At 71.7% G+C, this 657,247-nt stretch carries 618 protein-coding genes, 5 tRNA genes, 3 rRNA genes and 8 pseudogenes (1 of these 634 running past the window's edge); 411 read left to right on the top strand and 223 right to left on the bottom strand.

Annotated elements, in window-relative coordinates:
* Positions 1–53: 53 nt before the first annotated feature.
* The 3 genes from BAY60_RS34610 to BAY60_RS34600 all read left to right on the top strand — a co-directional run bounded on the left by BAY60_RS34610 (position 54) and on the right by BAY60_RS34600 (position 3,780).
* Positions 54–1,226, top strand: coding sequence for an IS30 family transposase (locus BAY60_RS34610; RefSeq protein WP_211330152.1), 1,173 nt, complete (start codon positions 54–56; stop codon positions 1,224–1,226).
* Positions 1,227–1,305: 79 nt separating this feature from the next.
* Entirely contained in the window at positions 1,306–2,250 is a 945-nt protein-coding gene (locus BAY60_RS34605; RefSeq protein ID WP_112285557.1) for a trypsin-like serine peptidase, read from the top strand.
* Between the two features lie 126 nt (positions 2,251–2,376).
* Positions 2,377–3,780, top strand: a complete 1,404-nt coding sequence (locus tag BAY60_RS34600; RefSeq protein ID WP_112285556.1) for a class II 3-deoxy-7-phosphoheptulonate synthase — start codon at positions 2,377–2,379, stop codon at positions 3,778–3,780.
* A gap of 6 nt (positions 3,781–3,786) precedes the next feature.
* Here BAY60_RS34600 and BAY60_RS34595 read toward each other — a convergent pair whose 3' ends face one another.
* Together BAY60_RS34595 and BAY60_RS34590 are read right to left on the bottom strand one after the other, a co-directional pair.
* Positions 3,787–5,106 carry a wax ester/triacylglycerol synthase family O-acyltransferase gene (locus tag BAY60_RS34595; protein WP_112285555.1) on the bottom strand — a complete coding sequence of 440 codons (1,320 nt, stop codon included), beginning with the start codon at positions 5,104–5,106 and terminating at the stop codon, positions 3,787–3,789.
* Between the two features lie 358 nt (positions 5,107–5,464).
* Positions 5,465–7,441: a Stk1 family PASTA domain-containing Ser/Thr kinase gene (locus tag BAY60_RS34590; RefSeq protein WP_112285554.1), complete on the bottom strand. Its 1,977-nt coding sequence runs from the start codon at positions 7,439–7,441 to the stop codon at positions 5,465–5,467.
* A 109-nt stretch (positions 7,442–7,550) separates the two neighbouring features.
* Here BAY60_RS34590 and BAY60_RS34585 point away from each other — a divergent pair, with 109 nt between their 5' ends.
* Both BAY60_RS34585 and BAY60_RS34580 read left to right on the top strand, forming a co-directional pair.
* The gene (locus BAY60_RS34585; protein ID WP_112285553.1) at positions 7,551–7,919 is read left to right on the top strand and encodes an Rv2175c family DNA-binding protein; all 369 of its coding nucleotides are present in this window, start codon (positions 7,551–7,553) and stop codon (positions 7,917–7,919) included.
* 97 nt (positions 7,920–8,016) lie between these two features.
* The gene (locus tag BAY60_RS34580; protein ID WP_112285552.1) at positions 8,017–8,661 is read left to right on the top strand and encodes a hypothetical protein; all 645 of its coding nucleotides are present in this window, start codon (positions 8,017–8,019) and stop codon (positions 8,659–8,661) included.
* A gap of 565 nt (positions 8,662–9,226) precedes the next feature.
* Here the strand turns inward: BAY60_RS34580 and BAY60_RS34575 are convergent.
* Complete coding sequence (locus BAY60_RS34575; RefSeq protein WP_112285551.1) at positions 9,227–9,586, bottom strand: winged helix-turn-helix transcriptional regulator; 360 nt, start codon at positions 9,584–9,586, stop codon at positions 9,227–9,229.
* Between the two features lie 79 nt (positions 9,587–9,665).
* Here BAY60_RS34575 and BAY60_RS34570 point away from each other — a divergent pair, with 79 nt between their 5' ends.
* A complete protein-coding gene (locus BAY60_RS34570) occupies positions 9,666–10,076 on the top strand; it encodes a RidA family protein (RefSeq protein ID WP_112285550.1) in 411 nt (136 codons plus the stop codon).
* A gap of 123 nt (positions 10,077–10,199) precedes the next feature.
* Here the strand turns inward: BAY60_RS34570 and bdeA are convergent, their stop codons facing one another.
* The 6 genes from bdeA to BAY60_RS34540 form a co-directional block, all read right to left on the bottom strand.
* Entirely contained in the window at positions 10,200–11,090 is an 891-nt protein-coding gene (gene bdeA / locus BAY60_RS34565; RefSeq protein ID WP_112285549.1) for a bis(hydroxyethyl) terephthalate hydrolase, read from the bottom strand.
* A gap of 89 nt (positions 11,091–11,179) precedes the next feature.
* Positions 11,180–13,945 carry a helix-turn-helix transcriptional regulator gene (locus tag BAY60_RS34560; protein WP_112285548.1) on the bottom strand — a complete coding sequence of 922 codons (2,766 nt, stop codon included), beginning with the start codon at positions 13,943–13,945 and terminating at the stop codon, positions 11,180–11,182.
* Positions 13,946–13,981: 36 nt separating this feature from the next.
* A complete protein-coding gene (locus tag BAY60_RS34555) occupies positions 13,982–14,767 on the bottom strand; it encodes an LLM class F420-dependent oxidoreductase (protein WP_112285547.1) in 786 nt (261 codons plus the stop codon).
* Entirely contained in the window at positions 14,764–15,645 is an 882-nt protein-coding gene (locus BAY60_RS34550) for a phytoene/squalene synthase family protein (RefSeq protein ID WP_112285546.1), read from the bottom strand. Before BAY60_RS34550 ends, BAY60_RS34555 begins: the two co-directional genes overlap by 4 nt.
* Complete coding sequence (gene crtI, locus BAY60_RS34545; RefSeq protein WP_112285545.1) at positions 15,632–17,113, bottom strand: phytoene desaturase family protein; 1,482 nt, start codon at positions 17,111–17,113, stop codon at positions 15,632–15,634. The genes BAY60_RS34550 and crtI overlap by 14 nt, the downstream gene beginning before the upstream one ends.
* Positions 17,114–17,240: 127 nt before the next feature.
* On the bottom strand, positions 17,241–18,371 hold the full coding sequence (locus tag BAY60_RS34540; RefSeq protein WP_112285544.1) for a polyprenyl synthetase family protein: 1,131 nt from the start codon (positions 18,369–18,371) through the stop codon (positions 17,241–17,243).
* Between the two features lie 6 nt (positions 18,372–18,377).
* Here BAY60_RS34540 and BAY60_RS34535 point away from each other — a divergent pair, with 6 nt between their 5' ends.
* From BAY60_RS34535 to BAY60_RS34525, 3 genes are all read left to right on the top strand, one after another.
* Positions 18,378–19,262: a methylenetetrahydrofolate reductase gene (locus tag BAY60_RS34535; protein WP_112285543.1), complete on the top strand. Its 885-nt coding sequence runs from the start codon at positions 18,378–18,380 to the stop codon at positions 19,260–19,262.
* Positions 19,263–19,279: 17 nt separating this feature from the next.
* Positions 19,280–20,947, top strand: coding sequence for a DUF885 domain-containing protein (locus BAY60_RS34530; protein ID WP_112285542.1), 1,668 nt, complete (start codon positions 19,280–19,282; stop codon positions 20,945–20,947).
* Between the two features lie 290 nt (positions 20,948–21,237).
* Positions 21,238–22,146: a DMT family transporter gene (locus tag BAY60_RS34525; RefSeq protein ID WP_245992933.1), complete on the top strand. Its 909-nt coding sequence runs from the start codon at positions 21,238–21,240 to the stop codon at positions 22,144–22,146.
* On the opposite strand, the gene BAY60_RS34520 is transcribed toward BAY60_RS34525, so the two are convergent.
* From BAY60_RS34520 to BAY60_RS34510, 3 genes are all read right to left on the bottom strand, one after another.
* Positions 22,137–22,739 carry an AAA family ATPase gene (locus BAY60_RS34520; RefSeq protein ID WP_112285541.1) on the bottom strand — a complete coding sequence of 201 codons (603 nt, stop codon included), beginning with the start codon at positions 22,737–22,739 and terminating at the stop codon, positions 22,137–22,139. The genes BAY60_RS34525 and BAY60_RS34520 overlap by 10 nt on opposite strands.
* 94 nt (positions 22,740–22,833) lie before the next feature.
* A complete protein-coding gene (locus BAY60_RS34515; protein ID WP_112285540.1) occupies positions 22,834–23,400 on the bottom strand; it encodes a GNAT family N-acetyltransferase in 567 nt (188 codons plus the stop codon).
* The gene (locus BAY60_RS34510; RefSeq protein WP_112285539.1) at positions 23,397–23,927 is read right to left on the bottom strand and encodes a YbaK/EbsC family protein; all 531 of its coding nucleotides are present in this window, start codon (positions 23,925–23,927) and stop codon (positions 23,397–23,399) included. The genes BAY60_RS34515 and BAY60_RS34510 overlap by 4 nt, the downstream gene beginning before the upstream one ends.
* Before the next feature lie 124 nt (positions 23,928–24,051).
* On the opposite strand from BAY60_RS34510, the gene BAY60_RS34505 reads away from it, so the two are divergent.
* The 5 genes from BAY60_RS34505 to BAY60_RS34485 all read left to right on the top strand — a co-directional run bounded on the left by BAY60_RS34505 (position 24,052) and on the right by BAY60_RS34485 (position 28,113).
* The gene (locus tag BAY60_RS34505) at positions 24,052–24,492 is read left to right on the top strand and encodes a VOC family protein (RefSeq protein ID WP_112285538.1); all 441 of its coding nucleotides are present in this window, start codon (positions 24,052–24,054) and stop codon (positions 24,490–24,492) included.
* Positions 24,493–24,710: 218 nt separating this feature from the next.
* The gene (locus tag BAY60_RS34500) at positions 24,711–25,259 is read left to right on the top strand and encodes an SAV_6107 family HEPN domain-containing protein (protein ID WP_170160640.1); all 549 of its coding nucleotides are present in this window, start codon (positions 24,711–24,713) and stop codon (positions 25,257–25,259) included.
* The gene (locus BAY60_RS34495; RefSeq protein WP_112285667.1) at positions 25,259–26,023 is read left to right on the top strand and encodes a maleylpyruvate isomerase family mycothiol-dependent enzyme; all 765 of its coding nucleotides are present in this window, start codon (positions 25,259–25,261) and stop codon (positions 26,021–26,023) included. Before BAY60_RS34500 ends, BAY60_RS34495 begins: the two co-directional genes overlap by 1 nt.
* Before the next feature lie 123 nt (positions 26,024–26,146).
* Positions 26,147–26,905, top strand: coding sequence for a VOC family protein (locus BAY60_RS34490; RefSeq protein ID WP_112285537.1), 759 nt, complete (start codon positions 26,147–26,149; stop codon positions 26,903–26,905).
* A 116-nt stretch (positions 26,906–27,021) separates the two neighbouring features.
* Positions 27,022–28,113, top strand: a complete 1,092-nt coding sequence (locus tag BAY60_RS34485; protein ID WP_425466507.1) for a GNAT family N-acetyltransferase — start codon at positions 27,022–27,024, stop codon at positions 28,111–28,113.
* 13 nt (positions 28,114–28,126) lie between these two features.
* Here the strand turns inward: BAY60_RS34485 and BAY60_RS34480 are convergent, their stop codons facing one another.
* The 3 genes from BAY60_RS34480 to BAY60_RS34470 all read right to left on the bottom strand — a co-directional run bounded on the left by BAY60_RS34480 (position 28,127) and on the right by BAY60_RS34470 (position 34,207).
* A complete protein-coding gene (locus BAY60_RS34480; RefSeq protein WP_112285536.1) occupies positions 28,127–28,834 on the bottom strand; it encodes a VldE C-terminal domain-containing protein in 708 nt (235 codons plus the stop codon).
* A 144-nt stretch (positions 28,835–28,978) separates the two neighbouring features.
* Positions 28,979–29,479 carry a peptide deformylase gene (gene def / locus BAY60_RS34475; protein WP_112285535.1) on the bottom strand — a complete coding sequence of 167 codons (501 nt, stop codon included), beginning with the start codon at positions 29,477–29,479 and terminating at the stop codon, positions 28,979–28,981.
* 132 nt (positions 29,480–29,611) lie between these two features.
* A complete protein-coding gene (locus BAY60_RS34470) occupies positions 29,612–34,207 on the bottom strand; it encodes an ATP-dependent helicase (protein WP_112285534.1) in 4,596 nt (1,531 codons plus the stop codon).
* Positions 34,208–34,344: 137 nt separating this feature from the next.
* On the opposite strand from BAY60_RS34470, the gene BAY60_RS34465 reads away from it, so the two are divergent.
* Positions 34,345–36,279, top strand: a complete 1,935-nt coding sequence (locus BAY60_RS34465) for an Hsp70 family protein (RefSeq protein ID WP_112285533.1) — start codon at positions 34,345–34,347, stop codon at positions 36,277–36,279.
* Here the strand turns inward: BAY60_RS34465 and BAY60_RS38435 are convergent, their stop codons facing one another.
* A complete protein-coding gene (locus BAY60_RS38435; protein WP_281272779.1) occupies positions 36,280–36,402 on the bottom strand; it encodes a hypothetical protein in 123 nt (40 codons plus the stop codon).
* A gap of 84 nt (positions 36,403–36,486) precedes the next feature.
* On the opposite strand from BAY60_RS38435, the gene BAY60_RS34460 reads away from it, so the two are divergent.
* The 5 genes and pseudogenes from BAY60_RS34460 to BAY60_RS38175 all read left to right on the top strand — a co-directional run.
* Complete coding sequence (locus tag BAY60_RS34460) at positions 36,487–36,681, top strand: DUF3046 domain-containing protein (protein ID WP_112285532.1); 195 nt, start codon at positions 36,487–36,489, stop codon at positions 36,679–36,681.
* A gap of 214 nt (positions 36,682–36,895) precedes the next feature.
* The gene (gene recA / locus BAY60_RS34455; RefSeq protein ID WP_112285531.1) at positions 36,896–37,936 is read left to right on the top strand and encodes a recombinase RecA; all 1,041 of its coding nucleotides are present in this window, start codon (positions 36,896–36,898) and stop codon (positions 37,934–37,936) included.
* A 39-nt stretch (positions 37,937–37,975) separates the two neighbouring features.
* Positions 37,976–38,596, top strand: coding sequence for a regulatory protein RecX (locus BAY60_RS34450; protein ID WP_425466506.1), 621 nt, complete (start codon positions 37,976–37,978; stop codon positions 38,594–38,596).
* A 41-nt stretch (positions 38,597–38,637) separates the two neighbouring features.
* On the top strand, positions 38,638–39,237 hold the full coding sequence (locus BAY60_RS34445; protein WP_112285529.1) for a Uma2 family endonuclease: 600 nt from the start codon (positions 38,638–38,640) through the stop codon (positions 39,235–39,237).
* A gap of 114 nt (positions 39,238–39,351) precedes the next feature.
* Positions 39,352–40,338 (top strand): annotated as a pseudogene (locus BAY60_RS38175) (acyltransferase family protein); the annotation flags it as partial.
* A gap of 120 nt (positions 40,339–40,458) precedes the next feature.
* On the opposite strand, the gene BAY60_RS34435 reads toward BAY60_RS38175, so the two are convergent.
* From BAY60_RS34435 to edd, 3 genes are read right to left on the bottom strand one after another with little or no spacing between them, the layout of a single operon-like run.
* Positions 40,459–41,910: a lipase maturation factor family protein gene (locus tag BAY60_RS34435; RefSeq protein WP_112285528.1), complete on the bottom strand. Its 1,452-nt coding sequence runs from the start codon at positions 41,908–41,910 to the stop codon at positions 40,459–40,461.
* A 27-nt stretch (positions 41,911–41,937) separates the two neighbouring features.
* Positions 41,938–42,564: a bifunctional 4-hydroxy-2-oxoglutarate aldolase/2-dehydro-3-deoxy-phosphogluconate aldolase gene (gene eda, locus BAY60_RS34430; RefSeq protein ID WP_112285527.1), complete on the bottom strand. Its 627-nt coding sequence runs from the start codon at positions 42,562–42,564 to the stop codon at positions 41,938–41,940.
* Complete coding sequence (edd, locus tag BAY60_RS34425) at positions 42,561–44,441, bottom strand: phosphogluconate dehydratase (protein ID WP_112285526.1); 1,881 nt, start codon at positions 44,439–44,441, stop codon at positions 42,561–42,563. The genes eda and edd overlap by 4 nt, the downstream gene beginning before the upstream one ends.
* 292 nt (positions 44,442–44,733) lie before the next feature.
* On the opposite strand from edd, the gene BAY60_RS34420 reads away from it, so the two are divergent.
* Genes BAY60_RS34420 through BAY60_RS34405 form a run of 4 tightly spaced genes read left to right on the top strand, consistent with a single transcriptional unit; the run spans position 44,734 to position 48,581 of the window.
* Positions 44,734–45,027, top strand: coding sequence for a hypothetical protein (locus BAY60_RS34420; protein ID WP_112285525.1), 294 nt, complete (start codon positions 44,734–44,736; stop codon positions 45,025–45,027).
* Positions 45,028–45,032: 5 nt separating this feature from the next.
* On the top strand, positions 45,033–45,875 hold the full coding sequence (locus tag BAY60_RS34415; RefSeq protein ID WP_425466505.1) for a hypothetical protein: 843 nt from the start codon (positions 45,033–45,035) through the stop codon (positions 45,873–45,875).
* A 31-nt stretch (positions 45,876–45,906) separates the two neighbouring features.
* Positions 45,907–47,823 carry a fumarate reductase/succinate dehydrogenase flavoprotein subunit gene (locus BAY60_RS34410; protein WP_112285524.1) on the top strand — a complete coding sequence of 639 codons (1,917 nt, stop codon included), beginning with the start codon at positions 45,907–45,909 and terminating at the stop codon, positions 47,821–47,823.
* Positions 47,824–47,825: 2 nt separating this feature from the next.
* The gene (locus BAY60_RS34405; protein ID WP_112285523.1) at positions 47,826–48,581 is read left to right on the top strand and encodes a succinate dehydrogenase/fumarate reductase iron-sulfur subunit; all 756 of its coding nucleotides are present in this window, start codon (positions 47,826–47,828) and stop codon (positions 48,579–48,581) included.
* Positions 48,582–48,686: 105 nt separating this feature from the next.
* Here BAY60_RS34405 and BAY60_RS34400 read toward each other — a convergent pair whose 3' ends face one another.
* The 4 genes from BAY60_RS34400 to BAY60_RS34385 all read right to left on the bottom strand — a co-directional run bounded on the left by BAY60_RS34400 (position 48,687) and on the right by BAY60_RS34385 (position 51,931).
* On the bottom strand, positions 48,687–49,562 hold the full coding sequence (locus BAY60_RS34400) for an amino acid ABC transporter permease (RefSeq protein ID WP_112285522.1): 876 nt from the start codon (positions 49,560–49,562) through the stop codon (positions 48,687–48,689).
* Positions 49,559–50,209, bottom strand: a complete 651-nt coding sequence (locus BAY60_RS34395) for an amino acid ABC transporter permease (protein ID WP_112285521.1) — start codon at positions 50,207–50,209, stop codon at positions 49,559–49,561. The genes BAY60_RS34400 and BAY60_RS34395 overlap by 4 nt, the downstream gene beginning before the upstream one ends.
* A gap of 65 nt (positions 50,210–50,274) precedes the next feature.
* Complete coding sequence (locus tag BAY60_RS34390) at positions 50,275–51,168, bottom strand: glutamate ABC transporter substrate-binding protein (protein ID WP_112285664.1); 894 nt, start codon at positions 51,166–51,168, stop codon at positions 50,275–50,277.
* A 34-nt stretch (positions 51,169–51,202) separates the two neighbouring features.
* Positions 51,203–51,931 (bottom strand): amino acid ABC transporter ATP-binding protein, encoded by a 729-nt coding sequence (locus tag BAY60_RS34385; RefSeq protein ID WP_211330568.1) that lies wholly within the window; start codon positions 51,929–51,931, stop codon positions 51,203–51,205.
* A gap of 285 nt (positions 51,932–52,216) precedes the next feature.
* Between BAY60_RS34385 and miaB the strand changes: the two genes are divergently transcribed.
* From miaB to BAY60_RS34365, 4 genes are all read left to right on the top strand, one after another.
* A complete protein-coding gene (gene miaB, locus BAY60_RS34380) occupies positions 52,217–53,698 on the top strand; it encodes a tRNA (N6-isopentenyl adenosine(37)-C2)-methylthiotransferase MiaB (RefSeq protein ID WP_112285519.1) in 1,482 nt (493 codons plus the stop codon).
* Positions 53,695–54,174, top strand: a complete 480-nt coding sequence (locus BAY60_RS34375; RefSeq protein WP_112285518.1) for an Rv2732c family membrane protein — start codon at positions 53,695–53,697, stop codon at positions 54,172–54,174. Before miaB ends, BAY60_RS34375 begins: the two co-directional genes overlap by 4 nt.
* Before the next feature lie 111 nt (positions 54,175–54,285).
* The gene (locus BAY60_RS34370) at positions 54,286–55,662 is read left to right on the top strand and encodes an MFS transporter (protein WP_112285517.1); all 1,377 of its coding nucleotides are present in this window, start codon (positions 54,286–54,288) and stop codon (positions 55,660–55,662) included.
* Between the two features lie 79 nt (positions 55,663–55,741).
* A complete protein-coding gene (locus BAY60_RS34365; protein WP_112285516.1) occupies positions 55,742–56,125 on the top strand; it encodes a RidA family protein in 384 nt (127 codons plus the stop codon).
* A 9-nt stretch (positions 56,126–56,134) separates the two neighbouring features.
* Here BAY60_RS34365 and BAY60_RS37415 read toward each other — a convergent pair whose 3' ends face one another.
* The gene (locus tag BAY60_RS37415; RefSeq protein WP_170160609.1) at positions 56,135–56,272 is read right to left on the bottom strand and encodes a hypothetical protein; all 138 of its coding nucleotides are present in this window, start codon (positions 56,270–56,272) and stop codon (positions 56,135–56,137) included.
* Positions 56,273–56,381: 109 nt separating this feature from the next.
* On the opposite strand from BAY60_RS37415, the gene BAY60_RS38430 reads away from it, so the two are divergent.
* The 3 genes and pseudogenes from BAY60_RS38430 to BAY60_RS34350 all read left to right on the top strand — a co-directional run.
* A complete protein-coding gene (locus BAY60_RS38430) occupies positions 56,382–56,663 on the top strand; it encodes a sigma factor-like helix-turn-helix DNA-binding protein (RefSeq protein WP_425466504.1) in 282 nt (93 codons plus the stop codon).
* 127 nt (positions 56,664–56,790) lie between these two features.
* Positions 56,791–57,201: a hypothetical protein gene (locus tag BAY60_RS34355; RefSeq protein ID WP_112285514.1), complete on the top strand. Its 411-nt coding sequence runs from the start codon at positions 56,791–56,793 to the stop codon at positions 57,199–57,201.
* Positions 57,186–58,235 (top strand): annotated as a pseudogene (locus BAY60_RS34350) (HNH endonuclease signature motif containing protein); the annotation flags it as partial. The gene BAY60_RS34355 and the pseudogene BAY60_RS34350, both read left to right, overlap by 16 nt.
* 256 nt (positions 58,236–58,491) lie before the next feature.
* Here the strand turns inward: BAY60_RS34350 and sucD are convergent.
* A complete protein-coding gene (gene sucD, locus BAY60_RS34345; protein WP_112285512.1) occupies positions 58,492–59,379 on the bottom strand; it encodes a succinate--CoA ligase subunit alpha in 888 nt (295 codons plus the stop codon).
* Positions 59,380–59,384: 5 nt separating this feature from the next.
* The gene (gene sucC / locus BAY60_RS34340) at positions 59,385–60,554 is read right to left on the bottom strand and encodes an ADP-forming succinate--CoA ligase subunit beta (RefSeq protein ID WP_112285511.1); all 1,170 of its coding nucleotides are present in this window, start codon (positions 60,552–60,554) and stop codon (positions 59,385–59,387) included.
* Positions 60,555–60,820: 266 nt separating this feature from the next.
* On the opposite strand from sucC, the gene BAY60_RS34335 reads away from it, so the two are divergent.
* Positions 60,821–61,567: a GntR family transcriptional regulator gene (locus tag BAY60_RS34335; protein WP_112285663.1), complete on the top strand. Its 747-nt coding sequence runs from the start codon at positions 60,821–60,823 to the stop codon at positions 61,565–61,567.
* 83 nt (positions 61,568–61,650) lie between these two features.
* Positions 61,651–61,836 carry a hypothetical protein gene (locus BAY60_RS34330; RefSeq protein WP_112285510.1) on the top strand — a complete coding sequence of 62 codons (186 nt, stop codon included), beginning with the start codon at positions 61,651–61,653 and terminating at the stop codon, positions 61,834–61,836.
* Positions 61,837–61,903: 67 nt separating this feature from the next.
* Here BAY60_RS34330 and BAY60_RS34325 read toward each other — a convergent pair whose 3' ends face one another.
* From BAY60_RS34325 to BAY60_RS34295, 7 genes are all read right to left on the bottom strand, one after another.
* A complete protein-coding gene (locus BAY60_RS34325; RefSeq protein WP_112285509.1) occupies positions 61,904–62,917 on the bottom strand; it encodes a TerC family protein in 1,014 nt (337 codons plus the stop codon).
* Positions 62,918–62,999: 82 nt separating this feature from the next.
* The gene (locus BAY60_RS34320; protein ID WP_112285508.1) at positions 63,000–63,554 is read right to left on the bottom strand and encodes a hypothetical protein; all 555 of its coding nucleotides are present in this window, start codon (positions 63,552–63,554) and stop codon (positions 63,000–63,002) included.
* On the bottom strand, positions 63,555–65,063 hold the full coding sequence (locus BAY60_RS34315) for an Nramp family divalent metal transporter (protein WP_112285507.1): 1,509 nt from the start codon (positions 65,061–65,063) through the stop codon (positions 63,555–63,557).
* 213 nt (positions 65,064–65,276) lie between these two features.
* Positions 65,277–67,430 carry an acetate--CoA ligase family protein gene (locus tag BAY60_RS34310; protein ID WP_112285506.1) on the bottom strand — a complete coding sequence of 718 codons (2,154 nt, stop codon included), beginning with the start codon at positions 67,428–67,430 and terminating at the stop codon, positions 65,277–65,279.
* Positions 67,431–68,660 (bottom strand): formyl-CoA transferase, encoded by a 1,230-nt coding sequence (frc, locus tag BAY60_RS34305; protein ID WP_112285505.1) that lies wholly within the window; start codon positions 68,658–68,660, stop codon positions 67,431–67,433.
* 13 nt (positions 68,661–68,673) lie between these two features.
* On the bottom strand, positions 68,674–70,425 hold the full coding sequence (locus BAY60_RS34300) for a thiamine pyrophosphate-binding protein (RefSeq protein ID WP_245992931.1): 1,752 nt from the start codon (positions 70,423–70,425) through the stop codon (positions 68,674–68,676).
* 94 nt (positions 70,426–70,519) lie between these two features.
* The gene (locus BAY60_RS34295; protein ID WP_112285504.1) at positions 70,520–70,765 is read right to left on the bottom strand and encodes a DUF6457 domain-containing protein; all 246 of its coding nucleotides are present in this window, start codon (positions 70,763–70,765) and stop codon (positions 70,520–70,522) included.
* Positions 70,766–70,935: 170 nt separating this feature from the next.
* On the opposite strand from BAY60_RS34295, the gene BAY60_RS34290 reads away from it, so the two are divergent.
* From BAY60_RS34290 to BAY60_RS34280, 3 genes are read left to right on the top strand one after another with little or no spacing between them, the layout of a single operon-like run.
* Positions 70,936–71,940: a 2-dehydropantoate 2-reductase gene (locus BAY60_RS34290; protein WP_112285503.1), complete on the top strand. Its 1,005-nt coding sequence runs from the start codon at positions 70,936–70,938 to the stop codon at positions 71,938–71,940.
* Positions 71,937–72,638 (top strand): aldehyde dehydrogenase family protein, encoded by a 702-nt coding sequence (locus BAY60_RS34285; protein WP_112285502.1) that lies wholly within the window; start codon positions 71,937–71,939, stop codon positions 72,636–72,638. Before BAY60_RS34290 ends, BAY60_RS34285 begins: the two co-directional genes overlap by 4 nt.
* Positions 72,635–73,681 (top strand): acyl-CoA dehydrogenase family protein, encoded by a 1,047-nt coding sequence (locus BAY60_RS34280; protein ID WP_112285501.1) that lies wholly within the window; start codon positions 72,635–72,637, stop codon positions 73,679–73,681. The genes BAY60_RS34285 and BAY60_RS34280 overlap by 4 nt, the downstream gene beginning before the upstream one ends.
* An 87-nt stretch (positions 73,682–73,768) precedes the next feature.
* On the opposite strand, the gene BAY60_RS34275 is transcribed toward BAY60_RS34280, so the two are convergent.
* Positions 73,769–75,085 carry a DUF349 domain-containing protein gene (locus BAY60_RS34275; RefSeq protein ID WP_112285500.1) on the bottom strand — a complete coding sequence of 439 codons (1,317 nt, stop codon included), beginning with the start codon at positions 75,083–75,085 and terminating at the stop codon, positions 73,769–73,771.
* A gap of 172 nt (positions 75,086–75,257) precedes the next feature.
* Here BAY60_RS34275 and BAY60_RS34270 point away from each other — a divergent pair, with 172 nt between their 5' ends.
* Genes BAY60_RS34270 through dapF form a run of 3 tightly spaced genes read left to right on the top strand, consistent with a single transcriptional unit; the run spans position 75,258 to position 77,705 of the window.
* On the top strand, positions 75,258–75,965 hold the full coding sequence (locus tag BAY60_RS34270; RefSeq protein ID WP_112285499.1) for a class III extradiol ring-cleavage dioxygenase family protein: 708 nt from the start codon (positions 75,258–75,260) through the stop codon (positions 75,963–75,965).
* On the top strand, positions 75,962–76,864 hold the full coding sequence (gene miaA / locus BAY60_RS34265) for a tRNA (adenosine(37)-N6)-dimethylallyltransferase MiaA (protein ID WP_245992930.1): 903 nt from the start codon (positions 75,962–75,964) through the stop codon (positions 76,862–76,864). The genes BAY60_RS34270 and miaA overlap by 4 nt, the downstream gene beginning before the upstream one ends.
* A 10-nt stretch (positions 76,865–76,874) precedes the next feature.
* Positions 76,875–77,705 carry a diaminopimelate epimerase gene (dapF, locus tag BAY60_RS34260; protein WP_112285498.1) on the top strand — a complete coding sequence of 277 codons (831 nt, stop codon included), beginning with the start codon at positions 76,875–76,877 and terminating at the stop codon, positions 77,703–77,705.
* Between the two features lie 102 nt (positions 77,706–77,807).
* Here dapF and BAY60_RS34255 read toward each other — a convergent pair whose 3' ends face one another.
* Entirely contained in the window at positions 77,808–79,040 is a 1,233-nt protein-coding gene (locus BAY60_RS34255) for an MFS transporter (protein WP_112285497.1), read from the bottom strand.
* A 62-nt stretch (positions 79,041–79,102) separates the two neighbouring features.
* Between BAY60_RS34255 and BAY60_RS34250 the strand changes: the two genes are divergently transcribed.
* The 3 genes from BAY60_RS34250 to BAY60_RS34240 all read left to right on the top strand — a co-directional run bounded on the left by BAY60_RS34250 (position 79,103) and on the right by BAY60_RS34240 (position 82,255).
* Positions 79,103–79,603: an ArsR/SmtB family transcription factor gene (locus BAY60_RS34250; RefSeq protein ID WP_112285496.1), complete on the top strand. Its 501-nt coding sequence runs from the start codon at positions 79,103–79,105 to the stop codon at positions 79,601–79,603.
* A 149-nt stretch (positions 79,604–79,752) separates the two neighbouring features.
* The gene (gene hflX / locus BAY60_RS34245; protein ID WP_245992954.1) at positions 79,753–81,198 is read left to right on the top strand and encodes a GTPase HflX; all 1,446 of its coding nucleotides are present in this window, start codon (positions 79,753–79,755) and stop codon (positions 81,196–81,198) included.
* Positions 81,199–81,202: 4 nt separating this feature from the next.
* A complete protein-coding gene (locus BAY60_RS34240; RefSeq protein ID WP_425466503.1) occupies positions 81,203–82,255 on the top strand; it encodes a hypothetical protein in 1,053 nt (350 codons plus the stop codon).
* 7 nt (positions 82,256–82,262) lie between these two features.
* On the opposite strand, the gene lexA is transcribed toward BAY60_RS34240, so the two are convergent.
* Positions 82,263–82,952, bottom strand: coding sequence for a transcriptional repressor LexA (gene lexA / locus BAY60_RS34235; protein ID WP_112285659.1), 690 nt, complete (start codon positions 82,950–82,952; stop codon positions 82,263–82,265).
* Positions 82,953–83,297: 345 nt separating this feature from the next.
* Between lexA and BAY60_RS34230 the strand changes: the two genes are divergently transcribed.
* From BAY60_RS34230 to BAY60_RS34215, 4 genes are all read left to right on the top strand, one after another.
* Positions 83,298–83,759, top strand: coding sequence for a LysM peptidoglycan-binding domain-containing protein (locus BAY60_RS34230; protein WP_112285494.1), 462 nt, complete (start codon positions 83,298–83,300; stop codon positions 83,757–83,759).
* Between the two features lie 339 nt (positions 83,760–84,098).
* Entirely contained in the window at positions 84,099–84,593 is a 495-nt protein-coding gene (gene nrdR, locus BAY60_RS34225) for a transcriptional regulator NrdR (protein ID WP_112285493.1), read from the top strand.
* A 36-nt stretch (positions 84,594–84,629) separates the two neighbouring features.
* Entirely contained in the window at positions 84,630–87,494 is a 2,865-nt protein-coding gene (locus BAY60_RS34220) for a vitamin B12-dependent ribonucleotide reductase (protein WP_112285492.1), read from the top strand.
* A 211-nt stretch (positions 87,495–87,705) separates the two neighbouring features.
* Positions 87,706–88,461: an SDR family oxidoreductase gene (locus tag BAY60_RS34215; protein WP_112285491.1), complete on the top strand. Its 756-nt coding sequence runs from the start codon at positions 87,706–87,708 to the stop codon at positions 88,459–88,461.
* On the opposite strand, the gene BAY60_RS34210 is transcribed toward BAY60_RS34215, so the two are convergent.
* The gene (locus BAY60_RS34210) at positions 88,452–90,491 is read right to left on the bottom strand and encodes a prolyl oligopeptidase family serine peptidase (RefSeq protein ID WP_112285490.1); all 2,040 of its coding nucleotides are present in this window, start codon (positions 90,489–90,491) and stop codon (positions 88,452–88,454) included. The genes BAY60_RS34215 and BAY60_RS34210 overlap by 10 nt on opposite strands.
* Positions 90,492–90,571: 80 nt before the next feature.
* Between BAY60_RS34210 and BAY60_RS34205 the strand changes: the two genes are divergently transcribed.
* Positions 90,572–91,480, top strand: a complete 909-nt coding sequence (locus BAY60_RS34205) for a neutral zinc metallopeptidase (protein WP_112285489.1) — start codon at positions 90,572–90,574, stop codon at positions 91,478–91,480.
* A gap of 114 nt (positions 91,481–91,594) precedes the next feature.
* Positions 91,595–92,044, top strand: coding sequence for a CBS domain-containing protein (locus tag BAY60_RS34200; RefSeq protein ID WP_112285488.1), 450 nt, complete (start codon positions 91,595–91,597; stop codon positions 92,042–92,044).
* On the opposite strand, the gene BAY60_RS34195 is transcribed toward BAY60_RS34200, so the two are convergent.
* The gene (locus BAY60_RS34195) at positions 92,015–93,088 is read right to left on the bottom strand and encodes a DUF2293 domain-containing protein (RefSeq protein ID WP_112285487.1); all 1,074 of its coding nucleotides are present in this window, start codon (positions 93,086–93,088) and stop codon (positions 92,015–92,017) included. The two genes, BAY60_RS34200 and BAY60_RS34195, sit on opposite strands and share 30 nt — an antisense overlap.
* 24 nt (positions 93,089–93,112) lie before the next feature.
* A complete protein-coding gene (locus tag BAY60_RS34190; RefSeq protein WP_112285486.1) occupies positions 93,113–94,039 on the bottom strand; it encodes a serine hydrolase in 927 nt (308 codons plus the stop codon).
* A 227-nt stretch (positions 94,040–94,266) separates the two neighbouring features.
* On the opposite strand from BAY60_RS34190, the gene BAY60_RS34185 reads away from it, so the two are divergent.
* Complete coding sequence (locus tag BAY60_RS34185; RefSeq protein ID WP_245992929.1) at positions 94,267–96,036, top strand: Xaa-Pro dipeptidyl-peptidase; 1,770 nt, start codon at positions 94,267–94,269, stop codon at positions 96,034–96,036.
* A gap of 242 nt (positions 96,037–96,278) precedes the next feature.
* Positions 96,279–97,376: a DUF4192 domain-containing protein gene (locus BAY60_RS34180; RefSeq protein ID WP_112285485.1), complete on the top strand. Its 1,098-nt coding sequence runs from the start codon at positions 96,279–96,281 to the stop codon at positions 97,374–97,376.
* Here BAY60_RS34180 and galE read toward each other — a convergent pair.
* The 3 genes from galE to BAY60_RS34165 form a co-directional block, all read right to left on the bottom strand.
* Complete coding sequence (gene galE, locus BAY60_RS34175; RefSeq protein ID WP_112285484.1) at positions 97,345–98,346, bottom strand: UDP-glucose 4-epimerase GalE; 1,002 nt, start codon at positions 98,344–98,346, stop codon at positions 97,345–97,347. The genes BAY60_RS34180 and galE overlap by 32 nt on opposite strands.
* 170 nt (positions 98,347–98,516) lie before the next feature.
* On the bottom strand, positions 98,517–99,692 hold the full coding sequence (galK, locus tag BAY60_RS34170; protein ID WP_112285483.1) for a galactokinase: 1,176 nt from the start codon (positions 99,690–99,692) through the stop codon (positions 98,517–98,519).
* Positions 99,693–99,727: 35 nt separating this feature from the next.
* Positions 99,728–100,429: an iron-dependent transcriptional repressor DtxR gene (locus BAY60_RS34165; protein ID WP_112285482.1), complete on the bottom strand. Its 702-nt coding sequence runs from the start codon at positions 100,427–100,429 to the stop codon at positions 99,728–99,730.
* Between the two features lie 137 nt (positions 100,430–100,566).
* On the opposite strand from BAY60_RS34165, the gene BAY60_RS34160 reads away from it, so the two are divergent.
* The 3 genes from BAY60_RS34160 to BAY60_RS34150 are packed head-to-tail and all read left to right on the top strand — an operon-like array spanning position 100,567 to position 105,349.
* Positions 100,567–101,415 (top strand): sulfurtransferase, encoded by an 849-nt coding sequence (locus tag BAY60_RS34160; RefSeq protein WP_112285481.1) that lies wholly within the window; start codon positions 100,567–100,569, stop codon positions 101,413–101,415.
* A 56-nt stretch (positions 101,416–101,471) separates the two neighbouring features.
* A complete protein-coding gene (locus BAY60_RS34155; protein WP_112285480.1) occupies positions 101,472–102,644 on the top strand; it encodes an acetoin utilization protein AcuC in 1,173 nt (390 codons plus the stop codon).
* 5 nt (positions 102,645–102,649) lie between these two features.
* The gene (locus BAY60_RS34150) at positions 102,650–105,349 is read left to right on the top strand and encodes a bifunctional acetate--CoA ligase family protein/GNAT family N-acetyltransferase (RefSeq protein ID WP_112285479.1); all 2,700 of its coding nucleotides are present in this window, start codon (positions 102,650–102,652) and stop codon (positions 105,347–105,349) included.
* A gap of 84 nt (positions 105,350–105,433) precedes the next feature.
* Here BAY60_RS34150 and BAY60_RS34145 read toward each other — a convergent pair whose 3' ends face one another.
* From BAY60_RS34145 to BAY60_RS34125, 5 genes are all read right to left on the bottom strand, one after another.
* Positions 105,434–106,189, bottom strand: a complete 756-nt coding sequence (locus tag BAY60_RS34145) for an SDR family NAD(P)-dependent oxidoreductase (RefSeq protein WP_112285478.1) — start codon at positions 106,187–106,189, stop codon at positions 105,434–105,436.
* The gene (locus BAY60_RS34140) at positions 106,186–107,061 is read right to left on the bottom strand and encodes an SMP-30/gluconolactonase/LRE family protein (RefSeq protein ID WP_112285477.1); all 876 of its coding nucleotides are present in this window, start codon (positions 107,059–107,061) and stop codon (positions 106,186–106,188) included. The genes BAY60_RS34145 and BAY60_RS34140 overlap by 4 nt, the downstream gene beginning before the upstream one ends.
* Before the next feature lie 65 nt (positions 107,062–107,126).
* Positions 107,127–108,695, bottom strand: coding sequence for a long-chain-fatty-acid--CoA ligase (locus BAY60_RS34135; RefSeq protein ID WP_112285476.1), 1,569 nt, complete (start codon positions 108,693–108,695; stop codon positions 107,127–107,129).
* Positions 108,692–109,759 carry an acyl-CoA dehydrogenase family protein gene (locus tag BAY60_RS34130; RefSeq protein WP_112285475.1) on the bottom strand — a complete coding sequence of 356 codons (1,068 nt, stop codon included), beginning with the start codon at positions 109,757–109,759 and terminating at the stop codon, positions 108,692–108,694. The genes BAY60_RS34135 and BAY60_RS34130 overlap by 4 nt, the downstream gene beginning before the upstream one ends.
* A 14-nt stretch (positions 109,760–109,773) precedes the next feature.
* Positions 109,774–110,955 carry an acyl-CoA dehydrogenase family protein gene (locus BAY60_RS34125; RefSeq protein ID WP_112285474.1) on the bottom strand — a complete coding sequence of 394 codons (1,182 nt, stop codon included), beginning with the start codon at positions 110,953–110,955 and terminating at the stop codon, positions 109,774–109,776.
* Positions 110,956–111,045: 90 nt separating this feature from the next.
* Here BAY60_RS34125 and BAY60_RS34120 point away from each other — a divergent pair, with 90 nt between their 5' ends.
* From BAY60_RS34120 to ilvD, 30 genes are all read left to right on the top strand, one after another.
* The gene (locus BAY60_RS34120) at positions 111,046–111,237 is read left to right on the top strand and encodes a ferredoxin (RefSeq protein WP_112285473.1); all 192 of its coding nucleotides are present in this window, start codon (positions 111,046–111,048) and stop codon (positions 111,235–111,237) included.
* 102 nt (positions 111,238–111,339) lie between these two features.
* Positions 111,340–112,230, top strand: coding sequence for a 3-oxoacyl-ACP reductase (locus BAY60_RS34115; protein ID WP_112285472.1), 891 nt, complete (start codon positions 111,340–111,342; stop codon positions 112,228–112,230).
* A gap of 47 nt (positions 112,231–112,277) precedes the next feature.
* The gene (locus BAY60_RS34110) at positions 112,278–113,786 is read left to right on the top strand and encodes an aldehyde dehydrogenase family protein (RefSeq protein WP_112285471.1); all 1,509 of its coding nucleotides are present in this window, start codon (positions 112,278–112,280) and stop codon (positions 113,784–113,786) included.
* Complete coding sequence (locus tag BAY60_RS34105; RefSeq protein ID WP_112285470.1) at positions 113,783–114,544, top strand: glucose 1-dehydrogenase; 762 nt, start codon at positions 113,783–113,785, stop codon at positions 114,542–114,544. Before BAY60_RS34110 ends, BAY60_RS34105 begins: the two co-directional genes overlap by 4 nt.
* A 21-nt stretch (positions 114,545–114,565) precedes the next feature.
* Entirely contained in the window at positions 114,566–115,360 is a 795-nt protein-coding gene (locus tag BAY60_RS34100) for an MlaE family ABC transporter permease (RefSeq protein ID WP_112285469.1), read from the top strand.
* The gene (locus BAY60_RS34095; protein WP_112285468.1) at positions 115,361–116,206 is read left to right on the top strand and encodes an MlaE family ABC transporter permease; all 846 of its coding nucleotides are present in this window, start codon (positions 115,361–115,363) and stop codon (positions 116,204–116,206) included.
* A complete protein-coding gene (locus BAY60_RS34090) occupies positions 116,203–117,513 on the top strand; it encodes an MCE family protein (protein ID WP_112285467.1) in 1,311 nt (436 codons plus the stop codon). Before BAY60_RS34095 ends, BAY60_RS34090 begins: the two co-directional genes overlap by 4 nt.
* Positions 117,510–118,583 carry an MCE family protein gene (locus BAY60_RS34085; protein WP_112285466.1) on the top strand — a complete coding sequence of 358 codons (1,074 nt, stop codon included), beginning with the start codon at positions 117,510–117,512 and terminating at the stop codon, positions 118,581–118,583. Before BAY60_RS34090 ends, BAY60_RS34085 begins: the two co-directional genes overlap by 4 nt.
* Complete coding sequence (locus BAY60_RS34080; protein WP_112285465.1) at positions 118,580–119,611, top strand: MCE family protein; 1,032 nt, start codon at positions 118,580–118,582, stop codon at positions 119,609–119,611. Before BAY60_RS34085 ends, BAY60_RS34080 begins: the two co-directional genes overlap by 4 nt.
* Before the next feature lie 25 nt (positions 119,612–119,636).
* Positions 119,637–120,833 (top strand): MCE family protein, encoded by a 1,197-nt coding sequence (locus tag BAY60_RS34075; protein ID WP_112285464.1) that lies wholly within the window; start codon positions 119,637–119,639, stop codon positions 120,831–120,833.
* Positions 120,830–122,017, top strand: coding sequence for an MCE family protein (locus tag BAY60_RS34070; RefSeq protein ID WP_112285463.1), 1,188 nt, complete (start codon positions 120,830–120,832; stop codon positions 122,015–122,017). Before BAY60_RS34075 ends, BAY60_RS34070 begins: the two co-directional genes overlap by 4 nt.
* Positions 122,017–123,273 carry an MCE family protein gene (locus tag BAY60_RS34065; RefSeq protein ID WP_112285462.1) on the top strand — a complete coding sequence of 419 codons (1,257 nt, stop codon included), beginning with the start codon at positions 122,017–122,019 and terminating at the stop codon, positions 123,271–123,273. Before BAY60_RS34070 ends, BAY60_RS34065 begins: the two co-directional genes overlap by 1 nt.
* Positions 123,270–123,959 (top strand): hypothetical protein, encoded by a 690-nt coding sequence (locus BAY60_RS34055; protein ID WP_342769803.1) that lies wholly within the window; start codon positions 123,270–123,272, stop codon positions 123,957–123,959. The genes BAY60_RS34065 and BAY60_RS34055 overlap by 4 nt, the downstream gene beginning before the upstream one ends.
* 38 nt (positions 123,960–123,997) lie before the next feature.
* Positions 123,998–124,483 carry a hypothetical protein gene (locus tag BAY60_RS34050; protein WP_112285656.1) on the top strand — a complete coding sequence of 162 codons (486 nt, stop codon included), beginning with the start codon at positions 123,998–124,000 and terminating at the stop codon, positions 124,481–124,483.
* Positions 124,484–124,673: 190 nt separating this feature from the next.
* Positions 124,674–126,272: a UDP-N-acetylmuramoyl-L-alanyl-D-glutamate--2,6-diaminopimelate ligase gene (locus tag BAY60_RS34045; protein ID WP_112285461.1), complete on the top strand. Its 1,599-nt coding sequence runs from the start codon at positions 124,674–124,676 to the stop codon at positions 126,270–126,272.
* Entirely contained in the window at positions 126,269–127,756 is a 1,488-nt protein-coding gene (locus tag BAY60_RS34040; protein WP_112285460.1) for a UDP-N-acetylmuramoyl-tripeptide--D-alanyl-D-alanine ligase, read from the top strand. The genes BAY60_RS34045 and BAY60_RS34040 overlap by 4 nt, the downstream gene beginning before the upstream one ends.
* Positions 127,753–128,838 carry a phospho-N-acetylmuramoyl-pentapeptide-transferase gene (mraY, locus tag BAY60_RS34035; protein WP_112285459.1) on the top strand — a complete coding sequence of 362 codons (1,086 nt, stop codon included), beginning with the start codon at positions 127,753–127,755 and terminating at the stop codon, positions 128,836–128,838. Before BAY60_RS34040 ends, mraY begins: the two co-directional genes overlap by 4 nt.
* A gap of 5 nt (positions 128,839–128,843) precedes the next feature.
* Positions 128,844–130,241, top strand: a complete 1,398-nt coding sequence (gene murD, locus BAY60_RS34030; RefSeq protein WP_112285458.1) for a UDP-N-acetylmuramoyl-L-alanine--D-glutamate ligase — start codon at positions 128,844–128,846, stop codon at positions 130,239–130,241.
* Entirely contained in the window at positions 130,228–131,709 is a 1,482-nt protein-coding gene (gene ftsW, locus BAY60_RS34025) for a putative lipid II flippase FtsW (RefSeq protein ID WP_112285655.1), read from the top strand. Before murD ends, ftsW begins: the two co-directional genes overlap by 14 nt.
* An 8-nt stretch (positions 131,710–131,717) precedes the next feature.
* The gene (murG, locus tag BAY60_RS34020; protein WP_170160651.1) at positions 131,718–132,842 is read left to right on the top strand and encodes an undecaprenyldiphospho-muramoylpentapeptide beta-N-acetylglucosaminyltransferase; all 1,125 of its coding nucleotides are present in this window, start codon (positions 131,718–131,720) and stop codon (positions 132,840–132,842) included.
* Positions 132,826–134,232: a UDP-N-acetylmuramate--L-alanine ligase gene (gene murC / locus BAY60_RS34015; protein ID WP_112285456.1), complete on the top strand. Its 1,407-nt coding sequence runs from the start codon at positions 132,826–132,828 to the stop codon at positions 134,230–134,232. Before murG ends, murC begins: the two co-directional genes overlap by 17 nt.
* Positions 134,233–134,244: 12 nt before the next feature.
* Positions 134,245–135,036, top strand: a complete 792-nt coding sequence (locus BAY60_RS34010; protein WP_112285455.1) for a cell division protein FtsQ/DivIB — start codon at positions 134,245–134,247, stop codon at positions 135,034–135,036.
* A 110-nt stretch (positions 135,037–135,146) separates the two neighbouring features.
* Entirely contained in the window at positions 135,147–135,950 is an 804-nt protein-coding gene (locus BAY60_RS34005; RefSeq protein ID WP_112285454.1) for an IclR family transcriptional regulator, read from the top strand.
* Between the two features lie 81 nt (positions 135,951–136,031).
* Positions 136,032–137,105: an ABC transporter substrate-binding protein gene (locus tag BAY60_RS34000; protein ID WP_245992928.1), complete on the top strand. Its 1,074-nt coding sequence runs from the start codon at positions 136,032–136,034 to the stop codon at positions 137,103–137,105.
* A 23-nt stretch (positions 137,106–137,128) separates the two neighbouring features.
* Positions 137,129–137,980, top strand: coding sequence for an ABC transporter ATP-binding protein (locus tag BAY60_RS33995; protein ID WP_211330551.1), 852 nt, complete (start codon positions 137,129–137,131; stop codon positions 137,978–137,980).
* Between the two features lie 3 nt (positions 137,981–137,983).
* On the top strand, positions 137,984–138,781 hold the full coding sequence (locus BAY60_RS33990; protein WP_112285453.1) for an ABC transporter permease: 798 nt from the start codon (positions 137,984–137,986) through the stop codon (positions 138,779–138,781).
* Positions 138,782–138,801: 20 nt separating this feature from the next.
* Positions 138,802–140,091, top strand: a complete 1,290-nt coding sequence (locus BAY60_RS33985; protein ID WP_112285452.1) for an FAD-dependent oxidoreductase — start codon at positions 138,802–138,804, stop codon at positions 140,089–140,091.
* A gap of 25 nt (positions 140,092–140,116) precedes the next feature.
* Complete coding sequence (locus BAY60_RS33980; protein WP_112285451.1) at positions 140,117–141,397, top strand: aconitase X; 1,281 nt, start codon at positions 140,117–140,119, stop codon at positions 141,395–141,397.
* Complete coding sequence (locus BAY60_RS33975) at positions 141,394–141,807, top strand: aconitase X swivel domain-containing protein (RefSeq protein ID WP_112285450.1); 414 nt, start codon at positions 141,394–141,396, stop codon at positions 141,805–141,807. Before BAY60_RS33980 ends, BAY60_RS33975 begins: the two co-directional genes overlap by 4 nt.
* Positions 141,807–143,510 carry a dihydroxy-acid dehydratase gene (gene ilvD, locus BAY60_RS33970; RefSeq protein WP_112285449.1) on the top strand — a complete coding sequence of 568 codons (1,704 nt, stop codon included), beginning with the start codon at positions 141,807–141,809 and terminating at the stop codon, positions 143,508–143,510. The genes BAY60_RS33975 and ilvD overlap by 1 nt, the downstream gene beginning before the upstream one ends.
* A gap of 141 nt (positions 143,511–143,651) precedes the next feature.
* Here the strand turns inward: ilvD and BAY60_RS33965 are convergent, their stop codons facing one another.
* The 3 genes from BAY60_RS33965 to BAY60_RS33955 all read right to left on the bottom strand — a co-directional run bounded on the left by BAY60_RS33965 (position 143,652) and on the right by BAY60_RS33955 (position 147,816).
* Positions 143,652–145,865, bottom strand: coding sequence for an MMPL family transporter (locus BAY60_RS33965; protein ID WP_112285448.1), 2,214 nt, complete (start codon positions 145,863–145,865; stop codon positions 143,652–143,654).
* 90 nt (positions 145,866–145,955) lie between these two features.
* Complete coding sequence (locus tag BAY60_RS33960; RefSeq protein ID WP_112285447.1) at positions 145,956–146,633, bottom strand: response regulator transcription factor; 678 nt, start codon at positions 146,631–146,633, stop codon at positions 145,956–145,958.
* On the bottom strand, positions 146,539–147,816 hold the full coding sequence (locus tag BAY60_RS33955; protein ID WP_146771128.1) for a sensor histidine kinase: 1,278 nt from the start codon (positions 147,814–147,816) through the stop codon (positions 146,539–146,541). The genes BAY60_RS33960 and BAY60_RS33955 overlap by 95 nt, the downstream gene beginning before the upstream one ends.
* A gap of 399 nt (positions 147,817–148,215) precedes the next feature.
* Between BAY60_RS33955 and sigK the strand changes: the two genes are divergently transcribed.
* From sigK to BAY60_RS33870, 17 genes are all read left to right on the top strand, one after another.
* The gene (gene sigK, locus BAY60_RS33950; RefSeq protein ID WP_112285445.1) at positions 148,216–148,821 is read left to right on the top strand and encodes an ECF RNA polymerase sigma factor SigK; all 606 of its coding nucleotides are present in this window, start codon (positions 148,216–148,218) and stop codon (positions 148,819–148,821) included.
* Positions 148,818–149,579: an anti-sigma factor gene (locus tag BAY60_RS33945; RefSeq protein WP_112285444.1), complete on the top strand. Its 762-nt coding sequence runs from the start codon at positions 148,818–148,820 to the stop codon at positions 149,577–149,579. The genes sigK and BAY60_RS33945 overlap by 4 nt, the downstream gene beginning before the upstream one ends.
* Before the next feature lie 204 nt (positions 149,580–149,783).
* A complete protein-coding gene (gene ftsZ / locus BAY60_RS33940) occupies positions 149,784–151,103 on the top strand; it encodes a cell division protein FtsZ (RefSeq protein WP_112285443.1) in 1,320 nt (439 codons plus the stop codon).
* A 61-nt stretch (positions 151,104–151,164) separates the two neighbouring features.
* Complete coding sequence (gene pgeF / locus BAY60_RS33935) at positions 151,165–151,869, top strand: peptidoglycan editing factor PgeF (RefSeq protein ID WP_112285442.1); 705 nt, start codon at positions 151,165–151,167, stop codon at positions 151,867–151,869.
* Between the two features lie 2 nt (positions 151,870–151,871).
* Entirely contained in the window at positions 151,872–152,609 is a 738-nt protein-coding gene (locus tag BAY60_RS33930; RefSeq protein ID WP_112285441.1) for a YggS family pyridoxal phosphate-dependent enzyme, read from the top strand.
* A 78-nt stretch (positions 152,610–152,687) separates the two neighbouring features.
* Complete coding sequence (locus BAY60_RS33925) at positions 152,688–153,299, top strand: cell division protein SepF (RefSeq protein ID WP_112285440.1); 612 nt, start codon at positions 152,688–152,690, stop codon at positions 153,297–153,299.
* Between the two features lie 31 nt (positions 153,300–153,330).
* Positions 153,331–153,615: a YggT family protein gene (locus BAY60_RS33920; protein WP_112285439.1), complete on the top strand. Its 285-nt coding sequence runs from the start codon at positions 153,331–153,333 to the stop codon at positions 153,613–153,615.
* A 51-nt stretch (positions 153,616–153,666) separates the two neighbouring features.
* Positions 153,667–154,560 carry a DivIVA-like cell division protein Wag31 gene (gene wag31, locus BAY60_RS33915; RefSeq protein WP_112285438.1) on the top strand — a complete coding sequence of 298 codons (894 nt, stop codon included), beginning with the start codon at positions 153,667–153,669 and terminating at the stop codon, positions 154,558–154,560.
* Between the two features lie 92 nt (positions 154,561–154,652).
* Positions 154,653–155,246: a hypothetical protein gene (locus BAY60_RS33910; RefSeq protein ID WP_112285437.1), complete on the top strand. Its 594-nt coding sequence runs from the start codon at positions 154,653–154,655 to the stop codon at positions 155,244–155,246.
* A gap of 370 nt (positions 155,247–155,616) precedes the next feature.
* The gene (gene ileS, locus BAY60_RS33905) at positions 155,617–158,787 is read left to right on the top strand and encodes an isoleucine--tRNA ligase (RefSeq protein ID WP_112285436.1); all 3,171 of its coding nucleotides are present in this window, start codon (positions 155,617–155,619) and stop codon (positions 158,785–158,787) included.
* Positions 158,788–158,872: 85 nt separating this feature from the next.
* On the top strand, positions 158,873–159,169 hold the full coding sequence (locus BAY60_RS33900; protein WP_112285435.1) for a hypothetical protein: 297 nt from the start codon (positions 158,873–158,875) through the stop codon (positions 159,167–159,169).
* Entirely contained in the window at positions 159,117–160,571 is a 1,455-nt protein-coding gene (locus BAY60_RS33895) for a sensor histidine kinase (protein ID WP_245992927.1), read from the top strand. The genes BAY60_RS33900 and BAY60_RS33895 overlap by 53 nt, the downstream gene beginning before the upstream one ends.
* 3 nt (positions 160,572–160,574) lie before the next feature.
* Positions 160,575–161,234, top strand: coding sequence for a response regulator transcription factor (locus tag BAY60_RS33890; protein ID WP_112285434.1), 660 nt, complete (start codon positions 160,575–160,577; stop codon positions 161,232–161,234).
* A gap of 260 nt (positions 161,235–161,494) precedes the next feature.
* Positions 161,495–162,973 carry a potassium/proton antiporter gene (locus BAY60_RS33885; protein WP_112285651.1) on the top strand — a complete coding sequence of 493 codons (1,479 nt, stop codon included), beginning with the start codon at positions 161,495–161,497 and terminating at the stop codon, positions 162,971–162,973.
* 5 nt (positions 162,974–162,978) lie between these two features.
* The gene (locus tag BAY60_RS33880; RefSeq protein WP_112285433.1) at positions 162,979–163,767 is read left to right on the top strand and encodes a hypothetical protein; all 789 of its coding nucleotides are present in this window, start codon (positions 162,979–162,981) and stop codon (positions 163,765–163,767) included.
* Positions 163,764–164,411, top strand: a complete 648-nt coding sequence (lspA, locus tag BAY60_RS33875) for a signal peptidase II (protein ID WP_112285432.1) — start codon at positions 163,764–163,766, stop codon at positions 164,409–164,411. Before BAY60_RS33880 ends, lspA begins: the two co-directional genes overlap by 4 nt.
* Positions 164,408–165,334, top strand: a complete 927-nt coding sequence (locus BAY60_RS33870; RefSeq protein ID WP_112285431.1) for an RluA family pseudouridine synthase — start codon at positions 164,408–164,410, stop codon at positions 165,332–165,334. Before lspA ends, BAY60_RS33870 begins: the two co-directional genes overlap by 4 nt.
* Positions 165,335–165,381: 47 nt before the next feature.
* Here BAY60_RS33870 and BAY60_RS33865 read toward each other — a convergent pair whose 3' ends face one another.
* The gene (locus BAY60_RS33865) at positions 165,382–166,377 is read right to left on the bottom strand and encodes an AsnC family protein (RefSeq protein ID WP_112285650.1); all 996 of its coding nucleotides are present in this window, start codon (positions 166,375–166,377) and stop codon (positions 165,382–165,384) included.
* Between the two features lie 90 nt (positions 166,378–166,467).
* Here BAY60_RS33865 and BAY60_RS33860 point away from each other — a divergent pair, with 90 nt between their 5' ends.
* The gene (locus BAY60_RS33860; RefSeq protein ID WP_112285430.1) at positions 166,468–168,120 is read left to right on the top strand and encodes a DUF885 domain-containing protein; all 1,653 of its coding nucleotides are present in this window, start codon (positions 166,468–166,470) and stop codon (positions 168,118–168,120) included.
* 28 nt (positions 168,121–168,148) lie between these two features.
* On the opposite strand, the gene BAY60_RS33855 is transcribed toward BAY60_RS33860, so the two are convergent.
* On the bottom strand, positions 168,149–168,841 hold the full coding sequence (locus tag BAY60_RS33855) for a sortase domain-containing protein (protein ID WP_112285429.1): 693 nt from the start codon (positions 168,839–168,841) through the stop codon (positions 168,149–168,151).
* A gap of 250 nt (positions 168,842–169,091) precedes the next feature.
* Here BAY60_RS33855 and BAY60_RS33850 point away from each other — a divergent pair, with 250 nt between their 5' ends.
* Genes BAY60_RS33850 through BAY60_RS33840 form a run of 3 tightly spaced genes read left to right on the top strand, consistent with a single transcriptional unit; the run spans position 169,092 to position 171,056 of the window.
* A complete protein-coding gene (locus tag BAY60_RS33850) occupies positions 169,092–170,045 on the top strand; it encodes a Ppx/GppA phosphatase family protein (RefSeq protein WP_112285649.1) in 954 nt (317 codons plus the stop codon).
* Between the two features lie 10 nt (positions 170,046–170,055).
* Complete coding sequence (locus BAY60_RS33845) at positions 170,056–170,841, top strand: Fpg/Nei family DNA glycosylase (protein WP_112285428.1); 786 nt, start codon at positions 170,056–170,058, stop codon at positions 170,839–170,841.
* Positions 170,842–170,873: 32 nt separating this feature from the next.
* Entirely contained in the window at positions 170,874–171,056 is a 183-nt protein-coding gene (locus tag BAY60_RS33840; RefSeq protein WP_112285427.1) for a hypothetical protein, read from the top strand.
* Here BAY60_RS33840 and BAY60_RS33835 read toward each other — a convergent pair.
* Together BAY60_RS33835 and BAY60_RS33830 are read right to left on the bottom strand one after the other, a co-directional pair.
* The gene (locus BAY60_RS33835) at positions 171,019–173,403 is read right to left on the bottom strand and encodes a glycoside hydrolase family 65 protein (RefSeq protein WP_112285426.1); all 2,385 of its coding nucleotides are present in this window, start codon (positions 173,401–173,403) and stop codon (positions 171,019–171,021) included. The genes BAY60_RS33840 and BAY60_RS33835 overlap by 38 nt on opposite strands.
* Positions 173,400–174,134: an HAD family hydrolase gene (locus BAY60_RS33830; RefSeq protein WP_112285425.1), complete on the bottom strand. Its 735-nt coding sequence runs from the start codon at positions 174,132–174,134 to the stop codon at positions 173,400–173,402. Before BAY60_RS33830 ends, BAY60_RS33835 begins: the two co-directional genes overlap by 4 nt.
* Before the next feature lie 112 nt (positions 174,135–174,246).
* Here BAY60_RS33830 and BAY60_RS33825 point away from each other — a divergent pair, with 112 nt between their 5' ends.
* From BAY60_RS33825 to BAY60_RS33810, 4 genes are read left to right on the top strand one after another with little or no spacing between them, the layout of a single operon-like run.
* Positions 174,247–174,933 carry an energy-coupling factor ABC transporter permease gene (locus tag BAY60_RS33825; RefSeq protein WP_112285424.1) on the top strand — a complete coding sequence of 229 codons (687 nt, stop codon included), beginning with the start codon at positions 174,247–174,249 and terminating at the stop codon, positions 174,931–174,933.
* Entirely contained in the window at positions 174,930–175,286 is a 357-nt protein-coding gene (locus tag BAY60_RS33820; RefSeq protein WP_245992926.1) for a PDGLE domain-containing protein, read from the top strand. Before BAY60_RS33825 ends, BAY60_RS33820 begins: the two co-directional genes overlap by 4 nt.
* Positions 175,283–176,038 (top strand): cobalt ECF transporter T component CbiQ, encoded by a 756-nt coding sequence (gene cbiQ, locus BAY60_RS33815; protein WP_112285422.1) that lies wholly within the window; start codon positions 175,283–175,285, stop codon positions 176,036–176,038. Before BAY60_RS33820 ends, cbiQ begins: the two co-directional genes overlap by 4 nt.
* Positions 176,026–176,766, top strand: coding sequence for an energy-coupling factor ABC transporter ATP-binding protein (locus BAY60_RS33810; RefSeq protein WP_425466502.1), 741 nt, complete (start codon positions 176,026–176,028; stop codon positions 176,764–176,766). Before cbiQ ends, BAY60_RS33810 begins: the two co-directional genes overlap by 13 nt.
* On the opposite strand, the gene BAY60_RS33805 is transcribed toward BAY60_RS33810, so the two are convergent.
* The 5 genes from BAY60_RS33805 to BAY60_RS33785 all read right to left on the bottom strand — a co-directional run bounded on the left by BAY60_RS33805 (position 176,716) and on the right by BAY60_RS33785 (position 180,706).
* Positions 176,716–177,252, bottom strand: a complete 537-nt coding sequence (locus tag BAY60_RS33805) for a hydrogenase maturation protease (RefSeq protein ID WP_112285421.1) — start codon at positions 177,250–177,252, stop codon at positions 176,716–176,718. The two genes, BAY60_RS33810 and BAY60_RS33805, sit on opposite strands and share 51 nt — an antisense overlap.
* 387 nt (positions 177,253–177,639) lie before the next feature.
* Positions 177,640–177,993 carry an ArsR/SmtB family transcription factor gene (locus tag BAY60_RS33800; RefSeq protein WP_112285647.1) on the bottom strand — a complete coding sequence of 118 codons (354 nt, stop codon included), beginning with the start codon at positions 177,991–177,993 and terminating at the stop codon, positions 177,640–177,642.
* 43 nt (positions 177,994–178,036) lie between these two features.
* A complete protein-coding gene (locus BAY60_RS33795) occupies positions 178,037–179,227 on the bottom strand; it encodes a cryptochrome/photolyase family protein (RefSeq protein ID WP_112285646.1) in 1,191 nt (396 codons plus the stop codon).
* A gap of 5 nt (positions 179,228–179,232) precedes the next feature.
* On the bottom strand, positions 179,233–180,018 hold the full coding sequence (locus tag BAY60_RS33790; protein ID WP_112285420.1) for a PIG-L family deacetylase: 786 nt from the start codon (positions 180,016–180,018) through the stop codon (positions 179,233–179,235).
* A 40-nt stretch (positions 180,019–180,058) separates the two neighbouring features.
* Entirely contained in the window at positions 180,059–180,706 is a 648-nt protein-coding gene (locus tag BAY60_RS33785; RefSeq protein WP_112285419.1) for a hypothetical protein, read from the bottom strand.
* A 183-nt stretch (positions 180,707–180,889) separates the two neighbouring features.
* On the opposite strand from BAY60_RS33785, the gene BAY60_RS33780 reads away from it, so the two are divergent.
* Complete coding sequence (locus BAY60_RS33780; protein WP_112285418.1) at positions 180,890–181,144, top strand: GntR family transcriptional regulator; 255 nt, start codon at positions 180,890–180,892, stop codon at positions 181,142–181,144.
* Positions 181,145–181,178: 34 nt separating this feature from the next.
* Here the strand turns inward: BAY60_RS33780 and BAY60_RS33775 are convergent, their stop codons facing one another.
* Positions 181,179–181,526, bottom strand: coding sequence for a helix-turn-helix domain-containing protein (locus tag BAY60_RS33775; RefSeq protein ID WP_146771127.1), 348 nt, complete (start codon positions 181,524–181,526; stop codon positions 181,179–181,181).
* A gap of 5 nt (positions 181,527–181,531) precedes the next feature.
* A complete protein-coding gene (locus tag BAY60_RS33770) occupies positions 181,532–182,131 on the bottom strand; it encodes a cupin domain-containing protein (RefSeq protein WP_112285416.1) in 600 nt (199 codons plus the stop codon).
* 255 nt (positions 182,132–182,386) lie between these two features.
* On the opposite strand from BAY60_RS33770, the gene BAY60_RS33765 reads away from it, so the two are divergent.
* Both BAY60_RS33765 and BAY60_RS33760 read left to right on the top strand, forming a co-directional pair.
* On the top strand, positions 182,387–183,220 hold the full coding sequence (locus tag BAY60_RS33765; protein ID WP_245992952.1) for an IclR family transcriptional regulator: 834 nt from the start codon (positions 182,387–182,389) through the stop codon (positions 183,218–183,220).
* A gap of 102 nt (positions 183,221–183,322) precedes the next feature.
* Positions 183,323–184,150, top strand: coding sequence for an IclR family transcriptional regulator (locus BAY60_RS33760; RefSeq protein ID WP_245992925.1), 828 nt, complete (start codon positions 183,323–183,325; stop codon positions 184,148–184,150).
* A 71-nt stretch (positions 184,151–184,221) separates the two neighbouring features.
* Here the strand turns inward: BAY60_RS33760 and BAY60_RS33755 are convergent, their stop codons facing one another.
* Positions 184,222–184,596 (bottom strand): nuclear transport factor 2 family protein, encoded by a 375-nt coding sequence (locus BAY60_RS33755; protein WP_112285414.1) that lies wholly within the window; start codon positions 184,594–184,596, stop codon positions 184,222–184,224.
* 90 nt (positions 184,597–184,686) lie between these two features.
* On the opposite strand from BAY60_RS33755, the gene BAY60_RS33750 reads away from it, so the two are divergent.
* Positions 184,687–185,733 (top strand): RNA polymerase subunit sigma-70, encoded by a 1,047-nt coding sequence (locus BAY60_RS33750; RefSeq protein ID WP_112285413.1) that lies wholly within the window; start codon positions 184,687–184,689, stop codon positions 185,731–185,733.
* Between the two features lie 348 nt (positions 185,734–186,081).
* A complete protein-coding gene (locus BAY60_RS33745; protein WP_112281169.1) occupies positions 186,082–187,143 on the top strand; it encodes an IS110 family RNA-guided transposase in 1,062 nt (353 codons plus the stop codon).
* A gap of 42 nt (positions 187,144–187,185) precedes the next feature.
* Here BAY60_RS33745 and BAY60_RS33740 read toward each other — a convergent pair whose 3' ends face one another.
* Genes BAY60_RS33740 through BAY60_RS33705 form a run of 8 tightly spaced genes read right to left on the bottom strand, consistent with a single transcriptional unit; the run spans position 187,186 to position 194,309 of the window.
* A complete protein-coding gene (locus BAY60_RS33740) occupies positions 187,186–187,518 on the bottom strand; it encodes a DUF3140 domain-containing protein (RefSeq protein WP_112285412.1) in 333 nt (110 codons plus the stop codon).
* Positions 187,519–187,540: 22 nt separating this feature from the next.
* Positions 187,541–188,386, bottom strand: a complete 846-nt coding sequence (locus tag BAY60_RS33735) for an SDR family oxidoreductase (RefSeq protein ID WP_112285411.1) — start codon at positions 188,384–188,386, stop codon at positions 187,541–187,543.
* The gene (locus BAY60_RS33730; protein WP_112285410.1) at positions 188,383–190,476 is read right to left on the bottom strand and encodes a xanthine dehydrogenase family protein molybdopterin-binding subunit; all 2,094 of its coding nucleotides are present in this window, start codon (positions 190,474–190,476) and stop codon (positions 188,383–188,385) included. Before BAY60_RS33730 ends, BAY60_RS33735 begins: the two co-directional genes overlap by 4 nt.
* Complete coding sequence (locus tag BAY60_RS33725) at positions 190,473–191,468, bottom strand: FAD binding domain-containing protein (protein ID WP_112285409.1); 996 nt, start codon at positions 191,466–191,468, stop codon at positions 190,473–190,475. Before BAY60_RS33725 ends, BAY60_RS33730 begins: the two co-directional genes overlap by 4 nt.
* Entirely contained in the window at positions 191,465–191,980 is a 516-nt protein-coding gene (locus BAY60_RS33720; protein WP_112285408.1) for a 2Fe-2S iron-sulfur cluster-binding protein, read from the bottom strand. The genes BAY60_RS33725 and BAY60_RS33720 overlap by 4 nt, the downstream gene beginning before the upstream one ends.
* Positions 191,981–191,996: 16 nt before the next feature.
* On the bottom strand, positions 191,997–192,998 hold the full coding sequence (locus BAY60_RS33715; protein ID WP_245992923.1) for a TIGR03557 family F420-dependent LLM class oxidoreductase: 1,002 nt from the start codon (positions 192,996–192,998) through the stop codon (positions 191,997–191,999).
* Entirely contained in the window at positions 192,995–193,765 is a 771-nt protein-coding gene (locus BAY60_RS33710) for a SigB/SigF/SigG family RNA polymerase sigma factor (protein ID WP_112285406.1), read from the bottom strand. The genes BAY60_RS33715 and BAY60_RS33710 overlap by 4 nt, the downstream gene beginning before the upstream one ends.
* Positions 193,758–194,309, bottom strand: coding sequence for a lipocalin/fatty acid-binding family protein (locus BAY60_RS33705; protein WP_211330549.1), 552 nt, complete (start codon positions 194,307–194,309; stop codon positions 193,758–193,760). Before BAY60_RS33705 ends, BAY60_RS33710 begins: the two co-directional genes overlap by 8 nt.
* A gap of 227 nt (positions 194,310–194,536) precedes the next feature.
* On the opposite strand from BAY60_RS33705, the gene BAY60_RS33700 reads away from it, so the two are divergent.
* From BAY60_RS33700 to BAY60_RS33665, 8 genes are all read left to right on the top strand, one after another.
* A complete protein-coding gene (locus BAY60_RS33700; protein ID WP_245992922.1) occupies positions 194,537–194,848 on the top strand; it encodes an STAS domain-containing protein in 312 nt (103 codons plus the stop codon).
* 93 nt (positions 194,849–194,941) lie between these two features.
* The gene (locus BAY60_RS33695) at positions 194,942–196,231 is read left to right on the top strand and encodes a phenylacetate--CoA ligase family protein (protein WP_112285404.1); all 1,290 of its coding nucleotides are present in this window, start codon (positions 194,942–194,944) and stop codon (positions 196,229–196,231) included.
* A 1-nt stretch (position 196,232) separates the two neighbouring features.
* The gene (locus BAY60_RS33690; RefSeq protein ID WP_112285403.1) at positions 196,233–196,775 is read left to right on the top strand and encodes a UGSC family (seleno)protein; all 543 of its coding nucleotides are present in this window, start codon (positions 196,233–196,235) and stop codon (positions 196,773–196,775) included.
* Positions 196,772–197,827, top strand: a complete 1,056-nt coding sequence (locus BAY60_RS33685) for a hypothetical protein (protein WP_112285402.1) — start codon at positions 196,772–196,774, stop codon at positions 197,825–197,827. Before BAY60_RS33690 ends, BAY60_RS33685 begins: the two co-directional genes overlap by 4 nt.
* Entirely contained in the window at positions 197,824–198,054 is a 231-nt protein-coding gene (locus tag BAY60_RS33680; protein ID WP_112285401.1) for a hypothetical protein, read from the top strand. The genes BAY60_RS33685 and BAY60_RS33680 overlap by 4 nt, the downstream gene beginning before the upstream one ends.
* Positions 198,051–198,896: an SDR family NAD(P)-dependent oxidoreductase gene (locus BAY60_RS33675; RefSeq protein ID WP_112285400.1), complete on the top strand. Its 846-nt coding sequence runs from the start codon at positions 198,051–198,053 to the stop codon at positions 198,894–198,896. The genes BAY60_RS33680 and BAY60_RS33675 overlap by 4 nt, the downstream gene beginning before the upstream one ends.
* A 32-nt stretch (positions 198,897–198,928) precedes the next feature.
* A complete protein-coding gene (locus BAY60_RS33670) occupies positions 198,929–199,204 on the top strand; it encodes a type II toxin-antitoxin system Phd/YefM family antitoxin (RefSeq protein WP_112285399.1) in 276 nt (91 codons plus the stop codon).
* A gap of 16 nt (positions 199,205–199,220) precedes the next feature.
* A complete protein-coding gene (locus BAY60_RS33665) occupies positions 199,221–199,601 on the top strand; it encodes a type II toxin-antitoxin system VapC family toxin (protein ID WP_112285644.1) in 381 nt (126 codons plus the stop codon).
* Here the strand turns inward: BAY60_RS33665 and BAY60_RS33660 are convergent, their stop codons facing one another.
* The 4 genes from BAY60_RS33660 to BAY60_RS33645 form a co-directional block, all read right to left on the bottom strand.
* A complete protein-coding gene (locus BAY60_RS33660; RefSeq protein WP_112285398.1) occupies positions 199,602–200,690 on the bottom strand; it encodes an NAD-dependent epimerase/dehydratase family protein in 1,089 nt (362 codons plus the stop codon).
* A gap of 194 nt (positions 200,691–200,884) precedes the next feature.
* Positions 200,885–201,421: a CGNR zinc finger domain-containing protein gene (locus BAY60_RS33655; protein ID WP_112285397.1), complete on the bottom strand. Its 537-nt coding sequence runs from the start codon at positions 201,419–201,421 to the stop codon at positions 200,885–200,887.
* A 40-nt stretch (positions 201,422–201,461) separates the two neighbouring features.
* Positions 201,462–203,075 (bottom strand): AMP-binding protein, encoded by a 1,614-nt coding sequence (locus tag BAY60_RS33650; protein WP_112285396.1) that lies wholly within the window; start codon positions 203,073–203,075, stop codon positions 201,462–201,464.
* A 122-nt stretch (positions 203,076–203,197) separates the two neighbouring features.
* The gene (locus BAY60_RS33645) at positions 203,198–203,806 is read right to left on the bottom strand and encodes a CYTH domain-containing protein (RefSeq protein ID WP_112285395.1); all 609 of its coding nucleotides are present in this window, start codon (positions 203,804–203,806) and stop codon (positions 203,198–203,200) included.
* A gap of 52 nt (positions 203,807–203,858) precedes the next feature.
* Here BAY60_RS33645 and BAY60_RS33640 point away from each other — a divergent pair, with 52 nt between their 5' ends.
* The 9 genes from BAY60_RS33640 to BAY60_RS33600 all read left to right on the top strand — a co-directional run bounded on the left by BAY60_RS33640 (position 203,859) and on the right by BAY60_RS33600 (position 213,752).
* Entirely contained in the window at positions 203,859–204,599 is a 741-nt protein-coding gene (locus BAY60_RS33640) for a class I SAM-dependent methyltransferase (protein WP_112285394.1), read from the top strand.
* Positions 204,600–204,658: 59 nt separating this feature from the next.
* On the top strand, positions 204,659–205,255 hold the full coding sequence (locus tag BAY60_RS33635; protein ID WP_112285393.1) for an ArsR/SmtB family transcription factor: 597 nt from the start codon (positions 204,659–204,661) through the stop codon (positions 205,253–205,255).
* Positions 205,252–205,659: a VOC family protein gene (locus BAY60_RS33630; protein WP_112285392.1), complete on the top strand. Its 408-nt coding sequence runs from the start codon at positions 205,252–205,254 to the stop codon at positions 205,657–205,659. Before BAY60_RS33635 ends, BAY60_RS33630 begins: the two co-directional genes overlap by 4 nt.
* 137 nt (positions 205,660–205,796) lie before the next feature.
* Positions 205,797–206,381, top strand: a complete 585-nt coding sequence (locus BAY60_RS33625; protein WP_112285391.1) for a YbaB/EbfC family nucleoid-associated protein — start codon at positions 205,797–205,799, stop codon at positions 206,379–206,381.
* Between the two features lie 26 nt (positions 206,382–206,407).
* The gene (locus tag BAY60_RS33620; protein ID WP_112285390.1) at positions 206,408–206,713 is read left to right on the top strand and encodes a type VII secretion target; all 306 of its coding nucleotides are present in this window, start codon (positions 206,408–206,410) and stop codon (positions 206,711–206,713) included.
* Positions 206,713–211,230, top strand: a complete 4,518-nt coding sequence (locus tag BAY60_RS38425) for a DNA/RNA non-specific endonuclease (RefSeq protein ID WP_112285389.1) — start codon at positions 206,713–206,715, stop codon at positions 211,228–211,230. The genes BAY60_RS33620 and BAY60_RS38425 overlap by 1 nt, the downstream gene beginning before the upstream one ends.
* A gap of 20 nt (positions 211,231–211,250) precedes the next feature.
* The gene (locus tag BAY60_RS33610) at positions 211,251–211,694 is read left to right on the top strand and encodes a hypothetical protein (protein ID WP_112285388.1); all 444 of its coding nucleotides are present in this window, start codon (positions 211,251–211,253) and stop codon (positions 211,692–211,694) included.
* Complete coding sequence (locus tag BAY60_RS33605; RefSeq protein WP_245992921.1) at positions 211,691–212,812, top strand: TNT domain-containing protein; 1,122 nt, start codon at positions 211,691–211,693, stop codon at positions 212,810–212,812. Before BAY60_RS33610 ends, BAY60_RS33605 begins: the two co-directional genes overlap by 4 nt.
* A 22-nt stretch (positions 212,813–212,834) precedes the next feature.
* Positions 212,835–213,752 carry a ferredoxin gene (locus BAY60_RS33600; RefSeq protein WP_112285387.1) on the top strand — a complete coding sequence of 306 codons (918 nt, stop codon included), beginning with the start codon at positions 212,835–212,837 and terminating at the stop codon, positions 213,750–213,752.
* Here BAY60_RS33600 and BAY60_RS33595 read toward each other — a convergent pair.
* The 5 genes from BAY60_RS33595 to BAY60_RS33575 are packed head-to-tail and all read right to left on the bottom strand — an operon-like array spanning position 213,731 to position 217,048.
* A complete protein-coding gene (locus tag BAY60_RS33595; protein WP_211330548.1) occupies positions 213,731–214,840 on the bottom strand; it encodes an AI-2E family transporter in 1,110 nt (369 codons plus the stop codon). The genes BAY60_RS33600 and BAY60_RS33595 overlap by 22 nt on opposite strands.
* Entirely contained in the window at positions 214,837–215,229 is a 393-nt protein-coding gene (locus BAY60_RS33590; protein ID WP_112285386.1) for a DUF2237 family protein, read from the bottom strand. The genes BAY60_RS33595 and BAY60_RS33590 overlap by 4 nt, the downstream gene beginning before the upstream one ends.
* 37 nt (positions 215,230–215,266) lie before the next feature.
* Positions 215,267–216,157 (bottom strand): PfkB family carbohydrate kinase, encoded by an 891-nt coding sequence (locus BAY60_RS33585; RefSeq protein ID WP_112285385.1) that lies wholly within the window; start codon positions 216,155–216,157, stop codon positions 215,267–215,269.
* Positions 216,158–216,194: 37 nt separating this feature from the next.
* A complete protein-coding gene (locus BAY60_RS33580; RefSeq protein WP_112285384.1) occupies positions 216,195–216,794 on the bottom strand; it encodes an NUDIX hydrolase in 600 nt (199 codons plus the stop codon).
* A gap of 35 nt (positions 216,795–216,829) precedes the next feature.
* Positions 216,830–217,048: a hypothetical protein gene (locus tag BAY60_RS33575; protein ID WP_425466501.1), complete on the bottom strand. Its 219-nt coding sequence runs from the start codon at positions 217,046–217,048 to the stop codon at positions 216,830–216,832.
* A gap of 165 nt (positions 217,049–217,213) precedes the next feature.
* Between BAY60_RS33575 and BAY60_RS33570 the strand changes: the two genes are divergently transcribed.
* Positions 217,214–217,453 carry a hypothetical protein gene (locus BAY60_RS33570; RefSeq protein ID WP_146771126.1) on the top strand — a complete coding sequence of 80 codons (240 nt, stop codon included), beginning with the start codon at positions 217,214–217,216 and terminating at the stop codon, positions 217,451–217,453.
* Between the two features lie 42 nt (positions 217,454–217,495).
* Entirely contained in the window at positions 217,496–218,488 is a 993-nt protein-coding gene (locus BAY60_RS33565) for a cupin domain-containing protein (protein WP_112285381.1), read from the top strand.
* A 505-nt stretch (positions 218,489–218,993) separates the two neighbouring features.
* Here BAY60_RS33565 and BAY60_RS33560 read toward each other — a convergent pair.
* The 3 genes from BAY60_RS33560 to BAY60_RS33550 all read right to left on the bottom strand — a co-directional run bounded on the left by BAY60_RS33560 (position 218,994) and on the right by BAY60_RS33550 (position 223,155).
* Positions 218,994–219,986, bottom strand: a complete 993-nt coding sequence (locus BAY60_RS33560) for an AraC family transcriptional regulator (RefSeq protein WP_146771124.1) — start codon at positions 219,984–219,986, stop codon at positions 218,994–218,996.
* 256 nt (positions 219,987–220,242) lie between these two features.
* A complete protein-coding gene (locus tag BAY60_RS33555) occupies positions 220,243–221,655 on the bottom strand; it encodes an MFS transporter (RefSeq protein ID WP_112285379.1) in 1,413 nt (470 codons plus the stop codon).
* A gap of 114 nt (positions 221,656–221,769) precedes the next feature.
* Positions 221,770–223,155, bottom strand: coding sequence for a hypothetical protein (locus BAY60_RS33550; RefSeq protein WP_112285378.1), 1,386 nt, complete (start codon positions 223,153–223,155; stop codon positions 221,770–221,772).
* A gap of 242 nt (positions 223,156–223,397) precedes the next feature.
* Here BAY60_RS33550 and BAY60_RS33545 point away from each other — a divergent pair, with 242 nt between their 5' ends.
* The 15 genes from BAY60_RS33545 to BAY60_RS33475 all read left to right on the top strand — a co-directional run bounded on the left by BAY60_RS33545 (position 223,398) and on the right by BAY60_RS33475 (position 241,889).
* Positions 223,398–224,444: a nucleotidyltransferase family protein gene (locus BAY60_RS33545; RefSeq protein WP_112285377.1), complete on the top strand. Its 1,047-nt coding sequence runs from the start codon at positions 223,398–223,400 to the stop codon at positions 224,442–224,444.
* A complete protein-coding gene (locus BAY60_RS33540) occupies positions 224,441–224,896 on the top strand; it encodes a 3-oxoacyl-ACP synthase III family protein (protein ID WP_211330547.1) in 456 nt (151 codons plus the stop codon). Before BAY60_RS33545 ends, BAY60_RS33540 begins: the two co-directional genes overlap by 4 nt.
* A gap of 504 nt (positions 224,897–225,400) precedes the next feature.
* Positions 225,401–227,401, top strand: coding sequence for a glycoside hydrolase family 20 zincin-like fold domain-containing protein (locus BAY60_RS33535; protein WP_112285376.1), 2,001 nt, complete (start codon positions 225,401–225,403; stop codon positions 227,399–227,401).
* A gap of 454 nt (positions 227,402–227,855) precedes the next feature.
* On the top strand, positions 227,856–229,127 hold the full coding sequence (locus BAY60_RS33530) for an aspartate aminotransferase family protein (protein WP_112285375.1): 1,272 nt from the start codon (positions 227,856–227,858) through the stop codon (positions 229,125–229,127).
* A 2-nt stretch (positions 229,128–229,129) separates the two neighbouring features.
* Complete coding sequence (locus BAY60_RS33525; RefSeq protein WP_112285374.1) at positions 229,130–229,498, top strand: RidA family protein; 369 nt, start codon at positions 229,130–229,132, stop codon at positions 229,496–229,498.
* A 2-nt stretch (positions 229,499–229,500) separates the two neighbouring features.
* Positions 229,501–230,994 carry a M81 family metallopeptidase gene (locus BAY60_RS33520; protein WP_112285373.1) on the top strand — a complete coding sequence of 498 codons (1,494 nt, stop codon included), beginning with the start codon at positions 229,501–229,503 and terminating at the stop codon, positions 230,992–230,994.
* Entirely contained in the window at positions 230,991–231,842 is an 852-nt protein-coding gene (locus BAY60_RS33515) for a fumarylacetoacetate hydrolase family protein (protein WP_112285372.1), read from the top strand. Before BAY60_RS33520 ends, BAY60_RS33515 begins: the two co-directional genes overlap by 4 nt.
* Entirely contained in the window at positions 231,839–233,221 is a 1,383-nt protein-coding gene (locus BAY60_RS33510; protein WP_112285371.1) for an FAD-binding oxidoreductase, read from the top strand. The genes BAY60_RS33515 and BAY60_RS33510 overlap by 4 nt, the downstream gene beginning before the upstream one ends.
* On the top strand, positions 233,218–234,294 hold the full coding sequence (locus tag BAY60_RS33505; RefSeq protein WP_112285370.1) for a (Fe-S)-binding protein: 1,077 nt from the start codon (positions 233,218–233,220) through the stop codon (positions 234,292–234,294). Before BAY60_RS33510 ends, BAY60_RS33505 begins: the two co-directional genes overlap by 4 nt.
* A gap of 33 nt (positions 234,295–234,327) precedes the next feature.
* Positions 234,328–235,704 (top strand): tryptophanase, encoded by a 1,377-nt coding sequence (locus tag BAY60_RS33500; RefSeq protein ID WP_112285369.1) that lies wholly within the window; start codon positions 234,328–234,330, stop codon positions 235,702–235,704.
* A gap of 648 nt (positions 235,705–236,352) precedes the next feature.
* Complete coding sequence (locus tag BAY60_RS33495; RefSeq protein WP_112285368.1) at positions 236,353–237,312, top strand: AraC family transcriptional regulator; 960 nt, start codon at positions 236,353–236,355, stop codon at positions 237,310–237,312.
* 92 nt (positions 237,313–237,404) lie between these two features.
* Complete coding sequence (locus BAY60_RS33490; protein ID WP_112285641.1) at positions 237,405–237,695, top strand: helix-turn-helix domain-containing protein; 291 nt, start codon at positions 237,405–237,407, stop codon at positions 237,693–237,695.
* A 62-nt stretch (positions 237,696–237,757) separates the two neighbouring features.
* The gene (tsrT, locus tag BAY60_RS33485) at positions 237,758–239,467 is read left to right on the top strand and encodes a tryptophan 2-C-methyltransferase (protein ID WP_112285367.1); all 1,710 of its coding nucleotides are present in this window, start codon (positions 237,758–237,760) and stop codon (positions 239,465–239,467) included.
* 165 nt (positions 239,468–239,632) lie between these two features.
* A complete protein-coding gene (locus BAY60_RS33480; RefSeq protein WP_146771123.1) occupies positions 239,633–240,304 on the top strand; it encodes a hypothetical protein in 672 nt (223 codons plus the stop codon).
* A 76-nt stretch (positions 240,305–240,380) separates the two neighbouring features.
* Entirely contained in the window at positions 240,381–241,889 is a 1,509-nt protein-coding gene (locus BAY60_RS33475) for an FGGY-family carbohydrate kinase (RefSeq protein WP_425466500.1), read from the top strand.
* A 145-nt stretch (positions 241,890–242,034) separates the two neighbouring features.
* Here BAY60_RS33475 and BAY60_RS33470 read toward each other — a convergent pair whose 3' ends face one another.
* Positions 242,035–242,910: a helix-turn-helix domain-containing protein gene (locus tag BAY60_RS33470; RefSeq protein ID WP_146771122.1), complete on the bottom strand. Its 876-nt coding sequence runs from the start codon at positions 242,908–242,910 to the stop codon at positions 242,035–242,037.
* A gap of 52 nt (positions 242,911–242,962) precedes the next feature.
* On the bottom strand, positions 242,963–243,832 hold the full coding sequence (locus BAY60_RS33465; RefSeq protein ID WP_112285364.1) for a DUF5753 domain-containing protein: 870 nt from the start codon (positions 243,830–243,832) through the stop codon (positions 242,963–242,965).
* Positions 243,833–244,057: 225 nt separating this feature from the next.
* Here BAY60_RS33465 and BAY60_RS33460 point away from each other — a divergent pair, with 225 nt between their 5' ends.
* A complete protein-coding gene (locus tag BAY60_RS33460; protein ID WP_112285363.1) occupies positions 244,058–244,258 on the top strand; it encodes a hypothetical protein in 201 nt (66 codons plus the stop codon).
* The gene (locus BAY60_RS33455) at positions 244,255–245,439 is read left to right on the top strand and encodes a hypothetical protein (RefSeq protein ID WP_112285362.1); all 1,185 of its coding nucleotides are present in this window, start codon (positions 244,255–244,257) and stop codon (positions 245,437–245,439) included. Before BAY60_RS33460 ends, BAY60_RS33455 begins: the two co-directional genes overlap by 4 nt.
* 357 nt (positions 245,440–245,796) lie before the next feature.
* On the opposite strand, the gene BAY60_RS33450 is transcribed toward BAY60_RS33455, so the two are convergent.
* Positions 245,797–247,485 carry a GGDEF domain-containing protein gene (locus tag BAY60_RS33450; RefSeq protein WP_112285639.1) on the bottom strand — a complete coding sequence of 563 codons (1,689 nt, stop codon included), beginning with the start codon at positions 247,483–247,485 and terminating at the stop codon, positions 245,797–245,799.
* Positions 247,486–247,677: 192 nt separating this feature from the next.
* Here BAY60_RS33450 and BAY60_RS33445 point away from each other — a divergent pair, with 192 nt between their 5' ends.
* The 8 genes from BAY60_RS33445 to BAY60_RS33410 all read left to right on the top strand — a co-directional run bounded on the left by BAY60_RS33445 (position 247,678) and on the right by BAY60_RS33410 (position 261,809).
* A complete protein-coding gene (locus BAY60_RS33445; protein WP_112285361.1) occupies positions 247,678–249,336 on the top strand; it encodes an alkaline phosphatase D family protein in 1,659 nt (552 codons plus the stop codon).
* Positions 249,333–250,598 carry an alkaline phosphatase family protein gene (locus tag BAY60_RS33440; protein WP_112285360.1) on the top strand — a complete coding sequence of 422 codons (1,266 nt, stop codon included), beginning with the start codon at positions 249,333–249,335 and terminating at the stop codon, positions 250,596–250,598. The genes BAY60_RS33445 and BAY60_RS33440 overlap by 4 nt, the downstream gene beginning before the upstream one ends.
* 1,134 nt (positions 250,599–251,732) lie before the next feature.
* Positions 251,733–253,424 (top strand): glycine/sarcosine N-methyltransferase, encoded by a 1,692-nt coding sequence (locus tag BAY60_RS33435; protein WP_245992919.1) that lies wholly within the window; start codon positions 251,733–251,735, stop codon positions 253,422–253,424.
* Positions 253,425–253,524: 100 nt separating this feature from the next.
* A complete protein-coding gene (metK, locus tag BAY60_RS33430; protein WP_112285358.1) occupies positions 253,525–254,724 on the top strand; it encodes a methionine adenosyltransferase in 1,200 nt (399 codons plus the stop codon).
* An 87-nt stretch (positions 254,725–254,811) separates the two neighbouring features.
* Positions 254,812–255,789, top strand: a complete 978-nt coding sequence (locus tag BAY60_RS33425) for a carbohydrate kinase family protein (protein WP_112285357.1) — start codon at positions 254,812–254,814, stop codon at positions 255,787–255,789.
* Positions 255,790–255,797: 8 nt separating this feature from the next.
* Positions 255,798–259,352 carry a methionine synthase gene (gene metH / locus BAY60_RS33420; protein WP_112285356.1) on the top strand — a complete coding sequence of 1,185 codons (3,555 nt, stop codon included), beginning with the start codon at positions 255,798–255,800 and terminating at the stop codon, positions 259,350–259,352.
* Between the two features lie 26 nt (positions 259,353–259,378).
* Positions 259,379–260,836 carry an adenosylhomocysteinase gene (gene ahcY / locus BAY60_RS33415; RefSeq protein WP_112285355.1) on the top strand — a complete coding sequence of 486 codons (1,458 nt, stop codon included), beginning with the start codon at positions 259,379–259,381 and terminating at the stop codon, positions 260,834–260,836.
* 88 nt (positions 260,837–260,924) lie between these two features.
* Complete coding sequence (locus BAY60_RS33410) at positions 260,925–261,809, top strand: mycobacterial-type methylenetetrahydrofolate reductase (RefSeq protein ID WP_112285354.1); 885 nt, start codon at positions 260,925–260,927, stop codon at positions 261,807–261,809.
* A gap of 83 nt (positions 261,810–261,892) precedes the next feature.
* On the opposite strand, the gene BAY60_RS33405 is transcribed toward BAY60_RS33410, so the two are convergent.
* Together BAY60_RS33405 and BAY60_RS33400 are read right to left on the bottom strand one after the other, a co-directional pair.
* Positions 261,893–262,432, bottom strand: coding sequence for a helix-turn-helix transcriptional regulator (locus BAY60_RS33405; protein WP_112285353.1), 540 nt, complete (start codon positions 262,430–262,432; stop codon positions 261,893–261,895).
* Positions 262,433–262,508: 76 nt separating this feature from the next.
* Positions 262,509–263,621: an NDMA-dependent alcohol dehydrogenase gene (locus BAY60_RS33400; RefSeq protein ID WP_112285352.1), complete on the bottom strand. Its 1,113-nt coding sequence runs from the start codon at positions 263,619–263,621 to the stop codon at positions 262,509–262,511.
* Positions 263,622–263,805: 184 nt separating this feature from the next.
* Between BAY60_RS33400 and BAY60_RS33395 the strand changes: the two genes are divergently transcribed.
* A complete protein-coding gene (locus BAY60_RS33395; protein ID WP_112285351.1) occupies positions 263,806–264,291 on the top strand; it encodes an anthrone oxygenase family protein in 486 nt (161 codons plus the stop codon).
* Between the two features lie 119 nt (positions 264,292–264,410).
* On the opposite strand, the gene BAY60_RS33390 is transcribed toward BAY60_RS33395, so the two are convergent.
* On the bottom strand, positions 264,411–265,766 hold the full coding sequence (locus BAY60_RS33390; protein WP_112280480.1) for an IS4 family transposase: 1,356 nt from the start codon (positions 265,764–265,766) through the stop codon (positions 264,411–264,413).
* Between the two features lie 369 nt (positions 265,767–266,135).
* On the opposite strand from BAY60_RS33390, the gene BAY60_RS33385 reads away from it, so the two are divergent.
* The 4 genes and pseudogenes from BAY60_RS33385 to BAY60_RS33370 all read left to right on the top strand — a co-directional run bounded on the left by BAY60_RS33385 (position 266,136) and on the right by BAY60_RS33370 (position 269,409).
* Positions 266,136–266,810 (top strand): CBS domain-containing protein, encoded by a 675-nt coding sequence (locus BAY60_RS33385; protein ID WP_112285350.1) that lies wholly within the window; start codon positions 266,136–266,138, stop codon positions 266,808–266,810.
* A 408-nt stretch (positions 266,811–267,218) separates the two neighbouring features.
* A pseudogene (locus BAY60_RS33380) lies at positions 267,219–267,566 on the top strand (arginine deiminase family protein); the annotation flags it as partial.
* Positions 267,563–268,507 (top strand): ornithine carbamoyltransferase, encoded by a 945-nt coding sequence (gene argF / locus BAY60_RS33375; protein ID WP_112285349.1) that lies wholly within the window; start codon positions 267,563–267,565, stop codon positions 268,505–268,507. The pseudogene BAY60_RS33380 and the gene argF (BAY60_RS33375), both read left to right, overlap by 4 nt.
* On the top strand, positions 268,504–269,409 hold the full coding sequence (locus tag BAY60_RS33370; protein WP_112285348.1) for a carbamate kinase: 906 nt from the start codon (positions 268,504–268,506) through the stop codon (positions 269,407–269,409). Before argF (BAY60_RS33375) ends, BAY60_RS33370 begins: the two co-directional genes overlap by 4 nt.
* 12 nt (positions 269,410–269,421) lie before the next feature.
* Here the strand turns inward: BAY60_RS33370 and BAY60_RS33365 are convergent, their stop codons facing one another.
* On the bottom strand, positions 269,422–269,898 hold the full coding sequence (locus BAY60_RS33365; RefSeq protein WP_112285347.1) for a hypothetical protein: 477 nt from the start codon (positions 269,896–269,898) through the stop codon (positions 269,422–269,424).
* A gap of 426 nt (positions 269,899–270,324) precedes the next feature.
* On the opposite strand from BAY60_RS33365, the gene BAY60_RS33355 reads away from it, so the two are divergent.
* Positions 270,325–271,209 (top strand): DivIVA domain-containing protein, encoded by an 885-nt coding sequence (locus BAY60_RS33355; RefSeq protein WP_170160638.1) that lies wholly within the window; start codon positions 270,325–270,327, stop codon positions 271,207–271,209.
* Between the two features lie 83 nt (positions 271,210–271,292).
* Complete coding sequence (thiI, locus tag BAY60_RS33350) at positions 271,293–272,477, top strand: tRNA uracil 4-sulfurtransferase ThiI (RefSeq protein WP_112285344.1); 1,185 nt, start codon at positions 271,293–271,295, stop codon at positions 272,475–272,477.
* On the opposite strand, the gene BAY60_RS33345 is transcribed toward thiI, so the two are convergent.
* Entirely contained in the window at positions 272,472–273,269 is a 798-nt protein-coding gene (locus BAY60_RS33345; RefSeq protein WP_112285343.1) for an AraC family transcriptional regulator, read from the bottom strand. The genes thiI and BAY60_RS33345 overlap by 6 nt on opposite strands.
* Positions 273,270–273,319: 50 nt before the next feature.
* Between BAY60_RS33345 and BAY60_RS33340 the strand changes: the two genes are divergently transcribed.
* The 5 genes from BAY60_RS33340 (at position 273,320) to BAY60_RS33320 (ending at position 278,609) form a co-directional block, all read left to right on the top strand.
* Positions 273,320–273,754 carry a DUF2000 domain-containing protein gene (locus tag BAY60_RS33340; protein ID WP_112285342.1) on the top strand — a complete coding sequence of 145 codons (435 nt, stop codon included), beginning with the start codon at positions 273,320–273,322 and terminating at the stop codon, positions 273,752–273,754.
* 293 nt (positions 273,755–274,047) lie between these two features.
* Positions 274,048–275,277 carry a quaternary amine ABC transporter ATP-binding protein gene (locus BAY60_RS33335; RefSeq protein ID WP_112285341.1) on the top strand — a complete coding sequence of 410 codons (1,230 nt, stop codon included), beginning with the start codon at positions 274,048–274,050 and terminating at the stop codon, positions 275,275–275,277.
* Positions 275,270–276,160: an ABC transporter permease gene (locus BAY60_RS33330; RefSeq protein ID WP_112285340.1), complete on the top strand. Its 891-nt coding sequence runs from the start codon at positions 275,270–275,272 to the stop codon at positions 276,158–276,160. The genes BAY60_RS33335 and BAY60_RS33330 overlap by 8 nt, the downstream gene beginning before the upstream one ends.
* A 29-nt stretch (positions 276,161–276,189) precedes the next feature.
* Entirely contained in the window at positions 276,190–277,119 is a 930-nt protein-coding gene (locus BAY60_RS33325; RefSeq protein WP_112285339.1) for a glycine betaine ABC transporter substrate-binding protein, read from the top strand.
* 212 nt (positions 277,120–277,331) lie between these two features.
* On the top strand, positions 277,332–278,609 hold the full coding sequence (locus tag BAY60_RS33320) for a cytochrome P450 (protein ID WP_245992918.1): 1,278 nt from the start codon (positions 277,332–277,334) through the stop codon (positions 278,607–278,609).
* Positions 278,610–278,624: 15 nt separating this feature from the next.
* On the opposite strand, the gene BAY60_RS33315 is transcribed toward BAY60_RS33320, so the two are convergent.
* Both BAY60_RS33315 and BAY60_RS33310 read right to left on the bottom strand, forming a co-directional pair.
* Positions 278,625–278,924: a MoaD/ThiS family protein gene (locus BAY60_RS33315; RefSeq protein ID WP_112285337.1), complete on the bottom strand. Its 300-nt coding sequence runs from the start codon at positions 278,922–278,924 to the stop codon at positions 278,625–278,627.
* Entirely contained in the window at positions 278,921–280,036 is a 1,116-nt protein-coding gene (locus tag BAY60_RS33310) for a WD40/YVTN/BNR-like repeat-containing protein (protein ID WP_112285336.1), read from the bottom strand. The genes BAY60_RS33315 and BAY60_RS33310 overlap by 4 nt, the downstream gene beginning before the upstream one ends.
* A gap of 114 nt (positions 280,037–280,150) precedes the next feature.
* Between BAY60_RS33310 and BAY60_RS33305 the strand changes: the two genes are divergently transcribed.
* The 8 genes and pseudogenes from BAY60_RS33305 to BAY60_RS33275 all read left to right on the top strand — a co-directional run bounded on the left by BAY60_RS33305 (position 280,151) and on the right by BAY60_RS33275 (position 286,711).
* The gene (locus tag BAY60_RS33305) at positions 280,151–280,825 is read left to right on the top strand and encodes a winged helix-turn-helix transcriptional regulator (protein ID WP_112285335.1); all 675 of its coding nucleotides are present in this window, start codon (positions 280,151–280,153) and stop codon (positions 280,823–280,825) included.
* A gap of 48 nt (positions 280,826–280,873) precedes the next feature.
* On the top strand, positions 280,874–281,059 hold the full coding sequence (locus BAY60_RS33300; protein ID WP_112285334.1) for a hypothetical protein: 186 nt from the start codon (positions 280,874–280,876) through the stop codon (positions 281,057–281,059).
* A 171-nt stretch (positions 281,060–281,230) separates the two neighbouring features.
* Positions 281,231–282,529 (top strand): annotated as a pseudogene (locus tag BAY60_RS33295) (GAF domain-containing protein); the annotation flags it as partial.
* Between the two features lie 206 nt (positions 282,530–282,735).
* On the top strand, positions 282,736–282,984 hold the full coding sequence (locus tag BAY60_RS38660) for a sensor histidine kinase (protein ID WP_425466512.1): 249 nt from the start codon (positions 282,736–282,738) through the stop codon (positions 282,982–282,984).
* A gap of 193 nt (positions 282,985–283,177) precedes the next feature.
* A pseudogene (locus BAY60_RS33290) lies at positions 283,178–284,191 on the top strand (MFS transporter); the annotation flags it as partial.
* Between the two features lie 47 nt (positions 284,192–284,238).
* Positions 284,239–284,895: an HNH endonuclease family protein gene (locus BAY60_RS33285; protein WP_112285332.1), complete on the top strand. Its 657-nt coding sequence runs from the start codon at positions 284,239–284,241 to the stop codon at positions 284,893–284,895.
* Between the two features lie 89 nt (positions 284,896–284,984).
* A complete protein-coding gene (ilvA, locus tag BAY60_RS33280) occupies positions 284,985–286,223 on the top strand; it encodes a threonine ammonia-lyase IlvA (RefSeq protein ID WP_112285638.1) in 1,239 nt (412 codons plus the stop codon).
* A gap of 20 nt (positions 286,224–286,243) precedes the next feature.
* Complete coding sequence (locus BAY60_RS33275) at positions 286,244–286,711, top strand: PPOX class F420-dependent oxidoreductase (protein ID WP_112285331.1); 468 nt, start codon at positions 286,244–286,246, stop codon at positions 286,709–286,711.
* A gap of 22 nt (positions 286,712–286,733) precedes the next feature.
* Here BAY60_RS33275 and BAY60_RS33270 read toward each other — a convergent pair whose 3' ends face one another.
* Positions 286,734–287,165 (bottom strand): DUF1707 SHOCT-like domain-containing protein, encoded by a 432-nt coding sequence (locus BAY60_RS33270; RefSeq protein WP_170160637.1) that lies wholly within the window; start codon positions 287,163–287,165, stop codon positions 286,734–286,736.
* A 169-nt stretch (positions 287,166–287,334) separates the two neighbouring features.
* Positions 287,335–287,769, bottom strand: coding sequence for a DUF6292 family protein (locus BAY60_RS33265; protein WP_112285329.1), 435 nt, complete (start codon positions 287,767–287,769; stop codon positions 287,335–287,337).
* Positions 287,770–288,021: 252 nt separating this feature from the next.
* Here BAY60_RS33265 and BAY60_RS33260 point away from each other — a divergent pair, with 252 nt between their 5' ends.
* Together BAY60_RS33260 and BAY60_RS33255 are read left to right on the top strand one after the other, a co-directional pair.
* Complete coding sequence (locus BAY60_RS33260) at positions 288,022–288,432, top strand: helix-turn-helix domain-containing protein (protein WP_425466499.1); 411 nt, start codon at positions 288,022–288,024, stop codon at positions 288,430–288,432.
* Positions 288,395–288,850, top strand: coding sequence for a hypothetical protein (locus BAY60_RS33255; RefSeq protein WP_112285328.1), 456 nt, complete (start codon positions 288,395–288,397; stop codon positions 288,848–288,850). The genes BAY60_RS33260 and BAY60_RS33255 overlap by 38 nt, the downstream gene beginning before the upstream one ends.
* Positions 288,851–288,859: 9 nt before the next feature.
* Here the strand turns inward: BAY60_RS33255 and BAY60_RS33250 are convergent, their stop codons facing one another.
* Complete coding sequence (locus tag BAY60_RS33250; RefSeq protein ID WP_112285327.1) at positions 288,860–289,447, bottom strand: hypothetical protein; 588 nt, start codon at positions 289,445–289,447, stop codon at positions 288,860–288,862.
* A gap of 133 nt (positions 289,448–289,580) precedes the next feature.
* On the opposite strand from BAY60_RS33250, the gene BAY60_RS33245 reads away from it, so the two are divergent.
* The 4 genes from BAY60_RS33245 to BAY60_RS33230 all read left to right on the top strand — a co-directional run bounded on the left by BAY60_RS33245 (position 289,581) and on the right by BAY60_RS33230 (position 292,827).
* On the top strand, positions 289,581–290,096 hold the full coding sequence (locus tag BAY60_RS33245; protein ID WP_112285326.1) for an Arc family DNA-binding protein: 516 nt from the start codon (positions 289,581–289,583) through the stop codon (positions 290,094–290,096).
* 96 nt (positions 290,097–290,192) lie between these two features.
* Positions 290,193–291,080, top strand: a complete 888-nt coding sequence (locus BAY60_RS33240) for a DUF4097 family beta strand repeat-containing protein (protein WP_112285325.1) — start codon at positions 290,193–290,195, stop codon at positions 291,078–291,080.
* A complete protein-coding gene (locus BAY60_RS33235) occupies positions 291,077–292,039 on the top strand; it encodes an ATP-binding cassette domain-containing protein (RefSeq protein WP_112285324.1) in 963 nt (320 codons plus the stop codon). Before BAY60_RS33240 ends, BAY60_RS33235 begins: the two co-directional genes overlap by 4 nt.
* Complete coding sequence (locus BAY60_RS33230; protein WP_112285323.1) at positions 292,036–292,827, top strand: ABC transporter permease; 792 nt, start codon at positions 292,036–292,038, stop codon at positions 292,825–292,827. Before BAY60_RS33235 ends, BAY60_RS33230 begins: the two co-directional genes overlap by 4 nt.
* A gap of 91 nt (positions 292,828–292,918) precedes the next feature.
* Here the strand turns inward: BAY60_RS33230 and BAY60_RS33225 are convergent, their stop codons facing one another.
* Entirely contained in the window at positions 292,919–294,151 is a 1,233-nt protein-coding gene (locus BAY60_RS33225) for an MFS transporter (RefSeq protein ID WP_112285636.1), read from the bottom strand.
* 157 nt (positions 294,152–294,308) lie between these two features.
* Here BAY60_RS33225 and BAY60_RS33220 point away from each other — a divergent pair, with 157 nt between their 5' ends.
* The 8 genes from BAY60_RS33220 to BAY60_RS33185 are packed head-to-tail and all read left to right on the top strand — an operon-like array spanning position 294,309 to position 305,538.
* Positions 294,309–297,959 carry a nitrate reductase subunit alpha gene (locus BAY60_RS33220; RefSeq protein ID WP_112285322.1) on the top strand — a complete coding sequence of 1,217 codons (3,651 nt, stop codon included), beginning with the start codon at positions 294,309–294,311 and terminating at the stop codon, positions 297,957–297,959.
* Positions 297,959–299,533, top strand: coding sequence for a nitrate reductase subunit beta (gene narH, locus BAY60_RS33215; protein ID WP_112285321.1), 1,575 nt, complete (start codon positions 297,959–297,961; stop codon positions 299,531–299,533). The genes BAY60_RS33220 and narH overlap by 1 nt, the downstream gene beginning before the upstream one ends.
* A complete protein-coding gene (gene narJ / locus BAY60_RS33210; protein WP_112285320.1) occupies positions 299,530–300,156 on the top strand; it encodes a nitrate reductase molybdenum cofactor assembly chaperone in 627 nt (208 codons plus the stop codon). The genes narH and narJ overlap by 4 nt, the downstream gene beginning before the upstream one ends.
* The gene (gene narI / locus BAY60_RS33205) at positions 300,153–300,860 is read left to right on the top strand and encodes a respiratory nitrate reductase subunit gamma (RefSeq protein WP_112285319.1); all 708 of its coding nucleotides are present in this window, start codon (positions 300,153–300,155) and stop codon (positions 300,858–300,860) included. The genes narJ and narI overlap by 4 nt, the downstream gene beginning before the upstream one ends.
* On the top strand, positions 300,857–303,352 hold the full coding sequence (locus BAY60_RS38420) for a multicopper oxidase domain-containing protein (RefSeq protein WP_112285318.1): 2,496 nt from the start codon (positions 300,857–300,859) through the stop codon (positions 303,350–303,352). Before narI ends, BAY60_RS38420 begins: the two co-directional genes overlap by 4 nt.
* A complete protein-coding gene (locus BAY60_RS33195) occupies positions 303,349–303,789 on the top strand; it encodes a hypothetical protein (protein WP_112285317.1) in 441 nt (146 codons plus the stop codon). Before BAY60_RS38420 ends, BAY60_RS33195 begins: the two co-directional genes overlap by 4 nt.
* Before the next feature lie 16 nt (positions 303,790–303,805).
* Positions 303,806–304,990 (top strand): AAA family ATPase, encoded by a 1,185-nt coding sequence (locus tag BAY60_RS33190; protein ID WP_112285316.1) that lies wholly within the window; start codon positions 303,806–303,808, stop codon positions 304,988–304,990.
* 47 nt (positions 304,991–305,037) lie between these two features.
* Complete coding sequence (locus tag BAY60_RS33185; RefSeq protein ID WP_245992916.1) at positions 305,038–305,538, top strand: GNAT family N-acetyltransferase; 501 nt, start codon at positions 305,038–305,040, stop codon at positions 305,536–305,538.
* Between the two features lie 3 nt (positions 305,539–305,541).
* On the opposite strand, the gene BAY60_RS33180 is transcribed toward BAY60_RS33185, so the two are convergent.
* From BAY60_RS33180 to BAY60_RS33165, 4 genes are all read right to left on the bottom strand, one after another.
* Complete coding sequence (locus BAY60_RS33180) at positions 305,542–306,471, bottom strand: hypothetical protein (RefSeq protein ID WP_112285315.1); 930 nt, start codon at positions 306,469–306,471, stop codon at positions 305,542–305,544.
* Positions 306,468–307,823 carry a hypothetical protein gene (locus BAY60_RS33175; RefSeq protein ID WP_112285314.1) on the bottom strand — a complete coding sequence of 452 codons (1,356 nt, stop codon included), beginning with the start codon at positions 307,821–307,823 and terminating at the stop codon, positions 306,468–306,470. Before BAY60_RS33175 ends, BAY60_RS33180 begins: the two co-directional genes overlap by 4 nt.
* Positions 307,816–308,127 carry a DUF6403 family protein gene (locus BAY60_RS33170; protein WP_112285313.1) on the bottom strand — a complete coding sequence of 104 codons (312 nt, stop codon included), beginning with the start codon at positions 308,125–308,127 and terminating at the stop codon, positions 307,816–307,818. The genes BAY60_RS33175 and BAY60_RS33170 overlap by 8 nt, the downstream gene beginning before the upstream one ends.
* A gap of 132 nt (positions 308,128–308,259) precedes the next feature.
* Positions 308,260–309,366, bottom strand: a complete 1,107-nt coding sequence (locus tag BAY60_RS33165) for an epoxide hydrolase family protein (RefSeq protein WP_112285312.1) — start codon at positions 309,364–309,366, stop codon at positions 308,260–308,262.
* A gap of 62 nt (positions 309,367–309,428) precedes the next feature.
* Between BAY60_RS33165 and BAY60_RS33160 the strand changes: the two genes are divergently transcribed.
* Positions 309,429–310,388 (top strand): helix-turn-helix transcriptional regulator, encoded by a 960-nt coding sequence (locus tag BAY60_RS33160; protein WP_112285311.1) that lies wholly within the window; start codon positions 309,429–309,431, stop codon positions 310,386–310,388.
* A gap of 188 nt (positions 310,389–310,576) precedes the next feature.
* Here the strand turns inward: BAY60_RS33160 and BAY60_RS33155 are convergent, their stop codons facing one another.
* The gene (locus BAY60_RS33155; RefSeq protein ID WP_112285310.1) at positions 310,577–312,277 is read right to left on the bottom strand and encodes a sodium:solute symporter family protein; all 1,701 of its coding nucleotides are present in this window, start codon (positions 312,275–312,277) and stop codon (positions 310,577–310,579) included.
* A complete protein-coding gene (locus BAY60_RS33150) occupies positions 312,274–312,585 on the bottom strand; it encodes a DUF4212 domain-containing protein (RefSeq protein ID WP_112285309.1) in 312 nt (103 codons plus the stop codon). Before BAY60_RS33150 ends, BAY60_RS33155 begins: the two co-directional genes overlap by 4 nt.
* 249 nt (positions 312,586–312,834) lie before the next feature.
* Between BAY60_RS33150 and BAY60_RS33145 the strand changes: the two genes are divergently transcribed.
* The 5 genes from BAY60_RS33145 to BAY60_RS33125 are packed head-to-tail and all read left to right on the top strand — an operon-like array spanning position 312,835 to position 317,393.
* Positions 312,835–313,251 (top strand): hypothetical protein, encoded by a 417-nt coding sequence (locus BAY60_RS33145; protein ID WP_170160636.1) that lies wholly within the window; start codon positions 312,835–312,837, stop codon positions 313,249–313,251.
* 39 nt (positions 313,252–313,290) lie between these two features.
* On the top strand, positions 313,291–313,671 hold the full coding sequence (locus BAY60_RS33140) for a hypothetical protein (RefSeq protein ID WP_245992915.1): 381 nt from the start codon (positions 313,291–313,293) through the stop codon (positions 313,669–313,671).
* The gene (locus BAY60_RS33135; RefSeq protein ID WP_112285308.1) at positions 313,668–315,353 is read left to right on the top strand and encodes a sodium/solute symporter; all 1,686 of its coding nucleotides are present in this window, start codon (positions 313,668–313,670) and stop codon (positions 315,351–315,353) included. Before BAY60_RS33140 ends, BAY60_RS33135 begins: the two co-directional genes overlap by 4 nt.
* 4 nt (positions 315,354–315,357) lie before the next feature.
* Positions 315,358–316,635 carry a histidine kinase gene (locus BAY60_RS33130; RefSeq protein WP_112285632.1) on the top strand — a complete coding sequence of 426 codons (1,278 nt, stop codon included), beginning with the start codon at positions 315,358–315,360 and terminating at the stop codon, positions 316,633–316,635.
* Between the two features lie 5 nt (positions 316,636–316,640).
* Positions 316,641–317,393 carry a LytR/AlgR family response regulator transcription factor gene (locus BAY60_RS33125; RefSeq protein ID WP_112285631.1) on the top strand — a complete coding sequence of 251 codons (753 nt, stop codon included), beginning with the start codon at positions 316,641–316,643 and terminating at the stop codon, positions 317,391–317,393.
* 139 nt (positions 317,394–317,532) lie between these two features.
* On the opposite strand, the gene BAY60_RS33120 is transcribed toward BAY60_RS33125, so the two are convergent.
* The 5 genes from BAY60_RS33120 to BAY60_RS33100 form a co-directional block, all read right to left on the bottom strand.
* The gene (locus BAY60_RS33120) at positions 317,533–318,786 is read right to left on the bottom strand and encodes a cytochrome P450 family protein (RefSeq protein ID WP_112285307.1); all 1,254 of its coding nucleotides are present in this window, start codon (positions 318,784–318,786) and stop codon (positions 317,533–317,535) included.
* Entirely contained in the window at positions 318,783–319,463 is a 681-nt protein-coding gene (locus BAY60_RS33115; protein WP_112285306.1) for a TetR/AcrR family transcriptional regulator, read from the bottom strand. The genes BAY60_RS33120 and BAY60_RS33115 overlap by 4 nt, the downstream gene beginning before the upstream one ends.
* Before the next feature lie 79 nt (positions 319,464–319,542).
* Positions 319,543–320,994: a chromate efflux transporter gene (gene chrA, locus BAY60_RS33110; RefSeq protein WP_211330546.1), complete on the bottom strand. Its 1,452-nt coding sequence runs from the start codon at positions 320,992–320,994 to the stop codon at positions 319,543–319,545.
* A gap of 28 nt (positions 320,995–321,022) precedes the next feature.
* Positions 321,023–321,454 (bottom strand): chromate resistance protein ChrB domain-containing protein, encoded by a 432-nt coding sequence (locus tag BAY60_RS33105; RefSeq protein ID WP_112285305.1) that lies wholly within the window; start codon positions 321,452–321,454, stop codon positions 321,023–321,025.
* Positions 321,451–321,963: a Chromate resistance protein ChrB gene (locus BAY60_RS33100; RefSeq protein WP_112285304.1), complete on the bottom strand. Its 513-nt coding sequence runs from the start codon at positions 321,961–321,963 to the stop codon at positions 321,451–321,453. The genes BAY60_RS33105 and BAY60_RS33100 overlap by 4 nt, the downstream gene beginning before the upstream one ends.
* 141 nt (positions 321,964–322,104) lie before the next feature.
* On the opposite strand from BAY60_RS33100, the gene BAY60_RS33095 reads away from it, so the two are divergent.
* The gene (locus BAY60_RS33095; RefSeq protein ID WP_112285303.1) at positions 322,105–323,010 is read left to right on the top strand and encodes a LysR family transcriptional regulator; all 906 of its coding nucleotides are present in this window, start codon (positions 322,105–322,107) and stop codon (positions 323,008–323,010) included.
* Between the two features lie 212 nt (positions 323,011–323,222).
* Here BAY60_RS33095 and BAY60_RS33090 read toward each other — a convergent pair whose 3' ends face one another.
* Entirely contained in the window at positions 323,223–323,684 is a 462-nt protein-coding gene (locus BAY60_RS33090) for an iron chaperone (protein ID WP_112285302.1), read from the bottom strand.
* Between the two features lie 159 nt (positions 323,685–323,843).
* Entirely contained in the window at positions 323,844–324,806 is a 963-nt protein-coding gene (locus BAY60_RS33085) for a zinc-binding dehydrogenase (RefSeq protein ID WP_112285301.1), read from the bottom strand.
* A 99-nt stretch (positions 324,807–324,905) separates the two neighbouring features.
* Here BAY60_RS33085 and BAY60_RS33080 point away from each other — a divergent pair, with 99 nt between their 5' ends.
* A complete protein-coding gene (locus BAY60_RS33080) occupies positions 324,906–325,550 on the top strand; it encodes a TetR/AcrR family transcriptional regulator (protein ID WP_211330545.1) in 645 nt (214 codons plus the stop codon).
* A gap of 48 nt (positions 325,551–325,598) precedes the next feature.
* Here the strand turns inward: BAY60_RS33080 and BAY60_RS33075 are convergent, their stop codons facing one another.
* Positions 325,599–326,618: a helix-turn-helix transcriptional regulator gene (locus tag BAY60_RS33075; RefSeq protein ID WP_112285628.1), complete on the bottom strand. Its 1,020-nt coding sequence runs from the start codon at positions 326,616–326,618 to the stop codon at positions 325,599–325,601.
* Positions 326,619–326,713: 95 nt separating this feature from the next.
* Between BAY60_RS33075 and BAY60_RS33070 the strand changes: the two genes are divergently transcribed.
* On the top strand, positions 326,714–327,136 hold the full coding sequence (locus BAY60_RS33070; RefSeq protein WP_112285300.1) for a VOC family protein: 423 nt from the start codon (positions 326,714–326,716) through the stop codon (positions 327,134–327,136).
* An 88-nt stretch (positions 327,137–327,224) separates the two neighbouring features.
* Here the strand turns inward: BAY60_RS33070 and BAY60_RS38155 are convergent, their stop codons facing one another.
* Both BAY60_RS38155 and BAY60_RS33060 read right to left on the bottom strand, forming a co-directional pair.
* Positions 327,225–327,800 carry an FAD-dependent oxidoreductase gene (locus tag BAY60_RS38155; RefSeq protein ID WP_245992914.1) on the bottom strand — a complete coding sequence of 192 codons (576 nt, stop codon included), beginning with the start codon at positions 327,798–327,800 and terminating at the stop codon, positions 327,225–327,227.
* 824 nt (positions 327,801–328,624) lie between these two features.
* A tRNA-Leu gene (locus tag BAY60_RS33060) sits at positions 328,625–328,698 on the bottom strand.
* A gap of 195 nt (positions 328,699–328,893) precedes the next feature.
* On the opposite strand from BAY60_RS33060, the gene BAY60_RS33055 reads away from it, so the two are divergent.
* Complete coding sequence (locus BAY60_RS33055) at positions 328,894–329,517, top strand: ANTAR domain-containing response regulator (protein WP_112285299.1); 624 nt, start codon at positions 328,894–328,896, stop codon at positions 329,515–329,517.
* A gap of 84 nt (positions 329,518–329,601) precedes the next feature.
* Here the strand turns inward: BAY60_RS33055 and BAY60_RS33050 are convergent, their stop codons facing one another.
* Positions 329,602–331,242: a hypothetical protein gene (locus BAY60_RS33050; protein ID WP_112285298.1), complete on the bottom strand. Its 1,641-nt coding sequence runs from the start codon at positions 331,240–331,242 to the stop codon at positions 329,602–329,604.
* Positions 331,243–331,396: 154 nt separating this feature from the next.
* Between BAY60_RS33050 and BAY60_RS33045 the strand changes: the two genes are divergently transcribed.
* A complete protein-coding gene (locus tag BAY60_RS33045; RefSeq protein WP_112285297.1) occupies positions 331,397–332,200 on the top strand; it encodes an alpha/beta hydrolase family protein in 804 nt (267 codons plus the stop codon).
* Here the strand turns inward: BAY60_RS33045 and BAY60_RS33040 are convergent.
* Entirely contained in the window at positions 332,169–333,134 is a 966-nt protein-coding gene (locus BAY60_RS33040) for a LysR family transcriptional regulator (RefSeq protein ID WP_112285296.1), read from the bottom strand. The two genes, BAY60_RS33045 and BAY60_RS33040, sit on opposite strands and share 32 nt — an antisense overlap.
* Before the next feature lie 17 nt (positions 333,135–333,151).
* Positions 333,152–333,595: a PaaI family thioesterase gene (locus tag BAY60_RS33035; RefSeq protein ID WP_112285295.1), complete on the bottom strand. Its 444-nt coding sequence runs from the start codon at positions 333,593–333,595 to the stop codon at positions 333,152–333,154.
* Positions 333,596–333,657: 62 nt separating this feature from the next.
* Here BAY60_RS33035 and polA point away from each other — a divergent pair, with 62 nt between their 5' ends.
* Positions 333,658–336,369: a DNA polymerase I gene (gene polA, locus BAY60_RS33030; RefSeq protein WP_112285294.1), complete on the top strand. Its 2,712-nt coding sequence runs from the start codon at positions 333,658–333,660 to the stop codon at positions 336,367–336,369.
* 34 nt (positions 336,370–336,403) lie between these two features.
* Positions 336,404–337,006 (top strand): Rossmann-fold NAD(P)-binding domain-containing protein, encoded by a 603-nt coding sequence (locus BAY60_RS33025; protein WP_245992913.1) that lies wholly within the window; start codon positions 336,404–336,406, stop codon positions 337,004–337,006.
* Here BAY60_RS33025 and BAY60_RS33020 read toward each other — a convergent pair.
* The 6 genes from BAY60_RS33020 to BAY60_RS32995 form a co-directional block, all read right to left on the bottom strand.
* Positions 337,000–337,599, bottom strand: coding sequence for a TetR/AcrR family transcriptional regulator (locus BAY60_RS33020; RefSeq protein ID WP_112285293.1), 600 nt, complete (start codon positions 337,597–337,599; stop codon positions 337,000–337,002). The genes BAY60_RS33025 and BAY60_RS33020 overlap by 7 nt on opposite strands.
* Positions 337,596–339,476, bottom strand: coding sequence for a YhgE/Pip domain-containing protein (locus BAY60_RS33015; RefSeq protein WP_112285292.1), 1,881 nt, complete (start codon positions 339,474–339,476; stop codon positions 337,596–337,598). Before BAY60_RS33015 ends, BAY60_RS33020 begins: the two co-directional genes overlap by 4 nt.
* Positions 339,473–340,183: a P-loop NTPase family protein gene (locus BAY60_RS33010; protein ID WP_112285291.1), complete on the bottom strand. Its 711-nt coding sequence runs from the start codon at positions 340,181–340,183 to the stop codon at positions 339,473–339,475. The genes BAY60_RS33015 and BAY60_RS33010 overlap by 4 nt, the downstream gene beginning before the upstream one ends.
* Before the next feature lie 83 nt (positions 340,184–340,266).
* Positions 340,267–341,199 carry a GNAT family N-acetyltransferase gene (locus tag BAY60_RS33005; protein ID WP_112285290.1) on the bottom strand — a complete coding sequence of 311 codons (933 nt, stop codon included), beginning with the start codon at positions 341,197–341,199 and terminating at the stop codon, positions 340,267–340,269.
* An 11-nt stretch (positions 341,200–341,210) separates the two neighbouring features.
* Positions 341,211–342,083 carry a GNAT family N-acetyltransferase gene (locus tag BAY60_RS33000; protein WP_112285289.1) on the bottom strand — a complete coding sequence of 291 codons (873 nt, stop codon included), beginning with the start codon at positions 342,081–342,083 and terminating at the stop codon, positions 341,211–341,213.
* A complete protein-coding gene (locus tag BAY60_RS32995) occupies positions 342,080–342,928 on the bottom strand; it encodes a class I SAM-dependent methyltransferase (protein WP_112285288.1) in 849 nt (282 codons plus the stop codon). Before BAY60_RS32995 ends, BAY60_RS33000 begins: the two co-directional genes overlap by 4 nt.
* Positions 342,929–343,204: 276 nt before the next feature.
* Between BAY60_RS32995 and rpsA the strand changes: the two genes are divergently transcribed.
* On the top strand, positions 343,205–344,710 hold the full coding sequence (gene rpsA, locus BAY60_RS32990; RefSeq protein WP_112285287.1) for a 30S ribosomal protein S1: 1,506 nt from the start codon (positions 343,205–343,207) through the stop codon (positions 344,708–344,710).
* Positions 344,711–344,978: 268 nt separating this feature from the next.
* Here the strand turns inward: rpsA and BAY60_RS32985 are convergent, their stop codons facing one another.
* Entirely contained in the window at positions 344,979–345,212 is a 234-nt protein-coding gene (locus tag BAY60_RS32985; RefSeq protein ID WP_112285286.1) for a hypothetical protein, read from the bottom strand.
* A 157-nt stretch (positions 345,213–345,369) separates the two neighbouring features.
* Here BAY60_RS32985 and coaE point away from each other — a divergent pair, with 157 nt between their 5' ends.
* Positions 345,370–346,557, top strand: a complete 1,188-nt coding sequence (coaE, locus tag BAY60_RS32980) for a dephospho-CoA kinase (RefSeq protein ID WP_112285285.1) — start codon at positions 345,370–345,372, stop codon at positions 346,555–346,557.
* Positions 346,558–346,579: 22 nt separating this feature from the next.
* On the opposite strand, the gene BAY60_RS32975 is transcribed toward coaE, so the two are convergent.
* Positions 346,580–347,098 carry a ribonuclease FAU-1 family protein gene (locus tag BAY60_RS32975; RefSeq protein ID WP_112285284.1) on the bottom strand — a complete coding sequence of 173 codons (519 nt, stop codon included), beginning with the start codon at positions 347,096–347,098 and terminating at the stop codon, positions 346,580–346,582.
* Positions 347,099–347,149: 51 nt separating this feature from the next.
* Here BAY60_RS32975 and BAY60_RS32970 point away from each other — a divergent pair, with 51 nt between their 5' ends.
* From BAY60_RS32970 to uvrB, 3 genes are all read left to right on the top strand, one after another.
* Positions 347,150–348,403 (top strand): PucR family transcriptional regulator, encoded by a 1,254-nt coding sequence (locus BAY60_RS32970; RefSeq protein ID WP_112285283.1) that lies wholly within the window; start codon positions 347,150–347,152, stop codon positions 348,401–348,403.
* 183 nt (positions 348,404–348,586) lie between these two features.
* Complete coding sequence (locus BAY60_RS32965; protein ID WP_342769801.1) at positions 348,587–348,793, top strand: hypothetical protein; 207 nt, start codon at positions 348,587–348,589, stop codon at positions 348,791–348,793.
* 58 nt (positions 348,794–348,851) lie between these two features.
* Positions 348,852–351,008 (top strand): excinuclease ABC subunit UvrB, encoded by a 2,157-nt coding sequence (uvrB, locus tag BAY60_RS32960; protein WP_112285281.1) that lies wholly within the window; start codon positions 348,852–348,854, stop codon positions 351,006–351,008.
* Between the two features lie 509 nt (positions 351,009–351,517).
* Here uvrB and BAY60_RS32950 read toward each other — a convergent pair.
* The 4 genes from BAY60_RS32950 to BAY60_RS32935 form a co-directional block, all read right to left on the bottom strand.
* Positions 351,518–351,898, bottom strand: a complete 381-nt coding sequence (locus BAY60_RS32950; protein ID WP_112285280.1) for a VOC family protein — start codon at positions 351,896–351,898, stop codon at positions 351,518–351,520.
* Positions 351,899–352,007: 109 nt separating this feature from the next.
* A complete protein-coding gene (locus BAY60_RS32945) occupies positions 352,008–352,763 on the bottom strand; it encodes an enoyl-CoA hydratase/isomerase family protein (protein ID WP_112285279.1) in 756 nt (251 codons plus the stop codon).
* Between the two features lie 67 nt (positions 352,764–352,830).
* The gene (locus BAY60_RS32940; protein ID WP_112285278.1) at positions 352,831–353,793 is read right to left on the bottom strand and encodes an ABC transporter permease; all 963 of its coding nucleotides are present in this window, start codon (positions 353,791–353,793) and stop codon (positions 352,831–352,833) included.
* Positions 353,790–356,678, bottom strand: a complete 2,889-nt coding sequence (locus tag BAY60_RS32935; RefSeq protein ID WP_112285277.1) for an alpha/beta fold hydrolase — start codon at positions 356,676–356,678, stop codon at positions 353,790–353,792. Before BAY60_RS32935 ends, BAY60_RS32940 begins: the two co-directional genes overlap by 4 nt.
* Positions 356,679–356,991: 313 nt before the next feature.
* On the opposite strand from BAY60_RS32935, the gene BAY60_RS32930 reads away from it, so the two are divergent.
* Together BAY60_RS32930 and BAY60_RS32925 are read left to right on the top strand one after the other, a co-directional pair.
* Positions 356,992–358,047: a TerC family protein gene (locus tag BAY60_RS32930; protein WP_112285276.1), complete on the top strand. Its 1,056-nt coding sequence runs from the start codon at positions 356,992–356,994 to the stop codon at positions 358,045–358,047.
* A 53-nt stretch (positions 358,048–358,100) separates the two neighbouring features.
* Entirely contained in the window at positions 358,101–360,059 is a 1,959-nt protein-coding gene (locus BAY60_RS32925; protein ID WP_112285275.1) for a S9 family peptidase, read from the top strand.
* Between the two features lie 24 nt (positions 360,060–360,083).
* On the opposite strand, the gene BAY60_RS32920 is transcribed toward BAY60_RS32925, so the two are convergent.
* The 4 genes from BAY60_RS32920 to BAY60_RS32905 form a co-directional block, all read right to left on the bottom strand.
* Entirely contained in the window at positions 360,084–360,737 is a 654-nt protein-coding gene (locus BAY60_RS32920; RefSeq protein WP_112285274.1) for an RES family NAD+ phosphorylase, read from the bottom strand.
* 40 nt (positions 360,738–360,777) lie between these two features.
* Positions 360,778–361,362 (bottom strand): MerR family transcriptional regulator, encoded by a 585-nt coding sequence (locus tag BAY60_RS32915; RefSeq protein ID WP_112285273.1) that lies wholly within the window; start codon positions 361,360–361,362, stop codon positions 360,778–360,780.
* Positions 361,363–361,548: 186 nt separating this feature from the next.
* On the bottom strand, positions 361,549–362,448 hold the full coding sequence (locus BAY60_RS32910; RefSeq protein WP_112285272.1) for a hypothetical protein: 900 nt from the start codon (positions 362,446–362,448) through the stop codon (positions 361,549–361,551).
* 48 nt (positions 362,449–362,496) lie between these two features.
* Positions 362,497–363,192 (bottom strand): helix-turn-helix transcriptional regulator, encoded by a 696-nt coding sequence (locus tag BAY60_RS32905; protein ID WP_112285271.1) that lies wholly within the window; start codon positions 363,190–363,192, stop codon positions 362,497–362,499.
* A gap of 43 nt (positions 363,193–363,235) precedes the next feature.
* Between BAY60_RS32905 and BAY60_RS32900 the strand changes: the two genes are divergently transcribed.
* The 7 genes from BAY60_RS32900 (at position 363,236) to BAY60_RS32870 (ending at position 369,124) form a co-directional block, all read left to right on the top strand.
* Positions 363,236–363,637 carry an NUDIX hydrolase gene (locus BAY60_RS32900; protein WP_112285626.1) on the top strand — a complete coding sequence of 134 codons (402 nt, stop codon included), beginning with the start codon at positions 363,236–363,238 and terminating at the stop codon, positions 363,635–363,637.
* Between the two features lie 178 nt (positions 363,638–363,815).
* A complete protein-coding gene (locus BAY60_RS32895; protein WP_112285270.1) occupies positions 363,816–364,568 on the top strand; it encodes an ABC transporter permease in 753 nt (250 codons plus the stop codon).
* A gap of 153 nt (positions 364,569–364,721) precedes the next feature.
* A complete protein-coding gene (gene betT / locus BAY60_RS32890) occupies positions 364,722–366,872 on the top strand; it encodes a choline BCCT transporter BetT (protein WP_425466498.1) in 2,151 nt (716 codons plus the stop codon).
* Positions 366,873–366,951: 79 nt separating this feature from the next.
* Positions 366,952–367,284 carry an ArsR/SmtB family transcription factor gene (locus tag BAY60_RS32885; protein WP_112285269.1) on the top strand — a complete coding sequence of 111 codons (333 nt, stop codon included), beginning with the start codon at positions 366,952–366,954 and terminating at the stop codon, positions 367,282–367,284.
* A complete protein-coding gene (locus tag BAY60_RS32880; RefSeq protein WP_112285268.1) occupies positions 367,281–367,676 on the top strand; it encodes an SRPBCC family protein in 396 nt (131 codons plus the stop codon). Before BAY60_RS32885 ends, BAY60_RS32880 begins: the two co-directional genes overlap by 4 nt.
* Positions 367,673–368,662 (top strand): SRPBCC domain-containing protein, encoded by a 990-nt coding sequence (locus BAY60_RS32875; RefSeq protein ID WP_245992912.1) that lies wholly within the window; start codon positions 367,673–367,675, stop codon positions 368,660–368,662. Before BAY60_RS32880 ends, BAY60_RS32875 begins: the two co-directional genes overlap by 4 nt.
* Before the next feature lie 33 nt (positions 368,663–368,695).
* Entirely contained in the window at positions 368,696–369,124 is a 429-nt protein-coding gene (locus BAY60_RS32870; protein WP_112285266.1) for a pyridoxamine 5'-phosphate oxidase family protein, read from the top strand.
* A gap of 13 nt (positions 369,125–369,137) precedes the next feature.
* Here BAY60_RS32870 and BAY60_RS32865 read toward each other — a convergent pair whose 3' ends face one another.
* The 3 genes from BAY60_RS32865 to BAY60_RS32855 all read right to left on the bottom strand — a co-directional run bounded on the left by BAY60_RS32865 (position 369,138) and on the right by BAY60_RS32855 (position 371,822).
* Positions 369,138–370,376 carry a M14 family metallopeptidase gene (locus BAY60_RS32865; RefSeq protein WP_112285265.1) on the bottom strand — a complete coding sequence of 413 codons (1,239 nt, stop codon included), beginning with the start codon at positions 370,374–370,376 and terminating at the stop codon, positions 369,138–369,140.
* 171 nt (positions 370,377–370,547) lie between these two features.
* Entirely contained in the window at positions 370,548–371,030 is a 483-nt protein-coding gene (rnhA, locus tag BAY60_RS32860) for a ribonuclease HI (protein ID WP_170160635.1), read from the bottom strand.
* Positions 371,031–371,048: 18 nt separating this feature from the next.
* On the bottom strand, positions 371,049–371,822 hold the full coding sequence (locus tag BAY60_RS32855; RefSeq protein ID WP_112285264.1) for a polysaccharide deacetylase family protein: 774 nt from the start codon (positions 371,820–371,822) through the stop codon (positions 371,049–371,051).
* A 271-nt stretch (positions 371,823–372,093) separates the two neighbouring features.
* Here BAY60_RS32855 and BAY60_RS32850 point away from each other — a divergent pair, with 271 nt between their 5' ends.
* Positions 372,094–372,336 (top strand): hypothetical protein, encoded by a 243-nt coding sequence (locus tag BAY60_RS32850; protein WP_146771121.1) that lies wholly within the window; start codon positions 372,094–372,096, stop codon positions 372,334–372,336.
* 35 nt (positions 372,337–372,371) lie between these two features.
* Here the strand turns inward: BAY60_RS32850 and BAY60_RS32845 are convergent, their stop codons facing one another.
* Positions 372,372–373,049 carry an MBL fold metallo-hydrolase gene (locus tag BAY60_RS32845; RefSeq protein WP_112285262.1) on the bottom strand — a complete coding sequence of 226 codons (678 nt, stop codon included), beginning with the start codon at positions 373,047–373,049 and terminating at the stop codon, positions 372,372–372,374.
* Positions 373,050–373,159: 110 nt separating this feature from the next.
* On the opposite strand from BAY60_RS32845, the gene BAY60_RS32840 reads away from it, so the two are divergent.
* The 3 genes from BAY60_RS32840 (at position 373,160) to BAY60_RS32830 (ending at position 377,791) form a co-directional block, all read left to right on the top strand.
* The gene (locus BAY60_RS32840; RefSeq protein WP_245992911.1) at positions 373,160–374,347 is read left to right on the top strand and encodes an acyltransferase family protein; all 1,188 of its coding nucleotides are present in this window, start codon (positions 373,160–373,162) and stop codon (positions 374,345–374,347) included.
* Positions 374,348–374,412: 65 nt separating this feature from the next.
* Positions 374,413–377,280, top strand: coding sequence for an excinuclease ABC subunit UvrA (uvrA, locus tag BAY60_RS32835; RefSeq protein WP_112285261.1), 2,868 nt, complete (start codon positions 374,413–374,415; stop codon positions 377,278–377,280).
* A 70-nt stretch (positions 377,281–377,350) separates the two neighbouring features.
* Positions 377,351–377,791, top strand: a complete 441-nt coding sequence (locus tag BAY60_RS32830; protein ID WP_112285260.1) for an SRPBCC family protein — start codon at positions 377,351–377,353, stop codon at positions 377,789–377,791.
* 99 nt (positions 377,792–377,890) lie between these two features.
* On the opposite strand, the gene BAY60_RS32825 is transcribed toward BAY60_RS32830, so the two are convergent.
* The gene (locus tag BAY60_RS32825) at positions 377,891–379,204 is read right to left on the bottom strand and encodes a cation:dicarboxylate symporter family transporter (RefSeq protein WP_112285622.1); all 1,314 of its coding nucleotides are present in this window, start codon (positions 379,202–379,204) and stop codon (positions 377,891–377,893) included.
* A 161-nt stretch (positions 379,205–379,365) separates the two neighbouring features.
* Between BAY60_RS32825 and BAY60_RS32820 the strand changes: the two genes are divergently transcribed.
* Positions 379,366–380,970, top strand: coding sequence for a sensor histidine kinase (locus tag BAY60_RS32820; protein WP_112285259.1), 1,605 nt, complete (start codon positions 379,366–379,368; stop codon positions 380,968–380,970).
* Positions 380,971–380,999: 29 nt separating this feature from the next.
* Entirely contained in the window at positions 381,000–381,674 is a 675-nt protein-coding gene (locus tag BAY60_RS32815; RefSeq protein WP_112285621.1) for a response regulator, read from the top strand.
* Between the two features lie 9 nt (positions 381,675–381,683).
* On the opposite strand, the gene BAY60_RS32810 is transcribed toward BAY60_RS32815, so the two are convergent.
* From BAY60_RS32810 to BAY60_RS32800, 3 genes are all read right to left on the bottom strand, one after another.
* On the bottom strand, positions 381,684–382,544 hold the full coding sequence (locus BAY60_RS32810) for an aminoglycoside phosphotransferase family protein (protein ID WP_170160634.1): 861 nt from the start codon (positions 382,542–382,544) through the stop codon (positions 381,684–381,686).
* Positions 382,545–382,579: 35 nt separating this feature from the next.
* Complete coding sequence (locus tag BAY60_RS32805; RefSeq protein ID WP_112285258.1) at positions 382,580–383,884, bottom strand: amino acid deaminase; 1,305 nt, start codon at positions 383,882–383,884, stop codon at positions 382,580–382,582.
* Between the two features lie 153 nt (positions 383,885–384,037).
* On the bottom strand, positions 384,038–384,397 hold the full coding sequence (locus tag BAY60_RS32800; RefSeq protein WP_112285257.1) for a DUF1844 domain-containing protein: 360 nt from the start codon (positions 384,395–384,397) through the stop codon (positions 384,038–384,040).
* Between the two features lie 230 nt (positions 384,398–384,627).
* On the opposite strand from BAY60_RS32800, the gene infC reads away from it, so the two are divergent.
* From infC to pheT, 6 genes are all read left to right on the top strand, one after another.
* Positions 384,628–385,233 carry a translation initiation factor IF-3 gene (gene infC / locus BAY60_RS32795; RefSeq protein ID WP_112285256.1) on the top strand — a complete coding sequence of 202 codons (606 nt, stop codon included), beginning with the start codon at positions 384,628–384,630 and terminating at the stop codon, positions 385,231–385,233.
* A 134-nt stretch (positions 385,234–385,367) separates the two neighbouring features.
* Entirely contained in the window at positions 385,368–385,562 is a 195-nt protein-coding gene (gene rpmI / locus BAY60_RS32790) for a 50S ribosomal protein L35 (RefSeq protein WP_112285255.1), read from the top strand.
* 78 nt (positions 385,563–385,640) lie between these two features.
* On the top strand, positions 385,641–386,018 hold the full coding sequence (gene rplT, locus BAY60_RS32785; protein ID WP_112285254.1) for a 50S ribosomal protein L20: 378 nt from the start codon (positions 385,641–385,643) through the stop codon (positions 386,016–386,018).
* Between the two features lie 29 nt (positions 386,019–386,047).
* Entirely contained in the window at positions 386,048–386,824 is a 777-nt protein-coding gene (locus BAY60_RS32780; RefSeq protein ID WP_211330543.1) for a TrmH family RNA methyltransferase, read from the top strand.
* A gap of 94 nt (positions 386,825–386,918) precedes the next feature.
* Complete coding sequence (pheS, locus tag BAY60_RS32775; protein ID WP_112285253.1) at positions 386,919–387,986, top strand: phenylalanine--tRNA ligase subunit alpha; 1,068 nt, start codon at positions 386,919–386,921, stop codon at positions 387,984–387,986.
* Entirely contained in the window at positions 387,986–390,583 is a 2,598-nt protein-coding gene (gene pheT / locus BAY60_RS32770) for a phenylalanine--tRNA ligase subunit beta (RefSeq protein ID WP_112285252.1), read from the top strand. Before pheS ends, pheT begins: the two co-directional genes overlap by 1 nt.
* On the opposite strand, the gene BAY60_RS32765 is transcribed toward pheT, so the two are convergent.
* From BAY60_RS32765 to BAY60_RS32755, 3 genes are read right to left on the bottom strand one after another with little or no spacing between them, the layout of a single operon-like run.
* Positions 390,501–391,124: a DUF4262 domain-containing protein gene (locus BAY60_RS32765; protein ID WP_112285251.1), complete on the bottom strand. Its 624-nt coding sequence runs from the start codon at positions 391,122–391,124 to the stop codon at positions 390,501–390,503. The two genes, pheT and BAY60_RS32765, sit on opposite strands and share 83 nt — an antisense overlap.
* On the bottom strand, positions 391,090–391,815 hold the full coding sequence (locus BAY60_RS32760; RefSeq protein WP_112285250.1) for a DNA alkylation repair protein: 726 nt from the start codon (positions 391,813–391,815) through the stop codon (positions 391,090–391,092). Before BAY60_RS32760 ends, BAY60_RS32765 begins: the two co-directional genes overlap by 35 nt.
* Positions 391,812–392,408: a DUF4240 domain-containing protein gene (locus BAY60_RS32755; RefSeq protein ID WP_112285249.1), complete on the bottom strand. Its 597-nt coding sequence runs from the start codon at positions 392,406–392,408 to the stop codon at positions 391,812–391,814. The genes BAY60_RS32760 and BAY60_RS32755 overlap by 4 nt, the downstream gene beginning before the upstream one ends.
* A gap of 151 nt (positions 392,409–392,559) precedes the next feature.
* On the opposite strand from BAY60_RS32755, the gene argC reads away from it, so the two are divergent.
* The 13 genes from argC to rrf all read left to right on the top strand — a co-directional run bounded on the left by argC (position 392,560) and on the right by rrf (position 408,605).
* Positions 392,560–393,588: an N-acetyl-gamma-glutamyl-phosphate reductase gene (argC, locus tag BAY60_RS32750; protein WP_112285248.1), complete on the top strand. Its 1,029-nt coding sequence runs from the start codon at positions 392,560–392,562 to the stop codon at positions 393,586–393,588.
* Between the two features lie 34 nt (positions 393,589–393,622).
* Entirely contained in the window at positions 393,623–394,774 is a 1,152-nt protein-coding gene (argJ, locus tag BAY60_RS32745) for a bifunctional glutamate N-acetyltransferase/amino-acid acetyltransferase ArgJ (protein ID WP_112285247.1), read from the top strand.
* Positions 394,771–395,688 (top strand): acetylglutamate kinase, encoded by a 918-nt coding sequence (gene argB, locus BAY60_RS32740; RefSeq protein WP_112285246.1) that lies wholly within the window; start codon positions 394,771–394,773, stop codon positions 395,686–395,688. The genes argJ and argB overlap by 4 nt, the downstream gene beginning before the upstream one ends.
* Positions 395,688–396,869: an acetylornithine transaminase gene (locus BAY60_RS32735; RefSeq protein ID WP_112285245.1), complete on the top strand. Its 1,182-nt coding sequence runs from the start codon at positions 395,688–395,690 to the stop codon at positions 396,867–396,869. Before argB ends, BAY60_RS32735 begins: the two co-directional genes overlap by 1 nt.
* Position 396,870: 1 nt before the next feature.
* Positions 396,871–397,797 carry an ornithine carbamoyltransferase gene (gene argF / locus BAY60_RS32730; protein ID WP_112285244.1) on the top strand — a complete coding sequence of 309 codons (927 nt, stop codon included), beginning with the start codon at positions 396,871–396,873 and terminating at the stop codon, positions 397,795–397,797.
* Complete coding sequence (locus tag BAY60_RS32725; RefSeq protein ID WP_112285243.1) at positions 397,794–398,312, top strand: arginine repressor; 519 nt, start codon at positions 397,794–397,796, stop codon at positions 398,310–398,312. The genes argF (BAY60_RS32730) and BAY60_RS32725 overlap by 4 nt, the downstream gene beginning before the upstream one ends.
* The gene (locus BAY60_RS32720; RefSeq protein WP_112285242.1) at positions 398,305–399,507 is read left to right on the top strand and encodes an argininosuccinate synthase; all 1,203 of its coding nucleotides are present in this window, start codon (positions 398,305–398,307) and stop codon (positions 399,505–399,507) included. Before BAY60_RS32725 ends, BAY60_RS32720 begins: the two co-directional genes overlap by 8 nt.
* 109 nt (positions 399,508–399,616) lie before the next feature.
* Positions 399,617–401,029 (top strand): argininosuccinate lyase, encoded by a 1,413-nt coding sequence (gene argH / locus BAY60_RS32715; RefSeq protein ID WP_112285618.1) that lies wholly within the window; start codon positions 399,617–399,619, stop codon positions 401,027–401,029.
* Between the two features lie 142 nt (positions 401,030–401,171).
* On the top strand, positions 401,172–401,786 hold the full coding sequence (locus BAY60_RS32710; protein ID WP_211330561.1) for a DNA-3-methyladenine glycosylase: 615 nt from the start codon (positions 401,172–401,174) through the stop codon (positions 401,784–401,786).
* 28 nt (positions 401,787–401,814) lie between these two features.
* Positions 401,815–403,089 (top strand): tyrosine--tRNA ligase, encoded by a 1,275-nt coding sequence (gene tyrS / locus BAY60_RS32705; protein ID WP_112285241.1) that lies wholly within the window; start codon positions 401,815–401,817, stop codon positions 403,087–403,089.
* Between the two features lie 395 nt (positions 403,090–403,484).
* A 16S ribosomal RNA gene (locus tag BAY60_RS32700) occupies positions 403,485–405,010 on the top strand.
* A 269-nt stretch (positions 405,011–405,279) separates the two neighbouring features.
* Positions 405,280–408,414 (top strand): 23S ribosomal RNA (locus tag BAY60_RS32695).
* 73 nt (positions 408,415–408,487) lie between these two features.
* Positions 408,488–408,605, top strand: a 5S ribosomal RNA gene (gene rrf, locus BAY60_RS32690).
* The 16S, 23S and 5S rRNA genes sit together here, the layout of an rRNA operon.
* A 301-nt stretch (positions 408,606–408,906) precedes the next feature.
* Here rrf and BAY60_RS37665 read toward each other — a convergent pair.
* Positions 408,907–409,419: a hypothetical protein gene (locus tag BAY60_RS37665; RefSeq protein ID WP_211330542.1), complete on the bottom strand. Its 513-nt coding sequence runs from the start codon at positions 409,417–409,419 to the stop codon at positions 408,907–408,909.
* A gap of 54 nt (positions 409,420–409,473) precedes the next feature.
* Here BAY60_RS37665 and BAY60_RS37660 point away from each other — a divergent pair, with 54 nt between their 5' ends.
* From BAY60_RS37660 to BAY60_RS32650, 8 genes are all read left to right on the top strand, one after another.
* Positions 409,474–410,157 carry a tetratricopeptide repeat protein gene (locus BAY60_RS37660; protein ID WP_245992910.1) on the top strand — a complete coding sequence of 228 codons (684 nt, stop codon included), beginning with the start codon at positions 409,474–409,476 and terminating at the stop codon, positions 410,155–410,157.
* Positions 410,150–411,148: an HAD-IIA family hydrolase gene (locus tag BAY60_RS32680; protein WP_112285239.1), complete on the top strand. Its 999-nt coding sequence runs from the start codon at positions 410,150–410,152 to the stop codon at positions 411,146–411,148. Before BAY60_RS37660 ends, BAY60_RS32680 begins: the two co-directional genes overlap by 8 nt.
* Before the next feature lie 41 nt (positions 411,149–411,189).
* On the top strand, positions 411,190–411,408 hold the full coding sequence (locus BAY60_RS32675) for a hypothetical protein (protein WP_170160608.1): 219 nt from the start codon (positions 411,190–411,192) through the stop codon (positions 411,406–411,408).
* Between the two features lie 2 nt (positions 411,409–411,410).
* Positions 411,411–412,226 carry a TlyA family RNA methyltransferase gene (locus BAY60_RS32670; protein ID WP_112285237.1) on the top strand — a complete coding sequence of 272 codons (816 nt, stop codon included), beginning with the start codon at positions 411,411–411,413 and terminating at the stop codon, positions 412,224–412,226.
* Positions 412,223–413,179, top strand: a complete 957-nt coding sequence (locus BAY60_RS32665; RefSeq protein ID WP_112285236.1) for an NAD kinase — start codon at positions 412,223–412,225, stop codon at positions 413,177–413,179. The genes BAY60_RS32670 and BAY60_RS32665 overlap by 4 nt, the downstream gene beginning before the upstream one ends.
* 47 nt (positions 413,180–413,226) lie before the next feature.
* Positions 413,227–415,035, top strand: a complete 1,809-nt coding sequence (gene recN, locus BAY60_RS32660) for a DNA repair protein RecN (protein ID WP_211330541.1) — start codon at positions 413,227–413,229, stop codon at positions 415,033–415,035.
* A 182-nt stretch (positions 415,036–415,217) separates the two neighbouring features.
* Complete coding sequence (steA, locus tag BAY60_RS32655; RefSeq protein ID WP_112285235.1) at positions 415,218–416,402, top strand: putative cytokinetic ring protein SteA; 1,185 nt, start codon at positions 415,218–415,220, stop codon at positions 416,400–416,402.
* Positions 416,399–417,346, top strand: coding sequence for a copper transporter (locus BAY60_RS32650; protein ID WP_112285234.1), 948 nt, complete (start codon positions 416,399–416,401; stop codon positions 417,344–417,346). Before steA ends, BAY60_RS32650 begins: the two co-directional genes overlap by 4 nt.
* A 79-nt stretch (positions 417,347–417,425) precedes the next feature.
* On the opposite strand, the gene BAY60_RS32645 is transcribed toward BAY60_RS32650, so the two are convergent.
* The 3 genes from BAY60_RS32645 to aroA all read right to left on the bottom strand — a co-directional run bounded on the left by BAY60_RS32645 (position 417,426) and on the right by aroA (position 419,623).
* On the bottom strand, positions 417,426–417,920 hold the full coding sequence (locus BAY60_RS32645; RefSeq protein ID WP_112285233.1) for an SRPBCC family protein: 495 nt from the start codon (positions 417,918–417,920) through the stop codon (positions 417,426–417,428).
* Positions 417,917–418,279, bottom strand: coding sequence for an ArsR/SmtB family transcription factor (locus tag BAY60_RS32640; RefSeq protein ID WP_245992909.1), 363 nt, complete (start codon positions 418,277–418,279; stop codon positions 417,917–417,919). Before BAY60_RS32640 ends, BAY60_RS32645 begins: the two co-directional genes overlap by 4 nt.
* A gap of 84 nt (positions 418,280–418,363) precedes the next feature.
* Positions 418,364–419,623, bottom strand: coding sequence for a 3-phosphoshikimate 1-carboxyvinyltransferase (gene aroA / locus BAY60_RS32635; protein WP_112285231.1), 1,260 nt, complete (start codon positions 419,621–419,623; stop codon positions 418,364–418,366).
* A gap of 97 nt (positions 419,624–419,720) precedes the next feature.
* On the opposite strand from aroA, the gene BAY60_RS32630 reads away from it, so the two are divergent.
* The gene (locus tag BAY60_RS32630; RefSeq protein ID WP_112285230.1) at positions 419,721–421,421 is read left to right on the top strand and encodes a CTP synthase; all 1,701 of its coding nucleotides are present in this window, start codon (positions 419,721–419,723) and stop codon (positions 421,419–421,421) included.
* Entirely contained in the window at positions 421,418–422,044 is a 627-nt protein-coding gene (locus BAY60_RS32625) for an NUDIX domain-containing protein (RefSeq protein ID WP_112285229.1), read from the top strand. The genes BAY60_RS32630 and BAY60_RS32625 overlap by 4 nt, the downstream gene beginning before the upstream one ends.
* 20 nt (positions 422,045–422,064) lie before the next feature.
* On the opposite strand, the gene BAY60_RS32620 is transcribed toward BAY60_RS32625, so the two are convergent.
* On the bottom strand, positions 422,065–422,571 hold the full coding sequence (locus BAY60_RS32620) for a DUF1707 domain-containing protein (protein ID WP_112285228.1): 507 nt from the start codon (positions 422,569–422,571) through the stop codon (positions 422,065–422,067).
* Positions 422,572–422,633: 62 nt separating this feature from the next.
* Between BAY60_RS32620 and xerD the strand changes: the two genes are divergently transcribed.
* From xerD to BAY60_RS32590, 6 genes are all read left to right on the top strand, one after another.
* Positions 422,634–423,569, top strand: a complete 936-nt coding sequence (gene xerD, locus BAY60_RS32615; RefSeq protein ID WP_211330540.1) for a site-specific tyrosine recombinase XerD — start codon at positions 422,634–422,636, stop codon at positions 423,567–423,569.
* 105 nt (positions 423,570–423,674) lie between these two features.
* Entirely contained in the window at positions 423,675–424,640 is a 966-nt protein-coding gene (locus BAY60_RS32610; RefSeq protein WP_112285227.1) for a ParA family protein, read from the top strand.
* Entirely contained in the window at positions 424,637–425,074 is a 438-nt protein-coding gene (locus BAY60_RS32605; protein WP_112285226.1) for a cobyrinic acid a,c-diamide synthase, read from the top strand. The genes BAY60_RS32610 and BAY60_RS32605 overlap by 4 nt, the downstream gene beginning before the upstream one ends.
* Positions 425,074–425,952, top strand: coding sequence for a segregation and condensation protein A (locus BAY60_RS32600; RefSeq protein WP_112285225.1), 879 nt, complete (start codon positions 425,074–425,076; stop codon positions 425,950–425,952). Before BAY60_RS32605 ends, BAY60_RS32600 begins: the two co-directional genes overlap by 1 nt.
* Entirely contained in the window at positions 425,949–426,773 is an 825-nt protein-coding gene (gene scpB / locus BAY60_RS32595; protein WP_245992908.1) for an SMC-Scp complex subunit ScpB, read from the top strand. Before BAY60_RS32600 ends, scpB begins: the two co-directional genes overlap by 4 nt.
* Entirely contained in the window at positions 426,763–427,506 is a 744-nt protein-coding gene (locus BAY60_RS32590; RefSeq protein ID WP_112285224.1) for a pseudouridine synthase, read from the top strand. Before scpB ends, BAY60_RS32590 begins: the two co-directional genes overlap by 11 nt.
* Before the next feature lie 205 nt (positions 427,507–427,711).
* Here BAY60_RS32590 and BAY60_RS32585 read toward each other — a convergent pair whose 3' ends face one another.
* Positions 427,712–428,908: a cation:proton antiporter gene (locus BAY60_RS32585; protein ID WP_112285223.1), complete on the bottom strand. Its 1,197-nt coding sequence runs from the start codon at positions 428,906–428,908 to the stop codon at positions 427,712–427,714.
* 6 nt (positions 428,909–428,914) lie between these two features.
* Positions 428,915–429,397: a cation:proton antiporter regulatory subunit gene (locus tag BAY60_RS32580; protein ID WP_112285613.1), complete on the bottom strand. Its 483-nt coding sequence runs from the start codon at positions 429,395–429,397 to the stop codon at positions 428,915–428,917.
* Between the two features lie 157 nt (positions 429,398–429,554).
* Between BAY60_RS32580 and mbhE the strand changes: the two genes are divergently transcribed.
* From mbhE to thrS (BAY60_RS32515), 13 genes are all read left to right on the top strand, one after another.
* On the top strand, positions 429,555–431,885 hold the full coding sequence (gene mbhE / locus BAY60_RS32575; protein ID WP_112285612.1) for a hydrogen gas-evolving membrane-bound hydrogenase subunit E: 2,331 nt from the start codon (positions 429,555–429,557) through the stop codon (positions 431,883–431,885).
* Positions 431,882–432,442, top strand: coding sequence for an MnhB domain-containing protein (locus BAY60_RS32570; RefSeq protein WP_112285222.1), 561 nt, complete (start codon positions 431,882–431,884; stop codon positions 432,440–432,442). The genes mbhE and BAY60_RS32570 overlap by 4 nt, the downstream gene beginning before the upstream one ends.
* On the top strand, positions 432,439–432,822 hold the full coding sequence (locus BAY60_RS32565) for an NADH-quinone oxidoreductase subunit K (RefSeq protein ID WP_112285221.1): 384 nt from the start codon (positions 432,439–432,441) through the stop codon (positions 432,820–432,822). Before BAY60_RS32570 ends, BAY60_RS32565 begins: the two co-directional genes overlap by 4 nt.
* Positions 432,819–434,351: a Na+/H+ antiporter subunit D gene (locus BAY60_RS32560; protein WP_112285220.1), complete on the top strand. Its 1,533-nt coding sequence runs from the start codon at positions 432,819–432,821 to the stop codon at positions 434,349–434,351. The genes BAY60_RS32565 and BAY60_RS32560 overlap by 4 nt, the downstream gene beginning before the upstream one ends.
* On the top strand, positions 434,348–434,920 hold the full coding sequence (locus BAY60_RS32555; protein WP_112285219.1) for a Na+/H+ antiporter subunit E: 573 nt from the start codon (positions 434,348–434,350) through the stop codon (positions 434,918–434,920). Before BAY60_RS32560 ends, BAY60_RS32555 begins: the two co-directional genes overlap by 4 nt.
* Positions 434,921–434,934: 14 nt before the next feature.
* Positions 434,935–435,201, top strand: coding sequence for a monovalent cation/H+ antiporter complex subunit F (locus tag BAY60_RS32550; RefSeq protein ID WP_112285218.1), 267 nt, complete (start codon positions 434,935–434,937; stop codon positions 435,199–435,201).
* Positions 435,198–435,539, top strand: a complete 342-nt coding sequence (mnhG, locus tag BAY60_RS32545) for a monovalent cation/H(+) antiporter subunit G (RefSeq protein WP_211330539.1) — start codon at positions 435,198–435,200, stop codon at positions 435,537–435,539. Before BAY60_RS32550 ends, mnhG begins: the two co-directional genes overlap by 4 nt.
* Positions 435,540–435,637: 98 nt before the next feature.
* Entirely contained in the window at positions 435,638–436,339 is a 702-nt protein-coding gene (gene cmk, locus BAY60_RS32540; protein WP_112285610.1) for a (d)CMP kinase, read from the top strand.
* Positions 436,336–436,983 (top strand): lysophospholipid acyltransferase family protein, encoded by a 648-nt coding sequence (locus BAY60_RS32535; protein WP_112285217.1) that lies wholly within the window; start codon positions 436,336–436,338, stop codon positions 436,981–436,983. Before cmk ends, BAY60_RS32535 begins: the two co-directional genes overlap by 4 nt.
* Positions 436,980–438,398 carry a ribosome biogenesis GTPase Der gene (gene der, locus BAY60_RS32530; RefSeq protein ID WP_112285216.1) on the top strand — a complete coding sequence of 473 codons (1,419 nt, stop codon included), beginning with the start codon at positions 436,980–436,982 and terminating at the stop codon, positions 438,396–438,398. The genes BAY60_RS32535 and der overlap by 4 nt, the downstream gene beginning before the upstream one ends.
* Before the next feature lie 143 nt (positions 438,399–438,541).
* On the top strand, positions 438,542–442,450 hold the full coding sequence (locus tag BAY60_RS32525; RefSeq protein WP_425466497.1) for a Pls/PosA family non-ribosomal peptide synthetase: 3,909 nt from the start codon (positions 438,542–438,544) through the stop codon (positions 442,448–442,450).
* A complete protein-coding gene (locus tag BAY60_RS32520) occupies positions 442,447–443,757 on the top strand; it encodes a M1 family metallopeptidase (protein ID WP_112285214.1) in 1,311 nt (436 codons plus the stop codon). The genes BAY60_RS32525 and BAY60_RS32520 overlap by 4 nt, the downstream gene beginning before the upstream one ends.
* Before the next feature lie 168 nt (positions 443,758–443,925).
* Positions 443,926–445,164, top strand: a complete 1,239-nt coding sequence (gene thrS, locus BAY60_RS32515; protein WP_112285213.1) for a threonine--tRNA ligase — start codon at positions 443,926–443,928, stop codon at positions 445,162–445,164.
* Here the strand turns inward: thrS (BAY60_RS32515) and BAY60_RS32510 are convergent.
* Both BAY60_RS32510 and BAY60_RS32505 read right to left on the bottom strand, forming a co-directional pair.
* Positions 445,151–446,509 carry an APC family permease gene (locus tag BAY60_RS32510; protein ID WP_112285212.1) on the bottom strand — a complete coding sequence of 453 codons (1,359 nt, stop codon included), beginning with the start codon at positions 446,507–446,509 and terminating at the stop codon, positions 445,151–445,153. The genes thrS (BAY60_RS32515) and BAY60_RS32510 overlap by 14 nt on opposite strands.
* 42 nt (positions 446,510–446,551) lie before the next feature.
* Positions 446,552–447,445 carry a carbon-nitrogen hydrolase family protein gene (locus tag BAY60_RS32505; RefSeq protein ID WP_245992907.1) on the bottom strand — a complete coding sequence of 298 codons (894 nt, stop codon included), beginning with the start codon at positions 447,443–447,445 and terminating at the stop codon, positions 446,552–446,554.
* 83 nt (positions 447,446–447,528) lie between these two features.
* Between BAY60_RS32505 and BAY60_RS32500 the strand changes: the two genes are divergently transcribed.
* Positions 447,529–448,302: a FadR/GntR family transcriptional regulator gene (locus tag BAY60_RS32500; protein ID WP_112285211.1), complete on the top strand. Its 774-nt coding sequence runs from the start codon at positions 447,529–447,531 to the stop codon at positions 448,300–448,302.
* On the opposite strand, the gene BAY60_RS32495 is transcribed toward BAY60_RS32500, so the two are convergent.
* Together BAY60_RS32495 and BAY60_RS32490 are read right to left on the bottom strand one after the other, a co-directional pair.
* A complete protein-coding gene (locus BAY60_RS32495; protein WP_112285210.1) occupies positions 448,289–448,909 on the bottom strand; it encodes a TetR/AcrR family transcriptional regulator in 621 nt (206 codons plus the stop codon). The genes BAY60_RS32500 and BAY60_RS32495 overlap by 14 nt on opposite strands.
* Positions 448,910–448,965: 56 nt before the next feature.
* Positions 448,966–450,282 carry an ROK family protein gene (locus tag BAY60_RS32490; RefSeq protein ID WP_112285209.1) on the bottom strand — a complete coding sequence of 439 codons (1,317 nt, stop codon included), beginning with the start codon at positions 450,280–450,282 and terminating at the stop codon, positions 448,966–448,968.
* 124 nt (positions 450,283–450,406) lie between these two features.
* On the opposite strand from BAY60_RS32490, the gene BAY60_RS32485 reads away from it, so the two are divergent.
* From BAY60_RS32485 to BAY60_RS32475, 3 genes are all read left to right on the top strand, one after another.
* Positions 450,407–451,324, top strand: coding sequence for a proteasome assembly chaperone family protein (locus tag BAY60_RS32485; protein ID WP_112285608.1), 918 nt, complete (start codon positions 450,407–450,409; stop codon positions 451,322–451,324).
* Between the two features lie 144 nt (positions 451,325–451,468).
* Positions 451,469–451,870 carry a VOC family protein gene (locus BAY60_RS32480; RefSeq protein WP_112285208.1) on the top strand — a complete coding sequence of 134 codons (402 nt, stop codon included), beginning with the start codon at positions 451,469–451,471 and terminating at the stop codon, positions 451,868–451,870.
* Positions 451,871–452,102: 232 nt separating this feature from the next.
* Positions 452,103–454,580: an alkaline phosphatase D family protein gene (locus BAY60_RS32475; RefSeq protein WP_425466511.1), complete on the top strand. Its 2,478-nt coding sequence runs from the start codon at positions 452,103–452,105 to the stop codon at positions 454,578–454,580.
* 98 nt (positions 454,581–454,678) lie between these two features.
* Here BAY60_RS32475 and BAY60_RS32470 read toward each other — a convergent pair whose 3' ends face one another.
* Complete coding sequence (locus tag BAY60_RS32470) at positions 454,679–455,389, bottom strand: polyamine aminopropyltransferase (RefSeq protein WP_112285206.1); 711 nt, start codon at positions 455,387–455,389, stop codon at positions 454,679–454,681.
* Between the two features lie 77 nt (positions 455,390–455,466).
* Here BAY60_RS32470 and BAY60_RS32465 point away from each other — a divergent pair, with 77 nt between their 5' ends.
* The gene (locus tag BAY60_RS32465) at positions 455,467–456,105 is read left to right on the top strand and encodes an antibiotic biosynthesis monooxygenase (RefSeq protein WP_112285205.1); all 639 of its coding nucleotides are present in this window, start codon (positions 455,467–455,469) and stop codon (positions 456,103–456,105) included.
* A gap of 45 nt (positions 456,106–456,150) precedes the next feature.
* Here the strand turns inward: BAY60_RS32465 and BAY60_RS32460 are convergent, their stop codons facing one another.
* The 6 genes from BAY60_RS32460 to BAY60_RS32435 form a co-directional block, all read right to left on the bottom strand.
* Positions 456,151–457,656, bottom strand: a complete 1,506-nt coding sequence (locus tag BAY60_RS32460; RefSeq protein ID WP_112285204.1) for a SulP family inorganic anion transporter — start codon at positions 457,654–457,656, stop codon at positions 456,151–456,153.
* Between the two features lie 171 nt (positions 457,657–457,827).
* A complete protein-coding gene (locus BAY60_RS32455; RefSeq protein ID WP_211330537.1) occupies positions 457,828–459,228 on the bottom strand; it encodes an MFS transporter in 1,401 nt (466 codons plus the stop codon).
* Positions 459,229–459,341: 113 nt separating this feature from the next.
* Complete coding sequence (locus BAY60_RS32450) at positions 459,342–459,956, bottom strand: hypothetical protein (protein ID WP_112285202.1); 615 nt, start codon at positions 459,954–459,956, stop codon at positions 459,342–459,344.
* A gap of 285 nt (positions 459,957–460,241) precedes the next feature.
* A complete protein-coding gene (locus BAY60_RS32445; RefSeq protein WP_245992905.1) occupies positions 460,242–460,751 on the bottom strand; it encodes a GNAT family N-acetyltransferase in 510 nt (169 codons plus the stop codon).
* A gap of 122 nt (positions 460,752–460,873) precedes the next feature.
* Positions 460,874–462,385 (bottom strand): carboxylesterase/lipase family protein, encoded by a 1,512-nt coding sequence (locus BAY60_RS32440; RefSeq protein WP_112285200.1) that lies wholly within the window; start codon positions 462,383–462,385, stop codon positions 460,874–460,876.
* 42 nt (positions 462,386–462,427) lie between these two features.
* The gene (locus BAY60_RS32435; protein ID WP_245992904.1) at positions 462,428–463,324 is read right to left on the bottom strand and encodes an NmrA/HSCARG family protein; all 897 of its coding nucleotides are present in this window, start codon (positions 463,322–463,324) and stop codon (positions 462,428–462,430) included.
* Between the two features lie 117 nt (positions 463,325–463,441).
* Between BAY60_RS32435 and BAY60_RS32430 the strand changes: the two genes are divergently transcribed.
* Complete coding sequence (locus tag BAY60_RS32430) at positions 463,442–463,981, top strand: TetR/AcrR family transcriptional regulator (protein ID WP_245992903.1); 540 nt, start codon at positions 463,442–463,444, stop codon at positions 463,979–463,981.
* Between the two features lie 79 nt (positions 463,982–464,060).
* Positions 464,061–464,534 carry a hypothetical protein gene (locus tag BAY60_RS32425; RefSeq protein WP_170160633.1) on the top strand — a complete coding sequence of 158 codons (474 nt, stop codon included), beginning with the start codon at positions 464,061–464,063 and terminating at the stop codon, positions 464,532–464,534.
* 47 nt (positions 464,535–464,581) lie between these two features.
* Here the strand turns inward: BAY60_RS32425 and BAY60_RS32420 are convergent, their stop codons facing one another.
* The 4 genes and pseudogenes from BAY60_RS32420 to BAY60_RS38655 all read right to left on the bottom strand — a co-directional run.
* Entirely contained in the window at positions 464,582–465,130 is a 549-nt protein-coding gene (locus tag BAY60_RS32420) for a peptidoglycan-binding domain-containing protein (RefSeq protein WP_112285197.1), read from the bottom strand.
* A 205-nt stretch (positions 465,131–465,335) separates the two neighbouring features.
* A pseudogene (locus tag BAY60_RS32415) lies at positions 465,336–466,597 on the bottom strand (IS256 family transposase).
* A gap of 187 nt (positions 466,598–466,784) precedes the next feature.
* A complete protein-coding gene (locus tag BAY60_RS32410) occupies positions 466,785–467,099 on the bottom strand; it encodes an integrase core domain-containing protein (protein ID WP_112285196.1) in 315 nt (104 codons plus the stop codon).
* Positions 467,080–467,214 (bottom strand): annotated as a pseudogene (locus BAY60_RS38655) (IS30 family transposase); the annotation flags it as partial. The pseudogene BAY60_RS38655 and the gene BAY60_RS32410, both read right to left, overlap by 20 nt.
* Positions 467,215–467,772: 558 nt before the next feature.
* On the opposite strand from BAY60_RS38655, the gene BAY60_RS37405 reads away from it, so the two are divergent.
* Positions 467,773–467,931 carry a hypothetical protein gene (locus BAY60_RS37405; protein WP_170160632.1) on the top strand — a complete coding sequence of 53 codons (159 nt, stop codon included), beginning with the start codon at positions 467,773–467,775 and terminating at the stop codon, positions 467,929–467,931.
* Between the two features lie 343 nt (positions 467,932–468,274).
* Entirely contained in the window at positions 468,275–469,591 is a 1,317-nt protein-coding gene (locus BAY60_RS32400; RefSeq protein ID WP_112285195.1) for an MFS transporter, read from the top strand.
* A 57-nt stretch (positions 469,592–469,648) separates the two neighbouring features.
* On the opposite strand, the gene BAY60_RS32395 is transcribed toward BAY60_RS32400, so the two are convergent.
* Entirely contained in the window at positions 469,649–470,143 is a 495-nt protein-coding gene (locus BAY60_RS32395) for a TetR-like C-terminal domain-containing protein (protein ID WP_170160631.1), read from the bottom strand.
* A 182-nt stretch (positions 470,144–470,325) separates the two neighbouring features.
* Between BAY60_RS32395 and BAY60_RS32390 the strand changes: the two genes are divergently transcribed.
* From BAY60_RS32390 to BAY60_RS32360, 7 genes are all read left to right on the top strand, one after another.
* On the top strand, positions 470,326–471,612 hold the full coding sequence (locus BAY60_RS32390) for an alpha/beta hydrolase (RefSeq protein ID WP_112285193.1): 1,287 nt from the start codon (positions 470,326–470,328) through the stop codon (positions 471,610–471,612).
* Positions 471,609–472,388 (top strand): SDR family NAD(P)-dependent oxidoreductase, encoded by a 780-nt coding sequence (locus BAY60_RS32385; protein ID WP_170160630.1) that lies wholly within the window; start codon positions 471,609–471,611, stop codon positions 472,386–472,388. Before BAY60_RS32390 ends, BAY60_RS32385 begins: the two co-directional genes overlap by 4 nt.
* A 7-nt stretch (positions 472,389–472,395) precedes the next feature.
* Positions 472,396–473,928, top strand: a complete 1,533-nt coding sequence (locus BAY60_RS32380) for a long-chain-fatty-acid--CoA ligase (RefSeq protein WP_112285191.1) — start codon at positions 472,396–472,398, stop codon at positions 473,926–473,928.
* Positions 473,925–474,914, top strand: coding sequence for a cyclase family protein (locus tag BAY60_RS32375; protein WP_112285190.1), 990 nt, complete (start codon positions 473,925–473,927; stop codon positions 474,912–474,914). The genes BAY60_RS32380 and BAY60_RS32375 overlap by 4 nt, the downstream gene beginning before the upstream one ends.
* Positions 474,915–475,122: 208 nt before the next feature.
* Positions 475,123–476,118 carry an NADPH:quinone oxidoreductase family protein gene (locus BAY60_RS32370; RefSeq protein ID WP_112285189.1) on the top strand — a complete coding sequence of 332 codons (996 nt, stop codon included), beginning with the start codon at positions 475,123–475,125 and terminating at the stop codon, positions 476,116–476,118.
* 611 nt (positions 476,119–476,729) lie between these two features.
* Positions 476,730–477,647: a hypothetical protein gene (locus BAY60_RS32365; protein WP_112285188.1), complete on the top strand. Its 918-nt coding sequence runs from the start codon at positions 476,730–476,732 to the stop codon at positions 477,645–477,647.
* The gene (locus BAY60_RS32360; protein ID WP_146771119.1) at positions 477,647–478,069 is read left to right on the top strand and encodes a hypothetical protein; all 423 of its coding nucleotides are present in this window, start codon (positions 477,647–477,649) and stop codon (positions 478,067–478,069) included. Before BAY60_RS32365 ends, BAY60_RS32360 begins: the two co-directional genes overlap by 1 nt.
* A gap of 128 nt (positions 478,070–478,197) precedes the next feature.
* On the opposite strand, the gene BAY60_RS32355 is transcribed toward BAY60_RS32360, so the two are convergent.
* From BAY60_RS32355 to BAY60_RS32340, 4 genes are all read right to left on the bottom strand, one after another.
* A tRNA-Val gene (locus BAY60_RS32355) sits at positions 478,198–478,272 on the bottom strand.
* A gap of 1 nt (position 478,273) precedes the next feature.
* Positions 478,274–478,345, bottom strand: a tRNA-Cys gene (locus tag BAY60_RS32350).
* A gap of 56 nt (positions 478,346–478,401) precedes the next feature.
* A tRNA-Gly gene (locus tag BAY60_RS32345) sits at positions 478,402–478,474 on the bottom strand.
* A gap of 112 nt (positions 478,475–478,586) precedes the next feature.
* Positions 478,587–479,012, bottom strand: coding sequence for an SsgA family sporulation/cell division regulator (locus tag BAY60_RS32340; protein WP_112285186.1), 426 nt, complete (start codon positions 479,010–479,012; stop codon positions 478,587–478,589).
* 401 nt (positions 479,013–479,413) lie between these two features.
* Here BAY60_RS32340 and BAY60_RS32335 point away from each other — a divergent pair.
* The 5 genes from BAY60_RS32335 to BAY60_RS32315 all read left to right on the top strand — a co-directional run bounded on the left by BAY60_RS32335 (position 479,414) and on the right by BAY60_RS32315 (position 485,020).
* A tRNA-Val gene (locus BAY60_RS32335) sits at positions 479,414–479,488 on the top strand.
* Between the two features lie 534 nt (positions 479,489–480,022).
* Positions 480,023–481,531, top strand: a complete 1,509-nt coding sequence (locus BAY60_RS32330) for a sugar transferase (protein WP_112285185.1) — start codon at positions 480,023–480,025, stop codon at positions 481,529–481,531.
* 205 nt (positions 481,532–481,736) lie between these two features.
* Positions 481,737–482,348 carry a malonic semialdehyde reductase gene (locus BAY60_RS32325; RefSeq protein WP_112285184.1) on the top strand — a complete coding sequence of 204 codons (612 nt, stop codon included), beginning with the start codon at positions 481,737–481,739 and terminating at the stop codon, positions 482,346–482,348.
* A gap of 85 nt (positions 482,349–482,433) precedes the next feature.
* Complete coding sequence (gene thrS, locus BAY60_RS32320; protein WP_112285183.1) at positions 482,434–484,482, top strand: threonine--tRNA ligase; 2,049 nt, start codon at positions 482,434–482,436, stop codon at positions 484,480–484,482.
* Positions 484,469–485,020, top strand: coding sequence for an HIT family protein (locus BAY60_RS32315; protein ID WP_112285182.1), 552 nt, complete (start codon positions 484,469–484,471; stop codon positions 485,018–485,020). The genes thrS (BAY60_RS32320) and BAY60_RS32315 overlap by 14 nt, the downstream gene beginning before the upstream one ends.
* A 149-nt stretch (positions 485,021–485,169) precedes the next feature.
* Here the strand turns inward: BAY60_RS32315 and BAY60_RS32310 are convergent, their stop codons facing one another.
* The gene (locus tag BAY60_RS32310; protein WP_112285181.1) at positions 485,170–485,718 is read right to left on the bottom strand and encodes a YceI family protein; all 549 of its coding nucleotides are present in this window, start codon (positions 485,716–485,718) and stop codon (positions 485,170–485,172) included.
* Positions 485,719–485,840: 122 nt separating this feature from the next.
* Between BAY60_RS32310 and BAY60_RS32305 the strand changes: the two genes are divergently transcribed.
* From BAY60_RS32305 to BAY60_RS32285, 5 genes are all read left to right on the top strand, one after another.
* Positions 485,841–486,347: a MarR family winged helix-turn-helix transcriptional regulator gene (locus BAY60_RS32305; protein ID WP_112285606.1), complete on the top strand. Its 507-nt coding sequence runs from the start codon at positions 485,841–485,843 to the stop codon at positions 486,345–486,347.
* A gap of 106 nt (positions 486,348–486,453) precedes the next feature.
* The gene (pgsA, locus tag BAY60_RS32300) at positions 486,454–487,053 is read left to right on the top strand and encodes a phosphatidylinositol phosphate synthase (protein ID WP_112285180.1); all 600 of its coding nucleotides are present in this window, start codon (positions 486,454–486,456) and stop codon (positions 487,051–487,053) included.
* A complete protein-coding gene (locus BAY60_RS32295; RefSeq protein WP_112285179.1) occupies positions 487,050–487,946 on the top strand; it encodes a phosphatidylinositol mannoside acyltransferase in 897 nt (298 codons plus the stop codon). The genes pgsA and BAY60_RS32295 overlap by 4 nt, the downstream gene beginning before the upstream one ends.
* 3 nt (positions 487,947–487,949) lie before the next feature.
* Positions 487,950–489,110, top strand: a complete 1,161-nt coding sequence (locus BAY60_RS32290; protein ID WP_112285178.1) for a glycosyltransferase family 4 protein — start codon at positions 487,950–487,952, stop codon at positions 489,108–489,110.
* A complete protein-coding gene (locus BAY60_RS32285; RefSeq protein WP_112285177.1) occupies positions 489,107–490,105 on the top strand; it encodes an NUDIX hydrolase in 999 nt (332 codons plus the stop codon). Before BAY60_RS32290 ends, BAY60_RS32285 begins: the two co-directional genes overlap by 4 nt.
* Positions 490,106–490,122: 17 nt before the next feature.
* On the opposite strand, the gene BAY60_RS32280 is transcribed toward BAY60_RS32285, so the two are convergent.
* Both BAY60_RS32280 and BAY60_RS32275 read right to left on the bottom strand, forming a co-directional pair.
* A complete protein-coding gene (locus BAY60_RS32280) occupies positions 490,123–491,847 on the bottom strand; it encodes an L-aspartate oxidase (RefSeq protein ID WP_112285176.1) in 1,725 nt (574 codons plus the stop codon).
* Complete coding sequence (locus BAY60_RS32275; protein ID WP_112285175.1) at positions 491,844–493,184, bottom strand: NAD(P)/FAD-dependent oxidoreductase; 1,341 nt, start codon at positions 493,182–493,184, stop codon at positions 491,844–491,846. The genes BAY60_RS32280 and BAY60_RS32275 overlap by 4 nt, the downstream gene beginning before the upstream one ends.
* A gap of 175 nt (positions 493,185–493,359) precedes the next feature.
* Between BAY60_RS32275 and BAY60_RS32270 the strand changes: the two genes are divergently transcribed.
* A complete protein-coding gene (locus tag BAY60_RS32270) occupies positions 493,360–493,875 on the top strand; it encodes an XdhC family protein (protein WP_112285605.1) in 516 nt (171 codons plus the stop codon).
* A 24-nt stretch (positions 493,876–493,899) separates the two neighbouring features.
* Here the strand turns inward: BAY60_RS32270 and BAY60_RS32265 are convergent, their stop codons facing one another.
* Complete coding sequence (locus tag BAY60_RS32265) at positions 493,900–496,017, bottom strand: elongation factor G-like protein EF-G2 (protein ID WP_112285174.1); 2,118 nt, start codon at positions 496,015–496,017, stop codon at positions 493,900–493,902.
* Positions 496,018–496,215: 198 nt separating this feature from the next.
* On the opposite strand from BAY60_RS32265, the gene pdxS reads away from it, so the two are divergent.
* Positions 496,216–497,130, top strand: coding sequence for a pyridoxal 5'-phosphate synthase lyase subunit PdxS (gene pdxS / locus BAY60_RS32260; protein ID WP_112285173.1), 915 nt, complete (start codon positions 496,216–496,218; stop codon positions 497,128–497,130).
* Between the two features lie 267 nt (positions 497,131–497,397).
* Positions 497,398–498,153 (top strand): phytanoyl-CoA dioxygenase family protein, encoded by a 756-nt coding sequence (locus BAY60_RS32255; protein ID WP_112285172.1) that lies wholly within the window; start codon positions 497,398–497,400, stop codon positions 498,151–498,153.
* 19 nt (positions 498,154–498,172) lie between these two features.
* On the opposite strand, the gene BAY60_RS32250 is transcribed toward BAY60_RS32255, so the two are convergent.
* Positions 498,173–498,835 (bottom strand): TetR/AcrR family transcriptional regulator, encoded by a 663-nt coding sequence (locus BAY60_RS32250; protein WP_112285171.1) that lies wholly within the window; start codon positions 498,833–498,835, stop codon positions 498,173–498,175.
* A gap of 60 nt (positions 498,836–498,895) precedes the next feature.
* On the opposite strand from BAY60_RS32250, the gene BAY60_RS32245 reads away from it, so the two are divergent.
* Positions 498,896–500,434, top strand: coding sequence for an MFS transporter (locus BAY60_RS32245; RefSeq protein ID WP_112285170.1), 1,539 nt, complete (start codon positions 498,896–498,898; stop codon positions 500,432–500,434).
* A gap of 21 nt (positions 500,435–500,455) precedes the next feature.
* Here BAY60_RS32245 and BAY60_RS32240 read toward each other — a convergent pair whose 3' ends face one another.
* Positions 500,456–501,025 carry a helix-turn-helix domain-containing protein gene (locus tag BAY60_RS32240; RefSeq protein ID WP_112285169.1) on the bottom strand — a complete coding sequence of 190 codons (570 nt, stop codon included), beginning with the start codon at positions 501,023–501,025 and terminating at the stop codon, positions 500,456–500,458.
* Between the two features lie 68 nt (positions 501,026–501,093).
* On the opposite strand from BAY60_RS32240, the gene BAY60_RS32235 reads away from it, so the two are divergent.
* From BAY60_RS32235 to BAY60_RS32160, 16 genes are all read left to right on the top strand, one after another.
* Positions 501,094–501,792: an AzlC family ABC transporter permease gene (locus tag BAY60_RS32235; protein WP_112285168.1), complete on the top strand. Its 699-nt coding sequence runs from the start codon at positions 501,094–501,096 to the stop codon at positions 501,790–501,792.
* The gene (locus BAY60_RS32230) at positions 501,789–502,112 is read left to right on the top strand and encodes an AzlD domain-containing protein (protein ID WP_112285167.1); all 324 of its coding nucleotides are present in this window, start codon (positions 501,789–501,791) and stop codon (positions 502,110–502,112) included. The genes BAY60_RS32235 and BAY60_RS32230 overlap by 4 nt, the downstream gene beginning before the upstream one ends.
* 67 nt (positions 502,113–502,179) lie before the next feature.
* The gene (pdxT, locus tag BAY60_RS32225) at positions 502,180–502,809 is read left to right on the top strand and encodes a pyridoxal 5'-phosphate synthase glutaminase subunit PdxT (RefSeq protein ID WP_281272775.1); all 630 of its coding nucleotides are present in this window, start codon (positions 502,180–502,182) and stop codon (positions 502,807–502,809) included.
* Positions 502,810–502,836: 27 nt separating this feature from the next.
* The gene (locus BAY60_RS32220; RefSeq protein WP_112285165.1) at positions 502,837–503,589 is read left to right on the top strand and encodes a YebC/PmpR family DNA-binding transcriptional regulator; all 753 of its coding nucleotides are present in this window, start codon (positions 502,837–502,839) and stop codon (positions 503,587–503,589) included.
* A gap of 49 nt (positions 503,590–503,638) precedes the next feature.
* Positions 503,639–504,181 carry a DUF4262 domain-containing protein gene (locus BAY60_RS32215; RefSeq protein WP_112285164.1) on the top strand — a complete coding sequence of 181 codons (543 nt, stop codon included), beginning with the start codon at positions 503,639–503,641 and terminating at the stop codon, positions 504,179–504,181.
* Between the two features lie 130 nt (positions 504,182–504,311).
* Complete coding sequence (locus tag BAY60_RS32210; RefSeq protein ID WP_112285163.1) at positions 504,312–505,244, top strand: endonuclease/exonuclease/phosphatase family protein; 933 nt, start codon at positions 504,312–504,314, stop codon at positions 505,242–505,244.
* Positions 505,245–505,343: 99 nt separating this feature from the next.
* Positions 505,344–505,922 carry a crossover junction endodeoxyribonuclease RuvC gene (ruvC, locus tag BAY60_RS32205; RefSeq protein ID WP_112285162.1) on the top strand — a complete coding sequence of 193 codons (579 nt, stop codon included), beginning with the start codon at positions 505,344–505,346 and terminating at the stop codon, positions 505,920–505,922.
* Entirely contained in the window at positions 505,919–506,518 is a 600-nt protein-coding gene (ruvA, locus tag BAY60_RS32200) for a Holliday junction branch migration protein RuvA (protein WP_112285161.1), read from the top strand. Before ruvC ends, ruvA begins: the two co-directional genes overlap by 4 nt.
* A gap of 35 nt (positions 506,519–506,553) precedes the next feature.
* On the top strand, positions 506,554–507,624 hold the full coding sequence (gene ruvB / locus BAY60_RS32195) for a Holliday junction branch migration DNA helicase RuvB (RefSeq protein ID WP_425466510.1): 1,071 nt from the start codon (positions 506,554–506,556) through the stop codon (positions 507,622–507,624).
* A gap of 129 nt (positions 507,625–507,753) precedes the next feature.
* Positions 507,754–508,146, top strand: coding sequence for a preprotein translocase subunit YajC (yajC, locus tag BAY60_RS32190; protein ID WP_112285160.1), 393 nt, complete (start codon positions 507,754–507,756; stop codon positions 508,144–508,146).
* Positions 508,147–508,316: 170 nt separating this feature from the next.
* Positions 508,317–510,083 carry a protein translocase subunit SecD gene (gene secD / locus BAY60_RS32185; RefSeq protein ID WP_112285159.1) on the top strand — a complete coding sequence of 589 codons (1,767 nt, stop codon included), beginning with the start codon at positions 508,317–508,319 and terminating at the stop codon, positions 510,081–510,083.
* A gap of 106 nt (positions 510,084–510,189) precedes the next feature.
* The gene (secF, locus tag BAY60_RS32180; protein WP_245992942.1) at positions 510,190–511,371 is read left to right on the top strand and encodes a protein translocase subunit SecF; all 1,182 of its coding nucleotides are present in this window, start codon (positions 510,190–510,192) and stop codon (positions 511,369–511,371) included.
* A gap of 3 nt (positions 511,372–511,374) precedes the next feature.
* Positions 511,375–511,893: an adenine phosphoribosyltransferase gene (locus tag BAY60_RS32175; RefSeq protein ID WP_112285157.1), complete on the top strand. Its 519-nt coding sequence runs from the start codon at positions 511,375–511,377 to the stop codon at positions 511,891–511,893.
* 66 nt (positions 511,894–511,959) lie between these two features.
* On the top strand, positions 511,960–514,329 hold the full coding sequence (locus BAY60_RS32170; RefSeq protein WP_112285603.1) for a RelA/SpoT family protein: 2,370 nt from the start codon (positions 511,960–511,962) through the stop codon (positions 514,327–514,329).
* An 86-nt stretch (positions 514,330–514,415) separates the two neighbouring features.
* Positions 514,416–514,901, top strand: coding sequence for a pyridoxamine 5'-phosphate oxidase family protein (locus BAY60_RS32165; RefSeq protein WP_112285156.1), 486 nt, complete (start codon positions 514,416–514,418; stop codon positions 514,899–514,901).
* A 67-nt stretch (positions 514,902–514,968) separates the two neighbouring features.
* Positions 514,969–515,748 (top strand): enoyl-CoA hydratase/isomerase family protein, encoded by a 780-nt coding sequence (locus BAY60_RS32160; RefSeq protein WP_112285155.1) that lies wholly within the window; start codon positions 514,969–514,971, stop codon positions 515,746–515,748.
* Between the two features lie 91 nt (positions 515,749–515,839).
* Here BAY60_RS32160 and BAY60_RS32155 read toward each other — a convergent pair whose 3' ends face one another.
* A complete protein-coding gene (locus BAY60_RS32155) occupies positions 515,840–516,700 on the bottom strand; it encodes a peptidylprolyl isomerase (RefSeq protein WP_112285154.1) in 861 nt (286 codons plus the stop codon).
* A gap of 128 nt (positions 516,701–516,828) precedes the next feature.
* Between BAY60_RS32155 and BAY60_RS32150 the strand changes: the two genes are divergently transcribed.
* Both BAY60_RS32150 and BAY60_RS32145 read left to right on the top strand, forming a co-directional pair.
* A complete protein-coding gene (locus BAY60_RS32150; RefSeq protein ID WP_112285153.1) occupies positions 516,829–517,518 on the top strand; it encodes an MBL fold metallo-hydrolase in 690 nt (229 codons plus the stop codon).
* Positions 517,515–518,186 (top strand): hypothetical protein, encoded by a 672-nt coding sequence (locus BAY60_RS32145; protein WP_112285152.1) that lies wholly within the window; start codon positions 517,515–517,517, stop codon positions 518,184–518,186. The genes BAY60_RS32150 and BAY60_RS32145 overlap by 4 nt, the downstream gene beginning before the upstream one ends.
* Here the strand turns inward: BAY60_RS32145 and BAY60_RS32140 are convergent.
* Together BAY60_RS32140 and BAY60_RS32135 are read right to left on the bottom strand one after the other, a co-directional pair.
* A complete protein-coding gene (locus tag BAY60_RS32140) occupies positions 518,140–518,427 on the bottom strand; it encodes a hypothetical protein (RefSeq protein ID WP_112285151.1) in 288 nt (95 codons plus the stop codon). The genes BAY60_RS32145 and BAY60_RS32140 overlap by 47 nt on opposite strands.
* Before the next feature lie 96 nt (positions 518,428–518,523).
* Positions 518,524–519,978, bottom strand: coding sequence for a YibE/F family protein (locus BAY60_RS32135; protein WP_112285150.1), 1,455 nt, complete (start codon positions 519,976–519,978; stop codon positions 518,524–518,526).
* 277 nt (positions 519,979–520,255) lie between these two features.
* Between BAY60_RS32135 and BAY60_RS32130 the strand changes: the two genes are divergently transcribed.
* On the top strand, positions 520,256–521,032 hold the full coding sequence (locus BAY60_RS32130) for an IclR family transcriptional regulator (protein WP_245992941.1): 777 nt from the start codon (positions 520,256–520,258) through the stop codon (positions 521,030–521,032).
* Positions 521,033–521,042: 10 nt separating this feature from the next.
* Here BAY60_RS32130 and BAY60_RS32125 read toward each other — a convergent pair whose 3' ends face one another.
* Positions 521,043–522,503 carry a benzaldehyde dehydrogenase gene (locus tag BAY60_RS32125; protein ID WP_112285149.1) on the bottom strand — a complete coding sequence of 487 codons (1,461 nt, stop codon included), beginning with the start codon at positions 522,501–522,503 and terminating at the stop codon, positions 521,043–521,045.
* Between the two features lie 157 nt (positions 522,504–522,660).
* Between BAY60_RS32125 and BAY60_RS32120 the strand changes: the two genes are divergently transcribed.
* From BAY60_RS32120 to BAY60_RS32055, 14 genes are all read left to right on the top strand, one after another.
* Entirely contained in the window at positions 522,661–523,716 is a 1,056-nt protein-coding gene (locus tag BAY60_RS32120) for an Rv2578c family radical SAM protein (protein ID WP_112285148.1), read from the top strand.
* 127 nt (positions 523,717–523,843) lie between these two features.
* Positions 523,844–525,616: an aspartate--tRNA ligase gene (gene aspS, locus BAY60_RS32115; RefSeq protein ID WP_112285147.1), complete on the top strand. Its 1,773-nt coding sequence runs from the start codon at positions 523,844–523,846 to the stop codon at positions 525,614–525,616.
* Between the two features lie 110 nt (positions 525,617–525,726).
* Positions 525,727–526,935: a phosphotransferase gene (locus BAY60_RS32110; RefSeq protein ID WP_112285146.1), complete on the top strand. Its 1,209-nt coding sequence runs from the start codon at positions 525,727–525,729 to the stop codon at positions 526,933–526,935.
* A gap of 74 nt (positions 526,936–527,009) precedes the next feature.
* Positions 527,010–527,954 carry an SGNH/GDSL hydrolase family protein gene (locus BAY60_RS32105; RefSeq protein WP_112285145.1) on the top strand — a complete coding sequence of 315 codons (945 nt, stop codon included), beginning with the start codon at positions 527,010–527,012 and terminating at the stop codon, positions 527,952–527,954.
* A gap of 83 nt (positions 527,955–528,037) precedes the next feature.
* Positions 528,038–529,417, top strand: a complete 1,380-nt coding sequence (locus tag BAY60_RS32100; RefSeq protein ID WP_112285144.1) for a replication-associated recombination protein A — start codon at positions 528,038–528,040, stop codon at positions 529,415–529,417.
* 93 nt (positions 529,418–529,510) lie between these two features.
* Positions 529,511–530,419: an NAD(P)-dependent oxidoreductase gene (locus tag BAY60_RS32095; protein WP_112285143.1), complete on the top strand. Its 909-nt coding sequence runs from the start codon at positions 529,511–529,513 to the stop codon at positions 530,417–530,419.
* A 46-nt stretch (positions 530,420–530,465) separates the two neighbouring features.
* Positions 530,466–530,873 (top strand): DUF948 domain-containing protein, encoded by a 408-nt coding sequence (locus tag BAY60_RS32090; RefSeq protein WP_112285142.1) that lies wholly within the window; start codon positions 530,466–530,468, stop codon positions 530,871–530,873.
* On the top strand, positions 530,870–531,193 hold the full coding sequence (locus BAY60_RS32085) for a hypothetical protein (RefSeq protein WP_112285141.1): 324 nt from the start codon (positions 530,870–530,872) through the stop codon (positions 531,191–531,193). Before BAY60_RS32090 ends, BAY60_RS32085 begins: the two co-directional genes overlap by 4 nt.
* Before the next feature lie 69 nt (positions 531,194–531,262).
* Positions 531,263–533,923, top strand: a complete 2,661-nt coding sequence (gene alaS / locus BAY60_RS32080; RefSeq protein ID WP_112285140.1) for an alanine--tRNA ligase — start codon at positions 531,263–531,265, stop codon at positions 533,921–533,923.
* Entirely contained in the window at positions 533,920–534,414 is a 495-nt protein-coding gene (ruvX, locus tag BAY60_RS32075; RefSeq protein WP_112285139.1) for a Holliday junction resolvase RuvX, read from the top strand. The genes alaS and ruvX overlap by 4 nt, the downstream gene beginning before the upstream one ends.
* Positions 534,411–536,000, top strand: a complete 1,590-nt coding sequence (gene mltG / locus BAY60_RS32070) for an endolytic transglycosylase MltG (protein ID WP_112285138.1) — start codon at positions 534,411–534,413, stop codon at positions 535,998–536,000. Before ruvX ends, mltG begins: the two co-directional genes overlap by 4 nt.
* Position 536,001: 1 nt before the next feature.
* The gene (locus BAY60_RS32065; protein WP_112285137.1) at positions 536,002–536,853 is read left to right on the top strand and encodes a shikimate dehydrogenase; all 852 of its coding nucleotides are present in this window, start codon (positions 536,002–536,004) and stop codon (positions 536,851–536,853) included.
* A 41-nt stretch (positions 536,854–536,894) separates the two neighbouring features.
* On the top strand, positions 536,895–538,094 hold the full coding sequence (locus tag BAY60_RS32060) for an endonuclease/exonuclease/phosphatase family protein (protein WP_112285601.1): 1,200 nt from the start codon (positions 536,895–536,897) through the stop codon (positions 538,092–538,094).
* A gap of 96 nt (positions 538,095–538,190) precedes the next feature.
* Complete coding sequence (locus tag BAY60_RS32055; RefSeq protein ID WP_112285136.1) at positions 538,191–539,138, top strand: D-2-hydroxyacid dehydrogenase family protein; 948 nt, start codon at positions 538,191–538,193, stop codon at positions 539,136–539,138.
* Here the strand turns inward: BAY60_RS32055 and BAY60_RS32050 are convergent.
* From BAY60_RS32050 to BAY60_RS32020, 7 genes are all read right to left on the bottom strand, one after another.
* Positions 539,122–539,934 (bottom strand): serine hydrolase domain-containing protein, encoded by an 813-nt coding sequence (locus BAY60_RS32050; RefSeq protein ID WP_112285135.1) that lies wholly within the window; start codon positions 539,932–539,934, stop codon positions 539,122–539,124. The two genes, BAY60_RS32055 and BAY60_RS32050, sit on opposite strands and share 17 nt — an antisense overlap.
* 26 nt (positions 539,935–539,960) lie before the next feature.
* Positions 539,961–540,608 (bottom strand): dienelactone hydrolase family protein, encoded by a 648-nt coding sequence (locus tag BAY60_RS32045; protein WP_112285134.1) that lies wholly within the window; start codon positions 540,606–540,608, stop codon positions 539,961–539,963.
* A 3-nt stretch (positions 540,609–540,611) separates the two neighbouring features.
* A complete protein-coding gene (locus tag BAY60_RS32040) occupies positions 540,612–541,271 on the bottom strand; it encodes a phosphoribosyltransferase (protein WP_112285133.1) in 660 nt (219 codons plus the stop codon).
* Between the two features lie 14 nt (positions 541,272–541,285).
* Positions 541,286–541,573 (bottom strand): DUF6343 family protein, encoded by a 288-nt coding sequence (locus BAY60_RS32035; protein WP_112285132.1) that lies wholly within the window; start codon positions 541,571–541,573, stop codon positions 541,286–541,288.
* 125 nt (positions 541,574–541,698) lie between these two features.
* Positions 541,699–541,965, bottom strand: a complete 267-nt coding sequence (locus tag BAY60_RS32030; protein WP_112285131.1) for an HPr family phosphocarrier protein — start codon at positions 541,963–541,965, stop codon at positions 541,699–541,701.
* A 29-nt stretch (positions 541,966–541,994) separates the two neighbouring features.
* Positions 541,995–543,272 carry a PTS transporter subunit EIIC gene (locus BAY60_RS32025; protein WP_112285130.1) on the bottom strand — a complete coding sequence of 426 codons (1,278 nt, stop codon included), beginning with the start codon at positions 543,270–543,272 and terminating at the stop codon, positions 541,995–541,997.
* On the bottom strand, positions 543,269–544,054 hold the full coding sequence (locus BAY60_RS32020; RefSeq protein WP_112285129.1) for a GntR family transcriptional regulator: 786 nt from the start codon (positions 544,052–544,054) through the stop codon (positions 543,269–543,271). The genes BAY60_RS32025 and BAY60_RS32020 overlap by 4 nt, the downstream gene beginning before the upstream one ends.
* A 166-nt stretch (positions 544,055–544,220) precedes the next feature.
* Here BAY60_RS32020 and BAY60_RS32015 point away from each other — a divergent pair, with 166 nt between their 5' ends.
* Together BAY60_RS32015 and BAY60_RS32010 are read left to right on the top strand one after the other, a co-directional pair.
* Positions 544,221–544,457: a PTS sugar transporter subunit IIB gene (locus BAY60_RS32015; RefSeq protein WP_112285128.1), complete on the top strand. Its 237-nt coding sequence runs from the start codon at positions 544,221–544,223 to the stop codon at positions 544,455–544,457.
* Positions 544,454–544,909: a PTS sugar transporter subunit IIA gene (locus tag BAY60_RS32010; protein ID WP_112285127.1), complete on the top strand. Its 456-nt coding sequence runs from the start codon at positions 544,454–544,456 to the stop codon at positions 544,907–544,909. The genes BAY60_RS32015 and BAY60_RS32010 overlap by 4 nt, the downstream gene beginning before the upstream one ends.
* A 57-nt stretch (positions 544,910–544,966) precedes the next feature.
* Here BAY60_RS32010 and BAY60_RS32005 read toward each other — a convergent pair whose 3' ends face one another.
* On the bottom strand, positions 544,967–545,434 hold the full coding sequence (locus tag BAY60_RS32005; RefSeq protein WP_112285600.1) for a Rieske (2Fe-2S) protein: 468 nt from the start codon (positions 545,432–545,434) through the stop codon (positions 544,967–544,969).
* 117 nt (positions 545,435–545,551) lie between these two features.
* Between BAY60_RS32005 and BAY60_RS32000 the strand changes: the two genes are divergently transcribed.
* The 10 genes from BAY60_RS32000 to BAY60_RS31955 all read left to right on the top strand — a co-directional run bounded on the left by BAY60_RS32000 (position 545,552) and on the right by BAY60_RS31955 (position 553,459).
* A complete protein-coding gene (locus BAY60_RS32000; protein WP_112285126.1) occupies positions 545,552–545,938 on the top strand; it encodes a hypothetical protein in 387 nt (128 codons plus the stop codon).
* Positions 545,935–546,447, top strand: coding sequence for a sigma-70 family RNA polymerase sigma factor (locus BAY60_RS31995; protein WP_112285125.1), 513 nt, complete (start codon positions 545,935–545,937; stop codon positions 546,445–546,447). The genes BAY60_RS32000 and BAY60_RS31995 overlap by 4 nt, the downstream gene beginning before the upstream one ends.
* Positions 546,444–547,106: an anti-sigma factor family protein gene (locus tag BAY60_RS31990; RefSeq protein ID WP_112285124.1), complete on the top strand. Its 663-nt coding sequence runs from the start codon at positions 546,444–546,446 to the stop codon at positions 547,104–547,106. Before BAY60_RS31995 ends, BAY60_RS31990 begins: the two co-directional genes overlap by 4 nt.
* 235 nt (positions 547,107–547,341) lie before the next feature.
* Complete coding sequence (locus BAY60_RS31985; protein ID WP_112285123.1) at positions 547,342–548,001, top strand: prepilin peptidase; 660 nt, start codon at positions 547,342–547,344, stop codon at positions 547,999–548,001.
* A 35-nt stretch (positions 548,002–548,036) separates the two neighbouring features.
* The gene (aroC, locus tag BAY60_RS31980) at positions 548,037–549,230 is read left to right on the top strand and encodes a chorismate synthase (RefSeq protein WP_112285599.1); all 1,194 of its coding nucleotides are present in this window, start codon (positions 548,037–548,039) and stop codon (positions 549,228–549,230) included.
* 61 nt (positions 549,231–549,291) lie between these two features.
* Complete coding sequence (locus BAY60_RS31975; protein ID WP_112285122.1) at positions 549,292–549,855, top strand: shikimate kinase; 564 nt, start codon at positions 549,292–549,294, stop codon at positions 549,853–549,855.
* A 2-nt stretch (positions 549,856–549,857) separates the two neighbouring features.
* A complete protein-coding gene (locus tag BAY60_RS31970) occupies positions 549,858–550,277 on the top strand; it encodes a hypothetical protein (RefSeq protein ID WP_112285121.1) in 420 nt (139 codons plus the stop codon).
* A gap of 8 nt (positions 550,278–550,285) precedes the next feature.
* Complete coding sequence (gene aroB / locus BAY60_RS31965) at positions 550,286–551,395, top strand: 3-dehydroquinate synthase (RefSeq protein WP_112285120.1); 1,110 nt, start codon at positions 550,286–550,288, stop codon at positions 551,393–551,395.
* Complete coding sequence (gene aroQ / locus BAY60_RS31960; RefSeq protein ID WP_112285119.1) at positions 551,392–551,823, top strand: type II 3-dehydroquinate dehydratase; 432 nt, start codon at positions 551,392–551,394, stop codon at positions 551,821–551,823. Before aroB ends, aroQ begins: the two co-directional genes overlap by 4 nt.
* A 121-nt stretch (positions 551,824–551,944) precedes the next feature.
* Entirely contained in the window at positions 551,945–553,459 is a 1,515-nt protein-coding gene (locus BAY60_RS31955) for a glycoside hydrolase family protein (RefSeq protein ID WP_112285118.1), read from the top strand.
* Here BAY60_RS31955 and BAY60_RS31950 read toward each other — a convergent pair.
* Positions 553,423–553,911, bottom strand: coding sequence for a B-4DMT family transporter (locus BAY60_RS31950; protein ID WP_170160629.1), 489 nt, complete (start codon positions 553,909–553,911; stop codon positions 553,423–553,425). The genes BAY60_RS31955 and BAY60_RS31950 overlap by 37 nt on opposite strands.
* A gap of 67 nt (positions 553,912–553,978) precedes the next feature.
* Between BAY60_RS31950 and BAY60_RS31945 the strand changes: the two genes are divergently transcribed.
* Genes BAY60_RS31945 through nusB form a run of 3 tightly spaced genes read left to right on the top strand, consistent with a single transcriptional unit; the run spans position 553,979 to position 556,135 of the window.
* On the top strand, positions 553,979–555,076 hold the full coding sequence (locus BAY60_RS31945; RefSeq protein WP_112285117.1) for a M24 family metallopeptidase: 1,098 nt from the start codon (positions 553,979–553,981) through the stop codon (positions 555,074–555,076).
* 40 nt (positions 555,077–555,116) lie between these two features.
* Entirely contained in the window at positions 555,117–555,674 is a 558-nt protein-coding gene (gene efp / locus BAY60_RS31940) for an elongation factor P (protein WP_112285116.1), read from the top strand.
* Positions 555,675–555,682: 8 nt separating this feature from the next.
* Positions 555,683–556,135: a transcription antitermination factor NusB gene (nusB, locus tag BAY60_RS31935; protein WP_112285597.1), complete on the top strand. Its 453-nt coding sequence runs from the start codon at positions 555,683–555,685 to the stop codon at positions 556,133–556,135.
* Positions 556,136–556,206: 71 nt separating this feature from the next.
* Here nusB and bldD read toward each other — a convergent pair whose 3' ends face one another.
* On the bottom strand, positions 556,207–556,695 hold the full coding sequence (bldD, locus tag BAY60_RS31930; protein WP_003096372.1) for a transcriptional regulator BldD: 489 nt from the start codon (positions 556,693–556,695) through the stop codon (positions 556,207–556,209).
* 259 nt (positions 556,696–556,954) lie between these two features.
* On the opposite strand from bldD, the gene pyrR reads away from it, so the two are divergent.
* The 23 genes from pyrR (at position 556,955) to BAY60_RS31815 (ending at position 580,690) form a co-directional block, all read left to right on the top strand.
* On the top strand, positions 556,955–557,548 hold the full coding sequence (gene pyrR, locus BAY60_RS31925) for a bifunctional pyr operon transcriptional regulator/uracil phosphoribosyltransferase PyrR (protein WP_112285115.1): 594 nt from the start codon (positions 556,955–556,957) through the stop codon (positions 557,546–557,548).
* Positions 557,545–558,480 carry an aspartate carbamoyltransferase catalytic subunit gene (locus tag BAY60_RS31920; RefSeq protein WP_112285114.1) on the top strand — a complete coding sequence of 312 codons (936 nt, stop codon included), beginning with the start codon at positions 557,545–557,547 and terminating at the stop codon, positions 558,478–558,480. Before pyrR ends, BAY60_RS31920 begins: the two co-directional genes overlap by 4 nt.
* A gap of 13 nt (positions 558,481–558,493) precedes the next feature.
* Positions 558,494–559,792: a dihydroorotase gene (locus BAY60_RS31915; protein WP_112285113.1), complete on the top strand. Its 1,299-nt coding sequence runs from the start codon at positions 558,494–558,496 to the stop codon at positions 559,790–559,792.
* Positions 559,793–560,284 (top strand): PH-like domain-containing protein, encoded by a 492-nt coding sequence (locus tag BAY60_RS31910; protein WP_112285112.1) that lies wholly within the window; start codon positions 559,793–559,795, stop codon positions 560,282–560,284. It begins immediately after the preceding gene.
* A complete protein-coding gene (gene carA / locus BAY60_RS31905; RefSeq protein ID WP_112285111.1) occupies positions 560,281–561,420 on the top strand; it encodes a glutamine-hydrolyzing carbamoyl-phosphate synthase small subunit in 1,140 nt (379 codons plus the stop codon). Before BAY60_RS31910 ends, carA begins: the two co-directional genes overlap by 4 nt.
* On the top strand, positions 561,404–564,742 hold the full coding sequence (gene carB, locus BAY60_RS31900; protein WP_112285110.1) for a carbamoyl-phosphate synthase large subunit: 3,339 nt from the start codon (positions 561,404–561,406) through the stop codon (positions 564,740–564,742). Before carA ends, carB begins: the two co-directional genes overlap by 17 nt.
* Positions 564,739–565,572, top strand: a complete 834-nt coding sequence (pyrF, locus tag BAY60_RS31895; RefSeq protein WP_112285109.1) for an orotidine-5'-phosphate decarboxylase — start codon at positions 564,739–564,741, stop codon at positions 565,570–565,572. Before carB ends, pyrF begins: the two co-directional genes overlap by 4 nt.
* Before the next feature lie 322 nt (positions 565,573–565,894).
* Positions 565,895–566,212 carry an integration host factor, actinobacterial type gene (gene mihF / locus BAY60_RS31890; protein ID WP_005455668.1) on the top strand — a complete coding sequence of 106 codons (318 nt, stop codon included), beginning with the start codon at positions 565,895–565,897 and terminating at the stop codon, positions 566,210–566,212.
* A gap of 68 nt (positions 566,213–566,280) precedes the next feature.
* Positions 566,281–566,877 (top strand): guanylate kinase, encoded by a 597-nt coding sequence (gene gmk, locus BAY60_RS31885; RefSeq protein ID WP_245992902.1) that lies wholly within the window; start codon positions 566,281–566,283, stop codon positions 566,875–566,877.
* An 8-nt stretch (positions 566,878–566,885) separates the two neighbouring features.
* Positions 566,886–567,152, top strand: coding sequence for a DNA-directed RNA polymerase subunit omega (gene rpoZ / locus BAY60_RS31880; RefSeq protein WP_112285596.1), 267 nt, complete (start codon positions 566,886–566,888; stop codon positions 567,150–567,152).
* 126 nt (positions 567,153–567,278) lie between these two features.
* Positions 567,279–568,508, top strand: a complete 1,230-nt coding sequence (gene coaBC / locus BAY60_RS31875; protein ID WP_112285107.1) for a bifunctional phosphopantothenoylcysteine decarboxylase/phosphopantothenate--cysteine ligase CoaBC — start codon at positions 567,279–567,281, stop codon at positions 568,506–568,508.
* A 24-nt stretch (positions 568,509–568,532) separates the two neighbouring features.
* Positions 568,533–569,750: a methionine adenosyltransferase gene (gene metK, locus BAY60_RS31870; protein WP_146771118.1), complete on the top strand. Its 1,218-nt coding sequence runs from the start codon at positions 568,533–568,535 to the stop codon at positions 569,748–569,750.
* A gap of 45 nt (positions 569,751–569,795) precedes the next feature.
* On the top strand, positions 569,796–570,905 hold the full coding sequence (locus BAY60_RS31865) for an acyltransferase family protein (RefSeq protein WP_112285105.1): 1,110 nt from the start codon (positions 569,796–569,798) through the stop codon (positions 570,903–570,905).
* A gap of 25 nt (positions 570,906–570,930) precedes the next feature.
* Positions 570,931–572,991, top strand: a complete 2,061-nt coding sequence (locus tag BAY60_RS31860) for a primosomal protein N' (RefSeq protein WP_112285104.1) — start codon at positions 570,931–570,933, stop codon at positions 572,989–572,991.
* A 191-nt stretch (positions 572,992–573,182) separates the two neighbouring features.
* The gene (gene fmt / locus BAY60_RS31855; protein WP_112285103.1) at positions 573,183–574,109 is read left to right on the top strand and encodes a methionyl-tRNA formyltransferase; all 927 of its coding nucleotides are present in this window, start codon (positions 573,183–573,185) and stop codon (positions 574,107–574,109) included.
* Positions 574,106–575,521 carry an RsmB/NOP family class I SAM-dependent RNA methyltransferase gene (locus tag BAY60_RS31850; RefSeq protein ID WP_112285102.1) on the top strand — a complete coding sequence of 472 codons (1,416 nt, stop codon included), beginning with the start codon at positions 574,106–574,108 and terminating at the stop codon, positions 575,519–575,521. The genes fmt and BAY60_RS31850 overlap by 4 nt, the downstream gene beginning before the upstream one ends.
* Entirely contained in the window at positions 575,518–576,012 is a 495-nt protein-coding gene (locus tag BAY60_RS31845; protein ID WP_112285101.1) for a flavoprotein, read from the top strand. Before BAY60_RS31850 ends, BAY60_RS31845 begins: the two co-directional genes overlap by 4 nt.
* 85 nt (positions 576,013–576,097) lie before the next feature.
* Complete coding sequence (rpe, locus tag BAY60_RS31840; RefSeq protein ID WP_112285595.1) at positions 576,098–576,772, top strand: ribulose-phosphate 3-epimerase; 675 nt, start codon at positions 576,098–576,100, stop codon at positions 576,770–576,772.
* A 31-nt stretch (positions 576,773–576,803) separates the two neighbouring features.
* Entirely contained in the window at positions 576,804–577,811 is a 1,008-nt protein-coding gene (ribD, locus tag BAY60_RS31835) for a bifunctional diaminohydroxyphosphoribosylaminopyrimidine deaminase/5-amino-6-(5-phosphoribosylamino)uracil reductase RibD (RefSeq protein WP_112285594.1), read from the top strand.
* Entirely contained in the window at positions 577,811–578,437 is a 627-nt protein-coding gene (locus BAY60_RS31830; protein WP_112285100.1) for a riboflavin synthase, read from the top strand. The genes ribD and BAY60_RS31830 overlap by 1 nt, the downstream gene beginning before the upstream one ends.
* Before the next feature lie 2 nt (positions 578,438–578,439).
* Positions 578,440–579,732, top strand: coding sequence for a bifunctional 3,4-dihydroxy-2-butanone-4-phosphate synthase/GTP cyclohydrolase II (locus BAY60_RS31825; protein WP_112285099.1), 1,293 nt, complete (start codon positions 578,440–578,442; stop codon positions 579,730–579,732).
* Positions 579,729–580,238, top strand: coding sequence for a 6,7-dimethyl-8-ribityllumazine synthase (gene ribH / locus BAY60_RS31820; protein WP_112285098.1), 510 nt, complete (start codon positions 579,729–579,731; stop codon positions 580,236–580,238). The genes BAY60_RS31825 and ribH overlap by 4 nt, the downstream gene beginning before the upstream one ends.
* A gap of 53 nt (positions 580,239–580,291) precedes the next feature.
* Positions 580,292–580,690 (top strand): PH domain-containing protein, encoded by a 399-nt coding sequence (locus BAY60_RS31815; RefSeq protein ID WP_112285593.1) that lies wholly within the window; start codon positions 580,292–580,294, stop codon positions 580,688–580,690.
* A 120-nt stretch (positions 580,691–580,810) separates the two neighbouring features.
* Here BAY60_RS31815 and BAY60_RS31810 read toward each other — a convergent pair whose 3' ends face one another.
* Entirely contained in the window at positions 580,811–581,590 is a 780-nt protein-coding gene (locus BAY60_RS31810; protein WP_112285097.1) for an exodeoxyribonuclease III, read from the bottom strand.
* A 73-nt stretch (positions 581,591–581,663) separates the two neighbouring features.
* Here BAY60_RS31810 and BAY60_RS31805 point away from each other — a divergent pair, with 73 nt between their 5' ends.
* The 6 genes and pseudogenes from BAY60_RS31805 (at position 581,664) to whiA (ending at position 588,015) form a co-directional block, all read left to right on the top strand.
* Positions 581,664–582,341 (top strand): HAD family hydrolase, encoded by a 678-nt coding sequence (locus BAY60_RS31805; RefSeq protein ID WP_245992901.1) that lies wholly within the window; start codon positions 581,664–581,666, stop codon positions 582,339–582,341.
* Between the two features lie 44 nt (positions 582,342–582,385).
* Positions 582,386–583,119: pseudogene (locus BAY60_RS31800) on the top strand (OBAP family protein).
* A gap of 90 nt (positions 583,120–583,209) precedes the next feature.
* The gene (gene uvrC, locus BAY60_RS31795) at positions 583,210–585,177 is read left to right on the top strand and encodes an excinuclease ABC subunit UvrC (RefSeq protein WP_112285095.1); all 1,968 of its coding nucleotides are present in this window, start codon (positions 583,210–583,212) and stop codon (positions 585,175–585,177) included.
* Positions 585,178–585,203: 26 nt separating this feature from the next.
* Complete coding sequence (gene rapZ / locus BAY60_RS31790) at positions 585,204–586,061, top strand: RNase adapter RapZ (RefSeq protein WP_112285592.1); 858 nt, start codon at positions 585,204–585,206, stop codon at positions 586,059–586,061.
* A gap of 2 nt (positions 586,062–586,063) precedes the next feature.
* Positions 586,064–587,029, top strand: a complete 966-nt coding sequence (locus BAY60_RS31785; protein ID WP_112285094.1) for a gluconeogenesis factor YvcK family protein — start codon at positions 586,064–586,066, stop codon at positions 587,027–587,029.
* A complete protein-coding gene (gene whiA, locus BAY60_RS31780; RefSeq protein WP_112285093.1) occupies positions 587,029–588,015 on the top strand; it encodes a DNA-binding protein WhiA in 987 nt (328 codons plus the stop codon). The genes BAY60_RS31785 and whiA overlap by 1 nt, the downstream gene beginning before the upstream one ends.
* Here whiA and BAY60_RS31775 read toward each other — a convergent pair.
* Both BAY60_RS31775 and BAY60_RS31770 read right to left on the bottom strand, forming a co-directional pair.
* Positions 587,984–588,823, bottom strand: coding sequence for a helix-turn-helix transcriptional regulator (locus BAY60_RS31775; protein WP_112285092.1), 840 nt, complete (start codon positions 588,821–588,823; stop codon positions 587,984–587,986). The two genes, whiA and BAY60_RS31775, sit on opposite strands and share 32 nt — an antisense overlap.
* The gene (locus tag BAY60_RS31770) at positions 588,820–589,155 is read right to left on the bottom strand and encodes an antibiotic biosynthesis monooxygenase (protein WP_112285591.1); all 336 of its coding nucleotides are present in this window, start codon (positions 589,153–589,155) and stop codon (positions 588,820–588,822) included. The genes BAY60_RS31775 and BAY60_RS31770 overlap by 4 nt, the downstream gene beginning before the upstream one ends.
* Positions 589,156–589,372: 217 nt before the next feature.
* Between BAY60_RS31770 and BAY60_RS31765 the strand changes: the two genes are divergently transcribed.
* Positions 589,373–590,404 carry a glucosyl-3-phosphoglycerate synthase gene (locus BAY60_RS31765; RefSeq protein WP_112285091.1) on the top strand — a complete coding sequence of 344 codons (1,032 nt, stop codon included), beginning with the start codon at positions 589,373–589,375 and terminating at the stop codon, positions 590,402–590,404.
* Here the strand turns inward: BAY60_RS31765 and BAY60_RS31760 are convergent.
* Positions 590,337–591,062, bottom strand: coding sequence for a CDP-alcohol phosphatidyltransferase family protein (locus BAY60_RS31760; RefSeq protein WP_245992899.1), 726 nt, complete (start codon positions 591,060–591,062; stop codon positions 590,337–590,339). The two genes, BAY60_RS31765 and BAY60_RS31760, sit on opposite strands and share 68 nt — an antisense overlap.
* Before the next feature lie 47 nt (positions 591,063–591,109).
* Here BAY60_RS31760 and BAY60_RS31755 point away from each other — a divergent pair, with 47 nt between their 5' ends.
* Genes BAY60_RS31755 through BAY60_RS31730 form a run of 6 tightly spaced genes read left to right on the top strand, consistent with a single transcriptional unit; the run spans position 591,110 to position 596,083 of the window.
* Positions 591,110–592,081 carry a zinc-dependent alcohol dehydrogenase gene (locus BAY60_RS31755; protein WP_211330535.1) on the top strand — a complete coding sequence of 324 codons (972 nt, stop codon included), beginning with the start codon at positions 591,110–591,112 and terminating at the stop codon, positions 592,079–592,081.
* A gap of 56 nt (positions 592,082–592,137) precedes the next feature.
* Positions 592,138–592,536, top strand: coding sequence for a 6-pyruvoyl trahydropterin synthase family protein (locus tag BAY60_RS31750; protein WP_112285089.1), 399 nt, complete (start codon positions 592,138–592,140; stop codon positions 592,534–592,536).
* Complete coding sequence (locus tag BAY60_RS31745) at positions 592,533–593,636, top strand: glycosyltransferase family 4 protein (protein ID WP_211330534.1); 1,104 nt, start codon at positions 592,533–592,535, stop codon at positions 593,634–593,636. Before BAY60_RS31750 ends, BAY60_RS31745 begins: the two co-directional genes overlap by 4 nt.
* 2 nt (positions 593,637–593,638) lie before the next feature.
* Positions 593,639–594,472 carry an SAM-dependent methyltransferase gene (locus BAY60_RS31740; protein WP_112285087.1) on the top strand — a complete coding sequence of 278 codons (834 nt, stop codon included), beginning with the start codon at positions 593,639–593,641 and terminating at the stop codon, positions 594,470–594,472.
* Entirely contained in the window at positions 594,469–595,494 is a 1,026-nt protein-coding gene (locus BAY60_RS31735) for a lysylphosphatidylglycerol synthase domain-containing protein (RefSeq protein ID WP_112285086.1), read from the top strand. Before BAY60_RS31740 ends, BAY60_RS31735 begins: the two co-directional genes overlap by 4 nt.
* Complete coding sequence (locus BAY60_RS31730) at positions 595,400–596,083, top strand: RibD family protein (RefSeq protein ID WP_112285085.1); 684 nt, start codon at positions 595,400–595,402, stop codon at positions 596,081–596,083. The genes BAY60_RS31735 and BAY60_RS31730 overlap by 95 nt, the downstream gene beginning before the upstream one ends.
* Positions 596,084–596,307: 224 nt before the next feature.
* On the opposite strand, the gene BAY60_RS31725 is transcribed toward BAY60_RS31730, so the two are convergent.
* Positions 596,308–596,745, bottom strand: a complete 438-nt coding sequence (locus BAY60_RS31725) for a PPOX class F420-dependent oxidoreductase (protein WP_112285084.1) — start codon at positions 596,743–596,745, stop codon at positions 596,308–596,310.
* 92 nt (positions 596,746–596,837) lie between these two features.
* Between BAY60_RS31725 and BAY60_RS31720 the strand changes: the two genes are divergently transcribed.
* The 4 genes from BAY60_RS31720 (at position 596,838) to BAY60_RS31705 (ending at position 604,742) form a co-directional block, all read left to right on the top strand.
* Positions 596,838–598,322: a hypothetical protein gene (locus tag BAY60_RS31720; protein ID WP_170160628.1), complete on the top strand. Its 1,485-nt coding sequence runs from the start codon at positions 596,838–596,840 to the stop codon at positions 598,320–598,322.
* Positions 598,319–599,119 carry a hypothetical protein gene (locus BAY60_RS31715; protein ID WP_112285082.1) on the top strand — a complete coding sequence of 267 codons (801 nt, stop codon included), beginning with the start codon at positions 598,319–598,321 and terminating at the stop codon, positions 599,117–599,119. The genes BAY60_RS31720 and BAY60_RS31715 overlap by 4 nt, the downstream gene beginning before the upstream one ends.
* Before the next feature lie 28 nt (positions 599,120–599,147).
* Complete coding sequence (locus BAY60_RS31710; RefSeq protein ID WP_112285081.1) at positions 599,148–603,608, top strand: coiled-coil domain-containing protein; 4,461 nt, start codon at positions 599,148–599,150, stop codon at positions 603,606–603,608.
* Between the two features lie 84 nt (positions 603,609–603,692).
* Positions 603,693–604,742 (top strand): Rieske (2Fe-2S) protein, encoded by a 1,050-nt coding sequence (locus BAY60_RS31705; RefSeq protein WP_245992898.1) that lies wholly within the window; start codon positions 603,693–603,695, stop codon positions 604,740–604,742.
* On the opposite strand, the gene BAY60_RS31700 is transcribed toward BAY60_RS31705, so the two are convergent.
* Genes BAY60_RS31700 through BAY60_RS31680 form a run of 5 tightly spaced genes read right to left on the bottom strand, consistent with a single transcriptional unit; the run spans position 604,688 to position 608,058 of the window.
* Positions 604,688–605,176 (bottom strand): MSMEG_6728 family protein, encoded by a 489-nt coding sequence (locus BAY60_RS31700; RefSeq protein WP_112285079.1) that lies wholly within the window; start codon positions 605,174–605,176, stop codon positions 604,688–604,690. The genes BAY60_RS31705 and BAY60_RS31700 overlap by 55 nt on opposite strands.
* Before the next feature lie 14 nt (positions 605,177–605,190).
* Positions 605,191–606,711, bottom strand: coding sequence for an FAD-dependent oxidoreductase (locus BAY60_RS31695; RefSeq protein WP_112285078.1), 1,521 nt, complete (start codon positions 606,709–606,711; stop codon positions 605,191–605,193).
* Positions 606,711–607,451, bottom strand: coding sequence for a class I SAM-dependent methyltransferase (locus BAY60_RS31690; protein WP_245992897.1), 741 nt, complete (start codon positions 607,449–607,451; stop codon positions 606,711–606,713). The genes BAY60_RS31695 and BAY60_RS31690 overlap by 1 nt, the downstream gene beginning before the upstream one ends.
* Positions 607,415–607,735, bottom strand: a complete 321-nt coding sequence (locus tag BAY60_RS31685) for a lycopene cyclase domain-containing protein (protein WP_112285077.1) — start codon at positions 607,733–607,735, stop codon at positions 607,415–607,417. The genes BAY60_RS31690 and BAY60_RS31685 overlap by 37 nt, the downstream gene beginning before the upstream one ends.
* Positions 607,732–608,058, bottom strand: coding sequence for a lycopene cyclase domain-containing protein (locus BAY60_RS31680; protein ID WP_112285076.1), 327 nt, complete (start codon positions 608,056–608,058; stop codon positions 607,732–607,734). Before BAY60_RS31680 ends, BAY60_RS31685 begins: the two co-directional genes overlap by 4 nt.
* 105 nt (positions 608,059–608,163) lie before the next feature.
* Here BAY60_RS31680 and BAY60_RS31675 point away from each other — a divergent pair, with 105 nt between their 5' ends.
* Complete coding sequence (locus BAY60_RS31675; protein ID WP_112285075.1) at positions 608,164–608,628, top strand: SRPBCC family protein; 465 nt, start codon at positions 608,164–608,166, stop codon at positions 608,626–608,628.
* A gap of 12 nt (positions 608,629–608,640) precedes the next feature.
* On the opposite strand, the gene BAY60_RS31670 is transcribed toward BAY60_RS31675, so the two are convergent.
* Positions 608,641–609,285, bottom strand: coding sequence for a LysE family translocator (locus BAY60_RS31670; RefSeq protein ID WP_112285074.1), 645 nt, complete (start codon positions 609,283–609,285; stop codon positions 608,641–608,643).
* 162 nt (positions 609,286–609,447) lie between these two features.
* Positions 609,448–611,202 (bottom strand): metallophosphoesterase family protein, encoded by a 1,755-nt coding sequence (locus BAY60_RS31665; RefSeq protein ID WP_112285588.1) that lies wholly within the window; start codon positions 611,200–611,202, stop codon positions 609,448–609,450.
* A gap of 86 nt (positions 611,203–611,288) precedes the next feature.
* Between BAY60_RS31665 and BAY60_RS31660 the strand changes: the two genes are divergently transcribed.
* From BAY60_RS31660 to BAY60_RS31635, 6 genes are all read left to right on the top strand, one after another.
* Positions 611,289–612,458: a winged helix DNA-binding domain-containing protein gene (locus BAY60_RS31660; RefSeq protein ID WP_112285073.1), complete on the top strand. Its 1,170-nt coding sequence runs from the start codon at positions 611,289–611,291 to the stop codon at positions 612,456–612,458.
* A 142-nt stretch (positions 612,459–612,600) separates the two neighbouring features.
* Positions 612,601–613,605 carry a type I glyceraldehyde-3-phosphate dehydrogenase gene (gene gap, locus BAY60_RS31655; protein ID WP_112285072.1) on the top strand — a complete coding sequence of 335 codons (1,005 nt, stop codon included), beginning with the start codon at positions 612,601–612,603 and terminating at the stop codon, positions 613,603–613,605.
* A 3-nt stretch (positions 613,606–613,608) separates the two neighbouring features.
* On the top strand, positions 613,609–614,817 hold the full coding sequence (locus tag BAY60_RS31650) for a phosphoglycerate kinase (protein WP_112285071.1): 1,209 nt from the start codon (positions 613,609–613,611) through the stop codon (positions 614,815–614,817).
* Positions 614,818–614,917: 100 nt separating this feature from the next.
* Positions 614,918–615,703, top strand: a complete 786-nt coding sequence (tpiA, locus tag BAY60_RS31645; RefSeq protein ID WP_112285070.1) for a triose-phosphate isomerase — start codon at positions 614,918–614,920, stop codon at positions 615,701–615,703.
* 58 nt (positions 615,704–615,761) lie between these two features.
* Positions 615,762–615,992 (top strand): preprotein translocase subunit SecG, encoded by a 231-nt coding sequence (secG, locus tag BAY60_RS31640; RefSeq protein ID WP_112285069.1) that lies wholly within the window; start codon positions 615,762–615,764, stop codon positions 615,990–615,992.
* 56 nt (positions 615,993–616,048) lie between these two features.
* Positions 616,049–616,390: an RNA polymerase-binding protein RbpA gene (locus BAY60_RS31635; RefSeq protein WP_112285068.1), complete on the top strand. Its 342-nt coding sequence runs from the start codon at positions 616,049–616,051 to the stop codon at positions 616,388–616,390.
* Positions 616,391–616,574: 184 nt separating this feature from the next.
* Here the strand turns inward: BAY60_RS31635 and BAY60_RS31630 are convergent, their stop codons facing one another.
* The 7 genes from BAY60_RS31630 to tkt all read right to left on the bottom strand — a co-directional run bounded on the left by BAY60_RS31630 (position 616,575) and on the right by tkt (position 626,236).
* Positions 616,575–617,807 (bottom strand): sensor histidine kinase, encoded by a 1,233-nt coding sequence (locus BAY60_RS31630; RefSeq protein WP_112285067.1) that lies wholly within the window; start codon positions 617,805–617,807, stop codon positions 616,575–616,577.
* A 201-nt stretch (positions 617,808–618,008) separates the two neighbouring features.
* A complete protein-coding gene (gene pgl / locus BAY60_RS31625) occupies positions 618,009–618,791 on the bottom strand; it encodes a 6-phosphogluconolactonase (protein ID WP_112285066.1) in 783 nt (260 codons plus the stop codon).
* 64 nt (positions 618,792–618,855) lie between these two features.
* Positions 618,856–619,848, bottom strand: coding sequence for a glucose-6-phosphate dehydrogenase assembly protein OpcA (gene opcA, locus BAY60_RS31620; protein WP_112285065.1), 993 nt, complete (start codon positions 619,846–619,848; stop codon positions 618,856–618,858).
* Complete coding sequence (gene zwf / locus BAY60_RS31615; protein ID WP_112285064.1) at positions 619,845–621,374, bottom strand: glucose-6-phosphate dehydrogenase; 1,530 nt, start codon at positions 621,372–621,374, stop codon at positions 619,845–619,847. Before zwf ends, opcA begins: the two co-directional genes overlap by 4 nt.
* Entirely contained in the window at positions 621,371–622,990 is a 1,620-nt protein-coding gene (locus BAY60_RS31610) for a glucose-6-phosphate isomerase (protein WP_112285063.1), read from the bottom strand. Before BAY60_RS31610 ends, zwf begins: the two co-directional genes overlap by 4 nt.
* Positions 622,991–622,996: 6 nt before the next feature.
* On the bottom strand, positions 622,997–624,112 hold the full coding sequence (tal, locus tag BAY60_RS31605) for a transaldolase (RefSeq protein ID WP_112285062.1): 1,116 nt from the start codon (positions 624,110–624,112) through the stop codon (positions 622,997–622,999).
* A gap of 24 nt (positions 624,113–624,136) precedes the next feature.
* Positions 624,137–626,236: a transketolase gene (gene tkt / locus BAY60_RS31600; RefSeq protein ID WP_112285061.1), complete on the bottom strand. Its 2,100-nt coding sequence runs from the start codon at positions 626,234–626,236 to the stop codon at positions 624,137–624,139.
* A gap of 312 nt (positions 626,237–626,548) precedes the next feature.
* Between tkt and BAY60_RS31595 the strand changes: the two genes are divergently transcribed.
* Positions 626,549–627,529, top strand: a complete 981-nt coding sequence (locus BAY60_RS31595) for a heme o synthase (RefSeq protein WP_112285060.1) — start codon at positions 626,549–626,551, stop codon at positions 627,527–627,529.
* Between the two features lie 85 nt (positions 627,530–627,614).
* On the opposite strand, the gene BAY60_RS31590 is transcribed toward BAY60_RS31595, so the two are convergent.
* Together BAY60_RS31590 and BAY60_RS31585 are read right to left on the bottom strand one after the other, a co-directional pair.
* A complete protein-coding gene (locus tag BAY60_RS31590; protein ID WP_112285059.1) occupies positions 627,615–628,814 on the bottom strand; it encodes an FAD-dependent monooxygenase in 1,200 nt (399 codons plus the stop codon).
* A gap of 217 nt (positions 628,815–629,031) precedes the next feature.
* Positions 629,032–629,685 carry a PadR family transcriptional regulator gene (locus BAY60_RS31585; RefSeq protein ID WP_112285058.1) on the bottom strand — a complete coding sequence of 218 codons (654 nt, stop codon included), beginning with the start codon at positions 629,683–629,685 and terminating at the stop codon, positions 629,032–629,034.
* 206 nt (positions 629,686–629,891) lie between these two features.
* Here BAY60_RS31585 and BAY60_RS31580 point away from each other — a divergent pair, with 206 nt between their 5' ends.
* Together BAY60_RS31580 and BAY60_RS31575 are read left to right on the top strand one after the other, a co-directional pair.
* Positions 629,892–632,273: a HelD family protein gene (locus BAY60_RS31580; RefSeq protein ID WP_425466496.1), complete on the top strand. Its 2,382-nt coding sequence runs from the start codon at positions 629,892–629,894 to the stop codon at positions 632,271–632,273.
* A 21-nt stretch (positions 632,274–632,294) separates the two neighbouring features.
* Positions 632,295–632,900, top strand: coding sequence for an FKBP-type peptidyl-prolyl cis-trans isomerase (locus tag BAY60_RS31575; protein WP_112285057.1), 606 nt, complete (start codon positions 632,295–632,297; stop codon positions 632,898–632,900).
* A gap of 93 nt (positions 632,901–632,993) precedes the next feature.
* Here BAY60_RS31575 and BAY60_RS31570 read toward each other — a convergent pair whose 3' ends face one another.
* Positions 632,994–633,965: a quinone oxidoreductase family protein gene (locus BAY60_RS31570; RefSeq protein ID WP_112285586.1), complete on the bottom strand. Its 972-nt coding sequence runs from the start codon at positions 633,963–633,965 to the stop codon at positions 632,994–632,996.
* A gap of 179 nt (positions 633,966–634,144) precedes the next feature.
* On the opposite strand from BAY60_RS31570, the gene BAY60_RS31565 reads away from it, so the two are divergent.
* The 4 genes from BAY60_RS31565 to BAY60_RS31550 are packed head-to-tail and all read left to right on the top strand — an operon-like array spanning position 634,145 to position 637,996.
* A complete protein-coding gene (locus BAY60_RS31565; protein ID WP_112285056.1) occupies positions 634,145–635,125 on the top strand; it encodes a DMT family transporter in 981 nt (326 codons plus the stop codon).
* Positions 635,126–635,159: 34 nt separating this feature from the next.
* Entirely contained in the window at positions 635,160–635,852 is a 693-nt protein-coding gene (locus BAY60_RS31560; RefSeq protein ID WP_112285055.1) for a DUF3159 domain-containing protein, read from the top strand.
* Positions 635,853–635,907: 55 nt separating this feature from the next.
* The gene (locus BAY60_RS31555) at positions 635,908–637,680 is read left to right on the top strand and encodes a phosphatase PAP2 family protein (protein ID WP_146771117.1); all 1,773 of its coding nucleotides are present in this window, start codon (positions 635,908–635,910) and stop codon (positions 637,678–637,680) included.
* On the top strand, positions 637,673–637,996 hold the full coding sequence (locus BAY60_RS31550; protein ID WP_112285053.1) for a hypothetical protein: 324 nt from the start codon (positions 637,673–637,675) through the stop codon (positions 637,994–637,996). The genes BAY60_RS31555 and BAY60_RS31550 overlap by 8 nt, the downstream gene beginning before the upstream one ends.
* A 77-nt stretch (positions 637,997–638,073) precedes the next feature.
* Here the strand turns inward: BAY60_RS31550 and BAY60_RS31545 are convergent, their stop codons facing one another.
* The 5 genes from BAY60_RS31545 to mptB all read right to left on the bottom strand — a co-directional run bounded on the left by BAY60_RS31545 (position 638,074) and on the right by mptB (position 643,695).
* Positions 638,074–639,021, bottom strand: coding sequence for an acyl-CoA desaturase (locus tag BAY60_RS31545; protein WP_112285052.1), 948 nt, complete (start codon positions 639,019–639,021; stop codon positions 638,074–638,076).
* A 142-nt stretch (positions 639,022–639,163) separates the two neighbouring features.
* Positions 639,164–640,144, bottom strand: coding sequence for a COX15/CtaA family protein (locus tag BAY60_RS31540; RefSeq protein WP_245992896.1), 981 nt, complete (start codon positions 640,142–640,144; stop codon positions 639,164–639,166).
* 140 nt (positions 640,145–640,284) lie between these two features.
* Positions 640,285–641,010 carry an ABC transporter permease gene (locus tag BAY60_RS31535; protein WP_112285584.1) on the bottom strand — a complete coding sequence of 242 codons (726 nt, stop codon included), beginning with the start codon at positions 641,008–641,010 and terminating at the stop codon, positions 640,285–640,287.
* A gap of 68 nt (positions 641,011–641,078) precedes the next feature.
* On the bottom strand, positions 641,079–642,005 hold the full coding sequence (locus BAY60_RS31530; RefSeq protein ID WP_112285051.1) for an ABC transporter ATP-binding protein: 927 nt from the start codon (positions 642,003–642,005) through the stop codon (positions 641,079–641,081).
* A 79-nt stretch (positions 642,006–642,084) separates the two neighbouring features.
* On the bottom strand, positions 642,085–643,695 hold the full coding sequence (gene mptB / locus BAY60_RS31525; protein ID WP_112285583.1) for a polyprenol phosphomannose-dependent alpha 1,6 mannosyltransferase MptB: 1,611 nt from the start codon (positions 643,693–643,695) through the stop codon (positions 642,085–642,087).
* Positions 643,696–643,829: 134 nt separating this feature from the next.
* Here mptB and BAY60_RS31520 point away from each other — a divergent pair, with 134 nt between their 5' ends.
* From BAY60_RS31520 to BAY60_RS31490, 7 genes are read left to right on the top strand one after another with little or no spacing between them, the layout of a single operon-like run.
* Entirely contained in the window at positions 643,830–644,582 is a 753-nt protein-coding gene (locus tag BAY60_RS31520) for a helix-turn-helix transcriptional regulator (RefSeq protein WP_170160627.1), read from the top strand.
* Positions 644,579–646,027 (top strand): Fe-S cluster assembly protein SufB, encoded by a 1,449-nt coding sequence (sufB, locus tag BAY60_RS31515; protein WP_112285049.1) that lies wholly within the window; start codon positions 644,579–644,581, stop codon positions 646,025–646,027. Before BAY60_RS31520 ends, sufB begins: the two co-directional genes overlap by 4 nt.
* Before the next feature lies 1 nt (position 646,028).
* Positions 646,029–647,204 (top strand): Fe-S cluster assembly protein SufD, encoded by a 1,176-nt coding sequence (gene sufD / locus BAY60_RS31510; RefSeq protein ID WP_112285048.1) that lies wholly within the window; start codon positions 646,029–646,031, stop codon positions 647,202–647,204.
* 42 nt (positions 647,205–647,246) lie between these two features.
* The gene (gene sufC / locus BAY60_RS31505; RefSeq protein ID WP_112285047.1) at positions 647,247–648,017 is read left to right on the top strand and encodes a Fe-S cluster assembly ATPase SufC; all 771 of its coding nucleotides are present in this window, start codon (positions 647,247–647,249) and stop codon (positions 648,015–648,017) included.
* A gap of 10 nt (positions 648,018–648,027) precedes the next feature.
* Entirely contained in the window at positions 648,028–649,320 is a 1,293-nt protein-coding gene (locus tag BAY60_RS31500) for a cysteine desulfurase (protein WP_112285046.1), read from the top strand.
* The gene (sufU, locus tag BAY60_RS31495; protein ID WP_112285045.1) at positions 649,320–649,775 is read left to right on the top strand and encodes a Fe-S cluster assembly sulfur transfer protein SufU; all 456 of its coding nucleotides are present in this window, start codon (positions 649,320–649,322) and stop codon (positions 649,773–649,775) included. The genes BAY60_RS31500 and sufU overlap by 1 nt, the downstream gene beginning before the upstream one ends.
* Positions 649,772–650,179: a metal-sulfur cluster assembly factor gene (locus tag BAY60_RS31490; RefSeq protein ID WP_112285044.1), complete on the top strand. Its 408-nt coding sequence runs from the start codon at positions 649,772–649,774 to the stop codon at positions 650,177–650,179. The genes sufU and BAY60_RS31490 overlap by 4 nt, the downstream gene beginning before the upstream one ends.
* Before the next feature lie 245 nt (positions 650,180–650,424).
* On the opposite strand, the gene BAY60_RS31485 is transcribed toward BAY60_RS31490, so the two are convergent.
* The 7 genes in view from BAY60_RS31485 to BAY60_RS31455 are tightly spaced (at most 32 nt apart) and all read right to left on the bottom strand, a layout consistent with a single transcriptional unit that may run on beyond the window.
* Positions 650,425–651,513 carry a serine hydrolase domain-containing protein gene (locus BAY60_RS31485; RefSeq protein WP_342769799.1) on the bottom strand — a complete coding sequence of 363 codons (1,089 nt, stop codon included), beginning with the start codon at positions 651,511–651,513 and terminating at the stop codon, positions 650,425–650,427.
* Positions 651,510–653,114, bottom strand: coding sequence for an ATP-binding cassette domain-containing protein (locus BAY60_RS31480; RefSeq protein ID WP_112285043.1), 1,605 nt, complete (start codon positions 653,112–653,114; stop codon positions 651,510–651,512). The genes BAY60_RS31485 and BAY60_RS31480 overlap by 4 nt, the downstream gene beginning before the upstream one ends.
* Entirely contained in the window at positions 653,111–653,959 is an 849-nt protein-coding gene (locus BAY60_RS31475; RefSeq protein WP_112285042.1) for an ABC transporter permease, read from the bottom strand. Before BAY60_RS31475 ends, BAY60_RS31480 begins: the two co-directional genes overlap by 4 nt.
* Positions 653,956–654,912: an ABC transporter permease gene (locus BAY60_RS31470; RefSeq protein ID WP_112285041.1), complete on the bottom strand. Its 957-nt coding sequence runs from the start codon at positions 654,910–654,912 to the stop codon at positions 653,956–653,958. Before BAY60_RS31470 ends, BAY60_RS31475 begins: the two co-directional genes overlap by 4 nt.
* Positions 654,913–654,917: 5 nt before the next feature.
* The gene (locus BAY60_RS31465) at positions 654,918–656,483 is read right to left on the bottom strand and encodes an ABC transporter substrate-binding protein (RefSeq protein ID WP_112285040.1); all 1,566 of its coding nucleotides are present in this window, start codon (positions 656,481–656,483) and stop codon (positions 654,918–654,920) included.
* 32 nt (positions 656,484–656,515) lie between these two features.
* A complete protein-coding gene (locus BAY60_RS31460; protein WP_112285039.1) occupies positions 656,516–656,953 on the bottom strand; it encodes a thioesterase family protein in 438 nt (145 codons plus the stop codon).
* On the bottom strand, positions 656,946–657,247 hold the final stretch of the coding sequence (locus BAY60_RS31455; RefSeq protein WP_112285038.1) for a 3-hydroxyacyl-CoA dehydrogenase NAD-binding domain-containing protein. Its footprint extends 652 nt past the window's final position; only the last 302 of its 954 coding nucleotides appear in the window; its start codon lies off the right edge, out of view — the gene reads right to left on this strand; its stop codon occupies positions 656,946–656,948. Before BAY60_RS31455 ends, BAY60_RS31460 begins: the two co-directional genes overlap by 8 nt.

Below are 657,247 nucleotides of genomic sequence, written 5' to 3'. Positions count from 1 at the left end.
CCGTGGGTTCGAGCATTCGTCGCAACACCCTCTGTTAGAAGGATCGGGTGGATATGGGACGACCGGGGCGGAAGCGACGGCTGGCACTGGAGGACGAGTACTGGAAGTTGATGGCGTCTGGGGTGGGCACGGTGGAGGCGTGTCGGCGTCTGGGGATCGCTCGGACGACCGGCTACTACTGGCGGTCGCATCGCGGCGGGCTGGCGCGGACCGTGCGCGCGGAGGACTCGCGGTCAGGCCGGTATCTGTCGCTGCTGGAGCGGGAGCGCATCGCCGTGCTGCGCGGACAGGGATGCAGCATGCGGGAGATCGCGCGCCGGCTCGGGCGGGCGCCGTCGACGATCTCACGCGAGCTGGGCCGCAACATGCGCGACGGGGACAACGACGTCTACCAGGCCGGTCTCGCGCACGCACGCGCCCGGGAGCAGGCGCGGCGCCAACGTCGCAGCATCTTCGCCCGCGATGAACAGCTGCGCGCGGTCGTGCAGGACAAGCTGCGACTGCAGTGGAGCCCGGAACAGATCGCGGCCTGGCTGAAGACCGAGCACCCCGCCCGGCCGGACTGGCATGTCTGTCACGAGACCATTTATCAGGGCCTGTACTTCGGCGGGAGCCGCGGCCTGACCAGGCAGTTGGCGCGCAACCTCCGTACTGGTCGCGGCCTGCGACTTCGCCGCCGCAGGCCGCAGAGCCGGCGGCCACGGTTCAGCGCGCACGCACGAACGATCGACGAGCGGCCCACCGTCGTGCTCGCCCGTCAGCGGGTCGGCGACTTCGAAGGCGACCTCATCCTCGGCCGCCACGGCCAGTCCGCGATCGGAACCCTGGTCGACCGCACCACCCGCTACCTGCGACTGGTGCACGTCCCCGAGCAGCGCCGGGGTGAAGACTTCGCCGCTGCCCTCGCGAGCGCGGTCGAGGATCTACCCCGGATCGCACGGCGCACCCTGACCTGGGACCAGGGCGCGGAAATGGCGCGCCACGACCTCCTTGCCGAGCTCTTCGACGAAGGCGTCTACTTCGCCTACCCCGGAAGCCCCTGGCAACGCGGCACCAACGAGAACACCAACGGCCTGCTGCGCCAGTACTTCCCGAAACGCGCGAACCTCCGCGACTACAGCATCAGCGACCTGCGCCGGGTGGAACACCTCCTCAACAACCGACCCCGGAAGATCCTCAGCTGGGCCACCCCCGCAGCAGCCTTCGCCGCTCAACTGACAAGATGATCAAACAACGTTGCGACGATCAGCAGAATCTACCAGTCGGTTAATCACTGTCGATTGACCCCGGGCGGAGGGCGGCGTCATGAGGCGAGGATGGTTCCGGTCGATCGCGGTGCTGGCGGCGGGTGTCGCCGCGGCGGCACTGTCGACTCCCGCGATGGCCGAGCAGGCCGGGGTCGCGGTGCACACGGCGGAGCGCGGTGCGGCCGCGGTCACCGACTACTGGACCGCCGACCGGATGCGCGCGGCGACCCCGCTCGACCGGCTGCTGGCCGCGCCCGGCCAGGTGCTCGGGGAGGTGGCCCGCGGCCTGCCCGAGGTGTTGCCGCCGGTGGGCCCGCAGGCGTCACCGTCGACGGGTGAGCCGTGGACGGGCGGTGGCGAGGTCGCCGAGACGGCGGGCCGGGTGTTCTTCACCTTCAACGGCAACCCGGCCTCCTGCAGCGGCAACGCGGTGACGAGCGGCAACCGCAGCGTCGTCATCACCGCGGGGCACTGCGTGAAGTACCAGGGCAGCTGGCACACCGACTGGATCTTCGTGCCGGGTTACGACGACGGCGCGGCGCCGTACGGCGAGTGGGTGGCGCGGCAGACGCTGACCACGCCGCAGTGGGAGGCGAGCGAGGACCTCAACTACGACGTCGGCGCCGCGGTCGTGGAACCGCTGAACGGCGCGCACCTCACCGACGTCGTCGGCGGGCAGGGCATCGCCTTCAACCAGCAGCGCGGCCAGGACATGTACGCCTTCGGCTACCCGGCCGCCGACCCGTACGACGGCAGCGAGCTGATCCACTGCGCGGGCGGCACGTTCACCGATCCGTTCACCACCGACGACCACGCGATGCGCTGCGACATGACCGGCGGATCCAGCGGCGGCCCGTGGTTCCTCGGCTTCGACGAGGCCACCGGCACGGGCGTGCAGGCGTCGGTGAACAGCTTCGGGTACACGTTCCTGCCCGGCTACATGTTCGGCCCGTACTTCGGCTCGGAGGCACAGGCGCTCTACGAGCAGGCAGCGAGCGCCTGAAGCTCCCCAATGCCACATTTGTTCCACTCAACGGAGCGAATGCGGCATTCGCTCCATCCAGTGGAGCGAATGCCGCATTGGGGAGCTTGGGACGGAGCCGCCCGAGGTGCGCGGTGAGTGCTTCGTATGCTGGGTGCCGTGAACTGGACTGTGGACGTCCCCATCGACACCCTGCCCTCGCTGCCGCCGCTGCCCGGTGACCTGCGGGCCCGGCTGGACGACGCGCTGTCGCGGCCTGCCGCGCAGCAGCCGGAGTGGCCGGACGCGGACGCCGTGGCCCGGGTACGCGCGGTGCTGGAGAGTGTGCCGCCGATCACCATGCCCGCCGAAATCGACCGGCTGCGCGACCGGCTGGCGATGGTCGCCCGCGGTGAGGCGTTCCTGCTCCAGGGCGGCGACTGCGCGGAGACGTTCGAGTCCAACACCGAGCCGCACATCCGCGCCAACCTGCGCACGCTGCTGCAGATGGCCGTGGTGCTCACCTACGGCGCGAGCCTTCCGGTGGTCAAGGTCGGCCGCATCGCGGGCCAGTACGCCAAGCCCCGCTCCAGCTCCACCGATGCCCTCGGCCTGCCGGTGTACCGCGGCGACATCGTCAACTCGCTGGTCGCCGAGCCGGAGCTGCGGGTGCCCGACCCCGGCAGGCTGATCCGCGCCTACGCCAACTCCGGCGCCGCGATGAACCTGATCCGCGCGCTCACCGGGGCCGGGATGGCCGACCTGGCCCAGGTGCACGACTGGAACAAGGACTTCGTGCGCACCTCGCCCGCCGGCGAGCGCTACGAGGCGCTGGCCTCCGAGATCGACCGCGGCCTGCGCTTCATCTCCGCGTGCGGCGTGTCCGACAGCTCGCTGCACTCCACGGAGATCTTCGCCAGCCACGAGGCCCTGCTGCTGGACTACGAACGCGCGATGCTGCGCCTGGACAACCCCGGCGCCGCCGACGCCAAGCTCTACAACCTGTCCTCGCACTTCCTGTGGATCGGGGAGCGCACCCGCCAGCTGGACGGCGCCCACATCGCGTTCGCCGAGATCATGGCCAACCCGATCGGGCTGAAGATCGGCCCCACGACGACGCCCGAGCAGGCCGTCGAGTACGTCGAGCGCCTCGACCCGCGCAACGAGCCGGGCAGGCTGACGCTGATCGCGCGCATGGGCAACGGCAAGGTGCGCGAGGTGCTGCCAGGGATCGTGGAGAAGGTCGAGAGCTCGGGGCACAAGGTCATCTGGCAGTGCGACCCGATGCACGGCAACACCCACGAGTCCTCCAACGGGTACAAGACGCGGCACTTCGACCGGATCGTGGACGAGGTGCAGGGCTTCTTCGAGGTCCATCACCGGCTGGGCACCTACCCCGGCGGCATCCACGTGGAGCTGACCGGCGAGGACGTCACCGAGTGCCTCGGCGGCGCCCAGGACATCTCCGACCTCGACCTGTCCGGCCGCTACGAGACCGCCTGCGACCCGCGGCTGAACACCCAGCAGTCGCTGGAGCTGGCGTTCCTCGTCGCGGAGATGCTGCGCGCCTGAGGGTTCTCAGCCGCAGCGCTGGTACAGCGCCGAGAGCGACTTGGTGACCGCGTCCGACAGCGAGCCCACGTCGGGCACCGCGTCGCCGTTGGCCTGCAGGCCGACGTGCAGGGTGTTGCGGTAGGTCGACACCGCGATCCCCACCGCCTGGTGCGGGGCGAGCGGCACGAACGGGTACACCTCGCGCAGGCGTGCGCCGTCCAGCGACAGCGGCAGCCCCGGCAGCGGCACGTTGGTGACCACCGTGTCGAACAGCAGCGGCGCCGCCTTGCCCGCCATCCGGGTGGCCAGGCGGTGCACGCTGCCCGGAAGGCGGTTGGCCAGCAGCGGCAGGGCGCCTGCTCCGCGCGAGGGACCTGCCTGCTTGTTGCGTTCCATCGCCCGCCGCACCGCCTTGAGCCGCTCGATCGGGTCGTCCAGCTCGACGGGCAGGTCGCACAGATAGCCGGAGAGCACGTTCCCGCTGGAGCGCTCGGTGTCGCGACCCCGCAGGCTCACCGGGATGAGCGCGCGCAGCGGCCGCGCGTCGGCCCGCTGACCCCGGTTGATCATCCAGTCGCGCAGCGCGCCCGCGAGCACCGCGAGGACGACGTCGTTGTTGGTGCCGCCGTGCGTCCTGCGGATGTGCCGGACCTCGGCGAGGTCCATCCGCACGAAGCCCACCCGCCTGCTGGTGGAGTTCACCGTCGCCGTCGGCGAGATCGGATACGGCCTCGCGGCGCGCAGCACGTCCCTGGCGATGCCCGCCGAGGTCGCGGCCTGCCCGATGGCCGACGTGGCGGTCTCCAGCAGCGCGTCGATCGGCGACCGCGGCCGCGGCAGCGGCGACCCGTTCCCGCGTTGTGCGGGCACGGTGGCGTCGTCCAGCAACCCGAATCCGACTTCGACAGCGCCGGTGCCGTCCGTCAGCGCGTGGTGGAACTTCAGCAGGATGGCGAACTCGTCCCCGGGCAGCCCCGTCACCAGTTGAAGATTCCACAAAGGACCCTCGACGTCGAGCGGCTCGGCGATCCAGTGCGAGGCGAACTCGGCGAGGGGATCGGGCCCGTAGAGGTCGGAGAGCCGGTGCACGCGGATGTGGCCTGCCGCGTCGAAGCCGGGATCCTCCTCCCACTGCGCGCCGCCCAGGAGGGGCCAGCCGGAGCGAACTCGCTGGCGCAGCTTGGGAATCGCCTCCGCGCGGTGAGCCAGCAGGGTCACCAGCCGGGCCGGATCGACCCGCTTGCGGGGGCGGAACGTCGCCACCGCGCCCATGTGCATGGGCGTCGTCTCGTCCTCCAGGCAGAGGAAGGCAATGTCCAACGCGCTGAGCCGGTCCGCTGGCATCGGCGATCTCCCCCGGAATGTGATGTCGGTACGTCGGTAGCCGTGTCAGGTGCGAATTCACGTGCGCGACGCGTGTCGGCGTCGCCGGGGCCGCTGCCTTGCTCGCAACGACCTCCCTATTTCACCAGCCGCACATGACGTGTGCGTGGTCGGGGTGTTACCGACCCGCTAAGCCTGTGCTCGCCGCGAGGGCAGGGCTGTCGTCCTGAGGCAGGCGTTGCGCGCACCGAATCTACGGCGGTTTTCACCGGATTGTCGAGGGGCCGCGCACCAAACCAGCCGATACGGCGGAATTCTCCTCGATCAGGAAAGTTCGACCCGAATGGTGCTCGTATTTTCCGGTGTGTGAACGGGTGGATCAGGGCACGACGTTCAGATTGATGGTCGTACCTTTCTGCACGAGAGTGCCGGGATCCGGATCCTGGTCCAGCACGAAGGCGAACCGGCCACGCCGATCCTCGGCGTTGGAGGTCAGTCCCGCGTCGGCGAGGATCTGCAGGGCCTCGTCGATCTGCCTGCCGAGCACCGAAGGCACCTCGACGGCGTTCGACACGTAAACGCCCACCCGCTTGGCGTCGGTCAGCGTCGCGCCCTCCGCCGGATCGGTGCGGGTCACGTGCCCTGCCGGGACGTCGGCGGCGAATTCCTCACCTGCGTCGAACGGCTCGAACCCGGCCTCGCGCAGCTTCTGGAAGGCCTCGTCGCGGCTCAGTCCCCGCACCGAAGGCACCGGCGTCGGCGGCGGCCCCTTGGACACGACGATCGTCACGGCGTCGCCGATGTTGGCCTGGTTCCCTGGCTTCGGGCTCACGGTCACGACGGCGCCCTCGGGCACGTCGGCGCTGTACTGGTCGGCGCCCGCGTCACGGCGCGGCTGGAGTTGCACGGCACGGATCGCCTGCTCGGCCTGCGCCACGGTGGAGCCGGGCGTGATGTCGGGCACCACGGGCCTGCCCAGCGACAGCACCACGGTGACCTCGTCACCGGCGAGCGCGCGCGAACCGCTCTCCGGATCGCTCCTGATCACCGTGCCGCTCGGCGCCGTGTTGTGCCGCTCCTCGGTGAAGCTGGGGACGAGCTCGGCCCGGCGGAGCACCTGCTCGGCCTGCGTGCGGTCGAGGCCGGTGACCTGCGGCACGTCCACGTAGCGGCCCCCGGTGAACCACCACACACCCGCGCCGATGCCGCCCGCGAGCAGCAGTCCCACCACCAGCCACAACGCCACCCACCGGCGGCGGCGTGGCTGCGGGGCGTCGGCGGCGGCCATCGGTTCGGCGGGCGGGGGAGGCTGCTCGGCCACGAGGGGTCCGCGCGGCAGCGCCTGCGTGCCCCGCGGGCCGCCCGCGGGCACCTGCGAGGTCACCGCGCGCATGGCGGGCACCGTCTTCTCGGCGTCGGTGATCTCGGTCGCGGCGTCGGCTGGCCCCGCCGGTACCGGCACGGGCGCGCGCGGGATGCCGAGCTGGCTGCGCACCTCGGCCAGTTCGGCCAGGAAGGCACCAGCGTCGGCCGGACGCGCGTCCGGATCGCGCCGGGTCGCGCGCAACACCAGGTCGTCGAGCGCGGGCGGCAGATCGGCCCTGGCCTCGCTTGGCCGGGGAACGTCGTCGTTGACGTGCCGGTAGGCCACCGAAATGGCCGTGTCGGCGGTGTAGGGCACGTGGCCGGTGAGCATCTCGTAGAGCAGGATGCCCGCCGAGTAGACGTCGCCGCGTTCGCTCGCGGCACCGGTGGTGACCTGCTCCGGCGACAGGTAGGCCACCGTGCCGAGAATGACGCTGGCGCTGGTCGTTCCCGCGCTCGCGACGGCGCGCACGAGGCCGAAGTCGCCGACCTTCACCACGCCGGAGCCGAGCGCGCCGCCACCCCGGCCGATGAGCACGTTCTCCGGTTTGACGTCGCGGTGCACCAGCCCCTCGGTGTGCGCGGCGGCCAGCGCGGACAGCACCTGCTCGGCGATCGTCAGCGCCAGCGGGAGGTCGAGCGCGCCACGCTGGTCCAGCAGGTCGCGCAGGGTGCCCCCGTCCACCAGTTCCATGACGAGGAAGGCACGCCGCTCGTCCGGCCCTCCCGCGGTGTCGAAGCCCTGGTCGTGCACGGCGACCACGTGCGGGTGGTGCAGCCTTGCCGCCGAGCGGGCCTCCCGCTCGAAGCGGTCGACGAACGTGCGGTCGTCGGCGAACCGCGAGTCCATGATCTTGATGGCGACCGGGCGGTCCAGGCGCGTGTCGACGCCGCGGTACACCGACGACATCCCGCCGCGGGCGAGCAGCCGGTCGACGCGATACCGCCGGTCGAGCAGCGAACCGACAAGGCTGGGCTCCGTGCCTGTCACAGCGTCCGATCCTACGGTCGGTGGCGTCGGCTCCACGTCCGGTGCCCCCGCTTTACTCCATCTGATTGGTCCTGCGCCGAAACGCCCTGATTGTGGCAAGGTAGTACGCGTGAGTGCGATCCCTATCGCTGACGACGTGCTCGATGCCGGAGTGCCCGTGCTCCCGATCGCGGAGGTGGCGGGCGTGCTCGGGCAGTCGGTGAACAAGGTGCGGCAAATGCTGCGGGACGGCCAGCTCATCGCCGTCCGGCGGGATGGTGAGCTCATGGTTCCCGCCGACTTCCTTGGCAAGGACGGAGTGATCAAGGGCCTTGCCGGAACCATCACGGTGCTCGCGGACGCCGGCTTCAACCGCACGGAGATGCTGCGCTGGCTGTTCTCCGAGGACGAGTCGCTACCCGGCGTGACCCCGATCAACGCCCTGCGGACCAGCCACGGCACCGAGGTCAAACGGCGCGCGCAGGCCATGGCCTTCTAGATGCGTGGTGCCGGGGGTTCGTCGCCACCATCCGCCCCACGCTGGGCGTGGCCCGCTCGCCGCTGTACCGGGCACTCGGCGCCGAGCAGGTGAGCGCGTGACCCTGAACGGGGCCGCACCAGCGGGTGAGCAGTTGGGCCGCAAGTTCGAGGCGGCGTGGCAGGTGTTCAGCACGACGTGTGCCGAGTTCCTGGCGCAGGAGGCGAGCTACCAGGCCTGGTTTGCGCACTATGTGATCAGCCAGTTCGGCATCGATCGGGTAGCCAGGGAGGCGATCGTGCACATTCGCCACATGCCCGAGGGGCCGTGGCGCAACCTGCTCGGCGTCTCCGAGGCGCGGCTGGACATCGTGGTCAGCCGCGCGCCGGGCGTGCGGGCGGTCCATTACGCCAACCAGCACTACAAGGCCGCCGACGGCACCGGGTTGTCGGCGCTGTCCGACCTGGCCGTGATCAGCGAGCTGAAGGTGTCGTTCACGCAAGCGGGCGGGCTCGGCCACAGCGAGGTCGTGCAGGACGCGGCGAAGCTGGCGTTCTTGCTCCAGGAGCACCGTCGCGCCAATCCGGAGGCGCCGCAGCCGCTGGCGTACCTGTGCGTGCTCGACAACCACCCGCGCCAGAAGTACCGCTTCGACACGCTGCGGGAGCGGATGGTGGCGCTGGAGATCCCGGACACGGTGCGGCTGCTGCACGCCACGGCCGACCCGCGCCCGGCGCTGGACGACGCCGGTGAACCGACGTGACGCGGAGGAGCTGATCATGCGGACCGGCGGACCGGCGAGGCTCGGGCCGCCAGTGCCCGCGCGGGCGGGTGTGGCCGCATCAGGACAGCCGGGGTTTCGTCACTGGCAAGGGGCGCGTGTTCCACAGCAACGAGAGCTGCCAGGGCTACCGGACCGCGATGACCTGACTGGCCGAGAGGCGGAACCCCGCAGCCACGCGAGTGGATGACTGCCGTCCAGGCGCGTCACCCCGACGGCGAGCCCTCCTGGAACGACCGGACGCGGCTTCGCGTGCCCGAGCCGTATACGCCGTCCACGGTGAGCGCACCCAGCTTCCGCTGGAGCGCCTTCACGCCATCGCCACGGCGCCGTAGCTCAGGTAGGTGCTCTAGCAGTTCGCGGCAGGAGCGGAGGCGACGACGATCACGAACGTGGCCGCGGCCACGGCGATGGCTGCGGACAACGCCGTCAGCGCACGGACGCCAAGGGTGCTGGACATGGTGACCTTTCTCGGCGTTGTCTCTGCGTCCGGAAACGCTGGACCGGCGCGGTCGCCGGGTGTGCCGGTCGTTCGCCCCACAACCGGCTACGCGTGGTCGTCGAAGCGTGCGCGGGCGCGTTCGACGGCAGGCAGTGTGACGGTGGTCCAGTGCAGGAGTGCGTCGATGAGTTCCTGCAGGGACCTGCCGAGCTGCGTGATGCGGTACTCGACGGCGACGGGACGTGTGCTCGTGACGATGCGTTCGACCATTCCGTTGCGTTCCAGGCGCCGCAGTGCGGCCGTGAGCGATTTCTGTGTCACGACCGGGATCACCCGCCGAAGATCGTTGAAGCGCAACGGTCGCTCGCACAGGGCGTCGAGGACCTGCAGCGACCACTTGTCGAGGACTTGGTCGAGCAGTTCGCGGTGTTGCTCGGTGAGTTTCGGGCTGCCGGTTTCCTGCATGACACCTAGTCTCGTTGAAGTTCCCTTCGGATACCAGATAGACATTGGATACCTAGTCCGACAGGAGGGAACCAGATCCATGGCAGTGCAGCTGCTGACCCCGGAGGGCATGTTCGCCCCCGTTCCGTACCACCACGTCTCGATCAGCACGGGTGCGCGCCAGGTGCACGTGGCCGGCCAGATCGCGCGCGATGCCGAGGGGAACCCGGTGGCGACCGGTGATCTCACCGGGCAGGTGGCGCACGCGTTGCGCAACACGGCGCGCGGCCTGGCCGGGGCCGGAGCGAGCTTCGCCGACGTCGTACGCCTCCGGTTCTTCGTCACGAACTGGAGCCCGGACAAGTACGACGACTTCATCGCGGGTATCGAACGCGTCACCGACGAGCTCGGCATCCCGCGGCCCCTGCCGCCCTTGTCGGCGATCGGCGTGGACTACCTGTTCGAGCCCGACGTGCTCGTCGAGGTCGAGGCGTACGCCGTGCTCGACTGAGGCGCTGCACACCAGGCACTGGAGCCAGCAGCGGGGGTGATCCTGGGGCGAACCCGCCGTACGGCGCGGTGCGCGACCCGCGAAACGCGTGGCCGCGCACCACCGCCGTGGTGGCGAGACGGATCAGGGGGAGTACGGGCAGGTCTCGCGGTACTCCGAGATCTCCCTGTCGTCCGGCGCCGGGCAGAGGAACTGCGCGTACCGGGTGTCGTTGTCGATGAACAGCTTCAGCCACGAGATGCTGTACTTGGCGATGGTCGTGTTGGACACGTTCGGCGCGAAGTGCGACGCGTTGTCCAGCTCCAGGTAAGCCTTGTCCAGTGTGGACGGAAGGCTCGCGTAGAACGGTTCCGAGTGCGACGACACCGGGGCCACGCTGTCGTTCTCGGCGCCGACGACCAGCGTGGGCACGCGCACGCTCGAGAAGTTCTTGCGCAGGTTCCAGCCGGTGAGCGGGATGGCGGCCTGCAGGCCCGGCCGGTCGTCGGCGGCCTCGAGGGAGCCGCCCCCGCCCATCGAGTGGCCCATCACGCCGAGCCGCTGCCCGTCGATCCGGTCGCGGACCGAGCTGCGCTGCACCAGGTAGTCGAGTGCGGCGAGCAGCTGGTCGCCGCGGCTGGCCGGCTGGTCGTAGCGCGAGTTCGTGTCGATCGTGAACACGACGAACCCCTGCGACGCCAGCCGGGGTCCGTACCAGCTCATGCTCGACTGGTCGGCCGTGTAGCCGGGCGCGATGGCCACGGCGCCGAACGTGCCCTGGCTCGTGTCGGTGGGGTAGTAGATCGTGCCACCACCGAAGCCACTGACCAGCGACGACACCCTCGTCTCTGCGACGCTGAACGGACCACGCGGGGCTTCGATGCTCTGCTCGGTCGGATCGGGCCCGCGCTGGTACGGGTTGTCCTGTGCGGCGGCCACCTGCGTTCCGGTGAGCCCGCCGGTCAGTGCCAGCGTGGCCACGACGACGCCGAGCGCGCGTCTCCACCTCGGGGAACGGGGATTGCGGAGAACCACGATGTCGACTCCTTTCCTGCTGTCGGGGACAGGCGTCGATTCTTGCCATGACGCTCGCACCCGGCATCGGTGAAATCACCAGCGCCAGCTCAGCGGTACAGCTTGACCAGCTGCACCCGGGAGCGGATGCCCAGCTTGGCGAAGATGTTGCGCAGGTGGTGGTCGACGGTGCGGTGGCTGATGTAGAGGCGCTCCGCGATCTCCCGGTTGGTGGCGCCCTCGGCGACGAGCCCGGCGATCTGCTCCTGCTGCGGGGTCAGCTCGCCTTTCGCCGGAGCGGCTCCGCCGTGCCCCGGATGCCCGCAGGCCCTCAGCTCGGCCTGTGCCCGCCGTGACCAGTGCGCGGCGCCGAGCTCGCCGAAGATCTGCGCCGCCTCCCGCAGCACCTCCCGTGCCTGCCGCGGTCTGCGGCCCCGGCGCAGCCGCGCGCCGTGGAGCAGCTGGGTGTGGGCGAGGTCGTGCACCGCGCCTGCCGTGCGATGCAGCTCGATCGCCTCCCCGAAACGAGCGCCGGCCTCACCCTCGTCGGCGGCGAGCAGCGCGTGACAGCGGGCCACGAGCGCCTGACGGGCGGCGCCGCCCGTGGCCAGTGCCCAGCGCTCGAAGGCCGCGAGCGTGCGGCCCGCCACCTCGCGCCGGTCGCAGCGCACCGCGGCCTCGACGAGCGTCGGTGCGGCCATCACCCGGATCGGGGAGTACTGCCAGGGCTCACCGCTGACCGTGCGGCGGAACCGGCCGAGCGCGTCGGCAGGCCGGTCGTCGGCGAGGTCGGCACAGGCCGTTGCCCACGCCCCGAGCGCGCCCGGCCTGCCGAGGCCGCGCTCGGTGAGCCCGGACGCCGCGGCGTCCAGGCGCAGCAGTGCCGTGTCCCCGTCGCCCTGCAGCGCGGCCTGCAGCGCCAGGATCGTCAGGTGGTCGACCGCGCAGTTCGGCTGGCCCAGTGCCTCCGCGAGCCGCAGCCCCTCCAGCGACGTGCTCACCGCCGTGCCGTGCTGCCCGGTGAGCAGTGCGGCGAGCGAGGCGTACACGAGCGCCCACGGCACCTGGGCCGGGTTGCCCCGCGCCCTGGCGTCGGCCACCGCCCGCAGGGCGAGCCTGCCCGCCGCGGCCGCGTCGCCGAGGGTGTAGGCGGCCTGGCTGGCGAGGATCTTCGCCGCCGGGTCGGCGGCCTGGTCCCCGAGCCGCAGCACGGCCCGCAACGGCCCCGCCGCCTCGGCGTGCCTGCCGCTGAACGTCGCGGCCATCGCCGCGAAATGCTCGACCACCAGCCGCGTCTCGGCCCGGTCCGCGGCAGGACGCAGCAGTTCCGCGTCGCGGGCGGTGGCGCAGTAGCGCCGCTCGTCTCCGGCGACGAAGCTGGCCTCGCCCGCCAGCATCAGGGTCGCCGCGGCCAGGTCCTGCTCGCCCGCCGCGAGCCGGTGCGCGGTGGCCAGCAGCCCGGTCGCGGCCAGGGCCGGATTGCCGCTGCGCAGCTCGATCTCCCCTTCGAGCAGCCCGGCGAGTCCGGCCAGCGAGCCACCCGCCAGCGGCGCGGCCTCCCGCAGCGCGGCGCGTGCCCTGCGGGGCCGCCCGGCCACCCAGTGGTCGGTCGCCGCCGACACCAGCCGCAGCGCCCTGCGCTCGCCGTCGGCGGTGAGCGCGGCGGCGCGCTCGAAGGCGTCGGCGGCGTCGGGGTGGTTGCGGGCCTGCCGGGCCGCCTCGGCCACGGCGTCCAGCTCACCGGCAAGCCGGGGTGCGGGGGCCTCCACGGTCGCGGCGCGGTGCCAGGTCCAGCGGAACCGATCGGTGACGGGGTCGGCGGCCTCGGCGAGCAACCGGTGTGCCCGGTGCCGTTCCGGTCGGGGTACGGCGGCCAGCACGGCGCAGGAGGGCAGGCAGGCGGGCAGCCGGACGGCGATGTCGCCGGTGACCGTCACGAGGCCCGCGTCCACGGCCTCGTCGAGCGCGGTCGTCGCGGGCAGGACGCGGCCGGTGACGGTCAGGTCGAGCCGGTCGTCGACGGCCGCCAGCACCACGAGCAGGCGGGCCTCGGGTGTCCGCGCAGCCAGCCTGCGGCTCACCGCGCGGGCCAGGCGCCCGTCCGGTGACAGGCCGCGCGGCGGGGGCGCGAGGCCGCTCAGCGCGGCGGGGCTGACGGCGGCGGCGAGCTCGGTGAGGGCGAGCGGGTTGCCGCGCGCGAGGGTGAGCAGCGCGTCGGAGACCGCCGGCGGGGGCTGGTCACCGAGCCGGTCGGCGAGCACCTGCCGCGCCGCGTCGTCCCCGAGCGGGCCGAGCCGCACGGACGGCAGCTCGGCGAGCAGCTCCGCCGAGTGCGCCGCCACGCCTGGATCGGCGCCGAACAGCAGCGCCAGCCTGGTACCGCGGAGCCGCCGGGCGCAGAACACGAGCGCGGCCAGCGACTCGGGGTCGAGGTCGTGGGCGGCCTCGACCCGGCACACGGTGGGCCCGTCGGCGGCCGCCTCGGTCAGCAGCGCGGACACGGCGGCGGGCAGGGCGGCGGGTGGTCCGCACCACGGCCGTAGCGCCCACACCGTGTCCAGCGGTTCCCGCTGAGTGGAACCGAGCCGGGCTGCGAGGCCGCGCAGGGGCGCGAGCAGCTGGTGCAGACCGGCGAACGGCAACCCGGTCTCGGAGGGCGCCCCGCGTGCCGCCAGCACCCGCAGGCCTGCGCCGGTGGCGAGCGCGGCCTCCAGCACGGCGGTGACGCCCGAGCCCGGTGCCCCGCACACGGCCAGCGCCGCGCCCGATCCGCTCACCGCCCGGTCCAGCAGGCCGGTCAGCGCCGCGAGCTCGTCGGTCCGTCCGCGCACCGGGAACCGGCGCGCGGGCGGTGCGCAGGCGTCGTCGGCGGCCATGCCGCCCAGTCTCGCGGGTTCCGCCGTGCCGGGGAATCAGCCGTTGCGGGAATCCCGCCAGGCGATCCACTTGCGGAGGCCGCTCAGATCGTAGTCCGGCCCGCCCACACCGACGGTGAACAGCGTGATGCCCAGGTCGTGCAGCTTGTCGCCGGACTCCTCCGGATCCCCCTGCACGCCCACCGACCGCTCGATCTCGGCCGGGTCGCGGCCGATGTCGGCGCAGTGCTGGTCGAGGATCCGCAGCTTGCGCTCGGCCACCTCGACGTCACCGAAGCCGTGCCAGATGTCGGCGTGCCTGGCCACGAGGCGCAGCGTCTTCTTCTCGCCGCCGCCACCGATGAGCACGGGGATCCTGCGCGTCGGCTGCGGGTTGAGCTTGGCCAGCCTGCTCTCGATGCGGGGCAGCGACTCGGCGAGGTCGTTCAGCCTGCCGCCCGCGGTGCCGAACTCGTAGCCGTACTCGGCGTAGTCCTTCTCGAACCAGCCGGAGCCGATGCCCAGGATGAGCCTGCCGTCGCTGATGTGGTCGACGGTGCGGGCCATGTCGGCGAGCAACTCCGGATTGCGGTAGCTGTTGCACGTCACCAGCGCACCGATCTCCACGCGCGACGTGGACTCCGCCCAGGCGCCGAGCATGGTCCAGCACTCGAAGTGCTTGCCATCGGGATCGCCGTAGAGCGGGTAGAAGTGGTCCCAGTTGAACACGATGTCCACACCGAGCTCCTCGGCCTCGGAGGCCGTGCGGCGGATCGTGGCGTAGTCGGCGTGCTGCGGCTGGAGTTGCAGTCCGATGCGGATCGGCCGGTTGGCAGTCGTCATACCGCCAGCCTAGTGAGCAAGGCGCGAGCCGCCACCGGTAAGCGGCGCCGGTTGGGCACGACCACGCGGCGGTGCAGCACGGCGTAGTCGGCGGCGACGATCTCGTCGAGGATGGCCGAGTAGAGCGTGTACGCGGTGCGCACACACGGCCGGGACTGCTTGCGCAGCAACGTGATCCCGGGCGCGGCTCTGCGGTAGACGGCGCGGGTGTGCGCGACGAGCGCGGCCAACGCGGCGCGGATCCGGCGGTCGGTCCGGCCGGTGCGCCACGCCCACTCGAGCAGCCCGCGGTCGACCCCGAACGCCGCGAGCTCCGAGGTCGGCAGGTACAGCCGGTCCCTGCCGAGGTCCTCGCCGACGTCGCGCAGGAAGTTGGTCAGCTGGAACGCCTCGCCCAGCGCCGCGGCGTACGGCGCGGCCTGCTCGCGAGGGCACACGGTGCCCAGCACGGGCAGCATCTGCAGCCCGATGACCGACGCCGAGCCGTAGGTGTAGGTGTGCAGGTCCGCGAACGTCGCGTACTCGCGCACGTGCAGGTCCATCCGCATCGAGCGCAGGAACGCCTCGAACAGCGAGCGGTCGAGGCCATAACGCCGTACGGTGTCGGCCAGTGCCCGCTCCACCGGCCCGGCGGCCGGCTCACCCGCGAAGACGGCGTCCAGCACCCGGTCGTAGCCCGCGAGCGCGGCCGCCGGGTCGCACCCGGGTGACGGGTTGTCCACGACCTCGTCCACCGAACGCGCGAAGGCGTACAAGGCGTGGGTGGCGGGCCGGGCGTCGGCGGGCAGCAGCCGGGTGGCCAGAAAGTACGTCCGGCCGTGCCGCGCGTTGATCCGGCGGCACGTCCCGTACGCGGCGGACAGCTCACCGCGCGCCATGCACGATCCTCTCGGCGGCGAGCCTGCCCGAGATCAGCACCGGCGGGATGCCCACACCCGGCGTGGTCCCGCAGCCCGCGAGCACCACGTTGCCTGCCCCGCGCACCAGGTTGGCTGGCCGGAACGGGCCGGTCTGGGCGAACGTGTGCGCCAGCGAGAAGGGCGTCCCCGCGGCCAGCCCGCGCTCGGCCCAGCCTGCGGGCGTCACCAGCTCGCCCAGCTCCAGCGTGTCGGCGAGACCGGTCAGTCCCCGGCGTTCCAGGGTGCGCAGCAGCTCGTCGCGGTAGGCGGGGCCGACCCTGCGCCAGTCGATGCGCCCGGTGTGCAGGTTCGGCGCGGGGGCCAGCACCGAGATGACCTGCCTGCCCGGTGGCGCGAGACCGGGGTCGGTGGCGGTCGGTCTCGTCACCAGCAGCGAAGGGTCGGACATGAGCGAGCCCTGCCGGATGATCTCGGCGAACGTCCGTTCCCAGTGGTCGCCGAAGAAGATCGTGTGGTGGTCCAGCTGTGGCCACGAACGCGGACTGCGCGCGTGCAGCACCACGGCCGACGGCGAGAACCGCAGGGGAAGCGGGCGGCGCGGCCGGACGCCGAGCAGGCGGTAGGCGGTGGTCAGTTCGGTGGCGAGCACCACGGCGTCACAGGGGATGCGTTCGCCGTCGTGCGTGCGCACGGCCCGCACGCGCGAGCCGACCCGCTCCAGCCACGCGGCGGACGTGCCGAACCGCACCGACGCCCCCGCCTGCTCCGCGGCGCCGGCCATGGCCCTGCCCAGTCCGGCCATCCCGCCGAGGGGGTAGTAGACGCCGCCGACCGTGTCCATGTAGGAGATGACACCGTATGCGCCGATGGCGCGCAGCGGATCGAGCCCGGCGTAGAGGGACTGGAACGAGAACAGCCTGCGCAGGCGCTCGTCGCGCAGGAACCGGCCGATCCTCGGTCCGAGCCTGCCGAAGCCGCCGAGCGCGGCGAGCCGGACCAGCTCGGGACGGGCCAGGTCGAGCGGGGAGTCGAAGTTGGCGCCGATGAAGTGGTCGCGCTGCACGGTGTAGAGCTCGGTGAGCCACCGGCGCAGTCGCCGGTACCCGGCCGCCTCGCGCGGCCCGGCCACGGCGCGGACCTCGGCCTCCATCGCCTCGGCGCCGGTGTGCAGGTGGATGGTGCTGCCGTCGGCGAACTGCGCGCGGTAGGCCGGATCGAGCGGCACGAGCGTGAGCCGGTCCCGCGTCCGCTCGCCGACGGCGGCGAACGCCTCGTCGAGCAGCCCGGGCATGGTCAGCACGCTCGCCCCGGTATCGACGGTGTAGCCGTTCTCGGTGAACCCGCCCGCGCGCCCGCCGGGCCGGGGCTCACGCTCCAGCACCGTCACCTGCCTGCCCGCGCCGAGCAGGTGCAGCGCCGCCGAGAGCCCGGCGAGTCCCGCGCCCACCACGACGACCCGGTCGGTGCTGCCCAGGACCGTGCGCATTCCGCCCCTCCCCTCACCTCACCTCATCTGCCCGCGAGTCCTGCGTTCAAACCCGCGAGTCCTGCGCCCGGGCCCGCGAGTTCTGCGCCCAGGTCCGCGAGTTCTGCGTTGCGGTAGGGCGCACCCGTCAGAACGTCCGCTGCGTCGCCCGCGCGGCGAGCTCGGTCAGCCTGCTCACCGCGGGCTCTGCCAGCCCGGCCGTCCCCAGCGTCGCCAGTGCCGACTCCGTCAGCGTGCCGATCCGGCGCTCGACCTCGGCGGCGGCGCCGACGTCCACGAGCGCCTGCCGGACCGACTCGACGCCCTCCTCGGCCAGTCCGGCGTCGCCGATGGCGGCGGCGATCACCTCGCGCTCGCGCGTGCGGCCCTGCTCCTCGGCCCGTTGCAGGCCGAGCGCCAGCAGCAGGGTCCGCTTGCCCTCGCGCAGGTCGTCGCCCGCGGGCTTGCCGGTCACCGACGGGTCGCCGAACACACCGAGCACGTCGTCGCGCAGCTGGAACGCCACGCCCAGGTCGCCGCCGAACTCCATCAGCCGCTCGACGACCTCCGGCGGCGCGCCCGCCAGCGCCGCCCCCAGGTGCAGCGGACGCTGCACGGTGTAGGCCGCCGTCTTCAGACGGTCGACCCGCAGCGCGGCCTCGGGGGAGGCGTCGCCGGTGGCCTGCGTGTGCACGTCGAGGAACTGCCCGGCCAGCACCTCCGTGCGCATCGCCCGCCACGCGGGACGCCCGGCCGCGAGGGTGGACGGCGAGAGCGGCGCCTCGGCGAACATGTCGTCGGCCCACGCCAGTGCCAGGTCACCGATGAGCACGGCGGCGGCCAGCCCGAACGAGTCCGCCGAGCCCAGCCAGCCGGCGTCGGCGTGCCGTCCGGCGAAGGCCACGTGCACCGTCGGGGAGCCGCGCCGCGAGTCGGAGGAGTCGATGACGTCGTCGTGGATGAGCGCGCATGCCTGGATGAGCTCGAGGCTCGCGACGACCCGCAGCACGCCGGCCGCGTCGGCTCCGTGCGGGTCGCCACCCGTGCCGCGCCAGCTCCACCACGCGAACGTCGGGCGCAATCGCTTGCCGCCGCCCAGCACGAAGTCGCGCAGCGCCTTCGTCGCGGGCTCGAACACGGGCTCGCTGCGCCTGATCGGCTCGCTGGCCGCGTCGAGGAAGTCGGCCAGCGCCGCCTCGACGTGGGCGGGCAGGTCGGCGTCGTAGTCGGTGTCGCTCACGCCACCATCGTCCCAGGTCGGGATCACCGCCAGTAACATGTGCGCATGACGTCGGTGCTCGAGCGGCTCCGCGGTGAGCGCCCGGTCTTCTCCGTGGAGTTCTTCCCGCCGCGAGACGCCGCGGACGAAGCCGCGCTGTGGCACGCCATCCGTGAGCTGGAGCAGCTGGACCCGGCGTACATGTCGATCACCTACGGCGCGGGCGGCTCCAGCCGCGACGGCACGATCCGCAGCATCGCCAGGGTCGCGACCGAGACCACGCTCGTGCCCATGGCGCATCTCACAGCGGTCAACCACTCGGTGGCCGAGCTGCGCAACGTCATCGGCTGGTACGCCGCCGTCGGCGTGCGCAACATCCTCGCGCTGCGCGGCGACCCGCTGGGCGACCCGTACGGCGAGTGGGTGCCGCACCCGGACGGGCTGAGCTACGCCGAGGAACTCGTCACGCTGGTGCGCTCGCTCGGCGACTTCTGCGTCGGTGTCTCGGCGTTTCCCTACGGCCACCCCCGCTCGCCGGACCTGGCCACCGACACCGCGCACCTGGTGCGCAAGTTCGACGCGGGCGCCGACTTCGGCATCGCACAGCTGTTCTTCGAGGCCGAGGACTTCCTGCGGCTGCGCGACCGCGTCGCCGCCGCGGGTTGTGCCGCGCCGCTGATCCCCGGCATCATGCCGCTCACGACGCCGCGCACGCTGGCCAAGACCATCGAGCTCTCCGGCGTGCACGCCCCGCGCCGCCTGCTGGACCGGCTCGAACCGCTCGCCGGGGATGCCAAGGCGTTCCGCGCCGAGGGGCTCGACGCCGTCACCGAACTGTGCGAGCGGCTGCTCGCCGAAGGCGTTCCCGCGCTGCACTTCTACACGTTCAACCGGTCCAAGGCGACACGCGAGCTGGTGGGCAGGCTGGGACTGGTCCCCGCACGCGCGTGAGGCGGTAGCGTGCGCCCATGCGTGTGCACGAGATCTGCGACCAGTTCGTCGACGACTTCGCCGCCGCCCACCCCGTGGTCGCGACCATGGTCGGCGTCACCGGCTACGACGACCAGCTCACCGACTACTCCCCGGAAGGGCACGCCGCGCGGGCCGCACTCGCGCGCAGGGCGCTCGGCGACGTCGAGGCGGCCGAACCCGCCGACGACGGCGAACGGGTGGCCAAGGCCGTGTTCACCGAGCGCGTCGGCCTCGACGTCGAGATCCACGAGGCGGGGCTCGACGTCGCGGCGCTGAACGTGATCGCCAGCCCGGTGCAGGACATCCGGATGGTCTTCGACCTGATGCCGCACGAGACGGCCGGACAGTGGGAGACCATCGCCGCCCGCATGGCGAAGGTGCCCGCCGCGCTCGACGGCGTCCGCTCCTCGCTGCTGGCCGCCGCGGAGGCGGGCAACGCGCCCGCGCTGCGGCAGGTCGGCAAGGTGGCCGAGCAGGCCGAGGTGTGGGCCGGGCTCAGTGGGGGTTCCGGGTTCTTCGTGCCGATGGCCGAGCAGGCGGACGTGCCGGAGACCCTGCGCGGCGAGCTGCGGCGCGCGGCGCAGTCGGCGCAGGAGGCCTACGCCGAGCTGGCCGGGTTCCTGCGGGCGGAGCTGGCGCCCGAGGCGCCGTCGAAGGACGCGGTCGGCGAGGACGTCTACCGGCTGTGGTCGCGCTACTTCGTGGGCTCCGCACTGGATCTGCGGGAGGCCTACGAGTGGGGCTGGGAGGAGTTCACGCGGGTGGAGCGGGAGGCCAGGCAGGTCGCCGAGCGGATCAAGCCCGGTGCCACGCTTGCCGAGGCCGCGGAAGCGCTCGATGCCGACGCTCGCTATCTCGTGCGCGGGCGGCAGGCGTTCGAGGACTGGATGCAGGGCCTGTCCGACGACGCGCTGAACGCGTTGCGCGGCAAGCACTTCGACATCCCGGACCCGCTGATGGCGCTGGACTGCCGGATCGCGCCGCCGGGTGGCGGCGTCGGCGCGTACTACACCGGCCCGACCGAGGACTTCTCCCGGCCGGGAACGATGTGGTGGTCGCTGCCCGCCGACAAGGACGAGTTCTCCACGTGGCGGGAGGTCAGCACCGTCTACCACGAGGGCGTGCCCGGCCATCACCTGCAGATCGCGACCGCCGTGTACCAGGCCGCCTCGCTGAACCGATTCCAGCGGCTGCTGGCGGTCACCTCGGGGCATGCGGAGGGCTGGGCCCTCTACGCCGAGCGGCTGATGCAGGACCTGGGTTTCCTCACCGACGACGGCAACCTGCTCGGCATGCTCGACGCCCACCTGTTCCGGGCCGCGCGCGTGGTGGTCGACATCGGCATGCACCTGGAGCTGGAGATCCCCAAGGGCACCGGCTTTCACGAGGGCGAGCGGTGGACACCGGACCTCGGCCTGGAGTTCATGCTCACCAGGACGATCACCGACGCCGACCACGTGCACGACGAGATCGACCGCTACCTGGGCTGGCCGGGGCAGGCGCCCGCGTACAAGCTCGGCGAGCGGCTGTGGCTGCAGGCCCGCGAAGAGGTGCGGCGCAGGCAGGGCGACGCCTTCGACCTCAAGGACTTCCACACCCGTGCGCTGCGCATGGGCGGCATGGGCCTGGACACCCTCACCGAAGAGCTGGCCAGGCTCGCCTGAACGCCGCTGCTGTCCTCCCACGACCGGCCGTCTGACAGGTCGTGGGAGGACAGCGGCACCCGGTATGCTGACCGTCATGCACCGGGTTTTCCGCAGTACCCCGCCGCCCCGCTCCTGAGCGGGGCGTAGCTGGCTGGAACAACAGCACAGCCGAGTCAGTCACCCGCCGTACGGCCATCCCGTGCCGTGCGGCGTCGTCGTGCACGCCGTGATCGCGTGAGCTGCCGATCGCGTCTCTGCCGCCCCGCGTCGTCGTCTCTTCCCTTCACTACGACGTAGGAGCGTTGCTCGTGCTGTCTTCTTCCACCGCCGTGCGCACCTCGCGCGCCGGCGTCGCCAGCCTGATCGCCGCCGGGGTGCTGTGGGGCACCGGCGGCCTGGCGGGCTCCGTCCTCGCCGCGAGGGCGGACCTGCACCCCCTGTCCGTGGCCGCCTACCGCCTGCTGCTCGGCGGGGGCTTCGCGGTGTTGTTCCTGTGGTTCACCGGAGGCCTGCGCGCGCTGCCGCGCACGCGGGCCGTCGCGCGCCGCCTGCTGGCCGCGGGCGCTCTGCTGGCCGTGTTCCAGGCGTGCTACTTCGCCGCCGTGGCACTCACCTCGGTGAGCCTGGCGACGATGACCACCATCGGCAGCTCGCCGGTGTTCGTGGCACTGGCCACCGCCGTGCTGGACCGGCGCAGGCCCACCACGCCGACGATCCTGTCGATCGCGGGCGCGGTGGCCGGGCTCATCCTGCTCACCTGGTCGCCCGGCGGCGCAGGCGAACGCTGGCAGCTGCTCGCCGGGCTGGTGCTCGCGCTGGCCTCGGGCGCGGGCTTCGCCGCGCTCACCCTGGTGACGCGGCGGCCGGTCGAGGGCCTGGACTCGTTGCGCACCACGGCGTTCGGGCTCCTCGGCGGCGGGGTGCTGCTGCTGCCCGCCGCCCTGTGGCTCGGGGCGGGCCTGCCGTGGGACGCCGGGGTGCTCGCGGTCGCCGCCTATCTCGGCGCCGTGCCGACGGCACTGGCCTACGTCGCCTACTTCCGGGGGCTGAGCCGGTCGCACCCGGTGCTGGCGGCGCTGTCGGCGTTGCTGGAGCCGCTCACCGCGGCGCTGCTGGCGGCCGTGCTGCTCGGCGACCGGCTGGGCGTCGCGGGCTGGTGCGGCGCCGCGCTGCTCGCCGCCTCGATCGCCGTGAGCTACTGGCGGCCTCAGCGCTGAGCGCTCGGGAGGCGTCGCCCGGGGACGTCACCCGACCGTTCCACCCGCAACCCGCGCCGTGCGGACTCGCGCTCCACGACGGTGGCGGTGTGCCAGCCCCGTGGCACCGCACCAGCCACCAGCCGGGCGCGGGTCCGCGGGGCGTTGCGGGCATGGCGGGAGAACGACCAGCCGAGCAGCACCCGGCCCCGCCTGCGCTGCCCGGCGAGCGCCTCGGGCACGCTGCAGTCGATCCACAGCAGGTGCCGCGACCGCCCGGTGAGCACGCCGAGCACGACGAACGCGGCTCTGGCGACGGCGCCCGTCGCCGGGTCGTGCACCAGCAACGGTCCCCGCGCGCGGACGGCGGCGGTGAGCAGCCGGAGCAGGTGCAGCACGTGCACGAGCGGGCGGTACCAGGAGTAGGGGAGGCCGTCGGGCAGCGTGCGCGCGAGCCGCGCCCGGACCTGGTCGGTGTCCAGCACGGTCAGTGGCCGCACCGCCTCGACGTCGCGCAGCAGGGTGCTCTTGCCCGCTCCTGGCAATCCGGCGACCACGACGAGTCCGTGGTCGGCAACGCGCAGGACGAGCCGGTCGGTGGGCGGGGAGGTCATGCACCCGCCAACGTGGCGGCGCCGGGACGCGTTCCTCCGCACGGGTCCGCACGGAGGATTCTGGGCGAACTCACAGGCTCGCCTGCGGGCAGGGTCATTCGAGCGGCAGCGTGCGGCCGAGGATGGCGAACGGGCGGGGATCGCCCGCAAAGTGATAGTCCCGCAGCACGTCGAGAAAGCCGAGCCTGCGATAGAGCTTCCACGCCCTGCTGGTGCCCTCGGGCGTGGAGAGCAGCACGTGGCGCTGCCCGACGTCCTCGACGAGGCGGCGCAGCAGGTCCTCGCCGGTGCCCCGGCCCTGCCGGTCCGGCCGCACGTGGATCTCGGTCAGCTCGAAGTAGTCGGCGAGCCACCGCTCGGCGGCCTGCTCACCCGCCCGCTCGACGAGACCCCTGCGGACCTGCTCGTGCCACCACTGGCCCTGGCTGCCGCGGTAGCCGTACGCGAGCCCGACGAGCGCGTCGTCGGAGTCCAGGGCGGCGACGCACCGCCAGCCGTCGCGCAGCACGTGCGTCAGCCACATGGGCGCCCGCTGCTCTGCGGTGCCCGGGGGGTAGTTCATCGCCGCGACATAGAGCGAGAGCGCCTCGGGCAGCCGGGCCCGGAACTCGTCGCCGGAGAGCCGGGCGTAGCGCCGGTGCCGGGACGACATGGCCGTCATCGCGGCACGCCCTCACCGGGCTCGCCCGCGACGTCGGCGGCACGGCCACCGGTGAGGGTGAGCAGGTCGTCGAACGTGGTGGGAAACACCGACTTCGCGTGCCCCGCGGCCGCCCACACCACGTCGTAGCGGCGCAGCGCCGTGTCGACGAACGTGATGAGCCTGCTGGGGTGACCGACGGGTGCGACGCCTCCGATGACCTGACCGGTGTGCTCCTTGACGAAGGCGGGGTCGGCCTTGCCCACCTCGTCGGCGCCCGCGAGCACGGCGAGGGTGCCGGTGTGCGCGCGGTGGGCGCCGGAGGTCAGCGCGAGCAGCGGCGCGTCGGCGGCCGCGCCGGGAAGGACCGCCCGGAAGACGAGGCTGTTGGCGATGGCCCCGACCTCGACGCCGAGCGCGGCCGCGGCCTGCGCGGCGGTGCGCACCTCCGAGGGAAGGATGCGGATGCCCTCGGCGGCGGTGTGCTGGCCCGCCTCGACGAGTGCGGCGGCGACCTTGGCGATCGCCGGGTGCTCGAGGGTGCTCATACAGGTATGAGATCACGGCCCCGCCGCTGTGCGCGACGCCGGGAGCGTGTCGAGAACGCCGCGGCGGCTTCGTCTCAGGATCGGACGCGGCCACCACGGCCGCAGCACACCGAGGAGGCCCAGCATGACGATCCAGCGGATGGACAACGTCCTCATCGTTGTCGACGACCTCGACGCCGCGATCGCGTTCTTCGTCGAACTCGGCATGGAGCTGGAGGGAAGGGCGCCGATCGAGGGACGTTGGGTGGAGCGTGTCATCGGGCTGGACGACGTCCGGCAGGACGTCGCCATGCTGCGGACACCGGACGGCCACGGCCGGATCGAGTTGGCGATGTTCCACACCCCGAAGGCGATCGCCACCGAGCCGAAGGACGCGCCCGTGAACACGCTGGGTATTCGCCGGGTCATGTTCGCCGTCGACGACATCGAGGACGTCGTCGCCCGTCTGCGCGCCCGCGGCGCCGAACTCGTCGGCGAGGTGGCGCGGTACGGGGACAGCTTCCGGCTCTGCTACGTCCGCGGCCCGGAGGGCATCGTCGTCGGGCTGGCCGAACAGCTCGGCTGAGGGCCTGCCGCGTCGCGTCATCGGTCACGACCGGGCTCACAGCCGTGGCCGCTTGAGCCCACGTCCGCCGCGAGCTATGGTGGATGTGTTCGAACATACGTTCGACATCCGGTGGAGCGCTCTCCGGACCGGTCCCCGGGGCGCGGGTGGGGGAAGCACCTGCGCACCGGGGGCCATCCTTCCCCGCTCCATCTTGGCTCGAGAGAGGGAGGTGGGCCATGTCCGTCGCGTACGCATCGCGTCGTGGCCCAACATCGCGCAAGGCCGCAGTCCGGCGAGACGGCGCGGCGGCACGGGACGGCTCGGGGCAGGCCGCACTGCCCATCGAGCTGCGCCCGCCCGCGGCGCCCGCCGCCGTGTCGTTGCTCACCCACGCGCGGCACGGCATCGCCGAGGCGGGCACCGAAACCGATCCGGTCGCCCGGTTCACCGCGTCCTACCTGTCGGCGTTGCGGGCGGCCGCGGCCATCCTGGCGGCCAGGGGCCGTCCCCACCGGGGCAGAGCCCGCCCCGAGAGCGTGTGGACGCTGCTCGGTGCGGCGGCGCCGGAGCTGGAGCAGTGGGCGGCGTTCTTCGCGGCCCACTCCGCACGGCAGGCCGAGGCTCAGGCGGGCATCACCCGGCGCATCACCGGCACGGCGGCCGACGACCTGTTCCGCAACGCCGGGCAGTTCGTGTCGCTGGCACAGCGGGTGGTGCACGGCTCGCCACCGGAGCGGGTGGCCCAGTGCGGGGCGCGGCCGCAGGTCCGCTCCCGGAGCAGATGATGCCGGGTCAGGCACTGATCGATCACGGCAGGCTGCTGGAGGCTCTGGGATACGAGGTGGAGCTACTGGTCGAAGGGTCGCGCTCCGCGCCGCACGACCTGCCGGCGCGGACGTGTCCCGGGTGGACGGTGGGCGAGGTCGTCCGGCACGTGGGGAGCGTCTACCGCGTGGCGCTGGCCTGGCTCACCGAGAGCAGGCAGCCGCGAGACTGGCAGCGGGCTCCGGCACCCGGGCAGACGGTCGAGAACTACCTGAGGCAGGGCTTCGTCGACCTGACCGAGGCGCTGGCGTGGCACGCTCCCGGTGAGCGGGCCGCCACCTGGTGGCCCGCCGACGGAACGTACGGGTTCTGGACCCGGCGGATGGCGCACGAGACCACCATCCACCGTTTCGACGTCGAGGACGCCGCCGCCATGGAGCACGCGGAGATCCCCGGCGACATCGCGGTCGACGGGGTGGACGAGGCGCTGGCGCTGTGGTTCAGTCACCGGCTGCCGAAGCTGGGCCTCAGCGGCACGCACACCGCCTCCGTGGCGGTGCGGACGGGCGGCCACACGTGGATCGCCCGCGCGGGGCCGGCGGAGACCGTGGCCTGGCGATGTTCCGACCAGGAGGCCGCCCGCGCGGATGCGGTGGTGTCCGGCGATCCGGTGCTCGTGTACCTGTGGTTGTGGGGCCGGGAACGGCTCGGAGCGGTCACGGTGGACGGCGACGACGACGCGGTGGGCCAGTTGTGGGCGCTGATGCGGCTGGCGACGCGATGAGCCGGAACGGAACGGCGGGGTTGTGGGGAAGCAATGCCCGCCGTTTCCGGCCCGCAGCCGCCGGCGCGGAACAAGCGGTGCCGCGCTGGGCGAACGGCACGAACACCGCTTAGATTGCAGCGTATGGGCACCACTCTGGCGAGGCTCTCGATCGACGCGCTGGACCCGGCCGCTGTGGCGCGGTTCTGGGCGGAGCTGCTCGGCTGGCAGGTGGTTACGGAGACGACCGGCGAGGTGACGGTGCGCGGGCCCGCGCCGCGTGGTGCTGCGGTCGAGCTGGCCTTCGTGCCCGTCGCGGCGCCCAAGGAGGTGAAGAACCGGATTCATCTGGACGTGGCCAGCGCCACCGCCGAACACCAGCGGTCGCTTGTGGACAGTGCGGTGGAACGAGGCGCGCAAAAGGCGGATATCGGGCAGGGGCCGGCCCCGTGGGAGGTGCTCGCCGATCCGGAGGGCAACGAGTTCTGCGTGCTGGAGCCCCGCCCCGAGTACGCGGACACCGGGGCTCTCGCCGCCATCGTCGTCGACGCCTACGAGCCCAGGGTGCTCGCGGAGTTCTGGGCGGCGGCACTCGGCGGGACCGTCGTCCGGCGCTACCCCGAGCTGGTGGGCCTGCGCATGCCGGACGGCGAGGGGCCATGGCTGGAGATTCTGCAGAACGACGACCTCGTGCCACAGGGCCGCCGGATCCGCCCCGTGGTCGTGACGGGCCCCGGTGCCGACGTGGAAGCCGAGGTGGCGCGGCTGTCCCGGCTCGGCGCCCGCCCGCTCGAATCCGCCGGATCGGCGGAACGGGCGGCGCGGGCGTTCGCCGATCCGGAGGGCGGTGCGTTCGAGCTGGAGGAGGCTGCCCGCCCGTTCGATCGGCAAGGCGGCCAGTAGCGCGTCCTGTCGTCGTCGGCGGACGTTTCCGCTCGGTTGCGCGGGGCGCCACTCCGGAGACACACGCGAAACACTGGCGCCGCCGACCAGCAACACCGGTCCGCAAGCGTGGGGTCATGGAGATTCGCCGTGCTCGCGAGACCGCGCGTCCCGCACCACTCGCCGCCTGGCCGGGCGGTGAACCCGGGTCCGCGACCGGAACCTGGCGGCTGCGGGTCCGGATGGACGACCGCCCGGGAACGCTCGCCAGGCTCGCGATCCGCCTCGCCGACCTCGAATGCAACATCCTGGGGCTGGCTGTGCTGCCCGTGCCGGGCGGAGTGCTCGACGAGATCGTCCTGCGCCCCGCCACCGGGCTGACGCGCGCGCAGCTCGTCCGCGCACTACGCGACGAGGACTGTGAGTGCCTCGGCGTCACGGATGCCGACGTCCGGGAACTGGTCGACTCCTCGGCCGCAAGCCTCGCCGCCGCCACCCGTGCGATCGCCGACCCGGCGGCGCTCGCCGACGCCGTGCGCGACGTGCTGGCCGCCGACATGGTCACCGTCGTGCCCGGCGGTGAGGCCAACCCCGGCCGCACCGAGGGCGGCCATCGTGCGGTGTTCGCCGCGGGCGCGGATCGCATGGTGGTCGCCCGGCGGCTGTGGGCACCGTTCGTGCGGCAGGAACTGGCCAGGGCCGAAGCCCTGCTGTGCCTGCTCGGAGCCGTGCGGGCCAACGTCGCCGGACCCGCCGTCGTGACGTGCGCCGATGGCGCGAGCGTCGTGCTGCGCGAGGGCAGGCCGGGTGACGCCGACGCGGTGCTCTCGCTGCATGGGCGGTGCTCACCGGCCACGCTGTTCCACCGTTACCACACGGGCATGCACACGGTGCCCCGCCGATGGCTGCAGCGGTTGCTGCTGCCGCCGGGAGGGACGAGTGTCGTCGCGGCGTGCGGTCGCGACGTGGTCGCGCTCGGGCAGGTCATCCCCGAGCCGGGCGGCGACGTCGCCGAGATCTCCCTGCTCGTGGAGGACGCCTGGCAGCGCAACGGCCTCGGCGCCGCCCTCCTGCGGCGCCTCGCGGTGCTCGCGACCGCCCGCGGGCACCGCGAACTCGCCGCCGTGTGCCTGCCCGGAACGGACGGCGTCCGCCGCACGGCGCTGCGCGCGGGCCTGCGGGCGGCCCCGGCGCCCGACGACACCGGGGTGCTGCGCATCGAGCTGTGACGCGGACGCCCGCTCAGCAGGTGACCGACACGTCGGCGCCGGCCTCGAACGACACGTGGACGTGGTCGTAGTGGTTGGCGGTGGCGCTGCCCCGGTCCTCCATCATCGACCAGCCGCCGCCGTCGTTGTAGCGCTGGCTCCAGATCACGTACGTCACGGCGAACTCGGACTGGTGGGCCAGCACGTAGTCGGCGAGCGCGTCGCCGGTGGCGGAGTCGACCATGAAGTCCAGTGCCAGGCCGGACGGGTGGTCGCTGCTGCCGGAACGGTCGCTGACGCCACCCACGGAGTCCACGTCGAACTTGGTGAGGATGTGGTTGCCCACCTGTGCCACGTGCGGCTGCGTTCCCTCCAGCGACGTGGAGCACGACTCCGGCGGCGGAGGTGGAGGTGGCGGCGGAGGTGGTGGCGGTGCCGGCTTCTTCTTGGTGGTCTTCGGCACCGTCGTGGTGGGCGTGGGCTTCTCCGTCGTGGTGTTGCGGGTGGTGGTGGTCGTTGTCGGCGGTGGGGTGCTGCTGCGCCGGGCCGGCGCGCTCCTCACTCGCTCCGGGGTTGACGTTCCTGCGTGGGCGGCGAGTGCCGCGCCATCGGTGTCGGCGCCCTTCCAGATTCCCCCGATGATCCAGACAGTGGCGACGAGCAGGCTCGCCGCGAGAACGCCCAGCATGGCGGGCTTTCTCCAGGACGGCGAGTCCTTCTTCGCGCGATGTCTACCGGTCATCTCGTTCCTCGGCTGGGTGGGTGCGGCGAGAGCCCGGCCAGATTACGAACAGACAACGGCGAAGTCACGAACGAGTGGTAATGGACACAGATCGTCAGCATTCGGGCGTATTGATCGCCCGATGGATTAGGGCGTTCGGCGGTGTTACCGGGACCAGAACCAGTCGCGCTGCCGCGCTTCGCGCAGCGCGGCACGCCTGCGCTCGGAAGTGAGCCGGTCCAGATACAGCAGGCCGTCGAGGTGGTCGGTCTCGTGCTGCAGGCACTGGGCCATGACGTCCTCGCCCTGCACGGTCACCGGCTCGTTGCGCAGGTCGACGCCGCGGACGACGGCCCGCTTGGCGCGGACGGTGGGAAACCACAGCTGCGGCACCGACAGGCAGCCCTCGTCGATCTCGTGAGTCTGCTCGGAGAGCTCCACGATCTCCGGGTTGATCACGTACCCGATCTCGCCCTTGACGTTGTAGCTGAACACCCGCAGGCTCACCCCGATCTGGGGTGCGGCCAGCCCGGCCCTGCCGGGTGCGTCGACGGTGTCCAGCAGGTCCTGCACCAGCGCCTGCACCGACTTGTCGAACCGCGTCACCGGATCGGCGGCGGTCTTGAGCACCGGGTCGCCGAAGTAACGCAATTCCCGCACGGCCATTCTCGAGATCCTCTCCACTCGCGCCGTGCAGCCTAGCTCCCGTTCAGAGGGCTGCCGGCGCGAGGTGATCGGGGTGCACCCAGGCCAGGGCCCTGCGCGACACAGGACGGGCACGTGCCGGCCGGAGCCGTCTCACGCCCGCAGCCGCAGTCCCTTGGGTGTGGCCCGGAAACCCGCTTCGCGCAGCACGTCCGCCAGCTCCGACGTCAGGGCCTGCTCGCCGTCGGCCCGCTGCACCTGCAGATGGCCCAGCCAGCCCTCACGCACCGCCGTCGACAGGGCGTGCGCCGCCGAGCGCAGCGTGGCGCCGTCCTCGGTGAACGACAGCAGCGACCGCCCGCCCCGTTCCACGTACAGCGCGGGCGCGCCGTCGACCAGCACGGTCAGCGCGCCCGCCTTGCGCGCCGGACGGTGCCCGGTGTCACCGGCCGGTGACGGCCACGGCAGCGCGGCGCCGTAGGGCTGGGCCGGGTCGCCTGCCGCCAGCACCACCGCACCCTGCGGCTCCCGCGGACCGCCGGTGCCGGTGTCGGAGAGCGCGCGCAGCCGGTCGACCGCGCCGCGTGCGGCGAACTGGGCCGCGCCCAGGCCCTCCACCACGTAACCGCGGATCACCTGACCGGAGTCCTCCATACCGCGCAGCACCTTGTAGATCCCGGAGAAGCCGCCGCTGACGCGCTCGGTGTCGAGCGCACCCCTGGTGAGCACGCCATGACGTTCCAAAAAGGACTCGGTGCGCGCGTGGGTGCGCCGGGTCGGGTCGGCCTCCCGCGCCGGGGTCAGACCCCAGCGGCCCGCCACCGTGGGCGGCCCGGTGCGCGAGGGCATCGCAGGCCTGCCCGCGCGCATCCGCGCGTAACGCCCGCGCGGCGCGGATCGTCGCGGCTTGTGCGCGGCCCCGCGCCCGGACACCTGCGCCCGCAGCGGTGCCAGCGTGTCGCCGCTGACCAGTCCTGCCCACACCAGGTCCCACAGGGCCGCCACCACGGCGGCATCCTCCGGCGACTCCTCCACCAGCGGGGTGATCCGGTCGACGAGCTGGCGGAAGAACAGCGCGCCACCGTCCAATACCGACAGAATGGCGTCATGGAGCGGGCCGCCGCCCGCCGGTTCGTCCACATCGGGCAGCAGCAGATCCGCGACGTCGGCGGGTGCCAGGGCGACCCACCCGTCCCCTCCGGACAGCGCGCCACAGCCGCACCACGTGACCTCGCCCGCCGTGGTGAGCTCGTCGAGCAGGGCGGGGTAGTAGCCGGGCAGCCTGCTCGGCAGGATCAGCGACTCCAGCGCGCTCGCCGGCAGCGGGGCACCGGCCAGCTGCTCCACCACCGAGAGCACGTCGTCGGCGGTGGGAGCCGAGCGCATCCGGCCGCCGATGCCGTGCCAGCCGGGCAGGAACCGGCCCAGCGCCCCGGGCTCCACCGGCTCCACCTCGGCCCGCAGCCGGGCCAGCGACGCGCGGCGCAGCCTGCGCAGCACCCCCGCGTCGCAGTACTCGACCCCGCCCGGCTCCAGCGGCTGCGGCCGCAGCTCGCCGCGCACGAGCCTGCCCTCGGCGGTGAGCCGGTCGAGCACGCCGGTGACCACGGCGCTGCCCAGCCCGAACCGGGCCGCCGCCTGCGCGGCCGGGAACGGCCCGCGGCAGCGGGCGTAGCGGATCAGCAGGTCGCCGAGCGGGTCGGCCACCGGCTCGGTGAACACCTCCGGCACCCCGATCGGCAGGGCGACGCCCAGCGCGTCGCGCACGCGGCCCGCGTCCTCGATGGCGAGGTAGCGCAACTCGCCTGCGATGCGCACCTCGATGGCGCGGCGTGCCGCCACCAGTTCGGCCGGCCACTCCGGCCGCACGCCCCGCTCGGCGGCCTCGGCCTGCGACAGGTCACCGAGGAACCGCAGCAGGTCGGCGGTGTCCTCGACGCCCCGGGCGTGCCGTTCGGGTTCCAGCCGCTGCAGTGACCGCTCCACCGACGCGACGACCTCGGGGTCGAGCAGCTCCCGGATCGCCTCGGTGCCCAGCAGCTCCGCCAGCAGCGCCGAGTCCAGCGACAGCGCCGCGGCCCTTCGCTCGGCCAGCGGCGCGTCGGTCTCGTAGAGGAACATTCCCACGTAGCCGAACAGCAGGCTGCGCGCGAACGGCGACGCCGACGGCGTCTCCACCTCCACGACCTTCACCTTCCGCGCCCGCACGTCGGCCATCAGCTCGCGCAGCCCGCCGACGTCGTAGACGTCCTGCAGGCACTCGCGCATCGCCTCCAGCACCACGGGAAAGCGCTCGTACCTGGCGGCGACGCCGAGCAGCTGCGAGGCCCGCTGGCGTTGCTGCCACAGGGGGGTGCGCCTGCGCGGATCGCGACGCGGCAGCAGCAGCGACCTGGCCGCGCACTCGCGGAACCTGGCGGCGAACAGCGCCGAGCCACCCACCTCGCTGACGATCAGCGACTCGACCTCGTCGGGATCGACGAGCACGTCCTCGGCCGTGAGCACGATCTCCCGGCCCTCGCCGTCCAGTGCTTCGGGAAGGCGCAGCACGATGCCGTCGTCGGAATGCGCCGCCTGCGCGTCGAGCCCGCGTTCCTCGCGCAGGCGCGCGGCGATCGCGAGTGCCCACGGGGCGTTGACCTGTGCTCCGAACGGCGAGTGCACCACCACCCGCCAGTCGCCCAGCTCGTCGCGGAACCGTTCCAGCAGCACCGTGCGGTCGCTCGGCACGTGGCGGGTCGTCTCCCGCTGCTCGCTGAGGTAGGCCAGCAGGTTGTCCGACGCGCGCTGGTCGAGCCCGGCGGCCATCGCCCGCAGCCGCGCCGAGTCGGCGTCCGCCGTGGACACTTCGCGCACGAACGCCCCCAGCGCCCTGCCCAGTTCCAGGGGCCGTCCCGGCGCGTCGCCCTTCCAGAACGGCATGCGCGCGGGCTCCCCGGGCGCGGGCACCACGATCACGCGGTCGTGGGTGATGTCGGTGATCCGCCACGACGACGTGCCGAGCAGGATCGTGTCACCGACGCGGGACTCGTAGACCATCTCCTCGTCCAGCTCGCCCACGCGCGAGCCGGGCCGGTCGCCCTCACCCGGCGTCATCACCGTGAACAGGCCACGATCGGGGATCGTGCCGCCCGAGGTCACGGCGAGCCGCTGCGCGCCGGGCCGCCCGCGCAGCTCGCCGGTGACCCTGTCCCACGTGATGCGGGGCCGCAGCTCGCCGAAGTCCTCGCTGGGATACCGCCCCGCCAGCATGTCGAGCACCGCGTGCAGCGCGTCGTCGGGCAGCGCGGTGAACGGCGCCGCGCGGCGCACGGTGGCCGCCACCTCCTCGACGGTGCGCGGCTCCAGCGCCACCATCGCGACGATCTGCTGCGCCAGCACGTCCAGGGGGTTGCGCGGATACCGGATCGCCTCGATGGCACCCGCGGCCATCCGCTCGGCCACCACCGCGCACGAGACGAGATCGCCCCGGAACTTCGGGAACATGACGCCGGTGGACACCGCGCCGACGTGGTGCCCGGCGCGGCCAACGCGCTGCAGCCCGGACGCCACGGTGGGCGGCGCCTCGATCTGCACCACGAGGTCGACGGCACCCATGTCGATGCCCAGCTCCAGCGAGGAGGTGGCCACCACGCACGGCAGCCTGCCCGACTTCAGCTCCTCCTCGACGCGGGTGCGCTGCTCGCGCGACATCGAGCCGTGGTGGGCCTTCGCCACCGCGGCGTCGGCACCGACGGTGAGCCCGGACCCGCCGATGGCCTCGGCGGGGTACTGCCGGCCTTGCTCCAGCTCGGTCCGCTCGGCGGCCAGCTCGTTGAGCCGCGCGGTCAGCCGCTCGGCGAGCCTGCGGGAGTTGGCGAACACGATGGTCGAGCGGTGTGCCCTGACCAGCTCCAGCACGCGTTCCTCGACGGCGGGCCAGATGGACGGCCTGCGCGGGGGCCCGCCGATCTCGTCCAGCACGTCCGGTGTCTCGCCGGACTCCGTCGCGCCTGTCGGAGAGTCCAGCTCCGCCATGTCCTCGACCGGGACCTCCACGCGCACCTCGACGGTCTTGGCGAGCGCGGGCTGGACCACCCGCACCGGCCGCCCGCCGGTCAGGAAGGCGCTCACCTCGTCGACGGGCCGCACGGTGGCCGAGAGCCCGATGCGCTGGGCGGGCCTCGGCAGCAGGTCGTCCAGGCGTTCCAGCGAGAGCGCGAGATGGGCGCCGCGCTTGCCGCCTGCCACGGCGTGCACCTCGTCGACGATCACCGTCTCCACACCCCGCAGCGACTCCCGCGCCGACGACGTCAGCAACAAGAACAGCGACTCCGGTGTGGTCACCAGCACGTCCGGCGGGGTGCGCGCGAAGGAGCGCCGCTCGGCGGCCGTGGTGTCGCCGGTGCGCATGCCGACCGTGATCTCCGGGACGGCGAGCCCCAGCCTCCGCGACGCCTGCGAGATGCCGGCGAGCGGCGCGCGCAGGTTGCGCTGCACGTCCACGGCCAGCGCCTTCAGCGGCGAGACGTAGAGCACCCTGCAGCGCCGCCCCCGGTCCTGCGGCGGATCGGACACGGCCAGCCGGTCCAGCGCCCAGAGGAAGGCGGCCAGCGTCTTGCCCGAGCCCGTCGGGGCCACCACGAGCGCGTGCTCGCCCGCGTGCGCCGCGCGCCACGCTCCCTCCTGGGCGAGCGTGGGCTCGGCGAAGGCCCCCGCGAACCAGTCCCTGGTCGCGGGGGAGAAGAGGTCCAGAACGTTCGCGCCCACGGTTCCATCATGAGCCCTGGCACCGACAGTTCCCCGCCGGCTCCGCCGACCAGCGGATTCGGCGGGTCCGTCCGCGCACGTGCCCCGGTCGTGGGAGCATCACCGCGGGCTTCACGGCACACGACAAGGGGAGAGCTGTGCGGATTCTGTCGGTCGACCTGGGCACGTCCAACACCGTCGCCGTCCTTTCCGCGCACGGCCGCCCGCCCAGGGTCGTCGAGGTCGACGGCTCCGCGACCATGCCGTCGGCGGTGTTCGCCGAGGAGGACGGCACGCTCGTGGTCGGAAGGGACGCCGAGCGCAGGGCGCGCCTGGACCCCACCCGGTTCGAGCCCAACCCCAAGCGCAGGGTCGACGAGCAGACGCTGCTGCTCGGCACCGACGTGGTGCCGGTCAACGAGGCACTCGCGGCCGTGCTGCGGCGGGTGCTGGAGGAGACGTCCCGCCAGCTCGGCGGCGAGCAGCCCGACGAGGTCCGGTTGACCCACCCCGCGCAGTGGGGGCCCGTGCGCCGCAACGTGCTGCTCTCGGCGGCCCGGCTGGCCGGCATGGGCCCCGCCATCTCGCTGGTGCCCGAGCCGGTGGCCGCGGCGGCGCACTTCGCGTCCTTCCCCGGCAAGGCGCTCGGCCCCGGCCAGACGCTGGCCGTCTACGACCTCGGGGCGGGCACGTTCGACGTCGCGGTCGTCGGCGCCACCCAGAACGGCTACACCGTGCTCGCCGAGGACGGCCTGCCCGACCTCGGAGGGCTGGACGTCGACCAGGCGCTGATGGTGCACGTCGGCCGCGAGGTCTCCCACCGCGACCCGCAACGCTGGCAGCGACTGCTGCGCCCGGAGTCGACGGCCGACCGGCGCACGCGACGGGCGCTGCAGGAGGACGTCAAGGCGGCCAAGGAGGCGCTGTCGCGGCTGCCGCAGACCGAGGTGCCGATGCCGGAGCCGTTCACCGACGTCCTGGTGACCAGGGCCGAGCTGGAGGCGCTGGTGCGGCCCGCGCTGCTGCGCAGTGTCGAACTGCTGGCCAGGACCGTGCGCTCGGCGGGACTGAGTCCCGACCGGCTCGCCGGCATCTACCTGGTGGGCGGCTCGAGCAGGTTGCCGCTGGTGGGCACGCTGTTGTCGGAGAAGCTCGGCGTGGTGCCCGCGAGCCTCGACCAGCCGGAGACCGCGGTGGCCCTCGGCGCGCACCACGTGGCGGCGGACGGCATCAGCATGCGCACCCAGAACGTCGAGAACCGCCTTGCCTCGCCGGGCCCGCCGCTCGCGGCGCAGGCGGCCACCGCGCCGTACGCGCCGCCCCAGCCAGACGCGGGCCCGCAGGCCGGCTACGCCGCGCCCGGCGGGCACGCCCCGCCCCAGCAGCCGCACCGGCACGCCTACCCGGCCAGCGGGCCCCAGCCCGCGCTCGGCGCGCCGCATGCCGTCCCCGCCCAGTTCCCCTCTTACCCGGCGGCGGACGGGAGCAAGGACGGCAAGGGACCGCGCAGGCGCGGGAAGCTGGTGCTCGGCATCGCGATCGCCGTGGTGGTGCTGCTCGGCGCGGGCGCGGCGGTGCTGCTCCTGCCGTCGTCGTCGGGCACCACCTATGCAGCGGGGGAGTGCCGCGAGCCGGGTCAGACCGACGAGCAGGGCTTCACCGGCTGCCTGCGCCAGCTCGCGGGCGACGTCGCGGAGAACAACCAGTGCGGGCCGGGCACCGGCACCGGGCCTGCCGCGGCCTCCAACGAGGACGAGCTCGGCGTCTCGGTGACCTGCTCCGCGCCGGGGCTGGCCGGTGCGCAGATCACCTACCTGCACGGCACGTCGTCCGACGTGCTCGACCAGTACACCGACGGGCTGCTGAACCGCACCGGCGGCGGTGAGCAGGTGCAGGCCGACTGGAAGGGCAACGGGCTCGAGGGCAGGTACGCGGCCTCGGCGGGGCGGAACTCGTCGGTGCTCGTGTTCACGGTCGACGACCGGCCACTGTCCGGCTTCGTCTACCAGGTCAACGTCAGCGGCGAGGGCGAGGCCACCGGGCCGGGGCAGCTCGCCGACTACTTCGAGCGGAGCGTCCAGCCCGGGGAGTAGTCACTTCCGCCGGTTGCGCCGCACGTTGATGATCAGTAGGACCAGCGCCGAGCCCACCACGGCGATGGACGCGAGGGTCAGTGCCGTCGAGCCGAGCCCGGACAGCTCCTGCGCGAGCATCATGCCCCCACGGTACGCGCGGGTGGCGGGGATCCGCCCGTCCCGCCCCTCCCGAGCGGAGGTGCCCGCCGCGACTACGCTCGAGACGTGCGGATCACGGTGTTTCGACGGCGGATGGCCGAGGAGTTCGGGGCCGCGCGCGCCGAGACCCTGGCCAAGGACCACGTGCTGAGCGGACTCGGCGGGCGGACGGTCGAGCAGGCACTGGAGGCCGGCACGCCCGCCAAGGAGATCTGGCAGCAGGTCTGTGCCGAGTTCGAGATCCCGGCCGAACGCCGCTGAGGCACGGCGTGGCGACCCGGGTGACGCGCTCGAAAGGCGCAGAATCCTACCCGGAGGGTGTGTCGGATTCGCCCTCGAACACATGTTCGTCTATCGTGTTGTCCACATCGGGGTCGGTTGTCCACAGATTTCGGTCGTCCCCGGGAACTGTCGGACCCGGCCCGTAACGTCGGGCTCACAGCTCACAACCGCGACAGCCAATGAGGTGGATTCCATGCCAGCAGCACCGGACAAGGGCAAGGCTCTCGATCTAGCCCTTGCCCAGATCGACAAGCAGTACGGCAAGGGGTCGGTGATGCGCCTCGGCGAGGATGTCCGCCCGCCGATCGAGGTTATTCCCACCGGCGCCATCGCGCTCGACATCGCGCTGGGCATCGGGGGCCTGCCCCGCGGGCGCGTCGTGGAGATCTACGGTCCGGAGTCCTCCGGTAAGACCACCGTCGCGCTGCACGCGGTCGCCAACGCGCAGAAGGCCGGTGGCATCGCGGCGTTCATCGACGCGGAGCACGCGCTCGACCCCGAGTACGCCAAGGCGCTCGGCGTGGACACCGACGCGCTGCTCGTCTCGCAGCCGGACACCGGTGAGCAGGCGCTGGAGATCGCCGACATGCTGATCCGCTCCGGTGCGCTGGACATCCTGGTGATCGACTCGGTGGCCGCGCTCGTGCCACGTGCCGAGATCGAGGGCGAGATGGGCGACTCGCACGTGGGGCTGCAGGCGCGCCTGATGAGCCAGGCGCTGCGGAAGATCACCGGTGCGCTGCACAACTCGGGCACCACCGCCATCTTCATCAACCAGCTGCGCGAGAAGGTCGGCGTCATGTTCGGCTCGCCGGAGACCACCACAGGTGGCAAGGCGCTGAAGTTCTACGCCTCCGTGCGGCTCGACGTGCGCCGCATCGAGACGCTGAAGGACGGCGGCGAGCCGGTCGGCAACCGGACCCGCGTGAAGGTCGTGAAGAACAAGGTCGCGCCCCCGTTCAAGCAGGCCGAGTTCGACATCCTCTACGGCGTCGGTGTCTCGCGGGAGGGCTCGCTCATCGACATGGGTGTCGATCAGGGCATCCTGCGCAAGTCCGGCGCCTGGTACACCTACGAGGGGGACCAGCTCGGGCAGGGCAAGGAGAACGCGCGCAAGTTCCTGCGCGACAACCCCGACGTCGCCAACGAGATCGAGAAGCGCATCAAGGAGAAGCTCGGCATCGGAGCGCAACTGGACGCCGACGACACGGCTCCGGCGCCGGTCGACTTCTAGCAGGCCATGCCCGATCCCGAGGACACGAACACTCCCTCAGTGGATCAGCTCGCGGCACTGAGGGCGAGTGTGGAGCGTGCGTCGGCCGGAGGGCTCGACAACTCGAACACCTCGCACGCAGAGCCGCGCAAGAGCACAGAGCCGCGAAAAGACACAGACGCGGAGTGGAAGAAGGCGAAGGACGTCTGCTTCAACCTGCTCGCCGTGCGGCCGCGGACCAGGGACGAGCTGCGGACGGCCCTGCGCCGTAAGGGCTTCGACGACGAGCTGTGCGAGAGCCTGCTGGGCAAGCTCGACAACGCCGGGCTGGTGGACGATGCCGCGTTCGCCGAGATGTGGGTGCGTTCGCGGCACAACCGGCAGGGGCTCGCCAGGCGCGCGCTCGTTGCCGAGCTCAAGCGCAAGGGGGTCGACGGAGCGGTCGCGGCCGAGGCGGCGGGGGAGATCGACCGCGACGCCGAGGAGGAGCAAGCCCGCCGGCTGGTGCGCAAGAAGATGCGAAGCATGCTCTCGGTGGACGAGCAGACCGCCACGCGGCGGCTGCTCGGCATGCTCGCCCGCAAGGGCTATCCGCAGGGCCTGTCCTACGCGGTCGTCCGCGACGAGCTCAGGAACGCGGGAGCCGAGTCGACCATGCTCGACGACGTGACGCTCGACTGAGCGCAGACATGGGACACTGACTGGAGTACGAGGAGGTCGATGTGACAGCTCTTCCCGAGTCTTCCGACTCCCCGCTGCCCGGCGTGGACCACCTGCTGACCATTGCCGAGTATGCGGAGCTCGATGCGCCCGAGACGGGCTACACCGAGCTGCTGGAGGGCCGCATCCTGATGTCCCCGAGCCCGAGGCCGGGCCACAACATCGCCCTGTTCGAACTGACGGCCCAGCTCAAGCCGCAGTTGCCTCCGGGCCTGCAGGTCGTTCCCGACATCGACATCGACCTGGAGCTGGTACCGCCGGGCAGTCCCGGCCACGCGCGCCGTCCGGACCTCGTGGTGGTGGATCGTTCCGCGGTCGAGCGCGTTGACCGCGAGGGTGGCCTGCTCAGGGCCTCGGATGTGCGGCTGGTCGTCGAGATCGTGTCGCCGGGCTCGGAGCGCACCGACACCGTCGACAAGCGCAACGAGTACGCGGACGCGGGCATCGCGCACTACTGGATCGTGGACATCACGGCGCCCGTGTCGCTGGTCGCCTGCCACCTGGCCGGCGAGTTCGGCTACCAGGACGGCGGAGAGACCACCGGCCGGTTCACCACGCAGGACCCGTTTCCTGCCACCGTGCGGCTCGACGAGCTGAGGTGACGACCCCGGTCACGCGATTCACGAACCCGCCGCCGCGCTGAACGCCGCTCGGCTAGTCTGTCGCGCGTGCCCGCGACGACCCGGCCGCAGTCCCGGCTGCCCACGCTCACGGGCATGCGCTTTCTCGCGGCGCTGCTGGTGTTCGTCTACCACGCGGCCACCGTGTTCGTCTTCCCCGACCGCGACGCGGCCGCCGACGTACAGTTCGTCACCGGCAAGCTCGCGTTTCTCGGGGTCTCGTTCTTCTTCGTTCTCAGCGGCTTCGTGCTCACCTGGTCGTCCCGGGACGACGACACCCCCGCCCGGTTCTGGCGGCGCCGCCTCTGCAAGATCTACCCGAACCACCTGGTGACCTTCCTCGTCGCCGTCGTGTTGCTGGTGGTCCTGGCCAAGCCGCTCACGGGGCTGGTGCCGAACCTGCTGCTCGTCCACGCCTGGTGGCCCGACCCGGCGGTCTTCAACAGCGCCAACGTGGTCAGCTGGTCGCTGTCCTGCGAGCTGCTGTTCTACGTGCTGTTCCCCGTGCTGCATCGCGGCCTTGCGCGGATCCGCGCCGCACGGCTGTGGTGGTGGACGGTGGGCGTGGTGCTCGCCGTCCTGTGCGTGCCCGTGGTCGCCACCGCCGCGATCCCCGCCACCACCGGCGACCCGATGCAGGCCGGAGCGAGTCCCGAACAGGTCTGGCTCGTCTACATCTTCCCGCCCGTGTGCCTGCTGCAGTTCGTGCTCGGCATGCTGCTGGCCCGCATCGTCCTCGCCGGGCGCTGGATCGGCGTGCCGCTGCCGGTCGCCGCCCTCCTGCTCGTCCCGGGCTATGCGCTGGGGTTGGTCGTGCCCTACACCTTCGGCGTCAACGCGACCACGATCGTGCCGGTCGCGCTCATCATCGCGGCGGCAGCCGTCGCCGACGAGCGCGGCACGCCGACGCTGTTGCGCAGCCGCACCGCGGTGTGGCTGGGCGAGGTGTCGTTCGCCTTCTACCTCGTGCACTACCTGGTGCTGCTGCGTGGCCGCGAGCTGATCGGCGTCGACCAGCAGTGGGGTACCGCGGGGGAGGTCGCACTGCTCGCCGTCGCCTTCACGCTCAGCCTCCTCCTGGCCTGGGCACTCTACGCCGGCATCGAACGGCCCGCGATGCGCCGGTGGAGCAGGCCCCGCCCGGCGGAGCCGCCGGATCCGCCGACCCAGCCCCTTCCACGGCAGCCATCGCCGCTTCGCCCGTCAGTCGGGCACACCTACGGGTACGGCGGTTCCGTCGGGGTCCAGCCGGCACGTCCGGATCACCGCCCCGACCGGTTCCCGCACCCACCAGGCCCCGGTCTCCCGCCGCTCCCGCCACGTCGTGAACCGGTAGCGGAACAGCCGCGCCCGCAGAAACGTCGGTGGTGAGTCCGGAAACGGGTTGCGGCGCAACAGCTTCAGCGTCTGCCGGTCCCCGGCGAGCAGCCGGGTGACGAACTCGGTGATCCAGGTGCCGCCATAGCGGGAGGACAGGGAGACAAACCACAGCATCCAGTCCAGCCGGAGATGGTACGGCGCGACCTGCGGCGGCCGGCGGCGCGGATCGCCGGGTTTGCCCTTGAACTCGTACTCGCGCCACTCCGTGTCCGGCGTCAGCTCCTCGGCGCCGGTGCCCTCGAAGATCACCTCGTGCCGCTCGCGGGTGACGCTGCCGAAGGCGCCGTACGTGTTGGCCAGGTGCAGCTTGTTGAAGCTGTAGTTCATGATCTGCCTGCGCTGCAACAGGTTGCGCGCGGGCCAGTAGCTCAGTGCCACCATGCCCGCCGTCATGGCCAGCACGACGCCGAGGAACCAGGGCGGCGACTCGGTGAGCGCGGGCGGCGACAGCGGGAGCAGCAATCCGTCCACAGCGGACACCGCGAGGATGATCGTGATGAGGTTGAGCCAGGCGAAGTTCCCGCTCAGCACCAGCCAGGTCTGGGTCACGATGACGAACCCGGCCGCCACCGTCGCGGCGGGCTGTGGCGCGAACAGCACGAACGGCACCACCAGTTGCGTGAGGTGGCTGGCGGCCACCTCGACCTTGTGCAGTGACCTCGGCAGGTGGTGGAAGTACCAGCTGAGCGGTCCGGGCATCGGCTGGGTCTCGTGGTGGTAGTACAGGCAGGTGAGGTCCCGCCAGCACGGGTCGCCCCGCATCTTGATCATCCCGGCGCCGAACTCGACGCGGAACAGCAGCCACAGCAGCAGCCACAGCACCGGAACCGGTGGCTCGACGTGCGCGGGTCCCAGGAAGACCGCGAGGAAGCCGGTCTCCAGCAGCAGCGACTCCCAGCCGAAGGAGTACCAGACCTGCCCCACGTTGACGATCGACAGGTACAGCACCCAGGGCACCGTCCACAGCAGCAGGTGTGCCCACACGGGCAGTGGATCGGCGAGCCCGGCGAGCAGCACCGCCGACACCACGGCACCCGTGCCGGCGACGGCGGCGAAGAACCGGTCGGAGTAGTACAGGTGGAACAGGCTCGGGGAGGCCCGGAACGGCACCCGCCGCACGAAGCGGGGGATGGGCAGCAGTCCACGCTCCCCGAGCAGTGCCCGGAACTGGTTCAGTGCCACCACGAAGGCCAGGAGGTAGAGCGCGGCCAGCATCCGCTGGAACACCAGCCGTGACGACCAGTAGTCCGGATCCCCGAACCAGTCCCAGCTCATCGGGCAGCGCTCACCTCCGCGCCGCCGTCACCTCGCCAGGGCCGAGGCCTCCTTCGCCAGGGTCTCGATCCTGGCGAAGTCACGGGCGGCCAGTGCGTCCTTGGGCGTCAACCAGGATCCACCCACACAGGCCACGTTCGCCAGCGCAAGATAGTCCGGCGCGGTGGCGACGGTGATGCCCCCGGTGGGGCAGAACCGCAGCCCGGGCAACGGGCCGCCGATGGCCTTCAGCGCGGCCACACCACCGCTGGCCTCGGCGGGGAAGAACTTCAGCGTGTCGATGCCGCGTTCGGCCAGCCGCATCGCCTCCGACACGGTCGCGGCGCCGGGCAGCGCGGGCAGTCCGGTGCCGGCGAGCGCGGCGAGCAGCGTGTCGGTGCTGCCGGGCGTCACCAGGAACGCCGCGCCCGCGTCAGCGGCCTGCTCGGCGTGCTCCGGGGTCAGGACGGTGCCCGCCCCCACGACGATGTCGGGCACCTCCGCCGCGATCCTGCGGATGGCCTCCAGCGCCGCCGGGGTGCGCAACGTCAGCTCGATCACCCGAATGCCGCCCGCCACCAGCGCCCGCGCGGTGTCGGCGGCGATCTCCGCCTCGTCGAGCACCACTACCGGCATCACCGGCGAGAGCTCCAGCAGTTCCGCGCTCGTCGTCACGCTCGTCCTCCCACGATGGCCTCGGCCGGGGTGTCCGCGGGCGCGGTCACCGGCCCGAACACGCTCGCGCCCTCCTCCGCCGGGCCGACCGCCCGCCGCAGTGCGGCGAACAGCTCCCGGCCGGTGCCGGTCCAGTCGGCCGTCTCCGTGGAGGTGTCGACCGGCCTTCGCGCCAGCTCCGCCGTGTCCACGAGCACGTCCAGCTCCCCGGCATCGGCGTCCAGCCTAACCAGGTCGCCGTCGGCGACCTTGCTCAGCGGTCCGCCCGCGGCCGCCTCCGGTGTCACGTGGATGACCGCGGGGATCTTGCCCGAGGCGCCGGACATCCGGCCGTCGGTGACGAGGGCGACCCGGTGGCCGCGGTCCATCAGCACCCCCAGCGCCGGGGTGAGCCCGTGCAGCTCCGGCATGCCGTTGGCGCGCGGACCCTGGTTGCGGATCACCACCACGACGTCGCGGTCGAGCTCACCGGCGCGGAAGGCCCGGTCGAACTCGGCCTGCGTGCCGAACACCCGCGCCGGTGCGCGCACGACCCGGTGGGCGGGCGCCACCGCCGACACCTTGATGACGGCACGGCCGAGGTTGCCCGCGACCATGCGCAGCCCGCCATCCGGCGCGAACGGGCGCTCGGCGGGCCGCAGCACGGCCTCGTCGAGGCTGTGCGACGGCACCTCCCGCCAGGTCAGGGTGCCGTCGGCGAGCACGGGTTCCTGCCGGTAGCGGTGCAGCCCCGGCCCGGCGACCGTGCGCACGTCCTCGTGCAGCAGGCCCGCGTCCAGCAGGGTGCCGACGAGGAACTGCACGCCGCCCGCGGCGTGGAAGTGGTTGATGTCGGCGCTGCCGTTGGGGTAGACGCTGGCGATCAGCGGCACCACCGCGGAGAGGTCGGCGAAGTCGTCCCAGGTCAGCTGGATGCCCGCCGCCGCGGCGATGGCGACGAGGTGCAGCGTGTGGTTGGTCGACCCGCCGGTGGCCAGCAGGGCGACGAGCGCGTTGACCACGGCCTTCTCGTCGACCAGTTCGCCGAGCGGGGTGTAGTCCTCGCCGCGGGAGATCGCGACGATCCGCCGGGCGGCCTCCTCGGTGAGCGCCCTGCGCAGCGGCGTCCCGGGATGCACGAAGCTGGCTCCGGGCAGGTGCAGGCCCATCACCTCCACCACGAGCTGGTTGGAGTTGGCGGTGCCGTAGAAGGTGCAGGTGCCCGGCGAGTGGTACGAGGCCGACTCGGCGTCGAGCAGGTCCTCCCTGGTGGCCTTGCCCTCGGCGAAGAGCTGGCGCACGCGGACCTTCTCCTTGTTCGGCAGGCCGGAGGTCATCGGCCCCGCAGGCACGAGCATCGCGGGCAGGTGGCCGAACGACAGCGCGCCGATCAGCAGGCCGGGCACGATCTTGTCGCACACCCCGAGCAACAGGGCGCCGTCGAACATCTCGTGCGACAGCGCGACGCCGGTGGCCATCGCGATCACGTCCCGGCTGAACAGCGACAGCTCCATCCCGGAACGGCCCTGGGTGATCCCGTCGCACATGGCGGGCACGCCGCCCGCGAACTGGGCGACACCGCCCGCCTCACGGGCGGCGTCCTTGATCCAGGCGGGGAACTCGTGGAGTGGCTGGTGGGCCGAGAGCAGGTCGTTGTAGGCGGAGACGATGGCGATGCCGGGCTTGGCGAGGCCTCGCAGGGCGATCCGGTCGGCGCCCGAGCAGGCCGCGAAGCCGTGTGCCAGGTTCCCGCAGCCCATGCCCGCCCGTACGGGGCCTTCGGTCGCGGCCGCGGACGTGCGGGCGAGGTAGGCGGCTCGGGTGTGCTCGCTGCGGGCGGCGATGCGGGCGGTGACGTCGGCGACAACGGGATGGACGGCGTTCTGCGCTGGACTCACGAGCGGCTCCGGTCGCTTCACGGGGGCGGCAAGGCAGCGGACGACGGCGCTGGCGTCGCGGCCGGACAGTGACGACTGACACGATACAGATGAGGTCAGCCGAATCAAAATCGATTAAGAAGGCGGGCGGGCGCCGCCCTCGCGCGGGCATCGCCACCGCGGCACGGGAAGATCACGATTAGTGACCCCCATCACGCCCGAAACTCCGGGTGTGCTACTTGTCACATCGAACATCGGCAAGGCAGAGTCGGCCGTAACCCGCGCCGACCGAACTGACTCGGAGGGTACGCAGATGTCCACCACAGAGATGAGCGAACTCCGCCGGACGATAGGCCAGCTGAGGCAGTGCGTCGGGGCGTTGCGCGCCCGCTACGGCGAGGCGCCCGCGGTGCGCCGCCTTGCCAACGACGTCGAGCGACTCGACATCGACGCAGGCGACCTCGACCAGATGGCGCCCGTGCCCGCCCAGGCGACACCGGCCGCCCGGCCCGACGTCGTGAAGGTGCCCGACACGCCCTACGACCCCGCGCTCTGGGAGGGCGCCGACGACGAGGGCGTCGGCGGCTACCACCGTGACCAGCGCTGAGGCCGGTGGCTGACGACGTGGCAAGCCCTCCGCAGACTCCGCAGACTCCGACCGACAACCCCGCCGCGACCCGTTCGCGGGCGAGCATCACGGCCCGCACCCTCCGCACCGACCGGTGGTGGGTGCCACCGCTGCTGACGACGCTCGGCCTCGCCGCGTTCGTCATCTACGCGACCGTGCGCTCGTTCATGCGCACCGGCTACTACGACGCCGAGCAGCACTACCTGACGCCGTTCTACTCCCCGTGCCTTTCCGACTCGTGTGTGGCGGGCTCGGCGCACTTCGGGACGCCGATCGGCGAGCTGCCCGGTTTCATCCCGCTGGCGTTCCTCTCGCTGCCGTTCCTGCTCGGGTTCCGGCTCACCTGCTACTACTACCGCAAGGCCTACTACCGGTCGATCTGGTTCTCGCCGCCCGCGTGTGCCGTGGCGGAGCCGCACGCCAAGTACACCGGCGAGACCCGGCTGCCGCTGATCGTGCAGAACGCGCACCGCTACTTCTTCTACGCGGCGTTCGTCATCGCGCTGATCAACACCTACGACGCGATCCTCGCCTTCGGCGGCGAGAACGGCGTCGGCTTCGGGCTGGGCAACGTGGTCCTGCTCGTCAACGTGGTGCTGCTCTGGGCGTACACGCTGTCGTGTCACTCGTGCAGGCACGTCACCGGCGGCAGGATGAAGCACTTCTCGAAGAACCCGGTCCGCTACTGGATCTGGACCCAGGTCAGCAGGCTGAACGTGCGGCACATGCAGTTCGCCTGGATCACGCTGGCTACCCTGGCGCTCACCGACCTCTACGTGTGGCTGGTGTCCACCGACGTGATCACGGACCTGCGTTTCATCAACTGAACATTTCTCTTCCAAGCAAGGTGGCAATTCCATGACCGAGGTCGAACGGCACAGCTACGACGTGGTGGTGATCGGTGCCGGCGGCGCGGGCCTGCGTGCGGTGATCGAAGCGCGGCAGCGTGGCCTGAGTGTCGCGGTGGTGTGCAAGTCGTTGTTCGGCAAGGCGCACACCGTGATGGCGGAGGGCGGCTGCGCGGCGTCGATGGGCAACGCGAACGCGGGCGACAACTGGCAGGTGCACTTCCGCGACACCATGCGCGGTGGCAAGTTCCTCAACAACTGGCGCATGGCGGAACTGCACGCCAAGGAGGCGCCCGACCGCGTGTGGGAGCTGGAGACCTACGGCGCGCTGTTCGACCGCACCGCCGACGGCAGGATCAGCCAGCGCAACTTCGGCGGGCACACCTATCCCCGGCTCGCGCACGTGGGCGACCGCACCGGTCTCGAGCTGATCCGCACGATGCAGCAGAAGATCGTGTCGCTGCAGCAGGAGGACCAGAAGCGTTACGGCGACTACGAGGCCAAGCTCAAGGTCTTCGCCGAGTGCACGGTCACCGAACTGCTCAAAGAGGACGGACGGATCTCGGGAGCCTTCGGCTACTGGCGGGAGAGCGGCCGGTTCATCCTGTTCGAGACACCCGCCGTCGTGCTCGCCACGGGCGGTATCGGCAAGTCGTTCAAGGTCACCTCCAACTCGTGGGAGTACACCGGCGACGGGCATGCGCTGGCGCTGCGCGCGGGCGCTGACCTGATCAACATGGAGTTCGTGCAGTTCCACCCCACGGGGATGGTCTGGCCGCCGAGCGTGAAGGGCATCCTTGTCACCGAGGGTGTGCGCGGCGACGGTGGCGTGCTGAAGAACTCGCAGGGTGAGCGGTTCATGTTCCGCTACATCCCGGACGTGTTCAAGGGGCAGTACGCCGACAACGAGGCCGAGGCGGACCGCTGGTACGACGACGCGGACAAGAACCGCCGCACGCCGGACCTGCTGCCACGGGACGAGGTCGCCAGGGCCATCAACACCGAGGTCAAGGAGGGACGCGGCTCGCCGCACGGCGGAGTGTTCCTCGACATCGCCAGCAGGCTGCCCGCGGACGAGATCCGCAGGCGGCTGCCGTCGATGTACCACCAGTTCAAGGAGCTCGCCGACGTCGACATCACCAAGGAGCCGATGGAGGTCGGGCCCACCTGCCACTACGTGATGGGCGGCATCGAGGTCGATCCCGACACCGCCGCCTCCAGTGTGCCGGGCCTGTTCGCCGCGGGCGAGTGCTCCGGTGGGATGCACGGCTCAAACCGGCTCGGCGGCAACTCGCTGTCCGACCTGCTCGTGTTCGGCCGCAGGGCCGGGCTCGGCGCGGCGTCCTATGTGGAGTCGCTGGAGCGGCGGCCGAAGGTGGCCGACGCCGACGTCACGGCCGCCGCGAGGACGGCTGTCGCGCCGTTCGACGGTGCCCGCGACGGTGTCGCGGAGGAGAACCCGTACACGCTGCACACCGAGCTGCAGCAGAGCATGAACGATCTCGTCGGCATCATCCGCAAGTCCGACGAGATGCAGAAGGCGATCGACAAGCTCGCCGAGATCCGCAGGCGCATTTGCGGCGTCACCGTGGAGGGACATCGGCAGTACAACCCCGGCTGGCACCTCGCCCTCGACCTGCGCAACATGCTGCTCGTCAGCGAGTGCGTGGCGCACGCGGCCCTGCGGCGCACGGAGAGCCGCGGCGGGCACACCCGCGACGACCACCCGCAGATGGACGCGCAGTGGCGCAACAAGCTGCTCGTGTGCAGCGTCGCGGACAGCGACGAGGTGGTGCCGGACGTGACCATCGCGGCCAAGCCGCAGGAGCCGATGCGCCAGGACCTGCTGGAGTTGTTCGAGCTGTCGGAGCTGGAGAAGTACTACACGGAGGACGAACTCGCCGACCACCCGGAAAGGAAGGCCTGAGCATGGGCTACCAGGCGAAGCTGCGCGTCTGGCGAGGTGACGACGGGTCCGGAGACCTGCAGGACTTCACGGTCGAGGCCAACGAGGGCGAGGTGGTGCTCGACCTCATCCACCGCCTGCAGGCCACCCAGGTGCCGGACCTCGCGGTGCGGTGGAACTGCAAGGCCGGTAAGTGCGGCTCGTGCTCGGCGGAGGTCAACGGCAGGCCGCGCCTGCTGTGCATGACGCGCATGTCGATCTTCTCCGAGGACGAGACGATCACGGTGACGCCGATGCGGACATTCCCGGTGATCCGGGACCTGGTCACCGACGTGTCGTACAACTACACCAAGGCGCGGGAGATCCCGTCGTTCACGCCGCCGGAGGACCTCAAGCCCGGCGAGTACCGGATGCAGCAGGTCGACGTGCAGCGCTCGCAGGAGTTCCGCAAGTGCATCGAGTGCTTCCTGTGCCAGGACACCTGCCACGTCATCCGTGACCACGAGGAGAACAAGACGGCGTTCGCGGGGCCGCGCTACCTGATGCGCATCGCCGAGCTGGAGATGCACCCGCTCGACGTCGCCGACCGCCGCAACGAGGCGCAGACCGACCACGGCCTCGGCTACTGCAACATCACCAAGTGCTGCACCGAGGTGTGCCCGGAGAACATCCACATCACCGACAACGCGCTCATCCCGATGAAGGAGCGCGTCGCCGACCGCCGCTACGACCCGATCGTCTGGCTCGGCAACAAGCTGTTCCGCCGCAACGGCGGCTGACCACACCGTGCCGAAGGGCACCTCGGGTACGCACCAGGTACCCAAGGTGCCCTTCGGCACGTCGGCGGGCGCGTGGCGGCGGTTGCCGACGAGCCCCTCGAGCGACTACGCGCCCGCGGCGCCGGTCTCGGTCATGGCGGCCTCCTCGGCCTTCTTCGACACGCCCTTCTTGCCACGGCTGAGCCTGCGCTCCAGGTACACGGCGAACTTGCTCAGCGCGTAGTTCACGACGATGAACAACAACGCGATGATCAGGTACGTCTGGATCGGGTTGCGCAGGTTCTGGATGATGATTCCCGCCGTGTTCACCGTCTCCTCGTAGGAGATGATGAAGCCGAGCGAGGTGTCCTTGAGCACGACCACCAGCTGGCTGATCAGTGCGGGCAGCATCACCCGGAACGCCTGCGGCAGCAGGACGTAGCCGAGCACCTGCGAGCGCCGCAGCCCGATCGACTGCGCGGCCTCGCGCTGGCCGGTCGGCAGCGAGTTGATTCCCGCCCGGACGATCTCGGCGATGATCACGGAATTGTACGCGGTGAGCCCGATGACCAGGTACCACAGCGTGGGCAGGTCGACGCCGAACTGGGGAAGCACTCGGGCGGCGAAGAAGATCGCGATGACGACCGGGATGCCACGCAGCAGCTCGATGACCCCGACGATCGCCCACCGGTACCAGCGGGCCGCGGTGATCCGGCTCAGCGCCAGCAGGGTGCCGATCACGAGCGAGAACGCCATCGACAGTGCGGCCGCGAGCAGCGTGTTGATCCCGGCCTCGGCGATGAGGTCCCACACCGCGGTGAACGACTCGTCGGTCGGGTCGATCCACGGCGACCAGAGTTCCATCTCGAACTGGCCCTGGTCCGCGAGCTGGAGCACGACCAGCGCCAGCACGCCGAGGACCGCCAGACCGGCGATGACGCTGCCGATCGCGGTGCGGCGCCTGCTGCGCGGGCCTGGTGCGTCGTAGAGAACGGCACTCACCGGGCGATCGCCACCTTCCGCTCCAGCCAGCCGAGCAGCAACCCGCCTGGGATCGTGATCACGAGATAGCCGAGGGCGACACCGGTCAGCACGGGCAGCGCCGCCTTGCCCTGGGCCGACGACAGCTGCTGCCCGACCGCGAACAGGTCACCACCGACCCCGAACGCCCCGACGATGGCGGAGTTCTTGATCATCGCGATGATCACGCTGCCCAGCGGTGGCACGACACTGCGCACGGCCTGCGGCATGATCACGTACGACAGGGACTGGCCGAAGTTCAGCCCGACCGCCCTCGCGGCCTCCGCCTGGCCGGCCGAGACCGAGTTGATGCCACTGCGCACGGCCTCGCAGACGAAGGCCGACGTGTAGAGCACCAGCCCGGTGACCCCGAACCAGAAGTACTGGCCGTTGATGCCCACCTCGGGCAGCCCGAACGCGCAGAAGAACAGCACGATGGTCAGCGGGCAGTTGCGGAACACGTTGACCCACGACGTGCCCACCCACCGCAGCGGCGCGACCGGAGAGACCCGGAACGCGCCGAGGATCGTGCCGAGCACCAGCGAGCCGACGAAACCGTAGGCGCAGATCTGCAGCGTCGTCAGCAGGCCATCTGCGTACAACGGCAGGTTATCGATGATGACGTCCACATTGTCTCCGAACCTGAACGTGGGGCGCCCACCAGATGGCGGGCGCCCCAGCGAGAGCTACTCGGTCAGGCGCAGGAATCCAGCTCGGGCAGCTCGGGAGTGTTCTCGGAAACCTGCCCCGCGGTGTTCTTCCAGGCCTCCGCGTAGGCGCCGCTCTCGGCGGCCTTCCTCAGCGTGTCGTGGATGAACTCGCAGAACTTGGTGTCGCCCTTCTTGATGCCGATGCCGTAGGGCTCCTCGGTGAAGGGCTTGTCCACCAGCTTGAACTCGCCGTTGCTCTCCTCGACGAGGCCGAGCAGGATCACGTTGTCGGTGGTGACCGCGTCGACCTGGTCGTTGCGCAGCGCGTCGGCGCACTTGGAGTAGACGTCGAACAGGACGAGCTGATCCTTGTCGATGTACTTGAGGATCTCCTCGGACGGCGTCGAGCCCGTCACCGAGCACACCTTGGCGTTGGCCTGCTTCAGCGACTCGGGGCCGGTGATCTCGTTGTTGCCTTCCTTGACCATGAGGTCCTGGCCCGCCTGGTAGTACGGACCCGCGAAGGACACGCGCTGCTTGCGCTCGTCGTTGATCGTGTAGGTGGCGACGACGAAGTCCACCTTGCCCTGCTCGATGACCTCCTCACGGGTCGCCGACGGCGTCTCCACCCAGTTGATCTTGTCGGGGGAGATGCCGAGCTCGCCCGCGATGATCTTGCCGATCTCGACGTCGAAGCCCTCCAGCTCACCGTTGAGGGTCTTCAGGCCGAACAGCGGCTGGTCGAACTTGGTGCCGATGGTGACACTCCCGGCCTGGTTCAGCTTGGCCATGGTGGTGCCGTCCTCGAACTGCGCCTCCTGGTTGACGGACGGCTCGGACCCGCCGGAGCCGTCGTCGGAGCCGCCGCCGCATGCGGCGAGTGCGAGGCTTGCCGCGGCCACGACTGCGCCTGCGCGCAGGACTTTGCTCAACCGCATCTTCTTCTGTATCCCTTCCAACTGGTCCACTGGGTTAGTGGGTCAGGATCTTGCCAAGGAAGTCCTTGGCGCGCTCCGATTTCGGGTCGGTGAAGAAATCGTTCGGGTTCGTGTCCTCCACGATCTCTCCGTCCGACATGAAGATCACGCGGTGGGCGGCCCTGCGGGCGAAGCCCATCTCGTGGGTGACGACGAGCATGGTCATGCCCTCGTCGGCAAGCGAGGTCATCGTGTCCAGCACCTCCTGGACCATCTCCGGGTCCAGCGCCGAGGTGGGCTCGTCGAACAGCATCACCTTGGGTTTCATCGCCAGCGCCCGCGCGATGGCCGCGCGCTGCTGCTGACCACCCGACAACTGGGCCGGGTACTTCTCGGCCTGGTTGGCGATGCCGACCCGCTCGAGCAGCTCCATGGCGAGCGTGCGCGCCTCGGCCGCGGAGGCCCTGCGGACCTTCGTCGGCCCGAGCGTCACGTTCTCCAGGATCGTCTTGTGCGCGAAGAGGTTGAACTGCTGGAACACCATGCCGACATCGGCACGCAGTGCGGCGAGGGCCTTGCCCTCCGCGGGCAGCGGCTTGCCGTCCACCTCGATCTGGCCGGAGTTGATCGGCTCCAGCCGGTTGATCGCGCGGCACAGCGTCGACTTGCCGGAGCCCGAAGGGCCGAGCACGACGACCACCTGACCCCGGGGCACCTCGAAGTCGATGTCCTTGAGTACGTGGAGGTCTCCGAAGTACTTGTTCACCGCCGTCGCCTTGATCATCGGCGGCGCGGCAGTCTCGGTGCTCATCTAACCTCCATCGCGGGTCACGGACTGGTGTGACGGCGCCTCGTGGGCGACATCGGGATTCAACACCTTCGGCACAATCCCGGCACGGCAGTTGGTCAAACCGCAACCTTATGTGTCTGTCAACAGCCTGGGCCGGTGATCGGCGGAGTGTGTCGAAACCTTAGTCATGAACCCTCCGGCAGGCGTCGTGAGGTGGGCCTGTCCGGTTGACCTACCCTGGAGGGGCAGTACCACCGGCACGTCGGAGCAGGAGATCGGGTGACCCGCAGCTATCAGATCCGCACCTTCGGCTGCCAGATGAACGTGCACGACTCCGAACGTCTGGCAGGCCAGCTGGAGGACGCGGGCTACGTGCCCGCCGCCGAGGGCGAGGACGCGGACGTCGTCGTGCTCAACACCTGCGCGGTGCGGGAGAACGCCGACAACAAGCTGTACGGCAACCTCGGGCACCTGCGGCCCCGCAAGACGGGCAACCCCGGGATGCAGATCGCCGTCGGCGGCTGCCTCGCCCAGAAGGATCGTGGCGAAATCGTTAGGCGCGCTCCCTGGGTGGACGTCGTGTTCGGCACGCACAACATCGGGTCGCTGCCGGTGCTGCTGGAGCGGGCCCGGCACAACCGGGAGGCCCAGGTCGAGATCCTGGAGTCGCTCGAGACGTTCCCCTCGACGCTGCCCGCGCGCCGCGAGTCGGCCTACTCCGGCTGGGTGTCCATCTCGGTCGGCTGCAACAACACGTGCACCTTCTGCATCGTGCCGTCGCTGCGGGGCAAGGAGCGTGACCGCAGGCCCGGCGAGGTGCTCGCCGAGGTGGAGGCGCTGGTCGCCGAGGGCGTGCTCGAGGTGACCCTGCTCGGCCAGAACGTCAACTCCTACGGCGTGGAGTTCGGCGACCGCCAGGCCTTCGGCAAGCTGCTGCGCGCCTGCGGCCCCGTGGAGGGGCTGGAGCGCGTCCGGTTCACCTCGCCGCACCCCGCAGCCTTCACCGACGACGTCATCGACGCGATGGCCGAGACGCCCAACGTCTGCCACCAGCTGCACATGCCGCTGCAGTCGGGCTCGGACCGGGTGCTCAGGCAGATGCGCCGCTCCTACCGCTCGTCGCGGTTCCTGTCGATCCTCGACCGGGTGCGCGAGGCGATGCCCGACGCGGCGATCACCACCGACATCATCGTGGGCTTCCCCGGCGAGACCGACGAGGACTTCGAGCAGACGCTCGAGGTGGTCCGTCAGGCGCGGTTCGCCAGCGCGTTCACCTTCCAGTACTCGAAGCGGCCGGGCACGCCCGCCGCCGAGATGGAGGGCCAGCTGCCGAAGGAGGTCGTGCAGGAGCGCTACGACCGGCTGGTGGCGCTGCAGGACGACATCTCCTGGCAGGAGAACCGCGGGCTCGTCGGCAGCACGGTGGAGCTGCTCGTGGCCACCGGAGAGGGGCGCAAGGACTCCGAGACGCGCCGGATGAGCGGGCGGGCTCGCGACGGCAGGCTGGTGCACTTCACGCCCGAGGGCTCGTGCGTGGACGGCGCGGTGCGGCCCGGCGACGTCGTGGAGGCGACGGTGACCTACGCGGCGCCGCATCACCTGGTGGCCGACGGTCCGCTGCTGTCGCACCGGCGTACGCGCGCGGGCGACAACGCCGAGGCAGGGCTGCGGCCCAGGACCAGCGGGGTCAGCCTCGGGCTGCCCTCGTTCGGCGAGCCGCCTGCCTCCGCCGCGGCCGTATCGGGAGGGTGCTCGCGATGAGCGACGAGAAGGACACCGGCACCACCGTCTCCGACGAGCTGGCCGCGGACGTCGACGAGGCAGTTGGCAGGGCCGTCAAGACGGTGGAGCTGGGCAGGCGCGGCTTCACCATCTCGGTGGCCGTGTTCGCGCTGGTGGTCGGTCTCGTGCTGCCGTGGGTCGGCGAGGCCGCGGGCTGGCAGGTGCTGGCGGGCGAGGGCGGCGCCATCCCGCGCCTGTTCGCCACGACGTCGACCGTGTTCGGCGTCCTGGCCTCCGCGCTCGCCCTGGCCACGCGCCGCTGGTGGCTGGCGTGGGTGTGCGCGGTCGGCGGCTGCATCGCGTCGGTCGACGGCCTGCTGGCCATCTGGTCGCAGCAGTCGTCGGCCGCGAGCGGCGCTCCGGGCGACGGGCCGGGTCTCGGCATGGTCATCGCCGTCCTCGGCATGGTCGTGCTCGCCGCGCAGTGGATGCGGGTCGCCTGGTCGCGAAACTGACCCCTGGCCGAAGTCAACGAGAACTTGGCACTGTGTTATCGACATCACACTCCAACACTGCCATACTGGCTACCACATACTGTATGCAAAGTGGTGTGAGGGGTTCCCGCGATGCCGAAGGCCGTCCCCGTCAGGGAGATCCGTGACTTCTACGGCCGGCGCTACCGCGTCGGCGAGACCGACCGCGACCTGCTGAAAGGTCGCTCCCGCGCCTGGATGCTGTGGGCGGCGTGGACCGCGATGCTGGTCGCCAGCGTCGGCCAGTACGGCTTCGGGGCCCTCATGCCCGTGCTCGGCGAGACCCACGACTGGAGCCTCGCGGAGAGCGGCTGGGTGCTCGCCGTCTGGATCCTCTGCCAGAGCGGCACCGTGTACCCGGCGGCCAGGTTGCGGACCCGGCTGGGCCTGCCACCCGCGGCGACCATGCTGGCCGGTGCCGTGCTGTGCGCCGCGGGCCTGGTGACACTGGGCGGGTCGAGCGGCTTCGCGGTGGTCCTGCTCAACCACGGCGTGCTGGGCGGCATCGGCGCGGGCCTCATCTACGGCACCTGCCTCGGCGTGGTCGCCACCTGGTACCCGGAGCGCCCGGGCCGCACCGCCTTCGTCAGTGGCGCCTTCGCCTACGGCTCCATCCCGTTCGTCCTGCTCGCCGGTCAGTTCGCGGGGCCGGGCGGCACCGGGGTGTTCCTGGGCATCGCCGGGGCGGCGGTGGTCGTGGTGGTCGGCGCGGCCGCGGCGATCCTGCGCGACCCGCCCCGGCACTGGTGGCCCGCCCATGTCGACCCGCGCGCCTGGGCGCTCGACAAGTCCGTCAACCCCGCGCTGCGCCGCAACCGGCCGCCGATCCGGCACTACTCCACCGCCGAGATGGTGCGCGTCCCGGCCTCCGGGCTGCTGTACCTGGCGGTGACCTGCCTGGCGGCGGTCATCCTGTTCGACATCGCTTACCTCGCCGTCTTCGCGACCGCCAGCGGCTGGAGCACCGGGTTCGGCGCTGTGGCGCTCGCGGTGCTCGCCGCGGGCAGCGGCGCCACCCGCACCGCCGAAGGCTGGGCGAGCGAGCGCTTCGGCCGCCGCCGCGTCGTGCGGCTCGCGCTGGTGGCCGGGGGAGTGGCGCAGGTCGTGCTCCTCGTCGCGGGCGAACAGGGTCTCGCGGGGCTGCTGCTGGCCGGCGCCGCGCTGGCGGGAGCCGCGGCGGGGGCCTGCTACGGCCTGCTGCCGGGGCTGGTCGAGGGCCACTTCGGCGAGCGGCCCGGACTGCCGAACTTCGGCATCTTCTACGGGGCCAAGTCCGTCGGCGGGCTGCTGGGCGTCGCCCTCGCCGGCTATGCCGTGGGCAGCGACGGCTATGCGGTGGGCTTCCTCGTCGCCGCGGTGCTGAGCTTCACCGGGGCCGGTCTCGTGCGCTACCTGCGCCAGCCCGGCCTGCCCCGGCTGAGCCTGCCCGGCCTGGCGGCCGAACCCGGCAGCCGCGTGGTGAACGCCTGACACCCGGGCCTCGGTGTCCGGTCCCGTTGTGGTGAGCTGTGTGCCAGAGACGGGCCGGACACGAGAAGGGAACCGGTAGATGACCAAGCGCTCCACCAGCACCGAGGCCGCGCCGCGGCCGGTGGCGTCCTACTCACAGGCCGTCCGGAAGGGCAACATCCTGCAGGTCGCCGGTCAGGTCGGGATCGACCCGGCCAGTGGTGGTGTCGTGGCCGGCGGCGTCGCCGAGCAGACGCGCCAGGTGTTCGCCAACATCCAGGCGGTGCTCGAGGCTTCGGGGGCCGGTCTCGACGACGTCGTGATGATGCGGGCCTACCTCACCGACACCGCGCATTTCGCCGAGTTCAACACGGTCTACAACGAACTGGTGCGCGAGCCCTTCCCCGCGCGCACCACTGTCTACGTCGGACTGCCGCAGGGCCTGCTCGTCGAGATCGACGCCCTGGCCGTCCTCGACGCGTGAGCGCGCGCGTCAGCACATGCCGTTCTCCTGTGCCCAGGATTTGAAGCTGCCAGGTCGGAAAGGCAGGCGGTACTGGCTCGACAGCAGATCGTCGGCCAGGGCATCGACCAGCTCTACCGTGAGCAGGCCGCTCGGATCAAGCGGCACCGCAAGGAGATTCGTGCGGCGTACAGGTTCCGGGCGAACACCGACGAGGACCAAGCCAGCCCGAACGCGCCCGACAGTCTCTCTCGACGACTAGCTGCCCGAACTAGCCGTGACGCTCGACGATGGCCCGGCTCCTGATGAGGTTGTGGCACTGGGTGACTCGGCGGGCCTGGCGCTGTTGACGGTCCTGGACTTGCTGCGTCCCGACGAGCGGCTGGCGTTCGTGCTACACGACGTGTTCGCCGTGCCCTTCGCGGAGATCGCCATCATTCTCGGCAAGTCCGCCGACGCGACCACGATGCTCGCCGGCCGCGCCCGCAGGACAGTGCAAGCCGCTCAGCAGCCGGCGAGCGCCGGACGACAACGACGCGCGGTGGTCGCCCCGCGCTGAAGAGCTGTCCGGGTCGCGGCCCGAGTGTTTACGCAGTACTGCACGCCACCTGGCCGTAGCTATACGAGAACAGGGCCTACCCGATCGTGTTATCGAACGTGTGTTCGAATAGCGGTAGGGTGGTGGTGTGGCCGAGTTCGTGAGACGCACCAGCGAGGCGGGGACCCTGTTCCTGCCCCGGGAGGCCGCGCGCGCCGCCCGTGAGGTGGTGCGGCTGCGCGACAGTGAGCTGCTGGCCGCGTTCACCCGCAACCCGGGTCGCGCGGCTGCTGAGGTGTGTGTGGAGGTGCTGGCCGCGGCGCGGCGGCGGCGCGCGGAGGCCGACGCGCTCGAGGCCGAAGCCCTGGCCCGGCTGGACACGTTGCGCGGCGGGGACCGGTATGTCGCCGATGAGGTGGCGCTGGAGTTGCGGGTCTCCCGGCGGCAGGCGCAGCAGCGGATCGCGCGGGCGCAGGGTCTGCGGCGGCTGCCCGGGGTGCTGGGCTTGCTGCGGGACGGGGAGTTCGAGGGCTACACCGCCGGGCGGATCGCGGAGTGACCGCACCGGTCACCGACGCTGTCGCTGCGGAGATCGACACGCAGCTGTGCGCGCAGGTGCGGGGCGGCAAGGTCGATCTGGCCGACCCGGCCAGGGTGGTGCGGGCCGCGCGGCGGCTGGTGGACACCCTCGACCCCGAGAGTGCTCTGGCCCGGGCGCGGCAGGCCCGCGAGCAGCGCAACCTGGAGCTGATCCCCGGCGACGAGGGCATGTCCACCCTGGCCGCCTGGCTCCCGGCGGAGGTCGCCGCCAGCGCCTACTCGCGGGTGGACGCGCTGGCCCGCCAGCAACGCAACCACGGCGACACCCGCACCCTCGAACAACTCCGGGCGGACGTGACCGCGGCGTTGCTGCTCGGCCAGCACCCCGGCGCGACGGTGCCCGCGGCGGCGGCGATGGTGTCGCTGCACCTGCCGGTCACCACGGCGTTGACGATGACCGAGCACGGCTGCCACCTCGACGGCTACGGCCCCATCCCGGCGGCGATCGCCCGGGAGATGCTGACCAACCCGGCCAGCGTGCTGCGCAAGGTCATCACCGACGAACACGGGGTGGTCACCGGGGTCGGCGCCCACCACCGGCGGCCGAACGCGGCACTGGCGGCGCTGATCCGCGCCCGCGACCGCGAATGCGTCCACCCCGGCTGCCACCGCCCCGCCACCCGCAGCGACCTCGACCACCAACACGAACACCACCGGGGCGGACCCACCGACCCCGGCAACCTCGCACCCCGCTGCGAACACCACCACTACCTGCGCGACCACCCCGGCTGGAACGTCCAGATCACGCCGCGCAGCCGGTTGAGCCTGGTCACCACCCCCACCGGCAGGACCTACGGCAAGCCCGCCGAGACCATCCTCGAACCCCCCACCCCGAGCCACCACCGTCCGAGCAGTCCGCTGTGGACACCCGGACAACCCAAACCCAAGATACGGCTACCCGGGCCACCGGACCGGCGACCCGCCCGGCGCGGAAGCACCCTCGAAGCCCTCCTCCGACGACACCACCACGCCGTCCAACTCCCCGCGCCCTAGCAAACCCGCGAAGGGGTCGAGTGGTGTCGCCCTGCACTCGAAGCGAGGTCGCCAGGAGAGGCTTATGTCACGTGAGTTCCGCTTTCCCACCTGAGGCTTGGCGCCTTCCGCCGCGATGCGGTTGGGTGCTCACACCGCGGCGGAAGGCACGTCGGGACCTGCGCAGGCGTGTGGCGTTGCTGAGCCTTTTCGACCCCCGGCTGCCGCCGGCGGGCCCGGCGGTGCCTTCGCGCAGGACAGTACTGGTTGAAACCGCTCACTGCGCCGCCATCTCCTTGCGGGCGAGTTCGGCGGTTTCGCTGGGGGTTTTGCCGACTTTGACGCCGGCGGCTTCGAGGGCTTGTTTTTTGGCTTCGGCGGTGCCGGAGGAGCCGGAGACGATGGCGCCGGCGTGGCCCATGGTTTTGCCTTCGGGGGCGGTGAAGCCGGCGACGTAGCCGACGACGGGTTTGGTGACGTGGGTTTTGATGTAGTCGGCGGCGCGTTCTTCGGCGTCGCCGCCGATTTCGCCGATCATCACGATGACCCGGGTGTCGGGGTCGGCCTCGAAGGCTTGGAGGGCGTCGATGTGGGTGGTGCCGATGACGGGGTCGCCGCCGATGCCCACGCAGGTGGTGAAGCCGATGTCGCGCAGCTCGTACATCATCTGGTAGGTCAGGGTGCCCGATTTCGACACCAGCCCGATCGGGCCGGCGCCGGTGATGTTGGCGGGGATGATGCCGGCGTTGGACTTCTCCGGCGAGATCACCCCGGGACAGTTCGGGCCCACGATCCGGGTTTTCTGGCCTTTGGCGACGTTGTGGGCCCAGAAGGTGGCCGCGTCGTGCACGGGGATGCCCTCGGTGATCACCACGGCCAGCCCGATCTCGGCGTCGATGGCCTCGATCACGGCGTCCTTGGCGAAGCGGGGTGGCACGAAGATGACGCTGGTGTCGGCGCCGGTGGCGGCCATGGCCTCGGCCACGGTGCCGTAGACGGTGAGGTCGGTGCCGCCGATGGTGACGGTCTGGCCGGCCTTGCGGGCGTTGACCCCGCCCACGATGGTGGCGCCGGCGGCCAGCATCTTGGTGGCGTGTTTGGTGCCCTCGGAGCCGGTCAGCCCCTGCACGATGATCTTGGAGTTCTCGGTGAGGAAAATGGCCATCGGGATCAGGCTCCTGCCGCGGCGAGCTCGGCGGCCTTGTCGGCCGCGTTGTCCATGGTGTCGACCAGCGTGACCAGCGGGTGGTTGGCCTCGGCCAGGATGGCCCGGCCCTGCTCGACGTTGTTGCCGTCCAGGCGCACCACCAGCGGCTTGGCCGCCTCGTCGCCCAGAATCCTCAACGCCTCCACGATCCCGGTGGCCACCGCGTCACAGGCGGTGATCCCGCCGAAGACGTTGACGAACACACTCTTCACCGCCGGATCACCCAGGATCACATCCAGCCCCGCGGCCATCACCTCCGCCGAGGCGCCCCCGCCGATGTCGAGGAAGTTCGCCGGCCTGACCCCACCATGCCGCTGCCCGGCGTAGGCCACCACATCCAGCGTCGACATCACCAGCCCGGCACCATTGCCGATGATGCCGACCTGCCCGTCCAGCTTGACGTAGTTGAGGTCCTTGGCCTTGGCCTTGGCCTCCAGCGGATCCTCGGCCTGCACATCCACCAGCTGCGCATGCCCGGGATGCCGGAACCCCGCATTGTCATCCAGGGTGACCTTGCCATCCAGCGCCACGATCCGATCCTGCGGATCCCGCACCAGCGGATTGACCTCCACCAACGTGGCATCCTCGGCCACGAACGTCTCCCACAGCCGCACCACCACCTCGGCAGCCCGCTGCCGGATCGCCTCCGGAAACCCCGCCCGGGTCACAATCTCGACCGCCGCGGCCTCATCCACCCCGACCAGCGGATCCACCGGCACCCGCGCCAGCGCCTCCGGCCGCTCCACCGCCAACTGCTCGATCTCCACGCCACCCTCGGCCGAGGCCATCGCCAAAAACGTGCGATTCGCCCGATCCAGCAAAAACGAGAAGTAATACTCCTCAGCAATGTCCGACGCCTCGGTCACCAACACCCGCCGCGTCACATGACCCTTGATATCCAAACCCAGGATCGCCTCGGCCCGCTCCCGCGCCTGCACCGGATCCTGCGCCAGCTTCACACCACCGGCCTTACCCCGGCCACCCGTCTTCACCTGCGCCTTGACCACGACGCGGCCGCCCAGCGACTCCGCCGCCGCCCGGACCTCCTCGGGGGTGTCCGCCACCGTGCCGGCCAACACCGGCACTCCATGGGACGCGAAGACGTCCCTTGCCTGGTACTCGTACAGGTCCACTCTGACCAACCCTCCGGCTGTGTCTCAGCTGACATCGCACACGATGTCAGAATACAGTATTCTGTATGCAGAAGTCGAGGTTTTCCGGCCGCACGGAGCGTCAACCCTGAGGGTCGGAACAACGGGATGGAGGAGACGGATGTCACTCCCTGTAGTGATCGGTATCACCGGGAATGGGCATTTCGCTCATTGTATGCTGTAGGCAGTCGACCGATCAGCCGACTCAGAGGTCACCTGACCACCTCACCTGACTTTTGGAGTACACCATGCCGTCGACCGAGTTGCCGCAGCAGATGTCTGCACGCCGGATCGATCGACCGGTTCCGCTGCGGGAGCGGGTCTACCAGGCGATGCAGGAGCTGATCATCTCGCGGCAGCTCGCCCCCGGCCAGCACCTGGTGGAAAGCGAGCTCGCCGAGATGCTCGGGGTGTCGCGGCAGCCCATCCGGGAGGCCCTGCAGCTGCTGAACTCCGAAGGTTGGGTGGACCTGCGTCCCGGCTACGGCGCGTTCGTGCATGCCCCCACCGACGCCGAGGTCGACCAGTTGCTCGTCGTCCGCGCCGCGCTGGAGGCCGAGTCGGCCCGGCTTGCCGCACTCAACGCCGACACCGAGGGCGTCAAGCGGTTGCGCAAGCTGTGTGCGGAGGGTGAGGCCGCCGTCGCCGCCGACGACATCGACAGCATGGTGGCCGCCAACGCCGAGCTGCACCGGTGTGTCACCGAGCTGTCCGGCAACCAGGTTCTGCTCGACTTCGTGTCGCAGGTGGACCGCCGCGTCCGCTGGTACTACACGCCGATCGCTCGCCACCGCGGCATCACGTCGTGGCAGGAGCACGCCCGGCTGATCGACGCCATCGAGCAGGGCGACGCCGAGTCGGCCGCGCGGATCATGCGCGAGCACACCGAGCACACGCGACAGTCCTACCTGGAGCAGCGCAGCGAGAACCCGGAGCCGGACGTGGCCCCGGTGCAGGTCCGCTCGCGCCGTCGGCGGACCGCGCCGAACCTCTAGGCCTTCTCCACCGCAGACTCCCGGCCCCGCATCGTGGTGGGGTCGGTGGGAACAGTGATGCCCGAAAAAGGAGGTGATAGCAAATGCGTACCTGGAAGGAGATCCTGCGGTCGCTGACCAAGGAGCCCACCGGCTTCCGCGCCGCTGACGGCCGGGCGCTGGGCCTGGGCCTGGCGACCGCACAGGAGAACGCCCGGCAGCAGGCCACCGCGGAGGTCGAGGACTTCCTGCGGGAGCGTGCCGCCGAGCGCAGCACCACGTCCTCCTGAACGCCGAAGGAGCGCTGAGGGGAGCTGCCAACGGCGCCAGCTCCGCGCTCGCGTTCCCCGTCAATGGTCAGTCGGCCGTCGTCGCCTGGGCGACGTCCGAGTCGGAGGCCTCGTCCAGTTCCTCGTCCAGTGCGCGGGACCGATCCCTGCGGACCTTGAGGAGGCTGGCGACGGTCGTGATGGCCAGCGTGCCGACGATCACGCCGAGTGAGGCGAGGATCGGCACCTCCGGCGCCCACGAGACGCCGTGGTGGTGCAGGGTCTCGGCGATCAGCTTGAGCCCGATGAAACCCAGCACGATGGCGAGCCCCTTGCTCAGGTACACCAGCTTGTCGAGCAGGCCACCGATCAGGAAGAACAGCTGGCGCAATCCCATCAGCGCGAATGCGTTCGCGGTGAACACGAGATACGGCTCCTTGGTAAGGCCGAAGATCGCGGGAATGGAGTCCAGCGCGAACAGCAGGTCGGTGGTGCCGATCGCGATCATGACGATCAGCATCGGGGTGACCATCTTGCGGCCGTCGATCCTCGTGGTGAGCCTGGCGCCGTCGTAGGTGTCGGTGGCGGGCAGGAACCGCTTGGCCGTGCGGAGAACCGCGTTCTCCTTGAACTCGTCCTCCTCGTCGTCGCCGTGGAGCAACAGCTTCCACGCCGTGTAGAGGAGGAAGGCGCCGAAGACGTAGAACAGCCAGTCGAACCGGGTGATCGCCTCGGCGCCGACGGCGATGAACAGGCCCCGCAACAGCAGGGCCACCACGATGCCGATCAGCAGCACCTTCTGCCGGTACTCCCTGGGCACCACGAAGCTCGACATGATGATGACGAAGACGAACAGGTTGTCCACCGACAGCGAGTACTCGGTGATCCACCCGGCGAAGAACTCGCCACCGTACTGGGGCCCGGCCAGCAGCAGCACCCCGAGGCCGAAGAGCACGGCAAGGGACACGTAGCCGGACACCCACAGCGTGCACTCCCGCAGGGACGGATGCCGCGGGTTGCGGGACACCAGGTAGAAGTCGAAACAGATGATGGCGGCGAGGCCTGCGATGGTCACCAGCCAGGCCCACACGGGAGTGTTCAACGTCGCCCCAATCCAGTAAGCGGGAACTGCCGGTCGTTCGCCCACGCGGACGTGGGCGAACGACCCCGGAAAAGCCGCCGCCTCAGCGTCGAGCGGCGCGTTCGCGGCTGCGCCTGCGGGCCTGGATCGAGGCCTGCCGGGCCTCGTAGACCTGCTTCGCGTGCGCGGCGTAGGCAGCGTAGACCTCCGCAGCGTCAGCGTTGCGAGGTGCGACCCTGCGCCACCACCGTGGCGCGAGGCGCTCGTGCAGCCACAGGAAACCGATGGCGAAACCGGCGCTGATCAGTGCCTGGTACAGCAGGAAACCGAGCGGATCGGGCGGCAGCTGAGGCGTCCCGGCCAGCACCAGGTGGGTCAGCACCTCGTGTGCCAGCCTGGCCAGCGGGAACCCGATGAGCCAGTACAGCGCCATCGGGGCGAACGCGCCGATCCGGACCTTGCGGAATGCGGCCAGCAGCCCGTACCCGGCCCCGAGCAGGCCGAGCGGGATGCCCAGTGCGAGCGTGCTCACCAGCGCCCAGCCGATGGGCTGGCCGACGAGGCCGGCCAGCCCACCGGCGACCGCGCCGGCGAGGAGTCCTACGACGAACCCGGGGAAGGCGAGCTCGCCGAGCCGGAGCAGGCGTGAGGTGTCCATCTAGCTCACGACCACACCGAAGCGCGCCAGGCTGTAGAACAGCATGCCCAGGTAGAACACCGCGCCGAAGCCGATGATGGCGTTGGTCCACCACTTCGGCCGGATCGGTTTGGGCAGCATCCTGTTGTTCACCAGCAGCAGCACCACGCAGTAGGCGCCCATGGCGAACGTGGACAGGAACGCCAGGATGTCCAGCACGCCGCTGGGCCCGTCGGCAGGGCCGAACAGCAGGATCAGGATGCCGAAGATGATCACGCCCCACAGGAAGCCCGCGTAGAGGTGCGAGATCTTGAACTTCTTCGCACCCGGGACGAAGAAGTACGTCATGTCCGCCTGACCGCGCGAGAACGAGTCGAACAGGCCGAGCGTGGCGTTGAGGCCGATCAGCGCGATGAACCCGAAGAACACCCCGCCGAGCACCGGACCGCCGACGGCGGCGAAGGCGTCCGACATCGCGCCCAACGCCGCGTCCCGGTCACCGCCCTCGATCAGTGACTTGACGTTGGGGTTCTCCCTGGCCGCGGCCTGGGCGAGCACCGTGAACGACACTGTCACCAGCATCGTGATGCCCCAGAAGAGCAGCAGGGCGTCGAAGGTGACCCAGCGGCGCCAGCCCTTCCACTTCTTCATCTCGGCCGGGTCGTCCGTGTCGAACATGAACCCGCGCGCGGGCATCGCCTCCTGCTCGGCGGCGTGCCGCAGGCCGCGGATCTTCGGCACGTGCGCGCCCATACCGGCCCCGCTGTCGCGCAGGTGCAGCGTGTACCACATCTGCTGCATGCCCGACGGGCCCGCGAACGCGATCGAGCCGACCACGATCGGGAACCAGGCACTCGACATGGCCTCGCTGGGGAAGTAGCCGAAGGCGAACATGCCCGTGATCGTGCTGGCCAGGTCTCCCCAGCTGCCGACAAGCGAGGCGACGATGGCCGTACCGACCACCAGCAACCCGATGAGGAACGACAGCACGTTCTCCAGCAGGTTGTAGATCACCTTGGCGAGCGTGAAGATCACGCCCACCAGGACCAGGGCGATACACGCCGTCACCACCCACGGTATGCCGGTGATCTCCTCGAAGGCGGCGGCGCCCGCCGAGAGATGGCCCGGCCAGATGTAGACCAGTATCGCCGTGGCGAAGAAGAACCACATCATCGGTTTGAACACCCGCGCGGCGCCGGTGAAGATGCTCTCGCCGGTGGCCATGGCGTAGCGGGCCATCTCCAGCATCACCACGGCCTGCAGGGTCACACCGACCAGGAACAGCCACCTGATCTCCGGGCCGAAGACCAGAACCAGCCTCGGCCACATGTAGGACTCGCCCATGCCCACGCCGAGCGCGACGAGGAACACCGTCGGGCCCAGCAGGTGGATGGCGGGAGGGGCGTCGGGCAGCTTGCGGATCGGCATGGGATCGAGCCCGCCGGCTCGCCACACCCGTTCGGTCTGGCCCGTATCGGCGCCGGTGTCCCCGGCGGAGCCCGAGACGGGAACTTTCGAAGAATCCACCATTGGACCTCCAGTTTTCGGAGTGGCCGAGACCGTCGCCATGGGCCGGCGGCGGCGATCACGGTGCCACTGAGCGCGCTCGGCCGAAGGCCCGCGGCCGTGGCGCCGGGGGCGCCCGGACAGCAGATCCAACTCCGCTGTCCGAGTCAACCCCGGCGGGACGATCGCGTTGCGCGCACAACTGCGGACAACACTGCTGCCCCCTGCATGGGCGTGTCAGGCACGCCCCTGACCGAGCAACCCGGCCGCCCTCGCCCAGCGATACTTCGCGCCGAGCACGGCGACGGGCCGCTCCGTGGTGTACGGGTATGCGATGATCCGGTGGTCGAACAGGTAGTCGCTGGCCTTCTCGACCTCGGTGTCGCCGGCCAGCGACGCCACCACCGGCTTGTCGATTCCCTTCTCCCTCGCCTCCTCGACGACGCGCGCCGTCAGTTCGGCGAAGACCATGGGCGGGGTCACGATCGTGTGCCAGTAGCCGAGGATCAGCGCGTGGATGCGCGGGTCCTCCAGCCCGAGCCGGATCGTGGCCTCGTAGGTGGACGGCGGTTCGCCGCCCGTGATGTCGATCGGGTTGCCTGCGGCACCGAACGGCGGGATGTAGCGCCGGAACGCCTCGTCGAGGTCCGGCGGGATGTCCATCAGCGACAGCCCGGCCTCGACACAGGCATCCGACAGCAGCACCCCGGAGCCGCCCGCGCCGGTGATGATGACGACGTTCTCGCCCTTCGGGGTAGGCAGCAGGGGCAGGCCCCTGGCGTACTCGAGCATCTCGTTGAGCCCGGGGGCGCGCACGACGCCCGCCTGCCGCAGGATGTCGTCGTAGACCTTGTCGTCGCCCGCCAGCGCGCCGGTGTGCGAGCTGGCGGCCCGGGCACCGAGTGCCGTGCGGCCCGCCTTGAGCACCACGACCGGCTTCTTCGTGGTCATGCGCTTGGCGGTCTCGACGAACGCCCTGCCGTCCTTGAGGTCCTCCAGGTGCATGGCCACGGCCTGGGTGTTGTCGTCCTGCTCGAAGTAGGTGAGCAGGTCGTCCTCGTCCACGTCCGACTTGTTGCCGAGCCCGACGATGGCCGAGACACCCATCTTGGTCGTCCGCGCGAAGCCCAGGATCGCCATGCCGATACCGCCGCTCTGCGAGGTGAGCGCGACACCGCCCTTGACGTCGTAGGGCGTGCAGAACGTGGCGCACAGGTTCTGCGGCGTGTAGTAGTAGCCGTAGATGTTCGGCCCGAGCATCCGGATGTTGTACCGGTGCGCGATCTCGACGATCTCGTCCTGCAGCTCCTGGTTGCCGGTCTCGGCGAACCCGGACGGGATCATCACGGCCGCGGGGACGCCCTTCTCGCCGCACTCGGTGAGCGAGCCGGCCACGAACTTGGCCGGGATCGCGAACACGGCGACGTCCACCTCACCCGGGATGTCGGCGACCGAGGAGTAGCACTTGCGGCCGAGGATCTCGTCGGCCTTGGGGTTGATCGGGTAGATCTCGCCGGCGTAGCCGCCGTTGATGAGGTTCTTCATCACCGAGTTGCCGATCTTGCCCTCCTGGTCGGAGGCCCCGACGACCGCCACCGAGCGCGGGTTCATCAGCCGCGTCATCGACTCCAGGATCTCCTCCTGCGACGGGCGCGCCGGCTCGCTGACCTCGCCCGTCTCCACCAGGATCCGGATGTCGGCCGCCACCGCGCCCGACCCGGAGGCGAACACGGGGTTGAGGTCGAACTCGCGGATCTCCGGGAAGTCGGCCACCAGCTGTGACACGCGCTGGATCACGTCGGCGAGCGCGTCGGCGTCCACCGGCTCGGTGCCGCGCGCGCCGCGCAGCACGTCGGCGGCCTTGATGCCGTCGATCATGGAGCGGGCCTCGGCCCGCTCCAGCGGTGCCAGCCGGAAGGTGACGTCCTTGAGCACCTCCACCAGCACACCGCCGAGACCGAACGCGACCACCTTGCCGAAGGTGGGGTCGGTGGTGGCGCCGATGATGACCTCGTGCCCGCCGCCGACCATCTCCTGCACCTGGACGCCGGTGATGGTGGCCGAGGCGTTGTAGGCCTTGGCGTTGGCCACGATGGTGTCGAAGGCGTCCCTGGCCTGTTCCGGGCTCTGGACACCGACGATGACGCCGCCCGCCTCGGTCTTGTGCAGGATGTCGGGGGAGACGATCTTGCAGACCACGGCGGCACCGATGTCGCCCGCCAGGCTCGCCGCCTCCTCGGCGGTGGTGGCCAGCCCCTCCTTCGGCGTGGGAATCCCGTAGGCGTCGGCCACGCGCTTGCCCTCCGGCGCGGTCAGTGCGTCGCGCCCCTCGGCGCGCACCGCGTCGAGCACCTCACGGACGGCGGCCTTGTCGAACTGTGCGGAGGCCACTCAGATCACTCCATTCGCCTTGAGTTCGGTGAACCGGGCCTCGTCCACGCCGAGTTCGCGGACGTAGACCTCTTCGTTGTGCTCGCCCAGCAGCGGGGAGCGCTGCACGTCGACGGCGGAGTCGGACAGCTTGATCGGGCAGCCGACGGTCTTGAACTCGCCGCGCTTGGGGTGGTCCACCGAGACGACCATCTCGTTGGCCGCCAGCGAGGCGTCCTCGATGATCTCCTTGGTGGACAGCACAGGTCCACACGGGATGTTGTGCTCGTTGAGTCGTGCGAGCACCTCCCACTTGCCGTGGTTGATGCTCCACTCCTCGATGAGCTGGAACATCTTGTCGAGTTTGTCCAGCCGCGCCTCGGGCGTGCTCCACTCGGGGTCGTCGGCGAGCTCGGGCCTGCCGATGAGCTTGGTGATGGGCTCCCAGCCGACGGGCTGCACGATCACGTAGATGTAGTCGTTCGGCCCACCCGGCGCGCACTGCACCGCCCAGCCCGGCTGGCCGCCGCCCGAGGCGTTGCCCGAGCGGGGCACCGTGTCACCGAACTCCTCGTTGGGGTACTCGGCCAGCGGACCGTGTGTCAGGCGCTGCTGGTCGCGAAGCTTGACCCGGCAGAGGTTGAGCACGGCGTGCTGCATGGCCACGGTCACGCGCTGACCGCGCCCGGTGTGCTCCCGCTGGTACAGGGCCGCGAGGATCCCGGCGACGGTGTGGATTCCCGTGCCGGAGTCGCCGATCTGCGCGCCGGTGGCCAGCGGCGGCCCGTCCTCGAAGCCGGTGGTGCTCATCGAGCCGCCCATCGCCTGCGCCACCACTTCGTAGGCCTTGAAGTGCGTGTAGGGGCCGTCGCCGAAGCCCTTGATGGACGCGTAGATCAGCCTGGGGTTGATCTCCTGCAGCCGGTCCCACGTGAAGCCCATCCTGTCGACCGCGCCCGGCCCGAAGTTCTCGGCGAGCACGTCGAACTTGGGCAGCATCTCGGTGAAGATCCGCTTTCCCTCGTCGCTCTTCATGTTGAGGGTGATGCTGCGCTTGTTGCAGTTGAGCATCGTGAAGTAGAGACTGTCCACATCGGGCACGTCGCGCAGCTGCTTGCGCGTGATGTCGCCCGACGGGGCCTCGAGCTTCACCACGTCGGCGCCGAGCCAGGCCAGGATCTGCGTGCAGGACGGCCCGGACTGGACGTGGGTCATGTCGAGGACACGAACGCCTTCGAGTGCTTTACCCATTGGTGCACGCCCCTTATTTGTACATGGTCTGGTTCATCGTTCCCGGGGCGTAGACCTCCGGGTCGACCCACACGTTGATCAGCGAGGGCTTGCCCGACTCGCGGGCCCGCTCCAGCGCGGGCCGGATGTCGGCCGGGTCGCGGACCTCCTCGCCGTAGCCGCCGAGCATCTTCGCGAACTCGCTGTAGGGCACGTCGCCGAGCGTGTTGCCGACCCGGCCGCGGCCCTCGCCGTACTTCTGGATCTGGCCGTAGCGGATCTGGTTCATCGACGAGTTGTTGCCGATGATGCCCACGAACGGCAGGTTGAACCGGACGAGCGTCTCGAAGTCCCAGCCGGTGAGGCTGAACGCGCCGTCCCCGAACAGGCACACCACTTCCTTCTCCGGCCTGGCGTACTTGGCGGCCATGACGAACGGGACGCCGACGCCGAGTGTCCCGAGTGGACCGGGGTCCATCCAGTGGCCGGGCGACTTCGGCTGCACCACCTGGCCGGAGAAGGTGACGATGTCGCCGCCGTCGCCGATGTAGAGCGAGTCCGGCGTGAGGAACTCGTTGATCTCGTGCACCAGCCGGTACGGGTCGATCGGGTTGGCGTCGGAGTGCTGGCGCGGCAGGCGTTTCTCGTAGGCCTGGTTCTCCACGGCCCGCAGCTCCTCCAGCCACGCCTTGCGGCTCACCGCGCCGTTGTCGACGCGGCCGGACGTCGCCTGCGTGACCGACGACAGCACCAGCCCGGCGTCGCCGACGATGCCGAGGTCCACGTCGCGGTTCTTGCCGACCGTGCGGTAGTCGAGGTCGATCTGCACCACGGTGGCGTCGGTGGAGAGCCGCTTGCCGTAGCCCATCCGGAAGTCGAAGGGGGTCCCGACGATGATGATGAGGTCGGCATTCTGGAACGCGTACCGGCGGGCCAGCTGCAGGTGGTGCGGGTCCTTGGGGGCCAGCGTGCCGCGCCCGGAGCCGTTCATGAACGCAGGCACGTTCAGGGTGCGGACGAACTCGATGGCCGCGTCGGTGGCGCGGCAGGTCCACACCTGGCTGCCCAGCAGCACGCAGGGCTTCTCCGCGTGTACGACCAGATCGGCGAGCCGCTCGATCGCCTCGGGGTCACCGGCGCTGCGGGTCGAGGCGCGGTAGGCGCCCGCCCTCGGGATACGAGCCTTCTCCAGAGGGACCTTGGCGTCGAGGACGTCCCGCGGAATTTCCAGAAAGGACGGACCGGGCGCGCCGTGGTAGCACTCACGGAAGGCCATCGACACGATGTCGGCGGCGCGCTCGGTGGCGGGGACGGAGGCGGAGAACTTGGTGATCGGCGCCATCATGTCCACGTGCGGGAGGTCCTGCAGCGAGCCCATCTTGTGCTGGCTGAGCGCGCCCTGGCCGCCGATCAGCAGCATCGGGCTCTCCGCGCGCAGCGCGTTGGCGACACCGGTGACGGCGTCGGTGGTGCCGGGCCCCGCGGTCACGACCGCGCAGCCGGGCTTGCCGGTGACCCTGGCGTAACCGTCGGCGGCGTGCGCGGCGACCTGTTCGTGCCGGACGTCGATGACGTCGATGCCCTCGTCGACGCAGCCGTCGTAGATGTCGATGATGTGACCGCCGCAGAGCGTGAAGATCACGTCGACGCCCTCAGCCTTGAGCGCCTTCGCCACCAGATGTCCGCCGGAGATCAGCTGAGGTTCGCCGTCCGCGTCCGCCAGCGCGCTCGGCTGGCCGGCACTGACCGGCTCTGTCTTGGCCGTCTGCCCCATGTGCGTCGTCATCTCCTTCGAGCTTGGTGGCTACCGCATACTGCATACCATATGGAGTTATCGTGGCCCTCGAGCTACGCGTTGTCCAGAGCGCTCTACCGGTTCGTTAGTCGCGCCAGTCGATGCGCGGCCAGTTCTGCGTGAGCGCGCCGACACGCTGCGCCGCCTCCATGGGCGACAGGCCGCGTGCGACGGCCATGCCGACGAGGTACACGGTGATCGGCGCCGCGGGCTTGGCCACCGTCCGGCCCACGTCCCGCGCCATGGAGAGGATCAGTCCATAAGCGAGCTGATCGGCGTCGAGTCCGAGATCAGCGCACAGCGTGGAGGTCCATTCCCGCAGTTCATTCATGTCCTGCCCTCCCGCGTCCACCCATTGACCCGAGCTTGCCATACCGTATACTGCATACAACCCGCTCGCAAGTCGCTTTCCCTTTCCGGCGCGATCCGTCGAAATCCGCGAAAGGGACACCTGTCTCCACATCACGAGCTGACGCAAGAACGGCCAAGAACGGAGTCAACGTGAAAGTTGCTGTTCTCGGTGCCGGCGCCATCGGCGCATATGTCGGCGCCAGCCTTCACCGCGCGGGAGCCGAGGTGCACCTCATCGCCCGCGGCCCCCATCTGCAGGCCATGCGTTCGTCCGGTGTGCGCGTGGTCAGTCCCCGAGGGGACTTCGTCGCCCATCCGCACGCCACCGACGACCCGGCCGAGGTCGGCCCCGTCGACCACGTCTTCCTCGGTCTCAAGGCCAACCAGTACGCGAGCGCGGGCCCGCTGCTGGAACCGATGCTGGCCGAGCACACCTCGCTCATCGCCGCGCAGAACGGCATCCCGTGGTGGTACTTCCACGGCGTGCCGGGGCCGTTCGAGGGCAGGCGCATCGAGGCCGTCGACCCCGGCGGCTCCGTCAGCGCGGTGATGCCGCCCGAGCGGGCCATCGGCTGCGTCGTCTACGCCGCCACCGAGATCGCCGAGCCGGGCGTCATCCGGCATCTGGAGGGCACCCGGCTGTCGATCGGCGAGCCGGACGGTTCGATCTCCGCGCGCTGCACGGAGTTCTCCGAGGCCATGATCGCGGGCGGCCTCAAGTGCCCCGTCGAGCCCGAGCTCCGCCACGACATCTGGGTCAAGCTCATGGGCAACATCGCGTTCAACCCCATCAGCGCGCTCGCGCGCGCGACGATGGCCGCGATCTGCCGGCACGACAACACCAGGGCGCTCGTCGTGGAGATGATGCGCGAGACCCTCGACGTGGCCGCGGCGCTCGGCGTGCACACCGACATCTCGATCGAACGCAGGCTCGCGGGCGCCGAGCGCACCGGCGAGCACAAGACGTCCACGTTGCAGGACCTGGAGAAGGGCAAGCCGCTCGAGCTCGACGCGATCCTCACCGCCGTGGTGGAGCTCGCCGCGATGGCCGACGTGGCCGTGCCGACGCTGCAGGTGGTGAACGCACTCGCAGACCTGCTCAACGCGGGCGTCACCGCGGCGCCCGCGCTGGCCGCACAGGGAGGTGCGCGATGACCCTCACGGTGGAGACCGCGTCGATGTCCGAGCGGGCCGCCACGCTGGCGCCCGAGGCCTTCGACGGCGATCGGCCGCTGCACTACTGGGCGGGCCTGTGGCGCCGCGAGGGCCCGGCCGGCCTGCAGCCCGCCGACGCGGCACGTGCCGTGCGCGCCGCGTTCAACGAGCACCGCACCTGGTCCCTCGCTCCGCTCGCCGAGCGCACCGCGCGCGTCACCGCCGCGCTCGGCGACCTGGACGCGCGCCGCGACCTGCTGGCCCACCTGCTCGCCGAGGAGACCGGCACGGCGGTGACAGCGGCCACCGCCGCCGTCGACCGGTGTCTCGGCGGGGTGCGCGGGCAGCTCGCGGGCATCGGGCAAGCCGTTGCCGGACGGGTGCCGCTGCGCGGCCCCGTCAGCAACATCCCGGCCCGCGACTGCCCGGCTCCCGTCCTCGTGCGGGCGGCGCTGGTGCAGGCGCTCGCGGGGAACGCGGCGATCGTCAAGGCGCCCGAGGCGGGCGGCGTGCGTTTCCTGGCGCTCGCCGTCGCGCTCGCGGGCCCGCACGGCCTCCCGCTCACGCTCGTCGCGGGCGGGCCCGCCGTGGACGACGCGCTGGGCAGGCTCGACGTCGTCGGCTGCGTCTCCCACCCGGTGGACGCCGAGCGCGGCGCGGCGCTCGTTCGTGCCGTCACGCGCAGGGCGCCGGGATGAGCGGCGAACCCGCCTGCCGGGACCCGCTCGCCCGCGTGCTCGCGGACGTGGTGGGCCCGGCCGCGGGGGAGATCGACAGGGGAGCACGGTTTCCCCGCGCCGGCTTGGCGGCCCTCGCCGGCGCGGGTGTCCTCGGCTGCACCGTGGCGCGGGAGCTCGGCGGAGGCGGGTTGTGGCTGCGGGAGGCCGCCGACGTCGTGCGGCGCGTCGCCCGCGAATGCGCGTCCACCGCGACGGTGCTCCAGTCGCACCTGACGGCCGTGGCCGTGCTGGAGGAGTGCGCACCTCGTGGGCTGCGCGCCGAGGTCGCGGCCGGACGGCATCTGTGCACGGTCGCGGTGCACCTGCTGGGCGGAGCGGGAGCCGCCCGGGTGCGTGGCGGGGTCGCCGACCTGCACGGCCGTCACGCGTGGGTGGCCGCCGCCGGGCACGCAGACAGCTACGTGTGGTCGAGCGGCGAGCAGCTGTGGCTCGTGGCGGCCGGTGCTCCCGGCCTGCTCGTCCCCGCCACGGGGGAGACGCTCGGGTTGCGCGGCGCCTGCGCCGCACCGGTGGCCGCCGACCCGGTGACGGTGCCCGCGGACGCGCTGCTCTCCGCCGATGGCGCCCGCATCGTGCGCGACGTGGCCTTCCCGTGGTTCGCGGTGCTCGGCGCGGCGGTCAGCCTGGGCATCATGGACAGCGCCGTCGAGGCGAGCGCCCGGCTGGTCAGCGAGGCGGGGGCGCGACGGCCGTCGGTACTGGCCGAACTGGCGCGGATGAAGGTGCGCGCCGACTCGGTGCGCGGCATGTTCACCGGCGCGGCCGACGCGGTGGCGTGGCCGGGACGGGGCACGCACGAGGCACTGCTCGCCCTGCGGGCCGCCGCGGTCCAGACGGCCATCGGCGTCACCGACCTGGCGATGAAGGTGTGCCAGGCGGCCGCGCCGTCCGGCGCGGCCGGTGTCGAGCGCCGCTTCCGCGACGCCAGGGCCGCCTACGCCGTGCCACCGACCCAGGACACCGTCCTGGAACACCTCGGAGCCGCCCTCTACGCCACCTGACCGCTCCCACCACGGGCGCGGCGGCGGTGACCGGCCCGTGCTCCGCTCATCCGGCGGGCACCGGCCGGTCACCCCCCGTCGAGCCGGTCACCGGTCGGCGACGGCCTTCTCGGCGGTCTCCATCCACTCGCGCCACTGGGCCGCCTGCGCCTCGGCCTGCGTGGCCCGCCGCTCGTCACCCGCCGCGCGGGCCTTGGCCGCCTGCGCCTCGAACTGCTCGACGCGCTCGCGGAACTGCGCGGCCCTCGCCTGCGCCTCCGGGTCGGTGCGCCGCCACTTCGAGTCCTCGGCGGAGCGCACCCGGTCCTGCACCGCCTTGAGCCGCCCGTCCAGTTCCCGGATGCGGTCCCTCGGCACCTTGCCGATCTCGTCCCAGCGCTCCTGGATCTTGCGCAGCTGCGCCTTGGCCGCCTCCAGGTTGGCGCCCGGATCGATCTTCTCGGCCTCGGTGAGCAGCTCCTCCTTGCGCGTCGCGTTCTCGGCGAACTCGGCGTCGCGCTCGGAGAACACCGCCGAGCGGCGCGCGAAGAAGGCGTCCTGGGCGGCGCGGAACCGTTGCCACAGCGCCTCGTCGGCGTCCTTCGGAGCCCGGCCCGCGGCCTTCCACTCGGCCATCAGCTCCTTGTACCTGGCCGCCGTGGGACCCCAGTCCGTGGAGTCGGACATCGACTCCGCCTCGGCGATCAGCTCCTCCTTGCGCCGTTTGGCCGCCACCCGCTGCTTGTCGAGCTCGGCGAAGTGCGACCCGCGCCGCCGGTTGAACGACTCGCGGGCCTTGGAGAACCGCTTCCACAGCTCGTCGTCGGTCTTGCGGTCGACGCCCTTGACGGTCTTCCACTCGTCGAGGATCGCGCGCAGCCGGTCGCCCGCCGCCTTCCACTGCGTCGAGGTCGCCGCGATCTGCTCGGCCTCCTCCGCCAGCGCCTCCTTGCGGGCGATGGCCGCCGCGCGCGCCTTCTCGCGCTCCTGCTTCACCTCGGCCAGTGCCCGCTCCGCGTGGCCGATGACCTCCTCCACCCGCGCCCGCAACGCGTCCAGGTCGCCGATGACCGCCGCGTCGGCCAGCTTCTCCCGCAGCTGCGTCGCGCTCGACAGGGCCTGCTTCGGGTCACCCGCTCCCGAGTTCAGGCGTGTCTCCAGCAGCTCGACCTCGGTGCGCAGGTCGTCGAACTTGCGCGCGAAGTGCATCAGCCCCTCGTCGGCCGAGCCTGCCTGCCAGACGCCGATCGCGCGCTCGCCGTCGCTGGTCCGGACGTAGACGGTCCCGTCCTCGTCGATGCGCCCCCAGCGCGACGGGTGGGCCTCGGCGGCAGGCACCGCGGGCGCGTGCGCGCCGGCATGGGTGTGGGGCACCTGGTGCGGCGCCGGAACATCGGTGCCGTGGGGGCTGTTCTGCTCGGCCATGGCCGGCTCCTTATCGCCTGTCGGCCCGCGGCTGCGCGGGCGCCCCGCCGACGGCGGGGCCGGGTGTTGCGGATACGGGTTCCAGGCCCGCATTCAAACAGGTCAGCGCGGTTCTCGGTACTGTATGCCTCAAGACGTACCTCCATGGGCGCTGCGGGTAACCTCGGAACGCGTGATCACGCGTGCGGTCGTGGTGCCTCATCCTCCCCTCTTGGTACCGGAACTCGTCGCCGGAGCGGCGGCGCAGACCGCCGCCGTCCGCGACGCCTGCCTCGCCGCGACCGGGGAGCTCGCCCGCCACGCGCGGGACTGGATCGCCATCGGAGCGGCCTCGGCGGCCGCCGTGATCGAGCCGGGCGTCCGGGCGTCCTTCCGCGGGTTCGGCGTCGACGTCCCGGTCGCGCTCAGCGACGGGGTGGCCCCTGGGCAGCCCGCCGACCTGCCGTTGCCCGCGCTCGTGGCGGGCTGGCTGCGGGAACGGGCGGGTGCCCGCTCCGTCCGGGTCGAGCTGGTGCCCTTCACGGCGAGCCAGGCCGAGTGTGTCGCGCTGGGTGAACGCCTGTCCTCGGTGCGCGACGACGTCGGCCTGCTGGTGCTGGGCGACGGCTCGAACCGGCACGAGACCGCGCCGCCGGGCTGGACCGACGCGCGGGCCAGCGACTTCGACGGCAAGGTCGCCGCGGCGCTCGCCGGTGCCGACCCGGAGGCGTTGCTGGCCGTCGACCACGCGCTCGCCGCCGAGCTGGGTGTGCAGGGTCTGACGCCCTGGTGGGTGCTGGCCGGGCTCGCCCGCGCGGCGCCGCACTGGCGGGGCAGGCTGCTGTACTCGGACGCGCCGCTCGGCGTCGCCTACCACGTCGCGGCCTGGGAGCGCCGGTGATCCGGCCGGTCGCCGTCGTCGGTCCCACCGCCACGGGCAAGACCGCGCTGGGCGTGGAGCTCGCGCTCGCGCTCGGCGGCGAGGTGGTCAACGCCGATGCGATGCAGCTCTACCGCGGCATGGACATCGGGACGGCCAAGGCGACGCCGGAGGAGCGCAGGGGAGTGCCGCACCACCTGCTCGACGTGCTCGACGTGACCGAGACGGCGTCGGTGGCGGCCTACCAGCGCGACGCGCGTGCCGTCATCGAAGAGCTGCTCGCGCGGGGACGGGTGCCCGTGTTCGTGGGCGGCTCCGGCCTCTACGTCCAGGCCGTGGTCGACGACCTGCGCTTTCCCGGCACCGATCCCGGGGTGCGGGCGCAGCTGGAGGACGAGGCGCGCAGGCACGGAACGCGACGGCTGTACGCGCGGCTGGCGGAGGCCGACCCGGCCGCGGCCGAGGCGATCCTGCCGTCCAACGTCCGGCGCATCGTGCGGGCACTGGAGGTCATCGCGATCACCGGCGAGCCGTTCTCGGCGAACCTGCCGAAACCGGGCGAACCCCGGTACGGAACGGTGCTGGTCGGCGTCGACCGCGACGTCGCCGAGCTCGACGCGCGGGTGGACCGGAGGGTCGAGCACATGTTCGCGGCCGGGCTGGTCGACGAGGTCCGGGCGCTGGAGGCCCGTGGCCTGCGCGAGGGCAGGACGGCCTCGCGGGCGCTCGGCTACCAGCAGGTGCTCGACGCGCTGGACTCCGGAGGCGATCTCGGTGCGGCCGCCGAGGCGACGGCGCAGGCCACCCGGCGCTTCGTGCGCAGGCAGCGGTCGTGGTTCCGGCGCGACGACCGCATCCGGTGGTTCGACGGCGCCGACGGGAACCTGACCGATCATGTGCTCGCGGCGGTGGCCCCGTAATCTTGATCCCATGGGTGGCATCGAGTTCCTCAAGGGGCACGGCACGCAGAACGACTTCGTGCTGTTGCCCGACGCCTCCGGCGCACTGGAGCTGACGCCCGCCCGCGTCGCCGCACTCTGCGACCGGCAACGCGGGCTCGGCGCGGACGGTGTGCTGCGCGTCGTGCGCTCGGCCGCCCTCGAGGAGGGTGCGCACTCGGGTGCCGGGTGGTTCATGGACTACCGCAACGCCGACGGCTCGCTTGCCGAGATGTGCGGCAACGGCGTGCGCGTGTTCGCCAGGTATCTCGTGGAGGCCGACCTGGAAACCGGCCCGGACTTCAGCGTGGGTACGCGTGCGGGCGACCGGCGGGTGCGAGTCCACCCGGACCGTTCCGTGACCGTCCACATGGGACCCGCCCGGATCACCGGCACCTCGGTGGCCATCGTCGGGGACCGCGAGCTGTCCGGCGTCGCGGTCGACGTCGGCAACCCGCACCTGGTCTCCGCGCTGGACGACGACGTGTCCGGGCTGGACCTGCGCGAGCAGCCCCGCTTCGACGGCGACGTCTTCCCGGACGGCGTGAACCTCGAGTTCGTCAACGTGCTCGGCCCGCGGGCGCTGCGCATGCGCGTCCACGAGCGGGGTGTGGGCGAGACGCGGGCGTGCGGCACCGGCACGGTGGCGGCCGTCGCCGCCGCGTTGCACCTCGCGGGCACCGACCACGGATCGTCCACAGTGGACATTCCTGGCGGCAGGGTCGAGGTCACCGTGGAGCGGGGAGCGTCCACGCTCACCGGGCCCGCCGTGATCGTCGCCCGCGGCGAGCTCGACGAGACGTGGTGGAACAGCCTGCCGTAGGCCGCCGGATCGACCGCTCCCGCCACCCTCGCCCGGCCCGTCGCCGAGCCGAAGGTCACCTTGGGTACGCGACCGGTACCGAAGGTGCCCTTCGGCTCGCGCTCACAGCGCAGCCGGGACGTCGCGCATCGTGCGCAGCGGCGAGAACACCACCCACAGCCCGGCCACGGACAGTGCCGAGCAGGTGATCCACACCGTCGCGGGAACGCCGATCAGCTCGCCGAGCACCCCGCCGAGCAGGCCGCCGACGGGCAGTGTGCCCCACACGACGAACCGCACGCTCGCGTTCATCCGCCCGAGCAGCCGGTCGGGGCACACCGCCTGCCGGTAGCTGACCTGGGCCACGTTGTAGACCACGATGCCGTAGCCGGCCACCGCAAGGCCCGCCCCCGCGAGCACCGCACGCCAGCCGGGCGCCGCGAGCGCGATGAGCAGCTGCGCGGGCCACGTGAGCAGCGGCACGACCCACACCGCACGCGCCTGACCCGCCCACCGCGTCCACCAGCCCGCCGTCAGCGCGCCCGCCACACCGCCGACGCCGCCCGCCGCCAGCACGGCACCGACACCGGCCGGGGTGAGCCCCACGGTCCGGGTCAGGAACAGCACCTCGACGGCCGTGAACGCACCGCCCGCGAAGTTGCCGGAGGCCGTGCACAGCGTGATGGCGCGCAGGGTGGTGTTGCCGAAGACGAACCGCAGCCCCTCGGCGACCTGGGCGCGCAGCCGTGTGCCGTCCCGGGGAGGCGGCGCGGGCTCGTCGGCGCGGATGCGCCGCAGGAACGCGGCCGACGTCACGTAGCCGAACCCGACCGCGGTGACGGCGTTGGCCGCGCCGAGGGCCTGTGCGAGCGCCCCGGCGATGCCAGGACCGGTCACGTTCGCGACCGCCTGGCTGGCCTGCAGCTTCGCGTTGCCCTCCACGAGCCTCGCCCTGCCCACCAGCGACGGCAGGTACGACTGGTAGGCGACGTCGAAGAACAGCGTGCAGACGCTCACCAGCAGGGCCGTGACCAGCAACTGCGGCAGCGTCAGCACGTCCAGCCACCAGGCCACGGGCAGGCTGAGCAGCAACGTCCCGCGCATCAGGTCGGCGCGCACCATGAGGTTCCTGCGCCGCATCCGGTCGACCCACACCCCGGCTGGCAGACCGAGCAGCAGGAACGCGGCGTTCTCCGCCGCCGTCAGCAGGCCCATCTCGAGCGGCGACGCGGCGAGGACCGTGGCGGCCAGCACCGGCAGCACCGTGCGCCCGGTGAACGTGCCGAACTGGCTCGCGGTGTCTCCCGCCCACAGCCGCCGGAAGTCGCGATGGAACCACAGAGAGTCTCGGCTCACCCTGTCGAGTGTCGCGCGAGTGATTGGAAAGTGTCAATCGGTGCGGGCCGTACGCTGACCACGTGCCCGCGGAGCGAAGGAAGGCGACCGAGGCCGAGGCGAGCGCGCTCGCCTCGGGAATACGGCTGCGCATCATCCGGTTGACCATCAGCGAGGCGCTGACCAACAAGGAGCTGGCCCAGCGACTCGGGCGCGACCCGGCGACCACGCTGCATCACGTCCGCAAGCTCGTGGACACCGGCTTTCTCGAGCCGCAGCCCGCCCGCAAGGGCGCTCGCGGCGCCAAGGAGATCCCGTACCGGGGCACCGGCCTGTCGTGGCGGCTGGAGAACCTGGGCGACGATGGCGTCTCCGAGGCGATGCTGGAGGCCTTCCTGGCCGAGGTCGCCGAGACCGGCACCGGCGAGCTGGACCAGTCGCGCCTGGTCGTGCGGCTGCCACGCGAGCAGCAGGAGGAGTTCCGGCGCAGGTTGCGAGACCTGCTCGACGAGTTCGCGGCCCGGCCCCTGGATCCGGACGCCGGCGCGCTCGCCTTATACCTCGCCATCTACCCGAGCCCGTAATTGGGTCGGCGAAACGGCGGGATCGTGGGAACATGGACGGCAGGAACGCCGCGCGCGGCGGTCCCGCAACAGCAGAAGAACACTGGAGGCATGTGAGTAAGCCACAACCCGGCGACGCGCGGGCGTCGCACGTGGAATCGGAACACGAACTGGTCCACGACGGGCTTCACCAGGCCGGGTTCGATGCCGACGACGTCGAGCTCTCGCCCGGCGAGCTGGAGCTCGAAGACCGCGCCTCGCTGCGCAGGGTCGCCGGGCTGTCCACCGAGCTGGCGGATGTCACCGAGGTCGAGTACCGGCGACTGCGGCTCGAACGGGTGGTCCTCGTGGGCGTGTGGACGGAAGGCACCGCGGCGCAGTCCGAGGCCTCGCTGGAGGAGCTCGCCCGGCTCGCCGAGACGGCGGGTTCGGAGGTCCTCGAAGGCATCGTGCAGCGCAGGAACCGGCCAGACCCGGCCACCTACATCGGCTCCGGCAAGGTGCGGGAACTCGCGGACATCGTGGTCGCGACCGGCGCCGACACCGTCATCTGCGACGGCGAGCTCTCGCCGGGCCAGCTGCGCCAGCTGGAGGCCAAGCTCAGGGTCAAGGTCATCGACCGCACCGCGCTGATCCTCGACATCTTCGCGCAGCACGCCCGCTCGCGAGAGGGCAAGGCGCAGGTCGAGCTGGCCCAGCTGCAGTACCTGATCCCGCGGCTGCGGGGCTGGGGTGAGTCGCTGTCCCGGCAGGCGGGTGGCCGCGCCGGTGGCGCCAACGGCGGCGTGGGTCTGCGTGGTCCCGGTGAGACGAAGCTGGAGACCGACCGGCGGCGGATCAACAAGCGGGTGGCCAAGCTGCGCCGCGAGATCGCGGCCATGGACTCCATCCGCACCACCAAGCGCGGGCGCAGGACCGCCAACGAGATCCCGAGCGTCGCGATCGTCGGCTACACCAACGCCGGCAAGTCGAGCCTGCTCAACGCCATCACCGGCGCGGGAGTGCTGGTCGAGGACGCGCTGTTCGCGACCCTGGACCCGACCACGCGGCGCTCGGTGACACCGGACGGCTGGCCCTACACGCTGACCGACACGGTCGGTTTCGTGCGGCACCTGCCGCACCAGCTCGTGGACGCCTTCCGGTCGACGCTGGACGAGGCGGCCGACGCCGATCTGCTGCTGCACGTGGTGGACGGCTCCGCTCCCGCTCCCGAGGAGCAGGTCGGTGCCGTGCGCGAGGTGCTCATGGAGATCGGGCAGCGGCGGGCGGAGGCCCTGCCTCCGGAGCTCATCGTGATCAACAAAGCGGACGCCGCCGACGAGGTCTCGCTCGCCCGCCTGCGGCATCTGCTGCCCGGCGCGCTCGTCGTGTCGGCCCGCAGCGGCCAGGGCATCACCGAGCTCGTCGAGGAGATCGCGCGCAGGCTGCCCAAGCCGGACGTGGTGGTCGACGTGCTCGTGCCCTACACCCGGGGCGAGCTGGTCGCCCGTGCCCACGCCGACGGCGAGGTGCTGGGCGAGGAGCACACTCCGGAGGGCACGCGGCTGCGCGCCCGGGTGCGTCCCGACCTGGCGGCGGCGCTGCAGGCGTACGTCACCGACGGTTCCGCCGTCTGACGACGTGACCTCGCGCGTTCGCGGGCGGCTGTTCGGCGTCCTTGCGGTGGCGGGCCTGCTCGGCGGCGTGGCCGTGCCGGCGGCCTCGGCCGCGCAGGCGGCCGGCCCCGAGCCGGTGTGCACCATCGGCGACAGCCGGATCACCGAGCTGTCCGGGCTGGCCGCCGACGCGGAACACTGGTACGCCGTCAACGACGGCGGCTCCAGCCTGGAGATCTTCGTGCTGGGCCGGGACTGCTCGGTCCGGCACGTGATCGAAAACCCCGCCGACCCGTACGACGTCGAGGATCTCGCACTGGCCGGGGACGGGACGCTCTGGCTCGGCGACACCGGCGACAACCGCAAGCAGCGGGACACGGTGGCGCTGCATGCCGTGTCACCGGATGGCGACGCCGTGCTGTACCGGCTGACCTACCCGGACGGCCAGCACGATGCCGAGGCGCTGCTGCTCGGCGGCGACGGGACGCCGTACATCGTCACGAAGAACGTGCTCGGCGGCTCGGAGGTGTACCGCCCGGCGCGGGAGCTGAGCAGCCCCGGGCCGACACCGCTCGAACGGGTCGGCGCGCTGGATCTGTCCGCCACCGAGACCCCGGGCGGTCCGGTTGGTTCGGCGGGCTCCCTGCTGGTCACGGGTGCGGCGACGAGCGCCGACGGAACCGTGGTCGCCCTGCGCACCTACACCGACGCGTACCTGTATCCGGCGCCGGACGGCGACATCGTCGCCGCACTGCAGCGGCAGCCGGTCCGGGTCGCCCTGCCGAACGAGCCGCAGGGCGAAGCCATCGCCTTCGAACCGGACGGGACGCTGCTGTCGGGGACCGAAGGTGCGGGCAGTGCCGTGCGAGCGGTGCGCGGCGCGACGGACCTCGTCGCCGAGGGGACGTCCGGGAACTCAGGGGAATCCGGGGCCTCGGCGGGCGGCGCCGCCTCCGACGGCGAGCAGGCCGCCGGCGCACAGCCGGATTCCGGCGTTCCCGTGCTGCCCGGCATCGCGATCGCGGCGGTGGTGGCTGCCGCCGCGGTGTTCGGCCTGAGCAGGCTGCGCCGCCGCTGACGGACCGTCAGAGCCGCCGCAGGACGGCGACCACCTTGCCGAGGATCGTCGCGTCGTCACCCGGGATGGGGTCGTAGGCCTCGTTGTGCGGCATCAGCCAGACGTGGCCGTCCCTGCGCTTGAACGTCTTCACGGTGGCCTCGCCCTCGATCATCGCGGCCACGATGTCACCGTTCTCCGCGTCGGGCTGCTGCCGCACGACCACCCAGTCGCCGTCGGTGATCGCCGCGTCGACCATCGAGTCACCGGTGACGCTGAGCAGGAAGACCTCCCCTTCGCCGACGATGTCCTTCGGCAGCGGGAAGACGTCCTCGATCGCCTCCTCGGCCAGCACGGGGCCACCGGCGGCGATGCGGCCGACCAGCGGCACGAAGGCGGGCTTCGGCAGGTGCTCGGCCGCGGCGGCCGCCGAGTCGGTGTCGGCGGCGAGCACGCCGACGGCCCTCGGCCGGTTGGCGTCGCGTCGCAGATAGCCCTTCCGCTGGAGCGCGCGCAACTGGTGGGACACCGATGACGTCGAGGTCAGCCCGACGGCCTCGCCGATCTCCCGGACGCTGGGCGGGTAGCCGTACCGGTCGACCCACTCCCTGATCACGCCGAGCACCTTCTGCTGGCGAGGCGTCAGGCTCTCGTCGGGGTCCTCGACCTCGGGCAGGGTGTGCACCTTGCCGCCTGCGTCCTTGCTGTTGCGTGCCACCGCGCTGCCTCCCAGTCGGGGGTCCGGCTGCCGCCGGACCGGCCGTGCTCCGTGCTTGTCGTGCCTGTCGTGCTTGTCGTGCCGGTTCGTGCCTGTTGTCACTGTCGGTCCTGTGGGGCGGGCGGCGCCGTGCCCTTCCGGCGCGGCTCGCCTGTCCACTCTCGACGCTAGCCCTCCGACCCGGCGATTTCAAACACCTGTTCGACCGACACGCCGTGGCGCTCTCGATTTTGTCAGACCCGAGTGGTACACAGTCGCACGGGCGTTCGATAGAACGCGTGTTCGACCCCCCGGGGCTCGCGGCCGGTGGTCGGGCGAGGAAACGGGAGCTGCGAGGAGGTTCCGATGTCGGCTGTGGTGGATCGGGAGGCCCAGCGGGTGCGGGCGCACGAGAGCGTGCTGCCGCCGCGGACGGTCCGGCGGGCACGATCGGGTGAAACCCGCCGTCCGCCGACCCGGGCGAGGGTGGCGCTGCGCAGGCCGCCCGCCCGGGGCGCCGTGCCATGCGGGCCGCGGGCGGTGCCGTACCGCTGGCCGCTGCTGGCCGCGGTGGCCGCGGCCGTGTGCCTCGGCGTCGCCGGGCTCGGCTGGCTGGCGAGCAGCATGGCGGGCGCGGGCGAGGCCACGGTGCCCGCGAGTACGGCGGTGGTGTCGGTGGCGCCAGGGGACACGCTGTGGGACGTCGCCGAGCGGTCCGCGCCGGACAGCGATCCCCAGGCGGTCGTCGAGCGCATCCAGGAGCTGAACGGCCTCACCGGCGCCGACGTGCGCCCGGGCACACCGCTCGTCGTCCCCGCAGGGCGCTGACCGCCCGCAGCCGGAAGTGCGCTCAGCGTGCCGGCGGCCCCCGGCCGCGGGCCGTCCCGGAGTCCGCGCATCCCCCACGCGGGGAGATTATGTCTCCCGTCACCCTGCCGGGGGCCCTGTCTCGCTTGCGCCGTCGCCCGGCGGCTTCTAAGGTCAACCCCTACATGTAGTAGTTACATGGCTGTAGTTGGTCCACAAGTTGGGGTAAACTGGATCGCAGTTATCCACAGCTTGTCGGTGTTCACCCACCGGGTGTCCACAGATTGATCACCAGGCGACGTGGCCCCGTGGTCCAGGGCGCCCAGCGGTAGCCGGCGCGAACAGGGAGGTGATCGGCGGATGCGGTGCCCGTTCTGCAGGCACGCCGATTCCCGCGTCGTCGACTCGCGCGAGGTGGACGAGGGGCAGGCGATCCGCCGGCGCCGGTCGTGCTCCGAATGCGGCCGCCGGTTCACGACCTCGGAGACGGTGGTGCTCGCCGTCGTCAAGCGTTCCGGGGTCACCGAGCAGTTCAGCAGGGACAAGGTGGTTCGGGGAGTGCGCCGCGCCTGCCAGGGCCGTCCCGTCGACGACGACGCGCTGCAGCAACTCGCGCAGCGTGTGGAGGAGTCGATCAGGGCGGCCGGCGTCGCGGAGATTCCGAGCCACGAGGTCGGGCTGGCGATCCTCGGGCCCCTCAGGGAACTCGACGCTGTGGCGTACCTGCGGTTCGCGAGCGTCTACCGGTCCTTCTCGTCCATCGAGGACTTCGAGAAGGAGATCTCGGACCTTCGCAAGGCGATCGCGGATTCGATCGAGCCGGACGACAGCGGCAAACGTGCGGACGACGCCTGACGTCGCCGCCTGTGGCAGAACGCGGGAGTGGGAGTCATGACAGAAACAGTCGGGGTCGGCGCGGAGGCCTCCGGTAAGGCGGCCAGGAAGCGCCAGGGCGGCGCGAACGCGCGGAAGGGGCTGCGCGTCGAGCGCGTCTACACGACGGCGGGCGTGCACCCCTACGACGAGGTGAGCTGGGAGAAGCGCGACGTCGTCATGACCAACTGGCGAGACGGCACGGTGAACTTCGAGCAGCGCGGCGTCGAGTTCCCCGACTTCTGGTCGGTCAACGCCACCAACATCGTCACGAGCAAGTACTTCCGGGGCGCCGCGGGCAGCCCGCAGCGGGAGCACAGCCTCAAGCAGCTCATCGACCGCGTGGTCAAGAGCTACGTCAAGGCGGGCACCGACAACGGTTACTTCGCGAGCCCCGCCGACGCCGAGGTCTTCGAGCACGAGCTCACGTGGATGCTGCTGCACCAGGTGTTCAGCTTCAACTCCCCGGTCTGGTTCAACGTCGGAACCTCCTCCAAGCAGCAGGTCTCCGCGTGCTTCATCCTCTCCGTGGACGACACCATGGAGTCGATCCTGAACTGGTACCGCGAGGAGGGCCTGATCTTCAAGGGCGGCTCCGGCGCCGGACTGAACCTCTCCCGCATCCGTTCGTCCAAGGAGTTGCTGTCCTCCGGCGGCACCGCCTCCGGCCCGGTCTCCTTCATGCGCGGCGCCGACGCGTCCGCGGGCACCATCAAGTCCGGCGGCGCCACCCGCAGGGCCGCCAAGATGGTCGTGCTGGACGTCGACCATCCCGACATCGAGGAGTTCATCGAGACCAAGGCCAAGGAGGAGCACAAGATCCGCGTGCTCCGCGACGCCGGGTTCGACATGGACCTCGGCGGCTCCGACATCTCCTCAGTGCAGTACCAGAACGCGAACAACTCGGTGCGCGTGTCCGACGACTTCATGCAGGCCGTCGAGTCCGGCAGCCAGTTCGGGCTGCGGGCCCGGATGACCGGCGAGGTCATCGAGCACACCGACGCCAAGGCGCTGTTCCGCAAGATGGCGCAGGCCGCGTGGGAGTGCGCCGACCCCGGCCTGCAGTACGACGACACGATCAACGACTGGCACACCTGCCCCGAGTCGGGCCGCATCACCGCGTCCAACCCGTGCTCGGAGTACATGCACCTGGACAACTCCAGCTGCAACCTCGCGTCGCTGAACCTGCTGAAGTTCCTCCGCGAGGACGGCACGTTCGACGCCGAGACCTTCGCCAAGGCCGTCGAGCTGGTCATCACCGCGATGGACATCTCGATCTGCTTCGCGGACTTCCCGACCGAGCCGATCGCCGAGACCACGCGCAAGTTCCGCCAGCTGGGCATCGGCTACGCCAACCTCGGCGCGCTGCTGATGGCCACCGGCCACGCCTACGACTCCGAAGGAGGGCGGGCGCTCGCCGCCGGGATCACCTCGCTGATGACGGCCGTGTCCTACCGCCGCTCCGCCGAGCTCGCCGGCGTGGTCGGCCCCTACGAGGGCTACGCCCGCAACGCGGAGGCGCACCAGCGCGTCATGCGCAAGCACGCCGCGGCCAACGAGCTGATCCGCACCTACCACACCAACGACGTGAACGTGCGCTCGCTGGCGACCCGCGAGTGGCAGCGCGGCATCGAGATCGGCACCGAGAGCGGCTGGCGCAACGCGCAGGCCAGCGTGCTCGCGCCCACCGGCACCATCGGCTTCATGATGGACTGCGACACCACCGGCATCGAGCCGGACTTCTCGCTGGTGAAGTTCAAGAAGCTCGTCGGTGGCGGCTCCATGCAGATCGTCAACAACGCCGTGCCCCGCGCGCTGCACTCGCTGGGCTACCAGGACGAGCAGATCGAGGCGATCGTCGACTACATCGCCCAGCACGGCCACGTGATCGACGCTCCGGGGCTGCGCCCCGAGCACTACGAGGTGTTCGACTGCGCGGTCGGTGAGCGCTCCATCGCGCCGATGGGCCACGTGCGCATGATGGCGGCCGTGCAGCCGTTCCTCTCCGGCGCGATCTCCAAGACGGTCAACATGCCCGAGTCGGCGACCGTGGAGGAGATCGAGGAGATCTACTTCCAGGGCTGGAAGCTGGGGCTCAAGGCGCTGGCCATCTACCGCGACAACTGCAAGGTCGGCCAGCCGCTGTCCACCGGCAAGCACGACAAGGCCGACGCCGAGCCCGAGAAGGTCGTCGAGTACCGCCCGGTGCGCAAGCGCCTGCCGAAGAAGCGCCCGAGCCAGACCGTGTCGTTCACCGTCGGCGGCGCCGAGGGCTACCTGACGGCGGGCTCGTACCCGGACGACGGGCTGGGCGAGATCTTCGTCAAGCTCGGCAAGCAGGGTTCGACGCTGGCCGGCGTGATGGACGCCTTCTCGATGTCGATCTCGGTGGGCCTGCAGTACGGCATTCCGCTGGAGTTCTACGTCTCCAAGTTCGCCAACCTGCGCTTCGAGCCCGCAGGGATGACCGACGACCCGGACGTGCGGATGGCCACGAGCGTGCTGGACTACCTGTTCCGCAGGCTCGCCCTCGACTACCTGCCGTACGAGAAGCGGGCCCAGCTCGGCATCTTCACCGCCGACGAGCGCTCGGCCAAGGTGGAGGCCGAGTACGCGGGGTCGGCGGGCGAGCCGGACAACGTGGATCTGGAGGCGCTGCGCAGCAGCGTCGACGCCAGTGGCTCGCGGCCGGTCGAGGAGCAGCAGTCGGCCGGGAACAGCCCGGCACCGGCGCGCGAGGCGCACACCACCACCGAGCTGGTGGAGCTGCAGCTCGGCAAGGCCGCCGACGCGCCGCTGTGCATGACCTGCGGCACGAAGATGCGGCCCGCGGGCTCCTGCTACGCGTGCGAGGGCTGCGGCGCCACGTCCGGCTGCAGCTGAGGTGAGCATTCCCCGCAGGTGACGTAGTGGCAGAGCCGGGGCGACGGCCGTCGCCCCGGCTCCGCCATGTCAGCCCGCAGTTGTGGCGCCATGGGGCTGACTGCCGCTGACCTGCCTCGCCCGTCAGTGCGGCGGCCGCCCGGTTGTCACGTTCGTCCCGCCTGCGTAGTCCTCGTACCAGAGGATTGCTTCGCGGTGATGAGGAGGCGGGATGAGCACCGTACTGGTGACGGGAGGAACCGGCACGCTCGGCGGGCACGTCGTGCGGGAACTGCTGGACGCGGGACACCGGGTCCGGGTCGCGAGCAGGCGGCAGGCTCCGGACGGGTCACTGCCGTACACCTGGGCGACGGTCGACTACCGCGAGGGCACGGGCCTCGAGGCCGCCCTGGACGGCGCGGATGCGGTGGTGCACTGTGCCACCAGCTTCGCCGGCAAGGAGACCCACGTGGCGTCAACCGTCCTGGACGCCGCGCGCCGCATCGAGTGCCCGCACCTGGTCTACGTCTCCATCGTCGGGGTCGACCGGCATCCGCTCGGCTACTACCGCGCGAAGCACGCCGCCGAGCGGCTCGTCACCGAATCCGGCGTGCCGTGGACCATCCAGCGCGCGACCCAGTTCCACGACCTCGTGGCCCGGCTGCTCGGCACGCTGGCCCGCTCCCCGGTGCTGCCGGTTCCGGCAGGCGTCAGCGTGCAACCCGTGCACAGCGGCGAGGTGGGCGCGCGGCTGGCCGCGCTGGCCGCCGGTGCGCCCGCGGGCCGGGTACCGGATCTCGGCGGTCCCGAGGTCCGCAGCCTGCGTGACCTCGCGGGCAGCTACCTCCGTGCGACCCGGCGCCGCAGGGCGGTGCTGCCGGTACGGCTGGCGGGCGCGGCCTACCGCGGCTACCGAGACGGCCTCCATCTCGCCCCCGCGCACCGCGACGGGCGGCTGACGTTCGAGCAGTTCCTCGCTCAGCGCTGAGCCGGGGCCAGCTGCTCCCACAGGAACTCGAACACCAGTGCCCACTTGAACGCCAGCTGGGCGTTGTCGGCGGCGGCGCCGTGCCCGCCCTCGATGTTCTCGTGGTAGCGCACGTCGTAGCCGTGCTCCCGCATCAGTGCCACCATCTTGCGGGCATGGCCAGGATGCACGCGATCGTCACGAGTGGACGTCACGAAGAGCGTCGGAGGGTAGTTCTGTCCACTCCGGACGTTGTGGTACGGCGAGTACGGGCCGAGGTAGGCCCACTCGGCGGGGTCGTCGGGGTCGCCGTACTCCGCCATCCACGACGCGCCCGCGAGCAGCTGGTGGTAGCGGCGCATGTCCAGCAGCGGAACCTGGCTGACGATGGCACCGAAGCGCTCCGGGTGGCGGGTGAGCATGACACCCATCAGCAGGCCCCCGTTGCTGCCGCCCTGGATGCCGAGCGTGGCGGGGGTGGTGACGCCCCGCGCGACGAGGTCGGCGGCCACGGCGGCGAAGTCCTCGTACACGCGGTGCCGGTGGGCCTTGACGGCCTGGCTGTGCCAGTCCGGCCCGTACTCGCCGCCGCCACGCAGGTTGGCCACCACGTACGTGCCGCCCCTGGCCAGCCAGCCACGGCCGATCATGCCGCTGTACGACGGCGTCAGCGACACCTCGAAGCCGCCGTAGCCGGTGAGCAGGGTCGGACCGGGGCCGTTCCGGTGTGCTCCGACGACGAAGTACGGGATGCGCGTGCCGTCGGCCGAGGTCGCGAAGAACTGCTCGGTGGTGATGCCGGCGCTGTCGAAGAAGGCGGGGGCCTGCTTCAGCGTCTCCAGCTCGCCACCCACCTCACCGTGCACGAGCGACGACGGCTGGGTGTAGCCGGTGACGTCGAGCAGGATCTCGTCGCTGTGATCGGGTTCGGTGTCCACGACCTGCACGGACCCGATCTCCGGAACCCCCGGCAGCGGCTCGTCCCGCCAGCCGTCCGGCCCCGGGGTCAGCACCCGCAGCCGCGTCGTGACGTCGCTGAGCGTGCCCACCACGAGGTGATGGCGGGTCCAGTCGTAGTAGTCGAGCGAGGTGTGCGCGTCCGGCTCGAACAGCACCGTCATCGTGCGCTCGCCGGCAAGGAAGTCCTCCAGCCGCGCTGCCAGCAGCGTCCCGCCGGGATGCTCGGCACCGGCCACGCGCCACGGCGAGCGCGTGCGCACCAGCAGCCATTCGCGGTGGACGGACGCGACGGCGTCGTCGGGCACGTCGACGCGCACCAGGCCGTCCGCGGTACGCAGGTAGAGCTCGGAGCGGTAGAAGTCGATGCTGCGCCGCACCAGGTCGCGTTCCCAGCCCTCGGTGGGGTCGTGGAACCCGCGGACGGCCACGTCCTCGGGCTTGCCCTCGAACACCAGAGTGGCCTCGGACAGCGGCGTGCCGCGCCGCCACTCCTTGACCAGGCGCGGGTAGCCGGACGACGTCAGCGAGCCCTCGCCGAAGTCGGTACCGACGTAGATGCGGTCCTCGTCGATCCAGGCCACCGAGCTCTTGGCCTCGGGCAGCGTGAAACCGTCGGGCACGAACTCGCGCCGGTCGAGGTCGAACTCACGGACGACGGTCGCGTCCGCTCCACCGCGGGAGAGCTCCACGAGGCAGCGCCGGAAGCCCGGCCGCAGCACGGCGGCGCCCTGCCACACCCAGTTCTCGCCCTCGGCCTCGGCGAGGGCGTCGATGTCGAGGAGGACGTCCCAGTCCGGTTCCGCCCTGCGGTACTCGTCGAGGGTGGTGCGCCGCCACAGGCCGCGGGGGTGGGCGGCGTCGCGCCAGAAGTTGTACAGGTACTCGCCGCGGCGCCGCACGTAGGGAATCCGGTCGTCGGCGTCGAGGACCTCCCGCAGCTCGTCACGCAGCCGCGCGAACCGCTCGCCGTGCGTCAGCTCCTCGACCGTCTCGGCGTTGCGGGCGCGCACCCAGTCGAGGGCGGCGGTGCCGGTGACCTCCTCGAGCCAGCGGTACGGATCGTCGTCCACCTGGGGATGAGCCTCGGTCATGGTCCCAGTCTGCCAGGCGCGCGGGCGTGCCCGTTTTGTGATCCGGCGGTCTTCGCCGCGCCGCTAGGCTGTGGTGCACTGTGGACAGATTCGAACCCGGCCGTCCGGAACGCAACTCGCCGTTCGCCATCGTGGGGGTGCTCACGCTGGTGCTGGGACTGGTCGTGGGAATCGCGCTCGCGGGAAGGGTGGTCCGCCCGATCCGAGGGATGGCCGTGGCCGCGCCGGGGGTGCTCGCCGACGGGGCGGGGCAGCCGTCGGCGGGTTCCCCACCACGGTCGGCCGAGCCGCGGCCGGTGGTCGAGCTGGGTGCCAACCCGCTGCTGGCGGACGGGGTGACGCTGCCCCGGATCACCTGCACGCTGCCCGAGCTGGGCCGGTCGGGGGCGCAGGTGCGGCGCTACTACGACGCGGCGCTGGGTTGCCTCGACGACGCGTGGCGGCCCGTGCTGGCCGCGGCACACGAGCCGTTCGCCGAGGCGGGCCTGAACATCGCGGCCGACGCGGACAGCAGCTGCGGCGACATGCCCGCCGAGGAGGAGGCGACCGCGTTCTACTGCGCGGCTGACGAGGTGATCTACATGCCCCGGCGGCGGTTGCTGGAGTACCTCGAGGTCTACGAACCCGCACACCTGGCCGTGCTGGCCCACGAGTACGCCCACCACGTCCAGAACCTCAGCGGGATCCTCGAGGCCGCGTCGCGGCGGCTCTTCGGCGCCGAGGAGGGCGGGCAGAAGGAGCTGCTGGTGACGCGGCGCATCGAACTGCAGGCCAACTGCTTCGCCGGTCTTTTCCTGGCCGGCGCTGCCGGGCGTGGCTCCCTGCCGTGGAGCGAGGCGCAGGCCGCCGTGAACGACTTCCGCAACAGCGTTGACAGCGACACCCACGGCACGCTGGAGAACCAGGTGCGCTGGGCCGAACGGGGGTTCGAGGAGGCCACGACCGCCGCCTGCGACACCTGGGACGTGCCCGCCCGCGACGTAGCGTGACGGCCGGGGCAGGTCCGAAGCCCGAAGTCGACCCGGACGATGACCTTTGCCGTTGTTCCCCTGGCCACTAACCTGGTGTGAACCAGATCACCAGGTGCGCGGGAGGAGAGCTTCATGCGGATTGCCGACCTGCTGCGGAGCAAGGGGTCCACCGTGGCGACCGTGACCCCGGAGACGACCGTCACGGAGCTCCTGGCCCGCCTCGCCGAGCACAACGTGGGCGCGCTCGTGGTCGTCGACCCACACGGCGGCGTGGCCGGCATCGTGTCCGAGCGCGACGTCGTGCGCCGCCTCCACCAGCACGGCCCCGACCTGCTGTCGCGGCGGGTCGCCGACATCATGACGACGATCGTGGCCACCTGCACGCCGCAGGACTCCGTCGACGAGCTCAGCGCCGTCATGACCGAACGGCGCATCCGGCACGTGCCCGTGCTGGTCGAGGGCAGGCTCGCCGGGATCGTGAGCATCGGCGACGTGGTGAAGTCCCGGATGGACGAGCTGCAGCAGAACCAGGAGCAGCTGGAGGCCTACATCTCAGGCGGGACGTTCCACAACGCGGGCTGACTCCCAGCCGCGCAGCACCTGGTCGATGCGGTCGCGGATCTCCTCGCGAGCCTGCGCCCTGGGAGTTCCGGACATCAACAGGTCGTCGTAGGGCGTGTCGTGGTGACGTACGGAGGCCACCACGGCGGCCCGCACCGCGTCCTCGTCGAACGCGCGCCCCGCGGCCGAGCGGCCGACCCTGCCGCTGCCGCGGGTGCCGGCATGCTCGGCGATGGCGCGGGCCCGCTCCGGCGGGCAGCCGGGAAACAGCAGCCGGATCCGCTCGGCGAAGGCGCTCTGGAACTCGACGTCCTGTCCCGCCCGCCGCTCGGCGTCGCGCACGCGGCGCCGAGCGCGCACGTCCTCGTCGGCAAGGCACTGCTCCTCGGCCCGCTCCAGCGCGCCGGGTTCGACGAGGATGCCCTGCCGCTCGTAGCGTTTGCGCCTGCGGTTGAAGCGCATGACGAGCACGCACAGGCCGCTCTCCTTCCTGGCGCGGCGGGACAGGGCCGCGTCGCCGGAGGGCAGGAACGTCAGATGGCCGAAGTCGGCGCAGCCCAGGCACAGCGGGCCCGCGTCCTCGAGGAGCGCGTGCTCACCGGACTCCGCCGCGAGCCCGCACTCGGCACACGTCCACGGCCCGCCGAGGGCCAGCACGGCCAGATCCGGGGCCTTGCTCTGGCGGGCCCGCAGCTGCTCGCGACGGGTGGCAGGCAGCGCGGGTGAGACCCAGTGCGTGCGGAAGAGCCGCTCCAGGTTCTCGTCACCACCGGCCGTGAACCGCAGCGGGCGTGCGTCGCGGGTGCGGGCGAGGTAGCCGATCTCGTCCGGCTCGAGGCCCTGATCGGCTGCCCACTCGCGCAGGTGGCCGAGCGCCTCGGCGAGCCGGTCGTCGTTCACCGCCGCGATGGCCGACAGATCCGGCACGCGGCCGCCGCGCCACTGCTCGACCCGGCTCGGTGGGAGCCAGCCCAGCACCGACAGCACCTCGACGGGCGCCACGTACTTCTGGTGCGCGAGCGCGGTCTCGGCGGCCGCGATCACCCGCCGGCGGAGCGTGGTCATGGCTCGCCAGGCTAGCGGACGAGGCTAGCTGGCCTCCGCGGCGAGGGTTTCGGCGAGTGCCGCGATGCCGGCGGTGACCGCGGCGCGCCCCTCGGCGTAGCCGGTGGAACCCGGTTGCCGGGTCAGCAGCGCGACGACGTAGCGGCTGCCGGAGCCGACGACGCCGGTGGTGTTGAGCACGAGGCCGTCGTCGATGCGCATCCAGCCCTGCTTGATGGCGTGGTCGGTGCCGGGCAGCGCGGCGGGGATGCCGAAGTGCTGGTCGAACCCGTCGAGCGCGAGCCGCTGCGCTCCGTTCAGCGCGCCGAGGACGAAGCCTGCGGCCCGCTCGGGCATCTCGGTGTCGAGGTAGTCGTAGACCGCCAGCACGTCGCGCGGGCTCATCGTCGTCAGCTCCCACTGGGAGGCGACCGCGGGCGGTGCCGTGTGCGACAGCCCCATCAGCTCGGCCATCTGGCGGTCGATCCGCGGGCCGCCATGGGCCTCCCACAGCGCCGAGGCGACCCAGTCGGCGCTGTCGGCGAGCATGGCGGTGAGGTTGTCCCGCTCGGGGCCCTCCGGCACCCGCCAGCCCGCCTCGCGCAGCACGTGCGCGGCGATGAGCAACTTGACCACGGATGCGGTGTAGAACGGCCGGTCGGCGTTGTGGCTGGTGAGCAGGGACCCGGTGAGGCGGTCGTGGACGGCGAGACCGATCTCGGTGCCCGGGACCAGCCGCGTGACGGCCTCGGTGACGGCCGTGGCCAGCTCCGCCCGCTCGTGGCGGGGAAGCGGGCTGGGGGAGGGTGAGGGGGAGACGGCAGTGGGCGTGGTGGAGTGGAGCGTGGGTTCGAGGCCGGTGCTCAGCGGTGACCGCTCGGTGTGGGAGGGGCTTCGGGCGGCCGCGACGACGAGCACGGCCACGACCGAGCCCGCCACCAGCAGGCTGAGGACGATCCGGCCGAGCCTCACCGGGCTATGCAATCACTCGAAAGGTTGGTTTTCGGTCAACCCGGGGTGAACATCGGACGCGGGCGTGAGGCACCGGAGTTCTTCGGCCCGACGCACCGTCGCGCCCGGCCGTCGCCGACGGGATCGGCTCACTGTCTTTCGTCGGGTTTGTCCCGGAATTCCTTGACACCGCCGAGGGATGCCCGGAAAAGTCAGGCCGTTCCGTCTCGCCGGCCACTGGGGGTTACGTGAGATTCCCGCGCCTGCCTCAGCTGCTCCTCGCCGCCGTCGTCGCGCTGCCCCTGGTGCCCGCGGCCGCCGCTGCCGAGCCACCGCCGCAGCCGGTGTTCCGGGACGGGCAGGCCCAGCCCGTCTTCGGCACGGCCGACGCCGTGCGCGAGAGCCTGTGGGTGAAGGCGCCCGTCGACAGCGATCACGACGGCGCCGACGATCTCGTGCATGTCGAGGTCGTCCGGCCCCAGGCCACCGAGGACGGCCTGCGGGTGCCGGTGGTGTACCAGGCGAGCCCGTACTACGCGGGCGGCAACGACATCACCAACCACGACGTCGACGTCGAGCTGTACGTGCCGGGCCGGGGCAAGCCCGCGCCCGCCATCACCTGGCGCTACGAGGAGTACCTGGTGTCGCGAGGCTTCGCCGTCGTCTACGCCGAGTCGCTCGGCAGCGGGGAGTCCACCGGCTGCCCCACCACGGGCGGTGAGAACGAGACGATCGGCGCCCGCTCGGTGGTCGACTGGCTCAACGGCAGGGCGAGCGCGCGCGACGCCACCGGCAACCCCGTGGTCGCCGACTGGGCCACCGGCAAGACGGCGATGATGGGTGTGTCGTACAACGGCACGCTCCCCAATGCGGTCGCGAGCACGGGCGTGGAGGGCCTGGAGACGATCGTGCCGATCGCCGCCATCTCCGACTGGTACGACTACTACCGCGAGGACGGTGCCGTCGTGGCGCCCGGCGGGTACCAGGGCGAGGACGCCGACGTGCTGGCCGAGTACGTCTACACGCGGGCCGACCGGGAGATCTGCCGTCCCGTGATCGACCGGCTCGCCGCCGAGCAGGACCGCGTCACCGGTGACTACAGCGAGTTCTGGCACGAGCGGAACTATCTCCACGACGTGGACAAGGTGCGGGCCTCGGTGCTGGCCGTGCACGGGCTCAGCGACTGGAACGTCACGGTCAGCCAGGTTTCGCGCTGGTACCGAGCGCTGGCCGAGCACGGGGTCGAGCGCAAGATCTGGCTGCACCAGTCGGGGCACACCGACCCGTACAACCTGCGGCGGGACGAGTGGCTGCGGACGCTGAACCGCTGGTTCTCGCACTACCTGTACGGCATCGACAACGGGGTGGAGCGCGAGCCGAGGGCCACGATCCAGCGGGAGGACCTGTCCTGGACCGAGGAGGCCGACTGGCCGGCTCCGGGCTCGCGCCCCGCGACCGTCCACCCGCGACCCGGCGGCAGGGGACACGGTGAGCTCGACGTGCGCGGTGCTCTCAAGGGCCGTCCGGTGGTGGAGAGCCTCACCGACGACGCGACGAAGAAGGTGGAGCAGCTCGCCGAGGCGGCATCGTCACCGCACCGCCTCTCCTACGCCACCCCCGCGGCGCGCCAGTCCGTGCGGCTGAGCGGAACCCCCGAGGTGGACCTGCGGGTGGAGTTCAGCAGGCCTGCGGCCAACGTCACCGGTGTCCTGGTGGACCGCGCGCCCGACGGCACGCGATCCGTCATCACCCGCGGCTGGACCGATCCGCAGAACCGCAGGGATCCCGCGCGTACCGACCGGATCGTGCCGGGGGTGCCGTACCGGGTGTCGTTCGCGCTGCAGCCGCAGGACTACGTGCTCGCCGCGGGCCACAGCCTGGAGTTCGTGCTGCTGTCCAGTGACCACGACTTCACGTTGCGGCCGAAGCCGGGTGCCGGGCTGGCGATCCACCTCAACCGCACGTCGGTGACCCTTCCGGTGGTCGGCGGACCCGCCACCCTGCGGGCCGCGTTCTAGGCCCCGCGAGTCCTGCGTTCAGGCCCGCGAGTCCTGCGTTCAGGCCCGCGAGTTCTGCGTTCAGGCCCGCGAGTCCTGCGTTCACGTGTTCACGGGCGTGCGCGGTGGCGCGGGCGCAGGGCGATAGCACACGCCACCGACAGAAACCGGCTCCGCGCACCGAGTTGTTCCACCCACCGCGAGTTGTCCACAGATTCGGCCTCACCGCCCCAATCCCGGACGCGGCGGCGGATCGTGGAGCCATGACCACCTCACCCACGGCAGGGGCCGTCACGGTCGACCTGCGCAAACCAGACCAGCTGCTCGCCGCGATCCCGCACCTGCTCGGGTTCCGTCCCGAACGGTCGATCCTCGTGCTCGCGCACGCCGGAGACCAGGCCAACCGGATCGGTCATGCGCTCAGGGCGGACCTGCCGCCCCCCGGGCGCGAACATGAGCTCGCGAAGGTGCTGCACAGGCCGCTGCGTCAGGAAGGCACCCACGCGGTCACCCTCGCCGTCGTCGGCAACAGCCCGGAGGAGCGAGCGGAAAGTCCGCCGCACCGCGGGCTCGTCGACACGGTTCGCGCGCTGCTCTCCGCGGGCGGCGTGCGCACGATGCACGCGTTGTGGGTCCCGGAGATCCGCGAGGGAGCCGCCTGGTGCTGCTACGACGAGCCCGGCTGCGGCGGCACGCTGCCAGACCCGGCGTCCACCGTGCTCGCCGCCGTGGCGGCACACGCGGGGCTGGTCACCTACGGCAGCAGGCAGGAGTCGGCTCGTCGCCTGACGCCCGACGATCCGGCCGCACTGCGGCGCAGAGCCGGCCTGTTGCGGGCCAGGGCGGCCGAGTTCCCTGCGGCGAGCGGTGTGGCACTGGCGCACGGTTACCGGCTCGTCCGCGACGCGCTCCGGCGCGCCGAGTGTGGCACGCCCTCGTTCACCGACGGCGAGGTCGCCGATCTCGCCTGCGCGCTGGAGTTGCCGGAGGTGCGCGACGCCTGCCTCGCCACGGCGTTGCCGCCCGGCACGCCTCGTGCGGCCACGGCGGAACGGTTGTGGCTGGCGCTGGTCCGCGCCATCCCCGCGCCCGAGCGGGCGCAGGCCGCAAGCCTGCTGGCGTACTCCGCCTACGTCCGCGGGGACGGCGCGCTCGCCGGTATGGCGGCGACGAACGCCCGGGAGGCCGACCCGCAGCACATGCTGGCCGGACTGCTGGAGCAGGCGCTGCACCACGCCCTGCCGCCGCGCAGGCTCGCCCAGCTGGGTCAGGCCTGTGACGGTGCGGCGCTGTGGGGCTCGGACCCTCCCGGCGAGCCGGGGACCCCGCCTACGCCGGGTTCGCCGCCCGCTGCTGGGTGAAACGCCACGCGTCCTCGACGATGCCGGCGAGGTCGGTGCGCTCGGGCTTCCAGCCCAGGCGCTCCCTGGCCTGCTCGCTGGCGGCGACCAGCACGGCCGGGTCGCCGGCCCGGCGCTGGCTCACGACAGCGGGGATCGGGTGGCCGGTCACCGTGCGGCAGGCCTCGATGACCTGCCGGACGGAGAAGCCGGTGCCGTTGCCGAGGTTGTAGATCTGGTGCTCCCCGGCCCGGGTGTGCTCCAGCGCGAGCAGGTGTGCGTCGGCCAGGTCGGCGACGTGGATGTAGTCGCGCACCGCCGTGCCGTCGTCGGTGGGGTAGTCGTCGCCGTAGATCTGCACCTGCGCGCGGTCACCGGTGGCGACCTGCAGCACCAGCGGGATCAGATGGGTCTCGGTGGCGTGGCGTTCCCCGAACCGGCCGTAGGCGCCGGCCACGTTGAAGTACCGCAGGCTCACCGCGGCCAGCCCGTGCGCCCGGGCGTAGCTGGAGATGGCGTGGTCGATGGCGAGCTTGGTGGCGCCGTAGGTGTTGGTCGGCCGGGTCGGCGCCGTCTCGGGGATCGGGCTCGTCTCCGGCTCGCCGTAGGTCGCGGCCGTGGACGAGAACACCAGCCGCGGCGTGCCGTGGGCGCGCATCGCGTCGAGCAACTGCAGGGAGGTGAGGACGTTGCCGTGCCAGTAGAGCGACGGGTCCTGCATGGACTCGCCGACGAGCGATTTCGCGGCGAAATGCAGGACGCCGTCGAACCCCTCGGCCAGCAGGGTGGGCGCGACCTCGGCCGCGTTGCCCTCCACGAAGCGGGCCCCCTCGGGTACCGCGTCGGCGTGGCCGGTGGACAGGTCGTCGACGACGGTGACCTCGTGCCCGGCCTCGAGCAGCCGCGCGGCGCACACACTGCCGACATAACCTGCGCCGCCTGTGACGACCAGCTTCCTGGGCTTGTTCGGCGTCGCGCTGTCGGTGGGCATCGGCGTTTCCGGGCCTTTCGGTGAGGAACGACTAGGGACGGAGGTGGTTGCACGCAGCCTAGGACCACGAGCCGTGCCGCGGGTGCGGGGCCTGCCGCGGCTCGCGCTACGCCAGTGTGCACCGGCCCGCCGGAGCCGACGGAACCCGGGTCACGCCGGGTGCCGCCCGTTCAGGCGAGCTGCTCGCGGCCGGCGCCCGCCGAGGGAACCGCCGCGAACAGGCGGGGCCTGCGCAGCCCCTGCCGGGCGAAAGCCGTGGTGACGGCCTGCTCGACGGCTCGCTGGTCGGACTCGCGCACCAGCGCGATCGCGGAGCCACCGAACCCGCCACCGGTCATCCGGGCGCCCAGAGCGCCCGCCTCGCGGGCGGTGTCCACCGCCAGGTCGAGTTCGGGAGCCGAGATGCGGTAGTCGTCGCGCATGCTGCGGTGGGAGGCGTCGAGCAGCGGACCGATCTCGGCGATGCGGCCCGCGCGCAGGTGCCCGACGACGTCGAGAACCCGGGCGTTCTCGGTGACGACGTGCCGCACCAGCGGGCGCAGCTCGTCCGGCAGCGCCTCCAGCGCGGCGGCCAGCCCCGCGGGGGTGACGTCCCGCAACGCGGGCACGCCGAGCAGGTCGGCGGCGCGTTCGGTGCCGCGGCGGCGCTCGGCGTAGCCGGATTCGCTGTGGGCGTGCTTGACGCGGGTGTCGATCACCAGCACCCGCAGTCCGGTGCTCGCCGTGTCGAACGGCACCTGCTCGCGTTCGCCGGTGCGCACATCGAGGAACAGCACGTGCCCGGCCACGCAGCACAGCGACGCCGTCTGGTCGAGCACGCCGGTGGGGACGCCGACGAACTCGTTCTCGGCCCGCTGTGCCCACCGGGCGATCTCGGCCCGGCGCGGCTCGTCCGGCTCGTCGTACCCGGCGACGCCGCGCAGTGCGAGTGCCACCGCGCACTCGATGGCCGCCGAGGAGGACAGCCCCGCGCCGGTGGGCACGTCGCCCGCGATGACGACATCGGCACCCCCGCCGATGCCGTGCTCGCGCAGCACCCAGGCAACCCCGGCCGGGTAGGCGGCCCAGCCGTCCGGCCGCCCCGGTCGCAGGTCGGCGAGGGTCAGCGGCCCGGCCTGCTGGATCCGGCCGTCGGAGCCCAGGGTCGCCAGCGTGAGTGCCGCGTCCTGCCGCGGGGACACCGCGGCGGCCAGCCGGTGGGGCAGCGCGAACGGCAGGACGTAGCCGTCGTTGTAGTCGGTGTGCTCGCCGATCAGGTTGACCCGGCCGGGCGCCGCCCACACGCCCTCCGGCTGCCTGCCGTGCAGCGTGCGGAAGGCGTCGGCGGCCGCCCGGGCGGGGCTCACCGCGGGTGCGGCGACCCCGCTGGACGGCGCTGGGGTCATCGAGCCTGCGCGAGCACGGCGTGCAGGACGGACGTGGCGACGTACGCGGAACGGTGGTCGTCGGAGACCTCGACGGTGGTGGTCGCACCGCCACCGTTGATCTTGCCGACCCGCACGGTGTGGCCCGGCACGATGCCGACGGCCTTCAGCTCCGTCATCAGGCCCTCGTCGAGCTGCACGTGCTCGGCGATCCTGCGGATCTCCACCTTGCCGCCACCCGAGCGCGCGACCTCGTCCAGGCGCACGAGATCGGCCTCGGCAGGCGGAGCCGGCTCACCCTCGCCGAGCTTGTCCAGCCCCGGGATCGGGTTGCCGTACGGCGAGGTGGTGGGGTGGTCGAGCAGCTGGACGAGCTTGCGTTCCACGGCCTCGCTCATCACGTGCTCCCAGCGGCACGCCTCGTTGTGCACGTGCTCCCACTCGAGGCCGATGACGTCCACGAGCAGGCGTTCGGCGAGCCGGTGCTTGCGCATGACGGCCACCGCCAGCTCACGGCCGTGGTCGGTGAGTTGCAGATGCCGGTCGTCGGCGACCACCACCAGCCCGTCCCGCTCCATCCGCGCCACCGTCTGGCTCACGGTGGGTCCGCTCTGCTGCAGCCGCTCCGCAATGCGGGCGCGCAGCGGTACGACACCCTCTTCCTCGAGCTCGTAGATGGTGCGCAAGTACATCTCGGTGGTGTCGATGAGATCGTTCACGCCTGTCCCCTTTGTTCGCCAAACTCATGGTAGTCGTTCACCCCGACGGTTACGGCAGGCGATCAGGTAACGACCGCCGCTCCTGCGACACGCCGTCCACGCTGCGTGAATGTCGGACCGCGGAGGAAGATGAGCGAATGCGCCCCGTGATCAGCACCGCCGACCTGGCCGCCCTGCTGGACGGCGAGCCGTCCGCCCGCCCCGCCGTGCTCGACGTGCGCTGGCGGCTGAACGGACCCCCTGGCATCGAGTCCTATCACGCCGGGCATCTGCCCGGTGCCGTGTACGTGGACGTCGACACCGAGCTGGCCGCCCCGCCCGGCGCCGGGGGCAGGCACCCGCTGCCCGACCCCGCGGCGCTGCAGCGGGTGCTGCGCGCGGCGGGCGTGCGCTCCGGCGGGCTCGTGGTGGCCTACGACGACGGCGACTCCTCCGTCGCTGCCAGGGCATGGTGGCTGTTGCGCTGGGCGGGACACACCGAGGCCGCCGTGCTCGACGGCGGCTTCGCGGCGTGGCAGGCCGAGGGCAGGCCCGTCACCACCGGGCCCCTCGCGCCGCCCGAGGGCGACATCGAGGTGCGCCCGGGCGGCATGCCCGTGCTGGGCGCCGACGAGGCAGCCGCCCTGGCTCGCCGGGGCGTGCTGCTCGACGCCCGCGCACCGCAGCGCTACACCGGCGAGGCCGAGCCCGTGGACCCCCGCCCCGGACACGTGCCGGGTGCGGTCAACGCGCCCTTCGCCGGGCACACGGGCCAGGACGGACGGTGGCGCGGCCCCGGCGAGCTGGCCCGGCACTTCGCGGACCTGGGGGTCCGCGACGACGTGCCGGTGGGTGCCTACTGCGGCTCCGGCATCACCGCGAGCTCGATCGTGCTGGCGCTGGAGCTCGCCGGGCGCGCCGAGCCCGCCGCGCTCTACGCGGGATCGTGGTCGCACTGGTCGGCCGACCCGGCTCGTCCCGCCGCGACGGGCCCGGAACCCGGGTAGCCCGGCCACCATGTGCGCGGCCTTCCCGCGGCGGGGGTCTCCGTTAGTCTCGGTTCATGGCCCCCTCCGCTGTCGTCTGGGACCCGGCACTGCTCGGCTACGACCTTGGCGGTGAGCATCCGTTCAACCCCGTCCGGCTCGACCTGACCATCCGGCTGGCGACCGCGCTCGGCGTGCTCGACGACGTGCCCCTGCTCGTGCCGGAGCCCGCGACGGAGGCCGAGCTGTACCGCGCGCACGCCGCCGAGTACCTCGAGGCCGTCAAGCAGGCACCCATGGCGGGCTGGGACGTCGGGCACGGGCTCGGCACCCCGGACAACCCCGTGTTCACCGACATGCACGAGGCGGCCTCGCTGGTCGTCGGCTCCACGCTGCTCGGCGCACGCTGCCTCGCCGAGGGCAAGGCGCAGCGGGCGGTGAACATCGCGGGCGGGCTGCACCACGCCATGCGTGACCACGCCTCCGGCTTCTGCGTCTACAACGACGTCTCGGTGGCGATCTCCTGGCTGCTCGACCACGGCTTCGACCGCATCGCCTACATCGACACCGACGTCCACCACGGCGACGGCGTGCAGGCCGCCTTCTACGGCGATCCCCGCGTGCTGACCGTCTCGCTGCACCAGCACCCGTTCACGCTGTTCCCCGGCACCGGCTACTCCGGCGAGACGGGCGCCGAGGGCGCCGAGGGCAGCGCCGTCAACGTCCCGCTGCCGCCCCGCACCAAGGACGCGGGCTGGCTGCGGGCCTTCCACGCGGTCGTGCCGTCGCTGCTGGCCGAGTTCCGCCCGCAGCTGCTGGTGAGCCAGTGCGGGGTCGACTCCCACGACGAGGACCCGCTGGCCGACCTCGCGCTCACCGTCGACGGCCACCGCACCCTGTACCGCACGCTGCGGGAGCTCGCCGACACCCATGCCGACGGCAAGTGGCTCGCCGTGGGCGGTGGCGGCTACCAGCTGCTGCGCGTGGTGCCCCGCTCGTGGACGCACCTGATCGCCACGGTGCTCGACCGGGACGTCCCGCCGGAGACGCCGCTGCCGCCCGCGTGGACCGAGCACGTGCGCGGTCTCGCCCCCCACGCGGAGCTGCCGCTGTCGATGGGCGACGGCGGCGACACCGGGTTCTCCCCGTGGGGCGACGGCCTCGACGATGCGGTCGACGTGGCGATCCGGGACACGCGCAGGGCGGTCTTCCCACTGCATGGCCTCGACCCCGACGATCCGCGAGACTGACGCCCATGACCGGTGACAGTGGCGAGCGGCCGCGCGACCCCTTCGACTACCCGCGTCACTGGGAGGCCGACGTCCTGCTCTCCGACGGCGGCACCGTGCACCTGCGGCCGGTGGTGCCCACCGACGCCGACGGGCTCGTCGCGCTGCACGGCAGGCTCTCCGAACGCACCCGCTACCTGCGCTACTTCGGCGCCTACCCGCGCATCCCCGCGCGTGACCTCGAACGGTTCTCGACCGTCGACCACCACGACCGGGTGGCCTTCGTGGCACTGCTCGGCGACGACGTCGTCGCGGTCGGCCGCTACGAACGGCTGGACGAGTCCTCCGCCGAGGTCGCGTTCGTCGTCGACGACGCCCACCAGGGCCGCGGGCTGGGCTCGATCCTGCTGGAGCACCTGGCGGCCGCGGCGTCCGAGAGCGGGCTGCGCCGGTTCGTCGCCGAGGTACTGGCCGAGAACTCCGCGATGATCCGCGTGTTCCGCGACGCCGGCTACCAGGTGAGCCGCGCGTTCGAGGAGGGCGTGGTGCATCTGGAGTTCGACATCGACCCCACCGAGGAGTCGCTGGCCGTGGCCAGGGCCAGGGAACAGGCGGCGGAGGCGCGCAGCGTGCACAACCTGCTGCATCCGCACTCGGTCGCGGTCATCGGCGCCTCCACCGACTCGACCAAGATCGGCTACGCGGTGCTGACCAACCTGCTCTCCGCCGACTTCGCGGGCACCGTGTACCCGGTCAACCCCGAACGCACCTCGGTGCGCGGCGTGCGGGCCTACAAGTCGGTGCTGGAGATTCCCGACCCGGTGGACCTCGCGATCGTCGCGGTGCCGGCCGACCAGGTGGAGTCGGTGCTGGACGGGGCGCTCGCCAAGGGCGTGAAGACGCTCGTCATCGTCTCGTCCGGCTTCGCCGAGGCCGGGCCGCACGGCCTGCACGCAGAACTGCGGCTCGTCGGCGAGGCCCGGGCACACGGCATGCGCGTGGTCGGGCCCAACGCGCTCGGCGTGCTCAACACCGACCCGGCTGTGCGGCTCAACGCCACTCTGGCACCCCGGCTGCCGCAACGCGGCCGCACGGGGTTCTTCTGCCAGTCCGGTGCGCTGGGCATCGCGATCCTCGCCGACGCCGAGGCGCGCGGCCTCGGCCTTTCGACGTTCGTCTCGGCGGGCAACCGCGCCGACGTCTCCGGCAACGACCTGCTCCAGTACTGGGAGACCGACCCGAACACCGACCTGGTGCTGCTGTATCTGGAGTCGTTCGGCAACCCTCGCAAGTTCGCGCGGCTGGCCCGCAGGCTCGCCCGCACCAAGCCGATCGTGGCGGTGAAGTCCGGAAGGCACGCCGTGCGCCCGCAGCTGGCCGCGACCTCCGCCGACATCGACGAGTCGAGCGTGCAGGCGCTGTTCGAGCAGGCCGGGGTCGTGCGCGTGGACTCGCTGGCGCAGCTGTTCGACACGGCGCTGGTCTTCGCCCACCAGCCGCTGCCAGGTGGCTCGCGGATCGCGATCGTCGGCAACTCCAGCGCCATCGGGCTGCTCGCCGCCGACACCGCCAAGGCGCAGGGGCTGCGGCTCGGCATCGACCCGGTGGACATCGGTCCGCAGGCCTCGCCGGAGGAGTTCGCCGCGGCGGTGGGGGAGGCGCTCGCCTCGCCGGAGGTGGACGCCCTGGTGGCGGTGTTCGTGCCGCCCGTCGCCATCCCGGGCACCGCGTACGCGCGGGCGTTGCGGGACACCGTGCTCGCCGACGGCGCCGGGCCACGCAAGCCGGTGGTGTCGACCTTCCTCGCCGCCGAGGGTGTGCCCGCGGAGCTGGCGGTGCTGGACGAGGCGGGCGCGCCGACGTTCGGCTCCATCCCGTCGTATCCCAGCCCCGAGCGTGCCGTGAACGCGCTGGCCAGGACGGTTCGGTACGCGGCATGGCGGCAGCGGCCGCAGGGCACGATCGTCCGGCCGGCCGGCCTGCATCCCGAGCAGGCGGGTGGCCTGGTGCGGGAGTTGCTGCCGGGCGAGCACAACGTCGTGCTGCGCGACGACGACGTGCTGCGGCTGCTCGCCTGCTACGGCATCGAGGTGGTGCCGTTCCGGCTGGTGTCCGGCGAGGACGACGCCGTGGCCGCGGCCGCCGAGCTCGGCTACCCGGTGACGCTCAAGGCCTACGACGAGAGCCTGCGCGGCAGGCCGGACCTGGCCGGGGTGCGGCTCGACCTCACCTCGGAGGACTCGGTGCGGGTCAGCTACCGGGACCTGCGCGCGCTGTCCGAGAACGACGAGGTGTACGTGCAGCGGATGGCGCCCAAGGGGCTGTCCTGCGTCATCGGGCTGCAGGACGACCCGTCGTTCGGCACACTGGTGTCGTTCGGACTGTCCGGAGTGGTTAGTTCGTTGCTCGGTGACCAGGCGTTCCGGGCGGTGCCACTGACCGATGTGGACGCCGCGACGCTCGTCCGCGAGCCGAGGACGGCGCCGCTGCTGACCGGTTACCGTGGCGACGAGCCCGCCGACCTTGCCGCGTTGCAGGATCTGGTGCTGCGGGTGGCGGCGCTGGCTGAGGACAACCCGGAGGTCCGGTCGCTGACCCTGGACCCGATCCTGGCCTCGCCGGAGGGCGCGTTCGTCACCAACGCGCGGATCGTGCTGGGGCCGCCGCCGTCGCGGCCTGACTCGGGTCCCCGGAGGCTGAGGCCGATCAACGCTCCGCAGGGCTGAGGCGCCCGCCCGGCGGCGAGCCGAAGGGCACCTTGGGTACGCGATAGGTACCCAAGAGCACCGTGGGTGCGGGTGGCGGCGCGGCTAGTGCAGGATCCAGCCTCCGTCGACGCAGAGGGTTTGGCCGGTCATGAATGCGCTGGCTTCTCCGGTGAGGAAGCTGACCACGCCGGCGATGTCGGTGGCCTGGCCGCGGCGTTGCAGGATCTGGTTGCTCAGTACGATCCGGCGTACCTCGTCCTGCTGGGGGAAGGCTTCCAGTTCTTCCTCGGTCTGGATGGCGCCGGGCATGACGCAGTTGACGCGGATGTTGCGCGGGCCGAGCTCGCGCGCCAGCGAGCGGGTGAATCCGAGCAGGCCGGCCTTGGTCGTGGCGTAGTGCAGCGCGTTGGGTGCGCCGAGCTGGGCCTGCACGCTGCTGACGGTGACGATCGTGCCGCCGTCGGGCCCGTGCCGGCCGCCGAAGCCGCGGCGGCAGCACAGCAGGGCGCCCTTGAGGTTGACGGCGGTGACCCGGTCCCATTCGGACTCGGTGATGGTGTCCCAGGCCAGCCTGCCGGTGACGGCGGCGTTGAGCACGAGCGTGTTCACCGGGCCGAACTGGTTCTCGCACAGCGAGAACATCTCGTCCACGGCCGGGGCGGAGGTGACGTCGGCGGGGAACACGTCGGCGGTGCCGCCCTCGCGGTGGATGGTGGCCACGACTTCCTTGGCGGCGGCCAGCATGCCCTCGTCGGGGTAGCAGTTGACGGCCACGGCCATGCCGTCGGCGGCCAGTCTGCGGGCCACGGCGGCGCCGATGCCGCGGGACGCGCCCGTCACCAGTGCCACGCCGCTCATCGCGTCACCTCCGTGAACGGGTGCGCGGCCAGCCCGCGCGCGGGAACCTCGGCCGCGTAGAGCAGCCCGCCGCCGGGCGGGCTCTCGTGGTCGGCGGTGGTGATGTAGAGCGTGCCGAGGCCGGGACCGCCGAACACGCAACTCGTGGTGCACGGGGTGGGCACCTCGACCAGCGCCGTGATGGCGCCGGTGCCGGGATCCAGCCGCCACACCTGCCCCGGCCCCCACACGGCCAGCCAGATCCCCCCGCCGGTGTCGATCGCCAGCCCGTCCGGCAGCCCGATCTCCGCGGGCACCGTGCGCAGCAGCCGCGACCGGCCCAGTTCACCGGTGGCCAGGTCGTACTCCCACGCGGTGACGGTGCCCGCGGCGCTGTCGACGTGGTAGAGCACCTCGCCCCCGGGGGAGAAGCCGATCCCGTTGGACATGCCCACACCGGTGACGTGCGCGGTGACCTCACGCCCGTCGAACCGGAACAACGCGCCACGCCCGCTGCCGTCCCGCACCGCCGAACCCGCCCAGCAGCGGCCCCGGGCATCGATCGCGCCGTCGTTCATCGACACCGAAGCCTCACCCAGCACCGTGGCCAGCGGGGTGACCGCGCCGCTGTCCGGATCCACCCAGCCGAACCCGCTACCGGTGACAGCGAACAACTCCGCGCCCGGCCCGGCCTCGACGGCGGTGACCCGGCCCGACAGCGCCACCGAACGCTCCACACCGTCCAGCCCCCGCGTGTGCAGCCACCGCCCGGTCACATCCAGCCAGCGCAGGCCCACACCCTCCTGCCACAACGGCGACTCACCCAGCGCCGCCACGATCCCGGACACGGCAACCGCCTCGACCACCACGTCAGGCGACGACGCCGTGCCCATCCCGCTCACCCACCCGTCCACATTTTCGAAACTCGCGTTTCACTGTAGCAGGTGGTTCGGCAGGGTCAGGGCAGCGTCTCGTAGACCGGGACGGTGGCGGGGCGGTGCCAGACCGGGTCGCAGCAGTGCAGCCCCTCGCCCGCCAGCGTGCGTTTCACGACCTTGTACGTCGCCGTCTTCGGCAGCTCACCGGTGATGCGCACGTAGCGCGGCAGCTGCTTGGGGCCCAGGTCGGGCTGCGCGGCGAGGAACTCGCCCAGCCCGGCAGGGGTGAGCGCGGTGTCACCGGTGAGCACGAGCGCGGCCATCACCGCATCGCCCACCCGGTCGGGCACCGCGTACACGGCGGCCTCGGCGATGGCGGGGTGACGCAGCAGCACGCGTTCGATCGGCGCGGTGCCCAGGTTCTCCCCGTCGACGCGCAGCCAGTCGCCGAGCCTGCCCGCGAAGTAGCAGAACCCGTCGGCGTCGACGTAGGCGAGGTCGCCGGTGTGGTAACGCCCGTCGCGCATCCGCTCCGCCTCGGCGGCGGGATCGTTGTAGTAGCCGGCGAACCAGCCCGCGCCCGCCGTGTTGACGATCTCCCCGACCGCCTCGGCGGCGTTGCGCAGCGAGCCGTCCTCGGCGAACCGGGCAGGCGGGCACGGCTCGCCGGTTTCCGGGTGCAGGATCCGCACGCCCTCGGTGAGCCTGCCGAGCGAGCCCGGCGGTGTGCCGGGCGTCCTGGCGAAACCGACCCCGCCCTCGGTGGAGCCGAACGCGTCGACCACGTGGCAGCCGAACCGTTCACCGAAGGCGGCGAGGTCGGCCTCGGCGCCCTCGTTGCCGTAGACGATCCGCAGCGGGTTGTCGGCGTCGTCGTCCCGGTGTGGCGTGGCGAGCACGTACGACAGCGGCCTGCCGACGTAGTTGGCGTACGTCGCTCCGAAGCGGCGCACGTCGGGCAGGAACCCGGAGGCGGAGAACCGGCGGCGCAGCGCGATGGTGGCACCCGCCGCGAGGCCCACCGACCAGCCCGCCATGACGGCGTTGGAGTGAAACATCGGCATGGACACGTACACGGTGTCCGCCCGAGAAAGACCGAATCGCTCGGCGAGCATCCGGCCGGGGAAGGCGATCTTGCCGTGCGTGCACCGCACGGCCTTCGGGTCGCCGCTCGTGCCGGACGTGTAGATCAGCATCAGCAGATCGTCCGGCTGCGCGGCAACCGGCTCGGCCGGTTCCGCCGCGTCCAGCGCCTCTGTCCACTCCGGACCGTCGAGGTCCACGACCGGGACGTCGAGACCGTCCAGCAGCGGCAGCCGGTGCCGCTCGGCGAGCACCACCTGGCAGTCGGCGAGCCGGACGTCCCTGGCCAGCGCCGCGCCGCGGCGGGTCGGGTTCAGCCCGGCGAGCACCGCTCCGGACAGGGCCGCACCGCCGAGCAGGAACGCGAACGCGGGCACGTTGTCCGCGAGCACGCCGACGTGCGGCGGGCCCTGCCCGGAAAGCAGTGCGCGCAGGGCGGCGCCGTGGCGCGCCGACTCACGCACCACCTCGGCCCACGACCAGCTCCGGTCCTCGAAGCGCAGGCCGGGGTGCTGGTCGGCCGTGCGGGCGAGCAGCAGCTCGGTGACGGTGGGAACGTCACTCATGAGAGCAGGCCGCCCAGTTCCCGCAGCTGGACGGTGGCGCCGCCGAGCGCGAACTCGCACCGTTTGGCCGCCACGAAGTAGCGGTGCAGGACGTGGTCGACGTCGATGCCGACGCCCCCGTGGACATGCACGGCGGCGTGCGCGACCCGGTGGCCCGCCTCGGCCGCCCAGTACTTGGCGGTGGCGACCTCCCCGGCGGCGTCCTCGCCCGCCGCCAGCCGCCACGCCGCCTGCCAGAGCGTGAGGCGCACGGCCTCCACGTCGAGGTGCGCGTCGGCGAGCCGGTGGCGCACCGCCTGGAAGCCGCCGATCGGCTGCCCGAACTGCCTGCGTTCCCGCGCGTAGGCCGCCGTGAGCTCCACCGCCCGCTCCAGCACGCCGAGTTGGTAGGCGCACACCCCGACGGTGCCGCGCAGGCGCAGCGGGCCCGCGGTACCCGGCAGCTCCGCGGTAGCCATGACGTCGGCGGCCTCGACGAGCGCGGCGTCGGCGTGGTCGACGGTCTGCTGCGCCGACACCGTCAGGCCGGGCTCGTCCGCGTCCACCACGAGCACCACGTCGCCGTCGCTCGTGGTGGCCTGGATCAGCAACGCATCGGCGAACGCGCCGAACGGCACGGCGGTCTGCGCCCCCGACACCCGCCAGCCCGCCGGGGTGCGCTCGGCGGTGAACCCGCACGGCGTGCCGGTGTCCGGCACCGCCGCCGTCAGCACCGCGTCACCGCGCACGGCGGGCACCAGCCAGCGTTCGAGCAGGTCGGGCGTGCCCGCGCCGGCCAGTGCCGAGGCGGCCATGGTGATGGTGGGCAGGTAGGGCACGGGCGCGACGGCGCGGCCCAGTTCGAGGAGAATCGAGCACTGTTCGAGCAGTCCGAACCCGCCGCCGCCGACGGCGGAGGGCAGCGCGGCGTCGAGCACACCCGCCCTGGCGAGCGCGCGCCACAGCGTGCGGTCGAAGCCGCCCGTGCCGTGCGGGCCGAGCGAGTCGGGGGTCACGTGGTCGGTGGCGATGCGGCGGGTGAGCGCGGCGAGCTCGCCCTGCTCCGGCGTGGTCGAGAAGTCCATGGACAGCTCCCTCGTCAGCGGGTGACCGGCAGGCCGAGCGCGGTGGCGGCGACGATGTCGCGCTGGATCTCGTTGGTGCCGCCGCCGAAGGTCAGGATCAGGGCCGAGCGGTGGGCGCGTTCGATGCGGCCGCGCAGCAGCGCGCCGGGCGAGCCCTCGCGGACCACGGCGCCCGCGCCGAGCACCTCCATGAGCAGCCGGTACGCCTCGGTGGCGAGTTCGGTGCCGTAGACCTTGGTCGCGGACGCATCGGCGGGGCCCAGCTCGCTCTCACCCGCTGCCCAGGCGATCTTCCAGTTCCGCAGCTTGAGGTACTCGGTGTGGGCGTGCACGCGGGCGAGATGCAGCCGCACCCACTCGGCGTCGATGACCCTGCTGCCGTCCGGTTGCTTGGTCTCGCGGGCCCAGTCCACGACGTCGGCGAGCGCGGCCTGCAGCGGCGCGGCCGAGGTGAGCGCCACCCGCTCGTGGTTGAGCTGGTTGGTGATGAGCGGCCAGCCAGCGTTCTCCTCGGCGACGCGGGCCGCCAGCGGCACCCGCACGTCGGAGTAGTAGGTGGCGCTCGTGCCCGGTCCGGCGACGGTGCGCACCTTCGTCCAGGAGAACCCCTCCGCGGTGGTGGGCACGATGAGGATGCTCAGGCCCTTGTGCCGGGGCGCGTCGGGGTCGGTGCGCGCGGCCAGCCACACGTAGTCGGCGTACTCGATGAGGCTGGTCCACATCTTCTGCCCGTTGACGACGTAGGAGTCGCCGTCGCGGACGGCTCTGGTGCGCAGCGAGGCGAGGTCGGTGCCCGCCTCCGGCTCGGAGTAGCCGATGGAGAAGTGCAGCTCGCCCGCGGCGATCCTCGGCAGGTAGAACGCCTTCTGTTCCTCGGTGCCGAAGCGCATGATCGTCGGGCCGATGGTGTTGATGGTGAGGAACGGAACGGGCACCCCGGCGATGGCCGCCTCGTCGGTGAAGACGAGCTGTTCGAGCATGGGGCGGTCGTGCCCGCCGTAGGCCTCCGGCCAGCCCAGCGCGAGCCAGCCGTCGTGGCCCAGTTGCCGCACGATCTCCTTGTACGCCGCGCCGTCGCCGTATTCGCCGCCGTCGCCGGCCAGGCCCTCGCGTCGCTCGGGAGTCATCAGCCCGGCGAAGTAGTCCCGCAGGCGCGCCCGCAGCTTCTCGTGCTCGGGTGCGTAGCTGATGCGCATCTGATCCTCCCGTTCGCGCGTTGGACGTGGTGTCCGCGTCGGCCCGCGAGCTAGTGTAGAACAGGTTCTACTTTTTCAGGAGGTGCGATCGTGAGGATCGAGGTGGACCGGGACCTGTGCGAGGCCAACGAGGTGTGTGTCGGCATCGCCCCCGCTGTCTTCGAGTTGGACGACGACGAGGAGCTGCGGATCCGGCACGCCGAGGTGCCGCCCAAAGAAATAGAACGTGTTACTCAAGCTGTCGCATCGTGTCCGCGGAATGCCCTGCTCATCCGGGACTGAGCTGCTCAAGATGAGGCTTGCCCAAGGCGAGAACAGATTCTAGTCTTGGGCGCACGTGCGGGCCAGCGACGGTCCGCGGGGACCTCAGGGAGGCAGCCTCCAGTGAGCACCAGCCTTCAGGGCAGGACGGCGATCGTCACCGGCGCGGGCGCCGGGCTCGGCAGGGCCGAGGCGCTCGCGCTGGCCGCCGCCGGAGCGTCGGTGGTGGTCAACGACGTGTCCGAGGCGGCATCCGGGGTGGTCGACGAGATCGAGGGCCTCGGCGGCAAGGCGGTACTCGTCACCGGCGACGTCGCCGAGCGCGCCACCGCCGACGCGCTGCTGAGCACGGCGATCGAACACCTCGGCGGGCTGGACATCGTCGTCAACAACGCCGGGCTGCTGCGCGACCGGATGCTCTTCTCGATGTCCGACGACGAGTGGGACACCGTGCTGCGCGTCCACCTGCGCGGCCACTTCCTGCTGTCGCGCGGTGCCGCCGCCCACTGGCGCCAGCGGTCCAAAGCGGACGGCAAACCGGTGTACGGAAGGCTGGTCAACACCGCCTCCGAGGCCTTCCTCGTCGGCTCGCCCGGCCAGCCCAACTACGCCGCGGCCAAGGCGGGTATCGCGGCGCTCACCGTGTCCGCCGCGCGCGGGCTGGCCCGCTACGGCGTCTGCGCCAACGCCATCTGCCCCCGCGCACGGACCGGCATGACCGAGGGCGTCTTCGGCGAGGCCCCGGCCGAGGGCCCCGACCCGCTGTCGGTCGAGCACGTGGCGCCGTTCGTCGCCTACCTCGCCTCCCCGGCCGCCGGCGCGATCAGCGGCCAGGTGTTCGTCGTGCACGGCGGCATGGTCGCGCTGCTCACACCGCCCCAGGTCGAGCAGCGCTTCGACACCGAGCACGGCACCTGGACCCCGGACGAGCTCGCTGCCCGGGTCGGGCCGTACTTCGCCGGGCGCGAGAAGGACCGGATGTTCGCCGCCAACGAGATCCTGTCGCTGCCGTAGGAGGGTGCCGTGGGCGCGCAGAGCCGTCAGAGTAGGGAGAAGAGCGTATGACGTTGACCGTGCAGCCGCACCGCGAGTCGGTGGGGCTCAAGGCAGGCAGGCTGCTCATCGACGGCCAGTGGGGACCCGCCCGCGAGGGCGCCACGTGGACCCATCACCACCCGGCCACGGGCGAGCCGATCGGCGAGTTCGCGAGCGGCTCGGCGGCCGACGTCGACGATGCCGTGGCCGCCGCGCGCAGGGCCTTCGACTCCGGAGCCTGGCCCTCGACGCGGGCCGGGCAGCGCATCGCCCTGCTGCACCGCTACGCCGACCTGCTGCGTGCCCACGCCGACGAGCTGCGCGCGCTGCAGGCGCTGGACAACTCCGTGCCGCTGTCCTTCGGCGGCATCTACGCCACCTCGGTGGGCGCCGCCGCCGACGTGTTCGACCACCACGCGGGCTGGGTGGACAAGCTCGGCGGGCAGACACTGCCGCCGTACCAGGGCGGCGACCACCTGGCCATGACCTTCCGCGAGCCGATCGGCGTGGTCGCCGCGGTGCTGCCGTGGAACGCGCCGTTCCTGCTGTTCGCGCAGAAGGTCGCCCCCGCGCTCGCGGCGGGCTGCACCGTGGTGCTCAAGCCCAGCGAGTACTGCACCTTCTCCGTGCTGCGGATGGTGGAGCTGCTCGTCGAGGCCGGGCTCCCGGACGGCGTGCTCAACGTCGTCACCGGCCCCGGCGACCCCGTGGGCGAGGCCCTGATCACGCATCCCGATGTCGACAAGGTGAGCTTCACCGGAAGCTGGGCCGTCGGCAAGCGCATCGTGGAGGCCTCCGCGGGCACGCTCAAGCGCGTGTCGCTGGAGCTGGGCGGCAAGAGCCCGGCACTGGTGTTCGGTGACGCGCCCAACGTGGGCCTGGCCGCCGCCACCGTGGTCGGCGCCGTCACGATGGGCCTTTCCGGGCAGGCTTGCGTGGCCAACACCCGGGCGCTGGTGCATCGCGAGGTCTACGACGAGTTCCTCGGCGCCGCGCAGGGCATGGCCGCCGCCATCACCTACGGCGACCCGTTCGACGCGGGCGTCGTGTCGGCCCCGCTCATCAACGAGCGGCAGCTCGAACGCGTGCTCGGCTACATCGAGCGCGGCAAGTCGGAGGGCAGGCTCGTCACCGGCGGCGAGCGGCTCGGCGGCGAGCTGGCCGCGGGCAACTTCGTCGCGCCGACGATCTTCGCCGACGTCGACAACTCGGCCACCATCGCCCAGGAGGAGATCTTCGGGCCGGTGCTGGCGGTGGTGCCGTTCTCCGACGAGGAGGAGGCCGTCGCGCTCGCCAACGACACCCAGTACGGTCTTGGCGCCGGGCTGTTCACCGCCGACGTGCAGCGCGCGTTCCGCGTGTCGCGCAGGCTGCGGGCGGGCACGGTCGGCATCAACGGCTTCCAGATCGAGCCCCACCTGCCCTTCGGCGGGTTCAAGCAGTCCGGGCTCGGCCGTGAGGGCGGGCAGAGCGCGATCGAGGCCTACACCGAGCTGAAGTCGGTCTTCCTGCCGCTGACCGAGGAGATGATGTGACCGGGGGCAGGCTCGCGGGCAAGGTCGCGCTCATCACCGGCGCCGCGCGCGGCCAGGGGGCCGCCGCGGCCCGCCGGTTCGCCGCCGAGGGCGCGCGGGTGATGATCGCCGACATCCTCGACGAGGACGGCAAGCGACTCGCCGGCGAGTTCGGCGCCGCCTACACGCACCTGGACGTGACGTCCGAGGACGACTGGGCGGGTGCGGTGCAGGCGACACAGGCCGAGTTCGGCGCGCTGAACGTGCTGGTCAACAATGCCGGGGTGCTGCACTTCTCGCCGCTGGAGCAGACCAGCCTCGCCGACTACGAGCGGGTCGTGCGCGTGAACCAGTTCGGGGCGTTTCTCGGGATGCGCTCGGTCGTTGAACCGATGACAACTGCGGGTGGCGGTTCGATCGTCAACGTGTCCTCTGTGGAGGGACTCGCCGGTATGCCGTTCCTGGTCGCCTACACGGCGAGTAAGTTCGCGATCAGGGGAATGACCAAGGTCGCCGCACTGGAGCTGGGTGAGCGCGGCATCCGGGTCAACTCGCTGCACCCCGGCATGATCGACACCGACATGGTGCGCGACGCCGCCGGCGGTGCGGAGGTGGACCTCTCACCGGTGGCCCGCAGGCTCGCCCTCGGGCGGACCGGGCAGCCCGAGGAGATCGCCGAGCTCGCGTTGTTCCTGGCCAGCGACGAGAGCTCGTACTGCACCGGCGGCGAGTTCGTGGCCGACGGCGGCGCGACGGCCACACATGCGCTGAAGATGTAGACACACTCAAGCGGAGGTGTGATGGGCGCTCGGCAGGGATCGATGACGATCCCGGGCACCGCCGCGCTGTCCCAGGTGGGCAGGCTGGCCACCCTGGCCTGGGAGGTGCTGCGCGCCATCCCGCGCAGGCCGTTCCAGACCAGGGAGTGGATCCAGCAGTGCTGGTTCTTCGCCAGCGTCACGATCCTGCCGACCGCGCTCGTCGCCATCCCGTTCGGCGCCGTCATCGCGCTGCAGCTGGGCTCGCTGACCCAGCAGATCGGCGCGCAGTCGTTCACCGGCGCCGCCAGCGCGCTGGCGATCGTGCAGCAGGCCAGCCCGCTCATCACGGCGCTGCTCGTGGCGGGCGCCGGGGGCAGCGCCGTCTGTGCCGACATCGGCGCGCGCAAGATCCGCGAGGAGATCGACGCCATGGAGGTGCTGGGCGTCAACCCGATCCAGCGGCTCATCGTGCCGAGGGTGCTCGCGGCGATCGTGGTGTCGGTACTGCTCAACGGCCTGGTCAGCGTGGTGGGCGTGCTGGGCGGCTACTTCTTCAACGTCGTCATGCAAGGCGGCACCCCGGGCGCCTACCTCGCCAGCTTCAACGCGCTGGCCCAGCTGCCCGACCTGTGGATCAGCGAGATCAAGGCGCTGCTCTACGGGTTCGTCGCCGGAGTGGTGGCCGCCTTCCGCGGGCTGAACCCCGCGGGCGGGCCGAAGGGCGTCGGCGACGCGGTCAACCAGGCCGTCGTCGTCACGTTCCTGCTGCTGTTCCTCATCAACGTCGTGCTCACCGCCATCTACCTGCAGATCGTTCCCCCGAAGGCGCTGTAGATGACCGATCGAATGGTGTCCGACCGCGCGCTGGAGATCATCGCGCGGCCCGGAGCGAGCCTGGAGGGCTTCGGCAGGCAGCTGTCGTTCTACGTGCGCGCGCTCGCGTGGACTCCCAGGACCGTGCGCCGCTACAGCAGGGAACTGCTGCGGCTGCTCACCGAGGTCAGCTTCGGCACCGGTGCACTGGCCGTCATCGGCGGCACGCTCGGCGTGATGATCGGCATGACGCTGTTCACCGGTCTCATCGTCGGCCTGCAGGGCTACTCGGCGCTCGACCAGCTCGGCACCGCCGCGCTCACCGGCTTCATCTCCGCCTACTTCAACACCCGCGAGGTGGCGCCGCTGGCGGCGGGGCTGGCCCTGTCGGCGACGGTGGGCTGCGGGTTCACCGCCCAGATCGGCGCCATGCGCATCTCGGAGGAGATCGACGCGCTCGAGGTGATGGGCGTGCCCAGCCTGCCCTACCTCGTCACCACGCGCGTGCTGGCCGGGATCACCGCCGTCGTCCCGCTCTACGCGGTGGGCCTGCTGTCGTCCTATCTCGCCTCCCGCCAGATCACCGTCTGGTTCTACGGCCAGTCGGCGGGCACCTACGACCACTACTTCAACCTGTTCCTGCCACCCGAGGACGTCCTCTGGTCGTTTCTCAAGGTGATCGTGTTCAGCGCGCTGGTGATCCTGTCGCACTGCTACTACGGCTACACCGCCTCCGGGGGGCCCGCGGGCGTCGGCGTCGCCGTGGGCAGGGCCGTGCGCACGTCGATCGTGCTGATCGTCGTCATCGACTTCTTCCTCAGCCTCGCCATCTGGGGATCCACGACCACGGTGAGGATCTCCGGATGAGGGCGGCACTGCTGCGCAGACTCTGGCACCAGGTCCTCGGCCTGGTGTTCCTCCTCGTCGCCGCGCTGTTCCTGACGCTGTGCGTGGCCATCTACAACAAGGAGTTCACGTCCGTGGTCTCGGTCCGGCTCGAGACCGACCACGCGGGCAACCAGATGCGCGAGGGCGCCGACGTCAAGATCCGCGGCATGCGGGTCGGCGAGGTCCGCTCGATCACCGCCGACGGCGAGAAGGCCACGCTGGAGCTGGCGCTGCAACCGGACAAGGTGGACGTGATCCCGGCGAACGTGTCGGCGCGCCTGCTGCCCAAGACGCTGTTCGGGGAGCGCTACGTGGCGCTGCAGCCGCCCGAACGGCGGGCGGGACCCATCGCCGAGGGCGCCGTCATCGGCCAGGACCGCAGCAGCTCCGCGATCGAGATGGAGCAGGTGCTCGACAACGTGCTGCCGCTGCTGCAGGCCGTGCAGCCGCAGAAGCTGGCGAGCACGCTCAACGCCGTGTCCACGGCACTGGACGGCCGGGGCAGGCAACTCGGGGAGACGCTCGTACAGCTGTCGGACTACCTCGGCGAGCTCAACCCGTCGCTTCCCGACCTCAAGGCCGACATCACCGCGCTCGCCGACGTCACCGGCATCTACGACCGGGCCGCGCCGGACTTCCTCCACGCACTGTCCGATCTCACCACCACGACCCGCACGCTCGTGCAGAAGCGGCAGGCACTGTCCGACCTGTACTCCAGCGTCAGCACCACGTCGGTGGACCTCGGCCGGTTCCTGGAGGTCAACAAGGCCAACCTGATCGACCTGACCGCCACCGCGCAGCCGACCCTCGACGTGCTCGCCAAGTACGCGCCCGAGTACCCGTGCCTGCTGCGCCAGCTCGCCGAGGCCGTGCCCCGCGCGGAGCGGGCCTTCGGCAAGGGCACCGACGAGATGAACCACGTGACCATCCGGATCACCGCCAGCAGGGGCAAGTACCTGCCCGGCGTCGACGAGCCGCGCTACGACGACAAGCGCGGCCCCCGCTGCTACCCGCAGGTCGAGCCGCCAGGGGCGTGGCCGCAGTACCCGCCGGACGGCCCGATCGCCGACGGCTCCACCAAACCCGCCCCGCCGAAGAAATCCGGTTACGACACCGGAGGCGGCAGCACGGCGGGCGTGCCCTCGCTCGCCGGTTCCACCGCCGAGCACGGGCTGCTGGCCACGCTGCTCGCCCCGGCCACCGGCATCGCCCCGCGGGACACGCCGGGCTGGGCGACGTTGCTGGTCGCGCCGCTGTACCGGGGAACGGCGGTGACGGTGCGATGATCGGGCTGCTGCGCCGTGTCAGGGCGACCTCCGACGCGCGGAGCTTCGTCCCCTCACTGCTGAAGATCTGTGTCTTCGCCGCCGTCACCGTGCTGCTGACCGGCGTGCTCGGCGCCACCATCGCCAACACCAACTTCGGCCCTTCCTCCGGCTACACGGCCCTGTTCACCAACGCCTCGGGCCTGCAGGCGGGCGACGACGTGCGCATCGTCGGAGTGAAGGTCGGCCAGGTGCAGCGCATCACCGTGTCCGGCGACAACCTCGCCGAGGTCCATTTCGACGTCGAGGCCACGCGCGAGCTGCCGGCCGGGGTCACGGCGACCATCAAGTACCGCAACCTCGTCGGCCAGCGCTACCTGTCGCTGGGCACCGACGTCCCCGGCGACGGCGTGCTCGAACCGGGCACGCCGATCCCCGTCGAACGCACCCAGCCGGCCCTGAACCTGACCGTGCTGTTCAACGGCTTCAAGCCGCTGTTCAACGCGCTCGACGCCGACCAGGTCAACCAGCTCTCCCACGAGATCATCCAGGTGCTACAGGGCGAGGGCGGCACCATCGAGAGTCTCCTTGCGCACACGGCGTCGCTCACCAGCACGATCGCCGACAAGGACCGCGTGATCGGGCAGGTGATCGGCAACCTCAACCGGGTGCTCGGCAACCTCGACGCCCGCGGCCCGCAGCTCGGCGGGCTCGTCGACGCCACCCAGCAGCTGGTCACCGGCCTCGCGCAGCAGCGCCGGCCCATCGGCGAGGCCGTCTCCGCGCTCGGCGAGCTCACCACCGTCACCGCGGGCCTGCTGCGCGACGCCCGGCCACCGCTGAAGCAGGACATCGCGCAGCTGGGCAGGCTCTCGGGCAACCTCTCCGACTCCGAGCAGCTGCTCGACCACCTGCTGCAGGTGATGCCCGGCAACCTGGAGAAGTTCACGCGGACGCTCAGCTACGGCAGCTGGTTCAACTACTACCTGTGCGGGCTCACCGGCACCATCGGCATCTCCTCGCTGAACATCACGGTGCCGTTCCTGCCGATTCCCGCCACCGAGCAGCCGAAGAGGTGCCAGGTCGAGTGAAGCCCCTACGCGAACGCAACCAGGCTGCCGTCGGCGCGGTGACCCTCGTCCTCATCGGACTGCTCACCCTGGCCGCCTACTACTCCGACGACCTTCCGCTGCTCGGCAACGGCACCACCTACTCCGCCCACTTCGCCGAGTCCGCCGATCTCAAGGCGGGCAACGAGGTCCAGGTCGCCGGTGTGAAGGTCGGCGAGGTCGAGGAGGTGTCCCTGGACGGCACCAGGGTGCTCGCGACGTTCAAGGTGGAGAACGTGCGGCTCGGTGACGCGACCGAGGCGGCCATCGAGGTCAAGACGCTGCTGGGGGAGAAGTTCCTCGCGCTGCGGCCGAAGGGCCAGGGCGTGCTCGACCCGAACGAGCCGATCCCGCTGGAGCGCACCAGCTCGCCGTATCAGATCCAGGACGTGTTCGGGGACCTCTCGTCCACCGTCCGCGACATCGACAGCGACCAGCTGGCGCGCAGCTTCGAGGTGATCGCGGAGTCCATGCGCAACACCCCGCAGCATCTCAAGGACGCGCTCGGCGGGCTGTCGGCCCTGTCGCGCACGGTGTCCTCCCGCGACGAGGAGCTGGCGCGGCTGCTGTCGAACACCAGCGGCGTCTCGAAGATCCTCGCCGACCGCAACGAGACGCTGCGCCGCGTCATCGACGACGGCAACCTGCTGCTGACCGAACTGCAGAACCGGGAACAGGCCATCGACGCGCTGCTGTCGGGAGCGCGGCAGCTCTCCGACCAGCTGTCGGGCCTCGTCGCCGACAACCGTGCGCAGCTCACGCCCGCGCTGAGGGAACTGAACACCGTCACGGACCTGTTGCAGCGCAACCAGGACAACCTCAACCGCAGCCTGGAGCTGCTCGCACCGTTCACGCGCATCGGCGCCAACGCCACCGGCAACGGCCGCTGGTTCGAGGGCTACATCTGCGGGCTGCTGCCGCCGGTGATCACCACCCGGGGAGCCACGATCAACCCCGAGGGCTGCAGCCCGCCCGTGGCGGCGGACAACCAGGGAGTGGCGAGGAACTGATGGCGCACAGGAAGGCGGGATAGGGATGGTGGTCGACTCCCGCGCGCAGCGCAGCCTGTACAGCTGGCTGGCGATGGCGTGCGTCGCGCTGCTCGTGCTCGCCACCGGCCTGTGGTGGCTGGCGCGCGACGGCGGCGGCACGCGACTGAGCGCCTACTTCGACAAGACCGTCGGCCTCTACGCCGGGTCGTCGGTGCGGGTGCTGGGCATCCCCGTCGGCGAGATCACGGACGTGCGGCCCGAGGGCGGTGCCGTCCGGGTGGACATGCGGGTCGACGTGCCGGTCCCGGAGAACGCGGGCGCCGTCGTGGTGGCGCCGAGCCTGGTCAGCGACCGCTACGTGCAGCTGACCCCCGCCTACGACAGCGGGCCGGTGCTCGCCGGGGGCGCGGTGATCCCGAAGGAGCGCACCGCCACCCCGGTGGAGCTCGACGACCTCTACGCCAGCCTCAACGAGCTCTCCACCAGCCTCGGGCCGGACGGCGCCAACCGCCGCGGCGCGCTGGCCGACGTGCTCGACACCGCCGCGGCCAACCTCGACGGCAACGGCAGGAACCTCAACGACACCGTGGCCAGGCTCGCCGAGCTGTCGCGCACGCTGGAGGGCTCCAAGGGCGACCTGTTCTCCACGGTGCGCAACCTGCAGTCGTTCACCACCATGCTCGCCCGCAGCGATCGCCAGCTCACCGAGTTCTACGACCGGCTCGCCGACGTCACGACGTTCCTCGCCGAGGACTCCGACGACGTGGGTGCGGCGCTGTCGGCACTGGGCCGTTCGCTGGGCGAGGTGCGCACGTTCGTCGAGGACAACCGCGAACTACTGTCGGCCAATGTGGACAAACTCGCCGGGATCACCGGCGTGCTCGTCGACCAGCGGGCCGCGCTGGCCGAGGTGCTCGACGTCGGCCCCACCGGCATGACGAACTTCATCAACACCTACGACGCGGCCTCCGGCAGCATCCAGGTGCGCTACAACGCCAACGAGCTCACCCACCCGCTCATGCAGACGCTGTGCCGGCTGGTCAGGGCCGGTTCGCCGGTGCAGCTGCCCGAGGCGCTGACCGGGCTGTGCGACTCGATCGCGTCCGTGGTCGACGGCAACCTCAAGCTGCCCTCGGTGTCGCAGATCCTGTCCTCGGCGCAGCAGGGCCGGCTGCCGCCCCTGCCCCTGCCGCTGGTCGACCTGCTCACCACGCCGCTGGACGACGGGAGCGGCCGATGAGACGCGCACTCGCCGCCACCCTCGCCGCCGCGGCCCTGCTGCTCGCGGGCTGCGGCGAGGCCGGGTTCTCCGGCCTCTACAACACGCCGCTGCCCGGTGGCGCCGACCTCGGTGACCACCCGTACCGGATCACCGCGCAGTTCGGCGACGTGCTCGACCTCGTGCCGCAGGCCAGCGTCAAGGTCAACGACGTCGCCGTCGGCAGGGTCGAGAAGGTCGCGCTGGCCGACGACGCCAAGTCCGCCATCGTCACCATGGCCGTCAACGGCGACATCGAGCTGCCCGCCAACTCCGCCGCACTGCTGCGCCAGTCGAGCCTGCTGGGGGAGAAGTTCGTCGAGCTGCGGGCCCCCTCGGCGGAGCAGGCCACCGGACGCCTCACCGACGGCGCCCGCATCCCGCTGTCGCGCACCAACCGCAACCCGGAGGTGGAGGAGGTGCTCGGCGCGCTGTCACTGCTGCTCAACGGCGGCGGCATCGGCCAGCTGTCGAACATCACCCGCGAGCTGAACGCCGCGCTGTCCGGCAACGAGGCCGAGGTGCGCACCCTGCTCGCCAGGGTCGACGAGATCGCCACCGAGCTGGACGGGCAGAAGGGCGAGATCGTGCGCGCCATCGACGGGCTGAACCGGCTGTCGAGCACGCTGGTGGCGCAGCAGGGCAACCTGAACACCGCCCTGGACCACCTGGAACCCGGCCTGCGGGTCGTCACCGCGCAGCGCGACCAGCTCGTCGGGATGCTGCAGTCGCTCGACGCGCTCTCCGGCGTGGCCGTCGACACCGTCAACCGCAGCCGCGACCAGCTCGTCGCGAACCTGCGCGCCCTGGAGCCGACGCTGCGCAAGCTGGCCGAGGCCGGGACGAACCTGCCCATCGCGCTGCAGATCCTGCCGACCTACCCGTTCCCGGACTCCGCGGGCGCGGTGATCCGCGGCGACTACGCCAACGTCCACGCGCGCGTCGATCTCAACCTGGACCTGCTGCTGCAGAACTTCACCAACTCGTCGCAGCCGATCCTGCCCGTGCCGCCGAACCCGGTCACCGGCGCCGTGCCGGGGACGGGCCAGGGCAGCGGCGGTGACGGCACGGCACCGGCGCTGCCGCTGCCACGGACGCCGGTGCCCGCGCAGCAGGGCGGCGTACTGGGGAGCCTGCTGGGCGGCCTGACGGGAGGTGGCGGGTGATGCTCACCGGAAAGCACCGGATCAAGTTGCTCGCCTTCCTCGTCGTCGCTGTGGTCTCGGTGGCCGTCGTCGGCGTCAACTACGCGGGGCTGGACCGGCTGTTCGGCACCCGGGGGTACGCGGTCACCGTGCGGCTCGCCGACTCCGGGGGCATCTTCGTCAACGCCGAGGTCACCTACCGGGGTGTAGCGGTCGGCAAGGTCGCGGCGATGAACCTCACCGAGCGCGGTGTGGAGCTGACCCTCGACATCGGCTCGGACGCACCACGGATCCCGGCGGACACCCACGCCGCGGTGTCCAACCGGTCGGCCGTCGGCGAGCAGTACGTGGACCTCGTGCCCGCCGACGACGACGGCCCGTACCTGGAGCACGGCTCCACGATCGAACAGGACCGCACCTCGCTGCCGCTCGCGCCGGACACGGTGCTCGCCAACCTCGACAACCTGGTGGCCAGTGTGGACACCCGCTCGTTGCGTACGGTGGTCGACGAGACCTACGACGCGTTCGCGGGCGCGGGAGGGGACCTGCAGGAACTACTCGACATGACCAGTTCGTTCACGGCCACGGCCGCCGAGCACCTGCCCCAGACGCGGGCCCTGCTCTCCGACGGCCGCCTGGTGCTGGAGACCCAGCGCCGTCAGGCGGACGACATCGCCGCGCTCGCCGGCGGGCTGCGCACCATCGCGTCCGAGCTGAAGAAGGCCGATCCCGACCTGCGCAGGGTGATCGACGAGGCGCCCAAGCTTAGCCGCGAGGTGCGCGACGTGCTCGCCGAGTCCGGCACCGACGCGGGCATCGTCATGGCCAACCTGCTCACCACGTCCAAGATCACCACCGCCCGCACGGACGCGATCGAGCAGCTGCTCGTGGCGTACCCGGTGATCTCGGCGTTCACCCGGTCGGTGACCTCCAACGGCGAGGGCCACCTCGGGTTCGTGTTCAACCTCTTCGATCCGCCGTCGTGCACCAAGGGTTACGAGGGCACCCGGCAGCGGCCAGCGAGCGACGAGAGCGACGCCCCGCCCAACACCGGCGCCTACTGTGCCGAGCCGCCCGGCAGCCCGACCGGCGTGCGGGGCGCGCAGAACGCGCCGTACGCGGGCATGCCCGCCGACGTGCCGGAGGTGCCGACACAGCAGGCGCAGCAGCCCAGCACGGACGGCGTTCCGCGCCGGGACGGCCTGCCAGGGCTGCTGGGCTACGTCACCGGCGGCACCGGCCAGGGGCTCGGTGGCCTGCTGGGGTTGCCCCGGTGACACCCCGGCCGAGCCCGCGCCCGAGGGCCAGCGACGACACCGGCGACACCGGCGACACCCACAACGGGACCGGCGAGCAGGCCGGCGGTGAGGTCACGACGCCGGAGGACACCGCCGTCGCGGAGGACGCCGCCGGCGCGGACGAGGGTGTCGCTGCGGAGCAGGCCGCGGCCGGCGAGCGGCCCGCCGCGGACCCCCGCGCGCTGCGGATGCTCGCCGCCGTCGCGGTGGTGGCCCTGCTCGTCGCGGGGTGGTTCGGCTTCAGCTGGTGGAGCGCGGCCCACGACGACCGGCTCGAGCTGGCCCGCGAACGCGACACGGTCGTCGCCGACATCTCCGCCGCGCTGGTCACCCTGCACACCATCGACCACCGCACGGCACGCTCCGACGTCGACGAGTGGCTGCGGGTCACCACCGGCAAGCTCGGCGAGGACCTGTCCAAGGACCGGCAGCTCCAGCTCGACCGCGCCGCGGGCACGCGAACGGTCGCGAGCGCGAGCGTGCGCGAGCTCGCCGTCACCGAGCTCGACCGCCGCCTGGGCACGGCGCGGCTGCTGGCCGTGCTGGACGTGCGGCTCGGCACCCGCGACACTCAGCCCGCACCCAGCCGGAGCAGGCTGACCGTGCAGGCACAGCGCACCGGCGAGGGCTGGAAGATCAGCGCCGTACAGGCGGTGTCGTCGTGAACGGCGCCGGTGGCGCCCAGCGGCGCAGGGCCACGATCATGGCCGTGCTGGCCGCCGTCATCGTGCTCGCGGCGGGCGCCGCCGTGTGGTCGGGGCTGCAGGCGCGGCAGCTGCGGGCGGCGGGCGACAACGTCGCGCTGGCCGATCCGGTGGCCACGCGGGAGGTCACCCGGCAGGTGACGGGCGCGCTCAAGTCGATCTTCTCGTACGACTACAACAACCTCGCCCGCACCGAACGGGCCGCCGAGCGGGTGCTCGCGGGCGAGGCCGTCGAGCAGTACGGCCGCAGCTTCGCCGCCGCGAAGGCGCAGGCGCGCGACGGCAAGCTCGTGCGCACCACCACGGTGCGCTCGCTCGGTGTGCGGTCCCTGACCGCGCAGCGGGCGCACCTGCTGGCGTTGCTCGACCAGCAGACACTGCACACGGCCGGCAACGACCGCCAGGAATCGGCCACCGCCGTGCTCGTGGTCACCGCCGAGAACACCGGCGGCCAATGGAAGATCACGAGCCTCACGAGCGTGTGACCCGAGCGCGCCGGCAGGCGTGTTCACCCCGCACGCCGGTGTGTTGGCCGCCCGGGCGTCACGGATCCCCGGCACGGCAACGTACAGCACCAACACGGCGACGCGGACGGCCGACACGGCGGCGCGGAAGGCCAACACACCGGCGCAGGGCGGGCGCATCGCCGGACACCCTCGCCGGTAACCTTCCCGCGTGTCTGTCAACAACGACGAGCAGGCCGCGCGCGGAGGGCAGGTACCGCACAGCCCGGCGAAGGTCGTCGCCGCGCCGCCGCGGCCGGGCCTGATCGAGCCGGTCTCCTTGACGACGCTGGTCGCCCGCGCCGACGCGCGCCTCATCGCCGACCCGGCCGACGCCGAGCTGACGGTGACCGGCGCGACGCTGCGCGCCCAGCACGTCATCCCCGGCGACCTGTTCGCCGCGTTGCCCGGCGCCCGCGCGCACGGCGCGGACTTCGCCGACGCGGCCATCGCCGCGGGCGCCGCCGCGGTGCTCACCGACGAGGACGGCGCCCAGCGGCCCGCACTGCGCGACGCGCCCGTGCCCGTCCTGGTGCACGGCGACCCCCGGGGCGTGCTCGGCTCCGTCGCCGCGTGGATCTACGGCGAGCCCTCGCTGAAGCTCTCGGTGCTCGGCGTCACCGGCACGTCGGGCAAGACCACCACCGCCTACCTCGTCGAGTCCGGGCTGCGCGCCGCGGGACTGGCCACCGGGCTCATCGGCACCGTCGAGACCCGCATCGGCTCCGAGCGGCTCGCCAGCGCCTTCACCACCCCGGAGGCGCCGGACCTGCAGGCGCTGTTCGCCGTCATGGTCGAGCAGGGCGTCACGCACGTGGCGATGGAGGTCTCCAGCCACGCGCTCGCACTCGGCAGGGTGAACGGCACGCGGTTCAGCGTCGGCGCATTCACCAACCTCTCGCAGGACCACCTCGACTTCCACCGCGACATGGAGGAGTACTTCGCCGCCAAGTCGCTGCTGTTCGACGGCCGCTCGACGCACGAGGTCGTGGTGGTCGACAGCGCGTGGGGCGAGGCGCTGGTCACCCCGCAGACCGTGACCGTGTCCACCGAACCCGGCACCGACGCGGCATGGCGCGCGAGCGACATCGCCATCACGCCCACCGGCGAGCAGGTGTTCCTGCTGCACGCGCCCGACGGCCGCACCGCCACCGCGACGCTGCCCCTTCCGGGGGAGTTCAACGTCGCCAACGCCGCGCTCGCCGCGGCGATCCTGGACACCGCCGGGGTGTCGCTGGACGACATCGTCGCCGGGCTGGCCGGCGTCGAGGTCCCCGGCCGGATGGAGCGTGTGTACCTGGGCCAGCCGTTCACCGCCGTCGTCGACTACGCGCACAAGCCCGCCGCCGTCACCCAGGCCCTGCAGGCCCTGCGCGCCCGCACCGAGGGCCGCATCATCACCGTGCTCGGCTGCGGTGGCGACCGCGACACGGCCAAGCGGCCCGTCATGGGCGAGGCCGCCGTCCGCGGCAGCGACCTGGTGATCGTCACCGACGACAACCCGCGCAGCGAGGACCCGGCCGCCATCAGGGCGGCGATGCTCGCCGGGGCGCGTGCCGTCAGCCCCGCCCAGTCGGCCGAGGTGCTGGAGATCGGCGACCGCCGCGACGCCATCGCCGCCGCCGTCGAACGGGCGAGGCCCGGCGACGTCGTGCTCGTCGCGGGCAAGGGACACGAGACCGGGCAGGAGATCGCCGGTGTCGTGCACCCGTTCTCCGACCGCGACGAACTGGAGGCCGCCATCCGCTACCGACTCGAGGTGAGCGTGTGATCGAGCTGACCCTGGCCGAGATCGCCGGCATCGTCGGCGGCAGGCTGCACCACGCCGACGGCGGCGAGCGCGTCACCGGCTCGGTGGAGTTCGACTCCCGCCAGCTCACCGAAGGTGGCCTCTTCGTCGCACTGCCGGGGCAGCGCGTCGACGGCCACGACTTCGCCGCGCAGGCCGTGCGCGCGGGCGCCGCCGGGGTGCTGGCCGCCCGCGAGGTGGACGCCCCGGCCGTGATCGTGCCGCCGCTGCCGGAGGGCATGGCACACGAGCGGGCCCTGGCGCTGACGGGCGACCGCGACGGCTCCGGTGCCGCCGTGCTGGCCGCGCTCGCCGCGCTGGCGCGGCACGTGGTCACCGTGCTGTCCCGCGACGCGCTCACCGTCGTCGGGGTCACCGGCTCCTCGGGCAAGACCTCCACCAAGGACCTCATCGCGCAGGTGCTGGAGCCGCTGGGTCCCACCGTGGCGCCGCCCGGCTCGTTCAACAACGAGCTGGGCCACCCGTGGACGGCGCTGCGGGCCGACGCGGGCACCCGCCACCTGGTGCTGGAGCTGTCCGCGCGGGGGCCCGGCCACATCGCCGAGCTGGCGGCCGTGGCGCCGCCCCGCATCGGCGTGGTGCTCAACGTCGGCAGCGCGCACGTCGGCGAGTTCGGGTCGAGGGAGGGCATCGCCAAGGCCAAGGGCGAGCTGGTGGAGGCGCTGCCCGCCGAGGGCGTGGCCGTGCTCAACGTCGACGACCCGCTCGTGGCGGCCATGGCGGCGCGCACGACGGCGAGGGTCGTCGGCGTCGGCGAGAGCGCGGCCGCCACCGTCCGCGCCGAGAACGTCACCCTCGACGAGCACGCCAGGGCCTCGTTCCGACTCCTCGCCCCGCAGGGCGAGGCCGACGTGACGCTCCAGCTGGTGGGTGAGCACCACGTCGGCAACGCCCTCGCCGCCGCGGCCGTGGCGCTGGAGCTCGGCTCACCCGTCGCCGACGTGGCGCGGCACCTGAGCGCCGCGCAGCGCCGCTCCGCACGCCGGATGGAGGTCACCACCCGCGCCGACGGCGTCACCGTGCTCAACGACTCCTACAACGCCAACCCGGAGTCGATGCGCGCGGGGCTCAAGACACTCGCCTCGATGGCGTCGGCGACGCAGGCCGCGGAGCCGCGACGATCTTGGGCGGTCCTCGGTGTCATGGGCGAGCTGGGTGCCGATAGCGTGTCCGCGCACGACGAGATCGGCAGGCTCGCCGTGCGGCTCAACATCAGCAGGCTGGTCGTGGTCGGCGGCAGTGGCACGGACGCCGCCGCCATGCACCACGGAGCCAGCCACGAGGGTTCTTGGGGAGAGGAGTCGGTCCTGGTGCCCGACACCGACGCCGCGATCGCGCTGCTGCGCGACGAGCTGCGTCCCGGCGACGTCGTGCTCGTGAAGGCGTCCAAGGTCGCCGAGCTCTGGCGCGTGGCGGATGCCCTGCTGGAGGGCGGTAACGCGTGATCAGCATCATGATCGCGGCCTCGGTGGGGCTGCTGGTCTCCATCCTGCTCACCCCCTATCTCATCCGCACCTTCTCGCGGCAGGGTTTCGGCCAGGAGATCCGGGAGGAGGGCCCCGAGGGGCACAAGTCCAAGCGCGGCACCCCGACGATGGGTGGCGTCGCGATCATCGTCGCGCTGGTGGTCGGCTACTTCGTCGCTCACCTCGCCGACTGGCTGCGCGACTCGACCAACGACGGGCCGACCGCCTCCGGGCTGCTCGTGCTGTTCCTCGCCGTGGCGCTCGGGCTCGTCGGCTTCCTCGACGACTTCATCAAGATCCGCAAGCAGCGCAACCTCGGGCTGAACAAGACGGCCAAGCTGGTCGGGCAGCTGGTGGTCGCCGTGGTGTTCGCGGTGCTGGTGCTGCAGTTCCCCGACGACAACGGGCTGACCCCGGCCTCGCAGAACCTGTCCTACGTGCGGGACCTGGCGCTGATCTTCTTCCCGGTGCCGGTCTTCATCATCTTCTGCTACCTGCTGATCTCCGCGTGGTCCAACGCCGTCAACTTCACCGACGGCCTCGACGGGCTCGCCGGTGGCGCGGGCGCCATGGCGCTGGCGACCTACGTGGTGATCTCGTTCTGGCAGGCGCGGCTCAGCTGTGTCGAGTCGCCGCAGGCCGCCTGCTACGACGTGCGCGACCCGCTGGACCTCGCGGTGGTGGCCGCCGCGGCGACCGGCGCGTGCGTCGGGTTCCTGTGGTGGAACGCCGCGCCCGCGAAGATCTTCATGGGCGACACCGGCTCGCTGGCCCTCGGCGGCCTCGTCGCCGGGCTGTCCATGACCACCCGCACGGAGCTGCTGGCCATCGTCATCGGTGGGCTGTTCGTGGTCGAGATGATCTCGGTCGTGCTGCAGATCGCGGTGTTCCGTACGACCCGGCGCAGGCTGTTCCGCATGGCCCCGTTCCATCACCACTTCGAGCTGGCCGGCTGGGCGGAGACCACGGTCATCATCCGGTTCTGGCTGCTGGCCGGAATCTGCTGCCTGTTCGGCCTCGGCCTGTTCTACAGCGAGCAGCTCGGCCTCGGAGGAGGCTGACGGTCATGGACCTCGCCGGAGCGCGGGTGCTCGTCGCCGGAGCCGGGGTGACGGGGAGGTCGGTGACGACGGCACTGGCCGGTCTCGGCGCCCACGTGACCGTCACCGACGGCAACGCGGCGCGGCTCGCCGAGCTGGAAGGGCTCGGCGCCGACCTGGTGCCCGGCCTGGACAGCCCGCCCGAGGGCACCGCGCTGGTGGTGACGAGCCCTGGCTGGCGGCCCACGGCGCCGCTGCTCACCGCGGCGGCGGCCCGGGGCGTCGAGGTGATCGGCGACGTCGAGCTGGCCTGGCGCATCGGGCAGGACCTCGAGCGGCCACCAGCGTGGCTCGCCGTCACCGGCACCAACGGCAAGACCACCACCGTCGGCATGCTGGAGGCGGTGCTGCGTGCCGCCGGGGTCGACGCGGTGGCCTGCGGCAACGTGGGCTTCGCCGTGCTCGACGCGGTGCTGGCGGGCCACGAGGCGCTCGCCGTGGAGCTGTCCAGCTTCCAGCTGCACTGGTCGGCCACCCTGGCTCCGCGGGCATCGGTGGTGCTCAACGTCGCCGAGGACCACATCGACTGGCACGGCTCCTTCGCCGAGTACGCCGCGGCGAAGGGCTCCATCCACGCGCGCTCGGCCACGGCGGTGCACAACCTCGCCGACGCCACCTCGGCGCGGCTGGCCGCCGAGCACGCTCCGGCCAGCGCCCGGCGGGTGGCCTTCGGCCTGGACGCTCCCGGCCCCGGCGAGCTGGGCGTGGTCGAGGACCTGCTGGTCGACCGCGCCTTCGTGGCCGACCCCGCGACCAGCGCCGAGGAGCTGGCCTGCCTGTCCGACGTCCGCCCCGGCGGCCCGCACAACGTCGGCAATGCCCTCGCCGCGGCCGCGCTCGCCAGGGCGTACGGGGTGCCCGCCGACGCCGTGGCCAAGGGCCTGCGGGCCTTCCGGCCTGGCGCGCACCGGGCGGTGGAGGTCGCCGAGATCGACGGGGTCCGCTATGTCAACGACTCCAAGGCCACCAACCCGCACGCGGCCGCGGGCTCCCTGCTCGCGCACCCGAGCGTGGTGTGGATCGCGGGCGGGCTGCTCAAGGGCGCCTCGGTGGACGAGCTGGTGGCGACCGTCGCCGGGCGCCTGCGCGCGGCGATCCTGCTCGGCGCGGACGCGGACGTGATCGCGGCCGCTGTTGCGCGACACGCCCCGGATGTGCCCGTCACGAGGCTCGATCCGGGTGACGATGAACCCATGACTGTGGCGGTGAACGCGGCTCGGGCACTGGCGCGCCCCGGCGACGCCGTGGTGCTCGCGCCCGCGGCGGCGTCGCTGGACATGTTCCGCGACTACGCGGCACGCGGTGACGCGTTCGCGGCGGCGGTCGCAGCGCTGGAACCGGGGCCCGCCCGTGACGGCGGTTGAGCAGAGCGGAGACACCCGCAGGCGCGACCGCGGCGGGCGCAAACGCGCCGAGCGTGGCCTCACGGCGGTGCGCACCGCGCTCACCGCGTGGCTGTCCCGGCCGCTGGCGGACTTCCACCTGATCCTCGCGCTGTGCGGCACCCTCGGCGTGATCGGCATCGTCATGGTGCTCTCCGCGTCGTCGGTGGCCTCCTACGACCCGAGCAGCGACTCCAGCGTCTACGCGGTGTTCCAGAAGCACCTGCTGTTCTTCTGCCTCGGCATGATCGCGTTCTGGCTCGGGGTGCGGATCCCGCTGCCGCGGATCCGGGCCCTGTCGTCGACCGCGATGGTGGTCAGCCTCGGCCTGCTCGCCCTCGTGCTCACCCCGCTGGGCACCAGCGTCAACGGCTCGCAGGGCTGGTTCGTGCTCGGCCCGCTGTCGCTGCAGCCGGTGGAGCTGGCCAAGGTGGCGCTGGCGCTGTGGGGCGCGCACATCCTGGTGATCAAGTACGAGTTGCTGCACCAGTGGCGGCATCTGCTCGTGCCGCTCGTGCCCGCCGCCCTGCTCATGTTCGCCCTGGTCATGGCGCAGCCGGACCTCGGGGGCACCATCCCGCTCGGCACGATCCTCATCGCGCTGCTGTGGTTCGCCGGCGCGCCCAAGCGCCTGTTCGCCGTCATCCTCAGCGGCGCCGTCGCCGGTGCGGTGGTGCTCGCGCTGGTCGCCGAGTACCGGCTCGACCGCGTCATGTCGTTTCTGAACCCGCAGGCCGACCCGCTGGGCAAGGGCCTGCAGGCCAACCAGGCGCTGTACGCGCTCGCCGACGGCGGGCTGTTCGGCAAGGGTCTCGGGCAGGGCCAGTCCAAGTGGATGTACCTGCCCAACGTGCAGCACGACTTCATCTTCGCGCTCATCGGCGAGGAACTGGGCTTCGTCGGCTGCGTGGCGGTGATCGGCCTGTTCGGGCTGCTCGCCTTCGTGGGGCTGCGGATCGCCATGCGCAACCTCGACCCGTGGATCCGCATCGTCGCAGGCGCGCTCACCGTGTGGATCGTCTCGCAGGCGGCCATCAACATCGGCTACGTGGTGGGCCTGCTGCCGGTGACCGGCGTGACCCTGCCGATGATCTCCTACGGCGGCACGTCGCTGCTGATCACCATGCTGTTGTTCGGCCTGCTCGCCAACTGCGCCCGGCACGAGCCGGAGGCGGTGGCCGCACTGCGCACGCAGGGCCCCGGTAAGTTCGGACGCCTGATGCGGTTGCCCGCGCCGGACCCGTACCGCCCGCCTGCCAAGCGCAGGGGCGGCGGCCGGGGCAACCCGGCCAAGGGCGGCAGGCCCGCGCCCCGGAGCGTGCGGTCGGCATCGGCGCCGGATCGCAGGCGCGCCGCACCGGAGTACGGTCGACGCACCACCCCCCGGGGTGGGTCGGGTCGCGCATCGACGACAGCACGGACCACAGCGAGGCGGAGAGGACGCAGGTGACCGAGCCCATGGCTGGGGGCGAGAAGGCAGTGGCAGGCCGGGGGCCGACCGTGGTGGTCGCGGGTGGCGGAACGGCGGGCCACATCGAGCCCGCGCTCGCGCTCGCCGACGCGGTCACGCGGCTGCGGCCGGACGCGACAGTCGTCGCGCTCGGCACACCGCGAGGACTGGAGAACCAGCTGGTCCCGGCGCGCGGGTACCCGCTGGAGCTGATCCCGCCGGTTCCGCTGCCGCGCAAGCCGACGGCCGACCTGCTGCGGCTGCCGCTGAAGGTGCGCGACGCCGTGAAGCGCACCAGGGACGTGCTCGACCGGGTCGGCGCCGACGTGGTGGTGGGCTTCGGCGGCTACGTCGCGCTGCCCGCCTACCTGGCCGCGCGGGGCCGCGTGCCGATCGTCGTGCACGAGGCCAACAAGCACGCCGGGCTGGCCAACAAGGTCGGCGCCCGGTTCGCGAAGAAGGTCGCCGTCGCCGTGCCGGGCACGCCGCTGCCGGGTGCGGAGGTCGTGGGCATCCCGCTGCGGCGCTCCATCACCACGCTCGACCGGCCCGCGCTCCGCGCCGAGGCCCGCAGGCACTTCGGGCTCGACCCGGACGCGCCGACGGTGCTCGTGTTCGGCGGCTCGCAGGGCGCGCGCTCCATCAACGTCGCCGTGTCCGGCGCGGCACAGGAGTTCGCCGAAGCCGGTGTGGGCGTGCTGCACGCGCACGGGCCGAAGAACACGCTGGCGGTGCAGGAGTTCGCCGGCCGTCCCGCGTACGTGCCCGTGCCGTACCTGGAGCGCATGGACCTCGCCTACGCGGCCGCCGACCTGGTGCTGTGCCGCTCGGGCGCGATGACCGTCGCCGAGGTGTCGGCGGTGGGCCTGCCCGCGGTGTTCGTGCCGCTGCCCCATGGCAACGGCGAACAGGCGCTCAACGCCGAGCCCGCCGTCGACGCGGGCGCTGCGTTGCTGGTGCCCGACGAGGAGCTGACGCCCGCCAGGGTGGCCGAGCTGGTGGTGCCGCTGGCAGGCGACGCCGAGCGGCTCGGCAAGATGAGCGCGGCCGCCGTGGGGCTCGGCCACCGCGAAGCCGACGAAGTGCTGGCCACGATGGTCCTGGGGGTTGCCGGTCATGCAGCAGGTTCCTGAGGCGCTCGGACGGGCGCACCTGATCGGCATCGGCGGTGCCGGGATGAGTGGTATCGCGCGCATCCTGCTCGCGCGCGGCGGCCGGGTGTCCGGCTCCGACGCGAAGGACTCCCGAGCCTTCCTCACCCTGCGCGCCCAGGGCGCGCGGATCGCGGTGGGGCAGCGCGCGGAGAACCTCGACGCGTTCGACGAGGGCCCCAGCGCCGTCGTCGTGTCCACGGCGATCAAGGACACCAACCCGGAGCTGGTGGCCGCCCGCGAGCGCGGCATCCCCGTGCTGCACCGCGCGCAGGCGCTCGCCCTGCTCATGGAGGGCCACCGGGTCGCCTGCATCGCGGGAACGCACGGCAAGACGTCCACCACGTCGATGCTCACCGTGGCGCTGCAGCACTGCCGCCTCGACCCGTCGTTCGCGATCGGCGGCGACCTCAACGAGTCCGGCGCCAACGCCCACCACGGCGAGGGCGGCCTTTTCGTCGCGGAGGCCGACGAGAGCGACGGCTCGTTCCTCACCTACCGCCCCTCGGTGGCGGTGGTGACCAACATCGAGCCGGACCACCTCGACCACCACGGCACCGCCGAGGCCTACGTCGCCGTGTTCGCCGACTTCGTGCGGCGGGTCGAGCCCGGAGGGGTGCTGGTCGTGTGCGCCGACGACGCCCCCGCCGGGGAGCTGGCCGCCCGCGCCGAGTCCGAGGGACTGCGCGTGCGCCGCTACGGGCGCGCCGCCACCGGGGAGCAGGACGCCCACGTGCTGAGCTACACCCCCGGCGACGACGGCGGCACCGTGCGGATCGTGCTCGGCGGCGAGGAACGCGACGTGCACGTGGCGGTGCCGGGTGAGCACATGGCCCTCAACGCCGTGGCCGCGCTGCTGGCCGGGCTGGAGCTGGGCGCTCCCGCCGACGGCCTCGCCGAGGGCCTTGCCGCGTTCGGTGGCGTGCGCAGGCGCTTCGAGTTCAAGGGCAGGGCCGGCGACGTGCGCGTGTACGACGACTACGCTCACCACCCGACGGAGGTGGCGGCGCAGCTGCGGGCGGTGCGGCACGCCGCGGGCTCCGGCCGCGTCGTGGTGGTGTTCCAGCCACACCTGTACTCGCGCACCGAGTTGTTCGCGACCGAGTTCGCCGAGGCGCTGCGGCTTGCCGACGAGGCCGTCGTGCTCGACGTCTACGGGGCGCGGGAGGAGCCGAGGCCCGGCGTCACGGGTGAGCTGATCGCCGAGCGGATCACCGGCGCGGGCGTGCACTACGAGCCCGCCTTCGACCGGGCGGCCACGCTGGTCGCCGACCTCGTCAAGCCCGGGGACCTCGTCGTGACCATGGGCGCGGGCGACGTCACCCAGCTCGGCCCGGAGATCCTCGGCGAGCTCGACCGCCGCGGCGGGTAGCCGGAGCCGGTGATGACCACGACCAGGCAGTCCTCGGCGCGGCGCAGGCCGCCGGTGCGGGGCGCTCGTGAGCCCCGCACCACCCGGGGCCGCCGCAGCCCGGCCGCGCGGGCGCGCACCGGCACCGGCCTCACGCGGCGCAAGGCGATGCGCCGCCGCTGGGTGGCGTTGCTGACCGTGCTCACCGTCGCCGGGCTGGTCTACGTGCTGTTCTTCACGTCCCTGCTCGGCGTGCGCTCGGTGGAGGTCGTCGGTGCCGACAGCGTGCCCGCCGAGCGGGTCCGCGACGTCGCCGACGTGCCCGACCGGCGCGCGATGCTGCGCGTGGACACCGACGCGATCGCCGAGCGGGTCGCCACCCTGCCGGGCATCGCCACGGTCGACGTGTCCCGCTCGTGGCCGTCGACGATCGAGATCGCGGTGACCGAGCGGAGCCCGATCGGCTTCTACAACGACGGCGAGGAGCTCTACCTGGTGGACGGCGGCGGGCTGGTCTACAAGAAGGTCGCGCAGCGGCCGAAGGGCCTGCCCGAGCTGAAGCTGGCCGAGGTCGGCCCCGACGACCCGGCGACGCGCGCCGCGACCTCGGTGCTGCGGGCGATCCCGGCGCAGCTGCGCGAACGGGTGCGTGTGGTGCGTGCCGAGACGCCGGGCAGTGTGGAGTTCACGCTGGCCGGCGGCAAGGTGGTCCGCTGGGGCGACGCGGAGCAGAGCGAGCGCAAGGCCAAGGTGCTGGCCGCCCTGCTCACCCGCCAGGGCACCACCTACGACGTGTCGGCGCCAGAGCTGCCCACGGTGTCCTGAGTGGTCGGCCGGGTTCACAGTGCCGTACCGGACACGGGCACCCGGGCTTGCTGAACACCGGCGACCGGTGACGAGAATCCAGTGCGTCGAGACAGGTGGCGTTGACGGACATGACAGGCGAAAAGGACACGACGACCGAGCGCCGGTCCGTGCTTCGCCGCGCGCTGCGGATCCTGGACACGTTCTCCAGCTCGGTGACCGACCTGAGCCTGTCCGAGATGAGCCGCCGCTCCGGCGTCCCGCTGACCACGACCCACCGCATCGTGACCGAGCTCCACGAGTGGGGCGCTCTCGAACGCACCGATGCGGGCGAATACCGGATCGGCCTGCGGCTGTGGGAGGTCGCCGCGCTCGCGCCCCGCTCGGTCGGCCTGCAGCGCATCGCCCTGCCGTTCATGCAGGACCTCTACGAGACCACCCACCGCGGCGTGCACCTGGCGGTGCGGACGCAGGACGAGGTCGTCTTCGTCGAACGGTTCGTCAGCCCGGAGCGCGCCAGCGCGCGGCCTCGCGTCGGCGGCCGCTATGCCCTGCACGCCACCGCCGTCGGACTCGTGCTGCTCGCCCATGCGCCGGTCGAGGTGCAGGAGGAGGTGCTCGGCAGGCCGCTGACGACCTACACGCCACGCACCTACTCCAGCGAGCGTGAGCTGCGGCAGGTGCTCGCCGACGTCCGGCGAAACGGCTACGCGATCAGCGACCGCCAGATCGACCCCGACTACGTCTCGGTCGCCGCGCCGATCTACGGCCCCGACAACACGGTGGTCGCCGCGCTGTCGCTGATCGTGCCGCACACCGAGTCGCACGGGCCCAACGTCGCGCACCTGGTGCAGGCCACGGCCAGGGGCATCTCCCGCGCTCTCGGCGCGCCCACCCGCACTCGCCCGCCTTCCGATATGCGGAAAGGTGGGTAGCCGCCGAGGCAGTGCCCGGGCGAGCCTTCCCCCAGCCGGTCACAGGGTTGTGGCCGGCCGGAAGGGAACTAGGAGACCATCGTGCCTACCCACTCGCTCACCTCGTCGTCGCTGTCCAGGAGGTCCTTCCTCAAGCGCTCCGCCTTGGCCACGGCCGCCGCGGCCGCGGGCCCCACGCTGCTGTCGGCATGCGGGTCGAGCCCGGCCGGAGGATCGGGCGGCGGCGGTGGCGTCACATTCCTCAGCTATCTGCCCCTGGAAACCCTGTCGATGGCGCCCGAACTGCTCGCCGTCGCAGGCGGCCACTTCGCCAAGCACGGTCTCGACGTCACACTGCAGCCGGTGAAGGGATCGCCGCAGGCGATGCAGACCCTGCTGGCGGGCGTCGGGCCCGTCACGCGCCTCGGCCAGATCGACCTCATGACCGCGATCCCCGACTCGGGACAGCCGCTGGTCAACATCGGCACCCTGACCCGCGGCTCGTCGCTGCGGTTCATCTACAGCAAGAAGAAGCCGCTGGAGAAGCCGGAGGACTTCGTCGGCGAGACGATGGGCGTGCCCTCGGAGGGCGGCACGAGCAGCAAGGTCGTCTCGCTCGTGCTGGCCAACGCCGGGCTCGACCCCGCGAAGGCGGCCCGCCAGGTCACCGGGCTCACGCCCGGCACCTTCAACCTCGTCCAGCAGGGCCGGATCGCCGGCTACGTCGTCAGCATCGACACCGCGAACATCGTGGAGTCGCAGCACGACGACGCGGGCGTGTTCGACCCCGGCACCATCGTGAAGTCCGACTCGCAGGTCTACGTGGCCACCAAGGACACACTGCAGAAGGACCCCGACACCCTCAAGGCGTTCCTCGCCGGGATCAACGACGCGCTCGAGGCGTTCATCGCCGACGAGTCGTTCGACCAGACGATCGCGACACTGCGCGAGTCGTACTCCTTCGCCGCTCTCGACGACGACGCGATCGCCAAGAAGAGCCTCGGCATGATGCGTGACCTGTGGACCGGGGGAGACCCGGACAAGCCGTTGCTCGTCACCGACGAGGCCGCCTGGGTCGCCGGGTACGAGGAGCTCACCAAGGCCGGTGTCGCCAAGCCGGGCGGCGACGCGGCCTCGTGGTTCGACAACAGCCTGCTGCCCGGCGCCAAGGCCTGAGCCGGAGACGAACGAGGAGTCCGATGTCCACTGATCACGTCGGCACACTCCAGCCGGCCGCGATGCCTGCCTCCGAGCACGAGCGCCCGACGGCGCCGCACAAGCTGGAGCTGATCGGGGTCGGCAAGGAGTTCCGCACGAAACGGGCCACCACGCAGGCCCTGCACGACATAAACCTGACCATTTCGGACGGTGAGTTCGTCTCGATCATCGGGCGCTCCGGATGCGGCAAGACCACGTTGCTGCGCGCGCTGGCAGGGCTGCTCAGCCCCACCGAGGGCCGGATACTGGTCGAGGGCCGATCGCTCTGGAAAGACTCCAAGGTAGACGCGTCCGTGGTGTCCCAGCTCGGGGTCGTGTTCCAGGACGCGAACCTGTTCCCCTGGTACTCGGTCGCCGACAACATCGCGCTGCCGCTGCGGCTGCGCGGGGACGACAAGGACCAGCGCAGGGAACGGGCACACGAACTCGCGGAGCTGGTGGGGTTGAAAGGGTTCGAGAAGTCCTACCCGCGCGAGCTCTCCGGCGGCATGCGCCAGCGCGTGGCCATCGCGAGGGCGCTCAGCACGCGACCGAAGCTGCTGCTGATGGACGAACCGTTCGGCGCACTCGACGCGCTCACCAGGGAGCGAATGAACCTGGAGCTGCAACGCATCGCACTCGCCACGGGCGCGACCGTCGTGTTCGTCACCCACGACATCACCGAGGCGGTGTTCCTCGGAGACAGGGTCGTGCAGCTGACGCCGAGGCCCGGCCGGATCAGCGAGATCAGGACCGTCGGCTTCGACCGGCCGCGGCACATCGACGTGCAGACCGGACCCGAGTTCGGCACGATCGTGCGCCAGCTGCGGCACGCTCTCGACGGACAGGAGTGAGCCATGTCAAGGGACAAGTTCGAGAAGTGGCTGCCGTGGCTCAGCACACCGCTGATCCTCGCGTTGTTCTTCCTGCTCTGGGACACGTTCGTGCGCGTCAACAACATGTCCGAACTCGTGCTGCCGAGGCCTGCGACGGTGCTGACCAGCCTCGGCGAGATCGTCCGGAGCCCGGACACGTGGCAGCACGCCAGGGTCACCGCGACCGAGACGATCGGCGGGTTCCTGATCGCGCTCGGCTGCGGAATCACGGTGGGCGCGGTGCTCGGCAAGGTGCGCTGGATGGAGCGCAGCCTGCGGCCGATGATCGTCGCCTCGCAGGTGGTGCCCAAGGTGGCGCTGATCCCGCTGTTCGTGATCTGGTTCGGGTTCGGCATGACGTCCAAGGTGATCATGTCGGCGATGCTCGCGTTCTTCCCGATCATGCTCAACGTGCAGCTGGGCGTTCGCTCGGTCGACGCGGGGCAGCGGGACGTCATGCGCGCGCTGAACGCCGGCCGCTGGCAGACGTTCAAGCACCTCGAGCTGAAGAGCACGATGCCGTACGTGTTCGCGGGCATGGAGGTCGGCATCGTGTTCGCGATCATCGGCACCATCGTCGGCGAGTACCTCGGTGGCAGCGAGGGCCTCGGCTACCTCGTGGTGCGCACGCTCAACGAGCTGGACGCGCCCGCACTGTTCGCGGTGATCATCCTGCTTTCCGTGCTCGGGCTGCTGCTGTACTTCGTCGTCAACGGGCTCAAACGGTTCTTCATCCCCTGGCACGAGTCGGTCTACAGCCAACACGACGTCAACGCCTGAGTGCGCGGACAAGGAGAGAAATGCCTCACGAGCTCACCGAGCTGAAGATCAAGACTGTCACCCGCCCCGCGGTGCGGCCTGTCGAGGAGCTGCGGGCCGACGTGTGTGTCGTCGGCGCCGGTATCGCGGGCCTGTCGGCCGCGGTGGAAGCACGCCGGCTCGGCCGGTCCGTCGTGCTGGTGGACGCGCTACCCGTGCTCGGCGGGCAATGCGTGAACTCGCTCATCGGCCTGTTCTGCGGCGTCTACGGCAACGCACCCGCGTATCACCAGCTCACGCACGGGATCTTCGACCAGATGTTCGCCGATCTCGGCGAGACCGGCGACGTCCACTTCAACCGCGGCCACACCATGACGGTGAGCTATGACGAGGTCGTGCTGAGCAGGTGGATCGAGAACCTCGTGCACTCGCTGGGCATCCAGGTGGTGCTCGGCGCGTCGGTGCTGGACGTCGACGCTGCCGACGGTGTCGTGCGGAGCGCCACGTTCGCGACCCGGCACGGCGTGGTGCGGGCGAGCGCGGCCGGTTTCGTCGATGCCAGCGGCGACGCGGCGCTGACGTGGGAGGCCGGCTTCGCGTGCCGCGTGCCGGAACGCACGATCTGGGGCTCGCAGCAGCTCCGGCTGGAGAACCTGCGGGAGGAGTTCCGGCCGGAGCACGCCGAGCTGTCGGAGCGGGTGAAGGAGAAGGCAGGCGAGTACGGGCTGCGGCGGCACGACGGTCTGGCGTTCTTCTTCCCGGGCCGCAACACCGCGGTGATGAACATGACGCACGTGGAGGCGCCGCTGGGCGCGGTGGCGGCGGCGCAGGCCCAGCTGGAAGGGCGCAAGCAGGCCGACCGGGTGGTGGACTTCCTGCGCAACGAGTTCCCGAAGGCGTTCGGCGAGGCGAAGGTCAGGTTGTACGGCTTCCCGGGACGCAGGCAGACGCGCTGGATCGCGGGCGTGCACCAGTTGACGGTCGAGGAAGTGCGCACGGGAGTGCGGTTCGACGACGCGGTCGCCCGCACGGCCTGGCCGATCGAGCTGCACGACAGGCCGGAGGGCTACGTGTGGGAGACCTACGACGCCGACCACGTGCACTACGTGCCGCTGCGGAGTCTGCTGCCGGTGGGCGCGCACAACCTCGTCGCGGCCGGCCGCTGTGTCGACGGTGACGCGGCCGCGTTGTCGAGCGTGCGCGTGATGGGCCCGTGCGCCGCCATGGGGCACGGGGCGGCGCACGCGCTCGACCTCGCCGGAGACGGCAGCGTCCAGCACGTGGACCACACGGAGCTGCGCAAGCGGCTGTACGACAACGTCGACAGCTGAGGCGAGTCCTGGAGGAGTTTCGACGATGAGACTGACCGACGACGAGAAGGCGATGCTGGACGGCGCCGAGGGACCTGCGGTCGCGGCCGCGATGGACCTGCTCGTGCGCTACGGCGAGGCGCTGGACTGCGAGCAGCTGTGCGACATCCGCAATGTCGCGGGCACCATGACCCAGCCCTCGCCCGCCAAGGCGAAGCTGGTGGCCGAGGGCGGCTGGGACAAGGCGTTCTCGGTGATCAACCTCGACAGCGACGACGACCTCGAGATCCCGGACATGCGCGTGCCGACCTGCCAGCTGCAGCAGGGCTTCGGCAGCGACTCGGCCGGGATCGCCCCGTACTCCAAGCAGTTCATCGACCTCCAGGACGACGCCGAGTCCTTCTACGGCCGCAAGGGCGTCAACATCCTCGCCACGTGCACGCCCTACCAGGTCGGCAACCTCCCGGTGCGTGGCGAGCACGTCGCGTGGATGGAGTCCTCGGCCGTCGTCTACGCCAACTCCGTGCTGGGAGCGCGCACCAACTGCGAGGGCACGGCGTCCACCGGCGCGGCGAGCCTCACCGGCAAGATTCCGTGCTGGGGCAACCATCTGCCCGAGAACCGCTACGGCAACCACCTGATCGACGTGCGCGTACCCGTGCGCGACTTCCTCGACTGGGGCATGCTCGGCTATTTCGCCGGCGATCTCGTCCAGGAGGAACGGCCTGTGGTCACCGGCGACATCGCGATCCCGGAACTCGCCGACCTCAAGCATTTCGGCGCCGCCGCGGCCTCGTCGGGCGGGGTGGAGCTCTACCACATCCCGGGCATCACCCCGGAGGCCCCGACGGTCGAGGCGGCCTTCGGCCCGCGCCCGGTACCCGAGGCCGTGACGTACGGGCCGCGGGAGCGGCGCCGGATGTACGAAACCCTGAACTCCCAGGGACACAGCACCGAGGTGGACTTCATCCTGCTGGGGTGCCCGCACGCGTCGATCGAGCAGGTCTGCCGTGCGGCCAAGGCTCTCGAGGGGCGCAGGCTGAACTCGTCCACCCAGCTGTGGATCATGGTACCGAGGGCGCTCAAGGCCATCGCCGACCGCAGCGGTTACACCGAGATCATCGAACGGGCCGGTGGCCGGCTGCTCGCCGACTCGTGCCCCGCCATGTCACGCTCCGCGCCGGAGGGCACGAAGGTGTTCGCCACGGACTCGGCGAAACAAGCGCATTACCTGCCCGCGATCCTCGGCATCGAGGCATGGTTCGGCACACTGGAGGACTGCATCGAGGCCGCGGTCACCGGCCGGTGGGCGGGTGATTTGCGATGACGCTGGTGTTGCGGGGCAGGACGGTCGTGCCGGGCGTCGTCGAAGGCGAGGCGCTCGTGTCGCACGAGACGATCTCCGGCTGGGGCGGTATCGACCCCGCGAAGGGCACGATCATCGAGCGCAGGCACGAGCTGTACGGCGTGTGTTTCACCGGCAAGATCCTGGTCTTCCCCGGCGCCAAGGGATCGTCCGGCTGGTCGGGGTTCTTCCAGACGACGCGGCTGCTGGGCACCGCGCCACTGGGCATGATCTACACGGTGACGACGACCAAGGCGGCGCTCGGCGCCGTCGTGACGCGCGTGCCCACGGTGACCGACCTCGACCAGGACCCGGTCGAAGTGATCAAGACCGGCGACTGGGTACGCATCGACGCCGACGGCGGCGTCGTCGAGGTGAAGGAGCGCAGCTGATGGAGAAACCGAAGCTGCGCAGCAACTTCGCACCGGGCTCGTCGCGGTGGGCGGTGCGGCGCGCGCAGTGGAAAGCGCTCGGTCTGTCCGATGAGGATATGGAGAAGCCGAAGATCGCCGTGGTGAACTCCTCGTCCGAGCTCGCGATCTGTTTCAGCCACCTCGACGACGTCGCCGAGACCGTCAAGCAGTCCGTCCGGGAGGCGGGCGGGCTGCCGTTCGAGATCCGGACGACGGCGCCGAGCGACTTCATCTTCTGCGCGGGCGGTGGCGGAGGCTACATCCTTTCGTCTCGAGACCTGATCGTGAACGACATCGAGGTCACGGTGGAGGGCGCGCAGCTCGACGGCATGGTGTGCCTGTCCTCCTGCGACAAGACGCCGCCTGCGCACCTCATGGCGGCGGCCCGGCTCGACCTGCCCACGATCCTGATGGTGTGCGGCTACCAGCCCAGCGGCGAGTACCAGGGCGAGCCGATGGACATCGAGGAGGTGTTCATCCGCGCCGCCGACGCGGAGCGCGGCTCGATCACCACCGAGGAGATCGGCGCGATGGCCGACAACGCCGTGCGCGGTCCGGGCGTGTGCTCGGGGATGGGCACGGCCAACTCGATGCACGTGGTCACCGAGGCGCTCGGGATGAGCCTGCCCGGCGGAGCGCCCGTGCTCGCGAACAGCTCGAAGATGACCGAGTACGCGCGCCGCACCGGCGAGCGGATCGTCGGCATGGTGCTGGAGGACCTGCGTCCCCGGCAGATCCTGACGCCGAGCGCGTTCCACAACGCGGTCGCCGCCGTGCTGGCGTCGAGCGGCTCGATCAACACCGTGAAGCACCTGCAGGCCACGGCCACGGAGGGTGAGCTCGACGTCGACGTCTTCGCGCTGTTCGAGCAGCTCTCGAACACAGCCCCGATGCTGTCCGCGGTCCGGCCGAACGGGAACCGCTCGATCGAGGACTTCGAGGCCGCGGGCGGGGCACGCGCGCTGCTGAAGCAGCTCGAACCGATACTGCAGCCCGAGGCGCTCACCGTGACCGGACGGACGGTACGGCAGAACCTCGCCGGCTTCGAGGTGCCCGACGACGAGGTGATCCGCCCCCTGGACCGGCCTGTCTCGACGGAGGCGCCGATCGTGATCATGCACGGCTCGCTCGCTCCGGAGAGCGCGATCGTCAAGCTGGGCGCGCGCGATGCGCAGCGCAAGCGGCAGTTCAGCGGACCGGCGGTGGTGTGCGGCGCGGGCAACGACGCGATGTCCGCGATCAACGACGGCAGGGTGAAGGCGGGCGACGTACTCGTCGTGCGTGGCGGAGGGCTCAAGGGCGGTCCGGGCATGGCAGGCCGCGCGTCGATGGTCGCGTTCCTGTTGTACGCGGCGGGTCTGGAGAACGAGGTCGCGCTCGTGACGGATGGCCAGCTCTCGGGGCTGGTGAACAAGGGGCTCGTGGTCGGGGAGGTGTGCCCGGAGTCGGCGGTCGGCGGCCCGCTCGCGCTCGTCCGGGACGGCGACCGGATCTCGATCGACGTCGACACGTGCACCGTCGACCTCGACGTGGATGCCGACGAGCTCGCCGCACGGGCAGCGGAGCTCGGCGAGCCGGCACTGCCCAGGGCCCGTGGCTACTTGCACCTGTACCAGCGCACCGTGGGACCGATGTCCAGCGGCGCGGTCCTCGGCCACGAGACCGGCGCCCGGCCGCGGTAGCCCCGTTGGCGACTGGCGTAGCCGTGCTGGCCGCTCGTGCCGCCATGGTGGCCTCTGGGTATGCGGGGCGGTGGCGAGCCGAAGGGCACCGTGGGTACGCGGTCGGTACCCAAGGTCACCTTCGGCTCGCCCACCTCGTGGCTACCGGCCCGCGCCCACGGGTTCGCGGTCCTCCTCGGCCCGGCTTTCCAGGTGCTGCCTCAGTCTCTCGCCCTCGACGTCCACATTGGGCAGTATCCGGTCGAGGCCGCGCGGCAGCCACCACGCCGCCCTCCCGACGAGGGCCAGCACGGCGGGCACGATCGTCATGCGCACCACGAACGCGTCGACGAACACCGCGAACGCCAGGCCGAAACCGATCTGGCGCACCAGCGCCTCGGGCGAGAGGATGAACCCGCCGAACACGCTGATCATGATGATCGCCGCCGCCGTCACCACCCTGGCTCCGTGGCTGAACCCGGTGAGGACGGCGTCGCGCGGCCCGGCGCCGTGCACGTGCTCCTCGCGCATCCGCGTCACCAGGAACACCTGGTAGTCCATCGCGAGCCCGAACACGACGCCGATCATGAAGATCGGCAGCATGCTGATGATCGGGCCCACCGCGTCCTGCGCCCCGAGCAGGTCGGCCAGCCAGCCCCACTGGAACACGGCGACGACGGCGCCGAACGTGGCGCCCACGGTGAGCAGGAAGCCCAGCGTCGCCTTGAGCGGCACGACGATCGACCGGAACACCACCATCAGCAGCAGGAAGGCCAGCCCGATCACCAGCGCGAGGTAGGGCAGCAGCGCATCGGACAGCCGGTCGGAGACGTCGATGTTGATGGCCGTCTGCCCGGTCACCGCGACGCTCGCCCCGCTCTGCTCCGCCGCGGCCGAGCCCTGGTCCCGGATGCGCGCGACGAGGTCGGTGGTCTCCTGCGTGTTGGGCCCGGTCGTGGGCACGACCGTGAGCAGCGCGGTGTCGCCCGCCGGGTTGAACTGCGGCGGGGTGACGGCGGCGACACCGTCCATGCGCTGCACGGCTCCCGCGACCCCGGACGCCGCGCCCCGCGGGTCGCCGCTGCCCTCGGCGTCCACGACGAGCAGCAGCGGGCCGTTGAAGCCGGGGCCGAACCCCTCGGACAGCAGGTCGTAGGCCTTGCGCTGGGTGCTGTCCGCGGCGGCCTGGCTGCCGTCGGGCAGGCCGAGCCGCAGGTCGAGGGCGGGCAGCGCGAGCACGCCCAGCCCGGCGACGGAGACGACGAGCACCGCGACCCTGCGCCGGATCACGAACCGCCCCCAGCGCCTGCCCACGCTCTCGGGCCCGCTGTCGTCCTCCGGGTCGCGGGCACGCAGACCCGGGACCCGGCCGCCGGTGACGCGCCTGCCCGCGAACCCGAGCATCGCGGGCAGCAGGGTGAGGGCGATGACCACGGCGACGACGACGGTGGCCGCGGCGGCCAGGCCCATCTCGGTGAGGAACGGGATGCCCACGACCGCAAGGCCCGCCAGCGCGATCACCACCGTGAGCCCGGCGAACACGACGGCCGAGCCCGCCGTCCCGACGGCTCGGCCCGCGGCCTCCTCGGGATCCCGGCCCACCGCCAGTTCGTGGCGGTACCGGGACAGGATGAACAGCGCGTAGTCGATGGCGACCGCGAGGCCGAGCATCATCGCCAGGATCGAGGTGCTGGAGCTGAGCTCGAGGAACCCGGTGGCCGCGGTGATGCCCGCGATGCCGATGCCGACGCCGACGAGCGCGTTCAGCAGAGGAAGGCCCGCCGCGACGAGCGAGCCGAACGTGATCAGCAGGACGATCGCGGCGACGCCGACGCCGAGGATCTCGCCCGCGCCGGTGGCGGGCGGCTCCTCCAGCGCGTCACCGCCGATCTCGACGGTGAGCCCGGCCTCGCGCGCGTCGTCGACCGCCTCGTGCAGGGCTTCGCGGGCGTGCTCGGTCAGCTCCGGACCCTGCACCTGGTAGCCGACCCTGGCGTAGCCGATGGTGCCGTCGGGATTGACCGAGCGCGTCGCGTACGGGTCGGTCACCGAGGCGACCTGCGGCGCGGTGCGCAGTTCGTCGAGCGTGCGCGCGATGGTGTCGCGCGCGGACGCGTCCCGCAGCGTCTGCCCCTGCGGCGCCTGGAACACGACCTGGGCGGTCGCACCGTCGGCCGAGGACTGCGGGAAGCGCTCGTCGAGCAGGTCGAACGCCTGCTGCGATTCGGTACCGGGCATGGAGAACGCGTCCGAGGTCGGCCCGGACAGCGTCGCCGCTCCCGCGCCCGCCGCGACGAGCAGCGCGAGCCACAGCGAGAGCACGAGCCCGCGTCGGCGGAAGGCGAGTCTGCCCAGCCGGTAGAGGTAGGTAGCCATGGTGACGACGATGTCGCGCGCGGGGTGCTCCCGGCGTCCACCGGGCGCGGACTCTTCCGCCTACCACGTCCGCGGTATTCCTGAGAGGACCTACTGTGCCTGGGGCGAATCCACCTGCGCCAGGCCGGTCTGGTACGCGATCACCACGAGCTGGGCGCGGTCGCGCGCGTCCAGTTTGGCCATCGCGCGGTTGACGTGGGTCTTGGCGGTCAGCGGCGAGACGTAGAGCCGCTCGGCGATCTCGTCGTTGGACAGTCCCTGCGCCACGAGGGCGAGCACCTCGCGTTCCCTTCCGGTGAGCGCGCTCAGCTGCTCCGGCTCGGGAAGGCGTGACACCTCCGGCTGGGTCAGGAACCGGGCGATGAGGCTCTTCACCGCCCTCGGCGACAGCAGCGCGTCGCCGCGCGCGACCACGCGGATGGCCTCGATCAGCTCGTCGGCGTCGACGCCTTTGCCCAGAAACCCGCTCGCACCGGCCCGCAGTGCCTCGAAGACGTACTCGTCGACCTCGAACGTGGTGAGCACCAGCACCCGGACGCCGGACAGCGCCGGATCGGCCATGATCTCCCGCGTCGCGGCCAGGCCGTCGAGGCCGGGCATGCGGATGTCCATCAGCACCACGTCGGCGTCGGTGACGCGGACCTGCTCGACCGCCTCGCGGCCGTCGGAGGCCTCACCCACCACCGACAGGTCCGGTGCGGAGTCGACCAGAACACGAAACCCCGCGCGGATCAGCGCCTGGTCGTCCGCCAGCACCACCTTGATCACGAGACCGCTCCCTTTCCGGCACCGGCAGCACGGCGCACACCCGGAACCCGCCGTCGGGCAGCGGCCCCGCTTCCAGCGACCCGCCGACCGACCCCACCCGCTCGCGCATGCCCGCGATGCCCCGCCCCGTCCCGTGGGGCGCCGAGCCGTTGCCGGGAGGCGGGGACGGGCTGTCGTTGCGCACCTCCACGCGCAGTGCCGAGGGCTGCCTGGCGAGCTCGACGGTGGCCCTGGCGCCGTTCGCGTGCTTGTACGCGTTGGTCAGCGACTCCTGCACCACCCGGTACGCGGCCAGGTCGACGGCCGTCGGCAGTTCGTCGGCCCGCTCGAACGGTGTGTGCTCGACCGCCATGCCCGCCGAGGTGAACGACGTGACGAGGCTGTCCAGCCGGGCCAGCGACGGCACGGGCTCCGTCGGCGCCTGCTCGCCGGACTGGCGCAGCATGCCCAGCAGCACCGAGATCTCGTCCAGCACGGTCCTGCTGGCGTGGCGCACGTGGTCGAGCGCCTTCCTGGCCTCGTCGGGGCGGTCGTCGAGGACGTGCGTGGCCACCGTGGCCTGCACGTTGATGAGCGCGATGTGGTGGCCAACGACGTCGTGCAGCTCGCGGGCGATGCGCAGCCGCTCCTCGGCCACGCGCCTGCGGGCCTCCTCCTCGCGCGTGTGTTCCGCGCGGCGCGCGCGTTCCTCCATCTCGGCGAGCCGCTGGCGCCGGGTGCGCACGGCGTGCCCGATGGCGCCGGCGAACCCCACGCCGAGCGCGATGTTGAACGACTCCAGCCACCCACCGTCGCCGAACAGCCTGCCCCCGAACCCGAGCCCGAGCGCGACGGCGGCGCAGGCGATCCCCGCTCCGGGGCGGTCGTCCAGCGAGACCACGGTGAACGCGGCGACCGCGGCCGCCGACGCGAACGGCGCGCCCACGCCGTCGACCGCGGTGATCGCCAGCCCGAGCGCCGAGGTCAGGCCCAGCACGGCCGCGGGCCACCGGCGCCGCTCCATCAGCGTGACGCATGCCAGAGCGCCGAGCAGGTAGCCCAGGCCGCTGGGCGGGTCGTGCCGGGGTTCCTTGAAGACGACGGGCAGGGTCATGGCCACGACGAACCACGCGAGCGCCACCACGACGTCGAGGGCGAACGGATGCCCTCTGACCAGCCGCAGGCAGCCGCTCGCCAAGCCCATGACCTCACGGTACGGCACCGCGGGGCGCCTGGGCGTCCTCTCGCCGCGGTAGCCGGGCTACTGCGGCCGCGGTAGCCCGTGTGCCGTGTTGGCCGGTGGGTGCGCGGCGAGCGGCGCGCCCGCGCGCGTGCACAGCCACCCATCCGGGCCCGCCCCCGCTCCGAACCACCGGCGTGCACACCACGGAAGAACGAGTCGCAGCCATCGGCAGCGAGGTCACCGGCAACCTCGCCAGCGGCCGCCACCTGCGGCCGGTGGCTCCCGCCGGGCTGCTGCGTATGCTGCTGAGCAGGCCGTTCGTCCCGCATCGTGCGTCCGTGCTCATCCGAAGGCACGGCATCGGACCGTGGCTGCGAGGCGCGCCGAGGCCTCGCGTGGAGACAAGGCTCGGAGGTCTCGATGGATGAGCCCGTGCGCGGCCCGGTTCCCGCCGGCGTGCCCGACGGACAGGGACAGGGCCCGACCGACGAGGAGCTTCTCGGCGCGGTCGCCAGGGGCGACGAGCACGCCTTCGAGCGGCTCTACGACCGGCTCGCCGGGCGGGTGTTCGGCCTCGTCCGCAGGGTCGTGCGGGACACGGCCCAGTCGGAGGAGGTGACGCAGGACGTGCTCGTCGAGCTGTGGCGCACGGCGCCGCGGTACTCGCCCGACAAGGGCAGCGCGCTCAACTGGGTGCTGACCATGGCCCATCGCCGGGCCGTGGACAGGGTGCGCTCGGCGCGGGCAAGCTCGGACCGGGAGCGCAAGGCGACGTTCGAGGCGGGCCGCGCCCGCCCGTTCGACGAGGTCACCGAGGCCGTCACCGGCCGCTGGGAACGCCAGCAGGTGCGCCGCTGCCTCGGCCACCTCACGGAGCTGCAGCGCGAGTCCGTGCTCCTGGCGTACTACCAGGGCTACACCTACCGCGAGGTGGCCGAGGTGCTCTCGGCGCCGCAGGGCACCATCAAGACCCGCCTGCGGGACGGCCTGATCAGGCTGCGTGACTGTCTGGGGGTGACGGCATGACATCGCCCGAGATGCACACGCTGGCGGGCGCGTACGCGCTGGACGCCCTCGACGAGCACGAGCGCGCGCGGTTCCGCCGCCATCTCGACGAGTGCGCGGCGTGCCGCGAGGAGGTCGCCGAACTGCAGGCCACCGCCGCGCGGCTGGGCGGTGCCGTCGGCGAGGAGCCACCGGCGCAGCTGCGCGACCGCGTGCTCGCCGAGATCCGCACGACGCGCCAGCAGCCGCCGTCGGCCCGGCCCGACGGGCGCGGACGTCCCCGCGGGGACGGCCTGCCCCGGTGGGCGCTCGTGGCCTCGATCGCCGCGGCCGTCGTGGGCGTCGCGCTGGCCGGGGTGTTCGGCGGGGTGGCCCTGCACACCCAGAACCAGCTCGACGCCGCGCAGTCGCGGCTCGACGCGGCGCGGGAACGCTACGCGCCGGTGGCGGAGCTGCTCACCGCGCCGGACGCGCGGGTCGCCCACGCGCGCTCGTCGATCGGCGGCGCGGCGACCGTGGTGGTCTCCCGCTCGCGCGACGCCATGATGGTCATGGGTTCGGACCTGCCGTCGCAGGGCCAGCGCCAGGACTACGAGCTGTGGCTCGTCGGCCCCGACGACCGCGTGCGCTCGGCGGGCGTGCTGCCGCCGGACTCGCTGTTGCTGGCCGAGGGGGTCGACACGGCGAGCGGCCTAGCGGTGACGGTGGAGCCGGAGGGCGGCTCGCCGAGCGGGCAGCCGTCGAGCGCGCCGATCCTGCGCATGGACATGCCTGCCTGAGCCGGGGTGCGGGGCGCGGCGCCGAACACGTTGTGGCGAAACACGTTTTGCGACACTCGGCGTGGCTGCTGGATTCACGCGCTGTCGATGCCTACCGTCCAGCAGCAACGTTGGTAGTTGACATAACACTAAGCCTTGAGTTGAGGTTGAGGGTTTGGCACCAACGGGAGGCATGAGCACCACCACGATCAGGAAGGCAACCCGATGACGCCCCCGCACAATTACCTCGCGGTGATCAAGGTCGTCGGTATCGGCGGCGGCGGTGTGAACGCCGTGAACCGCATGATCGAGGTCGGCCTGAAAGGCGTCGAGTTCATCGCGGTGAACACGGACGCGCAGGCGCTGCTGATGTCCGACGCCGACGTCAAGCTCGACATCGGCAGGGAGCTGACGCGCGGCCTCGGCGCCGGCGCGTCCCCCGAGGTCGGGCAGCGGGCTGCCGAGGACCACCGCGAGGAGATCGAGGAGGTCCTCAAGGGCGCCGACATGGTCTTCGTCACCGCGGGCGAGGGCGGCGGCACCGGCACCGGCGGCGCGCCGGTGGTCGCGCAGATCGCGCGCAAGCTGGGCGCGCTGACCATCGGCGTGGTCACCAGGCCGTTCTCGTTCGAGGGCAAGCGCCGCGCGCGGCAGGCCGAGGACGGCATCCAGCAGCTGCGCAACGAGTGCGACACCCTGATCGTGATCCCCAACGACCGGCTGCTGCAGCTGGGCGACATCGGCGTCTCCCTGATGGACGCCTTCCGCTCGGCCGACGAGGTGCTGCTCTCCGGTGTGCAGGGCATCACCGACCTGATCACGACGCCCGGCCTGATCAACCTGGACTTCGCCGACGTCAAGAGCGTGATGTCGGGGGCGGGCAGCGCTCTGATGGGCATCGGCTCGGCGCGTGGCGAGGGTCGCGCCGTGCAGGCCGCGGAGAAGGCGATCAACTCGCCGCTGCTCGAGGCGTCGATGGACGGCGCGCACGGTGCCCTGCTGTCCATCGCCGGCGGCTCCGACCTGGGGCTGTTCGAGATCAACGAGGCCGCGTCGCTCGTCCAGGAGTCCGCGCACCCCGAGGCGAACATCATCTTCGGCACGATCATCGACGACTCGCTCGGTGACGAGGTCCGGGTCACGGTGATCGCGGCGGGCTTCGACGCAGGCACCCCCACCCACAAGAAGCTCGACCCGGGCACGTTCGGCACCCGCGGCTCCACCGCGACCGCCGAGGCGGGCCGGGTGGGCGGCAGCGAGGGCGGGCAGGGCAGCTCCCTGCCGTCCGGTTCCGCCCAGCCACCGCAGGCCGGGGCCGACAGCCGTCCCGCGCCGCCCCCGCAGCGGCCGCAGCCGCCCGCCGCGGGCAACGGTCACGGCTCGCAGTCGGGCTCGCTGCCCCCGCAGCAGGGCACCGGAGGCGGCCGCGGCTACCCGCCGCCGGCGGCCCCGCGCACGCAGGGCAACCTGCCCGGCAGGGCCATGCCCGTCACCGACGACCCGTCCGACGACGACGTCGACGTTCCGCCCTTCATGCGCCGCTGAGGTCACCACCGGGCCCGCTAGGGTCGTCAGCGTCACCGCATGCAGGGAAAGGTTGCAGTCGTTGCGCATCCGTCGGGTCATCACGACCAGGGCCGGCGGCGAGTCCAAGCCGCCGTTCGACTCGTTCAACCTCGGCGCGCACGTGGGCGACGACCCGGCCGCCGTCGCGGCCAACCGCACCCGCCTCGCCGGTGAGCTGGGCCTGCGCCAGGACCGGCTCGCCTGGATGGAGCAGGTGCACGGCCGGACGGCGACGATCGTGGACGGCACCGAGCGCGAGCCCGCCGAGGCCACCGACGCACTGGTGACCGCGCGGCCCGGCGTCGCCGTCGTCGCCCTCGTCGCCGACTGCGTGCCCGTGCTGCTCGGCGACCCCGAGGCCGCGGTCGTGGCCGCCGTGCACGCCGGCCGCGTCGGCGCCCGCGTGGGCGTGGTGCCCTCGGCGCTGGAGGCGATGCGCTCGCTCGGCGCCGAGCCGCACCGCATCGAGGCGCTGCTCGGCCCCTCGGTCTGCGGCGAGTGCTACGAGGTGCCCGCCGACATGGCCGACGACGTGGAACGGCATCTGCCCGGCAGCCGCTGCCGCAGCCGCAAGGGCACCCCGGCACTCGACCTGCGGGCCGGGCTGTGGCGCCAGCTCGCCGACCACGGTGTGGGCCGCATCGGCGTCGACCCGCGCTGCACGGTGGAGGACCCGTCCCTGTTCAGCCATCGCCGGGAGCAGCCCACCGGCAGGCTCGCCGCGCTGACCTGGCTGGAGGAGTGACCGTGGCGACGCAGGACCGCAAGGCCGAACTGGCCGGCGCGCTGGCCGCCGTGCGGGAGCGGGTCGGGAAGGCGTGCGAGGCGGCGGGCCGCTCCCGCGACGAGGTGCGCCTGCTCGCGGTCACCAAGACGTTCCCCGCGACGGACGCCGCGCTGCTGGCCGGCCTCGGCGTGACCGATCTCGCCGAGAACCGCGACCAGGAGGCGGCGGCCAAGGTCGCCGAGGTCGCCGGACTGCGCCCGGACGCGGCGATCCGCTGGCACATGGTGGGCAGGCTGCAGCGCAACAAGGCTCGCTCGGTGGCGCGCTGGGCCGACGAGGTCCAGTCGGTGGACTCGCCCCGGCTCGCCGAGGCGCTCGCCAGGGCGGTGCACACGGCGCGGGACGCCGGGGAGCGCGACCGGCCGCTCGACGTGCTGCTGCAGGTCAGTCTCGACGAGGATCCGGCCCGCGGAGGGTGCCCGGTCGGCGAACTGGGCGCGCTGGCCGAACTCGTCGCCCAGAAGAGTGAGATTCTCCACCTTCGCGGACTCATGGCCGTGGCGCCGCTGGGCGCCGACCCGGAGCCGGCGTTCGCGCGGCTGGCCGCCGTGTTCGCCCGGTTCCGTACTGATCATCCCGCCGCGACCGAACTCTCCGCAGGTATGAGCGGTGACCTGGAGCAAGCGATCGCGCACGGCTCGACCTGTGTGCGTGTCGGAACTGCGTTGCTCGGGGGTCGCGGTCTAGCCTCGCCTTAGACAGGTTCACCCACAGCGGCGTTTGTACGCGTGACTCAGCGTCAGGGGTGGGGCGGCCGCGGAGGGCGAAGGAGAGGCATGAGCGCGCTGCAGAAGCTGAAGGCCTACTTCGGGATGGTGCCTGCCGAAGACGATTACGACTTCGACGAGGACTACCGCCGCGGCTACTCCGACGACTACGACGGCTACGACGACCGAGAGTACGCCGAGCCGCAGCCCCGCCGGTCCCGGCCCCGCTACCACGTCATGGAGGAGTTCGACGAGCCGGAGCCGGCGCCCGTGCGCACGCGGCGCCCGGTCACGGCGAGTGAGCCCTCGGTGCACGGAGCGCTGGCCATGGACCGGCAGCCGGACCCGGTGTCCCGGCTGCGCGCGGCGCCGGAGCCGTCGTTCTCGGCCGCGCGCGACCCGCTGAGCCGCATCATCACGCTGCACCCCACCAGCTACGCGGAGGCACGAGAGATCGGCGAGGCCTACCGGGACGGCGCCCCGGTGATCATGAACCTGACGGAGATGGAGAACGCGGACGCCAAGCGGCTCGTGGACTTCGCGGCCGGGCTGGCGTTCGCCCTGCGCGGCTCCATGGACAAGGTCACCAACAAGGTGTTCTTGCTCTCACCTCCGGATGTCGACGTGACCGCGGAGGACCGTCGGCGCATCGCCGAGGGCGGGTTGTTCCTCCGAAACTAGGTCTTCATCCGAGGTGTGGCAGAGTGGTGACGTGGACGCGGTCCGGTTGATCCTTTATTGGCTGCTCTTTGCCTTCTGGCTCCTGCTCACGGCACGTATCGTGGTGGAGCTCGTTCGGGCGTTCGCCCGTGACTGGCGTCCCGCGGGAGGGGTTGCGGTCACGCTCGAGACCATTTACACAGTGACGGACCCACCGGTCCGACTCGTCCGCCGGATTATTCCAGTAGTGCGGATCGGCGGCGTGGGGCTGGACCTATCGATTATGGTGCTGCTGTTGGTTGTGTTCATACTGATGCAACTGGCGTATCCCGGGTAACGGGGAACCCGGGGTTTGTCCGGCAGGCCATGGAGTGCGTGAGGTGATCAGATGTCGTTGACCCCTGCTGACGTGCATAACGTCGCGTTCAGCAAGCCTCCCATCGGCAAGCGGGGCTACAACGAGGACGAGGTGGATGCCTTCCTCGACCTGGTGGAGACCGAACTTGCCCGGTTGATCGAGGACAATAACGAGCTGCGGCAGCAGGTCGAACAGCTCGATGCCGAGTTGGAATCGACTCGTAGCGAGCTGGAGTCCGCGAAGGCCGGCGCGGGTGCCGCTCCCCAGCAGGCCCCGCCGCGGGACGAGACCCCGTCGCGCCGGCTGGCGCCGGTGCCCCCGCCCTCGTCGATGGAGCAGACGCAGGCCCACGGCTTCATGGGCGACAACGGCGAGCCCAACGTGCAGGCCGCGAAGGTGCTCGGCCTGGCGCAGGAGATGGCCGACCGGCTCACCGCCGAGGCCAAGACGGAGTCGGACGGCATGCTCGCCGAGGCGAGGGCCAAGTCCGAGCAGCTGCTCTCGGATGCACGGTCGAAGGCCGACTCGATGGTCAACGAGGCGCGCACCCGTGCCGAGACGATGCTCAACGACGCCCGCACCAGGGCCGAGACCCTGGAACGGCAGGCGCGCGACAAGGCGACCAACATGGATCGCGAGGCGCAGCGCAAGTACACCGAGACGATGAACAACCTGAACACGGAGAAGGGCGCGCTCAACAAGAAGATCGAGGAGCTGCGCACCATCGAGCGGGAGTACCGCACGCGGCTGCGCGGGTTCCTCGAGTCGCAGTTGCGTGAGCTCGACGACCGTGGCTCCGCGGCGCCGGCGTCGGCGTCGGCGTCGGCATCCTCGTCCTCGTCCGGCTCCGGCCAGTCGGGCAGCGGCTCGGCGGGTAGCGGCAGCCAGGGCTACTCGTTCGGCCCGCGCGCCGAGGCCGGCTGACCCCCAGCCTGCCGGCACGCACCGAGACGGTTCCGACACTCCCGGTGGGAGGGTCGGGGCCGTTTCCCCGCGACTCCGTGCTGTAATTCACCGTGCTCTACATCGTCCTCATCCTGGTGCTGGCCGCCCTCGGGCTGGTGGTCACGGCACTGATCACGGCGGACTCCCTGTGGGCCTGGATCTCCATCGGGCTGTCGGTGCTCGCCGGGCTCCTGCTTCTGGCCGACTGGCTGCGCAGGCGGTCGGCGGGTGCGGCGAACGCGGAGGACACCGCGCGGGCCGAGGATGCGGCGTCCGACGACGAGGACGCCGAGTCGTCGGCCTCCACCTCCGGGGAGCAGGACGGCGGTTCCGTCGGCGAGGCCGCGTCCTCGCCGAAGGAGCCCCCGACGGCGATGCTGCCCGCCTCCGGCGAGCTCAAGGCCCCGTCGGGCGACCCGGCGGAGGAGGAGACCGACGCGGCGGACCTGCTGATCGTGTCCGAGCTGGAGGCCGAGGTGCTCGTCGTGGACGAGTACCCGCGTTACCACCTCGCCGAGTGCAGCTGGCTCAAGGACAAGGACACCATCCCGTTGCCGGTCAGGGAGGCCCGTGAGCTGGGCTTCACCCCGTGCGCCGTGTGCGGCCCGGACGCCTCGCTCGCCGCCGCCCACCGGAACAACGACAAACGCAAGTCGAAGAAGTAACCCACCGCACCCAGCCCAAAGCTCCCCAATGCGGCATTGGTGGCGCTGAACGCTACAAATGTGGCATTGGGGAGCTCGCCGGCACTGGAGCAACCCGGGCGGTAAAGCGGTTGGCGGTACCGGCTAATCTGGTAGCCACAGGGCGTCGATCCGGCCATCACCGGGGAGCCTCCGGAAGAACGGGCCCCGCGGGGCCTCAGTAGAACCGGACGGGAGCGGCCCGTCACAGCCGCCGAACGAGAGGCTCGCGCGATCGTGCGCGGGCAAGCGGGGTGGTACCGCGGAACGTGCGCCGCGACGGCGCCGTGTCGTCCCCGCGTGGGCTCGGCCGAGCCCAGGCGAGAGAGACGAACCGCGAGGAGCACACCGGATGTACCCCAAGGCTTCCTTCGGGGATCAGGCCCAGAGCCAGGTTCCCTCCCAGCCGTCGTTCCCCGCGCTGGAGAAGGACGTGCTCGCCTACTGGGAGAGCGACCGCACGTTCATGGCGACCGTCGAGGCTCGCGAGCCCGGCACGAACGGCGACAACGAGTACGTCTTCTACGACGGCCCGCCCTTCGCCAACGGCCTGCCGCACTACGGTCACCTGCTCACCGGGTACGTCAAGGACATCGTGCCGCGCTACCAGACCATGCGCGGCAGGCGCGTCGAGCGCCGCTTCGGCTGGGACACCCACGGCCTGCCCGCCGAGCTGGAGGCCGAACGCCAGCTCGGCATCACCGACAAGTCCCAGATCGACGAGATGGGCATCGCCGAGTTCAACCGCGCCTGCCGCGAGTCGGTGCTGCGCTACACCAGGGAGTGGCAGGAGTACGTCACCCGCCAGGCCCGCTGGGTGGACTTCGACCACGACTACAAGACGCTCGACGTCACCTACATGGAGTCGGTGATCTGGGCGTTCAAGCAGCTCTGGGACAAGGGCCTCGTGTACGAGGGCTACCGGGTGCTGCCGTACTGCTGGCGCGACGAGACACCGCTGTCCAACCACGAGTTGCGGATGGACGACGACGTCTACCAGAGCAGGCAGGACCCGGCCGTCACGATCGGCTTCCGCATCGAGGGCAACGACAGCGAACTCGACGGCGCGCACCTGCTCATCTGGACCACCACCCCGTGGACGGTGCCGTCCAACCTCGCCACCGCCGTGCATCCCGACGTCGGCTACGTCCTGGTCGCCGACGGCGACGGCAGGCGGTTCGTGCTGGCCGAGGCCCGCCTCGCCGCCTACGCCAGGGAGCTCGGCGAGGAGCCCGAGGTGTTGGCCCGCTACCGGGGCGCCGACCTGCTCGGCACCCGCTACGCGCCGCCGTTTCCGTACTTCGCCGGCCACGAGAACGCCCACCGCGTGCTCGCCGCCGACTACGTCACCACCGACGACGGCACCGGCATCGTCCACATCGCCCCCGCCTACGGCGAGGAGGACAAGGTCGTCACCGATGCCGCGGGCATCACGCCGGTGACGCCGGTGGACTCCAAGGGCCGCTTCGACGCGCAGGTGCCCGACTACGAGGGCCAGAACGTCTTCGAGGCCAACGCCGGCATCATCCGCGACCTGAAGAACGGCACCGGCTCGGCGGGCGAGCAGGGTGCGATCCTGCTGCGGCACGAGACCTACGAGCACTCCTACCCGCACTGCTGGCGCTGCCGCAACCCGCTGATCTACCGCGCCGTGTCGTCGTGGTTCGTGGCGGTCACGGAGTTCAAGGACCGCATGGTCGAGCTGAACCAGCAGATCACGTGGTACCCGGAGCACGTCAAGGACGGCCAGTTCGGCAAGTGGCTGGAGAACGCCCGCGACTGGTCGATCTCCCGCAACCGCTACTGGGGCACGCCGATCCCGGTGTGGACCTCCGACGACCCGAACTACCCGCGCACCGACGTGTACGGCTCGCTGGACGAGCTGGAGCGGGACTTCGGCGTGCGCCCGGCCGACCTGCACCGGCCGTTCATCGACGAGCTGACCCGGCCCAACCCGGACGACCCCACCGGCAGGTCGACGATGCGGCGCGTGCCGGACGTGCTCGACGTGTGGTTCGACTCCGGGTCGATGCCCTATGCCCAGGTGCACTACCCGTTCTCCAACGCCGACTGGTTCGAGCACCACTACCCCGGCGACTTCATCGTCGAGTACATCGGGCAGACCCGCGGCTGGTTCTACACCCTGCACGTGCTCGCCACGGCCCTGTTCGACCGGCCCGCGTTCCGCACCTGCGTCTCGCACGGCATCGTGCTGGGCTCCGACGGGCAGAAGATGTCGAAGTCGCTGCGCAACTACCCGGACGTCACCGAGGTGTTCAACCGGGACGGCTCCGACGCGATGCGCTGGTACCTCATGGCCAGCCCGATCCTGCGTGGCGGCAACCTCATCGTCACCGACAAGGGCATCCGCGACGCGGTCCGCCAGGCCGTGCTGCCGCTGTGGAACTCGTACTACTTCCTGGCGCTGTACGCCGGAGCCGAAGGCGTCGAGGGCCGCGTGCGCACCGACTCGCGGCACGTGCTCGACCGCTACATCCTCGCCAAGACCCACGAGCTGGTCACCGACGTCGGTGCCGCGCTGGACGACTGCGACATCGCGGGCGCGTGCGCGACGGTCCGGGAGTTCCTCGAGGTGCTCACCAACTGGTACGTGCGGCGCTCCCGGGACCGGTTCTGGGCGGGCGAGCAGGACGCCATCGACACGCTGCACACGGTGCTGGAGGCCACGTGCCGCGCCGCGGCGCCCCTGCTGCCGCTCACCACGGAGGCGGTCTGGCGAGGGCTCACCGGCGGCCGCTCGGTCCACCTCACCGACTGGCCCCTGGTGGACGAGCTGCCCGCCGACGCGGCGCTGGTGACCGCGATGGACCGGGTGCGTCAGGTGTGCTCGTCGGCGTTGTCGCTGCGCAAGGCCAACAAGCTGCGCGTGCGGCTGCCGCTGGCACGGCTGCTGGTGGCCGCCGAGGATGCCGAGGTGCTGCGGCCGTTCACCGACATCGTCCGCGACGAGGTGAACGTCAAGTCGGTGGAGCTGACCACCGACGTCGCTGCACACGGCGGCTTCGAGGTGGTCGTCAACGCCCGCGTGGCGGGGCCACGGCTCGGCAAGGACGTGCAGCAGGTCATCAAGGCCGTCAAGGCAGGAGAGTGGAGCACGTCGCCCGAGGGCGCCGTCGTGGCGGCGGGAATCGAGCTGCACGAGGGCGAGTACGAGCGGCGGCTCGTCGCCACCGACAGCGGCGTGGCCGCCGAGCTGCCCGGCGGATCGGGACTCGTGCTGCTCGACACCGACGTCACGCCCGAACTGGCCCGCGAGGGCGTGGCCAGGGACCTCGTGCGGGTGGTCCAGCAGGCCCGCCGCGACGCCGACCTCGACGTGGCCGACCGGATCGCGCTGACCGTCGACGCGCCCGCCGACGTCGCCGAGGCCGCCCGCGAGCACGAGCGGTTCCTGGCCTCGGAGACGCTGGCCACCGCCGTGTCGTACGGGCCGGTGGCCGACGGCTTCGCGGGAACGGTCGGCGACGGCGAGAAGGTCACCGTGGCCGTCGTCCGGCAGTGACGCCTGGAGCCGGGCGGGCCGCAGATGAAGAAGTTCTCATCTGCGGCTCATCCGGCTCCCGGCCCGGGCAGGGCAGGCTGGTCGCATGAGCCGCACTCCGCGCATCCTGGCGCTGGTCGCCGTGCTCGCCCTGCCGGTCGCGGCGATCGTGGCGAGCCTGTTGCTGGCCGACCCGAGCCCGCCGAGCCAGCCCGCGGTGGTGCGCATCGGCGAGTCCTCGGCGGTGTCGTCGCCGCCGTCTTCCACCCAGGCTCCCCCGTCCGCGGCCCCGATGCCCGCACCCGAGACGCGACCCTCGCAGCTGCCGCCACCGCCCCCGGTGGCCGACGATGACGACGACCCGGGCGACGACCGAGGCGACGACCGCGACGATGACGGCTGAGCAGCCCGCGGGCAGGGGAACCCGCGTGCCCGCGAGGGTGCGCATCATGGGCTGGCTCGTGCTCGTCATGACCGGCGGGCTCGCCACGGTGGTGCTGCTCGTGGCGACGTTCGAGTACCGCGCCATCGAGCGGCGCGTCAACAGCGGGCTGGAGCAGGACGCGGGGGAGTTCCGCCGCTTCGCGGGATTCGGCGCGGGGCCTGCCGCGGCCCTGTTCGACCAGCACCTGCGCAGCCAGTACCCGGACCGGGCCGAGGTGATGCTGGGCATCACACCGGAGGGCCCCGGATACCGTTCCCTGCGCCAGGGCGACCAGGCGCTCGCGCACGTGCCGCTTGGCGACGCGCTGCTGCGCGCCATCGTCACCAGCCCCGCCACCACGGGCACCGTGGACACCGAGGGCGGCGAGCTGCGCTGGCTGCGAGTGGACGTGCTGCCGGAGACCGGAGGCACGCAGCCGTCGGGCTGGTTCGTCAGCGGCTACTTCCTCGACGAGGTGCGTGCCGACGCGGCCGCCACCGTGCGCACGCTGGTGGTGATCAGCGCCATCGCGCTCGTGCTGGCGGCCGGCGTGTCGTGGCTGGTGGCCGGGCAGATCCTCGCGCCGGTCAACACCGTGCGCCGCACGGCCGCACGCCTCACCGAGCACGACCTCACCCATCGCATCCCCGTGCACGGCCGCGACGACATCGCCGCGCTGGCCCGGCAGTTCAACGCGATGCTCGACCGGCTGGAGAGTGCCTTCGCCACGCGCAGGCAGTTCCTCGACGACGCCGGGCACGAGCTGCGCACGCCGATCACGATCATCCGCGGGCACCTCGAGGTGATGGGCGACGATCCGGCCGAGCGGGCGGAGGTGGTGCGGCTGTGCACCGACGAGCTCGACCGGATGGCCCGCATCGTCGACGACCTGCTGCTGCTGGCCAAGGCCGAGCAGCCGGACTTCCTGCGTCCGGAGTGGACGTCCGTGCCGGAGCTGACGAGCGACATCGACGCGAAGGTGCGCGCCCTCGCACCTCGCGAGTGGTTGCTGGAGCTGGTGGGTGAGGGTGAGGCGTGGCTCGACGGGCAGCGGGTGACGCAGGCGATGGTGCAGCTGGCGCAGAACGCCGTACAGCACACCGCCGAGGGCGCCCCGATCCGCATTGGCTCGGTGTTCTCCGACGGCACGGTGTCGTTCTGGGTGACCGACAGCGGCCCCGGTGTGTCCACTGAGGACATTGAACGGATCTTCGGCCGGTTCGTGCGGGGCGAGGCAGGCGCCAGGGATGGTGCCGGGGCGGGGCTCGGCCTCGCCATCGTCAAGGCCATCGCCGAGGCGCACCACGGGACGGTGCGGGTGCTGTCCGAACCCGGGCAGGGCGCGACGTTCGGCCTCGAACTACCGGCACGGGGGTGGTAGACGGTGAGCCGGATCCTGATCGCCGAGGACGAGCAGCGCATCGCCTCCTTCGTGGAGAAGGGGCTGCGCGCCAACGGCTTCGCCACCACGGTCGTCGCCGACGGTGACGCCGCGCTGGCCCACGCCGTGGCCGGGGAGTTCGATCTCGTCGTGCTCGATCTCGGGCTGCCGCGGCGGGACGGCTTCGCCGTGCTGCGCGCGATGCGGCAGGCGCGTGTCACGACGCCCGTGATCATCCTCACGGCGCGGGACTCGGTGCACGACACCGTCGCCGGGCTCGAAGGCGGCGCCGACGACTACATGACCAAGCCGTTCCGGTTCGAGGAGCTGCTGGCCAGGGTCCGCCTGCGGCTGCGGCCCGCCGACAGGGCGCCCGAGGTGACCGTGTTGCGCCACGGCGCGCTGTCGCTGGACCTGCGCACGCGGCGGGCCGAGACGCCTGCGGGGATGGTGGACCTGACCGCCCGCGAGTTCGCGCTCCTGGAGCTGTTCCTGCGGCATGCCGGCCAGGTGCTGTCCCGGGAGCAGATCCTGTCCCACGTGTGGGGCTACGACTTCGATCCCGGCTCCAACGTGGTGGACGTCTACGTGCGCACCCTGCGCCGTAAGATCGGCCAGGACGCCATCCTGACCGTGCGCGGCATGGGCTATCGCCTGGGCTGACCGCGCGAGTCCTGCACTCAGGCCCGCGAGTCCTGCACTCAGGCCCGCGAGTCCTGCACCCAGGCCCGCGAGTCCTGCACTCAGGCCCGCGAGTACTGCCTTCCCGCCAGGTGCCGCGCGGTGGGAACGCAGAACTCGCGGGCACGAACGCAGAACTCGCGGGCACGAACGCAGGACTCGCGGGCCGGCAGCGGCGGCCCGCCGCGCCCAGGACGTCTATTGTGGAGGACGACAAGGCGCGGGCGAACACGAGAGGTGAGATGGACAACCTTCCGGTCATCCTCGGATCGGGGGCCATCGTCCTGCTCGCGTCCGTGCTCGCGGTGCGGGTGTCCACCAGGCTCGGCCTGCCCTCGCTGCTGCTCTATCTCGCCATCGGCGTGCTCATCGGCGAGGCCGGGCTCGGCATCGAGTTCGACAACCCCGCGCTGACCCAGAGTCTGGGACTGGCCGCGCTGGTGATGATTCTCACCGAGGGCGGGCTGACGACACGCTGGTCAGCGGTGAGACCGGCACTGGGCCCGGGGATCGCACTGTCCACTGTGGCTGTCGGGGTGACGGTGGCGGTCACCGGCTCCGCACTGCACTGGCTGGTCGGCCTCGAGTGGCGCACGGCACTGCTGTGGGGCGCGGTGCTCGCCTCCACCGACGCCGCGGCCGTGTTCTCGGTGCTGCGCTCGGCGGGCATCGGCAAGCGCCTGTCCGGCATCCTCGAGCTCGAGTCCGGCCTCAACGACGCACCCACCTACATCGCGGTGGTGCTGCTGGCCACCGGCACGGCCGTCGACTGGAGCCTGCCGCTGCAGGTCGTCTACCAGCTCGGCGCGGGCGCCGCCATCGGCATCGCGCTGGGCTGGCTCGGCGCCCACGCCCTGCGCCGGGCCGCGCTGCCCGCCACCGGCCTCTACCCGCTGGCGACCGTGGCCGTCTGCGTCACGGCGTACTCCGCCGCCCAGCTCGCGCTCGCGTCCGGCCTGCTCGCCACCTACGTCGCCGGGGTGGTGCTCGGCAACTCCCGGCTGCCGCACCGGTCGGACACGCTGTCGTTCGCCGAGGGGCTCGGCTGGGTCGCGCAGATCGGCCTGTTCGTGCTGCTGGGGCTGTTCGCCTCGCCGGAGCGGCTGCTGCACAGCATCGTGCCGGGCCTCGTCGCCGGGGCGATCGTGCTGCTCATCGCCAGGCCGGTCTCGGTGCTGATCTCCGCGGCGCCGTTCCGCGTGCCGTGGCGGGAACAGGTGTTCCTGTCGTGGGCCGGCCTGAGAGGTGCGGTGCCGATCGTGCTGGCCACCATCCCGCTCGCCGAAGGGGTCGACGGCGCCCAGCGGCTCGTGGACGCCGTGTTCGTGCTCGTCATCGTGTTCACCCTGCTCCAGGGGGCGCTGCTCGGCCCGCTGGCCAGGCTGCTCGGGCTGACGCGTGACGCCGAGCCGGAGGAGATCGGGGTCGACGCCGCGCCGCTCGACGAGCTGGGTGCGGTGCTGCTGCAGATCCGCATCCAGCCCGGGTCCCGGCTGCACGGCGTCTACCTCGCCGAGCTGCGGCTGCCCCAAGGGGCGGGCGTGAGCCTGGTGGTGCGGCAGGGCAGGGGCTTCACCCCGCAGGACACCACCCGGTTGCAGGAGCGCGACCAGCTGCTGGTGGTCGCCACCCAGGCGACGCGCGTGGCGGCCGAGCGCAGGCTGCGCGCGGTGGACCGGGCCGGTCCGCTCGCGAAGTGGAAAGGCGAGCTGGGAGACTGACCGCCATGCGCGCAGACCGGCATGACTTCTGGTTTCCGCTGGCGCTACTGGGGTTTCTGCTGCTGGGAGTCGCCGCGACGCGGCCCGTGGCCGACTTCGGCTGGTTCGCCTACTCCAGCCCGTCCGGGGCGCCGTACGCGTTCATGGAACGACGCGACTGGCTCGCGCTCGACGGCATCGAGCCGGACGGGTTCCACATCACCGAGCCCGCTGGCGCCGGCTGGTACGGCCTCGGCGCCGTGCTGGGCCTGTTCGTGGTGACCGTCGCGTGGTATGCGGCCAGGGCGCGCAGGCTGGGCGGCCCGGTGCCCGCAGCGCGGCTGGCGACGGTGACGCTGGCCGGGGGCGCTGAACTCGCGCTCGGCTACCTGGTGCTCGAGGAGCTGCGCGGGCCGCTGGACGACGAGTTCGCCGCGGCGCTGGCCCTGCCGTTGCTGCTGCTCGCCGCGCTGCTGGGCGTGCTCGCCTACGCCGCGCGGGGACTGTGGCGCCGGATCGCCGCTCTGGCTGGTGTGCTGGTGCTGGGGGTGGCCGCCTGCGCGGTGCTGCTGCCGTCGGGCCACGACGCGACCGTGGTGCTGCTGGTGGCCGCCGGGCTCGGCGTGCTCGCCTGGCTGCACCGCAGTCCCCTGCTCGGCGGGGTGACGGCGTTGTTCCTGCTGACGAGCGGCGGTGACGGCGGCGCTGACGCGGCCCGCTGGGTCGTTCCGGCCGCCGTGGTGCTGGCCGGGGCGATCGCCGCGCTGGTGCTGCGTGCTCGCGCCCGGAACCCGCAGTGGACAATGGAACGGTGAGCACCGAGCAGGGCCCCGACTCCACCGCGGGCGAGAAGACCGAGCCGCAGGCGCCGCGGCCCAAGCGGCGGATCGGCCTGGTCGCTCTCGTCGCCGCGCTCGCCTACGCCGTGGACCTGGTGACGAAGATCATCGTGACCGCCACGCTGGAGGGCGAGGAGCCCGTCCGCATCCTCGGCGGACTCGTGTACCTGCAGCTGCTGCGCAACCCCAACGCCGCCTACGGGCTCGACATCGGCGGCACCTGGCTGCTCGCCGTCATCGCGATCATCGTCGTCGGCGTGATCATCTGGTTCGCGAGCAGGCTGCGCTCGGTCGGCTGGGCGATCGGCCTCGGGCTCGTGCTCGCCGGGGCGCTGGGCAACCTGACCGACCGGATCTTCCGCGCGCCCGGGGTGCTGCACGGCCACGTCGTCGACTTCATCTCCGTGCTGGAGCCGAACGGCGAGTTCTTCCCCGTGTTCAACGCCGCCGACTCGGCCATCACGGTCGGCGCGGCGCTCATCGTGCTGCTGTCGCTGCTCGGGCGCGACTACGACGGCACGGTCGTCGCCCGCAAGACGAAGAAGCGGTCCTCCGGCGATGGCGATGATGGCGAGGACGGCGACGGGCACGACGCGAGCGGGCAGGAGCGGGACCGGTGAGCGTGCGGATGCTGCCGGTGCCCGACGGCCTCGACGGCATGCGCGTCGACGCGGGCCTGGCGAAGCTGCTGGGGCTGTCCCGCACGGTGGTGGCCGAACTGGCCGCGACGGGCGGCGTGCTCATCGACGGCAGGCCCGCGGGCAAGTCCGACCGCCTCGCGGCGGGCGGCCTGCTGGAGGTGACGCTGCCGGAGCCGGACGCCCCGGTGGAGGTGGTCGCCGAACCCGTCGAGGGCATGCGCGTGCTGTACGACGACGACGACATCGTGGTGGTCGACAAGCCGGTGGGCGTGGCGGTGCACCCGAGCCCCGGCTGGGCGGGCCCGACCGTCGTCGGCGGACTCGCGGCCGCGGGCCTGCGCATCTCGACGTCGGGCGCCGCCGAGCGGCAGGGCGTCGTGCACCGGCTGGACGCGGGCACCACGGGTGTCATGGTGGTCGCCAAGAGCGAGCACGCCTACACCGTGCTCAAACGCGCGTTCAAGGAACGCACCGTCGACAAGGGTTACCACGCGCTCGTGCAGGGCCATCCCGACCCCACGCGCGGCACGATCGACGCGCCGATCGACCGGCACCCCCGGCACGACTACAAGTTCGCCGTCGTCGCGGGCGGCCGTCCCTCGATCACCCACTACGAGGTGATCGAGGCGTTCCGGGCGGCGTCGCTGGTGGACATCAAGCTGGAGACCGGCCGCACCCACCAGATCCGCGTGCACTTCGCGGCGTTGCGGCATCCGTGTGTCGGCGACCTGACCTACGGCGCGGACCCGGTGCTGGCGCGCAAGCTGAGCCTCACCCGGCAGTGGCTGCACGCGCGCACGCTGGGCTTCGCGCATCCCGCCGACGGCCGCTGGGTGGAGTTCACCAGCGAGTACCCCGCCGACCTGGCCGCCGCGCTCGAGGTCCTGCGCGCCGAGTCCTGACGCCCTCGCCCGGCGCGACGACGTGGGCGGCCAACACACCGGGTCGGTCAGTCGTCGATCGACCAGACGAGGCTACGCTCGTCCGGCTCGGGACGAGGACTCCAGCGCACCGAGGCGATGCGGGTGCCCTCCGGCAGCACGTACACGGTGTGCCCGCCCGTGGTCTCGCCCGGCTGTACGCCGATCTTGTGCGGCGGCCGGGACGTCAGCGACACCGGCGCCTTGCCGATGACGCCGCCGTCGGCGGTGAGCAGCTCCAGGTAGTTGTCCGGCAGCGACGCGAACGGCGTGTTGCCCCGGTTGGTCACCTCCGTGTGCACGACGATGGCCCGCTCACCGTCGTCGAGGCGGTAGCCCGCGGCGGCGAACAGGTAGTCGGCGGGGTCCTGCACCTCCAGTAGCTGGACGGCGAGGCGCTCGCCCTCGAGCCCCTCGGTTTCCAGCACGTCACCCGGCCGCCCGGTGCGGACCGGCGCGGGTGCCGCAGGTGGCGGTGGGGGCGGGCCGACGGTCGGCGGCTGGTCGCCGCGCGCCCACAGCGCGCTCTGCGGTGGTCCCCACGTGCTCATCACCGGGTCCGGAGGCGGCTGTGTCGGCTGTGGCGGCTGTGGCGGGGGCGCCGTCTGGGCAGGCCACTGCTGCTGCGGGGGAGGTGGGTAGGGGCCCGAGGCAACGCCGTGCACCGGATGCGGACCGCTCGGCGTTCCCTGTACCGGGTGGGCGCCGCTCGGCGCGCCCTGAGGACCTGCCGGATGCGGAGGCGGACCCGGATGGTGCGGCTGCGGCGGCTGCCCCGGGGCGGGGCCGTGCTGCGGCTGCGGCCTGCCCTGCTGCCACGCGCCGGCCAGGGCCGCGCGCAGCCCGTTCGGGTCGCTCTCCACGCCGACCAGCAGGGGCAGCCCGTTCGCCGACAGGTTCACCAGCCGGTAGGCGGCTTCCCTCGGGTCGAGGCCGACCTTCGCCGCGATCTCGTGCACCGCCGCCTTGCCCACGTCCGCGAGCGCGGCGAGCAGGCGAGCGTCGACGGGATCGGTGACGGCCACGAGCACGAGCCTAGGACACCGGGCGGGCGCGGCCACCGGTGCCGCTGCATGCAGCCGCGAACGGGCCGTGCCGTTCACTATGCTCGCGCCATGACCGATGTCACGGCGCTCGCCGACGAGTACGTTCAGCTGTTGTTCGAGGCGGAGCCGCTGTGGCCTGCCGTGCTGGGCATCGACCCGCTGCGCACGGGACTCGGCAGCCTCGACGCGGAGCACGAGCAGGCTCACCGGCGTCAGCTGGAGGCCATCGCCGAGAAGGCCGCCGCCGTGGACCCGGGAACCCTGGCCTCCCAGGACCGGGTGACCCGCGACGTGTTGCTGGCCTCCGCGCGGGCTCGCAGGGAGCAGATCGACACACGGGCCGTCGAGTTCACGGTCAGCGACTTCTTCGTGGCGCCTGCCTCCAGCCTGCTCACGATCCTGCCGATGCTGTCGGTGGCCGACGCCGCGCAGGGCGAGGCACACCTCGAGCGGCTGGCCGCCGTGCCCGCGTACCTGCGCGAGGCCGCCGAGCGGCACCGGGCCGGTGTCGCGGCGGGCAGGGTGCCGGTGGCGCGGCTGGTGCGCAGCGCCATCGCGCACCTCGATCGCTATCTCGGTGACCCCGGCAACGACCCACTGCTGCGCCAGCCCGCCCCCACCGACGAGTTCGCGCGCCGCCGCGACACGCTGCTCGCCGACGTGGTGCGCCCGGCATTCGCCGCCTACCGCGACTCCCTCGGGGCCGACATCCTCGCGCACGCCCGGCCCGACGAGCGGCCCGGCGTGTGCCACCTGCCCGGCGGCGACGACATCTACGCCGCGCTGGCCCGCGTGCACACGACCACCGACCGCGACCCGGAGGACCTGCACACCACCGGGCTCGAGCTGATCGAACGGCTGGCCGAGGAGTACGCCGAGATCGGCGAGCGCGTGTTCGGCACCGGCGACCTGCAGGACATCTTCAGCCGGCTGCGGACCGACCCGGCGCTGCGCTGGAAGGACGCCGACGAGCTGCTGGAGACGGCCCGCGCGGCGATCACCAGGGCCGAGCAGGCGGCTCCCCGGTGGTTCGGCACGATCCCGCCGCACCCGTGGGTGGTGGAGCCGGTGCCCGCGGCGGAGGCGCCGGGCGCCGCGGCCGCCTACTACCTGCTGCCCGCCGCCGACGGCTCCCGCCCCGGCACGTACTTCGCCAACACCCACCAGGTGACCGAGCGGTTCCGGCAGACCGCCGAGGTCACGGCCTTCCACGAGGCGATTCCCGGGCACCACTTCCAGCTCAGCACCGCGCTCGGGCTCACCGACCTGCCGCTGCTGCGCAGGCTCGGCGAGTTCAACGCCTACACGGAGGGCTGGGGCCTGTACTCGGAGCGGCTCGCGCAGGAGATGGGCCTGTACTCCGACGACGTGTCGTTGCTGGGCATGCTCAGCATGGACTCGATGCGCGCGGGCAGGCTGGTGGTGGACACCGGGCTGCACGCCAAGGGCTGGACCCGGCAGCAGGCGGTGGAGTTCCTGGAGCGCAACACGCCGATGCCGTCGGTGGAGATCACCTCGGAGGTCGACCGCTACATCGGCTATCCGGGCCAGGCGCTGTCGTACATGGTCGGCAGGCTGGAGATCCAGCGGCTGCGTGCCGAGGCGGAGCGCCGCAGGGGGGAGCGGTTCGACGTCCGCGGCTTCCACGACGTGGTCCTCGGCGGGGGTGCGCTGCCGCTGTCGGTGCTGGCCGACGTCGTGCTGGAGTGGGCCTCGGCCTGACCGGCCTGGGCGCGCGGGCCGCGGCGGTTCAGGCGGCGCGGCCCGCGTCCACCCCGGTGAGCCGGGCGTAGACGAGCACGGCGTCGTCGTGCTCGCTGTAGGCGTTGTCGTAGTCACCGGAGGCGGTCAGCAGCCGCAGGTCGGGCTGGTCGGTGGGCACGGTGGCGCGGGCGGTGGCCAGTTCCGGGGGCAGGATCTCCACCCGGTAGACGGTGAACACCGCCTCGGTGCCGTCCTGCCTTCCGACGGTCACGAGGTCGCCGGGCCGCACGTCACGCAGGCGGAAGAACGAGCCGCGTTCGTAGGCGAAGTCGGCATGGCCGGTGAGCACGGCGGGGCCGCGTTCACCCGGGCTGCCGTGCTCGGTGAGCCAGCCGACGGCCTTGGCGTAGCCGGGCACCTCGGTGACCCCGGCCGGGGTCCGGCCGAGCTCGATGAGGGAGCCGGTGCCGACCTCGGCGGCCGGGACGGCCAGCGAGCGGGGCGGCGACGCGGGCAGCGGGGCGTGCGCGGGCGGCACCGGGCCGCTGTACACCTCGATCTCGGCGTCCGGGACGGCGGTGTTCGCGCCGGGGGAGGGGGTCGAACCGTCGGCGGCCGGCCCCGAACGGACCAGCGCGACCCCGGTGAGCACGGCGGCCAGCGTGACGACGACGGCAGCCGCCGCGGCGCCCAGCCGCCCGGCGTCGTCGCGTCGCGTGCTCGTGGCCGGCGTCGTCACGTGGCCCTGCCCTCGACGCGCACAGCCGGAATCCACCCCATGGGCTCGTCCTCCACCCGCGCGGAACCTCTCCCACCAGCGCTTTCGGGCTCCCCCTCACAGCGCCCTGATGCCTACCTGATCGCTGCCAACACGATGTGTCGTTACGCCACGGGCTGTCACACGGTTAAATGTCACTCATTTGGGTTATACGGTTGTTATTCGCCACGTGCCGTGGGAATCCCACGGGCAGTGACCTTCGGAGGTGCAGGTGAGGACAGCCGCGACGGTAGGAGTGCTCGACGTCGGGTGCTTCAGCGCCCGCCTGCTCGCCGCCGAGCGCGGCGGGTCGCTGGTCGACCCGCTGTTCAGCCACAAGGTGCGGCTGCGGCTCGACCGGGAGCTGGACCCTTCCGGCAGGCTCGGCAGGGACGGCGTCGACGCGATCTGCGCGGCCGTCGCCGAGATCGACGCACAGGCCCGCGCCCACGGGGTCGCCGAGGTGTTTCCGCTGGCCACATCCTCGATCCGGGACGCCCGCAACGCCGCTGAGGTGGTCCAGCAGGTCCGCAGGACCACCGGGGTCGAGCTCCGGTTCTTGTCCGGCAAGCGGGAGGCCGAGCTGTCGTACCTGGCGGCGCGCCGCTGGTTCGGCGCGTCGGCGGGGCCGCTGGCCGTGCTCGACATCGGCGGCGGCACCGTCGAGCTGGCCGCGGGGCGCGGCGAGCGGGCCTCGTTCGCGCGGTCGCTGCGGCTGGGCGCCCGCGAGATGACCCGGCTGTGGCTCGACACCGACGTGCCGTCGGAGCAGCGGGTCTCCGCGCTGCGCGAGCACGCTCTCGACCGGGTGCGGCGGGCGCTGGCCGAGACCGAGCCCCAGCTGCGCGGCTTCCGCACGGTCGGCTGTTCCAAGGTGCTGCGGCAGCTGGCGAGGCTCGCCGGTTCACGCCCGCACCGCGACGGCGCGGCCAGGGACCTCTACGTGGAGGACCTGCGCGAGTGGATTCCCCGGCTGGCGACGCTGCCCGCCTCGCGCAGGGCCGACCTGCCCGGCATTTCCCGGCCGCGGGCTCGCCAGGCGCTCGCGGGCGCGGTGGTGGCCGAGGCGCTGCTGACCGTTTTCGGCGGCTCGGCCGTGATCTGCCCGTGGTCGACCACCCAGGGGCTGCTGCTCAGCCTGCTCGACGCACCCGAGCCGAGCGCGGCCGCCAGGTCGGTGGCGTGAGGAGCCCGGCATGCCCGAGCTGCCCGACGTCGAGGGCTTCCGGCGCGTGTTCGCCGAGCACGCGGCGGGTGCCCGGGTACGCGACGTCGACGTCCTCGACGCCCAGGTGCTGCGCGGCGTCGCTCCCGCACGGCTGCGGAGTGTGGTGCGCGGGCGCCGGTTCGGCGAACCCGCCCGGCACGGCAAGTGGCTGATCGCGCCGGTCGCCGGTGACGGCGAGGCGCTGCTGCTGCACTTCGGCATGACCGGCTCGCTGGTCTGGGACGGCGAGGACCGGCCCCGGCACCGGCACGATCGGGTGGTGTTCACCTTCGCCGAGGGCGAGCTGCGCTACCGCGACATGCGCAAGCTCACCGGCCTGCGCCTGGCCAGGGACGAGACCGAAAGCCGCGCCGCGCTCGGTGACCTGGGTCCGGACGCGCTGAGCGTCTCGCGCGACGAGCTGGGCAGGCTGCTGGGCGGGTTGCGGCGCAGGACCAAGTCGGCGCTGACGGATCAGAGCGTGCTCGCGGGGCTCGGCAACCTGCTCGCCGACGAGATCCTGTGGCGGGCCAAGCTCTCTCCGCACCGGGCGGCGGCCGGGCTGAGCAGGGGCGATCTCGGCAGGCTGCACGCGAGGATGGGCACGGTGCTGCGGCAGTCGGTCGAGGCCGGGCGGGTGCCGCCGAGGCCGTCGTGGCTCACCGGGCGGCGTGACGAGCCGTCCGCGTCCTGCCCGCGCTGCGGCACCACCCTGTGCCGGGGGCGGGTGGACGGCAGGTCCACCGTCTGGTGCCCGCGGTGCCAGCCGACATGACAAGCCCGCGCGGGAAGGGTACGAATCGGGGTATGCGGAACGACGAGGTGAATCCGAGAGAGCCGGAGCCGCGGCCTTCGGCGGACGTTCCGGCCCCGCCGAACCGCGACGTTCCCGGGGGCACCGAGGACGTGCCGGAGCCGCCGAACAAGGACGAGATCCAGCCCGGCGACGACGTCAACGCGGAGGCGGGCACCATCGAACCGCCCGACTAGGTCCCGTGCGGTGCACCGGGGCGCGCCCCGCCGGCTGCGTGGGGCGCTCCGGTGTCTCCAGCTGCGGGATGGGCAGCGTGGTGGTCTCCTCGGTCAGCGGCACCGGCGTGTCGTAGTGGGCGATGGTGAGCGGGTCGCCGCGCACCAGCCGGTAGGCGGTCTTGTCCTGCTGGATCTCCACGGCGAACTGCGAGCCGAGAAAGCACATGCGGAACCCGATCCGTTGCAGGGCGCCCGGCAGCCTGGGCCGGAACGTCAGCGTGCCGTGGTGGTCACGCATCCCGCCGAAGCCCGCGACCGTGGCCAGCCACGCCCCGGCGAGCGAGGCCATGTGCAGGCCGTTGCGCACGTTGCCGTGCAGGTCGTGCAGATCGGTGAACGCCGCCTCGGCGAGGTAGTCGTAGGCCAGGTCCACGTGCCCGCACTCGGCGGCGAGCACGGCCTGCGTGCCCGCCGACAGCGACGAGTCGCGCACGGTCAGCGCCTCGTAGTAGGCGAAGTTGCGCTGCTTCTGCTCCAGCGAGAAGGCGTCGCCGCGCAGGTGCATCGCGAGCACCAGGTCGGCCTGCTTGACGACCTGCTTGCGGTACAGGTCGAAGTAGGGGTAGTTGAGCAGCAGCGGGTAGCGGTGGGGCGGGGTGTTGTCGAACTCCCACCGCGCGTGCTCGGTGAACCGCTCCGACTGCGGGTGCACCTCCAGCAGCTCGTCGTAGGGCACCAGCATCTTGCGGGCCGCGTCGCGCCACTGTGCCAGCTCGGTGTCGTCGACGCCGAGCGCGGTGGCGATGTCGGGCTGCCGCTCGCACGACGCGGCCGCCTCGTGCAGGTTCCGCTGCGCCATCAGGTTGGTGTAGACGTTGTTGTCCAGCACCGCCGTGTACTCGTCGGGCCCGGTGACCCCGTCGATGCGGAAGCCGCCGTGCGGATCGTGGTGGCCGAGCGAGATCCACAGCCGCGCGGTCTCCACGAGCAGCTCCGTGCCGGCCTGCCGCTCGAACTCCGTGTCGCGGGTGGCGTTGAGGTAGCGCACGGTCGCGTCGGCGATGTCGGCGTTGACGTGGAAGGCCGCCGTGCCCGCGGGCCAGTACGCCGAGCACTCCGCGCCGTTGATGGAGCGCCACGGAAACGCCGTCCCGCGCAGGCCGAGCTGGCGCGCCCTGTCTCTCGCCTTGTCCACAGTGGAATGCCGCCACAGCAGCGCGTCGCGCGCGGCGTCGGGCAGGGTGTAGGTCAGCAGCTGGAGCACGAAGCTCTCGGTGTCCCAGAACGCGTGCCCGTCATAGCCGGGGCCGGTCAGCCCCTTGCCGGGAATCGCGCGGCTCTCCCCGCGGGCTCCCGCCTGCAACACGTGGAACAGCGCGAACCGCAGGGCCTGCTGCAGTTCCGGGTCACCCTCGATCTCGATGTCGGCGGTGTTCCAGTAGTGGTCGAGGAACTCGCGCTGCTCGGCGAGCAGCCCCTCCCAGCCGGTCTGCAGTGCGCCTGCGAGCGCGGCGTCGACCTGCGCGCGCAGCGCCGGTATCGAGCGCTGCGCCGACCAGCCGTAGCCGAGGAACTTGGTGATCCGCAGCTTCTCGCCCTGGGGCACGTCCACCGCCAGCGTCAACCGGGCGAGGTCGTCCTCCACCATGATGTCGCTGCGGAGGCTGTCGGTGGTCTGCACCTGGTGGTCCATGGCGGCGGCCACCCGCAGCCCCGAGCGCCGGGTGCGGTGCACGAGCACCGCGCGGTAGTCCTCGGCCTGGGCGAACTCCACCGCCAGCGGCGACTCCAGCGCCGCGGCCACGCGCGGATCGCTCGTGTCCGACTCGATCGGCTCGTTGGCCAGCAGGTCGGACTGCGCCACCAGCTGCAGCTCGCCGTCGAGCGGCTCGACCTCATAGCGGACGGCCGCGACCGCGCGTTGCGTGAACGACACCAGCCGCTCGGTGCTCACGCGCACCCGCCGCCCGGTGGGCGAGGTCCACACCGTCTCCCTGCGCAGCGTGCCGGAGCGGAAGTCGAGGACGCGATGATGTTCCGAGGCGTGGCCGTAGCGCATGTCCAGCGGCTCGTCCTCGACGAGCAGCCGGATGATCTTGCCGTCGGTGACGTTGACCACCGTCTGGCCCGCCTCCGGGTAGCCGTAGCCCGCCTCGGCGTAGGGCAGGTCGTGTTCCTCGTAGAACCCGTTGAGGTAGGTGCCGGGCAGGCCGCGCGGCTCGGCCTCCTCCAGGGTGCCGCGCATGCCGATGTGCCCGTTGGACAGTGCGAAGGTCGACTCGGTGCGCTGGAGCTGGTCCACGGCGAGGCCCTGCCAGCGCAGCTCCCACGGGGCGCACTCGTATCCCTGCTCGGTGTCGGTCATCCCGGGACCTCCAGCAGCTCGGCGAGGTCGTCCACGACGATGTCGGCTCCGTGCGCACGCAGCGCGTCGGCCTGGCCCGCGCGGTCGACGCCGACCACGTAGCCGAAGCCACCTGCCTTGCCCGCCTGCACGCCCGCCTGCGCGTCCTCGAACACGGCGGCCTCGGCAGGCCGCACGCCGAGCTCGTCGGCGCAGGCCAGAAACGAGTCGGGGGCGGGCTTTCCACGCAGGTTCTCGCGCGCGATCACCACGCCGTCCACTCTCGCGCGGACGAAGCGGGTCAGGTCGGCAGCGTCGAGGACGCCGACGGCGTTGGCCGAGGACGTGACGACGCCGATGGCCATCCCGGCGTCCTCGGCGGCCTGCAGGTAGCGCACCGAGCCGGGGAACGGGGTGATGCCCTGCTCGGCGATGATGCGTTGCACCAGTTCATTCTTGCGGTCGCCGACCGAGCGCACCGTCGGCTCGGGCCCCGGCTCGCCGGGGGCGCCTTCGGGCAGCTCGATCCCGCGGGAGGCGAGGAACGTGCGCACCCCGTCGTAGCGGGGCATACCGTCCACATAAGCCGTGTAGTCGCCCTCGGTGAACGGCTGGAAGTCCGCGCCCTGCCGCTGCCGCAGGAACTCGTCGAACGTCTGTTTCCAGGCCTGCATGTGGAGGGCGGCCGTGCTCGTCAGCACGCCGTCCAGGTCGAAGAGACACGCTGTGATCGTGCCGGGCAACCCGATCATGGGCCTCACGCTAGTGGTGGTGTTCCGGTGCCGCCACGGTTAGCATCTGTGCTGACATCTGAGCAGATGAAAAGATGATGAGCCGATCACGTGGTAACCCGGGAGGGTGCCGATGACCACGGTCGCCATGCATGCCAGCGACGGCCTGCTCGACGCGCCCACCTCGGTGCTGTTCGGCGCGGTCGCCGTGGCCGGGCTCGCGGTGGCCGTCGCGGGTTCGCGCAGGGACCTCGACGACCGGACCGCCCCGCTGGCCGGGCTGGTCGCGGCGTTCGTCTTCGCGGTGCAGATGATCAACTTTCCGGTGTTGCCCGGCGTCAGCGGTCACCTGCTGGGCGGCGCGCTCGCCGCGATCCTCGTGGGGCCGTGGGTGGGTGCGCTGTGCGTGAGCGTGGTGCTGGTGCTCCAGGCACTGCTGTTCGCCGACGGCGGGCTGACCGCGCTCGGCGCCAACATCACCAACATGGCTCTGCTCGGCACGGCCGCCGGGTTCGGCGTGGCGATGCTGCTGCGTCGGCTCGCGACCCGCTCCCGTGCGGGCCTGGTCGGCGTCGCGTTCGCCGCCGCGCTCGTCAACACGGTCGTCGCGGCCTGCGGGTTCGTGCTGGAGTACGCCATCGGCGGGCAGGGCGCGGTGTCGCTCGGCGGCTTCGCGGCCGCTCTCGTGGGCGTGCACGTGCTCATCGGCATCGGTGAGGGCGTCATCACCGCGCTCACCGTGGGCGCGGTCGCCGGGGCGCGGCCCGATCTGGTGTACCTGCTGCGCAGGCGGGCGCCGCTGCGGGAGGTGACGTCGTGAGGGCTGTGGCAGGCCGCCGCGGTGCCTGGTTCTTCGCCGGGTTCGCCGTCGTCGCGCTGCTGATCGCGGGACTGCTGTCGTACGTGGCCGACAGCGACCCCGACGGGCTGGACTCGGTGACCCAGCAGGGATGCACGGAGACCGGGGGAGAGCTGCGCGGATCGTGCCCCGCGCAGCATGCGGAGGACCACGTGCTCGCGAACTCGCCGCTGGCCGACTACGCGGTCGGCGGCGACGACGCGTTCACCGGCATCGCCGGCGTACTGGGGGTGCTGGCGACGCTCGTGGTGGCGGGTGGGCTGTTCTGGGTGCTCAGGCGCAGGGGGACGCGGGCAGGCCGGGACGACCCGTGAGTGCCTCGGTGCTGCACAGGCCGGGCGACTCGCCGGTCCACCGGCTGCCTCCGCAGGTGAAGGTGGTGGCGGCCTTCGGGGCGGTGCTGGCCGTGGTCGCCACCCCGCGGGAGGCGTTCTGGGCCTTCGGCCTGCACCTGCTCGTGCTGGCGGCGGTGTGGGCGCTGGCGGGCGTGCCGGTCGGCTGGTTGGCGCGCAGGGCGCTCATCGAGGTCCCGTTCGTGCTGCTGGCGCTCGTGCTGCCGTTCACGGGTGGCGGTCCGCGCACCGAGGTGCTGGGCGTCTCCGTGTCGGTCGACGGCGCGCTGGCCGGGTGGAACATCCTCGTCAAGGGCACCCTCGGCGTGCTGACGTCGCTGACGCTGGCGGCCACGACGCATCCGAGGGACATCGTCGTCGGCCTGCAGCGGCTCCACGCGCCCCGCCTGCTCACCACCATCGCCGGGCTCATGCTGCGCTACGCCGAGGTGATCGCCGCCGAGGCGCGCAGGATGCGCACCGCGCGGATCTGCCGCGGTCACGACCCGCGGTTTCTGTGGCAGGCCGGTGCGACCGCGCGCGGCATCGGGGTGCTGTTCCTGCGCAGCTACGAGCGCGGGGAGCGGGTGCACCTGGCGATGCTCGCGCGGGGCTGGACCGGTGCGCTGCCCGCGCCGCAGGGGGCCAGGGTCGGGGTGCGCCGCTGGCTGGCCGGGGTGAGCCCGGCGCTGCTGGTCGCCGTCGTGGCGGGGGTGGGACTGTGGACGGCGTGACTCCGGCCCTGCTGGTCAAGGACCTCGATTACTCCTATCCGGATGGTCACCGGGCACTGGGCGGCATCGACCTGCGCGTCGAGCCGGGGGAACGGGTCGCCGTGCTCGGCCCCAACGGCGCGGGCAAGACCACGCTGGTGCTGCACCTCAACGGCGTGCTCTCCGGCGGCGGCGGGCACGTCGAGGTGGCGGGCCTCGCCGTCCGCAGGCGCAGCCTGCCCGAGATCCGCCGCAGGGTGGGCGTGGTGTTCCAGGACCCCGACGACCAGCTGTTCATGCCGACCGTCGCCGAGGACGTGGCGTTCGGGCCGCGCAACTTCGGCGTGCCCGAGGCCGAGCTCGACCAGCGGGTCGCTCGGGCGCTCGAGGCGGTCGGCATGGCCGCACACGCCGATCGCTCGCCCATGCACCTGTCGTTCGGGCAGCGGCGGCGGGCCGCGCTGGCCACCGTGCTCGCCTGCGACCCGGAGATCCTGGTGCTCGACGAGCCGTCGTCCAACCTGGAGCCGGTGGCGCGCCGGGAGCTGGCCGAACTGCTGCTGTCGCTCGGGCGCACGATGCTGATGGTCACCCACGACCTGCCGTTCGCCCTGCAGCTGTGCCCGCGCAGCGTGCTCGTCGACGACGGCGTGGTGGTGGCCGACGGCCCGACGCGCGAGCTGCTCGCCGACGCCGGGCTACTGGCCGCGCACCGCCTCGAACTGCCGTGGGGCTTCCGGCTGGACTGACACGACGGGACGGCCGGGCTCGGTGCCCCACACCAGGTCCCGCACGATCCGCACCGCCTCCGGCACGGCGGCCGCCACGGGGTCACTGAGCCCGACACCGGTGGTCTTCGCGGGCTCGCAGCCGACGACCAGCACCCGGCCCGCGTCGCCGCCGAGCAGCTCCAGCAGCCGCAGCGCGCCCTCGGGCCGGATGCCGTGCGGGTCGAGCAGCAGGGGCAGGGCGTGCGGGTGCTCGTCCAGCTCCGCCTCGATGACGCACAGCTCGCCGGGCCGCCCGCCGCGGGGCGTCGCGTCGACGAGGATCGTGGTGTCGTAGCCGCCGAGCAGGTGCTGCGCGACCCGGGCGCCGCAGCCGAGGCCGAAGTCGGCGATCTGCACCCAGTCCGGCAGCGCCTCCGCCTCCAGCCGCTGCACCACGTCGACGCCGAAGCCGTCGTCACCGAGCAGCGCGTTACCCACCCCGGCGACCAGCACTCGCGGCCTCATGGGTCAACGGTAGAACCGCCGCAGCGGCCGCACAACGGGAAGAGTGACCCGCCGCGTGATCGTGACGCGCGGGTCAGCGTGCCAGGAGCTCGGCGACGTCTCCGTGGAGTGTGGCCAGACCTTCGTCGAAGGTCACGTGCCGGTCGGCCGCACATCCCGGTACGCAAGGCCGTCGGTCCAGAAGACGTGCGCCGGTCGTGGGCGATCGACGGCAGGACGTCCCGGGTGGCCTCGGCCGCCGAGGCTTCTCGCACCAGCAACCGCGCCAGGCTTCCCTCGGTGAGGGGGCAGGTCGCGAAGAAGTCGCCGGATGAAGCGAACCACTCCTCCGTTCACATCATCGCATCACGATGCGGGGATGAGCGCGGTCGTGGGCGGCCGGACGGCCTACCCTCCGTCCGGGTGCGGGCGGACATGGTGGATCAGCTCGTGCATCGTCGCGTCGGCGAGCCGGTAGTAGACGACCCGCCCGCTGCGGTGCGCCGTCACCAGGCCGTGCGCGCGCAGCAGCCGCAGCGCCTGCGACACCGCCGTGTCGGTCATGCCCGCGGCGGCGGCGAGGTCGCTGACACAGATCTCCCGCGCGTAGTGGATGCACACCAGCAGGGTCAGCCTCGTCGGGTCGGCGATGACCGAGAACCGGTCGGCCCACTGCACGACGGTCTCGCGGTCGCCGAGACCCCGCACGGCGGCATCGACCCGGCTGGGATCGATGAGCCGGCGTTGCGGGTCGGAGGTCATGTCGCCATGATCCCACTGCCGCTGGGCACCCCGCGCCGCCACGCTAGCGTTTCCCCCTCGCGGTGAGGAACCGCTCGCTGCCCTCGCGCAGGTCCACGATCGGCCGGGGATAGCCGAGGTCGTCGAGCATCGCGGGCGGCAGCTTCCACGGCTCGTGCACGGCCGCACCGGGGATCTTCGCCAGCTCCGGCACGTAGCGCCGGACGTAGGCCCCGTCCGGGTCGTAGCGCTTGGCCTGCAGCAGCGGGTTGAGCACGCGGTTGTGCAGCCAGCCTTCCCTGCGCAGCTGCCGCATCCCGGCATCCACGATCGGGTAGCCGGTGCGGCCCTCCTGCCACGCCCGCAGGTCTATCGCCGAGCGGCGCCAGCGGTCGCCGTGCGGCCGGTAGTCCCGCGTGGCCGCCGAGGGCCGCGCGGCGAGGACCTGGTGGTGGAAGTCGCGCCAGGCCACCTGGCGTACGAACTCGGCGGACTCGCGGGCGCGGTGCACCAGTTCGGTCGGCGACACCGTGCCGAAGTGCAGGTGCGGGGACAGCCGTGACGTGCCGTCGGCGGCGAGGTCGTCGTGCGCCGAGCCGTAGTCGCGCACGGGGCCGTCCACCCACGCGTCCAGCAGCGCACGGCCCGCCCGCTCGCCGCCCTCGGGAAGGTCGGGCGACGTCGGTCCGGGACAGATCTCCTCGCGCGCGGGCAGCGAGCCCTCGGCCACGTTCGGCAGCGAGAGCCGCCGCGGCGCGGGCAGCACCGCGCGTTTCGCTGCGGCCGACCACTGCCGGTAGTACGGCGTGTAGACGGCGAAGTGGTCGTTGCCGCTCGGGGTGACGGCGCCCGGCGGCACCACGGTGACCGACGTGTCGTGCACGCACAGGTCCCGGCCCGCCGCGGCGAGGCGCTCGCGCAGGGTCTCCTCGCGGCGCCGGGCGAAGCCGCTGACGTCCGCGGCCACGTGCACCGCGGTGACGTCGTGCTCGTCGGCGAGCCTGGCCACCTCGTCGGCGGTCCTGCCGCGCCGCACCACGAGTCTGCCGCCGCGCTCGCGCAGGCCGCGGTCGAGGTCGCGCAGGCAGGCGGCGAGGAACACGGCGCGGTTGGGCCGGTTGAACCGGCCGCCGGTGATGGCCTCGTCGAGCACGAACAGCGGGACGACCCGCTCTGCCGAGCTCACGGCGGCGTGCAGTACCGGGTTGTCGTGGACGCGCAGGTCCCGAGTGAACAGTGCGATCGCGACGGTCATGGCCGTCACAAGCCTGCCATGAGGTCGGTTTCGGTGATGCCGGGGCCCTGGCCCTCGCGGATGAACCACTCGGTGCCGAAGGCGTAGGCGAACGCGTCGTCGGGCAGCGCCAGGAAGAACGACTGCTCGCTGATCTGGCTGGCGTGCGCGCGCATCGCGCGGCGCTTGTGCTCCAGGTACGGGGTGACGTCGACGGCGGCGGTGATCTCCGACTCGGGCTTGCCGAACGTCTCGTCGGTGCCCGGGTCCGGGATCTCGGCCTCCAGCGCGCCCGCCATCTCCTGCCTGCCGCGTGCCAGGTGGTCGCGGTTCAGCGTGCCCTGGTAGACCCTGGGCGTTCCCGCGAGCTCGGCCGCCCGCATCCCCACCCTGTGCACCTGGATGTGGTCGGGATGCCCGTAGCCGCCGTTGTCGTCGTAGCACGTGAGCACGTCGGCCGACTCCTCGCGCAGGATGGCCGCGAGCTTCTGCGCGGCGTCCTCGACGGGGGTGGTCCAGAAGGACCCGGGTGCGGAGTTGGTGGGCTCGCCCATCATCCCGGAGTCGACGTAGCCGAGGAACTCCACGCGGTGCGCGCCGAGGATCTCGGCGGAGGCGTGGGTCTCGGCGACGCGGCGCTGCCACAGCGGCTCGTTCTCGCCGAGGACACCCTCGACCACCTCACCGTGCTCGCCGCGCGTGGCCACCACCAGCACGACGCGATGCCCTTCCTCGGACGCCTTGCGCATGATGCCGCCGCACCCGATGCACTCGTCGTCGGGGTGGGCGTGAAAGGTCACCAGGGTCGCCATGGAACCGACCCTACGTGAGCGGCGGCCCTGCCGGCCCCGGTCAGCCGATGTCGTCGTCCGGCCACCACAGGTCGAGCAGGTCCTGCCTTGCGGCCAGCAGCCGGTCGCTGCGCAGATCCACCACGTGCACGCCGCGCCAGCGCCAGAAGCCGATCCGCTCCAGCAGCCCGGTGACGCGGGCCCCGGCGAACTCGGCGGACATCTCGTCGAGGTCCTCGTCGGCGAAGTCGGCCTTGGTCGGCCCCGCCACGGCCAGCCGGGCGGTCTTGGACAGCATGCGCAGGGTGCACGCCAGCAGCGAGCCGGCCAGTCCGTGTCCCTGCCACTCCTCGGCGATCTCCACGCGGCACACGATGACGAAGCGCTCAGGGCCAGGGCAGAGCCGGGCGTCGAGTTCGGGATGCAGCCGCCGGTGCTCGCCGACCACGGCCTCGGCGAGGAAGTCGTGGATGCGCTCGCCGAGTGCGACCGTGTCCAGCAGGCTGCGCCTGCGCGGGACGTCGGTGATGACCACCGAGATGTCGCCGACGTGCCGCAGCCCGTCGGGGCAGGGGTTGGGCTCCCACACGTCGGCCGAGATGTCCCAGGGCTCCGGGTCCTCGTCCTGCTCCTCGACGTGCCACCACAGCCTGCGGTGGCCGAGGGTCAGCTCGATCGACAACGGATTGGCCGGCAGGTCGGGTATCACGGCCGCTCCTCACGGGGGTGATGTCCTGGTGTAGGTGAGGGGATCGTGGCCGCAACGACACGGCTCCGTCGGAAAACGGCCGGGATTGTCCCTGATGGTGGTGTGACGCGCACCGGCGCAGCGTAGCGCGCTACGGTGCGTCCTGCCACTTTACGCAGCTCAGGACCGTTCTAAGGTTCGGTCATGAACGGTCCTGAGAGAAAGAAGTACAACCCCGACAACAAGACCGGCTACGAGTACGAGCTGCTCGCCGACCATCTTGCCGGTTTCATCGAGCGCGGGGAGTGGCCCGCGGGCAGCAGGCTGCCCGGTGAGCGCGCACTGTCGGAGGAGTACGGCGTCGCACTCGACACGGTTCGCAAGGCCACGCAGATCCTGCGCGACCGCGGCCTGGTGCAGACGCTGAAATCCAAGGGCACGTTCGTCGCCCGCCGCTGACCGCGGCCGGCGGCCGCTCGCCGGGCCCCGCGGGTCAGCCGCGCAGGGTCTGCGCGGGCAGTTCCGCGAACTGCTGCGAGTACCAGCGCACGAACGCCGTGCCGTAGCGGAATCCCCAGCGGCGGGCGACGGCCTCCGGCCGGGTCCGCTCCGGCCGCGCCGCCGCGAGCTCGGCGTGGACCTGGCTCAGCCGCAGCACGCGCAGGTACTCGTAGGGCGCCATGCCGACGTAGAGGGCGAACTCGTCGTCGAAGACGGCCCTGCCCACACCGGCCTCCCTCAGCAGCGCGTTGAGCTTTTCCGTGCCAAGGCGAGGATCGCGTTCCATCAGCCGCACGGCCCGCAGCACGACCGCAGGCTGCCCGCAGTCCTTTCCGATCATCGCGCTCACCCGCGTCTCGGGGTCACCCGGTACGGCTGCGCACCGAGCAGCGTGCTGGCCAGCATGTCCCCGATGTCGGGCGTGGCCTCGCCGTCGTGCGGCGCGCGCTGCAGGCAGGCAAGGACCCGGTTCCAGAAGCTCAGCCGCGCACCGTAGCGGACGTCGAAGCGCGGGCGGAACAGCACGGCGTCGCCGGACTCGAACCCGAGCACGCTCGCCCTTGCCTGTTCCAGCACCCCGTCGTCGATGCGCAGCACGACGAGCACCGCCTCGGCGGAGAAGCTCATCGCCGGCTGCTGTCCCGGCGAGACGATCACCCCGATCCCGGGCTCGACCGTGAACCTCGCCGATCCGTAGTGGACGGTGCCGCGCCCGCGGCCGGGCACGATGATCGCGTGGTAGCCGGGCGGCGACGAGGGCGAGGCGGCCAGTCCGCCGCCGTAGCCCACGATGCTCAGGGTGATGCCGGGCGTGGCCACCACGTAGGTCCAGGCGCTGATCGGCTGGTCCTCGCGGGCGGGGGCGGCCGCGTGCCCGTCGAGGTACCTGGCGCCTCGGGGGGCGCCCTCGATGCTGCTCCACAGGGGGACTTCGGGTTCGGCCATCGCGCGCGCCCACCGCCTCCGGCTCGGTAGCGTTTCATTAGATAAGAGATGTGTTTCGGTAAAAGCTACGGCGGCCCGCGGGGGCCGTCAAGAGGCAGTCCGGGTGCACGGGTGTCACGGAGCGCGTGCCGGAATGCGGGCGAACTCACCGACCGTCAGCGCTGGCCGCGGTTTATGGCCCCCTGCCTTGAAACTGCCGAGTCGCTATGCTTCTGAAATACCCGGTCCGAAATGTTTCGAGGGGACGTGAGTACGCTGGCACGGCGAAGGAATGCGGCGCACGACGGAGGCGCCGACGAGATCTCGACGGGCGAGGAGCGTGACTACACGGTCCGCGCCGTGGAACGTGTGTGCTCGATTCTGAATCTGCTGCAGGAGTCGATCGACGGCGTGTCGCTGATCGAGGTCGGCCAGGCAACGGAACTGCCGAAGTCCTCGGCATTCCGCTACCTGTGGACGCTGGAGGCGCACCGCTACGTGGAACGCGACCCCGACACTGGTCTGTACCGGCTCGGGCTCGGATTCGTCGGAATGCAGTCGCGGCACCTGGAGGTGCTGCGGGAACGAGCCAGGCCGTGGCTGGAGGAATTGCGCGACGAGTTCGAGGAGACCACGAATCTCGGCATCCTCGACGGCGACCACGTCATCTACGTCGACATCGTGGAAAGCCGCAACAAAGTGCGGTCGGCCGCGTCGCGCGGTGATCGAGACCCGCTGCATTCCACGGCACTCGGCAAGGCGATCGCCTCGCAGCTGCCGGACGCGCGGGTGCGCGACCTGCTGGAGCGCACCGGCATGCCCCGCCAGTCGGACAACACGATCACCTCGATCGACGAGTACATGGACGAGCTGGCCAAGGTGCGCCGCGTCGGCTACGCCGTCGACAACGGCGAGAACGCTCCCGACGGGCGCTGCATCGCCGCACCGCTGCTGGGCACACACCTGCCCGTCGCGCTCAGCATCAGTGCGCCGGCCGCCCGCTTCACGCTCAAGGACGTGGAGCAGGCGGCGAAGAAGCTGCTGGACGTCGCCGACCAGATCTCCACGAACCCCGTCCCCGAGCAGCGTCCCGTCGTCGAGCCCGCCTGACCCCCGCGGCCGTCCTCGTCCGCCTGCTGTGATCTTCTTGCCAAAGCCCCATGCGTTTCATAAGCTGAAACGGCAGGTTACAAAACCGCCGTTCGGGGCCAGGTGAGTCCACTGTCAGGTCGCAACAAGCCCGACGCGCAGGGCGAGGACCCCGCGAGCGAGGACCGGGACTACTCGGTGCGTGCCGTGGAGCGGGTCTGCTCGATTCTCAACCTGGTCCAGGAGTCGGTGGACGGCGTGACCCTCAACGCCGTGGCCAAGACGACGCAGCTGCCGAAGTCCTCGGCGTTTCGCTACCTCTGGACCCTGGAGAACCACCGCTACGTGGAGCGGGACTCCGAGAACGGGCTGTTCCGGCTGGGGCTGGGCTTCGTCGGAATGCAGTCGCGGCACCTGGAGGTGCTGCGCGAGCGCGCCCGGCCGTGGCTGGAGAAGCTGCGCGACGAGTACGACGAGACCACCAACCTCGGCATCCTCGACGGCGACCACGTCATCTACCTCGACATCGTGGAGAGCAAGCGCACCGTGCGCCTCGCCGTGTCCAACGGGCACCGCGATCCGCTGCACTCGACGGCCCTCGGCAAGGCCATCGCCGCTCATCTGCCGGAGGAGCGGGTCCGCGCCCTGCTCGAGCAGGCGGGGATGCCCGCCCGCACCCCGCGCACGCTGACGGGCGTCGACGAGTACCTGGCCGAGTTGGTGCGGGTGCGCGAGCGGGGCTACGCCGTGGACGACGGCGAGAACGAGCCCGATGGCCGGTGCGTGGCGGTGCCCGTCCTCGGTACCCGGCTGCCCGCCGCCATCAGCCTCAGCGCGCCGGCGTCGCGGTTCCCGGTCCGCAAGATCGAACCGGTGGCCCGCGGGCTGCGTGAGGTGGTCGAGCAGATCGCCGCGGCACCCGAAGCCCCGGAGCCCCCGGACGAGGACTAGCCCAGAGCGCGCCGAAGGGCACCGTGGGTACACGATGTGTGCCCACGGTGCCCTTCGACTCGCCGCCGGCCTCAGCTCGCGGCCCGCGCTTGCGCCGCGTCGAACGGTGCGCGATCGAAGATGATCCGCAGGTGGCTGATCCGGCCGTCGTGGACGGTCAGGCATTCCGCGCCCGGCGCGCTGCTGACCGGCACGGTTTCGGTGTCGTACATCAGCAGGGCGGTCGTCTCGTCGCCGAACGCCGCGATCGGCGACGCCTTGACGAGGATCTGCACGAACGGCCCCATGAAGCCGCGGAAGGCCTCGGTGCCGTGTATCCGGCCCGCGGGGGTGTCACACACGATGTCGTCGGCGATGTAGGTCATCGCGCGCTCGAAGTCGCCCGTGGTCCACGCGTGGTGGTAGGCGAGCGCCGTGTCCAGGGCCGGGCTGGTCCCGATGGTCATGAGCGGTGTCCCTTCTCGTGTCGTCGGTCTCGCAGGTACTGACACCGCGTCCGGCCGAAACGGAACGGTCCCGGCCGGGTCCGTGGCACGATGACGCGCGTGAGCCAGACCACCCTCGGCCGCGCGCGGGCCGGAGACCACGACGCCTTCCGGGAACTGGTCGAGCCGTACCGCCAGGAGCTGCGGCTGCACTGCTACCGGCTGCTCGGGTCACTCGCCGACGCCGAGGACCTCCTCCAGGACGTGCTGCTCGCCGCGTGGCGCGGCCTCGATCGCTTCGAGGGCCGGTCATCGGTGCGCACGTGGCTGTACCGCATCGCCACCAATCGATGCCTCAACGCCCTGCGCGACGCGGGCCGCCGCAAGCCACCCGAGCCGGTGCCGCCGTTCGAGCCACCCGAGCCCACCAGGCGCGCCGAGCCGACGTGGCTGCAGCCGTATCCGGACACCCTGCTCGACCGCATCCCGGACCATGGCCCGGACCCCGAGGCGCGCTACCACGGCAAGGAGGCGGTGGAGCTGGCGTTCATCACCGGCCTCCAACTGCTGCCGCCCAGGCAGGCGGCGACGCTCGTGCTGCGTGACGTCCTCGGCTACGCGGCGGCCGAAGTGGCCGACCTGCTGGGCACCACCGAGACCGCGGTCAAGGGCGCTCTGCAGCGGGCCCGTGCCTCGCTCGACCGCCACCGCGCGGCCGGCCACGGGCGCCCGCCGTCGCCGGGGTCGGCAGCGGAACGGGAGCTCACCCGGCGATTCGCCGACGCGTTCACCTCCGGCGACATCGACGGCATTCTCGCGCTGCTGACCGACGACGCATGGCTGGCGATGCCGCCCGCACCGCACGAGTACCACGGAGCGGAGGACATCGCCGCCTTCCTTCGGGCCAGCATGGCCTGGAGCCCGTCCAGCACTCTGCACCTGACCGGTACCAGGGCCAACACCCAGCCCGCCTTCGCCTGCTACCTGGCGGACGAGGGCGATGGTGCCGCAACCCCGGCCGGCCTCGTTGTGCTCACACTCGCGGCGCAGCGCATCCGCGGGATCACCCGGTTCCTCTCCGACGACGTGTTCGGCCTGTTCGGGCTGCCCGGCACGATCCCGGTGACGGGACCACGCGCTCGACGGCCGGTTCCGTGACGGTCCGGTCAGGCGGCCCGGCGCCGGGAAGCCCGGAGCGAGCCGAAGGGCACCGTGGGTACACGATGCGTGCCCACGGTGCCTCAGTGTCAGCGTGGGTGTAGTCGCTGGTTGTGAGCGGCTAGGGTCCGGCCCTGATCGCGTGGTGACTCGCACGGTGCCTGCCGCCCCGGGTGGGGTTGGCTTGCCAAGGAATTGTCCAGCGTGGTCGGGGTGCGGGCCGGCTGGCCTGACTTGATAGAAGCGTGGGCTATACGCGTCCAACCTCGACTGAGGTGTGTTCGACCAGCCGACCCGTACCGGATGCCTGTCACCTCTGGTTGGGAAGGGAAGGACACCCGGTTGTCTATGGTGGTCGTGGGGATCGATCCGCACAAGCGCAGTCACACCGCTGTTGCTGTTGACGAGGCCGGCCGCAAGCTGGGTCAGCTGACGGTCAACGCGGATGACGAGGGGTTTCTGCGGTTATGGGCGTGGGCGGCCCGCTACGGCACCCAGCGGCAGTGCCTGGTGCGCTGGGCGGTCGAGCACGGCCGTGGCGTGGCCGGGCGGCTGGTGCGTGCGCTGGTGGGGCAGGGCGCGGCCGTGGTGTGGGTGCCGCCGAAGCTGATGGCCCAATGCCGTGCCTCGGCGCGCACGCGGGGCAAGTCCGACCCGATCGACGCGCTCGCGATCGCGCGGGCCGCGATCCGCGAGCCGGACCTGCCGGCCGTGCAGCTCGACGAGACCGCCGCCGAGTTGCGGCTGCTCAGCGACCGCCGCGAGCACCTGGTCCGCTCCCGCACCGAGCTGATCAACCAGCTGCGCTGGCGCCTGCACGACCTCAACCCCGCGCTCGACGCGGGCGCCACCGCGCTGACCGGGCCCCGGACGCTGACCCACCTCGCCTCGGCGCTGGCCGTGCTGCCCGCCAGCGTGAGCTGCCAGCTCGCCGCCGACCTGGTCGCTGACATCGCCCGGCTCGGCGAGCAGATCCGTCATCTCGAACGCCGCCTGCACGCCCTGGTCACCCCGCTCGTGCCGGCCCTGCTGGCCATCGTCGGGATCAGCACCGTCACCGCCGCGAAGATCCTCGGCGAGGTCGGCGGCATCACCCGTTTCCGCAGCCCAGCCGCGTTCGCCCTGCACAACGGCACCGCCCCGATCCCCGTCTGGTCCTCCGGCAAGCCGCAATACCGGCTCAACCGCGGCGGCAACCGACAACTCAACGCCGCCCTGCACCGCATCGCCATCACCCAACTCGCCCACCACCAACCCGCCCGTGACTACCGCGACCGCTGGAAAACCCACCACCCCCACGCCACCACCAAAGCCGCCATCCGCGCCCTCAAACGCCACCTCAGCGACGTCATCTACCGCGCCCTCCTCACCGACCACCTCCAACAACACCCAACCCCACCCACAACTTGACATAGAAGCTTCCTTCGGCTCGGCGGTGGCTCGGTTCGCGGGCTACCCGGCAGGCTTGAGCGGGTCGTGGCCCAGTGACATCAGCCTGTGCCGCCAGTGCGCCTGCCCCGCCGTCGGCTCCAGGTCGTCGCGGCGCTGGTCGTGCACGCGGTCGACGACCTTGCGCATCACCCGCACGTCCTCGCCGTCCAGGTCGGTCTTGCGCTTGCCGAGGATCTCCAGCACCCGGTGTCCCAGCGGCGGGCCGGACTGGTCGGGCAGCGGCTCGTCGTCGGGCGTGGAGGACTCGGTGCGCAGCCACTCGCTGAGCTCCCGCGAGGTCATGTTCACCACGCGGTGGAACTCGTCCCACAGCTCTTCGGTCTCCTGATCCACGAGGCGGACCTCCTTCCTCGGTTCAGCCGGGGTGGGTTTCCCCGCCGAGCGCGGCGATGACCTCGCCCGTGTAGTACGACGACAGCTGGTTCGCCGCCAGGAACACGAACGACGGCGCCAGCTCGTCCGGGTCGGCGGGCCTGCCGAAGGGCACGTTCTGGCCGAACTTCTCGACGTGCTCCTCCGACATCGTCGACGGGATCAGCGGCGTCCACACCGGGCCAGGGGCAACGCAGTTGACCCGGATGCCGCGCGGCGCGAGCACCTGCGCCATGGCGTAGGTCCACGTGTGCACGGCGCCCTTGGTGGCCGAGTAGTCGATGAGCTTCTTGTTGCCGCGCAACCCGTTCACCGAACCGGTGTTGACGATCGCGGCGCCCTCGGGCAGGTGCCGCAGCGCCGCCGCGGTCACGCGGAAGTAGCTGTGGATGTTGACGTCGAACGTGCGCATCCACTGCTCCTCGGTGAGCTCCTCGAACGACTCGAGTTCCTGCTGCGTGGCGACGTTGTTGACCAGCAGGTCGAGCCCGCCGAGCCCGCGCACGGTGTCCTCGACCACCTGCGCGCAGTGTGCGGAGTCGGCCAGGTCGCCGCGCAGCAGCAGGCACTTGCGGCCCTGCTCGCGGACCAGCTCGGCCGTGCGCTCGGCGTCGGAGTCCTCGTCGAGGTAGGCGATCGCGACGTCGGCGCCCTCCTTGGCGAAGGCCACCGCCACGGCCCGGCCGATGCCCGAGTCGCCGCCGGTGATCAGTGCCCGCCGGTCGCGCAGCAGGTCGCGGCCGACGTAGTCGCTCATGGTGTCGCGGGGCTGCGGCCGCATGGGCCCGGTCTCGCCGGGCGGCTGCTGGCTCTGCGGTGGCTGTGTCACCGGGCTTCCTCCAGAAACTCGTCGGCCTTGATCGGGAGATCGCGCACCCGGACCCCGGTGGCGTGGTAGGCAGCGTTGGCCACGGCGGCCGCCGTGCCGACGATGCCGATCTCCCCGATTCCCTTGCTGCCCATCGGATTGACGTGCGGATCGTGCTCGTCGAGCCAATGGGCCTGCACCGAGGCCACATCGGCGCACGAGGCGATGTGGTACTCGGCGAGGTCGTGGTTGACGACGAAGCCGAAGCGCTCGTCGACGACGCTCTCTTCGTGCAGTGCCATCGACAGCCCCATGGTCATGCCGCCGATGAACTGCGACCGCGCGGTGCGCGGGTTGAGGATCCGGCCCGCCGCGAACACGCCCAGCAGCCGCGGCACCCGCACCTCGCCGGTGTCGGCGTTGACGCGGACCTCCGCGAACTGGGCGCCGAACGCGCGCATGGCGAACCGCTCGTGGCCGGGCAGCTCCGGCATGCCCGCGGTCAGCTCGTCGCCGGGATGCGGGTCGGCGCCGAACTTCTGCCGGAACTCCCGCGCCGCCTCGACGATCGCCGAGCCCCAGTTGGTGGTTCCCGACGAGCCGCCCGCCACCGTCGCCTCCGGCAGGTCCGTGTCGCCGATGCGGACGTCCACCCGCTCGGCGGGCACGGCGAGCGCGTCGGCGGCGATCTGCGTCAGGACCGTCCACGCGCCGGTGCCGATGTCCACCGCGCCGATCAGCACCTCGTAGCGCCCGCCGCCGGTGGCCCGCACCGTGGCCGATGATCCGGGCGCGGAGTGCACGGGGTAGGAGGAGCTCGCCACGCCCGTGCCGACCCACCACCCGCCGTCCAGCGTCGAGCGCGGCAGCCGTGGCCGCCGGTCCCAGCCGAAGCGGCGTGCCCCCTCGCGCAGGCACGCGACGAGGTTGCGGCTGGAGAAGGGCAGGCCCGAGTCCGGGTCGGTCTCCGGCTCGTTGCGGACACGCAGCTCGATCGGGTCCAGCCCGCACGCCTCGGCCAGCTCGTCCATGGCCACCTCGGGGGCGAACATGCCAGGACACTCGCCGGGTGCGCGCATCCACGACGGCACGGGCACGTCGAGCGCGGCCAGCCGGTGGGTGGTGCGCCGGTTCGGCGCCGCGTACATCGAGCGGGCGGGCACGCCGGTCTGCTCGGCGAACTCCTTGATCCGCGCCGTCTGTTCCACCACGTCGTTGCTGATCGAGACCAGCCTGCCGTCGGCGTCGGCGCCGAGCCGGACCCGCTGGATGGTCGGCGTGCGGTAGCCGACGAACGAGAACATCTGCTGCCGGGTGACGGCGAACTTCACCGGCCTGCCCGCGGTGCGCTTGGCCGCGAGCACCGCCAGCACGAGGTTGGCGTGCGGGGTGCCCTTGGAGCCGAAGCCGCCCCCCACGTACGGCGCCAGCACGCGGACCTGGTCCGGCTCCAGCCCGAACACCGACGTCACGACCTCCCGCATCGCGTGGACACCCTGGGTGGAGTCGTAGAGCGTGAGCCCGTCGGAGTCCCAGATCGCGATGGTCGCGTGCGGCTCCATCGGGTTGTTGTGCAGCATCGGTGTGGTGTAGGTGGCCTCCACCGCGCGCTGCGCGGCGGCGAACGCGGCGTCGGGGTCGCCGTCGTGGGTGTCGGTCGGCAGGCTGGGGTTCACCACCTCGGGCGCGTAGAGGTCGTCCCGGTCCGCCGAGAGGGTCACGTCGTGCGGCTCGCGGTCGTAGCGCGCGCGGACCAGTCCCGCGGCCTGCCGGGCGATCTCCGGCGTCTCGGCGAGCACCGCGCCGATCAGCTGGCCGCGGAAGGCCACCTCGGGCGACTGCAGGATCTCCAGCTCCGCGTCCGTGCCGGTCTCCAGCGGCGGCGCGTTGAACGGCGTGAGCACGGTGAGCACCCCGGGCAGCGCGGTCGCGTCGTCGGTGTGCAGTTCCCGCACGGTGCCGCGGGCGATCGTGGCCTGCAGCGGGTGCAGGTACACCGGGTGCGGCACGGGATGCTCGCAGGCGTACCGGGCGCGGCCGGTCACCTTGGCGGCGCCGTCGACCCGCACGCGGTCCGTGCCCATCGCGGAGGGGGAGAGCAGGTTCGTCATGCCGCACCGTCCTCGGCGGAGAGCTCGGTCAGGACCGACACCAGCATGTTCCGGGCCATCGGCACCTTGAAACCGTTGTCCCGCAAGGGCTGTGCGTCGGCGAGCTCGGCCTCGGCGGCCGCCCGGAACTCGTCGGGAGCGGCCGGGCGCCCGCGCAGGGCGTCCTCGGCGAGCCGGGCCCGCCACGGCTTGTGCGCGAGTCCCCCGAAGGCGATCCGCACGTCCCGCACCAGGCCCCCGGCCACGTCGAGTGCCGCGGCGACCGACACCAGCGCGAACGCGAACGACGCCCGGTCGCGGGCCTTGCGGTACCGCGAGCGCGGGCCGAACGGCAGCCCCGGCAGATCGACGGCGGTGATGAGCTCCCCGTGCTCCAGGACCGTGTCCCGTTCGGGATGCTCGCCGGGCAGCCGGTGCAGCGTCTCGGCCGGGATGGTGCGTTCGCCGCCGGGGCCCTGCACCCGCACCACGGCGTCGAGCGCGGCCAGCGCCACCGCCAGGTCGGACGGGTGCACGGCCACGCACTGCCGCGAGGCGCCCAGCACGGCGTGGTGGCGGTGGTAGCCCTCCAGCGCCGAGCAGCCCTGGCCGGGCTCGCGCTTGTTGCAGGGTGTGGTGACGTCCTGGAAGTACACGCAGCGGGTGCGCTGCAGCAGGTTGCCCCCGGTGGTGGCGAGGTTGCGCAGCTGCCCGGAGGCACCGGAGAGCAGCGCCTGCGCCAGTACGGGGAACCGCTCGCGCACCAGGGGATCGGCGGCAAGGTCGCTGTTGCGCACACCCGCGCCCACGCGCAGGCCGCCGTCCGGCAGCCGTTCGATGTCACGTGAGGTGAGGCCGGTGACGTCGACGAGCAGCTCCGGTTCGGCCACGCCGAGCTTCATGTGGTCGACGAGGTTCGTGCCGCCGCCGAGGAACGCCGCCCTGGGGTTGCCCGTGACCGTGGCCACGGCGGTGCCGATGTCGTCCGGCCTGCGGTAGTCGAACGGGATCACGCCGACCGCCTCCCGGCGACCTCGCTGATGGCGGCGACGATGTTGACGTAGGCGCCGCAGCGGCACAGGTTGCCGCTCATCCGCTCCCGGATCTCCTCGGCGTCGAGCACGGGGTCGCGGGCGAGGTCCGTGGTCACCGCGCTGGGCCAGCCGGACTCGGCCTCGTCCAGCATCCCGGCGGCGGAGCAGATCTGGCCGGGGGTGCAGTAGCCGCACTGGAAGCCGTCGTGGTCCAGAAACGCCTGGTGCAGCGGATGCGGTGTGCCGCCGCTCTCCAGGCCCGCGCTGGTGGTGATGTCGGCGCCGTCGTGGGCGACGGCCAGTGCCAGGCACGTCGTGGCCCGCCTGCCGTCGAGCAGCACCGTGCACGTGCCGCACTGGCCGTGGTCGCAGCCCTTCTTCGGTGAGGTGATGCCCAGCCGCTCGCGCAGGGCGTCGAGCAGGCTCACCCTGGTGTCGACCACGAGGTCGTGGCGCACCCCGTCGACGGTGAGGCTGATCTCGGATTCCATGTCGGCTCCGCCCGTCTCAGTCCAGCGGGATCCGCGGCAGGATGTCCTCGGCGTAGGTCTCGAAGAACTGCTCCTGCTCGGCGCCGATCTGCTGGACGTAGACCTCGTCGAACCCGGCGTCGATGTACTCGCCGAGCTTGTCCAGGTGCCGCTGGGGGTCGGAGCCGCACGCGTAGCGCTGCCGCACCATGTCCTCGGTGATGACCTCGGTGGCCTGGGCGAAGTCACGGGGCCGGGGCAACGTGGACGGCAGACTGCCCGGCAGCAGGTCACTGGCCCACAGCCGGTGCGCCGTCTCGACGGCCTTGGCCTCCGAGTCGTCCCAGCAGACCTTCATGCCTGCCTGCGCGGGGCCGTCGCCACCCGCCTCGCGGTACTCCCGGACCAGGTCGGCGTTGGGCACGACGGTGCAGAAGCCGTCGCCCTTCGTGCCCGCCATCCTGGCCGAGCGCGGGCTGAAGGCGGCGATGTTGATCGGCACCGGCTCCGACGGTCGCGTGTAGAGCCTGGCGTGCTCCACCGTGTAGTGGGTGCCGTGGTGCGTGAGCTCCTCGCCGCGGTGCAGGGCACGGATGATGTCGACCGCCTCGGCCAGCATGTCCGCGCGCACCTGCGGCGGGGGCCAGCGGTCGCCGGTGATGTGCTCGTTGAGCGCCTCGCCGGTGCCCAGTCCCAGCGTGAACCCGCCGTCGCACTGCACGGCCGCGGTCGCCGAGGCCTGGGCCACCACCGCGGGGTGTGTGCGGATGAGCGGGCAGGTCACGGCGGTGGTGATGGGCAGCGACGTCTCCCGCGAGAGCGCGCCGATCACCGACCAGACGAACGGGCTCTCGCCCTGCTCGTCGAGCCAGGGGTGGTAGTGGTCGGAGATCCAGAGCCGCTCGAAGCCGGCCTGTTCGGCGAGCTTCGCCTGTCGCACGAGCTCTCGCGGCCCGAACGTCTCGCAGGCCAGCGAATACCCGATGCTCACCATGCCGCTCGCGTACCCGCGGGGCGCCCAGGCCAAACGGCGCCTCACTCGCTGAGCTTGGCGCGCAGGAACTCCAGTGTCCTGGCGAGCAGGCGGGACACGTGCATCTGCGAGATCCCCAGCCGCTCGGCGATCTGGGTCTGCGTCATGTTGCCGAAGAAGCGCAGCATGACCACCCTGCGTTCCCGCTCGGGCAGGTCGGCCAGCAGCGGCTGCAACGACTCGTGGTACTCGACGCTCTCCAGGCCCGCGTCGTCGTCGCCGACCGTCTCGGCCAGCGGCAGCCCGCCCTCGTCGTCGCGGGGGGCGTCCATCGACACCGAGTGGTAGGCGTTGCCTGCCAGCAGCCCCTCCCAGACATCCTCGGAGGACAGGCCCAGCTCGGCGGCGAGCTCGCTCGGGGTGGGCGCCCTGCCAAGGCGCTGGGCCAGCTGGCCCCCCGCCTGGCTCAGCGTCAGGTGCAGTTCCTTGAGCCTGCGAGGCACCCGCACGGCCCAGCTGGCGTCGCGGAAATGCTTGCGTACCTCGCCCATGATCGTGGGCACGGCGAACGCGACGAACTCCGAGCCCCGGCTCGGATCGAACCGGTCGATGGCGTGCAACAGACCGAGCCGCGCCACCTGGAGCAGGTCGTCGCGAGCCTCGCCGCGGCCAGCGAACCGGCGGGCGATGTGCTCGGCGAGCGGCAGGCTCCGCGTGACGATCTCCTCGCGCAGCGCGCGGTACCTGGCCTCGCCGGGCGTGGCGGCGCGCAGCTCTTCGAAGAGCGGCTCGATGTTCTCGTAGCCGCTCTCCTGCCCGTTGCGTTCAGTCACCCGCTGGGCTGGTGGCGTCGAGGTCGTCCAGTGCTCTGCGGACGCCCGCCGCCGCGTCGGGATGGCCAAGGGGCAGTGGCGGTCCGATGCGGTCCCGGGCGCCGTCAAAGCTTCGGGCGGCCACTGTGACCACGACTCCGGCGTCCTCAAGTTCACGCTTTCGTGTCATGGCTGGTCCACGCTCCGGTGAGACGGGGTCGACCAGGAGCACGGAACGTACGGTCGTCGCGTGGCGCGCCGCGATGTCGAGTGTCTCGAACTCGGCGGGTCCGCTCGTCACGAGATCGAACGGTGTGCCAAGCCCGTCCGGGTCGCCGAGCAGGTCCTCGGCGGCGGTCAGGGCACCCTCGACCGGCACCCGGCACCAGCCGACGTGGTGGCGCTCCGCGATGCTCTCCCAGGTCGGCGGCACATCGTCGTGTTTGGCCTCGCCCGCCGGATCCAGGACAAGCACCACGGGGTCGCCGGCTCGCCCCGCCCAGACGAGCTCGGGGCCCACCGTTCGTGGTTCGCTCTCCGAGATGGGCGGTCGCGGTGTCGACATGGTCGCTCCTTTGTGCCGGATCGGGATCAGCGAGTACCCGCAGGGTGACCAGGTAAAACTGTCCACAGTGGATGAATGGCCTCGGCGACCGATCACTCGTCTTGCCAGCGCACAGGGCACCTGCGTACCGTCGTGGTTGCCGGTACGAAGGCGGGAGGCGACGACTTGTGTACGACGCCAACGAAACGCAGACCGAGATTCGTGTCGAATCAGGACGGGGCGGGCTCGTGCTCGCCAGAGTCGCCGGCGAGGTCGACATGGTGGCCGTGCCCGCGCTGCGCCGGTGCATCGACGCCAAACTGCGCGTGGCGCGATCATTAGTCCTCGACCTGACGGCGACCCGGTACTTCGGCGCCGCCGGGATCTCCGCGCTGCTGCGCACCGACGAGCTGGCCGCCGCGCTCGACGTGCCCTGGGCACTGGCCGGTTCGCGCGCCGTGCGCAGGCCGCTGCTCGTCACCGGGCTCGCCGACCACCTCCCACTGCACGACACCGTCGACGACGCGGTCGCCGCCGTCGGCCTGCTGACGCCCGCCTGAGACCGGCACCGGCGACGGCCCTCGCCGGCCCGCCTTTCCGGCAGGGGGAAAACGTGCTGCGCCGCCGCGACGGCGGCGGGTAGAGCTGTCGGTGTGAACGCAGCCGGTTTCGTCGCAGACGCCGACCGCGGCCGGGTGCTGGCCGCGCTCCGCCGCCAGCTCGCCTCCGTGTCGCAGCGCTCGCCGTTCTACGCGAGTCTCTTCGCCGAACACGGCGTCGGCCCCTCCGCGCTCGAGACGCTCGACGACCTGCGCCGGTTTCCCTTCACCACCAAGGACATGCTGCGCCGCAGCCAGGCGCAGGATCCGCCGCTGGGCGCGCACGCGGCCGTGCCGCTGGCCGACGTCGTGCGCGTGCACTCCTCGACCGGCACGACCGGCACCCCGAGCTGGGTCGGCGTCACCGCCGCCGACACCCGCGCCTGGACGGAGATGACCACGGCCGCGCTGCGCACCCAGGGGCTCGTCCGTGAGGACGTGCTCGTGCACGGCGCCGGGCTCACCATGTTCGTCGGCGGCCTTCCCGTGCGCGACGCGGTGGAGAACATCGGGGCCACGATGATCCCGATCGGCACCGGTGCCTCCGAGAAGGCCGTGCTCGCCCTGGAGTCGTTCCAGGTCACGGCGCTGCACTCGACCCCGTCCTACGCCCGCTACCTGGCCGAGTACCTGCGCGAGCGCGGCCGTGACCCGCGCGAGTTCGGGGTGCGCAAGGTCATCGTTGGCGGCGAGCCCGGCGGCGGCGAACCCGCCTTCCGGGACTACATCGAGCGGGAGTGGGGTGCCCGCGTCACCGAGGGGCTGGGCAACGCCGACATGGCGCCGATCCTGTTCGCCGAGCCGCCAGGGGCCGCCGGGATGCGGCTCACCGGCGGCGCGCACGTCCACGTCGAGCTGATCGACCCCGACACCGGCGAGCCGGTGGCCGCCGAGCCCGGCGCCCGCGGCGAGCTCGTCTACACCGCGCTCGACCGGCAGTGCTGCCCGCTGGTGCGCTTCCGCACCCGCGACCGCGTGCACGTCACCGGCACCGACACCGACGGCGCCCCGCTCATCCGCTGCGTGGGCCGCACCGACGACATGCTGATCGTGCTCGGGGTGAACGTCTTCCCCGCCGCGGTGCGCGACCTCGTGCAGACCCTGCATCCGCGCACGTCAGGGGCCATGCAGGTGGTGCTGGACACGCCGGGCCCCCGGGTCGAGCCGCCGCTGCGGCTCGACGTCGAGTGGGGCAGCGAGGACGGCGACCGCGCGGCGCTGCGCCACCAGCTGGAGAGCCTGATCAGGAACCGGCTGTCCGTGCCGGCGCGGGTCAACCTCGTGCCGCCGGGCTCACTGGAGCGTTCCGAGATGAAGACCCGGCTGACCCGGGTGGGAGGTTGACATGGGTGCCAACGCGATCCTCGACCCGACCGGCGGAGCGGGCGGCTCCGCGCGCGGCGACGTGCTGGCCTCGCCGAGAGCGACCCTGCGCGGCGCCACGGTGGGGCTGCTGGAGAACACCAAGCAGAACGCGGCCCTGTTCCTCGCCGAGCTGGGTCGCCTGCTCAGCGAGCGGCACGGCGTGGCGGCCGTCGTGCAGCGCACCAAGACGGCGTTCGCGCTGCCGATCCCCGGCGAGCAGCTCGACGAGCTGGTCGCCCAGTGCGACGTGCTCATCACCGGCGTCGGCGACTGCGGCTCGTGCAGTGCCTCCGCCGTGGCCGACGGCATCGCCTTCGAACGGCGGGGCGTCCCGGCCGCCGTCATCTGCAGTGACGCCTTCGAGGTCACCGCCGACGCGATGGCCGAGCTCAAGGGCGCGCCCGGCTACCGCTACGCCACGACGGCGCACCCGGTCGCCGTGCTCACCCCCGGTGAGGTGCGCAAACGCGCCGAGGAGGCCCTGCCGGACGTGGTGGAGCTGCTGACCGGAGGCACCGCGTGAGCACCCCCGACCCCGACGTGGCCCAGGAGGCCATCGAGTACTGCTACGCCCACGACTGGACCGACGGGCTGCCGGTGGTGCCCGCGTCGGCGCCGCTGGTCGAGCGGTTCCTCGCCACCACCGCGCGGGCGCCACAGGAGGTGATCGGCCGCAGCGAGCAGTTCGACCGTGCGGTCACCGTCGAACAGGCGGCGATCAACGCCGCCATGGCGGGCTGCCTGCCCGAGTACTTCCCCGTCGTGCTCGCGGCGTGGGAGGCACTCACCCGCGACCGCGCCGCACGCGGCGGCGGCTGGCAGAGCACGAGCGGGCCCGCACCGATGATCGTGGTCAACGGCCCGGTGCGGCAGCGGCTCGGCATCAACTGCGGCGGCGGCGTTTTCGGCCCTGGCTACCGTCCGAACGCGACGATCGCCAGGGCCATCGGCCTCATCGTGCGCAACGGCTTCGGCATCCGGCCGGGCGTGCTGGAACAGGCCACGCAAGGCCTGCCCGGCCGGTGGTCGATCTGCCTCGGCGAGAACGAGGAGGAGAGCCCGTGGCAGCCGCTGGCCGCAGACGCCGGGATCACCGGCGGCAGTGCCGTGTCGGCGATGCTGCTGCGCACGTGTGAGTTCGTGGACAACCGGCACACCCAGGACCCTGAGCAGATCCTGTGGGACTTCGCCGACACCATCTCGCGCACCGGCTCGCTCATCTTCCGGGACACCTCGGCCGGTGTGGTGTTCAGCCCGGAGCACGCGCAGCTGCTGGCCAAGGCGGGGCTGAGCAAGGCGGACGTGCAGCGCTGGTTCACCGAGCACTGTGGACGGACGCGGGCGGAGCTGTACCGCGCGGGCAAGAACGGCACCGGCGACAACGGCGTGCGGCACGCCGACGCCGAGGCCGACCCCGGCGACACGACGTTCGAACGCTTCCTGCCCTCGCCGCTGCACGTGCCGATCGTGGTGGCCGGCTCCCGCAACGCGGCGATGTCCATGGTGGTGCGGGTCTTCGGAGTGTGGTCCGGCGAGGCGGTCGGTGTGGAGGACCCTGTGGAGGAGAGGACATGATCGATCAGGACGGACTCAAGGCGATGCAGGACATGCTCGCCACCGACGGCTACCGGCTGGACGCCACGGAGCGGGGCGACCGCGTGGACGTGCGGATCTCGGTGGCCGACCCGGCGGCCTGCTCCGACTGCCTCGCGCCGGAGCCGGTCATGCGGGGCATCCTGCACAAGCAGCTGAAGGTGCCGGAGGCCGCGATCGAGCTGACCTACCCCGAGGACGCCGGATGACCGGCCGCGTCGCGCTCGTCACCGGCTGCGGCAAGCCGGACGGCATGGGGCAGGCCATCGCGCGCACGCTGGCCGCCGAGGGCGTGGCCGTGGTGGTCGCCGACCGGGTGCCCACGGGCGTGCCCAACCTGCGGCAGCAGCAGCTCGGCAGGGACCTCGGCGGCTGGCACGGGGTGGAGAGCCTGGTGGAGCTGATCCGCGACAAGGGCGGCGTGGCCTCGAGCGTCACCGGCGACATCGGTGCCGAGGGCGACGCCCGGCGCATGGTCGAGCAGACCGTGGACCGGCACGGCAGGCTCGACATCCTCGTCAACAACGCCGCCGCGCCGCAGGGGGCCGACCGGCGCGACATCGAGGAGGTGCCGCTGGACGTCTGGGACGAGGTCCTGCGCATCAACCTGCGCGGCACCTACCTGATGTGCCGGTTCGCGGTGCCCCACATGCGGAGCCAGCGGTGGGGCCGGATCGTCAACATCTCCTCTATGGCGGGTGTGGTCGCGGCCCCGCGGTCCACGGCGTACTCGGCGTCCAAGGCCGGCGTGCTCGGCCTGACCCGCTCGCTGGCCATGGACGTGGCGGCCTGGGGCGTGACGGTCAACGCCGTGTGCCCCGGCCTGGTCGGCACCAGCCGCTCGATCCTGAGCACCGACCCGGACCTCGACGAGCGGGCGGAACTGGAGAAGCGCGGCAGGGCGATCCCGGTGGGCCGCCCCGGCGCTCCGGAGGACATCGCGGCGGCGGTGCGCTACCTGACCTCGGAGGACAGCGGTTACGTCACCGGCCAGATGCTGGTGCTGGACGGCGGCGGCATGCAGCCGTTCCCCCTGCCCCGGCCTGCGTAGCCCACCGGGACATGGCAGGCTACACTCGTCTCGTGCAGACGATCAGCCAGCGGGAGTTCCGCAACAACTCGGCCGCCGTCATGAACGCCGTGGAGTCAGGGGAGACCTACCGGATCACGCGAAACGGCGTGGAGGTCGCCGAACTGCGCCCACTCAGTCGCAAACGGCGGCTGAGCGCCGACGAGCTCGTGGCGCGCCATCGCAGGCTTCCGAAGGTCGACTACGGGCAGCTGGGAGGGGAGGCCGATCGGTTCTTCGCCGAGGACCGCGTCGGAGACGACGACCCGTGGGAACGTCGTCGTGGCTGAGCGGTATCCGTCGGGCGTGCTCGACACGTGTACCTACCTTGACCTCGACGTGCTCGACCCGGCAGTCTTGCCGGAAATCCCGGAGATCACCGCGATCACTCTGGCGGAGCTGCATCAGGGTGTCGCGATGGCGAAGGATCCCGCCGCCAGGGCGGCTCGTACGGAACTGCTCGGTGCGGCGATCGTCGAGTTCGAACCGCTGCCCTTCAACGGTGAAGCGGCAGCGCGGTATGGGTCACTTACCGCCTTGGTCGTCGTGGCGCGTAGGGACCCCCGGCCTCGCAAGCTCGACCTCATGATCGCCGCGATCGCCTCGACCAACGGCTTGCCGCTGTTCACCCGCAATCCCGCGAACTTCCGGGGCCTCGATGACGTCGTCACCGTCGTCGCCGTGTGATCACCCCCGGGCGTTGCCGCCGGAGAGGGCGGCGAGCACGCCGTCGGCGCCCTCGGCGGCGGGCACGAACCGGTCGGCGGGCGGCAGGTTCGTGGCCAGGCCCGCCTCCACGGTCGCGCGGTAGTCGTAGGCGGGCCGGTAGCCCAGGTGTGCGCGGGCCGCGTCGATGCTGAGCTCCAGTCGCCAGGTGAACGGCAGCGGCACCAGCACCTTCGGCACCCCGAACGTCTCCGCCACGGCGGCCGCGCCCGCGTCGGCGGTGATGGGCTCGGCGGCCACGATGTTGAACGCCCTGCCGACGGCACCCGGTTCGGTCAGCGCCAGGATCGTGGCCTCGGCCGCGTCGCGCACGTCCACGGCGCTCAGTGTCCACGGGCCGTCCGGGCCGATGAACCCGGCGGCGGTGTCCGGCGGCTCGCCCGGGGTGGCCGCGTCGACGATCGCCGCGAGATCCGGCCTTCCCTCGAACAGCGGCCACAGCGTGCTGCGCCTGCCCGCGCTCTGCTGTGCCCGCAGCCAGCCCCGCAGGAAGCCGAGCCGGTAGAGGTTGTCGGCCTCCTCGGGGCTGAGCACGGTGCCGTACCGCACGATCGAGAACGGCAGGTCGAACTGGGCGGCCCGGTTGCGCAGGATCAGTTCGCCCAGCAGCTTGCTGGTGCCGTAGTAGTCGGCGGGCTCCTGCGGCACGTCCTCGGTCAGCGGCACCGCCACCGGCGCGCCGGGGCGGTACGTGCTGTCGGTGCTGGCCAGCACGAACCGCCGCAGGCCGGGTGCCTGCCGAATCACGCCCTCCAGCAGCCGCAGCGTGCTGAACGCGTTGAGGTCGTAGAAGTCGTCCACCGGGCCGTCGCCGAGCGTCATCCGCGCCGCCAGGTGCGCCACGTGCGTGACGTCCCGGCAGGCGTCCTCGATGGCCTCGGTGTCGCGCAGGTCGCCGTCGGCGATCTCGACGCCGGGGAACGCCGCCAGCTTCGCGCGGTGGGGGCTGTCCGGCCGCACGAACGCCCGCACGGTGACGCCGGAGGAGACCAGTCTGTCCACCAGGTTGGCGCCGACCCGGCCGGTGGCGCCGGTCACAAGCACTCGCATGTCCTCCACGAGTACGCCCCGGCGCCCCCGCCCGGGGAGGGGAGCGTGTCCCGCCTCCGGACCAGGTCCGCGCGTGCTGGCCGCCTGCGTCGCCGTGTTGGCCGTCGGCGACGGTGTGGGCCTCGTGACGGGATACTCGCCTCGCGGGGGCGGCCACCACACCCGCGCGGGCCACCACGGCTGTCTCGGCGGCGTCAGCCCGCGTGGCGGGAGCGGTAGCTGCGCATCTTGTTCCTGGCCCCGCAGACGTCCATGCTGCACCAGGTGCCCGTCTGGCCGGGGGAACGGTCGTAGAACACGGACCGGCACGCGGGATTCCGGCAGGTCTTGAGGCGCCCGAGCTCGCCGGTGACACCCGCCGCGAACAGGATGCCCAGCAACGCGGCGATGAGGCCTTCGGTGCCACCGGGCTTGCGCGGCGGCAGCATCGGCTCGCCCGCCGCCGACCACTGGATGCCGGAGAGGGTGGACTTGGCGAGCCGGTTCAGCGCGGGCACCGCGGCCGCTCGCCGCTGCCCGCCGAGGAAGTCGCGCAGGGTCTCCCGGAACGCCACGAGCTGCTCGTGTTCCTTGCGGCTGGGCTCTGCGGTGGCCAGGCCGCGTTCACGCAGCCACAGCGCGGTGCTGGCGGGGGTGATGAGGGAGTCCTCGGAGCTCAGGAACCGGGCGGAGTTGCAGAACTCCTCCAGCTTTCTCAGCTCTCCTGGCGCATCCGACCGGGGGAACGACACACCGCGATGTTACCAACTAACCCTACTTGCCGGTAACCGGTCAGCGGGTGGCGACTCGCCTGGCCCAGCGCAGGTCGATCTTGCCACTCGGGCTCCGCTGGATCTCCGGGACGAAGATCACCTCCCTCGGCCGCTTGTACCCGGCAAGCGTGGAGCCGACGTGCTCGGACAGCTCGGTCTCCGTGGCCGTGGCCCCCTCGTGCAGGGCGACCACCGCCACGATCCGGTGGCCCCAGCGTGCGTCGGGCACGCCGACCACGTTGACGTCCGCCACCGCGGGATGCTCGCCGAGCACCTGCTCGACCTCCTCGGCGAACACCTTCTCGCCGCCGGTGTTGATGACCCTGCTGTCGCGGCCGAGCAGCACCAGCGCACCGTCGGCGTCGATCGTCGCCAGATCGCCGGTCACGACGAACCGCTCGCCGCGGATCACGCGGAAGGTCTGCGCGGTCTTCTCCGGATCGCCCAGGTACTGCGTGCCCTCCGCGCTCGGTCCGGACACGCGGCCCACGTCGCCGGAGCCCGGCCGCACGTCGTTGCCGTCGTCGTCGAGCACCTTGGCGCCGGGCAGCAGCTCGAACCGCGCGGTCACGCCGTCGCGCTCGCGCGTGGTGACCGACTTGGCGAACGGCCCGCCCTCGGACGCGGCGAGCAGGTCCTCCATGGCCGCGTCGCAGTGCCGCAGCAGGCGCTGCTTGACCTCGGCACTCCACAGCACGCCGACGCTGACGATGCGCGACAGGCTGGACAGGTCGTAGGGCCTGCCCTGCTTCTCGGCCTCGTCGAGCGCGTCGGCCAGGGGCACGGCGAACACGTCGCCGACGAGGCACACGTGCCCCACCCGGTGCCGTTCGACCTCGCTGGCCAGCTCGTCGGGGTCGTAGGAGCGCGACGGCAGGTACACCACCGTGCCGCCGGTGAGCAGCGTGCCGCAGCTCAGGTACAGGCCCGTCGCGTGCATCAGTGGCGGGGCCACGAGGGTGCGCAGGCTCTTGCCGCTGCCGATCAGGTCGCGCACGCATGCGCGCAGGTCCTCGGCCGTGGCGGGGATCGGCATCCCCAGCACCGGGAAGCCGTTGTTGGACACCACGCCGATCAGCCACCGCTGCCGCGACAGCACGCCCTTCGGGCTGCCGGTCGTGCCGCCGGTGAACATGAGCCAGCCGTCGTCGCCGGAGCGCGCGATCCTCGGCATCGCGGGCGTCTCGGTGACCACCCGGGCGTAGTCCGCGGCGTCCAGCCCGCCTGCCGGGGAGGCCGCGCCGAGACGCACGAGGCTCCGCAGGTTCGGCAACCGGCCCGCCACGGCGGCGATCCGCTCGCCGAGCGCGGCGTCGAACACGATCGCCGAGGCGTCGGCGTCGGTGAGCAGTTCGGTGAGCTCCCGCTCGCGGTAGCGGTAGTTGACGTTCACCGGCAGCGCCCGCAGCTTCAGCAGCGCGAACACCGTCTCGAGGTACTCGGGCCCGTTGAACAGCGCGATCGCGATCCGGTCGCCCTCGCCGAGGCCGTCGTCGGCGAAGCGCTGGGCCAGCCGGCTCGCCCGCTCGTCCAGCTCCCGCCAGGTGCGGCGGGTCTCGCCGTGGACGACCGCGACGCGCTCGCCCGCCTCGTCGGCCACCACCTCCAGCAACGTCGCCAGGTTGGTGTCCATCCCCGTCCGCTCCTCGTCGCCGTCGGCCCTGCTGCGCCCGGTGGGCGCGACGAAGTCTCGCGGAACCGGCGGCGCGCGGGCAACGGCTCTCCCGCCAGCCGGAAGCCGGATCGTCCGCGCGCTCAGCCCGCGTCGGAGGGCAGGTGGTCGCCGAGCACGCGGCGCAGCTTCGACGGCCAGCGCGACGGCCGCACGCCCGCCGCGCGCAGCGCCTGCGAGATCTGGTCGAGCACGGCGTCGTCGGTGCCCTCGGCCAGCTCCACCTCCAGCTCCCGCCAGGCGGTCGGGCTCGGCTGCTCCCCGGCGGCCTCAGCGGCCACGTGATCGTCCACGAGTGTCGCGAGTGGACGGTCGTCGGTGCCGAGCAGTGCGTAGGAGTAGCGCGTCGTCCGGATGCGCGCCACCGGGAGCAGGTCCCCCTCCACCCGGTCGCGCACCCGCGCGAGCAGGCTCTCCGGCACCGACTCGCCCGACGAGCCGAGCGGCTCGGTGACCTCCTCGCGGTGCCCGCTCTCGTGCGGCAGCTTCAGATGCCAGCCCGCGTCGGTCCCGCCCGTACGCCGACGCAGCGTGACCCCGGAGCCGATGAGCCGGTAGCCGGCGGTGTCGAAGTAGGTGGCCTCCAGCACCGCCTTCACCGGCTCGTCCTGGCGGACGACCGGGCCCACGCCGTCCAGACGGGGAACCGGCTGATCCAGCTCCAGTTCGAACTTCACCTCGCGCTCGATCATGCTCGCTCTCCTCGTCCTGCTCGGCGGCGCTGCTGACGATAGTGTCGGCAGAATGGACGGTGCAGGCCTGACCCGCCCGGAGGCGATCACCCGGGCCCTGCCGCTGCTCGACAGCGTGCCCGATCCCCTCGACACCCGCCACGGCTACCTCGACCTGCTGGGCGAGGTGGAGCGGGAGCCACCGGGTGCGGTGCAGTCGCTGTGGGAGTCCACGGTCGGCTCCGCGCTGTACGACCCGGTGCAGTCGCTGGGCAGGCGCGTGTTCACGGCCCTGCGGCCGCCGGTGTCGCGGCTGGCGATTCCGCCCGGTGGACGGGTGCTCGACGCCGGCTGCGGCCCGGGCGACGTCACCGCCGAGCTGGGCAGCGCCGCGGGCCCGGACGGGCTCGCCCTTGGCGTGGACGTCTCCGACTCGATGCTTGCCAGAGCGGTGCGGGCGCATGCCGAGCCGAACGTCGGCTTCGTGCGGGCCGACGTTCGGCGCCTTCCGTTCGCCGACGCGACCTTCGACGCGGTGAGCTGCCTCGCGGTGCTGCAGCTGGTGCCCGAGCCGTTCCGGGTGCTCGGCGAGCTGGTGCGGGTGCTGGTGCCGGGCGGACGCCTTGCCATCCTGGTGCCCGCGCCTGCCGGCCCGCTGTCGCGGCGGTTGAGCAGGCTCATCCCGAACGCGGCCGGGCTGACCCTGCTCTCCGCGGAGGAACTCGCCGAAAGCCTGCATGCCCATGGCGTTACCACCGTGCACACGCGACAAAACGGTCCCGTGCTGAGCGTGCTCGCGAGCGGGAGCGCCTGAGCACTGCCGACAACCGCGGATGTCTTGACAATAAGTATTGTCGGTAGGACAGTGGGGCCATGCACGAAGTCGCGGTGATCGACGATCCCGAGGCCGCCGAGGTCTCCCTCGACCCGGTGCGGGCCCGGCTGCTCGCCGAGCTGGCCGAGCCCGGTTCGGCCAGCACGCTGGCCCACCGCCTCGGGCTGCCGCGGCAGAAGGTCAACTACCACCTGCGGGCGCTGGAGCGGCACGGACTCGTCGAGCTGGTCGAGGAGCGGCGCAAGGGCAACATGACCGAGCGCGTGCTGCAGGCGAGCGCCGCGTCGTACGTGATCTCGCCGAACGTGCTCGGCGCCGTGCAGCCCGACCCGGCGCAGTCGCCCGACCGGCTGTCGGCGCGTTGGCTGCTCGCGCTGGGCTCCCGGCTGGTCCGGGAGGTCGGCGAGCTGCTCACCGGCGCCATGCAGGCCCGCAAGCGGCTGGCGACCTTCGCCATCGACGGCGAGATCCGGTTCGCCTCTGCCGCCGACCGCGCCGCGTTCGCCGACGAGCTCGCCGGTGCCGTGACCCAGCTGGTGTCCAAGTACCACGACGAGTCCGCGCCGGGCGGGCGGCACCACCGCATCGTCGTCGCCGTGCATCCCAGCGTGAACCCGAAGAAGGAGACGGGATGAGGATCAACCTCACCAGCGTCCTCGTCGACGACCAGGACAAGGCGCTGCAGTTCTACACCGAGGTGCTCGGTTTCGTGAAGAAGCGCGACTTCCCCGTGGGCGGGGGCAAGTGGCTCACCGTCGTCTCGCCCGAGGGGCCGGAGGACGTCGAGCTGCTGCTGGAACCGGACGGCAACCCGTCCGTCGTCATCGACGGCAGGCCCGCCGCCCAGGTGTACAAGAAGGCGCTGTTCGACGCGGGCATCCCGTTCACCGCCTTCACCGTGGACGACGTGCGGGCGGAGTACGAACGGCTCACCGCCCAGGGCGTGCGGTTCCTCGGCGAGCCTGCGGAGGCCGACGGCGTCGCCACCGCCGTGTTCGACGACACGTGCGGCAACCTCATCATGATCGCGACCGCCTGATCCGTACCGGCCACCGGCGACCGGCCCGCCCCGTATGCTGTGGGCCGTTCGGGCCAAGATTGCGCTCACGGGAACCGGCGGCGGTGCGGTGCCGTCACCATGGAGACGTCCGTGAGCGTCTGGGGGAGGAGCGGAACATGCCGGACAGCGTCGACGCCAGCGAGCGCATGGTCGATGACTGGACCCGGAAGATCCAGGAGCAAGCCCAGCGGTACCAGGCGATGGCCGCGCGCGTGGAGGACATCTCGGTCACCGAGACCTCGCCGGACAAGGCCGTCCAGGTGACCATCAACTCGAAGGGCCTGCTCACCGACCTCTCCATCTCCGAGAGCGCGCAGGGCAGGCGCATGGCCGAGCTGTCCATGCAGATCATGCGGACGGTGCAGGCCGCGCAGTCCCGCATCCCCGAGCGGCTCCAGCAGGCGATGGCCGAGACCATCGGCACACAGGACCAGGCCGCGACCAAGGTGTTCGAGGACGCGAAGCGGCTGTTCCCGGAGCCTCCGCAGGACGAGCCCGCGCCCCCGGCACCGGATCGCGAGCTGCGCTTCGGACCCGAGGACGACGAGCCGCCACCGGCCGCGCCGCCCCGGCACCAGGCGCCGCCTTCGACGCCTCCGCAGTCTCCGCAGGCGCCCCAGCCTCCACAGCCGAGGCCGCGCCGGAGGCCGTCGGCGGACGACGACGATGACGACTTCGGCGGGCGTTCGATCCTGTCCTGACCGTTTCGGCCAACTAGGGGGACCTCATGCCCGAGGGCGGTTTCGAGCTCGGCTCCGACCTCACCGCACATGCCACGCAGATCGACGGCTGCACCGACCAGCTCAACGTCGCGGTGCAGGCGGCGCAGCAGGTGAGCATGCCCACCGACGCGTACGGCATTCTCTGCCAGCCGTTTCGCATGCTGCTCGATCCCGTCGAGCAGTACGGCATCGACGCGCTCAACGAGGCCGTGTCGGCCATGCAGGCCACCGCCGACAAGGCGAGGAGGGCGGCCGAGGTCTACCAGTCCACCGAGGACGGTGTCGTCGACGCGTTCAAGGCGGGTGAGTGATGCCCGAGGGAGGCAACCCGCTCGTCGCCGACGCACCGCAGGACGGCGACGGGCCAGGGCCGCTCACGTCGGGCAACGGTGACTACGGCTGGGCAGGCGGCATCGGCATCGCCGAGTCGGCGATGGACACGTTCAACGGCATCAAGGACGGCAACTGGGTCGAGGGCGGCCTGGGGATGGTGGGCCTCGCCGCCGAGGGCGCCGCCGCGGCGATCGATCCCTTCGGCTGGCTGATGTCGTCGGTGGCGTCGTTCTTGATGGAGCACGTGCAGCCGCTCAAGGACATGCTCGACTCGGTGTGCGGCGACCCCCCGGTGATCCAGTCGTACTCGGAGACGTGGAGCAACGTCTCGGGGCATCTGGAGGAAACGCAGGTCACGTTCGCCAACGCCGTCAAGACCGGCACGGCGGGCTGGACCGGCCCCGCCGCCGACGCCTACCGGGAGTCCTGCAAGGAACAGGAGGAGACCCTCGCGGGCGCGGCGAGTGTCGCGGGCTCCATCAGCACGGTCGTGATGATCATGGGCGAGGTCGTCAGCTTCGTCAGGGAGACCGTCCGCGACCTCATCGCCGACCTGGTGGGCAAGCTCATCTCCTGGGTGCTGGAGACGGTGTTCTCGCTCGGGTTCGGCACGCCTGTCGTGGTCGCCCAGGCCGTCGCGGCGATCTCGAAGTGGGCCACCAAGATCGCCGAACTGCTCAAGAAGCTGCTGGAGACCATCCGCAGGGTCTCGCCGCTGCTGGGCAAGCTCGGCGACATCCTCGCCCAGATCCTCAAGGTCAGCGGCAAGATCGCGGGCAAGATCACCGGGCTCGACGTCATCAGCACCAAGAACATCACGGCAGGCGGCTTCCTCCAGCGTGGCGGCCCGGACATCGACACGCCGGGCGGTGGCGGTGGCAGCAGCGGTGGCGGTGGCAGCGGATCCGGCTCGGACTCCGGCGGTTCCGGGTCGGGCGACGGCGCGGACGGCGGCAGCGGCTCGGATGCTGACGGCGGTGGCAGCTCCGGCGACCCCGGGAACTCCGGCGATTCCGGCGGCTCCGGCAGCGCGTCGCCCGACGGCGGCACGTCCACGACCGCCGACGGACCGGCCGCGGTCCGGACCAACACCGAGGGCGGAGCGCCCACCACCAGCCGCACCGGCGGCGGTGACGCGCCGGCCTCCGGCGCCGGCGGTGACCCCGCGGGCTCCGGCTCGCCCGGGACGCCCGCGGCCGCGCGCACGGACACCGGTGCGACGCCGAGCACGTTGCGCGGTGACGGCCCCGCGGGCAACGGCGCTCCGGCCGGCAACGGCGCTCCGGCCGGCAACAGTGCTCCAGCAGGCAACAGTGCCCCGGCGGGTGGCTCCGGCCCGGCAGGCGGTGGCGGCCCCGGCCCGAACGCCCACGCGAGTCCCAGCCCGGATTCCGCCCCCAGCCCCGGCCCGAGTTCGAACCCGGGCCCGAGTTCGAACCCCGGCCCGAGTTCGAACCCCGGCCCCGGCCCGGACTCCAGCCCCAGTCCCAGTCCCACCTCGAGTCCGGCTCCCGGTCACGCCCCGGCCTCCTCGTCGTCGCCGGGCGCCCATTCCGGCGGTGACGGCGGCGGCTCGCCCGGCGGCAGCGGCGGCTCCCCGAACCCGGGCAGCAGCCCGAACCCGGGCAGCCCGCACACCGCGAGCCCGGGCACCGGCGCGCCCTCATCGAGCGCTCCGCACACCGATCCGGGCAGCCCCAGGACCGGCGAGGGGCCGTCGAACACCACCACGGCCAGTGGCTCCACGCCGTCGTCGACCCTGCCGCGCACCGACGCCGGTCCGGCGAGCGTGCCGCCGCAGCGCGGGCCCGACGGCGGGCCCGCGTCGCCGAACCCGCAGCAGGGGCCCGCGGCCACCGGCCCGGCAGGAGCGGCCCCGGCCGGGCCGGGAAGCCCCGGCGCCGGCACACCCGGTGCGGGCGGCCCCGGCGCACGGCCCGGCGCGGGCGGGGGCTGGACCGGCACTCCGGGCAGCCCGGGCGCGAACCCGCCACCCCGCGCACCGGACGGGTCGCCGAACCGTCCGCCCGGCCCGAACAGCCCCGCGGGCGCCGGACCCGGCGGGCGAGCCCCCGCACCGGCACCCGGCCCGCAGGTGGCGCCACGCGGTCTCGCTCCGCACGGCAGTCCCGCCGCCCCGCCGCACGGGGGCCCGCCGCGCACCGCGCCCGCGCACGCGACGCCGCCGTCACCCGGCGCGCCCGACCCGGGCAGGCCGTCCCCGCCGCCTGGCGGCAACGGCAGGCCGCCGGGCAGCCACCGCCTTCCCGACGACGCGCCGCAGTCGCCGGGGCCCCGGCCCGACGCCGACGGCCCGCACCGGCCCGACCAGCCGCCGCAGAACCCGGACGCGCCCCACCACGAGCCGGAGCGGCTCACGCCCGACGAGGTCAACCAGCGGCATGCCGAGCGCACCCCGGCGGGCACGTCGTTTCACCGCGACGACCCCGAGATGGGTGACCTGCCGCAGCGCGTGCGGCCCGACCCGGACGGCCGCTACACCGTCGACGTGCACGTCACCCCCGACGGCCACGCCCGCATCGGCGACCGGCTCTACACGCCGGAGGAGTTCGCCGACATCCTGCGCCGCAACGGCGACTACGACGGCGGTCCCATCCGGCTCATCGGCTGCGACGCGGGTTCCAACGACTTCGCGCAGCGCCTGTCGCGGGAACTCGACACCGAGGTGCTGGCGCCGAACAAGCCGGCGTGGACCGACTCGAACGGCCGGGTGTTCTCCTCCGACTACGAGATCGGCCCGGACGGCAAGGTGCGGCCCAGGATCCCGCCGAACGGCGAGTGGGACGTGCACACCCCCGACGGTGCCACGTCGCGCGCGGGCGACGACGCCTTCACGCCGGACACCGCCGACGCCGACAAGCGCGACCTGGACCCGGACGACGCGCAGGCGCGCGGCCGCAGGCAGCCGCCACAGGACCCGGATGCCGATCCGGACGCCGAGGAGCCGTGGCAGCGGCAGGAACGAGAACTGCTCGACGAGGACCTGCAGCAGCGGCGCCACGCCACCCCGCAGGCCGTGCGCGACTTCGACCCGCCGTCGCGCACCGGTCCCGAGGACATCGGACCGAACAACCCGGACGCGCCCCGGCCGCCGAGGCCGGACGAGCGGTTCCCCACGGAACAGCGGCTCGAGCCCCACCACTCCTACCGGGTGCACGACGAGAACGGCACCCTGCGGGGCACCTACCACACGGACGGCACGGGCCGCGTCACGCACATCGACGCGGAGCACCCCAACGAGCCGCCCCGCATCAAGGGCGCCGCCAACCCCGCGTACCACCCGAACCCGGACGTCACGAACCCGCACCCGGACACCACGTACCGGGTGGGGATCGACGGCCACCACCAGGTGTTCCACACCGGCCCGGACGGGCTGCCCGAGCCCGCGGTGGAGTTCCACCGGCCCACCTACGACAGCACGGGCACCATCGACAGCGCCCACCCGTACGCGCCGAAGCCGGGCAAGCCGTTCGACCCGCCGCCCGGCGCGCTCGACCCGCACACGCGCTACGACGTCGTCGACACCAACGGCCACCCCCGGGGACGCTTCTACACCGATGCCGACGGCAACATCCGGTGGGCCGACGTCGAGTCGGGCCGGATCTCCCGCACGCACCCGGACGCCGACAACCTGGCGAATCACCATCCCGGCGCCGAGGTCCACTTGCGACAGCGGTTTGAACCGGGCGCCACCGCGCCCGAAGGCGTGGACCGGCCCGAGCGGTTCGACGGCGCCACGGAACGGGTCGTGCGGCAGAAGTCGGACGAGCCGTTCCTCACCCAGGACCGCACGCTCGAGCCGAACTCGAAGTACGTCGTGGAGAGCGAGTACCGGGACGGCAAGAAGAAGCCGGTGATGACGCGCGCGGTGTACTGGACGGACGGCAACGGCGACATCGCGGTCGCCGAGCACTTCCGCCCGCACAACCCGGACCTGAACAACCCCAGGCCGAACACGGTCTACAACGTGGACGACGGGCGGTTCGTCTACCAGACCGGGCCCGAGATCAACGGCGAGACCGACACCGTCTCCGGTACCGGCAACGATCTCCGGCGCGCCGACTCCGTGGACCTGCCCCGCCGCGACGAGAGCGCGCAGAAGGAGTCCGCCGACCTGGGCCCCGACAGCAGCCACCCGCGCTCGCAGCGCAACGACGGCGGGCACATCGTCGGCAACCAGTTCACGGGCCCCGGCGAGCTCGTCAACATGATCTCCCAGTGGCGGCCGCAGAACCAGGGCTGGAAGCTCGCCAATGCCGACCACCACTGGGCGGCCATGGAGCGCGACCTCGCCGACCTGCTCGGCAAGGGCGGCAAGGTGGAGCAGTTCAGCGTGTTCCCCCTGCGGGATGCTGGCGACCGGGTGCCGCACACCATCCAGGTACGCTGGGTCGAGACCGCGCCCGACGGGACGCAGAGCGTGCACCTGCGCAGTTTCACGAACCAGGCGCCGAACGCCGCCACCACCACGTGACCGAGGAAGGACACCGACCGATGGCTGCTGACGCCGAGCAGCGGCGCGCGTTGCGAGACCGGGCCGGGCTCGCCCTCATCGACGCCGCACCGCAGGGCTGGCTGCGGATCGACTTCCGCTGCCGGGCCGTGGTGGAGGTGCACGATGCCACGTTGTCGGTGCTGCTGAACGACGGCTCCTACCCCGCTGTTCCGGTTCCGCAGGAGGCCGTCGACGCACTGCTGCGGCTGCGCAGCGCCATGTACGAGCCGGGGGAGGGTACGTGGTTCTCCGCCCGGTACCTGATCGACCCGCCTGGCAGGCTGCACGCGAACTACAACCTGGACTTCAACCCCCGCTGGGAGCCGGGAATCGCGCCCGAGGGCTGGGTGCGTGACCTGGAGGCGTTCCCCCGCGACGCGGAGCACATCCCCGGCTGGCTGCGCGCCGAGCTCGCCAGGGCACGGCAGGGGGAGGCCCAGTGACCACAGTGGAACCCGGTGGCCTGACCCCGGACGAGCAGGACGAGCTCTGGCGGCGCATCACGAATCTCGTCGTGCACTTCATGCCCACCGACTCGGCGCACGTCCTGCTGACCTACCGCGCCCTCGGCGACTACACCGAACTACCGGTGATGGTGCGCCGGGTCAGCGACGGCGGCCTCGAGCTGTGGACCCCGCCCGGGGAGCTCGCCGAACTACTGGGGCGGCTGCGTGCCGGCATGTACCGGCCCGGCAGGGGAACGTGGTTCCAGGCCGCGGCGCAGGTGTTCGTCGACTCGCGCTTCGAGTACCGCTACACGTGGGACGAGGAGCCGCCGTGGGACGGGACGGTGCCGCCCGCGGCCCATGCCCGCGAGCTGGCCGTGTTCCCCCGCGACGAGGGCCACGTTCCCGGCTGGCTGCGGGAGCGGGTCAGCCGGGCCGCGGCGGTCACCCTCGGCGGCGCCGCCGACCCGGAGAGCGCGGCCAAGGAGGCGTTGCGCGCGGCGGAGGAGGCGGCGGCCGAGCTCGGTGCCGACGCGTCGCGGTTCCGCATCGGCGAGGTCGCCGACGGGGCCTGGTGCCTGGTGCCCGAGGGCGAGCGGTGGGCGGTGTTCTGGGCCCAGGGCGACGAGCGGCTGGAACGCGCCGTGTTCGACACGGCGGCGCAGGCCGCCCGCTACTTCACCGGGCACCTGTACCTGCATCGCGCCGCGTTCCGCGACGAGCTGCCGCCGGATGCCAAACGGCCCGCCGAGGAGTGGCCGATCCAGCCCGCGGGCGACGACATCGGGCTCAACCTCTACCGGGGCAAGCGGCTGGTGACGCTGCCGCCCGGCACCGAGCTCGACCGCTACGGCGACCCGTCCGGCAACACCCTGTATGCGGCGGGCACCGAGTTCCCCTACCGCTCGCACGAGCCCGACCAGGAGCGCGACGAGTACCACGTCTACCGGTTGCGGCACGCGGTCCGTGCCCTGACCGGCACGGCGGTGCCGTGGTTCGACCAGCCCGGCGGAGGGGTGGCGTTCCTGCTGGAGCGCCCGGTGGCGGACCTGCTCGCCGACGGGGTGCTCGAAGAGATCCCGCACCGCACCGTGGCCCCGCCTTCCCGGCCCTGACCCGGCGCCGAGAGGAACAGCGATGACCCAGCCACCACCGGCGCCGCTGGGCGCCCAGGAACAGCAGCAGCTCATCCAGCGGATCGGCCAGGCGATCGCCGCCGTCGCCCCGGCAGGCTGGCGCCGGCTGCACGCCGAGTACCGCGCCGTCGGCAGGCACGTCGAGGCCGACCTGACCGTCGTCGGCGCCGACGGCACCCCGCGGCCGCTGCCGCCGCCGTCGGAGGCGGTGCGGTTGTTCGGCAGGCTGCGCACCGGGATGTACGAACCCGGGCGGGGAACATGGCTGGGCGCGGCGCTCACCGTGGAGCCGCCCGCGAACGCCTACGCGGACTTCACCTACCACCAGGAGCCGCGATGGCGGCGGGTGCCGCCGCCGATCGGTTTCCAGGACGAGCTGCGCTTCTTCCCGCGTCCGGACAACGCCGTCCCGGCATGGCTGCGGCAGCGCGCCGCGGGCAGGCAGCCGGACGAGTCTCCCGCGCGTGCGGCGGAACCGGAGCCCAGGGCGGAGGCGCCGTCATCGGCATCGGCACCGGCACCGTCGGCTCCCGGCGTGAGCCTGCGCACCCCGCGGGTGTACGACGGCCTCGACGACGACGGCAGGCCGGTGGTCACGCGTGCTCCGCTGACACCCGCGGAGCGGGATCTCGTGCTCGACTATCTGAACGCGGCGCCGGTGGTGCTGTCGGCCCGCAGCTACGACACGGACGCGTTCGCGCCCGAGCGCGAGCCCGCCGTGCCGCTGAACTTCCGCACCGACGGCACGTGGGTGTGGCCCGGCGCGGTGGCGTACTACCTGCGGGAGCACGGTGTGGCGCCCGACCCGGAGCTGACGGCCCACATCCGCGCCCGCGGCTTCACCCTGCCGGAGGTGGGTGAGCCCGCGCGGGAGCTCGCGGTCGCCACCGTGACCGGTCAGCCGTCCACAGCGGACTGATCCGGCTCCGGTTTCGGTCCCGGTTTGCCCGGTTTGGGTGGGCGGGCCGTGATGAGCACGTTGATCCACCGGTTGTTCGGGTCGACGTCGACCAGCAGCGCCTTGGTCATCAGCGTCAGCGGGATCGCCAGCAGCGCGCCGAGCGGGCCGATGGCCCACGTCCAGAACACCAGCGCGAGGAACGACAGCGTCACGTTGATCCCCACGGCGTCGCCGACGATCTTCGGCTGGATCACGCCCTCGACCACGAAGTTGATGCCGATGTAGAGCACGATCACCAGCAACATCGGGCCCGGCCCGCCCTCCAGCAGCGCCAGCAGCGCGGGCGGCACCAGGCCCAGCGCGAAGCCGATGTTGGGGATGTAGTTGGTGATGAAGGCGAGCAGCCCCCACACGAGGGCCAGCGGGATGCCGAGGATCAGCAGCGCGATGACGTCGAGGACCGCGGTGATGAGGCCGAACGCGGACGTGACCCACAGGAAGCGGCGGGTGCCCGCGGCGAACGACGTCAGGGCGGTCACCACGTCGCCGCGCTCGGCCACGATCGCGCGGAGCCTGCCGGGGAAGTTGACGGCGTCCATGCCCATGAACAGCACCACGAGCACGATGAGCAGCAGGTCGGACGCGATGCCCGCCACCTGGCCCAGCACGTTCTGCAGCACGCCGACGACGCTGCTGAGATCCAGCTGCGCCAGCGCGTCCTCGATCTGCACCTGGCCGATGCCGAACCGTTCGAGCTGGGTGCTGACCTGCTCGACGAGCGCGTTGAACTGGTCGCTGTAGGCGGGCAGGCGGGCGGCCAGTTCGGCGATCGCGAAGCCCAGCGACCCGGCGAGCACCGCGAGCACGAGGTAGGCGGCGAGCACCCCGGTGATCGTCGCCAGCCAGATGGGGGCGCCCCGGCGGCGCAGCCACGACGACAGCGGGCTCACCGCGAGCGTCAGGATGAGCGCCACGAACACCGGGCCGAGGATGCTGCCGAGGCTGCGCACCCCCGCGACCACGACGGTCAGCGCCGCCATCCCGGCGAGGACGACGAGCCCGCGCGGCAACGCCAGGCCCGCGTCCCGGGAGGGGTCGGTCGTCACAGCAGCCCGCTGGGGTCCGCGGGCACGTCCACCGCGTGCTCGCGCAGCGCGTCCAGCGGGATGACCTCGATGGCGCGCTCGTGGGTGGAGGCCAGCACCACGGGGGGCGCGACACCGGCCTGATAGGACTCCAGCCAGCGGGCCGCGCTCACGCACCAGCGGTCGCCGGGGTTGAGCCCGGTGAACCCGTACTCGGGGCGGGCGGTGACCAGGTCGTTGCCCATGGCCTGCTGGTGGGCGAGGAACTCCGCCGAGACGACCGCGCACACGGTGTGACTGCCGAGATCCTCGGGGCCGGTGGTGCAGCAGCCGTCACGGTAGAAGCCGGTCAGCGGATCCGTTCCGCAGGGCTCCAGCTTCCCTCCGAGCACATTGCGATCGGTTGTCATGGTTCAAGCGTGGCACGTGCGGTGCCCGTGGGCGAGGCTACGCGCGAGGTGAGAGATGCGGCCTGCCACCGGCGTGGCCGACGGTGGCCCCGGCCGCCGCGACCGCGGCCTCGGCGGCCTCGCGGGTCGAGCCGCCGCGGGTGAGGGTCGCCGTCAGCCCGGCGATCAGAGCGTCCCCGGCGCCGGTGGTGTCGACGACCTCGGCCTCGCCGTGGGGCAGGAAGAGGGTGCGCTCGGCGTCGGCGAACAGGTCGCCCTCACCGGCGACCTCCAGCACCGCCAGCGAAGGCCCGCTGCCGAGGAGGTCGGCGGCCGCGCGCTCGGCACCCGCCACGGTGTCCAGCGAGCGGCCGGTGAGCTGTTCGCCCTCGCGGGCGTCGGCGCGCACCACGTCGGCGTCGGCCAGCAGCACGTCGGCGTCCTGGTGGGGGGCGCCGTCGAGCACGACCCGCGTTCCGGAGGCGCGGGCGAGCCGCGCGGCCGCCAGAGCCGTCTGTCCGGGTTGTTGCAGCTGGAGCACGACGGTGTCGGCCTCGGCGATCATGCCGGACGCGGCGGCGATCTCGTCGCGGCCCACGAGCGTGGGACGCGGGATGTGCTCGAGGTAGCGCCAGTGGCCGTCGTCGTCGACCACGTCCACGATCAGCGCCGTCTCGGTGTCGTCCCGCCGCACGGTGGCGCTGGTGTCGATGCCGTCACGGCGGGCCTGCGCCAGCATCTCCCTGCCCACGTCGTCGTCGCCGGCCACGCCGACGAGGGCGACGCGCGTGCCGAGCTGGGCCAGCCCCACCGCCTGGTTCGCGCCCTTGCCGCCGAGCATCTCCCGGCGGTGGCGGACGTCCGCGCTCTGCCCGGCGCCCGGCGCCTCGCCGACCGTGAGCACCAGGTCGCGGGCGAGCTGCCCGACCACGACCACCTCGACAGCCATGCCCGGGCCGTACCCGGGACGGGGCCAGGTAAACACGTCACCGCCAGGCGAACACCGGCTGCTCCAGGTCGTGCACGCGGGTGGGCCTGCCGTGCAGCGCGACCTCGCGGAACTGGTAGAGCACGGCCGCGGTGGGCGCGTGGATGAGCGTGCCGGCGAGCGGCAGCTGGATGACCGGCCGGTCGGACTCCGGGATCCGGACGAACCGGGGTTCGAGGTCGAGGTCGGTCAGCGGGATCCAGAACAGCTCGGCCACCTCGTCCGGGCTGGGCACCGGCTCCGGGTCCGCGCCCGCCCACACCACCACCGGCGTGATCACGTAGCCGGAGCGGGTCACGTAGTCGTCGAGCAGGCCCAGCACGTGGTCGGGGCGGAGGCGGACGCCCAGCTCCTCGTGCAGCTCCCGCAGCGCGGCCGCGGTGGCGTCCTCGCCGTCGTCGAGGCGGCCGCCCGGCAGCGCGAACTGTCCCGCGTGGGACCGCAGCGAGGGAACGCGGCGGGTGAGCCAGAACCCGGCCTGCCCGTCGCGGAGGGCGAGGGTGACGGCGACGGCGGCGCGCCTGCCCTCGGCGGAGCTGGCCTGTGGGGTGAACCGCCGCACCGCCTCGGCGATCGGGGCACGGGCGTCGGGCGGCATCGGCCCATCGTAGATCGTGGCGGTGCTGAGCCGGCTCAGGCGGCGGCGTCCGGCAGGCCGAGCGCGGCCCTTCCGGCGCCGGTGAGCCGGACGGCCACGCGCTGGCCGATCAGCCCGGGGCGGGCCGGGCGGATCAGGCCGTCGCGGGTCAGGGCGTGGGCGGTGACCTGGTCGCAGCAGGCCAGGCCGTCGAAGAACAGGTCGGGCTCCGAGCTGCACGCCAGCTCGGCGCGACCGGCGTCGATGGCTCTCAACCTCGCGAGCGCACGGCCGGAAGGAACAACAGCGTCCATGTTTCACTCACAAAAACGCTAGATTCGTTTTGTAGATGTTATGTCGGACTGGCCCCTTGCGCAATGAGTGACACCATAGTTTTATACATCGAAACGCCAGCCGTGAACCGCAGGGAGGCGAGCACCATGCTGGGACAGGACTTCACGCCGCGCGTCGTCTACCGGGACGGCGAGCGCTGGCTGCGGGTGCGCACCCGCGGTCCCGTCATCACGCGCGGAGTCGCGACAGCGACCGTGCGGCTGACCGCGGAGGACGCCGAGGGCACCGTCTGCAGGGCGAAGGTCCACGCCGCCACCGACTATCCGACGGCCGGCGCGTTCCCGGCCGCCCTGGACGACGGGCTCGTGCACGCGGCCACTGGCTAGACCGGAGAACAAGGCGACCGGAAGGACTCGCCAGTGACACCGATGAACGCCCGCGGCCAGGCGGACCCCTGGCCACTCGGCCGGCACGTCATCACCCGCACGCGCGACTTCGAGGAGATGCGGCACCGCGTCAGGATCGTGTTCTGCCCGCACGAGGCGTGGTTCACGACGAGCGACACAACGCTTGCCGCCGAGCAGCGCGGGCTGCGCCTGCGGCACACCACCCCGACGATCACCGCGTACGGCGGCGACGTGACCGTGCGCGTGGACGAACTGCCGTTGTATGCCCTGCAGATCCCGTTGCGGGGCACGGCCGCGGTCTGGTCCGGCGCGGAGCGCGTCGCGTCCGGCGTCGCCTGTGCGTCCACCCCGTCCGCTGACGACACGTTCGCGATGCGGATGCCGCGGGACTGCGTTCAGCTGATCTGGGCGATCGACACTGTGCTCGTGCGGGAGTATGCGTCCCTGCTCGTGGCCGAGGACGTCGGAGGGAGCCCGGTCCGGCTGGAGCTCGGACTGGATCTGAGCGCCCAGCGGGGAAAGCTGGTGCGGCGCCTGGTCAAGGGACTCCTCGACTGCGTCCAGCGCAATCCCCGCTGTGCGACCGATCCGCTGCTGATCCGCAACGTCGAGGGCGCGCTGGCCACCGGGTTGCTGCGCGCCCAGTGGCCCGGCTACCGGCAGGCGGCGGCCGCGGCGCTGCCGGCGTCCCGGCCCGTCGTTGCCGAGGCGATGGAGCGCTTGGCGGCGGGGCCCGAGCGGTTCGCCGCGTTCCCCGACCTCGCGGGCGCGGTGGGCGTCAGCGCGCCGGCGCTGCAGGCCGGCTTCCGGCGGGCGGGAGTCTCCGCGGAGCGGTTCCACACCGCCGCCCTGCAGAGGCACGTCTACCAGCGGCTCTACCGCACCGACCCCACCGCGGGCCGCACGGTGGGCGACGTGTGCGACCAGTTCGGCGTGCTGTTCCGCGACGCCTTCGCCATCGGCTACCGGCAACACTTCGGCGAGACGATGGAACAGACCCTGGCTCGTGAGTGAGGGCTTCGCGACAGACCTGCCGAGACCGGCTGTCGACTTGTCGGTGACCGCGCTGACCTACCGGGCGTTCCGCTGAGTAGATCCGTCGTACGGCGCCGGGCTAAGCAAGACCGCCTCGGAACGCAGTCATATCGTCTCCTTCTCCGAGCCGTGGCTGTGGTCACCACTGGTGGCTACTGTCAGCTGAGCGAGACTGTGCTAGCCGAGATGCCAGTCGTGGCGCAGTAAATCCTGGCGGAAACCGCGCACTGGGTGGTTCCTCTCTTCCAGGATCTGGTCGCGCACGAAGCTCGCCGCGACCGAGGCGTTCGAATGATTGCGCGCCGCACCGCGTGTGGTCAGCGCGCCGTTCGCGCCCGTGCGGTTTCCGCCTTCCTTGGGCGCCGCCTATTTCCTCCAGATCGCCGACGTTGTCGCCTTGCGGCACACCGTCACCGAGGAGGCCCTCCGGATGAGCGAGATCGTGGGGCCCAGTCGGTCGCGAAGGTCGAGCCCTGAGGCCGGCTCAGTGGCGATAGGTGGTCTGCAGCGGGGTCTCGCCGTACTGACGCAGGTACCGGTTGGTGAAGGTGGAAATCGCGACGACGCTTTGCTTGCGTAGCAACCTTGTTACGGCGACGGAGTCCGAGGGGCAAGCGGCGAGCAGGACCTTGCGGACATGGCGCAGCCGCTTCGCCTCGAGGACCGCGGCCACCGTGGTGTCGAGATGCCGGTGAAAGCCCTTGTCCAACGCGGGCAGGCCAACGCCGAGCTCGCGGGCTACATCGGTGACCGTGGGGTAGCGTTGCGGCTGGTGGTGCATCAGCTCGGTCGCGGCGTCCACGACTCGGGACGGCGCAGGGCTGGCGAATTCGTCCAGCAGGAACATGGTGTAGCTGTGGGGCTGGGCCAGGAGGAGTTCCTGGACGAGCAGTCGTTCGACGGGGTCGATCAGCAACGGGTCGGTGGCCAGGCTCGGGTCCCGGCTGAGGTCGGTCACCAGTGACTTGAACAACGCCATCCAATCGCGGCGACGCATGCCGGTGACGGGCAGGTTTGGGTCGAATAGGACCCGGTGCTCGACCTCGGCGTTGATCATGTGAGCCAGCTGGCGAATCACGAGGGTGGGTTCGATTCGCCAGATGAGTTGTTCGCAGCCGGCCCCCAGCCACATGGAGACCGAGTTGCCGCAGTCCGCGACGGACCCGAGGCGAGGGCTGGCCAGAAATCGTCGGCTCTGCGAGTCCACGACGAGTGAGCCTCGAAGCGGAATCTTGACAACGTAGAACGTCAGTTCGGTCACGTCGACGATCGCCTCGGCGCCGTAAGCCGTGTAGGTGTGCACGGTGTCGCGAAGCCGGACCGCGTGCTGGCGCGCATTGACGCGGGGACTTCTGCCGGGAACTCGGAACCGATGGTCGCAGAAGACCTTCGAAATGTGGGCGTGAGTCTGGTCGACATCCTGAGATCGGAGGACCTCATAACGCTGGAGTGGGAGCTCCGGCTCGTAGCGATTCACGCGCCTGCCTTCCCCGCGAGGCCGCTGGATGAAAAACGGCAAACCGCGTGAGCGTGGCTGCGATGACCACTTCCCATCACTACACCAGCCTCTCTCATTTATGAAACCAAGGTTTTAATCGACGGGCGACGCTAGCAGATTTTCACTCCGGAATTCAACCGAGTGATTGTGTTTACAAAATGTGAGGAGACGCGTCCATGGAGCAGTTAACGTAGAAACCTACGTTCCAGGAATTCAGGAATAATCGGAAATAGGTTTACTCAATGTCTATTTCCTCGATGTGGCGCTTTCGTAGCATCAGTAACACGACGGCGGCGCCTGCGAGAGCCAGCAAGGCGACGCCCCGCATCGCCGTGGCATAGCCGCCGAGCGCCACGCCCGCATGGATGGCCGCGACAGAGGAGAAGACAGCCAGCCAGAGTCCGCTGCCCACCTGCGTGGTCGTGTTGATCAGTCCGGATGCCAAGCCGGCGTCGGCGTCGGGAAGCTTGGCTGTCGCGAGTGAGAAGAGCGTGACAATCGCGCAGCTGGTGCCGAGGAAGGTGATGATCACTGCTGGCAGTATGGCGTCGGCGTAGCGACTCGTGGCGCCGAAGCAGGCCAGTAGTGTCGCGCCCGATGATACGCAGGTGAGGGACACAGCCAGGAGTACCCTGGGATCCAGCTTGGACAGCAGGGAGCGGGTCGCCAGCGAGCCGGCAGCCACCGTCGCGCTCGCCGGAAGCAGCGCGAGCGCGGCCTCGAACGCGCTGTAGTGCAGTATCTGCTGCAGATGGAGAGTCAGCAGGTACAACACGGTTACGGGTGTGCCGACGACCAGGAACATCGTGACGTTAGCCGCGGTGAGCGTGCGTAGCCTGAACACCCCGAGACGGACGAGGGGTACCCGCCGTTTGAGCTGAATGATGACGAAGGCCGTCAGCAGTCCCACCGACAGCCCTTCGGCGACAAGGGTCGATGACGCCGTCCAGCCGTTCTCGCGACTGCTGAGAATCGCGTAAACGGTGGCGGTGATACCTGCGGTGACCGTCACGGCGCCACCAATGTCGATCCCGTGCACGCGGCGACGTGGCATGTCCGGAAGGATGCGGCCAGCGACTATCAGGACCGCCACGCTCGCCGCGGTGATGGTGAAGAAGGTGAATCGCCACGACAGGGCTGCGGTCAGGACGCCGCCGAGCAGGAGGCCGAGTCCGGCAGAGCCGGCATTCACGGCACTCCACGTCGCCAGCGCTCTGCGCCGTTCGCGCTCGCCGGTAAAGGTCGTGGTGATGATCGTCAACGCGGTTGCGGAGAAAAGGGCCGCACCAACGCCCTGTGCCGCACGCAGCCCCACAAGCATTTCCTTGGTCACGGCCAGTCCGCACAGCAGGGACGCGGCCAGAAAGACAGACAGTCCGATGAGGAACATGCGCTTGTGCCCGAACACGTCAGCGCTGCGCCCGCCGAGCAGGAGGAAACCGCCGTAGGTCAGCGTATAGGAGTTGACGACCCAGGTCAGGTTGCTGCCACCGAAGCCCAGCGCAGATTGGATAGCGGGTAGCGCGACGAACACGATCATCATGTTCACCAGCACCACGAACTGTCCGAGGCACACCACGGACAACACCGTCTGTGGGTGCGCTGACGGCTGCACGTCGGTGGCCGGCGTGCTGGGGCCCAGGGTCATTGCCGGCTCCGCAGACCGCCCACCGGCATCGGGCCGAGGTCGACGGATGGTCGCGGTCTTCGGCCCGGCAGCGGTTCAGCCTCCGGTCTGCGAACGGGCACGTCGGGCATTCCTTCAGCGGGCCGTGAACAATCCGAGTGTGGCGATGGCATTGTGCGCGACGGACAGCAACGATCGCACCGTCGTCAAGTACGTCTTGGCTTCCTCGTTACTGATGTGGCTGTCCCTGCTGACCGGGTCGCCCAGCTCGACCGAGCGCTTCCTGAGCAGCTCCACCTGTGAGAACTGGTGGCCGAACTGCGCGACGACAGCCTCACCCTTGACCTGGACACCGGCGCCGGTGGCCGGCCGCAGTCCCTGATGCGCCAGCAGCGCGGACGCGATCAGCTGGGCCGCCTCCGACAGCAGTAAGAAGGCCGATGGCGGGGACGTGTCCAGCAGCTGCTCGGCAGCCCTGATGTGCTGTGCGGCCAGGTCGAGGAACGGGCGATGGTTGGCGGCCGCACCGCTCACCATATCGAGCTGTCCGGCATTGAGCAGGCGGGTGAGAACCTGGCGGCCGTCGGGCCAGGGGCCGCCGGTGGCGGGCTGGTGCCGCGGCCGGACCGGGGCGACCTCGACAACGGGCTGGCCTCGGCGCTGGTGGGGAATCTGCAGGTAGTCGGCCTGCGCGTCGGCAGGACGGGTGGACACGTGCACCCGGCACCGCAGGCGGTTCTGCACGCGTCGCACGGCCGTGCCGATCATGCGCTGGTCACCCGCATGACCTCGCGCGAGCACCAGCAGCACCTCGATGCTGTCCGCCGCCGGGCCGGAGATACCCGCGAAGCGTTCCGCCCAGACGCCGCCGAGCATGATCCGCGCGACGCCGGGAACGCAGCCGAACTCCTCGCCGATGATCTGGGGCACGCCGTAGGTGGACTGGATGAGGTCCGTCAGCGGTCCGATGAGGGGGCCCGTGTCGGCGGCACGCATGAGCCGGATCGTGCCGTCCGTCCGGCTGGTCAGGATGCCGGCCACCTCGAGCAGCCTGCTCTCCTTGTCGACGGACGCCAGCGATCCGCCCGCATGCTCGGCCAGTTCGGACAGGCTGAACGACCGGTGCGGGTTCAGCAGGGCGGCGGCCAGAATCCCGGCCTGAATCCTCGACCGGAAGACGGGCAGCAGGGCGGGTGTCCCCTGCGCCCGGCGAGCGGGGCCAGGCTTGACCGGCGCGTTTCGCGTCACCACAGCGTGGCCGAGGCGCGTCCTTCTCCGGGACGCCGCGGCGGCGGCGTCGAGGCGCTCCTGGGGCACCTGCAGCACGACGGAGAGCCACTGCCGGGAGCCGAACCGCGGTATCTGGTGGCCGCGTTCCCAGCGGGCCACGAGGTCCCGCGTGACGGTCGGCTTACCCGACACCGTCGCAAGCTCCCGGGCGAGGGTGTACTGGCTCAGTTGCCGCTGCCGTCGTGCTGACCGGATGAGCTGGGAGATCGGCTCGTCGGATACGCATTCCATGATCGATCGCTCCTTTTGTGCAACTCGTCAGATAGACGCTAGCGCGCCCGCAGGCGCCAGTCAGTCCGATTCGCGCCCAATTGATGGCAATTTCGCGAACCGTGCCGATGATCGGTTCCGGTGCCGGGGGCATTGTCAAGCCGCCATTGGCCTGAACTCGTCCCCTGGCTGGTGTTGATCCTGCTGGCGACGCTGGACGGCAGCGGCAAAACCGTGGGGTCGCAGTGCTGGAGGAGAATGTAATGCATTTCGCTGACCTGCTGATCGATCGGGAAGCATCAATTAGATCAGCGCTTTCCACCATCGACAAGAAACAGGTCGAGCAGGTCTTCGTCGTGGACGCGCGGGGCCGGCTGGTCGGCGTGATCGGCGAACGGGAGATCAGGCGGGCTCTGCTCGACGGGCACGACCTCGGGTCTCCCGCCTACCCGCTGGCCGAACGGTCGGTGATCACGGCGAAGCCCTCCGAGGGCCGGGCCGAGGTGCTCGATCTCATGCGCGCGCTGCAGTTGTCGGAGATCCCCATCGTCGACGAGGACGGGCGGATCGTCGGTGTCCATGCCGAGCGCGAGCTGATGGGCGTGCAACGCTGCGACAACTGGGCCGTCATCATGGCCGGTGGGAGGGGAACGCGGCTGGCCCCGCTGACCGACCGCATCCCCAAACCCATGCTCCCCGTCGCCGGCAGGCCGATCCTCGAACGCCTGGTGCTGCACCTCGTCGGCGCGGGCGTCAGCCGGATCTTTCTGTCGGTCAACTACCTCGGGAAGATGATCGAGGAGCATTTCGGCGACGGTGGCCAGTTCGGCTGCGAGATCGAGTATCTGCGCGAGGACCCCGACACCCCACTGGGGACGGCGGGTGCGCTGGGAGTCCTCGATGATCTCGGGTACGCGCCGACCCGGCCCCTGCTGGTGCTCAACGGCGACATCGTCAGCGAGTTCTCGGTGCGCGACCTGCTGGCCGCGCACGGCAGCAAGGACGTGGTCGCGACCATCGCGATGAGCGAGTACCGGCACCAGATCCCGTTCGGCGTGCTGGAGTCGGAGGCCGGCCGGCTCGTGCGCATCGTCGAGAAGCCGACGCCTTCGTGGCCGGTGAGCGCCGGTGTCTACGTACTCGACCCGAAGCTGTTGCCGCGAATACCCCGCGGCGAGCTTTTCCCGATGACCGCACTGTTCGACGACTGCCTGAGCAGGGGATGGCCCATCGGTCTGTGGGCCCTGCGCGAGCCCTGGCAAGACATCGGCCGGCCACATGAACTGGCACAGGCGAGGGGAGAGGTGTGAGCACGCAACCGCGCGCGGGTGACCACTCGTCCGTCGGAATCCTCGGCACGGGTTCCTATGTGCCCAAGGAGGAGGTGACCAACGACTGGGTCGCCGAGAAGACCGGCGTCACTCCAGAATGGATCGAACGCAAGACGCAGATCACCGCGCGTCGCTATGCGGCGCCGACAGAGGCGACGTCCGACCTGGCCATCAAGGCCGCGATCGAGGCACTGGGGCAGGCCGAGCTGGCCCCGGAGCAGGTCGACTACCTCATCGTCGCCACGTCCACTCCAGACTCCCCGCAGCCGCCCACCGCGGCACTGGTCCAGCATGAGCTCGGGGTCTACGGCGCGGCCTGCTTCGACGTCAACGTCGTCTGCAGCGGGTTCGGGGGCCGCCGTCGGCACTGGCAAGAGACGCGCCAGGGACGTTGCGCTGCTGGCCGGCTGTTGTCCCGCAGGCAGCGCTAGTGATACCGGCTGCCAGGATGCCGCTTAACGCGCGGATGAACGATCGTCGGTCTGTGCTCGGCGTCTTCATTTTGGGCCCTTCGTTGTGTTCCCGCGACGAATCATGTCTGGGTGGGCGAACTCGTTGCCAAGACGTCTGCCATTGATGAAACGCAGGTTTCAAAAAGATAGATCTACGCATTAGTCGATGTCAACGCGGGAGAGGCGTTGGCTGCGAAAGGACGTTGATCGGGTGCCGACATCTGACGCTGCTGATAATGGGCAACACCGCCTACGTTGGCGGACTGAGGTGGTCAAGATGGCCAGCCGGGCCGGCGAGGTCGCGATGGTGCGCGGTCGCTGGCCGGCGGCATGCGGTGGAGCGTCGTGTGTCGGCTTGGCCAGTTAGATCGGGGGTCTGAGGTTGCTCCGATTAGCCAGAACAGCTGGGTTCGGATGGTGTGGAGGCACCTAGTGGAGATCGCTCCCATCGATAACGTGTCCGGAAACCGATAAGAAGGCTCGATGTTCGACTTTGGCGAGCCAGTCCTTGTTCCGCAACCGCGCATGTGGCGGTCGGCTAGCGGAGAAGTGGTAGTCCGCGGTCTTGATGTTCGGTCCTTACCTGTCGGGCTGGACGCGTACACGGGGCGAGTCCACCAGTTACTGAGTCTGGTTGCTGGGCCATCAGAAGGCCGGGTGGTACCTGTCGTATTCCGCGAAGGTAGGTTTCCCTCCGAAGGTTATGAGTTGCGGATTGATCGGTCAGAGGTAGAGATAGGGGCTAGTTCGGCGCGTGGCGTTCTGCATGCGGCCCGGACGTTAGTTGATCTTTGGGATCAGGCGAATGGTGCTCTACGTGAGGTCAACATTTCAGATAGCCCGACGTTTCCGGTCCGGGGCATTTTTGTTGAGTCGTTTGTCGGTACCGACAGCATGTGTTTAGACGATTGGAAACTGCTGATTGATCGGATGGGCCAGCTAAAATTCAACACTATCGGTGTTTCTATATATAATTGTTGGGATATTCATCATGAAGGCGACAGGAGCGAGTACCTCTTTACGCCGCTCGATGATTTTCCAGCACTGAGGTCTACGCAACGAATAGTTACTTGGGACCCGGTCGGCGAGCGGGAGTGTGAGTATCGCTACTTGCCCAGCATGTATCAGGACGACTTCTTTGGCGAAATAGTGCTCTATGCCGCCGCGCAGGGGATTGAGGTGATTCCTCACCTAGGGGGTCCTGGTCACTCGACGTTGATCCCACGTGCTGTTCCGGGCGTATCTGCGTTGGATGAAGACGGACGGCCTACCGGGTACGGATATTGTGTGACGCATCCGACTGCGAAAAAGACGCTCGCTAGAATTGTCGGTGCTCTGGTGAGGCAGCATCTCAGGCCAAATGGTATAAGCCGACTGCACGTCGCGGGCGATGAGTACTACCCGATAAGCAATGTCGACCCGTTTGACCGGGCACGCGTGGTCAGCCCATACTGCCGTTGCTCCGAATGTAAGAAACTGGATCCTGGACAGCAGCTTGTTGAGTATTTGACGATAATCGGTCAAGCACTCGCTCGTGACGGGATTGGAATGATTCATTGGCACGATTCGTTGATTCGCGAGGATGCCTTAGATATATACCTGGCACGTTTGGAGAAGCTAGGCTTGCCTGCTCCGGTGATCGCTTGGTGGAACTATAATGATCCTGCGCTACGACCCGTGACGAATCGAACGGAGGCCTGGAGCTGTCCGACAACGGGTCTTGCGTCTTTCATGTTCCCGCAGGACTTCTCATCGAACATCGAGACTATGCTTCGTCGTGGCTATGAGGCTGGCGCTTCGGGCGCTTTTGCCTATTCGTTGCCCGTCGAGAGCGATCTCGCCAACTACGCTTTTCTGGCTGACCTTTCATGGAACTTCGAAGGGTCCGGGGGCGTCAGTGGTTTTAGGCTGCGCTGGGCGAGTCGAACGTGCCCAGAAAACGCGCAAGCAGCTGGATCTGCGCTGGCCCAGGTGAGCACGGTGACGGCCTGCTATCCGCTGGTCATGTACATATTGAACCACGTGTTTCCATTTTTTGCGACTGGCCTTGGAGGGTCGAAGGCATATCCGGACGATCTGCTGCATGTCTTTTCGGTCGTCCAGCCACCGATGGCTGAGGTACTTCGGCAGACGATTGAGACGCTTCGTGATGCGGCATCGCAGATGCCGGTTGGCCGCGACCTGTATCTGTGGCCGAATCCGATGAATGTGTGGAGGCGAGAGCACAACCGAATGGCCGATTTTCTTGAGCTGTTCTTGGACATCTTGGCGGTTGCGCGCTCGGGAAGCGTTGACATCGGCGGTCTACAGGAGAGGTCTATCGAAGTTCTGCGCGATACGGCTCGAGAGGGGACGGCATGCTGGCTACCGTTTATTTTGCGTGAGCGGTGGGGCTTAATTCGCGAGATTGGGCCCGTTCTGCATCGGTTGCGTTCGGGCGGTGGCGTGTCCGCCTCGGAGACGTGGTATGCATGGAACCTCTGACCTCGCTTATGCTGAGGTCGGATCGCCTTTCCCGTCATACTCGTTCGGTAAAACCATCTACCTGTTTTGGTAACGTCTTTGTGGGTAGGGTGCTTCGATGGTCGGATTGTGTCGGTCCTGAATGCGGCAAGATCCACGTGCACGTTCTTGTTTCAGGACGTTCGGTGTGGCAGGGCAGACGGAGACGAGCGCCGATTCTTGGATCTACCGATCAGACTATTCGTATAGCGTATGTTGGCACGGCGGTGGGGGCGCAGCTCGAAAGCCAGGCGTCAGTCGAACGGTCGGTATGTCGCCGTGTCGCTCGATGTAGTCGGATTGTAGGAATCTCGATCCGGGCGTCGTCTGCGGCGGAACCCTTGACGCGTGAAGAGTTTACTAGCTAGTTTTGCGCAGTAATGAAACAGTGAATTCGGCGTATGAGGTTGGCCACTTTCCGATGGATGGAGATGTCATGGTTGACGCTGCCCGCTTGCCGGTAAAGTCACGTAGCCTTAGGCAAAGGGGGCGATTGCGCACGCCCGGTGGGGTTCACTCCAACGTGCGCCTGGCCGGCCCACAAAGATTCATCGAATACGCCCAAGGTCCCTGGCTCTTCGATGTCGATGGCCAGAATTACGTCGACTATCTCCTCGGCCAAGGTCCCAACTTCCTCGGTCACGCGCCCCCGGCTCTGGTCGATACCGTCAACGAGGCCTGCAAACGGGGACTCATCTATGGCGGCCAGCACAAACTCGAAGTCGAAGCGGCCGAAGTCGTCTGCGAGGCGCTCGGCTGGGCCGACATGGTGCGCTTCGGCGTTTCCGGCACCGAGTCCGTCCAGGCGGCGCTCCGGCTGGCGCGGGCGGCGACGGGGCGGACGAAGGTCGTGCGGTTCGAGGGGCACTACCACGGCTGGCTCGACAACGTGCTGATGGCGGACGGCGCGACAGGGTGGGGCGTCGCCAGCGCAGGGCAGGTGGCCGGCCACCTGGACGACTTCTTCCTGCTGCCGTGGAACGACATCGACCGGCTCGCCGACACGCTCGCGTGGCAGGGCGACAAGATCGCCGCTGTGATCATGGAGCCGATCATGATCAACGCGGGCGTGATCGAGCCCAAGCCGGGATACCTGGAAACCGTTCGCTCCCTGTGTGACGAGTACGGTGTCGTGCTCATCTTCGACGAGGTGATCTCGGGCTTCCGGCTCGGGCTCAGCGGGGCAGCCGGGCGTTACGGCGTGATCCCCGACCTGGCGACCTACGGCAAGGCGATGGCGGGCGGGTGGCCGGTGTCGGCGCTGGCGGGGCGCGCCGAGCTGATGGCGCTGTTCGGCACCGGCAAGGTCAACCACTCGGGAACGTTCAACGGCTCCGTGATGGCCACCGCGGCCACGCACGCGACCGTGTCCTTCCTGCGCGACCACCAGCCGTACGACTCGATCGCCGAGCACGGGCGCGCGCTCATGGACGGTCTGCGGGAGATCGGCACGCGGCACGGCCTGCCGCTGCGCGTGCAGGGGCTGCCCATGGCGTTCCACGTGTCGTTCGGCGACGGCGACGTCACCGACTACCGATCTTTGCAGCAGCTGAACCTGGCCCGCTACACCAGCCTGGCCGCGTCGCTGGTCGAGCACGGACTGTGGGTCGCCGGGCGCGGCGTCTGGTACGTCTCCGCCGCCCACGGCGCCGACGAGCTCGAGGCCGCCCTCACGCGGTTCGACAAGACACTGACCGATTGGGCGTGAGCATGGTCCGGCCACTGGGCGATCTCGACGGCAACACCGCCTCCTTCTCGCCGTTCCGCCGCGCGGGGGAGTTCATTTTCGTCTCCGGGCAGGCCTCCGTCGAGGACGGGGTGATCGTGCCCGGCACGTTCGAGGAGGAGATGCGGCGCTCCATCGAGAATGTGCGGCGGATTCTCGCCGGCCAGGGACTGTGCCTGCGCGACGTGGTGAAAGTCGGCGCCTACGTCCAGTACGCCGGTGACGTCCCCGAGTTCAACCGCCTCTACCGCGAGTACTTCCACCCGCCGCTGCCCGCGCGCACGACGATCACCAGCTGCCTGGGCGACCGCATCAAGTTCGAGATCGACGTCGTCGCCTTCGGGGGAGAGTAGCCGTGCGGTTCGCGATCCTCGGCCTCTTCCACGAGACCAACACCTTCTCCGCCACCCCCGCCGACCGGCGCCTCTTCACCGCCAACGGCATCCTGCGCGGCAAGGAGATCGTCGACCAGCACGCCGGGTCCTCCACGACCATCGGCGGATACCTGGCAGGCACCCGCCGGCTCGGCATCGACGCCGTCCCGCTCGTGTTCGCCTTCGTCACACCCGTCGGCCCCATCACCGAGGACGCCTTCGACGCGCTCGTCGGCGAGATGACCGGCGAGCTCACCCGGCAGGGCCCGTGGGACGGTGTCCTGCTGAACATCCACGGCGCCGCCGTCGCCGAACGACATCGGGACGCCGACGGCGAGATCGCCCGCCGGGTGCGCCGCGTCGTCGGGCCGGACGTCCCCGTGGGCGCCGTGCTCGACCTGCACGCCAACGTCTCCGCGCAGCTCGTCGACGCGCTGACCGTCACCCTCGTCTACCAGACGAACCCGCACATCGACGCGCGCGAGAAGGCCATCGCCTGCACCGAGCTCGTGGCACGAACGGCAGCGCGGAAGATCCGGCCACGGCAGTCGCTCGTGCAGCTGCCGCTGGTGGTCAACATCGCCCGCCAGGACACCAGCGAGGAACCCATGGCGTCGCTGGTCGCCAAGGCCGCCGCCATCGCCGAGCGCCCCGGCATGCTCTCCGCCAGCGTCGTCGAGGGCTTCCCCTACGCCGACGTCCCGCACATGGGCATGTCCTGCCTGGCCATCCACGACGGCGACGCGGCGGCCGCCCGCGCCGCGGCCGAGGAACTCGCCCGCGACGTCTGGTCCTGCCGCGAACGGCTCCAGGCCCGGGAACTCAGCGTCGACGAGGCCTTCGACGTCGCCGAATGCGAGCCCGCCGGACCGGTCGTGCTCCTCGACGCCGGCGACAACGTCGGCGGCGGCGCGCCCGGCGACTCCACCGTCATCCTCGCCGCCGCCATGACCCGCGGCATCCGATCGCTCGCCATGTCGCTCTGGGACCCCGAATCCGTCCGGTTCTGCCGGAGCGCCGGCGTCGGCGCCGAGGTGCAGCTGCGCGTCGGCGGCTGGAACCCCCACTCGCCGAACCCGCCCGTCCCCGTGAAGGGCCACGTGCGCGTGCTCACCGACGGCCGCTTCGAGGAGCCGAAACCCACCCACGGCGGCTTCCGCTTCTTCGACATGGGACCGACCGCCGTGGTCGACACCGTCGACGGCCACACCCTCGTCCTCACGTCGAAAGCCATCCTGCAGTCGAGCCTGCACCAGTTCCTCAGCGCGGGCGTCGACCCCACCGGCTACCACGTCGTCGTCGCCAAGGGCGTCAACTCACCCCGCGCCGCCTACGGGCCCATCGCCTCGCGGCTGATCGTCGTCGACACCGACGGCGTCACCGCGATGAACCTCGACCGGTTCACCTACCGCCACCGGCGCCGCCCCCTGTACCCGTTCGAACGCGCCCTCTTCGACCCGGAGGCCACCTCGTGAAGATCATGCGCGTCGGCGACCCCGGCGGCGAACGGCCCGTCGTGCTCGACGACGACGGAACCTACTACGACCTCGCGTCCATTGTCGACGACATCGACGCCGCCTTCCTCGGCTGGGACGGCCTCCGGCTCGTGCGCCGCGCTCTCGACCGGCGCGAACTGGCCGAAGTGGACATCAGCGGCAAGCGGGTCGGCGCGCCGATCGCCCGGCCGGGCGCGGTGCTGTGCATCGGCCTCAACTACCGGGCCCACGCCGCCGAGTCCGGGGCCGAGGCACCGGCGGAGCCCGTGCTGTTCCACAAGTCGCCCAACACCGTCGTCGGCCCCTACGACGACCTGCTCATCCCTCGCGGATCGACCAGGACCGACTGGGAGGTCGAGCTCGGCGTCGTGATCGGCCGCAAGGCCCGGTACCTGGAGTCGCTGGCCGAGGCCCGCTCCTGCGTGGCCGGGTTCGTGCTGTCCAACGACGTGTCCGAACGCGACTTCCAGCTCGGCAGGCCGGGCGGGCAGTGGTCGAAAGGCAAGTCGTGCGAGACGTTCAACCCGCTCGGCCCCTGGCTGGTCCCCGCCGACGAGATTGCCGACCCGCAGGCGCTGGCCATCCGTTCCGGGGTCAACGGCCAGTCGCGCCAGGACTCCAAGACCGCGGACATGATCTTCGGCGTCGCGGAGATCATCTGGCACCTGTCCCAGTTCCTGGTGCTCGAACCCGGCGACCTCGTCAACACCGGAACCCCCGAGGGCGTCGCCCTGTCCGGCCGCTACCCGTACCTGCGGGAGGGCGACGTCGTCGAGACCGAGATCAGCGGCCTCGGACGGCAGCGCACGGTGTGCAGGCTCGCGTGAGGCTCGGCGCCACGGCGGTGCGTGCCCTCACGAAGGCCGTAGGGGAGGAGCACGTCCGGTTCACCCCGGGCGAGCTCGCCCCCTACCGGCGCGACGCCACCCCGCTGTTCACCGGCCACCCCGACGCCGTGGTCTTCCCCGCCGACACCGGTGAGGTCGCGGCCGTGCTCGGCGTCGCCACCGAACACGGCATCCCGGTGGTGCCGCGCGGCGCGGGCTCCAACCTGTGCGCGGCGACCGTGCCGTCGCACGGCGGCATCGTGCTGGTGCTGACCCGCCTGAACCGCATCCTCGAACTCAGCCGCGACGAACTGCTCGCCCGCGTGCAGCCGGGCGTCGCCGTCGCGCGGCTCGCCGAGACCGCCGCCCACGCCGGGCTGCTCTACCCGCCCGACCCGGGCAGCCGCGGCGTGGCCACCGTCGGCGGCACCATCGCCACCTGCGCGGGCGGCCTTCGCGGCCTCAAGTACGGCGTCACCCGCAACTACGTGCTCGGGCTCGAGGCCGTGCTGCCCACCGGCGAGACCATCCGCACCGGCGGCCGGCTCTGGAAGGACGTCGCGGGCTACGACCTCACCCGCCTGCTCACCGGCTCCGAGGGCACGCTCGCCGTGATCACCGAGGCCACCGTCGCCCTGCTGCCCATGCCGTCGCACAGCCGCACCGGCGTCGCCTACTTCGGCTCGCTCGCCGAGGCGGGCCAGGCCGTGTCCGCCATCCTGGCCGCCGGTGTCGTGCCCGCGACGCTGGAGTTCCTCGACCGCAAGTGCGTCGCCGCCGTGGAGGCCCACGCCCGGCTGGGCCTGCGCACCGACGCGGGCGCCCTGCTGCTGTTCGGCGACGACGGCCCCATCGAGGTCGTCGCGGGCAACATGGTCCGCATCCGCACCCTCTGCACCGAGGCCGGAGCGTGGGAGACCACGCTCGCCGAGGACGTCGCGGCCGCCGACGCGCTGCTGGCCGCGCGCCGCTGCTCGCTGCCCGCCCTGTCCCGGCTCGGCGCGCTGACCATCCTCGAGGACGCCACGGTGCCCCGCCCGCGGCTGGCCGACATGGTCGCCCGCATCGACGAGATCGCCGACCGGCACGGCCTGCACATCGCCACCTTCGGCCACGCGGGCGACGGCAACCTGCACCCCACGTGCGTGCTCGATCCCGGCGAGCACGGCGCCGCCGACCGCGCCCACAAGGCCTTCGCCGAGATCTTCGCCGCCGCGCTCGAACTCGGCGGCACCATCACCGGCGAGCACGGCGTCGGCGCCGCCAAGCTGCCCTTCCTCGCCGACCGCGTCGGCGACGCACAACTGGCGCTGCTGCGGCGGGTCAAGCAGGCGTTCGACCCCGCGGGCATCCTGAACCCCGGAAAGCTCGGCTCGTGAGCGACATCTTCGACAAGGACCTGCTGCAGCGCTGCATCTCCTGCGGATTCTGCCTGCCCGCCTGCCCCACCTACGCGCTCACCGGCGACGAGGCCTCCTCGCCGCGGGGCCGCATCACGCTCATGCGGGCGCTGGAGCCCGGAGAACTGGCCGCCGACGACCCGGCCCTTGTGGAACAGTCGTCGTTCTGCCTCGGCTGCCGCGCCTGCGAACCCGTCTGCCCCGCCGGGGTCCGCTACGGCGCGCTGCTGGAACAGTGGCGCGACCACCAATGGCGGGGCCGGCGCCGGCCGTGGCCTGCCCGGCTGCTCATGGGCATCGTCGCCCGTGCCTGGTTGCTCGGACTGCAGGGACTCGCGCGGCGGCACGCGCGGACCCGGCCGGCGCCCGCCGGGCCGTCACTGCTGCTCGGGTGCGTCGAGCGCGGCCTGTACCCGGGCGTCAGCCGGGCCGCGGTCCGGCTGCGGCCGGAGCTGGCCGCACCGTCGCGGCAGGGATGCTGCGGCGCGCTGCACGCGCACAACGGCGACTCCGCCGCCGGCGCGCGGCTCGCCAGGACCCTCGGCGGCCGGCTGCCCGGCACCATCGTCACCACGGCAGGCGGGTGCGCGGCGCACCTCGCCGAACACCTCGGACGCGACCGCGTGCGCGAGTTCGGCGAGTACCTGGCCGAGCAAGGGCACCGCCCGGCCGGTGAGGTGCGGGTCGCCGGGCGGCGCGCGCGGGTCGCACTGCAGGACTCGTGCCACGGGCGCAACGCCCTCGGGGTGCACCGGCAGCCCCGCCAGCTCATCGCCGCCGTCGCCGACTACGTCGAACTGCCGGGCGCGGCCGACTGCTGCGGCGCCGCGGGCACGTACGCCCTGTTGCGGCCGCACGACAGCAGGCGAGTGCTGGCCCCGAAACTCGCCGCGATCGAGCAGGCCGATGTGGACTTCGTGGTAGCCGTCAATCCCGGCTGCCTGCGCCAGCTCCGCCGCGGCCTGCGTGGTTCCCGGGTGCGCGCGGTACACCTCGCCGAGCTGCTGGCCCTGGCAGGCGGAAATGGGCCCTACCCGCCAGGGCGGCGCTGAGCCGACACTCTCCTGACGGGGAGAGAGGTGCCCATGCCGCCCTTCATGGAACCGTTCCGCATCAAGGCCGTCGAGCCCATCCCCTTTCCCGACGCCGGGCAGCGCCGTGCCGCGCTCGTCGCCGCCGGGTTCAACCTGTTCCGCGTCCCGGCGAGCGCCATCACCATCGACCTGCTCACCGACTCGGGCACCAGCGCCATGTCCGCTGCCCAGTGGTCCGCGCTGTTCTCCGGCGACGAGTCCTATGCGGGCGCTCGCTCGTTCGACCGCTTCGAGCGCGTGGTCCGCGAGCTCACCGGCTACCCCGAGGTGCTGCCCGTGCACCAGGGCCGGGCGGCCGAGCGCATCCTGCTGCACCGGCTGCTGGAGCCCGGCGAGCTGAGCGTGGCCAACACGCACTTCGACAGCACCCGCGCCAGCGTGGAGGCCGCCGGTGCCGAGGCGCTCGACCTGCCGGTGCCGGTCGAGGACGACACGCCGGTGCCCTTCGGCGGCGATCTCGACGTGGCCGCGCTGGACCGCCTGCTGCACGGCCCGGACGGCGCCAGGATCCGCTGTGTGGTGCTGACGATCACCAACAACGCCCGCGGCGGCCAGCCGGTCTCGGTGGCCAACGCCGAGGCCACGCGGCGGCTGTGCACCGAGCACGGCGTGCCGCTGCTGCTCGACGCGTCGCGGTTCGCGGAGAACGCCTACCTCGTGCGCGCGCGCTCCGCCGAGCACGCGCCGCGCACGCCACGGGAGGTGGCACGGCTGATCTTCGACCTCGCCGACGGGTGCTGGGCCAGCCTCAAGAAGGACGGCATCGCCAACATCGGCGGGCTCATCGCGCTGCGCGACCCCGCGCTGGCCACCCGGTACCGCGACCAGCTGATCGAGACGGAGGGGTTCCCGACCTACGGCGGGCTCGCGGGCCGGGACCTCGACGCGCTCGCCCAGGGGCTGCTCGAGGTGGTGGAGCCCGCCTACCTGCGGTACCGGGCGGAGTCCGCGCTCTGGTTCGCCGATCTGCTCGAGCAGGCCGGGCTGCCGGTGCTGCGGCCCACCGGCTGCCACGCCGTGTACGTCGACGCGGGGCGGCTGCTCGGCCACCTTCGCCCCCAGGAACTGCCCGCGACAGCCTTCGCCAACGAGCTGTACCTCGCGGGCGCGGTGCGGGTGACCGAGCTGGGCACCCTGGTGTTCGGCAGGCCGGATCCCGCGGGCGGGCCGGACGTTCCCGCGCCGCGCGAGCTCGTGCGGTTCGCGTTGCCGCGCCGGGTCTACACGGCCAGCCACCTGCGCTACGTGGCGGAGGTGGCCGAGCAGGTCGCCGCCAAGGCAGCGGCCGTGCCGGGGTACCGCATCGTCCGGCAGACCGGTGCGCTGCGGCAGTTCGCCGCCACGCTCGAGCCCCTCGGCGGGACGTGAGCGCCGCGTAACGGCCCGCTGCGGCCCGCCGATGTCCAGGGCGACGGTGGCGACCCGTCACCGTGCTCTGCCGCGGCTGACCGGACGTGCATCATGCCGTTCGCAGACTGCGCCCGGTTGGCGGTATGCCGGGTTCGGCTGCCGAGACAGGATCCGACGCGGGAGGTTTCGACCGCCACGCCGGTCCCACCTGGCCGGCCGCGGCGACAACGGAATGCGTGCGCCCCGCGCATTCGCGGCGGGTCGCGGACGATCGCGACAACCTCGCCGATCGTGCGCCGCGATGCCGATGACAAGCGAATTCTCCGCACGACCGGCGCGCCCGGCCGGGCCCGACGCTGAGGTTCGACACCGTGGCCGACTCCATCCGGCGGTACGGCGTGCTTCCCGCCCCGGGGGCGAGTTACCCCTCGGCGCAACAGAGTGACCGCCCGGCGATCCCGGCCCCCGCGACGACTGCGCACCGCGTGTTTCCCGTGCTACGCTGGGTTTCTGCTTGAAATCTGCAAATTGCTAATGGCAAATCGCCCGTTCGGTGGTATGCGGGCGACAGCGGCGGAGCCCAGGCTAGATTCCGGAGGAGGTGGAGCGGGGAGGGTGCAGCCGTTGCGGGTCGAATTCCCCGGCGTGTCAATGATTCACAAACCATTGGACCGGTTCGAGCTCTTTCGCTCGCGGGATCTCGACGTCACTCGTGACACGGTGGCCGGGGTCTTCTGTGACCACCGGCTCGCGCTGGTGGGCCGCGACGCCCGGCTCGACGCGCGGATGAACGCCAGGCGCCTGGACAACGTCGGTTTCACCTACATCGCCTATGGCGAGGCGGTGCAGGTCGACCCCGGCGAGCTCGAACACTTCTACGTCGTGCAGGTGCCGCTGGCCGGCTGCGGGACGTACCGCTACGGCGCTCGCAGCGTCGGAGCGGGGCCCGGGGCCGCCGTGGTCGTCGGGCCACTCGCGCCCCTGCACATGCGGCTCAGTGCCGAGCTGGAACTGGTGATCGTGCGGATCGAGCGGACGGCACTCGAGGCGACGCTGGCCGATCTCATCGACCGGCCACTGCCTGCCCCGATCGAGTTCTCCCTCGGCATGAAACTGGCCGCGGGCTACGCCCGCACGTGGTGTGACTACCTGCGTTTCTGCGTCACCGAGCTGGACCGGCCGGACAGCCTGCTCGCGCATCCGCTGTCCCTGCACCACATGGAGCAGAACCTCATCAGCGGGCTGCTGCTGGCGCAGGACAACAACTACAGCGACACGCTCGAGGGCAAGGCGTTGCCCGCGCCCTCGCGGGCCATCGCCAGGGCGGTGGACGTCGTCGAGAACCACCCGGAGATCGCCCACACGATGGGCAGTCTCGCGAAACAGGCAGGAGTGAGCGTGCGCGCCCTACAGAAAGGATTCCGCAAACACCTCGACACGACACCGAGCGCATTTCTGCGCGCGGTGCGGCTGCAACGCGCGCACGACGAGCTCAAGGCGGCACAGGCCGATACCGTCACGGTCGGTGAGGTGGCGGGACGGTGGGGATTCATGCACCTCGGCAGGTTCGCCACGGCATACCGGCACAAGTTCAACGAAACCCCGTCGCAAACCCTACACAGATGATGGCCATGTATTTCTATGACGATGCGCAAAAAGGACAGAAAAGGACGCACGACGGATCGTTGACCGGGCCCACGCGGCCTATCGTCAACGACATGTCAGCCGGGAACCGCGGGCAGGCGTCACCGATGACGAACGGTGCGGAGCCCATCTGGGACCTGGTCAGGCGCGCTCGCAAGAGCCGTGGGCTCACGCAGTACCAGCTTGCCGACAAGCTGGCCGATCTCTCGCACAACCACAGCGTGAGCCGCGACGAGGTGGCGCGCTGGGAACGTGGCAAGCGCACACCGGGGCCCTACTGGCGGCGCTGGCTCAGCGTGGCACTGGACGTGCCCTCCGACGAGCTCGCCGCGGCGGTGAGGTACGGGCGCAGGCTGCGCTGGTGACGCTCGCGCTCCCCGGCTGACCGGCGCCCGCCGTGGGCGCCGGTTGAGCTGTGGGAGGGCACATGACGGCACTGGTGACACTCGTCAACCCCAACTTCGTGCATCCACCGGTCACGCCGTACGCGCTCGACATCCTCACCACCTCGCTCGAGGCGGAGGGCTTCGCCGTGGACGTGGTCGACCTGACCTTCGACCGCCACGACTGGCGGCCGGTGCTGCGCCACTACTTCGCCGGGCACAGGCCGCTGCTGGTCGGCGTGACCATTCGCAACACCGACACCATCTACGCCCAGCAGCAACGGGTCTTCCTCGGCGACCACAGGGCCGTCGTCGACGAGATCCGGGCGAACACGGACGCCCCGCTCGTCGCCGGAGGCGTCGGCTTCTCGTCGATGCCGTTCGCGCTCGTCGACTACCTCGGCATCGACTTCGGCGTGAAGGGCCCCGGTGAGCACATCCTGGTGCGGCTCGCCCGAGCGCTGCAGCACGGGGACTCACCGGAGGACATCGCGGGGCTGTTCGTCAACCAGGGCGGCGGGTGCGTCGAGCGGATCGCCGGTGCGCGGCCGTCCGGCAGGCCCCGGCGCCACGTGCTCCGCGGGGACGCGCGGCCCAGCCCGATCAACGCCACGAGCAGCTACGTGCGGCGCTCCGGCGTCGCGTTCAGGGTCGACAACCTGCGCTACTACCGGGCAGGCGGCCTCGGCAACGTGCTCACCAAGAACGGCTGCGCGTTCGCGTGCGCGCACTGCGTGGAACCCGATGCCAAGGGCGCCCGGTTCAGCAGGCGCGCCGTCGACGCCGTGGTGGACGAGATGGAGTCGCTCGTGGCGCAGGGCGTCCACGACCTGCACACCACCGACAGCGAGTTCAACCTCGTCGTCGCGCACAGCAAGGCCGTGCTGCGCGAGATCGTCCGGCGCAAGCGGGCCGACCCCGGCTCGGCCCTGCACCGGCTGCGGCTGTGGGTCTACGCGCAGCCCGCGCCGTTCGACGAGGAGCTCATGCGCCTGCTCGCCGAGGCCGGGTGCGCCGGCGTCAACCTGGCGCCCGACCACGTGCGCGAGGAGATGCTGAACGGCTGGAAGGTCACCGCGGGCGGCAGCCGCTACTACACCTTCGCCGACACCCGCGCCGTCTGCGCCCTGGCCCGCCGCTACGAGGTGCCGATGATGGTCGAGGTGCTGCTCGGCATGCCGGGCGAGACGGAGCAGACCCTGCGCGACGCCGTCGCGCGCACTCTCGAGCTCGGCGTGACCGTCACCGGCTACAGCCTCGGCATCCGCGCCTTCCCGTACTCCCCGCTGGGCAGGCGGCTGGCCGAGGAGTGCGGCGGCACCCGCACGGTGCCGGGCCTGCAGTCCGACACGGCGACCGAGCCGATCGTGCTCACCCCGCGCTCGCGGTGCGGCCCCATCGCCTACGAGCGGCAGTTCGTCTTCGACGCCGCGGGCCGGTTCCGGCCCGTGTACTACCTGTCGCCGCTGCTGCCGGAGGACCCGGAGACCCTCGGCTCGCCCTGCGGCCGGTGGGTCAACACCATCCGCCTGCTGTGGAGTCTGGTGCCGGCCTCCGAACGGCACCGGGTCATGTTGCCGACGCTGCAGGGCCTCACCGCCGACGACGACAACTTCGCCGACAACCCGTTCCTGCTGCGTGCCGTGGAACTCGGTTACACGGGTGCGTTCTGGTCTCACTGGCCCAGACGAGAGGAAATCATTCGAGAAATACCGAAAGTAGAATTCGCAGGTCAGCGACGCAGGCGTCCCTGATCAATTTATGAAAAACGTTCATCCGGCTTATCGGCGTATGGCCGGAGCGGGAAATCTTTGTTACGGGAACGTCACTGCGCACTCTTGCCACCGTCATGTTCATTGTCGGAATATGACGCAGGGCCCACGGCCGACTGCGTCGACGACATGAGTGGGGTGGCCGGTATGACAATGGCACCTGATGCAGCTGACCTACCCGCGAACCCGCTTTCCATCCGGCTGTCCATCAAGCACGAACGGCTCTGGTGGCACATCGACGACGAGGATCATCTGCCCGAGCGGTGGGAGGTGTCGGCCGACGTCTGGGCGGGGGAGGGCTGCCCCGACCACGTCCGGCACGTCGCCGACATCTCGCTGGTGATCGCCGATCTGCGGCGGGAACGCAACCTGCTCGACTCCGTCGCGCTCGGCGAGTGGGCCCTGGAGTACATCGCCGAGACCGTGCTCGACTCCAGCGACGGACGGCTCCATCCCGACCTGGACGCCCAGATCAGCGACGGCGCGCCCCGGATGGTGATCCTGCGCGACGTGCGGCTGGCCCCGCACTGGCGCGGGCACGGGCTCGCCGCCCCGCTCATCGCGGGCACGCTGCGCACGCTCGCCCACTCCACGCGGCTCGCGGCGTGCCGGGTCTCGCCCGCCGACTTCAGGGCTGCCTGCCCCGACCGCATCTCGGCCGAGCTCGCGAGCGTGCGCATGGCGGCGATGCTGGAACGGATCGGGTTCTACCCGTGGCGTGGCGTGCACGTGCTCGACCTGCGCAACCCGTCGCTGCTCGAAGCCAGGATGAGCCTGCTCGACAACTGGGGGCCCACCGCGCGCGACGAGCTACCCTGACGCGGCGGCGAGTCCGGTGTGGACCGTCGGGATCGGCGTGTTGACAGCGCCGTTCGCGGCGACCTAGCGTCGCCTGGTGATCACCTCCCAGGGGCTGCTGATCGGCATCGACATCGGAACGTCCAGCTCGAAGGGCGTGCTGGTGAACCCGTCCGGGGAGGTGCTGGCCAGGGCGAGCCGGACGCACGAGACGTCGTTTCCGCGGCCAGGCTGGGTCGAGCACGACGCCGAGACCGTGTGGTGGCGCGACTTCGTGGAGCTGTCCCACGAGCTGACCGCCGCCGCGGGCTCGCGGCCGCTGGCCGGGCTCGCCGTGAGCGGCATCGGGCCCGTGCTGCTGCCCGCCGACGCGGCAGGGCGCCCGCTGCGCCCCGCCATCCTCTACGGCGTCGACACGCGGGCGAGCCGCGAGATCGCGGAACTGACCGCCGAACTCGGCGCGGAGGCGATCCTGCGCCGCTGCGGCACGCCGCTGTCGTCGCAGGCGGTCGGGCCGAAATGGCGCTGGCTGGCCCGCCACGAGCCGGGCATCTTCGAGCGCACCGAGCTGTTTCTGATGGCCAGCTCCTACCTGGTCCACCGGCTCACCGGCGAGTACGTGCTCGACCACCACTCGGCCAGCCAGTGCGATCCGATGTACGACCTGCGCGCGGCGGACTGGGCCGGCGACTGGGCGCGGCTCGTCGCGCCCGGCATCGACCTGCCCCGGCTGCTGTGGCCGAACGAGGTGGCGGGCACGGTCACGGCGGCCGCCGCCGGGCAGACCGGTCTTCCGGAGGGCCTGCCCGTCACCGCGGGCACCGTCGACGCGTGGGCCGAGGGCGCCAGTGTCGGCGTCACCGAACCCGGCGACACGATGGTGATGTACGGGACGACGATGTTCCTCACCCAGGTGCTCACCGACCCGACGCCCGATCCGGGCCTGTGGACCACGCGCGGCGTCGTGCCCGGCACCTACTCGCTCGCCGCCGGCATGGCGACCTCCGGCGCGATCACCGACTGGCTGCGCAGGCTGGCGGGCGGGGACTTCGCCACGCTCGTCGCGCAGGCCGCCCGGGTTCCCGCGGGCAGCAGGGGTCTGCTCCTGCTGCCGTACTTCGCCGGGGAACGCACGCCGTTGTTCGACCCCGACGCCCGCGGCGTCATCGCCGGGCTGACGACGGGCCACGGCCTCGGCGAGCTGTACCGGGCGGCGCTGGAGGGCATCGCCTACGGTGTGCGGCACAACCTGGAGGCGATGGCGGGCGCGGGGGGAGTGGCGCGCAGGCTGGTCGCCGTCGGCGGTGGCGTGCAGGGCGGGCTGTGGACGCAGATCGTCTCCGACGTGACCGGCGCCGCCCAGCAGGTGCCCAGGGAAACGGTCGGCGCCGCGTTCGGCGACGCGCTGCTCGCCGCGAGCGCCGTCGGGCTGGAACCGGACATCGGCGGCTGGAACCCGGTGCGGTCGACCGTGCGTCCCGAGCCGGCCAGGACCGCCGTCTACGACGAGTTCTACGCTCGCTACCGCGACCTCTATCCATCCACAGTGGAAGTCGCTCACTTCCTGGCGGAGCAGCAGAAGCAGGCGGGCACCGACGCGGTGTAGCGCGCTACGGAGCAGTCTGCTACCGTGGTGCACGGCTGCTGTTACAGGACCGTTCATCCGCAACAGGTAGCCGTTGGCGGCGCGGCCGGCACCGTCAGGAGACAGGCCGCGCCGCCAACACCTGAGCAGACCACTGAGGGGAATGTCAGATGGCAGGGAGTTCGCGGGCCGCGTGCCCGATCGTCGCGAGAGAGTCGGCGGGCGTGAGCGCGTCGCGCAGGAGCGCGGCCCAGCGCGCGCGGTAGGCGCCGACCTTCGCGGGCTCACGGAAATGCACCCAGTCGGCGGCGGTCCGCACGAACACGGCACCCGGATCGTGCTCGAGTTCCTCCGCCAGGTCCAGGAGCGTGAAGTTGCCCTCGGCGGCCGCCTGGGCGGCGACGGCCGAGGGGAGCACCTGCACCGTGACATGGTGGCGCTCGGCGAGCGAGCCGAGGTGCGCGAGTTGCTCCCGCAGCACCGCCGGCCCGCCGACGGCCCTGCGCAGCACGGCGTCGTCGAGCAGCAGGTGCACGTCCGGCTCGTTCTGGGCCAGCACGCCCTGCCGTCCGGGCAGCAGGCTCGCCTGCAGCGGCCCGAGCGGCGGCTCGCCGAACTCGCGCAGCGCGGCCGTGTACGCGGGTGTCTGGACCAGGTCGGGCACGCAGTGCGGCGCGTAGATCCGCAGCGAGGCGGCGGAGGCCTCGAAGTTCACGAGCAGTTCGAGCTGCTCCAGCGCAGGCGGCTTCTGCGACTTCGTCAGCTTCGGGATCGCGTCCAGCCACCACAGCGGCGCCTGTTTGGACCGGTCCACGATCCGGGTGTACGGCTCGATGAGGTGGCCGTGACCGAGCCCGCCGAGTGAGTCCTCGACGTAGGCGGTGTTGATCGGGCGGTTTCTCGCCTCGAAATGCCGGACGCTCTGCGGGCTGCGGCCGATGGCCTTGGCCAGCTGGTCCGGGGTGAGCCCGCTCGCCTCGCGAAGGGTTCTGATGCGCATGGCGAACCAGTCGCTCGTCACGACGTGCGTCGGCGTCACCACGACGGGGAGCCCTTCCCTGCTGCTGCCGTCACCGGACCGTTCGCCCGGCACTCTAGTCGCGGCGCGCGGCCTCCTCGATCGCGGCGAGCGACTCGTCGGCGGGCAGCGCCTGCTCCCGCAGCCGCGCGAAGATGGTGTCGAACGGTGCGATCTCGTCCGGCTCCTCGTAGTAGACGTCGTGCGGTCCCACCTTGACGTGCACGATGCCCGGGTAGGTCGGCAGCTCCGGGAGCAGCACGATGCGGGTGAAGCTGCCGCCCGAGCCCGGGTGGGCACCGAGGTCGTCGGTGAGCACGCGAATGTCGATCCGTGGCCTGCGGGCCAGTTCGGCCAGGTGCTCGAGCTGGGCGCGCAGCACGTCGGTGCCGCCGACCCTCCTGCGCAGCGCCGCCTCGTCGAGCACGCACGTGATGCGCGGCGCGTCGGCCCGCTCGAGCACCTCCTGCCTGCCCTGCACGAGGCTGACCCCCAAGCCGGCCTCCTCGTCGTCGAGCTCGGGGTCCTCGGCACGCAGCACCGCCTCGGCGTAGCCGGCCGTGCGGAACAGGTCGGGCACGAGCTGCGCCTGGTAGACCATCAGCTCCACGGCGGAGGCCTCGCAGCTGAGCAGCAGCTTCGCCTGCTCGCCCACCACCTCGGCGGGAAACCGGCGCTCCCACCAGTCCTTCGGCTTGTTGGCGCCTGCCTCGGTGAGCACGTGCTGGAAGTGCGGGATCTGCTCGCTGTGGTTGTAGGTCGACAGCAGCGCCTCGATGTCGGCCAGCTGCGGCAGGTTCCGGCCCCGCTCCACCTGCATCAGCGCCTTGGGCCCGTTCTCGGTCACCTTGGCGGCGGTCGACAGGTTGATGCCCCTGTCGTTGCGCATGCGCTTGAGCTGGCGGCCGATGGCGCGACGGACCGCAGTCTTACCCGGTTCGACCAAGGCGTCACCTCTCTGCTCGTGGTGACGCCGCAGCGTCACCCGAATAGGCCACGCCGTTCCGGTAGCGGGCTACTGTGTAGCGCGCTACATTGGGTCGTGGCTACGTGCAGTTCGACACCTGTCACGTTAGCCCCCGGTGACGCCGGTCGTGGGACCCCCTGGAACACGGCCGCGTCGCCGGCTTCGCAACGGCGGGCGCACGAAGTACTGGGGAGCTGTGGCGGTATGACGGGACGGGACGTCCAGGAGATCTGCGCGGAGTGCGCGATCCCCCGGCGGTTCACGCCACCGGGAAGTCTCTGGCTCGCGGACGGCCACGGCAACGGCTACTGCCACGAGTGTCTCGCCATGCTCGAGCTCACGGGAGAACTGCTGGCCCTCGCGTCGGGCTGGCCGTACGAGAGGGAGGGGGAGCGACGCGCGTGACACACGGCGACCTGGCCTGGGTGGCCTGGGCCGTCGTCGACGCCCGGCGGCGGGCTCGGCGCTTCGCGGCGCACGACCACAGCACCGAAGCCGACCGGGCGCGGCAGGAGCTGGCCGAGGTCGAGGCCTGGGAGAAACGCCGGCGCGGGAGGGCCGTCCGGCTGTGGGTGGCGTACGTGGAGGTCCGGGTCGCGGCGCTCGACGCCGCGGACGCCCACGTTCGCCTCGCCGGCTACCTGCGGCACCCGTATCACCGGATCGGCGACACGCCCGGCCTCTACGTTCTGGGCGGTCCCGAGCCGGCCGCCGACGTGTCCGAACAGGACTGGGAACGGCTGCGGCGCGACTACCCGGCCACGGCCCTGTCGCATCGCGGTGACCGGGAACCCTACGGTCCCTTCGAGCGGGCGCACGTCGCCGCCTATGCCGACGCACTGAGCCGTTGTCATCATGCGCTGGCCTGCGGGAAGCGACCACACGACCCGCAGGCGACATCCGTGCGGCGGGTTGACAACGCCTCACCGACCACGGGCCGCGCGCGCCTGCTCGCACCCCCTGGCGAGCGAGTCGAGCCCGCACTCGCCGCGCGCGGCCCCTTCCCCGGCGAGGACGCCCTCGCATGCTGGCGCAGTGTCCACCGCGTGCACTTCCTGAGCCACCCCGTGGAGGCCGCGGCTCGGGGCCGGGCCCGCGAACTCGCCGCGACCATTGTGGACGGTTCCGGTGCGCCGCTGGGACGAATCGTCCGCCTCGAACCCGAGGACGGTCATCCCGGGGAGGGCGGGCACTGGGTGCATCCGGCCGAGGCCGTGGGGCCGCTCGCGGCCGGGGCCCTGTGGGACGACTACGACGCCGCCGAGCACGACACCGGCGCGCCCGCAGCGCTGGCCGGTGTCCTCGGCAGGGCGGCGGCGCAGGTGCGGGACACGTTCGCGCGGGACGCCCGCCTGCATGCCGCACCGGAACCGCCGCCAGGGGCCTGGCTGAGCGCGGCGGAACGTGCCGCCGAGGAGGCTCGCCGGGAGGCGGCCGGCAGGTCGCCCGACGAGGTGCGCAGGCTCGCCGACGACGCCGACTACCTCGCCGACCGGCTCGACGGCACCGGCACGGGGGACGACCGCGACCGCGCCGAACAACTCCGGCGCAAGGCAGCCGCCTACCGCGAGGCGGCGCAGGGCTAGGCCGTTGGCAGAACGTGGCTCCAGGAGGAGGTTTGCGGCGGGCTTCCGAACGCCGCCCAGCGTCCCGCGCCGACGCGCCCGGCCGCCGTCGCGCCGGATCGCCGGACGGTAGGCGACATGTCGACTGTTGCGCTGCGTTCTCAGCCGCGCACGGTCGATACACGGCCATGGAAACCTATGCAAAGGCGACTCCATGACGTATGCTGAAACATGAAGTGATCGCAACATGTTTCATGTTTCGATGACGTGCCCGGCGTCCGTCCTCCCTCCCCAGGACGCCGTGGCCTGATGAGTGCCCCGGTGCGGGACCCCCAGCCGCACCGGGGCACTCTCCTGCCGGGGGCCGGATCGCGAGCGTCAGCTGGCGGGCCGTTGCCGGGGCATCTGCTGCGGGCTGATGCCCCTGAGCACCTCGATCTTCTCGGTGCCCGGCCAGCTGTTGACCCAGCTGGAGCCGGTGACGTCCTTGGCGTGCTTCTTCAGCGGCGCCAGCAGCCGGGAGATCTCGCGGTAGGAGCCCACCGTGGCTCCCGCGCACACCAGCGTCGCCAGTGACACGGTCACCGGCAGGTTCTCCGCCGACCACGGCGTGTCCAGCAGGCCGTCCGCCACCGTGGTGATCTTGTCGATGTCGCAGGCGATGAGGAAGTCGTCGCCGCCGACGTGGCTCACCGTCACGCCCCCGAGCCGGTTGCTGAGGTCGGTGAGCTTGCGGCCCAGCGCCCGGATCAGGTCGTCACCCGCGGCGAAGCCCACGGAGTCGTTGACGCGCTTGAACGAGTCGATGTCGAGCCAGCCGACGACCACCGGCTGGCCCGCGGCGATGCGCCGGTCGACGTCGCGAGCCACCGAGTCGCTGCCCGGGAGCCGGGTGAGCGGGTTCAGCGCGGCGGCCTCCTCCACCTTGGCCTCCGCCATGCCGCGCACCACCTCGTTGACCAGCACGACCCCCTGGCAGCGGCCCGAGTCGTCCACCACCACGACGTCGTCGCCGCTGCGGTCCCAGTCCGCGTCGGCGATCAGGTCCAGCAGCTCCAGCGCCGCGGCCCCGTTGCGGATCACGTGCGGCGCGTCGGCCAGCCGCTCGGCAGGCCGGTGCGCGTGCAGGGCATGCCCGAACGGCCCGGTGACGGCGAGCAGGAACCGCGTGCGGTCGATCGACCACTGTGGACGCCCCTGGTCGTCGACACCGACGATGCCCGTGGGCGCGTCGCTCTCGATGAGGACGTTGCGCACCTCCTCGCAGGTCGCCTCCGCGGGCAGCGTGGTGGCCGGGCGCAGGAAGTCCTTGACGGTGTGGGCCGCGGTCGGCGTGAACGTGTGCGGGCCCACATGCGGGTCCGGGGTCGCCAGCGTGACGGTGCCGGTGGACACCATGCCGCGCCGCGCCGGAGCGAACAGGTTGCCCTGCACGATGCGGATTCCCAGCTGCCGCACGGTGTTCAGCTGCGCCTCGCTCTCGATGCCCGTCGCCACCAGGCGCACCTGCGTCCGTGCGGCGAAATGCACCAGCGATTCCACCAGCGCGACCGTCGCCGAGTCGTCGGGCAGCCTGCGCAGGGCGGTGCGGTCCATTTTCACCATGTCCACCGGCGCCTCCGCGAGCAGGTTCAGCGGTAGGTCGCCCGCGCCGAGGCCGTCGAAGGCGAGGCGGAAACCCAGCTCCGCCAGCCGGGACAGCCCGGCCAGCATCGCGCTCGGCGCGATGCCGTGGAACGGGGGGCCGATCTCGAGCACCAGTTCACGCGGTCGCCTGCCCGCCTCGGTGAGGGCGTCGAACAGCGGCTGCAGCGCGGGCTTCGGGGCCGCCGCCGTGAGGGCGGTGATGTTGAGGTGCAGGGGGAGCAGCGTCGCGTGGGGGGCTTCGTCAAGAATCGCGCGGGCCGCGAGGTTCACGTCGACTTCGACGAGTCTGCCGCGCCGGAGCGCGGAGCCGAGCAGATCGCCGACCCCGCCGGAGGACGGGCGCGCCAGCGCCTCCACCGCCACAACCCCACCGGTGTGCAGGCTGTACAGCGGCTGGAACGCAAAGCGCACCTGGTTCATGCCGGCGACTCCCACACCCAGATATTCACCCGCGTTGGGGCCAATTCGGTGAAATGTAGCCCGATAGTTACATACGAATAACGGTCGAATCAAGGATGACCGTCGTGTGATCACCTCCCTTTCTACTCCATCCAGTTGAAGTTCAGCTGAACGGTTACTGACTGGTAGTGACAAGTCGTCGCTATTCGTGAAATGTGTCCCCGCGTGAATAGTCGAGCACAGTCCGCACTAAGCCGCCGTGAGGTTCTGCGGGCGGGAGGTGCCCTCGCCGCCACGGGCGCGGGGCTGCTGGCCGTGCCACCGGCGGCCGCGGCTGCGGCCGGGCCGTTCGCGCACGGCGTCGCCTCCGGAGACCCGCTGCCGACCGGTGTGCTGCTGTGGACGCGGGTCACCCCGGCCGCGGAGGCGCTGCCCGGCTCCGGCGCCGGCCCCGAGGTGAGCGTCCGCTGGGAGGTCGCGCTCGACGAGGCCTTCACCAGGATCGTGCGGCGCGGCACGGTCGCCACCGGGCCCGCGCGCGACCACACCGTCAAGGCCGACGTGACCGGACTCGCACCCGGCACGTGGTACTGGTACCGCTTCCGCCTCGGCGGCGCCGTGTCGCCCACCGGGCGCACCCGGACCGCGCCCGCCACCGGCAGTGCTCTCGCCCGCCTGCGCTTCGGCGTCGTGTCGTGCTCCAACTGGCAGGCCGGCCACTTCTCCGCCTACCGGCACCTCGCCGAGCGCGACGACCTCGACCTCGTCGTGCACCTCGGCGACTACCTCTACGAGTACGCGCCCGGCGGCTACCAGGCGGGCGAGGTGCTCGTCCGGCCGCACGACCCGCCCGTCGAGATGACCACGCTGGAGCACTACCGGCGCAGGCACGCCCAGTACAAGACCGACCCCGACCTGCGGGCGCTGCACGCCCGCGTGCCGTTCGTCGTCACCTGGGACGACCACGAGTCGGCCAACGACGCCTGGTCCGGCGGCGCGGAGAACCACACCGAGCCCGCCGAGGGCACCTGGGCCGGGCGGCGCGCGGCGTCCCAGCAGGCCTACGCCGAGTGGATGCCCGTGCGCTACGAGCCCGGTGGCAGGCTGTACCGGCGGATCGCCTTCGGCGCACTGGCCGAGCTGTCGATGCTCGACCTGCGCACCTACCGCAGCAGGCAGGCCGCCCACCCGCTGGACCCGGTGATCTCCGACCCGGCTCGCACCATCACCGGCAGCGAGCAGCTGGGCTGGCTCACCGCGGGGCTGGTCACCTCCGGCGCCCAGTGGAAGCTCGTCGGCAACCCGGTGATGATCGCGCCGGTGCGTTTCCCATCGACGCTCTCGACGCGCGAGCTGGAGGCGCTGTCGCAGCTCACCGGTCCGCTGGAAGGCGTGCCGGTCAACGTCGACCAGTGGGACGGCTACACCGCCGACCGCGCCCGGGTGCTCGGCGCGCTGCGCGACCACGGTGTGCGCGACACCGTGTTCCTCACCGGCGACATCCACTCCGCGTGGGCGGCGGAGCTGCCCGCGGACCCGCTGACGTACCCGCTCACCCGCGACTCGGTGGGCACCGAGCTGGTGTGCACGTCGGTGACCAGCGACAACATCGACGACATCCTCGGGGTGCCGCCACGCACCGCGTCGGTGGGCGTGGAGGCGGCCATCCGGGTCGCCAACCCGCACCTCAAGTACGTCGAGCTGGACTCCCACGGCTACTCCGTGGTCGAGGTCACGCCCGCCGCGGTACAGATGGACTGGTTCGCGCTCGCCGACCGGACCGATCCGGCGAGCGCGGCCCGGCACAACGCGTCGTTCGTGGTGCGCGCCGGGACCCAGCGCGTCCAGCGCACGGGGGAGCCGCTGCGATGACCGAGTACTCCCGCCGCCGGTTCCTCCGCGTCGCCACCGGCACCGGCGCCGCCGTCGTCCTCTCCGCCGCCGCGGGCACGGCGCCGGCGGCCGCGGCACCGCAGGGCCCACGCGTGTACGTGCTCGTGGTGGACGGGTTGCGTCCCGACGAGATCGGCCCCGTGCTGACCCCCACGCTGCTGCGCCTGCGCGAGGCCGGGACGCACTTTCCCGCCGCGCGGTCGCTGCCGGTCACGGAGACCATCCCCAACCACGTGATGATGATGACCGGAGTGCGGCCCGACCGGTCCGGTGTGCCCGCCAACTCCGTCTACGACCGGGCCGAGGGCGCCGTGCGGACGCTGGACCGCCCGGCCGATCTGCGCGGCGCGACGCTGCTCGACCGGCTCGCCGCCACCGGAAGGACCACCGGCAGCGTGCTGAGCAAGGAGTACCTCTACGGCATCTTCGGCGAGCGCGCGAGCGTGCGCTGGGAGCCGTTCCCGATCGTGCCGGTCAGCGGGCACGCGCCCGACCTCGCCACGGCCGACGCGCTGATCGCGATGGTCGACGAGTCCGATCCGGACCTGGTGTTCTGCAACCTCGGCGACGTCGACCGCGTGGGGCACACGGATCTGACCGGCACGACACTGCGGGCCGCCCGCTCCGCCGCGCTGTGGGCGACCGATCTGGTCGTCGGCCGGTTCGTGCGGCACCTGCGCGACACGGGGCGCTGGGCCTCCAGCGTGCTCATCGTGCTCGCCGACCATTCCATGGACTGGTCGCTGCCGCACCGGACCATCTCGCTGCGGTCCACGATGGAGGGTGACCCGCTGCTGGAGCGCCGAGTCGCCATCGCGCAGAACGGCGGTGCGGACCTGCTGACGTTCACCGGGCCGGACGCCGAGCGCGCCGAGGCCGTGGCGCGGATGCGGCGGCTTGCGCTGGCCACCGACGGCGTGCTGTCGGCGCACGAGCCCGGCCAACTGCGGCTCGGGCCCGAGGCGGGTGATCTGGTGGTGTACTGCCGCGCGGGCTGGCGGTTCACCGACCCGCAGGTGTGGTCGAACCCGATTCCCGGCAACCACGGGCACCCCGCGACCGCGCCGATCCCGTTCTTCGTCACCGGCGGCCACCCGGCCGTCACGCCGGGCACCTCGTCGGCCCCGGCGCGGACGGTGGACGTGGCGCCCACCGTGGGCGCGCTGTTCGGCCTGCCGGAGCCGGACGGCGGCTACGACGGCACGGCTCGGCTGGCACCGGTCCCCGCGTCGCCGCGTTGAGACTCGTCCGGAACACGGCGGGAACTGCTCCGGCGCGCGCTGGCGGCTTCCGGTTTCCGCCGTTGCCGGGAACCGCGGTTCCGGGTCGTTTCGCCGGGGGTTCGCGCCGTTTTCGCGAATCCGGGTGCGGGCGATGCCGTGCGCCTGCCGTCCGGTTCCGTAAAGCGGCGGTGTTCGCCGGGTGGTGCGTTTTCTGGCGCCCGGTTTCGGATCCGAACGCAGAACTCGTGGTTCGGAGCGCAGAACTCGCGGGCCTGAGTGCGGGACTCGCGGGCTGGAATGCAGGACTCGCGGGATGCTAAGCCTATGCAACTATTGGGTTACGGTTTCGGCGTTGCGGGGTAACACGGAGCGCGCGGCGGGGGCACGTCGCTGCCCGGGAGGGGTTCGGCGACCGTTGCCCGGGGTACCCGGATGATCGCCCGGTGTTCCGGATGGCGGATTTGTTGATCGATGCGCAACGCGTTGCTGAGTACGCTACGAACTCAACTGGGGCACCACTTGTCAGGCTCACGGACTAGACGGAGTGCCAAATAGGCACCCAGGGCAACCTTGAGTAGCATTCGCTGCTCCATCCGAGTGAAGCTGTTGCGTGGAGCACAATACCCTTGGTTCGGCTGTCAAGAGGGTGTGGGAAAGACGTCCGCACAGCGCGACTACCACCCGGTATGCCCGTACTGTGTGGCCCCTCGGGCGCGTGCGCCCTGCGCCCGGGAGTGCGGATCGTGCCCGCCGGAGTTATACGAGGGGTGAAAACCCTGTTCACGCAATCGACCCATTGATTGGGTCGCGCTCGGCTCAATAGATTGAGTCAAGGCGGTTTGCTCCGGATCAGCGTCGATGGGCTGCAATCTGCCGAGTCGGGGTGAAGGGGCCGGATCCGTGCCGATCCGGTACTTGGCTGCGCCGTGCAGGCGCATTACGGGCCGCAATGTGCACCGACCACGCGTGCTCTTCGAACGCTGGTCGCCGGCCTGTGTTCTCGTGCGCCCTTTTTCCGGCGATGGCACGGGTGTGCCCGGACGCATGCCCACATGCGGAGGAGGAAACGAAAAAAGTGTCGTGAACGCGAACGCGGATCCGAGAAGACGCTGATTTCGGCCGAACCTGAAGGGAAACGCAATGAAGGATTCGATGCCTGGCCAAATGGACGTGCGAGAGTCCGGTGAAGAGAACGAGACCCGGATAGAGGCACACCCGGAGCAGGCGTTCGGTCCGGACCCGCTGGAGGTTCGCGACTCCGACCACTACACCAACGAGTACGTCACCGGCTTCGTGGAGAAGTGGGACGAGCTGATCGACTGGAAGAAGCGCTACGAGAGCGAGGGCAAGTTCTTCGTCGACCTGCTGAAGTCCCGTGGCGTCAAGTCGGTGCTCGACGTCGCGACCGGCACCGGCTTCCACTCGGTGCGGCTCATCGAGGAGGGGTTCGACACGGTCAGCGTCGACGGCAGCGCCGAGATGCTGACGAAGGCCTTCGAGAACGGCCTGAGCTACGGCGGCCACATCCTGCGCGTCGTGCACGCCGACTGGCGCTGGCTCAACCGCGACGTGCACGGCCAGTTCGACGCCGTGGTCTGCCTTGGCAACTCCTTCACCCACCTCTTCTCCGAGCGGGACCGCCGCAAGGCGCTCGCCGAGTTCTACGCGGTGCTCAAGCACGACGGCATCCTGATCCTGGACCAGCGCAACTACGACGCGATCCTGGACAACGGCTACTCGAGCAAGCACACGTACTACTACTGCGGCGACCAGGTGACCGCGGAGCCCGAGTACGTCGACGAGGGGCTGGCGCGGTTCCGGTACCGCTTCCCCGACGAGTCGCAGTACCACCTCAACATGTTCCCGCTGCGCAAGGACTACGTGCGGCGGCTGCTGCGCGAGGTGGGCTTCCAGCGGGTCGAGACCTACGGCGACTTCCAGGAGACGTTCACCGCCGACGACCCGGACTTCCTCATCCACGTCGCGGAGAAGCAGTACATCAAGACCAGCGACGACGCACCCACCTACTCGGGTGCGGTCGGCGTGGCGCGTGACTACTACAACTCCGACGACGCGGACAACTTCTACTACTCGATCTGGGGCGGCGAGGACATCCACGTCGGTCTCTACGAGACACCGGACGAGGCCATCGCGCCCGCCAGCAGGCGCACGGTGGAGCGCATGGCGAGCAAGACCGGGCTCACCAAGGACAGCAGGGTGCTCGACATCGGGGCCGGCTACGGCGGCGCCGCGCGCTACCTCGCCAAGACCTACGGCTGCAAGGTCACGTGCCTCAACCTCAGCGAGGTCGAGAACGAGCGCAACCGCAAGTACAACGTCCAGCAGGGGCTCGACGGGCTGATCGACGTGGTCGACGGGTCGTTCGAGGACCTGCCCTTCGACGACAACGAGTTCGACGTCGTCTGGTCGCAGGACGCGATGCTGCACAGCGGTGACCGCAGCCAGGTGCTGCGCGAGGTGGCCCGGGTCCTCAAGCCGAAGGGCGAGTTCATCTTCACCGACCCGATGGCCTCCGACACCTGCGACAAGACGGCGCTGCGGCCGATCCTGGAACGGCTGCACCTCGACACGATGGGCTCGCCGGACTTCTACCGGCGGGAGCTGAACCGGCTCGGCATGTCCTCGATCGAGTTCGAGGACCACACGCACCAGCTGGCCACCCACTACGGTCGCGTCCTGGAGGAGACCGAGCGTCGTAACGACGACATCTCCGCCAGCGTTAGTAACGAGTATCTGACGCGGATGAAGGTGGGTTTGAGGAACTGGGTCGAAGGCGGCCGTGCCGGCAATCTCGCGTGGGGCATCTTCCACGCGCGGTCCTGACACACTCCAGCTGTGCCCTCCGGGCGCGCACGCACGCTGTGTGCGCCCCTGACCACAAGCCTGCGCGCCTGACGCGCCTGACGACAGCAAGGGAAGCACTGTGACTGCAAACCGAAGGTTGTTCACCAGCGAGTCCGTGACCGAGGGCCACCCGGACAAGATGTGTGACGCGATCAGCGACACGATCCTGGACGCGATGCTCGCCGCGGACCCCCGCAGCCGCGTCGCGGTGGAGTCGCTGATCACCACCGGCCAGGTGCACGTGGCCGGTGAGGTGACCACCGACGCGTACGTGGACGTGCCCACGCTGGTGCGGGAGAAGATCCTCGACATCGGCTACGACTCGTCGGACAAGGGCTTCGACGGCACCTCGTGTGGCGTGAACGTGGCGATCGGCTCCCAGTCGCCCGACATCGCGCAGGGCGTGGACACCGCGTACGAGACGCGGCTGGAGAACGCCCTGGACGATCTGGACAAGCAGGGCGCCGGTGACCAGGGGCTCATGTTCGGCTACGCCTGCACCGACACGCCGGAGCTGATGCCGCTGCCGATCGCACTGGCGCACCGCCTCTCGCGCAGGCTGACCCAGGTGCGCAAGGACGGCACGGTGCCGTACCTGCGGCCGGACGGCAAGACGCAGGTGACCATCGAGTACGCCGGTGAGCAGCCGGTGCGCCTGGACACCGTGGTGATCTCCAGCCAGCACGCCGAGGGCGTCGACCTGGACAAGATGCTCGCGGTGGACCTGCGGGAGAAGGTCATCGCCCCGGAGATCTCGTCGCTGGGACTGGAGGCCGAGGACCCCAGGATCCTCATCAACCCGACGGGCCGGTTCGTGGTCGGCGGCCCGATGGGTGACGCCGGTCTCACCGGCCGCAAGATCATCGTGGACACCTACGGCGGCATGGCCCGGCACGGTGGCGGTGCCTTCTCGGGCAAGGACCCGTCGAAGGTGGACCGTTCCGCGGCGTACGCGATGCGCTGGGTGGCCAAGAACATCGTCGCGGCGGGCCTCGCCGACCGTGCCGAGATCCAGGTCGCCTACGCCATCGGCAAGGCGGCGCCGGTGGGCCTGTTCGTGGAGACCTTCGGCACCGAGAAGGTGGCGCCGGAGAAGATCCAGAAGGCGATCGACGAGGTGTTCGACCTGCGGCCCGCCGCGATCATCCGCGATCTGGACCTGCTGCGCCCGATCTACGCGCAGACGGCCTCCTACGGGCACTTCGGGCGGCCGGACGCGGACCTGCCGTGGGAGCGCACCGACCGCGCCCCCGCTCTGAAGGACGCCGCCAAGGCCTGACGGTGGTCCGGCCCGGCCGCGTGAGCCCGCGCGCGGCCGGGTCCGCCTCGCGCCCCGCCCAGCCCACGATGTGAGGAGTGCCCTGTTATGCGTATCGCGGTGACCGGCTCCATCGCCACCGACCACCTGATGGTCTTTCCCGGCAAGTTCTCCGACCAGTTCGTCGCCGACCAGCTCGAGAAGGTGTCCCTGTCGTTCCTGGTCGACCAGCTCGACATCCGGCGGGGAGGTGTCGCGGCGAACATCTCGTTCGGGCTGGGCTGCCTGGGCATGAACCCGGTCCTGGTCGGGGCCGTGGGCACCGACTTCGACGACTACCGTTCGTGGCTCGAGCGTCACGGGGTCGACACGAAGTCGGTGCACGTGTCGCAGACGCGGCACACCTCCCGCTTCCTGTGCACCACCGACGAGACGCAGGCGCAGATCGCGTCGTTCTACGCGGGCGCGATGGAGGAGGCCCGCAACATCGAGCTGCAGGCCGTCGCCGACCGCCTGGGTGGCCTGGACCTGGTGGTCGTGGCGCCGAACGACCCGGTGGCGATGGTGCGCCACACCGAGGAGTGCCGCGAGCGCGGCATCCCCTTCGCCGCCGACCCTTCGCAGCAGCTGGCCCGCATGGAGGGCCCGGAGATCCGCAAGCTGGTCGACGGCGCGGCCTACCTGTTCACCAACGAGTACGAGACGTCGCTGCTGCTCAAGGCCACCGGCTGGACGGCGGACGAGGTGCGTCAGCGGGTCGGCCGCTGGGTGATGACCCACGGTTCGGAGGGTGTGCGCATCGAGGGCGACGGGTTCGAGCCCGTGTTCGTCCCGGCACACGACGTGAGCGAGGAGGTCGACCCCACCGGTGTGGGTGACGCGTTCCGCGCCGGGTTCCTGTGGGGCCTGCACGCGAAGCTGAGCCTCGAACGCTCCGCGCAGGTGGGCTGTACGCTGGCGGCGATCGTTCTGGAGACGGTCGGCACCCAGGAGTACACATTGGACCGCGCCGACTTCTCCAAGCGGATCGCCAAGACCTACGGCAACGACGCCGCGGCCGAGATCGAGTCGAAGCTGCGAGTGTGAGCGGGAGTATGGACAGCGACAGTCGTTTCCTCGCCGAACTGAACCGGCGGGTGCTCGTCGCCGACGGCGGGATGGGGACGGCGCTGCAGGCCCACGATCTGACGCTGGACGACTTCGCCCAGCTGGAGGGCTGCAACGAGATCCTCAACGAGACCCGTCCCGACGTGGTCAGTTCGGTGTACCGGGGCTTCCTGGAGGCCGGTTCGGACGCCATCGAGACCAACACCTTCGGCACCAACCTGGCCAACCTCGGTGAGTACGGCATCACCGAGCGCATCCGCGACCTCGCGGAGAAGGGCGCGGTGCTGGCCAGGCAGGCCGCCGACGAGTTCTCCACCCCCGACCGCCCGCGGTTCGTCCTCGGCTCGGTGGGGCCGGGCACGAAGCTACCCACCCTCGGGCACGCCCCGTACGCGACGCTGCGCGACGCCTACGTGGACAACGTGCTCGGCCTGCTCGACGGCGGGATCGACGCGGTGCTGGTGGAGACCTCGCAGGACCTGCTGCAGACCAAGGCGGCGATCGTCGCCGCCAAGCGGGCCATGGAGCAGGCCGGGCGCCGGGTGCCGATCATCGCGCAGGTGACCGTCGAACAGACCGGCACGATGCTGGTGGGCTCGGAGATCGGTGCGGCGCTGACGGCGCTGGAGCCGCTGGGCATCGACCTGATCGGCATGAACTGCGCCACCGGCCCCGCGGAGATGAGCGAGCACCTGCGGGTGCTCGCCGACCACGCGCGGGTGCCGCTGTCGGTGATGCCCAACGCCGGCCTGCCCGAGCTGGGTCCCAACGGGGCGGTGTACCCGCTGCGGCCGGACGAGCTGGCCGAGGCGCTGTCCGGGTTCGTCACCGAGTTCGGCGCCCGGCTGGTGGGCGGCTGCTGCGGCACCACGAACGAGCACGTCAGCGCCGTGGTCGAGGCGGTGGCCGGCCTGCAGCCGAGGGAACGCACCCCGGAGGTCGTGCCGGCGGTGTCGTCGGTGTATCAGTCGGTGCCGTTCGAGCAGGACGCCTCGATCCTCAACATCGGCGAGCGCACCAACGCCAACGGGTCGAAGAAGTTCCGGGAGGCGATGCTCGAGGCGCGCTACGAGGACTGCGTCGAGATCGCCAAGGCGCAGACCCGTGAGGGCGCGCACATGCTCGATCTCTGTGTGGACTACGTGGGCCGCGACGGCACCGAGGACATGCGGGAGCTGGCCTCGCGGCTGGCGACGGCCTCCACGCTGCCGATCATGGTCGACTCCACCGAGCCGGACGTGATCGAGGCCGGGCTGGAGCATCTCGGTGGCCGGTGCTCGATCAACTCGGTGAACTACGAGGACGGCACCGAGCCGGGCGGGCGCTACGACCGGGTCATGCGCATGGCCGTCGAGCACGGCGCCTCGGTGGTGATCACCTGTATCGACGAGGAGGGGCAGGCCCGCACCGCCGACTGGAAGCTGCGGGTCGCCGAGCGGGCCATCGAGGACCTGACCACCAACTGGGGGATGGAGGAGTCGGCGATCATCGTCGACTGCCTGGTGTTTCCCATCACCACCGGTCAGGAGGAGGTCCGCAAGGACGCGCTGGAGACGATCAACGCGATCCGCGAGCTCAAGCGGCGGCACCCGGACGTGCAGACCACGCTCGGGCTCTCCAACGTCTCCTTTGGTCTGAACCCGGCGGCGCGGCAGGTGCTCAACTCGGTGTTCCTGCACGAGTGCCGCGAGGCCGGGCTCGACTCGGCGATCCTGAACTCGTCGAAGATCCTGCCGATGAACAAGATCGAGGACGAGCCGCGCGAGGTGGCGCTCGACCTGATCTACGACCGGCGTGCCGAGGGCTACGACCCGCTGCAGAAGCTCATGGCGCTGTTCGAGGGCAAGACCGCCTCCTCGAGCAAGGCGTCGCGGGCCGAGGAGCTGGCCAAGCTGCCGCTGCTGGAGCGGCTGGAGAAGCGCATCATCGAGGGCGAGGTCAACGGCCTCGAGGCCGACCTCGACGCCGCGATGGCCGAGAAGCCGCCGCTGGACATCATCAACGAGAACCTGCTCGCCGGCATGAAGGTCGTCGGTGACCTGTTCGGCTCCGGGCAGATGCAGCTGCCGTTCGTGCTGCAGTCGGCCGAGGTGATGAAGACGGCGGTGGCCTACCTCGAGCCGCACATGGAGAAGGACGACTCCGGCGGCAAGGGCAAGCTGCTGCTGGCCACGGTCAAGGGCGACGTGCACGACATCGGCAAGAACCTGGTCGACATCATCGTCTCCAACAACGGCTACGACGTGGTGAACATCGGCATCAAGCAGCCGATCAACGCCATCCTGGAGGCCGCGGAGGAGCACAAGGTCGACGCCATCGGCATGTCCGGCCTGCTGGTGAAGTCCACCGTGATCATGAAGGACAACCTGCAGGAGATGAACGCCCGCGGGGTGGCGCAGAAGTACCCGGTGCTGCTGGGCGGCGCGGCGCTGACCCGCACGTTCGTGGAGAACGACCTCGACGAGGTCTACGAGGGCGACGTCCGCTACGCCAAGGACGCCTTCGAGGGGCTCAACCTCATGGACCGGCTGATGGCGGTCAAACGAGGCGAGACCCCGGCCGAGGACGAGGCGGAGCAGGCGAAGAAGGCCGAGCGCAAGGCCCGGCGCGAACGCTCGCTGCGGATCGCGGAGCAGCGCAAGGCCGCCCAGGGCGAGGAACCGTCGCTCGACGATACGACCCGGTCCGATGTGGACGCCGACGTGCCGGTGCCCACGCCCGCGTTCTGGGGCTCCCGCGTGGTCAGGGGAGTGCCGGTGGCCGACTACCTTTCGCTGCTGGACGAGCGGGCGACGTTCTTCGGCCAGTGGGGCCTGCGCGGCGCCCGCCAGGGCGAGGGACCGTCCTATGAGGAGCTCGTGGAGACCGAGGGCAGGCCCCGGCTGCGCGCCTGGGTCGACGAGCTGTCCACCCAGGGCATCCTCGCCCACGCCGCACTGGTCTACGGCTACTTCCCGTGCTACTCGGTGGGCAACGACCTGGTGGTGCTCGACAAGGACGAGCCGGACGCGCCCGAGCGGATGCGGTTCAGCTTCCCCCGCCAGCGCCGGGACAGGAGACTGTGCCTTGCCGACTTCTTCCGCTCCCGGGAGAAGGCCGAGGAGACCGGGCAGGTGGATGTGCTGCCCGTGCAGCTGGTGACCATGGGCCAGCCCATCGCCGACTACGCAGGCGAGCTGTTCGCCAAGGACGCCTACCGGGACTACCTGGAGATCCACGGCCTCGGCGTGCAGCTCACCGAGGCACTGGCCGAGTACTGGCACCGCCGCATCCGGCAGGAACTGCGGTTCTCCTCCGGCGCCGCGGTGGCCGAGGAGGACCCCGAGGACGTGCAGCAGTTCTTCAAGCTGGGCTACCGGGGCGCCCGGTTCTCCTTCGGCTACGGCGCCTGCCCGGACCTGGAGGACCGGGCCAAGATCGTCGAGCTGCTCGAGGCCGAGCGGATCGGCGTGGAGCTCTCCGAGGAGTTCCAGCTGCATCCCGAACAGTCGACCGACGCGATCGTCGCCCACCACCCCGAAGCGAAGTACTTCAACACGTGAGTGCTTCAACCAGAAGAAAGGGAAACATGAGCGCGAAGTTGCAGAAGGTGAACGGCCTCGAGTTCGCCGTCGCAGACCTGAAGCTGGCCGAGGCCGGCCGGCACCAGATCCGGCTGGCCGAGCACGAGATGCCGGGCCTGATGGCGACTCGCAAGGAGTACGCCGAGTCGAAGCCGCTGAAGGGCGCGCGCATCGCCGGCTCGCTGCACATGACCGTGCAGACGGCCGTGCTGATCGAGACGCTGGTGGAGCTCGGCGCCGAGGTCCGCTGGGTGTCCTGCAACATCTTCTCCACCCAGGACGAGGCCGCCGCGGCCGTCGTCGTGGGCCCGAACGGCACGCCGGAGAAGCCGCAGGGCGTGTCGGTGTTCGCCTGGAAGGGCGAGACGCTGGAGGACTACTGGTGGTGCACCGAGCAGCTCTTCCAGTTCGGTGACGCGGGCCCGAACATGATCCTCGACGACGGTGGCGACGCGACCCTGCTGGTGCACAAGGGCGTCGAGTTCGAGGCCGCAGGCGCCGTGCCCGAGGCTGCCGAGGACGACCCGCAGGAGTACAAGGTCATCCTGGCCACGCTGCGCAGGAGCCTGGCCGCCGACTCCAAGCGGTTCACCCGCATCGCCGAGGGCATCAAGGGCGTCACCGAGGAGACCACCACCGGCGTGCACCGGCTGTACGAGTTCGCCAAGTCCGGCGAGCTGCTGTTCCCGGCCATCAACGTCAACGACTCGGTCACCAAGTCCAAGTTCGACAACAAGTACGGCTGCCGCCACTCGCTGGTGGACGGCATCAACCGCGCCACCGACACGCTCATCGGCGGCAAGGTCGCCGTCGTGTGCGGCTACGGCGACGTCGGCAAGGGCAGCGCCGAGTCGCTGCGCGGCCAGGGCGCCCGCGTGATCATCACCGAGATCGACCCGATCTGCGCCCTGCAGGCGGCGATGGACGGCTACCAGGTCACCACGCTCGAGGACGTCGTGGAGACCGCCGACATCTTCATCACCACCACCGGCAACTTCGACATCATCACCGCCGAGCACATGGCGAAGATGAAGCACCAGGCCATCGTCGGCAACATCGGCCACTTCGACAACGAGATCGACATGGCCGGGCTGGAGAAGACGCCGGGCATCAAGAAGGTCGAGATCAAGCCGCAGGTGCACGAGTACGTCTACCCGGACGGCCACTCGATCATCGTGCTGAGCGAGGGCAGGCTGCTCAACCTCGGCAACGCCACCGGACACCCGAGCTTCGTGATGTCCAACAGCTTCACCAACCAGGTGATGGCCCAGATCGAGCTCTTCACCAAGCCCGGCGAGTACGACAAGCAGGTCTACGTGCTGCCCAAGCACCTGGACGAGAAGGTGGCACGGCTGCACCTGGACGCGCTCGGGGTGAAGCTCACCAAGCTCACCAAGGAGCAGGCCGCCTACATCGGCGTCGACGTGGAGGGCCCCTACAAGCCCGACCACTACCGCTACTGACGGCGCGTCCGCGCCCCGCTGGGCGGGGTTCGCCCGCGGGGCGCGGACACCCGGTCGGCAATCCCCCAGACCTGAGCCGGAAGGACCCATGGAAACCATCGCATTGGAGCTCGTCCCACCGGACGTCGAAGGCGGCGCCGAGAAGGCCGTCGAGATCGCCCGGAAGGTCGTCGACAACGGCAAGGCCAGTGGGCTGACCGAACGGATCAAGCACGTGCTCATTCCCGGCATGATCGCCGAGGACGAGGACCGGCCGATCGAGATCAAGCCGAAGATGGACACACTGGACTTCTGGCAGGCGATCCGGCCCGAACTCGGCGACGTGCGGGGCATCTGCACGCAGGTCACCGCGTTCCTCGACCAGCAGAAGCTGACCCGGCGGCTGCAGGCGCTGGGCGGCGCCGGCATGGACGGCGTCGTCTTCGTCGGCGTGCCCCGCACGATGAGCGACGGCGAGGGACCAGGGATGGCGCCGACCGACGCCCTCGCGGAGTTCACCGACGTCGTCGACAACCGCGGCGTCGTCCTCATCCCGACGCGGGAAGGGGAGCACGGCCGGCTCACGTTCAAATGCGAGCGGGGCGCCACGTTCGCCATGACGCAGCTGCTGTTCTCCGACGCGATCGTCGGCTTCCTCCGCGACTTCGCGGCCCGCAGCCCGCACCGGCCGGAGCTGCTGCTGTCCTTCGGCTTCGTGCCGGGTATGGAGAGCAGTGTCCGGCTGATCGACTGGCTCATCCAGGACCCCGGCAACGACGTCGTCAAGCAGGAGCAGGAGTTCGTCGCGCGCCTGTCCCAGCGGTCCTTCGCCGAACGCAAGCGCGAGCTCGTCGACCTGTACAAGCGCGTGATCGACGGTGTCGCCGACCTCGGGTTTCCACTGAGCATCCACCTCGAGGCGCCCTACGGGCCCTCGAAACCCGCGTTCGAGACGTTCCTCGAAATGCTGGACTACTACTCGCCCGAGGACTGACCGGGACCGACCGCGGGGTTCCACCGATCTGGTGGTGGCCGTTCAACGGCGAACGGCCACCACCTTCTCCGTCGCTTCTCGGTTCAGGACAATCGCCCGGATGGGCGGCTGCCGTGGCGGATCTGCGTGGCGGTGCGGCCGAACTCGGCCTTCAGCGCGCGGCTGAGGTGGGTCGCGTCGGTGACACCCCAGCGTGCCGCCACCGCGGAGACCGTGCGGTGGGCCAGCCGGGGGTCGCGCAGGTCGTCGCGGATCCGCTCGAGCCGTCTGCTCCGGATCCACGCCCACAACCGGATCTTCCTGCGCCGCAGGACCTTCTGCAGGTAGCGCGTCGAGATGCCGTGCGCCCCGGCCACCGTCTCGACGGACAGCTCCGGGTCGGCCAGGTTGGCGAGGCAGTAGGCGAGGATGCGGTCGGCGAGATCGTCGCCGTCGCCCGGCGGGGCAGGCTCACCCAGCTCCGCCAGCACCCGCGACGCCAGCGCGTCGGCCAACTGCCTGCCGGGCGGCAGCGCGGGCGCCTCGGCGAGGTCGCGCACGAACCGGGCGATGAGGATGCCGAGCCGCTCGGCCAGCTGCCGGTCCACGGCCGGTGTCGTGGTGGGGGCGACGTCGGTGTCCACGTCGCGAACCTAGGCCGGTCGCGACGCGCGCGTCCACCGGCCTTCCATCCACGAGAAGGCCGGTTGCGCGCCCGCGTCAGTGCTCGTGGATGAGCACGCCGCGGATGTTCTTGCCCTCCACCAGATCCCGGTAGCCGTCGTTGACCTGCTCCAGCGTGTAGGTGGCCGTGACCAGTTCGTCGAGCTTGAGCTTGCCCGCCTGGTAGAGATCGAGTGCCTTGACGATGTCGTACTGCGGGTTGGACGAGCCGAACAGCGCGCCCTTCACGGTCTTCTCGAACAGCGTCATCACGCTGCCGGACACCTGCACGGTGATGCTCTCCGGGTGGGCGAGGCCGGTGAGGACGACGACGCCGCCCTTGCCGACGATGTCGAAGCCCGCGGACACCACCGCCTGGTCGACCACGCCGACGGTGATGAGCGCCTGGTCGGCGAGCTGGCCCCGGGTGAGGTCGACGACGGCGGCCTGTGCCTCCTCGGCGGTCGCGAAGGCATGCGTGGCGCCGAGCTTGAGCGCCGTGTCGCGCTTGAACGCGATCGGGTCGACCACCACGACGTTCTTGGCGCCCGCGTGCGCGGCGCCCTGCACGGCGTTGATGCCGATGCCGCCGATGCCGTAGATGACGGTGGTGTCGCCGGGGCGGACGGCGCCCGCGTGCACGGCGGTTCCCCAGCCGGTGGGCACCCCGCAGCCGACGAGCACGGCGACGTCCAGCGGCAGGCTCGGATCGATCTTGACGACCGAGGCCTCCTTCACCGTGCCGTACTGGGAGAACGTGCCCAGCATGCACGTGCCCCCGTAGTCGACGCCGTTCGCGTGCATGCGGAACGTGCCGTCGGGCATGCAGCCCTCGCTGATGGTGGCGCCGAGGTCGCACAGGTTCTGCCTGCCGGTGGAGCAGTACCGGCAGCGACCACAGCTCGGGATGAAGCTGCACACGACGTGGTCGCCGGGCTTGACCTTGGTGACGGCCGCGCCGACCTCCTCCACCACGCCCGCGCCCTCGTGGCCGCCGACGATCGGGTAGCGGGGCGGGATGTCGCCCTCGGCGACGTGCAGGTCGGAGTGACACAGCCCGGCGGCGACGTAGCGGATGAGGATCTCGTCCTTCTCGGGGCCGTCGAGGTCCAGCTCGATGAGCTCGAACGGCTGGTGTACGCCGGTCAGGACTGCCGCCTTCGTCTTCACCGTGGCCCTCCCTGGGTGTGCAGGTGTGTCCGAAGGTAGGCAATCCGGCGGCCCGCGAGTCACCATCGGGCGCACGGGCCGTCGCCATTTCGCGCCCCCTGTTCCGCGCGGCTGAGACGGCCGCGCATGCGCCCGAGCGCCGTGACGATGGTGTGCGTGCCGGGCGGCGCGCTTGACTTGCCGCATGACCAACGGGGTGTTCCTCGCCGTGGCATTGGCCGCGGCACTCGGCAGCGGGCTGATCGCAGGCGTGTTCTTCGCGTTCTCGGCATTCGTCATGCGGGCGCTGGCCCGGCTGCCCGCGGCGCAAGGCATCGCCGCGATGCAGTCGATCAACGTGACCGTGCTCGGCCCGGCGTTTCTCACCGTGTTCGTCGGCACCGCGCTGCTGAGCCTGGTGGCCGTGGTGCTGGCGCTGGTGTGGTGGGCCGGCGCGGGCAGCGGGTGGGCGCTGACGGGCGGGCTGCTGTACGTCGCCGGCACCGTCGGCCTCACCCGGGTGGTGCACATCCCGCGCAACGAGGCGCTGGCCCGGGTCGCCGCGGGCAGCGACAGCGGCCGCGCGTACTGGACCCGGTACCTGCGGGAGTGGACGGCGTGGAACCACGTGCGCACCGTCGCCGCGCTCGCGGCGTGTGCCTCGCTGGTGCTGGCCATGGCGAATCGGTGACGAAAGGTGAGGACCGGCACGAGACCCCCGCCACCACCGAGGAGCCGCCGGCAAGCTCCCCAATGCCACATTTGTTCCACTCAACGGAGCGAATGCGGCATTCGCTCAAGGCCGGGTAGTTAGGGCGGGGTGGTGCGTGTCAACGGGCTTGTTGCGGCGTTGGTGATGGTTATTTCGATGGTGATGGTGTGGCAGGTGGGGGGTTGGTGGGGTTTGTTGTAGGCGTATTTGGATAGTGGTCGTTTGACGGTTCGGGGGCAGGTGCGTGCTCGGCGGGCTGGGAGCAGGCTGGCCAGGATGTGGGTGCCGATGGTGCCGATGAGGTCGATGTGGGTGCCGGCGATGATCGACTGGGCGGTGATGACCTGGTCGCGGGCGGCGTGTAGCGCGACGCTGAACCCGGCCCGGTCGGGGGTGAGGCCGGGGCGGGAATTGGTGGCGTCGGTCATCGCGATGCGCAGGATTTGATAGGTCGCCAGCAGTGCCCAGAGTTCCTGCTGGGCTCCGGTCGGGGTCTGCGAACGCAGGACCCGCCCGCGGGTGAGGGTGTGTTTGAGGGCGAGGTAGGCGGTTTCGATCTCCCAGCGCTGGTGGTAGAGCTCGATCAGGTCGGTGGCCGGATAACGCTGGGGGTCGAGCAGGGTGGTGACCAGCCGGTAGTGCTCGCTGCGGTGGGACCCGTCGGCTGTGGTGACGGTGACCAGGGCTTCGATGACCCGGACTTCGACGCCGCCGATGATCGAGCGGATCGACCCGTCGGTGTGGCGGCCCAGCAGTGGTGGGCGTCGGTTGCCTTTGAGCCGGATCAGCAGGTCCGCGCCGGTGCTGGCGGTGCCGGCGAGGAAGGTCGCGGCGTCGAAATTGCGGTCGGCGAGCAGCACCATCCCCGGACGCAGCCGGTTCAGCAGGGTGGCCGCGTAGGCCAGTTCTCCGTCGGCGGGGCTGCCGAACACCGCCGCGATCAGCGCGCGGGTGCCGCACTCGACCAGCGTGACCAGCCGCAGCAGCGGATACCCGGCCGAGGGATGGGAGGCGGTGCGGCTCATCTGGGTCCAGGCCCGGTGGGGTTCGCTGTCGGGGATGGCGACCTGCGTTCCGTCGATCGCGACCAGTCGCAGGCCCCGCCAGCAGGCGCCGGGGGTGCGGGGCCGGGCCACCGGCCCGGCCAGCAGAGTGAACAACGCGGCCAGCGGGCCCGGCCCGAGGCGGGACCGGGCTTGCCGCAATGCCGACGCCGTCGGCGTCGCCGGCCGCAGCGCACCCAGACCGGCGGTCAGCGACGCAAACACCCCGCGATAGCCACGCTCGGGGAACAGGCCCATCGCCAGCAGGAAGTACACCGTCACCCGGGCCGGCAACAACCGCACCCGCCGCTGCGTCGCCGCGGGCGCCTCGGCCAGCACCGCATCGACCATCTCGAAGGGCACGACCTGGGTCAGCTCACCAAGGTGACCCGGCGCGAACACACCAACCATCCGGGATATGACAGACTGCGCAGACAACGGAGCTCCCGCCGAACGTTGATCTTGGTCGACAATGTTCTAGCGGAAGCTCCGTTGTCCTACTCCACCAGGGTTGACACCACACCCACGCCCCTAACTACCCGGCATTGGGCATTCGCTCCATCCAGTGGAGCGAATGCCGCATTGGGGAGCTTTGGGGGAGGGGGTCGCGGCGGCTGTCGGCGCCAAGCCTGGACCGCCCCAGGGGCGAACGTCCACGCGCACACGGCCCGCGGTGGGACGGGCCAGGGACCTTCGCCTCTAGCGCAGGCGCGCACGAACCGTGACCGTGGAAGGACGGCTACCAGGACCGAGGGTTATCGAGACGCTGAGGAACCGCCGATGTACCAGGTGACAGTGGGGTCGGTGATGACACCCGATCCGGTCACGGTGCGCCCGGGAACCGACTTCACGACCATCCTCGAGATGCTGTTGAGCCACGACATCGGCGCGGTGCCCGTCGTCAGCGACCGCGGTGCGCTGCTCGGCATGGTGACGGAGGCGGACCTGCTGCCGCGGCGGGAGGACCTTGCCGACGGCTCGGGCCGGCCGCTCCCCTTCGCCCGCCAGCGGGCCCGGCAACGCTGGGACGCCACCTGGGCGACCACGGCACTGGACCTGATGACCACCCCGGTGCCGAGCCTGGACGCCGCCGCCACGCTGGCCGCCGCCGCGCGCGAGTTCGGCCGGTCGCGGGCGCGCAGGCTGTTCGTGCTCGCCGACGGCGCCCTCGCCGGCGTGCTGACGCGCGGCGACCTGCTCATGGCGTTCGTGCGCGCCGACGACGACATCGTCGCCGACGTCCGGCAGCAGGCGCTCACGCGCGTGCCCGGGGTCGACGCCGCCACGGTCGGCGTGATCGCCAGCGGGGGTGTGGTGACGCTGACCGGCACGGTCGAGCGCCGCGGCGACGCGGAGCTGGCTGCCACGCTCGCCTCCCACGTCCTCGGTGTCGTTCACGTCGTCAACCAGCTCACCTACCGCCTGGACCAGGAGCGGGGCCTAGCTCGCAGGTAACTGGGGGAGGGGAGGGAGGGGCGGCCGTCCCGCGCGGGCGGCCGCCCCCTTTTCCGCCGTCAGCTGCCCGGAACCCGGCGGCGACCCGCGAGCCCGGCAGGGGCGGGCTCCTCCGACCGGAGGGACTTTGGTCACCGCGACCTTGGTTCTCCGGCCTCCACCGGCCGTCGCCGGTGCCGGGTGTGCTGGTCGGCATGACTGACACAGCGACGACGGACCTCGCGTCCCGCCGGCGCCGTCGCTGCCTCGGACTGTGGGCCGCCACCGCGCTGGTGATCGGAAACATGATCGGCTCGGGCGTGTTCCTGCTGCCGAGCGCGCTGGGCAGCTTCGTGCAGCGGTTCCGCCCGCTGTTCGCCGGAGCGGCGCGGCACCGGTGGCTGGCCCCGGAGGACCACGGTGTCACCCGCGTTCACGCTGCGGCCCAGCGACGGCGCGGGCGTGCCGTCACCCGTGGTGCGCGAGAACCCGCACTTCTTCGCCGCCGTGGCCGCCGAGCTGGGCCTGCCGAGGGTGCGGGTGCTGCAGGCGGAACAGGACGTGCGGGCCGCCGAACGGGAACAGTGGGACGATGGCAACAACGTGCTCGCCGTCGAACCGGGCGTCGTCGTGGCCTACGAGCGCAACGTCACCACCAACACGATGCTGCGCCGCAACGGCATCGAAGTGATCACCATTCCGGGCAGCGAGCTGGGCAGAGGCCGCGGAGGGCCCCGGTGCATGAGCTGCCCTGTCGAACGGGAGGCCCTCCGATGAGGAACCTGCTCACCACCGCGGAGCTGTCCACGGCCGACTTCGGCGTGCTGATGCGACTGGCCGAGCACTACGCGCAGGATCGCGACCACACCCCGACGGCCCTGCGGAACCGGCTGGTGGCGCTGCACTTCACCAAGCCGTCGACCCGCACCCGGGTGTCCACCGAGGCCGCCGTGACCAGGCTCGGCGGCGTGCCGACGCTGCTCGCGCCCGGTGAGCTGCAGCTGGGCAGGGGCGAGACGATCGAGGACACGGCGCGGGTGCTGTCCAGCTACGTGGCCGCCATCGTCATCCGCACGGCGTCGGACGAGCAGCTGCGCCGCTTCGCCGGCGCCGCGACCGTGCCGGTGGTCAACGCCCTGACCGACGGCCACCACCCGCTGCAGAGCCTGACCGACCTGTTCACCCTGCGGCAGGTGTTCGGTGACCTGCGCGGACGGCGCATCGCCTACGTCGGTGCCGGCAACAACGTCGCCGTCAGCCTCGCGCAGGCGGCGGCGCTGGCCGGGGTGGACATCGCCCTCGCCACGCCGGAGGAGTACCCGCCCGACGCCGAGGGGCTCTTCGCCGCCGAGCGGATCGCGGCGACCACCGGCAGCACCGTCGAGCGCCTGAGTGACCCTGCCGAGGCCGTGCGGGACGCCAGCGCCGTGTACACCGACGTGTGGCTGTCGATGGGCGACCCGCCGGAGGAGGCCGAGGCGCGGCGGATCGCCCTCAAGCCCTACCGGGTGGACAAGCAGCTCATGCTGCGGGCCCGCTCGGACGCGGTGTTCCTGCACTGCCTGCCCGCGCACCGCGGCGAGGAGGTCTCGGCCGAGGTCATCGACGACGGCCAGTCGGTGGTGTTCCGGCAGGCGGCCAACCGGCAGCCGGTCGCGCAGGCCGTGCTGTACGCGCTGCTGTGCGGCAGGCTCGTCGGCCAGGGTGCCGCCCGGTGAGGATCGTGGCCGCGCTCGGCGGCAACGCGCTGTTGCGCAGGGGACAGCGCGCCGAGCACACGCTCCAGCAGCAGAACGTGCGGCGCGCGGTGCGCGCGCTGGCCCCGCTGGCCACCGAGTACGAGCTCGTCGTCGTGCACGGCAACGGGCCGCAGGTCGGCATGCTGGCGCTGGAGAGCGCCGCCGACAGAGACCTCGACCAGCCGTATCCGCTGGACGTCCTGGTGGCCGAGACACAGGGCATGATCGGCTACTGGCTGGCCGAGGCGCTGAGTGCCGCACTGCCCGGCCGTGAGGTCGTCACGCTGGTGACCCGCACCGTCGTCGATGGCAACGACCCCGCGTTCGCGCGGCCGGTGAAGTTCATCGGCCCCGGCTACGGCGAGACCGCGGCAGGCACGCTCGCCGCTGATCGCGGCTGGACACTGCGCCGCGACGGCCGTCGCTGGCGGCGGGTGGTGCCCTCGCCGGAGCCAGTGGCCGTGGTCGAGCGTCCCGTGATCGCGCGGCTGGCCGCCGAGGGCGTGGTGGTGGTCGCGGGCGGCGGCGGTGGGGTGCCCGTGGCCGCCGGGGACGACGGCACGCTGCGCGGTGTCGAGGCGGTTGTCGACAAGGACCTCACGGCGGCGCTGCTGGCCGGTGAGCTCAAGGCCGACGCGTTGCTGCTGCTCACCGACGTGCCCGCGGTGCTGCGCGGCTTCGGCACGGCGCACCCGGAGCCGATCGCGAGGGCGAGCGTGGCGCAGTTGCGGGCGCTGGGCCTGCCGGAGGGGTCCATGGCGCCGAAGGTGGACGCGTGCGGTCGGTTCCTCGCGGCGGGCGGCTCGCTGGCCGCGATCGGCGCCCTGCACGAGGCGGGCGCGATCCTCGCCGGCACGGCGGGCACCCGGGTCGATCCGTGAGGTGCCGGGCGCTCACGCGGTCTCAGGCTCGGATGGCACCGGGTCGGGGGCCGGGGCCTCCGCGGACCGCTGCGCGGGGATGGCGGGGCCGGTGCGGCTGCCGGTGAGCCGGGCGATGCGGATGCGGATGCCGTTGTCGAAGGCGTAGCGCAGGGCGAGCGCGTCACCGGTGGCGGGGCGGGGCCGGTCGCGGTGGCCCAGCGGGCGGGCGAGGCCCACGCCGCGCACGGTCCACCCCTGCCCGGTCTCCTCGCCCGAGAACTCGACGGCCACCGGCTTGCCCGTGGCCGCGCGGGTGAGCGACGCGTCGGTGCCGGTGGGCACGAGCACGTCGCCGCCCGCCCGCACGAAACAGGCCAGCAGGAGCGGGCTCGCGCCGTCGACGGCGACCCGAGCGGTGTGGCGCTCTCCCGTGCCGCGGACGAGTTCGAGGCAGTCGGCGTGGTGCAGGTCCGAGACGGCTGAGTCGGTGGAGTCCGTGGAGTCCACGTGCGCTCCTTCCTCACGCGGCGGCGCACGGGGGCGAACGTCCCTTCGCCGTCGGGCTTTCTGCCCTGGCTCGGTGGCCTGCCGCCTTCCTACGGTGTCGCGAAAGAGGTGATGGTCATGACCTTCATATGGCTTGTCGTGTGGTTGATCGCCGGAACCCCGGACGTGCAGTCGTGGGGACCGTGGAATAACTGGGGTACCGCACTCTTCGTCTGCCTGGCGATAGATCTTTTGGGTACTCTTGGCGCTGGAGCACGCAGCTCCGGTCGCGCCCGACGGTGACCGATCGCCGCCGGTGGTCACAGAATCCCTTGTGCCGCTTGGCAAATCGGCTCATCGGACACGTCGGTCACAGCGGTGCGGCCGGATGACCGCGGCAGGCACGCATACCCGACTGGGTATACGCGGATGGTGCGGAGGTGGCAGATGACGATCACGGACAGCCGGGCAGACACCGCGCGGCCCGCGCCCGATTTCCGCGTGAGCTGGAGAGGGTACGACCGCGAGCAGGTCGACGGCTACGCCAGGCGCGTCGAGGAGGAGCTGCGGCTCGTGACGGCCGATCGCGACGCCGCGGCCGACTGTGTCGAACGGCTCGCCGATCAGCTGGAGCAGCTGCGCAACGAGAACGACGAGCTGCGCGCCCGGCTCGACCGCGTGTGCGCCGAGCCGATCTCGTCCGACGGGTTGTCCGAGCGGATGCTGCACCTGGTGGAGCTGGCCCACGAGGAGGCCGACGAGATCACCAGCCGGGCCCAGGCCGCCGCCGCGCGCACCCGGGACTCCGCCGAACGGGCCGCCACGCGGCTGCGCGGCCGGTACGAGCGGATGCTCGCCGAGCTCGACGAGCGGAGCAGGCGCCTGGAGCGGGAGTACCAGGAGCTGGCCGAACGGCTCCGGGCCGAGGCGCGGCAGCGGGAGGAGGAGGCCGAACGGCGCCGTCGCGAGGCCGACGAACAGGCCACCCGGCGGCGCCAGCAGCGGGAACGCGAGTTCGCGGCCGCGCTGGCCGCCCGCAGGGAGGAGGCGGCCCGTGCGCTGGCCGAGCGCGACGAGGCGGCACGGGAGAAGGCCGACCGCGTGGTGGCCGAGGCACGCGAACACGCCGCCGAGATCGTGGCCGAGGCCACGGCCAGGGTGCACGACCTGGAGAATGTGCGAGGCCGGGTCGCGGCCGAGCTCCGCACGGCGCGGCAGCTGCTGTCGCGCATGCTGCCGCTGACCGAACCCGTGCCCGGCGAGGCCGACCTGGACGGCACACCCGTACCCCAGCCACGGGCTCCGGGAGCAGCGGTGCAACCTGGTCACTGACGGAGGTTGCGGATGAACGAAACCGAACACGTGCGGCAGACCCGCGCCGGCCACGAGAACAGCCGGACGGGGGTGACGACACCATGGCCCAGCCGTGTGTGCTGCTGAAATACGGCGAACTCGCCTTGAAGGGCCGCAACCGCGGCGCCTTCGAACGGCACCTGCTGCGCGCCGCCCAGCGGGCCGTGCGCACCGACGGCGCCTTCGTGAAGATCGCCCGCCGCAAGGGCGTGCTCGTGCTGTCGTCGAAGGAGCTGCCGCAGGCGGAGCTCGTCGAGCGCGCGCAGGGTGTGCTCGGGGTGAGCGTCGTGCAGCCCGCGCTGCGCTCGGCCAGAACGCCGTCCAGCGCGGCGGAAGCCGTGCTGCAGCTGCTCACCGAGCGGTTCGGGGAACCGGGTGGCGTGTCCCGCCGGTTCGCCATCAAGGCCCGCCGCAGGGACAAGACCTTCCCGATGTCCTCGTCCACGCTCGCCGCCTACCTCGGGGAGCGGGTCTGCAAGGAGTGGGGCTGGCCGGTCGACCTCGGCGACCCGGAGGTGCGGGTGCTCGTCGAGGTCGACGAGCACGAGGTGTTCGTCTCCGTGGACCGGCTGCGCGGGCAGGGCGGGCTGCCCGCGGGCTCGAGCGGCAGGGCGCTCGTGCTGCTCTCCGGCGGGTTCGACTCGCCGGTGGCGGCCTACCGGGCGATGCGCAGGGGCCTGCGGTGCGAGTTCGTGCACTTCAGCGGCGCGCCGTTCACCAACCCGTCTTCCACCTACAAGGCCTACGCGCTGGTCCGCCAGCTCGACCGGTTCCAGGGCCACTCGCGGCTGCACGTGGTGAGCATCGGCGACGCGCAGCGGGCCCTCGCGACGGCGGGAGCGGGCCAGCTGCAGGTGGTCGCCCAGCGCAGGCTGATGGTGCGCACCGCGGCGGCTCTTGCCGCGGAGGTGGGCGCGCAGGCCCTGGTCACCGGCGACAGCCTCGGCCAGGTGTCCAGCCAGACCCTGAGCAACCTCGCCACGGTGGAGCAGGCCACGACGCTGCCGCTGCTGCGGCCGCTGCTGGCGTGGGACAAGGAGGAGATCATCGCGGAGGCCGAGCGGATCGGCACCGGGCAGGTGTCCCGGCTACCGGACGAGGACTGCTGCAGCCTGCTCGCTCCGCCCAGCGTCGCCACCCGCACCCGGCCCGAGCAGCTCAGCGCCGTCGAGGGCCGCCTGGACCTGGACGAGCTGGTGCCCAAGCTGCTCGCCAACGCCCAGGTGCTCACACCGGGCGGGTCATGACCGGCCGCGCGCGTAGCGGGCGGGGGTGACCCCGACCAGCCGCTTGAAGTGCCGGTTCAGGTGCGGCTGGTCGTAGAATCCGGCGGCTGTCGCCGCCTCGGCGGGCGGGTAGCCGGCCAGCAGGTGCCTGCGTGCCACCTCGACGCGCCTGCCCGTGAGGTAGCGGTGCGGTGGCAGCCCGTACGCCCAGGAGAACGCCCGCACCAGCCGGGCGGGCTGCGCGCCCAGCCGCCGTCCCGCCTCGTGCAGGGTGAGCCCGGCGGGCACGCTGGCGTCCAGCAGCTCCCGCAGCCGGGCGGCCAGGCCGGGCTCGCCCGGGTCCGCGCCGGTCCGCGGCCCGCCGCGCAGGTGCCCGCGCAGCCGCTCGGCCACCAGCGCCAGCCTGCCCTCGGCCTCCAGGTCCTCGCCGGGCAGCGCCAGCGCCTCGTGCAGCTGGTGCACGCGCAGCCGCAGCAGCGGGTCGGCGAGCGCGGGTGCGCCCACCGCCCTGCCGATCAGCGTGTCGGCGAGGACGTCGCGTTCCAGGTAGAGCACGCGTTTGCGGAAGCCGCCGGGCAGCGCCGAGCGGCCGTCGTGGGCGACGTCGGGTGGCAGCAGCGTCACCACCGAGCGCAACGCGCCGTGCTCGTGCCGGTGCAGGCCGTAGCGCACCACACCGTCGTCCACGAGCAGCAGGGTCCACGCGTCGTGCGTGTGCGAGGGGTAGACGTGGCCGACGAAACGCGCGCGCAGGACCTCCCGGATGCCGTGCACCCCGGGCCGCCACGCGGTGACCTCCGCCCGTTCCGCCACGTCAAGAACGTACAAGACGCACCCGCGCCGCGGGCGGCACGCTGGGCGTCATGGAGAACGCCGGGAACGCCCCTGTCCGCTTCGACACCAAGATCGCCGTGCTCCTGCGGGACGACCTGGCGACGTGGCAGCGGCTCAACGTGTGCGCGTTCCTGTCCAGCGGCATCGCCGCGGCGGCTCCGGAGAGCGTCGGCGAGCCCTACGCCGACGCCGACGGCAACGGCTACCTGCCGATGTTCGGCCAGCCCGTGCTCGTCTTCGCCGCCGGCAAGGAGGTGCTCGCGGCCGCGCACACCAGGGCTCTCTCGCGCGGGATGCCGATGGCCGTGTTCACCGCCGACCTGTTCACCACCGGCAACGACCGCGACAACCGGGCCGCCGTGCGGGCCGTGCCCGCCGCGCAGCTGGACCTCGTGGGCCTGGCGGTGCGGGGCGGGCGCAACGCCGTCGACAAGGTGCTCAAGGGAGCCCGTCTGCACGGCTGAGCAGCCGGCGGGCGGCAGGCCGCGTTCCGCCGCGTCCTCCCGGAGAACGGCCAGAATCGTCCCGGCCGTCCACGGAATCGGTGACCGATGTCCGGTTTGCCGCTGATACGGCACCGTTCTGTGCCGTGATGTTGACCTTTCCGTGATGTCATGGCGACACGGTCGGCGGGTTGTCTCGATTGCGGCTACTTTCCGCCGAAGTGTTGTTTCTGTCAGTAACTCGAATAGGGTACAGGCGATGCTTTACGTAACCGTCGTCGTCCGCGCGACCGTCGCGAAGGGACCCGGAGACAGTGCCGACTGTTCGTGCTGAGAAGCTGTACAAGGTATTCGGGCGGCGTGCACGAGAGGCGGTACGCAGGCTCGAGGAAGGCGCCGAGGCGTCCGAATTGGACTTGCCAGGGGTGACCCCGGCCGTCATCGACGCCTCCTTCGAGGTGAACGAGGGCGAGATCTTCGTGGTCATGGGACTTTCCGGCTCCGGAAAGTCCACTTTGATCCGGATGCTCAACGGGTTGCTGCCCGCGACGTCCGGAAGGGTGTCCGTGGACGGCCAGGACATCACCACGATGTCCGACCGGCAGATCCGCGAGATGCGGCAGAACAAGATGAGCATGGTGTTCCAGCACTTCGCGCTGTTCCCGCACCGCACCGTGCTGCAGAACGCCGCCTACGGCCTGCAGATCCAGGGCCTCGGCCGCGAGGAGCGGCTGGAGAAGGCCAGGGAGGCGCTGGGCCTGGTCGGGCTGAACGGCTGGGAGGACCACGTGCCCGCGCAGCTCTCCGGCGGCATGCGCCAGCGCGTCGGGCTCGCGCGCGCACTGGCCGCCGACACCGAGGTGCTGCTCATGGACGAGGCGTTCAGCGCGCTCGATCCCCTGATCCGCAGGGAGATGCAGGACCAGCTGCTGTCGCTGCAGGCCAAGCTGGGCAAGACGATCGTGTTCATCACGCACGACCTCAACGAGGCGATGCGGCTGGGGGACCGGATCGCGATGATGCGCCAGGGCCGCATCGTGCAGATCGGCACCGCCGAGGAGATCCTGACCCACCCGGCCAACGACTACGTCGCGCAGTTCGTGCAGGACGTCGACCGCACGCGCGTGCTCACCGCGAGCTCGGTGATGAACAAGCCCGCGGTGACGATCGGCGCGGGCTCGGGCCCGAGGGCCGCCCTGCGGCTGATGCGTGAGCACCAGTACTCGGCGCTGTTCGTGGTGGAACGCGACGGCACGCTCGCCGGTGTGATCACCGACGCGGCGGCCGCCGAGGCCGCCAACCAGGGTGCGGACACGCTGCGCGGGATCCTCAGTCAGGACGTCGCGGCGGTCGGCCCCGACACGGTGGTGAGCGACCTCTTCGCGCCGTCGGCCGAGAGCGTGCTGCCGCTGGCCGTGCTCGACGAGGACCGGACACTGCTCGGCGTCATCCCGAGGGCCACGCTGCTGGCGGCGCTCGGCGAGATCGGCACCGCGGACCCGGGGGACGCGGCGAACGCGAAGGAGGTGGCCGCCGATGTCTGAGCTGACGCTGGCGGCGGACGGGTGGCAGGTGCCGAGGATTCCCGTCGGGGAGTGGGTCGAGACGGGCGTCGACTGGCTCGAGGACAACCTCGGCGCGTTCTTCGACGCGATCAGCACCGGCATCGTCGAGACCGTCGACGCGATCGCCACCGTGCTGCAGTGGCCGCCGCCGTGGGTCATGTTCATCGTGTTCGCGGCGCTCGCGCTGTGGCTTCGCGGCTGGAAGCTCGCGGTCGGCTCTGTGGTCGGCTTCGCGCTGATGGACGGGCTCGACGCGTTCGAGCCCGCCATGCTGACGCTGGCGCTGGTGCTCTTCGCCGGTGTGATCGCCGTGGTGGTCTCCGTGCCGCTGGGGATTCTCGCCGCGCGCAGCGACCGGGCGAGCGGCATCATCAAGCCGGTCATGGACTTCCTGCAGACGGTGCCGCCGTTCGTCTACCTGATCCCCGCCGTGTCGCTGTTCTCGATCGGGGTGGGCGCCGGGCTGGTGGCCACGGTCGTCTTCGCGATCCCACCGGGCGTCCGGCTCACCGAGCTCGGCATCCGGCAGGTGGACAAGGAGATGGTGGAGGCGGGCGAGGCGTTCGGCTCGCCACCGGCGCGCATCCTCACCGGCATCCAGATTCCGCTGGCGATGCCCTCGATCATGGCGGGCATCAACCAGATCATCATGCTGTCGCTGTCCATGGTCGTGATCGCCGGCATGGTCGGCGCTCCCGGGCTGGGGGCGGAGGTGTTCGAGGCCATCACCCGCTTGCAGCTCGGCGCGGGCTTCGAGTACGGCCTGAGCGTGGTGATCCTCGCCATCTACCTCGACCGGATCACCGCGGGCATCGGTGAGCTGTCCCCGGTGAGCCGCGCACTCGCTCGCGCGTCCGCGTGAGCGCAAGGTTTGTGAGAAGGGAGAAGAGGATGAAGGGAAAGAGGTTCCGCCGGTTGCTGGCGTCCTTCGCAGCCCTCATGGCGACCGCCATGGTCGCCACGGCCTGTGGCGGCGGTGACGACTCGGGCGACTCGGGAGGCGACGGCGGGGGCGGTGGCAACAAGAACCTGACCATCGGCTACATCGCGTGGGACGAGGACATCGCCCTGTCCAACCTGTTCAAGGTCGCGCTGGAGGAGCGGGGCTACACCGTCGAGCTGAAGCAGCTGGACGTGGCACCCACCTACGAGGCGCTGTCCAAGGGCGACATCGACCTGTTCCTCGACGCGTGGCTGCCCTCCACCCACGCCGACTACTGGGAGCGGTACAAGGAGGACGTCGAGGACCTCGGCGTCTGGTACACCGACGCGACGCTGAACCTGGCGGTGCCCTCCTACGTCGAGGACGTCAACTCCATCGCCGACCTCAAGGAGCACGCCGACAAGTTCAACGGCACCATCACCGGCATCGACCCCGGCGCCGGTGAGATGAGGATCGTGCAGGAGGAGGTCATCCCGCAGTACGACCTCGCGGGCGCGATGAAGCTGCAGAGCTCGTCCAGCACCGCGATGCTGGCCGCGCTCGAGGGCGCCATCAAGGACCAGAAGCCGATCGTCGTCACGCTGTGGCACCCGCACTGGGCCTACTCGCGGTGGGACCTCAAGGACCTCGAGGACCCGAAGGGCGCCATGGGCGAGGGCGAGGAGCTGCACAGCCTCGGCCGTGAGGGCTTCAGCGCCGACTACCCCGAGCTGGCTGAGGTGTTCAAGTCGTTCAAGATGACCGACGAGCAGCTCGGCGAGCTGGAGGACATGATCCAGAAGGCAGGCAGCGGCAACGAGGAGCAGGCCGCCAGCGACTGGGCAAACCAGAACAAGGAGTTCATGGACAAGGCGTTCTCGCCCGTCTCGTCCGCGTGATCCCCGGCCGTTCCCGGACGCGCCGCCGCGGCGCGCCCGGGAACGGCACCCGGTGCCCGTGCGCGGTGATGGGAGCCGGGTGAACGCCACCAATGCCACATTCGTAGCGCCCAGCGCCACCAATGTGGCATTCGTTGCGTCCAGCGCTACCAATGCCACATTGGGGAGCTCCCGTACACCCTGCCCGCCGGGTCGTTGGTAGCGTCGCGGGCGTGGGGAATCTCCGAGCACGCCTTGTCTCCTGGGCCACGCGCCGGTACCTGGCGCGTGCCCAGAAGAAGGGCCTCGACCTGTCCAAGCTCGCGATCCTGCCGGACGCGGCGCTGATGCCGTTGCGGCGCGACGGCCTCGACCCGGTGCCCGAGCTGGGCGAGGTGCGGGAGCGGGAGCCGATCAGCAAGCTGCCGGTGCCGTTCGGGTTCAACGTCTGGCTGGTCACCGGGTACGACGAGGCCAAGGCCGTTCTGGTCGACGCCACGTCGTTCAGCAACGACTTCGGCAACCTCGTCGGCAAGCCGGGGGGCGCGGGCGAGGAGGAAAACCCGGGTGGGCTGGGCTTCGCCGACCCGCCGGCGCACACGCGGCTGCGGAAGCTCTTGACGCCCGAGTTCACGATGCGGCGCCTTTCGCGGCTCAAACCCGGCATCGCGACCATCGTCGGCGAGCGGCTCGACGCGATGGAGAAGGCGGGCAGCCCGGTCGACCTGGTGGAGGAGTTCGCGCTGCCGGTCCCCTCCCTGGTGATCTGCGAGCTGCTCGGCGTGCCCTACGAGGAGCGCGACGAGTTCCAGCACCTCGCGGTGGCGCGGTTCGATTTGTTCGGCGGCGCCGGGGCCTCGCTGGGCGCCATCTCCGAGTCGCTGGAGTACCTGCTCGGCGTGGTGCGTGCCCAGCGGGAGAACCCGGGTGACGGCCTGCTCGGCATGATCATCAAGGAACACGGCGACGAGGTCAGCGACCGGGAGCTGGCCGGACTCGCCGACGGGGTGCTCACCGGGGGTTTCGAGACCACCGCGAGCATGCTCTCGCTCGGTGCGCTGGTGCTGCTGCGGGACGCGGAGGCATTCGCCAGGGTGCGCGACGACGACGAGTCGGTGAACGGCTTCGTCGAGGAACTGCTGCGGTACCTGACGGTGGTGCAGGTGGCGTTCCCGCGGTTCGCGCGGGAGGACGTCGAGGTGGCGGGCACCACCATCAAGCAGGGCGACATGGTGGTGGTCTCGCTCAGCGGCGCCAACCGCGACCCGGCCCTCGGCGAGGCGATGGAGATCGTGGACGGCACGCGGCCGCCCACGCAGCACCTGGCCTTCGGCTACGGCGCCCATCGCTGCATCGGCGCCGAGCTGGCCAGGATGGAGCTGCGGGCCGCGTACCCGGCCCTGCTGCGGCGGTTCCCGGAGCTGCGGCTGGCCGTGGATCCCGACGAGCTGACGTTCCGCAAGACGTCCATCGTCTACGGCGTGGAGAAGCTGCCGGTCATCCTGTCCTGAGCGCCCCGGCAGCCGTCAGCCGCCTGCCATGGCCCCGACCACGAGCAGGGGCTCGGAGCCGGAGACGACGGCGGCGGGCAGCGGGTCGTCGGGCGAGTCGTGCGACAGGTCGCGCTCACACGCGAAGAACCGCACGAACGCCCTGCGCTTGCGGGTGGCGTGGTCGCGCATGGTGCCGCGCAGCATCGGGTAGCGGGCCTCCAGGGCGTCCAGGACGGCGGCGATCGTGGCCGTACCGTCCAGCTCCAGGCTCACCTCCCGCTCCCCGATGCGGGCCAGCGTGCGCAGGTGGGCGGGCAGAGCGACGCGGATCATGGCAGCGTCTGCACCTCCACGGACAGCACGGCGGGCAGGTCGCGCACGATGGGCGCCCAGTGCTCGCCCGCGTCGGCGGAGGCGTACACCTGCCCGCCGGTGGTGCCGAAGTAGATCCCGCAGTCGTCGAGCGTGTCGACGGCCATCGCGTCGCGCAGCACGTTGACGTAGCAGTGCTCCTGCGGCAGGCCGTTGGTCAGCGGCTCCCACTCGCCGCCGCCGGTGCGGCTGCGGTAGACCCGCAGGCTGCCGTCGAGCGGGTAGTGCTCGGAGTCGCTCTTGATCGGCACCACGTACACGGTGTCCGGCTCGTGGGCGTGCACGTCGATGGGGAAGCCGAAGTCGGTGGGCAGGTTCCCGCCGATGTCGTGCCAGGACTCGCCCCCGTCGTCGCTGCGCATGACGTCCCAGTGCTTCTGCATGAACAGCACGTCAGGCCGGTCCGGGTGCATGGCGAGGTTGTGCACGCAGTGCCCCACCTCGGCGTCGGCGTCCGGGATGCCCTCGGAGCGCAGTCCCTTGTTGATCGGCCGCCACGTCTTGCCCGCGTCGTCGGTGCGGAACGCCCCCGCCGCCGAGATCGCGACGTAGAGGCGCGCCGCGTCGCGCGGATCCTGCACGATCGTGTGCAGGCACATCCCGCCCGCGCCGGGCTGCCACGACGGTCCCGACTCGTGGCGGCGCAGGCCGGGCAGCTCCTGCCAGGTCTGCCCGCCGTCCACCGTGCGGAACAGCGCGGCGTCCTCGATGCCCGCATAGACGACGTCAGGGTCGGTCAGCGACGGCTCCAGGTGCCAGACGCGGGTGAACTCCCAGGGCCGCTGGCTGCCGTCGTACCACTGGTGGGTGCCGGTCTCGCCGTCGTAGGCGAACTCGTTGCCGACCGGGTTCCAGGTGGCACCGCCGTCGTCGGAGCGCTGGATGACTTGGCCGAACCAGCCGCCGGACTGGGAGGCGTAGAGCCGGTCGGGATCGGCCGGCGAGCCCTTGAGGTGATACATCTCCCAGCCCGCAAAGTGCGGTCCGCTGACCTGCCACTCCTGCCGCGTGCCGTCCGCGGTCAGCACGAACGCTCCCTTGCGGGTGCCGACGAGCACTCGGACTCCGGTCATGACCCCTCCCTCTGTTCACCCCCGACGTCTGGCTGGGAACGTAACAGTCGTCACTCTCGAAAAACAAGTTCTTGATGCGGAGGAAAAATTCAGCCGCTGCTACGCTTGATCGTCATGGCGACCGACCGCAGCTACCACGACATGTGCGGGATGGCGCACGCGCTGGACCTGGTCGGGGAGCGCTGGGCCTTGCTGGTGGTGCGGGAGCTGGCGCTCGGCCCCAAGCGCTACACCGACCTGCGTTCCGACCTGCCCGGCATCAGCACGAACGTGCTCTCCCACCGGCTCACCGAGCTGGAGCGGGCCGGCGTGCTGCGCCGCCGCACGCTCCCGCCGCCCGCCGCGTCGGCGGTCTACGAGCTCACCCCGTGGGGCCAGGAGCTGGAGCCGATCATGTGCGCGCTCGGCCGGTGGGGAGCCCGCTCTCCCGCCCGGCCCGCCGACGGCAGTTTCAGCCTCAACGCGCTCGTGCTCTCCCTGCGCACCACCTTCAGCCCGGAGGCAGCGCGCGACGTCGCCGTCACCGTCGAACTGCGCCTCGGGCAGCGACCCGTCCGCGCCGAGATCGCCGGTGCGGCGCTGAACGTCGAGCTGGGTGAGGCCGACGGCCCGGACGTGGTCGTCGAGGCCGACGAGCCCGCCGCGGTCGCCGCCGTGCTCTACGGCGGCGTCCCGCTCGGCGACGCGGTGCGTGCGGGCACCGTGCGCGTCGAGGGCGCGCACGACGCGGCCGCGCGGTTCCTCCGCGCCTTCGTGCTGCCCGAACCTGCCTTCGCCCTCACCGACTGAGGGCGAAGGTCACTACCCGCGCCCCGTCCGCCGGGCGAGCCTGAAGGCATGAGCAACCTCGAAAGCGCAAAGGCTTCCCAGGAGGCCCGCCGCAGCGCCAAGGACCGCACCCGGAGCCTGGACGAGCTCGCCGAGTCGGCGATGAAGCGCTACGTCCTCGCCGAACGGCACCGCACGCGGCACGAGGCAGGCACGTCCGACGACACCGACGACACGTCTGCGCCTCGGCACTGACTCCGCCTTGGGTCCTCGCCGGGCAGAGCGCGGCGAAACGCGCCCTCGCCCGAACGACGGCGTTGTGGGCGGTACGCCCAGGGACTAGGTTCACGGGTGGTGCCCCGGACCCCGGCCCACGCGGCGACAGCCGTCCCCCGCGCCACCTACGCGAGGAGCTGGTCCGCGCCGATGTCCGGACACGACGAGCGCAGCGATCTCGGGAACCGGGTGGTGACCCGGCAGCTCGCCGGTCTGCGCCTCGACGACCTGCTGCTCGGGGTCCAGGAACGGCTCCAGGAGATCGTCAGGACGGGCGACCGGCTGCAGGGGCTGCTCGACGCCGTGCTCGCCGTCGGCGCCGGGCTGGAGCTGGATTCCACGCTCCAGCGCATCGTGCGTGCCGCCGTGGATCTGGTCGATGCCCAGTACGGCGCGCTCGGCGTGCTCGGCGAGGACCGGGAGTACCTCGCACAGTTCGTGCACGAGGGCATCGACGCGCGGACCCGGGCCCGGATGGGACATCTGCCGGAGGGCCGCGGCGTGCTGGGGCTGCTGATCGACGATCCCCGGCCGATCCGGCTCACCGACATCACCGAGCACCCGGCGTCGGTGGGATTCCCGCCCAACCACCCGCCCATGCGCAGCTTCCTTGGCGTGCCGGTGCGCGTGCGCGACGAGGTGTTCGGCAACCTCTACATGGCCGAGAAGAAGGGCGGCGGGGAGTTCACCGTCGACGACGAGATCCTGCTGCGCTCGCTGGCGGCCGCGGCGGGCGTGGCCGTGGAGAACGCGCGGCTGTTCGAGCAGTCCCGGCTGCGCGAGCGCTGGCTGGAGGCGGCCGCCGCGGTCAACTCCACCATCCTGGACGGCACGGCGGGCCACGACGCGCTCGGCCTCATCGCGGGTTTCGCCCGCGATTTGTCCGGGGCCGCCGCCACCTTCGTCCTGCTGGACGAGTCCGGCAGCTCCCCGGGCGCCGCCCCCGAGGAGGTCCGGCTGACGGTCGTGGCGGCGAAGGGCGAGCGGGCGGGGGAGCTGACGGGCGCGAGCGTGTCCGGCGCCGACCCCGCACTGCGGGAGGCCGTGTGTTCCGGTCGCACGACCGTGATCGCCGACCTGACCGCACTGGCGCGGACCGAGCCCGTGGTGCTCGGTGAGGGGTTCGGTCCCGCGGTCGTCGCGCCGGTCCACGAGGCGGCGGGTGTCCGCGGTGTGCTGCTCGCGGTGCGGGAGAAGGGCGCACAGCCCTTCACCGCCGACCTGGTTCCGGTGCTGTCGTCCTTCGGCGCGCAGGCCGCCGTGGCGCTGGAGTTCGCGGACAAACAGCGCAACGCGCGGCAGCTGGCCGTGCTCGCCGATCGCGACCGCATCGCACGGGACCTGCACGACCACGTGATCCAGCGCCTGTTCGCCACCGGCATGAACCTGCAGGGCACGCTGCGGCGGATTCCCGATCGCCATGCGCGGGGCCGCGTCGAGTCCGCGGTCGCGCACCTCGACCAGACGGTCCGCGACATCCGCACGTCGATCTTCGACCTGCACTCCCGCGGGGACGAGTCCGCAGGCAGCCTGCGGCGCGCGCTGCTCGACATCGCCGCCGAGCTGACGGCCGATACCCAGGTGTCGCCGTCGATCCGCATCAGCGGGGCGGTGGACACGCTGGTGCCGCCCGAGGTGGGCGAGCACGTGCTGCGGTGGTGCGCGAGGGCCTGTCCAACGCGGTGCGGCACCCGCGTGCGCATGGCGTCACGCTCGATGTCCGGGCCGCCGCCGAGCTGGTGGTGGAGATCGCCGACGACGGCGTGGGCCTGCCCGAGGGTGCGCGGCAGAGCGGCCTGGCGAATCTGCGCGAGCGGGCCCGCGCCTGCGGCGGCGACCTCGCCGTCGGGCCCGGCCCGCGCGGAGGCACCCGCCTGCTGTGGACGGTGCCGCTGCCCGGCTGACCGCGTAGCCGGCGGCCGAGCCGAAGGTGCCCTCGGGTACGCGGGGTGTACCCGAGGTGCCCTTGGGCTCGGCACCGCCCCGTAGCCCAAGGTGCCCCCGGGTACGCAGGGTGTATCCACGGTCACCTTGGGCTCGGTGCGGTGCGGCGGCGCGGTCGGTTGGTCGGTCAGGTGCGGGCCGGGCGCTCGTACCGTGCCGGTCGGCGGCGTCCTCGCCGACCGTTACTCGCGACGCGCGGTGGTGCTCTGGGCCGGGCTCACCGCCGCCGCGGCGGGCCCGGTGCTGGCCTTCGGGCTCGGCCGGTCGCTGCCGCTCGTGGCCGTCGCCGCCGCCGTGGCCGGTGCGGGACAGGGCGCCTGCAGGCCCGCGTTCCAGGCGCTGGTCGCCGAGGTCGTCGAGCCCGAACGCCGCCAGCAGGCCAATGCGGCCATGACCTTCGCCGTGCGCGGCACGACGCTGCTCGCGCCGGGGCTGACGGCGCTGCTGGCGACCGTGGCCGGGGTCCCGGCGCTGCTCGCCGGGATCGGCGCCGTCTGGCTCGTGGCCGCGCTGGTGCCGCCGAGGGGCACCCTGCCGCCCGCGGCACCCCGGCAGCGCGCCGGGTTCGTCGCCGAGTTCGCCGACGGCGTGCGGGAGGCCCGCAGGCACCCGTGGTTCCTCGCCGGGCTCGCCGCGCTCACCGCCGTCATCGCCACCGGCTACTCGGCCACGGGCGTGGCGCTGCCGCTGGTGAGCCGCGACCGCTACGGCACCGAGGCCGTGCTCGCCGCCGCGCTCACGGCCTACACGGCGGGTGCGCTCGCCGGGGCGCTGCTCGTCGCACGGTGGCGGCCGCGCGCGCAGGGCTGGGCCGCGCTGGCCGGGCTCGGCTGCTACGGCTTCGCGCCGCTGGCCCTGCTGCTGCCGGTGCCCGCGGTGGTGGTCGTCGCCGCCTACGTGCTGGCGGGCATCGGCATCGAGCTGTTCAACGTGCCGTGGTTCACCGCCACCCAGCGCGAGGTGGAGCCGGACAAGCTCGCGCGCGTGTCCTCGCTGGACTTCGTGCTCTCCTACGGCCTGGCGCCCGTGGGGCTGGCGCTCATCGCCCCGGCGATCGAGGCCTTCGGCGCCGGTGCCGTGCTCGGCGCCTGCGCGCTCGCGTGCTTCGTGGCGCCCGGGCTGGCGGCGCTGGCTCCGGGAAGCCGCCGGTTCTCCCGCCCGCGCTGACGGCGTGTTGGGCAGGCCGGGGTCCGCGGCCATGATCGAATCGGTGCATGGGTGCACGCCGCCGCCGGTCGTCCTACGGCGCCTGGGGATCGTTGCTCGCCGCCATCGTGGCCGCCGTCGCGTGGTGGACACAGCAGAGCGGCTCGGGCGAGCCGGCCACGCCGGACGGCGATGCTCCGGTGGACGGCGCGCACGCTCTGCAGCGGCTCGCCACGCTCCCGGTGCGCCAGGAGGACACGGGCAACGCCTACGACCGCGACGACTGGCCGCACTGGTCGTCGCACGGCGACGGCTGCAACACCCGCGAGATCGCGCTGCGGCAGCAGGGGGAGAACGTGCGCACCGACGCCGAGTGCCGCGCGGTGTCCGGCACGTGGCTCAGCGACTACGACGGTGTGCCGCTGCACGACGCGAGCGAGGCCGACCTGGACCACCTCGTGCCGCTGGCCGAGGCCGCCCGCAGCGGCTCGCGGGGCTGGAGCGAGGCGCGCAGGGAGCGCTTCGCCAACGACCTCCGCCAGCTCGTCGTGGTCACCGCGCGGTCCAACCGGCAGAAGGGCGACCAGGACCCGGCGAGCTGGCTGCCCGAGCGCGACCGCTGCACCTACGCGGCCCGCTGGGTCGAGGTGAAGGCGTCCTACGGGCTCAGCGTGGACCCGGACGAGCACGCCGCGCTGACCGCGGTGCTGTCGCGCTGCCGGTGACCCGGCCGCGCGGGCCCGCCCGGCCCCGGCCTACGCTCGGTGACGACGATCAGGAGGACCGGGTGCAGGACACCGAACAGGGCCACGGGGTGAGCGCGGCGGACGTGGCGGCCGCCGCGCAGCGGTTCGCGGGCGTGCTCCCGCCGAGCCCGCTGCAGCGCAACGAGCGCCTCTCGCAGCGCCACGACCTCGACGTCTGGCTCAAGCGGGAGGACCTCAACGCCGTGCGCTCCTACAAGAGCCGCGGCGCCTACAACCTCATCAGCACCCTGCCCGCCGAGCAGCGTGAGCGCGGCGTGGTGTGCGCCAGCGCGGGCAACCACGGCCAGGGCGTCGCGTTCGCCTGCGCGTCGCTGGGCGTGCAGGCCCGCGTGTACCTGCCGCGCACCACACCCCGGCAGAAGCGGGACCGCGTTGCCGCGCTCGGCGGCAGGCACGTGCGGATCGTGGTCGAGGGCGAGACCTACGACGAGGCGGCGGCCGCCGCCCGCGAGCACGCCGCGTCGACCGGCACCACCCTGATCCCCGCCTTCGACGACCCGCGCACCATCGCCGGGCAGGGCACGGTCGTCAAGGAGGCGGTCGAGCAGCTGGGCCGGGCCCCGGACGCCGTCGTGGTGCCGGTGGGCGGCGGGGGCCTGCTCGCCGGGACGCTGACCTGGCTGCGGGAGCACCACCCCGGTGTGCCGGTGATCGGCGCCGAGCCCGCGGGCGCGGCCAGCATGGCACTGGCGCTGGAACGGGGCGGGCCCACGCCGCTGGAGCACGTCGACCCGTTCGTCGACGGCGCCGCCGTGCGGCTGGTCGGCAGGCACACCTACGCCGTCGCGGCGGCCGCGCCGCCCCGGCTGGTGGCGGTGCCCGAGGGCCGGATCTGCGTGGAGATGCTGGACCTGTACCAGTCCGACGGCATCATCAGCGAGCCTGCCGGCGCGCTGTCGTCCGCCGCGCTGGGCCCCGAGCTGGGTCTGGCCCCGGGTGCGACCGTGGTGTGCATCCTCTCCGGCGGCAACAACGACGTCAGCCGCTACGCCGAGATCGTCGAGCGGGCACTGGTGTTCCAGGGCCGCAAGCACTACTTCCTCGTGGAGTTCCCGCAGGAGCCGGGCGCGCTGCGCCGGTTCCTCGACGACGTCCTCGGCCAGGACGACGACATCACCCTGTTCGAGTACGTCAAGCGCAACAACCGGGAGACCGGGCCCGCGCTGGTGGGCATCGAGCTGGGTTCGCCGGACAACCTGGAGCCGATGCTCAAGCGGATGGACGCCGCGCCACACCGCATCGAGCGGGTTCCGCCGGACAGCCCGCTGTTCACCTTTCTCGTCTGAGCCTTCGGGAGGACTTCGCCATGGCACCGTCCGTCGCCACCACCGAGCGCGTCGACCGCGCCGGGTTGCTGGAGTTCCTGCGGCCCCGTCACCACGGGGTGCTGGTCACCACCCGTGCCGGCGGCACGCCCCAGCTCTCGCCAGTGACCTGCGGCGTCGACGGCGAGGGCCGGATCGTCGTGTCCACCTACCCGGAGCGGGCGAAGACCCGCAACGCCCGTCGCGAGCCGCGCGTGTCGATGTGCGTGCTCTCCGACGAGTGGAACGGTCCGTGGGTGCAGGTCGACGGCCGGGCCGAGGTGCTGGACATGCCCGAGGCGCTGGACGGGCTGGTGGACTACTTCCGCTGCATCTCCGGAGAGCATCCCGACTGGGCCGAGTACCGCGAGGCCATGGCCCGGCAGGGCAAGTCGCTGATCCGCATCGACATCGACCGGTGGGGCCCGATCGCCACCGGCGGGTTCCCCGCGCGTCTCGCGGGCGACTGAGCGAGCGCGGCCGGCGGTGGGATCAGAACCGGCAGCCGTGCCGGGGCCGCAGCGCGAGCTTGAGCACCACGAATCCCACGATGATCGGCGCCAGCGGCGGGACTCCGGCACCGGCGACGAGCCCGACGAGGCTGAGCAGCAGCAGCGCGGGCACGAGCACGCGCGCGATCGTGCCGGCCGTCATCGGCTTCGCCGCGGCCGGGGCGGGCGCGGCGGGTGCGGCCCGCCGCAGCGGGGGCAGGTCCGCGGTGAGCCTGGCCAGATCGCCGCGCGTCTTCGAGGCGTAGGCCTGCGCGGCACGCTCGTCGAACTCGCTCAGCGTGAGCCTGCCGTCGGCCACGTGCTCCTGGAGCAGTTCCACCGCCTCGTCGCGTTCCCGGTCGCCGATCCGCAGGTGCTCGTCGCGCCCGGGTGTGCCGAAGCCAGGAGAAGCCCGGTGACCCTGGGGAGCCATCGCCATCACTCCTTTCCCGCGCCCATGTCAGCGACACTACGCCGGTCTTGCTGAGAGCCGAACGCGTCGGCTGCTCGCGGCGCCGTGCTGGCCACCGGGGTAGGCGAGAGGGGCCAACATGGCGCCGCAGGCGGCCAGCACACGGACGCGGGCGGCCGACACTCCGCCGCTAGACCACGCCGGCCAGTGCCTCCACCGGCTCGGCGTAGTCGCCCAGCCGCGCGGACAGGTCGTCCTCGGTCCCGGCAAGGCGCAGGTGCGGGGGCTCCGGCTGCCCCGGCAGGTCACCGGCGAGCAGCCGCTCGGCGAAGCGCGCCACGACGCGAGGGGCGGGCAGGACCGAGCCGCCCAGGTAGGACACGACCAGCAGATCCTCGCCGCAGCGCGACTCGACCGCGACCGCCCAGCCGTGTTCCTCGTCCCAGATCAGCGCGACGTCCCGGTCCTCGAATCCGGGCAGCTGCCCTTCGAGAGCGAGGTACGCGCTGACCGGCGGATCCAGATGCACGCACGAGCCATGTCCGCTCAGGCCGAGTTCCTGCTCGACGAGCCGGACATACCGGCGCAGGCCTCTGGCCGGCGCACCGTGCGGGTCAAGTTCCATGATGTGTCACCGCCGTACTTTCCTCGAAAGGTCGTCAGGCCGACACGAGCGCCGGGACGGCGCGTCCCGGCGCTCGCGGCGTTCGACCGTTTTCGGATAAGGCAACAGCTGAAGAAGGGAAGCAATTGACAGGGAAGAACTCGTCCTGATCTCACCACCTCCTCCCGCCATCGCGGTTGACGTGCCGACTAAAAATATCTATATCCTCGACTGCAGATTGAGTCAAGTAAAGGTGCGAGATACCCTGGGAACGTGGATGTAAGCAAGTTGGATGACGAGGACTACCCGGCGTGGACGATGGGGCAGGCCGCCGATGCGCTCGAGGTACAGCCGGCGTTCCTGCGCAGTCTCGACGCGGCCGACGTCGTCCAGCCGCACCGGTCCGCGGGCGGCCATCGCCGCTACTCGCGCCGCCAGTTACGGCTGGCGGCCCGGCTGCGTGAGCTGTTCGACGACGGCATGACCCTGGCGGCGGCCGACCGCATCGTGCGGCTGGAGACGGAACTCGCCGAGTCGCAGGCGGAGAACAGACAGCTGCGCCGCCGCCTCGGCGAGGAGGACGGCAACGGCGCCGCCACGGGGGGTTCCGACTCAGCCAACGCGCCGACCGAGAGGACTGAGGGAGATGGGGCTGGACAGGATCTGGATTCGCACGCTCAGTGACGGCCTGGTTCGGGCCGACCAGGTGATTGGCATCAGCAACCATCGCACCCCGGCGCTGTCCGGCAAGCCGGGCCGCTGGCTCGTCACGGCCTCCCTCGCGGTACCCGCGGGCAGTGGAACCGCGGAGGGCTGGGACATGACCAACCTGCACCGCACGCTCGTGCAGGCCGACCAGGAGCCTCGGCAGGCCCCCGAGGAGCTGGCGCGCCTGCTGGCTCGGCTGTCCACGATGGACGTCGCGGGCGTCGTCGTGCCCGTGGTGTACGGGCCCGGCCGCAGCGAGGTGCGGTTCGACTTCGCCCCCTTCGACAGCGACCACAGCAGTGACCACAGCAAGGGCAACGGCGCTGGCAACGGCAACGGCAACGGCCACCCGGCGACCGCCGAGCGCCTGCGCGACACGGTGGCCGTGGGCTGATCCCCGCGGTCAGCTCCAGTCTGTCTGGTAGCCCGGCGGGCGCAGCAGCTCCAGCAACTCCGCGTCCGCCGGGCGATGCGTGTGGTCCAGGACGTGGCGCAGCAGCCGCGAGTCGACGTGGCCCGGCTCCCCGGACACACTGACGACCAGGTCGCCGAGATCGCGGTAGAGCGCGAGCCCGGGGTCGCTGTTGTGCGTGTCGTGGGTGATCGCCAGCGTCTCGGCGTCGCCGACGGTGGTGCAGCTGCGGACGGCCTTGGCGCCGCACCCGGCGATGTCTTCGAAGGTGTTGCCGTCCTCCATGTGGTGCATCGCGTAGTGGATCACCGGCCCGTCCTCGGTGTCCGGCCCTCTGCGGTAGACGACGTCGAAGCGCAGCGGGCTCGCGCTCGCGTCGGCGTCGTCCTCGTGCCGGACCGCGTCCGGCACGCGTAGCTCGCCGTTCTCCCAGGGCAGGGGCGCGGTCAGGCTGAGCAGGTCCCGCCGGTCCTTGAGATCGCGGAAGGCGGCGTTCCACCACTGGCAGGCACCCCAGCCGAGGGCGGTCAGCGCCACGAGCGTGAGGACGAGCTTCCGGTTGACCGAGGCGAGCCGCATGGTCCGATCATGCCAGCCGTTGGCCACGGAGCCCGCGCCGCCCGCGACCTCTGACCAGGGGAGATGCCACTATGGCACACCAATGGCGCCATGATGGCTTGTTATGGCGCCAATGGTGTGCCATAGTGGCGTCATGGACTTGACGTCGTATGTGGACTTCCTCGGCCGGGAACTGGTGACTGCCGCCGAGGCCGGCGGTGAGGAGGCTCGTGAGCTGGCCGAGCGGCTGGCGGGTCAGGTCGAGTCGGCGGTCCGGCTCACCCTGCTGGAGGCCCTGTCGGCCGCCGCCGACGAGATCACGCGTGACCTCGCGCCCGGTTCGGTCGAGGTCCGGCTTCGCGGCCGCGACCCGAACTTCGTGGTGACGCCGCCGCCGTCGGAGCCCGCATACACCCCGGCCGCGCCGGAACCCGAGCCGGTGGCCGAGGCCGCTCCCGCGGGCTCCGACGAGGCCGCCACCGCCCGGATCAACTTCCGGCTCCCGGAACACCTCAAGGCCGCGATCGAGGAGGCGGCCGCGAAGGAGGGCCGTTCGGTCAACGCGTGGCTCGGCCGGGTCGCCTCCGCCGCGCTGCGCCGGCCCGGCACGCCTCCGGCCGCCGATCAGCGCGGCTGGGGCAAGCAACGCTACACCGGCTGGGTCCGTTAGGCCCTGCCCGCAGCTGACCGAGCCCACTGAGCTCACCCCATCTCACGCGTTCTCACCTGGGAGAACGTCGATCCCACCATTCCGAAGGGGACAGCCATGCCCAGATTCGACACACCCGAACCGATCCTCGTGACGCTCGATCTGAGCGTGGCCAACGTGCGGTTCGTGGCGAGCGAGCGCACCGACACCGTGGTCGAGGTGCGCCCGACCAACGAGAACGAACCGTCCGACGTGAAGGCCGCCAAGCAGATCCGCGTCGAGTACTCGGGCGGCACGCTGCTGATCAAGGGCAAGAACCCGCGCCCGTTCGAGGCGCTGTCCACCAAGAGCTGGTCGGTGGATGTGACCGTCGACCTGCCCGAGGGCTCGCAGGTGCACGCGGATGCGTCGGTCGGCGAGTTCCAGTCGGCCGGCAGGCTGGGCGAGTGCCGGTTCAAGTCGTCGGCGGGGCACGCGCGGCTCGACCGGACCGGCCCGCTGCGGTTGAACACCTCCGCCGGGCACGTCTCGGTCGAGGGCGTCGCGGGCGATGCCGAGGTGACCACGGGGACCGGCCGCATCCGGATCGGCGAGATCCGGGGCGGCGCCGTGATCAAGAACTCGAACGGCAGCACCGACGTCGGCACGATCGGCGGTGAGGTGCGCGTGCGTTCGGCGAACGGGGACATCGCGGTGGACAGGGCGGGCCGCGGGGTGAACGCCAAGACCGCCAACGGCGCCATCCGGGTCGGTGAGGTGACTCGCGGTTCCGTCGTACTGGAGACCTCGACCGGCGACCTGGAGATCGGCATCGGGGAGGGCACGTCGGCCTGGCTCGACGTGAAGACCAACTTCGGACAGGTGCGCAACGCACTCGACGAGACGGCGGAGCCGCCGGAGAGAACCGGCGAGACGGTCGAGGTCCGCGCACACACCGGATTCGGCGACATCACGATCCACCGCGCCTCCCGCCTCGGCGCCTCGAGCGAGGGGAACCTCCGATGACGAGCAGGGCCGCCCAGCAGGCGATCGTGGTGCGCGGGCTGCGGAAGTCGTTCGGCGACAAGGTGGTGCTGGACGGGATCGACCTCGACGTGGCGCAGGGCAGCGTCTTCTCGCTGCTCGGCGCGAACGGCGCGGGAAAGACGACGACGGTGAAGATCCTGTCCACGCTCGTCGCCGCCGGCGGCGGCAGGGCCGAGGTCGCGGGGCACGACGTGGCCACCGATCCGGACGCGGTGCGGGCGGCGATCGGGGTCACCGGTCAGTTCTCCGCGGTGGACAACCTGCTCACCGGCGAGGAGAACCTGCGGCTGATGGCCGACCTGAACCATCTGTCCACGAAGGACGGCAGGCGGGTCGTGGCCGAGCTGCTCGAACGGTTCGGCCTGACCGAGGCGGCGCGCAAACCGGCGTCCACCTACTCCGGGGGAATGCGGCGGCGGCTGGATCTGGCGATGACGCTGGTGGGCGATCCCCGGGTGATCTTCCTGGACGAGCCGACCACGGGACTGGACCCGCGCAGCAGGCGCGGGATGTGGCAGATCGTGCGGGACCTGGTGGCCGGTGGCGTGACCATCTTCCTGACGACGCAGTATCTGGACGAGGCCGACGAGCTGGCCGACCGGATCGCCGTGCTGGAGGGCGGCAGGCTCGTCGCGGAGGGAACTCCCGAGGAACTGAAGCGCCGGATCCCCGGCGGCCACGTCCGGCTCCAGTTCGCCGAACCCGGTGATGTGCGGACCGCGCAACGGATCCTCGGCGGGGACGCGCACGCCGACGGTGACGCGCTGGCCCTGCGGGTCCCGAACGACGGCAGTCTGCGTTCGCTGAAGGCACTGCTGGACCGGCTCGACGACGAGTCGATCGCGGTGGACGGCCTCTCCGTGCACACCCCCGACCTTGACGACGTTTTCCTCGCCCTCACCGGCGACTCCGGCCTCGAGAAGGTGACGAACCGATGACCACCGCCGTGGCGAGCCACCCGTTGCGCGATTCGACCACCATGGTCCGTCGCAACCTGAAACGCATGCTGCGATACCCGTCCATGACCGTGCCGCTGATCGCCATGCCGGTCCTGCTGCTGTTGCTCTTCGTGTACGTGTTCGGCGGCACGCTCGGCGCCGGGCTCGGCGGGGCCTCCGGCGGACGCGCCGAGTACGTCAACTACGTGGTGCCCGCGATCCTGGTGATCACCGTCTCGACCGTCGTCCAGGGCACCGCGATCTCCGTGGCCATGGACATGACCGAGGGCATCGTCGCCCGGTTCCGCACGATGAGCATCGCCAGGGTCTCGGTGCTGACCGGGCATGTGATCGGCAGCCTCATCCAGGCGTTGCTGAGTCTCGCGGTGGTGACCGGGGTGGCACTGCTCATCGGGTTCGAGCCACGGGGCAGCGTCGGTGACTGGTTCGCACTCGTCGGCGTGCTCGCCGCCGTCACGTTCGCGCTGATCTGGTTCACCGTGGCCATCGGCCAGGCGTCCCAGAGCGTCGAGGCGGCCAGCAACCTGCCGATGCCGCTCATGTTCCTGCCGTTTCTCGGCAGCGGGTTCGTGCCGACCGACTCGATGCCCGACGGCGTGCGCTGGTTCGCCGAGCACCAGCCGTTCACCCCGATCATGGAATCCATCCGGGCACTGCTGATGGACCGGCCGCTCGGCAACGACCTCTGGATCGCGCTGGCCTGGTGCGCGGGCATCGCCCTGGTCGGCTACGTGTGGGCGAAGAGGCTCTACAACCGCACGGCGTGACCGGTGGTGTCGGCGGCCGGCGATCCGTGCCGAAGGTGCCCTTCGGCACGGATCGGGTACCCAGGGTGCCCTTCGGCTCGCCGCCGGGTGGTCAGACGCGCACCATCCGGCCACCGTGGTCCGCGGCGGCGCGCCGCACGACGGTGGTGGTGAACACGAGTGCGGCGGTGGCGACCAGGGCGAGCGCCGCCAGACCGAGCGCGTAGCTGCCGAACTGGCCGTAGACGGCGCCCATGACCAGTGGTGGGACGAAGCCGCCGAGGCCGCCTGCGGCGCCGACGACGCCGGTGACGGCGCCGACCTTGTCGGCGGGGGCGAGCAGGGCGACGAGGGCGAAGGTGGCGCCGCTGCCGGCGCCGAGCGCGGCGGCCATGGCGAGGAACGCGATGGTGGCCAGCGGCATCAGGCCGAGCGTGAAGCTCTGTGCCAGCGCGCACACCAGCACCACCCCCATCGACCCGGCCAGCACCCGGACCGGTCCGAGCCGGTCGGAGAGCCAGCCGCCGACCGGGCGCATGAGGACGGCGAGCAGGACGAACCCGGCCATCCGGTTGGCGGCGTCGGCGGGGGTGAGGTCGTAGGCGGTGCGCAGGTAGGCGGGCAGGTAGACGGAGAAGGCCACGTAGCCGCCGAAGGCGAGGGCGTAGAGCGCGGAGGCCTCCCAGGTGGCGGGAAGGCGCAGGGTGGCGGCGAGCCTGCGGGCCAGCGGCTGGGCCGGTGGGGTCAGGCCGGGGGCGTCGCGCAGCACGATCGCGGCGGCCACGGCGTAGGCGGCCAGCACGGCGGCGGTGACCACGAAGGGGGTGGCGGTGCCGTAGGCGGTGACGAGGTTGACGGTGGTGAGGGCGCTGATGGCGGTGCCGCCCATGCCGGCGCCGAAGATGCCGATGGCCAGGCCGCGGCGGTGGGGTGGGAACCAGCGGGTGACGAAGGGCACGCCGATGGCGAAGGCGGTGCCGCCGATGCCGAGGAAGAACCCTCCGGCGAGCAGGGCGGGCAGGGAGGTCTGTCCGGCCAGGCCGAGGAACAGCACGGGGGCGATGGTGGCGGCGGAGACCAGGGGGAACATGACGCGGCCGCCGTAGCGGTCGGTGAGGGCGCCGACGGGGATGCGGCCCAGGGAGCCGACCACCACGGGGACGGCCACGATGAGGGCCTGTTCAAAGGCGCTGAGGCCCAGCTGGTCCTGCAGGCGCGGGCCCAGCGGGCTCAGCAGCGCCCACGCCCAGAAGTTCAGCGCGAAGCCCAGCGTGGCCATGCCCAGCATGACCCAGGCACGGGCCCCGTGCTCCCCCGCGGGACGGTACTTCTCTGCGGTCACCATGGTCGGGTCCATCCGCTCTCGAGTCGATCAGTGGCGCACCCGAGCGTGCGCCGCGCGAACGCCCCGGCATAGGGAGCGGGGTCCCTGCCGGTCCCACCGAACGGCCTGCCTCGAAAGGACCTTGGTCCCTGGCCGCCGGATGCCATGATCGACTGACATGGGGGCCATGCCCGATCCGCTGCCCTTCACCCGCCGCTTCCTGACGCGCGCCGAGGTCTCCGCCGACGGCCGCACGCTGCACCAGATCGACCCGTCGGCGTGGGACCGCTTCTACCGCGACCGCTGGGCGCACGACAAGGTCGTCCGCTCCACCCACGGCGTCAACTGCACGGGCTCCTGCTCGTGGCAGGTGTTCGTCAAGGACGGGCTCATCACGTGGGAGCACCAGGCCACCGACTACCCGTCCGTGGGCCCGGAGTCGCCGGAGTACGAGCCGCGCGGCTGTCCCCGCGGCGCCTCGTTCTCCTGGTACACCTACTCGCCGTCGCGCGTGCGCTACCCGTACGTGCGCGGTGTGCTGCTCGACCTGTGGCGGGAGGCGCGGCAGCGGCTCGGCGACCCGGTCGCCGCGTGGGCCGAGATCACCGGCGACCCCGGCAAGGCCCGCACGTACAAGCGGGCCAGAGGCAAGGGCGGTTTCGTCCGGTCCACCTGGGACGAGGTGACCGAACTCGTCGCCGCGGCACACGTGCACACCACCAAGGCCCACGGGCCCGACCGGGTCGTCGGGTTCTCGCCCATCCCGGCGATGTCGATGGCCTCCTTCGCGGCGGGCACCCGCTACCACTCGCTGATCGGTGGCACCCTGCTGTCCTTCTACGACTGGTATGCCGACCTGCCCGTGGCGTCACCGCAGGTGTGGGGCGACCAGACCGACGTGCCCGAGTCGGCGGACTGGTGGAACTCCAGCTACCTGGTGATGTGGGGCTCCAACATCCCGGTCACCCGCACCCCGGACGCCCACTTCCTCACCGAGGCACGCTACCGGGGCACCAAGGTGGTCGCCGTCAGCCCCGACTACGCCGACAACGTCAAGTTCGCCGACGACTGGCTCGCCCCACACCCTGGCACCGACGGCGCGCTGGCGATGGCCATGGGGCACGTCGTGCTCACCGAGTTCTTCCGTGACCGCGAGGTGCCCTACTTCACCGGCTACGCCCGCCGCTACACCGACCTGCCGTTCCTGGTCTGTCTGGAACAGCGCGGGGACGGCTACCAGGCGGGCAAGTTCCTCACGTCCACCGACCTAGGTGACGACGAGGAGAGCGCGGCGTTCAGGACCGTGCTGCTCGACGACCGCACCGGCGAGACCGTGGTGCCCAACGGCACGCTCGGGCACCGCTGGAGCGAGTCGGGCAAGGGCAACTGGAACCTCGACCTCGGCGACGTGGAGCCCGCGCTGACGCTGTACCGCTGGGCCGACGAGCACGTGCCCGTGGACCTGCCGCGCTTCGACGAGGGCGCGGGTGAGGGCGGCACGACGCTGCGGCGCGGCGTTCCCGCGCTGCGCGTCGGCGGCAGGCTCGTCACCACGGTGTTCGACCTGCTGATGGCGCAGTATGGCGTCGCCCGCGACGGCCTCCCCGGAAGCTGGCCACAGTCCTATGAGGACAGCATGCAGCCCTGCACCCCGGCGTGGGCCGAGGAGATCACCTCGGTTCCCGCCGCCACCACCGCGCGCATCGCGCGGGAGTTCGCCCGCAATGCCGAGCGTTCGCAGGGACGTTCGATGATCGCCATGGGCGCGGGCACCAACCACTGGTTCCACTCCGACACGATCTACCGGGCTTTCCTCGCTCTGGTGATGCTCACCGGCTGCCAGGGCCGCAACGGCGGCGGCTGGGCGCACTACGTGGGCCAGGAGAAGGCGCGACCGGTCACCGGCATGCAGCATCTGGCGTTCGCCTTCGACTGGCAGCGCCCCACCCGGCACATGGCGGGCACCGCGTTCTGGTACCTGGCCAGCGACCAGTGGCGCTACGAGGGCTTCCGCGCCGACGAGCTGGCGAACCCGCTCGGCAAGGGACTGTTGCGCGGCAAGGCGTTCGCCGACTGCAACGCCCAGGCCGCCCGGCTCGGCTGGCTGCCGTCGCACCCGACCTTCAACCGCAACCCGCTCGACCTCGCCGACGAGGCGCGCCGCGCGGGCAGCAGTGTCGCCGAGCACATCGTCGGTGAGCTGAAGGCGGGCAGGCTGCGCTTCGCCGCCGAGCAGCCCGACGACCCGGCGAACTTCCCGAGGGCACTGACGGTGTGGCGCGCGAACCTGCTGGGCTCCTCCGGCAAGGGCAACGAGTACTTCCTGCGGCACCTGCTGGGCACCGACGCCGCCGTGCGCAGCGTGGAGACGGCGGAGAGCCAGCGGCCGCACGAACTGGACTGGACCGAGGACGCCCCGGAGGGCAAGCTCGACCTGCTCACCACCATCGACTTCCGGATGACGTCCACGGCGCTGTTCGCCGACGTCGTGCTGCCCGCCGCGACCTGGTACGAGAAGCACGACCTCTCCTCGACCGACATGCACCCCTTCGTGCACGCGTTCAACCCGGCCATCGCGCCGCCGTGGCAGGCCCGCACTGACTACGACACGTTCCTGGCGCTGGCCGACCGGTTCTCCGCGCTGGCGACGGACCACCTCGGCACGCGCACCGACGTGCTCGCCGTGCCGCTCGCGCACGACACGCCCGACGAGCTGGCGCAGCCCGGCGGCCGGGTGCGAGACTGGAAACACGGGGAGTGCGAGCCGGTGCCCGGCCGCACCATGCCGAAGCTGGTGCCCATCGAACGCGACTATGCCGCGATCGGCGAGAAGATGCGCGCCATCGGGCCGCTGCTGGACACGCTGGGCACCACCACGAAGGGCATCACCTACGACGTCGGCCCGGAGCTGGCGTACCTGCGCAGCCAGAACGGCGTGCGCGGCGACAACCGGCCGTCGCTGGCGACCGCTGAGCACATGTGCGAGGCGATCCTCGCGCTGTCGGCGACCACCAACGGCAGGCTCGCCGGGCAGGGCTTCCGCACGCTGGAGCGGCGCACCGGCACGCGCCTTGCCGACCTCGCCGAGGAGAACGAGGGCAAGCGGATCACCTTCGAGGACACCAGGAAGGGCCCACAGCCCGTCGTGACCTCACCCGAGTGGTCGGGCAGCGAGACCGGAGGGCGGCGCTACTCGGCGTTCGTCATCAACGTCGAGCGAGACAAGCCGTGGCACACGCTCACCGGCCGCCAGCAGTTCTTCGTCGACCACGACTGGATGATCGAGCTGGGCGAGCAGCTTCCGGTGTACCGGCCGCCGCTGAACATGCACAGCCACTTCGGCGACCAGACGCTCGGCGAGGACGGCCGCGCCGAGGTGACCGTCCGCTACCTCACGCCGCACTCGAAGTGGTCGATCCACTCCGAGTACCAAGACAACGCCTACATGCTCGCGCTGTCACGCGGCGGGCCGACGATCTGGATGTCCACAGTGGATGCCGAGAAGATCGGCGTCGCGGACAACGACTGGGTCGAGGCGTACAACCGCAACGGCGTCGTCGCCGCACGGGCCGTGGTCTCGCACCGGATGCCCGCGGGCACCGTGTTCATGTACCACGCCAAGGACCGCAACGTGAACGTGCCGCGCACCGAGCTGTCCGGCAAGCGCGGCGGAACGCACAACTCGCTGACGCGGCTGCTGCTCAAGCCGAGCCACCTGATCGGCGGCTACGGCCAGTTCACCTACGCGTTCAACTACTACGGACCGACCGGAAACCAGCGGGACGAGGTCACCGTCATCCGGCGCCGCTCCCAGGAGGTGACCTACTGATGCGACCGATGGCGCAGGTGGCGATGGTGATGAACCTCGACAAGTGCATCGGCTGCCACACCTGTTCGGTGACGTGCAAGCAGACGTGGACCAACCGCGACGGCACCGAGTACGTGTGGTTCAACAACGTCGAGACCAAACCCGGCATCGGCTACCCGAAGCACTACGAGGACCAAGAGCGCTGGAAGGGCGGCTGGGAACTCGACCGCAAGGGCAGGCTGCGGCTGCGTTCCGGCAGCAGGGTCAAGCGGCTGGCGTCGCTGTTCGCCAATCCCGACCTGCCGTCGATCGACGACTACTACGAGCCCATCACCTACGACTACGACACGCTGCTCAAGGCTCCCGCAGGCCCGCACACGCCGGTGATCCGGCCGAAGTCGGCCCTCACCGGCAAGGACACCGCGATCACGTGGGGCGCCAACTGGGAGGACGACCTCGGCGGCGCCGCCGAGCACGCGGGCGGCGACCCGAACCTGGCGTCGTTGCCGCCCGAGGCGGCCGAGCGGGTGCGCTTCGAGTTCGAGCGCACCTTCATGTTCCACCTGCCGCGCATCTGCGAGCACTGCCTCAACCCCGCCTGCGTGTCCGCGTGCCCCTCCGGCGCGATGTACAAGCGGGAGGAGGACGGCATCGTGCTCGTTGACCAGGACCGCTGCCGTGGCTGGCGGATGTGCGTGTCGGCGTGCCCCTACAAGAAGGTCTACGTCAACCACCACACCGGCAAGGCCGAGAAGTGCACGTTCTGCTTCCCGCGCATCGAGGCGGGTCAGCCGACTGTGTGCGCGGAGACGTGCGTTGGCAGGCTGCGCTACCTGGGCCTGGTGCTCTACGACGCCGACGCCGTGACCGCGGCGGCGAGCGTGCCCGACGAGCGGGACCTGCTGGAGGCGCAGCGCGCCGCGTTCCTCGACCCGGCCGACCCCGCGGTGATCGAGGCGGCGCTGGCCGCGGGCATCCCGGCCGACTGGCTGGACGCCGCGCGGCGCTCACCGGTGTACGAGCTGGCCGTGCGGCACCGCGTCGCGCTGCCACTGCACCCTGAGTACCGCACGATGCCGATGGTCTGGTACATCCCGCCGCTGTCGCCCGTGCTGGACGCGGTGTCCGACATGGACGGTGACAACACCGACCCGGACGACGTCTTCCACGCCATCCGCGACCTGCGCATCCCCATGGAGTACCTGGCGAGCCTGTTCTCCGCCGGCGACGTCGACGTGGTGGCCGGGGTGCTGATGAAGCTCTCGGCGATGCGCGGCTACATGCGGGCCCGCACGCTCGACGGCACCGTGGCCGACGACCTGCTCACCGCCACCGGAATGTCCGGTGCCGACGTGGAGCGGCTGTACCGGCTGCTGGCCATCGCCAAGTACGACGAGCGCTACGTCATCCCGCCCGCGCACCGCGAGAACGCCGCCGCGCTCGAAGGCCTGGGCACCGGCTGCAGCCTCGACGTCGCGGGCGGCCCCGGCATGGGTGGCGAGCAGTCCACCGGCAATGGCACGGGAAATGGCAACGGCAAGATCCACCTGCCGCTGTCGGTGCTGCCGAGCAGGCGGAACGGGAGCGGGTCGTGACCGAACGCGCGCTGACGCTGCGACTGGTGTCGCTGCTGCTGAGCTACCCCGACAGCGAACTGCTGGCGGGCAGGGACGAGCTGACCGAGGCCGTGCGGACCCTGCCGGACTCGCCACAGCGCGACCGCCTGCTGGCGTTCGCGGGGTGGTTCACCGCCGCCGCGCCGGAGGAGTTGGCCCGGCACTACGTCGAGATGTTCGACCTGCGCAGGCGCAGCAGCCTCTACCTCACCTACTACCTGCACGGCGACACCCGCCGCCGGGGGATGGCACTGCTGCTGCTCAAGCAGCGCTACCGCGTCGCGGGGCTGGTGCCGCCGGAGGGCGAGCTGCCCGACTTCCTGCCGGTCGTGTGCGAGTTCGCCGCGCTGGAGGGCACGCGGGGGGAGGCGCCGCTGCGCCAGCACCGCCGGGGCATCGAGCTGATCCGCACCGCCCTGCACGACGCGGGTTCGCCGTACGCCGCGGTCCTGGACGCGCTGGCCGCCGCGCTGCCGGAGCTGTCCGAGCAGGAGCGTGCGGAGGTCGCGGCGCTCGCGCTGGACGGGCCGCCGGACGAGGAGGTCGGGCTCGCGCCCTTCGCGCCGCCCGAGTACATGTGTGGAACGGAGAGCCGAGCATGACCGCCGACATCGCGCTGTGGGCCGTGCTGCCCTACGTGGCGCTGACCGTGTTCGTAGTGGGGCACGTGTGGCGCTGGCGCGCCGACCAGTTCGGCTGGACGACCCGCACCACGCAGGTGCTGGAGAACCGCTGGCTGCGGCTGGGCTCGCCGCTGTTCCACCTCGGGGCGTTCGCGGCGATCGCCGGGCACGTCCTGGGCCTGCTGGTGCCGAAGTCGTGGACCGAGGCGGTCGGCGTCTCCGAGCACGTCTACCACGTCGTCGCCGTCGGTGCGGGCACCGTCGCCGGGGTGATGGTGGTGGCCGGGCTCGGGCTGCTGCTGGCCCGCCGCTTCGTCAACGGCCGGGTGCGCCGCACCACGACCCGCATGGACAAGGCGATGTTCGCGGTGCTGGCCGTGGTGATCGCCCTCGGCATGGCCGAGACCGTCGGCGTCAACCTCCTCGGCCCCGGCTACGACTACCGCGAGACGGTGGCCGTCTGGTTCCGCGGCATCTTCTACTTCCAGCCCGACGCGTCTCTCATGAGCGGTGCGCCGATGGTGTACCAGCTGCACGCGATCTCGGCGTGGGTGTTTCTGGCGATGTGGCCGTTCACGCGGCTCGTGCACGTGTGGTCGGCACCGATCGCCTACCTGTGGCGCCCCTACGTCGTCTACCGCAGGCGCTCGGCGGCCCGGGTTCCGGAGACCGCAGGGCGATGAGCACCTCCATCGACCTCGGCCTGGCCCCTCCGGGCAGGCCGCGGCGGCTCAAGGGACCGCTGACCGCGTGGGGCAACCTGCTCGTGCTGGCGTGGCTGGCCGTCGCCGTCACCCTGCTCGTGACCCACGACGCGCTCGGCCTGCCCGCGTGGCTCGCCCTGCACGCGTTCCTGCTCGGCGCCGTCACCAACGCGATCATCGTGTGGTCGGAGCACTTCGTCGCGGCGCTGTGCCGGGCGCCCTCGCCGCCGGAGCGCCGGATGGCCCTGGGACTGGCCGTGCTCAACGCCTCCGTGCTCCTGGTACTGCTCGGTGTGCTGCTCGACGTGCACTGGCTGGCCGGCACGGGCGCCACCGGCGTGTCGGTGCTGGCCACCGTGCACGCCTGGCACCTGCTGCGCACCCGCAGGCGAGCGCTGGCGGGCAGCTACGCCTACCTCACCGCGTACTACGCGGCGGCGTCGGCGTCACTCGCCGTGGGCGGCGTGTTCGGCGGGGCCCTCACCGCGGGCGGTCTCGGCGGCTACGGCCGCATGTGGGGCGCGCACGTGCACCTGACGCTCCTGGGCTGGCTGGGCCTCTCGGTGCTCGGCACGCTGTTCACGCTGTGGCCGACGGCGCTGCGGGTGCACATGCCCGACGGCTCGGTGCGCACGGCGCGGCGCTGCCTGCCGGTGCTGCTGGCCGGGCTGGCGCTGGCGGCGACCGGGTTCGCCGTCGCGGTGACGCAGCTCGCCGTGGCGGGGCTCGTGCTCTACGCGGCGGCGACGGCGGTCTGCCTGGCGCCGTTCGCGACGGCGCTGCTGCGCACCCGGCCCGCGCGGTCCGCGCCGTGGCTGCTCGCCGCGGCGACGGGCTGGCTGCTCGTGGCGCTCGGGGCCGAGTCGGTGTGGCTGGCTGCCGGGACACCGGTGTCCACTGTGGTCGACCGGCTGCTGCCGATGGTGGTCGTCGGCTTCGGGGCGCAGATCCTCGTGGGCGCGCTCACGCAACTGCTGCCCGCCGTGCTCGGCCGCGGGCCCGCGGAGCACAAGCGGGTCGCCGCGGTGCTGGACCGGCTGTGGCTGCCCAGGCTGGTGGCCGCGAACGCGGCGGTGCCGCTGGTGGTGCTCGGCCTGCCGGGTCCGTGGCCACTGCTGGGCTGGGCGCTCGCGGCCGGCGCGTTCGGCGGGTTCGCCGTGCTCGCGCTGAGCGTCGCCGCGCCCGTGGCGGTGCACGGCGCGCTGCCCGCGCCGCGGCAGGGCGGGGGCAGCCTGGCCGGTGTCGCCCTGGGAGCGGCCGCCACGCTGGTGGCTGCCGGGTTCGCCGTCAGCGGCGGTACGGGCGGTCCCGCACCCGACGGCCCCGTGCGCACCGTCGACGTCGAACTCGCGGCGATGCGCGTGAGCCCCGCCGTGATCACCGTTGCCGAGGGCACACACCTGATGCTGCGGGTCACCAACGCCGACGCGATGCCGCACGACCTGAGGCTGGCGGGAGGCGCCCACACGAGCAGGCTGAGCCAGGGCGAGACCGAACTGCTCGACGCCGGGGTGATCGACGGCGAGCTGACCGGCTGGTGCACCATCGCCGGGCATCGCGCCGCCGGAATGACCATGACCATTCGCACCGGCGAGTCCCCGCCGTCCACTCAGGACGACGCCGTCCATGGTGTGGCCCAGCCCAGGAATGCCGCGCTGGCACCCGCGCCGCGGGGCACGGTGCACCGCGTCCGGCTGCGCGTCACCGAACGCGAGATCGAGATCGCGCCGGGACGGCACGAGCGGCGCTGGACGTTCGGCGGCACCGTGCCGGGCCCGGTGCTGCGCGGCAGGGTGGGCGACCGCTTCGAGATCACGCTCGTCAACGACGGCACGGTGGGGCACAGCATCGACTTCCACGCCGGTGCCCTCGCCCCGAACGAACCGATGCGCACCATCGAACCAGGGCAGCGGCTGGTCTACCGGTTCACGGCGACGCGTGCCGGGGCGTGGCTGTACCACTGCTCGACCATGCCGATGTCGCAGCACATCGCCAACGGCATGTACGGCGCGGTCATCATCGACCCGCCACGGCTGCCTCCGGTGGACCGCGAGTACCTGCTGGTCGGCGGCGAGCTCTACGGCGGCGCGCCGGGCAGTGACGCCCAGGTGAGCCGGATCGTGCAAGGCAGGCCCGACGGCTGGCACTTCAACGGCGCCGCCGGGCAGTACGATCACGCGCCGCTGCCCGCCCGTACCGGCGAGCGGGTGCGGTTCTGGGTGGTCAACGCGGGCCCCGGCGGCACGCTGAGCTTCCACGTGGTCGGCGGCCAGTTCGACACTGTGTACAAGGAGGGCGCCTGGCTGCTGCGGCCCGGGGCGGCGGGTGGCGCGCAGACGCTCGACCTCGCCGCGGCACAGGGCGGTTTCGCCGAGCTGACGTTTCCCGAGCCGGGCCGCTACCCGTTCGTCGACCACGACATGCGCCACGCCGAGGGCGGCGCGCACGGCATCGTGGCGGTGACCCGGTGATCGACGTCTGGACCCTGGTGCGGTTCGTGCACGTGGTCGGCGCGGCGCTGTGGGTGGGCGGGCAGCTGACGCTCACAGCGGTGGTTCTGCCCCCGGTGCGTGCCCTGCTGGGCCTGGAGCAGCGCGCGACGCTCCTGCGCTCGGTGGGCCGCCGGTTCGCCGTCGTCACGATGGCCGTGTTGCTGCCGAGCCAGATCGCCACCGGCTGGCTGCTCGCGTGGCGGCACGGGGTGACGTGGCAGTCGCTGGCCGAGCCCGGCTACGGGCGGGTGCTCGTGGCGAAGCTGACGCTGTTCGCGCTGGTCATGGCGGCCACGTCGGTGCACGGCATCGCGCAGGGAAAGGGCCGCCCGCGCCTGGCGCGCACCGCGTCGGTGGCCGCGCTCACCGGTTCGCTCGGCGTGGTGCTGCTGGCCACCGGCCTTGTCGGCGGTTGACGCTACGGTCGCAGGCGTGCTGACCACACTGGCCGTCGAGAACTACCGCTCGCTGCGCAGGCTCGTGCTGCCACTGCGGGCGCTGACCGTGGTCACCGGGGCCAACGGCAGCGGGAAGTCCAACCTGTACCGGGCGCTGAACACGCTCGCCGCCGCGGCGCGCGAGGGTGCCGTGGCTGCGGTGGCAAGGGAAGGCGGGCTCGCCTCGGCGCTGTGGGCGGGCCCGGAGACCACGACCAGCGCGACGCGGGAGGGACGTGCGCCCGCGCAGGGCACGGTGCGCAAGCAGCGGGTCGGCGTGCGGCTCGGCTTCGCGGGGACCGAGTTCGGCTACGCCATCGACCTCGGCCTTCCGCAGGTGGATCCGGACACGACGCTGTTCGCCCACGACCCCGAGATCAAGCGGGAGGCCGTGTGGGCGGGCCCGGTGCTGCGGCCGTCGGCGCTGCTCGCCGACCGGCACCCGGTGACGGCCCGGTTCCGCGACGACAGCGGGCGCTGGGCAGAACAGGTGCACGCGGTCCGCGCGACCGACAGCATCCTCAGCGCGTTCGCCGACCCGCGGCACACGCCGGAGCTGCTGACGGTGCGTGAGCGCATCCGCTCGTGGCGGTTCTACGACCAGTTCCGCACCGACCGCGACGCCCCGGCGCGGGCGGCCAGGATCGGCACCCGCACCCCCGTGCTCGGCGCGGACGGCGGCGACCTTGCCTCGGCGCTGCGCACGATCCAGGAGATGGGCGACGCCGCCGTGCTCGACGCGGCGATCGACAGGGCGTTTCCCGGCTCGTCGGTGGCGGTCGCGTCGCACGCGGGCCGGTTCGATGTGCGGTTCCACCAGCACGGGCTGCTGCGTCCGCTGGCCGCGGCCGAACTCTCCGACGGCACGCTGCGCTACCTGCTGCTCGTCGCCGCGCTGCTCACGCCCCGGCCGCCGGAGCTGCTGGTGCTCAACGAGCCGGAGACCAGCCTGCATCCCGAGCTGCTGGCACCGCTGGCGGAGCTGATCGGCACCGCCGCCGAACGCACGCAGCTCGTCGTGGTGACCCACGCCGCGCCGCTGGTCCGCGCGCTCGACGCCGTGGCGGAGGAACGTGGCTCCGACACCGGCATGGTGGAACTGGTCAAGGAGTCCGGCGCGACGGTCGTCGAGGGCCAGGGACGGCTGGACGAGCCGTCGTGGCACTGGCCGAAGCGTTAGCGGGCGGCGTAGGTTCACGGGACTGCTGTTGGCACTGGGGAGGCACCGTGAACGACCGGCGATGGCGGCTGCGACCGGCGGCACCCGACGACGCACCGGCCGTGGCGGAGATCTGGCGGCTCGGCTGGCACGACGGGCACGACGGCCGGGTGCCCCGGGATCTCGTGGCGGTCCGGACCCCGGAGTCCTTCGCGGTGCGAGCGCAGCAGCGGGTCGCCGACACCACGGTCGCCGTGGCGGGGCAGGAGATCGCGGGCTTCGTCATGGTGGTCGACGACGAGGTGGAGCAGGTCTACGTCGCGGCCGGCCATCGCGGATCCGGCGTCGCGGACGTGCTGCTGGACGAGGCCGAGCGGCTCGTCGCCGAGGCCGGGCATCCGCGGGCGTGGCTGGCGGTGGTGGCGGGCAACGACCGCGCGCGGCGCTTCTACGAGCGGCGCGGCTGGCGGGACGAGGGCGCGTTCGACTACGGCGCGGCCGTGGAGGACGGCACCATCGCGGTGCCCTGCCACCGCTACGTCAAGGACGTGCGCGCGGCGACCCGGTGACGATCAGGTCTGGGCGGCGAGCCTGCGGCAGCGCTCGGCGAGGCGGTCGATCCGCTCGGTCAGCCTGCGCAACTCGGCCTCGTCATCGGCCCCGGCCGCCGACAGCGCGTCCAGCAGTGCGGTGTAGTCGGACACGATCGCCCGGTACCGGTTCGTGAGCTCGTGGCGTCGCGTGCGGTCCCGTTTGGTCAGCAGGGCGAACCGGTGGTCGAGGTCGATGATCTGCTGCGCGAGCACCGCCGCGCCCGCGCTGAGCACGCTGCGGGCATCGGCGGCCGCGTCCCGGCGCTCCCGGCGGCGGACGGCGATCCGGCCCGCCCTCCGGGCCGTGAGGTAGAGGCTCGCCGCCCCGGCGACCACGCCACCGAGTGCGGCCGCGGCGATCAGATAGCGCGGCAGCGAGGGGCTGATCGTGCGCGCCCCGTCGGCGACGGTGCCCGCCTTCACCAGCAGGTCGTAGTTGACGACGATGACCTTCAGCGCCTCGAGCGGCCGGTCGGGGAACTGGTCGATGCCGCTGCGGATGAGGTTCTCGGCCACGAGGGCTTTACCGAGGTTCTCGTCGTCGGCGTCGGGGAACAAGGCGCAGCCGTACGCGTCGTAGTCGTCGCCCTGCTCGTCCCGCCCGCTGCCCTGGCTGAGCAGGAGCACGAGGTTGCCGTCCGCGGCGCCTTTCGCGTCGTCGCAGCCAGCCGCCAGGTCGGACCCGGGTTCCAGGAACGCCACGACGAGCCTGCGGTTGCCGATGATCCGCTCGGCCGCGCCCTCGTCCAGCTCGACGCCCTCGGCCGCGTAGACCGACGACGAGCGCACCTCCCGTCGCAGCGCCCCGTCGAAGAGCCCGCCGGTCCACAGTGCCCAGCCCGCGACCACGGCGCAGGCGAGCACGGCCAGGCCGAACGGTGTGCCGAGGAAATGCCGGATCCTGCTCATGCCAGCGCGCCCCGCAGGTACACGTCGGGGCGGTAGTCCTTGCGGCCCAGCAGCCGGGCGGTGTCGGCAAGCTCCGCTTCCGCCTGGTCGAGCAGCGCGTGCACATGCGGCTCGGCGAGGCGCCTGCCGAGCGCCTCCCTCGCCGCGGTCAGCGCGGTGATCGCCCTGGTCAAGGCGGCGTCACTGGGACCGTCGGTCAGCGCGGACACCTCGACGGCCAGTGCGGTGAGCCCGGCGAGCCGTGCGGGCGAGCCCCGGCGCTCCGCCACGACGCTGGAGCGCCGGCCAGGACGCACCGACAGCACCACGAACACGGCGACGCACCCGGCGAACACCCACGGCAGCGCGGGCAGCGCCACCCGCAGCGGGTCGGGTGGCTGGTAGGGCAGCGGCCGGTCGAACAGGCCCGCGTACCGGACGTCGGTCACCCGGTCCAGGTAGGCGCCGAGCACCGCCGACTGCGGATAGGCGTAGGTGCTGAGCCGGTCGCCGAACTGCGCGTAGAAGCTCGCGGCGGCCACCTCGGCGAAGCCGGCGGCCCGCGGACCGTGGTACTCGATCCACGAGCCGTACTGCACGACGATCGGCCTTCCGGGGAACAGCCGGGTCAGCGCGGGACCGAAGCGGGGCAGCGCGGCCGTGAACGGCTGCTGCGGCAGCACCACGAACAGCGCTCCGCCGGGAAGAGCCGAGCGGGCCCGCTCGGCGGGCACCCTGGTCACGGTGGCTCCCTCGCCGACGTAGGTGCCGCGCTCCCGCAGCGCCGCCGCGACGCGGCCGATCTCGGCGGCGGCAGGTTCCCGCCAGCGGAGCAGGTCGACGTCCGGAGGGCTCGGCTCGTCGTGCAGCCCGGCGATCATCGTCAGCAGCAGACTGGTGACGTCGCCCGTGGCGAACTGCGAGCGCCAGCCCGGCAGGGAGTCGGCCGTCGCCTGGTAGACGTCGCCGGTCACGCGCAGGCCGATCACCCGGATGGTGGCGTTGTCCACGTCGCGCACCCGGTCGCGTTCGGCCTCGTCCAGTCCGGGTGGCGCCACCAGGATCCGCACGTCCCGCCCGCCGATGGCGGCCCGGACCCGGCGGGTGTCCCACCGGGCGATCGAGCCGGGCAGCCGCACCACGTCGTTCGCCCGCAACATCGCGGTCATCTCGTCCACCGGCGGCACCGTCGCGTCGCTCAGCTCACCCGCCGAGCCCTCCTGGACACCGTCCGACGAGGACGGCGACCGCCCGTAGCTGACGTCGATGCTCTGCCGCTGGGCGACGACGAACACGCCCAGGGCGAGTGCCGCGGCGCCGAGGCAGGCCCAGCGCAGCCACTCCGGCCTGCGGCGGGCACGCCGCTCATGCATCGGCGGCCTGTCGCCACAGCCGGTCGGCGCGCCGGGCGTACTCGGTGGCCTGGTGCGCGGCGGCGACGCCACCGCGGTCCGCGGCCAGCGACTCGGCACGGGCCAGCAGGTGCTCGGCCTCGGCCACGCGTGCGGGACAGGCATCGCGGCTCACCGCCGCGATGTCGATCGCGGAACGGGCCGTCGACCACGCGGTGGCGCGGCCACCGGCGCGAGCGCGTCGGCGCGGCAGCAGCACCGCACCGAACCCGGCGGCCACCAGGCCGAGGACACCGGCGAGCCACCCGAGCCAGGTCAGCGTCATGTGGCGGGCACCCCAGTGGTCGGGCACTCGTGACCGAGTGCGTTCGCGGACGCCTGATTCTGCCCGATCAGCCCGACGCCCGTCCCGGCGGCTCGGCCGGGACGGGCGCCGGAACGGGCAGGGCGAACCGGCTCAGCGCAGCGAGCCGAAGAACGCCCGGATGTCGGCGGCCAGCAGCTCCGGCTCCTCGTGGGCGGCGTAGTGACCGCCCGACTCGTAGGTGTTCCAGGAGACGATGTTCTTGTGGTCGCGGTCGGCGAACCGCCGGATCGACTGGAAGTCGTTGGCGAACCCGGCCAGGCCGATCGGCACGGTCGTCGGCTCCGTGGGGTGCTCGGCGTGACCGTCCTCGTAGTAGAACCGTGCCGCCGAGCCGGCCGTGCCGGTCAGCCAGTAGATCGCGATGTTGGCGACCGTGAACTCGTCGTCCTGGCCTGCGAGCAGCTGCCCGTTCCAGCCGAGCAGGCCCGCGGGGGAGTCGGCCAGCGCGTGCGCCAGGGTCTGCGGCTGCTGCGCCTGCAGGGTGTTGAACGCGCCCATCTTCTCCCAGAACCACTGCAGGTGCGCCAGCGCCGCCGACTCCTCCTCCGTCAGGTCCGCCAGCTCGGCCGGGTCGCCCGAAGGGAACGAGAAGATCTGCGTGACGTGCACGCCCGCGACGTGCTCGGGGTCGATCCGGCCGACCTCCGGCGAGATCAGCGAGCCGCCGTCGTTGCCGACCGCGCCGTAGCGCTCGTAGCCGAGGCGGGCCATCAGGGCGGCCCACGCCGCGGCGACCCGGTACCGGTTCCAGCCCCGCTCCCGCGTCGGGCCCGAGAAACCGAACCCGGGAATCGACGGGATCACCAGGTGGAAGGCGGGGCCGTCGGCACCGTGCCCGCGCGGGTCGGTGAGCGGGCCGATGACGTCGAGGAACTCGACGACGCTGCCCGGCCAGCCGTGGGTGAGCAGCAGCGGGAAGGCGTCCTCGTCGGCGGAGCGGACGTGCAGGAAGTGGATGTTCTGGCCGTCGATCTCGGTGGTGAACTGGGGGTGGGCGTTGAGTCTGCGCTCGAGCGCGCGCCAGTCGTGGCTGTCGCGCCAGTACTCGACCAGTTCGCGGACGCGGCTCACCGGAACGCCGTAGTCGGTGCCGGCGTCGGGCAGTTCCTCGGTGAACCGGGTGCGGGCGAGGCGGTCGGCGAGGTCGTCGAGGTCGGCCTGCGGGATGTCGATGCGGAAGGGCTTGATCTCGGTCATGGGGCCAGACTAGGAAGGCTTTAGGAAGACTTCGTTCCTAATACAAGGGCAGAATCACGGTCATGTTGGAAACCTCGGCGCGGCTGCTCCGCCTGCTGTCCCTGTTGCAGACACCCCGCGAGTGGAGCGGCACCGAGCTGGCGGAGCGGCTCGACGTCAGCACCCGCACGGTGCGCAACGACGTCGAGCGGCTCCGCAGGCTCGGCTACCCGGTGCACGGCACCCGCGGCGCCGTGGGCGGCTACCGGCTGGGCGCCGGAGCCGCGCTGCCGCCACTGCTGCTCGACGACGAGGAGGCCGTCGCCGTGGCCGTCGGCCTGCGCAGCGCCGCGGGCGGCAGCATCACCGGCATCGAGGAGGCGTCCCTGCGGGCGCTCGCCAAGCTGGAGCAGGTGCTGCCCTCGCGGCTGCGGCACCGGGTCAGCACCCTGCACACCTATGCCGTCCGCGCACCGGCCGACGTGTCCGGACCGCAGGTCAGCGCGGCCACGCTCACCCACCTCACCGCCGCCTGCCGCGACCACGAGCAGGTGCGCTTCGACTACCTCGGCCACGACGGCACGGCCACCCGGCGCGCGGTCGAGCCGTACCGGCTGGTGACCTGGGGACGGCGCTGGTACCTGGTCGGCTGGGACACCGACCGCGACGACTGGCGCACGTTCCGGGTGGACCGCATCGAACTGCGCGTGCCCAACGGCCCCCGGTTCCGGCCGCGGGAGCTGCCCGAGGAGGTGACCGACCGGGTGCGGCGCGGCGTGTCCGCCGCCGCATGGCGGCACCGCGCCCGCGTCACCGTGCACGCGCCCGCACCAGTGGTCGCCGCGCGGATCAATCCGGCCGTCGGCACCGTGGAGGCCGTCGACGAGCACACCTGCGTGCTCGACACCGGCTCGGACACGGTCGAGAGCCTGGCCACCCACCTCGGGCTGCTCGGCGCCGACTTCACCGTCACCGAGCCGCCGGAGCTCGTCGCCGAGCTACGGGCGCTGGCGGGGCGCTACGGCCGCGCCACCCCGGCGTAGGTGCCTGCGAGCGCCTCGGCGTCGACGTGGCCACCATCGTCGGCGCCTACGGCTGGTGAGCACCCACGCGCCGCACGCTCCCCAATGCGGCATTGGTTCCACCCAACGGAGCCAATGCGGCATTCGCTCCATCCAGTGGAGCGAATGCCGCATTGGGGAGCTTTGGGCCCCGGGAAGGGGGCGCCGGGCTAAGCCTCCTCTCCCGTCGAGTTCCCGGATGAGCCGGTGGTGGGCACCGTCCTGCGCTCCGCCGGGTAGCGCAGGTTCTCGACCAGCTCCTCGAGGTGCTTCGGCGGGGGCGAGGTCAGTTTCGACACCACGATCGCGACGATGAAGTTCACCGCGGCGCCGATGGCCCCGATGGCCTCCGGGCTGATGTCGAGGATGTGCTCGTTCTCCGGCGTCCCGAACACTTCCAGGGTGTAGATCATGTACGCGATCGTCAGCGCCAGGCCGGTGATCATGCCCGCCGCGGCACCCTTGGCGTTACAGCGTTTCCAGAAGATGCCGAGCACGATCGCCGGGAAGAAACTCGACGCCGCCATGCCGAACGCGAACGCCACCACCTGCGCCACGAAGGCAGGCGGGTTGATGCCCGCGATGACCGCCACCACCACGGCGCCCGCCATCGCGATCCGGCCGACGAGCAGCCGCTCGCGGTCGTGCGCGTGCTTGCGGAACCGGCGGAAGTAGAAGTCGTGCGACACCGACGACGAGATCACCAGCAGCAGGCCGGCCGCCGTCGACATCGCCGCGGCCATGCCGCCCGCCGCGACCAGGCCGACGATCGGCGCGGGCAACCCCGCGATCTCCGGCGAGGCCAGCACCAGGATGTCGTTGTTGACGGTCAGGTCGGCACCCGCGTCGGCGCTGTTGCTGACCGACTCGATGGTGGTCGCGTCCGGGTTGATCGTGACCAGACCGGTGGCCCTCCAGTTCTCGATCCACTGTGGAAGCTGGTCCACCGTGCGGCCCTGCACGCCCTCCAGCAGGTTGAACTTGGTGAACGCGCCCACCGCGGGAGCGGTGGTGTAGAGCAGGCCGATGAACAGCAGCGCCCAGAACGCGGAGTACCGCGAACCGCGCACCGTCTTGGTGGTGTAGAAGCGGATGATGACGTGCGGCAGTCCCGCCGTTCCGATCATCAGCGTCAGCGTCACCAGGAAGATGTCGATCATCGGCCGGGCCGTGAACGCCTCGGTGTAGCGGTCGAGACCGAACTCCGTGCTCAGCGCGTTCAGCTCGTCGAGGATCTGTCCGAACGAGATCTGCGGTATCGCGATGCCGGTGACGGCCTGCGCCACCGCGAAGGCGGGAATCAGGTAGGCGATGATGAGCACCGTGTACTGCGCCACCTGCGTCCAGGTGATGCCCTTCATGCCACCCAGTACGGCGTAGGTGAAGATGATCGCCGCCGCGATGACCACGCCGCCGTTGATGTCGATGTTGAGGAAGCGGCTGAACACGATGCCGCCGCCGTTCATCTGGCCCACCACGTAGGTGAACGAGATGATGACCGCCGCCGCGGCGGCGACCGTGCGCACCAGTTCGGAATAGCGGTCGCCGACGAACTCCGGCACCGTGAACCGGCCCCACTTGCGCAGGTACGGCGCGATCAGCAGGGCGAGCAGCACGTAGCCACCCGTCCAGCCCATGAGGTAGATCGAGCCGTCCGAGCCGAGGAAGGCGATGAGGCCCGCCATCGAGATGAACGACGCCGCCGACATCCAGTCCGCCGCGATGGCCGCGCCGTTGGCGACGGTCGGAATGCCCTGCCCTGCGACGTAGAAGCCCTTGGTCTCGGCGACCCTGCTTCGCCAGGCGATGAAGATGTAGACGGCAAAGGACAGGACGATGAAGGTCAGCGTCCAGATCTGGATGTTGCTCATCGCCGCTGGCCCTCCTCGTCGCGCTCACTCACGCCGAACTTGTCGTCGAGGCGGTCCATCCGCACGGCGTAGATGAGGATCAGGATCAGGAACGTGTAGATGGAGCCCTGCTGGGCGATCCAGAAGCCCAGCGGGTATCCGCCGAAGCTGACCTGGTTGAGCTGTTCGACGAACAGCACGCCGCCGCCGAACGGCACGATGAACCAGATGCTCAGCAGGATGACCATGAGCCGGAGGTTCCGGCGCCAGTACTCCCTGCGCCAGTCGCCTTCTGGCGGCGAGTGGCCTTGATCGTCGGTCTGAGCCACCGTCGGCTCCCTTCGCTCGACGCCGCGGGTTACGGGTGAGCGCAGGATCCGCGCCGCTGGCCCTGCCGGGCAAGAATTCGTCCCCGAGCGTGCCCGGGCGGCCCGCGAGCGGTCGATCCCGGCCCGCGCCGGACACTCGGACGCCCGCAGCGGCCGCTCGCGCCGGAGATGCGGCCGCTCGCGGCCCGGCGGCGACCGTTCACGCGCCGGGCCATGGGTCCGGCCGGTCCGCGGTCCTACACTCCGGGCATGTCATCGGTGACCGGGACGGGTGCGGCGACGGGGCGTCGCCGCCGCATCCTGCACGTCGGAAGCGTGGGCATGATCTTCGGCGGGCTGCTGATGCTCGTCGGCTCGCTCATGCCGTGGGTGTCGACACCGGTCGGGCATCTCTCCGGGGCGGCCGGTGCCGGGCTGTGGACGCTGTGCTGCGGCGCGCTCGCCATCGCCGGCGCACTCATGCCCTACCGCAGGGTGGCCCTGGCGCACGCCCTGGTGCCGGGCGCGGCCGCCGCGCTGCTGGTGCTGTGGCAGGTGGCGCGGATCCTGCAGCTGAGCGCGAGCACGGACAGCTGGGGCAAACTGCTGCCCGGCATCGGCCTCGTGCTCGTCGGCGGCGCCGCGGTGATCCTGCTGCGTGCCGCGCTGCGCATCCGCGCCGCGTAGCGTTTTCCCGGCGCCGCGCGACGCAGTAGGGTGCCAAGGGTGGACTCGTCCGGTGCCCGCCCGGTGTGGTTCGATCCCGACGAGCGGGGTCAGTGGGTTCCCGATGCCGGGGACGAGTACGACGCGCCCGCCGACGTCGACGCCACGTTCCGCACCGTGCGCAGGGTCGCGGTAGGACACTTCCTGGTCTTCCTCGGCGTCGTCGTCGCCGTGCCCATCCTGACGCTCACCGTCGCCTGGTGGTCCGACGGTCGCCTGATCGGGGGCATGACGCCGAGCTTCGTCATGGCCGCCGCCGGGCTGTACGTGTTCTTCTTCGTCCTCGCCGTCGCGGCCGCCACCCTGTCCAACGCCGTCGAGGACCGGATGCTCGGCGACCCGGAGCGGGACACCCCCGGCCAGGACGAGGAACCACCGTGATCACCGCGAGCCTGCTGCTGCTCGCAGGCCTGCTCGTGGCGGTGCTCGTCACCGGGCTCGTGCTGCGCCCGCGCGGTGCGTCCACGTTCGAGTTCTACCTCGCCGGGCGACGCGTCGGGGTGGTCACCAACGCCTGCGCCATCTGCGGCGACTACTTCTCGGCGGCCTCGTTTCTCGGGGTCGCCGCGGCCGTCTACGCCTCCGGCCTCGACGGTGTGTGGTACGCGACCGGGTTCGCCGCGGGGTTCGTCCCCGTGCTGCTGTTCATCGCCGCTCCGCTGCGCAGGTTCGGGGAGTTCTCCATCCCGGACTTCCTCGGCCGCAGGCTCGCCTCCGACCGCGTGCGCCTCGTGGCGGTCACCGTGGTGCAGCTGGTGATCCTGTCGTACCTGGTGCCGCAGGCGGTCGGCAGCGGCCTCACCTGGGAGCTGCTCGTGGGGGAGGGCATCCTCGGTCTCACGCCCTACGCCACCGGGGTCGTGGTGTCCACAGTGGCCATCACCGCGCTCGTGGTGGTCGGCGGCATGCGGGGCACCACGTGGACGCAGGCGGCGCAGTTCCTGTTGCTGCTGGCGGTGTTCGTCTGGCTGGCGATCGTGGTGACGAGCTCCGGCTTCAGCTACCCCGGGTCGGTCGCGGAGCTGACCGACCAGCCGCTGACCAAGCCGGTGCAGGAGGACGGGCAGTGGCGGCTGGGGTCGGAGCCCAACCGGCTCGACGGCGGTGAGCCCGCCTACTTCGGCCATCCCGGTGGCCGCTACGGCCCGCTCGGGCAGATCACGCTGATCATCACCCTCATCATGGGCACCGCGGGCCTGCCGCACATCATGAACCGCTACTTCACGAGCCCGACCGGGACGGCGGCCCGGATGACGACCGTGTGGGTGCTGGGGCTGGCCGGGCTGTTCTACGCGCTGGCGGTGCTGCTCGGCACCGCGGCCCGCGCGCTCATCCCCGACGCGGTGGCGGGCAGGCCGTGGCTGGAGGGCATCACCGTGGACGGCGTGCTGCGCGTGCCCGAGCACGCGCCGCTCGTGCTGGGGCGCATCTTCGGCGGCGAGGCGGGTCTGGCGGTGGTGGCGATCGGCGCGCTGGTCGCCGTGCTGTCCACCATCGCCGGGTTGCTGCTGGCATCGGCGGCCTCGTGGGGGCACGACGTGTACGAGCGGCACATCAACCCGGGCGCCACGCAGCGGCAGGCGGTGTGGGCGGGGCGCGCGGCGGTGATGGTGGTCGCCGTGCTGTCGGCGGGTCTCGCGCTGGGCCTGCGGCCGCACTCGCTGACGGCGCTGTTTCCCTCGATCGTGGCGACGATGGTGACGTGGGCGTTCGCGCTCGCCGGATCGGCGCTGGCGCCCGTGTTCATCCTGGCGATCTGGTGGCGGGGCACGACGGCGCGCGGCGCGGTCGCCGGAATGGGTGTCGGCGCGCTCACCGCCGTCGGGATGCTGGTGGCCGCTCCCTTCGTCGGCAGCTGGGGCCTCGGCGAGGTGCTGCTGACGCCGACGATCGTGGCGGCGCCGCTCGCGGCGGCGGTGACCGTACTGGTGTCGCGGCGCAGCGACCCGCCCGCCGACCTGGAGCGGCTGTGGCTGCGGCTGCACGGCACGGCGGCCGACCGGCACGCGGCGCGGCTGGCCCGGCTGACGATCGGTGTCGGCAGGGCGGGGAAGCGGCGGTGAGGCGATGAGGAACGGCAGTCTTCCGCTGGCATTCGCGGTGGCGCTCGCCTGGGGCGTGGTGTACCTGTTCACGCAGGTGTTCGCCGACCCGCCGCTCGGCGTCGCGGTGACCGTGCTCATCGGCGTGGCGATCACGCTCGTGCTGACCGTCGGCTACCCCTCGGCGCTGCGGGGCCCGCGCACGATCCGGCCGGCGCGGCCCACCGCGGGCAGGCATGGCAACACGATCGCCGCCGTGGGCCGCTCGATGCCGCTGCGCTCGGGGCTGACGACCGAGGCCGCCCGGCGGGCCGTGGAGCTGCTGCACCCGGTGCTGGGCGGCGACTCGGTGGCGATCACCGACCGGGAGAAGGTGCTCGCCTTCCTCGGGCCCGGCTCCGACCATCACCGGGTGGGCAGCGAGCCGCAGACCGAGGCCTCGGCGCGGGTGCTGGCGCGGGGCAGGACGATCGTGGTGCGCGACCGGCGGCGGCTCGGCTGCCCGAACGCCGACTGCCCGCTGCAGAGCGCGGTGGTGGCCCCGCTGGCGATCGGTGACCGCGTGGTGGGAACGCTGAAGGTGTACCGGCTCGACGACATTCCCCCGCCCCGCGGCGTGGTGGAAGGGCTGGCCGGGATCCTGTCGCTGCACCTGGAGCTCGCCGAGCTCGACCACGAGCGGAAGCTGGCCGTGCACGCCCGGCTCGACGCGTTGCGCGCGCAGATCAACCCGCACTTCCTGTTCAACACCCTGAACACGATCGCGTCGAAGGCGCGCACCGATCCGGAGGAGGCGCGGCAGCTGTTGCTGCGGCTGTCGGACTTCTTCCGCTACGCCGTGCGGCAGGACCGGCACCTGGTGGAGTTCGGGCAGGAGTACTTCTTCGTGCGCACGTACCTGTCGCTGGAGCAGGCTCGCTACGGCGAGCGGCTGCAGATCCGCTACGACGTCGACCCGCAGGTGCTCACGGCGCACGTCCCGGTGCTGACCATCCAGCCGCTGGTGGAGAACGCGGTGAAGCACGGGCTCGCCGACAAGCTCGACGGCGGCACCGTGACGCTGAAGGCCAGAGTGGACCCGCTGACGAGGACGACGGCGATCCGGGTGTCCGACGACGGGGTGGGCATGCGGCCGGAGGTGCTCGAGCAGCTGACGGGCGAACACGGTACGCCGAACGGCGGAATCGGGCTCCGCAACATCTCGGAGCGGCTCGAGGCGCTGTACGGCGAGCGTTATCGACTCGACATCCAGTCGCACTACGGTGACGGCACCATTGTCGACCTGCGGATACCTTTGGGGTGATCGGCATGCGCGCCCGTTGCCTGATCGTGGACGACGAGGTACCCGCGCGGGCGGAGCTGCGCTACCTGCTGAGCACGTTCGACAACGTTCAGGTGGTCGGTGAGGCGACCAACGCCGAGGAGGCGCTGGTGCTGCTGCGGTCGCTCGCCTACGACCTGGTGTTGCTCGACATCAAGATGCCCGGCGGCACCGGGCTGGAGGTCGCCGAGGCGGTGCGCAGCGCGGCGAACGCGCCGAAGATCATCTTCACGACCGCCTACCCGGACTACGCGGTGGAGGCCTTCGACGTCGACGCCGTCGACTACCTGGTGAAGCCGTTCGACGCCGAGCGTCTCGGCCGGGCACTGGACCGGGCGCTGTCGGGCAGCGCGGCGGACGCCGACGACGCCGACGCGCAGCCCGCGGCCCGTGCCGTGCGCTCGGAGCCGCTGGGCCGCGTGCCGGTGCAGCAGGGCGACCGGACGGTGCTCGTCGACGAGTCGTCGATCCTGTACGCGACCGCAGCCCGCGGCTACTCGTACCTGCAGCTGGCCGGGGAGCGGGTGCTGGTGAGCCTGTCGCTGAACGAGCTGGAGCGCAGGCTCAGCGGCCACTTCTTCCGCACGCACCGCTCGTACCTGGTGAACCTGGACCACGTGCGCGAGCTGCGGCCCGATTTCAACGGCGCCCTGGTGCTGGTGATGGACGACCAGCGGCGCAGCCGGGTGGAGGTGTCCCGGCGGCACGCGGGTCAGCTCCGCAAGCTGCTGGGTCTGTAGCCCGCACCAACCGTCCATCCGATGTGGACGCGGCGACGCTCGGCGAGCCGAAGGGCACCCTGGGTACCCGATATGTACCCGGGGGCACCGTGGGCTCGCCGGGCACCCGGCCGAGCGCCGAAACCGTCCGATGAGGATCTCAGGAGGAACTCGTCGCGGCACCGTGTCCGGGCTGGTTCGGGTGGACCGGCAACGACGTCAGCACGGGTGTGATGCCGGGGGTGCGGGTCAGCTCGTCGGGGGCAACCGCGAGAGCGAGATCGGGAAACCGGGCCAGGACACTGCGGAAGGCGATGTCGGCCTCGGCCCGGGCCAGCGCCGCGCCCAGGCAGAAGTGGATGCCCTGCCCGAAGGCCAGGTGCGGATTGTCCCGGCGGTCCAGCTGGACCACGTCCGGCTGGTCGAAGCGCCGCGGGTCGCGGTTGGCCGCCGCGTAGACGATCTGCACGGCGTCGCCCTCGCCGATCGTGACCCCGCCGAGCTCCACGGTGTTCCGGGCGTAGCGCATCGGGGCGATCTCGGCGGGTCCGGCGTAGCGCAGCATCTCCTCCACCGCACTCGGCACCAGCCCGGGATCGGCCTGGAGCCTGCGGCGCTGCTCCGGCTGCGTGAGCAGCAGGAGCAGCCCGTTGCCGAGCAGGTTCACCGTGGTCTCGTGCCCGGCCAGCAGGATCGTGATGCCGAGCGAGATGAGCTCGGTGTCGCTGAGCCGGTCGCCGTCCTCCTCCTGGGCGAGGACCAAAGTGGACAGGACGTCGTCGCCGGGCTCGGTGCGCTTGGTGGACACCAGCTCGCGCATGTACGCGACCAGCCCGCGCGCCGCGGTCGCGACCTCCGCCGGGTCCGGCGCCGTGATGCCCGCTGCCCAGCCGCGCCACCGGCCGAGGTCGGCCTCCGGAACGCCGAGCAGTTCGCAGATCACGCGGATGGGCAACGGGTAGGCCAGCCGCTCCATCACGTCGACCTCCGGACGGCCGGCCCAGTCGGCGAGGATCTCGTCGACGATGGCCTGGATCCGGGGTCGCAGCGCCTCGACCCGGCGCACGGTGAAGCCGCGTGAGGCCAGCTTGCGCAGCCGGGAATGCTCGGGCGGGTCGTACGCGCCGAGGGTGTGGGCGAGGTACGGCCAGACGTCCTCCGGCAGGCCCGCGGCGGCCGCCACGTCGACGGTGGAGCTGCGGTTGATGATGTCGTTGCTGAAGCGCTGATGGTCCTTGAGGACCGCGAGGCTCTCGTCGTATCCGGTCACCAGCCAGACGGGACTGCCGTCGAAGTAGCGTCCCCGGGTCACGGGGCCCGCGGCGGCGAGTTCGGCGTAGAAGGCGTTGCGGTCGGGGCTGGTGAACACACCGGCCAGCTCGGGTTCGGCCGTGTGGGAGGCGTCCGTGGTCATGCTTCTCCTTCGTCGGCTCTGTCAGTGCCGTCATCGCCGTCATTGCGGTCGTCGCGCTCCAGTGACCGCCACGCCTGGCGAACGCCGTCGCCGGAGAAGACGCCACGGGTGAGCATCTCGATCGCCACGCTCATGTAGTCCACGGCGGTGCCGGTGTCGGCCAGGTCGTGCACGCCGAGCGCCCGCTCCAGGTGGTCGGAGAGGGTGAGCGGCGCCAGCATCCAGCTGACGTAGATCGCCGCGCGGGCCCGCGGGTGCTCCGTGGGTCGTGCCCAGCCGTCCCGTTCGCCTTCGGCCAGCCACGCGGTCGTGACCTCGACGATCTCGTCGAAGAGCGCCGCGGCCTCAGGGGACCCGTCGAGGAAGGCCCGCGCCAGGTAGCGGCGAGCCGGGGCGGCGGCCTCGAGCAGCGCCGCCAGACGGCTGCCGTCGCCGAGTGTCGCGCGGTGCCGGGCGTCCGCAGCGCCGCCGTCGCGCAGGAGGGCCATCACGTGGGCGTCGCAGGCCTTCCGGAGCTTCTCCTTGCTGCCGAAGTGGTGGATGACCAGTGCGGGGGAGACCCCCGCGTCGGCGGCGATGGCGCGCACGGTGACGCGGTTGATGCCATCGCGCCCGAACCGGTTGAGCGCGGCGTCGCGGATGCGCTCCCGGGCGGCGAGGTCGTCGGCGGCGGGCACGGTCCCAGGCTAAACAGATGTTCAGCCGCTCCGCAAGCGCATTCGAGCCGAGCACTCGCCCCGAGGTGAGCACTGGTTCTCAGGCCACGGGCAGTCCGGCGAGCGCCGCGCCCAACCCAAGGGCTGCGCAGATGCCGAGCGTGCGCAACACGGACCAGCGCAGGCGGAAGACGAGGACCGCGGCCACGATGGCGAGCGCCACCACCACCGGCCGGACGCTGGTCGGGTCGGGCAGGTTCAGCTGCAGGATCCCCAGCTCCACCGGCCGATTGCCGGCAAAGAGCGTGTGGGTGGCGAAGTAGAGGGCGAGGTTGGCGATGACGCCGACGACGGCGGCGGTGATCCCGGTCAATGCGGCGGAGAGCGTGTGGTTGCTGCGCAGTCGTTCGATGTCGGGTGCGCCGAGGAAGATGAACAGGAAGCAGGGCACGAAGGTGACCCAGGTGGTGATCAGTGCGCCGAGCAGCCCGGCGATCCACGGGTCGAGGCTGCCCGGATTGTTGTAGGCGCCGAGGAAGGCGACGAACTGGACCACCATGATCAGGGGCCCGGGGGTGCTCTCAGCCAGCGCGAGGCCGCGGACCATGTCTCCTGCCGAGAGCCAGGCGTAGGTTTCCACGGCGCGCTGGGCCACGTAGGCGAGCACGGCGTAGGCGCCGCCGAAGGTGACCAGCGCGGCGCCGGAGAAGAACAGGCCCTGGGTAGCGAAGACGCTTCCGGTGCCGGTGAGCAGTGCGACAGCCAACAGGGGGAGTCCCCACAGAGTGGCCCCGATGAGAGTGATGCGGATCGCTCGGACCAGGGTGGGGCGTTCGGTGTGCAGTGCGTCGTCGGAGATCAGCGGCTGCGGACCAGCGTCGGCCTTGGCGGCGTTCGCGCCGCGCAGCGCGTGGGGTGGTGTCACCTTGGCGAGGAGCCATCCCGCAAGGGCGGCCACGGCGATCACGACGGGGAACGGGACGCCGAACAACGCGAGTGCGGCGAAGGCGCCGAGGGCGATGGCGATCAGGGCAGGGTGGGTCAGGGCGCGTTTGCCGACCCGGTGGACGGCCTGCGCCACGACAGCCACCACCGCCGGGCCCAGGCCGGCGAATACGGCAGTGACGAAGGTGGTGTCGCCGAACCCGACGTAGATGGCGGACAAGGCGAGCAGGGCGACGATGCCGGGAAAGACGAACAGGATCCCGGCGGCCAGACCGCCGCGGACGCCGTTGAGCAGCCAGCCGACGTAGATGGCCAGCTGTTGGGCCTCTGGGCCGGGCAGGAGCATGCAGTAGTTCAGGGCGTGCAGGAAGCGGCGTTGGCTGATCCAGCGCTTGTCGTCGACAAGGGTGCGTTGCATGACCGCGATCTGCCCCGCCGGCCCGCCGAAGGTCTGCAGCGAGATCGCAAACCAGGTCCGCAGCGCGTGCCGGAAAGGCACCACATCGCCCTCGCGTGCTCCGGCCGCGGGCGACAGTTCCTGGTCTGCCGGAGACGTTTCCGGCCTGGATACGTCCTGATCGGCCGGTTCGCGTTCGTGGCCCGTCACTTGCACTCCTCCGTGGACGCCGAGTTGGTCAGGCGGGTTCGCGGCCGAGCAGGGTGGCGCGGCGAAAGTATTCGTAGAGCCCGTTGAAGAGGGGGCCGGTATGGACAAGGACCTGTTCGTCTTCGCAGACCATGGACAGGGCTCGCAGGGCGACGTCGAGGCCGGGCGCTTCGGGAGCGTCGTAGCGTTCGTCTTCGAGGTCGGCTTCGTGGACGATCTCGGCGATGCGCCAGAGCACGGGGTCGGCAAGGTCGTAGTGGCGCAGGATCGTCTCGAAGCTGCAATCGCCCTGGTGATGGCCGAGTTCGACGCCGCGCATGTCGAACGGGGTTGCGTCTCGGGGAACATCGGCGGGGTCGGCGACGAAGACGAACTCCGCGTCGGGATCGATGGCGCGGCGGATGAGCCAGGCGCAGGCAGCCCGGTCGATGTGGATGTTGGCGCGGGTCGCCCACTTCATCTTTCGGTCTCCTGAGCTCGATCGGGCGCAGCGGGATGGCGCAAGCCGTCAATCGCCCTGCGGGCGCGTTCGCGTTCGGGCGGGGGGAAGTAGTCGCGTCGGTTGACGCGCCGCATCTCCGCCCGAAGTCTCCGTGCAGTCGAGAGGCGCCTGTTCTCGGGCAGGTGCGCTGCAGCCATGGCCTCTTCGGTGATGGCGTGATACTCGGTCGCTCTGGCCGCGGCCATCGAGGATGCCAGCTCGCGTTCCTGGCTGACGGCGGCGGGGCGGGCGACCCAGATGCCGGCCGTGCCGCCGAGGTCGAGGATCTCGTCGGCCAGCCATTCCAGGTGTTCCCGGGTGCGGGCGTCGGCGGGCAGGGCGACGACGCCGTCGGCCAGCTGCGCCACGCCGAGGCGTTTGAGCTTGCGCCACACCGCGATCCGCGGCGTGGAGGGTTCGCGGGGCACCCGGTACGACAACAACACCCAGTCGCCAGGAGCTCGCGGCGCCGTGCCGTCCGGTGGCATGTAACCATGGTTGCATCGCAACCACGGTTACATCAAGGGTTCCCCCGGCGCCGGGGCGGCGATCTCTCGTGACCGCCGAGGAGATCGATAACTCCACTGTTATGGTGGCTCGAGTTGGGTGTTATGGCGGGGAGGGCATGGGTGGAGCTTCGTGACATCGAGATCTTCCTGACGCTGGCCGAGGAGCTGCACTTCGGGCGGGCCGCCGAGCGGCTGCACGTCTCTCAGGCACGGGTCAGTCAGGCGATCAAGGCGCAGGAGCGCCGCATCGGCGCGGCGCTGTTCGAACGCACCAGCCGCGCGGTGACGTTGACGGCCCTGGGCGAGCAGCTGCGCGACGACCTGAGTGCCGGCTACGACGCGATCCAGAAAGGTGTGGTGAAGGCCAGGGAGGCGGCGCGGGGCGTCACCGGCACCGTGCGGCTCGGCGTCATGGGCGCGGTGGGGCACGAGCTACGGGACCTGATCGCGCTGTTTCACGACCGGTTTCCCGGCTGCGAGGTGACGCTCCGGGAGATCCACTTCAGCGACCCGTTCACCGGACTACGGTCGGGGGAGGTGGACCTGGCGTTGCTGTGGCGGCCCGTGCGGGAACCGGACCTCGCCGAAGGGCCCGTGGTCCTGACCGAGGGTCGTGTTCTGGCCACGTGGACGGGGCACGAGCTGGCGGACCGGCCGTCGGTGTCGATGGAGGACTTCGCCGGCCGGGTCTTCTTCGACCCGGGTCCGCACCTGCCCGCCTACTGGATCCAGTCGATGATCCCCGAACGCACGCCCCGTGGCCGCGACATTCCCCGAGGCTCCCGCGTCACCACCTTTCACGAGGTGCTGACGCGCGTGGCCGCGCGCGAGTTCGTGACCCCGCTGAACGAGCACGTGCTGCGGTACTACACCCACCCGGGCGTCGTGTTCGTCCCGGTCCACGACGCTCCGGTCACCGAGTGGGCACTGGTGTGGCGCCGGGACGGCCTGCCACCGCGAGGCCGTGCCTTCGTCGAGCTGGCCGCGAAGACACGGCCTCGCCGCTTCGGCGAGGACGGGGAGTAGGAGTTCGCCAGGGCCGTCTCAGCGGGATGCGGCCTGTCATCCGGGCCCGTCCGGGTCGGCTTCGTGGTCGCGGCGCCACCGCCGAGGGCGGCGACGGCGAGGGTGCCGACGGGGCCGGGCCGGGACGCCATGCGGCACGCGTGATCGTTCTGAGAGCAGGAAACGTCGAGGCGGAACGGATTCGAAGGGCGTCATCGTGTGCTCGCCTCGGCTCAGTTCGCCGCTCGCTTCACGAGCTCGCCGATCCGCTTCTCGGCCGCGGCGCTGAGCGTGGTGAGCGCGAATGCGGTCGGCCACATGGTGCCTTCGTCGAGGTGGGCAGCGTCGTTGAAGCCGAGGGTCGCGTATCGGGCCTTGAACTTGACCGCGCTCTGGAAGAAGCAGACGACCTTGCCGTCCCGAGCGTATGCGGGCATCCCGTACCAGAGCTTCGGCGTGAGCCCCGGCGCCGTGGCCCTGACGATGGCGTGAACCCGCTCGGCCAGTGCGCGGTCGGGCTGCGCCATCGCGGCGATCTTCGCGAGCACGTCGCCTTCCCCGTTCGCCTTGGTGGCGCGCGCGCCGCGCCGCGCGGTCCGCTTGAGGTCCTGCGCGTGCTCCTTCATCGCGGCCCGTTCCTCGTCGGTGAAGCCGTCGAACGCGGTGCCTTGGGTGGCGGTTCGTGTCTCTCCCATGTGGACTCTCCTCTCCGGAGACCGTGATCGCCGCGCGGTTTCGCGGTCGATCCCTGTGACGAGGAAATACTCGCGACTCCCGCGACAGCGATCAACGACGAACCTCGCAACGACCGATAACACGGCGGTTATCACGTCAGGCTCCGCCGCGGTACCGGCTCAGGGAGTCAGCACGATCCGGCCGAACACCGTTCCCGCATCCATCTCGCGGTGGGCCAGCACCGCCTGGTCCAGCGGCAGCACGTCGTGCACGACCGTGCGCAGGTCCCCGTGCGCGGCATCGGCGAACTGGGAGGACCGCACCGCCTGCGCTGCGGGGCCGGGCACGGTGTCGGCACTGAACGTGGCGAACGACAGCGACCTGCGGAAGGCGTTCATCAGCCGCATGCCGAAGTCGGCGGGCGGCTGCCCGGCGACCACACCGACAGCCAGGTACCGCCCGTTGGGGTTCAACCGGTCCAGAAACGACGAGAGCGCCGGACCGGCCACGACGTCGATCACCACATCGAATCCCGACGGCGTGTCCGGCCCGCCCTCGCCGGAGCGGTCGAGGACATGGGTGGCGCCCAGCTCCCGCAGGCGGGCGCCACGCTCCTCCGATGCCGTGGTGACCGCCACCGCGCCCGCGCCGCCCCTGGCCGCGAGCTGCACCGCCGTGACCCCGATGCTGCCCGCCGCGCCGCGCACGAGCACCGTCTCGCCGGGCGTGAAACGCGCGCGGTCCAGGGCGAAATGGGCGACCACACCGGAGCTGCCGAGAGTCACCGCGTCCACGCCGGTCAGGCCGTCGGGCAGCGGAAGGACGTCGGCGACGGCGGCGACGGCCTGCTCGGCGTACCCACCGGACAGTCCGGTGAACGCCCACACTCGCCGCCCCGTCCACGAGGGGTCCACGCCCTCGCCCACCGCGGTGACGCTGCCCGCCACCTCGCTGCCAAGGAGATGGCCCTTCCGGAAGCCGTACGCGGCCAGCGTTGCCCGGCGGATCACGGCGTCCACGCCACCCACGCCGATCGCCTCGGTGGTGATCCGCACCTGTCCCGGGCCGGGGACGGGCGCCGGCACGTCGACGACCTCCAGCCCCTCGGGGTTTCCGAACTCCCTGATCACGACGGCTTTCATCTCTGCTCCCTGGGGCGGTGAAGGGGACGGGTCGCCGTTGCTGCGACCGCCACCGGAACGTAACGGACGCTGCCGTCCGGTTGGCTAAAGTGAGAGGCCATGGCCGACCGTTTGCCTCACCCCGTGCGCTCCGACGCCCGGGACAACCGGGCCCGCATCCTGGCCGCCGCGCGCGCGGTTTTCGGAGAGGAGGGTCTGGACGCGCCCCTGCGCGAGGTCGCCCGGCACGCAGGCGTCGGCCCCGCCACGCTGTACCGGCATTTCCCCACCAAGCAGGTCCTGATCGTGGAGGCCTTCGCCGAGCAGCGGCGCGCCTGCCATGCCGTCGTGCGCGACGCTCTGGCGGACCCGGACCCGTGGCAGGGATTCCGGAGCCTGATCGAGCGGATCTGCGAGCTGCACGCGCACAGCCGGGGATTCGCCGACGCCTTCATGGCGACCTTCCCCGAGGCCATGGACTTCGCCGCCGACCGGGAGCGGACGTCGCGCGCGGTCGCCGAACTGGCCCGCCGCGCCCAGGGGACCGGACAGTTGCGGCCGGGTTTCGTCGTCGACGACCTGATCCTCATGCTCCTGGCCCACCGCGGGGTCCAGGACCTGCCGCGTGCCACCAGGATGGCGGCCTCGCGCCGCTTCGCCGCTTACGCGATCGAGGCGTTCCGTGCCGCACCGGAGCGGGCAGCGCCCGCACCGCTGCCGCCGGCTCCACGCCTGCGGCTCGCGCATTCGCCCGGTCCGCCGTGAACCGTCACCTGCCGGCGGTGTCGGCGTGGCGATCCGCCCTGGTCGCCGTCAAGGCCGTTCCGGTGCGGTGAGCGTGGCGTCGGGTGTGGACGATCCGCTGGCCGCTGCGTTGGTGTAGCGGCGGGCCAGATGCGCGAAGGCGGCCCTGAGCTCGGTCGGCCCGACGACTTCGATGTCGGCGTCGAACCTGCCGATGGTGGCGGCCAGGGCGGGCCATGACCACGAGCCCAGGACGAGCCGGCAGCGGCCAGGGCCGAGTTCCTCGACAACCCCGTCGCCGATGAAGGGTGACACCTCGGCCGCGGGCAGGCCGAGGATCACCTCGCCGCGGCAGGGCCAGCCGCCCGAGCCGTCGGAGCCGGAGAACCTCCTGGCGACGAAGGCGGCCACGTCCCCGCCGGGCAGTTCCCGTGGCGTGAACCGGGGACCGGTGGGGATGCGCGGGGTGATCCGGTCGGCGCGGTACGTGCGCCAGTCGTCGCGGTCGAGATCCCAGGCGACGAGGTACCAGCGGCCGCCCCTGGTGACGAGGTGGTGGGGTTCCACCCGGCGTGGCGGGGGCGGCGGGCCGTCGGTTTCCGGCCGGGACGCCGCCTGGTAGTCGAAGCGCAGCACCTCGCGGGCGTGGACGGCACCACCGATCGCCATCAGCACACCACTGTCGACCCGCGGCGGCGCCGCCCGTTCGACGGCGGTGACCTGGAGGGTGTCGATGCGGTGGCGCAGCCGGGCGGGCATGACCTGCCGGACGGTGTGCAGCGCCCGCGCCGCGGCCTCCTCGATGCCGGCACCGGTGGTGGCGGCGACGTGAAGCGCCACGGTGAGGGCGACGGCCTGCTCGTCGTCGAACAGCAGCGGCGGCAGTTGCGTGCCCGCGCCGAGTCGGTATCCGCCGTCGGGGCCTTTGGTGGTCACGATGGGGTAGCCGAGCTCGCGCAGGCGGTCGATGTCGCGGCGCACGGTGCGTAGGCTGACATCCAGCCGCTCGGCCAGCAGCGTTCCTGGCCAGTCCCGGCGTGCCTGCAGCAGCGACAGCAGCGCCAGCAGCCGGGCCGAGGTTTTCGGCATGGTTCCCATTCTGCGCGAAGTAGAGGACACACCCCGGCCGCTTCCCCGGCGAGGGTTGTCTCGTGTCAGGCATCAAGTCCACGCAAGGAGCGATCGTGTCCCTCACGACCACAACCCACCTGAACTTCCGCGGTGACGCACGCGCGGCGCTGGAGTTCTATCAGTCCGTGTTCGGTGGCCACCTCGCCGTGGTCACCTACGCCGACGCCGGGAACGTCCAGGAAGAGTCCCAGGCCGACCAGGTGATGTGGGGCCAGGTGCTCGCAGAGAACGGCTTCCACGTGATGGCCTACGACGTGCCGTCGCGGACGGGCTACGACCAGGGCGAGAACGCGTTCTTCGTCTCCGTGCGCGGCGAGACCGTCGACGAGGTCACCGGCTACTGGGAGAAGCTCGCCGCCGGGGCGAGCGTCGTCATCCCGATGGGCCCGGTGGGCTGGGCGCCCGCCTACGGGATGCTGCGCGACCGTTTCGGCGTCGTCTGGGTCGTCGACGTCCTCAGCGAACACAACGGGTGACCCCGAACCGGGGCTGACCTGTGGAAACGCTTGTCAATCGAGTGCCCCGGGGCGGCTTGCACTGCATTCACAGCGGGCACTGTGCCCTTCAGTCCGTGGCTGTTGCGTCCTGGGCGAAGTCAGCTAGCTCGGTGGACAGGAGTTCTTCGGCCCCGTGGTCCAGGAGCTGTTGCATCTGGGTGGAGCGGGGCAGCATTGTCTTCTCGTGGGCGAGGACGGCATCGTGGACGGTGTCGTGCTGCACGACGGCGAGGGCGAGTTCGCAGGCGTCGAGCAACGCGAGGTTGACGCCGACACCGAGCGGGGGCATCAGGTGGGCGGCATCGCCCAGGAGCGTGACGGTGGGGTTGTGCTCCCAGGTGTGCGGGACCGGCAGGGCGTGGATGGGGCGGTCGACGTAGCGGCCGTCGTTGTCGGTCAGCAGGCGGCGCAGGTTCGGTGACCAGTCGCGGTAGCGGTCGAGCAGGAGGGCCCGGATGCCGCCGGTGTCCTCGATGGTCAGGCCGGCTGCGGTGATCCAGTCGGCGGCAACGCGCTGGGATGATGTAGACGCGGGTGTGGTCGCCGCTGTTGCGCTGGGCGAACAGGCAGCGGTCGCCGTCGGCCGCCGCGGCGCTGCCCTGGCCGACGAGTTCGGTGATCTCGGGATGCCGGGTCTCGACATCGTGGAACCAGGCTTCGAGGAAACTGACGCCGCTGTACTCGGGGTTGGCGTCGGAAACAGCGCGGCGAACCGTGGACCAGGCGCCATCGGCTCCGACGACGAGGTCGGCCTCGATGACGGTGCCGTCGGCGAAGTGGAGTTGGCGAGGGCCGGTTGTGGGCCCTTCGACGGAGCGCAGGGTGTGGCCCCAGCGCACTGTTCCGGGCTCGAGTGAGTTCAGCAGGAGGTCGCGCAATGCGCCTCGGTCGATCTCCGGCTTGAAGCGTTCGCCTTCTTCGGGGACGTGGTGGAAGACGATGGTGCCGGCGGTGTCCAGCTGGCGCATCTCCTGCCCCTCGGGGCGCGAGATGCGCAAGAAGTCGTCGAGCAGTCCGGCTTCGTGCAGGGCGATCTGGCCGTTGTCCTCGTGGAGGTCGAGGGTGCCACCCTCGGGCGAATTCGTCTCGCGGCATCACGGCCATGACCACCAATCGCCTGGCGGAGGACGGCGTGGCGGTCAGGCGCACCGGGGCGCTGAGCGTGCGCATCCGGGCGGATCTCCGCGACTGGCTGGACGGTCCGACGATCATGCTGTCGACAACGGTGGCCGGCGGTGCGGGCGATCACGGCCGGCCGTTCGCGCGGTGTGGCGGTGCTGGGGCCAGCGGCGTCGTCTGCCGCGTGTCCTGCTCCACGGTCACTGATCGAGGTCATGGTCGCTTACCGGGCAGGATCAGCCGGGCTGGATCGCGTAGTTGACCCGGTGTGGAGCTCGGATTGCTCCCAGAGGCGGGCTGAGTGGCGAGGGCGCGACCGCGCGGGGAAGCCAGTGTGAACGCAGTGCGTGCCCCCGGTGAGACTCGAACTCACACTGGCACGATTTTGAGTCGTGTGCCTCTGCCAATTGGGCTACGGGGGCGTGGACGCAGACTTTACCGGGAGTCGATCGACATCTGGCATGCGGGCTACCACGCAACGTCGTGGGTTCGGGGCCGACGTGGCCGGTCACGCCACGTGGCGAACGCCATCTCTGCGGCGCCGCCGGAACCGGTAGCCTCTGGGGTAGCGGCTCGCCGCACCCATCGTAACCCGTCGATCGCCCAGGAGGACCCCGGTGACCGAACCGGCTACCGAGGCCAACGATGTTGCCACCGCACCCCAGCGCCGAGTGCTCGTCGCGGAAGACGAGGCGCTGATCCGGCTCGACCTCGTCGAGATGCTGCGCGAAGAGGGCTACGAGGTGGTCGGCGAGGCCGGCGACGGGGAAGAAGCCATCAAGCTCGCCGCTGACCTCAAGCCTGACCTGGTGATTCTCGACGTCAAGATGCCCAAGCTCGACGGCATCGAGGCGGCGGCGAAGATCACCGGCGACCGGATCGCGCCGGTCGTCATCCTCACCGCGTTCAGCCAGCGCGACCTCGTGGAGCGCGCCCGCGACGCGGGCACGATGGCCTACCTGGTCAAGCCCTTCGCCAAGCGCGACCTTGTGCCCGCCATCGAGCTCGCCGTCAGCCGGTTCGCCGAGCTGCAGGCCCTGGAGTCGGAGGTCGCCGGGCTCAGCGAGCGCCTCGAGACACGCAAGCTCATCGACCGTGCCAAGGGCCTGCTCATGACCAACCAGGGCCTGACCGAGCCGGACGCGTTCCGGTGGATCCAGCGCACCGCCATGGACCGGCGCACCACGATGAAGGCCGTCGCCGAGGCGGTCATCGAGAACATCGGCGCCAAAGCCACGTAGCGGGGCGGCACACTCGCCCCGGCGTCGGTGAACGGCCCGTGGCAGGCCAACCCGCCTGCCACGGGCCCTTCCCGTCTCACCAGCTCAGCCGCCCACCTTGAACGCGGCCTTGCGGGCCGCCTTGGCGGTCGTCTTGTCCGGGTGGAACCTGCCGACGAGCGTCAGCACCTCGTGCGCGTTCGGGTGGTCCAGCCGCCACACGTGGTCGAAGATCGCCACCTCGCCCGCCGGAACGGTGCTCGCCACGACCTCGGCCAGCTCCTCCGGCTCGAACCGCAACTCGGCGTCACTCAGCGCATCCGCCAGCAGCCAGGCCAACTCCTGCGGGGACAGTTCGGCTGCCGAGTCCGTGAGCTGCGCCAGCGCCTGCTTCGCGTAGGGCCGCAGCGCGGGCTCGTCCAGCGCCTCCCGCCACGCCTGCTCGGTCGCGGCACCGAGCGGCGTCAGCAACGTCGCCACGGCGCCTCGCTCGTCAGGCCCGCCGCCGCGCGCCGCGCCGAGCAGTTCGCTCGCCGCGGCCTGCGGGGTGCGCGGCGACATCCATGCTTCGACCTCCTTGGCCGCCTCGTCCGGGCCGGTGGTCAGAGCCACCTCCAGCACGTCCTCGGCCGTCATGTCCTCCACCGGCGGCAGCAGCGGCACGTCGACGTCGGAGTCCAGCAACTCGCTGCGCAGCATGTGCTGCGCGGGCGGCGTCATCCGCACCACCTCGTCGTCCACGGTCACCGCGCCCAGCCGCGCGAGCCGCTCGGCGAGCACCACACCGGGGTCACCGTGCTCGGCGACCCACGCGTCCCACCGTTGCCGCGCCTGGCTCTCCGGCAGCTCCGCGGTCGCCGTCTCCTCGATCATGGCGCTCCACTCCGCCAGCGAGACGCCCTCGCGGCCGGTCAGGAACAGCACCATGAACGCCGAGCCCGCCGACGCGAAGTCGAGATCCTCCTCGCCCGCGCCCGCGGCGTCCAAAACCAGGCTCCACGCGAGCACGAAGCTCAGAGCGTGCTGCCACACCAGCAGGACCTCGTCGTCGTCCAGATCGGGCCAGGTCCTCGCGTCCTCGGTCGGGACGATCTGCGCCTCGTCGGTCTCCTCGACGAAGCCCAGCTCCTCGGAGAGCTCCGTCAGCAGCGCCGCCTCGGCGCCGTCAAGGCCGTCGCCGGGGTCGGTGGCGCCGTCGGGGCCGCCGTACAGGGCGAGCACCACCTGCTGCACCTGGCCGAGCAGGACGCTCTCCCGCGCCGCCTGCGCCAGCTCCGGCTCGGGCGGCAGCCGCAGCGGCGGCAGCCGGTCCGGGAGACCGAACACCTCCTTGAGGTCCACCTCGTCCACATCGTCCAGGTCGTCCAGATCGGACTCGTCCTCGGGAAGATCCGCGACCGCGGTGACGAACGGCGCCATCGACTCCCTCAGCTCCGTCCGCAGGTTCTCCACCGTCGCGGCGTGCAGCAGGCGACGATCGGCGGCGAAGTCGAGCAGGTCGCCCGCCGTGCGCAGCACGGTCGGCACCTCCTCGGGCTCGATGTCCGCCGCCTCCGGGTAGACCTCCAGCAGCAGCTGTCGCAGCGAGCCCTCGGCGAGCTGGGAGAGCTCGGTGACACCCAGCTCGTCGGCCAGCAGCCCCAGCATCAGCTCCGCGTGCGGCCGGTCCGGTGGCGACTGCCTGCCGGTGTCGGCGGACCACACCGCCAGGTCGTCGAGCGTTGCGGTGACCGGATCGGGCTTCATCGCGCCAGGCTATCGGCGCACCGCCACGCCGGGCCGCCCGGCCCGGTCCGATCACAACCAGTGGTTGTCACGGGCGCCCGAGAAGCTGTTGGACGCGCCAGTGACCAGCGGGTTTGCTTGTCGTCATCACACAGACGCGAACCAGGGAGACACCATGCAGACGACATCAGCGGTCACCGGCGTCGCCGCCGGAGTGCCCTTCACGGCGTTGCCGCCTGCCGCGACGACGGCACCGGCACCCGCCGTGGTGACCTGGCACCTCATGGACCCGCCGCGCAGCGAGCATGCCATGGCCGCGGCGCTGCCGATGGCCGGGCTCGACGCCTGGCGGGTCTACCTCGGCCTGCCCATGTCCGGCGAACGCCTTCCCGGCGGCGGACCGGACGAGTTCTTCCGGCTGGCCGCCGAGGACTACGTGCTCAACGTCGCGGAGCCGGTCACCGACCAGGCCGCGGCGGAACTGCCCGCCGCGCTGGCCGAACTCCGCCGTACACTGTCCATTGCGGACGCGCCGATCGGTGTCGCCGGCGGCTCGGCGGGCGCCACCATCGCGCTGGAGGTGCTGGCGCGCGGCGAGGTGCCCGTGGCCGCGGCGGCGGTGGTCAGCCCGGTCGTCCAGCTGGCGGCCGCGGTCGGCGCCAACGAGCGCCGGTACGAGCTCACCTACCCGTGGAGCGAGCGCTCCCGCGCCGTCGCCGGCCGGTTCGACTTCGTGCGCAGGGCCGCGGAGCTCACCGCGCCCGTCCTGCTCGTGGCGGGCGAGGAGGACGACGCGGCGTTCCGCGAGCCCGCGGCGGCCTTGCACCGCGCGCTGGGCGAGGCGAGCAGGCTCGTGCTGATCCCCGGCATGGAACACGCACTGGCCGACGAGCCGGGCCTCGACGCGGCTCCGCAGACGCCGCACGCCGCCGCCGTCGACGCCGAGTTCACCGCCTGGTTCCGGCAGCACCTGCGCTGACCGGGTCGGGGATCCAGCAGCGTGCCGGGTCGTGGGCGCACCAGTCCTCGGCCCGGCTCGTGCGCAGCACCAGCTCGAGCAGCCGCGCCACCGCGGGCCGCGGCCTGCCCCCACGCCACACCACCGACCACGGGAAGAGCGGCGACGGCTCGAACGGCAGCACCCGCAGATTGAGGTCGGGTGCCAGCTCCATGTCCGCGCCTGCCAGCGTCACGCGGCGCCTGCCGTAGCGGGTCTGCTCCAGCGTGTGCCGCAGGTCGTAGCTGATGCCGGACCGGTCGATCGGCACGTCGAACGCCTCGCTCAGCCTGCCGAGGAACGCCGTCCACTCACCGGGGCCCGACGAGGACGGCAGCCAGATCCCCTCCTCGCGCAGCGCGGTCATGGGCACCACGTCGCCTCCGGCCAGCGGATGCTCCGGAGCGAGCAGGGCCACCAGGGGCTCCAGCCGCACGAGCCGGTGCTCCAGCTCGGCGGGCAGTTCCCGGTCCAGATCGCGCACGCGGCCGAAGGCCACCTCCACCTCGCCGCGCAGCAACGGGTCGATCGCGTGGGCCAGCCCGCCGCGCCACCCGCGCTCGACCCGCAGCCCCGGCTCGCGCTCGGCCATCCTCCGCAGCATGAACATCGGCGAAAGGCGGTTGTCGAGCAGGTCGGCGCGCACGGGTGCGTCGTCGCGGGCGAGCGCGGCGATGGCCGTGTCGTTGGCGCGGACCAGCTCCCGCGCGGCAGGCAGGAACCGCTCGGCCTCGGTGGTGAGCTCCACCATCCGGTTGGTGCGGACGAACAGCCGCGCCCCGAGCGCGCTCTCCAGCCTGCCGATGCGCTTGGACAGCGCCTGCTGGGTCACGAACAGCCGCTCGGCCGCTCGGCTGAAGTTGCGCAGTTCCGCGGTGACGACGAACGCGCGCACCTGGGCGAGGTCGAGGTCCACGCCCGAAGGCTACGCGGTCAGGACGCCGGTGGCTTGTCCCTGACGATGCAGGTCAGCCGGGCTGTGCAGGTGCGCCGCCCTGACTCGTCGGTGATCACGATCTCGCTGGTGATGGTGCTGCGGCCGACGTGCAGCGGAGTGGCCACCCCGGTGACGAGCCCGGTGAGCGCGGCGCGGTGGTGCGTGCACGACAGCTCCAGGCCCATCGTCGCCCTGCCCGCCCCGGCGTTGAGCGCGGCGACCGTCGACCCCAGCGCCTCCGCCATGACCGCGTTCGCGCCGCCGTGCAACAACCCGTACGGCTGAAGATTGCCCGCGACGGGCATCGTGCCCACGACCCGCTCCGCGCTCAGCTCGGTGAACGTCAGGCCGACCTTGTCGTTGAGCTGCTGCTCCGCGACCTCGGGATTGATCCCCGCGAGCTGCTCGCGAATCTGCTCTTCCGACACGGGCTCGGTCACTCGGCTCTCCTCATCCGACACGACAGGCAACACTGTCAGGGGCTCACCCTAGACTCACCCCCGTGAGCCCCCAGCAGAACACTTCAGTAGCGAACGACACACCCCGGCTGTTGCTCATCGACGGTCATTCGATGGCCTACCGGGCGTTCTTCGCCGTGCCCGCCGACCGGTTCCGCACTTCGACCGGTCAGGTGACCAACGCGGTGTTCGGGTTCACCTCCATGCTCATCAACCTGCTGCGCGACGAGGCGCCGACGCACCTGGCCGTGGCCTTCGACGTCTCCCGCAAGACGTTCCGCTCGGAGACCTTCGCCGACTACAAGGCCAACCGGCAGACCACGCCCGACGACTTCAAGGGCCAGGTCGAGCTCATCAAGGAGATCCTCGCGGCGCTGGCCATCCCGGTGCTCGTCAAGGAGGGCTACGAGGCCGACGACATCATCGCCACACTCACCACGCAGGCCTGCGCCGACGACTACGAGGTGCTCATCTGTACCGGCGACCGGGACGCGCTGCAGCTGGTCAACGACTGCGTGACGGTGCTGTACCCGCGCAAGGGCGTGTCCGACCTCGTGCGGTTCGACCCGGCGGGCGTGCAGGACAAGTACGGCCTTTCCCCCGAGCAGTACCCCGACTTCGCCGCGCTGCGCGGTGACCCTTCGGACAACCTGCCCGGCATCCCGGGCGTGGGGGAGAAGACGGCGGCCAAGTGGATCAAGCAGTTCGGCAGCCTCGGCGACCTGGTCGACCGCGTCGACGAGGTCAAGGGCAAGGTCGGCGACGCGCTGCGCGCGCACCTCGACGCCGTCATGCTCAACCGCCAGCTCACCGAACTGGTCAAGGACGTGCCGCTGGAGTCGGTGCCCGGCGACCTCGGGGTGCAGCCGTGGGACCGCGACGCGGTGCACCGCCTGTTCGACGAGCTGGAGTTCCGGGTGCTGCGCGACCGGCTGTTCGCCAGCCTCACCAGCGCCGAGCCGGAGGCCGACCAGGGGTTCGAGGTCACCGGCGGCGCGCTGGAGCCGGGTGCGCTCGGTGACTGGCTGGCGGCGCACGCGGCCCCCGGCAGCACGGTCGGTGTGGCGTTTCGCACGACCGGCGCGTCGGTGGCGGCCGACCTGCAGTCCGTGGCGCTGGCCGCGCCCGACGGCGAGGGCGCCTACGTCGACGTGTCCACACTGGATCCCGCGGACGAGAAGGCGCTCGTCGCCTGGTTCGCCGACGAGGCCGTGCGCAAGGTGGGCCATGCGCTGAAGGTGCCGCTGCATGCCCTGCTGGCGCGCGGGTGGGCCGTCGCGGGCCTGGCGATGGACACCGAGCTGGCCGCCTACCTGGTCCGCCCCGGCCAGCGGTCGTTCGAGCTGGACGACCTGGTGCTGCGGTACCTGAACCGGGAGCTGCGTTCCGAGGACGCCGGCGACGGCGGGCAGCTGTCCCTGCTCGACACCGGCGACGGCGACACCCAGCTCGTGCACGGCGAGCTGGTGCGCGCCCGTGCCGTGGCCGAGCTCGCGGGAGCGCTCGGCAGGGAGCTGGCCGAGATCGGCGGCACGAGGCTGCTCGACGAGATCGAGCTGCCGCTGCTGGAGGTCATCACCGAGCTGGAGGCCGCGGGCATCGCCGTGGACCTCGACCAGCTCACGACCCTGGAGGCCCACTACGCCGGCCGGGTCCGGCAGGCCACCGAGAGCGCGTACTCCGTCATCGGCAAGCAGATCAACCTCGGCTCGCCCAAGCAGCTCCAGGTGGTGCTGTTCGAGGAGCTGGGCATGCCGAAGACCAAGCGCACCAAGACCGGCTACACGACCGACGCCGACGCGCTGCAGACGTTGTACGAGAAGACCGAGCACCCGTTCCTGGCGCACCTGCTGGAACACCGCGACGCCACCCGGCTGCGCACCACCGTCGAGGGGCTCATCAAGGCGGTCGCCGACGACGGCCGCATCCACACCACACTGCACCAGACCATCGCCGCCACCGGGCGGCTGTCATCGGTGGACCCGAACCTGCAGAACATCCCGATCAGGACCGACGAGGGCAGGCGCATCCGCGAGGCGTTCGTGGTCGGCGCGGGCTACTCGCAGCTGATGACGGCCGACTACAGCCAGATCGAGATGCGGATCATGGCGCACCTCTCGGCCGACACCGCCCTGATCGAGTCGTTCCAGTCCGGCTTCGACTTCCACGCAGCCACCGCTGCCCGGGTGTTCGGCGTCGAGCCCGCCGACGTGACCGGGCCGCAGCGCGCCAAGATCAAGGCGATGAACTACGGCCTCGCCTATGGACTGTCCGCATACGGGCTCTCCCAGCAGCTGCGCATCTCCACCGAGGAGGCGCGCGAGCTGATGGACGAGTACTTCGCCCGGTTCGGCGGCGTGCGTGACTACCTGCACAGCGTGGTCGACAAGGCGGCCAAGGTCGGCTACACCGAGACCATCTTCGGCCGCCGCCGCTACCTGCCCGACCTCACCAGCGACAACAGGCAGCGCCGGGAGATGGCCGAGCGGATGGCGCTCAACGCACCCATCCAGGGCAGCGCGGCCGACATCATCAAGGTCGCCATGCTCGGCGTGCATCGCGCGCTGCGCGAGGCGAAACTGCGCAGCCGGGTGTTGCTGCAGGTGCACGACGAGCTCGTGCTGGAGGTGGCCGACGACGAGCACGGCGACGTGGAGGCCCTGGTGCGCAAGCAGATGGGGGCCGCCTACGAGCTGGCGGTGCCGCTGGAGGTGTCCGTCGGGTTCGGCCAATCGTGGAACGATGCCGCGCATTAGGGTTGTTCACCCGAAAAGGGGGTAACTTACGGGCATGACCGCCCGGAACGCGTTGGTGTTGGCCGGAAGCGGGATGCTCAGCGCCGTCGCGCTGGATCTCGCGACCGACGGCTGGCGGGTGGTCCTGCCCAGCAGGCGCTACTGCCCCCTGCCCACAGAGGACATGGCCGACGCCGGGACCAGGCCGAGTCGCTGGGGGCGCGGCCGCCGCAAGGAGCGGGTCGGCTCGGGCCGCGCCATCTGGGTCGAAGCCCACTGGGACCGCCCCCGCGAGCTGGCCCGCGGCGCGGAGAAGGCGCTCACCGCCGCTGCCGAGCTGCTGGTGGCGTGGGTGCACGAGTCCTACCGGCGGTCCGTGCTCGGCGCCGTCGAGCCCCTGCTGGCCCCGAAGGCACCCGTGGTCGAGGTGCGCCAGCTCTCCGACCTCGCCTTTCTCCCCGAGGAACCCGAGCCGCTGCTGGCCGGGCACCCCACGCAGCAGGTGCTGCTCGGCAACCTCTCCGAGGACGCCGCCGACCGGCCGCTGGGCCAGCAGGAGATCACCAGGGGCGTGCTGCACGCGGTGGAGCGGGCACTGGAGGGCCGCCCGTCGTCGCTGCACCAGATCGGCGAGCGCAGGCCCGTGCACGGCTACTGACGGCCGGTGCCGCTCTCGCCGGCCCGCGCGGCCAGCAGCCCCATGACCGAGTCGCAGACGTCCTGCCTGCTGCGCTGCGGGTCGAACACCAGCCAGTCCAGTGCCGTCACCAGCAGGGTGCCGAACAGCGCGGCCGCCGCGGTCCTCGGCGGCACCCCCGCGGGAAACCGGCCGGTGGCGGCCACCCGCTCCAGCTGCCCGGTGATGATCGCGACGATGTTCCCCCGCAGCGGGGCCAGCACGTCGTGCCAGCGGCCCTGACCCCGCCACAGCTCGCTCACCAGGATCTGCGAGAAGCCCGGGTACTCGCTGATGAACTCCAGGGCCGCGTCCACGAGCGCCCGCAGGCCGGCCACCGGGTCGTCCGCCGCGGTGGCGGCGGTCAGCCGCTGTCCCAGCAGGTCGGTGCCGTAGCGCAGCAGGGCCTCCACGAGGCCGTCCTTGCTGCCGAAGTTGTAGTAGACGGTGCCCTTCGCGACACCGGCCTCGGTGGCGATCTCGTCCACGGTCACGCTGGCGAGGCCCCGGCTGTGGGCGAGCCGGATGGTGGCCTCGAACAGCTTGCGGCGGCTGGCCCGCGCGCGGGCGCTCACAGCGCCAGCTCCGGTCTCAGCTGCCGCACGGTCCACACACGACGCTTGTGTGCGGCGAAGGCGGACAGCGCCAGCGCGGCGGCCAGGTAGGCGAGCAGCACGCCCACGTCGGTGAGGATCCGCACCGACGCGCCACTGTAGAGCAGGTGGCGAAGGCCGTCGATCACGTAGCCCATCGGCAGCACGACGTGCAACGGATACAGCACATCCGGCAGCGTCTGCCACGGGAACGTGCCGCCCGCGCTCACCAGCTGCAGCACCAACAGCACGAGCCCGAGGAACTTGCCGACGGCGCCGAACATCGCGTTGAGCGCGTGCACGATCGCCGTGAACGTCAGCGACGCGAGCATGGCGAACCCGAGCGCGGGCAGGGGGTGTGCCACGTCGATGCCCACCAGCCACGTCACGGCGCCGAACAGCACCACCACCTGCGCCAGCCCGAGCACGGCCGACGACAGCCACCCGCCCAGCGCCACGCGCAGCGGCGATGCCCCCGCGGTCAGCGCCCGGGTGGACAGCGGCCGCAGCAACAAGAACAGCACGAACGCCCCGATCCACGTGGCGAGCGCGATGAAGAACGGCGCCAGCCCGGCCCCGTAGGTGCCCGCGCTGGCCAGGCCTGCCGAGTCGACGGTGACCGGGTCGGAGATGGTGCTCGCCGTGGCCTGCCGGGTGGACTCGTCGGCGTTGGGGATCTGGTGCAGTCCCTCGGTCAGGCCGTCCCGCAACTGGTTCGCGCCGGTTGCGAGCTCCTGCGTGCCTCTGACGGCGCCGGCCTCGCCCTGCTCCAGCTTGGCGGCGCCACCGGCAAGCTCGGTGGCACCGTCGGCCGCCCGCGCGATACCCGAGGAGAGGTTCGGCGCGGCCGCCGCCAGCTGCCCGGCGCCCGCCGCGACCCGCTGCGAGCCCTCCGCGAGCGTGTCGAGCTGGGCCGAGGCCTGCTGGATGCGGGCGTTGGCGTCGTCCACCGGCGCCCGCAGTTGCCCGAGCGTGCCCAGCACGTGCCGCACCTCCGGCTCCGAAAGCCCGCCCTCGCGCAGCCGTTGCGTCAGCCTGCCGTCGAGGTTGTCGAGGTTGGTCTGCAGTTCGGCCGAGCCCGCCGCGACGGCCGCGCCCGCGGCGGCGACCTGAGCGTTGCCGGTGGCCACCTGCTGCGCGCCGTCGGCGAGCCTGCGGGTCTGCTCGGGCAGCGACTCCGTGCTGGAGCGCAGCGTGGTGAGCCCGCCTGCCAGGCGCGTGCTGCCCTCGGCGAGCCGGTGCGCTCCCGAGGCGAGCTCCCGCTGCCCCTCGAGGAGCCTGCCCGCGCCACCGGCCAGGCGCGCCGCACCGTCCGATGCCTGCTCGATCTTGCCGTGGATCGTGGAGAAGCCGACCAGGAACCGTTGCGCGGCCTGCTCGCCGACCTTGGTGGCGATCGTGTCGCGGACCTGCTCGGCCACCTGGTTGGCGATGGTGTGCGACAGGTAGTTGTTGGCGTCGTTGGTGGTCAGCGTGATCGTGGCGCGCCGCGGCTGCAGCTTGGCGCTCGACAGCAGCGCCGCGGAGAAGTCCTTCGGAATGGTGATGGCGAACGAGTAGTCGCCGTCGCGCACCCCGTCCCGCGCCTCGGCGGCCGAGACGTCGTGCCACTGGAAGCTGCCCGAGCGAACCAGTTCGCCGGCGACCTCCTTGCCGACGTCGCGCTGCTCGGCACCCTCGTCGTTGTCGACGATCGCGGCGGGCAGCCGGTCGAGCCTGCCGTAGGGGTCGTAGTTGGAGTACAGGTACAGCGAGGCGTACAGCAGCGGCACCAGAACGAGCGCGGCGACGGCCAGCTTCGGCAGCGTGCCGGTGGTGAGCCTGCGCAGCTCGTTACCCGCGAGACGAAGCCCGCTCACGACGACGCCACCTCCTCCCGCAGGCAGCGCACCGGCTCCGGCTGGTCGAGCCTGCCCACCCGCGCCGGGGCGGCCAGCAGCGCCTGCACCGAGGCGGTCGCCGTGAGCACCACGACGGCCAGCCCGCGCTCGGCGTGCTCGTGGGCCACCATCCACCAGCCGTCGACCTCGCTGGTGTGCCGGTCGGGCCGGTCGAGCACCAGCAGCCGGACACCGTCGCGGCAGGCCGCCAGATCGGCGAGCAGGCGGGTGCGCGGCTCGGCGCCCAGGTTTTCGAACCGGGTGCCCGCGTCGGCGGCGCAGTCGTGTTCGGCCAGCCAGCGTTCGACGGCGGCGCGGCCTGCCTGCCTGCCCGCGAGCGCCAGCTCCTCGCCGACCACGACCCGCAGCGGCAGTGCCTCGTCGGGTTCGCTCACGCCCGGGGAATCGACCACGGCGGCCAGCGCGCGCAGCCGGGCTTCGTCGGTGCGGCCCGCACGGCCCGCGCCGTCGCCGCTGTCGGCACGGCCGCAGTCGCCGTCGGTGACCGTGACGGTGCCCGTGTCCGGCCGCAGGCGGCCCGCGAGCGCGAGACCGAACGCGGTGATCCCCGGTCCCGGTTCGCCGTGGAGCACGGCGAGCTCGCCCTCGGCGACGGTGAGCGAAGTCTGCGGCAACAGCGTCCCGTGCGGGCCCTCGACCGAGACCCGGTCGGCGACCACCTGCATGTCGTCTCCTTTTGAACTGACTGGTCAGTTCAAAAGATAGGCCATCCGGAGTAACGGTGCCACACCGCCCCGCCACTGGCGGCTCAGCGCAGGCGCGAGGCTGGGCGGGCCTCCCAGACCGTCCACAGCGGGCGGTAGCCCTGCCGGTGCCAGAACACCGACGCCAGCGGGTTCGGCGGGTTGTAGTAGAGGTAGCTGCCGCGCACCCCGCCCTGCCGCAGCCGCTCGTGCACCGCGGCGACCAGCGTCCGGCCCACCCCGCGTCCGCGGAGCCGAGGCGCCACGGCGGTGCTCGCGATGTGGCCCCAGCGACCTGGGGGCAGCACGGTGGCCGCCCAGGTGCCGTCGGTGACGTCGGTCCAGCCGCTCTCGGCGAACCCGGCGGGCTCGCCACCGAGTTCGGCGAGCAGCAACGTGGCCCCGGAGCCGAGGCGCTGCCGCAGGGCCTCGCGGCGAGCGTCGCGCTCGGCCGTGCCCGGCCGCAGCCGCAGGCTGCCGACCTGGGCCGAGTACTCGATCTCCACGCGCTCGAGACGCAGGATCGTGTCGATGTCGCCGACGTCGGCGTCCCGGACCGTGACGTCGTCGCGGACGGGCGCCTGTGGCGCGGGATCGGTGCGCACGCCGAGCGCCGACAGCGGCACGAGGCCGTGGTCGAGCAGCGCGCGCGTGGCCTCGGCGTCGCGGCTGGGCCACGCCACCACGCACGAGGAGTCCTCTCCCGGCGTCTCCCTGTCCAGCCGGGCACGGCAGGCCCGCAGCACGGCGTCCATGCCGTCGCGGCCGTGGCTGCCGATCAGGGGTGTCAGTTGCCACACCTCCAGCGCCGACCACAGGGCTTCCGGCGCGTCCGGATCGGTGACGGTCGCCGTGAGCACGCCGGTGACCCTGCTTCCGCCGGGCAGCGTCGCGACGAGCGTCTCGCCGTCCGGTGGTTCGGTGATCGCGGGCAGCAGCGGGTCGATGGCCGCGAATCGTTCGGCCTGGTCGGCGACCAGGTCCGTCCCCTCCCTCATCTCTTGTCCCCTCACGCCAGCGCCAGTGCGGGCCTGACCTCCCAGGTGGTCCACAGTGGACGGTAACCGTGCCGGTGCCAGAACACCGACGACAACGCGTTGTGCGGACTGTAGAACAGGAACGTGCCGCGCGCCCCCTCGGCGAGCAGCTCGGCGTGTGCCGCGGCGGCCAGCGCCCTGCCGACACCGGTGCCCCTGGCCGCCTCTGTCACCGAGAGCGTGCCGACGTGGCCCCAGCCGCCGCGCGGCAGCCGGGTCAGGTCGGTGACGGGGCTGCCGCACGCCACCATGCCCACCGGCAGCCCGGCCGACTCGGCCAGCCACACCGGCTCACCGGCGTCCAGTGCCCGCAGCAGCTCGGCCGCGAGCCAGTCGCGGGCGCCCTCGCGCACCACCGCCGAGCCCACCAGCGCGGCGTAGTGCAGCTCCTGCAGCCACAGCCGCACCAGCTCGTCGAGGTCGGCCCGCCTCGCCCTGCGCACCTCCACCCCCGGCGCAGTCACCGCGGCCACCGGCTCGGCGCCGCGCACGGCCAGTGACGTGTACGGCGCGAGGCCGTGCTCCAGCAGCGCGGGTACCGCGGCGACGGCGCGGCTCGGCCAGGTGAGCGCGCACGCCGAGTCGGGGCCGGGCCGCTCCCGCTCCACCCTGCCGCGCAGGGCGGCGAGCAGCGCCGAGATCCCGGCGGCGCCGGTCTGGGGCGACGTCGGGGTCAGCTCCCACGTCTCGCGCGCGTGCCACAGGCTCTCCCACCCGGCGTAGCGGGCGCGGTACAGCACGCCGGTCACCTCGCCACCGCCGGGCAGACGGGCGGTGATCGGCTCGCCTGCACCCGGCTCGAACGAGGGCGGCAGCAGCGGGTCGAGCTCGCCGAAGCCGGTCATGGGTCCCGCACGGTGCTGAAGACGGCGGTGCCGGGAAACAGCCTGCCGCGCAGCGGGCTCCACTGGCCCCAGGTGCGGGTGTGCCCCTCGGGCCACTCGGGCTCGACCAGGTCCACCAGCCGCAGTCCCGCGCCCGCGAGTGCGCGCACGTAGTCGCCGAGCGTGCGGTGGTACTCGACGTAGGTGGCGGCGCCGTCGGCGTCGACCTCCACGTAGGGCGTGCGGTCGAAGTAGGGCTGGGTGACGGTCAGCCCGGTCGGGCCGGGGTCGTCGGGGAACATCCAGCGCATCGGGTGGGTCACCGCGAACACCCACCGCCCTCCCGGTCGCAGCACCCTGGCCACCTCGCCGAAGACCGCCTCCACCGACGCCACGAACGGCACGGCGCCGAACGCCGAGCACGCCACGTCGAACGTCCCGGTGGCCAGCGGCAGCCGTTCCGCTCCGGCCTGGACGAGCGCGGGACGCAGGCCCGTGCGGTCGTTGCCCGCGCGGGCGTGCGCGAGCATCCCGGCGGAGAGGTCCAGCGCCACCACGCGAGCGCCCTGAGCGGTCAGCCAGCGCGCACACGGCGCCGAGCCGCACCCCACCTCCAGCACGTCGGCACCGGCCACGTCACCGAGCAGCCGGGCGTCGGCCTCGCGCAGCCCCTCCGGGCACCAGACGAAGTCGGCGTCGCCGAGGAACTCGCCGTGGGTGGCGTGGTAGGCGTCGGCATCGGCGTCCCACCAGGCCAGATTCGCGCGCTCGGCCTCGAGGGAGCCGACCGCGCGGTGGGCGACGCCCGCGGTGCCCAGTGCCCGTTCGGCACGCTCGTGCCGCTCGTCGGGAAGTGGTGAGGACATGCCGCCATCCTCCCTGCCGCCTCCGCCGGACGATCACCGGTGGACCCCTGATTGTGTCGGTCACGGCGAGCCGCGTACGATGTTTCCTAGCGCAGTGGGTTCGCGCTGCCTTTCGCCCAGCGGGCACGTGCTGGGGAGCTAGGGTCGCGCACCTCGAGGTGATGCTCGCGGCCGTTCGCGACTGAACGATTGCACGGTAGTCACCTTGTCCCAGCCCAGTGCGCCACGCAAACTGCAGATCTCCTACAACAAGCCGCTACCGGAGCAACCCACCTAATGACCATCGACACCACCGCCGCCCCGACTGCCCCCTCGCAGGCGCAGCAAGTCGCCGTGAACGACATCGGGTCGGAGGAAGACTTCCTCGCTGCTATCGACAAGACAATCAAATACTTCAACGATGGTGACATCGTCGAAGGCACCATCGTCAAGGTCGATCGCGACGAAGTGCTGCTCGACATCGGGTACAAGACCGAAGGTGTCATCCCTTCGCGTGAGCTGTCCATCAAGCACGATGTCGACCCGGCCGAGGTTGTCGCCGTCGGTGACGCGGTGGAGGCCCTCGTCCTGCAGAAGGAGGACAAGGAAGGCCGGCTGATCCTGTCCAAGAAGCGCGCGCAGTACGAGCGCGCCTGGGGCACGATCGAGGAGCTCAAGGAGAAGGACGAGCCCGTCCGGGGCACCGTCATCGAGGTCGTCAAGGGCGGCCTCATCCTCGACATCGGTCTGCGCGGCTTCCTGCCCGCCTCGCTCGTCGAGATGCGGCGCGTGCGCGACCTGCAGCCCTACGTGGGCCGCGAGCTCGAGGCGAAGATCATCGAGCTGGACAAGAACCGCAACAACGTGGTGCTGTCCCGCCGGGCCTACCTGGAGCAGACCCAGTCCGAGGTGCGCAGCGAGTTCCTCAACGCGCTCGCCAAGGGCCAGGTCCGCAAGGGCGTCGTGTCCTCGATCGTCAACTTCGGTGCGTTCGTGGACCTCGGCGGTGTCGACGGTCTGGTGCACGTCTCGGAGCTGTCCTGGAAGCACATCGACCACCCGAGCGAGGTCGTCGAGGTGGGCCAGGAGGTCACCGTCGAGGTGCTCGACGTGGACATGGACCGCGAGCGCGTGTCCCTGTCGCTGAAGGCCACCCAGGAAGACCCGTGGCGTCAGTTCGCCCGCACCCACGCGATCGGCCAGATCGTGCCGGGCAAGGTCACCAAGCTCGTCCCGTTCGGCGCGTTCGTCCGCGTCGAGGAGGGCATCGAGGGCCTGGTGCACATCTCCGAGCTGGCCGAGCGCCACGTGGAGATCCCGGAGCAGGTCGTGCAGGTCGGCGGCGACGTGATGGTCAAGGTCATCGACATCGACCTGGAGCGCCGCCGGATCTCGCTGTCGCTCAAGCAGGCCAACGAGGGCTTCACGCCGGACGCGGAGTTCGACCCGACGCAGTACGGCATGGCCGCCGAGTACGACGAGCAGGGCAACTACATCTACCCCGAGGGCTTCGACCCCGACACGCAGGAGTGGCAGGAAGGCTACGAGAAGCAGCGTGAGGAGTGGGAGAAGCAGTACGCCGAGGCCCACGCGCGGTACGAGCAGCACATGCGCCAGGTCGCCGAGGCCGCCCAGGCCAATGCGCAGGCCGTCGCCGACGGTGCCACCGGTGCCCCCGAGGGCGGCGAGCAGAGCTACACCTCCAGCCAGTCCGGCCAGGACCAGCGGAGCAGCGGTGGCGGCACGCTGGCCAGCGACGAGCAGCTCGCGGCGCTGCGCGAGAAGCTCTCCGGCGGTGCGTGAGTAACGCCCAGCGGTAGCTGACGACAACGGCGGTGGCCCCCGGTTCCCTCGCGGACCGGGGGCCACCGCCGTTTCGCATGCTCCCCTCCCAGCGTGGCCAAAGCTCCCCAATGCGGCATTCGCTCCACTGGATGGAGCGAATGCCGCATTCGCTCCGTTGAGTGGAACAAATGTGGCATTGGGGAGCTTTCCGCGGGCGTACGGCAGCGGCCCGCACCCGCGCGGGCGGGTACGGGCCGCTGGGAGAAGGGTCCGTGGGGGCGGGCGGCTACCCGGCGACGCGGGCGGCCGCGCTCGCGGCCGGGGTCCAGGCCCGCTCGTGTGCCGCGGCGCGGGCGCGGCGCTTGAGGCCCGCGAGGCTGTGTTTCGCCGGAACGAGCAGCGCGGTCAGCCAGTTGCGCCGGTACTCATCCAGTGCCACGGCCACAGGCCGGTACAGGACGCAGTGCACCAGGCCGGGCGTCCCGAGCCGGTGCTTACCGACATACTTGCTGGCTGGCATCGTTCCTCCGTGTGGGCGATAGCCTTCGCCCGGCACCGTACGCAAGCGATGCGCGAAACTGTAGTACTGGCTCGGCGTGTCACCCTAACCAGTTGCATTACGTTTTGGTTGATGGCTCAGCGTCAGTGCCGCGCCACCGAACTGGTTGAATGCCGTCATGCTGCGAGTGGGGCTCACCGGAGGGATCGGCGCGGGCAAGTCCACGGTCGCCGCGCGGCTGGCCGAGCACGGCGCCGTGCTGATCGACGCGGACCGCATCGCCAGGGAGGTCGTCGAGCCGGGCACCGAGGGCCTTGCCGAGCTCGTCGCGGAGTTCGGTGCGGAGATCCTCGCCGCCGACGGCTCCCTCGACCGGGCCGCGCTCGCGGCGAGGGCGTTCAGCGACGACGGCGCCCGGCAGCGGCTGAACGCGATCGTGCACCCGCGCGTCGGAGCCCGCACCGCGGAACTCATGGCACGGGCCGCGGCCGACGCCATCGTCGTGCACGACATCCCGCTGCTGGTCGAGGGCGGGCTCGCACCCAGCTACCACCTGGTGCTCATCGTCGACGCCGACGAGGACGTGCGCGTGAAACGGCTCGTCGAGTCGCGTGGCATGCCGGAGCAGGACGCCCGCAACCGCATCGCCGCGCAGGCGAGCACCGCGCAGCGGCGCGCCGTGGCCGACGTGTGGCTCGACAACAGCGGCACGCGGGACGTCGTGCTCGCCCAGGTGGACGCGCTGTGGGCCGACCGGCTCGTACCGTTCGAGGCCAACCTGCGCCTGCGCAAGCCACGCCCTCCCCGCTCGCCCGTGGTCCGTCCCTACGACGACACGTGGCCCGTCCAGGCGGAACGCGCGCTGGCCCGCGTCCGGCTCGCCGCGGGTGAGACGGCGCTGCGGGCGGACCACATCGGTTCCACCGCGGTGCCGGGCCTGGCCGCCAAGGACGTGCTCGACCTCCAGCTCACGGTGTCCACTCTGGACGACGCGGATGCGGTCGCCGGGGCGCTGTCGGCAGCGGGCTTCGTCCGCGCGGAGGGGCACTGGTACGACCACCCGCAAGCCGGCGGCGACGGCGTGTGGGACAAGCGTTTTCACTTCGGAGCCGACCCGGGCAGGCCGGTGAACCTGCACGTGCGCTCCGCCGAGGGGCCCGCGTGGCGGCTCGCGCTGCTGTTCCGGGACTGGCTGCGCGACAATCCCGGCGAGGTCGCCGCGTACACCGAGGTCAAGCGCCGGCTGGCCAAGGCACACGCGGACGACGGCAGCGTCGAGGGCTACACCGAGGAGAAGCAGGCGTGGGTGGACGCCGGGTTCACCCGCGCCGAGCAGTGGGCGCGGCGCACCGGCTGGACCCCGTGACGACAGAAGGGGCCGGCGTGGCTCAGCCGTGCCTGCGCCAGCTCAGCTCGATGTCCAGTGTGGACAGCCACGACGCGAGGTCGTAGCCGTTGCGGGCCAGCGCGTCCACCGTGGCGTAGGTGGTCTCGAGCGCCTGCCGGGCCTGCTCGGTGGTCAGCAGCCCCGTGCGCACGGCCGCCAGCAGCTCGTCGGTGTCGAGCACCTCGACGCCGCGACCGCTGCGCAGCACCAGATCCAGGTAGAGGTCGGTGGCCAGCCAGGTGTGACCGTCGGTCTCGACACTCACCACGTCGAGGTAGAAGTCCTGGTCGCGTTCGTGGCCGGGGTTGAACCAGAAGTCGGTGACCCGCAGCCCGAGGCCGGGCAGCAGCCACGACTCCAGGTAGTGGAACTGGGCGCGGCCCGGTGCGGGACGGGCCACGTAGAGCCCGAACGGCTCCACCCGGTACTCCTCGACGGACCGGACGATGCCCTTCGGATCGGTGTTGGTGGCCGCGGTGACGTCGAACCGCTCCAGTTTCGGCGCGTGCATGGCTGCCATCTTGCGGGGTTTACATGTCGGAGGCGACTGTCAACGCCCTAGAGTGAGATCGTGCACGACGACGCCGAGATCGCGGAGCGGCTGTCCCGGGTCGCGGGTGCACTGGGGGCGAGGGCGAGCGAGCTGACGGGCGAACTGGTGGCCCTGTACGAGCGCGAGCTGCCGCACCTGGTGCACGACGACGAGACCATGGTCAGCCTGCTGTCCGCCAGTGTCTACCAGAACATCGACACGGCACTGCGGATCTTTCAGCACGGCATCGACCCGAGCCGGGTGGAGGCGCCCGCGGCGGCGCTGGAGTACGCGCGCAGGCTCGCGCAGCGGGGCACCGCGGTGGTCGACCTGATCCGGGCCTACTACCTCGGGCAGATGGCCGTGCTCGACCAGGCACTCGGTGAGGGAGCCCGGCAGATCTCCGACCCGGCGCTGCTCGGCTCCGCCATGCGGCAGGCGCTGACCACCGCGTTCACTTTCATCGACCGCGTCACCCAGCAGGTCGTGACGGCCTACGAGGAGGAGCGCACCCGCTGGATGCTGAACCGCAGCGCGGTGCGGGCGGCGCGCGTGCGCACACTGCTGGAGGAGGACGTGGCCGACCTCGACGCCGCCGAGGCGGTGCTCGGCTACCGCCTGCGCGGGCACCACGTCGGCATGATCGCCTGGTACTCCGAGGACGCCCATCCCCAGGACGCGCTGGCCGGGCTGGAGTCGCTGGCCAACCGGCTCGGCGCCCGGCACGGTGGCGAGACTCGCCCGCTGTTCGTGCCGCACGACGAGCTGTGCGCGTGGGTGTGGCTGCCCGTGGAGAAGCCGGCCCTGCCCGAGGATCTGGACACGGCCCTCGCCGAGACCGACTCCGATGTGCGCCTGGCGCTGGGCGAGCCGGGCCAGGGCCTCGACGGCTTCCGCCGCACCCATCGGCAGGCGCAGCGGGTGCACGCACTCGCGCTGGCCGCGGGCGCGCACTGTGACCGCGCGCTGACGTTTCGCGAGGTCGGCGCGATGGCGCTGATGACCTCGGACTTGGCCGCCGCGCGGAACTGGGTCGCCGACACGCTGGGTCCGCTGGCCGCCGACGACGAGCAGCACGAGCGGCTGCGGGACACGCTGCGGGTGTTCCTGGCCACCGGCGGCAGCTACACGGCGGCCGCATCCCGGCTGACCATGCACAAGAACTCGGTGCAGTACCGCATCCGCAAGGCCGAGGAGTTGCTCGGCAGGCCGGTGTCGGAGAACCGCCTCGACACCGAGCTCGCGCTGCGCCTGTGCCACCGGCTCAGGGGCGCCGTGCTCACGGGGGCCTAGCGCGGACGGCCGCGGGCACGGACCCTAGACACCTTTTCGGTCTGCCGGACCAGTCTTGTCGCCGATTGTTGGGCGGTGAAGACGAAGTGTTCCCGGGCGGTGACGAATAGTCTCCTCCGTATGGGGTCCACAATGCCTGAACCGGGTGAAGCGGTAGCCGTCGTCCGCTTTCGGCGGGGCATCGTGGGCGAGACCAGACGGGTGTGCCACGTCGTGCCCGTGCCGCCGGGGGACACGGTCCCCGAACGGCTGACGGCCTACTGCGGGCAGCGCTTCCGTCCCGGCCAGGCCGAACTGCTGACGCACATCACGGGCATGCCGTGCGAGGCGTGCCTGGCGGTGTCGGCGCGCGACCTCGCCCCGGCCCGCCTCCTGCCCGCCCTGCCCTGAGCGGTCGCGCCCGCCGAGCCCGGCGGAAACTGTCGGAGCGGGCGCCTACTCTGGAGACGTGGCTTTCGCAACCGAACACCCCGTGCTGGCGCACTCCGAGTTCCGGCCCGTGTCCGAGATCCCCCGCTCGGACGGCCGGTTCAAGGTCGTCAGCGAGTACGAGCCCGCGGGCGACCAGCCCGCGGCCATCGACGAGCTCGAGCGCAGGCTCGCGGCGGGGGAGAAGGACGTGGTCCTGCTCGGTGCCACCGGTACCGGCAAGTCCGCCACCGCCGCCTGGCTGATCGAGCGCGTGCAGCGCCCGACGCTGGTGATGGCGCCGAACAAGACGCTTGCCGCGCAGATGGCCAACGAGCTGCGCGAGCTGTTCCCGGACAACGCGGTCGAGTACTTCGTCAGCTACTACGACTACTACCAGCCCGAGGCCTACGTCCCGCAGACCGACACCTACATCGAGAAGGACTCGTCGATCAACGACGATGTCGAGCGGCTGCGGCATTCGGCGACGATGAACCTGCTGTCGCGTCGCGACGTCATCGTGGTGGCCAGCGTGTCCTGCATCTACGGCCTCGGCACGCCGCAGTCCTACCTCGACCGATCCGCGAAGCTCGCCGTCGGCGACGAGATCGAGCGCGACGTGCTCCTGCGGGCGCTGGTCGACGTGCAGTACGCGCGCAACGACCTGGCGTTCGCGCGCGGCACCTTCCGGGTGCGCGGCGACACCGTCGAGGTGATCCCCGCCTACGAGGAACTCGCCATCCGCGTCGAGTTCTTCGGCGACGAGATCGACACGCTGTACTACCTGCACCCGCTGACCGGCGAGATCGTCAGTGAGGTCGACGAGGTGCGGATCTTCCCGGCCACCCACTACGTCGCGGGGCCCGAGCGCATGGAGAAGGCCATCCGCGGCATCGAGGCGGAGCTGGAGGAGCAGCTGGCCACGCTGGAGAAGCAGGGCAAGCTGCTGGAGGCCCAGCGCCTGCGCATGCGCACCAGCTACGACATCGAGATGATGCGGCAGGTCGGGTTCTGTTCCGGCATCGAGAACTACTCGCGGCACGTCGACGGAAGGCCACCGGGCTCGGCGCCCGCGACGCTGCTCGACTACTTCCCCGAGGACTTCCTGCTCATCATCGACGAGTCGCACGTGACCGTCCCGCAGATCGGCGGCATGTACGAGGGCGACGCGTCCCGGAAGCGGACGCTGGTGGAACACGGGTTCCGGCTGCCGAGTGCTCTGGACAACCGGCCGCTGACGTGGGAGGAGTTCTCCGACCGCATCGGCCAGACGGTGTATCTGTCGGCGACTCCCGGCCCGTACGAGATGGGGCAGACCGGCGGCGAGTTCGTCGAGCAGGTCATCCGCCCGACGGGCCTGGTGGACCCGGAGGTGGTGGTCAAGCCCACCGAGGGCCAGATCGACGACCTGGTGCACGAGATCAGGGTCCGCGCCGAGCGCGACGAGCGGGTGCTGGTCACCACGCTCACCAAGAAGATGGCCGAGGACCTCACCGACTACCTGCTGGAGCTCGGCATCCGGGTGCGCTACCTGCACTCGGAGGTGGACACGCTGCGCCGGGTCGAGCTGCTGCGGCAGCTGCGCTCGGGCGACTTCGACGTGCTGGTCGGCATCAACCTGCTGCGGGAGGGGCTCGACCTGCCGGAGGTGTCGCTGGTCGCGATCCTCGACGCCGACAAGGAGGGCTTCCTGCGCAGCGGGACGTCGCTGATCCAGACCATCGGCCGCGCGGCGCGCAACGTCTCCGGCGAGGTCCACATGTACGCCGACACGGTCACCGACTCGATGCGCTACGCCATCGACGAGACCAACCGCAGGCGGGCCAAGCAGGTCGAGTACAACACCGAGCGCGGCCTCGACCCGCAGCCGCTGCGCAAGAAGATCGCCGACATCCTCGACCGCGTGTACACCGAGGCGGAGGACACCGAGGAGGTGGCGGTCGGCGGCTCGGGCCGCAACGCCTCGCGGGGCAAGAAGCCCGAGCAGGGCGACCGGGTGAAGAGCTCCGGCATGCTCACCGACCGCAACGTCAGCGGCATGCCGAGGGCCGAGCTGGCCGACCTGATCCAGCAGATGACCGACCAGATGATGCAGGCGGCGCGCGACCTGCAGTTCGAGCTGGCGGCCCGGCTGCGCGACGAGATCGCCGACCTGAAGAAGGAGCTGCGGGGCATGGACGCGGCCGGGGTGAAGTAGCGTTAGTACCGTTACACCGTGAAATGCGTGACCGCCGGGCCGCGGACGAGCGGTATCGACGACTGCGTCGCTTCCTCGAAGCGGAACTCTGGCCCCAGCTTCCGGACGACCAGCTGGGGAAGCGGATTACCACAACGAGCCCGAGGCCGATGCGCTTGTACGGGCCCTCAGCGTGGCCCAGGCGCCGAAGATCGGCGCACCGACACACGTCGAGACGGGCTTGGTGCTGACCGCGAAGTTCGGAGTCCGGGGGAGGACCCTGTTCGAGCGGCTGCTGCAGCAGCAAGCAGTCCGGGTCATCGATTTCGGCGAGCGGCAGGCTGAGATCGCGCTGGAGGCGTTCCACCGGTTCGGGAAGGGCCGTCACCCCGGCGAAGCTGAACTTCGGCGACTGCCTGACCTACGCGACGGCCCAGCTGGCACGCGAACCGTTGCTCTGCATCGGGGACGAATTCGCGCAGACCGACCTCGAACTGGTCCCGCTCGCACTGCCATAGGGCACCGGGGCCTCACTCGGCGCTCGGGTCGCTCTCCAGCAGGCCGAAGAGGTTGCCCTCGGGGTCGGTGCAGTAGACGAGCCAGCCGATGCCGGGGACCGCGCTCTTCGGCTCGGCGATCGCCCCGCCCGCCTGCACGACCTCACGCGCGAGGAGATCGACGTCCTCGACCTCCATCGTGAGCGGGAAGGCGTTGAGGGCCGCGCCCTTCTCCGGCGCCGGTCCCTGCCGCTGGGTGAGGCCGCCGTCGATCCCGGGCCCGTCGCCCGTCGTGATCAGCCAGTAGGGGTCAGGCCCCCAGCGTTCGAACGACCAGCCGAACACGGTGGCGTAGAAGGTGACGGCGCGCTCGGGGTCGCTGGCGTGGATGTCGAAATGCACCGGGCGAGGCATGGACGGCCCCCTTGCCGAGAAACAGCGCGGCCGGCATCGGTGCCGGCTGGAGTACCGGGCATTGTGGTGCATTGCGGGCACGGTTGTCACCCACCACGCCCGCCGCGGGTCAGCGCAGCACCGACTGCACGTACGCTTCCACGGCCCGCAGTGTCTCCGGCGCCGCCCACAACCGCTCCACGAAGGCGTCGTCGTTGGCGCGCTGCTCCCCGATGCGCTCGTTGAACGGGCGGTGGATCTGGTGCTTGGTGTGCGCGAAGGCCTCCGCGGGGATCGCGGCGAGCGTGCGCGCCAGCTCCAGCGCCCTCGGCAGGACCGAGTCCGGCTCCGCGAGCTCGTCCACCAGGCCACGGGCCAGCGCGTCCCCGCCGGGATGGGTGTGGGCGAGATAGGTCAGCTCCGGCAGCGTCGGCGTGCCGTAGGCACAGCGCAGGATCTCCATGGCCGCCAGCGGAAACGGCACCCCGACGAGCAGTTCGGTGACGCCGAAGCGGCCGTGCCCGGAATCCATGACCCTGCGGTCGCACGCCGCCGCGAGCACGGCACCACCCGCGATGGCGTGCCCGTTGACTGCGGCGACCACGGGACGGGAGAAGTCGAACAGCGCCAGGAACGCATCCGACAAGGCGGGCAGGAACTCCGCCACGTACCTGGCGCCGCCGTCGCGCACGCGCCGCAGGTCGACCCCGGCCGAGAACATGCCGGCGGTGCCGGTGAGCACCACGGCCCGGTACTCGCCCGCCTCGACCTCCTCCAGCCGGGTCACCAGCTCCTGGCACAGCTCGGTGTCCAGCGCGTTGGCCTTGCCGTGCTCCATGCGCAGCACGGCGACGTTCTCGGCAGGCTCGACCTGGATCGACGACATTCGGCGCCCCCTGGAGTTAGTTGGCGTTAACTGTTCGCCGAGGGTAGCCGTTGCGGCCCGCCCGCGCTCAGCTCGTGATGTCCTTCGTCGCGAACCGGCGCGCCGCCAGCAGGCCGAACACCGACGCGTACAGCACGGCCGAGAGAGCGCCGCTGGCCATCTCGGTCCAGTCGATGTCGCTGGCGATGAGGTCCATCCACGCGAACGCGAAATGTGTCGGCAGGAAGTCCCGCAGGTCGCCGAGCGCGGTGATCTGGTCCAGGATCGACGACAGGATCGACACCAGCACCGTGCCGCCGACCGCCCCGAGCGGCGCCTCCGTCGACACGCTCAGCAGCAGCCCCAGCCCGGCCACCCAGGACAGCTGGACGATGATGTAGACGGTGCCGAGCAGGATCGCGACGAGGCTGCGGCCGAACGAGATGGAGTCCCCGGTGGGACTGATCGCCTCACCCGCGCCATACCAGAGCACGCCCGCCCCGAGCGCCACCAGGGGCAGCACCGCCAGCGTCGCCGCCGACAGCAGCGCCGAGGCGGTCGCCTTCTGCCGCAGCAGCCGGTGCCGCGGCACCGGGATCGCGAGCAGGTACTTCAGGCTCGACCACGACGCCTCGCTCGCCACCGTGTCGCCGAAGTACAGCGCGACGATCATCGGCAGCAGGAACGAGCCCGACACGAACATCGCGAGCACCACGAAGTTCGGCGCGCTCGCCGTGGCGAGGTCGATGAACCCGCCCGAGCGCCGGTTCGGGTTGGCGTCGCCGAGTTCGAAGGCCAGCACGAGGATGAACGGCAGGAGCGCCACGAACCCCAGCACGAGCTGGGTACGGCGCCTGCGCAGCTGCCTGCGCAGCTCCACACCCAGCCGCAGCGTCCTGCCCGCCCGGTAGCCCGCGACCGCGCCGTCGGCACCGACCTCGGTGTGTTCGGCCGAGGCCGCCTCGGTCAGCTCGTCCAGTGCCGCCGGATCGGTGTGCACGCCATGGTCGATCTCGGCGGCCTTCGTGTCCGCCTTGCTCGGCTTGCTCATGAGCCGGCCTCACCTTCCCCGACGAGTTGCAGGAACGCGTCCTCGAGCCGCCTGCGCGGGCCCGCCTGCTCCACCGACACTCCCGCGCGCACCAGTGCGGCCACGGCCTCGGAGCGGGGCAGCCCGTCCAGATCGGCATGCACCAGCGAGCCCTCGATGTCGACATCGGACACTCCGCCGACGGAACGCAGCGCCTCGGCGGCCGCCTGCGGGTCGTCCACGCGGAACGTGGCCTCGCCGCCCGCCGCGACGATCTCGCCCACCTCGCCGGAGGCGACCAGCTTGCCGCGGTGCATCACCACCACGTGGGTGCACGTCTGCTCCACCTCGGCGAGCAGGTGGCTCGACACCACGACGGTGCGCCCGGTGGCCGCGTAACGCCGCAGCACCTCCCGCATCTGGTGGATCTGGGGCGGGTCGAGCCCGTTGGTCGGTTCGTCGAGCACGAGCAGCTCCGGCAGGCCGAGCATGGCCTGCGCGATGGCGAGGCGCTGCCGCATGCCCTGGCTGTAGGTGCGCACCCTGCGGCGCACGGCGTCGCCGAGCCCGGCGATCTCCAGTGCCTCCTCGACGTGCGCCCGCTCGGCAGGCCTGCCGGTGGCCGCCCAGTACAGGCGCAGGTTCGCCTCGCCGGACAGGTGCGGAAGGAAGCCGGAGCCCTCGACGAACGAGCCGATGCGCGAGAGCACCGGCGCGCCCGGCGTCACCCGGTGGCCGAACACCTTGATCTCCCCGGCGGTCGGCGTGATCAGACCCATGAGCATGCGCAGCGTCGTCGTCTTGCCCGCACCGTTGGGGCCGAGCAGGCCGAGCACCTGTCCCGGCTCGACCCGGAACGACAGCCCGTCGACGGCGGTCAGCCCGCCGGGGTAGGCCTTGGTCAGGCCCTCGATCACCATCGGCGTGCTCGCCAGCTCGGGCTCGACGCGGTGCGAGCGCCTGCGCCGCAGCGCCGCGACGACGGCCGCCGCGACCACGACGAGCACCGTGCCCGCGATGCCCAGCAACTGCGGTACGGGCCAGCCGGCGGTCACCGTGTTGCCGGGCACCACCGGCACCGCCAGCGCCGAGCCCTCCGCCAGCGACACCCGGAACGCCGCGGGCTCCGTCGGCGTGGCATACGCCTGGTCGGTGGTGCCCACCACGAGCTGCAGCGAGTGACCGGCCTCCACCGGGCGCACCACGCCCGGCAGGGTGACGGTCACCTCGACCGACGAGCCGTCGGCGGGCAGCGACGGCAGGCGGATCGGGGCGACCGCGCCGCCGGGCAGGGTGCGGCTGCCGTCCGGGTTGACGTCGTAGAGCTTGGCGAACAGCACGGCGCCGCCCTCCGGCACCGGCCTGCCCGCCGAGGAGACCCGCAACCGCACCTGCGAGGACCCCGCCACGAGCAGCTGCCCGCCGACCGGCGCCGACGTGAAGCTCGCCGACTGCCCCGGCGGGTCGACGGAGAACAGCCCGGACAACCGCGACGAGCTGGCCACCACCCGGTTGAGCCCCGGAATCCCGCTGACCGCGGCCGGGGTGCCGCCCGGAGGCCGCACCACCTCCTGGGGCCTGCCGGTCAGCGGGAGATCCCTGCGCTGAGTGCCGCCCGAGCCGAGCCCGGGGTAGGCGGGCGCCTCGACCGTGCGCACCGAGGGCGCGCCGTCGGCCCGCAGCGCGCCCTGCACGTCGTAGCTGAAGGCCGCCCCCGCGTCACCGCCCTCGTCCAAAAGGTGGAAGGCCAGGAAGTCGGCGATCCTCGACCGCAGCTGGGATCCGGGGATGCCGCCGTCGTGGCCGCCGGTGTACCAGACGACGCTCACGTCGCCGCCCGCCCGCGTGATCTGCCGGGCGTTGGCGTCGGCCTGGTCGAGCCCGAACAGCGTGTCGTTCTCGCCCTGCACGAGCAGGGTCGGGATCGTGATGTTGCCGGTGACCGACGCGGGGGAGACCCGGCGCAGCAACGCCAGCGTCCGCTCGCTCGCCCTGCCGTCGGTGGCGACGTCGGTGTAGGCGCGGCAGACCTGCTCGGTGAACCGTCCACACGGGCCGCCCTGCGCGGCGCCAGGCTGGGACTGCCGTCCGCCCGGCTCCGCGGAGCCGGGCGCCGCGACGGAGCCCCCACCGCCCTGGCCGGTGGCGCCCACGTCGTCGTCCCCCTCGTCGCCGGGCTCGACGGCCTCGGCGCCCGGGTCGGCCGAACCGACGCCCATCCCGGCGGCGAACAGCGAGCCGGCCCACGCCTGCTTGAAGACGCCGTCGTCGGCGAACGCGCCCGCGGCCGGGGTGCCGGCCTCGATGCCACCGGTGGTGGCGGCGTTGGGCAGCAGGCCCTGGGCGAGGTCGTTGTAGGTGATCACCGGCGCGATGGCGTCGACCCGCTCGTCGGTGCCGGCCAGCAGCAGCGCCAGCGCGCCGCCGTAGGAGGCTCCGGTGACACCGATCCTCGGGTCGCCGTCCTGGCTGAGCACCTCGGGGCGGCCGGCCAGGTAGTCGACGAGCCGGGATGCGTCGGCCACCTCGTAGTCGGGGTCGTTCAGGGAGATGCGGCCGGTGCTGCGGCCGAAGCCGCGCGCCGAGTAGGTCAGCACCACGAAGCCCCGCTCGGCGAGTTCGCGGGCCTCGGTGGTGACGCTGGTCTTGTCGCCGCCGAAGCCGTGGGGCAACAGCACCGCGGGCGCGGGCGTGCGCTCCGGGATGTAGACGGTGACGTCGAGATGCTCCCGCTCGTCCGAGCCGGGCGCGGCGGCGACGTCGATCGTGGCGTCCTGCGTGCGGAACCGGGCGGGCTCGTCGCCGCCACCCAGCCAGACGAGGCCTCCCGCGACCACGATCGCGACCACGACGAGCAGGGTCACCAGGCGTCCGCGACGGCCACGGGGGAAGGGAGTTCGGGGCACCCGTTCACAGTATTGGGCGTTTGCTGAGAACCGTCTGTGGGCACCCGCTGTGACGACAGCGCGGTTGCCTGCTGTGATGGAGGTTACGCCTGCAAACGGGGTGACCTGTGTGATCACGTCTGGCGCTGGGGACATCCACCCGCGATGATGGAGGCGTTGTGGAGGGGAGTATTCCTTCGCGGCGGCGTCGTCAGCACGGCAGCGCACAAGGGCGGTCAGCGCTTGTGGCTCCCGGCGCCGTCGGCCGGCCGGGCTGCCGGTGGAAGAGACCTCCGGGTAGTGGCCGCTATGCGCTAACCGGAGGTTGCATTACATGACCGTGCCCTTGTGGCTATGGCTCGCCACCATCGGTGGCCTGCTCGCCCTCATCGCGCTCGACCTGGTGATCGTCGACCGCAAGCCGCACCAGGTCACCACGGGCGAGGCGGCCCGCTGGGTGATCTTCTACGTGTCCTGCGCCGTGCTGTTCGGCATCGGCGTCTGGGTGTTCGGGGGACACGACCCGGGTGTCGAGTTCTTCACCGGATACATCACCGAGTACTCGTTGTCGGTCGACAACCTGTTCATCTTCATGGTGATCATGTCGTCGTTCAAGGTCCCGGCGATCCACCAGCACCGGGTCCTGCTGATCGGCATCCTGATCGCGCTTGTGATGCGCGGCGCGTTCATCGCGATCGGCGCGGCGCTGATCGCGCAGTTCGTGTGGATCTTCTTCCTGTTCGGTGCGGTGCTCGTGTGGACAGCGATCAGCATGGTCCGCGGCGGCGGCGAACACGAGGAGTACCACGAGAACGCCGTCACCCGCTGGGTGCGCAAGCTCTTCCCGGTGACCGACGACTACGTCGGCCACCACTCGTTCGTCAAGCAGAACGGCAAGCGCTACATCACGCCGATGTTCGTGGTGATCGTCGCCATCGGCAGCGCCGACCTGCTGTTCGCCGTGGACTCGATCCCGGCGATCTTCGGCATCACGCAGGAGGCCTACCTGGTCTTCACGGCCAACGCCTTCGCGCTGATGGGCCTGCGGCAGCTGTACTTCCTGCTCGGCGGGCTGGTGACCAAGCTGGTCTACCTGTCCTACGGGCTGGCGATCATCCTCGGCTTCATCGGCGCGAAGCTGGTGCTGCACGCCCTGCACGAGTACCACGTCACGCCGGCCTGGCTGGAGATCAACAACTGGATGTCGCTGGGCGTGATCGTCACCGTCCTCACCGTCACCACGGTCGCGAGCCTCAGGAAGGCCAAGCGTGATCCGGAGTCGGTGGCCGCGGGCACCGGGCTCAACCTGCAGGCGTCGGCGCCCGAGGAGAGGGACACCGACCGGGACGCGGAACGGGACGAGGCGACCAGCTCGCGGCGCGACCACTAGCCCGCATCCGGCAACTCGTTAGTTCCGCTAAGCATCAGGTAGGGTTCGCGGGCATGCGCCCCGCTGACCTGGAACTGCTCGCCACGCCCGGCCAACCCGCGCTGCGGGGCGAGCTGCTGCTGATCGCGCTGTCGCGGCCCGACCTGGCCGGCGACTCCTACCGGAGCTCGCTGCGCCGGGTCGGGCCCGATGGCGACACCGCCTGGACCCACGGCGAGCGCGACACCGCGCCCGCGATCTCCCCGGACGGCCGGTGGGTCGCCTTCCTGCGGGCGGAGGGCACGAGCGGCCCGCTCGCCAGGCCGCAGCTGCACGTCATGCCCGCCTCGGGCGGCGACTCCCGGCGGCTCACCGAGCTGCCGTTGGGTGTGGACCCGCCGGTGTGGGCTCCGGACTCCCGCCGGGTCGCGTTCACGGCCCGGCTCCCCGAGCCCGGTCGTTACGGCGTCCCGGCCGACGGTGAGGACGGTGAGAACGACGCGGGCACGGCGCCCGAGCCCGCCGCCGAGGCGCCCCGCCGCATCACCCGTTACGACTACCGGCTCGACGACGTCGGCTTCGTCCGCGACCGGCCCCGGCGGCTGTTCGTGCTCGACACGCTCGCCGAGACCGCCACGCCCGAACCGCTGACCGACGCGCGAACCTCGGTCTCCGACCCGGCATGGACACCCGACGGGGAGACCGTGCTCGTCGTCGCGCCCCGCGACTGGGACCGCGTGGAGACCCTGCACAGCGACGTCTACGCCGTCCCGGCGGCGGGCGGGCACCCCGTCGAGGTCGTGCGCACCCGCGGCAGCGCCGCACGGCCGGTGGTCGCCGCCGACGGCACCGTGTACTTCACGGGGGCCGAGTTCACCGGCCTGGACCGTCCGGGCCGCAACACGGGCCTGTGGGCCGCCACCCTGCCCGGGCCCGGCTCGGCGCCCGCGACGCCGCGCAGGCTCACCGAGGCCGAGACCGTCGACTGTGCCGACGGCGAGCCGGTGCTCACCGGCGACGCCGTGCTGGTCCTGGTGCGCCACCGGGGCGCGGTGGAGCTGCGCTCCGTGCCGCGCGACGCCGACCGCAGCCCGCTCGCCGAGCTGTCCCTGCTGGCCGGTGAGCGGGCCGTGGTGCGCGGCGTCGCGGCCGACGGCGACACCGTCGCCGTGGTGCAGGCAGGTCCTGCGGACGCGGGCGAGGTGCTGCTGCTCTCCGCGGGCACCTCCCGGAGACTCACCGACTTCTCGGCGCCGCTGCGGGCGGCCGGGGTGCGGCGGGCCGAGGAACTCACCGCGACGGCACCCGACGGTTACCCGGTGCACGGCTGGCTCGTGCTGCCCGAGGGCGCGGGCCCGCACCCGGTCCTGCTGGTGATCCACGGTGGCCCGTTCGCGCAGTACGAGTGGAGCCTGTTCGACGAGGCACAGGTCTACGCCTCGGCCGGGTATGCGGTGGTCCTGGGCAACCCGCGCGGCTCGGCGGGCTACGGCGAGGCGCACGGCCGCGCGGTGGTCGGCGCGTTCGGCACGGTCGACGCCGACGACCTGGTGGCGCTGCTGGACGTCACGCTCGCGCGATCCGACGTCGACCGCGAGCGGGTCGGCGTGATGGGCGGCTCCTACGGCGGGTTCATGACGGGCTGGCTGGCCGCGCACCACGGGCAGCGCTTCCGGGCCGCGTGGAGTGAGCGGGCGGTCAACGCCTTCGACTCGTTCGCGGGCAGCTCCGACATCGGCTGGTCGTTCACCGAGGGTTACGTCGGCGCCGACGTCGAGGAGCAGCGGCGGCGCAGCCCGCTGACCCACGCCGACCGCATCGATATCCCGTTCGCGGTGGTGCACTCGGAACAGGACTGGCGCTGCCCGCTGGAGCAGGCGCAGCGGATGTTCGTCGCGCTGAAGAAGCGCGGCACCGAGACCGAGCTGCTGCTGTTTCCCGGAGAGGGGCATGAGCTCACCCGCTCGGGCAGGCCCCGGCACCGCCGCCAGCGTTTCGACGCGGTCCTCGACTGGTGGTCCCGCCACCTGTGACGACGGGGGCGTCGCAGGCGGGCGTCAGTTGAGCATGAGGTAGTTGAGTTCGTCGCAGACCCGGCTCAGCGGCACGTCGAGGCCAGGGTGGTCGAGAGCCAGCAGCACGTCCGGCGACGAAGGCAGCGCGCCGCCGGCGGGCGGGTCCCACAGGCAGATCGCGGGTGCGCCGGAGTCCATCGACGACCGGTACCAGACGCCGTCGAGGTCGCCGAACGCGCCGCGGATGGCGCGGGCCCACGCCTGCGTGATCTTCTTGGGGCCGCTGGAGATCTCCTGGGACGCGCCGACCCGCGTGGGCCACAGCCCGCTGAGGTCGAGCAGTCGCAGCGTCCGCGCGGGCCGGACGATCACCAGATGCGGTCCGCGCGTCTTGCGGTCGACCGTGGACGTGGTCTGGAACACCTCCGCGACGCTGGTGCGCACGGACAGCCCGAAGTAGAGGACGCCGTTGCGCGGATCGGTCACCGGCTCACCGTGGCGCGGCTGCTGCTGGTCGAACCGGCCGTGGGGCAGCGGGCCCGTGTAGCGGAAGGTGTCCCAGCGCTGGGGGTGGTTGCCGTGCGCGGTGAAGATTCGGACCAGCCTGGTGGCCGGGTGGACCGCCACGATGTCCTCCGTCGGGCGCAGCTCGTCGCGCAGCACCGTGCGCGACGGCGGCAGGGGCAGCCGGGCCATGAACTACGACGTCGCCGTTCCTCGTGCTCTCGTGGCGGGTTCAGACCGGGGTGCCGAGGGTCGCCGCGAGCTCCGCGACCCGCTCCGGATCGCCGCCCGCGAGTAACCACTGCCTCGGGGTGGCCTCCTTGCCGTTGATCACGAGGTCGGTCTGCGGGGTGCTCATGAACGCCGCGACGACGAGCACGGGCTGGTCGCGCGGCACGGCGCGGAGCACGACCTCCAGCCCGGGCAGGACGCTGGTGGGCGTGAACTGCCAGGCAGGCAGGCGCCAGCCACCCTGGTCCTTCCAGCCGGTGAGCCTGCTCTCCTTGAGCCGGTGCCGGATGCGGCTGTCGTCGACGCCGAGCCGCCTCGCCGCCTCGCCGACGGTCAGCGAGGAGTCGGCCAGCACGGCATGCTCGGCGACGGTGCGCGCCCGGTAGTCCCGCTCGCCGTCCCGGCGCGGCGTGAGGTCGAGGCCGGCCTCGGTGAGAGCCTCGCGCTGGTCGGTGGAGAAGTAGTGCGACGGGTCCGGATTCGCGGGCGAAAGCCTGCGCGCCGCGTCCTCGACCAGTGCCAGGAACTCCGAGGGGCTGACCTTCAGGCCTGCCCTGGCGAGTACGTTCTCGAGCGCGACAGTCATGCGCATAGATTAACCCGGGTGTGCGGGTTCGTGCGCTGTTGCCGCCAAGAATGTGTGCGGATTCACCAAGATCGATACGCACCGCACAACACCAAACACAGTGCGTAGGGAAGCTGCTTAGTGTGGCTGCGCCGGCGACCGTTGTCCAGGGCCGATCCCAGCGCCGACTCCAGCGCCGGGTCGCGGTCAGTGCGCGGCCAGGATCCACGCCGACCGCACGGTGCGCACCCCGCGCCACTCCAGCGCGGCGGCCGGACCCGGTGGCTCCCACGGCACCGGCCAGCCGCCGTCCGGGCACTGGGCGGCGGCCAGCGCACGCAGGTGGGCAGCCACCGCGTCGTCCGGGATGAACGCGCGCAGCGGATTGTCCGGCAGCGGGGCGAGATCCACCGGGGTCAGCCCGTAGCCCTCGCCCGGGTAGAGCTGGAACAGGCTCAGCTCGCCGAGCCGCCCACCCAGCGCCGCCAGCCGTGGCCGCGCCCAGTCCTGGTCCGGTGACGCGGCGAGGAAGCGCAGGACGTTGGCGGCGGTGTGCCCGTCCGGCCGGTCGTCGAGCGCCTCAATCCGCTCGCGGCAGAAGGTCTCGGCCGTGTCCAGCCACGGGTCCGCCACGCCCGCCGCGCGCAGCCGGGCGACGATGCCCGCGGTGGGGTTGAGAGCGGGCGGGAACTCGCCGTCGCCCCAGTGCGCCGCACGCGGATGGGCGGCGACCGTCGGCAGCACGATCGGCAACCCGCCGTCGGGTGCGGCCACCGAGGCCAGGTACGGAACGAGACCGCGGGCGAACGCCGCCACCCGGTCGCGGACCCCCTCGTCGGCGCCTGCCTGCGACGCCAGCACCAGCTCGGTCACCTCCAGCGCGAAGTCCGCGGCGAGCGGCTGGCTGTCCGGGGCGCGCACGTCGGGCTCCAGCGCGTGGCCGAGGCCCCCGTCGGGATTGCGGTGGCCGGAGAGCAGGTCGAGGACGGCGCAGGCGGAAACCACCGGGTGCGGTTCACCGAGCAGTAGGTCGCCGAGCCTGCGCTCCAGGGGCCGGGCATGCGTGCGCAGGAACGCCAGAGCGCGGGTGCGTGGGGAATCGTCCATGCGGCCCAGGCTGCCGGACCGCGCGCCCGGGGGTCTTGAACGGATCGGTCAGCCCGCCCGCACGGCCTGGCCGAGCGGGAAGTAGGCCCGTGGCGTGGCGCCGGTCAGCTCCCGGCAGTCCCTGGTGAGATGCGCCTGGTCGGCGTAACCGGCCTGTGCGGCGAGCGTGGCGAGGCCGGTGACGCGCGGGGCCAGCGCGATCGCCCGTTGCAGCCGGGCCACGCGCAGGTACGTGGCCGGGCCGTAGCCCACCGCGACGGTGAACCGGCGGCGCAGCTGCCGCTCGCTGGTGGGTAGCCCCGCGAGCGCGTCGGCCACCCTCGGCACACCCCCGCCGAGCCGGGCGAGCAGGGCGTCCACCTCCGGGTCGGGCCGCGGCGCGAGCCGCCGCGCCACGACCTCGGCGAGAGCGGCGGGCCGCTCCCGCAGCAGCTCGGCCGCGGCGGCGCCGTCGCGACCCCAGAGCTGTTCCAGCGGCACCCGCCGGTCGGTCAGCTCGTCGGCGGCCACACCGAGGGCGCTCGGGGCCCGGCCCGGCCGGAACCGGATGCCGTGGATCTCCGGGGAGGCCAGGCTGGCCTGCCATGCCCGCGTGTCCGGCCCCGCCACGAACACCAGGTCACCGGCCACCATCAGATCGAGGCAGCCGTCCGGGACGATCGGCTTCGACGCGCCGATCCTGGCCCGCCACACGCACCGCACCACACCGCGCAGGTGCGGCGGAGGTGGCAGCTCCCGGTACATGCCCCCATGATGCCGTGCGGGTACGACAGTTAGCGTGAGTGCCGTGCCGACCGCGATCGACAGCCTGGCCTGGGTCCTGGTGCGCGACCGCAGGTTGCTGTCCGTGCGCACCGAGGGCAAGAGCCGGTTCTACCTGCCAGGAGGCAAGCGGGAGCCGGGCGAGAGCGACGTCGCCGCCCTGTGCCGGGAGATCCGCGAGGAGCTGGGCGCCGAGCTCGACCCGCTGAGCTTCAGCCTGTTCGCGGTGCTCGACGAGCCCGCCGACGGCTACTCCGACGGGCGCAGGGTGCACATGACCGCCTACACGGCGCGACATCGCTGTGAGCTCGCCCCTGCCCGGGAGATCGCCGAGCTGGCCTGGCTGACGGCGGCCGACGCGCACCAGTGCCCTCCCGCGGGGCGCAGGGTGCTCGCCCTGCTCGCGAGCGAAGGCCTCATCGACTAGCGGGCCGAGGCCCGAGGTCGCGCCGGGCCCCGGTGGCGAGCCGAAGGTGACCGTGGGTACGGGTTCGGTGCCCAGGGTCACCGTGGCTCGGCGGGACTCGTCGGCAGGCGAGGGCGTCCTCAGTGGACGGCGCCGCCCCGCCGAGCCGGGCCGGGCGGGAGCGGGCAGGATCGTTGCCGTGCGGGAAGGTTCGATCGTCACCGGTCCGGCGCTGATCGCCGTGCTGGTGCTGCTGCTTCTGCTCACGGCCGCCGTGGTGGGGCGCGGCGGGCTCGGCTCCTGGCGTGCCGTGCTCGTCGCGGGAGCGCGGGCGGCGGTGCAACTGGCCGCCGTGTCGCTGGTGATCGCGGGCATCCTCCGGTCGGGGTGGCTGACCACGGGGTTCGTGCTGCTGATGTTCGCCGTCGCCACCGCCACCTCGGCCCGCCGGATCGGGGCCGCCCGCGACGTGCTGTGGACGGGGCTCGCCATCGGGGGCGGTGTCGCGCCGGTGCTGGCGGCGGTGCTCGCCGCGGGTGTGGTGCCGCTGCGGCCGATCGCGGTGGTGCCGATCGCCGGGATCGTCATCGGCGGCGCCATGACGGCCACCTCGCAGGCGGCGCGGCGCGCGCTCGACGAGTTGCGGACCCGCTACGGCGAGTACGAGGCCGCGCTCGCGCTCGGCCTGCGCGAGCGCGACGCCGCACTGGAGATCTGCCGTCCGTCGGCGGGTTACGCGCTGATCCCCCCGCTCGACCAGACCCGAACGGTGGGTCTGGTCACCCTGCCGGGCGCCTACGTCGGCGTCCTGCTCGGCGGTGCGGGGCCCGTGCAGGCCGGCGTGACCCAGCTGCTCGTGCTGATCGGGCTTCTCGCGGCGGAGGCACTGGCCGTGCTCATCGCCGTGCACCTGGTCGCGGCCGGCCGCCTGCACGTGCGATGGCGCGACTGAGCCACGAAGCGGCTCCACAAAGGACTCACCGGCTGCCGTGCGGTGCCGGTGACAGGTGTGTCGCCCGCTCGCGGCGGACAGATGGCACCATATAGCCCCGGTGCATCGGACACCAGCAGGCTGTCCAAACCGTGACCAGGAGAGGTGATCGGCGTGTCAACGACCGGCGACAGTGGCGACACGGTGACTTCCGGCGGCGGCGTTCCCGGCAACGGGACGACAGAATCGGGCGACGACGGCCGCCGGCTCAAGCCGGTCGTCTTCTTTGGATCGTCCGCGTTGATCCTCGCCCTGTCGATCTGGGCGATCATCACACCGACGGGTGCCTCGGACACGATCGGCACCGTCGTGGGCTGGATCTCGAACGGCTTCGGCTGGTACTACTTCCTCGCCGCGACGCTGTTTCTGGTCTTCGTGGTGTTCGTCGCGGTGTCCCGCTACGGCACCGTCAAGCTGGGCCCGCAGCATTCCAAGCCGGACTACGGGCTGTTCGCCTGGGCGTCCATGCTGTTCGCGGCGGGCATCGGCATCGACCTGATGTTCTTCTCGGTGTCGGAGCCGGTCGCCCAGTACCTGGCGCCGCCGGAGGGTTCCGCGGAGACGGTCGAGGCGGCGCGGCAGGCGATCGTGTGGACGCTGTTCCACTACGGCATCACCGGCTGGGGCATGTACGCCCTGATGGGCATGGTGCTGGGCTACTTCGCGTTCCGGTACCGGCTGCCGCTGGCGATCCGCTCCGCGCTGTACCCGATCATCGGCAAGCGCATCCACGGGCGCATCGGCGACGCCGTGGACCTCGCCGCCGTTCTCGGCACGGTCTTCGGCATCTCCGTCTCGCTGGGCATCGGCGTCGTCCAGCTCAACTACGGCCTCAACTTCCTGTTCGACCTGCCGGAGGGCGTCCCGGCGCAGATCGGGCTGATCGTGCTCGCCGTGTTCATGACCACCGTCTCGGCGGTGGCGGGCGTCGACCGGGGCATCCGGCGGCTGTCGCAGCTCAACGTGGTGCTCGCGATCGTGCTGATGATCTACGTGTTCATCGCCGAGGACCCGATCCGGCTGCTGAACGCGCTGATCCTCAACATCGGCGACTACGTGGCGCGCTTTCCCGGCATGACACTGAACACGTTCGCCTACGACCAGCCGACCGACTGGCTCAACGCGTGGACGCTGTTCTTCTGGGCGTGGTGGATCGCGTGGGCGCCGTTCGTCGGCATGTTCCTCGCGCGCATCTCGCGCGGGCGCACCATCCGGCAGTTCGTGGCGGCGACACTGGTCATCCCGTTCCTGTTCACGCTGACCTTCCTGTCGATCTTCGGCAACAGCGCGCTGAGTGTCGTGCGGTCGGGCAACCAGCAGTTCGGCGAGAGCGCCATGAACGTGCCGGAGCAGGGCTTCTACTCGTTGCTCGCCCAGTACCCCGGTGTCACGTTCAGCGCAGGACTCGCCACCATCGTCGGCCTGCTGCTCTACGTCACCTCGGCCGACTCGGGCGCGCTGGTGATGGGCAACCTGAGCTCGCGGCTGCCGACGCCCATCACCGACGCGACGCCGTGGCTGCGGATCTTCTGGGCGGCGGTGACCGGTCTGCTGACGCTGGCCATGCTCCTCGTCGGCGGCGTCGAGGCGCTGACCAACGCGACGATCGTCATGGGCCTGCCGTTCTCGTTCGTGATGTTCATGATCATGTGGGGCCTGTACAAGGCGCTCCGCGTGGAGCGTTTCCGCCAGGACGCCCTGCAGGCCACGCTGCCGTACTCGCTGTCGGAACGCACGACGCTCCACGGGCACGGCGCCGAGCGGAACTGGCGGCAGCGGCTGGCCCGCGTGGTCAGCTATCCGGGCAGGCGCGCCGCGAACCGCTTCGTCGACGAGGTGGGCAGGCCCGCGCTGACCGCGGTCGCCGAGGAGCTGCGCGCCAAGGGCGTCGACGCGGCGTGCTCCGAGGCCGCCGACGAGGCGACCGGCATTCCGATGCTGGAGCTGCGGGTGCCGATGGGCGCGGAGGAGGAGTTCACCTACCGGCTGCTGCCGAGCGAGAAGCCGACCCCGGTGTACGCGATGCGCTCGGTGGCCGAGCACGACAAGTACGTGCGGATCGAGGTGCACCTCAGCGAGGGCAGCCAGGGCTACGACGTGCTCGGCTACCACACCGACCAGCTCATCGGCGACGTGCTCGACCAGTACGAGCGGCACCTGGAGTTCCTGCGGCTGCACCGCGAGATGGCGGCGGGCTCCCGGCTGCCCGACCACGGGCCGGGCACGGCGGAGGTGCAGCCCCCGCTGGAGGACGAGCCCCGCTGACAGCCGGGCAGGGGCCCCGCCTGCACGGGCGGGGCCCTTGCTCTTGCGCCGTATATGCCTGTCTGGATATATTCCGGGCATGGCAACTACGTTCGAGGTGCTCGCGGAGCCCCGCAGAAGGGAGATCCTCGATCTCCTGCGTGACGGGGAACGCGTGGTCGGGGATCTCGTCGACCGGCTCACACTGGCCCAGCCCGCCGTCTCGAAGCATCTGAGGGTGCTCAGAGACGCCGGGCTGGTCGACGTGCGGCACGACGCCCAGCGCCGCTGGTACCGGTTGCGGCCGGAACCGCTGCTGGAGATCGACGCCTGGCTCGCGCCGTACCGCCGGTTCTGGGAGGACCGGCTCGACGCCCTCGAACGGCACCTGGACACGATGCCCGACGACCCCGCACGGAAGGCCGAGCGATGACCGAGACCCTGCGCTTCGAACGCCACCTGGCGCACCCTCCCGAGAAGGTGTGGCGCGCCCTGACCGAGCCCGCGCACCTGAGCGCGTGGTACCCGATGCAGGTCGTCGACCTGGATCTGCGGGCCGGCGGCGCCATCCGCTTCCGCGACGAGGAGGGCACCGAGTTCCGGGGCGAGGTCACGGAGGTCAACCCGCCGAAGCACTTCGCGTTCCGCGAGTACGACCCGGAGACCGGCGAGCACGACGCGCGCTTCGAGCTGGCACCGGACGGCGAGGGCTGCGTGCTGGTGTTCACGCACTCGTTCGTTCCCGGCGACTGGGCGGCGCAGGTCGAGATCGGCTGGAACCGCTGCCTCGACGCCCTGCCCGCGGTGCTGGAGGCGATCGCGTGAGCGGCGAGCCACTCGGATCACTGGACACAGTGGATGGACGGCCGGTGCTGCGGTTCGAGCGCAGGCTCGCGCATCCGCCGGAGAAGGTGTGGCGTGCCGTCACCGAACCCGCCGAGCTGGCGCACTGGTTTCCCGCTGCCGTCAGCGGGCGGCCCGCGCAGGGAGCCACGCTGGAGTTCGGCTTCGGCGAGAGCACTGACTCCACTGTGGACTATTCCGAGGGCACGGTGACGGAGTTCGACCCGCCTCGCGTCTTCGAGTTCCGCTGGGCAGGCTCGACGCTGCGCTTCGAGGTTGTTCCCGACGGCGAGGGCAGCCGGCTGCTGTTCAGCCACACCCTCGACGGGGCCACCACCGCAGGCGACCGGCCGTCCGCCGCCCGGCAGGCACCCGGATGGGACGCCTGCCTCGCCGCCCTCGCGGCGCGCCTGGACGGGCACTGGGCGCCGGAGCCGGATCAGCGGTGGTTCCTCGAGCGCGCCGAACGCTACGTCGAGGCGTTCGGCCTCGGCCGGGGCGAGGTCCGGGACACCGGCGACGGCTTCCTGCTCCGGTTCGAGCGCGACCTCGTGCAGGACAGGGACACGGTGTGGGCGGCACTGGCCGAGGGGGACGAGCCCGCGATCGGTGAGCCCGCGCCCGTGCGGTTCACCCACGGCTACGTCGAGCCCGGTGAGGTGATCGCCGTCGAACCGCGGCGGATCGCCGAGTACGGGTGGCGCCACGACGGTGAGCAGGCCGGCCGGGTGCGCGTCGAACTGCGGGAACAGGAACCGGTCGGCACCCGGCTGGTGGTCACGCAGACCGTGCCGCACCGGTTGGCGGAGGTGCGGGCCACGCTGCTCGCCGCATGGCAGACGCACCTGGAGCTGTTGTTCGCCGCGCTGCACGGCGACGTGCGGTGCCCGTGGCCCGCCGAGCGCACCGAGCGGTTGCGGGCCGACTACGCGCGGAATCTCCGCGCCGGGGCCGGTGTTGGGAGCTGATAGCAGCCACACCGAGCGAGGGAGAACCGGCCGATGTCGTCGTTCGTCATGACCGCCGAGGAACGTGAGTCCTTCCTGTCCGGAGTGCACATCGGTGTGCTCGCCGTCGAGCGGGACGGCCGGGCGCCGCTGGCCGTGCCGGTCTGGTACGACTACACCGGCGGCGAGGTGCTGATCTGGATGGAACGCGACACGGTCAAGGACAGGTGCATCCGCAAGGCGGGCCGGTTCTCCCTGCTGGCGCAGTCCGAGCAGCTGCCGTACAAGTACGTCACCGCGGAAGGGCCCGCCGCCGTGGATACCGAGCCGCCGTCCCGGGAGCAGGCGCTGACCATCGCGCGCCGCTACCTTCCGGAGGACGACGCCGTCGCCTACGTCGACAGTGCCCTCGGTGACAGCTCGATCCTGGTGCGCATGCGGCCCGAGAAGTGGCTCAGCAACGACCAGGGCAAGACGGCATGACGGGCGGCAGGGCTTACGCACCCGCCTCGGCGAGCAGGATGTCGACGGCCTCGTCGTTGCGGGCCGTCTGCGGCGCGATCTGCTCGTCGGGTGGGTAGAAACCGTCGAGGCCGCCCGCGCCGCGCGGGTACATCTCGAAGGTGAAGCTCAGGATCTTGTGCTTGCCCCACATCCAGTCGTTCACCGTGCCGTCGGTGACGTAGAGGTCGCTCGACTGCTGGGGGGTGTAGCCGTTGCTGGCCGCCATCTTCCTGCCGACCTCGGCGAAGCGCTGGGCTTCCTCGGCCGTCATGCCCTCGGCCGTGTCGTCGTGGGTGTAGCCGAAGGGCCACAGCACCAGCTCCGAGTACGTATGGAAGTCGATGTGCGCGGTGATCTGCTGCGTGCCGTCGACGACACGGGAGTCGACGAAGCCGGCGACCGCGCGGGTCTCCGGCGCGGAGAACGGCGACGGCCCGCGGTAGGTGTCCGAGGCCGGGTTGCCGCTCGATCCGCCGCAGCAACCCCACCGGTAGTCCCAGTTGCGGTTCAGATCCGTGCCCGCGCCCTGCCGGTTCTTGCGCCAGCCCCGGTACTCGCCCCCGGCGATGTCGTACTCCGCGCCGTCCGGGTTGACGCTCGGGATCACGAGGATCTCGCGTGTGTCGACGAAGTTCGTGACGGCCGGGTCGCTGCCGTAGCCCTCGGTGAAGCGCTGCACGATGTGCAGGCACATCTCGGTGGTGAGGTGCTCGCGCGCGTGCTGGTTGCAGGTGAACAGCACCTCCGGCTCGGCCTCGTCGGTGCCCGCGTTGTCGCTGATCTTCAGCAGGTGCAGCGCGCGTCCCTGGGCCGAGGTGCCCACGCTGGACAGCCGGGTGATGCCGGGGTGCTCGCGTGCGGCGGCGCTCAGTTCCTCGGACAGCTCGGCGTAGGTGTGGTAGCCCTCGTCGCCGGCGGGGAAGTCGCCCGCTGTCCGCTTGCCCGCGCCGCGTTCGGCCAGCAGCGCGTCCACGTCGCCGATCTCGGAGAGAGGCAGACCGCCGGCGCGCAGCTCGCGTGCCTGCGCGGGACTCGCCACGACGGTCACCGTGCCGTCGCGCACGCCCAGCACGTCGGCACCCGACCTCGCGATGGTGTCGCGTTGCGCGCTGTCGGTGCCCCGCACCTCGTACAGCACGCGGTCGGGCGGCTGCGCTCCCGCGGGCGTGGCGGCGCCTGCGAGAAGCAGCAGTGCCGCGGCGGCGGCGAGCATCCGGCGTGTCGTCCCCATGAAGCCAGGCTGGCGAGGTGGAGGGTTGACGGCAACCCGCCGAAAGTGGGGAAGTGCCCACGCTGCGCGAGTCCTGCGTTCATGCCCGCGAGTCCTGCGCTCCGGCCCGCGAGTTCTGCGTTCACGCCCGCGAGTTCTGCGTTCAGTCGCGCGAGTCCCGCGTTGCGAGACTCAGGCGCCCGCCGCGCCGACGGCGGCAGCCTTGCCCGCGGCCTCCTGCGCGCCCCGCACGGCGAGCCGGTCGGCGCGTTCGTTGTCGGGATGCCCGGCGTGGCCCTTGACCCAGTGCCACTCCACCTGGTGTCCGCCGACGGCGGACTCGAGCCGCTGCCACAGGTCGGCGTTCTTCACCGGTTCGCGTCCCGCGGTCAGCCACCCGTTGCCTTTCCAGCGAGCGAGCCAGCTGGTGATGCCGTTACGGACGTAGCTGCTGTCGGTGTAGAGCCGGACGATCGAGGGCCGGGTCAGCGTCTCCAGCGCCCGGATGGGAGCCATCAGCTCCATCCGGTTGTTCGTGGTGGTGGCCGGTTCGCTGCCGTACAGCTCGCGCTCGTGCCTGCCATAGCGCAGCAGTGCGCCCCAGCCGCCCGGACCCGGATTCCCGCTGCACGCGCCGTCGGTGTAGATCTCGACGATCCCGGAATCCTGCCCCACGCGGCGACCCTAGCAAGCTCAGCCGGGAAAGCCGAAGCCGTAGCCCTGCTCGGCGAGCCACGGCAGCAGCCGGGTGAGCGCCTCGATGGTCTGGTCGCGCCGCCCGCCGCCGTCGTGCAACAGGATGACCGAGCCCGGTTCCACCGACTGCTGCACCGTTTCGACGATGCGGCCGGCGCCGGGCAACGTCCAGTCCCGTGTGTCGACCGTCCAGCCGAGCGGCCGCATCCCGTGGCGCGCCGCCACGGCGTTCAGTCTGGGCGAGAAGTTCCCGCCCGGCGCGCGAAAGTAGTCGATGGGCGCGTCGTCGCCGGTCGCGAGCACCAGGTCGGTCCAGCCGCCGACGATCTCCGCGGTGATCCGCCGCTCGCCGCGGGTGCGGAGCCGCTGGTCGTGGGTGACCGTGTGGTCGCACAGGCGCATCCCCGCGGAGACGACGGCGCGGACCAGCTCGGGATGCCGGCGGGCCTCGGTGCCGACCATGCAGAACGTGGCGACAGCGTCGTGCTTGGCGAGCAGGTCGAGCACGCGCGGCGTGTAGCGGGGATCGGGGCCGTCGTCGAAGGTCAGCGCGACGAACCGGCCGTCGCGGGCGGTGTCACGCACCGCCTCGCCGGTGTTGCGCGCGGGAGTCTCGCGCACCGTGGCGGCGTTGCCGACGGGCTGAGGGGCCGGTGTGCTCTCGGCAGGGGAACGCCACGCGGAGACGCCGAACGTGGTCACCGTGACCACCGACAGAATCAGCACGCCCCAGCGATAGCAGTACGGCGGGCGGAACACCCGATAGCGCATGAGGCTGCACGATAGAGTGAAGCAATTATCGAATGAGTGACAAAACATGCGCGTGTCGTGAAAAGCGTGCACGTTTTGTCCACTGCGAGGCACTGCGGCCATTCCGGCAGCGCGACAGCCCGAGCAGCACGGCGGTAACCTCACGCGCCGTCGGGCGATAGCTGGGGCGTCGGCACATCGACACGGCTACGCGGCGTGTCGCACAGCCGCGTTTTCCGCCCCGGCCGCGCACCCGGTACCCGCTGCCCGAGAGGAACACCGCATCGTCGCGATGCCTGCTGTGGAGGGGCAGAACCTCATGCTGGCCATGGAGGCCATGGACGGCCTCGGCCTCACCAATGTCGTGCCGTTGCCTGCTGACGGCCACGCCTTCGTGGCGAACCCCACCAACTGGGTGATCGTGGCACAGGATCGCGCGCCCGGAACCCGGATCAGCACGTCCGACGAGGCCACGGTGCACGTCGCGAAGACCGACGAAGCCGAGTCGAGCTGGTGCGGCGACGGGGACTGCTGACCGGGTTCCTCGCTGGCCGGGCTCCCGCGCGCAGCTCACCAGCCGCGCTCGCGCCACTCCGGTACCTTCGGACGCTCGGCGCCGAGCGTCGAGTCGTCGCCGTGGCCGGGGTAGAACCACGTCTCGTCCGGCAGTTCGCCGAACACCCGCTGCTCGACGTCGTCGATCAGCGAGGCGAAGTCCTCCGGCGAGTTGGTCTTGCCGACCCCGCCGGGGAACAGCGAGTCACCGGTGAACAGGTGCGGGTGGCCACCCGGGTCCCGGTAGAGCAGCGCGATCGAGCCCGGCGTGTGCCCGCGCAGGTGAATGACCTCCAGCGTGCAGTCGCCGACGGCGATCGTGTCGCCGTGTTCGAGGAAGTAGTCGGGCGGCACCGGCAGCGGCTCGGCGTCGGCGGGGTGCGCGGCGGTGTAGGAGCCGTTCGCTCCCGCCACCGCGCCCAGCGCCTGCCAGTGGTCCGGATGCTGGTGGGTCGTCACGATCGTGCGCAGCGCGGGACGGTCCGGGCCGTGCCCGATCAGGTCCGAGATCCGCTCCGAGTCGTTCGCCGCGTCGATCAGCAGCGCCTCGTTGGTGGCCCGGCAGACCAGCAGGTAGGCGTTGTTGTCCATGGGGCCGACCGAGAGCTTGGTGATGGTCAGCGCGTCGAGGGTGCGCCGCGTGGCGTCCCCTCCCGGCTCGACGTGACCGGTGTACTCCTCAACGACGTTCACCCGGCCCACCGTAGTAGGTCGGCGTTGCCCGTTCGAGGGTGTGCCCGGGCCTTTCGCTAGGGTGCGGCGACCACACCAAGCCGCACAAAACCGACACCGGGGGACATCGGGTGAGCGCATCGTCAGCCCGCACGGGGCCGACGTCGTCGCGGCGCCTGAGCTGGGACGTCATCCGCGTGGTCGCGCTGCTGTTCGTCGTCACCGGTCACGTCACCGGCGTGGCCGCACGGGTACCCGGCATCGAGGCGTACCCGTTCTCGGTGAACGTCGGCTTCGGCACGGTCACGCTGCTCGTGCTGTCCGGCTACTTCATCGGCCCGACCCTCCGCCGCGGCAGCCCGGGGCGCTGGCTGCGCGCCCGCCTGGCCCGGCTGCTGCCCGCCTACCTGGCCGCGTTGCTGCTCGTCTACGTCGTTGCCCGCTGTGTGGTCGTCGGGTTCAACGGCTGGCGGCACCAGCCCGGTGTGCTCGGCCTGCTGTTCCTCGACCCGGTCCGTCCCGACGTCGCCGCCCCGGGGACGCTGCCGCCGTGGCACGTGCCGGACCTGGCCGACCTTGCCCTGCACGCCACGCTGCTGCACCTGTGGAACCCCGACGTCTACCACCGCATCGACGGCTCCTGGTGGACCATGCCGGTGCAGGTGCTGGCGTTCACGGCCGCCGCCCTGCTGTGGCGCGCCGGATGGCAGCGGCGGGTGCGCCCGCAGACGGCGCTGTGGACCGTGCTCGGTGTGTCCGCCGTCTCACCCGTTCTGAGCCTGGTGCTGGGTCACCTGCCGACGGCCAGTGGCCTGTTCTACGCCCACCTGTTCGCCGTCGGCCTCGCCATCTGGCTGTGGCAGCGGGGCCGGCTCACCAGCGGCCACCTGCTGGGCATGCTGCTGGCCACGGTGGCGCTGCACGCGCTGCGGACGAGCCCGCCCACGGTGGCCTCCGTGATCGGTTTCACGATCATGCTCGCGCTGATGTGTCTCGCGGCGCGGGGCCCCGACTGGGACGTACCCGGTCTGGGCGCGCTGCGCCGCCCGATCTCGTGGCTGGCCGGGATCGGCTTCGGTGTCTACCTGGTGCACCAGGCGCTGGGCTACATGGTCGCGAGGGTCCTCTCCGAGGCAGGCGTCTCGCCGTGGTGGTTACGCTTGACGGTGGTCGTCGCCTTCGCGGTCCTGTTGGGCTGGCTGGTGACGGTCCTTGTCGAGCGACCGGCGTACCGTGTGCTCACCGGCCCGCGCGCCGACCGGACCAAGGCGCCCCGGCCGGGCCTCGAGCCACCGGTTTCTGTCGGTGGTGCGACCTAGCATGGTGGCGGCCGAGGACTGAGCACTGTCGTCGGCACTCCACAGACCAGTGAAGGGACCTTCGGGTGGCTGATCGCCTTGTAGTCCGCGGCGCCCGCGAGCACAACCTGCGCGGCGTCGACCTCGACCTGCCGCGAGACAGCATGATCGTGTTCACCGGGTTGTCCGGCTCCGGCAAGTCCAGCCTGGCGTTCGACACGATCTTCGCCGAGGGCCAGCGGCGCTACGTCGAATCGCTGTCCGCGTACGCGCGCCAGTTCCTCGGCCAGATGGACAAGCCCGACGTCGACTTCATCGAGGGGCTCTCGCCCGCGGTCTCGATCGACCAGAAGTCCACCTCGCGCAACCCGCGCTCGACGGTCGGCACCATCACCGAGGTCTACGACTACCTGCGCCTGCTCTACGCCCGTGCGGGCAAGCCGCACTGCCCGCAGTGCGGCGAGCCGATCAGCAAGCAGACGCCCCAGCAGATCGTCGACCAGGTCCTCGACATGGAGCAGGGCACCCGGTTCCAGGTCCTGGCGCCGGTGGTGCGTGGCCGCAAGGGCGAGTACGTCGACCTGTTCTCGAACCTGCAGCAGCAGGGCTACGCGCGCGCCCGCGTCGACGGCGTGGTGCACGCGCTGACCGACCCGCCGAAGCTGAAGAAGCAGGAGAAGCACGACATCGGGGTCGTCATCGACCGGCTCACCGTCAAGGCCAGCGCCAAGCAGCGGCTCACCGACTCGGTGGAGACGGCGCTGCGCCTTGCCGACGGCCTGGTCGAGCTCGAGTTCGTGGACCTGCCCGAGAACGACCCCCACCGGATGCGCGGCTTCTCGGAGAACCTGGCCTGCCCCAACGGTCACCCGCTCGCGATCGAGGACCTGGAGCCGCGCTCCTTTTCCTTCAACTCACCGTACGGCGCGTGCCCCGAGTGCACCGGCATCGGCGTGCGCAAGGAGGTCGACCCCGAGCTGGTCGTGCCCGACGACGAGCTGTCGCTGGCCGAGGGCGCCATCGCCCCGTGGGCGGGCGGGCAGAGCGCCGACTACTTCCTGCGGCTGCTGGAGTCACTGTCCGAGACCATCGGCTTCCGGATGGACGCGCCGTGGCGCAAGCTGCCCGCGAAGGCGCAGAAAGCGGTGCTGCACGGCGTCGACGAGCAGGTGCACGTCCGCTACCGCAACCGCTACGGCAGGCAGCGCTCCTACTACGCCAACTTCGAGGGCGTCATCCCGTTCCTGGAGCGGCGGCACGAGCAGACCGAGTCCGACTACGCCCGCGAGCGCTACGAGGGCTACATGCGCGAGGTGCCGTGCCCGGCCTGCCAGGGCACGCGGCTCAAGCCGGAGATCCTCGCGGTCACCCTCGAGCACGGCGAGCACGGCCAGCGCTCGATCGCCGAGGTGTGCGCGCTGTCGGTGGCCGAGGCCTCGGAGTTCCTCGACGGCCTCGTGCTCGGCAAGCGCGAGACCATGATCGCCGGCGCGGTGCTCAAGGAGATCCAGGCCCGGCTGCACTTCCTGCTCGACGTCGGGCTGGACTACCTGTCGCTCGACCGCGCGGCGGGCACCCTCTCCGGTGGCGAGGCGCAGCGAATCCGGCTGGCGACGCAGATCGGCTCCGGACTCGTCGGCGTGCTGTACGTGCTGGACGAGCCCTCGATCGGCCTGCACCAGCGCGACAACCACCGGCTGATCGAGACGCTCAGCAGGCTGCGCAACCTCGGCAACACCCTCATCGTCGTGGAGCACGACGAGGACACCATCCGCTCCAGCGACTGGGTGGTCGACATCGGCCCCGGCGCGGGGGAGCACGGCGGCAGGATCGTCCACAGTGGACCCTACAAGAAGCTGCTGCGCAACAAGGAGTCGATGACCGGCGACTACCTGTCCGGCCGTCGCGTCATCGACATCCCGCCGATCCGCCGCCCGGTGGACAAGAAGCGCCAGCTCACCGTGGTGGGCGCACGCGAGCACAACCTGCGCGGCATCGACGTGTCGTTCCCGCTGGGCTGCCTGATCTCGATCACCGGTGTGTCGGGGTCCGGCAAGTCGACCCTCGTCAACGACATCCTCGCCACGGTGCTGGCGAACAAGCTCAACAACGCGCGGCAGGTGCCGGGCAGGCACACCCGCGTGCGCGGACTGGACCACGTCGACAAGCTCGTGCGCGTCGACCAGTCGCCCATCGGCCGCACCCCGCGGTCCAACCCGGCGACCTACACGGGCGTGTGGGACCACGTGCGCAAGCTGTTCGCCGCCACCACGGAGGCGAAGGTCCGCGGCTACCAGCAGGGCCGGTTCTCGTTCAACGTCAAGGGCGGGCGCTGCGAGGCGTGTGCGGGCGACGGCACCATCAAGATCGAAATGAACTTCCTGCCCGATGTCTACGTGCCGTGCGAGGTGTGCAAGGGCGCACGGTACAACCGGGAGACGTTGGAGGTCCACTACAAGGGCAAGACGGTCTCCGACGTGCTGGACATGCCGATCGAGGAGGCCGCCGAGTTCTTCGAACCGATCAAGGCGATCCACCGGCACCTGCAGACGCTGGTGGACGTCGGCCTTGGCTACGTGCGGCTGGGCCAGCCGGCGCCGACGCTGTCCGGCGGCGAGGCCCAGCGCGTCAAGCTGGCCAGCGAGCTGCAGAAGCGCTCCACCGGCAAGACCGTGTACGTGCTCGACGAGCCCACCACCGGCCTGCACTTCGAGGACATCCGCAAGCTGCTCGGAGTCATCAACGGCCTGGTGGACAAGGGCAACACGGTGATCGTCATCGAGCACAACCTCGACGTCATCAAGACGTCCGACTGGATCATCGACATGGGACCGGAGGGCGGCTCCGGTGGCGGCCTCGTCGTCGCCGAGGGCACGCCCGAGCAGGTCGCCGAGGTGGAGGAGAGCTACACCGGGCAGTTCCTGCGGCCGATCCTCACCGGCGCCGGGTCGTGAGCCGACCGGGAACACCGGGGACATGGTCGAACACGTCCGGAAGCAGGGACGTGGAGCGGATAATGGACAGGTGTCGCTGACCCGCTACCGGTTCCGGACAACCTGGACGATCGGCGCGCCGGCTTCCGTCGTCTTCGCCACCGTCGTCGACCTCGCCGCCTACCCTCGCTGGTGGCCTGACGTGCGCTCCGTGCGGCGCATCGACGACGACACCGCCGAGCTCGTCTGCCGGGCCACCCTGCCCTTCGCGCTCACCCTTCGCGTGCGGCGGATGGAACAGGACGCCGCCGCCGGACGGCTCGGCGTGACGCTGTCCGGTGACCTCGAAGGCTCGCTCACCGGGCGGGTGCTGCCGAACGGCCACGGCACGCACCTGCACATCGTGCAGCACGTGGTGGCGGCCAAACCGCTGCTGCGCGTCTTCTCCCCGGTGGCTCATCCGCTGTTTCGCGCCAACCACGCGGCGATGATGCGCCGCGGCCTGCGCGGCCTGCGGGCCTGGCTCAGCTGAGCAGGGCAGGAGCCGGGCCGGGCCCGCGATCACGGGCCCGGCCCGGTCCCCGGCGCCGGTCGGGGGAGGGGGGACACCGGCGCCGGACTCCGGCACGCGTCAGGCGGGCGCCGGCTGCTTCACCGGCTCGGTCTCCTGACGCGGGGCTTCGTGCTCGTCGAGCAGCGTGGCCTCGTTGAACGGATCGCCGCCCGCCAGGACCCGGTCGGCCTGCCCTCGGTCGAAGCCCTTGGTCCACACGCCGATGAGCACGGTCGCGATCGCGTTGCCCGCGAAGTTGGTCAGCGCGCGGGCCTCCGACATGAACCGGTCGATGCCGAGGATGAAGCCCACGCCGTCGACCAGCTCGGGCCGGTGCGACTGGAGCCCGCCCGCGAGCGTCGCGATGCCCGCGCCGCTGACCCCGGCGGCGCCCTTCGAGGCGATCACCATGAACAGCAGCAGCGAGATCTGCTCGCCGAGACCGAGCGGGCTGCCCTGCGCGGTCGCGATGAACAGGGTCGCCATCGTCAGGTAGATCGCCGTGCCGTCCAGGTTGAACGAGTAGCCGGTGGGCACGGTGATGCCGACCACCGGTTTGCTCACGCCCAGGTGCTCCATCTTCGCGATCAGCCTCGGCAGCGCCGACTCCGACGACGAGGTGGACACGATCAGCAGGAACTCCCTGCCGAGGTAGCGCAGCAGCTTGAACACGTTGATCCGCGCGCCCAGCCACAGCACGGTGCCGAGCACGCCGAAGACGAACAGCAGGCAGGTGGCGTAGAAGCCGAGCATGATCACGGCGAGGCTGCGCAGTGCCGCCCAGCCGGTCTCGCCGACCACGGCCGCGATGGCGCCGAACGCACCCACCGGCGCCGCCCACATGATCATGGCCAGGATGCGGAAGACGAGCCGCTGGATGTGCTCGACGCCGCGCCGGATCGGCTCGCCTGCCGGGCCGAGCTTCTGCAGCGCGAACCCGGCCAGCAGCGCCACCAGCAGCGTCTGCAGCACCGAGCCCTCGGTGAACGCCGAGACGAGCGTCTCCGGGATGACGCCGAGGAGGAAGTCGACGGTGCCCTCGCCCTCCGACGCCTGCTCCTGCACCTTGGCCACGGACTCGGGGTCGAGCTGCAGGCCCTCACCCGGGTGCAGGATGTTGCCCACCACCAGGCCGATCGCCAAGGCGAAGGTGGACATCAGCAGGAAGTAGCCGAGCGCCAGCACCCCGACCTTGCCGACCTGCGCCGCCTTGGCCACCGAGCCGATGCCGAGGACGATCGTGCAGAAGATGATCGGGCTGATCATCATCTTGATGAGGCTGACGAAACCGCTGCCCAGCGGCTTGAGCTCCGCCGCGAAGTCCGGGGCGGCGAACCCGACGATCACGCCGAGCAGCACCGCGGCGATCACCGCGAGATAGAGGTAGTGCATCCGGTCGCGGCGCCTTGGCGCCGGGCCGGCCGCGATCGACGGCTCAGGCAACATTGCCTCCTCGTGGGGACGACTGGGAATCACGACGACTATGGGCACCGTCACCACCGCGGTCACGGTTGTGTTCATTTCGTTCGCCGGACGCTGTGCTGTCATGAGGCATGCGTGTTTCCCGGGGCAGGGGCTGGAGCCTGGCCCGCCAGCTGCTCCTCCTGCAGGTCGTGCTCGTCGGCGCCCTCGTCGGCGGCGGCGCCGCGCTCGCCTACGCCGACGCCGCGCAGGCCGCGGAGGACAAGGCAGCCGAAGAGGTGACCGCGGTCGCCGCGACGCTGGCAGGCTCGCCCGGTGTGCGTTCCGCCGTGCAGGACCGGGACCCGAGCGTGCGGCTGCAGCCGGTCGCCGAGCGGGTCCGTGCCGACACGGGCGTCGACTTCATCACGATCATGAACCCGCGCGGCATCCGCTACACCCACCCGAATCCGGCGCTGATCGGCCGGCGGTTCCTCGGCCACACCGGACCCGCCCTGCGCGGCAGGCTCTTCACCGAGACCTACACCGGCACGCTCGGGCCTTCGGTGCGGGCGGTGGCGCCCGTCCTCGACCGCACCGACGGCGGTGAACGGCGGGTGGTCGCGCTCGTCGCGGCAGGCATCACCGTCCAGGCGATCTCCGCCGAGCTCGGGGAGCGGATCGAGGCCCTGCTGGCCGTCGCGGGCGGTGTGCTCGTGGTCGGTCTCGGTGGCAGCTACCTCGTGAGCGCGCGGCTGCGCAGGCAGACGAGAGGCGTGGCGCCCGCCGAGCTGAGCGAGATGTTCGAGTACTACCAGGCGATCCTGCATTCGGTGCGGGAGGGACTCGTGCTCGTCGGCAGGGATGGCAGGGTCGTGCTGTGCAACGACGCCGCCCGCGAGCTGCTCGCCCTGCCCCGTGACGTGAGCGGCGTGCCGGTCGCCGAACTCGGGCTCGCGGCGGACCTCGCCGCCACGTTCACCGCCACCGAGCCGCGTAGTGACGAGCTGCACGTCACCGAGACCCGCGTCCTGCTGGTCAACACGATGCCGGTCCGCTCAGCCGACCACGCCATGGGCAACGTCGTGACCCTGCGCGACCACACCGAGCTGCAGACGCTCACCGGTGAGCTCGACACCGTGCGCGGCTTCGCGGAGTCGCTGCGCTCGCAGGCCCACGAGTCGGCGAACCGGCTGCACGCCGTGGTGTCGCTGGTGGAGCTGGGCCGCACGGACCAGGCGGTGCGGCTGGCGACCGAGGAGCTGGAGACCGCGCAGCAGCTCACCGACCGCGTGGTGGGCGCGGTGTCGGAGCCCGTGCTCGCCGCGCTGCTGCTGGGCAAGTCCAGCGAGGCCAGCGAACGCGGAGTCGAGCTGGTGCTCACCGACGACACGGTGGTGGCCGACACCGAGCTGGGCGTCGACTCGCGGGACCTGATCACCATTCTCGGCAACCTCATCGACAACGCCGTCGACGCGGCGATCGAGGGCTCCGCCGGGCGCGGAGCGCGGGTGACGGTGACGGTCCGCGCCGACGACGGCGAGTTGCTGCTGCGGGTCGCCGACAGCGGACCGGGCATCGCGGCGGGCACGGCGAACGAGATCTTCCGCAAGGGCTGGTCCACCAAGCCCGGCGGCGAGCGGGGCCGGGGGCTGGGGCTCGCTCTCGTGGGGCAGGCCGTGCGCAGGCACGGCGGCACCGTGGAGGTCGGCAACCACGACGGCGCCGTGTTCACGGTTCGCATCCCGCTGCCGTGAGCACGCGCCCGACCTGCGACGATCGTGGCGTGATCAGCGTGCTCGTGGTGGAGGACGACCCGGTCGCCGCCGACGCGCACCGGGAGTACGTCGAGCGCGTGCCCGGCTTCACGGTCGTCGGCGTCGTGCACGCGGGCAACGAGGCCGTCCGGTTCTGCGCTCGCGATTCCGTCGATCTGGTGCTGCTTGACTTCTACCTGCCCGACACTCACGGGCTCGCCGTGTGCCAGGCGCTGCGTGCGGCGGGCTCCACCGCCGACGTGATCGCCGTGACCTCGGCCCGTGACCTCGCCGTCGTCCGCGCGGCCGTGTCCGCCGGCGTGGTGCAGTATCTGCTGAAGCCGTTCACGTTCGCGTCCCTGCGCGACAAGCTGGAGCGCTACGCCCAGTTCCACGACCGGGCCGCCCGCTCCGGCGAGATCAGCGGGCAGGCCGATGTGGACCGGATGCTCGCCACGCTGCGCAGCCCCGACCACGGCTCGCTGCCGAAGGGCATGAGCGGCGCGACCCTCGACGCGATCAGCGCCGTGCTCGCCGAGGCCACCGACGGGCTGTCCGCCGCTGCCGTCGCCACGGCCACCGGGGTCTCACGTGTCACGGCGCGCCGCTACCTGGAGTACCTCGCCGACAGCGGGCTCGCCGAGCGCCGCCCGCACTACGGCAGCGTCGGCAGGCCCGAGGTGCGTTACACGCCGGTGTCCTGACACCGCGCCTCAGGCGGCGATGGCCAGCAACGCCCTGGCGCGCTCGCCGTCCGCGCCCAGCGCCGCCGCGGCGGCGAACGCCGTGCACCAGCGCCACAGCCGGCCGGGATCGGCGTCCAGCCGCGCTGCCAGGTCCCGCGCCCGCTCCCGCCAGGCGGAGGCCGGGCCCGTGAACACCCAGTCGATCGCGTCGGAGGCCGGATCGCCGAGACACGGCCGTGGGTCGATCGCCACCAGTCCGCGCTCCGGCCCGCCGTCGAGCACGTTGCCGGGGTGCAGATCGCCGTGCAGCAGCACCGGGGGCACCGGGTCGGCGGCGAGCGCCCGCGCGAGGGCGTGGCCGCGCTCCAGCAGTGCCACCAGCGCGGTGTCCGCCGCATGGCGGCGCAGCCACAGCCGGAACAGCAGATCCACCCGTTCCGGCTGCGGCGGGACGTCGATCGGCGGCACGGCGTGCAGTGCGCGGATCAGCTCCGCGACGGCGTCCAGGCCGGGGTTCGCGCCCAGGCCGGCGAGCGTCGCCTCGCCCGGGACCGCTTCGAGCAGCACCGCGCCCGCCCGCGCGTCGTGTCCCCAGAGTCCGGGCACCCGGCCCGACGGCTGCCAGGCACGCAGCGCCCGCGCCTCGGCGTCGGCGATCGCGGGCTCGGGAGTGAGCTTGAGGATCGCCGCCGTACCGTCGGCGCGCACGCAGCGCAGGACGAGCGAGGTGTTGCCGGTGCCGACCGGCTCGCCGAGCGCCAGTGCCCAGCGGGCCGCGAGCGCGGTCAGCGTCGCGGGGACCTGCTGCCACCACCTGCCGACCGCCGGCCCGAAGCGGCGCACCAGCCGGTCCTTCGTCGCCGTGGCGACCGGCGAGGTGAGGTCCACACCGGGAAGCCTAGAGGTCGTGCGTCCGCCCGCGGTCAGAAGTAGGTGCGCACGAAGTCGACGACCGTCTCGCCGTCCTCGCCGACCACGGGCAGCAGCGCCCACTTGTCGAACACGGTGCACGGATGCGAAAGACCGAGGCCCACCCAGTCGCCGACCTCCAGCGGCGAGTCCGGCGGCAGGGCCACGAACGCGTGCTGGTCGTTGAGCTTGGTGACCGTGTGCCCGGCGAGGCGCTCCGGCGGCCCTCCGCGGGCGGCGCGGCGCAGCTGCGGCTCGGGCAGGCCCGCGTCGAACGAGGCGTCCCGCCTGCCCAGCGTCAGCAGTGCCAGCCCCGGTTCCGGCCGTGACGTGACGTGCGCCCAGGCGCGCAGGGCGGAGCGCAGGGCCGCACCGTTCGAGCGGGGGGTGTCGCCGAGCGGGGACACGGCGCGGTAGGCGCCGTCGTCGTGGGTCAGGTAGGCGCCACTGCGCAGCACCGGCAGCACGTCCAGCCCGGCGGGCCAGCCGTTGGTGAGCCCGTCGGCGACCACGTCGAAGTAGGCGCTGCCGCCCGCGGTGACGAGCACCCGCGGCACGTTCCGGAAATGGCCGGCCTCGGCCAGCGTGACCGTCAGCGCTCGCAGACCGTCGAGATAGGACCCGATCCGGCGCAGGGACGCGGGCGTGGCGTCGCCGGCCAGTACGCCCTCGTAGCCGCCGGTGCCCGCGAGCCGCAGCACCGGGCTCGCGGCCACCGCGTCGGCGATCGAGAATGCCGTCGCCGTGTCGCGCACACCGCTGCGCCCGCCCTCGGCGCCCAGTTCCACGAGCACGTCGACCGGCCGGACCGCGTCCGCGAGCGCTTCGGTCATCAGCTCCACGCCGCGCACCGAGTCGACCCAGCAGCAGAACTCGAAGGCCGGGTCGTCCGCCAGTTCGACGGCGAGCCAGCGCAGCGCGGCCGGGTCGACGAGCTGGTTGGCCAGCAGCACCCGCGACACGCCGAAGGCGCGGTAGACCCGTAGTTGTGCGGCGTTGGCCGCGGTGATTCCCCACGCGCCGTGGTCGAGCTGGCGCGCGAACAGCTGCGGCGCCATGGTCGTCTTGCCGTGGGGTGCGAGCGCGACGCCGTGGTCGTCGCACCAGGCCGCCATGGTGCGCAGGTTGTGCTCCAGCGGCGCCGACTCCAGGACCACCATGGGGCCGACGAAGCCACTGGTGAACAGGTTGGGCCTGGTGGCGGCCGCATCGCCGAGGGTGCGTCCCCACAGCGCCGACGACAGGCCCTTGAACCGCCAGTCCAGCCGCTCGTCGCGCAACTCCCGCAGTGCGGAGGCGTCGATCGTGCCAGGCTTCATCGCGAGAGCTCCGTTGCGGTAGATGGAACGCTCATTGCGTTCAGTGCACCACCCACATCTAGCACCGAGGCAGGGAGCCGGTCAACGCCGCACCACGCTCCCCAATGCGGCATTGGTGGCGCTCAACGCTACGAATGTGGCATTGGGGAGCGGTCAGTACACCGGGCCCGTGTACTTCTCGCCGGGGCCCTGGCCGGGGGCGTCCGGCACCGCCGAGGCCTCGCGGAAGGCTCTCTGCAGCGACTGCAGGCCGTCGCGCAGCGGCGCGGCGTGCAGGCCGAGGTACTCGCCGGACGCGGTGACCAGCCCGGCGAGGGCGGTGATGAGCCTGCGGGCCTCGTCCAGGTCGCGGTGGGGGCTGCGCTCGGGCTCGTCCTCGGCGAGGCCGAGCCGCTCGGCGGCGGCGGAGAGGAGCATGACGGCGGCCCTGCTGATGACCTCGACGCTCGGGATCTCGTGCAGCTCGCGGACGTCCGGGGAATTCTCGGGCTGCTGTGAAGCGTTATCCACCACGTCTGGTACCCTTCCACGTGCGACCAGCCCCCGAGCGATCGGGGGCCGCAAGTGGAGCCCCGCTCCCACCCGAGTCGCCGCCCGACTACGACAGGCGGCCGGGTCCGGTCCCGCGGCAGCGGGCGGTCAGCCGCCGTCGTTGCCGTGGAGCACCTGGCAAGGCCAGGTGCCGATCGGATTGAGGGCCCCGCTCACGGGTACGACAGTACTTGTGCCGGGGCCCGTGGTATGTGGGCACCAGGTCGAGACAAGAAGAGCGACACTTGGACCAAGGAGGCCCCATCAGCTCCGAGACGCGCATCAACGAGCGCATCCGTGTTCCCGAGGTTCGCCTCGTGGGACCGAACGGTGAGCAGGTCGGCATCGTCCGGATCGAGGACGCGCTGCGGCTCGCCCAGGAAGCCGACCTCGACCTCGTCGAGGTCGCCCCGCAGGCACGCCCGCCCGTGGCGAGGCTCATGGACTACGGCAAGTTCAAGTACGAGAGTGCCCAGAAGGCCCGTGAGTCCCGCCGGAACCAGCAGCTGACCGTCATCAAGGAACAGAAGCTGCGTCCCAAGATCGACCCGCACGACTACGAGACGAAGAAGGGACACGTGTCCCGCTTCCTCGCGGCTGGTAACAAGGTCAAGGTGACGATCATGTTCCGTGGGCGTGAGCAGTCCCGCCCGGAGCTCGGCTTCCGGCTGTTGCAGAGGCTCGCCGACGACGTGTCCGAGCTCGGGTTCATCGAGTCGTCGCCGAAGCAGGACGGCCGCAACATGATCATGGTGTTGGCGCCCCACAAGAAGGCGAAGTCGAAGGCGAGCAAGCAGGCCGAGAAGGCCGAGTCGTGACGACCGGCGCCGGCCGGTAACACGGGCGGGGAGACCCGCCGCGATGTGGTGTCCAGCGGACCGCGGCGCGACATCGCAGACAACCAGCGCAGCACACCGCCCCGCGGTGTGCTGCCGTCTGAAAGAGAGAAGCAATGCCGAAGAACAAGACGCACAGCGGGATGTCGAAGCGCGTCCGCCTCACCGGCAGCGGCAAGGTCCGCCGCCAGAAGGCCGGCCGCCGTCACCTGATGGAGAAGAAGTCCAGCAGGGTCACCCGCCGGCTCGAGGGCACCACCGAGGTCGCCGCGCCGGACGTGCGCCGCGTCAAGCGACTGCTCGGTCGCTGACCGCCCAGAACTCGCCGTAACCACCCGGGGCGCCCCGAGACCCGACACCGCGCCCCCCGAGACCGACAGGATGGACCCGTGGCACGCGTCAAGCGGGCGGTCAACGCCCAGAAGAAGCGTCGCGCAACTCTCGAACTGGCCAGCGGCTACCGCGGCCAGCGTTCGCGGCTGTACCGCAAGGCCAAGGAGCAGACGCTCCACTCGCTCAACTACGCCTACCGGGACCGCCGTGCCCGCAAGGGTGACTTCCGCCAGCTGTGGATCACCCGCATCAACGCGGCGGCCCGCCAGAACGGCGTCACCTACAACCGGTTCATCCAGGGCCTGAAGGCCGCCGGTGTGGAGGTCGACCGCAAGATCCTGGCCGAGCTGGCGGTGAACGACCCCGAGGCGTTCACGTCGCTGGCCGAGGTCGCCAAGCAGAACATCCCCGCCGACGTCAAGAAGTCGGCCTGATCGCCAGCGACGACCGGCCCGGGGATGTCTTGGTCCGTACGCACAAGACACCCCGGGTCGCCGCCGCCCGGCGGCTGACCACCCGCTCCGGCCGGGACGACGCCGGCCGCTTCCTCGCCGAGGGAGCCCAGGCCGTCCGTGAGGCCCTGCGTCACGGACAGGTGCACGAGGTCTTCGTCACCGAGGCCGCCACCGAGCGGCACCGGGACCTCGTCGAGCAGGCGCCCGCGGTGACCTTCGTCAACCAGCGGGCCGCCGAACTGCTCTCCGAAACCGTGACCCCGCAGGGCATCGTCGCCGTCTGCGACCTGGTCACCGTGCCGCTCGCCACCGCGCTGGCGGGGCGCCCGCGACTGGTGGCCGTGCTCGCCGGCATCGCCGATCCGGGCAACGCCGGCACCGTGCTGCGGGTCGCCGACGCGGCCGGAGCCGACGCGGTGGTCTTCGCGGGGGACGCCGTGGACGTGCACAACGGCAAGTGCGTCCGCGCCTCCACCGGCAGCCTCTTCCACCTGCCCGTCGCCAGGGAACGAGACGTGGCCGCCGCGCTCGCGGCCTGCTCGCGGGCCGGGCTGCGCGTCGTCGCCGCCCACGGCCACGCCGAGCACGACCTGCGCACGGCGACCGGGCTCGGGGAGCCGACCGCGTGGCTGTTCGGCAACGAGGCACACGGCCTGCCCGCCGACGTGCTCGCACTCGCCGACGACGTGGTGCGGGTTCCGCTGTTCGGCAAGGCGGAGAGCCTGAATCTGGCCACCGCCGCCGCCGTCTGCCTGTACGCCAGTGCGCTGCGGAATCGGCCCTGACCCAGGGTGACGGACACCGATCACCTAGAATCCACCTCGTCAATCGCCCACGTACGCGTGGGATCTCCAGACCGTCAGCGGACGCCGAGGAGCCATGTCCGGAGCCAACGACAAGCAAGAGCCGGAGTCGGCGGACGCGCTCGCGCCCGCGACGCTGGAGGCCGCCGTCACGGCGGCGAAGGAGCAGTTCGCCGCGGCCACGGATCTGGACGGCCTTGCGGGTGTCAAGCCCGCGCACCTCGGTGACTCGTCTCCGCTGCTGCGTGCGCGCCGCGCGATCGGTGCCCTGCCGAAACCGGAGAAGGCCGACGCGGGCAAGCGCGTCAACGAGGCACGGCAGGAGATCCAGGCCGCCTACGACTCCCGGCTGGCCACGCTGCAGGCCGAGCGTGACGAGCGCGTCCTGCGCGAGGAGGCCGTCGACGTCACGCTGCCGTGGGACCGGGTGCCCCGGGGCGCCCGGCACCCGATCACCACCATCGCCGAGCGTGTCGCCGACGTGTTCGTCGGCATGGGCTACGAGGTCGCCGAAGGGCCGGAGCTCGAGGCGGAGTGGTTCAACTTCGACGCGCTGAACTTCGGCAAGGATCACCCGGCCCGCCAGCTGCAGGACACCTTCTACGTCGGGGACGAGGACTCCAACCTCGTGCTGCGCACCCACACCTCGCCGGTGCAGGCGCGCGCACTGCTGCACCGCGACCTGCCCGTCTACGTCGTCTGCCCGGGCCGCACCTTCCGCACCGACGAGCTGGACGCCACGCACACCCCGGTGTTCCACCAGGTGGAGGGCCTCGCCGTGGACAAGGGCATCACGATGGCGCACCTGAAGGGCACGCTCGACGCCTTCGCCAAGGCCATCTTCGGCGAGGAATCGGGCACCCGGTTCCGGCCGCACTTCTTCCCGTTCACCGAGCCGTCGGCCGAGGTCGACGTGTGGTTCCCGGAGAAGAAGGGCGGCGCGGGCTGGGTCGAGTGGGGCGGCTGCGGCATGGTCAACCCCAACGTGCTGCGCGCCTGCGGTGTCGACCCGGAGGTCTACTCGGGGTTCGCGTTCGGCATGGGCCTGGAGCGCACCCTGCAGTTCCGCAACGGCATTCCCGACATGCGTGACATGGTGGAGGGCGACATCCGGTTCACCCTTCCCTTCGGAACGGAGGCGTAGTGCGAGTCCCCGTCAGCTGGCTGAAGGAGCACCTCGAGCTCAGCGACGACGTCACGGCGGACGAGCTGGTCGACGCCTTCGTGCGCATCGGGATCGAGGTCGAGGGCGTCGAGCGCGTCGGTGAGGTCACCGGCCCGCTCGTGATCGGCCGGGTCGTCGAGTTCGAGGAGCTGACCGACTTCAAGAAGCCCATCCGCTACTGCCGCGTCGAGGTCGGGGACCAGGCGCACGCCGCGGAGGACGCGGAGGACTCCCCGGAGGCCGAGGACACCGAGACCGACCGGGACGCCGGGGACACGGCCACCGAGGCGGAGGACGACGAGGACGTCGACCCGACCCGCCCGCGCACGAACGGCATCATCTGCGGCGCCACCAACTTCGCCGAGGGGGACCTCGTCGTGGTGGCGTTGCCCGGTGCCGTGCTGCCCGGCGGCTTCGCCATCTCCGCGCGCAAGACGTACGGCCACGTCAGCGAGGGCATGATCTGCTCGGCCCGCGAACTGGGGCTCGGCGAGGACCACACCGGCATCCTCGTGCTGCCGTCCGGCACGGCGAGTCCCGGCGACGACGCCCGCGAGGTGCTCGACCTCGCCGACACCGTCCTGGAGCTGGCGCCGACGCCCGACCGCGGGTACACGCTCTCGGTCCGCGGGCTGGCCAGGGAGCTGGCGTGCGCGCTCGACGCGCCGTTCGGTGACCCGGCCAAGATCGAGGTGCCCGCCGCCGACGAGGACGCCTGGCCGGTCCGCATCGAGGACCCGGCAGGCTGCCACCGGTTCGTGCTCCGCCGGGTCACCGGCCTGGACGCGGGCGCGCCGACGCCGTGGTGGATGCGCCGCAGGCTGCTGCTCGCGGGCATGCGCTCCATCTCGCTGGCCGTGGACGTCACCAACTACGTGATGCTGGAGCTCGGCCACCCGCTGCACGCCTTCGACACGGGCTCGGTCAAGGGCGATCTCGTGGTGCGCAGGGCCAAGCCGGGGGAGAAGCTGGTCACTCTCGACGACGCCGAGCGCGCGCTCGACCCGGACGACGTGGTGATCGCCGACGACAGCGGCGTGATCTCGCTCGCGGGCACCATGGGCGGCGCCGGCACCGAGATCAACGACGACAGCACCGACGTGCTGCTCGAGGCCGCCCACTGGGACCCGGCGTCGATCAGCCGCACGGCCCGCAGGCACAAGCTGTTCTCCGAGGCGGCCAAGCGGTTCGAGCGCTTCACCGACCCGCAGCTGTGCGCGGTGGCGGTCGAGCGGGCCGCGCGGTTGCTGCGCCAGTACGGCGACGGCAGCATCCGGCCTGGCCGCACGGACGAGGGCGAGCCGCCCCAGCCCGAGGCCATCACCATGCCGATCAGCCTGCCCGACCAGGTGGCCGGCGTGCGCTACGAGCGCGGTGTCACCGTGCGCAGGCTCACCCAGATCGGTTGCAAGATCGCCGTCGGCACCGCCGACGACGGCACCGCACTTGTCACGGCCGTGCCGCCGAGCTGGCGCGGGGACCTCGTTCAGCCTGCCGACCTCGTGGAGGAGGTGCTGCGGCTGGAGGGCTACGACAGCATCCCGTCCACGCTGCCGCCCGCCCCCGCGGGCCGCGGCCTCACCGATGCGCAGCGCCGCCGCCGGGCCGTCTCGCGGGCGCTCGCCGAGGCCGGGTTCGTCGAGGTGCTGCCGTTCCCGTTCGTACCGGGTTCGGTGTGGGACGCCTTCGCGCTGCCGGAGGACGACCCGCGCCGCCGCACCCTCGCCGTGCGCAACCCGCTGGAGGCGGACAAGAACCAGCTCGCCACCACGCTGTTGCCCGGGTTGCTGGAGACGATGCAGCGCAACATCGCCCGGGGTTTCCGTGACCTCGCGCTGTTCCACATCGGCCAGGTGGTGTTGCCCGGCGAAAAGCACGGACACGCCCCGGACCCCGGCGTCGAGCAGCGGCCGGGCGACGAGGAGCTCGCCGCCCTGGAGCAAGCGGTGCCCGACCAGCCCGTGCATGTCGCCGCGGTGCTCTCCGGCTATCGCCGCCGCCCCGGCTGGTGGGGCGAGGGCGAGCACGCGAGCTGGGCCGACGCCGTGCAGGCCGCCCGCACCGTGGCCGAGGCCGCGGGCGTCGAGGTGCGCACCGAGGCGGCGGACCTGCTGCCGTGGCATCCCGGTCGGTGCGCGCGGTTGCGTGTCGGCGACTGGCCGGTGGGACACGCGGGTGAGCTGCACCCCAAGGTGATCGAGGCGCTCGGCCTGCCGAAGCGCACGGTCGCCATGGAACTCGACCTCGACGCGATCCCGCTGCTCGACAACCGGCCCGCCCCGTCGATCTCGCCGTTCCCGCCGGTGCTGCTCGACGTCGCGCTCGTCGTCGACGCCACCGTGCCCTCCGCCGAGCTGGCGGACGCACTGCGCCGGGGCGCCGGTGAGCTGCTGGAGGAGGTCGCCCTGTTCGACAGCTACACCGGCGAGCAGGTCGGTGAAGGCAAGCGGTCGCTGGCGTACAAGCTGCGCTTCCGCGCGCCCGACCGGACACTCACCGTCGAGGAGGCCACTCAGGCCCGCGACGCCGCGGTGGCGGCCGCGACCGAGCGGTTCGGTGCCGTCCTGCGCGGCTGACCGCGCGCGCACCGTCCGGCGGCCCGTGCCGGCGGGCTGCCCGGTGCGGGATCATCGACGGCCTCCCGGCGGTGTCCCGAGCACCGGCTGCAGACCGGGCGGCAGGGTGTAGCCGGCGTCCCACGGGAAACGGCCGTGCCGGTCGTCGTACACCGCCTGCCAGGCGGGGATCGGCGGACCGTCCGGATTCGCGGTAGCGCCGGTTGGCCCACAGCAGGTGCTCGGAGGAGTCGCGCACCGGCACCAGCCAGACCCGGTGTGCCGTCGCCTCGAAGCCGACCGGGGCCCCGGTGCCCAGCATGCCCTCGACGCGGAAGCGCCTGGCCAGCTCGTTGAGTGCGTACGCCGTGGTGTCCTGCGTCGTGCCGAACATGATCAGTTCCGGATTGCCGTGCTCGGTCAGGCCGATCGTGTACCCGAACGGCGGGTGTCCGTCCTCGCCGTGGACGTAGGTGACGGCCCAGCCGAGGCGTTCGATCGTGGCCCGCAGCCAGGCGTCGTGCTGGTCATGGACGTGGGTGATGAACTCCGGTGTCTCCATGCTGTGTCTCCCCCAGGTGTTTGAGTGCTTCGGTGCGGGACAGCGGTGCGAGGTCCGGGTGAGCCGTGACGAACGCGCGGACCCACTGCGGGCTGGTGCGGGAGTACTGGCGCAGCGCCCACCCGATTGCCTTGCGCAGAAAGAAGTCCCCGTCGGCGAGGCTCGCCTCGATGCAGGAGGCCAGTAGACCGGTGTCGGTCTCCGCCTTGGATCCGATCTGGCAGATCACCGCCGCCCGGCGTTTCCAGCGGTCGGAGTCGTGGGCCCACGCCCGGATGGCGGGCTCGACCGCGTCCGGGAAGGCCCGCAGGAGCGGGCCGACCCGGTGGATGGCGACCTCGTCGACGAAGTCCCACCACGCGCCGGTGACGATCAGTTCCTCGTACAGCGGCAGCAGATCCGGCGCCTGCCAGCGGGCGTAGGCGCGGTAGCCGGTGAGGTCGATGGCCAGGTAGCGCTCCTCGCGGTAGGCCGCCTCCCTCCAGAGCCTGCGCACGGCCGCGAGCCACGCGTCCCTGCCGGGCAGCGGGTGCTCGGCGAACAGCCGGGTCGCCAGCCGTTGCCGCGAGGGCTTCTGGACGCCCCGGAACGGCAGCTCGGACTTCATGTAGCGGCGCATGTCCGGGGCCTTCGCCGGGTCGGCGAGCTCCGCGAGGCCGGCCCTGACCGCGTCGACCAGGGACGTCGTCATCGCAGCACCGCCCCGTTCACGAAGGCCGCGAGCGCGTCCGCTCCCGGCGGGACGCGTTCCCGGACGAGCCGCGGGTAGCGCCGCCGCAGCGCGGCGAGGTCGTAGGTCGGAGGGTCGCCCGGCGGCGGGTCCGGAGGATCGACGTCACCGAGCAGCAGGTCGAGGGTGGCCGTGAGCTCCATGTCCTCGTCGATGTAGAGCAGATCCCTGGTCAGGTCGATGAGGAGTCCGCCCGCCTGCAGATCCACGCGCTGGATCCGGAACTCGGCGAGCGCGTCGGGCTCGGCGAGCACCCGGCGGTACGTGCGGCGGCCCTGCAGGACCAGCCACGCGACGCCGTCGTGGAACCGGTCGTGGTCGGCGCCGCCGAGCGCGAGGCCGAACGCGGTCCACAGGTCCCAGCGGTGTGCCCGGGCGTGCACGCCGGCCAGTGCGTGCTGGAAGCCGATGATGTCGGCGAGCGGACGGTCGCCGAGCAGGTGCTCGAGGACGGCGATCGTCTGGACCGCGTCCGTGCCGTCGTCGATGCCCGAGTGCCGGCGCCGCCGTCTGCGTGCCGTCCGGATCAGGCTCCAGAACTCGTGTTCTCGCATGGTGCCCCCAGGAGACGAGGAGTGGTGCTGACGCGGGCGACGTTAGGCGGACGGTCCGACAGTTTCCGGGTATCGCGCTACCTGTTCACCTGATCGGGTGCGCCGGGAAACCGGTTTGATTGGATTTTCGTCGTCATGCATAATCATTCGTATGACGGTCAAGGTCGCGGTGGCGGGCGCCACCGGCTACGCGGGCGGCGAACTGCTGCGCCTCCTGCTCACGCATCCCGACGTCAGTATCGGCGCGCTCACCGCGGCGAGCAGCGCGGGCACCCCGCTCGGGCAGCTCCAGCCGCAGCTCGTGCCGCTCGCCGACCGCGTCGTCGCCGAGACGTCGGCGGAGACGCTGGCCGGCCACGACGTGGTGTTCCTCGCCCTGCCGCACGGGCACTCCGGCGAGCTTGCCGCGCGCCTCGGCGACGACGTGCTCGTGGTGGACATGGGTGCCGACCACCGCCTCGGCGAGGCCGCCGACTGGCAGCGCTGGTACGGCAGCGAGCACTCCGGCGTCTGGCCGTACGGCCTGCCCGAGCTGCCCGGAGCCCGCGAGCGGCTGCGCGGCAGCAGGCGCGTCGCCGTCCCGGGATGCTTCCCGACCGGCGGCTCGCTGGCACTCGCACCGGCGTACGGCGCCGGGCTCGCCGAGCCCGACGTCACCATCGTCGCCGTCACCGGCACGTCCGGCGCGGGCAGAAGCCTCAAGCCGCACCTCCTCGGTTCGGAGGTGATGGGCTCGGCCAGCGCGTACGGCGTCGGCGGAGCCCACCGGCACACCCCCGAGTTCACGCAGAACCTCAGCGCCGTCGCGGGCAGGCCCGTCACCGTGTCGTTCACGCCGGTGCTGGCCCCCATGCCGCGCGGCATCCTCACCACCGCGAGCGCGCCACTCGCCGCCGGGGCGGACGCCGCGGCCGTGCGCGACGCCTACGAGAAGGCCTACGCCGACGAGCCGTTCGTGCGCCTGCTTCCCGAAGGGCAGTGGCCCACGACCGCAGCCACCGTCGGATCCAACACGGTGCTGCTGCAGGTCACCGTCGACCCGGACGCAGGGCGGCTCGTGGTGGTGGCCGCCATCGACAACCTCACCAAGGGCACCGCGGGCGGTGCCGTCCAGTCCATGAACCTCGCACTCGGACTTCCCGAGACCACGGGACTTCCGATGGTTGGAGTCGCACCGTGACCACCGACGTACTCTTTCCCGCGGAGGCGGCGACATGACCGTCACCACCCCGCAGGGCTTCCGGGCTTCCGGCGTCACCGCCGGGCTCAAGGCCAGCGGCACACCGGACGTCGCGCTCGTCGTCAACGACGGGCCCTCGGACGTGGCCGCCGCCGTGTTCACCACCAACCGCTGCAAGGCCAACCCGGTGCTGTGGAGCGAGCAGGTGATGGCAGGCCGCAAGGCCAGGGCCTGCGTGCTCAACTCCGGCGGCGCCAACTGCTACACCGGGCCGCAGGGCTTCCAGGCCACGCACGCCTCCGCCGAGCTGGTCGCGAGCAGGCTCGGGATCGGCGCCATCGACGTCGTGGTGTGCTCCACCGGGCTCATCGGTGAGCAGCTGGAGACCGAGAAGCTCAACGCCGGTATCGAGCAGGCGGCCGAGACGCTGTCGGCCACCGGCGGCGCGGCCGCCGCCGAGGCCATCATGACCACCGACACCCGCAGCAAGCAGGCCGTGCGCGAGGGCGAGGGCTGGAGCATCGGCGGCATCGCCAAGGGCGCGGGCATGCTCGCCCCGGCGCTGGCCACGATGCTCGTGGTCGTCACCACCGACGCCGAGGTCGACGCCGAGACCGCCGACCGCGCCCTGCGGGAGGCCACGAGGGTCACCTTCGACCGGCTCGACTCCGACGGCTGCATGTCCACCAACGACACGGTGCTGCTGATGTGCAGCGGAGCCTCCGGCGTCACGCCCGGCGAGCGCGAGTTCACCGGCCGGCTCACCGAGCTCTGCCACGACCTCGCCCAGCAACTGCTCGGCGACGCCGAGGGCGCCGAGCACGACATCGCGATCGAGGTGGTCAACGCCGCCACCGAGGACGACGCGGTGGAGGTGGGCAGGGCCATCGCGCGCAGCAACCTGTTCAAGTGCGCCGTGTTCGGCAGGGACCCGAACTGGGGCCGCATTCTCGCCTCGGCGGGCACCACGCGCGCGGCGTTCGACCCGGCCGCGCTCGACGTGGCGTTCAACGGCGTGTGGGTGTGCCGCGGCGGCGAGCCCGGCGAGTCCCGCGAGAAGGTCGACCTCACCGAACGCGCCGTCACCGTCACCGTGGACCTCAAGGCGGGCACCGAGTCGGCCACCATCTGGACCAACGACCTCACGCACGCCTACGTGCACGAGAACTCGGCGTACTCGACATGACCGGCGAGTCCGTGGTGTCCGCCGACGAGCGGCTGGCCACCGCCGCGGAGAAGGCGGGCGTGCTCATCGAGGCACTGCCGTGGCTGCAACGCTTCCACGGCGCGACGGTGGTGATCAAGTACGGCGGAAACGCCATGGTGGACGACGAGCTCAAGCGCGCGTTCGCCCAGGACATGGTGTTCCTGCGGATCGCGGGCCTGCGCCCGGTGGTCGTGCACGGCGGGGGCCCGCAGATCAGTGCGATGCTGGGCAAGCTCGGCATCGAGGGCGAGTTCAAGGGTGGGCTGCGCGTCACCACCCCGGAGACGATGGACGTCGTGCGGATGGTGCTCGTGGGCCAGGTCAGCCGGGAGCTGGTCGGGTTGGTCAACGCCCACGGCCCGTACGCGGTCGGCATCTCCGGCGAGGACGCGAAGCTGTTCACCGCCGAGCGCAAGCACGCCACCGTGGACGGCGAGCCGGTGGACATCGGCCTCGTCGGCGAGGTCGCCTCGGTCAACCCCGACGCCGTGCTCGACATCGTCAACGCGGGCCGCATTCCCGTGGTGTCCACTGTGGCCCCGGACGTGGACGGGGTGGTGCACAACGTCAACGCCGACACCGCCGCGGGCGCCCTCGCCGCGGCGCTCGGTGCGGAGAAGCTCGTCGTGCTCACCGACGTCGAGGGGCTCTACGCCAGCTGGCCCGACCGCTCGTCGCTGATCGACCGGATCGGCGTGGACCGGCTCGAGCAGCTGTTGCCCAGCCTGGCCAGCGGGATGATCCCGAAGATGGAGGCGTGCGTGCGAGCCATCCGCGGCGGAGTCCGCAGGGCCCATGTCATCGACGGCAGACTCGCGCACTCGGTGCTGCTCGAGGTCTTCACGTCGCGAGGAGTCGGCACGATGGTGCTGCCGAAGGACGAGGGAGAGTAATGTCCAACCAGGACAACCAGCGGCGCTGGCAGGCCGCCATGATGAACAACTACGGCACGCCGAAGCTCACCCTGACCCGGGGTGAGGGCGCCGTGGTGTGGGATGCCGATGGCAACCGGTACCTCGACCTGCTCACCGGCATCGCGGTGAACGCGCTCGGCCACGCGCATCCCGCGGTGGTGGAGGCGGTGAGCACGCAGATCGGCACGATCGGCCACACGTCGAACCTCTACATCAACGAGCCCGCGCTGCGGCTGGCCGAACGGCTGCTTGATCTGTCCGGTTCGGACGGCCAGGGGCGGGTGCTGTTCTGCAACTCCGGCGCCGAGGCCAACGAGACGGCGTTCAAGCTCAGCAGGCGGACCGGGCGCACCAAGGTCGTCGCCACCGACGGCGGCTTCCACGGCCGCACGATGGGTGCGCTCGCGCTCACCGGCCAGCCCGGCAAGCGCGCGCCGTTCGAGCCGCTGGTGCCCGGCGTCGAGCACATCCCCTACGGCGACGTCGCGGCGCTGGAGGCTGCCGTCGACGGCGAGACGGCGGCGTTCGTCGTGGAGCCGGTGCAGGGCGAGAACGGTGTCGTCGTGCCGCCGGAGGGGTACCTGCAGGCCGCCAGGGCCGTCACCGCACGGCACGGCGCGCTGCTCATCGTGGACGAGGTGCAGACCGGGGTCGGCAGGCTCGGCACCTGGTTCGGCTTCCAGCAGGCCGGCATCACGCCCGACGTGGTCACCCTCGCCAAGGGGCTCGGCGGCGGGCTGCCGCTCGGCGCGTGCCTGGCCATCGGCGACGCCGCCGGGCTGCTGGAGCCCGGGCAGCACGGCACCACCTTCGGCGGCAACCCGGTGTGCTGTGCCGCCGCTCTGGCCGTGCTCGACACGATCGCCGCCGAAGGGCTGCTCGACCACGCGGGCTCACTCGGCAAGGAGATCGCCGCCGGCGTCGAGGGTCTCGCTCACCCGCTCGTCGCCGGTGTGCGCGGCGCCGGGCTGCTGCTGGCCGTGCTGCTGCGCGAGCAGCTCTCGGCCAGGGCGGCCGAGGCCGCCCAGCGCGCCGGTTTCCTGATCAACCCCATCCAGCCCGACGTCATCCGGCTGGCCCCACCACTGATTCTCGGCCACGACCAGGCCGCCGAGTTCCTGGCCGCGCTTCCCGGCGCACTTGATTCCGCAAAGGACTGACATGCCACGCCACTTCCTCCGCGACGACGACCTGACCCCCGAGGAGCAGGTCGCCGTCCTCGATCTCGCGGACACGCTGAAGAAGCAGCCGTACGGCGACGCACTCGCCGGGCCCAGGGCGGCCGCGGTGATCTTCGAGAAGAACTCCACGCGGACCCGGTTCTCCTTCGAGGTCGGCATCGCGCAGCTGGGCGGGCACCCCGTCGTGGTGGACGGGCGCAGCATGCAGCTCGGCCGCGAGGAGACCATCGAGGACACCGCGCGCGTGCTGTCGCGCTATGTCGACGTGGTGGTGTGGCGCACGTTCGCGCAGGCCCGCATCGAGGCCTTCGCCTCCGCGGCCACGGTGCCGGTGGTGAACGCGCTGACCGACGAGTTCCACCCGTGCCAGATCCTGGCCGACCTGCAGACGGTGCGGGAACGCAAGGGCACGCTCGCCGGGCTGACGCTGACCTACCTCGGCGACGCGGCGAACAACATGGCCCACTCGCTGCTGCTCGGCGGCGTCACGGCGGGCCTGCACGTGCGCGTCGCGGCGCCGGAGGGCTTTCACCCGCTGCCGTGGGTGCTGGACGCCGTCGCCAAGCGGGCGGCCGAGACCGGCGGCAGCTACGAGGTGCTCGCCGACCCGCACGCGGCCGTCGACGGCGCCGACGTCGTGACCACGGACGCGTGGACGTCGATGGGGCAGGAGAACGACGGCAAGGACCGCGTCTCGCCGTTCCGGCCGTACCAGGTGAACGCGGACCTGCTCGCGCGCACCGGGAAGGACACGATCGTGTTGCACGACCTGCCCGCGCACCGCGGCTGGGAGATCACCGACGAGGTGATCGACGGGCCGGCCAGCGCGGTGTGGGACGAGGCGGAGAACCGCCTGCACGCACAGAAGGCCCTGCTCACGTGGCTGCTGGAGCGACGATCGGCATGAGCAGGGCCGCCCGGCAGGGCAGAATCGTCGAGCTGGTGTCCACAATGGCCATCCGCAGCCAGACGGAGCTGGCGAAGCTGCTGGCCGCCGAAGGCATCGAGGTCACACAGGCTACCTTGTCCAGGGACCTCGACGAGCTGGGTGCGGTGAAGCTGCGGGGTGCCGACTCGGGTGCACCGGTGTACGTCATCCCGGAGGATGGCAGCCCGGTGCGGGGCGTGCAGGGTGGTACGTCCCGGTTGTCCCGGTTGCTCGCCGAGCTGATGGTCTCGGTGGACGCCTCGGGCAACCTGATGGTGCTGCGGACCCCGCCAGGGGCCGCGCAGTTCCTTGCCAGCGCGATCGACAGGGCGGCGCTGGAGGAGGTCGTCGGCTCGATCGCCGGCGACGACACGGTGGCGGTGATCGCCAGGGAGCCGCTCTCCGGCAAGGACCTGGCGGCTCGCTTCGCCGCGATGGCGCAGCGATCGTCGGCTTTGGACTCGAACGGTAGTGAGGAGAACAACCATGACTGACCGGGTGGTGCTCGCGTATTCCGGCGGGCTTGACACCTCGGTGGCGATCGGCTGGATCGCCGAGGAGACCGGCGCCGAGGTGGTGGCTGTGGCCGTGGACCTCGGACAGGGCGGCGAGGACCTGGAGACCATCCGCAAGCGCGCGCTCGACTGCGGCGCCGTCGAGGCGGTGGTCGCCGACGCCCGCGACGAGTTCGCGACCGAGTACTGCCTGCCCGCGCTGCAGGCCAACGCGCTCTACATGGACCGGTACCCGCTGGTGTCGGCGCTGTCCCGCCCGGTGATCGTCAAGCACCTCGCCGAGGCCGCCAAGTACCACGGCGCCACCACGGTCGCGCACGGCTGCACCGGCAAGGGCAACGACCAGGTGCGGTTCGAGGTCGGCATCGGCGCGCTCGCGCCGGACCTCGAGGTCATCGCCCCGGTCCGCGACTTCGCGTGGACCCGGGAGAAGGCCATCGCCTACGCCGAGGAGCGCGACCTGCCCATCGACGTGACGAAGAAGTCGCCGTTCTCGATCGACCAGAACGTGTGGGGCCGTGCCGTCGAGACCGGCATCCTCGAGGACCTGTGGAACTCGCCGCCGAAGGAGGTCTACTCCTACACGCAGGACCCCACCGTCCACTTCCAGGCACCCGACGAACTGGTCATCGCGTTCGACAAGGGTGTGCCGGTGGCCATCGACGGCAAGCCGGTCACGATGCTGGAGGCGGTTCAGCAGCTCAACGTGCGCGCGGGTGCACACGGCGTCGGCAGGCTCGACATGGTCGAGGACCGGCTGGTGGGCATCAAGAGCCGCGAGGTGTACGAGGCGCCGGGTGCGATCGCGCTCATCACGGCCCACCAGGAGCTGGAGAACGTCACGGTGGAGCGGGACCTGGCCCGGTTCAAGCGGCAGGTCGAGCAGCGCTGGGGCGAGCTGGTGTACGACGGCCTGTGGTTCTCGCCGCTGAAGGACGCGCTGGACGGCTTCGTCGCCAAGACGCAGGAGCACGTGTCCGGCGAGATCCGGATGGTGCTGCACGGCGGCACCGCCACGGTCACCGGCAGGCGCAGCGACGAGTCGCTGTACGACTTCAACCTGGCGACCTACGACGAGGGCGACACGTTCGACCAGTCCCTGGCGAAGGGTTTCGTCCAGTTGTGGGGCCTGCCCAGCAAGATCGCCGCGAAGCGGCAGCAGAGCAAGAACTGACATCCGCTGTGAATGGCCCGTTCACTGCGAAATCCGCAGCGAGTGGGCCATTCACAGCAGTCGCAGCAGGAAGAGTGAGAGCGTGACCGAGAAGGACAGCGGGCAGCCCATGGCGCTGTGGGGCGGGCGGTTCGCGAGCGGGCCCGCCGAGGCGATGGCGGCACTGTCGGCGTCGACGCATTTCGACTGGCGCCTCGCGCCCTACGACATCGCCGGGTCGCGGGCGCACGCCCGGGTGCTGCACACGGCGGGCCTGCTCACCGACTCCGAGCTCGAGGACATGCTGGCCGCGCTCGACCGGCTCGCCGAGGACGTCGCCTCCGGCGCGTTCACGCCGACGATCGCCGACGAGGACGTGCACACCGCGCTCGAACGGGGCCTGCTCGAACGCGCCGGCGCCGACCTTGGCGGCAAGCTGCGCGCCGGCCGCTCGCGCAACGACCAGGTGGCGACGCTGTTCCGGATGTGGCTGCGCGATGCCGCCCGCAGGATCGTCGCGGGCACCCTGGGTGTGATCGACGCGCTCGTGGAGCAGGCGCGGCGCTATCCGGACGCCGTGCTGCCCGGCCGCACACACCTGCAGCACGCGCAGCCGGTGCTGCTCGCCCACCATCTGCTGGCCCACGCGCAGTCCCTGCTGCGCGACATCGGCAGGCTGCGCGACTGGGACGAGCGCACCGACGAGTCGCCGTACGGCTCGGGCGCGCTCGCCGGCTCCTCGCTCGGGCTCGACCCCGATGCGGTGGCCGCCGAGCTCGGCTTCGCCACGTCGGTGGAGAACTCGATCGACGGCACGGCCTCGCGCGACTTCGCGGCCGAGTTCGCCTTCGCGCTGGCGATGCTGGGGGTGAACCTCTCGCGCATCGCCGAAGAGGTGATCATCTGGAACACCGCCGAGTTCGGCTACGTCACGCTCGACGACGCGTGGGCCACCGGCAGCTCGATCATGCCGCAGAAGAAGAACCCGGACGTCGCCGAGCTCACCAGGGGCAAGTCGGGCAGGCTGGTGGGCAACCTCACGGGCCTGCTGGCGACGCTCAAGGCCCAGCCCCTGGCGTACAACCGCGATCTGCAGGAGGACAAGGAACCGGTCTTCGACTCCGTCGAGCAGCTGGAGCTGCTGTTTCCCGCTATCGCGGGGATGCTCGGCACGCTGACCTTCCACACCGAGCGCCTGGCCGAGCTGGCTCCAGCCGGCTTCACGCTGGCCACGGACATCGCGGAGTGGCTGGTGCGGCAGGGGGTGCCGTTCCGGGTCGCGCACGAGGCGGCCGGGGAGTGCGTCCGCCTCGCCGAGGGGCGCGCTGCCGGACTCGACGAGCTCACCGACGACGAGCTGGCGAAGATCCACCCGGCGCTGACCCCGCAGGTGCGGGAGGTGCTCACGGTCGGCGGGTCGGTGGCCTCACGTAACGCCAGGGGCGGGACGGCACCGGAGCGGGTGGCCGAGCAGCGCGAACGGCTCGTCGCCCGGTTGGCGGAGCACCGGGCCTGGGCGAGGACGGCGCAGCCGTCCGGCTAGCGGTGCCGTGACCGGTGGCGTCCGCCGGGGCCGGTGCCGTGGCGCACCGGCCCCGCCGTCCGGGCACGCGTTAGCCTGGGCCGGGGTATCCAGCAGGCGAGGGGGAAGCCGGGTGACGCGCGACGCACTGCCCGACCGGATGATGACGCGTGCCGAACTCGCGATCGATCCGGTCGATCTGGCCCGCAGGCTGCTCGGCTGCGTGGTGGAGTCGCGCAGCGAGCAGGGCGTGGTGCGGCTGCGGCTGGCGGAGGTCGAGGCCTACCGGGGGCTCGACGACCCCGCGTCGCACTGCTACCGCGGGCGGACACCACGCAACGAGGTGATGTGGGGACCCGCGGGGCACCTGTACGTGTACTTCGTCTACGGCATGCATTTCTGCGCGAACATCGTCGGCCTCACCGACGGGCAGCCGGGCGCGGTCCTGCTGCGCGCGGGCGAGGTCGTCGAGGGCGCGGAGCTGGCGAGGCTGCGCAGGCCGACCGCACGCGGCAGGGGTGAGGTGGCCAGGGGCCCCGCCGTGCTGACGTCCGTGCTCGGTCTCGACCGGGCGCACAACGGCGCCGACCTCACCGACCCGGAGTCCTCCGTGCGGCTGTTCGCCGCCGATCCGGTGCCCGAGGACCGCATCGCCACCGGGCCCAGGGTCGGCGTCGCGGCGGCGATGGACATCCCGTGGCGGTTCTGGCTTGCCGGGTCGCCCGCGGTCAGCACCTACCGCCGGGGCGGGCGGGTCCGTGCCCGGGCGAACGGGTGAGCAGGGCCATAGGGGACAATCCCCAGGTGTGAGCAAGCACATTCTTGACGAGCTGTCCTGGCGCGGGTTGATCACCCAGTCCACCGATCTCGACGCGTTGCGCCGTGACCTGGACGCGGGCCCGTTGCCGGTCTACATCGGCTTCGACCCGACCGCGCCGAGCCTGCACGCCGGGCACCTCGTCCAGATGCTCGTGCTGCGGCGGTTCCAGGACGCGGGACACCGCCCTGTGCTGCTGGCGGGCGGCGGCACCGGGCTCATCGGCGATCCGCGCGACGTCGGCGAGCGCACCCTCAACTCCGAGGAGACCGTGCGCGAGTGGGCGGAGCGGCTGCGCGGCCAGCTGGCGCGCTTCGTCGACTTCGGCCACCCCGACGTGCCGCCGATCGAGGTGAACAACCTCGACTGGCTCGGCACGATGACCGTGCCCGCCTTCCTGCGTGACGTCGGCAAGCACTTCTCCGTCAACACGATGCTGGCGCGCGAGACCGTCAAGCGCAGGCTGGAGGGCGAGGGCATCTCGTACACGGAGTTCAGCTACATGCTGCTCCAGGCCACCGACTACCGGGAGCTCTACGAGCGGCACGGTGTCAGGCTCCAGGTCGGCGGCTCCGACCAGTGGGGCAACATCCTCGCGGGCGTCGACCTGGTGCGCCGGGTGCACGGTGCGCAGGTGCACGCGATCACCACCCCGCTGGTGACGGACTCGGAGGGCCGCAAGCTCGGCAAGTCCACCGGCGGCGGGAACGTGTGGCTGGACGCGGAGATGACGTCGCCGTACGCCTGGTACCAGTACTTCGTCAACATCCCGGACGCCGACGTGGTGACCTACCTCAAGCTGCTGACGTTCCTCGGCCAGGAGGAGATCGCGGAGCTGGAGACGGCCACGGCCGAGCGTCCCGCGGCCAGGCAGGCGCAGCGCAGGCTCGCCCAGGAGCTCACCGACCTCGTACACGGGCCCGAGCAGACCCGCCAGGTGGTGGCGGCGAGCCAGGCGCTGTTCGGCCGAGGCGATCTCGCCGAGCTCGATGAGCCGACGCTGACCGCGGCGATGGCCGAAGTGCCCAGCGGCGAGGTGAAGCTCTCCGACGAGCCGTCCATCGTCGAGCTGCTGATGGCAGGCGGGCTCGTGGACAGCAAGGGCGCGGCGCGGCGGACGGTCAAGGAGGGCGGCGCGTACGTGAACAACACCAAGATCACCGACGAGGCGTGGCGCCCGGCGCTGTCGGACGCCCTGCACGGGCGCTGGCTCGTGGTCCGCAGGGGCAAGCGCAACCTGTCGGGCGTCCAGCTGCTGGCCTGACGCCGAGGGGTCCTCTGGCCTGGGGTTTTGTGGTTGGGGGACCCCCGTTGTGTGGTGGGTTTTGGGGGTGTGTAGTCTTTTCTTCGTTGCCGGGGAGACCGGGCCGAGGCCGGGAGGTTGGGGTTCGGGTTACCAGGCAGGGGAATGCGAACCAGGCTCCCATGGTTGTGGTAGAGTGGGTGTTCCCCGTTCGGGGTGGTGTGCCTCCCTTTCAGTGAAGCCCGGTGGGTTTTGGTGTGGGGTGGTGTGCTGCCGCGGGTGGTAATAACTGCGTGTTGTTTGAGAACTCAACAGTGTGCTTGTGAGCTTGATAGTTTGGTAGCTTGTTTTTGTGACCCCCTTTTTTTTGTGGGTTTCTTTGAGGCTATTTTTGTAGCTGGGTCTTTCTCAAGTTATTGTTGGAGAGTTTGATCCTGGCTCAGGACGAACGCTGGCGGCGTGCTTAACACATGCAAGTCGAACGCTGAAGCCCTTTCGGGGGTGGATGAGTGGCGAACGGGTGAGTAACACGTGGGTAATCTGCCCTGTACTCTGGGATAAGCCTGGGAAACTGGGTCTAATACTGGATAGGACCGCGCTTCGCATGGGGTGTGGTGGAAAGCTTTTCGGAGCGGTATGGGATGGGCCCGCGGCCTATCAGCTTGTTGGTGGGGTGATGGCCTACCAAGGCGGTGACGGGTAGCCGGCCTGAGAGGGCGACCGGCCACACTGGGACTGAGACACGGCCCAGACTCCTACGGGAGGCAGCAGTGGGGAATATTGCACAATGGGCGCAAGCCTGATGCAGCGACGCCGCGTGAGGGATGACGGCCTTCGGGTTGTAAACCTCTTTCGCCAGGGACGAAGCGGAAGTGACGGTACCTGGAGAAGAAGCACCGGCTAACTACGTGCCAGCAGCCGCGGTAATACGTAGGGTGCGAGCGTTGTCCGGAATTATTGGGCGTAAAGAGCTCGTAGGCGGTGTGTCGCGTCTGCCGTGAAAACCTCAGGCTTAACTTGGGGCGTGCGGTGGATACGGGCATCACTTGAGTTCGGTAGGGGAGACTGGAATTCCTGGTGTAGCGGTGGAATGCGCAGATATCAGGAGGAACACCGGTGGCGAAGGCGGGTCTCTGGGCCGATACTGACGCTGAGGAGCGAAAGCGTGGGGAGCGAACAGGATTAGATACCCTGGTAGTCCACGCTGTAAACGTTGGGCGCTAGGTGTGGGGTGCTGTTCACGTGTCCCGTGCCGTAGCTAACGCATTAAGCGCCCCGCCTGGGGAGTACGGCCGCAAGGCTAAAACTCAAAGGAATTGACGGGGGCCCGCACAAGCGGCGGAGCATGTGGATTAATTCGATGCAACGCGAAGAACCTTACCTGGGCTTGACATGCGCCAGACATCCCTAGAGATAGGGCTTCCCTTGTGGTTGGTGTACAGGTGGTGCATGGCTGTCGTCAGCTCGTGTCGTGAGATGTTGGGTTAAGTCCCGCAACGAGCGCAACCCTTGTCCTATGTTGCCAGCGGGTTATGCCGGGGACTCGTGGGAGACTGCCGGGGTCAACTCGGAGGAAGGTGGGGATGACGTCAAGTCATCATGCCCCTTATGTCCAGGGCTTCACACATGCTACAATGGCTGGTACAGAGGGTGGCGATACCGTGAGGTGGAGCGAATCCCTTAAAGCTGGTCTCAGTTCGGATCGCAGTCTGCAACTCGACTGCGTGAAGTCGGAGTCGCTAGTAATCGCAGATCAGCAACGCTGCGGTGAATACGTTCCCGGGCCTTGTACACACCGCCCGTCACGTCACGAAAGTCGGTAACACCCGAAGCCCATGGCCCAACCCTTCGTGGGGGGGAGTGGTCGAAGGTGGGACTGGCGATTGGGACGAAGTCGTAACAAGGTAGCCGTACCGGAAGGTGCGGCTGGATCACCTCCTTTCTAAGGAGCACATCACATCCATCCTTGTCAGGTCCCTTGTGTTGGAGGGTTCTGTGTGGGGGTGGGGTGGCCACTGGATTCACCGGTTGTGTGGATGGTGGTTGCTCGAGGAATTTGTGAACCTACCAAGCTGTGTTGGTGTTTCTGTCCCTTGTGTGGGGGTGGGGGCGCTGGCTGGGCTGCAAGTACGCTGTTGGGTCCTGAGGCAGCACGTGGTGTTGTTTCGGTGTGGTGTTTGAGAATTGTAGAGTGGGTGCGAGCATCTTTGTGGTCAAGTTGTGTAGGGCACATGGTGGATGTCTGGGCATCAGGGGCCGATGAAGGACGTGGGAGGCTGCGATAAGCCTCGGGGAGCTGTCAACCGAGCTGTGATCCGAGGGTGTCCGAATGGGGTAACCCGGCACCCGTGATGGGGTGTCACCCGCGCCTGAATGTATAGGGCGTGTGGAGGGAACGCGGGGAAGTGAAACATCTCAGTACCCGTAGGAAGAGAAAACAAGTGTGATTCCGTGAGTAGTGGCGAGCGAAAGCGGAGGAGGCTAAACCGTGCGCATGTCAAGTTGTCAGGCGTTGTGTGTGCGGGGTTGTGGGACCTGTCGTCTAGGGGCTGACACTCCTAGCGTCTGCGCGCATGGCTAGTGGAACACGTTGGGATGCGTGGCCGGAGTGGGTGAGAGTCCCGTACGCGAAAGCTGTGTGGTGTGGGTGTGGCGGTGTTCCCGAGTAGCAGCGAGCTCGTGGAATTTGCTGTGAATCTGCCGGGACCACCCGGTAAGCCTAAATACTTCCTGGTGACCGATAGCGGACGAGTACCGTGAGGGAAAGATGAAAAGTACCCCGGGAGGGGAGTGAAAGAGTACCTGAAACCGTGTGCCTGCAAGCCGTCAGAGCGATTCCTTTGTGGGTTGTGATGGCGTGCCTTTTGAAGAATGAGCCTGCGAGTTCGTGCTGCGTGGCGAGGTTAACCCGTGTGGGGTAGCCGTAGCGAAAGCGAGTCTGAAGAGGGCGTGTAGTTGCGTGGTCGAGACCCGAAGCGGGGTGATCTACCCATGGCCAGGGTGAAGCGCCGGTAAGACGGTGTGGAGGCCCGAACCCACCAGGGTTGAAAACCTGGGGGATGAGTTGTGGGTAGGGGTGAAAGGCCAATCAAACTCCGTGATAGCTGGTTCTCCCCGAAATGCATTTAGGTGCAGCGTCGTGTGTTTCATCATGGGGGTAGAGCTACTGGGTGGCCTAGGGGCCTTACCGGGTTACCGAAGTCAACCAAACTCCGAATACTGTGATGTGAGAGCGCGGCAGTGAGACGGCGGGGGATAAGCTTCGTCGTCGAGAGGGAAACAGCCCAGAGCGCCAGCTAAGGCCCCTAAGTGTGTGCTCAGTGGGAAAGGATGTGGAGTCGCTGAGACAACCAGGAGGTTGGCTTAGAAGCAGCCATCCTTGAAAGAGTGCGTAATAGCTCACTGGTCAAGTGGTTCTGCGCCGACAATGTAGCGGGGCTTAAGCACACCGCCGAAGCTGTGTCATCCACACATTTCATCGGCTTCGACCTTTCGGGGTTGTTGTCTAGTGGTGTGGGTGGGTAGGGGAGCGTCCTGCATCCGGGGAAGCAGCGAGGGAACTTAGCTGTGGAGGGTGTGGGAGTGAGAATGCAGGCATGAGTAGCGAATGCAGAGTGAGAATCTCTGCCGCCGGATGACCAAGGGTTCCTGGGCCAGGTTGTTCCGCCCAGGGTAAGTCGGGACCTAAGGCGAGGCCGACAGGCGTAGTCGATGGACAACGGGTTGATATTCCCGTACCCGCGTGTGTGCGTCCCTGGCGAGGCAGGGGAGACTAACCACCCGAGCCGGTGTGGCTTCCTTCGGGAGGTCGTGCTTGGTGAGCGTGGGACCTGATCCTGTAGTAGTCAAGCGATGGGGTGACGCAGGAAGGTAGCCCCGCCAGTCAGTGGTGATACTGGTGTAAGCGTGTGGCCCGCCTGGTAGGTAAATCCGCCGGGCTGTCTTGGATGACGAGGGTGAGGCGTGATGCGTAGCCGTTGTGGTGAAGTAGGGTGATCCTCTGCTGCCGAGAAAAGCCTCTAGCGAGTGCATGTGTGGCCCGTACCCGAAACCGACACAGGTGGTCAGGTAGAGAATACCAAGGCGATCGGGTGAACTGTGGTTAAGGAACTCGGCAAATTGCCCCCGTAACTTCGGGAGAAGGGGGGCCAAAGCACCTGAAGCCCCGTTTGCGGGCTAGGGTGGGTTGGCCGCAGAGACCAGCGGAAAGCGACTGTTTACTAAAAACACAGGTCCATGCGAAGACGCAAGTCGAGGTATATGGACTGACGCCTGCCCGGTGCTGGAACGTTAAGAGGACCGGTTAACCCYTYCGGGGGTGAAGCTGAGAATTTAAGCGCCAGTAAACGGCGGTGGTAACTATAACCATCCTAAGGTAGCGAAATTCCTTGTCGGGTAAGTTCCGACCTGCACGAATGGCGTAACGACTTTCCGGCTGTCTCAACCACAGGCCCGGCGAAATTGCACTACGAGTAAAGATGCTCGTTTCGCGCGGCAGGACGGAAAGACCCCGGGACCTTTACTATAGCTTGGTATTGGTTTTCGGTTCGGCTTGTGTAGGATAGGTGGGAGACTGTGAAGCTGGCACGCTAGTGTTGGTGGAGTCGTTGTTGAAATACCACTCTGGTCGGATGGGGAATCTAACCTCGGACCGTGATCCGGTTCAGGGACAGTGCCTGGTGGGTAGTTTAACTGGGGCGGTTGCCTCCCAAAGGGTAACGGAGGCGCCCAAAGGTTCCCTCAGCCTGGTTGGCAATCAGGTGTTGAGTGTAAGTGCACAAGGGAGCTTGACTGTGAGACTGACGGGTCGAGCAGGTGCGAAAGCAGGGACTAGTGATCCGGCACCTCCTGGTGGAAGGGGTGTCGCTCAACGGATAAAAGGTACCCCGGGGATAACAGGCTGATCTTGCCCAAGAGTCCATATCGACGGCATGGTTTGGCACCTCGATGTCGGCTCGTCGCATCCTGGGGCTGGAGTAGGTCCCAAGGGTTGGGCTGTTCGCCCATTAAAGCGGCACGCGAGCTGGGTTTAGAACGTCGTGAGACAGTTCGGTCCCTATCCGCCGCGCGCGTAGGAGACTTGCGGAAGGCTGTCCCTAGTACGAGAGGACCGGGACGGACGAACCTCTGGTATGCCAGTTGTCCCGCCAGGGGCATGGCTGGTTGGCTACGTTCGGAAGGGATAACCGCTGAAGGCATCTAAGCGGGAAGCCTGTTCCTAGATGAGGTCTCCCACCCTATGTGGGGTAAGGCCCCCAGCAGACCACTGGGTTGATAGGCCAGACATGGACGCGCAGTAATGCGTTTTCGAGTGGACTGGTACTAATAGGCCGAGGACTTGCCCACAAAGATGCTACGCACCCACTCTACGATCCTGAAACACCACCACGAAACACCCCGCGTGGCTGTTTCACAGTGTTTCGGTGGTGATAGCGGTGAGGGAAACGCCCGGTCCCATTCCGAACCCGGAAGCTAAGCCCACCAGCGCCGATGGTACTGCACCCGCAGGGGTGTGGGAGAGTAGGACACCGCCGAACTTTACCTAGAGGGAGGCCCGTTAGGGTTGGTCGTGAGGCCAACTCTGACGGGCCTTCCGCATGTCTACATCCATAGTGTGCTTCATCAGGAGGACAGGTGTCCGAGTTCGGTCGGCGCGACTCGAAGGACGACGGTGAGTCGGCTCGACCGCAACGTCGTCACGATGACAGTCGCGGACAGCGCCGCGACGACCGCCGATCCGGCGGAAAGACCGGCGGCCACGGCGGGTACCGGGACGATCGGTCCCGTGGCGACAAGCCGTACCGCGAAGGGCGGTCCTTCGACCGCCGCGACAACCGTTCACGTGAGGATCGGCCCGGCCGGGACGACCGTGGCCGCCGTGACGAACGCGGGCGAGGTGAGCGCCACCCCCGGGGTGACCGCTCCCGTGGTGACGACCGGTTCGCCCGCAGCGACCGGCCTCGCCGGGACGACCGGTTCCGCCAGGGTGACCGGCCCCGCCGCGACGACCGGCCCGGTCGCGACGACCGGTTCCGCCAGAGCGACCGGCCCCGCCGCGACGAAGGGCCACGCGGTGAAGGCCGGTTCGGGCGCGACGACCGCGGACGCCAGGGCGACCGGTTCCGCCAGGGTGACCGGCCCCGCCGCGACGACCGGCCCGGCCGCGACGACCGGTCCCACCAGGGTGAACGGCCCCGCCGGGATGAACGGTCCCACCAGGGTGACCGGCCCCGCCGGGACGACCACTCCCGCCGCGACGACCGTGGCGGCCGGGATCAGCGGCCCCGCACCGGAAGCCGGTTCCCCCGGGAGGACCGCCCCCGGCGCGACGAACGTCCCCAGCGGGAGCATCCCCGCCCTCGCTCGGCCGATCGGCCCCAGCAGGAACCGCGCGGCGACGAAGCGGTGGCGCGCGACCTGCTGCAGGCGCCGGAGCTGCCCGAGGACGTGCAGTACAGCGACCTGGACCCGGAGGCCCGCAGGGAGCTGCGGTCGCTGCCGAAGGACCTCGCCGAACGCATCGGCAGGCACCTCGTCGCGGCGGGCCAGCTCATTGACGAGGACCCCGAGGCCGCGCTCGCCCACGCCCGCTACGCCAAGACCAAGGCCTCCCGCATCCCCGTGGTGCGCGAGGCTGCCGGCCTGGCCGCCTACCACGCGGGCAACTGGTCGGAGGCGCTGACGGAGCTGCGGGCCGTCCGCAGAATGACCCGCACCGACGCCCACGTCGCCGTCATCGCCGACGCCGAGCGTGCGCTCGGCAGGCCGGAACGCGCGCTGGACATCGCCAAGGAGACCGACTCCAGCACCCTGCCCAAGGAGGTGGCCGTCGAGCTGCGCATCGTCGCGGCAGGCGCCCGGCGTGACCTGGGCCAGCTCGACGCCGCCGTCGTGGCCCTGCAGGGCGACGACCTCGACCCGCGCAACCCGCAACCGTGGAGCGCGCGCCTCTTCTACGCCTACGCCGACAACCTGGCCGCGGCCGGCCGCCGGGACGAGGCCGTGCGCTGGTTCCTCAACGCCGCCGAGGCCGACGCCGAGGAGGAGACCGACGCCGCCGAGCGCGCCACGGAGCTCGCCGGTGAGTGACGCCGCCCTGCTCGACCGCCACGACGCCGTCCTGCTCGACCTGGACGGCACGGTCTACCACGGCGCCCGCCCCATTCCCGGCGCGGCCGAGGCGATCGGCCGAGTCCGGGAACGCGGTACCCCGGTCCGGTTCGTCACCAACAACGCCTCCAAGGCTCCGGCCGAGGTCGCCGACCACCTGCGCTCGCTCGGTGTCCCCGCCGATCCCGGCGAGGTCAGCACGAGTGCCCAGGCGGCGGCACGGCTGCTGCGCGAACGCGTCGCCGACGGCGCGAACGTGCTCGTCGTCGGCACCGGCTCGCTGGCAGCCGAGGTCGACGGTGCCGGACTGCGGTCCGTGCGCAAGGTCGGCGACGAGATCGCCGCCGTCGTCCAGGGACACTCCCCGAAGACGGCGTGGCCCGACCTCGCCGAGGCCTGCGTCGCGATCCGCTCCGGCGCCCTCTGGGTCGCCTGCAACCTCGACGCCACCCTGCCCACCGAACGCGGCCAGCTGCCCGGCAACGGCGCGATGGTGGCGGCCCTGCGCGCCGCCACCGGCCGGGAACCGCTCGTGGCCGGCAAGCCTCAGCCGCCGCTGTTCCACTTCGCCGCCGAGTCGGCCCAGGCGGCTGACCCGCTCGTCGTGGGCGACCGCCTCGACACCGACATCGCGGGCGCGGTCGCGGCGGGCGTGGCCTCCCTGGCCGTGCTGACCGGTGTCACCACGGCCGCCGACCTGCTCGCGGCGGGACCGGCCGAACGCCCCCGCTACGTGGCCGCCGACCTGGCGGCGCTCGCCGGGAAGGCGGACGAGCTGGAGATCGGCCCCCGGCCCGGCTGGCGGGTCGAACCCGGCGGCTCCGCGCTCGTGGTCCGCAGTGCAGGCGGCCGGGACGCCGCCGACCTGCTGCGAGCCCTGTGCGCGGCGGCCTGGGAGTCGGACCTCGCCACGGTGCGTGCCGCCGACGACCAGGCGGCCGCCACACTCGCCGAGCTGAAACTGGGCTGAGGCGCCCGCCACGCCCCGCCGCGATCGGTTAGCGTTGTGGGGTGCACGAACAGAGCGATCCCGCACCGCGGCCCGTGCCCGGACCGCCACCCGGAATGTCCGGGCCTGCGCCGCAGGACACCGACCCCCGGGCCGGCATCGAAGAGGCCATCGCCGGGCTCGACGAGCTCGAAGACCTGCCGCTGGCCGAACACGTCGAGCGCTTCGACGCGGTGCACACCGAACTCGCCGTGGCGCTGTCGAGCATCGACAAGGTCTAGGCGTGTCACGCAGGGCGCGCCTTGACGCCGAACTGGTGCGCCGGGGCCTCGCGAGGTCCAGGGAGCACGCCAGCTCGCTCATCAGCGAAGGCAAGGTGACCGTGCGGGGGATGGTGGCCAGCAAACCGGCCACCGGCGTCGAGCTCGACGCGCCCATCGTCGTGCGTGCCGGCGACGACCCCGGCTGGGCCTCCCGCGGCGCCCACAAGCTGCTCGGCGCACTGCGGGTGTTCGCCCCGCGGGGACTGACGGTGCGGGGCAGGCGCTGCCTCGACGCGGGCGCCTCCACCGGCGGCTTCACCGACGTGCTGCTGCGCGAGGGTGCGCGCACCGTCGTGGCCGCGGACGTCGGCCGTGGCCTGCTCGACTGGCGGCTGCAGACCGACGACCGTGTCGTGGTGCTGGACAAGACGAACGTGCGCAACCTGACGCCGGAACAGATCGGCGGGCAGGTCGACCTCGTCGTGGCCGACCTGTCGTTCATCTCGCTGCGGCTCGTGCTGCCCGCGCTCGCCGCCTGCGCGGCGCAGGGCGCCGACCTGCTGCCCATGGTCAAGCCCCAGTTCGAGGTCGGCAAGGACCGCCTCGGCAGCGGCGGCGTGGTGCGCGACCCGGAGTTGCGCGCCCAGGCCGTGCTCGACGTCCTCGGCGAGGCCGCCACGCTGGGCCTGCGCGCCCGTGGGGTGGTCGCCAGCCCCCTGCCGGGCCCGTCCGGCAACGTCGAGTACTTCGCGTGGCTCAGCCGCACCACCGAGGATTCCGAACCCGCCGGGCTGGAGGAGCTGGTCCGTGCCGCCGTCCGGGAGGGGCCATCGTGAGCACCCCGTCCGACAAGCGCGAAGTGCTGCTGGTCGTGCACCCCGACCGCGATGCCACGCGCGGCGCCGCCCGGGACGTCGCCAAACGGCTGGCCTCCGCCGGGATCTGGCTGCGCGTCACCGACGACGAGGTGCTCTCGCTCATCGCCGGCGGCGACGAGGACGTGCCATGCACGGTCGTCGCCCCCGTCGACCGTCCCGCCGAGGGTGTGGAGCTGGTGCTCGTGCTCGGCGGCGACGGCACGCTGCTGCGGGCGGCGGAGCTGGCCCGCCCCGCCGGGGTGCCCGTGCTGGGCGTCAACCTGGGCCGGGTCGGGTTCCTCACCGAGGCCGACTCCGACGCACTGCACGACACGGTCGACCGCGTGGTGGAGGGCAGCTACCGCATCGAGGAGCGGATGACGGTCGACGTCACCGTGACCCTGCACGGCCAGGTCGTGGCCCGCACGTGGGCGCTCAACGAGGCCAGCGTCGAGAAGAGCACCCGCGAGCGCATCCTCGACGCCCTCATCGAGGTCGACGGCAGGCCCGTGTCGTCCTTCGGCTGCGACGGCGTGCTGTGCTCGACGCCCACCGGCTCCACCGCGTACGCGTTCTCGGCAGGCGGTCCGGTGGTCTGGCCGGACGTCGAGGCGCTGCTGGTGGTGCCGAGCAACGCGCACGCCATGTTCTCCCGGCCGCTGGTGGTCTCGCGCGCCTCGGTGATCACCGTGCAGGTCGACCCCTACGGCTCGCCGGCGGTGCTCACGTGCGACGGGCTGCGCCACGTCGAGCTCGACCGGGGCGCACGCGTGGAGGTGGTCGCCGGGAAGACCCCGGTGCTGCTGGCGCGGCTGTGGGACGGCCCCTTCACCGACCGGCTGGTGCAGAAGTTCTCGCTGCCGGTCAAGAGCTGGCGGGAGCGCCACGACCGCCTCGGACGGAGCACCGAGGGGCCCGACCACCTGTCCTGAGTGAGTCGGGGCGCCGGGGTGTCGGAGGGTGCCGCTACGGTGGTGGCGTGCTGGCCGAGATGCGCATCCAGGGCCTCGGGGTCATCGAGGACGCCCTGCTCGAACTGCACCCGGGATTCACCGTGGTCACCGGCGAGACCGGTGCCGGCAAGACGATGGTGGTCACCGGGCTCCATCTGCTGTCCGGAGGCCGGTCCGAGGCGTCGAAGGTGCGGACCGGTTCCGCGAAGGCCACCGTGGAGGGCCGCTTCGAACACATCACCGGCGAGCAGGCCAGGATCATCATCGGCGACGCGGGGGCCGACGTCGACGAGGACGACAGCGTCATCGCGCTGCGCTCGGTGAGCGCCGACGGCCGCTCCCGCGCCCATCTCGGCGGCCGGTCCGTCCCCGTCGGGGTGCTGTCCGAGCTCGCGGAGCAGCTGCTGGCCGTGCACGGGCAGAACGACCAGCTCCGCCTGTTGCGTCCCGCCGAGCAGCGCGCCGTGCTCGACCGCTTCGCCGGCGATGCGGTGGCCTCGCCGCTCGCCGACTACCGGGCGGTGCGGCAGGACTGGCTCGCCGTCGCCGCCGAGCTGGAGGAGCGCTCCACCCGGTCGCGGGAGCTGGCCCAGCAGGCCGACCTGCTGCGGCACGGCCTCACCGAGATCGAGGCGGTCAACCCCGAGCCGGGCGAGGACGCCGAGCTGACCGAGCAGATCAAGCGGCTCGCCGCCGTCGACGAGCTGCGCGACGCGGCGAGCGCCGCCGCGACGGCCGTGTCCGGCTCCCCCGAGGGTGACCCGGACGTGCCCGGCGCGCTCGGTCTCGTCGCCGAGGCCCGGCGCAGGCTCTCCGGCACCGAGGACGCCGTGCTGCGGGACCTGGAGCCCCGGCTGGCCGAGGCCGCCGTGCTGCTCGGCGACGTGGGCTCGGAACTGGGCGGCTACCTGGAGACGCTCGACGCCGACCCCGAGCGGCTGGAGCAGGTGCTCGCCCGCCAGTCCGAGCTCAAGAAGCTCACCCGCAAGTACGCCGCCGACGTCGACGGCGTGCTCGCCTGGGCCGACGACGCGCGGCAACGGCTGGAGAGCATGGACACCTCCGACGAGGCGCTGGCGCGGCTGGCCGCCCGGCGCGACGAGCTGGCCACGGAGCTCGCGGGGCACGCCGCCGCCGTGTCGCGGGCGCGCTCCGAGGCGGCCGCCCGCCTGGCCACGGAGATCACCGCGGAGCTGGCGGGGCTGGCCATGGGCCAGGCGGAGGTCGAGGTCACCGTCACCGCCAGGCGGGCGGAGCAGGCCGAGGAGCACGCGTTGCGCGTCGGCGGTGATCTCGTGCACGCCGGTCCGGACGGCGTCGACGACGTCGAGCTGCGGCTGCGCGCCCACTCCGGCGCCCCCGCCCTGCCCGTGCACAAGGCGGCGTCCGGGGGTGAGCTGTCGCGGGTCATGCTCGCGATCGAGGTGGTGCTCGCCCACGCCGACACCGTGCAGACGCTCGTGTTCGACGAGGTCGACGCCGGGGTGGGCGGCCGTGCCGCCGTGGAGATCGGCAAGCGGCTCGCCACGCTCGCGCGCAGCCACCAGGTGCTCGTGGTGACCCACCTGCCGCAGGTCGCCGCCTTCGCCGATCGTCACCTCGTGGTGGACAAGGGCACGGCCGAGGGCATCACCCGCAGTGGTGTCGCCGTGCTGGCGCAGGAGGAGCGGGTGGCCGAGCTGGCTCGGATGCTCGCCGGCATGGAGGAGACCGAGACCGGCCGCGCGCACGCCGAGGAGCTGCTCAGCGCCGCCGAGACGTTCAAGTCGACACCGGAGCCGGGTAAGCCCGGGCGTGGGACCAAGAAGAAAGGCACCGGCAAGAGCAGCAAGTGACCGTTCCGCGGGATTCGGGCACCTCACCCCGGTCGGTGAACGCTTCCCCTGTACGCGGCTACGCGGGGTGAACTCGCCGCGATGATCGTCCGGTGTGGAGCCGGACACACCGCACGTCAATAACCGTCGCCGTTCCGGCGTGGCGACGGCGGATTCGTGTGCCCGTTTGTCACTATCGGCTCATGAAACTCACCGGCCTGCTCGCACGGTCCAAGGAGGCGCTGCCCGGCATCACCGGGACCGCCCGGGTCGATCGGCGCACCAAGGAGCTGCTGCGGAGGGTCGGGCCGGGGGACATCGTGGTGCTCGACGAGGTGGACATCGACCGGTCCACAGCGGACGCGCTCGTCCGCGCGGAGGTGGCCGCCGTCGTCAACGGCTCACCGTCCATTTCGGGCAGGTTCCCGAACCTCGGGCCGGAGATCATCGTCGGGGCGGGGATCCCGCTCGTCGACGGCGTCGGCAGCGACGTGCTCCGCCGCATCAAGGACGGCAGCCGCGTGCGCGTGCTCGACGGCGCCGTCTACAGCGGCGAGCAGCAGGTCGCGTCCGGAATGGTGCAGACGCCCGACAGCGTGGCCGATCTGATGATCGAGGCCAAGGCGGGCATGTCGACGCAGCTGGAGGCGTTCTCCGCCAACACGATCGAGTTCCTGCGCAGGGAGCGCACGCTGATCCTCGACGGCGTCGGGGTGCCCGACCTGCGCGTGCTCATGCGCGAACGGCATGCCCTCGTCGTGGCGCCCGGCAACGGGCACGCCGAGGACCTGCGCGGCCTCAAGAAGTACATCGCCGAGCACAATCCCGTGCTGATCGGCGTGGACTCGGCGGCGGACACGCTGTGCCGCCACGGCTACACCCCCGACGTCATCGTCGGCGACCCCAACGGCATCGAGGCAGGCACACTGAAGACGGGCGCCGAGGTGGTGGTCCCGGCCCAGCCCGACGGCTACGCGCCCGGCGTCGAGCGCATCCAGGACCTCGGCATCGGCGCGGTCACCTTCCCCGCGTCCGGCAACGCCGAGGACCTCGCGCTGCTGCTCGCCGACACGCACGAGGCCGAACTCATCGTCACCGTCGGCTTCCAGGCCACCCTGCGGGAGTTTCTCGACCGCGGCCGGTCCGGCTCCAACCCGTCGACCTTCCTGACCCGGCTCAAGCTGGGCACCAAGCTCGTCGACGGCAAGGCGGTGGCGACCCTGCACCGCAGCAGAGTCTCGATCGGCGCCGTCGTGCTGCTGGTGCTCGCGGCCATCGTCGTGGTCATCGCCGCCCTGCTGGTCTCCGACGTCGGGGACGTCTACCTGGACTGGGTGGCCGACACCTGGAACTCGTTCACACGCTGGGTCAAGGGGCTCTTCTCGTGATCTCACTGCGGTACCACATCGTCTCCATCGCCTCGGTGTTCCTGGCGCTCGCGGTCGGCGTCGTGCTCGGCTCCACGGCGCTCAACGGCTCGCTGCTGTCGGGGCTGTCTGACGAGCGCGGCGAGCTGGCCACCCAGGTCAGCGACCTGCAGGCCGAACGCAACGCGCTCAACGGCAGGCTGGCCGACGCGGATGCCTTCGCGGGTTCGGTCGGCGGCAAGGTGGTGTCCGGGCTGCTCGACAAGCGCTCCGTCGTGCTGGTGACCACCGCCGACGCCCGGCCCGCCGACCGCGACGCGCTCAAGGAGCTCATCGGCAAGGCGGGGGCGTCCGTCAGCGGCGAGGTCCAGCTGACGCACTCGTTCGCCGACCCGGCCAAGGCCGACCAGCTCCGCGAGATCGTCACGCGGCTGCAGCCCGCCGGCGCGCAGTTCCCGACGGCGGGCGACCCGGGCACGCTCGCCGGTGCCCTGTTCGGCTCCGTGCTGATGCTGGACAAGAACAGCGCCGAGACGCAGTCGTCGCAGTCGGAGCTGTCGGCGGCGCTGGCCGGACTCACCGACGGCGGGTTCATCAAGCCCAGCCAGGACGTCAAGCCCGGGCAGCTGGCGCTCGTGCTCACCGGTGGCAAGGCGGCCGGTGACGGCGCGGGCGACCGGGCGGCCACGCTGGCGCGCTTCGCCACCCAGCTCGACCGGCAGGGCGCGGGCACCGTGCTCGCCGGTGACGCCACCTCCGCCGAGGGCACCGGAGCCATCGGCGTCGCCAGGGCAGACACCGCGGCCACCTCGATCCTGTCCACTGTGGACAACGTCGGCACGGCGGCGGGCCGGATCACGGCGATCCTCGCGCTGCGGGAACAGCTCGAAGGCAACGCCGGTCGCTACGGCGTCGCGGGCAACGCCGAGAGCCCCGCTCCGGGCGTGAACCAGCGAGGCGAGTGACGGCGGTCCGGCGGCGAGCCGAAGGTGCCCGTGGGTACACATCGTGCACCCGCGGGCACCTTCGGCTCGCTCGCCCTGGCTAGCCCTTCGCCAGGTCCGCGTAGTACTCCTTCTGTGCGGGGTAGTACTCGTCGAAGGCCGGCAGCGGCTCCCCGGCCCGCGACGCGACGAGCAGGTCGAGGTAGTACTCCCAGCCGGGGCCGACCTCGCCGACACCGCCGAGATCGATCAGGTGCTGCACGAGCCGCAGCTCGGTGGTGCCTCCGGTCTCGGTGAGCTGGGCCTCCAGGCGCCAGGTGCCGCCCTCGTCGGTCATCGACACGGCGAGGCGCCGGGGCGGCTCGCAGGCGTCGATGCGCAGGTCCGTCCACGGGGCTTCCTCTTCGTGGACGAGCTGCACCTGGACGGTCCTGCCGGCGCCGGGCTCGCCCTTCCACGGGCCGAACCAGCGTGCGGTGCGCTCGGACTCGGTGACACTGGCCCACACGTCGTCGATGGGCGCCCGGAAGGTGCGGGTGAGCACCAGGTCGTGTCCGTCGGCGGTGGGTACGAGTCGTCCGGTGGGTCGCTTCATGCCGTCTCCTGTTCGGTCGCCGCCGCCGGATCGGGCCGGGCCCGCTCCCGCCGCGTTCGGTACACCTCGGTTTCCAGGGCGTCGAGCCGCTGCTGCCAGGCCGGGTCGCTCGTGAACTGGGCGAGCCAGCCGGCCAGCTCGGCCAGCGGCGCCGGGTCGAGCACGTAGAGCCGCTGCCGGCCGGTGGTCTCGGCGCGCACCAGCCCGCTCTCGCGCAGCACCCGCAGGTGACGGCTGATCGCCGGGCGGCTGATGGAGAACCGCCGCGCGATCTCGCCCGCGGGCACGCTGCCCTCGTGCAAGAGCAGCACGAGGATGTCCCGGCGCACCGGTTCGGCGATCGCCTGCGCGGCATCCACGACAGAAGCGTAACTCATCGGTTACGCGTCTGCCAAGACTTCGGGCTCGCCCGGGGTTCCGGGACGAAAACGCCGGTCGGCGGGTCAGGCCGCGAGCATGCTGTGCCAGGCCTCGACGAAGCCGGGGAACGTCTTGCCGACCGTGGCCGGGTTCTCCACCTCGATGCCCGGCACGCGCAGGCCCAGCACGGCGCCCGCCATCACCAGCCGGTGGTCGTCGTAGGTGTGGAACACGCCGCCGTGCAGCGGGGCGGGGCGGATGCGCAGCCCGTCGGCGGTCTCGCTGACGTCGCCGCCGAGCGCGCCCAGTTCCGTGGCCAGCGCGGCGAGCCGGTCGGTCTCGTGCCCGCGCAGGTGCGCCACGCCCGAGATCACCGAAGGGCCGTCGGCGAAGCACAGCAGCGCCGCGATCACCGGTGTCAGCTCGCCGACCTCGTGCAGGTCCAGCGTGACGCCGGGCAACCTGCCCGTGCCGGCGACGGTGAGGCCCGCGGCGTCGAGCCTCACCTCGGCACCCAGTTCGCGCACGAGGCTGCGCAGCCAGTCGCCGGGCTGCGTCGTCTCGGTGGGCCAGCCCTCGACCCGCACCGCGCCGCCCGTGAGCAGCGGGGCCACCACGAACGGCGCCGCCGAGGACAGGTCGGGCTCGACGGTGTAGTCGGCCAGCGCGAGCGTCGCGGGCGGCACGTGGAACTCGTCGAGGTGCCGCTCGGGCGCGGCGCCGAAGCGGCGGAGCATGTCGAGCGTCATCGCGATGTGCGGCTCGCTGGGCGGCGTGCCGGTGAGCCGGACGGTGACGCCCTCGGTGAAGGCAGGCGCGGCCAGCAGCAGTGCCGACAGGAACTGGCTGGAGGCCGACGAGTCGATCTCCACGGCGCCGCCCGCCAGGCCGCCGTGCCCGCGCACGGTGAACGGCGGGGCGGCCCGGCCGCCGTCGGCGATGTCGGCGCCCAGCGCCGTCAGCGCCCCCAGCAGCGGGCCGATGGGCCTGCGCCGGATCGCCTCGTCCCCGTCGAAGTGCACGGTGCGGGAGCCCAGCGTGGCCAGTGCGGGCGTGAAGCGCGCGACCGTGCCCGCGTTGCCGAGGGCGATCGACACCTCGCCCTCGCCCTGGGTGAGCGGCTGCACCCGCACGCCGTCGGCGGTCTGCTCGGAGGCGGCGCCGAGCCGGTCGAGCGCGCCCAGCATGAGCCGCGCGTCCCGGGAGTCCAGCGGGTCACGCACGAGCGTCGGGCCCGCCGAGAGAGCGGCCAGCACGTACGCGCGGTTGGTGATCGACTTCGAGCCCGGAACGCGGACCGCCGCGTCGAGCTTTCCCTCGGCCACCGGCGCTGTCCAGGTCATGTCCCGAGCCACGTGACCACTGTCGCACAGCCGCCGCCACGCGCGGCGGACGAGGTATCGGGCAGAAACGCCGGAGAGTGCGATAAGGTGGAAGCCCGTGGGACTTCAGCCGCGGACAACCAAGTACGTCTTTGTCACCGGAGGCGTCGCCTCCTCTCTGGGTAAGGGGCTGACAGCCTCGAGCCTCGGTCAGCTGCTCACCGCTCGTGGCCTGCGCGTCACGATGCAGAAGCTGGACCCCTACCTCAACGTCGACCCCGGGACGATGAACCCGTTCCAGCACGGTGAGGTCTTCGTCACCGAGGACGGCGCCGAGACCGATCTCGACATCGGTCACTACGAGCGATTCCTCGACCGCGATCTGTCCGGATCGGCCAACGTGACCACCGGGCAGGTGTACTCCACGGTGATCGCGAAGGAACGCCGCGGCGAATACCTGGGCGACACCGTGCAGGTGATCCCGCACATCACCGACGAGATCAAGTCGCGGATCCTGGCCATGGGCGAGTCCGACGGCTCCGGCCTGCAGCCCGACGTCGTCATCACCGAGGTCGGCGGCACGGTCGGCGACATCGAGTCGCTGCCGTTCCTGGAGGCCTGCCGCCAGGTGCGCCACGACGTCGGCAGGGACAACTGCTTCTTCCTGCACGTCTCGCTCGTGCCCTACCTCGCGCCGTCCGGCGAGCTGAAGACCAAGCCCACGCAGCACTCCGTCGCCGCCCTGCGCAACATCGGCATCCAGCCCGACGCCCTGGTCTGCCGAGCCGACCGCGACCTGTCCGAGGACCTCAAGCGCAAGATCGGCCTGATGTGCGACGTGGAGACCGAGGCCGTCATCGCCTGCCCGGACGCGCGCTCGATCTACGACATCCCGAAGGTGCTGCACAGCGAGGCGCTCGACGCCTACGTGGTGCGCAGGCTCGGCCTGCCGTTCCGCGACGTCGACTGGACGGTGTGGGGTGACTTGCTCGACCGCGTGCACAACCCCGCCGAGACGGTGCGGGTGGCGCTCGTCGGCAAGTACATCGACCTGCCGGACGCCTACCTGTCGGTGACCGAGGCGCTGCGTGCGGGCGGCTTCGCCCACCGCGCCAAGGTGGAGATCGTGTGGGTGCCCTCCGACGACGCCACCACGCCCGCGGGCGCGGCCGCCGCGCTGTCCGGTGTGGACGGCGTGCTGGTGCCGGGCGGCTTCGGCGTGCGCGGCATCGAGGGCAAGATCGGGGCGATCAACTTCGCCCGCACCCGCAAGATCCCGGTGCTCGGGCTGTGCCTGGGCCTGCAGTGCATGGTGATCGAGGCCGCACGCAACCTCGCGGGCATCACCGACGCCAACTCGGCGGAGTTCGACGAGAACACGGCCAACCCGGTGATCTCCACGATGGCCGAGCAGAAGGACGTCGTGGCCGGCGAGCGCGACATGGGCGGCACCATGCGGCTCGGCGCCTACCCCGCGAAGCTCGTGCCGGGCTCGCAGGTGGCCGGTGCCTACGGCGCGCGGGAGGTGTCCGAGCGGCACCGGCACCGCTACGAGGTGAACAACGCCTACCGCAAGCGGCTCTCCGACGCGGGCCTGGTGTTCTCGGGCACCTCGCCCGACGACCGGCTCGTCGAGTTCGTGGAGCTGCCCGCCGAGGAGCACCCGTTCTTCGTGGGCACGCAGGCGCACCCGGAGCTCAAGAGCAGGCCCACCCGGCCGCACCCGCTGTTCGACGCGTTCATCCGCGCCGTCGTGGCCTACCGCACGGCCGAGCGGCTGCCCGTGGAGCTGCCCGAGACGCCGGTGGGCGCCCGGTGAACCGACCCGGGACGCACGAGTTCTCCGTGGTGTCCTCTCAGGACATCCACATCGGACGGGTCGTCGGCCTGCGCATCGACGAGGTCGTGATGCCCGGCGGCGGCACGGCGCGCCGGGAGGTGGTCGAACACCTCGGTGCGGTCGCGGTGTGCGCGCTCGACGCCGACGGTGCCGTGACGCTCGTGCATCAGTACCGGCACCCGCTGCGCGACCGGCTGTGGGAGCTGCCCGCGGGACTGCTCGACGCCGACGGCGAGGCCCCGGTGGACACGGCGGCCAGGGAGCTGATGGAGGAGGCGGGGCTCGCGGCGCGGCGCTGGGAGACGCTGGTCGACGTGGCGGCCTCGCCGGGCTTCACCGACGAGGTGGTGCGGGTGTTCCTGGCTCGCGAGCTCACCGAGGTGGACCGCGAGATGCACGGCGAGGAGGAGGCCGATCTGGTGATCAGGAAGGTGCCGCTCGCCGAGGCCGTGCGCATGGCACTGGCGGGGGAGATCGTCAACGGCGCGACCGTGGGCGGCGTGCTGGCCGCGCACGCGGTGCTCACCGGTGCCGCCGGGGCCCGCCCCGCCGACGCGCCGTGGCGCGACCGGCCCACGACGTTCGCCTCCCGCGAGCGCTGAGGCCACGGGGCCTTCCCGGCTCAGCCCGACAGGCGGCGGCCGTCGCGGTCCACTCCGCCGTTGACCAGCAGCAGCACCCCGTCGATGATCGGCCAGATCGCACCGACGCCGAGCGTGACCAGCGTGACGAACAGCTGCGCGAGCGCCAGGCCGATGTGGCCGGTGTAGAAGCGGCCCGCGCCCATCGGCAGCACGATCTGCAGCACCCCGGCGACGACCTTCGACCGGTCGGAGACCGGTGCGGGCGGGCCGGCGGGTGGCCGCGCGGCGACCGCGTACGGATTCGGCGGTGCGGACCCGAAAGGCGGCGCGGGCGGCGCCAGGAACGACGGTCGCGGCGCGGGCAGGTCCTCGAACAGCGGCCGCAGCTCGGCCACGGTCCTGGCGGCCAGCGCCCCGGCCACCCGCTCGTCGTACTCGTCGGTGGTCAGCCGCCCCTCGGCGAAGTGGTCGGCGAGGACGCGCGAGGCCTCCTCGCGCTCGGAGGTGCCGATACGCAACTGGTCCGGATCGGGATCGCTCGGCATGTCTCCACGCTACCCGCGGGACTGCGCCCGCGGCGGTCTCTGGCGGTCTCTACAGTGTCCGCGTGCCCAGTGCCAGCGGCTCGTCCGTGCCCGAGGTCGTCGCCGCCTACCTCGACCATCTGACCGTGGAGCGGGGGACGGCGCGCAACACGCTCGACAGCTATGCACGCGACCTGCGCCGCTACGCCGCGCACCTCGAGGCGGCGGGCGTGTCCGGCATCGCCGAGGTCCGCGCCGAGCACATCAGCGCCTTCGGCGTGGCCCTGCGCGAGGGCGACGGCGAGCACCGGCCACTGGCCGCATCCTCGGCGGCGCGGGCGCTGGTGGCGGTGCGGGGCCTGCACCGCTTCGCCCACGCCGACGGCATCACCGAGCACGACCCGGCCCGGGACGTGAAGCCACCCGCGCCCGCGCGGCGGCTGCCGAAGGCGCTGCCCGTGCACGACGTCCTGCGGTTGCTCGACATGCCGTCCAGCGACGGGGCGGGCCCCCTGCGGGACAGGGCGCTGCTGGAGCTGCTGTACTCCACCGGCGCGCGGATCTCCGAGGCTGTCGGGCTGGACCTCGACGACATCGACGACGCCGAACGCACCGTGCTGCTCGACGGCAAGGGCGGCAGGCAGCGCCTGGTGCCGATCGGGCGGCCCGCGCTGGAGGCGCTGCATGCCTACCTCGTGCGCGCCAGGCCGGTGCTGGCGACGCGCGGCCGGGGCACCGCGGCGGTGTTCTTGAACGCGCGCGGCGGGCGGCTCTCGCGGCAGAGCGCGTGGCAGGTGCTCAAGACCCACGCCGAGCGCGCCGGGCTGTCGGCCAGCGTCTCGCCGCACACGCTGCGGCACTCGTTCGCCACCCACCTGCTGGAAGGTGGCGCCGACGTGCGGGTGGTCCAGGAGCTGCTGGGGCACGCGTCGGTGACGACGACGCAGGTTTACACTCTGATTACGGTGAACACTCTGCGTGAGGTTTACACGACGGCCCATCCTCGGGCACTCGGCTGAGGAGGCCGAAAGTCCTCCGTTCGCGCCCGGCGAGCCGCTTTGGCGGTGTTCTGTGAGCCCGCATAGGCTTGCGCCGTCCATGGCCGAACGAGGAGCTTTCGCCATATGTCGACTTCCCAGGAACCGGCCCGGCGTGTCCCGGACAGCCTCAGCCGGGTGAGCATCGCGACCGAGACCGGCGGCGATAGTGGGGAGTTCGACGTGACTGCGCCGGAGGAGACGAACGGCAAGGACCCGAAGGCCAAGCTCGGGCCCACCGGGCGCCCGCTCCGCGAGATTCCGGAGCCGCCCGAGCTGGACAGGCACGGGCCCGCGCGCGTGGTGGCGATGTGCAACCAGAAGGGCGGCGTCGGCAAGACCACCTCGACCATCAACCTCGGCGCCGCGCTCGCCGAGTACGGCCGCCGCGTGCTGCTCGTGGACTTCGACCCGCAGGGCGCGCTCTCGGTGGGCCTGGGCATCCAGCCGCACGAGCTGGACCAGACCGTCTACAACGTGATCATGGAACGCTCGGTGGACGTCGAGGGCGTTGTCCGCAAGACCTCCGTGGACAACGTCGACCTGCTGCCGAGCAACATCGACCTGTCCGCCGCGGAGGTGCAGCTCGTCGCCGAGGTCGGCCGCGAGCACACCTTGCTGAGGGTGCTGAGACCGGTGATGGACCGCTACGACTATGTTCTAGTGGACTGCCAGCCGTCGCTCGGGCTGCTCACCGTCAACGCGCTCACCGCGGCCGATGGGGTGATCATCCCGCTGGAGTGCGAGTTCTTCAGTCTGCGTGGCGTGGCGTTGCTGATCGACACCATCGAGAAGGTGCGCGAGAGGCTGAACCCCAAACTAGATATCACCGGGATTCTCGCCACCATGTTCGATCCGAGAACCCTGCATTCGAAGGAGGTCATGGCGCGCGTGGTGGAGGCATTCGGGGACACCGTGTTCGACACGGTGATCAACCGCACCGTGCGATTCCCTGAGACCACAGTGGCCGGCGAGCCGATCACTCGCTGGGCTCCGAGGTCGGCCGGCGCGGCCGCGTACCGCGCGCTGGCTCGCGAGGTGATCGCTCGGTGAGCAGGAGGGCTTCCCTGCCCGGCGCGTCTGAGCTGTTCCGTCGTACCAGCAACCCCGTCTTCGGGGGGCAGCCCGCGGCGGAGACCGCCAACGGCGACGACAGGAACGCGGGCAACGGCGCGGGCAACGCCGAGGGCAACGGCACCCGGACGAGCCGCGACCGGCGGCTGTCCGGCGAGGGCGCGGCGCGCCGCGGCTCCGGCAGACAGAAGCACGACGCCAAGATCACGGTCTACGTCTCCGGCGACGAGCTGCTCGCGATGGAGCACGCCAGGCTGGCCCTGCGCGGCTCGCACGATCTCGTCGTCGACCGGGGCCGGATCGTGCGGGAGGCGGTGGCCGTGCTGCTCGCCGACTTCGACGAGCACGGGGAGGACTCGGTGCTGGTGCAGCGCCTGCGCGCCGACTTCGATCCCGAGGAAGCCAAGAACTGATGGAGCAGGGGGCCTCGCCCCAGCAGGCCGGCCAGGCCGCCGAGCTCGCCGAGGCGACCGAGGAGGGCGGCGGCGCGTCGTCGCGCTTCAAGGTGCGCCTGGCGAACTTCGAGGGACCGTTCGACCTGCTGCTGCAGCTCATCTCGCAGCACCAGCTCGACGTCACCGAGGTCGCCCTGCACCAGGTCACCGACGACTTCATCGCCTACACACGGGCACTCGGCGCGGGGTGGGACCTGGACGAGACGACGGAGTTCCTGGTCATCGCGGCCACGCTGCTGGATCTCAAGGCGGCGCGGCTGCTGCCCTCGGCGGAGGTGGAGAGCGAGGACGACCTCGCGCTGCTGGAGGCCAGGGACCTGCTGTTCGCCAGGGTGCTGCAGTACCGTGCGTACAAGCAGGTGGCGGCGCTGTTCGCGGAGCTGGAGGCGGGCGCCCTGCGGCGGTACCCGCGCTCGGTGGCGCTGGAGGAGCGCTACGTCGGGCTGCTGCCCGAGGTGATGCTCGGCGTGACCCCGGAGAAGTTCGCCGACATTGCCCTCGAGGTGTTCCGGCCCAAGCCGCCGCCGACCGTGTCGCTGGACCACCTGCACGCGGGCAAGGTGTCGGTGCGCGAGCACGCGGCCATCCTGCGGGTGCGCCTGGCGTCGGCGGGCACGGCGAGCTTCAGCGAGCTGGTCGCCGACTGCGAGCACACCATCGAGGTCGTGGCCCGGTTTCTGGCCCTGCTGGAGCTGTACCGGGAGTCGACGGTGAACTTCGAGCAGCCGGAGGCGCTCGCGGAGCTGCAGGTGCGCTGGACCGGCGGCTCCGTGGAGGACGCCACGGCCGAGGCCGAACGGGACCGCGCGGACGCGGAGAACGAGGAGTACGGGTGAGCGAGCCGGACACGCGAGCCGAGGCACACGCGGAGGCCGAACCGGAGACGCCGGTGGAGCCGGAGGTTCCGGACGTCCCGGACGTCCCCGAGGCCGCCGAGGCGCCGGAGCGGCCTCAGTCGGTGACCGAGTCGATCGACCTGGACGCCGACGAGCCCGCCGGTGAGCCCGGGGAGTGGGCCGAGGCGCCGGACGAAGGCGCTGATGACGGCGAGGACGGCGAGGACGGTGACGCGGGGGACCTGGTCGCCGTCGCCCCGGAGCGGACGCTGCCGGACCTGAGTTCCTACGAGGCGCTGCAGTCGGCGCTGGAGGCGCTGCTGCTGGTCGTCGACTCGCCGGTCAACGAGGAGTCGCTGGCGGAGGCGCTGGAACAGCCGGCGGAGCGGGTCACCGAGACGCTGCGCACGATGGCCGAGGACCTCACCGACCGGGGCAGCGGCATCGACCTGCGCCGGGTCGCCGACGGCTGGCGCTTCTACACCCGCGACACGTACGCGCCGTTCGTGGAGAAGCTCCTGCTCGACGGGCAGCGCTCCAAGCTGACTCGCGCCGCGCTGGAGACCCTTGCCGTCATCGCCTACCGCCAGCCGGTGACCCGCTCACGCGTGGCGGCCGTGCGCGGCGTCAACGTCGACGGGGTGATCCGGACCCTGCTGGCGCGCGGGCTCATCGAGGAGAGCGGCGCCGACCCCGAGACCGGTGGCACGCTGTACGTGACCACGGAGTTGTTCCTGGAGCGGCTGGGGCTGTCGTCGCTGACCGATCTGCCCCCGATCGCGCCGCTGCTGCCCGAGGTGGATTCGATCGATGACATCTGAACACGAGGCCGAGGGCGTCCGGCTGCAGAAGGTGCTGGCGAAGGCGGGCGTGGCGTCGCGCCGTGCCGCGGAGGACCTCATCGCGCGGGGCCGGGTCAGCGTCGACGGCGAGGTGGTGCGCGAGCAGGGGCGCAGGGTCGATCCGGACACGGCCGTGATCCACGTCGACGGGCTGCGCGTGGTGCTGCGCGACGACCAGGTGTACCTGGCGCTGAACAAGCCGCGCGGGGTGCTGTCGACGATGCTCGACGAGCAGGGCCGGCCGTGCGTGGGCGACTACGTGCGCGACCGGCGTGAGCGCCTGTTCCACGTCGGCAGGCTGGACGCCGAGACCGAGGGCCTGCTGCTGCTCACCAACGACGGCGACCTCGCGCACCGGCTGATGCACCCCTCGTACCACGTGACGAAGACCTACCTCGCCGAGGTGGACGGCAGCGTGCCGCGCGGGCTCGGCAAGCAGCTCAAGGACGGCGTCGAGCTGGAGGACGGCCCCGTCAAGGTCGACGAGTTCCGGATCAAGGACGCGCGTCCGGGCCGCACGCTCGTGGAGATCGTGCTGCACGAGGGCCGCAAGCACATCGTCCGGCGGCTGCTGGCCGAGGTGGGCCACCCGGTGCGCAAACTGGTGCGCACGGCCGTCGGCGACGTGCAGCTCGGCGGCACCAAACCGGGCACGCTGCGCAAGCTGACGCGTCAGGAGATCGGCGGGCTCTACCGCTCCGTCGGCCTCTAGCCCCGCGTGGGGCGCGCGCCTGCCGCGGAGCCCAAGGTGCCCTTGGGTACCGGATGCGTGCCGAGGGTGCCCTTGGGCTCGGTGGCGGGTTCGGGTTGGTGGGTGCCGGTCGTGGTGCCGAGGGTGCCCTTGGGTACCGGAGGCGTGCCGAAGGGCACCCTCGGCTCGCCGCCGGGCCGTCGCCTCGGATCGGGGGCCCGTGCCGTCAGGAGACGCCTTCGGCGCCCCGGGCGAGGCCGGTCATGCCGCGCTGCGCCAGCCGCACCAGCGGTTCCACGACGCGCGCCGCGATCGGGCCCGTGATGGCCATCAGCAGCACGTAGGCCGTCGCCAGCGCGGCGAGTTCACCCTCGACGGCCCCGGCGGCCACGGCCAGGCCCGCGATGACGATCGAGAACTCGCCGCGTGCCACCAGCGCCGCACCGGCCCTGGCCCGGCCGAGCCGCCCGATACCCGCGCGCCGCGCCGCCCACCAGCCGGTGACGATCTTGGTGGCCGTCGTCGCCACCGCCAGCACCACAGCCCAGCCCAGCACGGGCGGGATCGAGCGCGGATCGGTGTTCAACCCGAACACCACGAAGAACACGGCGGCGAACAGGTCCCGCAGCGGCTCCAGCAGCCGCGTGGCGTTGATCGCCGTCGAGCCCGAGACCGCGATGCCGAGCAGGAACGCGCCCACCGCCGCCGACACCTGCATCGCCGAGGCCAGCCCGGCGACCAGCAGCGCCGCGCCGAAGATCTTCAGCAGGAACACCTCGCGGTCCTCGCTGTCCACGATCGCCGACACGTACCGGCCGTACTTGAGGGCGACCACGAGCACCACCGTGATCACGGCGAGCGAGATGCCGACCGCCTCCAGGCCGCCCAGGAAGCTGATGCCGCCGAGGACGGCCGTCAGGATCGGCAGGTACAGCGCCATGATCAGGTCCTCGAACACGAGGATGGACAGCACCACCGGTGTCTCCCGGTTACCGAGCCTGCCCAGGTCGCCGAGGACCTTCGCGACGATGCCGGACGAGGAGATGTAGGTGATGCCGCCCAGCACGAACGCCCCGATCGGGCCCCAGCCGAGCAGCAGGGCCACCGCGACGCCGGGCGCGGCGTTGAGCACCGCGTCGAGCAGACCCGCCATCCACGAGCGGCGCAGCCCGGTGAACAGCTCGGCCGCCGAGTACTCCAGGCCCAGCAGCAACAGCAGCAGCACGACACCGATCTCGCTGGCCAGGTCGGTGAACGCGTCGATGTCGCCGAGCGGGATCAGCCCGCCCTCGCCGAAGGCCAGGCCGCCGAGCAGGTACAGCGGGATCGGCGACAGCCCGATCTTGCCCGCGAGCCTGCCGAGGACGCCGAGCGTGAAGAACACGGCGCCCAGCTGTATGAGCGAGAGTGCGGTGTGCTCCACGGAACCTCAGCCGTGGTGCAGGATCTTGACGGCGGCCTCCAGGCCCTCGGCCGTACCCACCACGACCAGGACGTCGCCCGCCGTGAACGTGAACTCCGGTGCGGGCGAGGGATGCACCTGGCCCGCGCGCATCACCGCCACCACCGAGACCCCGGTGCGGGTGCGCATCGCGGTGTCGCCGAGCGTGCGGCCGTCGTACGGCGTGCCGCTCTTGATGGTCATCTGCTTGGTGTTGATCCCGGGCACCTCGCGGTGCTCCTCGGTCAGCTGCGCCACCAGTTGCGGTGCTCCGAGGAGGTTCGCAAGCGCGCCGGCCTCGTCGCTGGTCAGCGGCAACGACGCCAGGCAGGCGTCGGGATCGTCGGACTTGGACACGATCAGCTCGATCTTGCCGTCCCGGTGGGTCACCACCCCGACCCGGCGGCCGTTGTCCAGCGCGAAGTCCTTACGGACGCCGATTCCCGGCAGGGGAGTCACTTCGACGTTCACACTCTCCACCGTAGCTCACCGGGTCCTTCATCCTGCCGCGCGACCGTGCCGGCTGTCGCCGGGGCTCCGTGGCTGCTTCGCAGAGGCCGGTCCCGGTTGACGACGGCTCACCGCCTCACCGGGTTTGCGCACGCCACGGCACGGGTACGCGGGCACGGTGCTGATCGCGATCGCCGCGCTCGTCGCGACGGCCGCGGTGCTTCCGGCCGTCGCCCGACGCTGGGGCCGGGCGGCCTTCGCCGTCGGGTCCGTCGTGGTGCTGGCGACCCTCGGGCTCGCGCTGGTCCGGTACACGGCGGGGTATCGCACCGAGTCGCTGGCGTGGGCCCCGGTCGCCGGTCTGGAGTTCACTGTCCGGCTCGACGCGCTGGCCCTGCTGATGACCGTGCTCGTGTCCGGTATCGGCGCCGTGGTGCTGGCCTACTTCACGCGCTACGCCTCGCGGGGCGAGGAGGGCATCGGCCGGGACGCCGCGGTGCTGGTGCTCTTCGCGGGCGCCATGCTGGGGCTGGTCCTCGCCGACGACGTGCTGTCGCTGTACCTGTTCTGGGAACTGACCTCCATCTGCTCGTTCCTGCTGGTCGGCGGCAACGGGCTGAAGGGCGAGGCGCGGCGCGCCGCCAAGCAGGCGTTGCTGGTGACGATCCTGGGCGGCCTCGCGATGCTGCTCGGGCTGATCCTGCTGGGCACCGCCGCGGGCACGTTCCGCGTCTCCGAACTCGTGGCCAGCCCGCCGGGCGGCGGGGTGGCGGTGGCCGGGATCGTGCTCGTGCTCGTCGGGGTGTTCACCAAGTCGGCGCAGCTCCCGTTCCACCCGTGGCTGCCCGCGGCGATGGTCGCACCGACACCGGTGAGCGCCTACCTGCACGCCGCGGCCATGGTGAAGGCGGGTGTGTACCTGGTGGCCCGGCTGGCGCCCGCCTTCGCGGAACGCCCGGTGTGGTGGGTGCCGCTGGTGGTGATCGGGCTGGCGACGATGGTGCTCGGCGGCTGGCGGGCGCTGCGCCAGCACGACCTGAAGCTGCTGCTCGCGTTCGGCACGGTCAGCCAGCTCGGGTTCCTGCTCGTGCTGCTCGCCGTGGGCACCTACACCGCCGCGCTCGCCGGTGCGGCCCTGCTGCTCGCGCACGGGCTGTTCAAGTCGGCGCTGTTCCTCACCGCCGGGGTGATCGACACCAGGGCGGGCACCCGGGACGTGCGGGAGCTGTCCGGGCTGGGCAGGCGCTGGCCGCTGCTGGCGGCGTGCGCCACGCTCGCCGCCGCGTCGATGGCCGGGCTGCCGCCGCTGGTGGGCTTCGTCGCCAAGGAGGCCGCGTTCAAGGCCTTCACGCACGCGGATCCGCGCTCGGCGCTGGTGCTGGTGGGCGTGCTCGCCGGCTCCGTGCTGACCGTGGCCTACACGCTGCGGTTTCTCATCGGCGCGTTCGGCGGCCGGGGTGCGGAGCCGGGCGAGGTCGGACGCCCCGGCGTGGTGCTCACCACCGCGGTCGCGGTGCCCGTGGCGGCCAGCGTCGTGCTGGGGGTGGCACCGGGCGTGGCGGAGCTGCTCGCCGGGGACTACGCGGGTGTCTTCGGCGCGGCCACCTATCACCTGGAGCTGTGGCACGGCTTCACCCCGCCGCTGCTGGAGTCGGCGATCGTGCTGGCCGCGGGCTATCTGCTGTACCGGCGCACCGCGGCGGCGACCCGGGCGGGGGCGGCACTGCCCGGCGTGCTCGACGCCCAGCGCGGCTACCGCGCTGCCGTCGTCGGGCTCGAAGCCCTCGCGCGCGGGGTCACCAGCCGCCTGCAGACCGGGTCGCTGCCCGCCTACGTCGGGATCATCCTCGTCACCGTCATCGGTGTGCCCGCCGTGGGCCTGCTCACCGGCCCGATCGAGCAGCTGAGCCCGCGGGCGTGGAACTCGGCACTGCAGCTGCCGTTGACGGTGCTCGCCCTGGCGGCCGCGGCGACCGTGCCGTTCGCGCGGCGCAGGCTCACGGCCGTGTTGCTGACCGGGCTGGTCGGCTACGCCATCGGCGGCGTGTTCCTCGTGGTCGGCGCCCCCGATCTGGCATTGGCCCAGGTGCTGGTCGAGACGCTGACCCTCGTCGTGTTCGTGTTCGTGCTGCGCCGCTTCCCGCCCGCGTTCCGGCGCGTCGAGCGGGAGTCCCCGCTGCGGCACCGCACCCGGCTGGTGGTGGCCTGCGCCGGTGGCGCGTTCGTCGCGCTGCTGACGCTGGTGTTCTCCAGCCTCCGCGAACGGCCCTCCGAGGCGGGCGCGGCCTACGTCGCGAGCGCCAAGGACGAGGCCGGCGCCACCAACGTCGTCAACGCCATCATCGTCGACTTCCGCGCGCTCGACACGCTCGGCGAGATCACGGTGCTGCTCGTCGCCGCGACAGGGGCCGCGAGCCTCGGCCTCGCCGCCCGCAGCGCCCGCCGCCGTGCGCTGCCGACCGCCGACGGCGACCGCGGCCAGCGCGAGGACGAGGAGGTGACAGCGTGACCGAGCGCCAGGACTGGGAGCAGTGGGACCTGCCCACCGAGGCGTGGCTGCGCAGCGAACGCGGGTCGGAGGGCTGGCCGCGTTCGCTGCAGCTGGAGGTCACCGTCCGCGTGCTGTTCCCGACCGTGCTCGTGTTCTCGGTCTACCTGCTGCTCGCCGGGCACCACGCCCCGGGAGGCGGGTTCAGCGGCGGGCTGGTCGCGGGCCTCGCGTTCGTGCTGCGCTACGTCGCGGGCGGCAGCGTCGAGCTCGCCTCCGCGGCGCGCATCAAGCCGCCCGCGGTGATCGGGGCCGGTCTCTCCGTGGCGGTACTGACCGCGCTCGTCCCGGTGGCGTTCGGCCATCCCGTGCTCGCCAGCACGCACTGGGAGTGGCACGTCGCCGGGTTCGGCGACGTCAAGCTCGCCACCAACCTGTTCTTCGACATCGGCGTGTACCTGCTCATCGTCGGCCTCGTGCTGGATCTGCTGCGCAGTCTCGGCGCCGGCATCGAGACCAGGGACCTGGAGCGCGAACAGGAGCGGGAGCGGCGACGAGCGGAGGAGGAGCGCCGGTGACGGTGGACGTGACGACGGCCGTGCTGCTCGGCGGCCTCTACGGAGTGGGCTTCTACCTGCTCATGCAGCGCTCGCTGATGCACATCATCCTCGCGCTGGTGATTCTCGGGCACGGCGCCAACCTGCTGCTGCAGGCCGCGGGCGGGCCACCCGGCGGACCGGCGTTCGTCGGCATCGTGCCCGCCGCGGCCATGTCCGACCCGCTGCCGCAGGCGCTCGCGCTGACCGCCATCGTCATCACCTTCGGGCTCACCACGTTCCTGCTGGCTCTCAGCTACCGCTCGTGGGTGCTGCTCGGTCACGACGAGGTGCAGGACGACATCGAGGACCATCGGCTGCGCCGGCGTGAGCTCGGCGAGGCCGAGGAGGCGGGCCGGTGAGCACGCTCGTCGCACTGCCCGTGCTGCTGCCTCTGCTGGCGGCGGCGCTGTCGCTGGTCGCCGGGCCCATCGCGGCGGTGCAGCGGGTGCTCAGCGTCAGCGTGCTCACCGCGATCGCCGCCGTCGCGGGTGCGCTGCTCGTCGCGGCGGATCGCGGCGCCCCCGTGGTGCTGCGGGTGGGCGGCTATGCGCCGCCGATGGGCATCACACTCGTGGCCGACCGCCTGGCCGCCCTGCTGCTGCTCGTCTCGATCGTGGTGATGCTGGGCGTGCTGGTGTTCGCGATCGGGCAGCGCGCCAGCGACCACGGCCCCCGGTCGGCGTCGGTGGCCTTCCACCCGATGTATCTCGTCCTCTCCGCCGGGGTGTCGCTGGCCTACCTCACCGGTGACCTGTTCAACCTGTTCGTGGCGTTCGAGGTGATGCTGTCGGCGTCGTACGTGCTGATCAGCCGCCGCACCAACGCCCCGCGCGTGCGCGCGAGCATGACCTACGTCATCGTCAGCCTCACGTCGTCGCTGCTGTTTCTCACCATGGTCGCGTTCGTGTACGCGGCGACGGGCACGGTGAACCTGGCCGACCTCTCCGGCCGGATCGACGCCTTGCCGGAGGGCGCCAAGGCGGGGCTCGCGCTGCTCATGGTGGTGGTGTTCGGCATCAAGGCCGCGGTGGTTCCGCTGCATTTCTGGCTTCCGGACAGCTATCCGACGGCACCCACGCCGGTGACCGCGGTGTTCGCCGGACTGCTCACCAAGGTGGGCGTGTACGCGATCATCCGCACGCAGACGTTGCTGTTCGGCGAGCACGGCGACTGGGCCTTCCTGCTGGCAGTGGCCCTGCTGACGATGCTCGTCGGGGCGCTCGGCGCCATCGCGCAGAACGACCTCAACCGGATGCTGTCGTTCCTGCTGGTCAGCCACATCGGTTACATGCTGTTCGGGCTGGCGCTGTTCACCGTCGCCGGGCTGACCGGCGTGATCCTCTACGTCGTGCACCACATCGCCGTGCAGGCCGCGCTGTTCCTGGTCAGCGGGCTGGTCACCCGGCACACCGGGACGGCGTCGCTGCGCGACATGTCCGGCGTGGCCAGAACCCACCCGAGAGTCGCCGCGCTGTTCGCGCTGCCCGCGCTCAGCCTGGCCGGGCTCCCGCCGCTGTCCGGGTTCGTCGCCAAGGTGGTGCTGCTGCGCGCGGGCGCGGAGGTCGCCACCCCGATGGCCTACGTCGTGACGGCGGCCGCGGTGCTCACGAGCTTTCTGACGCTGTACGCGATGGCCAGGGTCTGGGTGAGCGCCTTCTGGGGTGAGCCGAGCCCGCCGGTGCCGGACGTGGACCCGACCGACGAGGTCACGGTCGGCACCGGGGTGACGTCGAAGCCGATGCTCGCCTCCGCGGGCGGGGTCGTGGTGGCCGGGCTGGCCGTCGCCGCGCTCGCGGGGCCGCTGTCGACGCTGAGCGAGCGCGCCGCCACCGACCTGCTCGACCGTGGCCCGTACCGGGCCGCCGTGCTGGAGGGGAGCAGCGGATGAGAAGCCGGTTCTCGTTGTCGGTGTTCGCCTGGCTGGTGCTGGTGTGGCTGCTGCTGTGGGGCTCGGCGGACCCGCTGGCGCTGCTCGGCGCCGTGATCGTGGCGCTGGCGGTGCTGCTGCTCTTTCCGCTGCCCACCCGCAGGCTTCCGCTGCTGCGGCCGTTGCGGCTCGCCCGGCTCGCCGGGTACGTGCTGGTCGATCTGGTCACCTCGGCCGTCCGCACGTCCAGGGAGGTGCTGCAGTACGGCGGGAAGGTGCGGGCGGCCGTGGTCGCCGTGCCCGTGTTGTCCGACGTGGACCACGTGATCGCGACCTCGGCGAACCTGGTGTCGCTCACGCCCGACACGTTCGTGCTGCAGATCGACCGCCGGGGGCACGTCTTCTACGTGTACTCGCTGGGGGTGCGCACGCGGGAGGAGGCCGACAGGGCCCACGACCAGGCGCTGGAACTGCAGGTGCGCGTGGTGCGGGCGCTGGGACCCGCCGAGGAGGCCGCCGACGTGCACGAGCGGGCGCACGCGCGACGCAAGTCCGGAGCCGCGTCGCCGGAGCGCGCGCCGGGACGGTAGCTAGGGAGGCACTCGTGACGGTCGTGTTCACACTCACCTTCGGCCTGCTGGCGGCGGCCGGGCTGCTCACCCTGTGGCGGATGCTGCGCGGGCCGCGCACGCTCGACCGGGTGCTGGCCCTGGACGTGCTGCTCGTGCTGATCGTCGCCGGCGTGGCGGTGGGCATGGCGGCGAGCATGCGTGGTCTCGACGTCGTGCTGCTGCTGTCGGTGGCGCTGCTCAGTTTCATCGGCTCGGTCAGCGCCGTGCGGCTCGTCGAGCGCTGGGAGGAGCACCGATGATCGTGCGCGACGTGATCTGCGCGGTGCTGCTCCTCTCGGGCGCACTGTTCTGCCTGCTCGGCGCCCTCGGCCTGGTGCGCTTTCCCGACCTGCCTACCCGGTTGCAGGCGGCGACCAAGCCGCAGACGCTCGGGCTGCTGCTCGTGCTCGCCGGCGCGGCGGTGCGCCTGGAACTGGGCGACGCGCTGGCCCTCGGGCTGGCCGGGCTGTTCCAGGTCATCACCGCGCCCGTGCTCGCTCAGCTGTTCGGCGGTGTCGCCTACCGGACGGGCGCCTGCGAGCCGTCCGTCCTCGTCCTCGACGAGCTGGACGAGCGCCTGCGTGCGGACCGCCGCTGAGCGGCAGGCAGAATAGGACGCCGCAACCAGTCGGCGAGAAGCGAGGAGAACGGTCGGTGGCGCAGGACGGGGCGGGCAGGAGCGCGGCGCTCCGCGGCGTGGTGGCCCTCGACGGCCCCTCGGGGACCGGCAAGACCACGGTGGCGCGCAGGCTGGCCGCCACGCTCGGAGCGGGTTACCTCGACACCGGTGCGATGTACCGGCTGGTGACGCTCGCCGTGCTGCGGGCGGGCATCGACCCCGCGGACACGGCCGCGGTGGCCACGCTCGCCAGGAACGTGGAGCTGAGCATCGGCACCGACCCCGAGCGGCCGTACGCGCGGCTCGCCGGACAGGACGTGGCCGAGGCCATCCGCACCGAGCCGGTCAACGTCGCCGTGTCGCCGGTGTCGGCCGTGCCCGAGGTGCGGGAGGTGCTGGTGGCCGGCCAGCGCCGCATCATCGAGCACGTTCTCGGCACCGTCGGCGGGATCGTCGTGGACGGCAGGGACATCGGCACGGTCGTCGCGCCCGACGCGCCGTTGAAGGTGTTCCTCACCGCCTCGCCCGAGGTGCGCGCCGCGCGGCGCAACGCCCAGGACACGGCGGCGGGCCGGGAGTCCACGGCGGCGGAGGCGCTGGCGTCGGTGGACCGCAGGGACCGCCTCGACTCGTCGAGGGCAGCCTCCCCGATGCGGCCCGCCGAGGACGCGGTGCTGTTCGACACCTCGGAGCTGACCGTCGAGCAGGTGATCGTGGCGCTGTCGGAGCTGGCGAGCCGGCGTGGGCTGCTCGGCGACGGGGTGGGTGCCCGCCGGTGACGGGACTGCCCTCCGGTGCCACCCCGTGGCTGCACGACGTGGCCAGGGGCATCGCCCGTCACCTCTACCGGCCCGCCTACCGGGTGCGGGTGACCGGGACGGCCCGCGTCCCGCGCACGGGACCCGTGGTGCTGGTGGCCAACCACAGCACGATGATCGAGCCGCAGCTGCTGTTCGGAATGCTGCCGCGCCGCTCGGTGTTCCTGGTCAAGGAGGAGATGTTCGCCGGCCCGGCGGGCTGGGGGCTGCGCCGCATCGGCCAGATCCCGGTCCGGCGGGGCGCGCCGGACCGCACGCCGCTGCTGACGGCGAGGGACGTGCTGTCCCGTGGCGGCATGGTCGGGGTGTTCCCCGAGGGCACGCGCGGGTCCGGCGACGTGCGCGAGGCTCACCAGGGCGCGGCGTGGCTGGTGCGCGCGTCCGGGGCCGTGGTGCTTCCGGTGGCGGTGCGCGGCACGCTGCGGCCCCCCGGGTCGGGCCGCCGGTTCCGGCCCCCGGTGGACCTGCTGGTCGGCGAACCGTTCGCCGTCGCGGTCGGTCCCGGCCGTGCCGGGCTCACCGAGGCCACCGAGACGATCCGCGGCACGCTCGCCGCGCTCGTGCGAGAGCTTGATTCACAGAGAAAAGAGACACGACAGACATGACCGAGGCAGACGGCACGTGGTCCGACGAGGCGGAGTTCCTCCGGCTCGACGAGCAGGCGGCCGACGGGCAAGGCGGTGAGGAGCCCGCGCTCGCCCAGCCGGTGCTGGCGGTGGTGGGCAGGCCCAACGTGGGCAAGTCCACACTGGTCAACCGCATCCTGGGCCGCCGGGAGGCGGTGGTGCAGGACGTGCCCGGCGTCACGCGCGACCGCGTGGCCTACGACGCGTTGTGGAACGGCCGCCGCTTCACCGTGGTCGACACCGGCGGCTGGGAGCCCGGCGCGAGCGGGCTGCAGGGGTCGGTGGCCGCGCAGGCCGAGCTTGCGATGTCCACATCGGACGCCGTGCTGCTCGTCGTGGACGCCACGGTGGGCGCCACCACCACCGACGAGGCGGTGGCCAGGGTCCTGCGCCGCTCCAAGCGCCCCGTGCTGCTCGCGGCCAACAAGGTCGACGACGAGCGGCTGCTGGCCGAGACCGCGTCGCTGTGGTCGCTGGGCCTCGGCGAGCCGCACCCGGTGAGCGCCCTGCACGGGCGCAGCTCGGGCGACCTGCTCGACGCGATCGTGGACGCGCTGCCCGAAGCGCCGCGCGACCTCGGCACCACCGCGGGCGGGCCGCGCAGGGTGGCGCTCGTCGGCAAGCCGAACGTCGGCAAGTCAAGCCTGCTGAACAAGCTCACCGGCGAGGAGCGCGCCGTCGTGGACTCGGTGGCGGGCACCACCGTGGACCCGGTGGACTCGCTGGTGGAGCTGGACGGGCAGCTGTGGCGCTTCGTCGACACGGCGGGCCTGCGCAAGCGCGTGCAGACCGCCAGCGGCATGGAGTACTACGCCTCGCTGCGCACCAAGAGCGCCATCGACGCGGCCGAGGTGGTGATCGTGCTGCTCGACGCCAGCGAGCCGGTGTCCGAACAGGACCTGCGGGTGGTGACGATGGTCGCCGAGGCGGGCCGCGCGCTCGTGCTGGCGTTCAACAAGTGGGACCTCGTCGACGACGAGCGCAGGCACCAGCTCGACCGCGAGCTGGACCGCGGTCTGGTGCGGGTGCCGTGGGCCGAGCGGGTCAACGTCTCCGCCCTCACCGGCCGGGCCGTGCGCAAGCTCGCGCCCGCCCTGCGCACGGCATTGCAGTCCTGGGACCAGCGCGTACCGACCGGCCAGCTCAACGGCTGGCTGTCGGACCTGGTCGCCGCCACGCCGCCGCCCGTGCGCGGCGGCAAGCAGCCGAAGATCCTGTTCGCCACCCAGGCCGGCATCCGGCCGCCGACGCTCGTGCTGTTCACCACGGGCTTCCTGGAGGCGGGCTACCGGCGGTTCGTCGAGCGCAAGTTCCGCGAACGCTTCGGGTTCAAGGGCAGCCCGGTGCGGATCAACGTCCGGGTGCGCGAGAAGAAGCCGAAGAAGACCCGCTAAGGCGGTCCAGCCGGGTGGCTGTGCCGGTGGCGGCGACCGTGGCGAGACCTGAACGCAACCTGCCGTTCACCTTCGGGTAGGCTGGTCGACCGGTAACCGGGCGACTCATGGGGAGCAGGCCCGATGAGTCCCTGCGAGGGTTCGTGACGCTTGCCATCGACCGGCCGTCCTCCGCCGCGCCCGCCACGCCCGCCACGCCCACTGTCGCCGCCGACCGCGCGCTGTTCTGGACCGGGCTGGCGCCCAGCCAGCGCACGCTGCTGGACATCTTCGCCGCCACGGCGGCCCGCCATCCGAACGCGGCGGCCATCGACGACGGCACGGCGGTGCTCACCTATCGGGGTCTCGCGGCCGAGGTCGAGGCCGTGCGCGAGCGGCTCGCCGCCCACGGTGTCGGCGCGGGCGACCGGGTGGGCGTGCGCATCGCGTCGGGAACCGCGGAGCTGTACGTCGCGATCCTCGCCGTGCTGGCACTCGGCGCGGCCTACGTTCCCGTCGACGCCGACGACCCCGAGGAGCGCGCCGAGCTCGTCTTCGGCGAGGCAGGCGTGTGCGCCGTGCTCGGCGACGCCGGGGCGCTCACCGTGCGTGGCGTGCCCGGAGGGCGCCGGGGCAGGCCAGCGCCCGGCGACGACGCCTGGATCATCTTCACCTCGGGCTCCACCGGCACGCCCAAGGGCGTCGCCGTCAGCCACGCGGCCGCTGCCGCCTTCGTCGACGCCGAGGCCGGGCTCTTCCTCGCCGACGAGCCCCTCGGACCCGGCGACCGGGTGCTCGCCGGGCTGTCGGTGGCCTTCGACGCCTCCTGCGAGGAGATGTGGCTGGCCTGGCGGCACGGCGCGTGCCTGGTGCCCGCGCCCCGCTCACTGGTGCGCACCGGCGTGGACCTCGGCCCGTGGCTGGTGGCCCAGCGCATCACCATCGTCTCGACCGTGCCGACGCTGGCGGCGCTGTGGCCCTCCGAGGCGCTCGAGGACGTCCGCCTGCTGATCTTCGGCGGCGAGGCGTGCCCGCCGGAACTCGCCGACCGCGTCGCCGTCGAGGGCCGCGAGGTCTGGAACACCTACGGGCCCACCGAGACCACCGTCGTCGCCTGCGCGGCGCAGCTCACCGGCGAGGGCCCGGTGCGCATCGGGCTGCCGTTGCGCGGCTGGCAGCTCGCCGTGGTCGACGAGGCGGGCGAGCCGGTGCCGATGGGCTCCGCGGGCGAGCTGGTGATCGGCGGCGTGGGTCTCGCGCGCTACCTCGACCCGGGCAAGGACGCCGAGAAGTTCGCGCCGCTGCCCGCGCTGGGCTGGCGGCGTGCGTACCGCAGCGGCGACCTGGTGCGTGCCGAGCCGGAGGGCCTGGTGTTCCTCGGCCGTGCCGACGAGCAGGTGAAGCTGGGCGGCAGGCGCATCGAACTGGGGGAGGTCGACGCCGCGCTGCAGGCACTGCCCGGCGTCGCGGGCGCCGCCGCGGCCGTGCGCACCACGGCGGCGGGCAACCAGGTGCTCGTCGGCTACGTGCTGCCGCACGCGAGTGACGGCTTCGACCAGGACGGCGCGGTGGCGCTGCTGCGCGAGCGGCTGCCTGCGGCGCTCGTACCGCTGCTGGCTGTGGTGGACGCGCTGCCGACCCGCACGTCCGGCAAGGTCGACCGCGCCGCCCTGCCGTGGCCACTGGCCACTGTGGACAGCGGCGCGACCGGGCTGACCCCCACCGAGACCTGGCTCGCCGAGGGCTGGGCCGACCTGCTCGGCGTCCGGGTCAGCGACCCGCGTGCCGACTTCTTCGGCCACGGCGGCGGCAGCCTCACCGCCGCCCAGCTGGTCGCGCGCCTCCGCACCCGGCACCCGCAGGTGTCGGTGACCGACGTCTACACCCATCCGCGGCTCGGCGAGCTGGCGGACCTGCTCGACGCGCTCGACGGCGGGCAGTCCCGGCGGCCCGACGTCCGCCCCACCCGGCTGCGCACCGGCCTCGCACAGACTGTGCTCCTGGTGCCCCTGCTGACCCTCGCCGGGTTGCGCTGGACCACGATCGCCATGGCCTGCTCCACCGTGCTCGCCGGGTGGGCGGGCCTGGACTGGCTGCCCGTCGCACCCTGGTGGGCGCTGGTGGCGGCGTGGCTCGTGCTGTTCAGCCCGCCGGGCCGGATCGCGGTGTCGGCGATCGGCGCCCGGCTGCTGCTGCGTGGCGTGCGGGCCGGCGACTACCCGCGCGGCGGGCGGGTGCACCTGCGGCTGTGGGCGGCGCAGCAACTGGCGGAGATCAGCGGAGCGACGAGCGTCGCGGGCGCCTCCTGGATGACGCACTATGCGCGGGCGCTCGGCGCGAAGGTCGGCGCCGACGTCGACCTGCACTCGCCCCCTCCGGTGACCGGGCTGCTCAAGCTCGGCAGGGGCGCGGCCGTCGAGCCGGAGGCCGACCTTTCCGGCTACTGGGTCGAGGGCGATGTCGTGCACATCGGCAAGATCCGGATCGGGGCGGGCGCCCGCATCGGCGCGCGAAGCACCCTGTTCCCCGGTGCGCGCGTCGGCAAGGGCGCGGAGATCGCCGCGGGCTCCACCGTGCGGGGCGCGGTGCCCGCGGGGCAGCGCTGGGCAGGCTCACCGGCACGCCGGGAACCGCGGGCGAGCCTGCGCTGGCCGTCGAGCCGGGCGGGGCGCTCGCGCGGCTGGGCCGTGGCCTACGCCTGCGCCTCGTTCGTCCTCGGCCTGCTTCCGGCGCTGGCGGCCCTGCCCGCGCTCGCGGTCCTCGGCACCGCCGTCGCCGGGGCCGCCGGACCCGGCGCGGCGCTCGGCGGCGCGCTCGTCGCCGTGCCGCCTGCGACGCTGGCCTACCTCGGTGGCTACGCACTGCTGGTGCTCGCGGGCGTGCGCCTGCTCGGCATCGGCCTGCGCGAGGGGTACCACCCGGTGCACAGCAGGCTCGCCTGGCAGGTGTGGGCGACCGAACGCCTGATGGATGCCGCCCGGGCCGGCCTGTTCCCGCTGTACGCCAGCCTGTTCACCCCGGTGTGGCTGCGGATGCTCGGCGCGCGGGTGGGCCGTGGCGCCGAGGTGTCCACGGTGCTCGCGCTGCCGAAGATGACCAAGATCGACAGTGGCGCGTTCCTCGCCGACGACACGATGGTGGCCACCTACGAGCTGGGTCACGGCTGGCTGCACGTGGCGCCCGCGCGCATCGGCAAGCAGGCCTTCCTCGGCAACTCGGGGATGACCGCGCCGGGACGCTCGGTGCCCAAACGCGGTCTGGTGGGCGTGCTGTCGTCCACACCGGCCAAGGCGAAGAAGGGCTCGTCGTGGCTGGGCATGCCGCCGATGCCGCTGCGCCGCGCCGCCGGGACCGCGGACTCCAGCCGCACGTTCGACCCGCCCCGCAGGCTGCGGCTCGCCCGCGCGCTGGTGGAGCTGTGCCGTGTCGTGCCGGTGATGTGCTCGGTGGCGCTGTGCGTGCTCCTCGTCGCCGCGCTGCTGGCAGTGCACGCCGCGCTCGGCCTGTGGGCGGCCGCGCTGCTGTCCGGGGTCGTGCTGCTGGCCGCTGGTGCGCTCGCCGCCGCGACCGCGACCGTCGCCAAATGGACGCTGGCCGGCCGGTTCCGCGCGGTGGAGCATCCACTGTGGAGCTCGTTCGTGTGGCGCGCCGAGCTGGCCGACACGTTCGTCGAGGTGCTCGCCGTGCCCTGGTTCGTCGGCTCGATCGGCGGCACGCCACTGCTGCCTGCCTGGCTGCGCACGATGGGTGTGCGCGTCGGCCGCGGCACCTGGCTGGAGACGTACTGGCTGCCCGAGGCCGACCTGGTCCGCATCGGCGACGGCGCCACCGTCAACCGGGGTTGCGTCGTGCAGACCCACCTGTTCCATGATCGGATCATGAGCATGGACACCGTTGAGCTGGCAGCGGGCGCCACGCTCGGCCCGCACGGCATCGTGCTGCCCGGCGCGAGCATCGGCGCCCGCACCACCGTCGGCCCGGGGTCGCTGGTGACCAGGGGCGACGCCGTGCCACCCGACTCCCGGTGGCTGGGCAACGCCATCGCCGCCTGGCCCCCGGAGCACGCGCGGTGACGGAGGCGCCTGCCCCCGGGGCGGACGTCTCGGGCGACTCGTACCTGCCCGCGCACGGCAACGGCGGCTACCGCGTCCGGCACTACGACCTCGACCTGGAGTACCGCCTCGTCGCCAACCGGCTCGCGGGCACGGCGCGCGTCACCGCGGTGGCCTCCCACGCGCTGTCCAGGTTCAGCCTCGACCTCGCCGGGTTCAAGGTGAACCGGGTGCTGGTGGACGGCAGGCCCGCGAAGTACACCCGGGCACGGCACAAGCTGCACATCCGGCCCGAGCGCCGGATCGAGGCCGGAGCCGGATTCGTCACCGAGATCCGCTACGCGGGCAATCCGCGCCCGCTCGGCTCGCCGCACTGGGGCGACGTCGGCTGGGACGAGCTCACCGACGGCGCGCTCGTGGCGAGCCAGCCGATCGGTGCGCCGACATGGTTCCCGTGCAACGACCATCCCGCCGACAAGGCCTCGTACCGGCTCGCGCTCACGACGTCCTCGGCGTACACGGTGCGGGCGACCGGCACGCTGGTCTCCCGCAGCAGGGCCGCGAGTACCACCACCTGGGTCTACGAACGGGCGGAACCCACCGCGAGCTACCTGATGAGCGTGCAGATCGGGCGCTACACCGACCTCGCGCTGTCCGAACGCCAGCTGGTGGCCGCACCGGCGCGGCTCGTCCCCGCGGCGCGGGCCGACTTCGCCCGGCAGCCGGAGATGGAGCGGGTGTTCGAGCGCTGGTTCGGGCCGTACCCGTTCGGCGAGTACACGGTCGTGGTCACCGACGACGAGCTGGACGACCCGATCGAGGCGCAGGGCATGGCGGTGTTCGGCGCCAACCACGTCGACGGCAGGCGCACCCACGAGCGGCTGGTGGCGCACGAGCTGGCCCACCAGTGGTTCGGCAACAGCCTCACCGTCGCCGACTGGCGGCACATCTGGCTCAACGAAGGCTTCGCCACCTACGCCGAATGGCTGTGGTCGGAGACCTCCGGCGGCCCGGCTGCGGCCGAGCACGCCCGGCGCTGGCGCCGGACGCTCGCGGCGAAGCCCGACGACCTGCGGCTGGCCGATCCCGGCGTGGCGCGGATGTTCGACGAGCGCGTGTACAAGGCGGGCGCGCTGACCCTGCATGCCCTGCGCGGCGAGCTGGGCGACGAGGCGTTCACCGCGCTGCTGCACGACTGGACGGGCAGGTACCGGCACGCCACGGTGACCACCGAGGCGTTCACCACGCTCGCGGCGCGGCACGCGGGCCGCCCGCTCGACGGGTTCTTCGCCGCCTGGCTGCAGAGCACAAATCCGCCCGCGTCGTAGCACGGGCTCTGCTACGGTGTCCGGCATGCAGCGCGCCATCCGCACGACCACGCCGGAGAGTGTCCCGGCGCGCTGACCCATGTCCACAGTCGACTGGAGCCCGGGGCGGGTGGCCCCGGGCTCCAGTCGTGTGGTCACCCGTCTCGGTCCACGAGAGGGGAGACCACCATGCCCGATCACCGCAGCCTCGGCAGGGAACTGGACCTGTTCGGCACCGACGCCCTCATCGGCGCCGGGCTGCCCTACTGGCTGCCCGCCGGCGCGATCGTGCGGCACACGCTGGAGGAGTACGTCCGCGACCTCGAGCGGGAGGCCGGTTATCAGCACGTCTACTCGCCGGTGCTGGCGAAACGGCAGCTCTACGAGCAGTCCGGGCACTGGGCACACTACCGCGACGACATGTACCCGCCCATGGACGTCGGTGGCGAGCAGCTCGTGCTGCGGCCCAGCCTGTGCCCGCACCACGCGCTGATCTACCGGCACACCGCCCGCAGCCACCGTGAGCTGCCGCTGCGGATCGCCGAGCTGGGTGCGATGTACCGCGCGGAGCTGTCCGGGGTGCTGGGCGGGCTGCACCGCGTGCGGGCCATCCAGCTCAACGACGCGCACGTGTTCTGCGCCCCGGAGCAGGTCGCCGCCGAGGCACGGGCAGCGCTGGAGCTGATCGGGCAGGCCTACCGTGCGCTGGGCCTGCGGCCCGCCCGGTACCGGCTGTCCCTTCCCGGGCCCGGCGGGAAGTACGCGGGCGGGCCGGACGTCTGGCGACACTCGGCCGCCGTGCTGGTCGAGGCCCTCGACGACGCCGGGGTCGGCTACGAGGCCGCCGAGGGGGAGGCCGCGTTCTACGGTCCCAAGATCGACGTGCAGCTGAGCGACGCGGCGGGCAGGGAGAGCACCCTGTCCACCGTGCAGGTCGACTTCTACCAGCCGGAGCGGTTCGGGCTGCGCTACGTCGGCGCTGACGGGGCGCCGTACCGGCCGGTGATGGTGCACCGCAGCGTGCTCGGCAGCATCGAGCGGGCGGTCGCGCACCTGCTCGAGCAGCACGGCGCGGCGCTGCCCCCGTGGCTGTCGCCGGTGCAGGTGGCGGTGTTGCCGGTGAGCGACGAGCACTCGGGGCCTGCCGCCGCGTTCGGGCACCGGTGTGCCCGCAGCGGGCTGCGTGTGGAGCAGGCGGGCCCGGAGCGCGGGAGCCTCGGTGCCCGGATCCGGGCCGCGCGGCACGTGCCCTACCAGGTGGTGCTCGGCGGCAGGGAGGCAGCGGACGGCAGGGTGTCGCTGCGCCTGCGCGACGGGCGGCGCGTCGGCGCCCTGCCCGAGGCCGAGGCCGTGTCGCGCATGGCCGCGCGGATCGCGGCCCGCGACGTCGCGTTGTGGGAGCCGGAGCAGGAGGTCAGTGTCCGCTGACCGCCTGCTCCGGGTGCTCGGCGCGCTCCAGCTCCGGCGGCGGCACGCGGAACAGCCGGGTCAGGTAGGCGAGGTAGGCAACGCCCGCGGCCAGCCAGATCACGCCGAGCACCAGGGCGGCGGAGTCGAGGTTGACCAGCAGCCATGCGTCGATCCCCGCGCCGATGGCGGGCACGACGACGTAGGGCACGAGCCGGGGCCGCCTTCCCGCGGCGCGTTCGCGCAGGAACAGCGCGAGCACGCTCAGGTTCACGGCGGTGAAGGCCACGAAGGCACCGAAGTTGATGAACGACGTCGACGTGGACACGTCGAGCACCAGTGCCACGAGGCCGACGCCGCCGGTGAGCGCGATGTTGAACGCGGGCGTGCCGAACCTGGCGTGCAGGAAGCCGAACACCCTCCGCGGCAGCACGGCGTCGCGGCCCATCGCGAACAGCAGGCGCGACGCGCTCGCCTGCGCGGCGAGCCCGGACGCGAACTGCGCGACCACCAGCCCGGCGAGGAACACCGAGGCGAACACGTTCCCGGCGATGGTGGTGGCGACGTCGAAGGCCGCCGAGTCGGGGCTGGCGAAGGTGCCGGGATGCACCAGTTGCGTGGTGTAGGCGACCACCACGAAGATCCCGCCGCCGATGAGCGCGATGAGCAGGATCGCCCTCGGCATGGTGCGCCGGGGGTCCACCGTCTCCTCGGTGAGCGTGGTGACCGCGTCGAAGCCGAGGAACGAGTACGCGGCCAGCGCCGCGCCCGCGGAGACGCCGCCCCAGGTGGTGCTGTCGTTGACGAACGGCGTGACACTGAACCACGCGCCCGCGCCGTCGGCGGCCAGCAGGTGCCGCAGCGACAGCGCCACGAAGATCGCGACCACCAGCAGCTGGAAGGCCATCAGCAGGTAGTTGGCCTTGTCGGCGACCTTGATGCCGAGCAGGTTCAGGCAGCTGGTGGCGCCCACGAAGGCCACGATCCACACCCAGAACGGCACCGAGGGGAACTGCGCCTGCAGGTAGGTGCCCCCGATGAGCCAGATGACCATCGGCAGGAAGAAGTAGTCGAGCAGCACCGCCCAGCCGACCAGGAACCCGGCGCGGGAGTCGATGGTGCGGCGCACGTAGGTGTAGGCCGACCCGGCCACCGGGTAGGCGCGGGCCATCGTGCCGTAGCTGTAGGCGGTGAACAGCATCGCCGCGAGCGCGAGCACGTAGGCCGACGGGCTGGCTCCGCTGGTGAGATCGGAGACGATGCCGAAGGTGCCGAGCACGATCAGCGGTGTCAGGTAGGCGAGTCCGAAGAGGACGACGGAGCCGAGCCGCAGCGTGCGGCGCAGGCCGGGGGTGGCGTCGGACATGGATGCTCCTGGTGGCGGTGGAGGACGAGGTCGGCCTGCGGTTCAGCGCGGCGGGTCCGGGGTGGCCGGGCGCCAGCGGCGGGGATCGATGCGGCCCTGATAGAGCGGTAGCTCCAGCGGCGCGTCGGCGTCGGTGAACTGCTCCCACATGCGGTTGAGCCCGGCCGTGCCGGACCGGCGGGTGCGGGTGACGGCGCCGAGGTCCAGCACGTCGGTGAGCACGGCCGGGTCCGGGCCCGGGGTCTCGGCGCGCACGTGGCCCTCCGGGTCGACGACGAGGCTGTGCCCGGTGCCGACCGGCCCCGCGGCGTTGACGCTCAGCACGAACACCTGGTTGGCGATGGCGCTGGCGCGGGCGAGCACGATCTCCTGCGGCCGGTCTCGGGTGGTGGTCTGCACGGGGTTGACGATCACCTCGGCGCCCAGCCACGCCAGGTGCCGGGCCGTCTCCGGGAACCAGGCGTCGTAGCAGATGGAGAACCCCAGGCGGCCGACACCGGGCGCGTCGAAGACGACGAACTCCTCGCCGGGGTCGTAGGGCTCGTAGGGGCGCCAGGGGAACACCTTGCGGTAGGAGGCGGCCAGTGTGCCCTCGGGGGAGAAGGCCAGCGCCGTGTTGTACAGCCTGCCGCCCTCGTCCCGCTCGCACACGGTGCCCGGCAGCAGCCAGATGCCGAGGTCGCCCGCAAGTTCGGCCAGCAGCCGCACGCGCGGCCCGGTCAGCGGCTCGGCGGCGGCGCGCAGCCGCGCGTCCCGTTCCGCCCTGCTGCCCGTGACGCCGCACAGGTGCAGTTCGGGGTAGGCGACGAGTGCGGCGCGGGGCAGCCGGGCGGCGACGGCCTCGACGTCGGCGGCGAAGTCGCGTGGCGGCGCCGTCGCGGGCAGCGGCGCCGCCTGCACCAGCGCCACCGGCAGCGGGCGGGACTCGGAAGACACCCGGAGAAAATAAATCAAGTTGAGCAGTTAAACAAGAGTGCTCATCCTGAACAGTTTTCGCCGGAGGTGGCTAGCATGGGGCCATGCCGGGCCACTCCGACGTCCCCTCCAGCCAGCCGACCGTGCCCCCGGCCAGGCTCACCGCGCCGGAGCTGTCTGGGATTCGCAGGCTGTCGGCTCTGGAGACCGTGCGGGCGCGCATCGCGCTCGCCGTCGAACTGGGCCTGCTCCGGCCGGGGGAGTGGCTGCCCCCGAGCGACCGGATCGCCGCCGCGCTCGAGGTGTCGGAGATGACCGCGCGGCGGGCGCTGGTGTCGCTGGTCGGCGACGGCGTACTGGAGCGCATCAGGGGCCGGGGAGGTGGCACCCGCGTCGCGGCGCGACCGGCTCGCGCCGCCGTGACCTCCACGGCCGCCTACCGCTCGGCGGCGGGCGAGGTGCGCATGCTGATCGACCGCAGGCTCGTGCTGGAGTGCGGCGTGACCCACCTGGCCGCCGCTCACGCCGACGACGCCGACCTCGACCGGCTCGGCGCGCTGGTGGAGGCCATGGACGAGGCCACCAGCTGGGCGGAGTTCCACGGCCACGACGAGCGGTTTCACCTCACGCTGGCCGAGGCCAGCGGCGTCGGGGCAGCCGTCGAGCAGTACGGGCAGGCGCTGCGTGAGCTGTACCGGTTCTACCTGCCCTATCCGATGGAGTACCTGCGAGAGTCCAATGAGGAGCATCGCGGGCTGGTGGCGGCGTTGCGCGATCGTGACGCCGGCACCGCCGCGGGCATCGCCGAGCGCCACGTCGCCGTGCTGCACGAGACCATGTTCATCGGCCTGCCACCCGACGCGGTCAGGGACCGGTGAGCGCGGCCGTGGCCACCCGCACGATCTCGGCCACCACCTCGTCGACCGGGATGCGGTGCTCGCAGTTCGCCCAGTGGTAGACGAGTTCGTTGACGGCGCCGATCAGCGCCACGGCGCTGAGGTGGAAGTTGCGCGACATGGCCTCGCCGCGCTCGACGGCCCGCCTTGCCTCGGCCTCCAGGAACCGCACCCAGCGATCACGCCACGCGAGACGGTGCCGCTCCACGGCCTCGCTCACCCCGACTATCTCCACAGAGGACAGTCGAGCCCAGCGTGGGTCCTGTGCGGTGGCGGTGATGTAGGCCCACACGGCCAGTTCGACGCGGCGCGCCAGCGGCTCGCCCGCCGCCGACGCGAACGCGTCGGCCACCCTGCGCAGTGCCCGCTCGTGCACCTCGTCGTACAGGGCCGTCAGCAGCGCCTCACGGCTGGGGAACTCCTCGTAGAAGTTGCGCGTGGACACCCCGGCGACGGCGCAGAGCTTCTCGATCGAGGTGGCCGCGTAGCCCGCCGTGCCGAACTGCTCCAACCCGGCATCGAGCAGCCGCCGCCTGCGTTCGGCGCGGCGGTCGGCGGTCGAACGGCCACCGTAGACGCGGTCGGGCACGACTCCAGGCTAGCGCCTGCCCGGCGACCCGGCAGGCGATCGCGTCGCCGGGCTGCTCAGAGCAACGGCGTGCGCAGCGGCACGTCCACCAGGTCCGGATCGCCCGCGGGGGAACCCCGGTCCACCCAGTGCGCGAGCCGTTCGGGCGCGAACACCTCATCGATCACCATGAACGCCGCGCCGACGAGCCCCGCGCGGTCGGACAGAGCCGAGCGCGCGATGCGCAACTCGCGGGTCGCCAGCGGCAGCGACCGGCGGTAGACCGACTCCCGCACGGCCGCGAGCAGCAGATCGCCCGCGGCGGCGACACCGCCGCCGATGATGACCAACGCGGGATTGTAGAAGCTCACCAGCGTCGCCAGCAGGCTGCCGATGAGCCGCCCGGCCCTGGTCAGCAGCTCCACCGACGTCCGGTCGCCGCTCTGCGCCGCGCGGGAGACGTCCCCCGCGGTGACCGTTCCCGTCTCGGCCAGCACTCCGGCCAGGAACTCGCTGCGGCCCTCGCGTGCGGCCGCCAGACCGTCCCTGGCGAGCGCCGCGCCGCCCGCGTAGGCCTCGAGACAGCCGGTGTTGCCGCATCGGCACACCACGTTCTCCTCGTCCGCCACGGCGGCGTGCCCGATGTCGCCCGCACAGCCCTGGCTGCCGCGGTGCAGGCGCCCGCCCGACACCAGCCCGGCGCCGATGCCGGTGCCGATCTTGACGTAGAGGATGTCGCTCTGGCCCTTGGCCGAGCCCGCGCGCAGCTCGCCGAGCGCCATCGTGTTGACCTCGTTGTCGACCCACACCGGCGCGGAGAACCGCGCGGTGAGGCGATCGCGCACCGGATAGCCGTCCCACCCCGGCATGATCGGCGGCGCGCTCGGCCGTCCGGTGGCGAACTCGACGGGGCCGGGCAGTCCGATGCCGACACCCCAGACTGTCGCCTCCGCATCGCCGCCGGTGGCACGCACCTCGGCCAGCAGCTCGTCGAACAGCTGCTCGACGCGGTCGAGCACCGGCTCCGGTCCCAGTGCGATGTCGGCGAGCTCCTCGCGCTCGGCGAGCACCGTGCCTGCCAGGTCGGTCACGCCGACGCCGATGCTGGTGGCACCCAGCTCCGCCGCGAGGATGACACCGGCGCCCGCGCGGAAGCGCAGCTCCCGGGGCGCGCGGCCACCACTGGACGGGCCGAGCGCGCCCTCCTCGAGCAGGCCGCACTCCGTCAGCTGGTTGACTCGCTGCGTCACCACCGTCCGGCCGAGACCGGAACGGCGGCCGAGCTCGGGCCGGGTTCTGGCCGCGCCCGTGCGCACGAGGTCGAGCACGGTCGCCAGGCTGTCGACGTAGTCCGGGGTGAGCGCTTGCACCTGAACATCTTCCACTACGCGCATCGGTGCTCACAGACCGACACGGCCGCTTTCTTGCCTGCGAACCGCGCCGATGTGATGGGATGGACCGAGGGGCCGTGCGCGTTGGTACCGGCTGTGGAGACAGTGGATGTGAGGGAGGTTCGTGGTGGTGTCGGATCCTGAGGAGCTGTACGAACTGGATTCCGACGTCCCGGTGCTCGAGGGAGCGGTGCTGCTGTACCACTTCGACGGGTTCATCGACGCGGGTTCCGCGGGCGGCTCCGTGGTGGAGCTGCTGAGCGACGAGCTCGACGGTCCCGTCGTCGCGCGGTTCGACGTGGACCGGCTCGTCGACTATCGGTCGCGGCGGCCGATGATGACCTACTCGGGTGACCACTGGTCCGACTACCACGCACCGGAGCTGGTGGTGCGGCTGCTGCACGATGCCGACGGCACACCGTTCCTGCTCCTCACCGGACCGGAGCCGGATCGCGAGTGGGAGGCCTTCGCCGCTGCCGTGCGGGCGCTCGTGGAGCGGTGGCAGGTGCGCCTTGCCGTCAATTTCCACGGCATCCCGATGGGCGTCCCGCACACCCGGCCGCTCGGTGTCACCGCACACGCGACGCGGGCCGACCTCGTGGCCGGCTACCGCCCGTTGTTCAACGACGTGCAGATCCCCGGCAGCGCGGCTGCTCTGCTGGAGCTGAGGCTGGGCGAGGCAGGCCACGACGCGCTCGGCTTCGCCGCGCACGTGCCGCACTATCTCGCGCAGACCACCTACCCGGCGGCGGGGCTGACGCTGCTCGACGCCATCGCACGGGCGACCGGGCTCGCGCTGCCCTCCGACACGCTGCGCGAGGCTGCCGAGCGCACCGATGTGGAGGTGGACCGCCAGGTGAGCGAGTCGGCGGAGGTCGCCGAGGTCGTGCAGGCCCTGGAGCGGCAGTACGACGCGTTCACGACCGCGCGGCCGGAGGACAACCTGCTCGCCGACGACGGCCACGTGCCCACGGCCGACGAGCTGGCCAGCCAGTTCGAGAAGTTTCTCGCCGAACAGGGGCGCAACGACTCCACCGACACCTGACGACTGCGGTTCCGGCCTGCTCGGGCTCGTGACCGGGAAGAGCTGCGCCGAGCAACCGGCAGTAGCGGTTGTCTTGACAGCACAAGTTGTCGGCACGAGGGTGGGTGCCGTCCACATCCGATTCGTCGAAGGGACTGACCCGCCATGGCCGATCTCGTGCCGTTCCTGATGTTCCAGAAGGGCGAGGCCGCTGAGGCGATGTCGTTCTACGTCTCCCTGTTCCCGGGCGACGCGGTGCTCACCGACCAGCGCTACGGGGCCGAGGGGCCCGGGCCCGAAGGCACCGTCGTGATGGCCGAGTTCACCGTCGCGGGGCAGCGGGTCCGTTGCAGCGACAGCTGGGTGACCCACGAGTTCGACTTCACGCCGTCGGTCTCACTGTTCGTCACCTGCGACTCGAAGGAGCAGCTGGCCCGGGTCTACGACCTGCTGCTGGAGGATCGCGAGGCGCTGATGCCGCTCGACGACTACGGGTTCGGCCCGTTCGGCTGGGTCAACGACCGCTACGGCGTCTCCTGGCAGCTGAGCGCCCCGGCAGCGACCTGAGCCGCCTCCGTGGCAGGCGCCCGCGCACAAGGTTCATTCCACAGTGGCTTCTGTGACATCTGGCAGTCGTCTGTCCCGGGCAGGGTCGTTCGCCGACAGCATCGGCGAACGTCAGGCGAGGAGGCCCCCGATGTCCGGAGGCGGCACAGCACACGGAAGACGGTTCGATCGGCGGCGGTTCCTGGAGCTCAGCGGCGTGAGCACCACCGCGGTGCTGCTGGGCACCGGAGCCATGCACAGTGGCACGGCGCGGGCGCTGCCACCCGCACTGGGCGATCCGTTCACCCTGGGAGTCGCCTCCGGCGACCCCCTGCCCGATGGCGTTGTGCTGTGGACGAGGCTGGCTCCCGATCCGCTGGCCGCCGACGGCAGGGGCGGCATGCCCGCCGAGCCGTTCGGGGTGCGCTACGAGGTCGCCGAGGACGAGCGGTTCACCCGCATCGTCCGCCGCGGGGCCGTGGAGGCGACGCCTGAGCTCGGCCACAGTGTGCATCCGGAGATCACCGGGCTGCGGCCGGGCCGGGACTACTTCTATCGCTTCCGCGCGGGCACGGCGGTCAGCCCGGTCGGCAGGACCAGGACCGCGCCCGCGCCCGGGACGGCCGTGGAGAAGCTGACGTTCGGCCTCGCCTCCTGCCAGGCGTGGACGGGCGGCCGGTACGCGGCCTACCGCGCCATGGCCGCCGACGACCTCGACTTCGTGGTGCACGTCGGCGACTACATCTACGAGGGTGGCAGCACCCGGACCCTGGCCGACTTCCGGGTGCTGCACGCCCGGTACAAGACCTCGCCGGACCTGCGGGCCGCCCACGCGGCGTTTCCCTTCGTCACCACCTTCGACGACCACGAGGTGGACAACAACTGGGCGGGCGACATCCCGCAGGACTCCACCCCGGACTTCCGCGCGCTGAGGGCCAACGCCTTCCAGGCCTACTACGAGCACCTGCCTCTGCGCGTCGCGGCCAGGCCGTCGGGCCCCGACATGACGCTGTACCGGTCACTGACGTTCGGCGAGCTGCTCTCACTGGTGGTGCTGGACACGCGCCAGCACCGGACCGACCAGGCCGACGGCCGCTTCATCGCACCCCGCGACCCGGACGCGCTCGACCCGGAGCGGACGATGACGGGGGACGAGCAGGAACGCTGGCTGTTCGACGTGCTCGCCGGCTCGCGGGCGCGGTGGAACGTCATCGCGCAGCAGACCATCATGGCCTTCTTCGACTACGACACCGGCGAGGGCGTGAGCATCAACCACGACCAGTGGGACGGCTACGCGGCCGCCCGGGACCGGCTGTTCGCCTTCCTCGCCGAGCAGCGACCGTCCAATGTGGTCGTCGTATCGGGCGACTGGCACTCGTCGTGGGTCAACGACCTCAAGGCCGACTTCGCCGACCCCGGCTCGGAGACGCTGGCGACGGAGTTCGTCGGCACGTCGATCAGCTCCGGCTGCGGCTGGCGCGACGACGTCGCCGCGGCGCTGGGGGCGAACCCGCACGTGCGGTTCTTCGACGGCGACCACCGCGGCTACGCCCGCTGCACGGTGACCCCGTCGCAGTGGCGCACCGACATCCAGGTCGTCAACGACCCCGCCGCCGCGGCAGGGCCCGCCTTCACGCTGGCGTCGTTCGTCGTCGCCGACGGCGTCGCGGGGGCACGCCGGGTCGACGACGCAGGCGACGGCGTCAGCGGCACGGTCACCGACGCCACGGACGGCACGCCGCTGGCGGGCGTCGCCGTGCTGGCGAGGGCGGCCGACGGAACCGTCGCGAGCACCGGCAGCACCGACGCCGACGGCGAGTACCGGCTGCTGGTCACCGCGGGCACCTACGACGTCGTCGCCACCGCGGGCTGCTACCAGACCGCCACGCGCACCGTCACGCTCACCGAGGACCGCCTCGTCCGGGTCGACGTCGCCCTGCCCCGGGTCACGGGCGCGGTCGCGGGTACCGGCAAGCGGCTGGCCGGTGCCCGCGTCGAGGCCGGCGAGTCGGACGTGATCCTGGAGAACGCGGCACTGGCGATGGCCGTCGCCGCCGTGACCGAGGACGGCCAGCTGCTCGGCACCACGCGCGGGAAGGTGCTCGACATGGCCGTGCGCGGGCGGACCGACCAGCTCGACTGGATCAACCTGACCTACGCCTCGGCCGCGCGGCCGCAGGGCACCGAGGCGTGGCAGCAGGCGACCGTGCGCTACGAGCGGGTCGAGGTGACCGAGGCCGGGCCCGCGCGCGCCGTGGTGCGGGCGACGGGCGCGTCGACCGACTTCCCCGCGCTGGCCGTCGAGACGACCTACACGATCGAGCCGGACGTCTCCTGGGTCGCCGCCGAGTCGCTGTTCCGCAACACGGGCTCCGCACCGGTCGCGCCCTGGATCGGCGACGCCATCGACCACGACGGGGCGGGGCAGTGCACCGGGATCCCGGGCCACGGGACCATCACGACGCCCTACGGCAGCCCCCGGGAGTACTCGCCCTCGGAGCCCTGGATCGGCATGACCGGAACGGACCCGCAGACCTACGGCCTCCTCTACGACGCGAACCCGGCGGGCCTGCTGGCCGCCGCGACAGGCAACTGGGTGATGAGCATGCTCGCCGTGGAGATCGCGCCGGCCGAGCAGTTCCGGCTCCGCCGGCGGATCGTCGCGGTGGACAGCGGCGGCGCGGCCGACCCGTTCGCCGTGCTGGCGCAGCTGTACCGCGCGGGGCGCTGACGCAGAGACCGTCAGCGGGACGCGCGAGCATCTGTCCCTTGTGGACCTTGCCGGATTCCCCGCAGTCCGGCGAACGGGCCGGACGGGTGACCGCGCGTTCAGCGGGCGAGGTAGATGGTGCTGGTGGCCGCTCGTTGCTGCAGGGGGTTGTCGAAGGTGACGACCTCGGCGTCGACCCGGGTGAAGTGTCGTTCCAGGAGTGTGGTGAACGGCTGGTCGGGTGGGTCGTTGGACCAGAGGGCGAACACGCCGCCGGGGCGTAGCCGGGTGCGGAGTGCGCCCAGGCCGCCGGGTTGGTAGAAGGCGGCGTGGCTGGGGTGCAGCAGGTGCTGTGGTGAATGGTCGATGTCCACGACGACGGCGTCGAATCGGCGGCCGGGACGGTGCGGGTCGAGGCCGGCTTCGGAGGTCACCATGCCGAAGAAGTCGCCGTGGAGCAACCGGCATCGCGGGTCGGAGGTGAGGGCGGCGCCGACGGGGATGAGCCCGCGCTCGTGCCATTCGATGACCTCGGCGAGGGCGTCGATGACGATCAGCGAGCGTACCCGGGTGTCCTCGAGAACGGCCTGCGCGGTGTAGCCGAGCCCGAGTCCCCCGATGGCGACGTCGAGGTCGCCGCCGGTGAGGTGCGCGAGGGCCCGTCGGCCGAGTTCGGTCTCCGAGACGGTGAACAGGCTGGACATGAGGAACTCGTCGTTCAGTTTGATCTCGTAGACATCCTTGTCCACCGTGGGGTCCCGGCGTCGGCGCAGCGACAGCTCGCCCATCGGCGTCGAGCGCCAGTCGAGCTCCTGGAATCGTGCGGCCACGTGCTCACCTCGTCCTGTGTGCTGTGCGGTGGATAATCGGTTGCCCGCGCTGCCGCCTGCTGCCACCGTGTCCAGTCATGCGCTCGACGGTGTCGGCTCAGCTGCCCGACGTGACCAGGCCCGACGTCGGTTCGGTCGTGATCGGCTCGGTCCATGCCGGCTCGGCTGACCGGCAGCGAGAGCTCGCCGAGGCGACTCTAGCCGAGTGGACCCGCGCGGCATGGCCCGACGGGCTGCTGTCGCTGAGCTGCTTTCTCAGTGGTGACGACGAGACGATACTGCTCTACACGCAGTGGGCTGACGGCGACGCGCACTGCCGATGGGCCGCGGAGGCATCGGCGCCCGCGGCCGGCGTCGACCTCCGGCGGGGCGTGCGCTATCGGCTGGACCGCAGCATCGGCACCGGTGGGGAGTCACCCGGCTGTGTCATCACCGCGACGTTCGATGTGGACGGTCCGGAGCGGCAGCGGCACCTCACCGATGCGCTGATCGCGTGTTCGGCTCGCATCGGTCCGCTGCCGGGTGCGGTGGCGGCGCACTTCCACCACAGCGTCGATGGCTCCCGCGTGCTCAACTATGCCGAGTGGACAGATCTGGCCGCCCACGATGCGGCCGCGGACGGGGCCGACCTCGACGAGCTGTATCGCATCAGCACCGAGACCCCGGGAGTGCGGCCGACCCGCGGCCGCAGGTACCGCCTCCACGCCCGGCTTTGACACGCAGAGAACCGACTGCCCGAACGGCAACGGGGACGGCCCCGCTCAGTGGGCGCTGGTGAGGTTGCCGGCGAGGGTGGCGTGGCGTTGTTCGCTGTCGGGGTTCATGCCGGTGATGGTCACGGTGGTGCCGCGGGCCTCGTACTTGGTGGTGATGGCGTCGAGAGAGGCGACGGTGGAGGCGTCCCAGATGTGGGCGTCGGAGAGGTCGATGACGACGTTCGGGGGGTCGCCCGCGTAGTCGAACTGGAAGACGAGGTCGTTGCTGGAGGCGAAGAACAGCTGGCCGGTGACGTGGTAGATCCTGGTGGTGCCGTCGGGGTCGAGGACGCTGTCGACGCTGACCAGGTGGGCGACGCGGCGCGCGAAGAGCACCATGGCGACGAGCACGCCGGCGATGACGCCAATGGCGAGGTTGTGGGTGGCCACGGTGACGGCCACGGTGGCCAGCATCACGGTGGTCTCGCTCTTGGGCATCCGCAGCAGGGTCTTCGGATGGATGCTGTGCCAGTCGAAGGTGCCGACCGCCACCATGATCATGACGCCGACGAGCGCGGCCATGGGGATCAGGGCGACGATCTCGCCGAGGGCGACGACGAGGACGAGCAGGAACACGCCGGCGAGGAACGTGGAGGCGCGGGTGCGGGCCCCGGACTTCACGTTGATCATGGTCTGGCCGATCATGGCGCAGCCGCCCATGCCACCGAGGAATCCGGTGACGATGTTGGCGATGCCCTGCCCCCGGGATTCGCGGGTCTTGTCGGAGTGGGTGTCGGTGAGGTCGTCGACGAGCTTGGCCGTCATCAGCGACTCCATCAGCCCGACCAGCGCCATGGCGAGCGCGAAGGGGGCGATGATCGTCAGCGTCTCGAACGTCAGCGGCACCGCGGGTATCCCCAGCACGGGCAGGCTGTCCGGCAGCTCGCCCTCGTCGCCGACGGTGGGCACGGCGACTCCCGCCGCGACGGTGAAGGTGGTGAGCGCGACGATGGCCACCAGCGGTGCGGGAACGGCCTTGGTCAGCTTGGGCAGGCCGATCATGACGAGCAGTCCGACGCCGAGCAGCGGGTAGACCGGCCAGGGCACGTCGATGAGGTAGGGCAGCTGCGCGAGGAAGATGAGGATCGCCAATGCGTTGACGAAGCCGACCATCACGCTGCGGGGCAGGAAGCGCATGAGCCGGGCCACTCCGGCCACCGCGAGCAGCACCTGGATCAGGCCGCCGAGGACGACGGCGGCGAGCAGGTACTCCACACCGTGGCCACGCACGAGTGGCGCGAGGACGAGGGCGATCGCGCCGGTCGCGGCGGAGATCATCGCGGGGCGGCCGCCGGTGAACGCGATCGTCACCGCCATGGTGAACGAGGCGAACAGGCCAAGCCGGGGATCCACTCCGGCGATGATGGAGAACGACACCGCTTCGGGGATCAAGGCGAGTGCGACCACGAGGCCGGACAGCGCCTCGGTGCGCAACACACGCGGGGAGAGCCAGGCGGGGCGACGGAGCCGGACACGCCGGCTCCGCGGACGCGAGACAGCAGGAAGCGACATCAGCTTCTTTCGGGAGTCGGGAAAGACGAGGACAGCCGGGAGCCGCTCCAGCGGGGCTCGCACCGTGCCCGTCAACCATACCCTTACGCGAGGGTAGTGTCGCCGGAGGTGTGATCCTGATCCGACGTGATCGCCGGGTGCGCACGTGCCGCGCCGGATGTGCGGGTGTCGTCAGTGAACCTTCTCTGCGGCCGGCGCGTTCTCGCGGCCGGGCACACGGCCTTTCCCGGCGGGCAGCGCGAAGGCCAGCGCCGCGACGACGACCAGGGCCGCGGCGATGGCGAGGAAGGCGCGGCCGTAGCTCGTCGCGAGGCCGGCTCGCGTCGCTGCCGTGGTTGTGGTTGTCGTGGTGGTGACGAGGACGGCGAGTCCGAGTGCGGCGCCGAACTGCTTGGTGGTGTTCATCAACCCGGAGGCGGCACCCGCGTCGGCCGTGGCGAGGCCGCTGGTGACGGTCGTCGTGATGGGCGTGGTGAGCAGCCCGCTGCCGAGTGAGAACACGAGTGCCGGGCCGAGGATGCCGGCGACGTACCCGCTGCCGGGGGTGAGCGTGCTCTGCCAGGCGAAGCCCGCCGCGGCGATGACCGCACCGGTCGCGACGAGCGTGCGGGCCTGGACGCGGCGCATCAGCCACGGTGTCAGCCGGACCCCGACGACGATCGCGACAACCGTGTGCGGCAGGAAGGCGAGGCCGGTCAGCAGCGGGCTGTAGTTCAGCACACGCTGCATGCTCAACGTCAGGAAGAACCACATGGGATTCAGGCACGCGCCGGCGAGCAGCATCGCCGTGTTGCCGACGGAGACCGTGCGCAGCCGGAACAGCCTCAGCGGGAGCAGCGGTTCCGTGGCGACCCGTGTCTCGACGACGACGAACGCGACGAGCAGCAGGGCACCGGCGGTCAGCCCGAGCACGGGTCGCGGTGCGCCCCAGCCGTGCTCCTGCGCCCGCGACACGCCGTAGGTGAGTGCCGCGAGGCCGGTCGTCGCGAGCACGGCGCCACCGACGTCCAGGCGCCGTCGTCCGGCGGGGTTGCCGTCGCGAATCCACCGCACGCTCAGCACCATGCCCAGCGCGCCGAGCGGCACGTTGATCAGCAGGGTCCAGCGCCAGGACAGGACCTCGGTGAGCAGCCCTCCGGCGAGGTTGCCCGCGGCGCCGCCCGCCAGCCCGGCCGCGGTCCAGGTCGCCAGCGCGCGGGTACGCCGGGTGCCCTCGGGAAAGGACGTCGTGAGAATCGTCAAGGTGGCCGGGGCCAGCACGGCCGCACCGAGGCCCTGCGCGGCGCGCGCCGCGACCAGAATCTCGGCCGAGGTCGCGAGCCCGCCCGCGAGACTCGCGACCGTGAACAGTGCGAGACCGGCGAGGAAGACCCGCCTGTGGCCGAGCAGGTCGGCGAGCCTGCCTCCGAGCAGAAGGAAACCCGCGTAGGGCAAGGCATAGGCGTTCACCACCCATTGCAGACGTGCGGGTGTGAAGCCGAGTCCGTGCTCGATCGAGGGGAGCGCGACGTTCACGACCGAGATGTCGAGCACGACCATGAACTGCGCCCCGCAGACAAGTCCAAGCAGCACGGCCTCACCCCCTGTCGACCCTCCGAGTTTATGATACAGGCGTATCATAAACTCGGGTCTGGACCAGGTGGGGCCACGGCGCGATGGCCGCGTGCCGTCCGCGCGGTGTTCGCCTACGGCAGCTCGGACTCCACCTTCGGGAGCAACTCCTCGGCGATCGGCCGCAGCTGCCGGACCGTGCCTTCCGGGTCCGCCTTCGTGACGACCTCCACGAACGCGCCGTCGGCCTCGATGATGGCGACCAGATAGCTGCCCCCGGAGCCGACGTCCAGGTCACTACCGGCATAGCCGGCGACCTCGCCCAACCCGTCCACCGGCTCGTAGGAGACCGGCTCACCGTTGTCGGTCAGCGCCGCGTCGAGGGCGTCCTGCGCGGTCGGCTCACCCGGCACGGGTGTCACCTTGGTGGTGACCTGACGTGTGTCCGCGAGGTCGGCGGGCTCCGCGTCGAGGAACGCCTGGGACTGGTAGCTGCACACGACCGAGCCGTCCTGTTCCGGCGGGTTCACCCCGCCCAGGGCGCCGGCGAACGGTTCGCCGAACTGTCGCTCGAGCAGGGGAAGCTCGACCATGCCGCAGAGCGTGTCGCCATCCAGACCGGCCAGTGGACCCTCGGCCACCGTGGCGTCCGGCCCGGCGCTGGGTGTCTCACCGCGGACGTCACTGCCGCAGCCGCCGAGCATCGCCACCGCCGCCGTCACCACGACGATCCCCCTCGTGCGGATCACACCGGCCCCCGTTCGCCGTCGGATTGAGTGAATCCTGCCAGCCCGCACCGTCGTGCGCGGGGAAATGTTCGCGGTCGTGGTGATGATGGCGTGGCCGCGCTGGTCCGTCACCTCGCGCATGGTCGCCCCGCCCGGCACGAGCAGCCTGGCGCTTCGGCTTCCGGAGTTGGCCGATCAAGATGCGCACATCGGCCACGCACCGTGGGAGGTTTCGCTCGCCGGTGACGAGCGCTGCCTGGTGCGCGGGACGACCATGGCCGGCGGCGACGCCGGCTGCTTCGTCCTTCAGCCGAGTTGGAGGGTGAAGCATTTGGCCAGCGGTTCCCCGAGGTACGGCCCGTAGCCGTCGATCGGTTGGTAGCCCTCACGCTCGTAGAACCGGATCGCGTCGGGCTGCTTGATGCCGGTCGCCAGGACCACTGTGTCGGCCCCGTGCTGGCGGGCGTGGTCTTCCAGTGCACGGAGGATGCGGGTTGCCACACCGGTGCCGCGGGCCTGCGGGGCCACATGCATCCGTTTGATCTCGGCCCTGCCGTCGTCCAGCAGCCGCAGGGCACCACAGCCGGTCGCGTCGCCGCCGCCGGCACGGGCGATCAGGAACACGGTGATGGTTTCGGCGTTCGGCGGCTCGGTTTCCTGGTCGGGCATGTTGTAGCGGGCGGCCAGTTCGGCCTGCATGGCCCGGCGCAGCCGGACGCCGTCCGCGCTGTCCCACGGTTCTTCCGCGATGGTCACGGTCACAACGATTTTCCCTTCATGGATGTGTGCTGCACCGGCAGACCGCTGCCTTCGCACGCCGCTCGTTCATGGCGAGATCCTGGTTGGGCCTCAGCCGGGTGGCATCGAGATCGACGGCGTTGTGATCACGTGCCGAACGGAGGTGCTCCGTGTTGAGGCTGGCGCGCGTCCGGCGCACCTCACGTGCTTGACGGCAGGCGCGCAGCGTCCCACGCTCGCCGTTCCGCACTCGCTGGATCGACCTCCTGTCGAAGGTCCTGCGCGAGCACGCCCACGCACCGTTCGTCCGGCCGGTAGGCGGGCCAACCCGGATCACCCTCCCGGATGAAGCGCACCCAGGTGCCGTGGACCGTGTCGGCCACTTCGCGCGAAGGCGAGTCCCCGATGAGTGCTCGGGTGGGCCGCTGGTGGATCGTGTCGAAGACGTAGGGGAGCTCAGTGGCGTGCGCAGGGCCGAAACCGTGGTTCGAACGATCCTGCGGGTGGTCGAACCGGTAGACCCAGGTCTTCGCTGTGCGCCCTCGGACCTCGGCCACCCGGATCGCGGGCATGGCGAACATCCAGTCGCCGAAGACGGCCGCGAGCACGTCACCCGCCGAGGCACCGGGCCGGTTGCGGCGGTACAACTCGAGGCCGCTCTCCGGCAGCCCGTAGCTCTGGGCGGCAGCAGTCAGCCTTGCGTCGTCGACTGCGTCGATCGTCCCGTCCGCCACGAGGAAGAATCGCCCTTCGTCACGGTTCCAGCCGGTCAGCAACGGCACCGAGGACCCTGCGCCGGATCGGAACGCCGTGAGCGGATGGGCCGACAGCACCTCGCCGTCGACGCTGGGGGCGAACGGGGTCAACGTCAGCGCCAGGAACCCCCACCGGGCGGGGTCGGGCATCCCTTGAACGTCTCGCACCACCTCGTCGGCGGCGCAGGCCAGCACCGCGGGTTCGATCCGCCTCAGAGCGGCGCGAGCAGGCTCCACCGCCAGGCGCTCGGCGAGGCGCAGACCGACCGTCCGCCCCAGCTCGTCGGTGAGGATGTGCAGCGCACCACCGCTCTGCGCGATGGCCCGGGCGAAGAGGCCGCGGCTGCGCTCCATGGAGAGCAGTGTGGTCACGCTCATCGCTCCCGCGGACTCACCGGCCAGGGTGACCGCGCCGGGGTCACCGCCGAATGCCGCGATGTTCTGCTGAACCCACTCGAGCGCGGCGAGCTGGTCGAGGAGGCCGAGGTTGGCCTCGCCGTCGCCGAGGTGAAGGAAACCTTCCGCGCCCAGCCGGTAGTTGATGGTGACGCAGACGACGCCGTCGCTGGCGAACGCCGAGCCGTCGTACTGGTGCACGGATCCGGAGCCCGCCACGAAAGCACCGCCGTGGATGAACACCAGCACGGGGAGGCCCTCGGCGGAGGGATCAGGGGTCCAGATGTTGAGGTTCAGGCATTCCTCGCCGGGGATGTCGATCTCCGGCAGGAGGGCACGGAACTGGGGAGGGTAAGGCGCCTTCGGGGCCGTCGGCCCGTACTCGAGCGCGGGCCGCACCCCATCCCATGGCTCGACCGGTTGCGGTGGGGCCAACCGGCGAGCTCCGAACGGAGCCGCGGCGAAAGGGATGCCGAGAAACCGCGTCACGCTCCCGTCGGTTGACCCTTCTACGACACCCGAATGCAACGTGACCCGAACGCGCGTGCAGGTTGGCGTCATTGCCATCGTTTCCTCCTGCAATCTCTGGGCTGGGGCTGTCGTTCAGGTCCCGGCCGAGTTGTGCCCGTGGGCCATGGCCCACCGGTGAAAGAGCGTCGTCGGCACACCCAGCTCGGTGGCGAGCTCAGGACGCGCGGGTGCCGGATGCGCACTCATGTACCGCTGGCCCTGGAACAACGCCGCCATGGGTCCGGCCACCGGCACGTCATCCGGGCTCGCGGGGAGCTCGAGGGTCGTCCCGAAGGCACGCGACAGCATCTGTGCGGCCTCGCGGAAGCTCAGCACGTCCCCGGCCAGTTCGAGTTCGACGCCGTGGAAGCGCCCCGGCTCGGTGAAGGCCGCGGCAGCGGCCGTTCCGATGTCGTCCACCGCGACGAAGGGGAGCCGGACGTCCGGGTCGACGGCGACGACGAGCCGGTCGGACGTCATGTCTGCGAAGTAGAGCGACGGCCGGAGGAAGTTCTCCATGAAGGTGGCCGGTCTCAGGATTGTCCACTGCGGGAAACCCGCCGCCCGCACGAGGTCTTCGACCGCGGCCTTGCTGCGGTAGTACTGGCCCGTGTGCACGCCCCACCGGGATTCGTCGAAGTTGTCGAGGTCGACGGTGCCCGCGCCCGAGACCGAGGTGTGCACGATGTGTTCGACACCCGCCGCGAGGGCGGCCTGGACGAGATTGCGTCCGCGTCGCACTTCGGAGTCGCCGGCCGGGTCGGTGAGATCGGGCGGCTGCACGGAGAACACCGCGCGGGCGCCATCGAGGGCTGCCTTGAGCGACGGGAGATCGTCGAGGTCGCCGCGGACGAGGACGGCGCCGAGGGCGCTGAGAGCGCCGGCCTGCTCGGAGGTGGGGTCGCGGACCAGGGCGTGGACCCCAACGCCGCCGCTCAGCAGGGCGCGTGCCACGGCGCCGCCCTGCCTTCCGGTCGCTCCGGTGATCAACGTGACTGATGGTGGCGTGGGCACAGCGATCCTCTCGATCCACTAAATGGGGTGGGGCCCCGTTTTGTCGTCGCTACAATATGGGGAGTCCCTCCGTTTTGTCCAGGGTGAGAGGTCGTGCAGCTGGTGAACGCCAAGATCAGGTCGCAGCGTGCGGACTGGCAGCGCAACCACGAGCGGCTCGTCGCGGCGGCCGCGGCGCTCGTTGCCAGGGACGGCGCCGACGTCTCTCTCGAGGAGATCGCCCGCGAAGCCGGTGTGGGGTCCGCCACCCTGCACCGGCACTTCTCCTCCCGGCACGCGCTGCTCGACGAGGTGTTCCAAGGCTCGCTCGATCACCTTCGCCGGCGAGCCGAGGAGCTGGCCGATGGCGAGCCCCGGACGGGAATCATCACCTGGCTGGAAGAGTTGACGGCCGCCGCGGCGGAGACCCGTGGCCTGGCAGCTTCGCTCGGTGCCGGCGAGGCATGTCACGCGGTGATCCGCGATGCGACGACGGTCCTGGTGAACCGTGCGCACACCGCGGCCGCCATCCGTCCCGAAGTGTCTGCGGACGACCTGCTGACCCTGGTGACGGCCGTATCGCTCGTCGCCGAAGGCGACGCGTCGACAGCGCGGCGCCTGCTCGATGTGGCCCTGGTGGGCGCGCTGAGCTGACGGCCGTCACGCCGGATCACCGGCGGGATCACCAACGCCCACCTGGGGCGGAACCGCGGGGGTTCCGCCCCAGGCAGTGGTGTCGCCCGCGGCCCGCGACCAACTGGCACCCCGCACCTCCGGCCACGGCCGGTTCAGCACCACCAGCCGCTACGACAACACCGGCCGCCCGGTCGGGGCCACCGACCGCGACGGCGACACCGTGCTCCGCAGCGCCGAAATCACCTACGACGCGCTCGACAACCCGTGCGCACCCTCGGCCGCAACGCCGACGGCACCGTCCACACCGGATCCGGAACCTCGTCACCCGCACCGACCCCGACGAGCCGGACTCGTCACCGCCGCCATCGACCCGCGCGGCACCGACCCCGTCGCGTTCACCACCAGCTACACCGACGACGCGCTCGGCCGCGCCACCACCGTCGCCGTGCCCCGGTCCAGGTCCGGACAGGCCGGCGGTACCCGGATCGCCACCGACGACCCCCTCGGCGAGCAACCGTCCACCAGCGACCAGACCTTCACCACGCCGCTGGGCCGACAGCCTGCCTGCTGAGGGTGCCGACAGTGGACACAGATGCAGTGAACACAGAGGAGCCCGGGTCAGAGGCAACGAGACTTCTTCGTGCTGGTTTCGTACGACGCGTAGATGTTCCGGCCGGTTCCCGGCTCGTCGAAGCTCCACCGGCCCTGGGAGTCTCTCGTCAGCCAGAAGCCGCGGCCGGTGTCCGCGCCGTTCGGCTTCTTGCCCCTGTAATACGTGCGAGCAGTATCGCCGCCGCCACTCCAGTAGGTCAGCTGACGCTCGGCCCTGGCCCAGGAGTACTTGCCGGCGGATCCGTCCACGGACAGGCCGTGCCTGTTCTGCCAGCTCCTCGTCGCCTGATGGCTGTCCCAACCGAAAATGCCATCGATATCGGACTGGTAGAACCGCCGACCCTTGTCGGCGATCCACGCACCGTCCGCCCACAGTATCGCCTGCCACAGACAGGTTGCACCGGACTGGTCGTTGGTATTCAGGTTCACGACGCCTTCGGCAGAGCTGGTCGACCAACTGTCCTTGACGTACGCCGCGCCGGTATAGCTGTTATACGCCGAGGCCGTACCCGGCGCCATACCGATACTCACACCAATCGCGACGATCAGCGCCAAGCCACCTCGACGGCGCCATCTCCCTGTGCCCGTGGACGTCATCTTTTTCCCCATCAGCTGTCCTGTCATTGCATCCGGACGCAGCGACGATTCGCCAGACGGCTCCACACGTCGTACGCCGACCCCTACGCGGACAAACTAGCCGGGCTCGATGGCTGCGTGTGTCGGGGGAGCGTCCGGCCGCCTGTGTAAGTGATCGTGGCGGTCATGGGGCGGGGATCCGCCCTTCGAAATAGATGGTGAACGCTTGCAGTACTTGTTTCCAGCCCGATGTTCGGATGCCGATGTTCGGCGTGCGGTAGTCCTCGAGGTTGCGGACGGCGAGGTAGAGCACCTTCAGCGCGGCCTGCTCGGACGGGAACTGGCCACGGTTGCGGGTGACCTTCCGCAGTCGGGCATTGAGCGACTCGATCAGATTCGTCGTATAGATCGCCCGCCTGACCTCGGGCGGGAACGCCAGGAATGGCGTGAACTCCTGCCAGTGGGTTCGCCACAGCCGCACGATCGCCGGGTAGCGGGCCTCCCACTGCTCGGCGAAGGCCTCCAGCGCGGCGGCGGCCGCGGCCTCGTCGCTGGCGGTGTAGATCGCCTTGAGGTCCTTGGCCAACGCCGGCCAGTACTTGCGAGACGCGTAGCGCAGCGAGGCGCGGATCAGGTGCACCACGCACAACTGCACGGTCACCTGGGGCCACACGGTGGTCGCCGCTTCCGGCAGCCCGGATAGCCCGTCGCAGCACAGGATGCACACGTCCCGCACCCCGCGGTTACGCAACTCCGCGAGCACCGACATCCAGAACTTCGCCGACTCACCGGTGGAGGCACCCACCCACATGCCCAGCACCTGCTTGGCGCCCTCGCAGTCGATCCCGATGGCCAGGTGCGGATCTTGACCATCAGGGCGTCGATGAACACCACCGGAAACACCGCATCCAGCGGGCGGGACTGCCATTCGGTGAGTTCGTCGACGATGGCGTCGGTGACTCGGCTGATCAGATCCGGGCTGACCTCCACCCCGTAGATCTCCCGCAGGTGGGCCCGGATGTCGCGGGTGGTCATCCCGCGCGCGTAGAGGGCGATGATCCGGTCGTTGAACCCGTCCAGGCGGGTCTGGCCCTTGCGCACGATCTTCGGTTCGAAGCTGCCCCGCCGGTCTCGCGGCACCTGCAGGTCGACCGCGCCGGCCTCGGTCAGCAGCCTCTTCCCCGTGGCGCCGTTGCGGGAGTTGCCAGACCCGCGACCGGCCGGGTCGTGCTTCTCGTAGCCCAGGTGCTCGGTGAGCTCCTCGCCCAGGGCCCGCTCCAGCACGGCCTTGGTCACCTGGGACAGCAGGCCGTCCGGGCCGAGCAATTCGACCCCTTCGGCTTCGGCCTTCGCCAGCAGCTGATCAGCCAGCGCACCGTCGATCAGCGACTCTTCCGCAGCCGGTCGAGCAGCCCTGCCCGCCGGCACTGAATCGGAATTCGTCATCACGTGGTCCCTTCCCGAACCGCTTCCGCAGTTCAGAGTCGAGCCACGTCACTTACACAGCCGGTAGGACACGCCCTGTATTGACCTGAAAGGTTGGGAACGCGGCTGGTTGGGGGGTGTCCGCCGAGTGCGGTGTGGCCGCGATTGGGCCGCCGCGCGTTTTCCGCACTGCTGAGTTTGCGTCCTGTTATGCGGCGAGCTGCTGATTCAGGTAGTCGTTGCGGACTTCGTGCGGAGTCCGGTAATCAAGCCCTGAATGGATTCGCCGCCGATTATAGTGCAGTTCGATATAGCGGGCAATGTCTTGCTTGGCCTTCTTTCGTGTGGGATACACCATATGGTGAACACGTTCGTTCTTCAGGCTGGCGAAGAACGACTCGGCAAGGGCGTTGTCCCAACAGATCCCGGTTCGACCGAGGGAATGCCGCAGCCCCAGCTCGTTGAGTTTGGCGAGATACTCGGCAGACGTGTATTGCCTGGGTTCAACCGGTCGTTGCAACACCGGGTTGTCGGAGCGAGCGTAGTTGTTCGTCGAACACTTCGGCTGGGGTCTTCCAGTCGAGGCTCTTGCGGGGCCGGTTGTTGAGCGCGAGAGCCACTGCTTCGAGGTCCTCGGCCCTCTGCACTAAGGCGACGACGACATTGAGGTACCGCCGACTGGTGAGGGCCCGATCTCGCGCGCTCTGGCATATCTTGGTGCCGTACGAGTTGACCACTACGACGAGTTCGCTGCCGTCCGGCTGAATCGACATCGGCGAACCAGCGATTGGCAGCCATAACCAACCGAGTCTGGACACTGTCAATCATCAGGTGGGACCGCACTGTCTCGCATCTCCCGGAAGACGACACCAGCCGCCGTGGCGGGAAAGCCCAGCGACACGCGACCACGTTGACTCCTGAGCCACGGCCGGTGCCGACGTGTCCGGCGAGTATCGGCCCGAATCTTGACGAGGCCTGCGATCCTCGGGAGGTGCCCGACGGCGACGTTGTTCGACGGGCCGGTCAAGGCCGTGGCCGAATGATCACCAGCAGGGAAGGCACGAAGCTTCAGTGGCCAGCCGCTCGAGCATGCCAGGCCCCTTAACGCACATGGGCTTGCGTTTGTAGCCGCGCCTTTCTACGGTCGCTCAAGGCGACGTGACGTGCGTCTCGGCACCCGACGGCGAGGAGTGGGCATGAACATTCGCAGTGAGAGCCACAGCCGGATTCTCGACCCGGAGCGCCCGGCCGCGTGGTTCGATGTCTTGCACCCCGATGGACTCAAGGCGGTTCCCGGGGCTGCGGGCTCGGTCAGCGATCACGATGTCCATGCTGTGGCGGCCGACGCGGATTGACGTCGAACCGCCGGCAGCGGGCGTTGCTCACACCTGCTGCCGGAAGCGACGGGCCACGTCCCGTGATCACCTGTGCTTTCCTTCGCCGACGTCGAACGTTGACAGGTGCGATGCCAACGAGACGGAGATTTGCCCGATGATGGCTGAATGGCTGAAGAAATCGGGCCAGTGTGTCCTTGGCGGTTTCGAAAACCACCTGGTGCCTCCGGTGGTCAACTGGCAGGGGCCGGTTGTCGCCGCAGCCGGTAGTCCCTCCCTCTCCTGAGGGCCACGATTTCTGCGACTCCAACCCGGTCGTCCTCGGTCGGGTTGGCAAGTTCCCTTCAACGCCGAAGGAAGAGTGATGAAGCCCAGCACGAATCGAGAAGCCGCTGCTCAGCAAGCCATCACGGTCAGCCCCACCTCGCGTCGCCGGGCCATGTGGGCCAGCATGCTCGGTAGTGCTGTGGAGTTCTACGAGTTCACGATCTACGCCTATCTTGCCGTTGTCTTCGCGCCATTGTTCTTTCCCGCCGGCGATGTTTTCGCCTCAACCCTCGCCGCGCTCGCCGTCTATGTCGGCGGCTACGTCGCGCGCCCCGTGGGTGGGCTGATATTCGGTGCCCTGGGCGACCGCTTCGGCCGGCGGCCCGTTCTGATGACGACGATCTTCCTGATGGGTGGCGCCGCCAGCCTCGTCGGCCTGCTGCCGACGTACGATCAGATCGGCGTGCTTGCCCCGATACTCTTGGTGGTGTTGCGGCTGGTGCAGGGTTTCTCGGCAGGAGGAGAACTCACTGGCGCGCTGACGTTCATCGTCGAGTCGGCGCCGCCGAACCGGCGCGCCGTATACGCTTCGCTTCCGGCCCTCGGGGTGGCGATCGGGCTTGGCCTCGCTGCGCTGGTCACGGCAGCATCAAGTGCGATCTTCACTTCGTCCATGGAATCGTGGGGATGGCGGGTTCCGTTCCTGCTGAGTATTCCCCTCACGGCCGCGTGCTTTCTGCTCCGTCGGCGACTTGAGGATTCCCCGGAGTTTCAGGCGATTCTCGCCGCCAAGGAGGTCACGCGAACGCCCATCCGCAATGCTCTGCGGGGGCATTTGCCGGACATCCTTCGCATCACCGGCCTGACCGTCGGCCTGTTGGCGCCCTCCGTGCTCGGCAAGATCTACCTGGGTGTCTACCTTATTCAAACCCAGAAGATGTCCCCCGTTCCCGTTTATGCGACGCTCGGCGGGCTCATACTGCTGACTGCGGCGCTGATCCCGGTCATGGGTCGGGTCAGTGAGCGGATTGGGCGCAGGCCGATCGCCTTGATCGGTTTCACGGCGTATCTGCTCCTGTCGCTGCCGCTGTACATGTTCGTCGCGTCGACGACGAGTCTCGCCGCGGTGGCGCCCGCCGTACTGGTGTTCCTCGCGATCGAGCCCTTCATGGCGGCTGCTGTCTATGCCACGGTCTCGGAGCTCGTCCCGGCCCGTACGCGCTACACGGCCACCTCGATCGGCTTCAACCTCGGGACCATCGTCGCCGTCGCCGGTCCGTACGTATGCGGACAGCTCATTCTGATGACGAACTGGGACGCCGCACCCGGCGTGTGGGGCATCGCCGGTGCGCTGCTCGGGCTCTTGACGCTCGCGGTGACGCGGGAAACCCGAGGAGAGCAACTCGCGCGGTGACCTCGGGTAAACCGGAACCAGAACTCGGGGCGTCGATCGCCGCGATCGGGCCAGGGGTCAGCGTGCCGAGCTGCGGAGTGCGTCGTTGACCAGCGCGTCGAGAAAGCGGTTGGTGACCGGACGGGCCGTGACGAAGCGCCTGAAGTACAGCGGAGCCAGGATGTGCTCGACAACATCCTCCGGGGCAGGAGGGTTCTCACCGCGACCTTCTGCCCGGTCGAACATCGGGCGCAGCGTCTCGTAGCGGCGAGCCCAGTATCGCCGCCGACTCGCGCTGTCGTCGGCGGGCAGCGCGAAGAAGGCCTGAGCGAGCGCCGCCCGTAGCGGGTCCTGAAAGGCGTGGGCGGCCTCGCGGGCGAACTGGCGGACGTCTTCACGTAGCGAGCCGGTGTCGGGCGTCGGCACCACGCGGATCAAGCTCGTGAGGATGACGTCAAGCAACAGGTTCTGCACCGTCCCCCAGCGACGGTAGATGCTGGTGTGGTGAACGCCGGACCGCGCGGCGACCGCTGGGATGGTGACGCTCGCGAGCCCGCCCTCGATCAGCAGCAACTCGACAGCCTGGTGCACGGCGGCGCGAGTGCGCGCTGTTCGGCCGCCTGGTCTCCGGACGATCTTGTTTGAGGCCATGGTGCAGCTTAACGCACAGACGATTGCGTTTGTGTTCGGTTTCTTTCTACGGTCGCCCAGTGCGACGTGACCTGTGTCCCGGTACCTGACGATAGGGAGTGGCCATGACCATCCGTGGCGAGAGCCAGAGCTGGATCCTCGACCTGGGAATCCGGACCGGAGGATTCGACGTCCTGCATCCCGACGGGTTCAAGGCGTTCCAGGGACTGGGCTACGACCCTCACGATCTCGAGAGCGTCGGAGCGCGAGCCAAGGCCGGCTCGATGCTGCCCAAAGCCTGGTCCCGTGTCGCTGCCGAGGTCGAGCGCAGCGCGAACGAGTACGAGCAGGACGGCTTCGTGGAGACGGCATACGCGCTGTACCTCCGAGCTGCGTTGCTGTGGAGCCGTGCTCAGTACTCGATCTACACCGTCGACTCACGCAAACGGGCGCTCCGGGAGCGGTGCGACGCCGCCGTCGCCAAGATGGCCCAACTACGCAAGGGACGGATCGAGCGCGTCGAACTTGATTTCGAGGGAAGTCCGGTCTTCGCGCTACTGCATCTCCCGGCCGGTCAGGTTCGGGACCTTCCCGCCGTCCTGCTCAGCCCCGGCATGGACATGACCAAGGAAGACTTGCTCCAGGTCGGGCAACGGCTCTTCGCGGATCAGGGCTACGTGGCGCTGGCCGTCGACCTGCCGGGCATGGGAGAGTCGCGCCTACGCGGAACCACGGTAACGCTCACGAATCCCGAGCGCGCGGTCTCCCGTTTCATCGACTACCTGGTCGAACGCCCCGAGGTCGACGCCAATCGCATCGGCCTGCTCGGGATGAGCATGAGTACCTACTGGGGCATGCGGGCCGCGGCTCACGACTCCCGCCTGCGCGCGGTCGCCGGCTTCATGGGTGTCTACGGCGACTTCGGCAAGCTCTTCAACGGAGCGCAACCGAACTTCAAGACGAACTTCATGGCCATGGCCGGCTACACCGACGAGGAGCTCTTCGACGCCGAGCTCGGCACCAAGATGAATCTGTGGTCGCTCGCGCCGAAGATCTCGTGCCCCGTGCTGATGGATGTCGGCGAGTTCGACGAACTCGTGCCGATCGAGGAAACCCTCGCGCTGTACGAACTGCTCGAATGTCCTAAGGAGATCCGGGTCCACGAGGACGAGTTCCACCCGCTGGGCGGCATCGGAGGCGAGATGACCACGTTCGGCGCCGAGTGGCTGCGGCGTGCGCTTGCCGGTGAGTTCGACGGTGGACGCGACGTTCGCGGCTATGTGCGCGCCGGCGGTGAGGTCTCGCGCGGGTCCGCGGAACCGGACTGGTGGCTGGGCGCCCACCCGGAGGCCGTCGACGACCTCGTGCGTCGGCACCGGAGCGCCGACGACTCGTCCGAGGTGACGTCGTGAGCGGCGAAGGGCACGTCGCGCTGATCACCGGGGCAAGCCAGGGTATCGGCAGGTCGGTTGCCCTGACGATGGCCGCGTCCGGGTGGCATGTCGTGGCCGCCAGCCGCAACCGCCAGGGTCTCGAGGCCACGGCCGCCCGGATCGTCGCCGCTGGCGGGCGCGTGGATACCCACACCGTCGACGTGACGGACGAGTCATCCGTGCGGGGGCTGGTCGCCGCACTGGTGGACGGCGGCGTGCGCCCGGCTGCGCTCGTCAACAACAGCGGCGTCGGAGGACCGTCGCTGCCGCTGTGGGAGATCGAGCCCGACGCGTGGGACGAGACCTTCGCCGTCAACGTCCGCGGCGTCTACCTCGTGTGCCGGGCCGTGCTCCCGCTGATGATCGAGCGAGGTGGCGGAGCGGTCGTCAATGTCGGGTCCGTCACGGCGAGGAACCCCTTGGCCCACCGCACCCCGTATGCCGCGAGCAAGGCGGCCCTGATCGGGCTGACGCGCACCCTGGCCGCGGACGCGGGTCCGTGTGGAATCCGGGTGAACCTCGTGTCACCGGGCGCTGTCACCGGGGAGCGGTTCGACTGGGTGGTCTCGTCCCAGGCGCAGGCGACCGGTCGGAGCGAAGCCGAGGTCCGGGCCGCGTTCGCTCGGCAGGCGGCGCTCGGGCGGAACGCGGATGCCGACGAGGTGGCGCGCGCAGTCGAGTTCCTGGCGTCCGGTGCGGCGTCCGGCATCACCGGCGTCGACCTCACCGTGGCCGCCGGCTACGCGATGAACTGAGGTCGACGTGAGCTTCAACCTGGCGAGCATCCTCGACTTCACTGCCGCCACGGACCCAGACCGTCCGTTGCTCTACGTGGGCGACGAGGCTCTCACCTTCGGCCACGTTGACGATCGGGCCCGGCGGGTGGCCGCGGGACTGACCACGATGGGACTGCGACCCGGCGATCGCGTGATGATCCAGCTGCCGAACGTCGCCGAGTTCGTCTACGCCTACTTCGCCATCCTCAAAGCAGGCCTCACGATGGTGCCTGTCAATCCGGTGCTGGCTCCGCGGGAAGTCGCTTATCAGATCACCGACAGCGGCGCCACCGTCCTGATCGCGCACGCGTCGGCCTTGGCATCGGCTCGTGCGGGAGCGCGGGGAGCCGGCGGTGTGCGGCTCGTCGTGGTTGGTGGCGGTGCCGGCCCTGGCGAGCTCGACTTCTCAGCACTGCTCGAGGCCGCACCGGCCGACCTCAGCCACGCCACCGGGCCTGACGACGCGGCGGTGGTGCTGTACACGAGCGGCACCACGGGCCAGCCCAAAGGTGCGGAGCTGACCCACTTCCAGCTCTACATGAACTGCACCGTGACCGGCGAGCTGCTCGGGCTCGGGCCCGGGGACGTGATGACCGGTGTGCTTCCGCTCTTCCACGTGTTCGGGCTCTCGAGTGTGTTGAACGTCGCGGTTCGGTATGGCGTCCCGCTCGTGCTCATGCGCCGGTTCTCCGCCGAAGCGGTGATCGACGCGATCGGGCAGTACCGGATCACCGTGTTCTCGGGCGTGCCGACCATGTACGTCGCCCTGCTGCACGCCGACGTCCGGGGGCGCGAGGTCGGCAGCCTGCGGCGAGGAATGTCGGGCGGCGCCTCGATGCCGACCGAAGTGATCCGCGGGATCGAGGAGAAATACCCGGGGCTGGTGGTGCTCGAGGGCTACGGCCTGTCGGAGACGGCGAGCGTCGCGAGCTTCAACATCGACGCCGAGCAGCGAAAGGTCGGATCGATCGGACGGCCCGTGTGGGGTATCGAGATGCGCGTGGTCGATGCCGACGGCGACGAGTGCCCGCCCGGCGGGGAACACATCGGGGAGATCACCGTCCGCGGACACAACGTCATGAAGGGCTATCTCGGCAAGCCCGACGACACCGCGGCGGCGATTCGGGACGGCTGGTTCCACACCGGTGACCTCGGCTACCGGGACGAGGATGGCTATTTCTACGTGGTCGACCGGCTGAAGGACCTGATCATCCGCGGCGGTTACAACGTCTATCCCCGCGAGGTCGAAGAGGTGCTCTACGCACATCCCGACGTCGTGGAGGCAGCCGTCGTCGGCCGGCCCGACGGACGCCTCGGCGAGGAGATCGAAGCCTACGTCGTCCTCACGGCGGGTGGCCGCACCGGCGTCCGCGACCTCGACGAGCACTGTCGTGCGCGTCTCGCGGCATACAAGTACCCGCGCTCCTTTCATCTTGTGGACGAGTTGCCGAAGGGCGCGACGGGAAAGGTTCTCAAGCGCGAGCTGCGCGCCACAACGACAAGGAGCGAGGAACCATGACCACACATCCGTCCATCACCGGCGTCGAGTTCACCGGCAGGGACGTGCTCGAGGACTACATCGCCAAGTACTCCAACTGGGGTCGCTGGGGGGCTGACGACGAACTCGGCACCATCAATCACGTCGGGCCCGAGCAGGTGAAGGCCGCGGTCGCTCTGGTGACCGAGGGCAAGGTCATCTCGCTCGCTCTGCCGTTCGACGCGAAGGGGCCACAACCGGGGAACGGGCTGCGCTTCAACCCTGTCAACGTCGTCACCGCGTCCGGCACCGACCATGGAAGCGGCGTCCAGGAGGAGCTGCCGGATGGCTGGGGAAGGGCCAAGGGTTTCGGCTTCGCCGACGACATGCTCATCACCCCCAACCAGGCCGGTACGCAGTGGGACAGCCTCGCCCACATCTTCTGGCAGGGACGGATGTACAACAATCGGCCGGCCCAGCTCGTGACCGCGAACGGAGCCGCCTTCAACGCGATCACCGCGTTCCGGGACAAGTTCGTCGGTCGTGGCGTGCTGCTCGACGTGGCGCGGTACAAGGGAGTGGACTTCCTCGAGCCGGGCTACGCGATTACGATCGACGATCTCGACGGGACCGCTGCCGCTCAGGGCGTGGAGATCGCCACGGGCGACACGATCGTGATCCGCACGGGGATGCTCGGCGAACGTCGAGGCAACTGGCGCGACTACGCGGGCGGGTCGGCGCCGGGCCTTTCGCTGCACACCGCGCCGTGGCTGTACGAGCACAACATCGGTGCCGTCGCGAGCGACACGTGGGGCGTCGAGGTGCGGCCCAACGAGATCGACATCATGCAGCCGCTACACCTGGTCGCCCTGGCCCACATGGGCATGCCGGTCGGCGAGATCTGGGACGTCGACGCGCTCGCCGAGGACTGCGCTGCCGACGGGCGCTACAAGTTCATGCTGATGGCTCAGCCGCTGCCGATCACCGGTGCCGTCGGATCGCCGACGAACCCGATCGCCGTGAAGTGACGGCCGGACAGTTCGCCGGGACTGCGTCGGCAGCCCGGCGTGCGCATCATCGAAGGATCGTGACCGAGGCGAACCGTTCCCGGCCGCCGGGCGACCGGTTCCTGATCCTGTCGCACCCGACGTGAGGGAATACGACCGCAGCCGTGCGAGCCCACTGGATCGCCGGCATGAACACATTGCTGCGTTGCCTGGAGAGCGAGGAGGCCCGATGAGGGCGTGGCAGGTGGCCGAGCTCGGTGAGCCGGCCAAGGTGATGAGGCTCGTCGAGGTCGCCGACCCGGATCCGGGGCCGGGCCAGCTCGTGGTGAAGGTGCTCGCGTCACCGGCGAACTTTCCCGACGCCCTGATGTGCCGCGGTCTCTATCAGGTCAAGCCCGACCTGCCGTTCACCCCCGGTGTCGAACTGTGCGGCGAGGTCGTCGCGACTGGCGGCGAGGTGGCCGGGTTCCGGGTCGGCGACCGGGTCCTGGGCGGCGCCGTACTGCCGTTCGGTGGCTTCGGCGAGCTGGCCCTGATGGACGTCGCGACCACCTTCCCGGCACCAGCCTCGCTCAACGACGCCCAGGCCGCGAGCCTCTACATCGGATACCAGACCGGCTGGTTCGGGCTCCATCGGCGGTCCGCGATCCGGGAAGGTGAGACCCTGCTGGTGCACGCCGCGGCGGGTGGAGTGGGCAGTGCGGCGATCCAGCTCGGTAAGGCGGCGGGCGCCCGGGTCATCGGCGTCGTCGGGGGACCCGAGAAGGCCGCGGTCGCTCGCCAGCTGGGTGCCGACGTCGTGGTCGACCGGCACGAGGCGGACTTCGTCGAGGTCGTCAAGGCGGAGACCCGTGGCCGCGGCGCCGACGTCGTCTACGACCCGGTCGGCGGCGAGACCTACGCGCGCTCCACCAAGTGCGTCGCGTTCGAGGGCCGGATCCTGGTGGTCGGATTCGCGGGCGGCGACATCCAGTCGGCCGCCCTCAACCACGCGCTCGTCAAGAACTACTCGATCGTGGGCCTGCACTGGGGCCTCTACAACTCCTACGACCCGCCTGCGGTCCGAGAGTGCCACCGGGTGCTGACCGCGCTGGCCGACCGATGCCTGATCGCCCCGCTCGTCAGCAAGCGGTTGCCGCTCGCCGAGGTGGCGGCCGGCGTGCAGCATCTCGCCGACGGCGCGACCGTCGGCAGAGTCGTGTACGACGCGGGAGTGCCCGGATGAACGAGAACCTCCTCGCCGCCGCCCTCCGCGAGTGGTGTCGAGATCGCGGTAGCTGTACGGCCGTTACGACGACCGCTTCTGTTGGTATGCCGAACCGGTCTACGGACATCACGTATTGGCATTTTTCACGGCGAGTCATCAATAGTCAGGATGGGTGAGTCATCACCTAGCCGAAGGGCCCTCGATGTACTGGCCTCAACGGGACTGGATTTCTGCCGGAACCGCGTGCGGCTTCGCGGCCCTTGCGAGCGTCGACTGGGGATGCCCAACCAACGGTGCGTCACTGCGAAAGATTTCAAAATACGCGACTTGTCAGGAGGTGAGGTCCGTTCAACCAGCCGGACGAAGATCTGCGTCTCGCACCGAACTCGCTGGTCAGACTATTCACGAGAGTCCCGCCCATAGGTACTTCAGCATCAAGGGGGATCGCGACCCACCCGTCAACTCCGTCGCTTTTTTCCAGGTCGGCATTTACCAGTCCGCTTGATGATCGACTGGTGGACGCAGGATGCGGTGCCATTCTCCCTGTTTCACGGCTTTTCGGTCGACCTGGCGAGCGGCTGGCCCGCTGATTGATCTGGCATTCGGCGGTGTCGTGAGAAGCTGCGTAGATGCCGCTGCTCAACGACATGCCGCTCGAACGAACGAACCGGATCTTCCGACACCCGATTCATCAGGACGGCGTCGGCACCCTGGTCCGGCTGATCACCGCGTTGCGGCAATGTCGGAGTGCCGAGGACTTCTACAACTTCCAGCAAGATCTGCTCGCGCGAGTGTTGGAGGTCCAAGAACATCGAGCAGGGTGTCGGCGCGTTGCGAAGCTGCTTCGGCAAGGCAAAGCCGTGCCAGCCGACGCCCCCGATCTGAGGTCCACCGACCCGGTGACCAGCCCTGAGACCTGGGATCTGGAAGCGGATGTCTGTGAGCGAGTCGACCGTCAGCTGCGGTCGGTCGCTGACGGTCTGGCCTGGCGGGTGTTCAGCTACGACCGGCGCGTCATCATCGCACTCTCCCGGAATCAGCACCCTGGCCCGATGGCCGGAAAGAAGGGCTTGGTCGCCGAACGCGAGTTCGTGATCAACTGGTGGCGTGACGAAGGTCGGTTCGTCCTGCTTCACGACCTCACCTCGTGCTTGACCATCGGCGACGCCACCTCGTTCAGGGAGATCGGCAACGAATACGAGGCGTATCTGCACGAGATCAAGTCCAATCCCAGCTGCACTGTGTCGCGGCAACTGCGCCGCCAGCGGATGGCCGAGGAAGCGATCCGCTCCGGTGGGCCGTTACCCGGCGATCTTCCCGGCCGACTGGTGCCGCTCAACATCCCGTACAAGACGCATCTCCATCTGTTGGGAACAGCCTTCGATCGCGCCCACGACCGTGGCGTCCAAGGGATAAAGGTTCCAGGCGGCCGGGCACTCGTGGCGACCGACATCGTCCACGGTTACGACCTGTGGTCAGCAGGCGAACTCATCGACCGGACGGCCGCCGAACATCTCCAGGCCGTCAAACGGGCTCGCATCCCTTGATGGCGGGCACCTGGTCTTTGCGCGCAGCGATGACCTCGTGGCGCGCTCGCCAACGATGCCTCCGTGGTCGATCTATCCCCCTTGCACCCGCGGTGTGCGCGCGGCTGATCACCGACTACGCCATGTACTTCGTGACGATGTCCAGCGAGCCGCTGCTGGCAGCGCTGGACGATGTCGGTCTCACCGCGAAGTGGGTACTTCCTCGCGATCAGGACACCATCCAGCCGCACGAGGTCGTGCTTCGCGCCAACCGCGGCACTCGAACCATGGAGCTGCGTTGGGCTGAGATGCAGCGTCGGCTACTGCTCGAGTTGGCAGACCTCCCGATGTGGGCTGAAGGCGTCGCACAGCTGATGAACCACCACGACTCCGGACGGCATCCATGGCAGTCGTTCAGTGACGAGTGGAAGGCGTGGGCATAGCCCATAGGTGAACACAGATGACGTGAACACAGTAAGGCAAGATCAACGTCTCCCATTTTGCCTCCCAGCAACGACAGAACCCCCACCGGTGATGTTCACCGTTGGGGGTTTTGACCTGGGAAAACAGGTGGTGCGCGATACTGGGATCGAACCAGTGACCTCTACCGTGTCAAGGTAGCGCTCTCCCGCTGAGCTAATCGCGCGAGGCGGAGACGGGAATCGAACCCGTGTACAGGGCTTTGCAGGCCCTTGCCTGAACCACTCGGCCACTCCGCCGCGTTGTGTGGATCGGGCAGCTGCCTGATCCAACTGCGGAATGCCCGCCGCAGTCGAGCGGACGACGGGACTCGAACCCGCGACCCTCACCTTGGCAAGGTGATGCGCTACCAGCTGCGCTACGTCCGCATTCCCCGACTCCGCGTCTTTCGACCCGTCATCGCGGTGTGCTCAGCACTGTATCGGACAGCCGGAACAGTGCGTGCACGGGGGGTGTCCATTGCCTGGCCCGCTCTCCTGATCAGCTCAGATCGTTCGGGATGAGGTGCGTCAGCGCGTCGTCCACGTCGACCCACAGGTGCTCGTTGCCGGGCAGCACGACGTCGTAGGTCCGGTCGAGGAAGTCGGCCAGCTCCTGCGCGGAGGCCTCGAACATGGCGTGCCCCGACGGGGAGTTCAGCTCGATCAGCACCGACTCGGGGTCGTCGACCGACGGGCGGATCCGCACGTCGCCGTCGCCGGCCTCGGCGAGCAGGCCGTCGGCGAGGAGGTCACGCGCGTAGACCCACTCCACCCAGCCGGCCCGGCCGGTGCGAAACGCCGCGACCACGGCGTAGGGGTCCCGGGTGTCGTAGCGCAGCTCCACCTTCACCGGAACGGGAGGCGTTCGCGGTGCCAGCAGGTCGAAGACCGCTGTCGACCGGAGCGTCACGTGATCGTTTCGCATCGTCTTACCCTTCTGCTCCCTTCCCGGCCGCTTTGACCGAGCGTCGACGGTGAGACGTGCCGGGGCTCCGGCTCGCTCGCCGGTTCCGCTCAGATCACACTGTCGTGTGGCTCGAGCGCCCTCTCGGTCTCATCATCACTCTCGGCTTATCGACCTCCGCGCGTGACCCGGTGATCGTTCACGCGTACATACTGCTCGGTTTAACGCTCGGGCGATAGAACCGTCGCGCGAATGTTGCAGGTGACCTCCGTCCCTTCCGCGGACCCTGTCCCTGAGGGGGTAGCCGCTAGCTGGCGTTTCTACGCTCCGTGCCAGCGAATACGCGGTCCGTGCGCGGCGAGGGACCACCCGTTTGCCGGGCGCCGAAAGGCGTCGGGTAGTGTGTCTTCCACACCGCGAGGGGGCGATTAGCTCAGCGGGAGAGCGCTTCGTTCACACCGAAGAGGTCACTGGTTCGATCCCAGTATCGCCCACCAGCCGCCGCCTGGCGGCAGCGAGTTCCACCGAAAGGCCCGGCGATCGCCGGGCCTTTTCTCATGCCATGCCCGGTCTCCGGATGGGTCAACCACTGCCGGGCCCGCGGGATTCCCCGGCCGTGAACCACGCCACAGCGCCGCTGGCCGGCCCGTCAGGGCGCGGACACGCTCCGTGATAGCCCCCTGGTCCACTGTGGATGATCCGGCCACGCGCCCGCCGACGCCTGCGGGCGGTCCGCGGCTGTTCGCCGCGGCATGTCATTGATCAACTGACTACTTTAGGTAGTTGGTTGCCCTGTACCCATGATCACGCTTCGTGACGCTTACGTGATGCGACCCTCGTATCGGCGGTCGCCTGAAAGGCGGGCCATCCGGGCAAGTCCTTGTAACAACGTTCTGAGCGTGACCGATACCACCGCCAGAACTCTTCGATTGATTACGGATTGTGTAACCTGTTTGGTTACTCTGTGGAGTCATCGACGCGTCGGTCCCGCGCTGATCACCTCCACAGGCCACGGCGACGCGGGAGGCTTCATGGACGAGTCGGTGTGGCCGCCATCGCGACCGGAGCGCGGGCTGCCCGCGCCGGGGAGGCGGTCCGCATCCCGTGCGCTGAGTGTCGTCGACGGCGCAGGCAGGCCGTCCGCGGTCAGTCCCACGATGGTCTGGGAGCGGAGATACCGGGCCTGGGTCGTGGCCGGCGACGTGCTCGCCACCCTGTTCGTGGTCCTGGTCAGCACCGTCCTGATCGGAGGCCCCGGCCGTATCGACGAGCCGCACGCGCTCGGCACCACGGCCGCCGTCCTCATCGCGTTGCCGCTGTGCCGGGCGTGGAACCGGGCCGGTCTCGGCGAGGGCACCGAGGAGTACCGCCGCGTCGGGCAGGGCCTGCTGGTGGCGGCCGTCTTCGTGGCGCTCGGCGGCCTGCTCGCCGGTGCGCTCGAGGTGCGGCCGTGGGTCTTCTACGTCGTCCCCTCCGTCGCCGCTGTGATCTTCCCCACGCGCTACACGCTGCGGCGGCTGCTGCACCGCGCCCGGCGTGACGGTCAGTGCCTGCTGCCCGTGATGGCCGCCGGCCACCCGGAGACCGTGGCCGACCTCATCGAGCGCACCAGAAGCGCCTCGCACGTCGGGTGGCGGGTGGAGGCCGTGTGCATCCCCGCGGGCTCGGCCGAACACGGCGAGGTGCTGGGTGTGCCAGTGGTGGGCACCCTGGAGCAGCTCGCCGACCAGGTGCGCCGTGGCGGTTATCGCGTCGTCGCCGTCACCGCCGACCAGCACTGGACCCCCCGCAGCCTGCAGCAGCTGGCATGGGACCTGGAGGGGACCTCGGCCGAGCTCGTCGTCGCTCCGGTGCTCATGGAGGTCGCGGGACCGCGGCTCAACGTCTCCGGTGTGTTCGGCATGCCGCTGCTGCGGGTCACCGCGCCCGCGTTCACCGGCGTGCGCCGCGTGGTCAAGGAGGTCGTGGACCGGGTCGGTGCCGGGCTGCTGCTGCTGTTCGCCTCGCCGGTGATGCTTACGATCGCCGCCGCGATCAAGCTCGGCGACCGGGGGCCGATCATCTACCGGCAGCAACGGGTCGGGCGCGACGGTGACAGCTTCACGATGCTCAAGTTCCGGACGATGGTGCCCAACGCACACGCGGTGCGGGACACGCTGCTCTCCGGCAACGACGGAGCGGGGCCGTTGTTCAAGCTGCGCCACGATCCGCGGGTGACGCGGGTGGGTGCCTTGCTGCGCCGGTACTCGCTGGACGAGCTGCCCCAGCTGTTCAACGTCCTGCGCGGGCAGATGTCGCTGGTCGGCCCCAGACCACCGCTGCCGGAGGAGACCGAGCAGTACGCGCCGGAGGTGCACCGGCGGCTGCTCGTGAAGCCGGGACTGACCGGGCTGTGGCAGGTGAGCGGGCGCAGTGAGCTGTCGTGGGAGGAGAGCGTGCGCCTCGACCTGCGCTACGTCGAGGACTGGTCGCTGGCCCTCGACATGGCGATCCTCTGGAAGACGCTGCGCGCGGTACTCGTCGGCCGCGGCGCCTACTAGCACCGGCATCTCCCCAATGTGGCATTGGTAGCGCTCAACTTCCCCAATGCGGCATTCGTAGCGCTCAACGCTACAAATGTGGCATTGGGGAGCTTTGGGTACGCAGGGTGGCGGTGAGCTAGCTCACTGCCGTCGTGGGAAATAGTCAAGCGCTCAACAAGGTTGACGCGGGCGGATCACCCCACGACGGAAAGGGAGCCACGCCATGACATCGCAGCTTTTCCAGGACGAGCTCGTCCTGTCCGAAACCGCGCAGGACCTGCTGTTCCGCGAAGCGCGCACGGCGAACACCTTCAGCTCCGAGCCGGTGGGCGACGAGCAGCTCCGGGCGATCTACGACCTCGTCAAGTGGGGTCCGACCTCGATGAACACCCAGCCGCTGCGTGCGCTGGTGGTGCGCTCCGCGGAGGGCAAGGAGCGGCTGCTGCCGCACATGGCCGAGGGCAACCGGGACAAGACGCGCTCCGCGCCGCTCAACGTCGTGCTCGCCGCCGACGTCGACTTCCACGAGAACCTGCCGAAGGTCTTCCCGCACAACCCGGACGCCAAGAGCTTCTTCGCCGACGAGGCGGGGCGCGAGCGGACCGCGACGCTCAACGCGAGCCTGCAGATCGGCTACTTCATCCTCGGGGTGCGCGCGGCCGGCCTCGCCGCGGGCCCGATGACCGGCTTCGACGCCGACGGCGTGGACGCCGAGTTCTTCGCGGGCACGTCGTGGAAGAGCCTGGTCGTGGTCAACATCGGCAAGCCGGGCGAGAACGCGTGGCTGACCCGGCTGCCGCGACTCGGCTACGAGGAGATCGCCGTGACGGCCTGACCGGGCCTGACGCGCACCGGGTGAGACGGCGGCGGATAGCATCGAAGGCGTCAGTGCACGTGTTCATGCGTTGAGGGAGTCCACCGTGTCCCAGTCGTCGTTCGCCCCGGCCGTACCCGCCGCACGTGTGGTGGTGCCGGCAGGCACTACGGCGGGCGCGGCGGTGCGCGAGGCCGGGCTGCCCGCCAAGGGCGCCGACGCGATCGTGGTCGTCCGCGACCCGGACGGCAACCTGCGCGACCTCGCCTGGGCGCCGGACTCCGACGTCGAGGTCGAGCCCGTCGCCGCCGCCAGCGAGGACGGCCGCAGCGTCATCCGCCACTCGGCGGCGCACGTGCTGGCCCAGGCGGTGCAGCAGCAGTTCCCGGAGGCCAAGCTCGGCATCGGCCCGCCGGTGAAGGACGGCTTCTACTACGACTTCGCCGTCGACCGGCCGTTCACCCCGGAGGACCTGCAGGCGCTCGAGAAGCGCATGAAGCAGATCATCAAGGGCTCGCAGCAGTTCTCCCGCCGGGTTGTCGAGTCGGTGGAGGCCGCCCGGCAGGAGCTCGCCGACGAGCCGTTCAAGCTGGAGCTGGTCGATCTCAAGTCCGATTCGGACGGCGACGGTATCGACACCTCCGAGGTGATGGAGGTCGGCGCCGGCGAGCTGACCATCTACGACAACCTCGACCCGCGCACCAAGGAGCGCGTGTGGAGCGACCTGTGCCGCGGCCCGCACGTGCCCACCACCAAACACATCCCCGCGTTCAAGCTGATGCGGGTGGCCGCCGCGTACTGGCGCGGCGACGAGAAGAACCCGCAGCTGCAGCGCATCTACGGCACGGCGTGGGAGTCGGCGGAGGCGCAGGACGCCTACCTGGAGATGATCGCCGAGGCCGAGCGCCGCGACCACCGCAGGCTCGGTGCCGAGCTCGACCTGTTCTCCTTCCCCGAGGAGATCGGTTCCGGCCTGCCCGTCTTTCATCCGAAGGGCGGAATCATCCGGCGGGAGCTGGAGAACTACTCGCGGCGCAGGCACGAGGAGTCCGGCTACGAGTTCGTCAACACCCCGCACATCACCAAGAGCGGGCTGTTCTACACCTCCGGGCATCTGCCGTACTACGCCGAGACGATGTTCCCGCCGATCCCGTTCGAGGGCGAGGACTACTACCTCAAGGCGATGAACTGCCCGATGCACCACCTGATCTTCCGTTCGCGCGGGCGCTCGTACCGGGAGCTGCCGCTGCGGCTGTTCGAGTTCGGGACAGTGTACCGGTACGAGAAGTCCGGCGTGGTGCACGGCCTGACCCGCGTGCGCGGGCTGACGATGGACGACTCGCACATCTACTGCACCAAGGAGCAGATGCCGGGCGAGCTGCGCTCGCTGCTGCGCTTCGTGCTGGACCTGCTGGCCGACTACGGCCTCTCCGACTTCTACCTCGAACTGTCCACCCGGGGCGACACCGGCAAGTTCATCGGCGAGGACTGGGAGTGGGAGGAGGCCACCGCGACCCTGCGCCAGGCCGCCGAGGAGTCCGGTCTCGAGCTGGTGCCCGACCCCGGCGGCGCCGCCTACTACGGCCCGAAGATCTCGGTGCAGGCCCGCGACGCCATCGGCCGCAGCTGGCAGATGTCGACCATCCAGCTGGACTTCAACCACCCGCGCCGGTTCGAGCTCGAATACACCGCGCCGGACGGCTCCCGGCAGACGCCGGTGGTGATCCACCGCGCGCTGTTCGGCTCGATCGAGCGGTTCTTCGGCGTGCTCACCGAGCACTACGCCGGCGCGTTCCCCGCGTGGCTCTCGCCCGTGCAGGTGGTGGGCATCCCCATCGCCGACGAGCACGCCGAGCACCTGCGCGGAGTGGAGAAGGCGTTGCGTGCCAAGGGAATCCGGGCCGAGGTCGACACCGGCGACGACCGGATGCAGAAGAAGATCCGCACGCACACCACGCAGAAGGTGCCGTTCCTGCTGCTGGCGGGCGGCAAGGACGTCGAGGCGGGCGCGGTGTCGTTCCGCTTCCGCGACGGCAGCCAGATCAACGGCGTGCCGGCGGACGTCGCTGTCGAGGCGATCGCCGACTGGGTGACCCGCAGGGAGAACGCCTCCCCGACCGCGGAGGCGCTGGAGGCGCTCGTTGGCGGCCGATGAGCGCGACCCCGAGCTCGTCGCCCAGGACGGCGTCGGGGTCGCCGACCAGCTGCAGCGGCTGTGGACCCCGCACCGGCTCGCCTACATCAAGGGCGAGAACAAGCCGGAGGGCGACGAGCCGCAGGGTTGCCCGTTCTGCAGGCTCGTGGATCTCGACGACGAGACGGCGCTGATCCTCGCCAGGGGCCGGACGGTGTACGCGGTGCTCAACCTCTACCCGTACAACCCGGGGCACCTGATGGTGGTGCCGTACCGGCACGTCGCCGACTACACCGAGCTCACCGGCGACGAGACGGCGGAGGTCGCCGAGTTCACCCAGCACGCGATGCGGGTGATCCGCGAGGTCTCCGGCGCGCACGGCTTCAACATCGGCATGAACCAGGGCGTGATCGCCGGGGCGGGCATCGCGGCGCACCTGCACCAGCACGTCGTGCCGAGGTGGGGCGGCGACGCCAACTTCATGCCGGTGGTCGGGCACACGAAGGTGCTGCCGCAGTTGCTGGGGGAGACCAGGGACCTGCTTGCCGGCGCGTGGTGACCCGGCACGGCGGCCAGGGCACGGCCGGACGTGCTCGTGGCCGGGTTGCGCGCCGAGCTGGAGCTGGTCACCGGCGGGCCCGGGACACCCGGTGGCCGGAGCGCGGACGGCTCCGGCCACCGTGAGGTGCCCGCGTAGGGTGCGAAAGGTCAGGCCTGCAGGCCGGCTTCGATGTTCAGCTCGATCTTGATCTTGTCGCTGACCACGGCGGTCGGGATGCTGGCGCCGACGCCGAAGTCGGCCCGGCTGAACTCGGTGGTGGCCGAGACGCCGATGACCTTGCTGCCCTCGGTCATGCCGTCACCGATGCCGCCCAGCTCGGCGGTGAGGGTGACCGGCTTGGTGACGCCGTGCAGGGTCAGCTCGCCGTCGATGAGGTAGTCCTCGCCGTCGGTGCGGATGCCGGTGCTGCGGAAGGTCAGCGTCGGGAACTGCTCGATGTCGAGGAAGTCGCCGCTCTTGACGTGGGTGTCGCGGTCGGCGTTGTTGGTGTCGATGCTGGCCGCCTGGATGGTGGCGGTCACCGAGGAGCCGGTGATGTTCTCGCCGGTGACGATCTCGCCGCCGAACTCGCTGAACCGGCCCCGGACCTTCGACACGCCCAGGTGGCGCACGGTGAAGGTGACGTCGGAGTGGACGGGGTCGATGGTCCAGGTGCCGGCGAGGTAGCCGGGGATCTCGGTCGTGGGCGCGCTCATGGGAGCCCTCCAGAGTCGTGGTAGTCCGTGGTTGATGTCTGCTGAGGCCCAGTTGGTTGAGCCCTCAAGTAACAACATAGCGCAAGATGGTTGAGGGCTCAACTAGGGGTATCATGGGTCTCATGTCCGAACCCCGCTGGCTCAGCGACGAGGAGCAACGCGTCTGGCGCGACTTCTCGGCCGCCGTGTCCATGCTCAGGGCACACCTGGAAGGCCAGCTTCAGCGCGACTCCGGCATGCCGCACACCTACTACGAGGTGCTCGTGGTGCTGTCCGAGGCGCCCGGCCGCGTCCTGCGCATGAGCGACCTCGCGCTGGCCACCCGTTCCTCGCGCAGCAGGCTCTCGCACGCCATCGCGAGGATGGAGGCCAACGGCTGGGTGCGGCGCGAGGCCTGCCCCACCGACAAGCGGGGTGCTTTCGCTCACCTCACGCCCGGGGGCCTCGCCGCGCTCGAGGAGGCGGCTCCCGGCCACGTCGAGGCGGTCCGCGCGAGCCTGTTCGACCCGCTCACGCCTGAGCAGGTCAAACAGCTCGGCGAGATCAGCTCCGCGGTCATCGCCAACCTCACGCCGCGGTGCGCCGAGGCGGCCAGGGAGGAGCTGGAGAACCTCGACGGCGACGGCTGAGCGACACACCGGCGCTGTTGCGGGGCATACCCCCAGGTTGGGCGCGTCCGGCTCGATAGGGTTCGAGGGCAACCCGACCACGCAGCTACCTGCACCGCAAGGAACGATGCTCAACATCTTCGCGCGCGCGTCCGTTTCCCGCGTCACCGATCCGATCGGTGCTGCGCTGGTCAGGGCTGGCCTCACCCCCAACGCCATGACGCTCATCGGCACCACCGGCGCGTTCGTCTGCGCGCTCGTGTTCTTCCCGGCAGGCATGCTGCTGGCCGGGACGTTCACGGTGTGGGGCTTCGTGATGCTCGACCTGCTCGACGGCGCCATGGCCAGGGCCAAGGGCAGCACGCCGTTCGGCGCGGTGCTCGACGCCACCTGCGACCGGCTCGTCGACGGCGCCCTCTTCGCCGCCATCGCCTGGTGGGCGTTCGTGGAGGGCAACCTGCGGGCCGCCACGGCCGCGCTCATCTGCCTCGTGCTGGCGCAGGTGATCTCCTACGTCAAGGCACGCGCCGAGGCCTCCGGCTTCACCTCCGCCGACGGCGGGCTCGTCGAGCGGGCCGAGCGGCTGATCATCGCCCTGGTCGGCACCGGACTGCAGGGCCTCGGCGTGCCGTTCGCCGTCGAGGGCTCCCAGTGGCTGCTCGCCGCGGCCTCGGTCGTCACCCTGTTGCAGCGCATCACGGCGGTCGCGCGGGAGGCGCGGTCGTGAGCCGGCTGGGCGGCCGGCTCGCCGACGCCGGCTACCGCACGGGCTGGCGGCTGGTGCCGAAGCTGCCCAGCTCGCTGACCGCACCGCTGTTCTCGGTCGGCGCCGACCTGGCCACCCGCCGCGACGGCGCAGGCGTGCGGCAGCTGCGCGCCAACCTGGCGAGGGTGGTGCCCCAGGCGGGGCCCGCCGAGCTGGATGACCTCACCAGGCGGGCCATGCGCTCCTACGCTCGGTACTGGCACGAGGCGTTCCGCCTGCCGTCGCTGGAGCCCAAGGAGGTGTGCGACCGGGTGGACATCAGCGGCACCGAGTACCTCGACGCCGCCTTGTCCGAAGGCAACGGCGCGGTGGTCGCGCTGCCGCACACCGGGAACTGGGACGTCGCAGGCCTGTGGCTCGTCGGTCACTCCGGCAGCTTCACCACGGTCGTCGAGCGGCTGGAACCGGAGTCGCTGTACGAGCGGTTCGTCGCCTACCGCGAGTCGCTGGGCTTCGAGGTCGTGCCCGCCGACGGCAGCGTGTCGTTCCGGTTGCTGCTGAGCAGGCTCAGGGAGAACAAGGTCGTGTGCCTCATCGGCGACCGGGACCTGACCCGCACCGGCCTTCCCGTCACGTTCTTCGGCGGACAGGCCCGTTTTCCCGCCGGGCCCGCCCGGCTGGCCGCCAGCACCGGCGCGGCACTGTTGCCGGTGGGCTGCTGGTTCTCCGACGGCGGCTGGGGGTTGCGCATCCACCCGCGCATCCGGGTCAACAGCCGCGACGAGGTGCACCCCGCCACCCAGGCGCTGGCCGAGGTGTTCGCCGCGGACATCGCGGCGCACCCCACCGACTGGCACATGCTGCAGAGGTTCTGGGTCGCCGACCTGACGGGCGAACCCGGCGAGGCGGGCTGAGCCATGCGGATCGGCATCGTCTGCCCGTACTCGTTCGACGTCCCCGGTGGCGTGCAGGGCCATGTGGTCGATCTGGCGAAGGCGCTGCTGGCGCTCGGGCACACCGTGTCCGTGCTCGCCCCGGCCGACGAGGACGCCGAGCTGCCGTCCTTCGTGCACCCGGCCGGCCGGGCGCTGGGCATCCCGTACAACGGCTCGGTGGCGCGCCTGCAGTTCGGGCCCGTCTCGTACACGCGGGTGCGGCGCTGGCTGCGGGACAACGACTTCGATGTGCTGCACCTGCACGAGCCCGCGGCGCCGAGCCTGTCGCTGCTGGCGCTCAAGGTCGCCGACGGGCCGATCGTCGCCACCTTCCACACCTCCACCCCGCGTTCCCGGACGCTGGCCGCCTTCCAGCCGGTGCTGCGGCCCCTGCTGGAGAAGATCACGGCACGGATAGCGGTGTCCGCGCTCGCGCGGCGGGTGCAGGTCGAGCACGCGGGCGGCGACGCGGTGGAGATCCCCAACGGCGTCGACATGGAGTTCTTCGCGGGCGCCGAGCCGCTGGAGGGCTACCCGCGCGACGGCGGCACCATCGGCTTCGTCGGCCGCTACACCGAGCCGCGCAAGGGAATGGGCGTGCTGCTCGACGCGCTGCGAATCCTCGCCCCCGAGCTGCCCGGCCTGAGGCTGCTGGTGGTCGGCAGGGGAGAGGAGGATGTCCTGCGCCGCCAGGCCGGCCCCGAGCTGTCCCGCCGCGTCGAGCTGCTGGGCCAGGTCGACGACGCCACCAAGGCCCGCGCCCTGCGCAGCGTGGACGTCTACTGCGCGCCGAACATCGGCGGCGAGAGTTTCGGCATGATCCTCACCGAGGCCATGGCCGCGGGCACCCCGGTGGTGGCCAGCGGGCTCGACTCGTTCCGCCGCGTGCTCGACGACGGCCGGGCCGGGGTGCTCTTTCCCACCGGGGACGCCACCGCGCTCGCCGCCGCACTGCGCGGCCTGCTGGCCGATCCGCGGCGGCGGGAGCGGCTGGCGCAGGCGGCGACCGGCCGCGTCGCCCTGTTCGACTGGCGCACGGTCGTCAGGCAGGTGCTGCGTGTCTACGAGACCGCGATCGCCGCCGACCCGCGCAAGGTCAGCGCCGAGGCCGCTGCCCAGTCCGAAGAGGACACCTCGCGATGAACACCTTGCTCGTGGTGCTGGTCGTGCTCGCCGTGCTGGTGGTGGCGGGCGGGCTGTTCCTCGTGGCCACGGCCAACCGGCTCGACCGCCTGCACGTGCGCATGGACGCGGGCTGGGCCGCGCTCGACGCGGCGCTGGCCCGGCGGGCCGTCGTGGCCAGGACCGTCGCCGCGAGCGCGCTGCCCGCACCGCAGGCAGAGCCGCTGCGCGCGGCCGCGGAAGGCGCCGAGACCGCGCCACGGCCGGAGCGCGAGCTCGCCGAGAACGAGCTCACCCGGCTGCTGGCCGACGTGGACCGCGCCGCGCTGCCTGCGCCGCTGGCCGACGAGCTCGCCGACGCCGAGCAGCGCGTGGTCATCGCCCGCCGCGTGTACAACGACGCCGTCCGCGACACCCTGACGCTGCGGCGCAGGCGCAAGGTGCGCTACTTCCGGCTCGCCGGAACGGCGCGGCTGCCGGAGTACTTCGAGATCGCCGAGCCGGAGCTGGACACCACGAGCAGCAGGCCTGCGCCCCGCACGTCGGCGCGGGTGGTGCTCGTCGACGAGCGCGGCCGGGTGCTGCTGTTCCACGGCCACGACCCGGTGCCCGGCGGGGACAGCTACTGGTTCACGGTCGGCGGCGGTGTCGAGGACGGCGAGGATCTGCGGGCGGCGGCGGCCAGGGAGCTGCGCGAGGAGACGGGGATCGCGGTGCCCGCCGACGATCTCGTCGGCCCGGCGTGGCGCAGGCGGGTCGAGTTCAGCTTCGACGGACGCGCCTACGACGGCACGGAGTGGTTCTTCCTCGCCCGGCTGGAGGGCACCGACGGCGAGGTGGAGATCGACACGTCCGGCTTCACCGACGTGGAGGTGGAGACCATCGGCACCCACCGCTGGTGGGAGCCCGGCGAGCTGCGGGCCACGGAGGACACGGTGTATCCCGTGCAGCTGGCGGAGCTGCTGCCGCCGCTGCTGGCCGACGGCTGGGACGGCAGGCTGCGCACCATCCGCTGATCACGCCTGTTCCGGCGTCACTCGACGAGCTTGCCCTCCGTGGACACCTCCCGCATCAGGCCCGCGATCTCGGCGGGTACGGGCGGGACCGCCTCGCGTTCCAGGCGACCCGGCCCGGACCACACGAGGTTGACCCGCAACGTCTCGTCGAGGTCCGGGTAGTCGGCACGGTTGTGGCACCCCCGGGTCTCCCGGCGTTCGACAGCGGCCTCGAGGGTGGCGCGCGCGGCCAGCGCCGACGCCTTCAGGTCGAAGGCGTGCGCCAGGTCCAGGAAGCCGGCGAGATCGGGATGCACGCCCACCCTGGTGATCCGCTCCTCCAGCGCGTCCAGTTCGGACAGACCGGCGAGCAGGCCGGCCTCGTCGCGGACCACGCCGGCGTGCTCGGTCATCGTGTCGCGCAGGGACCGCTGCAGCACGCGCACGTTCTCCGGACCGTCGGCCGCGAGCAGGTCGTCGACCTCGGCGGAGGCCTCCGCGACCGCCCCGGCCGAACGGCGTTGAGCCGTCAGTTCCCTCGAGTAGACCGCGGCCGCCTCGCCGGCGATCCGGCCGTACACCAGCAGCTCGATCAGTGAGTTGCCACCGAGCCGGTTCGCGCCGTGCAGTCCGCTGGATGCCTCGCCGATCGCGTACAACCCGTCCACGCCCGTGCCATGGTCCTCCGGGCGCACCCACACCCCGCCCATCGAGTAGTGCGCCGTGGGCGCGATCTCGATCGGGTCGCGGGTGATGTCGAGCATCTGCAGCTCCAGCAGGGTCTGGTACACGCGTGGCAGCCGCCGCATGATCGTTTCCCTCGGCAGGTGGGACACCTGCAGCCACACTCCACCGTTCGGTGTGCCGCGGCCCTCCTTGATCTCCGTGTACGCCGCGAGTGCGACCCGGTCGCGTGTGGACAGTTCCATGCGGTCCGGGTCGTAGCGGGCCATGAAGCGCTCTCCCCGCGCGTTGCGCAGCACGCCGCCCTCGCCGCGGGCCGCCTCCGACACCAGCGTGCCCGCGGCGTTCTCCGGTTCGATCAGCCCCGAGGGATGGAACTGCACCAGCTCCGGATCCCGGATGCGCCCGCCGGCGAGCACGGCGAGCCGGAAGGAGTCACCGGTGTTCTCGTCACGGCGGGACGACGTGCGGCGCCAGATCCGGGTGTGGCCACCGGCGGCCAGGACGACGGCGTCGGCGTGGATCACGTACCGGCTGCCGTCGGTGAGATCGAATCCGTAGGCGCCGAAGACGGCGTTGTCCCGCACCAGGATCCGGGTGACGTAGACCCGGTCCAGGATCGGAACCTCGAGCTGTGTCACCCGGTTGACGAGCGTGCGCTGGATCTCCAGACCGGTGTAGTCGCCTGCGAACGCCGTGCGGCGGTAGGTGTGCGCACCGAAGAACCGCTGGGAGACGCGGCCGTCGGCCTCGCGGGCGAACGGCATTCCGTACCGCTGCAGGTCCTCGATGCCCCGTGCCGCGTTCTCGGTGACGATCCGGACCGTCTCCGGATGCGCCAGCAGGTAGCTCTCCTGCACCGTGTCCGCCGCATGCTGCTGCCAGGAGTCCTCGGGGTCCATCGTGGCGAGCGCGGCGTTGATCCCGCCCGCGGCGAGCACGGTGTGCGCGTCGGAGCGCGCTCGCTTGCCCACCAGCAGGACGCCGACGCCGCGCTCGGCCAGCTCGATCGCGGCACGCAGACCGGCGCCGCCGGTGCCGATGACGAGTACGGAGGTGGCGATGCGGTGTTCGGTCATGACGGCTCCTTCGCCGCGAGGACGGCGGGTTCCCCACCGGCGACGAACGCCTGGCGCGGGTGCTGTACCGAGGCGAGCGAGAGGATGTCCCGGCCGAACAGCGCCGCGGTGAGCCAGAGCGCGAGCACCCGGATCTTGCGTTCCCAGGTGGGCACGGCCAGCACGTGGTAGCCGCGGTGCAGGAGCCAGGCAGGCAGCCCGGTGATGACGAGGCGCCGGTACTGGAAGATGCCGCGGCCGATGCCCAGCGTCGCGACCGTGCCCAGGCTGCGGTGCACGTACTCCTTCGGCCTCCGGCCGCGCAGTGTCGCCACGATGTTGCGGGCGAGCAGTTTGCCCTGGCGGTAGGCGTGCTGCGCGTTGGGCACCGTGCGGGCGCCGGGGACGGGCGAGGCGAGATCGGGGACCGCGGCGTCGTCGCCCGCGGCCCAGGCGCCGGGCACCGGCTCGGCCTGGGTGCCCACCTGCAGGTCGGGTCGCACGACGATCAGCCCGCGCTCGTCGACGGGCAGGTCGGTGTGCCTGCCGGTGACCGGGTTCGCGCCGTTGCCGGTGGTCCACACGATGAGCTCCGAGTCGAACTCCTCGCCGCTGGAGAGCACCACGTGCCCGCCGGCCGCCGAGACCACCTGCGTGCCGAGGTGGACGCGGGCGCCCCGCCGCTCCAGCGAACGCACCACCCAGCGGCCCGGCCGGTCGGTGACCTCCGGCAGGATCCGGCCCGAGGCCTCCACGAGGTGGAACCGCAGCTCGTCACGACGCAGCTCGGGGTATCGCCGGAGCAGCGCGGTCGCCAGCGACAGCAGTTCGCCGAAGCCCTCGACTCCCGAGAAGCCGCCACCGACGAACGTGACTGTGAGCAGCTTCGCCCGCAGCGGCCCGGGCGGGAGGGTGGCGGCGCGGTCGAACGCCGTGAGCAGCGTGTCGCGGATCGCGACGGCCTCCTCGACGTGCTTGAGGCCGATCGCCCGCTCGCCGACGCCGGGCACGGGCAAGGTCCGGGTGACCGCGCCCGCGGTGACGACGACGAAGTCGTAGCCGAGCTCGACGATGTCGCCGTCGGCGGGCCGGACGGTGACGACGCGGTGCTCGTGGTCGATCGCGGTGACCATCCCGGCGACGATGCGGGTGCGGCGCAGGTGACGGCGCAGCGACACCGCGGCGTGGCGCGCCTCGACCGAGCCGGCCACCACCTCCGGCAGGAACGGCTGGTAGGTCAGGTACGGGCGCGGGTCGACGAGAGTGACCTCGGCCTCGCCGCGACGGAGTTTCTTCTCGAGCGTCCAGGCGGTGTAGAAGCCGGCGTAGCCGCCGCCCACGATGAGGATCTTGCGCATGATGTCCTCTTTTTCTCTCGGTCCACCACCCTCCGGACGGCGCGGCACTGGCGGGACGTGACAGCGGCGGCGGGTGCAGTGCCGCGGATCACGTCGTGGCGGTGGCGCCTTGTCGCCGGTGCGGGGCGGCCTTGACCGAGTGGCGGACGGCCTGCCGCGTGAGAGACTGGCCGCCATGGCAGCCAACCCCGCCGACACCCCGCACGATCCCGCCTGCGAGGTCGCCCACGGCACGGCCGAGCCGCAGGTCACCGAGCGCACGCTGGTGGCCGTGTTCGCCTCGCCGGTGGCGCGGTACCTGCTCGCCTACGGCCGCGACCTCGGCTACGACACCGTGCTCGTGGAGCCGGACCGTGACCAGGCGCCCGACGGGGCCGTGCCCGCGGTGCCCGAGCTGGACGGCACGGCCGACGTCGTGGTCACCGACCACCACCGCCCCGAGCTCGGTGAGCTGCTGCGGGACGCGCTGGCCCACCCGGCACGCTGGATCGGCGTGCTCGGCAACCCCCGGCACGAGGGCCCGCACGTCGCCGCGCTGACGGCCCTCGGCGTCGCGCCGGACGACATCGCCCGCGTGCACCGCCCGGTGGGGCTCAACATCGGCTCGCGCACGCCGCCCGAGATCGCGGTCGCCACGCTCGCCGGGCTGCTCGCCGACCGCAACGGCCGCCCTGGCGGGTTCGAGTTCTGAGCAGCCCGGGGCGTCCGCCGCGGCTCAGCGCGCGGCGAGGCTTTCCGGCATCGGGTCGTAGCGCACGTGGCGCCGCGTGAAGCTGGCCGTGCCCGACGTCATGGAGCGCAGGTCGATGGCGTAGCGCAGCAGCTCCGTGGACGGCACCTCGGCGCGGATGATCGTCTTCCCGCCCGCGGTGGACTCGGTGCCCAGCACCCGGCCGCGCCGCGACGACAGGTCGCCGAGCACCGTGCCCAGGTGATCGTCGGGCAGCACCACGGTGACCTCGTCGAACGGCTCCAGCAGCAGCACCCGGGTCTTGGCGGCCGCGTCCTTGAGCGCCAGCGCGCCGGCCATCTGGAACGCCGCGTCGGAGGAGTCGACGCTGTGTGCCTTGCCGTCGAACAGGGTCACCCGCACGTCCACCACCGGGTGGTCGTCGAGGAGCCCGCGCTGCAACTGCGCGCGCACGCCCTTCTCCACGCTCGGGATGAACTGGTGGGGAACCGCGCCGCCGACGACCTTGTCGACGAACTCGAAGCCCGCGCCGCGCGGCAGCGGCTCCACCTCGATGTCGCACACCGCGTACTGGCCGTGCCCTCCGGACTGTTTGACGTGCCTGCCGTGCCCGGTGGCCTTGCCCGCGAACGTCGAGCGCAGGCTGATGCGCACCGGCTCGGTGTCCACCTCGGCGCCGCCGGCACGCAGCCGGGACAGCACCACGTCGGCGTGTGCCTCGCCCATGCACCACAGCACCAGCTGGTTGGTCTCCGGGTTGCGCTCCAGCCGCAGGGTCGGGTCACCGGCGACGAGCCGGGACAGGTTGCGCGCCAGCGCGTCCTCGTCGCTGCGGGTCTTGGCCACCACCGCCACGGGCAGCAGCGGCTCCGGCATGGGCCACGGCTGCATCAGGAGTGGATCGTCCGGATAGGACACCGTGTCGCCCGTCTCGGCGGACCCGATCTTGGTGAGCGCGCACAGATCGCCCGCGACGCAGTAGGGCACCTCGCGCAGCGTGGAGCCGAGCGGGGAGTAGAGGTGGGCGACGCGCTCGTCGGCGTCGTGGTCCTCGTGGCCGCGCTCGGCCAGCCCGTGGCCGGAGATGTGCACGGGCCGCTCCGGGCGCAGGGTTCCGGAGAAGACGCGCACCAGCGAGACCCGGCCCACGTAGGAGTCGACTGCGGTGCGCACGACCTCCGCGGCCAGCGGCCCGTTCGGGTCCGGCTCCAGCCGCGGGTGCGGTACGCCCTCGGGCGAGGTGACCTCCGGCAGCGCGTGCTCCAGCGGTGACGGGCAGGCCCGCACGATGCCGTCGAGCACCTCGGCAAGGCCGACGCCCGTCTCGGCGCACACCGGGATCACCGGGTGGAACGACCCGCGCGCGACGGCGGTCTCCAGGTCGGCGATGAGGGTGTCCTCGGAGATCTCCTCGCCCGCGAGGTAACGATCCATGAGGGTCTCGTCCTCGCTCTCGGCGATGATGCCCTCGATCAGCTCGTTGCGGGCCTCGGTGAGGCGGTCCAGGTCAGCGGGGTCGGGGTCGGTGACGGTGGGCGGATAGCCGCCGGAGTAGTCGAAGAAGCGCTGGGTGATGAGCCCGATGAGCCCGCGCCTGCCGCCGCCCGCGGGCAGGTACAGCGGCAGCACGCCCTCGCCGAACGCCTGCCTGCACGCCGCGATCTCGCCCTCGACGTCGGCCCGCGCGTGGTCGAGCCGGGCGACCAGCACGGCCCTGGGCATGCCGACGGCGGCGCACTCCTGCCAGAGCGCGACCGTGGCCGGGTCGACACCCTCGCCCGCGGAGACGACGAACAGCGCGGCGTCGGCCGCGCGCAGCCCCGCCCGCAGCTCGCCGACGAAGTCCGCGTACCCGGGGGTGTCGATCAGGTTGATCTTGACGTCGCGGTGGATCAGCGGCGCGATCGAGAGCCCCACCGAACGCTGCTGCCGCACCGCCGCGGGATCGTGGTCGCACACCGTGGTGCCCTCCACGACGGAACCGGCCCTGCCGAGCGCGCCGGACGCCACGAGCAGGGCCTCGGTGAGTGTGGTCTTGCCGGAGCCGGACGGGCCCACGAGCACCACGTTGCGTACCTTGCCGGGATCGTCCACAGCGACCGCGGCCCCAGCGTCTCCGTTCCTCGCGTGCTTCTCGGCCATGGCGGGTCTCCCTTGCGCCGACGTCGGTGTCGAGGTGTTACCTCGATCACACACCCGTTGGGAGCGGGCGGCAAGGGCGGGGACCCAGGCGGTGGAAGTGGACTGCCGAGATTGCCATCCACTGGCCTGTTTCGGCGGTCCACGTCCGACGTACAGTTGACCCGTCAACCCCCGATTCCTTCGTGAAAGGCTCCCGCAGTGTCTGACGCCCAGCCCACCGGCTCCACCGTTTCCGAGACCGGCACCGCCCGGGTCAAGCGCGGGATGGCGGAGATGCTCAAGGGTGGCGTGATCATGGATGTCGTCACCCCCGAGCAGGCCAAGATCGCCGAGGACGCCGGCGCCGTCGCGGTCATGGCGCTCGAGCGCGTGCCCGCCGACATCCGTGCCCAGGGCGGAGTCGCGCGGATGAGCGACCCGGACCTCATCGACGGCATCATCTCCGCGGTGTCCATCCCCGTCATGGCCAAGGCCCGCATCGGCCACTTCGTCGAGGCGCGCGTGCTGCAGTCCCTCGGCGTCGACTACATCGACGAGTCCGAGGTGCTGACCCCGGCCGACTACGCCAACCACATCGACAAGTGGGCGTTCACCGTCCCGTTCGTCTGCGGGGCCACCAACCTCGGCGAGGCGCTGCGCCGGATCAACGAGGGTGCCGCGATGATCCGCTCGAAGGGCGAGGCAGGCACCGGCGACGTGTCCAACGCGACCACGCACATGCGCCGGATCCGGGCGGAGCTGCGCAAGCTCTCCGCGCTGCCGGAGGACGAGCTCTACGTGGCGGCCAAGGAGCTGCAGGCCCCGTACGAGCTGGTCAAGGAGGTCGCCGCGACCGGCAAGCTGCCGGTGGTGCTGTTCACCGCGGGCGGCATCGCCACCCCGGCCGACGCGGCGATGATGATGCAGCTCGGGGCCGAGGGCGTGTTCGTCGGCTCGGGCATCTTCAAGTCCGGCGACCCGGCCAAGCGGGCCGAGGCCATCGTGAAGGCCACCACCTTCCACGACGACCCGGACGTGCTCGCCAAGGTGTCGCGCGGTCTCGGCGAGGCCATGGTCGGCATCAACGTCGACGACGTGCCGGAGCCGCACCGGCTTGCCGAGCGCGGCTGGTGACGAGCGGCACGCCCTGCTCCCCGGCGAGGGCGACGTAGGCGGCGTCGTAGGGCGGGATCGCGTGCCGCAGCTGCCATACCCGGGGCACCAGGGACCGGTGCGGCGAGCGCGCGACGGGGACCAGCGCCGACGCGTCCAGGACGAAACGATCCGGGCGCGCACGTCCACGTCCGGCGTGGTCTGTGGACCGGCCGGAAAACCGGTTGCGGGGCGGGAGACCGATCGGCGACAGTTCCAGCGTCCTGCCATCGACCACAAAGGACGATCCTGGTGCTGTCCCACGCGGAGATCGAGGAGTTCGTCGAGAACGGCTTCGTCCGGCTCGCCGGCGCCGTCCCGCGCCCGCTGGCCGAGCGGTGCCGCGACGAGCTGTGGGCGGCCACCGGCTGCGACCCCGACGATCCGGCGACGTGGACGGAGCCGGTCGTCCGGCTCGGTGGGTTCTCGACCCCTCCGTTCCGGGAGGCGGCGAACATGCCGGTGCTGCGGGAGTCGTTCGACCAGCTCGTCGGCCCCGGCCGGTGGCGGCCGCTCGGCGGGCTGGGCACCTTCCCGGTGCGCTTTCCCAGCGACGAGGCGCCCGGCGACGACGGCTGGCACGTCGAGGCGAGCTTCGCCGGAGACGAGGGCGACTACCGGCTCAACGTCCGCTCGCGGGGACGGGCGCTGTTGCTGCTGTTCCTGTTCTCCGACGTCGGCGAGCACGATGCGCCGACCCGGATCCGCGTCGGCTCGCACCGGGACGTGCCCCCGTTGCTCGCCGGGCACGGCGACGCGGGCCGGGAGTGGTTCGGACTGTGCGCCGACGCGGTCGCCGCGAGCGAGCACCGCCCCGAGGCGCTGGCGACGGGCGCCACCGGTGACGTCCTGCTGTGCCATCCGTTCCTGGTGCACGCCGCCCAGCCGCACCGGGGAGCCGTTCCGCGGTTCATGGCGCAGCCGCCACTGGAACCCACCGGCCTGCTCGACCTGAGCGGTCCGGCGCCGACGCCGGTGGAACGCGCGGTGCGCGACGCCCTCTGACACCGCCGGGCCGCGTGGCTCAGGTGTGCAACTCGTGCGTCGCCGCACCCTCGGCCAGCCGCCTGCTGTGCTCCACCAGTCTCGGGTAGTCGGTGGCCATGCCCTGCAGCAGCGTCTCCACCGCGCGCTCGATCTCGGGTCCGCGCAGCGTCGCGTGACCGAACAGGACGCGATAGTGCACGAGTGAGCCGAGCAGGTCGACGGCGAGTGCCAGGTCGAGATCCTCGCGCAGGTCGCCGCGTGCGGTGGCGCGCGCCAGCATCCGCTCGACCGCGGCGCGGGGCGGCGCGAACAGCGTGCGCATGAACGCGTCGTGCAGGCCCGCATCGCCCGAACAGTCGGCCAGCAGCGGCGCCAGCACGCCGGGAGGCATGCGGTCGAAGGCCGCGACGAACACGGCGAGCCCTTCGCCGAGATCGCACAGCGTGCAGCCGGTGTCCGGCACGGTGACGTCGCCGAGCCTGCGGGCCAGCGCTGCCAGCACCAGCTGCTGCCGGGTCGGCCAGCGGCGGTAGACGGCAGGCTTGGTGGTGCCCGCGCGCCTGGCGACCTCCTCGATCGTGAACCGCCCGTAGCCCACCGTGTCGAGCACGGCCAGCGTCGCGTCGAGCACGGCCAGGTCGATGTGGGCGCTGCGCGGCCTGCCCGCTCGCGCGCGGTCGCGGGGAGGACGGGATTGCATGGCGGCGAGTCTACTGGATATATTCCGTTACGTATCGGAATGAAATCGCAAGGGGGTCACATGTCCTCGCCGACCATGCCGGATGCCCGAGCGCGGGCAGGAGGCCGCGAGTGGGCCGGGCTCGCCGTACTCGCCCTGCCCACGCTGCTGCTGGCGATCGACAACAGCGTCCTGTTCCTCGCGCTGCCGGAGCTGAGCACCGACCTACGCCCCACGGCCACCCAGGAGCTGTGGATCATGGACTCCTACGGCTTCCTGGTCGCGGGGTTCCTGCTCACCATGGGCGGGCTCGGCGACCGGATCGGCAGGCGCAGGCTGCTGCTCGGCGGCGCCGCCGCGTTCGGCGCGGCATCGGTGCTGGCCGCGTACTCCACCAGCGCCGAGATGCTCATCGCGGCCCGCGCCCTGCTCGGTATCGCGGGTTCCACGCTCATGCCGTCGGCGCTGGCGCTGATCAGCACGATGTTCCGCGACCCGCGGCAGCGCTCGCTCGCGGTCGGCGTGTTCGTCAGCTGCTTCATGGGCGGCGCCGCGCTCGGCCCCGTCGTCGGCGGGCTGTTGCTCGACCACTTCTGGTGGGGCTCGGTGTTCCTCCTCGGCGTACCGGTGATGGTGCTGCTGTTCGTCGCGGGGCCGGTCCTGCTGCCCGCGCACCGGGGCAGCGGCTCGGGGCGGCTCGACCTGCCGAGTGTCGGGCTGTCGCTGGCGGCGGTCCTGCCGGTCGTCTACGGCCTCAAGGAGCTCGCCGGACAGGGCCCGTGGTGGCGGGCGTTGCTGGTCGCCGCCGCCGGTGCCGGCTTCGCGGCCGCCTTCGTCCGGCGGCAGCGGCGGCTGGCCGACCCGTTGCTCGACCTGCGGCTGTTCGGCCGGCCTGCGTTCCGCGCGGCGCTGGGCATCCTGCTGTGCGGCATGGTGCTGCAGGGCGGGCTGTACCTCGTGATGAGCCAGTACCTGCAGTTGGTGGAAGGGCTGTCCCCGCTGCGGGCGGGCCTGTGGCTGGTGTCGCCCGCGCTCGCGCTCGTCGTGGGGTCCCTGCTGTCGCCGCTGCTGGCCCGCAGGCTGCGTCCGGCGACGGTGATCGGCGCGGGCCTCGCCGTCTCGGCGGCCGGGTTCGCCGTACTGGGTCTCGCAGGAAGCGACGCGGGGCTCCCGGTGCTCGTGACCGCCATGGCCGTCGGCTTCTTCGGTGGCGCACCCATCGGCGCGCTCGGCATCGACCTGGTCGTCGGCTCGGCACCACCGGAGAAGGCCGGCTCGGCGTCCTCGGTGGCGGAGACGAGCGGCGAGCTCGGCGTCGCACTCGGCGTGGCGACGCTGGGCAGCGTCGCGGGCGCCGTCTACCGGGCTCAGGTCGTCGTTCCCCCGGCCACGCCCGGCGAGGCCGCCGACGCGGTGTCGGCCACCCTCGCCGGCGCGGTGACGGCCGCCGAACGGCTGCCTGCCGGGCTCGCCTCCGAGGTGCTGGAGACCGCCCGCTCGGCGTTCACCACGGGGCTGAGTGTGGTCGCCGTCGTCAGTGCCGGGATCGCGGCCGTGCTCGCCGTCCTCGCCGGGACGACGCTGCGGCGCGTCCGCTCCGGTGTTCGGCAGGAGCCGTGACCCGGCGTCGCGGAGGCGCGCTCAGACGTGCTCGGAGATCAGCACGGCCATCGTCGCGGGCTCCAGGGCCTTGAACACGTGCGGCACGTCCCCGGGGTAGGCGGTGTAGTCGCCGGGGGCGAGCTCCACCGGCTCCTCGGTGAGGCCGGCGAGCGCGCGCCCGGCGCAGAGCACCACGTGCTCGATCACGCCGGGCATGTGCGGGTCCGACTCGCGCGGCCTGCCCGGTTCCGCGGTGAGCAGGTAGAGGTCACGGCGGGCGTGGGGAGGGCAGGAGGCCAGCAGGGTCGCCACGTAGTCGGCGTGCTCGGCGGGCACGGCAGGGCCCTCGCCCGCGCGGATGACCTGCACCCTGGGCCTGGTGGGTTCCACGAGGTGGGCGAACGGGACGTCGAGGGCGACGCCGAGTGCCCACAGCGTCTCGACGCTGGGGTTGCCGGTGCCGGACTCCAGCTGGGACAGCGTGGATTTCGCGATCCCCGCCCTGCGGGCCACCTCGGCCAGCGACAGGCCTGCCCGGTGCCGCTCGCGCCGCAGCGATGCCGCGATGACGTCCAGCGGCGCGCCACCGCCCTTGCCGTTGTCCACCATTCGTTCGCTCCAGAAGTCGGTTCGTTCGCCTTGACGAACGCTTGGTCCGGGGTTCAGTATAGAAGGCGATGCGTTCGATATTACGAACCCTGGATCGGGACCTGGCCCGCGACATCGGCCTGGTCTGCCTCGCCGACGCGGTCGTGGGACTCTCGTTCGGCGCGATCACGGTCAGCTCCGGTCTCCCGCTGTGGCTGCCGATGCTGCTGTCGCTGCTGGTGTTCGCCGGTGCCGCCCAGTTCATGTTCGTCGGGCTCATCGCCTCCGGCGGCAACCCGGTGGCCGCCGTCGTCGCCAGCCTGCTCATCAACGCCCGGCACGTGCCGTTCGGGTTCGCCATCGGCGACGTGCTCGGCACCGGCAGGCTGCGCCGCGCCGTGGGCACCCACCTCATGATCGACGAGTCCGTGGCCTTCGCGCTGGCCCAGCGGGACGCCGAGCGCCGGCGCGCCGCCTACTGGGCGTGCGGCGTGGGGCTGTTCGTGTGCTGGAACGTCGGCGTGCTCGCCGGTGCGTTCGCGGGCACGGTCGTCACCGACACCGACGCGCTGGGTCTCGACGCGGCGTTTCCCGCCGTGCTCCTGGCGCTGGTGCTGCCGTCAGTGCGGGACGGCGCGACGCGCCGCGCCGTGCTGGCCGGCGTGGCGATCGCGCTGGCCACGGCCCCCTTCCTGCCCTCGGGCGTTCCGGTGCTGCTCGCACTGGCCGGGGTGCTCGCAGGCCTCGGCGGCAGGCAGGCGCCCCGGGAGCAGGAGACGGCGGCATGACCGGCGCGGCCACCCTGATCATCGCCACCGTCGTGCTCGGCGCGGGCACCTTCGCCTTCCGGTTCGCGGGTCCGGTGTTGCGGGCCAGGACCGAGCTGTCGCCCAGGGTGGAGAAGCTCATCACCATCGCGGCGGTGGTCCTGCTCGCCGCGCTCGTCGCCACGGCCGCGCTGCTGGACGGGCAGGAGTTCGTCGGCTTCGCCCGCCCCGCGGGCGTCGCGGTGGGCGGCGTGCTGGCCTGGCGGAAGGCGCCCTTCGTCATCGTGGTGCTCGCCGCGGCCGCCACCGCGGCCGGGCTGCGGCTGCTCGGGGTGCCCTGAGCACGCCGTCCCGCCTCCGGCCCAGTAGGCTTGACCAGCGGGAATCGCTGGCGAAAGGTGGACTCGGGTGCCGAAGGGGCCGACAACGCGACCGGTGATCGGTGTGCTCGCCCTGCAGGGCGACGTGCGTGAGCACGCCGCGATGCTGGAGCGGGCCGGCGCGCGGGCCATGCCGGTCCGCAGGGAGCGGGAGCTGTCCGAAGTAGACGGTTTGGTGCTGCCAGGCGGCGAGTCGACCACCATGTCCCGCCTGCTGGAGTCGTTCGAACTGCTGGAGCCGCTGCGGGCCCGGCTCGCGCAGGGCATGCCCGCGTTCGGCTCGTGCGCGGGCATGATCCTGCTGGCCAGGCAGGCGCTCGACGGCCGCCAGGACCAGCATCAGCTCGACGCGATCGACATGGTCGTGCGCCGCAACGCCTTCGGCAGGCAGGTCGACTCGTTCGAGAGCGATCTCGACGTCACCGGAGTCGACGGCGGGCCGCTGCACGCCGTGTTCATCCGCGCCCCGTGGGTGGAGAAGACCGGCGACGACGTCGAGGTGATCGCCAGGGTGCCGCACACCCAGGAGCCTCCGGCGGCGGCCGATAGGATCGTCGCGGTCCGGCAGGGGACGGTGCTCGCCACCGCCTTCCACCCCGAGCTCACCGGGGACGAGCGGGTGCACCGGCTGTTCGTGGGCATCGTGCAAGAGGCATAAGCGCTGTTCGAAAGGTATGGAGGAGAGATGAGCGGCCACTCGAAGTGGGCCACCACCAAGCACAAGAAGGCCGCCCTCGACGCCAAGCGTGGCAAGCTGTTCGCGAGACTGATCAAGAACATCGAGGTCGCCGCGCGGACCGGCGGGGGCGACCCGGACGGCAATCCCACGCTCTACGACGCCATCCAGAAGGCGAAGAAGAACTCCGTCCCCCAGGACAACATCGAGCGTGCGCGCAAGCGCGGCGCCGGTGAGGAGGCCGGTGGCGCGGACTGGCAGAACATCACGTACGAGGGCTACGGCCCCAACGGGGTCGCCGTGCTCATCGAGTGCCTCACCGACAACAAGAACCGGGCGGCCTCGGAGGTCCGCACGGCTCTGACCCGCAACAACGGCACACTCGCCGACCCGGGCTCGGTGGCGTACCTGTTCAACCGCAAGGGCGTCGTGATCATGCCCAAGAACGGGCTTTCGGAGGACGACGTGCTCATGGCGGTGCTGGACGCGGGCGCCGAGGAGGTCAACGACCTCGGCGAGAGCTTCGAGATCGTGTCCGAGGCCGGCGATCTGGTCTCGGTGCGCACGGCGCTGCAGGACGCCGGCTACGACTACGAGTCCGCCGAGCCGACGTTCTTGGCCTCGGTCAACGTGCCGCTCGACGCCGAGGCGGCCAAGAAGGTGTTCCGGCTCATCGACGCGCTCGAGGACTGCGACGACGTGCAGAACGTCTACGCCAACTTCGACGTCTCCGACGAGGTCATGGCCGAGGCCGGCGCCTGATCACCCTGCGCGCGGCGGGGCGTTTCCTCCCGGGGGCCGATACGGCACAATGGCCGCCGTGACGCCCGAGACCGTGACCGCACAGGACCAGCAATCCGATCTCGAGGACCAGCGCCTGCGCGAGTGGATCGTCGCGCAGGCCGAGAAGCGGGGCAACGCCGTCGTCCGGGTGCCTGCCGACGACCACGGTGCGGGCTACGCCTTCACGGTCTGCGCGTGGGCGATGCACGGGGTGCCCGAGGCCGTGGTCGTCGGGCTGCCCGGCGAGCTGGCTCCCGTGCTGCTCGACGCCTATGTGGACCGTGCGGCCGCGGGGGAGAAGTTCGAGTGCGGCGTGCTGTACGACAATTTCTTCGACGGTGTGCCGGTGACCTTCGAAAAGGTCGCGCAGGGGCACTACCCGGAGTTCTTCGGCAGCGCCTTCCTCGTGTATCCGGAGGGTGACTTCCCCGCGCTGCAGATCATCGTGCCCACCCCCGACGGGCACTGGCCCTGGCAGCAGGCGGCGCCCGAGGGGTTCGCCGCGTGGCAGCCGGTGCTCACCGTGAGCGGGAAGCCGGAGAGCTGGACCCCGGGCGTCAACGGTCCTTAGTGGACCGATCGGCCCTAGGGCGCGAGTTCCGCTCCTGTTCGCCTCGCCGTTGCCCACGCGCCCGGCGGCGCACACGCTGGGCGGCCAGAGTTCCTCCTCGACGAGCTGAGGTCGGTACGAGGAGGCACAGGTGGACGTTTCGGGCGTCACGAGGCGGAGCGCGCTGGGTATCGCGGGGGCGGTCGGGGTGGCCGGACTGCTCGGGGGAACCGCCAGGGCGGACGAGCAACCGTCCGGGGGCGGGCGCAGGGCCGTGATCGGCGAGGCGACCGGCGAGAACCTGCACGTCATGTCCTTCAACATCCGTTACGACGCCGGAGCCGCGCCGGGCACGCCCGACTCGTGGACCGACCGCCGCCCGGTGCTGGCGGAGTTCCTGCAGCTCGAGCGGCCCACGGTGCTCGGGGTGCAGGAGGCGCTGTACCACCAGGTCAAGCAGGTGGCCGCCGACCTTCCGCCCTTCTACGACTGGATCGGGCTCGGCCGCGAGGGCGGCGGCCGCGGCGAGTTCATGGCGGTCTACTACGACACCCGCCGGGTCGAGCCGGTGGACTTCGACCACTTCTGGCTCTCCGAGACGCCGAACGTGATCGGCTCGGCGTCGTGGGGCAACACCGTGGTCAGGATGGTCACGTGGGTGCGCTTGCGTGACCGCCGCACCGGCACGGAGTTCACGCACGTCAACACCCACTTCGACCACCGGTCGGAGAACTCGCGGCAGCGCAGCGCCGAACTGGTCCGCGACCGGATCGCCGGCTTCGACCCCCACCTGCCCGTGGTGCTGACCGGCGACTTCAACACCCCGGCGCCCGGCTCGGAGTCCTACCGGATCCTGGTCACCGACGGCGGGCTCACCGACACCTGGCTCGCGGGCAGGCAGCTCACCCCGGCCTGGGGCACGTTCCCCAACTACCGGGACCCGGTGCTGGACGGCACCCGCATCGACTGGGTGCTCGCCAACGCGCGGGTGCGCGTGCTGGCCGCCGCCATCAACACGTTCCGCGTCGACGGCAGGTACCCCTCCGACCACACACCCGTGCAGGCGCTCGTCCGCCTGAGCTGACGCCGGTGTGGTGGCCGGGCCCGGCGCGCCTGCGCGCCCGGCGCTCGCCCGGCCGGTAGCCTTCGTCTCGAACTGGTGTTCGTGGGAAGGATCTGCCCGGTGCGCGTGCTCGGTGTCGACCCGGGACTCACCCGCTGCGGCCTCGGGGTCGTCGACGGCGGGCTCGGCCGCGCCGTCAGCTGCGTGGCCGTGGACGTGGTCCGCACGCCCACCGACGCCGACCTCGCCGAGCGGCTGCTCTGCGTGGCCTCGGCCGTCGAGGAGTGGCTGGACACCTACCGGCCCGACGTCGTGGCCGTGGAACGCGTGTTCAGCCAGCACAACGTGCGTACCGTGATGGGCACCGCCCAGGCCGGGGGCGTGGTGGCGCTGACCGCGGCCCGGCGGGGCCTTCCCGTCGAGTTCCACACGCCGAGCGAGGTCAAGGCCGCCGTCACGGGCTCCGGCCGTGCCAACAAGGCACAGGTGACCGGTATGGTGACCCGGCTGCTCAAGCTCGCCGCGAAGCCGAGCCCCGCCGACGCCGCCGACGCGCTGGCGCTGGCCATCTGTCACCTGTGGCGGGCGCCGATGCGCGCGCGGCTGGCCGAGGCGGAGGCGCGGGCGGCGCAGCTGGCCAGGACCCACCGCGCCCGGCTCGCCGCCGCGGCCCGCGAGAAGAAGGGAACACCGCGATGATCTCCTCGGTGCGGGGCGAGGTGCTCTCCGTCGGGCTCGACCACGCGGTCGTCGAGGTCGGCGGTGTCGGCCTCGCCGTGCAGGCCACGCCCGCCACACTGGCCACCCTGCGCAGGGGCGAGCACACGCTGCTGCACACGGCGCTGGTGGTCAGGGAGGACTCGCTCACCCTGTTCGGCTTCGCCGAGGCCGAGGCGCGCGAACTGTTCGGGCTGCTGCAGACCGTCTCGGGCATCGGGCCGCGCCTGGCACTGGCCGCGCTCGCCGTCCTCGAGCCGGACAAGCTGCGCACCGCGCTCGCCGAGGGCAACATCACGGTGCTGACCCAGGTGCCCGGCATCGGCCGCAAGGGCGCCGAGCGCCTCACCCTGGAACTGCGGGACAAGGTGCTGGCCGCCGAACCCACGGGCGCGCAGGGCGGAGTGGCCGAGACCGGCGCGGCCGCGGTCCGCTCCGAGGTCGTCGAGGCGCTGGTGAGCCTGGGCTTTCCCGCGCGGCAGGCCGAGCAGGCCGTCGACAAGGTCAGCGCCGACACACCCGGTGACACGTCCAGCGTGTTGCGTGCGGCACTGGCGACCCTGGGCAAGAAGCGCTGAGCGGCCGGACCTCGATGAGCGACGACGACCCCGCGATGCACGATGGACCCATGACCGAGCCCGAGCCCGCCGTCGAGGCACTGTCGGCGTTCGCGCAGAACGGAGAGCGCGAGGTCGAGACGGCCCTGCGGCCCCGAAGGCTGGCCGATTTCGTCGGCCAGCCGCGCGTGCGCGAGCAGCTGCACCTGGTACTGGAAAGCGCCCGCAAGCGCGGGGTGCCGCCCGACCACGTGCTGCTGTCGGGCCCGCCCGGGCTCGGCAAGACGAGCATGGCGATGATCATCGCGGCGGAGCTGGACACCGCCATCCGCATCACCTCGGGGCCCGCGCTGGAGCGGGCGGGCGACCTCGCCGCCATGCTGTCGAACCTCACCGAGGGCGACGTGCTGTTCATCGACGAGATCCACCGCATCGCCCGCCCCGCGGAGGAGATGCTGTACCTGGCGATGGAGGACTTCCGGGTCGACGTCGTCGTCGGCAAGGGCCCGGGAGCCACGAGCATCCCGCTGGAGATCGCGCCGTTCACGCTGGTCGGCGCCACCACCCGGTCCGGCGCGCTGACCGGCCCGCTGCGCGACCGGTTCGGCTTCACCGGGCAGATGGAGTTCTACACGCCCGGTGAGCTGGAGCAGGTGCTGCAGCGCTCGGCGAGCCTGCTCGGCATCGTCGTCGACGACGAGGGGCGCGCCGAGATCGCCCGCCGCTCCCGCGGCACCCCCCGCATCGCGAACCGACTCTTGCGCCGCGTGCGCGACTATGCCGAGGTCAGGGCCGACGGACGGGCGACACTGGAGGTCGTGCGGGCGGCGCTCGAGGTCTACGACGTGGACGAACTGGGCCTCGACCGGCTCGACCGCGCCGTGCTGATCGCGCTCGTCCGCTCGTTCGGCGGTGGCCCGGTCGGCATCTCCACACTCGCGGTGGCCGTGGGGGAGGAGCCGACCACGGTCGAAGAGGTGTGTGAGCCCTATCTCGTTCGGGCGGGTATGCTCGCGCGCACTCCACGTGGTCGCGTCGCCACCGCGGCCGCGTGGCAGCACCTCGGCGTGCAGCCGCCCGCGGAGGTCAGCGGGGTTGACGCGGAGGCACCGACCCTGTTCGACTGAACTGGCCGGCTGGGGCGCACGTACCACCGGTGCTGGCTTTCTCAGCGGCACCTGGCACACTCGATAGAGCACATTCAGACAAACTCGGACGTATCGCCTGTGAGGCGACGTTCCGCCGAATGGAGAACCATGGAAGGCCTTTTCCTGCCGCTGCTGCTGATGCTCGTCGTCGCGATCCCATTGATCATGGGTACCCGCAAGCAGAAGCGGGCGATGGCGCAGCAGCAGGAGCTGCAGAGCAGCCTGCGTGACGGCGACCGCGTGATGACCACGTCGGGCCTCTACGCGACCGTGGCGGACGCCAGTGACGAGACCACGATCGACCTCGAGATCGCCGAGGGGGTCGTCACCACCTGGCTGCGCCAGGCAGTGCGCGAGAAGATCAACCCGGTCGCCGACGACGAGGTCTCCGAGGACGAGACCCCGGACGCGGAGGACAACTCCTCCACCGAGACCCAGGCCACCGACTCCAGCTCGACCGAGGCGCAGGTCGCCCCGCCGCTGGAGCACGGCAAGAAGTAACGGCCGGACTCCCTCCTGCGCCGGTGCGACAGCGCACCGGCGTGGGGCCTACGCGGCGTTCACGCAGCACCGAGTAGTGTCTCGGTGCTGCGTGTGTTCGCTGTCTCACGACAGGCAGCGCACGCCGGGCCCCTGAAGCCGCTGATCCAGTTCGAGGAGACCGACCGACCGTGGCACCACCGGCCGGGCAGATCCGCCCGGGACGCTACTTGACCTTCTTCGTCCTGATCGTCGCCGTGCTGTACTCGCTGGTGTTTCTCACCGGCGACGGCAAGCCGACGCCGAAGCTGGGCATCGACCTGCAGGGCGGCACCCGGGTCACGCTGACCGCGCGCACGCCCGACGGCAACGACCCGACCAGGGAACAGCTCCAGCAGGCAAGGCAGATCATCGAGACCCGCGTCAACGGGATCGGTGTCAGCGGTGCCGAGGTGGTGCTCGACGGCACCAACGTCGTCATCACGGTGCCGGGCGAGGAGGGCGAGCAGGCCAAGACGCTCGGCCGCACCGCCAAGCTCGGCTTCCGCCAGGTCTACGCCGCCGTCCCGGCAGGCAGCGCGGCGCCGCCGCAGGACAACACCGGCCAGACACCCGACGCCGGGCAGAACGGGCAACAGGGCGGCCAGGGGCAGAACGAGCAGCAGCCAGGCGGCTCGCAGCCGCCGCCGACACCACAGGGCGGCGGCAGCGCGCCGGGAGCGGCTCCCGCGCCCCAGCAGACGGACAACGGCGGTGACTCCGGAGACGCTGCGAACTCGCAGGACTCGCAGGAGGAGATCGCCCAGCAGATCCAGCAGGCCAAGCAACTGCGGCAGAACCCGGCCCTGGTCCCGTCCGATCCGAACGACCAGGCCGCGATGGCCGCCGCCCAGCAGGCGCAGCAGCAGGCGCTCGCGGCGACGCAGTGCCGGTCGGGCGCGGCCGATCCGCTCGTCGGCAACGACGACCCACGGCTCCCGCTGGTGACCTGCAACGAGGACGGCACCGAGAAGTACGTCCTCGGGCCCGTGTTCCTGCAGGGCACGCAGATCCAGGACGCCACGTCGACCTTCAACAGCCAGCGCGGCGGCTACGTCGTCAACCTGACGTTCAAGAGCCAGGGCGCGGACACCTGGGCCGACTACACGTCCAGCCACATCAACGAGCGTGCGGCGTTCGTGCTGGACACCAAGGTGGTGTCGGCGCCGAACATCACCGAGGCCATCCCCAACGGCCAGACGGAGATCACCGGCCAGTTCACGCAGGCCGAGGCGAAGAACCTGGCCGACGTGCTCAAGTACGGTTCGCTGCCGCTGTCGTTCTCGTCGTCGGACGCCACCACGGTGTCGGCGACGCTCGGCCTGGCCTCGCTGGAGGCCGGCCTGATCGCCGGGGCCATCGGCATCGCGCTGGTGTTCGTCTACTGCCTGTTCTACTACCGGATGCTCGGTGTGCTGACGGTCCTGTCGCTGATCCTGTCGGCGACCATCGTCTACGCGGTGCTGGTGCTGCTCGGCCGCTGGATCGGGTTCACCCTCGACCTGGCGGGTGTGGCCGGCTTCATCGTCGCCATCGGTGTCACCGCCGACTCGTTCGTCGTGTACTTCGAACGGCTCAAGGACGAGATGCGGGAGGGCAGAACCTTCCGCTCCGCGGTGCCGCGCGGCTGGATCCGGGCGCGGCGCACGATCCTCGCCTCGGACGCGATCCTGTTCCTCGCCGCGGGTGTGCTCTACGCGCTGGCGGTGGGCGAGGTCCGCGGCTTCGCCTTCACACTGGGCATGTCGACGGTGCTGGACCTGATCGTGGTGTTCCTGGTGACCCACCCGCTGGTGGCGATGGTCGCCAAGTCGAAGACCCTGTCGAGTCCGAAGCTGTCGGGTCTCGGCGCGGTGCAGAAGCTGGGGGCCGCGCGCCGGTCCGCGAACCGGGTCGGCGCGGCCTCGAAGGGGGCGTGACGTGGACGAGCAGAACGAGACCGGCGAGACCGGCACCGGGCAGGCCAGCGCGACCGGTGAGACCGGCGGCGGGCGGGAAGGCCGCCAGGGTGGCTCCCGCACCTCCGTGCTGAACCGGCTCTACACCGGCACCGGTGCCTTCGACATCGTCGGCCACCGCAACCGGTGGTTCCTGTTCTTCGGCGCCGTGGTGCTGGTGTGCGTGGCCTCGCTCGGGTTCAAGGGCTTCAACCTCGGCATCGAGTTCGAGGGTGGTACGCAGATCCAGATGCCCGCACAGGGCGCGCAGGGCCCCATCACCCCGGACGAGGCCAAGGAGGTCTTCGGCGACGCGCTCGGCGAGCCCGCCTCCGAGGCACAGCAGGTCGGCGTCGGCGACGCGGCGAGCATCCAGGTGCGCTCCAACACCCTCGACGCCGCCGAGGTGGCCCGGGTCAAGCAGGCGTTCTTCGAACAGTTGCAGCCGCTGGGCTCCAACGGCGAGCCGAGCAGGCAGGTCATCAGCGACAGCGCCGTGAGCGCGTCGTGGGGCGGGGAGATCTCACAGCAGGCGTTGATCGCGCTGGGCGTCTTCCTTGTCCTGGTGACGATCTTCCTGGTGATCTACTTCGAGAAGTGGATGGCCGTGGCCGCGCTGGTGGCGCTGCTGCACGACATCGTGATCACGGCGGGCGTGTACTCGCTGGTCGGCTTCGAGGTCACACCCGCGAGCGTCATCGGCCTGCTCACCATTCTCGGGTTCTCGCTGTACGACACCGTGGTGGTGTTCGACAAGGTCAAGGAGAACACCCGGGGCCTGCTGAACCTCACGCGGCGCACCTACGCCGAGGCGGCGAACCTCGCGTTGAACCAGACCTTGATGCGCTCGATCAACACGTCGGTGATCGCGCTGCTGCCGGTGCTTGGCCTGCTCGTGATCGGCTACCTGCTGCTCGGCGCGGGCACCCTCCAGGACCTCGCGCTGGTGCTGTTGACCGGGATGCTCGCGGGCGTGCTGTCCTCCGTGCTGCTGGCCACCCCGCTGCTCGTGTTCCTGAAGATGCGCGAGCCGAAGTACCGCCAGCAGGCCGAGCGGGTGCGGGCGCGTAGGGAGAACCAGGCGCGCAAGGCCGCCGCGGCCGACGCGGAGGACTTCGACCCCGCCGACGACGAGTCGCTGTCCGCCGAGCTGCGCAAGGAGGAGGCCTACGCGGCGGCGGCCAGCGTGCCCGCACGGCATCCGACCAAGGTGCAGCAGCGACAGCAGCAGCGCCGCGCGGGCAGGCCCACCGGCAAGCGCAAGAGGTAGCCCGTGCGCCTGGACGACGCGCTGGACCTCATCGCGGAGATCCCCGACTTCCCCGAGCCGGGCATCCTGTTCCGCGATCTCACGCCGGTGTTCGGTGACGCCGCGGCGTTCGCCTCGGTGATCGACGCGCTCGGCGAGGCGGTCGGTGACGGCGTCGACCGGCTCGCCGCCGTCGAGGCCAGGGGATTCGTGCTGGCGGCCGCCGTCGGCTACGCGCGCGGGCTCGGCGTGGCGCTCGTGCGCAAGCCGGGCAAGCTGCCCGCCGTCGCGGGCCGGGTCGACTACGCGCTGGAGTACGGCACCGCCACGCTCGAACTGCCGGTGGGTTCGGTGGAGCCGGGCCAGCGGGTCGCGATCGTCGACGACGTGCTGGCCACGGGCGGCACGGTGGCCGCCACGGCGAAGCTGGTGGAGAGCGCGGGCGCCGCGGTGAGTGGCGTCGCCGTCGTGCTGGAACTGGCCGCGCTGGGTGCCCGGTCGCGGCTCGGCGGCATGCCGGTGGAGGCACTGCGCACCCTCTGACCGCGGATCGGCGCCCGCAAGGGTTACGCTAGGTGTCTAGCAGCGCGCGACGAGCTGGAGGTGCGGGTGAGCCAAGAGCTCGATTCCGTGGTGGCAGCCCAGTCGGACGGTGACGCGCGCGCCTCGCAGAGCAGCACGCAGCAGGAGCGCACCGCCGGCCACGGGGGCGCCACCAGGGCGCCGTCGGCGACCCGCAGGGTCAGGGCACGCCTGGCCCGGCGCATCACCGCGCAGCGGGCCGCGTCGGTGAAGCAGGTGCTCGAACCGCTCGCCGCCATTCACCGCGAGCTGCACCCGAACGCCGACCTCACGCTGCTGCAGCGGGCCTACGACGTGGCCGAGGAACTACACCGGGACCAGCGCCGCAAGTCCGGCGACCCCTACATCACCCACCCGCTCGCCGTGGCCACGATCCTGGCCGAGCTGGGCATGGACACCACGACGCTGGTGGCCGCACTGCTGCACGACACGGTCGAGGACACCGGCTACTCCCTGGAGCAGCTGGCCACCGACTTCGGCGACAAGGTCGCCCAGCTGGTCGACGGCGTCACCAAGCTGGACAAGGTCAAGCTCGGCACCGCGGCCGAGGCCGAGACCATCCGCAAGATGGTCATCGCGATGGCCCGTGACCCGCGCGTCCTGGTGATCAAGCTGGCCGACCGGCTGCACAACATGCGCACCATGCGGTTCCTGCCGCCGGAGAAGCAGGCCCGCAAGGCCAAGGAGACGCTGGAGGTGCTGGCGCCGCTGGCCCACCGGCTCGGGATGGCCACGGTGAAGTGGGAGCTGGAGGACCTGGCCTTCGCGATCCTGCAGCCGAAGAAGTACGACGAGATCGTGCGGCTGGTCGCCGACCGGGCCCCGTCCCGCGACACCTACCTGCGCTGGGTGATCGGGGAGCTGACCAAGCAGCTGGAGCAGTCGCGGCTCACCGCGAAGGTCGAGGGCAGGCCCAAGCACTACTACTCGATCCACCAGAAGATGATCGTGCGCGGCCGCGACCTCGACGACATCCACGACCTCGTGGGCGTGCGCATCCTCGTCGAGGACGTGCGCGACTGCTATGCCGCGATGGGCGTCGTGCACGCGCTGTGGCAGCCGATGCCGGGCCGCTTCAAGGACTACATCGCGCAGCCGCGGTTCGGCGTCTACCAGTCGCTGCACACGACGGTGATCGGGCCCGACGGCAAGCCGCTCGAGGTGCAGATCCGCACCCATGAGATGCACCGCACCGCCGAGTACGGCATCGCCGCCCACTGGCGGTACAAGGAAAGTAGAGGCACGCACGGCAACAACCCTGCCAACGCCGTCGACGTCGACGAGATGGCGTGGATGCGGCAGCTGCTGGACTGGCAGCGGGAGGCCGCCGACCCCGGCGAGTTCCTCGAGTCGCTGCGCTACGACCTCGCCACCCGCGAGATCTTCGTGTTCACGCCGAAGGGCGACGTGATCACCCTGCCCGTCGGGTCCACGCCGGTGGACTTCGCCTACGCCGTGCACACCGAGGTCGGGCACCGCTGCATCGGCGCCCGCGTCAACGGCAGGCTCGTCGCGCTGGAGCGCAAGCTGGAGAACGGCGAGGTCGTCGAGATCTTCACGTCGAAGGCCGAGGGCGCGGGCCCCAGCAGGGACTGGCTCTCGTTCGCCGGCTCGCCCAAGGCCCGCGCCAAGATCCGCCAGTGGTTCGCCAAGGAGCGCCGCGACGAGGCGGTGGAGGCCGGCAAGGAGGCCATCACCAAGGAGGTCCGCAAGGTCGGGCTGCCCATCCAGCGGCTGGTGTCGGCCGACTCGATGGGCGCGGTCGCCAAGGAACTGCGGCATCCGGACATCAGTTCCCTCTACGCGGCCGTCGGAGAGGGGCACACCAGCGCCAAACACGTCGTGCAGCGGCTCGTGGCCCTCATCGGCGGCGTGGAGGAGGCCGAGGAGGAGCTGGCCGAGCGGGCCACGCCGTCCACGGTCACCCGCAGGCGCGGCGTCGGCGACGTCGGCGTGATCGTCAAGGGCGAGAGCGACATCTGGGCCAAGCTGGCCCGCTGCTGCACGCCGGTGCCCGGCGACGAGATCCTCGGCTTCGTCACGCGCGGCGGCGGGGTGAGCGTGCACCGCACCGACTGCACCAACGCCGACGACCTGCGCACGCAGCCGGAGCGGCTGGTGGAGGTCGAGTGGGCGCCGTCGGAGTCGTCGGTGTTCCTCGTGGCCATCCAGGTCGAGGCGCTCGACCGGCACCGGCTGCTCTCCGACGTTACCAAGGTGCTTGCCGACGAGCGCGTGAACATCCTGTCGGCCTCGGTCACGACCTCGCGCGACCGGGTCGCGGTCAGCAGGTTCACCTTCGAGATGGGCGACCCGAAACACCTGGGCCACGTGCTCAAGGTCGTCCGCAACGTCGAGGGCGTCTACGACGTCTACCGGGTCACCTCGGCGTCGTAGCCTCTGGCCAGGGCGATGTCGAGAACGCCCGGCCTGCTCCGTCCCCGTCACGACCGCACCGGACGGGGCCGAGTGGAGGAGAGACCATGACACGCGTCGAGGCCGTGGACGTCCTGAACAAGCCGATCTCGCGGGAACTGCTGGGCTCGTCGATCCCGGCGCGGCTGTCGTATGTCGGGCTCGACGGGGACCCGCGGGTGGTCCCGGTCGCGTTCCTGTGGACGGGTGAGCAGGTGGTGGTGTGCACCGTGCCCGCGTCGGCGAAGGTGGCCGCCCTGCGGCACAACCCCCGGGTCGCGCTGACCATCGACACCGAGACCTACCCGCCGAGGGCGCTCCTGGTCCGGGGTGCGGCCACCGTGGAGATCGTGGACGGCGTGCCGGACGAGTACGTGGCCGCGTCCCGCAAGCTGGTTCCGGAGCCCGAGTTCCCGCGCTGGGAGGCGGGCGTCCGCGCCCTGTACACGACGATGGCGCGGATCGTGATCGAGCCGGACTGGGCGAAGCTGCTGGACTTCGAGACCACGATTCCCCAGGCGGTCGAGGACCTCGTGCGGGCGCGCCGGCACTGACTGGCAGGCCGGCACCGTCGCGCACGACACATCGCGACCCCGCCACGCTGCTCTATGCTGCGCACTCATGACCGACGGGATCGAGCTCGCCAGGGATGGCGACGTGGCCACGCTGACCTTCACGCGACCGGAGAAGAGGAACGCCATCACCTACGGCATGTGGTCGGCGATCCCGGAACTGGTCGCCGGTGTCGAGGCCGACCCCGCGGTGAAGGTGCTCGTGCTCACCGGTGAGGGCGAGGACTTCTCGGCGGGCGCCGACATCGGCGAGTTCCGTGACCTGCGCTCGTCGGCCGAGGGGGCGGCAGCCTACGACAAGGCGGTCGGCGCCGCCGTGGACGCGCTCACCGGCATGCGCAAACCGAGCGTGGCGATGATCCGCGGCAACTGCATCGGCGGCGGCTGTCAGCTCGCGGTGGCCAGCGACTTCCGGTTCGCCGCCGAGGGATCCCGGTTCGGCATCACTCCGGCCAAGCTGGGCATCGTGTACCCTTTCGGCTCGACCCGGCAGCTGGTGTCGCTGGTCGGACCCGCGCACGCCCGGTTCTTCCTGCTCTCGGGCGAGCTGGTCGGTGCCGCACGGGCGCGGGAGATCGGGCTCGTCAACGACGTCTTCCCCGACGGCGGTCTCGAAGAGTCCACACTGGAATTCGCGCGCACGCTCTGCGCCCGCTCGCAGGCCTCGATCCGCGGCATGAACCGGATCATCGAGAAGATCCTTGCCGGGCAACGGGAACCGGACGCCGAGGTGACCGAGATCCGCAGCGCCGCCGTGCACGGCGAGGACTACGCCGAAGGCGTCGCCGCGTTCCTGGAACGCCGCCCGCCGCGCTTCACCCACCGCTAGCTCCCCAATGCCACATTTGTTCCACTCAACGGAGCGAATGCGGCATTCGCTCCATCCAGTGGAGCGAATGCCGCATTGGGGAGCTTTTCGGCTACGCGCCCTGGACGGTGACCCCGGTGAACTTCACGTCGACGTTCGGCTTGCCGCCGCCCGCGCTCGACTCGAACCGGCCGTCGTGGCCACCGCGCGCCACCTTGTCGATCACCTTCAGGCCCGCGTCGCTGATCGTGCCGAACACCGTGTAGTTCGGATCCAGCGGCGCGTTGCCGTAGACCATGAAGAACTGGCTGCCGTTGGTGTCGGGGCCGGAGTTGGCCATCGCCAGGATGCCGCGGCCGTAGGTGAGACCCTTGAACAACTCGTCGGCGAAGGTGTAGCCCGGGCCGCCGCTGCCGGAGCCGGTCGGGTCGCCGCACTGCAGCATCTGCAGGCCGGTGGTGCTGATCCGGTGGCAGGAGGTGTCGGTGTAGAAGCCCTGCTCGGCCAGGCTGACGAAGCTGTTGACGGTGCACGGTGCCAGCGAGCGGTCCAGCGTCAGCGGGATGTCGCCCTGCGAGGTCCGCAGAGTGACCTCGACGGTGCCCCGCGACGGCACGTCGCTGCCGCTCGGCGGGTCGACCGGCTTGGCGGCGTCGCCGGACTTCGGGTACTCGCACGTGGTCGGGTCGGGCAGCGGCGTGGGACGCTCGGGCGCCGCGACCCGCTCGGTGGGGATGTCGGGCTGCTGGGACGACGGCGCGGGGGAGTTGGAGCCCGCCTCGCCCGCGGCGGCGTTCGGATCGCCACCGCCCTGCGTCGACAGGATCACGACGAGCCCGGCGACCACCACCACCGCACCGATCGTCACGCCGATACCGATGATCCGGCGCCGCTTCGCCCGCTCGGCCCTGCGCGCGAGCTGACGCTCGAGCTTGCGCTTCGCGGCCTCGCGGCGCTGCTGGTTGGTCGCCAAGCTGCCCTCCCGGAGTTTTCGCGGCCTCACCCGATTGCTTGGTGGCGGCAGTCTATGGGCACTGTCTGTGAGGACCCTGTACAGGGGCGGCTAGGGTGGGATACGTCCCAATCGCGGAGGTGTGTTTCGTGCTCGTCGTCGGGTTTCCGGCCGGCGCGTTCCACGCGAACTGTTACCTGCTTGCCCCGGGCCCCGGCGGCGGCTGCGTGGTCGTCGACCCCGGCCAGGACGCCCTGCCCGGCGTCGCGGACGCGCTGCGGGAGCACCGGCTGACGCCCGCCGCCGTGCTGGCCACGCACGGGCATGTCGACCACGTCCACTCCGCGGCGGAGCTGGCCGACGCCCACCGGGTGCCCGTGTGGATCAGGCCGGAGGACCGGCCGTTGCTCTCCGACCCGCTCAAGGGCCTCGGCCCCGACCTGGCCGGCGCCCTCGGCGACCTCCGCCTCACCGAACCGGCGAGGGTCGCCGAGCTCGGCGAGGGAGAACTGGAGCTCGCCGGGCTGCGCGTCGAGGTGCTGCACACCCCGGGGCACACGCCCGGTTCGGCGGTGTTCCGTCTCGCCACCGAGGAGGGCGGGCAGCTGGCGCTCACCGGCGACACGGTGTTCGCCGGTTCGGTGGGCCGGACGGACCTGCCCGGCGGGGATCCGCGCGAGCTCGGCACCTCACTGCGCAGGATGATGGCGGCGCTTCCCGACGACACGGTGCTGCTGCCCGGGCACGGCGGCACCAGCACGGTGGGCAGGGAGAAGGCGACGAACCCGTTCCTCGGCGGCGGTACAGGCCCGACAGGCGGCACAAGGGGTAGGTCATGAGTGAGCCCGACTCGGCGAAACGCACGCCGGCACCGGAACCGGAACGGATCGCGCTCTACGGCGACAACCCGGCGCTGCGCAGGCGCAGGGCCCTGTCCGGGCTGGTCGGCGTGGTCCTCTTCGGTGCCGCGTTCGGTGGTATCGCCGGGCTGATCGGAGGCCAGATCGCGGGGCTGGTGGTCGCCGCCGTGGTGGCGCTGCCGCTGCTGTACCTGGTGTCGTTCAACGCGCGGCGGCAGCTCTGGCTGGAGGGACACACGGTGCTGGTGCGCACGTGGCGCACCCGGCGCATCGACCTCGTGACCTCCGAGCGGATCGACCTGCTCGTCACCGACGTCCGCGGCACCCGCACGGTGAGCCTGCTGCTCAACGCGGGCAAGCGCGGCAGTGCGGTGAAGATCGACCTCGCCGTCTACGCGGGCACGGGCGGCCGGGAGCTGGGCATTCTGGCGCTGCGCAGGCTGGCCGACGCGCTGCTGAACAACGTCGACGCCAACGGCGTGGTGTTCTCCGAGCTGCTGGTGGCGCAGCTGCGCGCGGAGGCGCGCGGCGACGCGGCGGCCGACCGGCCGCTCTACCGGCTGGCCTCGGCCGCGCCGTCCGGCAAGCTCGCGCAGCGCTTCACGATGGACGCGGTGAGCCGCTTCGTGGCGACGCTGGAGCAGTGACCCCGTCCCCGGCCGTCAACCGCCGCTCGATGGCGGTGAGCTGGCCGCGCACGGCCTCCAGCTGGTAGACGATCTCGGGAAGCTCCTGCGCGGCGAACGTGCTCAGCCGCTCCAGCTGCGTCCCGGTGTCGCGCAGGTCGCCGAGCAGGTCCGCGATCCGGGGCAGCGCCTCGGCGGCCGCGCGGGCTGAGCGCAGCACCTGCAGAACGCGCCGGGGAGCGGCGAGAGCCGAGCCGAGCATGCTTCCCCCAACCGGAGATGGGCCAGCGTCACGCGACTTCGTACCCCACGCGGGCCCGTGCCGCCGAGCCGGGGCGGGCCCGTGAGACCCCTGTGATCAGGGGGAACTGTTGTGACTGGTGTGGCGTAGCGACTCGGCCGGGAAGTCCTCGCGGCTCGCGATGAGCGCGGCGAGCAGCGTGGTCACCGGCACGGCGGCGACGATGCCGACGCTGCCCGCCAGCGTGCGCACGATCTCCTGCGCGATGTCCTGCGAGCCGAGGATCGAGCCGAGGCCGACGCCCGACAGCGACGAGATCAGCAGCACCGGCAGCGCCGCGCCCGCGTAGGCGAGGACGAGGGTGTTCACCGCGGAACCCACGTGGTCCCTCCCGATCCGCAGCCCGGCCCCGTACAGCTGCCGCCAGCCCAGCGACGGGTTCGCCCTCCGCAGCTCCCACACGGCGCTGGCCTGGGTCACCGTCACGTCGTCGAGCACGCCCAGCGCGCCGATCACCACACCGGCGAGCAGCAGGCCCCTGGCGTCGATCCCGTGCCCGAGCGTGGCGATCAGCGACGAGGTGTCCTCGTCGAGCCCGGTGAGCGTCGCCGTCGCCGAGAACACCGCCGAGATGACCCCGATCAGCGTGAGGCTGACCAGCGTGCCCAGCACGGCCACCGACGTCCTCGCCGAAACCCCGTGCGTGAGGTAGAGCGCGACGAACATGACGAGCCCGGAGCCCGCGATCGCCACCAGCAGCGGGTTCTGCCCGGCCAGGATCGCGGGCAGCACGAACAGCGCGATCACGGCGAAGCTCAGCACCAGCGCCCCGAGCGCGGCCAGCCCACGCCAGCGGCCGAGCAACAGGACCGCCCCCGCGAACAGCGCCGCCAGTGCCAGCAGCGGCAGACCTCGCTGGAAGTCCTGGATCTGGTAGGAGCCCGCGTCGTCCGGTGCCGCGCCGGTGTAGGCCAGCACCACCTCGTCGCCCACCGCGAACCGCGGCGTGCTCGGCTCGACGGGCAGCACCTTGGTGATCGTCCGTCCCTGCGCCTCGCCGTCGGTCATGCGCACGTCGACGGTGAGGCACTGCTGCCCGTCGGGCGGCGGTTCGCCGATCTGCACCTGCCCCGGCGCGAGACAGGGCCCGGACGACACGGCCGTCACCTCGCCGTCCACCGGCACGCCGACCGAGTTCCGGCCGGTCGGCGTCGCCTCGCCCCACGGGTAGAGCACCACGACCCCGGCGACGGCCAGCAGCGCCAGCGGGGCGAGCAGGGTGATCAGCAGCCTGCGGACCCGGCGGGAGGCGGGCGGTGCGGGCTCGTGCCCATGCCCATGTCCATGCCCATGTCCTGGGGTGTGCTCCGCGGACGGTTCGGCGGGCGGCCGGGTGCGCCCGCGCGCGGGCCGCTGCGCCGTGTCGTCCTGCCGTCCGGCGCGCGCGGTGGGCGTGGCACGGTGCGCGGGCTCGGCGGCGCGGCGGCGACGGGGCGTGGAGCGCTGCCCGGAGGCCGGGGCCGGAACCCGGCGAATCGGGCCGGTGTCGTCGTCGGCGATGTCGCGGGGCACCGGCCCATCTTCCGGTACCCACCCCGTGGCGGGACGGGGAGGGGAACCGCGGCGGGCGAGTTCACGTCTGAGCTGACGCGAGCGCACCCGTCCGGGGTGAGCGGCGTGGTGACGGCACAACGCAGCAACGGGGTCACGTCCGGCTGGGGGTCGGACGTGGCGGACCGGCCGCCACCACGCCGCCCGGCTCACCGGGTGAGGCCGCTGCGCGTCCGCGTCTTTCACTCAGTGGAAAGCCTGCTTGCCGGGCATCGCGCCGCTGTCCACCATCACGCACGTGAACGGGCACGGTGGCCGCGGCGGCGGCACGTCGTCGAAGTCGGTGCTGGCACGCGGCCTGTCACTGCTGGACGCGTTCGCCACCGGCGAACCGGAGCTGAGCCTCGCCCAGATCGCCGCGCGCAGCGGGCTGCCGAAGCCGACGGCACACCGCCTGCTCGGTGAGCTCGTCGAGTGGGGCGCGCTGGAGCGCAGCGCCCCCGGCCACTACCGGCTCGCCTCGAAGCTCTTCCGCCTCGGTCAGCTCGTGCCGAAGCACCGGCTGCTGCGCGAGGCCGCCCTGCCGCAGCTGGAGCGGCTGCAGGCGGAGACAGGCGAGAACGTGCACCTCGCCGTGCCCGACAGCGTGTACACCCTCTTCCTGGAGAAGCTCACCGGGCGGGAGTCGATGACCATCGGCTCCCGCGTCGGCGGGCGGATGCACTCACACTGCACGGCCACCGGCAAGGTCTTTCTCGCCTGGGGCGGGCGGAGCCGGCTGCGGGAGGTGGTCGACGCCGGCCTGCCGAGGCTGACGCCGAGGACGATCGTGCTGCCCGGTCTGCTGCACCAGGACCTGGAACGCACGGCCGCCCGCGGCGTCGGCATCAACCAGGAAGAGGCGGAGCCGGGCGTGTCCGCGATCGCGGCGCCGGTGCTGGGGGCGCGCGGCCAGGTGGTGGCCGCCCTTTCGGTCACCGGCCGCGCCCACGGCCTCGACCTGGACCGCCTCGGTGGTGTGGTGAGGGCGGCGGCGAGCGCGATGTCCCGCACGCTCGTCCGCCACACCGGCTGAGCCGGGCGGCTCAGAACGGGTAGGCCGCCACGTCACCGCGCAGCGTCACCCAGCGCGTCTCGGTGAACGCCTCGACGTTGGCCGTGGCGCCGCCGAAACGGGAGCCCGTACCGGAGGCCAGGACACCGCCGAACGGGGCGTGCGCCTCGTCGTTGACCGTCTGGTCGTTGATGTGCACGATGCCGGTCGGGATGCGGTCGGCGAGCGCGAGTCCCCGCGTGACGTCCTTGGTGAGCACGCCCAGCGACAGGCCGTACTCGCTGGCGGCGGCCAGCTCGGCGGCCTCCTCGATGGTGCGGAACCGCGCCACCGGCGCCACCGGCCCGAACACCTCCTGGTCGTAGGCAGGCACGCCCGGCCCGGCCCCGGCCAGCACGGTCGGCCGGTAGAACAGGCCCTCGAACTCGCCGCCCGCGGCCACCGAGGCGCCCGCGTCGGCGCTCGCGGTCACCAGCCCGTGGATCTTGTCCCGCTGCGCGGCGTCGATGACCGGACCGAGTGCCACCTGCTCGGTGGCGGGGTCGCCGACGGGCAGGGCGGAGGCGGTGGCGGCCAGGCGCTCGACGTAGGCGTCGTAGAGCGACTCGTGCACCAGGTGCCTGCCGGTCGTCATGCAGATCTGGCCCTGGTGGAAGAACGAGCCCCAGGCCGCCGCGCTGGTGGTGGTCTCCACGTCGGCGTCGTCGAGCACGATCAGCGCCGAGTTGCCGCCGAGCTCCAGATGAGCGCGCTTCAGGTGCCGCCCCGCGAGCTCCCCGACGGCCCGGCCCGCGCCGGTCGAGCCGGTGAAGGAGATCACGCGCACGTGCGGGTCCTCGATGAGCGCCTGCCCGACGTCGGCGCCGCCGGGCAGCACGTGCAGCACGCCGGGCGGCAGGCCGGCCTCCTCGAACACCCTCGCCAGCGCGACTCCGCCGCACACGGCCGTGCGCGGGTCCGGCTTGAGCACCACCGCGTTGCCCAGCGCGAGTGCGGGCGCCACCGAGCGGATCGACAGGATCAGCGGCGCGTTGAACGGTGAGATCACGCCGACCACGCCCGCGGGCACGCGGCGCGCCATGCTCAGCCGCGGCGCCTCGCTGGGCAGCACCTCACCCAGTGCCCGGGAGGGCAGGGCCGAGGCCTCGTAGCACTCGCCCGCGGCGACGTGCAGCTCGAAGTCCGCCTTGCCGGGCACGCTGCCCGACTCCCGCACCAGCCAGTCGCGCAGCTCGGCGGCGTGCTCGCTCCACAGGTCGCCCGCCCTGCGCAGGATCGCCGCCCGCTCGTGGAACGGCGTGGCCGCCCACGTGCGCTGCGCCTCGGCCGCCCTGGCGGCCGAGGAGGTCACGTCGGCGGCGGAGGCCGCGCCGATCCGGCCCAGCTCCGATCCGGTGGCCGGCTCGACGACGGCCGCCTCGCCGCCGTCGGCCTTCTCCCAGGTCCCGGTGAAGACCCGGCCCTGCCAGGTCTGGCTGTCGAGAAAGGTCACTCTCGCTCCTTCGGGTGTGATCGGTGCTGGTCGATGCTGATCTGTGCGTGAACCGGCGCCCATCCTCGACGGCCGGGTGCGCAGGTGGCAGGCCTGCTTTCCGGTGAGTGAAACGCGGACCCGAGTTGACAGGGCGTCGAACAGATGTTCGGCTGTGATGGTGAGGTGGGATGGCCAGCGAACCGACGCCGAAGCCGAGCAGGCACTGCCGGGCCTGTCCGGGTTGATCCGCTCCGTGCGGTCGCCCGACTTCGCGGGCGTGACCTTCCACGAGGTCCACGCCCGGTCCGTGCTGAACAAGGTGCCCGGCGCCTCCCGGGTGCCGTTCGGCTGGACGGTCAACCCCTACCGCGGCTGCTCCCATGCCTGCGTCTACTGCTTCGCCCGCAACACGCACACCTACCTGGATCTCGACGCGGGGGAGGACTTCAACTCGCAGGTCGTCGTCAAGGTCAACGCCGCCGAGGTGCTGGCGGCACAACTGCGCAGGCCAGGCTGGACCCGCGAGCACGTGGCGATGGGCACCAACACCGACCCCTACCAGCGAGCCGAGGGCCGGTACGAACTGATGCCCGGGATCATCAGGGCGCTCGCGGGCTCGGGCACGCCGTTCTCCATCCTCACCAAGGGGACCGTGCTGTCCAGGGACCTGCCGCTGCTGGCCTCCGTCAACGCCGAGGTGCCGGTGGGCATCGGGGTCTCGCTGGCACTGCTGGACCGTGGCCTGCAGCGCAGGCTCGAGCCGGGCACGCCCAGCCCGCGGGCCCGGCTCGACCTCGTCCGCCGGGTGCGCGACGCGGGCCTGCCGTGCGGCGTGTTCATCGCACCCGTGCTGCCCGGCCTCACCGACTCCGCCGAGGCACTGGACGGGCTGCTCGCCGCCGTGGCCGACGCGGGGGCCACGGGCGCGACGGTGATCCCGCTGCACCTACGTCCCGGCACCCGGGAATGGTTCGCCCGCTGGCTGGCGGCCGAGCACCCGGACCTCGTGCCGCGCTACCGGCAGCTGTACGCGCGTGGCAGCTACCTCGGCACTGCGTACCGGCGGTGGTTGTCGGCCAGGGTGACACCGCTGCTGCGAAGGCACGGCCTCGCCCCGCGATCCGGTGGCGAGGAGCGCGGCGTGCCCGGAGACGAGGAGCCGCCGTGGCCGGGCGGTGCCGCGCCGGGCCGTGCGGCGACGGAGAAGGGGGAACAGATGACGCTGTTGTGAACGGATGGAACGGGCACACTCGGGGAAGCCTGGTGGCGGTCGGCCACGGCTGGTTCGTTAACCTGGGCCGTCGGCGACATACCGCTGAGGACGACCACGACCACCGTTTCCGAGAGGATCCTGCGAAGTGCTTCGCACCCACAACGCCGGCACGTTGCGTGTCGAGCACGCTGGCCAGACCGTCACCCTCACCGGCTGGGTGGCCCGGCGGCGCGATCACGGCGGGGTGATCTTCGTCGACCTGCGCGATGCCAGCGGCGTGGCACAGGTCGTCTTCCGGGAAGGGGAGATGGCCGAGCGCGCGCATCACCTGCGTGCGGAGTACTGCCTCAGGGTCGTCGGTGACGTGGCGAAGCGCCCGGAGGGCAACGAGAACCCGGAGATCCCCACCGGCGGCATCGAGGTGCTGGTCACCGACCTCGAGGTGCTGTCGGAGTCGGCGGTGCTGCCCTTCCCCATCGACGAGCGGGTCGACGTGGGCGAGGAGGTGCGGCTCAAGTACCGCTATCTCGACCTGCGCCGCAGCGGCCCGGCGTCGGCGATGCGGCTGCGCAGCGAGGCCAACCGCGCGGCGAGGGAGGTGCTGCACGAGCAGGGCTTCGTCGAGGTCGAGACGCCCACGATGACCCGGTCCACCCCGGAGGGCGCCCGCGATTTCGTGGTGCCCGCCCGGCTGCGGCCCGGTTCCTGGTACGCGCTGCCCCAGTCGCCGCAGCTGTTCAAGCAGTTGCTGATGGTCGGGGGCCTGGAGCGCTACTACCAGATCGCCCGCTGCTACCGCGACGAGGACTTCCGCGCCGACCGCCAGCCGGAGTTCACCCAGCTGGACATCGAGATGAGCTTCGTCGAGCAGGACGACGTGATGGCGCTCGGCGAGGACGTCGTGGCGGCGCTGTGGAAGCTGATCGGCGTGGACGTGCCGCGCCCGCTGCCGCGCATCACCTATGCCGAGGCGATGGCCAAGTACGGCACGGACAAGCCCGACCTGCGGTTCGGCCTGGAACTCACCGAGCTGACCGAGTTCTTCGCCGACACCCCGTTCCGGGTCTTCCAGGCCCCCTACGTCGGCGCGGTCGTGATGCCCGGCGGCGCGAGCCAGCCGCGCCGCACCCTCGACGCGTGGCAGGACTGGGCCAAGCAGCGCGGCCACAAGGGCCTGGCCTACGTGCTGATCGGCGAGGACGGCACGCTCAGCGGGCCGGTGGCCAAGAACCTCTCCGAGCACGAGCGTGAGAACCTCGCCGCCGCCGCCGGCGCGAAGCCGGGCGACTGCGTGTTCTTCTCGGCGGGCACGCCCGCCTCCGCGCGGCACCTGCTCGGCGCCACCCGGGTGGAGATCGCACACCGGCTGGGCATGATCGACGACGACGCCTGGTCGTTCGTGTGGGTCGTGGACGCGCCGCTGTTCGCGCCCGCCGAGGAGAGCGACGACGTCACCATCGGCTCCGGCAAGTGGACGGCCGTGCACCACGCGTTCACGTCGCCGACGCCCGAGTGGATCGACAAGTTCGACTCCGACCCGGGCAACGCGCTCGCCTACGCCTACGACATCGTCTGCAACGGCAACGAGATCGGTGGCGGATCCATCCGTATCCACCGCGCCGACGTGCAGAAGCGGGTCTTCGAGGTGATGGGCATCTCCGAGGAGGACGCGCAGGAGAAGTTCGGCTTCCTGCTCGATGCCTTCCAGTACGGCCCGCCGCCACACGGCGGCATCGCCTTCGGCTGGGACCGCATCGTGATGCTGCTGGCGGGCGCCGAGTCGCTGCGCGACGTCATTGCCTTCCCGAAGACCGGTGGCGGCTACGATCCGCTGACGGGCGCCCCCGCGCCGATCACCGCACAGCAGCGCAAGGAAGCGGGCGTGGACGCCAAGCCGGGCGCCAAACCGCAGGCCTGACGACCGCGGCCCGCCAGGGGCGCGATGCCTGCGCGCGGGAATGTCGGCGCCGCGGGAAATGCCCGCGCGTTGTGGTCACGGTTGCTCGTTCACTAGTAGGGTCGGACACGATGACTGTCGATACCTCCTCTGCCGACGATTCGACCGTCGGCGCAGGAGCGGAATCTCTGACCATCGAGGCCGCGGTCGAGGCCGCCGAGGCGGTGCTCGCCCAGCGGTTCGGCAGCGCCATCACCCTGATCGATGCCGAGGATCTCCACGGCAGCGGTCCGGCCACGGTGGTCAGGGCCAGGGTGGCCTCCTCGCCGTTCGCGCTGCCGCGCACGCTCGTGGTCAAGCACTACCCGGGCACGCCCGGCCCCGGGGAGGCCGATTCCTTCGCGCGGGAGGCGGCGAGCTACCAGCTGTTCACGGCTTTGCCGCCCGAGGAGCGCGTCTGCCCGGAACTGCTCGCGCACAGCGCCGAGCACCGGGTCATCGTCATCGACGACCTCGGCCGCACCTCCACGCTGGAGGACAAACTGCGCGGCTCGGACAGCAGGGCGGCGGAGACGGCCCTGCTGTCGTGGGCCCGCTCGCTCGGCAAGATCCACTTCAGCACCGCCAACCGCGAAGCCGACTTCAACGCGCTGCTGCGCAGGCTCAGCATCCGGTCCAAGAGCGAGGAGCAGGCGGGCCGCGACCTGGACGCCGACCCCGCCGAGGCCGTCGAGCAGGTGCCCGTGCTGCTGCGGGAGGTGCTCGGCGTGGCCACGCCGGAGGCGGTGCGGGACGTCGCCACGCGCGTCGGTGAGCAGGTGCGCGCCCCGTCCTACCGCGCGTTCAGCCCGGTCGACCTGTGGCCGGACAACAACCTCGTCACCCCCGCCGGGGTGCGGTTCCTGGACTTCGAGCGCGGCCGCGTCCGCAGCGCGCTCGTCGACGCCGCGCATCTGCGCATCCCGTTCATCACGAGCGCGAAGCCGCTGGCGCTGCCCGCGGGGATGGGCGAGGCGATGGTCGCCGCGTGGCGTGCCGAGGTCATCGAGCTCTGGCCCGCGCTCGCCGACGAGGACACCTTGTCGGCATACCTGCTGGACAACGAGCTGCTGCTGGTGTGGCTGGCGACGCTGCGCAGGCTGCCCGCGCTGGACAGCGCGCCGGAGACGTCGCAGGCGGGCTCGGCGGCCGCGCTGGCGACCTGGTGGCGCGACCTCGGCGAACACGCCGAGCGGGACGGTGAGGACGACGTCGCCGAACAGGCCTACGCGGTCGCGGGCGCGCTGAACACCCGGTTCGGGCCCGGTCTCGAGTTGCCGCTGTACCCGGCGTTCCGCTGACCGGGCGCGCCGCACCAACCATTCGTCACCCGGTTCACGTGTCGTTACCCGGGCATCACCAGCGGTGAGCCGGCGTGGCCCATGGTGTCACCGTGGTGTGCGACGACCTCGCCCGGACAGTGAACCCCCAACCCCGTACCGGCCCCGTCCGCCTGGCGGTGCTCGGCGACTCGACGGCGGTCGGGCTCGGCGACCCGCTGCCCGGCGGCGGCTGGCGCGGCGTGGGCCCGCTCGTGGCGCGGGCCCTCGGCGTCGAGCCCGCCGGGTACCTCAACTGCTCGTTCACCGGCGCGCGGATGCGCTGCGTGCGGACCGAGCAGCTGCCCGCGGCCGTGGCGCACCGCCCCGACGCCGCGCTCGTCATCGTCGGCATGAACGACACGTTGCGGTCGGACTTCGACCCCGCCGGCATCGCCGCCGACCTCGACCACGTGCTGACCACACTGCGGACGGCCGGTGCGGTGCCCGTGCCGGTGCGGTACCACGACCACGGCCGCGTCTTCCGGCTGCCGGGTTCGCTGCACCGCGCACTGCGGGGGCGGATCGAGCAGCTCAACGCCGCCATCGACGGTGTCGTGGCCCGGCACGGCGTGCCCTGCGTCGACCTCGGCCAGGTCCCCGGCGCCTACGAGCTGACGGCGTGGAGCGTGGACCGGCTGCACCCCTCCGAGCTGGGCCATCGGCTGCTGGCGCGCGAGTTCGCCGACCTGCTGCGCGCCGAGGGCTTCGGGGTGCCCGCCCCGGTGAGCCTGGCCTGCTCGGGAGGCGCCCAGGTGGGCGCGGCAGGCCACGTCGGCTGGCTCGTGGTCAAGGGCATTCCGTGGTTGTGGCGGCGCGGCAGGGACCTGGTGCCGCACGCGGCGAGCATCATGCTGCGCTCCGCGACCCGCCGAGCCGCGGGCTGGGCAGGCTGGACCGGTGCGGGCCGGCCGGCCGCCGACGCCTCCCCGGTACGGCCGGGCGCCGAGCAGCATGGCGTCGCCGCCCAGGCCGAGCTCCCCGCCGCCGCGAGCCTCTGACCACCGCCGCATTGGGCTCAGCGGTTCCGCCGGCGTGTGGAGGCTGCGCGGGGTTGTCGGCGCCCGGCGCTACCGTTTCCCGTGTGGAACAGGACGAGCTCTTCACGGTGAACCCGGACCTGGCGGCGCCGCCGGAGCCCGCCGAGCCGCGGGCGCCCGCGCAGCCGCCACCGGCTCCGCCCGGGTCGCCGCTGGCCGTGCGGATGCGCCCGAGGACCCTCGGCGAGGTCGTCGGGCAGCAACATCTGCTCGGGGAGGGAGCGCCGCTGCGCAGGCTCGTCGAGGGCGCCGCGCCGGCGTCCGTGCTGCTGTACGGCCCTCCGGGCACCGGCAAGACGACGCTGGCGAACCTGGTGTCCACCGCCACCGGGCGCCGCTTCGTGGCGCTGTCGGCGCTGTCGGCTGGCGTGAAGGAGGTGCGCGGCGTCATCGAGGAGGCGCGGCGCCGCCGCCGGTACAACGCCGAGGACACCGTGCTGTTCATCGACGAGGTGCACCGCTTCTCCAAGACCCAGCAGGACGCGCTGCTGGGGGCCGTGGAGGACCGCACGGTGCTGCTGGTGGCCGCCACCACGGAGAACCCGTCGTTCTCGGTGGTGTCCCCGCTGCTGTCGCGCTCGCTGGTGCTGCAGCTGCGTCCGCTCACCGACGACGACATCCGCGACCTGATCGCGCGGGCCCTCACCGAGGAACGCGGGCTCGGCGGCGAGTTCGAGCTGAGCGACGAGGCGATGGCCCACCTCGTGCGCCTGGCCTCCGGCGACGCGCGGCGCGCGCTCACCGCGCTGGAGGCCGCCGCCGACGCGGCGAAGGCCACCGGCTCCGCCGTGATCGAACTCGCCACCGTGGAATCCACTGTGGACAAGGCGGCGGTGCGCTACGACCGCGACGGCGACCAGCACTACGACGTCATCAGCGCGTTCATCAAGTCGATCCGGGGCTCCGACGTCGACGCCGCGCTGCACTACCTCGCCAGGATGATCGAGGCGGGCGAGGACCCGCGGTTCGTCGCCCGCAGGCTCGTGGTGCACGCGAGCGAGGACATCGGGATGGCCGATCCCACCGCGCTGCAGGCCGCCGTGGCCGCCGCGCACGCCGTGCAGTTCATCGGCATGCCCGAGGGCAGGCTCGCGCTCGCGCAGGCGACCGTGCACCTGGCGACCGCGCCGAAGTCCAACGCCGTCATCGCCGGGATCGACGCCGCGCTCGCCGACGTGCGCGCGGGCGGCGTCGGCACCGTGCCGCCGCACCTGCGCGACGGCCACTACGCGGGCGCGGCCCAGCTCGGCAACGCGCAGGGCTACCGCTACCCGCACGACGTGACCGAGGGCGTGCTCACGCAGCAGTACCCGCCGGACGAGCTGGTCGGCAGGGACTACTACAACCCGACCTCGCGCGGCGCGGAACGCACGCTCGCCGAGCGGGTGCCGAAGCTGCGGCGGACCGTGCGCGGCGACGGCTGAGGCAGCGGACTCGCCCGGCCTGCCTGGCATGGTCCTGCCCGCGCCGGGCTACCCCGGCACGAGACGACAGCGAGCCGACCTCAGGGAGTGCACATGGCGGACGCACCGACCGTCGCCGTCCTCGGCACCGGCGTGATGGGGCTGCCGATGGCGGCCAACCTGCTCGACGCCGGCCTGCGCGTGCGTGCCTGGAACCGCACACGCGAGAAGGCGCAGCCGCTCGCCGCGCGGGGAGCCGTGGTGGCCGCCACACCGGTCGAGGCCGTCGAGGGCGCGGACTTCGTGGTGACGATGCTCGCCGACGGCGCCGCCGTCCGCGAGACCGTCGAGCCGGTCCTCGGCTCCTTCGCGCCCGGCGCCGTGTGGATCCAGACGAGCACCGTCGGCGGCGAGCAGACCGATGTGCTCGCCGCGCTGGCGCGGCGCGCGAACGTGCCGTTCGTCGACGCGCCCGTGCTCGGCACGCGGGCCCCCGCCGAGCAGGGCACGCTCGTGGTCCTCGGTTCCGGACCCGTGGAGCTGCGCGAGCGGTGCGCCCCGGTGTTCGACGCCGTCGGCTCCCGCACGCTGTGGACGGGCCCGGCGGGTGCGGGCAGCAGACTCAAGCTGGTCGCCAACGCGTGGGTGCTGGCGCTGACCAACGCCACGGCCGAGAGCATCGCCCTGTCGCGGGAGCTGGGTGTCGACCCGGGGCTGTTCCTCGACGCCATCGGCGGGGGCCCGCTCGACGTCGGCTACGCCCACGTCAAGGGCGAGGCGATGCGCAACGACAGCTACCCGCTGAGTTTCGCCACGCGGCACGCGCTCAAGGACGCCGATCTGGTGCTGGCCGAGAGCGGCGGCGCCGACCTCGCCGGAGTTCGCGCGGCGAGGCAGCACCTCGGGCGCGCGGCGGCCGCCGGACACGCCGACGAGGACATGGCGGCGCTGTACCGAGCCGTCGCAACACGGAGTGTGACGGACGGGCAGGGTGGCCCGGCCGGGGCGGACGACGCACGGTAGCCTGACGCGCGACCGACGTCGCCATCGAGTCTCTGGAGGAGGGCACGTGTCGGCAGGGCACATCGCCGCGCTGATCGCCGCAGGCGCCTTCGTGTTGCTGGTGTTGTTCCTGGCGATCGCGTTGATCAAGCTCGGCCGCACGCTGGACGAGGCGACGATCGCCATCCGGAAGGCGCACGAGAACACCGATCCGATCCTGCACGGGGCCAACGACACCATCACGCACGTCAACACGCAGCTGGAGCGCGTGGACGGCATCACGGCGAACGCGCAGGCCGTGTCGGGCAACGTCTCGGCGCTGTCCTCGGTGTTCACCGCCACGCTCGGCGGGCCGCTCGTGAAGACCGCCGCGTTCTCCTACGGCGTCACGAAGGCGATGCGGGCGCGCCGCAAGGCCAAGGCCGAGGACAACGGCAAGCACGCGCGCCGGGGCAGGAAGGGTGGCCGCAGGTGAGGCGGCTGTTCTGGATGGGCGTCGGTGTGGCCGCCGGCGTCGCCCTGTCGCGCAAGGCCACCGAAACCGCTCGTCAAGCCACGCCCGCCGGGTTAGCCTCGAATCTGGGGGACGCCGTGCGGGAGCTCGCCGGCGCCCTCGGTGCCTTTGGCGCGGACATCCGTGCCGGGATGAGCGAGCGGGAGCAGGAGCTGAACGACATCGTGGAGCAGCGCTCGGGTCTGCCACGCAGGAGCGCGCCGGCCGCGTTGCCGGGCGAGGGCGGCAAGCACGCCGCCCAGGAGCCGCGTACCCGGCGAGCGCCTCGGGCGGGGAGCTGAGCGGCGCGCCGCCGCGTCCCTTCCCGCCGTCGTCGTTCGCCCCCTCAAGCCTCAGCTCAAGGAAGACCAGTGGAAACACACGAGATCAACAAGCGGTTCCTGGACTACTTCGAAAAGCACGGGCACACGAAGGTGCCCAGCGCCTCGCTGATCCTGGACGACCCGACGCTGTTGTTCGTCAACGCGGGGATGGTCCAGTTCAAGCCGTACTTCCTCGGTGACGTACCGCCGCCGTACCCGAGGGCGACGAGCGTGCAGAAGTGCGTGCGCACCGGCGACATCGACGAGGTCGGCAAGACCACCCGCCACAACACGTTCTTCCAAATGGCGGGCAACTTCTCGTTCGGTGACTACTTCAAGGAAGGCGCCATCGAGCGGGCCTGGGAGCTGATCACCAGCTCGCAGAACGACGGCGGCTTCGGCTTCGACCCGGACCGCATCTGGGTCACCGTCTACGAGAACGACTCCGAGGCCGCCGGCCTGTGGAGCGAGATCGCCGGTATCCCGTCCGAGCGGATCCAGTCGCGCGGCGGCAAGGACAACTACTGGGACATGGGCGTGCCCGGTCCCGGAGGCCCGTGCTCGGAGATCTACTACGACCGCGGCCCCGAGTTCGGGCGCGAGGGCGGCCCCGTCGTCGACGAGGATCGCTACCTGGAGATCTGGAACCTCGTCTTCATGCAGGACGAGCGCGGCGACCTCAGCCCCAAGGAGGGCCACCCGCCGATCGGGGAGCTGCCGAAGAAGAACATCGACACCGGCATGGGTGTCGAGCGGGTCGCCTACCTGCTGCAGGGCGTGGCCAACGTCTACGAGACCGATCTCGTGCGCCCGGTCATCAGCAGGGCCGAGGAGTTCTCCGGCCGCCGCTACGGCGCCGACCACGCCGACGACGTGCGGTTCCGTGTCATCGCCGACCACGCCCGCTCCGGCGTGATGCTCATCGGCGACGGCGTCACCCCCGGCAACGAGGCCCGCGGCTACGTGCTGCGCAGGCTGCTTCGCCGCATCGTGCGCTCCATCCGCCTGCTCGGCGTGCACGAGCCCGTGCTGCCCGAGTTCGCCAAGGTCGTGCGCGACGCCATGGCCCCCTCGTACCCGGAGATCGCCCGCGACTTCGACCGGATCAGCGACGTCATGCGCGCCGAGGAGGAGACCTTCCTCGCCACGCTCACCAGCGGCTCGCGCATCTTCGACCTGGCCGCCGAGGAGACCAAGCGCTCCGGGGACCGGATCCTGGCCGGGGACAAGGCGTTCCAGCTGCACGACACCTACGGCTTCCCGATCGACCTGACCCTGGAGATGGCCGCCGAGCAGGGTCTTTCGGTCGACGAGGAGGGCTTCCGCACGCTGATGCAGCAGCAGCGCGACCGCGCCAAGGCCGACGCCGCCGCGCGCAAGACCGGGCACGGCGACCTGTCGGTGTACCGGGAGCTGCTGGAGCGGCACGGCGAGACGCGGTTCCTCGGCTACACCGACCTGCAGGCCACCGCCCGGGTCATCGGGCTGCTGGAGAACGGCGCGCCCGCGGCCGTGGTCGGCGAGGGTCACCGCGCCGAGCTGATCCTGGACCGCACGCCCTTCTACGCCGAGAGCGGCGGGCAGATCGCCGACACGGGCGTGCTCGTCGGGCCCGGCGTCGAGGTGAAGGTCCACGACGTGCAGAAGCTCGTCCCCGGGCTGTTCGTGCACCGCGTCGAGGTGCTCGCGGGCGAGGTCGCCATCGACACTGAGCTCACCGCGTCGGTGGACGAGATGCGGCGCGCGGCCATCGCCCGCTCGCACTCGGCCACCCACCTGGTGCACGCCGCCGTGCGTGGCGCCTACGGCAAGCGCGCCGCCCAGGCCGGTTCGCTCAACTCCCCGGGCCGCATGCGGTTCGACTTCACCACCCCCGGCGCCGTGTCGGCCGACCTGCTCACCGAGGTGGAGGAGGAGGTCAACGACTACCTCCAGACCGACGTCGAGGTGCAGTCGTACATCACCACCAAGGACAAGGCGCTCGAACTCGGAGCGATCGCGCTCTTCGGTGAGAAGTACGGCAACGACGTCCGTGTCGTGGACATGGGCGACTACTCACGCGAGCTCTGCGGCGGCACGCACGTGGAGCGCATCGGCCAGCTCGGCCTGGTCAAGCTCGTCGGCGACTCCTCGATCGGCTCGGGCGTGCACCGGGTGGAGGCGCTGGTCGGGCAGGACGCACTGCGCCACGTCCGCAAGGAGCAGCTGCTCGTCTCGCAGCTGGCCGGCACCCTGAAGGTGCCCACCGACCAGCTGCCCGCGCGCATCGAGGACGTGCTGACCCGGCTGCGCAACGCCGAGAAGGAGATCGAGCAGCTGCGCACCCAGCAGGTGCTCGGCTCCGCCGCTTCGCTGGCCGAGAAGGCGCAGGACGTCGGAGGGGTCGCGCTGGTGGCGGAGAAGCTGGCCGACGGGGTCGACGCGGGCGGTGTGCGCGCGCTGGCGGGCGAGGTGCGCAACCGGCTCGGTTCCCGGCCGGGTGTGGTCGCGCTGTTCGCGCCGTCCGGCGACAAGGTCAGCTTCGTCGTGGCGACGACGGCCGCCGCCAGGGACAAGGGTTTCGCCGCGGGCAAGCTGGTGCCCGCGTTCGCGGATGCCCTCGGCGGCAGGGGCGGCGGCAAGCCCGACATGGCCCAGGGCGGCGGCAGCAACCCGGCCGGTGTCGAGCAGGCCATCGCCGCACTGCGGAACGCGGTAGCCCAGGGGTGAGCGAGCGTCGACCCGACCGGCCCGGGGAGCATGATCCCGGTGCCGGCCGCAGGCTCGCGGTCGATGTCGGCTCCGTGCGGGTCGGGGTCGCGCTGAGCGATCCCGCCCCGCTGCTGGCGAGCCCGCTCGTTACGCTGTCGCGTGATGCGGAAGGCGACAGCGATCTCGACGACCTGGCCCGTCTTGTCACCGAAAACGAGGTGGTTGAGGTGATCGTGGGACTGCCGAGGACGCTCGCGGACCGGCACGGCCGGGCTGCGGCGATCGCCGTCGAGTACGCGGACCGGCTGGCCGCACGCCTGGACCCGGTCCCGGTCCGGCTGGCGGACGAGCGGCTCACCACCGTCAGCGCGAGCCGCATGCTGTCCCAGCGCGGTGTGAAGGGCCGCAAGCAGCGCGCCGTGGTCGACCAGGCCGCGGCCGTCGAGATCCTGCAGGGCTGGCTGGACGCCCGCGGCGCCGCGATCGCGAGGGGAGCGGGTCAGGCATGAGCACGCCCTACGACGGTCCCGGTGGCAGGCGCAGGGCAAGGCCGCCCCAGCGGCCCGCGCCCGCCGAGCGCCCGCAACGCCCCGCACCCGCGGAACCGCCTCAGCGCCCGCTCGCGGGCGACCAGCCCGCGAGCAGGCGGCCACCGCTACGCCGCGCCCGGCATGCGGCACCCGAGCCCGGCCCTCGCGCGGGCGCCGCGCGGCAGGGGGAGCCGCCCGAGCCCCCGCCGGAGCGACGTCCCCGTCCCCCCGCGCGCCGCGGTGAGCCGCCGCGCCGCAGGCGTTCCCCCAATGACGGCGTGCCACCCGACGAGAACCCCACCGAGATCCTCGACCTCGGCTACGACGAGCTGCTCGACGAGGGCGTCGCCGACGACGAGTACTACGAGGACGACGACGACCGCGCGCTGCCGGAGTACTTCGACGACGAGCGCGACGAGCCACCGGAGCCGAAGCGCACGCGCAAGCGGGGCAGGCGCTTCCTCGGCTGGATGGCGGCACTCACGGTGATCGTGCTGCTGGCCGGCGGTGCCTACTACGGCGCGCGGGAGCTGCTCGGCTTCGGGTTCGAGGACTACTCGGGCGCGGGCGAGAAGGACGTGGTGCTGCAGGTGGAGGACGGCGACTCCACCAGGGCCATCGCGAACAAGCTCGAGCAGCTCGACGTCGTCGCCAGCGCCGAGGCGTTCGTCGCCGCGAGCGAGGACGACCAGCGGGTGCTGTCGATCCAGCCCGGCTACTACCAGGTGAAGACCAAGATCTCCGGCGCCGACGCGGTCACGAACCTCGTCCGGCCGGAGGCGAGGGTCGGGGAGCTGCAGCTGCGGCCCGGCACCCAGCTCGACGACATCACCCAGCCGGGCGGCAAGGTGACGCCCGGGGTGTTCTCCCAGCTGTCGCAGGCCTCGTGCGCCGAGCTCAACGGCAGGAGCACGTGCATACCCGCCGAGGAGCTGCGGCAGACCGCGGCCACCGCCGACCTGGCCAAGCTCGGCGTGCCCGGCTGGGCGGTCGCCGACGCGGCGAAGGCCGAGCCGAAGCGCAGGCTGGAGGGCATCATCCAGCCCGGGGTCTATGACGTGAAGCCGGGCTGGGACGCGACCCGCCTGCTCACGGAGGTGCTGTCCAAGTCGGCACTGCGGATGCAGGCGGCCGGCCTGCCCGACGCGGCGGGCAGCACCGAGTTCAGCCCCTACCAGGTCCTGGTCATCGCCTCGATCATCGAGCGGGAGGGCGTGGAGGCCGACTTCGGCAAGGTCGCCCGCGTCATCTACAACCGCCTCGACAAGGGGATGCGGCTGGAGATGGACTCGACGGTGAACTACGTGCTCGACCGGCCCGAGATCCGCACCAACGCGGCGGACCGGCAGCGGGCGGGCGCCTACAACACCTACCGCAACACCGGCCTGCCGCCGACGCCGATCTCCGCGCCCAGCGCCGAGGCCATCGCCGCCGCCGAGCGGCCGGCCGAGGGCGACTGGCTGTACTTCGTCAAGTGCGAGACCAACGGCCTGTCGTGCTTCTCCGCCAGCTACGACGAGCACCGGCGCAACGTCGAGGACGCGCAGCGGCGCGGAGTCTTCTGACATGGAACGGCGGGCGGCGGTGCTCGGCAAGCCGGTGCGGCACTCGCTGTCTCCGGTGCTGCACGGCGCGGCCTACGCGGCACTCGGTCTGCACGGCTGGAGCTACGAGCGGGTCGAGCTGGACGCCGAGGGCCTGCCCGGGTTCGTCGCCGGGCTCGGCCAGGAGTGGGCCGGCCTCTCGGTGACGATGCCGGGCAAGCGCGCGGCGCTGGAGTGCGCCGCCGAGGCGACTCGCAGGGCCCGCACCGTCGGGGCCGCGAACACGCTCGTGCGGCTCGGCTCGGGCGGCTGGCGCGCCGACTGCACCGACGTCGACGGCGTCACCGGCGCTCTGCGGGCCGCGGGCGGCTTCACACCCGGTGCCGGGGACACGGCGGTGGTGCTGGGCGCGGGCGGCACCGCGTCGGCCGCCGCGGCCGCGTTCGCCGAACTGGGCCTGACCGGGGTGCGGCTGGTGGTGCGGGAGCCCGCGCGGGCCGAGGACGCCGTGGCCGCGGCCAAGCGCGCGGGGCTCGCCGTGGAGGTGCTGCGCTGGTCCGAGGTGGACTTCCGGCGGGTGGCGGCCGAGTCGGCGGTGCTGGTGACCACCGTGCCGCCGGACGCGGTCGCCCCGCACGTCGGCGCGCTGGCGTGCGCGCCGTGCGTGCTGGACGTGATCTACCACCCGTGGCCCACCCCGCTGGCCGAGGCGGTGGCCGCGCAGGGCCGCCGGGTCGCGACGGGCCTGGACATGTTGTTGCACCAGGCGTTCGGCCAGGTGGAGCAGTTCACCGGGCTGGCGGCGCCCCGCGAGGTGATGCGCGACGCGCTGCGCGAGGCCACGGGCGGCATTCTGCCGCTGCCGCTCGCGTAACGGACAACCGGCGTTCACCTGACCGGGTTAGGGTGCTGCGCATGCCCCGACTCCGCCGATGGCCGACCCTGCTCGCCGCCGCCCTGCTCGCGGCCGCTGCCGTACCCGCCGCTGCCGCGCCCGCGGGCCCGCCGCCGGAGGTGCGGTTCGCGACGTTCAACGCCTCGCTCAACCGTGCCGCCGAGGGCGCGCTGCTGGCCGATCTGTCCACGCCCGGTGACGCGCAGGCCCGCGAGGTCGCGGAGGTCATCCAGCGGGTCCGGCCCGACGTGCTGCTCGTCAACGAGTTCGACTACGTGCCGCACAACGCCGCCGCCGACGCGTTCCGGGACAACTACCTGGAGATCGGGCAGAACGGGGCACGGCCCATCGACTACCCGTACGCGTTCACCGCGCCCGTCAACACCGGTGTGCCCACCGGGTTCGACCTGGACCGCAACGGCACGGTCGGTGGCGGCAACGACGCCCACGGCTTCGGCGGGTTCGAGGGCCAGTACGGGATGCTGGTGCTGTCGAAGTACCCGATCGACACCGCCAGGGTGCGCACCTTCCAGCGCTTCCTGTGGAAGGACCTGCCCGGGGCGCTGCTTCCGGACGACCCGGCGACGCCCGAGCCCGCCGACTGGTACGCGCCCGAGGTGCTCGACGTGCTGCGCCTGTCGTCGAAGTCGCACTGGGACGTGCCGGTCCGCGTCCACGGCCGGACGGTGCACCTGCTCGCCGCGCACCCCACGCCGCCGACCTTCGACGGTGCCGAGGACCGCAACGGCACCCGCAACCACGACGAGATCCGGTTCTGGGCCGACTACGTCACGCCGGGCCAGGGCCGTTACCTCTACGACGACCAGGGCAGGCGCGGTGGGCTGCGGGCCGGCGAGCGCTTCGTCGTCGCCGGCGACTACAACGCCGACCCGGTCGACGGCGACAGCGTCGCCGGTGCGGCCGGTCAGTTGCTCCGGGCACCGCGGGTGCACGACACGCGCCCCGCGAGCCAGGGCGGGGCGGTCGCGGCCGAGGAGCAGGGCGGCGCGAACACCGGCCACGAGGGCAGCCCGTGGCTCGATACCGCCGACTTCAACGACCAGGCGCCCGGCAACCTGCGCGTCGACTACGTGCTGCCCTCCCGCGGCCTGGTCGCGGTGGGCGACGGTGTGTTCTGGCCGGTGCCGGGCTCGCCGCTGGCGCGGCTGAACGACGCCTCCGACCACCACCTCGTGAGGGTCGACGTGCTGGTGCCCTGAGGCCGTTCAAGAGGATGCCTGCCGGAGGTGATCCGCGGGCGCGGCCCGGCCGAAGGCCCTTGGCGCGCTTCTTGAGCACTGCCCTAGGTTGGGGGCATGAAGATCGCCATCCTCGACGACTACCAGAACGTGGCGCTGGAGCTGGCCGACTGGGCGAGCCTCGGCGCCGAGATCGAGGTGTTCACCGAGCACATCGCCGACCACGATGAGCTGGTCCGCAGGCTCGCGGGGTGCGAGGTGGTGGTGGCGATGCGGGAGCGTACGCCGTTTCCCGAACAGTTGCTGGCCCGGCTGTCCGACCTGAAGCTGCTCGTCAGCACGGGCCCCAGGAACGCGTCGATCGACGTGGAGGCGGCCGGGCGGCACGGCATCGTGGTGACCCACACCGGTTACCTGCCGCACCCGACGGTGGAGCTGACGTGGGGCCTGATCCTGGCCACGCTGCGCAACCTGCCCGCCGAGATCGCCTCGGTGCGTGAGGGTGGCTGGCAGCGCGGGCTCGGTGAGAGCCTGCACGGCCGGACGCTGGGCCTGCTCGGGCTGGGCAGGCTCGGCTCGCGGGTGGCACGCGTGGGCCAGGCGTTCGGCATGCGCACGATCGCGTGGAGTCAGAACCTCACCGCCGAGCGGGCCGCCGAGCACGACGTGACGGCCGTGTCGAAACAGGAGCTGTTCGCCTCCGCCGACATCGTCTCGATCCATCTCGTGCTCAGCGGCCGCACGCGCGGGCTGGTCGGGGCGGCGGAACTGGCCGCGATGAAGCCCACCGGGCTGCTGGTGAACACGTCGCGCGGGCCGATCGTGGACGAGCCGGCGCTGCTGGAGGCTCTGCGGCAGCGGCGCATCGGCGGCGCCGCGCTCGACGTGTTCGACACCGAGCCGCTGCCGGCCGACCACCCGCTGCGCTCGCTGCCGAACGTGACGATCACGCCGCACATCGGCTACGTGACGCGCGACGTCTACGAGGTGTTCTACACCGACGCGGTGGAGAACATCGCCGCCTACCGGGCAGGCGAGCCGATCCGCGTCATGACAGCTCGCTGAGCACCGCGTCGGTGTAGGCGGGCCAGGCCTCGGCGGCCCACGGGCCGAACGTGCGGTCGGTCAGCACGACGCAGGCCGCGCCCGCGTCCGGGTCGGCCCACAGGAACGTGCCGGACTGTCCGAAGTGGCCGAACGTGCGCGGCGAGCTGCGCCGTCCGGTCCAGTGCGGGTCCTTGTGGTCGCGGATCTCGAAGCCGAGGCCCCAGTCGTTGTTCTGCTGATGCCCGAAGCCGGGCAGCACGCCGCTCAGCCCAGGGAAGACCACCTGAGTCGCTTCGGCCACAGTGGACGGCGCGAGCAGGGTGGGTCGCTGCAGCTCGCGCGCGAACGCCACCAGGTCATCCACAGTGGACACCGCGCCCGCGGCGGGGGAGCCGTCGAGCCGGGTGTTCGCCAGCTTCAGCGGCCCGAACACGGCCTCCTGCTGGTAGTCGGCGAAGGCGATGCCGGAGTGCTCGGCGAGCGCGTCGGCGAGCTGCTCGAAGCCTGCGTTGGAGTACATGCGGCGGCGGCCCGGAGGGGAGAGCACCTTGTGCTCGTTGAAACTCAGCCCCGCGGTGTGCGCCAGCAGGTGGCGGATCGTGGCACCCTCCGGGCCCGCGGGGGTGTCCAGCTCGACCACGCCCTCCTCCAGGGCGATCAGGGCCGTGTAGGCGGTGAGCAGCTTCGTCACCGAGGCCAGCGGGAAGGTGCGCGCGGTGTCGCCGTGGCTGCCGAGCAGCGTCCCGTCGGCGCTCACCACCGCGGTCGCGGCGTTGTCCACGGGCCACTGCTCGACCAGGCGCACACTGTCCATGCGCCCACCCTACGAAGGCGGGCGGCTCAGCCGGCACTCAGGTGGGTGGCGAACCAGCCTCCGGCCAGCTCCGCGACCCGCTCCAGTGTGCCCGGCTCCTCGAACAGGTGCGTGGCGCCGGGGACCACGGCCAGCTCCTGCGGACCAGCCAGGCGCCGGGCCGCCTGCTCGTTGAGCTGCAGCACCTGCGGGTCGAGTTCTCCCACGACGAGCAGCACGGGGCAGGTCACGTCGTCGAGGGCCTCTCCGGCGAGGTCGGGCCGGCCGCCGCGGGACACCACGGCGCGCACCAGGCCGGGGCGGCGGGCGGCCGCCACCAGCGCGGCGGCGGCACCGGTGCTCGCGCCGAACACCCCGACCGGCAGCCCCCGGGTGCGTTCGTCCCGTGCGACCTGGTCGAGGGCCTCCACCAGCCGCCCGGCGAGCAGGCCGATGTCGAAGCGCAGCTCCGCCGTGGCCGCGTCCTCGCGTTCCTCCTCGGCGTCGAGCAGGTCGAACAGCAACGTCGCCAGCCGGTCGTCCTGCAGGGTCCTGGCCACGGCGACGTTGCGCGGGCTCTGCCGGGAGCTGCCGGAGCCGTGTGCGAAGACCACCACGCCACGCGCGTCGGCGGGCACGGTGAGGTCACCGGGCAGCGACGTGCGCTCGGTGTCGACGGCGAAGGGCACTGTCACCGTTCACACCCCCTTCTCCAGCAGGTCGACGACCTCGTCGTCGCTGGTCTGGCCGAAATCGGCGTACCACTGGCCGACGGCCCGGAAGTCGGGCGGCTCGGAGGCGCACACCACCTCGTCGGCCACCTCCCGCAGGCTCGCGGCGGCCGGCACGGCGCACACGGGCGCCGCCAGCACCAGCCGCCGGGGGCCGTCCTCGCGCAGCGCACGCAGGGCCGCGGTGGCGGTGACGCCGGTGGCCAGCCCGTCGTCGACGAGGATCACGTCGCGGCCCTCGATGCGTTCGGGTTCGCGGCCCCGCTGGTAGTGCTCGACCCGGCGCTGCGCCTCCGCGCGTTCGCGCTCGCAGGCCCGCTCGAGGTCCTCGGGTGTCAGGCCGAGCATCCGCACGCTGTTGTCGTCGTAGCTCGCCGGGCCGTGCGCGGTGACCGCCCCGATGCCGAACTCGGGATGGCCGGGTGCGCCGATCTTGCGGGCCACGGCGACGCCGAGCGAGGCGCCGAGCGCGGAGGCCACCTCCGCGGCCACCGGCACGCCGCCGCGGGCCAGGCCCAGCACGATCGGATCCGCCCAGTCCCGGTCACGTAGCAGGTCGCCGAGGACGCGGCCCGCCTGCCGCCGGTCGGCGAACGTCCGGTTGGTGGTACTCGTGTGCCACTGCATGGGCTCTCCTCACCTCAGCCGGGCTCGCCGCGCCGCTTGCGGTGGACCACCCAGCCGAGATCGATCGCCATGATGACGGCGAACACCGACAGCAGCACGATGCCCCAGACGACACCGTTGACGGCGAACAGCACGGCGCCACCGATCGACAGCAGCACGGCGACGCTCGCCAGCACGATCCGCAGGGTGAGCGCGCTGTAGGCGGGTGCGGCACCGCCGAACCCGGCGGTCGGGTCGTGGTAGTCGGGCAGACCGCGCGCGTAGTCCTCCCGCGTGCGGGGCCCCTCGCGCCGTCGTTCCATGTCCCCGGGTTACCCGCCCCCAAGCTCCCCAATGCCACATTTGTTCCACTGGATGGAGCCAATGCGGCATTCGCTCCATCCAGTGGAGCGAATGCCGCATTGGGGAGCTTGCCCGAGGCGCTCGGCTACTCGTCGAGGTCGCTGGCCACGAGGGCGGCGATCGCGTCGACGGCCGCCTCGGCTCCGTCGCCGTCGGCGGCGATCACCACCTCCTCGCCGTGTCGCGCGCCGAGCGTCATCAGGTTCAGCACGCTGCCCGCGGGCACCGGTTCGCCGCCGTTCCTGGCGATCGTCACCGGCACCGGCTGCGCCGCCGCGGCCTTCGCGACCAGGGCGGCGGGCCGGGCGTGCAGGCCGACCTTGCTCGCCACCGTCACCGTGCGTTGCACCATGTGCTCTTCTCCTCCCACCGGGCGCCGGGCTAGGACTGGGCCGACTCGGCCCGCGTGGTCTCCCGGCCCTCCTTGGCGGCCGCGGGATCCTCCGGTGTCTCGGCGGCGGTGATCTCCTCGTCCTCCTCGCGGCCTGGCGTGCGCAGGTTCCACTTGGTGATCACCCAGCGGAACAGCAGGTAGTAGATCACCGCGTAGACCAGGCCGATCGGGATCAGCAGCCACGCCTTGCTGGCCGCGGGCGCGCCCGCGTTGAGCAGGAAGTCGATGCCACCCGCGGAGAACGAGAACCCGAGGTGGATGTCCAGGGCGTTCACCAGCGCCAGCGACAACCCGGTGAGCACGGCGTGGATCACATACAGCGGCCAGGCCACGAACATGAACGCGAACTCGATCGGCTCGGTCACGCCGGTGAGGAACGACGTCAGCGCGGCGGAGATCATGATGCCGCCGACGATCTTCTTCTGGCTGGGGCGCGCCGTCTGCCAGATCGCCAGCGCCGCCGCGGGCAGGGCGAACATGAAGATCGGGAAGAAGCCGGTCATGAACGCGCCCGCGTTCGGGTCGCCGTCGAAGAAGTTGTTGATGTCACCGCCGTCGAAGATGAGCCAGACGGGCACGTTGATGAGCTGGTGCAGACCGACGGGGATGAGCAGCCGGTTGAGCATGCCGTAGACGCCACCGCCGATGACGGCGTCACTCGTGACCGCTTCGCCCAGCCAGTGCATCGCGTTGTCGATCACGGGGAACACCAGGCCGAACACCACACCGAGCAGCAGCAGCGCGAACGAGTTGACGATCGGCACGAACCGGCGCCCGCCGAAGAACGCGAGGTAGGGCGGCAGCTTGATCCGGTGGAACCGCTGCCACAGCACCGCGGTCACGAGCCCCACCACGACACCGGAGAGCACGCTGTAGGGCCATTTGATCGGTTGCAGGTACCAGCCCTCCGAGAAGCCGTCGAGCTCCTCGATGGGTGCGAACACCTGCACGACCTTGTTGAACACCACGAAACCGACGACGGCGGCCACACCGGTGGAGCCGTCGCCCTTGCGGGCGAAGCCGACCGCGATGCCGACCGCGAACAGCAGCGGCAGCCAGTCGAACAGCCCGCCGCCCGCCGCCGCGAGCACCTTCGCGATGTCCTCGGTCGCCGACCACCGGCCAAGCATGTCGTCCTGGCCGAGCCGCAGCAGCAGGCCCGCCGCGGGGAGCGTGGCGATCGGCAGCATCAGGCTGCGGCCGAAGCGTTGCAGCCCCGCCAAGCGTTTGCCCTTGCCCTTCGATTCCGCCTTCGTCGAGCTCATGGGCGTCCTCCATGTTCCGAAAGCGGGCCGGAATCCGGGGCACTCCGGTCCAGTTGCATGGTCACCTGGTAGCGATCTCCCCGGTACCAGGACGTCATGTCCTCCACGGGTTCTCCGCGCACGCTGGAGATCCTGCGGAAGACGAGTAGCGGGCTGCCGGTGCGCACACCGAGCAGCCGTGCCGTGCCTGCGCCCGCCGACTCCGCCCAGACCGTCTGCCAGGCGGTGTCGAAGCGCAGGCCGTGGCGTTCGGCGAGTTGCGCGTAGAGGGAGTCGGTGAGATCCAGCTCGCCGAGGCCGGGCACCGCCCTCGGGTGGTACCAGCCCTGCTCGACGGCGAGGGGAACGCCGTCGGCGAGGCGCAGCCGGTGCAGGTGCTGGGCGCCCTCCGCGCCGTCGAGCCGCAGCGCCGCCGCGGTGGCCCTCGGCGGGACCCGGCTGCCGCTGCCGAGCACGCGGGAGGCGGGCACGAGTCCGCGGCGGCGCATCTCGGCCGTGAACGACATCAGTGACAGCCGCAGGTCCATCCGCCGCGCGGCGGTGAACGTGCCTTTGCCTCGGACCCTGGTCAGCAGGCCCTCGTCGACCAGCTTGCCGATCGCCGTGCGGACCGTGAGCCGGGAGACGTCGTAGCGCTCGGCGAGTTCGCGCTCGGAGGGAATGGGCGAGCCCGGTGGCAGCTCCCGTTCGGCCATCCGGCACAGGATCTCGCGCAGCTGCGTGTGCTTCGGGGTGGGCCCGTCGATGACGCGGTCGGGGCGCGTGCCTGTCGCCGAGCTCATCGGCACCTCCGTACTCGCGCTCGCCGCGGAAGATTGGTACGTTCCGGTCTAGACCATTTATTGATGGGGCAGAATGCTCCGTTACCCGACCGGGTGTCAACCACCGTTACGAGTTCGTACCCGGACACGACTACACGACCAGGGCAGAGGCGATCAGGAGGCCGCAATGGCGGACGAAAGGCCGGAGCAGATCCTCGCGGCGCTCGGCGGCGCGGACAACGTCATCGAGATCGAGGGCTGCATCACGCGGCTGCGCTGCGAGCTGGAGGACGGTTCACTCGTCGACGAGCCCGCGCTGAAGCGGGCGGGCGCGCACGGCGTGGTCAAGGTCGGCGACGTCGTTCAGGTGATCGTCGGCCCCGAGGCCGACACCATCGCCAGCGACATCCAGGACCTGATGTGACGCTGTCGGTGCAGAGCCCGGTCGCGGGCACCGTGGCGGCGATGGCCGACGTTCCCGATCCCGTGTTCGCGCAGGCCATGGTGGGCCCGGGCATCGCCGTGCAGCCGGCGGGCGGCCGTGCCGACGCCGTGGCCCCCATCGACGGCACGGTCGTCACACTCCACCCCCACGCGTTCGTGGTGGCGGGCGAGGACGGCAGGGCGGTACTGGTGCACCTGGGCATCGACACGGTGAAGCAGAAGGGCACGGGGTTCACGCTGCACGTGGTGCAGGGCGAGTCGGTGCGCGCGGGCCAGCCCGTCGTCGGCTGGGACCCGGACGCCGTGCGCGAGGCGGGATACTCGCCGATCGTGCCGGTGGTGGCGCTCGACGCGCGCCAGGAGGTGCTGGCCCCCGCGGAACCCGGCACGGCGGTGGCGGCGGGCGAGGAGCTGTTCACCTGGCAGGACTGACGGCGGGCGCCACCCCCGGGCGCCCGCCGTCAGAGCATGCTGCGGCGCTCCGCGGGGTCAGGCCGTGACGATCTGGTCCTTCTCCACCTTGACGTTGATGGCGGGCAGCGGTTCGGTGGCGGGGCCGTTCTTCACCTCGCCGGTGAAGGCGTCGAAGATCGAGCCGTGGCACGGGCAGGTCAGGTCGGCGCCCTCCGGCTTCACGGCGCAGCCCTGATGAGTGCACACGGCGCTGAACGCGGCCACCTCGGTGTCCGTCTGCCGGGAGACGATCGCCTCCTGGCCGTCCGGGGTGGTCACCGCCTTGGCGCTGCCGACCGGCACGTCGCCCAGTGCCGCGATCGGCCGGCCGGACGGCGCCGCCGAGCCCGGCGCCTGCGAGGTCGCTCCACTCTGTCCGTTGCCCGCGGCCGAGCCCGGTTCCTCGCTGCCGCAGGCGGCGAGGGCCGCCGATCCCACGGCGGCTCCGGCGACGGCGGCTCCGGTGGTGAGCACGGTGCGGCGGGTGTGTGATTGGGCAGTCATGCCCGAGGACACGAAGCCGCCCTCGGCCGGGTTCAACCCGCCCCGGGAATCGAACCGGGCCGGGTCGTGCCTCGTGTTCACGGGAGTAGCGATTCGCGAGGTGGGCAGGAGGCAACGATGATCGGCTGGCTGTTGCGGGTTCTGGTCGCTGCGGGCCTGCTCGGCTCGGCGTGGGTCCACTGGGTCGTCTGGCTGGACTGGGCGCGCAACACCGACGTGGTGGGTCCGCTGTTCCTGGTTAACGTCGTGGCCGGTGTGGTCATCGCGCTGGCGGTGCTGGCCTGGCGGCACTGGCTGCCCGCGCTGGCGGCCGTCGGGTTCGGCGTGGCCACATTGCTGGCCTACGTGTTGTCGCTGACGGTCGGCTTCTTCGGGGTGCAGGAGCAGTTCGCCACCCAGGAGGAGCTCTGGGGCGTGGTCACCGAGGCCGCGTGCGTGGGGTTCGGGCTCGCCCTGATGGCGGTGAACCGGACGAGCCCCGCGCGACAGAGCGTGCGCGGGTGAACGAGGACGCCGAGCCGGGCTTGATGCGGGCACTGCACGACGAGCACGCGCCCGCGCTGTGGTCGTATGCGCTGCGGCTCACCGGCGGCGACCGGGCCAGGGCCGAGGACGTGGTGCAGGAGACGCTGTTGCGGGCGTGGCGGCATCCGAAGGTGCTCGACCAGTCGCAGCGCTCGGCGCGGGCATGGCTGTTCACCGTCGCCCGCCGGATCGCCATCGACGGCTGGCGCTCGGCGGCGGCGCGCGCCGAGGTGAGCACCGACGCGCCGCCCGAACTAGCCGCGCCCGACGACACCGAGCGTGCCGTGCAGGGCTGGATCGTCGCCGATGCGCTCAGGGAGCTGTCGCCGAGGCATCGCGAGGTGCTGGCGCTGTGCTTCTTCGGCGGGTTGTCCGTGGCCGACGCGGCGGCCCGGCTCGGGGTGGCCGAGGGCACGGTCAAGTCGCGCACGCACTACGCCCTGCGTGCGTTGCGGCTGATTCTGGAGGAGAGGGGTGTGACCCAGTGAACGAGCGAGCCGAGACCGCGGTCGACCCCTTCGCGACGTTCGACGCCGCGTACGTGCTGGGCTCACTGTCCCCGGAGGACCGCGCGGCCTTCGAGCAGCACCTGCGGCACTGCGACGCGTGCGCCCGGTCGGTGCGCGAGCTGGCCGGGCTGCCCGGCCTGCTGGCCCAGGTGGACGACCGCCACCAGCTCGATCCGCCACCGCCACCGCCCGAGCTGCTGCCGCGCCTGCTGGCGCGGGTCCGTGCGCTGCGCAGGCGCAGGCTCGTCGCCGGGGTCGCGGCGGTGGTCGTCGCCGTGGCCGCGTGCGTGGCCGTCGTGCTGGCGGTGGTCCTGCCGCCGGAAGACGGCGTTCGCGGCGGCTCGGCCATGACCCCGCTCGGCGCCTATCCGGTGAGCGCCAGCGTGAACCTCACCGAGGCGGCCTGGGGTACCCGGGTGGACATGTCGTGCAGCTACGAGGGCGGCCGGGGCGGCGACTACGTGCTGGTCGCCGTGCGGCGCGACGGCACGGAGGAGCAGCTGGCGAGCTGGCAGGCGGTACCGCGCAACACCGCCGAGCTGTCCATCGGCACGCCCTTGCGGACCGCCGAGATCGACGCTCTGGAGATCCGGGTCCCCGGCGGCCCCGTGCTGCTCCGGCTCCCGGTGACCGGCTGACCAGCTCCCGCGAGTCCTGCGCTCAGGCCCGCGAGTTCTGCGCTCAGGCCCGCGAGTTCTGCGTTCGGGTGGCTTCCGCCGGCAGGCGCCGCCGCGCCGGGCGGGTGCGGCCAGTCCCGCGCTGCCCACGACGGATGGGCCATTCCGGTGAAGTCGGGGCCCGGCGGGTCGCGAACGGAGCTGTCGCTCCGCTTCGCCGTTGCGCGTTCCGCCGGGCCCGCGCCAGGCTCGGAGCGTGTTCTGGGGACTGCTCATCATCGCCGTCGCCGGTGGGTTCACCGGGTGGGCCGCGAGCCGGGTGCTGCGTCACGCGCGGCGCCCGGCCGCCGTGCCGGTCCGCTGGTGTGCCGCCGGCACGGCGGTGTTGTGGTCAGGGGTCGCCTGGCGCTGGTGGGCGAGCGACATGCCCGGATGGTGGCTGCCCGTGCCGCTCGCCGTCACCGCGCTGGCCGTCCCGCTGACACTGGCCGACCTCGCACATCGCCGCTTGCCCGACGCGCTCACCCTCCCGGCGTATCCGCTGGCGGGCGGGGCGCTCGCCGTGGCAGCCGCCTGCGGGCCTGACGGCACGCTGGCCCTGCGCGCGGCGCTGGCGGCGGTGGTGTTCGCCGGTGTCCACGCCCTGGTGCACACCGTCGCGCCGGCCGCGCTGGGAGCGGGCGACGTGAAGTTGTCGGGCAGCCTCGGTGGCGTGCTCGGCGCGACGGGCTGGCCGGCCCTCGTGATCGCCGCAGGCACGGCGGCGGTGGTCACGCTGGTGCTGGCGGGCGCGGCGGCGCTCCTCCGCGTGGACCGGTGGCGTGGGGGAGCGCCGCATGGGCCCGGGCTCCTGGCGGCCACCTGCCTGGTCGCCGTGTTCCCGCCGATGGCGTCGGGGGTGGATATGGGTAGCTGAAACGCGACCGGTGGCCTCGTGACAGGATCGTGGGCGTGTTGCGCTGGATAACCGCTGGTGAATCGCATGGCCCCGCGCTGGCCGCCATCCTCGAGGGCATGGTGGCCGGGGTCGAGATCACGACCGCCGACCTCGGCGAGCAGCTTGCCCGCAGGCGGCTCGGCTTCGGCCGGAGCCCTCGCATGGGCTTCGAGACCGACCGGGTCGAGTTCGTCGGCGGTGTCCGGCACGGCGTGACGCAGGGCGGCCCCGTCGCGATACAGATCGAGAACGCCGAGTGGCCGAAGTGGGAGAAGGTCATGGCGGCCGATCCGGTCGATCCTGCCGAACTGGAGGGGCTGGCCCGCAACGAGCCGCTCACCCGGCCCCGGCCCGGCCACGCCGACCTGCCCGGCATGCAGAAGTACGGCTTCGACGAGGCGCGGCCCGTCCTGGAACGGGCCAGTGCGCGCGAGACCGCGTCGCGCACGGCGCTGGGCACGGTGGCGCGGGCGTTCCTGCGCCAGCTGCTCGGCGCCGAGGTGGTCAGCCACGTCGTGTCGATCGGCGGCGCGCAGGCACCCGAGGGGCCGCTGCCCGGTCCCGCCGACCTCCCCGCGATCGACGAGAGCCCGGTGCGCGCGTTCGGCGCCGAGGCGACCGACGCGATGGTCGCGGAGGTCGACGCCGTGCGGAAGGCCGGTGACACGGTCGGCGGCGTCATCGAGGTGATCACCTACGGCCTGCCTCCGGGGCTGGGCTCGCACGTGCACTGGGACCGCAGGCTCGACGCCCGGCTCGCCGGGGCTCTGATGGGCGTGCAGGCGATGAAGGGCGTCGAGGTCGGCGACGGCTTCACCACGGCACGCCGCTGGGGCAGCCAGGCCCACGACGAGATCGACCGGGGCGCAGGCCCGAAGGGCGTCACGCGGCGCTCGAACCGTGCCGGTGGCCTGGAGGGCGGCATCACCAACGGCGAGCCGCTGCGGGTGCGCGTGGCGATGAAGCCGATCTCGACGGTGCCCCGCGCGTTGTCCACTGTGGACGTGCAGACGGGTGAGGCCGCGGTCGCGATCCACCAGCGCTCCGACGTGTGCGCGGTGCCGAGGGCCGGCGTGGTGCTGGAGTCGGTGGTGGCCCTGGTGCTGGCCGACGCCGCGCTGGAGAAGTTCGGTGGCGACTCGCTCGCCGAGTCCAAGCGCAATGCCGAGTCCTACCTCGCCGGGCTGGAATCGTGGTGGCAGCGGTAGGACCCCGGCGTGGCCCAGGGTCGCGGCCGCGCGGGACGGGCGGGCGGCTACCGTGAGCGCCATGACCACACGTGGCCCGGTCGTCGTCGTCGGCCCGCCCGGTTCGGGAAAGAGCACCGTGGGCTCGTTGCTGGCCGCCCGGCTCGGCGTGCCGTTCGCCGACGCCGACGCCGAGATCGAGGCGTCGGCAGGCCGCGCCATCTCCGAGATCTTCACCACGGACGGTGAGCCGGCCTTCCGGGAATTGGAGGAGCGCGTCGTCGCGGCGGGCCTGGCCGAGCACACCGGCGTCTACGCGCTGGGCGGTGGCGCCGTGCTGTCCGCGGCCACCAGGGCGTTGCTGCGCGAGCACCTCGTCGTGTTCCTCCACGTCGGGATGGCCGAGGGCGTGCGCCGCACCGGGCTGTCCACCGCCCGCCCCCTGCTGGCCGGGGTGAACCCGCGTGCGACGTACAAGGCGCTGCTCGACGCGCGGCTGCCCGTCTACCGGGACGTGGCGACCGTCGAGGTGGACACCGACGGCCGGAACCCGGAGCAGGTGGTCGCGGCCATCGTCGAGCATCCCGACCTCGGCGGCGTGCGAGAATCGCCGGCCGAGAATACCGATAAGTCCTTTGTGGAGTGATGATGCGTTCACGAGTCCGGCTTGCCGCATTGCTGGCCGGTATCGCCGTGGTGGTGGCCGGATGCGGTTCGGGGCAGCCGCCCGGAACGACCGCTGCGGGCAGCCCGTCCGGTGACACTCGCTCGGCCGTCGACGCCGCGCCCGAGGCCCAGGCCAAGGGCGACGTGCGGATCACGGCCTGTGAGCAGAGCGCCTACACACCGCAGGTCGGCCTCGAGGTCACCAACAGCACCACCGAGCAGTACCGTTACGCCGTCACGATCACGATTTCCAACGCCGCGGGCAAACGCACCGACGCCTACTTCGTCCGGGGCCGGATGCAGCCGGGACAGACGGTTACCGAGACCATTCCGGGCGCCAACCCGGTGCGTGGCCAGCTGACCTGCACGGTCAGCGAGGCCAAGCGGCTGCCGCCGAAGTGAGAGGCACGATGACGACCGAACCCGCCCGCATCCAGGTCGAGACCGCGCAGCCGTACGAGGTGGTGGTCGGCCGCGGCCTGCTGGGTGAGCTCACCGAGGTCGTGCGCGACGCGTCCAAGGTCGCGCTCATCCACCCGCCGACGCTCACCACCACCGCCGAGGCCGTGCGCGCCGAACTGGCCGGAGCCGGTCTCGACGCCCACCGTGTCGAGATCCCCGACGCCGAGGAGGGCAAGGCGCTGCGCGTCGCCGACTTCTGCTGGGACGTCCTCGGCCAGATCGGGCTCGACCGGCGGGGAGCCGTCGTCGCCCTCGGCGGCGGCGCGGTCACCGACCTCGCGGGCTTCGTCGCGGGCACCTGGATGCGCGGCGTCCGGCTGGTGAACGTGCCCACCACGCTGCTCGGCATGGTCGACGCCGCCGTCGGCGGCAAGACCGGCATCAACACCGAGGCAGGCAAGAACCTCGTCGGCGTCTTCCACGAGCCTGCCGCGGTGCTCGTCGACCTGGCCACCCTCGAAACCCTCCCACCGAACGAGCTGGTCGCGGGCATGGCCGAGGTGGTCAAGGCGGGGTTCATCGCCGACCCCCGCATTCTCGAGCTCATCGAGCAGGACTCGGCCGCCGCCGTCGACACGCAGGGCGACGTGCTCGGTGAGCTCGTCCGCCGCTCGATCCAGGTGAAGGCCGACGTCGTCTCCGCCGACCTGCGCGAGTCGAACCTGCGGGAGATCCTCAACTACGGGCACACCCTGGGCCACGCCATCGAGCGGCGCGAGCGCTACCGCTGGCGGCACGGCGCCGCCGTGAGCGTCGGGCTGGTCTTCGCCGCCGAGCTCGGCCGCCTCGCCGGCAGGCTCGACGACGCCACCGCCGACCGGCACGCGCGCGTGCTGCGCTCGCTGGGCCTGCCCACCACCTACGACGCCGACGCGCTGCCGCAGCTGCTCGACGGCATGCGCGCCGACAAGAAGAACCGCGCCGGGACCCTGCGGTTCGTCGTGCTCGACGGCCTCGCCAAGCCGGGCAGGCTGGAAGGCCCCGACCCGGCGTTGCTGGCAGCGGCCTACTCGGCCATCGCCGCCGACGCGGGGCAGAACGGGGGAGTGCTGCTGTGAAGGTGTTCGTGTTCAACGGCCCCAACCTGGGCAGGCTCGGCACCCGGGAGCCCGACGTCTACGGCGCCACGACCCACGACGACCTGGTCCGGCTGTGCGCCGACACCGGTGCGGAGCTGGGCCTCGACGTCGAGGTGCGGCAGACCGACCACGAGGGCGAGCTGGTGGGCTGGCTGCACGAGGCCGCCGACGCCGCCGCGCCCGTCGTCCTCAACGCCGGTGCATGGACGCACTACTCGATCGCCGTGCGCGACGCTGCCGCCCAGCTGCGGGCACCGCTGATCGAGCTGCACATCTCCAACGTGCACAAGCGGGAGCAGTTCCGGCACCACAGCGTGCTCTCCGACGTCGCGACCGGGGTGCTCGTGGGTTTCGGCGTCGACGGCTACCCCCTCGCCTTGCGCTGGCTTGCCCGGAACGCACGGTGACCGGCCTCGCGACACCCCGAGGCGTGCACCCGTTCGGGTGAGCAAGACCGTAGACTGAGCGACGTCCCTGGCCGGGCTCCGTCTCCAGGCCATGGGGGAGGGATGGAGGTCGCTCGCTAGGATGCTCACCCGTCGTCACCATCGGCGGTTCGCCATCGCATCGGTCGCCCTGGCGGGTGCCGTGCTCGCCACGGCGTGCACCGCGGGCAGCGTGCGGCCCCAGGCCGAGGGCAGCGACCCCGCGGTCGCCCGCGAGGAACCCGCACCGCCGGCGCAGCAGCGGGTGTCGCTGGCGACCGACGGCAGACGATCCAGCGGCGGTGTGGTCGCCGAGGGCGGCGCCGACGCGGTCTACAACTACGGGCCCACCGTGATGGTGGACGGCGGCCGCACCCGGATGTGGTGGTGCAGCCAGTACGGCAGCGCCGCGCCGCCCGGCGACGACATCCTCTACGCCACGGCCGCCTCGGCGGACGGCCCTTTCCGCGGACCGGGCGGGGGGATGCCCGTCGCGGTGTTCTCCGGCAACCGGGGCGCCTTCGACGCCGTGCACACCTGCGACCCGTCCGTCATCAGGGTCGACGGCACCTACTACATGTACTACACCGGTGCCGCCGGCGACCATGCGCTCGGCAACGCGATCGGGCTCGCCACCAGCACCGACGGCAGGCACTGGACGAGGCCCGTCGACGGCCCCGTCGTGCGGCCCGCCCACGACACGCGCCGCGACAACACCTATGGCGCGGGCCAGCCTGCCGCCGTCTACCTCGACGGCTGGTTCTACCTGATGTTCACCGACACGACCGGGCGCGCGGCGGGCTGGAACGGCGCAGGCCAGTTCCTGCTGCGCGCCAAGGACCCGGCGTTCTCCTCCGGAGTCGAGGCGCTCGGCCCGCAGGGCTTCGCCGCCGTCCCGGACACCGCCACCGCGAGGACCAACTCGCTGGTCGACGCGTTCAGCGCGGACCTGATGTGGGTCGACGCACTCGACGCCTTCGCCATCGCCCACCAGACCGACGGCGGCACCACCATCACGTTCTGGAACCGGGACTTCTCCGCCACCCCGTACGAGCCGGTGTTCATCCCCGACCGGTGGCAGGAAGGCCCGGGGCTGGTCCGCCAGCCCGACGGCCACGCGCCGGTGTCGGAGACCGACCCGTGCGGAAGGGTGCCGCTCGACGTCATCCACGCCACGGTCATCGGCAGAGCGGACGCGCCGACGGCCCTGCGGCATTTCGGGCTCGACGTCCACGGCGTCGACGGCTGCGGTGATCCGCGGCGGGCGCTCGCCGTGCTCGACGGCTTCGCCATGCCCTCGCCCGTGCGCACGATGGACCTCGTCGTGAACGGCGCGGTGCTGCGGATCGACCGGCGTTCGGTCGCCGAGCACCTGGCCGTCCGCGTGCTCGACGAGCGGCTGCCCGCGCTCGACGGACTGCCCGTGCGGACGCGGCTGCGGCCCAACGCCCAGGCGGTGCAGGCACCCGGGCTCGGCACCGGATTCCTGCTCGACGGGACGCTCTACCCGGTGACGTCGGCGGACGCGGTGGACCGCAACGACTCGGTGGTGCAGCCGGTGAGCCGGGACGAGTGGGAGACCTATCCGGTGGGGCCGACCCTGGGGCGGCGCTTCTGAGGCTGCGGCCGCGCCTCGGGCTCGTCGGCCCGGGTCTCCGCGTCCGGGTCCTGCTCACCGCCCGCGCGCCGCAGGCGAGCGCCCACCAGCAGACCCAACCCGGCCGGCACCAGCACCAGCAGCGCCGTGAACGCGGCGCCGCCGAACAGCGCCGAGCCGAGTTCGCTGATGCCGGTCTGGTCGACGAACACCCCACGGCCGATCACGCTGAGCACCCCCGCCAGCGGCCCGGCGACCAGCGCCGCGATGAACCACGTGCGCCCCGCGTCGGCCAGGCCGAGCCAGGCGTCGAGAGCACTCCACAGCGCCGCCGCGCCCACCAGCACGGCCAGCGCCACGGAGGTGACGAACGTGGTCTCGGTCGGCTGGAACACGGCGATCTTGGCCAGCGCCACCGTGGCGGCGGCGTGCAGCACGGCCATGCCCAGTGCGCGAAGAACCCAGGACGGCATCGGCCCACTGTAACGCGGTGCCGGTCCGTGCCGCTCCGTGCGCGGAGGCCCGCCCTAGACTGGGCCGGTGCCCGAGATCCATGCCGGCCGCCGCGCGGCGCTGCGGGAGCAGTTGCGGGAGCGCGAGCTCGACGCCCTGTTGGTCACCGACCTGCTGAACATCCGCTACCTGACCGGGTTCACCGGCTCCAACGCCGCCCTGCTCGTCGACGCCGAGGGTGAGGCGGGCACGCTGTTCTGCACCGACGGCCGCTACACCACGCAGGCGGCCTCCCAGGTGCCCGACCTGCAGCGGGTCATCGAGCGCGCGAGCGCGCTCGCGCTGGTGCGCAGGGCCGACGCCGAGGCGATGCGCTACTCCGCCACCGGTTTCGAGAGCCAGCACGTCAGCGTCGAGCAGCACGCCGGCCTCGCCGAGGCCACTGCCAACCTGCGGCTGCGCCGCGCCCCTGGCCTGGTGGAGCGGCTGCGGGCGGTCAAGGACGCCACGGAAGTCGACGCCCTGCGCCAGGCATGCGCGGCCGCCGACCAGGCGCTGGCCGACCTGCTGGCCCAGGGAGGGCTGCGGCCGGGACGCACCGAGCGGCAGGTCGCCAGGGAACTGGAGGACCGGATGCTCGACCACGGCTCGGAGGGGCCGTCGTTCACCACCATCGTGGCCGCCGGCGTCAACTCGGCGATCCCGCACCACCGGCCGACCGACGCGGTGCTGGCGACCGGCGATTTCGTGAAGCTGGATTTCGGGGCCACCGTCGCCGGGTACCACTCGGACATGACGCGCACCGTGGTCCTCGGCGAAGCCGCGGCCTGGCAGCGGGACCTCTACGCGCTCGTCCACCGCGCGCAGGCCGCGGGGTGCGCGGCCCTGCGGCCCGGTGTCGACGGGGTCGCCGTCGACAAGGCCGCCCGCGACGTCATCGCCGAGGCCGGGCACGGGGAGGACTTCTCGCACGGTCTCGGGCACGGGGTGGGGCTGCAGGTCCACGAGGCGCCCAGTCTGGCCGCCACGGCCGCCGGTACACTGTCGGCCGGTATGGCGGTCACCGTCGAGCCCGGCGTCTACCTCGCCGGCCGCGGTGGCGTGCGCATCGAGGACACGCTCGTCGTGCGGGAGGACACTCCCGAGGTCCTCACCCTGAGCACCAAGGAACTCGTGGTCGTCTAGTACGCGGCGGCCCCACCCGAACACAGGAGAACTCACACTCGTGGCCACCACCAACGACCTGAAGAATGGCATGGTCCTGAACCTGGACGGCCAGCTCTGGTCCGTCGTGAACTTCCAGCACGTCAAACCGGGCAAGGGCGGCGCGTTCGTGCGCACGACCCTCAAGCACGTGCTGTCCGGCAAGGTGGTGGACAAGACGTTCAACGCGGGAACCAAGGTCGAGACCGCGACCGTCGACCGCAGGAACATGACCTACCTGTACAGGGACGGCACCGACTACGTCTTCATGGACGCCGAGACCTACGACCAGATCATGGTCCCGCCCGAGACGGTGGGCGACGGCGCGTCGTACCTGCTGGAGAACAGCGAGGTCCAGGTCGCCATGCACGAGGGCACCCCGCTCTACGTCGAGCTGCCGACCTCGGTGGAGCTGGTCATCCAGCACACCGACCCCGGGCTGCAGGGCGACCGTTCCACCGGCGGCACCAAGCCCGCGACGCTGGAGACGGGCGCGGAGATCCAGGTGCCGCTGTTCGTCAGCACCGGCGAGAAGATCAAGGTCGACACCCGCGACGGCCGCTACCTCGGCCGGGCGTGAGAACCTCGGTGGACTCCGCAGCTACCCCGCGACGCGGCGGATCGACAAGCCGCCGGGCATCCCGCAGGCGGGCGGTGGAACTCCTCTACGAGGCCGCGCAGCGCGAGACCGATCCGGTCGAGCTGCTCAAGAGCCGGGTCGGTTCCACCGACGCCGAGCCGGTCAGCGACTACGCGATCACGCTGGTCGAAGGCGTCACCGCACACCGCGAGCGCATCGACGAGCTGCTGTCCGAGCACGCGCAGGGCTGGACGCTGGGCCGGATGCCGCCGGTGGATCTGTCCGTGCTGCGCATCGGCGTCTACGAGATGCTGTGGTCGGCCGACGTGCCCGACCCCGTCGCGATCGACGAGGCGGTGGGGCTCGCCAAGGAGCTGTCCACCGACGACTCGCCACGGTTCGTCAACGGTGTGCTCGGCCGGATCGGCAGCATCGCCGACCGGCTGCGCGCCGTGCTGTGACCAGGGCCCGGCGCCGGGGCACAGCGCTCAGCACGGTCGGTGCGACCGGCTGAACGCTGCCGCCTCGGCGCTCAGTCCTCCTTCGACGGCCTGGCCTCCGGCGGCAGCACACCCCAGTCGATGAGCTGCTCGGTGAGCTCCCCGGGCGTCATGTCGTAGATGATCGCCAGTGACCGCAGGTCCTCCGTGCGGATCGAGAGCACCTTGCCGTTGTAGTCGCCGCGCTGGCTCTGGATGGTCGCGGCGTATCGCGCGAGCGGTCCCACCTTCTCCGCGGGCAGCTGCTGCAGCCGCTCCAGGTTGATGACGATCTTCGTCGCCGGTTCCGCGCCGGAGGGCACGCGTCCCTCGGGCAGCAGCTCGACCACAGGGACACCGTAGAAATCGGCGAGTTCGGCCAGCTTCTGGACGGTCACGGCACGGTCGCCTCGTTCGTAGGAGCCCACCACGACCGCCTTCCAACGGCCGCCGGACTTCTGCTCGACCCCGTGCAGGGACAGGCCCTGCTGCTGGCGGATTCCGCGGAGCTTGGCCCCGAGCGCCTTGGCGTAATCGCCCATGTGGTGGTTCTCCGTTTCCTCGCCCCAAGTCCGGCCCGGATGACCGACAGGGAACTCCTGAGTCGAATACTCAGAGTAATGGTTACTCGTTGTCGTCACCAGGTCAAGCAGATGATCGCTCGCCGCAGTCGGGCGTGCGCGGCACACCACCCGGAAGGCTGAGCGCGGCGACCTGCTACCGTCGGTGCGGTCCCCGCGCAGACCAGGGGGCCGACATCCTTTAAGGACCCGTCCGGTGAGGCGGAGAAGGAGGTCGACCGTGGCGCCACGCCCACGTGGCGCGACGGAGCCGGCTGCGCAGCGCGAGCTGCTCTCAGCCGGGGACGTCGCGCGCACGATCGCCCGAATGGCCCATCAGGTCATCGAGAAGACCGCGCTCGGTGCGGAGCAGGAGCCCCCGCCCGTGCTACTGGGCATCCCCACGAGGGGCACCCCGCTCGCCGCCCGCCTGGCCGCGAGGATCACCGAGTTCTCCGGCGTCGACGTGCCCGCGGGCGCCCTCGACGTCACCCTTTACCGCGACGACCTGCGGCGCAGGCCCACCCGCCCGCTGGAGCAGACCCAGGTGCCCGGCACCGGCATCGACGACCGCGTCGTCGTGCTCGTCGACGACGTGCTGTTCTCCGGCCGCACCATCCGCGCCGCGCTCGACGCCCTCCGCGACCACGGCAGGCCCCGTTCCGTGCAGCTCGCCGTGCTGGTCGACCGCGGCCACCGGGAGCTGCCCATCCGCGCCGACTACGTGGGCAAGAACGTGCCGACCTCCCGCTCCGAGGACGTCTCGGTCCGGCTGGCCGAGGTCGACGGGCACGACGCCGTGCTGCTGCGCGCCGGACGGGAGGACGCGCGATGAGGCATCTGCTGACCACCGAGGGTCTCGCCGCGGACGACGCGACGGCGCTACTAGACACCGCCGACGAGCTCAAGCGCACGCTGCTCGGCAGGGAGGTGCGCAAGCTGCCGACGCTGCGCGGCCGGACCGTCGTCACGATGTTCTACGAGAACTCCACCCGCACCCGGGTCTCGTTCGAGATCGCGGGCAAGTGGATGAGCGCGGACGTGATCAATGTCTCGGCCAGCGGCTCGTCGGTGGGCAAGGGCGAGTCGCTGCGCGACACCGCGCTGACGCTGGCCGCCGCGGGCGCCGACTGCGTCATCGCGCGCCACCCCGCCTCCGGTGCGGCCCACCGGCTCGCGGGATGGCTCGCCGAGGCGGGCACCTCCGTGGTCAACGCGGGCGACGGCACCCACGAGCACCCGACCCAGGCGCTGCTGGACGCCGCGACCCTGCGCGAGCGGCTGGGCGGGCTGAAGGACCGGCGCATCGCGATCGTCGGGGACGTCCTGCACAGCCGGGTCGCGCGGTCGAACGTGCACCTGCTCGCCACCCTCGGCGCGGAGGTGGTGCTCGTCGCGCCGCCGACCCTGCTGCCGGTGGGGGTGCGGTCGTGGCCGGTGACCGTCTCCCACGACCTCGACGCCGAACTGCCCGCGCTGGACGCGGTGATGATGCTGCGGGTACAGGCCGAGCGGATGCACGGTGCCTTCTTCCCCTCGGCGCGCGAGTACTCGATCGCCTACGGCCTCAACGAGGCGCGGCTGCGCCTGCTGCCCGAGGACGCCGTGGTGCTGCACCCCGGCCCGATGCTGCGCGGCATGGAGATCGGCTCGGCCGTGGCCGACGCGCCGCGGTCGGCCATCACGGAGCAGGTCCGCAACGGGGTCCACGTCCGGATGGCCGTGCTGTACCACCTCCTGGCGGGGGACGGAGCCGATCGTGACTGACAGGAGGCGAGGCGTGAACGAGGTGCTGATCAGGGGCGCGCGGCTCTACGGCGAGGGCGAGCCGGTGGACGTGCTCGTCGCCGACGGCGTCATCGCGGGCATCGGCGCTCCCGGCGTCGCCACCGTCCCCGAGGGCGCCGAGGTGATCGAGGCGGCGGGCCAGGTGCTGCTGCCCGGGTTCGTCGACCTGCACACCCACCTGCGCGAACCCGGCCGGGAGGACACCGAGACGATCGAGACCGGCTCGTCCGCCGCCGCGCTCGGTGGCTACACCGCCGTGTTCGCCATGGCCAACACCGACCCCGTCGCCGACAACGCGGTCGTCGTCGAGCACGTGTGGCGGCGCGGCCGGGAGATCGGGCTCGTCGACGTCCATCCGGTCGGGGCGGTGACGGCCGGGCTCGCCGGTGAGCGGCTCGCCGAGCTCGGCACGATGGCCAAGTCCGCGGCGGGCGTGCGGATGTTCTCCGACGACGGGCACTGCGTGGCCGACCCGCTCATCATGCGCAGGGCGCTGGAGTACTCGACCGCGCTCGGCACGGTGGTCGCGCAGCACGCCGAGGAGCCGAGGCTCACGGTCGGCGCGCAGGCCCACGAGGGGGAGCGGGCCTCCCGGCTCGGCTACACCGGGTGGCCGTCGTCGGCGGAGGAGTCGATCGTCGCCAGGGACTGCGTGCTCGCGCGGCACGCCGGGGCGCGGCTGCACGTCTGCCACGTCTCCACCACCGGCACCGTCGACGTGCTCGCCTGGGCCAAGGGGCTCGGCGTCGACGTCTCGGCCGAGGTGACCCCGCACCACCTGCTGCTCACCGACGAGCGCCTGGCCACCTACGACCCGATCAACAAGGTCAACCCGCCGTTGCGCACCGAGGCCGACGCCGAGCGGATGCGGCAGGCCCTCGCCGACGGGGTCGTCGACTGCGTGGCCACCGACCACGCCCCGCATGCCGTGCAGGACAAGGACTGCGAGTGGGCGGCGGCCCGTCCGGGGATGCTCGGCCTGCAGACGGCACTGTCCATCGTGGCCGAGACGATGGTGCGCCCCGGGCTGCTCGACTGGCGGGGTGTGGCCAGGGTCATGAGCGAGCGGCCCGCCGAGATCGCGGGCCTGCCCGACCAGGGCAGGCCGCTGGCCGAGGGCGAGCCTGCCAACCTCGTGCTCATCGACCCGGACGCCGAGTGGACGGTGCACGGTGCCGAGCTGGCGAGCCTGGCGGGCAACACCCCGTACGAGGGAATGCGGCTGCCGGCCGTGGTGAGCGCCACGCTGCTGCGCGGGCGGATCACGGCGCGCGAAGGGAAGATTGGATAGATGGAAAGGCTTCTGCTGACGTTGCTGGTCGTCGCGCTGTTCGCGCTCGGCGTCTACGGCATGTGGCGCGGGTGGCGACGCCAGGCGCGCGCCCAGAGCGTGCTCGTGCCGCCCTTCCCCCCGGTGCCGGACGACCGGGGCGAGCCGGTGCTCGAGACCACCGGCATCTACGTCGCGACCACGCGCGCAGGCCACTGGCAGCAGCGCATCGTCACGCGCGGGATGGGCCTGCGCGGACCCGCCTCGCTGCGGCTCTACGCCGGAGGCGTGGAGGTGGACCGCACGGGACGGCCGGGCTTCTGGATTCCGCGGGAATCCATTGTGGAGGCCGCGACGGCGAAAGGGATGGCCGGCAAGGTCATGGGAACGGACAGTCTGCTGGTGCTGACCTGGCGGCTCGGCGACGTGGAGCTCGACACCGGGTTCCGCGGCGACGACCTCGCGGTCTATCCGCAGTGGATCGAACAGGTCAAGGGAGGGGCCCAGGTATGACGGGCACACGCACACCCGCCGCGCTGGTGCTGGAGGACGGCCGCGTCTTCCGCGGCTCGGCCTACGGCGCCCGTGGGCGCACACTGGGCGAGGCGGTGTTCTGCACCGGCATGACCGGCTACCAGGAGACGCTGACCGATCCGTCGTACCGCCGCCAGATCGTGGTGCAGACGGCGCCGCAGATCGGCAACACCGGCTGGAACGACGAGGACGACGAGTCGCGCCGCATCTGGGTCGCCGGCTACGTGGTGCGCGATCCGGCGCGCACGCCGTCGAACTGGCGCTCGCGCCGCTCGCTCGACGACGAGCTCGCCGCGCAGGGCGTCGTGGGGATCGCCGAGGTCGACACCCGCACGCTCACCCGGCACATCCGGGAGCACGGCTCGATGCGGGCCGGGGTCTTCTCCGGCGACGCGCTGGCCTCCGACGACGACATGCTCGCCGAGGTGCTCGCGAGCCCGCCCATGAAGGGCGCCGACCTGGCAGGCGAGGTGACCACCGAGCAGCCCTACGTGGTGCCCGCACAGGGGGAGCGGCTGTACCGCGTCGCCGCACTGGACCTGGGCATCAAGTCCAACACGCCACGGCAGATGGCCCGGCGGGGCATCGAGGTGCACGTGCTGCCCGCCTCGGCGAGCCTCGACGAGCTGCTGGCCGTCGAGCCGGACGGGGTGTTCCTGTCCAACGGTCCGGGCGACCCCCAGACGCAGACCCATGCCATCGAGCTGACGAAGGCGACGCTGGAGCGGCAGGTGCCGCTGTTCGGCATCTGCTTCGGCAACCAGATCCTCGGCAGGGCGCTGGGCCTGGGCACCTACAAGATGCGCTTCGGCCACCGCGGCATCAACGTGCCGGTGCTGGACGTCGACACCGGCCGGGTGGCGATCACCGCGCAGAACCACGGCTTCGCGCTGGAGGGCGAGCCGGGCCAGCGGTTCGATTCCCCCTACGGCACGGCGAAGGTCAGCCACTACTGCGCCAACGACGGCACCGTCGAGGGGCTGCGCTGCGAGGACGTCCCGGCGTTCTCCGTGCAGTACCACCCCGAGGCCGCCGCGGGCCCGCACGACGCCAACCCGCTGTTCGACGAGTTCGTGACCCTGATGGAGTCCAAGAAGCATGCCCAAACGCACTGATATCGAGCACGTGCTCGTCATCGGGTCGGGGCCGATCGTGATCGGCCAGGCCGCCGAGTTCGACTACTCGGGCACGCAGGCCTGCCGCGTGCTGCGGCAGGAGGGCCTGCGGGTCAGCCTGGTCAACTCCAACCCGGCGACGATCATGACCGACCCCGAGTTCGCCGACTCGACCTACATCGAGCCGGTGACGCCGGAGTTCGTGGAGAAGGTCATCGCCACGGAGAAGGCGCAGGGCCGCCCCGTCGACTCGCTGCTGGCGACCCTCGGCGGGCAGACGGCGCTGAACTGCGCGGTCAAGCTGGCCGAACGCGGCGTGCTGGAGAAGTACGGCGTGGAGCTGATCGGCGCCGACATCGACGCCATCCAGCGCGGCGAGGACCGGCAGAAGTTCAAGGACATCGTGCGCACCGTCGGCGGCGACGTGCCCCGCAGCGCCGTCTGCCATTCCATGGAGGAGGTGCAGAAGACGGTCGCCGAGGTGGGCCTTCCGGTGGTGATCCGGCCGTCGTTCACGATGGGCGGGCTGGGCTCGGGCATGGCCCACACCCAGGAGGAGCTCGAACGGATGGCCTCCTTCGGGCTGGAGGAGAGCCCCGTGCACGAGGTGCTCATCGAGGAGAGCGTGCTCGGCTGGAAGGAGTACGAGCTCGAGCTCATGCGCGACCGGCACGACAACGTGGTGGTCGTGTGCTCGATCGAGAACGTCGACCCCATGGGCGTGCACACCGGTGACTCGGTGACCGTCGCGCCCGCGATGACTCTCACCGACCGCGAGTACCAGCACATGCGCGACGTCGGCATCGCGGTGCTGCGCGAGGTCGGTGTCGACACCGGTGGCTGCAACATCCAGTTCGCGATCAACCCGCGCGACGGGCGCATGGTCGTGATCGAGATGAACCCGCGCGTGTCGCGCTCCTCGGCACTCGCCTCCAAGGCCACCGGCTTCCCGATCGCCAAGATCGCCGCGCGGCTGGCCATCGGCTACACCCTCGACGAGATCAGCAACGACATCACCGGCGAGACCCCGGCCAGCTTCGAGCCCACGCTCGACTACGTCGTGGTCAAGATGCCGCGCTTCGCGTTCGAGAAGTTCCCCGGCGCCGACCCGATGCTGACCACGACGATGAAGAGCGTCGGCGAGGCGATGTCGCTGGGCCGCAGCTTCCCCGAGGCGCTGGGCAAGGCCATGCGCTCCATGGAGACCAAGGCCGTCGGGTTCTGGACGCGTCCCGACCCCGAGGGCGCCACGCTGGAGTCGACGCTGGAGGAGCTGCGTACCGCGCACGACGGCAGGCTCTACGCCGTCGAGCGCGCGCTGCGGCTGGGTGCGACCGTCGAGCAGGTGCACGAGGCCTCGGGCATCGACCCGTGGTTCATCGACCAGATCGCGCTCATCGGGGAGGTCGGCGCCGAGATCCGCGACGCGCCGGTGCTGGACGGGGACCTGCTGCGCCGCGCCAAGCGCACGGGGCTGTCCGACCGGCAGATCGCCGCGCTGCGCCCGGAGCTGGCGGGCGAGGACGGTGTGCGGGCCCTGCGCCAGCGGCTGGGGGTGCACCCGGTGTTCAAGACGGTGGACACGTGCGCCGCCGAGTTCGAGGCCAGGACCCCGTACCACTACTCGGCCTACGAGGCCGATCCCGCCGCCGAGTCCGAGGTCGTGGCGCAGGCGGACAGGCCGAAGGTGCTCATCCTCGGCTCGGGACCCAACCGCATCGGGCAGGGCATCGAGTTCGACTACTCGTGCGTGCACGCGGCGCTGGCGCTGCGCGAGGCCGGGTTCGAGGCCGTCATGGTCAACTGCAACCCGGAGACGGTCTCGACCGACTACGACACCTCCGACCGGCTGTACTTCGAGCCGCTGACCTTCGAGGACGTGGTGGAGGTCGTGCGCTCGGAGCAGGCATCGGGCACCGTGGCCGGTGTCATCGTGCAGCTCGGCGGCCAGACGCCGCTGGGGCTGGCGCAGCGGCTCGCCGACGCGGGCGTGCCGATCGTGGGCACCCCGCCGCAGGCCATCCACCTCGCCGAGGACCGGGGCGCGTTCGGCGAGGTGCTCGCCGGTGCCGGGCTGCCCGCGCCGCAGTACGGCACGGCGACCTCGTTCGAGGGCGCCAAGCGCATCGCCGACCAGATCGGCTACCCGGTGCTGGTGCGGCCCTCGTACGTGCTGGGCGGGCGCGGGATGGAGATCGTCTACGACGAGGCGTCACTGGAGAACTACATCCAGCGCGCCACCGAGGTCACGCCCGAGCACCCGGTGCTGGTCGACCGGTTCCTCGACGACGCCATCGAGATCGACGTCGACGCGCTGTACGACGGCGAGGAGCTGTACCTGGGCGGCGTGATGGAGCACATCGAGGAGGCCGGTATCCACTCCGGCGACTCGGCGTGCGCGCTGCCGCCGATCACGCTGGGCCGCACCGACCTGGACGAGGTCCGGCGCTGCACCGAGGCCATCGCCCGCGGCGTGGGCGTGCGCGGCCTGCTCAACGTGCAGTACGCCCTCAAGGACGACGTGCTCTACGTGCTGGAGGCCAACCCGCGTGCCTCACGCACGGTGCCGTTCGTGTCGAAGGCGACGGCGGTGCCGCTGGCCAAGGCGGCGTCGCTGATCATGACGGGCTCGTCGATCAAGGACCTGCGTGCGAGCGGCGTGCTTCCCGCCGAGGGCGACGGCGGGCACCTGCCGGTCGACGCGCCGGTGGCGGTCAAGGAGGCGGTGCTGCCGTTCAACCGCTTCCGCACGCCGGAAGGCCACGGCGTCGACTCGCTGCTCGGCCCGGAGATGAAGTCCACGGGCGAGGTGATGGGCGTCGACACCGCGTTCGGCAAGGCCTTCGCCAAGTCGCAGGCCGGTGCGTACGGCTCGCTGCCGACACAGGGCAAGGTGTTCGTCTCGGTGGCCAACCGGGACAAGCGCTCGCTGGTGTTCCCGGTCAAGCGGCTCGCCGACCTTGGCTTCGAGGTGCTGGCCACGTCCGGCACGGCGGAGGTGCTGCGCCGCAACGGCGTGCCGTGCGCTGTCGTGCGCAAACACTACGAGGGCAGTGCCAGGGACGGCGCCGCGGAGCCGAACATCGTGGAGGTGATCCTCGACGGTGGCGTCGACATGGTCATCAACACGCCCTACGGCAACAGCGGGCCGCGCGTGGACGGCTACGAGATCCGCACCGCCGCCGTCACCAGGGGAATCCCGTGCGTGACCACCGTGCAGGGCGCCGCGGCGGCCGTGCACGGCATCGAGGCGCTCATCCGTGGCGACATCGGGGTGCGGTCGCTGCAACAGCTGCAGGCGAGCCTGCGGGACGGCGCGTGACCGGCGCGGCGTTCGGGAAGCGGCTGGCCGACGCCGTCGCCGAGCGGGGGCCGCTGTGCGCGGGCATCGACCCGCACCCGGGGCTGGTCGAGTCGTGGGGCCTGCCCGCGGACGCCTCCGGGCTCGAGCGCTTCGCGCTGGGCGCCACCGAGGCGCTTGCCGAGCACGTGGCCGTGCTCAAGCCGCAGTCGGCGTTCTTCGAGGCGTACGGCTCGGCGGGCGTGGCGGTGCTGGAGCGGGTCGTCGCGTCGGCACGGGAGGCGGGCGCGCTGGTGCTGCTGGACGTCAAGCGGGGCGACATCGGCTCGACCATGGCGGCCTACGCGACGGCCTACCTGACCGACGGCTCGCCGCTGGCGGCCGACGCCATCACCGTGTCGCCCTACCTGGGCTTCGGCTCGCTGGAGCCCGCGCTGACGGCCGCGGAGGCGAGTGGCCGGGGCGTGTTCGTCCTCGCCCGCACCTCCAACCCGGAGGGTGCCGCGGTGCAGCGCGCCGAGTCGCCGGGCGGCACGGTTGCGCAGTCCATTGTGGATGCCGCGGCGGCGCGGAACGCGGGTGCGCGCCCGCAGGGTGGCGTCGGCGTGGTCGTGGGGGCGACCAACCAGCCCGGCGAGCTCCGGCTGGATGCCCTCAACGGCCCGATCCTGGCGCCCGGCCTCGGCGCGCAGGGTGCCACGGCCGGGGATCTGGCCAGGCTGTTCGGCGGGGCGTTGCGGCACGTGCTGCCCGCGTCGTCCCGTGACCTGCTGCGACACGGCCCTGACGCCGCGTCGTTGCGTGCGGCCGTTCGGAGTACGCGGGATTCGCTGAATGGCCTGCTCCGGTAGCCGAACGGCTTTGCTGATGCCCTGGTCCACCCGCATGTTGATCTTGCACTAAGGTTTGCGGCGTGGCGCAGGTGGGGGTGTTGGCCCCACGGAAGCGAACCGGATTCACAGGTCGCAGGCTGACACCGGACGGCGATTTGTGAGTAGGGTCGTTCCTGGCCGTGTCGCGGCGCCCAGTCGCGACGCGAGGTGTGCCGTACGCAGGGCCGCAGCCGGCGTCCCTTTGTCACGGTCAGCGCCCACCCCCGCATTGTGGGTAAAGGTCGAGGGTGGGTACGGTCGCCACACCCACCCAGAATTTTGAGTAATACCGGAGGAAAACGTGGCACTTCCCCAGCTCACCGAGGAACAGCGTGCTGCGGCGCTGGAGAAGGCCGCCGCCGCCCGTCGCGCCCGCGCGGAGCTCAAGGAACGGCTCAAGCGCGGCGGCACGACCCTCGCCGACGTGCTGAAGCAGGCCGACGAGGACGAGGTCCTCGGCAAGATGAAGGTCTCCGCTCTCCTGGAGGCCCTGCCGGGCGTGGGCAAGGTGCGTGCGCAGCAGACGATGGAGCGTCTCGAGATCGCGTCCAGCCGTCGGCTGCGCGGCCTCGGTGACCGGCAGCGCAAGGCGCTGCTCGCCGAGTTCAGCGGCGAGTGACCGAGCGGCACAACCGCGGCTCGATCGAGGCCGGCGCAAACGGCGGCCAGCAGACGAACGGTGGGTCGGTGCCGGCCGAGACGGCCCGGCACCGGCTCACCGTCGTATCGGGACCATCCGGGGTCGGCAAGTCCAGCGTCGTCGGTGAGCTGCGGCGGCTGAACCCGGACATCTACTTCAGCGTCTCGGTGACCACCCGCAGGCCACGGCCCGGCGAGGTGGACGGCAGGCACTACCACTTCGTGGACCGCGAGACGTTCGACGCCATGGTGGCCAAGGGCGAACTGCTCGAACACGCCGAGTTCGCGGGCAACTGCTACGGCACACCGAGGGCGCCGGTCGAGGCGGCGCTGCGGTCCGGAAGGCCCGCGGTGCTGGAGATCGAGCTCCAGGGCGCGCGCCAGGTTCGCGCCGCCATGCCCGAGGCACGGCTGGTGATGTTGCTGCCGCCGTCGTGGGCCGATCTGGTCGATCGCCTCACGGGCCGGGGCACCGAGCAGGACGAGGCGGTGCGGGCCAGGCTGGCCGAGGCGCAGCGCGAGATCGCGGCGGCGGGGGAGTTCGATGCCCAGGTCGTCAATGCCGACGTGCGGGCGGCCGCGCGGCAGTTGCTAGACTTCATCACCGGCGAGACCATTGCTTTCGACGATTCGGAGCACAGTTAGTGACCGCGATGACGTTGGGCCCCCAGAGCGAGCACCTCGAGGGCATCACCAACCCTCCTATCGACGACCTGCTCGAGAAGGTCAGCTCCAAGTACGCGCTGGTGATCTACTCCGCCAAGCGCGCACGCCAGATCAACGACTACTACGCGCAGCTCGGCGAGGGCCTGCTGGAGTACGTCGGTCCGCTCGTGGAGCCCGGCCCGCGGGAGAAGCCGCTGTCGATCGCGCTGCGTGAGATCCACTCCGGGCTGCTCGAGCACACCGAAGGCGAGTAGTCCGACAGCTCAGGCGGCGCCTCGCGGCGTTGCGGGCCGGCTCATGTACCAAACCGCCCGTACACTTCGCCGGCCCGCGCCTTGCGAGGCATCCACCTGAGCCGCCGGACATCGCGGGGAGCGCACATGAAACGAGTGGTTCTCGGCGTCGGCGGCGGGATCGCGGCGTACAAGGCGTGCGAGGTGCTGCGCGGCCTCACCGAGACCGGCCACGACGTGCGCGTGGTGCCGACCGAGGCGGCGCTGAACTTCGTCGGCGCGGCCACGTTCGAGGCGCTGTCCGGCCACCCGGTGCACACGGGCGTGTTCACCGAGGTCCCCGACGTGCAGCACGTGCGCGTCGGCAAGGAGGCCGACCTGGTGCTGGTGGTGCCCGCCACAGCCGATCTGCTGGCCAGGGCGGCGCACGGGCTGGCCGACGACCTGCTCACCAACACCCTGCTCACCGCGCGGTGCCCGGTGGCCTTCTTCCCAGCGATGCACACCGAGATGTGGGAGCACCCGGCCACCCAGGACAACGTGGCCCTGCTCCGGTCGCGGGGGGCCGTCGTCACCGAACCCGCGGCGGGGCGGCTCACCGGGGTCGACACCGGCAAGGGCAGGCTCGCCGACCCGCGGGAGATCGTCGACGTGGCCCGCCTGCTGCTGGCCCGTCCGGACGCGCTGCCCCGGGACCTCGACGGTGTGCGCGTGGTGGTCTCCGCGGGCGGGACACGGGAGCCGCTGGATCCCGTCCGGCACCTCGGCAACCGCTCGTCCGGCAAGCAGGGCTACGCGCTGGCGAGGGTCGCCGCGCAGCGGGGCGCGCACGTCACGCTCGTCACCGCGCACACCGATGCGCTGCCCGAGCCCGCGGGCACGGAGGTGGTGCCGGTGTCGACCGCACGGCAACTGGCCGAGGCGGTGGAGAGCGCCGCCGCCGGGGCCGACGTCGTGGTGATGGCCGCCGCCGTCGCCGACTTCCGCCCCGTGAACACGGCCGAGCACAAGATCAAGAAGACCGATCACACTCCGGACCCGACCATCACGCTCACCCGCAATCCCGACATCCTCGCGGGGCTGGTCGAGCGGCGCCGGGACGGCCAGATCATCGTCGGGTTCGCCGCCGAGACCGGCGACGAGACCGGTTCGGTGCTCGACCACGCCCGCGCCAAGCTCAAGCGCAAGGGCTGCGACCTGCTGGTGGTCAACGCCGTCGGCGAGGGCAAGGCGTTCGAGGTGGAGGAGAACACCGGCTGGCTGCTGTCGGCCGAGGGCCTGGAACAGCGCATCCCCCTCGGCGCGAAGGCCCAGCTGGCGGCCACACTGTGGGACGCCGTCACGGCGCTGCTGCGCCGACGGTCTCACGGACAGTAAGCTGGCGGCGCGCCAGTCGAGTGAATGCGAGGGACAGTCGTGACCGCGTCCAGCCGTAGGCTTTTCACGTCGGAGTCGGTGACCGAGGGTCATCCGGACAAGATCTGTGACGCGATCAGCGACTCGATTCTCGACGCGCTGCTGGAGGCCGATCCTCGCAGCCGCGTGGCGGTGGAGACCCTGATCACCACCGGCCAGGTGCACGTGGCCGGTGAGGTGACCACCGACGCCTACGCCGACATCCCGACCATCGTCCGGGAGAAGATCCTCGACATCGGCTACGACTCGTCGGCCAAGGGCTTCGACGGCAACTCGTGTGGCGTGAACGTGGCGATCGGCTCCCAGTCGCCGGACATCGCGCAGGGCGTGGACACCGCGTACGAGACGCGGCTGGAGAACGCCCTGGACGATCTGGACAAGCAGGGTGCGGGTGACCAGGGGCTGATGTTCGGCTACGCCTGCTCGGACACGCCGGAGCTGATGCCGCTGCCGATCGCGCTGGCGCACCGGCTGTCGCAGCGGCTCACCGCCGTGCGCAAGGACGGCGTGCTGCCGTATCTGCGGCCGGACGGCAAGACGCAGGTGACCATCGAGTACGCCGGTGAACAGGCGGTGCGCCTGGACACCGTGGTGGTGTCCAGCCAGCACGCCGAGGGCATCGATCTGGACCGCATGCTGGGCGTCGACGTGCGCGAGCACGTGGTGGCGCCGGTGCTGCAGGGCGTCGAGCTGGACGGCTCCGACCTGCGGCTGCTGGTCAACCCGACGGGCCGGTTCGTGGTCGGCGGCCCGATGGGTGACGCCGGTCTCACCGGCCGCAAGATCATCGTGGACACCTACGGCGGCATGGCCCGGCACGGCGGCGGTGCCTTCTCGGGCAAGGACCCGTCGAAGGTGGACCGTTCCGCGGCGTACGCGATGCGCTGGGTGGCCAAGAACATCGTGGCCGCGGGCCTGGCCGGCCGGGTGGAGGTGCAGGTCGCCTACGCCATCGGCAAGGCGGCGCCGGTGGGCCTGTTCGTGGAGACCTTCGGCACCGAGACCGTGGACCCGGTGAAGATCCAGGCCGCCATCACGGAGGTGTTCGACCTGCGGCCCGCGGCGATCATCCGCGATCTGGACCTGCTGCACCCGATCTACGCGCAGACCTCGGCGTACGGCCACTTCGGCCGCCCCGAACTCGATCTTCCGTGGGAGCGGACGGATCGCGCCGACGCCCTGCGCAGCGTCGTCGGCGGCTGACCCGGACAAACGCCGCCCAAACGGGTGCCTTAAGCTCCCGATCTTGTGGTCGACACTCAGGACGTCGCGCCGTCGAGCCGCCGCCAGGACGAGCCGAAACCGCGCAGCACCCGGCACATCAGCTGGGACGCCATCCGGGTCCTCGGAATCGTCGCCGTGCTCACGTTCCACGCGACGTTTCTCGCGCCGCTGACGCTGCCGGGGCTGGAACTGCCGCCGGCGCCGCTGCGGATGGACTTCCCGTTCGGCGCCTCGGTGCTGATCGTCATCTCCGGATACTTCGCGGCGATGACGGTCGGCAAGCAGACGCCGCTGCGCTGGTGGCTGCGCAGGCTGGCGCGCCTGCTGCCCGCGTTCTGGATCGCCGTGCTGTTCATCTTCGTGGTGACCCAGCTGTTCGCGCCCGAGGGGCTGCCCCGGCGCACCTACGGCGACCTGGTCGGCAACCTCGCCCTCGTGCACACGCTGCTGCCCGAGGTGGAATACATCGACCTGGCGCACTGGACGGTGCCCGTGCAGGTGTGCGGCTTCACCGCGATCGCGTTGCTGGCGTGGCGCGGTTCGATCCGCGGCGCCAGGGCGTCGGCGGTGATGTGGGCGGTGCTGCTGGTGCCGCTGCTGACCCGCTACCTGTTCATGGGGCCCGGCAAGACGCCGCCGTGGTTCGCGAGCACCATGCTCGATGGCACCGGCGTCAACCGGGCGCACCTGCTCATCGCCGGGGTGGCGATCTTCCGCTGGTCCAAGGGCCGGATGAGCTTCACCCAGCTGTACCTGATGCTGATCGTCGTGGTGCTCGCCCACAGCCTGCACCCGCCCGCCGGTGACTCGGTGCTCGCCTTCGCCATCGCGCTCGTGCTGATCTGCGTCGCCGCCTACCAGCCCGCGTGGGACCTGCCCGCGCTGCAGGCGCTGGCGCGGCCGATCCGCTGGCTCGCCGGGATCTCCTACGGCGTGTACCTGATGCACTACGTCGTGGGCACGATCGTGTCGCGGCACCTCGCCGACCTGGGCGTGCCGTGGTGGGGTTGGATGCCCGCGTTCGTGGCCACCGCGATCGTGCTCGGCTGGGCACTGACCCGCTGGGTGGAGCAGCCTGCGTTCACGTTCCTCACGCGCCGCCTCGACGCGATCCCCTCCCGCCGGACGGCGTGAGTACCCGGCTGGTAGAGAAGACGGGGTGAGCCGCCAGGAGACACCCCCGCTGTGGGACCTGCCGAAGCCCGCGCCCGCGCGCGGCACGCGTGCGGCGTCCCCCCGCAAGGGGCAGCGGCGGCCCGCCGAGGCGGATCCCGTCGCCAGGGTGATCGTCGACGTGCCGCTGGCTCACCTGGACCGGACGTTCGACTACCAGGTTCCGCAGGAGCTCGACGCCGTGGCCGTGCCCGGCTGCCGGGTGCGCGTGCGGTTCGCGGGCCAGCTGGTGGACGGCTTCCTTCTCGAACGGGGCTCGACCACGGAGCACACGGGCAGGCTCGCGTTCCTCGAACGGGTCACCTCCAGCGAGCGGGTGCTGCCGCCGCGCCTCGCGGCCCTGTGCCGCACGGTCGCCGAACGTTACGGTGGCACGCTCATCGACGTGCTGCGGCTGGCGCTGCCGCCGCGGCACGCCAAGACCGAGGCCGAGCCGCCCCGGGAACCCGCCCCCGCCCCGGGCGAGCCGGACCTGGCCGGGTGGCGTCCCTACCCGTGGGGCCCCGGCTTCGCCGACGCGCTGCGCGCGGGCCGTCCCGCCCACGGCGTGTGGCAGGCCCTGCCCGGTGAGGACTGGCCGCGCAGGCTCGCCGAGCTGGCTGCCACCGTCGCGGCGCAGGGTCGGGGTTCGGTGCTCGTGGTGCCCGACCACCGCGACGTCGCGCGCCTGCGCGCCGCGTGTGCGGAGCTGGCGGGGGAGGACGCGGTGGTCGCGCTGTCCGCCGACCTCGGTCCCGCCGAGCGGTACCGCCGCTGGCTCGCCGTGCTGCGCGGCGCCGTGCGGATCGTGGTCGGCACCCGTGCGGCCATGTTCGCCCCGGTCGCCGATCCGGGGCTGTTCGTCGTCTGGGACGACGGCGACGACCTGCACGTCGATCCGCACATGCCCTACCCGCAGGTGCGCGACGTGCTCGTGCTGCGCGCCCACGCCGACAAGGCCTCGTTCCTCGCCGCGGGCCACGCGCGCACCGCCGAGGCGCAGCTGCTGCTGGAGTCCGGGTGGGCGCACCCGATCGTCGCCGCCCGCGACGAGCTGCGGGCGCGTGCGCCGCGGGTCACGCCCACCGGCGAGGACTTCGACGTCGCGCGGGACGAGGCCGCGCGCGCGGCGCGCCTGCCCGCCGTGGCGTTCGAGGCCGCCAGGGCGAGCCTGGGGGCCGGTGCCCCGGTGCTGGTGCAGGTGCCCCGGCGTGGCTACGTGCCCGGCCTGGCGTGCGGGCAGTGCCGCACGCCCGCCCGCTGCCGCCGGTGCGCGGGGCCGCTGATGCTGCCCAGCGGCGGTGAGGCGGGGGTGCCGCACTGCCGCTGGTGCGGAGTGGCCGAGGCCGCGTTCCGCTGCCCGGCGTGCGGGTCGGCCAGGCTGCGCGCCGTGGTGGTCGGCGCGAAACGCACCGCCGAGGAGCTGGGCAGGGCGTTTCCCGGCACCACCGTCCGCACGTCCGGGGGCGGTGAGGTGCTGGCGAGTGTCCCCGCCCGGCCCGCGCTGGTCGTCGCCACACCAGGTGCCGAGCCGGTGGCCGAGGCGGGCTACGGTGCGGCGCTGCTGCTCGACGGCTGGGCGCTGCTGGGCAGGCAGGACCTGCGGGCGGGGGAGGAGGCGCTGCGCCGCTGGCTGACCGCCGCCGCGCTGGTGCGTCCCGCGCGCGACGGGGGACGGGTGGTCGTCGGCGCCGAGGCGGCGATTCCCGTGGTGCAGGCGCTGGTGCGCTGGGACCCGGGCTGGCACGCCGAGGTGGAGCTCGCCGAGCGCCGGGAGCTGGGGTTCCCGCCCGCGGTGCGGATGGCGAGTATCGAGGGCAGCCCGGACGCGGTGGCGGAGCTGCTCGACGAGATCAGCCTGCCGCCGTCGGCGGAGGTGCTCGGTCCGGTGCCGGTGGGCGAGGTGGACGACGAGGGCAGAGCGGACCGTGAGCGTGCGCTCGTGCGGGTCCCGCGTGCCGACGGCAGGGCGCTGGCCGCCGCCGCGCACGCGGTGAGTGCCCGCCGCAGCAGCGACAAGGCCGCCGCCCCGGTCCGCATCCAGCTGGATCCCCTCGAGCTCATCTAGCCGACCGCCCGGGGAAAGCTCCCCAATGCCACATTCGTAGCGTTGAGCGCCACCAATGCGGCATTCGTAGCGTTGAGCGCCACCAATGCCGCATTGGGGAGCTTGGGGCGAGCGGGCGTGTGCGGGGCGAAACCGGACGGCGCTCTAGACTGGCCGGTGATGTTCGTATCCCTTCGCCTGCCGGGTCGCCCATGAGGCTCGTGTTCGCGGGCACCCCCGAGCCCGCCGTCCCCTCGTTGCGCGCGCTGCTGGACTCGCCCCGGCACGAGGTGGTGGCGGTGGTGACGCGGCCGGACGCGCCTGCCGGGCGCGGGCGCAGACTCGTCCGCTCGCCCGTCGCAGCGCTGGCCGACGAGCACGGCATCGAGGTCCTCACGCCCGCCCGTGCGGGCGAGCCCGGATTCCTCGACCGGCTGGCCGAGCTGGCCCCCGACGCGTGCCCCGTGGTGGCCTACGGCGCGCTGCTGCCGCAGCGCACGCTGGACATTCCCCGGCACGGCTGGGTCAACCTGCACTTCTCGCTGCTGCCCGCCTGGCGTGGCGCGGCACCGGTGCAGGCAGCCATCCGCGCCGGCGACGAGATCACCGGGGCGTCCACGTTCCGGATCGTCAAGGAGCTGGACGCCGGGCCGGTGTACGGCGTGGTGACCGAGAAGATCGAGCCGAGCGACACGGCGGGCGCGCTGCTCGACCGGCTCGCGGTCTCCGGTGCGCGGCTGCTGGTGTCCACGATGGACGGTATCGAGGACGGCAGGCTGCAGGCGGAGCCGCAGCCGGCCGAGGGCATCAGCTACGCGCCCAAGGTGACGGTGGACGACGCGAAGGCCGACTTCACGCTGCCCGCGCTCGCCGTCGACCGGCTCGTGCGCTCGGTGACACCGGAGCCGGGCGCCTGGGCGTGGTTCCGGGGCGAGCGGCTCAAGCTCGGCCCCGTCGCACCGGCCGAGGGGCCGCGCCCGGCGCCCGGCGAGGTGCTTGTCGAGCGCAGGCGGGTGCTGGTGGGCACCGCCACCGCGGCGGTACGCCTCGGTGAGGTGCAGGCACAGGGCAAGAAGCGGATGCCGGCCGCCGACTGGGCGCGCGGCAGCAGGATCGAACAGGGGGAGCGCCTGACATGACGGGCAGGCAACGCAGGCCCGACCGCGGCAGGCGGCCCGCGCCGCGCAAGCCGGGGCCGCGCAGGCCACCGGCACAGGACCCGGCCCGCCGCGCGGCGCTCGACGTGCTGCGTGCCATCACCGAGCGCGACGCCTACGCCAACCTGCTGCTTCCCGAGCTGCTGCGCGAGCGCCGGATCAGCGGGCGTGACGCCGCGCTGGCCACCGAGCTCACCTACGGCACGGCGCGGGCGCAGGGGTTGCTCGACGAGATCATCGCCGCCTGCCTCGACCGGCCACTGAAGACAGTGGACAGGGTCGTGCTGGACGGGCTGCGGCTGGGTGCCTACCAGCTGCTGCGCACGCGGATCCCGCCACACGCCGCGGTGGCGTCCACTGTGGACCTCGTACGGGAGGAGGCGGGCTCCCACGTCTCCGGGTTCGTCAACGCGGTCCTGCGCAGAGTCGCCGAGAAGGACGAGCAGAGCTGGCTGGAACAGCTCACCCCAGACCGGGAGTCCGACCCGATCGGTCACCTGGCGATCCGCACCGCGCACCCGCGCTGGGTCGCGCGCGCGTTCGCCGAGGCGCTGGGTGACAAGGGCGCCGAGCTGGAGGCCGCGCTGCGGGCCGACGACGAGCGGCCCGCCGTGCACCTGCTCGCCAAGCCCGGTGAGATCAGCGCCGACGAGCTGGCCGCCATCACCGGTGGCGACGTGGCTCCCTACTCGCCGTACGGCGTGCACCTGCCCTCTGGCGGCGGCGACCTCGCCGAGTCCGAGGTGATCCGCGAGCGCCTCGCCGCCGTGCAGGACGAGGGCAGCCAGCTGGTCGCCCTCGCCGCCACGAAGGCTGCGCTGGAGGGCGCCGACGAGCGGTGGCTCGACCTGTGCGCGGGCCCCGGCGGCAAGGCGGTGCTGCTCGGCTCGCTCGCGGCCGTCTCCGGCGCGACGCTCGACGCCGTGGAGCAGGCCCCGCACCGCGCGAAGCTGGTCGAGGAGGCCACCGAGGGTCTGCCGGTCACCGTGCACGTCGCCGACGGCCGCGATCCCGGGCTCGAACCGCGCTACGACCGGGTGCTGCTGGACGCGCCCTGCAGCGGGCTGGGTGCGCTGCGCAGGCGCCCGGAGGCGCGCTGGCGGCGCCAGCCTTCCGACGTGGCCGACCTGACCCGGCTGCAGAGCGAGCTGCTGGCGTCGGCCTTCCGGCTCACCCGGCCCGGCGGCCTGGTCACCTACGTCGTGTGCTCGCCGCACCTTGCCGAGACCGACGGTGTGTTCACCGAGGGCGCGCGCAGGGCGGGCGCCGAGGTGCTCGACGCCCGCGAGTTCTTCCCCGGCGTGCCCGCGCTCGGCGACGGACCCGCGGTGCAGCTGTGGCCGCACCGGCACGGCACCGACGCGATGTTCTGCGCCATCGCCCGGGCGCGATGAGCCGAGTGCTGGGCCTCGTCGCGGCCTCGTGCGGCGGCGTGGAGACGCGGCTGTGTGCCGAGCTGGCCGAACCCGCCGCCCGGCGTGGCTGGCGGCTGGCGATCACGCTGACGCCGACGGCCGCGCGCTGGCTGGCGGCGACCGCTGAGCTGGAGCGGCTGCGTGCGTGCACCGATCTGGACGTGCGCAGCGAGTCCCGGCTGCCCGGCGAGCCGAGGCCGCACCCGGATCCGGACGTGTTCCTGTTCGCCCCGGCCACGGCCGGGTCGGTCGCCAAGCTGGCCCTCGGTATCGCCGACAACCAGGCGCTGACCGTGCTCGGCGACGCTCTCGGCGAGCCGGGCGTCACCCTCGTCGTCGGCTACCAGGTGCGGGACAGCCGCTTCGGCCACCCCGCGTGGCAGGGTCACCTGGACACGCTCGCATCGGCGGGCGTGCGGACCCATCGGCTCACCGCCGCCTGGACCGAGGTGCTCGACCTGCTGCCGTGACCACCCGTGGCGCCCGCGCCGGCGGGTCCGGCCGCGCCGGGTGCGGGCGGGCCCCTCTACACTCGCGCGCGTGGCCCATCAACCGCTGATCGCACCAAGCATCCTGTCCGCAGACTTCGCCCGCCTCGGCGAGGAGATCTCCGCCATCGCCGGTGAGGGAGACACCCGCGCCGACTGGGTGCACGTCGACGTGATGGACGGCCACTTCGTGCCTAACCTGACCATCGGCCTGCCGGTCGTGCAGTCGCTGCTCAAGGTGACGGACGTGCCGCTCGACTGCCACCTGATGATCGAGAACCCGGACCGCTGGGCCCCCGGCTACGCCGAGGCCGGCGCCCACAACGTCACCGTGCACGTCGAGGCGGCACACGATCCGGTGATGATCGCCAAGAACCTGCGTGCGGCCGGGGCGAAGGCAGGGCTGTCGGTCAAACCGGACACGCGGCTGGAAGACCACCTCGACACGCTCAAGCACTACGACACGCTGCTGGTGATGTCGGTTGAACCCGGCTTCGGCGGCCAGTCGTTCATCCCCAGGGTGCTGGACAAGGTCCGCACGGCCCGCAGGCTCGTCGACACCGGACACCTGACGGTGCTCGTGGAGATCGACGGCGGGATCAACGCCGACACCATCGAGCAGGCCGCCGAGGCCGGGGTCGACTGCTTCGTCGCGGGCTCGGCCGTCTACGGCGCCGGGGACCCTGGCCAGGCGGTCGCCGCGCTGCGCGCGCAGGCGGCGCGAGCGGGCGGCCCGCGCTGACGTGATCGACCCGGAAGGCGAGCGGGAGGCCATGGCGGCCGCGCTCGCCCTCAGCGAGACCGTGCGCGGCACCACCAGCCCCAACCCGCCGGTCGGCGCCGTGATCCTCGCCGCGGACGGCTCGCGGGCAGGCGAGGGCGCGACCCAGCCGCCGGGCGGTCCGCATGCCGAGGTCGTCGCGCTGCGCCAGGCCGGGGAGCGGGCGCGGGGCGGCACCGCCGTCGTCACGCTCGAGCCCTGTGCCGGGCACGGCCGCACCCCGCCCTGCACGGACGCACTGCTCGCCGCCGGGGTCGCGGCGGTCCGCTACGCCGTGGCCGACCCGCATCCGGAGTTCGGAGGCGGCGCCGAGCGGCTGCGGGCGGCAGGGGTCGACGTCGCGGGCGGCCTGCTCGCCGAGGAGGCCGCCACGGGCCCGTTGCGGGCGTGGTTGCACACCGTGCGCACCGGCAGGCCCCACGTCACCTGGAAGTACGCGGCCACGCTCGACGGCAGGGTCGCCGCCGCCGACGGCACCAGCAGGTGGATCTCCGGCCCGGTCTCGCGCGCCGAGGTGCATGCCATCCGCGCCGCCGCCGACGCGGTGGTGGTGGGCACCGGCACCGTGCGCGCCGACGACCCGTGGCTCACCGTGCGCGGTCCGGACGGCGCGCTCGCGGCCCGGCAGCCGCTGCGGGTCGTGGTCGGCGAGAGCGGCATACCGGAGGGCTCGCGGGTGTTGGACGGGGCGGCGCGCACGGTGCACCTGCGCACCCGTGACCCCGCCGAGGTGGTCGCGGTGCTCGGCGAGCGCGGCGTCGTGGACGTCCTGCTCGAGGGCGGGCCGACGCTGGCGGGGGCGTTCGTGCGCGCAGGGCGGGTCGACCGGCTCCTCGCCTACGTCGCGCCCACTCTGCTGGGTGATGGTCCGGTCGCGCTGGGCCCCGCGGGCGTGTCGACGGTCACCGAAGCACACCGCTGGCGTGTCGAAGGGGTCACCATGAGCGGGGACGACGTGCGCATCGCCGCCGTTCCGGCCACAGGCGAGGAGGACGGGTAATGTTCACCGGCATTGTCGAGGAGCTCGGCGAGATCACCGGCGTCGAGGAGCTGCCGGAGGCGGCGCGGTTGACCGTGCGCGGCCCGCTGGTCACCAGCGACGCCCGGCACGGCGACTCGATCGCGGTGAACGGTGTGTGCCTCACGGTCGTGTCTGTGTCCGGAGACGAGTTCATCGTCGACGTGGTGCACGAGACGCTGAAGCGGTCGAGCCTCGGCAAGCTCGACACGGGACGCTCCGTGAACCTGGAGCGGGCCATGGCGGCCGACGGCCGGTTCGGTGGCCACGTCATGCAGGGACACGTCGACGGCACCGGGGTGTTCCTGTCCCGCGATCCGGACGGGCTGACGCATTTCGCGTTCCCGCCCGCCCTCGGTCGTTACATCGTGGAGAAGGGCTCCATCGCCGTCGACGGGGTGTCGCTGACCGTGGCGTCCGTGAGCAGGGAGGAGTTCGCCGTGGCGCTCATCCCCACCACGCTGGGTGCCACGACGCTCGGCCGCACCGAGCCGGGCGACGTGGTGAACCTGGAGGTCGACGTGCTCGCGAAGTACGTCGAGAAGCTGGCCGCCGTCCACCTGCCCGGCCGTGCGGTGGAGAATGGCGGGAGCAAGGAGGAAGCGTGACCATGACAGAGCCCGCCCCGGCACTGGACGTCGAGGCCATCGAACAGGCCATCCGCGACATCGCGAACGGCCGGCCCGTCGTCGTGGTGGACGACGAGGACAGGGAGAACGAGGGCGACCTCATCTTCGCCGCCGAGAAGGCCACGCCGGAGCTGCTGGCCTTCATGGTGCGCTACACCTCCGGCTACATCTGTGTCCCGCTCACCGAGCAGGACTGCGACCGGCTCGACCTGCCGCCGATGTACCACACGAACCAGGACATGCGCGGCACCGCGTACACCGTGACCGTGGACGCCGCCGAGGGCGTGAGCACCGGCATCTCCGCCGCCGACCGCGCCCACACCATCCGGCTGCTGGCCGACGCCAAGTCGCAGCCGTCGGACTTCCGCAGGCCCGGGCACGTGGTGCCGCTGCGCGCCAAGGAGGGCGGTGTGCTGCGCAGGCCGGGGCACACCGAGGCCGCCGTCGATCTGGCCAGGATGGCCGGGCTCGCGCCGGCGGGCGTGCTGTGCGAGATCGTGTCGCAGAAGAACGAGGGCGACATGGCCCGCCGCGACGAGCTGGAGGTGTTCGCCGCCGACCACGACCTGCGGCTGATCACCATCGCCGACCTCATCGCCTACCGCAGGCGCACCGAGAAGCAGGTCGAGCGGGTCGCCGAGGCCCGGATCCCGCTGGCCGCGGGCACGTTCCGCGCCATCGGCTACGACAGCCTGCTCGACGGCATCGAGCACATCGCGTTCGTCTACGGCGAGATCGGTGACGGCGAGGACATCCTGGTGCGCGTGCACTCGGAGTGCCTCACCGGCGACGTGTTCGGCTCGCTGCGGTGCGACTGCGGTCCGCAGCTGCAGGCGGCGCTGGAGACCGTGGCGAGGGAGGGGCGCGGCGTCGTGCTCTACATCCGCGGCCACGAGGGCAGGGGCATCGGCCTGCTGCACAAGCTGCAGGCCTACCAGCTGCAGGACGCGGGCGCCGACACCGTGGACGCGAACCTGGCGCTCGGCGTGCCCGCCGACGCGCGCGACTACGGCACGGGCGCGCAGATCCTGTGCGACCTCGGGGTCCGCTCGATGCGCCTGCTGACCAACAACCCGGCCAAGCGGGTCGGCCTGGAGGGCTACGGGCTGCGGGTCACCGGGCGCGTGCCGCTGCCGATCTCGCCGAACCCGGAGAACCTGCGGTACCTGCAGACCAAGCGCGACCGCATGGGACACGACCTTTCCCAGCTGGAGCACCTCGACGACGTCGGTGCCCGCCTGGGCGAAACCCGCGATGGAGGAGGCCAGGCGTGAGCGGCGAAGGGCGGCCCGGTGAGGGCGGGCTGCGGCTGAGCGAGTGCGAGAACCTCAAGCTGGCGATCGTGGCCACCCGCTGGCACGCGACCATCACCGACAGCCTGCTGGAGAACGCCCTGGCCGCCGCGGGCGAGGCCAAGCTCGCCGAGGAGCCGACCGTCGTGCGGGTGGCGGGCGCGATCGAGTTGCCCGTCACCGCGCAGGCACTGGCCCGCAACCACGACGCGGTCGTGGCGCTGGGCGTGGTCATCCGGGGTGGCACGCCGCACTTCGACTACGTGTGCGACGCCGTCACCGCCGGGCTGACCAGGGTCGCGCTCGACGAGAGCACTCCGGTGGGCAACGGCGTGCTCACCTGTGACACCGAGCAGCAGGCGCTGGACCGGGCCGGGCTGCCCGGCTCGGCGGAGAACAAGGGGCGCGAGGCCACCGTCGCGGCACTGACCACGGCCAACGTGCTGCGTGGCCTGCGCCAGCCGTGGACGGAACGGGGCTTCGTGTGAGCGACACCGTGACCGGCGACAACGTGCTGATCCGGCCGAGGCGTGCGGCGTGGATGTCCGCCGTGCTCGCCGTGCTGTTGCTGGCCGTGTTCATCGTGGTGGCCCTGCTGCTGCGGCGCTCGGAGACCGGGGTGATCTTCCAGCCGAGCGACCAGGTGGCGATGATCGGTGTCGGCGTCCTGCTCGCCGGGGGCGCCCTGCTGTTCGCGACGCCGCGGGTGCGGGCCGACGCCGAGGGCATCGAGGTGCGCAACCTGCCGTTCGTCGGCAGGCGCTTCTCCTGGCAGGAGGTGCTGTCGGTGAGCTTCCCCGACGGTGCGTCGTTCGCCCGGCTCGAACTGCCCGACGACGAGTACTACTCGGTGCTCGCCGTGCAGGCCGTTGATCGCGACCGTGCCGTCGAAGCCGTCCGTGCCCTGCGCCGCCTCCACAAGGCCGCCCACGAAGGCTGAGCCCCAAGCTCCCCAATGCGGCATTGGTGGCGCTGAACGCTACCAATGCCGCATTGGTGGCGTTGAACGCTACGAATGTGGCATTGGGGAGCTTGCCGCGCGGCTAGGGTTTGCAGGGCGTTACAGGGTGAGGTCGACGACGACGGGGGCGTGGTCGGAGGCTCCCTTGCCCTTGCGTTCCTCGCGGTCGGCGTAGGCGTCGGTGACGGCTCCGGCGAAGGCGTCGTTGCCGTACACCAGGTCGATGCGCATACCGTTGTTCTTCGGAAACGCCAGCTGCCGGTAGTCCCAGTAGGTGTAGGGACGGTCGTACTTGAGGGCGCGCGGCAGCACGTCGGTGAGCCCGGCGTCGCGCAGCATCGCCAGGGCCTTGCGCTCGGGCTCGGTGACGTGCGTGGACTCGGCGAACCGCGCGATGTCCCACACGTCGTCGTCGGTGGGCGCGATGTTGAAGTCGCCGAGCACGGCGAACGGCCTGCCGGCCGCGGCCTCCGCCAGCACCGTGGCGTGCAGGGCCTCCAGCCAGCGCAGCTTGTACGCGTAGTGCGCGTGGCCCGGTTCGCGGCCGTTGGGCACGTACACCGACCAGACCCGCACCCCGCCACAGGTGGCCCCGATCGCGCGGGGCTCCACCACGTCCTCGTAGGCGGGCTGGTCCACCAGTCCGCGGGTGACGTCGTCGATCCCGACGCGGGACAGCACCGCCACGCCGTTCCACCGTCCGCTGCCGTGGCAGGCGACGTCGTAGCCCAGCTCCGCCAGCTCGTCCCGGGGGAACGCCTCGTCCCCGCACTTGAGCTCCTGCAGGCACAGCACGTCCGGCTGCGCCGCGGCGAGCCACGCCTGCAGCCGGGGCAGCCGCGCGGTGATCGAGTTGACGTTCCAGGTGGCGATGCGCATGTGCCGACAATCCCACACCCGCGACATGTATAACGTCCTATACGCCTTGACCCTGGTGCGTAGGCTGGCAGGCATGGCGCGCGCGACGGCACGGAGGCCGCAGGCGGTCCTGTTCGACGTGTTCGAGACGCTGGTGCGGCTCGAGCCGCTGCGCGCGCGGTTCACCGAGGCCGGAAGGCCGGGCCACGAGCTGGAACTGTTCTTCGCCAGGACGCTGCGCGACGGCATGGCCTACACGCTCGCGGGCGAGGCTCCGCCGTTTCGCCAGGTCGCCGCCGCTGAGCTGGCCACTACCTCCGGGCACACGCTCACCGAGGAGCAGATCGAGCACATCCTCGACGGTTTCGCCACCCTGCCGCTGTACCCGGAGGCGGTGACGGCGTTCGACCTGCTGCGGGACGCCGGGATTCCCGCGTACGGCTTCACCCACGGCTCCGCGAAGGTCCTGGAGTCCATTCTGGACCGTGAGGGGCTGGCCGACCGCGTGGTGCGGGTGCTCTCCACCGAGCGGATCCGCTCCTTCAAACCCCCGGCGGCGGTGTACCACTGGGCGTGCGAGCAGGCCGGATCCGCGCCGGATGCCACCGCGCTGGTGGCCGTGCACTCGTGGGACGTCCACGGCGCGGTGAAGGCGGGCCTGCTCGCCGGGTTCGGCACCCGGCTGGAAGGTGCCCTGCCGCCCGTCGTGGAGCAGCCGCACGTGCAGGCCGAGCGGGTCGACCAGGTCGTCACCGGGCTGTTGGAGCTCTGAAGCCACGCGCGGTTGACGCGAGGCCCGCCGGGTAGCCGCACAACATGGTGAACCCCACGATCCCTCGGCGCGGCTCGCCGGTGACGGCCGCGGGCAACCCGGTCAGCCGCTGGCGCGCGACCCTCGACCTCGGCGCGAAACTGCTGCAGGACACCAGTCCGCTGAAAGGCTTCGACGTCTACGTCGTCGGCTTCCACTGCGCCAAGGACGAGCCGGACTCGCAGATGGAGGCCCACCACTACTGCAAGGTCGTCAACGACGACCTGCTGCAGTGCGTGCTGTTCGACGGCAACACGCGCGAGGCCAACCTGATCGGCATCGAGTACATCGTCTTCGCGCACCTGTTCGGCACGCTGCCGGACGAGGAGCGGCCCCACTGGCACCCGCACAACTTCGAGGTGCTCTCCGGCCAGCTCGTCGCGCCCGGCCTGCCGGAGGCCGCCGAGCACGCGCTGATGAAGCTGCTCATGAACTCATACGCAAGACGTGGCACACCTGGCACACCGGCAGACACGACGGGCAGCCCGGCGCCGCGCTGCCGCTGGGCGATCCGAAGCTGATGTGGTCGTTCAACCGCGAGGGGGAGTGCGACCCCGTGCTGGCCGCCGACCGCAACGCGGTGTTCGGCATCGACACCGGCGCCAAGGCGGAACGCAGGAGCGATCTGGTGGCGCTGGCGCACCCGCAGTACGGCGTGGACGACATGGCCGGGCAGTTCGCCGGCGGCCGCCCCGTCGAGGGCGTCACCGACGTGCGCGCGGACGGGACGGACCCCTGACCGCGATGTCGGAGGTCAGCCATAGGCCCACCCGTCGCCCGACCGCCACCCCCAACGCGGCGCTCCGCGCCACTGTGCTGAACTCGAGAGGTGGCTGACCCCTCGACCTACCGCCCCTCACCCGGAAGCATCCCGGACGCTCCCGGCGTCTACAAGTTCCGCGACGCCACCAGGCGGGTCATCTACGTCGGCAAGGCGAAGAGCCTGCGCAGCAGGCTGAACTCCTACTTCGCCGACCTGTCCGGACTGCACCCCCGCACGCGGCAGATGGTCACCACCGCGGCAGCCGTCGAGTGGACGGTCGTCACCACCGAGGTCGAGGCACTGCAGCTGGAGTACAACTGGATCAAGGAGTTCGACCCGCGGTTCAACGTCCGCTACCGCGACGACAAGTCCTACCCGGTGCTGGCGGTCACGCTGCACGAGGAGTTCCCCCGCCTGCACGTCTACCGTGGGCCGCGCAAGAAGGGCGTGCGCTACTTCGGCCCCTACGCCCACGCCTGGGCGATCCGCGAGACCCTCGACCTGCTGCTGCGCGTGTTCCCCGCCCGCACGTGCTCCGCCGGGGTGTTCCGGCGGCACGGCCAGATCGGCAGGCCCTGCCTGCTCGGCTACATCGACAAGTGCTCGGCGCCCTGCGTCGGCCGGGTCAGCGCCGACGAGCATCGCGGGATCGTCGAGGACTTCTGTGACTTCCTCGCCGGGCGCACCGACGTGATGATCCGCAGGCTCGAGAAGGAGATGGCCGAGTCCGCCGAGTCGCTGGAGTTCGAGCGGGCCGCCCGCCTGCGCGACGACCTCGGCGCCCTGCGCAGGGCCATGGAGAAGCAGGCCGTCGTGTTCGGCGACGGCACCGACGCCGACGTCATCGCCTTCGCCCACGACGAGCTGGAGGCCGCGGTACAGGTGTTCCACGTGCGCGGCGGCCGGGTGCGCGGCCAGCGCGGCTGGGTGATCGACAAGGTCGAGGAGATGGACGTGCCCGCGCTGGTCGAGCAGTTCCTCGGCCAGTTCTACGCCGAACAGGTCGAGCTGGCGGCCGAGGCGCCGGACGGCACGTCCCCGGTGCCGCGCGAGGTGCTGGTGCCCGAGCTGCCGCCCGACACCGACTCGATGGCCGAATGGCTCACGGAGCTGCGCGGTGGCAGGGTGCGGCTGCGCGTGCCGCAGCGCGGGGACAAGCGCGCGCTGGCCGAGACCGTCGCACGCAACGCGCAGGAGGCGTTCGCCCAGCACAAGCTGCGCAGGGCAGGCGACCTCACCGCCCGCTCTGCCGCGCTGTCGGAGCTGCAGGAGCACCTCGGCCTGGACACGGCGCCGCTGCGCATCGAGTGCGTCGACATCAGCCACATCGCGGGCAGCGACGTGGTGGCCTCGCTCGTGGTGTTCGAGGACGGCGTGCCCCGCAAGTCCGAGTACCGCCGGTTCGCGCTGCGGGAGGCCGCCGACGAGGGCGACGTCGCCTCCATCGCCGAGGTCGTCCGGCGCCGGTTCGCCCGCTACCTCAGGGAGAACGAGAACGGCACACCCGAGCAGGCCGAGCAGGAGGGCCCTCCGGGCATCGACCCCGAGACGGGCAGGCCGCGCAAGTTCGCCTACCCACCCAACCTCCTCGTGGTGGACGGCGCAGGGCCGCAGGCCACCGCGGCCGGGGACGTGCTGGCCGAGCTCGGCATCACCGACGTCGCGGTCGTGGGCCTGGCCAAGCGGCTGGAGGAGGTGTGGCTGCCCGCCGACCCCGACCCCGTCATCCTGCCGCGCTCGTCGGACGCGCTGTACCTTCTGCAACGGGTTCGCGACGAGGCGCACCGGTTCGCGATCCGGTACCACCGGCAGAAGCGGTCGAAGCGGGTGCAGGCGTCCGCGCTCGACGGGGTACCCGGGCTCGGGCAGGCCCGCAAGGCCGCGCTGATCAAGCACTTCGGCTCGGTGAAACGGCTGAGGCAGGCGAGCGTGGACGAGATCGCCGAGGTACCAGGAGTGGGCAGGCGCACCGCCGAGGTCGTGCATGCCGCTCTCGCAGGGGGCAACGACACACGAGGGGAGTCACGCGCGTGACCGACGAAGAGACCAGAACCGCCGGGATGGAGGTCGCGGTCGTGTCCGGGTTGTCCGGCGCGGGCCGCAGCACGGCGGCGAAGTGCCTGGAGGACTTGGGCTGGTTCGTGGTGGACAACCTGCCGCCCGAGCTGATCTCCACCATGGTCGAGCTGGGCGCGCAGGCTCGCGGCGCCATCACCAAGGTGGCCGTGGTGATGGACGTGCGCTCGCGCGCCTTCACCGACGACCTCGCCTCGGTGATCAAGGACCTCGACGCCCGTGGCTACAAGCCGAGGGTGTTGTTCCTCGAGGCCACCGACGCCGTGCTGGTCCGCCGGTTCGAGCAGGTGCGCCGCAGCCACCCCATGATGGGCGAGGGCAGGCTCGTCGACGGGATCGCCGCCGAGCGGACCCTGCTGGCCCCGCTGCGGGAGGAGGCCGACCTCGTGCTCGACACCTCCGCGCTCTCCGTGCACGACCTGCGTTCCAAGATCGAGGACGCGTTCGGCACCGAGGCCGCCACCCAGACGAGGGTCACGGTGCTCTCCTTCGGCTACAAGTACGGTCTGCCGATGGACTCCGATCTGGTGATGGACGTGCGCTTCCTGCCCAACCCGTTCTGGATCCCCGAGCTGCGCGACCACAGCGGCCTCGACGGCGACGTCCGCAACTACGTGCTCGGCCAGGAGGGCGCCGAGGAGTTCCTGGACCGCTACCACGAGTTGCTGCGGCTGATCGGCGCGGGCTACAAGCGCGAGGGCAAGCGCTACCTGACGCTCGCGGTCGGCTGCACCGGCGGCAAGCACCGCAGCGTGGCCATCTCCGAGGAACTGGCGACCCGTCTGTCCAAAGAGGATGGCATGGCAGTGAAGGTGGTGCATCGGGACCTGGGTCGCGAGTGACCATGCGGGCCGTCGCACTCGGGGGCGGGCACGGGCTGCACGCGACGCTGAGCGCGCTGCGCAGGATCACCCCGGACGTCACCGCCGTCGTCACGGTCGCCGACGACGGCGGCTCGTCGGGGCGGCTGCGCCGCGAGCTGGGGTTGCTGCCTCCCGGTGATCTGCGGCAGGCACTGGCCGCGCTCGCCGCCGCGGAGGACGGCGGAACGCTCTGGGCCGAGGTGTTCCAGCACCGCTTCGGCGGCAGCGGCGCGCTCACCGGTCACGCCGTCGGCAACCTGCTGCTGGCCGGGCTTTTCGAGGTGCTGGGCGACCCGGTGGCCGGGCTCGACGAGGCGGCGAGGCTGCTCGGCGTGACCGGGCGGGTGCTGCCGATGTCGGCCGAGCCGCTGGAGATCGAGGCCGAGGTCACCGGGCTGGAGGGCGGCGGCGAGGTGAGCCGCATCCGCGGCCAGGTCGCCGTTGCCAGCACCCCCGGCCAGGTGCGGCGGATCAGCCTGCACGCACCAGGCAGGCCCGGTGAGCCGCCCGCCGCCTGCCGGGAGGCCGTGGACGCCGTGCTCGCGGCCGACGCGGTGTTCCTGGGCCCCGGTTCGTGGTTCACCAGCGTGTTGCCCCACCTGCTGGTGCCCGGCCTGCACGACGCGCTGGTGCGCACCACCGCGACCAAGGTGGTGATTCTCAACCTCGTTCCGCAGCCGGGAGAGACGGCTGGCTTCTCACCCGAACGGCACCTGGACGTACTCTTCGAGCACGCTCCCCGGCTCGCGGTGGACGCGGTGATCGCCGATCGCGACTCCGTGCCGACTCCGGCACGCCTGCGCCGCGCCGCCGCCGAGCTGGGTGCGCGGGCGCATCTGGCCACCGTGGCCGACCCGGGCGTGGCCGGACGGCACGATCCAGATGCCCTTGCTGGCTGTGTGCGAGAGGCTCTCGGTCTGACCGAGCGCGAGAGGGAGGGGCAGTAATGGCCATGACGGCTGCGGTCAAGGACGAGCTGAGCCGGCTCGAGATCACCAAGGTCGGCCCGCGCCGCTCCGAGGTGTCGGCGATGCTGCGGTTCGCGGGCGGGCTGCACATCGTCGGCGGCCGGGTGGTCGTCGAGGCCGAGCTGGACACCGGCTCGGTGGCGCGGCGGCTGCGCAGGGAGATCCACGAGCTCTACGGCCATCACTCGGACGTGCACATGATCACCTCCGGTGGCCTGCGCAAGGGCACCCGCTACGTCGTGCGGGTGGTCAAGGACGGCGAGGGGCTGGCCAGGCAGACCGGGCTCATCGACCAGCGGGGCCGTCCGGTGCGGGGCCTGCCCGCGGCCGTGGTGTCCGGCGGGCTCGCCGACGCCGAGGCCGCCTGGCGGGGCGCGTTCCTCGCGCACGGCTCGCTGACCGAGCCCGGCCGCTCGTCGTCGCTCGAGGTCACCTGCCCCGGGCCGGAGGCCGCGCTGGCGCTCGTGGGTGCCGCCCGCAGGCTCGGCATCCAGGCCAAGTCGCGTGAGGTGCGGGGCGCCGACCGCGTGGTGGTGCGCGACGGCGACGCCATCGGCGCGTTGCTGACCCGGCTCGGCGCCCACCAGAGCGTGCTGGCGTGGGAGGAGCGGCGCATGCGGCGCGAGGTCCGCGCCACCGCCAACCGGCTCGCCAACTTCGACGACGCCAACCTGCGCCGGTCGGCCCGGGCGGCGGTGGCCGCCGCGGCCAGGGTGGAGCGCGCCATGGACATCCTCGGCGACACCGCCCCCGACCACCTGCTCGCCGCGGGCAAGCTGCGGCTGTCCAACCGGCAGGCCTCGCTGGAGGAGCTGGGCCAGCTGTCGGACCCGCCGATGACCAAGGACGCCGTCGCGGGCCGCATCCGGCGGCTGCTCGCGATGGCCGACAAGCGCGCCAAGGACCTCGGCGTGCCGGACACCGAGTCGGCCGTCACCGCGGAGATGCTGGAAGAGGAGGCCTGAGCGCGTCCCGCACCCGCGAGGGCGGCGCCCCGAGGGCGCGTCGCAGCCGGCGGGTGAAGTGCCCGTGGTGGGCGTAGCCGAGCGAGACGGCGAGCGTGGCCAGGTCGTCGGCGCCCTCGGCGAGCGCGCGCAGCGCCGCGGCGGTGCGCAGCCGTTCCCGGTAGGCGTGCAGCGTCACCCCGTACGCGGCGCGAAACGCCCTGGCCAGGTGGTACGGCGAGCAGCCGGCCGCGGCCGCCGCGGCGTCGAGCAGCCGGGGCAGGGGCTCGGCGTAGTGCACGGCCAGGAACTCCGCCGCCCGGTCGGCCACCCGCCGCCGCGAGGGCGGCAGGTCGGCGGACGGGTGCCCGTCGCCTCGTGCCGCCAGGTCGCCGAGCGTCAGCGCCGCCAGTTCCGGCACGGCCTGCCTGTCCGCTGTCCGCAGCCGCACCGCTCGCAGCAGGTCGGGCGGCGCCAGCACGAGCCGCCGTCCGGCGGGCAGCCCGCCGGACGGCCCGGCCAGCTCCGCCCACGCGGCCTCGCCCGCCGCGAGCACCAGGCATTGGTCACCGCCGTCGACGGGATGGCCGAAGCGGTAGCCCTCACCCGGCTCCAGCACGATGCCGCTGCCCGGCTCCAGGAGCATTTCCTCCCCGCCGGCCACGCACGAGAACACCCCGCGAAGCGGTAGCACCAGCCTGCGCAGCGGCCCCGCCTCGGCCGCGCCTGCCGGGGCCGCGCGAGCGCGGCAGCGCACGTCGGTGACCCGCACGTCGCCGTCGTCGCCCACCGTGGCGGTGTCCAGGGTGGCGACCGGGTCGCTCGTCACTCCGCCACGGTAGCGGCGGCCTCCGACATTCCGGCCAGCTCGTAGTGGGCGGAGTGCTCGTCGAAGCGCGCCAGCAGCCGCCGCGCCTCGGCGGGCACCACCGACTGCTCCGGCTCGCCCCCGGTGAACTCGGCCACCGCGCCGTGGTCGGCGAACGACATCACGGTGACGAACTCGACCTCGTCACCTGCGGCGCGGCGCCACGCCTCCAGCCCGTGCAGCCCGGCGATGCGCCGCGCGACGATGCCGGGGAAGATGTGCCCGAGCAGCAGCCGCTCGTAGGCGTCGGCGTTGGCCTGCGTCGTCCAGCCGTGCCAGATCCTGCGGATCATGTCCTGCCTTTCGTCCGTGACCTCGGCCGCCATCCTGCGCCGGGGCTCGCCGTCCGCGCTTGCCCGATCCTGCGCGGGCGTGTGAACGCGCGCCGTTACCTGGGCTCCGGGAACCCGGCAACTCGTAACGCAGCGGTTGCGCCCGCACGTGCCCGCCGGAAACGCCTCGCGCCAACTCTCGATCACGGCAACAGCCGTCCCGGAGAAAGGGGGCCACGTGCACGCGACGGGGACAGGACTCAAGGGTGCGGGCCACGCCGTTCCGGCCGGCGTCGGCGACTGGCTCGCGCGGCGATCCAGCCGGGCCGACGACTGGACCGCGGCGGAGCTGGCGGCCGCCAAGCGCGGGCGCACGGTGAGCGTGGTGATCCCGGCCCGCGACGAGCAGGAGACGGTCGGCGAGATCGTGCGCACCATCCGGGACGAGCTGATGGAGCGCACGCCGCTGGTCGACGAGGTGCTCGTGGTGGACTCGCACTCGCGGGACGCCACCGCCGCGGTCGCCGCCGAAGCGGGTGCCACGGTCGTCGCGCAGGACGCCGTGCTGCACCCGCTGCCGGGCGTGCGCGGCAAGGGCGAGGCGCTGTGGAAGGGCTTGGCCGCCACGACCGGTGAGCTGGTGGTGTTCGTCGACGCCGACCTGTACGACTTCACCGCGGGCTACGTCATCGGGCTGCTCGGCCCGCTGCTGAGCGACCCCGGCATCGACTACGTGAAGGGCTTCTACCACCGGCCACTGGCCGGGGCGGAGCGCTCCGACGCCGACGGCGGCGGCCGGGTCACCGAGCTGGTGGCGCGGCCGCTGCTGAACCTGTTCTGGCCGGAGCTCGCCGGGTTCGTGCAGCCGCTGGCGGGGGAGTACGCCGGGCGCAGGGAGGTGCTGGAGCGCATCCCGTTCGTCACCCACTACGGCGTGGAGATGGGACACCTGATCGACCTGGTGGAGTGGCGCGGGCTGGACGCGCTGGCGCAGGTCGACCTCGGCATCCGCACCCACCGGCACCAGGGCACGCAGGCGCTGGGCCGGATGTCCGGCCAGATCATGCTCACGATCCTCGACCGGTTGGACACCTACGGGCGGCTGGTGACGGCCGAGCCGCCCGCGACGCTGCTGGCCCAGTTCCGGCGCGGCGCGGGCGTCCGCGGCGTCGAGCGGGAGCTGGTGCTCACCGACGTGTCGCTCACCCAGCGCCCGCCGCTGGCGAGCCTGCACTCCGACCCGATGGCGGCGATGCGGGACTCGGCCTGACCCGGCTCGCCCGGTGCAGCCACCGCACGTCGCGCCCGAACGACCAGGTCAGCAGCACCAGCGCGCCGGCGACGGTGACCGCGGCGGCCGGGGCGGGCAGCACCCCGGCCGCCGCGGTCACGAGCACGATGCCCTGTGCCGCGGCGACGGCCTTGCGGGCCGCGCGCGGCGGCAGCGGCGCCCGCAGCCACGGCGCCGCGTGTGCCGCCGCGACGAACGCGTACCGCATCAGCCCGATCGCCAGCACCCAGACGCCCAGCGAGCGGGAGACGGCCACGCTGAGCACGAGGATCAGCAGCGCGTCGACCTCCATGTCGAAGCGCGCGCCCAGCGCGGTGACGGTGCCGGTGCGCCGCGCGACCTGCCCGTCCACGGCGTCGAGCAGCAACGCCACCGCCGCCAGCGCCACCAGTGCCGCGTGCGCGGCGGGGCCGCCGTCGTCGGCGACCAGCGCCGTGACGCCCCCGGTGAGCACGGCGCGGGCGAGCGTGACCCGGTCGGCGGGCCCCCACGTCCGGGTGCCGTGCCGGTACCGGGCCGCCGCGAGCAGCATCCACCCGCAGGCCGCGTACCCGGCCCCGGCAAGCCAGCCCGCCGGGCCGAGACCGACGGCCGCCCACAGCCCGCTCAGCAGCGCCAGTTGCGCGAGAACACCCACGCCCTGCGACACGACGCGGGGTGCCGTGCGGTTCAGTCCCGCCTACGATGCGCCCGGTGACCTTCTCCGCGTCCGCGTTCTGGCTGCGCGCCCCCGGCCACGGCGAGCTGCGCCCGGTGGAGTTGCCGGAGCCGGGACCGGAGGACGTCCTGGTGCGCACCGTCTACTCGGGAGTGAGCAGGGGCACCGAGACCCTCGTCTTCCGTGGTGAGGTGCCCGCGAGCCAGCACGAGCTGATGCGCGCGCCGTTCCAGGACGGCGGCTTCCCCGCGCCGGTGAAGTACGGCTACCTCAACGTGGGCGTCGTGGAACACGGCCCCGACGCCCTGCGCGGCCGCACCGTGTTCTGCCTCTACCCGCACCAGACCCACTACGTCGTCCCCGCCTCGGCGGTCACGGTGGTGCCGGAGACGGTGCCCCCCGGGCGCGCCGTGCTCGCCGGGACCGTCGAAACGGCCGTGAACGCGCTGTGGGACGCCGCGCCGCTGCTCGGCGACCGCGTCGCCGTGGTGGGCGCCGGGATGGTCGGCTGCAGCGTGGCCCGGCTGCTCGCGCGGTTCCCAGGCGTGCGCGTGCAGCTGGTGGACGTCGACCCGGACCGGGCCGGCGTGGCGGGCCGGCTCGGCGTCGAGTTCGCCGTCCCCGAGCGTGCGGAGGGCGAGTGTGACCTCGTGGTGCACGCCAGCGCCACGGAGCAGGGACTGGGCAGGTCACTGGAGTTGCTCGCGCCGGAGGGCACCGTGGTGGAGCTGAGCTGGTACGGCGACCGGCGGGTCGGCGTACCACTCGGCGAGTTCTTCCACTCCCGGCGCCTGGTGCTGCGCGGCAGCCAGGTCGGCACGGTCGCCAGGACGCGGCGCGGCTTCGCCGAACGCCTGGGGCTGGCCATGGAGCTGCTGGCCGATGAGGCGTTCGACGCGCTGGTCACCGGCGAGTCGCCGTTCGCCGAGCTACCGGACGTGCTCGCGAAGCTGGCCGCCGGGGAACTGCCCGCGCTGTGCCATCGCATCGCGTATTGAACCGAACCCGGGGGCCGGGTCGTGTCGCCAGGTGAGCGATCAGGAGAGGTGAGCCGTTGTTCAGCATCACCGTCCGCGACCACATCATGGTCGCGCACAGCTTCCGCGGCGAGGTGTTCGGGCCCGCCCAGCGCCTGCACGGCGCGACCTTCGTGGTGGACGCGACGTTCCGCCGCGCCGAGCTCGACGCCGACAACATCGTCGTCGACATCGGGCTGGCCACCGAGCAGCTGCGGGCCGTGCTGGCCGAGCTCAACTACCGCAACCTCGACGACGAGCCCGCGTTCGCCGGAACCAACACCTCCACCGAGTACCTGGCCAAGGTCATCGCCGACCGGCTCGCCGACCGCGTGCACGCCGGGTCGCTGGGCGAGGGCGCCCGCGCGCTCGCCGGTCTCGCGGTGACCCTGCACGAGTCGCCCGTCGCGTGGGCGAGTTACGAGCGTCCGCTGTGACCCCGCCCGGCCCGCCCGTCGTCCACGTCGTGCTGCCCGGCGACGTGGACGACGTGACCGTGCCCAGCGGGGGCAACGTCTACGACCGGACCGTCTGCGACGGTCTCGCCGCGGGCGGCTGGTGGGTGCGCGAGCACCCAGTGCCCGGGTCGTGGCCCCGGCCGGGCGCCCCGGCGCGCGGCAGGCTCGGCCGGACGCTGGCGGCCCTGCCCGACGGCGCCTCCGTGCTGATCGACGGGCTGGTCGCCTGCGCGGTGCCCGACCTCGTCGCGCCCCACGCGCGCAGGCTGCGGCTCGTGGTGCTCGTGCACCTGCCGCTGGGTGACGAGACCGGCATCTCGCAGGCACTGGCGGCCGAGCTGGCCGCCGCCGAACGCGCGGCCCTGCACGCGGCGAGCGCCGTCGTGGCGACCAGCCCGTGGGCGGCGCGGCGGCTGCTGGAGCTGCACGGGCTGCCCGCCGACCGGGTGCACGTCGCCGAGCCCGGCGCCGCGCGGGCCTCGCTGTCGCGGCCCTCCGAGCCGGGAACCCGGTTGCTGTGCGTGGCGTCGGTGACCCCGCGCAAGGGCCACGACGTACTCGTCGAGGCCCTGGCAGCCATCGCCGGGCTGGACTGGAGCTGCGCGTGCGTCGGGGGGCTCAGCCGTGACCCCGCCTACGCCACCCGGCTGCTGCAGCTCATCGTCGCCAGGGGGCTCGACGAGCGGATCCGGCTCACCGGCCCGCGCACCGGCGCCCGGCTCGCCGCGTCCTACGCCGAGGCCGACCTGCTCGTGCTGCCCTCCCGCGCCGAGACCTACGGCATGGTGATCACCGAGGCGCTGGCCCACGGGATTCCCGTGCTCGCCACGGCCGTCGGGGGTGTTCCCGACGCGCTCGGCCGCGCGCCGGACGGCAGCCTGCCCGGCCTGCTCGTGCAGCCCGGCGACGCGCATGCGCTGGCCGCCGCGCTGCGGCACTGGCTGCGCGACGCGGAGCTGCGGCAGACCCTGCGCGCGGCGGCCCGGCAACGGCGCGGCACGCTGCCCGGCTGGGATGCCACCGTCCACCGGCTGGGCGCGGTGCTGGCCGCGTCCGACCCGTCGCTGAGGACGGCCTGACCATGCCCGCCACCACCGGAATCACCCCGGACTGGCTGGCGCTGCGCGAGCGCGCCGACGCGGCGGCGCGAGCGCCGGAGCTGCTCGCGCCGCTGCGGGAACGCCTCGGACGGGCGGGCAGGCTCGTCATGGCCGACCTCGGCGGCGGTACCGGTGCGATGGGCCGCTGGCTGGCCCCGCGGCTACCCGGACCGCAGCAGTGGGTGCTGCACGACACCGACCACGGGCTGCTGGAGCTGGCCGGGCACGCGCCCCCGGGACCCGCGCTCGACGGCGGCCCGGTGACCATCACCGCGCGGGCGGGCGACCTCACGGCGTTGCGGGCGGGCGATCTCGCCGGAACCTCCCTCGTCGTCGCCTCCGCGCTGCTGGACCTGCTCACCGCCGACGAGGTCGGCAGGCTCGCGGACGCCTGCACCGGCGCGGGCGTCCCCGCCTTGCTGACGCTGACGGTGCTCGGCCGGGTGCGGCTGACCCCCGCAGACGAGCTGGACGCCGTGTTCGGCGTCGCGTTCAACGACCACCAGCGCCGCGTCCACCGGGGCAGGCGCCTGCTCGGCCCCGACGCGGCGGCCGCGGCCGTCGGCGCCTTCGAGCACCGCGGAGCGGAGGTGTTCACCGCGGACAGTTCGTGGCGGCTCGGCCCCGGCGACGCCGCGCTGGCGGCGGCGTGGCTGCGCGGCTGGGTGGGCGCGGCCGTCGAGCAGCGTCCGGAGCTGGCCGCCGAGGCCCGTGGCTACCTGCGGCGCAGGCTCGCCGCCGCGGACGCGGGTGCGCTGCGGGTGGTGGTCGAGCACCGGGACCTGCTCGCTGTCGCGCAGGCGGTGGTCCGATGACGCGGCGGATGTGGCCGTGGCTGCGGTTGCTCGGCGGAGTTGCCCTGCTGGCCGGGCTCGGCTGGCGGCTCGGTGCGGACGCGGCACTCGCCGGGCTGGCGCGGCTGGACGCCGTCGCGGTGCTGGTGGCGCTCGGCCTCGGCGTGGCGACCACGGTGCTCTGCGCGTGGCGCTGGTGCCTCGTCGCCCGGCACCTCGGGCTGGCACTGCCACTGGGGGTGGCCATCGGCGACTACTACCGGTCGCTGTTTCTCAATGCCGTGCTGCCCGGCGGGGTGCTCGGCGACGCGCACCGCGCCGTGGGGCACGGCAGGCGCGCGGGCGACGTCGGGCGCGGGGTCAGTGCCGTGGTGGTGGAGCGCACCGGTGGTCAGCTGGTTCTCGCCGCCGTCGCCCTGCCCGCGCTGCTGGTGCAGCCCGCGCCGGCGTCCGTGCTGGCCGCCGACCTGACGCTCGTGGTGCTCGCCCTGGCCGCCGTCGTTGCTGTGCTGGTCGTGCTGGCGCGTGCGCGTTCGCGCGACGGTGGCGTGCGGTGGCGGCGCTCGCTCGCGGACGTGCTGTCCGGTGTGCGGGCGGGACTGCTCGCGCGCGAGGTGTGGCCGGGTGTGCTGCTGCTGTCCTTGGCAGCGCTGGCCGGGCACGTCACCCTGTTCGTGGTCGCCGCGCGGACTGCCGGCTCGGCGGCCCCCGTCTCGGAGCTGGCGCCGCTGTTCGTGCCGGCGCTGCTGGCGATGGCGCTGCCGCTCAACGTGGGTGGCTGGGGGCCGAGGGAGGCCTTCTGCGCGCTGGCGTTCGGCGCGGCGGGCCTGGGAGCGGCGCAGGGACTCGCCGTCGCGGTGACCTACGGCGTGCTAGCCCTGCTGGCGAGCCTGCCGGGAGCCGTGGTGGTGCTGCTGCGCCGGGACGTCACCGAGGGAGGAGATCGTCATGGCCGTTCGCCCGTACGTCCTGCTGTCGGTGGCCGCGTCGCTGGACGGCTGCATCGACGACACCAGCACCGCCCGGCTGCTGCTGTCCAATGAGGAGGATTTCGACCGGGTCGACGAGGTGCGTGCCGGGGCCGACGCGATTCTGGTGGGCGCCAACACGATCCGTGCCGACAATCCCCGGCTCGTGGTGCGCTCGGCGCGGCGCAGGGAGGAGCGTCTCGCCGACGGCCGCCCGGCCACACCGCTGAAGGTGACGCTCACCGGCAGCGGCGACGTCGATCCCGGCGCGGCGTTCTTCACCACCGGTGACACCGAGAAGCTGGTGTACACCACGGAGTGCGCGGCGCCGGCGGTGCGTGCGCGGGTCGGCGACGTGGCCACGGTCGTGACGGCGGGACGGCGGATCGACGTGCACGCGGTGCTCGCCGACCTCGTGGACCGCAAGGTGGAACGGCTGATGGTGGAGGGCGGCGGCGCCACGCACACCCTGTTTCTCACGGCGGGCGTCGTCGACGAGCTGCACGTGGTGTACGCGCCGTTCTTCGTGGGCCAGGCCGACGCGCCCCGGTTCGTCAACCCGGCGCGGTTCCCGCAGAACCCCGGTTGCCGGATGACGCTCACCGAGACCCGCCAGCTCGGCGACGTGGTCCTGCTGTGTTACCGCCCCCGCGCCGCCCCCTGACCGCGAGTCCTGCACTCGTGCCCGCGAGTCCTGCGTTGGTGCCCGCGAGTTCTGCGTTCGCGTCGTGCTCGGCGGTCGTCGTGGCAAGCTCCCCAATGCGGCATGGGTGGCGTTGAACTTCCCCGATGGGGGAGCCACCGGTCGGGGATGCAGAACTCGCGGGCCTGAACGCAGGACTCGCGGGCCTGAACGCAGGACTCGCGGGGGTTCGGTCGGGTGCTTGGTCAGTCGGCCATGTCGGCGTGGGCGACCACCTTGGTGATCTTCGCCCGGACGAGGTACTCGCCCGGCACCGCGTTGCGCTTGCCGAAGAGCTCGCCCTGGTCCTCGCCCATGTACCGGCTGCCGATCCGGATCGACCACGGCAGCATCTCGTTCAGGTCCTCGGAGATCCGCGCCTCGGCGGTGAAGTGCACGTACGAGTACGGCGGCGTCTGGTCGTCGACGGTCATGGACAGCCGCGGCTCCCGGCCCAGCGCCCTGCCCTTCACCGACTCCGCGCCGGTGTTGAAGATGATCTCGTCGCCATCCGGACCCTCGCTGAGCACGAACCAGACCGGGGTCACATGCGGTGAGCCGTCCGCACGCACCACACCCACCTTGCCGGTGCGGGTGCCCTCGCTCGCGAACCGCCACCACTCGTCTCTCGTCATCTCACGCATACCCGCAACGTACCGGCCGAGAGTTAGCCCGCCCGTCTCCCACCACCGCCCAAGAGGACACGCTCCGCGTGGCTCCCTTAGTCTTTGGGGCTGTGCGTGGAGACGAGGTGAGCCCCGACCCCGACGAGGGGCTGGCCCGCAGGCTGAAGGCACTCGCCTGCACCGCGCCCCTGCACGACCTCGACGCCCGCAAGGCCAAGCTCGACTGGGCCGACGCCACCGTCTACCAGATGGCCGAGATCGCGCTGCACACGATCGACCAGGTCACCATCGCGATGGACTTCGACACCGGCGCCGACCACGAGCAGGTCGTCAACCGGCTGCTGCCCTTCATCGCCGCCCAGGCGCCCGGCAGGGGCATCGCGGAGCACACCCGCGTCGCCAGATGGGTGCTGGACAACCTCATCAACGTCGGCACCACCGACCGCGGCTTCCGCCGCGTCTACGGCTCGGTGGGCCCCGACGGCACCTACCGGCGCCGCGCGTTCGACTTCAAGCTGCTCGTCGAGCTGGCCGCGCCCTCCGGCGAGGTGTACCTGCGCGCCACCGACGAGGCCATCAACGTGCTCGTCGGCGCCCTCGACACCGATGTCGAGTCGGCCCAGATCGCCGCCGAGGTGAAGCTGGAGAACCTCATCAGCAGGGGCAGGCTGGCCGACGCCAAGCTCGCCGCCGAGCAGGCCCGCTACCGCACCGTGCAGTACGGCGAGACCCTGCGCGCCAAGCTGGACGCCACCCGTCGCGACGTTCGCTCCGTCGACTGGGAGCGCGAGGTGCCCGAGCTGCTCGACTCCGCCCTGGCCCACATCGAGTCCCGCTTCCGCGCCGAGACGGCCATCCTGAAGAACATCACCGCCGCCCGCGACGAGGCCGAGGACCCCGACCACAAGCGCCGCGCCGCCGAACTGGTCGAGATCGTCGCCGAGTGCATCCGCAGGCACACCCAGCTGCAGTCCCGCCTGCAGGCCGCGGGTGCGGTGTTCCGCGCCGAGCAGGACCGCCAGCAGTTCTCCGGCCCACCGCAGCGCGCCGCGATCGACCTGTTCGGCCAGCTGCTCACGCCCGCGCTGGAGCTGCCCCTGGCCGACGCGGTGGCGCCGACCCGGGCGTTCTTCCACGCCGCCACCGGCATCACCGTGCCGACCGTGCCGTCCCTGCCCTCGCTGGTGTCGCTGCTGCTGCGGCCCGCGCCGGAGCGCGAGCAGGTCGTCGGCGAGATCCCCGAGCCGGAACTCATGCCCGCCGACGAAACCGACAGCTACACCAACGAGCAGTGGCGGCAGGCCGACCACCTGCTCGACCTTCCCGAGGTGCCGCGCAGGCTCTCCGGCCTGCTCGCCGAGGCCCGCGACACCGACCCCGGCCTGGCGCGGCTCGTCGCGCTGCGCGCCCTGCACGCCTACGGTCCCGAGGTGGGCGGCGCCGTGCGGCAGGGGGAGCGGCACGTGCTGCTCGCCTTCGACGACGGCACGCCCCTCGACGACGCCGAGTTCGGCGGCGCCGACCTGCTGCTCACCACGGCGGTCCTGGACACCGGCGCCGGGGGCACCGACACCGACGCCGAGGAGGTCGCGTGAGCACCACGCACTCGTCCGCCGACGCCGAGGCGGCGGCCCGGCTCATCTCGTTCGGCATGCGGCCCAAGCTGCTGCCCGGCCGCGACGTCGTCTACGGCGAGCTGGTGCGCCGCTACGCCGAGGACAGCGCGTTCAAGAAGCTCACCAACGCCGTCGCCGCCGGGCTCGGCCTCATGGTGCTCGAGGTCAGCGCGCAGGCGGGCGCGGTGCTCGCCGCCACCGACGAGTCGATCTTCGAGATCAAGATGGACAGCTACGCGCGGCAGAGCAAGATCCGCGAGCGCCGCGACACCGAGAAGGTGCTGCACGGGCTGATCCACCTCGCCACCGCCGCACTGGGCTACCCGCGCCCCGACGACCTCGCCAACGACACCTACATCGGGCGGGTCAGCGTCGAGCAGGTCGACGGCGTGGTGCGCGAGGCGTGCCGGATCCTCGACGAGCGCGCCGCGAGCGCGGAACACAACAGCGACCCGCTCGCCGACGCGCCGGAGCTGGAGCAGGCGTGGCGCGCCTACGCCCGGCGGCCCGCCGCCGCGGCGACCAAGGACGGGCGGCTCGCCTCGGACACCACGCGCGGGATGGTCGCCAGGGCGTTACGGTTCCTGGCGGAGCAGGGGTTCCTGGTGCCGGTGAGCGCCGAGCAGGGCGGCACCTACCGCACCACGCCGCGCTACCAGGTGCAGGTGCGCGAGCTCGCGGCCGACGCCGCGTTCGACGAGCTGCTGTCGCTGGGCGTGGTGTCCGTGGCCGACGGCGCGGGCACGCTGCGCGCCACCAGCTCCGACACGCTGTAGACGCCGCGGGGTTGTCGAGGGGAGAGGCATGTACGAGCTGTCGCGGGTGCGGCTGCACTCCGTGGGGCCCGCGGGCGCCCGTTACCAGGACGTGACGCTGGACCTCAGCGGCGTCGGCGACGTCGTGCGCTCCCCGAAACAGGACGCGCTGTTCGGCGCGGGCATCCACACCGCCGAGTCCGGGCTGCCGCGCAGGCCGTCCCCGGCGAGCGTGCTCTTCCTGGAGAACGGCGGCGGCAAGTCCGTGCTCATCAAGCTGATCTTCTCGGTGATGCTGCCCGGCAGGCGGCAGGTGGTGGGCACCACCAACACCCGGGTGCTGGAGAAGTTCGTCGGCGGCAAGGACGTCGCACACGTCGTGCTGGAATGGCAGCACACCGAGACCGGCGAGCGCGTCATCACCGGCAAGGTGTCCGAGTGGCGGGGCCACGTCGTGTCCTCCGACCCGGCGAACCTCATCGACTCCTGGTACTGCTTCCGGCCCAGCACGTCGGTCGACCTGGACTCGCTGCCGCTGACCCAGGACGGCAAGCTGCTGACCATGTCGGGCTTCCACGAGCGGCTCGGCGCCCTGCACGCCGAGGTGCCGGAGCTGGAGCTGTTCTGGACGCGCCGCCACCACGAGTGGACCGAGCGGCTCGACCTGCTGGGCCTGGACACCGAGCTGTTCCGCTACCAGCGCGCCATGAACGCAGGCGAGGGCGAGGCCGCCGACGCGTTCAACTTCAACACCGACGAGGCGTTCGCCGAGTTCCTGCTGAAGGCCGTGACGTCGGAGGGCGAGCCGAAGGACCTGGCGGAGGTCGTGGCCACCTACGCGCACAACCTGGCCCAGCGCGGCGAGCTGATGGCCGAGCGCGACTTCGTGGCGGGCGCGCTCGACCTGCTCGGGCCGCTGACCGACGAGGAGCGGCTGGCCGCCGCGTCCCGCTCGCTCGCCGGCACCGCCCGCGCCGACCTGCAGCGCCTGGCCGGCGAGATCGCCGCACGCGAGGAGCTGGAGAACGAGCGGCTGTCCGGGCTGGAGGCCCACCTCGGCGAGGTCACCGACGCCGAGAAGCTCGCCGAGGGCGACCACCGGCGCCGCGGCGCCGTCGTCACCGAGCTGCGCCGCGCCGTGGCGAGCCTGCAGCTGGAGGAGGCGCAGGCCGACAAGGACCGCATCGACGCGGAACTGGCCGGGGCCAGGACCACCGCCGAGGCGTGGCGCGAGACCACCACCGTGCTCAACCACCTCAACGCCACCCGCAGGGCCCGCGACATCCGCGAGCTGGTGGGCAGCAAGGAACAGAAGGCGCAGCCCGCGCTGGAGGCCAAGAACGCCGCCGCCGCGGCGCTGGCCCGCGGCCTGCTCGCGCTGGCCCGGCAGGCTCACGAGCAGGCCGACGAGGCCGAGCGCTCCGCCGTCGCCCTGCGCGAGGAGGCCGAGCAGGCCCAGCGCCAGCGCGACCAGGCCACCGGCACGGCCGCGAGCAGGCGCGCCGAGGTGGAAACCCTGACCTCGCGCATCGAGGAGGTGCGGGCCGAGCTCACCCGAGCGGGCAGGACGGGCCTGCTCAGCGGCACCGACGCGGCCGAGGCGGCCAGGGCCGCCCGCGCCGCGCAGGAGTCGGCCGCCGCCGAACTGGCCCGCCGCGAGAGCGAGCTGGAACGCGTCGCCGAACGGCTCGGCACCGCGCAGGCGCGTGTCAACGAGACCCACCGCAGCGCGTCCGAAGCCCGCGACCGGGCGGCCAGGGCCGCCGACGAGCTCGAGCGCGCGCACCGGCGCACGGACAGCCTCGCCGCCGAGCCCCGCCTCGGCGAGCTGCTCGGCACCGGCGACGTCGCGCTCGAGACCGACACGCCCGCGTTGCTGGACCGGCTGCGGGAAGCCCGCGCGGCCGCCGAACGTGAGCAGACGGCGCTGCGCATCGAGGAGTCGCGCGACGAGCGGGCGCTGGCCGCGCTCGGCTCCGGTGGCCTGCTCCCACCACCGGAGGAGGTGCAGGCCGCGCTCGACACCCTGGAGGACGCGGGCATCACCGCGTGGTCCGGCTGGCGGTATCTGTCCAAACTGGATTCACAGCGGCGTGCGGAGGCCCTGCGCCGCGCGCCGCAGCTCGTGTCCGGTGTGCTGCTCAACGACCCCGCCCAGCTGCCGCGGGCACGGGAGGTGCTCACCGAGCAGCGGCTGCTGCCCAGCGCGGCGATCGCGGTGAGCAGCACGGCCGCGCTGGCCGGCGACGACCTCGGCGCCGCACCGGGCGTGGAGTTCCTCGTACCGCCGAACCCGGCCATGTACGACGAGGACGCCGCCGACGCCGAACGCGAGGAGATCGCGAAGCGGCAGCGCGACCGGCAGCAGCGGCTGGCGAGGCTCGAGGACTCGATCGGCGCCGACGCCGCGCTGTCGTGGAAGCTCACCACCTGGCGTGAGGACTACCCGCCCGGCAGCATCGCGGTGCTCGCCGAACAGGCCCAGACGTCGGCCACCGCCCGGGAGCACGCCGAGACGGCGGTCGCCGAGGCCGAGGCCGAGTTGCAGCGGCTGGCGTCGGCTCGCGACTCCCTGCGCGAGCGGGTGCCCGAACTGCGTGCGGCCCTGCGTGAGGCCGAGGACCGGGCCAGGCAGCTGGACGAGCTGGCCGCCCACGCCGCCCGCGTTCCACAGTGGACCGAGGAGCTGGAACAGGCCCGGGAGGCCGCCGAGCGGGCCGAGGCACAGGCGCTCGACGCCGGAGCCGCCGCGGCGCGGCTGCGGGAACGTGCCGCCGAGGCCCAGCGCACCGCCGACGGTCACCGCCGCACCGCCAGCACCGCGCGCGCCGAGCTTGCCGAGGTCCCTGGCGGCGGTTCGGTGTCCGAATCGGACCCGGTGCCCGCCGAGCCGGTGGACGCGCTGCGCCGCACGTTCGCCTCCGCCGCCGAGGCCTACGCCAAGGTGGAGGTGGGCGGCGACCTGCGCGCTGAGCTGGAGCAGGCCGAGAGCGCCGAGTCGGCGGCCCGCGTGGCGCTGGAGAACCTGGACGAGCGTGTGCGCACCCTGGCCGGTGAGCTGCTGGAGACCCCGGACGGCTCCGACGCCTCCGCCCGCGCCGCCGCGCAGGCCCGCGCCGCGAGAGCCGTGGCGGCACTGGAGGACGAGCGCTCGGAGGTGATCGGCAGGCTCGCCACCCGCAGGGCGGAGCTGGACCAGCTGCCCCAGCACAACGGTCCGCTCGACGCCGTCGACCGGCCCCGCGACGTCGAGCACGGCCGGGAGCTCATCGACGCCGCCGTGGAGGAGTTGTCGGTGGCCGCCCGCAAGTGGGAGGAGCTGCGCGAACAGCGGGCCGCCGCGCAGGCCACCCTGGAGTCGGCGCGCCACTCCGCGTCCGGCTTCCGGCTGCTCGCCGAGTCGCTGGCGCCGTACGTGCCCTCCGGCGAGGCCGGGCGCGTCTACGACGGCGACGTCGAGACGGCCCGCACCCGCTGCGGCGAGCTCAGCTCCACGCTCACCACCGCGCAGGAGGCCGTGGCCGAGGCGGAGAAGCGCGTGCGCGCCGCGGCCGACGCGCTCGCGCAGTACGCCACCGAGAAGCGCTTCGAGCAGCTGACCACGCCGGTGCGCCAGCAGGTGATCTCCGTGCGCCGCGACAGCCTGCCCGAGCACGCCGAGGAGTGGACGCAGGCGCTGCGCCCCCGGCTGCGCACCCTGACCGACGACCTCGCCCACATCGACCGGCACCGCACCGGCATCGTCACCCGCCTGCAGAGCATGGTGGAGGCCGCGCTGCGCACCCTGCGCTCGGCGCAGCGGGTGTCGCGGCTGCCGGACGGGCTCGGCGACTGGTCCGGCCAGGAGTTCCTGCGCATCCGGTTCGCCGAGCTGGAGGGCAGCGAGCTCGCCGAACGGCTCGGCGAGGTGGTGGACGAGGCCGCCGCGGGCAAGACCCGCGACGGCCGCGACGTCAAGCGCGACGGGCTGTCGCTGCTGCTGCGCGGTGTGCAGGCCGCCGTGCCCAAGGGCTTCCGCGTGGACATGCTCAAACCCGACTCGGTGCTGCGAACCGAACGGCAGCGCGTGTCGGAGATCCGCGACGTCTTCTCCGGCGGCCAGCAGCTCACCGCCGCGATCATCCTGTACTGCACACTGGCCGCGCTGCGCGCCAACAACCGCGGCAAGCTGCGCAACCGGCACTCCGGGGTGCTGTTCCTGGACAACCCGATCGGCCGCGCGTCGGCGGGGTACCTGCTGGAACTGCAGCGCGCGGTGGCCGAGGCACTCGGCGTGCAGCTCATCTACACCACCGGCCTGTTCGACGCCGGGGCACTCAGCGAGTTCCCGCTGATCATCCGGCTGCGCAACGACGCCGACCTGCGTGCGGGCCGCAAGTACCTGTCCGTGGACGCCACGATCCGCAAGGAACTGGACGAGCTGGCCGAGCCGGACGGCGTGGCGCGGCTGTCGGCCACCCGGCTGTACGCCAAGGCCGCCGGTGCGGAGACGGCGGTCGGCGGCGTTTAGTTCGGCGACGCCGCGGCTACACCGAACCCGGTGGACGAGACGGGCGAGACGGACAGGACGGACCGGAGAGACCGGAGAGACACAGTGGACAGCGCAGCGGGCGGCGCAGGGCGGTCCCCGCGCTGGCCCGCGCGCTGGCCGGTGCAGCCGGTGCCGCCGGGCCGGTGGGCACGGCAGGAGCCGACCGTGGGCCAGGCGCGGCCCGCGGTGATCGCCGCCGCCGCCCGGCGTGCGCGGGCCCGCCCCTCCGGCAACTGGTTCGCCTTCGCGGCCTCGCGCGACGTGCGCGCCGACCGTCCCTTCGGCACCCACGTCGCCGGGCGCGAACTGGTGGCGTGGCGCGACGAGCACGGCGGCCTCGTCGTCGGCCCCGGCGCGTGCCCGCATCTGGGCGCGCCGCTCGCCGAGGGCCGCGTCGCCTGCGGGCAGTTGCTGTGCCGCTGGCATGGGCTCGCGCTGCGCGCCGGTGGCACAGCGGAGTGGCGGCCGCTGCCCGCCCACGACGACGGCGTGCTCACCTGGGTACGGCTCGACGCCGAGGGCGGCGAGGAGCCCACGGAGCGGCCGGTGCTGCCCGCACGGCCCGGGCTGGGTGGCGCGGTCGCGGCCGTGGCCCGCCTGGAGGGGGTGTGCGAGCCCTCCGACGTGGTGGCCAACCGGCTCGATCCGTGGCACGGCTCGTGGTTCCACCCGTACTCGTTCACGCGGCTCACCGTCGTCCACGCGCCGAGCACCACCGCCACCGACGGCGACGACCGGTTCGTCGTCGACGTGACGTTCCGCGTCGGGCCCCGCCTCGGAGTGCCGGTGCGGGCCGAGTTCACCTGCCCCGAGCGGCGCACCGTCGTGATGCGCATCGTCTCCGGCGAGGGCGAGGGCAGCGTGGTCGAGACCCACGCCACCCCGCTCGGCCCGGGCCGCGACGGCCGCCCGCGCACGGCAGTGCTGGAAGCGACCATCGCGACGTCGCGGCGCCCGGGGTTCACCGTGGCGCGCGGGCTCGCACCCGTGGTGCGGGCGGCGATGCGCAGGGCCGCCACCCGGCTCTGGCGCGACGACCTCGCCTACGCCGAGCGCCGCTACGCGCTGCGCGCCGCCGAGGCAGGGGGCCGGTCCGAACGGGGCCACACGTAGGGCAGATCCGGCGACACGTCCGGAAACACGGGCCGGTAGTGCCCGGGATCCTTGCGCACCAGCGCCGAGGCGTGGCTGCGGTGGAACTCCTCGTCACCCAGCCAGGGCGGTAGCTCGCGCGCCGCCGCGAGGGCCCGCTGGTCCCGTGCCGCGGGAACGCCCGTCGCGGCGGCCAGGTCGGCGGCGAGCTTGCCCGCGCAGGTGTCGGCCCGGCCCGCGGCGCACCAGTGCTCGCAGATGTCGAGCCCGTAGCGGGTGAGCGCCTCCTCGTAGCCCGCCCACATCTTCGCCGCCGGATGGTGCCGCCAGCCGTGGCCGGGCACGGTCAGCGCCCGCAACAGCTGCAGCGCCTCCACGCGCTGCCTGCCGAGCCTGCGCACGTCGAGCACGCGGGCGGTCGCGGCGAAGTCCGGGTACGGCAGGAACGTCTGCACGGCGATCGCCTCCCTCAGCTCGCGCGCCCGGCCAGGACGCGCAGCGGCGCGAACCGGCCGCTGGTCGGCACGGTCGTCAGGTCGTGGCCCGCCACACCCCAGCCGGCGAGCAGCCGGTTGGCCGCGACCCACCCGGTGGTGGCGGCGCGCTCCATGAGCGCCACCGGCAGGTCGACGCGGATCCCGTCCCCGGCGAGCACCAGTCCCGGCACGCCGGTGCCGATGCGTGGCCTGCGGCCGAAACCGCCGGGCGGGAACAGCGGGCAGTCCGCACGCCACTCGACCCGGTCGGCGACGATCGCGGCGTCGCGGGTCTCCGGGTAGACGGCGTGCAGCCGGGCCAGCAGCGCACGCTCGGTGTCCTCCCGCCCTCCGGTCACCGCGTAGGCGTGCAGCTCCACCACCGAGCCCCCGGCCCGCCGGGCCCACGCCCGCGCGTCGGTGTCGTAGCGGTCGAGCACGCTGACGTTGTCCAGCGGAGGCAGGCCCCCGGTCGCCAGGAACGCCGGCCTGGCCGCCGCCACCGGCCGGTCCAGCCACAGCCTGCGCACCACGAACGGCGGCGCCGTGAAGAGCGCGGCGATCCCGGAGCGCCACGCCGGCCCGCCCAGCCGCGGCGACGCGGCGACCACGTCCCGCAGCCCGGCGACGTCGAGGGCGAGCACCACCGCGTCGGCGTCGGCGACGCGGCCGTGCTCGCCGTCGAGGTGCACGCGGAACCGGCGCGGACCGCCCGGTTCCACCTGCCGCACCGGGGTGCACGGCGACAGCCGCGCCCCGGTGCGCTCCAGGTGGCGGGCCAGCGGGTCCCACAGCCGGTGAAAAGGCTGCGCGGGCACGTCGAACAGCAGACCCTCGGCCGAGCCGAGGAAGTACAGGTGGAACATGACCGCCAGCTCGCCCGCCGACAGCCGCTCCGGCGGAGCGAAGAAGCTGCGGGAGAACACGTCGAACGCCAGGTGCCGCGCGGCCTCGGGGAAGCGCACGCGGTCGAGCAGCGTCGCCGCGTCCAGCTCGTCGAGTTCGTGGTAGGTGCCGGGCACCCGCACCGTCAGCAGCGGCAGCGCGGCCTTCGCGTCGAGGCGCGCCAGGTCCCGCAGCCCGAACGTGGGGCTGCGCAGCGCGAAGGCCAGCGCGTTCCACGGCGGCGTCGCAGGCAGCCCGCGGAAGGTGTCGGTGCGGCCGTGCGCGTCCACCAGGGGGTAGTCGGGCAGCGCCGTGAACCGGGCGAGGCCGGGGTCGCCGCGCCGCAGCAGCGCGCGCAGGTTGTAGTACTGGCGGAAGAACGCGTGGAAGCCACGGCTCATGCCGGTGCGCGTGCCGTCCGGCAGGGTGGTGAGCCAGCCGCCCGCGCGGCCGCCGAGGAAGGGCTCACGCTCGGCCAGCTCGACGTGGACGCCCCGTTCGGCCAGCGCGGTGGCCGCCGTCAGCCCCGCGATGCCGCCTCCGGCCACCACCACCCGCCGGTCGAGCCCGGCCGCGTCCGGCCTGCCCGCCGGCGCGGGATGGCGCACCCTCCTGCGGTCGGAGCCCATCAGTCCTCCCGCCTCGCCAGGAAGGTGTGCACGATGCCGCGCTGCCACCCGCTCACCCGTTCGCAGCGCACGTCGGTGAATCCGCAGTGCCGCAGGCGGCCCGCGAACCGGGGCGGCGAGTCGAACCGGCGCACGCTGCGCCACAGGTAGCGGTACAGCCGGGCGTCGCCGGCGAGCAGGCGACCCGCCGGGATGATGACCGACCAGCACACCGCGTGCCAGACGAGCCGGGCAGGCGGGCTCGCGTCGAGGCTGTAGTCGTGCACCACCAGCACGCCGCCGGGCCGCAGCAGCTCCCGCAGCGACCGCAGCACGACGTCCGGGTCGGGCAGGTTGCGCACCAGGTACGCGGCGAACACGGCGTCGAATGGACCCCGCACACCCGCCGACGCCAGCTCCTCGGCCCGGGCGTGGACGAACTCCACCGTGCCCGGCCAGGTCTTCGCGCGGGCGACGCCGAGCATTCCCGCGGAGGCGTCGGCCGCGACGATCCGTGCCTCCGGCGCCGCGGCCAGCAGCGCCGCCGTGGACGCGCCCGTGCCGCATCCGGCGTCGAGCAGGCGCGGCCCCGCCCCGCGCACGCCCGCCGCCGCGCGGCGCAGGTGCGCGTGGTAACCGGGGTTCAGCCCCACCAGCCGGTCGTAGGCGCCCGCGGCGCGGTCGAACGCGGCGGGCACGTCCCGGCGTGGCAGCGGCCCGCCCTTCACCGCGCCACCCGCCCGCGCTCCTGGCGGGTCCACGCCAGCAGCGTCGCCGTGATGAGGCTGAACCCGAACAGGAAGTCCTCCACCGGGATGTCGAGCGGGAACCGCAGCCCGGAGAAGTGCTCAGGGTGGTACTCGACGATCGGGTCCGGCAGGCTCGTCAGCCACCCGTCGACCGGGATCATGAACGCGAACACAATGGCCAGGGTGACCCAGTAGGCGCGGCGGCGAAACAGGCCCGTCCGCAGCCAGCACACCTCCACCAGCACCACCGCGGGCACCGACAGCAGCGCGGGCAGGGTGTAGCCGAGCCCGGTCACCGCCGTTCCCCCGTCCGCATCCGGCGCACGGTCTCGAACGTCAGCACCGCGCACAACGGGATGACCAGGAAGAACAGCGCCTCCTCCAGCGGAAGACCCGGCGGCACCTCCAGGCCGAGCGTGTAGCCGTCGCTGATGCGCCACACCCCGGCCGCGATCGCGACGACGTCCCAGACGAGGAAGACCACGACCGCGGGCAGCAGGGCGCGCGCCAGCCTGCGCGGCCTGCGGTAGACGCGCGAGCCGGACAGCTCCAGCGGCAGCGTCACCGCCAGGCACGCGCCCAGCACCAGCAGGTAGTGCCACTGTTCAACAGAGTCCATCGGTCGCGTCCTTCACGTCGGCGGGTGTCGTTCGTGGCCGACCGGGTACCCGGGCGCCACGGAACGAAGTCCCGTGCCTGACCCGACAGTGGAGGTCATCGCCCGATGAGCACGATCATGAAGGCCGTGGACGTCGAGGTCCCGCTGCCCGTGGCCTACAACCAGTGGACGCAGTTCGAGTCGTTTCCCGAGTTCATGGAGGGCGTCGAGGAGGTCCGCCAGGTCGACGACACGCACACCCACTGGGTCACGCGCGTCGGGGGCACGACCCGGGAGTTCGACGCCACGATCACCGAGCAGCACCCCGACGAGCGGGTCGCCTGGACGTCGGACTCCGGGCCGCGGCACGCCGGGGTGATCACGTTCCACCGGCTCGACGAGAACCGGACCCGGGTGACCGCGCAGCTGGAACTCGACCCGGAGGGCTTCGCGGAGAACGTCGCCGACAGGGCCGGCCTGCTCGACCGCAGGGTCGACGGCGACCTGCACCGCTTCAAGCAGTTCATCGAGGGCCGCGGCCGCGAGACCGGCGGCTGGCGAGGCGACGTGCCGCCCCCGCCCACCAGCTGAGCGCCCGGGCTTTCAGTCCTTGCGGCTGGTGAACGCGACGGTGATGCCGAGCCCGATCATCGTCAGCCCGCCCGCGCCGCCGATCAGTTCGAGGCGGCGCGGAGAGCGGGCGAACCAGTCGCGCGCCGTGCCGGCGAGCAGCGCCCACACGCTGTCCGAGGCCAGCGCGATCACCGGCAGCAGGATGCCGAGCAGCATGATCTGCACGGGCACCGCCCCGGCGTCGGCGTTCACGAACTGCGGCAGCACGGCCGCGAGGAACACGACGGACTTGGGGTTGGTGAAGCCGACGACGAACCCGTCGCGCAGTACGCGCAGGGTGTGCCCGCGCCGGGCCCGCACGGTCATGCCGAGCACGTCGGCCAGCGAGCGCCGATGCCGCCAGGCCTGCACGCCCAGGTAGACCAGATAGGCCGCGCCCGCGAACTTGACCGCGGTGAAGACGGCCGCCGACTGCGCGACGAGCGCGCCGAGCCCGAACGCCACGGCCACGACCTGCAGGTAACAGCCGACCGCGTTGCCGAGGACGGTGAGCAGCGCGTCGCGGCGGCCGACGGTGAGCGCCCTGCTGATCGTGAACAGCACACTCGGCCCCGGCACGACGATCATCACGAAGGTCAGCGCGGCGAACGCCGCCACCTGGCTGGCCGACACCACGGCGCGATCCTAGCGCGCCGCGCCGTCCCCCGGCGACGTCGGCGACCCGGCTGCGAGCGGGCGAGCGGGGCTGGCGAGCCGAAGGGCACCGTCGGTACACGATGCGTGCCCAGGGGCACCGTCGGCGCGGGTCTCGGCTCGCCGTCACCCGGTCACCGGTCGTTATCCGGGTTCGGCCTCCGGTGCGGCGGGTCGCGGAATGCGCACCGGCGCCTCGATCAGCTCCGGATCCAGCGCGACCGACGGCAGCAGCCACGGGTCGTCGGGCGCGCCGTCGGGGTCGGCCCGCCAGCGCCTGCACACCGAGCGGAGCTTGATCGGGTACACGGTCAGCGTGCCCTCGGCGTCGATGTGCAGGCGCAGGAAGCCCTTGTGGTCCTCGATGCCCTGGCCAGCGAACACCTCGTTGGAGTTGATGCCCGCCCGGCTGGCCAGCAGCAGGTACAGCGCGACCAGTTCGGCGTCGACGAAACCGACCACCAGCGGGGTCCCGAGGGCCACCACCGCGAACACCAGCCAGTCCGAGCCGGCCCCGTCCGGCAGCTGGCCGGACAACCAGCGGATGGTCAGGGCCCACGCCACCGACAGCGCGAGGTGCGCCGCGGCGTGCACGATCCCGGCCAGCGCGCTGGTGCGGTCGGTTCTCGGCAGGTCGAACCGGGCGAACGCCACCCCGGCCAGCATGAGGACCGCGGCCGCCACGGCGGTCGGCGTCCAGGCGGCCAGCTGCCCGAACACCCCGGACCCGGCGGGCTCGCCCAGCCCGAACAGCACCGCGAGTGTCATCACCGTCTGCAACAGCCCGGTGAGGCCCCAGAAGCCGGGATTGCGCCACGGCAGGCGGACGATGCCCGCGGCGAGCCGCTCCGACTGCCCCCGGCCGGGATAGCGGGACCGCAGGTCGTAGTGCCGGGCTTCGGACGGCTCCCGCACGCGTGACGCGGGCGGCGGCAGCCGCAGCTGGGCGGGCATGGTGTGGGTGCCGACGGTGTAGGCGCCGCCCAGCCCGCAGGTGATGCGCTGCGCGGTGCCGTCGCGTTCGGCGTAGCGCACGTAGTGGTGCTTGTCGCCGGTGAGCATCAACGGCACGCTCGCGCCGCGTGGCCGCACGATCTCCCGCAGGAAGAACTCGACGGTGTCGTAGCCCTTGGTGCGCCCACCCGAACCCGCGGGCACCCAGCTCGGGCTGGGGGTGCACAGGATCACCGCGTCGCCGGGCTCGATCCGCTGCGCGACCGCGCGGAAGTACTCCAGCTGGGGTGCGTCGACGTAGTCGTCGAACTGGGTGTCGATCGCCAGCAGCCACCACCGCTGCGGCAGCTCGACGGCGAAGTAGCTGCGGGTCTGCTCGGTGGCCCAGCCGCCGATGGGCCGCCGCTGGGCGAACACGCGCAGAAACGCCGTCAGCCCGTCGTACCAGTCGTGGTTGCCCGGCAGGGCGAACAGGGTGGGGCGGTCGCCCTCCGGCGCCGCGGGCAGGGCCGCGCGGTAGACGCCCTTGCTGCGGTCCTCGTAGGCGCGGGTCGACGCCGCCGGGTACACCTCGTCGCCGCCCATCACGAGCAGCCGCCCGCGGGGCAGCGGCCGGTCGGCGCCGTCCGGGCGCAGTTCGGGTGCGGCGAGCAGCGAGGCGATCGAGTAGGTGGCGTCGAAGCCGTCGCCGAGGTCGGCGACGAAGTCCAGCCACAGCTCGTCCGGCTCGCCGTGCTCGTGCACGGTGGCAGGCAGCGTGCCCTGCAGCTCCCGCTTGTCGGCGTAGGAGCCGAAGATGCTCGCCATCAGCGAGCGTGCCCCGGTGCCGATGAGCACGCCGGGGCTCAGCCAGCGCACCGCCCGTTGCGGCCGGAAGCCCAGCTGCTCCTCGGACACCGCGTGTGGCCGGGGCCGTCCCGTGCTGGGCGGCGGGACGGACTCCATCGGCGCTTCCCCCTTGTCGCGGTTCGACCGGAACGGCGGGGCGAGCATAGCGGGAACGGTCGGTGCGCGGTGGTAGGAACATCCACGTGACACCGACGATGAGCGTCGCCGAGCGCAGGGCCCGGCTGGCGGTGCGGCACCGGCTCGCCGGCAAGGCAGGCACGCCGGAGGAGGTCGCGCACAGCCTCGTGGCCCTGCACGCCACCGACCCGGCCACCGTCCACCTGGCCACGGCGGCCAGGATGACCGCGCCGGACGTCGGCGCGGTCGAGCACGCCCTCTACGACGAGCGGACGCTGGTGCGCATGCTCGGCATGCGGCGCACGATGTTCGTCGTGCCCGCCGAGGCCGCGCCGCTGGTGCAGGCGGGCTGCGCGGCCGACATCGAGCGCAAGCAGCGGCGCCTGCTGCTGCAGCACCTGGAGCAGACCGGCATCGGCGACCTGGAGTCGTGGCTGCGCGACGTCGAGGACGGCACACTGCGAGCGCTGCGGGCGCGCGGCAGCGCGAGCGCGCAGCAGCTGGCCGCCGACGAGCCCCGGTTGCGCACCGAGATCGTCCTGGCCGAGGGCAAGCCGTACGAGTCGCGTGGCTACATCACCAACCGCGTGCTGTTCCTGCTCGCGGCAGGTGGCCACATCGTCCGTGGCCGCCCGCGCGGCACGTGGCTGTCCACCCAGTACGACTGGTCACCGGTGGAGCGCTGGCTGCCGGGCGGCCTCGCCGAGCTCGACGCCGGCGCCGCGCGGGCCGAGCTGGCCCGGCGCTGGCTGCGGGCCTACGGGCCGGGTCAGGTCAGCGACCTGCGCTGGTGGACCGGCTGGACGGCGGCGCAGACGAGCAAGGCGCTCGCCGAGATCGGCCCGGACGAGGTGGACCTGGACGGCATCCCCGGGATCGTGCTGCCCGGTGACACCGAGCCCGTCGCCGCGCCGGAGCCGTGGGTGGCGCTGCTGCCCGCGCTCGACCCCACCGCGATGGGCTGGGCGGAGCGGACCTGGATCGTCGGCGAGCACCGGCCCGCGCTGTTCGACCGCAGCGGCAACATCGGCCCCACCGTCTGGAGCGACGGCCGCATCGTCGGCGGCTGGGCGCAGCGCGACGGCGGCGAGGTGGTGGTGCGGCTGCTGGAGGATCCGGGCACCGAGGCGGCCGCCGCTATCGAGGCCGAGGCGGCCCGGCTGACGGGGTGGCTGGACGGGGTCAGGGTGGTCCCGCGGTTCCGCACGCCGCTGGAGAAGGAGCTCTCTTCTTGATCGATTCTCCCCAACGTCCGAGGTGGGGGACATCTCGCCCGGGGCGTGCGGATACTGCCTGGCCAGCACGCTAGGGTGAGGGTGAACCCGAAGACGTGTAGCCCCGGTCACGGCCGGGTCCGACCTCGAGGAGAGAAGAGCAGTGACGGTTCGCGTAGGCGTCAACGGCTTCGGCCGCATCGGCCGCAACTTCTTCCGTGCGGTGCAGGCCGCGGGCCACGACATCGAGGTGGTGGCCTTCAACGACCTGGGCGACGTCGCGACCATGGCGCAGCTGCTGAAGTACGACAGCGTCCTCGGCCGCTACCCCGAGGAGATCAGCGTCAGCGACGAGGGCATCGTGGTCGGCGGCAAGACCATCAAGGCCCTCGCCGAGCGCGACCCCGCGAACCTGCCCTGGGGCGACCTCGGCGTGGACGTGGTCGTCGAGTCCACCGGCTTCTTCACCAACGCTGACGCCGCCAAGGCCCACGTCGCGGGCGGTGCCAAGAAGGTCATCATCTCCGCGCCGGCCAAGGGTGAGGACCTCACGGTCGTGCTGGGCGTCAACGACAAGCTCTACGACGGCTCGCAGACGATCATCTCGAACGCCTCCTGCACCACCAACTGCCTGGCCCCGCTCGCCAAGGTGCTGCACGACGAGTTCGGCATCGACAAGGGCCTGATGACCACCATCCACGCCTACACGCAGGACCAGAACCTGCAGGACGGCCCGCACAAGGACCCGCGAAGGGCCCGTGCCGCCGCGCTGAACGTCGTGCCGACCTCCACCGGTGCGGCGAAGGCGATCGGCCTGGTGCTGCCGGAGCTCAACGGCAAGCTCGACGGCTACTCGCTGCGCGTGCCCGTGCCCACCGGCTCGATCACCGACCTCACCGTCGACCTCAACAAGAAGGCCACGGTCGAGGAGATCAACGCCGCCTACAAGGCCGCCGCGGAAGGCCCGCTCAAGGGCATCCTGCGCTACAGCGAGGACCCGATCGTCTCCAGCGACATCGTCAACGACCCGGCCTCCTGCATCTACGACGCCCCGCTGACGAAGGTCATCGACGACCAGGTCAAGGTGTTCGGCTGGTACGACAACGAGTGGGGCTACTCCAACCGTCTCGCCGACCTGGTCAAGCTCGTCGGCTCGAAGCTGTCCTGATCGATGGCGCTCACGTCACTCGACGACCTGCTGTCCGAGGGCGTCTCCGGGCGGTACGTGCTGGTCCGGTCGGACCTGAACGTGCCGCTCGACGGCGCCACCATCACCGACGACGGCCGCGTGCGGGCCGCGCTGCCGACCATCAGGCGGCTGGCCGAGGCCGGCGCGAAGGTGGTCGTCACGGCACATCTGGGCCGCCCCAAGGGCACACCCGACGAGAGGTACTCGCTGCGGCCGGTGGCCGCTCGCCTCGGCGAGCTGCTCGGCGCGGAGGTGGCGCTCGCCGGGGACGTGGTCGGTGAGCAGGCACAGGCCGTCACCGGCGCGCTCGCCGACGGCCAGGTCGCGCTGCTGGAGAACGTCCGCTTCGACCCGCGCGAGACGAGCAAGGACGAGGCCGAGCGGGCGGAGCTGGCGCGTGCGTTCGCCGCGCTCGTCGGCTCCGGCGCCGCGTTCGTCTCCGACGGTTTCGGCGTGGTCCACCGCAAGCAGGCCTCCGTCTACGACGTGGCGCGCGTGCTGCCCGCCTACGCGGGCGGGCTCGTGCTCGCCGAGCTGGAGGTGCTGCGCACCCTCACCGGCGACCCGCAGCGGCCGTACGCGGTGGTGCTGGGCGGCTCGAAGGTCTCCGACAAGCTGGCCGTGATCGAGGCGCTGCTGCCGAAGGTCGACCGGCTGCTGGTCGGTGGCGGCATGTGCTTCACGTTCCTGGCAGCCCAGGGGCACGGGGTCGGTGGCTCGCTGCTGGAGCCGGACATGGTCGACACGTGCAAGCGGCTGCTCGCCGACGCCGGGGGCAAGCTGGTGCTGCCGGTCGACGTGGTGGCCGCCGACGCGTTCTCCGCCGTCGCCGCCACGCGCATTGTCGCCGCCACGAGCATCGACGAGGGCTGGATGGGCCTCGACATCGGTCCCGAGACCGTGAAGGAGTTCGCGGCCGCGCTGTCCCAGGCGAAGACCGTGTTCTGGAACGGCCCGATGGGCGTGTTCGAGATGGCGCCGTTCGCGGAGGGCACGAGGGGCGTGGCCGAGGCCATCGCCCGCTCGGAGGCGTTCAGCGTGGTCGGCGGCGGTGACTCCGCCGCGGCCGTCCGCGTGCTGGGCCTTCCGGAGGACGGCTTCTCGCACATCTCGACCGGCGGCGGCGCGTCGCTGGAGTACCTGGAGGGCAAGGACCTGCCCGGTGTGGCCGTGCTGAGTGAGGGAGCCTGATGGCGCGCAAACCGCTGATCGCGGGCAACTGCCTGTGTCCGATTCCCGGGGGGAGCTCCGCTCCACCCCAGACCCCCCTCGAGACGCGGGAGGTGCGTTCATGACCAGGAAGCCGTTGATCGCGGGCAACTGGAAGATGAACCTCAACCACCTCGAGGCCATCGCCCTGGTGCAGAAGATCGCCTTCTCGCTGCCCGAGAAGTACTTCGCCAAGGTGGACGTGGCGGTGCTGCCCCCGTTCACCGACATCCGCAGCGTGCAGACCCTCGTCGACGGCGACAAGCTGCTGCTCACCTACGGGGCGCAGGACCTGTCACCGCACGAGTCGGGCGCCTACACCGGCGACGTCTCGGGTGCCATGCTCGCCAAGCTCGGCTGCACCTACGTGGTCGTGGGGCACTCCGAGCGCCGGGAGTACCACGCCGAGTCCGACGAGGTCGTCAACAAGAAGGTCAAGGCGGCCGTCAAGCACGGCCTGACCCCGATCCTGTGCGTCGGCGAGCAGCTGGAGGTCCGCGAGGCCGGTGGGCACATCGAGCACACCACCGCTGCGCTGATCGCCGGGCTCAAGGGCCTCAAGACCGAGCAGGTCCGCGAGACCGTCGTCGCCTACGAGCCCGTGTGGGCGATCGGCACCGGACGGGTGGCCACCCCCTCGGACGCCGAGGAGGTCTGTGCGGCACTGCGCTCGGCGCTGGAGGAGAAGTACGGCGCCGAGGTCGCCCAGGACGTGCGGGTGCTCTACGGCGGTTCCGTCAAGTCCGGCAACATCGCCGACCTGGTGAAATGCGAGAACGTCGACGGTGCGCTCGTCGGCGGTGCCAGCCTCGACGGCGAAGAGTTCACGAAACTGTGCGCTCTGGCCGCCGGAGGGCCTCTACCCTGAGTTCATCGGGGACCCGCTACTCTTGGTACCCCGCCACCCGCAGTACACAGAGGATGACATGAAGCTGTTCCTGCAAATCCTGTTGATCGTGACCAGCGTGCTGCTGATCGTCGCGGTGCTGCTGCACCGCGGTCGTGGCGGCGGGCTGTCCTCACTGTTCGGTGGCGGTATGCAGTCGAGCCTGGCCGGGTCGAGTGTGGCCGAGAAGAACCTCGACCGCATCACGCTCGGCCTCGGCGCCGTGTGGCTCATCGCCATCGTCGGCCTCGGTCTGCTGGTGAAGATCTGATCGGTTGCGGCGTGCCTGGCGGGGGTGCGCCAACTCTCTGGTGGGTGTGAGGATTCATGGTTGGCGGTAACGCGATTCGCGGCACGAGAGTCGGTGCGGGTCCGTCCGGTGAGACGGAACGCGGGGAGACCGCTCCGCGGCGCCGCATCTCCTACTGGTGCGTGAACGGACACGAGTCCCGGCCCTCGTTCGCGATGGACGCCGAGATTCCCGACGAGTGGGACTGCCCTCGCTGCGGTCTCCCCGGCGGGCGGGACGAGCAGAACCCGCCCGCGGCTCCGCGCACGGAGCCGTACAAGACGCACCTCGCGTACGTGAAGGAGCGCCGCAGCGACGCCGACGGTGAGGCGATCCTCGCCGAGGCGCTCGAACGGCTGCGGCAGCGCCGCGAGATCTGAGTTCCCGACAGGGCACGGACAACACACCTGCGCAGGTTCCGCAACGACGGGCCTGCGCAGGTGTGTTCTCCGTTGACGTCGCTGTGTCGGCCCTCAGGTCGCCGTCATGGCCTGACTGACACGGCGACCGGGACGGCCAACAGGGCTGCCGGGGCGTCGTACCGGCGGCGTTCGCGTGCGGTGGTCAGCCGGTGACGGGGTAGCGGGCGCGTACCCGGAAGCCGCCGTCGTCGGTGGGGCCGGTCTCGAACGTGCCGCCGAGCAGCCGGGCGCGCTCCGCGAGACCGGTGAGGCCGTACCCGCCGGACGGGAGGCTGCTGCCCTGGCCTCGCGTCGGCCGGTCGTTGCGGACCTCCACGACCAGGCCGTCCGGCTCACCCGCCAGGCGCACCAGCGCCGTGGCACCCGGCGCGTGCTTGCGGACGTTCGTCAGGCACTCCTGCACCGTGCGGTAGGCGGCGGCCGACACCTGAGGGGGCAGCTCACCCGGCACGCGGTCGGCGTCGAGCGTGACCGGCACCTCGGTGCTGCGCACCAGCTCGTCGAGGTCCGCCAGGTCGTGCCGGGGTCCCTCCTCGAGCGCACCCGAGCGCAGCACGCCGACCAGCGAACGCAGCTCCTCCAGGGTGTTGGTGCTCAACTGCCGGATCGTCCGCGCGGTGCGTTGCATGTCGTCGCCGTCGCGGGTGACCGACAGCGCGCTGGCCTGCATCGCGATGAGGGTGATGTCGTGCGACACCACGTCGTGCATCTCCCTGGCCAGGCGGGCCCGCTCCTCGGCGCGCACGGCCTGCGCGTGCAGCCTGCGCTCGCGGTCGCGGCTCGCGGCCAGCTCGGTGAGCCGGGCGGACAGCTCGGTGCGGGCACCGATGAGCAGGCCGATGGCGACCGGCATCCCGGCGACGATCACGCCGTAGATGGCGTCCAGCGCGTGTTCCTGCCAGGTCATGGCGATGAAGTCGGGCAGCGGCCACAGGACGAACCGGCACAGCCAGATCAGTCCGGCACCCACCCAGACCTGCCAGTGCGTCTGCTTGCGCGTGGCCAGGTAGCCGAGTGCGATCATGGCCGCCAGCTGCGCCCAGCCGGCGAAGAAGCCGGGCACCGTGATCACCAGCGCCGTGAACGGCAGCCAGCGTCTCGCGAGCAGTGCCGCGCAGCTGACGGCGGACAGCACCACCGAGTACGGCTCGATCACGACGTCCGCGGGAAAGATCTGCCACATCAGCCACACGTCGAGCACGGCGGCGACGACGGCGATGGTGTCGACGGCGGCCGCGCGCACGGCGGGGCGCTGCCACAGGGCGGTGACCGGACGGGGAGCGGCTGTGGTTCGCCGCTGTGTCCGGTCGGCGGCCCCCGCGCCCGGGCCGCCGACCGAGACTCCGGGGATGGAAATTCCCTCGGTGGTCGTCATGGTTGAGACCTCTCGTCTTGTGGACTTGTAAGCAGAGAGGTTTCAGCGGCGGCCCCGGGACGCGCAACCCCGGAATTGTGTGCGGATGCTAACTCGTTACGGCCGGATACGGAGGGTTACTTTCCTCCGGGCCCGACCGCAGCAATCGCCCCGTTCCCTGCACAGTGCGCAGCGAAACGGGACGTTCACAGGGGCAAAAACTTACATGTGGGGGGTGGTGGGCACGTTGCCGAGCTTGCTCGCCGCGGCCTTGTCGACCAGCCACAGGGTGCGTCGCCTGCCCCGAGCACCCGCGACCGGCAGTTGCACCTCGCCGGCACCGGCGAGGGCCATCGCGACCGCGTCGGCCTTGCCCTCACCGGTGGTCAGCAGCCACACCTCCGCGGCACTGCGGATGGCCGGGAACGTGAGGGAGACGCGGGTCGGCGGCGGCTTCGGGCAGTTGCGCACCGCCACCACCGACCGGTCGTACTCGTAGGCGGCAGGCGACTCCGGGAAGATCGACGCCGTGTGCCCCTCGGGCCCCAGCCCGAGCAGCATGATGTCAAACGTCGGCACGTCGCCGTGGTCCTCCGGCCGCGCGTGGGCGGCCAGCACGTCGGCGTACGCGGCGGCGGCCGCGTCCGGGTCGTCGCCGAACTCGCCGTCGGACGGCGCCATGGCGTGGACCCGCTCCGGGTCCACCGGCACGTGGTCCAGCAGCGCCTGCCTGGCCTGCTTCTCGTTGCGCTCGTCGTCCTCGCGCGGGACGAAGCGCTCGTCGCCCCAGTACAGGTCCAGCCGCGACCAGTCGATCGCGTCCCTGGCGGGGGACTGGCGCAGCTGTTCCAGCACGGCGATGCCGGTGCCGCCGCCGGTCAGCACCAGCGACGCCGAACCCTTGGCCGCCTGCAGGTCCACGAGCCTGGTCACCAGGCGGGCGGCGCTCGCGGCCGCGAGCAGGTCCGGATTGCCGTAGATGACGACCTCTGAGGTGGTGCTCATGGTGTGTCCTTCGCGACCTCGTCGGTGACAGCGGGACAGTGGCGAAGGCATGACCCGGCGCGGGTCATGCCTTCGCCTTCGCCGACGCCGCCTTCTTCCTCCCGGCGGAGGCGGCGGAGGCGGTGGAGGTCTTCTTCCGGGGCGTCGACAGCTTGCCCAGCCCCTGCAGCGCCGCCTCGTAGATCTCGTCCGGGTCGAGCCTGCGCAGCTCCTCGATCAGGCAGTCGCGGTTGTCGCGCCGCTGCAGCGCGATCCGGCGCGTCGGCTGGCCCGGCTGCGTGAGCGTGCCGGTGCGCCCGTCGGGGCGGTGCAGCTCGATCGGCCCGGACGGCCGGTCCAGCGACACCGAGACGATGCCCTGCGCGCTCGTGGTCTTGATGCGCTTCACCGGCACCTTGAGGTACTCGGCGAGCCAGCCCGCGAGCAGTTCCGTGGACGGCGAGTCGGCCTCACCGGTCACCGACGCACCCGTGATGCGCTCGTACGGCGGCAGGTCCAGCGCCGACACCAGCTGGGCGCGCCAGTTCGTCAGCCGCGTCCACGCCAGGTCCGTGTCGCCGTCGGTGTAGGACCTGGCCCGCGCCTGCAGCGCGCGGATGGGGTTCTTGTCCGCCGCCGAGTCGGTGATCCGCCGCTGGGCGAGCTCCCCGAGCGGGTCCTTCGACGGCGCCTTCGGCCCGCCGCCGGGCCACCAGGTGACGATCGGCGCGTCCGGCAGCAGCAGCGGCACCACGGCGCTCTGTCCCTGGCTTGCCAGCGGGCCGTACAGCCGCAGCACGATGACCTCGCTCGCGCCGGCGTCGCCGCCGATGCGGATCTGGCCGTCGATGCGCGGCGCCGCCGTGCGCGCGCCCTTGGCCACGACGATCACCCGCGACGGGTGCTCGCGGCTGGCCTCGTTGGCCGCGTCGATGGCCTCCTCGAGCTGGTCGTCGTCCTCGGCCGCGATGACCAGGGTCAGCACCCGGCCCAGCGCCACCGCGCCGCCCCGCTCCCGCAGCTCGACCAGCTTCTTGTTGAGCTGCGAGGTGGTGGTGGATGGGAGGTCGATGATCACGGGCGCCTCCAGTGCCTGCCGCTGCGTTCGAGCATCCGCTCCGCCGACGGTGGACCCCACGACCCCGGCTGGTAGGGCTCGGGAGAGCCGCCCTTGGCCCAGTGCTCCAGCACCGGGTCGAGGATCTGCCAGGACAGCTCGACCTCCTCGTTCACCGGGAACAGCGACGGCTCGCCCAGCAGCACGTCGAGGATCAGCCGTTCGTAGGCCTCCGGCGAGGTCTCGGTGAACGCGTGGCCGTAGCCGAAGTCCATGGTGACGTCCCGGACCTCCATGGTGGTGCCGGGAACCTTCGAGCCGAAGCGCATCGTCACGCCCTCGTCCGGCTGCACCCGGATCACCAGCGCGTTCTGGCCCAGCTCCTCGGTGGAGGTGGAGTCGAACGGCAGGTGCGGGGCCCGCTTGAACACCACGGCGACCTCGGTGACCCGCCTGCCGAGCCGCTTGCCGGTGCGGACGTAGAACGGCACTCCGGCCCAGCGCCGGTTCTGCACCTCCAGCGTCACCGCGGCGTAGGTCTCGGTGGTGGAGTCCTTGGAGAAGCCACCCTCCTGCAGCAGGCCGGGCACCTTCTTGCCGCCCTGCCAGCCGCCGGAGTACTGCCCCCGCGCGGTGGTCTCGTCCAACGGCCCGACCGCACGGGTGGCGCCCAGCACCTTGACCTTCTCGGATCGCAGCGCCTTCGGGTCGAACGAGACCGGCTCCTCCATCGCGGTGAGCGCCAGCAGCTGCAGCAGGTGGTTCTGGATCACGTCGCGCGCCGCGCCGATGCCGTCGTAGTAGCCCGCCCGGCCGCCGAGACCGATGTCCTCGGCCATCGTGATCTGCACGTGGTCGACGTAGTTGGCGTTCCAGATCGGCTCGAACATCTGGTTCGCGAAGCGCAGCGCCAGGATGTTCTGCACCGTCTCCTTGCCGAGGTAGTGGTCGATGCGGAACACCGACTCCTCGGGGAACACGTCGTTGACGATCGCGTTGAGTTCCTTGGCGCTGGCCAGGTCGTGGCCGAACGGCTTCTCGATGACCACGCGCCGCCACACGTCCTCGCTGGACTCGGCGAGCCCGCACCGGGCGAGCTGCTTGGTCACCACGGGAAACGCCCACGGCGGGATGGAGAGGTAGAACGCCGTGTTGCCGCCCGTGCCACGCTCGGTGTCCAGGTCGCGCACGGTCTGGGCGAGCCGGTCGAACGCGTCGTCGTCGTCGAAGCTGCCCTGCACGAAGCGGATCCCCTCGGCGAGCCGGTTCCACACCGACTCGCGGAACGGCGTGCGGGCGTGCTCGGCGACCGCGTCGTGCACCTGCTCGCCGAAGTCCTGGTCCTCCCACTCTCGGCGGGCGAAGCCGATGAGGGAGAACCCGGCGGGCAGCAGTCCGCGGTGCGCCAGGTCGTAGATCGCGGGCATCAGCTTCTTGCGCGAGAGGTCCCCGGTGACGCCGAAGATCACCAGGCTCGACGGCCCGGCGATCCTCGGCAGCCGTTTGTCCCGGGGGTCGCGCAGCGGGTTGGTCCAGTTGCGGGTCATGAACCGAGCTCCTGTACGGCGCGCATGACGTCGGCGAGCCCCGCGGCCCGGTCGGTCAGGTGCAGCCGCAGCACGGGCCTGCCGCCCGCCGCCAGCACCTGGCCGTCGCCGAGCGCCTGGGCCAGCTGCAGGGTGCCGAGGGAGTAGGGCCGGTCGGGCACGTCCAGGTCGTCCTCCGCGGCGCCCGTCAGCTGCAGGAAGACGCCGTTGGGGTGGCCACCCTTGTGGTACTGCCCCGTCGAGTGCAGGAACCGGGGACCCCAGCCGAACGTGGTCTGGGCGCCGGTGCGCCTGGCCAGCTCGGGACGCAGCAGCGCCGCCGACGCGTCGTCCAGCCGGTCCAGGTAGGCCTGCACCGCGAGGTAGCCGCGTTCGGGCACGGTGCCGAGGAACTCGCGCAGCACGTCGGCCAGCGACCCTTCCCCCGTGGTACCGGCCGACGCGTAGACCTCCACCGAGCCGAGCACGGCCGACGGCTCGGCGGTGCCGTGCAGCGCCTGCGGGTCGTCCAACAGCGAACGGGCCGCCTTCTTGGCGGCCTCGACGTCGGGCTGGTCGAACGGGTTGATGCCGAGCAGCCTGCCCGCCACCGCCACCGCGTACTCCCAGAGCAGGAACTGGGCGCCGAGCGGGCCGCTGGTGCTGATCTTCGCGCCGTCCACGGCGGGCCCCACCGCCACCGGGGTGGCGTCGGACGCCGCGCCCGCGAAGCCGGGTGCCCCCGGGTTCTCCACCACCACGGGCAGCAGCCCGGTGCCCTGCTTGCCGGTCGACTCGGCGATGAGCTGCTCGGCCCAGTCGCCGAACCCGGCGATGCCCGAGCCGGTGTCGGCCAGCACGACCTTCTCGGCGCCGTCGGCGTGCGCGGCGCCGAGTGCGGCCGCCAGCCGCAGCGCCGGGTTGTCGGCGGAGTCGGCGGCCAGCGTGTCCGCCACGCTCGCCGCCTGGTCCAGCAGGCGGGCCACGTCGGCGCCCGCCAGCCCGGCGGGCACGAGGCCGAAGGCGGTCAGTGCCGAGTAGCGGCCGCCCACGTGGGGGTCCGCGAGGAACACCCTGCGGTAGCCCTCGGCCTCACCGAGTTCGGCCAGCGGTGAGCCCGGGTCGGTGACCACGACGATCCGCCGGGCCGCGTCGACCCCGGCCTCGGCGAAGGCCTTGGTGAAGATCCGCCGGTGGCTGTCGGTCTCGACGGTGGTGCCGGATTTGGACGACACGACCAGCACGGTGCGCTCCAGGTCACCGGCGAGCGCGTCGGCGACCTGGCCCGGATCGGTGGTGTCGAGCACCGTGAGCGCGACGCCCTCCGTGCCGGTGATCACCTCGGGCGCCAGCGAGGAGCCGCCCATCCCGGCCAGCACGACGCGGTCGACGCCCTCGGAGCGCAGCTCCGCCCGCAGTGCCTCGATCTCGCCGATCAGCGGCCGGGAGCTCTTGTGCAGGCTGGTCCAGGACAACCGGATCGACGCCTCGGACTCGGCGTCGGCGCCCCACAGCGTGGCGTCGGCCCCGGTGAGCTTGCTCGCCACCGCGTCGGCGACCAGCTTGTCGAGCAGGGGCGCCGCCGCGGCGTCGAGTGCGGCGTCGGAGATGGTGACTGCTGTCGGTTCTCCGGCCATCGGGTGTCAGCCCTTTGCCTTGTCGAGCTGACCGGTGACGGTGTCGAGCAGCTCGGACCAGGACTTGTCGAACTTCTCGACGCCCTCGTTCTCCAGGGTCAGGAACACGTCGGTGACGTCGATGCCCACGGCGGCGAGCCGGTCGAACACCTCCTGCGCCTGCGCGCCGGTGCCGGACACCCGGTCGCCGGTGATGTCGGCGTGGTCGGCCGCGGCGAACAGCGTCTTCTCCGGCATGGTGTTGACCGTTCCGGCCACCACGAGCTGGTCGACGTAGCGGGTGTCGGAGTACTCCGGGTTCTTCACGCCGGTCGACGCCCACAGCGGGCGCTGCGGGCTCGCGCCCTCGGCCTTGAGCGCGGCCCAGCGGTCCGAGGCGAACAGCTCCTCGTAGGCGGCGTAGGCGAGCCGCGCGTTGGCGATGGCGGCCTCGCCACGCAGGGCCAGCGCGTCGTCGGTGCCGATCGCCTCGAGCCGCTTGTCGACCTCGGCGTCGACCCGGGACACGAAGAACGACGCCACCGACTGGATGCCGCGCAGGTCGTGACCGTTGGCCTTGGCCTGCTCGAGCCCGGCGAAGAAAGCCTCCATCACGGCGCGGTAGCGCTCCACCGAGAAGATCAGCGTGACGTTGACGCTGATGCCCTGCGCGAGCGTGCTGGTGATCGCGGGCAGGCCCTGCTCGGTGGCCGGGATCTTGACGAAGATGTTCGGCCGGTCGACCGCCTTCCACAGGTCGGCGGCCTCGGCGACGGTCTTCTCGGTGTCCCGTGCCAGGCCGGGGTCGACCTCGATGGACACCCTGCCGTCGACGCCGCTGGTGGCGGTGTAGACGTCGCGGAACAGATCCGCGGCGTTGCGCACGTCGGTGGTCGTCAGCTCGCGGACGGCGGTGTGCAGGTCGGCGCCCCGCTGCGCGAGCTCGCGCACCTGCTCGTCGTAGGCCTCGCCCTGGGACAGGGCGGAGGCGAAGATGGTCGGGTTGGTGGTCACACCCACGACGTGCTTGTCGCGGATGAGCTCGGCGAGGTTGCCGGAGGTGAGCCGCTCCCTCGACAGGTCGTCGAGCCAGATCGACACGCCTGCCTGCGACAACGCGGCAAGCCGGTCGCTAGTGCTCATGACGCAAATCCCCTTCGGTTGTGGTCAGGCGTTCTTCTCCAGCGTGCGGCGCGCCGCGGCGACCACGGCCTCCGCGGTGAAGCCGAACTCCGTGAACAGCGTGGTGTAGTCGGCCGAGGCGCCGAAGTGCTCGATCGAGACGACCTCGCCGCCGTCACCGACGAAGCGGTGCCACGGCTGCGCGATACCGGCCTCGACGGCGACCCTGGCCTTGACCGTGGGCGGGATGACGGCGTCGCGGTAGCTCTGCTCCTGCGCGTCGAACCACTCCACACACGGCATCGACACCACACTCGTGGCAACGCCCTCGGCCTCCAGGGTCTTCCTGGCCTCGACGGCAAGCTGGACCTCGGAGCCGGTGGCGATCAGCACCACCTCCGGCGAGCCGTTGGAGGCCTCGGCCAGCACGTAGCCGCCCTTGGCGACGCCCTCGGTGCTCGTGCCCTCCAGCACCGGGACGTTCTGCCGGGTCAGGGCGAGGCCCGTGGGGGCGTGGATGTCCTCGAGCGCGGCCTTCCACGCGGCCGCCGTCTCGTTCGCGTCGGCGGGCCGCACCACGTTGAGGCCGGGGATGGCGCGCAGCGACGCCAGCTGCTCGATCGGCTGGTGCGTCGGGCCGTCCTCGCCGAGACCGATGGAGTCGTGGGTCCAGACGTAGACGACCGGGGCCTTCATCAACGCGGCGAGCCGCACGGCGGGCCGCATGTAGTCGCTGAAGATGAGGAAGGTCGCGCCGTAGGGCCGGGTGCCGCCGTGCAGGGCGATGCCGTTGAGGATCGAGCCCATCGCGTGCTCCCGGACGCCGAAGTGCAGGTTCCTGCCGTACGGCTGCGCCGAGAACATGTCCGTGCTGGCGCCTGCGGGCCCGAACGAGTCGGCGTTCTTGATGATCGTGTTGTTGCTCTCCGCCAGGTCGGCCGAGCCGCCCCACAGCTCCGGCAGCGCGTCGCCGATGGCGTTGAGCACCTCACCGGAGGCCTTGCGCGTCGCGATGCCCTTGGCGTCGGGCTCCCAGGCAGGCAGCTTCTCGGCCCAGCCTGCGGGCAGGCTGCGGGTGCGCAGCCGGTCGGCGAGCTCCTTGCGCTCCGGGTTGGCGGCGGCCCAGGCGTCGAAACGCTCCTGCCACTGCGCGCGGGCGGTCTTGGCGCGGTCGACGACCCCGCGCGTGTGGGCCAGCACGTCGTCGTCGATGTGGAAGCTGCGCTCGGGGTCGAAGCCGAGGATCTCCTTGACGGCGGCGACCTCGTCGGCGCCGAGCGCGGCGCCGTGCGCCTTGCCCGTGTCCATCTTGTTCGGTGCCGGGTAGCCGATCACGGTGCGGAGCAGGATGAACGAGGGGCGGGTGGTCTCGGCCTTGGCGGCGGCGACGGCCTCCTCGAACGCGACGACGTCCTCGGCGCCGTCCACCACCTGCACGTGCCAGCCGTAGGCCTCGTAGCGCTTGGCGGTGTCCTCGGAGAGGGCGATGTTGGTGTCGTCCTCGATGGAGATCTTGTTGTCGTCGTAGATCACCACGAGGTTGCCCAGCTCCTGGCGTCCCGCGATGGAGGAGGCCTCGGAGGTGACGCCCTCCTCGATGTCTCCGTCGGAGGCGATCACGTAGACGTGGTGGTCGAAGACGCTCTCGCCCTCGGGGGCCTCGGGGTCCAGCAGCCCCCGCTCGCGACGCGCGGCCATGGCCATGCCGACGGCGTTGGCCAGGCCCTGACCGAGCGGTCCCGTGGTGGTCTCCACGCCCGGCGTGTGGCGGTACTCGGGGTGGCCGGGCGTCCTCGAGCCCCACTTGCGCAGCTGCTTGAGGTCCTCCATCTCCAGCCCGTAGCCGGCGAGGAACAGCTGGATGTAGAGGGTGAGACTGCTGTGGCCCGCGGACAGGACGAACCGGTCGCGGGCGGGCCACTCGGGGTCGGTCGGGTCGTGCCGCATGATCCGCTGGAACAGCGAGTAGGCCACCGGCGCGAGGCTCATGGCCGTGCCGGGGTGGCCGCTGCCGCAGTTCTCGACCGCGTCGGCGGCCAGTACCCTGATCGTGTCCACCGCGCGGGTGTCCAGATCCGTCCAGTCGGCCGGGTAGTTCCGGCGCAGTAGTGGGTTGTTCTCGGCGGTCGAGGCGATTTCCGACACTGAACTCGGCTCCTGGGTTTGGTCTGCGCGTCTCTTCTGCTGTCCCTGACTACCCGGTGGTCCCGGCCGCCACCGAGCTTAATCGATCCCGTGCCGGGTACCCGGCTGATCTCACCAGGTAACACGGATGACGGGTCCGACCTGGCTCAGCCTAGGACGTCGGGGCGAGGGTCCGCGCGGGAGGTGATGCGGGGCCCGGCGGCGCCGCTCGCGGGTGCCGCCCCTGAAGCCGCGGCGAGCCTCTACTACGATCTGTCAAGGTGCCGGTCGCGCGAAGGCCGCCACCGAGGTACGTCTGACGCAGGGAGCGAAATGTCGTTGGTGCACGCTGCGCACGGGCGCAGTGAGAACACCAGCGCCGTGCATCCCACTGGCGAGTCCCCAGCCGGTGGCCGGCGAGGTATCCGACGTGTGGTCGGCGCGTACGCCGCCCTCGCCAAGCCGAGGGTCATCGAGCTGCTGCTCGTCACCACGATCCCCGCGATGTTCCTCGCGGGGCGCGAGATCCCCTCGCCGTGGCTGGTGCTGGCCACGCTCGTCGGGGGCACGATGGCCGCGGGCAGCGCCAACGCGCTCAACTGCGTCATCGACGCCGACATCGACAAGGTGATGAACCGCACGCGGCGCCGCCCCCTGGTGCGGGACTCGGTGCCGAGGCGTGGCGCGCTCATCTTCGGGCTCTCGCTCGGCCTGTGCTCGTTCGCGGTGCTCTACCTCACGGTGAACCTGCTCGCCGCGCTGCTGGCCGTCGGCACGATCCTGTTCTACATCTTCGTCTACACGCTGGGGCTCAAGCGGCGGACCCCCCAGAACGTCGTCTGGGGTGGCGCGGCGGGCTGCATGCCGGTGGTGATCGGCTGGGCCGCCGTCGAGGGCACCGTGCAGTGGCCCGCCTTCGTGATGTTCGGTGTGATCTTCTTCTGGACGCCGCCGCACACGTGGGCCCTGGCCATGAAGTACCGCGAGGACTACGAGCGCGCGGGCGTGCCGATGCTGCCCGTGGTCGCGACCCCGCTGCACGTCGCCAAACAGATCGTCGTCTACTCGTGGGTGATGGTCGGCTGGACGCTGCTGCTGGCCCCGGCCACCAGCTGGCTGTACGCGTCGTTCGCGGCGCTGGCCGGCGCGTGGTTCCTGTTCTACGCCCACCGGCTGTTCGCGGCGGTGCGGCGGGGCGAGCAGACCCGGCCGATGGCGCTGTTCCACCGCTCGAACACGTACCTGATGATCGTGTTCGTCGCGCTCGCCGTCGACTCGGCGATCGGCCTTCCGGTGCTGGGTCTGCCGTTCTGATGCTGCCTCGTGAGGGCTGAGCCGGAGGCAACCCGGCTCGACACTCACGAGCGAGTCGTGAATGAGGAGCCGGGTTCACCCGCGGCTACGCGCTCACGAGCGTGGCGGGCTCGTTCCAGTCCATGCGGTAGCGCTGCTCGGCGCCGAAGGTCTTCTCCGGCTTCATGGCCGTCTTCAGCAGCACCCGCATCATCACGGGCAGCAGTGCCTTCGCCAACCGGCCCGGCGCCTTGGCCTGGTTGATCTTGCCGGCGCGGGCGGCGATCCCTTCCACGCGTGGCCGCCTGCGGGCCTCGTAGGCGGCGAACGCGCTCTGCGGGTCGGGCAGGTCGCGCAGGCAGCGGGCCACCTCGACGGCGCTCTCGATGGCCAGCGAGGCGCCCTGCCCCGAGCTGTTGGACGGCGCGTGCACCGCGTCGCCGACCAGCACCAGGCGCCCCCGGTGCCAGTGCGGCACGCTCGGCATGATGTGCAGCGACCCGGTGACGTGCAGGCGCTCCGGGTCGATGTGACGCACCAGGCTGCCACCCGGGTCGTCCTCGCCGTAGGCGTCGTGCAGCCGGCGCAGCCACTCCTCGGTGGGCACGGCTCGCGCCTCGGTGAGCGACATCGGCTTGTCCTGCGGCAGGTTGGCGCCCCAGTGGGTGCGGCCGTCCGGAAGCGGCCAGTAGAGGTAGTAGGCACGCTTGCCGAAGGTGAAGAACATCGTGCCGGGCTCACCGGCCACGCGCCGGTCGATCACGCTCTCGAAGCCGAGCATGCCCGTGTAGCCGGGGCCGGGGGCGTCCGGGTCGACCAGGGTACGGACGGTCGAGTGGATGCCGTCGGCGCCGATCAGCACGTCGGCGGTCACGGTGGAGCCGTCGGTGAACCGGGCGGTGACGCCGGTGGCGTCCTCCTCGGCGGTCACGAGCCGCTTGTTGTGCTGGATCTCGATGCCCTGGCCCGCGGCCGTCTCGTGCAGCGCGCGATGGAGGTCGGCGCGGTGCACGATCTGCATCGGGGGCAGGTCGGCCAGCCGGGGCAGCTCGACGAGCCTGCCGCCGAAGGACAACGCCGACCGGGGGATCGGCAGGGCGGTGTCGGTGGCGGCGTCCCGCGCGCCGACCACGTCCAGGGCCGCCAGGCCGTTCGGGGCGATCGCGAGCGCGCCGCCGATGCCGTCGGCCGGGTTCGGGTACGCCTCGCAGACGGTGGCTTCGATGCCGGCCTTGCGCAGTGCCAGCGCCGCCACGGGTCCCGCGACGCCTCCGCCGATGATCAGTGCGCTTCGCACGCTTGCCATGTTTTCCTCCCAGGATTCGATCGCCGGGCCGGCACCCGCCGGCACCGGCTGTCCGATGTGGATCTCGCGTGCTCGAGAACACGCCCGGGAGGAGTCCGGTTATCCTGGCGACTGCGACCTCGTGGCCGGATTCGCTCCGCGGGTCTGGCTCGAGCGTGAGGCCGGTTGTGGCCTCGGGCCCCGGCGGTGACGCGGCAACGTCCCGCCGGGGCCGCGTTCAGGTCTGCGTCCCCCTTTCCTGCCGATCCTGTGCGGCCGCCACGTCGGGCGGCAGCTCGCCTGTGGCGTGCCACTGCCGCCACAGCGGCAGGCCGGGGAAGGTGCCGGAGGCGAGCTCGTCGACCAGCGAGCCGACCCACCTCTCCTCGGCCTCGCTGATGGCGAGCTGGTACTCGTCCTCGACCAGGAAGAGCCGGGGCACGTCCTTGCGGTGCCGCTCCAGCGACTCGCGCAGGGCCGCGTTCTCCCCGCGCAGGGCGTCCAGGCGCTGCCGCAGCAGTTCCGTGGCCTCGTCGGGGGAGAGGCCCGCCAGCACGGAGAGCCCGGCCCTGAACGAGGACTGGTCGCGGGCCGGTGTGGACACCAGCTCACGGGCCCAGTCGACCAGCTCCGAGTGACCGGCCTCGGTGATCCGGTAGACCGTCCGCTCGGGGCGCGCGCCCTCGCGCGTGCTGTCGACGACCTCGATGAACCCGTGCTTGGCGAGGTTGCGCACGACCGTGTAGAAGGAGCCCCACTTGATCCGCATGTCGTCCTCCTTGCCACGCGCACGCAGCACGGAGGCGATCTCGTAGGGGTGCATCGGCCGCTCGACGACGGCGGACAGCACCGCGAGCGCCAGGAGGTTGTTCACCTTCCGCCGACCGGCCATCGCTTCACCTCGCTGACGATTACTTGTCAACGAGTATACGCAAACGAGTATTGCCCGCCAGCCTCCAGCCGCGGACGGGTCGTGAAGGTTCCGCCGCGTTCTCACCGGGGCTGGACACTCACGAGGTGGTGGGGCTGGGAATTCCGGCAGGGCGGCGTTCGTTATAACTCGGCCATCCCGTTACCTCTCGCGAAAGTGGGCTGCTCTTGTCCGTGTCCCCGTCCAACCGGGAATCCTCGAACAGAGATCACAGCGAAAACACCGGCAAGACCGCCGAGATCGCCGCGGAACAGCGGTACGTGTCGATGCTCTACGGCAAGCTCGACAGCGAGCGGGAACTCACCAGCAGGCGGCTGCAGGAGGCGCTGCGCTCCGGCGGCGGGCCGCCGCAGGCCCAGGCCGAGCGTGAGGCGGCCACCAACACCCACAGCGACCGGCTGGCCCAGCTCAACTCCGTCGAGCAGGGCCTGTGCTTCGGCAGGCTGGACTTCGCCGAGGGCCACGACGGCGACTCGCCGATCTACATCGGCAGGCTGGGGCTGTTCGACGAGGACGACGACTACACGCCGCTGCTGATCGACTGGCGCGCGCCGGTGGCGCGGCCGTTCTATCTCGCCACCGCCGCCTCGCCGGACGGCGTGCGCAGGCGCAGGCACATCCGCACGCTGAGCCGCACGGTCGTGGGCGTCGACGACGAGGTGCTCGATCTCGGCTCGGCCGAGCACACCGACCACCTCGGCCTGGCGGGGGAGGCGGCCCTGCTGGCGGCACTGGAGCGCAGGCGCACCGGGGAGATGTCCGACATCGTCGCCACGATCCAGGCCGAGCAGGACCGCATCATCCGCGCCGACCTCAACGGCGTGCTCGTCGTGCAGGGCGGCCCCGGCACCGGCAAGACCGCCGTGGCGCTGCACCGCGCCGCCTACCTGCTCTACACCTACCGCCGCCAGCTCACCACGCGCGGCGTGCTGGTCGTGGGACCCAACAGCACGTTCCTGCGCTACATCGGCCAGGTGCTGCCCTCGCTGGGAGAGACCGGGGTGCTGCTGGCCACGGTGGGCGAGCTGTTCCCCGGGCTGTCCGCCACCGGCCTCGACTCGCCGGAGGCCGCCGAGGTCAAGGGCAGGGCCCGCATGGTCGACGTGCTGCGGCAGGCCGTTGCCGACCGGCAGACCGTGCCCGGTGACGTGCTGGAGATCGACGTCGAGGGCGAGTTGCTCACCCTCGACCGCGCCACATGTGAGCGAGCGAGGGCCAAGGCCAGGGACACGCTGCGCCCGCACAACCTGGCCCGCCGGGTGTTCGCCGACCGGCTGCTCGACCACCTCACCACCCAGTCGATCGAGCGGCTCGAGTCGAACATCCTCGACGACATCCTCGAGATTCCGCTCGACGGCGACGAGACCGACGACGGCGAGCTGCTGGACGCCCGCGACTTCGCCACGATCCGCCACGAGCTGGCCGACGACAAGAACGTCAGGGCGGCGCTGGAGTCGCTGTGGCCGAAGCTGACGCCCCAGGAGCTGCTCTCCGACCTGCTGACCGACCCGGCGCGGCTGGAGTCGGCGACCCGCGGCCACCTCGCCGGCGCCGACCGCGACGCGCTGCTGCGCAGGCCCGGTTCGCTGTGGACGCCCGCCGACGTGCCGCTGCTCGACGAGCTGGCCGAACTGCTCGGCGAGGACGACACCGAGGCCCGTGCGCGCCGCGCGGCGAGGGAGCGCGAGGAGCGCGCCTACGCCGAGGGCGTGCTGCACGTGCTGGAGCAGGACGAGGAGATCATCGACGAGGAGGTGCTGCGGGTCCGCGACGTGCTCGACGCCGAGCTGCTGGCCGAGCGGCAGGAGGCGAGCAGCGGGCTCACCGCCGCCCAGCGGGCGGCCCAGGACCGTACGTGGACCTTCGGGCACGTGATCGTCGACGAGGCGCAGGAGCTCTCGGCGATGGACTGGCGCCTGCTGATGCGGCGCTGCCCGAGCCGGTCGATGACTCTCGTCGGGGACGTGTCGCAGACCGGTTCGCCCGCGGGCACGTCGTCGTGGGCGGACGTGCTCGGGCCCTACGTCGAGGACCGGTGGCGGCTGCGCGAGCTGACCGTCAACTACCGCACCCCGGCCGAGATCATGGATCTCGCCGCGAACGTGCTCGCCGAGATCGACCCGGAGCTGCGGGCGCCCGTGTCGGTGCGCGAGACGGGGGACGAGCCCTGGCAGGAATGCCTGCCCCGCGAGGAGGTCACGAGCCGGATCGGCTTCGTCGTGGACGGTGAGCTGGCCAGGGTGGACGGCGGCACGGTGGCCGTGCTGTGCCCGGCCTCGCTGGAGGGCGAGCTGGCGGGGGAGCTCGCCGGTGCGGGCGGCACCACGCCCGAGGACGACACCCCGCGTGTGTCGGTGCTCACGGTCGACCGGGCCAAGGGCCTCGAGTTCGACGGGGTCGTCGTGGTGGCTCCCGGCGAGATCGTCGACGAGTCGCCGCGCGGGCTCAACGATCTCTACGTGGCGCTGACGCGGGCGACGAAACGGCTCGGCATCGTCCACACTTCCGCGCCGCTGAAGGCACTCTCGGGCGCACAAAACGCCCGGTGAGCGGGCAGCTAGGGTGTCGGCATGCGCAATGCTGGCAAGATCATGATCGTGGCGGCCGTCGCCACGGCCCTCGCGGCGTGCTCGCCCTCGCGTGAGGAGCCCTCGGACGCGCCGCCGGGCGGCGGGCCCGAGCACACGCCCGCGCCGGCGTCGGTGTCGACAGTGCCGTCGGAGTCGGTCGACCACGAGTCCGGCACGGAGAACGCCCAGTCCAACGCGTGCTCCGTCGACGACATCGGCGTCGACATCGGCGGCGAGGCGCCGAGGGTGACGATCCCGCGTGACTGTGCCGCGCCGTCGGAGGTGCTGTTCCGTGACGTGGAGGAGGGCACCGGCGCGGGTGCGGAGCCGCCCATCACGGTGTCGGTCAACTACCAGGTCGTGGCCTGGTCGGACGGCAAGGTCGTGGAGAACACCTTCGAGACCGAGCAGCCGCGGGAGCTCACGCTCGGCCAGCCGCACGAGATCCAGGGCTGGGACGAGGGCCTCGCCGACATCCAGCAGGGCGGCACCCGGCTGATCGTGCTCCCGCCGGACCAGGGCTACGGCGCGCAGAGCGGCAACCCGTACGCCGACGACACGCTCGTGGTGGTCGCCAAGGCGCTCAAGGTCGACACCACCGAGTAGCCGTCGGCCCGGGCAGCCCGGGACGGTGCGAGCCGAAGGGCACCGTGGGTACACATCGCGTACCCGGGGTGCCCTTCGGCTCGCCGGCGGGCGCTAGGGGAGCAGCAGCAGCTTGCCGGTGGTGCGGCGGCCCTGGAGGTCCTCGTGGGCCTGGCGGGCCTCGGCCAGCGGGTACCGGCCGCCGATGCGGACGTCCAGGGTGCCCGCGGTGATGGCGGCGAACAGCTCGCCGGTGCGCCACAGCAGCTCGTCCCGGGTGCGGGTGTAGTCGCCGGTCTTGGGCCGGGTGAGAAACAGCGATCCGCCCGCGTTGAGCCGCTGGGGGTCGATCGGCGGCACCGGTCCGCTCGACGCGCCGAACAGCGCCAGCATGCCGCGCACCCGCAGGCTCGCCAGGCTGCCCTCGTAGGTGTTCTTGCCGACGCCGTCGAACACCACCGAGACGCCCTCGCCGCCGGTGAACTCGCGAACGGCCTCCGTGAAGTCACGCTCGGTGTAGCGGATCACCTCGTCGGCGCCCGCCTGCCGGGCCAGCGCCTCCTTCTCCTCGGTGGACACCGTCCCGATCACCCGCGCGCCGCGGGCCTTCGCCAGCTGCACCAGCAGCAGGCCCACGCCACCCGCCGCGGCGTGCACCAGCACCGTCTCGCCCTCGGACACCCGATACGTCGACGACACGAGGTAGTGCGCCGTGACACCCTGCAGCAACGTGGCCGCCGCGACCTCGTCGGAGACGCCGTCGGGCACCGGCACGGCGATGTCCGCGGGGATGAGCGCGCGCTGCGCGTAGCCGCCAAGCGCTCCCTGCCACGCCACCCGGTCGCCCACGGCGACGCCGGTCACCTCGCCGCCCACGGCGGCGACCGTGCCGGCGCCCTCCATCCCCAGCACACACGGCAGCTCCAGCGGGTACAGGCCGCTGCGGTGGTAGGTGTCGATGTAGTTCACGCCCGCGGCGGCGACGTCCACCGCGATCTCCCGCGCGCCCGGCTCCGCCGTCTCGACCTCCGCGGCCTCCAGCACCTCGGGGCCACCGGTCTGCCGAATCCGAATCGCCGTGGGCATGAGTTCCTCCTCGTGTGCGCTCACTTGTCGTCCGCGGCCCGCTCGTGGCCGCCCCGAACGATCCTCCATAACGGCTGGACGACGTGCACGGGGGCGGGTGTACTCTGCGTGATACGCCCGATGGGGGTCTTCCATCCACTGCCGGAATCCTTTCCCGGCGCGGAGCGCTGGTAATTGATGTGTTAGTGCCTGTCCTGCTCGGCTTCGCCGCGGCCTTCCTGTTCGCCGCCTCGGCCGCGCTCCAACGGCGCGCGGTGATCCAGGTTGCGGACAGTGACCCGGACAGACGGGCCAACACGCACCGTGTACCGGTGGTGTGGCTGGTCCGCAAGCTGCTGCGGAAGCGGCTCTGGCTGGCGGGCTGGCTGACCAACCTGCTCGGCTTCCTCTGCCAGGCCACCGCCCTGCACTTCGGCTCGGTGGCGCTGGTGCAGCCGCTGCTCGTCACCCAGCTGCTGTTCGCGCTGCCCATGGCGTCGGCCGCCGTGCGCCGCTGGCCCCAGCTGCGGGACTGGCTGGCCGCGCTGGCCGTGAGCGGGGGTGTGGCGCTGTTCCTGAGCGTGGAGGGTGCCGCGCCGCTGGCGGGTGCCCCCGACCGCAACCGGCTGCTCATCGCCGTGCTGATCGCCGCGGTCGTGGTCGTCACGCTCGTGCAGCTGGCGCAGAACCGCGGGCCCATGGCCTACGCCGGTTTCATCGCCGCGGCGGCGGGCATCTGCTACGCGATGAGCGCGGGCATGATGAAGCTGACGGCCGACAGCCTGCTCAACGAGGGCATCGTCGCCACCGCGCTGGACTGGCCCGGCTACGTGCTCGCCGCCACCACCCTGTGCGGGCTGCTGCTCGGCCAGCAGGCCTACGGATCCGGCTCGCTGTCGGCGGCCATCGCGGTGATGTCGACGGTCAACCCGGCCGCCAGCTACACGCTGGGCCTGCTGGTGTTCGGCGCGGTGCTGTCCACGGCGCCCGGGCCGCTGGCGGCCAGCGCCGCGGCGGCGTTGTTGCTGGTCATCGGCGTGTTCGGGCTGGCGCACTCACCCACGGTGCGGCAGGAGGCCTCGAGTGCGGCGACACACGGGGTTTACCCCAGCCGGGGTAAGGTCTCGGCTACGGCCGCCACGCGAGGGCATCATAGTTCCGACACGTGCCCGCAGGAGTGAGCGGCGGAGTGAGGCCAGGACCAACCCTGGAGGCATGCCCGTGCACCGTCGATCGTCGTCCCCCGAGCGACATCTGGTCATCGAGATCCCCCACCTGCGCGCGACGATCACCCGTGCGCTGGTCATCGCACTCGAGACCGCGGTGATTCCCACCCTGCTGCTGATGCTGCTGTTGCACTACGTCGGCCTGATCGCCGGGCTCGCCGCCGTGCTCGGCTGGTGCGCCTTCGTGGTCGGCACCCGCCGGATGCTCGGCCGCGGCCTGCCGCAGACCCTGCTGTTGTGCACCGGCATGCTGGCGGGCAAGGCGACCCTCGCGCTGGTCACGTCCAGCGCCGTTGTCTACGTTCTGCAACCCGCGATCGGCTCCGTGCTGATGTTCGTGCTGTTCGTCGGCAGCGCGGCCATGGGCAAGCCGATCACCGAACGGCTCGCGCGCGACTTCGTGCACCTGCCCGCGGAGTTGTTCACCAACAAGACCGTGCGCCGGGTGTTCATCAACGTCGCACTGCTGTGGGGTGGCTCGCGGCTCATCGACGCGGCGATGACGATCGGCTTCCTGCACTGGAGCGTGGAGGCGGGGCTGTTCTCGCGTGGCGTGTTCAGCGGGCTGCTGACGGCGCTGACCATCGCCGTGTGCGCCAGCCACGGCTGGCGCAAGCTGAGCAACCTCCCCGACGTGACGCTGCGGCTCGGTAAGAAGCCGGTGGCCGCCGCCGCGGCCTGATCACCGCCGGTGGGCGCGCCGGTTTTCCGGCGTGGTATACGGTGATGTGCTCACTGTGGGTTCTGCGCGCGGTATCCCGCTGACGCCGGGCCGCATGGCGGGCCTGCTGCGGCAGCCGCGATGGTGGTCCGAGATCTTGCTCGGTCTCGCGGTCTTCGGCGTCTACCTGCTGGTGAAGGCGTTTCCGCTGCCCGCGCACACCGAGCGCGCGCTGGCCAACGGGCGGGACATCCTCGCGGCCGAGCAGTTCCTCGGGCTCGACTTCGAGCTGCCGGTGAACCTGTGGCTCGCCGACCAGGGCTGGCTGCAGGTCGTCGCGAACTACGAGTACGCCTTCACCTACATCGTCACCACCCTGGTGCTGCTGGTGTGGGTCTACCACCGCAGCCGCACCGAGCACTACCCGTGGGTGCGCAACTCGTTCGCGCTGGTCAACCTGCTCGCGCTCGGGTGCTTCTGGCTGTACCCGGTGGCGCCGCCGAGGATGCTGAGCGACGCCGGGTTCGTCGACACGGTCCGCCTCGGCGGCACGTGGGGCTCCTGGGGCTCGCCGATGGTCGACGGCGCCAACCAGTTCGCGGCCATGCCGTCGCTGCACATCGGGTGGGCGCTGTGGGTGTCGGTGGTGCTGGCGCGCCTGTCCGGAGGTGTGCTCGCACAGGTGGGCAGCGCCGTGCACGTGCTGGTGACCTTCGCGGTCATCGTCGCCACCGGCAACCACTACTGGCTCGACGCCGTCGGCGGCGTCGTGGTGGTGTGGGCGGCCGTGGCCCTCGTGGGCAGGCGCGAACGCGGGGTCACCGCCGCCATGACCACGGAGGGCGCCGCGGCGCTGCGCGGGGAGACTCCTGGCGCGCCCCGGCACGGCGGGCTGCTGGCGCTGCTCGACACCTCCCACGCGGTACCGCCGGCGGCCACGCGGATCCGGACGGCGCTCGCGGGAACGACCCTGCCGTGGCTGCGGCGGCGCCCCGTGCGGCCCACGCCCCGGCGCGGCTGGAGCTGGGCGGAGGTCGCCGAACCCGACTGGGACTGGCACGTCCCGGAGTACGACCTGTCCGGGCCGGGAGGACGTCCCGGCGGTACGGCGGCGCTGCACCGGCTGGTCGAGGACCTGCTCGCCGCACCGCTGCCCCGCGACCGGCCGCTGTGGCGGCTGGCCATGGTGCGCGGCTTCGCGGAAGGGCAGGCCGCGCTCGTCGCGCTCACCCACGACGCACTGACCGGCGCCGCCGACCCGGCCGGCGAGCTGATCGCCTGTGCCCGCGCTCACCCGGGGCCCGCCGAGGCCGCCGAGGCTGCCCCCGCCGAGCCGCCCCGGTCCGCAGCACCCGCCGCGCGGCGGTTCGGCACGCTCCTGCTGGACCGCGAGCCGGTGGAGCAGCTGGCGGGGCAGGCAGGTGCCGGGGAGGCCGACGTGCTGCTGAGCGCCGTGGCCGGTGCCCTGAACAGGGTCGCGACGCCGCCGCTGCCACCGGCGGCGCGCGTGTCGGTGGACCTGCCCGGCGCCCGGACCCGGCAGGTCGAGGTGCCGCTCGGCGGGATGCCGGAGCGGGAGCGGCTCGCGGCGGTCGCGGCGGGCAACCTGGTCCCGGGCACGTCCCTCCCGGTGGATGCGGTGCAGCGCGGGACTCCGGCGGCCGGCGCGGAGTACCCGATCGTGCCGCCCGCGCCCGGCGCCGCGCTGGGAGCCGGAGTGCGGGCGCAGGCGGGCGGGCTCGCGGTGGGGGTGGTGACCGACGCGGCCGTCGTGGACGACGTGGAGCGCTTCCTCAAGGAGGTGCGGGCCGTGCTCGACGAGCTGGCCCTAGAATCGCGGCGTGGCTGACACCGAGAGCACCGAGCAGACCCCGGCGGCGCCCAAGGCGCGGCATCTGGCCAGCGCCCGCGCGTTCGTCGCCGAGCACGGCAAGCCGTCGCGGGCCGTGGTGGAGAACATCGGCAGGGCAGGCGCTCGTGTCGTGCTCGTCGGCGCGGACGGCGCGCTGGGCGATGTGGTGGTGCCCAGCGTGGAGACCGGGCAGGCGCTCATCGAGGCCGTCGAGGACCTCGAACCCGCCGAGTGGGACGCCGAGACGGTGGGCATGACGGCGATCGGCGCCACACACCGCCGCCGCATGGCGGGCCCGCTCGCGCGCCGGTAGCACTGCCGAGCCGAAGGGCACCTCGGGTGCACATCAGGTACCCATGGTGCCCTTGGGCTCGGGGCCTGGCGTACGAGTCAGGCGGTGGCCGCGCGGCGGGACGCCAGCCGCTCCGGCTTGGGCCAGCGCACGTTGCGCGCCCAGCCGAGCTTCTCGAACATCCAGATCACGCGCGCCGAGACGTCGAGCTGGCCGCGCAGCACGCCGTGCCGTGCGCAGGTCGGGTCGGCGTGGTGGGAGTTGTGCCACGACTCGCCCATCGACAGGATCGCCAGCGGCCAGAAGTTCGCGGCCTTGTCCCTGCTGGTGAACGGCCGGGAGCCGATCATGTGGCAGACCGAGTTGACCGACCACGTCACGTGGTGCAGGAAGGCGATGCGCACCAGCCCGGCCCAGAAGAACGCGGTTACCGCGCCCCAGATCGACCACGTCGCCAGCCCGCCGATGATCGCGGGCAGCGCCAGGCTCAGCGTGATCCACAGCCAGAAGAACCGGTTGACCACGCGCAGGTCGGGGTCGCCGAGCAGGTCCGGCGCGAACCGCTCGTAGTTGGTGACCTCTCGCTTGAACATCCACCCCATGTGGGCGTGCCAGAAGCCGCGCGCCAGCGCGGTGGGCGAGGTGCCGAACAGCCACGGTGAGTGCGGGTCGCCCTCGCGGTCCGCGAACGCGTGGTGCCTGCGGTGGCTGGCCACCCAGAAGATCACCGAGCCCTGCACCGCCATGCTGCCCGCGATGGCCAGGGCGACCCGCAGCACGCGGTTCGTCTTGAAGGCGCCGTGGGTGAAGTAGCGGTGGAAGCCGACGGTGACGCCGAGTGTCGCCAGCGTGTAGAACACGACGGCGAGCGTCACGTCGATCCAGGTCAGACCCCAGCCCCAGGCGAAGGGGACCGCCGCGACCAGGGCGAGGAACGGAATCAGCAGGAACGCCTTCAGGACGATCATCTCGGCTGTGGAGCGTTCGCCGCCGACGATCGGTTTGGGTTCGGTCTTCGTTCCGGGCGCGCTTGCGGTGGTGCTCATGGTTCGGTGCGACCTCGCATCGGGGGAAAGGGGACGGATCGGTTATCCGGACACAACGTGCTGTCCCGCTCAGCGTAGCGGCGGATGGCCTCGCGCACTGTTCGCGGCGATGACGACCGTATGACGACGGGCGAACAAGGATCTATCGCGCGGCACTCACCTGCGGTTCGGCCCCGGCCGGGGCCGCGCTGACCGCGGGCCCGCGGTCGCGTGCCGCGCACCACAGCGACGCGGTGGCGACGATGACCAGCGCCGAGCCGAGCACGTGGAACGACACGAGCGCCTCCGGCACGCCCAGGGCGTACTGCAGGCTGCCGAGACCACCCTGGGCCAGCGCCACCAGCCACGTGACCGCGTAGCGGCGCCACAACGTCGGCGTGGCGCCGGTGCGCAGCAGCTGCATGCCGAGCATCGCCAGCACCACCAGGTAGACCACGAGCAGGCTGCCGTGCACGAAAGCCAGCGTCTCGATCGGTGCCTGCAGGCGTGGCGTGTCCGGGTCGCCGCCGTGCGGCCCGGCGCCGGTGACCGTGGTTCCGGCCACGAGCACGCCGCCCAGCGCGGCGACGAGCGCGACCAGCAGCACGCGCCCGCTCGCGGGCAGCCGCCAGCGCGGCCGTTCGTCGCCCTCCCCGAACGCGTGCAACAGCAGCACCGCAAGCCACACCAGCACCGTGGAGGCGAGGAAGTGGATCGCCACCGTCCACCACAGCAGCCCGGTCAGCACCGTCATGCCGCCGATCACGGCCTGGGCCACGACACCGGCGGGCATCGCCCACGCCAGCTTGACCAGCCGGGTGCGGCTCGGGTGGTCGAGGAGGATGCGCCACGCGGCGAGCACGCACAGGGCGGCGACGATGCCCACCACGCCGGTGAGCAGCCGGTTGCCGAACTCGATCCACTGCGTCAGCGCGTGGTACTCCGGGTGCTGGACGGGGAACATGCTCCCCTCGAAGCACTGCGGCCACGTCGGGCAGCCCAGGCCCGAGCCGGTGACCCGCACGACGGAGCCGGTGACGCCGATGCCGCCCTGGGTGACGATCGCGGCGACGGCGAGGGCTCGCTGCACCGTCTGCGACGGGTACGGCAGACGGGCGACGAGCGAGGAAAGCTGGCGCAGCACAACTACGAATAGTAGGACGTGGCCGGGACCCTGGCCGCGGGAGGTGCCGACCGGCGGCGGGCACGGGGGCTGAGCCGAAGGTGACCTTGGGTACAGCGGGTGTACCCACGGTGCCCGTGGGCTCGCTGTCGGGAGCCTGCTCAGGTGAGTTTCGTGGTCCGGGTCGCCAGGGCGGCGGCGGCCAGCGCCCACCCGGCGAGGGTGGCGACCGCGCCCCAGGCGAGGGTGCCCTCGGCGAGCGCGTCGTGCAGGCCCTCGGCGAGCGCACCCGACGGCAGCAGCACCACGATGTCGGCGAGCACGCCGGGCAGCGCCTCCGGGGCCATGAGGATCCCGCCCGCCAGCAGCAGCACGAACCACACGATGTTCGCCAGGGCCAGCACGGCCTCCGCGCGCAGCGCGCCGCCCAGCAGCACGCCGAGCGCGCCGAAGCTGAGCGTGCCCACGACCAGCAGCAGCACCGCGTAGCCGAGCCCGGCCGCCGACGGCGACCAGCCGAGCAGCGCGGCGACGATCCCCAGCACGAGCGCCTGCAGCGCCACCACGACGAGCGCGGCGACGAGCCGCCCCGCCACGAGCAGCCACGGCGGCAGCGCCGTGGCCGACAGCCGCTTGAGCACGCCGTAGCGGCGGTCGAAGCCGAGTGCGATGGCCTGACCGGTGAACGCCGAGGACATCACCGCGAGCGCGAGGATGCGCGGCGTGACCCAGTCCACCCGGGACTGGTCTCCCAGCTCCCCGGTGGGCAGCACGTCCAGCAGGCTCAGCCCCACCAGCAGCGCGAGCGGGATCAGCAGCGTCAGCAGGATCTGCTCGCCGTGGCGCAGGGTGAGGCTGGTCTCCAGCCGGGCGTGCGCCAGCAGCATGCGCCCGCGCGGTCCCGCACCGGGCGCCGGGGTGAACGTGCCCGGCTGGAACCGGGCGCCCGTCGTGGTCACGAGCGCAGCTCCCGTCCGGTCAGCTCGAGGAAGACCTCTTCGAGGTCCCGCCTGCCCACGTGCAGCTCCTCGGCGAGCACGCCCTGCTGCGCACACCAGGACGTCACCGTCGACACCACCTGCGGGTCCACCAGCCCGGCCACGCGGTAGGCGCCCGGCGACGACTCCCGGACCAGGTAGCCCTCGGGCAGCGCGGCCCGCAGCAGCTCGGTGTCCAGGCCGGGCCGGGCCCGGAACCGCAGCTGTGCGTCCTCGGCGTGCTCGGCGGTGAGCGCGTTCGGAGAGCCCTGCGCGATGACCGCGCCGTTGTCGACGATGACGACGTCGTCGGCGAGTGTCTCGGCCTCCTCCATCAGGTGTGTGGTGAGCAGCACGCTCACGCCGTCCGCGCGCAGCGCGCCCAGCAGCTCCCACACCAGCCTGCGGGCCTGGGGGTCCATGCCCGAGGTCGGCTCGTCGAGGAACACCAGCTCCGGCCGCCCGACCAGCGCGCAGGCCAGCGAAAGGCGCTGCTGCTGGCCACCGGAGAGACGCTTGAACGGGGTCCGCCGCGCGCCGTCGAGCCCGAGTACGTCCAGCAGCCAGGCCGGGTCGAGCGGGTGCGCCGCGCAGGCCGCCACGAGCCGCAGCATCTCCTCGGCCCGCACGCCGGGGTAGGCGCCGCCGCCCTGCGGCATCACGCCGATGCGGGGGCGCAGCGCCGCGCGGTCGCGTGCCGGGTCGAGCCCCAGCACCCGCACCGTGCCCGCGTCGGGGCGCAGGAAGCCCTCGCACACCTCGACGGTGGTGGTCTTGCCCGCGCCGTTGGGCCCCAGCACGGCCAGCAGGATGCCCTGCGGCATCTTCAGATCCAGGCCATCGACCGCGGTGGTGGGCCCGAAGCGCTTCACCAGCCCGGTGATCTCGACGGCGGCTGCTGTCACGGGAGTCAAGACTAGTGCGTGGTCCGGGAGGTGCCCCCGCGAGGTGATCGGCGCCGACACGCTGCCTGCGGCGGCGAGGTCAGTGGGCGTCGGCGGGCGTGCCGCGCGACTCCCTGCGCAGCAGCAGCGGCGCGGTCCGCCAGACCACGATCAGCGCGCCGACGATGATGATCGCCCCGGCGAAGTAGGCCTGGTGCTGGATGTAGGAGCGGCCGTCGAACGGGCTGCCCGTCGGCGGGATGAGCACGGCGAGCACCGCGCTGACGACCGTGGCCGCGACCCGGAACCGGGAGGTGCCCGCGGAGGCGGCCAGCGGGATGACCGCCCACAGCAGCCACCACGGCTGCATGGCGACGTGCAGCATCATGAACGCGCCGAGCGAGACGCCGAGCCCGATCATCGGCCGGTACCGCCAGCGCAGGCTCTCCCACAGGAACTTGACGGTGATGGCCCCGGCCACCACGTAGCCGAGCACGGCGAGGATGGCGATGATCGAGGCGGTGTGGTTGCCGAGGCCGAGCGCGATGCCGACCACGCCGCCCAGCTGGCCGAGCTCGGCGACCGGGGCGATCCAGTTCCACAGCTTCGCCGGGGTGTCCAGCGCGCCGACCCAGCCGTAGTCCAGTCCGGTGCCGAACGTCACCGCCGACATCACCACGGCGCACACGACGAACATCGCCCCGCCTGCCCGGACGAGGTCGGTGAACCGGCCGTACCAGCGCCGGGCGATCATCACGGCGAAGAACCCGAGCGCGACGACGGCGTGCACCTTGATGGTGGCGGCCAGCGTGATGATGACCGCGCCGAGCAGGATGTAGCGCAGCTCGCCCCTGGCCAGCGGCGGCGGCGCGTCGCCCGCGACGCGGTAGGGCAGCCTGCGCAGGCCGAGCTCCAGTCCGGCGAGCATGAGCCCGATGCCGAGCGCGTCGTTGTGCGCACCGGCTACCAGGTGGAAGAGCACGAGCGGGTTGGCCGCGCCCAGCCACAGCGCCGTGCTCGGGTGCACGCCGAAGCGTTCCGCGAGCCGGGGCAGAGCCCAGACGATGAGGCCGAGGCCGAGCAGGGTCAGCAGCCGGAACAGCAGCACGCCGTCGGCGACCTCGTTCCCGGTGGTGCCGGTGATCCAGCTGCCGATCTTGAGGAACAGCGGGCCGTAGGGCGCCGGAGTGTCGCGCCACATGTTGGCCACACCCGCGGTGAGCGGGTCGGCCACGCCCAGCGCCTGGGCCGGGCCCATCGCGTACGGGTCCATGCCGCGGGCGACGATCTCGCTCTGTGCCAGGTAGGCGTAGACGTCGCGGGAGAACAGCGGCGGGATCACCGCCAGCGGGACGATCCACATCGCGAGCGTGCGGTGCAGCTGCCCCTTGCTGACCAGTCTGGTCCTTCCCGGCCGGGCGAACCGGCCGAGCAGCAGCCAGCCGATGATGAGCATGCCCATGCCGGTGAAGCCGATCGCCAGCGACACGGTCGGGATGCGGGCGAACAGCCGCAGCACCGGGATGTCGAGCACCGGGTTCAGGATCGGCGCCGCGCCGGCCCCGAGCGAGCTGAACGCGAGGAACAGCGCACCGACCGTGCCGAACCGGCGCAGCACGCGCAGCGCGCGGTTCTCCTCGGCGGTCAGCGGCTCCGGTTCGGCCGGATGGAGGGGCGAGCGCGCCGGGAGGGCAGCGCCGACGGCAGGCAGGTCGTCGGCGTGCTCCTGGGTCCCCTTGCCTAAAGCCACGAGCGAAGCGTATCGACAACCCCTCGGACGTGAGTCCGGTCACTCGGTTTTCGTGGTGCTTTGCTGTCGCGGCCGAAATACGACACACTTATGTTGTGAAAAAGAAGGACGCTCTCGACCAGCACGGCGGCACCCAGCCGCCCGCTGCCGCGGGCGTCCCTGCCCAGGTGACGGCCGAGGGCCGCACGCGTCACGAGGTCGCTCGGCTGCTGCTGGAGCAGGGGCCGATGACGGCGGTCGCGGTCGCCGAGCAGCTGGGTATCAGCCCGACGGCGGTGCGCAGGCATCTCGATGTGCTGCTCGCCGACCACGAGGCGGAGACGAGGGAGGCACCCCGTCGCGGGCCACGCGGCCGGGGACGGCCCGCCAAGCTCTTCCTGCTCACCGAGCAGGGCAGGGCGCGGTTCGGCCACGCCTACGACGACCTCGCCGTCGCCGCCGTCCGGTTCCTCGCCGAGCACGCGGGCGAGGACGCGGTGCGGGCGTTCGCCGAGCGCAGAGTCGCCTCGCTCGTCGAGCCGTACCGCGAGGCGGTCACCCGTGAGGGCGAGCCTGCATCGAGGGCCGAGGCCCTGGCCACGGTCCTGACCAGGGAGGGCTACGCTGCGTCGACCCGACAGGTCGGCTCCGGCGAGCAGCTCTGCCAGCACCACTGCCCGGTCGCGCACGTCGCAGCGGAGTTCCCGCAGCTGTGCGAGGCGGAGACCGAGGCATTCGCCAGGTTGCTCGGCACGCACGTGCAGAGACTGGCGACCATCGCGCGCGGCGACGCCGCGTGCACCACGCACGTGCCCGCCGACACGTCGGGTAACGAAGCACGAACTCCGGATGGAGGGACTACCGCATGACTGCCGCTGCCGAGCAGCGCAATCCCACCACGGCGCCACTGACCCAGGAAGAGACCATCGACTCCCTGGGCAAGTACGCCTTCGGCTGGGCCGACCCGGACACCGCGGGCGCCGGTGCCCGGCGCGGGCTCAACGAGGACGTCGTCACGGACATCTCCGAGAAGAAGTCCGAGCCGGAGTGGATGCGCGAGGCGCGCCTGAAGGCGCTGAAGCTCTTCGAGCGCAAGCCGATGCCGAACTGGGGCGCCGACCTGTCGGGCATCGACTTCGACAACATCAAGTACTTCGTGCGTTCGACGGAGAAGCAGGCCACGAGCTGGGACGAGCTGCCGGCGGACATCAAGAGCACCTACGACAAGCTCGGCATCCCCGAGGCGGAGAAGCAGCGCCTCATCGCCGGTGTCGCCGCGCAGTACGAGTCCGAGGTCGTCTACCACCAGATCCGCGAGGACCTGGAGAAGCAGGGCGTGCTGTTCCTCGACACCGACACCGGCCTGCGCGAGCACCCCGAGCTGTTCAAGGAGTACTTCGGCTCGGTGATCCCCGCCGGTGACAACAAGTTCTCCGCGCTGAACACCGCCGTGTGGTCGGGAGGCTCCTTCATCTACGTGCCGCCGGGCGTGCACGTCGACATCCCGCTGCAGGCCTACTTCCGGATCAACACCGAGAACATGGGCCAGTTCGAGCGGACGCTGATCATCGTCGACGAGGGCGCCTACGTGCACTACGTCGAGGGCTGCACCGCGCCGATCTACAAGTCGGACTCGCTGCACTCGGCCGTCGTGGAGATCATCGTGAAGAAGGGCGGCCGCTGCCGCTACACGACGATCCAGAACTGGTCGAACAACGTCTACAACCTGGTCACCAAGCGCGCCAAGGCCGAAGAGGGCGCGACCATGGAGTGGATCGACGGCAACATCGGCTCCAAGGTCACCATGAAGTACCCGTCGGTGTTCCTGATGGGCGAGCACGCCAAGGGCGAGGTGCTGTCGGTCGCGTTCGCGGGCGAGGGCCAGCACCAGGACGCCGGCGCCAAGATGGAGCACCTCGCGCCGCACACCTCCTCGACGATCGTGTCGAAGTCGGTGGCGCGCGGCGGGGGCCGCACCTCCTACCGCGGCCTGGTGAAGGTGGCCAAGCGGGCGCACCACTCGCGCTCGACGGTGAAGTGCGACGCGCTGCTGGTGGACACCATCTCGCGCTCGGACACCTATCCCTACGTCGACATCCGCAACGACGACGTGTCGATGGGCCACGAGGCCACGGTGTCCAAGGTCAGCGAGGACCAGCTGTTCTACCTCATGTCGCGCGGCCTCACCGAGGACGAGGCGATGGCGATGGTGGTGCGCGGGTTCGTCGAGCCCATCGCGCGGGAGCTGCCGATGGAGTACGCGCTCGAGCTGAACCGGCTGATCGAACTGCAGATGGAAGGAGCCGTCGGCTGACATGACGGTGACGGACGACAACGTTGCCAGCACAGCCGCTGCCGCGGAGGCCACCGTTCCGGCGGCCTCCCGCGGCGAGCGGTTCTCCTCCTACGACGTCGAGGCCTTCGAGGTCCCGAGCGGGCGGGAGGAGAACTGGCGGTTCACGCCGATGAAGCGGCTGCGGGGCCTGCACGACGGCTCCGCGCCCGCCACCGGCGAGATCGAGATCGACGCCGAGCCCGCGCCCGAGGTTCGCGTGGAGACCGTGGGGCGCGACGACGAGCGGATCGGTGCGGCCGGCAGGCCGAGCGACCGCATCGCCGCGCAGGCCTACTCCTCCTTCGAGAAGGCCACGCTGGTGACGGTGCCCACGGAGACGAAGGCGTCGGCGCCGACCGTGGTCCGGCTGCACGGTCCCGGGGAGGGCAAGACCGCCTACGGGCATGTCCAGGTGCGCGCCGAGGCGTTCGCCGAGGCGGCGATCGTGCTCGACCACGTCGGCTCGGGCACCTACGCCGACAACGTCGAGTTCGTGCTCGGCGACGGCGCCCAGCTCACCGTGGTGAGCGTGCAGGACTGGGCCGACGACGCGGTGCACGTCTCCGAGCAGCACCTGCGGCTGGGCCGCGACGCCAAGCTCAAGCACATCGTGGTCACCCTCGGCGGCGACCTGGTGCGCGTGAGCCCGACGGCCACGTTCGCCGAGCCCGGTGGCGACGTCGAGATGCTGGGCCTGCACTTCGCCGACGCGGGCCAGCACCAGGAGCACCGGCTGTTCGTCGACCACGCCGTGCCGCACTGCAAGTCGAACGTGCTGTACAAGGGCGCGCTGCAGGGTGACGGCGCCCATTCGGTCTGGATCGGCGACGTGCTGATCCGCGCGGCCGCCGAGGCCACCGAGACCTTCGAGCTCAACCGCAACCTGGTGCTCACCGAGGGCGCGCGGGCGGACTCGGTGCCCAACCTGGAGATCGAGACCGGCGAGATCACCGGCGCCGGGCACGCGAGCGCGACGGGAAGGTTCGACGACGAGCAGTTGTTCTACCTGCAGTCGCGGGGCATCGCGGAGGAGCAGGCGCGCAGGCTGGTCGTGCGCGGGTTCTTCCACGAGATCCTCATGAAGATCGACATCCCCGAGGTGCGCGAGCGTCTCGAGGCCGCGATCGAGGCGGAACTGCAGGCCGTCGGCGTCTGAAGCCACCACCCGAACCTGAACTGACGAGAGAAACGAAGAGGCATGAGCTCACTGGAAATCAAGGATCTGCATGCTGACGTCGTCACCGACGAGGGCAGCAAGGAGATCCTGAAGGGCGTCAACCTGACGATCCGCTCGGGCGAGACCCACGCGATCATGGGCCCGAACGGCTCCGGCAAGTCGACCCTGTCCTACGCCATCGCCGGGCACCCGAAGTACGAGGTGACCTCCGGCGAGGTGCTGCTGGACGGCGAGAACGTGCTCGAGATGTCCGTCGACGAGCGCGCCCGCGCGGGCCTGTTCCTGGCCATGCAGTACCCGGTCGAGGTGCCCGGCGTCTCGATGTCGAACTTCCTGCGCTCGGCCGCCACGGCGGTGCGCGGCGAGGCCCCGAAGATCCGGCACTGGGTCAAGGAGGTCAAAGAGGAGATGGGCAAGCTCGACATCTCCGCCGAGTTCGCCGAGCGCAGCGTCAACGAGGGCTTCTCCGGCGGCGAGAAGAAGCGCCACGAGATCCTGCAGATGGCGCTGCTGAAGCCGAAGTTCGCCGTGCTGGACGAGACCGACTCGGGTCTGGACGTCGACGCGCTGCGCGTGGTGTCCGAGGCCGTCAACGAGTACAAGGCGAACAACGAGGTCGGCGTCATGCTGATCACGCACTACACGCGCATCCTCAAGCACATCCACCCCGACTTCGTGCACGTCTTCGCCGGGGGCCGGATCGTCGAGTCGGGCGGCAAGGAGCTGGCCGACCAGCTGGAGGAGAGCGGCTACGTCGGCTACATCGGCAAGGCCGAAGCCGCCGCGGTCTGAGGAGGCTCGGGTGACCACCACCGCTGGCCCGCTCGACGTCACCGCCGTGCGGGCAGATTTCCCGATTCTGTCCCGCACCGTGCGGGACGGCAAGCCGCTGGTGTATCTGGACTCCGGCGCGACGTCGCAGCGGCCGACGCAGGTGCTCGACGCCGAGCGGCGGTTCCTGGAGACGTCGAACGCGGCCGTGCACCGCGGTGCGCATCAGCTCGCCGAGGAGGCGACCGAGGCCTACGAGGGCGCTCGCGAGAAGATCGCGGCGTTCGTCGGCGCCACGCCGGGCGAGCTGGTGTTCACCAAGAACGCCACCGAGGGCATCAACCTGGTCGCGTACGCGATGAGCAACGCGGCGACGGCCGGTGACGAGGCCAAGCGGTTCGTGGTGGGTCCCGGCGACGAGATCGTGGTCACCGAGATGGAGCACCACGCCAACCTCGTGCCGTGGCAGCAGCTGTGCCAGCGCACCGGGGCGACGCTGAAGTGGTTCGGCGTCACCGACGAGGGCAGGCTGGATCTGTCCAGGTTGGACGAGGTGATCACCGAGCGCACCAAGGTGGTGGCCTTCGTGCACCAGTCCAATGTGCTCGGTACGGTGAACCCGGTCGAGCCGCTGGTGCGCAGGGCCCGCGAGGTGGGTGCGTTCGTGCTGCTCGACGCCTGCCAGTCCGTGCCGCACGGCTTGTCCGGGCAGGGCCCGGTGAACCTCGGCGAGCTGGACGTGGACTTCGCGGTGTTCTCCGGGCACAAGATGCTCGGCCCTTCCGGCATCGGCGTGCTGTACGGGCGTCGCGAGCTGCTCGAGGCGATGCCGCCGTTTCTCACCGGTGGCTCGATGATCGAGCTGGTGCGCATGGAGGGTTCGACGTTCGCCCCGCCGCCGCAGCGGTTCGAGGCGGGCGTGCCGATGACCTCGCAGGCCGTCGGTCTCGGTGCCGCGGTGGACTATCTCAACGCGATCGGGATGGACCGCGTGGCCGCGCACGAGCACCTGCTCGCCGAGCGGGCGCTTGCCGGGCTCAAGGAACTGCCGGGCGTGCGGATCATCGGCCCGCGCGACACCACCGACCGCGGTGCCACGGTGGCCTTCGTCATCGACGGCGTGCACCCGCACGACGCCAGCCAGGTGCTGGACAGCCTTGGCGTCGCCGTACGGGTCGGGCACCACTGCGCGTGGCCGCTGCACCGCTCGTGCGGCATCCCGGCCACCGTGCGCGCGTCGTTCTACCTCTACAACTCACTGTCCGAAGTGGATGCCCTCGTCGACGGCGTCCGCGAGGCGCAGCGGTTCTTCGGGGTGGCGTGATGGATCTGGGCAGCATGTACCAGGAGATCATCCTGGACCACTACAAGAACCCGCACCGGCGCGGCCTGCGGGAGCCCTACGACGGCGAGTCGTTCCAGGTGAACCCGACCTGTGGCGACGAGGTGACGCTGCGGGTGAAGCTGTCCGACGGCAAGGTCGCCGACGTGTCCTACGAGGGGCAGGGCTGCTCGATCAGCCAGGCCTCGACGTCGGTGCTGACCGATCTCGTGGTCGGGCACAGCGTCGAGGAGGCGTTCGCGACGATGGACGCCTTCGTCGAGCTGATGCAGGGGCGTGGCCAGGTCGAGCCGGACGAGGACGTGCTGGAGGACGGGGTCGCGTTCGCCGGGGTGGCGAAATACCCTGCGAGAGTGAAGTGCGCGTTGCTCGGCTGGATGGCGTTCAAGGACGCCGTGGGCCGGACGTCGACGAACGACGAGGTGGAAGCATCATGAGTGAGACCGAAACCGAGACGCCGGAGCACCGCGAGGGCCGCACCGCCGCCGACCTGCCGGAGCAGACCCAGCCGTCGGCGGGCGAGGTCGCCAGGATCGAGGACGTCGAGGAGGCCATGCGCGACGTGGTCGACCCCGAGCTCGGCATCAACGTGGTCGACCTCGGGCTCGTCTACGACATCCGGGTGGAGCAGGACAACACGGCGACCATCGACATGACCCTGACGTCGGCGGCGTGCCCGCTGACCGACGTGATCGAGGACCAGACGGCGTCGGTGCTCACCGGCGGCGCCGGGGTCGTCAAGGACTTCCGGATCAACTGGGTCTGGATGCCGCCGTGGGGCCCGGAGAAGATCACCGAGGACGGCCGCGAGCAACTGCGAGCCCTCGGCTTCACGGTCTGACCCGCGGACCCGCGAGTCCTGCATTCAGACCCGCGAGTCCTGCGGTCAGACCCGCGAGTTCTGCGGTCAGACCCGCGAGTCGCGCCTTCGCGTCCGTGCTGCCCGCGCGGTGCGGCTTTGCGGTGCGTCCGCTACGGCGCTCCTGAGTGCAGAACTCGCGATCCTGAGTGCAGAACTCGCGGGCTTGAATGCAGGACTCGCGGGCTTGAGTGCAGGACTCGCGGGCTTGAGTGCAGGACTCGAGGTCAGAGGGCGTCGTACAGGGTGGCGAGCAGGGTTGCCGCCCTGGTGTCGGTGTCCTCGGCGCGCAGTTCGTTGGTGACGAACGAGAAGCCCAGCTGGGCTTGCGGCCACGCTCCGTGCCTGCCGCCGCCCGCTCCCGAGTGCCCGAACGCCACCTCGGCGGGACCGTAGGTGCCGATCGGGTCCGCCAGCTCGAAGCCCAGCCCGAAGCGCAACGGCCGGTCGTTGAGGGCGTCCACGCCCTCCGACCAGGTCCGCGACGCCCGCGCCAGCGCGGCCTGCTGCGCGACGTGCCCCGCAGCCAGCAGGTCGTACAGGGTCGCCATCGACAGTGCCGTGCCGGTGGCACTGGCCGCCGCCAGCTCCGCCCTGCGGTAGCGAGCCGAGTTCACCAGCTCGTCCGAGTCGAGCAGGCCCGCGTACATCCGCTCCACGATCCGCCTGCGCTCCGGGTCGTCGAGGAACGTGCTGATGCGGTAGTCCGGCGCACGCACGAGCCGGGCCACCCGCGCGTCCAGCTCCGGCGGCGTGCCCAGGTGCAGATCGAGGTCGTGCGGGCGCGCCAGCACCTCGCGCACCAGCGCCCCGGCCCCGCGTCCCGTGGTGCGGCGCAGCAGCTCGGCCACCAGGTAGCCGTAGGTCAGCGGATGGTAGGCCACCCGGGAACCGGGCGTCCACAAGGGACTCTGCCGCGCCAGCATGGCCGCACAGACGGCGGTGTCCAGCAGGTCGTGCTCGGCGTCCACAAAGGGCAGACCTGCCGTGTGCGACAGGACCTGCCCCACCGTCGCCTCCGCCGTGAACTCCGGCCAGTACGCGCGCACCGGAGCCTCCGGGTCAAGCACGTCCAGCGCCGCCACCACGGCGGCCACGACGCCCTTGGTGCCGGAGAACAGCACGCACAACGTGTTGCGCTCCCACGGCGTACCCGCATCCGGATCGGCGAGCCCGCCCCACAGCTCCACCACGGTCTCGCCCCGCCGCACCACGGAGAACGCCGCGCCACCGCGGGCGTGCGCGACGATCCCGGCGAAGACGTCGCGCACCGCCTCGAAACCGGGCGCCACGGTGCCGTGCACGTCCACGATCACATCCGGGGTGTGTTGGCGAGCAGTTCCCGCGTGTAGGGGTGCGCCGGGTCGGTCAGCACCTCGTCCACGGGCCCCGACTCGACGATCTCGCCACCCTGCAGCACGGCGATCCGGTCGGCGATGTGCCGTGCCAGCGCGATGTTGTGCGTGACGAACAGCATCGCCGTACCCAGTTCCTCACGCAGCTCGCACAGCAGGTCGATGATCGTGGCCTGCACCGAGACGTCCAGCGCGGAGGTCACCTCGTCGCACAGCAGCACCCTGGGCGTGGTGACCAGCGCCCGCGCGATGGCCGCCCGCTGCCGCTCGCCACCGGAGAGCTGGTCCGGCAGCCTGCCCGCGAGCGCCGGGTCCAGCCGCACCCGCTCCAGCGTCGCGGCCACCCGCTCGCGCCGCTGCGCCCGGTCCAGGTCGGTGAGCATCTCCAGCGGCACCTCGACCGACTGCGCGATCGTCCGGCGCGGGTTCAGCGAGGAGTACGGGCTCTGGAACACGTACTGCACGGCCCGCAGCTCCTCGGCGGTGCGCCGCCGGGTCGAGGCGGCCAGTGGCCGCCCGTCGAGCGCCACCGTGCCCGTGTACCGGTCGTTGAGCCCGGCGACACAGCGCGAGAGCGTCGTCTTGCCCGACCCGGACTCGCCGAGCAACAGCAGGCATTCGCCCTCGCCCACGGTCAGGCCGACGTGGCGCAGCACCGGGCTGCCGCCGAAGGCCACCGACAGCTCCCGCACGGCCAGCGCGGGAGTGGCCGAGCCTTCCGGGGCCCGCCTCGCCTGCTCGCCGCCTCCGTCGAGGTCGGGGACCGCGTCGATCAGCTCGCGCGTGTAGGTGTGCTGCGGTCTGCGCAGCACCTCCTCGGCGGTGCCCGCCTCGACGATCTCGCCGCCCAGCATCACCGCGACCCGGTCGGCGATCGAGGCGACCACGGCGAGGTCGTGCGTGATGTAGAGGGCCGCGACGCCGTGCTCGGCGGTCAGCTGGGCGACGGTGCGCAGCACCAGTGTCTGCGTGGTGACGTCCAGGCCGGTGGTGGGCTCGTCCAGCACCACGACGCTGGGCCTGCACGCGAAGGCCATCGCGATGCCCACGCGCTGCTGCTGCCCGCCGGAGAGTTCGTGCGGGTAGCGCCGCTGGTACGCCTCATCACCGGGCAGCCCCACCTCGGTGAGCACCTCGGCCACCCGCGCGGCCCGCTCCGCGCCGGAGGCGCCGTAACCGTGGGCCTCGAGCACCTCGGCGATCTGCCTGCCCACCCGCAGCGCCGGGTTGAGCGACAGCGCCGGGTCCTGCGGGATGTAGGCGACCGTGGTGCCGCGCAACGACCGGCGCTGCCGCTCGTCCAGCTCCAGCATCGGCACGGGGTCCCCGTCGCGCGGGCACGCGGTCACCGTGCCGCCCGCGGGCACCAGGCCGCGCCGGAAGTGGCCCAGCGCGGCCAGCCCCGCGGTGGTCTTGCCGGAGCCGGACTCGCCGACCAGCGCCAGCACCTCGCCCGGCGCGATCTCGTAGGACACCCCGCGCAGCACGGGCGTGCCCGTGACCGTTTCGACGCGCAGGTCCGCCACGACGAGCGCGTGCCGGACGGCGACCTGGGTTGTCACGCCACGACCTCCTTCTCCCGGCCCGCCGCCGCGGACGCCAGTGAGTCGGTGATGAGGTTGGTGCCGACGGTCAGCACCGCGATCGCCAGCACCGGCAGCAGCACGCCCCACGGCTGCACGACGAGCGCGATGCGGTTCTCGTTGATCATCAGGCCCCAGTCGGCGGCCGGGGGCTGCACGCCGAGGCCGAGAAACGACAGCGACGCGACGTAGCCGATGGAGTAGGTCAGCCGCAGGCCCAGCTCCACCATGAGCGGGCCGGTGATGTTGGGCAGCACCTCGCGCAGCAGGATCCGCCACCGGGGCATCGCGTACATCTGCGCGGCGCGGATGAAGTCGCTGCCGGCGACCGCGACCGTCGCCTGCCGCGCCACGCGCGCGACGCGCGGCGCGTGGGTGATGCCGATGACCACCACGAGCAGCCAGCCCTGCGGGCCGAGCATCGCGATCGCCAGCAGCGCGAACACCAGCTGCGGGAACGACAGGAGCACGTCGTTGCCCCGCATGATGACGCTGTCGAGCCTGCCGCCGCTGTACCCGGCGACCATGCCCAGCGCGGTGCCCAGTACCACGCCCAGTGCCGTGGCGAGCGCGGCGTAGAGCAGCAGGGTGGCGCCACCGGCGAGGAACCGGGTGAACACGTCCCTGCCGAGCCCGTCGGTCCCGGCCGCGCCGTCGGGCCGGAACGGCTTGCCCGCGAAGGCGGTGGTCTCGTGGCCGGTGAGCCAGGGGCCGAGCCACGGCCCGAGTACGGCGAGCAGCACCACCGCCGCCGTGAGGACCAGCCCGATCCGGGCCTGGGGCAGCGCCAGGGCCCTGCGGAACACCGTGGACTGCGTGCTCATCGCGACACCTCGCTGCGCAGCTTGGGGTTGGTGAGGATGCCGACGATGTCGGCGAGCAGGTTGACGACGATGTAGACGGCGGCGATCAGCAGCGTGATCGCCTGCACGACCTCGACGTCGCGGTTGTTCACCGCGTCGATGAGCGCCTGCCCGACCCCGGGGTAGCGGAACAGGAACTCGACCACCACGACGCCGCCCGCCAGCCAGGCAAGCTGGATGGCGATCACCTGCGCCACCGGGCCGATCGCGTGCGGCAGGGCGTGCCGCGTGATCACCAGCCGCTCCGGGATGCCCTTGAGCCGCGCCATCTCGACGTAGCCGCTGTCGAGCACCTCGCTCATCGTCGCCCGCATCATCCTCGTGATGTAGGGCGCGACGACGAGCACGAGCGTGAGCACGGGCAGCACCAGCTGGCTCGGCCGCGACCACACCGGCTCGCCGGGCGGAGCCAGCGTCACCGACGGCAGCAGCGGGAACACGGTCGTGGACAGCAACACCACCAGCGCGACACCGATGACGAACTCCGGCAGCGCCGCCACCACGAGGCTCGCACCGGACACGGCATGGTCGGCCCTGCGTCCCCGGCGCAGCGCCGTCCAGGTGCCCAGCGCCAGCCCGGCGGCGGTGCTGATCACGGCGGCGAGCACCAGCAGCACCAGCGAGGCGGCGATCCGGCCGCCGAGCAGCTCGGCGACCGGTCCCTGGCTCGCCGTGGAGGTGCCGAGGTCGCCCGTGACCACCCCGCCCAGCCAGTTCAGGTACCGCTCCCACACCGGTGCGTCGAGGCCGAGCTGCGCGTGCAGCGCGGCGATGCGCTCGGGCGTGGCCTGCTGGCCGAGGATGGCGCGCGCCGGGTCGCCGGGCAGCAGCAGGGTCGCGACGAACACCAGCAGCGTCACCAGCCACAGCACGGCGACGCTGATGACGAGCCTGCGTGCGATCAACCGGACCATCCCGCTCACCTCCCTGTCCCGAGCCACGCCTCGCGGAACGAGTAGCCGGACAGCGGCAGGCCGGTGCGGTCGGGCACCAGCCCCGCCACGTACACCTGGAAGGCGTCGACCTGGTTGACGAAGCCCCAGATGATGTTGCCGCCGCGCTCGTACTCGATCCGCTGTGCCCGTGTCAGCAGGCTGTGACGTTCGGCCTCGTCGACCGTGCGCCGGGCCCGGGTGACGAGATCGATGAACTCCGGGTCGTTCCAGTGGGTCTCGTTGTACGGCGCGTCGGGCAGCGAGCCGGACGCCACCTGCGGCAGGTAGTTGCGCGTGTACCAGAACGACTGCGCGAAGTCCCAGCTCAGGTAGTTCTCGCCGAAGAACGTCGTGGTGTCCACGCGCCGCACGCGCACGGTGACCCCGGCCGCCTTGGCCTGCTGCTGGAACACCTGCGCGGCCTCGACGGCTCCGGCCTGGATCGGCGCGGTGACCAGCTCGATGTCCAGGGAGGAGTGTCCCGCTTCGGCGAGCAGCCTGCGCGCCCGCGCGATGTCCTGCCTGCGCTGGGGCAGGTCGCCGGCGTAGGCGGGATCGAACGGCGCGTAGAGGTCGTTGCCGACGCGGCCCTGGCCGCTGAGCACCTGGTTGATCATCTGCTCGCGGTCGACGACGAGCCGCAGCGCCTGCCGCACGCGGACGTCGTCGAACGGCGGCCGGTCCACCCGCATCGTGAACGGCAGCCACGTGCCGGTCTCGGAGCTGAGGATGCGCAGCCGCTCGTCACTGCGCAGCACCTCCACCAGCGCCACCGGTACCTGGTCGATGGCGTCCACCTGGGACGACAGCAGCGCGTTGATGCGCGCGTCGTCCTCGGTGAAGTTGATGAGCACGAGCTCGTCGAGGTAGGGCTGGCCGGGCCGCCAGTAGTGCTCGTTGCGGACGAACGTGCTCTGCAGGCCCGCGGTGAACGTGCTCGCGCGGAACGGGCCGGTGCCGATGGGGCGGTCGAGGGAGAAGTCGGCGGGCACGATGCCCAGCGAGTACTGGCCGAGGTAGTCGTCGAAGACGCTGGAGGGTTCGCTGAGGCGGAACTGCACCCTCCGGTCGCCGTCGGCCACCACCTCGTCCAGCATCGTCAGGCTCGCCGCGCCGCTCTTCGGGTCGTCGGGATCCATGATCCGGCGGAATGTGGCGATGACGTCGGCCGGGGTCACCGGCCTGCCGTCGTGGAAGCGCACCCCGTCGCGCAGCGTCGCGGTCCACACCCTGCCGTCGGCCGACGAGGTGAGCGACTCGGCGACCAGCATCTCGATCCGGTAGTCGTGGTCGCGGTAGAGCAGCGGTTCGTAGAGGTTGCGCACCCGCGCGATGTCCGGGTTGGTCGCCGGGATGTGCGGGTCGAGCGTGTCGGAGGCTCCGCCGCCGGTGACGCCGACACGCAGGGTGCCGCCACGCCTCGGCGGCCCGGTCGGCGCCGCGGCTGCGCGGGTTCTGCCGCCGCACGCGGAGAGCAGGGGGCCGGTCCCGGCGAGCGCGGCGCTGCCGAGCAGGAAGTTCCTTCTGCTGATACGGGAATGAGGCGACATGGAGTCGAGGGCTTCCGGTAGGGGACGTGGGATCAGGAGCTGATGGCCCGTCCCGCGTAGTCGGGGGCGGGGGCGAGGTGTCTTCGCAGTGCGCGCGCCACGGACTCGGGAAACGGCGCCGCCCGCGCGTCGCCGACGTGGACGCACAGCAGCTCCTCGGTGGCCACCAGGTCGCCGCCCACCCGCATCTCGTGGCACAGCCGCACCTTCCTGGCGCCCACCGACAGCACGGACGTGCTGACGTGCAGGTCCGCGCGGGGGCCCACCTCCCGCAGGTAGCGGACGTGGGCTTCCACGGTGTAGAGCGAGCATCCGGTCTCGGCGCGGTAGCGCTCGCCGAGGCCGGTGACCTCCATCAGGTGCGTGGTGGCGAAGCCGAACACCATGACGTAGAAGGGCTCGCTGAGGTGTCCGTTGTAGTCGATCCACTCGTCGCGGACGGTGTCGTGGTACTCGAGCGGTTCACTCATCGTGCGCGCTCCGGCTCGCGGCGACGGCACGCTGCACGGCGATGATGGCGCGGTCGCGTTCGGCCACCAGCTCGGCGATGGGGCGACCGTCCGAGGCGGACTCGCAGCCGGACACCATGTCGTCGCGCAGCCGCTCGGTGAGCTCGGGCGCGTCCAGCCGGGTCCACGGCGCCTTCAGCGACGGTCCGAAGTGGTCCAGCATGTGCGCCATGCCGCCCTCGCCGCCGGCCAGGTGGAACGTGAGGCACGGCCCGTGGACGGGCCAGCGCAGGCCGGGTCCGTCGGTGATGGCGG

Origin of the sequence: Prauserella muralis (assembly GCF_003202285.1) — a bacterium.
Lineage (GTDB): Bacteria > Actinomycetota > Actinomycetes > Mycobacteriales > Pseudonocardiaceae > Prauserella_B > Prauserella_B muralis.
Note: the sequence above shows the minus strand (reverse complement) of the source record. Positions and strands in the feature narration are given on the sequence as shown.

Coding starts and splice junctions, on each gene's coding strand:
- BAY60_RS34610 (WP_211330152.1), top strand. CDS start 54: ATGGGACGACCGGGGCGGAAGCGACGGCTGGCACTGGAGGACGAGTAC.
- BAY60_RS34605 (WP_112285557.1), top strand. CDS start 1,306: ATGAGGCGAGGATGGTTCCGGTCGATCGCGGTGCTGGCGGCGGGTGTC.
- BAY60_RS34600 (WP_112285556.1), top strand. CDS start 2,377: ATGCTGGGTGCCGTGAACTGGACTGTGGACGTCCCCATCGACACCCTG.
- BAY60_RS34595 (WP_112285555.1), bottom strand. CDS start 5,106: ATGCCAGCGGACCGGCTCAGCGCGTTGGACATTGCCTTCCTCTGCCTG.
- BAY60_RS34575 (WP_112285551.1), bottom strand. CDS start 9,586: ATGCAGGAAACCGGCAGCCCGAAACTCACCGAGCAACACCGCGAACTG.
- BAY60_RS34570 (WP_112285550.1), top strand. CDS start 9,666: ATGGCAGTGCAGCTGCTGACCCCGGAGGGCATGTTCGCCCCCGTTCCG.
- BAY60_RS34560 (WP_112285548.1), bottom strand. CDS start 13,945: ATGGCCGCCGACGACGCCTGCGCACCGCCCGCGCGCCGGTTCCCGGTG.
- BAY60_RS34555 (WP_112285547.1), bottom strand. CDS start 14,767: ATGACGACTGCCAACCGGCCGATCCGCATCGGACTGCAACTCCAGCCG.
- BAY60_RS34550 (WP_112285546.1), bottom strand. CDS start 15,645: ATGGCGCGCGGTGAGCTGTCCGCCGCGTACGGGACGTGCCGCCGGATC.
- crtI (WP_112285545.1), bottom strand. CDS start 17,113: ATGCGCACGGTCCTGGGCAGCACCGACCGGGTCGTCGTGGTGGGCGCG.
- BAY60_RS34540 (WP_112285544.1), bottom strand. CDS start 18,371: ATGTTACTGGCGGTGATCCCGACCTGGGACGATGGTGGCGTGAGCGAC.
- BAY60_RS34535 (WP_112285543.1), top strand. CDS start 18,378: ATGACGTCGGTGCTCGAGCGGCTCCGCGGTGAGCGCCCGGTCTTCTCC.
- BAY60_RS34530 (WP_112285542.1), top strand. CDS start 19,280: ATGCGTGTGCACGAGATCTGCGACCAGTTCGTCGACGACTTCGCCGCC.
- BAY60_RS34520 (WP_112285541.1), bottom strand. CDS start 22,739: ATGACCTCCCCGCCCACCGACCGGCTCGTCCTGCGCGTTGCCGACCAC.
- BAY60_RS34515 (WP_112285540.1), bottom strand. CDS start 23,400: ATGACGGCCATGTCGTCCCGGCACCGGCGCTACGCCCGGCTCTCCGGC.
- BAY60_RS34510 (WP_112285539.1), bottom strand. CDS start 23,927: ATGAGCACCCTCGAGCACCCGGCGATCGCCAAGGTCGCCGCCGCACTC.
- BAY60_RS34505 (WP_112285538.1), top strand. CDS start 24,052: ATGACGATCCAGCGGATGGACAACGTCCTCATCGTTGTCGACGACCTC.
- BAY60_RS34500 (WP_170160640.1), top strand. CDS start 24,711: ATGTCCGTCGCGTACGCATCGCGTCGTGGCCCAACATCGCGCAAGGCC.
- BAY60_RS34495 (WP_112285667.1), top strand. CDS start 25,259: ATGCCGGGTCAGGCACTGATCGATCACGGCAGGCTGCTGGAGGCTCTG.
- BAY60_RS34490 (WP_112285537.1), top strand. CDS start 26,147: ATGGGCACCACTCTGGCGAGGCTCTCGATCGACGCGCTGGACCCGGCC.
- BAY60_RS34485 (WP_425466507.1), top strand. CDS start 27,022: ATGGAGATTCGCCGTGCTCGCGAGACCGCGCGTCCCGCACCACTCGCC.
- BAY60_RS34480 (WP_112285536.1), bottom strand. CDS start 28,834: ATGACCGGTAGACATCGCGCGAAGAAGGACTCGCCGTCCTGGAGAAAG.
- def (WP_112285535.1), bottom strand. CDS start 29,479: ATGGCCGTGCGGGAATTGCGTTACTTCGGCGACCCGGTGCTCAAGACC.
- BAY60_RS38435 (WP_281272779.1), bottom strand. CDS start 36,402: ATGATGCTCGCGCAGGAGCTGTCCGGGCTCGGCTCGACGGCACTGACC.
- recA (WP_112285531.1), top strand. CDS start 36,896: ATGCCAGCAGCACCGGACAAGGGCAAGGCTCTCGATCTAGCCCTTGCC.
- BAY60_RS34435 (WP_112285528.1), bottom strand. CDS start 41,910: ATGAGCTGGGACTGGTTCGGGGATCCGGACTACTGGTCGTCACGGCTG.
- BAY60_RS34420 (WP_112285525.1), top strand. CDS start 44,734: ATGTCCACCACAGAGATGAGCGAACTCCGCCGGACGATAGGCCAGCTG.
- BAY60_RS34410 (WP_112285524.1), top strand. CDS start 45,907: ATGACCGAGGTCGAACGGCACAGCTACGACGTGGTGGTGATCGGTGCC.
- BAY60_RS34405 (WP_112285523.1), top strand. CDS start 47,826: ATGGGCTACCAGGCGAAGCTGCGCGTCTGGCGAGGTGACGACGGGTCC.
- BAY60_RS34390 (WP_112285664.1), bottom strand. CDS start 51,168: ATGCGGTTGAGCAAAGTCCTGCGCGCAGGCGCAGTCGTGGCCGCGGCA.
- BAY60_RS34385 (WP_211330568.1), bottom strand. CDS start 51,931: ATGATCAAGGCGACGGCGGTGAACAAGTACTTCGGAGACCTCCACGTA.
- BAY60_RS34375 (WP_112285518.1), top strand. CDS start 53,695: ATGAGCGACGAGAAGGACACCGGCACCACCGTCTCCGACGAGCTGGCC.
- BAY60_RS34370 (WP_112285517.1), top strand. CDS start 54,286: ATGCCGAAGGCCGTCCCCGTCAGGGAGATCCGTGACTTCTACGGCCGG.
- BAY60_RS34365 (WP_112285516.1), top strand. CDS start 55,742: ATGACCAAGCGCTCCACCAGCACCGAGGCCGCGCCGCGGCCGGTGGCG.
- sucD (WP_112285512.1), bottom strand. CDS start 59,379: ATGGCCATTTTCCTCACCGAGAACTCCAAGATCATCGTGCAGGGGCTG.
- BAY60_RS34335 (WP_112285663.1), top strand. CDS start 60,821: ATGCCGTCGACCGAGTTGCCGCAGCAGATGTCTGCACGCCGGATCGAT.
- BAY60_RS34330 (WP_112285510.1), top strand. CDS start 61,651: ATGCGTACCTGGAAGGAGATCCTGCGGTCGCTGACCAAGGAGCCCACC.
- BAY60_RS34320 (WP_112285508.1), bottom strand. CDS start 63,554: ATGGACACCTCACGCCTGCTCCGGCTCGGCGAGCTCGCCTTCCCCGGG.
- BAY60_RS34315 (WP_112285507.1), bottom strand. CDS start 65,063: ATGGTGGATTCTTCGAAAGTTCCCGTCTCGGGCTCCGCCGGGGACACC.
- frc (WP_112285505.1), bottom strand. CDS start 68,660: ATGGGTAAAGCACTCGAAGGCGTTCGTGTCCTCGACATGACCCACGTC.
- BAY60_RS34300 (WP_245992931.1), bottom strand. CDS start 70,425: ATGACGACGCACATGGGGCAGACGGCCAAGACAGAGCCGGTCAGTGCC.
- BAY60_RS34295 (WP_112285504.1), bottom strand. CDS start 70,765: ATGAATGAACTGCGGGAATGGACCTCCACGCTGTGCGCTGATCTCGGA.
- BAY60_RS34285 (WP_112285502.1), top strand. CDS start 71,937: ATGACCCTCACGGTGGAGACCGCGTCGATGTCCGAGCGGGCCGCCACG.
- BAY60_RS34280 (WP_112285501.1), top strand. CDS start 72,635: ATGAGCGGCGAACCCGCCTGCCGGGACCCGCTCGCCCGCGTGCTCGCG.
- BAY60_RS34275 (WP_112285500.1), bottom strand. CDS start 75,085: ATGGCCGAGCAGAACAGCCCCCACGGCACCGATGTTCCGGCGCCGCAC.
- dapF (WP_112285498.1), top strand. CDS start 76,875: ATGGGTGGCATCGAGTTCCTCAAGGGGCACGGCACGCAGAACGACTTC.
- BAY60_RS34230 (WP_112285494.1), top strand. CDS start 83,298: ATGTCGGCTGTGGTGGATCGGGAGGCCCAGCGGGTGCGGGCGCACGAG.
- nrdR (WP_112285493.1), top strand. CDS start 84,099: ATGCGGTGCCCGTTCTGCAGGCACGCCGATTCCCGCGTCGTCGACTCG.
- BAY60_RS34220 (WP_112285492.1), top strand. CDS start 84,630: ATGACAGAAACAGTCGGGGTCGGCGCGGAGGCCTCCGGTAAGGCGGCC.
- BAY60_RS34215 (WP_112285491.1), top strand. CDS start 87,706: ATGAGCACCGTACTGGTGACGGGAGGAACCGGCACGCTCGGCGGGCAC.
- BAY60_RS34210 (WP_112285490.1), bottom strand. CDS start 90,491: ATGACCGAGGCTCATCCCCAGGTGGACGACGATCCGTACCGCTGGCTC.
- BAY60_RS34200 (WP_112285488.1), top strand. CDS start 91,595: ATGCGGATTGCCGACCTGCTGCGGAGCAAGGGGTCCACCGTGGCGACC.
- BAY60_RS34195 (WP_112285487.1), bottom strand. CDS start 93,088: ATGACCACGCTCCGCCGGCGGGTGATCGCGGCCGCCGAGACCGCGCTC.
- BAY60_RS34180 (WP_112285485.1), top strand. CDS start 96,279: ATGACCACCTCACCCACGGCAGGGGCCGTCACGGTCGACCTGCGCAAA.
- galE (WP_112285484.1), bottom strand. CDS start 98,346: ATGCCCACCGACAGCGCGACGCCGAACAAGCCCAGGAAGCTGGTCGTC.
- BAY60_RS34160 (WP_112285481.1), top strand. CDS start 100,567: ATGCGCCCCGTGATCAGCACCGCCGACCTGGCCGCCCTGCTGGACGGC.
- BAY60_RS34155 (WP_112285480.1), top strand. CDS start 101,472: ATGGCCCCCTCCGCTGTCGTCTGGGACCCGGCACTGCTCGGCTACGAC.
- BAY60_RS34150 (WP_112285479.1), top strand. CDS start 102,650: ATGACCGGTGACAGTGGCGAGCGGCCGCGCGACCCCTTCGACTACCCG.
- BAY60_RS34145 (WP_112285478.1), bottom strand. CDS start 106,189: ATGAGCGGCGTGGCACTGGTGACGGGCGCGTCCCGCGGCATCGGCGCC.
- BAY60_RS34140 (WP_112285477.1), bottom strand. CDS start 107,061: ATGGGCACGGCGTCGTCGCCTGACGTGGTGGTCGAGGCGGTTGCCGTG.
- BAY60_RS34135 (WP_112285476.1), bottom strand. CDS start 108,695: ATGAGTGACGTTCCCACCGTCACCGAGCTGCTGCTCGCCCGCACGGCC.
- BAY60_RS34130 (WP_112285475.1), bottom strand. CDS start 109,759: ATGGACTTCTCGACCACGCCGGAGCAGGGCGAGCTCGCCGCGCTCACC.
- BAY60_RS34125 (WP_112285474.1), bottom strand. CDS start 110,955: ATGCGCATCAGCTACGCACCCGAGCACGAGAAGCTGCGGGCGCGCCTG.
- BAY60_RS34110 (WP_112285471.1), top strand. CDS start 112,278: ATGACGTTGACCGTGCAGCCGCACCGCGAGTCGGTGGGGCTCAAGGCA.
- BAY60_RS34100 (WP_112285469.1), top strand. CDS start 114,566: ATGGGCGCTCGGCAGGGATCGATGACGATCCCGGGCACCGCCGCGCTG.
- BAY60_RS34095 (WP_112285468.1), top strand. CDS start 115,361: ATGACCGATCGAATGGTGTCCGACCGCGCGCTGGAGATCATCGCGCGG.
- BAY60_RS34090 (WP_112285467.1), top strand. CDS start 116,203: ATGAGGGCGGCACTGCTGCGCAGACTCTGGCACCAGGTCCTCGGCCTG.
- BAY60_RS34085 (WP_112285466.1), top strand. CDS start 117,510: ATGATCGGGCTGCTGCGCCGTGTCAGGGCGACCTCCGACGCGCGGAGC.
- BAY60_RS34075 (WP_112285464.1), top strand. CDS start 119,637: ATGGTGGTCGACTCCCGCGCGCAGCGCAGCCTGTACAGCTGGCTGGCG.
- BAY60_RS34070 (WP_112285463.1), top strand. CDS start 120,830: ATGAGACGCGCACTCGCCGCCACCCTCGCCGCCGCGGCCCTGCTGCTC.
- BAY60_RS34065 (WP_112285462.1), top strand. CDS start 122,017: ATGCTCACCGGAAAGCACCGGATCAAGTTGCTCGCCTTCCTCGTCGTC.
- BAY60_RS34050 (WP_112285656.1), top strand. CDS start 123,998: ATGGCCGTGCTGGCCGCCGTCATCGTGCTCGCGGCGGGCGCCGCCGTG.
- murD (WP_112285458.1), top strand. CDS start 128,844: ATGGACCTCGCCGGAGCGCGGGTGCTCGTCGCCGGAGCCGGGGTGACG.
- murG (WP_170160651.1), top strand. CDS start 131,718: ATGGCTGGGGGCGAGAAGGCAGTGGCAGGCCGGGGGCCGACCGTGGTG.
- murC (WP_112285456.1), top strand. CDS start 132,826: ATGCAGCAGGTTCCTGAGGCGCTCGGACGGGCGCACCTGATCGGCATC.
- BAY60_RS34010 (WP_112285455.1), top strand. CDS start 134,245: ATGACCACGACCAGGCAGTCCTCGGCGCGGCGCAGGCCGCCGGTGCGG.
- BAY60_RS34005 (WP_112285454.1), top strand. CDS start 135,147: ATGACAGGCGAAAAGGACACGACGACCGAGCGCCGGTCCGTGCTTCGC.
- BAY60_RS33995 (WP_211330551.1), top strand. CDS start 137,129: ATGTCCACTGATCACGTCGGCACACTCCAGCCGGCCGCGATGCCTGCC.
- BAY60_RS33990 (WP_112285453.1), top strand. CDS start 137,984: ATGTCAAGGGACAAGTTCGAGAAGTGGCTGCCGTGGCTCAGCACACCG.
- BAY60_RS33985 (WP_112285452.1), top strand. CDS start 138,802: ATGCCTCACGAGCTCACCGAGCTGAAGATCAAGACTGTCACCCGCCCC.
- BAY60_RS33980 (WP_112285451.1), top strand. CDS start 140,117: ATGAGACTGACCGACGACGAGAAGGCGATGCTGGACGGCGCCGAGGGA.
- BAY60_RS33975 (WP_112285450.1), top strand. CDS start 141,394: ATGACGCTGGTGTTGCGGGGCAGGACGGTCGTGCCGGGCGTCGTCGAA.
- ilvD (WP_112285449.1), top strand. CDS start 141,807: ATGGAGAAACCGAAGCTGCGCAGCAACTTCGCACCGGGCTCGTCGCGG.
- BAY60_RS33965 (WP_112285448.1), bottom strand. CDS start 145,865: ATGGCTACCTACCTCTACCGGCTGGGCAGACTCGCCTTCCGCCGACGC.
- BAY60_RS33955 (WP_146771128.1), bottom strand. CDS start 147,816: ATGGGCTTGGCGAGCGGCTGCCTGCGGCTGGTCAGAGGGCATCCGTTC.
- sigK (WP_112285445.1), top strand. CDS start 148,216: ATGGATGAGCCCGTGCGCGGCCCGGTTCCCGCCGGCGTGCCCGACGGA.
- BAY60_RS33945 (WP_112285444.1), top strand. CDS start 148,818: ATGACATCGCCCGAGATGCACACGCTGGCGGGCGCGTACGCGCTGGAC.
- ftsZ (WP_112285443.1), top strand. CDS start 149,784: ATGACGCCCCCGCACAATTACCTCGCGGTGATCAAGGTCGTCGGTATC.
- BAY60_RS33925 (WP_112285440.1), top strand. CDS start 152,688: ATGAGCGCGCTGCAGAAGCTGAAGGCCTACTTCGGGATGGTGCCTGCC.
- wag31 (WP_112285438.1), top strand. CDS start 153,667: ATGTCGTTGACCCCTGCTGACGTGCATAACGTCGCGTTCAGCAAGCCT.
- ileS (WP_112285436.1), top strand. CDS start 155,617: ATGTACCCCAAGGCTTCCTTCGGGGATCAGGCCCAGAGCCAGGTTCCC.
- BAY60_RS33900 (WP_112285435.1), top strand. CDS start 158,873: ATGAGCCGCACTCCGCGCATCCTGGCGCTGGTCGCCGTGCTCGCCCTG.
- BAY60_RS33895 (WP_245992927.1), top strand. CDS start 159,117: ATGACGACGACCCGGGCGACGACCGAGGCGACGACCGCGACGATGACG.
- BAY60_RS33885 (WP_112285651.1), top strand. CDS start 161,495: ATGGACAACCTTCCGGTCATCCTCGGATCGGGGGCCATCGTCCTGCTC.
- BAY60_RS33880 (WP_112285433.1), top strand. CDS start 162,979: ATGCGCGCAGACCGGCATGACTTCTGGTTTCCGCTGGCGCTACTGGGG.
- BAY60_RS33860 (WP_112285430.1), top strand. CDS start 166,468: ATGACCGATGTCACGGCGCTCGCCGACGAGTACGTTCAGCTGTTGTTC.
- BAY60_RS33845 (WP_112285428.1), top strand. CDS start 170,056: ATGCCCGAGCTGCCCGACGTCGAGGGCTTCCGGCGCGTGTTCGCCGAG.
- BAY60_RS33840 (WP_112285427.1), top strand. CDS start 170,874: ATGCGGAACGACGAGGTGAATCCGAGAGAGCCGGAGCCGCGGCCTTCG.
- BAY60_RS33835 (WP_112285426.1), bottom strand. CDS start 173,403: ATGACCGACACCGAGCAGGGATACGAGTGCGCCCCGTGGGAGCTGCGC.
- BAY60_RS33830 (WP_112285425.1), bottom strand. CDS start 174,134: ATGATCGGGTTGCCCGGCACGATCACAGCGTGTCTCTTCGACCTGGAC.
- BAY60_RS33825 (WP_112285424.1), top strand. CDS start 174,247: ATGACCACGGTCGCCATGCATGCCAGCGACGGCCTGCTCGACGCGCCC.
- BAY60_RS33805 (WP_112285421.1), bottom strand. CDS start 177,252: ATGAGGCCGCGAGTGCTGGTCGCCGGGGTGGGTAACGCGCTGCTCGGT.
- BAY60_RS33800 (WP_112285647.1), bottom strand. CDS start 177,993: ATGACCTCCGACCCGCAACGCCGGCTCATCGATCCCAGCCGGGTCGAT.
- BAY60_RS33795 (WP_112285646.1), bottom strand. CDS start 179,227: ATGACCGTCGCGATCGCACTGTTCACTCGGGACCTGCGCGTCCACGAC.
- BAY60_RS33790 (WP_112285420.1), bottom strand. CDS start 180,018: ATGGCGACCCTGGTGACCTTTCACGCCCACCCCGACGACGAGTGCATC.
- BAY60_RS33780 (WP_112285418.1), top strand. CDS start 180,890: ATGAACGGTCCTGAGAGAAAGAAGTACAACCCCGACAACAAGACCGGC.
- BAY60_RS33775 (WP_146771127.1), bottom strand. CDS start 181,526: ATGATCGGAAAGGACTGCGGGCAGCCTGCGGTCGTGCTGCGGGCCGTG.
- BAY60_RS33770 (WP_112285416.1), bottom strand. CDS start 182,131: ATGGCCGAACCCGAAGTCCCCCTGTGGAGCAGCATCGAGGGCGCCCCC.
- BAY60_RS33755 (WP_112285414.1), bottom strand. CDS start 184,596: ATGACCATCGGGACCAGCCCGGCCCTGGACACGGCGCTCGCCTACCAC.
- BAY60_RS33750 (WP_112285413.1), top strand. CDS start 184,687: ATGACGCGCGTGAGCCAGACCACCCTCGGCCGCGCGCGGGCCGGAGAC.
- BAY60_RS33745 (WP_112281169.1), top strand. CDS start 186,082: ATGGTGGTCGTGGGGATCGATCCGCACAAGCGCAGTCACACCGCTGTT.
- BAY60_RS33730 (WP_112285410.1), bottom strand. CDS start 190,476: ATGACGAACCTGCTCTCCCCCTCCGCGATGGGCACGGACCGCGTGCGG.
- BAY60_RS33720 (WP_112285408.1), bottom strand. CDS start 191,980: ATGGAATCCGAGATCAGCCTCACCGTCGACGGGGTGCGCCACGACCTC.
- BAY60_RS33705 (WP_211330549.1), bottom strand. CDS start 194,309: ATGTCGACACCGCGACCGCCCATCTCGGAGAGCGAACCACGAACGGTG.
- BAY60_RS33690 (WP_112285403.1), top strand. CDS start 196,233: ATGGGTGCCAACGCGATCCTCGACCCGACCGGCGGAGCGGGCGGCTCC.
- BAY60_RS33680 (WP_112285401.1), top strand. CDS start 197,824: ATGATCGATCAGGACGGACTCAAGGCGATGCAGGACATGCTCGCCACC.
- BAY60_RS33675 (WP_112285400.1), top strand. CDS start 198,051: ATGACCGGCCGCGTCGCGCTCGTCACCGGCTGCGGCAAGCCGGACGGC.
- BAY60_RS33660 (WP_112285398.1), bottom strand. CDS start 200,690: ATGCGAGTGCTTGTGACCGGCGCCACCGGCCGGGTCGGCGCCAACCTG.
- BAY60_RS33650 (WP_112285396.1), bottom strand. CDS start 203,075: ATGGACACCAACCTGGCGACGTTGCTGGAGGTGGTGGCCGACGAGGCG.
- BAY60_RS33645 (WP_112285395.1), bottom strand. CDS start 203,806: ATGATCGAGCGCGAGGTGAAGTTCGAACTGGAGCTGGATCAGCCGGTT.
- BAY60_RS33640 (WP_112285394.1), top strand. CDS start 203,859: ATGGACGGTGCAGGCCTGACCCGCCCGGAGGCGATCACCCGGGCCCTG.
- BAY60_RS33635 (WP_112285393.1), top strand. CDS start 204,659: ATGCACGAAGTCGCGGTGATCGACGATCCCGAGGCCGCCGAGGTCTCC.
- BAY60_RS33630 (WP_112285392.1), top strand. CDS start 205,252: ATGAGGATCAACCTCACCAGCGTCCTCGTCGACGACCAGGACAAGGCG.
- BAY60_RS33625 (WP_112285391.1), top strand. CDS start 205,797: ATGCCGGACAGCGTCGACGCCAGCGAGCGCATGGTCGATGACTGGACC.
- BAY60_RS33620 (WP_112285390.1), top strand. CDS start 206,408: ATGCCCGAGGGCGGTTTCGAGCTCGGCTCCGACCTCACCGCACATGCC.
- BAY60_RS38425 (WP_112285389.1), top strand. CDS start 206,713: ATGCCCGAGGGAGGCAACCCGCTCGTCGCCGACGCACCGCAGGACGGC.
- BAY60_RS33610 (WP_112285388.1), top strand. CDS start 211,251: ATGGCTGCTGACGCCGAGCAGCGGCGCGCGTTGCGAGACCGGGCCGGG.
- BAY60_RS33600 (WP_112285387.1), top strand. CDS start 212,835: ATGACCCAGCCACCACCGGCGCCGCTGGGCGCCCAGGAACAGCAGCAG.
- BAY60_RS33590 (WP_112285386.1), bottom strand. CDS start 215,229: ATGACAACCGATCGCAATGTGCTCGGAGGGAAGCTGGAGCCCTGCGGA.
- BAY60_RS33585 (WP_112285385.1), bottom strand. CDS start 216,157: ATGGCTGTCGAGGTGGTCGTGGTCGGGCAGCTCGCCCGCGACCTGGTG.
- BAY60_RS33580 (WP_112285384.1), bottom strand. CDS start 216,794: ATGCCGCCCGACGCCCGTGCCCCGATCGCCGAGGCGGTGCGGCGGTTC.
- BAY60_RS33570 (WP_146771126.1), top strand. CDS start 217,214: ATGCTGGGACAGGACTTCACGCCGCGCGTCGTCTACCGGGACGGCGAG.
- BAY60_RS33565 (WP_112285381.1), top strand. CDS start 217,496: ATGAACGCCCGCGGCCAGGCGGACCCCTGGCCACTCGGCCGGCACGTC.
- BAY60_RS33555 (WP_112285379.1), bottom strand. CDS start 221,655: ATGACCCTGGGCCCCAGCACGCCGGCCACCGACGTGCAGCCGTCAGCG.
- BAY60_RS33550 (WP_112285378.1), bottom strand. CDS start 223,155: ATGGAATGCGTATCCGACGAGCCGATCTCCCAGCTCATCCGGTCAGCA.
- BAY60_RS33545 (WP_112285377.1), top strand. CDS start 223,398: ATGCATTTCGCTGACCTGCTGATCGATCGGGAAGCATCAATTAGATCA.
- BAY60_RS33535 (WP_112285376.1), top strand. CDS start 225,401: ATGTTCGACTTTGGCGAGCCAGTCCTTGTTCCGCAACCGCGCATGTGG.
- BAY60_RS33530 (WP_112285375.1), top strand. CDS start 227,856: ATGGTTGACGCTGCCCGCTTGCCGGTAAAGTCACGTAGCCTTAGGCAA.
- BAY60_RS33525 (WP_112285374.1), top strand. CDS start 229,130: ATGGTCCGGCCACTGGGCGATCTCGACGGCAACACCGCCTCCTTCTCG.
- BAY60_RS33500 (WP_112285369.1), top strand. CDS start 234,328: ATGCCGCCCTTCATGGAACCGTTCCGCATCAAGGCCGTCGAGCCCATC.
- BAY60_RS33490 (WP_112285641.1), top strand. CDS start 237,405: ATGTCAGCCGGGAACCGCGGGCAGGCGTCACCGATGACGAACGGTGCG.
- tsrT (WP_112285367.1), top strand. CDS start 237,758: ATGACGGCACTGGTGACACTCGTCAACCCCAACTTCGTGCATCCACCG.
- BAY60_RS33480 (WP_146771123.1), top strand. CDS start 239,633: ATGACAATGGCACCTGATGCAGCTGACCTACCCGCGAACCCGCTTTCC.
- BAY60_RS33460 (WP_112285363.1), top strand. CDS start 244,058: ATGACGGGACGGGACGTCCAGGAGATCTGCGCGGAGTGCGCGATCCCC.
- BAY60_RS33450 (WP_112285639.1), bottom strand. CDS start 247,485: ATGAACCAGGTGCGCTTTGCGTTCCAGCCGCTGTACAGCCTGCACACC.
- BAY60_RS33445 (WP_112285361.1), top strand. CDS start 247,678: ATGTGTCCCCGCGTGAATAGTCGAGCACAGTCCGCACTAAGCCGCCGT.
- BAY60_RS33440 (WP_112285360.1), top strand. CDS start 249,333: ATGACCGAGTACTCCCGCCGCCGGTTCCTCCGCGTCGCCACCGGCACC.
- BAY60_RS33435 (WP_245992919.1), top strand. CDS start 251,733: ATGCCTGGCCAAATGGACGTGCGAGAGTCCGGTGAAGAGAACGAGACC.
- BAY60_RS33425 (WP_112285357.1), top strand. CDS start 254,812: ATGCGTATCGCGGTGACCGGCTCCATCGCCACCGACCACCTGATGGTC.
- metH (WP_112285356.1), top strand. CDS start 255,798: ATGGACAGCGACAGTCGTTTCCTCGCCGAACTGAACCGGCGGGTGCTC.
- ahcY (WP_112285355.1), top strand. CDS start 259,379: ATGAGCGCGAAGTTGCAGAAGGTGAACGGCCTCGAGTTCGCCGTCGCA.
- BAY60_RS33410 (WP_112285354.1), top strand. CDS start 260,925: ATGGAAACCATCGCATTGGAGCTCGTCCCACCGGACGTCGAAGGCGGC.
- BAY60_RS33395 (WP_112285351.1), top strand. CDS start 263,806: ATGACCAACGGGGTGTTCCTCGCCGTGGCATTGGCCGCGGCACTCGGC.
- BAY60_RS33390 (WP_112280480.1), bottom strand. CDS start 265,766: ATGGTTGGTGTGTTCGCGCCGGGTCACCTTGGTGAGCTGACCCAGGTC.
- BAY60_RS33385 (WP_112285350.1), top strand. CDS start 266,136: ATGTACCAGGTGACAGTGGGGTCGGTGATGACACCCGATCCGGTCACG.
- argF (WP_112285349.1), top strand. CDS start 267,563: ATGAGGAACCTGCTCACCACCGCGGAGCTGTCCACGGCCGACTTCGGC.
- BAY60_RS33355 (WP_170160638.1), top strand. CDS start 270,325: ATGACGATCACGGACAGCCGGGCAGACACCGCGCGGCCCGCGCCCGAT.
- thiI (WP_112285344.1), top strand. CDS start 271,293: ATGGCCCAGCCGTGTGTGCTGCTGAAATACGGCGAACTCGCCTTGAAG.
- BAY60_RS33340 (WP_112285342.1), top strand. CDS start 273,320: ATGGAGAACGCCGGGAACGCCCCTGTCCGCTTCGACACCAAGATCGCC.
- BAY60_RS33330 (WP_112285340.1), top strand. CDS start 275,270: ATGTCTGAGCTGACGCTGGCGGCGGACGGGTGGCAGGTGCCGAGGATT.
- BAY60_RS33325 (WP_112285339.1), top strand. CDS start 276,190: ATGAAGGGAAAGAGGTTCCGCCGGTTGCTGGCGTCCTTCGCAGCCCTC.
- BAY60_RS33315 (WP_112285337.1), bottom strand. CDS start 278,924: ATGATCCGCGTCGCTCTGCCCGCCCACCTGCGCACGCTGGCCCGCATC.
- BAY60_RS33310 (WP_112285336.1), bottom strand. CDS start 280,036: ATGACCGGAGTCCGAGTGCTCGTCGGCACCCGCAAGGGAGCGTTCGTG.
- BAY60_RS33305 (WP_112285335.1), top strand. CDS start 280,151: ATGGCGACCGACCGCAGCTACCACGACATGTGCGGGATGGCGCACGCG.
- BAY60_RS33300 (WP_112285334.1), top strand. CDS start 280,874: ATGAGCAACCTCGAAAGCGCAAAGGCTTCCCAGGAGGCCCGCCGCAGC.
- BAY60_RS33285 (WP_112285332.1), top strand. CDS start 284,239: ATGGGTGCACGCCGCCGCCGGTCGTCCTACGGCGCCTGGGGATCGTTG.
- BAY60_RS33275 (WP_112285331.1), top strand. CDS start 286,244: ATGGCACCGTCCGTCGCCACCACCGAGCGCGTCGACCGCGCCGGGTTG.
- BAY60_RS33270 (WP_170160637.1), bottom strand. CDS start 287,165: ATGGCTCCCCAGGGTCACCGGGCTTCTCCTGGCTTCGGCACACCCGGG.
- BAY60_RS33265 (WP_112285329.1), bottom strand. CDS start 287,769: ATGGAACTTGACCCGCACGGTGCGCCGGCCAGAGGCCTGCGCCGGTAT.
- BAY60_RS33255 (WP_112285328.1), top strand. CDS start 288,395: ATGGGGCTGGACAGGATCTGGATTCGCACGCTCAGTGACGGCCTGGTT.
- BAY60_RS33250 (WP_112285327.1), bottom strand. CDS start 289,447: ATGCGGCTCGCCTCGGTCAACCGGAAGCTCGTCCTCACGCTCGTGGCG.
- BAY60_RS33245 (WP_112285326.1), top strand. CDS start 289,581: ATGGACTTGACGTCGTATGTGGACTTCCTCGGCCGGGAACTGGTGACT.
- BAY60_RS33240 (WP_112285325.1), top strand. CDS start 290,193: ATGCCCAGATTCGACACACCCGAACCGATCCTCGTGACGCTCGATCTG.
- BAY60_RS33235 (WP_112285324.1), top strand. CDS start 291,077: ATGACGAGCAGGGCCGCCCAGCAGGCGATCGTGGTGCGCGGGCTGCGG.
- BAY60_RS33230 (WP_112285323.1), top strand. CDS start 292,036: ATGACCACCGCCGTGGCGAGCCACCCGTTGCGCGATTCGACCACCATG.
- BAY60_RS33225 (WP_112285636.1), bottom strand. CDS start 294,151: ATGGTGACCGCAGAGAAGTACCGTCCCGCGGGGGAGCACGGGGCCCGT.
- BAY60_RS33220 (WP_112285322.1), top strand. CDS start 294,309: ATGGGGGCCATGCCCGATCCGCTGCCCTTCACCCGCCGCTTCCTGACG.
- narH (WP_112285321.1), top strand. CDS start 297,959: ATGCGACCGATGGCGCAGGTGGCGATGGTGATGAACCTCGACAAGTGC.
- narI (WP_112285319.1), top strand. CDS start 300,153: ATGACCGCCGACATCGCGCTGTGGGCCGTGCTGCCCTACGTGGCGCTG.
- BAY60_RS38420 (WP_112285318.1), top strand. CDS start 300,857: ATGAGCACCTCCATCGACCTCGGCCTGGCCCCTCCGGGCAGGCCGCGG.
- BAY60_RS33180 (WP_112285315.1), bottom strand. CDS start 306,471: ATGAGCAGGATCCGGCATTTCCTCGGCACACCGTTCGGCCTGGCCGTG.
- BAY60_RS33175 (WP_112285314.1), bottom strand. CDS start 307,823: ATGCATGAGCGGCGTGCCCGCCGCAGGCCGGAGTGGCTGCGCTGGGCC.
- BAY60_RS33170 (WP_112285313.1), bottom strand. CDS start 308,127: ATGACGCTGACCTGGCTCGGGTGGCTCGCCGGTGTCCTCGGCCTGGTG.
- BAY60_RS33165 (WP_112285312.1), bottom strand. CDS start 309,366: ATGACCGAGATCAAGCCCTTCCGCATCGACATCCCGCAGGCCGACCTC.
- BAY60_RS33160 (WP_112285311.1), top strand. CDS start 309,429: ATGTTGGAAACCTCGGCGCGGCTGCTCCGCCTGCTGTCCCTGTTGCAG.
- BAY60_RS33155 (WP_112285310.1), bottom strand. CDS start 312,277: ATGAGCAACATCCAGATCTGGACGCTGACCTTCATCGTCCTGTCCTTT.
- BAY60_RS33145 (WP_170160636.1), top strand. CDS start 312,835: ATGTCATCGGTGACCGGGACGGGTGCGGCGACGGGGCGTCGCCGCCGC.
- BAY60_RS33130 (WP_112285632.1), top strand. CDS start 315,358: ATGAGGAACGGCAGTCTTCCGCTGGCATTCGCGGTGGCGCTCGCCTGG.
- BAY60_RS33125 (WP_112285631.1), top strand. CDS start 316,641: ATGCGCGCCCGTTGCCTGATCGTGGACGACGAGGTACCCGCGCGGGCG.
- BAY60_RS33120 (WP_112285307.1), bottom strand. CDS start 318,786: ATGACCACGGACGCCTCCCACACGGCCGAACCCGAGCTGGCCGGTGTG.
- BAY60_RS33105 (WP_112285305.1), bottom strand. CDS start 321,454: ATGAAGTGGGCGACCCGCGCCAACATCCACATCGACCGGGCTGCCTGC.
- BAY60_RS33100 (WP_112285304.1), bottom strand. CDS start 321,963: ATGCCACCGGACGGCACGGCGCCGCGAGCTCCTGGCGACTGGGTGTTG.
- BAY60_RS33090 (WP_112285302.1), bottom strand. CDS start 323,684: ATGGGAGAGACACGAACCGCCACCCAAGGCACCGCGTTCGACGGCTTC.
- BAY60_RS33085 (WP_112285301.1), bottom strand. CDS start 324,806: ATGAAAGCCGTCGTGATCAGGGAGTTCGGAAACCCCGAGGGGCTGGAG.
- BAY60_RS33080 (WP_211330545.1), top strand. CDS start 324,906: ATGGCCGACCGTTTGCCTCACCCCGTGCGCTCCGACGCCCGGGACAAC.
- BAY60_RS33075 (WP_112285628.1), bottom strand. CDS start 326,618: ATGCCGAAAACCTCGGCCCGGCTGCTGGCGCTGCTGTCGCTGCTGCAG.
- BAY60_RS38155 (WP_245992914.1), bottom strand. CDS start 327,800: ATGTCGAGACCCGGCATCCCGAGATCACCGAACTCGTCGGCCAGGGCA.
- BAY60_RS33050 (WP_112285298.1), bottom strand. CDS start 331,242: ATGAAGCCCGATCCGGTCACCGCAACGCTCGACGACCTGGCGGTGTGG.
- BAY60_RS33045 (WP_112285297.1), top strand. CDS start 331,397: ATGCAGACGACATCAGCGGTCACCGGCGTCGCCGCCGGAGTGCCCTTC.
- BAY60_RS33025 (WP_245992913.1), top strand. CDS start 336,404: ATGACCGCCCGGAACGCGTTGGTGTTGGCCGGAAGCGGGATGCTCAGC.
- BAY60_RS33010 (WP_112285291.1), bottom strand. CDS start 340,183: ATGCAGGTGGTCGCCGACCGGGTCTCGGTCGAGGGCCCGCACGGGACG.
- BAY60_RS33005 (WP_112285290.1), bottom strand. CDS start 341,199: ATGAGGGAGGGGACGGACCTGGTCGCCGACCAGGCCGAACGATTCGCG.
- BAY60_RS33000 (WP_112285289.1), bottom strand. CDS start 342,083: ATGACCGGCTTCGGCGAGCTCGACCCGCTGCTGCCGCCCTCGTTCGAG.
- BAY60_RS32995 (WP_112285288.1), bottom strand. CDS start 342,928: ATGTCCTCACCACTTCCCGACGAGCGGCACGAGCGTGCCGAACGGGCA.
- rpsA (WP_112285287.1), top strand. CDS start 343,205: ATGACCATCGACACCACCGCCGCCCCGACTGCCCCCTCGCAGGCGCAG.
- BAY60_RS32985 (WP_112285286.1), bottom strand. CDS start 345,212: ATGCCAGCCAGCAAGTATGTCGGTAAGCACCGGCTCGGGACGCCCGGC.
- coaE (WP_112285285.1), top strand. CDS start 345,370: ATGCTGCGAGTGGGGCTCACCGGAGGGATCGGCGCGGGCAAGTCCACG.
- BAY60_RS32975 (WP_112285284.1), bottom strand. CDS start 347,098: ATGGCAGCCATGCACGCGCCGAAACTGGAGCGGTTCGACGTCACCGCG.
- BAY60_RS32950 (WP_112285280.1), bottom strand. CDS start 351,898: ATGCCTCGCCCGGTGCATTTCGACATCCACGCCAGCGACCCCGAGCGC.
- BAY60_RS32945 (WP_112285279.1), bottom strand. CDS start 352,763: ATGTCGTCGATCCAGGTCGAGCCTGCCGAGAACGTCGCCGTGCTGCGC.
- BAY60_RS32940 (WP_112285278.1), bottom strand. CDS start 353,793: ATGAGCAAGCCGAGCAAGGCGGACACGAAGGCCGCCGAGATCGACCAT.
- BAY60_RS32930 (WP_112285276.1), top strand. CDS start 356,992: ATGACCGTGCCCTTGTGGCTATGGCTCGCCACCATCGGTGGCCTGCTC.
- BAY60_RS32925 (WP_112285275.1), top strand. CDS start 358,101: ATGCGCCCCGCTGACCTGGAACTGCTCGCCACGCCCGGCCAACCCGCG.
- BAY60_RS32920 (WP_112285274.1), bottom strand. CDS start 360,737: ATGGCCCGGCTGCCCCTGCCGCCGTCGCGCACGGTGCTGCGCGACGAG.
- BAY60_RS32915 (WP_112285273.1), bottom strand. CDS start 361,362: ATGACTGTCGCGCTCGAGAACGTACTCGCCAGGGCAGGCCTGAAGGTC.
- BAY60_RS32910 (WP_112285272.1), bottom strand. CDS start 362,448: ATGGACGATTCCCCACGCACCCGCGCTCTGGCGTTCCTGCGCACGCAT.
- BAY60_RS32905 (WP_112285271.1), bottom strand. CDS start 363,192: ATGTACCGGGAGCTGCCACCTCCGCCGCACCTGCGCGGTGTGGTGCGG.
- BAY60_RS32885 (WP_112285269.1), top strand. CDS start 366,952: ATGGCAACTACGTTCGAGGTGCTCGCGGAGCCCCGCAGAAGGGAGATC.
- BAY60_RS32880 (WP_112285268.1), top strand. CDS start 367,281: ATGACCGAGACCCTGCGCTTCGAACGCCACCTGGCGCACCCTCCCGAG.
- BAY60_RS32870 (WP_112285266.1), top strand. CDS start 368,696: ATGTCGTCGTTCGTCATGACCGCCGAGGAACGTGAGTCCTTCCTGTCC.
- BAY60_RS32865 (WP_112285265.1), bottom strand. CDS start 370,376: ATGGGGACGACACGCCGGATGCTCGCCGCCGCCGCGGCACTGCTGCTT.
- BAY60_RS32855 (WP_112285264.1), bottom strand. CDS start 371,822: ATGCGCTATCGGGTGTTCCGCCCGCCGTACTGCTATCGCTGGGGCGTG.
- BAY60_RS32850 (WP_146771121.1), top strand. CDS start 372,094: ATGCCTGCTGTGGAGGGGCAGAACCTCATGCTGGCCATGGAGGCCATG.
- BAY60_RS32825 (WP_112285622.1), bottom strand. CDS start 379,204: ATGCACTACCTCTATCTCGCGGTGATCGCCGCGGTGCTGCTCGGCGTG.
- BAY60_RS32820 (WP_112285259.1), top strand. CDS start 379,366: ATGCGTGTTTCCCGGGGCAGGGGCTGGAGCCTGGCCCGCCAGCTGCTC.
- BAY60_RS32805 (WP_112285258.1), bottom strand. CDS start 383,884: ATGAAGCCTGGCACGATCGACGCCTCCGCACTGCGGGAGTTGCGCGAC.
- rpmI (WP_112285255.1), top strand. CDS start 385,368: ATGCCGAAGAACAAGACGCACAGCGGGATGTCGAAGCGCGTCCGCCTC.
- pheS (WP_112285253.1), top strand. CDS start 386,919: ATGTCCGGAGCCAACGACAAGCAAGAGCCGGAGTCGGCGGACGCGCTC.
- BAY60_RS32765 (WP_112285251.1), bottom strand. CDS start 391,124: ATGGAGACACCGGAGTTCATCACCCACGTCCATGACCAGCACGACGCC.
- BAY60_RS32760 (WP_112285250.1), bottom strand. CDS start 391,815: ATGACGACGTCCCTGGTCGACGCGGTCAGGGCCGGCCTCGCGGAGCTC.
- BAY60_RS32755 (WP_112285249.1), bottom strand. CDS start 392,408: ATGCGAGAACACGAGTTCTGGAGCCTGATCCGGACGGCACGCAGACGG.
- argC (WP_112285248.1), top strand. CDS start 392,560: ATGACGGTCAAGGTCGCGGTGGCGGGCGCCACCGGCTACGCGGGCGGC.
- argJ (WP_112285247.1), top strand. CDS start 393,623: ATGACCGTCACCACCCCGCAGGGCTTCCGGGCTTCCGGCGTCACCGCC.
- argB (WP_112285246.1), top strand. CDS start 394,771: ATGACCGGCGAGTCCGTGGTGTCCGCCGACGAGCGGCTGGCCACCGCC.
- BAY60_RS32735 (WP_112285245.1), top strand. CDS start 395,688: ATGTCCAACCAGGACAACCAGCGGCGCTGGCAGGCCGCCATGATGAAC.
- argF (WP_112285244.1), top strand. CDS start 396,871: ATGCCACGCCACTTCCTCCGCGACGACGACCTGACCCCCGAGGAGCAG.
- BAY60_RS32725 (WP_112285243.1), top strand. CDS start 397,794: ATGAGCAGGGCCGCCCGGCAGGGCAGAATCGTCGAGCTGGTGTCCACA.
- BAY60_RS32720 (WP_112285242.1), top strand. CDS start 398,305: ATGACTGACCGGGTGGTGCTCGCGTATTCCGGCGGGCTTGACACCTCG.
- argH (WP_112285618.1), top strand. CDS start 399,617: ATGGCGCTGTGGGGCGGGCGGTTCGCGAGCGGGCCCGCCGAGGCGATG.
- BAY60_RS32710 (WP_211330561.1), top strand. CDS start 401,172: ATGACGCGTGCCGAACTCGCGATCGATCCGGTCGATCTGGCCCGCAGG.
- BAY60_RS37665 (WP_211330542.1), bottom strand. CDS start 409,419: ATGCTCCCGCTGGGGACGTTCGTCGCGCCGGGGGCGGTCCTCCCGGGG.
- steA (WP_112285235.1), top strand. CDS start 415,218: ATGAAACTCACCGGCCTGCTCGCACGGTCCAAGGAGGCGCTGCCCGGC.
- BAY60_RS32645 (WP_112285233.1), bottom strand. CDS start 417,920: ATGAAGCGACCCACCGGACGACTCGTACCCACCGCCGACGGACACGAC.
- aroA (WP_112285231.1), bottom strand. CDS start 419,623: ATGACCTGGACAGCGCCGGTGGCCGAGGGAAAGCTCGACGCGGCGGTC.
- BAY60_RS32620 (WP_112285228.1), bottom strand. CDS start 422,571: ATGCCGAGCGATCCCGATCCGGACCAGTTGCGTATCGGCACCTCCGAG.
- BAY60_RS32610 (WP_112285227.1), top strand. CDS start 423,675: ATGTCGACTTCCCAGGAACCGGCCCGGCGTGTCCCGGACAGCCTCAGC.
- BAY60_RS32600 (WP_112285225.1), top strand. CDS start 425,074: ATGGAGCAGGGGGCCTCGCCCCAGCAGGCCGGCCAGGCCGCCGAGCTC.
- BAY60_RS32590 (WP_112285224.1), top strand. CDS start 426,763: ATGACATCTGAACACGAGGCCGAGGGCGTCCGGCTGCAGAAGGTGCTG.
- BAY60_RS32555 (WP_112285219.1), top strand. CDS start 434,348: ATGAGAAGCCGGTTCTCGTTGTCGGTGTTCGCCTGGCTGGTGCTGGTG.
- mnhG (WP_211330539.1), top strand. CDS start 435,198: ATGATCGTGCGCGACGTGATCTGCGCGGTGCTGCTCCTCTCGGGCGCA.
- der (WP_112285216.1), top strand. CDS start 436,980: ATGACCGAGGCAGACGGCACGTGGTCCGACGAGGCGGAGTTCCTCCGG.
- thrS (WP_112285213.1), top strand. CDS start 443,926: ATGCCCGATCACCGCAGCCTCGGCAGGGAACTGGACCTGTTCGGCACC.
- BAY60_RS32510 (WP_112285212.1), bottom strand. CDS start 446,509: ATGTCCGACGCCACCCCCGGCCTGCGCCGCACGCTGCGGCTCGGCTCC.
- BAY60_RS32500 (WP_112285211.1), top strand. CDS start 447,529: ATGCCGGGCCACTCCGACGTCCCCTCCAGCCAGCCGACCGTGCCCCCG.
- BAY60_RS32490 (WP_112285209.1), bottom strand. CDS start 450,282: ATGCGCGTAGTGGAAGATGTTCAGGTGCAAGCGCTCACCCCGGACTAC.
- BAY60_RS32480 (WP_112285208.1), top strand. CDS start 451,469: ATGGCCGATCTCGTGCCGTTCCTGATGTTCCAGAAGGGCGAGGCCGCT.
- BAY60_RS32475 (WP_425466511.1), top strand. CDS start 452,103: ATGCACAGTGGCACGGCGCGGGCGCTGCCACCCGCACTGGGCGATCCG.
- BAY60_RS32465 (WP_112285205.1), top strand. CDS start 455,467: ATGCGCTCGACGGTGTCGGCTCAGCTGCCCGACGTGACCAGGCCCGAC.
- BAY60_RS32460 (WP_112285204.1), bottom strand. CDS start 457,656: ATGTCGCTTCCTGCTGTCTCGCGTCCGCGGAGCCGGCGTGTCCGGCTC.
- BAY60_RS32440 (WP_112285200.1), bottom strand. CDS start 462,385: ATGACGCCAACCTGCACGCGCGTTCGGGTCACGTTGCATTCGGGTGTC.
- BAY60_RS37405 (WP_170160632.1), top strand. CDS start 467,773: ATGAACATTCGCAGTGAGAGCCACAGCCGGATTCTCGACCCGGAGCGC.
- BAY60_RS32400 (WP_112285195.1), top strand. CDS start 468,275: ATGAAGCCCAGCACGAATCGAGAAGCCGCTGCTCAGCAAGCCATCACG.
- BAY60_RS32390 (WP_112285193.1), top strand. CDS start 470,326: ATGACCATCCGTGGCGAGAGCCAGAGCTGGATCCTCGACCTGGGAATC.
- BAY60_RS32375 (WP_112285190.1), top strand. CDS start 473,925: ATGACCACACATCCGTCCATCACCGGCGTCGAGTTCACCGGCAGGGAC.
- BAY60_RS32370 (WP_112285189.1), top strand. CDS start 475,123: ATGAGGGCGTGGCAGGTGGCCGAGCTCGGTGAGCCGGCCAAGGTGATG.
- BAY60_RS32365 (WP_112285188.1), top strand. CDS start 476,730: ATGCCGCTGCTCAACGACATGCCGCTCGAACGAACGAACCGGATCTTC.
- BAY60_RS32360 (WP_146771119.1), top strand. CDS start 477,647: ATGGCGGGCACCTGGTCTTTGCGCGCAGCGATGACCTCGTGGCGCGCT.
- BAY60_RS32340 (WP_112285186.1), bottom strand. CDS start 479,012: ATGCGAAACGATCACGTGACGCTCCGGTCGACAGCGGTCTTCGACCTG.
- BAY60_RS32330 (WP_112285185.1), top strand. CDS start 480,023: ATGGACGAGTCGGTGTGGCCGCCATCGCGACCGGAGCGCGGGCTGCCC.
- BAY60_RS32325 (WP_112285184.1), top strand. CDS start 481,737: ATGACATCGCAGCTTTTCCAGGACGAGCTCGTCCTGTCCGAAACCGCG.
- BAY60_RS32310 (WP_112285181.1), bottom strand. CDS start 485,718: ATGAGCGCGCCCACGACCGAGATCCCCGGCTACCTCGCCGGCACCTGG.
- BAY60_RS32305 (WP_112285606.1), top strand. CDS start 485,841: ATGTCCGAACCCCGCTGGCTCAGCGACGAGGAGCAACGCGTCTGGCGC.
- pgsA (WP_112285180.1), top strand. CDS start 486,454: ATGCTCAACATCTTCGCGCGCGCGTCCGTTTCCCGCGTCACCGATCCG.
- BAY60_RS32290 (WP_112285178.1), top strand. CDS start 487,950: ATGCGGATCGGCATCGTCTGCCCGTACTCGTTCGACGTCCCCGGTGGC.
- BAY60_RS32285 (WP_112285177.1), top strand. CDS start 489,107: ATGAACACCTTGCTCGTGGTGCTGGTCGTGCTCGCCGTGCTGGTGGTG.
- BAY60_RS32280 (WP_112285176.1), bottom strand. CDS start 491,847: ATGACCGAACACCGCATCGCCACCTCCGTACTCGTCATCGGCACCGGC.
- BAY60_RS32275 (WP_112285175.1), bottom strand. CDS start 493,184: ATGCGCAAGATCCTCATCGTGGGCGGCGGCTACGCCGGCTTCTACACC.
- BAY60_RS32270 (WP_112285605.1), top strand. CDS start 493,360: ATGGCAGCCAACCCCGCCGACACCCCGCACGATCCCGCCTGCGAGGTC.
- BAY60_RS32265 (WP_112285174.1), bottom strand. CDS start 496,017: ATGGCCGAGAAGCACGCGAGGAACGGAGACGCTGGGGCCGCGGTCGCT.
- BAY60_RS32250 (WP_112285171.1), bottom strand. CDS start 498,835: ATGCAATCCCGTCCTCCCCGCGACCGCGCGCGAGCGGGCAGGCCGCGC.
- BAY60_RS32245 (WP_112285170.1), top strand. CDS start 498,896: ATGTCCTCGCCGACCATGCCGGATGCCCGAGCGCGGGCAGGAGGCCGC.
- BAY60_RS32240 (WP_112285169.1), bottom strand. CDS start 501,025: ATGGTGGACAACGGCAAGGGCGGTGGCGCGCCGCTGGACGTCATCGCG.
- BAY60_RS32235 (WP_112285168.1), top strand. CDS start 501,094: ATGCGTTCGATATTACGAACCCTGGATCGGGACCTGGCCCGCGACATC.
- BAY60_RS32230 (WP_112285167.1), top strand. CDS start 501,789: ATGACCGGCGCGGCCACCCTGATCATCGCCACCGTCGTGCTCGGCGCG.
- BAY60_RS32220 (WP_112285165.1), top strand. CDS start 502,837: ATGAGCGGCCACTCGAAGTGGGCCACCACCAAGCACAAGAAGGCCGCC.
- BAY60_RS32215 (WP_112285164.1), top strand. CDS start 503,639: ATGGCCGCCGTGACGCCCGAGACCGTGACCGCACAGGACCAGCAATCC.
- ruvA (WP_112285161.1), top strand. CDS start 505,919: ATGATCTCCTCGGTGCGGGGCGAGGTGCTCTCCGTCGGGCTCGACCAC.
- ruvB (WP_425466510.1), top strand. CDS start 506,554: ATGCACGATGGACCCATGACCGAGCCCGAGCCCGCCGTCGAGGCACTG.
- yajC (WP_112285160.1), top strand. CDS start 507,754: ATGGAAGGCCTTTTCCTGCCGCTGCTGCTGATGCTCGTCGTCGCGATC.
- BAY60_RS32165 (WP_112285156.1), top strand. CDS start 514,416: ATGACACGCGTCGAGGCCGTGGACGTCCTGAACAAGCCGATCTCGCGG.
- BAY60_RS32160 (WP_112285155.1), top strand. CDS start 514,969: ATGACCGACGGGATCGAGCTCGCCAGGGATGGCGACGTGGCCACGCTG.
- BAY60_RS32145 (WP_112285152.1), top strand. CDS start 517,515: ATGAGTGAGCCCGACTCGGCGAAACGCACGCCGGCACCGGAACCGGAA.
- BAY60_RS32140 (WP_112285151.1), bottom strand. CDS start 518,427: ATGCTCGGCTCGGCTCTCGCCGCTCCCCGGCGCGTTCTGCAGGTGCTG.
- BAY60_RS32120 (WP_112285148.1), top strand. CDS start 522,661: ATGGTGAGGTGGGATGGCCAGCGAACCGACGCCGAAGCCGAGCAGGCA.
- BAY60_RS32110 (WP_112285146.1), top strand. CDS start 525,727: ATGACTGTCGATACCTCCTCTGCCGACGATTCGACCGTCGGCGCAGGA.
- BAY60_RS32095 (WP_112285143.1), top strand. CDS start 529,511: ATGGCGGACGCACCGACCGTCGCCGTCCTCGGCACCGGCGTGATGGGG.
- mltG (WP_112285138.1), top strand. CDS start 534,411: ATGAGCACGCCCTACGACGGTCCCGGTGGCAGGCGCAGGGCAAGGCCG.
- BAY60_RS32065 (WP_112285137.1), top strand. CDS start 536,002: ATGGAACGGCGGGCGGCGGTGCTCGGCAAGCCGGTGCGGCACTCGCTG.
- BAY60_RS32060 (WP_112285601.1), top strand. CDS start 536,895: ATGCCCCGACTCCGCCGATGGCCGACCCTGCTCGCCGCCGCCCTGCTC.
- BAY60_RS32055 (WP_112285136.1), top strand. CDS start 538,191: ATGAAGATCGCCATCCTCGACGACTACCAGAACGTGGCGCTGGAGCTG.
- BAY60_RS32050 (WP_112285135.1), bottom strand. CDS start 539,934: ATGGACAGTGTGCGCCTGGTCGAGCAGTGGCCCGTGGACAACGCCGCG.
- BAY60_RS32040 (WP_112285133.1), bottom strand. CDS start 541,271: ATGCAGTGGCACACGAGTACCACCAACCGGACGTTCGCCGACCGGCGG.
- BAY60_RS32035 (WP_112285132.1), bottom strand. CDS start 541,573: ATGGAACGACGGCGCGAGGGGCCCCGCACGCGGGAGGACTACGCGCGC.
- BAY60_RS32030 (WP_112285131.1), bottom strand. CDS start 541,965: ATGGTGCAACGCACGGTGACGGTGGCGAGCAAGGTCGGCCTGCACGCC.
- BAY60_RS32025 (WP_112285130.1), bottom strand. CDS start 543,272: ATGAGCTCGACGAAGGCGGAATCGAAGGGCAAGGGCAAACGCTTGGCG.
- BAY60_RS32020 (WP_112285129.1), bottom strand. CDS start 544,054: ATGAGCTCGGCGACAGGCACGCGCCCCGACCGCGTCATCGACGGGCCC.
- BAY60_RS32015 (WP_112285128.1), top strand. CDS start 544,221: ATGGCGGACGAAAGGCCGGAGCAGATCCTCGCGGCGCTCGGCGGCGCG.
- BAY60_RS32005 (WP_112285600.1), bottom strand. CDS start 545,434: ATGACTGCCCAATCACACACCCGCCGCACCGTGCTCACCACCGGAGCC.
- BAY60_RS32000 (WP_112285126.1), top strand. CDS start 545,552: ATGATCGGCTGGCTGTTGCGGGTTCTGGTCGCTGCGGGCCTGCTCGGC.
- BAY60_RS31975 (WP_112285122.1), top strand. CDS start 549,292: ATGACCACACGTGGCCCGGTCGTCGTCGTCGGCCCGCCCGGTTCGGGA.
- BAY60_RS31970 (WP_112285121.1), top strand. CDS start 549,858: ATGCGTTCACGAGTCCGGCTTGCCGCATTGCTGGCCGGTATCGCCGTG.
- aroB (WP_112285120.1), top strand. CDS start 550,286: ATGACGACCGAACCCGCCCGCATCCAGGTCGAGACCGCGCAGCCGTAC.
- BAY60_RS31955 (WP_112285118.1), top strand. CDS start 551,945: ATGCTCACCCGTCGTCACCATCGGCGGTTCGCCATCGCATCGGTCGCC.
- BAY60_RS31950 (WP_170160629.1), bottom strand. CDS start 553,911: ATGCCGTCCTGGGTTCTTCGCGCACTGGGCATGGCCGTGCTGCACGCC.
- bldD (WP_003096372.1), bottom strand. CDS start 556,695: ATGGGCGATTACGCCAAGGCGCTCGGGGCCAAGCTCCGCGGAATCCGC.
- BAY60_RS31920 (WP_112285114.1), top strand. CDS start 557,545: ATGAGGCATCTGCTGACCACCGAGGGTCTCGCCGCGGACGACGCGACG.
- BAY60_RS31910 (WP_112285112.1), top strand. CDS start 559,793: ATGGAAAGGCTTCTGCTGACGTTGCTGGTCGTCGCGCTGTTCGCGCTC.
- carA (WP_112285111.1), top strand. CDS start 560,281: ATGACGGGCACACGCACACCCGCCGCGCTGGTGCTGGAGGACGGCCGC.
- carB (WP_112285110.1), top strand. CDS start 561,404: ATGCCCAAACGCACTGATATCGAGCACGTGCTCGTCATCGGGTCGGGG.
- rpoZ (WP_112285596.1), top strand. CDS start 566,886: ATGACGTTGGGCCCCCAGAGCGAGCACCTCGAGGGCATCACCAACCCT.
- coaBC (WP_112285107.1), top strand. CDS start 567,279: ATGAAACGAGTGGTTCTCGGCGTCGGCGGCGGGATCGCGGCGTACAAG.
- metK (WP_146771118.1), top strand. CDS start 568,533: ATGCGAGGGACAGTCGTGACCGCGTCCAGCCGTAGGCTTTTCACGTCG.
- fmt (WP_112285103.1), top strand. CDS start 573,183: ATGAGGCTCGTGTTCGCGGGCACCCCCGAGCCCGCCGTCCCCTCGTTG.
- BAY60_RS31850 (WP_112285102.1), top strand. CDS start 574,106: ATGACGGGCAGGCAACGCAGGCCCGACCGCGGCAGGCGGCCCGCGCCG.
- BAY60_RS31845 (WP_112285101.1), top strand. CDS start 575,518: ATGAGCCGAGTGCTGGGCCTCGTCGCGGCCTCGTGCGGCGGCGTGGAG.
- ribD (WP_112285594.1), top strand. CDS start 576,804: ATGGCGGCCGCGCTCGCCCTCAGCGAGACCGTGCGCGGCACCACCAGC.
- BAY60_RS31830 (WP_112285100.1), top strand. CDS start 577,811: ATGTTCACCGGCATTGTCGAGGAGCTCGGCGAGATCACCGGCGTCGAG.
- BAY60_RS31825 (WP_112285099.1), top strand. CDS start 578,440: ATGACAGAGCCCGCCCCGGCACTGGACGTCGAGGCCATCGAACAGGCC.
- BAY60_RS31815 (WP_112285593.1), top strand. CDS start 580,292: ATGTCCGCCGTGCTCGCCGTGCTGTTGCTGGCCGTGTTCATCGTGGTG.
- BAY60_RS31810 (WP_112285097.1), bottom strand. CDS start 581,590: ATGCGCATCGCCACCTGGAACGTCAACTCGATCACCGCGCGGCTGCCC.
- BAY60_RS31805 (WP_245992901.1), top strand. CDS start 581,664: ATGGCGCGCGCGACGGCACGGAGGCCGCAGGCGGTCCTGTTCGACGTG.
- rapZ (WP_112285592.1), top strand. CDS start 585,204: ATGGAGGTCGCGGTCGTGTCCGGGTTGTCCGGCGCGGGCCGCAGCACG.
- BAY60_RS31785 (WP_112285094.1), top strand. CDS start 586,064: ATGCGGGCCGTCGCACTCGGGGGCGGGCACGGGCTGCACGCGACGCTG.
- whiA (WP_112285093.1), top strand. CDS start 587,029: ATGGCCATGACGGCTGCGGTCAAGGACGAGCTGAGCCGGCTCGAGATC.
- BAY60_RS31770 (WP_112285591.1), bottom strand. CDS start 589,155: ATGATCCGCAGGATCTGGCACGGCTGGACGACGCAGGCCAACGCCGAC.
- BAY60_RS31755 (WP_211330535.1), top strand. CDS start 591,110: ATGCGCCCGGTGACCTTCTCCGCGTCCGCGTTCTGGCTGCGCGCCCCC.
- BAY60_RS31740 (WP_112285087.1), top strand. CDS start 593,639: ATGCCCGCCACCACCGGAATCACCCCGGACTGGCTGGCGCTGCGCGAG.
- BAY60_RS31735 (WP_112285086.1), top strand. CDS start 594,469: ATGACGCGGCGGATGTGGCCGTGGCTGCGGTTGCTCGGCGGAGTTGCC.
- BAY60_RS31730 (WP_112285085.1), top strand. CDS start 595,400: ATGGCCGTTCGCCCGTACGTCCTGCTGTCGGTGGCCGCGTCGCTGGAC.
- BAY60_RS31725 (WP_112285084.1), bottom strand. CDS start 596,745: ATGCGTGAGATGACGAGAGACGAGTGGTGGCGGTTCGCGAGCGAGGGC.
- BAY60_RS31710 (WP_112285081.1), top strand. CDS start 599,148: ATGTACGAGCTGTCGCGGGTGCGGCTGCACTCCGTGGGGCCCGCGGGC.
- BAY60_RS31695 (WP_112285078.1), bottom strand. CDS start 606,711: ATGGGCTCCGACCGCAGGAGGGTGCGCCATCCCGCGCCGGCGGGCAGG.
- BAY60_RS31680 (WP_112285076.1), bottom strand. CDS start 608,058: ATGGACTCTGTTGAACAGTGGCACTACCTGCTGGTGCTGGGCGCGTGC.
- BAY60_RS31675 (WP_112285075.1), top strand. CDS start 608,164: ATGAGCACGATCATGAAGGCCGTGGACGTCGAGGTCCCGCTGCCCGTG.
- BAY60_RS31665 (WP_112285588.1), bottom strand. CDS start 611,202: ATGGAGTCCGTCCCGCCGCCCAGCACGGGACGGCCCCGGCCACACGCG.
- BAY60_RS31650 (WP_112285071.1), top strand. CDS start 613,609: ATGGCGCTCACGTCACTCGACGACCTGCTGTCCGAGGGCGTCTCCGGG.
- tpiA (WP_112285070.1), top strand. CDS start 614,918: ATGACCAGGAAGCCGTTGATCGCGGGCAACTGGAAGATGAACCTCAAC.
- secG (WP_112285069.1), top strand. CDS start 615,762: ATGAAGCTGTTCCTGCAAATCCTGTTGATCGTGACCAGCGTGCTGCTG.
- BAY60_RS31635 (WP_112285068.1), top strand. CDS start 616,049: ATGGTTGGCGGTAACGCGATTCGCGGCACGAGAGTCGGTGCGGGTCCG.
- BAY60_RS31630 (WP_112285067.1), bottom strand. CDS start 617,807: ATGACGACCACCGAGGGAATTTCCATCCCCGGAGTCTCGGTCGGCGGC.
- pgl (WP_112285066.1), bottom strand. CDS start 618,791: ATGAGCACCACCTCAGAGGTCGTCATCTACGGCAATCCGGACCTGCTC.
- zwf (WP_112285064.1), bottom strand. CDS start 621,374: ATGACCCGCAACTGGACCAACCCGCTGCGCGACCCCCGGGACAAACGG.
- BAY60_RS31610 (WP_112285063.1), bottom strand. CDS start 622,990: ATGGCCGGAGAACCGACAGCAGTCACCATCTCCGACGCCGCACTCGAC.
- tal (WP_112285062.1), bottom strand. CDS start 624,112: ATGAGCACTAGCGACCGGCTTGCCGCGTTGTCGCAGGCAGGCGTGTCG.
- BAY60_RS31595 (WP_112285060.1), top strand. CDS start 626,549: ATGTCGTTGGTGCACGCTGCGCACGGGCGCAGTGAGAACACCAGCGCC.
- BAY60_RS31590 (WP_112285059.1), bottom strand. CDS start 628,814: ATGGCAAGCGTGCGAAGCGCACTGATCATCGGCGGAGGCGTCGCGGGA.
- BAY60_RS31585 (WP_112285058.1), bottom strand. CDS start 629,685: ATGGCCGGTCGGCGGAAGGTGAACAACCTCCTGGCGCTCGCGGTGCTG.
- BAY60_RS31575 (WP_112285057.1), top strand. CDS start 632,295: ATGCGCAATGCTGGCAAGATCATGATCGTGGCGGCCGTCGCCACGGCC.
- BAY60_RS31570 (WP_112285586.1), bottom strand. CDS start 633,965: ATGCCCACGGCGATTCGGATTCGGCAGACCGGTGGCCCCGAGGTGCTG.
- BAY60_RS31560 (WP_112285055.1), top strand. CDS start 635,160: ATGCCCGTGCACCGTCGATCGTCGTCCCCCGAGCGACATCTGGTCATC.
- BAY60_RS31545 (WP_112285052.1), bottom strand. CDS start 639,021: ATGAGCACCACCGCAAGCGCGCCCGGAACGAAGACCGAACCCAAACCG.
- BAY60_RS31535 (WP_112285584.1), bottom strand. CDS start 641,010: ATGCTGCTGGCGCACGCCCGGCTGGAGACCAGCCTCACCCTGCGCCAC.
- sufB (WP_112285049.1), top strand. CDS start 644,579: ATGACTGCCGCTGCCGAGCAGCGCAATCCCACCACGGCGCCACTGACC.
- sufD (WP_112285048.1), top strand. CDS start 646,029: ATGACGGTGACGGACGACAACGTTGCCAGCACAGCCGCTGCCGCGGAG.
- sufC (WP_112285047.1), top strand. CDS start 647,247: ATGAGCTCACTGGAAATCAAGGATCTGCATGCTGACGTCGTCACCGAC.
- sufU (WP_112285045.1), top strand. CDS start 649,320: ATGGATCTGGGCAGCATGTACCAGGAGATCATCCTGGACCACTACAAG.
- BAY60_RS31490 (WP_112285044.1), top strand. CDS start 649,772: ATGAGTGAGACCGAAACCGAGACGCCGGAGCACCGCGAGGGCCGCACC.
- BAY60_RS31475 (WP_112285042.1), bottom strand. CDS start 653,959: ATGAGCACGCAGTCCACGGTGTTCCGCAGGGCCCTGGCGCTGCCCCAG.
- BAY60_RS31470 (WP_112285041.1), bottom strand. CDS start 654,912: ATGGTCCGGTTGATCGCACGCAGGCTCGTCATCAGCGTCGCCGTGCTG.
- BAY60_RS31465 (WP_112285040.1), bottom strand. CDS start 656,483: ATGTCGCCTCATTCCCGTATCAGCAGAAGGAACTTCCTGCTCGGCAGC.
- BAY60_RS31460 (WP_112285039.1), bottom strand. CDS start 656,953: ATGAGTGAACCGCTCGAGTACCACGACACCGTCCGCGACGAGTGGATC.